Raw genomic sequence first — 922746 nt, 5'->3', positions numbered from 1 at the left:
CGAAATGTATGCCGCCATGGCCGATGCCGGCGTGCCCGTCTGCCTCATGCACTGGCGGACGCTGCAGGAAGGCGCGTTCGGATCCGCGGCGGGCACGGCGGATCACGGCGGCGATGTAGTGCGCGACGTGCACGAGACCCTCGAGCGCCTGAGCAATAACGCCCTGGATGCGGGCGTGAAAAGGGAGAATATAGTGCTGGATCCGGGCCTCGGCTTTGCCAAGAGCCCGCAGGATAACTGGGCGCTGCTGCAGGCCCTGCCCGAGTTTCTGGACGGGGAATTTCCCATCTTGGTGGGTGCCTCGCGCAAGCGCTTCCTCGCCGCCATTCGGGCGGACCGCGGGGTAGAGGCCAGCCCGCTGCTTGCCGATCCCGCCACCGCCGCCGTGACCGCCATTTCCGCCCAGATGGGCGCGTGGGGCGTGCGCGTGCACGAGGTGGGCGTATCCCGCGATGCCGTCGACGTGGCCGCCGCGTGGAACGCCGGCGAGTCCTATGTAGGCGGCGCCAATGCCACCGGCAGCTACCGCAATGCCGCCACCGGCACGGGCACAGTGACCTCTACCGCGATGGGTACGGAAAGGAATTAACCATGGCAGATCGCATCGAATTAACCGGCCTAGAGTGCTTTGGCTACCACGGCGTCTTTGATGAGGAAAAGCGCACCGGCCAGCCCTTCATCGTCGATATCACCTGCTGGTCCGAGTTTGCCGAGGCCGCAGCTCACGATGATCTGACCAAGACCATCAATTACGCAGAGCTTGCCGATGTCACCGCCAGCATCGTCGAAGGCCCCTCCCGCGACCTCATTGAGACCGTCGCCAGCGAGGTGGCCGATACCATCATGGAATCCTTCGCCGACCTGCACGCGGTGGAAGTGACCGTGCACAAGCCCAAGGCGCCGATCCCGCGCACTTTTGCCGATGTCGCCGTCGTCGCCCGCCGCTCCCGCAAGCACGCGCGCACCGGAGCCCCACGGCCCGCTCCGCAGGTGGGAACTCCGCAGGGAGCCGACGCGCAGCGCCCCGGCACGAACCCCGGGAGTCAGTAATGCGCGCGGTACTATCCATCGGCTCCAATATGGATGACCGCGTGGAGCTTTTGCGCACGGTATTTACCGAGTTCCGCGAGGACATCGTGGCGGCCTCGCCCGTCTATGCCACCCCGCCGTGGGGAGTAACGGACCAGGATGAATTCTTGAATGCGGTGCTCATCGTGGACGTCGAGGAGAGCCCGCTGGAGCTCTTACGGCGCGGCCAGAAGCTGGAAGAGGCGGCTGAGCGCGTGCGCGTGCGCCACTGGGGCCCGCGCACCCTGGACGTGGACATCGTCGATATCGAGGGCTATAGCTCCTCCGATGCGGAACTTATCGTCCCGCATCCCTATGCCCACGAGCGCGCATTCGTGCTTATACCCTGGTTGGCCGCCGAGCCGGCTGCTAAGTTGAAGGGACAGGATGTCTCCGCGCTGGTTGCCGCGTTGGACCCGCAGGAAACCGTCAATATCCACCGCTTGGGCCTGATGGAGGAGTTATGAAACGAACCTCGCTCGGTGCGCTTATCGGTGTTGGGATATTCATGGCAGCCGCGGCGGCCATCCTCACCACGCGCTTTTATGGCTCCATGATGTCCATCCCGGTCACGGTATCTGCCACGCTATGGCTCATGGTGGTGGTGTGCTTGGGGCTTACCTGGAAAGTGGATAAGGCCACCGATGAGGATCACGGCATCGGGCTAGATAATTCGCAGCTTAATCCGATGACCATCGCGCAGTTCATGCTGGTGGGCAAGGCTTCGGCGTGGACGGGTGCGATCGTCGGCGGGCTCTATGCAGGGGTGGCGGTGTATGTCATCCCGAATGCGGGCACCCTTGTCGCGGCTTCCGATGATCTGGTGGGAGTGCTCGCATCCGCGATTGGCGGCATCGCCATGTCTGCGGCTGGCCTGCGATTGGAGCGACACTGTGAGACCCCGCCGCCACCGGACGGGCTTCAAGCGGTACATTAGGGAGCATGACTCAGCCGCGCTCTTCTTCCAAAAACTCGTCGTCCTCGCCGGATTTGGGACAAATTGGGATTATCGCCCTTGTCATCTTGGCCGTCATCGCCAGCATCGTCATGCTCATTTCCGGCTCGGCAGCGGCGCTCAAGATTGCGCTGATTGCCGCCCTGTGGGCCGCGGTGGTGGGCTTTTTCTTGGTAATGCGCTACCGCCGCCAGGCCGAGGAATCCGTGACCAAGCTGGAGCTACAGGAGCGCGCCCACCGCGCGGAGCTCAAGCAGGCCCGCGCAGCCGAAGGCAAGGAGCTGCCGGATCAGCAGATCCTCGATGAGATCCGCACCGAGCTGGCCTCTATCCGGAAGCAGATCGAGGATTTGTCCGGCCACGAGTTCACCTACGAGCCCGCCGCCCTGCACGCTGAGGCGCGCCGCATCATGGAGCTGGAGGCCCAGACCGCCGCGGCGTCCCACCGCCGGGAGGAAGACATCGACTTTGAGCAGGCCTCTTCCGGCGCGCCGTCGGCCGATGCCATCGCCGGCCGCCTGGGCAATCAGCCCTCCGGTGCGCACGCGGACTCTAACCCGCTCAATGAGATCATCAGTGAAAACACCCGCGCGCAGCGCAGCACCGGCCGGACCGCCGAGCCGCTTGCCGATGCCCCCAAGCCCGCCACGTCCAGCGAGGCCGCGGGGGCGAAGGAGCCGAAGGACGTTTCCTTCGATACCGGCAGCTTCCAGGCCGTGCGCTGGGATTCGGGTGGGGACTCCAATATCAAGCGCCAAGGCTCTCGGCAGTCGGGCTCTGGCAACGCAGCTCACTCTGGCGCACGAGGTAGCCACCGCAAGCCAGAGGCTGATACCGCATCCGAGCCGGCTTCCGATGCGGTGACCCAGAACATCCCGCAGCAGACCACCGGCAAGGATGCGCGCGAGGAGTACAAGGGTTCGGGCCACCACGTGGCCGCCGAGCAGAAGCAATCGGCCTCGCGCCGCCAGCAGCAGACCCGCGGTCGCCGCCGCAGCGATGAACAGCGCGATGGTTCCGTGTCCGTCTCGGAGCTGTTGGCACAGATGAAGAAGGATAAATAAATGCGTCCACCGCGCATGCGCGTTGCCCTTTTCGGGCGCAGCCTCGCCGGGATTTCCCTGGCCACTGCCATGGAGCGCGCCGGCCACACCGTGGAGATGCTCAATGATCCGGCCGAACTTGGCTCCTTCCAGGCGCTGATTCTGGCAGTGGGTGAGGCACGGCTGGACGCTGCCGTCGAGCTGGTCCAGGACCACGTGCACAAGGGGCTCATCGCTTTCCACACGTGCCTGTCCCGAGGCGTGCAAGGCCTTGACCCGCTGGAGACCCACGGTTGTATCGTGGCGGCCGTCGCCCCCATGGCGGGCGGGCGCTGGGCAGTATCCACGCTGGATGAGTTGGGCGAAAATATCGCTGACTTCGTAGTGAGCGAATTCCGGGGGCAGGCAGTGCCGCTTTCCGATGCTGAGCGTCCCGCCTTCGCCGCCCGCTCCTACTACATAGAAATGCTCAGCCGCTTGCACCTAGCAGCGGCCGTAGAAGCCAATTTCTTTGCCGAGTTCGATGAGATCCCACCGTCTGAATTCGACATCGATACAGAGGACATCATTGCGGCCTACCGCGGCGCCACGGATCCCGGAATGCGCCGCCACTACTTAGAAACCGCTCGGCGCTTGGGTGAAGTAGAAGATCGCACCGAATTGGAAATGTGGGCCTTGCAGGAGGAATCCCGATGAGCTTGAAGATGGGACAAGCCACCGTCATCAGCGAGGTCGACCGCATCCGCATGGTGGGAAGCGCGCTGCGCAAGACCGGTCGCCCCGTGGCCTTCGTGCCGCTGACCATCGGCGTGCATGCCGGGCATATCGCGCTGGTGCGTGCGGCCCGTCGTATCCGCGGCGCGGTGACCGTCGTGGCCCTCCAGGAACCTCGTGCCGAGGATGTAGATCTCCTGCGCGCCGAGGGCGTGGACGTCATCTGGGATTACACGCCCGACAAACTCTGGCCCAATGGTCGCCGGATTACTATCTCGGCTCGCGGCGTCGCCGTCGAACGCGACGCCGCGAACTCCGCCGCTGCCGAGCAGACGCCTGATGCTGAATCTGCACCTGAAGGCTTAGAGCCCGATCTATCAGGCGAGCTCACCCTCTACCTCACGCTGATGATGGCACTGTCGCCCACCGATGTCCTCATCGGGGAAAAAGACTACGAGCTCCTCTTGGCCATTCACCATGCGGTGCAGGACCTGCACCTCGGGGTTCGCGTGCAGGGCGTACCCGCCGTGCGCATGCCCGATGGCGTGGTGATGAGCCTGCGCAATACCCGCGTGCCCGAAGATAAGAGGGAGGACGTAGCCGCCCTGTCCGCCGCGCTTACCGCCGGGGCACATGCCGCAGAGGCGGGGGCAGACAAGGTTCGCGAGGTTGCCGCAGGTGTCCTAGAAGCCGCCGGCGTTGAACCGGAATACTTAGAGGTGCGCGGCCGCGATCTGGGCGAGCCACCCGCCGAGGGCGATGCCCGCCTGCTCGTTGCGGCCACCATTGGCGGAGTTAGATTAATTGACAACGTTGGCCTGCCGTTGGGGATTGGGTTCACTAATATTGAAGAGCACGAGGCTAAGGCCGAGCTCGAGCGCGAAAAGCAGCGCGAACAAGACCAATCCCCGGAGGACTAATGACCGAAATCCACATCCGCGACCTCGACCCGCGCGATGAGCCCAAGGCGATTGAGTTTGCCATCGAAGGCATGCACCTGCACTGGTTTGTGAAGAACCCGCGCTTCGAGCGCGCCTACGGCCGTTACTTTTGGGATTTAGAGCGGGCCCAGGCCACCGATATTTTGGCCGCCTATGCCGATGATGGGCGTTTCCTCGGCGTGATTCTGGCATCGATTAAAGGCGAACCAGCGCTGCCGTATCCGTGGTGGCGCAAGGCTTATGTCAAGGCCGTGGATCTCTTCAATAGCCTGCGCCCTGGCGGGCACCGCGGTGACTATGATGCCGCGAACGAGGACATGTTGGTCAGCTACCTAGCCGAAAATACCGTGGACGGTGAAATCGGCTTTCTCGTCGCTGACCCGAACTCGGGTGTGAAGGGTGTGGGCACCGCGCTCATTGAGGCCTTTGAGGAGCGCCACCCCGGCAAGGATATTTACCTCTACACCGACGATGGCTGCACCTATCAGTTCTACGATTCCCGCGGTTTTGAGCGGGTGGGGGAGAAGCAAATCTCCATCGATAAGGACCGCGACCTTACCTGCATGCTGTACGTGCGCCACGTGGCGTGAGGCTACCGCGTCACGCCACGCAAACGAGCGCAGCTTCACGCTACGCAAACGAACGGAGCGTCACGCCACGCAACGCAGCCACATCGGCGAACGCTACAGACTTCGCGGCACGAACTCTCGCGGCGCGGGTCCTCCCCGCGCCGCCCGCGCCACCCGCGCCGCGTTAGTTCGCCAGCGCGCCCATCGGATCCCACGCTGGCAGGGTGGTGATATCGGAGGATTTGAGCGCCTCCTGGTACTGCTCAGGCAGGCGGGACGGGTGGACGGCGATTTCGAAGACGTACTCGTCAAACCAGTCATCGGCCATGGTCCAAAAGCCCTTGTCGCCCTTCTCGGTGCCCCAGGAATTCTCCACGCGCCAGCGGGTGACGTCGCCGCCCTCGGCGATATCCGCGCCGGTAAAGACCATCGCGTGCGTCATCAGGGACTCGTGGAGGCGGAGGCGGTCCGGCTTCTCGATGCCCATTTCCACCCCATACAGCCCCTCATAATCGTGCAGGCGCTTGGCCCAGACGCCGCTATCGGCATCGGATTGCTGGCCGGTATCGCAGCCGAACCAGACGGGCTGGCCATCCTCGATGGCAGAGCGGGTGGCATCGCGCAATACCTCGACTGGGGCGTTGAGGTAGGTGACCTTTTCACCGACGACGTTGCCCAAGTAGTCCACGGTGTAGAGCTCGCCGTAGTTATTGCGCGGGTCATTGACCACGCAGACGTACTCGCCCAGATCCTTCGGGAGGTACTCGCGGGCGAAGTCCTGCGGGGTAAAAGTGCCCTCGCGGTGGAAGTTATCGTCCTTATCGCGGTACTGCCACTGGAAATCTGTGGGCGGGAGGCCGAGGTTGGCGGTGAGGATGCGGTAGACATCGGCAAGCGCCTGCTCCTGCGCCCCAGACTTGCCCACGCGGATCTGGTGGGCGGCGCGGCGCAGGACGGTCTGCAGGTTGCGGTTGAGCATGGCGCTGGCCTCGGAGGACGCGGTCTCCGGCATGGCGTACTTGGGCACCACGCCGTACTTTTCCACCAGCGAGACGAACATGGACCACTGGCCGCCATCGCCAATGGGGTCATCCATGAGCTTGGTCAAGGTGCGGTCCGTAATTTCGCGGTCCTTGAGCTCGTCTACCGCAGTGAGGAACCAATTGGCTTTTTCCAGCTTGTCGTAGAAGTACAGGTAGGTCTGCGAAAGCTCGAAATCCTTGGTATTGGTGCGGTCCATGATGCCACCGCGCAGGGAATTCAGGCCCGCAAAAATCCAGCAGCGGCCAGAAGCCTTCTGGTTGGCCGCGCCCCACTTATCGAGCTTGTGGCTGGTCGCCGTGGTGAGCTCGCGCACGAGATCGCGGTCGACGCTCAGCTTATCGATACCCTCCTGCGCCACCGCATTCCGCGCCGCCTTGATGGCCGGCTCACTGCTAAGCGTGGCGTTGGTGGTGTGAACTTCCTGTGGATTGATCTCATTCATTTCTCGATGCTCCTTAGTTCATCCGGTCCCAGAAGGGAAGCTCGATGGGCTCGGTCTCTAGCGCTTGTTGCTGCGCGGAAGTGAGGAATTCCTTGCGCACGACGATGTGGAAGACGTTTTCGCCGAACCATTCATCCGACATCGTGGCAAAGCCCTTGCCGGGTACCTCATCGGCGTCGTCCTTGCGCGGCGCCTTGGTGCCCCAGGAATTCTCCACGCGCCATGCACGGGGTGCACCATCGATGCCGGTCAGCGCCATCGCGTGGGTGGGTGCAGATTCGCCGGAGGTAAAGCGCTCCTCCTTGCTCATGGTGGAGTCGATGCCGTAGAGGCCATCGGTATCGACGAGGCCTTCGTCCCACACGGCGTTCTGGAAGGAGAACTGGCGGTCGACATCGCAGCTAAACCACACAGGCTCGCCGGCCTCGATGCTGGCGCGCGCGGCGGAGCGCAGTTCGTCCACATCGACGTTGAGGTAACCGGCGGGCGCGCCGCCAGCGACGTTGTTTACGGCGGCGCTGGTGTAGAGGCGGTGCTTATCGTTGGTGGTACGGGGATCATCGGCAAGCACGACGTACTCGTCCAACTTTGGCAGGTACTTATCCGCAAACTCGCGCGGGGTGGAGTGCACGCGGAAGAATTGATCGTCCTTGGTGCGGTAGCTCCACGTGAATTCCTCGGGCGGGGTGCCCAGGTGAATGGCGAGCACGCGTTGGATATCGGTGCGGGCTTGCTTGATAATGCCCCCGCGATCCCCCTCGCCTTCCACCGCACGGTGCGCGGCGCGGCGGATGATGGTGGCGATATCGCGGTTCATCTGGTCGGTGTGGCCGGACGAGTGCACCTCAGGCATGACCTCGGCCGGTACGGCACCGTACTTGTCCACGAGGTTGGTGAAAAATGACCACCAGCCGCCGTCGTCGCCTGTGAGCTCGAGGGAAGTAGCCACGTCGCGGTCATCCCAGTCGGTGCCGTCTTCGGTGAGATCCAGCAGTTGGTTGAGCACGAAGTTGGCGCGCTCTAGTTTGTCGAAGTACTGCAGGTAGGTAAAGGAAAACTCAAAGTCATCGATATTGAGCTCCTTGGCCGCGCGGTGGCGGAATACGTTGAGCGCGGCAAACATCCAGCAGCGCCCGGAGCGCATCTGGTCGGTAACCCCGAGGCTGTCGAGCTTTACTTCGGTGGTGGGGTAGAGGGCGGTAATGCGGTCACGGTCGAGGGCCGCCTTGGCCACCCCTACGCTGGTAATGGCATTGCGCGCGACGCGCAGCTGGGAGTCCGCTGCGGCCTCCTCGCGCAATTGGGACAGGAAGTCATTGGTGAGCAAAGTCATATTCTCTGTTTTAGCAGACTGCGATCTCACCCCAGGCCGTTGGGGCCGAATGGGCCATTATAAGTGCTCGGCTAGTCGCGCCACGGCCGCGGGGTTTCCCACCTCTTCTGGGAACCAGGGGATCTCGTGGACCGGGGTACCTGGAAGCTTGTCGTGCAAGAGCGCTAAGGCTTCATCCTCTGCGGCGCGCCGGGCGGCTAGGAACTCGCCTTGGTCCGCGGGCGTGCGGCGGTTGACCAGCATGGATCCCACCCGCACTCCATTGCCTGTGAGATCCGCGTGGAACTCGGAGGATTCTAAGACGGGCAGGCGCTCGGCGGTGAGAACGATATGGAACACGGTGCGCTGAGAGGTCAGCGCAGCGCGCAGGTGCTCGAAGCGCTCGCGGCGCTGGAAGAGCGTGGCTCGGATTTCCTGATTGCGCCGGTCCACCGGATCGTTATCGGCACCGGACTCCGCGGACATCCCGCGCACCAGCGAGCCGAATTTATCGGACTTCTCGCGCCGGGCAAGCAGCCCATCGGTATAGGCCGCCATGATTTCCGGCAGGGCCATCAGCCGGGAGGTGTGACCGGACGGGGCGGTATCGAAGATGAGGTAGTCATACTCGTCCGCGTTAGCGACCAAGGTGGCCATGCGCTCCAAGAGCGCCGCCTCCTGCGTGCCGGGGGATTGCCGGGCCAAATCTAGGTGCTTTGTTACCTCGCCGTGCAAGTGCTCCGGCATGAACCGGCGCATCGAGGCGCCCACGGTCGTGAGGTGTTCCTCGGTGGCCCGGGCAGGATCGAGCTCGATGGCGGAGAGGGATGGGGTGAGGTGAGAGGAGGCATCGGAAAGCGTGGCATCAAAGATATGCCCCAGGTTGTGCGCCGGATCCGTGGAGACCAAGAGCACGTTGTGGTCCTGGGAAAGGGACAGGGCCGTGGCGGTGGCGAGGGTGGTCTTGCCCACGCCGCCCTTGCCGCCAAAGAACATGATGGGCGCGGTTTCTAGCAGCATTGAATATTCTCCAGGGGTGATTTATCCATGCCCATGCGTGTGTGCCAGGCATGGAAATCTTCGTAGACCAGCGGCAATAGCTCCAGCGTGTAGTAGCTGGCGGGGTTGGGGATGCCGAGCGCCTCCGAGGCCACCAGCATCATAAATAGGTCATCTTCTTGCTGCTGGGCCTTGGCAAAGACGGCGCGGTACGGGGCCTGGTAGTACTCATTGAGTCCCGCGCCGAAGGCCTTAAGCTTGTCGAGCATGCTGGGGAAGGGGAGCGTCGGTATCGTCATCGGTCCACTCCAGCGGTGGTTCCTTGCGCGCGTTGGAGATGGCGCCGATCGACTCCACGATGACCCAGATGGAGGCGATGACGATGACGACGTCCATGCCGAAGAGCAGCCAGTTCTGATCCGCAAACAGGGATTTCAGCTGTAGCAGCGCTGCCCACAGCGACATGATGGTGACGAAGATGAGCGGGATGATAACCGGCAGGGTAGGCCGGCGCAGGTGGGTGAGGATAACCACGACGATGGCCAAGGACAGGCTGGCCATGAGCTGGTTGGTGGTACCAAATAGTGGCCAGATGGTCATGCCACCGGAGCCATCCGCACCGGCGGAGAAGGTCAGGCCGAAGGCCAGGCCCACCGCGATGATGGTAGAGACCAGCGCCGTAATGCGGATGCCCATGATTTCGCCGATTTCCTGGACCACGATGCGCTGCAGGCGCACGCCGGAGTCCATGGTGGTGGCGGCGAAGAGTACGGCCATGGTCGCCAGGATGGTGGCAGACAATGAGGTGGGAATGCCCAAGCCCTCATTCATCAGCGCGCCGCCTCCCTGCACGAAGGCGTTGACGCCGCCGGCGTTCCACTCGGCGTAGATTTCCTCCCAATTCGCCAGGGTCTTAAAGCCGGCGGTGGTGGCGATGATGGTGCCGAGCGCCAGCAGACCCTCGCCCACCGCGCCGAAGTAACCCACGAAGCGAACGTCGGTTTCCTTATCAATCTGCTTCGACGAGGTACCCGAGGCCACGATGCCGTGGAAACCAGAGATGGCGCCGCAGGCGATGGTGACAAAGAGCAGCGGGAAAATGCCCGGGGTTCCGTCAGGAACGTTCTCGCGCACGGCAGGGGCGGCAAGCTCCGGACGGGTGATAAGGAAGGAGCCGTACAAGATGATAAGACCGACGAAAAGCTGCAGGCCATTGATGTAATCGCGCGGCTGGAGCAGTACCCACACCGGCAGCAGCGAAGCGATGAAGGCGTAGATAAATAGCAGGATGATCCACACGCCGTTGGCGGGAATACCCAGGACCGTCTCTGGCAGCACGACCGGGAAGCGGTCACCCAGGACCATCAGCGAGTACAGCGCCACCACGCCCACGAGGGAGACCAGCGGCAGGTTCCAGTTCAGGCGGTAGATGGCCTGCCCAATCAGCAGCGCGACGGCGATGGCGCCCCACGTGGGAATGACCGCCGAAGGCGTGGAGATAAGCAGGTTCGAAATCACCACGGCGAAGGCAGCATTGACCATGAGCAGCAGCAAGAAGATCACAATGAGGAAGAGGTTGCGCCCGCGCTTGCCGATGTAGCGCCCCGACAACGTACCAATCGACTGACCCTTGTGCCTTTGCGAGGCCCATAGCGCGCCCAGGTCGTGCATGCCGGCGATAAAGACGGTGCCGAACGTGACCCACAGGAATGCCGGGAGCCAACCCCAAATGACGGCCACTGCCGGGCCGATAATCGGTGCCGCACCCGCCACGGAGGTGAAGTGGTGGCCCCACAGCACGTATTTATTGGTGGGAACGTAATCCACGCCGTCTTTGAGGCGGTGCGCCGGGGTGGTGTAGTTCTCTGATAGCCGGAAGATGCTCTTGCCCAGGAATTTGGAATAGAGCAGGTAGCCGGCCAGCATCATCGCCACGCCGATGATGACAAGGATGAGAGAGTTCATGGCTGTGTCTCCTTGCGCGTCGAAGGTGGGGTGTTGTGTATCACAGGTCTGAACAGTATGTCACGGTTCACACAAATTCTTGCAGTGCGGGTGGATTAAGGGGGTGGTGTCCCACTATGTGGACGCGGTGGAGGGGCTTATGCGTTCCTTTGCGCGCTCGGCGTGGCTTGGCGGACATATCTGGGCCAAATCGCGGGTAGCGGGCGGGATTAAAGGACCCTGCTGGCGCGGCATGTAGCCAGTAGTGCCGAAGTACCGTGGTTAACGGCGAAGGCTCAATCGACTGGACTTATGGAGGAGTCGTTATCTCGCTTCCTGCAGTTGGGACCCCTTTGGTGGCGGCACTTGTAAATCTTGACGAAATATCTCAAAAATTTCCGAACAGCGGCTTTTTGGCGAGGTAGCGAATGATTCGATTTTCGGTCTGGCTAGTCTACTGGAGCTCGAATTCTACAACGTCAACTTCGTCTGTATCCGCTAATCCGGGGTAGTGAGTATCTAGAGCTTCGTGAAGCTCGGATAGAGAATTGAACCCGTCATTTTTAGCTTGCTTTTCCGACAGCAGCCCGCGCTGGGTAGATACAACGGCTGTGACCTGTGCGGGTAAGCTGACGACTTCCCCGGTTTCCTTCTCAAAGACTATTTGGGCTTTTCCTTCATTGAAGGGATCATCTACTCGGATTGTTTGACGCTTTTCTCCGCTCCGAATGGAATCCTCGTAGCCTTCCCACATGTAGATGCGCTGCTCTTTTTCCAAGTCTTGCAAGTTAAACGCGAATGGAAGAAGTTCTTCCACAGTGGGCGCAACGAGGCCGTTGCTTCCGCGCACAATACACTGGATAGATGGATCGACATCAAAAAGTACCTGGCGGCATTTACCACAGGGTGAAATTACTTGTCCGGTAGGTCCATATATGGCGACTACTGCTTGGATGGGATCCCCTGGATAACTAGCGGCATGGTTTGCTAAAGCAGAGACTTCGCCACAGGGGCCACCAAGGAAATGGTGTGCGTTTAAACCGAGAACGTGTTTTCCTGATTTGGTCAGGAGAGCTGCGGCTACGGTGTGGTCTCCTCCGTCTTGGAAGCGCTGCGCATGGGCGGCTGCTTTGGCTGTTAATTCCCGAAGTTCGTTAGTAATCACGCTCTAATGGTAGTAACTACTAGCAGCTTCGATCTGAAGTGTCCCAGATTTTCCCATCTACTCAAACGGAACAAAACCTGGGACACTTCAATGTCGGATATTACCTACCTGCGCACCGGTGAAGGATGGTTGTACTTGTGCGCGGTCCGCGACGGCCATTCCCGCAGGTTACTGGGCTGGGCTATGGATAGCGTGCAAGACACAAGTTTGGCCGAACGGGCCCTGCGGATGGCGTATACATTGCGCGGTGATGTTCCTGACGGGCTGGTGTTTCACGCCGACCGGGGAACACAATTTACCAGCGAACAACTCTGGGAGGCGTGCCGCAATCTGGGCGTTGCTCAATCCGTGGGGCGTACCGGGGTGTGTTTCGATAATGCGATGGCTGAGTCGTTCTGGTCGACGCTTAAGACCGAGTTCTACGACCGGAAGCGCTGGGCCACCCGCGATGCTGCGCGTCAGGCTGTGGCTTGCTGGATTGAAGTGGTCTACAACCGTCGACGTCGGCACTCCGCCCTCGGGATGGTCAGCCCTATCGATTTCGAGAACCATATCACCCAAACCAGAAACGAAGAAGAAATAGCTGCCTAACCACTAGGTAGCTTGACTACGTGCCCACGATTTGCGGGCAACCCCACTCGCATCTGACACTAGACAGTAAACTCTTATTAATATAAAGTAAGCCTATGCTAAAATCGTTTACAAAAGGGCGTGTAGTTCTCGCGCTCGTATTCGCCTTAGCTCTAGGGGCAGGCCTTGTGGCGTGTTCTTCTGATTCTTCTTCTACGGAAGAGAACGGAGATAAGAAGATCGAGCGAGTTGTGGCGCTCGATTGGCGCTACGAGGAAATCCTCAAGGCTCTCGATGTGGACCCAGTGGGAATCGTGGAAATCGGTAAATCGGAAGCGCCGACCACCTTAAAGGGCCAGCTGGAGCAGGCCACCTCAGTGGGTCAAGCCAAACAACCGAACCTAGAGGTTATCCAATCCTTGGAGCCAGATCTGATCCTGGCTAGCCCTACCCGCCAGGCCAATATCATGCCACAGCTAGAAGAGATTGCGGATACCGAATCCTACTCAGATGAGACTTACTCGGACGTGCTGGATTCGATGGATGAGATCGCGGCCAAGCTTGGCAAAGAGGAAAAGGCCAAAGAGGTCCGTCAGCGCATCGAGGACAAGATCGCTCAGACTAAGGACACGGTAAAGGCAGGCAGCCGTGCTGTTGTGGCCGGTTGGTCCAGCGAGCTGCTCTATACCTGGGTCAATCCTTCCTTCCCCCAGTCCCTGCTGAGTGAGGTGGGCTATGACTACGCCTTTGAAGGTGAGAAGTCATCCATCGAATCCAAGACCGATGTAGCGGAACTGACTGGCGATAAGCTCCCCGGTATGAAGGCTGACCGGGTCTTTATGTACAAGGACGTCGATGCGTTTAAGAAGACGCCCTATGCTAAAGGGAGCGGTGACATCGTAGAAGTAGACCAAGATATCTGGTCACGCGCCCGCGGGCCGCTTTCTGCTGAGCACATGCTCGATGACATTATTACAGCTGAAAAGTAGTGGCACTACGAACTAAAACCGGTTCCTGCTTGGTCCTTGCCACCGCTGCCGTCGTGTTCGTGTGGTGGTGGCAGCTTCGCCATGTTCAGGTGCCAGTTGATGCCCCGTGGCTGGAAGAAGAGCTACATAGCGTGGCTTTTGACCGCCTCCTTGCTACCACGGTGGTTGGTATCGCGTTAGGTGTGGGTGGGCTATTGCTGCGCACGGCCACCGCGAACCCGCTTGCCGATCCGTCCATTACTGGTGTGAACTCCGGTGCGGCACTCGGTGCAGTCGCAACCGCAATGTTTATAGGAAGCGAAACCTCGAGCGTCGATCAGCTGCCCGGCGCACTGTTGGGCGCAGGGATTGCTGTGGGGGTGACTGTGGGCGTCGGTAAGAGCGGTGAGATCCAGCGCATGGTGCTCGTTGGCGTTGCCGTTTCCACGCTGTGTAGCGCTTTGACCTCCATTTTCCTAGTGATCGATGAGGCTCAACTGGCTACGGTGATGTCATGGCTTTCTGGGCGGCTTGCCGGAGTGCGCCTGGTTGATATTACCCCCGCGCTGGTTTCCGTGCTGGTCGTGGTGCCCTTGACCTTAGTCAGCGCGAAAAGATTGGACTTACTCGTAGCTGGTGATGCCGTGGCCGGTGCTGTAGGCGCGAAGCCGGAGCGAATTCGGTTGGCTGCCATTGTGGCGGCGGTAGTGCTCATTGCTCCGGCGGTGGCCGCGACTGGGCCGATTGGGTTCTTGGGGTTAATGGCCGCAGCAGTTGCGTGGCGCGTATGTGGTCCGCATCACCGCACGGGGCTGTGCGTGGCTGGAATTGTTGGAGGGGCGGTGCTCCTAGTAGCTGATTTGATTGGCCAGGCAATCTGGGCGCCGGCCGAGACCCCAGTGGGCATCGTGACTTCTTTGGCTGGCATGCCATTAGTGTTGTGGTCCGTCCATGCGCTGGGGAGGAGGAAGCATGCGGCATAAGAGATTTGTTGGGGTGCTAGTAGTACTCATCCTGGCGTTGGCGTTGAGCGCAATCATCGGCATGGGCGTCGGTGCGGTGATGAAACCGCCGGGCGAGGTGATCACCGCCTTCGTTACCGGAGAGCCGCTCATCTGGAAGTACCGCGCCCCGCGGATCTTGGTGGGTATATGCGCAGGCGTTGCCATGGCCGTGTCCGGCTGCCTATTGCAATCTGCGCTGCGCAACCCCTTGGCTGCACCAGATACGGTGGGTATTACCTCCGGCGGTGGACTCGCGGCCGTTGCGGTACTCATGGGAGCAGGTGCCCTGCCGGCCCATCTGTTGACTTTTATTGTCTTTATCGGCGCGTTGGCGGGAACTGCGCTGGTTCTCCTCCTCGCTGGACGTGGGGCGAGTGATCCGGTACGCCTGCCGCTTACCGGGGTAGCGGTATCGTTTGGGCTGGGCGCAATCACCGAACTGTTGCTGGTGCGCGCCGCCCCAGAAGCGGGCGCGGCCATGACATGGCTGAAAGGTTCGCTTTACGCCCGCTCGCTTGGCGATGCCACTATTGTCGCCCCCTTTATCCTTTTCGCCCTAACCGTTGCGATGGTGGTGGCAAAACACCTGGATATGCTGGCGCTGGATGATTCCACCATGGCCGGTATCGGTGTTAGGACTAGGACGTGGCGCCTCGTAGCCATCGCCTTGGCCGTCATCCTCGGCGCCGCAGGGGTTGCTGCGGCTGGGGTCTTGGGGTTCGCCGGGCTTATCGTCCCACATGCTGCCCGTTTGGTGGTCGGTACGAATCTGCGCCGGCAAATACCCGTGGCGGCGCTCGGCGGCGCGGTCCTTGTCACCGCATGCGATTCGGTAGGCCGGTGGGCCTTTGCGCCCACAGAAATTCCCGTCGGTGCGCTCATCGCGTTGATTGGCGCACCTTACTTCATTTTCTTATTGACTCGGCTCACCCGAGTGCGAAACGGAGGCTAGACATGACACTGACGTGTAGCGCATTAACCGTGGGCTACGGTGGTCCAGATGTGGTTAAGAATGTAAATCTCCACTTAGCCAGCGGTCAAGTAACTGCCCTTATCGGGCCAAATGGCTGCGGTAAGTCGACGCTTCTCAAGACCTTGGGCCGCCAACTTACACCCAGCTCAGGTGCAGCCTACCTCTTAGGAAAAGATATCAGCGAGTATTCCTCGCGCGCTTTTGCCCGGGAAGTTTCTTTCCTGCCACAACACCCCGTGGCCCCGGAAGGTGTAGTAGTGCGCGATGTCATCGGCTACGGCCGCTATCCCTATACGGGGGCGCTAGCAACGATGCGGGCCGGAGATCATGAAGCGGTTGAGCGTGCAGCCAGACGTGCTGGGGTGAGCGAGCTGCTTGATACCCCCGCCGCAGACCTTTCGGGCGGCCAGCGCCAGCGCGTTTTCCTCGCTATGACGTTGGCGCAAGAAACACCAATTACCTTGCTTGATGAGCCAACTACTTACCTCGACCCCGCGCACCAATTGTCCATCTTGGACCTCATCCGAGATCTTAACCGTGCCGAGACTACGGTGGTCATGGTGGTCCACGATATGGTCCATGCCGCGCGTTACGCCGATCGAATCGTAGCTATGCGTGAGGGGCGCATTGTGGCCGAAGGGCCCACCGAGGAAGTTATGACCGCTGAACTCGTACGCGAAACCTTCCATGTTGAGTGCCTAGAGATGACTGATCCATCTACCGGTCGACGCTTCCCCATACCCATTTCCGTTCACGCTCCTGAACTTTTTGGACCCCAGAAGGAAGAAGATAAAACTCTTTAAAGGAACACGTAGTAATGGAAAACGATCTAGGCCACGAGGTCGACTCGAACCGCGCACTTAACTTTTGACAACTCCTTAGGGACCATAGTCAGCAAGAATGTTCCAGCCCGATCTCTCGGCACACCAACGGTCACTGGCCTGTAGTTAGAATCCACGGTTTTCGGGTAGGTGCCGTTGCGGTAATTGTCTGTTCCAGCAGCAGCTTTGCCTTCCCCATCGCCGGGCTCATAGCCAAGGTGGGCATCCATCTCAGCATTTAAACCTCTAGTGATCGATACTTGCAACATGCCCCGAACCAGGTCGTTGGCATCCGTTGTAGACGTGCCTAGGTCATCAATCAGTTTCGCGATTTCAGGGTTAGCAAGAAGCTTCTTTTCAATCGCATCAATCTTGGCCTTATCAACTTAGATCTCGTCGTGCCACACTAGTCATTCTGGCTTATCTCCTTATGCAGGTTGGGAACCTACACACAAACCATTAGACACTCTCTCAATAGCGGCCACCGAATCTGCATAGGAGACTTTGACATGCGCAAAGCCACCTCCCCAATAGAACCGGACGAATAAAGGAAACAGCCGAGCCGACTCCGTCGGCCCGCCGCAGTACCAACTACCCAGAACACAGCAGTACCGAGTCCCCAGTACACCGGTACCAAAACCTCGCATCTGACAGCGCTATCACCGCACGGTAATCCGTCGTAACCGGAGTCCTTCCGGTACGTGCCGCACCCGAGCGGTGTATCTCCCGGAATGAAGTGTCCCGAGCATTGTGAACTGCTACCGGTTTCACACTCAAGCGCTACCGGATGGTCACGACACTGCTACCAAATAGCCGGTCACAACAGATTCCATCACGGTGAAGTGCATGCCACATTGTCCGCACGCCTAAGACACCGTCATTATCCCGATGAATAGCACTAATGCGTTCAATTAGCACAACCGTCACGAAGGCGACGAGCACTTAAGCCCTCGGGCTTTGGACTGGCGATAACCACGCGAGGTGATAAACCCGCCAGCCCGGTTATTCTCTTAACGCCAGTGCAGATGAACTCGACAGAGAAATGATTCCGGTATTTATCGATGAACCGGATCATAATCGAGGCTTGGGGCCTGGTCGTGAGGCGAAAAAGCTGACGCGGCCTTCAGCAACTCGTTGGTATCTCGAAGCTGGTGATTTTCGCGGCGTAGCCTGGCATTTTCGGCAGCCACGTCTTCAGGAACAGGTTCTGGGGTTCTTCCTGCACGGCGAGCAGGCTTAAGTCCATTGACGAGCTGTGTGCCATGAAACCCCCAACTTTGAAGCTACTGCCTAGCATGCGGGGCGCATTGACATGTTTTCCGCCACGATGCGGTCCTCTACAAGACGAACCACACGGTCCTTTAAATCCTGATCAAAATTTTTCTTGGCATGTTCCAGATTTTCCCATCTACTCAAACGGAACAAAACCTGGGACACTTCAATATGTCAGTTTAGGCATCACACACTTGTTTCCCTTTTAGAATAGGTATAAAAACTTAGCTATAGAGCGGGACAGTACCCGCAGCTACAGAATACCGGCGTTGAGTCAGTATCTCAGGGCCGGATTCTTTTTATAGGTGGGGAAGCGCAGGCTTAAACGAGGGTTAAACGATATTTTGTAGGAATCGTTAATGTTCTCGGTCGATACAGCGTCATGGTGTGTACTTGCTGTCTGTGCGCTCTTTCGTTGCTTTGGCAGACATGGCTGGGCCAAATCGCGGGTAGCGGGCGGGATCGACTACCCTTGGCTAACGTGAGCGAGCAGAAGAATACTGAAGTAAACGATGTCCCTGAGCAGCTGCGCATCCGCCGCGAAAAGCGCGACCGCCTGCTCGAATCCGGCGTGGAGGCCTACCCGGTATCCGTCGAGCGCACCATCGCGCTTAAGGAACTGCGCCATGATTTCCGCGTAGTGGCCGAGGGCGAAGAGCCGGGCAATGAAGAGGGCGTGACCTACCTGGAGCCCGGCGAGGAAACCGAGGTCACCCACGCCATCGCTGGCCGCCTTATCTTCATGCGCAATACCGGTAAGCTGTGCTTTGCCACCTTGCAGGACGGCGATGGCACCCAGATGCAGGCTATGCTTTCGCAGGCCAAGGTGGGCAAGGAGCGCCTCGATGCCTGGAAGTCCGACGTGGACTTGGGCGACTTCATCTCCGTTAGCGGCCACGTGGTTGCTTCCCGCCGCGGCGAGCTGTCCATCATGGCTGAGGAATGGACCATGGCGGCCAAGTCCCTGCGCCCGCTGCCGGTGTCCTTCGCGGATATGGCTGAAGATACCCGCGTGCGCCAGCGCTATAACGACCTCATTATCCGCGAAGAGGCCCGCAAGAACGCCATGGTGCGCGTGAAGGTCATGCGCGCGCTGCGCAATTACCTGGAAAGCCAGGACTTTGTAGAGATCGAAACCCCGATGCTGCAGACCCTGCACGGTGGTGCGGCCGCTCGCCCGTTTATCACCCACTCCAATGCGCTCGATATTGACCTCTACCTGCGCATTGCCCCGGAGCTGTACTTGAAGCGCGCCGTCGTCGGTGGCATCGACCGCGTCTTTGAAATCAACCGCAACTTCCGCAATGAGGGCGTGGACCGCTCCCACTCGCCGGAGTTCGCCATGCTGGAGACCTACGCCGCCTGGGGCGATTACAATGATTGCGCCCGCATGACCCGCGAGTCCATCCAGTCCGTGGCTCGCGAGGTCTTTGGTTCCACCACCGTCACGCTTGCCGACGGCACCGATTTCGACTTCGGCGGCGAGCAATGGCCCGAAATCGAGATGTATCCTTCCCTGAACGAGGCCTTGCAGCGCAAGTTCCCCGGTCAGCCGGAGGTCACCATCGATACCGACGTGGAGACCCTGAAGGGAATTGCCAAGGTCATCGGCCTCGACGTGCCGAAGGGGGAAGGCTGGGGCCACGGCAAGCTGGTGGAGGAAATCTGGGAGGTCCTGTGCGAGGACCAACTGGAAGGCCCCATCTTTGTGAAGAACTTCCCGGTGGAGACCTCCCCGCTAACCCGCCAGCACCGTTCCGAGCCCGGCGTGACCGAAAAGTGGGACCTGTACGTGCGCGGCTTCGAGCTGGCCACCGGCTATTCGGAGCTTGTCGATCCCGTCGTCCAGCGCGAGCGCTTTGAGGATCAGGCCCGCCTAGCCGCCGGCGGCGATGAGGAAGCCATGGTCTTGGACGAGGACTTCCTCGCCGCAATGGAACAGGGCATGCCGCCCACGGCCGGTACCGGTATGGGCATGGACCGCCTGCTCATGGCCCTGACCGGCCTCGGCATCCGCGAGACCGTGCTCTTCCCGCTGGTAAAGCCAGAACAGAAGTAGCCATACCCGGCGCCCACTCGGTGCCCGCCCACGCGGGCACACGTTAGCGCCCCGACACCGGCTGCAGCCTTCCTTTGGCTGCAGCCTTTTTGTTTGCCCATTGCACCCGTCGCATGTGCCTCGCAGCCCGAGTCGCACGCCTACTTCTGCCTACCTCTGCCTACCTCTATCGACTTCACAAAAGTGCAACCTCCTCGGTGATATCTGAGCGAAAAATGCTACATTTCAGGGCCGAGTTTGCTCAGTTATCACCGAGGACCTATTGCATAGGAGGGTGCACAAAGGAGGTTGCGCATCAGACGCTGCACAATCCAGGCCGAACGGGAGTCGTTGTGTCTTGCAAACCGGGCCGCGAAAGGTGGGAGTCAAGGAGTACCTGGTGTTCTCAGGAGCCATCCGTGGCAAGCGGTCCAGCGGAGGTATCGCCGCGCAGGCGCTTGATGATGTTTTCTGCAGAAATCAGGCACATAGGCACGCCGACGCCCGGCACGGTGGTCGCACCAGCGTAGTAGAGGCCGGCCACCTTGCGCGAGGCATTGCGCCCGCGGAAGAATGCAGATTGAAATAGCGTATGCGCTGGCCCCAAAGCTCCACCTGACCAGGAGTGATAGCGCTCGGCAAAATCGGCTGGTCCGAGACTGCGTGTGATGGTGAGTCGCTCGCGGAGGTCAGGAATATCGGCGGTGCGGGAAAGCTGGTCGAGGGCGGCATCGGCAATAGCAGCAACGCGCGGGGAAGCCTCGGAGTGGTAGGCATCGCCGTGCCCGTAGGCTTCTGCAGCGGGTACGGGGATGAGGAAGAACAGGTTTTCGTGGTCTTCCGGTGCGACATTCGCGTCGGTGGCAGAAACCTTCGAAACGTAGATGGACTCAGAGGCGCCGAGGGGACGTTCTGGGTCCGGTGCGGAAAAGACCGCGCGGAAATCGGGGTCCCAGTCCTGGCTGAACAAAAAGGTATGGTGAGCTAGCTGCGGGAGCTTGCCCTGCACACCGGCAAGTACCACCACGGTGCCCAGCCCCGGATTGCGGCGGGCCCAGTAGCGCTCCGGATAGGTGCGCAGTTTCCGGGGAAGCAGCTGATTTTCGGTATGGTGCAAATCCGCGGCGGAGACCACAATATCGGCATCGATATGCCCGGTTGTCGTGCAGACGCCGGTGGCACGTGTGGAAGACCCGCTGGCGGTGGTGATGGCGGTGACCTCTTCGCCCAAGCGGAATGTGGCGCCGAATTTTTCTGCTTGGCGGTAAATGGCCTGCACCACTGCGTGGAATCCGCCGAGGGGGTAGCGCACGCCTTCCACCAGGTCGGTATGGCTTAAAAGGGAATACAGTGCTGGGGCCGCGGCGGGCTCGGAAGAGAGAAAAACCGCTGGGTAGCTCAGAATCTGGCGCAGGCGCGTATCCGAAAATTGCCCGTTGACGTGCTTTTGCAAGCTGGTAGTCAGCAGCGCTGCAATCCGCGCTAGCCGATGCCGAATATCTGCATGCACCAGGTTCAACGGCGCCGAAAATGTGGTGTACAAAAAGTGATCGAGCGCTACGTGGTAGGCGTCGCTGGCATCTGCTAAATAAGTGCGCACCTGGCTGCCGGCACCTGGTTCAATCGATTCGAAGAGGTGGGCAACGTTATCGGTCCCGGAATGTACATCCACGGGGGTGGGGCGCGCGGCGGTGCCAGGAGCGGACTCGCCGGGGCCGCCGGTATAGACGCGGTAATCCGGCGAGAGTCCCACCAGATCCAGTTCCTTTTCTGTCGAGGTACCGCAGAGGGAAAAGAAGTGGTCGAAGGCATCCGGCATGAGGTACCAGGACGGTCCGGTATCCCAGCGGAACCCCGCCTCCGTATAGCTGCCTGCGCGTCCGCCTACCTCGTCTAAGGAATCTACGACGGTAACCTCGTAGCCCTCTTTTCCCAGGAGGGCAGCGGTGGCAAGGCCGGCGATGCCGGCCCCGATGACGACAGCGTGCATGATGTTCTCCTTAGTATTCAGTCTTCGGCGGGGTTCTTCATCTACGTGCGATGCGCTATCGCACCGCACGCACCGCACGCACCGCACGCACCGCGCGGGCGGCCAGCCACGCCTTGGTGCGATTCGGCACGGATATGCGGGTGGTTTTTAACTCCGCGGCGGGGGTAGCGGCGAGCTGGTTGGTGAGCTCGGCAAAGATATCGGCGGCCGCGCGCACGCCAACGCGGGCGGATAGCGGCAAGAGGTGTATAGCTTTTTCGGCGGCGACGAGCTCGCGGCGGATTTCGGCGATGAGGGCGGACTTGGCGGCCTCGGAAAGCTCGCCACCAGCGGCCTGCGGGAAATAGGCCCGGCCCAGGACCGAGGAGTCCTCGCCCAGATCCCGCAGGAAGTTAATCTTTTGAAACGCGGAACCCAAGTAGCGCGCACCGCGGTCCATCGTGGCGCGATCGGCGGCGGAGACGGTCTCTTCCGCCAAGAAGACCTGCACGCACAATAAGCCGATGACCTCGGCGGAGCCGTAGATATACTCGGCGAGCTCGGAAGCGGAATACTCCCGATGGGTGAGATCTGCGCGCATGGAATCGAAAAAAGCCACGAGATGATCGCGCTGGAAGCCGCAGCGCCTGGCGGTAATGGCATAAGAGTGCACGACGGGATCGGTGTGCAGCCTTTTCTCCGGCGCCGCCAAGATAGCGGCCTCGTAGGCATCGAGCGCGGCGGCGGCATCGATGCGGGCTTGATGTGCGGTGCCATCGACAAGCTCGTCCGCGATGCGCACCACGGCATAAAGGTGGCGGATGTCTTCGCGCACCCGCCCGCGCAACAGGCGCGTGGCCAGGGAAAAACTGGTGGAATACTGCCCCATAACCCGCGCGGCCGCGCGCGAGGCCGCCTGGTCATAGCGAGTCAACATACTTGCAAAAGTAGCACGCGCCCAAAGCGCCCTAGCGGTTGGTGGCCCGCGGCTGGCCCTCGGCAAAACCGGCCGCCGATTGCACGCCCACGGTGGCGCGCTCGTGGAAGCTAGCCAGCGAATCGGCCCCGGCGTAGGTGCAGGATGAGCGCACGCCGGAGATGATGCGGTCTACCAAATACTCCACGCCGCCGTGCTCCGGATCGAGGTAGATGCGCGAGGTGGAAATGCCTTCCTCAAACATCTCCCGGCGGGCGCGCTCGAAGGCCTCGGTGGCGGAATTGCGCCCGCGCACCGCCCGGCGCGAGGCCATGCCGAACGATTCCTTGTAGAACGATCCATCGGCGTCCTTGTGCAGGTCACCGGGGGATTCAAAGGTGCCGGCGAACCAGGAGCCAATCATCACATTGGACGCACCCGCGGCCAGTGCCAGGGCCACGTCGCGGGGATCGCGCACGCCGCCATCGGCCCACACGTGCGCACCAACCTCGCGGGCCGCGGCGGCGCACTCCAGCACGGCGGAAAATTGCGGGCGGCCCACGCCGGTTTGCATGCGGGTGGTGCACATCGCGCCGGGGCCCACGCCGACCTTGATAATATCCGCGCCCGCCTCGGCCAGCTCGCGCACGCCGGCGGCCGTGACCACGTTGCCGGCGGCAATCGGTAGGCCCAGATCCAGGGCCTTGACCTTGCGCAGCGCCGCCAGCATGCTGTCTTGATGGCCGTGGGCGGTATCGATGACGAGGACGTCAGCGCCGGCATCGGCAAGCGCCCGCGCCCTGCCCTCAACGTCGCCATTAATGCCCACCGCGGCACCGATGTGCAAGCGCCCCTGCTTGTCGATGCCCGGCTTATACATCGTCGCCCGCAGCGCACCCTTGCGCGTCAAAATGCCCGCCAGCGTGCCATCCGGATTGACCACTGGGGCGAGCTTGCGCGAGGTTGCGCGCAGGCGGGTAAAGGCCTCCTGCGGGTCGATGCCCACAGGCAAAGTGACCAAATCAGTGGTCATGAGCTCGCCCACGGCGGTGAAATTATCCTGCCCGCGCAGGTCCTTCGGAGTAATGATGCCCACAGGCAGCGCGCCGTCGACCACGATGGCCGCGCCGTGGGCGCGTTTGTGCAAAAGGTTGCTGGCATAGCCCACCGTGTGGTGCGGCTTGATGGTGATAGGGGTGTCATAGACCAGGTCGGCGGCCTTTACCGAGGCGATCGTTTCCGCCGCGGCCTCCAGGCTGAGGTCCTGCGGCAGGATGGCCATGCCGCCGCGCCGGGCGATGGTTTCTGCCATGCGGCGGCCGGCCACAGCGGTCATATTCGCCACGATGAGCGGGATGGTATTGCCCGTGCCATCGGCCGCGGTGAGGTCGACCGCCTGCCGCGAGCCAACATCTGAGTGGTTCGGCACCATAAATACATCCGAGTAGGTGAGCTCGTAGGGCGGGCGGGAATCATTGAGGAAATGCACTGTGAGATTGCCTAACGTGAATCGAGGGTGCAGGAAAAGACATCTAAATCATACGCCCCAAGTTTTGCAGGTTTAGCCAAGTCAGTATCCTGATTTGGTGTCTCAGAATCCCGCTCCGAAAATCTCCGCAGAGGTCATAGTCAACCTCACCATCTTGGTGCTCTCCGCGATGGTGATGATTTTGAATGAAACCGCCCTTTCGGTGGCGCTGCCCACCATCATGGCGGATTTCTCCATCCCGGCGACCTCCGCGCAGTGGCTGCTGACCGGCTTCTTGCTCACCATGGGTGTGGTCATTCCCACCACCGGGTTCCTGATGGATAAATTCACCACCCGGCAGATTTTTGGCGCCTCCACCGGCGTTTTCCTCACGGGCACGGTGCTGGCGGCCCTCGCCCCGGCCTTTGGGTTGCTGCTTGCCGGCCGCGTGCTGCAGGCCGCCGGTACCGCCCTGATGATTCCTACCCTTATGACCGTGGCCATGACGCTCGTTCCACCGCAACGCCGCGGCACCGTCATGGGCATTATCACCGTGGTCATCTCCGTGGCGCCGGCCCTGGGCCCCACCGTCGGCGGGTTCATTTTGAGCATGGCGACCTGGCACGTCATCTTCTGGACCATGGTCCCGCTCATCGCCGCCATTTGCATCGCCGGCTACTTCCGCCTGGTCAATGTGGGCGAGCGCAGGGATACCCCGCTCGATATTCCGTCGGTATTCTTATCCGCCCTGGCCTTCGGCGGGCTCATTTATGGCCTATCGTCCATCGAGAAGATGGTGGAGGGTGGCTCGCTTGCCGATGCCCTCGTGCTCCTCCTCGGCGTCCTCACCCTCATTACCTTTACCGTGCGCCAACTCCGGCTGGCTAAGGTAAACCGCGCGCTTTTGGACCTGCGCCCGTTTAAGGTCCGCAATTTCACCCTCGCGGTCATCGCCATGCTGCTCATGTTCGCCCTGCTGCTGGGCACGGTGAATATCCTGCCCATTTATCTACAGACCTCGCTGGCGGTATCCTCGCTGGTCACCGGCCTCGTGGTGATGCCCGGCGGCCTTTTGCAGGGCGGGATTTCCCCGATTGTGGGACGGATTTATGACGCCCTTGGGCCTCGGCCGCTGTTGATTCCCGGCGCAGTCATGTTTTCTACCGGCATCTGGCTGATGACCCTGCTGACAGAAAACAGCGAGGTGTGGATGGTCATCGGCATGCATATCCTGTTCGCCGTGGGCATCGCGCTCATGATGACCCCGCTGATGACGGTCTCGCTGTCCTCGCTTCCCGATGACCTCTACTCCCACGGCTCTGCCATTCTAAATACGCTGCAGCAACTCGCCGGCGCGGCGGGTACCGCCTTCCTCGTCGCCTTTTTGACCAGCGGCACCAAATCCGGCCAAGCCGAGGGGATGAGCGAGGCCGCCGCCACCGCCCAAGGCGCGCACTGGGCCTTCCTTTTCGCCGGCGTGCTCTCGCTTTTCGTGCTCGTGCTAGCGCCCCTGCTCAAGCGCGTGCCCGCCGAAGACTAGTCCCCGCGCCGGGAAGCTGCACGTCGCCCGACGCGCCGACGGAGTGGCCTCCGCGCGGGCGTTCCGGGCCATCCCGCCGCCGGTTATCTTGCGGCGCCTACTGCGCACACAGCGGCAGCTTTAGCCGAGCGGCTTCGGCATCGTCGCCCCACACCATGAAGATGGACTGAGTACCCTCCACGGCCATGACGTAGGTCTGCGGATCCGTTGAGGCCTCGTAGCTTTGGATGGTGCACCTATCGTTAGACAGCTCTACTGGGGCAGCGTCTGGGAGGACGGCATCGCGTTCTTCCACGCTGGGGTAGTAGGCGGCGGTGTAGTCGAAACCGTTTCCCGAGCAGGTGATCTTCGCTTCTTGACCATCCTCTGGGGCGCGGGAGGAACACTCCGCGCCGAGCTCGCCGTCTTGGCCGCTGCGCGAGCCAATCAGGCTCGGATAAGCATTCGCTAGGTTCTTTTCCTTGTCATCCCAGCTGGGGTAGGACAGGAAATACCACAACGCTCCCGCCGCAGCCACTGCGATGACGGCCAAAACAGAAATGAGCGCGATGAGCCCGCCCTTGCCCTTCTTCTTTGGCGGGGCCGCATTCATCGGTGGTACCGGCTGTTGCTGGTATTGCTGTTGATACTGCGGCTGATACTGGGGGCCCGCCTGGTTCTGCGGCGGGAACTGCTGCTGCGGTTGCGGTGGGAACTGTTGTTGCGGCTGGGACTCGGGCTCTTCGGCCTGCACCGGCGGGAACTGCGAAGTATCGAGATCGCGCTCGGGGCGCAGCGCTGCCACCACCTCTTTGGCGCTCGAGTAATCTTTGTCCGGCGTAAAGGAAGGGCACGTGGCGGCAACGAGTTTTTGGAAGGCGCGGACGGCATCGGCGCCGGTCACGCTCTCGGCCTTTTCTGGAGTTTTCTCGGCGGTTTCCTCCGCCGATTCCTCCGCCGTGCTGGCACCACCTGGGCCCGCGGCGGCGAGGACGGCGACCTCTTTATCCTCATCCACGAACACGCGCTCAGCCTTGAGCCCATGGACGGCGAAATCCGCGTGGTTGCGGCTAATCAGGAAATCCACCGCGCCGGCCACGGGGGTGAGGATTTCTTGGGCGCGGGGTTTGGTGGGGGCATCAGCAAGCGCGGGCAAGGCTGTGCCCTTACAGCCCTTGCGGACCAAGAATTCCTGGCCATCTGCGGTGGTGCCAGAGCCCTCCAGGGCGGCGAGCGCGGGGTGGTGCAGGCCGTGCAGGGCGGTAGAGGCCTTGACGATGCCCTCTACCCCCGCCGCGAAGATCTCCACCGTGAGTTCCTCATGGGTGGAGCCGTCCTCCACGGCAAAAAGGGTGGAATTGGGCCCCTCATCCAGCACTGCCTTTTCGTGCAGGTTGTGCTGGGAAGCAAAGAATTCGGGAAGGTGCGGCACGGCTGTTTTATTCCTTCGTATCTACGAGACGGCAGGGAGAATGTAGAAGATTCTAGGCTAAATAGAGCCTGTTCGCTACCGGCGTACACCCATGTGAGCTGCGAGTATGGGCGGTTTGGGGCGTTTATAGGGCAATGGGGGCCAAAAAGAGGAAATCCTTTGGGTCGTGCGGCGTTACAGTGGGTACCACATTAGAAGCGAAAGTTTAGGGGAGTCATGTTCGAGAGGTTTACAGACCGTGCTCGTCGCGTCATCGTTTTGGCGCAAGAAGAAGCACGCATGCTTAACCACAACTACATCGGAACCGAGCACATCCTGCTCGGCCTTATCCACGAGGGAGAAGGTGTAGCTGCCAAGGCTCTAGAGTCCATGGGCATTTCTTTGGAGGACGTGCGCCGTGAGGTAGAGGAGATCATCGGCCAGGGCAGCCAGCCGCACACCGGCCACATTCCTTTTACCCCGCGCGCTAAGAAGGTCCTCGAGCTGTCCTTGCGCGAGGGCCTGCAGATGGGGCACAAGTACATTGGCACGGAGTTCCTCCTGCTCGGACTTATCCGTGAGGGCGACGGCGTTGCCGCACAGGTGCTGACGAAGCTCGGCGCTGATCTGCCGCGCGTGCGCCAGCAGGTTATCCAGCTGCTGTCCGGCTACGAGGGCGGCCAGCAAGAAGGCGGCGGCGACTCGAACCAGGCCCCAGGCCCCATCGGCGCGGGCGCAGGTCCCGGTGCCGGTGCCGGTGGGCGCGGTGGTTCCGGCGGCTCGGGCGAGCGCTCCAACTCGCTCGTGCTAGACCAGTTTGGCCGCAACCTCACCCAGGCAGCCAAGGACGGCAAGCTAGACCCCGTCGTGGGCCGCGAGTCCGAGGTTGAGCGCATCATGCAGGTGCTCTCGCGCCGCACCAAGAACAACCCAGTGCTCATCGGTGAGCCTGGCGTTGGTAAGACCGCAGTGGTTGAGGGCTTGGCGCTGGACATTGTTAACGGCAAGGTCCCAGAAACTCTCAAGGACAAGCAGCTGTACTCGCTTGACCTGGGTTCTTTGGTTGCCGGTTCCCGCTACCGCGGTGACTTTGAGGAACGCCTGAAGAAGGTTCTTAAGGAAATTAACCAGCGCGGCGACATCATCTTGTTCATCGATGAGATCCACACCCTCGTCGGTGCCGGTGCTGCCGAAGGTGCCATCGACGCCGCTTCGCTGCTAAAACCCAAGCTGGCCCGCGGCGAGCTGCAGACAATCGGTGCTACCACCCTGGATGAGTACCGCAAGCACATCGAAAAGGATGCCGCGCTGGAGCGTCGTTTCCAGCCGGTGCAGGTCGATGAACCTTCGCTGGATGACACCTTCCTCATCCTGAAGGGCCTGCGCGATAAGTACGAGGCGCACCACCGCGTGTCCTACACCGATGAGGCGCTGCACGCCGCCGCGCAGCTGGCGGACCGCTACATCAATGACCGCTTCTTGCCGGACAAGGCCGTCGACCTCCTCGATGAGGCCGGTGCCCGCATGCGCATCAAGCGCATGACCGCCCCGAAGGGCCTGCGCGAGGTCGATGACCGCATTGCCGAGGTTCGCCGGGAAAAGGAAGCGGCTATCGATGCCCAGGACTTCGAAAAGGCCGCCGGCTTGCGCGATGACGAGCGCAAGCTGGGCGAGGAGCGCTCCGAGAAGGAAAAGCAGTGGCGCTCCGGTGACCTGGAGGAAATCGCCGAGGTGGGCGAGGACCAAATCGCTGAGGTCCTGGCGCACTGGACCGGCATCCCCGTGCTGAAGCTGACGGAGAAGGAATCTTCCCGCCTGCTCAACATGGAAGAGGAGCTGCACAAGCGCATCATTGGCCAGGACGAGGCGGTCAAGTCCGTCTCCCGCGCCATCCGCCGCACCCGTGCAGGCCTGAAGGATCCACGCCGTCCTTCCGGTTCCTTCATCTTCGCCGGCCCGTCCGGTGTGGGTAAGACTGAGCTGTCGAAGTCGCTGGCTAACTTCCTCTTCGGTTCGGATGATGACCTCATCCAGATCGATATGGGTGAGTTCCACGACCGCTTCACCGCTTCCCGCCTCTTCGGTGCTCCTCCGGGATACGTTGGCTACGAAGAGGGCGGCCAGCTGACCGAGAAGGTTCGCCGCAAGCCGTTCTCCGTGGTGCTTTTTGATGAGATCGAAAAGGCCCACAAAGAGATCTACAACACCTTGCTGCAGGTGCTGGAAGACGGCCGGCTTACCGATGGCCAGGGTCGCGTCGTCGACTTCAAGAACACCGTCCTCATCTTCACCTCGAACCTGGGTACCCAGGACATCTCGAAGCCGGTGGGCTTGGGCTTTACCGGCGCTAGCGAGAACGATTCGGACGCCCAGTACGAGCGCATGAAGGCGAAGGTTAACGACGAGCTGAAGAAGCACTTCCGCCCCGAGTTCCTGAACCGTATCGATGACGTCGTGGTCTTCCACCAGCTCACCCGCGAGCAGATCGTGCAGATGGTTAACCTGCTCATTGACCGCGTGGGTACCCAGCTGGAAGAGCGCGATATGGGCATCGAGCTCACCGATAAGGCCCAGAACCTCCTGGCCCAGCGCGGCTTCGACCCGGTTCTTGGTGCCCGCCCGTTGCGTCGCACCATTCAGCGCGATATCGAGGACCAGCTCTCAGAGAAGATTCTCTTCGGCGAGATTGGCGCCGGCGAGATCATCTCGGTCGACGTTGAAGGCTGGGACGGCGAGTCCAAGGACGACTCCGGCGCTACCTTCACCTTCACCCCGCGCCCGAAGCCGCTGCCGGATGACATCGATGAGCCCTCGCTTGCCGATGCCTCCGTGCGCGACAACAACCCCTCCGACGAGGCCGCCGACGGTTCCGCTTCGGATAATTCCGACTCCGATTCCGATGGCGACAACGGCGACGGTAACGGCGGCCCAGAGGGCGACGATCCGAAGGATGGTGGCCCGAAGGACGGCGGTTCCGGTTCCAGCAATGATGGCATCGACACCAACGGCGAGCCAGATGTCATTTCCCCGGACGTGCCTTCGGAAAAGCCGGGGCTCGGCAACTCCGACGACGATGGCAAGAACCCGCCACCGGCAGGCGCTGGCCAGCCGATGTAACTAATCGGCTAAGCCCCGCCCCCGTGCGGGCCTGCATAAACCACCCACGGTTCCACCGCGAACCCTGGGTGGTTTTCGTATGCGCCCACCCATGGTCAGCTTGCTCACCAGCCGGGGCGGGCGAATGCCTCTGTCCAGCGGTATGGCGGTACAGCGGCCCGCTGGTTCTGTGGCGCAGCGTCGTGCACGGGGGTATTGCTAGAATGACCGGTTATGGGACTTCAGTATCGTTCGCGCAAAAAGACCGGCAAGAATAGCTGGATAAACATTTCCGGATCCGGTGCCTCTATGTCCACGAAGATTGGGCCGGTGACCTTTAATTCCCGCGGCGGCATGTGGGTCAACCTCCCGGGCGGACTCAACTTCCGCGGCCGCTGGCGTTAGCGAGTCGCTGCGCCTAAACGCTGGCAGGCCCGGCGGCCAGTTAGTCCGGCAGATGGAAGAGGCCGGCGGGGTTTTGCTCGGCGAGGCCATCGTCAAGCAGCGAAGCCAGCGCGCGGGAACGCTGCGCGGCATCGGGCCAGACTACGTCGATCGCGGACTGCGGCACTGGGTGATCGGCGGCGCGCAGCACGTCTAGGATTTTGCCGCGCACCTGCCTATCGGTCCCGGCAAATTTCTGCACGCGCTTTTTGGCGCGCGTTTGTTCCGCGGCGGAAGGTTCGGGGCATCCGGCGAGCTGCCAGGCGCAGGTCGCGCGCAGGGGGCAGCGCTTACAATCGGGATTTTTCGCAGTACACACCAGCGCGCCGAGCTCCATGAGCGCGGCGGAAAAACGCGGCCCATTGCGCTCGGGCAACAGCGCGGCCACAGCGGCGAGCTCGCGCTTGGAGGGCGACGGAGCGAGGAAATTCCCGTCTTCGGCGCGGGCATAGACACGGCGCACGTTGGTATCGACCACCGGCACGTTCTGGCCAAAGTGAAAGCACGCCACGGCGCGGGCGGTATAGTCGCCAATTCCAGGCAGCGCCAGCAGCTCATCCACGTCCGCCGGAACCTCGTCCATTACCCCCGCGCACTCCCAGAGCCGCAGCGCGCGCCGCGGGTAGCCGAGCTTGCCCCACGCGCGCAACACCTCGGCGCGGGAGGCTTGGGCGAAGTCCGCGGGGGTGGGCCAGCGCCGCATCCATTCCTCCCACACGGGGGCGACGCGCGCGACGGGGGTCTGCTGGCTCATGACCTCGGAAAGCAGCACTCCCCAGGCGGAGGTGCCGGGGCGCCGCCAGGGTAAATCGCGTTCATTGGCGTCAAACCAGGAAAGAAGTGCGTGCGTATCCATCTCGCAGGACAGTCTAGGGCATTAAAATATAGTTCATGCCATTAAGTAACGTTGCCCATAATCCGCAGGCGGTCTGGGAGGCCCTCCAGGCTGGAAACCAGCGCGTCATCGACGGCACCATCATGGATCTCAACAAGATTTATGAGCGTGACGGGCTCACCAAAGGCCAGGATCCCCGCGTGGTGGTCCTGGCCTGCTCCGATTCCCGCGCGCCCATCGAGCACATATTCAATATCGGCTTTGGCGATGCCTTCGTCATCCGCACCGCCGGCCACATCCTGGACGCCTCCGTGCTGGCTTCCTTGGATTATGCGCTCGACCACCTGCACCCCAACCTGCTGGTGGTGTTGGGCCACCAGTCCTGCGGTGCGGTGGCGGCCGCGGTGGATTTTGTGCGCGGCGGCGAGCTGCCCATCGGCCTGCAGCGGCCCATCATCGAGAAGGTCGCGACGTCCGCGTGGACTGCGGGGCCAGACGCCACGCTTGCCGATGTCGAGCGCCAACACACCCTCCAAACCGTCACCCAGGTCGTGGCCAGCATCCCCAACGTGCGCAAGCAGCTTGACGATGGCTCCTTCGGCATTGTCGGCGCCCGCTACCTCCTCGAGGACTCGCGCGTGGAGCCGTTGCACTCTTACGGCGTTGAGTTGACACGCGGAGCCCGCTTAGCGGATCCAGGCGCGTCTACCACTTAAAATTGAGCGTGTGAACCAGAATAAGCCCCTTCCAGAAGAGATCTATAAGCGCCGCCGGGTTGCCGCGCTTATCATCGTGATCGTCCTGGCCGTGGTGCTGATCTGGGCGGCGGTGGCCGCCTTTGGCGGCGATAGCGATGATTCCGTTGCCGCGTCCTCAGAGTCTTCGGCGGCGACCACGTCTTCGGAATCCACTAGCGAATCTGAAACCACGTCCGCGGATTCGACGAGCGAATCCGAATCCGAGTCTGCCTCTGAATCTGAGTCCGAGGCGGAGGAAGCAGGGGATGGGGCATCGGTAAGCAAGGAGCCCGAGGAATCCGTGCACGCCGCGAAGGATACCTGCTCGCTTGAGGACTTGGAGGTGCGCACCTCCATGCTCAACTACTCCGTGCCGGACGGCGAGCTGCCGAAGTTCTTTATGACCGTGACCAACCCCACCGCCGCGGATTGCACGATCGATCTAGATGAGAACTCGCTGCGCTTCGAGGTCTACAAGATGGCCGATAACCAGCGCGTGTGGTCCGATACCGATTGCTACGCCTCCGTACAGACCGGAGAGCAGACCTTCCCTGCGGGCAAGGAGCTGAAATTCGAGGCCGAATGGTCCCGCCAGGCGTCCGAACCGGGCAAGTGCACCGACCGCCCGACCGCCGAGCCGGGTGCTTACTTCGCCCACACGGTCATTGGCGATAATTCCTCCCCGCCGCAGGACTTCACCCTCCGCTAAGTGCGCGGCCTCCTTGCAGTCGGCCGCTCGGAAGCAGCTCGGGCAGAACCAGCTCGGGCGGAAATAGTCCGTGCGGGAGCGGGTCGCGTGGAAGCAGTCCGCGCAGAGCCAGCCCGGGCGGAAGCAGGTCGCGCGGGAGCAGACCGCACGGAAGTTCGCGCCGCTGGAGCACCCGGCTCCTCGTCACCAGCCGGGCTAGAACCGGCCAGCGGTTACGGTTGGTCTACGGCTGGACCGCGGCGAGGGCCTCGCCAAGCGTTGCAACTTGGCGCACCTGCATGCCGTCCACGGGGTTGATTTCCCCGCGCGGGACAATCGCCCGCTTGTATCCCAGCCGCGCCGCCTCCTGCAGGCGCCGCTCAACATTGGGCACCGGCCGCAGCTCGCCTGCCAGGCCCACCTCGCCGATGACCACGGTCTTCGCAGGCAGCGGCTGCTCGTGCAGCGAGGACCACGTGGCCAGCGCCACCGCGAGGTCGGTTGCGGTTTCGGTAATCCGCATGCCGCCCACCGTGGCTACATACGCATCCTTATCGTTTGTGCGCTGTCCGGCGCGCGCCTGCAATACGGCCAGCACCATGGGCACGCGGTTGGCATCGAGTCCGGTGACCACGCGCCGCGGATTCTTCGCCACGGGGTCCACGGTCAGCGCTTGGACCTCGGCGAGGATGGGCCGCACACCGTCCATGGCGACGGTCACCGCGGAGCCATCCGGCGTCGTGCCCCGGTGGGAAAGGAAGAGCCCCGACGGGTCCGCGACCTCCCTAATACCCCCGGCGGTTTGCTCGAAACAGCCCACCTCGTCGGTCGCGCCGAAGCGATTTTTCATCCCGCGCAGCATGCGCAAGCTGGACTGGCGGTCGCCCTCGAAGTTTAAGACGACATCGACAAGATGCTCCAAAACCCGCGGTCCCGCCACGTTTCCGTCCTTGGTCACGTGCCCCACCAGCAGCACGGGGATGCCGGTGGATTTCGCCAGCGACGTCAGCGCCGCGGTCACGGCGCGCGATTGCGCGACGCCGCCGGGCACGCCTTCCACCCCCACTGCATGCATGGTCTGCACGGAGTCCACGATGATGAGGCCGGGTTTTACGGCATCGACGTGCCCAAAGACGGCGTCCAGGTTGGATTCGGCCGCGAGGTACAGCGATTCCTGCAGCGCCCCGGTGCGCTCGGCGCGGGCGCGGACCTGGCCGGCGGATTCCTCGGCGGTGGCGTAGAGGACGGTGCGGCCGAGCTGCGCCCACCGGGAGGCGACCTCGAGAAGCAGCGTGGATTTGCCCACGCCGGGCTCGCCGGCCATGAGTACCACCGAGCCCGGCACGATGCCGGAGCCCAGCACGCGGTCGAGCTCGCCGATGCCCGTGCGCACCGTCTTCGTCGCCTGCGCGCCCACCTGCGTGATGGGCTGCACCGGGCTCGCAGGTGCCACGCTCGCATGCCCCCCGCTTGCCGATGCCCCCGCCACCACCGGCGCCTTTTCCTCCATCGTGCCCCACGAACCGCAATCCGGGCAGCGCCCGAGCCACTTGGGGGAGACATATCCGCATTCGGAGCAGGTGTGGATGGGGCGAGATTTTTTGGCCATGGTGTAGAGCCTAGAACGTGGCGGCAAAAACGACGAACGCGCCCGTACTCCGCAAAGTAGGGCGCGCGTGCGGTGGCTATTAGTGGTGCGAGTTACCGGTGTTCGCGTCGGTGGTGTAGCCCTCTGGGGATTCCACGTCGCGGTCGTACTTACCGGACTCCATCTGGGAGGCGGCGACGGTGGCATCGACCTCGATAGAGCCGTTGGAGAACTCGAAGGTAACCGGGCGGTGGCCGGCGTATCCAAAGTCATCGTTATCCAGGTGGGTGGCTACGTACTGCACGGTCTCGGAATCGTGATCCGGGGTTGCGTCCAGGTTCTTCTGGGAGTCCGCCACGATGGAGTGATCGCGCTTAAGCGGCTGGGTCTGCTTCATCTCGACGGTCTGGCCATCGACCTTCACGGACTTCAAAGTGATGACATCGGTTTCATAGCCCTGGTTGACGGCGTTGAACTTCAGCGCGGCGCCACCGTCAGGCTCTGTCAGGATGGTGACATCGCGGACGGCAATCTTATCGTCATCGGTGCTGGCAGAAGCACCATCAACCGCAGCTACCTTCTCTGCGGTCTGGGCGATGTGGCCTGCCGAGCAAGAAGCCAGCGCCAAAGCGGAGACGGCGGTAACGGAAATAATGGCACCGCGGCGGGCGGCGGACTTCAGGGACTGCACGTTGAGCATCCTCCATCAATTGCGATCTCAGGACTTATCAAATCTTTAGCCTAGTCCCTTTCGATATAAAGTACACAGTTTCTCGCTAACCTAGCGGGTAGTCCGTGGGGGTAATCGGGGGCATCCGGTGGTAGGCATGTCGCGCGTGATAAAATAGCGGCCTTAGTTATCGGCATATTCACGGGATTATAAGGAGTGGCAATGGAATATAAGGTCGGCGAGGTCGTCGTCTACCCGCACCACGGCGCGGCGGTCATCGAGGATATCGAAACCCGCGAAATGGGCGGCGAAGAGCTGGAATACCTCGTGCTGCACATTAACCAATCCGATCTCGTCGTCCGCGTGCCCAAGAAGAATGCGGATAACGTCGGCGTGCGCGATGTCGTGGGCAAGGAGGGCCTAGAAAAGGTTTTCTCCGTGCTGCGCGATGAGGACGTGGAAGAGGCCGGCAACTGGTCCCGCCGCTACAAGGCCAACCAGGAGCGCCTGGCTTCCGGCGATATCAACAAGGTCGCAGAGGTGGTGCGCGATCTGTGGCGCCGCGATCAGGACCGCGGCCTGTCCGCCGGCGAGAAGCGCATGCTGGGCAAGGCCCGCACCATCTTGGTGGGCGAGCTGGCGCTGGCGCAGCCGGTCGATGATAAAAAAGCCGATACCATGATGGAAGAAATCGACGCCACCATCGAGCGCCACCGCGCCGCAGGTCTAGTCGATGACCAGTCCATTACCACCGATATCGACAACGACATCGATCTCGATGACCTCTCCTTCGACGACGAAGACTAAACCCCGCGTTATCGCCTTAATCGCCGCGGCCGGGCAAGGCACCCGCCTCGGTGCGGAGGTGCCCAAGGCCTACGTCGAACTTCGTGGCCGCACCCTCTTGGAGCGATCCGTGCGCACCATGGCCCGCTCCGGCCTCGTGGACGAGGTCATCGCGGTGGTGAGCCCGGCCATGGAGGGGGAAGCTGGGGGCATCGTCAAGCGCGTGGGCGCAGATATCCCGGTGCGCCTGGTGCATGGGCGAGGCGAGCGCGCCGATTCGATCTGGGCCGGGCTGCAGGCCATTCCGGACGAGGATGCTGTGGTGCTCATCCACGATGCAGCCCGCGCGCTCACGCCCACCGCGATGGTCGAGCGCGTGGCGCGGCGCGTTCTTGTCGGCGCGCCCGCCGTTGTGCCGGTGGTTCCCGTGACCGACACCATCAAGGAAGTCGCCGGTAACGCCGTGGTTGGCACCCCTGATCGCGCCCGCCTGCGCGCCGTGCAGACCCCGCAGGGTTTCCGCCTCGCCGCGCTGCGCCAGGCCAACCTGGATTATTGGCGCGAGCAGCCGGATTTCACCGCCACGGACGACGCCAGCCTCATGGAATGGCACGGCCAGCGCGTGGAGACCGTGCCGGGCGATTTCCTCGCCTTCAAAATCACCACCCCCACGGACCTGACCCTGGCCCACGCCCTTGCAGAGGAGCAGCATGACTGAGCCCATCATTCCCCGCGTCGGCATCGCGACCGACGCCCACCAGATCGAAGCCGGCAAGCCCTGTTGGATTGCCGGGCTGCTTTTCGATGACACCCCCGGCTGCGAAGGCCACTCCGACGGCGACGTCGTAGCCCACGCGCTTGTCGATGCCCTCCTCTCCGCCTCCCACCTCGGCGATCTCGGCTCTTTCGTGGGGGTGGGCCGGCCCGAATACGACGGTGTGTCCGGCGCCCAGCTCCTGCGCGAGTGCCGTGAGCTGCTGGAAGCGGAAGGTTTTATCATCGGCAATGCCGCCGCCCAGCTCATTGGCCAGACGCCGAAGATGGGCCCGCGCCGCGAGGAAGCCGAGGCCGTGCTTTCGGAAATCCTCGGCGCTGATGTGTCCATTTCCGCCACCACGACCGACCATTTGGGCTTTACTGGCCGCAAAGAGGGCCGCGCGGCGGTGGCAACGGCCGTTGTCTGGCGGCGCCAACACTAACCCCGCGCACGGGTGATTTAGACTGGGGGCGTGAGTACTTTGCGCATTTTTGACACAGCCACCCGCAGCCAACGCGACTTCGAGCCGATCCGCCCCGGCCACGCCTCCATCTACTTGTGTGGCGCCACTCCGCAGGCGCAGCCGCATATCGGGCACCTGCGCTCCGGCGTGGCTTTCGATATCCTGCGCCGCTGGCTGCTCGCGCAAGGCTATGACGTCGCGCTCGTTCGCAATGTCACCGATATCGATGACAAGATCCTCACCAAGGCCGCCGAGAATAATCGCCCCTGGTGGGAGTGGGTGTCCACCTACGAGCGCGAGTTCACCAAGGCCTATAACCTGCTCGGCGTGCTCCCGCCGTCCGTGGAGCCGCGCGCGACGGGGTTTGTCACCCAGATGGTCGAGTACATGCAGCGGCTTATCGACGCCGGCTTTGCCTACCCCGTTCCCGCCCAAGACGCCGAGGCCACCCCGCAGACCGATGGCGCGGCCGGATCCGTGTACTTTGACGTCGAGGCCTGGACCAAGGCGGAGGGATCCGACTACGGTGCGCTGTCTGGCAACCGCGTCGAGGAGATGGAACAGGGCGAGTCAGACAACGCGGGCAAGCGCAGCCCGCTCGACTTCGCCCTGTGGAAGGCCGCCAAGCCGGGCGAGCCGAGCTGGCCCACCCCGTGGGGTCGCGGCCGCCCGGGCTGGCACCTCGAGTGCTCCGCCATGTCGACGTACTACCTGGGCTCCAATTTCGATATCCACTGCGGCGGTTTGGACCTGCAATTCCCGCACCACGAAAACGAGATCGCGCAATCGCACGCGGCAGGCGATAAGTTCGCCAATTACTGGATGCACAACCACTGGGTGACCATGGCCGGCGAGAAGATGTCGAAATCGCTCGGCAACGTGCTTTCCATCTCGAACATGCTGGAGCTCGTGCGCCCGGTGGAGCTGCGCTACTACCTGGGTTCTGCGCATTACCGCTCCGTGCTGGAATACTCCGAATCCGCCCTGACGGAGGCGGCGGCGGGCTACCGGCGTATTGAGGGCTTCGTCAAGCGCTTTGCAGGCGTCGAACGTGGCGACTGGACGCCGGACTTTGAGGACGCCATGAACGATGATATCGCCGTGCCGAAGGCTTTGGCCGCTATCCACACCACCGTGCGCGCGGGCAATAAGGACCTGGCCGCCGGGGACGAGGACGCCGCCCGCGCGAAGGCCGCTCAGGTGCGCGGGATGGCGCACGTACTTGGATTTGACCCGCTGGAGTGGGAAGATGGAGGCGAAGCTAGCGGAGCAGACGCGGCGCTCGATGCGCTGGTCCAGGCAGAACTGGAACGGCGCACGCAGGCCCGCGCGGAAAAAGACTTCGCTACTGCCGATGCCGTGCGTGACCGCCTCACCGCCGCCGGCATCACCATTACCGATACCCCAGACGGCCCCACGTGGTCGTTGACCCAGCGCTAGACAGCTTTCCGCTGTTATTTTCGCTGGTTATTGAACGGTTTCCTCGAAAGGACTGAAACGATGGCACGAACCCATGGCCGCGGTGGCGCGGGCATCCGCAAGACGAATAAGAAGGGCGCTACCAAAGGCTCCGGCGGGCAGCGTCGCAAGGGCCTAGAAGGCAAGGGACCCACCCCGAAGGCCGAGGACCGCGTCTACCACGCCAAGCACAAGGCGAAGCTGGAGCGCGAGCGCCGCAACTCTGGGCGCCACCAGAAAGAAACCGCAGAGATGGTGGTGGGCCGCAACCCGGTCATCGAGTGTTTGCACGCCAAGGTGCCGGCCACCACGCTCTACATCGCTGCCGGAACGCGCAACGATAAGCGGCTTTCTGAGGCCGTGTCCATGTGCAATACCCGCAATATCCCCATCATCGAGGTCCAGCGCCACGAGATGGACCGCATGACGGGAAATGGCATGCACCAGGGCATCGGCTTGCAGATACCGCCATATAAGTACGCAGCGGTGGAGGATTTGATTGCCAACGCCGCCGAGAACCCGCGCCCCGGCATGTTCGTCATCCTGGATAACATCACCGACCCGCGCAACCTGGGCGCCGTCATCCGTTCCGTGGCCGCTTTCGGCGGCGATGGCGTGATCATTCCAGAGCGCCGTTCGGCTTCTGTCACCGCGGTGGCGTGGCGCACCTCGGCTGGCACCGCTGCCCGTTTGCCGGTCGCCCGCGCAACGAATATCACCCGCACCGTGAAGGAATTCCAGAAAAACGGCTACCAGGTCGTCGGCCTCGATGCCGGTGGCGATCACACGCTGGATACCTATGAAGGCGGCACGGATCCCGTCGTCATCGTCATCGGCTCCGAGGGCAAGGGCATTTCGCGTTTGGTCAGCGAGACCTGCGACGTCCTCATGTCCATCCCCATGACCGGGTGGGTTGAGTCCCTCAACGCCTCCGTCGCTGCGGGTTCGGTGCTATCCGAGTTCGCACGCCAACGCCGCGCCGCCGAAAAATAACCCATTTCCGCTGCGCCAGCTCGCCGCGACGGATAAGCGCCATCCACGTTCGGTGCTGGCAAAGTCGAGCGCACAGAATCGCCTCCTCAGCCGCCGGTGCGGTTGTCGGCGCAGCTAGTGTCAAAGGCGCGCTGGGTCTTTGCGAGGCACAACCTTCTCAGTGCGAATCGTTGTGGCACACAACAATTTAACCATTATCTGCCCAGGGTGGCAGCCACCGGATGGTTCCGTCGACCCGGGCTAAGTGCCCGCGCAGGGGCGGGGCATTGGGATCATCGTCGTTCACGCCATTGTGGTACGGACAGGCGATGGTCAAGTTTCCCGGGTTAGTTTCGCCGCCATTTTTCCAGGCATTGAGGTGGTGAACCTGGCATTCATCGGCGGGGTAGCGGCACTCCGGCCACGGGCAGACCGGGTTTTCGGCCGCTGCCATCAGGCGTTGCTTTGCAGAAGCAAAGCGCGAGGTGCGGTAGAGGTTGACCGGACCTTCCACTGGGTGGATGAGCGTGACGTAGCCGTGCTCAGTAAATACCCGTCGCACCAGCTCGGCGCCGGTCATCGTGGCGCCATTGGTCAGCTGGACCACGATATCGCCCTGGGAGTCGGCGCTATGGGCAGAGCCAGGACCAGAGTCAGCGCTGACGTTGGAGTTTGAACCAGCAGTGGAGCCGGAGCCGAAATCGACGATGCGATCGAGCTCGTCGAGGCGAAGCACGACATTGGTCGTCACGCTGGGGCGGGCGGCGGCCTCGCCGTGGAAGATATTCTGCACAGAAGCAAGCGGGGCATCTTTATTAATCGCGGCGTGCATATCGGCGATATCGGCGGACGGGCCGGTAATGGACATGGTCCAGGGGCCGTCGGCGCGGCGATAAATCTTCACGCCGGGCTGGCGCTTGACGGGCCCCTTGAGCTCCTTGACGCGGGCGCGGCCCCGCTTATCAATATCCGAGACCTTCCCCTTCATCCCACACAATTCGCGCCGCAGCGCCCAGGCATCGCGCTTCTTCTTCAGCTTGGCGGCGTGGCGCTCGATGGTGAGCAGGGCCGTCAGGCTGTGCCCGTTGGCGCGGCTGGCGGCGATGGATTCGCGCTGCTGGCGGCGGAAGGCGGTGGTGCCGAAGTAGGTCTCGGCAAGCGTGAGCAGTCGGGTGGCGGTGGTATCGGGGCACCCGGCCGCAATCAGCGCGTGCAGCGAGAGGCCGTGGCAGTCGGCGATGATATCCATGCCGGGTGCCAGGCCTTTGAGAAATGTCTGCAGCGCGTTCATGCCCCAGAGACTAAGAAGCCCCGCAAGCCCGCGCTAGCCGATGCCCCACCTCCCTGTGGACAACTACCCTTAAGCGTCACCTAAGCCGAAAAATTCGCGGACTTTATCCACAGCATTGAAGGAATCCGTATTTGGTCCTATGCTCGCCGGCGTTTCTTTGCTAGAGGGAATCACGTGCCCGAGGCCCTCCATGGTCCAGAGCTCCACGGGGTAGTCGCCGTCGTAGTAGGTGGAGGTTATCCCGGGTATGGGCTGGGTTTCGCGGGGCGGGCGGCAGCCATTGGCCAGCGCGAAGTGCTCCGCGGTGGCGGGGGCAGAAAGCACGCACCCGTGGGTTTGCTGCCCATCGATGCCGGCAAGCCCGCCATCATAGGGCGCAATCAGATCTTCGGTGCCGTGGATAAACAGCAGCGGGGTAGGCCGGTAGTCATCGGGGTGGGTGGGCGCGTGGTTGGAACCTTCGCCCAGCGTGGAGGCGAAGACGCAGGCGCCGGTGAGGGTAAAGGGGGCATCGTAAAGCAGGCGCAGCACCATTTGCCCGCCATTGGAATAGCCGGCGGCGAAGGTGCGCGCGGTGGAGTACTCGCGCTGCATGGTCTCGATGAGGAAGGTGCTAAAGGCAACGTCATCCACCCCGAGCTCGCGGGCGCGGACCGGCAGGTTGGCGCGGGTGTCGTTGAAATGGTGGTCGATGCCATCGGGGTAGACGATGAGGGTATTGGTGGCATCGGCAAGCGCGTCCACCGTGCCGTTGGTAAAGCGGCGAATAACGTTGGCGGACTGGTGGGAGCCGTGGAAAAACAGCAGCAGATCCGGCTGGGGTCCGAGGTTCTCGGGCTCGATGACGATGAAGCGGCGGGTGTGGCCAGCCACATCCGCGGTGCGGCGATGAATATGCATGCCCGCCGAGTTTAGTCGGCGTGGTGGGCCTCTGCGGCGGTGCGGTTATCGGCGTGGAAATGCTTGGCCGCTACCTCATCGCGGATGGCGCGCTTGCCCTGCCGCCAGCCGATGAACCGGCACACCAGGTAGATCACAAAGGAAATGGTGGTCACGAAGACGGAAACCGGCAGGCCTGGGGCGAGGGAGAGGATGAAACCGCCCACGGCGGAGACCTCGGCGAAGATGGTGGACCACAGCACCGCGCGCAGGGGCGAGGAGGTGATCTGTACCGCCGCCGCGCCGGGGGTGATAAGCAGCGCCATGACGAGCAGCGAGCCGACGATTTGCACCGACTGCGCTGCGGCGAGGCCGACGAGGACGGCGAAGGCGACGGAGATGGCGCGGGTGGGCACGCCGGCGGCGCGGGCCATATCAGGATCGGCGGAGGCAAAGAGCATGGGCCGCCAGAGGAAGCCGACGGCGGCGACGATGATGACCGTGGTGGCGGCTAGCAGCCATACCGAGGCGGAGGATACGCCGACGATTTGGCCGGTCAGAAGCGTCATCGCCGTATTGGAATTGCCGGGGTAGAGGTGTAAAAACAGCACCGAGAGGCCCAGGCCAAAGCTCATGACCACGCCGATGGCGCTGTCTTGTTGGCCCTTAAAGCCCAGCATGGCCAGGATGATGGCGGCGACGATGGCGCCGGCGACCGCACCGAAGCCCAGGTTGAGGCCGAAGAGCAGCGCCGCGGAGGCGCCCATGAGCGCCAGCTCAGAGGTGGCGTGGACGGAAAAGGACATCTGGCGCAGCACGATGAGCGAGGTCATCACGCCAGACAAGATGCCCAGCAGCGCGGAGGCGATGAGCGAGGACTGCACGAAGTCCACGCTGAGCAGGTATTGGGTATCTTCCCAGTAATTAGACAACGATGAGCCTCCCGTCGACGTTTAAGACATTGACCTTGGAACCGTACAGCTCTGAAAGCACCTCGGAGCGCATGACCTCATCGACTGGGCCGAAGGTGTGGCCATTGGGCGCGATGTAGAGGACCTTATCCGTCACCCCGAGCACGGGGTTGATGCCGTGGGTGACAAAGACGATGGACGTCCCGCGCTCGCGGCGCAGCGAGTCCAGCTTGTTGACCGTGGCGTTTTGCCGGGCGGGGTCGAGAGAGAGCAGGGGCTCATCGGCAAGAATGAGGTCCGGGTCATTGGCCAGGGCTTGGGCCTGGCGGATGAGCTGCTGCTGGCCGCCGGATAGCTGGCCGACGCGCCGGTCCCGCAGCCCCGTGGCCCCCACCTCTTCCAAAAGCTCGTCCACCCGTCCACGGGGTGGGTGCCGGTGGCGGAATACCCCGTGCGCCACGGAGAGCGACACGAGGTCGCGGGCGCGCAGGGGAAGGTCAGCGGGGAACATGCGCTGCTGGGGGATGAACCCGACCCGGCAGTTGACGTCGACGCGGCCGCTGGTCAGCGTGCGGGTGCCGAGGATGGTGCCCAGCAGGGTGGACTTGCCCACGCCATTGGGGCCTAAAACGGCGATAAACTCGCCGCGGTCCACGGCGAGATTAAGCTGCGACCACAGTGGGTCTACTGCGGCCTCATGGAATTCAACGAGCACTAGTGCTTCCCCAGCTTGCTCGTGACTTCGTCGTAGTATTCCCAGAACTTCTTGCCATCCGGCGGGGTTTCGCCGATTTCTACGATATCGACGTCGTCGTCCTCTGCGGCGGACTTGATGCGGCCGGCGGTATCGGTTTCGGTCTGGGGGTTGAAGATGAGGAGATCGACCTCGCCATCGTCGATGGCCTTGATGAAGGCGGCGACATCGGCAGTAGCGGGCTCGCCCTCGGAGATGGTGGCCTTGCGGTAGCCCTCGGGGGTGACGTCCTTGCCGTCGGTGTACTTCATGAGGTAATCGGCGATGGGCTCGGTTTGGGCGTAATTCAGGCCATCGGGAAGCTCCTTGAGCTTATCGCGCAGCTGGTCCACGTGGGAGTCGATCTTCTCGGTAGTGGCACCGGCGTCGGAGTACTTCTCGTTGATCTGGTCCGCGATGGATCCGGCGACCTCCTCCAGGGCGGCGGGGTCGTACCAGATGTGCTCGTTGCCCTCGATATTAGTGACCTTGTCCGGGTCATCCTTGGCGGTGGCCTTCGCGGCATCGATGGTCATGACATCGGGGTCCTCGTCCAGCTTGCCGTGGTCCGTCAGCGGCAGGGCGGAAATGATGTTGTCCTGATCGGAGACGGCCTGGTAGATCCAGGCGTCGTAGCCGCCGCCGTTGACCACGAGCATGTCGGCGTCGTTGGCCTTGGCTACATCGGCCGCGGTGGGCTCGAAGTGGTGGGGGTCGGTGTCATTGCCCTCCACGATGGGCTCGACCTCGATGTCGATGCCGGAGGCGGTATCGGCCACGGCCTGGGCAACATCGGCCCAGATGGAGGTAGAGGCGACGATGGAAATCTTCTTATCACCGGAGTCGCCGGAACCAGAGTCGGTTCCGGATCCAGAATCGGAATCTGTAGAGCATGCGGCGGTAAATAGGAGGCCACTTGCTGCGAGTAGGGCTGTTGTTGCGCGTAATGACGTGTGCATACCCTCCAGTGTGCGTTTGCTGGCAATCGTTGTCAATTGAACATGCACTGAAAATCGGGCGGTGGGGTGCAGGGTAAGGTAACAGGCATGGTTAAACGCAGCCCCACCCGGAAGACATTGGCCTCCCTCGCCGCGGAGTTGGGCGTTTCGCGCACAACCGTATCCAATGCCTATAGCCGCCCTGACCAGCTCTCCTCGGCGACGAGGCAGCGCATTTTGGCGGCGGCCAAGGCGCGCGGTTACCCGGGGCCCGATCCCACGGCGCGCAGCCTGCGTACCCGCCGCGCCGGGTCGGTGGGAGTGCTGCTGACCGAGCACCTGTCCTATGCCTTCGAAGACATGGCGTCGGTGGATTTCTTGGCGGGCATGGCGGAGGCATCGGCAGGCGCTCAGACTACGCTGACGCTGATTCCCGCCGGCCCAGAAGGCGAGGCGGAGGCGACCAGCCTGGTGGGTTCGGCCGCGGTCGATGGCTTCGTGGTCTATTCGGTCGCCGCGGGCGATGCCTACCTCGCGGCCGCGCGGGGCCGGGGCCTGCCGCTGGTGGTCTGCGATCAGCCCACCGATGCGGGGCTGCCGTTCGTGGGCATTGATGATCGCGCGGCGATTGCCCCGGCGGCGCGTGCGCTTATCGATGCCGGGCATCGCCACATCGGCATCCTCGCCATCCGCCTGCGCCTGCAGCGCCACGACGGCCCGATTTCCTGGCAGGAAGTCCAGGATGCGGAGATGCACGTGCAGCGCTCGCGGGTGATGGGCGCGCTCGACGTCTTCGCCGAGGCGGGCATCGCGCCCGAGTCCGTGCCCGTGGTCACGCAGCACATTAACGATGCCCACACCACCCGCGCCGCCGCCGAGCTCCTGCTCGAGGCGCACCCGGAGCTTACGGCCGTGCTGTGCACGACCGACTCCATGGCGCTCGGCGTGCTGGCCTATGCCCGCGAGCGCGGGCTGAGCGTGCCAGAAGATTTATCCGTGACCGGCTTTGACGGCATCGATGCGGCGCAGCGCCTCGACCTGGCTACCGTTATCCAGCCCAATAAGGCGAAGGGCGCCGCGGCCGGCCACATGCTGGAAAAGCTCATCGCTAGCGCGACAAGTGATTCTGCCGGTGCAGGCAGCGCGAAGGTCGGCGCCGAAGAAGCGGAGGAGGTGCCGCGGCGGGTGTTGCAGACGCGGTTCGCGCCGGGTAAGTCGGTTATTGCACCGCGGCCGCGCGGGCGGTAGCCAGCTCGGTGAGGAAGTGGGCGACGGCGTCGACATCGGCAAGCTGCACGGCGGCGATGGAGTCGCCCTCGCCCACCTTGACGCCCACGTCTGGCGGCTGGTGGAGGGCGCGGAAGCCGTGCTCATCGGTGACGTCATCGCCCAAGAAGACCATGGCGGTGGCGCCGGTGCGCTCGCGAAGGGCCTCCAGCCACGTGCCCTTGGTGGCGGTGGTGGCAGAAAACTCGATCACGGACTTGCCGGCGGTGCGCGGGAAACCGGCGGTATCTAGCGCCAGACCCGCCTCATAGGCGGCCGCGGCCTGCTCCGGGTTGCCCAGCTCGAGCGAGCGCAGGTGCAGCACGCGCTGGAAGGGCTTGACCTCCAGCTCTGCGCCGGGGAAGCGGTCTACGATGCCGCGGATTTCTTCCTCCTTGCGCGCAAGGTGCTCGCGCATGGCGGGGGTGAGCTCGGTCTGCTGCCAGGAGGACTCGGCGCCGTGGGAGCCACCGAAGAGGACGGGCTCGCGCAGGGGACACACGCGCTGCAGACCCTCGAGGTGGCGCCCAGACAGCACCGCGGCCGTGGTGCGCGGCAGGTGGGCCAAGTGGTTGAGGGCGCGGGCGGCATCGGCGTTGATTTCCACGTCATAAATGTCGGCGGCAATCGGGGCCAGCGTACCGTCAAAATCAGAAACCACGGCGAGCTCTTCTGCCGCGGCCAAGGCCTTAATGGTGGTAGAAAGCGTCATGGCATCCCATGCTACGCGCCGGAGACCAGCTTGATGGAGGGCGAATCTACCTCATCGGTATCGAGCTCCAGGATGAGCTGGTTATTGCTATTTACGGTGTAGATAAAATCATTATCCGAGGTAATGAGGTTGCGCAGCAGGTTATCGGCCCACACGGAACTGCCTTCGCAGTCCTCATCGGTGTCGTCGTATTTGACCTCATCGAAGTGCAGCTTGTTGCCATCGCGAATATTCTCGCGCTCGTCATCGGTGGTGTAGGTCAGCCGGGCCGCAAGGCGGGTGCAGCCGGTGGTGCCCACCAAGGTGGATTCGCCGAAGCTAAATTCCGGCGCGTGAGGAATCGACTCTGGGATGGTGGATGCTGCATCCGGCGCGGTGTTGATGGAGACGACCTGCCACTGCTTGTCCACGATCCGGTCATCACCCGCGGGCCGTGGGGCATCGTCCTCGGAACCGCAGGCGGCAAGCAGGGTGACGGCACCCAGCGCGGCCACGGTGACAGCATGCTTGCCGACGCCTCTGTGCACAGCGGGTGTACCCGCACCGGCCGCTCCGGCCGTGCGTACGCGGGGGAGGGAAAGAGGCATTAGGAGTCCTTTCCGTGTGAGTCGGGAGCTTGCGAGGCGGATTCGGTCCGAACGGCGCGCAGGCAGCCCAAAAAGGACTGCGACCACAGCTGCACATCGTGGCTTATGACCTGATCGTGCATGGTGAGCATGCGCTGGGTCATGGTGGAGGGGGCATCGGAAAGCGCCCGCACTGCGTTAAGCAAGACGCGCTTGACGGACTCGATATCGAAGGGGTTGCACAGGTAGGCCTCATCCAGCTCCGCGGCGGCGCCGGCGAATTCCGAGAGCACTAGGGCGCCAGAACCGTCGTCGTGGCAGGCCACGAACTCCTTGGCTACGAGGTTCATGCCGTCCTTAAAGGGGGTGACCAGCATGATGTCGGCCATGCGGTAATAGCAGCGCAGCACATCCTTGGGCACGCCGCGGTGCTGGTAGTGCACCACGGGGTGGCCCATGCGGGAAAAGCGGCCGTTGATGCGGCCGACGGCCTCTTCCACCTGGGAGCGGGTGGCCTTGTAATGATCAAGGCGCTCGCGCGAGGGTGTGGCCAGCTGCACCAAGGTGACCTCTTCCGGATCCAAGGCGCCGGTTTCCAAGAGCTCCTCGAAGGCGGTCAGGCGCTGCAGGATGCCCTTGGTGTAATCGAGGCGATCCACGCCCAAAATGATGCGCTTGGGGCTGCCCAAGTCCTCGCGCAATTGGGCCACGCGGCGTTCATCCTCGGCGCTAAACTGGCCGAAATCCTGCGCGGCAATGGAAATGGGGAACGCGCCCACGCCCACGGTGCGGCCCCCGGGGAGGCGGATATGGGCGGTGACATCGCGGGTGGTGGCCTCCCCGCGCACCTCGAGGCCTTGGCGGCGGACCAATTCCAAGAAATTGCGGGCATTGGCCTCCAAATGGAAGCCAATGAGATCAGCGCCTAAGATGCCGCGCACCGTTTCCTCCCGCCAGGGCAGCTGCCGGAAGAGATCGGGGGAGGGGAAGGGGATGTGCAGGAAGAACCCAATGGTGAGATCGGGGCGCATTTGCCGCAGGATGCCCGGCAATAACTGCAGCTGATAGTCCTGCACCCAGACCGTCGCGCCTTCTGCGGCCACGAGGGCTACCTCGTCCGCGAAGCGGAGGTTGACCTCGCGGTAGGCATCCCACCAGTCGCGGTGATAGGCAGGGGTGACGATGAGATCGTGGTAGAGCGGCCACAGCGTGGCATTGGAAAAGCCCTCGTAGAAGGCCTCAAAATCGGCCTCGGTAAGTTTGACCGGGTGCAATAACACCCCGGCCTCGGTGCGGAAGGGTTCGGGCGCGGCATCGGCAACGCCGGGCCACCCCACCCAGCAGCCCTGGTGCGCTTCGAGCACCGGTGAGAGCGCGGTGACCAGACCGCCCGGCGAGGCCGTCCACTCCTGACTGCCATCGGCCGCGGTAGTTAAATCTACCGGCAGGCGGTTTGCCACTACTACGAAGTCATTGCCGCGCTCACTCATAGTCCAAGACTAGCTTAAGACTTCTTGGTCGACTTCTTTGTTGCTTTCTTTGTCGACTTTTTGGTGGACTTTTTGGCCGCCTTGGTGGTCTTCTTGGTCGACTTTTTAGTGGACTTCTTCGAGGCCTTGGACGTCGACTTCTTGGTGGCCTTCTTCGTGGACTTCTTCGGCGCGGCATCGGCTTGTTCCGCCAATACTTTCTTGTGCACCAGGCCCTTCGGCTCGACACCCAGCATGGACATCAAGGTCACGCCGTCCAAGAAGTCTTGGGAGTAGGTGGCCACCACGCGGCGGGCGGCACGGGCGGTTTCCTCTGCCAGGGCAATGTCTTGTTCTGCCTGTGGGTGCGTGTCTTGGACCTTGGGTGGCACGGCGAGTCCTCCTGAATGTTGGGAAAGCTATCAGGCTAAATATTGTACGCTACCGGCGGCGTTTAGGGCTCCTTGGGTTCCTCCCCGCCGGGCTTGGTGTGATCGGATTCCTCAGGCGCAGGCGATTTCTGCCCGGGCACCGTATAGGTGGTGCGCTCAGTTTCTTGCGGCTGGGCCGGCCACTGGGAGTCTGCCGGCCACAAATCTTCCGCCGGAGTGGTCCCCGGCGCGTGCTGCTGAGCCTGCGCGTGTTGTGGCGGCTTTGGCCCCAGCGTGGGCGGCAATTCGGGGCGGTTGACGCGGGGAGCAAAGGGGGACATCGGCACGCGCGGGATGCGCGGGGCCCTGCGTGCCAGGTGAGTTGCCTTGTGGAAGGAGAACCGGCCGATGCGCTTGAAGGCGGAGTACGGGCGGAAGTACTTCGGGCGGCGCAGGCGGCGGGCGACGCGCTCGCCAAAAACGACGCCGGCTGCCAGCGCGCCGGAGATGGCCAGCGCGGTGGCTAGGTTGGTAAAGCCGGTAATCATCTGCTCGTTGATGGAGGCGTACATGCCGCGGTACAGCATGAGGCCCGGCAGCATGGGCGTATAGCCCACGATCATCGTAATGAGCGGCGGGATGCCCCACCGGCGCGACATCAAACCGCCGGCCAGGCCCACCACGATGGCGGATATGCCGGAGGCAATGACCGGGCCGACGCCGAAGGGCACGACCACGAAGTAGTAGAAAACCATACCGGCGGCCGCAGTGAGCCCCGAGAGGATAATTTCTATCCAATTAGCCCCGCAGGCCAGCGCGAATGCGGCCGAACCCGTACCGCCGAGCAGCACCAAAAGGGGAATCTTGTGATAAACCGGCGGCGCCAAGGTACCCATCGGGGGCAGATCAAAGCCCATGGCGGAGGCCAGCTGGATGCCCACACCCACGCCGGCGATGATCGCGCCCGTTGATAACAGCGCAGTGAAAAAGCGCGCGGAAGAGGTCACGGGGGAGCGCGTGATGCCATCGACAAGCGCCTGCACCAGCGTCAGTCCCGCCACCAGCACGATGATTCCGGACGCAATAATCTGCGCCGGCGACATGCTAATGCCGAAGGCTGCGGCCACGTTATACAAAATCGCCGCTGGGAAGACGGCCAAGAAGCCGCCGACGACGTTTTGATAAAAGGGCGGCAGGCGGTAATTAGCCAACCAGTCATTAAGCCCCATAATCAGCGCAGAGACCACGAAGGCAACGACGCCCACGAGGAGATCGCCGCCGAGCATCATGGAAATCAGGCCACCCATGCCGCCCCAACCGAGCATCACCGTAGACGGCTTATACGGCGCCGGCATGCGATCGATGTCATCCAGGCGCTTTTCCGCCATCGCGGGCGGGACCTTACCGGAGTGGATATCGCGGATGAGCCGGTCTACTTCCGAAAGCTTGGAAAAGTTCACGCCTACATCCGGCACCACGCGAAAGACGTGGAGGTTCTGGCGCTTATCGCCCGTGCCGATCGCGGTGTGGATGGTGATGGTATTCATCAAGATATCCACATGGCAGTAGTGCAAACCGTACGACGACGCCGCCAGGTGCACCTGCGCGCGGGCATCCGAGTTGGCGGATCCGGCGCTAATAAGCAGCTCGCCGATGCGCGCGGCAATCTCCATCACGCCCGTGACCTGGGCGGCATCGGTCAGATCGACCGGGGCGAGTGGCGATGGTGGGGGTGCGGCTTTGGCCGCGTCAATGATGGCGACTTGGCCTGCGGATGCGTGCAGGCGCTCCCGCATAGCGGACAGTAGTGACACGAAAATAACCCTCGAAAAAGCGGTGGGACACTAGTAATAATTTCAGCCTGAACTCTAACCCTTGTGGGGCGCAAATGCATACAAGGGGGACCGGCTTTCCCCTTGGGCGAGGTCCTCGGGTACCATGCAACGAGCGGAAGAAATCCGCGGTGCTGGAGTGGCGCAATTGGTAGCGCAACGCACTTGTAATGCGTAGGTTGCGAGTTCAAGTCTCGTCTCCAGCTCAAAAAATTACCCCCTAGCTGCACAAACAGTTAGGGGGTAAAAGTTTACAAGTCAGCCAGGTGGCTATTTACCCGCCACTTTGCGCAGACAGCGTCCCAGACTTCGGGTTATCGCGGAAGCACCAGGCGGTCAGTGCGGCGAAGACTAGGGTCAGGCAGGCAAGCCCGCCGACGGTGAGGAAATACGCGGAATCGTAGGCGGCTGCGGCGGCGTCATGTGTGGCCGGCGATGAGAGTGCGTCGGTGCCTTGCGGGGCGAGGGCATCGGGAAGCTTGTGCGTCATCAGTAGCGGCACGAGGGAGCCGGTAATGGCGATGGAGAGCAGCGTACCGAACTCGTAGGACACGGCCTCCACACCGGAGGCCATGCCTGCCCGGTGGGAGGGGGCGGCGTTAATGATGGCGGTGGAAGAAACGGACATCGAGGAGCCAGCGCCTAAGCCGGTGAGGATGAGGCCGGTAATAAATACCGCGAGGTTATCGGCGCGGTCGGCCCAGATGATGCCCAGCATGCCGATGGACATGCTCAGGAAACCGCCGCTGATGATGGGCAAAAAGCCCACGCGGTGTAAGACGGTGCCGCCCACAATGGCGGTGGGAATGGCCGCAACCGCCATGGCGGAGATGAAAAGGCCGGCGTCGAGGGGCGAGAGGGCATCGACAAGCTGCAGCTTTTGGGTGGTCAAAAGCTCAAGGCCCGTAAGGCCAAACATGGCGCCACCGGCGGTGAGTACGCCGCCGGTAAAGGTGGGCGAGTAGAAGATGTCAAAGGTTAAAAGCGGATCATTAAGCCGGCTTTGCCGGTGGGCAAAGGCTGCGGCGCCGAGCAAGAAGGTGGCGATGGAGCAGGCCAGCAGCATGACATTGATTTCGGTGGCCGCCGCCGTCTTAATGGCCAGGACCAGGCTGGAAAGGGTAATGAGCGCGTAGAACGAGGACGGAAAATCCCAGTGCTTGTGCGGGTTCGGCAGGTTGGGCGGGCCAAGGAGGAAGGTAAGGATAATGGCGAGGGCCACGATGGGCACGTTGATCAAAAAGACCGAGCCCCACCAGAAATGCTCTAAGAGGAATCCACCCACGGTGGGCCCGGCGGCAGCGCCCACGACGGCGACGGAACTCCAAATACCAATGGCTTTATTGCGCTCAACCTCATTGGGGAAGGTCAGGCGGATAAGCGCCAGGGTGGAAGGCAGCATGATGGCAGCGCCCAGACCTAATAGGGCGCGGCCGGCGATGAGCAGCCAGGCATTGGGCGAATAAGCCGCCACGAGGGAGGCGGTGCCGAAGGTGGCCAGGCCAATAAGGAACATCAGGCGGTGGCCAATGCGATCGCCTAATGTGCCGGTACCGAGGAGCAAGCCCGATAGAACCAGCGTATAGGCATTGATGATCCACAATTGCTGCATGTCAGTGGCGTGCAGCTGCTGCGTTAGCTGAGGCAGTGCCGTATAAAGGATGGAATTATCCAGGCCCACCATGAGCAGCCCCAAGGACACCACGGCAAAGAAGGACCACCGCTGTGCTGGGGTGGAGGGCGCCGCGGCCGCGCGGTGCGGGGGCTTAGTGGCAGTATCAGGTGACTCGATGCTCATCGCTAGAAACCGTAGCGAATCAGTGTGTGATAATTCAGATTAGTATTGCCTTCCTCACAGATAGGCCGGTGGTGTGAGTATGCAGGAATTGCTGGACTTTCCTGCACGTTTAGTAGCACAGTGGTACTAGAACAGTTAAAGAGTTAAGGATGATGTTTAATGGCACGCAATTACGCAGAACAACTTGTTGAGACGCTAGAAAAGCAGGGCGTCGAGCACATTTATGGCCTCGTGGGAGACTCCCTCAACCCGATCGTGGACGCGGTGCGCCGCTCCTCCATCGAGTGGATCCACGTGCGCAATGAGGAAGCAGCGGCCTTTGCCGCCGAGGCGGACTCGCTGACCACCGGCAAGCTGGCCGTTTGCGCGGCCTCCTGTGGCCCGGGCAATACCCACCTCATCCAGGGCCTTTATGACGCCAACCGCAATGGCGCCAAGGTGCTGGCCCTGGCATCGCACATTCCTTCCCGCCAGATTGGCTCCCACTTCTTCCAGGAAACCCACCCGGAGCAGATCTTCCAGGAGTGCTCCGGCTACTGCGAAATGGTCATGTCCGGCGACCAGGGCGGGGTAGTACTCCACCACGCCATCCAGTCCACCATGGCCGGCAATGGCGTCTCCGTGCTGGTTATCCCTGGCGACGTTTCTACCGAAGAGGTGGACGATGACACCTTCGTAGAATCCAAGATCTCCACCGGCCGCCCCGTGGTCTACCCGGACCCGGCCGAGGCCGCAGCGCTGACCCAGGCCATCAATGAGGCCGAGTCCGTCGCGTTCTTCGTGGGTGCCGGCGCGAAAAATGCCCGCGAGCAGGTGCTGCAGCTGGCAGAAAAGGTCAAGGCCCCCATTGGCCACGCGCTCGGCGGCAAGATGTACATCCAGTACGATAACCCGTTTGACGTGGGCATGTCTGGATTGCTCGGCTACGGCGCCGCGCACGAGGCCACCCACGAGGCGGACCTGCTGATCCTCTTGGGCACGGACTTCCCGTATAACGACTTCCTGCCTAAGGGCAACGTGGCGCAGGTCGATATCAACGGCTCCCACATCGGCCGCCGCACGAAGATCTCCTACCCCGTGACCGGCGACGTTGCCGCCACCATCGAGAACATCCTGCCGCACGTGGAGGAGAAGAAGGACCGCTCCTTCTTGGATAAGATGCTGAAGAAGCACTACGACAAGCTGGAGCACGTCGTGGAAGCCTATACCTCCAACGTGGAAAAGCACACCCCGATCCACCCTGAGTACATCGCGGATCTCATTGACCAAGAGGCCGACGATGACGCCATCTTCACCGTCGATACGGGCATGTGCAACGTCTGGGGCGCGCGCTACATCACCCCGAATGGCAAGCGCGAGCAGATCGGTTCCTTCCGCCACGGCACCATGGCAAACGCCCTACCGCAGGCCATCGGCGCGCAGCAGGCTAATCCTGGCCGCCAGGTCATTACTTTCTCTGGCGACGGCGGGCTTTCAATGCTCATGGGCGAGCTGCTGACGGTCAAGCTGCACCAGCTGCCGGTCAAGATGTTCGTATTCAATAACTCCTCGCTGGGCATGGTCAAGCTGGAGATGCTGGTGGGCGGCATCCCGGAGCACGAGACCGACCACGAGTCCGTGGACTTTTCCAAGATCGCAGAAGCCGCCGGCATCAAGACCTTCCGCATCGAGGATCCGAAGCAGGCTCCGAAGCAGATCAAGAAGGCCTTGGCTTATAACGGCCCTGCGCTTATCGATGTCGTCACCGACCCCAACGCCCTGTCCCTGCCACCGACGCTGACCTTCGACCAGCTCCTGGGCTTCTCCAAGGCCGCTACCCGCACCGTCTTCGGCGGCGGCGTGGGCTCCATGCTGTCCATGGCCAAGTCCAACCTGCGCAATATCCCACGCCCGCAGGACTTCTAAGCTATAACTGCCAAATAGCGCGCTAGCCACGCTTCCTTTTTCTTACCGCGGATTCCGTTCCACGGTTGGGAAGGGGAAGCGTGACTTTTTGCTTTCACAGGTTTCAGTCAGAAACTTATCAGTAGGCTAGAAACTGGGTTTGCCATGATGGTTTAGTGAAGCTTGCACGCACGCAGGTGTGCAGATGACAGGAAGTAATAGGAGCTACAGGACGCATGGAAGACAATAAACTTGCCAAAGTCCTCGTCGTTGATGACGAGCCGAATATCGTGGAGCTTTTGACGGTATCGTTGAAGTTCCAAAATTTTGAGGTCTACAGCGCCAACTCGGGCAATGAGGCCCTGCGCGTGGCCCGCGAGGTTAACCCGGATGCCTACATTTTGGACGTCATGATGCCAGGTATGGACGGCTTTGAGCTCTTGGGCAAGCTGCGCCAGGAAGGCCTGGATGGCCCAGTGCTGTACCTGACCGCCAAGGACGGCGTGGATCAGCGCATTCACGGCCTGACCATCGGCGCAGATGATTACGTCACCAAACCCTTTAGCCTCGAAGAGGTCATCACCCGCCTGCGCGTGATCATGCGCCGCGGCGGTGCCGCCGAGGAGTCTTCTAATGACGCCACCATGAGCTATGCCGATCTGACCTTGAATGACGATACCCACGAGGTCACCAAGGGCGGCGAGCTCATCGAGCTTTCTCCCACGGAATTCAACCTCCTGCGCTACCTCATGCAAAACAAGGAAGTGGTGCTCTCCAAGTCCAAGATCCTGGACAACGTCTGGCACTATGACTTCGGCGGCGATGGCAACGTCGTGGAATCCTATATTTCTTACCTGCGCCGCAAGATCGATACCGGCGATACGCAGCTTATCCACACCGTGCGCGGCGTTGGCTATGTGCTGCGCACCCCGCGGTCCTAAACTGACGTTTTATAATGGCAGATTCACAGGAGAACCCCGCTGCGGGCAGGACCGCGCAGTCCCAGCCCCAGCAGCCGCAGCAGCCGCCAAAGAAGTGGCATGAGCAGCTGGATCAGCTGCCACAGCAGGGGCAGGGAAAGAAAAAGAAGCGCTCCAAGCGCGACTACATCAAGCAGATTCCGCAGGCGATGCCCCTGCGCACCTGGCTTGTGGTTCTCCTCGTGGTCATCTCCGGCCTCGGGTTGACGGGTTCGTCCTTTGCCGTGAACTCGATCATGCGCAACGTGCTGTATAACAACGTCGATAGCGAACTGCGCTCAGCGTCGTCTTCCTGGGCACGCGATGTGGGCAATGACTTCTTTTTAGGTGATCACACCAAGCGCCCGCCCACGGAATACGTGGTGCTCAATTACCTTCCGGATGGCACGATTCGCTATTCCGGTCCCACGTCCACCACCCCGGACGTGGAGGGCGTTCCCTTGGGCGGGTACCCCACGACGGTGGGCTCGATTGAAAATAACACCAAGTGGCGCGCGCTGGCCTTTGCGGATTCCAATGGCGTTATCACCGTCATTGCCAAGGACATGACCCATGAAAAGGAGATCCTGCATGGCCTTGCCATGGTGCAGGTATCCATTGCAGCGATTGCCTTGGCAGCCATGGCCGGCGTGGGCTTCTGGTTCATCCGCAGGGCGTTGCGGCCGCTGCGGGTGGTGGAATCGACGGCATCGGAAATCGCGGCCGGTGATTTGGACAAGCGCGTGCCTGAATGGCCGCTGCATACGGAGGTTGGCCAATTGGCCGCCGCGCTCAATATCATGCTGGGCCACCTGCAGCGCTCGGTCGTTACGGCGCAGGAAAAAGAGGAACAGATGCGCCGCTTTGTCGGCGATGCCTCCCACGAACTGCGCACCCCGCTGACCAGCCTGCGCGGTTACACGGAGCTCTACCGCTCTGGGGCGACAAACGATGTCGATCTGGTCTTTTCCAAGATCGATAAGGAATCCAAGCGCATGTCGTTGCTGGTAGAGGATCTGCTTGCGCTTACCCGCGCGGAAGGAACGCGTCTAGACCTGCGGCCGGTGGACCTTCTGGAGCTTTCCCTTTCGGTGGGATCGTCCGCGCGCGCTGCCTTCCCCGAGCGCGAGGTCAAGGTGGTCAATAATGCGCAGTCCATCCCCGTGGTCAATGGCGATGCAGACCGCCTCCACCAAGTTCTGCTCAACTTGATTACCAATGGGCTGCGCCACGGCGGCGAGGATGCCACGGTCACCCTGCAGTTGCGCCGCGACAACAAGGACATCCTCGTGGATGTCATCGATGACGGCAAGGGAATGTCGTCCGAGGACGCCGCCCACATCTTCGAGCGCTTCTACCGCGCGGATTCCTCGCGCACGCGCGATACCGGCGGATCCGGTTTGGGCCTTGCCATCGTGCATTCCTTGGTGGAACAGCACGGCGGCAGCATCAGCGTGGACTCCAAGCTGGGCCAGGGCACCACCTTTACGGTGCGCCTGCCCGCGCTGGAGGAACCAGAGGATTAGTCCTCGCGGTAGCCATCCTCGTTGGTGCCTAGGTGCTGGCGGATGCGCGCGGCCGCCTCATCCATGGCGGCATCGTCGGTGTCCTCGGCGGCATAGGCCTTGGAAAAGTCGTACTCTTCCATCTTCTCGGTGGGGAAGAGGTGGATGTGGGTGTGCGGCACATCGAAGCCGGCGATGACGTAACCGGTGCGCGGGGTGTCGTACGCGTTCTTGATGGCCTCACCGATTTCCAGGGCCACCTCGTTCAGGTGCGCCCAGGTCTGCGGATCCAGGTCGGTCCACTTATCCACTTCCTCTACGGGCACGACCAGGGTGTGGCCGTAGCGCAGCGGCTCGATGGAGAGAAATGCCACGCAGGTCTTATCGCGGTAGACAAAGCGGGCGGGTAGGTCACCAGTGATGATTTTGCTAAATACAGAAGCCATAGCTGCCAGGCTACCCCCAGCTATGATGGTGGGCATGCGCATTCTCGTAATTGGTTCGGGCGGCCGTGAACACGCCCTCGTGAAAGGACTGCACGCTGATCCACAGGCTACGGAGATCCACGTCGCGCCCGGCAGCGCGGCCATGGAACCGCTGGCTACCCTGCACCCGGAATACTCCCAGGTAGATGATCCAGAACGCATGGTGGAACTGGCTCGTGAGATCAATGCTGAGCTCGTGGTCATCGGCCCTGAGGTGCCGTTGGTCGCAGGCGTGGCGGATGCGCTGCGCGCAGCAGGCATCGCCGTCTTTGGGCCGAATAAGGACGCGGCCCAAATTGAAGGCTCCAAGGCCTTTGCCAAGGAAGTCATGGAAGCCGCTGGGGTCAAGACGGCCCGCGCGGAGCAGCTGCGCCCAGGCGCTAGCGATACCGATATTGAGGCCGCGCTGGATAATTTTGGCCCGCAGTTCGTGGTCAAAGATGATGGGCTGGCAGGCGGCAAGGGCGTGGTAGTCACCGGCGAGCGCGCCGCCGCCCGCGCGCATGTAGATGCGGTCTTAGGCGCCGGCAATCCGGTGCTCTTGGAATCTTTCCTGGACGGGCCTGAGGTATCGCTATTTTGCCTTGTCGATGGCGAGACCGTCGTGCCGCTCTTGCCCGCTCAGGACCACAAGCGCGCCTACGATAATGACGAGGGCCCCAATACCGGCGGCATGGGCGCGTACACACCGCTGCCGTGGCTGGGCAAGGACGACGTGCAGCGCATCGTCGACGAGGTATGTACCCCGGTTGCCAAGGAAATGGTGCGCCGCGGCACCCCCTATTCCGGCCTGCTCTATGCCGGGCTAGCTTGGGGCGACGAGGGCCCAGCGGTGGTGGAATTTAACTGTCGCTTTGGTGACCCAGAAACCCAAGCGGTGCTCTCGCTCCTACAGTCCCCGCTGGCGCAAGCGCTCAACGCCACCGCCACCGGCACCCTGGCAGAACTTGCGCCGCTGCAGTGGGAAGACGGCTTTGCCATCACCGTGGTCATGGCGGCAGAGGGCTACCCAGCCTCGCCCCGCAACGGCGATGCCATCACGGGCGAGGGCCTCGAGGATCCAGAGCGCGTGCTGCACGCCGGCACGAAACGCTCCAATGGGGTATTCCAAAGCAATGGTGGCCGCGTGCTCAACGTGCTGGGCAAGGGCGACACGCTAGATGCCGCGCGCGAGAATGCCTACGCCACCGTCCAGGGCATTGAATTTGCGGGAGGGTTTGTCCGTGGGGACATCGGCAAGCGTGCGGCAGCCGGTGAAATTTCTATCTAGCAAGTAGCCACGGGGGAGGGCAGGCATGGAATAATAAGCCACGTGGCTGAGAAGAAGAATATCCCCAACGTCCTGTCCTCCCGTTATGCTTCTGCGGAGCTTGCCAATATTTGGAGCGCGGAGCATAAAATCATCCTCGAGCGCAAGCTATGGATCGCCGTGATGCACGCCCAGAAGAACCTGGGCGTGGACATCCCCGCCAAGGCCATTAGCGCGTATGAAGCCGTTATCGAGGACGTAAACCTCGAATCCATTGCTGAGCGCGAGCGCGTCACCCGCCACGATGTGAAGGCCCGCATCGAAGAATTCAATGCGTTGGCCGGCTACGAGCACATCCACAAGGGCATGACCAGCCGCGATCTCACCGAGAACGTGGAGCAGCTGCAGATCCACACCTCGCTGGAAATCATCCGGGATAAGGCCATCGCCGTGGTCTCGCGCATCGGCCGCCACGCCGCCGAGTACCAATCCCTGGTCATGGCCGGGCGCTCGCACAACGTGGCCGCGCAGGCCACCACGCTGGGCAAGCGCTTTGCCACCGCCGGCGATGAAATGCTGCTGGCCATCGAGCGCGTGGAAGACCTGCTGTCGCACTACCCGCTGCGCGGCATCAAGGGCCCCATGGGTACCTCGCAGGACATGCTGGATCTCATGGGCGGTTCCGAGGATAAGCTCGCCTCCCTAGAGACCAATATTGCGGATTACCTAGGCTTCCGCCGCATCTTCAACTCCGTGGGCCAGGTGTACCCGCGTTCGCTGGATTTCGATGCCATCTCCTGCCTCGTCTCCCTGGGCACCGCCCCGGCATCGCTTGCCACCACCATCCGCCTGATGGCTGGCAACGAGACCGTCACCGAGGGCTTCAAGGAAGGCCAGGTGGGCTCGTCCGCCATGCCGCATAAGATGAACGCCCGCTCCTGCGAGCGCGTGACCGGCCTGCAGGTCATCCTGCGTGGCTACCTCACCATGGCCGCAGACCTCGCCGGCAGCCAGTGGAACGAGGGCGATGTCTCCTGCTCGGTGGTGCGACGCGTGGCGCTTCCCGATGCCTTCTTTGCCATCGACGGCCAATTCGAAACCTTCCTTACCGTGCTCGATGAATTCGGAGCCTTCCCCGCCATGATCGACCGCGAGCTGGAGCGCTACCTGCCCTTCCTCGCCACCACCCGCATCCTCATGGCGGCGGTGCGCGCCGGGGTGGGCCGCGAGACCGCCCACGAGGTTATCAAGGAAAACGCCGTGGCCGTGGCCCTGAACATGCGCGAAAACGGCGGCAACCAGGACTTGGTCCAGCGCCTTGCAGCGGACGACCGCCTGCCCATGGACGAGGCTGAGCTCGAAAGGGTCCTCGAGGATAAGCACGCCTTCATCGGCGCCGCCGAATCCCAAGTCTCCCAGGTCTTGAACCGCATCAAGGCCCTCGTGGGCGAGCACCCGAAGGCCGCCGCTTATACTCCGGGCGAAATCCTTTAGCGCTGTGCGCGGGCTTACGTTCCCGCGCACGCCCGCGCGTTATGATGAAGACCATGCGTCCTGAGCTTTCTTCTTATACCCATGTAGCCTCCGGTAAAGTCCGCGATATTTACGATGTGGATGACACTACCCTGCTGATGGTGGTCTCTGACCGCATCTCCGCCTACGACTTTGCCTTGGAACCGGCCATCCCGGACAAGGGCCGGGTTCTCACGGCCACCTCGAAGTTCTTCTTTGATGCCATTGACTTTCCCAACCACCTCGCGGGACCGCTTGATGATGAGCGCATTCCGGAAGAATGCTTGGGTCGCGCCATGGTGGTCAAGAAGCTAGACATGTTGCCCTTTGAGTGCGTGGCGCGCGGTTTCCTTACCGGTTCCGGCTTGAAGGAATACCAGGCTGACGGCACCGTGTGCGGCATCGAGCTGCCCGCCGGCTTGGTGGAGGCCTCCCGCTTGCCCGAGCCCATTTTCACTCCGGCCACCAAGGCTGAGCAGGGCGATCACGATGAGAACGTCTCTTTCGAACACGTGGCAGATAAGCTCGGCCGCGAGCGCTCCGAGGAACTGCGCGCGGCCACCTTGCGTATTTATGCCAAGGCCGCCCAATTGGCGGAGGAGAAGGGAATTATCTTGGCCGATACCAAATTCGAGTTCGGCCTCGATGCGGATGGCACGCTCGTGCTTGCCGATGAAGTCCTCACCCCCGATTCCTCCCGCTACTGGCCCGCAGATTCCTACGTGGAAGGCGAGGTCCAGCCCTCCTTTGATAAGCAGTACGTGCGCGATTGGCTGACTTCTGATGCCTCCGGCTGGGATAAGTCCTCTGAGACCACCCCGCCCGCGCTTCCCGATGACGTCGTTTCCGCCACCCGCCTGCGCTATATCGAGGCCTACGAAAAGCTATCGGGTGAGCGCTTCGCGGACTTCCTTGCGCCGCGTTCCTAGCCGCCCAGGCCGGTCTAGGCCGGATAGGGCAACCGCGTGTTAGCTGGTTGCCCGCGGCTGTTGCACGCCGCTGGGGAACCGCCGGTGACGCGTACAGTGGTAGGGCATGAGTGATGAAAAGACGACCGCACCGGTAGCCCCAGTCCACCCCGTAAAGCGCGAATTTCACGGCCGCGAATTCGTGGATAATTACGAGTGGCTACGCGATAAGCAATCGCAGGAAACCCTGGATTACCTCAATGCCGAAAACGATTACACGGCGGCGCATACCGGGCACTTGGATGCGATGACGGAGAATATCTTCCAAGAGATTAAATCCCGCATTAAACAAACCGATATGTCCGTGCCAGCCCGCCGCGGTAAGTACTGGTACTACGGCCGCTCCGAGGAGGGCAAGAACTACGGCTATTCCTGCCGCATCCCGGTAGAAGAAGGCAGCGATCCCTGGACCGCACCGGTGATTCCGGAAGAAGGAAGCCCAGAAGACGAAGAAATTATCCTGGACGCCAATGCCCTGGCAGAGGGAAAGGACTTCTTCGCCCTTGGTGCGGCCTCCATCTCAGATTCCGGCCGCTACTTGGCCTATTCCGTGGACTTCGCTGGCGATGAGCGCTTTGAACTGTCCATTAAGGACCTCGATACCGGAGAGCTGCTGGACGATCACCTCACCGGCATTTTCTACGGCGCTACCTGGGCAGGCGACGGCTATATCTTTTACTCCACGGTGGATGATGCCTGGCGCCCGGATGCGGTGTGGCGCCATAAGGTAGGCACCGAGCAATCCGCGGATGTGCGCGTCTTCCATGAGGAGGATGAGCACTTTAACGTGGGCATCGGCAGTGCCCGCTCCGATAAATACCTCTTCATTGGGGTGGGTTCGAAGATTACCTCGGAAGCCTGGGTGCTAGATACGGACAACCCAGAAGGCGAATTCCGCCCGCTGTGGACGCGCGAGACCGGCGTTGACTACGACGTAGACCATGCCGTGGTGGGCGGCGAAGACTACTGGATTGTCACCCACAATGCCACCGGCCCGAACTTCGCGGTGGGCTATGCCAAGGTCGATGAGGATCTTCCCGCCCTGCGCGAACTGCCGGAGCTTTTGGCACACGATGACACCACCCGAATCGAGGGCGTGGACACCTACCGCGACCACATGGTGGTGGGCTACCGCCGCGGTGGCATCGGCCGCGCCGCCATCATGCGCGTTGGCGATGACTTCGGGGAATTCGAAGAACTCAACTTCAACGAGGAACTCTTTACCGTCGCCGTGGACGGTAACCCGGAATGGGACGCGCCGGTAGTCCGCGTGAACTACGTGTCCTATATCCAGCCCGCGCAGCTTTTTGATTACCGCGTGGATACCGGCGAGTACACGCTGCTAAAGGAACAGGAAGTCCCCGGCGGCTATGTTCCGGATGATTACGTGGCCTACCGCATCTGGTCGACCGCCAGCGATGGCACCAAGATCCCAGTCTCCGTGGTGCACCGTTCTGACTTGGACCGCACCAAACCCAATCCGACGCTGCTGTATGGCTACGGCTCCTACGAGGCCAGCATGGACCCGTACTTCTCCGCGACCCGGCTATCGCTCATGGACCGCGGCATGATTTATGCGGTTGCCCACGTGCGCGGCGGCGGCGAGATGGGCCGTCAGTGGTACGACGACGGCAAGATGCTGCAGAAGAAAAACACCTTCACCGATTTCATCGCTGTGGCTGATGACCTCATCGAGCGCCGCGTGACCACCCCGGACCAAATGGTGGCCGAAGGTGGATCCGCCGGGGGCATGCTCATGGGCGCCGTGGCGAATATGGCACCTGACCGCTTTACCGCTATCCAAGCCGTGGTCCCCTTCGTGGACCCGCTGACCTCGATGCTCATGCCAGAGCTTCCCCTTACCGTTCCCGAGTGGGAAGAGTGGGGCGATCCGTACCACGATCCGGAATACTACGACTACATGAAGTCCTACTCTCCCTACGAGAATGTTGAGGCCAAGGACTATCCGGACATCTTGGCTATCACCTCGCTGAATGATACCCGCGTGTTGTATGTGGAACCGGCGAAGTGGATTGCGCAGCTGCGCGCTACCGCCACCGGCGGCGAGTTCCTGCTCAAGACGGAAATGGCCGCCGGGCATGGTGGCGTATCCGGCCGCTACGATAAGTGGCGCCAAAACGCCTTCGAATACGCCTGGACCATCAATAAGGCCACCGGACTTACGGAGTAACCGCGCAGCACAGTCACGCGCTGGCCGGCACCCTGGCCTGCGTTCTGGCCAGCGCGCGGATCTGGCGGTACTGTGCGATAATTTGAGCTATGACTAGCCACCTTCTGGTTTCTATCTCCAGTATTTTTGAGGACACTCGGAAGCAGGCTACAAGCTTCCTGTCGGTTCTGGACCGGGAGGAAATTCCCGTCTCCCTGCTCATCGCCCCGCATATTGATGGCAATTGGCACCTGGCCAAGGACAAGGACACTCAACAGTGGCTGAAGGATCAGGCGGCCGCGGGCCGTCCGCTTATCCTCAATGGTTTTGACCAGGCAGTCCAAGGCCGCCGCGCGGAGTTTGCCAACCTTAATTCGCACGAGGCGAAGTTGCGCCTAGCCGGTGCCACCCGGCAGATGGCGCAGATTGGTTTCGAACCCACCATCTTCGCGCCCCCGCGCTGGCGCATGTCTCCCGGAACGTTGCAGGTCCTGCCCAAATTCCCCTTTGAGGCGGCGGCTTCTACCCGCGGCATCCTGGAGGTGCCCACCGGCAAATTCCACCAAGCCCGCAACCTTTCTTTTGGTGAGGGCTTCGGTTCCGCCAAGTGGTGGCGTAAAAACATCATCCGCGCGGCCGAGCGCTCCGCCGAGCGTGGCAATACCGTGCGTCTTTCCGTCTCCGCCCGCAACCTAGATGACCGCAAGGTCATCAAGGACTTTGTAAAGGCAGCCCGCCGCGCCCTCGACGCGGGCGCTACTCCCGCTGATTACAGCATTTACCTGCCGCGTTAGTCCGGTGGAGGCCTCATAGTAGATCACATGAAACGAACAGATGAACTAACAACGCAACAGGCGGCAGACCTTCTGAATGTCTCTCGGCCGCGAGTCATCGAGCTCATGGACGAAGGAGCCCTGGAGGGACATACAGAATACGCCCACCGGCATCTGTATGCCTCCAGCGTGCAGGGCTATAAACGCCAGAGAGACCTTGAGCAGCGTGCTGCTGCAGACGAGCTCGCGGTGCTTTCTGACGAGATGGGCTTATACGAGTAGGCGCTCCTACTTGCTCAGGCCGTTGATGAAGTCCTTCGCCTGCTGGGGGAGCATGCCCCAGATACCAGCGGGGATGATCTTCTGCAGGTTGCCGGTGGCCGCCATGAAGCCGGGGATAGCGAGCAGGCCGGCCAGGATGGCAAAGCCGATAATGGCGCCGGTGCCCCAGGAGCTAGAGCCGAACCCGAAGCCTGGGCCATCGGTGTTGTCGTCCTGGTTGGCATCGTTGCCCTGATCGCCGTCGTCGGTGGATTCATCCTCGCCGAGCGTGAAGCCGACCTTGACGGGGTCGTGGTCAGAGGCACGGAAGGGGGAATCGTCGTAGAAATCTACGGCGTTGTAGTTGCGGCGGGAGTACTCAAAGGCGACGGGCTCGTCGGCGTTGATGTTCCACACTTGGGCATCGTCAAGCGCGCCCGAAGCAACCTCATTGGCTAGGACGTGGTCCAAGGTGCCGAGCAGGCCGCCGAACTGGTAGGAGGTATCGGCGCCGTACTTTTCGGCAGGCACGGTAAAGCCATCATTGCGGAAGACATCGAGCGCGGTTTCATGGGTGTAGGTATTGAAATCACCCAGGGCGAAAAGCGGCTTATCTTTCCAATCGTCCTGCTTGTGCAGGGCATCGAGCACGGCCTGGGCTTGGGCATTGCGGACGTTGGGGTTATTGCCCTGGCCATCGCCGGAATCCTCATCGCCCTTGGCCACCGAGCCCTTGGACTTGAAGTGGTTGGCCACGGCGACGAAGGACTCGTCATCGCTATTGAGCGGCTGGAATTCCTGGGCCAGCGGCTCGCGGGCGGTGCCGGAAAAGCGCGGATCCTGGAAGATGCGGGATTCGCCCACGGGCTTGACCACGTCCTTGTGATAAATGAACGCAGTGCGGATGACATCGGGGTGCTCAGGGACCTGTTCCTTGGACGGGGAGGGCACGAAGGCCCACTTCTCGGAGCCCGCGGCCTCGTTGAGTTTTTCGGTCAGGCGTTTCAGTGCCTTATCGCGCTGGTTAAAGTCCCCGGTGACGGCGTAGCCATCTTCGATTTCGGAAAGGCCGATGACATCGGCATCGAGGCCATTGATGGCGGCGACGATCTTGCGCTCTTGGTCCTTTAAGGCGGATTCGGTATAGGCGCCGCGGGTCTTGCCGCGGTTGACGGTGACCTTATTTCCTTCGCGGTCGGTATAGGCGCTGCCGCCGAATTCCTCGCCCAGGGAGGTGAAGTAATTCAGCACGTTGAAGGCGCCGATGGTGTATTCGCCCTTGACGTCATCAACGGCGTGCAGCTCCGCATCGCGGGATTCTTCCCAGGAGATGGGGAGATCGGCGCTAGCGGACTCACCTGTGACCGGCTCGGTGGGCTGGAAGCGCCACTGATCGTGGGAGTAGCCCACGATGACTGGGTGCTGGAATTCCACGGTATCGGTGGTGCGCAGGGACTTGATGGTCTTGCCGCCATCTTGGGCGATATAGGGCAGTGGGGTGTCCTTATCGGTCCTTAAATAATCGCGGGTGCGGCCATCATCTAAGGTAACGAGCTTTTCCGCGTTGTCCTTGGCCAGTTTTTGCAGATCGGAATTGGGGTCGGTGGAAGGGGAGTGGACATCGGAAGGCTGGCGGAAGGCCTCATCGCCCGGGGCGAGGCCGACCTCGCCGTATTGGTTGAGCGAGTAGTTATTGGTCACGGTGTGCGTGCCGGGCTGGATGAGCATGTGCTCAAAGGACTCGCGGGCGCTGTCGCCCTGGGGCAGCTCATCCACGGCGAGCGGGGTGACCTCCTCCAGCGCGGTATCGAGCTGCTTGAGGGAAGAAGCGCTGACCTGGGTGGCGCCGTAATACTCGGAAACCTGGCCGGTGACCTCTACGGAATCACCGATGCTGGGGTATTTATCGGCGCCCTTTTTACCCATGTGGACAAATAGCGCCTGGGAGGCATCGGTGGCTTCTTTGCCGGTGCCGCCGGTCTGGATGGTAAAGCCGTTGAGCCCGCCCTCGCTCCACACGCCGGTGACAACGCCCTGGGTAGCAACGTTTTGGCCCTCGAGCGGGGAGGTATCGCCGGGGCCTTGGATTTCCGCAATCGGGGTTATGCCTTCGGGCGCGGGAAGATTCTCAGAACCTGCGGAATTATCGGAGCCACCCGGCTGCGGGGCCGGGGACTCGTTGCCAGAGTTGGTAGGAGACGGTGCACCGATGGTGAAGTCTGCGGAGTTGTCATCGGTATCGGCGCCCGCCGCGTTGCGGAAAGCAGAGGTGTCATTAGACAGCGAGCCCGTGGGAGCTCCTTCAGACTTGGAGGCGGCGCCGTAACCTACGAGGTCAATGGTGTTGCCGGTGGCATCGGCAAGCTGCACCGAGCCTTTCGTGCCGGACATATTGACCTTGCCTTGCGCATCCGGGGTGGGAAGAGCCTGGGCCTGACCATTGCCGGCCGCACCCTGCACCAGGTAGTAACCGTGGGGAGCAATGGTGCCAGACAGGGTTATCTTGCCGCCGCTACTGCCGTTGGAGGCGAAGTACTCCACGGACCAGCCGGTGAGATCGATTGCAGCATCGGTGGGGTTATAAAGCTCGATGAAATCATTGGAAAAGCTCGCACCCTTATTTCCGCCACCGCCGTAGACCTCAGAGATGACCGCGGTGGAATTATCCGGGGCGGCCAAGGCGGTAGGCACCGCGACGGATAGGGAGAGGGTGGAGAAACTGGCAGCGAGGGCTACCCTGCCAAGGCGGCGAAGAGCCATAGAAGTCACCTTAATCATAGAGAAAGTTGTCATGGACGCCTTTTATTTTTACTCGCTGAACAATCGGTGTACCCAGGGTCGCAATCGGTGGGGTGTGTGCGAGCAGGCGGTGAAACCTGGGTGCCGCGCAAAATTCGTTTTCCTGTTGGTCGTAATTTACGCGGAGTTTGCATTACCGGGGTGAAAACCCTGCAGTGGGGGTATATCTAGGGATTGGGCGGGGGTATGACTACACTGAATCGGGCAGACCTAAGCCCCATACAGTAAGGCAAAAATTTCATGGCTCGTGTAGTTGTCAATGTCATGCCCAAGGCGGAAATTCTGGATCCGCAGGGCCAAGCTGTCGTCCGCGCATTGGGTCGCATCGGAGTATCCGGTGTCAGCGATGTGCGCCAAGGAAAGCGCTTCGAACTCGAGGTAGATGATTCCGTTACCGCAGAGGAACTGGATAAGGTGGCAGAAACGCTGCTGGCTAATACCGTCATCGAGGACTACGAGGTTACGCAGCTGGAGGTCAAGTAAGTGACCGCAAAAATCGGAGTAATCACCTTCCCCGGCACCCTGGATGATGTGGATGCCGCCCGCGCGGCCCGCACCGCCGGCGCCGAGGTCATTAACCTCTGGCACGCAGATGCTGATCTGCGCGGCGTGGACGCGGTAGTCGTGCCGGGCGGTTTTTCCTATGGTGACTACCTGCGCTCGGGCGCTATTTCGGCGCTCGCCCCCGTCATGCGCAGCGTCATCGACCGCGCCAAGGCGGGAATGCCGGTGCTCGGCATTTGCAATGGTTTCCAAATCTTGACTGAAGCAGGCCTCTTACCGGGCGCATTGACTCGGAATAAGGGCCTGCATTTTCATTGCACCGATACTTACCTGGAGGTGGAGCACTCCACCACGGCCTGGACCAGCGAGTTTGAAAAGGGCCAAAAGATTTTGGTGCCCGCCAAGCACGGTGAGGGCCGCTTCCAAGCAGGCGATGACGATATCGCCCGCATCGAGGGCGAAGGCCGCGTGGTCTTCCGCTATACCGATAATTACAACGGCTCCATCAATGGCATTGCTGGGGTAAGCGATGAGACCGGCCGGATTGTGGGCCTCATGCCGCACCCCGAGCACGCCATTGACCCGCTGACCGGCCCATCCACCGACGGATTGGGACTATTCGTATCCGCCATCAAGGCCGTCGCGGAAGCGCCGGCGGTTTAAGGAGGCCACCTACATGACCGTTTCTAATGACACCGTAGACAAGGCGCAGTCCACCCCGGATGAGCAGCAGCCGTACGTTGAGCTCGGCCTGAAGGATGACGAATACCAGCGCATCCACGATATTCTGGGCCGGCGCCCCACCGACGCGGAGCTTACCATGTACTCCGTGATGTGGTCCGAGCACTGCTCCTATAAGTCTTCCAAGACGCACCTGCGCTACTTTGGTGAGACCATGACGGAGGAGATGGGGGAGAAGATCCTCGCCGGCATTGGTGAAAACGCCGGCGTGGTGGACATCGGCGATGGCAATGCGGTGACCTTCCGCGTGGAATCGCACAACCACCCCTCCTACGTGGAGCCCTACCAAGGCGCGGCCACCGGCGTGGGCGGCATCGTCCGCGACATCATGGCCATGGGTGCGCGCCCGATTGCCGTGATGGATCAGCTGCGCTTTGGGCCTGCCGATGCCCCCGATACCAAGCGCGTGTTGCCCGGCGTCGTCTCCGGCGTGGGCGGCTACGGCAACTCCTTGGGTCTGCCCAATATTGGTGGCGAAACCGTCTTTGATGAAACTTATGCGGGAAACCCGCTGGTCAATGCCCTGTGTGTGGGCACGCTCAAGGTCGATGACCTCAAGCTCGCCTTCGCCTCCGGCACTGGCAATAAGGTCATGCTCTTCGGTTCCCGCACCGGCCTGGATGGCATCGGCGGCGTATCCGTACTGGCCTCCGATACCTTTGAAGACGGCGCGGAGCGCAAGCTTCCTGCCGTGCAGGTGGGCGACCCCTTCGCGGAAAAGGTGCTTATCGAATGCTGCCTGGACCTCTACCACGCCGGTGTTGTGGTGGGCATCCAGGACTTGGGCGGCGCCGGCCTGGCGTGCGCCACCTCTGAGCTGGCCGCGTCCGGCGATGGCGGCATGGAGGTCAACCTCGATGCCGTGCCGCTGCGCGCGGAAAACATGACCGCCGCGGAAATCCTCGCCTCCGAGTCCCAGGAGCGCATGTGCGCCGTCGTGGCACCGGAGAACGCGGAGAAGTTCCGCGAAATCTGTGAGCATTGGGAGGTCACCTGCGCCGAAATCGGTGAGGTTACTGAGGGTGACCACCTGGTCATCCGCCACCAGGGCGAGGTCGTGGTCGATGCGCCGGCTGGCACCATCGCGGATGAAGCGCCCGTCTACGAGCGCCCTTACGCCCGCCCCGAGTGGCAGGATGAGCTGCAGAAATACCAGGGCACGGACAAGCGCGGCCTGGTGGAATCCCTGCAGAAGCTCGTCTCTTCGCCTTCGCTGTGCTCGCGCGATTTCATCATGAATCAGTACGACCGCTACGTGCGCGGCAATACCGTCCAGTCCCATCACGCGGACGCGGGCGTGCTGCGCATCGATGAGGAGACCGGCCGCGGCGTCGCCGTTTCCGCCGATGCTTCTGGCCGCTACACCAAGCTGGACCCGAACATGGGCGCGCGCCTGGCCCTGGCGGAGGCCTACCGCAACGTCGCGGTCACCGGCGCCAAGCCCGTCGCGATTACCAACTGTCTAAACTACGGTTCGCCGGAGAACCCGGACGTGATGTGGCAATTCCGCGAATCCGTGCATGGGCTTGCCGATGCCGCCGTGGAACTGTCCATCCCCGTCTCCGGCGGCAACGTCTCCTTCTACAACCAGACCGGCTCTGAGCCCATCCTGCCCACCCCGGTCGTGGGCGTGCTCGGCGTTATCGACGATGTGCACGAGGCCATTGGCAATAACCTGGGCACCGTCAATGAGAAGGAAGTCCTCATCGCCTTGGGCGAGACCAAGGATGAGTTCGGCGGTTCCATCTGGCAGCTGGTGAGCGCCGAGGGCGCCGACAAGGACAACCTCAATGGCCTGCCGCCGCAGGTGGACATGGCCAATGAGAAGCGCCTCGCGGGCTTCTTCCACGGCAACGATCTGCTTACCGCCGCACACGATGTCTCTGAAGGCGGCCTAGCCGTCGCCGCCTTTGAGATGGCCAAGCGCGCCGGTGCGCTTGCCGATGCCGCCGGCCTCGGCCTCGACCTCGATCTCACCGCCGTGCACGAGGACGCCTTCACCGCGGCCTTCTCCGAGTCCGCTTCCCGCGCGCTCGTGGCCACCACCGCTGACCGCGCCGATAAGGTGCTCGCCCGTGCGGCAGAGTTCGGCATCCCCGCGGCCATCGTGGGCGAGACCACCGAAACCGGTGCCCTTACCCTGGGCGGCGAATCCGTGGCCATCTCCCAGCTGGTTGAGGCATGGTCTGCCACCTTGCCTGACCTCTTCGGTCACGCCGTGGGTGCCAACTCCGTTGTGGAGTAAGCCAGCCCCTGTCACCGCTTAGCTCAAGCCCGGCTTTGGCCGGGCTTGAGGAGCATTTAGACTATCTTCGGTGATCGGGGCCGTTGCCCAATGAGCATCGCCCTTTCTCTCTGTCTCGAATCGAAATTTTTATATTAGGAGTCCCATGAGCGCGCATTCCCGCCATCAAGCCTCCGCGCCCGCATCAACAGTGCTGCGGTGGTACCACCATTGTATTGGGCTGGTGTTTGGCCTCGTGGTTGCCGCAATTTCTGCCGGAAAACTGAATTACGGTGACTGGGGTGCGCTATGGATTGCTGGATTGCTCGTTCGCGATGGAAATCGGGAGCATCTATATAGAATCGATGAACGCGATTTCGCACTGCCACGTGGTGATGTGTGGTTAGACACCATCGCCCACTCTGATGTCACTGAGTTCCCGCACCCTTATGTTCACGTCCCATTTCTCGCGGATGTGATGAGCCTGGTCGTGCGGGTCATGAGTTTTGATGTCTCCGTGATTTTACTCGCGATTGCTTCCGGTTGGGCGTTGGTGGTGCTGATAGTCTCCGCCTGGTTCTTGTGGTTTGAAGAAGAGATACCAACCATGGCCTTGCTTTTTGGAATCCTCTTGGGCTGGGCATCGGTAGCTTTTCAATCATCGTTGCTACTTGGCCAGACGAGCCCGCTGATTTTTGCGGGAGTTGCCTACGGCCTTGCTGCTGCTCGCGTGCACCCAGTGCGCGCGGGAATTGCACTAGGGCTTGTATCTGCAGTGAAGCTAACCCCCATTATTCTCGTGCTCATCTGCGTGGTTTTCCCGCGGGCGCGGAAAGCGGGATTGGTAGCACTCGGGACAGGAGCCGTTGCTGTACTCTACTCAATCGTCGTTTCTGGCTGGGACGTGTTTACCTCTTGGTGGGATACCCTTCAGGACATCAAGGCGGCAATAATGGTCGCTCCTGTCAACGGATCGATTGCTTCCCAATTGAGCACCAACCGCGTTGAAGATGACAGCATTCTTGTCACCATCGTCCATGATCCTTCACTGGTTGCCAGCCTTATTCCGCCTTTTGTAGCCCTGGCATTGATTGCGCTGGTTATTGTTACCGCTTTGCGGTCACAGGAGCCGTGGCGCATTGCTGCCGTCGGCATCTTTACGGTTCTTACGGCTACCGCCAATATCTTGTGGGACCATTACGTCTTGTGTGCCGTATTGCCACTGCTAGGCGTTCTGGCCCGCGGGCAGAATCGCATCATTTATGTTGTGCCGGTCTTGGGGCTCTTCTTCTTCCCACCACTGGCCAAGGCAGATTCTGATATGTGGTTGTCGTGGTCCTCTTTCATCGCCTTGGTGGGCTTCGTCATCGCACTGTGTATCGCGGAGTTAAGCCGGAAGGACGCCCTGCCTCTGCGGGACCGCCGCCTTTCCTTCAAAAAGGCGAGTTAGTAGGCGGCTTTTCTCCACTAAATCCGCTACCACGCACCTCCGGAACCGAGGACTTGAAGATCGCTGCCCGGCTGCTATCCGCCCGATGATGGTGGCACCCACTCAGTGATGGTGTATATCCACGGCGGGCAGTTGGTGCTGAATGCGCTTGCCGATGCTGCCGACCTCGGCCGGGCCTTATTGTTTGGTTTACGCTACTATTTAAGATCTATGGACAGTGAAGGAGGATCGTCATGGCACCTGTACGAGTGATGATTCAAACTGCTGTGCTCGCTTGGGCGGTATCCCGCACAGGGCTCTCACAATCCGCGCTACTCAAGCAATTCCCCAAAATCCATGAATGGGAAACTGGTGAAGAGCGTCCCACTCTAAAACAAGCGAAAGACCTAGCGAAGAAAGCTCACATCCCTTTCGGCAGGCTGCTTCTCGATGCCCCCACAGGCGATGGAGTTGAGGTCGCGGATTTTAGAACCGTGCGCAATGAGCAGCTCGATACGGTCAGCCCAGAGCTGCAGGAAGTCATGTTCGCTTCCCAGACTCGCCTCGATTGGTACGCCGAATACGCACGGGACATAGGAATTGATCCGCCGGAGCTTTTCCGTAGCGCGACGATTTCTGAGTCTGCAGCGGTTGCTGCTAGTAGCGTTCGGGACGCGCTCCGCCTCAAGCAAGAAGCTCCTCTTCCTGGGCGTGACAAAGTTCGTGAATTGGTTTCATTGATGGAAGATGCCGGGATACTCGTCGCCCGAAACTCCATTGCCGAAAACTCCACCCGTAGGGCACTTAATGTAGAGGAATTTCGTGGATTCACCCTTGAAGAGGATGGCTACTGCCTAGTTTTCATCAATACCCGCGATACCAAGACAGCCCAGCTTTTTAGTATTGCGCACGAATTGGCGCACGTTGTGCTTGGTAAACCCGGAATTTCTGATCATTCGGAGCGCCTAGAAACTGAGCAATGGTGTAATCAATTTGCTGCGGCCTTCTTGTGCCCGGGAGCTTCCTTAAGGGAGGATTTCCAGCCCACTGACGAGCTAGAGGAACAGGTATCAACGCTATCCAAGATATACGGTATGAGCCGCGAAGCATTGTTGTGGCGGCTAGTAGGACTTGGAATTGTCCCACAAGAAGAAGCTATTCCACTTGCGGCACGGTTCCGGAAAGAACAGGCGCTAATAAAGACTTCACGAGATGCTAAAGGTGCGCCTCCCCGCCATGTTTTAATTAAATCAAGGGTGGGAGAGAGATTTTTTGAGACAGTATTAGACGCCGCAGAATCAGGAGTCCTACCTGAAAAACAAGCTGCAAGTCTTCTGGGAACAACTACGTATGATTCCTTTGAAAAGCTTGTGTCGTCTGCACGATCTTCGGGAAGAAAAGCGGTATAAGCGATGTACGTCATCGATACGAGTTTTCTTGGTGAGTTAACGACTACTTATCCAGAAGATATATTCCCTAGCTTATGGAAAGAGCTTGAGACGAAGCTTTTCGTTCCGGGGATTTGCTTCCATGATGAGGTCCACGAAGAAATGAAGAACTGGGGGCATCCTCGCTTTGCGTGGTATGAAAACCTTGTCCGGCCCAGTCAGCGGTTGTCTCCTGATAAGGCAGAAATCCTAGCTTATGAAGAAATGACACGTTGGGTCAGTACGGAGCGCGAGCCTAAATACAAACCAAACGCAGTAAATATATTTTTGGATGCTGCAGATTCTTGGTTAGTTGCCTCCGCGTATCGGCATAAAGCGAAGATTGTAACCAACGAGAAACCCGCGCCAAATGGAAAAGCACGAGTGAAGATTCCGGATGTAGCACAGTACTTTGGCGTCGAGTGTTTGGGTGGTATTGATTTCTTAAGAAAACTTAATATCAGTATTTAGTCTCCTGTATGTGGTATAGAACTTTGTGGAGCTAAAACCGCGTGTATGTAGGTGAATATCTCGTCCGCGAGAGCGTCGCTATGGTACTTCGAAAACATCGTCGTGCCCTTTCGCATTTGGCCGAGCGCCAATTCACGAGCAGCAAGCAGGATCGAATCTTCCATCAAAAGCTCATCGATTGCGAAGTCTCCGGGATACAGGATGGTCTTAACAGGGCCTGCTGAACGATAACTACTTCTGAACGTGTAGCCGCGCATATACGCCGGCGGCTCGTAGGTATCAGCGATATTTAATGTCGTGCAGGGCTTCCAAGTTCCGCCTTTGGAATTGCGACTAATTCTTAGGAAGAGCATTTCCACGTTGTTAATGCTCAAAGTGGCCACACGGCGATCGATAGCGGACCTGTTTGTAGAGGGCATCGCCGTGACGGTCCAGATTTTCTTCTCCGTCAGATGTGGATAGGGGATGACATATGCCACGTAAGCGGACAGCGACCTTAAAATGTCCTCCCATCCAGGCTGCTTTCTAAGCTCCTCGAACTTTTTATTTGAAAGGTTTCGCTTTTTAGCGGTAACGGCTCGGTCGCCGATTTCGACCTCTCCTTCATCGGTAGCTTCTACGTCGAGCCATTTGGCTTGGACTTGCTGATCTATGAGCGCATCGAGTGGGGAATCGCCCAAAGGCTGTGCGAGGAGTGTCTTATTGCGCAGTAGAATTCCTGCTTTTCGGCGGCGTTGAATCTCGCCATATTCTGCCATGTTGAGGTCCCTCGCAGGAACCGGACAGAAATTTACGGCAACGATGTCAGGGTAGGTTCGCCGGTGGTCCGCTAGGCGCGAGGGAAAATTCACTGACTGACCCACGTATTGCTCGCCATTGGAAAACTCAAGCACATAGATGCCGCATGGATTTTTCAGCGTCAAGACTGCCGAGGGAGCCACATCGGAGGTGTAGTCCCACCTTTTGAATCGGAGATTACTCATTGCTTTCCCACTTTATTCGTCTGGTTCAAGTTAATCAGGCTGTGGTCGTGACTTCCTCGTAAAAGCGCGGAAACACTTGCGAGTGACTCCGGTTCTCTTACTGAAAGCAGAATCTCCACCATGCATTTCCGGAAACGAGGACTAACGTTGCCGGTATGAAGATCGTTGCCCGGTTGCTGTCCGTCCCGCTTGCGCTTGTAGCTTTCCTCTCGCTGTGGCTTGCGGTGGCGCCGTTTACGCCGCATATCCCGTACTGGGGCGCCGGTGCGCTTATTGGCCCGCAGTACGTAGGGCCGGTGATTATCTTTTCCCTTATTCTCTTGCTGCTTGCGGTGCTAGGAAGGTTCGCCTCCCGCAGCTTTTACGTGCCAGGCGCGTTCGCGGCGGTTGCGCTCATTGCAGGAATAGCGCTTTTTGGGACGCAGATTCATGCTGCGAAGGAGCAGGGGACCGACGTAGATATTCGCGCCGCGTTGAGCTGGGCCGGTGTGGAAAGCACCGATGAAGGCCCCGATCACACGGTGGCCTACGATTTCTTCCATGGCGAGGACCTAGACATGGATATTTATACGCCCAATGATGGCGGCACCCACCCGGTGATGATGTATGTCCACGGCGGCGGCTGGGATCAGATGAACAAGCACTCCCAGGCGTTCAATATGCGGCAGATGGCGCAGCGCGGCTACCTCGTATTATCCATCGATTACACGCTGTCCAGCTGGGATCAGCCCACGTGGAAGGTGGTAGCGGGGCAGGTGGGCTGCGCGATGAACTGGGTCAACGCCCATGCCGCAGATTATGACGGCGACCCAGGGCGTTTCTTTACATACGGCGAATCCGCCGGCGGCCAGTTGGTGCTGAATGCGACTGCCGATGCCGCCGCGCACCCCAACCACTTACCTTCCGCCGATTGTCCCGGCACGCCGGCCGTTCCCCGCGCCGTGTATGCGGACTCACCGGCCCTCGATGTCCGCCACATCTATGATTCTGACGATCCTTATGCCGCGCAGGGTTCCCGCGATACCGTGCAGAAATACCTGGGTGGAACGCCCGAGGAATATCCCGACCGTGCAGATTTCGTCACCTCAGCTACGCACCTCACCAAGGACATGCCACCCATCAAGATTGTCCGCAGTGACCACGACCGCCTTGTTCCACCGGAAAGCTATGATGATTTCCGCCGCTTAGCGCACCAGAAAGGCATCGAGCTTAGCGAGTATGTGCGTCCGCACGCCGATCATGCTTCCGCCCTTAGCGCGCACGGGGTGTGGAACCAACATCTTCTCCAGGCGATGCCCGCGTTTTTCAGCGAGCACGACCCGAAGAAACAATGGTTGGTTGGTAAACCTTGGTTTCGTGTTTAGGCCGCCTGAAGGAAAGAGTGCCCGTGGTTCAGATTGCTGACCTTGATGGCTCCAAAAGCTGCCCAGGTGACGTGGAGGAGGAGCAGAATTAGCAGGGCGGCGCTGACGGTATTCATCCACCTCATACCCCACTCGAGCGCGGCGGGTTGCGTGGATAAGGTCTGTGTGCCGAGGCAGCAGGTGCCCACGGGGAAGGTGCTGGCCCACCACGTGGGGTTATAGGACATTGGGGTGTTACTAAGGGCTGTTCCCCAATGCTTGATAATTGCATAGATCGATAGAGGGACACCGACGCTGAGCATCGCGACACCGTAGACCATGGCGCGGAAGTGCCATTGGTCGCCGGCGAGTAGTTGTGCTGCCGCGGTGGATTGGCCGACAAGACCCAGTGGGATCCAGGTGGTGGCAACCAAGCTGGTGGGAACCGTGGAAAAGACTCGCCGATAAACGAGGACGAACATGGGCAGTCCTGTGACCAAAGCCAGGAAAAAGCAGAACACGCCAATACCGTGGACAATCGAACCCCACTCGCCTGCTTGCGGTGCCAGCTGCGCCGAGGAAGTTGCAGTAACCATGGGCGCTACTAGTGGCAGTCCCCAGGTAAAGGCCGGAGAGTCGGGGCGTTTGAGGACAAGGAACTTTAGATACTTTATACAGGTAATTACGCTTAAAACGCCTCCTATTGCCCAACACACTGTGTGGATCAGCCAGGCATCCAAGATGAGAGAGTAGGCACTACCCAAAGCTAGGATGCCCATGGAGACCATGCCCCACGCAGGCATGGCTTTGGCGTTAAACCCTGGCTTACGGTACTTAATGAAACTTATTGAGAGCGCTAGGGCGACAAGCGTTGCGACGCTGAGCATGATTTCTGCGGGAAGGTGGCCCAGGGTTGGGCTCAGGTGAGCATCGATGAGAGACGAGGAGATTCCGAGCCCCATTACCGCTCCGGCCCAGCCAGGACCCAGCGGAGGAAGTTCTATCTCATTGCGAACCTTTAACATATTTTTCAGGTTAGGCACTGCTTGATGTGCGCGGGAGAGCGCATAATCCGAACGGGGTTACAATAAATGAATGTACCCCTCACGAGAAGATGGTAACGATGGATTCTCTCCCGTTCGACGCAGCTACGTTCCCGATGCTTTGACGGTTGATGCCGTCCTTGCTGTAGCTCGATATGGGGGTATGAACCAGGCTGCGAAACACCTGAATGTCTCCCAACAAACGGTTAGTACGCGCATCGCCAAGTTTGAAAAACGCCTCAATAATCGCATTTTTTGGCGCGGAGCCGCGGGTAGTTCCGTCACAGAAGTAGGCAGCCAAGTCGTCCGTGTGCTCGAGGGGTTAGAAGGCGCCTTGAACGAATGCGCGCGTGGCCTCGAAACAGCCGTTGGGGTTGGGGCCACCGAGGATATTAACTTGGTGGTTTCTCATACTGTGGCCGAAGTGGACTACCCCCGCTGGGCCGCGGCCTACCAACGCGCTCACCCACACGCTTATCTGCACATGCGCCAGCTCAATAGTCGAGAGGCGCAGCGCCACGTGGTTCAAGGGCAGGCAGAATTAGCGATTGTTGAGGGCCACTGGGTGGCCCACGAACTGCACGAGCGTGTGGTCGGACACGATGAACTCGTGGTTGTTGTCCCCGCAGAACACCGCTGGGCAAAGCCACACAATCACAATCAGCCAGCGATCCCCTCAGCGTCAGCATCGGAAACGAGGGTAGCTCCAGTGACGAAGGAGGAGCTGCAATCCACGCCCTTGGTGCTGCGTGAACAGGGAAGCGGCACACGAGAGGTGGTGGCGGATATTCTGGGAATGCTCGCCCCGCCGGCAGGGGAGTTCGGGTCTCTGGGAGCTCAACGTACTGCGATAGGCGCTCTGGGTGCGCCGGGGATTATCGCACGGCGAGCGGTGGAGCCACAGCTAGCCACAGGTGAATACGTAGAGGTTCCGGTGGTGGGAATCAGCTTTGACCGGCCGCTACGGGTGGTGTGGAGGGCGCAGAATCGCCTTTCTGATCCGGCCCAACAGTTTGTGCGCTTCCTTGTGGACTATGCGGGTGGGTGCGGAGACTAAAACACCCAAAGATTCAAAATATATCCAGCTCTGCGTAATCAGTCTCCGTACACAAACGGGCTGAAGCACTTGAGCCAGTCATTTCATCGGGATACAGCTAGCGAAATGCAGCAATAGCGAAGGAAACCTGAAGCACCGTCAGGCATAATACTTCTATGTCAAAGTTCTCTGAGGTCCTTGAACAGCTGCGCGAAAACCAACCACAGGCGAAGTACGGCATCGCCTTTGAAAAGCTCATGGTGAATTTTTTCCGTACCGATCCGACTTTGAGAACGCAATTTGATGAGGTCAGCCGCTGGGTTGATTGGCGCTATAACGGCGGCAAGGCGGATACGGGAATTGACTTGGTTGCCCGCCGGGTGGATGACGGCACGTGGATGGCCATCCAGTGCAAGTTCTACGCTTCCAATGCGCGCATCCAGAAATCTCATCTCGATTCTTTCTTTGAGGCCTCAGGGCATTCCTTTGAGACCGAAAACGGCAGCGAATACTTTGGCAGCCGCATGATTATCTCCACCACGGATCATTGGTCTTCACATGCGGAAACGGCGTTGGCCAACCAGATGATTCCCACCAGCCGCATCGGCCTTTCGACCATTGCAGAGTCCCCGATCAACTGGGATGTGGCCTTTCCCGGCTCTGAGGTGCAGGATAAAAATATCCAGATTAACCTCTCCCAGCGCGAAACTTTCGAACCGCGCCCGCACCAGCAAACGGCCATTGATAAGGCCATCGAGGGATTTAATACCCATGACCGCGGCAAGCTCATCATGGCCTGCGGTACTGGTAAGACGTTTACCGCGCTGCGCCTGGCGGAGCGCGTCGCAGAAGAGAATGGTGGCAAAGCCCGCATTCTGTTCCTCGTTCCTTCCATCTCCTTGTTGTCGCAGACACTAAAGGAGTGGACTGCTCAAGGCCGCCTAGACATGCGTGCCTTCGCGGTGTGCTCGGATTCGAAGGTTTCGAAGAAGGCGGAAGACATTGCGGTCTATGACCTCGAGGTTCCTGTATCTACGGACGGTGAGGAGATTACGCAGCGCTTTGCTTCTGGCAAGCGCGCCAAGGGCCTCAATATCGTCTTTTCTACCTATCAGTCCCTGCCGGCGGTCCATGAAGCGCAGCAGCAGGGCCTAGATGATTTTGATCTGGTCATTTGCGATGAGGCCCACCGCACCACAGGCATTACCTTGGCTGGGGAGGACTCCAGCAACTTCGTGCGCGTGCACGATTCGGATTACATCAAGGCTGCTAAGCGCTTGTATATGACTGCAACGCCACGGCTTTTCGATGACGCTGTTAAAGGCAAAGCCGCAGAGCACTCGGCGGAGCTGACCTCCATGGATGATGAGGGAATCTATGGACCGGAGTTCTATCGTTTGGGCTTCGGCGAGGCCGTGGACAAGGGCTTGCTTACGGACTACAAGGTCCTCGTGATGACCGTCGATGAATCCGTGGCAGCTAACGCCATGGCTCATAGTGAAAACAACCAGATCAACCTGACGCTGGCTTCTGCGATGATCGGTGCGTGGAATGGCCTGGCTAAACGCTCGGGTGAGTTGCAGGGAAAGAAGGGCGGTTTCGACGAAAACGCGCAGCCCATGCAGCGCGCGGTGGCCTTTGCCAAGGATATTAAGACTTCTGAGCAAATTGCGGAGAGCTTTCCTTCCCTGATTAGGACTCATCAAGAGTTGCTCAAGGACAAAGCGGCGCTTAGTGATGTCTCCTTAACCAACGTCGACCTGAACATTTCCGCTCAGCACGTCGATGGTGGCATGAACGCCATGGAGCGCGGGACGAAGTTGTCCTGGATTGAATCGCCCGCGGCCGAAAATGAAGCCCGGATACTTACCAATGCGCGCTGTCTTTCGGAGGGCGTGGATGTACCGGCGCTGGACTCGGTCATCTTCTTCAACCCCCGCAATTCCATGGTGGATGTGGTCCAGTCCGTGGGTCGCGTGATGCGTAAATCGGCGGGCAAGGATTACGGCTACATCATCTTGCCGGTCGCTGTCGCACAGGACGTGTCACCCTCGCAAGCCCTGAATGACAACCAACGCTTCAAGGTGGTCTGGCAGATTCTCAACGCACTGCGTGCACACGATGATCGCTTCAATGCCAAGATCAATTCCATTGCGCTCAATGGTGCAAACGCGCAAGATGAATTGCCTATTGACGTCAACCATGTTGGCGGTGACGAGGAGAAAAGCGATAAAGAAAAGCTTGCTGAGGCAGATCGCACCAAGTCCCCTGAGGCTTTTGAAGATTCCTCGGCCATGACGCAGCAGATTGCGTTATTCTCTCTGGAGCAATGGCAAGAGGCCATTTACACCAAGCTAGTGGATAAGGTCGGTACCCGCACCTACTGGGAAGACTGGGCCGATGACGTGGCCACCATCGCAGAAAACCAAGTCACCCGTATTACCGCGCTGGTAGACAACGCCGATGAGGATCTGCGCCAAGAATTCGATGAGTTTGTCGAGGGCCTGCGCAATAACTTGAACGATGGCATCACCGCTGATGATGCCATCTCCATGCTCTCGCAACACCTAATTACTGCACCGGTGTTCAATGCGCTATTTGAAAACCATGACTTCATTACGCACAACCCCGTAGCCCAAGTCATGGAGAAAATGGTTGCGGCTCTATCCCGGGCGAACCTTGATACAGAAACCGAATCGCTGGAAAAGTTCTACGAGTCCGTGCGCGTGCGTGCGTCCGAGGTAACCTCTGCTTCCGGTAAACAGCAGGTGATTAAGGAACTGTATGAGCGTTTCTTCCGCAAGGCCTTTAAGAAGCAAGCAGAAGCCCTTGGCATTGTTTATACCCCAGTGGAAATCGTGGACTTTATCCTGCGCGCTGCCGATGAGGTCTCCCGCAAGCACTTCGGCAAGGGGCTTAGCGATGAGGGCGTGAGCATCCTCGATCCTTTCGCTGGGACCTCGACGTTTATGGTGCGCTTGTTGCAGTCTGGGCTGATTAAGCCAGAAGACATGGCACGCAAATATGCCAACGAGCTATTCGCCACCGAGATTATGTTGCTGGCGTACTACGTCTCCACCGTCAATATCGAGACCACCTACAACGCCCTGCGTGAGGAAGCCGCGCAGCGCAATGGTGAACCAACACCGGACTACGTGCCGTTTACGAATATTGCCTTGGCGGATACCTTCCAAGTCCACGAAGATGGCGATATTCCAGACCTCAACATTTTCCGCGAGAACAACGCCACCATCGAGCGTCAAAAGAACGCGCCCATCAACGTGGTCATTGGTAATCCGCCATACTCCGCCGGCCAAAAGTCCGCGAACGACCTCAACGCTAACCAGAAGTATCCCAGCCTGGATAAGCGTATCGCTGATACCTACGCGGCCAAATCCACGGCACAGTTAAAGAATTCACTTTATGATTCTTATCTGCGCGCTTTCCGATGGGCTACCGACCGCATCGGTGACCAGGGCGTCGTAGCATTTGTCTCGAACGGCGGGTGGATCGACGGCAATACGGGTGACGGCGTGCGCTTGTCGATGGCCGAGGACTTCACCGATCTTTATATTTTTAACTTACGCGGCAACCAGCGCACTGCTGGTGAACAGTCACGAAAGGAAGGCGGAAAAATCTTCGGTTCTGGTTCTCGTAGCACTGTAGCCATCACCATCGGCATCAAAGATCCCACAAAGTCTGGTTTCCAGCTGCACTACCGAGACATCGGTGACTACCTCACCGCTGAAGAAAAACTAAGTATCGTCGATTCCTCCTCGATAGAAACCATTGACTGGCAATCTATCAAACCGAACAAAGAAGGCGACTGGTTGAACCAACGCTCTGAAGAGTTCGAGACTTGGCCCGCTATAGGTAGTAAAGGTGAGGTGGCCCAGAAGATCTTCGGAAAACTTTCATCGGGCGTCGCAACTAGCCGTGACGCATGGGTGTATTCATTGTCGATGAAACACTTGCGAGACAATATGCAGGTTTTTCTCGATAATTATTCAAAGGCGACAAAATCTTACAATAGCGAAGAAAGCTCAGTTCCCTTTAAGGATTGGTTGAAAGAAAATGACCAATTCTTAAACGGAATTAAGTGGACTGACATTCTTCAAAAGCGGGCTCAGAAGAACGAAAAAATCGAGCTAGATATGAGGGTTACAGCAAATGCTTATTATCGACCGTTCTTCCCTCAAAGGTTGTATCGAGACCCGAGATTGATGCACCGCCAGTATCAACTCCCCTCAATGTTCCCGACTCCAGAGCACTCCAATGTTGGGTATCTGCAACCCACGGTTGGTGCAAGCAAGCCGTACACCATGCTCGCGGTGGACCAGATTCCAGATCTCAATTTCTATGGTTCTGAAGGATCGCAATTCTTTACCCGCTTTACCTGGTCGCCGGTCGATGCGGAAGACGGTGGCCTGTTCGGTAAAGGAGGCATCGTTAAGCAGGGCGAAGCCAGTACGTACGGCCAGGTCGGTGAGGTTGTTGATGGGTATGTGCGGGTAGACAACATCACGGATGAGATTAAGCAGATTTACCGGGATGCGTTGGGCGGTGATGTCTCGGGTGATGACATCTTCCACTTTGTGTATGGAAAGTTGCATGACCCGGCCTATCGCACGCAGTATGCGGCGGATTTGAAGAAGATGTTGCCGCATATTGAAACGCCAAGCTCGCGTGCGGAGTTCGATAAGTTTGTCGCGGCGGGTAAGGAACTCATGGCGTTGCACGTGGATTATGAGTCTGTGGAACCGTGGCCGCTGGATATCCAGGTCAAGGGTGATGAGTCCAACCGTGAGACTTGGCGCGTGCAGAAGATGAAGTGGGCCAAGCGCAAGGACCCGGAAACGGGCAAGAACGTCAACGATGTGACGAAGCTGATCTACAACAAGCAGGTGACCATCTCCGGTATTCCGGCAGAGGCGGATCAGTACATGCTGGGCTCGCGCTCAGCGGTGGCGTGGTTGATTGACCGGTATCAGGTGAAGAAGGACAAGGCCTCCGGGATTGTGAATGACCCGAACGATTGGGCCGATGAGGTGGGCAACCCGCGCTACATCGTGGACCTGATTGGCAAGGTTACTCGCGTGGCGATGGAGACCGTGCGGATCGTGGATGACTTGGATTCTGATACAGGTGCATAGTTGTGGTTTGCACCCTTGAAGCTTCCCGCCTACGCCCGTAGACTTACGGTATCGTAACTTAGCTTTAGTGGGAGAAAGAAGTATCGCTGTGGCTCAGATACATACTGAAGGCAGTCAAGAAGCGGGGAAGTATTCCTTTAAGGAAGGCTTGGTGCAGCGCACCTATTGGATGGCGGACCGCGGCGAGCGGCCGCTGACCCGTGGCTGGGGTCATGCGCTGGCGGCGTTGCTTTCTGTCATTGCCTCCACCGTGCTTATTACGTATGCGTGGATGACGCTGCAGTGGTGGCAGGGACTAGGCGTTACTGTCTACGGCTTGGGCTTGGTGGGCCTTTTTGGTGTATCCGCGCTCTACCACCGCTACCCGTGGGCTAGTCCCCGGGCGGTGCAGTGGTGGCGCCGAGCGGATCACGCCACGATTGCGGTGTTCATTGCCGCGACCTACACACCGTTGTGCTTGATTGCGTTATCCCCAGGCCAGGCTGCCTGGATGCTAGCCACTGCGTGGGCGGGTGCGATTTTGGGCGTGATATTGAGCCTGGTGTGGATTGAGCACCCGAGATGGTTGGACGTTGTGGTCTATTTGGCGCTGGGCTGGCTGGTGCTACCGCTATTGCCCACGCTGTGGAGCCAGGCTGGTCCGGCGGTGGTCTGGCTGCTGCTGGCCGGCGGGGTGGTCTACTCCGTGGGTGCGCTGGTCTATGGCTTTAAGTGGCCAGGGCGCAACGCGCGTTATTACGGCTATCACGAGCACTTCCACACCGCGACCATCGCGGCGGCGGTGGTGCACCTCGTGGCGGTGTGGCAGGTTGTCGTAGGGGCTAGCTAAACCACGTTCTTCATCGTAATCCGAAGTGCCTGGGTGAGCGCGTATACGAATCTCTTACTTAAGCAACACTAAGCCGGTACCGTCCATTTTCTGAAAATAGCGCTGGCTCGTAATACGAGGTTGTCAAGATCGTCTTCAGAAGCGGTTATAGAAGTAACTAAATCTGCCCCAGCTTCTGCATTTTGCATGCGACACGGACGAGGAAGTTGGCGACCTTTTCCTCGTCCGTTGGTACTTCTTCATTAGATGGCATGCCTGTTTAGCGGTTCGCCAAAATCCGGAAAGTTTCCCGCCAGTCGTGTTCGACTTGCTTGGCTTGTGGTGAAGCTAAAATCTGCTCCACGTCCTCGTCGAGTTCGACATTGGGTAAGAGAACTTCTGGTGATTGAAGCGGAGATTGAGGAGTGGGCTTGCGCGAGTCTAATGCTTGGGAAAACTCTTGAAGTATTGCCGTAGCTTGGAGAACCTCGTTCGATTTTTGATCTTTCGCAATGCCACGACGGGCCTTGTTCCAGGCAAGTCCATGACTCAAATCAGACAGCTCGGTGGAGTCAACGCCACCGTAGAAAGTAATAATGCTATCTACTACTTCGCGCTCGTATGCACTTAGATTTTCGCTAAGGCCCCCAGGCACGCAAGGAACCGGCCAAGGACGGTGGGAGCCCGCTACCTGCCATGTCCGAGCGTGTAGCTCACGGGAGACGGGGCCATGCCGCCAAGCCTGAAACTCTTCGCAAAACATTGGCCGCCCTGTCCACGCGAAATGCCAGCCTTGGGAAAAGTAGCACAGCTTGTACAGCTTAAGCTTATCTACATTGGGAATACGTTCAGTGATGTATTGTCCCGCATCTACAATGCTAGCCATGCTCTCCTCCTTTCAGTGCTGCGACAAATTATACGGCCTCATCCGTTAGCAGGAAAGAGCGCTTGTGCATCGGTTCCGGTGGCCACGGCGGCAGCCAGCAGCATGCGGGATTGCGGCGCGCGGAGATCGCCGGAGGTGATAACACCGGCATCGGCAAGCGTGGCGCCGCCACCGGCACCGCCGTAAATACCGGCGACGGGGCCGTGATCCACGCGGGTGGTAAGTACAACCGGAACGGTCTTGGCGGCTTCCATGGCGGCGTTGGCCAGATCCGGGCCGATGTTGCCGGAACCCATGCCCTCAATCACGATGGCCTGTGCGCCTTTGGCCAGGGACTGCTCAATCAGATCGGCGGGCGCGTCGGGGTAGGCGGCGATGATGTCGACGCGAACATCGCGAAGAGGCGAGTAGTCGAGGGCTGCTGGGCGCTCGGGGAACTTCTCTTCGCTATTGGTGGCAAAGCCGTCGGCCTTTTCCGTATCGGATTTGAATGCGCCGCGGGCGGGGATGACCTTACCGCCAAAGGCGATGAACGTCCCGTGGCCCGCGTAATCAGGGTTCGTGACGGTCTCTACTGCGGTGGCGAGGTTTTCTGGCCCATCTGGGTCGGAGTCATCGAAGGGGCGCATCGCGCCGGTGAGCACCACGGGCTTGTCGCTGTCGTGGAAGGTATCGAGCGCGATGGCGGTTTCTTCCATGGAGTCCGTGCCGTGGGTGACGATGATGCCATCGACGTCATCGCGCTGCAGCTGTTCGTGCACGGCGGTGATGATCTTATCGGTATCAGCCAAGTTCATCGCGGAAGAATCGAGATTAGCGATGTCTTTGACCTCAAGATCGAGCTTGTCTTTATCGAATTCGCCATACAGTGGCTCTACCAGGTCAGAGCCGGTGACGGTGGGAACCACCGCGCCCTTGTCATCATGGGTGCTGGCGATGGTGCCGCCGGTGGAAAGAACCACGACGTGGCCTTCAATGGCGGAGCGCTCCTTGGCCGCTGCGCCAGCCGCCTTGGAGGAGGTGGCGCTGCTGGAGCTCGAACTCGTAGCGGAGCTGCTGGCGCTACTGGAGCTGGTCGCGGAGTTGGAGCTCGACGCCGTGGTGGATGACTCCGAGGTTTCTTCCGTGGTGGACGCAGACGAGCTGGTCGTCTGCGTGGCGGAGGCATCATCCTTGTCTGTCTGGTTGGCCGGGTTCTGACAGGAGGCCAACAATAATGCGGAGGCAACTAATGCGGCGGAGTACTGCACCCTGCGGCGCAGGCGTGGGTTAGACATATCAGCTCATTTCTCTAGCGTGGTTTCTGTTACCTATTTAATACCACGCTAGGGTATAAGCGCCGCGCCATAGAAAATGTATTGAAAATTTAATCCACGTGTTGGTGATGCGGCGCCACAATGAGCGGCTTAGGGGAGTACTCGCCGCGCAGTTCGCGCAAGATATTGGCGTGTTCGGCCAAGCGGATGTCCTCCTCCGTCTGCGGGGTGAAGGTGCGCGCGGTCATCGGCTGCCCATCGCGGTCCATGCCAATATAGGCCACGGTGGCGTGGATGGCGGTCTTTAAATTGTCGCGGCCGCCGCGGGGATCGTCGGCGCGGACGTGGATGGACATCTGCATGGAGCGGGTATCGGTGCGCATCATGCGGGCATCGACCTCAATGAGATCCCCGATGGAAATGGGCCGATAAAAGCGGATACCGCCGGCATAGACGGCCACGGTGCGCTCGCCGGACCACTCCATGGTGCAGGCCGTGCCGGCCTCATCGATCCACTGCATCGCGGTGCCACCGTGTACCTTGCCGCCCCAGTTGACGTCGGTGGGCTTGGCTAAAAAGCGGTTGACCATGCGCGGGGCATCGGATGGCCCATCGTAGGTCTGCTTGTCCATTTCCTGCTCAATGGCCTTGCGCAGCTCGATGCGGGATTTCGCGGCCTCGGCCACGCGCAGGTGCTCATCGGAATCCGGCACGAAGGTGGGCACCGGGGTGGTCTTATTGCTCTCGGGGTCCTTGGCTACGAAGATCACCAAGCAGTCGCAGGCGCGGGTGAAAATGCCTTCGCGGGGATCAGCAGAAAGCACCTCGTTGATGATGTGCATGGAAGACCGGCCGGTCATCGCAATGCGCGAGCGCACCTCTACGATGTGCCCGGAGGGAATGGGGCGGGTGAAGTGGATATGGCCCACATATGCGGTCACGCAGTATTGGCCGGACCACTGCACGGCGCAGGCATAGGCTGCCTTATCGATCCATTCCAGCACGCGCCCGCCATTGATGCCGGGGGCGCCGGCCATGGTGACATCGGTAGGCGATGCCATAAAGCGCAGCGTGAGAGCAGGGGACTTTGGGGAATCCGCAGCGGAGTCAGTAGATGACATAAACAACAAGATAACAGTCGCTATGCTGTGGCTATGCATAAACCCGTTGATCCCGCCGCCACGCGCACGGCCGTCATCGCCATCAAGGACTGGATTCAGGACCCGGACGGGCAACAAAAGCCAGGCAGGGCCCTGCTTGCCGATGCCGTCCGTCGCACCGCCCGCACCCTCGAGGCCGACGCGCCGGGGCATTCGGTGGAGCTGCGCGTACCCCCATTTGTTGCGGTGCAGTGCATTGAAGGCCCCCGTCACACGCGCGGCACCCCACCCAATGTGGTGGAAATGGATGCGGAGACCTGGCTGCGTTTGGCCACCGGTGTCACGGACTGGAACGAGGTCAAAAACACAGGTCGCGTTGATGCTTCCGGGTCGCGTTCAGGGGAGATTGCACAGTGGCTGCCGATTATTCCGTTAGTTTTCGACGGCCCAACGCGCTAATATAAACGCCGTGGTAGAAGTACATACTCCTAGTATCACTGACCTTGACGATCGTAACGAGGAGGAACCCCGCGAAGAGTGTGGCGTCTTTGGCGTCTGGGCTCCCGGGGAGGAAGTCTCCAAACTTACCTACTTTGGCCTTTTTGCTCTCCAGCACCGCGGCCAAGAAGCCGCCGGCATTGCGGTGGGCGATGATGACCGCATCGTCGTCTTCAAAGACATGGGCCTAGTGGCCAATATTTTCGATGAATCGACCCTTTCTGCCTTAAACGGCAATGTGGCGGTGGGCCATACGCGCTATTCCACGGCCGGTGGCAAGGAATGGTCCAACGTGCAGCCAATGTTTTCCACCTCCTCTACGGGCGTGGATATTGCCTTGGGCCACAACGGCAACCTGGTCAATTACCTCGAGCTGCGCGCAGAGGCCGTCGAGCGCGGCCTGATTAAGCCGCACGAGGAATCGGTTTCTGACTCGATGTGCTTGTCCATGCTGCTTGCCGATGGCGTCGATGACACCACCTCCGTCTTCGACTCCGCCCGCGAGCTCCTGCCGCGGGTGAAGGGCGCATTCTGCTTGACCTTTACCGATGGCCATACCATGTACGCCGCGCGCGACCCGCAGGGCGTGCGCCCGCTCGTCTTGGGCCGTCTGGCCAAAGGTTGGGTCGTCGCCTCCGAGACCTGCGCGTTGGATATCTGCGGTGCGCAGTTTATTCGCGAGATCGAGCCGGGCGAGCTCGTTGCCATCGATGAGGCGGGCATTCGCTCTGAAAATTTCGCGCCCGTCAAGCGCAGCGGCTGCGTTTTCGAGTACGTGTACTTGGCCCGCCCGGATAGCGATATCAACGGCCGCTCCGTCAATGCCTCCCGCGTGGAGATCGGCCGCCGCCTGGCCCGCGAATACCCGGTTGAGGATGCAGACCTGGTCATCCCCGTACCGGAATCCGGCAACCCGGCCGCGGTGGGCTACGCCCGCGAATCCGGCATCACCTTTGCACATGGCTTGGTAAAAAATGCGTACGTGGGCCGCACCTTTATTCAGCCCACGCAGACCCTGCGCCAGCTGGGTATCCGGCTAAAGCTCAACCCGTTGCGCGAGGTCATCGACGGCAAGAAGCTCGTCGTGGTGGATGATTCCATCGTGCGAGGCAATACCCAGCACGCGCTTATCCGCATGCTGCGCGAGGCCGGCGCCGCCGAGGTCCACGTGCGGATTGCCTCCCCGCCGGTGAAGTGGCCGTGTTTTTATGGCATTGACTTCGCCTCGCCCGGCGAGCTCATTGCCAACGCCAGTCCGTCCGATGACCCGGAAGAGATTTGCTCCACCATCTGCGAGACCATCGGCGCTGACTCTTTGGGCTTTGTCTCCATCGATGAAATGGTCGCCGCCACAGAGCAGCCTCGCTCCGAGCTGTGCACCGCCTGCTTCTCCGGCGATTACCCCCTTGGCCTTCCCGCCGGAAACCCCAATGCCGATGCCGTGCGCACCCTGCTCGGAACCCAATAAAAACACTTAAGGAACTTTCAAAAACATGAGTGACAACACCTACGCCGCAGCCGGCGTCAATATCGAAGAAGGCGACCGCGCGGTAAGCCTATTTGCCCCACACGCCAAGCGCGTCACCCGCCCGGAGGTCATGGGCGGCCTCGGCGGCTTTGCGGGGCTCTTCAAGCTGGGCGATTACAAGGAACCCATCCTCGCCGCTGGCTCCGATGGCGTGGGCACCAAGCTCGCCGTTGCGCAGGCCATGGATAAGCACGACACCATCGGCATCGATCTGGTGGCCATGTGCGTCGATGACCTAGTCGTCTGCGGCGCCGAGCCACTATTCCTGCAGGACTACATCGCCGTGGGCAAGGTCGTGCCGGAAAAGGTAGCCGAGGTAGTTAAGGGCATTGCCGAGGGCTGCGTGCAGGCAGGCGCTGCGCTGCTCGGCGGCGAGACCGCCGAACACCCAGGCATGATGGGGGAGAACGAATACGACGTCTCCGCTACCGCCGTCGGCGTGGTTGAGGCCGATGGCGTGTTGGGCCCAGACAACGTGCGCGAGGGCGATGTACTCATCGCCATGGGCTCGTCTGGGCTGCACTCCAATGGCTACTCGCTCGCGCGCCACGTCTTGCTGGAGCAGGCGGGCATGCCGCTAGACGGGTACGTGGAAGAGCTCGGCCGCCCGCTAGGGGAGGAGCTTTTGGAACCCACTCGCATCTACGCCAAGGAATGCCTGGCGCTGGCGCAGGAATGCTCCGTATCCACCTTCTGCCACGTCACCGGCGGCGGGTTGGCCGGCAATCTGGAGCGCGTTATTCCAGAGGGCCTGAGCGCTGAGGTCAACCGCTCCACGTGGAATCCGGGCCAGATCTTTAAGCTCATCTCGTCCATGGGCAAGGTCGAGCTGGCGGAGATGGAAAAGACCTTCAACATGGGCGTGGGCATGATTGCCGTGGTCAATCCGGAGGACCGTGACCGCGCCTTGGCCATGCTCACCGCCCGCCACATCGACGCGTGGGAGCTGGGCAGCGTCCGCGAAGCAGACGGCGAAGAACCGCGCGTTATCATGCAGGGCGAACACTCAAACTTCTAGGTACAAGAGGAAGGCCTTAGGTTAAAAACCTAAGGCCTTTTGTGGATTTATCCGGCGAGCGGAAGATTAGCGCTCGTCGTCGTTGTCCTCATCCCATTCGTCGACATACTCGGCGTAGGGATCATCCTCTTCGTAGTCGTGGGAGTCACCCTCCTGCTGAGCAGCGAGTTCCCGCTGAAGGGACTCGATATCCATCTCGGGTGAGTTGTACTTGAGCTGGCGTGCAACTTTGGTCTGCTTTGCCTTAGCGCGTCCGCGTCCCATGTGCATGACCCCCTTGGGCTAGTAGGGCGCTCCAGGGATTCTTGGGCGCCCCATCGGCTTGTCAATTGTGTATCTTCCTGTAAGACACAATAGCGCGTGTGACGAAAAAATTCCGCACCGGCCCCCCGATGAGTGGAAAATCTACCGCCCGCGCAGCCGGTTTACCGCCTCGCGCCCGGCCTTTGGGCCCTCATCTTCGGGGATGGAGGACGCATCGATCGACGCCGCGGTATCGCCGATATCCAATGTGCCTGCATCTAGCGCAGAACGCTTGACTAGCCCTAAGGCAATGGGGCCGAAATCGCAGTCATCCACGATGGTGCCGATGCGACCTACCTTACGTCCATTAAATGAAATGTCATCGCCCACATTCGGCCGTTCCGGCGCGGATCCGTCGAGGTGGAGGAGCACCAAGAGGCGGGGAGAACGGCCCAGGTTCTCCACGCGCGCCACGGTTTCTTGGCCGCGGTAGCAGCCCTTATTCAGGTGCACGTGGGCGGGATTGGCATCGCTGCGGCTAATCCACTGCGGAACCTCGTGCGGGATGGATTTATTGTCCAAGTCGGCGGCAAGTTCCGGCTCGCGGGCGCGCACGCGCTCGGCGGTAAAGGCCATGAGCCCGGCCAGCCGCGCGCCCTCGGCCTCCAGGGCAGCCATGGATTCCACCAACTTTTCGCGCGGAACGGCGAGGTCAACCCGCTTGATTCCCGGCCACTGCACCTCGCGGGAAAAGACCACGGTGGGTGGGGTAGGAATATCGGCTTCACCCAGCAACGTCACGATGGCGATATCGGCTTCCTCGACCGTGACCTCAGACCAAAAGACCATCTTGGTCAAAAAGTCCTGGGCGGATTCGAACTGCGCGGCGGGCAGATCGAGGTAAAGGTCCTCGCCCGCGCGGGTGATATCCATGTGGTGCAAAATGTGGCCCTGGATATCTAGGTCGAGGGCGCCGGCGGAGAAGCCGGAGGGGGCATCGTCAAGCTTCTGCGAGAGCAGATTATTAAGAAAACCCGGTGCATCCGCACCGCTGACGCGCAGCACGCGGCGCTGCGAGCGGTCGATGGCGATGGTCCCGGTCTCGGCCGCACGCTGTTCCCCGAGGGGGTTGCCATAGTGCCAGGCCACACCTTGGGCATCGAGTACAGTCGCGTCCTGGTGCTCGGCGGCACCGGCGCGTTGAAGAAGTGGCGAAGAATAACTCACATCTACCGATGGTAGGGCATAATCGAGTCTATGAAACCCTCCCCGCGAAAAGAGCCGGTCATCTACGTCGTGGAACCCTTTGGTGGGTCGGTGCGCAAGCATTCGCCCTCCCTGCCGCTGGTTTATGCCGATGACGCCGCCGTGACCCGCGGCGATGGCATCTTTGAATCGCTCCTGGTCCGCGGCGGTAAGGCAGCTAACCTCGCCCGCCACGCGCAGCGCTTTCGCGATTCGGCGCGGGCGCTCGATTTGCCGGAACCGCCGATGCACAAGTGGGAGGAGGCGACCCGGCTGGCGATCGCGGATTATTGCGGTACCGATGCCGATCATCCCGATGCCAAATGCACCTGGACCTATACCCGCGGCCGGGCTTCGACCGGCGTGCCCACCGCGTGGGTGACGGTGCAGCCGCTTGGCGATGCCCCTCTTCGCCAACGCACCACCGGCGTCACCGTCCTGACGAGCCCGCGCTTGTGGCACGTGGCCGAAGAGCTACCGGCCAAGACACTCAACTACGCCGCGACGATGGCGATGCTGCGCATGGCCAAGGACAAGGGCTACGACGATCTCATCCTCACGGATCCAGATACCGGCGAAATCTTAGAGGGCGCTACCTCTACCGTCGTGGCGGTGCGGGGAAAGAAGCTGCGCACCGCCGCCGGCCGCGGCATTTTGCCCGGCACCACGCAGGCCGCGCTCTTTGATTACGCCCAGGATCGCGGCTACCGCTGCAAGGCCAAGCCGCTGACGGTGGAGTACTTGGAAAAGTCCGATTCGGTGTGGCTGGTCTCTTCCGTGCGCGTGGCGGTGCGGGTGACCAAGCTGAATGAAAAAACGTTAAAAGCCCCGGATAACGAGGAAGAAATCCGGGGGCTTATCGATGCCGCGCTAGGGGCCTAGCCAGCTTTTTAGCCGGCGATGCGGGTGAGCTCGGCGGACATGTAGGGGCGCATTTCGCCATCGACCATGCGCTCGTCTACCCAGCCCAGGTTGTTATTGGGCATGAGTCCGTACATGCGCTTGCCGGGGCCCAGGTTCTTCGGGCCGGTCTCGGTGACCATGGTGGAGGCGGATTCGAGCTGCCAAGCGCGCTCGTTGAAGGGCTCGCCGTAGAAGATTTCCACGATGCCGGTTGAAGAGGTGTAGGTGACCTCGATTTCATCCTTGGCGGAGATGCGCCAGAAACCGGTCTCGCGGGTAGACGGGCCCTGCGGCTTGCCCTCGGTATCGATCTTCCAGGTGCGCGAGCTAAAGGTCAGGTAATTCTCGCCGTCGTGGGCGACGACCAGCTGCTGGCCAAAGGTGTATTCGCTGCCATCGGTGTCGTGGGCCTGGCCCTCGCCCTGCCAGACGCCGACGAGGGGGAGGAGTCCTAGCAATCCATCGTGTAGCGACGGGCCCTGGCGCAGGTTGGCGGTATCGGCGGGAACGGGGGCATCGCCAAGCTCGATGGCGGGGATATTGTGGCTGGCCGCATCCTTCCATTGCTCGGCGGCCTGGTTGACCGCGTCATTGCCATTGAGCGCGCCGGAGGTGTTTTCCGGGTGGGACGCGGCGGCGGTCTCGACGTTCGGGGTATTGGTGTTCTCGGTATTTTCGCTCATGGGCGTCCAGCCTAGTCGTGCCGGGGCCGCTTTAACTACTAGACTGGTCCTTTGTGCATGCACTGATGATTTCCAATCCCAATTCGACCTCGCAATCCAACGGGCTCTTTCGCCAAATCGTGCCCGCCCTGCGGGCCGTAGAAGGCATGCACCTATTGGTGAAATTCACCCATTACCCAGGGCATGCAGAAGACATCGTCCGGGGGCTTACCAGGGATGATTATGATGTCATCATTGCTGTGGGCGGCGATGGCACCGTCAATGAGATTGTCAACGGCCTGCTGGGGCCGGCCGGTGGAGATCTCCCCAGCCCGCACGATGTGCCGGCGCTCGCCGTCATTCCCACCGGATCCGCGAACGTCTTCGTCCGCGCCCTTGGCTTCCCCAATACTCCGGTTGAGGCCATCCACGTTCTGGCTCGCATGCTAGAGCGCGATCTGCGCCGCACCATTTACCTGGGCACCTGGAACGAACGCTGGTTTGCCGTCAACGCCGGTTTTGGCATGGATGCGGACGTCCTCGCGCGCGTGGACCGCGCCCGTGAACAAGGCTTTTCCGCCACCCCGCTGCGCTACCTCAACGTGGCCATTCGGGCTTGGTTGCGGGCTCGCCGCAACCCGCCACAGATCACGGTGCACGCGGAATCCCGCTTGGGGCAGACGCTTCATAAGAAGGATTTCCCACTCTTGTTTACGTCTAATACCAACCCCTGGACTTTCTTGGGCCCCTTGCCGGTGGTGACCAACCCGCGCAATTCCTTTGATGAGGGGCTGGCGCTTTTCGGCCTGGAAAAGCTCAGTGGCGTGCGTGGGGTTATCGGCCTGCTGCACCTCTTTGGTGCCGATAAGCACGGCTGGCTCAAGCGGCTGGTGAAGGAGAAGACCCTAGGCTTTGATGATGCCAAGCGCGTCGAACTCGATTGCCACTCCCCGCAGCGCTTCCAGGCCGATGGCGAATCCGAGGGGACCTTCCGCCACGTGACGCTGACCTCTGTGGCCGATGCCATCGAGGTCTACGCGCCGCAAGACAGGCGGCAGGTGGCCCAGCGCTCCGTGCAGGAAGTGCTGCGGGACTTTATTCGCCTTCGTTAGGATTCGTCCTCATCTGGGGCAGGACCTACCTTATTGGCGGTATCGGCCGCCTTCTTTTCGGCCTCTTCAACGGCCCGTTGCTCCGAACCCTCGATTTCCAGCGGGGATAGCTGAGCCATCTGGACCTTGATATTGCGGCGCTGGACCTCAAAGTAAAGGGTTCCGCCCTGCAGCCTTACCATCGTGGCCTGCGCCGGCAGCGGGAGCTCGCGCGTATCGAAGTTGAGGGAAAACGCCTCCTTGAGGCGCGGATCATCGGTGCCGTAGACCTCCATGCGAAACTCCGGGCCCACTAGCCGCAGCGTGACCATCGCGGTGGACTTTTCCTTATCGCCGGGCAGGGTGCCGGTAAGCTCTGCCTCGGCAGAAACGCCGCCGGAGGGCGAAATATCATCCGGGTTGGCAATGGAGAGATCGGTAATGCCCAGAAGGCGCCCTAACGCCACGCCGTCCAGGGAAATGCCGCGCGAATATGTGGATACGGGCGCGCCTTCAATATCGCCGTTTACTACCTGCTCAGGGGTAACGGTGATATCGCGCAGCACGGTCGAGGCATTGACCATGCCCAGCTTGGGAACCTCCACGTCGAGCGCCTTGACCTGCAAGTAGGGGATTTCTTTAGAGCCTGCCGCCAACAGGTACGGGGTGCCGCCGATATACACCTGGGGGGAGTTTTCCAGCCGCGAGTTCTCCTTTACCTCCTGGGCAATCTTGTGCTCAGAATGCATGGCCACGCAGGCATCGGCCACCCATGCGGCAAAGACCACGCCCACCAGGATGAGGACGTGGACAATGCGCCGGTCGACTTTGACTACACTCACGCCTTCAAATTTAGCCTACGTATTATGGACACCATGAATATCACCGAAGAAAACCTCCCCGCCTCCCCAGAGCTGGCGGGCAGCCTGGAAGAACTAGCAGCGCACGCAGAAAAAGCCGACGGCATCGCCCCGCTGTCGGAGCAATTCCTCAACGGCCTGCGCGATGAGCGCCTGCACCACAAGCATTTGGTGGCTTGGCTGGACGGCGAGCCCATCGGCGTATCCAGCTGCGAGGATTCCACCGCGGAGCTTTTTATCGCCCCCGATTATCGCGGCAAGGGCTATGGCACCGCGCTTTACGATGCCACCGCTAACGCCACCACCAACCTCGAGACCTGGGCGCATGGCAACGGCAAGCCGGCTCAGGCCCTGGCTAATTCCCGCGATCTGAAGGTCACCCGCACCCTCGTGGTCATGGGCATCGAGGGCGGCGATCTGGATAGTGCAGCCCAAGTAGGCGAGCTTCCGCTGCAGGCCGCCAATTACAGCGAAGCGGTGGACAAGTGGGGCAAGGACACCGTGGAAAACGAGTGGCTGCGCGTGAATAATGAGGCCTTTAATTGGCACCCAGAACAAGGCGGCTGGGATTTAGAGCGCCTGCACCGCGGCATGGAGGCCGAATGGTTCGATCCTAAGGACGTTTTGTTCTTCTGGGACGAAAAAGAACAGGGGCACCCGACCCTGGCCGGTTTCCACTGGACCAAGTGGCACGAGGAGGAAGATCCCGGTTTTGGCGAGGTCTACGTGGTGGGCCTTGCGGAGGCGTACCGCGGCCAAAAATTAGGCGGACCATTGCTGCAGATTGGCCTGCGCCGCATGGTAGAAAAGGGAGCTCAGCGGGTTATTTTGTACGTGGAAGCGGACAATGAACCGGCACTGAAGGCCTACAAGCGCCTAGGCTTTTCCGTTGATGAAGAGCATGTCGTCTGGGGCTAGTGTGATTAAGGTCATGTCAACTTTCTAGCTTGTTCATTAATTGTTTACCTCACGGCACCCTGCTGGTTAATTCCTCCGGTTAGCTTTACTGATTGTGAGAAAGCCGCACCTGCGCACCTGCACCCCGCTTCCGAAGAGCGGACGTGGGATGTAGGTTCCCCTTTTTTATGGGGATGCGGTTTCCTCGGACAATCAATCTCTGATCTGCACCGGAAAGGGTTTTCCCGTGATTCGCAACTTCAAGCGCTCTGCCGCTATCTTCGGCCTCGTGGTCGCTACCTCTACCGCTCTCGTAGCTTGTTCTGAGGACACCTCCTCTGACTCCTCGGGTTCCTCCGACGGCAGCGGCGTCGCTGGCGAGCTTGTTGGTGAGGGCGCATCCTCCCAGCAGAACGCAATGTCCTACTTCGGCACCGCCTTCGCAGAGGACAACCCAGACGCAAACCTGTCCTACACCGCTTCCGGTTCCGGTAAGGGTGTTGAGGCTTTCATCAACGGCCAGGCAGACTTCGCTGGTTCTGACTCCCCGTTGAAGGAAGACGACGGCCAGATTGAGGCCGCCAAGGAGCGTTGCGACGGCAACGACGCATGGCACCTGCCTTCCACCATCGGCCCGGTTGCCATTGCTTATAACCTGGGTGACCAAGAGATCAACCTCTCCACCGATACCATTGCCAAGATCTTCAAGGGCGAGATCAAGAAGTGGAACGACGAGGCCATCGCCGCTGATAACGAGGGCGCAGACCTGCCGGACACCGACATCCACGTCATCTTCCGCTCTGACGAGTCCGGTACCTCCGATAACTTCCAGAAGTTCCTGAACGCCTCCACCGGTAACTGGGACGGCGAAGGCAAGCAGTTCCCTGACGCTGTAGGTGAGGGCGCAAACGGTTCCTCCGGCGTTGCTGACCAAGTAGCAAACATCGAGGGTGCCATCACCTACGTTGAGGCCGGCTTCGCTGACCAGAAGGAAGCTGACGGCGTCAAGAAGGCCAAGATCGACTTTGGCAACGGCCCGGTTGAGCTGAATGACGACACCGTCAACAAGGCATTGGAGAACCTGGAGTTCAAGGACACCGCTTCTGAGAACGACATGGTCGTTGACTCCAAGGCTCTCTTCGCTTCCGATGTTGAGGGTGCATACCCGCTCATCCTGACCACCTACAACATCGTCTGCTCCGCTGGCTACGATGACGAGACCGCTGAACTGGTCAAGACCTTCTTCAACGACGTTCTGGATCACCAGGATGACCAGTTGGCAGAGCAGGGCTTCATCCCAGTTAAGGGTGACCACCTTGACCGCCTGAAGAGCGCCGTTGACGCACTACAGTAAGGCGTAAACCGCGCTTTACCTCGCGAAATAACGTTCCGCCCGCCCCCACTGCCGCCCTCGAGACGCGCTTTGGGGGCGCAGGCATGTAACGCATGACCCTTTGTTCCACTTTAAATAAGGATTAGTACGTCTCATGGCAGACAATAATCTCACCAAGGCATCGACCTCGGAGACCCTCCCCGTCTCTGGCGTTGAACAGCCTCATACCCGTGGCGATAACGAGAATGACTTGGCTACCTCCAGCTCCGGTAGCTCCGTCAAGCGCCCCGGTGACCGCATTTTCGAATTCCTCTCCACGGCCTCTGCCACGCTGATTACCGTGATGATCGCGGCGATTGCCGCCTTCCTCATCTGGCGCGCCGTCCCGGCACTCAGCGTGAACGAGAACGGCCTGCTGGGCTTTTTCACCCACGGTGAGCGGTGGGAGACCACCGATACCTCCGCGATGAAGTTCGGTATCCCGACCATGTTCGGCACCACCGTCCTCATCTCGGTCTTCGCCCTGATCCTGGCCATGCCAGTGGCGCTTGCGATTGCCATCTTCTTGTCCAACTACGCCCCTGCACGCTTGGTTAAGCCGCTGGGTTTCTTGGTGGATATGCTGGCCGCCGTGCCGTCCATCGTTTACGGCCTGTGGGGTTGGCAGGTCCTCGGCCCGGCCCTGTCCAGCTTCTATACCTGGCTGGAATCCTGGGCCGGCGGGTTCTTCCTGTTTACCCATTACGATAATTCGCCCGCCTTTGCTACCGGCCGCAACCTCTTTACCGGTGGCATCGTGCTCGCCGTGATGATCCTGCCAATTATCGCCGCCACCGCCCGCGAGGTCTTCGTGCAAACCCCTCCCGGCCAGATCGAGTCCGCCCTGGCACTGGGCGCTACGCGCTGGGAAGTCATCCGCATGACCGTCCTGCCCTTCGGTATGTCCGGCTACGTCGCCGGCTCCATGCTGGGCTTGGGCCGCGCTTTGGGTGAAACCATGGCGCTGTACATGGTGGTCTCGCCGCTGGTGGACTTCCGCTTCTCGCTTTTCGATGGCGGCACTACCTTCGCCACGGCCATCGCCCTCGCAGCTGCCGAGTTCGGTAACGAGACGCGCGCCGGTGCATATATCGCTGCCGGTTTGATGCTGTTCTTGCTGACGTTCGTGGTCAACGCCATTGCCCGCGCCATCGTGAAAAGCAAGTAAGGAAGGACAACAATGACTACTACGACAAATAACAAGCCCGCCTCCGCCGGTGGGGCAACCTTCCTGGAAATCTCCGGTTCCCGCAAGGCGGCCAATAGTATTGCCACCGTCGTTGTATGGGCCGCTATGGCCTTGGCGATGGTCCCTTTGATCTGGGTCCTCTGGGAGCTGATCTCGCGCGGTAGCGGCGTGATTTTCTCCGCTGACTGGTGGACGCTGTCCCAGCGCGGCGTGATGAATAGCGCCGAAGGTGGCGGTGCCGCCCACGCCATCGTCGGTACCTTTGTCCAGACCGCCCTAGCATCCATCCTATCCATCCCGATCGGCATCTTTACCGCCATCTACCTGGTGGAATACTCCAAGGGTGGCTGGCTGGGCCGCACCACCACCTTCATGGTGGACATCCTGTCCGGTGTGCCCTCCATCGTCGCGGCGCTGTTTATCTTCGCCATGTGGATCACGCTCTTTGGCTTTGGCCGCTCCGGCTTTGCCGTCGCCCTGTCCCTGGTCCTGTTGATGATTCCCATCGTGGTGCGCAATACCGAAGAGATGCTGCGCGTGGTTCCCATGGACTTGCGCGAGGCTTCCTATGCGCTCGGCGTGCCCAAGTGGAAAACCATCGCACGCATCGTGCTGCCAACCGCCCTGTCCGGCATTGTGACCGGCATCATGCTGGCCATTGCCCGCGTGATGGGTGAATCCTCCCCAGTGCTGGTCTTGGTTGGTTCCTCCTCGGTCATCAACTGGGACGCGTTTAAGGGCTCGCAGTCTTCGCTGCCGCTGATGATGCTTGATATGTACAAGGCCGGCGCGCAGCCTGCCGTGCTGGATAAGCTGTGGGGCGCAGCGCTGACGCTGGTTATCCTCATCGCCATCCTCAATATTGCGGCGCGCGTAATTTCCGCGAAGTTCTCGGTCAAGAAATAGCCGCACTCGATTCCGCCACTTTTACACCCCTTAAGAGGAGAAACCTCCACAATGTCTAAGCTCGAGCTCAATGACGTCGATATTTTCTACGGCGATTTTCACGCCGTGCAGAACGTAAATATGCAGATCCCAGCGCAGGCCGTGACCGCCTTCATCGGTCCCTCCGGCTGCGGTAAGTCCACCGTGCTACGCACCTTGAACCGCATGCACGAGGTCATCCCTGGCGCATCCGTCAAGGGCGAGATCCTGCTCGATGGCACCAATATCTACGGCCCCAAGGTGGACCCCGTATCCGTGCGCAATACCATCGGTATGGTCTTCCAGAAGGCCAACCCATTTCCCACCATGTCCATTGAAGACAACGTGGTTGCCGGCCTGAAGCTATCCGGCGAAAAGAATAAGAAGAAGCTCAAGGAAGTCGCCGAACAGTCCCTGCGCGGCGCCAACCTCTGGGACGAGGTCAAGGACCGCCTGGATAAGCCGGGCGGCGGCCTCTCCGGTGGTCAGCAACAGCGCCTGTGCATCGCCCGCGCGATTGCCGTGGAGCCGGAAGTTCTGCTGATGGACGAGCCCTGCTCCGCACTGGACCCAATTTCTACCTTGGCTGTGGAGGACCTCATCCACGAGCTGAAGGAAAACTTCACCATCGTCATCGTGACCCACAACATGCAGCAGGCCGCCCGCGTGTCCGATAAGACCGGCTTCTTCTCCTTGGAAGCTACCGGTAAGCCGGGCCACCTGGTGGAATTCGATGAAACCACCCGCATCTTTGAGAACCCTTCCCAGAAGGAGACCGAAGACTACATTTCCGGTCGCTTCGGCTAATACGTAGCCTCTGATTGTCCGACAAGGGCGGTACCTCCAGCGCAGGGAGGTACCGCCCTTGTGGCAGTTTTAGGCCTATGGTCCTAGCGGCTTTAGGTCTATGGTCCTAGCGGCGGAATTGGCGTTCCAATTCGCTCATGCGGGCCTCGAACTCGGCATCCTTTTGGTCCTCTTGGAGCTTCTTTTCAAACTCTTCCGGCAATAGGCCGGTGGCAAAGTAAATGATGCGGCCAGCCACGGAGACGCAGTGATCCGCGTAGCGCTCGTAGTAGCGGGTAATCTGCGCCGTCTCTACGGCCTCGCGCACCGTTCCCTCCCAGTCGCGCTGGGTGAGAATGCGCAGCAGGTGGTGGTTAATATCGTCTACCGCATCATCATCGGAACGCAGGTTAACGGATAGCTCGGCATCTGGGGTGACCAAAATATCGTGTACCACCGAGCCCATTTCCTGGGTCAGGCGAAACATTTCCTCCATGAACCCGAGGTATTCAGCGGGTACGACGGCATCTGGGTGGCGGCGGCGCGCGGCATCGGCAATGTGCTGGGCCAGCTGGCCCATGCGGAAGAGGTCTTCGACAATGTAGATGGAAGAGACCACTTGGCGCAGATCCTGGGCCATGGGATTTTCCAGCGCCAAAAGCTTTACCGCGCGTTCGGAGCAGCGTGAGCGGATGTCATCGAGCTCCTCGGTGAGGCTGAGCGCATCCTCCGCGGGTTCCAAGGCGCGTTCGAGCAGCGCCTGGGAGGCCTTATCCATGATGGTGCGGACGGTATCGCACATGACAATGAGGTCGTGCGAGAAGTTGTCCAGATGCTCACGGTAGGCAGTACGCATGCAGAAAATGATAGCTCAGAAACCGCGCAAATGCTTGCTGAGTCACACCGGCGCGATTTTAGCCGCCGGAGTTATAAATATCGGCGCCGACCGGAACGAATTCATCCTCGGGGTCATCAAGCCAGCCATCGGGAAGCGCGACCTTGGAGGGCGAGCCCTGGCGCCCGCGCGCACCATCGGCATCGGCAGCCAAAGCATCAGAATCCGCCCAAGGGGCCAGCAATTCGCGCAGGCTCTCTAAGGAATCTACCTTGGCTAGGCCGGCGCGCACCTGCCCGCCGACGGGGAAGCCGCGCAGGTACCAGCCAATGTGCTTGCGGATGTCCCTGGATGCGTGATCCTCGCCCTCGTGCTGTGCGAGCAGCTCCGCATGGCGCAGGATTACCTGGGTGACCTCGCCTAAGGTGGGCTCGGCGGGGATAGACTCGCCGCGCAGGGCAGCGCCCAGCTCTGCGAAAAGCCACGGCCGGCCCAGGCAACCTCGGCCCACCTGCACGCCATCGCAGCCGGTGGCCTCCATCATGCGGCGGGCGTCATCGGCGCGGAAAATATCGCCATTGCCCAGTACCGGAATACCGGTATCCGCGAGGTGTTCCTTGAGCCGGGCGATCTCATCCCACCGGGCATCGCCGGAATAGCGCTGTGCGGCCGTGCGACCGTGCAGGGTTACGGCGGCGGCGCCGGAATCCACGGCAATGCGCCCTGCATCGAGGTGCGTATGGTGCTCGTCATCGATGCCTACGCGCATCTTCACCGTGACGGGGATATTCGTGCCCTCGGTGGCCTTGACTGCAGCGGAGACGATATTGCCAAAGAGGCGGCGCTTATAGGGCAGGGCAGAGCCGCCGCCACGCCTGGTTACCTTGGGAACGGGGCAGCCAAAGTTCATGTCGATGTGGTCCGCCAAATTCTCATCCACGATGATCTTGGCTGCTTTATAGGTATATTCCGGATCCACCGTATAAATCTGCAGGGAACGCGGATCTTCATTCGGGGCAAAGGTGGTCATGTGCATGGTTTTCTCGTTGCGCTCCACCAGGGCCCGCGCGGTGACCATCTCGCAGACATACAAGCCCGACACCGTCCCGGTGCGGGCCAGCTCCTGTTCCCTGCACAACGTGCGGAAGGCAACGTTGGTTACCCCCGCCATGGGGGCGAGGATGACGGGGGAGGAGAGATCATAGTTTCCAATGCGCAAATTCACGCCCTAATTGTGCTCGTTAACCGCAGAATTTAGCAACTGAAACGAAGGTGGCGGTTACTGAGGAATCCCATTATTGGGGTGAACGTCACAAAATGATGGTGGCGAAAACGTTAATTTTCGCTACTGTGGTCTGTGTAACTAAATTGGGTTGGCCGTAACAGCGGTCTACTCGTATATGAAGGAGGATGACAGTTGTCCGATAGAATCGCATACGCCCCGTTTGAGAAGCTCGTAGTTTCTGCAGAGGAGGCTGCGAAGTACGTCAACAATGGTGACCGCGTAGGAATCTCCGGCTTCACCGGTGCCGGTTACCCTAAGGGCTTGCCTACCGCCATTGCAGATAAGGCGAAGGCGCTGCACGAAAAGGGCGAAGAGTTCAAGATCGACCTCTTCTCCGGTGCTTCTACCGCCCCTGACTGTGACGGTGTTTTGGCAGAGGCAGAGGCCATTAACTTCCGCTCCCCATACAACTCTGACCCGCTGCTGCGTAAGCAGTTCAACGACGGCACCGCGCTTTACCAAGATATTCACCTGTCCCACTTGGGCCAGCAGGTAGAAGAGGGCTTCTACGGTGACTTCCAGGTAGCCATTATCGAGGCCGTACGCATTACCGAGGAAGGCAATATCGTGCCGTCCTCCGCAGTGGGCAATAACCTCGAATTCGTCGAGGCTGCAGACAAGATCATCATTGAGATCAACGAGTGGCAGTCCGAGAACCTTGAGGGCATGCACGACATCTACCGCATCGACAAGCTGCCTAACCGCCAGCCCATCCCGATTAACAAGCCTGGCGACCGTATCGGTACCACCTACATGGAGATCCCGGAGGAGAAGGTCGTTGCAGTTGTCAAGACCAACTCGGCAGACCGCAACGCTCCATTCCGCGAGCCAGACGAGACTTCTGAGAAGATCGCCGCTAACTTCATCGAGTTCTTGGAGGGCGAGGTTGCTGCAGGCCGCCTCGAGTACGACAAGTTCATCATGCAGTCCGGTGTGGGTAACGTGCCGAACGCCGTGATGGCAGGCCTTTTGGACTCCAAGTTCGAAAACATTCAGGCATACACCGAGGTTATCCAGGACGGCATGCTGGACCTTATCGATGCCGGCAAGATGACCGTGGCCTCTGCAACCTCCTTCGCGCTGTCGCCGGAGTACGCAGAAAAGATGAACGCGGAGGCAGACCGCTACCGCAACCACATCATCCTGCGCCCGCAGCAGATTTCCAACCACCCTGAGGTCATCCGCCGCGTCGGCCTGATTTCTTCCAACGGCATGATCGAGGGAGATATCTACGGCAATATCAACTCCACCAACGTGTCCGGTTCCCGCATCATGAACGGCACCGGTGGCTCTGGTGACTTCACCCGTAACGCGTACATCTCCACCTTCGTGTCCCCGTCCATCGCGAAGGATGGTGCCATCTCCGCTCTGGTTCCGTTCGTGTCCCACACGGACCACACCGAGCACGACACCATGGTCATCATCACCGAATACGGTGTGGCTGACCTGCGTGGCTTGGCTCCAAAGCAGCGCGTAGAGAAGATCATCGCCGTGGCTCACCCAGACTACCGTCCGCTGTTGGAGGAGTACTACGAGCGTGCGAAGCAAAACAAGTTCCAGCACACCCCGCACGACTTGAAGACTGCCTTCGATTTCCAGGTTAACTTCATGGAAAAGGGTGACATGCGCGGTTAATCCCCACCGCCACGGCAAAGGAGGGCCTCCCAGCTGGGAAGCCCTCCTTCTGCTTTGTGTGGATACTCTCAGGCGAGGGGTTAATTAGGAGATCTAAAAGTCAACACGCTAATATAGAGCGACGTTGGGCCTTTAGCTCAGTTGGTAGAGCTACGGACTTTTAATCCGCAGGTCGTGGGTTCGATCCCCACAGGGCCCACATCAGGAGCCGCCTTCGGGCGGCTCCTTTTCTAGTTTTTCACGAGCTTCTTAATGGCGTGCATAGCCTCCGCTAGCTTCTCCTTAGCCACCTCGCCGTCCTCGGCCGCCGCGCCGGCCACGCAGTGCTCTATGTGGTCTTCTAGGAGCGCCAGAGAGACGTTTTCTAGCGCTGATGTCACCGCGGAGATTTGGGTGATGATATCGATGCAGTACTGGTCCTCATCGACCATCCGGTGAATCCCGCGCGTTTGGCCTTCGATGCGCTTTAAGCGCGCCAGATAACGCGCTTTGCTCTTACTATCGGCGTTGTATCCGTGTACATCTGGTTCGTGGCACGAACAGGTTTTCTGCTGCTCAGACATGGTTAAAACTCCTTCTGGGGGAGCGATTTTGTTTCTTGGTGATGTCTCCAGTATATTTCTAGAAGTCGCCAAGAAGCGACTGGCCCCCATCGTCTAGCGGCCTAGGACACTGCCCTTTCACGGCAGCGGCACGGGTTCGAATCCCGTTGGGGGTACCAACACCCTTGTGTTGGTACGAAATAATTTTTCGTTTGGCCTTGTGGCGCAGTTGGTTAGCGCGCCGCCCTGTCACGGCGGAGGTCGCGGGTTCAAGTCCCGTCAAGGTCGCATTCTGAACAGTACACGCTTCGGCGGGTACTGTTCTTTTTTGGTTTTGGACGGTTGCTTGCAGGTGCCACACCGCTAACGGGGCATCGGCAAGCGCAGCGGAAAAATAGGCATTGTAGTGCTGATTTGTGTTGTTTCCTGACGCCTGTGTAAAGTAACTACCCGTGCCCAAGGGGCACAAAAACTGAAAATGGCCTTGTGGCGCAGTTGGTTAGCGCGCCGCCCTGTCACGGCGGAGGTCGCGGGTTCAAGTCCCGTCAAGGTCGCGGAAACCTTCGGGTTTCTGGCCAGATAGCTCAGTCGGTAGAGCACACGCCTGAAAAGTGTGGGGTCGCCAGTTCGATCCTGGCTCTGGCCACAACTATGGTCCTTCCTTATTATCAAGGAGGGGCCATTTTTGGTTTAATGGGGGACATGGAAAAAGCAATTTCTCATCAGACCGATCTGTCCCGTTTCGTGCTTACCGTTGATGGTGTGGAAGCGGGGATCTGCGAGTATGTAGATTCCGGTGATACCCGCGAGTTCAACCACACGGTCATCGGGGATGACTTCCGTGGACAGGGCTTGTCCTCACCGCTGATTAAGGCTGCCCTGGATAAAACCCGGGAGTCCGGCATGAAGGTCATCGCCACCTGCTCTGCTGTGGCGCACTTTATGGAAAAGAACCCCGAATACCAAGATCTGCTGCGCGGTTAAGCACAGCAAAAAGCGGCCCACACAGGACTGTGGGCCGCTTTTAGTCTATTTAGATGTAATAGTCCGGATCCACGAGCTTGACCCGCTCATGCCTATTTGAAGGCCGATTCTTGGCGGGGATGCCCACCGCGATGTGATCTGCCGGTACGTCCTTCGTCACAACGGCGTTGGCCCCGATGGCGGAACCGGCCCCGATGGTGATGGGGCCTAAGACCTTGGCGCCCGCGCCGATGGTGACGTTATCTTCCACCGTGGGGTGGCGTTTGGTCTGGGTGAGCACCTGACCGCCCAGCGTCACGCCGTGGTAGAGCATGACGCCATCGCCAATTTCCGCGGTTTCGCCGATGACAATGCCCATCCCGTGGTCGATAAAGAAGCGGCGCCCGATGGTGGCGCCTGGGTGGATCTCAATGCCGGTAAAAAAGCGGTTAATTTGGGCCAGGATGCGCGCAGGACCCCGCAGGCTACGCTTCCACAGCCAGTGAGATACGCGGTGCGACCAGATGGCGTGCAGGCCTGAATAGACGATCGCGTTCTCAACGTCGCCGCGGGCGGCCGGGTCGTGGTCGCGGGCATTGGCTAAATCTTCGCGGATATATTTAATAATGCTCATGCGGACTATAGTACTGATCACAAAAAGGCACCCGCCAAGATTGGCGGGTGCCTTTTATTCACGGACTAGGCTGCGGGGGCTAATTATGCCTCGCGGATGTCCTCGAAAAGAACGGTGGAAACGTAGCGCTCACCAAAGTCCGGCAGGACAACGACGATGGTCTTGCCCTCGAACTCGGGGCGCTCAGCCAGCTTCAGTGCGGCCGAGAGGTTTGCACCGGCGGAAATACCAACAAGCAGGCCCTCCTCGGTAGCAAGGGCGCGGGAGAGCTTGATGGACTCCTCGAGGGAGGCGGTCAGAACCTCATCCAGCTGCTCGCGGTCGAGCACGTCCGGTACGAAGTTGGCGCCCAGGCCCTGGATCTTGTGCGGACCAGCCTGGCCTTCAGACAGCACAGGGGAGTCAGCCGGCTCAACAGCAGCGAGGTGGACGTCTGGGTTCTTGGACTTCAGGTAGCGGCCTGCACCGGTGACGGTGCCGCCGGTGCCGACGCCTGCGACGAAGGCATCGACATTGCCCTCGGCGTCTTCCCAGATCTCCGGGCCGGTGGTGTCCTCGTGGATCTTGGGGTTGGCCTCGTTAGCGAACTGGGAAGCCAAGATGGCGTTGTCGCGCTCGGCGACGATTTCGTTGGCCTTATCAACCGCACCCTGCATACCGGCAGCGCCCGGCGTCAAGATGATTTCTGCACCGTAAGCGCGAAGCAGGACCTTGCGCTCATTGGACATGGTCTCTGGCATGGTGAGGACAACGTCGTAGCCCAAGGTGGCGCCGGCCAGAGCCAAGGCAATACCGGTATTACCGGAGGTGGCCTCAACGATGGTGCCGCCTGGCTTCAGGTCGCCGGACTCCTCGGCGGCCTTGATGATGGCCAGACCGATGCGGTCCTTAACGGAGTTACCAGGGTTAAAGGACTCCACCTTGGCCAGCACGGTGGCACCCTTGCCCTCTGCCAAGCGGTTAATGCGGATGAGGGGGGTACCGCCGATGGTCTCTAGGACATTGTTGTAAATAGCCATTTATTAGGACTCCTTTGGGAATCATATTCGTGGTCAAATCAGGTACAAGCGTAAGGATACACTATTTAAGTAGACAGAGTGGTATATTTATTACAGACAACCTATTCGGGCATGAAATGTGGGATTCGCAGCCGCGGAGGCAAAGGGACGATTTCGAATTACCCCCACTTGCTGTCTATAATTCCACGTAGTTACCCGCTGGTCCCCAAGTTTTCGGGGATATCGGGTGCACCTACTTGGTTACCCCCGACGAGGAAAGAGTCTCATGGAGTCGCATCGCCTCAAAGATGATGAAGAATCCGTACGCGCGGCACTGTCGTCTCTCAAAACCGCCACCGGAATCCCAGTGACGATGTACGCAACATTATTGGCGGATAATCGCCTACAAATTACCCAGTGGGTGGGCCTGCGTACACCGGCGCTGCAGAATCTGCTTATCGATGCCGGCGTGGGCGTCGGCGGGCGCGTCATCACCACCCGCCGCGCGGTGGGCGTTTCGGACTACACGCGTGCCACCACCATTTCCCACGAGAACGACAGCGTAATCCAAGACGAAGGCCTGCACTCGATTGTTGCGGTACCGGTTACCGTGCAGCGTGAAATCCGCGGAGTGCTTTACGTTGGCGTGCACTCCCCAGTGCGCTTGGGGGATAAGGTCATCGAGGAAGTTACGATGACGGCGCGGACCCTGGAGCAAGACCTCGCGGTCAATTCCGCGATGCGCCGCGCCGATGGTGGAAAGGGGGGCGCCTCCCGCGGCCATGCCATGAACGGTGCGGAATGGGAACAGGTTCGTTCCACCCACTCCAAGCTGCGCATGCTGGCCAACCGCGTCGAGGACGAGGAGTTGCGCAAGGAACTTGAGGCACTCTGCGATCAGATGGTCTCCCCCGTGCGCGTGAAGCAATCGACCAAGCTTTCCGCCCGCGAACTCGACGTCCTCTCTTGCGTGGCACTCGGCCACACCAACGTGGAAGCGGCGGAAGAAATGGGCATCGGCGCCGAAACCGTCAAATCCTACCTGCGCTCTGTAATGCGCAAGTTGGGGGCGCACACTCGCTATGAAGCCGTCAATGCCGCCCGCCGGATCGGCGCGTTGCCCTGATAACCGGTAGCGTAGAAAGCTGTGAAAGATCAGTTTATTGTTTCCGGCGGTGCCCGCCTTGCAGGCACCGTCAAAGTAGATGGCGCCAAAAACAGCGTCCTTAAGCTCATGGCCGCCGCATTGCTGGCGGAGGGGACGACGACGCTGACCAATTGCCCAGAGATTCTGGACGTACCTTTGATGAAGAAGGTGCTCGAGGGCTTGGGCTGTGAGGTGACAATTGATGGCAGTACCGTCCGCATCACCACCCCCGCGACGCCGCAATCGAACGCGGACTTTGATGCGGTCCGCCAATTTAGGGCATCGGTATGCGTCCTAGGCCCACTGACCTCGCGCTGCGGGCATGCGAAGGTTGCGTTGCCCGGCGGTGATGCGATTGGCTCGCGCCCGCTCGATATGCACCAGACCGGCCTAGAAAAACTCGGCGCCACCACCCGCATTGAACACGGCGCTGTGGTTGCTGAGGCCTCCGAGCTTCGCGGTTCCACAATCCGTTTGGACTTTCCGTCCGTTGGCGCGACCGAAAACATCTTGACCGCCGCCGTCTTGGCCGAAGGCACCACCGTCCTCCACAATGCCGCCCGCGAGCCCGAGATTGTGGACCTGTGCGAGATGATGAAATCCATGGGCGCCAATATCGAAGGCGCAGGTACCTCCGAGGTCACCATCCACGGCGTGGACCGGCTTAACCCCACGGAGCACGAGGTCATCGGTGACCGCATCGTGGCCGGCACTTGGGCTTATGCCGCCGCCATGACGCAAGGCGATATCACCGTCGGCGGCATTGCCCCGCGCCACCTGCACCTTCCGCTGGAAAAGCTGAAGTCCGCCGGTGCGGATATTGAAACCTATGAAAACGGCTTCCGCGTGCGCATGGAAAAGCGCCCCACCGCGGTGGATTACCAGACGTTGCCTTTCCCAGGCTTTCCGACGGACCTCCAACCCATGGCCATCGGCATTTCCGCCATCGCCGAAGGAACCACCGTGATCACGGAGAACGTCTTTGAATCCCGGTTCCGCTTCGTTGACGAGATGCTGCGCCTGGGTGCCGATGCCCAAGTTGATGGCCATCACGTGGTGGTGCGAGGTAAGGAGCATCTTTCCTCTACGCATGTATGGAGTTCCGATATCCGCGCCGGCGCTGGCCTGGTTCTTTCTGCACTGTGTGCCGACGAAGCCACGACCGTTCACGATGTCTTCCATATCGACCGCGGCTATCCCCACTTTGTGGAGAACCTTTCGCGGCTTGGAGCCACCATCGAAAGGACGCAGGAAGAAGAAATCTTCTAATTAACCTCTCCCCAGTACGCATTTTCACGGTGTGTACTGGGGATTTGTGTGTTTTCTGGAGTGGGGTGTAACTTTATCGAAGTCGCCGAGAGGTAGCCGGTTGGTTACTTTTGAGTGACTTTTTGTACTGACTTGGTTCGAGGATTTGACTTGGTTCAGGTTGTTGGGTAGGTTAGTACGAGCCGCCGATGAGAGGTTAACGTTTGGTTAATTTTCTTGTGGTGTGTGGATGTTGTTTGAGAACTCAATAGTGTGCCAATGTACTTATTTTTTATTTTTGTGTGCATGGTTGTGTGTTGATTGGTCTGTTGGCCAGCAAGCTTAAAGTAGGTTTGTTGGTTGGTGTGTGCCGGTAAGGTGTTGGAATACGCATCTTTTTGAATACTGTTTAGTGTTTCGGCTGCATTGATGGATTGGTTGGCATGTGATTGTGTTCAACTTTTTGTCTCCCTTTTTTGTGCCCCGTCGGGTTGGGGAGGCAGTTTATTTTTTCTTGTAGTAATTTTTGGACGCCAGCATGAGCCTTTATTGGTTTGTGGTGGTTTGTTCTTTTGGTTAGGTTTGGGCTTTTCACGGCCTTTTCAGGATTTTGTTGTTCTGAAATTTTTCTTTTTGTGGAGAGTTTGATCCTGGCTCAGGACGAACGCTGGCGGCGTGCTTAACACATGCAAGTCGAACGGAAAGGCCCTGCTTGCAGGGTACTCGAGTGGCGAACGGGTGAGTAACACGTGGGTGATCTGCCCTGCACTTCGGGATAAGCTTGGGAAACTGGGTCTAATACCGGATAGGACCGCACTTTAGTGTGTGTGGTGGAAAGTTTTTTCGGTGTAGGATGAGCTCGCGGCCTATCAGCTTGTTGGTGGGGTAATGGCCTACCAAGGCGGCGACGGGTAGCCGGCCTGAGAGGGTGTACGGCCACATTGGGACTGAGATACGGCCCAGACTCCTACGGGAGGCAGCAGTGGGGAATATTGCACAATGGGCGCAAGCCTGATGCAGCGACGCCGCGTGGGGGATGAAGGCCTTCGGGTTGTAAACTCCTTTCGCTAGGGACGAAGCTTTGTGTGACGGTACCTAGATAAGAAGCACCGGCTAACTACGTGCCAGCAGCCGCGGTAATACGTAGGGTGCGAGCGTTGTCCGGAATTACTGGGCGTAAAGGGCTCGTAGGTGGTTTGTCGCGTCGTCTGTGAAATTCTGGGGCTTAACTCCGGGCGTGCAGGCGATACGGGCATAACTTGAGTACTGTAGGGGTAACTGGAATTCCTGGTGTAGCGGTGAAATGCGCAGATATCAGGAGGAACACCGATGGCGAAGGCAGGTTACTGGGCAGTTACTGACGCTGAGGAGCGAAAGCATGGGTAGCGAACAGGATTAGATACCCTGGTAGTCCATGCCGTAAACGGTGGGCGCTAGGTGTGAGGGTCTTTCTACGACTTTCGTGCCGTAGCTAACGCATTAAGCGCCCCGCCTGGGGAGTACGGCCGCAAGGCTAAAACTCAAAGGAATTGACGGGGGCCCGCACAAGCGGCGGAGCATGTGGATTAATTCGATGCAACGCGAAGAACCTTACCTGGGCTTGACATACATCAGATCGCTGCAGAGATGTAGTTTCCCTTTGTGGTTGGTGTACAGGTGGTGCATGGTTGTCGTCAGCTCGTGTCGTGAGATGTTGGGTTAAGTCCCGCAACGAGCGCAACCCTTGTCTTATGTTGCCAGCATTTGGTTGGGGACTCATGAGAGACTGCCGGGGTTAACTCGGAGGAAGGTGGGGATGACGTCAAATCATCATGCCCCTTATGTCCAGGGCTTCACACATGCTACAATGGTCGGTACAATGCGCTGCGACACTGTGAGGTGGAGCGAATCGCTGAAAGCCGGTCTTAGTTCGGATTGGGGTCTGCAACTCGACCCCATGAAGTCGGAGTCGCTAGTAATCGCAGATCAGCAATGCTGCGGTGAATACGTTCCCGGGCCTTGTACACACCGCCCGTCACGTCATGAAAGTTGGTAACACCCGAAGCCGGTGGCCTAAACGTGTTAGGGAGCCGTCGAAGGTGGGATCGGCGATTGGGACGAAGTCGTAACAAGGTACCCGTACCGGAAGGTGCGGGTGGATCACCTCCTTTCTAAGGAGCTTTTAATAGGCTGCAGTTGCAGCCAATGGCCCATAGTTGTGGGTTGCCTACACAGTTTGTGTGGGTTGGTGGTTGAGTAGGCGAGTGTTCTGCTGCCACCGATTGTTTGGAAATTCCGGGTAGGAGACACACCTTAATCGACAGTATCAAGTGTTTGAATGGTGCTTTGTGGCATGCGTAAAAGTGTCCATGCATACAAAATATAATGTTGTGGATAAGTTGTTGGTGCATTGTTGGGTGTCTGGGGCATTATCCCCTTAGTGTGTGCCTGACTGGTTGATGGATGCCATCTGTTGTGGTGGTGTGTGTTGCTGGTTTGGGGTGTTGTGTGAGAACTGTATAGTGGACGCGAGCATCTGCATGATGCCATCGGCTGTTTGTGGTTGGTGGTGTTTTGTGTGTGTGATGTGATTTTTCTTTTTTGTTTATTTTGTCAAGTTCACTTGTTGCTACCGCATGTGGCTGCATGGCTTTTTGTTGGTTGTGTGGTTTGTGTGTGGTGGTTGGTGTGTTCGTTATTGAGGGCGCATGGTGGATGCCTTGGCATGCTGAGCCGATGAAGGACGTGTAAGGCTGCGTTAAGCCTCGGGGAGTTGTCAATAAAGCGTTGATCCGAGGATGTCCGAATGGGGAAACCTGGCCCTGGTTATGTGGGGTTACCCTTCAGTGAATTCATAGCTGTTGTGGGGGTTACGCGGGGAAGTGAAACATCTCAGTACCCGTAGGAGGAGAAAATAATAATGATTCTGCTAGTAGTGGCGAACGAACGTGGATGAGGCTAAACCGTGTGCATGTGATACCTGGTAGGGGTTGTGTGTGCGGTGTTGTGGGGCCTAGCTTTGTGTCATCTACCAGTGGCACGCCCTTTTTCGCATTGTTGTTAGGTGAAGTGGTTTGGAATGATCTACCGGAGTAGGTGAGAGTCCTGTAGCTGAAGATGATGATGTGGGGGTTGTTGGGTTCCCGAGTAGCAACGGGCTCGTGGAATCTGTTGTGAATCTGCCGGGACCACCCGGTAAGCCTAAATACTCAGTGTGACCGATAGTGGATAGTACCGTGAGGGAATGGTGAAAAGTACCCCGGGAGGGGAGTGAAATAGTTCCTGAAACCATGTGCTTACAATCCGTCAGAGCACCTTGTGTGTGTGATGGCGTGCCTTTTGAAGAATGAGCCTGCGAGTCAGCGGCATGTCGCGAGGTTAACCCGTGTGGGGTAGTCGTAGGGAAACCGAATCCTAATGGGGTGGTTAGTGGCATGTCCTGGACCCGAAGCGGGGTGATCTACCCATGGCCAGTGTGAAGCAGCTGTAAGAGGTTGTGGAGGCGCGAACCCACGTAGGTTGAAAACTGCGGGGATGAGCTGTGGGTAGGGGTGAAAGGCCAATCAAACTCCGTGATAGCTGGTTCTCCCCGAAATGCATTTAGGTGCAGCGTCGTATTAGCTTGGTGGAGGTAGAGCGACTGGTTGGTTGAGCGGGACTACAATCTTAGCAATGTCAGCCAAACTCCGAATGCCATCAATTGTGTTGTGCGGCAGTGAGACTGTGGGGGATAAGCTTCATAGTCGAGAGGGAAACAGCCCAGAGCGCCGGTTAAGGCCCCTAAGGGTGTACTAAGTGGAAAAGGATGTGGGATCGCGAAGACAGCCAGGAGGTTGGCTTAGAAGCAGCCATCCTTGAAAGAGTGCGTAATAGCTCACTGGTCGAGTGGTTCTGCGCCGACAATGTAGTGGGGCTCAAGTACACCGCCGAAGCCGCGGCAAGCAACAGTTTTTGTTGTTTGGGTAGGGGAGCGTCGTGCATGGGTGGAAGCGTTACCGTGAGGAGGCGTGGACTGTGTGCGAGTGAGAATGCAGGCATGAGTAACGAATTGTAAGGTGAGAATCCTTACCGCCGGATGACTAAGGGTTCCTGGGTCAAGTTCGTCTTCCCAGGGTGAGTCGGGACCTAAGGCGAGGCCGACAGGCGTAGTCGATGGATAACCAGTTGATATTCTGGTACCCGTACATGTGCGCCCATGATGAAGCACTGATACTAACCACTGCGGATACGCTACCTAGCATTCTTTGAGTGTTGGTGGTGTTGATGTCGTGGGGCCTGATGTGTGGTTCAAGTGATGGGGTGACGCAGTGAGGTAGCCGCGCCACTTAGTGGATTGGTGGTGTAAGCGTGTAGGCCGTGTGGTAGGTAAATCCGCCGCACATGTGGTTGAGGCGTGATGCGTAGACCCTAAAGGGGTTGATGGTGGTGATCCTGTACTGTCGAGAAAAGCCTCTAGCGAGTGTGTGTATGGCCCGTACCCTAAACCGACACAGGTGGTCAGGTTGAAGATACTAAGGCGTTCGGGTGAACTGTGGTTAAGGAATTCGGCAAAATGCCCCCGTAACTTCGGGAGAAGGGGGGCCCTGTGACGTGAAGGCACTAGCTGCTGGAGTGTTGTGGGGTCGCAGAGAATAGAGGGAAGCGACTGTTTATCAAAAACACAGGTCCATGCGAAGACGTTAAGTTGATGTATATGGACTGACGCCTGCCCGGTGCTGGAAGGTTAAGAGGACCGGTTAGTAACCTTTGTGGTTGCGAAGCTGAGAATTTAAGCCCCAGTAAACGGCGGTGGTAACTATAACCATCCTAAGGTAGCGAAATTCCTTGTCGGGTAAGTTCCGACCTGCACGAATGGCGTAACGACTTCTCTGCTGTCTCGACCACAGGCCCGGTGAAATTGCATTACGAGTAAAGATGCTCGTTACGCGCGGCAGGACGAAAAGACCCCGGGACCTTCACTATAGCTTGGTATTGGTGTTTGGTTCGGTTTGTGTAGGATAGGTGGGAGACTGTGAAATCATCACGCTAGTGGTGGTGGAGTCGTTGTTGAAATACCACTCTGATCGGATTGAGCATCTAACCTTGGCCCATGATCTGGGTTGGGGACAGTGCCTGGTGGGTAGTTTAACTGGGGCGGTTGCCTCCCAAAATGTAACGGAGGCGCCCAAAGGTTCCCTCAGCCTGGTTGGCAATCAGGTGGTGAGTGTAAGTGCACAAGGGAGCTTGACTGTGAGACAGACATGTCGAGCAGGGACGAAAGTCGGGACTAGTGATCCGGCACCTACTTGTGGATGTGGTGTCGCTCAACGGATAAAAGGTACCCCGGGGATAACAGGCTGATCTTCCCCAAGAGTCCATATCGACGGGATGGTTTGGCACCTCGATGTCGGCTCGTCGCATCCTGGGGCTGGAGTAGGTCCCAAGGGTTGGGCTGTTCGCCCATTAAAGCGGCACGCGAGCTGGGTTCAGAACGTCGTGAGACAGTTCGGTCTCTATCCGCCGCGCGCGTTGAAACTTGAAGAAGGCTGTCCCTAGTACGAGAGGACCGGGACGGACGTACCTCTAGTGTGCCAGTTATCCCGCCAGGGGTATCGCTGGTTGGCTACGTACGGAAGGGATAACCGCTGAAAGCATCTAAGCGGGAAGCCTGTTTTAAGATGAGGTTTCTTTTGAGGTCCCCTAAAGACTATGGGGTAGATAGGCCAGACTTGGAAGCACTGTAAGGTGTGAAGGCTACTGGTACTAATTGACCAAAACAAACACACCACAACAACCCAAACAATGTTTGGATATGTTGGGTGGACTTGTGAAGCGAGTAAACAAATAAATGAACACATTATTGTGTGTCGCGTCCACTATGCAGTATCTGACACAACACCACACGCAGTGGTGGGTAGTGTTCTTTTAGGTTTGTCGGTGGTTTATAGCTACAGGGAAACGCCCGGTCCCATTCCGAACCCGGAAGCTAAGCCTGTACGCGCTGATGGTACTGCAACCGGGAGGTTGTGGGAGAGTAAGTCACCGCCGACACCAAACAACAAAAACAATAATAAAATAGTGTTTATACGGTAGTCCCCGAAAGACCACCACCCCGAATAATTGTGGGTGGTTGGTGTTTCGGGGACTACTTGTCGTTTCACCCCTGCTTGTATTTGCGACGTGTACTCTGTCGAGCAGGGGGAATGTGTGGTGGGGTGTCGTGGTTTTACCCCCTAGTGTCAGGTGTGGTGGGTAGGGTGAATCCCTGTTAGACGAAAACACATTCGACATTTATGAGGGTGTAGTACACCCCGGGGGATACGACCACGATGACAAGTAGCACACCACCACCCACCACGACAGACCACGCGCACGTAGGCGGGCCGGTGCATGACACCACGGCGGGAGATACCCGTCTACCCAGCGCTACTTGCGCGGCAGGCGAATCCGAGCGCGCCGATGGTATAGCTGATGCACGCATGATCACTGCCGCTGACGGCGACGAGGCACCTGATACCGACACTGATGCTGAGGCAGGAGAACCGGTAGTCTTTTATGCCACCAACACACCCGGCAACCCTATTGCCGCAGCTGGAGCACACGCCCGAAAAAACTCCTGGTTTTTCTACCAATCACTTTTGCCAGACCTCGACGACGACGTGGACTTGACACTGACCAGCCTGGCTAAAGACCTAGGCCTAACCTATAGCACCCTGTCGGGGATTATCAGGGCACACTTCCGCATGCAAGAACTACCGCTAGTGGCAGCCACGAATTCTGAGCAGTGGATCCTGGATACACCACGCCTGAGGGTTATCGACAGGGAAATAGAACGTATAGGCGACAACCACGACCACATAGGCCTAGTCGATGCCGCCCTAGCAGACTTCCTCACCCCGACAGCACCGTGCCAGCATGTACCCACAGTGGCAGAAATCCGCCGGTTTATCCGCGACTTCATCGACACCCACAATCTCACAGACGAAGACACCGACGAGGTCGAGCCCACCCTTAACGTGTCAGTGCATAACAACCGCGCCACTATCAGTCTGACGTGTGATAAAGCTACGGCCGCTATTATCGCCCGCCACATCGATTCCCAAGCCGACAATAATCAGTGTGGTGCCGGTGAGGCGCTTATCCAACTCATCCTGGATGACACGCATACGGGCCTGACCCCCGGAAAGTAGACACGACGCGGGTTAGCTATGCTGCTTGGGTCAGTGTAGCTGATGTGAGTGCTTCGAAGTCATCGGGGGCTAGAAGGTTGCACCAGGAATGCCGTCTGCGGGTGTTGTAGCGCATGCACCATCGAAAGACTTCCTGCCGGCAGATAATGGGATTATCAAAGACTTTCCGATCACGCAGAACTTCACGCTTTAAGGTGGCGTTAAATGACTCTGCCAGGGCATTATTGAAGCGTCCTGGGTTTAGTTCCTACCTCAGCTAAGGAAGGATTGAACTATGCCTAGAAAGTATTCCGTCGAGTTCAAGGAGAAGGCGGTCCATCAGATCATCGAAATGGTCCGCCTGGAGTCTTGCTCACTGCAACGCGCCTACACGGAGGTCGGTGAGCTGCTTGGAGTATCTCACCACACGTTGCGGGCTTGGTACCGTGACAGCGCTTCAGTACGTGATGACTCGGACGCTTCAGGCGGCGAAACAATGGAAGAAGAGCTCAAGCGTCTGCGCCGAGAAAACCGCGAACTGAAACGAGCAAACGGGATTCTTAAGACTGCTTCGGCTTTTTTCGCAGCGGAACTCGACCGACCCACGACCAAATGATCTCTTACATCGACGCGTATAAAGATCAGTTTGGGGCCCGGGTCCATCTGCAGAGTCCTTAAACAAGCAGATCGTGGATTCATCACCTCACGCGGCTACCGCAAAGCCACCACACGTGTTCCCAGCGCAAGAGCCTTAAGCGATAGCCTGCTCATCCCAGAGATACAGCGTGTGCATGCGGAAAACTTCTCGGTCTACGGCATCCGCAAAATGTGGCACGCCATGAACCGTGAAGGCTTTCATATCGGCCGCGACAAGACCGCACGTCTGATGAAACTCGCAGGTGTTTCCGGCCGCCGACGTGGACGAACCCCTGTGACAACGATTAGCCCGAAGGCACCGGATCATCGCCCAGACCTTGTACAGCGAGACTTCCGTGCGCAGGCGCCAGGCAGGTTGTGGGTTGCCGACATTACCTACGTTCGCACCCTGTCAGGATTCGCCTACACCGCATTTGTCGTGGATGTATTCAGCCGAAAAATTGTTGGTGTCGCTACACGATCGACAATGCGCACCGACGCGCTGCCGATGGAGGCTTTGGAGCATGCGTTAACGACTGCAGGGCGAATTCATGGAAACCAGTTAATTCACCATAGCGATCGGGGCAGCCAGTATGTGTCGTGGAAGTATTCCACTGCGCTAGCTGAGTCAGGAATCCGCCCGAGTGTGGGAACAGTCGGCGATTCTTACGACAATGCGCTAGCCGAAACAGTCAACGGTCTCTACAAGGCTGAACTGATTCATGTCCAAGGCCCGTGGACGTCGGTCGGAGAAGTCGAACTGGCCACCTTGCGGTGGGTGCATTGGTGGAACACCAAGCGGCTTCATGAAGCTTTGGACTACGCCACCCCACAGGAAGTAGAAACCGAGTACTATCTCACCCAGCCCATCAACACAGGGCCGTAAAAGAAGCGGAACTAAACCCAGGACGCTTCATGCGAAAGACACCACAGATCCACGCGCGGATTTAATGCTAGGCATTTTAGGTTCGTTTGCGGAGTTTGAGCGGGCCATTATCCGCGAACGCCAAGCAGAGGGGATTGCGCTGGCGAAAAAGGCAGGAAAGTACAAAGGCCGCAAGCCTGCTCTTAGCCCGCAGCAAGTAGCGGAGATTAAGCAGCGCACAATGGCAGGGGAGTCGAAAGCAGCCTTGGCACGGGAATTCGGAGTCACTCGCCCTACTGTGTATCGGGCGTTGAAGAACGCATAGATGCGGCGATGGGGGGGGCGGGTGAATATACGCCCCACGGCGCTTGCCACATGGCAGGACATTTACGGTTCCAGGCACGCCTACAGGTAGCCTTACGCACATTTCCCCTCGTGGGCGGCTTTTACAAGGGCTGGCGAAGGCACGCCCCCAGGTCTCGCTAGCGTGTGGTTTTACCTGCACTTTCTCCGCCTGGGCAACGTTCACCGAATAAAGAGAAAGGGCGCCCCCACCTTGAAGAATCGGAGCTGTCGACGCCGACGATAATCGGAGCTGGACCGGTGAGAAATGTCAAGTCAGGTTCCTTCCTAAAAGGTCATGTGGTGGGCGGACGAGGTATCAGCTTGGGCGGAGACTGCAGGATGTGGTTCCCTATCAGAGGTGGACGAGTTCGATGCCTGCAAGTGCGATGCCTGTGACGAGAATGGTTGAGGCTGCGGCCAGGATGAAGGGTCGGGCTCCGACCCGGATGAGGTTGCGGATCTTCACCCCACATCCCAGTCCAAACATTGCGGCGGACAACAAAGCCGTTTGCGCGAGGCTTCCTGCGTGGATGAGGCCCTCGGGCAGGTCCAGTGTGGAACGGAGCACGATCATGACCAGGAAGCCAATGATGAACAGTGGGACGATCGCAGGACGCTTTTCATCGGGTTTGACGTTTCCTGACCGGCGTTGGCGAATGCTCAAAATCGCGACGATCGGGGCGAGCAGCAGGACGCGGGCGAGTTTGACGATGACGGCGACAGCCAGCGCCCCGCCGCCGATTATTCCTCCGGCGGCGACAACCTGAGCGATCTCGTGGATGGAGCCACCGGCCCACATGCCGTTGAGTTCAGGCTCCATGCCCAGCAGCTGGCCGAGCAAGGGAATCGCCGGAATCATGAGTGTGCCGAAGATGACCACCAAGGCCACGGCGGTGACCACGTCCTCTTCGTCTGAGTCGGTGACCCCTTCGACTCCGGCCACAGCGGCGGCGCCGCAAATAGAGAAACCACATGCTATGAGCAGAACCTGGGCGGAACGCATCTTCATCAGCCGCCCGATCAGGATGGTTCCGAAAATGCCTCCGGCCACGATGCACACGATGACCACGAGCATGGGCGCACCGAGGGAGACAATGTCTGAGAGCACCAGTTGCAGGCCCAGGAAGACGATTCCCAATCGGAGCAGCTTCTTGGAAGCCAGCGTCAGTCCCGGTGCCGTGGACTCGGGTAGGCGAACCACGTTGGTCAGGGCGATGCCGAGCACGATCGCGACGATCAGTGGGCTGACACCGGGAAGGAAGACGTTAACGGTCATCGCGATTGCCACAGCGACCGCACACAAAAGCAACCCGGGGGAATATTTTTTCAGTGCGTAGGAGCCGCGGCGGGCTGTTATGGGATCTGTCTGTTGTATTTGCGTTGACATACTTCCATACTTCACTGATCCCCGTCAGCCCGCTAGACGGCAATTTCGCATCATGGTATATGCTTTTGATATGAGCGAAGCTTGGCCGAACCTTCAAGTACTGGAACTCTTCGTTGCCGTGGTGGACGAAGGCAGCGTGGGGGCAGGCGCACGGAAAGTGGGGATGGCGCAGCCCAACGCAAGCCGAGCCATCGCGGAGCTGGAGACGGGGATGAAAACGGCTTTGCTTGAGCGCAGCCCCCGCGGTTCGGAACCGACGGCACTGGGGTTGTTGCTGGCTGTTCAAGCCCGTGAACTACTTGATGCCGGGCAACGCTTCAACGATTGGTCACGGTCTAGCCGCAGCAACGAAACGTTGGAACTTCGTGTGGGGGCCAGCATGACCATCGCAGAAACCCTGCTACCGGTCTGGCTGACAGAGTTGAAACGTCGATTGCCGCCGGTCCGCATCGAGGTGCAGGTGCTGAATTCGGCGCAGGTTCTCCAAGAAGTGCAAAGGGGCATTCTTCAACTGGGTTTCGTTGAGACCCCGAACGTTCCCATGCGGTTGAATGCCCGGGTCGTCCAAGAGGATGAGTTGCTGGTAGTTGTCGCTCCCAACCATGAATGGGCGAACCGTACGAGCAGGATCGGTTTGCAAGAGCTGGCGGAAACCCCCTTGGTTGTCAGGGAGCCTGGCTCAGGTACCCGCGAGGCGCTGCAAGAGGTGTTGGCTGGGGCCGTCACTGTCGAGCCGATGCAGGTGCTTGCCAGCAACGCCGCGGTGCGCGTTGCTGTTGCTTCCGGGGCGGGTCCTGCTGTCCTGAGCGAACTCGCCCTTCGTAGCCAGCTCGAGAGCGGGGACCTGTTGCGCGTTCCCTTTGAGGGTCAAGGGATCAGCCGCCCCCTGACGGCCGTCTGGTCAGGACCTCGACGATTGACAGGAGTCGCGGCCGAACTGGTCGCTGTGGCCGCTGCCAAACCGTAGCCGGTGGCAGCAAGTCCCGTCTTCGAAGAAGTCATCAGCATCCGTACAAGATGCTCCCCCTGTAGTCCCGAGCCCCAAGCAGTGCCCGTGCCTTGGGCGGTCTGACATGCCAACCCTTCCGGCTCAACATCGTCCGCCTCTTACCCGCAAGCCATGAATTAAATACGGGGTAGAGAGTTGTAAATAACCCGGACCGGCTGAGAATTCGGCAAGGCAGCACCTTCTTGAATCCGCATGGTTCCTCGGCCATGTGCTTTACTCTCGTCTGAGCGCGAGTTTGCCTCGAGCCCTCCGGGTCTGTACTTTCGCCAGGGCAGCCAGGGCATCTGCAAACGGATAAACCTGCTCAAGCTCCAAATGAATCTCCCCTGCGGCGATCTGCTCCATGAGTTGCACCAAATCATCGAGAACGTCCATTTGATAGGGGACCCCGTTATGTGTATGCCACGTTCGGAGATGTGTGCATCTCCGGAGATCGACACCAATGTTCCACCGTCCTTCACGACGGGCAAACTTTCCGCCGAGGTGCCCGGTTGCACCGCCAAGACAGCGTCGACGCCATTGGGCATCCACTCCAGGATCTGCTCGCGCCAATGGGGGTTGCCGTAGTCAACTACCTTGTGCGCGCCGAGCGAAAGCATGTAGTCGTGATTGGGTTTCGACGCGGATGCGGCAACGTGCCATCCGCGTTGGCGTGCAAGTTGGATGGCGACCGTGCCGATCGCCCCCGAGCCACCAGCAATGAAGAGCGACCCGTCAACGGGCGCTGAACTGCAGGTTTGGCTTCCAAACGAAAAGGACGCCCCACCCGCCAAAAAATTGAACTGGCCCCCAAATCAGCCCATGGGATGATGGGACACTGCGACCAGGCGGGTTACTATGTAGAAAGGTAATTTCCCATTTACAAGGAGAACACGCTTTATGACTGATGCCGCGGCGCGCGCCGTTGACTTGTTTAAGCAATACGGAAGCGATGATACGGCGGTTATCGCCCTTGATCACGTTTCCATTGAGTTTGGAAAGAACCAATTCACGGCCATTATGGGCCCTTCGGGCTCGGGCAAGTCCACGTTGATGCACACGATGGCAGGGTTGGACTCTGCTAGCTCTGGTTCGGCGTTTATCGGTGATACCGATATGTCGCACCTCAATGACAAGGAAATTACGGCGTTGCGTCGTGACCGCTTAGGATTTATTTTCCAGTCCTTCAACTTGGTCCCTACCTTGACGGCTGCGGAAAACATCACGCTGCCGACTGATATCGCGGGCAAGGACGTCGACAAGCAATGGTTTGAAGAAGTCACCCGTCGCCTGGGGCTGGCGGAGCGTTTGGAGCACCGCCCGGCTGAGCTGTCTGGTGGTCAGCAGCAGCGTGTCGCCTGTGCTCGCGCCTTAGTGTCGCGGCCGGAGATTATTTTTGGCGATGAGCCTACGGGTAACTTGGATTCCAATTCTTCGGCCGAGGTATTGGATATTCTGCGCACTGCGGTGGACCAGGATAACCAGACTGTGGTCATTGTGACGCACGATGCTAAGGCGGCGTCGTACGCCGATCGTGTTGTTTTCCTTGCTGATGGCAAGCTCGTTAATGAACTGCAGGATCCAACGATGGAGGCCATTCACAATGTAATGGCAGAGATTGAGGGTTAAATGGCACGCGGAAACGCAATGCGCAGGGTATCCGTGCGCAATATTTTGGCGCATAAATTGCGCCTTGGCCTGACAATTTTGGCGGTGGTCTTGGGCACCGCCTTTATTGCAGGCTCTTTCATGTTCACTAACTCATTGAAGGCCACTTTTGATTCTGCGGTGGATAACCAGTTCCGCGGGGTAGACGCGGTGGTTAGTGAGAACGATGACAGCGACCAGAAGCTGGATGAAGGGCTGCGCAAGCAGCTGCTTGATGATGACGACGTTAAAAACATCAACGTCGCTGACTCGCAGACTGTGGTTGTAGCCGATGAAAACTCGGAGGCTTTCCAAACCCAAAGCGGTACTGCGAGCCTCGTGCCATACTATCCCGCGGATAAAACGGTCGGTGGCGCGAGCGAACTCACTGAAGGCGATGAGCCAAAGGCCAAAGATGAGGTGACGATCAATTCTTCTGCAGCGGAGAAATACGATATCTCCGTTGGCCAGAAGCTTCTGGTAGTCCATTCGGATAGCCAGGATGAGGTTAAGGTCACGGGCATCGTGGAGCCGCCGGTGGAGCAGGGCGATAGCATCGAGCTGCGCATGGACGAGTCGGATTACCTGGAGCGCTTTGGTGATCCTTCCCAGCTGAAGGTCTCTGCCGCCGATGGCGTGGATGCGAATGCGCTTGTCGATGACCTGAATGACAAATTCGACATCAAAGCAGAGTCCGGCGAACGCCTTGCAGAGCAGACCAGTGAGGCAATGACCGAGGCGTTGAAGTTTGTGAACTACTTCCTCGTTGCCTTTGGTCTAATCGCCTTGTTGGTGGGCACCTTTATTATTGCCAATACCTTCTCCATGATCGTGGCCCAGCGCATTAAGGAGTTCGCGCTCTTGCGTGCATTGGGTGCGTCGCGCCGCCAGATCACCAATTCCGTTGTGGTGGAATCCGTCATCGTGGGCGTGCTGGGGTCCATCGTCGGCGTTGTTGCCGGCGTGGGATTGGTCGCCGTAATCAAGGCGGTGATGGGCGCCAACGGTATGGACATTGGCGGCGGTCTGGGACTGAGCGTTTCCGCCGTGGTAGTTCCGATCATTTTGGGCACGATTGTCACCGTGGTCTCTGCGTGGGCCCCGGCGCGGCGCGCGGGTGCCGTGGAGCCGGTCGAAGCGATGCGCACGACGGAATCGGCCTCCGGTTCTTCGCTGAAGGTCCGGACGATTTTCGGTGCGATCCTCATGATCGGCGGCATTATTGCGGCGTTTGCGGGCGTGCTTAGCGATGCCGAAACGAACGTCCGCGCCATCCTCGTCGGCCTCGGCGCCGTCGGGGTGATTATCGGTTTCTTCTTGGCAGGACCGGCGCTCTCTTTGCCGCTAGTACCAACGCTGGGCAAGGCTATTGGAGCGCCTTTCGGGTCCATCGGCAAGCTGGCTGCTACCAACTCGCGGCGTAACCCGCGCCGCACTGCCGCCACGGCCTTTGCCCTGACCTTGGGCGTGGCATTGGTCACGAGCATCGGCATGCTGGGCCAGACGATGAAGGCCTCCATCTCGGATACGGTGGACCAAACTATTACGTCGGACTACATTTTGTCCGGCCCGAGCTCCGGAAACTTCCCGACGCCGAAGGAAACCGGCGAGCGTGCCGCAGAGGCAGACGGTGTGGATAAGGTCATTACCGTTGGCTCGGCCCCGGTTGCCGTGGACGGTCAGGCCTCCTTGGACTTTGGCGCCGGCGGGTTGTTCACCGTGACGGTGGATGCTGACCCCACCTCGATGCTGGCGATGAACATGGTGGAAGGCGATGCCAATATTGAAGGCGGCTTTGCCGCCACGGAAGACTTCGCCAAAGAAAATGGCTGGAAGGTAGGAGAGACCTACGAGGTCACCGGCAGCAAGCCGGGCAAGACTGCGGAAGCCAAACTGGTCGGCACCTTTGAGCCCATCGAGACCATTCAAAATATGGTGGTTTCGCAGGACGTGGCAGAAGAAGTCGCCGCTGACGGAGAATTCTCTGTGCAGATGGTGGGCGTATTAGGTAAAGAAGGCTACGACAAGGAAGAGCTACGCCAGAACCTCGAGGATGCCGTCAAGGATCTCGTGGTGGTGCAGGTCAACACCGGTAAGGAATATGCGGGTCAGGCCGCTGGCTTCATCGACCAGATGCTGGCCATTCTCTACGGTCTTCTCGCACTCGCCGTGATCATTGCCGTGCTGGGCATTGTCAATACCTTGACCTTGGGTGTTATCGAGCGCCGCCAGGAGATTGGCATGTTGCGTGCGGTGGGTACGCAGCGCCGCCAAATCCGCCGGATGATCACGCTGGAGTCGGTGCAGATTTCGCTCTTTGGCGCAATCATGGGCATCCTCATCGGCCTCGGCTTGGGCTGGTCCTTCATCGAGATCCTGAATGACCAAGGCCTTGGCGGTGCCGAGGTTCCGTGGGGCATGCTGGTGATCATGCTGCTGGGATCCGCGGTTGTGGGCGTCATCGCAGCGGTATGGCCATCGCAACGCGCGGCAAAGACGCCGCCGCTGGAGGCGATTGCGGATTAAGGCTTAGGCATCTAGGCCTTGACTGATATTAAGAAGTTTCAGCTCGTCGTCGTAGCACAGGAACCATGGGTGCGCTTCGGGCTGGAACTTCTTTGCCGCCGGATCCAAGTACAGGAAGAAGTGCACGCAGAGAAATCGTAGGGGTCACTGTAGCTAGGAGCGAGCTGGGAATTGTGTACTTAGATTCCGTGATAGATAAGTTCGGCCCACATCACCCCGCGCCAGGCTAGGACCACGCCGATCCCGATGGTCCAAAATAGGTACTTACACAGCGGCCACCAGTGCCGCTGCTTGACCATTTCCCCTAGCTCTTTCGCCATGGTGGACCAGGTGGATAGGCCACCGGCGAGGCCGAGGGCGAAGAGGGGATGGGCGAAGGGGGCATCGGCAAGCTGCGCAAAGCCCACCGCCAGGCCGAAGATCAAGGAACCCAGGATATTGGATGCGAAGGTGCAATACGGCGAGGGCAACAGGCGGGTAAAGCCGTAGCGCGCCGCGCCGCCGAAAAAGCCGCCGATAAGGACGAAGAGCAGGTTCATCGCAGCTTATCCCCAGCAAGGTAGGCGGCGGTGCAGCCCACGAGCGTGGCCGCGACATAGGCCAGGGCGATGCTCCAGTGGGACTCCGCGGTGAAGAAAGCAAAGCTGGCGAAGCTGGTAAACCCACCCAAGAATCCGGTTCCCCAGAAGGGGCCGGGGCGGGTATATCCCATCAGCGCGCTGCCGACGATATTAAGGATGAGGAGCGGGAGCATTCCGCCGCCGAGAGCGATGGTTAAGAGGTAGCGGGCACCGGCGCCGAGTGCGGCACCGGAACCGACGATGAGGGAGTGCGGCATGGGGTACATCATAGTGGGCGAAGTCTCAGGAAAAAGCACAGGGGTTTGTATCCGAAAAGGGGAGGTTAAACGCTAAACTAATCGGCGTGAATAACGCGTTTGATGTGGTGAGCTTTATCGCCCGCTTTGGCATGGCCGTGGTGTGGATCATCGCCGGTGTAGAAAAGATGGCGCACCCGCTGGATACCATGCAATCCATCAAGGCCTATGAGATTTTCACGCCGGAATGGTCTGGGTATCTGGCCCAGCTCATTGGGCCGCTGGAGCTAGTGGGTGGAATGCTGCTCTTGCTGGGGATTTTCCTTCGCGAGTCTTCCAAGGTAGCGGCCGTGGTCATGGTGCTTTTCATGGTCGGCATCCTGCAGGCATGGCTGCGTGGGCTGGATATCGATTGCGGGTGCTTTGGTGCTGGTGACGCTACTGCGGAGCCGGGCATGAACTATGGGCTGACGCTGCTTCGCGATGCCGCCTTCCTCGCCCTTACCGCATGGATCATCAAACGCCCGTTCACGAAATTTGCGCTCCACCCGTAGCGGTGGGCACAGTAGGTTGCAAGAGTCCGAAAGTATCAACAGGCAAGGTTTAAATGAGCAAAGTAAGTGACCCGAATGCCAAGTCTGGCAATGGTTTCATCTGGGGCGTCGGCGTCCTACTCGTCATTATCGCCGTGGTCATTGGCTACATCGTGTGGAATGGCAAGCAGGCCAATGAAATCGAGGTGCAAGACGTCAACATGTCCATGGACTATAAGGACAACGCGATTACCCTGAAGTCCGATGCGGCCGATGACGATACTCCAGAGGTTGACCTGTACGAAGACTTCTCCTGCCCCCACTGCGCGGACCTGGCGAAAAGCACCGATGAGGAGATGAAGCAGGCAATTGAGGATGGCAAGCTGGTCGTCCACGTGCGCACGCTGAACTTTCTAGACGGCGAGGATGTCGAAAACGAGGACGGTTACTCCACCAAGGCCGTCGCAGCCATGTCAGAGCTGGCTAAGTCTGGCGACGTAAAGACCTACTGGAATTTGCGCGACTACATGATGAAGAACCAGCAGAGCATCGCCACTAAGTGGGATATGGAGGACATCGCTGACCAAGCCAAGGAACTCGGCGCCGAGGATGACGTGGTTGATTCCATCAAGAACGTGGATATCAAGCAGGGCAATAAGGTGGCCAAGGCCAACTACGATAAGCTGAATAAGGCAACCGGCTCGGTTTCCTCGCCGCGCATTGTCCAGGATGGCAAGGATATTCCGGACCGTGAATCCGGCGAGTCCTTGAATGACTGGGTAGACATCGCCACCAAGTAGCAGGCGATTTGGTGAGTTAAATACTTGCCATGTATATTCATACGAGTTGCGGCCCACAGGGTTGCACCTCGTATATGGGGCTATGGCGCAGCTGGTAGCGCACCACACTGGCAGTGTGGGGGTCACGGGTTCGAATCCCGTTAGCTCCACAAATTAAGAGTCTCGAGAGGCTAGATAGCTTCTCGAGACTCTTTTTTCTTACTTCAGCGAGTGGCCGATGAGCTCGCCCAGCGCGTGGGTGCCGTTGGCGTTAAGGTGCAGCGGCAGGTTGCCTGGCGCCGGTGGAAGCGGGTCTACTAGGTTGACCCACCAGCGGTCAGGAGAGCAGTTATCGTGGCCCGTGGATATCGGGTGGGCGTCCAAGAAGGAAGCACCGTTCTGCTCAGCTACCTCGCGCAGGGTGTTTTGCAGGCGCTCTTCGGTAGAAGCAACCCTGCTAGCCGGAATCGGGATGGTGGCAGAGGTCAGGCACGCGGAGTTGTTATTGGAGACCCGCGGGTATCCCACGATGGTTACCTTCGCATTTGGCGCAAAGTGGTGGGCGACATCGATGGCGCTGCGCATGCCGGTGCGCAGGAAGTGCTCGGAAGCCGCGATATTGTCCTTGTGCGGGTAGGTGTCATTGGCGCCGGCATGGATGACAACATTGCGGGTCTCGGGATTGAGATCGCCGTTGCGGGCGGCCGTGCGCAGGGTGTCATCGATGTGCTGGCCGCCGGTGCCGAAGGACGCACCAGCGCACTGGTACTGATCCACATGCGCACCGGATACCCGCGTCATTTCGTTGGCGATGGAGTTATCGGTAATGCAACCGACCTTGGTGTTTGCTTTTATACCGGCGCGGTTTTGCGCGTAATCAAGGAAATTAGGGTTGGCGACGACGCTATCGCCAGTCAGGACCGTATTGCCAGGCACGGCCGCGGTAGCGACGGTGCTACCTCCCACGAGTGCGGCAGTGCAAGCGGCAATCGCGGCAAGTTTACTGAAGTTTTTCATGGTGTACCTCAAGGCTTCCGCAGGGACGGAAGCCACACTGATAGGGGATGATTAAGGCCACGATGATCCTAAAGGTTTTCTGGGACAAGCAAAAATGGAGTAGCGAAAATCGTTATGCTGGCGGGTATGCAGACTTTCTCGAAGCGAGTACGCGATGAAGATCAAGCAGGCGCCGAAGCCGCCGGATTGCGGTGGCTGGCGGAAGCCACGGATGCGGTAGTCACCGTCGTGCGCGCGGACGGGAAGGAAATCGTAACCAAGCGCATTGACGAGGTAGCGCCCACCCCAGAGGCCGCGCGGAAGTTTGGTGCGGAGCTCGCGCGCATGCACCGCGCCGGGGCCGCGGCTTTTGGCAGCGCGCCGGAGGGATGGGAAGGCAAAAACTTCATCGGCACCATTGAACAGGAGTGCACGCCCACCGATGACTGGGGTGAATTTTATACCCAGCAGCGCGTGCTGCCCTTTGCGGAGCCGGCCGGAATCAGCACCGCGCAGCGGGACCTGGTCAAGCGGGCCTGCGATGCCATTGCCGCCCGTAGCTGGGACGTGGCGCCCGCGCGCATCCACGGTGACCTGTGGGCGGGCAACCTGCTTTTCGATGCCCAGGGTGGCATCATGATCGATCCCGCCGCCCACGGCGGGCACCCGCACACTGATTTGGGCATGCTGGCCCTATTCGGCGCGCCCTATATAGAAGAAATCTTCCGCGGCTATGGGGCGCCGAAAGATATTGAAACCTGGATTCCCATGCACCAACTGCACCCGCTGGCCGTGCACGCGCTGACCCACGGCTCGGCGTATAACCGGCCGCTGGAGCGCGCGGCTCTTGCCACGCTGGAGGCGCTGGCCTAGGCGGTTGGCCCTTGCGGCATCTGGCGCTTGTGGATGCCGCGGTGCCACAGGGTCTCGATGCGCTCGCGGGCGGCATCGGGAACCGCCTTGCCCTCTAAGTAGTCATCGATGTGGGCGTAGGTGACGCCGAGCGCCTCTTCATCGGGAAGCTGCGGCTTATCGTCTTCCAAATCCGCGGTAGGGACCTTGGACCAGGTGGACTCTGGCGCGCCCAGGTGCTTGAGCAATGCCGCGCCTTGGCGCTTATTCAGCCCGGCCAGGGGGAGTAGGTCTGCCGCGCCATCGCCCCACTTGGTGTAGAACGCGGTGACGTTTTCGGCGGCGTGATCCGTGCCCACAACGAGCGCGCCCACCTCGCCGGCGATGGCATATTGCGCGGTCATGCGCAAGCGCGCCTTGGCATTGCCGCGGTTGAAATCGTTCAAGGAATCTTGGCCTACCGCACGGGCGACCTCGTGGCTTAGCGCCGCGGTGGCCGGTTGAATATCAACGGTGAGCCGGTGATCGGGCTGGATGAAATCGAGGGCGATTTGGGCATCATCCTCATCCGCCTGCGTGCCGTGGGGCAGGCGCACGGCCCAAAATTCGGCGCCTTCTACCCGCTCTACTGCTAGCTGGGTGAGTTTTCCCGCCAAGGTGGAATCCTGGCCGCCGGAAATGCCTAGCACGTAGCCTTTGGCATGGGTCATTTCCAAGTATTCCACGAGGAAATCCACGCGACGGGCAATTTCCTCTTCTGGATCGATAAAGGGGCGTACATCCAGCTGTTTTATGATGGATTGTTGCAAGTTTTCGGCATCGGGTGACATGACGTTCATCGTAGTCTCCTGACACAATTGCGTGCTGTGAATAAAGAAAGTTATGTCAAGGTAGTTGCAGGAATTGCCGCCCTTGGCGGTTTATTATTTGGATACGACACCGGCGTGATGTCCGGTGCTTTGCTGTATATCACCCCGGAATTTAATATGACCGCCCACCAAGAGGGCTGGGTGACCTCCATGCTGCTGGTGGGTGCCGCGGTGGGCGCGTTGACCGCAGGCCGCATCGCGGACCGTTTTGGCCGCCGCTTTACGCTGATTGCCGGCGGCATCATTTTCGTTTTGGGCTCCATCTGGTGCGCGCTGGCTGGATCGGTGACCATGCTGGCCACGGCCCGTACCTTCTTGGGCTTTGCCGTCGGTGCGGTATCCATTGTCTCGCCCATGTATATCTCAGAGATGGTGCCGGCCAAGATCCGCGGGCGCATGGTCTCCCTGAATACCTTGCTGATCGTGGTGGGCCAGCTCTTGGCCTACCTTGTAAATTCTGCCCTCGCGCCCACGGAAAGCTGGGAATGGATGCTGGGGCTTGCGGCCGTACCGGGCGCGGCCCTCGCCGTGGGCATGCTCTTCTTGCCAGAGACCCCAGTCTGGCTGGCCACGCACGACAAGATGTCGCGGGCCCGTGAGGTTGCAGGCCGCGCCGGGATGGATCTGGCAGAGCTTACCTCCCAAGAAACGGCGCGCCGTTCCAGCGGCTCCGAGTGGAAGGCACTGAAGGCCAATCGCTGGATGCAGGTGACGGTATTGCTCGCCATGCTGATGGGCCTGACCCAGCAGATTACCGGCGTTAATGCCATCGTCTACTTCGCGCCCACCATGATGAGCCAGGTGGGGATTTCTACCACCAACTCGGTCTATACCTCGATTGTCATTGGTGTGGTCTCCGTCATCGCCTGCTGGGTGGGCCTCAAGGTGGTCGACCGCATCGGCCGCAAGCGCCTGCTGCTTATCGGCCTGACCGGCAACGTGATTTCGCTCTTCATCTTGTCCGTGGCGTACTCGCACGCCGCCGATTCCACCACGATGGCGATGGTCTCGCTGGTCTTTATGGCCTCGTTCATTGCCTTCCAGCAAGCAGCGGTCTCGCCGACGACCTGGTTGCTTATCTCTGAGCTCGTACCCCTGCAGGTGCGTGGCCTCGGCATGGGCATCGCTGGGCTCTCGCTGTGGGCCACCAACTGGGCCGTGGCCCAGTACTTCCTGCCGCTGGTGGAGTGGCTCACCGGCCCGGTGGCCTTTGGCGTCTTCGGCGTGCTGGGGCTCATCGCCATCGGCTACACCCGCATTTTGGTACCAGAGACCATGGGACGTAGCCTGGATGAGGTAGGCGAGGAGATGAAATCCCGCTACTCGCGGGAATCCGCACCCCATTAAGCCCTAGTGTTTTGGTCTTAATGGCCGCGTGAGGTAAAATTATTCCTCGTGTCATGGCTGGGGATTCCCAGTCCGTGCTTTATTTACTCAACCGCATGTAGATTGCGCATAACGAAAGGAGCGCCCGATGAAGGTCCGTAAGTCCCTTCGGTCGCTGAAGAAGAAGCCGGGCGCCCAGGTTATTCGCCGCCACGGTAAGGTCTTCGTGATCAACAAGAAGGATCCCCGTTTCAAGGCTCGTCAGGGCTAATTGAAACTTAAGGAAGTCCGCCTCCTCCGAGCGTTCGGAGCGGGGCGGATTTTTCGTTTCTACGCCTCGACGCCGGAATGTGAACTTTGCCACATGTTTAGGTGAACAGAAGGTAAACCCGCAGGAATGTCAGGCGTGTAGTTCCACGGTTGGGTGCCGGGGTGGTCAACATGTGGGGTCTCGCCCCTGGCCCTCCTGGGAATATCATGGGTGTAACTACTATATGTTGTGTCAGTTGCGGTCAATTCCCCCAAAGTATAGTGTCGTTGGTGTCGCTCAGAGCGGTGCAGGAAGTGGCCCGAAAAGGGGTCAGAACCTCCGCTTTCTACGAGCAAAAGCTATCTCGCAAAAGGATTTTAGGGAGTTATTATGTCTATCACCGTCTACACCAAGCCCGCTTGCGTTCAGTGCAACGCCACCAAGAAGGCCCTTGATCGCGCGGGTCTGGATTACAACGTGGTAGATGTCACCGTGGACGATGAAGCCCGTGACTACATTATGGCTCTGGGCTACGTCCAGGCACCCGTCGTAGAAGCAAACGGCGAGCACTGGTCCGGCTTCCGCCCTGACCGCATCAAGAACCTTGCCGCGCTAGCCGCCTCTGCGTAAGCAGCCGAGGAGGGAGGTGCCGTCATGTTGGTCGTGTATTTTTCCTCTACTACGGAAAATACGCACCGGTTCGTGCAGAAGCTAGGTTTTCCTAGCGCGCGAATCCCTTTGCGCCGCACCGATGAGCCGCTAGTGGTCAACGAGCCTTTCGTCTTGGTGTGCCCCACCTACGGCGGGGGAGCCTCCATTAGCCACCAAAACTCCCGGCCCGTACCGGTGCAGGTAATTAGATTCCTTAATAATGAGCACAACCGCAGTTTTATTCGGGCGGTTATCGCCGGAGGAAATAGCAACTTCGGCGCCGATTTTGGCAAGGCTGGTGACGTCATCAGCGCCAAATGTAAGGTGCCCTATGTATATCGTTTCGAGTTGCTCGGAAACGATGAAGATATAAAAATTTGTCGCGAAGGCCTGCTGGCTAATGCTTCCCAGTTGGGACTGGATGAGGCAGCCTAGCCGCGGTGCGACACACCTAATAGAATCCTGATTTTAAGAAAGGCCGCGTCAGCTGTGAGTACGCAATTGGGAAAGACCGTAGCAGAGCCAGTATCGCAGGAAGAGCAGCTGGATTACCACGCGCTCAACGCCATGCTGAATCTCTACGACGGAGACGGCAAGATTCAATTTGATAAGGACCGCGAGGCCGCCAATCAGTTCTTCTTGCAGCACGTTAATCAGAACACGGTCTACTTCCACGACTTGGAAGAAAAGATCGATTACCTGGTGCGCAATAAGTACTATGATCCAGCGGTCATTGAGGCTTATGACTTCGAATTCATCAAGTCCCTATTCAAGCGCGCCTACTCTTATAAGTTCCGCTTCAAGTCCTTCCTTGGCGCCTATAAGTACTACACCAGCTATACGTTGAAGACTTTCGATGGCCGCCGGTACTTGGAGCGCTTCGAGGACCGGGTTTCCATGACCGCGCTTTTCCTTGGCGATGGCGATGCCGAACTAGCAGAGCATCTCGTCGATGAAATCATGACTGGCCGCTTCCAGCCCGCCACGCCGACCTTCCTAAATGCCGGCAAGCAGCAGCGCGGCGAATTGGTTTCCTGCTTCCTGCTCCGCATCGAAGACAATATGGAATCCATCGGCCGTTCCATCAACTCCGCGCTGCAGCTGTCCAAGCGCGGCGGTGGCGTGGCCCTGCTGCTGTCCAATATCCGCGAATCCGGCGCGCCGATTAAGCACATCGAGAACCAGTCTTCTGGCGTCATCCCTGTGATGAAGATGCTGGAGGATGCATTCTCCTACGCTAACCAGCTCGGTGCGCGCCAGGGCGCGGGCGCGGTCTACCTCAACGCCCACCACCCGGACATCATGAACTTCCTCGACACCAAGCGCGAGAACGCGGATGAAAAGATCCGCATTAAGACCCTGTCCTTGGGCGTGGTGATCCCGGATATCACCTTCGAGCTGGCCAAGAACAACGACGATATGTACCTGTTCTCGCCGTATGACGTCGAGCGCGTCTACGGTAAGGCCTTCGGCGATATCTCCGTTACCGAGCACTACGAAGAAATGGTCGAGGACCCGCGCATCCGGAAGAAGAAGATCAACGCGCGCCACTTTTTCCAAACCGTGGCGGAGCTGCAGTTCGAGTCCGGCTACCCGTACATCATGTATGAAGATACGGTAAACCGCGCCAACCCGGTCAAGACCTCCCGCATTAATATGTCCAACCTGTGCTCGGAGATCTTGCAGGTCAACTCCGCTTCCGAGCTCAACGCGGATCTTTCTTATGGCCAGGTGGGCAACGATATTTCCTGCAACCTGGGTTCGCTGAATATCGCCATGACCATGGACTCGCCGGACTTCTCCCAAACGGTGGAGACCGCGATTCGCGGGCTGACCTCGGTGGCGGATAAGACCTCCATCGATTCCGTTCCGTCCGTGCGCAAGGGCAACGATGACTCGCACGCTATCGGCTTGGGCCAGATGAACCTGCACGGTTACTTGGGTCGCGAGCACATCGAGTACGGCTCCGAGGAGGGCTTGGACTTCACCAACGCCTACTTCGCGGCCATCATGTACGCCGCCCTGCGCGCTTCTAATAAGATCGCCCGCGAGCGCGGCACGACCTTCACCGAGTTCCCCGAATCCGATTACGCCAGCGGCGAGTTCTTTGATTCCTATGATCCGGCGGAGTTCCAGCCGCGCACCGAAAAGGTCAAGGCTCTTTTCGATGCCTCCTCTATCTACACCCCCACCGCAGAGGACTGGGCGGAGTTGAAGGAGGACGTCGCCAAGCACGGCCTCTACAACCGCAACCTGCAGGCGGTGCCGCCGACGGGCTCGATTTCCTATATCAACAATTCCACCTCGTCGATCCACCCGATTGCCTCCAAGATTGAAATCCGCAAGGAAGGCAAGATTGGCCGCGTGTACTACCCGGCATCGCATATGGATAACGACAACTTGGAGTACTTCAAGGACTCGTACGAGATTGGTTACGAGAAGATCGTTGATACCTACGCTGAGGCCACCAAGTACGTGGACCAGGGGCTATCGCTGACGCTGTTCTTCAAGGACACCGCCACCACCCGCGACGTGAATAAGGCACAGATTTACGCTTGGCGCAAGGGCATTAAGACCTTGTACTACATCCGCGTGCGCCAGATGGCCCTGGAAGGCACCGAGATCGAGGGCTGCGTTTCCTGCATGCTCTAAGTGCGGGCGCGGTCCAGGATAGCGCGGGAGGTGCGCTCGGCGGCTTCGGCCTCGCCGGCGTCGATCTCCCGCGCTAAATCCATATGTAGCTGCGTCGTGCCGCGAATCGGATCCCGCTTGCGGGAACCAAAGACGGATTTGCCCTTCAAGATGGCCAGCAAGGCTGGCGCCAACGCGGCGATCATCTCGTTGCCGGAGGCCTCCAGGATGAGGGTATGGAATTGCAGGTCGGTTTCGAGTTCTTCGCCTACCCGTGGGGAAGGGGTGGTCTCGAGCTCGCTGAGCCTTTCTGCTAGCCGCAGCAATTCGCGGCGCTGCTGCGGGCTAGCATTGCGCGCGGCAAGCTGCGCCGCCACCGGCTCGATGCCAAGGCGCAGCTCGTTGAGGCGCGCGACCTGTTCCGCGCGCGTTCTATCGTGGCCCAGCCGCCACGAAATGACGGCGGGATCATAGACCGCCCAGCTGCTGCGCGGCAGCACCTTAAGGCCCACCCGGCGCCCAGAAGAAACCATCCCTAAGTGCTCGAGGGTGCGCATGGCCTCGCGCGCCACGGTGCGGGAGATGCCAAAGCGCTTTTCGATGTCCCCAAGGCGAAACCGCGTGCCTTCCGCCATGTCCCCGCTGACGATATCCGTGCCCAGCTGGTCTACTACAGGGCCTAAAAGGGGAGTGGTTTCTGCCATGGCGCGGGCGTCCTTTCCTGGCTGTGTAATGCGCTTTTATTATAGACGCGGTGCGGCGGGATGAGGTAGGGCGGCATTGGGTATGCTGGGACTCGAAATTCTACACAGTGAAGCATTGGAGTGACATCGCGTGTCGCACGAATACGATGACTACGTTGCTAGTCATGACAGCCCGGTAAAAGCTATCAACTGGAATACCATCCCCGATGACAAAGACCTCGAGGTATGGGAGCGGTTGACCGGTAACTTCTGGCTCCCGGAAAAGGTCCCAGTCTCTAATGATCTCCCCAGCTGGAAGACGCTGACGGAAAAAGAAAAAGAAACCACCATGCGGGTCTTTACCGGCCTGACGCTGCTGGATACCATCCAGGGCACAGTCGGTGCGATCTCCTTGCTTCCGGATTCGCAGACCCTGCACGAGGAGGCGGTATATACCAATATCGCCTTCATGGAGTCGGTGCACGCCAAGTCCTATTCCAATATCTTTATGACCTTGGCTTCCACCCCGATGATCAATGATGCCTTCCGCTGGTCCGAGGAAAACGAGAACCTGCAGAAGAAGGCCAAGATCATCCTGGCCTACTACAACGGTGATGACCCGTTGAAGAAGAAGGTGGCCTCCACGCTGCTCGAGTCCTTCTTGTTCTACTCCGGCTTCTATCTGCCGATGTACTTCTCTTCCCGCGCGAAGCTGACCAATACTGCCGATATCATCCGGCTGATCATCCGCGACGAAGCCGTGCACGGCTACTACATTGGCTATAAGTTCCAGCAGGAATACAAGAAGCTGGATGAAAAGCGGCAAGAGGAATTGAAGGACTATACCTTCGATCTGGCCTTCGAGCTCTATGACAACGAGATCGACTACACCGAGGATCTCTACGACGAGCTGGGCTGGACCGAAGACGTCAAGCGCTTCTTGCGCTATAACGCCAACAAGGCCCTGAATAACCTGGGCTTTGAGGGCCTCTTCCCGGCCGATGAGACCCGCGTCTCGCCGGCTATCCTGTCCTCTCTTTCGCCCAACGCCGACGAGAATCACGACTTCTTCTCCGGCTCGGGTTCGTCCTATGTCATCGGCAAGGCCGAGGACACCACGGATGATGACTGGGACTTCTAGCCGTTCCTAGTCCCCGCGCACCTTCGCTTCACACTCAACCGAAAGGTTGATAACGAGCGGGGGTGCGTTTTCCGGTTTTTGACCTGCATATCTCGCAACCGCTGTGACATGCGACACCCATACCTAGCCCAAAGAATGTAAACCTTAAATGATGCCCGCCCCACGTGCTGGGGGTATGTGACGGTTGTGGTTATTGGGGGGGATACCCCCAAGCTGAAAGACCTTTAAGAGAAGCTGGCAAGAACAGGGGAAAATGTCCTAATATAATCGAAGTAAACCTAGGTGTAGGTGGACCCGGTCCGCTGACACTTTGTTATTCAGGAGGATTCTATGACCGCTGTGGCGCCACGGGTCGACGATTACGTCGCTCCCACACGTCCAGAGCCGACCGGTAGGGAAAAGACCGGTTCAAAGGCTTGGGTATTTTTAACCACCACCGACCACAAGCAGCTGGGCATCATGTACTTGATCATGGCCTTCAGCTTCTTCTTCCTCGGTGGCTTTATGGCATTGCTGATCCGTGCGGAGCTTTTCACCCCGGGTCTGCAGTTCCTGTCCAATGAGCAGTTCAACCAGCTGTTCACCATGCACGGCACCGTGATGCTGCTGCTGTTTGCTACGCCAGTTGTCTGGGGCTTTGGTAACTACATCCTGCCCCTCCAGATTGGCGCGCCGGACGTGGCCTTCCCGCGTCTGAACGCCTTTGGTTTCTGGGTGACCCTGCTCGGCGGTATCGTCATGCTGCTTGGCTTTATCACCCCTGGTGGTGCGGCTGACTTCGGCTGGACCATGTACATGCCGCTTGCCGATGGCGTACACACCCCCGGCATCGGCGCCGATATGTGGATCGTCGGTGTGGGCGCTACCGGTGTCGGTACCATTGCCTCCGCCATCAACATGATCACCACCATCTTGACCCTGCGCGCACCGGGCATGACTATGTTCCGCATGCCGGTCTTCTGCTGGGGCGTCTTCACCGCCTCCGCCATCGTGCTGATGATCTTCCCGCTGCTGACCGCAGCCGCCTTGGGCGTGCTGTATGACCGCAAGCTGGGCGGCCACATCTACGATTCCGCTAACGGCGGTGCCATCCTGTGGCAGCACCTGTTCTGGTTCTTCGGCCACCCCGAGGTCTACGTCCTCGCGCTGCCGTTCTTCGGCGTTGTCTCCGAGATTGTCCCGGTCTTCTCCCGCAAGCCGGTCTTCGGCTACATCGGCCTGGTCTTCGCCATCCTGGCTATCGGCTCGCTGTCCATGGCCGTGTGGGCACACCACTTGTTCGTCACCGGCGCCATCCTGCTGCCGTTCTTCTCGTTCATGACGTTCCTGATTGCGGTGCCTACCGGTGTGAAGTTCTTCAACTGGGTCGGCACCATGTGGAAGGGCCACATCACCTGGGATACCCCGATGATTTGGGTCATGGGCTTCATGGCTACCTTCCTCTTCGGTGGTATGACCGGTGTTATGCTCGCTTCTCCGGCGCTGGACTTCCACTTGGCTGAGTCCTACTTCCTGATTGCGCACTTCCACTACACCCTGTTCGGTACGGTTGTGTTCTCCGCATTCGGTGGCCTGTACTTCTGGTTCCCGAAGATGACCGGCCGCATGCTGGACGAGCGCCTAGGCAAGATTCACTTCTGGCTGACCTTCATCGGCTTCCACGGCACCTTCCTGATTCAGCACTGGGTCGGCAACATGGGTATGCCACGTCGCTACGCCGACTACCTAGAGTCCGATGGCTTCACGGTCTTCAACCAGATTTCCACCATCTTCTCCTTCGTTCTCGGCGCCTCCGTTATCCCGCTGGTCTGGAACGTATTCAAGTCTTGGCGCTACGGTGAGGTCGTTACCGTGGACGACCCATGGGGTTACGGCAACTCCTTGGAGTGGGCAACCTCCTGCCCGCCTCCAAGCCATAACTTCGTCTCCCTGCCACGCATCCGCTCCGAGCGTCCGGCATTCGAGCTGCACTACCCGCACATGGTTGAGCGCATGCGCGAGGAAGCTCACGTGGGCAAGCACTAAGCCCGCACTTTAACTCCTGACTACAGCCGCCTTCCCAAGCCTCTCAGAGGTAGGGAGGGCGGCTTTGGCGTGTGTGGGATAATGGCCGGTGTGAATACTCAAGCTGAAACCATGACCATTACTAGCTTCGGACCGGACGAGCCAGGGGCGGCCGCCGCTTTCTTTACCGCGGTGGCTGATTTCTCTGCCCCGCTTGCCGATGTCCGCCTCGCCACCCACTCCAATCACCTCACCCTCACCGCGCAGTGCGGTAACGCTGCCCTAGAGGAACGAGTGCGCGAGGCCATGGCGCCCTTCGGGCACGAGGTGTCCGTTGCGCCAAGCTATGCCGTCGCGCTCATCGGCGCGGAGATTACCGCAGAGGACATTAGCGCGGTGCAGGAGACCGTGAAAGGGGAGACGTTTCGCATGAGCCGGATAGCATTGGATTCCCTTTCTGCGGTGGAACTTACCGTGGCGCTCGAAGACGCAGACTCGGCGCGGCAGGCGCTGCGGGAAGTGGGAGAGGACCGTGGCATAGATATCTCCCTCGAGAGCTTGGGCAATCGCGGTCAGCGCTTGGTGTGTTTCGACTGCGATTCGACGCTGATTGAAGGCGAGGTTATCGAGATGCTCGCCGCCCACGCGGGCAAGGAAGCAGAAGTGGCCGCGGTGACCGAGCGCGCCATGCGCGGCGAATTGGACTTTGAGGAGTCCCTGCGCGAGCGCGTCGCGGTGCTTGAGGGGCTCGATGCCTCCATCATCGATGAGGTCGCCCGCGATATCGAGCTGACACCCGGCGCTAAGGAAGCGATCGGTACCCTCCACCGTCTGGGCCACCGCACCGCCGTGGTCTCGGGTGGCTTCATTCAGGTACTCGAGGGCCTTGCCACAGACCTCCAGCTCGATTACGTGCGGGCTAATACCTTGGAAATCCGCGATGGGAAGTTGACCGGCAAGGTGATTGGGCAGGTGGTCGACCGCCAGGCCAAGGAGGATTTCCTGCGCGAATTCGCCGCCGATTCCGGAATCGGGATGGAGTCCACCGTCGCGGTGGGCGATGGAGCCAATGACATCGCCATGGTCACCGCTGCCGGGTTGGGTATTGCCTTTGACGCGAAGCCTGCGCTGCGAGAGGCCGCTGATGCCTGCATCACCCCGCGCCGCCTCGACGCTGTCCTACCGATGCTGGGGATTGCCGATGACTAAGTTCGAGATAGCCCATCAGCGCCTCGTCGCCGCCTGCACGGCTCGTGATTCCCACGAGGATCCCGCTGACCCGTCCACCGTGCAAGCGATGCAGATAGTCCTCCACCTCCCCAAGCAGGATCCCCCGGCGCGCAGCGAGGTGCTCGCCGCGGCCGCTCGCGCCGTGGTGGCCACCTGCTTGGATGACCGCGCCGGCGAGGATGGCGCCTTCGCCGCGGCGCTCGCGCAGTGGTACGGCCACCGCATCCGCAAGATCGCCCGCCGCGCGCGCAATAAAGCGTGGCGCGATGTGCAGCTGCTTCCTGGCGTGACCGTTGATGACCGCGCGCGTGCTTTTGCGCCCTCGGCGGTGAGGGAGGTAGATCCGCTGATCAGGAAGCTGCAGATCGGCCATACCGATCTCGCAATGGACGAGCCAGGGCCTCCGCTTGCCGATGCCCCCATTATCTACGTCGACCGCAGCCTCGCCATGACCGCGGGCAAGGCCGCCGCCCAAGTGAGCCACGGCTCGATGATGCTCGCCGCAGCTATGAGCCAGGAGGAAGCCGCAGCCTGGGCAGCAGAGGGTTTTCCGCTTTCCGTTCGCGAGGTGGACGCGGAGGTATTTGGCACTGCCTGCGCGCAGGAGGACGCCGTGGTCATCATCGATGCCGGGTTTACCGAGATCGCCCCCGACTCGGCTACCGTGTGTGCGCTGCGGCGACCAATCGCTTAAGTGCCCCGCGCACCGTCTCCGGGTTCGTGGTTTGCCAGAACTGCGGCATGGACGCTTTGAGGAATGCGCCGTAGCGCTTGTACTCCAGCCGGTTATCCAGCACGGCGACGACCCCGCGGTCCGTTACGTGGCGCAAAAGCCGCCCCGATCCCTGTGCCATGAGGAGGGCCGCGTGATTGGCGGAGACCTCCATGAACCCGGAGCGCCCGGCGGCATCGGCTGCTTGGGATCGAGCCTGCAGCAGCGGGTTATCGGGCCGCGGGAAGGGGATGCGGTCAATGAGGACCAGCGAGCACGACGGCCCCGGCACATCCACGCCCTGCCAAAGCGTCAAGGTGCCAAAGAGGCAGGAGTTTTCCTTCGTGGAGAACTTGTCCACCAGCGTGCCGATGGCATCTTCGCCCTGCACATACAAATCAAACGGCAACCGCGGCGCCAAGGCCTCCGCGGCTTCTTCCGCCGCACGGCGCGAGGAGAATAACCCCAGCGTGCGCCCGCCGGCGGCCATGATGAGCTCGTATATTTCCTCCAAGGTTTCAGAGGACAGGCCATCGCGCCCCGGTGCCGGGAGGTGTTTGGCGGTATATAAGATGCCGGATTTTGCCGGTTCAAAGGGCGTTCCCGCATCGAGAGTGTCATACGTGCCGGACGGTAGGCCCCATTGTGCTGCCATGGCGTCGAATCGCCCGCCTAGGGCCAGCGTGGCCGAGGTAAGCACCACCGTTTGCTCCCCAAATAGGTTCTCGCGCAGCATATGCGCGATAGACAGCGGCGCGACGGCGAGCGTATCGGTGCCCTCCAGCCACACGACATCGTCCTGTGCGGCGGGATCGTCGGTGGCGAAGACCTCCAAGATCCTCCCGATCGCCTCGGCCAGGTCCGTGAGGTGATTACTTAAGTTTTGGCGCTCGGCATTCTTTTCGGGGTCATCGTTGGCCTCGCCTTCTGGGGCGCGGGAGATGAGGGATTTGACGCGCAGGAACTCGTCGGCAAGCGCGCGCAAATGCGCCTGCGACGTCTCATCCAAATCCGTCCACCTGCCGGGCTCCTGCACGCGCAGCAGATCATCGAATTCATCCGCCAACTCCGCCAGGTTGCCGGCATTGCCCAGTGACTTTGCCCGGTTCGCCGCCATCTTAATGGAGCGGGAAGTAATCTCCGCCGTGGACACGGAGGTAATGCGCCCATCGAGCTCGTGGGCCTCATCGATGATCGCCACATCGTGGTCGGGCAGGATATTGGCCTCAGAGATAGCGTCGATGGCGAGCATGGCGTGGTTGGTGACGATGATATCGACATCGGCAGCCGCCCGGCGGGCCTCTTCGGCGAAGCAATCCGCACCGTGCGGGCAGCGCCCAGCCCCCAAGCACTCATTCGAGGTCACCGATACCGCCCGCCACACCAAATCCGGCACGCCGAAGTCTAAATCGTCCCGGTCACCGGTTTCGGTCTCCTGCGCCCAGTCGTGGATGCGGCGCACGGCCTTGCCGCGGTAGGAGATATCGGACTCATCGATAAGAGCCTCCGGATCATCCGGGGTGGCCGCGATCTTATTCAGGCATACGTAATTATTGCGGCCCTTCATGATGGCGAAGGTGGGGGTGCGCTCCATGACATCGGCTAGCGCCTCCGTCAGCCGCGGGAGGTCGCGCTCCACCAACTGGCGCTGCAAGGCCAGCGTGGCGGTGGAGACGACGACGGTGGAACCCGAGTTCATTGCATGCCGGATAGCCGGAACCAGGTAGGCCAGGGATTTACCCGTTCCCGTGCCCGCCTGGACGGCGAGGTGGCGCTCGGATTCCAAGGCCTTGGATACCGCGTTTGCCATGCGAACCTGGCCGGCGCGGCGGGAGCCGCCGAGCGCATCCACCGCCGCGCCGAGCAGCGTTTCCGTGTCGTGGTTTAGGGGATCATCTGCGGGGTCACTCACCCCACACAGTCTAGCGACCTAGTCCTTAAAGCCCACCATTCGCGTGGGCACGGCGGCGTCGTCGCGCGAGAGCGCCAGGCCCTCCCATGGCAGGGTCTTGCGGGCCTCGTCCAGGTAGGTGCGGGAGGCCTCAAGATCGGGCAGGTCCTCCACGATGTGCCCATCGCGCATCAAGGGAATGGTCAACTCGCGGGTGGTCAGCTGGCCCGTATCCGGCGCGTCTGCGGCGAAGGGGTAGACCACCTCTTCTACCGCCACGCCGGAAGACCGGTAGGTGCGCAGCGCGCGCTTGGCTCCGCCCACCGATTGCTTGGACGACGAGCGCTTGGCCACCGGGACCCCGTCGACCTCGACGACCTTGTAGACCATGCCCGCGGTCGGGGCACCGGAGCCGGTGACCACGGAGGTGCCCACGCCGTAGACATCGACGGGATCGCCGCGCAGACCCGCGATGGCAAACTCGTCCAAATCGGAGGAAACAACGATATTGGTATTGTGATTGCCTAGCTCATCGAGCTGCTTGCGCACGCGGCGGGTCACCGCGCCCAAGTCACCGGAATCGATGCGCACCCCGCCAAGCTCCGGGCCACCGACCTTGACCGCGGTCTCGACGCCCTTGGTGATGTCATACGTATCCACCAGCAGGGTGGTATCGATGCCCAGGGTATCGATTTGCGCGCGGAAGGCCGCCTCCTCATTGCTCGTACCATCCGGGTTCGTATGCGCCAAGGTCCAGGCATGGGCGGCGGTGCCAGATACCGGGATGCCGTAGCGGAAGCCGGCCTCCAGGTTGGAGGTGGCGGTAAACCCGGCGAGGTAAGCGGCACGGGCGGCGGTCACGGCCGCGTACTCGTGGGTGCGGCGGCTGCCCATCTCCAGAATGGGGCGGCCATCGGCGGCGGTGACCATGCGGGATGCGGCAGAGGCGACGGCGGAATCGGCGTTGAGGATAGAAAGCACGATGGTTTCGAGCACCACGCACTCGCCAAAGGTGCCGCGCACCGTCAAGATAGGAGAGTTGGGAAAATACAGCTCGCCTTCGCGGTAGCCGTCGATCTGCCCGGAAAAACGCCAGTCGCGCAGGTACTTGCGGGTATCTTCATCCAGGAAATCCATCTGTTCCAGCTGCTCGGGGGAGAAGCGGAAGTCTTCCACCGCGCGCAGCACGCGGTCGGTGCCGGCGACGACGCCGTAGCGACGCTCATTGGGCAGGCGGCGGGAAAAGACCTCGCAGGTCACGTTGCGGTGGGCGGTGCCATCGCGAAGCGCGGCTTGCAGCATGGTGAGCTCGTATTTATCCGTGAGCAAAGCGGTGGAGCGATCGATAGGGCGTGCTATGTCATTCATGAGCCTGATACTACTCACAGGTTAAGAAGCTTTCAGCATACCCGGGCCACCACCCTAGTGAGCTGTGGGGAGACCCAATGCCCAAAATGCCAGCGAAAAATGATTAGGCTATAAGGCATGAAGCCGCAAAACCCCGAAGTCCGTATGAGCTCTCCCATGGCCACGCCCGACTTGGATGAAGGAATCGAAGTTGATGTGGCCGCGAGCGAGAACCTGCCGTGGATGTGCATCGTCTGGGACGATCCCGTCAACTTGATGAGCTACGTGTCCTACGTATTCCAAACCGTTTTGGGCTACGACAAAAAGCGGGCCAACGAGCTGATGATGCAGGTCCACACGGAGGGCAAGGCCGCCGTGTCCAGCGGCGAGAAGGACAAGGTTGAGGCGGACGTTAAAAAGCTCCAGATCGCGGGTCTGTGGGCGACAATGCAACAGGCAGGGTAGATAGATGCAACCGTGGAAAAAGAAGAAATCGCTCATGCGCGGGTCCAAAATCACGGCGGTATTCGAGCCCATGGAGCGCGAAGTCATCGGCAACCTCACCGCCACCGTCTCTGAGGCGATCATCGGCCGCGCCCAGTCCGCGCCGAAGGATGAGCTCGCGGAAATGCTGGACATGCCCACCGGCCATACCGAGGCCCCCGAGGATCCCTCCCTGGCGCGGCTGTTCCCGGACTTCCAAAAGCCCGGCGATGAGGAATACGACGGCGACGCCTCCCTCTTGCGCTCGCTGCACGAAAACGACATCGCGCGGGCGAAGCTGCAGAACCTGCAGGTCATCGGCAATGCGCTGGGCCCCACCGGCGGGGTAGAGGTCTCCATTTCGGAGCAGGAAGCCCAAGCCTTCGTGGCGGGGCTCAATGATCTGCGCTTATACGTCGCGGCTGGGGACGCGACCGACGAAAACCTCATGACGGACCGCGATACCTTGGTGGAATGGCTGGCCTATTGCCAGGATTCCCTGCTGGAAGTGTTGATGGATTAATGATTGACGGCATTAGCATTGGCCATTTTTCCGCCGAGGACACTGGTGCCACCGTGCTCTACTGCGGCCCGAAGGGCGCGCTAGCCAGCGTGGATGTGCGCGGCGGCGGGCCCGGTACGCGCGAGACCGATCTGTTGCAGCCGCACAATACCGTCGAGCGCGTCCATGCGATCGTGCTTGCGGGTGGGTCCGCCTTTGGCTTGGCCGCCGCGGATGGCGTCATGCGCGAATTGGAAGCGCACGGGGTGGGTTTCCCCGTCTTTGGCGAGGACAAGCCCGGCCCGCGCGTGCCCATTGTGCCGGCGGCGGTGATTTTCGATCTGCTGGCGGGCCCTTCTCGCCCTGGGCCGGAGGATGGCGCGGCGGCGCTGCGGGCGGCAATGGCCGGCCACGACGACACGGTGGGCACGGTCGGCGCGGGCGTGGGCGCTACGGCGGGCAAGCTGCGCGGCGGCTTCGGCCTGGCCACCCGCAAGGTGGGAAACTACGAGGTCAGCGCCGCGATGGTGGCCAATCCCGTGGGCGAGGTCATCGACCCGCACTCCGGCCGCCTCTACGGCGCGCCGGGCCGCACGCCGGTCAACGCGGACGCCTACCGCGACCTGCCGCACGCTGCCGCGAAGCTGAATACGACGATTGGCGCGGTGCTTACCGATGCCCCCGTTACCACCGCCCAAGCCCAACGCCTCGCCATGACGGCCCACGACGGGATTGCGCGCGCCGTTCGGCCCGCGCATTCGCCGCTGGACGGAGATACCATTTTCGCCTTGTCGACGGCGCAGGAACCCGCCGAGGTGGACAAGATCCAGCTGTGCGCTGCGGCAGCCGACGTGGTGGAGGAGGCCATCGTCACCGCGGTCACCGCCGCACGCCCTGGCCTGGGGCTTCGCGCGTATCGCGACTTGCTCGGCTAAGATATTGCCCATTATGACTATGGGTGGAACTTCACGTAATCAGCTGGCGTCGACCAGCACGAACAACCGCGGCCGTGGCCGCATCAGCACCGGCCTATCCTTGGCCCTGGGGTTCCTCGCAGTGGAGTGGTCGGTCCACCTCATCAACGCCGTCGTCTTCGGCGGCGGGCTGTCCAATTACGGCATCCGCCCGCTCGACGTGGATGGCCTGTGGGGCATTATCACGGCGCCGCTCTTGCACGGCAGCCTGGAGCACTTGATGTCCAACTCGTTGCCGGGTGCCCTGTTTTGCTTCCTCATTGGCTTGTCCGGGCGCAGGGTGTGGTGGGAGGTCACCTTGATCACCACCGTGGTAGCGGGCCTTGGAACGTGGTTCTTGGGCGGGGCCGGTACCTCGCATATCGGCGCGTCCGGGCTGGTCTATGGTTGGCTGGCCTACCTCGTGGTGCGCGGCGTCTTCAATCGCTCCCTGCTGCAGATCATTTTGGGCATTATCCTGGGCTTTTCCTATTCCGGACTGATTTGGGGCGTGCTGCCCGTCGCCGAGGGTATTAGCTGGCAAGGCCACCTCTTCGGCGCCCTGGGCGGCGTACTGGCCGGTATGTTCATCACCTCCGATGATCCGGCAAAGGCAGGGAGGAAATAATGCCTAACGCATCGTCTCCCATCGGCATCTTTGACTCGGGCGTCGGCGGGCTGACCGTGGCCCGCGCGGTGATGGAGCAGCTGCCGCAAGAATCCGTTATTTATATGGGCGATACCGCCCACGGCCCCTACGGGCCGCGGCCCATCTCGCAGGTGCGGGCCTTTTCCCAGGATATTGCCGATAAGCTGGTAGAGCGTGGCTGCAAGATGCTCGTCATAGCCTGCAATACCGCCACCGCAGCCTTCCTGCACGATGCCCGCGAGCGCTACGATATCCCCATCGTGGAGGTCATCCACCCGGCCGTGCGCCGCGCCATGTCCACCACGCGCAATGGCAAGATTGGCGTTATCGGCACTGAGGGCACCATCAAATCCGGCGCGTACCAGGACCTTTTCGCGGTTAACCCCAATGTTGAGGCGGTAGCCGCCGCCTGTCCGGACTTCGTGCCCTTTGTCGAGCGCGGGATTACGGCAGGCCGCCAAATCCTCGGCGTCGCCGAGGGGTACCTTGCGCCCCTGCAGGCCCAGGGCGTGGACACCTTGGTGCTGGGATGCACGCACTACCCGCTGCTTACCGGTATCATCCAGCTCGCCATGGGCGAAAACGTGTCCCTGGTGGCCTCCTCAGAGGAGACCACGAAGGACGTCATGCGCCTTCTTACGGAAACGGACATGCTCGCCCCCGAGGGCAACCAGCCGGTCCATTCCTTCGAATCCACCGGCGATCCAGAGGTCTTCGCCCAGCTGGCCACGCGCTTTTTGGGCCCGCAGATCGGCTAAGACAGCCGAATTTCCTCCCCCTTTTTGCGCGCGGTACCAGCATTCGGTCCGGATTCATGGAACTATTGGTTCCATGAAGCTGACCATCCTAGGCTGCTCCGGTAGCGTACCCACCGCAGACAATCCTGCCTCCGGCTATGTCGTGTCCTTCGACAATGCACCGTCCATCATCCTGGATATGGGCTCGGGCACGCTGGGCCAGCTAGCTCAACTGCAGGATCCGTGCGATGCCCACGTAGCCTTTAGCCACCTGCACGCGGATCACTGCGCGGATTTTCCCTCCCTCATGGTGTGGCGCCGCTTCCATCCCACCGCCCCGGCAGCCTCGCGCAACTTCTGCTTCGGCCCGTCTGCCACGCCGACGCACTTGGGCCGCCTGTCCTCCGACGAGGTAAATGGGATCGACGATATGTCCGATACCTTGGCGTTTAGCCCGTGGGTGGCGGGGGAGCGCCAGCTTGTCGATGACGTCTTTATCACCCCCTTCCCCGTCAACCACCCGGTAGAGGCCTATGCGCTGCGCATCGAGCACGCCAAGACCGGCCAGACCATTACCTATTCCGGCGATACGTCTTATACGCCTGCGCTTGTCGATGCCGCCCGGGGCGCCGATCTCTTCCTCTGCGAGGCCACCTGGGGTGCTTCCTCCGAGGGCATGGCACCCGGCATGCACATGTCGGGCGCGGAAGCGGGGCGCGCGGCGCGGGAAGCGGGCGTTGGCACGCTGGTGTTGATCCACATCCAGCCCTGGGGCGATGCTAAGGCCACCGTGGCGGCGGCGCGGGAGGAATTCGACGGCGAGATCGTGCTGGGTACTGCGGGCATGCAGTTCTAAGTTACGCTGGAGGGCATGACTGAATTTACTCGTGCCGATGGGCGCGCGCTCGACCAAATGCGCAGCGTCCGCATTACCCGCAATTTCACCACCAACCCGGCCGGATCCGTCTTGGTGGAATTTGGCAATACCCGCGTGATGTGCACCGCCTCCGTCGAACTCGGGGTGCCGCGTTTCAAGCGCGATTCCGGCGAGGGCTGGCTAACCGCCGAGTACGCCATGCTGCCATCCGCCACCCACGACCGTATGCCGCGCGAGTCCATGCGCGGCAAGGTCAAGGGCCGCACCCACGAGATTTCCCGCCTAGTCGGCCGCTCCCTGCGCGCCGCCGTGGACTTGGAGGAGCTGGGCGAAAACACCATCCAGCTCGACTGCGACGTGCTGCAGGCCGATGGCGGCACCCGCACCGCCTCCATCACGGGCGCCTACGTTGCGCTTGCCGATGCCATCGCCCACCTCAAGTCCGAAGGCGTCGTCCCCGGCGAGCCGCTGCTCGATCCCATCGCCGCGGTGTCCGTGGGCATCATCGACGGCGAAATCTGTCTGGATTTGCCCTATGAGGAAGATTCCCGCGCCGAGGTGGACCTCAACGTGGTGATGCAGGAATCCGGCGACTTTGTAGAAATCCAGGGCACCGGCGAGCACGGCCTCTTTGGCCGCGAGCAGCTCAACGGCATGCTGGATGTGGCCCAGAAGGGCTGCAGCGAGCTCATCGCGGCGCAGAAAGCGGCGCTGGGATGGTAATCCTCGTCGCATCCGGCAATCCGAAGAAGCTGGCCGAGCTCGATCGCATCCTGTCCGAGGCCGGCATCGAGGGCGTGGAGCTGCGCCTGCTTTCCGAGGTCGAACCCTACCCAGAGCCCGTCGAGGACGGCCGCACCTTTGCCGATAACGCGCTCATCAAGGCCCGTGCCGGCGCCTCCGCCACGGGTCTGGTGACCATCGCGGATGATTCTGGGCTGGCCATCGAGGAACTCAACGGCATGCCCGGCGTGCTCTCGGCCCGCTGGTCCGGCGAACACGGCAACGACCAGGCTAATAATGACCTAGTCTTGGCGCAGATGGCGGATGTGCCGGATGATCGGCGCGCCGCTGCCTTCGTCTCCGTGTGCGCCCTCGTGACCCCCGAAGGCACAGAGCGCGTGGCCGAGGGCCGCTGGGAGGGCAAGCTTTTGCGCGAGCCGCGCGGCGCTAATGGTTTTGGCTACGACCCACTCTTCCAACCAGAAGGCGAGTCGCGTTCTGCGGCGGAAATGTCGCCTGCGGAAAAGAACGCGGTCTCGCACCGCGGCCGCGCCCTTTCCCAGCTAGCCCCGTTCATCGCGGAGCTGGCCGGCTAATTAGGCGTTGAGCTGGAATTGCTCCTCGATTTCCTTGCGGCGCTTGTGCTCCATCCAGAAGGACAGGAAGGGCACCACGCCGGCGAGCGCGGTGGTAATCAGCTTGCCGGCGGGCCACAGCGCGCGCGGGCCCAGAATCAGGATGGACAGCAGGTAGGTCATGTACGCGATGCCGTGCACGATGGCGATATAGGTCGCCCATTCCGGGATCTCTGCTCCCATGACGTATTGGAAGAACATGCGGATGACCAGGATGATCAGGAAGATACCGGTCACCGTGGCCGCGATGGAAAAGAACTTCAGCGGGCCGCGGATGCGCGCCTTGCGGTCTGGGTGTACCTGGTTTGTCATGATTTACTTTCTCCTTTTATCTGTTGTGCCTTCGTCGCGTCCCTCTGCGGGGGAACCGCGGCGGCGCCGAGGCTGATTCAACGCATTAAACTCTTCCACATTCAGCTGCGGGCGCTGCGGCAAGAAATCCTCATCGATGGCGGTTTTCTCCGCCGAGTCCCTCACCTCAGAACCAACGGTCGAATTTGTTATTCCGTCGGCGGTTTCGCCGACATTTTCAGAGGCGTTTCCTGAGGCCTGCAGCGAATCCATCTCGCGGGCTTCGTTTTCCGCGGCGAGGCGCTCATTTTCATAGCGCAGCGTGGTGCGATAAGCATAGATCACGAACACGGCAAAAAGCGGCCACTGGAAGGCGTAGCCCAAGTTTTGGAAGGTGCCCGAGCCGGAGCGGAAGCGCGTCCACTGCCAATAGGCGAGGAAGAGGAAAAGCACCACGAAAAATATGACGAGGGCGATGTGCCACCACCGCACCTTCACGCGCCGTTTCTTCTGATCCTCGTGCATACTCACCCCACCCAGCCTACCTATCCACCGCCGCAATACGGAATGCCCCTGGTTTCTTGTTTATCAGCCCGCCGTGTACACTATTCAACGTTGCTCGCGCCCGTGGCGGAATTGGCAGACGCGCTAGATTTAGGTTCTAGTGTCTTATGACGTGTGAGTTCAAGTCTCACCGGGCGCACAAGAAAAGCACCGCAGTACTTGCTTGAAGAACTGCGGTGCTTTTGCGGATCTTAGTCCACCTCGGTGAACTTGCGGTCCCAGGAGGAGCGGACGGGGTTGGCATCGGCAAGCAGGATATCGAAGCGGTCATTAGCGATCTCAACGATTTCGCTGAGAGCAATGCGGTATTCCTGCGCATCGGAATTGGCCAGGCGCCGCACGCCGGCATCGATGACGCGCTCCACCGTGTCATTGGTATCCAAATAAGCCACAAACGGCATGCCAAAGCGCTCGCGGTAGGCGGCGGACAGCTCGGTAATGCGCTCGGTTTGCACGTCGTCAAGCTCGCTGAGTCCCAGCGAGCCGCGGTCGGCGGAAATATTCGCCGCCTCATCGGCCGAGGCCAAAAGCAGCTCGTCCATCGCGGGGTAGTCGTGGATGAGCGCATCGCGGCGTTCAGCATCCGCGGTCAGCACGGCAACCTGGATGGCGGCGCGCAGCTCGTTGACATCGCTAAACGGCCGGGACTGCCAGGCCAGATCCAGCGGCCAGGTCTCATTATTAAAGAGCGGGCGCAGCGCGGCGGTGAACTCCTCGCGCGAGGCCTCGTTCAGCTCGTTGAGGCTCACGCCCTTGCCATCGGCGCGCGAGACCTGTGCGCTCGCGCTGCCGGTGTGGAAGAACAACAAGTTGAGCAGGATGGCGGTAATCGCGCCGATGGACATGCCAGAAGAGACGAAGGTCTGCGCCCACTCCGGGAAGGCAGTGGCAACCTCCGGCTTGAAGGTCACCAGCATGGCCAGGCCCAGGGCGGAGGTGACGATGACGGAGTTGCGGCCATCGCTGAGATCCGACTTTGCGATGGTCTGCAGGCCCACCCACGCCACGTTGGCAAAAAGCGCGAGCGATGCGCCGCCGAGCACCGGCGACGGAATCGCGGCAACCACCGCGCCGGCCTTCGGCAACAGGCCCAGCACGATCATGAACCCCGCAGCCGCTACGGCCACCCAGCGCGATTTCACATTGGTCAGGCGCACCAGGCCCACGTTTTGCGCAAAGCAGGTATAGGGGAAGGAATTCATGACGCCGCCCACTAGGGTGGAAACGCCATCGGCGCGGATGGCGCGCACCACGTCATCGCGGCGGATGCGCTTTTTGACGATTTCACCGGTGGCAAACACATCGCCGGTCGTTTCCACCATCGTGATGATCATGACGATAATCAGCGAGAAGATCGCCACGAGGTCAAATTGCGGCATGCCGAAATAAAACGGCGTCGTAATGCCGAGGGCGGGGGAGGAGGAGACTTCGCTAAAGGAGGCATCGCCAAGCGCGAGCGCCACGCCCGTGCCCAGGACCAAGCCGATGAGCACCGCCAACGTGCCCACGAAGCCGGAGGAAAAACGCTGCACCATAATGATGACCGCGAGCGTGCCAAAGCCATAGAGCAAATCGCGCGTGGCCGGCACACCCTCGGCATAATTGACAAAGTCATTGGCCGATACCGCCAGCAGTGAGGTACCCATCACCAGCAGCACTGAACCGGTAACCACCGGCGGGAAGAAGCGCAGCACCTTGCCAAAGACCGGCGCGGCGAAGAAGGTAAAAAGGCCCGCGACGATGATGGCGCCGTAAATCGTGGGCAGCGATGCCACCCCGCCCTCGCCGTCGGTGGCACCCAGCCCAATCGCGATGATGGGCGATACCGCCGTCGTCGTCACGCCCTGCACGATGGGCAGGCGCACGCCAATATGCTTGCCGATGCCCACCGACTGAATGATCGTTGCAATGCCGCAGGTCAAAAGGTCTGCATTGATGAGGTGGATGGTAGTTTCCGCGTCCAGGTTTAACGAGCTGGCGATGAGCAGCGGGACGATGACCGCCCCGGCATAAAACGCGAGGACGTGCTGCAGCCCAAGGGCGGCGAGTTTCGGCGCGGGGGGAACGATGTCTACGGGGTGCTTGGGCTGGGACGCCACGAAGTCCTCCTTGTTACGGAAGCGAAGCTGACCGCCTTAACAGTAGAGGTACACGCAGGTCGGCGCCAAAGTGTACGTGAGCAAAGCCACGATCGGGGCTAGATTGCCCCCGAACAAAAACGTACGGGTGGTTTATATGAATCGGGTAACCAGCAAAGTATGACGACCGGTTTATAACTGGTGCTCAAAGGGAAGTTTACGGTTGTTAATTTCGCGAATCGAGCCGACAATTAAGAGGTGACGGGGCTTGATGCTGCGGGAAGAAAAAGGCGGCATGCGCCCCGGGAAATTTGACCCAGAAGAAGGGAATTATGACTACCGCAACTAAGCCCCAGCAGTATCAAGGGTGGGAAGGTTTTGCGCCCGGCCCTTGGACCGAGGGCATCAACGTCCGCGATTTCATCCAGCGCAATTACACGCCTTATAACGGCGACTCCAGCTTCCTCGCTGGCCCCACCGATAAGACGCTACGCGTGTGGGACACCCTGGAAAAGGACTACCTGTCAGTCGAGCGCGAAAAGCGCATTTACGATGTCGATACGCACACCCCGACCGATATCGATGCCTTCCCGGCCGGTTACATCTCAGAAGACGATGACGTCATCGTCGGCCTGCAAACCGATACACCGCTCAAGCGCGCCATGATGCCGTTCGGCGGCTGGCGCATGGTGAAGCAGGCCATCGGCGAGGCGGGCAAAGAGGTTGATCCCGAGGTGGAGAAGATCTTCACCCGCTACCGCAAGACCCACAATGATGCGGTCTTCGATATCTACACCCCGCGCATCCGCGCCGCCCGTTCATCACACATCATCACCGGCCTGCCCGATGCCTATGGCCGCGGCCGCATCATCGGCGATTACCGCCGCGTGGCGCTGTACGGCGTGGACTATCTCATCCAGGAAAAGATTGAGGCCCGCGATGCCATTGCCGATGCCGGCTTTTCCGAGCACTGGGCCCGCTACCGCGAGGAGCACTCCGAGCAGATCAAGGCCCTGAAGAAGCTCAAGGCGATGGCCGAGTCCTACGGTTTTGACATCTCCGAGCCGGCGCGCACCGCCCACGAGGCCGTGCAGTGGACCTACTTTGGCTACCTCGCCTCCATCAAGTCCCAGGACGGCGCAGCCATGTCCATCGGCCGCCTGTCCGCATTCTTCGACTGCTACTTCGAGCGCGATTTGGCCGCTGGCATCATCACCGAGGAACAGGCACAGGAAATCATCGACGCGCTCGTGCTGAAGCTGCGCATCGTCCGCTTCCTGCGCACCATCGACTATGACCAGATTTTCTCCGGCGATCCGTACTGGGCCACCTGGTCCGATGCCGGCTTCGGCAGCGACGGCCGCCACATGGTCACCAAGACCTCCTTCCGCCTCCTGCAGACCCTGATCAACCTGGGTCCATCACCGGAGCCGAATATCACCATTTTCTGGGATCCGGAGCTGCCTGCAGGCTACAAGGAATTCTGCGCGCACATCTCCATTGAAACCTCCTCCATCCAGTACGAGTCTGATCGCCAGATTCGCGACGAGTGGGGCGATGACGCTGCGATTGCCTGCTGCGTGTCCCCGATGGAAGTGGGCAAGCAGATGCAGTTCTTCGGCGCCCGAGTCAATGCCGCCAAGGCCCTGCTCTACGCCATGAACGGCGGCCGGGATGAGGTCTCCGGCAAGCAAGTCGTTGAAGGCTACGAGCCGATTCAAGGCGATGGCCCGTTGGATTTCGACGAGGTCTGGCAAAAGTACGAGGAGATGCTGGACTGGGTGGTTGGCACCTACGTCGAGGCGCTAAACATCATCCACTACTCGCACGATAAGTACGCCTACGAGGCCGTGGAAATGGCGCTGCATGATTCCAATATCATCCGCTCCATGGGCTGCGGCATCGCGGGGCTTTCCATCGTCGCCGATTCGCTATCCGCCATCAAGTACGCCAAGGTCACCCCGGTCCGGGATGAGACCGGCCTGATTACGGATTACATCACCGAAGGCGAATTCCCGTTCTACGGCAACGACGACGACCGCGCTGATGACATCGCCGCCACCATCGTGCACACCGTGATGGAGAAAATTAAGGCCATCCCGATGTACCGCAATGCCATCCCCACCCAGTCCGTGCTGACCATTACCTCCAACGTGGTCTACGGCAAGGCAACAGGCTCCTTCCCGTCGGGCCACAAGGCCGGCACCCCCTTCTCCCCGGGCGCTAACCCCGAAAACGGCGCGGATAACCACGGCATGGTTGCCTCCATGCTGTCGGTGGGCAAGTTGGATTACAAGGATGCCCTGGACGGCATCTCGCTGACCAATACCATCACCCCGTCCGGTTTGGGCCGCACCCCAGAAGAGCGCATCACCAACTTGGTGGGCGTGCTGGATGCCGGCTTCATCATGGAACAATAAGAATCACGACAAGGAGAACCATCATGGCAACCCCAACCTTTGCAGAACGCCTTTCAGACATGAAGGCCAGCCGCGACGAGCACAAGATGAACTCTGGCCTGTACCACGCCAATATCAACGTGCTGGACAAGTCCACGCTGGAAGATGCCGTCGAGCACCCAGAGAAATACCCGAACCTCACCGTTCGCGTCTCTGGCTATGCGGTCAACTTCGTCAAGCTCACCAAGGAGCAGCAGCTTGACGTCATCTCCCGCACCTTCCACCAGGGTTCATAATCATGGCTGATGGCATTACTGGTGTGGTCACCCTGTCGCCGGAATCCGGCGAGCGCGTTCGCGGTGTTGCCGCGGGCCTGGGAACCGACCACGAACTCGATGAGATTACCCGCCCCGAGCTAATGGAGGCGCGCCGCACCGGCGATATCGCCCTCGTGCACTCTTGGGAGCTGGTAACCGCCGTCGACGGCCCGGGCACCCGCATGACCATGTTCATGTCCGGCTGCCCCCTGCGCTGCCAGTATTGCCATAACCCGGACACCATGGAGATGAAGACCGGCACCTTGGAGCGGGTCGACGATGTGGTCAAACGCATCAAGCGCTATAAGCCCATCTTCCAAGCTTCCGGTGGCGGCCTGACCATCTCCGGTGGTGAGCCCCTCTTCCAAATTGCGTTTACCCGGCGTGTGCTCAAGGAAGTCCACGACGCCGGCATCCACACCACAATCGATACCTCTGGGTTCTTGGGCTCGCGCCTGCGCGATGAGGACCTAGACAATATCGACCTGGTCCTGCTGGACGTGAAGTCGGGCGACGAGGAAACCTATCAGCGCGTAACGAGGCGCCAGCTGCAGCCCACGCTCGATTTTGGCGACCGCCTCAACGCGATAGGCAAGCCGGTGTGGATTCGCTTCGTCGTCGTGCCGGGCCTGACGGATTCGGCCGAGAACGTCGAAAACGTCGCCTCCATCGTGGCGCGGTGGAAGTCCAATGTGGAGCGCGTCGAGGTCTTGCCCTTCCACAATATGGGTAAGGACAAGTGGGAGGGGCTCGATATGACCTACCACTTGGCAGATACCAAGCCGCCAAAGCCGGAAGACGTGGAAAAAGTCCGCGACGTTTTCCACGCGAAGGGTCTGGAGGTTTACTAACCTGGGTGGGCATGACTCACTACCGCCGCTTCGGCCACGATATTATTGAACACACCCTGGAAGTCCCGTGGGATTATGACAATCCGCGCGGGACTTTTGCTCTCTATGCCCGCGAAATCATCCCGCCAGGCGGCGAGGACTTGCCGGCGCTGCTGTACCTGCAGGGAGGCCCAGGTTTTCCGGCCCCGCGGCCGGTGAAACCGACGGGGCTTATCGGCAAGGCGCTCGAGCGCTACCGCGTCATCCTCCTCGATCAGCGCGGCACGGGGCGCTCGCACCGCATCGATAGGCTAAGCCCCGCAGAAGAGCGCAGCGCCGAGCACCTGGCCTTATTGCACCAGGACAGTATCGTGCGCGATGCCGAGCGCCTCCGCGAACACCTGGGGCTTGAGACCTGGTCCCTGTTCGGCCAATCCTTCGGCGGCTTTTGCATCACTGCGTACCTGTCTCAGGCTCCTGAGTCCGTCAAGCACGCGTTTTTCACCGGTGGCATCCCCACGCTGCAGGGCGCGGATCACCTTTACCGCGCGACTTTTAGCAAGCTCAAGGCCCGCCAGGAGCGCTTCTACCGAGAGTTCCCCTGGGTGCAGCGCCGCATCGAGGAAATCATCGCCCACCTCGATAATTCCGACGAGCGCCTGCACACCGGCGAGCGGCTGTCCTCGCTGCGTTTTCGCACCATCGGCACCGATCTGGGGCGGGGCACCGGCTTCGACGGCCTGGCTTACCTCCTGGAAGAGCCCTTCCGCACCGTGCGGGGAGAGAAGGTGCTGCGGGATGATTTCCTGTGGGGCATCGGCGAGCGCGTGAGCTTTGCGGAGGCGCCGCTTTATGCGGCGATCCACGAGTCCATTTATGCCGGCAGCGGCGGGCAGGCGTCGACGCAGTGGTCGGCGCACCGCGTGCGCGAGGAGTTCCCGGAGTTTGCCGAGTCCGGCACCTGGCTGACCGGCGAGCATATTTCCCCGTGGCAGTTCGACGAGGACCCGGCGCTGCAGGCCTTCAAGGAGGGTGCGCACGGCTTGGCGGAGCGGGAATTTAGTGCGCCTTATGCGCTTGCCGATGCCCCCACCACCGCCGCCGCCATCTACCTCGACGATATCTTCGTTCCCCTGGAGGAATCTTTGGCCACCGCCGCGCACTTGGGCGATCTGCGGCCGTGGGTGACGAATGAGTACCAGCACAATGGCATCGGCGAGAACGGCGCGGAGGTGATGGGCAAGCTCTTTGCGCTTATCGATGACCACTAGCGAACGCTTTCCGCCTGTGCGAAAATTAATTTCACATACGTAGTTAGGGAGAGGAAATGTTGAGCTTAATCATCATCGGTATCATCATCTTGCTGATTCTCGCCACCGTATTTGATGGCTATTACATCGTGCGTACCCGCGAGGCGGCCATCTTGGAGCGTTTGGGTAAATTCCAGACGGTCGCCCACGCGGGCTTGCACTTCAAGATGCCCTGGATCGACCGCGTGCGCGATAAGATTTCGCTGCAGGTGCGCCAGCTAGACGTGATGGTAGAAACCAAGACGAAGGATAATGTCTTCGTCCAAATCCCGGTCGCGGTGCAGTACGAGGTCGTAGAGGGCCGCGAGCGCGAGGCCTTTTATATGCTCTCCAACCACGAGCAGCAGATCGTGGCCTATGTGCAAGATAATGTGCGCTCGTCGGTGGCGAATATGGGCTTGGACGAGTCTTTTTCCTCCAAGGACACCATCGCGCAGAACGTGGCGGCCTCGCTGCGGGATAATATGGCCGAATACGGCTGGAACTTCGTCAATACGCTGGTAACCGATATTCGCCCGGATTCCCGCGTGCGCGAGTCCATGAACTCCATTAACGCGGCGCAGCGCGAGCGCGAGGCGGCCATCGCCCAGGCGGAGGCGGAAAAAATCCGCGTGGTCAAAGAAGCCGAGGGTGCCGCGGAGGCAAAGAAGCTGCAGGGTAGGGGTGTTGCCGAGCAGCGCAAGGAGATTGTAGAGGGCATCGCCCAGCAGTACGAGCTACTGCGCGATGCCGGGGTCCAGGAATCCCCCGAGGTCCTCATGCTGGTATCGCAGTACCTCGACGCGATGGTCGATGTCTCGAATAACGGCCGAGCCTCCGTGCTCTACATGCCGTCCAATCCGCAGGGCATGGGCGACCTGTTCAGCGGCATGCGCGACGTGCTCATGGCGGACCGCGCCCTGGATGAGTCAGCCGGGCGATAGGAGCCTACCTGCGCCGCAGGAGGAGGACCAGCCCCAGGAGGACGGGGACGCCGCCTATGATGATGAGGTAGGTCGTTTCGGCAGATGCCGAGGTAGGGTCGTACAGCTGCGACATCGAACCAGCCAGCGAGGTGCCGATGGCCATGGTGAGGAAGTACAGCGCGGAAAAGCGGGTGGCATATGCCCGCGGGGCGTGGGCGGCGGATGCGGCCATGCCCACCGGGCCGATGAAGAGCTCGCCGAGCGACATGAACAAGATGGTGCCCGCTAGCACCAGGAACGGCGTGGAATTTTCCCCGCCTCCCACAAAGGGCAGTAGGAGGAACATGCCTGCGCCGGCGAAGATGATGCCGCAACCCATGAGCGCGCGCCGCGAGTTGGCCCAGCGCGTCATGCCCGCGGCCAAGGGTAGCGAGAGCAGGAGGATGAATAGCGGGTTGAGCGATTGCGTCCACGCCGGCGGGATTTCGAATCCCCCGATGGATCGGTTGAGGCGCTGATCCGAGTAGACCGCGAGGACTCCGTAGATTTGCGGTTGCAGGGTCCAGTAGGCCGTTGAGCAAGCGAAAAGCGGAATAAAATCCAGGATGCGGCGTCGCTCGTCTGCGCTAATCTGCGGGGATCGCAGCATGCTGGCAAAAAGCCCCGCCGCGGCCGCCACCGTGGCGATAAGAAGCAGCACCGTCAGCGTTGCTGGAGAAACGGTGATAATGAGCAGCACGCCGGCTAGGAGCGCCGCCAGCGCGACCAGCCCCGCCTTGCCTGGGGCCTGGGTGGGGTGAGGCGGGCGCGATGGCACATCTATCTTTTTCCGCAGCGCGCCGTAGGTGGCACACCCGCAGCACATGAGCACCGCTGCGGCGAAGAATCCGGCGTGGTAGCCGTATTCCTCGGCTAGCCAGCCTGTCAACATGGGGCCAAAAAGCGCGCCGACATTGATGCCGAGGTAGAAAATCTGAAAGGCCCCGTCGCGCGCGCCGGCCTCGGCGGGGAAGGCGGCGCCCAGAATCGTTATCGCGGCGGTCTTGAGCAGCCCCGAGCCAAGCGCGAGCGGCAAGAGCCCGATGATGAGCCCAGCGGTGCCGGGGATAAACGAAAGGGCAAAGTGTCCGCACACCAACAGCCCAGCGCCGGTAAGCAAGGTGCGCTCGGCGCCCAAGAGGCGGTCGCTGACCCAGCCGCCCACAAACGTGAAAAGATAGAGCAGGCTGCCGTAGGCGCCGACGAGCGCGGTGGCCTGCGTTTGCTCCATGCCGAGCCCGCCGGAGGTGGAGTAGAGGTAGTACGCGAGGATGGCTTGCATGCCATAAAAGCTGAAGCGCTCCCACATTTCGATGCCCGCAACCGCCGGCAAAACCACGGGTACGCGGCGAATTGAACGCCGTTCAAGAACTTTCATAAAAAGGACTATAGCGGCCGACAGTGTGTGCTAGATCTAATTTGGTGGATATTTCTACTAACGACATAGCTACAATCGATGCCCACCACATCTGGCACCCCTACGCCGAGCCCGGCGCGCCCACGCGCGTCGTGGAGTCGGCTGCGGGAGTCCACCTCACGCTTGCCGATGGCCCCCACCTCATCGACGCCATGTCCTCCTGGTGGGCCGCCGCCCACGGCCACAGCCATCCGCGGCTCACCGCTGCCGCCAAGGAGCAGATCGATCGCATGAGCCACGTGATGTTCGGCGGGCTCACGCACGAGCCGGCGGCGCGGCTGACGGCCAATCTCATGGAGCTTACGTGTCACGACTTCGCGCAGGTCTTTTATGCGGACTCGGGATCGGTCTCGGTAGAGGTCGCCATCAAGATGGCTCTGCAATACCAGCAGGGGATCGGCCACCCGGAGCGCACCAAGATGCTGACCTGGCGCTCGGGTTATCACGGCGATACCTTTGCCGCGATGAGCGTGTGCGATCCCGATGGCGGCATGCACTCGATGTGGACCGGCACCCTGGCGCAGCAGGTTTTCGCCCCAGCACCGCCCACGCGCGGGGCGAGCGAGAAGGCGCGCGCGGATTACCTACGCGAGCTGGAAGGCTGCATTACGAACGAAGTCGCAGCCTTGATCATCGAGCCCGTCGTCCAAGGCGCCGGCGGCATGCGCTTCCACGACCACGAGCTGGTGCGCGGGGCGCGCGAAATCTGCGACCGCCACGGAATCGTGCTGATCGCGGATGAAATAGCCACGGGTTTTGGGCGCACCGGGGACCTCTTTACCACCCAGGCGGCGGGAGTGGTGCCGGATATCATGTGCGTGGGTAAGGCGATGACCGGCGGTTTCATGACGATGGCCGCCACGCTCGCCACCGCCCGGGTTGCCGAGGGTATGCACCCACGCGCGCTGATGCACGGCCCGACCTTTATGGCCAACCCGCTGGCCTGCGCGGTATCTGCCGAGGCGACCTCCATGATCCTGGAGGGAAGGTGGCGGGGGCAGGTTGCGGGCATCGAGAAGCAGCTGCGCGCCGGGCTTTCCGGGCTAGAGGACGAGCCGGGCGTGGCGGACGTGCGGGTGCTGGGGGCTATCGGCGTGGTGGAGATGGAGCGCGACGTCGATATGTCAGGTGCTACGGACGCGGCGGTGGACCAAGGCGTGTGGCTGCGCCCGTTCGGCCGCCTTATCTACACCATGCCGCCTTTTATCAGTACCGAAGACGAGGTCGCGCAGATTTGCCGCGGTGTGCGCGCTGCGGTAGGAGGAGGAAAGCGATGATTATCTTTGTCACCGGCACCAATACCGACGTGGGAAAGACGGTGGCCACGGCGGTGCTCGCCAGCGCCCTTGCCCAGAGTGGGCGCGAGGTCGTCTATGCCAAGCCCCTGCAGACCGGCGAGCCGGGCAATAGCGGCGATGCGGCGACGGTGCGGGCCCTGGCCGGGGTCGAGGTCACGGAGATGGTGCGTTTTCCCGAGCCGCTGGCACCGAACCTTTCGGCGCGCCGGGCCCGCATGACTCCGCCGAGCAAAGAGGAACTCTGGGACTGGATCGCAGGGTTGGACGCACCAGGCCGGGTGGTGCTGGTGGAAGGTGCCGGCGGCCTGCTGGTGCGTTTGGCAGACGACTACACGCTTGCCGATGTCGCCACCAACCTCCTCATTGTCACCTCCCTCGGTCTTGGCAGCCTCAACGCCGCCGAGCTCACCGTCCGCGAGGCGCAGCGGCGCAGGATTAACGTGATGGGGCTTATCGGCGGCAGTTTGCCCGCGAGGCCGGATCTGGCGACGCGGTTGAACGTGGACGAGCTTCCTGCGGTCACGGGCTGCCGGTTGTGGGGCAGCGTGCAGGAGGGGGCCGGAGCGCTGGGCCGGGAGGACTTCGCCCGGATGACCCGAGAGCTCTTTCCCGGTGATGTGTGTGCGGAGTTGCTTGCGCACGCCGAGTAGCGCTACCTCGATGAGGCAGCGCTAGCGGACCCAGCGGACCTTGCCGTTTACCCGGGCAAGGCGGCCGCGCAGGGGAGGGGCGTTCGGATCGTCTTGGTTCACCCCGTTGTGGTACGGGCAGCACACGGTGAGGTTGTCCGCGTTGGTCATCCCGCCGTGCTTCCACGCCTGCAGGTGGTGGATTTGAGACTTATCCGCCGGGTGATTGCACGGCGGCCACGGGCAGGTGGGGTTTTCGGCGGCGGCCATCAGCCGCTGTTTTCCGAGGCGAACCGCGAGGTCCGATACAGGTTGACCGGGCCCTTCACTGGGTGGATAAGCGTGGCTAGCCCGTGTTCGCTAAAGGTGCGCTCGACGAGCTGCGCGCCGGTAATGGTCGAGCCGTTGGTGAGCCGAAGCGTGACCTCGTCGCCATCGCCTTCCAGTATTTGATCCAGTGCGTTGAGCGGGATAATCACGTTCGTCGTGGTCTGTACCGTGGCAGCGCCCTCGCCGCGGAGGAGTTCGCGGAAGGATGCGAGTGGGTTATCGGGGTCGAGGGCGGAATCGAGATCCGCGAGGAAGGACGAGGGCGCAGTAATGCGCATCGTCCACGGGCCATCCGGGCGGCGCAGGAGTTGTACGCCCTCGCGCGGCGGCCGGCGGCGCGGGCGCCATTCGCGCAGGCGTTTTTTAGCGAGCTGGGCAATCTCGGAGGCCGGTCCGTGTTGCCGGCACAGCTCTACGCGCAGGTTCCACGCGGCGCGCTTGGTGGCAGCACGGGTGGCGTACTTCTCGATGAGCTTCAGGGTCACCAAATCGTGGTGGCGCGCGCCCGCGGCGGCAAGGCGCTGCTTGCGGCTAAAGGAAGTGGTGCCGAAATAAACCTCTGCCAGCGCGAGCAGCTCGCGGGCCTCGACATCCGGCAATCCGAGCTCGATGAGGTCGCTCTCAGGCATGCCGTGGGCCTCGGCGAGGATATCCATCGCCGAGGAAATCTGGGTGGCATAGGCCTGCAGTGCGTTCATGCCTGCAAATCTAGGCGCGCGCTACCGCAGTACCAATCGGGCGCGGCGCCCACCTGTGGATAACTTGTATAAACGTCTACAAAGTTATCCCGCGGCCACCGCAAAAAGATACGAAATCAACATGCGCTTTAGCTCCATGACCACGGAATCGAACTTGTCTGGTTCGCCCGAAATAGCGTAATTGAGCAGAGAAACCACGGTGTGGATAAGGAAGCGCGCCAGCTCAATGCGTTGCGCATCGCTGTGCTCGGTGGCCAGCGGGCGGAGGATCTCGGCGAGCGGCTCCAAGAGCTGCAGCTCGGTATCGGCGGCCGTAGCCCGTGTCGCCGGGGTGGATTGGATGGCGTGCCAAACGGCGCGCCGGGAAGGATCCTCGCGCCACATCCGCGCCAAGTGGTCGATGAATTCATCCAAGACATCCGGCCACTGCGGGGCCGGCACGAGGCGCGAAAAGCGCTCGATTTCGGCCAGGCTGGTGGCAGTATCTTGCCGGTCGAGCTCGCAGATGAACACGTATTTATTGGCAAAGAACTGATACAGCGTGCCGATCGGGACCCCAGCACGGTGGGCGACTTCATCGAAGGTGAAGGATTCAAAGCCGACATCGACAAGCACGGCGCGCGCCGCCTGCACGATGCGAGCAAAGCGCTCCCGGCTGCGCGCCTGCGCTGGCCGGCGCCGCGGGACGAGGATTTCCTCCACCGGCTTACTCGAGGCCCTTCATCACGCGCGCGACGTGCCCGGTGGCCTTCACGTTGTAGTGGGTCTGGCCGATGGTGCCATCCGGCTCCACGAGGAAGGTAGAACGGATAACGCCCTGGACCACCTTGCCGTAGTTCTTCTTCTCCCCGAAGGCGCCATACGCAGTCATGACGGACTTATCTGGATCAGAAAGCAGCGGGAAGTTGAGATCGTGGTCATCGCGGAACTTCGCCAGCGCCTCGGGCTTATCGGGGGAGATGCCCACCACCGCGATATTGAGCTCATTGAGTTCTTCTAGTGAATCGCGAAAATCGCAGGCTTCCTTGGTGCAGCCTGGGGTATTGGCGCGCGGGTAGAAGTACACCAGCACGCGCTGGCCTGCGTAATCGGAAAGGGAAACGGTGTTGCCGGTGGCATCGGCAAGCGAAAAAGCGGGGGCGGTATCTCCTACGTTCAAACGAGTTTCAGTCATGGACCCCACTTTACGTGCTCCCCAGCCTGCGCGGTGGAGACCCTGCACGGTAAGATAAGCTCGTTAAGAGCGAAACTTAAGCTAAGAGGAGAATTCCGTGGCACGCAATATTGAAGATATTCAACGCGATATCGAACGCACCCGGCGCCAGCTGGCTAGCACCCTGGATGAAATTGCGGATCGCAGCAAGCCGCAAAACCTCGTCGATGACGCCAAGGATGCCGCCACCGAAAAGTTGCAGGACCGCAACGTGCAGCTGGTACTCGGTGGCGTCGGCGCCGCCGTCGTTGGGCTGATTGCCTTTTCTGTGTTCCGCTCGCGTCGCCGCAAGAGCGACCTGAAGGAATTGCAGCGCCTGCTGTCTGAGCGCCACTAATTTTCCCCGCCTTACCCCCACGCGCGCCGTGGGGGCTTTTTTCGTATGCTAGGTCGCGATGAAAACTCCAATTCCTTTTTATTTGCAGGAAATTTTGACTCGGGTGCGAGGAAATCGCAGCGGCGCGGTGGCGGACTATATTCCCGAGCTCGCGAAGGCGGAACCGGACTACCTCGGCGTGGCCATCTGCACCACGACGGGGCATGTGTATTCCGCCGGCGATGCTGAGGTGGAATTCACCCTGCAGTCCGTGTCGAAGCCTTTTGCGTATGCCCTAGCGCTGCAGGAGCTCGGTTTGGATGCGGTGCGCGAGATCGTCGGCATGGAACCGTCCGGCGAGGCCTTCAATGAGCTTTCGCTCAACCGCGATGATCACCGGCCGGTGAATCCGATGATTAATGCGGGCGCGATCGCGGTAACGCAGCTAATTAATGGCGTGGATTCGGATCCGGCCGAGCGCGTGGAACAGCTGCGCACCTACTTTTCGCGGCTGGCGGGCCGCGAGCTGAAACTCGATGAAAAGGTGCGCGATTCCGAGCTGCAGGTCTCTGATAGGAACCTGTCTTTGGCGCACATGCTGCGCAATTACGACATCATCCAGGACGAGGCCCACGATGCGGTTTCGACCTACGTGGAGCAGTGCTCGATTAAGGTCACGGTGCGCGACCTCGCCGTGATGTCTGCCACCTTGGCCAATGGTGGCACGCAGCCGGTGACGGGGGAGAAGATCCTCGATGCCGATGTCTGCCGCCTGACGCTTTCTGTCATGAGCTCTGCGGGCATGTACGACGGCGCTGGGCGATGGATGGCCGAGGTCGGAATCCCAGCGAAATCCGGCGTTTCGGGCGGCCTGCTGGGAACCCTGCCCGGCCAATTGGGGGTCGCGACCTTCTCGCCGCGGCTTAATAAGGAGGGCAATTCCGTCCGCGGAGTGGATGCCTTGACCTTGCTGTCGAAGGATATGGGGCTGCACTTGATGTCCACGGATGAGCGCTACGGCGTGCACCCCGTGCGCAGGATGGAGACCGAGGACGACCTCACGGTGATCTTCCTGCAGGGCCTTATCAACTTCAACGCGGCGGAGACCATCTTGCATCAGCTCACCGAATGCGAATTTGGTGAGGGCACGGTGGTGCTGGAGCTATCCCATATCACCGGATCCAACCGGATGGGCCGGCGCATGCTGAAGGAAGGCCTCCGGCGCATCCGCGAGGCTGGTTTCGATATCGCCATCGTGGATCCGGACGGCGAATTGGAGGACCGTACCATGGCGGACGGCACTGAGGTGCCCAAGGGTGAGCCGGAAGATTACGCAATCGCCGAGGAGGTAGTTTAGGTTTGGTTCACCTTACTTGGTTAAGCTAGGATAAGCTCGCACTTATCCTCAATTCGAGGAATCCGACTAACCAAGGACTCAAGATGGCATATAGATTCCCCAAGGTAATGGCCGTGGTGGCGGCCTCCGCCACCGCACTTGTAGGCTGCAGCACCGACGAAGAAACAACCAACAACGGCGGCGGCAGCGACGATGCTGCCCTGTCCTTCACCGACCTCGCGGGCCGCGACGTAGAACTCGACAAGGCCCCCGAGCGCGTCCTGTTAGGCGAGGGCCGCTCCATCTTCGCCACCGGCATCCTCAATACCGAGGATCCGCTGGATAAGGTCGTAGGCATCGGATCCGACCTGAAGAAGAACGTGCCGGACTACTACAACGTCTTGGAAGAAAAGCTGCCCAAGGTCAATGAATTGCCGGAAATCGGCGGGTTCACCAAGGGCGATGTCACCGTGGAAAACCTGGTGAGCTTGGATCCAGACCTCATCGTGTTGTCCAAGGACCAGTACGACGCCTCGCAAGAGGCAGGCCTGACAGAGAAGATGGATCAGGCAGGCCTCAAGTACGCCGTGACCGATTTCCGCGCCAAGCCGCTGGAAAACACCACCAAGTCCATGGATATTTTCGGTGAGATCTTCGGTAAAGAAGAGCGCGCCAAGGAATTCAACGAAGAGTGGCAAGAAACCGTGGACCTGGTCAAGGAGCGTGCGGACAAGGTAAAGGACAAGCCCAAGACCTTCGTTTGGCGCGCGGCCGGTGTCTCGGACTGCTGTGGCTCGTGGAATGACTCCAATATCTCGCAGCTGGTCAACGTCGCCGGCGGCGAAAACGTGGCCGACGGCATCATCCCAGGCGAATCCGGTGCCCTGACCCCAGAAAAGGTCCTCGAGACTGACCCAGACATGGTGATTGCCACCGGCGGCGATTGGTCCGAAATGAAAGACGATGAGGGCAACCCCGTGGGCTACGCCGCGGTGGGCTATGGCATCGGTGAAGATGAGGCGGAGTCGAGCGTTACCAAGCTGCCGAGCCACCAGCCCGGTTTTGAGAACCTGCGCGCGGTCAAGGAACACAAACTGCACAGCATGTGGCACCAGTTCTACAACTCGCCGTTCAACTACCTGGCGCTGCTGCAGATCGCGGAATGGATCAACCCGGAGGCGTATGAGGATATGGACATCGACAAGCAGTGGATGCAAGCGCAAGAAAAGTACTCGCCGGTTGCTGGCGAGGGAACCTTCTTTAGCACGAATTAATGGTGAGTGCGGAGGTAGCTGCCCTTACGCAGCAACACAAGAAGCTCACCTGGCAGCGCATCAGCATCGTCGCGGGCCTGTGCCTCATTGCGGCGGTGGCGTTTGTGGTCAGCAACTTCGTCGGCGCCATCGACATCAGCCCCGGCGAGGTCATCAGGGGCATCGTGAATCCCTCGAGCCTGGATGACCAGACGCATACGGTGCTGTGGAAGCTGCGCTTGCCGATGGCCGTTATGGCCCTGCTCATCGGCGTCAGCCTCTCGCTGGCCGGCGCGGAGATGCAGACCATCTTGAATAACCCGCTGGCGGAGCCGTTTACCCTCGGTATTTCCGCCGCGGCGGCCTTCGGCGGCGCTAGTTCCATCGTGCTCAAGTGGCAGCTGCTAACCCAGCCGCAGTTCAACCTGGCGCTGGTGGCGTGGTTGTCTGCGGCGGTGGCGACGGCGATCATCGTCGTGGCGGCCATTATCCGGGGTGCGAAAGCGGAGACCATGGTGCTGCTGGGCATTGGTTTGGTCTTTTTCTTCCAGGCCATGCTCGCGCTTATCCAGTACCAGTCTTCGGCCGAGGCGCTCCAGCAGATCGTCTTTTGGTCCATGGGGTCGCTCACGCGTGCGAACTGGGCCGCCAACGGCGTGCTGGCGGGTGTGCTGCTGGTTGCCCTGCCCATTTTGTGGGCGCTGTCGTGGCGGCTTACGGCCTTGCGGCTTGGCGATGCCCGCGCTGCCGCCATGGGCATTAATACCGCGCGGCTACGCGTGGTGGTGCTCATCGTGGTCTCCCTCGTGGCGGCAACGACGGTGGCCTTCGCCGGCATCATCGGCTTTATCGGCCTCGTGGGCCCGCACATCGCTCGTATGCTGGTGGGCGAGGACCAGCGCTATTTCGTGCCCGCCTCCATGGCCGCCGGTGCGGCCGTGATGTGCGCGGCGCACGCGGCGAGTCTGATGATTAAGCCGGGTCTGGCCATTCCGATTGGCATCGTGACCTCGCTTTTGGGCGTGCCGTTCTTTATCGCCATCGTGATGACTCGAAGGAGGGCGCTGTGGACGTAGAACTTACCCTGCGCGGTATAAGCGCGGCCTACGGCAAGCACACCGTGCTCGAAGCGGTAGACGTGGATACGCTGCAAGGCGGTCAACTGGTCGGCCTCTTAGGTCCCAACGCGTCCGGTAAAACCACGCTGATCAAGTCCCTTGCCGGCGTGCACCGCGGGTACAAGGGCGAGGTGGATTTCCTGGTGGAAGGAGAAAGCCCGCGGGGCAAGCGCCGCCGCCAGCTGATTGGCTACGTCCCGCAGGATTTGCCCAGCACCGCGGCGCTGCGGGCGTTTGAGACGGTGCTGATCGCGGCGCGTCGGGAAGCGTGCGAGGACCCTATTACCCGCACCGGCGAGGTGCTGAACGCGATGGGGCTGGACGCCATTGCCTCGCGCTACCTCAACGAGCTATCTGGCGGCCAGCGTCAGCTCGTCGCCGTGGCGCAGATGCTGGTGGGAAATCCCGGCCTGATGCTCTTGGACGAGCCGACGTCCGCGCTCGACCTGCATCGCCAGTTCTTCGTCCTCGAGGAGGTGCGCGAGAAGGCTAGGCGCGAAGGCAGCCTGGGGCTGGTGGCCATCCATGACATCAACCTGGCCGCGCGCATGTGTGACCAGCTGGTGGTACTCAAATCCGGCCGTATTCGTGCCCAGGGCACGCCTGGAGACGTGCTCACGCGCGAACTGGTGGAAAGTGTTTATGGGGTAGAGGCGGACATCGTGGAGCACCGCGGTGTTCCCGTCGTCGCGCCCCAACGCGTGAAATAAGCAAAGGCCGAGCGAGATGCTCGGCCTTTTTGCTAGCCTTGAACTGCTAGCTTTGAAAACGAAAAAATCGCGAGGTACTTGCCTCGCGATTTTGCTGTTGTGCGCCATCAGGGAATCGAACCCCGAACCCACTGATTAAGAGTCAGTTGCTCTGCCAATTGAGCTAATGGCGCAGTGTCGACGTCCTGCCGTGTGGCTCTCTGTGCAACGAGTAGAAACTTTAGCACTCCGGTTGAAAAACTGTAAAATCGCCAGCTCATAGTACATTTCTGGGGGAATATAACAGTTTGGATAATGGTGCGCTTGTTTCTGGTATTTGGGGTGGCAAGGCGATAGTCTGGATTGGTCTTGAAAGAACTACTGTATTTCTAAGGTCTACTTAGTGATTATTTCCCTCCCTAAACCCCGCCGCATTGCTGCTGCGAGCATTGCGTGCATTTCCCTGGTAGTAGCCTCGAGCTCCGTTAATTCCGCCGCTGAAAACCGCTCGGGGGACCAGGAATCTACCTCGAGCTCAGCAGAGAAGTCTGAGCAGAAAGAAAAGTCGAAGCTTTCGGCCTCCGTGAAGGATGGGGCAGAAGACGTCGATCCATCCAAGCCCGTCACCGTGGAATCCACCACCGAGCTCAAGAGCGTGACCATGACCAATGAGCTGGGCGTGGAAGTTGAAGAAAAACTCTCTGAGGACGGCAAGAAGTGGACTACGGCGGAGGATCTTGGCTATAACCACACTTATTCCATCGTGGCCACTGACAAGGATGGCAATAAGAAGAACCTGAGCTTTTCCACCTCCCAGGCGGCGGGCGTCGCCCAGGTGGCGATGACGCCTATCCCCGGCTCTGAGGTGGGTGTGGGCCAGGTTATCGGCGTCAATTTCGGCACCTATATCACCGACCGCAAGGCGGCAGAGGACACGATTACGGTTAAGACCAACCCAGAGGTGGAAGGCGCGTTCTACTGGGTGAATAACCAAGAGGTGCGCTGGCGCCCCAAGGAGTATTGGGAGCCGGGCACCAAGGTTGAGGTCAAGGTCGATCAATACGGCAAGGACCTCGGTGGCGGCATCTACGGCGGGGAAAATACCGGGACGGATTTCACCATCGGGGATCGCACCGTCACGCTGGTGGATAATGCCACCAAGACCATGAAGGTCTACAAGAACAAGGAGCTCTTGCGCACCATTCCGGTATCGCTGGGTCGCGATTATCAATATGACACCCCGAATGGGCGCTATGTCATTGGCGATCAGCACCAGTCGCTGCTGATGGATTCTGAGACCTTCGGGCTTGCGCACGATGCGGGCGGCTACAGCACCGAGGTGGACTGGGCTACCCAGATGTCCTATTCCGGCATTTACGTGCACTCCGCACCGTGGTCCGTGTGGGCGCAGGGTAATTCCAATACCTCTCACGGCTGCATCAACGTCACGCCAGAGGCCGCGCAGTGGTTCCAGAACACCGTCAAGCGCGGCGATATCGTCCACGTAATCAATACTTATGGTGGGACGCTTAACCCCTTGGACGGCTTGGGCGATTGGAATATGCCCTGGGAGGAATGGTCCAAGGGCAACGCGGACGCTAATCAATAATCCGCACAATTTTTAGGCGCATGGCTACAGTGGTGGCCATGCGCTTTTCTATTTTGGACCGCGGGGCGGCAGGCAGACTCGATGGGATAGCCGAGCATGCGCAGCATGTGGAGCGGCTGGGTTTTCGCAGGTTTTTCCTCGCCGAGCACCACGGGGTGCCGGGCATCCCAGCGGGCCAGCCGGGCATGTTGGCTTCGCACGTGGCGGCGCGCACGCAGCGCATTCGCGTGGGTACCGCAGGAATTATGGTGCTCAACCACCCGCCGTTTCTAGTCGCGGAACAGATTAACCTCTTGGAGGCGCTGTACCCCGGCAGGATCGATATTGGGTTGGGCTCCTCGGTGGGCTTTACGGCGCCAGTGCGCAAGGCGCTGCGCCAGGGCGATCCGCTGGAGCTCAAGCCGCAGTTCGAGAACGAGGTCGAGGCCCTGTTGCGCTACCTGCGCGGAGAGGCGGCGGTGACGGTGCGGCCCGAGTATGCGGGCACGCCCATCTATATCCTCGCCGGCTTCCGGTCGGTCAGGGTGGCCGCGCGGCTGGGATTGGGTGTCATCCTGGGCGGGCCCGTAGAAATGCAGGAAAAGGCGGCGCGGCTCTACCGCGAGCATGCGCTTGCCGATGCCCCACCTATCATCTCCTCCCTCAATATCGCCGTGGCCGATACCGCGGACCAAGCGCGGGACCTTTTGCTGCCGGAGTCCTATGCAAAGGTCATGGCCCAGTCCACCGGGGAATTCGCGCCGCTGCGCCCAGCCCGCGAATTGGATCTGGAGGGGCTAACGAGCCAGCAACAGCGCCGCATCGACGAGTCCCTGGGCCACGACGTCTGGGGGACGGTGGGGGAAGTGGGGGAGGAACTAAGGGGCATCGGCAAGCAGCTGGGCGTCGATGAGTTCCTGATTACCGGAGACATGCCGGATCTCGCGGGGAGGGCCCGCTCGGAGGAAATGGTGGTGGAGATATAAAAAATCCCGAGCACGGGGCTCGGGAGATTGGGGTGGCTGACGGGACTCGAACCCGCGACAACCAGGATCACAACCTGGTGCTCTACCAGCTGAACTACAGCCACCATCGTTGCGCGAAAGCAACGAGATATAGGTTAACTCACGCCGCGTAAATTACAAAAACGCCTGGTAATCGGCGGTGGTTTCGGCCTTGAGCTCCTCGGCTTCGGTAGAAGTTGGGCCCTCATCGGTGCGAAAGACGCTGCGGCGATAGAAATCGAGCTCGCGGATGGACTCGATGATGTCCTGCAGCGCGCGGTGGGCCATGCCCTTATCGGGCTGGTTGTAGTAGGCCCGCGGGTGCCAGCGCCGGGCGAGCTCCTTGATGGTTGAGACATCGATCATGCGGTAGTGCAGCGCCTCATCTAGCCGCGGCATATAGGTGCGGATGAAGGTGCGGTCGGTGGCGATGGAATTGCCGGCTAGGGGAGCCGGGTGCTCGCAGTGCTCGTTGATGAGCGCCAGTACCGCGTCCTCGGCCTCGCGGATGGTCGTGGTGGACTGGCGGATTTCCTTATCGAGGCCGGAGTTTGCGTGCATTTCGGTGACGAAGGAATCCATCTGGGATAGTTCCTCTTCGGTGGCGTGGACGACGAGATCGATGCCCTTGCCAAGGATGTTGAGGTTGCCGTCCGTGATGACTGCGGCCACCTCGACGATGACGTGGCGTTCCGGGTCGAGGCCGGTCATTTCCAGGTCGATCCACACGAGGCGATCATATTTTGCGGCGATTTCGGGAGAAGACATGCGTTCCATTCTAACCCCGACTGACGGGGCCCTCCGCGCGCCCCGATCTGCACCCCGAAAAGCAAAAGAAAAATTTACCTATCGTTTTACCGACACGGGGGAGTGATTTACGGCATACTTTCTATATCGTGCTTCACAAGGGAGGTGCGAATGACTAAGGAGTTTCTCGATGGCAAACTTTCTCGATGCCCTCAATTCCATAATTTGGTCGCCCGCCCTCGTGTTTTTGTGCTTGGGTGCGGGTGTTTATTTCACCGTGATAACGCGGGGCCTGCAGGTCCGTTGCCTACCGGATATGCTGCGGCAAATTTCCAAGGGCGAAAAATCTGACGACGGTGTTTCTTCCTTCCAATCGCTGATGGTCTCTCTATCCGGCCGCGTGGGCGTGGGTAATATCGCCGGCGTGTCCACGGCCATTGCCTTCGGTGGCCCGGGTGCGGTGTTCTGGATGTGGGCTGTGGCGCTTTTGGGCTCGTCCACCTCCTTCATCGAGTGCACCCTGGCGCAGATTTATAAAGAAAAGGACCAGGACACCGGCGAGTACCGCGGTGGCCCGGCTTATTACATCGAAAAGGCGTATAAGCACACCAAGGCTGCGCCGTTCATGATGGTCTATGGCATCCTCTTTGCCATCGCCATGATTTTGGCCACCAGCTACTTCCTGCCGGGCATTCAGGCCAATGCTGTGGCCGCAGCGGCCGATACCGCGTGGGGTATCAATTCCACCTGGGCCGCGGTAGTCCTGGCCGGCATTTTGGCCACCATCATTATCGGTGGCGTCAAGCGCATCGCTAACTTCGCCACCCTAGTCGTGCCGTTTATGGCTGCGATCTACATCGGCATCTCCATCGTCGTGATGCTCATCAACTACTCGCAGATCCCAGAGGTCTTTGGCCTTATCTTTAAGTCTGCCTTTAACCTCGAGGCCGGGTTCTCCGGCATGCTGGGTGTGGCCATCATGTGGGGCGTTAAGCGCGGTATTTACTCCAACGAGGCTGGCCAGGGCACCGGCCCGCAGTCCGCTGCCGCCGCGGAGGTCTCCCACCCGGCCAAGCAAGGCTTCGTGCAGTCCTTCGCCGTGTACATCGACACCCTCTTCGTGTGCTCCGCAACGGCGTTTATGATCATCTCCACGGATATGTACACCGTCTTCCGCGGCGAATCCGAGGATGGCGAGGTTGTCTACCAAGGCTCGCTTCCCGATGACGTCGCAGTCGGCCCCGGCTTCGTCCAATCCGGCCTCGATAGCGTCTTTGCTGGCTGGGGCCCGACGTTTATCGCCGTGTCCATTGCCTTCTTCGCCTTTACCACCGTGCTGGCGTACTACTACATGTCCGAGGTCAACCTGACCTACTTCAACCGTTGGGTCAAGTCCCGCGCGGTTCGTCGCGGCCTAGTATGGGCGCTGCGCATCCTGATTATCGTCTCGGTCATCGTGGGTGCTACCACGACTCCGGGCTCGGCCTGGGCGCTGGGCGATATCGGCGTGGGCACCACCGCATGGCTAAATATCATCGCCGTCCTCTTCCTGCAGGTGCCGGCGCTCAAGGTCCTGAAGGACTACGAGAAACAAAAGAAGGCGGGCAAGGATCCGGAATTCGACCCAGAGGCGGTGGGCATCAAGAATGCCGATTTCTGGGTGGACCGCAAAAACGCCCGTGCGGCGGCACAAGCGGCCAGCAAGCAAGCCGCCGGCGAGAATGCGGAACGCTAGCTCATCTGGGAATAAAACCGCCCAATGAGCGGCGCGATGACTGGGGTCGGCAGCACCTTGCTGACCACGTTCATCGCCTTTGACAAGGGGCCAGGGACCACGCGTCGCTGGCCTTTTTGCATGGCCGCGATGGTCTCTTTGGAGCAGGACTCATACGTGGTCCACAGCGCATCGGGCACGACCTTATCCACGATGGTCTGGTCCTCTTCGGCGATGGTCGCCTCACGTACCGGCCCAGGAGCTAGCAGGGTACAGCTGATGCCAGAGCCCTTGAGCTCATAGTGCAGCGCCTCCGTAAACGCATTCACCCCGGCCTTGGTAAAGACGTAGGTCGCGTTATTGGGGATGGGGATATTGCCGGCCGTTGAGCCCACATTGCAGATGGCGCCCGCACGCCGCGGGAGCATGTGTTCCAGCGCGGCGCGGGTCAGGCGGTGCACGGCGGTGCCGTTTAAGGCGAATTGGGAGGTCTCGTAGCCCCAGTCCTGGTCCATGAAGGGCCCGAAGCTGGCGATGCCGGCGGAATTGACCAAGATGGAGACTTTCTTGGAGGAGATGGTGTCAATGACCGCCTCGACGCCCTCATCGGTGGCCAAATCCGCGGGTAGGGCACTGGCCTCAATGTGGTGGCGGCGCTGAAGTTCTGTGGCTAAATCTTCCAAGATTTCGCCGCGCCGGGCAACGAGGATGACGTTATAGCCCATCGCCGCGAAATCGTGGGCCATCGCCTTGCCGATGCCCTGGCTAGCGCCCGTAACTAGGGCGTAGGAGGTACGAGATGGTGCCGGAAGTGACATTGTCGAGCCTTTCGAGGGGGGCTAGGTTCTAAAGACCCCAGCGTAGACAAAAAGCCGGCACGCTGCGAAAAAGTCTCGAGGCATCGTAGCTTTAAGAAACGATGCCTCGAGACTTCAGACGGTGCCCCCAGCAGGACTCGAACCCGCGACACATGGGGTAGAAACCCACTGCTCTAATCCGCTGAGCTATGGGGGCTGGACAGCACACTCATATTAGCCCACAGCCACGGCGATTCCTAAGCCAGGGGGCGGGCGGAATCGTGCGCGCGCAGAATTTCGATCAATTCTTGGGCGGCAGGGGTCAGTTCGCGGTCGGAGCGATACGCCAAGATGGCATGGAATCGTGGAAGATCCTCTTTGACCGTTAGTTTAGCGATGCCCTGCGGATGCAGTGCGGGGGCGCATCGCGGCATGAAGCTGATGCCAAAGCCGCTGGAAATCATCGGGATGGCGGCATGCAGCGATGCGACGTCTTGAATGTGATCCGGCTTGTAGGAGGGGTGGTGTTCCCACAGTTCATCGTAAAGCTCCGCCATGCCGGGAAGCTCGCGGCAGTGGGGAGGAACCAGCCAGGTTTCCTCGCGCAAGTCCTGCAAGGAGACGGGGGAAGGAAGATCTGCCATGCTCTCTGGCACCGCAAGGGAGTAGTCGAATTCGGCGACGTCGTGGACGGTGAGCTCGGGGGAGTAGCGGCGGATGAAGGCTTTGGGGTCGGACGTCGGCAAGAGCGCGAGGTCCACCTGGCCCTCCAAGAGCCGCTTGATGGCGGTGGCGGCGGTGGAATCATCCAGGCTGATGCGAGCTGAGGGGTGGATTTCGGTGAGCTCGGAGAGGATGGAGGGGGTAAATTCCCAGTTCAAAATGGGACACGACGTCAGGGAGACGGTATTGGCGTTATCGCCGGTGATTTCGCTGATGTGGCGCTGGGCATCGGCCAGCAGGGCATCGACCTTAAGGGCGGTGTCATAGACATAATCACCTGCCTCCGTGGTGGTTACGCCCGAACGACCCCGGGACAGCAACTGGGTATTGAGCTCCTTTTCCAATTTGCGGATGGAAAGGCTCAGGGAGGGCTGGGTCATTTCGAGGGCTGCGGCGGCATGGGTAAAGGACCCATTGTCTACAACGGCACGGAAATAAAGAAGTTGACGGGTGTCCATAAGTCCTATCATGGCACATCCAGGGAGAAAATATGCGTTCGCTTTGCATTAGGGTGGCCCTATAGAATGCGAGCTATGGTCAATAAGCTGGTCAAAGGCACGCAGTCTGGAACGCAAAAACCCCGTCCTTCCTGGGGGATTTTTATTGCAGCAATGCTTTTTGCTGGCTTGCTCGCCGGGTTCATTTCCTTGTTCTTATTGGCGGATTCCTTGGCCGCCTTGGGCATTCCGGACCCAGGACGGATTACCACCTTCGGCCTGCCGCTGTTCCGTGGGCTGGCGTGGCTATTGATGGCGCTATCCGTGGGGTCCTTTTTGGCCTCGTCGTTTCTCATCGCCCCGCGCGGGGAGAACGATTCCCTCATCGAGGCGCCTTTATCGGTCGACGGCCATATCGCCGCCCGCACTGGCACGTGGTCGGCCTTCGGTGCTGCGGCCGTGGGGCTGGTAGAAATCCCGATGATCATGTCGGACCTGACCGGCACGCCGTTTTTTAAGGTCTTCAACCTGACCATTTTGAAAATGGCCTTTACGGAAATTTCCTCCACCATCGTGTGGGGCATTGCGGTGCTCATCGCCCTTACCGTGGGAATTATTGGCAGCCTCAGCCGCACCTGGGCCATGCAGCCGGTGCTGCTTTTGCTGTCCATCCTGCAAGTAGTCCCCATCGGCCTTGAAGGCCACTCTGCGACCGGTGGCGATCACGATTACGGCACGAACTCGCTGCTGTGGCACCTGGTATTTGTGATGCTGTGGGTGGGCGGCCTCATGGCGCTCATCGCGCATGGCCGGCGCCTGGGCCCGAACCTCCCCTTCGCGGTCAAGCGATATTCCGCCATCGCTTTCATGGCCATCGTCGTGCTGGCGGTATCCGGCCTAATCAATACGCTCATCCGGATGGATATTTCGGACCTGCCGCAATCGCCTTACGGCATTATCCTGATCACCAAGTTCGTGCTCACCATCCTGCTGGGCATTTTGGGGCTTATCCACCGCGAACTCACCATCCCGCAGTTAGATAAAAACCCGCGGCTCTTTATCCGCATCGCCATCGTGGAGCTCGCGGTCATGGCGGGCACGATTGGCGTAGCCATCACCCTGGGGCGCACCGTGCCGCCGCCACCGCGGGATCCGAACTTGAGCTCCATGCAGATCCTCATGGGCTATAACCTGCATGAGGCGCCCACGGTATTCAATATCTGGACGATGTTCCGCTTTGACATCATGTTTGGCACGATTGGCCTGCTCATGGCCGCGGCATATGGCTACTGCGTTTACCGCGTGCACAAGCGCGGGTTGAGCTGGGACAAGGGACGCACCGCGTGGTTTATGGTCGGCTCGCTGGGCCTTACGCTTGTCATGTCCACCGGCCTCGGCCTGTACATGCCCGCAATGTATTCCATCCACATGCTGGTGCACATGATTTTGTCCATGACCATTCCGCTGCTCATGGTGCTAGGCGCGCCCGTCACCTTGGTCATGGAGGCCTACGAGCCGGGTCCAAAGGGGCAGCCGAGCCCGCACGATTATGCCTTGGCGCTGACCCAATCTAAGTTCGTGCGGGTCATTACCAATCCCTTCGTGAACTTGGCGCAGTACCTCTTTTTCCTCTACGTGCTCTATCTTTTCCCGAGCCTGTACGAATTCGCCATTTCGGAGCACGCCGGCCATCTCATCATGAACTACGTGTTCCTCATTTCCGGCTACTTCTACTTCTGGGAGGTCATTGGCCCAGATCCCTTGCCTAAGCGCCATTCCACGCCCTTCCGGCTTGGCATGCTTTTCTTGTCGATGCCCTTCCACCTCTTCGCCGGGGTCTACCTGATGCAGCTGCAAACGGTGCTTGGCCTCGACTTCTATCAGTATCTCGAGCTGCCTTGGGATCAGGACTTGCTGCAGGATCAGCGCGTGGGCGGGGGTATTGCCTGGGGCTTTGGCCAATTCCCCTTGGTCATTGTCTTTGGCAAGCTCTTTTTGGATTGGCTGCGCGATGACCGCGCGACCGCACGGCGCCACGATGTGCAGGCGGAGGCGGACGACGATGCTGAGCTCGCCCGCTATAACGCGATGCTGGAGGACATGAGCCACGGCGATGAAAGCGGCTTCCGCGGGCACTAATTTATTGCCCACCTGTGGATAACCCGCCCGAAAGTGACCATCCTGGGGCCGCTTTGTTGAGGGGAACAACAAGTTATCCACAGCGCTGGGCGGCATGGCATGGTGCGGTTTGCGCTGCGGCAGCAGGATGTGAAGGCGAGCGAGGGACATACCACTCGCGAACTCACAACCTAGTAAAGGAATTTCAGCACCATGTCTCAATACCCAGTAATGTTAACCGGCCGCCTTACCCAAGATCCCATCCTGACCAAGACCTCGACCGGCGCATATAAAACCAAGCTGCGCATCGCATCCTCCCGGCGCGTTCCTGATCGCCCCGCCGATACCGGTACCGACGCCGAAAACCAACGCGGCCAGCAGCAGTGGCGCGATGTAGACCACCTCTTTATTGACGTGGAGATGTGGAACCAATTTGCCATCAACGTCAAGAAATCCCTGGCCAAGGGCATGCCGCTATTGGTCTGCGGCTCGATCGTCTCTGATCAGTGGCGCGATGATGAGGGCAAGGACCATTACCGCACCTTTATCAAGGCGCAGTATGTGGGCCTAGACCTAAACCGCCACGTCATCGGCGCAAAGCGCTTGGCGCCGCAGTATAACCAGGAAAACATCGCCATCCCTGAGCTTGGCGATAATGAGGTGGAACCGGACGTAGATAACTCCGCGCCGGGCGATACCGCCGCTGATACCGCTGCAGACCGCATCCAAGCGGGAAATAGTGCAGCAGCCCAGGACGGCGAGCAAGTAGCAACGCAAGAAGAGGAGGCCGCCGAAACCGTGCATGCATAGCGCCTGCCATCCGCCTCGGGTTCGCCCGACCCGAGGCACCTAGGCGCGCATTCTGATGTAGTGTTTGTGTAGATAAATACGTCTCCCAAATTTTTGCAAAGGGGTAAAAAGTGGGCGAATTCATCTACACGATGAAAAACGTGCGCAAGGCAATTGGCGATAAGGTCATCCTTGATGATGTCACGATGGCGTTCTACCCGGGCGCCAAGATTGGTGTGGTCGGCCCCAACGGTGCCGGTAAGTCCTCCATTCTGAAGATTATGGCCGGTTTGGATCAGCCTTCTAACGGTGAGGCATTCCTCGATCCGGGTGCCACCGTGGGCATCCTGCAGCAGGAGCCGCCGCTGAATGAAGAAAAGACCGTGCGCGGCAACGTCGAGGAGGGCCTCGGCGATATCTTTGAAAAGAAGCAGCGCTTCGAGGAAATCGCCGAAGAGATGGCGACCAATTACAGCGATGAGCTCATGGCGGAAATGGGCAAGCTGCAAGAGGACTTGGATGCCGCCGATGCATGGGAGGTTGATTCCAAGATCGAGCAGGCGATGGAGGCATTGCGCTGCCCGCCTTCCGATGCCCCGGTGACCAACCTCTCCGGTGGTGAGCGCCGCCGCGTGGCCCTGGCCAAGCTCCTGTTGACGGAGCCGGACCTGCTACTTTTGGACGAGCCCACCAACCACTTGGACGCCGAGTCCGTGGAATGGCTGGAAAAGCACTTGGCGGATTACCCAGGTGCCGTCCTAGCCGTCACCCACGACCGTTACTTCCTAGATCACGTGGCCGGCTGGATCTGTGAGGTGGACCGCGGCAAGCTGTACCCGTACGAGGGTAATTACTCCACCTACCTGGATAAGAAGCAAGAGCGCCTCCAGGTCGCCGGCAAGAAGGACGCCAAGCTGCGCAAGCGCTTGAAGGACGAGCTGGAATGGGTACGCTCCGGCGCCAAGGCTCGCCAGGCCAAGAACAAGGCTCGTTTGGAGCGCTACGAAGAGATGGCTGCAGAGGCGGAGAAGTATAAGAAGCTGGACTTCGAGGAAATCCAGATTCCTACGCCGCCACGCTTGGGCAATAAGGTCGTCGAGGCAAAGAACCTGGTCAAGGGCTTCGATGATCGCACCCTGATTAAGGACTTGTCCTTCACCCTGCCGCGCAATGGCATCGTCGGTGTTATCGGCCCGAACGGTGTGGGTAAGACCACGCTGTTTAAGACCATCGTTGGTTTGGAAGAACCGGATGATGGCTCCGTTGAGGTCGGCGAGACCGTCAAGCTGTCCTACGTGGACCAGAATCGCGAGAATATCGACCCAGAGGCTACGGTGTGGGAGGTCGTCTCCGGCGGGCTGGATTATATTCACGTTGGCCAAAATGAGATGCCATCGCGCGCGTACCTTTCCGCCTTCGGTTTTAAGGGCCCGGATCAGCAAAAGCCGTCGAAGGTGCTCTCCGGCGGTGAGCGCAACCGCTTGAACTTGGCGCTGACCTTGAAAGAGGGCGGCAACCTTATCCTTCTTGACGAGCCAACCAACGACTTGGACGTCGAAACCCTGGGTTCGCTAGAAAACGCCTTGGAGAAATTCCCGGGCTGCGCCGTTGTTATTTCCCACGACCGCTGGTTCTTGGACCGTACCTGTACCCACATTCTGGCGTGGGAAGGAAACGTTGCCGAGGGGCAATGGTTCTGGTTTGAGGGTAACTTTGGTGACTATGAGAAGAACAAGGTGGAGCGTCTGGGAGAAGACGCCGCCCGTCCTTCTCGCGTCACTCACCGCAAGCTCACCCGATAATCCCTGAGGAGAATGATGGCGACCGATAACGCGCATACCCACCAAGTGCCCACCCGCTGGGGCGATTTCGATATGTACGGCCACATGATGAACGCCAACTATATCGAGGTTGCCCAGGAGGCACGCTTGGCTTTTGCCAAGGAGAATATCTATGCCAAGGGCATCGATTTCATGGCCTTGGTGCGTCATCTCGACGTGGACTATATGCGGCCCATTCCCTTTGAGGGCAATGCCCACGTCATCGTGGAAACCTCCGTTTCCCAGATCGGTTCGTCATCCTTTACCACGACCCAGCATGTCAAGACCGCTGCTGGGGAGGTAGCGGCCACGGTGAACTGTGTGCAGGTTGTCATTGACAAGAAGAAGCACACCCCGCGCCCGTTGACGGATGAGGAAAAGGATATTCTGCAGATGAGCGCCTCTTAAACGGCGCACTGTGCACACATAGAAAGGTAGGGCCCGCAAGCCATGGTCACCGAGTCGCTTGAAGTTCGCAGCGGAGGACCTGGCTTACGGGCCCTTCTTGCGCGCGCAGTCGGGGTAGACGCGAATGCATCGGTGCGCCTGCGCCAGCTTGCCGATGACGTCGTTGATGCCTTCGTTACCACCCCCTTCGAGGTTGTCGCCTCCCGGCGGGTGCAGGGGAAAGCCTCTCGCGATGGGGCAGTGGGGTCCGCTGGGACGCTGGAGCAACAGCTAGCGGAACACGATGGCACCGGCATTATGGAACTCGGCCCAGCCCGTGATGTGTCGTGGCCGGGCGCATTGCCGCCGGCCACCGGTTTTAGCGTGGTGGATACCCTGCCGGTGACGGTGGTTCGCGAGCTTTCAGATCAAGGCCAGAAGCTGACCCGGGAGTTTTCTGGACCCATGGGCCCGCCACCCAGCCTGCTTAATCAAACCGTGGTCACGGTTGAAGGCAATGGACAGACGGTGGAAATCCCGATGCGGATGATCTTCGCCTGTACCAATCTAGGCCTCATTCCGGGGTTTTCTGCCTCTATGGATATTCCGCGGCACCTGCGAGTATCGAGCCTAGGTCGGTGGGTGCGCCTTGATGCGCCGTTTGGCAGCATCTACCGTTCCACGCGGCTATCGGTTCTGTAGTTACTCCCCGAATCTGGGATCTCACCGTCTAAAAACAGACAGTGAATAATACCTATAACCCAATAGTCGGGGGTAGTGGGTATTTTCCGAGTGTGCATTTTTAACCCCATACACTGCGGTATCGAGTAAAGCGCGATTATTATTGTCACCCCCGTTCGTGAAATACGCACAAACTTATATTCTCCTTCGCATTCTGCGTTAGCCTGACAGCTAGAAATAATTTTTCGCCGCTGTAGCCAACACATGAAGGAGAACCTCCGTGCGCATTTCTGTACCCAAAGAAATCATGAATAATGAAAGCCGCGTCGCCCTCACCCCAACCGAGGTGCGGACCTTGGTTACTGATGGGCACGAGCTTTTCATCGAATCGGGCGCGGGCGTAGGCGCGTCCTTTCCCGACGAGAAATACGTAGAGGCTGGTGCCACCATCGTCGATTCTGCGGACGAGACGTGGGCCAAGGCCGAGCTCCTGCTGAAGGTAAAGGAGCCGCTGGAATCCGAGTACCAGTACCTTCGCTCGGATCTCACCGTCTTTACCTACCTGCACTTAGCGGCGGATCGCCCGCTGACGGAGGCGCTGACGGAATCGAAGACGACCTCGATTGCCTATGAAACCGTTACGGACCGCCGCGGCACCCTGCCGCTTTTGACCCCTATGTCCCAGGTTGCTGGGCGCTTGGCCGTTATCGAGGGCTCGCACCACCTTTTGTCCACCCAGGGCGGCCGCGGCCTCTTGGTTTCTGGCATCCCGGGCACCCAGCCTGCGCGCGTGGTGGTCATCGGCGGCGGCCAGGTAGGTGCGTCCGCCGTGGCCATGGCGCACGGTCTGCGCGCAGAAGTCACGGTCCTGGACGTGGATCCACACGTCCTGCAGCGCTTTGATGACCAGTACGCCGGCGGCGTGCGTACCCTGATCTCTGACCCATCCACTCTGGATAAGGAGCTGGAGGAGGCCGATCTCGTCATTGGCGCCGTCCTGATTCCAGGCGCTGCGGCACCGAAGCTGGTGCGCGAGGAGACCGTGAAGAAGATGAAGGAGGGTGCGGTGCTTGTCGATGTCGCCATCGACCAAGGCGGCTGCTTCGAGAACTCGCGCAAGACCTCCCATGACGAACCGACCTTCAAGGTGCACGACACCCTCTTCTACTGCGTGGCCAATATGCCCGGTGCGGTGGCCAATACTTCGGCCCGCGCCTTGGCCTCGGCGACGCTGCCGTATATCCGCGCGGTGGCTAACGACGACCTGGATGCCGCGATCGAGCGCTTCCCAGGTCTGCGCTCAGGCGTGATGACCCGCGGGGGCAAGCTGGTATCTGAGCCGGTACGCCAGGCTTTCGACTGGAAAGACTAAGCATCCGGCAGCGCTAACTTGGCGCTAGCGCACAGTAAAAGAGGCCCGCGCACTACCTAATGTGAAAGTGCGCGGGCCTCTTTGTACAGCTTGCAACGCTTGCACAGGCAGCGCTACAAGCAGTTGAAAAATTAAGGCGCTCTGTTGATGAGCATGGCGGCGACGCGCTGCATGTGATCCCAAAGCATGGTGCGATACGCCGGCGGGATGGTGTCTTCCTCGATGCTATCGAGGGATTTTCCCATCAGCTCGAGCCAGCGGTCGTGAGCTTCCATATCAATGGGAAAGGTTGCATGCCGCATGCGCAGGCGCGGGTGGCCGCGGTTTTCGGAGAAGTGTTGGGGACCGCCCCAGTACTGAATCAGGAACCAGGTAAGGCGCTGTTCCGCGCCTTCCCAATCCTGATCCGGGTACATGGGGCCAATCACGTCGTCTTCTTTGACCTGGTCATAAAAGCCATGCACGAGGCGCTCAAAGGTAGGGGTGCCACCGATGGCTTCATAGACGGAATTCATTTAGGCATCGTCTCCCTTATGCGGATTGGCAATGCCGATGCCGTGTGGGTACGGGGTGGTAATGCCCTCTGCGTGCATGACGTTGAGGACGCGGGACTGGACAAAGCGCTGGACATCCCACTGGCGGCCCGGCAGCGTCTTGGTGGACACGCGGAAGGATACGTAATCCGGCTCGAACTTGGACATGCCGTCGATGCGCGGGGTGCTGAGCACCATCTTGCGGATCTTTTCGTCCTTGACGGCATCCTTGACGGCCTTGTCGATGACCTCGCCGGCAACCTCTGGGTCATTGGATAGCCCGACGGGGATTTGGATGCGGGCAACGGAGTACTCATCGGAGTGGTTAGCCACCTGCAGGATTTCGCCATTGCGGACGTACCACAGGGCACCGTCGATATCGCGGACGGTGGTAATGCGCAGGGAAATGGACTCGACGTCACCGAAGACGCCGTTGCCCAGGTCAATGACATCGCCAATGCCGTATTGATCCTCAATGAGCATGAAAATACCGGAGAGGAAGTCTCGGACCAGTTCCTGCGCACCGAAGCCGAGGGCAACACCGATAACACCGGCTGAGGCGATCAGCGGGGCGACGTTGACTTCCAACTCGTCCAGGATGGCAATGCCGGCAGAAACCCAGACCACGATGGCGACCGCCGAGCGCCCTACGCCGGCGAGGGTCTTAATGCGCGAGGCGCGGCGCGCCTCCCTGGTTTCTCGCAGGGTGTCATCCGGTTGGCCGTCCTCCGCAGACCTGCTGCGGCTGCGGCTGGGCTTTTTGAGGGTGGAGGCCTTAATGCTGTTTTTCGCCAGCCGGTTGATGAGGTGGCGCAGCGCCCAGTGCGCAATGAAGGCCAAAATGATAATGAGGCCGATGCGGATGGGTCGCTCGATAAGCCAAAGTTGAACGTTCTCGTCGTTCCAGAAGCTCGATACGGACTCTACTGCATCGTCTTTTTTCTCTGCAGCGCCCTGAGCCATGGTAAATAGGTTCGTACTCATCATTCTTTCTTGATCGTGGACACAAACTAACCGCACCCATTCTAGAGAAAATCCTGAAATCTCACTGATGGCGCCGAATCGGCAACGCGTGGAGAGGGCAGAATATAAATTGCCGAATGGCCGGTGTGGATGAACCGCTTAGTCTACGATTGGGAGGCATGACTGAACACAGCGCGCATAACTTGGCAAAAGGATTTTCATCCCGATCCATTCACGCTGGATATCACCCGGATCCGCACATGGGATCCATCAACGTGCCGATCTACGCTTCGACCACGTTCGCCCAGGATGGCCTCGCGCAACTGCGCGGCGGCTTTGAATACGGGCGTGTGGCCAACCCGACGGTGCGCTCCCTCGAGAAGACCTTGGCTGCACTGGAGGGCGCGGATTACGCCCGCGTCTTTGCCACCGGCATGGCAGCCGCCGATACGATGGTGCGCATCTTGGTGCGCCCCGGCGATCACGTCATTTTGGGCAATGATTCCTACGGCGGTTCTTATCGCCTGCTTAATGATTTCACGGAGTGGGGCGTGGAGATGTCCATTATCAACACCTGTGATGTCGATGCCGTCGCCGCTGCGGTAAAGGACAATACTAAGCTCATCTGGCTGGAAACCCCGACCAACCCGGCGCTGAATATCACCGATATTGCGGCGGTGGCTAAGGTCAAGGGCAATGCGCAGGTGTTGGTGGATAATACCTTCGCCACGCCGTACCTGCAGAACCCGCTCGCGCTCGGTGCAGACCACGTCCTGCACTCCACCACGAAGTACTTGGGCGGGCATTCCGATGTCCTCGGTGGCGCCGTAGTTACCAATGACCCCGAGGTGGATGAGCAGCTGCTGTATTTCCAGGGCAACGTGGGCGCGGTCGCCTCGCCTTTCGATGCCTACCTGACTGCGCGTGGCATTAAGACCCTTGGCGTGCGCATGGATCGCCACTGCGCCAATGCGCAAAAGGTGGCGGAATTCTTACAGGCCCGCCCAGAGGTTAAGCAGGTGCGCTACCCGGGATTGGCAGAGCACCCGGGCCACGAACTGGCGGCGCAGCAGATGCGCGGGTTCGGCGGCATGATGTCCGTGCGCTTCCACGACCCAGAGCACGCCAAGCAGATTTGTTTGAATACGCGCCTTATTTGCCTGGCGGAATCGCTGGGCGGGGTGGAATCGCTCATCGAGCACCCGCAGAACATGACCCACGTTTCGGCCGAAGGATCGGAACTGGTGCCACCGGAAGACATGGTGCGCATCTCCATCGGCATCGAGGACATCGATGACCTGCTAGCGGATCTGCAGCAGGCGCTCGACGCCCTTTAAATCGCGCTCACAGCGCAACCGCGAGTTTACCGGCCGCCGGCAACCTTGAGCAGGGAGCCGGCGGTCTTATCGGTTTCCTGCAGCATGAGTGGATCCGTGCCCGGCATGGGGGAAATCGTTGTATCCGGCCACTGCGCATAGGTGGGAATGCCCACGATATGCAGGCGCTCATCCAGGCTGCCATCTGGGTGGACGGTGCGCCGCGTGGCACCATCGGTTTCGGGGGAGCCGGTGTCCTGCCCGTGATCAGCAAACGGGCGCACCCGGCCACCCTCGGCCAATCCGCGGGTGAGCGGATCGCCGGCGACGCGGATATCGGGCTTGTGCATGAAGGCATCGACAAGCGTGGGCGACGATGCCGAGCGCGGGCCAGAAGTCAGGGTGTAATGGTCTGACTCGATCGCGAGGGTGGGGTGATCACCAAGGAAATGGACCAGGTGGGCATCGACAAGCGCGAGCAGCTGGCGCACGCGGAACAGCGGAGGGCCCGAGCCCACCATCTGCCCAAAGGACATGAATTGCGCGTAGCGGCCTGTGCGGGACTCGCGGGTATAGCGGCCTTCTGCACCCAGGATGGAGGAGGGCTTGCGCGACTGGGACAGTGACCACAGCGCGGCCTTCATGGGCGAATCATACCCGGCGGCCGCCTCCTGGATATCGCCCGCCAGGGAATCCGCAATGTGGGCGGTGAGCGCCGAAATATCGCCGGTAAATCCAGCAACTTGGTACATAAGGTCTGTCATAGCCCACGGCTGGGTGACTAGGGGAGCAAGGGCGGTGCCGAGATCGTCAGGCGCGGTGGCATCGATGACCGTGAGGATCTCTTCGCGCGGGCGAAGGAGAGCTGCCGGATTCACTCGTTCCAGCGTGGTGATATACGCCTCGTAGCTATCGCGCGCGATGGCGGGCCAAACCTGGGCGTCGAAGTCGATGTCCTCGGCGCCCTTGAGCTTTCCGATGACCCCATGCAACCGCCGCCGCGGCATCGTGGGCGGCAGCTCGTTGTACTCGGACTTGGGATGGAAGGGATAACCGCGGCCGGAGGCGACGATGAAATGTGGTTCCTTCCCGCTCGCCTCGTAGCGCAGGCCAGAGCGAGTGGTGGCATCCTCGACGAATTTGCCACCGCGTTCAATGGTGGTTAGCGCCATGATGTCATAAAAACCCATGCCAAGCCCGCGTACCAGCACGTCTTCGCCGGCGGGAATGGCTTTATAGTCTTGTTCCACGGGATTGCCCGGCGCGATCCAGTGCAGCCCGGATTCCGCCAAGTGCTGCTCCTCGTCATTAAAGCGCGGCGCCATCCAGCCATAGGCTAGGACCGAGGCATCGGCGTGCACCTGCGAGCCATCGTCCAGGTGCAGGATATCGGCTGAGCCATCCGTGGTGATGTTCTCCACGCGGTGGTGGTGGCTCACCGTGGAAATGCTCTCCGGCAGGCGCGCCAGCACCACGTCATAGACCCAGCGCAGGTACTCGCCGTATAAAGCGCGCGTGGGATTGGACTCTGGGCGGGTGGCGGCCAGCTCCGCGCGGTACTCGGTGGCAATGTGTGGGGCGGGAGGGTGCTGTGCATAAAGCTCGCGCTTGGCAGGAGCTACCTTATCGCCCTCACCGCGCAGCAGCTGGATCCACTCGTATTGCGTTGGCCCCTCGAGCACCGGGGCGTTCACCGTCGCGCCGGGCTCGGTAAAAAGCGTGACGGCGCCAGCGCGCGTATTCATGCACAGGGTCTTGGTTTGGGCGGTGTCCCAGACCCGGCCGGCGCCGTGCTGGGCCTCGTCGATGAGGTGGACGGTGACGGGGGAGCTGGAATCATCCATGCGAGCGGCGAGGCGTTCCAAGATAGAGATGCCGCGCGGGCCCATGCCGACGATCGCGATTGCAGGAGTAGCCATAGCCCCTATCGTTCCACATCGCGGAACGGGGACGAACGCCGCGCACCGCTAGCATCCATTTTCCCTATGATGGGGTGGCATGACTGATACCACGAATGTGCCAGAGAAAATCGCCGTCGTTACCGGTGCCACCGGTGGCATGGGGCGCGAGATCATCAAGGATCTCGCCCGCGATCACCACGTGTATGCGCTGGGCCGCAGAGCCGATGAGCTGCCGAAAGCCGCAAATATCACGCCGGTTGCCAGCGACTTGGTAGCCGGGCTGGATGAGGGCATGCAGCTGCCCGAGCTAGAGCGGGTCGATGTGCTCGTGCACGGCGCGGCACGCGCCACGAAGTTCTCGGTGGAAGAGGCCACCCCGCACGATTGGCGCGCCCACATGGACTTAAACGTTCACGCGCCAGCGGAGGTTACTCGCGCGCTCTTGCCGCAGCTGCGCAAGGCGGAGGGCACCGTCGTCTTCATCAACTCGGGGGCGGGGCGCAAGAGCTACGGCGATAACGTGGTTTATGCCGCGACGAAGCACGCGCTGTATGCGCTTGCCGATGCCCTGCGTATCTCCGAACCCGGCATCCGCGTCTCCACCGTGGCGCCGGGGCCCACCGATACCCCGATGCTGGAGGGCCTGCAGGACTACAACCCGAACGAGGTTATTGCGCCCGTGGAGGTGGCGCGCGCCATCCGCACCGTCGTGGAGGCTGGGCCCACCACCCAGCTCACGGAGATTCAGGTGCGCCCGCGCATCGAACTGAACCTCCGCAAGAACTAAGCATTAAGCGGCGTCGACCTCGCGGTTGCGCAGGGCGCGGGCCACGCGGTCGCGCTGCTCGGTAATCGTGCGGCGCAGGCCGCCTGCCAGATCCTTCTGCAGGAAGGCATCGGCGCGATCGAGGCCATCTTGGCTGATATCCCAGGACGGGAATAGCCCGGTAACGGTGGTCAGGCCCACCTCGGAGGACTGGGAGTCCCAGATCTTTTCGGCCACCTCGAAGAATTCCGCGGTGGGTAAGAGATCATCGGAGTGCGGGTAGTTTAAGCCCTCCAGCTTCGAGGTGAGCTCGCGGTTGGTGAGATCCCCGGCTACGATTTCTTCCCATACCGCGCGCTTATTATCCGCGGTGGCAATCGCGGCGTGGGCGCGCAGGGAAGAGTAGTAGCCGGTAGCGGAATTATCGCGCTTGAGCTGGGCGGCGATGGCGGCCTCGGCATCGGCAAGCGCACCCGCGGCAGCGAGCGCTGCGACGGCGGACCAGCGCAGCCCGGCATCATCGGAATCCGCGAGGAGATCGTGCAGGTAGTCGCGGGCCGGCTGGTGCAGCCGAATCCTAGACAGCGCCTGCGTGCAGATGATGGAACGCTGCGCATCGGTGCTCCGGGCGCCATCGACAAGCGCCTGCGCCAAAACCGTGCTGTCTTTCGCCCACGCCGGATCGGCGTAGTTCTTCAGTGCGGTAGAGGCCTGCGAGACGATGCGCTCGAGGACGGCGAGCTCGGTCTCCGCCTTCATACCGCGGGCCACCAAGCGGATAAAGTCGCGGGCGCGCATGGTGCCGGCGCGGGTCATCTCCCAGGCGGTGGACCAGCACAGGGTGCGCGCCATGGGGTCATCAAATTTCTCGATATTATCCAGCAGAAATTGCAGGGATCCTGCATCCAAATCGATGAGGCAGTAGGTCAGATCGTCATCGTTGGGCAGGATGAAGTCGATGTCCTTCAGGTTGCGGCCGACCAGCTCTGGGATCTCGGTGGATTCGCCATCCACGTCCATCTCGAGGCGCTCGGTGCGCACAACCTTGCCGTCCTGCGTGCTGTACAGGCCCACTGCAACGCGGTGGGTGCGCAGGGTATCGCCGCGCTGGGTGAGCTGCGCCTGGGTGATGGTGCCGTCATCATCGGCCCCCGTGGCAACCGCCAGGGTATTAATACCGGTGGTCTTCAGCCACTGCTGTGCCCAGAAGGAGAGATCGCGCCCGGAGGCCTCCTCGAGGTGGCGGAGCAGATCGTCGAAGGTGGCATTGCCCCACGCGTGAGCGGCGAAGTGACGGCGCACGCCGGCGAGGAAGTTCTCGCGGCCAACGTAGGCCTGCAGCTGCTTGAGCACCGAGGCGCCCTTGGCGTAGGTAATACCGTCGAAGTTTTGCTCCACGGTTTCGATATCGCTGGCATCGGTGGAAATGGGGTGGGTGGTAGGCAGCTGATCCTGCTGGTAGGCCCAGGACTTTTCCACGTTGGCAAAGGTGACCCAGGCGGTATCGTATTCGGTTTCTTCCGCCTGCGAGATGGCCGCGGACCAGGTGGCGAAGGACTCGTTGAGCCATAGGTCATTCCACCACTGCATGGTCACGAGGTCACCGAACCACATGTGGGCGAGCTCGTGCAGGACGGTATCGGCGCGGCGCTCGTACTTGTAGTGCGTGGCCTGCGAGGTAAAGACGTATTCATCGCGGAGGGTTACGCAACCGGCGTTTTCCATCGCGCCGGCGTTGAACTCTGGGACGAAAATCTGGTCGTACTTGCCAAAGGGGTAGGGGAAGCCGAAGTTGCGGTGGTAAAAGTCGAAACCCTGCTTGGTCTCAGTAAAAAGGCGCTCGGCATCGAGGGAATCTGCCAGCGAGGCGCGGCAGTAAATACCGAGCGGGACCTCGAGCTTTTGCGCCGGCTTGCCTTCGGGGTGCTCGGTCAGCTCGCCGCGCCAAGTATCGGTGACCTCGTGGTAGGGGCCTGCGCACAGGGCAACCAGGTAGGTCGATAGCGGGTAGTCGATCTCAGAATGGGAGGTATCGCCCTCGCGGGTGACCGGGCCATTGGTGATAATGGTCCACTCCTCTGGGGCCTTAAAGTGCAGGGAGTAGGTGGCCTTCAGATCCGGCTGGTCGAAGCAGGCAAAGACGCGTTTGGCATCGGCGGTTTCAAACTGGGTGTAGAGGTAGACCTCGTTATCGGCAGGGTCCACGAAGCGGTGCAGGCCTTCGCCGGTGCGGGAGAAGGGGATCTCCGCGGTGACCTTGAGCGTGTAATCCGCTACCTGCAGCCCGGAGAGGGGAATGCCGTAGGTGGGGTCATAGGACTGCGTGGGCAGCGGGTTTCCGTTCAGGCGCACCTCGTGCAGCTTGTCCGCGCGCAGATCGATGAAGGTAGAACCGGCCTCCTGGGTGCTAAAGCGCACCGTGGTGGTGGACAGGAAGTGGGTATCGGAATGCTTAAGGTCTAAAGCGACATCGTAATGCTCAACCTTGAGCATCTGGGAGCGATTTTTTGCTTCCTCCCACGTGAGGTTTACAGAGGTCATTGCCTAGATTCTCCTTTGCTAACGAAAATAGTGATGCATCAAGGTTAGCAGCGCGTTTACAGTGGTGGGGCAAACTGCACTTATTTCAAGGAGGAATAATGACCACCCCAGTTAAGTTTTGGTTCGACGCTTCCTGCCCCTTCGCATGGGCAACGTCCCGCTGGATCAAAGAGGTAGAAAAGGTCCGCGATATTACGGTGGAATTCGAGCCGATGTCCCTGTCGGTGCTGAATGATGGCCGCGATCTCGATCCCGAATACATGGAGATGATGGAGGCCAACTGGGGCCCTGCCCGCGTATTTGCCAAGGTAAAGACCGAGCAGCCAGAAAAGGTAGACGAGCTCTATACCGCCATGGGCACCCTGATTCACGCCAAGGGCAATGGCGGAAAGAAGGGGGATGGCGGCTATGACGAGATCATCGCCCAGGCATTAGAGCAGGTTGGCCTCCCCGCAGACTTTGCGGAGGTGGCACGCACCGAGGAGTACGACGAGAAGCTGCGCGAATACCACCACAACGGCATTTCTTCCGTGGGCGATGAGGTAGGAACCCCGGTTATTAAGTTGGGCGATACCGCCTTCTTCGGCCCGGTTATTACCCGCGTTCCCACGGGTGAGGAAGCCGGTGAGCTTTTCGATGCCTCCGTGCGCCTAGCCCAGTTCCCTTACTTCTTCGAACTCAAGCGCTCTCGCACAGAGATGCCACAGGTAGAAGAGGACTAGTTATGAGCGCTGCTGGCCTTGCTTGCGGCGCACGGCGGCGGCCAGGCAGCACACCGCGATGACCGGCGTGAGTAAAAACGCCGGCACCCCGGCGATATTGATAATGGGCAGGGCCGTCTGGGCTTGAAATTCTGACCAAGCGGCGGCCACCCACGTAGCCCATGAGGCCGCGGTAAGCAGGGATAACACCCCAATCACCGCGGCTAAACCGCCGAGGCGATTTTTCTTTAGTACCCTCTGATTCAGCCACCACAGCCCAAGAACAAGGTGGGCGACAGTGAAAAGTACGGTATGAATAAGCGGCACGAGGTAGTTCTTATTGGTTAAGAAGATATTCGCCGCAAATAACAGCACCGCGATAGCAAGGATGCTGCCGTAGAGTGCGAGGACGCGAGGGGCCATGCTTTAGCCTTTCTATGCAGCACGTAATCTGCGCTTTAGCTTAACAGCACCGGACGATGAACGAAATAGGTTGTAGAAAGTGGTGCCCAGAAGGCGGCGGTGCCGGTACTGTAGGGGCTATGCGCGTATATCTTGGAGCTGACCACGCAGGTTTTGAGACCAAAAACCTGATTTCTGAACACCTCACCAAACAAGGCCATGACGTCATCGATTGCGGCGCTCATACCTATGACGCCGAGGATGACTACCCCGCATTCTGCATTGAAGCGGCCCTATGCACCGTCAACGATCCAGGTTCCCTGGGAATCGTGCTAGGTGGATCCGGAAATGGCGAGCAGATTGCCGCCAATAAGGTCAAGGGCGCGCGCTGTGCGCTGGCATGGTCGCCAGAAACGGCACGCCTAGCCCGCGAGCACAATAATGCGCAGCTCATCGGCATCGGCGGGCGCATGCACTCGCAGGAAGAGGCCCTAGAAATCGTGGATGCTTTCTTGGATCAAGAATGGTCCCGCGCCGAGCGTCACCAGCGCCGCATCGATATCCTCGCAGAATACGAGCGCACCAATATCCCACCCGAGCTGCCCAAGGACCTGCGCTAAAACCGCCAGGTTCCTTAAATAGACATAAATGAACGCCGCGGGCCCTTTGTGCCACGCGGCGTTTCTATGTGGTGGTTACACCAAGCGCATTAGGCGTCGTTCATGTCATTGGGGTGGTGCCCACCGCGGCCGTCTTCGCCTTCCTCCAAAGAGGTAATGGCGGCCATCTCTGCATCAGTGAGCTCGAAGCCGAAGACATCGAAGTTTTCTGCAATGCGCGATGGCGTCGAGGACTTGGGGAAGAGGATGACCCCATTTTGCAGGTGCCAGCGAATAATGGCCTGGGCTGGGGAAACACCGTGCGCCTCGGCGGCTTCAGTAACCTCTGGTGCCTCCAAGATATCGCTCTTGCCCTGACCCAGCGGGCCCCATGCCTCGATGGCGATGCCGTGGGCGCGGCCAGCGTCCAGTTCGCGCCAGCGCTGCAGGTAAGGGTGCAGCTCCACTTGGTTAATCGCGGGGACGACGTCCGTGTGTGACTCCAACTGATCTAAGTGCTCCGGCTCAAAGTTGGACACGCCGATGGACTTCGCCTTGCCTTCTTTACGCAGTTCAATGAGCTGCTTCCAAGCCTCCACGTACGTGCCCTTGGCTGGGGTAGGCCAGTGGATGAGGTACAGGTCTACGTAGTCAAGGCCCAGCTTCTGCAGGGATTCATCCAGCGCTGCAGCGGCATCGGTGTGGCGGTCGTTCCACAGTTTGGTGGTAATGAAGAGTTCCTCGCGCGGGATGCCGGAGTTGGCAATGGCCTTGCCCACGCCTTCTTCATTGCCGTAGATGGCTGCGGTATCGATGTGGCGGTAGCCCACGCGCAGCGCCTCAGCTACGTATTCCTCGGTCTTTTCCGGGTCCATTTGGAAGACGCCAAAGCCCAGCTGGGGGATTGTATTTCCATCGTTCAAAGTAATATTAGGTACGGTCATGGACACCAGATTACGCTTTTCTGGCTACCGCCCCAATGTGATGTATTTATAGCCGCGCTTGGCGGGAGATGGGCGGCGGGATGGAGGGAGGCATCGGCAAGCAGGGACCTCGATAAAGCTAAGGAACCAGCAAGGAGGCCTAACGGCGGAGCTGGCTGGGTGACCCCGGCCGGGACGCGTGCCAGCGCTTAATATCCTCAGCAAGCCACAGTCGCGTGCGGCCCAAAATCGTGGCCACATGCTCAGGGGTGCGGTGATTAGCTGAGTAATTGCGCCAGGTTGCGTAGCTCACGCCGATATGGGCGGCGCAATCCGAGCCAGTCCACAATTCATCGCCGGTATCGACATCGATGATTTTAGGCTGCACGGTTTTTCCTCCCTTGGTTAGTGGCTGTAGCTAGGTTGTAGCCGGATAGTGCCGCTAAGGCTATGACAATAAGCCAGATGGGCGAATCGGCAATTATCGAGTAGGCGGCGGCGACTACGATGCCTGAGACGGCGGAGGCCTGTTTCAATGTCACTGTAATGTGTCCTTTCGGTATATTGGGAGGTGTGCCCCTAGAGGCTATTTGCGATGCCTACCCGATTTTGGTGGGTGGTCGTTGCGGTGCTGCTTTATCTGAATAGCTAGGCTACACAGTGAAATAATTAGCGCCGCGACCTCCATCACCTCTTCAGTTTTGTAAGTGCCTTGCAGCCTTACATTCACTAGTATAACACAGTAATGCGTTATTGGTAAACTGGAAGAACGAACATTTTAAGAATATTTCCCAAAAACAACCCAAACCCACACCACACGAGCCGGATGGGGGCGCCCGCCGTGCCCGCACTCTGGAAGAAACTCTAACCAAAGCTAAAAATATTCAAACCCCCACAGAATATACAATCTGTGAGGGTTTAAACACGCCAACCAAAATGGTTCTACCAATGGTTCCACTTACCGCTAACAACCAGCTGCAATAGTCAATTATTGCAGTACAAACATGGAGGGAATGACGGGAATCGAACCCGCGTCTTCAGCTTGGAAGGCTGAGGTATTAGCCACTATACGACATTCCCACAGCGTTACCTTGAACGCTGTCGGCTACTTTAGCGCATGAGCGCCCCAAAATGAAAATAGGGAACACGCGCAGTGGGTAGGCCGTTAAAATAGGTAGGACCAATTCCAGTAAAGAAAGCGATGATTGTTGTGGAACTTCTACTTCTTGTAGTCGTACTCGGTGGCGGCGCGTGGTATCTATCCTCGCGCAGCTCAAAAAAGAGCCGGGAGGAGCGAGAGGCGCAGCAGTTAGCGGATGCCCAGGCGGATGCGCGCCGCTGGATTGAGCGCCTGGGTGGCCAGGTCATGCAGATTTCCGGTACGGATACCGCCTCGCAGCAGGCGATGGCGGACGCATCAGAGCGCTTTACTGCGGCTAACTCCGCTATTTCAAGGGCCACCACGGTCAAGCAGGCCAATTTGGCCCGCGAATCGGCGCTTGAGGGCATGCATTACGTCAATGCCGCCCGCGAGATTATGGACATGAACCCAGGGCCGGAATTGCCGCCGCTGGAGGGGCAGCGCGCCGCCGGTAAGGTCACCGAGAAGCGCACGGTGGATGCCAATGGGCAGGAATTGACTGCCTCCCCCTACGCCTCTGAGGAAACCCCGAACTATTACCCAGGCGGAACCGTGGCCGGCCGTCCCGTTCCGGCCGGTTGGTACTCCCGCCCTTGGTGGGAAGATGCCCTGCAAACGGGCGTGTGGATGATGGGTTATTCCATGATGTTTAACGCCATGTTTGCCGGCATGTCCGGCGTGGGCTATTCCGCAGCCGCCGCAGAAAACGGCGACTGGGGCGGCGCCGAAGGCGGCGGCATAGACGGAGCCGACGGCGGCGCAGACGTAGGAGATGCCGGAGACGCCGGTGACCCCGGTGATATGGGCGGCGATGCCGGAGGGGGAGACGCCGGTGACGGTGGCGGATTCTTCGATGGATTATCTGACGGCGATGGCGGCGGCTTCTTTGACGGTATGTTTGATTTCGATTTCTAAGTCAAGCGGCCAGAAATTATGCCGTTAACCTGCGTCTACGCCCTTAACAGGGGGTTGATTTAGGAGATTTAAAACCAACACGCTAAACTGTCTCAGGTATGGAACGCAGCCAAGGCAACTTGGTGGCCTACATACGGGGCGTGGCGCAGTTTGGTAGCGCACCTGCTTTGGGAGCAGGGGGTCGCAGGTTCAAATCCTGTCGCCCCGACGTATGGGGGTCTGAAAATGCCCTAATAAGGTTTTTCAGACCCCCTTTAATTTTTATGTACGTAGAAAAACAATGAAGCCAGGGAGATTCACTCGTGAAGACCACCGTAGACAAGCTGAGCGATACCCGCGTTAAGCTCACCGTCAACGTTCCGTTTGCGGAGCTAGACCAGGAAATCGATCAAGCTTACGCGGCAATCGCGCAGCAGGTTTCTATTCCAGGTTTCCGTAAGGGCAAGGCCCCGCGCCAGCTGATCGACGCTCGCTTCGGCCGCGGCCCGATTCTGGAGCAGGTTGTCAATGACATGCTGCCTTCCCGCTATGAGCAGGCCGTTCAGTCCGAGGACCTGAAGGTCATCGGCCAGCCGGACGTAGACATTTCCAAGATCGAGGACAAGGACTTCGTCGAGTTTACCGCCGAGGTTGACATTCGCCCTGAGTTCGAGGTTCCGGACTTCTCCGAAATCTCCGTCATCGTCCCGGCCATCAAGGCCGGCGAGGAAGACGTGGACAAGGCCCTCGAGGATCTTGCAGAGCGCTTCGGTGAACTGAAGGACACCAAGCGCAAGATGAAGACCGGTGACTACGCCATCATCGACATCACCGCAGAGGTGGACGGCGAGAAGATCGAGGAGGCTTCCACCGAGGGCCTGTCTTACTCCATTGGTGATGACAACCTCATCAAGGGGCTGGACACCGCACTGCGCGGCATGAAGACCGGCGAGGATAACGAGTTCACCTCCACCATCCAGTCCGGCGAGCACAAGGACGAAGAGGCTACCTTCAAGGTCCACGTGCAGCAGACCAAGGAGCGCAAGCTGCCGGATATGGACGATGAGTTTGCCCAGATGGCCTCCGAGTACGACACCATCGAGGAGCTGCGCGAAGCCACCAAGACCGAGGTTGAGGAGTCCAAGAAGGCTGAGCAGGCCGGCCAGATCCGCGATGAGGTTCTGAAGGCTGCGCTTGCCGATGTCGACTTTGAGCTGCCCCAGTCCGTAGTCGACGAGCAGGCTCACGCCCAGCTGCACCAGATCCTGGGCCAGCTCGCACACGATGAGAAGGCACTGGCACAGCTGCTCGAGGCACAGGGCACCTCCCGCGAAGAGTTTGATAAGCAGACCCGCGAGCAGGCCGAAGAGTCCGTGCGCACGCAGATCTTCTTGGATGCCGTGGCAGAAAAGGAAGAGCCGGAAGTTTCCCAGCAGGAGCTCTCGGACCACATCCTGTTCACCGCGCAGTCCTACGGCATGGACCCGAACCAGTTCATCCAGCAGCTGCAGTCCAACGGCCAGATTGCCAACCTGTTCTCTGACGTACGCCGCGGCAAGGCACTGGCTGCCGCCATTTGCCGTACCACCGTAAAGGACGAAGAAGGCAACGACGTTGACGTTGAGCAGTACTTCGGTGAAGTAGAAGAAGATGAGAACGAAGCTACCGACGCGGAGTAAATCTTCTCCTTAAAAGCCCAGCTTGGCCCCTCGCACCAGCGAGGAAGTCTGGCTGGGCTTTTCTCATCGCCGGGTCGAAAAAGCAGACAAAGATCGGTGCAAACGCTGATAGCGAACAGACCCCACAATTATCGCCACATTAAGTAGTGTGGTGGCATTAGAGATTAACCGTCCTCAAGGAGACTTTTCGAATGTCTAAGAAATCTGACCAGCTTCAGATGACCACCCCAGCAGGCTCCGGCCTGAACTTGGGTGACAGCGTCTATGAGCGCCTGTTGCACGAGCGCATTATCTTTTTGGGCACCCAGGTAGACGATGAAATTGCCAATAAGCTGTGCGCACAGATCCTGCTGCTTTCCGCAGAGGATCCCACGCGCGATATTTCGCTCTACATCAACTCCCCGGGTGGCTCCGTGACCGCGGGCATGGCCATTTATGACACGATGAAGTACTCGCCCTGCGATATCTCCACCTACGGCATGGGCTTGGCCGCTTCTATGGGCCAGTTCCTGCTCTCTGGTGGTACGAAGGGCAAGCGCTATGCACTGCCGCACGCTCGCATCATGATGCACCAGCCTTCCGCTGGCGTGGGCGGTACCGCTGCCGATATCGCCATCCAGGCGGAGCAATTCGCACAGACCAAGCGCGAGATGGCCGAGCTCATTGCAGAGCACACCGGCCAAACCTTCGAGCAGATCACCAAGGACTCTGACCGTGACCGCTGGATGACTGCGCAGCAAGCCAAGGATTACGGCATTGTTGACCACGTAATCGAGTCTGTAAACGGCCCGCTGAGCAACTAGGGAATAAGGAGAAAATCACTATGAATAAGTCGCAGATGCCAAGTTCCCGTTACGTACTGCCTTCTTTTATTGAGCAGTCCGCTCAGGGGACGAAGGAAACCAACCCGTACTCTAAGCTCTTTGAAGAGCGCATCATCTTCTTGGGTACCCAGGTCGATGACACCTCTGCCAATGACATCATGGCCCAGCTGCTGGTTCTTGAAAGCCAGGATCCGGACCGTGACATCACCATGTATATCAACTCGCCCGGTGGCTCCTTTACTGCCCTGATGGCAATTTATGACACCATGCGCTACGTGCGCCCTGATGTGCAGACCGTGTGCCTGGGCCAGGCGGCTTCTGCTGCTGCAGTGCTGTTGGCCGCTGGTGCTCCGGGCAAGCGTGCGGCGCTGCCGAACTCGCGCGTATTGATCCACCAGCCTGCAACCCAGGGCACCCAGGGTCAGGTCTCGGACTTGGAGATCCAGGCCGCAGAGATCGAGCGTATGCGCACCTTGATGGAAAACACCTTGGCGGAGCACACCGGCCGTACGTCCGAGCAAATCCGCATCGACACCGACCGCGATAAGATCCTGACTGCGGAAGACGCTGTGGAATACGGAATCATCGATACCGTCTTTGAGTACCGCAAGCTCAATTCTTAATTCGGTCCTGATGGACTGAATCCATCAGCGGAGGCCCTGTGAGACCGCTTCGAGAGAAGCCCTCGCAGGGCTTTTATTATTTGCGTATAAGCGACTGCGGTATATGCCTATGAGAAGGTGCGCTGGGCGAGTAACGGTGCACGCACATCTACCCCAAACGGGGTGAATCTTTCAGAGAAATATCTGCAGGTCGTTAGGCAGATTATTTAGTGCGATGTTTCACGTATAATGGCCGATTTGTGAATTAGGCCTCTGAGTGGTCGTATTATGTTATGACAAATAAGGAACCAGAAGCGGAGGATCGAACCTCCGCACCCGCTGCTTCGAGCGGGGAGCGCACATTTTTCGGCCACCCGTGGGGGCTGGCTAACCTGTTCGGCGTGGAGATGTGGGAGCGCTTCAGCTTCTACGGCATGCAGTCCATCGTGCTGCTGTATATGTACTACGCCACCACCGATGGCGGCCTAGGCCTCGACCGTGGCGACGCGACGTCGATCGTCGGTGCCTACGGCGGCTTGGTGTACATGGCATGCCTGTTGGCATCGTTGGTAGCTGACCGCATCCTCGGTGCGGAGCGCACCCTGTTCTACTCCGCACTCATGGTGATGGCTGGTCACCTCGTCTTGGCCTTCATTCCTGCCGTAACCGGCCTGGCTATCGGCCTGATCCTCATCGCCGTTGGTTCCGGCGGTGTAAAGACTACCGCTTCGGTGGTGCTGGGCTCGCTGTATAGCCGCGACGATCCTCGCCGTGACGGCGGCTTCTCCGTCTTCTACATGGGCGTTAATATTGGTGCCCTCTTCGGACCGCTTCTTACCACCGCAATGTGGGGCTGGAAGGGCTTCCACTGGGGCTTCGGCATCGCTGCCGTCGGTATGGCCCTAGGCCTTATCCAGTATACTGCCATGCGTAAGACCACGATTAAGGACGCTGGTCACGAAATTCCTAATCCTGCAGATTTTAAACAGCGCATGCTGGGCTTGGGCGCGATTGTCGTCGCTGTCCTCGTCATGGTTATCGGCCTGGGTACTGGGATCATCAAGGTAGAGTGGCTGTCTAATATCGTCACCGCCGTTGCCCTGATCGCCGCCGTGTACTTCTGGATTCAGATGTACACCTCTGATTTGGTGACCCGGAAAGAAAAGAACCGCCTCTTGGGCTTTATTCCAATGTTCATCTCCGGTGTGCTGTTCTTCGGTATCTTCCAGCAGCAATTTACCGTGATGACCATTTACGCCGATGTGCGCCTGGACCGCCACATCTTTGGTATCGAGATTCCGCCGTCATTGGTGCAGTCCATTAACCCGATTTTCATCGTTATCTTCTCTGCAATCTTCGCGGCTATGTGGACGAAGCTCGGTGACCGTCAGTGGTCCACGCCGGTGAAGTTCGGCGTGGCCAATATCATCATCGGTATCTCGCTGTTCTTCTTCCTGCCATTCTCCGGCTCGGGCGCAAACTCCACGCCAATGTATGTCATTATCTGGATCCTCTTCCTATTCACCATGGGTGAGCTGATGTTGTCCCCAGTGGGCAACTCTCTGGCCACCAAGGTGGCACCTGAGGCGTTCCCATCGCGCATGATGGCCGTGTGGATGATGGCCGTGGCCATGGGTACCGCACTTGCCGGTTCGCTGGCTAGCTTCTACAACCCAGAGGATGCGGGTGCGGAAAACACCTTCTTTATTTCCTTAGGTGTCGTCTCCATCGCACTGGGCATCGTCCTACTCGTGCTGAGCCGCTGGGTGGTCAAGAAGTTTGCTACCTTCCGCTAAAAAGGGAAGCTAAAACCTTTATTTCGAGAGGTGTGTTGGTGTTAAGCCGGCGCACCTCTCTAAGTGTTTTCTGCCACGCTATTAAAGGGTGAAAATAGATTAGGTGTCTTAAAAATTGCTGGTAAACCGCAGATCTTTGGCAGGTGCCTAGCGCTCAGGCATATGTGGAAGGTTAACACTAGGCAAAGTGCAGTTTACTTCTTAGAAAAGCTATTGGCTCAACTTATTGTTGCGGAGTACGCTGCACTTCGTACGCGACGCGTGATGGCGCCGCAATAACACTTTCTTCTCATTTGTTAATTGCTTACAAGGGGCCAATGCTGTGACAGCGACTCTGATTATCTTGGGCATTGTGGTGTTTACCGCCTTAGCCTTCGACTTCACCAATGGTTTTCACGACACAGCCAATGCGATGGCAACCTCCATTGCTACTGGCGCGCTGAAGCCATTTACTGCGGTGGCGATTTCTGCCGTACTTAACCTCGTTGGCGCATTCTTGTCCGTGAATGTCGCGGCAACGGTGGCCAAAGGCATCGTCAACCTCGATTCCTATGACCTTTCGGGTGCAGCCGCCGACTCGGATGGCCAAGCCCTGTTGATGGTGGTCTTTACCGGTCTTATCGGCGGTATTCTGTGGAACCTTTTCACCTGGTTGCTCGGGCTACCGTCCAGCTCTTCCCACGCCCTTTTCGGTGGCCTTATCGGCGCTGGTTTCGCCGCCATGGGCACTGGGGGAGTGGAGTGGACCTCCATTATGGCCAAGATCATCATTCCGGCGGTGGCGTCCCCGATTATCGCCGCCTTGGTATCTGCGTGCGCCACCTTCCTCGTTTATTGGGTGACCAACACCATTCCGAAAAAGGAAAAGAACGAGCACTTCCGCCATGGCCAGATTGTGACCGCCTGCTTGGTATCGCTGGCACACGGCGCCGGTGACGCTCAGAAAACCATGGGCGTTATCTTCCTCGCCCTCGTGGCTTCGGGCCACGCGGCTGCCGATGCCCGCATTCCAACCTGGGTCATCTTCGGCTGTGCGATTGCCATTGCGGCCGGTACCTTGTCCGGCGGTTGGCGCGTTATCCGCACCCTGGGTAAGGGCTTGGTGGAGATCGAATCCCCGCAAGGTATGGCAGCCGAGGCTACCTCCGCGGCCATCATCCTGACTTCCTCAGCCGGTGGTATGGCTCTGTCTACGACCCACGTGTCCACCGGCTCTATCCTTGGTACTGGTTTGGGCCGCCGTGGCGCGGAAGTGCGCTGGGGTGTTGCAATGCGCATGGTGGCTGCCTGGCTCATTACGCTGCCCTGTGCCGCCTTTGTTGGCTTCGCATCGTGGTGGTTGGCGCACGGCGTCTCTTCCGCTACCAATGTGGCAACCGGCGCTATCGTGGACTTCGTTCTACTCTTGGCCATGACGGCGCTCATCGTCATCCGCTCCCGTATGAACCCAGTTGATGCATCCAACGTTAATAATGACTGGGATGAGAACGCTGAGTCCGTGGATTCGTCCTTGGAGCCACGCGTTGGTGCGAAAGAGTCTGTCGCAGCTTCAGGGGGCATGACCCCGGTAGCGGCGGTCAACGGGGACAACGACTCCACCTCATCTACTCCACAAGAGGAGCGCTAGAACATGACTGTTGCAGAAATCTTCGAATCTATACTCCGCGTCGCTGGCCTGGCCCTTGTCTTCGGTGCTGGTATCCCCTTGCTCTTCGCCTTGGGCATGCGTTCCATGACAGGTGATCCCATTCGGGATGACAATGGTGTGGTGGTAGGAGATACTCCCGCTAGCCGCCAAATGAAGCTGCTGGGTTGGACCGTTTATGCCGTACTGGGTGTCGTTATCGTGGTGGCAATCGCGTGGATCGCGCGCGATTCCCTAGACCACTACTTTGGTTTCGCACCATTTGGCGACCTTTAAGAGTAACCCGCGGACTATATAGCAAGCCCGTGACCATGTAATATGCCTCATAGCCATTTAATGTTAACAAAAGATTAACTTTAAATGGCTTAGGGGTTGCTTAGTGGGTAAGTACCAAGTATATTTGTACCTATCAACAGAGCAACATTGAGAGGTGAGAGAGATGAACACGATGCGGACCTTCATTGGTGGCATTAGCGATATATTCAAGGACTCCACCACGGGTACGGGTTTGGATACCGTGTCTCAGGCACCGGTTTCTGCCCGCGTAGCGGAAAATCTCGTTGACGCGGGGCTTACCCCCGCGACGACCAAGGACGTCGCTGAGTCCTTCGCATTCGTTGTCGGCCATGCACCAGATGAGCTGGAAATGCTCGATGTTGAGGCATTCTTGCTCGAATTCGGCTGGCTGCAATAAAAGCCGCACTAGATAACCCGCCAGGCACCATCCTAGGTGCCTGGCGGGTTATCTGCGTTATAGGGCTGGGCATCGGCAAGCGCTAGCGCGGCGGCAGGATGGCCTCCGGGGTTTCGGGCAGGAGCTGGCCGCCATCAATAATCAGCGTTTGGCCGGTGATATATCCGGCCTCGGTGGAGGCGAGGAAGGCCGCGGCGTTGCCAATATCGCGGGGGCTGCCAAGCCGGTGCAGCGGGATGGAGCGCGTCATCTCATCGAGGTACTCTTGGCCCTGTGCCTCGAGGCCCTCGGTGAGGATATTTCCGGGCAATACGCCATTGATGGTGATGCCATCGCGGGCGATTTCTAGCGCAGCGGAGCGGATAAAGCCCTGTTGGGCCGCCTTGGAGGCGCCGTAATGCGCCCAGCCAGGAAAGCCGGTGTGTGAGCCGGTAATGGAGGTGGTGATGACGATGCGCCCGTAGCCGCGCTCCTTCATATACGGCAGGGCTTCTTGCACGACCTTGAACGTGCCGTGGGTATTGATGTCAAACATGGTCTCCCACTGCTTATCGGTCATCTCTTCCAGCGGGCAGTTGGGAAAGACCCCGGCATTGGAGCAGACGATGTCGATCGCCCCGTGCGCGGCGTGGACCTTGGCAAACATTTCTTTGATGGAGGCCCTATCGGTGACATCGACGGGGTAGGCGGTCGCGCCGAGCTCTGCGGCGGTTGCTTCGGCCTTGTCGGCATCGATATCGGCAATGACGATGCTGGCGCCGGCTTCGCGCAGGCAGGCAACGATGCCCTTGCCGATGCCCGCAGCTCCGCCCGTGACAATCGCGGTACGGTTGGTGAGGTCAAACATGAAATGGCTCCTTCGGCGGTGGTGGAGGAAGTGGAGGATCCAATCCCAAGTTTAGTGGTGTGGGCGGATAAAGATCTGCGAATTTCGCCACGCGGAGGGAATGAATAAGAGCCGTGTCGGGTTGATTTACTAAGGTAGATTTTTGAACAACCAACCGCGGGGATGGAAGTAAGCGAGCCTTCCGCCCCACCTTTAAAAAGCGGTAAACAAGAGCGAGTGTGAAAGTACTGAATGGCACGTATGCAAGAAAGCGCTGATCTCCTGAAGTGTTCCTTCTGCGGAAAGAGCCAAAAGCAGGTGAAAAAGCTCATCGCCGGCGGCGGGGTCTACATCTGCGATGAGTGCATCGAGCTCTGCAATGAGATTATTGAAGAAGAGCTCGGCCACGAGCAGGCCGAGGAATCTTCCGAAGCGGAGGTGCGCCTGCCTAAGCCTTCGCAGATTTCTTCCTTTTTGGATAAGTACGTCATTGGCCAAGACAAGGCCAAGCGCGTGCTGTCGGTAGCGGTGTATAACCACTACAAGCGCATTAAGGCCGAAGAATCCGCCGCGCTAGATGCGCGCCGTAAGAAGGCCGAAGGCGAAGAGGTAGAGATCTCCAAGTCCAATATTTTGATGCTGGGGCCCACCGGTTCAGGTAAGACCTACCTGGCCCAGACCTTGGCGCGCCTGCTGGATGTGCCTTTCGCCATCGCGGATGCCACCAGCCTGACGGAGGCCGGTTATGTCGGTGAGGACGTAGAAAACATCCTCTTGAAGTTGCTGCAGGCGGCGGACTTTGACGTGGAGCGCGCCCAGCGCGGCATCATCTACGTCGACGAGGTGGATAAGATTTCCCGCAAGTCTGAAAACCCCTCCATTACCCGCGATGTCTCCGGCGAGGGCGTGCAACAGGCGCTGCTGAAGATCCTAGAGGGAACCGTGGCCGCCATCCCACCGCAGGGCGGGCGCAAGCACCCGAACCAGGAATTTATCCAGCTAGATACCTCCAATATCCTCTTCATCGTCGCCGGCGCGTTTGCGGGCCTTGACCAGGTGATCGCGGATCGCGTGGGCAAGAAGGGCGTTGGCTTTGGCGCGAAGCTCGGCACCGAAGACGAGCGGGAAAAGGTGGACCTATTCTCCCAGGTGCGCCCGGAAGACCTCGTGAAGTTCGGCTTGATCCCAGAATTTATCGGCCGCCTGCCCGTGGTGGCGACGGTGGATAACTTGGACCGCGAGGCCCTGGTTAAGGTGCTCACTGAGCCCAAGAACTCGCTGCTCAAGCAGTACAGCCGCCTATTTGAGATGGATGATTGCGAGCTGCACATGGATGACGGGGCGCTGGATGCCATCGCAGAGCTCGCCCTCGAGCGCAAAACCGGCGCGCGCGGCCTGCGCGCGATCCTTGAAGAACTGCTCGTTCCAGTGATGTTTGAGCTGCCGGACCGGGAAGATATTTCCGCCGTGCACATCACCGCGGGCTGCGTCACCCAGGGCGCAGAGCCCGAATTCACCTACAAGGATGAGGCGAAGGAATCGGCTTAGTTAGAAGGGGGCATCGGCAAGCAGCCGGTGCCCCTACTTTTATGCCTCGCCGTAGATATCTTGCGGGGAGGCCTCATCGCCCTCGTCGGCATCAGAAGGCACCAAATAAGACTCGTGGCCGGAATCGGGGATATTGGCGGTGAGGAATGCCAGCACGGTATCGACGGTAAGCCGGTGCATGCCGTCGGTATTTGCCTGGCTGGACATATCCACGCCCAATAGGTTGTCCATCATCGCCCGGTTGGTCACGCGGTACGAGGTGAGTGAGGCGATGATGGTGAAAATATCGTTGGTGGAAATGCCCGGGCGGAAGGCACCGGCGTCCTGGCCCAGCATGAGCAGGCGGTCGAGGTGGAGGGCGACGCCGCTGAAATCCGCCACGGGATTGGTGGAAGAGCCCACGATGGACTGGGCGGTTTCCCAGGTCATCATGCGAATGGCCTCGGGGTGGTTGACGTATTGCCAGAAGATCCAGTCCACCAGCTTGCGCACGCCCTCGACCGGGACCGCGGAATCGAGCTCCAAGTCCTCTTCATTGGGGCGGAGGCGCTCGGCGGCGGTGCTTAGAGCGCTCAAATACAGGCCCTGCTTATCGCCAAAGTGGTAGTGAATCATGCGCTTGGACATGCCGGATTCCGCGGCAATGGTGTCCAGCTTGGTTTCAGAAAAACCCCACGCGGAAAACTGGGAAATGGCGATATCCACCACGGCATCGGTGCTGATGGAATCCGCAGCGTGAGCGTCGGAGTCCTCCGCCTGCTCCGCAGCGTGCAGCGGTTCGGTGTGCTCAGTGCTCATAGCATGTGTCCTATCTCTGCTTCGCGGCGCCGATGTGGCGATGGTGGGTAGTGTCTCGGGAACTGCACGATCGGCCTCATGCTGGTTCGATGCGGCAGTGGTTGGCCACCGTGCAGCCGCCCACAGGCGGTGAATGCATCCCTGCAAGCGCGCTCCCAAGTGGGGTCTGTGCCGCTTCCATCATGCCCGATTAACCCCACCCCGCGGGAGGAATGTGCCCATTGGGGGCGTTAATTTGGAGGTAAATGGGGGTAATATCCGGAAATTTGGCGGCGTTTTCCCTCCGAAAGAGGGGGATTTATTTCACAACACGCTACCTCCGTATAGCGCTAAGCTCGGGGGTGGATACATCCCGTGGAGGGTGGCGTGCATGAGGGACGCTTACATCTCCACGACATTTGAGGAGGAATGAGCATGACCCAGCCAGTAAAAGTAACCGTTACCGGTGCCGCCGGAAATATCGCCTACTCCCTGCTGTGGCGGATTGCCGCGGGCGACGTATTTGGCAAGGACACCCCGGTTGACCTTGCCCTGTTGGAAATCCCCGCGGTAGTAGAAAAGGCCGAGGGCGTGGCCATGGAACTGCGCGACTCCGCCCTGCCGCTGGTGAACTCGATTACGGTGACCGATGACCTCAAGGTCGCTTTCGAGGATGCCTCCGCCGCATTCCTTGTGGGCTCCCGCCCGCGCAGCAAGGGCATGGAGCGCGCTGACCTGCTCGAGGCCAATGGCGCCATCTTTACCGAGCAGGGCAAGGCCATCAATGACTACGCGGCGCGTGATGTTCGCGTGCTGGTGGTGGGCAACCCAGCCAATACCAACGCGCTGATTGCCGCGCATAGCGCGCCGGATCTGGATAGCTCCCAGTTCAACGCGCTCATGCGTCTGGATCACAACCGCACCTTGGGCCAGTTGGCGGCCAAGACGGGCAAGGCCACCAAGGACTTTTCCAAGATTGCGGTCTGGGGCAACCACTCCGCCACCCAGTTCCCGGACCTGACCTACTCCAACGCTGAGGTAGATGAGACTTGGTACAAGGAGGAGATGATTCCTAAGGTGGCCAAGCGCGGCGCCGAGATCATCGCCGTGCGCGGCCGCTCCTCGGCAGCCTCCGCAGCCTCCGCCGCGGTGGATCACATGCACGATTGGATCCACGGCACTGAGGATTGGCGCACCGCCGCTATCGTTTCGGATGGCTTCTATGGTGTGGACGAGGGCCTCGTCGCAGGTTTCCCCACGGTCTCCCGCGACGGCAAGTGGGAAATCGTCCAGGGCCTCGAGCTCAGCGATTTCCAGAAGGAGCGCATCGAGGCCTCCGTGCAGGAGCTGCGTGAGGAGCGCGAGGCCGTAGCCCACCTGCTGAAGGGCTAAGCCTCCAGCACCAAGTTATCGATGAGCCGCACCGGCCCCACCTGCGCTGCAACCAGCGCCAAGGCGGGCCGGTGTTGTGCATCTACGGGCTCGAGCGTGGCCGGGTCCACCACGGTGAGGTAATCCACCGTCACGCCGGGGGAGGAAGCGAGCTGGGCCTCAGCTTCTTCACGTGAGGCGCCATCCTGCAGCGCGAAGAGTGCCTGGGATAAGGCGACCGCCTGCTCACGCTCGGCGGCACTGAGGCGCGCATTGCGGCTGGACTCGGCCACGCCGTCCGTTGCACGCACGATGGGCACGCTGATGATGTCCAGCGGCACATCGAGGTCCGCCACCAGGCGGCGGATGATGGCTACCTGCTGGGCATCCTTTTGCCCAAAATAAGCGCGGTCTGGTGCAACAAGGTGAAACAGCTTGCTCACTACGGTGGCTACGCCGTCGAAGTGACCGGGGCGCGAAGCGCCTTCCAAGACCGAGCCCATCTCACCCGTGCGCACCCACACCCGCGGGGTACCACCCGGGTACATCTCCTCCACGCTGGGGGCGAAGACCGCATCGACTCCCACCGAGTCCAGCACCGCGGCATCCGCGTCGAGAGTGCGCGGGTAGGCGCGGTAGTCTTCGCAATCGCCCAGGTCTGTGAACTGGAGGGGATTGACAAAGACCGAGCACACCACGGTGTCGTTGTCTTCGCGGGCGCGGCGAATGAGGGAAGCGTGGCCGTCGTGAAGCGCGCCCATCGTGGGCACCAAGCCCACGGAGCCGGACGCTGCCGCGCGGAAGGCACGGAGTTCAGATTTAGTTTTCAGGATCTGCATGGCCAAAACCTTAGTCCTCGAAGGACTCCTCGGCGTTGGGGAAGGAGCGTTCGTTCACATCGGACACGTAATCCTTCGCGCCCTCCAGCAGCGCGCCGCGCAGATCCGCGTAGCGGCGCACAAAACGCGGCGCCTTGGGCCCGCCTAGGCCGAAGGCATCGGTCCACACCAGAATCTGGCCGTCGGTCTGCGCGCCGGCGCCGATGCCGATGGTGGGGATGGGCAGCTCCTTGGTCACCTGCTCAGCAAGGGCTGCTGGGACCATCTCCAGCACCACGGCGAAGGCGCCGGCCTCGGCGAGGGCGCGGGCGTCGTCGTGAAGCTTCTCCGCGCCGGCACCGCGGCCTTGGACTACGAAGCCGCCTAAGGCGTGGACCTGCTGGGGTGTAAAGCCAATGTGGGCGCAGACTGGGATGCCGGCGGCGGCAAGCGCGGCAACAATCGGTGCGCGCTCCGCACCACCCTCTAGCTTCACGGCCTGCGCACCGGTTTCCTTCATGACGCGCACAGCGGTCTCGAGCGCCTGGGCGGGGCCGGCTTCGTAGGAACCAAAGGGCAGATCCACCACCACGAAGGCGCGGGAGGTCGATGCAACCACCGCGCGGGCAAGGGGGATCATTTCATCCAGTGTGAGCGAGAGCGTGGTTTCGCGGCCCAGGACTACATTGGCCAGGGAATCGCCCACGAGCAGGAGATCCACCCCGGCTTCATCGAAGATCTCGGCGGTCATGCAGTCATAACTCGTCAGGCACGCGAAGGCCTGAGAGTTATCTTTGGCTTGGGCGAAGTAACGGGTGCGGAGACGGGCACGGTGGCCAGGGTTGTGAGACATGCCCTTACTTTAGACAGGGCGCTGGTGCCAGTTGACGCACAGGGTAGAGTTGGCCAGGTGACTGATCAGAATAAAGAGCAACTCGTTGGCACCAATCGCGCGGACCAGCTTCCCAAGTCCTGGGAGCCGCAGGCGGTAGAAAAAGACCTCTATGAAGGTTGGGTCGACCGCGGCTACTTCACCCCGGATGCGAATTCGGAGGCGGAGGGCTTTTCCATCGTGCTGCCACCGCCGAATGTGACCGGCCAGCTGCACATGGGCCACGCTTTAGATCACACGCTGATTGACTCCATCATTCGCCGCAAGCGCATGCAGGGCTATTCCACTTTGTGGCTGCCCGGTGCGGATCACGCGGGCATTGCCACCCAGACCAAGGTTGAGGCCAAGCTCAAGGAGACCGAGGGCAAAAAGCGCTGGGATTATGAGCGCGAGGAGTTCATCGACAAGGTCTGGGAATGGAAGGAAGAATTCGGTGGCACCATCCAGAACCAGATGCGCGCCATCGGTGACTCCGTGGACTGGACCCGCGAGCGCTTTACCCTGGATGAGGGCCTGTCGCGTGCGGTACAGACCATCTTTAAGAACCTCTACGATGAGGGCATGATTTACCGGGCCAACCGCCTGGTCAATTGGTCGCCGGTGCTGGAGACCGCCGTTTCCGATATCGAGGTCGTCTACAAGGACGTCGAGGGCGAGCTGGTCTCCATCCGCTATGGCTCGCTCAATGACGATGAGCCGCACCTCATTGTTGCCACCACGCGTGTGGAAACCATGCTTGGCGATGTCGCCATTGCCGTCCACCCCGACGATGAGCGCTACGCCCACCTCGTGGGCCAGGAATTGGAACACCCCTTCCGCGATGACTTGAAGCTGAAGATCATCGCTGATGATTACGTGGACATGGAGTTTGGTACCGGTGCGGTAAAGATCACCCCGGCCCACGATCCCAATGACTACGCCATGGGCACCCGCCATAACTTGGATATGCCGACGGTGATGGATACCACCGGCCACATCGCGCATACCGGCACCCGTTTTGATGGCATGACGCGCGAAGAAGCGCGCGTGGAAATTCGGGAGGCGCTGCGGGAGCAGGGGCGCATCGTCAAAGAAATCCGCCCCAATGTCCACTCCGTGGGCCACTCGGAGCGCTCCGGCGAGCCCATCGAGCCGCGCCTGTCACTGCAGTGGTTCGTCGATGTCGCGCAGATGGCGAAGGCCTCTGGCGATGCCGTGCGCGAGGGCGATACCGTCTTGCACCCGCAGTCGCTGGAGCCGCGCTATTTTGAGTGGGTCGATGACATGCACGATTGGTGCATCTCCCGCCAGCTGTGGTGGGGCCACCGCATCCCCATTTGGTACGGCCCGGAGCGCACGAACGAGTCCGGTGAGATCGAGCGTGACATCGTGTGCGTCGGCCCCGATGAGGAGCCGCCGGCAGGATACGAGCAGGATCCGGACGTCCTCGATACCTGGTTCTCTTCGGCGCTGTGGCCATTTTCCACCCTGGGCTGGCCCGATAAGACCCCGGATCTGGAGAAGTTCTATCCCACCAACGTGCTGGTCACAGCCTATGACATCTTGTTCTTCTGGGTCGCGCGCATGATAATGTTCGGCACCTTCGCCGGCACCAAGACCCCAGAGCTTTTGGGTAAGGGCACCGATGGCCGCCCGCAGATTCCTTTCAAAGACCTTTACCTGCACGGCCTTGTGCGCGATGAGCAGGGCCGCAAGATGTCCAAGTCCCTGGGCAATGGCATTGACCCGATGGACTGGGTGCGCGATTACGGCGCCGATGCGCTGCGCTTTACCCTTGCCCGCGGCGCCAACCCGGGCGTGGATTTGCCGCTGGGCTCTGATGCCGCCGCGGCATCGCGCAATTTCGCTACCAAGCTCTTTAATGCCACCAAGTTTGCGCTGATGAACGGCGCCGGCGTGGCACCTTTGCCTAGCCGCACGGAGCTTTCGGATGCCGACCGCTGGATCCTTGACCGCGCCGAAGAGGTGCGCACCCAGGTCGATGCCTACTTGGACGATTATCAATTTGCCAAGGCCAACGAGCTGCTCTACCACTTCACCTGGGATGAGCTCTGTGACTGGTACCTGGAGATTGCCAAGACGCAGATCCCGAGCGATGGCGAAACGGTAGAAGGCCGCAATACCCAGATCGTCTTGGGCCGCGTCATCGACGTGGTGCTGCGCCTATTGCACCCCACCATGCCGTATGTGACCGAGGTGCTGTGGAAGGCATTGACCGGCGGGGAATCCATCGTCATCGCCCCGTGGCCCACAGTGGCCGATACCAACGGCGGCGCCACCAAGGACGCGGTGGCCGCCCGCCGCATCGATGATGCCGATAAGCTCATTACCGAGCTGCGCCGCTTCCGCTCCGATCAGGGCGTTAAGCCTTCGCAAAAGGTGCCGGGCCGCCTCGACTTCGCCGCGGCAGACCTGCAGGGCCAAGAGGAATTGGTCCGCAACCTGGCCAATACCACCGCGCCGGGCGAGGACTTTAACCCCTCGGCCTCCATTGAGGTGCGCCTGTCCCAGGCCACCGTGGAGGTAACGCTGGATACCCACGGCGCGGTCGACGTTGAAGCCGAGCGCAAGCGCCTGGAAAAGGATCTGGCCAAGGCCAATAAGGAACTGGAACAGACCGGCAAGAAGCTGGGCAATGAGAACTTCCTGGCCAAGGCGCCGGAAGAGGTGGTCAATAAGATTCGGGCGCGCCAAGACATCGCACGCGAGGAAGTCGAGCGCATTACCAGCCGTTTGGAGGGCCTTAAGTAGTGACAGATCAGCGCTTCAATCACGACGCCAACGGGAACGGCGAGGTCGCCGGGGGAGAGGACGATTTTGAAATCGTCGATGCCCTCAAGGAAGGCACCGATGGCACCCCGGTGGAGATCACGGAATCGGGCCTGACCCTGAACCTCGGCATGGGCGAAGACGAAGAATATAACGACGCCGCGCCCCAAGAGGTATCCCCGGAGGAGCTGCAGGCGCTCGGTGAGGTGGAAGACGAGCTCAACCAGCGCTGGCCGGAGACTAAGATCGAGCCCACCCTGGAGCGCATCGAGATGCTCATGGATTTGCTCGGTCACCCCGAACAGTCCTTTGATGTCATCCACATTGCGGGCACCAATGGTAAGTCTTCTACCGCGCGCATGGTCGATTCGCTGCTGCGTTCCTTCCACCGCCGCGTGGGCCTGGTCACCAGCCCGCACCTGCAGCGGGTCACCGAGCGCATCGGCATCGATGGCCGGCCCATCCACCCGCGCGACTACGTGCGCCTGTGGCACGAAATCAAGCCGTACGTGGAGATGGTGGATGCGCGCTCTGAGGTCCCCATGTCCAAGTTCGAGGTCTTGGTGGGCCTATCCTATGCAGCGTTTGCCGATGCCCCCGTTGACGTCGCCGTCGTCGAGGTCGGCCTCGGTGGGACGTGGGATGCCACGAACGTGGTCAATGCGGACGTTTCCGTGATTACCCCGGTGGGCCTAGACCACACGGATTACCTGGGCAGCGATATTCGGGAGATTGCGGGGGAGAAGGCGGGTATCATCAAGCGCCGCGCCGATGCCGAAGACCCGCTGACCCCGAATGAAAACATCGCCATTATTGCCGAGCAAGACCCTGAGGCCATGCAGGTCATCCTGCAGCGCGCGGTGGATATGGATGCCGGCGTGGCCCGCTCCGGAGCGGAATTCGCGGCCTTAGAATCCCGCATTGCGGTCGGTGGCCAGCAGGTTAATATCCAGGGCCTCGGCGGCATGTACGAGGATATTTTCTTGCCGTTGCACGGCGAGCACCAGGCCAAGAATGCGGCCGTTGCCCTTGCAGCGGTCGAAGCCTTCTTCGGTGCCTCTTCCGGGCATCCTCTGGATATTGCCTCCGTGCGCAACGGTTTTGCCAAGACGATTTCGCCCGGCCGCCTCGAGCGAGTGCGCACCTCGCCCACGACGTTTATCGATGCCGCCCACAATCCCCACGGCGCCAAGGCGCTTGGCGCGGCGCTCGACCGCGATTTCGATTTTGCGCGGCTCATCGGCGTGCTCTCCATCTTTGGCGATAAGGATGCCCAAGGCATCCTCGCCGCGCTGGAGCCGTACTTGAGCGAGGTGGTAATCTCCCAGAACTCCTCGCCGCGCGCGATCGATGCCTATGAATTGGCGGAAACGGCCCGCGATATTTATGGCGAAGAGCGCGTCTATGTGGCCGATGATCTGCCCGGTGCCTACGCGCAAGCCGTGGAGCTGGCGGAGGAATCTGAGGTGCAATCCGGCTCCGGTATTGTCATTACCGGTTCGGTGGTTACCGCCGGCGAAGCCCGCGCTATGTTTGGAAAGGAGCCCGCATGACCAGCCCCAATCCTAGGTCCCGCCTGCCTCGTCAGCCGCGCCGCGGCGACGACATAGCGGACAATGAAATCGGCCCATTGGGCCTAGGGCAGGATCCCGTTAAGGATCCGCTCAAGAGCTTTAATGGCATGGTCATCGCCAGCTCGCTCATCATGGAGTCGATCACGCTCGTTTTGGCGCTGCCGCTGTTGTACAAGCTGTATGACGGTACGCTGTGGACGCCGTTTAACTACGGCGTAGTCATAGGTGCCCTGATATTCCACTTGGGCATGATCGCGTTTATGAATAAGAAGTGGGCGCTGACCGTCATCGTGTGGGCGCAGCTATTGGGCCTTATCCTGGGTTTTATGGCGCACTGGTCCATCGCCGCGATCTTCATCATCTTTGGCATGGAGTGGCTCCTTGCGGCGTATTTGCGCAGTAACTTAATCGCCCGCATGAAGCGCGGTTACTTAACTACCCAGCACCTCAACCAGAAGTAGTGGCCATGCGCACCGTCTATCTCGTCCTCGCGGCCCTAGCCTGCATTGCCGCGGTCGCTGCCCGCGCGGCCACGGGCGCGCCGTGGCTGCCGCTGGTAGCACTCATCATTGCCGCCGTATTTTTGGCCCTTGCCCTGCGCGCTAATTTTCAGCGGGCAGAAGAAGCCACCCTTGATGATTTGGATAAAGAGCAGCGAGCAGAGATTAAGCGTTTGCTGGGCAACGGCCAGTTTGGCACGGCGGTTAACCAAGTGCGCCTGTGGTTTCGGGGTACCTCCCACGAGCGCGCGACGGAGATAGTCCAGCAGCTTACTTAATGCTTATTAAATGCCGCCCACTACGCTGCCCCCGCTTATGGCCCTCGGTCGTGGACGAGTTGTGGGTATTCGGTACAGTATGGGGCATGACTGAACGTACATTGATCCTCATTAAGCCGGACGGCGTAAAGAACGGCCACGTGGGCGAGATCATCGCCCGCATCGAGCGCAAGGGCCTCAAGCTGGCTGAGTTGGACCTGCGCGTGGCTGACCGCGAGACCGCAGAAAAGCACTACGAAGAGCACAAGGACAAGCCATTCTTTGGCGAGCTCGTGGACTTCATCACCTCCGCACCGCTGATTGCCGGCGTTGTTGAAGGCGAGCGCGCCATCGAGGCATGGCGCCAGCTGGCCGGCGGCACCGACCCAGTCTCCAAGGCCGCACCCGGTTCCATCCGCGGTGACTTCGCACTCAGCGTGGGCGAGAACATCGTGCACGGCTCCGACTCCCCAGAGTCCGCTGAGCGCGAGATTGGAATTTGGTTCCCCAACCTCTAAGCACTGAATCTACCTAGATTTCAAGGAGACCCGAGCGTTAAGCTCGGGCCTTTTCCTTTAAGAGGGGGTTTATTGCGGGGCGAAATACTTTGATTGGCTCACAGTGTTGCAAACATATAAGGCCAAGATTTCATTGTTAGTGGCTGTTTAGTCGAAAGAGAGTAGTTCGCGCAGTGCAGTGAAAGCTTGTTTTTGCACTTCATGGGTGACGGTGCGGCCAGTCTGTCGTTTGGCTAAGAGGTCAGCATCCCGCATTTTTGCAAGATGGTGAGACACCGTCGGCTGACTCAGACCGGATAATGCGGTCAGTTCTGAGACGCTCATCGGGCCGCAGCCTTCATCGCACAAAATGGACAAAAGGCGAAGGCGCGCGGGATCTGCAAGTACCTTGAACTGCTGGGCAAAGTGCACGGCATTGTCTTGATCTAGGGGGCCGTTGCTAAGCGAACAGCATTCGTTGATGTAGGGATTTTTGGTCATGCCGTGCGAAGAAACCATGCATTCAGTATATGGGCGTTTTCCCACCCATTCATATTGACAGGTATCGATATGAATGGGTACAGTGCAGCACGGTACGGTGCGACTTGGGTCAATGAAGGAGACAGGTATGGCTACCTCACAGCAGCCGCGATTGGCTTTTCTCGATCGCTTTCTTCCCGTGTGGATCATCATCGCTATGGTCCTTGGCCTGCTTATAGGTCATTTTCTTCCAGGAATTGGAAAAGCGCTCTCAGCTTTAGAAGTTGGGGGTATTTCCCTTCCAATTGCTTTAGGGCTGTTGGTGATGATGTATCCACCGCTTGCTAAAGTGCGCTATGAAAAGACCCGGGAGATTGCCACTGACAGACGGCTGATGACCGTGTCAATCGTTTTGAATTGGCTTGTGGGGCCAGCATTCATGTTCGCACTGGCCTGGCTATTCTTGGCGGATCAACCCGAGCTGCGCACGGGTCTTATCATTGTCGGCCTTGCCCGCTGCATCGCCATGGTCTTGGTGTGGTCAGACCTATCCTGCGGTGACCGAGAAGCCACGGCAGTATTAGTAGCAATCAACTCCGTCTTCCAAGTTGCGATGTTCGGTGTCCTGGGTTGGTTCTACCTGCAGATACTGCCGGGATGGCTGGGTCTTGATACCACCTCTGTCGAATTCTCTTTCTGGTCCATTGTTACTTCAGTGCTCGTATTCTTAGGCATCCCGCTTTTGCTCGGGGTTATCTCCCGAGTATGGGCAGAGAAAACTAAAGGGCGTGAGTGGTTCGAAAACCGTTACCTTCCTGCGGTGTCTCCTTTGGCAATGATCGGTTTGCTGTATACAATCGTCTTACTGTTCTCCCTGCAAGGAGAACAGCTAGTGGAGCAGCCGGTAGCAGTGGTTAGGGTAGCGGTGCCTCTGATGTTGTACTTTGTCGGGATGTTCTTTCTGGCTTTGGGCGTAGCTAAAGTTGCCGGAATGAATTATGCACAGTCTGCCTCAGTGGCCTTTACCGCAGCGGGAAATAATTTTGAGTTAGCCATCGCGGTGTCCATCGGTACCTTTGGTGCCACCTCTGCTCAAGCGTTAGCCGGTACCATTGGGCCTCTTGTTGAAATTCCGGTTTTGGTTGGTTTGGTATACGTAATGCTCTGGATTGGTCCTAAGTTATTTCCAGGAGACCCGAGTCTGCCGAATTAGCGTCTGCCAAGTTGATACAGGCACCGCACTCCAGTAGGGGTGAGGGTGATGCGCCAGCTTTCTACTTTGGAGCGCAGTCCAATATCTTCTACCTTCACGAGCCCATGCTTTTTTAGTTCCTGAAGAGCATCCGGCAGGGTATCTAGTTCCACCTGCATCAGGCGGGACAAGGCCTTGGTGGTGGTCGTATTGCCCTGGACGGCCCCGGCGGTGACGAGGGCGGTGAGGATATTTAGGTGGGCATCGGCAAGCTGCATGGCATGATCTGTGACCCCTTCTAAGGGATCTTCAGCCACGATGCGCTGCATGCGGCGGCGGCCAATGCGAAAGGACTGGGAAAGCATGGCCCACAAGCCCAGCGGGAGTGCGAACGCCGACACCGCTCCGGTTAAGATGCCTTCCACGGGCGGGGCCAGCGAGATGTTTGGCAACCAGCCAGCCGCGGACAGCGGGGCCATGGCCAGCGGTAGAGCAAGTGGTATCACTGGCGCCCAATAAGCAATGGCGGGGTAATCGCCCTCGAGGTAGACATCCTGGCTAGCCCCAATAGAGCGGGGATAATGGCGGATGAGGTGCACCAATCCAATGACCGCGAAGACCGCAAAAACGCCGGCGCCCATCAGCATGTAGCTGGCCTCCGTTTGGGCAAACCCGAGGGCAAAACCGGCCGGAACGCCGAATAAGCACGCCTCTTTCGGCGTAATCTCATTACGCTGCCGGTACTGCGATAATGTTCGGGCGGGACGTGGTGCCAGTTCTGCCATAAGTTCAAACGTATCATCGCCCACAGCCTGCTCGCCCCGCCAAGATTCTGTGACACAATGGAACTCACGCGCAGCGCGCGCATAATTTCATAACCCATAAGCTTTAACGCAGTGCGTTTTCGTTGCTATTCGTGCGGCAGCGGCGCGGTCCTTTTTGGGCTGTGCCTGCGCCCGAATAGCCGGCGCACCATACAATCGAAGTACAGGAGTAAGCCCAACTAATGGCGGCACAGAACTCTCAAGAAACAACTGAAAACCTCCAGGCAGCCGCGGCTTTGGCCCAGCGGATAGACCCGAGCGAGCTCAAAGATAAAACCCGCGTGTATGCCTTGGCCCAAAAGCTCGGCCTATCCTCGCGCCAGCTGGTGGCCCAGCTCAAGGACATGGGCCTGAACAAGACCGCGCAGAGCTCCATTACCCGCGCAGAAGCAGGCGACCTCTTCGCTGCTCTAGCCCGCCATGCAGGGGGCGCGGATGCGGAGCAGCCTGCAACCGTGGACGAGAGCCCAGCGGAAGCAAAGCCCGAGGGCAAGGCCAAGACCACCAAGCGCGCTCGGCGCACCCGCAAAGCCACGAAGAAGTCTGCGCCTGCGGCAAAGAAAGGGCCAGTACAAGCTGATGATGGGGAAGAAGATGGCGCTCCCACTGAAAACACCGCCGCCGATGCGGAAGAAGAAAAGAACCTGCGCTACCGCGTGCGCAAGAACGTGGACAATGAAATCTCCCAGATTGAGGAAAAGGTCGATGCTTCGCTGGTAAAGAGCGCACTGCCGGATCCTGAGCCGTCGAACGCGCCCGCGCGCGCTGAAGATGATGCCGATGCTAATGCCACCGACGCTGCCGCTGCCGGAGCTGGCGAAGCGACTGGGACCGTGGATCCGGCCAAGCTGCATGAGGTGCTGGCAGAGGCCGGCGAGGACTTCGACGATGATTACTATGCCCCGCGCATAGTCCCGCGCGCGGAGACGGACGACGATTCCGCTGCGTATGACTTCGCGCCGCTGTTTATGCCGCCGCAGCAGCAGGACGCCGCCGAGCTTGGTGAGGATGAGGCCGCGGACATGGCGGCGATCGCTGAAGCCGCTGATGCGGCGGAACCTGGCGACGACGCAGAGCCGGACGAGGCCGAGGTAGACAATAAGGCGTCGCGCGGGGGTTCTGACAAGCGTCGCCGCGGCCGCCGTGGTACCTCCCGTGGGCGCGGCGTGCACGAGAACGCCAAGAAGGATGTGGCGGATAAGGAGCCGGAGCTTATCGATGAGCCCAAGGCCATCCGTGGCTCCACCCGCATCGAGGCACAGAAGCGCCGCCGCGCAGAATTGCGCGAGAAGGGCCGCGAGCGCCAGCACATCGTGTCCCAGGCGGAATTTTTGGCGCGGCGCGAGGCCGTGGAACGCACCATGGTGGTGCGCGATAAGCAGCGCGAGGACGGCGCGGGCATCGTCACGCAGGTGGGCGTGCTTGAAGATGACCTCTTGGTCGAGCACTTCGTTACCACCGAGGCCCAAGCCTCCCTCATTGGCAATATTTACTTAGGCCGCGTGCAAAACGTCTTGCCGTCCATGGAGGCGGCATTCGTGGACATCGGCCAGGGCCGCAACGGTGTGCTTTATGCCGGCGAGATTGACTGGCGCAAGACCAAATTGCACGGGCGTTCCCGCAAGGTTGAAAATACCCTGAAATCCGGCGACCAAATCTTGGTGCAGGTGGCAAAGGACCCGATTGGCCACAAGGGTGCGCGCCTGACCACCCGGATTTCCTTGGCCGGGCGCTACCTCGTCTACGTACCAGGCGGCCGCAGTGCTGGAATTTCGCGCAAGCTGCCGGCACCGGAGCGCAAGCGCTTAAAGGACATCTTGGGCCGCGTGGTGCCAGGCGATGGCGGCGCCATCATCCGTACCGCTGCCGAAAACGTTCCCGAGGAGGCCATTGCAGCAGATGTGCAGCGCCTGCATAACCGGTGGGAAGATATTTCCACCCAAGCTAAGAAGGAAAAATCCTCCAAGGGTGCTAAGCCGGTCACGCTCTATGAAGAGCCGAATATGCTCATCAAGGTCGTCCGGGATCTCTTCAACGAAGACTTCCATCGCCTGATCGTGGACGGGAAGCGTTCCTTTAATACGGTCAATGCCTACGTGGAATCCATGGCCCCGGACCTTGCAGACCGCGTGGTGCGCTATAAGCCCAAGGACCACGGCGGCCAGGATGCCTTTGCCGCCTACCGCATTGATGAGCAGCTGCATAAGGCGCTCTCGCGCAAGGTATGGCTGCCATCTGGCGGCACCTTGGTCATCGATCGTACCGAGGCCATGACCGTCATCGATGTCAACACCGGCAAGTTCACCGGCTCCGGCGGCAACCTGGAAGAGACCGTGACCCGCAATAACCTGGAGGCGGCCGAAGAAATCGTGCGCCAGATGCGCCTGCGCGATCTGGGCGGCATGATCGTGGTGGACTTTATTGACATGGTCTTGCCGGAAAACCAGGACCTGGTTTTGCGCCGCCTGAAGGAGGCCCTGGGTCGCGACCGCACGCGCCACCAGGTATCCGAGGTTACCTCCCTGGGCTTGGTGCAAATGACGCGCAAGCGCTTGGGCACTGGCTTGGTAGAGACCTTTTCTACCGAGTGTGAGCACTGCCATGGCCGCGGCATCATCATCCACGAGTACCCGGTCGATGAAGCTGAAGACAACCACTCCGGCCAGCATTCGCACGGTTCCTCCAAGTCGCACAAGAAGCCAGACCACGATCCCCAGCAGCACCCGGCTGCCGTGGCCATGCACGAGCATGACGATGAAGACGAGCGCGCGGAGAAGAAGGGCCAGAAGCACCACAAGGGGCATAAGGCCGCTAACCAGCCGCAGAAGTACCAAAAGACCAACGCTCCCCTCTACAGCAGCGAGGACGAGCAGTCACCGTCGCTGGAGGAGCTCGTGGCCAATGTCGTCGTAGACGATGAGACCGCCGACTCCACACAGAAGGCCCCACAGAAGCGAGCCGACAACGCCCGCGGACACCGTGACGAGCGCAGCCGTGGCCGCAGCGAAGACAAGCAGAAGAAGCGCCGCCGAGTGCAGAAGAAGTCCGAGGTCTCTGAAATCGAGGCCATCGCCTATGCTGCGGCAGAAAACGCCGCCGAAAGCGATGAGGTACAGGAATTTAATTCCTATGTGCCCGATGGCCAAGAATCACCGGCGAAGGAGAAGAAGCGCACCCAGCGGGGCAAGAAGCCGCGCCGGGCAACGCGGACCTCGCCAGCTTCCCGCCGCGTGCAGGAGCAGCAGAAACAGCGCCAGCAGGCGGCTGAAGAGAAGAAGGCGGTAGCTACCGATGCCCCGGAGAAGACCTACGAGGAGGCAGTAGCCGAGTTTGAGGCTTCTCCGCGCCGGAAGCGGCGCACGCGCGGAAATTCGCGTTCCGATAATCGCCCGCGCCCAGAGGCTTTTGCCCAGCCACAAAAAGAGGAATCCACGGGTTCCGCCGAGAAGTCACGCGGTGACGGTGCGGCACAGCAGGACGCCGAGCAGCAAAAGCCTCGCAGCAAGTCACGCGGGCGTGGTCGGCGTCGCAGCGTTCGCACCCAGCCAAATTCCCGCCGGGCAAATGTGCGGGCCTCGCACCGGGCAAACGCGCAGGATGTAAAGCAGGACGACAAGCGCGGGGACACCTCGCGAACTGCGGAGCAGCGTCACGAGAATATCAGTGGCGGGAAGAATAAATCCTCGGTACAGGGAGGCCGTCGCGGCAAGCGCCGGGTGGTGCGTACGAACCCGAGGGATAAGGCCACCTCGCACAATGCGGGTGGCCCAACGGCTACACCTGTTCAAGGGGAGAAGGATTCCCAGAAGGCTAGTGCTCCGCAGACTGAAACCAAGGTCATTCGCCGCGGGAAGAAGCGCGCGGTGAAAAAGACCGGGGCGCCGGCAGCGGCCGCGCGGCAGGAACGTACTGGGGAAAAGGCGTCCACTAACGCGCCGGAGACCCCGCAGACTGGTGCTAAGGACGCGGGCCGGCGGCGGCGCCGCGTAGCACGGCGAGCTACTTCCTAGGGCATCGCCACGCGGGTGCGAAGTGCGTGGTTTGTATTTTGTACCCGCGGCGGGGTAGTCTTTGACAGTCGCTGTTTAGAACTCTCGGCGCTGGATCAGCCCACAATTGCCGCCCGGTGATTGCGGACATGTTCGCGCGGGGTCTGAACGCAATATGTAAGTGTCCATTCGGATAACGGCCTGGATGCCGTGTCCGAGCGAGTTTAGATAAGGGGTAACCCTCTATGTACGCGATCGTCAAGACCGGCGGCAAGCAGTACAAGGTTGCTGAAGGTGACCTCGTCAAGGTCGAGAAGATCGAGGGTGAGCCAGGCTCTGCCGTGGCTCTCACCCCGGTTCTGCTCGTCGATGGCGCCGCTGTGAAGTCCAAGGCTTCCGACTTGGAGAAGGTTTCCGTTGCTGCGGAAATCGTTGAACAGGGTAAAGGTCCAAAGATTGATATCTTGAAGTACAAGAACAAGACTGGTTACAAGAGGCGTTTGGGTCACCGCCAGCCTCAGACCACCTTGAAGATCACCGGTATCAAGTAAGCCTTAACCGGGCTGCAAATCATCCCCGAAGGAGGGAAACGACATGGCACACAAGAAGGGTGCTTCCAGCTCCAGCAACGGTCGCGATTCCGAGTCCAAGCGCCTCGGCGTCAAGCGCTTCGGTGGTCAGCAGGTTAACGCCGGCGAGATCATCGTGCGTCAGCGCGGCACCAAGTTCCACCCAGGTGAGAACGTTGGTCGCGGCGGCGATGACACCTTGTTCGCACTTGCTGCTGGCTCCGTGAAGTTCGGCATCAAGCGCGGCCGCCGGATGGTAAACATCATCCCGGCTGAAGAGGTTGCTGCAGAAGCTACTGCTTAAGCACGACCGCAGCGGTCAATCCTCGGGCAGCTTTCACTACGGGTGAGGGCAGCTCGAGGATTTTCTCGTTTTACCTCCCACTGTGCTGGCAGGGCATGGGTTGGAGTCCGAGCTTGGCTACGCATTACACTGGCTAAGACAATAGATTTAAATAAGAAGGGTGTGGCACATCATGGCACGATTTATTGACCGCGTCGTCTTGCACTTGCAGGCTGGCGACGGTGGGCATGGCTGTGTGTCTGTCCACCGCGAGAAATTCAAGCCATTGGGCGGACCGGATGGCGGCAATGGCGGCCACGGTGGCGACATCGTTTTGGAAGTTTCAGAGCAGATCCATACTTTGATGGACTTCCACTACCGCCCGCATATTAAGGCCGAACGAGGCGGCAACGGTGCCGGCGATATGCGCAATGGCGCGCGCGGTGAGGACCTGATTCTGGAGGTTCCCGCGGGTACGGTTGTGCGCACGGAAAAGGGTGAGACCCTGGCGGATCTTACTGTGCCGGGCACGCGTTTCGTCGCGGCTGAGGGCGGTTTCGGTGGCTTGGGCAACGCGGCGTTGGCGTCTAAGAACCGGAAGGCACCGGGCTTTGCGCTGCAGGGCGAGCCGGGCCAAGCTCATGATTTGGTGCTCGAGCTGAAATCCATGGCGGATGTGGGGCTTGTGGGCTTTCCTTCGGCGGGTAAGTCCTCGTTGATCTCTGTGCTCTCTGCAGCCAAGCCGAAGATTGGTGACTACCCGTTTACCACCCTGCAGCCCAACTTGGGTGTGGTGGATATGGGCGATAGCTCCTTTACCATTGCCGATGTCCCTGGCCTTATCCCTGGCGCCGCCGATGGCAAGGGCCTAGGCCTAGACTTCCTGCGCCACATCGAGCGCACGGCCGTGCTGGCCCACGTCGTTGATACCGCATCCATCGAGCCTGGCCGCGATCCGGAATCCGATATTGAGGCGCTGGAAAATGAGCTGGCTAAGTACCAGGAGGCGCTAGAAAGCGATACCGGTTTGGGTGACCTGCGCGAGCGCCCGCGCGTCATTATTTTGAATAAGGTCGATGTGCCGGAGGCGGAAGAGCTTGCGGAGTTCGTCAAGGATGACCTGAAGGAAAAGTTTGGCTGGCCGGTGTTCATCATTTCTGCGGCAGCACGCAAGGGCTTGGACCCGCTGAAATTCAAGCTCATGGAAATGGTCACCGAGCATCACAAGGCACAGCCTAAGCCGAAGCGGGATCCTTCCCATACCGTTATTCACCCCAAGGCCCAAGCGCATAAGAAAAACACCGGCAGCTTCGCAGACTTTAGCGTGCGACCGGACCCAGAAGTGCAGGGCGGATTCATTGTGGAAGGCGAAAAGATCGAGCGCTGGATTACCCAGACCGACTTTGAAAACGATGAGGCCGTGGGTTACTTGGCGGACCGCCTGGCCAAGGCCGGCGTGGAAGACGAGCTGCACAAGCAGGGCGCGGTGGAAGGCTGTCCCGTGACCATCGGCGGCATTACATTCGAATGGGAGCCGATGACCGGCGGCGATCCAACTATGGCCAGCCGCGGCGAGGATGCCCGCCTGAAGGGCACCAACCGCGTGTCGGCAGCGGAGCGCAAGCGTGCCTCCCAAGCCCGGCGTGGCTTGGTCGATGAGCTCGACTACGGAGATGAGGAAGAGATCACCCGCGAAGGCGCTAACCGTGACCGGTGGCAGGGTTAGTTGTTAACTTCTGGCGAAGGGAAGTGGGGGCAATTCCACCGGACGATTGCCCCCAGTTCAGACACATTATGCTGCGCACATGGGGGAAATGTGCCCCAATGAAGGGGGCGGGAGGCATAAGCTTTGTACACTATTGAGTTATGTCTTCTGATCAACAGAAAGAGCCCATTCTTCCGCTCCCCGTAGAGCCGTTTGATGGCCCTACCGCTGATACTCCGTTCCCCGAAGCCCTTGATGAAAACCCGATAGCCTCCGGGTTTGAATCCGAATTGCGCAACTCTATCGCTGAGGCCAAGCGCGTCGTTGTAAAGATTGGTTCCTCGTCGCTGACGGATGAGAATTTCCGCGTGGCGCAGGAAAAGATCGATCACATCGTTGATGCTGTCCACGCACGCATGGGACGCTCCGATGTCATCATCGTTTCCTCCGGTGCGGTTGCTGCCGGTATGGGCCCGCTCGGCCTGCACCAGCGCCCCACCGACCTGGCTACGAAGCAGGCTTCGGCGTCTGTGGGCCAGGTACACCTCGCCTATGAGTGGGGCCGTTCCTTTGCGCGTTATCAGCGCACCATCGGTCAGGTGCTGCTTACGGCCTCCGATGCCGGACACCGCGACCGCGCCCGCAACGCGCAGCGCACCATTGATCGTCTGCGCCAGCTGCGCACCATTCCCATCGTGAACGAAAACGACGCCGTTGCTACCTCTGAGATGCACTTCGGCGATAACGACCGCCTGTCGGCCTTGGTCGCCAACTTGGTGGGCGCAGACGCGCTCTTCCTGTTCTCTGATGTCGATGGCCTCTATGACAAGAACCCGGCCGAGCCGGATGCGAAGTTCATCGATGAGGTGCGCACCGGTAAGGATCTCAAGGGCGTTGTTGCCGGCGATGGCGGCAAGGTCGGCACCGGCGGCATGGCCACGAAGGTCTCCGCCGCCCGCCTGGCCACCCGCGGCGGCATTCCTGTGCTGTTGACCTCTACCGATAATATTGGCCCCGCGCTTTCCGATGCCTCCGTGGGCACCGTCTTCCACACCCGCGAGGAACGCCAGCTTTCGGCTTGGAAGTTCTGGGCGCTCTACTGCGCCGATACCGGCGGAGCCGTCCGCCTGGACGAGGGCGCCAAGGAGGCCGTGACCAAGGGCGGTACCTCCTTGCTCGCCGTGGGTATTACCGATGTCCGCGGTGAATTCAACAAGGGCGAGATCATCGATATCTTGGGCCCGAAGGGCGAGGTTATCGGCCGCGGTGAGGTCCGCTTCGATTCCGAGGAATTGAACGCCATCAAGGGCATGCAGATGAGTGAGCTGCCAGAAGATAAGCGCCGCTCCGTCGTGCACGCGGATTACCTGTCCAACTTCGCCTCTCGCATCTAGCTAAGTGCCGTACGCTGGTCCCATGAAGTATTTTATGGGACCAGAAACGTGGCAGCCGATGGTCGATGACTTAAGCGCTGCCGGCCACGAACGCGTAGAAAACCTCGAAGACGCAGAGGTTTATGTCAATAACACACCCAGCCCACGCCGCATCCCAGAGATGCCGGACAATATCGGCTGGGTGCAGCATTGTTTTACCGGTGTAAACCAACTCATTGATGCTGGATTGATTACCCCTGAGGGCTTGCCGTGGTGCAATTCCGCCGGCGCCTTTGCCAAGCCGGTGGCCGAATGCGCCTTGGGCCTACTGCTCTCCCAAGCTCATCAGCACAAGGCCTTTGTGCAGGCCGGCACCTGGTCGGTGGCCAAGGAGCTGGATGAAGCGCAGGAGTGGATCTATGACCAGCAGGGGCCGAAGAAGGTAGCGATTTTGGGTGCTGGTGGCATCGGCAAGCAGCTCATTGCCCTGCTCAAGCCCTTTGGGGTGTACATCACCGCCGTGAATCGCTCTGGGCGCCCCGTGGAGGGCGCCGATGAGGTGGTTGCCATGGCTGATGCCGCACACGTGTGGGGCGAGGCCGATGTTATTTTCTGCATCCTGCCCGCCACGCAGGAAACGGAGGGGCTAATCGATGCCGCAAAGTTCCGCGCCATGAAACCGTCCTCGCTGTTTATCAACGTCGGGCGCGGCAGCACCGTGGTTACCGATGACCTCGTGGATGCCCTGCGCGAGGGTGAAATCGCCGGGGCCGGCTTGGAAGTTGTGGACCCAGAGCCGCTTCCCGATGGCCACCCGTTGCTCTCCCTGCCCAATTGCACCATGACCCCGCACATCGGGGCAACAAAGCACGTGGCGCAGTACCACATGGGCGATATTTTTAATGCCAATGCCGTCGCGTGGGATAAGGGTGAGCCCATGCCCACCCAGGTAGATCCGGAGGCGGGATACTAGAAAGCTTAAGAGCCACGGACAGCGAAGCCTGGGTGCGTCGTGTGTGTACCGAAGAAAGGATGTACCGCCCACTGTCCGTGGCAAGTGAAATTAAAAGTTCAATGTGTTGAACTACTGCTAATTTAACACTTATCCAAGGGCAACACAAGCACGATTATTAAGATGGTGGACATGCACCTAGAAGAACTCCCTACCCGCAGCCAGGACTACCTCAAAGTTCTGTGGGACTTATCGGAGCATTCCGGCGGCGCCCCAGTGGGGCTGAAGGATGTGGCGGGGCGCCTGGATCAAAAGGTGCCTACTGCCTCAGAGGCGATTAAAAAGCTCGCCGCTCAAGGGCTGGTGGAGCATGAGCGCTATCAGGGCGTCTCATTGAGCCCTGCGGGCCGCGAGCTGGCGATGCAGATGGTGCGCCGCCACCGGCTTTTAGAAACCTTCTTGGTAGAGACCCTGGACTATTCCTGGGACGAGGTGCACGAGGACGCTGATCGCCTCGAGCACGCCTGCTCCGATCGCTTTATTGGCCGCATCGATGCGCTGCTGGGATCCCCCGACCGCGATCCGCACGGCGATCCCATTCCCGATATTGGCGGCGGGATCGAGGATCTTGGCACGCTCACGCTCGCCAGCGCCCCGCTCGATGCGCCCGTGACCGTGGAGCGCGTCTGCGATGAGGATCCTGGCCTATTGCGCTACCTCGACCGCTTTGGGGTGGAGCTGGGCAATGAGCTGCGCGTAAGCGATAGCGTGGCCGGCTTATTGACGGTGCAGACCAAAGGCGGCGAGATGTCGCTGGCGGAGGTGGCCGCCCGCGAGATCACAGTCCGCCTGTCCTCGTCTAATTAACGCGCGGCGCAGCAACGCAGTGCTGCGCCGCGCCGTGCGACGCCATGCTGCGCCGCACGTTAGGAGACCGCCTTATAGGCCGTCATGCTGGCGAGGTAGAACACGCCGGCCACAATGGCGATGGTGCCGCCGGCCGAAAGGCTCAAGTGCGCAGCGATAAAAAGCCCGGCCACCGCGATGGTGATGCCGATGATGCCCGCCCCGATAAGCAGCGCCTCCGGGCGCGATACCCACGGGCGCAGGCCCGCGGCTGGAGCCACGAGCAAGGCGATGGACAAGATGGTGCCGACGGCGGGGATGACGGCGGCCATCGTCAAGCAGATAAGGCCGAGCGTCAGGGCATCGTAAAGCCCGCTATGCGGGGACGTGGTGGGGTCGAAATACGCCTGGAAGAGGCGGCGCCGGCAGGCTAGTACCGCCAGTAGGCAGATAATGACCAGGCCGGCTGCGACGGCGACATCGCGGTGGTTGACCGTGGTAAGCGAGCCCACCAGGAAGCTATCGACGTGCAGCGGCAGCGGCTGGAACCAGCGCAGCAACAAGATACCCATCGCAAACCCCAGAGTGAGCGTGGTGCCCGCCGCAGCGGTGGAGGAGACGCCGTGCACCTTGCCCAGGTAATGCATGAAAATCGCCAGCGGAATGCAGACCGCCACGGAGCCGAGCATGAGCCCATCGCTCAAGTTGGCACCCAGCGCATTGGCCACGACGACGCCGAGGACCGCGCCGGGAAAGGTGCCGTGGGAGAGGCTCTCAGCAAAAAAGACGCGATTGCCCAACACCATGAGCGTACCTACCAGCCCGGAGAGGCAGCCTACCGCGATGGCTTCGAAGAATGGCAAAGTTAAGACACCCATATGCGCCTGCCTAAAAGTGCGAGCGGAACGGTCAGGGACAGCGACAGCGCGACGATGGCTTGCGGGGAAATCTGGTGGGAGGTCACCGAAAGCATGAGCCACAGGCCCACGCATACGGCGACTACCGCGCCCACCAGCGCCCACAGGAGCATCTGCAGTGGGGTGCTAGCCAGGACGCGCCCGACCAGGCCCGGGACCACCACGAAACCCAAAACGAGCAATACGCCGATGGCGGAGCTCGCGGCGACGACGATAAGGCCCACCGCTACGTTGGCAGTGACATCGATTAGCCCCACGCGGATGCCGGTGGCGCGCGCGGATTCGCGGTCAAAGGCGACGGCTACTTGCGAGCGCCAGGTGGCCAGAATGAGCAGGGCGGCAACCACGCACAAGATGATCGAGGGGATCATGCGGTCAGTGGTGATATCGAGCAAGCGGCCAAACATAAGGGCCTCCAGCTGGCCGGAGCGATCCCCCACGGCGAGGCTGATGACCACGCCGATGCCATACATCAAGGTCAGTACCACCGCGGTGCCGGATTCATGGTCGTGGCCATCGCTGCCGGAATTCAGGCGCGCCAAAATGAGCACGGCGACACCCGCGGCGACGGCGGCACCGGGCAAGATGCCGGGAAAGCCCGCCACGGCCAGGCCGATGACGATGCCCGGGAATACCGAGTGGACCAGCGCCTCAACGCTAAATTCCATGCGGCGCAGGTTGACCACCACGCTGACCACCGCGCCGGTTAAGGCCACGCACAGCAAGAACAGGGCGGCGCGCTGCATGTAGGGAGCAGTAAGCAGAAGCGTCACATGTCCCCCTGTAATACCGACGTGGCCTCCAGGTAGCGCTCGACTGCATCCTCGGTATCGAGGACCTCGCTGTGGCCGTCCACGATGAGCATTCCAGCATCGCAAGCGCGCTGCGCCAAAATGGGATCGTGGGTAGAAATGAGCAGGGCAACCCCGCTTTCCTTAAGCTTGGCGATGATCCCTAAAAGCACCTGCCTGCTGTCTTGGTCCAGGCCATTGAAGGGCTCGTCCATGAGCACCAAGTCCGGGTGCGCGGCGAGCGCGCGGGCGATAAAGATGCGCTGGCGCTGCCCACCCGATAGCTTATCCCAGCGGGTCTTCGCCTTATCCGCCATGCCGACGAGCTCTAGCGCTTGGTCGATCTGCGGGCGCAGGCGGCGCATGCTGCCCATGCGCTCCCACCACGAGGCCTTATTGAGCAGGCCCATTTCCACGACCCGGCCGGCGGTGACGGGAAAGGTGGGATCGCAGGTGTGGTGCTGGGGAACATAGCCCAGCGTCGCCGTGCGCTGATGCTCGCCGCGCAGCGTAGCAAGGCCGGCGATGGCCTTTAAGAGAGTGGATTTACCAGCACCATTAGCCCCCAGCAGCGCGATGGCCTCACCTTCGTGGATGGTCAAGGAGACATCGTCCACGATGGTGGTGGTGCCATAGCCGCAGGAGGCATGGGAAAGTTCTAAAAGCGGTGCATTCATCGTGCGTTATCCAGGCTTTCTGGCAGATCGGCCGCTTCACCGTCCCAGGCATCTACCAAGGTGGTGACGTTGTGGATGATGGAGCCGATGTAGGTGGCGCCGTCGCTATTCGGCACGCCCAAGGAGTCGCCGTACAGGGCGTCGTCATCCATAATGGCCTTGACGCCTGCGGCGCGGGCGATGGCCTCGATGGACTTAGAGTTATTGGAGTTTTCCGCGAAGATGGCCTTGGCGCCGGAATCGCGAACCTCCTTAGCGGCATCCTCGATGTGCGAGGAGGTGGCGTCCTGCTGGTTATTGAAGTCCGTGAGCGCGGAGCCGATGAACTTCACGTCATAATCGTTAGAGAAGTAGCCAAAGGCATCGTGCGAAGTAAACAGCATGCGGTCCTGCTCGGGGACGGTCTCCAGGGACTCGGTGACCCACTTATCCAGCTCGTCGAGCTGCTTGGTGTACTTTTCGCCGACTTCCTTCACGGATGGCTCCTTATCGGCCAAGGCATCCACGATGTTTTCTACCTGGATCTTGGCGTTCTTGGGGGAGGTCCATACGTGCGGGTCGTGGGTGAATTCTGGTTCCTCGCCGTCCTCACCGGGGAAAGGCCACTCGCGCAGGTCTACCTTGTGCTTGGAGTTGTCATCGCCGGCGGTGACGATGGTCTCGCCGTCAAAGCCGGAAGACTCCACGGCGTTATCGAGGAAGTGCTCGAGATCGACGCCGTTTTTAAAGAGGAAGTCCGCATCTGCCATGGCACTCATCTGCTGCGGGGTCATCTCGTGCTCGTGCGCGCTGGCATTCGGCGCCAACAGGCAGGTGAGATCGAGGGTGGTATCGCCATCGCCCTCGGTGGTTTCCTTGCCGCTGGAATCCACCTTGTGGAGCGTCATGCCACCCTGGGCAATCTGGGTGAGGTAATCGCAGATCTGCGTGGTGGTGGCAACAGCCTTGATGGTCTGATCGTCGCCCGAACCGGAGCCCGCGTTGGCACCGTTGCCTCCGTCATTCGTGCTGCAGGCGGCGAGGGCGAGCCCGCTCAGGGTCAACATCAGGCCCAGCTTGGCCACGTTCTTTTTCATGAGTGCTCCTTTTTCAGGCTGAAACTTATCAAACAAAGAATAAACATACCCAATTAAAAGTTTCAAGGTATTGAACAATAAGATTTGGTATTGTGAGGTTCACTGCACTTTCGGGCTAGGGTAGGGAAGTGGTTTTCTCTGCGTGGCCTGTCCAATTCAGGCAAAGCGTGAGGTTCACGGCGGGCGGCTGAAAAACTCGGGCGGGTACGTTACTCTGGTATGACATGAGCAACACTGAACGCGAAGAAGTTCTGTCCAAAGCCCGTGCTGCAAAGGACGTTGCGCCCGTCGTGGCGCAGCTGTCCACGCCGCGCAAGAATGAAATCTTGCAGCGCGCAGCCGAAAATCTCATTGCCCACACCGATGACATCCTTGCTGCCAACCAGCAGGACATTGAGGCAGGCCGCGAACGCGGCATGTCCGATTCCCTGATTGACCGCCTGACCTTGGACGCTGCCCGCGTCGAGGGCATTGCCGATGGCCTGCGCCAAGTCGCTGGCCTGCAAGACCCGGTAGGCGAGATCCTGCAGGGCCGCACCATGGATAACGGCATCCAGATGAAGCAGGTGCGCGTCCCGCTCGGTGTGATGGGCATGGTCTACGAGGCCCGCCCGAATGTCACCGTGGATGCCTTCGGCCTCGCTTTGAAATCCGGCAACGTGCCGCTGCTGCGCGGTTCCAAGTCCGCGCGCAACTCCAATACCAAGCTGGTGGAGCTCCTGCAGGACACCCTTGCAGAGTTTGATCTGCCGCGCGAGGTAGTCCAGCTCCTGCCCTGTGAGACCCACGATTCCGTCCAGGACTTGATTACCGCCCGCGGCTTGGTGGACCTAGTCATTCCCCGTGGCGGTGCCAAGCTCATCGAGGCTGTAGTTACCGGCGCTACCGTTCCGGCCATCGAGACCGGTACCGGCAACTGCCACTTCTACATCGATGCTTCGGCCGATATGGACAAGGCCATCGACATGGTCATCAACGGCAAGACCCGCCGCACCTCTGTCTGCAACTCCACCGAGTGCGTGCTTATTGATGCCGCGCTTGATGATGCCACCAAGCTGCGTATCGTCCGCGCCCTCCAGGACGCAGACGTCACCGTCCACGGTGATGTAGACGAGCTCGAGGGCTTCGGCGCCACGGACGTTGTTCAGGCTACCGAGGAGGACTGGCGCGAAGAGTCGCTGTCCATGGATATCTGTGCGAAGGTGGTCGACGGCGTTGACGCTGCCATCGCCCACATCGCGGAATTTACCACCGGCCATACCGAGGGCATCGCCGCCCAGGATGCGGACGTCTTGGTCAAGTTCGGCAACGAGGTTGATGCCGCAGCCGTCATGCTGAATGCCTCCACTGCCTTCACCGATGGCGAGGTCTACGGCATGGGTGCAGAAATCGGTATTTCCACCCAGAAGCTGCACGCTCGTGGCCCAATGGCCCTGCCGGAGCTGACCTCCTCCAAGTGGGTCCTCCAAGGCACCGGTCACGTACGCCCATAAGAACGTGCGCCTTTTTCCTCTCTCTCTCTCGCGCCGCCGCTGGCTTTGTAGCTATCTCCGCCACGGCGGCGCTTGGCATGTCTGTGCTCACACCTGTCGCGGCAGCGGGGGAGACTCATCCGCCGGCCGAGACCTGCCCCGACTATGTATTCCTTGCCGCGCGCGGCTCGGACCAAAATGAGGAACACGGGGAGTACTTCGGCCCGCAGCGCTATTCGGACCAGGGCGCGGAATCCAATGGCTATGAAGGTCCCAACCTCGCAGCGCTCTTCCACCTGGTAGAACAACGCCACCCCGGAACCATGGATAATGCCTACGTGCTGGCGTTGGATGCGGATGCATATCCGGCCTCTATGAACCTTCCACCGTTGGCCCAAGAGGGCGAAAACCTGGGCCCGCTGCAGCTGATGCGCCGCTTGGGCGGGGTGCTGCTGGAACATCCCTTGCATGAGCTGGTCTATCAGGTCACCGTTGGCTTTGTGCAGAGCCTGCGCAGCGGTATGAACAACGCGCCGCGCGTGGTGGAGAAGTACGAAGAGGAAACCGGCTGCAGCCCGCGCTATATCACCGCTGGGTATTCGCAAGGAGCCATTATCGCCACCAGCGCGGAGCGCTACCTCGCGTCCCAGGACAAGCTCGCCGGGGCGATCTACCTGGGCAATCCCTTGCGGCGTCCCGGCGGCATGGCCGGGCCGATTCCGCGATATCTCATTCCTCACAGCGCCGCACTGCAGGCCGATCGCCGGATCGATTACTGCCTTGCCGGCGACTTCGTCTGCGACCTCAACCTGCGCAATGCCAAAGACACCCTGGCCACCAAGGCCGCCCACCACGCCTCATATTTCCGCGATAGCGAAGGCGATGCGGCAGTGGAACAGGACAATGCCCGCGTGGCCGATACCGTGGCTGGCTGGCTTAACTCCCCAGCAGGGTAGCGGCTATACTCTCCAGCCATGACTAATTCCCAGCGCATTGGGATCATGGGCGGCACCTTTGATCCAATCCACAATGGCCACTTGGTCGCCGCCAGCGAGGCGGCGCACCGCTTTGCCCTCGATACCGTAGTCTTTGTGCCCACCGGCAAACCGTGGCAGAAGGCCTCCCGCGAGGTCACCGCCGCGGAGCACCGGTATTTGATGACGATGGTGGCAACTGCCTCCAACCCGCGCTTTACCGTCTCCCGCGTGGACATCGACCGCAAGGGCCCTACCTATACCATCGATACCCTGCGGGATCTGCGCGAGCTTTTTCCGGACGCCGAGTTTTACTTCATCACCGGTGCGGATTCCCTGCAATCCATTATGAGCTGGCATAACTGGGAAGAGATGCTGGAAATGGCGCACTTCGTGGGCGTCACGCGCCCGGGCTACGAGCTGAGTACGGACATGCTGCCCGCCGGTTCGCGGGAGGATATCAACCTTATCGATATCCCGGCCATGGCCATTTCTTCCACGGATTGCCGCGAGCGGGCCGCCCAAAACCGCCCGGTGTGGTACCTGGTTCCGGATGGGGTGGTGCAATACATCACCAAAAATAACCTCTACTCGGCGCAGCCGGATAAACCTTTATAGTTCAAGTTTGGGCACAATCGCGCCGAACGTGCAAGAATAGACAGCTAAAAGACACTTCCTCACCAGACGCGAAAAGGGAATTTTTATACATTGTCTATTTCTGATCTCGCCCGCCGCATGGCGGCAACCGCGGCGCATGCCGCACAGGACAAGCTGGCAAGCAATATCGCTGCAATCGATGTCTCCGATGTCCTCGCCATCACCGAGGTTTTTGTGCTGGCTTCTGCCGATAATGAGCGCCAGGTCGGCTCCATCGTGGATGAGGTGGAGGACCAGATGACGGCTCAGGGCTTCGAGCCGCAGCGCCGCGAGGGCAACCGCGAAAACCGCTGGGTGCTGTTGGATTATGGCAATATCGTCATCCACGTGCAGCGCACGGACCAGCGGGAGCACTATGGGCTCGACCGCCTCTACCACGATTGCCCTTTGGTGGACATTGAGGGCATTGAGCCACCCGAGCGCCCCGGCGATTGGACCAACGGCATCAATCCGCGCACCGTGGATTCCATTGATGAGCTGCCATTGGCGCAAAAGGCCCCTGGCGAGGACGAGGAGCTTTAACCCCACCATGAGCCGCCGCCTGATTCTGATCCGCCACGGACAAACCACCTACAATGCCTCCGGCCGCATGCAGGGCCACTTGGATACTGAGCTTTCCGATGTCGGCTACGAACAGGCCCGCGCCGCTGCGCGCCTGCTCCGGGATCAGGGCGTGGTAAAAATCGTCGCCTCCGATTTGCAGCGCGCTCGGGAAACCGCGCGGGTAGTGGCAGAATCACTCGGCTTGGACTTTTCTACGGACCCTCGCCTGCGCGAGACCAATCTAGGGCAGTGGCAGGGAAAGAGCTCTGCCGAAGTGGATGCGGAATTCCCCGGCGCCCGCGCCATCTGGCGCCACGATCCCACCTGGGCCCCGCCAGAGGGCGAGTCCCGCGTGGACGTGGCACGGCGCGCCCGCCCGGTCATTGACGAGCTCATGCAGGAATTTTCCGGTTGGGATGACGGCGCCGTACTCATCGTCGCCCACGGTGGCGCAATCTCCGCGCTCACGTGCCACCTGTTGGGCTTGGATCACGGCCAGTACGGAATTTTATCCGGTCTGAAAAATACCCACTGGTCGCAGCTGACCGCCCGCCCGGATTTCAATCCAGAAACCCCCGTGACCTCCCTGGAATTTACGCCGGAGACGGTGGCGAGCGCACAATGGTACTTCGACGGCTGGAATATGGGTGGCGAGGTCACCGGTGATGGAGGGGCAGATACCTAGTGACCGTTCGCGTCATTACTGACTCCGCGGCCAGCCTGCCCCCAGAGATCGCTGAAGAACTCGATATCACCGTCATTGACCTACACGTGATGGATAGCGAGGATAAGGGCGGAAAGCTGCGCACCACCTCGGGCCTGTCTTCCCTCGAATTGGCCGCCGCCTACGGCCGGGAAATGGAAAAGGCGCAGGATGATGGCGTGATCGCCATCCACCTGTCCAAGGAGCTTTCGTCCACGTGGTCGGCGGCGGTGGCCGCAGCTGGGGTTTTTCCCGATACGGTGCGCGTTATCGATTCCGGCTCGGCCGGCATGGTCATGGGCGCGGCGGCGATGGCGGCTGCTACCAAGGCGGCACAGGGCGCGGCGCTGGAAGAATGCCACGCGGCGGCGCTAGACAGCATCGAACGCGCGGCTACCTGGGTGTACCTGCATTCCACGGAGGATATGCGCCGCTCGGGCCGCATGTCCGCGGCCACCGCCATGTTGTCCACCGCGCTTTTAGCCACCAAGCCGATTATGTCCATCGTAGATGGCAAGCTGGAGTTGGTGGGAAAAACCCGCACGCAGACCAAGGCCTTTACCAAGGTGGTAGAGATCATCGCCGCCCGCGCCGCCGGGGAGCCCGCCTTCATCGCCATTCAGCATAACCAGGCCGGCGAAGCGGCGGACAAGCTGCAGGGCCTCTTGCGCGATGCCCTACCAGAAGGCACGTCCTGTATCACCACGCCCCTAACCGAGGTGCTCGCCGTGCACGCTGGACCCTCCGCCATTGGGGTATCTGCGGTATTTAGCTCCTAGGCCCTCGCACGCACGGGCGAAGCCCGACGGCCTGTGCGCCCCCGATTGTGGATAACCACCCCGCCAGGACCCGTTTGGTTGCTTCCTACAACGACTTATCCACAGCGCCTCCGCCCACGTTCTCGCACCGCACGCGGCGGCTTCCTAGCCTGTGGGCTATGGCGGCACCCAAAATCAGCGAACGACTCCGCGAATTTACCCAACCCACCGGCGAGGAAGAACTCCTCCACGTCGATTACCCGCGCCCGCGCGTGCGCATCAGCCGCTGGCAGGCCTGCGCGGTAGCCATCATTGTGGTGGTGGGCGTCATTATCTGGCTGGGCCTTAGTACCCGCAATTCGGATGAGTCCGGCATGCCCGAACCCGCGGCGATGGGCAGTACCACCGCCGAGCCTAGCGCGGAGGCGAGCGAAATCGTTGTATCCGTCGTCGGCGAAGTTGCAGCGCCCGGCCTGAAGACCCTCGAGCCTGGTGCCCGCGTCGCCGATGCCCTCGCGGCCGCCACGCCCTTGCCGGAGGCGGAGACCATGACGCTCAACCAAGCGCAGCGGCTTGCCGATGGCCAGCAGCTCCGCATCCTGCCCCAAGGTGCTCCGCCCGACCCCGCGCTTGCCGATGCCCCCACCGCCGCACCCGCCGGCGGCGATAAAGTCAGCCTCAATTCCGCGACCGCCGCCGAACTCATGGATCTCAACGGGGTAGGGGAGGTCACCGCGGAAGCCATCGTCTCCTTCCGCGAAGAGCGCGGGGGTTTTAAGGACGTCGAGGAACTCCTCGAGGTCAGTGGGATTGGCCCTGCCAAGTTTGCCAAGCTCAAAGATAACGTGCAGCTGTAGACGTAAGAGGCCACGCCGAGATGAAAGAACTCCGTCTGCTTCCCGGCGCCCTGACCGCGTGGGTGGCGGTCATCGCGGTGCTGGTTTTCGGGCAGGGGTGGGCCGTGGCGTGCATCGGCAGTGTCGTAGGGATATGCCTGCTCGCCCGGCACTGGGGCCAAGCCATTTTTTGCGGCGTACTCGCCAGCGCCGCCGCCTTCGTAGCCGCCGTGCGGCAGGCGCGAGCGGCCGCCTTCGAGTTCGGCCGCGAGATCACCGGCCGGGTGGTCACCGCGCCGACCCAAACGAGCACCGGCGGCTGGCTCATCCGGCTCGATGTCCCGGGCTATCCCGCGCAGCTTCCGGTCTTTAGCCCCGAACCACTGAGCGCACCCGCCGGAACGCAGGTCACGGTAGCGGTACAGCTTTCCGAGTCCGACCAACCCGGAGTCGGGACCGTGATAGCAAACGCCTCCCACCTGAGCATCTCTGCGCCACCTTCGGGCCTGGCCGGCTGGGCCGCACGGGTGGCCGATAACTTCCGCGCGGTCGTACTAGAGACAGTAGGCCCGAGCAGCCAGGGGCTTATCCCAGGCATGGTGCTTGGCGATACCTCCCTGCAAAGCCCCGCGGACCGCGAACTCTACATCGATACCGGGCTATCGCACCTCAGCGCTGTATCCGGTGCCAATGTGGCCATCGTCTGTTCCTTTGCCGCCATCGTCTGCGCCGCGTGCGCCGCCGGTCCACGCACCAGAGTGGCGGTGTCCTTGGCCGCGCTAGCCATCTATGTCGTCTTGGTGGGCCTTGAACCGTCGGTGCAGCGCGCGGCCGTCGCCGGGGTAGTAGGCCTGCTCGCGGTGCTGCACTCGTCCACTATGGAACCCATCCACGCGCTCAGCCTCGGCATCCTCACCCTGCTTTTCGTGGATTCGGACCTCGCGGTGCACTTTGGTTTTGCATTATCGTGTGCGGCGACCTTCGGCATCGTCATGCTGAGCCCGCTTATCTATTCGCAGCTCGCGGTCACCGGCTGGCCCGCCATCTTCCTGCGCGCTGTCGCCGTGGCGATTGCCGCCGATATCCTCACCCTGCCGCTTATCGCCCTCATGTCCGGCGAGGTATCCGTCGTCTCGGTCCTCGCCAATGTCTTGGTAGCACCCGCCACCGCCCCCATTACTGTGGTGGGGTTGCTCGCGGCCATCGCCGCGCAGCTAGGCCCCTTAAGCATCGTCGCCGCGGGATTATTGAAACTCATCGAACCCGCAGCGTGGTGGATCAATACCATCGCCCACGGCGTGGCTAGCCTGCCCGTGGTCACCATCACCGCCCACCCGCTGTTTACGCTCCTTGCGTACGGATGGGTCATCGCCGGGCTGCTGTATCACCGGCCATGGCTGACCTTGGCAGGGGTTATCGCGGGCATCGTTTGTCTGGGTGCGTTTGCCGCCTAGCGCTAAAATGATGGGCATGCCTCCCGTACACCTCATTCTCGGCGACGATGAATTCCTCACCGAACGCGCCCGCCACACCATCCACAAGGCAGCGGCCGAAGGCGAGGCCACTCGCCCCGAATTGATGACGCTCAAGGCCTCCGAGGTTTCCGAGGGCGAAATCCTGGAGGCCACCAGCCCGTCGCTGTTTGGCGATAACCGCGTCATCGTCATCACGGACTGCGAACGCGCCGGGAAAGAGGTAGTCGATATCATCCTGCGCGCCTGCGTTAATCCCGCGCCGGGCATGACCATGGTGGTGGTTTATTCCGTGGCCGCGAAGACACTGAAGAAAAAGAAGAAGGCGCCCGAGCTGGTGGCGAAGCTGCGCAAGATTGCGGAGGTGCACGAAGTCTTTTCGCTCTACCCCAATGAGCTGGGCCAGTGGGCCACCCGCGAGTTCGCCTCCCACGGCGTTCGCCCCACCCCGGATGTCGTGCACGCGGTACTCGACGGCGTCGGCTCCGACCTCCGCGAGCTTGCCTCCGCCATCTCCCAGCTCGTGGCCGATACTGGTGGAAACGTGACGCAGGAAGCGGTGCGTAATTATTACGTCGGCGTGGCCGAGGTAGCCAATTGGGACATTGCCGATGCCGCCGTCGCCGGCCGCGTTGAGGCCGCCGTCTCTACCTGCCGGCGCGCCCTCCAACTCGGCGCCAGCCCCGTGGCCATCGCCGCGGCCTTGGCCAATAAGGTGGGTGCCATCGCGCGCCTGTATTCCGCCCGCGGGGACCAGTACACACTTGCCAGCCAAACCGGGCTTGCCCCGTACGTTGTAAAAATGACCCAACCGGTAGCCAGGCGCTGGACTGCCGATGACATCACCGCCGCCGTCATCCTCGTCTCTGAACTGGATGCCGCCGTTAAAGGCCAAGGTGGCGAGCCCGAATTCGCCGTTGAGGCGGCCGTAAAACGAATCGCGGAATTGGCACGTTAAGCTAGAGTCCATGTCTGAGGAACAAGTGCAAGAATTCGCCGGCCGGCTCTTTGACATGGCGCGGGAAGGAAACCCGGATCTCCTGAACTATATTGACCAGGGCGTCAATATCAATCTGGTCAACCAAGAAGGCCAGTCTTTTCTCATGCTTGCCGCCTACCACGGCCACGCGGAACTCGTCACCGCGCTAGCGAAGGCCGGCGCCGACGTGAACTTGCTCAATGATCGCGGCCAGTCACCCCTGGCAGGTGCGATCTTCAAAAAAGAAGACGCGGTTGTCGATGCCCTCCTAAACGCCGGCGCCTCCGCTACCGCCGGCCAACCAACCGCCATCGATTCGGCCCGCATGTTTGGCCGCGAGGATCTGCTCGGCCGCCTGGAAGGCGAGTCCGCGCAGTGAGCTGGACTTCATTTTTCACCATCCTCCTGATGAACCTGGTGGGTGTGGCCTCGCCAGGCCCGGATATCATCCTGGTCACCCGCTACGCCACCAAGTCGCGCCGCCATGCCATCGCCGCGGCCGCGGGCATTCAAATCGGCGTGTTGTTCTGGTGCGGCGCCACGGTCTTTGGTGCGGCCGCCCTCCTGACCGCTTTCCCCGGAATCTTAGGCGCGGTCCAGGCAATCGGCGGCAGTTTCCTCGTTTTCATGGGATGGCGGGCGCTGCGCAGCGGCCTCGAACAGCGCACCAACCCGCCCGTTGATCTGGAGGACGCCGAGGCCAAGCTGGGCCGGCTGCGCCATTCCTTCAAGATGGGGCTGGCAACGAACCTGTTCAACCCGAAGATCGTATTGTTCCTCGCCGCCATGATCGCCCCGCAGCTGCCGGCATCCCCGCCGTTGTGGCTGGCCATCGCCTTAACCCTGGCGCTGGCGCTATCGGCCTTCGCCTTCTTCCTCGTGGTGGCCACGGTGATTTCCACGAATGCGGTGCGCCGCAAGCTCATCGCCGCGGGCCCGTGGATCGATATCGGATCGGGCCTGTTCTTCATCATCGCCGGCCTCGCGCTCGTGGTCGCTGGTGTACAGCAGCTCGTGGCTTAAAGCCCGGGCAGGGTTTCAGGTTCGCCCTCTGCCACCACATCCAGCGCCCACTGGATCCACCGCGCCACCGTCGAGGCCCGCCGCCTCGCCGTGCCAGCGCCCAAGCCGAGTCCTTCTATCGCCGCCGCTATCTCGTGCGCCTCGGCCACCTTCCCACGCCGCAGGCTCACCTCTAGCGCCTGCCGGAATACCTGCCGCGCCGCCAACGCGCGCAGCAGGGCAGCGTTGCGCCCATCGCGCCGCGGCTGTGCGATGGCCTTTTCGCCGCGAGGGGTGAGCTGATAGTGACCATCGGCAAGCGCCAGCAGCCCGAGGTAGCAGGCCGCATTGGCGTAATAGTCCGCCTGGCGCAGATGGAAATCGTACTGCTCGGCGATGTCCTCCTTGCTCATCGGCTGCTGCGCGATGAGCTCCACCAGGTTGACCACGCGCTCGAAGCTATTGGCCTGTGGGAAGGGAATCCCCGCCGGCTCCGGCTCGGCCTCGACGGAGCCAATGATGCCCAGCGCATCCTCCACGTTGAGGTGCGAAGCGCTCAGGGCGTAGCGAGCGTGGTCTACCAGCGCGATGCTGCGAAAATCCGCGGGATCGCTGAAGTCGTACCGATACAGGTGGAAAATCCCATTCGAGTAGACCAAAAAGACCGGCACCACGGCCTTGGATAGCCATTGCTGGAAACGCCGGTACGGAAAATACAATTGCCGGATATTGAAGTCTTCGGAGATGTGATTTTTCGCCTCCACCAGCACCAAATGCTCGAGGGATTCGAAGCCGCCGTCGATTTCCATCTGCGCGCGGTCGACCTTGACTTTCAGCCCAAGATCCGGCACCGGAATGGTCATCTCCAGCGACGACATGCGCCCAGCGACGGTGGCCTGCAATGGTTCGCATCCCAAGAAGTGCTCAAGCATGCCGCTTGCCGATGCCACATTCAACGCCATCGATTCCGAGTTCACGCTTTCGATATCGAGGGTGTCAAGGCCCGCGGGCATGTCCAGCGTGCGCACGGAACCCGCCCCGGCGTGGGTGGGCTCCGGGAACTGTTCATACAGGTCCAATGGCCCGACAAAGTATTCGCTGCGGCTAACCGGGAGAATCCCAAGCCCCAATTCCTTGAAAATCCACGGCCGAGAGGTGGAAAAGTCGTGTTTGGCCATCAGCCGCGGCTCCCGGCCGGAGAGCTCCTTTAGCTCTTTGGCCGTGAGGTAGAAGTATCCTTTTTCTTCTAGCTGCTCGCCACACCCCGAGGCCACGATGCGCAGCCAGCCCCAATCATCGAGGCCAAGCTTTTCGCCCTCTGGGACACCGAACAGCGTGCGAAGCTCCCGCTGTTCTTGGGCGCTCGGTACTTTACTCATGGCCCACCTCGTAGTTACGCACGAGCACTTCATCTACCTTGCCGCGGCGCGATCCCACGGAGTTGATGGCGCGGGTGGCCGCAACGGTGTCGATGGAAAAATCCGCGTAGAGGTCGCGGATGAACTCCGTGGCGGAATTAGAGAGGAGGAACTTCACCCCGCGGGCATCGAGGTCATCGCACACCGCCTTCAATCGCTCTTGTTCCGCGCGGTCAAAACCGCCCTTTTGATAACCGGTAAAGGAACTGGTGACGTTGACCGGGTCATAGGGCGGATCGAAATAGACAAAGTCTCCCTCACCAGCACCTGCCACCGCCGCAGCGAAATCGCCCTGCGTGAAGGTAACGTCATTGTCCCGAAAATACCGGTGGACCCCGCGCAGCGTATCCGCATCACAGATAGTGGGGTTTTTATAGCGTCCAAAAGGCGCATTGAATTGCCCCGCGGAATTTACCCGGTACAGGCCGTTATAGCAGGTCTTATTCAGATACAGCGTCCGCGCGGCGCGCTCGGTGGCAGAAAGCGCCGCGAATCGTTCCGCATCCCGGTCCACCGCGCGCAGCTGGTAGAAAAAGTCCGCGTCGTTCGGATACGTCGATACCAAGCCGATGAGCTCGTCGACACCTTCGCGCACTACCTCATATAAATTAATCAGCTCCGAGTTGAGGTCATTGACCCGCGCTGAGGCCGGGGTGAGCGAAAATAAAACCGCTCCGCCGCCGATGAAGGGTTCATAATAACGCCGCGGCGTCCCAGCGGGCAGGGCGGCGTGAATATGCGGCAAGAGCTGGCGTTTTCCGCCGGCCCATTTCACCAGAGGCTTGACGTTGTTCATTGGTGACTTATCTTAGCCGCCCCCGCAGACACGAACACCATCACCCTTTCGAACGTATAAGCCCATAAACTGGTTGCTACAGCGTAAAATGTCCCGGCGATCAAGCGCCTGCTTCAGTAGCTGTCTTAGCGTTTGAGTAGGCGCCTGCTTTGCCGTCGTGGGCTGGGAACGTCGTATTGACATGCTGTAACTTCGGTGATTTAAGACGGTTAGGCAAGCCTACCAAGGGTCGGTTTTTCGTGGTGGGCAGAAAGACTATAAGGTGAAGAAAAATACCATATTTATGGGGTTGAATAGTTGGGTTTCCACGGGTTGAATATCGTGAGGAAGAGGGGAGAGAGTATGCCGCGCATTTCAGAAATCCGCGTCGCAGCACTGCGGCTCGTCATTGACCACGGATATGACGGGTTCACCATGGAAGAGCTTGCACAAGACGTAGGGATATCGCGGCGCACCCTTTTTAACTACGTCAAGGATAAGGAATCGGCGGTTCTGGGCCCAGAGGTTTCGGAAAAGTTCGACCAGCAATTGCAGAACTTCGCCGCAGGCCTGCCCACGGGTAGCCTGCGGGAGGATTCTGCCATCATGGCGAATGCGGAATTTGATCACGCCGTGGGTAACGATCATTTCCCGGAGATTTCCCAATTAACCGCCCAGGCGCTTTCCCAAGACGGGAAGTTATTGTCCATGTATTGGCGCCGAAACGAACGCGTCATGATGCACATCCGCCGGGCATTGCAAGCGCGCGAAGGGTGGAAGGCCTCGGATCTGAGGCTCATTCCGACGGTCAATATCATCCACACGCAGTTTCAAACCGCCATCCAGACTTTCGTCGAAACCCATGGCCGTACATCTTTGTCGGTGGCCTATGCGGATGCAGGCAAGATCTTCGAGGCCTACTTCGATGATGACCTAGCCTAGGTCCACCTCGGCGCAATAAAAATCCCCCGAACAAGCCGCTGCACACAGGCAGCGCTTTGCTCGGGGGAGACAAGAAGGCTAGTTACTAGTCCATCTTGTTGAAGGCGGTGGCCAAACCGGACTTCTTGTTGGCAGCAGCGTTGCGGTGGAAGACGCCCTTGGAAACGGACTTATCCAGCGCACGGGAAGCGACGCGCAGCTGCTTTTCAGCTGCAGCCTTGTCACCAGTCTCTACGGCTGCGTGGAACTTGCGGATCTCGGTGCGAACCGCGGAACGTACGCTCTTGTTGCGCTGACGAGACTTCTCGTTGGTCAGAACGCGCTTCTGCTTGGACTTGATATTAGCCATGAAAATACCTCTTGATAATCGAAGATGATTGATTCAGAAACAAACCCGCCGGACGTGTCCCGTGATCCCCACTAAGCGTGGAGAAGCGCTCGGCGTTGGTATTCGAAGAGCGAACCCAAGGTCCTGCCCGCCCCGACCAACGCGCCCGGAAAGTAAGTAACTTGCACATAGTAGCAGCGCAACCGCGCATCAGCCAAGTCTGCCGCCGCCACGCCGCTGAGCTACGCCCAGTGATAGCGCGAGCGCAAGCGGTTCGCAATCCGTTCGAACCTGCGTTCTGGAAAAAGGATGCCCTGGCGGCGCACCTGCTCCTCGGAAACCTCCAATAAACGGTCCAAGCGCACCCAACAATTGCGCCCGGAGGCGTCCCATTCGCCGCTGCCGATTTCGAGCCAGGCATCGTCAAGCGCATGCTCCGGGTTGGCGGAAATGAGCAGGCCCGTCACGGTGGTGCGGGTGCGCCCGATCACCAAGATGGCGCGCTCGCGGGGAGGCGACTGCTTGCCTTCCGATGGCGTCCACACCCATACCACCTCGCCGGAATCGGCCTGGCCATCCATATCGGGGGAGAAGAAGATGGAGCGGGGGTGCGCCGCGGTGGCCTCGACCTGGATGGAGGCGGCCTTGCGCGGCTCGTGGTTGTGGGTGGACCTATCCAGCCCTAACTGGGAGTTGATGCGGTTGAGGCCGGAGTCCACGGGCTCGCGCTCGCTGATTCCGAGCGCCTCGCGCAGACGGGTGAGCATGCCGGAATTCATGTCGACTATTGTAGACGTATGTCTGAAAACTTTGCGGCCACGACGTTTACGGATCCCTCCCGGATCCGTAATTTCTGCATTATTGCTCACATCGACCACGGAAAGTCGACGCTGGCAGACCGCATCCTGCAGCTATCTAAGGTGGTTGCGGAGCGCGATATGCGTGACCAGTTCCTCGATAACATGGATATCGAGCGCGAACGCGGCATTACTATTAAGGCGCAGAACGTGCGCCTGCCGTGGGTGCCGCAATCTGGGGCATCGGCAGGCGAGCAGATCGTCATGCAGATGATCGACACGCCCGGCCACGTGGACTTTACGTACGAAGTCTCCCGTGCGCTCGAGGCGTGTGAAGGCGCCATTCTGCTTGTCGATGCCGCCCAGGGCATCGAAGCCCAAACCCTCGCCAACCTGTACCTGGCGATGGAAAATGACCTGGAAATCATCCCAGTGCTCAATAAGATCGACCTGCCTGCGGCGGATCCGGAAAAGTACGCGCTGGAAATCGCCAATATCATCGGCTGCGAGCCCGAGGAAGTGCTGAAGGTATCGGGCAAGACCGGCGAGGGCGTGGTCGAGCTGCTCGATAAGGTCTGCGAGTTGGTGCCGCCGCCCTCCTCGGAGCACACTCCCGATGCCCCCGCGCGCGCGATGATTTTTGACTCCGTCTATGACACCTACCGCGGCGTGGTGACCTATATCCGCATGGTGGACGGCAAGCTCACCCCGCGCCAGAAGGTGACGATGATGTCCACCAACGCCAACCACGAGCTGCTGGAAATCGGCATCGTCTCGCCCACGATGCAAAAGTGTGAGGGATTGGGCCCTGGCGAGGTGGGCTACCTGATTACCGGCGTGAAGGACGTGCGCGAGACCAAGGTGGGCGATACCGTTACCTGGTCCCACGGCGGCGCCGAGACCCCGCTGAAGGGCTACAAGGACCCTGACCCGATGGTCTATTCCGGGCTTTTCCCCATCTCCCAGGCCGATTTCCCCGACCTGCGCGATGCGCTGGAAAAGCTGCAGCTTAACGATGCCTCCTTGACATTCGAACCCGAGACCTCCGTCGCCCTAGGCTTTGGCTTCCGCTGCGGTTTCTTGGGCCTGCTGCACATGGAAATCACCCGCGACCGCCTGGAGCGCGAGTTCGGACTCGACCTGATTTCTACCGCCCCGTCCGTGACCTACCGCGTGGTGGCAGAAGACGGCGAGGAAAGCTGGGTTCACAACCCTTCAGATTGGCCGGAAGGCAAGCTCAATGAGGTCTACGAGCCCATTGTTTCCATGACCGTCATCGTGCCCGAGCAGTTCGTCGGCCCGACGATGGAGCTATGCCAATCCAAGCGTGGCCAGATGGGCGGGATGGATTACCTGTCCGAAGACCGCGTGGAGCTGCGCTACACCATGCCCTTGGGCGAAATCATCTTTGATTTCTTCGACATGTTGAAATCCCGCACCAAGGGCTACGCCTCGCTCAACTATGAGGAGGCCGGTGAGCAGCAATCGGACCTCGTTAAGGTGGATATCCTCCTCAACGGCGACCCGGTGGATGCCTTCTCCGCCATCATCCACCGCGATTCCGCCCAGTGGTACGGCAATAAGATGACCAAGAAGCTCAAAGAGCTCATCCCGCGCCAGCAATTCGAGGTCCCCGTCCAGGCGGCTATTGGCACCAAGGTCATCGCCCGCGAAAACATCCGCGCCATGCGCAAGGACGTGCTGGCCAAGTGCTACGGCGGCGATATTTCGCGTAAGCGCAAGCTGCTGGAAAAGCAGAAGGCGGGTAAAAAGCGCATGAAGACCTTGGGCTCCGTGTCGGTGCCGCAGGAGGCCTTTGTGGCGGCACTGTCGACCGACGGGGACGACTAGGCACTGGAAAGCGCAGCGTAATAGTACCTTAACTTTCAGTTAACAATCTCCGCGGTGGCCGCCGCCTAAAAGCGAGGCTGAGCTGCACCTATAGGGCATTCCTGAGACTGGGAATGCCCATTTTGAGTGTTTGCGGTTTATGGTTTCGCGGCGTTTAATTTCGATTCGAAAGCGACCGATGACTCTTCGGCGAGCCACAGCCACTTTCTCCCTCTTTGTTTCACTCGTTTAACTTAAGGCGGAAAATAAGATGAAGCTTCGCTCTCGCGCTGTGGCAGTGTGCGCCGCAGCCGCTGCCACAACTTTCTTGGCCCCCGGTATCGCACAGGCCGAAACCAAGACCCCCATCGATCACGTCGTGGTCATTTACTCCGAAAACATTTCCTTCGACCACTACTTCGGCACCTACCCCCACGCCGCAAATAACGACGACGAGAAACTCCAGGGCAGCGAGAAGCCCGCCCCCAAATTCACCGCCAAGGACGACACCCCTCGGGCAGAAAACCTCGAAAATACTGACCTGCTGGGGGAGAAGAACCCCAACTCCATCAAGCCCTTCCGCATCGCTCCCGAACACGCCGTGACCACGGACCAGAACCACCATTACGCCGATGAGCAGGAAGCCTACAACGGCGGCAAGATGGACAAGTTCCCGGAGACGGTGTCCACGGACATCGATAAGTATGGCGAAGGCTCGTACGCCACCCCCGGCATGACCATGGGATACTACGACGGCAATACCGTGACCGGCATGTGGAACTACGCGCAGAACTTCGCGCTGAATGACAACAGCTTTTCCACCATCTTCGGCCCCTCCACCCCGGGAGCGCTGAACCTGATTTCCGGCACCGTCGCGGATGCCACCATGCACGACCCAGCCACGGGTGACCAGCAGAAAATCGAAGATGGCAAGAACCACGCCCTGGCCGGCGTATCCGAGGACGGCAGCACTGCCACCGTGGTGGGCGACCCGGACCCGCTTTTCGATGACTGCTCCAATAAGTCCTCCGCCGGTACCAACCAGGTCACCGCGATGCACTCCAAGAACATCGGTGACCAGCTCAACGATAAGGACGTCACCTGGGGCTGGTTCCAAGGCGGATTCCGCCCCACCGATGAGGCGACGAAGGACTCTCGCGCCCGCTGCGGTTCTTCGCACACCACGCTGACCGGTCAGAACCAGACGGATTACAACCCGCACCACGAGCCGTTCCAGTACTACGCCTCTACCGCCAACCCGCACCACCTGGCCCCGTCCAGCGATGACATGATTGGCAAGACCGACCAGGCAAACCACCAGTACGACCTCGCGGACTTCGATACCGCCATCGAGCAGGGCAACCTGCCCTCCGTGTCCTTCCTCAAGGCCGCCAACTACCAGGATGGCCACGCCGGCTACTCCAACCCACTGGATGAGCAGGCGTTTATCACCCACTACATCAACGAGCTGCAAAACTCCCCGGAGTGGGATTCCACCGCCGTCGTCATCGCTTACGACGATTCCGATGGCTGGTACGACCACAAGGCGCCGGAAATCCTCAATGGCTCCGCCGACCCGCACCAGGATAAGGAAATCTGCACCGCCGCTGCCGCAAAGGTAGGCATCAAGGGCGATAAGAACGGCCAGTGCGGACCCGGCACCCGCCAGCCGCTGCTGGTTGTATCCCCCTACGCCAAGACCAACCACATCGATTCCACCTATACCGAGCAGACCTCGGTAACCCAGTTCATCCAGGACAACTGGGGCCTCGGCCGCTTGGGCGGCGATTCCTTCGATGACCGCGCAGGTGCGCTCACCGGCATGTTCGACTTTGCGGCTGCAGATAAGGCTCCGAAGCTCTTCCTCAATGAAACCGATGGCACTGTCGCAGAAGATTATGACTCCGTAGAGCGCGTGGATGACACCTCACGCGCTGGCACCAATCTGAAGCCGGTTGTCGATGGCATGAATGACACCAAGGTCACCGAGCAGGGCGTTCCCGCCGTGACCACGCTGGATAAGGCCCAGCAGCCGGACACCAACCACGCCGCTTCCGGGTCCTCCAAGGCAGGCATCATCGGCATCCTCGCCGCACTGGGCATCGCCGCCGGCATCATCGGCTGGTTCATGAGCGGTCACCCCGGCCTAGATTTGAAGAACCTGCCGTTCTAAGTTATGAAGATTTCCCGTTTCGCCATTGCATTCGCGCTCGCCGTTGGGCTTTCCATCCCGCAAACGGCTGCCCAGGCGAGGCTCGGCGGGCACAGCGACGAGCAACCCATGCGCGAGCTCGCCGTGCGCGATGTGTATTCCTGCCCGGTGCCTGAGGACGTGCAGGGCGAGGCGAAATGGAAGATCAATAACACCACCGGGCTTGCCCTCACGGTCTATGTTTCAGATGACAAGGGTAATGCCTACCAGGTCCTCGAGCGTATCGGTACCCCCGCCATCCGCGAGTGGAACCCCCAGCTGGAGGATGGAACCTACCACCTGACCTGTGTATTTCACAACGATTCCGCGGTGGAGTCGGATGATTTCACGGTGGCGGGCTCTACCGTGGCTGATGCTCCCAAGATGGTTCCCATTACGGATCACGAGGTCGCCGCGGTGTCCATCAAGCAGGCAGAAAACCAGAAAAAGCGCGTGCCGGAGCTGCAAAAGCGTGCGCATGCGCTTGCCGATGCCACCTCCTCCTCCCGCTCCGCCGCCCGAGCCGCCTACCTCGACTACTTGGAGTATTACCGTTCCTTCGACGATTCCAGCGCGGAGTGGCCGGGCCCGGATTTGGAGGGCTACGAAGACATCGAGCGCATCCTGTGGTCCAACCGCCCGCCCAGCGATGCCACCCTGCCCGCCACCGCGCTTGCCGATGCCACCGACAAAACCGCCCACGCCCTCGATACCTCCCATTTCGCCATCCCCGCCCCGGATTATGGGCTGCGCGCGCATGAGGTGATGGAGGAGTTCGAGCGCTTTGACCTGCGCGGCGAGTGCGATTTCGGCGCCCATGCCCTTCCTTCCGCCCTGCGCGGGGTTATTACATCGACGCGGGTGACGTTGGATCCCGTGCGCTCTTTGGTCGAGGATCGCGGCTTAGACACCGAGCCCATCTACGACCAGCTCGCGGACTTGGACGCTCTTGCTGAGGAATTCGACGATAAATACGGTGGTGCGCCTAGCGTCGCTTTTGCGGACTGGCCGCAGGAGGACCGCTTGCGTTTGCAGGCGGGCGTCGCCAAGGCGAATGAGCTGCTCGCCCCGGTTGCCACCATGACCGTTATCCGGAGGATGAACTAGTGCCGTGCCCGTTTAACTTTTCCCGCCGCTCCTTTTTATCTGGCCTCGCCGCCTCCGCGGCCGTCGGCGCAGCCCCGGGAGCAGAAGCTGAGTCCCCCTCGCTTCCGTTGGAATCCACCGACTCCTTGGATCAGCCGGGCGCGCTGGATTTTCACGGCGAACACCAGCAAGGCATCATCAATCCCCCGCAGAAATACTCGGAAATAGTGGCGCTGGACGTGCAGGTGAAGACAAAAGCCCGTTTGGACAAGCTCCTGCGCACGCTAAGTGAAAGGGCGCGCATCTTAACCGCAGGTGGCACGCTCGCCCCCGACGGAATTGCCTATCCGGCGATGGATTCGGGCGAGTTGGGCCCAGAGCTGCCGGCCGATCACTTATCCATCACCCTCGCGGTGGGCGATTCGCTTTTCGATGACCGCTTCAGCCTTGCCGCCCACAAGCCCGCGCACTTGAGCGCGATGGAATCGTTTGCCGATGACACCCTGCAAGAAGAAATGTGCCACGGTGACTTAGCCTTGCAGATTTGCGCCGATGAACGCGATACCGTTCTCCACGCCCTGCGCGATATATTGCGACATACGCGCGGCGATGTGGCGGTGCGCTGGCGGCAAAATGGTTATATGAACTCGCCGCGGCCATCGGGTACGCAGCGCAATCACCTGGGGTTTAAGGATGGCATCGTCAATCCTGGCCCCGATGACTACGATTCGCTCGTGTGGGCCGGTTCGGATGAGCCTGCCTGGGCCACGGGCGGCAGCTATATGGCGGTGCGGCTTATTGCCATGTACACCGAGTTTTGGGATCGCATTTCCATTGCTGAGCAGGAGCAAATCTTCGGCCGCGACCGCGCAACGGGCGGCCCGTTATCGGGCGGCGACGAGCACGCCGAGCCGGATTACCTCGACGACGCCACCGGCGATGTCATTCCCACCGATGCCCACATCCGCCTGGCCAACCCCCGCACCCCAGAAACCGCTGACCAACTTATGTTGCGCCGCGCTTATAATTACGACAACGGCGTGCGCGATAACGGCACCCTCGACGTGGGGCTGGTCTTCATCTCCTTCCAGCAGGACCTGGAACGACAGTTCATTACGGTGCAAAAACGCCTCGAAGGCGAACCGCTGGCTGACTATATCCGCCCCTACGGCGGCGGCTACTTCTACGCGCTTCCCGGCATTGCCGATGAATCCGATTATTTCGGCCGCAGCCTCCTCGAAGCATAAAGCCTCCTACCCAGCTAACCACTGGTCGCTCGCGAACATCTACCACCGCGCCAAGGCCGTGACTTAGCCACCACCCAGCGTTGAGGACACACCACAGCGCACCGGCGGCACAAAGATGCTACGGCGGCCGGACCCCAGGGCGTCCTGTCTCTTGGCATACGGTTCCCATGGCGCGCGAGCCTTACGGCGCACGGGTCTCATGGCACACGGTTCCCACGGTGCACGGGTCTCACAGCATACGCTCCGCAGGGTAGAAGGCTTATGGCATGCCAAACCGGCAACCGCTAAACCAGCGGTTGCTATCGGCGGCAATGAGAAGAGCAACGGTAGGAAAAGGAGCCACTTACTTAGGAACCGCAGAACTTCTCGGGCCCGGCTCAATCGAATCAAGTAAAGGCGGCACTTAGCTGGGCGGCGAGGCCCAGGGCGGAAGCCATTCGATGCGGCCGCGATGGCGATGCAGGCGGCCGCGCACCGGTGGGGCGTGCGGGTCATCGTCATTGACGCCGTTGTGATAGGGGCAAGAAATGGTCAAGTTGTCCATATTCGTCTCGCCGCCGTGCTTCCACGCCTGGAGATGGTGGACTTGGCATTTATCGGCCGGATAATTGCACTCCGTCCACGGGCAGGAGGGGTTTTCAGCGGCGGCCATCAGCCGCTGCTTTTCGGAGGCGAACCGCGAGGTTCTATAGAGGTTGACTGGGCCCTCGAAGGGGTGAATGAGGGTGACAAGGCCGACCTCGGCAAGCTTTTTCTCCACCAACTTGGCCCCGGAAATCTCGGCGCCATTGGTCATCTGCAGCGTGACCTCTTCGCCGCCACCGCTTAAGATCTTGTCCATCTCATCGAGGTGGATGACGATATTGGTGCTAGCCACCGGGCGCGTGGCGCCACCGCGGAAGAAGATGCGATCGACGGCCTCGAGCGGGGAATCCTCCCCAATGGTGGAATGCAGGTCGGCGATGAAATCGGAATCGCCGGTAATCGACAGCGTGGAGGGCCCGCCCTTTCGCCGGGTCATGCGCACCCCGCGCTGGGGCTGGCGGGGAGGATACATCTCCTTGAGGCGGGTGCGCGCCAGCTTGTCAATGTCCCCCGAAGTCCCACACAACTCTGCCCGCAGCGCCCAAGCATCCCTCTTCGTGTTGGTGCGGGAGACGTATTTTTCAATCAACTTGAGCGTGGTTAAGCAGTGCTTCGTCGCCCGGCACGTGCGCTGGCGGCGGGTGAAGGAGGTGGGGCCGAAGTAGGTATCGGCAAGCAGCAGCAATTCGCGCGATTCCTGCCGGGAAATGCCAGTCCGGCGCAGGTCCGCCTCGGCAAGGACGAAGACCTCGCCGAGAAGCTCCATCGGCGAGGTTAATTGGCGGGCGTAGTCCTGCAAGCGGGTCATGCCTGCGAGGTTAATCCACCGGCCACCCGCGGGAAAGCCCGCGCCGCCCCGCCTGTGGATAACTCGCCCCACGCGTCACACCTGATGCCTCGCCGCCATTCACCCTGTGGATAACCTGCGGTATTGTCGAATACGACAGCGAGTAAAGGAGCCCACATGACTGATCCCACGAAAATTGTTCGCCCCAACCACCCCGGCCGTAAGTCCGTCCCGCGCCAGGCGCAGGAGTTGCCGCCGCTGCCGGTGACAAGGGCGCGCATTGGCAAGCAGCCGGCGACGGAGATTTTTCAGGACATGGGCGAATCCATGGTGGAGGACCTGCAGGACATTCGGCGCGATTTGCACCGCCACCCGGAAATCGGGCTGCACCTGCCGCGCACCCAGAAAAAGGTCCTTGAAGCACTCGAGGGCCTGCCGCTGGAGATTCATGTGGGGCAGGACCTCAGCTCCGTAGTGGCGGTGCTGCGCGGCGGCAAGCGCGGCGAGCGGCCGGTTTCGGTGCTGCTGCGCGCGGACATGGACGCCCTGGAGGTGCATGAGCAGACCGGCAGCCCCTTTGCGTCGATCAATGAATACATGCACGCCTGTGGCCACGACCTGCATACCGCGGGGCTGATTGGGGCGGCGCGCATGCTGTGCGAGCACCGCGAGGAGTTGCATGGCGATGTCACCTTTATGTTCCAGCCCGGCGAGGAAGGCCCCGGCGGCGCGCAGCTGATGATCGAGGAGGGCGTGCTCGATGCCGCTGGCCGACGCCCAATCGCCGCCTACGGCCTGCACGTCGGCCCGCAGGATCGGGGCACGTTCCACTATGTTCCCGGGCCGATGATGGCAAGCTCGTCCAACCTAACCATTACGGTGCTGGGCAAGGGCGGGCACGGGTCCCGCCCGCACGATGCCATCGATCCCGTCGCGGCGCTGGCGGAAATCCAGATGGCGCTGCAGACCGCGCTCACGCGCCGCTTCGACGCGCTGGAGCCCATCGTGATCACCGTGACCAACCTATGGGCGGGCAATGGTGCGTATAACGCCATTCCGGATCGCGCGGCGCTGGGGGCGACGGTGCGCGTGCTTCGCGACGAAAAGATCGACGCCGTCCGCCAAATGATTACCGAGGTCTCCAGCTCGGTGGCCGCCTCGCACCGGTGCACCGCGCAGGTGGATTTCGAGGTGTTGTATCCCACGACGAAGACAAACCCGCGGGAGAATCAATTCGCCGCTACGCTGTGGGGGCAGATGTTTGGCGCGGAAAACATGCAGCCTTTCGAGGCCCCGATGATGGCCTCCGAGGACTTCGGCTATGTCCTTTCGCAGGTGCCGGGCACGTTTATGTGGATGGGTACGGCCAACCCTTCGACACCCGAAAACCAGCGCGAGTGGAACCACTCGCCGATGATGCGTTTCGACGACTCCGTGCTCGGTATGCAGGCGGCAGCGCTCGCCGCCGTGGCTTTCGAGCGCCTAGCCACCGAAAACGAGCACCCTTCCGCGCAGACCAAGGCCATGCGCGAGGCCGCCGGCGTGCAGAAGTAATTCATCCCTGTGAACTGCGCGTGCGCCAGAGTAGTGGGCAGGTCGCTGGAGGTGCCGTGCTCGGCGGCTAAGGCCGTCGGATAAAGGCAGAGGCAAGGCCGATGAGCGCGATGGCGCCGACAATGACCGAGGCCACCGGCCAGTATTGCGGGAAGTACTTGAGTGTATAGCCAAAGACCTGACCGTCATCGAAGTGCCGTGCCAAAGCGAAAGGCATCCACCACAGCTTGCTCACCGTGAGCACCGCGCCCGGTACACCAGCGATGACCCGCCCGCGCCCGCGCAGGAATAAGCTGGCGGCGACGAGCGCGATGCCGGCGATGGTGAGCGCGAAGAGCAGGGGAGTGTTGGTGCTAAGCGGCGAGCCGCGCAATAAGAATTCGTGGTCAATCTCGTGTTGCTCGATGAGGGTGTAGCCATCGAGGACAACCTCGCTGGGAAGACCCATTACTTCTCCTCCTCTGGGTCGTAGCCGTCGGACCATTCGCCGGTTTCGAAGTCGTAGTCGACGTTTCGACCTTCTTCGTCCGTGCGCTGGTACCACTCGGTGTAGCGGTCCGCGGCGGAATCGAAGTCATGGCCGGCCCCGCGGTCGTCTTCGGCGTGCTGGACGGAGAACTCGAACTCATCGCCATGCTCCGCGATGCCGCGCATGACCGCATTGTCCATCGCCGAACGGGCATAGGTGCGGCGGATAAACATTGGATCAGAGCGCAGATCCTTGATGAACGCCACCATCATAGTTAGCAGCACGAGGCAGAAGGGCAGGGCGGCCAGGATGGTGAGGTTTTGCAGGCCGGTGAGCACGTCTTCGCCACCGGTCAGCAGCATGACGATGGCGATGCCCATCATGCACAGGCCCCAAAAGATGACGATGAGCTTATTGGGGGTTGGGTCGCCCTTGGAGGACATGGTGCCCATGACCACAGAGGCAGAGTCAGCCGAGGTGACAAAGAAGACCGCGAGGATAACCAAAAGGATAAACGGGGTGATGGTGCCGAGGGGGAGATCTTGGAACATCGAAAAGAGCACCTGCTCATTGGAGGATTCACCGTCGAAACCCGCTACGCCATCCTGATTGAAGGAAATGGCGGTGCCACCAAAGATGGTAAAAGCCAGCGCCAAAATGGCGGTGGGCGCGAAGATGGTGACGGCGGCGAATTCGCGGATGGTGCGGCCGCGGGAGATGCGGGCGACGAACATGCCCACAAACGGCGTCCATGCAATCCACCAGGCCCAGTAGAACGCCGTCCAGTAGGACTGGAATTCAATGGTTTCATCGCCCCACGACAGCCCCTTGGCCATCATGGGCAGGAATTGATCGATATAGACCACGATGCCCGAAGGAATGAGGTTTAGCAGCAATAGGGTGGGCCCGACCAAGAAGACGAAGGCAATTAGCCCCAAGGTCAAGGTGATATTGAAGTTGGACAGGTAGCGCACGCCGCGCGCGACGCCAGAGACTGCGGAGACGATAAACGCGCAGCCCAAAACGGCGATGACGATGATGAGCGCGGAATTGGTCATGGGGCCTGCGCCGCGAATGATGCTGACACCTTCGCCGATTTGAATCGCAGAAAGCCCCAGGGTAGCGGCGGTGCCGAAGAGGGTGGCGATAAGCGCCATGACATCGATAAGCTTGCCCAGCGGACCATCCGTGGCGCGGGAGCCGAAGAGCGGCTGGAAGATGGAAGAGATGAGGGGAACGCGCCCGCGCCGGTAGGAGGAATAGGCAATCGCCGCGCCAACCAAAGCATAGGCCGCCCACGGGGAAATGCCCCAGTGGAAGTGCGATTGGGCCATGGCTTGGTGCAATGCCTCGACGGAGCTGCCGTTATCCACGGTGTGCGGGGGAGGGCTGAGGTAGTGCGATAGCGGCTCGGAGGGCCCATAGAAGAAGATCCCGACGCCGATGCCGGCACCAAACATCATCGCTACCCAGCTAAAGTAGCTGAATTCGGGCTTTTCTGTATCCGTGCCGAGCTTGATGCGGCCGAGGCGGGAGAACCCGATATAGGCCATGGTCACGGTGGCCAGCAGCATGGTGATGTTCAGCAGCCATCCGGTATTGGTAATGGCCCAGTTAAAGGCGGTGGAGGAGGCGGCGGCCAGGTTATCGGGCATGGTAATGCCCCAAATGATGAAGGCTACGATGAGGACGGCGGTGATGGAAAATAGCGATTTATCCAGGCCGAAGCGGTTGCGTTGGTCCTCAACGCTGATGCCGGGCACCAGCCCGGGGTGCATATTGTGCGGGTAGAGCCCGACGGCGCTGCCCTTATCGTGCGGTTCGAGGGAGCGCTTATAGGCGCGGGAGGAAGAAGTCACGGTGTCCTTAGCTCGGCGGGAGTCGTGGCTTCAATTGTTCAGCACCGCAGCGCATTCCACAAGCTAGCGCGGTTGGGCATGCGCGGCGTGAATCTGCTTGACGATGCCATCTAGCTCCTCCCTGCTCGCCATCCTGAACGGGTGCGTGGAGCAATAATCGAGCAGGAAATAGCCCGCGTGCTGGATGGCGATGTGCCGTTGCCACAATTCGCGGGCGGTGGCGGGGTTATCGGCGGCGAGGGATTGGATGGCGCGGCGCTCGGATAACAACTCGTATTGCAGGTCGCGGCGGCTGGCTAGGACCTCTTCGGGGGTATTGATAAACAGCAACCCGAGCAGGGTGGACATGGATTCCATGGCGCGGGTTTGCAAGCGGTGCTGGTTGCGGACGGGCGCGGAGCGCTGCCAGAACCACAGCACGATGGTGGCCACGATGATGGAGATGAGGACCTCGCTGATGCGCGCCTGGATGGTGGGCCAGAGGGGGCGCTGCGCGGAATTGCCCATGAGCAGTGCGAGCGGGGTGGAGAAGATGACGCAGATGGCGTAGTTCTCGGCCACGAAAATCTCTGCGCAGAATTGGCAGGCGGCGAGGGCTAAGAGCAAGCTCCACCCGGATACGCCGAAGTAGTGGAAGATAGAAAACAGCATGACGCCGACGATGGATCCGAGCATGCGGTGGATGCCGCGGACGGTGCCGGCGACGTGGTCCGGTCCCCACTGCAGCATGAGGAAGGCGGAGACCACGCCCCAGTCCGGGCGGTCAAAGCCTAAAGACAGGCTGACCACCGTTGTGATGGCGGCGGAGACCACGATCTTTTGCGTGGTCACCATGGCATGCGAATCCCGCACCGCGGCGCGGTAGATGCGGTAGCGGCCGGTGGGGTGGGTGTGCGGGATGGCGGTGCGGTGCGGATCCACATCGGTAGCGTGATCGGTGAGCAGGTCCGAAGAGGATCCCAGATCCAGCGCGCGGTTATGCGCGACGATGCGCCCTTGGGCCTGCAAGGTGCGATCCACCAAGCCCGCGGCGGCGGTATTGATGATGCGGCCGCCGCGGATGATGCCGGCATCGGCAAGCGCTTGCCAGGCCGTCGACAACGCCGTCTGGGCCTGGTGGTGGCGGGCGAGGGAATCATCTTCACCGGAGACAAACGCGGCGGTGGCCTTTTCCAAGGCTGCGACGGCGCGGCGTTCGGGGCCGTGCACATCAATGAGCGCGGGCGCCATGCCCAAAAGCAGGCTGGCCAGCACGCCGGTCAGGGACCAGAGGAACAGCTGGCTAACACTGGTATCCGTCCGCGCCAACATCACCGAACCGCCGCCGACCAAGACGAGGAAGAAGGCGCCCGGCGGCGGCAGGCGCAGCGCGTTCTGGGTGAAGCCACAAAGCGCGGCGAGCAGGAGGGAATAAAGACCGGCGAGCAGCAGCCACCAGTGCCCGTGCCCGGGGACGAAAATGAGGTGGCCGACCAGCACGCCCACGGTCGCCACGGTGGTCAGGGCTAAGCCAGCGGTGAGGATGACGCGGGGCCGGGTGCGAAAGGGATGGCCTTCGCCGAAAATCACGGCGAAGGCGCCGGTGGCCAGCAGCAGGATGGCGTAGTCGTGGCCGGTGAGCAGGGCGAAGGTGCCGGGAATCAGCAGTGCCAGGGCCGCGCGCAGGGCACCGGGCCAGCGCACGGAGGCGGTATTAAAGGCGGTCAGCAACTGGGTGGTGCTGGGGCGTTGCGGGATAGGGTGGTCGATGCTCACGAGCCTGTGGGACTCCTTTCGCTAAAAACGTCTACCGCAACCACCTTACGCCGTGGGAATTTATTGCCCTGCGGCGGCGATGAGCCGGCGGGTGTAGTCGCTCTCGGGCTTCGACCACACGCGCTCGGTGGGACCGTGTTCGACCAGTTCGCCGCGGTTGAGCACGGCGACCCTATCGCAGAGCCCGCGCACCACGGAGAGATCGTGGGTGACAAATAGCAGGGTCAGCCCGCGATCCTCAATGAGGCGGGCGAGCAATTCCAGCACCTGGGCTTGCACGGACATATCGAGGGCGGAGACGGCTTCATCGGCAAGTAGAATATCCGGTTCGCCGCACAGCGCGCGGGCGATGGAGATGCGTTGGCGTTGCCCGCCGGAAAACTCGTGGGGATAGCGGTCGAGCGCTTTGCCGGAAATTCCCACTTCTTCCAGTGCGGCGGCGGCGCGCTCGCGCTGCTCGGCCTTGGATAGGCGCCCGGGCATGGCCTCGGCGATGGATTTCCAGATCTTCAGCCGCGGGTTCAGTGAACCTTGCGGGTCTTGGAAAACCATCTGCACGCGCCCGTCCACGGTGCTGGTTCCAGAGGTCGGGGCATCCAGGCCCGCCACAATCTTCAGCAGGCTGGTCTTGCCGGAACCGGAGCCACCGACAATGCCGAGCCGCTCGCCGCGGCGCACGCGGAGATCGATCCCCGCCAGCGCGGCCTGGGAGCCATGCTGCTTGCCGATGCCCTCCAATACCACCACATCCTTCCCCTCGCCCGCCGGGGTGAGGGCGAAGTCGGGCGGCTGCGAGGCCGAGACCAGCTCTTGGGTATAAGCGTGGCGGGGCTTAGTAAGCACGCGCTCGGTGCGGCCTTCTTCCACGATGTAGCCATCGCGCATGACCAACACCCGCGGGCACATGCGCTGGATGACATTGAGGTCGTGGGTGATAAAAAGCAGTGCGGTGCCGCGTTGTTCGGTAACGCGCTCGATGACGCGGAGGACACCGTCCTGCGTGGTGGCATCGAGGGCGGTGGTGGGCTCGTCGCAGATGAGCACGTCGGGGCTGCCCGCCATGGCCATGGCTAAGAGGACGCGCTGGCGCTGCCCGCCGGATAGCTGGTGGGGAAAGCGCGAGGCGAGGTCGGCGTCGAGGTCGACTTCCTCTAGGGCCGCGGCGGTATCGTGTGCGCCGGCGTGGGTGAGCTGGGCACTAATGCGCATTAAGGGATCCAGCGCGCTCATGGGCTCTTGAAAGACCATGGCCATGGTCTTGCCGCGCAGCGGGCGGATAGCGGAATCCCGCGCGCCGATGATCTGGTGATCGGCCACTGTGACCTCGCCGGTGGCGGAAATGCCCGTGGACAGCAAGCCCATGATGGACAGCGCGGTCAGTGATTTACCAGAGCCGGATTCGCCGATGATGCCGAGCTTTTCGCCCGCCTCGAGCTCGAAGTTAAGAGGCCCGACGAGGGAGGATTCGGAGGCACTGAGGCTGAGATCGCGCACGCTTAAAAGGCTCATCGCGTGGCTCCTTTCATGCGGGGGTCGAGGGCATCACGGAGGGCATCGCCAAGCAGGTTAAAGCCCAAGACCGTGGCGGCGATGGCAAGGCCTGGCCAGAGGGCCTGGAGGGGATCGGTGCTCAGCAGCGATTGGGAGTCCTGCAGCATGCGGCCCCACGAGGCGGCCGGGGGAGGCGTCCCCAAACCGAGGTAGGACAGGCCCGCCTCTGCGAGGATGGCGAGGGCAAAATACACCGACGCCTGGACGATGATAAGGCCCGCGATATTCGGGAGGACATGGCGCACCGCCACCTTCCATCCCGGCACGGCGGAGATGCGGGCGGAGGCGATATAGTCCTGCGTGACCACCTGCAGCGTGCCTGAACGCGCCACGCGGGCAAAGGACGGGATGCCGGAAATACCGATGGCAATCATGGCCGTAAGCGTCGATGGGCCCCAGACCGCGCCGGCGATAATGGCTAGCAAAAGCGCCGGGAAGGCGATTACGACGTCGGCGCCGCGCATGACCAGCGCTTCTACCCAGGTGCCGCGGCGCATGCCCGCGAGGATCCCCAGCGGGATGCCGATAAGCCCTGCGATGCCGACGGCGATAAGCCCCACGAAGACCGTGATTTTCGCGCCCGCCATGATGCGCGAGGCGGTATCGCGCCCGAAGCGGTCCGTGCCCAAGAGATGATCTGCGGTGGGGCCGGACAGGCGGCTGCCCGGTTGCGCGAGGGTGGGATCGTACGGCGTCCACACCAGCGATACGAGGGCGACTACTACGACCGCGCCGACGAGCACGGCGCCTAGCCAACCAGAAAAACGCATTTTCATCGTGCGTCACCTGCCTTGATTCGGGGATCGATGAGGCGGTAGGCGACATCGGTAAGCATGTTTACTGCCAGCGCGAAGGTGACCAGCAGCATGACAAGCGTCTGCACCGTGGTCAGATCGCGCACGGAGACTGCATCGAGCAGCATGGAACCTACGCCGGGGATGACGAAGACGGATTCAATGACCACGGCGCCTACCACCATCGAGGTCAATTGCAGGCCAGAAACAGTCAGTACCGGCAGCGCGGCATTGCGCAGCCCGTGGCGGTGCAGGGCCTCCCGCGGGGAATCGCCCAGGGCGCGCGCGGTACGGATATAGTCTTGGTCCATAACGTCGAGCACCGAGGAGCGCATATAGCGCGTGAGCATCGCACCCTGGACCAGGGCCAAGGCGATGACCGGCAGGATGAGGTGGCGCAGGAAATCGCCTACGCCGCGGTTAGGTGGCACCCAACCATTGGCCGGCAGCCAGCCCAGGTGGACCGCGAAGATGGCCACTAAGATGATGCCGACCAAGAAGCTTGGTACGGCGATGCCCAGCTGCGTTCCCGCAGAGACCAAGCCGGCAACCCGCGAATTGCGGTTGTGCGCCAACCACATACCGATGGGAATCGCGCAGGCCAGCGCCAAGGCCATGGCCAGGCCGATGAGGATGAGCGTGACCTGCAGGCGGTCAAGGACGAGCGGGGTGATGTCCTGCTGCGAGGACAGCGACTTGCCGAAATCGCCGGTGGCCAGGCCCTTTACCCACTCGACATACTGTGCGAGCAGCGGCCGGTCCAGGCCGAGTTCCGCGCTGAGCTCGGCGATGGCATCATCAGTGGCATTAACCCCCAACGCGACGCGCGCCGGGTTGCCGGGCACGGCGCGCATGAGCGCGAAAATGATGAGGGAGGCGAGAAAAAGCGTGAGCACAAAGCGCAGCAGCGGCCGGATTAAGGCCTGGGCTCGAGAGGTACTCATTGGTCCTCCTTGTCGTCGGTGAGATCGCGCAAGACTATCGCGTCGGTGACCTGATCTGTGTGCAAGCCGCTAATGCCGTGGCGCGTTAAAACGACATTCGGCATATTCATCACGGTCAGCGCGCCGGCATCGGCCATGATTTGGTCCACCACCTGCGTCATGCGGCGGGGATAGTCTTCAGGCGCTGCGGTATCGGCCTTATCGAGCAGCTCGCGCGTGCGGGCGGAATCGTAATTCAGGTAGTAATCCGGGTTGCCAAAAAGCGCCGGAATATCGCGGGCCTCCACGTGGGAGATAATCGACATCTGGTAGTCCTTGGCGCCGTGAACCTGGCCCAGCCACACGGCGGGGAACTCGGCGGTTTCGAGGGTGACATCAAAACCGACATCGGAAAGCTGCGAGTACAGCAGCTCGGAAATGGCCTGGGCGTAGTAGAGCGTGGGCACGGTGATGGTGAGTGGGGTGCCCTCGGCGCCGGCATCGGCAAGCAGCGAGCGGGCTTTATCCGGGTTGAAGTCGTAATAGTTCTTGCCCTCGAACCAAGGATCGGTGGGCGGCATGGGCGCGCCGCCGGTATCGGTGGCCATGCCGGACCACACGATGTCATTGGCCGCCTCGCGGTCGACGGCGTAGGCCACGGCCTGCCGCACGCGCGGATCGTCGAAGGGGGCGCGGTCATTATTCATCGATAACAGGACCTCACCATTGGTGGTGCCTACGTTGGTATCGATGGAATCATCCAGGGAATCGAGGATTTCGGGATTACCCACGCCCCAGACGACGTCCACTCCGCCCGAACGCAGCGCGGTGACCGAGGAAATGGCATCGGGGAAGTAGCGCACCGTGACATCGTGCTCAGACGGTGTGCCCCAGTAATCATCGCGCTTGTGCAAGGAGACGAATTCTGCGGGGGAAAATCCCGCCACCTCGTAGGGGCCGGTGCCGATAGGCTTCGCTGCGAGGTCATCCATGCCCTTAGGTGACATCATTGCGCCGATGGTGGTGCCCATGGACCACAGCCAGCCATTGGAGGGCTTTTCTAGGCGCACCTTGAGGGTGTGGTCATCTACTGCGGTGGCGCTTTCGACCGGGTCCATGGCAGCGGAAATGCCGTTGGCCCAGTCATTTTTTACGTAATTAATGGAAAAGGCTGCGGTCTGCGCGGTAAAGGGGTCGCCATTGGAAAAGGTCACGCCATCGCGCAGGTGGAAAGTATAGGTCTTCGCATCCTCACTGATGTCCCAGTCCTTGGCTAAGCCCGGGGTGATGGAGCCGTCTTCATCGATGCGCACCAAGGTTTCATAGACATTATCCATAAGCGCCGAGGGCGCGGCGGCCCCACCGGTAGTGGTGAAATCGAGCGAGGTGGCCCCAGAACTAGACGCCACCGTTAGGACGGCGTCGTCGCCGGTGGTATCTACCACCGCGGTATGGCCCGCTGAACAAGCTGTTACCGCGCCCAGCGCTGTCACCATCGCGAGACAGCCCAGCGCTGAGCGCGCGCGCAAAATTTTCATAAATGAAGAATAACGTGTGTGTTACTCAACACATAAACGCTCTAAAACCATTCGGGGGGAGGCATATATTGCCATTAATTAGGGCAATCTCAGCGGCTGTTGTGTGGCGAGCCTCGGTGGCACCGAGCGGCCAGCGTTGAGGCCGAGGGCGGCCCAACGCGGCGCTTTGTAGCGCAGTGAGGCGGGGTTTAGCGCGGGGTACCCGCTACGTTGGCTGGATCGAGCTGCCAGCCCTCAGCAAGCACGTGCATATTCTTGATGACGTTCTCGTGCGAGCTGGACTGCAGGGAAATCATAAGCTCGTCGGCCTTGGCGTGCTCTTGGAACTTCTCTAAGTATTCGGTGACTTCCTTGGTGGTACCCACCGCGGAGTAGCGCAGCATGTCCAGGATTTGCTGGCCCTGGTAGGACTCGATGATCTGCTCTACCTGCTGATCGGTCAGGTACTTGCCGCGGCCGGCGAAAGACTTCACGCGGTTGAAGCACACGCGCTCGTACTCGGCTTCTGCCTCTTGCATAGTATCGGCGGCTGTGACGTTTACCCCGGCGATGACGTAGGGCTTGGTAAACCGCTCGGAAGGCTGGAAGTTTTCCCGGTAGTAGGTGGTTGCTTCCTCGAGGTGCTGCGGGGCGAAGTGGGAGGCAAAGGCGTAGGGGAGGCCGAGCTTTGCCGCGAGCGAAGCGCCGAACATGGACGAGCCCAGAATATAGATAGGAACGTTCGTATTAGCTCCGGGAATCGCGCTAACTCCAGGGATATAGGCCTTGCCCTCGAGGTACGCATTGAGCTCTTTGACGTCTTCTGGAAAACGCTCGGCAGACTGCCCATCGCGGCGCAGCGCACGGCCCAAGGTATTCATGTCCGTGCCGGGGGCGCGGCCGACGCCCAAGTCGATGCGGTTCGGGTACATCTCTTCCAGGGTGCCGAATTGCTCGGCGATGACGTACGGCGAGTGGTTGGGCAGCATCACGCCGCCGGAGCCTAACCGGATGCGCTCCGTCTTGGCGCCGATGTGCGCGATGAGGACGGCGGGCGCGGAGGACATAATGGACTTCATATTGTGGTGCTCGGTGTACCACATGCGGGAATACCCCAGCTTTTCGGCTTCTTGGGCCAATTCCACCGACCGGTTAATGGATTGGGCAGGGGTTTCACCGTCATAGATGGTGCAAAAGTCCAATACGGAAAGCGGCGCCTGATCAGTCATGGGAAAATAATCCTTTTTCTCGCGGGGATAGTACCTATAGTGCAACGGTACGTGGGGCGGGGCTATTCCGTACTTTTTCGCGCGACCATGCGCATCCCGGCGTCCCTAGCTGAGTTGAAATCGCAGACAAAACCCCGCCGCGGAGCCCGAGGAATGCGGGCCCACGGCGGGGTGTGGAAGGAGAGAGCTTAGCTCTTTGGCGATGCCGCGGCATCGAGCGGCGAGTCAACGACGGCCTCGTCATCAGCATCGGCCGCCGCGGTCACGGAGTTGGAGTGCTTCTCCCCGGCCTTGGTGGAGATATCCACAATCAGGCCAATAACTGCCGCGATGACGGTCGGCACGATCCAGCCAAGATCCACCGCTTGGCCCGGCGACAGCGACAAGACGGGATCCAGGGCGGTGGTGCCCCAACCCTGCGCGGAAATGACGGTCAGGGCGGACCAGATGACCGATACCCACAGGGCCAGGCGGTAGGTCCAGTAGAACACGACGGACTTCTTTACCGCCGGCTGGATAAGCGTGAGCAGGATAAGGGAAATGGCCGGTGGGTACAGGAAGGTAATAAACGGCACCGCAATGGATAGCACGGTGTCGAGGCCTTGGAAGGCGAAGAGGATAGACATCGCGGTAAAGATGCAGGCCCACAGGTGGTAGGTCGTCTTCGGCACCAGCATCTCGAAGAACGCGGAGGTGGCGGTAATAAGGCCCACCGCGGTGGTCAGGCAAGCGAGGACGACGATGGCGGAGAAGAGGGCCTGGCCGAAGGTGCCCATGGTGAGATTGGCGGCCTCGGCAAGCAGCGGCGCACCTGAATCATAGGACTGGCCATCGGGCAAGGTCTGGCCTACCCAGGCAAGGCCCAGGTAGATGGCGGCAAGCAGGGCGCCGGCGACGAGCGCCGCGGTGATGGTGCCCTTCACCAGGGACTTTTGGGTCTTAAAGCCCTTAGAGCGCAGGGAACCCACGATGACGATGGAAAAGGCCAGGCCGGCGATGGCGTCCATGGTGTTATAGCCCTCGAAAAGGCCGGTGACCATGGGGGAAGAAACGTAATCTTCAGTGGGCATCTGGGGATCGCGCGGGTGATTCAGCGCGGCCAAGGTAATGAGGATGACCAGCAGCGCAACCAGGGCTGGGGTGAGGAATTTGCCCAGGGTATCGATGATGGAATTGGGCTTCCACGCCAGGCCGAGCGCGATGAGGAAGAAGATGGTATTGAATAAACCGCTAGCCAGGGTGCCTTCCCAGCCCAAAAGGGGAGTAATCGCCGTTTCCATGGAGACCGCGCCGGTGCGCGGGAGCGCGTAGAAAGCGCCGATGGACAGGTAGGCCATGGCGGAAAAGACGACGCCGAAGATAGCGCCGCCATTCGCGCCCAGGTCGCGCACGGAGCGGCCGGAAATGGCGACCGCGATGATGGCCAGGACGGGCAAGAGTACGCCGGCAGCGAGGAAGCCCAGCACCGCGGGCCAGAAGTTGGTACCGGCGGATACGCCCACCATGGGCGGGAAAATGAGGTTGCCGGCGCCGAAGAACATCGAAAAGAGCATGAGCGAAGCAATGACAACGGTGGCCTTGCTCTTGGGGGTGCCTGAGGCGGTGGTGGTAGCCATCCTGGCTCCTTAACATTGCGTACTAAAACCATCGGCCGCGCCGAGAGCCGTGGTGGCGGGGCGCGAACGAGAATGCGAATTCTGTAGCCCTATAGGGGCTATTCGTGTAATGAGATATTACTGCCCACCTGTTGAGAAATCAAAGCATGGTGAAAATGCAATAAAAGCCCCATCGCGCGTGCGATGGGGCGAGGAGAAAGGATGGCGGGGGAGCTAGTCGAGCTCGGCGAAGGCCTTTTCCATGCGGTCGAGTGCCTCGCCCAAGATCTCGCGGGAAGTGGCGAAGTTCAACCGCGCGTGGCCGGGGCCGCCGGTGCCGAAGGTATCGCCCTCGTTGAGGGCGACGCGGGCGTTTTCGCGCAGCCACTTGGCGGGCTGGGGATTGCCAGCGAGGGCGGTATCGGAAAAGTCTAGCCACAACAGGTAGGTGGCTTGGGGCTGCGAGGTCTTTAGCCCAGGGATGCGCTGCGGGAGTTCTTTCACCAACCAGTCGCGTGTCTCGCGCAGGTACTCGATTCCCTCGTCTAAGAAGCCCCCGCCGTGGCGGTAAGCGGCCTCGGCGGCAAGCACGCCCAAGGTGCCGGTCCCGTCTTTGGCTACGCCGGTCAGACCGTTCCACTTTTGGGCATCGGCGGCATTGGAAAAGATGATCTGCGCGCACTTGAGTCCCGCGGTATTAAAGGCCTTGGAAGTGGCGGTGACGGTGATGGTGCGCTGCGCTGCTTCCTCGCTTAGCGATGCCACCGGGATATGCTTTCCTTCATAAACCAGCGGGGCATGGATCTCATCGGCCAAGATGCGGGCATCGTATTTCTCCGCCAACTCCACCAGCCCGCGGAGGTAGTCCTCCGACAAGACGTGGCCGTGCGGGTTATACGGATTGGCCAAGAGAATAGAACCGGCGCCGTCCTTGAAGGCCTGCTCGATTTCCTCTAGCTCGAGGCTAGTTTCTATCTTTTCGCGCCCAGCCGTGCGGGGGAGCTCTAGCAGCGGTGGGTAGGAGGGCACGGGCACGATGACGGGGGAATCATTGCGGGTGAAGTACTGCACGCCGAGCAAGAGGCCGCGGACGACATCGCCTATCCAGAAGATGTGATCGGCATTGGGGCGCCAGTCGTAGCGTTCCGCATAGAAATCGGCGACTGCCTCGCGCAGCCCCGAGGCCTTGGGGGAGGGGGTATAGCCGAAGGTTTCATTATCCACCATCTCCTGCAGCGCCTTTTTGACGGCGGGGGCGGTGGGAAAATCGGACTCCGCGATCCACAGCGGGAGGACGTCCTCATCAAAGACGGTCCACTTGCGGGTTCCGCGGGCTTGCAACTCTTCTAGGCTAGGAAACTGCATGCACACAAGCTTAACGCTTTAAGCGCAGCAGTCCCAGTGGATTTATTCACTTTCTTCGCCGTGCTCGCTGCGGGAATTGGTCCCGGTGACAAAGCCGTACTTTTTCAGCCGGCGGCGGTCCGCGGCGGAGCTGGATTGGGTGAGCTTGAGCAGCTCGGCATAAATACCACCGGATTGCGCGAGCTCGGCAGGCGAGCCCATTTCATCAATTCGCCCTGCCTCTAGGGTGATGATGGTATCGACATCCGCGATGGTGGATAGGCGGTGCGCGATAATAAGCGTGGTCCGGTCCTTCATCAGCTCGTCTAGGCCAGCCTGGACCGCGCGCTCGGCCTTGGTATCCAGCGCGGAGGTGGCCTCATCGAGCACCAGGATGGGCGCATCCTTTAACATGGCGCGCGCGACGGACACGCGCTGCTTCTGCCCACCGGAAAGCTTCAACCCGCGCTCGCCGATGACCGTGTCATAACCATCCGGGAAGGCCTCAATGAAGTCATGGGCATTGGCGCGCTTGGCCACATCCACGATTTCTTCCTCAGTAGCCCCCGGCTTGCCATAGGCAATATTGTCGCGGATGGTGCCCGAAAAGAGGTAGGGCTCTTGGAAGACCACGCCGACGGACGCGCGCAGGCGTGAAGCGGTGAGGTCATCGACGCGGTGGCCCAGCACGTCGAGGTGGCCAGCCGAGGGGTGATACAGGCCCAGCAGCAGGTTGACCAGGGTGGATTTACCGCCGCCCGATTCACCCACGAGCGCGACCTTCTGGCCCTCGTGCGCGCTAAAGGAGATATTTGTAACGACGGGTTTTCCTTCTTCATAAGCGAAGGAAACATCATCAAAGGCAAAGACCGGCGCGCCGGGCGTGGGCTCCAATGGGGTAATAGGGGTGAGGTTCAGATCGGGGGTGCCGGAGTCTGTGATGGCGGCGACCAGCTCGCGCGAGGCGGTGGGCTCCAGGTCTTCTTCCATGACCTTGAAGTAGTCGCGTGAGCCGGCGATAGCGCGCTGGGCCGTATCGATCATCCAGCTCATCATGAAGACGGGTTGCTTGGCCATGGTGACCATCTGCAAGAGCATGACCATATCGCCGATGGAGAAGTGGCCTTCAAGGGTGCGCCAAAAGATGACCGCATAGATGCCTAAAAAGATTACGGCCATGGCGATGCCGCGGAAGGTATCCATCATGTGCCACCAGCGGGACTGCGGCCGCGTGGTATCGACTACGGTGCCATAGCGCTGGGCAAAGTGGTCCAACTCGCGGGATTCGGCGACGAAGGACTTGGTGACCTTGACCTGGCCTATGACCTCGGCGAAGCGGCCATTGGCTTGGTCGATGTTTTCGTTTTTAATGGCTTCAAATTTTTGCCAGCGCTTCGAGGTCAGCGCGGTCAGCCACATATAAATGGGGAAAAGCAGCGCCAATAAGATGGTCAGCGGCCAGTAGTACCAGGCGGTAATGGCCAATACCGCGATGGTCTGAATGATCATCGTGAAGAAATTATTGGCAAAGGACTGGATAAACTGCGTGATATTCGCGATGGAGCGATCCAGTCGGGCGATGATCGTGCCGGTGACCTGATTATCGTAATAGCCCTGCGGCAGCGCCAAGAGCTTGGCAAAGTAGCGGTTGGATAAAATCTGGCGCAGGCGCGAGACCATGACATCGCCGATGTAGCTGCCGATATTGCGGAATAGGGCATTGGCGGCATCAGCCAGGAAGAGGGCGAGGGCTAGGAAAAGGACGGAACGAAGGGCATCGCCAAGCGGCTCGCTTGTTTGGAGGGCCTCAACGATGATGTCGGTGGCTTCCCTGGTGAAAAAGGGTGAAATCAACGCAAGGACGGCGGTGACCGTCGCTGCGAGCAACACGCCGAGATAATAGGGCCACAGGGCAGAAGCGCTGCGGGTAATGCGTACGAGGGATTTCATGGAGGGATGCTCAATTCAAAGACGCGTAGGGAAGTAGAGTACCTAAAAGAGACAGTCCAGTATGCCACACGCCACGGCGCGCAGCCCAGATGCATACCTTGGGCGGGCTTTCGGCTAAGGTATCTGTGCAGAAATAAAGTTATCTTCGCGTGCAAAGGATCCATCCACGGTGAAAATTTCTCACACTTTAGGCGCAGGCGTGGTCAGCCTTCTCGCCGTGACCCTGGCCGGATGCAGCATTCTCCAGCCGGAAGAGACCGGGCTGGGGGACAATATCACCGTCTCCAGCTCAGAAGAAGCGCCTTATCAAGCGGAAGACACCGACGATAAGGAAGTCACTTCCAACCTAGCGAGCCCGGTCAAAGATGCCGGCCTCGGTGTCAGCTGGGAGCTGCAAGGAGTGTATACGGACAATAATTCCGGCGGCTCCGTGGTAACCATTTTGCTCAAGAACGAAAACGAAATGGCCCTGCCCACCGATGCCTTCGATGACCCCGTCCTTGAGCGCGCCGACGGGAATGGCGGCTGGTCTAAGGTAAAAGCCCTGCCGTATGACGAGAACTCCGCGCCTGACGTGGAACCCCCGGGCCTCGATCACCCGCTGGGCGCGGGCGCCGCGGTCAACCTCCAATACCGTTACGATGTCGCGCCGGGTAACCTCTGGAATGCCCGCCTGCACATTGGAAACGTCACGTGGGTGGGGGATCTGAACCTATGACGGAACGGGTAGTCCTGGCGGGTGCTGATGGAAAAGCCATTGGTACTGCGCTCAAATCCGAGGTGCATACCACCGACACCGCCTTGCACTTTGCCTTTTCCGCGTGGGTTACCTGCCACGGAAAGGTGCTCATCACCCGCCGGGCGCTGGGCAAGCAAACCTGGCCCGGCGTGTGGACCAATTCCTTCTGCGGGCATCCTGGTCCGGGGGAGGCGACTGCCGATGCCGTTACTCGCCGCGCCGAATTCGAGCTAGGCATTCCCGCGGATGCGTTATCCAACTTGCGCGTGGTGCTGCCCACCTTTTCCTACCGTGCGGTGGATTCTTCCGGCTTGGTGGAAAACGAAATCTGCCCCGTCTACTGCGTAGAGCTCGACTCCCAAGCGCAGTGGCAGCCGAACCCGGACGAGGTCGACTCCTGGGAATGGGTCGAGCCCGCCCGGCTTATCGCCGCGGCCGATGCCGTGCCGGCGGTATTTAGCCCGTGGATGTGCGAGGAACTGGCGGAAGCCGAATTGCGCGCGGCGCTTCAGTCTTTGGCGCAGTAGCAGTTAGTCTTCCTCATAAAACGCCGCCGCCACGTAATCAAGGGTGGCATAGGCGATGCGCCTATCCCCGGTATCCAAATCAAATTCGAGCACGCGGTGGTCGCTGCCATAGTTGGGGAAGCCCGGCTCGCCGGTGGTGGCGAAGTGGCAGAGCCACTCGTTCAGCTCGCAGTCGGTGCCGAAGAGCGGGTAGAGCTCATCGCAGTGCAGCGCTGGCTTAAGCTTCCTCGTAAACTCCATCATCCAGGTTGGCCCCGGTGCGCCGGAGGCCACCTGCGCCGTCCAGCGGCGAACGAGGGAATCGCCGATCATCCGGCCCATCAGGCGGTCCGGGTCCACGTACTGCGCGAGCTGGCGCCATTGCGTGTAGCGGCCGTGCGGGAAGCCGAAGCGCTGGGACAGGTAGTTACAAATAAACTTGCCCAGGGCCATATTATCGATGCGCTTGCCGGCCGGGAGATCGTAAAACTCATCCCGGGTGGAGCTCACCACGATGGGGATATCCGCCAGTTCGGATGCCTGCATCGGCGCCGGGCCGAGGGCCAAGTCATAGCGGTGCTTCTTGCGGAACTTTTTATAGCCCTTTTCCAATGCCTCGGGCGAGAGCGATTCCAGGGCGCTGCGCTCAATAGGTACCGAGAGGTACCTGTGCAATCCCGCCACGCGGTGCTCAAAGGTATCGCGGGGGTAGGCGGGCGAGAGGGCGAGGACGCGCCGGAAAGCGCCGCGATAGTGATCGCGCCGGGCAAGCCACAGGCTAATCGCCGCGCCGGCGGATTGTCCTACCAGGGTGATATTCGTTTTATCCCCGCCAAAGGATTCGATATTGTCCTGTAGCCACTCCAACGCCAGCACGCAGTCATCGATGCCCCGGTAGCGGTCCGCTTCATCGTCGGCAAAGCGGGCGAAACCAGCCAGGCCCACGCGGTAGCCCACCCGGACTTGGATGATGCCCTTGCGGGCCGTTACCGTGCCTGGCACCCGCTCGTCCTCATGCGAGCCGCCTTCAAAACTTCCCCCGTGGATATAGACCACCACGGGGCAATCCGTCGCGTTTTCCGGGGCAGTAATACTGAGCGCTACCTCATCCGGTTGCGGTGTGCGCGCATCTTGGTCGAGGGGCTCATCCAGCGGCCGCGCCGTGGAAAAGCGGCTAGGGATTTCGCAAAAGCGCAGCGAATGAAAGTAGGAGAGGCCATCGCGGCTAAAGCCGGTGATGCGTCCAGATGGGGTGGCAATGGTAACGGGTATCTGTGCGCTCGACATACCTGCCAGATTACCGTGGGGCAGTAATATAAGGACCCATGGAGTGGTTGACTGACGTGAGCAGCGCATTTTCGCAGTTCTTGGTGCAGGCGCCCGTGTGGGTACAGATGATCATCGTGGTCATCATCGTGGTGCCCATCATGATTGGGCTGGCCTGGTGCCTGATGTGGGCCGTGGACCGCAGCGCCGTCCTAATTTCCCAGTTTCGCAATCGCGGCACTACAGTAAAAGACCATGGCTGAACAACATTCGGAGGGCGCGGGCGATAACGCAGCGAGCGGCGACGTGCCCAGCGCCAGCTCGGATAGGATCCAGCCGGTCGATCCCCGCGAAGGCCTGTGGGATCCAGAGCGCAAAAAGGATGAGCGCGCTGCAAACCCGCTGGTTGCTGGCACCTCTCAGCCCGTTCGCCGCAAGCGCTCTCTGCCTAAATCCCGGGTCTCGCTCACGCTGTGGTCCATGATTGCGTTAGTTCTCATCGTTGCGCTTATCGGCAGCCTGTGGCCCTAGGACAAACTGGTGGACTGCTCCAATAAATGGACCACTCTGGTGTTATAAGCCGTGAATAATTACAGCTTCGATCGTGGGTGAAACGCGTTGATACGCCAACCGGTTGGTACAGTAGGCACAGATTATTATTAGCTGTGCGAAAGGACATCGCGTGACCCTGCAACAAGTGCACACTCCGGCGGATTTTACCATTGAGCCGGGGGAGACCTGCCTCACCGCCCTGATGGATACCGCGAAGAAGCGCCCGCACGGCGTCATGTTTACCCGCCCAGCTAATTACGAGTGGGTCAATGTCACCGGTAAAGAGTTTATCGATGAGGTCTTTGAAGTAGCCCAAGGCTTAATCGCGCTAGGCGTCGAGCAGGGCGATCGCATCGCTCTGATTTCTGCTACCCGCTACGAATGGTCCCTGCTGGACTACGCCATCTGGGCCGCCGGTGCGGCATCGGTTCCGGTTTATCCTTCCTCGTCCGCCTCCCAGGTGCGCTGGATTATCGAGGACTCCGGCGCGGTGCTGGCGATTACCGAAACCCGCGAGCACTCCGAATTAGTTGAAAACCTGGTCCTACAAGACGATGGGGAACCGAATTTGAAGGGCTCGCCATCGCAGCTGCGGCGCGTTTTAGAGATTAATTCCTCTGCCATCGATACCTTGAAATTCGAAGGCCGCAGCGTTGGCACCGACGAGGTGTCTGCCCGCATCGCCGCCACCAATACCGATGATCTGGCCTCTTTGGTTTATACCTCCGGCACCACCGGCCGCCCGAAGGGCTGCATCCTGACGCACCGGAACTGGCTCTCGGAGGCTAGGGCGCTGACCACCAACCCCATCGGTGTCTTCGCCGTGCCGGGCAGCCATACGCTGACATTTTTGCCTTTGGCACATGTCTTTTCCCGCGCCGTATCGATTGCCGTGGCCATTCGCGGTGCCTCGCAGAACCACTGGTCCGATTTTTCCACCATCTCCATCGAGTTCGCCCGCTCTCGCCCCAACGTCATTTTGGGCGTGCCGCGCGTATTTGAAAAGGTTCGCAACTCCGCGGCCTCGAAGGCGGCGGATTCTGGCATCAAGAGCTTTCTTTTTGAACAGTCCGAAAAGATCGCCATCGAATACTCGAAGGCACTCGATACGCCGGACGGCCCAGACCGGCTGCTGAAAATTAAGCACAAGCTCTTTGACAAGCTGGTCTATTCCACCATTCGCCAGGGCGTAGGCGGCAATGTTCGGTACTGCATTACCGGCGGCTCCGCGATGGGCCACGATCTGTTGCACTGGTTCCGCGGCATCGGCGTGCCCATCTATGAGGGCTACGGCCTGACCGAGACCGCCGCGGCCGCTGCCGTGGACTACGTGGACCAATCCATTGGTACCGTCGGCCCGCCTCTCGGCGGGGTTACCCTCCGCATCAACGATGACGGCGAAGTCTGCATCAAGGGCGGCATGGTATTCGAAGGGTATTGGAATAACCCCGAGGCCACGGAGGAAGCCTTTGAGGACGGCTGGTACAACACCGGTGACTTGGGGGAAATCGACGATGATGGCAAGCTCACCATCACCGGGCGCAAGAAGGACCTGATTGTTACCGCGGGTGGCAAGAACGTCTCGCCTGGCCCGATGGAGGACATCCTGCGCGGCCACCCGCTGATTTCGCAGGCCATGGTCGTAGGCGATGGCAAGCCGTTCGTGGGAGCGCTTATCACCCTGGACCCGGACATCCTCAAGCGGTGGAAGCTGGACCACAATATCCCAGAAAACCGCTCTATGGACGATATCGCTACCGATGCCACCCTGCGCGCCGAAGTGCAAGACGCCGTCAACAAGGTCAACTCCACGGTGTCCCATGCGGAAGGCATTAAGAAGTTCTACATCCTAGAAAGCGACCTTACCGAGGATGAAAATGAGCTTACGCCAACGATGAAGGTCAAGCGCAACGTGGTGGCGCAACGCTACGCCAGCGCCATCGAGCACATTTACAAGCGCTAGAAAGGCGTGAAACGGGTACACCCGAGGATTTTATTCCTCGGGTGTTTTCCTTCTTGCAGGTCACCATGGGCGAAGCGCGAACCTGCCATAAACCTGTGAAACGCTTCGGAGTGTCGCACTCTCGCGGTAGACGATCTGGCATAGAGTCATGAGTCGTCGCCGAAAACCTCAACCTCTACTAGAGGTTAGAAAATGAAAACCGCGGAAGGAGTGGCTCGAAGCCTATGCAGAAGATCGCCGCCGAGCTGCGTCACCGCGAGCTCACCCAGGAGATTTACAATATCGGCGACGAAGTCGCGGAATACCTCGAGCACCTCATTGAAGCAATCGAGGATTGGGATGAGGAACTGTCCATGGATTGTTTGGCGGAACTCGGCGATATCGTCGACGACGCCCGCGTGGACTCGGGGCGCTGCGTGGGTGAGCTAATTGGGCTTCGCCAAGCGCTCGTGTCCGGCGTGCGTTCGGGAACCATTTCTGCCGCTCCCTCCGGCGCGAATGATGCGGAGGAGCCGGAGCAGCTCACCCCGCGCCTGTTGGATGAGCGCTATCCCATTGCCAAGCCCATCGTTGTGCATGAATTGGCAGAAGCGCTGCGCCAGCGCACACAGGCGGTAGCAGATTACCTGCGTGAGGTCGTGGAATACGTGCTGGAGCAAACGGATGCCGTCGCCCGCAACCTCGACATGGTCTCCCTACCGCACCTGTATAAGTGTACCGGGGAATCCGCGCTCATCGCCGTGCAGGCGTGGAAGCACACCGTGCTCGATACGCACCCGGCGTACGTGCGCTCCATGCGCGGGCATAACCCGCCGCAATTCCTAGAAGAACGCGCCCGCATTGCCGTGGTCGTAGAAAAAGTCCGCGCCAAGCGCGAGGCAGCCCGCCGGGCCACAACTGCATAGTTCCTTTAGACTTCCTTGCTTAAGGCAAGGGGAATTTAGCGGCCACCGAGATTCCCTCTCTCGGTGGCCGTCGCATTTTTAGATGGACACCCTGCGTGGACTAGAACCTTGCGTGGCTTCATCTTTAGCGTTGAATGGCTCAGTTGTGGGACTGCTGGGAGCGTATAGCGTTCTGGCGCGCGGAGATAGTGGCCGTGACCTCAGAGATAAAGCGCTCCGGGTGCTGAACTAACTGCTGCGGGGAGCACCGTATGACGATAAAGCCAGCATCGCGCAGGCGCTTGTCGCGGGACCGCTCAGCGTGGTCCCGCGGCTTCGTTGGTGCCGCGGTGGATGGGGCATCGGCAAGCGGCTGTATGGAGGTGGTAGTGTCATCGCCTGGTTCGGTGATGTCGATGACGTAGGTCTTATTGATGCAGAGCTCCGCGGTGATGCCGGGCAGGGCGGTGTAGTGGACCTCGAAAAACATCGGCCAGGGAAAATCCGCCTGGATGAGCAGGGCACGGGCAAAGGAAGCATAGGGGGAAGGGGAGGCGGCGCAGCTGTGGTGGATAGCTTCTCGCACGACGGCACTATTGCGTACCCTGCCCATCTGGGCGAATTCCTGACTAAGAGCTTTCTTCGTAATTCCTGCGCGCAGGGCAGAATCGGCGGCAATGAGGCCCTCGCGAAAACCGTGGAACCGGGCAATATCGATTACCGCCCGAGCCGGAGAAACGGTACGGGCGCCGTGTACCAGCATCGGTTCGGGTAATTTCGTTTTGCGGTAAATGCGTTCTGGATTGCGCCGGTCCTTATTAGGCAAAGAGTTATGGGGAAGGGCCATTTCCACCTTTTCTTCGGCGGAGGCAAGCACCCATAGCCCGTGGACGCGGGCGGCGGATTTGGAAATGAGCACCGCGGTATAGGCGCTGCGGGCGGCGGCAATGGCGCGCAGGCGCAGCTGAGAGGACAGGTTCAGGCTGTGGTAATGTTCGCGGTGCACCGCGATGCGGGGTGCGAGTTTGAGGTAGGTGCCGTTATCGAGTTCGTGCCAGAAGGTGGGATGGTTGTGCCGGATGGACGGAATATTAGTTAATGCTTGGTTCATGCCCTCGAGCACATACGAGGAGCATGATGCCCGCTACCCGAATGCGCGCAGGCTGTGGAGTTCTCGTTGAATCTTCACTAAGTGTTAATCATGATTCCCCAGTGGCGCCACGAGCTCAAGTTATCCACACCTGCGATAACAATGGGTTGCGTGACTGAGTTCGATTAGTACGAATCGATGACCAAGCTAGCTGCATGCTCGCGCAAGTAGTCCCGAAGGTAGGGCAGAGCAAAGTCTACTTGGCCACTGGCTGGTATTTCGATTAGTTCCGAGTCAAGCAAGCGGCGCCGGTAATTGGATGCATATTGCGAACTTTTTCCTAGGCGGGCCGTGATATCACTCATGGATGAGGGGCCATTGTCTTGAGCCATGTGGAGCAGGAATGTCCGATCGATGGGGGAAAGCTCCGCTAGGGCGGGCTCATGGACTAGCTGCCCTAGCTTTCGTCGCGCTTTGGAAATGCCTTCCTGCGCAGCTTCCACCGAAATCGTATTGTCTGTTCGGTGGCGGAAAGCCCATAGGCCGACGAGCTGAATCATAAAGGGATATCCCTGGCAAGCGGTTACGGCAGAATTCAGTGCGTCCTTGTCCCAATTAACCTCTGTTTCTTCTACGGGAGCATTGAGTGCCTTCCGGACGTCCGTATCCGGCACTCGGTCCAATTCAATGCGGTTCGCACGGCGAAGAAAAGTGACAGGATTAGAGTCATCTTGGCTAGCCAAAAGCGGTTTAATTGAGGATGGGATTCCTGCCATGACTACAGCAATATTTTCCCCTTCTCGCACGAGGTGCTGGATGGTAGCTCCAAAATCGATGACCTCATCACTGCGCTGGTGGTGCATTTCATCCAAAGTAATGAGCACCCCAGTGGGCTCGCTGTGGGAAATCCGGTCTAGTTCCCGCTGCGCATGGAGGAGGTCTTTCAAGGCCCTTCTTAAGGGGTAGGTTTCCGCGGATAATGTTCTTGAATCCCATTCCATGCCGATGCCCAATTGGAAAAGGTGCAGGTTGAAACCTTTTAGCGCTGCCCGGTTGAGGTGAAGGGTATTAATAATTTCAGCACGGAGCCGTTCCGCAAAACCGGCAGATGCCGTGTCATTAAGGATGCGCCACCCGCGATCTGACGCGGTGTCTTCGAAGGCATTGAGCAATACCGTCTTGCCGATACCGCGCGGACCCACGACGAGGGAAATGCGTTCATGGGATCCGGGGCCATCGTCCAAGGCATAAGCAAACTCCTCGATGGAGTCTTTACGGCCAGCCAGGTAGGGAGGCGTGGCCCCAAGCGTGGCGGTAAACGGATTCTTCCGGGTGGTCATAGTCCAAGTGTAAAACACTGCGCTTGTGTACGCTTGTTTATCTTTTGAATTTTGTTTATAAAACTATTAGGCATCGAAACCAACGGGGACGGTTGGTTTCGATGAGGACGCTATACCGCTGGGGGAGGGGTGACCTTGTCCAGCTGCTCGGTAATCTGCGGCCACAGCTGGCCCATGATGTCATCCCAGGTAAGGATCCACACGGCCTTGTCCTTATCTGCCTTGCCCACGACGACGAGCTGCTCATTGCGGGAGCGCATGTGATCCAGCGTCTTTTGCACGGTGGTGGCAGAAGAGACAGAAATCGGGGCGCGGGAGAATTCGAGGACTGGGGTATCGGGATCCGCCATGAGGGTATCGCGCACGTGCACCACGCGGGGGACGCGGGAATCCTTGGGGAAGACGAGCACGCGCATGATGTTCTTGCGCAGGACGAGCTCTTGGAGCTGTTCCACGGTGGCATCGGAAGGCAGGGGCACGACCTCTGAGCCGTGGGCGCGCGCCATGGCACCCACCGTGGAGTTCTCGAGCTCGATGACATCGGAAATTTGGTTGGCGGAATTATCGTCGAGCGCGCCGGTCTCGCGGGAGTGCTCGACCAAGGTGCGTAGCGTCTCGGCATCGTAGCCGGCGGCGCCGGCGCGGTCGACCGGTTCCTCGCCGGTCATGGCCACCAATTTATTGGCCATCGTGTTAATCCACTTCAGCAGCGGGCGGAAGACCCACACGAACCCGCGGGCGGGAATGGCAATGACCTGCAGGGCGGATTCTGGGTGGGCGATGGCCCAAGACTTAGGCGCCATTTCACCCAGCACCAGGTGCAGGAAGGTGACGATGAACAGCGCGAGGATGAAGCTGGCGACATCGGCAATGCCCAGCGGCAGGCCAAGGGCCTCTAGCGGGGTCATCAGAAGGTGATGGACCCACGGTTTGGTCACGGCACCGAGCACGAAGGTGGCGGCGGTAATGCCCAACTGCGCGCCAGCCAGCATGATGGTCAGCTCATTGAGCGAGCGCAGACCGGCGCGGGCGGTGCGCGAAGACTCCGCGTTTTCTTCGAGCCGGTTGCGGCGCGAACCCATGAGGGAGAACTCGATGACCACGAAGAAGCCGGATGCGGCGATGATGAGCAGCGTGACGATGAGGTTGAACCACCACGTATCGGTCATTATGCCTCCTCCTCTTCGTCATCGCTGTCGTGGACATAGTCCTCAATGAGCTCGATGGCCAGGGAGGATGGCACGTGGCGGTCCACGTCATCCACGCGCATGCGGATGGAGCGGGTGGGTGCTTCATCCTGATCCACCCAGTCATCCGGCTCTGCCTCCAAGGCGATGGTGTGGATTTCGCCCACCTCAGGCAGGGCACCGGCGTGCGCGATGAGCAGGCCGGCGATGGTTTCGAAATCGCCCTCTGGAAGATCGTGGCCAATGGCGCGCTCGATTTCATCCAGCGGGGTATCGCCATCGACCAGCCAGTGGGATTCGTCCTGCTCGGTAATTTCTTCGGTTTCCTCGATATCGTGCTCATCGGTGACATCGCCAAGAATCTCCTCGGCCAGGTCCTCCATGGTGACGATGCCGACGAATCCGCCGTACTCGTCGATGACGCAGGCCAGCTTTTGTTCTTCGCCGCGCAGTTCATCGACGACATCGGGAAGCGGCATAAGCTCCGGAACCACCAGGGGCTCGCGCATGATGGCGGTGGCGCTGGTGGCGGCAGGGAGATCGGAGCCCAGGACATCGAAAAGATGCACCACGCCGATGGGATTGTGCTCATCATCGATGACGGGGTAGCGCGTATGGTTCTCAGACATCAATTCGCGCACCTCGCCCAGGGTGGTGCCAGGATCAATGACGTCCACGCGGGAGCGGGGGATCATGGCGTGCTCGACGTCGTGCTCGGGAAAGTCGAGCAAACGGTCCAAAACCATGTACGTGTCCTCATCCAAGACGCCGGTTTCGTGCGAGGAATCCACGATGGATTCGAGGTCATCGGCAGTAGCGGAAGAGTCGACGTCTTCTACCGGCTCGATGCGAAAGAGCTTCAAAATCGCATTGGAGGAATACTCGAAAAAGCGGATGAGCCAGCCGAAAATGCGCAGGTACCACTGCGTGGACGCGGCCAGGCGCAGCGCCGTTTTCATGGGCGCGGCGATGGTGTAGTTCTTAGGAAAAAGCTCCGCAAAGAGCATCGTGGCGATGGTGGAAATAAATAGCGCCGCGATGGTGCCGATAGCCACGGACACGCCGGTGGGAATTCCCACTCCGCCAAGCAGCACGCCAAGGCCCTGGCCCACCAGGGGCTCTGCCACATAACCAATAAGCAGGCCGGTAATGGTAATGCCGAGCTGCGCACCCGAAAGCATGAAGGAGGTGCGCTTGGTGATGTCCAGCGCGCGCTGGGCGGATTTATCACCTTCAGCGGCCATGGACCGCAATTGGGTGCGGTCCACGGACATGAATGAAAACTCTTGTGCCACGAAATAAGCGTTCGCGACGATGATGAGCCCGATGACGATAAAGCCTGCCAGGATCATCATAATAGCCGATAACATGAGTTACTCCCCACCGCCTATAAGGTGGCGGGGACATCGACTGGGAGGCTCCACTGAAGGTACCTTTCTATACGCGGGAAGTTGGCAATATACTACATGTTTAACACCCATTTCGGCCATTTTGTTCCCTGCCTATTAGAGTTTGATTCATGACTGAACCATTCGGGCTGTATATCCACGTTCCCTTTTGCGCCACCCGCTGCGGTTATTGCGATTTTAATACTTATACCCCCGGCGAGTTGGGCAGCCCGCGCGATCTCACCGGCCCTTACCTCGATGCCTTGAACAAGGAGCTGGAGATGGCGGCCACCCGCGTGGGGCGCACCGCGGATACGGTCTTCATCGGCGGCGGCACGCCCTCACTCCTGGGCGGGCAGGGCCTGAGCCGCATCCTGGATACGGTGCGCTCTACCTTTGGGCTTAGCCCAGGCGCCGAGGTCACCACCGAGTCCAACCCGGAGTCCACCTCGCCGGAGTACTTTGCCGCGCTTGCCGATGCCGGCTTTAACCGCATCAGCCTCGGCATGCAGTCCGCCTCGCACAGCGTGCTCCAAGTGCTCGAGCGCGCCCACACCCCCGGACGCGCCTTCGCCGCCGCGCGCGAGGCCCGGGAGGCAGGCTTCCAGCACGTCAACCTCGACATGATCTATGGCACGCCCACCGAAACCGACGATAACGTCCGCGAGACCTTGGACCGCGTGCTGGAGACCGGCGTCGACCACGTCAGCGCGTACTCGCTCATCGTAGAAGACGGCACGCGTATGGCCCGCAAGGTGAATAAGGGGCTGCTGCCCGCCCCGGATGAAGACGTGCTGGCCCGGCGCTATGAAATGATTTCTTCCACCCTCGAAGACGCCGGCTTCGAGTGGTACGAGGTCTCCAATTGGTCGCTGCCCGGCGGCGAATGCGAGCACAACCGCATCTATTGGGTGGACGGCAACTGGTGGGGCGCAGGTCCTGGTGCGCACTCCCACCTAGGCGACGAGCGCTTTTATAACGTCAAGCACCCTAGCCGCTATATCCAAACGCTAGGAAACGGCGAGCTGCCCATCAAAGACAGCGAAACCCTAACGGGTGCCGATCGCCACATGGAAAAGGTGATGCTGGGCCTGCGCCTGCGCGAGGGCATCCCAGAATCCTGGCTCGATGCCCACGCTGCCCCGGCATTGGAGGACTTCATCGACCGCGGCCTGCTCGAGCGCGCCGGCCAGCGCGTGCGAGTGACCAAGCCTGGGCGCCTGCTTGCCGATGGTATCGTCTCCGACCTCCTCATCGCCGAAGAGTCCTAGCCGCCGTCAGAAATTCCTTATATTTGCCCCTGAACCACCAAAACCCCTTATATTTGTCCCTGAACCACCAAAACCCCTTATTCGGCCTTATTCTTGTTAGACTTTGGGCATGGACGACGCACTCAACCCCTATACCCCAGGCTCTGGGCTTGCGCCGACGGTTCTTACGGGGCGAGACAAGGATTTACAAGCCTTCGATAACCTCATCAAGCGCGCGGAAAACGATCTTTTGGGACGCCCAATGCTGCTCATTGGTTTAAGGGGCGTGGGAAAAACAGTTTTATTGAATCAGCTTAAAACTCGTGCGGATCAAAACGACTGGCTGACGGTTAAAGTCGAGGCTTCCCAGGGAACACGAGGTCACGAAAGCGTCCGTAGAGCGATTGCGGATGGGCTGGCAAAAGCATCTCTTCGTTTTCGTGCGAAAATCAAAGTTAAAGAAAGCGCAGCGGCATTAACGCGGGCAGTTGCGGCTTTTAATGTTTCATTAGGGGCTGGCACGATTGATTTGGGTGTGGAGCCGAAAGAATTTCCACCTTTAACAGGAAATCTGGAACTTGATCTACAAGATGTGGTCTCTGCAACTGCGGAAGCATTGCGGAAAGAGAAAAGAGCGGTGGCGCTGTTCATTGATGAAATGCAAGATCTCGATGAAGAGATGCTCGAGGCCTTGATTTCTGCGCAGCACGAGGCAGGTCAAAATAGGCTCCCGTTTTATATCATCGGGGCTGGACTGCCGAGCCTTCCAGGAAAGGTGGCGCGTTCACGCTCTTACGCAGAGCGAATGTTTGAAATTCACAATATTGACCGTCTAGGAATGATGCCGGCACGGCTCGCTTTATCTGAACCTGCGGAACGCCAAGACGTGGAATTTCAGGATGATGCATTGGATCATCTCGTAGAAGTTAGCGGCCAGTATCCTTACTTTCTGCAAGAATTCGGTTCGCAGATTTGGAGAGTGGGACAGAGTTCTCCATTTTCGCTCAATCATGCGCAGCAGGCAGCACGGTTGGGCATCAACCAACTAGATTCTGGGTTCTTTCAAGCTCAGTGGGACCGGGCTACCCCTGCTGAAAGGGAATACCTGATCGCTATGGCGGAAATCGGGGGTGAATCCGCTGAGACCAAGGATATTGCTGAATTTTTGGATAAGGAAACCAGTAAATTGGGTCCAGTTCGAGCAAACCTTATTAATAAGGGGCTGATTTATTCACCCGAACATGGCAAGGTGCGATATACCGTCCCCAATTTTCAAGAATTTATTAAACGCCGTAGAGAATAGGAGCGCTGAGAAGTGTCTACCTCAACTGATGCCCGCCGCAAGGAGGTCCTGCGGGCCATCGTTGCGGATTACATTGCCTCCCAGGAACCCGTGGGCTCTAAAACGCTGGTAGAGCGCTACCGGCTGGGCGTTTCTTCCGCGACCATCCGCAATGACATGGCCGTGCTGGAATCGCAGGGGCTGATTTCGCAGCAGCATGCCAGTTCTGGGCGCGTTCCCACGCAGCAGGGGTACCGGCAGTTCGTTGATTCCCTGCACGAGGTCAAGCCGCTTTCTACCCCAGAGCGCAAAGCGATGCTGAGCTTCTTGGAAGGCGGGGTAGACCTCGAAGATGTCCTGCGCCGCTCCGTGCAGCTTTTGGCCCAGGTCACTGAGCAGGCGGCCGTGGTGCAGCTGCCCAATTTGAAGGTCTCGCGCGTCAAGCACTGCGAGGTCGTCACGTTGTCCCCGGTGCGGGTGCTGCTGGTGCTGATTACGGATAACGGCCGCGTGGATCAGCGCAACGTGGAACTAGATGAGGTCATCGACCAGGATCAGACGTATCGCCTGCGGGACATCGTCAATAATGCGCTGGTGGGCAAGACGCTTACTGATGCCTCCGTGGAGCTCGCCCACCTCGTCGATGACGCCCCGCTGGATATTCGCCACCACGTGCTCAAGGTGGCGACCACGCTCATTGAAACCTTGGTGGAACAGCCTTCCGATCGCTTGATTTTGGCGGGTACCTCGAACCTCACCCGCGTCGCGCGCGAATTTCCGGAAGGACTGCCCAAAATTATCGAAGCCCTGGAAGAACAGGTCGTCGTGTTGAAATTGCTGGCACGCGTGCCGGACTTAGGCAATGTTTCCGTGGTGATCGGGGACGAAAACGAAGAGGATCAACTGCGCGATGCCTCCGTCGTTGCCGCCGGGTATGGTTTTGGAACCGGGGGACAGGCGGCGACGCTAGGTGGCCTTGGAGTGGTGGGGCCGACGTTTATGGACTATTCGGGAACAATCTCTAAAGTCTCTGCTGTTGCACAATACGTGAGTGAAATTTTGGCCGGCGAGTAGTGCGAGTAGACTAGCCGGTCGCTACATAAATTTTTGCAAGGTAATACCAACAAAACGATCGAGAAGGAATATCTCTAACAGTGGCTCGTGACTATTACGGCATCCTCGGTGTTGATAAGGACGCAACGGACCAGGAAATTAAGAAGGCGTACCGCAAGCTGGCCCGCAAGTATCACCCGGATGTGAACCCGGATGATGAGGCAGCGGCGGAGAAATTCCGCGAGGCTTCGGTTGCCCAAGAAGTTTTGCTGGATCCACAAAAGCGCCAGATCGTCGACATGGGCGGCGACCCCATGGAGCAAGGCGCCGGTGCCGGCGGATTTAGCGGCTTTGGCGGCGGTGGCTTGGGCGATATCTTCGCCGAGTTCTTCGGCGGTGGCGCCGGCGGCGGATCCCGCGGGCCTAAGTCGCGTGTGCAGCCCGGCAACGATGCCCTCCTGCGCACCCGGATTACCCTGGAAGAAGCCTATACGGGCCTGAAGAAGAAGGTCACCGTCGATACCGCGGTGCTGTGTGACTCCTGCGGCGGCACCGGCTCGAACTCCAAGTCCAAGCCCGTTACCTGTGATAACTGCAACGGCATGGGTGAAATTCAGGAGATGCAGCGCAGCTTCTTGGGCAATGTGATGACCACCCGCCCGTGCCCGAAGTGCCAGGGCTTTGGCGAAATCATTGAGGATCCCTGCAACCAGTGCGCCGGCGATGGCCGCGTGAAAAAGCGCCGCGACCTTACGGTCTCCATCCCGGCTGGTATCAACGATGGCATGCGCATCCGTATGGCCTCCCAGGGCGAGGTCGGCCACGGCGGTGGCCCTGCCGGTGACCTCTACGTGGAGGTGCACACGCAAGAACATGAGGTCTTCCAGCGCAATGCGGATGACCTGAACGTCACCGTGCACGTGCCGATGATCGATGCTGCGCTGGGCACCAACTTCACCATCGATCAGCTCAACGGCGAGGAGCTCACCATCGATATCGAGCCGGGCACCCAGCCAGGCGAGTCCATCAAGGTGGAAGGCGCAGGCATGCCACGCCTGCGCACCGACGGTTACGGTAGCCTCTTTGCCCACGTGGACGTGGTCGTGCCCAAGGAGCTGGACCGCAAGAGCCGCGAGGCGCTGGAAAAGATCCGCAATACCCGCGATGAGGGTGCCCGCGTGCGCACCGCCAGCGACGGGCAGGAAGACTCCTTCTTTACCCGCCTGCGCGATAAGTTCCGCCGCTAATGTCGTTGCCAGTCTTCATCCACCCAGATCTCTCCGCCGCCCAGGCCGGAGACAGCATCACGCTGTCTGGGCCCGAGGCGCGCCACGCCGTGACGGTCAAGCGAATGCAGCAGGGGGAGAAGCTGGCGCTTATCGATGGCACCGGTATCCGCCTCACCCTCACCGTCACCGAGACCTCGGGCAAGGATCACTTGACCGGCACCATCGAGTCCGTTACCCAGCTTCCGGAGCCGAATCCGCGGGTAACCGTGGTGCAGGCGATCCCCAAATCCGAGCGCGCCGAGCTAGCCGTTGACCTGGCTACACAGGCCGGGGCGGATGAGATCATCGCCTGGCAGGCGGATCGCTGCGTGGCCAAGTGGGACGGGAAGAAGGCGCCGAAGGCCGTCGTCAAATGGAAGGCCGCGGCCGAAGCGGCCGCAAAGCAATCCCGGCGAGACCGTATCCCGCAGGTTCGCGGCCCGCTGACTACCCGCCAATTGGTTGCGGAGCTGGCAGAGCACGCAGAATCCGCGAGCGTGTTAGTCCTGCACGAGGAAGCCACCGACTCTATCCGCGAGGTGGACTTGCGCGGCGAGGTCTTCCTCTTAGTCGGACCTGAGGGCGGCATCGGGGAAGAAGAGCTGACAACGCTGAGCGAGGTAGGAGCCGTGCCCATCAAATTAGGCCCGGAGGTTCTGCGCACCGCCAGCGCGGCGATGGTGGCCTTGGCGGCTATCGGCATGCGGACTGAGCGCTGGTAGCCTATTAGACGTGCCTATCATCACCAAGAAATGTGAGATCGATTCCGCGTATGTCAGCAGCGTTTTGGGCAGCGCGGACGATAACCTCCGCGTGCTCAATGACCGCCTCGATGCGGACCTTTTTGCCCGCGGCAATATTGTCACCGTCACCGGTCCCGATTACGAGGTAGCCCGCGCCGCGAAGATCCTCGATGAGCTCGAGGCCATCGCCAGGCGCGGCCATGCCGTATCTACCGATACGGTCAAGCACACCATGGACATGGTGGCCGTAGAGGCGCCGCAGTCGGTGGCAGCGGCGATGGCGGCGGACATCGTCAAGCGCCGCGGCAAGTCCATCCGCCCTAAGACCGTGGGGCAATCCGAATACGTGCAGGCCATCGACAATAATACGGTGGTCTTTGGCATTGGCCCGGCCGGTTCCGGCAAGACCTACCTGGCGGTGGCGAAGGCCGTCCAGGCGCTGCAAAATAAGCAGGTCTCGCGCATCATTCTTACCCGTCCGGCGGTTGAGGCGGGCGAAAACCTCGGCTTTTTGCCAGGCACGCTCAATGACAAGATCGACCCGTACCTGCGCCCGCTCTATGATGCGCTGCGGGACATGCTCGATCCGGAGATGATTCCCAAGCTGATGGATGCCGGCATCATCGAGGTTGCCCCGCTGGCGTATATGCGCGGGCGCACGCTCAATGATGCTTTTGTCATCCTCGATGAGGCGCAAAACACCACCCCGGCGCAGATGAAGATGTTTTTGACCCGCCTGGGCTTTGGCTCCACCATTGTGGTCACCGGCGATATCTCCCAGGTAGATCTGCCACGCGGGCAGGTATCTGGCCTGCGTATTGTGCGGCGAATTCTCAATAACGTGGACGATATCCACTTTGCGGATCTCAGCGCCCAGGACGTGGTGCGCCATCAGCTGGTGGGCCGCATCGTGGATGCCTATGATTCCTTTGACAATAAGCAGGCTGCGGAAAACGAGGGGAAATAAGTGAGTATCGAGTTTCTCAATGAGTCGGGTTTTGATGGCGTCAACGAGGAGATGCTGATCGATGTCGCCTCCTATTCCTTCGGCGCAATGGACATCAACCCCGATGCGGAATGCACCATTACCTGCGTGGACCTGAAGTCCATCGAGGATCTGCACATCCGCTGGATGGACTTGGAAGGCCCTACCGATGTAATGAGCTTTCCCATGGATGAACTTACCCCCGGTGCCACTTCTGGTGGCGGGCGCCCCGATGCCGCCGATCCGGGGCCTGCAATGCTTGGCGATATCGTCTTATGCCCCGAGTTCGCCCTCCGCCAGGCCGATGCCGCCGGGCATTCGCTCGGCCACGAGCTCGCGCTGTTGACGGTGCACGGCTGCTTGCACTTGCTGGGCTACGATCACGCCACCGCGGCGGAAGAAAAGGAAATGTTTGCCCGGCAGAATGAACTGCTGGCGGATTGGTACGATGACCTCGCCGCACGCGGGAAGAGCTACCAGCCAAAGCCCTCGGGCCCGAAGGCCTTCCCAGACGCTGCCGAGCGAGCACGCCTTGATGAGCAGGTACCGGGCGGCGGCATTCCCGCGATTGGGGAACCACGCGACGAGGAACCCCGAGAATAATTTCGCCCCTTCCTTTGTCTCTGTGCACAGTCAGTAGCACAATGGATAGCTATGACTATCCTTTCCATCCAGTCTCATGTCACCTACGGCCATGTGGGAAATTCCGCGGCCGTCTTTCCCCTCCAGCGCGCCGGCCACGAGGTGTGGCCCGTGCATACGGTGAATTTTTCCAACCACACCGGATACGGTGACTGGGGCGGGCCGATGATTCCAGCCAGTGATGTCACGTCGATCATCGATGGCATCGAAAAGCGCGGTGCTTTTGAAAACATCGACGCCATCCTTTCCGGCTACCAGGGCGGCTCCGACATTGCCGATGCCATCGTGGATACCGTCCGCCGCATCAAGGCCGTCAACCCCAAGGCGCTCTACGCCTGCGACCCCGTGATGGGTAATGCGAAGTCGGGCTGCTTCGTTTCCGATGACATCCCGCCGCTGCTACGTGACCGCGTAGTACCCGTTGCCGATATCATCACTCCCAACCAATTCGAGCTGGGCTACCTCACCGATACCGAGGTCAGCACCTTGGACCAGACCTTGGCGGCGGTGAAGAAGGCGCAGGAAATGGGGCCGAAGACGGTACTGGTTACCTCCGTCAAGCGCCCGGAAACCCCTGCGGATCAGATCGAGATGCTCGCCGTGGACGGTGAGCGCGCATTCTTGCTCTCGACCCCGCTGTTGCCGTTTAAGCGCAACGGTTCCGGCGACGTGACCGCCGCGCTGTTTACCGGCCACTACGTTGAAACCCATGACGTGAAAGAAGCGCTGCGCCGCACCGCATCTTCCGTCTACGAGCTTCTGCGTACGACGTATGAAGCGGAATCCACTGAGCTGCAGCTTATTCAAGCTCAGGACGCCTTCGCCCACCCGAGTATGCAATTCCAGGCGGAGGAGCTCTAAAGCTGCACTGGTGGAGTGGTGTGGTCTGCAATCCGAGACAAGTAATCCGCTGTTTTGGTGCATAACTTGCTGAATACCTATAAAGTGATAGGTGTAACGTAATCAACGACGTGATTGGAGTCCCGTCTTGTCCAGCACCGGAAGTATCAGCGCATCCCCCGACGGCCTGTTGATGGCCCTTATTCAATACCCAGTTCCCGTAGTCAATTCCCCGGAAGACGTTCAAGCAAACGTCGATGAAATCTGCCGCATGGTGGCCTCGACCAAGGCTGGCTACCCAGACCTAGATCTCATCGTCTTTCCGGAATACTCCTCTTCGGGCCTGAACACCAAGATTTGGTCCTACGATGAATTCCTCATCGGCCTCGATGACCCCAAGGTGGACCAGTACAAGCAGGCTTGTAAGGATAACGACGTCTGGGGCGTCTTCTCCATCATGGAACCCAACCACGAAGAGGGGAAGCCCCCGTTCAACACGGCGATTATCATCAACTCCGATGGCGAGATTGCGCTGCACTACCGCAAGCTGCAGCCATGGACCCCCATCGAGCCGTGGTACCCGGGCGACTTGGGGATGCCGGTATGCGATGGCCCGAAGGGGTCCAAGCTCGCGGTCAATATTTGCCACGACGGCATGTTCCCTGAGTTCGCCCGCGAAGCCGCCTATAAGGGCGCCAATGTCTACATCCGCATCTCGGGCTATTCCACCCAAACCCAAGACCAGTGGATCATGACCAACAAGACCAACGCCTTCCAGAACCTCATGTACACGGCATCGGTGAACTTGGCGGGCTATGACCAAGTCTTCTACTACTTCGGTGAAGGCAATGTCTGCAACTATGACGGCCACATGATTTCTGAGGGCCACCGCAACCCGGGCGAAATCGTTACTGCAGAGGTATTCCCAGCGCTGGCTGATAAGGCGCGCATCAACTGGGGCCTCGAAAACAACATCTTCAACCTGGGCAATCGCGGCTACGTTGGCTACCCAGGCGGAAAGACCGAAAACTACCTCACCTGGGTAGAAGACCTTGCCAAGGGCGAGTACAAACTACCGTGGTCCGATGATGTCCGCATCAAGGACGGCTGGAAGTACTACCCGGACGGACCGCAGCTTGGCCCGCTTCCGGATGAATTCAAGAAATAGACACCCGGCTAAATCTCTTAGCTATTGAAGGCCCCGCACCCTCGTTTATTTTGAGGGTGCGGGGCCTTCGGGCTGGTGTTGGCCTAGAGGGAAAATCAAAAGGTCAGGGTCCTCGGGTATATCTGAGCGCGATTTGCTACATTTCAGGCGCGAATATGCTCAGTTGTTGCAGTGGACCTGTAGCATCTGCGAAAAGGTAGACGGGATACAGGTTCGAGGCACCGCTCTAGAGGCCTTCCCCTTGTGTTTCCAAGGGCGTTCCCGCGAGAGAATCTTCGTCATAGAATTCTGACGAGGCTCCACCCTGCGGCGGTCCCGAATATGGAGCGCCGCCGTTGCAAAGTTCTGGCCACTCGTCTGGATAAAGCAAGTATCCATTAAGGCCACCGCATACTCCTTCTGCGCGCACGGAACGCTGGAGTGCAGGGGTATTGCACAGTTCAGTTTGGTGCGAAGAGCCATCAGAAAATCTCCCGACTGCGCCAAGGCCCATTTCGCAGTACAACAGCTCTGGCTCAGCGGCTGCCGCTTGTGGTTGTGCGCCTGACTCCTCAGTTGCTACTTGGGCTTCTGGCTCTGCTGGGGTTTCGGAGGTGGGCTCTTGAGTAGTGGATTGTGCAACGTTGCTCGAAGAGGACGCACTAGATGAGCTGGATGATGAACTAGTAGAAGTACTTGTGGATTCCTCTTCGGAAGGCGAAGGGCCAGCATCAGGGGATGAACAGGCACTAATGGAAATGGTGAGAAGAGCGCCCAGGAGCAGTAGGGGAAACTCGGTTGGCATGGCGGAGTGCCTTTCAGGAAGCGGTGAGAAATACACCGAGGAGGAGAGAACGGTCTTAGCTTAGCCTGCAGATTTGTTAGCGCGTGAAACAATCGGAGATTTTGGTGCGGTGGGTTATCATTGCAGGTAATGAGTTCTGACATTGATACACAGTTTGATGCGGCATTCGAGGGCCTGCCAGATGACCCCGATGATGCTGCTCCGGAAGCCGCCGGGGAGAAGGCAGCTCCGTTAGATTATTCGCAGTACACGGATACCCCAGAAGGATTCCGCTCTGGATTCGTATCCTTTGTGGGCCGCCCGAATACGGGTAAATCCACGCTGACCAACGCGCTGGTGGGCCAAAAGATCGCCATTACCGCGGACCAGCCGGAAACGACCCGCCACACCATCCGCGGTCTGGTTCACCGCGAGGACGCACAGGTCGTCGTGGTGGATACACCGGGTCTGCACCGCCCCCGCACCTTGTTGGGCGAGCGGCTTAATGAAGTGGTTAAAGAAACGTATGCGGATGTGGATGTCATCGGCTTGACCATTCCTGCTGATGAGAAGATCGGTCCGGGTGACCGGTGGATCCTGGATAATGTGCGCTCGATTGCGCCGAAGACCCCCATCATCGGCATCGTGACCAAGCTGGATAAAGCCTCTAAGGACCAGGTGGGCGCGCAGCTTTTGGCCTTGCACGAGCTCTTGGCGCAAGAAGATCCGGAGGCCGTGGTGATTCCGGTTTCTAGTAAAAAGGGCGTGCAACTGGATGACTTGGTGCAGGTCATCGTGGAGCACTTGCCGGAGGGCCCGAAGTTCTACCCGGATGATCACATCACGGATGAGGGGCAAGAAAAGCGCATCGAAGAACTCATCCGTGAGGCTGCGCTCTCTGGCCTGAAGGCAGAGCTACCACACTCGGTTGCGGTGCAGATTGATGAAATGCTGCCTTCGCGCACGCGTGAGGGAGTGCTGGATATTCACGCCATCATGTACTTGGAGCGTCAAGGGCAAAAGCGGATCATCGAGGGTAAAGATGGCCTGCGTTTCCGCCGCATCGTGGGCAATGCCCGCAAGGAAATCATGGAGCTACTGGGCCAGAACGTGTACCTGGATCTGCGCATCAAGGTGCTGAAGAACTGGCAATCTGATGCCAAGTCGCTGGGCAGGCTCGGGTTCTAAAAGGCCATGCGCGAAAATTATCGCGACCGCGCCGTGGTCATTCGCTCCTATGATTTTGGGGAAGCCGACTGCGTCATCGTACTGCTCACCCAAAACCATGGGTTGGTGCGTGCGGTGGCCAAGGGCGTGCGCCGGGCAAAATCCCGCTTTGGATCGCGGCTGCAGCTCTTCGTCAATTTGGATGTTCAGCTGTATGTGGGAAAGAACCTGGCCACGATTTCCCAGGCAGATACGGTAAATTATTTTGGCGCGCGCCTCATTGAAGACTACGAGCGCTATACGGCCGCCTGCGCGGTCTTGGAATCGGCGGAGCGGCTCATCTACGCGGATGGCGACGGCGACCCGTACCTCTACAACGCAGGCGTAGCTGCGCTCGAGCAATTGCAAACCGATGAGCCGACACAAACGCTTGATGCGTTCTTATTGCAGGCCATGGCGCATGCCGGATGGGCGCCGAGCCTCTTTGATTGCGCCCAGTGCCAGCGCCCCGGCCCGCACCACGCCTTTCACCCGGCCGTCGGCGGCGCCGCTTGCCACGAATGCCGGCCGCCAGGTGCTGCGGAGGTGGATCCGGAAACCCTGCACCACTTGTGGCTTTTGGCACACGGCTACCCGACGGACCCGACGAATGCGCAGCGGCAGGAGGGGCATCGGCTAGCGCGGGCGCACCTGCAGTGGCACATGGAGCGAAATGTGTCCGCATTACAGGTGATGGAACAGTAAACTGTAGTCCGTGATTACCCCAGATCCTTCTCGCCGCCTGACCCCGCCGACTATCCCGGAAGAGCTGCTGCCGCGCCATATTGCGTTGGTGATGGACGGCAATGGCCGCTGGGCCCAGGAAAAGGGCATGAAACGCACGGAAGGCCACCGCAGGGGAGAGGCGGTGCTTCTCGATGTCGTCGATGCCTGCCTCGCCGCCGGTGTCCCGTACCTTTCGGCCTATGCGTTTTCTACTGAAAATTGGCGGCGCAGCCCGGAAGAGGTGCGCTTTTTGATGGGCTTTAACCGCGATGTGCTGCGTCGGCAGCGAGAGTGGCTCAATGAGCGTGGCGTACGCGTGGTGTGGGTGGGCCGACGCCCGCGCCTGTGGCGTTCGGTAATTAAAGAGCTCGAGACCGCCGAAGAATTGACCAAAAATAATACGAAAATGACGCTGGCCATGTGCGTGAATTACGGCGGCCGGGCGGAAATGGTCGATGGCGTGCGCCAGATTGCGGAAAAGGTCGCCGCTGGTGAGATTCGCCCGCGCGATATTAAAGAAAGCACCGTCGCAGAGCATCTTTATGATCCCGGTATGCCGGACGTGGACCTATTCTTGCGGCCTTCCGGTGAGAAGCGCACTTCGAACTTCCTATTGTGGCAGTCTGCCTACGCTGAGATGATTTATCAGGACAAGCTATTTCCTGATTTCACCCCAGAGGATCTCTTTGCCGCTATTGAGGAATATGCCCGCCGCGATCGCCGCTTCGGTGCCGTGAAGTAGGGAAATAGGGGATTAAAAACAGCGCGCGTGATTATTGTGCGGCGGCGCACTGCGAGCACACGCCGAAGATCTCCGCGTCGTGGCCGGTAAGCTCGAAGTTGTACTCGGTAGCTACGGCCGAAGCCCACTTTTCAATGGGGCCACCATCGATTTCTTCGGTGCGGCCGCATTTGGTGCATACCAAGTGGTGGTGGTGCGCGTCGGTTTCGCAATGGCGGTACAGGGTCTCGCCATTGGGCATGTGTAGCGCATCTACGGCATCAATATCGGACAGAGACTGTAGGGTGCGGTAGACGGTGGTGAGGCCGACCTTTTCTTGCCGCTCTTGGAGCTGGTGATAAATTTCCTTGGCGGAGGCGAACTTGTCGATGTCCCGCAGGACCTCAACAACCGCGGTGCGCTGTTTAGTATTGCGCGAGCCGAGCTTGGGGATACTCTCATGAATGGACATGACATTCATATTATCAACTCTTTTTCAACAAGCGCTATAATAAATCGTCTTTATATGCAGACCTGTTATTAAGAGGCGATTTTCGCCGCGTCTTCCAAAAGGGTTAAAACCTCCGGTGCGACCAGAGAGTAGGTCACCTCGCGCCCATTGCGTTCAGAGCTGACAATCCCTGCCTGCTTAAGTACTCGCAGGTGCTGGCTAATCAGTGGCTGAGACTTGCCAGTGGCTTTTACCAGCTCGTGTACGTAATGGTCGCGCTCCGCTAGGCGGGTAATAATGGAAATGCGCAGCGGGGAATCGAGGGCCGCGATAACGCTTGCGGCCGCAGAGTTATTAAATGCTAATTGAACGGTCGTCATAGGGAGTGGGCACCTTCAATACGGTATCTATTATCTGTCGACCACTACTATATTACCTCAAGTTGGTCATTACCTGTACATTAACCGATTTAAATTTGCACCCCCCTGATCGCACTACGGATGGGCGAAAAGGGTTAAACTGAATGAGATTGTCACGACTGTCCCCTACCAGAGGAGTCCTTTACAACCATGGCATCCCTTATCGATACCGTTGTTAATCTGTGTAAACGCCGCGGCTTGGTCTACCAGGCGGGTGAGATTTACGGCGGTTCCCGCTCCGCATGGGACTATGGTCCTCTCGGTGTGGAGTTGAAGGAAAACATCAAGCGCCAGTGGTGGCGCCACATGGTCCAATCTCGCCCCGACGTCGTGGGTGTGGATACCTCCGTCATCCAGCCGCGCCAGGTGTGGGTCTCCTCCGGCCACGTGGAGGTCTTTACTGATCCCCTGGTGGAATCCCGCCACACTGGTAAGCGCTACCGCGCCGACCACTTGATCGAGGCCTACGAGGAAAAGCACGGCCACGAGCCAGAAAACGGCCTAGCGGATATCAACGATCCGGAAACCGGCCAGCCGGGTGACTGGACCGAGCCGAAGGCCTTTTCTGGCCTGCTGAAGACCTTCCTGGGGCCAGTCGATGACGAGCAGGGCCTGCACTACTTGCGCCCGGAGACCGCACAGGGCATTTTCATCAACTTCAAGAACGTGATGACCTCCTCGCGCATGAAGCCGCCATTCGGCATTGCCAATATTGGTAAGTCCTTCCGCAACGAGATCACCCCTGGTAACTTCATCTTCCGCACCCGCGAGTTCGAGCAGATGGAGATGGAGTTCTTCGTCAAGCCGGGCGAGGACGAAGAATGGCACCAGTACTGGATCGATGACCGCTACAAGTGGTACACCGACCTGGGCATCAAGGAAGAAAACCTGCGCCTGTACGAGCACCCCAAGGAAAAGCTCTCGCACTACTCCAAGCGCACCGTGGATGTGGAGTACGCCTTCGGCTTCAAGGGCTCCAAGTGGGGCGAGCTGGAAGGTGTGGCCAACCGCACCGACTATGACCTGTCCGTCCACGATAAGGGCTCTGGCGAGGACCTGTCCTACTATGACCAGGCCAATGACGAGCGCTGGATTCCGTACGTCATCGAGCCGGCCGCCGGCCTGGGCCGTTCCATGATGGCGTTCCTGGTAGATGCCTACGACGAGGAAGAGGCGCCGAACGCTAAGGGCGGCACCGACAAGCGCGTGGTTCTGCGCTTGGACCGCCGCTTGGCGCCCATCAAGGTCGCCGTCCTGCCGTTGTCCAAGAAGGAGGAGCTGTCCACCCCGGCCCGCGAGCTCGCGGATAAGCTGCGCGCCTACTGGAACGTGGACTTTGACGTCTCCGGCGCCATCGGCCGCCGCTACCGCCGCCAAGACGAGGTCGGTACGCCATTCTGCGTCACCTTCGACTTCGATTCGCTCGAGGATAACGCCGTGACCGTGCGCGAGCGCGACACCATGGAGCAAGAGCGCGTAAAGATTGAGGATCTTGAGTCCTACCTCTCCGCGCGCCTGATTGGATGCTAAGCAGATGCACTACACCAGCTGGGATCGCTCCGACCGCGAAAAGCCCGTCCTCCTCGCTGAGGAAGGGCCGGAGCGCCTAGGCGTCTTTGCGGAGCATTCCGCCGAGGTGGACGGCAATTTTTGGCGCGTTGAGGTCAGCGATCTGGGCGCTTCGGTCACGCTTGATGATGGCTCCGTCTACCGCCTCGCCGGCCGCCTCGGCCGCGATAAGCGGCTGGAGGCCTCGCTCAATGGCCGCACCTTTCATTACGTCAATGAAAATAGCGGCGATTGGATCATTGATGACGTCGATGACAACAAGGTGGCACAGTTTTCCGCCAAGAATTCTGGTGTGCGCAAGGCCATCTTGGAATTCGAAGACGATGCGGAGGGTCTAAGCACCGCCGAGATCGCCGGCCTGAGCTGGTTCACCCGCGCAATTTTGGAAAAGAACACCAAAAATTCCGCGTTGGTATGGATCATCACGCTGGTGTTGGCCTCCATCGTTGCCCTGCTGGCGGTGCTCATCTTCTAATGGCGGGAACGATGCCGTGGCAGTGGAACGGAAATACCCTGCGCGACGTACGCGGAACCGACATCGCCTGGGTGCGAGATGGAGTACTGACCATTGCCGGCGCGCTTTCCGGGGATCCCGCACGCCCCGATATGCTTTTTGACGTGGAGACGTCTTTGGACGGTGCAACCGCCTCCCCGCGTTTTTTCCTGCGGGCCCGGCCGCGTGCCAGCCGCGGCGCGGATTCCGGTGCCGTGAAGCATAGTGAAGTCTCGCAGGCGGGATTGACCGTCACGCGCCTGCGCGCGACCTGCGGAGATGCCCACTACCTTTTGGAGCGCTCCGCCATCTTTGGCAAGCAGCGCCGCATCGTGGCCCTTGCCGAAGATGGTAGCGCGGAGGGCACCGAAGTTGCGCGCCTTACCCCGCGGGGCAATGGCCTGGAAGTCGCGGCCTCTGATAACAATGGCCTTCCGGACGTGGATGCGGTGGTGCTGAGCTATAGCTGCCTGCTTGTCGATGCCACACCGCGCATCGTGCGCGGCTAAGCGCCAACAAAGCAGGCCTTCTGCGCCGCGGTTAAGGGGAGCCCCGCTTAGAAGGAGCCGCCGCGGAAACCGCCTCCGCCACCGCCGCCGGAGAATCCTCCTCCGCCGCCACCGAAGCTGCCGCCGCCTCCGCTGAAACCACCGCCGAAGCCGCGGCCACCGCCGCCCAAGATTTGGCCTAAGACCATACCGGTGATGATATTGCCGGCCGCAGAACTCGTCTGCTGGCGTTGTTGCTGGCGGCGGTACTCATCGGAATCATCCTTGGCCCGTTGCAAGGCGGCTTGCGCTGCGGCAACGGCTTCGCGGGAGGATTGCAGAGCGCCGCGGATATCGCTGCGCTGGGTGTGCAGGGCTTGGGCGTGGAGACGCTTGGCATCGGCAAGCGCGGTGCGGGCGCCGGAACCAACGATGCGCCCGCGCGAGGAAATGAGATCCTCGGCGGCCTGAATATTGGATTCCGCCACCGACATTTGCTGGTGGAAAAGCTCGAGCTGGCGCGCGTGAGTGGAGGTCTTTTCCCGCACGCGGTCGAGGCCCTCATCAAGCTCGGTATCGATGCTCATAAGGGCGGTGTGCTGGCCCAAGGGATCCGTATCGCCCTGTTGCTTGGCGTCAGTGACCGCGGCAGAGGCGCGCTTAAGCAGCTCCTCGAGGGCCTCCCAATCCGCCTGGGTTCCCTGGGATTTGCCTTGGCGCTCCAGTTCGCGGGCTTCCTCGGCTTCGCCCTCGACCTCGGTAATGAGCGCGCCCAGATTGCGGCGCGCGGAGGAAATATTCTCCTCGGCGTGCTCTACACCGGTCAGGAGCCTATCGGTGACCTCCGTGGCATGCTCGATATCGCGGATAAGCCCCACGAGCGAACCCTGTTGGCCGGCAGGCTGACCTTGCACCTCGCGGGCTTGGTCCAGGAGCTTTTCCGCCTCATCGAGGGAGGCGCTCACCAATTCTGGGTTATCCGCAATGGAGGATAGGACCTCTGCGGAGTAGTCCTCTTGGAGCTTTTTCAGGGTACCTTCGGCGCCCGGCAGGCGGGTGCGCAGCCCGACGGTGCGCTGGGTGAGCTCGTCTAACTTAGAGTCGCTTTGCAGCAGCAGGTCTCGCATCCGGGCAAACTCTTCTGCCTGGCTATCTAGGGCGTCATCGGCTTGGCCGCAGGTAGAGACGATTTCTACCAACATTTGCCGGCGCTCGGCCTGGGACTCCGGAACTGCATCATCGAGGCGCTGGCGAATCTTGAAGGCCTTTTGCAGGGTAGAGGTGGAATGATTCATCGCCTTGGTAAACGGGCGGGTGCGCTCGGGCCCGAATTCAGACAGGGCGATATTGAGCTCTTCCTTGCCGCGGCGGATGGATTCATCCGTGGAGACCAACTCTTCCTGGGCCAATTTATCCAAGGTATCTAGCGGTAGCCGGTTTAATTGATCGGTATCTTCTGGCGCAATTTCGCGGGCGGACTCTAATGTCTTAGCCTGATTCTTCTTCGTGCTGCGGCGCGAGTAGTACCAAATGCCACCGCCTGCAGCGACGATGGCGGCGGCGCCACCGCCCAGCCAGGCCATGCCAGAAGAATCGGAGGAGCTGGAGTTACCAAGGGCGGCATCGGCGAGTGCGATCGCAGAAGCGCCGTATTCCTCGGCGGAGAGCTTGCTATAGGCGGCATCGTACATCTGATCCAGGCGGCCTTCGGGCCATTGATCGCCGGTCTGCACGCCCACCTGGCGCTCGTTCACACCAACGACATAGGCCGCGGAATTCGGGCCCTTCTCGTTGACGATGTTGCGCGCATAGCTCTCCGGATCAGTGCCTAGATCGTTTGCGAAGACAACGAAGATGATGAGCGACTGGTCTTTTTGTAGCTGGGTAATCTTCTCATTGATCTCCCTAATTTCCTCGGTGTTTAAGACCCCTGCCTCATCATTTACCCTATCCGTCACCGCCGCCGTATCCGGGGCTTGGGCGATGGTAGTGGTCTCCGCGGCTAAGGCCTGGCCTGCGCCAATGGAGGTGCAGCCGAGCAAAAATGCCGCGATGGTAGCGCGGCCGATTCGTGCACTAAGATTCATGCCCACAACTCTACCTGCCCGAACGCCCAATCCGGAGAACCTCCTTCGCAGGAAGTAGGGTGGGAAGTATTGTGAAATATGTCGTTGTTTTAGGCACCGCGCAATACGATGGCCGCCCCTCCCGCATCCTAACCGGGCGTCTGCGCCATGCCGGGGAGCTGGCCACCTCCCGCGGCCTGCCCGTTATAACCGTCGGCGGCCAGCTGCCCGGGGATCGATTTACCGAGGCCGGGGTCGCGCGCGATTACCTGCGCGAGAACTTCCCTGGGCTGCAGGTATCCGCCGTGGAGGAAGGACTCGATACGCGCGAGTCCTTAGCAGCAGTTATCGATGCCCACGGCATTGCCGATGCCATCATCGTCACCGATCCCTTGCACAGGTTGCGCACGTGGGTCATCGCCAAGCAGGAAGGGCTCAACGCTCAAGTTTCTGGCACACCCTATTATCCCGCTCGGCGCTTGTCCAAGCCTTGGTGGCGCTACCTCGCACACGAATGCGGCGGGCTGTTTTATATTGGGCTCGCCAGCAGTGTTTCTCCCCAGTGCGCGCGTGCCTGGAAAAGGCGCCTGTACCGCATCGAGCTGATGCTGCGGCCGAATCAGAAGCTGCGGCACGAAACGATGCAAAATAAAGACGCAGACCGCACGCAGGGGGAATAGACTAAAACGCCGTGTCTTACTCTTATGCTGCAGCTGATTTTGCCCGGCTGGCCGAAGAACGGCCCAAGGGATCCACGATTAGCGATATTGAAGAACACCGCGGGGTATTCTCCCGCGACCGCGCCCGCGTTTTGCACTCGGCTGCTCTGCGGCGATTGGCGGATAAAACTCAGGTCGTAGGCCCACGCGATGGCGATACCCCGCGCACCCGGCTTACCCACTCGCTCGAGGTCGGCCAGATCGCCCGCGGCATCGGCGCAGGCCTCGGACTCGATCCGGATCTCTGTGACATGGCCGGGCTCACCCACGATATCGGCCACCCGCCCTATGGCCACAACGGCGAAAATGCCCTTAATGAGGTCGCGCAGGGCGGTTTCGAGGGAAATGCGCAAACCCTGCGCATCCTCACGCGGCTCGAACCCAAGGTCTTAGTCGAGGACGCCGATGGCACCGCCTACAGCTTTGGCCTCAACCTCACCCGGGCCGCGCTCGATGGTGCGTGCAAATATCCCTGGACCAAGACCAATCCGGATGGCACCATCAACCGCAAATACGGCGCTTATGATGAGGACGCTGACCTTTTAGCGTGGCTGCGCGAAGGCCATAGCGATAAGCGAAAGTGCATCGAAGCCCAGGTCATGGACTGGTCCGATGATATTGCCTATTCCGTGCACGATGTGGAAGACGGCATCATCTCCCAGCGCATTTCCTTGAACGTGCTGTGGGATTTGGTGGAGCTAGCCCACCTTGCAGAAAAGGGCGCCGAGGCCTTTGGCGGAACTGCCGATGAGCTCTTGGAAGCCGCCGATAGCCTGCGCAACCTCGATGTCATCAACGCTCTTGGGAATTTCGACTACACCCTGCGCGATTATGCCAAGCTGAAAAAGATGACCTCTGAGCTGGTGGGACGCTATGTGGGCGCCACCATCGGTGCCACCTCGGAGGCGAATGCCGAACTTATCAGTGCCAATACGCTCGGCCGCATGCACGGTGACCTGCACGTTCCGCCCTTGGCGCAGGCAGAGGTCAAGCTCCTCAAGACGATTGCTGTGCTTTATGTAATGGATGAACCAGCGCACCTAGCGCGCCAAGACCGCCAGCGCGAACGCATCTACCGCGTCTACGACTACCTCGTTGCCGGTGCGCCCGGTTCGCTCGATGCCACTTTCCGCCTGTGGTGGGAGCAGGCCGATACCGACGCCGCTCGCGACCGCGCCATCATTGATCAGATCGCTTCCATGACCGAATCCCGCCTCGAGCGGCTTGCCCGCCGAAGCGCTGACCTTTCGGGGTTCTTGGACTAGTAGCTATGCAGGCCGTGGGGCTCCTTCGGAGGAACTTCGGCGCTGGTGTTCGCGAAAAGTGCAACCTCTGCTGCTATTTTTGAGGCGGAAAAGTGATATCTGAGGGCGCGCAATGCTCAGTTATTGCAGTGGACCTATAGCATCGCGGAATGTCAGCATCTGCAGAGTAGCTATTAGCGTGCGAGCCTAACGCCTTCATCCTGGGCGATGGCCGCGATGGCCGCGAAGTCATCCAATTCCATTTCCATGTTGGCTGCGACGATGGTGGAGACCTCATTCTCGCGTAGGAATTTAGCTAGATCCTCTAGGCTGCGCGGGCCACAATCCACGCAACCATGGGTGCGTCCTAAGGCATTGAAGAAATCCGTACGGGTACGGATGGGTTCCGTAATTAAAATGCGGTGCACTATTAGTCCTCTGCGTCCGGGATAGAACAGAATGTTTGGTAATGGTCGTCGGTGTAGTACCACACATCGGGGTCGGTTTCGGTGCCGCCGCCGGTGACGATGCGCCTCGAACCGCGATGGTTACTGCCAGGGGTTTCTACCGTGTACTCGCGGTAGTAGTCCTGCGCCTGCTTGGGGAGGACGCCTTCATAATTGCCAAAATGGGAATTGTCATTGTCGGGGTAGTCATAGGGGCCACCGGCGAGAATATCGCCTGCGGTTTCTTCGGCCTCGCTGGGAAGGGAAGAAATAGCGCAGGTCTCATCCGTCGACGTTGCATCCTCATCACCGCCGAGGTCGAAGCCGAAGTAGCTAGCACCTGCGACGATGGCGAGTCCACCAAGGGCCACTGGAAGCGATTTCTTAGACGCTTTGGACTTGGACATGCTCCCTATTGTTGCAGGAAATATCTCGAAAACATAAACGTCCACCGTGTCAAGGCCAATATTCAAAATTGCCCCGTCACGGGGGTGGGAATACCCGGGGAGAGGCCGCCACACATGTGGGTAAAACACGGTGATTCTGTGTACTTGTTGAGTGGCACCGCCCAATGCGACCATCCTGGCTTTGGCAGTTAAGCATCCGATAAATGGGCGGGGTAGTCTGTAGCCATGGCAAAGGGCAGAATTCCGGACAGTGATATCCAAGCTATCCGTGAACGCGCGCCTTTAGAAGAAATTGTAGGCGAATATGTGCAGCTCAAACCAGCAGGGCATGATTCTTTGAAGGGCTTGAGCCCTTTCAAGGATGAAAAGACACCGTCCTTCCACGTCCGCCCGCAGCGCGGTTATTATCACTGTTTTTCCACCGGAAAAGGCGGCGATGTATTCAGCTTCCTAATGGAAATGGAACAGGTCTCTTTTCCGGAGGCCGTGGAAGCCGTAGCGCAGAAGATCGGCTACCACATTAATTACCAGGGCGGCTCGACCGGTGCCCGCAATGAGAAGCCGGGTACTCGGCAGCGGCTAATCGCTGCGAATAAGGCGGTGCACGAGTTCTACCGGAAGCAGCTGGAAACCCCGGAGGCGGCAACGGCGCGCAATTTTTTGCTGGACCGCGGGTTTAGCCGCGAGGTTATTTATGATTTCGAGTGCGGATACGCCCCAGAAGGTTGGGACACCGCCACAAAGCACCTGTTGCGCATGGGGTTTTCCTTTGAAGAGCTAGAGGCGGCCGGCATTTCCAAGATGGGCAAGCGCGGTCCCATTGACCGTTTTCACCGCCGGTTGCTGTGGCCCATTAAGGATCTTTCCGGCAACGTCATTGGCTTTGGCGCGCGCAAGCTCTTTGATGATGACAAGCTGGGCAAGTACATGAATACGTCCGAGACCATGCTTTATCACAAGTCCAAGGTGCTCTTTGGGCTGGATTTGGCCAAGCGCAATATCGCAGAAGGACACCAAGCTGTGGTGGTGGAAGGCTATACGGATGTGATGGCCATGTACGCGGCAGGCATTAAGACTGCCGTGGCCTCATGCGGTACGGCCTTTGGTGGGGAGCACCTGCAGGTGCTGCGCCGGCTCATGCTGGATGATTCCTATTTCCACGGCGAGCTCATCTACACCTTCGATGGTGATGAGGCGGGACAGAAGGCCGCGATGCGTGCCTTTGACGGGGAGCAGAAATTTACCGGACAATCCTTCGTCTCTGTGGCGCCAGACGGCATGGACCCGTGCGATCTGCGCCTTGAAAAGGGCGATGCCGCGGTGCGCGATCTGGTGGCAGACCGCATCCCCATGTTTGAATTCGTCATTCAGTCGGTTATTGCTGATTTCCGGATTGATACTGCCGAAGGCCGCTTGCAGGCTTTGCGGCGGGCGGTGCCCATCGTCGCGCAAATCCGGGACCAGCCCCTGCAGCGCGAGTACGCCCGCCGGCTTGCCGGCTGGGTGGGCTGGAACGATCCGGAAGAGGTGCTCCGCCAAGTGCGCGCGGAGGCGAAGAAACCGAAGAAGGCGGATAAGCCGACGATACGCCGCTTTGATAATGCACAGCCGCAGCCGGCGCAGCAGGATGTGCCCATGATCCATCCGCCCAGCCCGAAGGAGACCCATCTGTGGCCGCAGCGGGAGGCGCTAAAGTTGGCCTTGCAGATGCCGGAGGTAGTTGGCTCGTACTTTGATGGCATTACTGCCGATGCCTACACCAACGACGCCTACCGCATTGTCCGGCAGGCGATTTCCGCAGTGGGCGGGGCAGACAAGGGCGCCACTATGTCCGGGGTGGATTGGATTGCCGCCGTTGCTGGGGAAATGCAGGATCTGACGGGAAGGAATTTCGTCTCCGAGCTGGCAGTCGAGGCCATCCTGCCCACGGACGTAGGCGCAGAAAAATATGCGGATTCCGTACTCTCGCGGCTGCAGGAAACCGTCGTGGGCGATCAGATTGCACAGCTGAAAGCCCAGTTGGGCCGGATGCGGCCTACCGATGATGAGGCCGGCTATAACTCCCTGTTCGCGGACCTCATTGCCTTGGAGCAGGCCCGCCGCGAGTTAAATGACCGCGCCTTTCGCGGTACGCCAGGTATATAAAATCCCCGGGCAGGCACTCGAGCGCTAGTTCAGGTGCTGCGCGGGGAAGGGCTAACGGGGAAAGGTTTTAATCCTCATCGGGTTCATAAATCCGGTCTGCCTGTGGAGCCTGGTTCCCGCGAGCCTTGCCTTTGCCCCGGCGCTTTTCGGAAAGGTCGTGGATTTCGCGCATGCGTGGCTCGGGATCCAGGCGGTTGGCTACCATCTTGCGCGCGGAACGCACCGCGGATTTGGTGGCGGGGGAGTTGACGGTCTTTTGGTAGGCGCTTTTCATTTGGTGGTAGCGCTTGCGGCCCGCTTTGGTGCCAAATACGTACCCTGCGGCGGCGCCGAAGACGAATTGGATCATTATTGACTAATTCCCCTTTATCCTATGCGAGCAAAAGTTCCTCTCTAGCTTACCGCGTAAGTACGGTTTCGCGCCGAAACCGCCCGCTGGAAGTGCCTTCCTGTTTTCATCGGCGCCCATTCGCGCTAGATTGAGTTAATGATTCTTCATCAGCAGCGAGATTCGGCCATGGCCGCCGCGGTGGCATTTGCTGCACTCGCCACGGCGGGCTTGTCCGCGTCTGGTGCCGAACCGTCCGAGGAAACATGGTTCTGGGTGGAGTAGGCAGGGAGGCATCGATTAGCTTGAGCGGTCATATAACTATTTGTTTAAAAAAGCGCTGAGAAAGGTTAGCGCGCAGTTCATATTTCCTTAACGTTAGCTGGTTAGTGTGCAGAGGAAATCACTTCTAGCTGAAAGTTGCGTTATATGACCCGTATTTTCAATCGTGGTGTTTCGCGTCGAGTACTTGCTCTCGGAGCGGCCGCCAGCTTCACCGTTGCTTCCTTTGCACCCGCTGCGCAGGCGGGTGAGCTTTCGTCCAAGGTGCCGCAGGTACAGGGATCTAGCAGTGGATCCAGTATCGGCCCCTCTCCAGTGCAGCACCCAGGCGCGCCGGTTCCTCAGCCCTTTGGTGTGGACTATCTGGCAGGCTTTGAATCCGATATTTCGTCCTACCAATTTGGCAACTATTGGCAGGTTGTCCGCGAGTTTGACCAGATTAAGCACCAGCCTGAGGTCCTTGAAGAAAACATGGATAAGGTAGTGGCCATTAACAATGCGGCTGCCGATGACCCTGAGCTGATCGCCCGTGCGCAATCCGATGCCAAGGCAAGCTCCGGTGGGATGCTCGAGGCCATTTCTGACTCCATGGGGGAGAGCCTAGGCGGCGCATTCCGCGAGGCCTTGGCAGAGCATCGACTGCCAAAGACTCAGTACCTGCTGGGCAATGGCTACGCCGCCCGTGCTGGTGGACTGGCTAGCTCCACCTTCGCAGAAAAGTACTACTTCCGCTATGACCGCCCATTCGTGCAGGCACCCGATGCTATTAACCGCTACGAAGACGAGTCGAAGGATCTCTATTCCACTTCGCCGGCTTTCCCTTCTGGGCACACTAACCAGGCAACGTGGATCACCACTTTGATGGCTTCTATGCTTCCGGAGGTAGGCCCGCAACTAATGCTGCGCGGCGCCGAAGCAGGAAACCACCGCGTCGTACTGGGTGTGCACTACCCATTGGACGTCATTGGTGGACGCATGACCGGTCAAGCTGCGGCGGCGGATCGCTTGAACGATGACCGCATGCGCGATGCATTGCAGCAGGCTGCGCAGGAAATTCGTGAAGAGATTCAGTGGCGTACGGGCAAATCTGTAGAAGAACTCGTCGCACAAGATAGGGCCGATGGTAAGGAATACCGATCCACTACAGATGCTGTAGACGAATACACGGATTTCTTGGATTATGATTTCACTCCAAGCAATCCGACGGATGCGTCGATGGTTGTGCCGCAGGCCGCCCCGGTACTCCTCGCCGCTTCCCACCCGGACCTGACTCCGGAACAGCGCGCCGAGGTGCTACGCCAGACCGCACGCCCTGCCGGCAATCCATTGGATTGGCAAGGCAAGGACGGCTCCTGGCAGCGGCTTAACGTTGCCCGTGCCATGGCGGCGCAAGTCAACGTCAATGCAGATGGCAGCGTGAGCGTCCAAGGCTAGCTTGGTCGCCCGCCCCGAAACCGCCTAGGCCCTCACTGCGAGGACTAGGCGGTTTCGATTATGGCGGCAAGGCCCTGGCCGCCGCCGATGCACATCGTAACCAGCGCGCGCTTGCCGCCGGTGCGGCGCAGGTGGTGCGCGGCGGTAACCACGATGCGGGCACCGGTCGCTCCCACTGGGTGGCCCAGCGAGATGCCGGAGCCATTGGGGTTCAAGCGAGGATCTTCGGGGGAAATACCCCACTGATCTAGTACCGCGAGGGCTTGGGCGGCAAAGGCCTCATTGAGCTCGATGAGATCGAGGTCATCGAAGGTGAGATCGAGGCGGTCCATGACCTTGCGGGTTGCCTCAACCGGTGCGATGCCCATGCGCTCTGGCTCCACGCCGGCAAGCGCCCAACCCTTCAAGACCACCATCGGCTCGAGACCAAGCTCGTCGGCCTTGTCACGGGTGGTAACGAGGACGGCGGCGGCGCCGTCGTTTTGACCGGAGGCGTTACCCGCGGTCACCGTGGCCTCGTCGTCCTGCTTGCCCATCACCGGGCGGAGCTTGGATAGCTTTTCCACGCTGGAATCAGCGCGCACGTGTTCATCCTTGTCCACGATGATGGGATCACCCTTGCGCTGGGGGACGGAGACGGGGACGATTTCGGTATCGAAAAGCGCCTGCTCCTGCGCGCGGGCAGCGTTGTGGTGGGAACGCACCGCAAGCTCATCCTGTTCCTTGCGCGACAGGGAACGCTCGCGGCGGAGGTTTTCGGCGGTTTCGATCATGCCGCTGGGGATGGGGTGGTTTTTACCACCGGCGGTTTCGCGGGCCTCCTGGAGGCGATCGCGAAAGACCATGTTTCCGCCCTTCGCACCCCAGCGAATATCGCCGTCCACGGTGTACTCGGTGCGCGACATGGATTCGGCACCGCCGGCGATGACCACCTCGGCCGCGCCGGTGGCGACGTGGGCGGCGGCGGTGACGATGGCTTGCAGGCCGGAGCCGCAGCGGCGGTCGAGCTGCATGCCGGTCACGGAGACGGGGAGGCCGGCATCGAGGGCGGCGACTCGGCCCAAGGCAGGCGCAGCGCCGTTCGGGGAGGCTTGGCCGAGGATGATGTCATCGATGATGTTCGGGTCGATGCCGGATTCTTCCACGATGGTGGATACCACCAGGCTGGCCAGATCCTGGACGGGGACGGATTTGAGCGCGCCGCCGTAGCGGCCGACTGGGGTGCGCTTGGGGTAGCACAGGACAACGTCTTGAGTATGCATGGATTCTCCTTAGGAAATTTCGGTGGTAGTGAGATCGTGGGAAATGGCCGCGCAGGTAGTGAGGAGCTCGGGGAGGAGCTGCGCGGTGAGATCTTGGGTGGAATACACGGAGGTCTGGGTGGAAATATTGATGGCCGCCACAGCGCGCCCGGTGCGATCCCGGATGGGAACGGCGATGGAGCGCAGGCCTATTTCTAGCTCTTGGTCCACGATGACCCAGCCGCGCCGTCGGACCTCGCCGAGGCGGGCCCGCAGTGCATCCTGGGATACCAGGGTATGCGGGGTGACCTGCTCGAGCGGAGCGGTGGTGGCGAAGTACTCATCCAGCTCCGCCGGCGTTAAATCGGCGAGCAGCACCTGGCCCATGGACGTGGCGTGCGCCGGGAAGCGCGTACCGATGGTGATATTGGTGGACATAATGCGGTGAGCGGCGGCGCGGGCGATATAGACCACGGTGTCGCGGTCGAGCACGCTCACGGAGCAGGACTCATCGAGTTTGGTGGATAACTCCCTCAAATGGGGCTGGGAAATATCCGGCAGTCCCAAGCTCGATAGATAGGAGTAGCCCAGTTCCAAAACGCGCGGGGTGAGCCAAAAATCCGAGCCATCGGTGCGGGCGTATCCTTCCGCGACAAGCGTGTGTAAAAAGCGACGTGCGGTGGCGCGCGCTAGGCCTGTGACCTCGGCAACCTGGGCCAGTGTTTGCCGCGGGCGTTCGCCATTAAACGAGTGAATGACATTGAGTCCGCGGGCTAATGATTGCACTACGGGGGTATCTGCCACGGTGTGTCCTCCAAGCTATTTTTAGGGTTAAGTGTCCCAGGTCTCTTCAGTGTACCCGATCGTGTTCGCATTCTGAACCCTTGTGCTGTCTGTGAACCGCACGTAGTCTAAGGCCCATGTTGAATAAAGTCATAGCCTCAGTAGAGGAGGCCGTCGCGGATATCCCGGACGGTTCCTCCATCGCGGTGGGCGGATTCGGCCTTGTGGGTATTCCAGCGCAACTCATTGCCGCGCTGCGTTCCCAAGGCGCGAGCGAGCTCACCATCATTTCCAATAACCTCGGTACGGATGATTTCGGCCTTGGCCTACTACTCAAGGATCACCGCATCGCCCGCTCCATTGGTTCCTACCTGGGAACCAATAAGGAATACGCGCGCCAGTACCTCGAGGGCGAGCTTACCGTCGAATTTACCCCGCAGGGCACCCTGGCAGAGCGCATGCGCGCCGGTGGCGCGGGCATTCCGGCCTTCTACACCAAGGCTGGCGTGGGCACGCCGCTTGCCGATGGCGATATCCCCACCCGCTACAACCCCGACGGCACCATCGCGGAGACCTCCGCACCGAAGGAAACCCGCGAGTTCAACGGCGAGCTCTACGTCATGGAAGAAGCCCTTACCCCGGACTTCGCCTTCGTCCATGCCGCCCGCGCGGACCGCTTTGGCAACCTTGCCTTTAATAAGACCGCGCAGAACTTCAACCCCGATGCGGCCAAGTCCGCCGATGTCACCATCGTGCAAGCGGAGCAGCTGGTTGAAGCGGTTCCGCCCGCAGAGGTGGATGTGCCCGGAATCTACGTGGACCGCGTAGTGGAAGTGGGCAAACAAGAAACCGGAATCGAATTCAGGACGGTGAGCAAGTAATGACCTGGTCACGCGAAGAAATGGCGGCACGCGCCGCACAAGAACTGGACAATGGTGACTACGTCAACCTGGGCATCGGCATGCCGACGCTCATCCCGGGCTACCTGCCAGAGGGCCGCGAGGTGGTCCTGCATTCTGAGAACGGAATCCTGGGCGTTGGTGCCTACCCTGAAGAGGACAAGGTTGATCCGGAGCTCATCAATGCCGGTAAAGAAACCATTACCGAAGCCCCAGGTGCATCCTTCTTCTCCTCGTCCGAGTCCTTTGCCATGATCCGCTCCCGCGCCATTGACGTCGCGGTGCTCGGTGCCATGGAGGTATCCCAGTTCGGCGACCTGGCCAACTGGATGATTCCCGGCAAGATGGTCAAGGGCATGGGCGGTGCGATGGATTTGGTGCACGGCGCCAAGCGCATCGTGGTGATGATGCAGCACGTATCCAAGCACGGCGATTCCAAGATTCTGGCAGAGTGCCAGCTGCCGCTGACCGGCGCTCGCTGTGTGGATCTGATTATCACCGACCGCGCTGTATTCACCGTGGACGAGCTGGAGGGCCTGACGCTTATCGAGGTCGCCGAGGGTGAAACCGAGGAGTCCATCCGTGAGGTCACGGACGCACCCTTTAAGGTAGCGCTCGATTAATTAGTTGTGGACGTGAAAATCGCCGCTTCCCGGGAGAGACTGGGAAGCGGCGATTTAGTGTTTCGCGGGTGGATTAGACATCGCGCAGGTCCACGCCCTTGGTTTCAGGCAGAATGTACATGCTGATAAGCGTCAGGATGCACAGTGCGACGACGTAGAAGCCAGAAGCCCAGGTAAGGCCGTGGGCTACGAACCACTGGTAGATATACGGTGCGGTACCGCCGAAGACGGCAACGGACAGCGAATAGGCCAGGCCGATGCTGCGGGTGCGCTGGGCGGTGGGGAAGACCTCGGACATGATGGAGGACAACAGCGCGCCGCCGGCGGCAACGATGACCACACCGACGGTGGAGGCCACCAGCAGGGTCCATGGGCGATCATCGATGAAGTTCATCAGTGGGATCTGCAGGATGGCTAGGCCGATGGCGCAGATGTAGATCACTGGCTTGCGGCCGATTTTATCGGACAGGCTGCCCCACAGCGGTAGGGCAATGAGACCGGCGGTCTGTGCGGCCACGGTGACCCAATAAGCACCCTGAATGGACATCCCCTCGTGGCTAATGGCGTAGGTGGAAACATAGGAGGTCCACGTGTAGTGCGAGGCCGTAACGCCGGAGACCATACCCACGACGAGCAAGATATTCTGCCACGCCGGGCGGACAACAGAGGCAGGCTTTTCCGAGTTCACGGACTTCTTGGTGCGCTTCGGAGCCTCAACGGTGGGCTCGGCGCTATCGATTTCCTGGAAGTGATCCGATTCCTTCATGTGGCGGCACAGGTACAACGCAACCAACGCTGCGGCGGCACCCAGGAGGAACGGAATGCGCCAGCCCCAAGCGCCAATCTGCTCGTCCGTCAGGACCAGTGAAATGCCGCCACCCAAGACGTAGGCGATGACCGAGCCGCCGAAGATGGAGACATAGACCATGGAACCCCAGCGGCCGCGGTGGGCGTTCGGGGCGATCTCAGGGATGTAGCTATTGGCAGCTGCGGATTCACCACCGTGTGCAAACCCCTGTAGCACGCGGATGAAGAGCAGGCCGACGGAGGCCCAGATACCAATGGATTCGTAGGTGGGCAGCAAGCCGATGAGGACCGAGGCGCTAGCCATCATGATGATGGTGGTCATCAAGACGGTCTTGCGGCCGCGCTGGTCGGCGATGTGGCCAAAGACGATGCCGCCCAGCGGGCGGACCAAGAAGCCGACGGCGAAGACACCGAAGGTGGCAAGCAGTGCGGAGGCGTTATCGCCCTTGTCGAACATCGCCGCGGCGATGAACGGGGCGAAGACCGCATAGGAGCTCCACTCGTACCATTCCAGGACCTGGCCGGTCAGGCTGGCTGCGAGGGATTTGCGGTCTGTTTTTGTCGCGCCCGATGACTTAGTGGGCGTGGGGCTCGGCGGGGCGGTAGAAGTCATTGTTCCTCCTAGGTATGGGTCCGAAATGTTGAGAAGGATATTACGCACATCACACTTCGCTTAGACCGCGATGTAGGCCACGAAAGCGGCAGCGCTACAGGGGCTGATTTGGTTACCGACTAGAAAGTGCATGTCGTCCACCACTTTTCAGGGGGAATGCCCATAAAAACTCGCTGTTCACTAAGTGAACGGTAGTGCGCACTGTGACCCCGTATAGGGGTATTTGTATAAATTCTTTGCCGTGACGAGCTTGGAATTCGTAGGAAAAGGTCATTTTTGGCCGGAATTCCGGCGCTGAAAATTTAGGTGTGGTGTAGCGTGTGAGCCACGACACGGAAGGTTCTCGAAGAGTCTTGAACCACCAAAGTGAACCATCACTGTGAACCAACCGAGTCTTTCCGGAGCCACACCCTAAGGAGGGATTTATGACTGCTCTTAGTCCCGAGGAACTAAGCACAGAAGGCCTCGCCGAAATCATGGCCGCGGGCGGACGCCCGGCCGATAGCGAGCGCAAGATCAACATCATCGATACCACCCTGCGTGATGCGCACCAGAGCATCTGGGCCACCCGCATGACCACGAGTCACATCCTGTCGCTGTTGGATGACATCACCAACGCCGGTTTCGAGCACGTGGACTTGGTAGCGCCCATCCAGTTCGACGTGTCCGTGCGCTACCTCAAGGAAGACCCGTGGGAGCGCGTTCGCCTCGTACACGAGAACGCCGCGCCGGGCACCAAGTTCCGCGCCCTGATTCGTTCCAAGAACCTGGCCTCCTTTGACTTCCTGCCGGATGACGCCATCTTGAACTGGACCGAGCGTCTCTACGCCAATGGCTTCCGTGTGATCGGTTCCTTCGATGGCTTGAATGACATCGACAACATCGACCAGGGCCTCAAGCTGGCTAAGGAACTCGGTGCCGAAACCTTCGGCGCATTGTCCTACTGCTTGAGCCCCGTACACACCGATGACCTGTACAAGCGAAAGGCCACGGAGCTGCTCGAGCGCACCGATGTGGACCGCATCATGCTAAAAGACGCCGGCGGCCTGCTTACTCCGGATCGTTTGAAGACCCTCATCCCGGCGATCCGCAGCTCCATCGGTGACGTCCCGCTCGAGGTACACACCCACTCGCTGACCGGACTGTCCCCGCTGACCTACCTCTACGCTGCAGAATTGGGCGTGGACTCCATCCACACCTCCATCGCCCCGCTGGCCAATGGCCCGGGACAGCCGGCCACCCAGGCCGTAGTGCGCGATCTTCGCGCACTGGGCTACACGGTGGACGTTGACGATGAGCGCATCGATTCCGCCAGCGAGCGCATTCAGGAAATCGCCGATACGGAAGATAAGCCAGTTGGCGTTCCGCGCGCATTCGATGGCCTGCACTACATGCACCAGCTGCCCGGCGGCATGCTCACCAACTTCGAATCCCAGCTGGAAACCGCTGGGTTGGGTGACCGCTTCGAAGAGCTGCTGTACGAGGTCGCACGCGTGCGCGAAGAGCTCGCATACCCCATTATGATTACGCCGTTCGCCCAGTTCGTAGGAACCCAGGCCGTCATGAATGTGACGACGGGTGACCGATACTCCGTGGTCCCGAACGAGATTAAAAAGTACGCCTTGGGCTACTATGGCGAGCCGCTCGCCCCGCTGGACCCAGACGTGCTGGAGAAGATTATGGCCAACGGTTCCTCCGAAATTACGGAGGAAATCCCAGAGCTCAAGCCGGTTCTGCCGGACCTGAAGAAGGCCCACCCGGACGAGGACATCGACACCCTGTTGCTGCGCGTGATGTTCGCCGGCAGCCAGGTCGATGAAATGAAGCGCTTCGTGGCCGAAGGCCGCGGCGGCGAGGGCGAAGGCGTCAAGGGCGGCGTCCTTACCTCCCTGGTACAGCAAATCTACGACTCTTCCGATACCACCGACTTCCACCTCAAGACTTCCGATTTGGAAATCAACCTCACCAAAGGAGAAAAGTAACCATGACTGATTCCACCAACTTGCACGACCTGAAGTCCCTGCTGAAGTGGGCCAACCTGTCTGATGACATCCAAGAGCTGCAGATCAAGTACGGCGACGTCGAGCTCGCGATGTCCCGCACCCCAGGCGGCCTGAACCGCCCGGCACCGGCTCCGGAAGCCGCTCCGGCCGCAGCTCTAGCTGCCGCACCAGCACAGGACGCAGCCCCAGAGGCCGCCCCAGCCCCAGCCGCTGAGCCAGAGTCCAAGCCTGCTCCGGCGCAGGAGGAAGCTCCGAAGGAAGAGGCAAAGGCCTCCGGTTCCGGTGAGCCGTCCGCAGAAGGCGAGACCGTGAAGGCTCCCATGGTCGGTACCTTCTACGCCGCTCCGAAGCCTGGCGCAGATCCGTTCGTCAAGGTGGGCGACGAGGTTGAGGTTGGCCAGGTGCTGTGCATCGTCGAGGTTATGAAGCTGATGAACAACATCGAGTCCAAGGTTGCTGGCACCGTGAAGGAAATCCTTGTAGATAACGAGGACGCCGTGGAGCACGGCCAGCCCATCATGGTCATCCAGCCGAAGTAATCGACCTGGAGGAAAATATGTCAGATCTACTAGGTAGCGTGCTCATCGCTAACCGCGGTGAGATTGCGCTTCGCATCATTCGCGCCTGCAAGGAATTGGGCATCAAGTCCATCCTTACTTATTCCGAAGGCGATAAGGACTCCTTGCCGGTAAAACTCGCTGATCAAGCAGTGTGCATCGGCCCGGCGAATGTTTCCAAGAGCTACAACAGTCCCGAGCTGGTCATCTCCGCAGCCATGGCGTACAAGGCAGATGCCATTCACCCGGGCTACGGCTTCTTGTCCGAAAAGCCGGACTTTGTCCGCATGGTGGAAGAAGAAGAGATCGGCTTTGTTGGCCCTTCGGCTGAGCACATTGGCTTGATGGGTGACAAGATCGCGGCTAAGCGCATCGCCAAGTCCGCCGGTGTTCCCACCGTTCCGGGCTCCGACGGCGTGGTCACCGAGTTCGACGAAGCGCTTGAGGTTGCCCATAACACCGGCTTCCCGCTGCTGATTAAGGCGGCCGCCGGTGGTGGTGGACGCGGTATGCGCGTCGTGGAATCCGAGGACACGCTGGAAAAGGACCTCAACGAGATCATGAATGAGGCTGAGTCCGCGTTCAATGACCCGTCGGTCTACATCGAGCGTTTCTTGACGGATATCCGCCACATTGAGATCCAGGTGCTGGCCGATGGCGAAAACGCCGTCGCCCTGGGCGAGCGCGACTGCACCTCGCAGCGCCGCAACCAGAAGCTCATTGAGGAAGGCCCTTCGCCGGTGTTGACCGATGAGCTGCGCCAGGAGATGCAGGAAGCCGCGATTAACCTGTGTAAAGAGGTGAAGTACAAGAACGCCGGAACCATCGAGTTCGTCTTCGATAACACCGAAGATAAGTTCTACTTCATCGAGATGAACACCCGCATCCAGGTGGAGCACCCGGTTACGGAGATGATCACCGGTGTGGACCTCATCAAGGAGCAGCTGCGCATTGCCTCCGGGCAGAAGCTATCCATCACCCAGGATGATGTGGAGATTCGTGGCCACGCCATCGAGTGCCGCATCAACGCCGAGGATCCGAACCAGAACTTCGCGCCGCGGCCGGGCAAGATCGAGCACTACCGCGTGCCAGGTGGCTTCGGTGTGCGCATGGATACCCACATCGAAACGGGCTACACCATCCCGCCGTTCTATGACTCCATGGTGGGCAAGCTCATCGTATGGGCAGAAGACCGTGATGAGGCCATTACCCGCATGCTGCGCGCCATCGACGAGCTGCAGGTAGAAGGCGTTGTTACCACGGCGCCATTCCAGGCCATGCTGTTGGACAGTGAAAAGTTCCGCAGTGGCGAGTTCAACACTGGTTACGTTGCCAAGTTGCTGGAAGGCACCGACTCGATCCCTACGGATGACTAAACTCGGCTCCTTCTAGCGAGAGAGTGCAGGTTCCGCTTTTGCCGGCCTGCACTTTTTTGCATTTTAAGCCTCTAAAATTACATCTCTATTTAACGCCTGGTTCCAGGCTTTGCTTAGACCTAAACCTGTGGGGGAAGGAAAAACAATGTTGGTTATTGCCGCCATGCTGGTCGGCGCCATCGTGCCGGCGCAAACGGCCATTAATACACGACTGCGCGAGTCCGTGGGCTCGCCCATCGCCGCCGGGTTCTTCTCCTTCATTATCGGCTTTGCCGTCTCCGCCATCCTTGCGCTGATAGTCACCGGTGACGCGATACCGGACCTGGCGCTGGCGGCCGCGCAACCGTGGTGGGTGTGGCTCGGCGGCTTTATGGGCGTGGCCTTCATCGTGGGAAATATCCTGCTCTTCCCGCGCATCGGCAGCGTAGAAACCGTCATCCTTCCCATCCTGGGACAGGTGACGATGGGCCTTATTTATGATCTGACCGGCCTTTTCGAATCCCCCTTGGTTCCCGTCGGCCCGCTGCGCATCCTCGGCGCCCTCATCGTGGTGGGCGGCATCGCCTTGGTGCTAGAAATCGGCCGGGGCGCTGCCACCACGCGCGCGCAAGCCACCGGGCTTTCGCTGTGGCTGTGGCGGGTCTTCGGCGTGCTCATCGGCATGGGCTCTGCCACCCAAACCGCCGTCAACGGCTACCTGGGAGGCGCGTTGCACAGCCCCATGCCCGCCAGCGTCATTTCCCTGGGCGTCGGCGTGATCCTGTTGGCCCTGCTCACCCTGGGCTGGAAGGCACCCCGCCGTGCCCTTTTGAGCGGTATCGCCCCTGGGCCCTGGTGGATGTGGCTCGGCGGTGTGCTCGGCGCGCTTTTTGTGGTTGGTGGAGCGACGCTTTCGCCCATGATCGGCACTGGCACGACGGTCATCGGCTCGCTGGTGGGCTCAATCATTTGCGGCCAGGTCATTGAATCGCTGGGCTGGGGCAATGCCAAGCGCGGCCTGCCGCCGGTCCACCGCATCATCGGCCTGGTCTTGGTCATCATCGGCGTGATTATGGTGCGCGCCCTTTAGGGCTGTGCCGCGCTTGCCGATACCCCCTTTATTCCCCTTCGCTCCCACTCCCGGCTGGGACCGGAGCGAAGGGTTATTGCCGCCAGCGCTCTAAGGTGAGCTTGGGGCTTAGTGCTCGGGAGACGCATGGCGCGAAGGCGCCCTCGGCATACATTTGCGCGTCATAGACGGAATCCCGGTGGTCTGGCTCGCCGTCAACCACGCGCATCAGGCAGGTGCTGCACGTTCCTTCCAGGCAGCGCGATTTTACGGGCAGATCGAGATCCTCGAGGACCTCTAGGACCGTCTTATTCTCTGGGATTTCTACCGTCTCTCCGCAAAATTCTACTTCGAACGGACCGTCGCCGGCCCCGGCGTTTTTCTCACCGGATAGCGCTTGTAGATCGGGGTGGAAGTTCTCCCAGTGAAAGGCGTGCTCGGGCAGGTAGTCGAGTGCGATTTCTTTGGCGGAATCCATAAATCCTTGCGGACCGCAGACATAAAAGGCCGTCTCCTTTGGCGCCTGGCCCAGCAGGTGCCGGTAGATATCTGCTTGCTTCTCGCGCGGGCGGCCAAAGACCTCGATGAGTTTATCGCCGCAGGTTTCGCGCAATTGCTCGAGCAGCACCGCGTGGTGGCTATCGCGCGCGAAAAAGAGCACTATATACGGTTTGTTCTCGCGCTCGAGGGATTGGGCCATAGAGAGCATAGGGGTAATGCCCACTCCGGCGCCGACCAAGACGTAGTAGCCGGCGTCTGCCACGAGCTCGAAGTTATTAAATGCCTGCGAGATCTTAAAACTATCCCCGTGGCGCAGTTTGAGCATCGCAATCGAGCCACCCGTGGAGTTTTCCTCGCGCTTTACCGCGACGCCATACGTTGGCCGTTCCTGTTGGCCGGCAGGAGGGGAGGAGATGCCGGTCAGCTCAAAAACCGAGTACTGGCGGGTAAGCATCTCACCGTTGGCTCCCGGGAGGGTGATATCGACGTGGCAGCCGGGGGAGTAATCCGCGAGCGGAGCATCACCGTCCAGTGAAAACGCGATGACCGAAAGGTCATCGGCTACGGCGGTGACGTTGTGCACCGTGGCGGTGGTGGAGGGGACATCGGCAAGCTGGGGCGCGGGTTGAGAAGGAGAAGTAGGCATAGGGGTGAATAGACCTCACTTTCGTGACTGTAGTTCAGTGCCAATTCACTGCATGTAATGCACATCATGGTACAGCCTGGAGCGAGATACAGGTTACAAATGCGTTCGCATAGCGGACAGATGTACGGCTGGTACACCTATATGGGGTGAGCAGGCAGAAGGTTTGCAAAATCTGCCAAGATGGCCATTTTTGCTATTTGCGCAGGAGGGGATAGGTGCTGTGAAGGCGGGCGTAGTAGCGGCGTTGGTGGCCAGAAATTTCCCAGAAAATTGGATTCAAAATTCATTGCGGTCGCGAGCAAAGTCTCTATAGGCTTACGGGCACAGCTAAATGGTGAACTACGCCACATAAACAGGAAACGTGTGTGGTGTGGCACCAAGATTGGAAAGGTTGTTTACTCCCCATGACTGCTCCTACTGATACTCGGACTGAACCTAAGGTTCTGCCCATGTCCGATAATCCCTATGAGGATTTCCGCTACTTCTACCGCGATGGCATGGACCTGCGCCCGGCGCCGAAGCGCCGCGTGGACAAACCCGGCTGGTCCACCCTGCGCCACAATATTTTTGACCACTGGCACACCGTTCATGACGAGTGGGAAGGCTACGACACCCAGCAGACTCGTTTGCTCGATGATCACATGTGGCAAACTGATGAACTGGGTGCCGCGTTAGCAGAATCTTTCCGCCGCGATGGTGCCAAGGAATCGCGCACAAAGTTCGAGCAGGCGCTGAATGGAGGAATCGAGACCGTCGAGGACCCATCGCCAGAATTGGTGGCTTTCTTCGAGCAGGTCGATAACATCCCAGACTGGATCGACCTTGAAGCCGCCGAGCGCGGGCGCGTTGCCTACTACAACGCCACCCCGAGCGCGGACCTTCTCACCTTCAACTTTGGCTATTGGGCCACCACCATGGAAGACCGCACCTCTGCGGCCACCGGTGAGACGGGCATGTTTGAGTTCAAGGCCATGCAGCGCGCGCTGGAGACCTCCAAGTTCTTCGTGGACTTGGGCAAACAGGACGTATTCGACCGCTTTGGCGAAGGCCGCAAGGCCGCAGTCCACGTCCGCCTGCTGCACGCCCAGGCTAACCGCGGGCTGGAAAAGCTTTGGGGCAAGGAACACTACAACGAATTCGGCCGGCCGATTGGCTCTAGCTTTTTGGTCTCCGGTGAAGGCTGGTTCGCGCTCATGCCGCTGGCCATCGACGAGCTTTTCGGGCGCCCGCACTCCGGCCAGGACTGGGACGATGTCGCCCAATACTGGGCATATGTGCTGTACATGATGGGCGGCGAAGAACGCATCATCCCCAAGACCGGCGATGAAATGCGCAAGATGACCGATTTCATTTACGCAAACGGCGGGCGCTCTTCCACGTACCACCAGCGGGTGGCCACGGCACTGATGTCCATCGTGGAGCAGATGAACCCGGACCTTCCGCTGGAAATGTTGGGTTCGCTGGCAACGCTAGTGGGAGAAGAAGACACCAAGTTCATGGTGGAAGGAACCCGCTGGGCCGATATGGACTTTTCTCAGGCAGCCAAAGACTTTGAGGCCAAGGCGCGCGCAGAGGCAAAGGAAGCCCGCGAAGCCGATGAAAAGCCGGGCGCGGAGGAATACAAGAAGCACAACGCCGCGCAAGGGCGCCCGCTGTGGATCAATGCCTTGGAGGAAGTGCAAGAGCACATCAACAACCATGAGCCAGACGTCAAGGCCGAGTGGACCCTGCACGATGACTCCAAGGAAGCCCGCCGGAACTAGCCGCTGCGCCCCACAGCTAGTTATCAAGGCCTAATAATAAGGAAGGGAATGAAATACAATGACTGCTCCCACAGATACGTCTGAGGCTGCCAACACGTCGCAGGTGGAACCAAAGGTTCTGCCTATGTCCGATAATCCCTATGAGGATTTCCGCTACTTCTACCGCGATGGCATGGACCTGCGCCCGGCGCCGAAGCGTCGCACCGCGGCCCCAGGCTGGTCCGAGCTGCGACACAATATCTTCGATTCCTGGCACACCGTAGAAGATGAATGGTCTGGCTACGATAGCCTGCAAACCAAGCTTCTTGATGACCACATGTGGCAGACCGATGAGACCGGTGAAAAGCTGGCGCAGGCCTTCCGCCGTGATGGCGCCAAGGAATCGCGCGCCAAGTTTGAGCAGGCGCTTAACCACGGCATCGAGACGGTAGAAGACCCCGCGTCGGAGCTGGTGGACTTCTTCAAAGAGGTAGACCGCATTCCGGAGTGGCTGGATCTTGAGGCCGCAGAGCGCGGCCGTGTGGCCTATTACAACGTCACGCGCACCTCAGAGGTTCTGGCCATCGCCTTCGCATACTGGGCCACCACGATGGAGGACCGCACATCGGCGGCCACGGGCGAGACCGGCATGTTCGAGTTCAAGGCCATGCAGCGCTCCATTGAAACGGCGCAATTCTTCACTGACTTGGGCAAAAAGGACGTCTTTGACCGCTTCGGCGAAGGTCGCAAGGCCGCCGTGCGCGTGCGCTTGCTGCATTCCCAGGCCAATCGTGGCCTAGAAAAGATGTGGGGCAAGGAGCACTACAACGAATTCGGACGGCCGATTGGCTCCAGCTTCCTGGTCTCCGGTGAGGGCTGGTTCGGGATGATGCCGTTGGCCATCGACGAGCGCTTTGGCCGCCCGCACTCCGGCCAGGATTGGGACGATGTGGCCCAGTACTGGGGATACATCCTTTATATGATGGGCGCCGAAGAGCGCCTCATCCCCAAGACTGGCGATGAAATGCGCAAGATGACGGATTATATCTACGCCAATGGCGGGTATTCCTCCACCTATCACGAGCGCGTGGCCACCGCCTTAATGAGCATTCTAGAAACCATCCACCCGCTGGTTCCCAAGATGGCGCTTGGTGCGCTGACCACCATTTGCGGCGTGGAAGATACCAAGTTCATGGTTAAGGGCACGCGCTGGGAAAAGGTGAACTACAAGCCGTGGGCCATCCTGTATCGGGGTGCCGCGCGCGCAGAAGCCAAGGTTGCGCGCCTGCGGGACAAGCTGCCGGGTGCGCAAAAGGCAAAGATTAAGCGCGCCAATAAGAATAAGCCGCCATGGTCCGATGTCACCGCGGTGATCAAGGCACACATCGCGAAAAACGAGCCCGAGACCAAATCCGATTACACGCTGCACGATGACTCTAAAGAAGCTCGCAGCTAACCCATCCCCCATAACATTCTCAGAGGAGAACACCATGACTAACACTATGTCCCTAGGTACCGTCGGCGAGTGGCCTGCTGGCCGCGGCGATAAGGATGAATTCATCGCCACCTTTGGCCAAGAGCGCGCAGACCGCTACCACGAGGCTTTCTGGAAGATGGACCCGGTGGCTGATGCGCTGTTTACCAGCGGCCACACCGTCAAGGAAATCATGCCTAACCTGCGCGATGCCCTCGCGCGCGGCACCGCCAACGAGGACACCTTCCCCGAGGTTGCCGCCCTTATTGAGGACATGACCAAGGCACTTGACGGCATCGACGCCGAAAAGCTGGAGCGCGGCCGCCGCGTCTACCTGTCCATCCCGCCGCTTAGCCACGGCCTGGCGCTGGGCCCGGGCTCGCTGGTCCACACCTATTCCACCCCAGCGATCGCGGACTTGCTGGTCAACACCGGTGAGCTTACCGATGGCGCCGTCAAGCGCCTTGCCTACACCACCAACTGGACCTATTCGCTCTACCTGCCGAATGCGCTGCAACCCGGCGGCGAAGGCTTCATTCACACCGGCATGGTGCGCGCCATCCACGCCCACGTGCGGCGTGTGCACACCCGCAAGGAGCTGGATTACTCCCACTACGGTGCTCCGATCAGCGAGTTCGACATGCTGCGCACCTGGTTTGATTTCACCTACATTCCATACGCTGGCCTGCGCAACATGGGCTGGAAGCTTACCGCAGAAGAAGAAAAAGACGCGTTCTACCTGTGGAAGATTGCCGGGCGCATGCTGGGCATTTCCGCGGACCTTTTCGAAGGCGAAGATGGGGTAGAGGCCTCCCAGGAGACCATGGATGCCATCCACACCGTCGACGGCGAGATCAACGAATCGGCCCGCAAGCTTGTTGATGCCCTCATGGACGGCTTCGTCGTCAACGCCAAGGAGCTCACGGGCATGCCCGATGACACCTTGGCGGACTGGACCGCCGCGCACGTGCGCATCATTCACGGCGATGAGGTCGCCGATGCCTGTGGCGTGGCCGACTCCGTCATGCGCCCCATCCTGCAAATGGAGGCACCGCTGGTGCAGGAGCGCTTTGACCTCCTCCGCCAAGACTCGGAAGCGCTCGAAGCGGAAATCCAGAAGAACGAGGAGGCGGTGCGCCAGATGCTCACCCGCGATGCCACCTATATGAAGCAGGATGAGGGCATCAAGATGAAGGATGGCTCGGTCGTCGCGGCCTCCTAAAACAAATTACCCACTTTCATGGGTGACACGTCACTAGAACTTTAAGTACTCTTGTGGCAGGCGCACACAGACTGTGTTCGTCGCCACATTAGTTCCAAGAATCCAATTAGAAAGGGATCCAATAATGTCCAAGGATTTTGCGGTAACTAACCCCGCTACCAATGAAGTAGTAGAGAAATTCGACACCTTTAGCGATGAGCAGATCCAAGAGGTTCTGGCTAAGTCCAACGAGGCTTTCCAGACCTGGCGCGAGACCCCAATTGAGGAGCGCGCCAAGATTGTGTCCCGCGCCGCGGAACTGCTCAAGGAGCGCAAGGGCGAGCTATCCAAGATTGCCGCACAGGAGATGGGTAAGTCCACCCCAGAAGGCGAGTGGGAAATTAACTTCTCCGGCGACATCCTGCAGTTCTATGCAGACAACGCCCCAGAGCACAACAAGGACCAGCCGGTTGACGTGCCAGGCGGCAAGGCCACCCTCCGCCGCCTGCCCATTGGTACCCTGCTGGGCATCATGCCGTGGAACTACCCCTTCTACCAGGTCGCCCGCTTCGCCGGCCCGAACCTGATGAACGGCAACTGCATCATCTTGAAGCACGCCGAAATTACCCCGAAGTCCGCTGCAGCCATCGAGGAGATCTTCCGCGAGGCTGGCCTGCCAGAGGGCGTGTACATCAACGTGTACGCCGACCACAAGCAGATTGAAGAGATCATCGGGGACAAGCGCGTCCAGGGCGTATCCCTGACCGGTTCCGAGCGCGCCGGTGCCGCCGTGGCCGAGATCGCAGGCCGCAACCTGAAGAAGGTTGTGCTGGAGCTTGGCAGCACCGACCCCTACATCATCCTGGATGCAGCCGATATCACCAAGGCTGCCGAGGACGCTTGGGTCAAGCGCATCGAAAACGTTGGCCAGGCTTGCACCTCCAACAAGCGCATCATCGTCATGGAAGACATCTACGACGAGTTCGTCGATGAAATGGTCCGCATTGCTGAGGGCATGAAGCAGGCTGACCCAACCCAGCCGGGCGAGAACCAGTACTACCCAATGTCCTCCCGCGAAGCAGCAGAGAACTTGGACAAGCAGGTCAAGACCGCTGTGGACAACGGCGCTAAGGTTCGCACCGGCGGTAACCTGCACGAGACCGCTGCGTACTACGAGCCGACCGTGCTTACCGATGTCCCCGTCGGTTCCGACTCCTACTACGAAGAGTTCTTCGGCCCAGTAGCAGAGATCTACAAGGTTTCCTCCGAGAAGGAAGCCGTAGAGCTGGCCAACAACTCCAACTACGGCCTGGGCGGTGCCGTCTTCTCCGATGATACCGAGCGCGCCACCAAGGTTGCTGACCAGATCGAAACCGGCATGATTCACGTCAACCTGGGCCAGTACTTCTCCCCAGTACTGCCATTCGGTGGCGTTAAGAACTCCGGCTTCGGCCGCGAGCTCTCCGTCTTCGCACTGGACGAGTTCGTGAACAAGCAGTACCTCTACATCAACGACTAATTACTCGTTGACGCTCGCTCAGCGCTCCCTGAGCCTGCGGCGAGCGCATAGAGTGCAGTAGGGAAGGGGCCTAGCCTTGATTGGCTAGGCCCCTTTTCCTGTCCCCGTTGTGCTTAACCTGTATCTTCCGCAACCCTCTGAACTCGAGCTGTGTGGCGTATACGAAAAATCCCGCTCAGCGCAATGCTGGGCGGGATGTAGTCTGCTCCTCCAACTGGGGTCGAACCAGCCACCTAAACCCCATTTAACCTGCATAAACACCCTTTTTAAGCCCTACGTGACGACAATTTGACGACATCTGAAATCTTTTCATCCACAGCACTGCCCACCGCCTCCAAATCCTCATCAAACAATTCAGCGTAAATATCAAGGGTCATCGCAGCCGAAGAATGCCCGAGTTGCCTTTGCACAACCTTCACATTCGCCCCGGCGGAAATCATCAATCCCGCCGCCACATGCCTAAGCCCGTGCGGGGTGACTCGCGGAAAATCCGGGTACTTATCCATGCACCTATCCAGTGCGTTGTAGTACCACTTGCCATGCGTAGGCGGCTTCATCGGAGTGCCGTCACGACGCGGCCACAGCAACTCATCCGGCCCCTTACTCTCCATCACAGGGACCAGCATCCGCATCACGGACACGGGCACAGACACTTCCCGCACTTCATGGGTTTTAGGCGTACCAATAATCACCTCACTGCCCACGGTGACCGCATTACGCTCCACGTTGATGCGATTCCGTAGCACGTTCACATCTCGTACCCTGAGTGCTGCGGCTTCACCCCAACGCAGGCCCACGGTGCCAAGCAGCCAGACCAACTCCTGATAGCGTGTGCATTCACTCACCAATAGGCTTAGCTGTTCCGCTGTGAGATACACTTTCCGCGCCGCACCCTTACGCGGTAGTTTCACGCCCCGCGCTGGGTTCTCCCGCACCGCCTTATCCATCACCGCCAGGTCAAGAATCTGCGCCAGCACCGCATGGGCCTGCCTAACCAACGACGCCGACCTATCCAGGCTGGACACCCATGCTTGTACCTCCGAGGGTTTAATGCCGGCCACCTGACGCCCGCCCCACTTTGGTTCCACGTGGTTACGCCACACCGCAAGCATGTCATGCCGCGTCTTAGGCTTCAGGTGAGTCAGGTTCGCCTCCCACGGCACAGCAACCTCACCAATAGTCACTTTGCCGGCGTTGGGGTCTATCCAGTTTTGCTCGTTCATGTGGACGGCGTTTTTGTCAGCCCAGGCTTGTGCTTCATTTTTAGTGCGGAATCCACGCTTGGTGCGATTCCGCCCATCGGGGGAGCGGTACTGCACGCGCCAAGCTTTACCCTTGGCGGTCTTGTATTGCTTGATTGATGCCATAAGACAGACCTGTTCTGTTCTTTAATCGGATGGGGTGATACCCGTCCCGGCACGCGAATTTCACATCTGTAGCGCCAGGGCGGGGTTCTTAAATGTCGAGCATTTGCTGAACTGGAAGATTTCTTGAGTGAACGCGCTCAAAAAGATTCTCAAACTGAACTTTGTCATCGGATGCTTGCATCAGCGTGACTACCTGGTTAATCTGGCGCTCTAAGTGGTTGACCCCAATGTCATCAGTTAAATGCTGATGATGCTTCCGCGGCCGGTTACCCTGCTCATTTTTAGGGTTTAGATCTTTAAGACGGTCTAGGATGCCAGTCGGCATTGGCGTATAGATGTACTTGTTGATGAACTTTCCGACGTACTGCGGGTGGTGATGGTTGCCGGGGACGAATTTCCAGCCCTGCAAGCGGTATATTTCCTTGAAAAACGCCTCGGGAAAAGTGCGAACCCAGGGGCGGAATTCTTCTGCAATGTAGGCATCAAGGAGTCGTTGCAGTTCGTCTTTGGCGCGAGTTTCCTGGTAGCCAGTTGCCTCATCGACTAGAGCGGTGATTCCTACCAGTGCTAGGGCTTTGATGATTCTGCGGGCGGTTTTGGCGATTGGTTTTTGTGTGGTTGTAAGCACGCCGGCTTCTTCTGCGTCGAGGTAGACGTTGCAAATTCTGGGGAGGATTTCGGCGTTGTGTCCGTTGATGACGTTCGGGTTATCCCCGACGCGATAGTCGATTCCAGCGACTGCTTTTTGGAGCTCGGGTGAGATGAATGCGGCTAGGTTGTTTGCTTCTAAGAAGGGTGGTCGATTGTCGTGGCTTGCGCGTCGTCCGCGAGGGGTACGTCCCATGGCGTTCATGATTGAGGATTGGCTGATTACCCGGCGTCCGTCTTCGAGTACGTAGCAGGATAGGTCTGTTCCGGCTATGTTTAGGGTTCCTTGGTGGGTTGCTCGTTCGATTTTTCGTCCCCATCGGGTGTCGGCTGCTTTTTGTCCGGCTATTTTTCGGTAGTTTGGGCGGGGTAGTTTCCCGCTGTGCGTTTCCATAATCGCATATTATCATGCTGGATTTTGTACTGCTTTGGTCATGCTTGTGAAATGATGTTTTGTTGGAAAGTCCCAGTTGGGTTTCTGAGTTTGATCTCGATGCGTTTTTTAGTTCGCATTGCCGATTGTTGGGCCCTCAACCCCCTTGGTGTTCATTTCAGTGAGCACCGGGGGCGGGGATTGCGTTGAAAGCGCATGGCTCCTAATAGATAGAGCCGTTTGGGTCCGCAGCCCGGACAGCGCCCTCTGCTTGAGAGCACAAAGCAGGGTCGTTGATGTATCCGTCTTGGCAGCCGTGATAGGTCTGGATTTCACCCGAAGTCGGATTTCGGGCGCCGTTGGCTGCGGTGCCGTATCCGCATTCTGCCGCCGGCCCTACGCATTCTCCGTTTTCTACTAGACCGGCTTGGCTTTCATTCTCGAGGTACTGCTGTCCTCCGCGGTTGTCAAAACACCATTGGGAGAAGGAGACAGTGCCGTCTGACCATCGAGCGGGCCCAGGGGTGCCTTGGAGGCACTCGACTACGGTCGGTTGTGCCATTTGCGGATTCGCCTCGGGTAAGGCGCTATTGGCAGCAGCAGGTTCCTGTGTTGTGGTTAGGGGTGTGTTGGAGGGGTCCGCGGTTTTGGTCGAGCTGCTGCGTTTGGTACTCGAGGTGCTGAATGTGCTTGAGGTGTTTGAGGACGGCTTATCGGTTGCCGTGGGTTCCTCGTTGGAGGTGCAGCTCGCTAGTGCGAGGACTGCGATGAGAAGAATTGAGAGCTTTTTCATACTGCTGTCTTTTCGTAGATGTTTTGCCAAGTTTTGAGGACTTTGACCGTCACCCCGAGTTCGTTGGCGAGGGTGGCCGGGTGTGGTCCGTAGATTGCTTCTGTGGTGGCGTATTCGGTGGGGGAGACCAGGAGGCGGGCGGCGAACCTGTCGGCGCGTATTTCGTGGGCGCCGTGGTGGCCGGGCGGGTCACCATAATGCGCGTGGCCTAGTTCGTGGGCTAGGGAGCACAGGGTAGTTGTGTCATCCATGCCTACGCGGAGGGTGATGGTGGACCGGTGGGGGAGCCATGCTGCTTTTGGGCCGCCGCGGTGCCAGCGGATTCTATAACCCCGGGCCTCAGCGGATTGTATAAGAGATTCAATCATCAACGATTGCCTCTGATTTGTTCCAGTTTCTTCTGAAGCTCCGGCGAACTAGCGTCAAGCATATTCTGCATCATTTGGTTATTTCTTTGATTTTGCCGGTTTTTCTTAGCTTCGGCTCTAGCTTCAGACTGCCAAAATTTGGTGGTTTTCACTAACTGGTTTGGAAAGCATCGAGAGTCTTTGCTGGGGGAGTTAGACCAGATAATTGAATTGTTAGTCGTTTGGCATAGTGGTGCGAGGTTTTGCCCCATGTCTACGGCCCAACCAAAGGCGGAAGTTTCTGCAAAATGATAGTCCGTTAGTCGGCCAAGTATCGCGCATATCCAATCTGCCAATTGGATTGTTCCGTATAGTCTGCTATCGGCCTGAACAGGTATCTCAATGATGCTTCTATTTTCCTTGTTCTGGCGATAATATATCGTTTTCCCTAAAGTGGCGACGGCCCGTTCACGGTTGTCTGTGTCGGTGGCATCCATGATGACCATTAGTTTTTGGTTTGCTTTAGAAGCGAAGGTTCCGAGTCGGTTTATTGATTGAATGAGACAATGCTCTTCGCGGGCTTGGGAAGTCTCATTGGTTTCTTTGACTGTTCCGATGGGTTTTGTTGACCGAAGAAGAATATCCTTCCGTCTAATTCTCCTAGCTTTCGGAATATACGGTTCATCGCGGGGTTTATTTCCTCGCCATAATTCTCGATGTTTGTTGTGGTGAGAAGTTTTGAGCCTTTCTTCTCCCATCGTTTCGGGTGAACCTTCAAGCGTTCGATTTCCCAGGCAAGTAGGTGCTCTTTTACATATTCGAAGTAGCCACCCATCTGGCGTACATTTTCGGCGGGGAGTATGTATCCGGCGTAACCGAATACGGGGTGTGTGTTGAATTTAGGGTGGTCGTGTCTGATGTAGGGGCCTTGGTGGCCGAATTCATCCAAGTAAGCAATAAGCATAACGTCCTTGAAATGACTCAGCGGCTAGAACATTAAATGCTCTAGCCGCCGGAATGAGCGCGGTACATGTATTTCAATGCCGCCACTGTGTTTACTGATTGTAGCTGACTCCGGCGTTTTTCGCTAACTATGTGTTAGTCAATCAAATCTTCACCTCGTTTTTCGCGTTCTTCTTGTTCGTTTATTGATGAGTCTGCGGCGTATTCGTCGGGGGAGTAGTCAAATTCGCGGACAATGCCGTCATCATCATCTGGCATTGAACCATCCGCGTCGGACACGGGGGCACCCGCACGACGAGCAGCCAGGTCATCGCGTTCGAGCAGGGCACGTGCTGCACCGCCTAGTTCTATCTTGTCGGCGTTGCTTAGGGTGTCTTCGGCCAGGCGATAGACGAGTTCTTCAATGCTGGCTAGCGATAGGAGTTTGGCGCCGCCGTCCAAGAAATCAAAGACTTCATCGCGGGTCAGATTCCCCAGTTCTACTAGAGCTTCGACGGGATTGATGTTTAACCCACGGGATATGGCGATTATGTCCTCCGCTACCAATCCATTTTTCAATCGAAGGTTCACGGTATTTCGTGAGGTTTCGAGAATATCTGCCATGTCTTGGGCGGTGACGCGGTGTCCGGCGAGGCTGGCGAATACGTCTTTTACGTCTGCTGGGGTTGTCATGACTTAAACCCTAGTGCATAAAAATCTTGTCGGCAAGTGGGGGTGTAGCTGGGGAAAGACAAAATGGGTGCCCCCGTGTGAATTGCAACCTTGTCAATCTGGTCAAGAATGACATACTATGTTGTCACACCCGATAAACAGGAGAAAGAAAAGACAATGTTTCTTATCAGTCTTGACGAGTTGGACCGGGTAAAGCGTATTAACCACCTATCAACCGCAGTAGACCTAGCAAACCGCACGGGCCTATCGCGAAACACGTGGAACAGTGCAATCAAGAACCGCCGCCCAACTCCACAAGTGCTCAACGCACTAGCAGAACTAGGAGCGGCACCAGACCGCATCCTCGTCAAACACGACCCAGAAGAACTAGCCGCATAAGAAATGGCCCGGTGCTGGAGCACCGAGCCAAAAAGCAAAGAAACCTATTTAGGAGAGTAACACAATGGATAACGAACTGGTGACTATCCCGGTTCCCGGAACTTCTAACCCCATCATGGCTGTGCAGCACGATGGCACTGAATGGGCAGCAGCAAACCATGTTTGCGACGCCCTCGGAATGGGCCCGAACCCCGGAAAGTGGACACGGGGATTTAATCAAGATGCGATAGTAAGTGTAGCTGATCCGGCGGCTTCGAAGGCGTTCGGCGAGCGATAGCCGCACCACGAGTGCAAGCGCTTGGTGTTGTAGTGCGTGCACCACCGGAACACGTCCCGACGACATACGAGCTGACTTGGGAAAACGGACTCGTCCTGGAGGACTTCCCGTTTCAGCGTGGCGTTGAACGACTCCGCCAACGAGTTGTCCGCGCTCGTCCCGATTGCTCCCATCGACTGGGTGACACCGAATCGTTCACACAGCTTCCGGTATTGCCCAGAGGTATAGACGCTGCCATGATCGGAGTGAAAAATCGCCCCGTCAAGGTTGCCTCGGACCCCGTGGGCCATCGTGAGAGCTTCTTCGACCAACTCCGTGCGCATGTGGTCGGCGATCGCGAAACCGGTCAACTGCCGCGAATAGCAGTCGATGACGGTGGCCAGGTACATATTCGACCCGTCCGCGATCGGCAGGTACGTGATATCGCCGACGTAGATGGTGTTCGGTTTCTCCGCGGTGAACCGGCGTTTCAGCAGGTCGGGCAACTTCGGAGCCCGTTTCGCAGACACGGTGGTCTTCACCCGGCGTTTTTTGGTGTAGCCGAACAGGCCCATCTGGCGCATCAACCTGGCGGTGCGCTTGTGATTGAAAAGGTCGTCGTTGGCTGGATCGGAATTGATGGCCGCCGTCACGCGTTTCGCCCCGTAACAACCGTTCTCGGCCGTGAACACGGCCTTGATCCTCGCTCCCAGCACCGCGTCGTCAAGGACGCGTCGCCGGCGGGCAGGAGCAGCTGATTTCCATTTGTAATACGAGGACCGGTTGATCTTCAAAACCTCACATAACCGCTTGACCTCGTAGAGGCCTCGGTTGTCATCAACGAACCGGAAGCGGTTCACCAGTTCGTCTCTTCCGCGAAATATTTGGCCGCCTTGCGGAGAATCTCTCGTTCCTCCCGGAGCTTGGCGTTTTCGCGTTCCAGCACGCGGATGCGTTCGGCGTCGGAGAGTCCTTCAGCAGGCGTGCGTGCGCTGTTGGCTGCGGCAATGGGGCTGGCGACTTTTTCACCGTTGGCGTTGGTTTTGGTGCCGGTGCCGAAGGCGTCGAGCCAGGTGCGCAGGGAGTTGCGGTTGACCCCGAGATCGGAGGCGATCGCGTTGAGCGTTGCTCCGGGGGTCGACTCGTACAACGAGACTGCGTCGCGCTTGAACTGCTCGGTGTAGGTCTTGCGTGGCATGGTGGAAAGGTACCTCACTTCCCCAGCGAGATGCTGGTTTCAAGGTGTCCACCATCTGGGGGTCAGGTCCCCACGAGAGACAGCGCGGGCAGCCACACGGGCACACACCACACGAACCGCCGCCGGAACTGACTCATCAAAATGCTTACCCAAATAAGCATCAATAGCGACCGTAGCCTCATCAACCATCGCCACAATAAGGCTCTTATCGTCCTCATCCGGCTCAATAGTCAAACGGTCAGTAACGTCAAGAATCGTGCAATATGTGTCCACGTGAACCCCCCAACAGGACTACTTAGCGCTACGGCCAGCCTTCTTCGCCGGACCAGGCTTCACCACGTGAGCAACCATGGCCATATTCGGATTCGTCAGAATCGGCTGCACAGCACAGTTAGCACGCACCCAATACGCCATCGGGTCGTTCTCACGCCAAGCACCGACCGCAATCTGACCAGCACCAGACAGGTTATACTCCGGAGAATTCATCTCCACCGTCTGACCCCACACCGTATAGCCCAGCAGGCCAGACTGAGTCTCCGGCGGCAGGAAGTACAACGTATTCTCATCCAGAATCCGGCGCGCAGCCTTACCATCACGCACCGAACGAGAATACGACGTAATCCCCGGAAGCCCCTGGTCCTGCAGCACAGCGTTAATAGCGCCAGAGGAGACACGAGCCAGCTCGCCGGTGGTATTCGCCGCATCACGGAACTGCTTATTCGTCTGCAGCTTCTGGATGACCTTAGGCGAAGCAATAATCGTACCCGGCTTAGTACCGTTGGCATCCTCGTAGGCCATAGCCCACGAGATGATGTCTTCCAGGGCGCCGGAATCCTGGTCATCCCAGTGCTTCTTCGGGGTGACCTCGAATTCCTCATCGCGGCCAATGCCGGCGTCGACGATGGCGCCGTTTTCCGAATAGCGGACACGGCCGGTGGTGAGGACGTCGCCGCGGGCTACCTCGACGCGGTTGGCGACTGCGCGGACGACCGTCTCGGTGGCCTTGGTCATGTCGTCTTCCTGGAAGCGGGAATCACCCTGGTGGAAGCTGCGCAGCTGGTCCATCTCGTTGATGCGGACCTTCTGACCAATCAGAGGCATCTGCATCATGGCCTTCTGGCCGCCGCCCATGGAGCCAATCGGCGTCTCAGCGTCTGCAGAGCGCACCTCAGCCAGGCGTCCGGTGTCTTGCTCGGTCATCCAGCTGAAGAACACGTCGTTAATTAGCTGGTCTGGGAAGTAAGCAGACAGGGAGCCACCGGCGGCCTGCAGGTCGTTTAGATAGTGGTTTGCGTAGATAGTCAGGTCCTCAGGTGAGAGGACCTCGTTCCAAATTTGCGTCGAACCCATGATTAATCCTCCCGTACGTCGCCGATGGCATCGAAGTTGGTGGAGCCATCCTCATTCCACAAAGAACCGTGCGGTTCGTGCACGAACGTGAATTCTGCGTGGTCGCATTCTGCGATGTTCACGCGATTGTTGGAATCCGGAAGGCGGTCAACGCGAACACGGCCGTGCCAGACAATCGGCACAACCTCGCCTGGGTTATTGTCCTGGTCCGTCAGCAGGAACCCGTCCACGGACTGAGTCTTGGACGTGACTGGCACCCAGTAGTCGCCTTCGCGGTGCAAGGCGGTGCCAGAGGGTAGGACGGACGTGCGAATATGGGTAGTCTTTTCGCCCAGCGTGCCGGTTTCGGCGTTGTCTACTGCGTGGCGAGAGCCCAGCCACGACAGGTCGCTGGGAGAGTAACGGTCAAATTCTGGCCGAAAGTGCATAATATCCCCCGATGATGTGATGAATGCGGACTACGCCCCCTGGCGCTTCTTACGCCTCTGCCACAGCTCCTCACCCCGAGAAATACCCTGATTCGGTGATTCCCAGGTAAGCCGCGACGATGCAGGGGCGGCGGGGGAGTGCTTGCCGATGAGGTCTTTAAGCGTGGATTCAAAATCGTCATCGTCAGCGTCGAGCTTATCAATGGCTGCGCAGAAGCTTTTCGAATCGAATAGTTGCTCTACGTCGCCGCCGAGCCCCGCGATGTGGATAATTAAATCCCGATTATGCTGAGCATCTTCAACCTGACTATGGGCCGTCGAAAGCTCAGCCTGAAGGTCTTTAATCGTGGATTCGAGTTTCTCTTTGTCCGCGGTAAGCTGCTCAACGTCTGCTAGCGATTTTTCTGCCCGGTTTTCCCACGTGCGAGAGTGGGCCCGCATGTCCTCGTACTTTTTACGGTAGTCAGTTGATGCGGTTTCGGTTTCCGCCTTTGCGGCGTTGGTTGCAGTATCCCCGCTGGTGGTTTCCTTTTCGGAATTGTCAGCGTTTGCGTCCTCGTGCGACACAGCGTCCCCCTAAATGTTCAGTTTGTGGACTACGGCCTCATTCATCCCTTCCGGATACAAACCGTAACCACCCCAAAGAATAGCACACCTGTTCATTTCCTAAGGTCACTCACCTGACGCATCGCCTGCAACAACACATCGGGGTCCGTGCTATCAACTTCTTCTTGAGCCTTCTTATAAATCTTTTGCGCTCTAATCGTCGATTCTGGAAGCTCAACATGGCCGCGCTTACGGCAAATCACAAGGCACCGGCAATGGTCATGAAAATGCGCCCCCGAATACCCACCACCAGCAGTCGACTGAGACGAATAATCAAACCCTCGAGACGCCAACAACGTACAAAACGCACACGCCCCAGGATGAGCAACACGAGCCCACGACCCACCGCCTTTCCACGCCGTATGCTCAGTGTTTTTACGCTGCCTGGAATACAACTCATCAGCGACGATGAACCCCATCGAATTCAACGTGCGATTATAACCTTGCTCTTCAAAGAATAACGGTGCGAAATCCTTCGCCATTCGAGCCTCAACCTGCTCGGAATCCACCCGGCGTGGCTTCCATTCCACCGGCCGCATCTCCATGTAGTCTTCTTGTTCTTCTAGCCACGCCATCGTGGCATCAGAAACGGCTGTGCCGTAGGAGTCGATGGCTTCGCGCACCATTTGCCGAAGAAGTTCTTTCTGGCGGTAGGGGTCGGCGGTGATGTCCGGGATGATGAGGGCGCGTGAATTGAGGTCCGTAACGGCTTGGCGAGCTATGGAATCAACGACGGGTGTGATTGAAGCCCAAGGGCGTTGTGGGTCTACCGCGTTCATCTAGCGTGCCTCCTTGGCGTCGTCGCTGGCGTTTTCACGCGGTGACGGTGCCACCCGGTCGGGGGTTTGGTGTGACGATTCGGTATTTTCTTGGTCTTGTGGTGTCGAAGCTTGGAGTACCTTTGCCAACTGGGAGAGGCGTTTACTGCGGTTTTCCTGCTCGATTTGGAGCCGGTCGGCGGCTGAAAAGTGCAGGTTTTTCAGTAGTACCTCGGAATCGGGGGCGAGCACACCGGAAGTAAGCAGCTTTAGCGCCCAGTCGGCGTCGGCGGCCTTGGACGCGGTGGCGGGGTCGCGCCAATCCACTTCGAGCCCGTCGACGAGGCTTTCAACATCGACGTCATTGTCGAAGTCGGAAAGCTGCACGAGTACGCGAGCCAGCTCCAACAGGTCTGGATTCATCAACTCCGTCTTAATCTCTGATGCGCGAATCAATTGCTCTTTCCACACGCGAATCGAGTCACCCGAGGGCGGATTTTCCGTCATGAAACCAAAATACTGGGCCGGAATCTTTGACTCAGAAGCAATCAACTGAGAGTAGGCGCGTACCTGCTCGATAAATGGGGTAGGAGGAGACGATGCGAATTGTCCGACGCTGGGCTGCTTGGGGTCGTCCTCATCGCCGTTGAGGACAAGCATCTTGCCGATAGAAGTCCGCCAGCCCATCTCTACGCGGTCGAACTCCGTCATGCCCTCTGGGTCGTAGCCGAAATCCTCAGGTGAGGCGCCGGTAGCCCATCGCTGTGGGGAGGCATAAAACTCAGAGTTATACTCCATGTTCTCTAACGTGCGGGCAGCTGCATCTGTCAGATACCGCACGGCCGGGGTGATTTCTGACTGACCCGACCAGTGCGATGTGCGCAGGCGATTGCGCAGCCGGAACATAGGGAATCCGCCGCCAGGAACGTCGAATCGCTCCACTGAGCGCACCGTACCCACGTCGGTTGAGTCTTTGGAAATGACAATGACCTCGCCCTGCAGGTAGAGCACCTCGCGGTACACGCCCTCCGAATTAACTCCCGAGCGGCGATACCCGGCCACTGGACCGTTGGTGGCGTCATCCCACAATAGTGAGCCAGACAAAGGCGATACTGACCGCAAGCGGAATACGCCGTGCGGGTCGGGCTCTACAGCTAATAGGCCCAGGCCGAAAATCAGCATGTCCAAAATGGCTTCAGACACTCGAAGCGGAACATTAAACCGACGCGTGACTAGCCGCATCTCCTCGCCATAGTCCGGTGATATGAACCCATCCATGCGTAGCAAATCACCGTAGGTATCTACCACAGTTGCCGGCCATCCGGAAACAACCCCAATATCCGACAATGAGTTCGGCACCGCAACGCCAATGCGCTGCACTCGATGCGTCCCGTCATAGTATGACGCCAGCTGCTTATTACCCTGCCGGTGTCCTGTGACCTCAGTTGTTAATACACTTAGAATATCTTCTTCATTTTGCGTTAGCCCCCGAATCATAAAATGAACGACCCCCTCTTTTTCTTCTTTTTCGTCACCCCGTGCGAGACAGCATCCAAGTAGCACTTATAGGCCATGACTGCGGCATACGCTGCGTCAATTTTATCAGCAGACTCTGGAGACGACTTATAAAGCAAATATCCAGTACGTGTCTCCCTGCGCTTCGCGTTCAAAAGATGTGCGCGCAGGTACGGTCCGCCGTCGTAAGTAATGTCGCGGTTGACTACTGCCTGCCTAAACTCGCTTAGCGATTGGTATACCGCGGCACTTTTGCCCCTCGGCCACGCCATCAACGGATGCGACGAGGTGGCCCGCACCTTAAGCTTCGGGGCGAATTCCGCTTCCCACGCGGAAACATGCTCCGTCCAGCCGGACGGGTCGCAGTACATGCCCACGACACGGTAACGAGAAAAGCAGTCACGCACGACGGCATCAACCTGGCGTGTGTCCGGTTCCCAGACCGGGTCGCGGGGCGTCTTCGACTGCCACACCGCAATCTCGAACAAATGCCCATCTGTCACACGCATGCCAATCAGCGCGGTCGCATCCGCGTTACCACGCACACGGCCTCTTGAGCCGTCAAAGCCCAATACAATCTTGTCGCCTGGCTGGATAGCCTTATCCCTGTCCTCAATGGCATCTACCTCGAGGTGGGAGAGGAAGGAATCGGACGAAGAGACAATCTGATTGAGGTAGAACTGTCGCGCATCAGAAGGGTCAGTCGACGGGTCCCAAATCTCGGTAATGATGCGCTCAATATCCACCCAGCCACCATTATCTCTAGCGGAATCGCCATAAGCATGAACCAGTCCGTGGTAAAGGGAATCATGGTCAGCTAAGTCCGTATCCTCTGGCGCTTCACGGTGGTCCACCAGAATCGTCTCTCGCTTAAGTCGCCCCTGCTTTTGCAGTTCGAGGGCCTTAAACGTTTCCTCAGCAACCGAACCACTGCCTGGTCTATAGGCGTTAGGAGTCTCGATAGAATGACCGCCTAGCTTGCCTGTGTTGCGACGTAGCACTGCAGCTAGCTTCACGCCACCGTTGCTCTGGGTCCACGCTTCGGTCTGGTCGGCAGAAAACCATACAGGCCTGCCGCCTTCTTTTGACAATGCTCCCGCGGTAATGAATTCGATGCGGCCTTTGGGGAGAGCGACAAACGTCTCCATTGGGTCAATGTCGTAGTTTCGCATAGCTGGGCCGTCTCGCAGCATCTCTAGCAGTGGTCCATAGGCATTCTTGGATTGGTCCTCGTTGACCGCGGCAAACTGTACTTTCGGTGTGGTGAATTCAGACCATGGAACCCCCACAGGCTGCCCTGATGCGTCCCACCCGCCGAAGCACACTGGTCCTAGTGCTTCTAGGGCGCCAATAGCTCCCATGATTGGTGACTTACCCCAGCCTTTGGGGCGGGAGAGAATGCCGCGTGTATAGACACGCTGCCCAGTCTCAGGGTCGAGTTTGTAGTAGCGAAGAATAAAGCGAGCTTGTTCAGGCGTGAGTACTAGAGGTTGGTATTCGGCGCAGTCTGGCTGGGCGAGGTTTTCTTCAATCCAGGCGAGGCATTCCCAGCCGAGTGAGGGGAATTCCCCGGGCTCTCGGGGTTTGAATGCCATCGGTTTAATCCACCGCCTTCAGGCTGCGGTAGCGGCCGCGTACGTCGGCTGCGGCACGAGAGGCGCGGCGCTTGTCCTCAGCTTCGTCTGCCGTCGCCATGGTGATGCGGTGGCGAGCAAGACTGTCAGGCGTGATGCCGTATTGGGCGAGCTGTAGGCGGCGTTCTGGTCCTAGTTTCGTGTCTCCGCGATTGTAGGCGTCGTCGAGAATCATGGTGCGTGCTAAATCGAGCCACTGGGTTTCTTGGAGGCCTTGGGTTTTCAGCGGCGGGAATTCTGCGAGGGTGTCCCAAAAACGTAGGGTCTGGTTGGTCCAGGCCTCGTCTGTGGCCGGGTTGGTGGGGCCGTAGATATCGGTGAGTTTGGGCTGCGGTACGAAAGTGACAACGATTTCGCGTTGCTCGATGTTTTGTTGGTTCCTTCTCGCACGTGATTTTGGATTCTTCGGTGCGGGACCGCGTCCTGCCATTGCTTCCCCCAGATTTTTCGTGTGCTGTTAGCTGTCCAGTTCTAGTATAGTGTGCTATGATGTTTGGTGGCAGCTGCCGTTCGGGGGAGATGGCTCCGGGTCGATGTTTCGTCGGCTCGGAGTCATTTTTATGTCCTGGGGCAGGTGCTGGTTTGGGTGGTTTTAGCAGCAGATTTTGGGGTGAAAACGTGACGACATTTTGACGACATTTTGACGACAAGAACCACTGGAAACGGCTGGAAACCACTGGAAACGACTGGAAACGAAAAACTAAGAAACCCCCTCCCACCAGCATTTTTACTGGTAAAGGGGGGTAGATACAATGCTCCTCCAACTGGGCTCGAACCAGTGACCCTTCGATTAACAGTCGAATGCTCTGCCAACTGAGCTATGGAGGAATATCCATGTTGTACTTCGAACGTGCCGTTCTCCGTGCAACGAGAATTAACTATATAGGCTAACGCCGTTTTCACACAAATCGCCTGGTTAGCCGGAAAAATTTAGGGGCGTAGGACGTAGGGTGAGACGGGAAGCATCGGAAAGCGTAGGGCCTGTGTATTCCTGTGTGGGAAGCGCCGCCTGGAGCCTGGTCGAGGCTGGCCAATTTTCTCTTTTCCTGAACACCGTTCAATACGTCCGGTACCCTCAGATTATGACTTATTTCTCAGTGCGAATGCGGTCTGATTCCGCAGGCCAGCACATTTCGGGAGCAGAGCGAATCGTCAGGGAACACGAGGTTCCGGCGGTCTGTGCGGCGCTATCCGAGCGTGCTTTGGCGCACCCGAAGGGAATGGCGGAAAATACCTTCATCACCGTGGAGGCTTTGGCCGAGTCCGATATTCTGCACGTCCCTTCCGTAGGAGTAAAAGAAGAAGCGGTGCAATCGCCCTCGCAGGCTAGGGACGTCATCGAGGAACTATTGCGCTCAATGACCGCTCATTCCCAAGTAGTCATTGAAGAGACGTTTACCGCTAGGAATATGCGCGGTGCGATGCTCATTGCGGCCGATACTGGCACGCGCTGCGAGCCAGACGCACAGCGCGGCGTCCGTGTGAGCCACATGGACGCGCACAACGCTCAAGACGCGGAATTCAAAGGCAAGGACGCGGCCCGTGAAGCCATTGTTCTGGCGAGCAAGGTCGCCGCGCATCCTGACGTTCTAGCAGAAGTCTGTGTGTCTGATGATCCGGCCTATACCACCGGTTACGTCTGCATAGATGGCACGTACCACCGTCTTCCACACATTAAAGAGCCTGGGTCGGATGAGGGGGCGCGGGCATTCATTATCAAACCAGGTGCCGATATCGAAGCGTTGATTGATTATTTGGAAAGCCGCGCCGTACTCGTGGATTTTGGGGCAGAAAAGTGAACGAGAGCCTAGAACAAGTCGCATCTGCGCGCCTGGATAAGTGGAGAGAAGACGGCCTATGGCGCAGCCCTTCGGTCTTTGGAAGTGGGCAAGTCCCGGAAAGCTCCTTGCGGACGGCCACCGGGAAGACGGCCAAAGACGCGGTGCTCTTTAGCTCGTCGAATTACCTGGGCCTGGCAGAGCATCCGGAGATTAAAAACGCCGTAAAGGACAGCGTTGATCACTACGGCGCAGGCTCAGGCGGCTCGCGTTTGACCACCGGCACGTCTGAATTACACGTTGCGGTAGAAGCCGCTGCGGCCCAGCTGACTGGGTATCCAGACTCGGTATTCTTTGCCACCGGGTACCAAGCCAATCTATCGACGTTGCAGGCGTTGGGCTCGCCCGAGCTCACCATTGTTTCCGATGCGCGCAACCACGCCAGTATCATCGATGGCTGCCGGCTCGCAAAGGCGAGTGGCGCCTCCCTCGTCGTTACGGCGCACCGCGATACCCGCGCTGTAGAAAACGCTTTGGTCACCAGGACCACCAAGTATGCCTTGGTTATTACCGATGGCCTCTTTTCCATGGACGGGGTGCTTGCACCCTTGCCTGAGCTATCGCGGCTGGCACGCGAACACGGCGCTTGGCTTATGGTCGATGATGCCCATTCGTTTGGCACCGTCGGCAACCGCGGCCTTGGCCTCCCAGAATATTTCGGCGTCCAGCCCGATATTCAGCTTATTACCGCTAGCAAGGCGCTTGGCGCCGAAGGCGGCCTCGTGGCAACGAGCAAGCCGGTTGCCCAGCTATTGCGGCAACAAGCCCGGTCCTTCGTATTTTCTACCTCTCCCACGCCAGCAACATCGGCCGCCGTGCTCGCGGCGTTAAAGCTCATTGAGTCTGATCCCAGTCTGGTTAGCCAACTGCAAGGCAATATTGCTTATTGGCACAGCACACGCGGGACTACGCCACAGCAAGGGCCGATTATCCCCGTGCACGTGGGCGATGAGGCCGCCGCAATGGACGCTAGCGCTGCACTGCTTGACCATGGATTTATCGTCCCGGCAATCCGGTGGCCCACTGTTGCACGTGGCGCTGCGATACTCCGCGTTACCCTCATGGCAACCCATACGCGCGCACAAATCGATGCCCTCTGCACAGAACTTGAACAGCTGGGTTTATAAGCAAAACGCTCGGTGAGTGCGTTCAGAGAGTAGGCTCTCGTCGCATACACTGGCAGGCATTATGAGCAGCTTTATCATTGACTATTCGTGGCTCCACGAGCTGGTGCTGTACGGGCGTGACGCCGAGCTGTCCGCTGCAATTACCGGCAACTGGGACATTATTGAAGCTATCTGGGACTTGGAGGAAAAGCACGCTATAGAAGAGGACTCCAGTTTCTTTGGCGGCGAAAATTGGACCGCGCGCTTTGTGTCCGGCCTCGATGATGGCGGCCCCTTGGACGTGGGGCTATTGGACGAAGAAGATACTTCAGTGATGCTCGAGCTCTCCGTTACCGGCGACGATGAAGAGACAATGGAGCACGCGCTTATCGATGCCACCGAGACCATCACCTGGCATTTCTCCGACTGGGGCTTCGAAGACATAGAGTGGACTGCGATGCCTTGATAGGTGAGGCGAGCATGGCGGATTAAGGCGTTGCGAGTAACGACCACTGCGCCAGATGATTTCTGCAGCGATTTTTGTGCCACCGGACCACGACTAGGGGAAATCCGACGAATGTTGCTGTTGAAATCTGTCAGCCTAAACGGTTAAACAAGTGGTACGACGAGCCGGTTACCGGAACGTTGTCGCCTGGAGCCGCGTAGGCTCCAGAGCTTTATTTAGGGATTCCACTTACGCTCATGAATTAGTGCTGGCCCCAACGCTTTGACTAGACGTTTAGTTGCTCGCTTCACAGACTTGCTGCTGTGGTTTTCTTCCCTGTTGCGGCGCAAAATTCATTGACTCGTTCTAAGAGATGTCGCAAGGTGATTTCGTGTGGGCTTTGTGGATAGCGATATCGCGAGTGCAGACGCCTTATATCCACGCCCTCCAGAAATACCAGGGCACCGGAATTTTGGACCGAGTGCATTACCGATTGATATATGGAGATACAGGCACCAAAGCGCTCGCGCAGGTCAACCCAGTCTTCAAAGGCCGTTCATTAGCGCATGCCCATGAAATTCTGGCGAGTACTTCCAATGATTTCGCATTTGAGCTTGGTATGCCAGATAGTCCAAGCGGTCGGTTAAAACCCTCTCTTGACGTTCGTTTACTAATACTCCGGCAACGTAATAATGATCGCGCCGGTAGGACTCGTCGATGAAAAGTTTAAACAACTCTATTCCTTTTGAAGGAGACTATTCCGTTGAATGTAGCGGTTATGGGAAGGACGGAACTAGACTGCACTACTAAACCTTATGACCTCCGAATATAAATTGAATCGCGTCAGTGGCATGCGCGAACGGAATCCGTTCCTGTTCGATGCGTAGCTTGCCTTCGGTGAAAAGGTGGCGATAGGCGCGCTGCTCTTCGGTGGTGAGGTGGCTAAGTGCTGCGGAGCCGTCGCCGGGATCGGGGACCGCGAGGTGGCGGAACGCGGTGACGGTGGCGGTATCCATGAGCAGGGACTCCGTGTGGGGAAAGTGGGCGCGCACGCCGTTGAGGATGCTGAAGCCGGCGGCGTCAAGGTCGCCCCAGTAGGTGATTTCGGCATCGTGGAGCCAGGCAAGGGCGTGAAGTTGGCGGGCGGCATGGCCGGCGCCGAGGATGGCGATGGTGGGTGGGGCGGCATCGGAAAGCAGGGGCAGGGCTAGGAAGGTCTGCTTGTTTTCTACGATGAGAACGCGCGGGGGAGCGGCGGGAAAGAGCTGTGCAGCCTGGGAAAGGGGAACCTCGATATCGGACAGCGCTGGGGCGTGGTTGAGGTAGCGCAGGCGCAGGCGGGCATCGGTGCGGCGCAGTCCCAAATCCGTGATGCCAAAGGGCGAAAGCAGGGCGAGCAGCAGGCGGCGGTGGGTGCCTATCCATTTGCCGTCTACTCCTTCAACTGGGACGGCGCGCTCCCACTCGCCGGAGTCCGGGTGGGCGCGCAGCCAAGTCAAGCATGGTGTCAAGCAGCGCAGATCGTATGCGTTTAGCTCCTTCCACTGGGCATAGGTGCGGTACACGGCGTCGGCGAATGCAGGGGAGTCGGGGAAGATCGCGGCGATGTCGTGTGCGCGCTGTTGCGCACGGGAGTATTCGGCGCTGAGGCCTGCGGCCGCGGCGATGCGGGGCGCACCGGTAAGGACTGCGCGGGTGGGAACGGAATTGGTGCCTAGGCCCGTGCGGGACCAATTGCGCGGTTCGTAGTGGATCTCTTCTTGGTGCGGCCAGCGCTGCCAGGCGCGGATGAACTCCTGGGTGGCGGGGACATCGCGCGCGGCGTTGGCGGCCGTTGGCGGGTGCAGCGGCCAATCGATACTCAGCGAATCGGGAGTCGACAAAGCCTCCGCAAAGTGGTTGCGCAGGTATTTTGCCGCATGGGTGTGCAGGTCATTAGGCATCCGCATCGGTGGACTCCGGGGATTCCTGGGAGTAGGAGGTGGCATCGATAAGCGAATAGCCCGTACGCGCCTGCGGGCGGCCTTGGATAATGGGCTCGTCGTAATTGACCACGATGGTGCCATCCACGTACGGCGATAGCGTCTGAATGAGTTTGAATGGCGTTGCCAAAATCATGTGGAAACCAAAGGACGCAAACACGGACATGGCGGTGCGCGTAAAGGCCGGGTCGGCGCGGTCGAAGGCCTCATCCAAAATGATGGAACCGTAGGTAGGAACGTCCTGATCCGGCTCCGCCAGGCGGAAGCGCAGCGCCGCAGCCAAGCAGAAGAACACCAGCTTTTGGGCCTGGCCGCCGGAAAGAGAGGCGGAATCCTGATACGTATTGGCGGTCGTGCCATCGGGGTAGCACTCGCGGCCGATGAAGCTGACGTGCTTGCGGGTATCCAGAACCAGGTTTCGCCACCGAATATCCTCCGGCTCAGACGAGCCCAAGCGGCTGAGAATCTTGTCCAGGGCGTGGTAGCGCGCTACCGCAGCTTCGGGCTCATTGGCGCTAATCTCCGCCAGGCTATGGGACGTTGCGGCATCGAGATCCCGCTGGAAGTCTTGCACCACCTGGCCCCGGGCATCTTTTACATCAATGCGCAGGGTGCGGTCCCCATTGAAGGGCGTGCGCTCCAGGGACTTATTAATAAACTCCATGCGCTGTTCGATATCGCTACGGGCATGGCGAAGGGAGGAGGCGAGGTGCGATAGGTTTTGCACCGTCGTGCCATTGAGCAGCTCCAAGAACTGAGCGCGAAAATCCGCCAAGCGGTCCGCGCGCAGGAATTTCAGCTTCTCCATGCCTTCGCCGGCGAAGCTGGCCTGTGGCTCCAAATCCGCCGCTTCCGCCGGCCACTGCGATAGGTACTTGTGCAGGACGGAGACAATCTTGGCATTCGTCTCCTCGATGCGGCGCGCGGCCCTGCGCGCGGTTTCTTGCAGGCTGGCCTGTACTTCATCGCGCCGGGCATCGATGTCATCGATGGTGAGTTTTCTTCTGCCCTTGTGCAGAGCCTCTTCGACCGCCTTGGCGATGCCCTGATCCGCCACCGTGGGCACTGTTCCGATGCTCTGGCGCCGCTGGGTGGAGCGGTTTAGCTCGCCTTCCACGTTGCCGAGGTGTTTTTGTGCTTCGTTCAGTTGGGCGCGGGCGGCGGTGAGCTTTTCCTTGGCCTGCTCGTGTGCTGTGGCCAATGCCTGCGCCTCTGGGGAGGAAGCCAAAGAATCATACTGTTCTTGCAAATCGCGTTTGCGCGCCTCCGCAGAAGCGGTATCAATATCCTGGAACTTAGTCTCCAGTACGCGCTGCGCTTTATCGCGCTGCGTGCGCAGGATATCCATCTTCCGGTTGAGCTCGTGGACCTGTTTAGCCATGGCACGAGCAGTGGCTTTCGCTTCCGCCAATTGGGAACGCAGGAGCTCAATCTTGGCAGTATTGGTGGAACCTACTCGGTACCACCGCGTGCCTGTAAAGCGCGTGCGATCATCCTTGATAAAGCGCGTCGAGCCATCCTTGTCCTTAGGCCGGCTTTCCAAGCCATCGCGTGTGACGGCCGGGGTCTTGGTTACCTGTTCGAGCGCCGCCACCGAGTTGACGCATTCGTAGTTAAAACGGCTCGAAATATGGTGGCGCACCCACTGCGCCATGGGGTGATCCTGGAACTCCAATTTGTGGATGAGCTGTTGCGGGCTGCGCGCGGGCGCAGGCGCCGGTGCAAACTCCGGGATAGTGCGGTACTCGAGCCGGGTACCCACATTGCGAGAATTGACCCACTGGTTAATGGCTTCCCGCGCGGTTTCCGGAACGAGCAGGGTGGCGGCGAATCCGTGCAGCAATTTTTGGATCACCGGTTCCCACTCCGCCTGCTGCGGGGCAATATCCAGTAGCTCGCCAGCGAAGGGAAGCTCCGATTCGGCATAGCCAGTATCCCGCGCGAGTTGGGTGCGCAGCTCTACCAGGGCCTTATCGATATTGGTGCGCCGCGAGCTAAATGAGTGCAGCTCACTTTCTAAGGACGCGGATGCTGTCGCTGCATCGCGGGCGGCCACGCCGGCTTCTTGCTGCTGCTCAGTAAGCTGGGCCGAGTCAGCCTCGAAGTCCGCGATGCGCAGGTGGGCATTTGCCTGCAGTTCGGCGAAGCCGTGCGGGTTGAGCTCAAAGTGGTCGGTCCACTGGTCGGCGGCAGCGGCAAGGTGGTGAAACTCCTTGGAGCGGTGCTCAATTTCCTTCTCCGCGGTTTCAATTTTGGCTTCTAGGGCGGCCAGCTCGCCGGCACTGAGTTGGGAGACGGCTACGGCGGCGCGTCGCTCGGCATCGTCAAGGTGCGTGACCTCCGCCTCGAGCGCCTCGGCCGCAGAGTGTGCCTCTGCTTGCTGGGCGGTCAGCGCGCGGATGCGATAATCCAGTTCTTCTGCCACCAAGCGGGCGCGCACCGCCGGCAGCGCCTCATTCATCGCCTCGGCCTTGTGCTTATCCGCCTCCGCGGTGGTGCGCTGGGAGTGCAATTGGGGGAGTGGAGCCAGCGTCTCAATCTGGGCCTTGACGTCCTCTACCCGCAGGTATGCCTGGCGCAGATCTTCAAATTGCTCCACCGACTCCTCCGCCCGCTCGAAGGTAGACGGCGTATCGAGCATATAGTCCCGGAAGAGCTGGTCCAGGCTGGATAGAGATTTGGCGGACTGCGTGCGGTGCAGCAGGACCTGCCCCTGCTCGCTCTTTATGCCCAGGCGTTTGCGGAAGCGATCCGCAAACGTGGTGTACGTCGGCGTAAATGACGCACCAGGCCCCTTGTACATGGCCTTAATCTTGCGGGTATCCAGGCTGCGGGTGAGTAGGGGGCTGAGCTTATCGATGTCCTCATCTCCCTGCACCACCCCATAGAGGCGTTTAATTTGGCTCACCGAATTTTCACCGCCGTTGAGGCGGAAGATGGCGATGAGGGTGTGCTGCGTGCCAGCCCCATTATCGTAGGTCAACGCCACCACCGAGTTAGTTGCGCCTTCACGCAAATACTCCGGGGCGATTTCACCCGTGTGCGCATTTTCTTGCTGCCGCCACGCCCCGCGAATATAGGAAACGAGGGTGCGCCCATTATGCCGCCCGAGGTCTTGCTGCGATGCCGCATTGAACTTGAGGTCCTTTTGCGGCACCAATACTGCAGACATCGCATCAAGCAGCGTGGACTTACCCGAACCGGATCCGCCGGTGATGAGGAAGCCCTTGCGGGCTACCGGGATGGAAAAGTAGCCGTGAAAAGTACCCCAGTTAATAAGCTGGATACGACTGATGCGGAATTGGCCTGGATACAGGTTAGTCATCGGAAGCTTCCTCCTGGTCGCCCTCGGCTTCTGCGAGGCGGGCGTATTCATCCCGGATGGCGGTGACCGTGGCGGCATCGAAAAGCTGGCGCAAGACGGGTGAAACCTCGTAGCGCCCCTCTGTCTCGGTGGCGCTGAGCAGCGAGTATTCATTGCGGATGCGTTTAATCGCCGCATTGAAGCGGTTATTGAACCCGGCTTCATCGCGGTTATCAACCGCGCGGACGTAGCCAATGCCCTCCCGGAGATCTTCTACATCCACAATCACGCGTTCACCGGGCAGCGCCAGACCAAGTTCTTGGCGCAGGTTCAGCAGGATGGCGGTATCGATGTGCTTGAGCTTATCCGTGCGCAGTACCTGCGGAATGGGCAGAGTTTCCTCTTCTACCATCCGGGTAAACGCAAACCCTTCCGCTTCATCGACGACCAGCTCGAGGAATACCTCATGCAAGCGGGCACGCAGGTTGTCTTCGTCCGAGATGATGGCGGACCATAAGATAGGTTCCTTGTGCGCACGCACCAGCGGACCTTTCAAAAGCTGCACCAAGGCGCGGCGCGAGTTATAGGTCAGCGATCCTTTATCGCTTTCCCACAGCGGGGGCTCATGCGCCGAATCGACGCGGTGATTATCAGTAGCGCTCACTACAACTCCTCAACGGTGGTGCTATCGAAATACATAGTAGGGATATACGCCGCGCGAATGGTCCCATCTTCCTCAGTCCAGGTGACCTTCTCGTGCGCATCATGCAAAGCCGGTAGCGGGTGCTGGTCCGCAATATGTACCAATCCCACGACGCTGGCCAGGTCCTGCGTGGGTGGGTACGCCTGCAATACTTGGCCAATCGTGCACGGACCCGCCTTGCCGACGGCCCCGCGAATCGCCGCATGCAGTTCCTCAAAGTCAATCTCTGACTCGCGCACTAACTCGTACAACGCCTCCGCGTTCTCCTGGCCTGGCTGGAAGGCTTCCGGTGCTTCTTCCACGACCTCGCGTCCTGGGTTGGCTAGTTGGATGCGCGAGACGGAGTGAATGGACATACCGATGCGCTGCAAGGGCGTTTCCATGCGGTGAAAGGCTTTTAACTCCGATGCCTGTGCTGCATCAATGGCCATGCCCCGTGCCTCACGCAGTAGCTCAATCATGCGCCGGTCTTCTGCGAATTGTTCCGAAGAGACATAGTTGCGCAAGCTGCGCGCCAGGCCAGTCATCGTTTGATTGACCTCGAAGCTCGTTTCTTCCATATCGCGGAAGAGATTCCGCAGCTGACGACGGTTTTCTGGCGCCAGCTCTTGGCCGACCTCGCTTTCTAAAACTTGCTTAATCCACTGATCTAGCCACGCACTGCGTTCTCTATCCATGAGGTAGGAATAGAATCCGCGGAAGCTGCGCCCAGCGTCCGATTCCGCGATGTGGTCTACACCGCTGAAAATTTCCTCGAGCACTTCGCCGCGGTAACCTTCTGGATCCAAAAGCTGGCGACGCAACCGGTGATTGAGGGCTTCGAGTTCGTGGCGCACCCTAGCGAAATCGCTTGGCACCGCCATGGCCATGTTCAGCACGTCTTGGACGCGCTCCTGCGTCTCTGCCGCAGTCAGCCTTTCAAACTGCCCTAAATGAGCCTTTTCAATTTCGCGCTCAATGCGGTCTCGCTCCGCCTCTAAGCTGGCGACGCGGCTCGAAATATCCTCATTTGTATCTCGCGCCAAGCGTTGTAGCGCCGAGCCTATAGATTCCACACGCGATGCCGTGACCGTAGTAACCGGCGTTTCCCAACGCTCAACGGCCTCGAGCGCGGACAGCGCTTCCTCGCTCGGTTCCAAGGTTTCACCGCGCGAGCTCTTGCCAGATTTACGGACTAGCCAACCAGCTTTTACCCAGTCATTGCAATAACTTTGCGGTGTGCGCGGCATTGAGAATTCACTGGCGAGCACCTCAAAATCGGTGACCATCAGCTCATATACTTCTGCCGCCGGCCGCGCGCGAGTGCCGCGGGGAAAATACTCAGCAATCAGCGCCAAAATCACCGGGGCATTATCGGCCGCCAGCAGCCGCACTGCCGCGGAATCATGTAATAACCGCCGCAGTGAAAGGGCGCGAGCTTCAACAGACATGATTCGATTTTGCCAGCTATGCCGGACACATGCAGCGTAGTTTGACTCACTTATTCGAATCAGTGGATCCGCCCGCGCATGGTGGCCCTTGCGGGCCGAGGACTAAGAGACTGTATTAGTCCTTATTAGTCCTGCTTAGTCCTGCGCAACGGTGACGTTGACGTCAATATTGCCGCGGGTGGCATTGGAGTAGGGGCAGACCTGGTGGGCGGCATCGGCAAGCGCTTGTGCCTTGTCGTGCTCTTGGGCGGGAATGATGACCTCGAGCTCAACGGCGAGCTTGAAGCCTTCGCCCTCCTTGCCAATGGACACGCGGGCACCGACGGAAGAATCGCCCAACTCAGCCTTCTCGCTGCGAGCCACCGCCTGCAGGGCAGAGTGGAAGCAAGCGGCATAGCCAGCAGCGAAGAGCTGCTCCGGGTTGGCGCCGTTGCCATCGCCGCCCATTTCCTTTGGGGTGGCCATCTTGAAGTCAAGGTCCGAATTTTGCACTACGGCGCGGCCGTCGCGGCCTGCCCCGGTAGCGAGTGCTTCAGTGGTGTAGAGGGTATCCATGATTACTCCTTTTCTAAAGTGATTTTCGTACTAGCGGTGAGTACAGCCGCCGATTGTACTCAGAATTCCTAACGGTGTTTTTCCAGTTCAGCGACCTAAGAAGTGAAAGGACGCGCTAGGAAAGGTGGTACGGCTCAAGTGTGCGGCGCAGGCCTACTCAACCCGCGCCGGGGGAGTGGGTGCTCCTTCGGGCGGAAGTACCTTGGGGTAGCGCTTGGATTGGCTTGATTTCCCAGCACTCTCGGCGGCACCGCCCGTGGTGGGCGCAGCGGCGCCGACTACTTCGGCCGTCTTTGCCGGAGAAGGTCGATGGGGTGCGGGGTCCCAGTGGGTATCGACAAGCTTGCGCTGGCACACCCAACCCACCGCGAGGATGGCCAGGCCAATCACTGCGATGAGAATGCCGCTCCATACACCGCCAGCTTGGATGGACCAGCCGAGCAGCAGGCCAAGCCAGCCAAAATCGGCGTCGCCAAAGGTGGTATGGGCGTCGCCGAAAGATCCCAGCACGCTAAGCAGGAAGGCGGGCAGGAAAGTAATGAGCAGGCCATTGGCAAAGGAACCCAAAGCCGCTCCACGGCGCCCGCCGGTGGCATTGCCGTACACACCGGCCGCGCCGCCGGTGAAAAAGTGTGGCACGAGGCCGGGCAAAATGAGGGCAACGCCAAAAGCCGGGTTGAGCCATAGTGATAGCACAGCCAAGCCGACGAGTCCGCCGGTGAAGGAGAAAATGAAACCAATGAGCACCGCATTTTGAGCGTAAGGGAAGACAATCGGGGCATCGAGCGCTGGGATCGCGCCGGGAACCACCTTTGCCGCAATACCTTGGAAGGCGGGGACAAGCTCGCCCAAAATGGTGCGGACACCGAAAAGGATGACGGCAACGGCCACGCCAAACTGTAGGCCCTGCGTTATGGATTGCATGAGGTAATTGCCCACATCGGTGGCGCCATCCGGGAAGGCGGTGAAAGCCTCATCGGACCCTGCACGCGCAATAAATAATACCGCGAGCACAAGGTACATCAGTGCCATAGAAAGAGCCGTCGCCACCATCGAATCGCGCAGGAAGCGCAAGCCCTCTGGGAGTTTCAGGTCCTCAGATGAAGGCGACATTTTATCGCCCTTACCGCCTACGGCCTTGCCGACGCCACCTGCGACCAAGTACCCAGCCGTGCCAAAATGCCCAATTGCCACGGAATCATCGCCGGTAATGCGGCGGGTAAAGGGGTGGGCTATAGCGGGCAAAGACACCATCAAAATGCCAAGCAGTCCCGCACCAAAGGCGACGATGACCCACGAAGGATATCCAGTGGCAACGAGCACCATCGTCAGCAATGTGGCCATGAAAAGTACGTGGTGGCCAGTGAGGAAGACATAACTAAGCGGTGTAATACGGGCCAAGATGAGGGAGACAACAAACCCCAAAATCATGATCCAAGCGACTTGGCTGCCGAACTGGTCTTGCGCGATACCGACAATGGCTTCATTAGTCGGCACCACTCCCTGTGCACCCGTCGCGCCGGTGATCATGGCACCCAGTGGTTCTAGCGAATCGGATACTAGGCCAGCACCGGCGCCGATAAGGAGGAAACCCAGCGTGGCTTTAATCGCGCCGCCGATGGTCTTGCCGACGCCGCGCCCCATGGCACCTAGGCCGACGGCGGTGATGATGCCGATGAGAAAAGCAGGTACAGCGAGGATTTCGGCGACGAGAAAGTTGGCTATGGCCAGAAGAATATCCATGCGTTATTCCTTAAATGTCATAGAGCTCGCGAAGAGCCGCATCTAGTTCGGAAGTGGAAGTGAAATTTTGGATGACGTATACGGGAACGCCGACATCGCCCAGCGTGGCAGCGATTTCGCCGGAGGTGAGAAGGAAATCCGCCTCGCTCGCCCGACCCTTGGCTGAGATCGTGTCGGTGGCTTCCACGGTCAGGTATGACCCCCAGCCCCATTCATCAAGTACCTGTTCCAGGGTGTTCTTAAGGAATAAAGACGTGCCTAGGCCGTTGCCGCATACCGTGAGGATTTTTCCCTTGGACGCGACAGAATCTGCGGCCGTTTGCTTTGCTGGACGAGCCGTTGACTCCGCCGGTGCTGCGGAAGTTGTGCGCTTCTTACTCGAAGTCGATGCCGTGAGGATTGCGCGGAGCTCTTTTTCGGATTCTGCACGATTAAGTTCATCACGCTTGGTGGCTAGCAGCTTTGCTAGCTGTTTCATCGCCTGCAGGTGTTCGGAGTCGCTCCGTGCGGCAAATGCCACGACGAGGTCAACAGGGTCATTGGAATCGTGCCCGAATTCCACCGGCTTATCCAGATGGACCCACGATAAAGAAGTTTCCTTTACCGCCTCCGAAGGCCGTGCGTGCGCAAAAGCGAAACCAGGTGACACCACAATGTATGGGCCCGTTTCTTCTACAGATTGCACCATTGCTTCCGTGTAGTCTGCGGTGATCGTGCCCGCTTCTTCCAGCAGTGATCCTGCCAGTCGGATGGCTGCTCTCCAGTCCTTGGCGGTGCCATGTATCTCCACGGCGCCGGGCACCAAGAGGGAATCTAGTGTGACCATGTGTATCTCCCATCACAGAAATAGTGGCATCAGGGTGAATGTCACTCATGATTCTAGGGCGCAGCGAAATAGGAGGTGAAAGCAGGGGGTAACGTATGCACGGGGTGGTTGGAGCCGCTCAAAGGGTGGTCGGATTGGCTCTATAGTCCTTTGGATTGGTCGCAATACAAGGGGAAGCCGTGTGCTTTCGGAAAGGCCGGACCTAGAAATGGACCCGTGCTAAGGGAGCGGAAATGAGAAATCCCCGCTGGCGCGGGGAGAAACACAGCGAAAATGCTGCTTTGAGCACTACCACAGGCCCCTCCCGTTGTATACGGGAGGGAGCTGGTTTTGCCTGTCAAGTTTTGCCCGCCCCAGTGAGAAATAGGCTCGATTTTCTTTCGGGCTTTGCATCTCGGCGGGCTTCGCTTCCTGTAGTGGCTAGAACGGAAGATTTACGCGCGTTGTATCCGGGCAGTTAATCGAGCTCGAAAGTTTGGCGGCCAATTTCATCTTGGCTAAAGGACCTAGATGCAACAAGGTCCACAGGTGTCGTTAGATCATCGAGCTCGTAGGCGATTGTTCCGGCGACAGTGCCTCCCTTTTTAATCTGTTCAAGCTGAGTATCGGAAGTTTCAGGATCAATATAGGAACCGACGTCGAGCTCGTTTACCTTATTCGGATCATTGTCTTGGATGGCGGTGAAGTACGCGACAAAGTCGGTGGTAGTCAGGGTTTCATCCGTTTTATTCGTTACGTCATAGCTAAAGACGAGAAGTGGCTTTTCACCTGTTTCATTGCCAGGCTCACCGGGCTTGATAACGCGGTGATCGGTTATTTTGAACTTGGCGGCTGGAACATCCAAGACTCCATCTTCAAAGGTTTGGCTAAAATCTGTGCTCTTTAGCTCATTAACGGTTGTCGGATCATCCTTCACCTTCTTCATATGTGTGGTGAATTCCTTATCCTCAATCGCGACCTTGAAAGTTAAGGTGTTGTCATCGATAGAGAAATCTTTCTTGTCTGACGAAGCGGCCATCCACTCAGAGGCGGTGGCAACTGTATCGCGGTTTGAGGTAACGGTCTCACCGGATGCAGCGGCTTGGGCATCAAAAGTGCCAATCCAGTAGATCATGCGATTTTCGCCGTTGTCCATGACCCATTCGATGGTGATGACGTCATCAGTGATGCTGGCCTCTATCCAGCCATCGTCAGAAGCGCTGTCCTCTTGCTTCCACGTTCCAATTACGGACTTCGCATCAACCTGTGCATCGGACGCGGAATTACTGGAGTCGCTTGTCTTTGAGCTCTCACTACCGCTATCCGAGCAGGAGGAAAGCGTAAGTGCAGAGACGAGAATGAGAGAAGAGAGTAGTTGCGCATAATTAACTTCTACCCTCAGGGGGTAGGAAGCGTACAAATACTCAATAGCGAAGGGGGCAAATTGGTCTTTGGCCGCTCTTTGACTAATCTTTTGAGGGCAGATAATCGCCCAAATAGGCGTGCAATCTGCGTGGGGCTATAGCTCAGTCGGTTAGAGCTCCGGACTCATAATCCGTCGGTCCCGGGTTCGAGCCCCGGTGGCCCCACGGTAGAAGGAGGCGTCGGCAAGCAATGCTGGCGCCTCCTTCTTAGTATTCGGTGTGCACGCGCTCGGAGAAAATCGGCCTGGCGGTCAGCTCGATGCGGGTGCCGATATTTTCGTCTTCTTGGGAGCTGCAATGGACGGATTTTTGATTCGTGGCCATGATGCAGTGGAGATCGTAGCTCTCACCAGAGCTCGGGTTCTTTACAGCAATGTCGCTCTGCCAGGCTGCAGTAACGGTTGGATCAGGGGTTTCGAGCCTGTATGGGGCATCCATTGCGTGCTTATAAATGTCTAGGGCAAAGGCGCAGTCGGTGGCATCATCGGCGATGATTTGTGCGTAATCGCGGATGCCACAAATACCGCCTACCTGCGCAGCGAGTGCGGAATCATCGTCTTTCTCCGCTTTCTGCAGCTTGGAAGGCTTGGCAGGCGCGGCATCGGCAAGCGCATCACTGTCTGAACTGGCGCTGTGTGGGCTGGTACCGGTGAAATTGGGCTCCTCGTCAGCGGGGGTGGACGAGCACCCAACCAGCAGGAGTGCAGGAAAGAGCGCGAGAATCTTTTTTATGCGGAATGCCGGGAGAGATAGAAGGGGCAGTAGAACAGGAAAAGTGTAGCACCGCAGAGCATGTGGGCAGGCGAATTGCACGTGGGTGAGCAGTGCAGTCTAATAAACGGCATGACAGAAGTAGATCCGCTCATTGAATCCCTCTATCGCTGGTCCGATGTCAGCGGTGTATTGCTGATGGGAATTATCGGCGGCACCATTGCGCGCAAGCGCGGGTATGACATCATCGGGTTTTTCTTCATCGCGATGTTTTCTTCCCTGGGCGGGGGCATGGTGCGCGACGTACTTATTAATCGCGGCACCGTGGCGGCGATGAGCGAGCCGGAGTACCTGTACCTGGCGTTTACGGGTGCGTTGATTGCGCGCTTTGTCTACTTTAAGGGCAAGACCTGGGATTATATCCAGGCGCATGGCGATGCCGTCGTTTCCGGCCTATGGGCCGGCACCGGCGCCGTGAAGGCCATTACCTATGGGCTGCCGCCAATTCCGTGCATCATGATGGGCGTGTTTACCGCTACCGGCGGTTCCATGATTCGCGATATCGCCATGGGGCGCGAGCCCGCCGTCTTTGGCGATAATCAGCCCACGGTGATCCCAGCCATCGCCTGTGCGGTAATCGTGCTGGTGGGAAACCACTTCGATATGTTGGCCGTTGGCATGATCGTGGGGCCATTGGTCTCTATTTTCTTGGCGCTGCTGGGAATTTGGGCCGGGTGGCGCGTGCCCGCGAATCAGGAGTGGGCGCCGATTAATGATACGGCTGCGCAGGTCAAGGTGCTGGCGAAAAAGGCAGAGAACAAGAGCCGCGCGGTCGGGCGCAAGCTGGAGCCACACCGCGTGCGCTCGTGGCGCCACCGGCAGATGGAAGAGGCGCTGCAACGGCGCATCGAAAAGCAAGTGCGTTCCGGCAAGCGCCGACAGGATGCGGCGGAGGAGGCCAGCGAGTTTCTGCAGTCCTTCGAATCAGACGTCGATCAGTTCAGCACGGCGCCAGCGGAGTCTGAGGATATGGACTTTGGCGTGGACTTTAGCGGCGATTCCTATGAGGAAGAGGAGCAGACCTCCAGCGAGGAATCCCAGCGGCTGCTCGATACGATTTTGGAAGATGACAAGCTTACTGATGAGCTGATTGATCGCCTGATGGACCGCTACCAATCGCGCGACTAGGCCCCGGGGCATCTGCTTGCCGATGCCCCCATCTTCCCACTCCTGCCTTCTTACTTCTGGCAGAAAACTGGCATCAATTTCTCAGCTAGGTGCCATATCCTTGAACCATGAACTTGAGGTATTTCTTTTTTGAGCTGTGGGGCCTCATTGTTGACCATGGCTTGCCGCTCATCGCATTTGTGATAATCGGCATTCTTCTGCCCCGCATGGGCCGCCTAGCCATCCGGATCATTGAACATAATTTGGATGAGCAAGAAGAGTCCACGAAGGCACGGCTGGCGCTGACCGGAGCATTGGTCTACATCGTCCAGGCGGTTGCGTACTTCCTATTGGTCGCCGCCGCGCTGACTAACCTCGGCGTTCCGGCGCTGGGCGCTGCGGTGCCTGCGACGATAGTTTCCGCCGCAGTTGGTTTCGGCGCCCAGTCCGTGATTTCGGATTTCCTCTCCGGATTTTTCATCCTCACGGAAAAGCAATTCGGCGTGGGTGACTACGTCTCCTTTGCTGGCATTCCTGGGGTGGAAGGCGATGTGGTGACGCTGACCCTGCGCACCACGAAGGTGCGCACCCCAACTGGTGAGCTGGTGACCATCCCCAATAGTTCTGCCGGTGTGGTGACCAACTATTCCAAGGAATGGTCCCGTGCGGTGGTTAATATCAACGTCCCCGTGCACGAGGGCGAATCTTTGCCGGAGATTACGAGCCGTGTCAAAGAGATTTCTGAGCACGCTATTGAAGCCCCAGATATCTCTGTCGATGTCGCCGGCGAGCTCACGGTTCTTCCCGCTACGCAATTGGTCAGCCCGCAGGTTGCCGGTCAGCCGTGGCAGGTGGGCTACCGCATCATGGTGACTGTGAATCCCGCCCGCCAGTGGTCCGTGGAGCGCGCTATCCGCTCGGCGTTGCTTTCGGAATTCTGGGACCACTACGGTTCCGCCATCGACTTTGATGAGCTGCAGGAACAGAAAAAGAAGCATTCGGCAGAACCAAAGCATGCCGCGGCGCAATCGGCCAAGGACGCCTTGGATGCCGGGGAAGGATCCCGCCCCAATACGCCAGTGGATGACCCCACGGTGGAAGAGGAACTGGCCCCAGAGGAAGTTGAGCTTGCTGAGACCAAGCTCGATGAGCAGGCAGTCACGGATGAAGCGGGCGAAGATGCCGCAGAAGACGAGGCGACATCGCGCCGGAAGATCTGGCGCTCGATTCAGACAAATACGCGATTCCAGAAGATCGCCACCATCGGCGGGCGCGTGCGCGCCTCCACCACAGGCCTTGTGGCGGCCCTTCTCGTCGTTGGGCTGCTCATCCTCGCGGCAAGCAACCCAGAGGACGCGGATGCAGGTTGGCTATCGCCAGAGTATTGGAAGGAAAGGGATACGCAATCTTCTTCCGAGGCGCCGACGGAATCTGAAGAGAATCTGCCCTCGGAAAAACCTGTTACTACCGGCACCCCAACCGAGCCGACGGATGCTGAGTCAACACCGACGACCACCAATACGCCGACCGTTCCTAGCTACCCCAGCCAGGACCCCAATTCGACTCCTAATTCCGGAGACGGGCACGGCAGCAATCAAGACGGGCCGGCTGACTCGAACGGCGATTCTGGCGATGGCGAAGGGAATGGAGACGGAGACTCGGGCGCAGACGGAAATAGCGGGGCCGCAAATAGCCAACAGACCGCGATTCCTTCAGAACCCCACTAGTCGCTAGTGCAAACCGCCGTATACCTCGAGGCGGTCGGGCCAACGGCGATCGTTCTTCTCGTCTTGGTAGGTGACTCTTAAGCTATTGTCTCCGTCTTTTCCGCATATGAGTGCGCGACCATCTGATCCAATAAAACAGTGAAGATCATAGGTCTTACCGGTGGTGGGGCTGGCGACGGAAATCTCGGAGCTATACGCGCCGTTGGCCTTCGGATCGGACTGCCGGAATGGATAGGAGTGCTTGATCGCTTCATCGAAAATAGCACCGGTAAATTCGCAGGATGTATGCTCGCCGGCTTCGATGGTGTCTCCCTGGTTGGTATATCCGCAGTCGCCGCCAATTTTCCCAGCGTAAAGCGTGTGATTTCCAGCTGGGGGAGCGTCATCATTCGAGCCGGCATCGCCATGTTCGGCGCCTTCTTTATCGCCTTTTTCCGCGGTGGAGTCTGGAGAATTCTCCATGGTTTCCGTCACGGTCGTAGGGGCCGTGGAAGCCTCGCTGGGCACAAAAGCAGGTTCGGGTTCGGCAGAATCGGAATCATCGGAGGTACCGCAGGCGCTCAGCATGGTAAGGGACAAGGCGGCAAGCATTAAGGAAGTGTGGCGTTTCAACATCATAAGAACGGGTAAAAATCGGCGGTGTGAACGGTGAAAACTTTAGCACTTAAACCAGCATCTAGCTGTGGATTTATAGAAAGCAGGCCACAGGGTGGAACAAATTTGATACCCGGGCTGTTTCAGTAGACATGACATCATTATTTACACCTTTGGAACTTGGCCGTTATACGTTGAATAACCGCGTGACCATGGCACCGCTGACTCGTCAGCGTGCAGGTCACAGCGGTGTGCCCGGCGAGTTGCACAAAAAGTATTATTCCCAGCGCGCTAGCGCTGGTCTCGTGGTGACGGAGGGAACCTTCCCCGCATGGACCAACCGCGCGTTCCCGGGTCAGGCGGGAATCGTCGATGATGAGCAGGCGGCCGGTTGGCGCGAGGTAGCCAACGAAGTGCACGACAAGGGCGGCGTCTTGTTCATGCAGATCATGCACGGCGGCCGCACCAGCCACCCGGATCTTATTGATGGCGCCCAAGCAGAAGCCCCCAGCGCGCTGGATTGGGACGGCCAGGTTCGCGGCTTTGCCGGCAAGATGGATGCACCGGTACCGCGCGCACTAGAAGCCGATGAGCTCCCGCGCATCGTTGAGGAATTCCGGGCCGCCGCACGCCGGGCCGTCGACGCGGGCGTTGATGGTGTAGAGATTCACAACGCGAATGGCTACCTGCTGCACGAATTCATGGCACCGTCTGCCAACCAGCGCGACGATGAATTTGGTGGCAGCCCAGAAAACCGGTGGCGCCTGCCAGAGATGGTCATTCGTGCTGTCGTAGATGAAATTGGTGCTGACCGCGTGGGCGTGCGTTTCTCCCCGGCCCACGTTGTACAAGGCATTGTTGAAGATGACGAGGCGGATATGTTGGCCACCTACGGCGGACTTTTGGACGCCATTGCCCCGCTGAACCTGGCTTATGTCTCCTTCCTGCACGCCGAGCCGGAAGGCGAGCTCATCTCGGCCTTGGCAAAGAAGGCTCGTGCCAATGGCGAAACCAAGGTCCTGATGAATGATGGTTTCGGCACTGTCACCACCAAGGAAGATGCCGAGCGCGAGCTGAAGTTGGACCACGTGGATGCCGTTGTCGTGGGCCGTCAGCTCATTGCTAACCCGGACTTGGTACGCCGGTGGGAAGAAGGCCTGGCCCTTAATGAGCCAGATCAGGCCACGTTCTACGTCGGCGGCGAGCGCGGCTACATTGATTATGAAACTGCCGCGGACTAACGCGTAGTCCGCGGCAGGTAGGGGGGGGAGAGCGCGAGTGATAGAGAGTGAAATATCCCAGAGAGGATCTTTCACTCTCTATATCGAACGTGAACCTAGCGAGCGTTAACAACTGCCCGCTTAATATTAAGAACTAAATCCCTCATCCGGGCGCCATGTCAGCGTGACGGCTTCGTTTACTGCTGCGGTGGGGTTGAGTAGATCCTCAACGCGCAGCCAGTGCATTTCCGCAGAATCCGGGCGGATGGTGACATAGCTATATCCGTGGTGATCGAGGTTTACGTGGCGTGTATGGGGGTTTGCCTCCAAAAGGTAGCGCTCTGCCAACTTGGAAAGCTCGTTGTCCTCGGGAAGATGGAGCTGTTCGTTGACATTGGGGGCGGAGACAGAGGAGCACACCATTTCGGCTCCGAAGATGCGCCCATCCTTGCTGATATTGTGTGCCCATTCGGAGTGAATATCCCCGGTAACAAAGAGGGCGTGGGAGTCGTGCTTGGCAAGGGCATCGATAAGCATCCGGCGTTCTGCCGAATAGCCATCCCATTGGTCGCCGTTGACGGGAATGCCGGTGATATTGGATGACAGTGAGGACGATACGGGTGCCAGTTTGTCGTCGCGCTGCAGGGTAGCCAGGTTCATGGGGGAGAACATGACGGAGTTGCCCAGCATATTCCACGCGGCGGCGGAGGTGTCGATCTTGTTGACCAGCCAGTCGTACTGCTCCGAACCGAGCATGCTTCGCCCCTCGGCGGCCATCCTGGCAGGGCCAAAGAGAATTTGCTTATCGCGGTATGTGCGCAGATCCATCATGGTCAGTTCCACGAGATCGCCAAAGGTCAAACACCGGTAGAGATGGCCATTATCGGATGGATTGCTTGCCCGTACCGGCATCCATTCAAAGTAGGCCTGCATCGCGGCATTGCGGCGATCGATCCAAGCGCCTTCCTTTCCCTCCGTGTGGTTATGGGCGCCGTCCCTCCAAGAATTGTCTGCGGTTTCGTGGTCGTCCCAGACCGCGATCCACGGCAGGGCAGCATGTGCTGCTTGGAGATTTTCATCGGTGCGGTAGCGGCCGAGGCGCGTGCGATAATCTTCCAGTGTCGTAATCTCGTGCGCGGGGTGGTGCAGGCGTACTGGACCGAAACCGGCGTACTCGCGCTGTGGGTATTCGTAAATATAGTCTCCCAGAAAGACCATATAATCTAGTTGCCCGGCTCGTCCGCGCTGTGCGATATCGCCATAGGCTTGAAAGAAGCCGGACTCCCAGTTGGCACAGCTGGCTACACCGAAGGTTAGTTCTTCTGGGGATGCCGTAACCGCCGGTGCGGTTTTGGTACGACCCACGGGGGAGATTCTATCTTGGGCACGAAAGCGGAAGTAATACACGGTTTCTGGTTCGAGGCCGTGAGGATCCACGTGGACCGTGTGGTCTTGTGCGGGATTGGTGGTGACTTCGCCGCGCTTGACGATGTCCCTAAACTCCTCATCCCGCGCAATCTCCCATTCCACGGTGGTAGGCGCGCCTGCACCGGAGCCAGGCATCGCATCTGCATCTGGGGTCACGCGCGTCCACAAGACAACAGAATCTGGAATGGGATCTCCCGAGGCTACCCCGTGCAGGAAGGGGCGTTCACCGAGTGTGGGCTCTACCATGTGCGGTTCTGGGCGCGAGGAGAGGCTGCTTTGTGCATGAGCAGTGCTGGCGTTGGCCGTGCTGGCAGTGGTGGTCAGCGCCAAGGCTGCGCCGACTGTGCCGCTGGTTTGGAGGAATTTGCGGCGGTTGACATGAGACATCTCTGATTGCGTGCTGTGGTTTCTGCTTGTCATATTCATAAGTTTTCTAAGATTGAAAGGGCCTGCAACCGCTCAGACCGCATTACACCAAAAATTCCTTTATCAGTAACCACGGGTTTACCTCCGTACCGATCGGCACGCCTTATTCAGAGGTCGAGAGCACAGTAGGCTGGAAGATATGAGCGAGTTGCAGCAGATAAGTCAATGGCCCGTAGATACCGTGGCCGGAGCATTGATCCACAGCGGTGAGGTGATAGACACGGTAGGCGATACATCGCGCCAATTTCCGGTTGCCTCCGTTACCAAGCTGGTGTCGGCATACGCGGTGATGATGGCCGTGGAGGAAGGCGCGGTGGATTTGAAGCAGCCCGCCGGTCCGGAGGGTTCGACCCTCGAGCATCTGCTCGCGCACGCCTCGGGCGTGAAGTTCGATTCGCGTGAACAACAAAAACCAGTGGGCGAGCGGCGCATCTATTCCTCTGCCGGTTATGAGTGGGCTGCAGAGATCGTTGAAGATGCCACTGGCATCGAATTTGCAGAGTACCTGCGTGAAGGTGCGTGTGAGCCGCTGGGCATGTCCTACACCCACTTAGAGGGTTCGGCTGGGCACGGCTTGGTTTCTACCGCGCAGGATCTCGCGGCATTTGCAGCCGAGATCCAAAACCCGCAGATCTTGCATGTCAGCACTGTGGCCGATATGCGCCGCGTTCACTTTCCTGGTTTGCGCGGCATTGTGCCCGGGTATGGGAGCTTTAAGGATTGCACCTGGGGACTTGGATTTGAGATCCGCGGTGAGAAAGACCACTGGATGGGAGCCCTGCCTGCCGATGCCACCGGGCACTTCGGCATGTCCGGAACCTACCTCTGGCTGGCCGGCGACTACGCCATGGTGGCATTGACAGACCGAGATTTTGGTGATTGGGCAAAGCCACTGTGGAATGAAACCAATACAAAGATCTGGAAGGCGCTGTAAGGGGCTCCGTCGCAGATTTTCCTTAATAGGAAAAACGAGAAAAGCTCCCCATTCCAGTGGAGTGGGGAGCTTAAAGCTGCTCTTTTTAGAACACCTGCAGACCGAGGCCTTCGAGGAACATGGCGAACTGGGTGAAGATGCCGTCAACGAGGGAGAGAATCTGGAATCCGAGAGCAGAAGAAAGATCAAACATAGGGGGTTCCTTTCAATAGGGAGAATTCAAACGGGATTGTTTGAATTTATCTCAGCATAAGCAGAGTGCGTGGATCGTGTCAAACTGTTTTTTAACACAAAATAAATGAATATCGACCGCTCTACTGATGGGGGCGTGCGTCTCTTTTTCAAATCAGGGGATGAGAGTGGGGTTGGCGCCTGGCTACCCCCGCCGTGGGTTTACCACTTGGGACTTTTTGGAGAGCTTAGCCCCTAGGGGGACTGGGGTAGTTTTCGGCCGAGGCCCTAGGGGTGAGCGCTATTGGGCAAGTGTTTCCGCAGCTAACTGCCTTGTGAGCGACTCGTACCGGGACGTTGTTTTAGGGAAAGCGGTTCAAGGGGCAAATTTCACTGTTGTAACTTCAATTTCTTTAGTCACTTTAATCACAGTCTGGACTTTGTGTTGAGGTTTAGATCTTGGGGGTTGAAGTGAAAGTTGAGGGTTGTAGAGGGTGGTGTGGCGCAGGAAAATTGGGTGCAGACGCAAAAGACAGTTCGTTGGGGAAGACGAAGCTCGTCTTGCACTGCGCCGCACGCCACGCGTGTGGATAGCAGTGGTGATTTGTCGAGGGAGATATCGGCTATGAATACTTGCGTCAATCCAGTGCCGGTTGATCAACCGGCCTCCAACTACACGTGGCCCAGCCGCAATGGTGCGGCCGTCGTGGTCACTGGTGTGCTGAAAATTTCTGGGATGCCGCGTGCGTTGCGCCCAGAGGTAGAACGCGCCATGGATCGGTGCATTCGCACCGAATCGGAGTTCATCGTCCCAGGCGATGACCCGCTGACCGCCCAGTGGTGTACTCGGTGGTACCGCGACGAGATCTCTATGGAGGCGCTCGTATATGGTGAAGCCGCGGGCGTGGGTGCGGAAAGCGTTGGCATCGGCTGCCGTCAGGTCCTTACTGGAACTGAGGTGGAGCTTGCGGCGTTGGACAGCGCGGTAGGCTACCTTGCCCGGCGCTATGGGTTTAGTGCCACCGTGTGTTCTAGCTAAAACGTACGAGTTAGTTGGCTCGAATGGAATCGGCTCGAGCGAATCCGCACGTGCTCCGGCCGCACGACTTACCCGACTTGGGCCTTTTTGCTGTGAGGTATTGCATATTGACACGTAGACCAGCAGATTCATGGCTACTACGGGTGGAAAGTGTGCGCTAAGGGGGTGGGTTTCGGGGTGGGCGGTTAGATTGATTTTCATGAGCCCGTATATCCGCACCGTGCGCACCGCCTTCGGGTCGACTGCCGTGCAGGTCGTGTACTCGCAGAAACGCGGCGCCAAGACCATGAAACATCTCGGTTCGGCGCACACTGACGAAGATCTTGCACTGCTTTAGGCCTAGGACCAGTGTCTTCTTGACGGCGACCAGGTGAGCCTGGATCTTGGTGTGGACACCACACCCGCCGGCAGCGGATCCGCCGATGCGCCGGTGCCGATTACCTCCGAGCGCGCCGGCCGCCTCCTCGAGGTCATCCGTGCCGCGTACAGCGAGCTGGGTTTCGATGAGGCCACCAGGGATGATCAGGTGTTTTTGACCTCGTCACCGCCCGGATCGTGCAGGCAGGATCGAAGGTCGACAGCATTGAGACACTGGCGGAACTCGGTGTGGCCTTCGCCAGCTACCGCACCATCCAACGACACCTGCCGGCCTACGCCACCGACGACTTCCGCGACCGGCTTACCCAGGCTTGCGCGAACCATGCCGGGATCGGACCCGGTGTCCTGGTTCTTTACGACGTGACTACCGTGTACTTTGAAACCGATGAGGGCGATAAGTTCCGCAAGCCGGGCTTTTCCAAAAACGCAGGCTCGAGCCGCAGATCACCGTCGGCCTGCTGGCGGATGCCCGGGGCTTCCCGCTGGCCGTGGGTGCGTTTGAGGGGAACATGGCTCAAACACGCACCATGTTTCCTATGATCAGAAACGTCCAGGACGCCTACGGCGTGGAAGAGGTCACCGTTGTCGTCGACGCCGGGATGTTCTCTGCCGGCAACAAGGCCTCGATCATCGAGGCCGGCCTGCACTGCATCCTCGGAGTGAAATTCAACGACATCCCCTATCCGGTGGCGCAGTGGCGCAAGAACAACCCCGGCCAGGACTATGAGGACCAGCAGATCTGGACGTGAGCCGACCGGACGGGCCGTGGCCCAGGCGGTGTGCCGCATTCGGTCACCTACTACCGGTACTCCTGGGACAGAGCACGCCGCACGTTGAAGGGTATTGATGAGCAGGTCGCCAAAGCGGAGAAGGCCGTGGCCGGGAAGTTGCCGGTCAAGCGCAACCGGTTCGTGGATCTCAAGGCGCCGAATAAGCAGGTCAACTGGGCGTTGGTGACCAAGAACAAGGCCCTGGCCGAGCTCAAGGGGTACCAGACGTCCCGGGTGGATCTGCCTGCCGAACAGGTGATCCACGCCTACCGGCAGTTGTTGAAGATTTAAGAAGGCGTTTCGGATGTCGAAGTCCGATCTCGAGGCCTGGCCGATCTACCACCACAAGCGGGAATCCATCGAGGCGCACCTAAGTGTGGTGATGGCGGCGATGGCTGTGGGGCATCTGCTGGAGGAGCGCTCGGGGTTGTCGTTGAAGCGGCTGGTGCGGACGTTGCGGAGGTACCGGACCTTCCAGGGCAGGTGGCGGGGCAGACGATCCATGCTGCTTCACCGGTACCTGATGACGTCACGGAACTGCTGGGACGGCTGAGTTCAGGGAACCAAGGTGTGCACTAATATGGCCTAAGTCGGGGTTGAGCAAGCTCCGTGTCTTTTTATTGCTGGGATTTCGCCATTGCTTGTGCAGTGGTGGCCTTAGTTTTGCGGATCCACTTGTGCAGTGTGGCTGGATTGATATCGAATATCCCGCCGATCTTTTGGCGTGCACCGGACTTCGTGGCACCATCTTCGGCCACAGCCTCGCAGTACAAGCCTAACGCGCGCTCACAGGTATCCTGATCGTACTTCGCAACAGTTATGGGCCAAGTATCTCCTATGTAAGTCCATGCCCGTCACAAACCCAGTACCCCTCAGAAAGTGCTTCACACCCATGAAATGGCCGGTTGTACAGCCGACCGCCGTAGAAATCAACCGAATCTCCCCTAAGTGATACCTTCGTATCCTTCACAGAACTAAACATTCTTAAATGACCGCTTCTGTAATAACTTTCCTCAGGGGGCCTTATGGCGAAAGCCCTGATTTCATTGCAAACCGAATCCCAGAAAGTTATCTATGTCACTTCAGAAGTTTTACCGCAAGTCAATCGCAGGTGCCCTAACTGCTTCACTCATCTTCGCTGTTCCGGTGGTTGCTTCAGCCCAGGAGTCCATCTCCACGGCCTCCGTGTCCAACGCGACGGAAACGCGGGAGCGCCCATCACGCACTAATTCCATCGAACGAGTTCCGGTTGAGCAAGTTCAGATCAAGCAGAATTCGGGCACTCCCGAAGCCGAGGAACAGGGAAAGATATCAGCAATAATCAAGGCTGCTCTTGCGGCCCTCAAGAAGATCAATAAAGGGTGGTACAACAAAGTCGTATCTAAAGCCAAAGAAGGAAAGGACGCATTCGTTAATTGGTGGGATGCATCAGTTCCAGCATGGATTAAGAACTTGTTCAGTGGCATAGCTGCGTCTGCTATTTGGGAGTTTATTTCCACCTATATTCTGTAACGGAAACCTTTATGGCCGGGCGCCATGGAAGGCTACCCGGTCATGCTCTTAAGTATCGAGTAAAATCAACCAGCATCCCGAGCGGGATGGCAAGCAGAGGAGTGAATTTCCATAGGGCTTCCATTGTCTCTTGCATACCCTGATTGTGGAAATATACATGTAACATAGCGAATCCTGCGGCTCCCAAAATAAGTCCCACCAATGTGAATAGGTAGTACTTCTGCTGCTCTCGGTCCGGGTAGAGGGCTCGAACGTATGTCTCGGGAGTTCCAAATTCTTCAACCGGTGTTGAGCCTGAATGTTCTAAAGTTTCTTGAACTCTTGCTAGTGTATGCTGCATCTCCGAGGTTGAAACGCTATGCCTTTTCAACTCTTTTGACAATTTCGCCAGATATACGTCGTTTTCGTTCATGCTCTCATCCTTTTCTAAAGTACTTTCATCAGAATCAGTAAGCGTTCTAGTTTTTCTAGCTCTGTTTGGAGAGTTTTTTCTCCTGACATCGTTAAGGAATACACCTTTCTCGCAGCGCCTCTATCGGGAATATCCTACTTGAAAGAGATTAGATTAGCTTCTTCCATGCGTTTCAGCAGTGGATAAATGGTTCCACCCTTGAAGTCACCAAACCCACTTTCACTGAGACGCCTCCGTATTTCATACCCATGCGCAGGCGATGTGCCGACACACGCTAAGACAAATACCGGAAGAAAGGCGCTTACGGTATTGAGGTTACCCTCGTTTAGTGGACACCCGATTAGTGCGGATTTTGTGTCCGTAAGAGAGGATGTTCATTGTGAGTCAACAACGTCAGAAATACACGCCGGAGTACCGGCGTGAAGCCGCGAACCTGGTAATCGAGTCAGAACGCCCGATTGCTCATGTGGCTAAGGAGATTGGTGTCGCACCTGGCCTTTTAGGTCGGTGGGTGAAAAATGAGCGTCAACGCCGAGGATCCTCCGATGGGCTAAGTGAGGCGGATCTTCGTGCTGAGAACGCTCGTCTGCGTCGTGAGCTGGCAGAAGCCAAGATGGATAACGAGTTTTTGTCAAAAGCGACAGCCTTCTTCGCCGCACAGCAACGCGATCAGAAAAGTTCGAATTGATGCAGCAGGAGAAGGCGAATTTCAGTATCAAGCGCATGGCGCGCTTGTTGAAGGTGTCTCGGTCTGGATATTACAAATGGGCCCATATACAGCAGAAACGCTTATCCGGTAATGATGATCGGACATCTTTTTACGATGATGTTGATCGCAAGATTCATCAGATCTGGAAAGACTCCGACGAGGTCTATGGTGCCCCGCGGATTACCGCAGAACTCGCCGAGCGCTACCAGATCAGTGTAAATCGTAAGACTGTGGCCAAGCGGATGCGTCTGATGGGAATTGAAGGGATTTCACCGCGTGCTTTTGTGCCCGTGACAACGATTCAATCTAAACGTAAGTCAAGTCTTCCTGACCTGGTCAAGCGCATGTTTGATGCTGGTGAGCTTAACCGGGTGTGGATGTCAGATATTACTTACCTGCGCACCGGCGAGGGCTGGTTGTACTTATGTGCGGTCCGCGATGGTCATTCCCGCAGGGTACTGGGCTGGGCTATGGATAGCGTGCAAGATACTTCCCTGGTCGAAAGGGCCCTACGGATGGCGCATACACTTCCGCGGTGACGTTCCTGACGGGCTGGTGTTTCACGCCGACCGGGGAACACAATTTACCAGCGAGAAGCTCTGGGAGGTGTGCCGCAACCTGGGCATTGCTCAATCTGTAGGGCGTACCGGGGTGTGCTTCGATAACGCGATGGCCGAGTCGTTCTGGTCGACGCTGAAAACCGAGTTCTACGACCGGAAGCGCTGGCCAACCCGCGATGCTGCCCGCAAGGCCGTTGCCTACTGGATTGAAGTCGTCTACAACCGTCGACGCCGGCATTCCGCTCTCGGGATGGTCAGCCCCGTCGACTTCGAAAACCACACCAGCCTAACCACCAGCAGAAAAGAAATCGCTGCCTAACCACTAGGTAGCTCCACTACGTGTCCACGATTTGCGGGCAACCCCAGACTTACGCGGTCGTTTACGTGCATTGATGTCAGCGACGCCAGCCTCGTGCAACCATTGTGCGATTAAAGCTCGTGACGGTGGTTGGTCGTAGCCGAGTTCGTCGATGAAGAAGTAGAAGATTGACCATGGGCCGCAGTCTTGGCCGCGGGCTTGTAACGTACCGCGAGCTTGCAGGACCTGTTGTCGAATCTTGTCATCGTAGACCCGTCGCGGGTTCAGCGGTGCCGTGCTGTCCGGCACGATGCCAGCCCGCCCGCGTTCGGCGATACGTGCTTTGATGTTGTAGTACGTCTGCTTCGATACGCCGATGTTCTTGCAGAACTGCTGGACCGTGATGCCCTCACGGATGGGGTCGAAATCCGCTATCTTCTTGCGGAGAGTAATGGGAATTGCCATCCCCACATTGTCAAGAAGCCAGAGTCCAAAAAGTCGTTAGACATCCTGTCCATAAACTTCCTGGACTCCGCGTCAAAAACTAACTGGACTCCGAGTCCAAAAAGTCAATGGACTCCGAGTCCAAAAAGTCACTAGACATCACAGTTCTAGCTAAAACGTACGAGTTAGTTGGCTCGAATGGAATCGGCTCGAGCGAATCCACATGTGCCCCGCCGCACGACTTAGGTAGCGCGGCGGGGCATCGCTTAAGATTCCTCGTCGGCGAAGGGATCCATGATCTTATCGGGAATATCTGCAACCGACTTAAACACGGCGGTTGGGCGGTAAGGATAGCGGGAGATTTCGCGGTCATCGGAAATGCCGGAGCGCACCAAAATGGAGCGCATACCTGCTTCTAAGCCCGCCTTCACATCGGTATCCATGCGGTCACCAATCATGATGGTGTTCTCAGAGTGCGCGCCTATGTGGTTGAGCGCTGAGCGCATCATGACAGGATTAGGCTTTCCCACGTAGTAGGGCTCGCGGTGGGTAGCGGCGGTGATCAATGCGGCCACCGCGCCGGTTGCTGGGAGCACGCCCTCGGGAGCAGGACCCGTAACGTCTGGGTTCGTGGCGATGAAGCGGGCGCCATTACGGATGAGGTTGATAGCGGTGGTAATCGCCTCAAAGGAGTAGGTGCGGGTTTCACCAAGGACCACAAAATCGGCGTCATCGTTGGTGAGGATCCAACCGGCCTCGTGCAGCGCAGTAGTCAGACCGGACTCTCCCACGACGTAGGCCTTGCTGGAGCTGGCCTGGGTGGCCAAGAAGTTTGCCGTCGCAGTGGCGGAGGTCCAGATACGCTCGGCCGGAATATCAAGTCCGGTATTGCGTAGCCGTGCCGCCAAGTCGCGCGGGGTGGACATGGAATTATTGGTGAGCACCATGTACTCAATGTCGTTATCTTTCAGCGTTTGAATGAATTTATCAGCGCCGGGGATCATTTCCCCTTCCTTGATGAGTACGCCGTCCATATCGGATAGGTAAGAAATCATTGGTGGTCCTCCAAATAGTCAGCGATATCGCCGATGGTCTCGCAGTTAAGCATTGTTTCCTCAGTAAGCCGTACCTTAAAGAGCTCTTCGGCACGCACGGTGAGCTCTATAAGCTCGAGGGATTCCACGCCGACATCGGAAAGCGCGGTGTCCCTGCCAAGTTCGGCCTCGGTTCCGGTGATTTTGACGATGAGGGCGATGAGCTCGCTCAACGTATCACGAGCCTGGTTTTGGTTCTTATCCGGAGCAGAACCCTGAAACTTTGCCTGCAATTGGGCACTGAGGTCATTTGCCATAGTGACCAGTGTAGTAGCGATTGGTGCGTGACATAGGAGAAATAGGCTCACGCGGTACTGGTTAGGGGGATTGGGTGAAAAATAATTCAGGCGCTTCCAGCATTAAGCCGGAAGCGCCTGAGCTACATCTCCATGGCGGAGGTGCGGGCGATATTACTCGCCGCTATTAGGTGCAGTTGGATCATCCAACTGCAGCTCGGAGGCCGCCTTTTCTACGACGGAGCGCTCAATCTTGCCGTCGCGGGCAAGGCCATCGAGCACGGCGACGACGATGGATTCCGCGTCGTTGTTGAAGAAGCGGCGGGCACCCTCGCGCGTATCGGAGAAGCCGAAGCCGTCTGTGCCCAAGGTGATGTAGGTACCTGGGACGTAGGGGCGAATTTGTTCCTGCAGCTCGGTGGTGAAGTCCGAGACACCAACGAATGGGCCCTCGAAGTCCTTGAGCTGGGAGGTAGCGAATGCCTCGGAAGGCTCCTCGCCCTTGCGCAGCGCTTCCTTATTGCGGCGAGCACCGTCGCGGGCCAGCTCGTTCCAGGAGGTCACGGAGAACAGCGATGCCTTGACATCGTAGTCCTCAGCCAGCATCTTCTGTGCGCGAAGAGCTTCGTGCACGCCAACGCCCGAGGCCAGGATATTGGCCGGGGTGGAACCCTTTTCGGCGGTATTGAAGTGGTAGATGCCCTTGTGCAGACCCTCCACGTCCAAGTTCTCCGGCTCGGCCGGCTGGTGTACCGGCTCGTTGTACACGGTGAGGTAGTACATGACCGGCTCGTTGTCCTCGCCGTACATGCGCTCGATACCGCGGGCTACCAGGTGGGCAACCTCGAAGCCGAAGGCTGGGTCATAAGAAATGACCGCCGGGTTGGTGGCTGCTAAGACAGGGGAGTGGCCATCCATGTGCTGCAGGCCCTCACCGGTCAGGGTGGTGCGGCCGGCGGTAGCACCGATGATAAAGCCGCGGCCCATTTGGTCGCCGGCGGCCCAGAAGGCATCGCCAGTGCGCTGGAAGCCGAACATCGAGTAGAAGATGTACAGCGGGATCATGGCCTCGCCCTGGGTGGCATACGAGGTAGCGGCGGCGGTAAAGGATGCTGCCGCACCGGCCTCAGAAATGCCCTCGTGCATAATTTGGCCATCGGTGGCCTCGCGGTAGGACAACATTAGGTCGTGGTCCACCGGCACGTAGTTCTGGCCGCGCGGGTTCCAGATCTTCATGGTGGGGAACCAAGAGTCCATGCCGAAGGTACGGGCCTCATCCGGGATGATGGGCACGATGCGCTTGCCCAGTTCCTTATTGCGCATGACCTCCTTGAAGGTGCGCACCAAGGCCATGGTGGTAGCGACTTCTTGCTTGCCAGAGCCCTTGCGCACGGAGCGCAGCTTGTCCAAGGAAGGTGCTTCCAATGGGGTGAAGTCCGTGCGACGCTCAGGCAGGAAGCCGCCGAGTTCTTTACGGCGCTCCAACATGTACTTGATCTCCGGGGAGTCCTTGCCCGGGTGGTAGTACGGCGGCAGGTAAGGATCCTTTTCCAGCTCTTCATCGGAGAAGGGAATCTCCTGCTTATCGCGGAAGTTCTTGAGATCCTCCAGCGTCAGCTTCTTCATCTGGTGGGTAGCGTTGCGGCCCTCGAAGTTGTGGCCCAAGCCGTAGCCCTTAATGGTGTGGGCCAAGATGACGGTCGGCTTGCCGGAGCCCTTGTTCTCCAGGGCGCGGGCATACGCTGCGTAGACCTTGCGGTAGTCGTGGCCGCCGCGGCGCAGCGCCCAGATTTCCTCATCGGAGACGTCCTCTACCAGCTTTGCGGTGCGCTCATCGCGGCCGAAGAAGTGCTCGCGCACATAAGCGCCGTCGTTAGCCTTGAAGGTCTGGTAGTCACCGTCAGAGGTGGTGTTCATGACGTTGACGAGGGCACCTTCGGTGTCCTTGTCCAGCAGCTTGTCCCAGCCGCGGCCCCAGATGACCTTGATGACGTCCCAGCCGGCGCCGCGGAAGAAGGACTCCAGCTCTTGGATGATCTGGGTATTACCGCGCACTGGGCCGTCGAGGCGCTGCAGGTTGCAGTTAATCACGAAGGTGAGGTTATCCAGCTCGTACAGCGCAGCGGTTTGCAGCAGGCCGCGGGATTCTGGCTCGTCCATCTCGCCATCGCCCAAGAAGGCCCAGACGTGCTGCTTGGAGGTGTCCTTGATGCCGCGGGTTTCCAGGTACTTATTAAAGCGTGCCTGGTAAATGGCGTTCATCGGGCCAATGCCCATGGACACGGTGGGGAACTCCCAGAACCATGGCATCAGGCGCGGGTGCGGGTAGGAGGGCAGACCCTTGCCTTCACCGAGGGAGACTTCCTGGCGGAAGCCGTCGAGGTCTTCCTCAGAGAGGCGACCTTCCATGTAGGCGCGGGCGTACATGCCCGGGGAGGCGTGACCTTGGAAGAAGACCTGGTCGCCGCCTGAAGGATCGTCCTTGCCCTTGAAGAAGTGGTTGAGGCCAACCTCGTACAGCGGGGCGGCACCCGCGTAGGTGGAGATGTGGCCGCCGACGCCGATGCCGGGGCGCTGTGCGCGGTGCACCATGATGGCAGCGTTCCAGCGGATCCAGCGGCGGTAGCGCTTTTCTAGTTCTTCATCGCCAGGAAATTCCGGCTCCATGTTGGTGGGGATGGTGTTGACGAAGTCCGTCGACGTCAACGAGGGAAGCTCCACGCGCTTGGCGGTGGCGCGCTCCAGAAGGCGCAGCATCAGGTAACGCGCGCGCTCTTGGTCAGAATGGTCCAGCAGACCATCGAGGGAATCCATCCACTCGCGAGTTTCTTCTGGGTCGCTGTCGTGAAGGTACGATGCAACACCATCGCGGATAAGCGGGAAGTTGGAATCGCCCTTGGCGGGGTCCTTCTCGGCCATGTAAACCTCCTAATAAAGGGTCTGCAGAGTTTATCTCCTACGATACGCGTTCCCAGATCACGAGTGGGAGTCTATCCCGGATAAAACGCCGTGCTTGCCGATGCACCCCCTACCACCTGCGGTTTGCTTCCCTCACCCGGTGTGCAAACGTGGGTAGTAGGCCCCTAAACGGCGCTAGTTCTCCCACAAAACAGACGTCGGTGTGAGCAGAAAAGGGCCTGCAAATTGGGGGAAAGGGGTGCTATAGCAAGTAAAAGACGCCCTGGGACGTTAAACTACATGTAATAACACACGCCCTCCGCGTTAAGCGCGGGCCGGGCGTGAGTAAGAATTCACCGGATAAGGAAGGAAATGCATAGTGGCTGACGCTGCAGTCAAGCTCGGAATCAAGGAAGGGCAAATCGCTCTAGAGCTTGGTTGGGACGAGGATTGTGACAACACAATCTCTGAATCGATCGAAGCCGTACTCGGTGAGGATTTCCTCGAAGAGGAAAATGATGAGCTGTGCGATGTAGTCCTTCTCTGGTGGCGCGAGGAAGACGGTGACCTCGTGGACGGCTTGGTGGATGCCAGTCGGCCGCTTGCAGACAATGGCTCCGTCTGGTTGCTGACTCCGGGTGCCGGCAAGCCGGGCACCGTCGAGCCTGGTCTCATCTCCGAATCGGCGCAGCTAGCCGGTTTGGTGCAGACCAAAGCTGAGCGCTTTGGCGAGTGGCAGGGTTCCTGCCTGGTACAGCGCGGCTACACCAAAAAATAGCCTTCACCAGCTGATTTGTGTAGCTTCACAATCCTGCGCTACTGTACATAACAGCGCAAGGGCGCATGCGGCTTTAGCTCAGCTGGAAGAGCAATTGGTTTACACCCAATAGGTCGGGGGTTCGATCCCCTCAGGCCGCACCAAATTAGACCCCGCTTTTCGAGAAATCGAAGAGGGGGTCTTTAACATTTTTACTACAACCACGCGGCATCCGGCCTAAATGACATTTTGTGTTGGTGGGGTGTGTGGTTTAGAGCATGTGACCTTTGTATATTCCCATAGAGTGGTTGTAGCTAGAGTCGATGCCGCTGTTGAAACATGCTGGTCGGTCGTCTCCACGGCCGTTGGTGGCTTGTGCTGCTTGGTGTGTCCACTTTCCGGGGTCAGGACCGTATGATCGCGTTTAGGAAATAATTACTGTTTCACAGGATAATAAGGCGGTGAAACGGAAACGTGGCGGAAAGTATAGCTTTTGTTACTGATGCTCGGCTGGCTAGAGTAATTAAGATTCTCGATACAGCTGGAGAGTGCCTTAACCTAAAATCTGATGATGATTCCCAGGAAACTTACAGATTTAACACTCCTAGTGGTGCTTATGTAACTGCTTTTTGGGATTTGAAACCAGATATCGACGAATATGAAACGGTTGTCGATGTTTATGAACAAACTGATACTGGAGCGGCTGCGCGACTTTTTGAAGTAGTTGCTAGCTCCATAGAACAAAGAATTGTTTTGTTTGGTCCCGATTCTGATGAAGTAGTTGCCGAGTCAAATGTCTACTAACGGAAGGTCCCTGTTCGGCTTATCTCCTTATGCAGGTTGGGAACCTACACACAAACCATTAGACACTCTCAAACTCGGGGCACTTCAATTTTGGTATGGAATGGTTGGCCATCGCACTGGGTATTCTTTCCACCTCATTGCTCACGGCAGGCCTAGCTGCGGTGATCGGTACCGCAGGTGTGGGAATTGGCGAGGTGCTGACTATCTTCCTTGACAACCCACTCTCAGGCCTAGCCACCGGACCATGGTTGCTCTCTGCTGGCTGGGTTACCTTGGGGCAGTGGATGCCCATTGGCGCTACGGGGTACCTCGTTCGTTCCTTGTCCTATTTTGATGGCCAAGGCGCAGGACACGCGTGGTGGGTATTCGCGGCCTGGATAGCAGTAGGCTTCGCATTACTCATGTGGGACCGGTCTGCCAGCGATACAGAATCGAGTGCGGGCCAGGTGAGCTCGGAAAGTTAGTAGCGCTCGCGGCGGCGCTTTTTCAGCTTGGCGTAGTGGTCCGGCTTGGAATCGCCGTAGCGGGAGCGGTTGCGCAGCTCGGTGGCGAGAGGTGCCGGATCGGTGTTGGTATCGGCAGCGGCAGTGGCAGCGGTGCCAGGTTCGCCGTTGGAGGTTGGGGCATCGGCAAGCGATTCTGCATCCGCGTCGAGGGCCTGCATGGCGGCTTCTTCTTCGCGCAGGCGGCGGCGCTCGCGAATCTCGGACCAAATAAAGTAGCCCAAACCCAGCGGGGCCATGATGCCAAAGGCAATCCACTGGTAGCCGTAGGAGAGGTGGTTGCCGCGGTCGAGCTGCGGGATGGGCATGGCGTTGAGGACTCCCGGCTGGTCCTCGGAGAGCTGGATATAGTCTTGGCCTAAGTCAGCACCGATAAGCGAGCCCACCTGCTCGGTGTGGATGGAATAGACCTGCTGGTAGCCCTCCTGCGTGATGGGCGCGGTTTTGTGCTCGGCCTCATTCGAGCGCACCATGCCGGTAATCGTTACCTCCTCGGAGGGGGCGGGCGGAATATCCGGCACCGCATTGCCCTCCTCAGCGCTGACCCAACCGCGGTTAACCAGCATGGTCAGGCCCGCATCGGTGCGGAAAGGAACCAAGGACTGATAGGACGGGCCGGAACCGGCGGGGCGCAGGCGAAGCAGCACCTCATCCTCGGGCAGGTAGTGGCCCTTCAGAGTGGCGCGGGACCATTCATCGCCGGAGATGGCCCCGTCAGCGTCCACGACCTGGTCAATCGGCTGCGGATCGGCCTCGTAGGCGTGGGTGATGTTTTCATTGCGCTCCACAATGTCATCGTCCTTTCCCAGTTGCCACGGGGCAAGGACACTAAAGGCCAGGTAGGAAAATGCCACCACGAAAAGCAGCATGAGCACCCAGCCAGGCTTGAGGAACGTCTTTAGCATGCCCCCAAGTCTAGTCGTGGTTCTCGCGAATCCAATCCAGCAGGCCGGGGACGGCGGCTTCGATATTCTTGCGCGCGGTTTCGAAGTCTTCTTCGGTACCGTAGTAGGGGTCTGCGACCTCGGCGCCTTCCGGGGAATTGGGATCGAAGCTGCGCATCAGGCGGACCTTGGCGGGCTCGATACCTAAATCGATGAGCGAATCATAGTGCCCGGAATCCATCGCGATGAAGAGATCGGCGTCCATGTGCTCTTCGCCCAATTTGGATGCGCGGTGGGAGGCGCCATCGTGTCCGGCGCGGCGTAGCTCCGCCACGGCCCGCTCATCCGCGCCTTGCCCCACGTGCCAGCCGCCGAGCCCGCAGGAATCCACCGTGGCGAGGAGATCCAGCATGTCATCTTCCATTTCATCGCGCACGATGATTTCGGCCATGGGCGAGCGGCAAATATTGCCGGTGCACACAAAGACGAGGTAGAGACCCGAGTGAGAAGAAGATTCAGTCATGCGAAAACCCTTTGCGCAGATAGTACTGTAGTGCGGGAGACAGGATATAGCACTAGCGTAATTTACAAGAATCGAGCATAAAGGAGTATCCCCATGTCTGCTGTGCGAGTGGGCGATGTGCGCCGCGTTTTGGACCAGGCCTATCCGCCCCATTTGGCCGAAAAGTGGGATGCCGTAGGCCTTATTTGCGGCGATCCCGCAGACGAGGTGCGCACCGTCGCCTTTGCTTTGGACTGCACCCAAGAGGTTGCGGACCGCGCGGTTGAGCTCGGCGCGGATATGTTGGTAGTCCACCACCCACTGCTACTGCGCGGCGTGGAATCCGTGGCGGCCGACACGCCCAAGGGCAAGGCCGTACACACCCTGATTAAAAATGGCGTGGCGCTTTTTGCCGCCCACACCAACGCCGATAAGGCCCGTCCAGGGGTTAACGATAAGCTCGCGGAACTCGTGGGCATTACTCCGGGGCGGCCCATCGTGCCGGAGGCCCCAGAGACCATCGATAAGTGGGGAGTGCATATTCCTACCGGCAGTGCGGAGCAGGTAAAGCAGGCGCTTTTCGATGCCGGCGCAGGTCACATCGGCGCCTATTCTCACTGCTCCTTCGATATCGCAGGCAAAGGCCAATTCCAGCCGGAGGAGGGCGCGGACCCGGTAGAAGGGGACATCGGCAAGCTGCACCGCGGCGAAGAGATACGGGTGGAGTTTGTGGCTCCCGCCTCGTTGCGGGCCACGCTGATTGCGGCGCTGCACGAGGCGCACCCGTATGAGGTGCCCGCCTATGACATCGTGGAAACGGCCGGAAACGGCGACCTTGATACCGCGCTGGGCCTGGGGCGCGTGGGCGAACTGCCCCGCGAGATGACGCTGCGGGAGTTTACGCAGCAGGTGGCCAACGCCCTGCCAGAGACCGCGTGGGGCATCCGGGCTGCCGGCGACCCGGAGCAGACCGTGCGCACCGTGGCGGTTTCGTCTGGCGCCGGGGATTCCTTCCTGGCAGCTGCGTCAAAGCTGGGCGTCGATGTCTATGTCACCTCCGATCTGCGCCACCACCCGGTGGACGAGCATCTGCGCGCCGGGGGACCAGCCGTCATCGATACGGCCCACTGGGCCAGCGAATTTCCCTGGACGGCCCAAGCAAGCGATATCGTAGAAGCAGCATTAGAACTAGATACGGAAATTATTAGCCTGCGCACTGATCCGTGGACTATCTCCGCGCACCCAAAGGAGTCATAAGTGAAACTATCGCAAGAACTACAGCCGGTACTGCTGGAATTGGCCAACCTGGAACGCTCGCAAGGCATTGGCGGGGAAAAAGAGCTGCCAGAAAAGGTTGAGTACGACAAGGCGCAGCAGGAACACAAGCGCCTGCTCGATGCTTCCGGCTCCGCGCAGATGGCAGTCGATGACATGGAAAATGAAATCCTGCGCATCCAGGCCGATGAGCGCAAGCTGCGCCGGCGCGAACGCGATGACAAGGGCCAGCTCGGTGCCGAATTGGATACCGAAAAGCGCAAGGACATCGAGCACGATCTCTACGCCACCAAGTCCCGCATCGCAGATCTAATGAGTGAGCTGCAAGAAGCCCACAACGAGATCCACGCGCTGCGCTCCAACTTGGACGTCCACGGCGCGCGTGTCTCGGATTCCGAGCGCAAGCTAGAAATGCTGCGCCGCGCCGCCGACGCCGCCCAAGAGGCCGCGGATAACCAGCCCGATCCCGCCGTGCGCATCGCGGATTTGCGCGAACAGCTGCCCTCCGATGTCCTGGAGGAATACGACGCGCAGCGGCAAGAAAACGGCGTTGGCGCCGCGCAGTTTAAGGCCAACCGGGCCTGCGGCGGCTGCTTCATCGTCTTGCCACCCGCCGATAAAAACGCCGTGCGCAATGCGCCTGCCGATGAGCTGCCGCAATGCAGCGACTGCGGCTCCTACCTGGTGCGCCTGGCATCATGAAGGTCATCATCTACGCAGATGGCGGCTCGCGCGGCAATCCCGGAGTAGCCGGTTCAGGCACCGTCGTTTATGCCGCGGATGGCACAACCACCCTGCGCGAAATCGTCTATGTGGTAGGTACTAAGGCCACCAATAATGTGGCGGAGTACCACGGCTTATTGCGCGGACTCGAGGCCGCCTCTGAGCTCGGTACCAGCGAGGTGGAGTTCTATATGGATTCCAAGCTCGTCGTGGAACAGATCAACGGGCGCTGGAAAATCAAGCACCCCGATATGCAAAAACTGGCCCTTAAGGCTCGCACGCTTATCGGCGGCTTTTCTTCCTTCAGTCTCGAGTGGGTCCCGCGCGCGAAAAACAAGGTGGCGGATGCGCTATCCAATGACGCGATGGATGCGGCCGCGGCGGGGCACAAGGTGGGCATCGTCAAGAGCGAGACCGACGAGCCTGCCGCCGAATCCTCGTCCGATGCCGAGCCAGCTAAGGGCGAGCAGGAGTGGGATACCTCCGCGCCGCATCCCTCCGACTGGTTGGGCGAGCGCGGCGATACAACCCGGTTTATTTTGCTGCGCCATGGCCAAACCGAAATGTCTGCCGCCAAGCAATACTCTGGCCGCGCCAATCCGGAGCTTACGGAATTGGGCAAAAAGCAGGCGCTCGCCGCCGCGCAGGCCCTTGCCGGTACCACCATCGACGCTATCGTGTGCTCGCCGCTGAAGCGCTGCCAAGAAACGGCTGCCGCCGTCGCGCATGGCCGCGATATCGAGGTAGTGACCGAAGAGGGCCTGAGCGAGGTGGACTTTGGCGAGTGGGAAGGAAAGACCGCGGCCGAAGCGCACCAGCGCGATCCTGAGATCCACGAGCAATGGCTCCACGATGCCGCCACACCGTGCCCCGGCGGGGAGTCGCTGCAGGCCGTCAACCGCCGCGTGCGGGCTGTCCGCAAGGAATTGCAGCGGCGCTATAGCGGCAAGACGGTGCTGATTGTCAGCCACGTCAACCCCATCAAATCCTTCCTCTGCCAGGCCCTGAACGCAGGTCCTGCCACCTTCCAACACCTGTTTTTGGATCTGGCGGCGCTATCGGACGTTGAGTTCTGGGACGGCGGCTCTATGGTGCATGGATTCAACGATGTGGGACACCTGGAGGGGCTGCGCTAGACTAAAGAGCGCGAATGAGCCGGCCGGGCGATCGCGTCGCCGCAAACGGGCAGCGTTGGTGCTGCTACGTGGGCGCCGAGGAAAGTCCGGACTCCACAGAGCACGGTGGTTGCTAACGGCAACCCGGGGCGACCCGCGGGCAAGTGCAACAGAAAGTAGACCGCCTTGTGCCTCCACTTGCGCTTCGGCCCAAGTTGGGGGCACAAGGTAAGGGTGAAACGGTGCGTTAAGAGCGCACCAGCACCGTCAGCGATGGCGGTGGCTGGGTAAACCCCACCGGGAGCAAGGCATCACGGCCCTGCCACGTTGCAGAGCCCGATCAGGCGTTTTAAGGCTGCTCGCTCGAGCCTGAAGGTAGCTGCTGGAACCAACCGGCAACGGTTGGTCTAGATGGATGTTCGCCGCGCGGCGTTCTGTTTAATGGGGCGCCGCGGTTAGACAGAATCCGGCTTATAGGCCGGCTCATTCGCCCTTAATCTTCTACCTTGGCTGGCTCGCCTGCGGCCAGATTCACCAGCAGGAAACCGTCTTCTGCCAGATCCGCCGCGAAGTTTTCCGCGCGGTTGCTGGGGACATAAGCAATAACGGCGCTAGATAACCCCGCATGCGCCGAGCGCGCGGCCACCGCCCCGCGGACCGTGACCAGCTCCGCGAGTTTTTCTGCGGAATCGAAGCCATAGATATTGGTCAGCGAGGCCTGCGATTGCAGCACAATGGGGAAAAGCTCATTGCGGCGGTGCGAGCGCAGGTAGCGCACGAAGTGCTCCACGCGGGAGGTCTCTTCCTCATAAAATGCCATCCACTCGGTAGCCGCATTGATGCTGGGGCGGCCCTCCTCGCCGTAGACCTTGTGCACCGCCTGGAGCCACTCCACCACGCGCTGTTGAGCATCGGGCAATAAGCGCAGCGACTCTGTGCCGAAAGAATGGCAGGCATCATCGACAAACTGCTGGCGCTGGCGGATGGAGTCAATTGCCTGTGACTGTTCTTCCGCAGTGTTCCCGGGCACCGCCACGGCGAAGGCCACCACGTCTTGGTCCACGACGTGGGGCGCGTGGGTGACCGAGCCATCGGCATAGTCGATGATGCACACACCGTCGCCACTGCTGCGCAGCGCGGCGGTGTGGCGCGCGCGAAGGGCGGGCTTATGGGCAAAGGTGGTCACCGCCTGCGTGCAGACATCCGCAACGCGCACGCGCAAGGGCGCGTCGAGGTTATCTGTTGGGCCCATTAAGGCAAGCGCTACGGCAACATCCGCCGCCGATGCGGCGCCTAAGCCGATATCGTTGGGGATATCGCTCACGATGGTGATATCCGCCCCAGCCGTCTCCCTGGACAGTAACTGGCGGTTGACCATGGTGTGTACGATGCCGCCGATGCGCGCGGCCAGCCCACCTTCTGCTGCGGGCGGAATGACCGGTTGCCCCTCCGAATCCGTCGTGGGCTGTTGCGCCGCAGCGAGCGCAGCCACCTCCTTCAGGCCAATGGAATCGTGCGCAGGCTCCCCAATTGCCGGCACGTAGTGGACGGAAACGATGCCATCCGTGCGCGAACTGACGGCCGCCGCTGCGCGGAGATCCGACAGGCTTGCGGCGACGATGCCTCCATAATGATCGATATGCTCACCAATGAGCGGCCAGGTCGCGGGCGCGCTGGCGACATGGGTGGGCTCCGTTCCCACGATAGAAGCGTGTTGTTGTGCAACGCGCTCAGCGATAGGGGACTTAGGCGTCGACCACAGTGGCATGAAGGCAAAAGCTCCTTTTCCAATTCGGCGGATAAAAATCACGCGGCTACGTGGCGCGGTCAAGCGCCATGGACAAAGTAGCCGGTAAAGCGGCTCCCTTGCTCTGCTTGACGGTGCAAGGGAGGCATGAAAAGTAATACTGCCCTCATATTCTAGCGGGCGCGTGTTTTCATGCATGGGTAGTGTGGGCACCAACCACAGGCGGGCAGCGCACACGTGCTGTCCAAAGTATATAGACGAAAGGGACTACCGTGGCGACTACAGCAGATGAGAAGTGGTATTACGACCCTTCCACCAAGGAAGTTAGCAAAGGCAAAGTGTCCGGCTGGGAAAACCGCATGGGGCCTTATGACACCCGCGAAGAGGCCGAGCACGCCATAGAAATCGCGCGCGCTCGCACCAAGGCCGCCGATGCTGCAGATAAAGAAGATGATGGCTGGGACTAGTTAACTTCCCAACCATCATCTAGCAGCTACCAATGCGGCACGGCTGGTGCCGCTGCCGCGCGCTACTTCTTCAGCTTCTTGCGCAGCGGCTTAAATGCGGCCTTGATGTCCTTGAAAGACTCGTTGTAATCATCCAAGGCGGCCAGGCCGATGGCGCGTTCGCGCTGGTACAGCAGGCCGTAACCAAAGGTATCTTCCCCGCGGCGGTGCGAAGCGTGGGCCAGTTCTAGCAATTTATCCCGTGAGGTAACCGAGTCTTGGAAATCCCCCAAGACCGATTGCATCTTCTTGCAGGCCTTGTATAGGCGCTTGGTCTTTAGCTTCGTTGCGGAACCGGCTGCTTCTGCTGCGTAACGCAGTTTCTTGGCAGCCTTGCGCATATCGTGGAAATAATCCTCGCGCTCGTGCAGCGAAAGCTCCGCGTTATCCCAATTGTCCACGGCCTTCTTATGCCGCTTGACTAGCTTCTTATAGGCCTTTTCCAAGTGGCGTGCCATGACGGCATCGACGTCCTCGGCTTCCGCATCGCCGGTGGAAGGTGACTTTTCCGTCTTCTTTTCAGCGGCCGATTCTTCCTCTGCGGGGTGCGTTTCCGCAGATTCATCGGTTGAACTTTCGGCTGCATCCTCAGACGTATCCCCGTCCGCGTCCACGGTAGCGGAATCGTCCTCGCCGTCGGCATCTTCTGCAGATTGGGCACCGGCCGTTGGGGGATCCGCCAAGAGGCGGTCGAGGGACTCGAGCAATTCGAGGTATTCCTCAGAATTTAGCGCGGCGACAACCCTGCGGTGCGCCCGGCGGTAGGCGGTACCCATGTCGCGGGAGATGTGTTCGCGGGTGGCGGCATCCAAGGTATCGGAGTCCTCGGACTCCAAGAGCTCTTGCCAGCGCTCTTCCACGACCTCTGCATCGCGGGCTACGCCCAAAATGCCGGCGAGTTCTTTGAGGTCGGCTTCGATCTTCTCAATCTGTGGGCCGACGACAATGCCGTGAAAAGTCTGCAGGTGGCTGCGCAGCTCGCGGGTGGCCACGCGCATCTGGTGCACCGAGTCCCACTCATCGCGGCGAACGCGCGGATCGTAATCAATGAGCTTGTCCCGGTTGGCTTGCAGCGCTGTAATAACTGCGGCTGCCGGGGAATCCTCGTCAACATCCGGGGTTACGAGTGCTGGCGGTAGGGGAGCATTGTTGTAGGAATCTCCCAGGGCTGACTTCAACTTAGACGGGGAGGAGGAAACGCGAGCCCCAGCGCCGATGAGAAGGGAAGTGGCGCGGCGAATGAAGTGGCTTCCTTCTTCGGTGCCTGGAAGCTCACCGGCAAGCTCCACTTCCCATTCGCGCCAGGATTGCTGCTGCCCGCCGGGCAGGAAGGAAAAGGCGGTGACGTGGTCATCGCAAAATTCCGCGACAGGATTATTGTGCTCATCCGCAAGCAGCATCTCGGTGCGGTTATTATCCACCTGCGCGATGGGGTTTAACTCGTTGTGGCGAACGATGGAACGCACCTGCCGTACCAGCTCTTGGGGTACCTCGTACTTGCCGTCTACCGGTTCTCCCAGCTCGGCATGGAGCTCGGTCCGGCCACCCTCGCTGGGGATCTTGATGTGCCAGCCATCGTCATTGCCGCCGGTGCGGCGGCGCAAGGTGATTTTGGCGTGCGTTAGGCGCAAATCTTCTGTGTCGTAATAGATGGCGGATAGAGCGTGGTGGCGCGTTTCTGCAATATGGTCAACGGATTCGAGTCGAGTGAGTTCAGGCAGTTGAGTCGATTCTGCTACGGCGAATTTCGCTTCTACTTCCAGGAAAGTCTGTGTTGACATTCACATACCCTTAAGCTTTTACAACAATTAATTTCACCTGTGATCCTACCCGTGACGAGCAGCACGCGCCTGAAAAATTTCGCAGCGTTTGCTGTGCGCACAGGTAGAAATGCGCAGCCGGCACCATGGGCTGAAAGCGGGCAGAAGAAGCCGCGGGGTGAGGGGCCGTCGGTATTAAGAATCGATGCCAGTGGCAGGCCCACCCAAGTGAGACTTATCCGCAGCCGTGATGCCATCAGTGATGCCATGCAGGCTATTCATGGATAGCGAGGATGTGGTCAGATTGGGAAATAGGCGGTCTCGGGTTTCCACAGCATGATCGGTGCGCGCCTGGAGCGCAGGTAGCGTCTGGGTGGCGATGAGCTCTGCGTGGTGGCTGCAATAGGGAGATTCATCGAGTTTTTCTTCGATGCCCTCTTCATTGGCCAACTCCAGCAGCTCCCCGATCCGGGCGGCATAGGAAAGCCGGAAGCTCCGGCGATAGGACGCGGTGGTCTGTGTCGCGCGTGCAAACTCGGCACCCTCGCTATTGCGCATGTACCAATCGCATTGGCGGTTCAGCGAGGAGAACAGATCGGCGCAGTGGGCGGCGTCTTCGGGCGCGCCGATGATGCAGGCAAGACCCTTTTCGTGGATGAGGAGGGTGGTGCATCCATTGGCATTGGCGATGGTGCCTAACAATGTGACCTGGTGCTTGATATATGGCGGGTGAACGTGCACGCGGTGGGAAATGAGGCGGGGCTGGTCCACGGTTAAGAGATCTTCGATGCGGTATTTCTGCTGCAGCGACTGGGCCTTAGAAATAAGCACCTCTGCCTCTTCTGCAAAGGATGTGGACTCGGCCTTGCGCAATAGCCCCAAGACCTTTTGTCGGATTTTATCCTGCTTGTCGCTAGAGCCATCGGCCTGGCTGAGTTCGCCGCCGGACAAAAGCTCGGTATCGCGCAGACGCGGCAGGTGCACCAGCTCTTTCATGATGGCGCGCATCTTATCGCGGGGAATGAAATTTTCTTGCGGTGCTTCTAATTGCAGCCACGCTTTGCGTAGCGCGGGTGAGGTGATGCGGGCAGGTACGTGCGGGCTAGCGCTAGATGAGGGGATAGGAATAAGCGCCCAGGACGTGGCACAAATCGTCCGGGGACCACCCGTATTGGGCGGCAGTAACTACGGCATCGATAACGCTGGCAGAAAGTTCATCAACGTGGGAGGTCATACTAGTTTCTTCCTTTAGAAAGGTTGTACAGGTGTTCGCTTGCCCCACTAGCAAAGCACGTCCACGAAGCCGTACCTGCTGCATTAACCCCCGCTTGCTACCCCCTGAATACTCTGCCGACCTGCGAATCTGACCATGTGGAAATTGACTAATGAACTGCACACTGGCTAGCGGTGAGCCGGTAAGGTTTAGGGCATGAATAGCCAACACGAATTCGTCTTACGCACCGTTGAGGAACGCGATATCCGCTTTATCCGCTTGTGGTTCACGGATATCATGGGCGCCCTCAAATCCGTAGTGATGAGCCCCTCCGAACTCGAATCCGCCTTTGAGGAGGGGATTGGCTTTGATGGCTCGTCGGTAGAGGGGTTTTCCCGCATCTCGGAATCAGACACCATTGCGCTGCCGGATCCCTCCACCTTCCAAATCCTGCCCTTTGATGACAACGAACCGGACCTGCAAACGGCGCGCATGTTCTGCGATATTGCGCAGCCAGACGGCCAGCCCTCTGTGGTAGATCCGCGCCATATCCTGCGCCGCCAGGTCACCGAGGCCGCCAATGATGGATTTACCTGCATGGCCTCGCCAGAAATTGAGTTCTACCTGCTGGAACACAGCAAGGAACTGACAGACTTGGTCCCCACCGATAATGGCGGGTATTTCGACCAAGCGACGCACGATACCGCGCCGCTATTTCGCCGCCGCGCCATGCTTGCGCTGGAATCACTCGGCATCGCCACCGAATTTAGCCACCACGAAACCGCGCCGGGCCAGCAGGAAATCGATCTCCGCCACGCCGATGTGCTGACCATGGCGGATAATATTATGACCTTCCGGCGGGTTATTAAGCAGGTGGCCACGGATTCCGATGTGCGGGCAACGTTTATGCCCAAACCCTTTGAGGACCTTCCGGGCTCAGGAATGCACACGCACTTTAGCCTGTTTGAAGGCCAGTCCAATGCCTTCCACGATCCGGACGATGAATTTTCGCTCTCACACACCGCTAAGCAATTCATCGCCGGGATTTTGGAGCACTCTACGGAGATGAGCCCCATTATCAACCAGTGGCCCAACTCCTATAAGCGGCTGATGTTTGGCAATGAGGCGCCGGGCTCGGCCACGTGGGGTGTGCAGAACCGTTCCGCCCTAGTGCGCGTGCCTACGTACCGCCTGACCAAGGAAGAATCGCGCCGGGTGGAAATCCGCTCCATCGATGCCTCCATGAACCCATACCTGGGCTATGCCGTCATCCTCGCCGCAGGGCTGCGGGGCATCCGGGAGGGCTACGAATTAGACGATCCCGCAGAAGACGATGTCCACCAGCTCACCCACCGGGAACGCCGGGCCATGGGGTATAAGGATCTTCCCTCCAGCATGGATCAGGCCCTGCGCGAGTTCGAAAAGTCCGAATTTATGGCAGAGGTCTTGGGCGAGCACGTCTTCGAGTTCTTCTTGCGCGCCAAATGGGAAGAATGGCGCGATTACCAGCGCCAAATTACGACAGTCGAGCTGCGCAACAACCTGAACTTCTAGGAGAATAATGCGTCCTGCCACGGTGCCGTCGCCGGCGTCGCTGGGCCTTAGCCGGTCCCATGCCGCACAAGACTTAGAACAACTGGGATGGAATAACCCGGAGTCCGTTGACCTCTTATGGACGCTGGCTGCGGTCGGTGATCCAGATTTAGCGCTTAATAACCTCGTGCGCATTTACGAGCAGGCCCCGGAGCTCGATGCGGAAATCCGCAGCAATGAGCAAGTGCGGGTGCGCCTTCTTTCGCTCTTGGGTGCGTCGACGGCGTTCGGGGATCACCTCGCCGCCCACCCGGAGCTGTGGGAGGAGCTGAAAAAGCCCCTTCCGGAGCCAGAAGAGATGCTTACTAGCCTGCTTGAAGTGGTCGGCGCGCAGCCGGCAACGTTCGCTGCGGAGCTCGATGCTCCCGATCCGGCGAGGGAGGATTTCAGCGCGCCGGGTACGTACCGCGCGAGCGAGGGCGAGCATAAAAAAGAGATGCGGACCCAGTACCGCACGCTGATGATGCGGCTTGCCGCGCACGATGTGGCGGGTACCTTCCACTCCCGCAAGGGGCAATCCCGACCGCAGCCGGAGGTAAGCTTCCGGCAAGTCACCACGCTGACTACGGCGCTTGCCGATGCCGCCCTCACGGCCTCCCTTGCCGTTGCGGTGCGCAAGATCTACGGCGACGATCCGCTCGATGCACAGCTTGCGGTCATGGCGATGGGCAAGTGCGGTGCCGGGGAGCTGAACTATATCTCCGACGTGGACGTCATCTTCGTCGGCAGCGAGGCAACTCCCAAGGCCACCCGGCTCGCCGCGGAGTTTAACCGGATCGGGTCGACGACATTTTTTGATGTCGATGCGAACCTGCGGCCAGAGGGTAAGTCTGGGGCGCTGGTGCGCACGTTGGATTCACACGTGACCTACTACCGCCGGTGGGCAGAAACCTGGGAATTCCAGGCGCTGCTCAAGGCGCGGGCGATGACCGGTTACCTGCCGCTGGGAGAGGATTACTTGGAGCAAATCCGGCCGATGGTCTGGACGGCCTCGCAGCGCGATTCCTTCGTGGAAGACGTCCAAGCCATGCGCCGACGCGTATTGGATAATGTGCCAGATGAGCTCAAACACCGCGAGCTCAAGTTGGGCGTCGGCGGGCTGCGCGATATCGAATTCGCGGTGCAATTGCTGCAATTGGTGCACGGGCGTTCTGATGAATCCCTGCGCGCGCTGTCGACGGTACATGCCCTCGACGCGCTTATCTCTGCAGGCTACGTGGGTCGCGAAGACGGCACGCAGCTCATTGAGGCTTATGAATTCTTGCGCCTTTTAGAACACCGCCTGCAATTGGAGCGCTTCCGCCGTACGCACACCCTGCCAGCAGACGATGATGAAGCGGGCTTGAACTGGCTCGCGGTGATTTCTGGATTCTCCCCGCAGGGCACTAAGTCTGCGGTGCAGGGCATGCTCGCGCATTTGCGGCGCATCAGGATGCGCATTTCTGAGTTGCACTCGCGCCTGTTTTATCGCCCGCTGCTCAATTCCGTGGTGACCATGTCCGCCGATGAGCTCAAACTTTCGCCGGAGGCGGCAAAGCTGCAGCTTGCGGCATTGGGCTATAGCTCGCCGGATCGCGCATTCGAGCACCTGACCTCTTTGGCATCCGGTACGTCCCGCAAGGCACGCATTCAAGCCATCTTGCTGCCGACCTTGATGGAATGGCTGGCAGACACCGCCGATCCAGATATGGGGTTGCTCAATTACCGCAAGTTATCTGAGGCCGCCCGGGATAGGTCGTGGTTCCTGCGCATCCTGCGGGATGAGGGGATAGTAGGCCAGCGCTTGATGCATATTCTGGGAACCTCGCCATTTACCGCGGACCTTATCATCAGCGCCCCGGATTCGGTGAAGCAGCTTTCCGATGGCGCGACCGGCCCCAAGCTGCTCGAAACCAAGCCGGAGCAGGTGTCTAAGGCGCTGGTCAATTCCAGCAAGCGCCATGCGCACCCGGATAAGGCGGTGGCGGTCGCGCGTTCGCTGCGCAGGGTGGAGTTGGCGCGCATCGCCAGTGGCGATCTCTTAGGGATTATCCCCGTTGAGCAGGTGTGCCAAGAGCTGTCGACCATCTGGAACGCGGTATTGGAAGCCGCCCTCCGCGCGGAGGTGCGGGCCTGGCGGAACGACCACGAGGATGCGGAACCGCCGGCGCGCATTGCGGTGATTGGAATGGGCCGGCTCGGCGGCCGTGAGCTTGGGTTCGGTTCCGATGCGGATGTCCTTTTCGTGGCAGAGCCTGAGGCTGCGGACGATGAAGGCGAGGCCATGCGGTGGGCCATCGGGATCGTCGATAAGCTGCGACGCCGCCTTGCCAAGCCCTCTGGGGATCCGCCCTTGGACGTCGACCTGGGCCTGCGCCCGGAAGGGCGATCTGGTGCGGTGGTGCGCAGCATTGCCTCCTACAAGCGCTATTACCGCGAGTGGGGCGAGGCCTGGGAAATGCAGGCGCTGCTGCGCGCGGCCTTCATCGCTGGGGACGAGGAAGTGGGCCAGCGCTTTATGGAGATGATCGATGAATACCGCTACCCGGATAGCGGCGCGAGCCAGTCCACCATTCGCGCCATCCGACGCATGAAGGCTCGGGTGGATAACGAGCGCTTGCCGCGGGGAGCTGACCGCACCACTCACACGAAGTTGGGGCGTGGCGCCCTGACCGATATTGAGTGGACGGTGCAGCTGCTGATTATGATGCACGGGCACGAACATCCCAAGCTGCGGCAGCCAGGGACCTTGCCGGTATTGGATGCGCTGGAAGAAAGCGGCATATTAAGCGCCGATCAAACCGGTGACCTGCGAGATGCGTGGTTGATGGCAACGGATGCCCGCAATGCGTTGGTGCTGGTGCGCGGCAAGCGCGTGGATCAATTGCCTGGGCCCGGACCACAACTGGCACAGGTGGCCGGTGCGGCCGGCTGGACGCCGGAGAATAACCAGGATTTCTTAGATACGTACCTGAAATTGACCCGGCACGCGCGCAAGGTGGTCGATGAAGTCTTTTGGGGAGAGGAGGAATCCTTCGAGCATTCTTAAAGTTGCCGCATAACTTGGTCTATGCAGCGCTAATTCCCTTAACTTTTAAAGTATCGGACTCTAAAGTAGGAACAAGTTAGAGAAAGGATCTTTGGTTATGTCATTTCAGCTGCAGCTCGATGTGGACTCCGCCACGGTTGGAGAATTGGCCGCGTTGCTTTCTGCCGCTCGCGCGGCTGGGGTCCGTGATGATGACGTCCTAGAATTAGATGGCACCACCTTGACCATCGCGGTCTCGGCCCCGCAGACGGGCGCGTCCCGCGCCGGGCAGAACGTCGATGCGCCGCAGCGCGCAGACGACTTCGAACGCGAGGGCAGTGCGGACTCCCGCTCCCGCGGGCGCGGCGACCGCATTGGGGAGGCCACGATCCGCTCGCTTATCGATATCTTGAATGAACGCGGCACTGGCAATTCCTCGCGCGGTAATGGATACGGATTCTTCGGGGGAAGTTCGGATTACCATGGCTAAATCACCGGGGGCCCACCGCAGAAAGCTTATCTACCTCTGGGGCTGTATCGCCGTGGCGGCCATAATCGCCGTCGTCGTTGGCACGTGGGCAACCAACCGCCATCACCCGCCTAAAGGGACGATGACCGTGGGCGATGCCGTAGCCGGGGGCGTGGTGCAGGAAGAAGCGCCCGCCCAGGTTAATGGTGCAGTGGGAGGCGATGCGTCTTCAGAGGCCAATCGCGTGATGTCGCTGGCGAAGGCGTTGGGTATTCCGTTGGAATCGGTGCCGCGCGATATTACCCAGAATAAATCCGGAAAGTCTGATGTCCGGCAGTATCTAGAGCGCGAGTTAAAGAGCGCCGTGGCCTCTGGTGAGCTGGATGAAGACGATGAAAAGGCCATCATCGGTGCCTTTGAAAAGGGGATTGTCATCCCAGCCAGCGATGGCATCGTGGCTGAAAGCGCCCCGGCTAATTAGGTCAGTACCAGTCTCTGCTTAGCCCCCGACTCGTGCTTCGGCTGGGGCAGCCGCTTGAGCGCCTTCCAGTCGAGGAATGCCCAAGAAGTTTCAGGAAACCGGCAGACTGGGGGCATGGCTTTAACAGCTCGTCTCCCTAGAGTTATCCCATAACGAAACGGTAACGAAGCAAGCTGAGCGTTACCGAGGGACTGGAGGAGACGATGACAATCAAGAATAAGTTATCCACAACCGCGGCGGTGGCCGCAGCCATAGTCTTTCCTATTAGCGGGGGATTAGGTATTGCCTTTGCGGTAAACGCGGTTCCAGCAGAGACCATAGCCCAAGCAGCAACCGGGGACCCATTACTCCTGCACCTCAAGTCCGCATTCGATCTAGCAACTGCAATAGCGCGGCGATGACGTGAATACCCCATCCGCGCACCGCCGCAGCTGCTAAAGTGCCAGGCATGTTGGTTGATGCCGTTCGCCTGAAATCCATGCCGCGGGATTATCGCCGTAGCCTGCCTGTCTTTGATTACCTGGCAGATTTAAGGCGCTTTTCCTTTACCCGCCCGGTGACGATTTTCGTCGGTGATAACGGCATAGGAAAATCCAGCCTGCTGGCCGCCATGGCAACGGATCTTGGGTGTTCTCCCAAGGGCGGCCGGATGGGGGATCCGGAAGCAATCTTGCCGTTAAGCCCGGTGGTCTGCGAGGGCACGGGACTCATTCAGCGGGCCTATTTTTTGCGCGCGGAAACCCATGAATACCTCCTTTCGCGCGAGCAATCCCCCGAGGAATCCGGCGGGCGTTCCATCCTGCCCTCCCAGGTGGACGTGCAGGCCCGCTCGCACGGCGAGTCCGTTTTCGATGTGCTCTATGAGCGCGTCGATGGCGCGGGGGTATATATCTTTGACGAACCAGAATCGGGCTTATCCGTTGTCCGGCAACTGGCGCTGATCGCTGAAATCGCCCAAGCCGTTGACCGCGGTGCACAGGTATTTATCGCCACGCATTCACCGATCTTGCTGGGCTGCCCCAATGCCGATATCGTGGAATTAAATGACACCGGCTTCCAGCGCATTTCCTTTGATGAGGCCGAAGCCGTGGCAGCGACCAAGGAGTTCCTCGCGGATCCAGAGGGAACCATCAACTTTATCTTGGATCCAAAGGCAGAAGAAGCGGAAGAAGAGACGGAAGCCACGGAGATAGCGGCTGTCGATGAGGCCGAAAGGACCGAATAAGCAGCGTTAGGTTACCTCCACGATCCTCACGGAGGGCCCCGCGTAGCCACCGCGTCGGCGCAGGATGTGGGTGATGACGACTCCGACCATGCCGCACAACCATACGGCCAAGACAGCGAGGGAGGCGGAGGTGAAATCGGGCATGGAGTAATTGGGGGCATCGGCAGAGTGGTCCAATACCATGCCGAATAATTGCGCGCCCAACATGCCGGAGGTAAACCCGCCCATATTGCCCAAGCCGGTTGCGGTAGCGACGACAGAGCGGTCCATGTTCTCGCGGACGATGTCGAAGCCATAATTCGACGTCGGCGTGCACAGCGCCAGGATGAAGGAGACCGCGGTGATGGCAGCGAGGCCCCCGCCGGTGCCGAAGGCGAAGAATAGCACCCAAGTCAGCACGTGCAGGCTGACGAACCCGAGCGCGACCCAGGGGCGGATATTCTGCGCGCGGGAAGAAATCCGGCCGTGCAGGGGCCCGACCAGAACCAAAAACACGGCCAAGAGGGTCAGTACGAGGCTGGCCTTGCCCTTGGACAACTCCATGCCTTGGGTCATCATGGGCATGCCCCACAGCATGACAAAGACAATCAGCGGCAACATGCCGCTGTAGTGGATAAAGTATGCCTGCCAGGCAATAGGCGAGGTAAAGACCGCCTTCAAGCGCGCACCGATGCTGCTGCCCTGGGAGTTTGGTGGTTCCTTCTCCAGCGGAATAACCCCGAGCTTTTCTGGGGAGTCAGCGACCGCGACTGCGGCGGCAATGGCGACGAGGATGCCCACTGCACCCAAGGTCACGAATGCCGCGGTCCATCCGGCTGTTCCTAGTAACCAGAGGAACGGGACGGCGGAAATGAATTGACCCATCTGGCCAATGGAGGAGGTCACCTGGGTAAACATCGGTGTGCGGTGCAGCGGGAACCAGTAGGGCAGGATGCGCATTACCGATAAGAATCCCGTGGCATCGCCGGCGCCGATGAGCACGCGCGCGAAGATGGCTACCCCGTAATTGCTGGTAAAGCCGAGTATGACCTGGCCGACGCCCATAATGACCGCGCCCACGACGAGCAGGATGCGGGGGCCAAATTTATCGATCAGCATGCCGGTGGGGATTTGTGCGATGGCATAGACGCCCAATTGCACGGAGGTAAATACCGCGATGCGCCCGGCATCGACGCCGAAGCGCTCGATGGCATCGAGGCCGGCTACGCCGAAGGAAGACCGCCCGGTAATGGCTACGAGATAGACCGCCATGGCCGCGACCCAAATCATTAACGCCTGGGTTGTGATAACTTCTCTTGGATTTGGCTGCGACATGGCTGATACCTTACGCGTTAACTACTAGGATTCATCTTGTGAAGTATATTTCGACCCGTGATACCACCGGCCAGCCCGCATCCTTTACGGATATCCTCTTAGGAGGGCTAGCGCCCGATGGTGGCCTATACCTGCCTGAAACCTACCCGCAACTGGACTCCGCCACGCTGGATACGTGGCGCACAGTGGTCAAAACTGACGGCTATGCCGCCCTTGCGGCTGAGGTAATCAAGCTGTTTATCGATGATATTCCAGAGGAAGATCTGGATAAAATCGCCGCCCGAGCATATACCAGCCCGAAGTTTGCCTCCCCTGAGATCGTCCCGGTCACTGAGCTTGGCGATGACCTCTTTATAGGCCACCTTTCCGAGGGCCCCACCGCTGCATTTAAAGACATGGCCATGCAGCTTTTGGGCGAGCTTTTTGAATACGAGCTCGCCCGCCGCGGGGAGACGCTGAATATTTTGGGCGCTACCTCTGGCGATACCGGCTCTTCTGCTGAGTACGCCATGCGCGGGCGCGATGGCATCCGCGTTTTCATGTTGACTCCGGCTGGGCGCATGACCGCCTTCCAACAGGCGCAAATGTTCGGCTTGGATGATCCGAATATTTTCAATATCGCCCTCGATGGTGTCTTTGATGATTGCCAGGACGTGGTAAAGGCCGTCTCCAGCGATGCGGAATTTAAAGCCAACTACCGCATCGGTGCGGTCAACTCCATTAACTGGGCCCGCCTGTTGGCCCAAGTGGTTTACTATATTTCCTGCTGGATCAAGGTCACCGATAATAACGAACAAAAGGTATCCTTTAGCGTTCCCACCGGTAACTTTGGCGATATCTGCGCCGGGCATATCGCCCGCAGCATGGGCCTTCCCATCGATCGCCTCATCGTGGCGACGAACGAGAATAACGTATTGGATGAGTTCTTCCGCACCGGCAACTACCGCCCGCGTCCGGCCGCGGAAACCATGGCCACCTCGTCGCCGTCTATGGATATTTCCCGCGCCTCCAACTTCGAGCGCTTCGCCTTTGATCTTTTAGGCCGCGATGTCACCCGCGTTGCGGATCTCTTTGGCACCAAGGTCAAAGAAGGCGGGTTTAACCTTGAAGAAGATCTCATTACGGCCGCGCGTGAAGACTACGGTTTCTTGTCCGGTTCCTCCACCCATGAAGACCGCCTCGCCACCATCAAGGACGTGAACGAGCGTTATGGTTACCTGGCGGATCCGCACACGGCCGATGGCATCAAGGTGGCGCGTGCGGCCCAAAAAGAGGGCGTGACGACGCCTATCGTCTGCTTGGAGACGGCACTGCCGGTAAAGTTCAGCGAAACCATCACCGAGGCCATCGGGAGCGCGCCGCAGCCACCGGAGCGGTTTGCTGACATCTTGAACGCGGAGCGCCACGTGGCGGATCTGCCCAACGATGCCGCAGCGGTCAAGGACTTTATTACCTCGAGCATCAAGAACACGGAGGTGTAGCAAACACATGGCATTAGAAAACTTCGCAGGGCCGGAGCACTATACCGAATTCGATCCGGAAAAATTCATCCGCGACTTAAAAGCACAAGCAGAGGCGGATAAGGAAGAACAGGACAAGGACTCTGCAGGTGACGCGGGTACGGATAGCCAGTAGTCTGCTGGCAGCAGCAGGGCTGTTTATGGTGGCATCGTGTAGCACCGATGCCACCCAGCAGCAGGATGGGGTGGTTGCGCAATCCACCGACACGCCACCGCCGGCGCCGCCGAACGAGTTTTATGAGCCCGCGGTGGTGCCGGTGCCCCCAGGCGCCGCGCTGAACTTAACCACGAGCGACCCACAGCCGGGCGAGTACTTTAACTTCCAGTCCTGCACGGCGGCGTGGTCCTTCGCGCTTGCCGATGGCCGCACCATCGCCGTGACGGCCTCCCATTGCGGCAAACCTGGCGATAAGGTCTGGGCCGGAACCCAAGAGGGCGATTTTGTATACCCAGCCGATCCGGTAGGCGAGGTGATCTATTCGGATTTCTTTGCCGAGGAGACTAATCACTTGGACGTTGCCTTCATCGAGCTGTACCGCGACGCGGACTACTACACCCCAGGCGAGGTAGCCACCACCGTAGCGACGCAGCTGGACAAGCTGCCGGATGCGGTATGCAAGCTGGGCAGTTCCACCATTGTGACCTGTGGGAACGTGAAAAACGCGGTGGATTCCACACAACTAAATTACCAGGGTCTAGAACATGATTCCAATGCGGCCCTGGCGGAGATGTGCAGCGCGGTCGGGGATTCCGGCGGGCCCGTCTACGGCGATGTAGACGGCCGGCAGACCATCGTGGGGCTGGTCTCTGGAATCACCGAGCCCTTGGACGAGGGGCATAGCTGTGAAGACACGCAACAAAACATCGACGTGGCCTTTACCACCGCACCGGATATCCAGGAACTGGCGCTGAAGGTCCTCGGCCCCGTGGCATAAGACCAGCCAAGATTGGCTACGCTAGGTGGTATGCCAACGCCTGATTATATTGTGAAGCTGCGTGAATCTATCGGCCACGATCAGCTCTTCGTCCCCGCGTGCAGCGCCATCATTCTCCGCGATGTACCAACCGGTGCGGCCCTGTGGGAGGTGCCGTCCGTACTTCTGGTCAAGCGCGCGGATAATGCCGTGTGGACCCCTGTGGAAGGCATTTGTGAGCCTGGCGAGGAGATTACGACCACCGCCTTGCGCGAGGTCAAGGAAGAGGTAGGCCTCGATGCCAAGGTGGAAGCGCTCCTTGGCGTTGGCCAGTCCGGCCCAGTGACCTATCCTAATGGCGATGAATGCATGTTCATGGGCACCGCGCTGCGCCTATCTGTCGCCGACGGCGCTGAGCCCGTCATTAGCGATGAAGAAAACACCGAAGCGCAGTGGTTCTCGGTGGCCCACCTTCCGGATAGCTTGTCGCGCCGCCATCGCCTGATGGTCGCGGATGCCGTGGCGCACCTCAAGCACCCGCAGGGGTTTTCTCCCCGCATGGGCTGGATGAAGCGCAGCGAGCAGCCCGGGCTCTAGCGCGTTTCCTCCGCGCCGATGAGTAGTTGCTTGAGCTCATCCGCGCTCTTCGCTACGACCAGCTCTTGAGCGATACATTTTTGAGCCTCCGCCGCGTCTTTATCGGATCCGCAGCAGATGACCGTGGCACCGATAGTCATCAGCAGCTTTCCCCGCCGCGCGAGCTCAAAAAATAGCTCGCAATCTTCTGGACCCCATTCCCAGGCGGTGCCATAGAAATCCTGGGCGCCATCGCCAAGCCAGGAGGTTTCAAGAACCAGGCCTGCTCGGCACAAAAAGACCCCGTCGCGCCGCAGACCGGCGAGCACTTCCCTCACCCCGGTAAGGTCCGCAGCATCCCAGGCGATGAAGGTAATAGGCGAAGAGCTCATAGCCCGATGATAGACGAGGAAAGACACCTCCTAGTGAGTCAGTTCTTTGCGCGTGCGGCCCTCCCAGAGCCAGCCTAAGAAACGCGCCGAGCACAGGCACCAGTGCGCGATAAGGAGCAGGGGAATGCTCAGCGCGATAACGTCAAGCCATTCTGAACCATTGACCAATGCTGTCTGGTGCCCGCCCATGCTCACGGTGCCAGGCGGGAAGGTGCAGGCCCACCACGCAGGGGAGTAGGGAACCCAGCGGGCTGCTTGCGGATAGAAAGTCACCATCGCATAAAGCGATAGCGGGATGGCAATAGCAAGGGCAATAAGACCGTAGTACACGGAGATACTGCCGGGGTAGAGGATCTGCATTGCGGTGGTAGATTGCCCAACCACGCCTAGCGGCACCCACGCGGTGGCGGATTTACCACCACTAAAATCCACCGTGCCGTGCCAGGCCGCCCAGTAGACGTAGGCAAATACCGGGACTGCCGTCAGCAAGGACATGGCGAAGAGCGCGGTGCCCATGATGTGGTAAATCTGCCCATAATCGCGGGCCAGCCACCCGGCTACCGATGCCGAAATCATCGGCCCTACTAAGGGAAGGCCCCAGGTAAAACGCGGCTCTCCATCGAAGCGGGTGAGCTGAATGCCCCACGTGATAACGGTGACGGGGCCACCGATCCAAAAGCCGACGAGGCGGAATACTCCAATGCCCGTCAACCCGGATAGTGCCGCCCCAAGCGCGAGGACGCCGATGAAAAACATGGACCATTCCGCCATGGTGGTCCGCTCAAACCGCGGACTGCGGTAGAGGGCGTAACCGGCAGTCAGCACGACGAAGATGGCGCATGCGAGTGCCGCAAATACACCTGCGGCAACGAGCATGTCTTCTTCAACCAACATGCGCGAGACGATGGAGGTGCCCATGAGGCTGCCGGCCCAGGCAGGACCAGGAGGGGGAAGTTGGCGGAATTTATCAGTCACTACCTAGATTCTAATTTCATCTAGAGCTTCTTACTTAGACTGAGCCGCTTTTAATTTGGTGAAAACCCTCATGCGTGCGCTGGAGAGCGTCCATCCTCAAAGTGGGCAGCGATTATGGCGAAGCTCTCGGATATACCTAGCAGTGCCACCGCAAGCAAAAGAAAGCAGCCACCTAAGCATTGGTTAGGTGGCTGCTTTGTAGAAAATGCAAGCTGAGAACTTGCAGTGACGGCTTAGCAGTCGAAGTAGAGCTCGAACTCCTGCGGGGTGGGACGCAGGCGCGCGGGGTTGATCTCGTTTTCGTACTTGTAGTTGATGTAGGTCTCGAGGAGATCCTCGGTAAAGACATCGCCCTCGGTCAGGAAGTCCATGTCTTCCTTCAGCGCCTCCAGGGAAGCCTCCAGGGAGGTTGGTGCCTGCGGGATGGACTCAGCCTCTGCTGGCGGCAGCTCGTAGAGGTCCTTATCCACCGGGGCGTGCGGCTCAATGCGGTTCTTCACACCATCCACACCGGCCATCATCATGGCGGCAAAGGCCAGGTATGGGTTGCTGGATGGGTCCGGGGCGCGGAACTCGATGCGCTTAGCCTTCGGGTTGGAACCGGTAATCGGGATGCGGATCGCAGCCGAACGGTTGCGCTGGGAGTACACCAGGTTGATCGGCGCCTCGAAGCCAGGAACCAGGCGGTGGTAGGAGTTCAGCGTTGGGTTGGTAAAGGCGAGCACGGCGCCGGCGTGGTGGAGGATGCCGCCGATGAAGTAGCGGGCGATATCGGAAAGCCCGGCGTAGCCAGCCTCATCGTGGAAGAGGGGCTCGCCGTCCTTCCACAAGGACATGTGGGCGTGCATGCCAGAACCATTATCGCCAGCCAGCGGCTTAGGCATGAAGGTCGCGGTCTTGCCCCACTCCTGGGCGGTGCGCTTGACCACGTACTTGAAGGTCTGGATGTCATCGCCGGCGTGCAGCAGCGAGTTGAAGCGATAGTTGATCTCGTTTTGGGCCGCGCCCACCTCATGGTGGAAACGCTCGATCTGGAAGCCGACCTCTTGCAGGTTGGCCACGATGTCATCGCGGACCTCGCTGTGCTTATCGTACGGCGGGGTGGGAAAGTAGCCGCCCTTTACGCGGGTCTTGTAACCGGTATTGGGGGTGCCGTCCAAGTTGGTCTCGTTATCGCGGTTCCACCAGCCTTCGTTCGAGTCCACCTCATAGAAACCGTGTTGCATATCGGTGCCATAGCGCACGGAATCGAAGAGGTAGAACTCGGCCTCGGCGCCAAAGTTACAGGTATCGGCGATGCCCGTGGACTGCAAGTATTCCTCGGCCTTGCGGGCAATATTGCGCGAGTCACGGGTAAAAGGCTCAAAGGTAAAGGGATCGTGGACGAAGAACTTGATATTCAGGGTCTTCGCCGAACGGAAGGGATCGATATGCGCGGTGGCCGGATCCGGCAGCAGCGTCATATCGGATTCTTCAATGGTGGTAAACCCACGAATGGAAGAACCATCAAAGGCCAAGCCATTTTCGGCATCTTCTTCAGTAAATTCGCTGGCAGGGATGGAAAAGTGGTGCTCGGTGCCGGGGACGTCCGTAAAGCGGACATCCACGAACTTTACGTCCTCATCCTGAATATATTGGACGATGTCCTGCACTGTCTCGAAAGACAAGATTGCCTCCTGTTTGTTGGCCGATGAATTATCTGCCTATAGCCTACTAGTTTTATCCACCCAGCATGGCCATTGGCCTCGTTTCACTTCTGGGTGAGGGGCAACTAAATTGGTGAGCATGGCAGACAAGCGCACGTGGCTCGACGGGCCCAATATTCCGGGCGAATATGACGATGCAGGAACCCCCAGCCGGTGGCCCGGTGAAAACTTGGGCTTGCCGGAATCCGGACCTGGGTCCATGGCGTCGGTAGGCCGCCGCGCAGGCGCCGTAGCCATTGACTGGATCATTTGCATGCTGCTGGCCAACGTCATCCACATGGTCACCACGCAGCTCGGCGGCGTGTCCTTTTTGGGCTATGCGCTCTGGGCATTAATGGGCATCGTATGTGGCTGGTTATTCGCACGCACCCCGGGCATGCTCATCCTTGGCATGGGCGTGGCCCGCTTGGATGTGCCTGGCGCGCAGGTGGGTTTCTGGCGCGCGGCAGTGCGCACGCTGCTTACCGGCGTCATCTTCCCAGCCGCCATGGTGGACGCGGACGGGCGCGGCATGCACGACCGGGCGACGGGCACCGTCGTTATCAATTCTTAGCGGCGCGCGGGGATAAGTCCCGCGCACCGTAAAACTACGAAAACCACGACAGTCCCTGCAACCTTTCCCAATCGGGCGGTTGCAGGGACTGTTTGTGTTGTAGAGCAAGGCGAGAGCCGAAAGCCTAGCCAAGGCGAGTGGCTAACGGTGCGTTTAGCCCTTGCCCTTGCGCTGTTGCGCGCGGCGCATGCGGCGGTTCATGCCGGACATGTTCTGCGCCTGCTGCGGCATTGGGCCCTTGGGCATGCCCGGCATCGTCCCAGGCATGGAGTCCATGGCCTCAATGCGGCGGATATTGTCGTAGGTGGCGTTCTTATTGTAGTTGCGAGGCAGCTTCATGAGGTGGTTGCGCAGCTTGGATACCGGCACCTCGTCTTCGCCGGTGCCGACGTAGACCTCATAGACCGGCACGCCGCCGGCAATCTTGTCCACGCGCTTTTTTAGCTGGTTAAGGGTGGGGCGAAGGCGGTTCTTATTGCCCTCGCACACGAAGATGACGCCCGCATTGCCGATGACCCGGTGGATTAGGTCCTGCTGGCGGGTGGCGGCGATGCCGGATTTTACGGACCATACAATGCCGACGGTATTGCGCAGCTGCTGCTCCAAGGCCCAACCGGCGGCGCCGGGTTGGTCTTCGACGCGCTTGTACATATCGCGTTCCAAGCGGCGGGTAAACAGGAACATCGCCAAAAGCGCGCCCAGGCCCAAGCCGATAATCAGCATGAACCACTGGCCATTAAAGAGCATGCCAATGAGGAAGAACAGAAGGCCGACGCCGAGGAAGGCGGCCAGCATGATAGGGATGAGGGCCTTATCCTGCTTGCGCTGCAAATTGAATGCCTGCCACAACTGTGACCAGGTTTGCTTACGCTTTTGGCGCTTAGCCGCGCGTTCTTGCTTCTTGGCAGCTTTCAGGGCTGCTTTGTCATCTTTCGCCATGGTTCCTACTTTAAAGGTCAGGTGGCATAAATGTTAAACGGCCCCCGCAGATGGCGAGGGCCGAGTAAGAATATTCCGCGGTTTAGCGCACGGTTGCCGCGACCGAATTAGCATTGGCCGGAGTCTTGGCCATGCGGGTGGTCACCGGGGTTTCTTTCGAGGGACCGTACTTATCCAGCAAGGTGGATGCCTCCTGGGCGGTAGCGCCCTGGGACGTTTCCTTCAGGTGCTGGAGGTTTTCCGGCAATTCCAAGCCGCGCTTTTCCATGGCCTGCACGTACAGGCGGCCGGCGCGGTAGGAGGAGCGAACCAACGGGCCGGACATGACGCCGCCGAAGCCCAGCTCCTTGGCCAGCTTGGAGTGGGCCACGAATTCCTCCGGGCGCACCCAGCGCTCGATGGGGTGGAAGCGCGGGCCGGGGCGCAGGTACTGGGTGATGGTGATGATGTCACAGCCAGCCTCGCGCAGGTCGCGCAATGCTTCCTCAACCTCGTCCTCGGTCTCGCCCATGCCCAAAATCAGGTTGGACTTGGTAATAAGGCCGTAGTCGTGGGCCTGGCGGATGACATCGAGGGAGCGCTCGTAGCGGAAGGCCGGGCGGATGCGCTTGAAAATGCGCGGCACGGTCTCCAGGTTGTGGGCGAAGACCTCCGGTTGTGCCTCAAAGACCTCTTCGAGCAGGTCCGGCTTGCCAGAGAAATCCGGGGTGAGGTTCTCCACGCCGGTGTGTGGGTTGAGCTCGTGGATCTTGCGCACGATCTCCGCATACAGCCACGCGCCCTCATCCGGGAGGTCATCGCGGGTTACACCGGTAATGGTGGTGTAGTTGAGGTCCATTTCCTGGATGTTTTCGGCCACGCGGCGCGGCTCGTCGCGGTCGAGCGGCTCCGGCTTGCCGGTAGCAATATCGCAGAAGTCGCAACGACGGGTGCACTTATCGCCGCCGATGAGGAAGGTTGCCTCGCGGGATTCCCAGCATTCGTGGATATTCGGACAACCGGCTTCTTGGCAGACGGTGTGCAGGGAGGCGCCGGCCACGCGGGACTTCATGTCCTCATAGCCCGGTCCGGTGCGTACCTGGTTGCGGATCCACCGCGGCTTTTGTTCGATGGGCGACTCCGCATTTTTCTTCTCAATGCGGAGCATCTTGCGTCCTTCAGGCTTTACAGTCACAAATACTCACTTTATCGATCAAAGATGGTGATGGCTAATAGCTCTTCTAGCTTCAAGGCGCGCGGGCACACAACTATTCCACGCTAGCCCCAAACTAGGGCCACGGGGCTTAAGCCTGCGCTTGCCGACGCCGCTCCCGCGCCTTCTCATTCGCAATCTTTGTGGGATCGGGTGCGGAACCGAAACTGTGATCGGCGACGATGAGGCGGCCGGAGAGGGCATCATCAAGCGCCCGTAATAGCGGCTGTGAGGCTTCTTCCATCGTGACCTCGCGGCCGAGTTCCAGCGAAAGCGTGGTGATATCAGCATCATCGATGCCACAGGCCACGATGTGGTCGTAGTACTCCAGCGTATTGCTGCAGTTAAGCGCTAGGCCGTGCATGGTCACCCCGCGGGTGATGCGGATCCCCAGCGCGGCAATCTTGCGATCGCGCTGCGAGGCGGAAGGATCTTTGGCCTGGGTGGTAGAGGGAACCCATACCCCAGAGCGACCATCGATGCGGCCTGCGGTAGTCACGCCCAGCTCGCGCACCGCCTGGATGGTGGCCTCCTCGAGGCGGCGGACATAATCGACGACATCGACAGGCTCCGCCAGCTTGATGATGGGGTAGAGCACCAACTGCCCTTCCCCGTGCCAGGTGATGCGCCCGCCGCGGTCCACGGTGATAACCGGCAGATCGTTATCCGGCATATCCTCCGGCTGCGTGCGCTTGCCCGCAGTATAGATATTGGGGTGTTCGACCACTAAGACCACATCGTCCTGCGTGCCCTGCGCGCGCGCCGCCGCCACCTCCGCCTGATAATCCCACGCCTCTTGGTAATCCATGCGGCCCAAGTGGCGTATTTCAAGGGGATTGTCCGAGGCGCGAATGGAGCGTTCAGCGGGAAAGAAAGGATCGCGTGGTGCAGTCATAATCTCTAGTGTCGTCTTCTTTGGTAGGGAAAAGCAAAGCGAGGAAAAGCAAAGCGGGAGAATGCCATGGCATCCTCCCGCCTATTTTTCTGTTCGAGTGGGTCGAACGAACCGTCTTTTAGTCCAGGCCGTTCGCGGAGGCGTATTCGTCAGCCTCCATGAGCTCGCCTGCTTCATCCACCTCGACCTCGAAGAGCCAGCCTTCACCGAAGGGATCGTTGTTGATGACGGCGTAGTCATCGTGCACGGCATCGTTGACGGCCTTCACGGTGCCGGTGACCGGGGAGAACAGGTCAGATACGGACTTGGTGGATTCGACCTCGCCACAGGAATCGCCGGCGGTGATGGTATCGCCAACCTCAGGCAGCTCTGCGAAGACGACCTCACCCAGGCGGTCTGCGGCCACGGAGGTGATACCGATGCGAACGGTCTTGCCTTCTACGGCGTCCTTGGCGGCGTTTACCCATTCGTGGTCTTCGGAGTAGGAAAAGTCTTGGGGCAGGTTAGACATAGTATGTAGTCCTTTCGGGCTGAATATTTAGGGTGTGCGGATGGTTTACTTATCGCGCTTGTAGAACGGCAACGCGGTTACCTCAAAAGGATAACGCTTGCCGCGGATTTCTACCTCGACTGCGGTGCCCGGTTCGAGATCCGCGCTGGTATCGAGCAGCGCGATCGCCACCGGGTGGCCGAGCGTGGGGGAGGGCTGGCCAGAGGTGACGGTGCCGACCTTGGTGTCATTGAGGAAAACCTCGGCGCCGGCGCGCGCGGCGCGGCGCTGATCCGAGGTGAGCCCGGAGATAACGACCTGTGGGCCCTCCTCGGCGCGCTTGCGGATGACCTCTGCGCCGACGAAGTCCGCTTCCTTCTTAGCAAAGGCGCGCGACATGCCCGCCTCTACCGGGGTGATATCGCGGGAGAGCTCGTTGCCGTAGAGCGGCATGCCAGCCTCCAATCGCAGCGAATCGCGCGCGGCTAGGCCGCACGGCTTGATGTCATATTCCGCGCCCGCCTTGAGCAATTCTTCCCACAGCTGCGGGGCATCGGAGTTATAGACGATGAGCTCGAAGCCGTCCTCACCGGTATAACCGGTGCGCGCGATGATGGCGAAGGTGCGCGCCACCTTGCCCATCGTGGCGGCGTAGTAGCCCAGCTCGTAGACGGTGTCTTGCTTATTGTCCTCTACCAGCGGGACGAGGATTTCCGCGGCCTTGGGGCCCTGCACGGCGATCATGGCGACGTCGCGGGACTCGTTTTTGAGCTCAACGTCAAAACCCTCGGCACGCTTATTGAGCTCGTCCCAGACGGTATCGGCATTGCCAGCATTGGGCACAACGAGGAACTTTTTCTCCTCGAAGCGATAGGAAATCAGGTCATCGATGATACCGCCGTCTTCAGCGGTGATCATGGAGTACTTGGCCTTGCCCACCTTCAGCGAATCTAGATTAGAGATGAAGGAGTAGGACAAGAACTTGCCGGCATCGGGTCCATTGACCCAGATTTCTCCCATATGGGAGAGATCAAACAGGCCGGCGCTGGTGCGAACGGCGCGGTGTTCTTCCAGTTCGCTGTTGTACTTCAGCGGCATATTCCACGGCCCAAAGGCCGTGAAGGTAGCGCCGAGTTCCTCGTGCTTGGCATTGAGCGGGGAGGTTAGAAGTTCGGTCATTGTTACTCCTCGGAATCGTCGATCTCGAATGCTTCTGGCGGCGGGCAGCTGCACACCAGGTTGCGGTCACCGTAAGCCTCATCGAGGCGGCGAACCGGTGGGAAATACTTGTAGCTATGCAATAGGGACTTGACTGGCCACGCGGCCTTGTCGCGGCCGAAGGAGTACTCCCAGTTATCGGTTGCTACCGACTCAGCCGTAAACGGTGCGTGGTGGATAACGGAGTCCTCGTAGGCCACCTCACCGTCGATGATCTCCTGGATTTCGGCGCGGATGGTGCGCATGGCTTCGACGAAGCGATCCAGCTCGCCCTTGTCTTCAGACTCGGTGGGCTCAATCATCAAGGTGCCGGCCACAGGGAAGGCCAGGGTGGGGGCGTGGAAGCCGAAGTCGATGAGGCGCTTGGCCACATCGGCGGCGGTGACCCCGGAGGCATCGGTAAGCTCGCGCAAATCGATGATGCACTCGTGCGCCACCAAGCCCTCGTTGCCGGTGTAGAGGACGGGGAAGTACTCGTTGAGCGAGGCTGCCAGGTAGTTAGCGCCCAATACGGCGTGGCCGGATGCGGCGGCAAGGCCCTCGGCGCCAGTCATGGCCAGGTAGGCCCACGAAATGGGAAGGACGCCGGCGGAGCCGTACTTGCTACCGGTAATGGGAACGCCCTGGCTCACCGGGGTTTCCGCGGTGGCGTCCAGCTCAGGGGATGCGGCATCGCTGGGCAGGAACGGGATGAGGTGCTCTGCCACCGCTACCGGGCCAACGCCCGGGCCGCCGCCACCGTGGGGAATGGTGAAGGTCTTGTGCAGGTTGAGGTGGGAGACATCGCCGCCGAAATCGCCCGGGCGTGCCCAGCCGGTCAGCGCGTTCATGTTGGCACCATCGATGTAGACTTGGCCGCCGACCGCGTGCACCTTATCGCAGACATCGCGCACCTCGGGGTCGAAGACGCCGTGGGTGGAGGGGTAGGTGACCATGATGCCGGCGATGTGGTTGCCGTGCTTTTCGATCTTTTCTTCCAGGTCCGCGACGTCAATGGAGCCGTCCTCGGCGGTCTTGACTACGGCGACGCGCAGGTTTGCGAGGGTCGCAGAGGCAGCGTTGGTGCCGTGCGCGGAGGCCGGGATGAGCACGACATCGCGCTCATTATCGCCATTGGCCACGTGGTAGCGGCGGATGGCCAGCAAGCCCGCCAACTCGCCCTGGGAGCCGGCATTGGGCTGGATGGAGACCTTGGCATAGCCGGTAAGCTCGGCGAGCCAGCCTTCGATTTCTTCCACCAGTGCGCGCCAGCCCGTCGTGGTTTCTTCCGGGGCATATGGGTGGATGCCGGCAAATTCTGGCCAGGAGATGGGCTCCATAGCCGCGGTGGGGTTGAGCTTCATGGTGCACGAACCCAGCGGAATCATGGAGCGGTCCAGCGCCAAGTCCTTGTCCGCGAGCTTGCGCAGGTAGCGCAGCATCTGGGTCTCAGAATGGATGGAGTGGAAAATCTCGTGCTCCAGCGGTTCCTCGGCGCGCTGCAGATTCTCCGGCAGGTCAAAGTTCGCTTCAGCCGGGCTGGCGCCGAAGGCCTCTGCCAGGTGCGCGACATCGCGCTGCGTGGCGGATTCACCGAAGGATACGGATACCTTGTCGGTGCCAATTGCGCGCACCAAGTAGCCCGCATCCTGCAGTTCGGCCTTGATCTTCTGCGCGTCGACACCGCTAACGGTGACGGTATCGAAGAAGCTCTGCGATGTAACCTCCAGGCCAGCATCCACGATGGACTGGGCGAAGGAGGAGGCCAAGCCGTGCACGCGCTCGGCGATGTCCTTCAGGCCCTTTGGCCCGTGGTAGACGGCGTACATCGAGGCGACATTGGCCAAAAGGGCCTGGGCAGTACAGATATTGGAGGTCGCGCGCTCGCGGCGGATGTGCTGCTCGCGGGTCTGCAGCGCCAAGCGGTAGGCCGGGCGGCCATCGGCATCCTTGGAGACGCCGACGATGCGGCCCGGCATCTGGCGCTTGAGCTTATCCGTTACCGCCATGTAGGCAGCGTGTGGGCCGCCGAAGAAGAGGGGCACACCAAAGCGCTGGGACGAGCCCAAGACGATATCGGCACCCAAGTTTCCGGGGCCTTCCAGAAGCAGCAGGGACAGCGGGTCAGTGACCACGGAGGCCAGCGCGCCGCGGGTGTGCAGCTCTTCAATCAGGGCAGAGGGATCTAAAATCTCGCCTTCGGTGCCGGTGTAGGCGATGACAGCACCGATGAGGTCTTCGCCCACCAAGCCCTCGCGCACGTCCACGATCTCTACTTCGAGGTCAATGGCGCGGGCGCGCTCAGCGGCAACGGTAAGCACCTGCGGGTGGAGGCGGGAGTCCAGCACGACGCGGCGGCCCTTCTTTACCGCGCGCGACATCAAACCGACCGCCTCGGCGGTGGCGGAAGCCTCATCCAATAAGGAAGCATTCGCGATGGGCAGCCCCGTCAAAGACTCGATCATGGTCTGGAAGTTGAGCAAGGCCTCCAAGCGGCCCTGGGAAATCTCGGGCTGGTAGGGGGTATACGCGGTATACCAGCCGGCATCCTCAAGCAGGCCGCGGCGGATGACGGCCGGGGTCAGGGTGTCCGAGTAGCCCTGGCCATAGAAGGGCTTCAGTACAGTGTTTTGGTTGGCGAACTCCCGCAAAGCGGCCTGTGCCCCGTCTTCAGAGAGCGCTTCTGGCAGGTGGGGAAGTTCCTTAGCGCGGATCTTGGGTGGAATGGCGGCATCGACAAGCGCTTGCACGCTGTCGTAGCCCACAGTCCCGAGCATGGCGGACTGCTCGGCAGAATCCGGCCCTAGGTGGCGGGAGATGTAATCCATCTGTGAGGTCTCCTTCATCGGGTGCAATGGTCTTAACCGCCCCTAAGTATATGTTTAATAACCGGTAAAAACAGCGCCCTTGACAAACTTTTATGCAGTAACTCACCGATGAAAATGTGTTGTAGCCTGCTTACCTCCCACTTAGTGAAATATGTCCTGTAGTGCCGGGATAAAACTCCTCTGATATTTGTGCCGGAAGTTCTCCCGCTACACCCCCGCGGAGTACCCCAGGCACGACAAAACCTCCCGTCCCCTTCGCGTGGAAGGAGCGGGAGGTATGCCAGTTAGCTAACTGCTTTAGATATCGAGGTCAGCCTCGAAGTCTGCAGTCTCCAGGCGGTCCTTGATGGTGGTGATGAAGCGACCAGCGTCTGCACCATCGATGACCTGGTGGTCGTAGGTGAATGGCAGGAAGCACATCTGGCGGATGGCGATGGCATCCTGGCCGTTCTCGTTGACCACGACGGCGCGCTTCTGGATAGCCGCGGTACCCAGGATTCCGGCCTGTGGCGGAACCAGGATCGGGGTATCGAGCAGGGCGCCCTCGGAACCGATATTGGTCACGGTGAAGGTGGCACCGGTCAGGTCATTCGGCTTCAGCTTGTTATTGCGGGCCTTATCAGCCAGCTCCGCAATCTGCTGCGCGATTTCCGGCAAGGACAGGTTCTGTGCCTTGTGGATGACCGGGGTGAGCAGACCCTTCGGGGTGTCTACGGCGATGGCGACGTTGACATCCTCGTGGTAGGTCATCTCCTTGGTCTCTGGGTCATAGGAGGCGTTGACGTTCGGGTGGGAAACCAGAGCCTCAGTGGTGGCCTTCACAATGAACGGCAGGAAGGACAGGTTGGCGCCGTACTTATCAATGAACGCCTGCTTGCTCTTCTTGCGCATATCCCAGATAGGAGTCATGTCGACTTCCTGCACGTGGGTAAGCTGTGCGGAAATCTGCAGCGCTTCCACCATCTTGGTAGCGGTGATTTCGCGGATGCGATTGACCTTCTTGGTGGTGCCGATAAGCTCCTGCTTTTCCGGATCTACGGACTTGGTGGACCAGCGTGCGCGTGGGGAGTCAGCAGCCTTCTTATCGTCGCCTTCCGATGCCTTCGCATCGCCCTCGCCAGCAGCGGCCAAGACGTCCTGCTTGCGGATGCGTCCGCCTACACCGGTGCCCTCAATGGAGTTGAGGTCCACGCCGTGCTTATCAGCCAGCTTGCGCACCAACGGGGTGACGTATGGAACGTTATCGCCGTTGTTGACCTTGGCGGAGGTGTTCAGGGAAGAATCCTGCTTCGGCTCTTCCTTCTTCTCGTCAGACTTGGACTCTTCCTTCTTGTCCTCGGACTTGGTTTCTTCCTTGTCTTCGGACTTGTCATCGTCGGAGTCGTCAGAGTCGTCGGAGGATGGTGCGGCGTTTTCGTCGCCGACGCGGGCGATGGCTTCGCCGACCTCGATGGTTTCGTCTTCTTCGGCGAGGATTTCTACCAGGGTGCCGGCAACGGGGGAAGGAATTTCGGTGTCGACCTTGTCGGTGGAGACTTCGAGTAGTGGTTCGTCTACCTCGACGGTGTCGCCGACGGACTTGAGCCACTGGGTGATGGTGCCTTCGGTGACGGATTCGCCGAGCTCTGGCATTTCGACATCGGTGGTCTCGCCGGAAGCCTTGGAGCTGGAGCCGGACTTCTTCTCGTCCTTGTCTTCCTTCTCCTCGGACTTGGTTTCTTCCTTGTCTTCGGACTTGTCATCGTCGGAGTCGTCAGAGTCGTCGGAGGATGGTGCGGCGTTTTCGTCGCCGACGCGGGCGATGGCTTCGCCGACCTCGATGGTTTCGTCTTCTTCGGCGAGGATTTCTACCAGGGTGCCGGCAACGGGGGAAGGAATTTCGGTGTCGACTTTGTCGGTGGAGACTTCGAGTAGTGGTTCGTCTACCTCGACGGTGTCGCCGACGGACTTGAGCCACTGGGTGATGGTGCCTTCGGTGACGGATTCGCCGAGCTCTGGCATTTCGACATCGGTGGTCTCGCCGGAAGCCTTGGAGCTGGAGCCGGACTTCTTCTCGTCCTTGTCTTCCTTCTCCTCGGACTTGGATTCTTCCTTGTCCTCAGATTTGTCATCGTCGGAGTCGTCAGAGTCATCGGAAGAGGAATCAGCCTCGTCTTCATCACCGATGAGTGCGATGACCTCGCCGACCTCGATGGTGTCGTCTTCTTCGGCCTTGATTTCTAGGATGGTGCCTGCAACGGGGGAGGGGATTTCGGTGTCGACCTTGTCGGTGGAGACCTCGAGCAAAGGCTCGTCCACCTCGACGGTGTCGCCGACGGACTTAAGCCACTGGGTAATGGTGCCTTCGGTTACGGACTCGCCCAGCTCGGGCATCTCAACGGAGTTCGCCATGAGTTTTAAGACTCCTCGAAAAGTTGGAAGTATTCTATCGCTACCGCACAATCTTACAGCGTGATGACCGTCATCGTGCAGTAGTGGGGTTAGTAATACCCTCCATGCGGGTAAACTAGTGGGTTATGTTCAACCTCTTCCGCCGCAATAAGTCCCGATCGCCACTGCGACCGCCCCGCGGTCCGGGAGAAACTATCCGCCCAGAAGACGAACAAGAACTCAAAATGTGGGCCGCCGATAAGGCTTTTATTGAGGCATTTATCGAGCCAGAGACCGTGGTCAATGAAATGTCCGTGGTCGTTGTGGATGAAAAGGGTGAGTTTATTCGCCGACGCATCGGCGGGCCGAAGGGGATTGACGCGGTAGGAAAACTATTGCAGTGCGACGTTTTTGATGTCGAAGAAACCGGGTACCCCCAACGCATGCGCGAGCGCATGGAACGCCAACGTATCTTGCGTAAAAGGGAAGAACAGCGCCTTCGCCGCGCGCGCTTTGAGCGCGGCGAAAACCCTGATTCGGGGCAGGACTTAAGTTAATCGGCCTAGACGATGGTGGCGCCGGCCTTTTCTAACTTAGCCAAGGCGGCATCCCCGCGGTCCGGATCAACGGGAGAGCAATACTCGCTTAAGACGCGGACGGAAAAGCCTTCCTTTAAAGCATCCGCCGCGGTTGCCTGCACGCAGTGATCCGTGGCAATGCCGACGATATCTACTGCGTCGATATCGTGCTCGCGCAGCCACTCCGCCAGCAAAACGCCGTGTGCCGCGCCCTCGAATCCGGAATACGCGGCGGTGTATTCGCCCTTTCGGAAATATGCTTGCGCAGGACCGATCGTCTCGTGCATCTGCGCCCCATAGGAATCGGCGACGCAGTGCACCGGCCAAGAATCGATAAAATCCGGGTCCTTAGCAAAGTGGGAACCCGGATCGATGTGCCAGTCCTGCGTGGCAACGACGGTGTCATACTCGGTCTGCAAAGAAGAGATCTTCTCTGCAACCTCGTTGCCGCGATCGGTGCCAAGCGCGCCGCCTGGGCAAAAATCGTGTTGGACATCAACGATGATTAAAGCAGTGTTCATAACTCCGCCATTTTATGCTCAGGCGGCTGCGCGGGGTATTACTTTGATTCAGCAATCTCGCGCAGGGCAGCAATGACGGTGCGGGTGGGAACGCCCGTACCCATCTTTGGCGTATAGCCATAAGCGCCGGTGGTATTGAAGGAAGGCCCAGCGACATCGATATGTGCCCATTCGATGCCCTCGCCCACGAACTGCTTTAAGTAGGTGCCGGCGTATTCCATGCCTCCCTCGCGCTTGGCGTTGATATTGCGGATATCGGCGCTGGCGGATTTCACGGATTCTTCGTGCTCTTCCAATAGCGGCATGGCCCAGGCATTTTCGCCGACCTCGCGGCCGATGCCCGCCATCCGGTCGCGGAAGTCTTCTGAACCCATGACGCCGGCGGTGCGCTCGCCTAGGGCGACCATCTGGGCGCCGGTTAGCGTGGCGGTTTCGATGAGGAAGTCGGGCTTATCCTCGCTGGCGCGCGCGATGGCATCGGCAAGCACGAGGCGGCCCTCCGCATCGGTATTGAGAACCTCAGAGGTGATGCCGCCGTAGTGGGTGATGACATCGCCCGGGCGGGTGGCGTTATCGCCCGGCATGTTTTCTGCCAGCGGCAGGGTAGCGGTGATCTTCACCGGCAGGTTGAGCTTGGCCGCAGCGATGATGGAGGCGGCCATGGCGGCGGAACCGCCCATATCGGAAATCATGTCCCACATGCCAGAACCCGGCTTCAAGGAAATGCCGCCGGTATCGAAGGTAATGCCCTTGCCCACGAGCGCCACGTGCTTCTTCGCTTTCTTCGGGTTCCAGCTCAGGCGCACCAGGCGCGGCGGGCGAGCGGAACCGCGGCCAACGGCGGTAATGCCGCCAAAGCCCTGCTTCTGCAGCGCCTTTTCATCCAGGATTTCTACCTCGAGGCCAACCTCTTTAGCCTGGTCGGAGAGGAAGTCTGCATAAGACTCTGGGTACAGCAGGTTGGACGGGGTATTGACCAGATCGCGGGCAATCACCACGGACTCCGCTGTGATCTTGGCCGCCTCGAACTCCTCGCGGGCGGACTTTTCTGCCACCACGGTAAAGGCGGCGGGCTGCTCGGAATCCTTGCCGGACTTAGAACGAAGCCCCTTGAACTTGTAGCCGCCCAAGGTAAGGCCCTCTACCGTGGGTGCGATGCCAAAATCGCCCAAGGAGGTGGCCACCTTTTCCAGCTTGGAAATCGAACGTGCGGCGCTGCCGGCGGCGCGGCGCAAGGTTTCTGCATCGAGGTCCTCGGCATCGCCTAGGCCGACGGCGATGATGGAATCGACCTCTGCCTTCTCAGGCGCCGGGATGCGGGTGACCTCATTGGCCTTACCGGTTGCCCCCACGGCAATGAAGGACTCGTATGCTTCGCGCAGCGCGGCCGGCTTGAGCAGCGAAGTCCCTGGAAGTTCAATGTTGTCTTCACCTTCGAATGCCGCGATGAGTAGCGCCTGGGCATTCTTCGGGGCCTTCTTTTCTAGCTTAAGTTCCGGAAACGCCCCACGTGCGGGTCCATCGTGCTGAGACATAAAATCCTCCTTTTTAATTGGTACTAATGAAACTTCTGTCCATGATACCGCGCTAAAGTGAACATATTCCTACCCAGCTATAGATAAAAGGAGTAGATTGTGGTCATGCTTGATTACACGATTACCCGTACGAATCAACCAACGGCGGCAGCAGATTTAGATAAAATCCTGGCCAATCCCGGCTTTGGCCAGCACTTTACGGACCACATGGTTACCATTGATTGGTCCACGGACAAGGGCTGGCACGACGCGCAAGTCCGCCCCTACGGCCCACTCACGATGGACCCGGCGAGCAACGTCTTCCACTACGGCCAGGCCGTATTCGAGGGCATTAAGGCCTACCGCCAGCCCGATGACTCCATCGTGACCTTCCGCCCCGATCAAAACGCGCAACGCTTTATTAATTCGGCGCAGCGCTTGGCGATGCCCGAGCTACCGCAAGAAGAGTTCATCGAGGCGCTGCGCCAGCTGGTGGACATCGATAAGAGCTGGGTTCCAGAGGCCGGCGGGGAAGCATCGCTCTACCTGCGCCCCTTTATGATTTCTACCGAGGTATCACTAGGAGTTCACCCGGCTAATGCGTATCGTTTCATTCTCTTGGCCTCGCCCGCCGGTGCGTATTTCAGTGGCGGCATTAAGCCTGTTTCGGTGTGGCTGTCTACCGACTATGTCCGCTCCGCGCCGGGCGGAACCGGTGCCGCGAAATTCGCTGGCAATTACGCCGGCTCTTTATTGGCGCAGGCCCAGGCCGAAGAAAAGGGCTGTGACCAAGTGGTCTGGCTGGATGCCATCGAACGCCGCTACATCGAAGAGATGGGCGGGATGAACCTCATGTTCGTCTACGGCACCGGCGACGACGCCGAGATCGTTACCCCGGCGCTGTCCGGCTCCCTTTTGCCCGGCATTACCCGCCAGTCCCTGCTGCAGGTCGCCGAAGACATGGGGTACAAGGTAATCGAGCGGCGCATCACCGCCGAAGAATGGCAGCGAGATGTGGAATCAGGGAAGATGACCGAGGCCTTTGCCTGCGGTACCGCCGCAGTCATTACGCCGGTGGGGCGCGTGCTTGGTGAGGATATCGACTTCAGTGTCAATAATAACGAGGCCGGCGAGGTCTCCATGGCCTTGCGCGAGCGCCTGACCGGTATCCAGCGCGGTGCTGTGGAGGATGCCCACGGCTGGTTGCAGACTTTGGTCTAGCACGCCACGGTGTAACGCGGCGCGAGGAGGACCTGCGCCGCGCAGTTAGGCCTCTGCCTGCGCGGCGTCCGCAGTAATTTCTACGCCCAGCAATAAAAGGGGTAGGGCAGCCAAGGCGCCAAGCGCCGGCACCGGCTCCATCTGCAGATCCAGCAGGGGATCCAGCCGCAGCTTCTTTAAGGCCAACCGGTGAGCCGGCTGCGGCGAGATGTTGGTAGCTAGGAGCCAGTCATGGATCCGCGTGTCTGCGGCGGCGGATACGGCGGCGGTGGCGGTTAAGGGGGCATCGACAAGCAGGGGCGTGCGCCGCCTAGCCGCCTGGGACATAAAGCCCACCAGCGCGGCCAATACGGGGGAGCCGCAGGCCTTAATGAGCTCCCGCCCAGTCAGATCGCGCATCCGAAACATGGAATCGCGAATGGCCGCAACCTTCGTCTTCCAGTCCTCGACGCTCGGCTGCTTGCCGACGACCACCACCGGCTCCTCCTGAGCCAAGACACCCATGACGGCTGCGGCAACCTGCGTGCTGTCGATGCCGCCCGGAATAAGCAGATCCGCACCGCCATCGATTTCCGCATCCGCCGCCTGCACTCCTAAGTCATAGGCGGTGGAGCAATCCGTCACCGTGACAGAATTAATGCTGGCCCCAACCCGCCGCGCCGCGGTCTCCGTGGCCAGGGGGATCCCTTCACCGTCCTCGGCGAAAATTACGGCCCGCACCCGCTGTGGCTCGGAAGCGGGGGATCGATCTTGGCAGGCGGCGAGCCACTGTGCGGCATCGCTTAGCCGGCCATAGGGATAAAGCTGCAGGGAATCAGCCATCAGTGTGCTTCCTTAAACGTCGGCCCCGCGCTCTACGCGCGGGCGAGGAATGCGCCACTTGCGGGGCTGGCTGGCGCGGGAAAACGCGTAGAATCCCAGGCCAAAACCGGTGGCGGTGGTTCCGGGGAACTTCTTGCGGACAGCATTATTAGCGCGGCGACCCAGCCAGATGCCGTCGATGGCGAAGATGAGGATAACCACCATGGCAATAGCATTGATGAGGCCGGCGATGCTTGGAGCTGCATAGGTCACAAAGACCACGACGATAAGGGCAAGCGCCATCGGCATTACCCATTCCGAAAGCGTACGGCGGGCATCGATCCAATCGCGCACGTAGGCGCGCTCTTCGCCCTGATCGCGGGCTGGGAGGAAGCGTGGATCGCCTTCGGCCATGCGCTCTTGGCTTTCGCGGTTGCGCTGGTTGCGCTCCTTGCGCTCTTGCTTTTTATATTCTTTCCATTCGTCCTTGCTCATGGACTTTTTGAGTTCCTTGCGGCGCTTATAGCGCTGCGCATCGGATACCCCATGTGGATCGCGCTTCACACCGCGCGCGATTTCTTGTTCCTGGCGCTTTGGCGTGGGACGACCCTTCGGCGGGGTATACCCCTTGCGGTGGGTATTTTCCTGAACTTCTTCCTGCACGGGAGCGGGTTCAGGGGAGGTCTTGTCATCTTTTTGCCACGGAAGTTTCACGCTGATCAGACTACAAGGTTTCGGCCCCAAGAGGGGAATAGGCCCGCCCACGGCGTTGTTATTACTATGGGCTACCTTTTCCCTCCTTGTAGATGCGGGTAGGGTAGTGGCTACGCAACCAAGACACATTTGAGGAGAAGTGATGACCGCTCCAGTTTCCGAAACCGGCGTCATTCTGACCGAGGCCGCAGCCGCAAAGGCAAAGGGCCTGCTTGATCAGGAAGGCCGCGACGATCTCTCCCTGCGCATCGCAGTACAGCCCGGCGGCTGCGCTGGCCTGCGCTACCAGCTCTACTTCGATGACCGCAGCCTTGATGGCGACAAGGTCGACGAGGTGGGTGGCATCAAGCTCGTCGTGGACAAGATGTCCGTGCCATACCTTACCGGCGCCAAGATCGACTTTGCTGACACCATCGAGTCTCAGGGATTTACCATCGATAACCCGAACGCTACCGGCTCCTGCGCGTGTGGCGATTCCTTCAACTAAACAGAAGGATAAAGAAAGAGGGTGAGCGCTTCGCGGCGCTCACCCTCTTTTTATGTCTTTAAAGCTCAGCGTGGAACTTTGCCCAGTTCGGCTTAAAGCTTGACCGGGTAGTCGCGCTGCTCGATCTGCGGGTCGATGCGCTTTTCCACAAAGATACCGTGCCAGATCATAACTGAAAGCACGGTCCATAGGCGGCGGGAGTGATCGGAGACGCCATCGCGGTGCTCCTTGAGCATCTCCAGGACTTCCTTCTTATTGAAGATGTCCTCGGTCTGGGAATCCTTGATGGTGTCTTGTGCCCAGCCGTAGAGCTCGTCGCCGGCCAGCCAGTGGCGCATGGGAACCGGAAAGCCCAGCTTCTTGCGGTTGAGCACGTGCGCGGGAACGATCTGTTCCATGGCCTTGCGCAGCGCATACTTAGTGGTGCCGTGGGAGATTTTCAGGTTATGCGGGATGGATTCTGCGACCTTGAATACTTCCTTATCTAGGAATGGCACGCGCAGCTCCAAGGAGTTGGCCATGTTGATCTTATCGGCCTTGACTAGGATGTCACCGCGCATCCAGGTAAATAGGTCAAGGTGCTGCATGCGGGCTACTGGGTCAAAGTCTTCCGACTGCGCATAGATGGGCGCGGTGACCTCGCGGTGATCCCATTCGCGCTTGGCCCATGGGATAACGCGCTGCATCTGTTCAAAGTTAAAGGAGCGTGCGTTGCCGTAGTAGCGCTCCTCCATGGTCATGGAGCCGCGGTTAAGCAGGGACTTACCCTTCATACCATCCGGCAGCACGCGGGAGAGCTTGCCCAGGCCTTGGCGCAGGGGAGAAGGGATCTTCTCAAATGGCGCGAGGGACAGCGGTTCCTTATAGATGGTGTAGCCACCGAAGAGCTCATCGGCACCCTCACCGGACAAGACCACCTTGACGTGCTTGCGGGCTTCTTGGGCCACGAAGTACAGCGGCACGAGGGAAGGATCGGCCACCGGGTTATCCAGGTACCACATGATTTTAGGAATCGACTCGGCGTATTCTTCCGGCGAGACGATCTTGACGATGTGCTCCACGCCGATGGCGGCCGCCGATTCCGCGGCCACGTCCACCTCGGAATAGCCTTCGCGCTCGAAGCCAGTAGTAAAGGTCAGCAGATCTGGGTTGTGGCGCTTGGCCAGGGTAGCGATGGCGGTGGAGTCGATGCCACCAGAGAGGAAGGAACCCACGGTGACATCGGCACGCATGTGCTTAGCGACGGAATCCTCCAGCGCTTCTGCAATCCGGTCAAAGAGCTGTTGTTCCTCGCCTTCTGGAACCTGCTGGACCGGGAAACGCGGCTTGAAGTAGCGCTCGGATACGACCTCCTCGCCCGGCTTCAAGGTCACCGTGCAGCCGGATTCCACGCGCCGAATATTGGCGTGCAAAGATTCCGGTTCCGGCACGTATTGCAGGTCCACGTAGTGCTCGATGGCGCGGCGGTCAAGGTTGAGTTCTAGACCAATGTCCTCGGCCATGTCCAAGATGCACTTCATCTCGGAGGCAAAGACCGTGCCGGCGTCCGTGGTGGCATAGTAAAGCGGCTTGATGCCAAAATGGTCGCGCGCGGCAAACATGGTCTTGGTCTTGGTATCCCAAATGACGATGCCAAACATGCCGCGGAGGTGCTCGACAACGTCCTTGCCCCAGTGGTGGTAGCCCACCGCAATGGGTTCGCCATCGCCTTCCGTATAGAAGGTATAGCCCAAGGCCTTGAGTTCTTCGCGGAGCTCAACGTAGTTGTAGATCTCGCCGTTAAAGGTAAGGGCATACCGCTCTGGCTCGTCCTCAGGGCCCCAGCGCAGGGGCTGGTGGGAATGTTCCAAGTCAATAATGGACAGGCGGTTAAAGCCGAAGGCGGCGTCGCCATCATGCCAAGTACCGGCTGCGTCCGGTCCGCGGTGGTGCATGCAAGGAAGCGACCGCTCCAACGCGTCGACATATTTGTCCACGTCACCGGTGGCCGCGAGCATGCCAAGAAGTCCGCACATGTAAAGATAGCTCCTTTTAATTAAGCGACTGGTGCTCGTTGTTCTACTTTACGGTGCGTGGGGTGGAAACCAGAAAGCGCCACGGCTTGGAGGAAGCTGCAGAAAAGCTTAAATTAAGCTTCCCCGTAAGGGTGCGAACTTTCGTATGATGGTCGGAATAGTTCCTTGTGAGTTAAGGCACATGGTGAAAGCGCAGACTGGGGGTACGGTTGGAACATTGTGCAGGTGGGGCGGTAACCTACTGAAACGTGGATATAAATTGAGCGCGCTGGGTTTCTTTTAAAGTTTCAAAATGGCTGGGAACCAAGCATTTATCCATTATTCTGATTGGGTAAGGGTGCTCTGTGAGTATTCGAGAAGTTTGTGTGGACAGAAAGGCAGAACACACGTGGGACAGCGTAATAAGCGCACCTTCGCCCGTAAGGCGGGCGTAGCTGGCGCACTTGCCCTAGGCGGTCTCGCCCTGGCTGGTTGTGACGTTCAGGCGCCAACTGCTGTAGAGAACCTCCTGGGATTCGGTTGGCCAAAGGGTGTTACCCCTGAGGCTGAAGCAATGTACAACTTCTGGATCTGGGTCTGGGTTGCAGCTTGGATTGTCGGCTTCATCATGTGGGGCCTATTCCTTACTGCAATTTTCCGCTGGAGCGCGAAGAAGGCAAAGCGTGATGGAAAGGGTGAATTCCCGCGCCAGACGCAGTACAACGTGCCATTGGAAATGGTATTGACCATCGTTCCAATCCTGATCATCATGACCTTGTTCTTCTTCACGGTGCAGACCCAGCAGAAGGTCACCGCATTGGATAAGGATCCAAAGGTCACCGTTGATGTCACGGCATTCCAGTGGAACTGGAAGTTCGGCTACGCCGAGAACCACGTCAACGGTGAGAACTACAACGGTGCGGACGAAGCACGTCAGGCTGAAGCGGAAAAGACCGCCCATGACCCTGAGGGTGTGGACAATCCCAACCCAATTCACGGTAAGTCCAAGGGTGACCTTTCCTACCTCAACTACAACAAGATTGAGACCGTAGGCTCCACCGAAGAGGTTCCGGTTCTGGTACTTCCTTCCGATACCGCAATCGAGTTCCGTTTGGCTTCCGCTGACGTTTCTCACGCGTTCTGGGTGCCGGAGTTCTTGTTCAAGCGCGACGTCTATGCACACCCTGAGGCCAACGCCCAGGAACGCAGCTTCCAGATCGAATCGATTGATAAGCAAGGCGCCTTTGTCGGCCGCTGTGCTGAGATGTGCGGTACCTACCACTCCATGATGAACTTCGAGGTTCGCGTTGTGTCCCCAGAGGACTTCAATGCCTACATGGACTTCCGTGAGAAGAACCCGAACGCCACCAACGCCGAGGCGCTGAAGGAAATCGGCCAGGATCCGTACGCAGTTACCACCCACCCGTTCTCCGGTGAGCGTGACACCGCCGATGGTGACAACTACGTTAAGACCGCGGCATAAGAGATAAGGACATTACACAATGCGTGCAACATCGAAAGTCTTTTACTCAATCGCGACCTACCTTTTCGTCTCGCTGATTGTTTATATCTTTGGCGTCACCCTCGTGAAGGATGATGGTTACCTCTACGGCGCCGAGTGGGTGGGCATCGTGGGTATGTTTCTCTCCGTCGTGCTCTGCCTCATGCTGGGCGGCTACCTGCACTTCACCGATAACCGCAGCGACGTTCTGCCGGAAGACTGGGAAGAAGCAGAGACCGAGGACTCCGCCGGTATCTTGGGCTTCTTCTCCCCAAGCTCCATCTGGCCACTGGCCATGGCAGGCTCCATCGGCTTCTTGGGCCTCGGCGTCATCTTCCTGTACTACTGGCTCATCGCCTTGGGTGCCGTGTGCTTGATTGCTGCCTGCGCCGGCCTGTCCTTGCAATACGGTCTGCCTAAGGAAAAGCACTAGAAATCATCTAGTCGCAGCCACTGCCTAAACTTCTCAGCCCTCCTCACCATTCCTCGGTGGGGAGGGCTTTGGCGATCTGCGTCGGAAATCGACGGGCAAAGTTCCCGCGGTGCCCAATTTTTTTAGAGGAGGGGGAGAGGGGTTGTGCCCAGGTTTTAAGTGGGCAGCAAAAGTGCATACCAGCACGTAAACGGCTATTTCTGTGGGGGTCAACCGAAAGTTGCAAATGGGCCATTTTTCCCGAAAACCACCATGTGATTTATCTCTCTAAGAAAATTGCCGAAACCGGTTGCGGACGAGAGCTGAACCGTCGCGGCCGAGACGGCTACAGCGGAGTGGATTGTGACAGAACTTCAAGTTTGCAGGCGTCACCTGCATTGATGTCTCGTCGGATGAGAATAGAAAAAGTTCCCAGGTAATTATTAATAGCGAGTTCCACACGCTTCCTTATTGGTGGCTGGCAATTCGGTAAAAAACGATTAGCGAAGGCGGGGGGAATTGAAGTGACTTTAGGGTCCGGAACGGCCATAATTACCACTGTGACGAGCGTAGTTTCTAACCAAGGTATGACAGCACCACGTGTTGCCTCGCTGAACCGACCCAATATGGTCAGCGTGGGCACCATCGTGTTCCTGTCTCAGGAATTGATGTTCTTTGCCGGACTGTTCGCGATGTGGTTCACCTCGCGAGCGAACGGCCAGGAAGGCGATTGGGCGGAGCACACTGCCCATATCAACCTGCCAATGGGTTTTCTCATTACTGCAGTGTTGATTTCTTCCTCCGTGACCTCGCAGTTCGGCGTGTTTGCCGCAGAAAGGGGTGACGTTTACAAGCTTCGACTCTGGTACACCATCACGCTGGTATTGGGTGTTGTCTTCTTGGGCATCATGGCGTTTGAGTGGGCTGAGTTGATTCACGCAGGCGTGACGGTACAGTCCAGCGTCTTTGGTTCGGTGTTCTACATCATCACCGGCTTCCACGCTGCGCACGTAACCGCCGGTTTGATTTCCTTTGCAATCATCCTGGCCCGTATCGCTAAATCTAAATTCACGCCGGCACAGGCAACTGCCGCCATGGCAGTGTCCTACTACTGGCACTTCGTTGACGTTGTGTGGATCGGTGTGTTCACCGTTATCTACTTGATTCAGTAGTGTCGGCGAACCTCTCCCCAAAACAGTCCTCCCGTGTTCGAGTTATCTAAAGGAAAATGATGGATAACAATTCGCAGTCCGAGTCAGTGGAGCAGACCACTGTCGCGGCTAAGAAGACCCGCCGTCGCCGCAAGGCGAAGCGCACCCTTGCAGGTGGCTTTGCTTTGGCCATCGGTTTGACTGGCGCTGGCGTCTTGGCCTCTGCCTTGACGCCCGACGCTCAGGTCGCTACGGCGGAAAAAGATGATCAAGCCCTCGTGCAAGAGGGTAAGGACATCTACGACACCGCTTGTATCACCTGCCACGGTGCCAATCTGCAGGGCATCGAAGGCCGTGGCCCCTCTCTCGTAGGTATCGGAGCCGGCTCTGTGTACTTCCAAGTTCACTCTGGGCGTATGCCGATGATGTCCAACGACGCTCAGGCAGAGCGCAAGGCTCCTCGTTACACCGAGCAGCAGACCTTGGCGCTGGCCGCTTATGTTGCAGCTAACGGCGGCGGCTCGGACATCGTCTACAACGATGATGGAAGCATTGCTCAGGAATCCCTTCGTGGCGCTAACTACAATGGTCAGATTCAGGCCGAAGACGTTGCTAAGGGCTCCGAGCTGTTCCGCATGAACTGTGCATCCTGCCACAACTTCACCGGCCAGGGCGGCGCGCTGTCCTCCGGTAAATACGCTCCTGAGCTCGCGCCCGCTAACGAGCAGGAGATCTACCAGGCAATGTTGACCGGTCCGCAGAACATGCCAAAGTTCTCTGACCGCCAGCTGACTGCAGACGAAAAGAAGGACATCATCGCCTACTTGAAGTCTGCGGAAGAGACTCCGTCTCCTGCCGGTTGGGATCTTGGCGGTCTCGGCCCAGTGGCTGAAGGCCTGGCAATGTGGATTATCGGTATCAGCGCCCTGTGCGCCGCTGCTATGTGGATTGGATCGCGCTCATGAGCAATGTGAAAAAGAATTACACTGACGCAGAGCTCGATAAGATGAGCAATGATGAACTTGCTGCACTTGGTACCGAGCTCGATGATGTCACCGTAGCGTTCCGCAAGGAGCGCTACCCGGTTGAAGGTGACCCCGCAGATAAGCGCGCGGGGCGCAATGTCGCCATCTGGTTGGCAATCTCCGCTATCGGCGGATTGGGCTTCTTGGCTGTTTACCTCTTCTGGCCTTGGCAGTACAAGCAGCTAGGGGAGGACGGCCTTGTTTGGCATACTCTCTACACCCCGCTGCTTGGCATTACCGCCGCACTGTCCATTTTTGGACTCGGCTTTGCCATCGTGCAGTACGTCAAAAAGATTCTGCCGGAAGAGATTTCCGTGCAGCGTCGCCACGATGGCCCTTCGGAAGAAGTTGACCGTCGTACTCTTACCGCTCTCTTGAACGACTCGTGGAAGACCTCCACTCTTGGCCGCCGTAAGACCATCCAAGGTCTGCTCGGTGGTGCGGGCGTACTCTTCGGCTTGACTGTTATTGCTCCGCTGGGCGGCGCAATCCGTAATCCATGGAAGGTTCGCCACGAGGTGAACTACGCCGGTGACGGCACGCTGTGGACCTCCGGTTGGACCATGTACGAGAAGGGCGTAAAGCTTTACCTCGCTCGTGACACCGGCACCATCGCTGAGAAGCACTCTGGTGAGTCCGGAGAGCACTACACCACCGAAGGCGTTACCCGCCTTGTGCGCGTTCGCCCTGAGGACTTGGCCGCCGGTGGCATGGAGACCGTCTTCCCGCTTGCGGAAGAAGACGTCAACGACGGTGACCAGTACGACGCTAAGCGCGACGTGTACGAACACCACATGCACTCCATCCACGGCAACCGCAACGCGGTGATGTTGATTCGTCTGCGCCACTCCGATGCGCAGAAGGCAATCGAGCGTGAGGGACAGGAAGACTTCCATCACGGCGATTACTACGCCTACTCCAAGATTTGTACTCACATTGGTTGCCCAACTTCCTTGTACGAGGCACAAACCAACCGAATCCTGTGCCCCTGCCACCAGTCGCAGTTCGACGCATTGCACTACGGTAAGCCGGTCTTCGGCCCGGCCGCCCGTGCTCTGCCACAGCTGCCTATCACGGTGGACGATGAGGGCTACCTTGTTGCAGAGGGCAACTTCATTGAGCCTGTCGGTCCGGCATTCTGGGAGCGTAAGTCATAATGAGCAATAAACTCGCCCAAATGGGCAACAACATGGACGAGCGCTACAGCGCCGCCGGCGTGCTAAGGACGCAGCTAAACAAGGTCTTTCCGACCCACTGGTCCTTCATGCTCGGTGAGATGGCGCTGTACAGCTTCATCATTCTTCTACTAACCGGTACATACCTAGCGCTTTTCTTCGATCCTTCCATTACGAAGGTCATCTACGACGGCACCTACGCACCGCTGAACGGTGTTGAGATGTCGCGCGCCTATGCAACCGCACTCGATATTTCCTTCGAGGTGCGTGGCGGTCTCTTTGTTCGCCAGATGCACCACTGGGCAGCCCTGCTGTTCATGATGTCGATGGTTGCGCACATGCTGCGCATCTTCTTCACCGGTGCTTTCCGTCGCCCGCGCGAAGCCAACTGGATTATTGGTTGCACCCTTATCCTGCTGGGCATGATCGAGGGCTTCCTCGGTTACTCCCTGCCGGATGACCTGCTTTCCGGTGTCGGTCTGCGCATTATGTCCGCCATCATCCTGGGTCTGCCGATTATCGGTACCTGGCTGCACTGGGCCATCTTCAACGGCGACTTCCCGTCCGACCTGATGCTGGACCGCTTCTACATCCTCCACGTTCTGGTTATCCCAGGCATCATCCTGGGCCTCATTGCAGCCCACTTGATCATGGTTTGGTTCCAGAAGCACACCCAGTTCCCTGGACCGGGTCGCGCAGAGAATAACGTTGTCGGCGTCCGCATTATGCCGGTCTTCGCCACCAAGGCAATTGGTATGGGCATGATGGTCGCTGGTGTCCTGGCTCTGATGTCCGGTGTGCTGACCATCAACGCCATCTGGTTGCTTGGTCCGTACAACCCATCTCAGGTTTCTGCAGGTTCTCAGCCCGATATCTACATGCTCTGGACAGACGGTGTGGCTCGTGTCATGCCTGCTTGGGAGCTGTACCTGGGTAACTACACGATTCCTTCCGCCTTCTGGGTCGCGCTGTTGTGTGGCCTGATGGTCGTGCTGCTTATCACCTACCCGTTCCTGGAGAAGAAGTTCACTGGTGACGATGCGCACCACAACCTTCTGCAGCGACCGCGTGACGTTCCTACGCGTTCTGCAATCGGTGCAGCAGCAATCGTGTTCTTCCTGCTGGTTACTCTCTCCGGTGGTAACGACCACGTTGCGCACTTCTTCCAGATTTCGTTGAATGCGATGACCTGGGTCGGACGTATCGGCCTGATTGTCCTGCCGCCGATTGCTTACTTTATGACCTACCGCATTTGCGTTGGTCTCCAGCGCTCTGACCGCGAGGTGCTCGAGCACGGTATTGCTACCGGTGTCATCAAGCAGCTGCCTAACGGTGCCTTCATTGAGGTCCACCAGCCGCTCGGCCCGGTTGATGAGCACGGCCACGCAGTACCGCTTGAGTACGCAGGCGCTCAGGTGCCGAAGCAGCTTAACCACCTCGGTTACGCTGACTCCGAGATTCAGGGCACCTTCAGCCCGGACGATCCGGAACTCATGCGCCGCGTTCACGAGATTCACGAGGAGAACCACGAAGAGGAAGCGGAGATGTTCCGTCGCCTCAACGAGGCCAACCGCCGTGATGACGAGGAAAACGGTCGCATCTAACCTTTCCTTGGGTTAGCTCGATACACGCTCACTAAACGAGCCCGCTAAGCCACCAATACTTGGTGGTAAGCGGGCTCGTTTCAGTTTTGGGACCGTCGCTTTTTAAGGAATCGCGGCTTACTGTTGCTGGGCTATCGAGCTAGGAGTCGGCACATAATGCAGACATCCTGGGACTGTCTCTTTTGGGCGAAAACCGGATATTTGCCTGAAATAACTTGGTAGATGGCCTCGCACAAACGCGGGGTCAACCTAGGAGGTAAGAACTTCGTCGTCCTTCACATACGGGAATGGAAGTACCGACAAACGCCGGCTCACGCGGAAACGCCTTGTCTAGCGGTGGGCAATAGCGCCAGCCCTGTTAGTTAGCAGTAGGGTAGCCGTCCTAGGAGCATGAGGTTGCCACTGAGCCTGGGATGGAAGATTTCCGTAATGAGGGCCTTCAAACGAGTCCATAGCCGGCATTTGCCTTTAAACGTGGTCTTCAGGGCTTCGGAATAGCTATTGCACACCCTCCAGCCCTCATGTGTTCTTTTCCCGTTGCTTCACTTTTGGACACAGTTAGCACAGTTCTTATTGGCAGCTTTTCTGCTGTAGTCATCACCACTAGAAGCGTGAGACTTACCTAGGTCCTTTGCTACAGCTTTTTGCCGATGCCAGGACTCTTCGAGCGTATCGTCTCCATGAGCAGTCGCAGGATCCACGTTCGTATCCTCTTCGCCATTTCGCCTGGGTAATTTAAGAGCACCGTGCTCTGTGCAGACACTTGGCTTGAGACTCGTCGGGAGCCGGCAGGCGACCGTTCCTCGGAGCGCGAAGAGTAGGCGTTATTCTCCGCCCTTAGATACTGCAGTGAGGTTTTCGTTCGTGCCGGACCTTTAAAACAAGTATTGCCGGCCGCTGCAATGACTAGGCGGACCAAGGCCTTTCTATAGGGGCGCACGCCGTAAAGCGAGGGACCGGGCTAGACTCATCCTCCTTTGCCCGGTGGGTAGTGGAAGCGGCGTTACCTAACAGGGCCCAGTGCTTGGCAACAAGCCGGGGGATGGGCCCCTAGGTTTAACGCGCAATAGGCTCGCGGGTTCAGTAAAACCCCGGAGGGGGTACCGCTGCATAGGGCGGCCGGTTTTACGCGATCAGAGGGCGTTAAAGGACGGGGCTGATGGTACGAAAGTGATTGTCACACATAGTATGTGTCGAAAGTCACCAAATATAATTTTTGAACTTGTTGAAGCCCTCGTTTATGGAACGAGTAACCGCCGGAGGTGGGGTACGCCTAGGCTATTGTCCCAGTGTAGGGGCCTTAAAAATCAGTAATAGCTTTATTGAATCTTCGACAGGTCCGGTTTGTCTCGGCTTGGTCAAAATAAGATAACGAACGTGTAACAAAGCTAGATCCGGGGTAGTGAATGGACATTGATTGTGATGATTTCGTAACCTATTCGAGACATTGAGTTACCGCCCGAAAGGTGCTCAATAGGAAATGAAAATTTAAAGCGTCGCATCTGGCTCCTCCTAGTGAGGGGCCGAGTGGAGGAAGGCCTAAAGGAACGGTCTTCTAATGAACACTAGGCCCTAGGGTCAGAGCTTTTCTACAAGGAAAGTAGACGCGTAGGAAGATTTGGAGTTTTTCTCGTGGCAAAGCACCGTCGTCAGGGCACTGTAAATACCCGTCGTATCGCATCTACTGCAGCTATCGCTGCAACCGCAGCTGTCGCCGCCCCGGGCGTCGCTCAGGCTGCCGAGGTCGTTGTTCCTAATACCGACTACCGTTTCGAGGTTGCCGGTCTGGAAAACGTCCCGAACATTGACCAGGTCCCAAACATTGACAAGTACGTCCCGTCCTTGGGCCAGGTTTCCAACCAGGGTGGCGACGACTTCGTCGCTGCTGCAGAGCAGCAGGCTGCTCCGGCCCCGTCCACCGTTGGTCAGAAGGCTCTGGAAGCTGCACGCTCCGTCCTTGGCTCGCCGTACGTTTATGGCGCTGCTGGCCCGAACGCTTTCGACTGCTCCGGTTTGACCAGCTGGGCTTACTCCCAGGCTGGCGTTCAGATTCCGCGTACCTCCCAGGCTCAGGCTGCTGGCGGTACCCCTGTTTCCTTGGACCAGCTCCAGCCTGGTGACATCATTTCCTACTACGGTGGCGCTTCCCACGTCGGTATCTACACCGGCAACGGGACCATCATTGACGCGCTTAACTCCGGCACCCCTGTGCAGGAGCGCGACTTGAACTACATGCCGATTAACAATGCCGTGCGCTTCTAATTGGCAGTGATATGACATGCCCTTCCCTTTGTGAAAAAGGGAAGGGTTTTGTTGTGCAACGGCGGCTAAAACCCGCTATAGTAAATTTGATTTTTGAAAATTTTGAGTTGAAGGTCTTTTCGTGTCTAAACGTGTGCTCCCAGCTGCCGCATTAACCGCAGTCCTCGCTGTCACTTCACTTTCTGGCCTCCCGCAAGTTATTGCGCAGGAGGCGGAACCGAACCAAGAGTCTGCTTCTGAAAACGTCGATGATCTGGTCGATCGCGTCGGAGAGGTTGCTCGAAAGGTCTCGGCGAAGAATGAGGAAGTCAAAGAGCTAGAAGATAAGCTCGCGGCCAAGGAAGAAGAGGTCGCTCAAGCGGAGCAAGACTCCGCAGAGGCCCAAAAACGCGTACATGACGCGCAGGGCGATGTCTCCACGCAGCAAGGCCGCGTGGACGACTTGGCACAGTCTCGCTACCGGGGAGACTCCCGTTCCGCCGTTTCGGGTGCGCTGGCTGCGGAAGACCCAGCAGACGCCGTAGAGCGCATGGGATACTTGGGCGCGCTTTCGCGCAAGGCGCAACGCACCCTCGATGCCAAGGCAGATGCAGCCTCAATGGCTGAAGCGGTTCAGCAAGAAGCCGCTGACGCTGCGAAAAAGGTGCGCGAGGAAAAGAAGGACCTCGAAAAGCAGCGCGATGAACTGGTAAAGCAAAAGGATGCGCTGGAAGAGCAGCAGGCAGATATCGAAGCTCAGGTGGATGCGCTGAGCGATGAGCAGCGCGAAGCTTGGGAAGGACAATTCGGCGGCACGGATAAGCTGGATTTCGACTTGGGAGAGATCGCCGATGGCGCTAGCTCTGCGGCTCTGTCCAAGTTGGGTTCGCCCTACGGCTGGGGTTCTGCCGGTCCGAACCAGTTCGACTGCTCTGGCCTGATGTACTGGGCATACCAGCAGATTGGAAAGACCATTCCGCGTACCTCGCAAGCACAAATTGCAGGTGGCACGTCCGTGCCGGTGGATCAGCTGCAGCCCGGCGATATCGTGGGCTACTACCCAGGAGTTACCCACGTCGGAATGTACATTGGCAACGGCCAGGTAGTACACGCCTCGACCTATGGCGTGCCAGTTCAGGTCGTGCCACTCAACTCGATGCCTATTTCGGGGACTGCGCGATTCTAAGTGGCCCGCATACTGCTGGTAACGAATGACTTTCCTCCCAAAGTCGGAGGAATCCAGTCCTACCTGCGGGACTACCTAGAAGCGCTCAACCCAGACGATGTCGTAGTATTCGCTTCGACCCAAGAGCCACCTGAGGACTATGACGCCTCTGTCGCCTACAAAGTCATTCGGTGGCCACACCGCGTGATGCTGCCCACCCCGGCCACCATGCGCCGCATGCAGGAAATCATCCGGCAAGAGGCCATTGAGGTTGTGTGGTTTGGTGCAGCGGCACCGCTGGCGCTGATGGGAAAAGCCGCGCGGCAGGCGGGGGCGCGCCGCGTGGTGGCAACGACGCATGGCCACGAGGTGGGGTGGTCTATGGTTCCACTGGCCCGGCAATGCCTGCGGCTGATTGGCAATAACGCCGATGTCATTACGTATATCTCGGATTACACTCTACGGCGCCTGCGCGGGCCGTTTGGTCCGCACCCGGAGTGGGCTCACCTGCCTTCTGGGGTCAGCCTAGATTCACTTTCCCCCGCAACCCCTGCGCAGCGCGCGGCCGCGAAAGCGGAGTTCGAGGTGAGCGGGCCAACCATCGTCTGTATTTCCAGGTTGGTCCCGCGCAAGGGGCAAGACCAATTATTGCGGGCGATGCCGCAGGTCAGAGAAGAATTCCCCGATGCGCAGCTAATGTTGATTGGTCGCGGGCGCTATCACGACGTACTGCAAGAATTGGCAGAGGTGTACTGTCCCGATGCAGTGATTCAGCCTGCCCCCAGCATTGAGACCGCGCTTCATGCCGCAGATATTTTTGCCATGCCGGCCCGCACCCGGGGCGGCGGCTTGGATGTGGAAGGCCTGGGCATCGTCTATCTGGAAGCACAAGCCTGCGGGCTGCCGGTCGTTGCCGGTGATTCTGGGGGAGCGCCGGAGACCATTACGGAAGAGACGGGGATCGTCGTCAAGGGCGCGTCCGTCGATGAGCTCGTGGAGGCCTTGAAGCAGCTCTTGCGCTCGCCAGAAATGCGTGATCGTATGGGGCAGGCGGGGCGCAGGGACGTTGAAAAGCACTGGAGCTGGGAGATCATGGGGCAGCGGCTGAGAAAGCTTATGGCTTGATGTGACCCTGGCCCGGTTGTCGGTATATTCTGATATCCATGCTTGAAAACAACTCCGCCGATCTTACTATCGGCTTCGATGTCGGTGGCACCAATGTGCGCGGTGGAGTAATCACTCGAGACGGGGAAATCCTTGCGAGTCGCACCATGCCAACCTCGGGGGATCCGCGCCAGCTTAATGATGACCTGGTAGCGATCGTCGAGGAGCTGCGCGCGGACTACCCCGTGGGCGCGGTGGGCCTTGCCGTGGCGGGATTTTTAGACCCAGAGTGTGAGACAGTCCGCTTCGCCCCGCACCTGCCGTGGCGGAATGCCCCGGTCCGGAGAAACCTCGCGGAACGCTTGGGGCTGCATGTCCGGCTGGAGCATGATGCCAACTCCGCTGCTTGGGGAGAATGGCGCTTTGGCGCGGGGCGCGGCGCGAAGGATTGGGTGTTTTTTGCCGTTGGCACCGGCATTGGCGCTACCTTGATGACTCACGACACCATCTACCGAGGCGCCTTTGGCACTGCTCCGGAATTTGGTCATATCGTCGTGGTGCCGAATGGCAGGCAGTGCTCGTGCGGCAAACGAGGCTGCTTGGAGCGCTATGCCTCAGGCACGGCCCTGCCGGATACCGCGCGCGAACTGCGGCCAGACTATGAGACCTCCTTGCCGCCGTATCCCACCGGTGAGCAGGTTGCACGCGCGGCACGTGGGGGAGACCCACTCGGTATTGCGGTAATGGAGAACTTTGGACAGTGGTTGGGCCAAGGCTTATCCATCGTGTCTGATGTGCTCGATCCGGAGCTCATTGTCATTGGCGGCGGGGTGTCCCAAGATGCGGATATGTACTTAGAGGAAGCCACCGCTGCCATGGGCCGGGATATAGTCGGCGCTGGACATCGCCCCCTTGCTCGCGTTGCAACCGCGGAATTGGGTTCGGCAGCAGGTATGATTGGCGTAGCTGACCTGGCCCGCCGCGGCCACTAGAATGAGCGAAGGACGAGCTGGAGATGAAAAACAAATGGTACTGGGCGTTTAAGCACATCTTTTTCGGGCCCGCCCTGCGTGTATGGAACCGCCCTTGGTCAGAAGGAATGGAAAAAATCCCTGCTGAAGGTCCCGCGATTTTGGTATCCAACCATCAAGCGGTGATGGATTCCTTCTTCTTCCCCCTGCTGTGCCCGCGCCAAATTACTTTTTTGGCCAAGTCAGAGTACTTCACCACCCCCGGCCTCGTGGGCGGCATGCAGAAATGGTTTTTTAGCTCCGTCGGGCAAGTTCCCATTGAACGGGATCATGAATCAGCCAGCCAGGCCATGCTCGAGACCGCGCGAAAGATTTTGGGGCGCGGTGATCTCTTTGGTATCTACCCAGAGGGCACTCGGTCCCCAGATGGACGTGTGTACAAGGGGCGTACCGGGATGGGGCGCATTGCCATGGAGACCAATCAGCCGGTCTATCCCATCGCTATGATCAATTCCCGCAAGGCTAACCCGATCGGTTCGTGGATTGTCCGCCCCGCCAAGGTGGGAGTGCGAGTGGGAGACCCCATTTACCCGCATGACTGGGCGCGCGAACACGGCCTGGATCCGCAGCAGCACGAGACCATACGCGCGTTCACGGACATGGTCATGGGGACATTAGCCGAGCTCTCCGGCAACCCCTATGTGGATGTCTATGCGGCTGATGTAAAGGAATCATTAAAGGCCGGCCACGGGTACCCCGCCGGTGCGGAGATTAAAGGGAGGTAATTACAATTCCTCAGGCCCGCTTAGCGTGGCCGGATACCGCAAAAGGAATTTCTATCATCGGCGTGGTGCTCCTACACATCACGCTGAAGGTGCCAGGAGCCGAACAAACGTGGCTAGCAAGTCTCAATACCTATCTCGACCCCCTGCGCCTTCCCCTGTTCTTTCTGGTCTCCGGCTACTTCTCTTATAAAGTCTTTCGTTACAGTTTCGCGGAGTTATTTACCCGCCGGCTCTGGTTTTTCCTCATTCCTTATTTGGTGTGGATGTCCGTGGAGCATATGACCAAACAGCTGGAATACCAGTGGGTTTTCGGTGACTCCTCCATGGGTATGACCGAGATGCTGCAAAATCTTTTACTTGGCCATACGATGGCGTGGTTTATCCACGCGCTCATTTTGTTCAACCTATTTCTGTGGTGCGTGCGCAAATTGCCTGCGTGGGCGGGCATCGGGCTGAGCTTTACCCCCGTTATTTTTATTGCCTGGCAGGAACAGTTTCAGTTTATTGGCAAGGCCATTATGTTCCTTCCCATCTTTGTAGGCGCCGCCTACCTTCGCGAACCGATTACCCGTTTTGCGGCCGCGGCAGAAGAAGTATTCCACGGCTCGTGGACCGTGCGCAGTGTTGGAGCGTATGCCGCGGCCATCGGCGCTTATTGTGCAGGCCTGGCCCTGCGCCACGCGTGGGACGGCAACGAAGCAGACATTGCTTTTAACTGGCCCCTGCTGGGCGCGGACTTTTTGGGTTGGGGAGATATAAACCTATTAGTGCGCTTTGTGGAACAGGTGCTAGAGGTGCCCGCGGGCATTATTGGGGCCGTGCTCATTAGCCACATTCCGTGGATTGCAGAAGGCGTGAAGTTCGTCGGCCGGCACACGCTGCCGATTTATCTCTCGCACCCCATCGGCTTGACCGTGGGCTATGGGTACTACATGGCGCATCATGACTATGCTGTGTCTTTGGCCGGGTCGTGGCCGCTGGAAAATACGTGGTTCTGGATCGCCATGTGCTTTATCTTTACGGCCATTTCTTCCCTGGCGCTGTGGGCGCTGGGGAAGGTCCCTATCCTTGGCTGGACGCTGGTTCCGCCGCGGATCGGTAGGCGCCGCCCCGCCGTAGAGCCAATGGTAGCGAACAAGCAACCAACAACACGGTGATGATGACGTAGTCATTGCCAACGATGTGCTGCCACCACGTCCAATCCAGCTCTTGGTCCTCGGTATGCGGAACCTGCCAGTGGCCGCGGGCGAAAAGCGCCAGCCAGGTGAGAGCGGCGAGAATCCAGCGGCGGCTGGCCACTAGGTAGATGCCCACTAAAACCAGCCAGGTGAAGTGGTGCGACCACGATACGGGGGAGCACAGCAGCGATACGGAGGCTGCCAGGAGCATGAGCACAACCTGGTTACCGTGAGACAGGCGCTCCATGGCAAACCACACGATCGCGATGACGACGATGACGCCAACGAGCCACAGGGTTTCTGCGTTATTGGGGCTGAGGCGGGTAAACAAGCCGCGCAAGGATTGGTTGGCGCTATAGGCTAGGCCGCCGATGCGCTCGGAATCGCGCAGGGTAGAGGTCCAATACTCAATCGAGCTATGCGGATTGGCAACAAAGGCGATGAGGCCGGCGGCCACGAAGGAACCCAGGGTGGTAAAGAAGGCCTTCCATTCGCGTCGGACGAAGAAGACAGCCAAAAAGACCGCCGGGGTGAGCTTGATGGCGATGGCGATGCCGGTCAGGATGCCGCGGGTCTTTTTCACCCATAGCAAATCAATGACCACGAGTGCGGTGAGCAGGATATTGATTTGGCCAAAGCTAAAGGTCTGCGTAATTGGCTCGGCCAGCATGGCGGCAAAAAGCCACCACGCCGCCCATTGTTGGCAGTTGAGGGTACGCAATACCAGCGCAATGCAGACCCACAAGGCGAGCACGGAGAGGACCGTGATCACCACGGCGGCAGCGGTGAGGGGGATCCACTGGAGCGGGGCGAAGAGCAGGGCCGCAAACGGTGGGTAGGTAAATGGGAGAGAGACGTTGCGGTCGGTGCCTACGAAATAGTCGCGGTTATAAAGGTCGCTGCCGAATCCGGCCCCGCCTTCGCGGTAAACATCGAGGTCAATGTGGTAAAAGGCGCGAAAATCACCGGAGAATAAGGCAGGAATATCGATAATCCACCACAGGGCGGCAAGCGCTGACAGGATTAGGGGGAGGGCGGTGGTCCACAGGGATTTATTATCGGTTCGGCTCACCTGCAAAATTTTACAGCGGCGCGATCGTGGGGCCAATTTCCCGCGCCCATCGCCGCAGCGCTAGGCTTGTACAACGTGCGTTACTTCTATGACACCGAATTTATCGAGGATGGCAAGACCATTGAATTGGTCTCCATCGGCATCGTCGGTGAGAACGGAAGTGAATATTATGCCGTATCCACGGATTTTGACCCGTCCAAGGCCAACTCTTGGGTTAAGGAAAACGTCTTGGCCAAACTGCCCAGTCCCCAGGATTCCGCATGGAAGCCGGCGAGCACCATCCGCACGGAAATCCTGGAGTTTCTAACGCGCAGCTCTACGCCCATTGAATTGTGGGCGTGGGTCGGCGCGTATGACCACGTGGTATTGGCGCAGCTGTGGGGCGACATGGCGAGTTTTCCCAAGCGCCTGCCGCGCTATACTCGCGAGCTAAAGCAGCTGTGGGAGTTCGCCGGGCGTCCTAGCTTGCCGGCCGTGCCTAAGGGCAACCACGATGCGCTTGTCGATGCCCGCCATAACCTCGTCAAATTCCGCGCCTGCACCGAGGTCTTGCCCTTGTCCAAGGGTAATAGAATCAATTTCTAGCAGTTAACTACCAAGCGACAGGCATTAAATGGTTAAATGGAAGAGTGAGTTGGACAGTAGATATTCCCCAAAGTGTTCTGCCTGATCTTCCGCCCTTGCCTGAGGGCATTGAGGAGGTCTTCCAGGACGTCATCAAGCGCGATGCAAAGCAACAGCCCAGTTGGGATCCCACCCAAGCCGATAACGTGCGCAAGATTCTCGAGTCGGTGCCACCCATCGTGGTTGCCCCAGAGATTGAGAAGCTCAAGCTGCAGCTTGCCGATGTCGCACTAGGCAACGCCTTCCTGTTGCAAGGCGGCGATTGCGCCGAGACCTTTGAATCGAATACCGAACCGCATATTCGCGGCAACGTTAAGACCCTGCTGCAGATGGCCGTCGTATTGACCTATGGCGCGTCCGTTCCAGTGGTGAAGCTGGGGCGCATTGCTGGGCAGTACGCCAAGCCGCGTTCCTCGGATACGGACGCGAATGGCCTGTTGAATTACCGCGGGGACATCGTCAATGGCGTGGACCCCACCGATGAGGATCGCCGCCACGATCCTGCCCGCATGATCCGTGCTTACGCTAACTCTTCTGCCGCCATGAACTTGGTGCGCTCTTTGACCTCCTCCGGCACCGCGGATCTCTACCGCCTGCACGAATGGAACCGCGAGTTCGTCCGGAAATCGCGCGCCGGTGCCCGCTACCAAGACTTGGCCCGCGAGATTGAAAATGGCTTGAAGTTCATGAATGCGTGCGGCGTGCAGGACTCCACCCTGCACTCGGCGGATATTTACTGCTCGCACGAGGCGCTGCTCAAGGATTATGAGCGTTCCATGCTGCGCTTGGGCCAAGATGATAATGGCGATACCAAGCTCTATGACCTCTCCGCGCACCAGGTGTGGATTGGTGAGCGCACCCGTGGGCTGGATGACTTCCACGTTAATTTCGCCGCCATGATCGGCAACCCAGTGGGCATCAAGCTCGGACCTGGAGCCACGCCTGAGCAGGCCGTGGAATACGCCGAAAAGCTAGATCCCAACCGCGAGCCTGGCCGCCTGACCATCATTTCCCGCATGGGCCACGACAAGGTTCGTAGCGTCTTGCCGCCCATCATCAAGGCCGTCGAAGATTCTGGGCACACCGTGGTCTGGCAGTCCGACCCCATGCACGGCAATACCTTTACCTCGTCCAACGGGTACAAGACCCGCCACTTCGACAAGATCGTCGACGAGGTGCAGGGCTTTTTCGAGGTACACCGCGATTTGGGCACCCACCCGGGCGGCGTGCACCTCGAGTTCACCGGCGAAGACGTGACGGAATGCCTCGGTGGCGCCGAGGACATCACCGACCTGGACCTGCCGGGCCGCTATGAATCCGCCGTGGATCCGCGCCTGAATACGCAGCAGTCCCTCGAGCTCTCGTTCCTCATCGCTGAGATGCTGCGGAACTAGGGCACCACCTAGACCCAGAGGGAAGGGGTTCCTTCGTAGTAGGAGGAACCAAACCACCACCCGCTGATAGCGACCGCACCGGTAGCCACCGCCACTGCGAGGAGAAAGACCAGCAGTGAGGCGGGATGGCGATTGGTCAGGGGCCGCTCGGCGGGTTCTTCTTCTGCCGCCTGTGCCGGCGGCTGCGCGGGAGAATGTGCTGCTGCACCCACGCCCGCAGCGGGTGCTGGGGCGGGGACAGGAGCCGGGGCCGGCGCTGGTGCTGGAGCAGGAGCCAGCGGCGGCTCGGGGGAATCGTCGGCGGGCGCCTGGGGGACATCGAGGCGCGTTTCAAAGTCTGGCTGCGGCGGATCCGGCTCGGGCTCAGGGGGAATGACCTCGGTGGGCCCGCCGTCTAAATGCTCGGTAGCGCCTTGCGGGATGGTCCGCGTGGGCTCAAATACATCCGTGGCGCCGATGCCGGAATAATCCGTCGGCGTTTGCGCGGTGCGCGCGGCGGCCGCATTGCGGGGAACCGGGATGGTCACCGTGGGCAGATCCAACTCCCGGCAAATATCTTCGATGGCATCGAGGAACTCCCCGGCATCGGCAAAGCGCTCGCGGGGATCGCGGGCGGTGGCGGTGGCCACGAGGGCATCGACAAGCTTGGGCACGCCCTCAGCGCGCGTGGATGGGGCGGGAACATCATCGTAGAGGCGCGCGGTGGCGTGCGCGATCGGGGTATCCCCGGAGAAGGGCACGGTTCCGGTCAGGAGCTCAAAAAGCACGATGCCGGCCGAATACACGTCGGTAGCGGGGGTTATATCCTCGCCGGTGACCTGTTCCGGTGCCAAGTACGAGACGGTGCCGACGATCATATTCGAGGTGGCCTGCGCATTCGTCGCACGGACCAAGCCGAAATCGCCCAATTTCACCCGGTGATGCGAGGTAATGAGCACGTTATCCGGCTTAATATCGCGGTGGATAAGCCCCGTGGAGTGCACCTCGGTTAAGCCTTGGAGCACGCTGCGCAGCGTCGATAATGCGGCAGGAACGGTAAGCGGGCCGCCTTCGGCAAGCAGCTCCCGCAAAGTGCCGCCATCGATAAGCTCCATGATGAGGTAAATGGGCTCGCCATCGGCGGAAAAATCATGAATGGCCACGAGGTTGGGGTGCTGCAAACGCGCCATCGCGCGGGCCTCGCGGGAAAAACGCTTGATAAAAACCGGGTCATCGTCATAGCGCTCATCCATGACCTTTGCGGCCACTTGGCGGCCCAAGCGCATATCCACGCAGCGATAGACGGTAGACATACCGCCGCGGGCGATGGGGCGATCGATGCGGTAACGGTCTTCCAACACGTCACCAATTTCCAACCTAGTCATACCTCCCAGTATGGCCGATCCCCTAGGCCGCGTTAAAGTAGGTGGCGTGACTAACGCAGAAAACTCCCTGAATTCCTTATTGGCCGGCGAAGAGCTGCTCAGCATGCAGCAGGTGGCAGACAAGCTAGGCCTTCCCATCACGCGCGCCTATGACCTGCTCCAGGACCGCAAATTCATTGTCTGGGACTCGCCCGAAGGCAAGCGCGTGCCGCTCGCATTTTTCAATGACAAGGGGAGCATCGCCAAGCATATCACTGGCGTTATCACCGTGCTTACCGATGGCGGCTATGACGACGAAGAAATCCTGCGCCACCTTTTTACCGCAGATGATTCCCTGCCTGGCCGGCCAATCGACGCCCTGCACGGGCACCTGGCGCGCGAGGTCATTCGGCGGGCTCAGGCGTCTGCTTTTTAGCCCAGCGCTTGGGGAGTTGAGGGCCTTTTTGGCTCACGCCATCGAACATCCACTGCGTTGCGGACCAGGACAAAACGATGACGCCAATGACCCAGAACCAGTTATAGAGCTGGTGGTTGCCATCGCCGGAAAAGCTCAAGCTGATAAATAGCGCTACGCCAGAGGTAAACTTCAGCAGCCACAGCGGCGGGCGGAAGGTGCCCATGAGCGTAAAGATGGAGGCGTAGTACCACGGCAGGGTCACCGAGTTGAAGACGAAGGCAACCTGGTAGGCCGCCGCGGTGCCCATAATCGCATCGCGGGCCGTGTGCCGGCTTAGCCACCACACGATGACCAGCCCGATGAGCATGCACACCATCGCGATGGTGCGCAGGACGCCCAGGATGGCGTTATAGGATGCGTCCGGGTCAAAAATGTGGACCGCTGGGACGATGATGTCTGCGGCCAATGTCGGGCCCGCCAAGGGGTTAATCACCTTAGAATTTCCGCTGACCTGGGATAGCCAGCCCCATGAGGTGCCGGAGGCCCAGGTAATAAGCGCCACGGAGGCGATGATTTCCACGGCAGCGATGAGCCCTGAGCAGACGAAAACTACCGCCGTGCGCGCCGCGGTAGAACCCTTGGGCGCGTAGCGGTGCAGCATCAGCCAGACGATGAAGGGGGCTGCAAAGATCGCGGTAGCCTTCATCGCCACCGCCGTGCCGACTAGCAGTAGCGCGGCGTGGAAGCGCTGGTGCAGCGCGGCCAAAAGCCCCAAGGACACCAGGCCGACCATGAGGGATTCATTATGCATGCCGCCAATGAGGTGCAAGATGATGACCGGGTTGGCAACGCCAATCCACAGCGCGACCGCCGGGTCCGCGCCGAGCTTTCTGGCGATGCGCGGGACCGTCCACGCAATGAGGACAAAGCCCGAGAGCGAAAGCAGCTTATAGATGATGATCCCGGCGGTGACGTTATCGCCCACAACGGTGGTCACGATCTTGCCTATCCACAGGTGCAGCGGACCGTACGGGGTGGTGGTATTGCGCCAGTCTTGGGAGACCTCCAGCAGGAAGGGGCCGGGGTTGATGGCGGCGCCCTCGGTATAAGGGTCGAACCCATCGCGGACCATGGCGCCCTGCATGAGGTAGGAATACACGTCCCTAGAAGCCATGGGGCCGGCGAAAAGCAGTGGGGTGACCCAAGCGATAAGGATGCGTCGTAGCTCGCGCACCCCTCCCTCTGGGCGCGGGTTTTTAAGCTGCCGGCGGATAATCATGCGCCCGGCAAGCACCCAGGCGGCGGCGAGGAGGAAAATGCCCACCCAATACAGCACCAACCCAAGGTTGCGCCCGTGACCATAGGAGAAGAAGCCGATATTGAGCGCTTCGAGCACGCCGCCGCGATTGCGGGTCGAGCCGCCGGAAAAGGACGAGAAAAGGAGCACACACGAGGCCACGAGGCCCAGCGGGAGCGCGCGGGGGACTGGCAAGGAGTAGGTTTTGGCCACGGTGATACCTACTTTTGGCGCGTCGTCGCCTGAATGGCCAAGTGCTCTAGCGTTTCCGTGATCTGCGGATCCACGTTCGCCGCACGCAGATGGGCTAACCCGGATTCCGTCAACGCGGTAATGCGGCGCTCAATCTCATCCGGGGCGCCGGAATCCGCAATGATTTGGGACAGGCGCAGCAAGTCCTGCGTATCGGAGGTGCGGCCGATGAATTTCCGCAGGGTAGCGGCGGCACTGGGGTCGCGTTCATCGGCGCGCTGTAGCGCTAAGGCAAGAAGCTCCGTGCGCTTGCCCTCTCGCAGATCGTCGCCGGCGGGCTTGCCCGTAATTTCGGGGTCCCCAAAGACCCCCAGTTGGTCATCGCGGAGCTGATACGCGATGCCGATATCGTGCCCATAGCCGCGGAAAGCCGAGATTAATTCTTCGCTTGCTCCCGCGATGGCAGCGCCCAAATGCAGGGGCCGCTCGATGGTATAGGCGGCGGTTTTATAGCGATTGACGGAATTGCTCAGCGCCACCGATTCCGAACCGGCTGCCTCGAGGGAAATATCGAGCAATTGGCCGCCCAAAACCTCGGTGCGCATTCCCCGCCAGGGCTCGCGCGCACGCTGCAAAGCCTCTGGGCTGAGCCCAGAATCCTGAAACATATCCTCGGCGTAGACCAGCGCAAAATCGCCCACCAAGATGGCCACGGACGTGCCAAAGAATTCCGGATCCCCTAAGAAATCGGACTCCCGGTGAAGGCGCTCTGCTTCCCGATGCACCGTCGGTTTCCCGCGCCTCGTATTCGACGCGTCAATGATGTCATCGTGGATAAGCGCGCAGGCTTGGATGAACTCCAGCGAGGATGCCGCGCGCAGCATCGCCTCTGGGGATTCCGAACCGCGCCCGGCGGCAAGGTAACCCGCCCACGCGTACATGGGGCGCACCCTTTTCCCGCCATCGAGGACGAATGATTCCAAAAAGCTCATGGCGGTACTGACTGGGGCACCGATTTCTGCCACGTGTTCCCGGCGCTGATCCAAGAAGATGGCCAGTTTTTCGCGCACCGCGCCGGGGATATCCGCAAGCTCAGGAATATTCGTCATAGTCACACTTTCACACGATACCGCCTAGAGCCGAGAAGAAATAACGCAGGTTTATAGCGGCAGGCCCACTCCTAAAATGGCAAAGGGCCGGGGATCCGCCGGGTAGCGATGGTGGCGCACGACATCAAAGAAGCCCACAGACCGGTAGAGGCGAAAAGCCCCGTTGGCTTCCCGTGGCGATTCCGGCGTTGATAATAAAGCATATTGGGCAGGGATATTCCACAGCAGCCCTTTTAGTAGCTGCCTGCCTAAACCGTGTCCTTGAAAGGAAGGCAGCACGTGTACTTCGGCCACCTCAAAGTAGCTGCGCAGCATGCCCCATTCGGACTCAGTTATCCCGCCATTGCGGCGCAGGGCGCGGCGCAGTTCGGAATCCCACCAAGTATCTGGTGAGCCTAAAAATCCATAGGCCACTCCCACGACGCCGTTGTCATGCGCAGCGATAAGCGCTGTAAACCCGGGCCGCATGGAATCCGACTGCCAATTGTCCACGCTGCGCGAAAACGTGACCGGGTCATATCCCATGGCCTCGATGTAGATCTCCACGAGTTGGGGAGCCAGCATAGAGAACTCTTGCGGGGTTAAGCGGCGGATTTCGAAACTCACGGTATCTATCACACCAGATACGTGTGGCTACCGGCGGACGAGGGTGGGGGCGGGGTTATTCAGTCGAACAAAGAAAACTATCGAACGTTGTTCGATATGCATCGATTTACGGCTGGTAAAACTCTTGAGTAATTCGAACAGGTGAACTAGAATAGGGGGTAGATGTCCGGTTGGCTACTTAAAGTCAACGGCAATCGAACACGGTTAGTTATTAGCGCAGTACAGGAGAAAAACAATGGCACAGATTATTTCGGCAACGCAGTCCCGCTCTACCGGTCGCTTCGCTGGCAAGCAGGGCGCAAAGCGGGCCCACTTTCTTTTCCAGGCCCGCGAGCTTCTAGATCAGGCCAGAAGCTACGCGGCGGATGGTCGCTTTGACCAAGCGCTAGAGGTGGCTTATCAGTCCGCATTGCGTACGGCGGGTGCGCGAGTAGCCGTGTCGGTGGTCTCTCGCCGCCGGCGCCTGCCAACGAGCGCGTGGGACCGCTTGGCTCTGGTCGGGGCCGAAGAAAAGCAGTGGGCGGAAGCTTTTAAGACCTATTCTCGTACTCGCGCCCGGGTGGGATCTGGCTTGGATGCAACTCCGGATGAGGAGTATGTCTACGGGCTAATGGAGCAGGCGGCGCAATTTTTAGATGAGAGTGAAACCGAGACGATTCTGGGATCCTTTGCGGCATAGCAGCAGCATTGCGGCGCCATAATCACTGTTGAGGGGAATAACTACCTTTTGGGGAACATACTGGTTACTCTGGGCGTTAGTATTGGTAGAAGATATATCGGCCGAAGCCCAGTCCCTAGTTGGAGGAAAAGTGTCTCTTTCTGAGCAGGAGCAACGCACGCTCCGTGAAATAGAGGAATCGTTATTAGCGGACGATCCTAAATTTGGCGCTTCTGTGTCTGAATCTACCTCGATCGGCGGATCCGGCGGCGCAGTTACCCTACGTGGGGTCGCGCTCATCGTGGTTGGTTTGTGCATGCTTGTTGGCGGCGTGGCCTTGGCGCAGCAAAGCTTGTGGTTTATTGCGCTCTCCATCGCCGGATTCCTCGTCATGTTCGCCGCTGGCGTGTGGATGCTCCGCGGCGACCAGCCCGCTAGTGCAGGAAAGAAAAAGTCCACCAATGGGCGGTCAAAGAAAGCAGCCTCGTCTCGTAACAGTGGGGTAGGCAGCAAGTTGGAAGAAAACTTCCGTCGGCGCTTTGAGGAAAGCTAGCTGCGAACTCTTCATTTCCCCAGTCACCAAGAAGGGTGGCTGGGGATTTTTTACGCCTTACCAAAATTTCCCACTTTGCCCCACCTTCTGACCAAAACCGCGGCGCGGTGGGGGCTTGTGGGTGGCAGAGGGTGGTAGCAGGTCGGATATGCAGGCATTGCGCTGTAAGTGGTGTATGAGGTGGGGCGATCTCGATGTTGTAAATGGGGCTAAAGGGGTGGATTTTCGGGGTTGTCAAGGTGGGGCGCGGGATTTCTCCCCACCGTAAAAATACCCTTTTAACTGCACATATTTTTTGAGTTATTAAGAATATGGCGATTTAAGTGGGGTATGTGGGGGAACGTGGGGTAGAGTGGGGCGCAGCGGAGGAATGGGGTTGAAAAACTCTCTTCTGACGTGAGGGAATCCGGAGTTGTCGAGTGAGGAAGGTGGACGCCGGGATGTTTCTCGGAACCTACACTCCGAAGCTTGATGACAAAGGGCGCTTAACGCTTCCTGCAAAATTTCGCGACGAGCTCGCCGGTGGCCTGATGGTTACCAAGGGGCAGGACCATTCTTTGGCCGTGTACCCGCGCGAAGAGTTCGCCGAACGCGCACGGAAGGCTGCGGCGGTTTCTCGAACCAACCCGGAAGCGCGCGCTTTCATTCGTAACTTGGCGGCAAGTGCGGACGAACAGCGGCCCGACGGGCATGGTCGCATCACCTTGTCCGCAGGCCACCGTGAGTACGCGGGCTTGTCCAAAGAGTGCGTGGTGGTTGGCTCAGTAGATTTCCTCGAAATTTGGGATGCAGCCGCGTGGGCTGAGTATCAATCGCAAACTGAAGATGCTTATTCGGCAGCAGATGCCGATGACGTACTTGCGGGCTTGCTGTAAAAGCCCGCATCTCGAGTGCGTGTAAGGACTCTGTCCGAGGCGGATGATTCTGGTGTACTTCCCCGATATCAGAAACCTGCCTCGGACAGGGCCCTATATGCACTCGTCGTGCTTTCCACGATAGGAAGTCCTGCACAGCGGAAATAAGAAAGGGGGACGCGGGGAGTAATGGCTACAACTGACCTTAATTACAATGTGGCGGATAACCACGGCCATGTGCCGGTCATGCGCGAGCGCATGGCAGAGCTCCTGCGCCCCGGAGTGGAGGCTGCGGGCTCGCAGGCTGTGCTTGTCGATGCCACCTTGGGTGCCGGCGGCCACAGCGAGTACTTCCTCCAGACCTTCCCGCAGGCACGCGTTATCGGTGTGGACCGCGATGAGCAGGCATTGCGCAATGCTTCGGCCAGGCTAGAGCCCTTCGGCCCGCGTTTTTGCGCGGTTAATGCTCGCTTCGATGAGTTGGGTACCGCCATTGCCCAGGGCGAGGGTGATATCTTTGATGCTGCCCGCGCCCACGGAATCGCGGGAGCCCTCTTCGATTTGGGCGTTTCTTCCATGCAGCTGGATCAGGCAGAGCGCGGCTTTGCCTATAAGACGGACGCACCGCTGGATATGCGGATGGATCCGAGCCACGGGCTTACCGCCGCTGACGTGCTCAATACGTATTCGCACGGGGACCTGGCGCGGATTCTCAAGACCTATGGTGACGAGCGCTTTGCGGGCAAGATTGCCTCCGCTGTGCTCAAGGAGCGCGAGAAGGAACCGTTTAGCACCTCGGGCCGCTTGGTTGAGCTTCTATACTCGACCATCCCTGCGGCAACGCGCCGCACGGGTGGGCATCCCGCAAAGCGCACGTTCCAGGCGCTGCGAGTAGAGGTCAACCGCGAGTTGGAGGCCATTGAAAATGTGCTTCCCGTAATCACCAGTGCGCTTTCCATTGGGGCGCGCGCGGTCTTTATGAGCTACCAGTCCTTAGAGGACCGCCTCGTAAAGGCAGCATTCAAGGAGCTATCTACGTCCACCACGCCTGTCGGTCTACCGATGGACCTGCCGGGCACCGCACCGGAATTCGCCACGGTTACCCGTGGGGCCGAAAAAGCATCTGCGGCGGAAGTAGAAGAAAATTCCCGCGCCGCGTCGGTGCGCGTGCGGGCTCTAGAACGGCTCGAAGGCACGCCAGAATTTTTACCCCCGGGAGGCAAGAAATGAGCACCATCCCACGCCGAAACCAGCACTTGACGGACAGCCGCGACAGAGAGGCCACTCGCAGCATGGGCGCCAGCCGAGACTTCACCACCGGAATCGACACCGGAGTGCCTACCGCTGTGCGCGAGCGCACCGCCCCTAGGGTTACCGGGAAAACGGCGCGCCGGACGGCTCCTAGCCGTACCCGGGTTCCGCACCGCGGGGCGAAGCGGCTTGGTTCGAAGCAGGTCGTCAGCTTCCGCGGCCGGCGGGTGCAACAGCAGACGAAGCAGAATAATGCTTTTACCCGCGTTGCTGTCTTAGCCGTTACCTTGCTGATTGGCGGGGTAGTGCTGGCCATGTGGCTATCTGGTTTGTCCACCTCGCAGACGTTTAAGATCCAGCAGCTAACGGTGCAGGAATCGCAGTTGGATAATCAGATTGAGTCGCTGAACCGTGATGCAGAGAACTTAAGCTCCTCGGCGGATATTGCCCGCCGCGCGGATGAGCTGGGCTTGGCCGTACCCAAGCAACCCGGCGTGACTGAGGTCGGCGGGGATGGCGAGATCATCGCCAAGCGCGAAGGCACTCCTGATACGGAAAAGCTTATCGATGTTAACGGTGAACCCATCCGCCCGGGCCAAGCCTCGAGCGACCCGAAGGATACGGAGGGAATGTCTGATTCCCTTAACGCTGTGCCGCGCGGGCAGCAGCAACATGCGCGCGGTAATGATGCGGACGAGGATCGGGATGAGCACCGCGGCAGCGATAACGACGATAATCGCGATGACGCCAGCGATAATCGCCCCAACCTTCCCGCCCGCGCGCCGTACACCAGCCAGGCCGATTAAACGGACAGAATAAGTGGTGAAATTCTCTGTGCTCGCGCGTGGTAGCGCGGGCACTGCCCATCTTGTAGGGCACAATCGATACACGCAAGAACCTGTGGCGGCGAAGGGAAGGTGACTGAGCACCGTGACTGCACCGAATAATGGTGGCAACCGTGGATACCGTCCGCGGCCGCGCCGCACCGCTAGCTCTGTTGTGCCCCAACAAGCGATCATGCGCCAGCGCCTGCGCATCATTTTGACCTGTGTTGTCGTCGCCACCGTCGCCTTGGGCGGGCGCCTTGCGTGGGTCCAATTGGTCTGGGGCCCAGATCTTGCGGCAAAGGCTGTTACCCAGCGCGAACGCGTCTATATCGACCCGGCCCGCCGGGGAGAGATCCTGGACCGGGATGGCCAGCGTTTGGCCTATACAATGAAGTCTCGTTCCTTGACTGTCTCTCCCACGCGCCTGCGCGATGAGCTCAAAGAGCAGGCCAAGATGGAAGCCACCTCCGAGGGAAAACTCGAGGGCATGGATGAGGGCAAGAAGGACGAGTACCTCACCAAACAAATGGAAGACAAGCTCAAGGAGATGGCTGAGGGCATCCCGAAGATGATTGAGGATTCGGGTGCCTCTGCCTCCAAGGTTGATGCGAGTGATATTAAAAACAAGCTCAAGGCCGATACCCAGTACGAGGTCTTGGTCCGCAATGTGGACCCAGATGTCGCCGTAGAGATTTCCAATAAGTACCACGGCGTGGCGGCCGACCGGCAAGATATCCGCCAGTACCCAAATGGGGCGATTGCAGAAAACGCTGTGGGCAAGGTCTCTATGGATGGCCACGGCCAATTCGGCTTTGAGGCGGCCCGCGATACCGAGCTGACCGGCATTGATGGGCAGTCAACGGAGGATGTCTCCGCCGATGGGCAGGTCATCCCCGGCACGCTGCGCGATGTTGTGGATGCCGTCGATGGTCGCGATGTCACCCTCACCCTGGATTTGGACCTGCAGACTTACGTCCAGCAAAAGCTGGAAAAGGCCAAGGCCAATTCCCAGGCGGAGGGTGCCGAGGCCGTTGTGCTTGATGCCGCGACGGGCCAGGTGCTCGCCATGGCTAATACCGACACGGTGGATCCGAATAAGAATATCGAAGACCAGCTTAAAGAGGGCAAGGACTTCGAGAACCGTAGCATCTCCCACCCCTATGAGCCGGGTTCCGTTGCCAAGATAGTGACGGCGGCAGCCGCATTGCAGGAGGGTATTACCACTCCGGATGAGGTGCACCAGGTTCCGGGCTCCATCGACATGGCTGGCGTGACCGTCAACGATGCCTGGAATCACGGCACCGAGCCGTATACCACCACCGGCATCTTTGGTAAGTCCTCCAACGTGGGCACCTTGATGATCGCGGATAAGCTTGGCCCCGAGAAATATGCCGAGTACCTGAAGAAGTTTGGCTTGGGCGCTAACACGGGCGTTGAGCTTCCGAATGAATCCGCCGGCACGGTGCCAGACCAAGAGCAATGGTCCGGCGGCACCTTTGCCAACTTGCCCATCGGCCAGGGCCAGGCGTGGACGACGCTGCAGATGGCTAGCGTGTATCAAGCATTGGCCAACGGCGGCGAGCGCATCGAACCGCGCATCATCGACGAGATCAAAGACCCCGATGGCGAGACGGAAAAGCTACCCGAGCCTAAGAAGACCCAGGTAGTGGACAAGGAAACCGCCAAGACTGCGGTGGATATGTTCCGCGCCGTCTTCCAAGATGACGATGCCGGGGTGCAAAACGGTACGGCCGCCAACGCCCAATTGGATGGCTACCAGCTCTCCGGTAAGACCGGTACCGCGCAGAAGGTGGACCCGAATTCCGGGGCGTATTCTAATTCTGCCTACTGGATCACCTTTGCGGGCATTGCGCCTGCCGATGACCCACGATTCGTCGTCGCAGTCATGCTCGATGAGCCCAAATCCGGCGTGGAAGACAATGGCGGCGGCGGCCAGTCTGCGGCCCCAATCTTCCGGGATATCTCTTCCTGGCTGCTTAACCGCGATAATATTCCTACCTCGACACCAGCGCCGCGGATGACCCTGCGGGAACAATAGGAGCTTGAAATGTCTGTTTCCTTAGAAAAACTTGCGCAGCTTTCGCACGGACGCGTCATCGGTGATGGCACCGTTGAGGTCAGCGCGTGCGGCTTGGATTCCGCGAGCCTTCCCGAAGGCGCATTATTTGCCGCCCTTCCGGGCACGCGCGTGCACGGCGCCCAGTTCGTCGGCGATACCAAGGCGGGCGCGGTGCTTACCGATGCCCCCGGGCTCGATCACCTTCGCCAGGCTAACGAAACCCGGCCGATCATCGTGGTAGAAGATATCCGCGCAGTCCTAGGTCCGATTGCAGCAGAAATCTACGGACACCCCACCCGCGATCTCACGGTCTTGGGTATTACCGGCACCTCCGGCAAGACCACGACTAGTTACTTGCTGGAGGCTGGCCTCTTGCAGGCCGGGCACTCCGTCGGCCTTATCGGAACCACCGGCACCCGCATCAATCGCACGCCGGTGCCCACCTCTTTGACCACGCCGGAAGCCCCACGGCTGCAAGAACTTTTCGCCCGCATGAAGGACGAGGGCGTGACTCACGTGGTCATGGAGGTCTCCTCCCATGCTTTGGAGCTCGGCCGCGTGCGCGGAACCAACTTTGCTGTGGCCGGGTTCAGCAACCTCAGCCAAGACCACTTGGATTTCCATCCCACGATGGAGGAGTACTTTTCGGCCAAGTCCCGGCTATTCCTAGGGGAGCAGGCCGCCCAGCGCGCGGTCATCTGTGTTGATGATGAGTGGGGCGAGCGCCTCCGCGGAAAGATAGAAGACGCCGGTTCTCCGGTTACGACGGTGGCAACGCGTACAGGCGATGCCACGATCTCCGCCCGGCAGACGGCTACCGAGGCGACCGGTGCACAGGAGGTTGACCTCAACCTAGACGGCACCGACTATTCCTTCCGGCTACCGCTGCCCGGCGAATTCAATATCGCCAATGCTGCGCTCGCCCTAGGGATGGCTACTGCGGTGGGCGAAGACCCGCAGGTCTTTTTGACCGGCGTGGAAAACGTCGCCGTTCCGGGGCGCATGGAAAGGATCGACCGCGGTCAGGACTTCGTGGCCGTGGTGGATTATGCCCACAAGCCCGCGGCCATCGCGGCGGTGCTCGATACCCTGCGCCTGCAATTGGAGGGCACTACCGGTCGCGTCGGCGTCGTCGTGGGCGCCGGCGGTGACCGCGATAGCACCAAGCGCCCGATTATGGGAGAGGCTGCGGCCACCCGGGCGGATCTCACGGTGGTGACCGATGATAATCCGCGCACCGAGGACCCAGCCGCGATTCGCGCAGCGGTCATTGAGGGCGCTCGCCAGGCCGCACCGGACGCCGATATTCGGGAGCAGGGCTCGCGCGCACACGCCATCGATGAAGTGGTGGATTGGGCGGAGCCGGGCGATGCCATCATCGTCGTCGGCAAGGGCCATGAGGTAGGCCAGCTCGTCGGCGAGCGCACGCTGCACTTTGATGACCGAGAGGAAATGGCGCGCGCCATTGAGGAAAAGCTGGCAGGAACGGCGCATCGCGATACTCTTAGGGATACGAAGGAGTAGTAATGATTCCACTTTCTATTGGAGATATCGCCGCGATAACCGGCGGTAGCCTGGATGGCGTTGATGATCCCGATGAACGCGTGACCGGCTTCGTGGAGTTTGATTCGCGCAAGGTCACCACCGGCAGCTTGTTCGTAGCCCTGCCCGGTGCCCGCGTCGATGGCCATGATTTTGCAGAAAAAGCCATAGAGCAAGGCGCCGTGGCCGTGCTGGCCGCTCGGCCGGTGGGGGTACCGGCGATCATCGTCAAGCCCCAAGGCCGCGTGACCGGTAACGCCGCCAATGCCGATATTTATGCCAACGATGAGGATGGCTCCGCCGCCGCTGTGATCGGGGCATTATCCGATCTCGCGCGCGAGGTGACCTCCCGCCTCGCCGCGGAACAGGGCTTGGATATCGTCGGCGTTACTGGCTCTGCGGGCAAGACTTCTACCAAGGATTTGCTGGCTACCATTTTCCGCGCCGAGGGCGAAACCGTCGCCCCGCCCGGCTCCTTCAATAACGAGGTAGGCCTTCCCTATACCGCCCTGCGCTGCGATGAGCACACCCGCTTCCTCGTGGCGGAAATGTCCGCGCGCGGCATCGGCCATATTCGCCACCTGACCGAGATCACGGCCCCGACGGTGGGCGTGGTGCTCAACGTGGGCACCGCCCACCTAGGCGAGTTTGGCTCGCGGGAGAATATCGCCCAGGCCAAGGGCGAGCTTATCGAGTCCCTGCCCGCCGCGGCAGACGGCGGGGTAGCGGTCCTGAATGCGGACGATCCCTTCGTCGCCTCGATGGCACCGCGCACGCAGGCCAAGGTGGTCTATTATTCCGCCAACCGCCCGCAGGCCGCGGATGCGCAGTACTATGCCACCGATATTGAGCTTGACGATGTCGCCCGCCCGTCCTTTACCTTCCACGCCCCCGGCGTCGAGCCGATGAGCATTAAGCTACAGGTCTTTGGCAAGCACCAGGTCTCTAATGCCCTGGCCGCGGCCGCAGCGGCCATCGAATCGGGCGTGGAACCCGCCGTTGCCGCGCGGGCGCTCAGCGGACACCAGACGAGCTCGGCGCACCGCATGGACGTGCGCACCCGCCGCGATGGCGTCACCGTCATCGATGACTCCTATAATGCCAACCCGGATTCGATGCACGCGGCGATTGCCGCCTTGGCCTATACCTCCGCGGCCCGCCCGGATGCCCGCTCCATCGCGGTGCTGGGGGAGATGGGCGAGCTTGGCGGCGAAGCCGTCGAAGCTCACCGCATCCTAGGATCGGTGCTCTCGAAATACCACGTGGATCACCTCGTTGCGGTAGGAGAAGGCGCGCATACCGTAGCCATGGTGGAGGCCGCGCACGCGCACGGCATCCAGACCGAACTTTGCCCCGATATTGAGGCCGCGACGACGGCCGTAGAAAATATCCTGCGGGTAGCCCCTGCCGGGGTGGAGGACTGGTCCACGCGCGCGGCCAAGGACGTCGTCCTCGTGAAATCCTCGAATGCCCAGCGCTTGTGGCGCGTGGCAGAACAGCTCAATCGCCGTTAGTTCCTATCTCAAGGAGAAAGATCTCTAGCAATGACTCAGATCATTATCGCGGGCGTCGTTAGTTTCCTCGTCGCGATTTTTACCACCCCAGTTTTGGTTCGGTATTTTTCTGGCGTCGGAAAAGGCCAAGAAATCCGCGAAGACGGCCCGCAGCTTCACCTGCGCAAGCGGGGCACCCCGACGATGGGCGGTCTGGCGATCTTGCTGGCCATCACGGTGGCCTACCTCATCGTGGGCATCTATGCCCGCGCAACCGGCAACGGTGGATTTAGCCCCTCGGGGTTATTGGTCTACTTCTTGACCATGGGACTCGGCGGCCTGGGTTTTGCCGATGACTTCATCAAGCTGTTCAAAAAGCGCAACCTCGGCCTTAATAAAACAGCCAAGCTGGTAGGCCAGCTGGCCATCGCGCTCATCTTCGGCATCCTCGCCCTACAATTCCCGGATGCCAATGGGCTAACCCCTGCCTCGACCAACCTGTCCTTCGTCCGCGATTTCGATACGTTCGATATCGCCGTTGGCGGCGCCGTGATTGGCACGATCATTTTCTTGGTCTTTTTATACCTGCTCATCGCCGCGTGGTCGAATGCGGTCAACCTGACCGATGGGCTGGACGGCCTCGCCGCCGGTACCACCGCCATGGTGATGGGTGCCTATACGCTCATTAGCTTCTGGCAGTTCCGCAACTCGTGCTCGATTTCCCCGGCCGCCGGCTGCTACGAGGTCCGCGATCCCTTGGATCTCGCAGTGCTCGCAGCCGCGGGCCTGGGCGGCTGCCTCGGCTTCCTGTGGTGGAATGCCGCACCGGCGAAGATCTTCATGGGCGATACCGGATCGCTCGCGCTTGGCGGCCTCGTCGCCGGCCTTTCTGTGACCACCCGCACCGAGCTGCTGATGATCGTCATCGGCGCCATCTTCGTCATTGAAACGGTCTCCGTGGTCATCCAGATCGTGGTCTTCCGCACGACGGGCAAGCGCTTTTTCCGCATGGCGCCCATCCACCACCACTTTGAAAACGGCGGCTGGGCCGAAACCGCGGTTGTCACGCGTTTCTGGCTATTAAGCGCGATGGCCGCGATGGCGGGCATCTGCATCTTCTACGGCGATTGGCTCTCTGCAGCCAGCTTTGGAAACCTGCAATAAAGTTTTGGCACTAGATACTTAAGGATTGAGGCACTCATCATGGCTGAGCTACCACCTTTTCTGCGCGGGCGCGTCCTCGTCGCAGGAGCCGGCGTCTCTGGCCGCGGGTGCGTGGCGATGCTCGCGCGCCTCGGCGTGGATACCACCGTCGCCGATTCCAACGCCGCGGCCCTAGCGGCCCTGGCGGAAGAGTTCGGCGTGGCGACGGTTTCGACAGACGACCCAGCACCGGGCGAGTATGACCTGGTGGTGACCTCGCCGGGGTGGCGGCCCAATTCCGCCCTCTTAGATTCCTTCCAGGCCGCCGGCGTGGAGGTCATCGGCGATGTCGAGCTGGCCTATCGCCTCGACCGCGCCGAGGTCTTCGGCCCGCAGCGGACTTGGCTGGTTGTCACCGGCACGAACGGTAAGACCACCACCACGGGAATGCTGACCAAAATCATGCAGGCCGATACCGCTCGCAGCGGTCTGCGCGCGCAAGCCGTGGGCAATATTGGCGTCTCGCTATTTGATGCCCTGACCGCCTCCCCGCGGGTCGACGTCCTGTGCGCCGAACTCTCGTCCTTCCAATTGCACTGGTCCAGCGAGCTTCGCCCCGATGTAGGCGTGCTGCTCAACGTGGCCGAAGACCACCTGGATTGGCACGGTTCCTTTGACGCTTATGCCCGCGCCAAGGCCAAGGCCCTGCACGGCACGCGCGCCGTGGTGGGCAAGGACGATGCCGCGGCGGGCTGCTACGCTGAGGGAATCGACGGCGTGTATGGCTTTACCGCCGGCGAGCCGGCCACTGGTGAGGTAGGGGTGAGCGCCGGGCGCTTGGTCTCCAGGCTGGACGGGGAGGACGCCATAGATCTCGCCCCCGCCGAGGGCATCGAGCCGGCGGGCCTTGCGGGAGTCCTCGACGCGGCGGCGGCCGCGAGCGTGGCCCGCTTGGCAGGTGCCAGCCCCGCCGCCATACAGGAAGGCCTAGCCGCCTACGCGGTGGCCGGTCACCGCGGCGCCGTGGTGCACGAGCACGGCGGGATTTCCTATATCGATAACTCCAAGGCCACCAACCCGCACGCGGCCGATGCCGCTCTAGAAGGCTTCGATTCGGTGGTCTGGGTCGCCGGCGGCCAGCTCAAGGGAGCGGACGTGGATGAGCTCATCGCCACCCACGCCGCGCGGTTGAAGGCGGCGGTGCTGGTGGGCATCGACAAGAGCATCATCGCCGAAGCCTTGGCCCGCCGCGCCCCGCAAACCCCGGTTGAGCTCATCGAGGATACCGACCCACAGGTGGCGATGGACGCTGCAGTGCGCACCGCCGTGCAACACGCCGAAGCGGGCGATACCGTCCTCTTGGCACCGGCTGCGGCATCGTTGGATATGTACACCGGAATGGCCCAACGCGGCGACCTTTTTGCCGCGGCGGCGCGGGATATCGCCCGCGCGCATTAGACCTTTTTCAATCTAGGAGACTTCATGACGGCCACCTCCCCGCAGCGCCCCCGCGCAAAGAGCATGCGCGAGCGCATTCGTGATGTGCGCGAACAAGCCCGCCAGCAAGCCGGGCTAGATTATCAGCTGCTGCGCCTGATTATCTTCTCGCTCATTGGTATTGGCGTGGTCATGGTCTTTTCCTCGTCCATGGCTACGTCGCTGACAGAAGATGGTGGCGTGTGGAATCAGGCGCTGCGGCAAACCGCGATGGTTATTATCGGCTTGGGTGCATTCTGGCTCGGCCTCAAAGTTTCCCCGCACACGCTGCGCAAATTCATCCCGTGGCTATTGGCCCTTTCCATTTTGCTGTTGATCGCGGTGCTCATCCCCGGCATCGGTACCGGCCGCGAGGAGGTGGGCTCCCAGTCGTGGATCTACATTGGCCCGATTTCCCTGCAGCCTTCCGAGCTAGCACGCATCACGGTGGGCATGTTCGGTGCCTCGGTGCTCGCGGATAAGGAACACCATTCCCTCAAGCTCTCGGACCCGTTCATGATGTACTCGCTCATCGCGGGCCTCATGTTCCTGCTCATCGTGGGGCAGGGTGACTTGGGCATGGCCCTGTCCTTTGCCCTCGTTGTGGTCTTCACGCTCTTTTTCGCCGGCGTTAACAGGCGCGTGCCCATCATCATCGGCATCCTCTGTGCGCTGGGCCTGGTCGCTGTCTTCCTCATCGGCGGCTTCCGCTCCCACCGTTTCCACACCTATTTCGATGCCCTCTTTGGCAATATCTCCGATACCCAGGGCACGGGTTTCCAGTCTTACCAGGGCTTTCTCTCGCTTGCCGATGGCGGCTTCTGGGGCGTTGGCCTCGGCCAATCGCGTGCCAAGTGGTTCTACCTGCCAGAAGCCAAGAATGACTTCATCTTCGCCATCGTGGGTGAGGAGCTCGGCCTGTGGGGCGGCGCGCTGGTGATTTTCCTGTTTGCAGCCTTGGGCTATGTGGGGCTGCGCACCGCAACCCGCGCGCAGAACCAGTACCAATCCCTGCTGGCCGCGACGCTGACCATTGGCGTGGTGACCCAGGCGTTTATCAATATCGCCTATGTCGTCGGCTTGCTGCCGGTGACCGGTATTCAGCTGCCGATGATTTCCGCGGGTGGTACGGCCGCGATTATTACGATTGGCTCGATGGGCATTTTGTGCAACGTGGCCCGCCACGAGCCGATGCAGATTTCTGCCATGCAGAACTTTGGGCGCCCGCTATTTGATCGCCTCTTTTTCATTGGCGAGCCGCAACCGCTGACGGCGAGGAAGCAGAAAAAGCGGGGCCGGCACGCCCAGCCGCAGGAGACCCGTCCGCGGGTGCGCGACGAGCGCTACGGCCGGCCGGTGACCGGAAGTGGGCGGAGGTATCCGCGCGCCGAGCACCGCCCGAGGCGGTAGGCGCTGGTAGCCTTTAGGCTATGAATTCCACGCCATTTTCCGTCGTCCTTGCAGGTGGCGGCACTGCAGGACATATTGAGCCCGCCCTTGCCGTCGGTGAAGCTTTACGCGAGCGCTACGGCGCCAGGATTACCGCATTAGGGACCGAAAAGGGGCTGGAAAGCGATATTATTCCCGCCCGCGGCGTGGACCTGCGCCTAATTACGCCCGTGCCGATTCCCCGCAAGGTGAGCACCAACCTGGCCAAGTTACCCGTCAAGCTTGCGCGGTCCGTCCGCCAGGCGCGGAAGGTCTTAAAGGACGTGGAGGCCGATGTCGTCTTCGGCACCGGCGGATACGTCTCTGGGCCCGCCTATATAGCGGCGAAGACCTTAGGTATTCCGTTTTACGTCCTCGAGACCAATGCCTTGGCAGGTATGGCCAATAAGCTGGGCGTGAAGCTCGGCGGCATCGGCCTTAATGCCCACGCCAATTCCGGCATGGAGGGCGAGGTCATCGGCATCCCAGTGCGCCCCAGCCTGGCCGCGGCTGCCGGGGATAAGGACGGGAATACCGCTGCGGATGCCCGCACGAAGTGGGATTTAGCGCAGCTGCCCACCATCCTCATTACCGGCGGCTCCCAAGGAGCGGCCAGCATCAACGGCGCCGTAGCGGGCGCAGCGGAGGACCTCACTAAGGACTTCCAGCTCTTGCACGCCTATGGCAAGAAAAACGATTCGCCCAAGCCGTATCCCAACTACGCCGCTCTGCCGTATATCGACGACATGGCCGGTGCGCTCGCCGCGGCGGACCTCGTGGTGTGCCGTTCGGGCGCGATGACGGTGGCAGAGGTTTCCGCCGCGGGCCTTCCCGCCATCTACGTCCCGTTGCCACACGGCAATGGCGAGCAAGCGCTGAACTCGCGCGAATTGGTAGAAGCCGGTGCTGCGGTGCAGATTCCCGATGCCGAATTGGGCTCCGATCGCCTCATCGAAGAGGTCCGCGCCATTCTTGATGATCCAGAGCGCCTGAAATCCATGACGCAGGCCGCCGCCCAGTCTAAGGCGGGGGATGCGGCGAATATCATCGCTGACCGCATCGCCACCCGCGTGCAGGACGCAGAATTGCAGGCCGGAAAGAAGGATAAGTAAATGACCGATCCCGCACAGTACGATCTCAGCCGCGTCCACCTCATTGGCATCGGTGGTTCCGGGATGTCGGGTCTTGCCCGCATCCTCGCCGCACGCGGCGCCGTCGTTACCGGCTCCGATGTGAAGGACTCCACCCCGGTGGAGGTTTTGCGCTCGATGGGTGCCAAGGTGGCCATCGGCCACGCTGCGGACAACCTCAAGCTTTCCGGCGAGCTGCCCACCACCGTCGTCACCTCCTTCGCGGCGATTCCGCAAGATAACCCGGAGCTCGTCGCCGCGCGGGAGAATAATATTCCGCTCATTCGCCGCTCGGATCTGCTCGCCGCGCTGATGGAGGGCCACACCCAGGTGCTGCTGGCGGGCACGCACGGCAAGACCTCGACAACCTCGATGGCCGTGAGCGCCATGCAGCACGCAGGCCTGGATCCCTCCTTTGCCATCGGCGGCCAACTCAACCGCGCCGGCACCAACGCGCATGGCGGCACCGGTGAGGCCTTCGTTGCCGAGGCCGATGAGTCCGATGCCTCGCTCTTGCGCTATAGCCCCGATATCGCCGTCATCACCAACGCGGAGCCGGACCACCTTGACTATTTCCACTCCGCGGACGCCTACTTCAAGGTCTTTGCGGACTTCGCGGACCTGGTCACCCCGGATACCGGCTACCTCGTTGTGTGCGCGGAGGACGAGCACGCGGCTGAGATCGGTGAGCAGGCGCTCAGCCGCGGCATCAACGTCATCGGCTATGGCGGCGCAGAGAAGGCCCGCACCACCTCCGTTCCGCTCGCCGCGACGCTGACCGCGGAGGAGACCACCGCCGCTGGCATGGCGTGTACCGTGCAGCTGTCCCTGCCCGGCGTGGAGGAATCCGTGAGCTACCAGCTGCAGATTCCCGGCCACCACATGGTGCTCAACTCCATGGCGGCGCTAATCGCCGGCGTGCTATCGGGCGGCGATCCCAGCACCATCGCGGAGGGCCTTGCGGATTTCAGCGGCGTGCGCCGCCGCTTTGAGTACCGGGGCAGCGTGGACTGGCAGGGCGGCAGCGTCCGTGTCTTCGACGATTATGCCCACCATCCCACCGAGGTCGCCGCGGTGCTGCGGGCCGCGCGCGCCAAGGTTGCTGCCGAAGGCAATGGCGGGCGTGTTATCGCCTGTTTCCAGCCGCACCTGTACTCGCGCACCATGGAATTCGACGCCGAGTTCGCGCAGGCGCTTGCGCTTGCCGATGCCGCCGTTGTACTCGACATCTACGGTGCCCGCGAGCAACCCGTGGAAGGCATTACCTCCCGCATTATCACCAATAAGATGCCGGAGGAGATGGAGGTTATCTTTGAACCAGACTTTTCCGCCGCGGCCAAGGACGTGGTCTCCATCGCACAGCCGGGCGATATCATCTTGACCATCGGCGCCGGTTCCATCACCCTTGTTGCCGCGGAAATCCTCGATGAATTGCGGGCCCACTAGTGCGGGTGTCGAAGAAGCTCATTTTCGGCATCGTTGGCGGCCTGCTCGCCCTCGTGCTGGTGGTGGGCGCCGCGGTATGGGCGTTGCCCATTTTCAAGGTGAAAAACTTTGAGGTCGAGGGCGTGCACCAGCTCGATTCCGCCCAGGTCCAGGAGGCCGCGGGCGTGCCCGAGGGCGAAAACCTCTTGCGGGTGGATGCACACGAGGCCGCCAGTGGCGTTGCCAGCCTGGACTGGGCGGATTCGGTGACGGTTTCGCGCGACCTGCCATCGACCTTGACCATCTCTGTGCAGGAACATAAACCCGTCGCCTTCGTGAAGCGAGATGACACCACCTACCTCATCGATGACAAGGGCGAGGAATTTACCTCCGCCGAGCCGCCCGAAGGTGCGGTGGAACTTACCGGGGACATCGACAGTGGCTCCACCGAGGCCCAAGACGCGGTAGCTGCCATCGCCGCGCTTTCCGATGACGTGCGCCACCAAGTCGCCACCCTCGAAGTCACCGATTCCTACTCACTGCAGTTCACCATGAAGGATGATCGCCGCATTTTCTGGGGTGCGAGCGATAAAAATAACGACGATAAGGCCCGCGCCTTCGCCACCGTGCTGAAGATGGAGGGCCGAGAATGGAATATCTCTAACCCCGAACTGGTCACTACCCGCGGATAGGGTAGATACCTAGGCGGAGGCCTCGATAGACCCGAAAAATCCCCTGCCGCGCCGCGCCCGAAGCGTATGCGCTGCAGGGTCTTTTATTTTCTCTTTTAGGTGGTGTCAATGGTGTGGAAGTGGCGGACAAAACCGCAGGCCAACAACCCTAAAGTGGTACTTGAGAGTCCCGACACGCGTAAAATGAGCATGAAAATTACAGGTGTGTCGTTAAAGATGGAGGGGAACGCGATTCACGCTCGTGAAGCGCATACAATCCTCGTTTAATGCACGTGCAGACTTAAAGTAGCGAAAGGTGAGACCTGCTCACATGATCTCTTCCAACAACAATCTCGCGGATATCAAGGTCGTCGGCGTCGGCGGTGGCGGCGTCAACGCCGTGAACCGCATGATCGAAGAAGGCTTAAAGGGCGTCCAATTCGTCGCCATAAACACCGACTCCCAGGCGCTGATTTTCTCCGATGCCGATACCAAGCTCGACATCGGCCGCGAGGCCACCCGCGGATTGGGCGCAGGCGCTAACCCTGAGGTGGGCAAGACCTCCGCGGAAGACCACAAGTCCGAAATCGAGGACGCCTTGCAGGGCTCCGATATGGTCTTCGTTACCGCCGGCGAGGGCGGCGGCACCGGTACGGGCGCTGCACCCGTAGTCGCTTCCATCGCGAAGAAGATGGGCGCGCTGACCGTGGGCGTTGTCACCCGCCCCTTCAAGTTCGAGGGCGCGCGCCGTACCCGCCAGGCCATGGCCGGCATCGAGGAGCTGCGCGAGGTTTGCGATACCCTCATCGTTATTCCAAATGACCGCCTGATGCAGCTCGGTGGGGAAGAGCTTTCCATCGTGGAAGCCTTCCGCGCGGCCGATGAGGTTCTGCACAATGGTGTCCAGGGTATTACCAACCTGATCACCATCCCGGGCATGATCAACGTCGACTTTGCTGACGTTCGCTCCGTCATGTCTGATGCCGGCTCCGCCCTGATGGGCATCGGCTCCGCACGGGGCGATAACCGCGCCATGACTGCCGCCGAGCAGGCCATCAATTCGCCGCTATTGGAATCCACGATGGAAGGCGCCAAGGGCGTGCTGCTGTCCATCGCCGGCGGCTCTGACCTGGGCCTGCACGAGGTTAACTCCGCGGCCTCCATGGTCGAAGAGCGTGCCGACGAAGACGTCAACCTCATCTTCGGCACCATCATCGATGACACCTTGGGCGATGAAATCCGCATCACCATCATCGCCACCGGTTTCGATGCCGAGGCCAATGCCGCCCAGGCAGCATCTTCACAGCGTGCTCCCGAGCAGCGCAAGCCCGGCTCGCTCTTTGATAACCGCGACCGCGAGTCCGGCAACTCCGCCACCCCGGCACCTACCCAACCCGCCGCCGATGACTACGCACCGCGCCACTCCTATGAGCCGCGCGCCGGCCAGGACCGTGGCGTAGAAGAACGCCGCGCTGATGAGCGCCGCGTGGACGATCGCCGCTACGACGACCGCCGCGTGGAAGAACGCCGCCCCGAGGAGCGCCGCAGCGAGTCTGGCGGCCTGTTCACCAACTCCGATCGCTTCCGCGAGGAGCGTCGCGAAGACTACCGCCTGTCTCGGCCAAGTCAGCGCCGCGATGATGATGGCGATGATGATCTCGATGTGCCGTCCTTCATGCGCTAAGCGCAAACCGCTACGCTGGTGTGCATGCCAGTAAACGAGGAACATCGCACCAGCCGCCCCGTCCGCATGGTTTTTACCAGCCGTGCAGGCGGGGCGTCTGCATATCCATATGAGTCTTTCAATCTTGGCGGGCACGTCGGCGACGAACCAGCCAACGTCGCGGCCAACCGCGAGCGCCTCCTGCGCGTGACCGGGCTCGAGAATATCGTGTGGATGGAACAGCTCCACACCAATACGGTCACCGTCATCGACGGCCCGCGCGATACCCCGGTTCCAGCCACGGATGCGGTGGTGACCACGCAGCGCCGGCTTGGCCTCGGCGTCCTCGTCGCCGATTGCACGCCCGTGCTGCTTGTCGATGTCCCCGCCGGCGTCATCGCCGCCGTGCACGCCGGCCGGCTCGGCGCCCGCAACGGCATCGTGGTCAATACCGTGCGCGAGATGCAGAAACTAGGCGCTCAGCCGGAGCGAATCCAGGTGGTCATGGGCCCGGCCGCATCTGGGAAAAGCTACGAGGTTCCGGAAGAAATGGCCAACGATGTCGAACGGCGCCTTCCCGGCTCGAAGTGCAAGACCTCGAAAGGGACGTGGGGCATCGACGTGCGCGCTGGGCTTATCCGCCAATTGATGGGCCTGGGCATTACCAATATCGATTCTGATCCGCGCTGCACCATTGAGGACACGGATTTCTTTTCTTATCGCCGCGAAGGAACCACTGGCCGCCAGGCCGGTGTGATTTGGTTGGAGGCTAATCATGAGTAACCGGAAACAAGAACTGGCAGATAACCTCGCCGCAACAAAGGAACACATTAGCGCCATCGCCGCCGAGCATGAGCGCCCGGCACCGCAATTGCTGGTCGTGACCAAGTTCCATCCCGCAGAGGACATCGCCCTTTTGGCTGAGCTCGGGGTGGAAGACGTCGCGGAAAACCGCGAGCAAGAAGCCCGGGCAAAGGCACAGGAGCTAGAGCAGCTGCGCTTTCACATGATTGGCCAGATTCAAACCAAGAAGGCCAACCACGTCGCGCGGTGGGCTACTAGTGTGCATTCGGTGGATTCGGTGAAGCTGGCCAACGCGCTGGACCGCGGCGTGAGCCTGGCAAAAGAACGCGGCCAGCGAGAGAACAACCTCCCAATATTCATTCAGGTTTCTGCCGATGGCGATACGTCGCGCGGGGGAGTAATCCGCGAGGAATTGGATGAGGTGATCGAGTCCGTCGAGGCGGCGGAGCACCTAGAATTCGCCGGGCTCATGGTGGTTCCTCCTCTCGATGCCGATGCGAGGGAAGTATTTTCCACGGTGCGCGCAGACGTGGATCGCCTGTCCGAACGCCTTGGCCGGCAGCTCAAACTATCAGCCGGGATGAGTGCAGATATGGATGCGGCGATTGCTGCGGGCACCGATATTGTGCGTGTCGGAACCAGCATCATGGGAAAGCGCCCAGTAGGTTAAAAATATCGCAAAAGCGCATTTCACAGCGTAAATCACATGAGTCACATCATTCACATTTGCGCGCTTGAACTTGAACAAATTTAGGTCAGAGGGAGACCCAAAATGTCATTCATTGATAGGACGAAGAATTTCTTCGGGCTTGGTCCGATGGATTTCGAAGAAGACGACGCCTACTACAACGACGAGCCGCGTTACGCGGGCAACGGAGCTGCCACTTCTGCGGCCTACGCCCCACGCCGCGCCCCGCAGGCCTATGAGCCAACCCCAGCGCCTGCGCCCGTCGAGGAGAAGTTCGTTCCGACTATCGTGGCAATCTCCTTGACCTCGTTCAACGATGCCGCCAAGGTGGGCGAACCCTTCCGCGATGGCGATGCAGTGGTCTTTGAGCTTACCGATGCCGAGCGCGGAACCGCCAAGCGCTTCATCGACTTCGCCGCAGGCCTCTGCTTCGGCCTGGAAGGCCGCATGCTCAACCTGTCGAAGGGCATGGACACCCAGCGCAAGGTATTCGCCGTCGTGCCTAAGTCCGCTGATATTGCCAAGCCTGAACTAGAGCGCGCCGCCGGTCTGCGCTAGGTTCGCGGGCTAGGTAAAACGACGCACATCCCATTAACCCCCGTACGGTGCGCAATGCGCACGTGCGGGGGACTATTCGATAGGCTGAGTAATCGTGACTGAAATTGGAATTATTCTCATCTTCTTGGTGAGGGTTTATACATGGGTATTGATCGCCCGGATTATTATTGAGATGATTCAATCTTTCTCGCGGCAATTCAACCCGCCGCGCTGGTTCATGATCATCGCTGAGCCCCTTTTCGCCATCACGGATCCGCCGGTCAAGGCGCTGCGCCGGGTCATTCCTCCGCTGCAGATGGGTGGAATCGCGCTAGATGTTTCCGTCTTAGTGCTGTTTTTCATCCTGTCGTTCCTGACGCTTTTCCTGCAGGTAATTTTCTTGTAGGACGACCCCGCATCACCCCGTAACCTGTGGTAGACATTGAGAGTCAGCGTTACGTCCATTATTGTGGACTTTCGGTTACAATAAAATGCGATAATCCGTATCATGAACCACATATAACTTTGTGGGGAAGGTTTAGATAAACTGGAACCGCAGCTCCTAAGGCCCTGGAACCTCCGGGGTTCTATCAACTCGAAGGGGAAGACAAGTCATGCCACTGTCACCAGCTGATGTACACAACGTCGCGTTCAGCAAGCCGCCGATTGGCAAGCGTGGCTACAACGAGGATGAGGTAGATCAGTTCCTCGACCTCGTTGAGGACGCCCTTGCCCAACTGCAGGATGAGAACGAAGACCTGCAGGCGCAGGTGAGCGATCTTAGCTCAGGCGCCAAGGCCGGCGGAGCAGGGGCTGGTGCCGCAGCCGCCGCAACCTCCGGTGCAGATGAAGAAGCTCTGCGCAAGGAGATTGAGGCCAAGCTGCGTGCTGAATATGAAACCAAGTTGGCAGATTCCAAGTCCGAGGTCTCTCGCGCTAAGGAAGAAACCAAGAAGGCCCAGGAGCAGGTAAAGGCCGCCCAGGCCGAGGCCGCAAAGGTCAAGGAAAGCGGTGCCGATGCCACCGCAGCGGGTGCTACCGCCGCCGCTAATACCGCCGAGCTTAAGGCTGCTCGCGACGAGGCAGCAAAGGCCAAGAAGGAAGCCGAGGAGGCTCGCGCAGAGGCTAAGCAGGCCAAGGAGAAGCTGGAGTCTTCCCAGCGCGAGAATGAGAACCTGAAGAAGTCCGCTTCTGCCGCTGGTTCCTCCAACTCGGCCGCCTCCAGCGCCGCAGCGGCCGCCGCAGGTGCTGGTGCAGCACAGGGTGCAGACGGCCTGGCTACCCCTGATACCCACATGCAGGCAGCGCGTGTGCTGGGCTTGGCCCAGGAGATGGCGGATCGCCTGACCTCTGAGGCTCGCGCCGAGTCTGAGTCCATGCTGACCGAGGCCCGCACGGCCGCAGAAAAGCAGCTTTCTGATGCCGACTCTCGTTCTAAGGCACAGCTTGCCGAGGCGCAGAAGAAGTACGACGCTCAGGTGCAGGATGCAGAAACCCGCTCCAAGAAGCTGGTTTCTGAGGCAGAGGAGAAGGCTCAGCAGACCGAGTCCGATGCTTCCTCCCGCGCCGAGGCGCAGATTCGCCAGGCGGAGGAGAAGGCCGCATCGCTGCAGGCCGATGCCGAGAAGAAGCACACCGAAGTCATGAACACCGTCAAGCAGCAGCAGACCGCCTTGGAGGCGCGCATCTCCGAGCTGCGCACCTTCGAGCGCGAGTACCGTACCCGCTTGAAGACCCTCCTCGAGTCCCAGCTGGAAGAGCTCGAGACCCGCGGAACCGCCGCACCAAACGGCGATGCCGGCAAGAACTAAGTAGCCGGTTGGCAGTAACTAAGCCAAAATAGTTACCCGTAGCGCCCACGCCTCTAGGGGAGTGGGCGCTATTGTGGTTTTATCCACCTCGCTATGATTGTTCCCATAGCTACTTTTACCCCCTCTGAGAGGAACTGACATGCTCGTTGCTGCCCTCGTCCTTGCCCTTGTGGCCTTCGTGGCTTTGGTGATGTATGTCTTAAACACCGCCGATTGGGCGTTGTACCTTGTCTTCATCGCAGCGGGCTCCGGCATCGTGTTGTTTATTATCGACTGGGCGCGCAAGTACCGTGCGGATAATAACGCCCTTGAAGAAGACCTGTCCCAAGGCTGGAAACAGAACTAGGCCCAGAGCCGTCCAGGATCGCTCAGCCTTGATCCGGCTGGGTCAGGCTGGGGTAGATTCGGCCATGTTCCGTCAGAAGTATCAGCTCCCGCCATTGCGGCATGCCAAATTAGGCGCACGGCGGCGCCTCGTCTAGCCGGTGGGGTCCAACGCCAGTGCCAGCCGCACTAACCGCACCACCCCAACTGCCCGCACCGCCCGCAATCATCCGCACCATCTGCGGTTTACCGGATCGCGGTTTCCTCGGATCCCCCGGAACCCGCGTCCGGTTCCTGAATCCCGTTCCTGCGGCGGTCCCCTCCGGGGACCCGCCACGAACCCCCGTAAAAGATCTAACTAATCTGGGGGCTCCCACCTGATCGTCCCATTCCGGCGAACGAGGTGCCCGCGCAGTGGCGGGGCATTGGGGTCATCGTCGTTGACCCCGTTGTGGTAGGCGCAGGCTGTGGATAAGTTACCTATGTTGGTCAACCCACCGTGCAACCACGGCTCCAAATGATGAATCTGACATTCGTCTGCGGGCTTGTTGCACCGCGGCCACGGGCAGATTGGGTTTTCTGCCGCGGCCATCAGGCGTTGTTTCGCATTGGCGAAGCGCTCCGTGCGGTACAGGTTCACCGCTCCCTCATAGGGACTAATGAGGGTAATCAGCCCGCGTTCCTTCAGCGCGCGCTCGAGGTACTCGGCGCCGGTAAGAGTAGCGCCATTGGTCATTTGGAGCTGGATTTCCTCGCCATCGCCGTTGATGATGCGCACGTAGTCATCCAGGTTGACCAGGACATTGGTCATCACCGTGGTCTTTACGGCGGAGCCGCCGCCGAAAAAGGTCTGTTCCACTGCCTCGAGCGGCTCCTTGCCGCTCTCTTTTAGCGCGGCATGAAGATCCGCAATAAGCGAGGAACGCGCATCGATGGCCAGGGTCCACGGCGCGTTCTTGCGGCGAATGATGCGCACCCCAGGCTTAACCTTCTTCTTTTTCGCAGGTAGCTTGGATTTTGCCAGTTTTTCTAGATCCGCCGTGCCGGCGTTGGTGGTGCAGAGCTGCTCGCGGAGAAGCCAGGCATCGAAAAGCGTGGGCATCTTGCGGGCATACTTTTCGATGATGGACAACGCCACGATGGAATGGCCATTGCGCCGGGCACCGTCCATGGCTCGCCGGCGCCGGCCGGTGAATTTGGTGTTTCCGCAATAAGCCTCTTTGAGCAGGATAAGCTCCCGCGCCGTGTGCTCCGGCGCGCCATGCGCCCGCAGATCGTCCTCAGACAGGCCAGTGCACCCGGCGACAATATCCATCCCCGGGGCCATAGCTGCTAAGTAATTCTCGAGCGCGGTCATGCTTCATAATCTATGGCCACGCACAACCGCGTACAACAGGAAAATTTCTACCTGTGGATAACTTTTGTGCACAGCGTTCGTGTGGCGCTATACTGGCGGGCACATGCGATGATCCGGCCATCACCGGGGGAGCAATTCAGAAGAACGGTCATAAGGCTCAGTAGAACTGAACGGGTGGGACCGTTATCTCCTTCACCGAAATGAAGCGGAGCTTTCAGCTCAAGCAGGGTGGTACCGCGAGCCACTGGCCCGTCCCTGCATCAAGTTATAGCGTGAAGGAAGACAATGGTGAAAAAGATTTACCCCAAGGTCGATATGACCGGCGGCTCGAGCCGCTTCCCGGACATGGAAGAAGAAGTCCAGAAGTACTGGAAGCAGGACGATACGTTCCAGGCTTCTTTGGAAAAGACCAAGGACTGCCCCGAATACATCTTTTATGACGGCCCTCCCTTTGCCAATGGCCTGCCGCACTACGGCCACCTGTTGACCGGATACGTGAAGGATATCGTGCCGCGTTACCGCACGATGGCCGGAAATTACGTCCCCCGCGTCTTCGGCTGGGATACCCACGGCTTGCCCGCGGAGCTGGAGGCAGAAAAGCAGCTCGGGATCACCGATAAAGCCCAGATCGAGGACATGGGCCTGGACAAGTTCAACGAGTACTGCGCTAAGTCGGTGCTGGAATACACCGATGAGTGGGAAGATTACGTTAACCGCCAGGCGCGCTGGGTGGACTTTGATAATGGCTACAAGACCATGGATATCAACTTCATGGAATCGGTCATGTGGGCCTTCAAGGAGCTGTATGACAAGGGCCTAATCTACAAGGGCTTCCGCGTTCTGCCTTACTCTTGGGCGGAGCATACCTCCTTGTCCAACCAGGAAACGCGCTTGGATGATTCCTATAAGATGCGCCAGGATCCCACCTTGACTGTGACTTTCCCGGTCGCAGGTGCTCGCGAGGGCACCGCGGCGGAGAAGACATTGGCGGATTACCCCGCGCTTGCCGATGCCTCCTTCCTCGCCTGGACCACCACCCCCTGGACCCTGCCGTCCAACGAGGCGCTGGCGGTTCACCCGGAGGTCTCTTACGCACTATTTAAGGCCACCGACGGCGAATTCGCTGGCCGCACGTTCATCATGGCTGAAAACCTGCTGGGTACCCTGGAAAAGGAGCTGGGTGAGGCGCAGGTGCTGGGCACCTTCACCGGCGCGCAGCTTGAGGGCTTTAAGTACGAGCCGATCTTCGGATTTTTCCCAGACCTGCGCAATGCCTACCAGGTACTGTTGGCGGACTACGTCACCACCGAAGACGGTACGGGTGTTGTCCACCAGTCGCCCGCCTTTGGTGAAGACGATATGAATACCACCAACGAGTACGACATCGAGTTGGTGGTCCCAGTGGATGAGGACGGTAAGTTCACCTCCCAGGTGCCGCCGTACGAGGGTCAGCTGGTCTTCGATGCGAATAAGTCCATCATCAAGGACCTCAAGGCCGCTGGGCGAGTGGTGCGCCACGTCACCATCGAGCACTCCTACCCGCACTCTTGGCGCTCGGGCGAGCCGCTTATCTACATGGCGCTGCCCGCATGGTTTGTGAAGGTCACCGAATTCCGCGATCGCATGGTGGAGCTTAACCACAACAAGATCGAGTGGCTGCCGGAGCACATCCGCGATGGCCAATTTGGCAAGTGGCTGGAAGGCGCCCGCGACTGGAATATCTCCCGCACCCGCTACTGGGGCGCGCCCATCCCAGTGTGGATGTCCGATAATGACGAGTACCCGCGCATGGACGTCTACGGCTCTTTGGATGAGCTGGAGAGGGACTTCGGCAAGCGCCCGGAGTCGCTGCACCGCCCGCACATCGATGAGCTGACCCGCCCCAACCCGGATGATCCCACCGGTAAGTCCACGATGCGCCGCGTGCCGGACGTGCTGGACTGCTGGTTCGAATCCGGCTCCATGCCGTTTGCGCAAAAGCACTACCCGTTTGAAAATAAGGAGTGGTTTGAAACCCACTCGCCGGCGGACTTCATCGTGGAGTACTCCGGGCAAACCCGCGGTTGGTTCTACCTGCTGCACGTGCTGTCCACTGCGCTCTTTGATCGCCCGGCATTCAAGAAGGTCGTGGCCCACGGCATCGTCTTGGGCAATGACGGGCTTAAGATGTCCAAGTCCAAGGGCAACTACCCGGATGTCAACGAGGTCTTTGACCGCGATGGTTCCGATGCCATGCGCTGGTTCCTGATGTCCTCGCCCATCCTGCGCGGCGGCAACCTCATCGTTACCGAGCAGGGTATCCGCGAGGGCGTGCGCCAGGCGCTGCTTCCCATCTGGAATGCGTACACCTTCCTGCAGCTCTACGCCGAGCAGGAGGCGAAGTTCGATACGAGCTCCACGCACGTGCTCGACCGCTACATCCTGGCTAAGACCCACGACCTTGTGGCCAACGTCGATGCAGCGCTGGCGGGGACCGATATCGCCACCGCCACCGAAGAGGTGCGCCTTTTCGCTGACGTGCTGACCAACTGGTACGTCCGCCGCTCCCGCGATCGCTTCTGGGGCGGCGAGGATGCCAACCCGGAGGCCTTCAATACCCTCTACACCGTGTTGGAGACCACCACGTGCGTGGTTGCCCCGTTGCTTCCGCACGTCGCCGAGGTCATCTACCGCGGCCTGACCGGTGAGCGCTCCGTCCACCTGGCTGATTTCCCCAAGGCCGAGGACTACCCCGCGGATGCGGACCTGGTGTCTGCCATGGACGCTACCCGCGCGGTGGCATCGGCTGCGTCCTCGGTGCGCAAGGCCAATAAGCTGCGCAACCGCCTGCCGCTGCCGAAGCTCACCGTGGCCTTCGCGGGTTCGCAGAGCCTAGCGGACTTCGCCGACATCATCCGCGACGAGGTCAATGTCAAAGAGGTTGAGCTTACTGACGATGTCGATTCCGTCGGTACCTTCCAGGTGGTCTGCAACGCCAAGGTTGCCGGCCCGCGCTTGGGCAAGGATGTCCAGCGGGCCATCAAGAATCTTAAGGCGGGCAACTACGAGCGTCGCGGCGATGAGGTCGTGGTTGACGGGGACATCGTCTTGAGCCCTGAGGAATACACCGAGCGTTTGCAGGCGGCGAACCCGGACTCCACGGCCCGCATCGAGGGCCTGGATGGCCTCGTCGTCCTGGATACCGAGGTTACCGAAGAGCTCGAGGCCGAAGGCTGGGCCGCCGATGTCATCCGTGGCTTGCAGGATGCCCGCAAGAACTCCGGCTTCGACGTATCTGACCGCATCTCCGTGGTCCTTTCCGTGCCCGAAGAAAAGAAGGAGTGGGCGCTGCGTCACGCTGACACCATCGCTGGCGAGGTGCTGGCTACGGAGTTCTCCGTAGTCACCGAGCAGCTTGCCGATGCCCACGATATCCTCACCGGAGTCACCGCCACCGTAGCCAAGAACTAAGAGCACACAGGCTAAACGTTAAGCGGCCCGGCCGGATGCTATCTACAGCGTTCGACTGGGCCGCTTTGCGCACTTATCAATCGGTGGGTTCAATATGCGTAAGAATTAAAATAAAAGAAGAAATGGGGATGTGGACTTTGTTGTGGGGCTTGCTGGAGAAGCTGAAGTAATCGGTGGTCTCTGTTTAGCGAGGACGCCATTGTCAGCCTTGACATCATGTACGAAAGCCGTGTTCATTAAGTGATCTCGCACACTTTTTCGGGTATACACTTTTGGGTAAAAAGCAATATGGTTTACTAATCTTGCGTTTAAAAACGTAAATAGCACGATAGAGATCGTGTTATTCCGCTTTCTGCGGTGTCCGCCCGCGCTTTACATTTTTGAAAGCACATCGTGGCATACAGGGCCCGTAGTTCGAAGTACCCCTTGGAAGGTTCGTATGAAACTCAATAAGCGTGTTCTCGCTTCTGCAGCTATCTCTGCATCTCTCGTGGCTACCGCAGTTACCCCAGTTGCTTGGGCTACTGGTGAGCATCTTAACTGTGCACAGAACTTCCGAGCCGGCGTCGATTTCGATGCTGGCATCAATGCCAACGTTGCGGAGCATCTGCAGCGTAACTGCAAGTTGAGTGTGGGTCAGATCACTGAGCTAAGTGTTAGCGAAATGGCACAGACAGCTAGGGAACTCTTGGGGAAAGACAACACGCCTCTTTATTCTGAAGAAGAGTTGAAGCGTTTGTCACATTCTGAGGTTGTCAGGGAAGCGCGGATCAATGGCATTTCTTCCGACGATGATGGCAAGGGTCCTGCTGAAGGCGGACAGCAGTCAGAGGCTCCTCTAATGGTGAATGATGTCAAAGCAGGGGACAGGGAAATCACTGGCTCGGTGTTTTGCTCCCAGGTCAAAAGAAGACAGTTCAAGTTACTTTCCCAAACTTCAGGGCATTAACTACGGACCTACATCTTAAGGAAAATCTGCTGAGGAAGGTGGAGCCTCTAATGGTAAAGCTGTCACCTTTAAATTCGACGTTCCTGAAGGGATTAACCTAAAGGCAGGTGAAACACTACTCTTTAGTTCGCTATATGATTCCTTGGCTCCGGACGATAGCAAGAGCAAAGCCATACCAGTAGTTGTTAAACCTGCGGATGTGGCCGAGGAGGAAGGCCCAGATTCTGGGGACTCTGAAGGCGAATTCCCGTTCGCTGTTTCCGCGGAAGTAAATGACATCAAGGCAGGAGACAAAAAGGTTACCGGTAAGGTTCGTTTGTACCCAGGCCAAGAGGTGGAAATTGAGGCTTATTTCCCCGGCGGAAGGATTCAGACAACCGTCGTGAAGCTGGAGAAAAAGTCTGCACAGAAGGGCCAAGTTCCTGAAGGTGAGTTTGTCCCGTTTGAAATCGATGTACCTGCAGACGTCAAGTTAATGGCAGGTGACAAGGTATCCGTTTCTCCGATCCCTCATGTCACGGATCCGAAAACCGGTGAAAGCAACAGCGTAGGGCTCATTGTGAAGGCTGCTGATAAGGGCAGCGAGTCGCAACCCGACCAGACCTCTGGTAACGGTAATGGCAAGGGCAAAGAGGGAGGCAGCGGTTCCACAAAGCCGGCACAGCCATCGGTTCCGGGCGCTGATGATAGCCCTGGTGCTGGAGAAGGCAGCTCTAAGTTTGGCAAGGTCTTTGAAGTAATTCCTGGTTTGGGTGCTTTGGTGGAAGGTGTTGCCAAGTTCTTCAACAAGAACTCAGGCCTCGCTCGCCTCTTGCAACCGCTGCGTAACTTCTTCTCACTGTTTAAGTTCTAATCTCGTCTGAGTTAGTGGATTAGTGCGGGCTTGATGCGCGGACTAGGCTACCGACAGTGACTGAACCGGAGCCCTCCATGAGGAGGTGCTCCGGTTTCTGTGTTGTCTGGCCAAATGTTGCGGGACTTGGCCTAGCGCACTGGGCCGGGCAGGTGTGACGCGGGCTTGTTTTAGGGACCGGTAAGGCGGTACCAGGTACCGGGGTGGCGGTAGCCGCCCGGTAGCCGGTTTTACCCCCGCTTATCGTTTGGACCGTTGACGTTGCTTGAGCTGTTTGCTAAGTGTTCCCCTTTCTTCTTGGAAGTCGTCACGGGTGCGCATGTCTTCACCGATGAGGGTGAGTTTGCTGCCGTTGTTTGCAAGTCGGGATAGGACAGCGTCGGCGATCGCGTTTTCACTAAAGACGCTGTACCAGTATTCCGGCTCGTGCTGGCTGACGATGACGGTTGAGGAATGCTCCCGCTTGACCAGGAGGTTGAATACCTGGGCTAAGGCGAAGGCAGATACGTCCGTGGCCAGGAAGTCGTCGATGACCAACACAGCCGGCTTTGTCAGTTCCTCAAGGAGGGCTTTGCGCTCATAGGCAGCGTCGGCTGTGGCGTCGAACTCGTCGGCTAAGTCGGCGAGTCTAAAGTAGCGTGCGGTTAGTTTATGCCGGCACGCAGCCACGGCTAGGCCTTGGGCGAGGAAGCTTTTGCCGGTGCCGGTAGCTCCCACGATGGTTAGATCTCTGCCGTAGGTAATCCAGTCGCAGGTAGCTAACCGCTCAATACGGTCTGGAGTGATCCCTCGGTTGCTGTGTGCTTCAAAGCGTTCCAAAGCCGCAAGCGCGTTGGGTAGCTTGGCGGCTTTGACGAGTTTTTCGATTACTTTCGAATCACGTGCAGCTACCTGAGCATCGAGAGCTTCTTTGATCTTGTCTTCAAAGGAGTCCAAGTCACGACTGGGATCGTTGACGATCTCCTGCAGCGTCGTGGCAAACACACGCATCCCGCGAAGAGAACCGAGCAGTTCGAAGTCTTCATCGGTAAGAGCCATGGCTATACCTTCCATTCTTTATCAGTGAAGGCAAACGCCCCGGCCCCGCGTACATGCGACACAGAGTCCGGCGTGTCCGCCGTGGGCTGTTGGCGGTGCGCACGCGTAGTGTCGATGGCCGTCGACAGTGGTACATCGGTGGGCAAATACGCCTGTGCTGCGGCCTGTTTTAGATCCTTGAGCTCTTGGGCTACTTTGTTGACGCTGGGGACTGCTTTGCGCGATAACAGCTGACCACAGGCTTGTTCGAGTTCGATTCGGGAGTAATCCTTCGATAGGTTCAGTACGCCCAGAACGCTAGAATATGCTTGGGCTTCGACTTTACGAGCGTTAAACATCTGGCCGATGAGCTGTGCTGTCGCGGTCCCAATACTTTTCGCCCAGTCTTCCAAGCGTTGCCGGTTCCACTGGGTGTTTAAGTCCTTATGGTTGTCGGGGACATGCTCATCCAAGGTGGAGTAGCCATAATTAGCAGGGGCAATACGATGTGAAGCAACAATCTCACCGTCGTAGAAGACATCCAGATAGTCATCAAAAAGTTGCACGTCGACGAACTTGCCCGCTAGCTTCCACGGCACTGAATACCAGTGATTGGCGATCCGGATGTGGTAGTTCATTGCGACCTTGGACTTCTTCCACCGCGACCACGACCACCGCCGGTCGGGCAATGGGCGCAGCAGCTGTTGCTCATGGTCTTCAAACAACTGGCGACGAGAGATATCCTGCCCGCGGAAGGGACGGCGATCGTTGATGAAATCGCTTTGGTCCTCGAGGGCCTTATTGAGCATGTCGAAACTGTAGAACTCCTGGTCGTCGAGGTATTCCACGCACCATTGCTGGGCAATATCCACGGCCTTTTCAACATTCGCCTTATACCGCGGCCGGTAGCCTTTCGCCGCAGTAATACCTATCTGATAGAAATCGGCAAATGTAGAATACTCCGCAACCGGGATACGCCCCCGCAGCCCACAGGAAATCTGTTGCGTGGCTGTGAGCGCGTTATCCGGGATCAACCGCAGCGGACAACCACCGAAATACTCCAAAGCCGCACGGTGGGCTAAAAGCCACGACCGCATTTTTTGATCCGGCCACGCCGATACATGCATCATTCCTGAGTGCGGCAATGAAGCTACAAACAAGTGCGCGGTAACCCGCTGGCCTGAGACAGGATCCACAACGACCATTCCATCGCCCGACCAGTCCACCATGAGCTCGTCACCGGGATCGTGATTCAGTTGCGCTGACAGCTGATGAACATCGACATAATGCTCAAACAGCGAACAGTACTGTCGATACGAATAATGACGCTGACCAGTACCAACAGGGAACTCCAGGTACTTGGCGTGCGCGACTTTCAACGTCACGCGCTTGCCAGAGACCATCCGCTCAGCAACCTTTTTGAAATCCGGTGCGAGGAACTCCGCATCGTTGCGACGCCGGTTATCCGGAAATAGCTCCTCTAACTGGGCATTCGACAATCCAGCAATCCCACGAGCATCGAGTCGATGGTCCCTTACAACGCGACTGGCCTTATCAATCGTCGACTTCGAGACCCCTAAATCGGCTCGAATCTGGTTCCAGGAACGATTCCCGGCAACCAAGGCAAACATGATGGCACGGTAATCCGTCACCACCATCACTCCTTCCACGTGAACGCGACCCACGCGTACACACTGCGTGGGCCGTCCACTAAAGAGTGCCTAAAAACTACCCCCGGTACCCGATATCCGCACCGGTCGGTACTCGATACCGCCCTACCGGTACTAAATAGCGTCGCGCGTCACAGGTGGGCGCGCCAGCCGTGAATCACGTTGATGAGGCAGCATGCGGCGAGAAGGGAGCCGATGAGGAATAGCGCCGTGAAGCCAATGTAGGGGGCTAGGGCGCTGAAGGCCATGGGAATAAAGAAGCCGGTATAGGACACGGAATAGAACACGGCGGTAAGGCCGGCGAGGTCATCTTTTCCGGCGATGCGCTGGACCTCGGAAAGGCCGGCGACAAGTGCTAGGCCGTAGCCGGCGCCCATGACGGCGGCGCTGGTGATACCGAGCGGGAGGGAAAGCGTGCGCGCGGCGATGGCGCCGAAGATGGTGCCGGCGGTAATGACGGCCATGGCAACGGCGGAGGCCCGGGCGGAGCGGTGGGTATCGATGACCTTGCCAAACATTTGGATGCCGACGCCGCAGCCCAGCGTAATGACGGTCATGAGGCCGGAAAAGGCGATGGGGGCATCGCCGGCGGAATCGGAAAGCAGCTGGGGCAAGAGGGCATAGGCAGCACCCGCGCAGCCGAATACCCAGGGGGCTACGGGAAGGACGATGCGGGAAAAACGGCGGTGCGCGGCAGAAGGAATGTGCAGCATGTGCAACATATCGCGGATGCTTAAATCCAGGAACGTGTCCTTGACGGTTGCGCCGCGGGGCGGGCGGGTCTCAGGGGTCTTCAACAGCCACACCGCGGTAATAACGGTGAGCAGGATGTGCAAGACATAGGCCAAGTGGGTGGGCCACGGGCCCCATTGCGCCAACACCGAGGCCAGGGCGGCGCCGATAAGGAAGCCCACGGTAAGGCACATCGATGCCTTTCGGGGACCTGCGGCGGGGTCACCGCCGGAGCGGGTGATGAGCTCGGAAATCCAGGTGGAGCCGACCGCCATGACGATGCCCAGCGCCAGGCCACACAGCACGCGGCCGGCGGCGATGATGAGGGGTTCTTCGGGCGCGATGGACAGCAGGAACGACCCGGCCAGGGAGAGCGGTGCGGCGGGCAGCATCGTGGGGCGGCGGCCGATATAGTCCGACAGTGGCCCGGAGATAAGCAGTGCGGGCACGATGCCGATGACGTAGGCCGCCAGGAGGCCGTTGACGGTGACCTGCGAGAAGTGGGATTGCTCGCGGTACATCACGAGCAGGGGAGTAAATTCATTGCCACCCCAGGCAACGGCCACCATGCTGCCTGCAACGGGTAACCAGTCGCGATTGGCGGGGTCTTGACTCATAGTTGATCCTTCGAATTTTTCAGGTGCGAGCGGAGTGCAGAAAGGTAGGCGGGCAGGTTGGCGGTGCGGAGGGCATCGGCAAGCACGCGGTGCTGATCGACGAACGCGCGGGCCCGCGCCACATTGCGCCCGATGGCGGTGGCGGTAAAGCGCTGCTGGCGCTCGCGCAGCTGGTAGCCAACATTGGCCAGCAGGCTATTGCCGGCGCTATCCATGATGATTTGGTGGAATTGGGCATCCAGGCGCGTGTATTCGCGGAGATCCTCGGCATCCAAAGCGGCGTCTTGGGCCGCAATGTTTTCTTGCAGGCGCTTGGCGATGCCCCCACGTTCTGCCTCGCCTAGCTCGCAGATCTTTTCGGCACTGTGGGCATCGACAAGCAGGCGAGCCTCGTAGACCTCCCGGATTTCTTGGGGGCTAATTGGCACAACCAGCGCGCCGCGCTTGGGATAAAGCTGCAAAAAGCCCTCGAGCTCCAGGCGCAGGAAAGCCTCGTGAGCCGGGGTCCGGCTGACTCCTACCTCGGCCGCGAGCGCGGCTTCTGACAGCATTTGCGTGGAATCGATGGTGCCGTCGATGATCCTTTCTTTAACCAATTCATAAACCCGCTCCGCGGCAGGCTGCATGCTTGTATCGCTCATGCATACATCTTGCATACAAGTTAGTTTAAGCGTCAACCTATTCCCAATTCCGGGGTTGGCGTGGCTTAGACTGGAGGGCATGCAACGTTGGGTCTTACACATCGATATGGATGCGTTTTTCGCCTCCGTCGAGCAACTGACCCGACCGACTTTGCAGGGCCGGCCGGTGCTCGTCGGTGGGGTTGGCGGCCGCGGGGTCGTCGCCGGCGCGTCCTATGAGGCGCGCGAGTACGGCGCGCACTCGGCGATGCCGATGTATCGCGCCCAGCAATTGGTGGGCCTGCGCGCGGTGGTGGTCAGCCCGCGCCGGGCGGTGTATTCGGCGGCCTCGCGCCGGGTATTTGAGATCATTTCTCAGCACGTCGAGGTCATCGAGCAGCTATCCATCGATGAGGCCTTTATGGAGCCAGAGGCGCTGGTGGGTGCGACGGCGGACGAGGTACAACAGTGGGCGGACGGCCTGCGCGCGCTCATCCGCGAGGAAACGGGCCTGCCGTGTTCCATCGGTGCGGGCTCCGGCAAGCAATTTGCCAAGATCGGCTCCGGTGAAGCCAAACCCGATGGCACCTATGTCATCCCAGCGGAAAAGCAGCTGGAGATGCTCCATCCGCTCGCGGTGGGGAAGCTGTGGGGCGTCGGGCCGGTTACGGAGGCCAAGCTCAAGGGCATCGGGGTGGAGACCATCGGCGCGCTGGCCGCCATGACCCAAAAGGAGGTGGAAATCTCCATCGGCAGCGTCGTCGGATTGCAGCTGTGGCAGCTGGCGCAAGGCATCGACGATAGGGAAGTGGCACCGCGCGCGATTTCCAAGCAGATCTCCACGGAGCATACCTATTCCAAGGACCTGCTGACGGTACCGGATGTGGATGCGGCGATTACCCGCGCGGCCGAGGGCGCGCATCGCCGCCTGCTTAAAGATGGCCGCGGCGCGCGAACCGTGACGGTCAAGCTGCGAATGGCAGATTTCCACATCGAATCGCGCTCGACCACCCTGGCCTATGCCACCGATGACCTAGAGGTATTGACTGCCGCCGCCTTCAAGCTGGCCCGCTACCCGGATGAGCTGGGCCCCATCCGCCTGGTGGGGGTGAGCTATTCCGGGCTGGAAGCCGCGCGCCAAGACGTACTGTTTCCGGAGCTCGACCGCGAAATCGTGCGGCCCGTGCTGCCGGATAGCGACTATGAAACGGGCGTGAGCGATGACTCCCCGCCACCGGCGCCGACCACCGTCGTGGTCGAAGACGATGTGGAGGATCAGTGGCGCGCCACCCAAGACGTCTACCACCCGGATTTTGGCCACGGGTGGATCCAGGGCACCGGGCACGGGGTGGTCAGCGTGCGTTTTGAAACCCGTTCGACCGGGCCTGGCCGCACTAAATCCTTCGCCGCTAGCGACCCAGAGTTGGTGCCGGCCGACCCGCTCGATTCCTTAGACTGGCAGGACTGGCTGGAAACCCAAGACTAGATAGCAACATAGCGCTTGGGATCAGGGTTTTGCCGGAATACCTCGGCAGGATTCGTGCCTGTGGCCAGCGCTGCGGCCAAAAGAATACGCGCCTGGCTGGGCCTGAAGGCCCCCGCGTTGATCGCGCCCAGGCTGCGCAGGCTCGCGCCGCCGCCATCGCCGCCATAGGACATCGCGGTCGCGCCGTACGGGGTGCGGGTGGAAATGACGACGGGGAGGTCGTCGCTGAGGGCATCGGCAAGCGCGCGGCCCATATCCCCACTCATATTGCCCGCGCCCATGGCCTCGATGACGAGGCCGGCGGCGGAAGTGCGGGCGGCATCGACAAGCACGCGCCCCGCGCCGGGGTAGGCAGGGATGATTTCTACCGGGTGCGGCGCCAAGGGCTGCGGCTGCAGCCGCGGGGTGGCATCCGGGACCCGCAGGGACTCAAAAGCGCGCAGGTCGAAGGTGTGCTGCTTGCGGGCCCCGCGCGCCGGGATGGTCATGCCGCCAAAGCGGATGAAGACGCCGGGCTGCCCGCTGCGGGCGAGCTCGCGCGCATCGTGGAGATTGCGCGGGCCATCCGGGTGCGGGTGATCGTAGGAGCGCTGCGCGCCGGTGAGCACGATGGGCGTATCGTCGGCGCAAAAAATTTCCAGCGCCATCGCCGTCTCCTCCATGGAATCGGTGCCGTGGGTGATGATGACGCCGTCGATGTCCGCGCGGGCGGTCTGCTCGTTGACTACCGCGATGAGCTCGTCGAGGTCCGCGAGCGTAATAGAAGAGGAATCGAGCTGGCGAAATTCCACCACTTCGGCGTCGATATCGGCCGCGAGCTGCGCGCCGGTGACGGTGGGGACGAGGGAACCATCCCACACAGTGGTGCAGGCAATCGTGCCGCCGGTGGCGATGAGGGCGAGGTTAGTCATGCTTCCCAGAATAAAAGAAGACGCGCCGAGGCGGCAGGCGCGGACCAGAAAAGCTGGTGCAAATGTAAACTGATGGGAGTTTATACCCCAGACGTGAGGAGTGAGAAGTGAAATTCCGCAAATTTGGTGCCGCGTGCCTCGCATTGAGCGCGGCGGCCGCCCTGTCCGCCTGCTCTTCTGATGACGAGCAAGAAGACACCACCAAGAACAGTGAATCCAGCGAATCCGCGTCCGCTGACGGCGACTCCGCGGCCCCCGCACGGCCAACCGCCGCCGATTTGAACGCCATCCTGGCAAAGGCCACGGATCCGGAGGCATCGCAGGAAGAAAAGACCGCCACCGTGGAAGGCGGCGAATCCGCCCCGGAGATCTTTGACACCATGGCGCGCTCTAAGGAGGAATCCGGCGCGGAGTTCGCGGTCGTGGATCCGGTTTTGCCCGGCTATGACCCGCAGTCCGTGCTGACCACGGTGAATTTCTCCACGGCCGATGGCCAGGAGCAGACCGCGGACCAGGTGGAGTTCATTTATCAGGACGGCACCTGGAAGCTATCGAAGACCTGGGCCTGCACGCTGATCCAAAACACGGTGCCGCCTGAGCAGGTGCCGGAGATGTGCGCCGATACCGGTGCGGGCGCGCTGCCTGCCGATGAGGGCGACGGCGCACCAGCCCAGGGCGATGCCCCCGCGGCCGGCGCAGAACAGGCGCCTGCCGAAGCTCCCGTAGAGGCCCCCGCCGAGTAAGTCCTGTTACTCGGAAAACGCCAGCTCCGTCAGGCTTGATTGCACGACGCGCAGGTCTGAATCGGCGGTGCCGTAGGTTACCTTCGTATCGAAGGAGACGTCACCGCCCACGGGGAGCGGTTTCGTTAGATCTACCGTGATGCTGCCCGAGGAGTTGGTGGAAGAATCCAGCACGTCGAGTTCCTTATCTTCTAACTCCGTGCCCTCGGCCTGACCTTCGAAGGATAATGCGCCCAGGGTGGGGCGTTGTTCCACCTCGACGGATAGCGTGACGCGGTCACCATCGATGGACTTGACCGTATAGCGGGTCGTCTGCAAGAGCGTGGATTCCCCTGTCACGCGCGAATCTACCGTCCACGTCGCGCCGGTGCCCACCTCTTCTTCCGGAAAGACGATGGGCAGCGCGGTCAGCTTCATGATCGCCTGTTCGACGGTGCCGCGCGCCTCATCGCTCGCCTCCTGCGGGGCGGCCAAGCGCAGGGAATTCATCTGGCCGTTGTCTTGGCCGCGCCAGCCAAATTGGAACCCGTCAGCGGAAGAGACATCGGTATCGCCGGAGTATTCCGGATCCCCTGCGGTGACAAACGCGTTGCGCGAGGCCGGCAATTGGTCCTCGACGTCCTCGGTGGCTTTATCCACGGAAGCTGAAAGCGGCAGGGTAGTGGTCTCCTTATCCACGTCGGCGGCCTGGAAATCGGCCGCGGCGGATTTATTCAGCAAATCCTGCGAAAATCCCTCCGTGGCGCGGTAGGTTACCTCCTGCGAGGAATCGATGTCGTGATATTCCAGCAATTTCTTCTCACCGGTTCCGGCCTCTTCGACGGTCAGGCGCGGGGCATCGATAGTCAGGCCGACGGGCTGTTCCACGGCGGGGCCGGGGGTCTCATAAGAACAGGCGCTTAGCGCTACGGCGACGGCGGAAAGGGCTGTAAAAACTTTGACTCGAAACACGCTTACCAAAATACCGGACGCTCCTGATTAGAATGATGTGGGTGAGCCAAAAACGAAGGAGTCAGACAGGTCTTATCGCCGCGGTGGTCATCGCCGTGGCGGTTGTGGATCAAGCCGTAAAACAACTTATGCTGACCGTCCTGACGGAGGGTGTGCCGCACTATGTCATCGGGGACTGGTTCAGGTTTACCCTGCTCTTTAACCCGGGCGCGGCGTTTTCCATCGGCGGCGAGGGATCGACCTGGCTGTTTACCACCATTCAATTGGCGTTCGTCCTAGGTGTGGCCATCGCCGCCCCGCGCATCCACAATACGGGCCAGGCGCTGGGGCTGGCGCTCATTGCTGGCGGGGCATTGGGCAATTTTGCGGACCGCATCTTCCGCGACCCGGGCTTCTGGTTCGGGCACGTCGTGGACTATATCTCGGTCGGCTCGTTCGCGGTCTTTAATATCGCAGATGCGGCCATTACCTGCGGCGTCGTCATCTTCATCGGCGCCATGCTGCTCGCGGAACGGAGGGCGGAAAATGAATAGGCAATTGCGCAGTTTTCCCATTCCAGAGGGGTTGGAGGGCATGCGTGCCGATGCCGCGCTGGCCAAGCTCCTTGGCCTCTCGCGCTCGGCCACTGCCCAGCTCTGCGCCGAAGGCGGGGTCACCGTAGATTCGCAGGAGCTGGGTAAATCCGAGCGCCTAGCTTCCGGCCAGGTGGTTTCGGTGCTGCTCCCGGAGCCGGAAAAACCCCTGCTGCCGCGCGAGGAGTTGGTAGAGGGCATGGACGTTTTATATAGCGACGCCGATATCATCTGCGTGCACAAACCAGTGGGCGTCGCCGCGCACCCGAGCGTGGGCTGGGATGGTCCGACGGTCATCGGTGGGCTGCGTGCGGCAGGGTATAACGTGGCCTCGCTTGGCCCTACCGAGCGCCAGGGCATAGTCCACCGCCTGGATGTGGGCACCTCCGGGGTCATGGTCGTGGCTTCCTCCGGGCGCGCCTATTCGGCACTCAAGCATGCGTTTAAGCACCGGACCGTGAAAAAGACCTATCACGCGGTGGTCCAGGGCCTGCCCGATCCGATTGAAGGCACCATCGATGCGCCCATCGGCAGGCACCCGAAGTCGGGCTGGAAATTCGCCGTGCTTGACGATGGCAAGGCCGCGGTCACCCATTACCGCCTCATCGAGGCCTTTCGCGAGGCCAGCCTCATCGAGGTGCACCTGGAAACCGGCCGCACCCACCAAATCCGCGTCCACATGTCCGCCACCGGGCATCCCTGCGTTGGCGATCCCATGTACGGCTCGAACCCGCAACTTTCTGCCCGCCTAGGACTCGAGCGCCAGTGGCTGCATGCGGTGCAGCTGGGCTTTACCCACCCCGGCACCGGAAAGTGGTTCGAAGCCCGCGCGCCGTACCCCGATGACCTGCAACAGGCCCTGGAGCGCCTGCAGGGATGAGGAAGTTTTATCGGCGGCGCCGCCTAGCGGCCTTGGCGCTGGTGCTGGTGGCGATCGTGGTGGCCCTGGTGCTTTTTGGCACGCTGGGCACGCAGGCATCCACGCGGGTGCAAGGCGATCAGCTAGGCCCGGATGGGGAGTCCCGCGCGGAGTATATTGAGCGCGTCAATTCCATGGACATCGATCCGGATGCCACCACGTATGCGCTGGTCACCTTCGATACCGAGTTGCCCCCCGTCGCCGTGGCCGCCGCCTTGACTGATATTCCGCGCATGGACGCCATCCTCATGGGCTCGACCGCGCCCATCGCGGTGCCGGAGCCCGTTGCCGGCGAGGATCGCGCCGCGGTGATTAACCGCACCTTCGATCGCATCGGCGCCTCCTACGGCCAGCGCCCCAGCGCGGTGAGCGCCGCCGTGGTGTGGGGCACGGGCACTCAGCTTGCCGATGTCGCCTCCCTCCCCGCCGTCGCCGCTGTCGAGCCCGCGCCTGCCGATGCCGCCTGGGGCAGCTTCGCCGTGCGCCCACCCAGCTAAATTTGCCATCCTGAACGCTTCGCCGCGCGGGATGCAGGGGTGGCGGCTTAGCATCGGGGGCATGGAACACATTCGGGCATATATTGCGGCTTTAAACTCGGCGATGGATATCCTCGCCGAGGCCGCCGATATGCCCGCCTCCGAGCTGACGGCCGCCGGCATGCCGGATGCCGCCGCCGCGTCGATAGCCCACCTTTCCCAGATCTATTTCGGGCCGACCAGCTTTACGCGCCGCCAGCGCCGAGCGGTCGAGGGGGCGCGCCGCAATGGGCATTCGCTGCCGACGTTGGAGGTCATCGAAAAATACGCCCGTCGCGCGCCCACCCAAGCCCGGGCCTGGGCCCTGCGCGCGGAGCTTGCCCAGGTATCGGCCGATACTCAGGCGATGGACAAGCTCGCCCGCAAGAAGGTGCGCGCGCTGCGCCCGCCGCGCGAACCCAAACCAGGCGTTAGGCTGCGCCGCCGCGCCGCCGGCAAACCATGGACGCTGACGATTACGGGCAGTTCCAACCTCGTCGCGGAGCTGCATAACCAAGCAGGCACGCTTGCCGATGTCGCCGCCCTCTTCCACTCCGGCGCCTCCACCTCCACCGTGCGCACCAACGTGGTAATCCCGCTGGATAAGCTGAGCGCCGTTGTGCAGGGCGATAAAGACGTGACGGTCACCATGACCAACGGCGCGCAGATAAGCGGCGCCGAGCTGGCCCAGCGCGCGATGGCGGAGGAAGGCTTTATCACCCTAATCCACCCCGTGGAGGGGCCGGTGAACCTGTACCGCATGCGGCGCGGGGCAACGTGGAAGCAATTTATGATGGCTGCCGCTGAAAACCCCGTCTGCCCGGTGCGCGGGTGCCACCGCCCAGCCGATGAATGCCAGGTTCACCACATCTATAGCTGGGCCGGCGGCGGCTGGACCAATGCCAAGAACCTCACCGTAGCGTGCCCGCACCACAACGGCCGCAATGACGACGACCGCGCGGCCCGCCCCCGCAATGGCCGGTTCGAGCGCGTGCACGGCGGCGTGCGGTGGATTAAACCCTGGCAGCCGCCACCGCCGGACCTTGTTGATACTGGCCCCAGTTAACCCACGGCTTTGGGCCCAAGGCCCGCCCCTCGGCGGCGACCATTACGCGCCGTTTTCCTGCGCGCGCAACCATTTCGCATTCTCCCGCGCCGCGCACTCTTGCGCGGCGCGCTTTGGCGAACGCGAATGAGATCCGCAATGTAGATGCTGACCGCTACGCCGATGATGCCGAAACCAATCCACCGGTGCGTGGAGAAGTGCTCTTGGGTGACAAAGAGCGCCCACAGCATCTGCATGATGGGGGTGAGGTATTGGAGCATGCCGATCGTCGACAAGCGCAGCGTCCGCGCGCCTTGGGCAAAGCACAATAGTGGCAGCGCGGTGATCAGGCCGGCGCTGATTAAGAGCAGCATGTGTGGCGTGCCTTCCGAAGTGAACGTGCCGTGGCCCGCCTGCTCGATCCACACGATATAGGCGATGGCAACGGGGAGACCACCAAAGCCTCCGCCGCGACCGAGACCGCTGCCGATACCCGCACCTGCTTCTTGATAAGCCCGTAGATGCCAAACGATGCCGCCAACAGCAGCGAGATATACGGCGCCTGGCCGGTAAAGAAGGTCAGATACAGCACCGGGATTGCCGCCACGGCGACGGTGGTCGCCTGCCATGGGCGCAGCTGCTCCTTTAAGAAGATCATGCCGAGCGCCACCGATACCAGGGGATTGATGAAATAGCCTAAAGCGGCATCGGCCACGTGATCGGTATTAATCGCCAGCACATAGGTGCCCCAGTTGACCGTGATAAATACGCCCCCGGCGGCAAGCCAGCCCCACGTGCGCTTGTCCATGCGGACCAATTCGCGCCAGCCACCGCTGAATACTAAAAATGCCGTGACGATAACCGCGGTCCACAACACGCGGTGGGCGAGGATTTTTAGCGGCGTGGCCGGCAGCAGGAGCGGGAAGAACGCGGGGAAGAACCCCCACATGATGTATGCGGCAAGCGTGTAGATCATCACCGCATAATATCGTCATCTTGACCGCCCCGCTAAGATGACCGCATGGCCAAAAACTCCTCCTTCGTCCACCTGCATAACCATACCGAGTTCTCCATGCTGGACGGCATGGCCAAGGTCGATATGTTGGCTGATGAGGTGGTCAAGCAAAACATGCCCGCCGTGGGCATGACAGACCACGGCAATATGTATGGATCCGATGCCTTTTATAAGCGCATGACCAGCGCCGGGGTTAAACCCATCATCGGCATCGAGGCCTACATGGCCCCGGAATCGCGCTTTAATAAAAAGCGCGTGCTGTGGGGCACCCCCGACCAAAAGCGCGACGATGTCTCCGCCTCGGGCGCGTACTTGCACCAGACGATGATCGCGGAAAACGCCACCGGGCTGCGCAACCTGTTCACCTTGTCCTCGCTCGCCTCCTACGAAGGCCAGCTGGGAAAGTGGCCGCGCATGGATGCAGAGCTCATCGCCGAGCATGCCGATGGCATCATCGCCACCACCGGCTGCCCATCCGGCGATGTGCAGACCCGCCTGCGCCTCGGTCAATTCAACGAGGCCCTCGAGGCCGCGGCGATGTGGCAAGACATCTATGGCAAGGACAACTTCTTCTTGGAGTTGATGGACCATGGGCTGGACATCGAAAAGCGCACGCGCGATGGGCTGCTCGAAATCGGCCGCAAGCTGGACCTGCCGCCGCTGGTGACCAATGACTGCCACTACGTGTTGGAGTCCCAGGCGCCGGCGCACGAGGCCATGCTGTGCGTGCAGACCGGTAAGACGTTCATGGACCCGGACCGCTTCAAGTTCGGCGGTACCGGCTACTACATCAAGTCCGCCGCGCAGATGCGCGATACCTGGGATGACCTGATTCCCGATGGCTGCGATAACACCCTGTGGATTGCCGAGCGCGTGCAAGACTACAGCGAGGTGTGGGAGGAACACACCCACGACCGCATGCCCATTGCCGATGTCCCCGAGGGCCACACCCCCACCTCCTGGCTGACCCACGAGGTGATGGAGGGGCTGCAGCGGCGGTTCCCCGGGCGCGATGTGCCGGAGGAGTATATCGAGCGCGCCAAGTACGAGATTTCCGTGATTGAGATGAAGGGCTACCCGTCCTACTTCCTCATCGTGGCGGAGCTTATTAAGTATGCGCGTTCGGTGGGCATTCGTGTTGGGCCCGGCCGTGGTTCTGCGGCGGGTGCGCTCGTGGCTTATGCACTGACCATTACCAATATCGATCCGCTGGAACATGACCTGCTCTTCGAGCGCTTTTTGAACCCCGAGCGCCCGTCCGCGCCCGATATCGATATCGACTTCGACGATCGCCGCCGCGGCGAGATGATTACCTATGCCGCCGAGCGCTGGGGCGAGGACAAGGTTGCCCAGGTCATTACCTTCGGCACGGTGAAAACCAAGCAGGCCATCAAGGACTCCGCCAAGGTGCACTTTGGCCAGCCCGGCTTCCAGATGGCTGACCGCATCAACGGCGCACTGCCGCCGGCGATTATGGCGAAGGATATTCCGTTGCGGGGCATTACTGACCCCGACCACGAGCGCTATTCCGAGGCCGCCGAGGTCCGCCAGATGGTGGAATCCGACCCGGATGTGAAAAAGATTTATGACACCGCGCGCGGCTTGGAGGGCGTTGTTCGCCAGGCTGGTGTGCACGCCTGTGCTGTGATTATGGCCTCGGTGCGGTTGATGGACCACATCCCGATGTGGAAGCGGCCTGCCGATGGCGCCTATATCACCGGCTGGGATTACCCCGCCTGCGAGGCCATTGGCCTGCTGAAGATGGACTTTCTGGGCCTGCGCAACCTCACCGTTATCGGCGATGCCATCGAAAACATCAAGCGCAACCGTGGCGAAGAAGTGCAGCTCGAGCAGCTGCATGCCGATGACCCCAAGGTCTCCAAGGTCTATGACCTGCTCTCGCGCGGGGATACCTTGGGCGTGTTCCAGCTGGACTCCGGCGGTATGCAGGAGTTGCTCAAGCGCATGAAGCCTACCGGCTTCAAAGACATCGTGGCCTCCTTGGCCCTGTACCGTCCTGGCCCGATGGGCGTCAACGCCCACTGGGATTATGCCGACCGCAAGAACGGGCGTAAGGAAATCACCCCGATCCACCCTGAACTCGAGGAACCGCTGAAGGAAATCCTGGATGAGACGTATGGTCTCATCGTCTACCAGGAGCAGATCATGCGTATCTCGCAGAAGGTGGCGAACTACACCGCCGGCGAGGCAGATGGCTTCCGTAAGGCGATGGGTAAGAAAAAGCCCGAGGTCCTGGCCCAGCAATACGATAAATTCTGGGGCGGCATGCAAGAAAATGGCTACTCTAAATCCGCCATGGATGCGCTGTGGGGGACCATCGAGCCCTTCGCGTCGTACGCGTTTAACAAGTCCCACGCCGCAGGCTACGGGTTGGTCTCGTTCTGGACGGCCTACCTCAAGGCCTACTACGCGCCGGAATATATGGCTGCGCTGTTGACCTCTGTGGGCGATAAGAAGGATAAGTCCGCCATCTACTTGTCGGACTGCCGCCACTTGGGCATTAACGTTTTGCCGCCCTCGGTCAATGAGTCCGAGGAGGACTTCCAAGCTGTGGGCGAGGATATTCGCTTCGGCATGGGCGCTATCCGCAACGTGGGCTCTGAAGTGGTCGAATCCATCATTGCCTCGCGCAAGGCAAAGGGGGCGTTTACGTCCTTTAGCGATTACCTCGACAAGATCGATTTGGCAGCGTGTTCCAAGCGCGTGACCGAGGCGCTGATCAAGGCCGGTGCCTTTGATGATTTCCAGCAGCCGCGCAAGGGGCTGATGCTTATTCACGAGGACGCCGTTGATGCCGTGCAGACCACCAAGAAGGCGGCGGATAAGGGGCAATTCGACCTCTTTGCCGGATTCGGCGGTGGCGACGATGCCTCCTCTGAAGGCGCCTTTGCCATTGATGTTCCGGACGACTCGTGGGATCGCAAGCACGAGTTGGCACTCGAGCGAGAGATGCTGGGTCTCTACGTTTCTGGCCACCCACTTGATGGTTTCGAAGAGGCCCTAGCTGCGCAGACCAATACTCCGCTGACCAAGATCCTCAACGACGAGGTACACAATGGCCAAGAACTCATCATCGGCGGCATCATCTCCGGTGTGGACCGCCGCTTTTCTAAGCGCGATGGTTCCCCGTGGGCGATTGTCACGGTAGAAGACCACAACGGCGCGCAGGTAGAGATCTTGGTGTTCAATAAGGTCTATTCGCTGGCGGCGCCGCATATTGTGGAAGACAACATTATCTTGGCGCGCGTCAACGTGAAGGTGCGCGATGAGCGCCGGTCGCTGTTTTGTTCCGATATTCGCGTTCCCGAGCTGGGTCCAGGCGGTGGCGCGAGCCTGCCGCTGCGCCTGACCATGCGCACGGACCAGTGCACGATGGAAAATATCGCCCGACTCAAGCAGGTCTTGGTTAAAAACCACGGTGAGTCCGATGTCTATCTTGAGCTTGTCGAGGGCGACCAATCCACCACCATGGTCCTCGGTGAGCACCTCCGCGTGGAACGATCGGGCAACCTCATGGGAGACCTGAAGGCCACGATGGGTGCAGGTATTTTGGGATAGAAACTCTCCTGCACCTTCTATGGACACTGTTACCGCCGCTCAGAGAAAGCAATTTCGCTGCACCTGCGGTAACGGTGGGCCAATTGTGAAGACCGCTCGCGTGCAGAGGAATAATTGCGTTTGTCTCAGAAGTTGGCGTGCCGTCCACGACTCGGATTTGTGAAATCGCACAAGCTCCCGCGCGATTACCGCTGGCAATGCAGTACAAGCGGAGCAAGTAGGCGGTGGCTGAAGAGCTGATCGCGCGCCCCAACCGCCACCGCTTTAATACCGAAATCTACGGAAGTAGCTGGCGGACCGGTTCTGGAAGCATCTTATAGAACTGATCGGCTACCTGCGGCATGAAGTGTAGAACACCACTCAACATGGCGCCGAGGGCAATGACGCCAGCGATGATTCCAACGCCCTTCGCGATGCTGCTGGAGCCGTCACCAGGCAGCCATGCCCCGGGGGCATCGTCAGGAGCGTCGCCGTCTTCATCTTGGGAGCCACCGACGAGATCGGCGACAGAAAAGATAGTAGTGGTCCCGGACACCTCGTTGCCGGCGATAAGGAGGGCATCGTCAGTAGGCGAGTCTTCCTTGCTAACGAACGCCAACCCCTCTGGGCCCAAGTCGCCGGCCAAGCTGGTGACGGCAACATTGTCCTCGTCATAGTCCACGGCGAAATCGCGATTGTTGGTATAGGTGACGAACTCGGCATGAGCGGGGTCGGTGACGTCGTAGACGAAAATGCCGCCCACGCGCTCCATGCCGATGAAGGCATAGGTGCGATCGCCAACTGTTCCAATCGTCAGGGCTTCCGGTTCGGGGCCTTTATTATTGGAGCGATCGTCAAAGTCGGGGTCTTCGTTATCGGCATTGAAGTTAAGTCCCTCGATGTCCTTGGTGATTTCCTCGAAGTCGGAACCGGAATCGAAGACGACGTTGCCCTCGGCATCGTAAATGCTAAAGGAGCGGGACCCGAAGGAATACAGGCCATCGAAGCAGCCCTGTTCCTCATTCCACCCAGAGGCATTGCTCAACTTGAGGTTGCCGGCGTATTTCTTGTCCTCGATGCCTTCTGGCAGGTCGACGGAATCACAGACCTGGCCCTCTTCAACAAGATCTTTTAGCTTGACCTCATCGGTGTAGCCGCCCCAATCGCGGGCATCGCCCTCATTGGCGGTGGCGAAGTAGGTCTGGCCGTTGGTTTGAAAGGCACCAATCGAATCCGGCATGGATAGCCCTTGCACAGGGATCGTGCGCAGCTTTGCCGCGCCGTCCTTATTGGAGGGATCGATGGGGACAACGGAGTGGTCCGCGATGTGGGCGGGCAGCACCTTTTCTACGGTGGCGGAGGCGATATCGACCACGCCGATGGCGTTGTTTTCTTGCAAGGTGACATAGGCCTTGCCATCGGCGGAGGAAATATACTCCGGCTCGAAGTCGAGCGAAGGCTTATTGTGGTGGTTTTCTGGGCCGAAGACGCGAATGGACGGGTCGAGTTCTGCATCTGAGCCGTCGAAGGCGCGGAAATCAGCGGTGCGGACATCCGCAGCGGAGGGGGCCTGGACGCCGTCTGGCAGGGAGATGACCGATACAGTACCTTCTGGATCTTTTGCGTATTCGGTGCCGTCGGCGGTGAGCTCATCGGAGGGCTCGCCCTCATTCGCGGTCAAGGCATAGGCGCCGTCATTAGTGATGTGCACGTTATCCGGCAGCGCGCCGAGCGGCACGCGACCGAGCTCGTCGCCGGAGGCGGCATCGAAAATCAGGGCCTCGCCGTTTTCGGTTTTGTCTCCCTGCTGCACGGCGGCGATGGCGAGGCCATCGGGGCGCACGGCCACGGAGTTGATTTCCTTATCGCCGCCGGCGGAAACCTCGGCCGCCTTGGTGGGGTTGGCGGGATCGGAAGCATCCAGGATATCCACCTTGCCCGATTGCGCGTTCACCGTGAGAATGCGCTGGGAGGCGGCGTGGTAGGCCACGATTTCCGCTGCTGATTTGCCCATGACCCCGGCTTCATACGAGCCGATGGGGCTTAGTTTTACCGCAGCATCGTCGGCGGAGCGTTCTAAAACATTATCGACGATATGCGCGTTGGCGGCCGGGGCGCAGCTGAGCGCAAGGCAGGCAGCCACGCCGATAGAGGTGCGCTTAAACATAGAGAGAGTCCTTTCGTGTGGAGCACTCCATTGTCTCCAAACCACGTAACAGTCACGCTAAACCGGAATGAAATCTAGGTGAATCGGTCGAGCACTAGGTAGGACGAGTAGACTCTGCAATCATGACTGAATCGACCATCCACGCATCCGATATCCAGCAGGCACAGGCACGTATCAGTTCCGAAATCGCGCCGACGCCGCTGCAGTATTGCCCCCGGCTTTCTGCGGAAACGGGCTGTGAGGTCTATTTAAAGCGCGAGGATCTCCAGGACGTGCGCTCGTATAAGATACGCGGCGCGCTCAATAGCATCTCCAGCTTGTCGCAGGAGGAGCGGGAGCGGGGCATCGTGACGGCATCGGCAGGCAACCATGCACAAGGCGTGGCCTATGCGTGCCGCACCATGGGGATTCCGGGCAAGATTTTCGTCCCGGAGCCCACGCCCATGCAAAAGCGCGACCGCATCCACGTGCACGGCGGAGACCAAGTGGAACTCGTAGTAGTGGGTGCCAACTTTGACGAGGCCGCGGCCGCCGCGCATGCCGATGCCGCCGAGCGCCACGCCACCTTCATCGAGCCCTTCGATGCCCGCGATACGATCATCGGCCAGGGCACCGTGGCCGCGGAGGTCTTGGCGCAGCTTTCGGCCAAGGGCGCCTCGGTCGATACCATCGTCGTGCCCGTCGGCGGCGGTGGGCTGATTTCTGGCATCACCTCCTATATGGCGGATATGGCACCGCACGCGAAGGTGGTGGGTGTGGAGCCGGAAGGGGCGGCATCGCTAAGAGCAGCCTTCCGCAATGGCGGGCCGGTGGCGCTAGAGAGCGTGGATCCGTTTGTCGACGGCGCGGCGGTCAAGCGCCTGGGCTCGCTGCCGTATGAGATTTTGGAGGCCAACCAATCGCGCCTGCACTGGGACACGGTCTCTGAGGGGGCGGTGTGCACGGACCTGCTCAACCTGTATCAAAATGAGGGTATTATCGCCGAGCCCGCCGGTGCGCTGTCCGTGGCCGGGCTGCAGCGGGTGCCGCTAGAACCGGGTTCGACGGTGGTCTGCGTGATTTCTGGGGGAAATAATGACGTGCTGCGCTACGCCGAAATCATGGAGCGCTCCCTGGTGCACCGCGGCCTGAAGCACTACTTCTTGGTCAATTTCCCGCAGGAACCGGGCCAGCTGCGCCACTTCCTATCTGAAATCCTGGGCCCCAGCGATGACATCACTCTTTTTGAGTACCTCAAGCGCAATAACCGCGAGACCGGTGCCGCGCTGGTGGGCATACAGCTAAGCCGCGCCGAGGACCTGGCGGGGCTGAAGGAGCGGATGGCCGAGTCCAAGATCTCGGTGCAGCACCTGCAGCCGAATACCCCCGAGTACGATTTCCTGGTGGCCTAATGCGCGATACGTATCGGCGCCCCACCGGCCAGGTGGAACACGAAAATGAGATCAAACGCTCGCGGTTTATTGCCCTGATCGGCCGGGTCACAAACGAGGAAGAAGCGCGGGCGTTTATCGATGCCGCCCGCCAGCGCTTTCCCGATGCCCGCCACCATTGCTCCGCCTATGTCTACCACGTCGACGACGCGAACCCAGTGGAACGTTCCTCCGATGATGGCGAGCCTTCCGGGACGGCCGGAAAACCCATGTTGGATGTGGTGAAAGGCTCTGGAATGCTTGATATTTGCGCGGTGGTCGTGCGCTACTTCGGCGGCATCAAGCTGGGCGCGGGCGGCCTCGTGCATGCCTATGGCGGGGCGGTCAGCGAGGCCATGGAGAAGGTTGAGGCGGTCACTCGGGCGCGCCGGGAGCTTTATACGGTGGAATGCCCGCACGCCACGGCCGGGCGCCTCGAAGCGGATTTGCGCGGGCGCGGCATCGATATCACCGATACCGAGTACGGTGCAGCCGTAACCTTTACCGTCGCCGTGCGCCCGGGTGGGCTCGATGCGCTCCAGGCGATGCTCGCCGCGCTTTCCCAAGGTGAAATCAGCGCGCGCGAAGCAGGTTCTGCTTGGGTTGAGGTAGGATCTGGGTCATGACTATGCAGCAGCGACCGAATAACCCCATTGCGCAGCGCAAGCAGCAGGTGCGCAAGCACTCCCGCAACGCCGTTATTTCCGTTGCCGGTGGCCTCGGCGCAGGAGTTGTTTTAGGTGTGCTATCTGCTAATTTGGCCGCTTGGATGGTTTTGGGCCTTATCATCGCCGTGGTGGGCGGCGGGTATAACTGGTTGAAGATCCGCAAAATCGTCAACGAGAACCACAATAATTATTAATGCCTACCCCGCAGCCAAGCGGCCGCCCCGTCCGCATTGATGCTTGGGTATGGGCGGTGCGCATGTTCAAAACCCGATCCGCCGCGGCCACCGCGGTGCGCGCCGGGCACGTGAAAATCAACGGTGAAGCGGTCAAACCCGCGCAACAAGTCGTGCCAGGCGATAGGGTGCGCGTGTGGCGCAACCACCACGAGCACGATTTGGAGGTGCTGGCTACCGTCGCCAAGCGCGTGGGCGCGCCGGTGGCGCGCACCTGCTATACCGATCACGCGCCTCCGCCACCGCCCAAGGAGTTCATGCCGTCCGTGCCGGTGCGCCCCCGCGGTGCGGGCCGGCCGACGAAGAAGGAACGCCGCGATATGGAAAAATTCCGCGGCGGGTTCCGCTAGGAATTAGCGCGCAGCGCCTTAAGGCGCGCGTTCAGGCGGCGCCGGCGGCCGGCGCGGTCGCCGGATTCAGCGGTGGCCTCGATATGCTGTTTGCCAAATTTATTGAGCAAGAGGTCATCGATAAGGCGCACTTGGCCGGGCCGAAAGCGATAGTGCATGGTGTCGTGGACGTGGGCAATGGCGTCATCGTCAAGCAGCTGCTCGAGCTGGTCCAAGGACCGGATATCGTTTTCCTCCAAGATTTCCGCGAGGAAGCGGTAGTGCTCCGAGCGCGAAAGTGGGAAGCGGTTGCCCAAAATGATGGCTAGGACGCCAGGCAGGGTTTCCGGAGTAAGCTCCACGTCCGTGTCCGTCTCCGTGCGCGGGGCCTTGAGCGCGGCGATTTCATCGAATTGCTGATCGGCTAGTTCGATGAGGCCGGCGGCCAGCGTAAAAAGGCGGTCGACCTCGGGCGAGGGCGGGGTAGGGCCCTGCTTATAGCGGATATCGTGCTCGAATTCCGCCCACGCGTGCTGCAGCACGGTGCGGATTTGCACCTCAAAGGTCCAACCCACGAAATCGGCGAGCTCTTCCATGGCCGCCGCGCTATCGTCCGTCACGGTGAGCACCAGGTGGTGGGAACCGTAGCCAAAACCGCCGGAAATGCGGGTCTCGGCCGCCTTATCTACAGAGCGCACGACCTTGAAGGACTCGCCCAGCACGTCTAGCGCATTGGGAATGGTGGTGGAGTGGTACAGCGTAACGCGCACGCCCATGACATCGTGGATATCGTCCCACGGGGTGGGGTAGATGAAATCGCCGCCCTCGCCCCGCTTCTTGGCCTTGCGTTTGAGCGAAGACCACGCCTTGACGCGCGTGGATACCCGGTCAAAGATGATGCCGGCGTCATTGAGTAGATCCTCGATGGCGGTGCGAAAATCCTCCGCCGCCGTGGGGTGGCTGCGGGTCCAGGCGTGGTACTGATTGCTCAGCCTCGACATCCTGCTTTCCGCCATGGTGCTCCTCTCATAATTCGCGGGGAAATCCGTTAGACCATACTAGCGGGCGCGAATGTAAAACGGTGCGATGGCGGGGAAGTTGTTCGGCGGCGGCGCGGGCGAGGTCGCGGGCATACTCATCGGGTAAGTGGGCGAAGACAAAAACCGTCGCGGAATCAGGCACCAGGTAGGTTAAAGAATGCGAGCGCATGAGGCGGCGCATGTGCTTATCCAGCACGGTGAAGGTTTCTGGGTGGGCCAACCACGAGGAAACCGGGGCGCCGTGGGAGCGAACTTGCAGGCCGCCATAGGGCGCTGCGGCCGGCAGGGCGCAGTGGGCCGGGCGCGTCCAAAAGCGCAGGCCCTGCGAGTCGAGCGCGGCGCGCTGCAGGTTATGCGAGGCGCAATTCCACGCCTGTCGGGCCGAAACATCGAGGTCCGCGAGGCCGCGGTGGCTAAGCCTGCGAAAAGTGCGCTGCCCGGGAAAGACCAGCGCCATCGACAAGTTGGGCGAAAGCTGGATGGTGGCAAGGGAGTCGCAAAAGCCGTCATCGGAAAGCCGCTGGTGCTTAATCCACGACCGAGCGAAGAGCGCCGGCAGCAAATTAGCGGTGGTGGGGCGGGGAGCGTCGAGCGTAAGGGTCATGGTGATTTCTCCAGGGTCGTGAGTATCCGCCCCTATTGGACTGGAGAAATGGCCGGGTGGTTCCCTGCGGGCTTAAAAAGGCGGCTCGGCGTCGAGCTCGAGTTCAGAAAAGAGCTGGGCACCGGACCACATGGTGATGTCCTGACCCTTTTTCTGCAGCTCTTCGGCGCGCTTTTCCTTGGAGGTCTTCTTCGCCCATTCGCCGACGACAAGCAGCGTGGTCTTCTTGGTGACGTTTTTGCCCACTTGCCCGCCGCGCTTGGCGATGCCCTGCCACAGCAGCCCCTTATCGTACGGCTCGAAATCGCCGGTCAGGGTGACGTGCTGGCCGTAGAGCGCGCCCTTTGGATCGGCATCGGGATTGGGATCTGGGATGGTATCCGGGGTGGCCACGGCCTGCCACGGCGCCCGGCCAGAAGACGAGGGCTTCTTGTTGGTTCCGGCGGAGCGAGTGGAATCGCGGAAATCGGTACCGGCGCCCAGATCGTCGCCGGAGGTGGGCGCGGTATGCGCGCGCAGGACCGGCAGGATGGCCGCGGACTCGAGCCGGCCGAGGCTAAACTCGCGGCTGGTGAAGAGATCGGTGATGCTTCCGGTATGCACGAAGCGCTGGGCCAACCCGGTGATGATGGTGCCGGCGGCACGGGCGTCCTCTGTGGCATCGTGGTGGGTAAAAGAGTCGCCGCCGAGGTGTTTCACCACGGTGGGAAGCTTGTGGTTGGCTACCGAGATAATACCTTGCTTGGACGCATCGCGGGACAAAGCGAGCGAGCAGGCCAACGGGACGGTGGGGACATCGGCGCCGGCGGCCAGCAATCCGGAGCGCAGCGCGGAAGAGTCGAACTGGACATTGTGCGCGACGATGACATCGCTGCCGATGAAATCAAAGAGCTCTGCGGCCGCTGTGGCAAAGGGCGTGGCCCCCTCGACATCGGCGGCGGTAATCCCATGGATGGAGATATTGATTTCTGCAAAGTGCTCCAAGCCTGGGGGAGGGGTGCACAGCCACGACTGGGACGCGGTTTCCTCGCCATCGCGGTAACGCACGGCACCGATCTGGCAGATGGAACCCCAATTATCATTGGCGGTTTCTACATCAACCGCGACGAAATCAAGCCCTGGGGTTTCCTCGTTAGTGGATGGGGTTGGGGCTTCCGCGGGTGTGTCGCCCTGTTGCGCCGCCTTAATGGCGCGCGCCACGCTGTGGGGATCTTGGTGCGGCGCGAAGGCAATGCTGCCGGCGCTGCCTAAGGACAAGGAACCAAAACCGGTGGCGGTGGGTCCGTGGACGCGCAGGTCATCGATGGTATCGAGCGCGATTTCTGCGGTGGCAGGAGCGCCTAAGCTGCGGGAGAGCAGGCTGCGGTGAAGCACGACTTTTTCCGCAGTGACATCGATGGATACGCCATGCGCGGGATACGACACGAAAATGGCCTTTCTTCTGAGGTGAGAATCTAAGGGGGAGGTGCTGCACAGAGATCGTACTCGCTTGTGCTTAGCAGAAATCCGCCGCGGGGGTGAAGCGTTTTAATCCGTCCCGCTGTGCTGCAATCCGGCATTGATAATACGCACGCCACGCACCAAATCGGCGCGGTAGTCCGCCGGGGTAGCTCCGCCGGTGGTTTCTAAAAGCTGGCGCTGGGATTGCTCGAGCAGCGTGGCGCCTAGGACGAGGTGCACGGCGGAAAGGGCGGCGGCCTTGCGGGCAGTATCATCGAAATCGGGGCAGGTGGCGGAGCTAAACTGTGCGACGAGGTGATCCCACGCCGTGGAATCCGGCTGGGAGAGGCCGGCGATGGCAACTTCCGCGCCATCGCGCCGGGCCAGGAGCAATTTGCGCAGGTGCAGGCTAATTTCTTCCAGCGTGGAACCGGCGACGGGGGCGATAATATCTTCGGCAAGAGCGGCGATGAGCGCCTGCTTATTGGCGATGTGCCAATACAGTGCGCCCGGGGCAACGCCGAGGGAGGAGGCGACGCGGCGCATGGTGACATCGGCAAGCCCATACGTATTCAATAGGGTCGTGGCGGCGTCGATGATGGCCTCGCGATGTAGTTGCACAGTGGAAATTGTACGTGTTTCGCCGCGCCAAGGAATAGCTCACAGGTACTTTTCAGACTGCAATAATGTCCCTTGCAAACTTGCATTGTTAAGATTGCGGGGACATAAGAACCCGTCGTGAGGCGGCTTCGCATTCGAAAGATTGATTCAGGAGCTCTCCCTTGTCCTTTTTGACCCCTGCTAAGAAGTCCCTTTTTGCGGTCGCTATGGTTGCCCCGCTTGCCTTAGCTGCATGCAGCTCAAATGACGAGGACGATTCGACGAAGACCACGTCGTCTTCGTCTGCTTCCTCGTCCTCTGAGACCTCCGCGAAGGAATCGGCGAAAAAGTCTGAGGACAAAGACGCAGATAAGGATAAAAAGAAGGAAAAGGAAGAAAAGGACAAGAAAAAGGCCGCCGAGGAGCCTAAGGAGAAGGGCGAAGAAGGCGGCAATGAGGGCACCAACGCGAACCCCATTGAGAATGAGGACGATCCCTTCGCCAACGCCCAGGACATCAAGCCCATTGAAGGTGGGCAAGAAGCAAGCGATGGCGATAAGCAGGCCATTGAGCAGTTGGTGCGCGGGCAGCATGAGATTGACAATGTTAAGGACTACTTTGGATACATGCCTGCCCACGCCTGCAAGGCCGTGCGCGAAGGCGAGTCCGGGGATTTCCAGCAGTACCTCAACTACGTCGATAGCCTGCCCAACCAGTCCTTTGCGGAATACGCAAACTCCATGCGCCAGCAAAGCCAGGGCAATGCCAAGATCAACGAGTTCGCCGACCAGCTAGAGGCCATCCCTACCTCCACCAAGCTGGAATCGATCAATGACGTTGTGGTCAATGGCGATGATGCCTCTGCTACCGTGAGCGTGTCGAACTCGGACGGTACCGATACCTCCACCGTTCGTTTCCGCCGCGAGGACGGTAACTGGACCTTCTGTAACTAAAATGTCTTCCCGCCAAGCTCGCTTGCCCCGCACACTCGGTTTCGGTGCGGGGCTCCTCGCGTGTTCCCTGTTCGTTTTCGGCATCTGTGGCGCGCTCTGGGGGTTTATGCGCCCTACGATGACCGGCCATGCTGTCGACGGTGGCGGCTACGCCATTGAAGCCGCGGGCAACGCGCAATTCGTCGCATTTATGACCTTTGCACTCGTCACGGGTTTCTTGGGGCTGTGCCTCGGACTGGCCGCATTCGCGCAGCGTCGCGGGCGTGGTCTCACGATGCTGCTGTGGGTAGGGCTGTGCGCGCTTACCGGTGCCGCTTCCTTCTACGTCTTTGGTGGCATCACCGCAACGCACCCGCCGGAGAACCCCGGGGACGTCGTGGAATTTGCGCCGAACTTTTCTCCCGCCGTGGCCTGGGTGGTAGCCCCATTTTTGGCCATGTTTTCCTATTGGTGCACCGCGTTTATTAGCTCCGACGCGGACTGGGAGACGGCTGGCAAAGAGGCCAGTGCGCAAAGGGAAGTAGTTACGCCCACTTGACCGGGGAGCTGCCACAGAATTCCCGCGCGATGTCATCGATTGCGTGCAGGATCGCATCGAGGCTCTGGCTTAAAACCCGCAGCAGCTGGCCTTGGTGAAGGCCCGCCCCGGTCAGGGTCGGCACATCGACGTGGACGTGGAGGCCGTCGTCGCTGGCGCGGCAGTAGGCCGTGGCGCTGTGGTTTGCCCGGTTCCAGTCATTGCAGATCAAAAACAAACGGGTGAATTCGTCCTCATCCGCATTCAGGTCCCACCGGCCTGTGATGATGAGGCTTGGCCCAGAGTCGAGGGTGAAGGTGCAGGCGATGGAGTTGACGAGGGCAAATAGGCAGATTTCACCATCGCTATGGAAGCGGTCGATCCCTATCTGCGGCAGAGCGGTCGCGAGGAAATCCAGGGTGACCGCGGGCGGGGAAGCGGCATCGTCTTGAGCTAGCAACAGCTCTGGTTCTTGGGCCAGGGCCGGAAATTCGCGCGTCGCCACGCTAATGAGCACCTCTGCGCCGCGGAGCGCGGCGGGCACAAAAGCGGCCAATTGATCGTGCGTTGGTGCAGTTCCAGTGCTGAAGTGGCTCTGCCCACACAGCACCAGCGACCCCTCCTCGTCATAGTCCAGCACGGCGGTGGGGTAGAGGCAATCGGCATTCCAACTGGTGATAAATCGGGACAGCGCGGCGGCCTCGCCCAAGTCAACCGCGCCGCGCAGAGTGGTGTGCAGGTGGACAACCACATCGTCGGTCTGCGACACAAAGACCAGCGTGGACCCCGCCTGCCCATGGGAAATGACGAGTTCTCCAGTTGATAGCGCCCAATAGGAAAAATCAAGCTTGCGGACGATGGCGCGCAGGTGCCGCTCAAGACTGGTGGATTCAAATTCGATCATCATGCACCGCACACTCGCCTTCGCTGGAAGTTGATTTTGAGTCTATCGCCCAAGAGGGTGTCCCCGCGGCGCTTTGGGCGATAGTATATTGGTTTGTCTACAGATATAGCCCACGGTGATCAACCAGAAAGTGAGCCAGGAATGCTTCGAACCATCGATCTCCGCGGTCAACAGCTTCGCCCCGCCACGCTGCGCCGCGTCCTTCCGCGCGGCGGCACCGATGTGAATTCCGTCATGGGGACCGTCGTGCCGATGGTCAATAAGGTGCGCGACGAAGGCGTCCAGGCGGCGTTGGATTATGGGGAGCAATTCGATGGGGTGCGCCCGCCGTCCCTGCGCGTCCACCAGGCCGAACTGCAGCGGGCCGCCGACGAGCTTGATCCCCAGGTGCGCGCGGCCATCGAGGCCTCCATTGAAAGGGTGCGCCGCGTGCATGCGGACCAAAAGCCGGAGTCGCACACCACGCAGCTGGCCGCCGGCGCCACCGTGACCGAGGTATTCCGCCCCATCGAGCGTGTTGGCCTCTACGTGCCCGGCGGCAAGGCGGTCTACCCGTCTTCTGTCATCATGAATACCGTGCCCGCGCAAGAGGCCGGCGCCTCCAGCCTGGTGGTTGCCTCCCCGCCGCAAAAGGAGCACGGCGGCCTGCCACACCCTACGGTCTTGGCAACGTGCCACATGCTGGGCGTGGAGGAAGTCTGGGCCGTCGGCGGGGGTCAGGCGGTAGCGCTTTTGGCCTACGGAGATGCGGAAGAAGGCGTAGAGCCCGTGGACATGATTACCGGGCCGGGCAATATCTTTGTCGCCGCGGCCAAAAGGGCGGTGCGCGGGGTGGTAGGCACCGATGCGGAGGCCGGCCCGACCGAAATCGCCATCTTGGCGGATGAGACCGCGAACCCCGTCTACGTGGCCTACGATCTCATCTCCCAGGCAGAGCATGATCCGATGGCGGCAAGTGTGTTAATTACGGCATCGGAAAGCGTGGCCCAGCAGGTGCAGCAGGAGGTCGAGCGCCGCTATACGGCAACGGAGAACTCCGCCCGCGCCGCCGAGGCACTTACCGGCGAGCAATCCGGCATCGTTCTGGTGGATTCCGTGGACGCTGGCATCGCCGTGGCGAATGCGTATGCCGCCGAGCACCTAGAAATCCACACCGCGGATGCGCGCGCCGTGGCAGAGCGCATCAACCACGCCGGAGCCATTTTCGTCGGCGCGTATTCCCCGGTGCCCTTGGGGGACTATTCGGCCGGTTCCAACCACGTGCTGCCCACCTCGGGCACGGCGCGGTTTTCCGCGGGGCTTTCCACCCACACCTTCCTCCGGCCGGTCAACCTCATCGATTATGACCGCGGCGCCCTGGAAGAAATCGCCCCCAACGTCATCGCCTTTGCCAATGCCGAGCGCCTTCCCGCCCACGGGGAGGCCATCCGCGCCCGATTCGAGGAGAAATAAATGGCCCAGCTACATGACCTACCGCTGCGCGAGGAATTGCGCGGCGAGACCGCTTATGGCGCCCCGCAGCTGCGGGTGGCCTACCAGCTCAATACCAACGAAAATCCTTTCCCGCCTTCGCCCGCGCTTGTCGATGCCCTCGTGGACGAGGTCCGCCGCTGCGCCAGCTCGCTCAACCGCTACCCAGAGCGCGATGCGGTCGAGCTGCGCACCGAACTAGCGCGCTACGTTTCGCAGCAAACCGGCGTGGATGTCACCTACGAGCAGGTCTGGGCAGCCAACGGCTCCAATGAGATCCTGCAGCAGCTGTTGCAGGCCTTCGGCGGGCCCGGGCGCAGCGTGCTGGGATTTACGCCGTCGTATTCCATGCACCCGATCCTGTCAGCCGGAACCCACACCCGGTTTATCGAGTGCCCGCGCGATGAGAACTTCGCCATCGATATGGACCGCGCCTTAGCGGCGGTGGCCGAGCACCAGCCCGACGTCATCTTTGTTACTACCCCGAATAACCCCACCGGCGGGGTAACCAGCTTGGAGGATATCGCCGCGCTTATCGATGCCGCCCCCGGCATCGTCATCGTCGACGAAGCCTACGCCGAGTTTTCTGACTCGCCGTCCGCGACGAGCCTTTTGGAAAAATACCCCACCAAGCTCGTGGTTTCGCGCACGATGTCGAAGGCCTTCGACTTTGCCGGCGGGCGGCTCGGCTACTTCGTGGCGGATCCGGCCTTCGTGGAGGCCATCATGCTGGTGCGCCTGCCATATCACCTATCCGTCTTATCCCAGGCCGCGGCCACTGTGGCCCTGCGCCACAGCGCAGATACCCTCGCCACCGTGGAAACCATCGCCGCCGAACGCGACATGGTGGCAGGTCGCCTGCGCGAGATGGGCTATACCGTCATGCCGAGCGAATCGAATTTCCTTTTCTTTGGCAATTTTGCGGATCAACACCGCGTGTGGGAGCAGTTCCTGGATGAAGAGGTGCTCATCCGCGATGTAGGGATCGACGGGTATTTGCGCGTGACCATCGGCCTGCCAGAAGAAAATGCGGCCTTTCTGGCTGCGGCGGAAAAGCTAGCGACTACAGTAGGAGCGGATACTTCAAAGGAGTGATTTATGACAAACCGTGTGGGGCGTGCCCAAAGAGCTACATCGGAATCGGACATCACCGTTTCCATCGACCTTGACGGCACTGGGAAAAGCGACATTTCCACTGGACTGCCGTTCTTTGACCATATGCTTACCGCATTTGCCACACACGGGCTCTTTGACCTGCAGGTTAAGGCCACCGGTGACGTGGAGGTAGACGCCCACCACACCGTGGAAGATACCGCCATCGTATTAGGCCAGGCCCTGCGGGAAGCAGTGGGGGATAAGGCCGGGATCCGCCGCTTCGGCTCCCAATTGCTGCCCATGGATGAAGCACTGGTAGAGGCGGTAGTGGACTTTTCGGGCCGCGCGTACTTTGTGATGAATGGCGAACCGGAACACCTGCAGTGGCAGGTCATCGGCGGGCACTATGCCACGGTGATTAACCGCCACTTCTTCGAATCCTTGGCCACGCACGCAGCCATTACCCTGCACGTCAACGTACGCTACGGCCGCGATCCGCACCATGTGACCGAGGCGGAATACAAGGCGGTAGCCCGCGCGCTGCGCGCTGCCGTGGACCACGATCCGCGCCAGACCGGCATCCCTTCAACGAAGGGAGCCCTGTAGCCCGTGCAGTTTATGATCCTCATCCTGTTTTTGGTGGCAGGCCTCTTGGTAGGAGGAGCCTGGTCCGCGTATCAGCAGGACTCGAAGTTTTTTACGGTCGTCGCCGCGCTTTTAGCCGTTATCACCGCGGCCGCGGCCATTGCCTGGATGGTTGGAGGCTTTAGTAAATGAGCGAATCTCAAGAGACCAATATTTGGAAGGTCCCCGGCTATACGCCGACGATGGTAGCCATCGCCGCCGCCTTTGGCGCCTGGTCCATCCTGCTTCCCGTGGTGCCGCTTGCCGTCATTGACTCCGGCGGTTCCGCGACCCTGGCTGGTGGATCCACTGGTATCTTCATGGCCTTTACGGTTGCCACGCAGATCGTATCGCCGTGGCTATTGCGCCGCTGGGGCTACAGGCGCGTGATGGCGCTGTCCGCGTTTACCTTGGGTGTGCCGGCCTTCGGCCACCTGCTGGGCACCGACGCCTGGATCGTCTTGCTATTTTCCGCCCTGCGCGGGGTGGGCTTTGGTGCCCTCACCGTGTCCGAATCCGCGCTCATTGCAGAGCTCTCCCCGGTGCGCCTGCTGGGCAAGGCCACCGGTATGATTGGTGTATTTACAGGCTTGGGGCAGATGATCTTCTTGCCGCTCGGCCTGTTCATGGCCGATTCGCTAGGATACGCCTCTACTTATATCACCGCCGGTCTGATCGGCTTCTTGGGTTTTGCTATGTGTCTGCGCATTCCCAAGATCAAGGTCACCTTGGCCGAGGATAACGATGAAGAAGTCAATATCATCCGTGTTCCTACCTGGAAGCTGGTGCTGGTCCCGGCCTTGGCCTTGACCACGTTTTCTATGAGCTACGGTGCCATTTCCTCGTTCTTGTCCCCTGCGATGCAGGAGCTCGATGCCGCAAGGGGTGCCAGCCTCGCCGGCATCATGCTGTCCATCGTGGGCGGCGCGGCGATGATCTTCCGGTACTTCGCCGGCGTGGTGGCAGACCGCACTGGGACCCCAGGCAGCTTGTACATTCCGAGCCAGATCATGGCGATCATCGGCGTCGGGACGATTTCGCTCACCCTATTTATGGAAAGCTCCATCTGGTGGCTGGTGCTCGGCGCGGTTCTATTCGGCGGTGCCTTCGGTATCGCGCAAAACGAGGCCTTGCTATCCATGTTTGACCGGTTGCCCCGCGAGCGGGTCTCGGAGGCCTCGGCCATTTGGAATATTTTCTACGATAGCGGCACCGGTCTGGGCTCGACCCTGCTCGGCGCCATGGTGGCGGGCTACGGCTACGACGGCGCCTTCGGAGCTGGGGTTGCGATCCTCATCGCCGGTTTGCTGCTCACCACGGCGGACTTCATCTTGGGCCGGACCCGCGTGAGCGAGACCAACGATATCCGCACCCGTTTGCGTCGAATGCGTAAGGTATAGCCCATGACAAAATCTGTGGTGTTATTGGACTACGGCGCGGGCAATATTCGCTCCGCCCAGCGTGCCCTCGAGCGCGTCGGGGCGGAGGTCACCGTCACGGCGGATCCTTATCAGGCCCTCGAGGCAGACGGGCTGCTGGTTCCCGGCGTGGGCGCGTTCGATGCCTGCATGGCAGGGCTGAAGGCCGTGAATGGGCCGAGGGTCATCGGCCAGCGCCTGGCAGGAGAGCGGCCGGTCATGGGTATTTGTGTGGGAATGCAGGTGCTTTTCGATGCCGGCGTTGAGCACGGCATCCACTCCACAGGCTGCGGCGAATGGCCGGGTACGGTCGAACGCCTGCAGTCCGACGTGTTGCCGCATATGGGCTGGAATACCGTTGAGATGCCGGATGGCAGCGCCATGTTTGCCGGGCTTAACGCCGATGAGCGGTTTTATTTCGTGCATTCCTACGGCGTTCGCCGCTGGGAATTGGAAACCGTCATTACCCGCCCGCCGCTGGTGAGCTGGTCCACGCACGCTGGTGATTCTTTCGTGGCGGCGGTGGAAAATGGCGCGCTGTGGGCCACGCAATTCCACCCCGAAAAATCCGGGGATGCGGGCGCGCAGCTATTGGAAAACTGGATGCACACGCTCTAGGTAGGATGAGACCATGACTTTTACGCTTTTGCCCGCAGTCGATGTCGCCGGCGGCAAGGCCGTGCGCTTGGATCAGGGAGAGGCCGGCACCGAAAAGGTCTACGGCGCCCCGCGGGATGCAGCCCTTGAATGGCAGCGCCAGGGCGCCCAGTGGCTGCACTTTGTTGACCTCGATGCCGCCTTTAATCGCGGTTCCAACCACGAGCAGATGGCGGGGATTACCCAAGAACTTGGCATTAATGTCGAGCTGACCGGTGGCATTCGCGATGATGCCGGGGTAGAGCGCGCGCTGGCTACCGGCGCGAATCGCATCAATATTGGCACCGCCGCCTTAGAAAACCCAGAGTGGATAGAAAAAATCCTTGGGCACTACGGCGAAAAGGTCGCCGTGGATTTGGCGGTGCGCTTAGAAGATGGTGAATGGCGCACGAAGGGCAACGGCTGGGTCTCCGACGGCGGGGATCTCTGGGAGGAGCTCGAGCGCCTCGATGCCGCAGGGTGCCAGCGCTTCGTGGTTACGGACGTGTCCAAGGACGGGACGCTGACCGGGCCCAATGTGGAATTATTGCGCGAGGTAGCAATGGCAACCGATGCCAAGGTGACCGCCTCCGGTGGCATTTCCTCCCTGGCGGATCTCACCGAGCTGGCCCGGTATCAAAATGAGGGCATCGATTCGGCGATCATCGGCAAGGCGCTGTATGAGGGAAATTTCAGCCTGGAGGAGGCGCTAGCTGCGGTGGCAGAGGTAGATCCGCTGCCCGCAGAGGTGCCCATCGATCCTTATGACCCCGAGGAAGAGTAAGCGATGATGGATCCGCGCGAGTTGGTGGCCTTCGCGGAGGCGGCCGTTGACCAGGTCGAGCCCATCTTTCGGTCCGGCATCGGGGCGCCGCCGGCCCACTTTAAAAGCCGGGGCGATTTCGCCACAGAGGTGGACTTGGCCATCGAAAAGCAGCTGCGCGATATCTTGCAGCAGATGACCGGCATCCCGGTGTACGGGGAAGAATCCGGCGGTAGTATCCACGACACCGTGTGGGTTGTCGATCCGATCGATGGGACCGCAAATTATTCCGCGGGCAATCCCATGGCCGGCATCTTGGTGGCCTTGGTCCACGAGGGCCAGACTGTTGCGGCCATCTCAGATTTTCCCCTCTTGGGCAGGCGCTTGGTGGCCAGCGACGGCTCGCCGCTGCGCTCTGTGGGTGGGCCGTCCGGCGGTTTCGGTGGCGGGGAAGAGTCCCCAGAATTCGATGATGCCCGTGGGCACGTGGGGTGTTTTTCCAACCTTCCCACTGCGGCATTCCACGAACTGCGAGAATCCGGCTTGCGCCCGCGCATCACAGGCTCGGTGGGACTAGATAATGCCTTCGTGGCCCAGGGCGTCTTTGACGGTGCCGTGAATTTCTCGCCGCACCCGTGGGATAACGCGGCGGGAGCGCTCCTTATCAAGGCGGCCGGGGGCATCGTCACGGATCCGGAGGGTAATCCGTGGACCGTGCAGTCGCGGGGTATGGTCTCTGGTACCCCGCAGGTGCACGAGACAATCCTGGAAATCCTATCTCACCACTCAAATTAACCCTGACCGACTTGTGAAGGAGTAAGCCCCGCATGGCTGTAGCCGTACGCATAATCCCGTGCCTTGATGTGGATCAAGGCCGCGTAGTCAAGGGCGTGAATTTTGCGCACCTGCGCGATGCAGGAGACCCAGTGGAATTGGCCGCGCGCTATGAGGAATTGGGCGCAGACGAACTGACTTTCCTCGATGTCTCCGCGTCCAAGCATGGCCGGTCCACCATGCTCGATGTGGTACGCCGCACCGCCGATCAAGTCTTTATTCCGCTGACCGTGGGCGGGGGAGTGCGCAGCGTTGACGATGTCCGCGAGCTCCTGCGCACCGGCGCGGATAAGGTATCGGTCAATACCGCCGCGATAGGCAATCCCGGCCTGCTGCGCGAATTGGCGGAAGTCTTTGGCTCGCAGTGTATCGTCTTATCCGTGGACGCGCGGCGCACCGACGCGGCGCACGCACCGTCGGGGTTCGAAGTTACGACACACGGCGGGACGACATCGGCTGGCATCGATGCAGTGGAATGGGCCTGGACTGGCGCCGAGCTGGGTGTGGGGGAGATCCTTTTAAACTCCATGGATGCAGATGGCACGAAGGCCGGATTCGACCTCGAACTTCTGCGCGCGGTGCGGGAAACGGTGAATATTCCCGTCATTGCCTCCGGCGGAGCGGGCGCAGCAGCGGACTTTCCACCCGCCGTTGAAGCAGGTGCCGATGCTGTCCTAGCAGCCAGCATTTTCCACTTTGGGGAGGTAGAAATTGGCGAGGTTAAAAAGGTCTTGGCAGATGCCGGAAACGAGGTGCGCCGATGAGCAATCCCGCAGACTATGAGCTAGACCCACAGATTGCTGCGCTACTCAAGCGCAATGAGCAAGGGCTCGTGCCAGCTATTGCCCAGGCCGATTCCGGCGAAGTGCTGATGCTTGCCTGGATGGATGACCATGCGCTTGCCCACACGCTGGCCACGCGCAAGGGAACCTACTTTTCGCGCTCGCGCGGCGAGTATTGGATTAAGGGCGAGACCTCAGGACATACGCAGGAGGTACTCGGTGTGCGCCTTGATTGCGATGGCGATACCATCTTGCTGACCGTGCGGCAGCGCGGCGCCGCGTGCCACACCGGTGACCGGACATGCTTCGATGCGAAAGTTCTTTTAGGGGATGATTCCTAATGACGAGGCGACTTGGCCCGCTTTTTATTGCGGTGGGCACGGCGGTGCTGTGGTTTTCTTCCCGTAGCACTTGGGTAAAAGCGGTAAGCGAGGACGATAAATCGGGCTCGGCAACCAATGAGATCGTGGGTTCCGCGTGGTCCCTAGAACTGATGGCATTGACGCTGGTCCTCCTCGCCGGGGTGCTCGCGGGCCTAGCGCTGCGCCGAACAGGGCGGCGCATCGTGGCCATTGTGTGCGCCCTCGCCGCGGCAGGCGCCGCGTGGAGCCCTATTAGTTTGCTGACCAGCGGCGCTGATGCCGAGCGCGCGCAAAAAATATTGCAGGGCGCGTCCGCAAATGAAAACGCGGTGGATTCTGCCGCAATTTCTGATTGGGCTACCGTCATTTCCACGGAGGCCACCAAGCTGGGCCCCATTGTCGCCATTATCGGGGCCGCGCTGGCATTTTTCGGCGCCGTACTCTTGGCCCAGAACCCGGGCAAGGACAAGGTCAAGGCGTCGAGCAAATACGAAACCCCTGCCGCCCGCCAAGAAAAGCTGGCGGAAGATTTGGAGACCTCATCCGATTCCGGCCGCGTGATGTGGGATGCGCTCGATAGCGATATCGACCCGACCGATGTGGGCCGTAAATAGCCCCGTTCGCGCAGCACAATTTCCGGAAACGCCCCGAATAGCGTTAATCTAAGTGTGATTTTAATCGCGCTTGGAGGGAGGTGCTCATGCCCACACCCATAGCCGTCGATCACCTGGTCGCTGGGGTGCTAGAGGATGTCGCCGCGCGCGAAGCACGCGTTTCCTTCCAAGATATCAAGGCGCGCTCCCGGGACATGGAGCCTCCCCGCGATGCCCGCGCGGCGCTTTTAAAACCAGGTTGTTCGGTCATTACGGAGCTGAAGCGCGCCGTTCCTTATACCGGGGAAATCGCCCACGTGGGCTCGGCCGAGCAGATGGCCGAATGGGCGCGCACCTTTGAGGACTGCGGCGTGCATTTGATGGCCTGCCAGACGGATACGCGGCGCTTTAACGGATCGCTTGAGGATATGGCGGCCGCGCGCGCTGCCATCGATATCCCGATGATGGCGCGCGACCTTATCGTGGACCCGTACCAGATTCATGAGGCTCGCTGTTTTGGCGCCGATGCGATCCCACTGCAGGTCGAGCTTTTAGAGCAAGCCCGATTGGAAGCCCTCTTGGACCGGGCGGAATCATTAGGGATGACCGCCATCGTGGAGGTGCGAACCTGCGGGGAGGTCAACCGCGCCATCAAAGCCGGCAGCAGCGTCATTGCGATCAATGCGTGGTCCCTTGCCTCCGATGAGATCAACCGGGAGGCCTTCAATGATATTGCCCCGGGCCTGCCGGAATCCCTCCTGCGCATCGCCGTGGGTGGGGTGAATAATGCCCGCAATCTCTTCCACTATGCCTCCCGCGGGGCGGATGCGGTATTGGTCGGTGAATCCGTCATGGCGGCTCAGGATCCAACCGCCTTGGCACGCTCCCTGGTGGCCGCGGGCCAGCACCCGGCGTGCCCGTCGCGTAAAAGTTCCTAGGAAAGTGACCCCAAACTAGCTCAAGGGTACGCCGATAAGGCACACTATCAACGTGCATACTCAGAATCTTGCAAATATCCCCTCCCCGCCGCAGGGCGTGGTGTGGCATCTTGGCTCCATTCCAATCCATGCGTATGCGCTGTGCATCATCGCCGGCATCCTCGTGGGCATGTGGATGACGCTGCGGCGATACACGGCCCGGGGCGGCAATCCCGATACGGTGTGGGATGCGACCATCGTCGTCATCCCCGCCGGTATCGTGGGCGGCCGACTCTATCACGTCATCACGGATCATCAGAAGTACTTCTGTGATACCTGCAACCCAGCCGACGCCCTCAAGGTCACCAATGGCGGCCTTGGCATCTGGGGTGCGGTTGCCTTAAGCGCCGTAGCGCTGTGGGTGATGTTTCGAATCAAGAAGATTCCGCTTGCACCGTTCGCGGACGCGGTGGCGCCTGGCCTCATCCTTGCCCAGGGCATCGGCCGGTTGGGAAACTGGTTTAATCAGGAGCTCTACGGCCGGCCGACCGACGTTCCGTGGGCGCTGGATATTTACTACCGCGTCGATGAGGCCGGGGAGTACGCGCCGGTTTCCGGGCATTCTACTGGCGAGGTCATCGCTTCGGTGCACCCGACGTATTTATATGAGCTCATCTGGAACGTGCTGGTGTGCCTGTTCCTTCTGTGGGCGCACAAGGCATGGAAGCTGGGGCGCGGCCGGGTATTTGCCCTCTACGTCGTGGGCTACACCCTGGGCCGCTTCTTCATCGAAGGCATGCGTTCAGACGAAGCCACCCATATCTTCGGCGTCCGCGTAAACCTCATCGTCTCCGCCGTTGTCTTTATCGCAGGTCTCATCGTCTTTTTCTTGCTGGACAGGCAGCGCAAGGGCCCCGAAACGCCAGAGGAAGTTGACCCGCGTTACTACCGCGAGCAGGCGGAAAACGGCGGCGAGGGTGACGAGAAACGCGTGGCAGCCACGCATGCTAACGGCACCTCGGGCACTGCTACCGGCCGGAAATGACCGGTTATGTGTGTTCGTGTCCGATTGCCGTAGTTAAGGCGCCAAAAAATTGTGGCCTGTCGGCGCGCGAGGGAGTAGGTTGGGGGTTGTTCAATTTCCCCGATGGAATAGGCCAATAATGCTGGATAGAAGAACCAAAATTGTCTGTACTCTCGGCCCTGCGGTAGCTAGTGGGGACGGAATTTTGCGCCTTGTAGAAGACGGCATGAACGTCGCGCGCCTCAACATGTCGCACGGCGAGCATGCGGACCACGAGGCCAATTACAAGTGGGTCCGCGAAGCCACCGAAAAGACCGGCCGGAACGTCGGTATCCTGGCCGATCTTCAGGGCCCCAAGATCCGTCTCGGCCGGTTTAAGAACGGCGAAGAGCAGTGGGATAACGGCGAGATCGTCCGCATCACCGTGGACGATGTCGAAGGCACCCACGACCGCGTATCCACCACCTACAAGGGCTTGGCACAAGATGCGAAGCCCGGCGATCGCTTGCTTATCGATGACGGCAAGGTCGCCGTCGTCTGCAAGGAAGTAGACGGCAATGACGTGGTGTGCGAGGTTACCGAGGGCGGCCCCGTATCCAATAACAAGGGCGTCTCCCTGCCCGGCATGAGCATTTCTGTGCCGGCCCTGTCTGAGAAGGACATCGAAGACCTGCGCTTTGCCCTGCAGCTCGGCGTGGACTACATCGCACTGTCCTTCGTGCGTTCGCCTGCCGATGTCGACAAGGTCCACGAGATCATGGACGAGGAAGGTCGCCGCGTGCCGGTCATCGCTAAGCTGGAAAAGCCCGAGGCCGTCGATGCCCTCGAGTCCATCATCTTGGCCTTCGACGCCGTGATGATTGCCCGCGGTGACTTGGGCGTTGAGGTTCCGCTGGAAGAGGTGCCACTCTTCCAGAAGCGTGCTATCCAGATTTCCCGCGAGAACGCCAAGCCGGTCATCGTGGCCACCCAGATGCTGGATTCCATGATCGAAAACTCCCGCCCGACCCGCGCGGAGGCGTCCGACGTGGCCAACGCCGTGCTCGACGGTGCCGATGCGGTGATGCTGTCTGGCGAGACCTCCGTGGGTGCGGATCCGCACAACGTGGTGCGGACCATGTCGCGCATCGTCAAGCGCTCCGAGACCGATGGCCAGGTCCCGCCGCTGGCGCACGTCCCGCGCACCAAGCGCGGCGTGATGTCCTATTCCGCCCGCGATATTGCAGAGCGCCTGAACGCGAAGGCTATCGTTGCCTTCACCTCCTCCGGTGATACCGCAAAGCGCGTCGCCCGCCTGCACTCTGACCTGCCGCTTCTGGTATTTACCCCGGACCAGGACGTGCGCGCCCAGCTGGCGCTTACCTGGGGTGCAGAGACCTTCTTGAGCCCCGACGTCAAGTCCACGGATGAGATGATGGAGGCCATCGATAAGTACCTGCTGGACTTGGACGAGTACGACGAGAATGACTTGGTCGTCGTCGTTGCAGGCACCCCTCCGGGAATCTCCGGCAATACCAACATGATTCAGTGCCACATTTTGGGAGAGACCATCAAGGACTAGCGCACTGAAAAATCCGCCGCGCCTCCACACTCCATTGAGCAAAGGGGGACGCGGCGGATTTTTATGCCAAGATGAGCCGGGGTTAAGCGCCCAGGTACGCCAGCACCGCCGCTTGGGCGGCCTGGGTGGAGGCCTTGACCGTCGGCTCATACTCCGGCAGGAAGTTGGCCTGGTGATTGACCGGGGGATCGGCCAACTCGGCATCTGGGGTGCACCCTACGTGCCAAAAGACGTACGGCACGCCCCATGCCTGCGGCAGGTAACAAAAATCTTCGGAAGCGGTCGAGGGCGAGGCCGTAACGGATGCTTCCCCGAAGGTGGCCGCAAAGACCTCGTCGATGGGCGAATACGCGGCGGCGTCATTATCGGTGACCTCGCCGTGCGCGTAGTACTCGAAGGTGGGCTCCTTCTCGCAGCCGGAGGCCATGCATTCTGCCTTCACCATGCGCTCTAGGGAAGCGTAGACCTTTTCCGCCAGGGCTGGATCATAAAAGCGCGTATTGAGCACGAGCTCGGCGGAATCCGGGATGATGTTGTTTTTATCGCCGGAATGCAGCTCGCCCACGGAGATGACGAAAAATTCGTGCGGGGCTACCTCGCGGCCCACGATGGCCTGGAGCCGGGTAACGATCATCGCCGCGGTATAAGTCGGGTCGATGGAATTATGCGGCATGGAGGCGTGGGCGGACTTGCCAAAGATGCGTATGCGCAGGGAATCGCAGCCGGCCATGATGGGGCCTGCGGTATGGCGAACGGTGCCGGCGCGGCCAGGCATGATGTGTTGGCCTAAGCAAATATCGGGGCGCGGCACGCGCTCGGTAAGGTTATCGGCGATCATGTATTTCGCGCCCATGGATGATTCCTCCGCTGGCTGGAACAGGGCGAGGAAGGTGCCGGACCAGGTATCGCGGGAGGCATCGAGAAGCGCACAGGCACCGAGTAGGGCCGTGGTGTGCATATCGTGCCCGCAGGCGTGCATGTAGTCATTGGTCGAGGAATACGCCACGCCGGTGGCCTCCTTGACCGGCAGGGCATCGAAATCGGCGCGCATGAGCGCGGTGGGGCCATCGCCATTGCGGAAAATGGCGACCATGCCATGCCCGCCAATGTTTTCTTCTACCTCGCAATCAAACTCCGCTAACTTGGCGCGGATGCGCGCCGCGGTGCGTTCCTCCTCGTGGGAAAGCTCGGGGTGGCGGTGCAGATCTTCGTAAAAATCCCGCTGCCACGCCAGGTCAGTATCCGCAGAGTGGACCATGGAAGCGATGTTTGTGGAATAAGACATAGTTTTCATCCCTTTGGTTAGGGTAGGGTCAGCTATATGCCGACTATTCAATTCGATGTATTGGTTCCAGATGAGCAAGCGGACCGCGTGGAGGAAATTTTCACCACTGCCACCGATAAGCTGGTAGCGGGCGGATCGCTTACCTCCGCCGAGGTTACTCGCCCGGCAGATCCCCAGTTCCCTGAGGGCTTGGAGGAGCAGCTGCAGCAAAATTACCGTGATGAACATGAAGAGCGCGATTTAGAAGGCGCCCACGCCCATCGCTATAACATCGCGGTGGAGGGGGCAACCGGCTCCGTGAACCAGCTGGCTATGGTGCTGTCGCGTTTGCTCACGCCGCACGCCGTATTGCCCAAGGATCACGTGCTGCTGGAGGATGAGTTGGCGCATGAACGCCCCGCCATCTTTCCGTGGACGGTCGAGATTCGCCCTTAGCCCAGCTGCTTGACGATGTCCCGGGCAGCCCTAGCCAGCTGCTCCGGCATCCCACCTTCTTGATCTAGCTCCGCGGTGACGTGCTCGGTGTCCTGGTTGATGGCCCCGGCAACGATGCCGACGGGGGTAGAAGACTCCGCCGCCAGGTCCGCGACGGTGCCGACGACCTTGCCGGTTAAGGATTGCTCGTCAAATGCGCCTTCGCCGGTGATGACGAGGTCAGCCTGAGAAATGGCCTCGGCGAGTCCGAGGGCCTTGGCCACATGTGCCCCGCCAGAGACGACGCGGGCGTGCTCATCGGTGCCCCATAGGGTGCGCGAAAGCCAGGTAAGGCCGATGGGGATGCCGCCTGCCGCACCGGTAAATTCCGCCTCCGGATCCGTGCCGGTGACCTTGCACAATTGGAGGAGAGCGCCTGCAAGCAAGGCAATCTGTTCGCCCTCTGCGCCTTTTTGAGGTCCGTACATGGTGGCTGCCTGCATAGCCTTAGCCCGGGTATCGGCCAAGAGCGTGAAATCAACCATGCCCGCTTTGATATTTAATTGCGCGGTATCGATGGAATCGAGCTGCACCAATGGGGCGCCGCCCTTGGGCAGGGCATAGCCGCGTGCATCGTGGGCGGCGGCGCCGAGGGCCGCAAGGATGCCCATGCCACCGTCGATGCTGGCCGTGCCACCAAGGCCGAGCACGATGGAGGTGGCGCCGCGGGATTGGGCATCGGCAAGCAGCACGCCCGTGCCATAAGAATCCGCGTGGAGGGGATCGAGCGCGTCGCGGACCGCGGGCAGCCCGGTGGCGGCGGCGACGTCGATGAAGGCCGTGTGCCCAGCGAGGAAATACTGCGCCTCGGTCAAACGCCCCACCGCATCCGTGGTGGGAAGGGTAATGGTCTGGGTTTCTTGCCCGCCCGCCGCGGCGGCCTGGGCCAACACCTGGGCGGTGCCTTCGCCGCCATCGGCCATGGGCAAGGTGGTGACGGTGGCGGTGGGGTAGTGCTGGCGAATTCCGTTGGCGATTCCGGCTGCGGCTTCCGTGGCAGAAGCGGTACCTTTAAAAGAGTCAGGCGCGACGACAATATGCATGCCCGCGATTATAAAGCCCGCGACCCGCACTGCGGCTTTCTGCTAGGAATCCGAACGCTCTACAGAAAATATTTATCTTTATTGTCGCAGGTGAACGTGGGTAATTGGGGGACTGAGAAATAATTGTACTTGCATTATCGGTAGATTGATAGGAAACTAGTTCCTGCTAGTCAAACTCCACGAGAATGGGATTTATACACTATGTCTGTTGATAGCCAGATTTCTGAGTACTACAACAAGCTACTCAAGCGTAACGCCGGTGAACCGGAATTCCACCAGGCGGTGTCCGAGGTGCTGGATTCGCTCAAGATCGTCCTGGATAAGGACCCACACTACGCAGACTACGGTCTGGTTGAGCGCCTGTGCGAACCGGAGCGCCAGCTCATCTTCCGCGTCCCATGGGTTGATGACAACGGCGAGGTGCAGGTCAACCGCGGCTTCCGTGTGCAGTTCAACTCCGCGCTCGGACCGTACAAGGGTGGCCTGCGTTTCCACCCCTCGGTAAACCTGGGCATTATTAAGTTCTTGGGCTTTGAGCAGATCTTTAAAAACTCCCTGACCGGCCTGCCCATCGGTGGCGGCAAGGGTGGCTCCGACTTTGACCCGAAGGGCAAGTCCGAGCAGGAAGTTATGCGCTTCTGCCAGTCCTTCATGACCGAGCTGCACCGCCACATCGGCGAGTACCGCGACGTTCCTGCCGGCGATATCGGCGTCGGCGGCCGCGAAATCGGCTTCCTCTTCGGCCAGTTCCGCCGCCTGACCACCCAGCACGAGTCCGGCGTCCTGACCGGCAAGGGCCTGACCTGGGGCGGTTCCTTGGTACGTACCGAGGCCACCGGTTTCGGTGCCGTTTACATCACCGAAGAAATGATGAAGACCCACGGCGAGTCCTTCGACGGCGCCAAGGTCATCGTGTCCGGCTCCGGTAACGTTGCCATCTACGCCGCCGCAAAGGCACAGGAACTCGGCGCTACCGTGGTTGCCATGTCTGACTCCTCCGGCTACATCACCACCCCGAACGGCGTGGACGTTGACCTGCTTCGCGATGTCAAGGAAGTGCGCCGCGAGCGCATCTCCACCTACGCCAAGGAAGCTGGCAACGGCGTGGAGTTCCACGAGGGCGGCAATATCTGGGATGTCCAGGCTGATGTTGCACTGCCGTGTGCAACCCAGAACGAGCTCGACGGCGAATCCGCCAAGAAGCTCGTCGAGGGCGGCGTGCGCTACGTTGCAGAGGGCGCTAACATGCCGTCTACCCCGGATGCGGTGCACGTATTCCAGGACTCCAAGATCAACTTCGCACCCGGCAAGGCTGCCAACGCCGGTGGTGTGGCAACCTCCGCACTGGAGATGCAGCAGAACGCATCCCGCGACTCCTGGTCCTTCGAGTACACCGATGACCGCCTGCGCGGCATCATGAGCAACATCTTCAAGAACATCGACAACACGGCCAAGGAATACGACCGTGAAGGCGACTACGTGGCTGGCTCCAATATCGCCGGCTTCAAGAAGGTGGCTGACGCCATGCTGGCACAGGGCGTTATCTAAACTCCCCTTCATTCACGGCTCCCCATTTCCCCGCACCCGCAAGGAATACGACCGTGAAGGCGACTACGTGGCTGGCTCCAATATCGCCGGCTTCAAGAAGGTGGCTGACGCCATGCTGGCACAGGGCGTTATCTAAACTCCCCTTCATTCACGGCTCCCCATTTCCCCGCACCCGCGGGGAGACGGGGAGCTTTTGCATTGCTGCGATGGCACGGCAGCTGTATGCGCCAGTGCCGCAGGTATGTGGAGGGAAAATGGGTTAATCGCACACGGGAAGCGAATTGAACTCGGAGAGCTTTAGCCTTCGTTGCATCGGCCTGAGGATCCAAGGCGCGCCCTCCACACAATGCGGGGTGGCGCGTTGTAGAATTCCCAGCATGTACCGTGTCTTTGAATCCCTTGATGAATTAGTTCAGCATTTGGAGCAGGCTTCTGGCTTTCCCATGACCTCCAATTGCTTGGTCCCCCGCCATGAGATGCTGGCGCTTCTCGATGACCTGCGCAACGCGCTGCCCGTAGAAATCGACGATGCGCAGGACGTTTTAGACAAGCAAGACGAGATTATCCGCGGCGCCGAAGAGCGTGCGGATAACACCATTAATGAGGCGTCTGCGGAGGCCACCGACATGGTGAGCCAGGCGCGCCAAGAGGCCGATACCACGGTTGCGCAGGCAGAAGAACATGCGCAGCGGCTAGTGGCCGATGCCGAGGCACGCGCTCAAAACACTGTTGAGCAAGCCCGCGCAGATGCGGACCGCACCATTGCTCAGGCCAATGAGGAATACGAGCGCTCGGTGGCTGAGGGCCGCCAGGAACAAGAGCGTTTGGTTTCCGAATCTGAAGTTGTGCGCCGCGCCAACGAAGAAGCCAACCGGATCGTGGAGACCGCATACACCGAATCCAACCGGCTGCGCACGGAGTGCGATGACTTTGTAGATAGCAAGCTCAGCGAATTTGAAAGCTCCCTCAGTGGCCTCTTGCGCACCGTAAACTCCGATCGTTCCGCCCTGCGCGGTGGGGCCGGCGTGCGCTCTCGCGGCGGCGACTACCTGCCGTCCACGAACGCCGGTTCTTCCCGCGGTGGTGCTAGCACCCCGCGCTACGGTGAGGGCGACGGCTACGAGCGCCGTTACACCGAGCGCTAAAGGCGTAAGTTACAAGGCACGACGCTTAAAAAGTCCTGCTGCACGGGTGATTTGCGAAAATCGCGTCACCGTGTAGCAGGACTTATTGTGCTTGTGGGAGGCTAGACCGAGCTGCGAGAGTTGGAGTAGCGCGGCGTGGGGGACGATGAGGGGGCATCGGCAAGCGCGGCGTCAGCAGTATTCGTAGCAGGGTGAGGGCGCTGGCTCTGGACCGCTACGAAGGCTACAATCCCCGCGCTGACCAGGCCGGGTAAGAGGAAGGTGACCAGGGCCGTGGTGAAGTAGGAGGTGAGCGAGGTCATCGAGCCGCTCATAAAGTCTTGGGGGAAGAACATCGCGCTAAGACTAATAACCGCGCCTGCGGTCAGGAACATGGCGCCGACGCAAAGCAGCGCGCAGGCAAGGGCTTCGCGCGAGAGCCACGTAATGGCGGCGGCGCTGGCGGAAAATACAAGGGCGCCGGTAAGCACCGTGAGGTCGAGGCCGGAGGGAATGACCAAAATCGCGCCGGAGATAAGCCCCGCACACATGCTGAGGATGAGGGCGGAGGAAAGGCGCAGGCCCTTGTCGCCGTAGATGCCAGAGTGGTCAGCCTTGGGCAGGCGATGGAGGACTAACCCAGAGATGACCAAGAAGGTGGCGGGAAGGCAGCACAACACTCCGAATCTAGGAGCGATAGCGCTCAAATCTCCTGAGGCCGCGGCCAAGTGGTAAGTCATGCTTTCAGGCTAAGGCCGCCGCGGCCTGCAGGAAAGGGAAAACCGGCAAGCCATAGCGCTTTATGCCCAAACCTTCAGTTTCTTGCCAGAAAATGCGGTCGTGCCAGCAACTACGCGGAGTTTGCGAGGCAGGGTAGACTACCAACTGTTATGACATCTCCATTGAAGTTCGATGTGGGCGAATTATTAAACGCCCAAGGCGCTGACGTAATGCCGGAACAACGCACCCAGACGGGCCCTGCACCGGAAAGGATCGGCGTGGAAATGATCGCCATCCCCAAAGGCGAAGATCTCACCGTTGCCGCGACCCTGACCCCGCTGGGTTCAGGCGTTCTGGTTGATGCAGATATCTCGGGTGTTCTCACGGGCGAGTGTGCGCGCTGCTTAAAAGAGCTACACCCGCAGCTGGATTTGCACGTGACCCAGGTTTTTGCCGCCGATGAATCCTTTGTCAGCGGCGATGACGCCGATTCTGACGATGCCGGTTCGGGCGATGAAATCCCCGAAATCCAAGACGATGAGCTGGATCTACTCCAGGCGGTGATTGATGAAGTCGGCCTGAACCTTCCCTTCGCCCCCGTCTGCGAAGACGGCTGCGATATTCAGACCCCAGAGGGTGTGACCACCGGAATCTCCGGGGAAGAAGAGGAAGAGGAGAAGATAGACCCGCGCTGGGCAGGTCTGGAGAAGTTCCTATGAGCCGCAAGAAGAAGCTGACCGGGCACGAGGCATGGGAGGCCGCCTTTGCGGCGGTGGACCACAGCTCGCTCTTGGAATCGCTCGGCGTTGCCCTGGAACCGGACAGTCTGCGCTTGGCGCTCACACACCGTTCCTTTGCCAATGAAAACGGCCACCTGCCTAATAACGAGCGCCTTGAGTTCTTGGGCGATGCCGTCTTAGGGCTATCGGTGGCCGCGAAGCTGTACGTGACGTATCCATCGCGCCCGGAATCCGATATCTCTAAGATGCGCGCCTCCATTGTCTCGCGCTATGGGCTTTCCGATATCGCGCGTGAGATTAACCTGGGTCCGCATATCTTATTGGGCAAGGGCGAGCAGTCCACCGGTGGGCGGGATAAGGATTCCATCCTTGCGGATACCACCGAGGCGATTTTTGGTGCCATTTACCGCGAGCACGGCTTTGAAACCGCCCGCGATGTCATCCTGCGCCTCTTTGCGGAAAAGATCGATAATGCCTCCGTCAGCGGGCGCCACTTGGACTGGAAGACCACCTTGCAAGAGCTGTGTGCTGAGTTGAAAGCACCCATGCCGGTCTATTCGGCTACCGCTACCGGCCCAGAACACGATCAAACCTTCAGCGCGGTTGCCACCGTCGCCGGGCTGACCGTGGGAAATGGGCAGGGCCACAATAAGAAATTAGCGGAGCAGCAGGCCGCGCAAGAAGCATGCCAAACCCTGCGCGAAACCCCGTTGCTGGTGCAAGGGACCGCCCATAAAGAAGGCTAAATAATGCCAGAGTTGCCCGAAGTAGAATCGGTGCGCCGCGGGGTGGAAACCTACGTCGTGGGCAAAGAAATTACGGCGGTAGACATTGCGCACCCGCGGGCGAACCGCGGCCAAGATGAACCGCTGGCGGGCCTTGTCGTGGGCAAGGAAATCGCCGCGGTGGCCCGCCGCGGCAAATTCATGTGGCTGGAATTCGTGGGGGAGGACCCGATGGATAGCCACCGCGACGTGCTTTTTATTCACTTAGGCATGTCGGGTCAGTTGCGCATCGGCCCTACCGATTCGCCGCACCGCCGCATCACGGTAGGGCTCAGCGATGGCACCGACCTGCACTTTGTGGACCAGCGCACCTTTGGATACTGGCTATATGCGCCGTGGTCCAAGATCTCCCATATCGGCTTGGATCCCCTGGAACCCGATTTTGATATCGCTAGCGCTGCGCGCCGCCTGCGGCAGAAGAAAACCGCGGCAAAAACGGCGCTATTGGATCAATCGCTGGTATCTGGCATTGGCAATATCTACGCAGATGAAGCGCTGTGGGCAGCACGCATTTCACCGCGCAAGAAAGCTTCTGCGCTGCGGCAAAAAGACGCCGTGGCGCTATTAAGCGCGGCGCAGACCGTGATGTCTGCCGCCCTCAAAGCGGGGGGAACGAGCTTTGATTCTTTGTACGTTAACGTCAATGGTGAATCCGGCTATTTCGCGCGCTCGCTTGCAGCTTATGGCCGCGCTGGCCAGCCATGTTCCCGCTGCGGCACGCCCATTGAGCGGTGTGTTATCGGGGGACGCTCGAGCCATTATTGCCCCCACTGCCAATAATCTCGCACCCGTGAGGTTCACGTTGTGCACCTTCAGGCAGTAAATTAATTCGCATGGAATTTCTCGAAAATGTCGTCACGACATTTAACGATGGCGTGTGGACATACATCCTGCCCTGGCTGCTTATCGGTGCAGGCCTGTTATTTGGCGCTCGTACCGCGGTGGTGCAGATTCGCAAAGTACCCGATATGCTGCGCGCCGTGGTCGAGCGACCCAACAGCGATGATGAGGATGAGGGCGCAGGAAGCGGGGGAATCTCCGCATTTAAGGCATTTACCATCTCCGCAGCATCGCGCGTGGGCACCGGCAACGTTGCCGGCGTCGCGGTGGCCATCTCCGTAGGCGGACCTGGCGCCGTCTTCTGGATGTGGATCATCGCCCTCCTTGGTGGTGCGACCGCCTTCGTGGAATCCACCCTGGCGCAGCTGTGGAAGGTCCGCAATGGCGATACGTACCGCGGCGGGCCGGCCTACTACATGAAGCGTGGCCTGGGCTGGGGCCCGCTCGGCGTTCTTTTCTCTATTGCTATCGTCTTTACCTTTGGCTTGGTCTATAACTCCTTCCAGACCAACGCCATTGTAGAGGCCGTGGCCTTTTCCTTCGGCCGCGAAGACGATGCCACCTTTGGCTCCATCATTGGCATCATCATCGCGATTGCCGCGGGCCTCATCATTTTTGGCGGCGTGAAGCGCATTGCCAATATCACCCAGGTAGTCGTTCCGTTTATGGCCCTGGCGTACCTGCTCATAGGTGGCTTCGTGGTCATTACGAACTTTGACAAGGTCCCGGGCATGCTGGGCGATATCATCGGCCACGCGCTTGGCTTTAAGGAAATCGCCGGTGCGGGCATCAGCACCGCTATGATGAAGGGCATCCAGCGTGGCCTGTTTTCCAATGAGGCCGGCGAAGGTTCTGCTCCTAACGCGGCGGCGACCGCCACCGTCTCCCACCCGGTAAAGCAGGGCCTGGTGCAGACCTTGGGCGTGTACTTCGACACCATCGTGGTCTGTACCATTACCGCCTTCCTGATCCTGCTTGGCCCGGAAGTTGCCTACGGTGAAGAGGCCGAGGGCGTTTCCCTTACCCAGGCGGCCTTGTCCGCCGAGGTTGGCCACTGGGGCATTCACTTCGTCAGCTTCATCCTGTTCTTCCTGGCTTTTTCTTCCATCTTGGGCAATTACTATTTGGCAGAAGCCAACCTGGAATACCTCACCACCAATAAGACGGTGCTCAATACCTTCCGCCTCGTGGTGCTGTTCTTTGTCTGGTTCGGTGCCGTCGGGTCCCTGCCATTGGTCTTCGCCCTGGCGGATACCGGTGCGGCGACGATGGTGATCCTGAATATCATCGCCATTGTTCCGTTATCCGGCGTGGCCATTCAATTGCTGAAGAACTTCAACGAGCAGCGCAGTAAGGGAGTCGATCCGGTCTTCCACCGCGATATGCTTCCGGGTGTGCCCGGCGTGGAGTGCTGGGACGGTTCTGACCCAGTGACCCGCCGCAGCGCTGCGGACCGTAAAATCTTGCGCGATCGCGGCGAGGCCGATCGCTACTAATGAGGATGGTGCAGTGACATGGAAAGAATGACGGCTTTTGTGCACGGCAACGTGCAAGGAGTGGGCTTTCGCTGGTGGACGCGGTCGCGCGCACTGGAATTAGGCCTTTCTGGGCATGCGACCAACCTGGCAGACGGCCGCGTGCAGGTTGTTGCTGAGGGCCCGCGCACAGACTGCGAGAAGCTCTTGGAACTATTGCAGGAGCAACCGAGCACCACCCGCCGCCCCGGCAGCGTCGATTTAGTGGTCGAGCAGTGGGCTGCTGCGAAGGGCGAAAGCGGCTTTGTCGAGCGCTAATAGCCAACCCAATGCTTGCTGCAACTCGTGTCTTAAAGGCTTGCTACACTATCCCAAATGCACCTGAAATCGCTGACGCTCAAAGGCTTTAAGTCATTCGCGTCGGCGACGTCTCTCAAATTTGAGCCGGGCATCTGCGCTGTTGTCGGCCCGAACGGTTCCGGCAAATCCAACGTGGTCGATGCCCTTGCCTGGGTCATGGGAGAGGCTAGCGCAAAGACCCTGCGCGGCGGCAAGATGCAAGACGTCATCTTCGCCGGGGCAGGCGACCGCAAGCAACTGGGCCGAGCCGAGGTCACGCTCACCATCGATAATGCCGATGGTGCGCTGCCCATCGAGTACTCCGAGGTATCTGTTACCCGCCGCATGTTCCGCGACGGCGCGAGCGAATACGAAATCAATGGGGCAAAGGCCCGGTTGATGGATATCCAGGAGCTGCTTTCTGATTCCGGCATTGGCCGAGAGATGCACATCATCGTGGGGCAGGGCAAGCTTTCTGAAATTCTAGAATCGCGCCCCGAGGATCGCCGCTCCTATATCGAGGAAGCCGCAGGTGTCCTCAAACACCGCCGCCGCAAAGAAAAAGCCCAGCGCAAACTCACGGGCATGCAGGCCAATTTGGACCGCCTGCAGGATTTGACTGATGAGCTGGGAAAACAACTCAAGCCCTTGGCGCGGCAGGCAGAAGCTGCCCAGCGCGCGGCCACGGTGCAGGCTGATGTGCGCGATGCGCGCCTGCGCCTGGCCGGAGGCCGCATCGTCGGCCTGCGGCAGAAGCTTTCCGCTGCCGAGCAGACCGCGACGGTCTTATCTACCCAGGTGGAAGAGACCACGGCGCAGCTCGAAGAAGCGACCGAGCACCAAATGGAGCTGGAAACCCAGCTGGAGGAGGTCAATCCGCAAGCGGAAGCGGCCCAAAAACTGTGGTTTGATCTCTCGACCTTGTCCGAGCGCATTGCGGCGACCCAGCGCATCGCAGAGGAGCGGGCGGATAATGCCGGGTCCCAGGTCGCCTATGCCGGCCAGGATCCGGATGATCTTGAGGCCAAGGCGACGCGCGCGGACGAGGAACACGAGGAGCTCGTGGTAGCGGCAGAAGAAGCTGCGGAGCGGTTAGAAAGCATTCGGGAGGAAGTGGCGGAGCGTCGGCAAGCATTCGAGGCCGCCGAGCACGAACATATGGCACAGGTGCGCGCCATTGCGGACCGCCGCGAGGGAGTTGTGCGCCTTTTTGCCGCCGAAGAAAAGGCGGCGGGGCAGGTAGCCAGCGCGGAAGAAGAGCTGGCGCGGCAGGAAGAGGCCGTGGCTTCGCTGCAGCGCCGCACCCAGAATGCGCAGGCAGAAGCCGCTGAGGTAGCGCAGAAGTTGGATAATTATGCCGCGGAGCGCCAGCCTTTGGAGGAGGCGCATACGCGGGCTGCCAGCGAGTCCGGTGCTGCCGATAAGCGCTTGGATCAGCTCCGCGATGCCCAGCGCGAGCGCGAGCGCAGTGTCTATACGTTGCGGTCCCGCATCGATACGCTGTCCCAGACCATCCCCGAGTCGGTCGAGGTGGGCGAAGAATTCCAGCCATTGGCCGCGTATATTTCCACCACCTATGAATCGGCGGTTGCGGCCGCGTTGGGCACCTTCGCAGAGGCGCAGGCGGGGCAGTTGACCGAGGGCTTGATTGCGGATCTGGAGAAGGGCCCGCGCTCGGCGCTGCTAGATGCGGCGGCTTCAGCGCCCGCGAGTTCGTGGCGCGTCGATGCCGATCTGCCGCCGCAAGCTTCCTGGTTGCTGGATCACGTCACGGTGCAACCTGAGGTTTCGGTGGCGTTGCACCGGCTGCTTGCCGATGTCGCCCTCGTCCCCGATATTGCCCACGGCCGGCGCCTCGTGGCCGATGATCCGCGCCTGCGCGCCGTGACCGCGTCCGGGGTTGTCATCGGCGAAGGGTGGGTCGAGGTCGGCACCGGTTCCTCGTCCACCGTGGAGGTCACCGCCCGCATCGCGGAGGCTGAAGAGGAGTTAGAGCAGGCAAATCAAGCCCTGCACGAGCTTTCTGGCACCTTGAAGGGGGCAAAGATTGCCGCCGAGGATGCCCGCGTGACGGCCGCATCCGCCAAGGCAGCATTGCGGGAGCACGATACCGAGGTTGATGCCTGGAAGCGCGATCATCACCGCCTGGAGAAGCAGTACGAGGCAAATAAGGCGGAGCTGGAAAAGTCCGCGCAGCGCGCCACCGAGATCGAGATCCGGTTGCAGAAAGCCAACCAGGAGCTTGCCGATGCCCGCGATAGGCTCGCCCGCGTCGATGCCGACGATCAACCAGACGAGCCCTCGTCCGCCGATAGGGATGCCGCCTCGGCCGCGCTGGAAGAGGTAAAATCCATGGAAATGGAGGCCCAAGTCGCGGCCCGCTCGGCGCAAGAGCGCGTGGGTCAAGTTGCCGGCAAGGCCGATAATTTGCGGCGCCAGGCCCAACACGAGCGCCAAGCGAAGGCCCGCCATGAACAGGCCATGGCCCGCCGCAAGGCGCAGGGGCAATTGGCATCAGCGGTGGCACGGCACGCACAGGACTTGGCAGCCCGGGCAAACCAGCTTTTAAGCCGCGCCACCTCCGAGCGCGATGAGTTTGTCCACGAGCGCAACTCCTTAAATTCCCAATTGCAGCAGGCCAAGCAGGCGGTATCGGCCGCACGTCAAAATAGCGACCGGCTAACAGCACGGGCGCATGAAGCAGAGCTAGCTCGTTCGCAGGCGCAGGTGCGCCTAGATGAAGCCGAAAAAAAGATTGGCGAACAACTGGGCATCGCTATCGCTGACCTTTTGCGCGATTTCACCCCGGGCGAAGACTTCGACCGCAGCGCGGAAAAGTCGCGACTGCAGCAGGCGGAAAAGGATTTGAACTCCTTGGGCAAGGTCAACCCCTTGGCCTTGGAGGAATATAAGGCGCTGGAAGAGCGCTACAGCTACCTTTCTACGCAGCTAGACGATGTCATCCAAGCCCGCCAGGATCTCGCCGGGGTGATTTCGGACGTGGATAAGCAGATCCTGCAGCTGTTTACCGATGCCTGGCGGGATGTGGAAGCAGAGTTTCCCAAGGTATTCAATACCCTCTTCCCGGGTGGAGAGGGCCGGTTAATCCTTACCGAGCCAGAAGACATGCTCACCACCGGCATCGAGGTCGAAGCCCGGCCGCCAGGCAAGAAGGTCAAGCGCCTGTCGCTGCTTTCCGGCGGCGAGAAATCCCTTACCGCGCTGGCCATGCTCGTGGCGATCTTCCGTGCGCGCCCCAGCCCGTTCTACGTCATGGATGAGGTCGAGGCAGCGCTTGATGATGTCAACCTGCGCCGGCTCATCGCCTTATTCGAGGAACTGCGGAAAGATTCCCAGCTCATTGTCATCACGCACCAAAAGCCGACCATGGATGTGGCCAATGTCCTCTATGGCGTGACCATGCGCGGCGATGGCATCACCCGGGTCATCTCCCAGCGCATGAATCCAGCCGGACTCGCGCCGGGAGCCGAGCAAGCGAGCCAGGATGCGACGCGGCTTGGAGTTGATGCACCGCAATCAACGGAATAGAAGATTTCGCCGCCCTTATGTGCCGCAAGCCCGAAAGGCTGGCACTATAGAGGCATGAATTCTTTATGGTTATGGATCGGCATAGCAGTCGTTGTCATTGTGCTGATTGTCGTCTTCATTGCAATCGGCAAAAAGCGCGGTGAATCCAAGAAGGTTTCTTTCGAAAAACCCAAGGAAGAGCCCAAACAGCTAACCCAGGAGCAAAAGTCCGGCAATTACCAGGCGAAGTCTGGCTTCAACTTTGCCCCAGCAGGCTCAAAAGAACCCGAAAAGGTAGCGCAGGAGAAGCCGCAGCAGACTCAACCGCAGCAGGCTAAGCAGCCGCAGCAGCCGGAATCTTCGGAGCAGTCAGAGCCCAGCGCCACCGATATCGCGAATGCCCAGCTCAACGGTGAAGAGCCGCCGGCGGCCAAGCGACCTGAACCGGCTAAGGATAAGAACGCTGCCCCCGATAAGGCGGCCAAGGAGGAAGAACCGCAGCGCCAAGAATCTGCATCTGACGAGCAGTCAAAGAAGTCCGCAGAACCTGAGCAACCTGCAGCGGACGGCGATGGCGATAAAGCTAAGGCCGAGTCCGATCCTGCCACCACTCCGGAACCGGAACCCAAGCCTGCGGCGGATAAGCCTGAAGGCAAAGGCGCTGCCGGTACTGCGGCTGCCGCTGGGGCCGCAGCTGGGGGAGTCGGCGCCGCTGCTGCAGCCTCTGGTGACCGCCAGGAATCCGCCGCAGATGAGGCAAAGGATCATTCTGACAAGCCGGATTCCGCGCAAGCTTCCGCACCTGCTTCCGCAAAGGCGGAAGCAAAGGATAAAGAAGTAGAGGACAGCGAGCACTCCGCCCCAGCCGCCGCCGAGAAACCTGCGGCAGAAAGTGCGAACGACTACCACCGCGGCGAGCCAGACCATGAAGAAAAAGACCCGGAAGACGTTGTATCCGTCGAGGCCGCCGAGGTAGAGGATGAATCCCCGGTCTTCGATGAGGTGGTAGATGATAAAGACGCAGACCACATCGAAGAACGCGTCGATAACCACGAGGAAGCAGAAGAAGCTGCGGCTGCAGCCGATGCACAAACGGATGCTGCGGAAGCAGCCAAGGAACAAACTCCGGTGCCAGAAGGCGAACCTGCTGCGGCGGCCCAGCCCACCGAGGACATCGCTCCGGCGGGAGGCCGCCTCGGCCGTCTGCGCGGGCGCCTCTCTCGTTCCCAGAACGCCATCGGCCAAGGCTTGATGGGAATTCTTTCCGCCGGCGATCTGGACGAAGACGCCTGGGAGGAAATCGAAGATACCCTCATCATGGCGGATCTGGGCACCAAGTCCACGATGAAGGTCACCGATTCCTTGCGCGACAAGATTGCTGAGCGTGGCGTGTCGAGCGAGGAAGAGGCCCGCGCCATGCTGCGTGAATGCCTCATCGAGGCGTGCCACCCAGAAATGGATCGCTCCATTCGCGCGATGCCCAATGACGGAAAGCCCGCCATTGTCATGGTCGTAGGCGTCAACGGCACCGGTAAGACCACCACCACCGGTAAGCTCGCCCGCGTTCTCGTATCGATGGATCACAGCGTCCTGTTGGGTGCGGCAGATACCTTCCGTGCTGCGGCTGCAGACCAGCTAGAAACGTGGGGACGCCGCGTGGGCGCCGAAACCGTGCGTGGCAAGGAAGGCGCAGACCCAGCCTCCGTGGCCTTTGATGCCGTGGCCACCGGTGTGGAACAGCAGGTCGATGTCGTCTTGGTCGATACGGCCGGCCGCCTGCACACCTCGACTGACCTGATGGATCAGCTGGGCAAGGTCAAGCGCGTCGTAGAAAAGAAGACCGAGGTTGATGAGGTCCTCTTGGTCCTCGATGCCACGGTGGGCCAAAACGGCCTGGCACAGGCTCGCATTTTCCGCGAGGTCGTGGATATTTCCGGCGTGGTGCTCACCAAGTTGGATGGCACGGCGAAGGGCGGCATCGTCTTCCAAGTGCAAGAGGAGTTGGGCGTTCCAGTCAAGCTTGTGGGCTTGGGCGAGGGTGCCGATGACCTTGCGCCATTCGAAGTCGAAGGATTCGTCGATGCCTTGCTAGGTGAGAAATAGGGTCTTCTCCCTCAACCGTTTTAGATAACTCCCCAGTACCTGGCTGCTCATTAAATGAAGTAGTCGCGGGTGCTGGGGAGTTTTCGCGCCTATGTGCCTTGCAGGTATGTCCTGCGAGCATGGGGAGCCCTGGATTGCTGTGATCTGCATTGAGCTGGTGAGCAATGGTAATCTGGTAGGGCTGTATTTAGTGATTCGGTGCGAAATTCGCACCAATCCAAGACCAAGGTTCGTGAGGCAAGTATTTCGTGACGCTACTTTTTGCTGTCCTCCTCGCAGCATTGGCAGTGATCTTGGCACCGGTGACCGTAAAGGTCATGGACCGACAGGCGGGCTATCCATTAGCCGTCCTCTTTCTCATCGCAGCGGTGCTCATTGCTAAGGATTTTTCTGCCATTGCAGCGGGGCAGGAACTCAGTTTCCAAGCCACCTGGGTACGCGATTTTATTGCACCGGGGGTTGATGTAAGTTTCGCTCTGCGTGGAGATGCATTGAGCATCTTCTTCGCCATGTTGGCTCTTGTCATTGGCGCTGTCGTGCTGACGTACTCGGCAGCGTATCTCCCGAAAAATGAGGGAAATACGAGCTTTTATACATTGATGACGGCGTTCACGCTGTCCATCTTGTTGCTGGTTCTGGCCAATGACGTTGTTGTCCTATTCCTCGCCTGGGAGCTTGTCTCCTTGGCTTCCTTCATGCTCATTGCGCGTTCTGGCTCCGGGGGAGAGGCAGGTTCGCAGCGCACCTTAATCCTGACCTTTATCGGTGGCCTTACGCTATTGACGGCATTGGGCATCGCCGCAGTGACCACCGGTTCGACCACCATTTCTGAGATCCTCGCATCCTCGGTATGGGATGAGCGCCCCGGCGTGACCGCGAGCGTTGCCGTGCTTATCGCGGCTTCTGCTTTTACCAAGTCCGCTCAATTCCCATTCCACTTCTGGCTGCCAGAAGCCATGGCCGCCGCTACGCCTGTCTCGGCGTTCCTGCACGCCGCGGCCGTGGTCAAGGCGGGTATTTACCTGCTCATTCGCTTCTCCACGGTCTTCTACGATGTCGCGGTGTGGAACTGGGTGCTCATCGTCGTCGGTATGGGCACGGCGGTTATGTCCGCGGTATTCGCGGTGCAAAAGACGGACCTGAAGAAGCTGACCGCATATTCCACCGTGTCTCACCTGGGTTGGATTGTGGCCACCATCGGTGTCGGTACCCCGTTCGCTATTGGGGCAGCACTGGTGCACACCTTGGCCCACGCGCTCTTTAAGTCCTCGCTGTTCATGCTCATCGGCGTCATTGACCATGAAGCGGGTTCGCGCGATATCCGTCGCCTTGGCCCGCTGTGGAATAAGATGCCGTGGACGTTTGGCTCTGTCGTCATCGGCGCCGCCTCCATGGCTGCGGTTCCTCCGCTGCTGGGCTTCGTGTCCAAGGAAGGAATGCTCACCGCCTTTGAGGACGCCCCCATTGGCGGCGCAGGGCAAGCAATCTTGCTTGCCGTGGCAGGTATCGGTGCCTTCTTTACCTTCACCTACTCGGCGAAGATCGTCTTCGGTGCATTCTTCGATGGGCCGCGCTCTATGGACGATGTCCACGAAGCCCCAGTTGCCCTGTGGCTTCCCGCGGCGCTGCCGGGCTTTATGTCCCTGCCGCTCGTCTTCGTCTTGGGTATTTTCGATGAGCCTTTGGAGCATGCCGTTGGCGCCGTGGGCATGGAAACGCATTCTCACCTTGCGGTATGGCATGGAATCAACGTTCCATTCATCATTTCGATTCTCGTGCTGGTGGCCGGTATTGCCGGTCTCTTTGCCCGCAAGAAGATGTGGCCGGCCTTCGAGGGACGCAACTTCATGCCGCGCAGCGGCAACGAGCTCCTGCAAAGCCTGCAAGATGGCTGCGCCAAGCTCGGCCAGGTATTGGGCAAGATGTCCGATTCCCACAACCCGTCCCGTCACATCCTGCCGATCGTCATTGTGATTATCGTCCTGGCGGGGACTACCTTGTTTGGCGAGGGGGTCGACGGCGTACCGCTGCAACCGCGCGTCGATGGTCTCGATAACCCGTGGGACCTGCTGCCGTTGGGTATCATTGCCTTGTCCGTATTCGGGCTGGTACGCACCAAGAACCGCCTAACCGGCGCCGTCATGATCGGCATCGCAGGTACGGGCGTTACCTTGCAAATGTTCCTCTTGGGCGCACCGGACGTCGCGCTGACCCAGTTCATGGTGGAAGCCCTGTCCGTGGTCGTCATGATGATGGTGCTGCGTTACCTGCCGGAGACCTTCCAGCCGGTTACTGATAAATCCCGCAGGGTAGGCTCCATCGTTATCGCCGTATTGGCCGGTATCGCTGCCTTCCTCGGCGTCTGGGGCCTGATGGGCCGCCACGAACGCTCGGACTTGGCGCTGTGGTACCTCGACGAGGCACCGGATATCACGGGTGGCGATAACGTCGTGGCCACCATCATCGTGGAATTCCGTGCACTCGATACCTTGGGCGAGCTGTCCGTGCTGGGCATGGCCGCCGTCGTTATTGCAGCCATTACTACGACGCTGCCGCGCTTCCCGTTCAGCTCGGGTACGCGCCCAGCGCCTTTCGGTCAGTCGCAGCTGAACTCCGTGCCGCTGCGCAAGGGAATCAATATTGTCATTCCTTTGCTCATCATCATGTCCGTCATCGTCTTCTTCCGCGGGCACAATGCCTCCGGCGGCGGATTCCCCGCGGCGCTGATTATGGGTGCGGCCATTGGCCTGACCTATCTGTCCCGCGGTTCCGATGAAATCGTCTTTGGCCGGATGACCCCAGTGCATCTGACCGGCATCGGCATCATTACGGCGCTATTGGCAGGCTTTATTGGTTACTGGCACGACGGCTTTGGCAATGGTGGTTTCCTCACTGCCTTGCACGGCGAAGCCTTTGGCCAGCACTGGACGACGTCCCTCATCTTCGACCTCGGTATTTACCTGGCCGTGTTGGGCATGCTCACGATGGCCATCAACGCCTTGGGCGGCTACCTCAGGCCAGGTACTGAGCGGGACTTCCTGCCGTGGATTCATGATGATGACTCGGCCCTGCCGGCCACGCCGCGCATCGCCGTTGAGGATGCGGACGATCCGTATCCAGACCCAATCAACCCGTCGACGGATCCGCTCGCTTTGCTCAGCCCCAAAGAGGCAAAGACAAAGCAACGTCGCCGTTCTAACGCCAACCGAGGAGGGGAGAAGTAATGATTCTCGCGTTAACTATCGCCATCCTCTTCGGGGGCGCCGTCTACCTCATTCAACAACGCGGCCTGGTCCGCATTGTGTTGGGCATGATGGCATTCGGCCACGGTGCCAACCTGACCTTGTTGGCCACTGGTGTGTACTCCTACCGAGGCGAAGCATTTCCCTCAGAGGTACCCCACGATCAGATGGCCGACCCGCTACCGCAGGCATTCGTGCTGACGGCCGTTGTTATCTCCATGGCAACCTCGACCATCCTGTTGACCATGGCTGCGATGGGCAAAAACGATGACACCGATGTTGTGGAACCCGTCGATGACAACACCATTGACCACGCATTTTCTACCTTGGGCCGCGATGCTCAGAACCGCGCGATTTTGGAAGAGTCCGCGAATGAGCTCGATCGCATTGGCCGGGTAGACCACGACACCCCCGTGGCTGAGCGCGGGGTAAATAGGAAGAAGGAGGATGAAAAATAATGGCTGATGTTGTAGCCCAACTTCTTCCGCTTTTCCCGGGCATTCCGCTCATTGCCGCGGCTCTTGCCTTGCTGGCGCCGTGGCGCGCCGTTCGCGATGCGATCATGCTCATCATCCCCGGAGTCGGTGTCTTCGCCGGCCTGGGACTGTTGATCTACACCATGAACAATGGGGTAGTGGCGCATACCGTGGGCCTCTACGTAGGAAATGTGGGTATTCCGCTCGTTGCGGATGCCTTCTCCGCGCTGATGATCATCACCACGATGATCGTGGCCTTTGGCGCTAACTGGTTCGCCATCGTGGGCGGGGAGACGAAATCTCGTTATTACCCTTCGCTCACGCTGATTCTTATCACCGGTGTATGCGGTGCGCTGCTGACCGCTGACCTCTTTAACTTCTTCGTGTTCATTGAGGTCATGCTGTTGCCGTCCTACGGCCTTATCACCATGTCGGGCACGTGGTCGCGCTTGGCGGCAGGACGCGCGTTCGTCCTCGTTAACCTTTTTGCCTCCACGCTGCTGGTGGTTGGTGTCGGCTATATCTATTCCGTCACGGGCACGGTCAACCTGGCTGCCTTGCAGGGAGCCGCCGCCGGCAACGGCCCGGTGACCGTCGCCGCGGGCATTATCCTTATTGCGATTACCGCCAAGGCCGGTGTCTTCCCGGTGCAGTCTTGGCTGCCGCGCACCTATCCAGGCACGTCGGCCGCGGTGATGGGCCTTTTCTCCGGCCTGCACACGAAGGTCGCCGTCTACATGCTCTACCGGCTGTACGTGCAGCTTTTCGATCTCGAGCAGCGGTGGAACGTATTCATCATCGTCCTCATGCTGATCTCGATGATGATCGGTGCCTTCGGTGGTCTAACCGAAAAGACGATTCGCCGCGTGCTGGGTTACCAGATGCTCAACGGTATGCCGTTCATCTTGGTGATGCTGGCCTTTACCTCGGAAGGCCCAAGTCGCGCCTTGGCCGCCGGTATCATGTACACGATTCACCACATGGTGACCGTTGGCTCGTTGATCCTGGCGTCCGGTGCTATCGAAGAGACCTATGGCACGGGTGACTTGACCAAAATATCCGGCCTCGCACGCCGCGATACCATTATCGCCTGGATTTTTGCCGCCGGTGCCTTCTCTGTGGTGGGCTTCCCGCCATTCTCCGGCATGTGGGGCAAGCTCATGATCGTCTTCGAGGTCGCCCGCAATGGCGGCGCTTGGGCCTGGATTGCCATTGCCGCCATCATCATCGCCTCCTTCGCGGCATTCTTGGCGATGTTGCGCGTCTGGCGCGAAGCCTTCTGGGGACACGATCTGCCCTCGGACAAGGTTCCCGATGAGCTCATCATCCGCAAGAAGCTGATGGCACCTTCCGCAGCGCTCATCTTGGTCTCGCTGGGCATGTTCATTTTTTCCGGCGTGGTTATTGATGTGGTGGAAACCGCAGCCGAACAACTGCTGGACACGACGGCTTATACTGACACCATCTTGGGCGATGACTCAGCCGCACTACCTAATATCGATGACATTCAGGAGGGCCGATAAATGCATGCCGTAGCTTATGCACTCTGGCTCATCAAGGAGATTTTCGTTGCTGGGTTCACCCTGGCGATGTCAGCATTTAAGCCCGATAACGAATACCACCCGGTGATCATCCGGTACCCACTGCGCGTTACCAGCGCCTGGGAGATTTTCTGGTTCACCTCCTCCATTACCGCTACCCCTGGCACGCTGTCCTTGGGACTGCGCGAACCACCGCGCAAGGGCTTGCCCCGCATCGTGCTAGTACAAGCGGTACAGGGCTCCGATCCTGCCGCGATCGTGGCTGACTTGGCCGATATGGAAGAGCACTTGGCACCGCGCGTTAAGAGCATCGACTATGGCGTTCCTGGGCAAGGGGATACGACGGAGCTCGATGAGGCTTTCTACGAATTCCCCTTGGATACCCTGGGCCGCTATATGCGCTCGCCGGATCTCGCGCGGGCGGAGGACACTCCGCTTTCGGAGAGCCAGGCGGACGTCGAAAAGCCCAAGCACCTCGCCCGGAAAATTCAACGCAGGAAGGAGACCGACCGATGATTGATTTTGCAACATTGTCCCCATTCGGTTGGGTTGTACTGGTGTGCGTGTTCATCATGGGCGGGGCCGCCTGGTGCGGGGTGCTATTGGCGCTGCGCACTCGCGATGAGCTCACCCGCGCGGTGATGTCAGACATCGTCTTTTACGGCATGATCTGCATGTACCTCGGTTGGTCAATGATCAACAATGCCCCACTGGCCTATGACATTGCCCTGATTGGCGCCATCGCGGCCGGTATTTTGCCGACCTTGTCTATGGCCCGCATTATTTCGAAAGGTCGGCGATAAGCCATGGCTGTTTACGAGATTATTGCTTCGGTTCTGCTCATTGTGGCTACCATCCTTGTGGTGGCAACCGTGGTCTCCTTGTGGCGCGCACCGGATGCCCTGACACGTGCCAACCTGATGGGCCCGACCGTGGGGTTGGCGGTTCCGCTTATTATCCTCGCCAAGCTAGTCGTGGATTTTGGTCAAGATGGCTTTTCTTTGGCGCTTCTTATCAAGGGCCTCATCGCATGCTTTGGCGTCTGGATTATCGGCTCGGTGGGCTCGTTCTACCTGGGACGTTCCATCTATGGCGTTGCGGTTACTGACGTCAAGCACGCCAAACACAATAATGAGAAAATTCAGACCGTCTTCGCCAATGAAGACGAAATCTAGGGATTTCCTACCCTAGTGTGCAGCGCGGGTTCGTACCTTTTCCATGGAGGGTGTGCGGCCCGCGTTTCCTTTGCGCTGCCGCGGTGTTTAACGCAGTGGATGCAGTTGTAATTGCAGATCGCCACCGTAATTCGGGCACATCCGGAAGTTGGGCCGGGCTAGACTGGAACGCAGCATATCCGCGCCGCGCTTGGCCACCGAATTATACTTTTCATTAGGAGGATTAAATGAAACTAATTACCGCCATTGTTAAGCCGTTTACTCTGCCGGATATCCGGGAGGCGTTAAAACAGCAGGATGTACACGGCCTTACAGTGACCGAAAGCCAAGGCTTTGGGCAGCAGAGCGGGCACAGCGAGGTTTACCGCGGCGCCGAATACGCGACGGACTTTGTGCCCAAGGTGAAGTTGGAGGTTTTGACCGCTGATGACCAGGTGGAAGACCTCATTGATGCCATCGTGGATGCCGCTTATACCGGCAAGATTGGCGATGGCAAGATTTGGATTACCCCGGTAGAAGACGTCATCCGCATCCGCACCGGGGAGCGCGGCGAGACCGCCCTGTAATTACAGATGGTGGCAGCATCCGCTCTTCGCAGCGAGGCTTATGCCGGGGCGGTGCGCGTGCTCCAGGACTTAGACCTGCCGCCGCACACGGCGCTAGCTGCAACTGGCTCTTTAGCCAGGCAGGAGATGACTCCCTATTCCGATATTGATGTCATCTTGATCTTCCCGGAGGACCACGAGCCAGATCCCCGCTTGGTAGAGGACTTGTGGTATCCGGTGTGGGATGCCAAGTATCGGTTGGACTTCGCCCTGCGCACCCCGCAGGAGTGCGCCGAGATCGCTCTGCAGGACGCCTCGGCTGGCTTCGCACAATTGGACCTGACGTATATCGCCGGCGAGAAGCCGCTTGTCGATGACGCCCGTCAGCGCCTCCTGCACGCGTGGCGGCGGCAGCTGCAGCGGGGCTTTGATAGCTTCGTCGCTATCGCCATCGCCCGGTGGAACCGTTCTGGCGCCGTTGCCACCATGACCAACCCAGACTTAAAAAACGGGCGAGGGGGATTGCGCGATATTCAGCTCCTGCGCGCTTTAGCCCTAGGAAATCTGTGCGATCTGCCTGTGCTGGAAGAAGAGCGGCGGCTGCTACTCGATGCACGGACCCTGCTGCACGTAAAGGCTCGCCGCCACCGCGATATTTTGGATCCGGACTTTGCCGCAGATGTTGCTGATGAAATGGGCTTTAACAGCCGCTATGAGCTAACGGCGGCATTGGTAACTGCGGCCTCTGCTGTCGATGAAGCGGTAGAGCGTAGCTTGGCCACAGCCCGCGACGTTTTGGGTAGCCGCAGCGCTAGTAAGTCGCAGGGAAGGAGCCGCGTGCGGCGTCCCCTCGACGTGGACGTTGTGGCCGATGGCGACGTTATCTCCCTGGCCCGTACGCCCAATCGTGCGGATCCATGGCTGTTGACCCGAGTCGCGGCGGCCGCAGCACGGACGGGTTATTCCGTATTACCTGCGACGTGGCGGGCGTTGCAGGAGCTGCCGGCTCCACCGGAGCGGTGGCCGCGGGCGGCCGTCGATGACTTTTTCGCCATTTTGTCTTCGCCTTCTCATACCCCGCGGGTGATTGCGGAGCTGGATCGCTATGGCCTGTGGGAGCGCTTGGTCCCCGAATGGGGTCATGTGCGCGGTTTACTGCCCAGGGAACGCAGCCACATGCATTCCGTGGACTATCACTTGGTTGCCACCGTGACGCGCTGCGCCGAGGTCCGGACCTCGGTGGCCCGCCCAGATCTCCTCCTCTTGGCTGCGTTGTATCACGATTTGGGCAAGGGCCATGACCGCCCGCACGAGCAGGTAGGGGCAGAGCTGGTGGCACGGCAGGCCGCGCGCATGCGGTTTAACCTTGCGGATATATCTCGCGTGCAAACCGTGGTGGCAGAGCATACGAGCCTGGCGCGATTGGCGGCGACGATGGATCCGAGTTCGGACGCCGCGCGCGATGCCCTATTAAATGCGTGCCATTATGACCAATTGACCATTTCGCTGCTTGCCACCTTATCCAAGGCGGATGCCTTATCGACGGGCCCTGGGGTTTGGTCCGCTCGCACCGCTCAGGCGCAGGCCCTTATCGTGGCCCGCGCCTTGGAGGCCAATAAGCCACGCATAGTGACCCGCCCCTTAGTGCGTGTTCCGCAGGACGAGTATGGGGTAGGGCTTGCGGTTGATTGGCAGGAGGAAGTGGTCACAGTAACCTGGTCCGGCGCCAATAAGGCGGATTTTAAGCGCATTTTTGCGTTGATTTCCGCCCTAGGGTGGACCATTGTGCGGGCCAATTTCGTGCGCGGTGATGCTGGTGGTTATCAGGCGGAGTTTGTCATCCGCACCGTGCAAAAGACGCTTAGAGAGGCCGCGGAACCGGACAGGTTTATCCAGTCCTATAATTCGCGGACGTACACCGAGCTTCCCGAGATCGCAGGTGAGCCCACGACGGCGGCGTTTAACGTGGGCGGAATCTTAGAGATTCGCACCGTGGAGAGGATAGGCGCGTTGGGCTATCTGGTGGAGGCTTTGCCGGAGTTTATGTGGCTGCGCCATGAAATCTTGGGTGCAACGATGATTGTGCATGTGTTCTTTGGAGCTTCGGTTTCTCGCGCCCAGGTGGTGGGGAATGTGACCAGGGCCCTGGCTAGGGACTAAGATTGAATAATTGAACTTTAGATCGATCTAATTTAAGGGAGCGCATCCGTAGTGTTTGACTCACTATCAGACCGCCTACAGTCAGCCCTGGCGGGCCTGCGCGGCAAGGGCAAATTAACTGAGGCGGATATCAACGCCACGACTCGTGAGATTCGCTTGGCATTGCTGGAAGCTGACGTTTCTCTGACGGTGGTGCGCGGGTTTATCAAGCGCATCAAGGAACGCGCGCGCGGCGCGGAAGTATCTGAGGCGCTCAACCCCGCCCAACAGGTGGTCAAGATCGTCAATGAGGAGCTCATTGAGATCCTAGGCGGCGAAACCCGCCGGTTGAACCTGGCCAAGAATCCTCCGACCGTCATCATGCTGGCCGGTCTGCAAGGTGCTGGTAAAACCACCCTGGCCGGTAAATTGGCCAAGCACCTCACGAAGCAGGGGCACACCCCGATGCTCGTGGCCTGTGATTTGCAGCGCCCAGGCGCTGTGCAGCAGCTGCAGATCGTCGGCGAGCGCGCGGAGGTCCCTACCTTTGCCCCAGACCCAGGTACCTCCCTGGATTCCAATGACCACGAGATGGGTACCTCGCACGGGGACCCGGTGGACGTCGCCAAGCGCGGTATTGCTGAGGCGAAGCAGAAGCAGCACGATGTGGTCATCATCGATACCGCCGGCCGCTTGGGCATTGATGAAACCTTGATGACGCAGGCGCGCAATATCCGCGACGCCGTAAACCCGGATGAAGTGCTGTTCGTCATCGACTCCATGATTGGTCAGGACGCCGTGCAAACGGCGGAGGCCTTCCGCGATGGCGTGGACTTTACCGGCGTGGTTCTCACGAAGCTGGATGGTGACGCTCGCGGTGGTGCAGCTCTGTCCATTCGTGAGGTGACCGGCAAGCCGATTTTGTATGCCTCTACCGGTGAGAAGCTCGATGATTTCGATGTCTTCCACCCAGAGCGCATGTCCAGCCGCATCCTGGGCATGGGTGATCTGCTCTCCCTAATTGAGCAGGCGGAAGCCACCCTGGATCACCAGAAGGCCGAGGAAGCGGCCTCTAAGCTTGGCTCCGGCGAGCTGACGCTGAATGACTTCTTGGACCAGATGCTGATGATCCGCAAGATGGGTCCGATTGGCAACTTGCTGAAGATGATGCCTGGCGGCAAGCAGATGAATGAGATGGCCGCCATGGTGGATGAAAAGCAGCTGGATCGCATCCAGGCCATCATCCGCGGTATGACCCCAGAAGAGCGCGAGAACCCGAAGATTTTGAACGCATCGCGCCGCAAGCGCATCGCCAATGGTTCCGGTGTGAGCGTTTCCGAGGTCAACCAGCTCATCGAGCGCTTCAACCAGGCCAAGAAGATGATGTCCAAGATGGCCGGCCAATTTGGCATGGGAGGTGGCGGACGTTCTGCCACCAAGAAAAAGCCTAAGGGCCGCAAGGGCAAGAACGGCAAGCGCAAGAAGGGCAAGGGCGGCGGTGGCAACCGCGGACCCAAGATGCCGGGCGGTATGCCAGGCATGGGCGGCGGTATGCCGTCGATGGAAGAGCTACAGCAGCTGCAACAGCAGATGGGAGGCGCTGGCGGTGCCGGTGGCCTCGGCGGTGGAAAGATTCCCGGTATGCCCAAGATGCCTAAAGGCATGGAGAATATCGACCTCGATAACCTCAACTTTGGCAAGGGTAAAAAGTAGCCGCGCAGAGAAATAAATAGAAGGTGGCCCATTGCTTACAGGTAATGGGCCACCTTTGTGCGTGCCGTCGCGGGGAGCGTTTACACCGGATCGTTTTCCGGGGTATTGGGGTACGGCACTGGGTTGGCGCGCCGCGCGCCACCGGTGGTGGGGGAAGCTGGCGATTCCTCTAGTGCTGCCTCCGCCTCTTCAGGGGAGATTTCTGGCGCCTCTTGTTGGACCTTTTCGCCGTTCAAGAAGGGGGTGAGGGCTTCTCGGATCATCGGCATCGCGGAATCCGCAAAGGCATTGGTGATGTGGTGCATATCGCGGTAGACCATGGTGTTGCCGATGATGACCGGGCAATCGCCATTAGTATCGCAGAACCACGGCGCGGTATCGAGGGACAGCATGTTCTCATACTGCGATAGGACTACAGCGCCTGGATCATAAGGTTGGTAGACCTGCTCGAACCGCATGCCACAGCCCACAGCGTCCTCGTTGGCAACGTAGCACTCATCGAATTCGCGCGGCTCTCCGTCCTCGTCGAATCCCCACGGGTTATCGCGGAAGCCCAAGAAAGGAATATCGCGCTTGGACAGCTCATCCCAGAAGGCTTGGTAGCCGGCGGGCACCGCATCGGGGCCATGCCCAAACTCGTTTTGCGGGCGGGTGGTATTGGAGATAACCAACTCTGGCTTGGCTTCGGCAATGCGGTCCATGACCAGTTCACCCCACTCGGCGCAATCGGGGCTGACCGTGACGTCATCGCCAAGCTCGATGGGGCAACCTTGGCGCAAGAGGGGAACCAGCTTGAAACCCATCTCTCGGCCCAGGCGGTCGAGGGCAGAGGAGTATTGCTCCGCGTGGGATCCTCCCACCAAATAGACTTCCTTTTCGGCAGTAGTGTCGCCGAAAATGCAGGGGGTCTTGCCGTCCCTGCGCGTTTCAAAGAAGAAATCAGCGGGCTGAGTATCGGGCACGAAGCACCAGTTTGCAGCAACCGGTGGCTCGATTCCTCCAGCAACGACGGGATCAGGTTTGATCTCTACTCCGTCCGGCGGGGTGATGTCATTGATGAACGTGGTAGCGCCGGGATATAGCCGGGGATTAAGTGTTTCCGCGTCGGCGATATTAAGGGTGCGCAGCCACAGCGGCTGAATGAGAAGCAGCGCCGTGACGCAGCTGGCGACCACGACACCGCCGATGGCTCGACCGGCACCGGCACGGGTGGACAGACTAGAGATTGCCTTGTGGGCTGGGAGGTCCTCTGCCAAGGGGCGCTTGCGGTGCTGGCGCAGGGGGCGTTCGATGAAGCGATGCGTGATATCTGCAAGCAGCAGGGAGATGGCAATGATAATGATACCCAGCCACCACGACGGGGTCTGCTGGCCCAAGTAGGAGGTGGACAAAATAAGCAGCGGCCAGTGCCATAGATACAGCGGATAGGCGATATCGCCCAGCCAGCGTGCCTTCTTAGAGGCCATGGCCTTGGAGATCTTGCCGCCACCGCCCAAGATGATGAGCACGGCACCGCCCAAAGGCAAAAGCGAGAGCGGTCCTGGGTAGGCGGTGGTCTCTGCGATGATGGCGCCGGTAAAGACCAGCATGAAAAGGCCGAGGCCGGTAAACAGGTCATAAAAACGTGCAGGAATCTTCCATGCGGAACCGTAGATGGCTAGAACCGCACCGAGGGTCAACTCCCAGGCACGCGACCACGTGGAGTAATAGTTTTCCGGCGTTCCGTGCAGCCCATGGCGCGAGGCATAGGCAAAGGACACGATGGTCACCACGATGAGAATGGGGCCGGCGATTTGGTTGACCGTAGGGAAGCGGCTGGTCCGCAGCGAAGAATGCTGCGGACGCCATTTCATAATCGCGGCCAGGATGAGGGCAAAGGCAATGCCCATCAGGTAGAACTGGCCCTGCACGGACATTGACCACATATGCTGCAGCGGGGAAGTATCGGCGGCGGCCGCAGTGTAGTCAGCGTTTTGACGCGCCAGCTCCCAGTTCTGGTAATACAGCATGGTTGCCGTAATTTGCTGGGTAAATTCAGTGCGCATGAGCTGCGGCGTGAAAAGGCGCACCAATATATACGTCACACCGATGACTAGGACGAGGCTTGGTACCAAGCGGCGCAACGTGCGCCAGATTGGCCACCATGGGTTCAAGGAGGCGTTGGACTTTCCGGCATAGCGCAGCTGCGAGCCTAAGAAGAAATAACCGGAAAGCAGTAAGAAGACATCCACGCCGCCAGATACACGACCGACAAAGACGTGGTAGATAACTACGAGGCCAATTGCGATACCGCGCAGACCATCGAGGTCATAGCGGTATCGAAAGTTGCGTGGAGAATCTTTTGTCATAAAACGTCATTTCGTGCGCTTGTTCATGGAAAACAAACGCGGCGTATTTCAAAGCCTTCTGTGGCAAAGGTTTACATTCGGCTAATAAGGGTACTCTTTAAAGGTCTCGAAAGCATAACGGGGCAACGTAAAATGCGGGAGACGCGAAGATTTTAAAATACTGCCTGCACACGCTAAAATGGTTCGGGTTATCGCAGTGGTGCGAACTGCTGATGATAATGAGACGTTTCATTCTGCGTAACACCGTTCCCGTCTACGGTCGGCCGGTACGTCACGCGCAGATAAAATCCAAGGGTTGAACCGGCGTGCTAAACAGCGCGTGTCTGAACTGCCCAGTGACTAGAAAAGGAGCCATCATGGCTGTCAAAATTAAACTGCAGCGCGTAGGTAAGATTCGCGCCGCTGAATACCGCGTAGTTATCGCTGATGCTCGTACCCGCCGCAGCGGCAAGGTCATCGAGAACATCGGCATCTACCACCCGAAGGAAGAGCCTTCCCTCATCAAGATCGACTCCGAGCGCGCACAGCACTGGCTGTCCGTTGGTGCACAGCCCACCGAGCCGGTCTTGGCACTGCTGAAGGTCACCGGTGACTGGCAGAAGCACAAGGGCCTGCCGGGTGCCGAAGGCACCTTGAAGGTTGCCGAGGAGAAGAAGTCCAAGCTGGACCTCTTCAACGAGGCATTGGCTGAGGCTAATAACGGCCCAACCATCGAGGCCATCACCGAAAAGAAGAAGGCCAAGGAAGAAGCAAAGAAGAAGAAGGAAGCTGAAGAGGCCGCTGCAGCTGAGGCTGCCGCCGCTGCTGCCGGCGAAGCAGATGCTGAGGCAGAAGCTTCTGAGGAGTCCGCAGAGTAATCTGCTTGGGTTTCCAGCGCCCCTTTATTGATAAGGGGCGCTGTGTATAAGCTGCATAAACTTCATCCCCCACCCGTCATCGCGGTATTTACCAGCGATGGCGAGTGGGGGATTTTGCGCGCGTAAACGCCGCGTGTACGCCGCGCGGCCGCACCGCGCTAGTGCCTAACGCTCCTCATCGCGCGGCCGTAATTCGGGGTAATTGGCGTATACATCGCCCGGATCTTCAAAATCCATTCCGCGCAGGCTGCCTGCGACGACAGGCTTAAACAGCTTATAGATTTCCTCCCGCGGCAGTTTAGACAGGGGCCCATCAATGGCAAGTACGGTAAACCCGTGGACGGCGGACCACGACAGCAAGCTATTGTGTAGGAAATATTCTTTATTGGGCGTTTGGCCGAGGGCCTGGGCGTGGCGGGCCAAGAGATCGAAGTAGCGCTGAATCATATTCAGGTGCTCGCTTTTTGGATCATCGGGAGTCGAAGGGTCTACGCCAAGCATAAAGCGCAGCGCCTTCCACTCCAGCATGCAGCGGAAGAAATTCGTTTCATCCAAGGCAAAGTCGAGGTAGGCAAAACCTATCTGCACGAGGTGATCGGGGAAGGCGAGGTCACCAGATTCATTGGTGGTGCGGTGCAGGCGGCGCACGAGCTCATCGGTGGCGAGTTCGGCCACCTTATCGTGCAGCTCTTCCTGGTCCTTAAAGTGCCGGTAGGCAGATGTAGGGGACACTCCTGCCGCGCGGGTAACGGCGCGGATAGTGATAGCCTCGGGGCCTTTTTCTTTGCCTAATTGCACGGCGATGCGCAGCAGCTCGTCGTGGAGGTTTCCGTGGTGATAAGGCTTGTTATGAGACTGCGTTGTATCCAAAATCTGTCCTAATAGTCTGTATTTCAATTAGCCTGTAAGCATCGTTAGAAGCATCAGTGCAGGCTGCGCGTCCGCCTGTTCTGCGGGCGAATTCGAATCCATCTCCGGTAGGGGCGCGGCAACGCTATGTACTTTATAGGCCGGCAAATGCACAATCCTACCCGGGGATAGGGTGACTGTTTTCTCCCCGCAGGTGAAATTCACCTCGCCGCGTATGGCCTGCACGGTAATCGGGTGGGCGGCTTTGTGGTCCGGCAAGGTTTGCCCCGGTGCGAAGCTAAAAAGGATGAGGTTTGCGCGCTCACCGTTTAAGACCCGCTTGACCCCAGGGCGCTTGCGTTCAGGATCGGTGGCAGGCGCCAAGGCTACGAGGTCAAGGTCGATCAAGGGCGAGTGCGGTGCCTCCTGATGTGCACCGCGTGGCTCGGAAGCTGGGCTGGGTGAGTCGTTCATGCCACAAGCCTAATCCTTAGCGGCCGGATTGTGGGGAACGCGGCAGGAGATAAAGGCAACGGGGTGCATGCGGTAAACTCTGCGCCATGGAATTGATGATTGGGCGCGTCATTAAGTCGCACGGAATCAAGGGAGAAGTGGTGGTAGAGCCCACCACCGATGAGCCCGAGGTGCGCTTTGCGGTGGGAGAAAAACTGCAGGGCAGGCAGGGCCGCAAGGAGCACGAATTGACCATCTCTGCGGTGCGCAGCCACAAGGGGCGGCTTTTGGTGACGTGCAAGGAAATTGCTGATCGCACCCAAGCGGATAGTCTGCGCGGTACCCAATTTTTCGCCGCCCCATTAGAAGATGACGACGAGGGCTTTTATGATTATGAGCTCGAAGGCTTGCGCGTTATCCGCGACGGGGAAGACATCGGTGCTGTAGCTTCCGTCGTGCACGGGCCTAGCCAAGACCTCTTAGAGGTTGAGCTGTCTAAGGGTAGCTCCGCCTTGGTGCCCTTTGTCCATGCCATAGTCCCAGAGGTCGATGTGGAAGCCGGCACCTGCACCATCGAACCCCCGGAAGGGCTGTTGGACCTATGAGGCTCGATGTAGTGACCATCTTCCCGGAATATCTGCAGCCGCTGCGCCACGCTCTTTTAGGAAAAGCCATCGAGCAGGGCCGCCTTGAGGTGGGCGTGCACGATCTGCGGCAGTGGGCCACGGATGCGCATAAATCGGTCGATGACTCGCCCTTTGGCGGCGGCCCAGGAATGGTCATGAAGCCGGAGGTTTGGGGCCCTGCGCTTGACGATGTCGCACTTGGGACCACCGCTCCCACCCTCGAGTCCTCGTTGCCGCACCTAAACCGTCCGCGCCACGATGAACTAGAAGGCGTCGAAGCCCAGGCATATGGCGCTGAGGCGGCACAAGGCGAGCGAGAAAGCGGCAGCGAAGATGAAGGCCTCCCGCTGCTCTTGGTGCCCACCCCGGCTGGGGCGCCTTTTACCCAGGCGGATGCCCGGGCATGGTCTACCGAGGAGCATATTGTTTTTGCCTGTGGGCGTTACGAGGGCATCGACCAGCGCGTGGTTGAAGATGCAAAGAAGCGCTACCGCGTTCGGGAGGTATCCATCGGGGACTATGTGCTCATCGGCGGGGAAGTTGCGGTACTGGTGATTGCAGAGGCCGTCGTCCGGCTTATTCCGGGGGTATTGGGCAATAAGCGCTCGCATGAGGAGGATTCTTTTTCTGATGGCCTGTTAGAGGGTCCAAGCTATACCAAGCCGCGGGAGTGGCGCGGGCTTGCGGTTCCGGAGGTTCTGACCTCTGGAAACCATGGGCTGGTGGACCGGTGGCGCAGGGAACAAGCATTGGAGCGCACGTGGCAGCGCCGCCCCGAGTTATTGGATCACGTGGAATTGAGCAAGGCGGACAAGGCATATTTAGCGCACGTGCGCGAGCGTGAATCTGAAGGAGAGGCACAGTAGTGCAGGTGAGCGTGGATCTTTCTGTGCTGATGCCCCAGGAAGTATGGGAAGCATACCAGGCAGGCATGCCACAGAAATTGCGCAGCGCAGGCTTTGTACCGGAGAGCATCTTTGCCGCCGTGGTTGCCCCGTCGCCGCCGGCAGATAGCCCGCTCGCCCAGGAATATGAACTCAGCAATGAAACCCCGGCGGAGGGGACGCCGCTGTGGCGGGTCATCGTCAATGGCGATACCGCAGCACCCCTGCCCTCCGTCGCGCCCATGGTTGCCACTTGCCTGCCGCCCACCGCCGCGTGGTTGGGGAGCACGGAAATTGGCCATACCGAATTCGCGTGGTCGGCCAAGCCGGTATGGCGCGCAGAGTCCAGCGAAGAAAATTAGGATAATGCCCTAAGAAGACTTGTATCGGTGCAGGGCAGTGATACTGTAAGTGCAGCACACACTCGCATTTTTACTTGCTCTTCAAGGATTCTCTCGCATGACTTCTCCCAACGGACATGACTTTGGCGGATACAACCAACAACCGCAGTACAATCAGTACCCCGCGTATTCTCAGCCCCAACAGAGCCGTGGCGGGAATGGAGCCATGGTTGCGGCGATCATTTTGGGAGTCGTGGCGCTTTTAGCCATCGCCGCTGCGGCGTTCTTTTTTGTGAAGGGAAATGGCGATAACTCCAGCGCCACCGCGCAGGAAAGCCAATTCCAGCAAAAGGTTGACACCACAAAGGTCGAGGACAAGGACGACGGGAAGTCGGGCAGTGAAGCTACCGTAACCAAGACCGAGCAGGCCCCCGCGCCCGCCCCGGCACAGGCGCCTGTGAGCAGCGGCAATGGGCATTCATGGGGCGATTACACGAGCTATTATGCTGCCTCGAGCAAAACGTCAGATCCGTTTGCCAAAAACGTCTATGACACCTTCATGAATAACTGGATGTCCGGTGGCGGAACGGATGCCACCTTGAGCGTCTATTCGCCGACTACCGGCGGTACCTACACGATGTACTGCTCGGGTAATTCCTCGCGGGTGAGCTGCTCCGGCGGCGATAGGGCCAAGGTAGTCATCCACTAAAACCGAGCACGTCCGTTCCTCTTCTTCCTGCGTTTAGCGTGCGGGAGGGAGAGGATTTTTGTGTGCCCCGCGGCGGCAGACCGGGGCAGTGGACAAGGCATGCGGTAAATTGGGTGGGTCCCATGCCAAGCTGTGAAATAGAAGTGTGAGGAATCTACGTGAATATTGCGGCCACCATCGCGGCGGAGATCGGCGCTCAAGAAACCCAGGTTTCGACGGCGCTGAAGCTCCTGGCGGAGGGAAATACCGTGCCTTTCATTGCGCGCTACCGCAAGGAGGTCACGGGTGGTTTGGATGATGCGCAATTGCGCACCATCGAAGAGCGGGCCACCTACCTGCGCGAGCTAGAAGAGCGCAAAGAGACGATCCTTGCCGCCATCGAGGAGCAGGGCAAGCTTAGCGATGACCTGCGTAGCCAAATCCTTGCCTGCGATACCAAGGCGCGGCTCGAAGATTTGTATCTGCCGTATAAAAAGCGCCGCAAGACAAAGGCTGATATCGCCCGCGACGCCGGCTTGGAAGACTTGACCGACAAGCTGATCGCGCAGCCGGCGGCCCAGCCCGAGGAATTAGCGCAGAGCTATCTCACGGAAGGTTTTCCCGATACCAAGAAGGCGCTCGAGGGGGCGCGCTTCATCCTCATCGATCGCTTCGCACTCGATGCGGACTTGGTGGGAGGCGTGCGCGAGCGCATGTTTGACCAGGGTGCCATGCAAGCGCAGGTGGTAGAGGGAAAGGAAGCCGAGGGGGCGAAGTTCAAGGATTACTTCGACTTCAACGAGCCCTTTTCTTCGCTGCCCTCTCACCGCATCCTGGCGCTACTGCGCGGGGAGAACGAGGGCGTGCTCCAGCTGCACCTGGACGCCGGTGATGACGCCGACTACGAGGACCTCATTGCGGATCGCTTCGATCTGGATCGCAGCTCCGCGTGGCTGGATAATGCCGTGCACTGGGGATGGCGCACCAAATTGTATGTTTCCTCCAGCCTGGATGTGCGCATGCGCTTGAAAGAAGTGGCAGAAGAAGGCGCGCTCAAGGTCTTTGCCACGAACCTGCGCGACGTGCTGCTCGCCGCCCCCGCGGGCCAGCGCGCGACCATCGGCCTCGATCCGGGCTACCGCAACGGCACCAAGTGCGCCGTGGTGGATAAAACGGGCAAGGTGCTCGATACGACCATCGTTTATCCCCACCAGCCCCAAAACCAGTGGTCGCAGGCGGTGCAGGTCCTGTCCACGCTGTGCGCACGGCACTCGGTCGACCTCATGGCCATCGGCAATGGCACTGCCTCCAGGGAAACGGAAAAGCTTGCGCACGAGATTGCTGACCTGCTCAAGCAGGCTGGCAGCCAGCGTCCGACGCCCGTCGTTGTCTCCGAATCCGGAGCATCGGTCTACTCCGCATCGCAGCTGGCGGCGGAGGAATTTCCCGATATGGACGTCTCGCTGCGCGGGGCGGTCTCCATCGCCCGGCGCCTCCAGGATCCGCTGGCAGAGCTAGTGAAAATCGATCCGAAGGCCATCGGTGTGGGCCAGTATCAGCACGATGTGAACCAGACGTCGCTGGCGCGGACGCTGGACGGCGTGGTGGAAAGCGCCGTCAATGGCGTTGGCGTTGACCTCAATACAGCCTCGGCGCCGCTCTTGGAGCGCGTGGCGGGCGTAAACCCCACCATCGCCGCCAATATCGTGGCCTACCGCAATGACAATGGCTCTTTTGCCACCCGCAAGGAACTGAAGAAGGTGCCGCGCCTGGGACCGAAGGCCTTTGAACAGTCCGCCGGCTTCCTGCGCATTAATAGGGGAGCGGACCCGCTCGATGCGTCCGCGGTTCACCCCGAGGCCTATCCCATCGTGACGCGGATCGCGGAGCAGACGGGGCTGGGCATCGGCGAGCTCATTGGCAATGCCCGGGTGCTGGACAAGCTGGATCCCGCCGATTTCGCAGACGAGACCTTCGGCATCCCAACCGTGAGCGATATCATCGCCGAGCTGGATAAACCCGGCCGCGATCCGCGCCCTGAGTTTAAGACCGCCACCTTTAAAGAAGGCGTGCATAAGGTCTCTGACCTCACCCCAGGCATGGTGTTGGAGGGCACGGTCTCCAACGTGGCGGCTTTTGGCGCGTTTGTGGATGTCGGCGTGCATCAGGACGGCCTCGTCCATGTCTCTGCGATGAGCCATCAATTTGTCTCCGATCCGCACGAGGTCGTGCGCTCCGGCCAGGTGGTCAAAGTCAAGGTGATGGAGGTTGACGTCGATCGCCAGCGCATCGGCCTAACGCTGCGGCTGGATGATGAGCCAGGCCAGCCCGCGCCGAAGCGCCGCGGCGGTGACTCACAGCGCGGATCTGGCAAGCGTGGCGGTCAAAAGCCTTCGCGCGCAGCGGGGAAGAAGGGCGGACGCAACTCCGACCGCGGTGGCTCCCGCGGGCGCCCGGCAGCCAAGGGGACCATGGCGGATGCCCTGAAGAAGGCAGGCTTCTAGCTACCGACATCGGCCCCATCAGCCGCGCGGTGGAGGGCCGCTGCCTGCTGCGGTGGTGGGGGCGGGGCATTCGTCCCGCCAACCGCGCACGCGCAGAAGAAATTTTCCCGCGACATCGCAGCCGATGCGGCCTCTCCCGTTCAATAATGGTAAGGTTGGCAAAACTAAGTAAATGGCGTCCTGCTTCTCCCCGCTTTAGCGAGGCACTCCTGGGTGGATGAGACAACGGGGCGTCGAACTACTGCCATAAGGAGACAACTATGAGTCGTGCGGCCGATAGCGGTCACGGTGCCGAGGACACCGCAGCGATGCCTTCGATAAGCGGCGAGGGGAACAAGGGTCGGGGAGTGCTGGGCTGGCACCGCCTTCTGGATTGGCGCCCGCGCAGCGCTTTGTCGCGGGTGCTTATCGTATTCTTCCTCGTTGCGCCCATCATCGTGGCCGGAACCATGATGTGGGCCATGTGGGATCCATCCAAGTACATGCGCAATATTGACCTCGCAGTGGTCAATGAAGACGCGGGCGTGGACAAGCAGGGCAAGCACACCAACTATGGCGACCAGGTGGTCGAGGGCTTGCTAGAGACTGACTACCTCAAATTCTCTGAGGTCAACAAGGACGACGGCGAAGAGGGCTTGGTCAAGGGCAAGTACTTGATGGTCGTGACGATTCCGAAGAACTTTTCCGAGCAGGCCGTGACCATCATCAGCGATAAGCCCGAAAAACCGGAGATCAACTTCGCTACGAATGACTATTACGGCACGAATGGCTCGGTGATTTCCTCCAGCCTCATTCCGCAGGTGCAAACGAGCGTGGAAAACGCCATTTCCAAAAAGTACGCCGACCAGGTTATTGAGGGACTTACTAAGTTGAGCGACGGCCTGGGCAATGCCGCGGACGGCGCGGGGCGCCTTGATGAGGGCGCTGGAAAGCTGCAAGAGGGCGGCGGGCGCGCGGTTGAGGGCATCAACAAGCTCGACAACGGTGCGGGCACGCTCAATAACGGCACGGCCGAGCTCCTCAACGGAACGACGCGGCTCAATGACGGCGTCGTGCGGTTGAATGATGGTGCGGGCAAGCTTAGTGATGGCGCAGCGCGCCTCGATGACGGCGCCTCCCGGCTTGCCGATGGCTCCGACAAGCTCCTTGCCGGTACCGGCCGCCTTGCCGATGGTGCAGGCCAGATCGACGCCGGGGTCAATCAGCTCACCGGCATGCTCATCCCCGTGCTGAAGCAAGCCCAAGCCGTGGTTCCTGGCCTTACCCAGCTGGTAGACATCCTGCGCGGGCTCGGCATGACCCAGCAAGCGGATCAGCTCTACTCGTTGGTATCCAGGCTCGATCCCGCCTCTAGTGGAAATATGGTGGGGCAGCTGGAGAAGCTTTCCGCAGGCACCGGGCAGCTGCACTACAACCTGTCCGACCCGCAGTCGGAATACCTCGGCGGGCTGACCTCACTGAACGGCGGTGCGCACCGCCTATCCGATGGCATCAAGGAGCTGCGCGGCGGAGTTGGCAAGCTCAGTGACGGTACCTCGCAGCTGCAGGACGGTGCGACCCGCCTGCAGGATGGCGCCTCTCGTCTCCACGATGGCACGGGCGCGCTCAAGGAGGGCACCGGCCGCCTGGCTGAAGGCGGAGCCGAGCTCAAGGGCGGCTTGGACCGCCTCCAGGAAGGCTCCGGCGAGCTATCCACGAAGCTTGCCGAAGGCGCCGCCAAGGCACCTACCATTTCCCGCCCAGAGGATTCCGCGCAAAATATCGCAGTACCCATTAACTTCACCGCATCCAATGTCCACCCCGTGCAGACGGTGGTCAACCCAGCGGACCCGACCGAAAAGAATATTACCGGCGGCGCCTCCATGCTCTTCGTGCTCGTATTTGGCTTCCTCGTCATGCTGCTCTTGGCGATGACGCTGCCGTACTACATGGCGCGCCGGGGAGCCCGCGTCACCAGCCCGGCCCGCAGCGTATTCGACGCCTTTGCCGCGCTGACCGGCCTGAACTTCGTCATACTGGCGTTTATGGCCCTGATGTCTTCCACCTTGGGGTGGCAGCCGGCAAGCTGGTCCATGATTGCGCTCGTACTCGCCGCGATTTCCGCCGTGGGTGCGGCGACCTACCAGTTCTTCCTGATTACCTTCGGGCGCAAGATCGGTTCGATCTTTGCCGCCGGCGCGTTCGCCCTGGGCGGGATGGTCTTTGGCGGGGTCTGGCCGGTCCTGGCGATTCCGCGCGCGCTCAGCCTGCTGCACCCTTTCCACCCGATGTCCTACGCCAAGGACGCGTTCACCCGCGCCACCGACGGCATTCATGATGGCACCTTCTGGAGCAGCATCATTATCCTCTTTAGCATCACGGTGGGTGCCGTGGTGGCGTCGTACTTGGTCTTCCGGGCGCGGCACCTGGGCACGGCAAAGATCCTCGATGAGCACCACTCCATCCTCCGCTCGCCCATGCCTGCCTAAGGCGTGCTGCGCGCCCGGCTCGCCCCAGGTAGGGTAGTAAATCCGCGAAGTAGAGGAATTTGGAATTGGCCGGTTCCTATGGAAAGATAATCCATCGTTCTATGTAACGGGCACGAACCGGTCAGGCCTCCGGCCGCCAGGGTCCTCTGTCCCAAACTGAAAAGGAATATTGGTATGACCAACATTATCGACAAGGTCGATGCAGCACAGCTGCGCGACGACATCCCGTCCTTCCGCCCCGGCGATACACTCGACGTCAACGTCAAGGTTATTGAGGGTAACAACGAGCGTGCACAGCTCTTCAAGGGCATCTGCATCCGCCGCCAGGGCTCCGGTATCCGCGAGACCTTCACCGTGCGTAAGGTTTCCTTCGGTATCGGCGTAGAGCGTACCTTCCCGGTTCACTCCCCGAACCTCGAGTCCATCAAGGTCTCCCGCCGCGGCCGCGTTCGCCGTGCGAAGCTGTACTACCTGCGCGATCTGCGCGGCAAGAAGGCTCGCATCAAGGAGCGTCGCTAGTTCTAACGCCCGCCCTGGGCAGCGCCTATCTCCCTTCCTTTCCTGCATACACAGTGCCGGAAAGGAAGGGAGATTTTTATTGTGCACTCCTCGAATCATTTCGATTTCCTGTGAATCGCCCCGCAGTCACGGGAGCCAATCCGGATCGCGGGCACGCAGTTGCTAGGATCTGACGGGTGAATAACGAAAGCATCTCGCAGGGCAAAGAAGCGGCCGCGGAGGAATCAACCACGGAGAAAAAACAAATGCCGTGGTGGCTGGAGACTCTCGTGGTCGTCGTCTCCGTGCTGGTGGTCGTGGGGCTATTCCAAAACTTCATCGGCCGCCAATACGTGATTCCCTCAGGATCCATGGAGCCGACGCTGCATGGCTGTGAGGGATGCACGAATGACCGCATCTTTACAGAAAAGGTCTCTTACTACGGCGATAAGGGCCCAGAGCCAGGCGATGTCGTGGTCTTTAAGGGCACCGACGACTGGAACGGGAGTTACGTCTCCCCGCGCTCATCCAATGCCGTCATTCACGGCATTCAGGATGCGCTGAGCTTTATCTCCTTGGCGCCACCAGATGAAAATACCCTGGTCAAGCGCGTTATCGCCACCGGCGGACAGACGGTGTCCTGCCAAGAGGGCGATCCCGCCGTCATGGTGGATGGCAAGCCCATCAAGCAGGACTACGTGCAGGATCCGCCGACCTACCCAGTGGATGAATCGACCGGATCGGAAGCCTGCGGTGGCCCGTATTTCGGCCCAGTGAAGGTGCCTGAGGATAATATCTGGGTCATGGGGGATAACCGCACCGCGTCTGCCGATTCGCGCTACCACATGGGCGATAACTTCCACGGCACGATCCCCGTAGATAACGTGCGCGGAAAGGTGCAGTTCGTATTCTGGCCGTTCAACCGCATTGGTGGGGTCGATGACCCAGACATCCAAAGCTAAACCACAGCAACAGCGCCTGCGCACGCGCGATTTCCTTGCGCCGGTCATAGGCGGCTTCGTGCTCCTAGTTTTATTGCAGGCATTCGTCGGCCGGATGTATGTCATCCCCTCCGCGTCGATGGAACCCACGCTGCATGGTTGTACCGGCTGCGATAATGACCGCATCGCGGTGCAGAAGATGAGCTATTACTTCCACGACCCGGACCCGGGCGATGTCGTGGTATTTGAAGGACCTGAGTCCTGGAATACGGAATTTGAGGTGCAGCGCTCCGATAACGTGCTTGTGCGCGGCGCCCAAAACGCCTTGGCGTCGGTGGGGCTTTTGCCCAATGGGGAAAATATCCTAGTCAAGCGCGTTATCGCTACCGAGGGTCAGACGGTCAAGTGCGAGGAGGGCGATTCCGCGGTGATGGTGGATGGTGCACCGATAGACCAGAGCTTCACGTTGGATCCGCCCGAGATCCCGGTCGATCCCAGCTCCGGCTCGCAGGCTTGCGGTGGCCAGTACTTTGGCCCCGTGACCGTCCCAGAAGGCAATATGTGGGTCATGGGGGATAACCGCACCAATTCCCTGGACTCTCGCGCGCACATAGGCGATCACCTGCAAGGCACCGTACCGGTGGACAACGTGCGCGGCAAGGTAGAAGCCGTGATCCTGCCCGTATCGCGCTTTGGCGGCATCGACGATCCGGATATCCAGGATGCGGCGGCTTAAACAGCAGCGCACCTTTGAAGTGGCGTTGGCCCGGGCGGGGCTCGGCCCCGTCGCCGGGGTGGATGAGGCCGGCCGCGGTGCGTGCTGCGGCCCCGTCACCGTCGCCGCCTGCATCCTGCCCGAGCGCATCGTGAGCGAATTGGATACCTTAACTGATTCCAAAAAGCTCACGCCTCGCCAGCGCGAAAAGCTCTTCCCCATCATCAAAGACAAGGCTGTAGACTGGTCTGTGGTGCATATTGGTGCGGGGGACATCGACAAGCGCGGCATCCAGCACGCCAATACCTCAGGCATGCGCCGGGCGATAGCGCGCCTGGAACAGCGCCCAGGCTATGTGCTTTCCGATGCCCTCTTTATCCCCGGCCTCACCCAACCCCACCTGCCCATCATCGGTGGGGACGCGGCGGCGCGGTGCATCGCGGCGGCGAGCGTGCTGGCCAAGGTAAGCCGAGATCGCCTCATGCGGGATCTAGACGAGCGCTTTCCAGGTTATGGATTGGCTGGGCATAAGGGCTATGGAACCAAGGCACACGAGGCCGCGATTGCCGCCTTGGGGGCGAGTCCAGAACACCGCATGAGCTACAGCAATGTGCAGCGCGCGCATGCCCACTTCACTGCGCGTGCCTAGCGAAAATTGTGGTTTCTGCGCGCTAAGCTAGGGCGAGCTATCCCATATTTTGGAGGTCCACAGTGAGTGCAGAGGAACTCGAAAACTACGAGGCAGAGGTAGAGCTGTCCCTTTACCGCGAATATCGCGATGTCGTCAGCCAGTTTTCTTATGTCGTAGAAACCGAACGACGATTCTACCTGGCCAATGCCGTAGAACTGATTCCCCATACCGCCGGGCCCGATGTGTACTACGAGGTGCGCATGTCCGATGCCTGGGTATGGGATATGTACCGTTCCGCCCGATTCGTGCGCTACGTCCGCGTCATTACCTACAAGGACGTCAATATCGAGGAACTGGATAAGCCGGATTTCATCATGCCGGACTAGGGAACTGGGCGCCTGTCAACTCGGCGCCCGCTTCATCCCGCCGCAGCTGTGGATAACTCTTCGTGATGCCGAAGTTATTCACATCCGCGGCGGTTTTCTGGTTTTCGGGCTTGCAGCCGGCCCGCATCCTGCGATGTTCTGTGCGTGCAGCACAAACAGCACGAAAGAAAAGGACGCCGCACATGCAATTTGCATCCGATAATCACCTCGCTACGAAGCACCCTCGGCACAGGCAAGAACTGGGCAAGCGGGGAGAATCATTCGCCGCGCGCTACCTCCGCGAGCGTGGCTCCGATATCATCGCCGCCAACGTCTCCTACCGAGTGGGAGAAATCGACCTTATTGCCCGCGAGCCCGATGGCACGATCGTCTTCGTAGAGGTAAAAACCCGCTCTACCGCGAGCTATGGCACAGCCGAGGCCGTGACTCCACACAAGCTTGCCCGCATGCGCAGGGCCGCCGTCCAGTGGCTAGACGGCAAGCCACTGGCCACCGTGCGCTTCGATGTCATAGCCCTCGTGGTCAAAGGCGAGGGTTTTGAACTAGAGCACTTTACGGGGGTCGACGATGGCTCTCGGTAAATGCTTAGCAGTCTCCCTGCACGGCGTGCTCGCCCGCGTCATCAACGTCGAAGCCAACGTAGGGCACGGCCTGCCCGGAATCCATGTGGTGGGGCATGCGGATACCGCGATATCTGAATCCCGCGACCGCATCAAGACCGCCGCCGCGAATTCCCGCCTGCCATGGCCGAAAACCAAGGTGATCGTGTCCATGTCGCCGGCCTCGCTCCCAAAATCAGGATCCCATTTTGACCTGCCTATGGCGCTTGCGATTCTCGCCGCCCACGTAGAACAGCACGGCGCTGACTACGCGCGTTCCGTGCAGTCACCCAGTCAGGTTCTTAAAGAAACCCTGGTGCTTGGGGAACTAGGCCTGGACGGCACGGTTAGAGCAGTACCCGGTATCATCCCAGCGCTTCTCGCTGCCCGCGAGGAGGGCATTTCTACGCTGGTCATTCCGCCAGGAAATGCTGCCGAGGCTACCCTCGTTCCCGATATGAATGTGCTGGTTGCAGCCACGCTCTTTGATGCCTTTGCGTGGGCGCTAGGAGAGCGCGACCTACCCCGCGCGGCCGAGTGCTGCTCTGACCAACTCGCACCGGCACCCACACAGGAACGGCTCGACTATTGCGATATAGCCGGCCAGCACCATGCAAAGTGGGCTGCAGAAGTCGCCGCCGCCGGTGGGCACCACCTGTTAATGATCGGCCCACCGGGCTCGGGGAAATCCATGATTGCCTCGCGATTGCCCAGCATTCTTCCGGCGCTAAGCCCAGACCAGATGGTAGAAACCACTGCCATCCACTCGCTGACGGGAACTCCCGGTGAAGTGGTGTCCCACGCACCCTTCATCGCCCCGCACTCTTCGGTTACCCGCGCGGCGCTCCTTGGTGGAGGAAGCGGCCATCCTCGCCCAGGCGCGGTGAGCTTGGCCCATAATGGGGTGCTCTTCCTCGATGAGGTCAGCGAGGTAAGCGCCCCAGTGCTCGACGGCATGCGCGCGCCTTTGGAAGAAGGCCATGTCCGCCTGGCACGCGCGCAGCAGGAGATTGACTACCCGGCGCGATTCCAACTGATTATGGCAGCCAACCCCTGTCGGTGCGCCGCCGAAGATCCCTCTAAATGTACGTGCAATCCGCATGACCGGCTTAATTATCTATCGAATCTCTCCGGGCCGTTGCGCGACCGCTTGGACATGGTGGTCACCCTCTCCGGACAGTCAGCCACCATCAATGCGGAGGGCGAAGAATCCTCTGCTGCCATTGCCGAGCGGGTCGCCGCGGCCCGCGACCGTGCCCGGGTGCGCTGGGCGGCCGACGGCATTCCCGCGCGCGTCAACGGCGCCGTGCCCTCGTCATATTTGCGCCGGCACCGCCCGGCTTCCGAGTCCGCCATGATCATGTTGTCTGCCTACCTCGCCGAGGGCGAGATTTCGCAGCGCGGCATCGACCGCGTCCTGCGCGTGTCGTGGACCTTGGCGGATTTGCACGGCAGCTCCACACCCGATCTTGCGGAAGTGGGCCAAGCCCTCGACCTTCGTTCGAGCCAGACGGTAGGGAGGATTTCGGCATGAGCGATCTTGATTTATCGACTCCACTTGCCACATGGGTATATCTCAATCGCGTGGTGGAAGGCCCGTCCGCCTCCTTGCAGGCCTTGCTGGAACATCATTCGGCCGAAGAGATTGCCCACGGGATTTATCACCGAGCCGATTGGATCGGTCCTCTTTTAGCCCGCACCGCCTCGCGGTTTGATTGGGTGCGGCAAAAAGAAGACCTCGCCGCCGCAGAGCGCGTGGGGGCGCGATTGATCACTGCCGATAGCCCCGAGTGGCCAGCCGAGGCGTTTTCTTCTGCCTTTGGCTTCTACCAGAATGGCGCGGATGCGCCGGCCACATTCGATGAGCAAGCGGTGCCGCCACATAGCTTGTGGGTACGCGGCTCAGCGCTTAAACCCGAGGTAGGGCAGGCCGTTGGAATCGTAGGCACGCGCGCCATTTCGCGCTACGGGTGGCAGGCAACCCAAAGCGTGGTCTCAGGCCTAGTGAATCATCAGTGGACTATCGTCTCCGGCGGGGCTTTGGGGGTAGATACCGTGGCGCATGAGACCGCCTTGCACAATGCGGGGCGCACTGTCGCGGTCGCCGCGTGCGGAATCGATAAGAATTATCCAGCCCGCAACGGTGGACTCTTTGATCAGATAGCCGATAATGGCTGCATCGTCTCCGAATTCGCTCCAGAGACTGCACCCAAGCGGCATCGCTTCCTCATTCGCAACCGCCTTGTTGCTGCGCTAAGCCAAGGAATCGTGGTCATGGAAGCGGCATATCGCTCGGGCGCGCTTAATACCCTCAACTGGGCAGAAGCCTTGGGGCGCGTTGCCATGGCCGTGCCGGGACCAATTACGACGAGCGGTTCGCTCGGGTGCCACCAGCGCATCCAGGATGGACGAGCCCAGTTGGTCGCCAGCGCCGACGAAGTCCGCGCCCTGGTGGGCCGCGCCGGGACGGTTGATCCGGAGGCGCAGTATGAAATGAATTTTGCGGCGTCTTTAACGCAGCGATTATCGCGGAATGAGCTGCGAGTCTTTGATGCGACCCCGCCGCCAGGAAGCCCTCCGGCTACTGCTGAAGATATTGCGCGGGACGCGGGATTCCGCCTGCCCCTCACCGTCCACTTATTGCTTGCCTTAGAGAAAATGTGTGTGATCGTGCGGGAGGGAAATAACTGGGTTCGCTTAGAGATGGGCTGAAAAGCAAGTAAACTCGTGGGGTATGAGTGATAAATGGAAGGCCGCAGTAAGTCGTGGCCCGGTCGGGCAGATGGACGAGGCTATCGAGGACTTCGCGGACTTCCAACTCCACGTCAAGGGCCGTGCGGAGGCCACGGTGCGTGGCTACCGCGCGGACTTAAAAAACCTGGCCCAAGACATCGATGCATTTGCGGACTTTAACCTCAATAACCTGCGCCAGTGGCTAGGAAACGCGGTCGCAGAAGGAAAGGCGCGCGCAACGCTGGCGCGCAGGACAGCCTCAGTTAAAGCCTTTTCTACCTGGGCGGAAAGGGAAGGCTACCTAAGCCGCGATGTTGCGGCACGATTGGTAACACCGAAGGTGGGACAGCATCTCCCGACGGTGATGGCCCCGCAACAGGCGGGCGAACTTGTGGGCAACGCCGTTTCTGTCGATGAAGCGCATTTTCAGCGCGATAGCGCGATTTTGGAGTTGCTCTATGCCACCGGAATGCGCGTGGCGGAATTGGTCCGCCTCGATATAGAAGACGTGGACTTTAAGCGGTCCACCGCACGTGTTACTGGTAAGGGAAATAAGCAACGGGTCGTGCCCTTTGGTGCCGCCGCAACCGATGCCCTGCAGCAGTGGATAGACGGCGGGCGTAAAGAAATGGCGCGGGGAGATACCCAGGCCATCTTTGTAGGCAGCAGGGGAGCGCGCATTGACCAGCGCCAGGTGCGGCGCATCGTGGACAAAGCCGCCACGGTCACCGGCACAAGTGGCCTAACCCCGCACGGGGTGCGCCACCTTGCGGCTACACATCTCTTAGAAGGCGGCGCGGACCTGCGCGTGGTCCAAGAGTTACTGGGGCACTCGTCTTTGAGTACCACGCAAATCTATACACATGTCTCCGCAAAGCGGCTAAAGCAGGTTTATTCCCAGGCCCACCCGCGGGCCTGAGTGATTCTTATAAAGGCTTGAGGCGGATAACCGGCATATCCAGCAGGCTTAAGGGGTCAATGTAGCTGTCCTTGGCAATCCGGGCGCCCCAATGCAGCCCTGGTGTGCCGTCTACTGGGTGGGCGAGCTTGCCTATAGTTTGGCCCTCGTGCACCGCTTGGCCTTGGGTGACGCTCGCGTGCACGGGTTGATACGTGGTGCGTATGCCATCTGCATGGTCGATCGAGATGACCGGGGTTCCGGCGACGGTGCCGACAAAAGCGACGGTGCCGGATTCGGCGGCGACGACGCGGCCGCCAATTCTTAGGGCCATATCGACGCCGCGGTGTCCCGCACTCCACTTATGCTCGGGCTTATCAAAGCCGCGCAGCACTCGCACCGGGCGCGGTTTACCCGAGGCGGGATCGACGTATGCGGCAGCGGGCGCGGCGCACAGTAGCACTAGCGCACCAGTGAGGATGGTGGCGAGGGTGGGGATAAGGGGGCATCGGCAAGCGGCGGTATTTCGTGGTCGTGGCAATAAGTGCATGTGGCACAGTGTGGTGCGCTGCGGTCAATAATGCCCGGCGAAAGGTGGACCGGCTGTGGATAAACCAGCAGCGGTGGGGCGGAAGAAACTCAAGTGACAACCGAGGTAAAACGCTCAAAGAAACTTGTGGAAAAGTGCTTGTTCGGTTTGGAAAATCCAGCTGGCTGGGATTATTGTCTTTCATAGCAGTGCGTCCGCTGGGAGTTAACCCTCACGGAGGCATTGACTACGCGCGACGAAGTTGTCGCATCCTGAGTTAAGGGTGTGGCGGTCCGACAGCTGACGCGGTCCTTGGAAACAAGGTGTTGGCAGGGCCTTCGTTGCTAGGGTGCGGAATAAAACACCGCACAATTGGAAAACCGAAAGACAATTAAAAGAAAGCGAGCGAATCATGGCAGTTGTAACCATGCGCGAGCTCCTCGACGCTGGTGTGCACTTTGGTCACCAGACCCGTCGCTGGAACCCGAAGATGCGTCGTTTCATCTTCACCGACCGTAACGGCATCTACATCATCGACCTGCAGCAGACGCTGACCTACATCGATGAGGCATACGAGTTCGTTAAGGAAACCGTCGCTCACGGTGGCACCATCCTTTTCGTTGGCACCAAGAAGCAGGCGCAGGAAGCAGTTGCTGAAGAAGCAACCCGCGTCGGCATGCCTTATGTTAACCACCGCTGGTTGGGCGGCATGCTCACCAACTTCCAGACCGTGTCCAAGCGCCTGAAGCGCATGAAGGAGCTTCAGGCAATGGATGAGCGCGAGGACGGCTACAAGGGCCGTACCAAGAAGGAAGTTCTGATGCTCAACCGCGAGCGCGCCAAGCTTGAGCGCGTTCTGGGCGGCATCTCCGAGATGGCCAAGACCCCGTCCGCACTGTGGATTGTTGATACCAACAAGGAGCACATCGCGGTTAAGGAAGCCCACAAGCTGAACATCCCGGTTGTTGCCATCCTGGACACCAACTGCGACCCGGATGACGTTGACTTCCCGATCCCAGGCAACGATGACGCAATCCGTTCCACCAAGCTGCTGTCCGGCATCGTGGCTTCCGCCGTCGAAGAGGGCAAGAAGGCTCGCGAGGAGCGCCAGCTCGCAGCCGCTAAGGAAGCTGCCGGCGATTCCGCAGAGAAGGAACAGCGCGATGCTGAGGCTGCTGCAGCCGCATCCGATCCTGCTTCTGCAGAAAAGGCTGAGGAAGCACCCGCAGACAAGCCTGCACAGTAGGCCTGCCTCTTGTGAGGATTCTTTCTTAACTGCACTTAATTGAATACCCCACGCACATTTTGGTGTGGGGCAGCTAGGGAATAATTCCTGTACAAGGCTGTTTACCTAACCCCTACCACCGTGTGCTACGGCGGTGGGGGTTACTTTTATCTATGCTGGAGGCGGCTAAACCTAGCCTCCGTACAATCGCATTGATGAAGGAAACTGGGGTAGATACCCCCACCCAAAGACGGCGCGAGACCGCTTCTTCGGCTACGCTGTCTCAACGAACACTGACTGATTTTCAAGGAGGATCGCCCTAACTATGGCGAACTACACTGCTGCAGACGTGAAGGCACTGCGCGAAGCAACTGGCTCCGGCATGCTCGATTGCAAGAAGGCGCTGGAAGAAAACGGCGGCGACTACGACAAGGCCGTTGAATTCCTGCGCATCAAGGGCGCAAAGAACGTGTCCAAGCGCGCTGACCGCGAGGCTACCGAGGGCCTCGTTGCCGTATCCGGTAACACCATGGTTGAGATCAACTGCGAGACCGACTTCGTGGCAAAGAACGAGGGCTTCCAGTCCTTCGCTAAGAAGATTGTTGAAGCTGCAGCCGCAGCCAAGGCTAACTCGCCGGAAGAACTCAACAACGTAGAGATCGACGGCCAGAAGGTCTCCGAGTTCGTTGACCAGGAGTCCGCAAAGACCGGTGAGAAGCTGCAGGCACGCCGTGCAGTCACCGTCGATGGCGACAACGTTGCTGTCTACCTGCACCAGCGCTCCGCTGACCTGCCTCCTGCAGTCGGTGTCTTGGTTTCCTACGAAGGCAACAAGGAAGGCGCACACGCTGCCGCTCTGCAGATTGCAGCTATGAACGCTGAGTACCTGAAGCGCGAAGACGTTCCTGCAGAGATCGTCGAGAAGGAGCGCTCCATCGCTGAGGCCACCACTCGCGAGGAAGGCAAGCCTGAGGCTGCGCTTCCAAAGATCGTGGAAGGCCGCCTGAACGGCTTCTACAAGTCCGTTGTTCTGCTGGAGCAGGCTTCCTTGTCCGATAACAAGAAGACCGTCAAGCAGGTCGCAGAAGAGGTCGGCACCACCATCACCGGCTTCGTCCGCTACGAGGTTGGCGCTTAAGCCTCAGCCGCTTTTTAGCCTTTAAAGCCCACGGGAGGTACACCCTCTCGGTGGGCTTTTCTGCTGTCTAGGGGCAATGGGGAAGGGGCGGCTGCCGGGCCGCGGTGCGGTGTGGGGAAGCGAGGGCAGTGTAGGTAAGATAGAAAAGAAATAAATCAGCCCCCGCAAAAGGAGACGATGAAGGCGTGACTTCTGCAGACGAGAAGCGAACCGGATACAAACGAGTAATGCTGAAACTCGGTGGCGAAATGTTTGGCGGCGGCAAGGTTGGCATCGACCCGGACGTTGTCGATAACGTCGCTCGCCAAATCGCTGAAGTGGCCGAGCAGGGCATCGAAATCGCCGTGGTGATCGGCGGCGGCAACTTCTTCCGCGGTGCAGAGCTTTCACAGCGCGGCATGGACCGCGCCCGGTCTGACTACATGGGAATGCTGGGCACGGTCATGAACTCGTTGGCCCTGCAGGACTTCTTGAAGCAAAAGGGCGTTGATTGCCGCGTGCAAACGTCTATCAACATGGCGCAAATCGCGGAGCCATACCTGCCACTGCGCGCTGACCGCCACTTGGAGAAGGGCCGCGTCGTTATTTTTGGTGCCGGCATGGGCATGCCGTACTTTTCCACGGATACCACCGCCGCGCAGCGTGCCCTGGAAATCGGAGCCGATGTCCTCTTCCTGGCCAAGGGTGTTGATGGCGTGTACTCCGACGACCCACGGACGAACCCCGATGCGGAGCTCTACACCCGAATCACTCCGCGCGAGGTTATTGAAAAGGGGCTCAAGGTAGCCGATGCAACCGCCTTTAGCCTGTGCATGGACAATGACATGCCGATTTTGGTCTTTAACCTCTTGGAAGAGGGGAATATTGCCCGCGCCGCAAGCGGCCAGGTTATCGGCACGCTGGTGCAGTCCTAATTCTAAAACGGCACAGAACCTGCTACCTTTTATACAGCTACCCCTCAACGTTGAAGGATGATTCAGCCTCATGATCGATGACATTCAGCTCGAAGCCGAAGAACACATGACCGCTTCCGTCGAGCACACCCGCGAGCAGCTGGTGACCATTCGCACCGGCCGCGCGAACCCGGCGATGTTCAACGGACTCATCGCGGAGTACTACGGTGCGCCGACCCCGATTACTCAGATGGCTACCATCTCCGTGCCAGAGCCGCGCATGTTGCTCATCAAGCCATACGAGCAGTCCATGATCCAAGAGATTGAAAACTCCATCCGCAATTCGGACCTGGGCGTTAACCCCACCAACGATGGCCACGTACTGCGTGTGACCGTTCCGCAGTTGACCGAGGAACGCCGTAAGGAAATGGTCAAGCTGGCCAAGAGCAAGGGCGAGGACGGCAAGATTGCCATCCGTAATATCCGCCGCAAGGCCATGGAACAGCTGAAGAAGCTCCAAAAGGATGGCGAAGAGGGCGAGGATGAGGTCCTTGCCGCAGAAAAGGAAATGGAAAAGATTACCGCTGGCTATGTCGAGCAGGTTGACAAGCTGGTGGAAAACAAGGAATCCGAATTGATGGAGGTCTAGGCCTTTTCCGCTGCCGCCGCGCCCACCTCGGCCGGCGGCGCTTTTCTGTACGTAGTATTTTTGTATAGGAAATAGATAAGCCCCGCGACGCGCATACAACGCCAAGTGAAAGGAGCCGGTCACGGTGAGTGACGCCTTGAACCGCCGATTGCCGCAGCCGAAAAATGGCCCTGGCCGTGACTTACCGGCGGCTATTGGAGTAGGCGTGGGGCTCGGCGCCCTCGTTGTCCTCGCCGTGTGGGCTGGCCCCTTGGCCTGGTATGCGGTGGTAGCCGTCGCCGTCGGCGGGGCCATGTGGGAAGTTCTTACCCGCCTGCGGGAGAACTCGTACTATATCCCGCGCACGCTGTTAATCATCTTGGGCCAGGCCATGGTGTGGATTTCCTGGCCGCTTGGCGCGCCCGGCCTCGTGGCCGTCTACGTCACCGCCGTACTCATTTTGATGTTCGGCAGGCTTTTCCATAATGGGCGGCATCGCCCACCCATCAATTATCTGCGGGACATGTCCGTCGGCATTTTCGTGCTGACGTGGATTCCGCTTTTCGCCACCTTTGCTGCGATGCTATCGCTGATTTCTACCCCGGTGGCCAGCGGCGCTGCTTCCATCGTGGTCTTTATGCTGTGCGTGGTCGCCTCCGATACGGGCGGCTATATCGTCGGCGTGATGTTTGGCTCCTACCCCATGGCACCGGCCGTGAGCCCGAAGAAATCCTGGGAGGGCTTTTGCGGCTCCATTGGCTTCGGCGTCATCGTTGGTGCCGTGTCCGTCCATTTCCTCTTGCATCATTCGGCGTGGATAGGCGCCTTGATGGGGCTCGGCCTTGTGATTTGCGCCTCGTTGGGTGACTTGGTGGAATCGCAGTTTAAGCGAGAGCTGGGCATTAAGGATATGTCCCACATCCTCCCCGGGCATGGTGGTTTGATGGACCGCCTTGATGGCATGCTTCCCTCTGCCATGGTTACCTGGGTGGCCATGAGCCTCATGGCAAATTTCGCGGTCTAAACCGAGTCGCAGTCACCGCGTATAAGGACTGCTGCGCATAAACCGCCGCTTCCCCTGTGCCACCGGAAATATCTCGAGGGCAGGGAGGAGAGCGGCGGTACGGCTCTTTTAGCCTTCGGCCTGCTTACGCAATTGGCGGCGCAATTCAAGCATCCGCCACACACCCACAAGCGCCATGATGAGCGCGCCGCCGATGGTAAACATCAGGTAGGCAATGCCCGCTGGGAACTGCCCCGACCAGCCCAGGAAGTTCATCGGCACTTCTTGCTGGTTTTGCATGATGAAGATGATCAACACGATCAGCAAGAGGAAGCCGACAATGAGCGCTGCCCAAGTGCTAGCGGCGAACGAGCCTTGGGCTTTTTGTGGTGCGGCAGCGGGCTCGGTGGTCCCAGCGTCGGCGCCGGCACCGGTGGAGACTTCCTTGTTTCCGGTTTCGGCCAAAGCGGCATTATCGCCTGCCGCGGTGGCCTCATCATTGGAGGCGGAAAAGTCATCTTCGGGGTATTTCGGATTGGTCATGTGTCCATTATTTCTGTAAACCCTTCCAAAATTCCACTTGGCTATAAATTGAGGCCTTCCCAATTGGAAAAGTACCGGTAAACCGTGGAAAGATGGGCGTTATTATGGCTCAACCAGGAAAACCTAACTTCTCCGCGCCGCGGCGCGGTCTGCCACCCAAGCACTTTGCAGATCTCTCTGAAAGCGAGCGCATCGATAAGCTCGCAGAAATTGGCCTACCTAAATTCCGTGCTAAGCAAATTGCCAAGCACTACTATGAGCATCTCACTGACGACGTCGAAGAGATGACGGATATCCCCGCCGGCAAGCGCGAGGAAGTCAAAGAGGCCTTCTTCCCTGAGCTCATGAAGCCTATTCGTACGACTTCTACCGACGATGGGGAAACCACCAAGTCCCTGTGGCGCTTGCACGACGGCACCTTATTGGAGTCCGTTCTGATGCGGTATCCTGGCCGCGCTACCTTGTGCATTTCTTCCCAGGCTGGCTGCGGAATGGCCTGCCCGTTCTGTGCTACCGGCCAGGGCGGACTAGACCGCAACCTTTCTACCGGCGAAATCGTCGAACAGTTCCGCCACGCAGCCGCAGCAATGGCGGCCGAAGGCGGGCGCTTATCCAATGTGGTCTTCATGGGCATGGGAGAGCCGCTGGCAAACTACAAGCGCGTGGTCCAGGCGGTGCGCCAGATTACCGGCCAGGATGGAACGGGCTTTGGGCTCTCGCAGCGCAATGTGACCGTATCCACCGTGGGTTTGGCACCTGCCATCCGCAAGCTCGCGGACGAAGACCTTGCCTGCACGCTTGCGGTGTCGCTGCACACCCCGGATGATGAGCTGCGCGATAGCCTGGTTCCGGTAAATAACCGCTGGTCCGTTGATGAGGTCCTCGACGCAGCACGGTACTACGCCGATAAATCCGTCCGCCGCGTATCTATCGAGTACGCCCTTATCCGGGATAAGAATGACCAGGATTTCCGCGCCGATATGCTAGGCCGCAAGCTGCACCAGAAGCTCGGCTCCAAGGTGCACGTTAACGTGATCCCTCTTAACCCGACCCCTGGCTCGGAGTGGGACGCAGCTCCTAAGACGCGGCTTGATGAATTCGTGCGCCGCGTCCAAGCACAAGGAGTGCCGTGCACTGTGCGCGATACTAAGGGCGATGAAATCGCGGCAGCCTGTGGCCAACTTGCCGCCGATGAACGAGAAGACATGTCGGCCTAAGAGCCCGCTGTCACAGTCACCTAGGCATTTTTGGATAAGTGCTTAGGTGGTTTTCTCGTTGTATTCTGCGTTTACACGTGCGGTGCAGTCAAACGCAGTACGGCTACGTACCCGGTAAAACCACGAAACCGCCGAGCCCCTCGCAATGAGGAGGATCGGCGGTTTTCCGTAGCTAGGATTATAGCGCGTGCTTGCCGGAGCTTACCTCGGCAGCGTCGGACGCGGAGTCAACGCGCAGGTGGGCTACGCGGGAAGGCTCGATATTCAACGCGCGCAGCTGGGAGTCGGTCAACTCGGTGTAGGCGCCAGAAACGGTCTTCTGGTCATAAGTCCAGTCCCGTTCTTGGTGGTCGGCCGGCTTATTATTAGCGGTGATGGTGCGCACCTGGTTGAGCTTCGGCTCGAAGGTGAAGATGAGCAGGCCCACAACCAACAGGACGGTCAGGGCGACGAGCCAGACGGTCTCCACGTGGCCCTTGTGGTTACCAAAGTTGAAACCAATCATGAAGATCACGGAGATCCAACCCGCGATTTGCACACCAGAGCGGCTGATGCGGGACCAACCGAAGCCTGCGGATGGAACATCTTCGGTAGAAACACCGTCGTAAACCTGCGGTACCGGCTTGTGGGAAGACACTTGCTCTCCTTCGCTATCGCGTGTGTCCATTAATCGAGGGGGCACACCAATGCCATTTGACTGACACCTATTTTAAAACATCGTGGCTGCAAAGGCGATTAAACACCCCCGCCTGCTTGACCGGCTCCACCCCATAGCAGGGCGCGGTAAATGACCGCTAGGGTAGAGGGGTGACTACTCAGCGAATCCTTATCCTTGGCTCCACCGGCTCTATTGGCACGCAAGCATTAGAAGTAATTGCGGATAACCCCGATAAATTCGAGGTCGTGGGCATTGCCGCGGGCGGCTCTAACCCGCAGCAGATCATTGAGCAGGCCCGTAGTTTCCATCTTTCGTTTGACCACATTGCTGTGGCCCAGCCTGCGGCGGCTGCGGAGGTTTCTGCGGCTTTAGGCGGTACGGTACTTTCTGGTGATGGTGCTGCAGAAGAGCTGGTGCGCTCGGTTCCCGCCGATACCGTGCTCAATGCCCTAGTGGGCTCCCTCGGGCTTAAGGCCACTTTAGCCACGCTGGACATGGGCGAGTACCTCGCACTAGCGAATAAGGAGTCCTTGGTTGCCGGCGGCACGCTGGTCACGAAATCCGCGCGGCCAGGCCAGATCATCCCCGTGGATTCGGAGCATTCTGCGATGGCGCAATGCCTGCGCGCGGGCGAAGAGGGCGAGCTGGCGAAGCTCGTCCTCACGGCCTCGGGCGGCCCCTTCCGCGGCCAGACGCGTGAGCAGATGTGGGACGTTACCCCGCAGCAAGCCGCGCAGCACCCCACGTGGTCCATGGGGCAGATGAATACGCTGAATTCCGCCACCTTGATCAATAAGGGGCTCGAGCTCATTGAGGCCACGCTGCTTTTTGATATTGAGCCAGAGCGCATCGATGTCACAGTTCACCCGCAGTCGGTCATTCACTCTATGGCCACTTTTAAAGATGGTTGCACTATCGCCCAGGCTTCGCCGCCGTCGATGAAGCTGCCCATCTCCCTGGCGCTGAATTGGCCCCAGCGTGTGCCGGGGGCGCAGCCGGCGCTCGATTTTTCACAAGCGCATACGTGGCATTTTGAGCCGCTTGATGATGTTTCTTTTCCCGCCGTATCCCTCGCCCGCGAGGCCGCGGCGCAGGGAACTGGAGTGATTTATAACGCGGCCAATGAAGAGGCCGCTGCGGCCTTCTTGTCTGGTCGCATCCACTTCCCAGAGATTGTTGATGTTGTAGGCGAGATCCTCGGGGAGTCTTCCCAGTTTGCTGGTGTAGTCTCTACCCTCGATGAAATCCTCGCCGTAGAGGGTGAGGCTCGCAGGCGCGCGAATGCGCGCATTGACCGTTTAGCTGACTAGAAAGCTTTCTTTAATGGCAAATTTGCTGGGCATCGTGTTTTTCGCCCTTGGCATCGGGCTGACCGTGGCACTCCATGAGGCAGGGCATATGTTTACTGCCCGCGCCTTTGGTATGCGGGTGCGCCGGTATTTCATTGGTTTTGGCCCGCGCGTTTTCTCCTTCCGCAAGGGGCATACCGAATACGGCCTAGCCGCGTTCCCGGTGGGTGGATTTTGCGATATCGCCGGGATGACCGCGCAGGATGAATTCCTTACGGAGGAAGAAAAGCCCTATGCAATGTACAAAAAGCCTTGGTGGCAGCGCATCATCGTTCTTGCAGGTGGTATCGGCGTCAACCTGATCCTCGGCTTTGTCATCTTGTATTTCGTGGCGATGACTGCGGGGCTACCCAACCCAGATGCCGATGTGCGCCCGCGGGTGGGAGAGGTAACCTGCACCGCTGACCAAAAAGAAAACCAGGAGCTGGAATCATGCACCGGGAACGGGCCCGCTGGTAAGGCCGATGTGCAGGAAGGCGATATCATTCTCGCGCTCGATGGCGAGCACCTAGATTCCTTTACGCAATTGCGCGATGAGGTCATGCAGCGCCCCGGCGAGACCGTGACTCTTACAGTAGAGCGAGACGGTGAGGAAAAAGATTTCTCCATCGAATTGGAAACGGTCAAGCGCCTGAATCAACAGGGCGAATTGGTCGACGCCGGTTCGATCGGGCTGAGCAATGAGGTCCTCGACATCGTCGAGAAGTATTCAGCAACGCAGGCGGTCCCCGCAACGTGGCATTTCACCACCTATTCGCTCGAGGCCACGGTGGAAGGAATCAAACAATTCCCCGCTAAGGTACCGGGCGTGGTGGCCTCCATCTTTGGCCACGAGCGGGATGTCAACGGGCCGATGTCTGTCGTCGGTGCATCGCGGGTTGGTGGCGAACTCGTGGAGCGTTCCCTGTGGGCATCGTTCTTCATGATGCTGGCGACGCTGAACTTCTTCCTCGCTCTGTTTAACCTCATTCCGCTGCCGCCCTTTGACGGCGGCCACATCGCGGTCATCTTGTATGAGAAGATCCGCGATGGCATTCGCAAATTGATGGGCAAGCAGCCGCTGGGTCCGGCCGATTACACCAGGCTTATGCCCATTACCTATGTCATGGCGGCCTTACTTATGGCGCTGGGCGTAGTGATAATCATCGCGGATGTGGTCAATCCGATCAGGCTATTTGGCTAGGTTCGTTAGCCCCTGTGCCCGCCGCTCGGCGTGAGTAGAGCGCCCAACGCTTAGCGCACGTGTACAGCGCGAGCGCGCACTTTAGCGCTTAACCATCTAGTGCTAGAGTGGGGACGTTCAACACTTATTGTGCAATAACATTTAGCAACGAGCCACGAGCTAGAAATAAGGAGCATTCATGTCTAGTCCTATCGGTCTAGGAATTCCTGACGGGCCTCCGCCAGTATTGCACCCGCGCCGGAAAACGCGGCAATTGCACGTAGGCCCAGTGGGCGTTGGTTCTGACTACCCAATTTCGGTGCAGTCGATGACTAATACCAAGACCCATGACATCAACGGCACCCTGCAGCAAATCGCACAGCTTACTGCCTCTGGCTGCGATATCGTGCGCGTGGCCTGCCCTAAGCCGGTGGATGCGGAGGCGCTGCCGGCCATCGCCAAGAAATCCCCGATCCCGGTCATCGCGGATATCCACTTCCAGCCCAAGTACATCTTCCAGGCTATCGATGCTGGCTGCGCGGCAATCCGCGTCAACCCCGGCAACATCCGTGAATTTGATGGCCGCGTTAAGGAAGTGGCGAAGGCCGCTGGCGATGCGGGAATCCCCATCCGCATCGGCGTCAATGGCGGTTCGTTGGATAAGCGCCTGTTGGAAAAGTACGGCAAAGCCACCCCAGAAGCGCTCGTGGAGTCCGCTATCTGGGAGGCGGGCCTGTTTGAGGAGCACGGCTTTGGCGATATCGCCATTTCCGTCAAGCACTCTGACCCCGTGCTGATGGTGGAGGCCTACCGCCAGCTGGCCGCGCAGACCGATTACCCACTGCACTTGGGTGTGACGGAAGCGGGCCCGAAGTTCATGGGCACCATTAAGTCCTCCGTCGCCTTCGGCGCCCTTTTGGCAGAAGGCATCGGCGATACGATTCGCGTTTCGCTCTCCGCCCCGCCGGAAGAAGAGGTCAAGGTGGGAGACCAGATTCTGCAGTCCTTCAACTTGCGCCCGCGCAAGCTGGAAATCGTCTCCTGCCCGTCGTGTGGCCGCGCGCAGGTGGACGTGTACAAGCTGGCGGAGGAAGTTACCGCCGGCCTCGAGGGCATGGAATTTCCCATCCGCGTTGCTGTCATGGGTTGCGTCGTTAACGGGCCGGGCGAGGCCCGCGACGCAGACTTGGGCGTGGCATCCGGTAACGGAAAAGGTCAGATCTTCGTCAAGGGCGAAGTGGTGCGCACCGTGCCGGAAGACAAAATCGTGGAAACCCTCATCGAAGAGGCAATGCGCATTGCGGATGAGGAAGGCCTCGAAGCCGTGGACGGCGCTAAGGCCGATGTCCGCGTGACGCAGTAAGCCGCGCGCCTCTACGCTAATTATTAATAGACTGCCCTGCACCTCGGTGTGGGGCAGTCTTTTTTGCTGCGTGCGCTGCTAATGTGCCAAAGCATGAAGAAGTTATTCGCACTGGTTGCTACAGTCTCGCTTGCTGCAACTGGTGTGGTTGCTTGTACCCCTAAGCCCGTATCTGCACAGCCGGTGGCAGAAGAGTTCATTGAAGGCATGGAGAGCCGAAATAACGAGGGCTTGGCAGAGCTTACGGATTCCCCCGATGACGCCACGCAGGCCCTCGATGCTTCTTACTCGGGTTTGCAGGCAGAGGGCCTCGATATTGAGCTCGAGGGGGTAAAGCAGGACGAAACCGTGGCCACGGCGGATTATAAGGTCACGTGGGATCTGCCCAAGGATCGCAGCCTGAGCTATACCACGCAGATGACCTTGACCAAGGCCGAAGATGAGTGGACGGTGCGGTGGAAGCCCAGCATTATTCACCCGGACCTGGGTGCGCACCAGCATTTGGAGCTGCGCGCCTTGGAAGCCACGCGCGCTAGCGTCGTCTCCTCCAACGGGGTGGAGCTGATGAGCCCCGGGCTGAATTACCGTGTCATCGTGGATACGAGCTCGCTTTCCGATGTCCGCCCCACGGCCTCCAAGGTCAGCAGCGCCCTTGCTGCGGCGCACCGCGAGGACGACTCGATCGCGGAGGTGGACGCCAAAGAGCTCGCCGAAAAGCTAGAAAAGGCAGATTCTGCCTATTCGGTGGGCCTTTATACAGAAGAGCAGGAGTCCGTCATCCGCGCCAAGATGGAGGGGATGGACGGCGTCCGCATTAATGAAGAACCCGCGCTGGTGACCCGGGACCGCGGCCTCGCACCCGATCTCTTATCGCGCGTGCGCTCGGCCGTCAATGACGAGCTCGACGGCGAGACCGGCTGGTCCATTGCCGTCGTCAATGAGAACGGTGCGGCGCTTTCCGATGTCGAAAAGCATGCGCCCGAGGCCGCCCCCTCCATCAAGGTGGGCTTGGATTATGACGTCCAACGCGCGGCCCAAGAGGCAGTGGATCAGCGCTCGGACGCCCAGGCCATGCTGGTGGCCATCCGGCCTTCCAATGGCGATATCCTGGCCGTCGCACAGACCGAGAAGGCGGACGAAGACGGCGACGTCGCCTTGCAAGGCCAATACCCGCCCGGCTCGGTTTTCAAGATCCTTACCGCCGCTGCGGGCGTAGAAAAACAAAACCTGAACACGGATACCATCGTTCCGTGCCCTGGCACGATGGATATCTATGGCCGCGTGGTGACCAACTACAACGCGTTTTCGCTCGGCAATGTGCCGTTAAGCCGGGCCTTCGCCCAATCGTGCAATACCACCTTCGCGGATATTTCTACCAAGCTGGCACCCGGTGAGCTGAAGGAAACCGGCAAGAAGTTTGGCTTCGGGGTGGATTATGAAATCCCCGGGCTCACCACTACGACCGGCTCGATTCCGGAGGGCAAGGAAGTACTGGAGCGTACCGAAGCCGGTTATGGTCAGGGCTACGACCTTGCCAGTCCGTTCGGCATGGCTATGGTTTCTGCCTCTGTGGCGGCGGGAAAGACCCCAACGCCGACGCTTATTGAGGGCCGCGAGACCAAGGCCTCGGATAAGCCGGCGCAGATTCCCGAGGACGTGTTGAATAACGTGCGCGGCATGATGCGCCAGGTGGTCACCAGCGGTACCGCTCGCGGAATACAAGCAGGCGGAACCATTTACGGCAAGACTGGTGAGGCCGAGATCAATGAAGGCTCGCACGCGTGGTTTACGGGCTACCGGGAAGAAGACGATATCGCCTTCGCCACGCTCGTCGTGCTGGGCGGTGGCTCTGAATCCTCGGTAGCCATTACGGATAACTTCTTGCGGAAGCTGGATGATTACCGCTCGCGTCCCAATGATGGCCCAGCGCCGATGGTCGAGTAATCCGCAGCCTCGGACGCGATACCCGGATACTGCGCTACGCGGTATGAGGACTACCATGGGCAATTATGAGTACTCGTGGAAAATTGAAGCCAGGTAAACCAACCCCCATCCGGCCGGTGCCAGAAGATATCGAGCGCCCGGAATATGTGTGGAGAGACGAGGTACAAGAGGCCATCGGCGAGCCTTTTGTACAGTCCCCCGAAGTGATTGAGAAGATGCGGGAGGCCTGCAAGATCGCGGCCAACGCGCTGAAGGAAGCCGGCAAGGCCGTAAAGCCTGGCGTAACGACGGATGAGGTCGACCGCGTGGCGCACGAGTATATGTGTGATCACGGCGCATACCCATCTACCTTGGGATACCGGGGATTTCCCAAGGGTAGCTGCGTTTCGCTGAATGAAATCGTCTGCCACGGCATTCCGGATACCACCGTGATTGAAGAAGGTGACATCGTCAATATCGATGTCACCGCTTATAAAAACGGCGTGCACGGCGATAATAACGCCACCTTCTTGGCCGGTGACGTATCAGAGGAGCACCGCCTATTAGTAGAGCGCACCAAAGAGGCAACGATGCGCGGCATTAAGGCCGCAAAGCCTGGCCGCGAGATTAACGTTATCGGCCGCGTTATCGAGTCATATGCCAAGCGCTTTGGTTATAACGTCGTGCGCGATTTCACCGGTCACGGTGTAGGACCCACCTTCCACAATGGGCTGGTGGTCTTGCACCACGATTCCACCACGTACCGCGACATCTTGGAACCGGGCATGACCTTGACGGTAGAGCCGATGATCAACCTGGGTTCGCTGGATTACGATATTTGGGATGATGACTGGACCGTGCAGAACCGGGACGGTAAGTTCACCGCCCAGTTCGAGCACACCTTGGTCATCACCGATGATGGCAATGAAATCCTGACCATCCCAGATGAGGATTAATCGCTAGGGCCCTTCTTCAAGGCCTAGGCACGGCGAAAGCCGCCTCCTTAACCGCCGCGCATGAATCTTTGCGCGTGGCCAGGGAGGCGGCTTTTACTATGGAATCTTAGCTACGGTGCCTTAGTCCCATTCGAGGCCCAAGAGGGCGTTTTCTACGACCTCAGGCAGGGCTGGGTGGATCCAGTACTGCTTGCGGGCAAAGTCCCGCAGGTCGATCTTGTAGGCCATTACGGTAATCAGCTGCTGGATCAGGGTGGAAGCCTGCGGGCCCATCAGGTGGGCGCCCAAGAGCTGGCCCGTCTTGCGGTCCGCAATCAGCTTGCAAATACCGGTGGTATCTTCCATGGCCCAGCCGTAGGCCACGTCGCCGAAGTTCTGAATCTTTACGGTGACATCGAAGCCCTGCTCCCGCGCTTCTTCTTCCTTCAAGCCCACAGAGGCGATCTGCGGGTGGGTGAAGATGGCGGCAGGAACATTGTCGTGCGGAAGATCCTGCAGATCCTCTGGGTGGAGCAGGTTGTGCTGGATGGTGCGGGCTTCGGCGTTGGCGACGTGCTTGAGCATGTAGGGCGAAGAGACATCGCCAAGCGCCCAGACGCCTTCTGCATCCGTGAGGCCATGAGCATCGGTGGAAATGCGGCCATTGTCCAGCAGCTTGATGCCGGCCTTGTCCACATCCATGAGATCGCCATTTGGCTTGCGGCCGGTGGCTACCAGGATGGCGTCTGCCTCGAGGGTTTCGCCATTATCGAGCTTCAGCTTTACGCCCTTGTCGGTTTCTTCCAGCTTGGTGCCGTTAGCAACCCGTATATCGAAACGCTCGCGGGCAATTTCGTTGAAGCGTGAAGAGATATCGGAATCGAGGTGGCGCAGCAAGGTCTCGCTGCGGTTGACCACGGTGACCTTGGTGCCGAGGCCATCGAATACGTGGGCAAATTCCATGGCGATATAGCCGCCGCCGACGATGATCAGGCTTTCTGGTTGGCGGTCCATCCGCATGATGTCTTCGTTGGTGTAGTACTTCACACCGGAATTGGCGTAGACCTCAGGGATTACCGGGCGGGAGCCGGTAGCAACAACGATCTGATCGGCGCTGATGACGTGATCGCCGGTCTGGATGGTCTTAGAGCCGACGAAGCGTGCGTGCTCGTCGTAGACGGTGATATTCGGGGTCTTGTCGCCGCGACGGTAGTCCTCGCCGCTTTGGGCGATCTGGTCAATGCGGTTGTGGAAGACGCGCTCCACAATGGAGTTCCACTCCACGTTGTTGACCTGGGCGTCAATGCCGAGGCGCTCGCCTTCGCGGGCGGCGAGGGCGACATCGGCTGCGTAGACGTACATCTTGGTGGGGATGCAGCCGACATTCAGGCAGGTGCCACCGAAGCGGCCCTTTTCAATGATGGCAATCTTCTTATCGTGAAAATCGCGGTTGGCAATGGAGTTGCCGGAACCGGTGCCAATGATGATGAGGTCGTAGTGTTCCTCAGCGGCCGGAGTATTTGCTGTATCAATTGTGGTCATATTTGTACCTTAATCCATGTGTCCAATTTGGGGATTTATGCTGGTGTGGGCGCTTCCACAATGGTGGGAAGCCACGCATCGCACGCCGCGAAGGCCTCTTCTAAGGGGTGGGGGAGGGATAAAAAGACATCGTGGCGCGCGCCTTCGATGGAACGCAGCGTGTAGTGCGCATTGAGCTCTTTTGCCCACCGTCGGGTCTGTGCGACATCGATGATGCAATCGGCATGATTGACCGCATCGCAGTAGGGCGTGCCCAATAGCGAGCGGGTAGATTGCAGCGTCAATACGGGGACCCCGGCATTAATGCGGCCGCTGTGTATGGCGTCAAAACCGTGGAAGACGGCGGCCAGCCAGCCGATATATTTCTTATGCCCGGCTAATGGTTTCAGGCTGAGGTCGTAGTCCCACTCGCCGTAGAAGTCGCTGTGCACCGATTCGCCATAGGCAGTGAGGTTGCCCCCAGGCAAGGCGATCTTGGGTGCGATCTTGGCGGTGGAGTATATCGCCGGCTTCAGCGCTGATACGGCCCAGCTGGGAACGTCCATCATGTCCAGCCAGGGGCTATTGAGGATGAGGCCCTTCAGGCGGGAGAAGCGCTCCGCGTCATGGCGGCGTAAGAAGTCCATCCACAGCGGCGCAATCAGGCCACCGGTGGAGTGGGAGATAACGATTACCTCGTCGTTTGTAATGGCATCGAGGGCTGCGGAAAGATCCGCGTTATATAAGGACAAGTCCGAAACGTAGTGCCAGGACTGGCCCGGGCGGTGCGATCGGCCGCATTTGCGCAGGTCAACCGCGTAGAAGTCATAGCCTTGTGCCGCGAAGTGCTGTGCGACGTGCGTTTGGAAGAAGTAGTCAGTCATCCCGTGCAGCCATACCAAGGCCGGGCGGGAAGTGGCAGAAGGCGAAGAAGGATCGGCGGGGCCCGAATCCGTGGAGCCTGCGGCCGAGCCTGGCGCATAGCGGACGAGGGTGGTGACAATATCCCCCTCGCCATCGGGATCGGGGCCAAGGTCGAGGGTGGCTGATTGAAAATCGGGGCCGAGGATATCGGGCCCCCATGACGGAGTTGCTGTAGCCATGACACGAGTCTAGTCAACAGTTGGTCGTCACTACGGTAGCTGCGTGACCTGCCATTATTTCAGTGAAATGTGAACTGTATAACAGGTCGCCCCATATTGTGGTGATCAGGGTGGGGGAGAAAAACCAATCGAGAAAAGAAAAGCGTAAGGTAAGGCGTTAATGCGTGACACATCGGCAGGTTGGCTGTGCACAACAGTCGCGGTGTGGGGCGCAAAGCGCTTAAAATATATGGTGCAGAACGCGCCGATGTATATAAATTTTCAATTCGAAGAGGTTATAACACAGTGTCCTCAGCAAAGAAGACAGCACAAGTTGTAGATGAGGTCGATGTCGCACTGGTCGGTGCCGGCATCATGAGCGCCACTCTGGGCGCTATGCTCCGCGAGTTGGAGCCGAGCTGGACCCAGATGATCTTTGAGCGCCTTGATGGCCCCGCCCTGGAATCCTCCTCGCCGTGGAATAACGCTGGTACCGGCCACTCCGCCCTGTGCGAGCTCAACTACACACCAGAGAAGAACGGCCGCATCGATATCTCTAAGGCCATTGCGACCAACGAGAAGTTCCAGAAGTCGCGCCAGTTCTGGTCCCACCAGCTCAACAACGGCATCCTGACTGAACCCAGCGAGTTCATCAACCCAGTCCCGCACGTCTCCTTCGCCCAGGGCGAAATCCAGGCGGACTACCTGAAGCGCCGCTACGAGGTGCTGAGTGAAAAGCACATGTTCCCCGGCATGCAGTTCTCTGATGACGAATCCACCTTTGCGGAGAAGCTGCCGCTCATGGCGGACGGCCGCGACTTTTCCAATAAGGTCGCTATCTCTTGGACCGAAGTCGGCACCGACGTGAACTTCGGCGCCCTGGCCAAGCAGTTCCTGACCGCGGCGCGCGCATCTGGCACGGAGATCCGTTACGGCCACGAGGTCTTCGATATCGACCGCGACGGAAACGACTGGAAGGTTTATTCCAAGAACAAGCACACTGGCGATATCACCGTGGTGAAGGCGAAGTTCGTCTTCGTCGGTGCCGGCGGCTACGCCCTGGACTTGCTCCGCAAGGCAAAGGTGAAGGAAGTAGCTGGCTACGCCGGATTCCCCATTTCCGGCCTGTGGCTGCGCGCCAAGAATCCGGAGCTCATTGAGCAGCACCAGGCTAAGGTTTACGGTAAGGCAGCGGTGGGTGCTCCTCCGATGTCCGTGCCGCACCTGGATACCCGCGTTATCGACGGCGAGAAGGGCCTGCTGTTTGGCCCGTACGGCGGCTGGAGCCCGAAGTTCTTGAAGAAGGGTTCCTACCTGGATCTCTTCAAGTCCATCCGCCCGGATAACATCACCTCCTACCTGGGCGTTGCCGTGCAGGAATTCGGCCTGACCAAGTACCTCATTGATGAGGTGCGCAAGGACTTCTCTGACCGCGTTGATTCCCTCCGCGAATACGTCCCGAATGCGAAGGAAAGTGACTGGGAAACCGTGATTGCCGGCCAGCGCGTACAGGTCATCAAGCCTGCTGGTGCACCGCGCTTTGGCTCCCTCGAGTTTGGTACCGCCTTGGTTAATAACCAGGAGGGCAATATTGCCGGCCTGCTCGGTGCTTCCCCGGGTGCTTCGATTGCCCCAGCCGTCATGCTGGAGCTGCTGGAGCGTTGCTTTGGCGAGCGCATGATTGACTGGAGCGATAAGATTCGCGAGATGGTCCCGTCCTACGGCATGAAGCTGGCCAATGATGAGGACTTCTACAACGAGATGTGGGAATACACCCAGAAGACGCTGAAGCTAGAGCGCTAAAACGCCTTCGGCTGGGACTAAGTCCCAGCCCGTGCCCTCCGTGCAGAACGTACTGCGCGGAGGGCTTTGTGCTGTGCAACTTTTGAATTCGGGGTGGCTAGAAAATTAGGTACCGCAGTAGGTGAGAAAACCTGCAAGCCCATTCGGGTCGGGCTGTTCGTAGGACGGATGCGGCTCCCACGGGTGGGTCACGGCGTGGAGGAGCTCAGTAAAGGGCTGCATATCGCTCGCCTCGGCGGCGCGCAGCGCGGCTTCGACGGCCATGTTGCGGGGAATGACCCGGGGCATGGCAGCATCCACGGCATCCGGGGCGGGGTGAGTGGCTAGGTAGCTATCCAGGAAGTCCGTACCTGTGAAGAGCTCTTGGGCAGGAAGGGTGTGGCCGCGGGCGGCATCGGCAAGCGCACGGTGCGCCAACGTGATATCCGGGCGAGATAGCTGCATCGCAGTAAGGTAGGCGGAGGCTACCTCGGTGGTGGAATCGAGGGCCGCGGCTATATCGCTGTGGCGCTGGGTGGCGAATTTCTCCTGGAACCCGTTGATGGTCTCTTGCGCGAAGTCGACCCCGGCATTGATATCGGCATCAAAAAGCGGCACGAGCGATTCCGCGAGCCGGGCGAGGTTCCAGCCCAGGATGGCTGGTTGATTGCCAAAGGCATAGCGTCCCTGCTGGTCAATGCTGGAAAATACCGTATCGGGAGAGTAAGCCTCCATAAAGGCGCACGGGCCATAATCAATGGTTTCACCGGAGATGGTGGTGTTATCCGTATTCATTACCCCGTGGATAAAGCCCAAGCGCATCCACGAAGACACGGTGGCTATCTGGCGGTCCATCACGCCCTGGAAGAACTCCCGGTAGTCTGCCCCAGGGTAGTGGCGCGCGATGGCGTAGTCCGCGAGAGCCTGGAGGTGGCCGGACTGCGCGGCATAGTGAAAAGTTCCGACCCGGATGTGGCTGGCGGCCACGCGGACCAGGACGCCCGCCGGCTGCACGTGGCCGCGCTGGATGGGCCGGCCGGTGGAAATCACGGCGAGCGAGCGCGTGGTGGGCACGCCGAGGGCATGCATGGCCTCAGAAATCAGGTATTCGCGCAGCATGGATGAAAGGGTGCCGCGGCCATCGGCACCCAGGCGGGAATAGGGGGTCAGCCCCGTGCCCTTGGCATGGAGATCCCACAGTTTTCCGTCTTTTTCCACCTCGCCCAAGAGCATGGCTCGGCCATCGCCCATCTGCGGGTTGAAGGAGCCGAATTGGAAACCGGAATAGGCCATGGCATGCCCGCCGCCGCGGCCCAAGAGGAAATCCAGGCCCTCTGCAGAGCGCAGCCAGTCCGTATTGAGGCCCAGCTGTCGGGCCAGCTCTTCATTGAGAACCACGAGCTTAGGATCCGGTTGTTCCTCGCCGTGCGTTGCCGCCACCAAGTCCGGCAGGTGCTTTGCATAGTCGTGGTGTAGGTGCATTTTAGACCTCCAATTTTCCTTGCACGCGGATGTGGACGCGGCCGCCGACCCAAATATCGGCGCCGTCATCGTGGATAAAGACCTCCCCGTCTCGTCCCAGCTGGCTGCCCTGGCAGGCGGTGTAGCGGGCAGGGACCAGCCCGCGCGAGCGCATGAATTGTGCGGCACCGCCGTTGAAGGAGCCGGTGACAGGATCCTCGAATCCTGCGGTAAACGCGCGCACTTCATAGGCGGCGGAATCAGTACCCGCGCTGCTATTACACATGCCCACCACGCCCACCTTGGGTCGGGTTGCGGCGGGCTGAACCGCGCGCACGGCCGCGGCATCGCGCAGCTGTAAAAGCCGCCAACCAGGCCCATTGTCCACCCAAGCGGAATCGATGACATCTGCTTCTGCGATATTCAAGCCCGCGCAGGCCTCTGCCAGTTCGGCGCTGCTCAGCGGCCCGCTCGCGCGCAGGGGAGGGGTGGCAAAAGAATAAATTCTCCCGCTTTCGCGCACGGAGACCATCCCCACCCCGCATTCCTGCACTATGGTGCCTTCCTTCTGCGGTTTATTGCCGAGTGCCCGCCAGACGGCGGCGCTGCCCAGGGTGGGGTGGCCGGCGAAATCGAATTCCTCGTGCGGGGTAAAAATGCGCACGCGATAGTCCGCCGCGGGATCGGTGGGCTCGAGCAAGAACGTAGTTTCAGAAAAATTGGTCCAGTGCGCGATGGCCTGCATCTGCTGCGTCGAGAGCCCATCGGCATGGGCCACGACGGCGAGCGGGTTACCGGAAAACGCCGAGGTGGCAAAGACATCGACTTCAAAGAACTGGAGTTGCATGCCCGCCAGTCTAGTCAGCCCTGGGGATGAGGCCGGCAGGCTGGCTTCTGCGCTAGCCTTGCCCTTATGACTAAGCTTTGGCCGGATCGTCTGCGCGACTGGATTGGACCGCCGTGGCGAATCATTATCCCCGTGTTCTTCGGCGTGCTGTTGCCCAACGCCGCGAACTTTTTACACACCGATTCGCCCTTCCAGGCCATCGTCGCGGTCTTGTACACCGTCGGCATCCCGCTGGCGCTGTGGCTGCATCCCAAGCTGCAAGAAAAGTCCATTTTCTTCGTTGCCGGCACCATGACGCTGTGCATTTTCACGCCCTTGGCCTCCCTGGCAAACTTCCACGCCCCGATTTTTGCCTACACGGCCTTTCTCATCGGCACGCATTCCCGCAAGCGCTTGCGCTATATCTGGCTTGCCTGGATCGCCTTGGGCTCTTTGGCCGGAACCACCGCAAGCCTATTTGGGGAAAAGCTCTTCGCGGGTAGCGACATCGGCCTGGGCGATGCGACCATGAGCCCGCTGCTTGCCTATGCCGGCACGGTCCTGCTCGGCTGGCCGGTCTTGGGCTTTTTCTACCTGCTCGGCACCAATAATCGGAAGCGCCGGGAGGGCCAACAGCTGCTCATCGAGCGCGCGGAGATGGCCGGCGCCGTCGAGCGCAACCGCATCGCCCGCGAGATGCATGACATCGTCGCCCACAACCTCGCTGGCGTCATTGCGCTTGCCGATGGCGCCCGGTTCGCCGCCACCAAAGACCCCAAGGTAGCCACGGAGGCGCTCGATACCATCGCCTCCACCTCGCGCGAGTCTTTAAAACAGATGCGCAGCCTGCTCTCCGTCTTGCGCGAAGAGGATTCGCGCGGGGAAACCAAGGCCCCAGGCACCTCAGACATCGCCGGGCTGTTTTCGGAGGCCCGGCGCGCCGGCTTCGATATCACCGTCTACGGCATGGAAAAGCTACCCGCCGATAGCGATGAGCTCTATCAATTCACCATCTACCGCATCGTGCAGGAGATGCTGACCAATATGCTCAAATACTCCAGCCAAAATAGGGGAACCCTGCGCTTTCGCAGCGATAGGTCGGCGCTTGTTATCGAGGGGCACAACCCCATGGCGCAGCCGGACAAGGACCACACGCCAGGCTACGGCCTCATCGGGATGAAAGAGCGCGTAAAGGCCTATGGTGGCAGTGTGTCCACCAAGGCCGAGGATGGAACGTTTGCAATCACCGTGGAGGTACCGCATGTCTAATCCGGAACAGGAACCTGAGCCCATTCGCATTGCGCTTGTCGATGACCAACCGCTCCTGCGCGCCGGGTTCGCCATGCTGATCGGCTCGCAGGAGGATATGAGCGTGGTCTGGCAGGCCTCCGATGGCGATGAGGTACTGGACCTTGCGCGGCAAGAGCCCGTCGATATCATCCTCATGGACGTGCAAATGGCGCGGGTCAACGGCATTGCGGCCACGGAGGAAGTTCTCCCAGAATTCCCGGAGACCAAGGTCATCATGCTGACCACCTTTGATGATCACAACTTTGTCCACGGCGCAATCTCTGCTGGGGCGTCTGGATTCTTGCTCAAAGACGTCGAGCCCGAGGAGCTGCTCTCCGCCATTCGCACCGTGCACTCGGGCGAGGCCGTGCTTTCGCCGCGCATTACCGCCCAGGTGCTCCAACAAGTCCGCAGCGAGGAGGGTGGGGATAGCGGGAAGGAGCACTCGGCTTCGCATACCGCTGCGGCAGCGCAGCCCGGCGCCGATGCCGCCACGACCCCGCCTGCAGCGGAGCTCACCCCGCGCGAGATGGATATTTTAAGGCTCATGGCGCTGGGGTATTCCAATACCGAAATATCCGAAGAGGAATTTGTCTCCATGGCAACGGTCAAGACCCACGTGCGCCACGTGCTGACCAAGACTGGGTCCCGCGACCGCGTCCAGGCCGTGCTGTATGCCTATACCCATGGGGTAGTCACCGTAGAGGAGCTGCTTTCTCATCCCCAGGGATGAACGGCTAAATCCGCCTCGAGGATGGTTACTTCGCGCCGGGAAAGCGCCAGGATAAAACCATGCTCACAGTCACACAGCTTTCCAAGAAATACGGTTCCTTTACAGCAGTAGACAACCTCTCCTTCGAGGTTCCCGATGGCCAGGTCACCGGGTTCCTTGGACCCAATGGTTCCGGCAAATCCACCACGATGCGCATGTGCGTCGGTCTAGAAAATCCCACCTCCGGCACCGCCACTTTCGATGGCACCCCATTTCGCGAACTATCCGATCCTGCCTCCATGGTGGGCACTCTGCTCGATGCCAACTGGTTCCACCCCGGCCGCAGCGCCCGCGCGCACCTGGGCTATATGGCAGCACTGCAGGGGGTATCGATGAATCACGTCGATGACACCCTGGAGCGCGTCGGGCTCGGAAAGGTGGCGAAAAAGCGCATCGGGGGCTATTCGCTTGGTATGAAACAGCGCCTGGGCCTCGCCTGCGCCATGGTGGGACAGCCCAAGCACTTGCTTCTCGATGAACCCGTCAACGGCCTCGACCCCGAAGGCGTGCACTGGATGCGCGACCGCATCCGCGAATTCGCCGCCGGGGGATGCTCCGTGCTGGTGTCGTCCCACCTGCTCTCAGAAATGCAGCTCACGGCGGACCGCCTAGTGGTCATCGGCAAGGGCAAGCTCGTCGGCGAAGGCACGGTAGAAGAATTCGTCAACGCCTCTGGTGCTACCACCGTGGAGGTCGTCGTGGACCAGCCCGAAGAGCTGGCTCGCCTGCTGCACGATTCGCAGGCGGAGACCTCCTTTGATGGGGAAGTGCTGCGCATTACCGGTCTAGACCGCGACGAGGTCGGCCAATTGTGCTTTGACCACCGCATCCGCATCAGCAGCCTTGAGGTCAAGCATCCCTCCTTAGAAGACGCCTTCCTCGGCGCTACCGCAGACCACCTGGACTACCGCTCCGCATAACTCGCTTAAGAAAGGCAGATGACGAGCCATGAATACCATCGTTTCCGAATCCCGCAAGATATTTTCCCTGCGCTCAACGTGGGTATACCTCGCTATCATCACCGTCGGGCTGACAGCCGCCAACGTGCTGATGGGAGCTATCCGCAATGACGACAGCGCCCTCCAATCCTCTGACCTAGCCATCGGCGCCATCTTCGCCGTGGTCATCATGATCTTTTCTTCGGCCACGCTCGTCGGTGGCGACTTACAGAAAGGCACCGTAGCCTGGAGCTACCTATCTACCAACCGGCGTTTACAAGTGCTTTCGAGCCAGATCCTCGTCATTACCGTGGCTAACGTTGCCGCCGCGGCCTTGGCAGGCATCCTCGGAATGTTGTTTAACGCTGCGCTCGGCAGCTCGTATGACTTCTCCAGCTTCGTGCACTACCCAGATAACGCCGTGTTCCTATTTACCTTTGTGGAATACATCGTCTACACCCTGCTCGCTACCGGCTTGGCATATATCCTGCGCAGCGGCACTTTCGCGGCCATGTTGCTCATTATTGAGTACTTCGTCATCGAAAGCGTACTGACCTCGATGGATATGGGCTGGGCCAAAATCATCCTGCAGATTTTGCCCGATGCCAACCTGCGCACCTTCTTCCAAGGCCAAAACACCTTCGGGCTCATGGCCCCGCAGTGGGTATCCGGCGTTATCGTCCTAGCCATGGTGGTAGCTGTCCTCGGTGGGGCAGCGGCCGTCCAGCGCCGCCGCGCCGTGGTCTAAGCTCCTGCCAGGCACTCACACCCTACGGGGATACGACGAGGGTAAGCTCCCGTGAGCCGTGCGGCGGTTCCTCCACCGTCATGCCGGCCGCGCGGGCGATAGCGGCGACATCGGCGGCGCTGAAGGCATCGGCGGGCGAAAGCGCCAGCTCCCGGGCCAGCAGGCCTTTAAAGTGCTTATTAAAGTGGCTGACCACCTTGCGCGAGCCATCCGGTTGCACGCTTTCCACCCGCACCGTCACCGCCGAAGGCAGCCGGCCCAATTGCTGGTAGGTGCCCGATCGCAGATCCACAACCAGCTCGTCGATGTTTTCTAGTGCCTGCGTTATCTGCTTGCCCCAAAAAGACTTCATGGTGCGACCGCCCAGCTTGGTTCCGCCCGATAAGCGGTAATGGGGGATGGGGTCGTCGGCGCGCAGGAGGCCGAAGAGGGCATCGCCAATAGCAAGGCGGCTCCACGAGGGAAGGGTGGATGCCGAAAGTGCATCAAAAAGCACGCCAGTATAGCGCTCGACCGCCGGCATGGTGGGGGTGGTAAAAAGCTGGCTGTTGGATTCGGCCTCACTGCGCAGCTTTTCCGAGAGCTTCAGCGTCACCATCGCCTCATCAACGGGAAGAGACTGCAGCTCAGCGGCGATTTCGCGCCGCGTATCGGTAAGTTCTGGAAAAGATAGGTGCGCAAAATCGAGCGGCTTTCCCGTGCCGCCATGGGCCTTGGTTTCTGAAGGAGGGAGGACAATGAGCATATAGATAGGGTAGCGATGTATATTTTGACCATGATTACCCGCCTTTCTGAACTATTTCTCCGCACCCTTCGCGAGGACCCAGCCGATGCCGAGGTCCCCAGCCACAAGCTGCTGGTGCGTGCCGGTTACGTGCGCCGCGTCGCGCCGGGCATTTATACCTGGCTGCCATTAGGGCTGCGCACCCTGCGCAAGATTGAAGACGTGGTACGCCAAGAAATGGATGCCATTGGCGGGCAAGAGATGCTTTTCCCAGCGCTGCTACCGCGCGAGCCCTATGAAAAGACCAACCGGTGGGTGGAATACGGTCCCAACCTATTCCGGCTGCAGGACCGCAAGAATGCGGACCTGCTGCTGGGGCCAACACACGAGGAAATGTTTGCCAATGCCGTAAAGGACATGTACTCCTCGTACAAGGATTTCCCGGTCACCCTGTATCAGATTCAGACGAAGTACCGCGATGAGGAACGCCCCCGCGCCGGGGTGCTGCGCGGGCGCGAGTTCGTGATGAAGGATTCCTACTCCTTCGATATGAACGATGAGGGCTTAGACTCCTCCTACGCCCGTCACCGCAAGGCATATCAGAATATTTTTGACCGCTTGGAAATCGATTACGCCATTTGTAAGGCCACTTCTGGCGCGATGGGCGGATCCGCCTCCGAGGAGTTCTTGGCGCTTTCTGAGGTGGGCGAAGACCTTTTTGTTCGCTCCACCGAAGGCGATTATGCGGCCAATGTAGAGGCGGTCGTGACCCAAGCGCCCCCAGAAAAGGACATTGCGGGTCAGCCCGCGGCAAAGGAATATCGTACCCCGGATGCCGCCACCATTGAAGCGCTGGTGCACTGGGCGAAGACCGAGGACATAGCGGTCGACGGCCATGAGGCTCGGGCCGCGGATATCCTCAAGTGCGTCATGGTGGAGGTAACTCACCCGGCGCTAGAGGATGCTGAAGAGAAGAAGGAATTGGCGGCGATTCTGATCCCGGGCGACCGCGAACTAGATCCCAAGCGCCTTGAAGCGGCCTTGGAACCGGCAGAATTCACCCTGGCAAGCGATAAGATCTATGCGCAATACGATTTCTTGGAACAGGGCTTTGTGGGCCCGCGCGCGCTGAACTCCAATGGCGTGAAGGTCTTTGCCGATCCCCGCGTGGTCAAGGGATCTTCCTGGATCACCGGCGCGGATGCGCAAAACTGCTACGTCGTGGGCTGCGTGGCCGGCCGCGATTTCCACGTCGATGAGTTCGTGGAAGCAGCAGAGGTCAAAGAGGGCGATCCCGCACCGGATAACCAGGGCACCTTGGCCTTGCAGCGAGGCATCGAGCTGGGCCACATCTTCCAGTTGGGCCGCAAGTACACCGAGGCCTTTGACGTGCAAATCCTCGATGAAAACGGCAAGCGCGCCATCCCCACGATGGGCTCTTATGGCATCGGCATCTCCCGCATGCTGGCCGTGCTGGCAGAGCAACGCCACGATGAAAAGGGCCTGAATTGGCCGGTGGCGGTGGCGCCGTACCAAGTGCACGTGGCGGTGGCGAATAAGGATGCAGCGGCCATGGAGGCCGGCGATAAGCTGGTAGAAGAGCTATCCCAGGCAGGCCTTGAGGTGCTTTTCGATGACCGCCCCAAGGTCTCCCCGGGCGTGAAGTTCAAAGATGCAGAGTTACTTGGCATGCCCTTTGTGGCCATCTTGGGACGCGCCTTCAAAGACGGCATCATTGAGCTGCGCATCCGCGGGCAGGAACCTCTGGAAGTTCCGGCGGAGAAAATCGTGGATAAACTCCTCGAGCTTGTGCGGGCTTAACTTAAAGCACCGCGCCAAGGCCCAGCGCTCATAAGCAGGGGCAAGGTAGCCTGGGGAAGCATGAGACTTAATAAATACGTGCTCCCCATGGCCCTTATTACGATGGGCACGCTGCATTTCCTGCGCGCTAAAAATTTTGAATCTATCGTGCCGCCGCAGCTGCCGGGCTCGCCGCGGTTGTATAACTTTGCTTCCGGCGCCTGGGAAATAGCTACCGGCTGTTTGCTCACTGAACGCGCCACTCGCGAGTCCGGTGGCGCGTCAGCCGCGGCGCTATTTCTTGCCGTGTGGCCGGCGAATATGTACCACGCCTGGATCGAGCGCGACGCGGGATGGCCGAAGAAGCTGTATCACATCATTCGGTTGCCGCTGCAGATTCCGTTGATTCGCTACGCATGGAAGATCGCGCAGGGTAGGACATAAAACCAAAAAGAACCGACTCCCCAATTTTCCAAGAAAATAGATACCCAGAGGAAATCGGGGGTCGGTAGCTTGCGTGATGCCGCCGCTAGCGCAGCATCACGCGACCGCTGCGGGCGGAAGAGGTTTAGCCAGCCACGGGGCCGCCGCAATTAGGCCATGCGCCAGCTCCCTGGTTTGCAAGAACATTTTCAGCGATTTCAATCTGCTGCTCCTTTGTGGCTTGGTCAGCGGTAGCCGCGTACTGGGTGCCGCCGCTACCGGCCCAGGTTTGCTGGGAGAACTGCAGTCCGCCGTGGTAGCCGTTGCCGGTGTTGATGTGCCAGTCACCGCCGGACTCGCACGCGGCGACTTGGTCCCAGGCGCTCGCCGGGGCTGCATTGGCGGCTGGTGCGGCAATGCCGGCGATGCCCAACGTAGCTGCGGCCATAGTAAGCAAGGTCTTCTTAGTACGCATTGAGAAAGCACTCCTTCTCATTGTGTTTTGGGCTTGTGGAATCTCCATCAAGCACGTAATCCACCAAGTTACGTAGGGGTTGGACGAATTATCAATGAATATCGGCCTATAATTCGCTGATTTTTCGCTGCCCACCGGACAGTGAATGTTCAGGTAGGCGCGGTGGGAAAAACGGGAACTATGCGGCCTTGGCTTCGGCGGCGGTGCCGATTAACCAGTTCAGCCACTCCTGGTTTGGGCTTTCTTGTTGTGCGGCAGCCACCGCGGCCGCGTGCCATTTGTCGGCGTCTCGTTCAACCAAGGTATCGAGGAAGGTGGCAGCGGAGTCCGCATCGCTGGGAAGCGTGGCTGCGCCGGAGGAATAGGCAGGCTCCGGCTGGGGAGCCTCGCCATTTTGGCTAAGCGCCTCTTGCAGTTGGTCGATGCGGCGATGATGGAGGCTTAAAAGCGTATCGATGCGCCCCTCGGCAGCAGGTTCGCTATAAGCCCGAGCGAAATCCAGGCCAAAGACCTGCTCGTATTCCCACTGCAACAAATCAGCCGCGCTCTCGCGGTGCGGCTGGGAGAGCGTGGGGATATCGGGGGCATCGCCAGGCAGCCAAGCATTAAGCGTGATGGCCTGTTGGGTAACTATCGGCCGCGACTCAGAGCTGACTTCATCGGCGGCTTCCGTGGTGGCCGAGGCGGCTTCTTCTAGTACCTGGGAGGAATCTGGGGCCGGCGGTGCCTGCGTGGGCCGTTCCACCTCACAGCTGTGCGGGAGGTTTCCTTGGTCATCGGTGCCGCAGAGGCGCGCGATCTCCTCATACAGCGCATCGGCTTGGGAGCTGCGCATACCCGCGGCCGCATCATCGACGCCCTGGAGGGCGAGGCTATCGCTAGCGGCGGCCACGGCAAGGCGCTCGAGTGCGTCTTCTGGGCGCGGGCCAAAATAGTCGACGACGGAATCGACCGCGGAACAGCCCGCGAGTGCGGGCAGGGCGGCAGTCGAGGCTACACAGGTTAAAGCAATACGTCGGCGGTTCACCCAAAAGACTGTACCTTGAAGGACGTAGGCTAGTGGGCATGGCTTTCCCAGATGCACAACAATTAACTGATTTGCTCCAACCTCGCCTAGAAGCCCGCGGGCTCGACGTGGAGGATATTAAAACCACCAAGGCGGGAAAGAAATCACAGGTCATCATCCGCATCGATGGCGATAGGCGTCCCAGCTCCGACGTATTAGAGGAAGTCTCCGACGATATTTCGGCCTTCTTCGATGAACTAGAGGCTGTGGGCGAGCTGAATTTTGGTGCTGGATATACCTTGGAGGTCTCCACCCCCGGTGTGGATTTGCCGTTGACTGCACCGCGCCACTGGCGCCGCAACAAGGGGAGGAAGGTGACCTTTAATCGCGGCGACGACAAGAGCCATACCGCGCGCATCGGCGCACTCAACGCGGACGAAGATGCCGTTGTCCTTATCACCTCTGAGAAAAACGAGGTTCATACAGAAGTGGAGCGATTGGAAAACATTGCCCACGCAGTGGTAGAAATTGAGTTTGCACAGCCATCACAACGTGAGCTAGACGCCGTGCACCAGCCATTTGCAGAAGCCGAGAGCTAACCGGCAATCGAGAGGATAGACAAGTGAATATTGATCTTGAGGCACTTCGCACCATCGAATCCGAACGGCAGGTCCCAGTCAATGACCTGTTGGAGTCGATTGCAAGTGCCTTGTTGTATTCCTACCTGGATTACCGCGAATCCACCGCGGAGGGCAAGGCCGAAGGCGCCAAGTCCCGGGTAGACATCGATACCACTACCGGTGCCGTCAGCGTCATCGTTACCGAGCGCGACCCCGAAACCGGGGAAGTAACCAGTGAGTACGATGACACCCCGGATAACTTTGGCCGCGTGGGTGCACGTGCCGTGCGCGAAGCCATTTTACGCAAGCTGCGCGAGGCCGAAGCTGAGCGCACTTTTGATTCCTATTCGGAGCTGAGCGGGCGCGTTGTCAGTGGCATCGTCCAGCGCGATGCGCATGCCAATGCCCGCGGCATCGTCGTGGTCCAGCTCGGCTCCGAGCTGGAATCGCAGGACGGCATCCTGCTTCCCGCAGAACAAATCCCCGGGGAAAAGCTGCAGCACGGTGACCGCATCAAGGCTTATGTGGTGGGAGTAAACCGCAATGGTGCCAATGTGCAGATCAACTTGTCCAGGACCCACCCGGAGCTGGTGCGCGGGCTTTTTGAACTGGAGGTTCCGGAAGTTGCGGATGGCAGCGTGGAAATGATCGCCATCGCCCGCGAAGCTGGGCACCGCTCGAAGGTCGCCGTCATCGGCCACGCGAAGGGCCTGAACGCCAAGGGTGCGTGCATCGGCCCGCGCGGCCAGCGCGTGAATAACATCATGCGTCAGCTGGGTGGCGAAAAGATCGACATCATCGATTACAGCGAAGATCCCACCGTGTATGTGGGCAATGCCCTGGCTCCTTCAAAGGTGATCAAGGTGACCGTGCTCGATAGCGAGGAGCAGGTGGCGCGCGTCATCGTCCCTGACTACCAGCTGTCCCTTGCCATTGGTAAAGAAGGCCAGAACGCGCGCCTAGCCGCCCGTTTGACCGGATGGAAGATCGATATTCATTCAGACGCGGACGCGAATTAAGGAAATGCGGATATATAGCGTAGGCTAGTAAACGGCCCAGATGCAGAAAGGGACATGTAGACGCAGCGAAAGTTAAGGAGTTGGATGTCGCAGACTCAACGGCTTCGTACTTGCATCGCTACGCGTCGCCGCATGCCCGATACGGAGCTGCTGCGGGTGGTCATTGATGCCAATGATCCTCACGGCAGCCGCGCGGTGGCGGATCCATTCCGGCGGCTTCCTGGCCGTGGCGCATGGATTAGCCCCACGCTTTCTGCACTCGAGCTAGCTGAGCGCAAACATGCTTTCAAGCGCGCGCTCCGCACGTCCGCATCCGTGGACACAGGTCAGGTACGTAGGTACTTGGAAGCACAGTGCGAAAATGTACAGGGCGAAAAAGTACCGTGTGCGGAACAAGCTGCACAAGATTCGTACACACCAGAGTTAAAAAGGAAGACCGAACACTGATGAGCGCACAACGATGAAGCATCAGCGATGAAAGTCCAGAACGTTTAACTAGGAGTCAGGCCAGTTTTTCGCGGCCTTGGCTCCTAGGCGATACCAAGAGGAGACAAGTGCCCGGAAAGCTACGTGTTCACGAGTTGGCAAAACAGCTCGGAGTAACCAGCAAGGAACTGCTCGCCACCCTGAAGGAACAAGGCGAGTTCGTCAAAACCGCATCCTCGACCATCGAACCACCGGTGGTCAAGAAGATGCGTGCTCACTATGAAGCACAGTCCGGTGGCGATGCCACCGAAGGCAAGGCAGACAAGACTGAGAAGGCTGCCAAGCCCGCTAAGCCCGGCCAGGGCAACGCCAAGAAGCCGGCATCGCCTGCGCCGAAGCCAGGTCAAGGTGCACAGGGCGGCGCGAAATCCGCTGCGCCAAAGCCCGGCGCCCCTAAGCCAGGTGCACAGGCACCGAAGCCATCCGACGCTGCGCCGAAGCCAGGTGCAGGGTCCGCTAAGGCTGCCCCCAAGCCAGGTCAGGCAGCACCAAAGCCAGGCGCCGCTGCTTCCAAGTCAGCACCTAAGCCCGGCCAAGGTGCACCGAAGCCAGGCCAGAACGCAGGTCAAGGCGATGCCAAGAAGTCGGGCGAGCGCCCGACCCCAGGCAACGCCATGCCGCGACCGATGCCTAAGCCCGGCGGATCCCGCCGCGTGGCCAATAACCCATTTTCCACGGGTGGGGGAGACAACCGCCCAGGCCCACGCCCCGGTGGCTCTAAGGGCCAGCGCGGCAACCGCCCCGGCGATAACCGCGGTGGAAAGCGCGGCGGCCGCAATGAAGGTGGCAATAACCGTCAGGGCCAGGATCAGAACCAAGGCCAGGGTGGCGGCGGACGTCGTCCATCGCCTGCCATGATGCCTTCGCATCCAAACCCAGCCTCGATGCCGTCCAAGGCACCGAGCGGTGGGGGACGCGGTGGCCGCGGTCGCGGTGGCCACGGTGGACCAGGAGGCCCAGGTGGCCCAGGCGGCGGTCGTCCCGGCGGCTTCCGCGGTGGACGCGGTGGACGTCGCGGCGGTACCGCTGGCGCATTCGGCCGTCCAGGTGGCGCACCACGCAAGGGCAAGAAGTCGAAGCGACAAAAGCGCCATGAGTTTGAAGAGCAGCAGAAGCACGTCGTAGGCGGCGTCCGCTTGCCAGATGGCAAGGGGCAGACCGTCCGCCTGCGCCGCGGCGCTTCGCTGTCTGACTTCGCGGAGAAGATCGGTGCCGATCCAGCAGCATTGGTGCAGGCACTGTTCAACCTTGGTGAAATGGTCACCGCAACCGCATCCGTATCGGAAGATACGCTGCAGCTGCTCGGTGACGAGATCAACTACAAGGTAGAAGTCGTCTCCCCAGAAGACGAGGACCGCGAGCTGCTCGAGTCCTTCGACCTGCAATTCGGCGAGGACGAAGGCGGCGAAGAAGCCCTCGAACACCGCCCTCCAGTCGTCTCCGTCATGGGTCACGTTGACCACGGTAAGACCCGCCTGTTGGATACCATCCGTAAGACCAATGAGGCAGCCGGCGAGGCCGGCGGTATTACCCAGGGAATCGGCGCTTACCAGACCACGGTTGACGTGGATGGCGAACGCACCATTACCTTCCTGGATACCCCTGGCCACGAGGCGTTTACCGCCATGCGTGCCCGTGGTGCGAAGTCCACCGACCTGGCCATCTTGGTTGTCGCCGCCGATGACGGCGTCATGCCACAGACGGTTGAGGCCATCAACCACGCCAAGGCTGCCGATATCCCGGTTGTCGTGGCTGTGAACAAGGTGGATAAGCCGGAGGCCCAGCCGGAGAAGATCCGTGGCCAGCTCACGGAGTACGGCCTGGTGCCTGAAGAGTACGGCGGCGACACGATGTTCGTTGATATCTCTGCTAAGCAGGGCCAGAACATCGACCAGTTGCTGGAGTCTGTCATCCTGACTGCCGATGCCGCCCTTGAGCTCACGGCTAACCCAGAGATGGATGCCCAGGGTGTGGCCATCGAAGCCCACCTGGACCGCGGTCGCGGCCCTGTGGCTACGGTCATCGTCCAGCGCGGTACGCTGCACGTCGGCGATTCCATCGTGGTAGGCGATGCGCACGGTCGCGTGCGCCGCATGCTCGATGAATTTGGCGAGGACGTTAAGGAAGCCGGTCCTTCCCGCCCGGTACAGGTACAAGGCCTGTCCGGCGTGCCGGGTGCTGGCGATAACCTGCTCGTGGTCGATGATGACCGCGTGGCCCGCCAGATTGCCAACCAGCGCGATGCTCGTAAGCGTTCTGCCTTGCAGGCAAAGCAGCGCAAGCGCGTGTCCTTGGAGGATCTGGACAAGGTATTGCAGGAGACTTCGACTCTCAACCTCATCCTCAAGGGCGACAACGCCGGCTCCGTCGAGGCGCTGGAAGATGCCCTGCTGGATATCAAGACCGAGGACGAAGTCGAGCTCAACATCATCGACCGCGGTGTTGGTGCCGTAACGGAGACCAATATTTCCTTGGCCGCCGCTTCCGATGCCGTCATCATTGCGTTCAATGTGCGCTCGGAAGGCAAGGCCACGGAGATTGCTACCCAAGAGGGCGTGGATATCCGCTACTACACGGTTATCTACAAGGCCATCGAGGAAGTCGAGGCCGCTCTCAAGGGCATGCTCAAGCCGATCTACGAGGAACGCGACACCGGTGCGGCCGAAATCCGCGCCCTGTTCAAGTCCTCCTCGGTGGGTACTATCGCAGGCTGTATGGTCACCGATGGCAAGGTTGTCCGCAACGGCAAGGTTCGCTTGCTCCGCGATAACAACGTCATTACTACCGATGCCAAGATCGAGTCCCTGCGTCACGAGAAGGACGACGCGACCGAGATCAAGGCCGGCTATGAGTGCGGTATGGTGCTGTCCTACCCGGATATCCAGGTAGGCGATATCATCCAGGCTTATGAAGAAGTCGAGGTACCGCGCGACTAGTCGCTGCTAGTGTCGGCCCGCTGTACGTGCCCACCTTGAGGGCCTTTCTCCTTGGAGTTAGGCCACGAGGTGCGGCAGGTAGAGCGGGCCGTTTAGCGTTTTCGCGGTGAGGTTTTCAAGCGGTTTCCATTGGGTGCGGTGAGTAACTAAACTGGTAGTTTCTGATACCGCGACACGGTAATTTAGGAATAAATTTTCCCCTTTAGCTTGGAGGTTCTCATGGTCGATCACGCACGCGCGGCGCGGCTAGCAAAACGAATTCAGGAAATCGTGGCTAGTGCCATTGAGCTGCAGATTAAGGATCGCCGCCTGGAGATGGTCACCGTGACCGATGCTCGCGTCACCGGTGATTTGCATGACGCTACCGTCTTTTACACGGTGCGTGGCCACGATATCGAGGCAGAACCCGATTATGACCAGGCTGAGGAAGCACTCAAGCGCGCGAAGGGGCAGTTGCGCAAGATCGTTGGCGATCAGCTCTCCGTCCGCTTTACCCCAACCCTGACGTTTGAGCTCGATACTGTCCCAGAGGCCTCCGCGCACATGGAAGAACTCTTGGCGCGCGCTCGTGCTCGCGATGAAGAGCTAGCAAAGTTGAAGGAAAACGCTCAGCCCGCGGGCGAGGCGAATCCGTATAAGACCTCCGATGAAGACGAGGCTTAAGTGACCCGCAAGGAATATCAGGGCGCCGTCGACGCCATTTCTGGCGCGCAGAGCATCTGTATTATTACCCACTTGCGCCCGGATGCCGATGCCATTGGGTCGGCCACGGCTTTGCTCTTAGCCGTACAACAAAGTGGGAAAGAAGCCTGCGCGGTCATCGGCCAGGATAGGGACTTTGCGCCTAATCTTTACTCCATTCCCGGCGCAGACCAGGTTAAGGTCATGCGGGAGTTACCGCAGGGCTATGACCTTTATGTCACCGTGGATTGCGGGTCGATCGATCGCACCGGTCTATTTTCCGCAGATATCGCCCAACTGGTGACGGCAGGGCGCGTGCTGTGCATCGACCACCACTCGTCCAATCTCGGATTTGGCTCAGTAAACTTGGTTGACTCAGAGTGCGAGTCCACCACGGTGGCCATATTGACCATCCTGGATATGCTGTCGGTGCAAATCGAAAGCAGCATCGCACACTGCCTGTACGCTGGGCTTTTGACCGATACGGGTAGCTTTCGTTGGGGCAGGCCCGCCATGCACGATGTGGCTACGCGCTTGATGCGCTATGGCCTGGATACCAAGCAGATTGCCACGGACTTACTCGATGCCACGACTCCCGATGATCTACAGATGGTTGGCCGCGTGCTCGCAGGGCTGCGCATTGAACATGCTGGTGAAATGGGCGTGGGCATCCTCGTCGCGGGCTTGGCCGATATCGAAGGTCATTCGGACTCTGCAGTGGAATCCCTGGTGGATTTCGTGCGCGCCCTTGAGGGCACGCAGTTGGGTGTGGTCTTTAAGGAACAGTCGCCCGGGATCTGGGCGGTATCGCTGCGTTCGACCACGATCAATTGCGCGGCCCTGGCAGCCCAATTCGGCGGCGGCGGGCATATTCCCGCTGCCGGGTACATGACACAAGGAAGCGAAGAAAGCATCGTCGCGGAGCTGGTGAGTGCCATCCATGAGCACTAGGCAGTCAACCCCCACGACAGTAAGCGCACGCGAGGTCTTTGGCCTCGCGTTTCCTGCGCTTGGCGTCCTGGCCGCGATGCCGCTCTACCTCCTGCTCGATACCGCAATGGTGGGGCGCTTGGGTGCCCAGGAATTGGCTTCGCTCGCCGCGGCAACCACGATCCATACCGTGGTGACCACGCAGCTGACCTTCTTGTCCTACGGCACCACGGCCCGCTCGTCCCGCCTGTTTGGCGCTGGAAAGCGCGCCGAGGCCGTAGCAGAAGGCGTGCAAGCAACCTATGTGGCTGTAGGCGTCGGCGGGCTTTTGGCCATTATTATGTGGATCTTCGGCGGCGTATTTGCCCGGTGGCTTACCGGAGATCCCACCACGGCGGCCGGCACCGCGCTGTGGCTGCGGATCGCCGCGCTGGCCATTCCCGTAACACTCGTGGAAATGGCCGGAAATGGCTGGATGCGCGGCGTACAAAATACCAAGAAGCCGCTCTATTTCACCCTCGCCGGAATGATTCCCGGCGCCATTGCCGTGCCTGCATTCGTGTACTGGTGGGGCCTTGCCGGGTCTGCCATTGCCACCGTCTTGGGAATGAGCATTATCGCAAGTCTTTTCGTGCGCGAGCTGTATAAACAGCACGAAGGTTCGTGGAAGTTCCGGTGGGACATCGTGCGTAAACAGCTGATCTTGGGACGTGACCTTATCTTGCGCTCCGCTAGCTTTCAGGTGGCCTTTCTTACCGCAACGGCCGTGGTGTCCCGCGTGGGCACGGCCGCGTTGGGCGGCCACCAAATCATGATGCAGCTGTGGAACTTCATGTCGCTGATTTTGGATTCCTTGGCCATTGCTGCTCAGGCCTTGACCGGAGCGGCCTTGGGCGCCGGCTCGGCCCGCCACGCGCGCAGCGTGGGAAGCAAGGTAGTGATGTATTCCACCATCTTCTCAGCCTTCCTCGCCTTGGTTTTCGCCGCCGGGGTCGGGGTTATCCCGCGCGTCTTTACATCCTCGCAGGAGGTCATCGATGCCATGAGCCAACCGTGGTGGATCCTGGTCGGCATGGTCATCGCCGGCGGCGTGGTCTTTGCCCTTGACGGCGTCCTATTGGGGGCAGGGGATGCGGCATTCTTGCGCAGCCTGACCATTGCCTCTGTGCTTTTGGGATTTTTGCCCGGCGTGCTCCTCGCACATGCCATGGGCACGGGCCTTACCGGTGTGTGGTGCGGCTTGGCCGCATTCATTACTTTCCGCCTCATCGGCGTGGTCTACCGCTTCTATTCCATGAAATGGGCCGTAGTAGCAGAGTAATAGCTGCGCTACAGTGACTATGACGAGTAGCAACAGCACTACAGATTTAACTACAGCGGAAACTCCGTAACGATGATGAGCAAGGCGGGTGGGAGCGGTAATGCCAACGTTATGGGCAGTTGCAGACTTGCACGGCGCGATCCGTGAAAATTTTGCGCGCATTGCAGAGCTAGCCCCACCAGATCCCGCCGATTGGCTCATTGTGGCAGGCGATGTCGCAGAGCGCAGCGAGCTCATCGTGCGCATCTTGCGCGATTTGGCCGCGCGCTATGACACCGTTATTTGGGCGCCGGGCAATCACGAGTTATTTTCCCGTTCCCAAGACCAGTACAAGGGGCGCGAAAAATACGACCACCTGGTTGCCGCCTGCCGGGAAATCGGCGTTATCACCCCGGAGGACCCTTACCCGGTCTTTAACGGGATAACGATCGTGCCGCTTTTTACCCTGTATGACTACAGCTTCCGCCCACCGGGGACCTCGGTGGAAGAAGCGGTGCAACAGGCGCGCGCCAAAAAGCTTGTCATGACCGATGAGGTAGCTATCGCACCTTTTGTAGATGTGCGCGCCTGGTGTTGGGACCGCTTGGCGTATTCCATTAAGCGTTTATCCCGAGTGCAGGGCCCAACCATCTTGATCAACCACTGGCCGCTGGTGCAAGAGCCCACGATGGTGCTGCGCTTCCCGGAAATCGCCCTGTGGAGCGGCTCGCGGCATACGCGCTCGTGGCCGCGGCGGTACAAGGCAGAAGCGGTCATCTACGGACACCTGCACACGCCCTCCAAGATGAATGTGGATGGGGTAGACCATATCGAAGTCTCTTTGGGCTATCCGCGCGAGTGGCGTAACCAGCCCCACCGTATCCCGTGGCCATACCCAGTTACCTCGACGTTTGGTGAGGTGGACTAATGCTGTATCCCGACCTATTCCCAGAAACTACCCGGTATTGCTATGTGCGCACGGATGCTCGCGAGTCCGACCTGCTCAATTATGAGCAGCTCGACCCAAAAGAACAGTCCATAGTCTCGCAGGCGGTCGATATCCGGAAGTCCGAATTTGGCGATGCCCGCTGGTGTGCGCACCAGGCCCTGCGCGAGCTGGGCTTTACAGGTACTAACCCGATTATGCGCGGCGAGCGGGGCATGCCGCTGTGGCCCGAAGGATTTATTGGATCCATGACCCATACGGAGGGCATGCGCGCAGCAGTGGTAGCCTCCACTACGGATTTTCGCTCCATTGGCCTTGATGCGGAGCCGGCGCAGCGCCTGCCCGAACACGTGTTGACCATGATCGCCCGAGCCGGGGAAATGCAGCAGCTGCCCCGCCTAGAAAAGGCGGGGGTGCACTGCCCAGACCGCCTGCTATTTTGCGCCAAGGAGGCTACCTATAAGGCGTGGTTTCCCATGACGCATCGGTGGCTGGATTTCGATCAAGCGGAGATCGATATCCGCGAGGATGGCACCTTCATTTCCTATATCCTGGCCCGCCCCACGCCAGTGCCGTTTATCACCGGCAAGTGGATCCTAGAAGGCGGTTATGTCGTGGTTTCCACGCTGGTTCCGGCCCTTGATTTTTCAGCCTGACCGGAAACCCGCTCAGATCGCCTCGATCAATGCCCTCAGCCACTGACTTAGAGGGTGGACGGCCGTGCCACAAAGACCGTAGCCAACCTTTTTCCCTTCTCCTTAATGAGCGCGATGGCCTGGCCATTGGGGGCTACCGCCGCATGAACCCCGGACAGCCCGCGCGGCTCTAACCATTTGCCCATCGCTAAGGCGGCGGCCTCGTCCTCGGTGACGGGCAGGACGGGGAAACTGCGCTTGAGCGCCTCATCGAGGCTTAAGGAGAGGCGGGGGTTTTCGGCAAGATCGGCGAGCAGGTGGGCATCGGCAAGCGCGAAGGGCCCCACCGTTGTGCGGCGCAGGGCGGTTAAATGCCCGCCGACGCCCAAGGCTTCGCCCATATCGCGCGCCAAGGAGCGGATATAGGTGCCGGAGGAACACTCCACGGATACATCGAGGTCAACAAAATCGCCCTCGGTGCGCAGGTCATGAATGTCAAAGCTGTGGATGGTGACCGGGCGGGCGGGAATATCTACCTCTTTGCCCTCGCGCACCAATTCATGCGCCCTTTTGCCCTTGATCTTGATGGCGGAAACCGCGGCGGGCTTTTGCATAATATCGCCGGTTAACGCGGCAACTTCGGCCTCGATGGCGGAACGGTGCAGCGCGGCCGCAGGCTTGCCCCAGCGAAATTCGCCCTCAGCATCATCGGTGGTGGTAGAAGCGCCGAGGCGGATGGTGGCTGAATAGGACTTGGTGGAGGCGACCATGTGCGCGAGGAATTTGGTGCCGCGTTCGATGCCGAGGACTAGCACCCCTGTCGCCATGGGATCCAGGGTGCCGGCATGGCCGACCTTTTTGGTGTGGAAATACCTGCGTAGGCGGCTAACAACATCGTGGGAGGTCATGCCGGCAGGCTTATCAACGATGACAAGTCCGGAATGTGCGAGCGCATCAGTCATAGGGTACAAGTCTATGCTCTACGATGGATTCCGTGGATATTTGTTACGGAATCGATGACATCCCCGCGGATGTGGGGCCGACCTCGGTAACCATTGGCGTCTTCGATGGCTTGCACCGCGGCCATCAGCAGCTCGTTTCTGCCTGCGTGGAGCATGCGCGGGCGAATAATCAGGTCCCCGTCATGGTGACTTTTGACCCGCACCCGGTCTCCGTTTTCTTGCCGGAGCGCGCCCCGCTATCCGTGGTGAGCTTCGAGCGCAGGCTAGAGCTCGCGGAAGAAATGGGCATTGAGATGGTACTTGTCATTGACTTCACCAAGGAACTCGATGGCGTGGAGCCACGGCCTTATGTGCGCGACCTCTTGGTGGGAAAACTCCATGCACAGCACGTGGTGGTGGGGGAGAACTTCACCTTCGGCGCAGGGGCCAGCGGCACCGCGGAAGCCATGCGGCAGCTGGGCGAGGAGTTTGGGTTTAGCGTCGATATCATCCCGCTGCTGGATGAAGACGGCGTGCAGATTTGTTCCACCTACATTCGCCAGAGCCTGTCCCGGGGCAATATAGAATCGGCGAATTGGGCGCTTGGCCGGCACTTTACCGTGACCGGACCCGTGGTGCGCGGCGCGGGGCGCGGCGGCAAGGAGCTGGGTTTTCCCACGGCCAACCAGTACTTTCCAGATACCGTAGCCATTCCCGCGGATGGGGTGTATGCGGGGTGGTTCATTGTGCATTCCGAATCGCCCCTCGACGGGGACATGCAACCTGAAGTGGCCTACGCCGCGGCGATTTCCGTGGGCACGAATCCCACCTTTGGTGATGAAGAGCGCTCCGTGGAGTCCTTTGTCTTGGATCGCGATGCCGATCTTTATGGCTATGAGGCAACCGTGAAATTCGTGGGCCACCTGCGGGATATGGTGAAGTTTCACTCCGTCGATGAGCTTTTGGAGGCCATGGCCCAGGACGTCGCTGCCGCCCGCACGGTGCTGGCTGCCGATGCCCGCGCGCAGGGCTGCAATAGCGAAGACTATTTCTTAAAGGAGAAGTAAATGAAGGCGATCCTCGATCTTGATACCGGTATTGATGATGCCCTGGCCTTGGCGTATGCCCTAGCCCACCCAGAGCTTGAGCTCATTGGGGTGACCTGCACGTATGGCAATGTCACCGTCCCACTGGCGGTGCGCAATACCCTGGCGCTGCTGGAGCTGCTGGATAGGCCCGATATCCCGGTCTTTGCTGGCCCCAGCCCGGACGGTTTCCAGCCCAGTGAGATTTCGGCCTTCATCCACGGCCAGAATGGCGTGGGTGAGGTCGCGCTTAGCCCGTCCGATAAGACCGAGGACACGCAGCCGGCCGCGGATTTCCTCGTGCAGGCCGTGCGCGATTACGGCGATGAACTCGTCATTATCCCCACCGGCCCGTCCACGACCATCGCCCAGGCCATGCTTGCCGATGCCTCCTTTGCCACCAACGCCCACATTGTCATGATGGGCGGGGCGCTGACCGCTCCCGGCAATGTTTCCGCGTGGGCAGAGGCCAATATTTCCCAGGACCCGGATGCCACCGATTACCTCTTCCGCCACAGCCAAGATGTCACCATGGTGGGCCTTGATGTCACCCTGCGCACCCTCTTGACGGAAAAGGAAACCGCGCGCTGGCGGGCAACCGGAACGGCCGCGGGCGAGATTTTCGCCGATATGGTGGATTACTATATCCGCGCTTATGCCACCACGGCTCCTCACCTGGCCGGCTGCGGTCTGCACGATCCGCTGGCCGTGGCGGTAGCCGCAGATCCTTCCTTGGTGGAAGTCATCGAGACCAATATGAAAACCGATACCGAAGGCCCCACCCGCGGGCGCACCATCGCGGATGAAACTAGGCTGAGCCAGGAACCGACCGCGAAGGTCGCCGTGGGCGTGGATAACGAGCGGTTTGTCAGTGAATTTGTAGACCGCCTCGAAGAACTTTTCCGCACGGTGGGCGCCAAGTAGCGCAGCGTTTTGATTTGCCGTGCTAATTGGCTGTAAGATGACCAGTTGGCTTAGCGACTGTGGTTCACGACAGTTGCGGCACGCGGAGCTCGCAACGGCGGCGCTGCGCGTTGAAGAATAGTGTGGACTGAAATAAAGGAGAAATACTCATGGCATTGACCACTGAGAAGAAGGCCGAAATCCTCAAGGAGTACGGCCTGCACGAGACCGACACCGGTTCCCCCGAGGCACAGGTTGCCCTGCTGACCTCCCGCATCAACACTTTGACGGAGCACCTGAAGTTCCACAAGCACGATCACCACTCCCGTCGTGGTCTGCTGCTGATGGTTGGTCGTCGTCGTGGCCTGCTGAAGTACTTGGCAGAAAACAACGTGGATCGTTACCGTGACCTGATTTCCCGCCTGGGCCTGCGCCGCTAATTGCGACGCGGCTGCGGCCGAATTTTTCCCCTTGCCCTGTGGCAAGGGGAATTAGTGGTTTTATACCCTCTTAAACCTTGTAGGGAGCAGGGGCGATTGCGGTCGCCGTAGCTCAAAAGTGCGGAATCTCTGTTAGAATTTTCACCGTTGTCAAAACAATGTGGAAAAGGCGGCACCGACGATCGCCTAAAGCACTCAAGGAGAATTACTAGATGAGCGTTCAGAACTCCGTAGAGTTCAATATCGATGAAGAATTCGGTATTACCGAAGCTATCGCTGTCCTCGACAACGGGGACTTTGGCACCCGCACGGTACGTTTCGAAACCGGCCAGTTGGCCCGCCAGGCAGATGGTTCCGTAACCACGTACCTCGACGATGACACGATGCTGCTGGCCACCACGACCGCCTCGAACCAGCCGCGCGAGAACTTTGACTTCTTCCCGCTCACTGTGGACGTGGAAGAGCGCATGTACGCAGCCGGCAAGATCCCCGGCTCCTTCTTCCGCCGCGAGGGGCGTCCCTCCACCGAGGCCATCTTGGCCTGCCGCCTCATCGACCGCCCGCTGCGCCCCACCTTTGTCAAGGGCCTGCGCAATGAAGTGCAGGTGGTCATCACCGTCCTGTCGCAGGACCCGGAAGAGTACTACGACGTCGTAGCCATCAACGGCGCGTCTGCGGCAACCCAGCTTTCCGGTCTGCCGGTCTCCGGCGCCGTCGGCGGCGTGCGCATGGCGCTCATCGCCGATGACAAGCACCCTGGTGGCCAGTGGGTGGCGTTCCCGAACCACGAGCAGCACGAGCGCGCGCTCTTTGAGATGGTCGTGGCCGGCCGCATCGTTTCCAAGGGGCGTAAAGAAGACGTCGCCATCATGATGGTGGAAGCTGGCGCCGGCACCAACGTTGCAGAGCGCATTGCCGATGGCGCCCCGGCACCGCAAGAAGCCGCCGTCGCCGAAGGACTTGAGGCAGCCAAGCCGTTCATTAAGACCCTGTGTGAAGCCCAGAACGGCCTGGCAGAGCGCACCGCCAAGGAGACCCAGGAGTTCCCGCTCTTCCCGGCGTATGAAGACGATGTCTTCGCCGCCGTGGAAAAGGCCGCTTCCAAGAAGCTGGAGAGCTTGCTGACCATTCCGGGCAAGCAGGAGCGCGACGAGGCCACGAACGAACACATGGAGCAGGTCGAACAAGATCTGCTGCCGCAATTTGCTGACCTGGAAGAGGCAGTGGCTTCCAAGCAGATTCGCGCTGCGTATAACGAGGTCATGAAGAAGATCGTGCGCCGCAAGATCTTGACCGATGGTTTCCGCATCGATGGCCGCGGCCTGACCGATATCCGCGATCTGTCCGTCGAAGTTGACTTGGTTCCACGCGCACATGGTTCTTCCTTGTTCGAGCGCGGCGAGACGCAGATCCTCGGTGTCACCACCCTGGATATGTTGAAGATGGAGCAGCAGATCGACTCGCTTACTCCGATTGAGTCCAAGCGCTATATGCACCACTACAACTTCCCGCCATTTTCTACCGGTGAGACCGGCCGCGTCGGCTCGCCCAAGCGCCGCGAAATCGGCCACGGTGCGCTCGCCGAGCGCGCCCTGCTTCCGGTCATCCCGTCGCGCGAGGATTTCCCGTATGCCATCCGTCAGGTCTCTGAGGCGCTCGGTTCCAATGGTTCTACCTCCATGGGCTCTGTCTGTGCGTCCACCCTGTCCCTCTACAACGCGGGCGTTCCGCTCAAGGCGCCGGTAGCCGGCATCGCCATGGGCTTGGTCTCCGGTGAGGTCAAGGGCAAGGAAAAGTTCGTCGCACTGACCGATATCCTCGGTGCCGAGGACGCCTTCGGCGACATGGACTTCAAGGTTGCGGGCACCTCCGAATTCATCACCGCGCTGCAGCTGGACACGAAGCTCGATGGCATTCCGTCTAAGGTCTTGGCCCAGGCACTCGAGCAGGCCCGCGATGCCCGCGCCACCATTCTGGAAACCATGGCAGAGGTCATCGATTCCCCAGATGAGATGTCTGGCCTGGCCCCGAAGATCACCTCGGTGAAGATTCCGGTCAACAAGATCGGTGAGCTCATCGGCCCTAAGGGCAAGACCATCAACCAGATCACCGAAGATACCGGTGCTGATGTCTCGATCGAAGACGATGGCACGGTCTACATCTCTGCGGTCACCGGCGAAGCCGCAGACGCTGCGATTGAAAAGGTTAACTCCATTGCCAACCCACAGTTGCCCAAGGTGGGCGAGCGCTTCCTCGGCACGGTAGTCAAGACCGTTCCATTCGGCGCCTTCGTTTCCTTGACCCCTGGCCGCGATGGATTGATCCACATCTCCAACCTGGGTGGGGACGAACGCATTGAGAAGGTCGAAGATGTCGTTAACGTTGGCGATAAGGTACAGGTAGAAATCGCGGATATTGATAACCGCGGCAAGATCTCCCTAGTGCCCGTTGAGGACTAATCCCTCAGGCGCCCTTTAGAGCAGTGGCCCTGTTTCCCGAATATGGTGGGAAACAGGGCCATTTTCTATGCCTGCGCCGTGATCACTCAGTTCTGGAAATCAAGCACAAGGCGTTTGGGGTTTTGCAGGAAGGTCACGGAATAAGGCGTTTGCTTCTTTAGCCCGATGACCAACTGCGTTTGCGCCTCGAAGGTGGTGGTGTAGTTGATCTCTTGCACGACACCGGCACCTGGTGTGATGCCAGTATCCATAAACCTTTGTTCTAACTCCGGCGTCGATGGCCACGGGGTGCCCTCGATACCAAGGTTGAGGAAAGTGGCGCCTTTGACCTCGACCGGAAGCCCCGATGCTTGGTGGGCGGGCTGATCCGTATAGGTAGTAAACCACCCTGCTTCTCCGTCGCCTTCAAGATCAACCACGACGCGGGTAAAAGAGTCATGCGCGGCTACTCGGATCCCGGTGGGGACGAGGCCACCCAATCCAGGAGGTAGGTGGCGCTGATCCTCGAGGGAGGGCGTGCCCATACCGCCAAAAGCAGGTTTTGGATCATTGCCCTGCGCTTGTTGCTGATGATGGCTTAACGGGGCGGTGTCTTCTACCGTCTTGGTTGGGTCATCGGCAGTGGTCGTGGTGGTAGGCTCTGATTTCTTTGCCGCAGACGTGGTCGACTCAGCGGTGGAACTGGTTGATTCCTCCTGCGTGGCAAATGAGGCATCGGCGGCCTCGTCATCGCTGGGGCTAGCGCAAGCAGCCAGCGAGAGCATGCAGCTTATACCGGCGCCAGCAGCGATAGCGCGGGTGAGAGTAGATCGAGACATTCTGACCACTTCCTAGGTTGTCTACCTTGTTGTCTCTTCCAATTCTACCGGTACACAAGTGGCCTAACTGGGGAAGTGATGCAATTGTTGTATAAGGGAAAGTAGCGAAGGCGTGGGCCTAGCGCTTCAACTGGACGAGCTGGATGAGGTTACCCACGGTATCGTCAAAGACTGCGGTAATGGAGGGGCCAACGTCGGTGGGCTCCATGGTAAAGTCCACGCCCTTGTCCTTGAGTTCGGCGTATTCTTTCTCCACATCCTGCGACAAGAATTGGGTGACCGGGATATTATCCGCCTTCAGCGCCTCGGTGTACGTTTTGGCGGCTGGGTGACCCTTGGGTTCAAGCAGCAATTCAACGCTGCCGTCGCCGTCCGCGTTGGTGACCGTTAGCCACCGGAAATCGCCGTGCGTGACGTCATCTTTTACCCGGAAACCTAGGACATCGACATAAAAATCGTGGGCGCGAGCAACGTCATCTACTGGAACGGACGCAATATAAATCTGCATGACGCCCAGTCTAGCAGTGGTATTTTTGCCGTTCGGAGGCCCGCCCGCCGCGGATGGGCGAGCGCGATAGGATGGGAAAGAAACAAAGGTTTAACTCAAAGTTGTTAAGAAAGTGAGGCCCGCAATGGCGATCAAAGTAGGAGTCTTGGGAGCGCAGGGGCGCGTCGGCAAAGCGATTGTTGAAGGCGTTCATGCCGAAGATGATCTAGAGCTCGTAGCGGAAATTAGCCGCGGGGATGACCTGCAGCACTTGGTTGATAATCACGCAGAGGTCATCGTGGACTTCACCCAGCCTGATTCGGTGATGGGAAACCTGGAGTTTTGCATCGCGAACGGCATTCACTGCGTGGTGGGCACCACTGGCTTTGATAAAGAGCGCCTGGACCAGGTGGAGCAGTGGACCCGCCAAGAAGGTGCTGGCAACGTGCTGATCGCACCGAATTTCGCCATCTCTGCCGTGATGACCATGGTGCTTGCCAAGCAGGCGGCGAAGTTTTTCGAGACCGCAGAGGTCGTTGAATTTCACCACCCCACCAAGCTGGATGCGCCTTCCGGCACCGCCATCCACACCGCAGAGGCCATTGCCCAGGCGCGCCGCGATGCCGAATTGGGCGAGATGCCGGATGCGACGGAAAAGTCCCTCGAGGGCGCGCGCGGTGCGAATGTAGACGGAATCCCGGTGCATGCCGTGCGTACCCGCGGCATGGTGGCCCACGAAGAGGTCATTTTCGGTGCGCAGGGGCAATCCCTGACCATCCGCCAGGATTCCTACGATCGTTCCTCCTTTACCCCTGGCGTTTTGGTCGGCGTGCGCGAGATTGCGCAGCACCCGGGATTGGTTGTCGGGCTAGACAAGTACCTGGGGCTGTAGCGGTATGGCCACTGCGAGTGAGCTAAATATCCAGCTCATTGCCGCCACCGAGTTTCACCCGCCACAGGGAACGCAGTGGCGTGCCGATGAGACGGCGACCGATGGCGAGGCCCTCGTCGAATTCGCAGGACGGGCGTGTTATGAGTCTTTTGACAAACCCAACCCGCGCACCGCGACGAACTCCGCCTACCTGCACCACATCATGGAGGTAGGCCATACGGCGCTATTGGAACACGCCACGGCCACGATGTACATCACGGGGCTCTCGCGCTCAGCCAGCCATGAATTGGTTCGCCACCGGCATTTTTCCTTTTCGCAGCTATCCCAGCGCTTTGTGCACCCTAATGAGATGCACGTAGCGCTGCCCAAGCTGGTGGAAGAAGATGAGCAATTACGCCGATTGGTCATGCAAGCCGTGGATGAAACCCGTTTTGTCTACGATGAGCTGCTAGAGGCCTTGGAAGAAAAGCTGGATGAGCCGAATGCGCTGCTGCGAAAGAAGCAGGCGCGGCAGGCGGCGCGCGCAGTATTGCCCAATGCGACGGAAACCAGGCTCGTCGTTACCGGCAATTACCGCGCGTGGCGCCACTTCATTGGGGCGCGGGCGGCTGAGCATGCTGATACGGAATTGCGCGAAGTGGCGGTGGAGTGCTTGAAGCATTTGCAGGAGCAAGCACCAGCGCTTTTCGATGACTTCCATATCACCACGTTGGCCGATGGAACGCAGATGGCCGCAAGCCCTTACGCTTAACACGCGCCACCCCGATGCGGCCAAAAGGTGCACTAGCGGGTAACCTTGACGGCTATGAGCACAGGTATGACAGCAAAGACTGGCGTTGACACCTTCGGTCGCATTGGCGTCGCCATGGTCACTCCGTTTGATCGTGACGGTGCGCTGGATGTAGAAGCGGGTCGCCGCCTGGCAGCTCATCTCGTAGACAACGGCGTGGATTCACTCATCTTGGGTGGAACGACGGGCGAGTCTCCTACCACGTCCTTGGACGAAAAGTTGGAGCTGCTCAAGGCCGTAAAAGAGGAAGTGGGAGACCGCGTCCGGATCTGTGCGGGCGCCGGAACGAATAACACCGCAACCTCGATTGAGGTTGCCCAAGCTTCCGCCGCCGCAGGAGCCGATAGCTTGCTCGTTGTGACTCCGTATTACTCCAAGCCCTCCCAAAAGGGCGTCTACGAGCATTTTGCCGCAGTTGCTGATTCTACGGATCTGCCGATTTGCGTCTATGACATCCCTGGCCGCTCGGGCATCCCAGTGGCGTCGGATACGCTCCGCCGCCTTACGGAATTGCCGACTATCCAAGCCGTGAAGGACGCTAAGGGCGATCTTTCCGCGGCCGCAGAACTCATCCAAGAAACCGACTTGGCGTGGTACTCCGGTGACGATCCGATTAACCTGCCGTGGCTATCCCTCGGTGCTTCGGGTTTCATCTCCGTCATCGGGCACGCTGCGCCGCGTGCCTTGGTAGAACTCTATGAAGCTTTCGATGCGGGCGATTTGGCCCGCGCGCAAGAAATAAATTACTCAACGCTTCTTCCACTGACCCGCGCTCAGGCGCGGTTGGGCGGAGCGACATTTGCAAAGGAAGCTCTGCGCCTGCAGGGCTTTGAAGTTGGCGATCCCCGCCTTCCTGTTACCGCCGCGAGCGAGGAGGAACGCGAGGTACTTCGCCGTGATTTGGAACAATCTGGAGTCCTTTAAGAATGACTGAACCCCGTAACCGTTCCCGCAAGGTCACCCGCAAGGCGGGTCCACCTTCGGAAACTGAGACCGCCTCCAATGAGGCGGCTTCGCCCGTATTTCAGGCCCCTGCAAATAACGCCGGCACTGCCGGAAATGAAGACCAGGGCAACTCTGGCAAGAATAACTCTGCCGATAACAAGAACGACGGCGATAACAACGGCCGCCGCTCGCGTTCCCGTGGCGGCCGCGGCCGTGGCCGTGGTGGAAACGGCAATAATGGCAATGGCCAGGGAAATAACCACGGCGGCAATGGCCACGGTGGCAATAATAATAACAACAACGGTGGCAACGGAAAGAACGGCAACGGCAAGGGCCGTGGCCGCAATAACAATAACCGCGGCCGCCGCAACGTGCCGAAGTCCATGCAGGGTGCTGATTTGACCAAGCGCCTGCCGGAACCGCCAAAGCAGGCGAAGGATACGCTGCGCATCTACGCCTTGGGCGGTATCTCCGAAATCGGCCGCAACATGACCGTCTTTGAGTACGGCGATGAGCTGCTCATCATTGACTGCGGCGTGCTCTTCCCATCGTCTGGCGAGCCTGGCGTGGACCTCATCCTGCCGGACTTCGGGCCGATTGAGAAGAAGATCGACAAGGTCAAGGCCCTCGTGGTCACCCACGCCCACGAAGACCACATCGGTGCCATCCCGTGGCTGCTGAAGCTGCGCCCGGATATCCCCATCGTGGCTTCCCGTTTCACCATCGCGCTTATTGCGGCCAAGTGTAAGGAACACCGCCAGAAGCCGAAGTTCGTCGAGGTCAACGAGAAGTCTGACGTGACCTACGGTTGCTTCCGCGTTCGCTTCTGGGCGGTCAACCACTCCGTGCCGGATGCGCTCGGCATCATGCTGGGCACCCCGGCAGGCAATATCATCCACACCGGTGATATCAAGCTTGACCAGACCCCGTTGGATAATCGCCCGACCGACCTTCCGGCGCTGTCTCGTTACGGCGACGAGGGCGTCGACCTCATGCTGTGCGATTCCACCAACGCCACCGTGCCGGGTGTATCCGCCTCCGAGGGCGATATCCCGGCCAACTTCAAGCGCTTGGTGGCTAATGCGAAGCAGCGCGTCATCTTGGCTTCCTTCGCCTCGAACGTCTACCGCGTGCAGGCCGCCATCGACGCTGCCGTGGCCAATGGCCGCAAGGTGGCCTTCAATGGCCGTTCGATGATGCGCAATATGGAAATCGCGGAAAAGATGGGCTTTTTGAAGGTCCCGCGCGGTACCATCATCCCCATCGACGAGGCCGCGAAGATGGCTCTGCACAAGACCATGCTCATTACCACTGGTACGCAGGGTGAGCCGATGGCCGCGCTGTCCCGCATGGCCCGCCGCGAGCACCGCCAGATCACGGTGCGCGATGGCGATACCATCATCTTCTCCTCCTCGCTCATCCCGGGCAACGAAGAGGCCGTATTCGGCGTTATCAATATGCTGTCCCAGATCGGTGCCAACGTCATTACCAACCAGGACGTCAAGGTCCACGCTTCCGGCCACGGCTACTCCGGCGAGCTGCTCTTCCTGTACAACGCGGCGCGCCCGCGCAATGCCATGCCGGTCCACGGCGAGTGGCGCCACCTGCGTGCCAATAAGGAATTGGCGATTTCCACCGGTGTGGCCCGCGACCGGACGGTCTTGGCGCAAAACGGTGTCGTGGTAGATCTGCGCAAGGGCCGCGCGGAGGTTGTCGGCCAGCTGCAGGTTGGCCACCTCTACGTCGATGGAGTGTCCATGGGCGATGTCGATGCCGATACCTTGGCAGACCGCACCAACCTGGGCGCCGGCGGCGTGGTATCCATTACCTGCGTGATTGATAACCGCACCTCCCGCCTGCTCGAGCACCCAACCGTGGCAACCACCGGTTTCTCCGATGATGACCGCGGCGTTGTGCCCGAGGTTGCGGAGATGGTGGAAAACACCATGAACGATCTCGCCGCAGAGGGCGAGAATGACACCTACCGGATGGTGCAAAAGCTGCGCCGCAAGGTCTCCAAGCTCATGGATTCCAAGTACAAGCGCGAGCCGGTTATTTTGCCCACCATCGTGCCGACGAATTCAGGCACGCTGCTTGCCGATGACGCCGATGTCGACGCCAGCCGCGAGTCCCTGTAGGTTCTCCTACAAAAGGATTTAATTCCGGCATAGTTTCTGTGCCCCAGCATTTCGATGACCTCGGTATGCTGGGGCACATGTCGTTTTCATCTTCCGAACGCGCCAAGATGGTCGCGCTTTTGCATCAGCTAGGTCCAGACGCCCCCACGCTGTGTGAAGGCTGGACCACGCGCGACTTAGTTGCCCACCTGTGGGTGCGCGAAAACCGTCCCGATGCCGCAGCGGGCATGTTCCTTTCGGTCCTGCAGCCCCACCTGGAAAAGGAATCCGCCAAGGTTGCCCGCCGCGATTTCGATGAGCTTGTCGATGCCTGGGGGAGGGGACCAGCAAAGTTCAACCCCGCACGTTTTCTCGATGCCCAGCAAAATTTGGGCGAACATTTTATCCACCACGAGGATATCCGTCGCGCCAATGGCCAGACCGAACCCCGCGATTTCTCTGTCGCCGTGCAGAAGAAGCTGCACCGTTTTTTGAAGATCTGGGCCAAATTGAGCCTGCGTAAATCCACCCAGCCGGTGATCCTGCAGCCGGACGGGATGCCGCGCATCGTCGTGGCAGATAAGCACGGGGTAGCCGATCGCGGCGATCGCGTGGTCCGCGTAAGCGGGGAGGTCGGCGAACTCCTGCTGTGGGCGTACGGGCGCGATGTCGTGCAGGTCACCATCAATGGCGACGAGTCAGCCATCAAGATGTCAACCCTGTAGGCTAGATAAAGTCGATTTTGTGGCCCATGCTGCGCCTTTTTGGTCCGGACGCGGGATAATTTCCGGCCAACTAGCACTGCCAAGCGTGTGGCGTATGTGATTTGTGGGGTTTTCCGGTTAAGGTAAATGACATGTCTGCCAAAAATGCCTCCTCTCGCGGATCGCGCCGGAACCAGACGCGAGCATCGAAAAGCGCGCCTGGCCGGAAAGCGAACAGGTCGCGGCCATCTGGTCGCAGCCAGTCCAGCGCCGGTGTGCCAGAGACGCTGGAGATGACCTCGTCTGGGCGCGCGGCAGGAACGACGCAAGAGCGTACGGGGAGTGCATTTAGGGCCGTCGGCAAGGGGCTTGGCTCCGCTTTTGGTGCCACCGCGCGCGGAATGGGCAATGTTGCCCGCGGCCTAGGCAATGGCCTTGCGGGCCTGAAGCCGAGCCAGGATGTAACTGCTGACGGCACGGAGGATTTCGAGAGAGCAAGGGAGCCACAGGAAATTTCTGATAGCGCCGGAAAAAAGAAGAAAAGCAAGGTAACTCGCGCGCGCGATATCGCAGCCGAAGAGGAGGCACAGGCTGCCGAGGAGGAGGCGGCTTCCCCGCAGGGCGGGTTGCGAGTCAATAATCCGGATGCGGTTGCCCTGGTGCTCATCGGCGTATCCATCGTCCTCGCCGCCACCGTGTGGTTTGGCGTTGCCGGCCAGGTGGGCGCCTGGGTAGGCAACCTGGTGCGCTACGTCATCGGCGCCGGCGCGTGGGTACTTCCCATTGCGCTCGTCGCGCTGGCCATTTCGCTCATGATGGAAATGGATGGTCCATCCGGGCGCATTAATCCGCGTATTGCGGGCGGCACGACGATTATCGTGCTGGCGATGCTGAGCCTCATCCACATCTTTGCCGGCAATCCGCCGCTTGGGTTTACCACCGATACCGCGGGCGGGGCCGGCGGTATTGTTGGCTTTGCCATCGGCGGGATTCTCGATGCCGCGTTTACCTCGTATGTTGCAGTACCCTTGCTCTTCCTCGTCATCATTTACGGCGCGCTGCTGGTCACCGGTATCACCATCCGCGAGGCCTATGAGCTCGTGGCGGATTCGCTGCGCTCGGCCTTTTCCCGCTTTGGCGGCAGCGATGCAGATTACGATGATGCGGACGAGGATGACGATCTCTACGGCCACGTGTCTGGCGATATCGACGATATTGCGCACGGCCGCGAGCGTTCCGAGCGCCCCGCCCCGAAGCGCCGCAGCACGTCCACTCCGCGCAAGACTGGCAGCCCCTATCCGGTGCAATCGCTTGCCGATGCCCCCGAGGACGACCACACCGTCGCCTTCAACACCCCGGTCCGCGCGGGCTATGAGCCGGTGGACCGCAACGACGAAGAGTTGAGCTACGGCTCGGACTCCCAAATGGGGGATACCGATGCCTTCCCGGCAGTAGACGACGCTGACTACGCAGAGGCTTCCGAATCCACCCAACAGGCCCTGCCAGAAAGCGAGCCCACCCGCGTCTTGGGTTCTGCCACCGGTGGTTCTTCCACCGGCCGCAAGTCGCGGGCTGGCCGCGGCGCTGGTGCTGGAGCCGCTGGGGCCGCTGGCGCCGGTGCTGCCGCTGCTTCTGGTGTGGCTGGTGCCGCAGGTGCAGCCGGCAAGGCCAAGGGCGCTGGTGCTGGAGCTGCCGCCGGAGCCGCTGCCGCTGGTGCCGCCAAGGCCGGTTCCGATGCTGTCTCTTCGGCGCACGAGGAGGCCCGGCGCCTATTCCGCGAGCGTTCTGGGCGCGATGCGGCCACCGGCGCACAGGTGGAATCCACCGCGGGGGCGGAACAGCCTGCCGCACAGCCCCAAGCCCCCGCGCCTGCGCAATTTGGCAACGACAACTATGCGGTGCCCTCTACCGATCTGCTGACCCCAGGCACGCCTGCGAAGGAACGCACCGAGATCAATGACCGCATCATCGAGGCCATTACCGATGTCTTCGAAGAGTTCAACGTCAATGCTCAAGTGACGGGCTTTAGCCGTGGCCCCACGGTGACACGCTATGAGATTGAGCTTGGACCAGGCGTGAAGGTTTCGAAGATTACGAACCTGCAGTCCAACCTGGCCTATGCCGTGGCTACCGATAACCTGCGTTTGCTCACGCCGATTCCGGGCAAGTCCGCGGTGGGTATTGAGGTGCCTAACCCGGACCGCGAAATGGTCCACCTGCGCGAGGTCTTGGACGCGCCCAGCATGACGTCTTCCCCGGACCCAATGTTGATTGGCCTGGGCAAGGATATCGAGGGCGAATATACGTCCTTTTCCGTGCAGAAGATGCCGCACTTGCTGGTTGCCGGCGCTACCGGTTCCGGTAAGTCCGCGTTCGTGAACTCCATGCTGGTCTCGCTGCTTACCCGCGCCACCCCGGAGCAGGTACGCCTGATCCTCGTCGACCCAAAGATGGTCGAGCTCACGCCGTATGAGGGCATCCCGCACCTGATTACGCCCATCATTACCCAGCCGAAGAAGGCCGCCGCGGCCCTCCAGTGGCTGGTAGAAGAGATGGAGCAGCGGTACATGGATATGAAGGCCGCGCGCGTGCGCAAGATCGAGGACTATAACCGCAAGGTTGTCTCCGGCGAGTACCAGGCACCGGCAGGTTCCGAGCGCGAGGTTCGTCCGTATCCTTATATCGTCTGCGTCGTCGACGAGCTGGCGGACTTGATGATGACCGCCCCGAAGGAGATCGAGGACTCCATCGTCCGCATCACCCAGAAGGCCCGCGCCGCCGGCATCCACTTGGTGCTTGCTACTCAGCGCCCGTCCGTCGATGTGGTTACCGGCCTTATCAAGACCAACGTGCCTTCCCGCTTGGCCTTTGCCACCTCGTCCTTGACCGACTCCCGCGTTATCTTGGACCAAGGCGGTGCGGAAAAGCTCATTGGCATGGGTGATGGTCTATTTATCCCGCAGGGCAAGCGCCCAGTGCGCATGCAAGGTGCCTTCGTTTCCGATGACGAGGTCATGGATGTGGTTGAGGCCGCTAAATCCCAGGCCGCCCCGAACTATACCGAGGGCGTGACCGAGGAAAAGCAGTCCGAGGCGAAGAAGGAGATCGACGATGACATTGGCAAGGACATGGATGATCTCCTCGAGGCCGTCGAGCTGGTGGTCACCGCTCAGCTGGGTTCCACCTCAATGCTGCAGCGTAAGCTGCGCATCGGTTTTGCCAAGGCGGGCCGCCTGATGGACCTGATGGAATCGCGCGGCGTCGTCGGGCCATCGGAAGGCTCCAAGGCGCGCGAGGTGCTGGTCAAGCCGGAAGAGCTCGATACCATCCTGTGGATGATTAAGGGCGCCGACCCTGCCGATGCCCCCAAGGAAATCCAGGACGAGATGAACCAGGAAGAAGACGATGATGGCGGCGATTCCGCAGATTCCGCTCTTTCCGATGCCCCCGACTCCCCCGATTCCGATACGCGGACGGTGCAAGCGACCTATAACCCATCATCCGGGGCCTTCTAAGTAGTGTAAGATGGTTACGGTCTTGGAGGGGAGTACCCCACATTCGGCATAGATCGTCAACACGGTAGCTGTGCGCTCCCGGTCGTGTCGGCCCAGCGAGGAATATCCGCTGGGCGGGGGAGACCTCCGGTCACTTTCTTAAAGTAAATTCGACCGGAGGGATCTCGCGATGAACGTTCCATTGTGGGTGTGGCTGGTCACCGGTGCGGTGATTCTAGCCTTTTTTATATTCGACTTTTATTCTCACGTGCGCAGTCCACATGAGCCCACCCTGAAAGAGTCGGGCCTGTGGACCTTGTTCTACATTGCCGTCGCCTTAGTTTTTGGCGGCGTTGTCTGGGCCGTATGGGGCCATGAGCACGGCATCCAATTCTTTACCGGTTATGTCACAGAGCAGGCGCTTTCCGTGGATAACCTCTTCGTATTTGCGCTTATCATGGGATCCTTTAAAATCCCGCGCAAGTACCAGCAAAAGGTGCTGCTCATCGGTATCATCATCGCCCTCGTCTTCCGCCTCGTATTCATTTTGCTGGGTGCGGCGGTCATCGCGGCGTGGTCTGATATCTTCTACCTCTTTGCCATCTTCCTGCTGTATACCGCCATCAAGTTGGTCATCGATGAGATTCGGGATGCGCCGGAGACCAACCCGAACGATATGGCCATCATCAAGCTCGTGCGCAAGGCGGTAGATGTCACCCCGCAGTACCACGGGGATAAGCTCACCCACCGCGTGGACGATGGCTCGAAGAAGGGCAAGTTCGCCTTCACGCCGCTATTCGTCGCGCTGGTATCCATTGGGCTTATCGATGTCATGTTTGCCTTCGATTCCATTCCGGCAATCTACGGCATTACCTCAGAGGCGTTTTTGGTCTTTACCACCAACGTATTCGCGCTGATGGGCCTGCGCCAAATGTACTTTCTTATCGATGGCCTCTTGGACCGCCTCGTCTACCTGCCTTACGGCCTGGGCATCATCCTGGGCTTCATCGGTGTCAAGCTGCTCTTCCACGCGTTGCACGAGAATAACCTGCCGTTTATCAATGGCGGCGACAATATCGAATCCGTGCCGGAAATCTCCACCATCGGCTCGCTGGTGGTCATTGTTGGAGTCTTGGTCATCACGGTTCTTGCATCGGTTATTAAGAACATGCGCGATAAAACCCAAGGCGTAGTGGCCGTATCCCACAACCACTACGACTGGGATGAGGAAGGAAATAAGATCGTACGCAATACGCGCGGCGATTACCTGGGCAGGGCCGAGGATCTGTCCAAGGAAGACCTACCCAACTAGGGGGGAGAGCCTAGAAGCGGGCTTTAACCGGGTTCCACTCGCGGAAGCTGCGGCCCTGGAGGCAGCCTTCTTGATAGAAGGGATCATCGTTCATCAGCTGGATGACATCGGCGACCTCGGTGCCATCATCGTCAAAGCGCACGACGATGAGCGCGCCTCCTTGGGAATCCGTGAACGGTCCCGAGGCCACGATGGTGCCCTCATCAAATAGTTTCCCGGTGAACTCGCGGTGGGCCGGGCGGACCTTCGCTATCTCTGGGTTGGCCGGGTTATATTCATAGTTGACTGCAAAATATTTCATACCGGACAGTATAAATTTTCGGGGGAGTGTGCCGCGAGACCATAACCCAAGCGGGTAGTATGTATAGGGTGAATCAACCCGGAGCACAGTCAGCGCAGTCCTCGGATGTGAATCCGCAGGTCTCTAATTGGAATCTGCCAAATGTCCTTACCTGCCTGCGTATCGTTTTCATTCCGGTCTTTGCATGGCTGGTCATCGGCGGCCACCAGTGGTGGTCTTTTGGCGTCTTCGCCGCCTTAATGCTCACGGATAAGCTCGATGGCGATATTGCTCGCGCCCGCGGGTTGATTACCGATTTTGGCAAGATCGCCGACCCCATTGCTGATAAAGCGCTCATGACCACAGCGCTTGTCTGTCTCAATATCGTCGATCAGCTTTCGGTTTGGGTTACCGTCATTATTCTGATCCGGGAATTCGGCATTACCATCTGGCGCATGGCCTTGCTGCGCCGCGGAAAAGTCGTCCCAGCCTCTAAAGGCGGCAAGTTGAAGACCGTCCTGCAGTCCTTTGCCGTAGGCCTATATTTGTGGCCGCTTCCCTCGTGGATGGATATTCCTACCTCCTTCATCATGTGGATGGCCGTCGTGGTAACGGTCATTACCGGCGTGCAGTATCTCATCGATGGACAAAAGCAAAATAGTTAAACAATGGCTTTCACAAAATCTGACCTCGTTGCCTTATTAACAGAGCGCCACGAGACCGTGGCTTTTTGCGAGTCGCTGACTGCCGGCCTAGCCAGCGCTACCATCGCTTCGGTGCCTGGAGCATCGGCCGTCTTGCGCGGCGGCCTTATTACCTATGCCACAGAGGTAAAGTCCCACTTCTTGGATAAACCAGTCTCTGAGATCGAACGCGTAGGCGTCGTCTCTGGCGAAACCGCAGTCGATATGGCCCGCGCCGCAGTTGCGGAAACGGGGGCGGATTGGGGCTTAGGGCTTACCGGCGTTGCCGGGCCAGATAAACAAGAAGGAAAAGATCCCGGCACGGTATTTTTAGGAATCTATTCCGCGGGCCGCATAGCGCAGTCTTATTGTTTGCGCGACTTGGGCACTGAACGCAACGACATCAGAAAGGCCACGGTAGGAGCAGCAATCGCCCAACTTGGTGCGATCATCAAAAATTTTCCTAGCAGTGGGGAACAAATTTCATCGAAGGAGCGTTAAAACGTACGATGAACATTTCTACAGCAGTCCTAGACCACTCGGCGCAGACTGCCGCGGAACCTGCGGCAGCGGCACCATCGGCGCCACAACCTGCCCGCGCCCCAGAACCACTCCTGCGTGAAGCATTGGGCCTGACCCTGCGTGCATTCCGCGCGGACAAGTCGGTTACCCTGCGCGAATTGGCTAGCGTTGCCCGCGTGTCACCGGGCTACTTGTCGGAGCTCGAGCGGGGCCGCAAGGAAGTTTCTTCTGAGTTACTGGCCTCCGTGTGCCACGCGCTCGACGCATCGGTGTCGGACGTCCTGATCGAGGCTGCCGGTTATATGGCGCTGCCCTCGATGGATGAAGAGCTCGCGCATACCGCGCCGGCTGCTTCTGAGCTTTAACGCGTGCGCGATTCTGAAAAGAATTGCCGCGGTGGATACCTTCGATTAGTAGCGGCAGAGCCCTAGGCGTTGGGTTACTATGAACACGACAACGCGACGCATTACCACATTCCTTAGAAAGGTCTAGAGCATAATGGCGAATCCATTTGTTAAGGGTTGGAAGTACCTGATGGCACTGTTCGATAATAAAATCGAAGAGAATGCCGATCCGAAAATTCAGATTGAGCAGGCCATCGAAGATGCCCAACGTCAGCACCAAGAGCTTTCGCAGCAAGCTGCGGCGGTCATTGGCAATCAGCGCCAGCTGGAGATGCAACTTAACCGTCGCCTAGCCGAGGTCGAAAAGCTGCAGGGCAATACCCGCCAGGCGCTCGAGCTTGCGGATAAGGCGCGCGCCAATGGTGATGAAAACAAGGCCGTGGAGTACGAGAACGCCGCCGAGGCCTTTGCCGCTCAGTTGGTGACCGCAGAGGAGTCTGTGGAGGACACGAAGAAGCTCCACGACCAGGCATTGCAACAGGCTGAGCAGGCTAAGCGCGCTGTAGAACGCAATAATGCAGCCCTGCGCCAGAAGGTTGATGAGCGTTCGAAGCTGCTATCGCAGCTGGAGCAGGCAAAGATGCAGGAAAAGGTTTCCGAGTCTTTGAACTCCATGAACGAGCTTTCTGCAGGCGGCAACACGCCTTCGCTCGATGCCGTGCGCGATAAGATTGAGCGCCGTTACTCCAAGGCTCTGGGCCAAGCGGAGTTGGCGGAAAATTCCGTCGAAAACCGTATGGCCGAGGTGCAGCAGGCGGGCATCCAGATGGCCGGCCACTCCCGCTTGGAGCAGATCCGTAGCGAGATGAACTCCACGAAGTCCGTAGAATCTAACCGCACCCAGGCCATCGAGGGCAATAAGGCCTCTGGCTCTGCTGCGGATCAGGCAGCGCAGCCGACCTCGAATGATGATGCCGTCCAGGCTCGCTTGCGAGAGCTGCGCGGAGAGTAACTTCCTCATCCCGCGCTTGTCGTAGCGCTAATTGAAAAATAGCCTCCGATCTTTCCTTTGCCGCGTTGAGCGGTGGGGAAGTCGGAGGCTTTGTCGCGCTATCAGTGTATGTGCCTAAGTTTTCTTAGTCACCGACGCCGCGGGCCTGAAGGGCTTCGCCAATGGCCCGAGCGCGCCGAATGGAGCGAATGATGACGGGCGTGACAAAGGCCGAGGGGGAGAACCCAGCGCCGCGAGCCTTGCGGGCATCGAGAACCTCGTAGATCGTTTCGAACATGAGGGGGATGAGGCGGATAGTCAGGGACATCGCCAAGCTAATGTTTTCTACCGGGACGCCGAAACGATTCAGCGGCTGGAGGGATTCTTCCAGCGACTCCATGATGGCGTCGACCGTCGAAGTGAGCGTTAGCAAAAAGGCCAGAATCATGGCCGCCAAAATATTGAGGAACATCACCGCGGCGTAGTCAAAATCCTTCGCCCACCATTGGAAACCGGCAAGGGGAATGAGGATGACCAGGGGCGGCCAGAGTTGGCTCCAGGCAATTCGTAGGGGGATGCGGGCGATGACATAGGTTAGCGCTGCGGCGATCACCGCACCGCCTGCCCACGGCAGAGTATTGAAAAAGATGCTGGTAACCAGGATAAATACCAGCAAGATGAGTATCTTCCAGCTGGGCTTCATCCGGTGGATTACCGTCGTGCCCGGAACATATACGGATAGCGGAATATTGGTTCTGCGTCGGGTCATTAGAGGTGGCTTTCTAGAGTGGCCGCCGCGCCATGAGATCTCTGTAAAAATCGATGACCTCCTGGGGAGCGCCATCGGCGGCAACCTTGTGGTCATCGATACAAATGACACGGTCAAAATCCGTGAGGAATTCCAGATCGTGAGTAACGACGATGAGCTGCTGGTCAAGCTGCGCGAACTCGCGCTTGATGCGGTCGCGATTGCGGAGATCAAGCAGCGTCGTTGGTTCATCGGCGATGATGAGCACTGGGTCGATGACCAGCACTGCGGCTAAGGCGAGCAATTGCTTTTGTCCACCAGAAAGAGTGTGCGGGGAGCGCTCGGCAAATTCTAAGAGCCCGAACCGTTCCAAGGCGGCGTCTACTCGGGCATTGCGCTCATCCTTCGATAGCTTGAAGCGGCGCAGGGAAAAAGCGATGTCATCGCGTACATTGGGCATGACGATCTGATTTTCGGCATCGGAAAAGACAAAACCCACCTTTTCGCGCACTTTCTTGCCCTGCTCGCTGGGATTGATGCCGTCGACGGTGACGGTACCCGCGGTGGGCTCACCCAGGCCATTAATAAGCCGGGTCAGTGTGGACTTTCCGCCGCCATTTTGACCGATGACGCCGATCCGCTGCTCGCTTAAAGTGAGGTTGATGTCATTGAGGACCACCGTCTCATCAAAAGCTACCGTGACCGAGGAAAAGTCGATGGTGGGCACTAGGAGGCCTTCCTACCCATCAGGTCGGGGAATGCGGAGTGAACACCAACGGCAATGATAACGGCCACGACGAGCTTTGCGGTGTCAACGAGGACGAATGGGCCTTGCGCTGCGATGGCCGGGCCGACGTCCAATCCGGAGCGAAGCATCAGGCCGATCGCGCCACAGGTGTATTGCACGAGAAGGCCAACGATGGCTGCGATAGCGAGTACCACGGTCATCCCGCCCTTCCCGCGTGGGGCGCGGTAAGCAATGGCGCCGGCGGCGATAGGGGAGAGTACGTAACCGATGATGTATCCCACGGTAGGGCCGGCAAGCGCGCGGAGCGTGGTGCCACCGCCTGCCAAAACGGGCAATGCCAAACCGATAAAGAGGAATAGCAAGCCAACGTAGCCCCCGCGCTTTCCGCCCAAGATGAGGCCGGACAAAATGAGCGCGGCGTTTTGCAAGACGATGGGCACGCCGGCGGTGCCTACGGGGATAGAAACGAAGGCTAAAACGATAACGAGGGCGGTAAATACCGCTACATAGGCAATGGTGGTTGCCACGGAGTTCTTTTGCATGGACAAAGATTAGCACCTTGGAGAAAAACGCTGTAGACACACCAATTTGAACGTCGTTCAAGGAAGCTAATTCTGGGGTCCTGGTAAAAGTTTTGGAAATATTTCCATGGTGGTGGGTAGGATTGCGCGCATGCGATTGACGGAGTACCACCAACTGGTTGTGGATGAATTTGGCGAATCAAAAGGGGCGTGGATTAGCCATTCGCATGTTTTATCAGAGCTTAATGGAACGCCGGATGAGCTTATCGAACGTGGCGTCGATCCCCGCCGTGTCTGGATAGGGCTGTGCAATGACTTCGATGTTCCCCAAGAGCGCCGTCTCGGCGTAGATTACCCATCCTTATAGGGTCTCAGAAAAGCCGAAAAGGTGTGTCTATTTTCGATATTCGAACAGATGTATGTACTCTAGTTGGGGTGTCGGTGTGGGCGACTACAGTGGGATCGCAATGAGGGCGGAACCATTTAGGGTTCTGCAGCAGTCTAATTAAGTGTTCACGCAGCGTCGTACGAGATAAGGATTTATAACAATGGCAACGAAAAAGAAATCATCCTCAGCCGCAACCAAGGGAGATGACCGCAAGAAGGCGCTAGATGCCGCTATGGCCATGATCGAAAAGGATTATGGCAAGGGCGCCGTTATGCGCTTGGGTGATGATGATCGCCCGCCCATCAAGGCCATTTCTTCCGGCAACACGGCAATCGACGTGGCGCTGGGCATCGGTGGCTTCCCGCGCGGGCGAATTGTGGAAATCTATGGCCCAGAGTCTTCCGGTAAGACGACGGTGGCGTTGCATGCCATTGCCTCGGCGCAAAAAGACGGCGGCATTGCAGCGTTTATCGATGCCGAGCACGCCCTCGACCCCCAATATGCACGCCTGCTAGGCGTCGACACCGATAACCTCCTCGTGTCCCAGCCCGATACCGGTGAGCAGGCTCTGGAAATCGCGGACATGCTGGTGCGCTCCGGCGCTATCGACATTATCGTCGTGGACTCCGTGGCGGCGCTGACCCCTAAGGCGGAAATCGAAGGCGAGATGGGCGATAGCCACGTCGGCCTGCAAGCCCGCCTGATGTCCCAGGCCTTGCGCAAGATGACCGGTGCGCTATATAACTCCGGCACCACCGCAATCTTCATCAACCAGCTGCGCGAGAAGATTGGTGTGATGTTCGGCTCCCCGGAGACCACCACCGGTGGTAAAGCGCTGAAGTTCTACTCCTCCGTGCGCTGCGATATCCGCCGTATCCAGACGCTGAAGGATGGCCAAGACGCCATCGGTAACCGCACGAAGCTCAAGGTGGTAAAGAATAAGGTTTCCCCGCCGTTCAAGATCGCCGAGTTCGACATCATGTACGGCGAGGGCATTTCTCGCGAGTCCTCCATCATCGATCTCGGCGTAGAAAACGGTTTCATCCGCAAGTCCGGTTCTTGGTTTACCTACGAAGGCGATCAGCTGGGCCAAGGTAAGGAAAAGGCGCGTTCCTTCTTGAAGGACAACCCCGACCTTGCCAATGAGATCGAAAAGAAGATCTTCCAGAAGCTCGGCATTGGGGAAGAGGCGGCAAATGGTGAAGAAGCTACCGCCATGGATGTCCCCGGCTCCGATGACCCATTGACGGATGAATCCGTAGATTTGGTCCCAAACGTCGACTTCGATGACGACTAAGCCTGTCCACCAACACTCCCACCGCTTAACACCCGCGCTATGAATCAACCCGCCCCTGACAAGCTAGAGCAACTCCGCCAGGCCCTTGAAGCCTATGAAAAAGGAGAAGCCGGGGGCGGGCTTTTTGATCGGGAGGCCGAAGAGGCAAAATCAAAGGTGCGGTCCCGCGCATTGGGCCTGCTCGACCAGCGTTCGCGGTCCCGTCAGGAATTGTACGACCGCTTAGTACAGGCCGAATTCGACCCTGAGGTGGTTGACGAGGTCCTCGATGACTTGGCCCATGCCGGCTTAATTGACGATGCCGCCTTTGCCGCCGAATGGGTGCGGCAGCGGCATAAGCGGAGGGGGAAATCGCGCAGCGTCCTCGACCGCGAGCTCTGGGAGAAGGGCGTAAGTCAAGAAGACCGAGACGAAGCCCTCACCCAAATTGACGCGGCCGATGAAGAAGCGATGGCCCGAGCCTTGGCGGAAAAGAAGGCGCGCAGCGTGAAATCCGTTCCTGCAGATAGGAAGGAACGGGAAAAGGCGCTACGCAGGATCGTGGGAGTATTGGCGCGCCGCGGGTTCAACGAGGGGATGTCTTTAAACATCGCCATTAGCGCCCTTGATGAACGGTGCGAGGAGCTGTCTTCTCCTTAAATCCGGCGGATGGGGCTTAGTGCCTTGTTGGCTCCAACCTAGTGACTCGCACACGCGCCCCACCCATCGCGGGCCCGTGCCCCAACGCGCCTCACGGCGTGCCCGATCCCACCCACGTGCCTGCACGGGTGCCGAGTTGCGACGGTTATGAGTTGTTCTGGGTGATGGCTAAACTATGCCGACGTGGAGCAGACAATTCCTGAAACCCGTACCTATGAAGTCCGAACCTTCGGCTGCCAGATGAATGTGCACGATTCCGAGCGCATTTCCGGTTTGCTGGAGGAAGCTGGCTACGCGGCCGCAGACGAGGCCACGGAGCCGGATCTCATCGTCTTTAACACGTGCGCTGTCCGCGAAAATGCCGACAAGCGCCTCTACGGCACGCTGGGCGCATTGAAGAAGACGAAGGAGAACCATCCTGGCATGCAAATCGCCGTGGGCGGTTGCCTTGCACAAAAGGATAAGGACACCGTCCTCGACAATGTGCCGTGGGTGGATGCGGTCTTCGGAACCCACAATATGGCAGCGTTGCCCACCCTTCTCGAGCGCGCCCGCCATAACGAGGAAGCCCAGGTCGAGATCGTCGATTCGCTAGAGGCGTTCCCCTCCATATTGCCTGCTAAGCGCGAATCCGCCTACGCGGGTTGGGTATCGGTGTCCGTGGGCTGCAATAACACCTGCACTTTCTGCATCGTTCCCTCCCTGCGCGGTAAGGAAGAGGACCGCCGGCCAGGCGATATTCTGGCCGAGGTACAGGCGCTGGTGGATCAGGGCGTCTCTGAGGTCACCCTCTTGGGCCAAAACGTCAACGCCTATGGCGTGAATTTCGCCGATCCAGAAATGCCGCGCGATCGCTTTGCTTTCTCGAAGCTGCTGCGCGAAGTGGGCAAGATCGACGGCCTCGAACGCCTGCGGTTTACCTCCCCGCACCCGGCGGAATTCACCTCGGATGTCATCGACGCCATGGCGGAAACCCCGGCGGTGTGCCCACAGTTGCACATGCCGCTGCAATCTGGCTCGGATAAGGTTTTGAAGGACATGCGTCGTTCCTACCGCACGAAGAAGTTCCTGCGCATCCTCGATGAGGTGCGGGAGAAGATTCCGAACGCGGCGATTACCACGGATATCATCGTTGGTTTCCCGGGCGAGACCGAAGAGGATTTCCAGGCCACCATGGACTTGGTCCGCCGCGCCCGCTTCGCCTCGGCATTTACCTTCCAGTATTCCCCGCGCCCTGGCACCCCTGCGGCGGAGATGGACAACCAAGTCCCCAAGGAAGTCGTCCAGGATCGCTTCGAGCGGCTCGTTGCGCTGCAAGATAGCATCCAGGCAGAAGAGAACCAGAAGCTCGTGGGCACTGAGGTGGAGCTCTTGGTCCAAGCTGAGGGCGGACGCAAGAACGATGAGACCCACCGCATGTCGGGTCGAGCTCGGGATGGGCGCCTCGTGCACTTTAGCCCTATTGATGACAACGGCGCGGATATCTCCGCCGAGATTCGCCCCGGCGACGTCGTGCGCACCAAAGTCACGGGCGCAGGCTCGTTCTTCTTGCTTGCCGATGCCGCAGTAAGCGTCCACACCCGCACCAAGGCCGGCGACATGTCGGCAGCGGGCCAAACCCCCACTACCGCTCCGATTGGGGTGGGCTTGGGGCTGCCGGGCATCGGCAAGCCTGCTGGCGCTGCCGCAGCGGATTCTTGCGGCTGCTAACCGGGGAGTAGGCTAGGGTGCCATGAGAGAGCGAAATACCACCACTGCCGCCCAGGAAGCGGCACAGGCGGAGCGCCGAGCAGCACAAACCATGGATCTGCGTGGGCAAAAGGTGACGCTGTGGATCGCTGTGGCGGCCTATATTGTCTACCTCATCGTTCCTTATGCCGGCTCCGCCCACGGGTGGCAGGCCTTAAGTTTTGGCACCACCGAGGACGGGGTGAAGATCTCGCTGATGGAGACCATCTCCGCGTGGCTCGCGCTACTTGGCGTGGGCGTGCTGACGACGGCAACCCTGCTGACCCGCCGCGCCACCTTCGGGCTGATTGCGTGGATGATGGTGACGGTTTCTTTCTTCGTTAACCTGTGGGGCTTTTGGTACCGCGGCTCTACTGCGGACGGCCCGGCCATTGGCATGTGGGTGGGCATGCTGGCAACCTTCCTGGCCTTCTTGGGCTTTAGCCTCGTCGCCCTGCGGCGTAGCCCAGAGCAGCGCGCGGCAGAAGAAAAGGTTCGTGCCTCGGCAGGCCAGCTGGATGAGGTAGGCAAATTCCAATCCAATATTGCGTCCCCGCAGCCGCAGGAGATGCTTGTCGATGACCGCCGGAAAAAGGCCGCCGAGCGCCACCGCCACCAGCACGAGGGCTAAAGGTGGAGCTCCCAGGCAGAAGACTGGGAGATTTCCCGCGCCCCGAGCCGCGCATACAGCGCGTTCATGGCGGCGTCGCCGGCTGCGACGGAACAATAGCAGCGGCGCACCTGTGGCCACGCTTGGTTGACCTCGTGCAGGGCGGTGAGTTTTGCCAATTGCGCCAGTCCTTGCCGGCGGTGGTCGCGGTCGGTGACGGTGAGGGTCCATTCGCAGACCTCCGGATCTGCGGCCTCGTGCCGTGCTAGCTCCGTGAGCGCTACGATGCCCCCAGCATCATCGATGAGCGCCACGAGCAGCGTATGTCCGCGCCGCGAGCGCAGGCGTTGATGCGCTTCTTCCAACCGCTGCCGGGACCAGACGATGGGCTCGGTGGATAAGGTGCCGGTATCGGCATCCGCGGAGGCAACCGTTAAAAGGCGCATGACATCGTCGATATGTTCTTCCGGAATGGCATAGTCCTGCCATATCGCGGCCGAAAGCCCGGGCGGAAAGAGGGCGGCAGCCGGGTGCTCTGGAATATCGATGGCTAGTTGCCGCTCGCTATGGCGCTGCGTAAAGCCCAGGGATTGGTAGACCGCCGCCATTGCGTCATATTCCGGCGCCGTCTCCGGCGGGTGCAGCAGGCCCACGTGCGCGACGCTGCGGCCGAGCTGCTGGGTGATTTTTAAGGCGGTATCTCCCATCCAGGTAGCCACCTTGTGCCCCTCGGCATCAAGGGGTTCACCGGGCAGCGGTAGATCGCACAGGACGCACTCGATTTCCGCGGCATTGCGCTCTTCTAAAAGCGGCAGGCTGATGTGGATAAATCCCACGTAGTCCAGCTCGGGGCTCGGTGCGGTGGCGGGGATCTGGGGCAGACCGAGCTCGGAGACGGGCCCGAGCGTCGCCGGCCCATCGACCACCGCGAAAAGGTAGGTCTGCGATTCGCCCGAACCCTGCAGGCGGTGCACCACGCGGCTAGGCGAAGTCGAGGCCGCCGCATCGCCGCTTGCTTCCTGCGCCGCCAGGTTTGCCCAGAAAACAAAGGAACGGATGCAATCCGCCGGTTCAGCCTCGGCTACCTGGGTTGGGCGCGCAATCTGAACGAGGTGCACTATTTATCGTTGACGGCATTGGCAGCGGCATCGGCAAATTCCTGCCATTGCTCCGCCTGCGCGCGCAGCTCCGCGGCCTTCTTCTCCTTGCCTTTAGCCTCTGCGGCCGCGGACTGGGCCTTGAAGTCTTCCACCTTCGCCTGGAATTGGGCCACGCGAGCCTGCGCTTCAGGGTCGGTGCGCCGCCATTCGGATTCTTCTGCTTGGGTGACGCGCTTTTCTAGCTGCTCAATTTTGGATTCGTACTCGCGCACCTGGTTGCGGGGCACGAAGCCGATTTCCTCCCACTTTTCCTGCAGCTCACGCAGCTTAGCCTTGGCCTTGTCCATGCTTTGCGATGGGTCGATTTGGCTGTCGTATTCCGCAAGCAGCGCATCCTTCGCCTTGGCGTTTTCGGCGAACTCGCGGTCCCGCTCGTCGTTGACCGCATTGCGGGCATCAAAAAAGCGGTCCTGCGCTGCGCGGAACTTCGCCCACAGCTGGTCATCGACCTCGCGCGGGGCGCGGCCGGCCGCCTTCCACTCCGCCATTAGATCGCGGTAGGCGCGGGCGGTGGGGCCCCAATCGGTGGAGTCCTGGATGGCCTCGGCGCGCTCGACGAGTTCTTCCTTCTTCTTTCGCGCCGCCGCGCGGGCACGATCGAGATCCGCAAAGTGCGAACCGCGGCGCCTATTAAAGGAATCGCGGGCGCGAGAGTAGCGCTTCCACAGGCCGTCATCGGTCTTCTTATCGATACCCTTAATCTGCTTCCACTCTTCCAAAATGGCGCGGATGCGGTCGCCGGCGGCCTTCCATTCCGTAGAGTTTTCGGCAATCTCTTCGGCCTCGGCGGCGAGCTTTTCCTTCGCCGCAATCGCGTCCTGACGGCGCTTTTCCCGCTCCGCCTGCGCCTGCTCACCGGCCACAACGGAGTGATCAATAACCGCAGCGAGGCGGCGATCCAGCGCCGCGATATCGCCAATGACCGCAGCGGTAGGCAGGGTCTCGCGGAGTTCGGCGGCGGTTTGCTTGATTCCTGCGGCCTCGCCTGGGTTGGCGCGCAGGCGAGCCTCTAGGAGCTCGATCTCGGTGGCTAGGTCATCATACCGGGCGCCGAAGTGCTCGAGGCCCTCCTGCGCAGAGCCTGCCTGCCATTCTCCAATCTTGCGCTCGCCCTCGGGGGCGGAAACGAAGACGGACCCATCGGCATCGACGCGCCCCCACTTGGCCGGATCGTTCTTGCTCGGTGATTGCACGGGCACGGGCTTGGCTGTGGGGCGGGGGCCCTTCTTGGGCATGGAACCTGGGGTAGGGGTGGGAGACATGGAAAGCCCTCCTAGACATATATCGCCGCGCGTCACGGCTGCCGGATGAAATCACTGGTTACATTACCGCGAAAAATCGCCGTGTGCCTAGAATCTATTTAATTACCTCCTCTTGGGTAGATAGTATGGAGGAATAATGTTCAATCTCATGGTTATGGCCGCCTCGCCGGCGCTGGCAGTCGAGCTAGCCCCCAACGATGCCGCCTCGCGGGCGCTGCTGGCAGCGGCGCGCACGCTGGCGGTCGAAGCCGCAGCCGCCGGCATTGGCGAAGCAGAAATTATCGGATCCCGCTCCTCGCGGTGGCATACCCGCCACGCGGGAAGCCTACGCGCCTGGGGAGCCGACCAGGTGCACGTGGGCGCCGGAAACTACCTGCCAGAAATCATGGCCCGCTACGTCCTTTCCACGGTCCCACAGATAACGGTGCGCGATAGCCGCGACCGCCTGGGCACGCCAGACCCAAAGGTCCTTAGCATCGTGGTCGCAGACGGCAGCGCGGGGCTTACCGAGAGAGCACCGCTGGCCCTTATCCCCGGCGCGCAGGAGGCGCACCGGTGGTGCGAGGAGGTGTTGATGGGGGCATCGGCAAGCAGCGAGGCCGAATGGCTGAAGCAACGCGGCGTGGAAGAGCCAGCGCTCTGGCTCGAGCTTGCCGCCTGCACGCCCAAGCGCGCGCAGGTCCGGGCGACGGACGCCACCCTCGGGGTAGGCCGCTACGTGGCAGGTTGGGAGGTAACATGCGCCCCATCGCAGTAGTTGGCCCCACCGCGTCCGGCAAATCCGCGCTCGGGCTGGCCCTTGCCCATGAACTGGGTGGGGAAGTGGTCAATGTCGATTCCATGCAGTTATACCGCGGCATGGATATCGGGACCGCGAAGCTTTCCCCCGCAGAGCGCGAAGGCATCCCGCATCACCAACTCGATGTCTGGGACGTGACGGAGACTGCTTCCGTGGCGCGCTATCAGCAGGCGGCCTTGCGCGATATCGAGGACATCATGTCCCGCGACAAGACGCCCATCCTCGTCGGCGGATCCATGCTCTATGCCCAGGCGTTGGTGGATGACTGGCAATTCCCGCCCACCGATCCGCAGGTGCGGGCCAAATACGAGGCCCGCCGCGCCGATATCGGAACGGATGCACTCCACGCCGAGCTCGCACGCGTCGATCCGGCCGCCGCCGCCATCATCGAGGACAAAGACCCCCGCCGCACCGTCCGGGCGCTCGAGGTCATCGAGCTGACCGGCAAGTCCTTTAAGGCCAGCCAGCCGCCGAAGAACGGCCCGCCCCGGTGGGGGACGAAGCTGCTGGGGCTGCGGACTGATAGCGAGTGGTTGAACCCGCGCATCGAAAAGCGCACGCACCTCATGTTTGAGCAAGGCCTCGTCGAGGAAGTCGAGCGCCTGCAGGATAAGGGGCTTGTGGCCGATTCCACCGCGGGTCGCGCCATTGGCTATGCGCAGGTTCTACAAGCCCAGCGCGGCGAGCTGACCTGGGAGAATGTCGTGGAGCGCACGATTACTGGCACCCGCCGGTACGTGCGCCGCCAGCGTTCCTGGTTTAACCGCGATAAGCGCATTACCTGGCTCGATGCCGAGGGCGATACTATGGCCCAGGCTTTGTATGCGCTTCGGCGCTAGGGTAGAAGGCATGAAATTTGCCAAAGGCCATGGAACCGAAAATGACTTCGTCATCGTAGAAGACTTCGACGCCGAGGCGCCGCTCTCACCGGAGCGCGTAGCGGCGCTGTGTGACCGCCGGGCGGGAATCGGCGGCGATGGCCTGTTGCGCGTAGTGCGCGCCGGCGCCCTCGTGGACGCAGGAGAGCTGGCGGCACTTCCGGACGGGGTGGATTCCGCCGACTGGTTTATGGATTACCGCAACGCCGATGGGTCCGTGGCGGAAATGTGCGGCAATGGCACCCGCGTCTTTGCCCACTGGCTGCGTTCGCACGACTTGGTGGGCGAGGACGCATTCACCATCGGTACCCGGGCGGGCGCCAAGCAGGTGACGGTGCATTCCTGTGACGCTACCGACGCGAGCGTCACCGTGGAGATGGGCCCCGCGCGCGTGACCGGGGTATCTACCGCGTCCGTGGGCGGTGAGTCCTACGCCGGCCTCGGGGTGGATATGGGCAACCCGCACCTCGCGGCCGTCATTCCGGGCTTGGAGCCAGCAGCTTTGGCCGCCAAGGACCTAACGGCGCCGGTCTACGATGAGTCCTTCTTCCCGGGCGGGGTGAATTTTGAGCTGGTCACCCCGCTGCGCGAGGGGCACGTGCATATGCGCGTCTTTGAGCGCGGGGTTGGGGAGACGCAGTCGTGCGGTACGGGCACGGTCGCGGCAGCTACCGCCGCGCTTGCCGATGCCGCCCAAGCCCTCGGCACCGTCCACGTCCACGTTCCTGGCGGCGAGGTCACCGTTGAGGTCTATGAGAACGGCACGCGCTTGACGGGACCGTCCGCCATCGTCGCGACGGGCGAAACGAGCCTGTAAAAGCCTTAGTCTTCGTCGTCGAACTGCCGGGTGCGGTAATCCGGGCCGAGCCGGAAGGCCGCGCGGCGGGCCGCCAACCACGATTCTTTCAGCTCGCGGGCGCGCTCATCGGTGACGCGGAGGAGGGCTTCCAAGTCCTGTGTGCGCATGCCGTGGGAGTGGATGCGGATATTGAGCCGGCGGAGAAAGCGGCGTGCCCCAGCCAATTCGTAGTGGAACGCATCGATGGCGGGGTGGGAACAGTCGAGGTCCAGCAGTGCAGGCCGGTACAGCGTGCGATCCGCCAGCGGCTCGGCCTCTGTGGACGTTTCGAATTCCTCGAATTCGGCGATGACGTCCTGGATATCGTCCGCCGAAAGCGAAATGGAGCTGCGCAGGGCCTTTCTTTCCGCGGTATCGGGGCGCGTGCGCAGCATGAACCAGCCCGCGCCCACCAGCATGGCGGCGATGATGAGGCCGGGCAGTTTTAGCGTTACAACGATCGCGATCGCGCAAAGGACCAAGAGGACAAAGACAAGTGTCCTCCGGTTTTGCGGATCGCTAAGGAAAGGCATGGCCTAAAAATCTAGTGCCCGCCGCAGCCGCAACCGCCGGATCCACAACCGCATCCGCCATCGCCGCAGCCGCCGGACGGCATGTCAATAGCGGCGGTGAGCAGGGCCGTACCGGAGATCACGGAATCCTTGACCGGCAATTCGCCACGGTCCGCCGGCAGGCAGAGATCGAAGGGGAATAGCCCATCCATGACGAGGTGCGCGAATTTCTCACCGGTGAGTTCATTGGTACGCCATTCGGCTTCCATCACCCGGGCGGCGAAGGTAGCCGCCGGCGTGGGGGCCTGCGCGCCGGAGCCAGAGGCGATGACGCGGGCGCCCTCGGATTCAAAGAGGGCGGGGTATTCGCCGTTTTCGGCCTCGTAGGCGGCCGGGGACTCGTAGGTGGTGATATCGAGCCCCATGGCGGTCAGCGATACCTGCTGCCATTCCTGCCGCGGTTCTTCTGCCAACAGCGGCCCCTGCGCGAGGTTCGCCGTGACCTGGGCCAGCGGCGTGCCGAAGGGATCGATGATGTCCATGATCGCTAGCACGTCATTAAACATCTCCACGTGGGCGAAACCCTGCGTGACCGCGTCGAAGCCGATAAAGGTGGCGTAGGGTTCGACCGCCAAGATATTAAGCTGGGCGCCCGAGGGGTCGCCGTATTGAATGAGCTGGCCACCGCGGACCTCGCCGGTAACGGCAAGGCGGTTCGTGGCGATGGCTGCTTCGACCGCGTCCTGCCAGCGTTCGAAATCCAGGCCGATCGCCTGCATCTCGGTATTCTTCTTCTGGGTAGTAGTCGTTGGCCTAGGCTGCGTCGTTTCCATAGGCACCATTGTATCGCTTTGTCCAGTAAGCCCGGAAACCGCAATTCCCGTTTTGCGGTCTAACGTGCCAAAATAGATAGCAATATGAACAAATTTTCCCCGCAGAATTCTGATAGCTCGGCGAGCAAGGACGAACTTCTCGCCCAGGCCTTCCGCGACCACGCGGACACCCCGCAGGAAACCACGCCCACCAGCGGCGATCTAGATTTGGCCGAGCGCAATGCCTTCCGCCGCGTTACCCGCGAGACCTCCATCCGCGCCGAGGACACCACCGATGGCTACGAGGTGGAATACCGAAAACTGCGCCTCGAGCGCGTCATCCTCGTGGGCGTGTGGACCGAAGGCACCGTAGCGGAGGTCGAGGCCACGATGGATGAGCTGGCCGCCCTGACCGAAACCGCCGGCGCGGACGTGGTCGAAATGATCTACCAAAAGCGCGATAAACCGGACCCAGGCACCTTCATCGGCTCGGGCAAGGTCAAAGAGCTCCACGATATCGTCGAGGCCACCGGCGCCGATACCGTCGTGTGCGATGGTGAGCTGAACCCCGGCCAGCTCACGGCATTAGAGCGCGCGCTCAATACCAAGGTCATCGACCGCACCATGCTTATCTTGGACATCTTTGCCCAACACGCAAAGTCCAAGGAGGGCAAGGCGCAGGTCTCGCTGGCGCAGCTGGAATACCTCTATACCCACACCCGCGGTTGGGGCGGCAATCTCTCGCGCCAGGCCGGCGGCCGCGCCGGTTCCAATGGTGGCGTCGGCCTGCGCGGGCCCGGTGAAACCAAGATCGAGACCGACCGCCGGCGCATTCGCACCGAAATGGCGCGCCTGCGCAAGGAACTGCGCGGGATGAAGACCGCCCGCGAGGTCAAGCGTTCCCGGCGCCAGTCCTCCACGATCGCCCAGATCGCCATCGCCGGCTACACCAACGCCGGCAAATCCTCGCTCATTAATGCCATGACGAACGCGGGCGTGCTTGTGGAAGACGCCCTATTTGCCACCCTGGATCCCACCACGCGGCGGGCCTCGCTTGCCGATGGCCGCCAGGTCGTCTTCACCGATACCGTCGGCTTCGTTCGCCACCTGCCTACCCAGCTGGTGGAGGCTTTCAAATCCACCCTGGAAGAAGTACTCGCCGCCGATATTATGCTGCACGTCGTGGACGGATCGGACCCGTTCCCGCTCAAGCAAATCGAGGCGGTCAATAAGGTCATCTACGATATCGTCAGCGAGACTGGTGAGCAGGCCCCGCCGGAAATCATCGTGATCAACAAGATTGACCAGGCCGACCCGCTCGTGCTCGCGGAGCTGCGCCACGTCCTGGATCATGAGGACGTCGTCTATGTTTCGGCGCGCACGGGGGAGGGCATCGACGAGCTGAGCGCGCGCGTGGAGCTCTTCCTCAACTCCCGCGATAGCCACGTTAAGCTGCAGGTTCCCTTCACCCGCGGCGATGTCGTCTCGCGCGTGCACGCCGAGGGCACCGTGCGCAGCGAGGAATACACCGAGGACGGCACGCTTGTCGATGTCCGCCTGCCCGCCACCACCGCCCGCGAGCTCGCCGAATTCATCGTGGAGGAAGATTCCTAAAACTCGTGCTCCATGGGCCATAATGGTGGTTCGTGAGCATACTAGGTTGGACCGTCCACGGCGACGGTAAGAAAATTGCACCAGGCGCCGTGGTCGCGCCCGAGGAACGACTAAGTTGGGGCCGAACCATTGGCATCGGCATGCAGCACGTGGTGGCGATGTTTGGTGCCACGCTGCTGGTGCCCACCCTGACCGGATTTCCGGTCAATACCACGCTGCTGTTTTCCGGCATCGGCACCATCCTCTTCCTGCTGATTACGCGCAATCGCCTGCCGTCCTACCTGGGTTCGTCGTTTGCCTTCATCGCCCCGCTGACCGCCTCGCAGCAATACGGGATTGCGGCGCAGGCCGGATCCATTCTGGTGACCGGTTTGGTGCTGGTGGCGGTCGGTTTTGTGGTCAAGGCTGCCGGCAAGCGGGTGCTCGATGCTGTGATGCCGCCGGCGGTTACCGGCGCCATCGTCGCGCTCATCGGGCTTAATTTGGCGCCGAATGCGGCCGAGAACTTCGCCTCGCAGCCCTTGGTCGCAGGCATCACGCTGCTGGTTATTCTCCTAGCCACGGTTGCCGGGCGCGGCATGGTTTCGCGCCTGTCCATCCTCATCGGCGTGGTCGTCGGCTGGGTTTTCGCCGCCCTGACCGGTAATTTAGGCGAGGATGCCAGGGCTGCCATCGATGCCGCGCCGTGGGTAGGCCTGCCCGAATTTCACGCCCCAGAGTTCCATCTTTCCGCCATCGCCGTGGCCTTGCCGGTGCTCGTGGTGCTGATTGCGGAAAACGTCGGCCACGTCAAGGCCGTTTCTGAGATGACCAACCGCGACTTGGACGACCTTGCCGGCGATGCCCTGATTGCCGATGGCCTCGCTTCCTCCCTCGCCGGTGGTTTCGGCGGCTCCGGTACCACGACCTATGCCGAGAATATCGGCGTTATGGCCGCCACGCGCGTCTATTCCACGGCCGCGTATTGGGTTGCGGCCCTGACCGCTATTTTGCTGGCGTTCGTCCCGAAGTTCGGTGCGCTGATTTTCACCATCCCCACCGGCGTGCTTGGCGGGGCCACCCTCGTGCTCTATGGGCTTATCGGCATGCTGGGCGTGCGGATCTGGATGGATAATGAGGTCAACTTCAATAACCCGGTGAACCTGACGGCGGCCGCGGTGGCCTTGATCGCGGGCATCGGCAACCTGACCCTGACCGTGGGTGGGGTGAGCTTGGAGGGCATCGCCTGGGGCTCTGTCGGCATCATCATTGCGTATCCCATCATGCGGCGGCTGTACGAAACCGTGGGCGAAGGCCACGACGCTAAATACTAAATTCTGTGGATAACTTTGTTGACCCCGCCGCGAAATAGCGCCGTGGCGGTACGGTTCGCGGCCTAATCCACAGGCCTTCGTGCGTGCGGTCGCGGCCGCGCCGGATTGTGCGTTGTACTAGGCGGCATGAACGCACTCGACCGTTATTTAACCGCGCTGGGCCAAGGGATGGATATCATCGCCGCCGCCCGGGGCTTAAGCGAGCGTGATGTGGTGCAGCGCGGCGCCAGCGACATCGCCGCGCGCGAGGTGGTGCATCTTTGCGATGTCTATTTTGGCCGCTGTGCCTTTAGCGCCAAGCAACGCACGGCGCGCTCGACGACGCACCCGCTCGACGTGCTCAGCCTCATCGAAAAGTTCGCGCTGCGCGCTCGCACTCAGCGCGATGCTTGGGCCATACGCTCCGAGTTATGTGAGTTCCGCGGAAGCGCCACTGCCTTGCGTAAGCGGGCGCGCGACCTCTTGCGGGAGCTACAGCCGCCCCGCACTCCGAAGAAAGGGGTGCGGATCACCCGCCGGCCGCGCGGACCGTGGTCGTTGACCATCACCGGGGAGTCCGCCGACGTCGCCGATATGCACTCTGCCCTTGATACCGAGCGCCCATTGGAATCGGTCAAATCCATCTTCTTCGGCGGGAAGTCTGGGGCGCGCACCACCGTCACTACGCAGGTGGTCATCACCTTGGACGAGCTCGACCGCATCGTCGATGGCGATGGCGAGGAAATAACCCTGCAGCTTACCAATGGCTCGCGCATCAGCGGTGCCGACCTCGCGAGCCGCGTCTTAAGCGATCACGGGTACATCACGCTGGTACACCCTGTAGAGGCCAGGGGCCAAGGTTGTTGATGGTGATCCGGTAGAGGTCTCGGGTGGTCTTGCGCACGGCCCGGGCGGCCCAGGCTTCCATGATCTGCTGGACGGTGCGCTTGCGGGCTGGGGTCGATCCACTCCTCGCGGTGAAGCGCGCGCACTTGCTCCTGGAGCCAGGCTTTGGCCTGCTTCTCGGTGTCGAAGGTCTTGGAGTGCTCCCGGTCGATGTTGTTCCGGTAGCGGGCTACCCAGCGGGTGCGGCCTTTGGTGTAGGTGCTGTCGGCCTTCTTGCGGGGTTTGGTGACGCGGCGTTGGATAGCCGTGCTATACTCCTTGGAGGTGTTTGATCCTCGTGGTGGGGGACAGGCCCGTTGTTTCCCCGGTGGTGCGCAGGCCATCGGGGGTTTTCTCATTGGGATCCAAGCATAGCAAGGAGGGCCACGGGTGATGTTCCCGTGTCCCACTGTGCTGGGTTTATCCTTTTGGTATGGGAGCGAAGGTTCCGTCTAGCACTATTTTTGCTGGACTCATTTTCGCTTCAACTGCTATGGATACGGCTTCGTCAAGATGTACAGCCATGAGAGAGATTGGATGGTTGTCATCCCTAGCGCATCTCTCAAAGTAGCCTATCCACTCTGAATCGGTTAGTGCTATCGGAATGGAACTGACTACGTTCTTGGCGTGACCTCGGACTATATTGACCCTTAACCCATCGTCATCTTCCATAAGATGGAGCCGCTTGTGGTTAGCAAAGTATGCCACGAGTTGCTCCTTGATGGAGTTGGCCTGGGGTGACATCAGTTGCACCCGTCATCCGTCGGAAAAGTGGTGAGCACTTCATGCTTGTCGGTCAGGATCGTCTTTGTTCGCTTTGTCTTGACGACTTCTCCAGAGTCCTTGTTGACGAGATAGATCTCTGAGCTGACACACCATTTGCCACCATCTTGCGGGGCAGTTTGATCGGGATTAGTGATGTTCTTGGTGAGCGCCATGTCTGCGATGTCGCGCCAGTTACGTCCCTCGATGTCGGCGAGTGTTTGCCACTGCGGGCCGTGGCGGTTGACAATGTGGCGGAATCCGACGTTCTCAGTTCCGCATTTCAGGGTGATGTCGCCAGCGCCAAGCTGGTTTTCTGGCGGCCCGTAGGGGCCACCGTGCCATGTGCGGATCACCTTGCCAATGTCTTTTGCTCCGTCTTGTGGGCAAGCGCCCCAAACCGCAGGATCTGGCATGTCAACAGCCTGCGCGGGGATCGTAGTGAGTGGGCCGAATACCGCTGCGCTAAGGCTGACCGCAAGTAGTTTTTTGATTCTCATGTCCCCTCCTTAACTAGTGGGACCGGGATATCAATCATGGTAGGGTAGTGCCGCAGGTTTCACAACCGAGAAGAAGAGATTCCCCTCACGTCAGATACGTACGAAAGCGCCCCTGGCTTGCATGAGGTCAGGGGCAGGTAAGGAGTTTTGCAGGGGGCTACAGGGCGGCGTCGAACTCCGCTGCGCACTGTTTCGTCCATCCGGTGGTGCCGTCGGTGAATACCGTGGTGCCACGCTGGTAAAGGGTGTGGTCGGTGAGGCAGTGGGAGGTGGTCTGCCCGGTGTCCTGTACAGGCGGGGCAGGCGGTGCCGTGGCGTCATCGACCAGCTGGGCGGGTTGCGCGGGTAGCTCTGAGGTGTTGTCATCACCTTGAGCAGGGGCCGGAGCCCCTGGAAGATCCAGTACCCAAGCCTTCGTCGCACCTCTCGGGGTGAGATGATGAGCTTTTCCGCGTTCGCAGGTACCGCGTAGACGTTCTGCGTGCGCTGTTTTCACCCACGCGGGTGAGGCTATCCCCTGTGGGGGACAAAGATTCGCAATCGAATGCGATGCCCAGCGGCTCCGAATATCCGTCCTTCGTGAGCACTTTCGCGTCGCCGGTGGTGAAGGAGAAGTTATCCGACCAGGAGTACTCATTGACGGCGATCTCCGCGTCAAAGGTGAGATAGGTCTGCTCCTCGGTGGGGCGTCTACGTAGCTGGCGACTCGGGGACACTGGTCATGTAGAGCCACGTTGCTGATAGTGACGTCAATGTCGCAGGTCCGATCACCATCGCAGGTGATGGTGAAAGGCTCTCCTTCATTGATGGTGTCCAGTGTGGGGTCCGAGGACGCAGCCACCTCGGTGGAAGGAGCGGCTTCCGCAGTCGTGGTGATGTCCTCCTTGGCCTCATTAGCGCTGCTGCACGCGGACAGGAGCAGGGCAGCGGGGATCAAGACGCCCATGGGCCGGATAGTGGTGCACTGCATGATGGGTTCCTTTCTAGGTGGGGCTACTCGCAGGCCACGCCGTCGCCGTCTTTGTCGAGATCGCGGCTGTTACCGGAGCTGTCTGTGTAGAGCGGAGCAGCACCGGCAGCACGCACGGCTGCGCAGTTCTTGTAGTAGGTGGATGCTTCACGGGCGGGGGCGACAGGAGCTTCATAGGCGGGAGCAGGATCCGCCACAGGGGCCGGAGCGTTAGCCTCCTCCACGTCCCCCGCAGCGGTGTCGTTGCTCTCCTCGACAGCGGTTTCCACCGGCTCCTCAACCTGCTCTGGCTCCTCCTCCTGGGTGACCACCTCGGTCAGGGTGACCTCTGCGGTCACAGCCCCCTCTGAGGTCACCTCCACAACGCAGGTCTGCATCGCCGTAGGAGTCTCCACCACAGGCTCCTTCTCGGGTACGTCGCTCTCTGTCGCCGGGACAATCGCAGACCCCACAACCAGCCCCACGATGGACCCGATGGCAATGACAGGCCACCGCCGGTTGACCTTCTCAGCGGCGGGCGGCTTACCAAGCAGGTACGATCCGCTTCGGACAAGAACGTGTAATTCTCAACCCCCTTCGCGGCTTCCGCAGAGCGTCCCTGTCGTGCTTCTCACAGTACATCCACCAGCCGCCAGGCAAGATGATCGCGACCCCCATGATGACCGCACCGATGAAGGCTCCAACACCGCCCTTCTCGATGCTGAGGAGACCTCCGAGCACCACCAGCACCCCGAGGATGGTGGAGGCCCAGGCCAGGACGGCTTTCCAGGTTGGCGGTTTATGCTGCTCAGCCATAATTCAACTCCCAGTATCTCGTGTCACAGGGGGTACGAAAGTATCCTAAGCCGCCCAGCTCGCAAGGCAGAACACAACGCGGGTAGCGGGGGACACCTCCAGGATCCCGCAAAAATCCCGCAAGCCACGCCGGAACCCCCGGAATGGCCGGAATAACCTGAATGCTCGGACGGTTCTGACCTGCGGAACTGTGAAACCACTGGTAGTGGAATCGGGTTGCAACGTTTGCAGAGAATATCGGCGTTATGGCCGCCACGCGCGTCTATTCCACGGCCGCGTATTGGGTTGCGGCCCTGACCGCTATTTTGCTGGCGTTCGTCCCGAAGTTCGGTGCGCTGATTTTCACCATCCCCACCGGCGTGCTTGGCGGGGCCACCCTCGTGCTCTATGGGCTTATCGGCATGCTGGGCGTGCGGATCTGGATGGATAATGAGGTCAACTTCAATAACCCGGTGAACCTGACGGCGGCCGCGGTGGCCTTGATCGCGGGCATCGGCAACCTGACCCTGACCGTGGGTGGGGTGAGCTTGGAGGGCATCGCCTGGGGCTCTGTCGGCATCATCATTGCGTATCCCATCATGCGGCGGCTGTACGAAACCGTGGGCGAAGGCCACGACGCTAAATACTAAATTCTGTGGATAACTTTGTTGACCCCGCCGCGAAATAGCGCCGTGGCGGTACGGTTCGCGGCCTAATCCACAGGCCTTCGTGCGTGCGGTCGCGGCCGCGCCGGATTGTGCGTTGTACTAGGCGGCATGAACGCACTCGACCGTTATTTAACCGCGCTGGGCCAAGGGATGGATATCATCGCCGCCGCCCGGGGCTTAAGCGAGCGTGATGTGGTGCAGCGCGGCGCCAGCGACATCGCCGCGCGCGAGGTGGTGCATCTTTGCGATGTCTATTTTGGCCGCTGTGCCTTTAGCGCCAAGCAACGCACGGCGCGCTCGACGACGCACCCGCTCGACGTGCTCAGCCTCATCGAAAAGTTCGCGCTGCGCGCTCGCACTCAGCGCGATGCTTGGGCCATACGCTCCGAGTTATGTGAGTTCCGCGGAAGCGCCACTGCCTTGCGTAAGCGGGCGCGCGACCTCTTGCGGGAGCTACAGCCGCCCCGCACTCCGAAGAAAGGGGTGCGGATCACCCGCCGGCCGCGCGGACCGTGGTCGTTGACCATCACCGGGGAGTCCGCCGACGTCGCCGATATGCACTCTGCCCTTGATACCGAGCGCCCATTGGAATCGGTCAAATCCATCTTCTTCGGCGGGAAGTCTGGGGCGCGCACCACCGTCACTACGCAGGTGGTCATCACCTTGGACGAGCTCGACCGCATCGTCGATGGCGATGGCGAGGAAATAACCCTGCAGCTTACCAATGGCTCGCGCATCAGCGGTGCCGACCTCGCGAGCCGCGTCTTAAGCGATCACGGGTACATCACGCTTGTGCATCCCGTTGAAGGGCCGGTCAACTTGTACCGCACGTCCCGGTTTGCCAACGCGAAGCAGCGCTTGATGGCGGCCGCCTTCAATCCCGTATGCCCCTGGGAAAAATGCAATTATCCTGCCGATGAGTGCCAGATCCACCACCTAGAAAGCTGGCAGCACGGTGGCAATACCAATGCCGCTAACCTCGCTACTTGTTGCCCGTACCATAACGGCGTCAACGATGATGACCCGCAGGCCCCGCCGCGGCGCGGGAGATTGGCCCGAATACAAGGAAAGGTCCGCTGGCTTCCGCCGTGGGCCACGAACCCCGGCAGCCCGAACGAAAACGACAGGCCGCCATCCTAAGAATCCGGGACAAGAGGATTAGCACAAAAAGATCCGCACCCCGCACGGATTTACAGGTTCAGGGTCAAAATCCTAGCGACCGTGCTTATGCGCCGCGCGAGCGAGCTGAATAGCCGGCGCAATGGGCACTGGGAAACCCGCCGATGGATCGCAAAAGCTCCCCGCCGTCAAGGCGAGGAGCGTACGAGTCGTGTTTAAACGCTAGTTATGAGCAGCAGCGCTTAGGAAGCGTCGAGATCCTGCTCGATGAGGCCGGCGATCTTCTCAACGGCTTCTTCGTTGTCAGAGGTAACGGTGACCTCGTCGCCCTGCTCGGCACCGAGGGCCATGATCATCAGGGAAGAAGCCGCGTCGGTTTCGTTATCGTCATCTTCACCGACGAGGTTCAGGAAGATGTCCTCGTCGTATTCGCCGGCGGCGTCAGCGATGATGGAGGCAGGACGTGCGTGCAGTCCTACAGAGGAGCCCACCTTTACAGTCTTGGAAGCCATGGAAATTATCCTTTCTGTAGTTAATTTATCGTGATCCAGTGTACGAGCGTTTGGTTTATGCCGCCACGTTCTGGGAACCGGTTTTGGTCTCTGGAGCAGCCTTTTGCGCAGCTTGCTGGACGGTCTTATTGGGCCAGAATTGCTTCATGGCCAAGACCGCGACGGTGGATACCGTCACGCCGGCAAGGATGGCTACCAGGTAGGCCCAGAATGGGTCGATAGCGAAGGCAACGAAGATACCACCGTGCGGGGCGCGCGACTCGACCGACAGCGCCATGGAAATAGCACCCGTCACGGCGCCACCAGCCATCATGGAAGGGATGACGCGGAACGGATCGGCCGCGGCGAAGGGGATGGCGCCTTCGGAGACGAAGGATAGGCCGAGCAACCAGGCGGACTTACCGTTTTCCTGCTCGGCAGGGGTAAATAGCGACTTGCGGATGAAGGTTGCCAAGGACAGAGCGATGGGCGGCACCATGCCGGCAGCCATGACAGCGGCCATGATTTGCATGGAGGCTGCATCGCCGGTGGACAACCCTGCGGTGGCAAAGAGGTATGCGGCCTTGTTGACCGGGCCACCCAGGTCGACGCACATCATCAGGCCCAAGATGATGCCGAGCACTACGGCAGAAGACCCAGACATGGAAGACAGCCAATCTTGCAGGCCCTCCATCAGCGCGGCCAGTGGGGCGCCCAGCAAAAGGTACATCGACAGGCCAACGACGAGGGAAGTCAGCAGCGGAATGATGACCACCGGCATGAGGGAACCGAGCCAGCGCGGGACTTTCCAATTGCCAATCCACAGGGCGATAAAGCCGGCCAACAAACCGGTGACCAGGCCACCGATAAAGCCCGCGTCGAGGGTCACGGCGATAGCACCGCCGACAAAGCCCGGCGCAATACCAGGGCGCCCGGCCAAGGCGTAGGCGATATAGCCAGAAAGTGCGGCGACAATAAAGCCCATCGCGGCCTGGCCAATGGCAAAGAGAACCGCGCCTATATAGAGCCCGAACCCGGAGTTCTCGAACGACATGGTCTCGCCGTCGACGGTAATCTCATTGCCCGGCAGGTTGGACAGGGAATAATCCGTGGAAAGCGCCTGCCAGCCATTGGCCATATCGGCGCCGCCGAAGAGGAATCCGAGGGCCAAGAGAAGGCCGCCGGCGGCGACGAACGGCACCATGTAGGACACGCCGGTCATAATCGCCTGCTGGATGCGCTTGCCCCAACCCAGCGATTTTCCTTCTTCTTCTGCGGAGGAGGAAGAGGCGGTGCCAGAGACCTTTCGGGCATTTGGGTTCTTCGCCGCCGCGATGGCCTCGTCGAGCATCTTGCCGGGCTCGTTGATGGCCCGCTTGACGCCGGCTTCGATGACGGGCTTGCCCGCGAAGCGCTCGCGGTCGCGCACGCCAACGTCTGTGGCGAAGATGACCGCGTCGGCAGCGTCGATGGTGGACTGCGAGACCGATTCATTATTGGACGAGCCCTGGGTTTCGACGGTGAGATCGACGTCGTCGCGCTCGCCGGCGGTTTGGGTGAGGGCATCGGCAGCCATGTAGGTGTGTGCGATTCCGGTTGGGCAGGCCGTGATGGCAACGATGCGGGTAGCTTGCGCCGAAGCACCCGCGCTTGCCGATGCCCCTTCCGCAGCCCCAGCTGCAGCCTCCGCGGCGTCCTGCTTTTTCTTCTTCGGCTTTTCCGCGTTGACGACGGCTAAGATTTCCTTGACGATTTCCTCCTTCGTCGACGCGGTGCGCAGGGCCTCTAAAAAGTCCTTGCGCACGAGGGCGCGGGCGAGCTTAGAAAGAATCTGCAGGTGGGCCTTGCCACCGCCGGCGGGTGCCGCGATGAGGAAGACCAACTGGGCATCGCCGTCGGGGCCGGAAAAATCCACGCCGCGGGTAAGGCGGGCGAAAGCCAGGGTCGGCTCGGTGACGGCCTCGGAACGGCAGTGGGGGATGGCCACGCCGCCTGGCACGCCGGTGCCGGCCTTGGCCTCGCGGTCTATGGCGGGCTGGGCGAGGCCTGTGACCTCGGTTGCGCGCCCGGTATCGTGCACCAAGGTGGCGAGGTTGGTGATAACGGAGTCGACGCTATCGCCAAAGTCGGCGTCAAGCGCGACCAGTTCTGTGGTGATGAGATCGGATGCCATGATGGAAGGCTCCCTTAGTTATAGAGCGGAGATGGAGGTATGGGCGGTATCGAGTTCTTCGGGACGGGGGAATTGGGTGCCGGGTTTGGCGGCCGCGGCGGTGCCATAAGTCACCGAGAGCGCGAGGGAGAATGCCGGTCCTTGCCCCTGCGTGCGCCCCAGGAGGTATCCGGCCAATGCAGCATCACCTGCGCCAACGGTCGATTTCACCGTGACGGGAGGCGGGGTGGCAGCCCATGCGCCTTCTGCGTTTACCAGTACGGCACCGGCGCCGCCGAGGGTGACGAGCACTTCCTTGATGCCGCGACCCACGACATCCCTTGCAGCCTCCACGACCGGGCTGTAGTCCCCGGCCGCAGCGGCGCGCTCGAGGGCGAGGCCATCCTGGCCGGTTAGCTGCCCTAATTCGAAGCCGTTGGGTTTGATGAGATCCGGGGCGGTGGTAGCGAGCTGCATGGCGATGGCCCTCATCGGGGCATCAGAGGTATCCACGGCGATGCGCGCCTGCGGGGCGGCATTGCGGATCTCCTTGATGAGGTCGGTATACCAGCCGGCGTCAACGCCCTTGGGCAGCGATCCGGCAAGGGCTACCCAATCAGCGGATTGGGCATGGTGGGTAAGGATGGAAATGAGGTGGTTTTGGGTGGCATCGGAAAGCAGCGGGCCAGGGCCGTTGACCTTGGTGGTCGTGCCATCTGGCTCGGTGATGGTGGTATTGACGCGCACGCCGCCATCCATGTCCACGTGGGCATAGGGGAGGTGGACCTCCTGGATGAGGTTGATGAATGGATCGGCCGCGCGGGCGGGGAAGAGGGCGAGGGTTTCTTTCCCGGCGAGGTGCACGGCGTGGGCGACGTTGACGCCTTTGCCGCCGGCAACCTGGGTAACACTGGCGGCGCGGTGGACATCGCCTGAGGTTAGTGGCTGATTGAGCGCCAGGGTGGCGTCAATACTTGGGTTTGGGGTGAGCGTGAGGATCATCGAGAACTTATCCCTTTCGCAGAGTGCGTATATTGGGGGCCACACGCAGTCGGTCCGGTTAGAACTCGCGGTTAAGCCCGCCGTTAATGTTTATTCTTGCCCGATTGTGTTGGAAAGTCAATAGAAACCGTGTGGCATACATTGCATTTCTGTTGGATTTGTGATGATCTGGAAATAAATAAGCCGCTATCTTCGAAGGAAGTATCGCCATGGAAAATACGCTTCAGTCCACTGTTAAAGGAACCGGCGTTGTCGCTGGAGTTGCCTATGCAGAAGCCGTATGGGTGCGCCCCCGCCCGGAGCTGCCTACTGAAGGAAGTATTGACCAAGAGGCCAGCAGCGAAGCCGAATACGATCGCTTCCTCGAGGCAGTCGATGTCGTCGCCAGCCGCTTGGAAAACCGCGCCGCAGCCGCCGAGGGTCAAGCCTCGGAAGTACTGACGGCGACCGCCGGCATGGTCAAGGACCGCGGGTGGCACAAGGCCGTGCGCAAGAACATTCGCTCGGGCAAGAATGCCGAGTTCGCCACGGTGGGAGCCACGGATAAGTTCGTCACCATGTTTGAGGCGGCCGGCGGCGTCATGGCCGAGCGCACCACCGACCTGAAGGACGTGCGCGACCGCGTCATCGCCCAGCTGCGCGGCGAGCAGGAGCCCGGTTTGCCCATGGTGGAGGGCCAAGCGGTGCTTTTTGCCGATGACCTCGCGCCCGCCGATACCGCCACCCTGGATACCGCGCATATTCGCGCGCTCGTCACCGAACTGGGCGGGCCCACCAGCCACACCGCGATCATCGCACGCCAGCTCGATATTCCGTGCATCGTCGCCGTGGGAAATAAGCTGCGGGAGATTGAAAGCGGCACGCTCGTCTTCGTCGACGGTGCCCTAGGAACCGTGACGCTGGGCGCGGACGAGGAAGAATCCACTAAGGCGGTCGAGGAATACCGCGAGCGCGCCGCCCGCGTGGCCGAATGGACTGGGCCGACGCAAACCAAGGATGGCCGCCGCGTGCAGCTTTTGGCCAACGTGGCTGATGGCAACGCCGCCCGCATCGCCTCCGACTCGCAGGCAGAGGGCATTGGCCTCTACCGCACGGAGCTGTCGTTCCTGTCCGCGAGCGAGGAGCCTTCCGTTGACGAGCAGGCAAAAATCTACAAGAAGGTCTTTAACGCCTACCCCAATTCCAAGGTCGTGGTGCGCACCTTGGACGCTGGTTCCGATAAGCCGATTTCTTATGCCACGTTGTCCTCGGAAGAGAACCCGGCGTTGGGTGTGCGCGGTCTGCGCATTGCCCGCGATAACGAGTCCCTGTTGACGCGCCAGTTGGACGCCATCGCCCAGGCCGCGGAGTCCCGCGGCGACGATGCCGAAACCTGGGTCATGGCACCGATGGTGGCGACGTCGAAGGAAGCCCAGTGGTTTGCGGAGCTGTGCCGGGAGCGCGGACTGACCGCGGGCGCGATGATTGAGGTGCCCGCAGCAGCGCTGATGGCGGATAAGATCATGCCGCATCTGGACTTCGTATCCATCGGCACCAATGACCTCACCCAGTACACGATGGCCGCTGACCGCCTGTCGCCTCAGCTTGCGTACCTCACCGACCCGTGGCAGCCGGCCGTGCTGAGGCTTATCCAGCACACCTGCATTGCAGGGCACGAATACAACGTACCGGTTGGCGTGTGCGGCGAGGCTGCAGCCGATCCGCTATTGGCCTGCGTATTGACCGGCCTTGGCGTCAATTCCTTGTCGGCTGCGTCGACCGCAGTCGCCGGCGTTGGCGCCCAATTGGCCGAGCTGACCTTTGACCAGTGCCAACAGCTTGCCGATGCCGCCCTCAACTCCGAAGGCCCCTCCGCCGCCCGCGCCGCAGCGATGGAGCAGATAGAAAAGTTCAACTAACGGCCAAAGGTTTCGCCCTCCCTACCTCGGTGAGAAATGGCACCGGAGTAGGGAGGGCGAAGTCGTGCGCGTGTTGGAGCTATTCGCTGGCGAGCACGACATCGATCTCTCGCTCGCGCAGGGCGTCAACGAAGGATTCCGGTGCGCCGGAATCGGTGATGACGACATCGATATCGGCAATGGAAGCGAAGCTCACCAGATAGTCGTTGCCCAATTTGCTGGAATCAAACATGACCACGACCTTGTGGGCATTCGTGACGAAGGCAGATTTGATGGCTGCTTCTTGGGAATCGGCCGTCGACAAGCCGTGGTCGAGGGTCAGGGCATTAGTGCCGATGAAGGCGACATCGGCACGCATGAGCGCCATGGTGCGCAAGGCGGTATCGCCGACGACGGCTTGGGTGATAGCGCGTACGGTGCCGCCGAGGAGCTGGACATCGGGAACGCCGCTATTGGCTAGCGACAGCGCGATGGGCAGGCTATTGGAGACGATATTGAACTGCGCCTGCGGGTATTGCTGGCTGATGAGCTCGGCAAAGGTATTAATCGTGGTGCCGGCGTCCAAGAAGATGCTGCCGCCGCCAGGGGGAAGGAAATCGAGCGCGGCGTGCGCGATGGCAGCCTTGGCCCCAGATGCGGAACGCTGGCGGGTATCGAGGGTGAGCTCCGCGGTCTGGAACGCCTGCGAAGCCACGGCGCCACCGTGAACGCGGTGGACAACGCCCTCACGATCTAGCACGGCTAGGTCGCGGCGAATGGTTTCAGCAGTCACGTCGAAACGCTCCGATAATTCGGTGACGTTCACGCGACCCTCGACGGCAGTTTGGGACGCGATCTGGCGGCGTCGCTCCTCTGCGTACACAGACCCTCCTTGCTCCTTGCCTTCGTCCGGGCGGTTACTCCGTCTGCGAATGCAGGCGTTCGGTGAAAGCTAACTGATGTGGGATTTCTCCCTCCATTGTGTCAAAATTCGGCGGTAATCGGACGAAAACAAAAATTAGGGTGTGCGCCGTTGTCTGGTTTGGGATGAAAGCCGCAGGTCAGTCAGCTATATTTGCCCTAGTTGAAAGCCAACCCTAGTAGCGCTTAACTTACAGATCCGTTATTTCGGGGGTGCTTTTTCAATAAGTCCCGCGCGCTTAAGTTGGCTTTTGGGGCGCGATTGCGAGGCAGAAAGGCATGGAATGTGTTAAAACTCGTAGGCCCTGCTCCCCAAGCAGGGGAAACAGGGCAGCGTACTAAGTGCAAAGAGCGGGTTTCAAGAAAGCGGGCGCAGAGTGCAGGCGGCGACAACAGCCGCAGGCGAAAACTCGCGTGCGGCTTGGTTAACGTAGCTTGCCGGGGCTTAGAGTTTGCGGAAGACGGATACTACCTTGCCCATAATTTCCGCATCATCGCCGTTGATGGGCGGGTAGGCATCGTTGTGCGGAAGGAGCCATACGCCAGAGGAATCGCGGTGGAATTCCTTGACGGTGGCCTCGGAGCCATCGAGAAGCGCGGCGACAAACTCGCCTTCCTCAGCCACCGATTGCGACCGAATGATGACCCAGTCGCCGTTGAGGATGCCGGCATCCTGCATGGAATCGCCCACGACCTGCAGCATATAGAGCTCGCCCCCGCCGACGACCTCGTCTGGCATGGGGAAATACGTGTCGATATTTTCCTCTGCGGTGATTGGTGCACCGGCGGCGATGCGGCCAACGACGGGAATATAAGCTACGGCGGCAGACTCTTCAGGGCCGCGGGCAGAGGTATCGGGGATCTCCTTAGACTTGCGGCCCGGCTTCTTTTCGGCGTCGTCAGTGTTGAGGTGGCGTACGTCGACCGCGCGGGGCTTATTGGGATCGCGGCGCAAGAAGCCCTTTTCCTCAAGCTGCTTGAGCTGATAGGCCACGGATGAGGTGGATTGCAGGCCGGCGGCGTCACCAATTTCGCGGATGCTGGGCGGGTAACCGCGGAGCATCACTGCATCGCTGATGACGTTAAGGATGCGGCGTTGCCTTTCGGAAAGGGAGGCGTAATCGTTCTTTGCGGTGCTTGCTTTCTTGCGGCCCATGTGCGGCTCCTAGCTAGGGGGTCTGAGGTTTCTGCGTTCGTAGCTTGAAAAGGGACTGGGTGACACCTGCGTGCCATAACTCATTTGTAGCACGAAAAGTACAAGCGTTCGAGATTTACGCGAAAAACTGGACAGGTTTTCGAAGGGGTGCTATAAATCGAACATAGAAACAGTCTCGAACACAGGAGCGACATTGAGCTCTTGCTGTGTCAAGGGGCCGCTTTAGACTTACGGCGGTCGTCGAAAGGAAAGCAATGTCTCAACTACTTAACTCTCGCAATAACACGGTTAAACAACGCGCGGCACGTCCACAGATCGTCCCTTCAGCCGCCATTTGGGATATTGATGATCAAAGCTGGGGCGTGCAGCATTCTCCTTCCGAAAAGAGGGAAATCAGGACCTTAAATTCCGTATATCGAACGAATCGTGAAGGTTATTCGAATACGTGGACTGATGAAAGTTTCTTACCTGATTTCGCGAACAGGCCGATGAAAGAAGACGATGCGCAAAGTTCGCGCAAGAATTACCTCCTTGGTGCAGTATTTGGCGCTGCCGTATTTTTCGGCACGATTGCCGGCGGGCTGATGGGTACGAATGCTGAAACGCCGACTGATCCTGGCGCTTCGGTACAGCAAGTAGAAGCAGCGATCGGTCAGTAGCGCTGCGTGTACTAAAGCAGGCCACTAAAGCAGGCACTTCGGGGTTTAAGGCTTGGAGCCTTGTTAGGCAGCAGCTTGTTTACCAGCGGCAGATAGGGCCTGCTTGCTTCACGGAGACCGGCACGCGAGCAGGAGAGGTCTTTCGCAATGATGTCAGGTTTTTGGCTTGGCCTTGGGAGGTAAACTAAACCGAGAAGCTAAATTAGCGAAAGGACTAGTGTGTACTGCCCGTTTTGCCATAACGAACAATCCCGCGTTATTGACTCGCGCGTGGTTGATGCTGGCGCATCGATACGGCGCCGGCGGGAGTGTGCTTCCTGCAAGGGGCGCTTCACCACTGTGGAAAAGGCCGTACTGCTGGTTGTTAAGAGAAATGGCCTTGCTGAGCCATTTAGCCGGGATAAACTCATTCGGGGCGTTAGGCGCGCGTGCCAGGGTCGTGACGTTAGCGATGATGCCTTAAAAAAGTTGGCCCAAGAGGTTGAGGAAACGGTGCGGGGGCATGGTTCCTCGCAGGTGAATGCCAACGAAATCGGGCTAGCGATTCTCGAGCCGCTGCGTGACCTAGACGAGGTTGCATATCTGCGCTTTGCCTCGGTGTATAAATCATTCGAGAGCGCGGATGACTTTGAATCGGAGATTCGTTTGATGCGGCGCCGCGATCGCGGGGACCTTTAAACTGCGCAGTGTAGGACGATTTCTCAGCCGTGATACGGCCGTTCCTGCGCAGGATCGAAGCAGTCTTAAATGGCATTTTGTGCGCATGATTCCGCTAGAGCCTGCCCAATGTTCACGCCGCCGGCGGCCGAGTAAGCAGATTTTTAGCTTAGGTACGGCCGGCCGGGTGGCCAGCCAGCAGACCGAGCGGCCAGCAGGCCGGACGGCTAGCCAGCGGACCGGGCGTCCGTAGCGGGGAGCCGGGGTCCTCGGTCGGCGGTGGGACCGTGACGTTGGGGAGACTAGCGCAGCTTATCCACCGCTTTTTGAATCCTCCGCAGGGATACTGCGTGGGCCGTGCCGAGGCGCTGGGCAAAAAGCGAGACCCGCAATTCCTCAATCATCCAGTGGATGTCCTTGACCTCGCGGGTCTTTTCGCGGCCCGCGGGAAGGTTTCGGAGGCGGTTTGCTAGGTAGGCCTTGGCATTATCGACCTCTGCTTGGCGGTCCGCATCGCGATCCGGATCGAGCGACATGTCCTCCAAGCGGATGCGCATTGCCTGGATGTAGCGGGGAAGGTGGCGCAGGTGCGCGGCTCCGTGCACGGTGATGGCATTCGGCGGAAGAAGGAAATTAAGTTGGTTTTCCATATCGTTGATGGCGGGACCGTCCCACTGGGAAAGCTCGGCGCGGAGGTTGGAGTACTCAGCCAAGCCAGGCGCGATCGAGACGATTGATTGTCGCACGCGGCCGGGGACCTGCGGTTTCACGGTATCCTTGAGCTCGGAAAACGCCTCTGGCGAGCGCACGGGGCCGCCGGCTTCGAGCATGAGGTCGCGGATTGCCGCTACGCGGGCGTCATTCACCAGCCCGTCTGCGCCGCTATGCGGATAAGAATCCACGGCAACGCGTTGCTGCAAGGGAAGCCCCTTGACCATTTGCGCGGTCGAGACGGAAATCTCGCGCATCAAAAGCGTGAGGGTGGTGGTGACCATGGCGGCATCGGCAGCCGCCTTGGTGGGATGAGCCTTAAGCTCGACGCCTTCCTTGGTAGCCACCAATGCTGGGTAGGCGGTGACCTCGTGGCCATCGACGGTGGTGGTGACGGTCTCGTCAACGGTGCCGAGGGTATCGTCGGTCCACTCGCTGACCGCGGTGGATTCGGCGGTGCGGCTTACCCGCGAGACGGACGATTTAATGTGGCCGGCCTGGCGCTCGCGCAGGGCGGCAAGGTCCCTATCGGAATCGATGATGGTGCCACGCTTGTCGATGGCCGCGTAATTCATCCGCAAATGTTCCGGCAGCTTGTCCGGTTGGAAGTCGGAGGCGTTGATGCCGTGGCCGCCGAGCTCGCGCAGGACATCGGCAAGCTGCTGGGTAAGCGGTCCTTCGAAGGGGATGAGGCGTTCCATGGCGCGTTCGGCAAATTCTGGGGCGGGCACGACGGTGCGCCGCAGGGCCTTGGGAAGGGAACGAATAAGCTCGTTGACGAGCTCGAGCCGCAGGCCGGGGACGAGCCAATCGAAGCCTTCGGTATCGAGGCCGGCAAGCATGGGAACGGGAACCATGACGGTGACGCCATCGAGGGGATCGCCGGGCTCGAATTTATAGGTCAGCTCGTAATCGATGGAGCCCTTGCGCCAGTGATCGGGGAAGGAGACTTCGGTGACGTCGTGGGAGTCATCGACAAGCGTGGCTGGGTCGAAATTCAGCAGATCGGGTTTCTGGCGGCGCTTTTTCTTCCACCAGGAATCGAAATGCCGGCCCGTGGTGACCTTGTCTGGAATGCGCTGGTCATAGAAATCAAAGAGGGTATCCTCATCCACGATGAGGCCACGGCGGCGGGCCTTTTCCTCGTACTCGGCGGCCTCATCAAGGGCCTGCGCGTTTGCCTTGAGGAAGTCATGATGCGCATTCCACTCGCCGGCGATAAGCGCATTGCGGATGAACATATCGCGCGCAGCGACGGGATCCACGCGGTGATAGGGCACGGTGCGATCCGCGACGATGGGCACGCCGTAGAGCGTGGACTTCTGGTGTGCGATGGCGGCCGCGCGCTTGCGGGACCACGTGGGATCGGAATAGTTGTGTTTGAGCAGGTCGGCGCCGAGCTTTTCCACCCACGATGGGTCGATAGCGGCGACGTCGCGGGCCCAAAGCCGAGAGGTTTCGACGAGCTCAGCCGCCATGAGGAACTCCGGCGGCTTTTTGGATAAGGCGGAACCTGGAAAGACGAGGAAGCGGGTATTGCGCGCGCCGTGGAACTCCTTGGAATTACCGTCGCGGGCGCCGATATTGGATAGCAGTCCGGATAGCAGCGCGATGTGAATATCGTCGGAGCGGCGCTCGGTGGCTTCTTGGTAATCCCACCCCAGCTGCTTGGAGACGTCTTTGAGCTGGCGGACCAAGTCGAACCACTCGCGGATGCGCATGTAGTGGAGGAACTCCTGCTTCATGCGCTTGCGGAACTTATTGCCCGATTGCTCATTGCGGGTCTGCTTGATGTAATCCCACAACTTCAGCATGGACAAAAAGTCAGAGGTCTTGTCCTTAAAGCGCGCGTGCGCCTGATCGGCTTGCGCTTGGTAGTCCAGCGGGCGTTCGCGCACGTCTTGGATGGTCATGGCGGCAACGATGATGATGACATCGTGGAGGCAGCCGTTGGTATGGGCCTCGATAAGCATGCGCGCCATGCGTGGATCGAGTGGGATGCGGGCCAAGTTGCGGCCGGTTTCGGTCAGCGTGGGCTTCTCGTGCTTATCCTGGAGCGCCCCGAGCTCGTGGAGGAGGTTGAGGCCATCGCGAATGGCCTTGAACTGGGGTGGCTGGAGGAAGGGGAATTGCTCGATATCGCCGAGCTTGAGCGAGACCATCTGCAAAATGACGCTGGCCAGGTTGGTACGCAGGATTTCCGGGTCAGTAAATTCCGGACGGCTTTGAAAGTCCTGCTCGCTATAGAGGCGGATGGCGATGCCATCGGCGACGCGGCCGCACCTACCGGAGCGCTGGTTAGCAGAGGCCTGCGAAATCGGCTCGATGGGCAGGCGTTGCACCTTGGTCCGCGTGGAATAGCGCGAGATGCGCGCAGTGCCGGTATCCACGACGTAGCGGATCCCGGGTACGGTCAGCGAGGTTTCGGCGATATTGGTGGCCAAAACGATGCGCCGCCCGCGGTGATTGCTAAATACGCGGTGTTGTTCCTGGTTGGATAGGCGCCCGAAGAGGGGAGCAACCTCGACGTTTTTCCATTTTTTGGCCTCGATGGCTTCCATGGCATCGCGGATATCGCGCTCGCCGGGGAAAAAGCAGAGGATATCGCCGTCGCCTTCTGCCATGAGCTCCTCGATGGCCTCGGTTAAGCCATCGAGCGGGTCTTGATCCACCAGCTTTCCACCGGCCTCGAATTCGAGGGGACGGTAGCGGATTTCTACCGGGTACGTGCGCCCGGAGACCTCAATGATGGGCGCGGGGGTGCCATTGGGTTGGGCGAAGTGCTCGGCAAAACTTTCCGGATCGATGGTTGCGGAGGTGATGATCACCTTGAGATCGGGCCGCTTGGGAAGCAACCTCTTGAGATACCCCAAGAGGAAATCGATATTCAGCGAGCGCTCGTGCGCCTCATCGATAATGATGGTGTCGTATTTATTAAGGAAGCGATCGCGCTGCATTTCCGCTAGCAGGATGCCGTCCGTCATGAGTTTTACGGCGGTGTTATCAGAGACCTGGTCATCGAAGCGGATGGCGTAGCCCACCGACTCCCCAATGTCTTGGTCGAGCTCGGAGGCGATGCGCTCGGCGACGGTCCGCGCGGCGATGCGGCGCGGCTGCGTATGGCCGATAAGGCCGCGGCGGCCCCGGCCGATGTCGAGGCAGATCTTGGGGATCTGCGTGGTCTTACCAGAACCGGTTTCGCCAGCGATGATGACGACTTGGTTTTCTTCAATCGCTGCGGCGATATCGTCCTTGCGGGCGCTGACTGGCAGGGAATCGGGGTAGGTGAGTTGGGGGACGGCGGCATCGACAAGCGCGAGGCGATCTGCGGCAGCCTGGATATCCTGGCCGATTTCGCGCAGGGCCTTGGGGGCGCGTGCCTTCGACAGGCGGCGGCGGAAGCTGCGGGCCTCGGCGATGGTGACGTTGTCTAATGCTGCAAAAAGTTCATCGCGGCTAGGAGCCTGCGACGTCGTGGTTTCATGCTGTGTCATGGCTAATCTATGAGCTTACCCCGGTTACGTGGAGTGGAAAAAGTTGCTATTGTGAAAGCACTTATCTCAACGATACTTTTCTCGTTGCGCCCAACCCGAATGCAGAAGGAAGGCACCGCTGATGAACGACGATAAATCCGGTGGAAATGACGATTTTCCGCGCTATGAACCGACTGACCACCCAGAAGATCAGCCGAGCTACGGAAGCCTGCCGTCCTATGGCGGCAGCCACGAGAGTGGCAGCCACGAAAGCTCCGGAAACCAAGGATATGCGGGCTACCAAGCACAGGATAATACCGTAAATTCCGGCGGGTTTACCGGAAAGCCCTCGGCCATTGATTCGATTTCGTGGGCCTTTCGCACGGTATCTAAGAATTGGAAATTGTGGATCCTCGGTGCCTTGCTCGTTGGCGTCATTGTCATCGCTTTTTCCGGCGTAAGCATAGCCGTTGCTCCCGCAGAGGGTGCGGATGCCTCCGGTGCGGGATCCATTGTGCAGATCGTGTCCTACGTGATCATGGCCGTCGTCACCTTGTTGGTGATGCGGCTGGCGCTCTTCCAGATCGATGATCCGCGCACTGGGTGGAGCTATGTGGGCAAGGAAGTGCGGTGGTGGCAGCCGCTGGCGATCATGATCATCATCGGCATTATTACCTCGGTAGTAATGTTCATCTTCGTTGGTGGCTCGATTTTCCTCGGCCCAGACGCGGGCACCAACGCCACCGAGGACGAGGCATTGGAAGCCATGGCGGGATTTTTCGGAGTCATGGCTGTAGTGGCTCTCATCGGCCTATTCATCCAGCCGCTTTATATGCTGATGCAGTGGTTTGCAGCCGACGGTGACGGGGTTGGCCAGGCCATTAAGAACGGGTTTAAGGCCGGTAAAGGAAACTACGGCCAGCTCTTGCTGCTGACGGTGCTCAACGCGCTGATCACGATTGCCGGCGGCATCCTATTACTGGTTGGCTTGATTGTCGCCGTACCGGTTACGGTACTGTCTACGGCTTATCTGTTCCGCCAGTGTGCGGGCCGCGCGACCGGCCAAGCTGCGTAAGCGCTTAACTATTGTTGAAGGCCACCGAGGTATTGCTTCGGTGGCCTTCAACGTGTGTGGCGATTTAGTGCTCGAGCGAGCGGGCGAGGGCATTTTCATAAGCGGCGGTAATCAGGGTACCGAATTCGCGGAACTCTTCACTGCGTGCGGCAGAGGAGCGGAAGACGAGGCCGATTTCGCGCTCGGCGGTGACATCGGGGTCAAAGTAAGCTATGCCGAGGTTCTTGCCGTGGCATTCGGTGGCCAAAGCGGACTTGGGGATAAGGGTGCAGCCGAGCCCGCCCATGACCAACTGCATAATAGTGGTCAGTGATGAGGCGCGCGTGACGGAATTCGTTGCCTCTGCCGGGTTGACGTGGGCGTGCCGGCAGAGATCGACGATTTGGTCGCGGAGACAGTGGCCATCGTCAAGCAGCAGCAAATCCAAGTCCCGCAACTCCGCAACCTGGACGTCCGTACGCCCGGCGATGGGGTGATCGGGTGGGCTGACGAGGGCGAAGTCCTCGGTGTACAGAGGGCTGTCGACCATGCCCGTGGCCTCTGAAGGCAAGGCGAGGACGGCTAAATCGAGGTTGCCGTTGCGCAGGCGCGCGATGAGGTGCTGGGTTTGCTCCTCCACAAAGCGCGGCTCAAGTTCTGGGTAGGTCTCCGTAATCATCGCCAGCAAGTCCGGGAGGATATACGGGGCGATGGTTGGGATGACGCCGATGGTCAGCGGGCCGGACAGCGTGCCATGGGCGCCGCGGGCGTGCGCGAGGAAGGTATCGGCGGCCTCGAGGGTGGACTTGGCATAGGGCAATAGCGTTTCGCCGGCCGAGGTTACGATGACCTTGCGGGTGGAGCGCTCGATGAGTTGCACGCCGAGCCCCTGCTCGAGCGCTACCAGGCCCTGGGAGAGGGAAGGCTGAGAGATCTCCAGCTTCGCGGCAGCGGTGCCGAAGTGCTTATTTTCCGCCACGGTGACAAACGTGCGCAGCTGGGCAAGTGTTGGTCGATACTCTTTATTATGCATGCCTATCACTCTAACATTTATCTATAGGATTAGCTATTGACGTGACCGGAATTAATGGTATTGTCTTTGGTGTTGGGCCGGAGAGGGTCCGGCCCGTGGTCCTTGGCACAGGACTGTCGGAAACTTAAAAAAGATTACCCTTTTAAGAAGGAGTTGAAGAACATGCCTATCATGACCGTTGGCGAAAAGTTCCCAGAATTCGACCTCACCGCCCTAACCGGCGGCGACCTGCACAACGTTAACGCTAGCCAGCCAGAGGACTACTTCGAGCAGGTTTCTCTGGACAAGTACGAGGGCAAGTGGAAGGTCGTCTTCTTCTACCCCAAGGACTTCACCTTCGTGTGCCCGACCGAGATCGCTGCCTTTGGCAAGCTGGACGAAGAGTTCCAGGACCGCGACACCCAGGTGCTGGGCGGCTCCACCGATAACGAGTTCGCTCACTTCAACTGGCGCGCAACCCACCCGGACCTGAAGGACGTTCCGTTCCCGATGTTCTCCGACGTGCGCCACGACCTGATTCGCGCACTGGGCGTAGAAAACGCTGACGGCGTTGCTGACCGCGCAACCTTCATCATCGACCCAGATGGTGTCATCCAGTTCGTCTCCGTTACCCCGGACGCTGTGGGCCGTAACGTTGACGAGGTCCTGCGCGTCCTCGACGCACTGCAGTCCGAAGAGGTCTGCGCCTGCAACTGGGAGAAGAATGACCCAACGAAGAACATCGACAAGATGGACGTCGTTCAGTCCCAGCTTTAAGCATTAGTTACGCGTGAGCGCTGTCCCCGCCCCATGAGGCGGGGAGGGCCCGCACCCGACTTGCAATTTAAGTTACTGAGAAAAGATTGAGAAGGAGAAAGACTGTGTCTATCGAGAACTTGAAGTCAGCACTGCCTGAGTACGCCAAGGATCAGAAGCTCAACCTCGGCGCGTTGACCCGCACCACCGAGCTGGATGAAGAGCAGCTGTGGGGCACCCTGCTGGCCTCGGCGGCAGCTACCCGCAATGACACCGTGATTTCTGAAATCGCGGAAGAGGCGCAAGAGCACCTCTCTGAGGAAGCCATCAACGCCGCTTACGGCGCTGCCACCGTGATGGCAATGAACAACGTTGCCTACCGCGCCAAGAGCTGGTTGGGCGATGACTACGCACAGGTTAAGTTCGGCCTGCGGATGAACTTCATCTCCAAGCCGGGCGTGGAAGACGCTAACTTCGAGCTGTGGAATATCGCCGTGTCCGCTATCAACGGCTGTGAGCACTGCTTGGGCGCCCACACCCAGAAGATCAACGATGCTGGCGCGACCAAGGAGCAGGTCTGGGAGGCCATCAAGGTTGCTTCTGTCATTCAGGCAGTCGCACAGGCCGTCCAGATTGAGGCTGCACGCTAAAAGCGCTGCTTAATTAGCCTTGAGAATAAGCCACCCCCGCGCGCTGCTTTCGGTTTCCCATAGGATTCCGGGTGCAGCGCAGGGGGGTGGCTTTTATCGTTTTAGCTAACCCGCGTGTGATTAATACTCGACGCGCAACTCCGACAGGCGGACTTCACCGGCTTCATCGGAGGCATCCAGATCGACCGTGGCGACGAATTGATAGGCGCGATCTCCTGCCGGGTCCTTGATAATTTGCCGCACGGGCCAGCTGCGGGAGCTGGATTCTTCCAACCGGAAGTACTCCGGGCCGCGCGCCTCAGGGCCGGTATCAATATCGTCGTATTCGTCAAAGTAGTCATCCAAGACGGCGCCAAAATCGGGGACCTCGTCCAGATAATCCAATACCTCGGCCAGGCGGTCTTCTTCCTCCAGCGCGAAGAGTTGCGCGAGGCGGAACATGTAATTGCGCACCATGATGCCAAAGGCGCGTCGGTTAGCGGTAAGCGCAGTAGGATCTTCGACGCCGAAGGCCAGCTCGCGGTCGAGCGTATCTTGATCGATGGGGGAGTCCTCGCCGACCATCTGCGCCCATTCATCGACAAGCGAGGAATCCACCTGGCGGATAAGCTCGCCCAACCAGATAATGATGTCTTCAATTTGGGGCGTCGTATATTCATCGGGGATGGACTGTTTGAGGGTGCGCCAGGCATCGGTGAGGTAGCGGAGAATAACGCCCTCAGACCGGGCTAAGCCGTAAGTGGCCACCAAGTCTGAGAAGGTCATGGCGTTTTCCACCATGTCGCGCACCACGGATTTGGGCCGCAGCTCGAATTCCTTCACCCACGCATTGGTCTCCGCAAAGGTATCGTAGGCCTGCTCGAGCAGCTCCTCTAGGGGCTTGGGCCAGGTAATATCCTCCACGATATTCATGCGGTCGGTGTAGTCCACCCCGTCCGCCTTGAGGGCGGCAATTTCCTCCCCGCGCCGCTTCTTCTGCTGGGCCTGCAGCACCTGCCGGGGATCATCGAGGATCGCCTCAAAGACCGAGATCACATCAAGGTGATAGCTTTCCGCCTCCGGGTCCAACAGGGAGAGCGCGGCCAAGGCAAAGGGGCCGAGGGGCTGGTTCAGGGCAAAGTCGCGCGGCAACTCCCGCACGAGGTGGTAGGGGCGGCCGTAGATATCCAGCCCCTTGGTGGATTTTTGGACCACCCCGGAATCCACCAATCCACGGAAGAGGTCGAGGGCGGTGAGGATATCTTTATTCTGCTTGCTGCGGGGATCGTGATTATCGCGCAAGAGGTGGCGCATATGCGCATAACCATCGCCGTGGCGGGCTAAGACATTGAGCAGCATCGAATTCGAGACCCGGAATTGCGAGGTCAACTGCTCTGGTTCTGCTTCCGTCAGCCGCGCAAAGGTCTTCTCGGACCAAGAGACTTCGCCCTCGCGTGCGGACTTTTTCTTAAGCTTCTTGAGCCGCTTCGGGTCATCGCCAATGCGCCTGCGGGCCTTGGCATTTTCAATCTCATGTTCGGGGGCCTCGACGACGACGGTGCCTTCCGTGTCGTAGCCCGCACGCCCAGCGCGCCCCGCAATCTGGTGGAATTCGCGGGATTTCAAGATGCGCTGGCGTTGCCCATCAAATTTGGCCAGGCCGGTCATCAATACGGTGCGGATGGGCACATTGATGCCCACTCCCAGGGTATCGGTACCGCAAATGACCTTGAGAAGGCCGCGTTGCGCGAGGCGCTCCACAAGCCGCCGGTACTTGGGCAGCATTCCCGCGTGGTGGATGCCAATGCCCTTGCGAAGCAACTTTGAGAGGTCTTTGCCAAAGGCAGTGGTAAAGCGGAACCCGCCGATTTCTTCAGCGATGTTTTCCTTTTCCTCTTTGCTAATGATGCCAGACAGCGAGGTCAGGGCTTGGGCCCGTTCGGCGGCCTCGCGCTGGGAAAAGTGCACAACGTAAATGGGCGCCTTATTATGAGCGAGTAGCTCTTCGATGGTTTCGTGCACCGCGCTAAAAACATACGAGAAATCCAGCGGCACCGGGCGGGTGGACCCAGCCACCAGATTGGTCTCGCGCCCTGTGCGGCGGGTGAGATCTTCCTGCAGCCAGTCGGTATCACCTAGCGTGGCCGACATTAAGAGGAATTGCGCCTTGGGCAGTTCTAGGAGCGGCACCTGCCATGCCCAGCCGCGATCAGGATCGGAGTAGTAGTGGAATTCATCCATCACCACCTGGTCGATGTTGGCCTCGGCGCCATCGCGAAGCGCGATATTCGCAACGATCTCGGCGGTGGCGGCGATGATGGGGGCGTTGCCGTTTACGGTGGCATCGCCAGTCATCATGCCCACGTTCTCCGCGCCGAAGATTTCACACAGCGCAAAGAACTTCTCGCTTACCAGCGCCTTAATGGGCGCGGTATAAAAGCTCCGCTGCCGGCGGGCGAGGGCGATGAAGTGGGCGGCGTTGGCCACCATGGACTTTCCCGAACCCGTTGGGGTCGCGAGGATAACGTTATCTCTGGCCAGGATACCGAGCAAGGCCTCCTCCTGCGCGGGATATAGATTGATTCCCTTGCTGGTGGTCCACGAGTTAAAAGTATCCCAAATGGCCTCATCGATGAGGGACTCGGGGACTTCCGTTAAATCTGGCAGCTGTTGAGATAAGTTCACCCCCACCACCTTAGCGGCGATGGGGGCGGGTTCGTTAGATATCGTCGCCTAAGTCTCTGTCATCGTCATCGTCGGCAGAGTCTTCGCGGTCATCGATATCCGTGTGAATAATCTCCTCGCTATCGTCTTCATCGAGCGAGGCGAGGAAGGCTTCGAATTCTTCGCTGATTTCCTCAGCGCTGGGCACGGCTTCCTCGCCCGGCATGATGGCTTGCGGGTGCTCCTGGCGGTAGCGTTCCATGAAGGCATCGTACTGCTGCTCCAATTGCTGGACCACGCCCTCAATCTCTTCGGAGCCATTGACCTGCTCATCCAGCTGGCCCTCGACGCGGGAAATATCCGCCTCGATGCTGCCCAGCGGGATATTGAGTTGGGCGGCCTTAGCCACAGAGCCAAGGAGCTCCAGGGTCGCCTGCGGGTAGGGGGACGCGGCCAAGTAGTGCGGCACGTGCGCGGTATAGCCCGCCACCGTCCGGCCCTTATCCGCTAGGGCCTTTTCTATATAGAGCGCCGCGGCGCCCGGAACCATCATGGTCGAATCCATCTTGACCATGCTGTCCGTCAGGCGGGAGGCAGTACCGTGCGCGGTGACCACGGTGGGGCGGGTGTGCGGTACGGGCATCGGCGCAGCGTAGAGCATGATGGTGTCTTCAATATCGAATTTCTCCACCAGCTTGACCACCGCCGTGGTAAATGCGTCCCAGCGCATATCCGGCTCGGGGCCAGACAGAAGGAGGAAGGACTTGCCGGAATTATCCCGGAGCACCTTCAAGCCCAAATCCATGGGTTCTACCTCGAGTGCCCGGTCATTATCGATGGTGACGGCGGGGCGGCGGGAGCGATAATCGATGAGCTCATCAGAGTTAAAGGAGGCTAGCTGGCGGTTTTCCAGCGCGGCCTTGAGGTGATCGGCGCTCGACTCAACGGCCTGGCCCGCATCGGCATAGCCGTGCATGGCAACAATCATGGTGGGGCCTTTTCCTTCACCGGAATTGTCCTTGACCACCGGAGCGGGGTACTCCAATTCGTACATGCTGCGCTCTTCTTCGTGCATGATGTGTTACCTCCTTGGTCTCTTAATCTAGATCAACGACCGCCAGGACCGCACTATTCCCACACGCACTCAGTTCAGTGTTCGCGGAGTAGTTAAATAACCCATTATGCCCTAACGAGGCAACCGGCGCTAGGGCCGGTGCGGCGGGCCTGTGCATAACTGCTTGCCGATGCCCCCTTCCACCCACCTTATCCACAGATTTCGGCCCTCTGCCCGCGCTGGGCTTTCGGCAGTTGCCGCGGGCCCCGAAGCTAGAAGCCATGAAGATCACAACACCACTACAGCCCATCCGTACACCCGGCGATATCCTTGCCAATATTCCAGGAATCCTCGGATTCTTCCCAGCAGAGTCCATCGTGCTCATCTCCATCGAACCAACCCCAGCAGGCCGCACCATGGGTCCTGTCGCGCGCATAGACTTGTCCGATGTCCCCGCCGCCCTGCCAGAAATCATGAGCGCCTTTCACTGCGGCAACCCGGAAGTAGTCCTAGGCTTTATCATTTCCCAGCGCGAGGAAGTAGAGCTCTGGGAGATGATCGAATCGCTCTACCACTTCGAAGATGACGAGGGCACCGGAATCGATGCCTGCTGGCTGGTAGAAGAAATTGCAACGTCCACCGCCTACGACCTCGTCTTTGGCTTTAGCACCGGAAATGGCAAGGGCCCTATGCAGGCGTGGACTGAGGGAACCATTCCCGCTATTTCCACCAGTTCCTCTATGCGCGCCTGCGTAGAAAACGGCACCTTGCCGGAGCTTTCCCGCGACGAGCTTGTCCAACAATTCGCCCCGCACAACCCTTACTTCGGGCACGAAGAAATCGGGTCCATGCAGCGCTGCGCTGAGGAATTGTCGCGGCAGATGCGCGCCGGCCACGGCTACGGCACAACGGATCCAACGCGGGTGGTCCAACACCTCATCGCGGATGTGCAGTATGTATTAAGCGAGGTAGAGACGCTGGAAGAGACCCTAGACAACGAAGAATTACTCTGCGTGGGAGCGATGTGGATGTCGACGACGTGGATGCGCGACTTGGTCATCCGGGACCTCGTCGAATCCCCGCACGCGGCCGGTACCTTGCTCCTCGCCACGGCGCGCACCTTTGGCGGCACCATCCGCTTTAACGCGCTGGCGCTATTTGCCGCGACCCAGGTGGCGCAGAAATTCGGGCTCTATGCCGGCCCGGCGCTTACCGTCGCCATCGATGAGGCACCGGGGCACAATTTAAGCCAGCTCATCGCCCAGGCCTATCGCAGCGGAATGGGAGAACGCCTCATTACCAGCCTGAGCCGCGGTTGTGACGCGGCGCGGGAGGCAGCAGGTATTGATGCCGATGGCTTTGTGTAGCCCCGCGCTTTAGCGCCGCGCCGAATGCGCCCGATCGCCCAGCTGGCGCGTGAAATTCCACGCGTCGGTCACGATGGTTTCCAGGTCGGTGCGCTGGGGATTCCAGTCCAGCTCCCGCTTGATCTTATCTGAGGAGGCAATCAGCGTGGCTGGGTCTCCGGCACGGCGCGGGGCGATCTCCGCCGGGATCTCGTGGCCGGTGACTTTCCGGCACATCTCGATGACCTGCTTGACGGAGTATCCCTCCCCGGAACCCAAGTTATAGATCCGGTGGGTGCCAGGGGCATTGCTGTGGAGGGCAAGCACGTGGGCATCGGCAAGATCGCGGATGTGGATGTAGTCGCGCACCGGCGTTCCATCCGGGGTATCCCAATCCGTGCCAAACATGAAAATCTTATCGCGGTGCCCCAGAGCAACCTGCAGGACAATGGGGATGAGGTGGGTTTCAATCTCGCGGTTTTCGCCGATAGAGCCGTAGGCGCCAGCGACGTTGAAATAGCGCAGGGACGTTGCCGCGAGCCCAAAGGCCTGTGCAAAAGAGGTAATCATGTAGTCGATAGCCAATTTGCTAGCGCCATAGGGGTTCGTGGGCTGGGTCGGCATGTCCTCAGTAATAGGGACCTGCTCCGGTTCGCCGTAGGTGGCTGCGGTGGAAGAAAAGACGAGGCTTTTGACATCGTTATCGCGCATGGCGTTGAGCAAGCGCAACGTGGTTACGACGTTGTGCTGCCAATATTCGTCCGGCTTTTCCACGGATTCACCGACGAGCGAGCGGGCGGCGAAGTGGAGGACGCCCTCGAAGCCACCCTCACCCAGTACCTCTGCGGCTTTGTCGGCCACATCGCCTTCTACCACGCGGGCCGAGGGCGGCACGGCATCCCTATTGCCCGTAGAAAAGTTATCGATAATGGTGACGTCGTGGCCTTGCTCAACGAGGACTGCGGAACACACGCTTCCGACATAGCCAGCACCGCCGGTAACCAAAAGCTTCATGGCCTAGACCTCCACGCGCACGGCGTGTGCGAGATCATCTGCCAAGGTGATGACCTTACCCGAGGGAGTGGTAAGCGAAATCGTGCCGCCATTATTGACCACGGTGACCTCGGTACCGATGCGGATGCCAGCCTCTGCGAGTTCCCGGAAGGTGGCCTCATCCACCTGCAAGATCTCGTTAATCTGGATAATCTTGGCGGACTTCTCTTCGCCATCGGGGAGATCGATAGCCCTCGTCCCGATCGATGGCTCGGGGACCTGGAAGCCCAGTTCTGCCAGCGCCGGAATGGGGTTGCCAAAAGGCGAGCGGCTGGGGTCATCGAGGACCGATACCATGCGCTTTTCCACCTCCTCGCTCATCACGTGCTCCCAGCGGCAGGCCTCATCGTGGACCTTGCTGATATCGAGTCCGAGGACATCAGTAAGCAAACGCTCCGCGAGTCGGTGCTTGCGCATCACTGCCGTAGCCAGTTCGCGTCCCTTTTCGGTTAGATCCAAGCTCCTGTCCGAACGAACGTGGAGGAGGCCATCGCGCTCCATGCGAGCAACGGTTTGGGATACGGTAGGTCCGGATTGCTCTAGGCGTTCCGCAATCCGGGCGCGCAGGGGAGTGATGCCTTCTTCTTCCAATTCATAAATGGTTCGAAGGTACATCTCAGTAGTATCAACGAGGTCCCTCACGTGGGCATCCCTTTCTTTGAAAACAGTAATGCGTGCCGTGCGCAAAGCAGACAGCGCTTTTTACATTCTGTATCCAGACTAGCTTAAGTCGCCCTAAGTTTGCTGGAGAGATTTTAAGGAGACGAGTTTTCGCTCGCCGCTTGCATAGAGAACGCGACCTCGAAAGCGCACTGGGAAATTTCTCGGCGGCACAGTCGAGGTCGCGATTAAATAAGGTTCAGGAGGCGAAAAGTTCTATAGCGCGTACTCGCGCAGGCGGTCGGCGCGGTTGCCATCGCGCAACTTTGCCATGACCTCACGCTCGATTTGGCGTACGCGTTCGCGGGAGAGCCCGAACCGGCGACCAATCTGGTCAAGGGTGCGTGGCACGCCGTCATCCAAGCCGTAGCGCAGGCGAATGACGTCCTGCTCGCGCTTTTCTAGGGTGTCGATGACGCCGCGGATATCGGAGTGGCGCATGGAGGCCACGACGGCGGTCTCAGCATCGGTGGCCTCAGCATCCTCGATGAAGTCACCCAATGGGGCTTCCTCATCGGTGCCGACGGGCATATCGAGCGAGACGGGATCGCGGGACTGGCGCAGCAGCATCTCGATCTTGTTCTCATCGATGCCGGATTCTTCAGACAGCTCCTCATTGGTCGCCTCGCGGCCCAAGGACTGATACATCTCACGCTTGATGCGGGAAAGCTTATTCACCTGTTCCACCAGGTGGACTGGCAGGCGGATGGTGCGCGATTGGTCGGCCATGCCGCGGGTAATGGCCTGACGGATCCACCACGTGGCGTAGGTGGAGAACTTAAAGCCCTTGGCGTAATCGAACTTTTCCATGGCGCGGATGAGGCCCAGGTTTCCCTCTTGGATGAGGTCCAATAGCGGCATTCCGCGGCCGGTGTAACGCTTGGCCAGGGAGACTACGAGGCGAAGGTTTGCCTCCAGCAGGTGGGAGCGGGCCTTCTTGCCTTCGCGGGCCAAGATCTTCAGGTCGCGCTTTTCTGCGCGCGTCAGCTTCTCTGCATTATTGAGCTTGTATTCTGCGTACAGGCCTACCTCGATGGTTTGCGCGAGTTCAACCTCGTCCTCGGCACTGAGCAGGTCGGTCTTACCGATTCCGTTGAGGTAGACGCGTACCAAGTCCGCGGAGGGATTGTCATTGGTTTGATTGCGGCGAGACCCGCGGTCTACTTCCTGTTCTTCATCAGTAGTGGCAGTCGAAGTGCCATTGGCGGTGTTGGCAGATGGATTCGTCATCTTTTCAGCCTCCTGAAATTGTCGCCTGTTTCAAAAAGTACAACGGTGTGAGGACGCATTTAGTTCCCACCCATCCTGAAATGTTTAAAACAGCGACGTGCCGGGCGGTGTGCCCCACCTTTTTGGGGGCGTCGGCAAGCGCATGCGCCACGTGAATGCAGTAAAAATGCTACATCCACGTGGCGGGGTAGTCTTAGCCGCGGACCTGTACGAGGTAGCGATAGACCGTGGGTTCAGATACGCCGAGCCGGGTGGCCGCCGCGGCGATGCCGCCTTTGAGGAGGAAGAAGCCAGCATCCTCGAGGGAAGCGATGACCTCTAGCCGTTCGTGGCGCTGCATCGACTCGACCGGGGTGGAGTGCGTAGAAATCGCGGAATCCAGCATGGAGTCCAAGAGATGCTCGACGTTGGAGCGCAGCGATTCGCTGTAAGGTGCCTCCGGCTTTTTCTGCGCGGGTGCTTCCGGGGCGGGAGTGCGCTGCGGTGCGGTGGTGCCGGGGTAGCCGCCGAAGGCCTTCGCCTTATCGATGGCCGGCTCGGTACCGCCTATCAACGCGTTAGCCGCATCGCGGATCTGGATAAGCTCGGATAATTCCACATTGATGCAAAGCATGCCGCGCATATGGCCGGTGGCATCGCGCAGGAAATAGCTCGAGGAGCGGCAGACTTTTCCCTCGCTATTGACCGCGCGGTACCCCGTCATCATAGGAACGGCCGCGGCGTCGCCCTGTTTCATGAACCAGAGCGCAAAGTCTGTGACCGGGCCGCCTAGTTCGCGGCCGGAAATGTGCCCATTGGCAATGGCGATGATGGATTTATCGGGTACATCGAGATCATGGAGCACGATTTCGGTGTTGGGGCCCATGGCCTGACCGAGGAAATCGACGAGTGGTATGTACTGCTCGAGGAAGTTTTCTTCGGGGGCATGGCTGCTAGAAAGATTCATCAGCTGAAGCATGTCCTTATAATTCCTGTCAGATTATTGATAAGGTACCACAAAGTAACGACAAAGGAGGCGAGTACCCGGCCGTGCCCAAGTACTCGCCTCCTTTTAGGGCGCTCTTTCCGGAGCCTAGGTTGCCGGCATTAACCACATACCGGGATAGGTGGGTGGACGGCAAGGGCGAGGCCGCCTTGTGAGGTTTCCCTGTACTTGGCGTTGATATCCTTGCCGGTGTTGTACATAGTCCAGATGACCTCATCGAGGCTGACACACGGCTTGCTTTCGCGGTCCAGGGCCATGCGTGCGCTGGTGATGGCGTCTACCGCCGCTACGGCATTGCGCTCGATGCAAGGGACTTGCACCTGGCCGAGGACCGGGTCACAGGTCAGGCCCAATTTGTGTTCCATGCCGATTTCGGCCGCCACGCAGACCTGTTCCGGCGTTGCCCCCATCAGTTGGGCCAACCCGGCCGCGGCCATGGAACAAGCGACGCCGATTTCTCCTTGGCAGCCTACTTCCGCACCGGAAATGGAGGCATTCATCTTGTAGAGCGCGGCGATGTGGTTGCAGGCGAAGATATAATCCGCGAACATGCTCGGGGTAACCGGCTCGACGAATTCATCGAAATAGGCCAGCACCGCAGGCACGACGCCGCATGCGCCGTTGGTGGGTGCGGTGACGACGCGGCCACACGCGGCATTTTCCTCCGAAATGGCCAGGGCAAACATATTCACCCAGCTCAAAATGTTGAGGCCATCGTGCGGGTCGGATTGTTCCAGCCTGCGCTTCAGGGCGGCGGCGCGGCGCGGTACGAGCAGGGCACCGGGGAGCGGGCCATCGGTGGTGGAGCCGCGCTTGATGCCGGTGTACATGACATCGCGGACCTTGCGCAGGTGCTCGTCGATGTCCTCGTCGCTGTGCAGCGCCCGTTCGTTGGCCCGACCGAGCTCCGGCAGCGTCATATTATTGGTTTCGCACAGCGCCAGTAGTTCTTCCGCGCTGGAATAAGCGAATGGAACGTCGACGGTATCTTGGCCGCGCATGGCGAAGTCTTCTTGCTTGACGATGAACCCGCCGCCTACCGAGTAGTAGGTCTTGTGCAGGATGTCTTCCTCGCCGGCAAAGGCGATAAGGCACATGCCGTTTTCGTGCATGGGGAGGTATTCATCGTGGAAGTAAAAGCCGCCGTCCTTGGGGAAGCTCACCGTGTGCGTGCCACCGAGCAGGAGCGTTTCGCTCTGGTTGACCTCTTTCATGAAGGCGGAGATGCCGTCGATATCGACGCTTTCTGGTTCTTCGCCGGCCAGGCCCAACAGGATGGCCTTATCGGTGGAGTGGCCCACACCAGTCAAGGACAGGGAGCCGTAGACGTTAGCCTGGACGCGGGTGACCTTATCCATGAGGCCTTTTTCTTTGAGCTCATCGACGAAGGCCTTGCCGGCTTTCATTGGCCCAAGCGTGTGTGAGCTTGAGGGGCCGATACCAATCTTGAACATATCGAAGATGCTGATGAACATGGTTTTCTCCTGGAAAATCCTGAGAAGCGGGTGCTGCTTAGAAAGCCTGCACGATGGAGTAGATGATGGTGGCGAGGGCAACGAGGCCCATGATGAAGACGAAGTAGTTGGAGGCCTTGCCCTTGAAGCGGGCGAGCGCTGGGACCTTGTGGATGGCGACCATCGGGATAAGGAACAGCATGATGGCGATGGTCGGGCCGCATAGGGTCTCAATCATGCCGAGGATGGAAGGATCCGCCCAGGCAACGAGCCATGCGGTAACCAGCATGAAGACGAGCGTGATGGTGTCGAGCTTGTGGCTGGATTCTGCATCATCTTTATTAGCATTCTTGCTGCCTTTGACAAGGAGGCCTTCGAAGCCTTCTGCAGCGCCCAAGTAGTGGCCCAAGAAGGACTTGGCTACGGCAATCATGGCGATGATGGGGGCAATCCACTGGATGACGGGGTTGTCAAAGTGGTTGGCCAGGTAAGACAAGATGGTGATGTTTTGTTCCTTGGCCTCGGCCATATCCGCAGGCGATAGGCTCAGCGCGCAGGAGAAGACGAAGAACATCACGACGACGACCATGAGGATTTCCGCGCGGAGCAAGATCTTGCGGGACTTGTATTCCGCGTACTTGCCGTAGGTCTGGCGGCGGTCGACGGCGAAGGAAGAAATCATGGGCGAGTGGTTGAAGGAAAAGACCATGACTGGGACCAAGAGCATCAAGGTAATGCCCATGCTGTGTCCAGAGGCTTCGCGTGCGACGCTGAGGTCGAAGCTGTCAAAGAGTGCGGTATTCCACTTGGGGATGAGGTACAGCGAGAGCAGCACCAAGATGCCGATGAACGGGTAGACCAAGTAGGACATGACGTGGACGACCACGTTTTTGCCCATGCGCACAACGAGGATGAGGCCGCCTACGAGGACAAGCGAGGTAAGCCAGCGATCTGGAGGGGTGATACCTAGCTGGTGTTCCAGGAAGGAGTTCACCGTGTTGGTGATGGTTACCGAGTACACCAACAGGATGGGGTAGACGGAGAGGAAGTAGAGGATATTCATCAACACGCCGGCTTTAACGCCGAAGTGTTCCTCCACGACGTCGGTGAGATCGCCGTCTGGCTTTGAGCTGGAGAGGACCAGGCGGGTCATGCCGCGGTGGGCCCAATAGGTCATCGGCAAGGCGACGACGGTCATGATAAGAAGCGGGATGATGCCGCCGATGCCCGCGTTGATGGGAAGGAAGAGCACGCCGGCACCAATGGCGGTGCCGAATAGGGAGAGCATCCATACGGTGTCTTCCTTATTCCACGCTGGGGCGCCTTCTTGCCCCGCAAAGGGGGTCTCTATGCCGTCAGCGGGTGGCTTTTCTTCTGCGGGTAGTTGTTCCGGAATCTGCGCGTCGTGTTCCGGGTGCTCGACTTGTCCGTGGCGCAAGAGCTTGTGGGACATTTTCTTTCCTCCTCTGCATGGGGTTGACCGAAGCTTGAGGGCTCCTGTCACCCTGGAGTGAGAAAATATTTTCTCTCACCAGCGTGCGCGGGCAAGGGCCTGAAATTAATCTTTCAGCTTGTATCCAGCCCATTCGCTTCGTTACACGTTAAGTATAAGCCCACGGTAATGCTGTTTGATAATAAATTATTACATTTTGAGTAGGTTAATTATCACTCTAAAAAAGCTTGCGCGGCACCCAGAGATATGCATTGTTGAACAAAGTGGGCGGTTGTGCGATCTGGCTCATAGATAGCCGCGGGCGTGGGCGGGCACTCGTGCAGGTAGGCGCCGGATAAAGAGAAAATGCGGGAGAAGAAATTAGGTCTCGACCAAAACCGTGAAGGGCCCCTCGTTGACGGACGATACGCGCATCATAGCCCCGAATTGGCCTGATTCGACCGCGATATTACGCTCGCGGAGTCGCTCGATGATGTACTCGATGACCGGCTCGGCCTCTTCTCCCGGGGCCGCATCGGCCCATGATGGGCGCCTCTCTTTGGCGGTGCGGCCATACAGCGTGAACTGACTGACCACCAAGACTGGGGCTCCGGCATCGGCAACCGATACTTCACCGTCTAGGATGCGCAGCTCCGCTATCTTGCGGGCCATCTTTTCTGCACGCGGTTTCCAATCGGCTAAATCCTCTCGGGAGACACCGACGAGGGCTAAAAGCCCACCCGTCTCAGGGCAGTCGATGGCGCCGACGGTCTCGCCCGCAACGGTGACGGCTGCTTCGGATACGCGGGTTAGGACTGCGCGCATGCTTGTATCTTCCTTTCCTGGCTATTCAGTGCTCTTCAGTGTTATTCGGCGCTAATCGGTGTAGGCAGCCGGGGAAGCGTCATCCTCGAGCAACAGATCGGCGGGGATGAGCAGGCCATGGCGAACCATATCGATGATGGCGGGAAGCGCGGCCGCGGTCAGTTCTGTCTCATCGAAGCCGTGCGCCACCGCATACAGGCCAACGGTCTCTCCAAGGTTGAGCCCGTGGGGAGAAAGGCCAGCTACGATTGCTGCCAAGTGTTCATCGACTTCGTGGCTCCACCGGGACCATCGGTACGCGTCAGGCGGATAACCGCCCGGCTAAATCCTTGTTTATTATCGGTATCGGCCACACTGACTTCTTCTTTCGCCACCTGTGGGCGCACCTGGAAGTGCTTTCCCTCCAGCTCACCAGGAACCAAGTCGCGCAGCCATGCCACGCGGGCGAAGTATTCCTCCACCTCGGGTCCCAATGGGTCGCTAAAGTACTGCGGCATTTCTTCAGCCAAGATATCGGAGGGTGCGGCTTCGGCAATTTTTTGGATGGCGACGAACCCAAACCCGATACCCGTGACATCGTGATGGTGGAAATGATCCAGCCAGGCCTTAGAGCGCGCCTTGCCCTCGTCGCTGCGCACATCCAACGATTCATCCTTCAGCCACGTGGATACGTAGAGGGAAGGATCGGCGACATCCCGCTGAATGATCCAGGCAGCCACACCCTTATCCGGCAGCCACGAGGCCACGCGCTGCTGCCAAGTCTGCCCACCGGTATGCACCCAGGCGGCGAGCAAATGCGCGGTTCCGCCCGGGGCGAGGTGGTCAACGGCCTGAGAAACAACCAATTCGCTTGCCCCATCCAAGTTCAAGCCAGAATCGCGATAGACATGGCCCACCTCGGGAAGGCCAACGACGAACGGGGGATTGGCCACGATGCGGTCAAAGGTGCGCCCCGCAACGGGCTCGAACCACGAGCCCTCTACAAGCTCTACCTCTGTACTAGCCCCCGCGGCAGCGACGGTGGCGCCGGCCAAATCAAGCGCGCGCCGGTGGACATCTGTCGCGGTAATGCTGCGCGCGCACTCGAGCTGACCCAACAATTGCACTCCCGAACCGGTGCCCAGATCGAGCACCGTTGATACCGGGCTTACCGGCGTCGATTGCAAGAGTGAGAGGCTTGCCGCCCCGACACCCAAGACGTGATCCGCGCCGGGGACGTGGCTCACCAGCGAGGCATCGACATCGGAAAAGACGAGGCGGTTGGAGCCGACGATGATATGGGGCCGGATATCGAGGGCAATGTAGATGCTGCCGCAATCATCGGAAAGCGCCACGCCGGCATCTAGGAGCTTGGCGGCAAGGCGGGCCCCGAGGGCATCGGCAAGCAGCGTGGCAGGCAGATGCTCATGCAGCAGGAAGAAGCGGATGAGCGTATCCAGCTTGGTATTGCCGGCGGTGCCGCGCGCCACCGCGGCAGGCTCACCGCGGTAGAGGGCCTCCGTAAGCTCCGGGCCCAAATGCCCCGCTAAACCATCGGTAGTAAAACCGGCCTGCGAAAAAGCCTCCGCTAGCTCTGGGGCAAGATCGCGCACCGCGGCGGCATCGAAATGAGGGCCAAAGGACGTCATGCTGGGAGAAGATCCTTTCCAGTCGTGCTATTCATGCGGGTTATGCGCCTAATCGGAGGCAGTATCGTCATGGTCAATAACGGAATGCTGAGATTCGATTGCCTTGGAGCCGCCGCGGGAAATCTGTTGGTTCTGATACTGCGAATATAGCTGACGATTCATCGCGGGTTTATAGACATTTTTATCGCGCTTGTCCTTCTTCTCCCCGCGGCTATTGCCAATGACCACGGCAATCCACGGCAAAGGAAAGGTCACGCCCACGATAATCGCCGCGAGCAGCCACCAATGCAGGTATAAAAAGACCCCGGCAATGAGCAGGGACGGCACGCGCAGGAATTGGAAAAATCCGTACCACAGCTCCCGGCGCCTGCGATCTTGTGCGGGCGAGAGCTTGGCATCCGTGATGAGAAAACGTTCCTTTTTGCCAAACACTTAAATTACGCACCTCCCTGGAGCGCGGCGCGTAACCCTACAAGAGGGGAGAGGAGAGCCGGCAATGGAGTGCGTAGAGTGTGCATATTCTCCAAGAGTAGACGCATGACTCGCAAAGTTCGATGCAGATGCGGCAAAATGGGGTGCGTGACTACGACTACGAAGACAATTGAACGGCCAGATATTCGTGAAGACACTTCGACGACGGATAATGACACGCCGAAGTTCTTCCACTACGTCAAAAAGGATCAGATACTCGATTCCGCGGTCAACGGCAAGTACGTCGTTGCCCTGTGCGGTGAGACCTTCCCGGTAACCAAACAAGCAAAGCCGGGCTCGCCGGTATGCCCCGATTGCGAACGCGTTTTTAAGGGTCTCCGCCGCAAGTGAGGACGTTTAAGAAGACGAACCTCCGCGCGTGGCAGCAATCAGCCCTCGATAAATTCCTCGCCACCAAGCCACAAGACTTTATGGCCGTGGCGACCCCAGGTGCGGGTAAGACCACCTTTGCTCTGCGCATCGCGACGGAACTCATGGAAGATCGCACGGTAGAGCGCGTCATCGTTGTGGTGCCGACCGAGCACCTGAAGACGCAGTGGTCTGCCGCCGCCGCGCGGGTGGGCTTGGCCTTGGATCCTGCCTTCACGAATTCCTCTGCGGTCAACCCCAGCATGGATGGCATCGTGGTGACCTATGCCCAAGTGGGCATGCACCCATTCAAGCACCGCGCCGTTGCCTCCGCGCGGCGCACCTTGGTGATCTTGGACGAGATCCACCACGCCGGTGATGCCAAAAGCTGGGGCGATGGCGTCAAGGAGGCCTACGACGACGTCAACCACCGCCTCGCGCTGACCGGTACGCCGTTTCGCTCCGATGAATCACCCATCCCCTTTGTGCGCTATGAGGACGATGGGGAAGGCCACAAGGTCTCGCGCGCCGACCACACTTACGATTACGGCGATGCGCTTGCCGATGGCGTCGTGCGCCCCGTCGTCTTCTTGTCCTACTCCGGCGAGGCGCGCTGGCGGGACTCCGCCGGGGAGGAGCACTCCGCGCGCCTGGGTGACATCATGAACGTGGAACAAACCGCGCGCGCCTGGCGCACCGCGCTCGATCCCAAGGGCGAATGGATCCCCGCCGTGCTGCAGGCGGCGCACACCCGCCTCATGCAGATGCGGCGCAATATGCCGGATGCCGGCGGGCTCGTGCTCGCTTCCGATACCACCACCGCCCGCGCCTACGCGAAAATCCTCAAGCAACTCTCCAATACCCCAGTCTCGGTCATTTTGTCCGATGACCCAGGCTCCTCGGACCGCATTCAAGAATTTGCGGACTCCACCGATGAATGGATGGTTGCCGTACGCATGGTGTCCGAGGGCGTTGACGTGCCCCGCCTCGCGGTGGGCGTTTACGCCACCTCCGCGTCAACCCCCTTGTTCTTCGCCCAGGCAATCGGCCGCTTCGTGCGCTCCCGCATGCCGGGTGAAACCGCCTCGGTATTCCTGCCCTCCGTCCCCGTGCTGCTCGGCCTTGCAGAGCACATGGAAAAATCCCGCGACCACGTCCTGGGCAAAGAAAAGACCGAGAAAGAAGGCTGGGACGACGAGCTACTCGAGCAGGCAAACCAGAAAAAGACCGAACCGGACATGCTGGAAAAGTCCTACGAGTCCTTAGGCGCCGAAGCCGAATTCTCTGGCCTGCTCTATAACGGATCGCAGTTTAATACCGGCGATATGACCTCTGATGAAGAAGCCGATTTCCTTGGCATCCCCGGGCTCCTCGATGCCGACCAGGTCAAAGACCTACTGCGCAAGAAGCAATCCGAGGAAATGGACCGTCGCGAGGCTGAGGAAAAAGCGCGCCGGGCAGCCGAGGCAGAAGAGGCCCACCGCCGCAAGATTTACGGCATGGGTCATGCGCCCGCCGCGAAGCAGCAAGAGTCCGATTCCGCAGAGGAAACCGGTGTGGTGGATGAGCTCGGCGCGCTGCGCAAGGAGCTCAACACGGTGGTCTCCATCGCTGCGCAAAGCTCTGGCCGGCCGCACGGTGCCATCCATACCGAGGTCCGCAAGGCCTGCGGTGGGCCGCCCACCGCGTTATGCAGCGCGGACCAACTGCGCGAGCGCATCAATTACTTGCGCAAGTGGTAGCGTGCCTCCTTGTGGCTGGTTGGCTGCTGGCCGGCTAGCTGGCGGCGCGCCGCTGTCGCCGCGCCAGCCCCGCAGGAGGGTAGTAGGCACATTAAAAGGCCGCACCACGGTGGTGCGGCCTTAATGCTGTGCGGGGCGGGCGATCTAGTTAGTCGAGATAATCGCGCAATACCTGCGAACGAGAGGGGTGGCGCAGCTTCGACATCGTCTTGGACTCGATCTGACGGATGCGCTCGCGGGTAACGCCGTAGACCTGGCCGATCTCGTCTAAAGTGCGCGGCATGCCATCGGTAAGCCCGAAGCGCAGGCGCACGACGCCAGCTTCGCGCTCAGACAACGTGGTCAGCACGTCCTGGAGCTGGTCCTGCAGCAACGTGAAGGACACGGCATCGACGGCGATGACGGCCTCAGAGTCCTCGATGAAGTCACCCAACTGAGAATCGCCCTCATCACCGATGGTCTGGTCCAGCGAGATGGGCTCACGCGCATACTGCTGAATTTCCATCACCTTTTCTTCGGTGATGTCCATTTCCTTTGCCAGCTCCTGCGGGGTGGGCTCGCGGCCCAAGTCCTGCAGCAGCTCGCGCTGGATGCGGCCCAGCTTGTTGATGACCTCCACCATGTGAACCGGGATGCGGATGGTGCGGGCCTGGTCAGCCATTGCGCGGGTAATGGCCTGGCGGATCCACCACGTGGCGTAGGTAGAGAACTTATAGCCCTTGGTGTAGTCGAACTTTTCCACCGCACGGATAAGGCCCAAGTTGCCTTCCTGGATAAGGTCCAAGAAAGCCATGCCGCGGCCGGTATAGCGCTTGGCTAAGGAGACCACAAGGCGAAGGTTGGCTTCCAACAGGTGGTTCTTAGCCTTGCGCCCGTCCCTTGCGATGCTGCGCAGGTCGCGCTTTTCCATGGGGGAGAGCTTGGCAGCCTTATCGCCCTCCGCGCGAGCCTTTTCCATCTCGTCCATGCGGTGCTGCGCGTACAGGCCAGCCTCGATGCGCTTTGCCAAAGAGACCTCCTGCTCAGCATTCAGCAGGGCAACCTTACCGATCTGCTTGAGGTACGCACGCACGGAGTCGGCGGAGGCGGTCAGCTGAGCATCCTTGCGTGCCTGGCGCAGGGCGACGGATTCTTCCTCATCCCAGACCGAGGATGTATCTTCTACTTCGTCCTCGTCTTCTTCTTCGCCCAACTCTTCCTGAATATCGTCTTCATCGAGGTCAGTGGGGGCATCGAATTCGTCCTCTTCGATGTCCTCATGGGTGGGGTCGAAGTCGACGTCTTCCGCAGGGGTGTCTTGCTCAACGGCGTCGAGCTGATCCTCTGCGTCCTCAGCTTCCGACGGTGCTTTCTCCGCGGAGTTTGCGGGGGAGTCTTGCGGTTCCGCCGCAGAGGCTCGCACGGTCTTTTTGACAGCTTTCTTGGCTGATTTCTTCGCTGACTTCTTGGCGGTCTTCTTAGCCGTTTTCTTGGCAGTCTTTTTCGCCGTCTTTTTAGCTGTCTTCTTGGCGGTTTTCTTCGCCGTTTTCTTTGCCGTCTTTTTGGCGGTCTTCTTTGCAGGAGTAGATGCCTCGACAGACTTATCGTCCTCGCCGAGTGCCTGGTCTGAAGAATCAGTGGCTGCCACGTACGCCCTTTCGACTTACTACTTGATGGGAATAGCTCACCGCACCCGCACAGGGTGGCAATAGCATTAAGAAATGCTAGCGGGTGTAGGCCTTATGCAGGTCAGACACGCCCGAGAGCCATGCAATTTTGGATCGACCGCCCAGTATAGGCGATTTTTGCACAATGCCGGTAGATAGGGTTACTGCAACGGCGATTTTATGGCTCTAGGCCTTCTAATACCGCCATCGCTGCACCTACAATACCCGCACGATTTTGCAACTGTGCAGGCATTACGGGGGTATCAATAGTTAAGTGGGGGCCCCATTTGTGGAATTTGCGAGATATGCCACCCCCGATGAGGAAAGCCTGGGGATTAAATAATTTCTCGTATTCCTGCAGCACACGATTGAGCCGAGGCGCCCACTCCTTGTACTTCAGTCCTTCGCGTTCCTTGGCGGCGGAGGACGCAATCGCCTCGGCCTCGTCAGTTCCCACCATGAGGTGGCCAAGCTCAGTATTGGGGAAGAGCTGACCGTTGAGGAAGAAGGCTGACCCGATGCCGGTTCCCAGCGTCAAAAAGATGACGGATCCGGTTTTGGCCAACTCGTTTCCATACGCGACTTCCGCAAGGCCTGCGGCATCGGCATCATTTAAGACCACAAAGTCAACGTCTAGATAACGCGAAAACAACTCGGTGGTATCCACGCCTATCCACTCAGGTGAGATATTGGCAGCGGAGTGCACCGTGTGGTTCGACACCACCGAGGGCAAGGTGATGCCGACGGGCTTGTCCCACTCTTTTTCGCGCACAATTTGGGCGACCACCGTGGCTACCTCATGTGGTGTGGATGGCTGTGGGGTAGGGATCTTCAGCCGCGGGCCCACGAATTCACCGTTTTTGAGGTCGACTTCTGCGCCCTTAATGCCTGAGCCGCCGATATCGATGCCAAATGAGTGGCCAGTATGAGTAGTCATGCTCGCAAGTGTAGAAGAAGGCACAATGGTTGGCATGGATCATGACATAGATTTTCTGCAGCTGCGAGATTTTGCGGAATCTACCGCCGTGCGCGCGGCCGCACTTATCCGCACGCACCGCGCCGACTTGGTTGCTGGAGACGGTATTGCGGCACATACCCAGACAAAATCGAGCGCCGTCGACCCGGTGACGGAGGTCGATACCGCCACCGAGGAGTTTATTACGCGCACGATTAAGGAAAGCCGCCCTGGCGATGGCCTATTAGGTGAGGAAGGCGCGAGCTTCGACGGGACGACCGGGGTCAGGTGGATTGTGGACCCCATCGACGGCACGGTCAATTTCCTTTACGGCATTCCGGACTACGCGGTCTCCATCGGCGCGGAATACGATGGCCGCCTGGTAGCAGGCGCTGTGGTCAATGTGGCGCGGGGGCAGGTGTATTCCGCAGCGGCCGGCGAAGGTGCCACGGTTGCCACTGCGGATGGCACGCGGTCTTCGCTACGGTGCGGTGAACAAGATGACCCCGCGCTTTCCTTGGTTGCGACGGGATTTGGCTATGGCGCACAGCGGCGCAAGCAACAGGCGGAGCTGCTGACCAAGTTGCTGCCGCAGGTCCGCGATATCCGCCGCATTGGAGCAGCCGCCCTCGATCTGTGCCGCGTGGCCGAGGGGAGCGTAGATGCCTATTTTGAGCACGGCATTAACGCTTGGGATTTTGCCGCCGGTGCTCTCATTGCCCGCGAGGCGGGTGCGAAGGTCCATCACCCAGGGCTGGACAAGGGGTCCGCTGATGGTGAATTAACCTGGGCCGCGGGGGTGAATTTGGCACCCGCATTTGAGGATCTTTTGGCAGGACATGGCGCTAAGGAAGCGATGCGGGGGTGAAGGATCTTAGAATTTCTTAGCAGCGGGATGACATATCGGTGTTTGTCCTTTACTATGCGCGATCGATAAACAACTATTCCTAAAGCAAATCGACTTATAGGGGCGTGCAGTATGGCCACCGATTATGACGCACCGCGCCGCGGTGCAGAAGACGAACTTGAAACTGACTCTTTAGAGGGACTGAAAGCAGCTGAACCCGAAAGCAACGGCATGGATGACGATGGCGAAATCGTCGAAGCATTCCAACCGCCATCAGTTGACCTCACCGGCGAAGAGCTCAACGTACAGGTCGTTCCCCGTCAAGAAGACGAATTTACCTGCGGCTCCTGCTTTTTGGTCCAGTCCAATAAGCGTTATTCGCACGAAGAAGATGGCATGCCCATCTGTAAGGATTGTGCCTAAGCAGCCAGTATTGGCCTAGCTAGCCGTTACTGCGCACAACCCAAATAAAGATTCACCCCCGCCGCAGTTTGCACAGGCAAACGCGGCGGGGGTGAAGTTTTCCTTTTTAGCAGACACCCAATGTGCGCGGGACCTAACTCCCTGGGACTTCTCTTTTCGGGGGCAGGCCCCCTCAGCTATCCTGTTCTATCTAAGGCTGCTCGTCATTGCTCTTCTTATCCGGTGTGCTCCCTTGCTTTCGTCGCTTCTCCCATAGATATCGACGAACCAAGAAGATGGGCAGCACTAGAACGAAGTAAAAAGCCATGTATCCCACTACATGAAGGACGATGCCGTCAGAGCTCACTTCGCTCCAAGAGACTCCTTCCACGTTGGAGGAGGACACTCCCCGCCAACCGGTTACTTGACTGACGTAGAATTCAGCGATGACCATGAGCGGCAGTATCACGAAGGAAAACCACCACGGAGGTATCCAGGGTTTCCCATCTTTCTGAGTTCTGCCTAAAGCTCCTCCGAAACCCATGAAGCTTAAGCGTGCTGCTCCGGTAGGAAGGCGCGGAGCAGTTGGTCTGGATCTTTCGAGGCAATGAGCCAATATGGGGTGTCATCCTCAGGATCATTGAGGACCATCATGGCGTGCTCGTCAATCCAGGCATGAGAGACCAAGAATGCGGCCGGATCGAATTGCGGGCCCAGCGCGTTATGGCGAGCAGACTTTGGAACGGTAATCGAACGAGAGACAACCTCATTGGGTAGCTGTGCGTCTTTGACGAGCAGCCACCGCGTTCCATCTTCATCTTGTTCTACTTGAACAACGGTCCCAGACCACGTGATGAGCACCCAGATAGCGATGGCGCCGAGCAGGACTGCGGGAATGATGGTCCACCACACAGAGCGGTTGAGACCTGCCGTAGCTGAGGTTAAAGCCACAACGATGGCTGCAAAAATCCAGAAGTACCACGGCACCCATTGGCGTTCGCGATACAACACTTTCGGGGCAGCGGGTTGAGGAGCAGAAATATCAGACACGCCTAGGCATTCTAGTCCACTCCACGCACAGAATGAACCGACTGGGGCAGGTAGGATTGGCTAAGTGACTGATTCGAATTCGCTACCGCAGGAACAAACGCCAGTAGGAGACGTCAAAATTAAGCGCCTCGATAAAGAGCTGCCGATGCCATTTCGGGCGCATCGGGGTGACGCCGGCGCCGATCTTTACGCTGCCGAGGCGCTTACCCTCCAACCTGGCGAACGCGCCCTCGTCGGCACCGGTATTGCCATGGCCTTGCCGCTGGGCACCGTGGGATTAATTCACCCGCGATCCGGACTGGCAGCTAAACATGGGCTGTCCATTGTCAATACGCCGGGTACCGTGGATGCTGACTACCGCGGGGAGATCAAGGTGTGCCTGATTAACCACGATCCCCACACCCCGATCGAGATCGAGCGCGGCATGCGCATCGCTCAACTCGTGGTACAGCGCGTAGAACTAATGGATTTTAGCGAAGTAGAAGACTTGGATGAGACCGTCCGCGGTACCGGCGGCTACGGATCAACCGGCGTATAGGAAGGATTACAAAATGGGCATTTGGCCATTTGGCAAAAAGAAAAACGATGACGGCCGGAAAGAAGAGCCGGAAAACCCTCAACAATCGCAGCCACAAGAGCCTGCCGCTGATTCCGCAGGATCGGCTTCGGCTGAATCGAGTTCCTTTGCATCCGTAAAAGATACGGCTGCCGACGCCGCCGCAGCCTCGGGACAGGTGCCAACGGAGTTTGCCCACGACGCCGTAAATGGCGAAACCGGCCCCTTTGATGGCGATTCCGTCAATATCGAAGACTTTGACTTCTCTGATTCTTCCATCGGAATCTTGGACCTTGGCTCGATGCGCATCCCGCTGCCAAAGGATTCCCAAGTCCAGGTAGAAATGGGCGAACAAGGCCCGAAGATGCTGCACATTGTCACGAAGGCGGGCCGTATTACTCCCGTTGCCTTCGCAGCGCCGCGAAAGCCTGGCCAGTGGGCAGAATCCGTGGAAGAAATCAAGGAAGGCATGAGCCGCGATGGGCTATCCGTCACCACGGAGCAAGGCCCTTGGGGGCTGGAGATCGTCGGCAAGAATGACAACGGTCAGCTCCGCGTCATTGGCGCCGAAGGCCCGCGGTGGATGATGCGCTTGACTCTTGCGGCACCTACCGGCCTTGAAGAGGATTTGGCGCAGATCGCGCGCGATGTAGCATCGCGCACCTTTGTCTACCGCGGTGAGGATCCTATTTTGGCGGGCAACGCACTGCCGGTCATCATGCCCAAGCAGCTGGTGGAGCAGGTCAAACAAGCCATGGAAAAGCGCCAGCAGGAACAAGCAGGCGCAAATTCCCAGGCGCAGGCGGCCCAAGGCCACCCAGAAAACGGGGTAGGCGGCCCCGATCCCGCAGCTGAGGCGGAAGCCGAAAAGCAGCTGCGCGATTTGGGCGCGCAGCCACGCAAGGGGGAGAATGAATCTCCTACACATGACAAAGACAAGGGGTCTAACCCCGATTCCGATAAGTAAGTAAAGCAGAACGCTACGTGAGTAACTCTTTGCCGGAGCCGCAGGCTCCTCAGCTAGGCGACGACCAGGACCGCGATAATGAGCCAACTCTGTTGGAACAAATGGGAGGCCTTCCCGGCCTGGTTGCGGCCACGTTGCCCATTGTCGTCCTTATTCCAGTTAATAGCCTTTACGGCCTTACCCCAGCGCTCATCTCCGCGCTGGGTGTGGCGGTAGTGATCGCGATCTGGCGCATTGTTCGCAAACAGACCATCCAGCCGGCCATTTCTGGCCTTATCGGGGTGGCCATTTGCGCCGCCATCGCCTGGTTTACCGGCGATGCCAAAGGCTACTTCTTATACGGCATTTGGATGTCGCTGGCCCTGTTTATCGCCGCGGCGCTATCCATCCTTTTCCGGTGGCCGGCCGTTGGCGTTATCTGGAAGGGCTTGAACGGCGATGATATGGCCTGGCAAAAGGTAAAGCTTGCGCGCAGGGCGTATTCCATCGCCACCGCTGGGTGGGCCGTCATCTTCTTGGCGCGGTTTATCATCCAGCGGGCGATTTATGATGCTGGGGAGACGACCGCCTTGGGCATTACCAGGATCGTCATGGGCTGGCCCTTGACACTGTTGGTGACCGCATTAACCGTGTGGATGGTGCGCCGCGCAGATGCCGCAGTAGAAGCGGCAGAAAATGCCGGGCTTGCCACAAGTTCAGATCGCAGTACACAAGAGTTCGAGGCAGAAAATGAATGAGCCAGCACTATCTCGCGGAGACACCCTGGAAGTCACCATCGACCGCATGGCGCATGGTGGACTTGGCATTGGCCACGCCCCGGACGGGCGCGTCGTCTTTGTCCCTCGGGCTTTTCCGGGGGACACGGTCCGCGCAACCGCGGGTAAGGTGAAAAAGTCCTTTATCAAGGGCGAGCTCGATAGCATAGTTGCTGCGGGTGAGCTGCGCGTACCCAGTAGCTGTCCCGCAGCAGAGCTAGGCGCCGGGTGCTGCGATTTTGCCGAGTTGGATCCCGCAGCGGAACCAGCCATCGAGATGGGCGTTCTCCGCGAACAGTTGCGCCGCAGCGGCATAGAAGGGCTCGAATCCCTCGCTATTGAACAACACGACCTGCCGCCGGTACGAGGCTGGCGGACGAGGGTCCGGTTGGGCGTCGACAAGCAAGGCCGCGCCGGATTGCGGAAGTACCGCTCGAATGAGCTGGTGACTTCTGTCGGTTGTACCCAATTAGCAGATGGCTTGATTGATGGTTTGGTAGGCGACGGTGCGCGGCGTTTTACCCCGGGGGCTGAAATTGTCGCGGTTCTCGATGGCGCGGGTAACCGGCATGTGGTGGAAACACGTAAGGCCCCGCGGGGCAGGCGCGTGGAGACCATTCGCGAGGTCATCGAGGGCTCTGGCACCGTGGTCGAACACGTCAATGGCCGCGTGTTTTCCTTTCCTGCCACGGCCTTTTGGCAAGCGCATGTGGCGGCGCCGGAACTCTATAGCGCTGTGGCGGGGCAGTGGCTGGCCGGCCGGGATTACCAGCACAAGACCGCCTGGGACTTGTACGGCGGGGTCGGATTATTCGCGCCCGCGTTGTCTGATGCCACCGGTGGAAAAGTCATTTCCGTGGACTATTCGCCCGCGGCAACGGCGTCTACACAGCCGGGGCTGCGCGATATCGATATCGCAGTAAAATCCGCCAGGGTAGAACAAGTTGCAGCGCAATTGCCCCAACCTGGTGCCGTGGTGCTCGATCCGCCGCGAACTGGGGCGGGCGAGCAGGTTATCCGCGCCGTGGCGGGGGCAAAGCCGCAGGCCGTGGTGCATGTGGGATGCGATCCTGCCACCTTTGCCCGCGATCTATCCCTGTGGCACCGCGCTGGGTACAAGCCTGAGAAAATGGCGCTAATCAATGCCTTTCCTGGCACCCATCACTTTGAGGTTATCGCTCTTATTACCCCAGATAAGGAAGCGAATAAGTCGGCGCAGGACGCCGTTTAACGCGAAAATACCTCGCCTGAAGTATAGAGCCGATATAAAAGAAAATACGGACCACGGGTACGGTGGATAGGAAGAACTAAGCACAGAAGGAGTTGAAGGCCGCTCCATGACTATCTTGGATACCATAAACTCGCCGCAAGACCTGAAGGCACTGCCTGCAGATAAGTTGGAGGAACTTGCGGCGGATATTCGCCAGCGCCTCATCGATAAGGTATCGGTGACCGGTGGGCACTTGGGGCCCAATTTGGGCGTGGTGGAATTGACCATTGCGCTGCACCGGGTCTTTGATTCCCCGCGCGAGCCCATCATCTTCGATACCTCCCACCAGTCTTATGTGCACAAGATGCTCACTGGCCGCACGGCCCAATTCGATACCCTGCGCCAAAAGGGCGGCCTGTCCGGTTATACGGACCGCGGTGAGTCCGAGCACGACTGGACAGAATCCTCGCATGCTTCCGCCTCGCTATCGACGGTGGATGGACTCTCTAAGGCCTTCAAGATTCGCGGGGAAGGCCACCGCAACGTCATCGGCATCGTCGGCGATGGCGCCTTGACCGGCGGCATGTGCTGGGAAGCGCTCAATAATATCTCTGAAGATAAAAAGCGCAATGCGGTCATCGTGGTCAACGACAACGGCCGCAGCTATTCGCCCACGATTGGCGGCATTTCTGAAAACCTGGGGCGCATTCGTTCCCAGCACGGCTACGACGAGCTCATGGAGCAGGGCAAGCGCCGCCTGAAGTCCATGGGGTGGGTAGGCGAGCGTGCCTTTGATGCACTCCACGCCATGAAGGAAGGCGTCAAGTCCACCGTCTTGCCCACGGAGATTTTCCCTGAGCTGGGCATTAAATACATTGGTCCCATTTACGGCCATGACATCGATGGTTTGGTGCATGCGCTTTCCTATGCCCGCGATTATGAGGGCCCCATCATCGTGCATGTGGTCACGGAAAAAGGCCACGGGTTCGCGCCTGCGGTCAATGAGCCGAAGGATCAGATGCACTCGACGGGCGCTATCGACCCAGTGACCGGCGTTGCCAAGGGCACCAAGCAGCCGGGGTGGACGGCCGCATTTTCTGAAGAATTGATTGCGGCGGCGGAAAAGCGCGATGACATCGTTGCAATCACCGCAGCCATGGCGGGTCCTACGGGGCTGGCCCCCTTCCAGGAGCGCTTCCCGGATCGGTTCTTTGACGTGGGCATCGCCGAGCAGCATGCGATGGCCTCTGCCTCCGGTTTGGCTTTGGGTGGGATGCACCCCGTGGTGGCTGTGTATTCCACGTTCCTCAACCGGGCCGTGGATCAAGTCATCATGGATATTGCCTTGCTCAAGCTGCCGGTGACCATCGTGCTCGACCGCGCCGGTGTGACGGGCTCTGATGGCGCCTCCCACAACGGCATTTGGGATATGTCCTTAATGAGCATCGTCCCAGGTATGCACATCGCCGCCCCGCGCGATGGTGCGCGCCTGCGCGAGCTCTTCCACGAGTCGCTGGACATTGATTCTGGGCCCTCGGTTGTCCGGTTCCCCAAGGGAAACTTGCTGCCCGATATGGAAGCCGTGGATACGCTTGCCGATGGCGTCGATATCCTCTACTACGGCGAGGCCGACGCGGGCGAAGATATCCCCGAGGTCCTCATCGTTTCTATCGGTGCGATGTCCGCGCGCAGCATCAAGGCAGCGCAAGAGCTGGAGAAGCAGGGTCTTAACGTCACGGTTATTGACCCACGGTGGGTCGCCCCGGTGGCTAGTTCCGTTATCGCTATGGCGGCAGATCACGATCTGGTGGTGACGGTAGAAGACGGCCTCATTCGCGGCGGCATCGGGTCCATGATTGCTGAGGCTCTTGGCGCGGCCGAGGTGGATACCCCAGTCCGCCGCCTCGGCGTTCCTGGGTATTTCCCCAAGCACGGCTCCCGCGGCGAGGTATTGGAAGAGTTCGGCCTAAGCCCAGAGCTCATTTCTGCATCGATTACCGAGTGGGTAGAAAACCTGACCGCTTAATGCGGCTGGGAAAATAGGCTCGCGATCAACGCTGGTGCAACGAGGTTCACCTGCCACGACCGCGCGCCTTCGTGCTCTAGGAAGGCGGGCACGTCGCCTGGCTGGCTGATGGTTCCGCTCCCGCCAATGGCCGCCCACACGGTGGCGCGGAGGATAGCGGGGCGAAGCAGCAGCTCCGATGGCAACCCGAGTTCTTCGGCGATATTCCCAACGGCGGCGCGGATCTGCTGATAATCCTCCCACAGTTCTGGATACTCCCTGGACCACACCGATTTTGAAGGAACGGTTCTTTCCTCATGAAGCGGGCCCGGGCGCCCGCGCGGTGGAATATTCTGGGACTGCTGCACGGCCAGCAACCAGCGGTGCGCGACGCCTTTGCTCCGCCGCGGAAACCCCTTGATGCGGGTGAGCTGCGGCTGCGTGCTGGGCTGGATCCGGGCTATCTCTACCAGTACCTTATTGGGCAGCACGCGCCCCGGCGCGGTATCGGTTCGCCGGCTAATATCATCGCGCAGTTTCCACAAAGACTGAGCCGCGGCGCGCTGCTTCCCATTCTTTAAGCTCGATACTCCCTTGATATCGCGCCAAGAGCCTGGCTGCGGGGCGGTGTCGTGTGCATGCTTGGCGACGATCGCCGCGCACTCCTCCAGCATCCACTCCAGCTTTTCTTGTTCAGCCAAGATATCGCGCAGCGTCGTGGCTAGTTCCAGCAGGAGCTCGACATCGAGCGCGGCATAAGCGCGCATTTCTTCACTCAACCGCGGGATGGACCAGTCATCGTCGCCGTGGCCTTTCTCCAGCTGGACATCGAAAAGCTCCGCGATAATGGCGCCCAAATTGGTGCGGTGAAAGCCGGCAAACCGGGCGGCTAATTCCGTATCGAAGATGGTGCCGGGGAAAAGCCCCAACCACCCAAGAGAGGGGAGATCCGAGGGGGCGGCGTGAATGATCCAGTGCTGCCCATTGAGCACTGGGGCCAGCGCCTGGGTTAACTCCGCGCGGTGGCCTTCTGGGGCGAAGAGCATCGTCCCAGCGCCGCGCCGACGTATCTGGATGAGAAAGGCGCGGTCATCATATCGGTAGCCTGAGGCGCGCTCGGTATCGATGGCAAAGGCCCCGGTACCCGCCTGCAACCGCGCGGCGGCCTCGGCAAATTCCGCCGGGGTGGATAAAACCTTCGGAATACCCTCTTTCGGACGCTCCCGAAATTCCACCATCTTAGCGGCCGAGCTCAGTAACGCCTTCAGGCGGCAGGCCCGCGACGTTGGCTAATACTTGTGCAAAGGCCTGCACGTGCGGTGCTAAATCTAGTCCCTCCGCTGTCCACGAAGCGCGCATTTCAATCTGATAAGCGCGCGGGGGACCGCCGATCTCCCCGAAGCGGACCGAGGCGGTGGAGGTGACGGTGCCGCCGAGGTTGGTAAGCTCTGCACCCTCTTTTTCTAAGCCTTCATTGAGCCACTGCCAGGCGACGTCCGGCAGCAGCGGATCTCCTGCAACCGAATCATCCATATCGGCCTGGATATACGCCACCAAGCGCATAGCGCCCTCCCAGGCCTCTTCTGCACCCGGGTCATGGAGGAGGATGAGGCGTCCGAAGGCATCGCCCTCTGAATCGGTGGCAATTATATCGGGCTCCTCTTCCGTGCCCACCTCGAGGCCAATGGCGTGGCTAAAGGGGGCTAGCCGCTGCGGTGGGCGAATGGACCCGAGGCTAATCTCAGGGCGAAGAGTGGCCGCGTGCATGGACTCTACCGCCTGAGTAAAAGCCGGTGGCGTCGTCGGCTCTTGTGCCTCATCGTTGCGGCGTAGGGAGGTAAAGGTTGCGCCATCTCCGGAGTTGCCTCCGGCATTCTTACCGGCGCTGGGCGTGGTCGATTCGGAATTACTCACCTTGATAAAGCTATAGTTTCGCTACCTTGAGCTGGCGGAGGCGCGCCGATAGTGGGAGGCACACAGGGGAGAGGGATGACAATCGGTGTAACTCCAACTTATGATGGATTTGTCCGAATATTCGAATAAGCTTCTGCAAAGGAGAAGGCAATGGCGAAGCTCGATTTCAAGGAACTCAACGAGGTACAGCAGTACTCCCAACACGCCGTTTTTAAGGTGATCCCAGGCGGCCTGGGCACCGAGCGCGAGGAGATCATCTCCCAAGCCCAAGAATTCTTTGCGGAGCTAGAAAAGGACAATAAGGTCACCGTTCGCGGCGTCTACGATCTGACCGCGATGCGCGATTCCGCAGACTTCATGATCTGGTGGCACGCCGAGGAATTTTCCGATATCCAAAAGGCCTTTGGCGATTTCCGCCGAGAGACCACTTTGGGCCAGGTAAGCGAGGTGACCTGGATTGGAAACGCCTTGCACCGGCCGGCCGAGTTCAATAAATCCCACCTGCCTTCCTTCATCATGGGGGAAGAGCCCAAGGAGTGGATTTCCGTCTACCCATTCGTGCGTTCGTATGACTGGTACACGATGGAAGAAGAAAAGCGTCGCCGCATCCTGATGGAACACGGCATGCAGGCACGCGACTACCCCGACGTGCGCGCCAATACGGTGCCGGCATTCGCGCTCGGTGACTACGAGTGGGTGCTAGCCTTCGAGGCCGACGAGCTGCACCGCATCGTGGACCTGATGTACAAGATGCGCTATACCGAAGCCCGCCACCACGTTCGCGAGGAAATTCCTTTCCACACCGGACGCCGCGTAAAAGACATCGCGGAACTCATCAAGGTTCTGCCTTAAGTCTTGATACAAAACAGCGCTGGGGGCAGCCTTTATAGGTGCTCCCAGCGCTGTCATTTCATCTCACTGCGCGGAGTAGTGAAATCCTAGTTTTCCTCGACGGGCTTTTCTTCCAAGTTCAAGGAAATTGAGTTGATGCAGTAGCGCAGGTCGGTCGGGGTATCGTAGCCTTCGCCTTCGAAAACGTGACCCAAGTGGGACTCGCAGTTGGCGCACAGAACCTCGATGCGGCGCATGCCCAGGGAGTTATCTTCTCGCTCGATAATCTTGTCACCGGCTAGCGGGGAGAAGAAGGACGGCCAACCGCAGTGGGAATCAAACTTCTCGGTGGAACGGAATAGCTCCTCGCCGCAGGCCTTGCAGGAGTAGACACCTTCCGTGGTGGTGTCGGTGTATTTGCCCACGTGCGGTGGCTCCGTGCCAGCTTCGCGCAATACGTAATATTCTTCGGGGCTAAGGCGCTTTTGCCAGTCGGCATCAGCAATGAGCTTAAAATCAGTCATGACTTTAAGTTTAATCCTTTATTTGCGTGGCACGCCACCATCCGGCAACGCAGGCGAAGGTGATGACGATGAGCAGGCTCCACCCCACGGTGCCGGAGAAGAAGTTCATCCACCGCCCAGCATCCGGGTGCGCGTGCGACGTCCACGACACAGGCGCCAAGAACAGGAACGCGGCCACCCATGCGCCCACTGAGTGAAAGACGGAGCGCGGCAGGACCACGGTGAATATTAGCGGGAATAGCCACATTGAATAATATTGCTGTCCTAGCGAGGACAAGAAGAAGATCCCCACCATAATCGCGCCACTCGTCGTCAGCGCCCAAAACACCGGTTCGGATTGTCGCCACCGCAGTAGCCCAAGCACCGCGCAGCCGACCAAAGCGGCAAAGATTATCCACACCACCCAGTAGAGGACGGGGCTAAATTCCACATAGGCGCGTAATCCCGCCCAGGAGGAATTGGCATAATCGCGGGTCGTGGACAGATAGGGCACAAGCTTGTCCAGGTAACCGCTTGCACCGGGCACCAGCGGCCACGCGAGGACGTTAAGCACCACCGGAATCCCCAGCCCCGCGAGGAGGTTGCGCCACTGCAGTTTGACTAGGGGTAAGAAGAGGAGGGGCGCGAATTGGGGCTTAATCAAAATGGCTAGCCCAATGGCTATACCGGAAACCCACGCGAGCTGCGGGGTGCGTTCTGCTTCTATAAAAGCCCACAGGAAAAACGCCATGCAAAATAAGAGCACACCGTTGATATTGGTAAACGCCAAAGTATTGGTGACAGATTCCGTGGCGAAGGCTAAAGCAATTGAGACCGGAAAGATCGGTGAGGTGAGCTTTCTACCTACCACGTGGGTCAGTAGCGCCAGTGCGGCGATAATGGCAACCGCGTTGACCACGATGAAAAGGCCGCGCGCTGGGCCGAAATCGAGCCACGCTAAAGGCGATAAGAAGAGCGTGGCGCCCGGGGTGTAGAGATACAACGGATCCACATGGTTATAGGCCTGCTCATACACCGGAATACCGTCAACCATGCGCCTTAGCGCGCTATAGACCGTCGTGAAATCATCAGTCAGCGTCCCATTGCGCGCGACGATGAAAACGCGCTGAATGACGAGGAGAACGGCAATAGGCCATGCGGCGGCGTTTATTCGAGCAGACACGACCTTTTAGTCTACGGGTTCAGACGCGCGCGAGTATCGCAGAAACACCGTGCTATCAGTATCTGCAGCAATATTTTCTAGGTGCATTCGGCGGTGGGAGTGCGTGCCATGAAAGGTAGCCACGGGCTTTTCCACGCCGGTGGACAGGTGGGGATCCAAGGTGAGATACATCTGGTCGATGGCATCGACATGCACCAGCTGGCCGAGCATTCCTGGCCCACCCTCGCAGAGGATGCGTTGAAATCCACGCTCCCGCAATACGCGGAGATAGTCCTGCATGGTGCCTTCACCTGCATCGATTACCTCTGCGCCTGCCGCCTCAAGGGGGCCTTGCCTTGTGGAGACCTCCGGGTTCTGCAGCGCCGCGTGGGGGACAAGGAAGATCGGGGCGGTGGTGAAGTAGGTTAAGAATTTCGAGTTCGGATCAAACTTCAAGCTTTGCGTGGGTACGGCAATGGGGGCGGGAGGCGAATCGGGAGAGTGTTGCTCTACTCCCGAATAATCTTCTGACCTGACCGTTTGCCCACCCACAAAAACAACGTCCGCCCAGCCACGCAGGGCCTGGAAAAGCTTTCCATCGGTGTCATTGCCCATGGCCTCAGAAAGGTCGTTGATGGTGGCAGACCCGGTGAGGGTAGAAACCATATTGGCCCGGAGGGCGGGTAGGTCAGTGGGCTCGGGCCCTAAAAGCGAAGCTATGTCCATGTCCTGCCAGTGTAATGGTTGTGCGAGCCTGAAGGGTCCCGTTAATTACACCAGCCGAATGAGTACAACACCGGTTAAGAGGAGGGCAATGCCAAGGACCTGGCGGGATTTAATGGGGGCGCCGCTTACGCGGTCAATGATGAGCGAGCCCAACATCGAGCCAAGCAGGCCGGCGACGACGGTGAGGCCAGTACCAATCTGCGGAACGAGGGCGGCGTTGCCGAAGATGAAAAGCGCGCCCAATACACCGCCTATCCACATCCACCACGGGTTGGGTTTTCCTTCTGGGCGCTCGATGCGGGGGCGCCAACGCAACACGATATTGACGATGACCAGGGCGGTAACGCCGACGGCGAAAGATACCAGCGCAGCGCTGACCGGAGAGCCCGTGACCTGGCCCAGATGTCCGTTGATAGCGGATTGGCTGGCGGTAAAACAGCCAAAGATAAACCCGGCAAGCCGCCAGAGCCACAGGGCGGTCGCGGAATCCTCACTACTTGTTGCCGCGCTCGGGGTAGCTACCACTGCAATCACGCCGACAAGCACGATAATGGCACCGATGGCGCGCACTGCCGTGAGGGAAGATTGAGGGGACTCGAAGAGTCCGAAGTGGTCAACTATAAGGCCCATGATGACTTGCCCAGCAATGGGTAAGACCACAGTCTGTACCGCGCCTAAGTGTGGAAAGAGAAGAATATTTCCGGTCAGAGCCACAACTCCCAGCAAACCGCCGAACCAAATCCAGAGTGGTTCATCAAAAGCCTGCGCAATGCCGTAATCCCCGCCGGTAATGGCCGTGGCCACGATAAGCAGGGTGACCGTTCCCACGGCGAAGGAAATCATCGAGGAGGAAAACGGGGTACCGGTGGAGGCGCGAAGGCGGGTATTGACCAGCGTTTGTATCGGTAAGACCAGACCAGCAAGAATTCCCAAAAGTATCCACAACACGAGTGGACACTTTACTCAGATAAGACAAAAAGCCCACTTGAATGGGAAAGCCCACCTAAGCGAAGAAAATTAAGCTTAAGTGGGCGGTGGTGGTCCTAACTGGGATTGAACCAGTGACCTTTCCGGTGTGAACGGAACGCTCTCCCACTGAGCTATAGGACCTTGCGGGGGATAAATTTACACCCGGTGCGTTCCATTTTCCTAATTGGCTGGATGGAGGGCGTGGAAGATGGGGGTTAAAGATGAAAGGCCTAGTAAGGCTGACGCGCGGGTTAAATGACACCTCTGCAATTCACAGCGCCGATAAGTGAGTGATTTACGCCGCGCAATAGGTGTGCTGGGCTGGGGATTTGGAAACTGGCAGGGAGCACGATAATGTTTGTTCACGCACCGCAAAGCATGAAGCACTGCGGCGCGATGCGGATGTAGCGCAGTTGGTAGCGCATCACCTTGCCAAGGTGAGGGTCGCGAGTTCGAGTCTCGTCATCCGCTCCACACTTTTCTAGAGGGTATTATGCCACCGAGGAAAGTGGAACTAAATGAATAGCGCGCGATTAGCTCAGTGGGAGAGCGCTTCCCTGACACGGAAGAGGTCACTGGTTCAATCCCAGTATCGCGCACAAGGACTTTGTCCTAGAAACCGGGCCTGGTTTCGCATGCGGATGTAGCGCAGTTGGTAGCGCATCACCTTGCCAAGGTGAGGGTCGCGAGTTCGAGTCTCGTCATCCGCTCCAGCACTGTATTGTGTGAGGCGGTATCGCCACGGTGGAATGGCCGAGTGGTGAGGCAACGGTCTGCAAAACCGTGCACACGGGTTCGATTCCCGTTTCCACCTCAACTTAATGCCTCTTTGGGCATTGGGCGCGATTAGCTCAGTGGGAGAGCGCTTCCCTGACACGGAAGAGGTCACTGGTTCAATCCCAGTATCGCGCACAAGGACTTTGTCCTAGAAACCGGGCCTGGTTTCGCATGCGGATGTAGCGCAGTTGGTAGCGCATCACCTTGCCAAGGTGAGGGTCGCGAGTTCGAGTCTCGTCATCCGCTCCATTCAAGCCGCCTTGTTAGCAAGGCGGCTTTTTTGTATCTGGCACACCCCACTCTTCTGAAGTGATGGAGATCGCAGACTTTTTCGCTTCGGTGCGGAACTATAGAGATACTGTTACCGACTCTTGAAGAGACACACTGATGACCACGATTGTCACCAAGCCATTCGGTGGGATTAGGATGTCTTTGCATGCACACGCAAAATTCAGAACTGAAGGAGCTGAAAATGAGCCATCGCGTACCTTGGTTGCGCCGCACGGCAGTGGCAGTGGGAGCTACCGCGCTTATCGTCGGCGGATCCGCACCCGTAGCACTGGCGCACGATTCCGTCGTGGGCGGAACTGTGAAGGAGGGCGACCAGCTCGAGGAGTTTCCTGAGGAAATCACCTTGGAGTTCTCCGGCATTCCAAAGGACCAGTTCAACACCTTTGCGGTAACCAATAAGGACACTGGGGAACAGATCTTTAGCCAGGAGCCGGAGCTAGATGAACGCGATCTGACGATCACGACTCCAGATGATGTCGATCCCGGCCCAGGTAACTACCAGGTGGGTTACAACATCACCTCCTCGGATGGACACGCCACGCGCGGTGGGGTCTCATTTACGGTCACAGGTGGGGATAGCGATGACGCTTCCTCCACCGACGCTGCAGATGCAGATGGAGCTGCAGATTCTTCGAGCGATATGCCCACCTCGGTGAAAATCATCCTGGGAGTGGGCGGTGTGCTGGCCATAGCGGCCGTTCTGGCTTTGTTGATCGCAAAAACCCGTCGAAACGACTCGAAAGGTCACAAATAATGACGAAGAAAATTTCCCGCCTGATTGCCGGCGTATCCCTCAGTGCCGTGGTTCTTGCCGGTTGCTCCCCAGATAACGAGAACGATTCCAGCAACTCGGACTCGACTTCAGCTGCATCTTCGACTGCAGAAGCCAGCGAATCCACTGCGGCAGCGGATAAGGACCTGACCTTCGAGGACGCCGTTGTCCGCGCCAACGAAGACAAGGATATGACCGCCATCTTCGGTACGTTGGTCAACCACTCGGATAAAGACATCGAGATCGCCGGTTTCTCCACGAGCCTGGACGCAGAGATGAACCAGATTCACGAGACCGTCGATGGCCAGATGCGCGAAAAGTCCAGCCCCTTGGTTGTCAAGGCCGGCGAGAGCCACGAGCTTGCTCCTGGCGGCGACCACTTCATGCTGATGGGCATGAAGGAGGGCATCATGCCTGGTGATTCCCTCGAGATGACGGTCACCCTGTCTGACGGCGAGGAGCTTGACCTGGGCACCATCCAGGCCCGCACCATGGGCGCTGGCGATGAGGACTACGGCGACATGGAGGGCATGGACCACGGTCACGCGGGCCACGATCACTCCGATCACGCCGGCCATGACCACTCCGGTCACGATCACTCTGGCCACGACCACTCCAGCAAGGACGACGAGAAAGAAAACCACAAGCACTAATTATGACGGGATTCAGCAGAAGGGGATTTCTCACCGGCGCTGCAGTGTCTACCAGCGCCATTGCGCTGGTGGGATGCAACTCGGATAAATCAACACCACACGCTCAAGCGGAGGAGCAGCCCCCGCTTGCCGATGCCACCGTGGCTTTCGACGGCCCACACCAGGCCGGCATTGACACGCCGGAGCAAGCGCACCTGAACTTGGTGGGCTTTGATCTTAAAGAGGGCATCGGCAAGCAGGGCTTTGCCCGGCTGATGAAGCTGTGGACTGAGGACGCGCGAGCGCTGTGCACGGGCCAGCCGCCGTTGGGGACCTTGGAACCGGAAATGGTGCGCCAGCCTGCGAACCTCACCATTACGTGTGGGCTGGGCGAGCGCATTTTCTCCCTGCTGGGCGTGGATAAGCCGGAGTGGCTTGGCGATGTCCGTGCCTATTCCCGCGACCAATTAGAAGACAAGTGGGGCCAAACTGACATCGTCCTGCAAATCTGCAGCGATGACCCGCTGATGAATACTTATGCGCTCCGGCACATGGTGCGCTCAGGCGAGCACTATGCCGAAGTTAGCTGGCTGCAGCAGGGCTTTATCAACGCCTACGGCAGCCACGAAAAGGGTGCGACCGCGCGCAATATGTTTGGCCAAAAAGATGGCACCGTAAACCCGCGCGGCGATGAACAATTCGCGGAGCAGGTCTGGATCGAGGATGGCCCGAAGTGGCAGCAGGGTGGTGCGGCCATGGTGGTGCGCCGCATCCGCATGAACCTCGATACCTGGGAAAAGCTGGACCGCTCCTCCCGCGAAAATGCGGTGGGGCGCAAGCTGGAAAATGGGGCACCGCTTACGGGTGATAAGGAATTCGATGAGGCGGACTTTAAGGCCACGGATGAGTATGGCCTGCCCGTCATTGATAAGAACTCCCACATGGCGCGCGCGACTGCGCCCAAGGACCACCCGGAGCAAAAGATCTTGCGCCGCCCCTATAATTACGAGCTGCCGCCGGATGACAAGGATGGCCAACTATCCAATATTGGCCAGATTTTCATCTGTTACCAGCAGGATCCCACCAAGCAATTCGAACCCATCCAGGCGCGCCTTGATGAGGCGGACCTGTTGAATGAGTGGCTTACCCACATCGGTTCGGCGATGTATTTCTGCCCTCCGGGAACTAAAGGCAGCGATGGCAAAGAAACGTGGTGGGCGGAATCGCTTTGCACGCATGCTGGCCTGTAGAATGACGATCCGTAAATTTAACTAGTGGATGCGGCCAGGTATGCCGTATCTGCGTGAGCGCAAAAAGGAGCGCGAATATGGCGGAACTTATTCCCGCAGCACCGGTAAATTACGAATCCTTCACCGTGCCAGCCGGGCAAGCGGTTGGTGCGGCCCTCCGCGAGCTGAACCTGCCCAATAAGGGCCCAGAGGCGGTCGTGGTAGTCCGCGGCGTGGACGGTACCTTGTATGACCTTTCGCATACCCCGGATGAGGAATCGACATTTGTCCCGGTAGCCGCCTGTGAGGAAGATGGCCGCGCCGTCATTCGCCACTCCTGCGCCCACGTCATGGCCCAGGCCGTGCAGGCCGAGTTCCCCGGCACCAAGCTGGGCATTGGCCCGTCCATTGAGAACGGCTTCTACTTCGATTTCCAGACCGCCGAGCCCTTCACCCCGGAGGATCTCAAGAACCTGGAAAAACGGATGAAGAAGATCATCAAGGGCGGCCAGCGCTTCGAGCGCCACACCTATGCCTCCACGGCAGAGGCGGAACAGGCCTTGCAGGATGAGCCCTTCAAGCTGGAGCTTATCCAGGACAAGGGCAATGTGGACCCGGACTCCGACGAGGCCGCCGAGGTGGGCGCTGGCGATCTGACGCACTATGACAATGTGAACCCGCGCACCAATGAGGTGGAATGGTTCGACCTGTGCCGCGGCCCGCACGTTCCCACCACGAAATACATTCCGGCCTTTGCCCTGACTCGCTCGTCTGCCGCCTACTGGCGCGGCGATCAGGCCAACGCCGGCCTGCAGCGAATCTACGGCACCGCCTTTGAGTCCAAGGATGCACTGGCTGCCTACCAGACCATGGTGGAAGAGGCAGAAAAGCGCGACCACCGCCGCTTGGGCCAAGAACTGGATCTCTTCTCCTTCCCGGATGAAATCGGTTCCGGTTTCCCCGTATTCCACCCCAATGGCGCGACCGTGCGCATGGAGATGGAAAACCACTCCCGCAACCGCCACGTGCAGGCGGGATACTCCTTTGTCAATACCCCGCACATCACAAAGGGCGACCTCTTCCGTAAATCCGGCCACCTTGATTTCTACTCCGATGGCATGTTCCCGCCGATGCAGCTCGATGGCGAGTACGACGCCGAGGGAAATACCGTCAAGGAGCCGCAGGACTACTATGCCAAGCCGATGAACTGCCCGATGCACAACCTGATCTTTGCATCCCGCGGCCGTTCTTACCGCGAGCTGCCGTTGCGCCTGTTTGAATTCGGCACGGTCTACCGCTACGAAAAGTCCGGCGTGGTGCATGGCCTGACGCGTGCGCGCGGCTTTACCCAGGACGATGCCCACATTTACTGCACCGAAGAGCAGTTGGAAGAAGAACTCACCCAGGTCCTGGACTTCATCATCTCGCTGCTTGAGGATTACGGCCTGTCCGATTTCTATCTGGAGCTTTCCACCAAGGATCCCAATAAGTTCGTCGGCTCCGATGAGATTTGGGAGCGTTCGACCGCCATCTTGCAGTCCGTGGCAGAAAAGTCCGGGCTCGAGCTCGTTCCTGACCCTGAGGGTGCCGCGTTCTACGGGCCGAAGATCTCCGTCCAAGCCCGCGATGCCATCGGCCGCACCTGGCAGATGTCCACGGTGCAGCTGGACTTCAACCTGCCCGAGCGCTTCGAGCTGGAATATACCGCATCCGATGGCACGAAGAAGCGCCCGATCATGATCCACCGGGCCCTCTTCGGCTCCATCGAGCGCTTCTTCGGAGTGCTTCTTGAGCACTACGCGGGCGCATTCCCAGCGTGGTTGGCACCGCATCAGGTCATGGGCATTCCCGTGGCGGATGACTTCGTCCCGCATCTGGAGGACGTCGCCGCCAAGCTGCGCCGCAAGGGCATTCGCGCGGATGTAGATACCTCCGATGACCGCATGCAGAAGAAGATCCGCAACCACACGACGGGCAAGGTTCCCTTCATGCTGGTCGCCGGCGCCCGCGACGTGGAAGCCGGTGCGGTCTCCTTCCGCTTCTTGGATGGCACGCAGGTCAACGGCGTGCCAGTTGATGAAGCCGTTGAGCTCATTACCACCTGGGTGGCAGAGCGCACCAACGAGCAGCCGACAGAAGAGCTCATTCGTGCCCGGCGCTAATCCGCAGAAGGGCCAAAGCGAGGAAACATTCGTCGATACCGGTGCCGGTGAGCCGGACCGGTTGGAGCGACTGTGGGCGCCGTACCGGATGGCCTATATTGCGCAGCGGTCCGAAGATCCCTTTGTGGAAGCCCCGAAGGGCAGCGATGAGGATGGGCTTATCATCGCGCGCGGTGAAACGGTATATGCGCTGCTCAACTTGTTTCCCTATAATGCCGGCCACCTCATGGTGGTGCCGTACCGCAAGGAATCCGAGCTGGAAAACCTCACCGAGGAAGAATCCCACGAGCTCATGGCCTTTGCCCAAAAGGCGGTGCGGGTGCTCAAGCGCGTGTCACGCCCAGAGGCCATTAACGTGGGCTTTAACCTGGGGCGCGCGTCCGGCGGCTCGGTGGGAGACCACCTGCATTTGCATGTGGTGCCAAGGTGGCCCGGGGATAGTAACTTTATGACTGTCCTCGATGGGACTAAGGTATTACCGCAACTACTGCAAGACACCCGTCGTGTCCTGGCAGAGGGTTGGCGTGACATGGAAGAGGAGGACTCGCGTGCTTAGCGTGCATGGGCGAAAGCCCGCCGCCGTGGTGGTGGAACCTATAGCCAAGACCTTTTTAAAATTGGGATTGACTCCCAACGTGGTCACGGTTGTGGGCACTATTGTGACCATCGCCATTTCGGTGATCCTCATTCCTACCGGCCACCTCTTTATAGCCGCCGTATTATCCGGCCTCTTTGCCGCCTTTGACATGCTCGATGGCACGATGGCGCGGCTGACCGGTAAATCGAGCGCTTTCGGCGCCACGCTGGATGCAAGCTGTGACCGCATTACCGATGGCGCGTTATTCTGCGCCATCGTCTGGTGGCTGGTGTATACCGCAGACGCGTCCAAATGGACCGTGGCGGCCTGCCTCATAACCTTGGTCTGCTCCCAGGTCATTTCCTATATCAAGGCTAGGGGAGAGGCCTCTGGTTTCACCATGGTGGGCGGACTGATTGAGCGCCCAGAACGCCTCATCCTCGCGTTAGGCGGAATCGGCCTGGAGGGCTTGGGCGTAGAGTATGCTGCGGCGGTATCGCTGTGGATCTTGGCGGTAGGCTCAATCTTTACCGTGTACCAGCGCATTGCCATTGCAGCGCGCCAAGACGCCGAGATGTAAATCAAGCGAACATGGGCGCAGCAGGGGCTATCGTTCCGGCTAGTTCGTGGTTTGCGCACTAACTTTTCTGGAGGATCCGGCACCATGTGGGATAAAGAAGATGTAGCAGCGGCCGGGTATTTGGCGGGCTGGAAGGTAGTTCGCCGGTTGCCCGACCCGGTAGCGCGCACCATCTTCCGGTGGGTAGCGGATTTCGCGAGCGACCGCGGGCGCGGCATGGATGGCCTGCGAAGAAACCTCACCCGCGTGGTGGGGGCAGAAAACGTCACCCGTCAGCTGGTGCGCGATTCCATGCGCTCCTATATGCGCTATTGGATGGAGGCGTTTCGCCTTCCCGCGATTCATGCGGATCCCCAGCTGCACGAGCGCCTCATGAAGGGCTTGGAAGGGCTCGAGCACTTTGATGCCTCGGCGCAGTCTGGCCGCGGCGTCATCTTGGCGCTGCCGCACTCCGGCAACTGGGATATGGCCGGGGTTTTCTTGGTGGGCCATTACGGGCAATTTACCACCGTGGCAGAGCGGTTGAAGCCGGAGGTGCTTTTTGATGCCTTCGTGGATTACCGCGAGGAATTAGGCTTTGAGGTCCTGCCGCTTACCGGTGGGGCGGTCCCTCCCTTTGCGCGGCTGAAGGAGGCCCTTGAGGAGGGAGGGGTAGTGTGCCTATTGGCAGAACGCGATATCACCCGCAGCGGCGTCACGGTAGATTTCATGGGCGAGGAAGCCAATATGGCGGCAGGTCCCGCACAGCTAGCCATTGAAACCGGCGCAGCGCTCCACGTGGTGCACTCCTGGTTTGAAGGCGATGGCTGGGGGTTGTCGGTGTCTCCAGAAGTAGAGGTCACCGATGTGCAGGAGACCACCCAGCGCATGGCGGATGGGTTTGCGGCCAACATTCGGCGCCACCCCGCAGACTGGCACATGCTGCAGCCGCAATGGAACGAGGATGTGGAGCGGCGCCGGCAAGCGCGAAAGGAACGTTCCCGTTAATGCGCATCGGTATCATTTGCCCGTATTCTTTTGATGAACCCGGTGGCGTGCAGGCCCATATCCTTGACCTGGCCACCGTTTTCATAGAACAGGGCCACTTTGTTCAGGTCCTTGGGCCCGCCGCGAAGTCCACACCGCTGCCGGATTTCGTGGTCAAGGGCGGCCCTGCCTTCCCGATTGCGTATAACGGTTCGGTTGCGCGCCTGTCGGTGGGGCCGAAGGTAACGCGCAAGGTCAAGCGCTTCATTCGGGACGGCGATTTTGACGTTTTGCATATCCACGAGCCCAATTCCCCGAGCTTTTCCATGACCGCCTTGGCCGTGGCACACGGCCCCATGGTGGCGACGTACCACGCCTCGGCGGCCAATTCCCTCATTCTTACCTTGGCAAAGCCGCTGCTCGTACCCTTTTTGGAAAAGATTCGCGGTGGCATTGCGGTATCGGATATGGCGCGGCGCTGGCAGGTGGAGCAATTGGGTGGCGATCCTGTCCTGATTCCCAACGGCGTCGATACCTCCGTCTATGCGCTTGCGCGCAAGAAAAGCCAGCCCGCGCTTGCCGATGCCCCACTCGAGGTCGTCTTCCTCGGCCGCCTCGATGAGCCGCGGAAGGGCCTGGATATCCTTTTAGCCGCATTGCACCAGGTCAACAAGAATATCCGCGTGACCATTATGGGCGGCGGCCGCGCCCGCGAGGTCGAGGGCGTGGATTTTGTTGGGCGCGTTAGCGATGCAGAAAAGGCACAGATCTTGGGCCGGGCCGATGTTTACGTGGCGCCCAATACGGGCGGGGAAAGCTTTGGCATCGTGCTGGTAGAGGCAATGGCCGCCGGTGCGGCCGTCGTGGCTTCGGATTTGGAGGCGTTCCAGGCGGTCTGCAACGCAGAATCGGAAGAGCCAGCGGGAGCGCTCTTCCGCACTGGCGATGCCTCTGACTTGGCACGCGTGCTCAACCAGGTCCTGGATGATGCCGATTACCGGCGGCACCTGGTGCGCAATGGCGTCCAACGCGCCCAGATGTATGACTGGGACCATGTTGCCGCGGCGGTCATTCAAGTTTATGAAACGGTGCAAGATGGCACGAAGGTGAGGGTGAAGCGATGATGGCGATAGAAATAACCATCGTGCTGCTTATTCTCATTCTTGTGGGATCGTGGGCCATTTTCACCGCGCAGCGGTTAAACTTCCTGCACATCCGAACCGACGCTGCGCTGGCGCAGCTGCAGGCGGCGCTGGACCGCCGGGCAGCGGTAACTGCGGCTGTGTCCCCAGATCTTGCCGCCTTGGCGCAAAAGGCCGAATCCACGGAGCTTTCGCATGGGCATTTTCAAGCCCGCACCATGGTAGAACGCGAGCTTTCGGCGGCCATCGTGCGCGATTTTCCGGTAGGCCAGCGCCCGGCCGCCTTGGCGGATGCAGAAGGCCGCATCCAGTTGGCGCATCGCTTTTATAACGAGGCGGTCAGCGATACGCGCGCGCTGCGCCTGCGCCCAGCGGTGCGTTTTTTCCACCTCGGCGGAACCGCTAAATTGCCCGAGTACTTCGACTACATGCTGGCGGATTGAAAATTTAGCCGCGCGTTACCTCCCTAGTGTCATCGGTGCTCGCGTCAGGCTCGGAGGCGTCCGCGTCGGCGGTGTCGGAGCCCGGCACATTGATTCGCCCGGTATCTGGTGAGGGCGCGGCCTCTGCGGCGGCTTCTTGGGCTTGCTCCGGGTCGCTTGCTGCCACGATGGCCTTTTCTATGCGGCGCGACAGGCTTATCTCAAGGATGAACCAAATGAGCGCGATGAAGACCATGACGAGGATGAGCACGTTGCGGGCGACGAGCACGTAGACCGGAGTCAGGTTTTCGCCTACATACTTCCACACGTAGTCATAGTGGAAAGGGTAGATGTAGGTGCCGAGCGCGGCCGCTGCAACTGCGCATACAGCGAGGAAACCCTGACAGATTTTGATGGGCACAAACCCGGCGGGGAGCTGTTGGCGTACGACCACCGCGAATAGGGGTCCGAGCCAAATGATGTACTGGGGCGAAAATACTTTATTGGTGGCTATGAGTAGAAGCACCATGAGGGTGAAAAAGGCGACCGTCGTTCGCGAGGTCCAGCCTCCGGCGAAGAAGCGGTATAGCGCCCAGCTCAGGGCGAAGACCAGCATCCCGGCCGTCGCGATGGTGCTCCACATGATGGCGGCATCGACGCCCGGGCCAGAAATCTCGAAGCTCTTTGACGGAGCATAACCTAAACGCCATTTACCCGGTGTGAGGTGTGCCTGCAATAGCAAGTATGTCGCCGGAACGGATTCGAGTTGGAGCCCGCGCACCCCCTGATAATTCAGTGGGGAAAGAAGTCGGTCCATACCGGAGGTAAAAACTGTCAACGCCGAAAGAGCAGCAACGGAGCCGAAAAAGGACGCCAATCGCAGCCAGGAATTAGAACTATTAAAACGCCCTACCAGTCCAGCTGCGAGGACGCCTGGCCAGAGCTTCATGGTGGTAGCGAAGCCTAATAGGGCGGCGCCTGTCTTGGGATGAGAAATAAGCAGCGCTGCGGCACCTGCGACGGCGACGGCAGGAAAAATATCGAGGCGCCACACAAAGACGTGTCCTGCAGCCGTGCCAAAAAAGACCCAGAACCAGCCGGCGAGAAAAACGCGCTTATTGCGTTCGTGGTGGCGAAGTAGGAGGGCGAGGAAGGCGGCATCGACAAGCAGCGTCATGATGGTAAAGCCGATATAGAATACGCCGCGGTCTCCACCGGTGAACCAGCTTAAGATGATGGTGGGCCACGTGCCCGCGTGGGGATACTCGGTCATCTGCGTGGGATCGGTGCCAAAAAGGCCGGCGAAATAATAGGCAACATCGCCGCGTGCGCTGTGGTCGAGCTTCAAAAAATAGACCAATATCAAGCGGGCGAGAGCCCACCCCACCCATACCGCAGGAACTGTCGCGAATCTTTTCACCCAAAAGATTGTAGGGAATATTTTGGCCGTTTAGGGTTGCCCGCAAATCGTGGACACGTAGTTAAGCTGCTTAGGGGTTAAGCAGCGGCCTTCTTATTACCATTTTGATCAGCGAGCTGGGCTTCGAAATCGACGGGGCTTACCATCCCGATGGACGAGTGGCGACGGCGCCGGTTGTAGACAATCTCAATCCAGCGAGCCACCGCCTTCCGGGCTTCGTTGCGGGTTCGCCATTCCTTCCGATCGTAAAATTCGGTCTTCAATGTCGACCAGAACGACTCGGCCATCGCATTGTCAAAGCAGACACCAGTACGGCCGACCGATTGTGCAATCCCTAGTTCTTGACAGACCTGCCACAGCTGTTCGCTGGTGAACTGGGTACCACGATCGGCGTGGAAGACCACGCCGTCGGGTACTTCACCACGCAGGGTGTAAGCCATGCGCAGTGCACGTTCAACTAGGTAAGAATCCTGCACACTATCCATGGACCAGCCTAGGACTCGGCGGGAGTGTCCATCGCGGATAACGCATAGGTACAGCCAGCCCTCATTCGTGCGTAGATAGGTAATATCCGACATCCACACTCGATTAAGCTGCCCTTGATCAAATAGGCGTTTCACTAGGTCTGGAAGCGTTGACTTCCGCTTGGATTGAATCGTCGTTACGGGAACAAACGCCCTGGGTGAGATGCCTTCAATACCCATCATCCGCATGCGTTTGGCCACGGTTTTGCGATTCACATAGACCCCACCCTCGGCGAGTTCTGCAGTAATCCGTGGGGCACCGTAGACTTCGTCAGAATCTTCCCAGATGTCATGAATTTTCCTGTCTAACTGGTCGAGGAATCTCTGACGCTGATTTTCACCACGAAGCCGTACTGCTTGAGCCTTTTGCCATTTATAGTAGCCAGAACGAGAAACCTCTAATAACCTGCTCATTCGTTTGATGCTGTAGTTCGCCTTCTCCTGCTGCATTAGCTCAAATTTTTCCGATCGCGTTGCTTCGCAGCGAAGAAGGCGGTGGCTTTTGACAAGAACTCATTATCCATCTTGGCCTCAGCTAACTCACGACGCAGGCGAGCGTTTTCGGCTCGTATATCGGCATCACTGCGGCCATCTACCGAGCCTTGGCGTTCCCGCTCAAGTTTGACCCACCTGCCTAAAATTGTGGCTGATACGCTAATTTCCTTAGCCACATGAGCGATTGGGCGCCCAGACTCAATGACCAGTCTGGCGGCCTCCTGCCGGTACTCCGGGGTGTACTTCTTCCTTGACGAACTCACAATGAACATCCTCTCCTACGGACACAAGATCCGTACTAATAGGGTGTCCACTAAACGAGGGTAACCTCACGTTGCGTAGTTCGAATCAGGTTCCTCGTCATCCGGGTTGGGCTGCCCCGGGGAGTAAGGTGGCAAGATAGACGAAGACTTACGTGATGTAGCGCATAGTAGGCGCACAAGAAAGGATGACTGTGGGCACCATTTCTGAGGTTTTGGCGTTAGAAAGCACCCAAGATGCGGATGTCTTTGCTGGCCCGGCGATTCCCTCGCAGATTGAACGCACCTTCGGTGGCCAAGTTGCAGCGCAGGCCCTTACCGCGGCGCAAAGGACGGTGGAGGATAAGCAGGTGCATTCCCTCCATGGCTATTTCGTTGGCCCAGGTGATACGAAAAACCCGCTGGAGTTGCAGGTAGAAAGGCTGCGTGATGGCCGTTCCTTTGCCAGCCGCGAGGTTCGGGTCGTCCAAGATGGCCGCCTCGTCTTTATTATGCTGGCTAGTTTCCACCGCGATGGTGATGCAGGTCCCGAACATCAGGATGTGGCACCGCAGGTATTAAGCCCCGATGAAGCCGCTCGCCGCGGTGGCGGGGCGCCCTATTCCACCCGAATCATCTTGAAGGAGTGGACCGATTGGGATATCCGTTTGGTCCCTGATGAAGGCCGCGATGATGCCGCCGCGGAGGTAACCGGTGCTGGATATCGCCATATTTGGTTCCGCAATACCGGCGAGCTTGGGAGTGACCCCGCATTCCACCGCGCTGCGTTGACGTATATGTCCGATATGACCCTCATTCGGTCGGCGCTCATTCCGCACCAGGGGGAGAAGATCCAGTTGGCAAGCCTTGACCATGCGGTGTGGTTTCTCCGCCCCTTCCGCGTGGATGAGTGGCTGCTTTATGAGCAGGTATCGCCCACAGCGTCGCAAGGCACGGCCATCGCGCGCGGTAAATTATTCACTGAACAGGGCGAACTCGTCGCGCTGGTCAAACAGGAGGGCTTGACGCGGTTCCTCGATGAGGACCTAGGCAGCGGTTCCGCCCACGGCAATTGGCATAACGTCTAGAAAAGCTTGCGTATCCTGGGGGCGCTTTTCCCAGTTCGTGCAGGGCACGTATAATTGTCACCAGATTTAGAACCCAATTAGAAAGGGACTTAATGTCAGGCCACTCAAAATGGGCAACTACCAAGCACAAGAAGGCTGCCAATGACGCCAAGCGCGGCAAGGAATTTGCCAAGCTCATTAAGAACATTGAAGTGGCGGCGCGAACCGGCGGTGGTGATCCTGCGGCCAACCCAACGCTCGATGACATGATTAAGAAGGCCAAGAAGGCCTCCGTCCCCAATGACAACATCGAACGCGCCCGCAAGCGCGGTTCTGGTGAAGAAGCCGGTGGTGCTGACTGGGAGACCATCATGTATGAGGGCTATGGCCCCAACGGTGTCGCAATGCTGATTGAATGCTTGACCGATAACCGCAACCGCGCGGCTACCGATGTCCGCACCGCGATGAGCAAGAATGGCGGCAACCTGGGTGAATCTGGCTCGGTTGCTTATATGTTCTCCCGCACTGGGTATGTCTTGGTGGAAAAGGGTGAGCTGAGCGAGGATGACGTCTTGATGGCGGTCCTCGATGCCGGCGCCGAAGAGGTCAAGGACCAGGGCGAGAAATTTGAGATCATCTGCGCACCCACGGATGTGCAGGCTGTCAAGGAGGCCCTCAAGGAAGCCGATATTGAGGTCGATGACTCCGATAATGATTTCCGTGCCTCCGTCGAGGTTCCCCTCGAGGCCAATGACGCCAAGAAGATCTTCCGCCTCATCGATGTCTTGGAAGAATCCGACGACGTCCAGAACGTATATACCAATATGGACCTCTCCGATGAGGTACTCGCAGAACTCAACGCAGAGTAAGAATACTGCACATAGTGGGGCACTAGCTCGGTGGCGGCACTTCGCGCATGCGAAGATTCCGGTGCCGAGCTTTTGTTGTGTTTTTATTGGGACAGCCTAACATTCACGTCGTGTTGTAGAACATGTGTGTGTAAGACATAATAGGGAATTAAGACTAGAAACGACGAGGCCGCGGAACGGGGAGTGGGCGGGTGTGAATATCGAAGGCATGCGCGTGATGGGCATCGACCCTGGGCTCACTCGCTGTGGCCTGTCCGTAGTCCAAGCAGGCCGCGGGCGCGCAATTCTTCCCGTCTCCGTGGGCGTGGTGCGAACCCCGAGCGATAAGGATCTGACCGAGCGGCTCCTGCGGCTCTCTGTTGCGGCCAAGGAGTGGATGGACGATTATTCGCCGGATGTGGTTGCCATAGAGCGCGTCTTCGAACGCGGCCAGGTCTCAACAGTCATGCAGACTGCTCACGTCGTAGGAGTCCTTGTGCTCGCAGCCGCCGAGCGGGATATTCCGGTTTATATGTACACCCCGTCAGAGGTAAAAAAGGCCATTTCTGGTAATGGGCGCGCGGATAAGAAGCAAATGACGACCATGATCACCCGTATCCTGGGGCTTACGGAGCCGCCCAAGCCTGCGGATGCGGCGGATGCATTGGCGCTGGCCGTCTGCCACTGCTGGCGCGCGCCAGCGATCGTGAGAATGGATAGTACCGGGTTAGGGCTTGGCGCAAAGACCAGCGGCGTCCGCGGGCGGGGGAAGGGTGTTCAGCCCTAGCGCGCCACACCCCACAGGTTAAGTTTTGTTCATTATTAGGTCATGTTGAAAGCGCACACAGGTAGGAAGGCACGGTAGAAAATGATTGCGGCATTGCGGGGAGAGGTACTCCACATTGGTTTAGACCACGGCGTTATTGAATGTGGCGGGGTGGGCTATAAGTTCTTAGCCACCGCAAAGACGTTGGGAACCTTGCGCCGCGGAGAAACAGCCTTTGTGCTGACTACGTTGGTGGTCAAGGAAGACGCATTGACCTTATACGGTTTTACCAGCGACGATGACCGCGAAATGTTCCAAGTGCTGCAATCCGTGTCCGGCTTGGGGCCCAAACTGGCCTTGGCCGCGTTATCCGTCATGGGCGCAGAAGAGCTGGCCGCAGCCATTGGCGGGGAGGATGTTAAGGCGCTGCAGTCTATCCCGGGCGTCGGCAAGCGCGTGGCCCAACGCCTTACCCTGGAGCTAAAAGATAAGGTAAAGCGCTTTGCTGGAACTCCCGCGCCCGATGCTGCACCGGAGGCAACAGGTGCCGGTGACCCAGTTGTCGATAGTGTCACTGAAGCCCTCTTGGGCCTAGGATTTACTGAGAAGGCGGCTCGCCCCGTGGTGGAGGCGGCATACGCCGAAGCCCCTGCGGCGGATACGTCGACCTTGCTGCGCGCGGCCCTGGCCCAGCTGGGTAAGCAAGGCTAAAAGAACACGACGTCAAGAAGACACAAAGGCTACAGCATGTCCGATATTGAGCGCACCGAGTTCAACCTCCCAGAGGGGATGAGTAAGGCGCACGAATCCCAGCACAATAGTGATGTGGAAGCCACCGCTCACGCAGAAGAACACGATATCGAGCGCTCCCTGCGCCCCAAGTCCCTGACGGAATTCATTGGGCAGCCCAAGGTGAGGGAGCAGCTGTCCCTCGTGCTCACGGGCGCGAAGAACCGCGGGGTCACCCCGGATCACGTCCTGTTATCGGGACCGCCCGGTCTGGGTAAGACCACCATGGCGATGATCATTTCGCAGGAACTCGGCACCTCGCTGCGCATGACTTCGGGCCCAGCGCTGGAACGAGCGGGAGATCTCGCGGCCATGCTTTCGAACCTCATGGAAGGCGACGTGCTTTTTATCGATGAGATCCACCGCATCGCCCGGCCCGCCGAAGAAATGCTCTACATGGCCATGGAGGATTTCCGAATCGATGTCATTGTGGGCAAGGGGCCGGGTGCTACCTCGATCCCCTTGGAGATCCCGCCGTTTACGTTGGTCGGGGCCACAACGCGAGCGGGAATGCTTACCGGTCCGCTGCGGGATCGCTTCGGCTTTACCGCCCAAATGGAGTACTACAGCACCGAGGATCTCACCCATGTGATCAAGCGTGCGGCACATATCTTGGACGTCGCCATCGATGATGATGCCGCCGTAGAAATCGGCTCGCGCTCGCGCGGCACCCCGCGCATTGCCAACCGCCTGCTGCGCCGCGTGCGCGATTATGCGGAGGTCAATGGCACCGGACGCATCGATCTTTCCGCCGCGCAGGGGGCGTTGGAGGTATTCGACGTCGATGAAATGGGCCTGGACCGCCTGGACCGCGCCGTCCTCAATGCCCTGATCAATGGCCATGGTGGCGGGCCTGTGGGTGTTAATACCTTGGCCATCGCCGTGGGTGAGGAACCTTCTACCGTGGAGGAGGTGTGCGAGCCGTACTTGGTTCGCGCCGGCATGATTTCGCGCACCGGGCGGGGCAGGGTAGCCACCGCGGCCGCCTGGCAGCACCTGGGCCTGACGCCGCCCGATGGCGCGATTGGGTTGTTTTAGGCAAGCGTGGGCACCTCGCTGGTGCGGCCGCAGAGGTGGAACCGGCTCATGGTTTTTGTGAACGAAACGGTCTGGCATACTGGAAAGTTATGGAAATCATCTTTCTCATCATCATTGTCATTTTGTTCATCATTCCTTCCTTTATGGCGATGCGTAAGCAACGCCAGCGCCAAAACGACATGCAATCGCTGCAAAACTCCCTACAGGATGGAGACCGCATCGTGACCGCTGGCGGTGTACACGGCGTGGTGCGCGGAACCACCGATACCAGCGTGGACCTCGAGGTTTCCCCGGGCGTTACCCTCACCTTTGACAAGATGGCGGTGGTGCGCACGGAAAGCGAGGCCCAGAAACTTGACCGCGGTGGCGCAGACAACGCTGAAAGCAATAATGATGATGGATTCAACGGCGAAGAGGGCGAGCACTCCAACGACCGTTAATTCCTTATTAGCGCCGGCGACCTCTGTGGAGGAAGACGCGGGCGCACTCCCTGTGCACGCGCGGGGAATTCTCTAGGCCCGCCATTGGCTTATGAGAAACGTAGAACCTGACACATTTTCGCTGAATCGCGGACCCTGTTAAGGAAAATGTTGTTCCATGACGTACGATTGTGCGTTGTTAACGTGCCCGCGCCGAATCGGGCGGGCCGTATTTAATGTTTAATCACCCTGGTTTGCAGTGCACAGGAGAATATCGTTGTCCGCATCATCTCGAGGCGCTATGAAAAATAGGAACCGCCAATGGCCAAAGCGCGCCCTCGCGCTTTTTGGACTCATCGTGGTCGTTATCTATGCGCTGGTCTTTTTCACCGGAAACCGCCAAGCCACCCCAAAGCTAGGCATCGACCTGCAGGGCGGCACCCGCGTTACCTTGGCGCCCCAAGGTGAAGACCCCACCCAGGACCAGCTACGGCAGGCGCGCAATATTTTGGAACAGCGCGTGAACGGCATGGGCGTTTCTGGTTCCGAGGTCGTCATCAACGGCAATACCCTCGTCATCACCGTACCGGGCGAGGATGCATCCCAAGCCCAGGCGGTGGGGCAGACCTCCCAGTTGTACTTCCGCCCGGTGGCGCAACCCTCTGCGCCGGACATGGACAAGCTCGACAAACAGCTGGAGGATATGGCTAACCGCTGGGTCAAATACGGTGTCCTAGATAAGGACGAAGCCAACAAGAAGTTGGAAGACGTCACCAATGCCGTTGCCCAGCAAGAAGCGCAGGCTGAGGGTAAGGAACCGAAGGATGTCAAGGCACCGAAGGTTTCCGCTAAGCCCTTGGACGAGCCGTCCAACTCCATTGAGCAGACAGAGCGTCGCGATGAAGTCACCGAAATGTTGTTGAAGGACCGCCAATCGGACGATCCGACAACGCAAGCAGCGGCCTCTTCGCTCCTGACCTGCCAGGGCTCCGCTGACCCACTGGCTGGTGCGGACGATCCGTCCAAGCCTTTTGTGACCTGTGATTACGACAGCGGCACTCCCTACGTCTTGGAGCCAGCCCCGTTGCTCAACGGTGTTGAGGATGAAGACGGTACCCGTTTGACGGGTAATGAGATTGATACCAATTCCCCGATCAACGGTGGCCTGAACCCACAGTCCGGTCAGATGGAGATCAGCTTCTCCTTCAAGACTGGCGATGGCCCGAACGGCTCCCAGACCTGGGCTGACCTTACGCAGGAGCACCTGAACGACCAGATTGCCATCACCCTTGACTCGGCCGTCATTTCGGCACCTGTCATCCAGGGGGCTACCCCGTACGGTTCCGCTACCTCCATTAACGGTGAATTTAGCCAAGAAGAAGCCAATAACCTGGCCAATAATCTGCGCTACGGTGCATTGCCGCTGTCCTTTGCCGGCGAAAACGGCGAGCCCGGCGGCACCGTGGAGTCCATTCCACCGACACTGGGTAAGGCAGCCCTCGAGGCCGGACTGTGGGCTGGCTTGGCAGGCTTGATTTTGGTCATCCTTTACTCCTTGTACTACTTCCGAGCGCTCAGTGGTGTGTCCGTCATCTTCCTGCTCGGCTCCGGCCTGCTGACCTACGGCGCCATCGTGTTGCTGGGTCGTTGGATCGGGTACTCGCTCGACCTGTCCGGTATTGCCGGTTTGGTCATTGGTGTCGGTGCAACCGCGGACTCGTTCGTGGTCTACTACGAGCGCATCAAGGATGAGCTCTTAGAGGGCAGAACCTTCAGGTCCGCAACGCAGAAGGCCTGGGAGCGCTCGCGCAGCACCATCGTGACCGGTAACGCGGTGACGTTGATCGGTTCTGTCATCGTCTACTTCCTCGCCATCGGTGAGGTAAAGGGCTTCGCGTTCACCTTGGGCTTGACCACGATCTTCGACTTGGTCGTCTCCTTTTTGGTCATGGCACCGGTAATGCAAATAATCGGCCGCCGTCCAGCGGCAGCCAAGCCATCGATGAATGGTTTGGGCGGAATTTATGCGCTAATTGAAGAGCGGCGCGAGCGCGGCTACTACGGAGATTCCCGCGCTGCCGCTGGTGCGTCGCAGGCGCGCTCCACTGAAAATTCGGCATCCGTTGGCGCCAAATCGTCAGAGAGTTCTTCGCCCTCAGCAGCCGCGGAAGATGAGGAGAAATAATCATGGCCGTATCGACTAAAAATAAGATTTCCCGTTTAGATCGCCTCTATGAAGACGAGCGTGGCTATGACTTCATTGGCCACACCAAACGGTGGTACGGGATTACCGCCGCGCTCCTCGTCGGCGCCATCGCCGCCATCCTGATTCGCGGATTTACCCTTTCCCTCGACTTTGAGGGAGGAACCACCTTGTCCATGCCCGCTGGGGACTTGAAAGAGGACGAGGTAGCTACCGTCTTTGAGGACTCCACCGGCGTTGAACCCGAACAGGTTCGCATCGTCGGCGCCGGCGATTCTGAGACGCTTGAAATCACCTCGGAGCGCTTGAGTCAAGAAGAGGTAGACAGCGCCCGGTCTGCCATCTACGAGGAATTCCAACCGAAGGATGAAAACGGGGAGGCCACCCCAGACGCCATCGGTTCTTCCACCGTGTCCGAATCGTGGGGCTCCTCGATTACGCAGCGCATGATCCTCGCCATGGTCGTATTCCTCGTTGCAGCGACCATCTATGTGGCGGTGCGCTTGCAAAAGATTATGGCTTTTGCCGCCATTTTGGCGCTGATTATCGATGGCATCGTCATCGCCGGTATCTACGCCCTCTTCGGCTTTGAAGTTTCTCCCGCCGTCATCATCGGTTTGCTCACCGTCCTGACCTTCTCCATCTATGACTCCGTCATCGTCTTTGACAAGGTCAATGAGAATACGGCGGGGCTGGAAGGCCAACGTTCTAAGACCTATGGGGAACTCGCCAACTTGGCGATTAACCAGACGGTCATGCGTTCCATTTCCACCTCCATCATCTCCGCGCTGCCTATTATCGCGCTGTTCGTCATCGCCGTATGGCTTATGGGCATCGGTACGCTGCGCGATTTGGCGCTGATCCAGCTCATCGGCGTCATCGAGGGTATTTTCTCCTCGATTTTCTTGGCTACCCCGTTGGTGGTGACGTTTGCTAATTGGACTAAGCGCGTCAAGCAGCACACGCAGCGTGTGCTGGATTACCGCGCGGGTAAGTCTGAGGACGGTGAACCGGCGGACGCGGGTTCTGCAAAGCGCAAGGTGGTTACGCCTTCCGATGTCGGGGCCAAGACGCACAAGGAAGTGGCAGAAGAACAAACTGATCACGGCAGCAGTGCCTCCGGCCATACAGGTGCTACGTGGCGCCCGGGCCGCTAAATGCCCTTGAACACGGCATAATCAGGCAGAGTAAGGCTTGGTCTTTTTAGGAGAAAAGGGGTTGTGCGTACCGTGGAACGCAGATTAGGCACCACACGGTGGTGGGGGCGCCGTCCCAAAATCATGGCGGTTGCAGCAGGGCTTTCCGCCCTGGCGCTGGTAGCGGCCTCGTGCAGTAGTGAGGAATCTGAGGGCGGTGACCAGGCCTCGCCCGCCGATCCGGAGTCCTATAACTACCCCGGGTATATGGTTAACTCTCAGCTGACCACGACGAATGCGGGCACCGCCTTCGGCAGCACCACCTCAGCGGCCCAACTTTCGGCGCGGCTTTATCCCGGTCTTTTTGTGCCGGGCCCCTCCGGACAGCTCATTCCCAATGCGGATTTGGTAGAGACCGAAGAGCTTCCGCCGGCAGCAGATAGTGATCAGGAAAGCGTGCGTTTGACGCTTGCTGATGACGCCACGTTCTCCGATGGTGCGCCCGTCACCTGCGATGATTACCTGCTTTCCTATACGGCTGGCACGCACCCGGTTGAATTTGCCTCGCATATGCCACTAATGAATGACATCGCCGATATCGAGTGCACACCGCAGAGCAAAGCCTTTACGCTGACTTTCCAGAAAGACCAGGGACATCGGTGGCGCCAAATGTTTGGCCCTGGCACCGTTATGCCTGCGCATGCGCTTGCGCAGAAGACGGACATGAGCATGGAGGATCTCAACGCGGCCCTGCATGCAGGAGACATGGCGGCGCTGCAGCCAGTAGCGGAATTGTGGCGCTATGGTTTTTCTACAGCCAAGGATGACTTTGACCCACAGCTGCAGGTGTCCTACGGCCCATTTACCGCGGATAAGATTGGTGATTCCGGCGAGGTCTTTTTAAAAGCCAATGAGCAGTATCGCGGCGACAAACCTGCCTTGGATCGCCTTGTCATATGGCCGGGTACTGCCAACGCACAGGAACTTGCGGATAAGGGCGTTCTCAAGGTGGCAGATTCCGCCACCGCGGCGCCCGATTGGCTTTCAGGGAACGCGGTTAAGGACGCAGAATCCGAGGAAGGCAACGACGCCTCAGAATCCACAAACGGATCTGGCTCGAATAAAGAAAGCGACTCCAATGCGGAGGGCTCCGCGGGCACAGAGAATGCCGAGTTTGAGACGATCACCAAGGTGGGCCTGCAAACCGATACGTTGACGCTGTCGCAGGCCGGGATTTTTGCGGAGCCTTCTGCTAGAAAGGCATTTGCTGCTTGCGTCGACCAAGCGGCGTTAGCACAAAAGAGCTCCGAAATATCTGGTGTCGATGTTCCCCCGGCTTATGTGCGCACCGTCTCTGTCCAAGATCCGGTGGCCCAAACGCTAGGCTCGGTGGCGAAGGACCACGAGGGAACGGACATGGCTGCGGCCGGCCAGTTGAACGGGTCCACCATCAGGGTGGGCTACGTTGGCCCGGATAAGCGCTATCAGGCGATGGTTGATGCGCTGCGCGCCTCTTGCGAGCCGGCGGGGATTACCATCGAGGATGCTGCGGCGGAGAACCTATCGCAGTTTTATCTCAACCCTGATCCGGAATCGGGGCAGCCAACCATTGATGCCTTCTTGGGCCCAGTCGATCCGCTGACCGAGTACTCCGCCGCTGATTCCAGTATTAAAAATTCCGTTCAGCTCAAGGAGCAGGAAGAGCAGCTGTGGGAGAGTGTTCCCTCCATTCCAGTCGCTGCGCAGCCGCGCGCGTTTATCGTTCACCGCGACGTGGAGGGTGTCCTGCCGTACACTGGCGTCTCGGGCATCGGCTGGAATATGGATCGTTGGCACGTGCCGGCAGAAGAACCTGTGGAGAAGGCCTAGGCCTTTTCGTTTTTAAATTTATTCTCGCTATTTAATTCTCAAGGAAGATGATGACTTCTCACTATGAATCAGCAGCACAAGCTTTGCGCGACAAGGTGCGCCTTGTGCAGGACTTTCCAGAAGAAGGAATTCTTTTTGAAGACCTCACACCGGTATTAGCCGATCCTGAGGCATTTCGGGCCGTTGTTGATGGTCTCGCGGCCGCCTGCGAGGAGCTGGGCGCGGATCTTATCGGCGGCCTGGATGCCCGCGGATTCTTGTTGGGCTCTGCCGTGGCGTACAAGCTGGGCTTGGGTATTTTGGCCATCCGCAAGAAGGGCAAGCTTCCACCGCCGGTATATACCGAAGAATACGAGCTGGAGTACGGCTCGGCCGCATTGGAGATCCCAGCCAGCGGCGTCGATGTGAAGGGCAAGCGCGTGGTGCTTGTCGATGACGTCCTGGCCACCGGTGGCACCCTCCACGGCGCCAAGCTGCTGCTCGAGTCTGCAGGCGCCGAGGTCGCGGGCAACGTCGTGGTGCTAGAAGTTAAGGGTCTTAATGGACGCGAACGCTTATCGGGCCCGCCGCTCATTGTGCTGGATGACGCTGACTAAGATGGTGTGTCTAAGCTAGATCACACGATCTGGAAAGGCGCTGCAGCCAGCAGTACAGGCTGCGGCATTGTGAAGGGCGGTAGAGATGGCCACGGATAAGTCAGCAAAACGCCAGGCTAATAACGGGATGCGGAGCATGTCTGCCCGGCTTGCTCGGTCACTGACCGGCGGGCGGGTCAAGATTAACCCCGCGCTCGATCCCCTCATGTCCATTCACCGGAAATTCCACCCCAAAGCGGATGCGGAACTACTCAACGCTGCCTATAACACCGCAGAAAGGTTGCACGAGGGAGTATTCCGCAAGTCGGGCGAGCCGTATATTACGCACCCCCTGGCCGTAGCCACGATTGCCGCGGAAATTGGTATGGATACCACCACCATCGTTGCAGCGCTCCTGCACGATACGGTGGAGGATACCGATTACACGCTTGAAGATCTGACCCGCGACTTTGGGCCAGAAGTCGCCCGGCTCGTTGATGGCGTGACCAAACTGGACAAGGTGGCCTTGGGTGCAGCGGCCGAGGCTGAGACCATCCGGAAGATGATCGTCGCCATGGCCAACGATCCGCGCGTGCTGGTCATCAAAGTCAGCGACCGTCTGCACAATATGCGCACCATGCGCTTTTTGCCGCCGGAAAAGCAAGCTAAGAAGGCACGCCAGACGCTAGAGGTCATCGCCCCCTTGGCCCACCGTCTGGGCATGGCGAGCGTGAAATGGGAATTAGAGGATCTGTCTTTTGCCATCCTCTATCCCAAAATGTACGACGAAATCGTCCGCATGGTGGCAGAGCGTGCGCCCTTGCGCGATCGCGCCTTGAAGGAAATCATCAACCAAGTTAGCGCCGCCTTAAAGGAAAACGGCATCGAGGCTGAGGTAATGGGCCGGCCGAAGCACTACTGGTCCATCTATCAAAAGATGGTCGTGCGCGGCCGCGAGTTCGCGGAGATTTTTGACCTGGTGGGCATCCGCGTACTGGTGGATGACATCAATAGCTGTTACGCCGCCATTGGCGTCGTGCACTCCATTTACCAGGCTCTGCCTGGGCGTTTTAAGGATTATGTTTCCTCCCCGCGCTTTGGCGTCTACCAGTCTCTGCACACCACGGTGCTCGCGGACGGCGGAGCAACCCTAGAGGTGCAGGTCCGTACGCACGAGATGCACTACAACGCCGAATTCGGCGTCGCCGCGCACTGGCGCTATAAGGAAACCAAGGGGAAGAATTCTGGGCATCAAGAAGAGGTGGACCAGATGGCCTGGATGCGTCAGCTGCTGGACTGGCAGAAGGAAGCGGCAGATCCCAATGAGTTCCTCGATTCCTTGCGCTATGACCTGACGGCGCGCCAGATCTTTGCCTTTACCCCAAAGGGCGATGTGGTGGATCTGCCGGCGGGTTCCACCCCGGTGGATTTTGCCTACGCCGTGCATACGGAGGTCGGCCACCGCTGCATTGGCGCCAAGGTCAACGGCAAATTGGTGGCGCTAGAATCGCCGCTGAAATCCGGCGACAAGGTAGAAATCTTTACTTCCAAGGATCCCAACGCCGGCCCATCGCGCGATTGGCAGGAATTCTTGGTCTCGCCGCGGGCCAAGGCGAAGGTACGGCAGTGGTTTGCCAAGGAAAGGCGCGAGGAACACCTCGAAGCCGGACGCGATGCCTTGGCCTCTGAGGTGCAGCGCGGCGGCTTGCCGATGCACCGCCTGTTTACTGCCAGCTCCATGAAGCAGGTGGCAGAACAGCTGCACTATCCTGATGTCGATGCCCTGTACACGGCCATCGGCGCAGGCCACGTCTCCGCACAGCACGTGGCCAACCAATTGGTGGCCATGTTCGGCGACCGCGATGATGCCGTGGATGCCCTGGCCTCCCGAACCCCACTCTCGGAGCTCGAGCAGTCCCGCGCGCAGCATACTAAGGACTCCGCCTCCGGCACCGGCATCTTGGTGGAGGGAAGCCCCGATGTCATGGCTAAGCTTGCGAAGTGCTGCCAGCCGGTGCCTGGGGACGCCATTTTTGGTTTTGTCACCCGTGGCGGGGGAGTATCCGTGCACCGTGCGGACTGCGCCAACGCGGAAAAGCTCAAATCTGAGCCGGAGCGCATGCTGAAGGTGGAGTGGTCCTCTGGCACCTCTTCTACCGGCGCCTTTTCCGCAACTCTGCAGCTTGAGGCGTTGGACCGCCAGGGCCTGCTGTCTGAGCTGACGCGGGTTCTAAGTGATCAAAACATCAATGTGTTGACGATGAATTCTAACCGCGGCGAGGACCAAATTGCCACGATGCGGTTTACCTTCTCTGTATCGGATACCAAACAGCTGGGTTCCTTGATGACGACGTTGCGCAATACCGAAGGCGTCTTTGACGTCTACCGCGTGACTGCCTAACCGCCTGACCGCCCGGCTACCTCCCTGTGCGGTTGCTCGACAGAGCAACGCGCGGGCGACGCGCACGTGACGATTGCGTGAACTCTTGGCGGAAGAAAGGTAAAAGCCCATTTCACGGGCTTCATGCTTCCTGCGAATGGGTTAAGAAAGCGGTATATATTGTCTGAATACTTTCTACGACACAGGAGTAACTATGCAGTTCCGCCGCATTGGCCAGTTGGTGGCCGCTACTACCGCCACCGCCGTCGCGCTCTCCGGCACACACGCCCTAGCGCAGGAGGATACGACCACCATCTCGGTCACCAATATCACTGACCTGCACGGCCACTTGGAAGATGGCCTGAGTGACCCTGCTAAGGCGGGCGATGAGATTGGTGTGGCTCGCCTGCAATCGCTTATCAAGCAGGTCAATGAAGGCCAAGAGTTCAACCTCACCTCTTCGGGCGATAACGTGGGCGGATCTGCATTCGTTTCGGCCATCTCTGATGACAAGTACACGCTAGAAGCGCTCAACGCCATGGGGATGAAGGTCACCGCAGTGGGCAACCACGAATTCGACAAGGGCACTGAGGACCTAACGGACCGTATCCAGCCCGCTTCTGACTATCCCATCCTCGGCGCCAATGTGTTAAAAGACGGCAAACCGCTTTTGGACGCCTCCCATGTGGAAGAAATCGACGGCGTAAAGGTCGGCTACGTCGGCACCGTCACCCAGAACACCAAGTTCAAGGTATCTGCGGCAAAGATTCCGGGCGTCACTTTTACCGATCCAGTCGAGGCAACGAATAAGGAGGCCACCCGCTTGAAGGAAAGCGGCGAGGCAGATGTCGTGGTCTCCCTCTTCCACGAAGACGCGGAGGAATACGCAGAAGGCTTCAACAAAGACGTCGATATCCTCTTTGGAGGCGATACCCACCAGACCACCCAGGGAACGCAAGAGCGCGACGGCGCCCTGCCACTGCAGTGGGCGCAAGGCTACGAGTACGGCAAGCTGCTTAACGATGCCGATATTACCTTCGACAAGGCCGCGGGCGAGGTAAAGAAGATTGAGCTCAAGCAGTACGATGCGACTGATGCGGCGCAGGTAGAGCCGGATGCTGAGATTGCGGGCATCGTTAAGAAGGCACAGGATGAGGCCGAGGTAAAAGGCTCGAAGACCGCTGGCACAGTCGAAACCGACTTATTCCGCGGCTCCGATGAGGGGCAAAAGCCAGGTTCCAACCGCGGTGTCGAGTCCACCCTGAATAACTTCATCGCTGACGGGCAACGTTATGCCATGAGCAAGCAGGTTGGCGAGGACATTGATCTTGGCGTGATGAACGCCGGCGGTGTGCGTGCCGATTTACAGGGCGGCGATGTCACATACAAGGACATCTTTGAGGTCCAGCCGTTTGGTAACTCGGTTATTACCGCGAAGGTCTCCGGCAAGGACTTCATCACCGCTTTAGAAAACCAGTGGCAAGATGGAAGCAGTCGGCCGCGTCTAGCCATGGGGCTGTCCAATAACGTCCAGGTGGTCTATGACCACACGGCATCCCACGGCGAGCGCGTCAAGTCCGTGACCATCAATGGCGAGCCCCTCGACGCGGATAAGGACTATTCCATCGCGCTATCGTCCTTCCTCGCCTCCAGCGACAGCGAAAAGGGTGGCGATGGCTACTTTGAGGCAGGCTCCATCAAGGACAAGAACGATGTGGGATACATGGATGCCCAGGCCATGATCGACTACATCGCCTCCGGTGAGTCCGAGGTCCGCAAGGGGCAGGGCCAGATTGGCGCCCACATCGATGGTGACATTGCCCCGGGCAAAGAAATCACCGTCGATCTGTCCAGCTTGAATTACACCAGCGAGGGAGAGCCCATGGCCAAGACCGTCACGGTGAAGCTTGGTGATGAGGAAGCAACCGCCAATATCGATAATTCCAAGCAGGAAGGCGATGACCAATTTGGCGAGCGCGGACGTGCGCAAGTGACGCTTAACGTTCCAGAAGGCCTGACGGGCTCCCAAAACCTAGAAATCACCACCGATGCAGGCACGCAAGCGATCCTGCCCGTGAAAGTGGACGAAGCCGGCGGTGACGAGGCCGGCTCCCAAGAGGATGGTTCAGAGGATGAAGACTCCCCGAAGCTCCCGCAAGGCTCGTCTATTGGCGGCGCAGCCCTTGCCATCGTGGCGGCACTAGCGGCAGGAATCGCCTTTATTGGTTTGAACCCCCAGGTGCTGCCGGCACCACTGCGGTCCATCTTTGATGACCTGCGCAAGACCTTTCACATCTAATTAGGGATCCAAATCCTGTGGATACGCGAAAAGCGCTTTTCCTCGCTTAAAGGGGGAAAAGCGCTTATTTTTCTGTGCTGTGTCGTGCATCCTAGTAACCTCAAAAGCCGTGGATATCTTTGAACGGTTTTTACGCGAGGCTACTTTTCAACTAGGAATCGAGCTACATCGAGTTCCTGTTGTCATGTTGTCTACATTAGGCATCTATCTCGCCTTTATGGTCTTGGTGAAGCTTTTTGGTTCCCGCGTATTGACCTCCATGACGGCCTCTGACGCGATCATCATCATTATGTTCGGTGCTGTTGCCGGGCGTGTGATCATTGGTGTTCCACCTACACTAGCGGCGGGTGTTATCGGGCTGACCACACTGATGGCCTTGGAAGCTGCATTCGGGACCATTCGCAAGGTAGTGAAATGGACGCGGTTTTTAGATCGGCGTCCAGTCCTTATCGTCTTTCAGGGCGAGATGATTGACGATAATCTCACCGTTTCCCATATCACTCGCTCTGACGTGTATTCCGCGGTGCGAAAGGCTGGTTTAGCCCGCATGGAAGACGTTCAGATTATGGTTTTAGAGCCCACCGGGCACATATCTGTCATCAAGAATGGTCAGGACATAGACCCAGATATCTTTAATGACCTCGTTGGCTCTGGGTATATCAAACAGGCCAAAGAGTCTTAAAGAATTGATAGAGGGGGAAGAACTTCAGGACTACTTTTCGTACAACCGCCGTGCAGATAAATAAGAGCACGGCGGTTAATCGCCCTCAAGAGGCATCAACGTCTAGAAAGGAAGTTTGAAGTTCTTTAGAAGGTCATCGATGTTGATGTACTTATTGGCGAACGCGAAGAGAGTGCCCAGTGCGCCGACAGCAGCAGTAATGACTTCGATCCAGGCCTTGACGGACTCAGGATTCGCGTCCTTGGAAGACAAGGCTTGCGTATTCTTGGCGTCGTTTTTCTTGTTTGCATCAGAATCAATGTTCTGGCTAGGAGTGCTGGTGGAGGCAGTAGAAGAGCCTTGAGCAACGGTATTCACATTCTCCGCGGCAGTGGCCACGGTGGTGCCAGCGAGAGTAACGGATAGGGCGGTTGCGCCGGCGAGGAAGGCCTTGCGGGAGAAACGCTTCATTGTGTTTCCTGTCAAGCTTGTGGTGTTCAAATTTTTTGGATATTAGACGGCTGCGTAGCTGTCTGAATTACCCGAGCTAATTTTAATAAAAAACATTATCAATAAGGAATGGGGGTGTTTGGAGGGGGTGATTAATGCAGATGGTGTGAATGGGAAGGATGTGCTTTCTGGAGCTAAGCGAGGTAGAAGGGTATTTAAGGAAAAGCATCGGATATGAAAATTCCCCAGCGCCACGCCACGATATAGTTCGTGCAGTGTGCTGGGGTGAGGCAAATGTAGAGGGAATGGGGGAGGCATCGGCAAGCGCCGATGCCGCAGACTAGGCCTTTACCGTAGCCTTTTTGATCTTTACCTCTTCTGCAGGCTTGCCATCCTCTTGGCCGCCTGGATTGCTACCTTGGTCACCGGTGTCTACGCCGGCCTCGGCAATCTTGTCTAGGGTCTTGAGGCCTTCTTCAGTGATGGTGCCGAAGTAGGTGTAGTTAGGAGGTAACTCCGAGTCATCGTAGTTAAGGAAGAACTGGGAGCCGTTGGTATCTGGGCCGCTATTGGCCATAGCGACGGAGCCGCGGGGGTAGACAACTGGGTTCTGCGCGTCCTCGTCATCAGTTTCATCGGTGGGGTATTCATCAGCAAAGCTGAAGCCCGGGCCGCCGGCACCGGAACCGGTGGGGTCGCCGCACTGGAGCACATTCAAGCCACCGGAGGTCATGCGGTGGCAGACGGTGTCATCGTAGAAGCCGGAGTCAGCCAGTTCCGAAATGGCGTGGGTAGTACAAGGCGCAGTGGCGCGGTCTAGGTCCATCTCGATCGGGCCCTGGGTGGTATCGAAGGATACAGTAACAGTGCCCTCGGTGGATATATCCTTGCCGTCGGGCTTCTTGGCACCGTGGCCATCCTGCCCATTGTCCTTGTACTCGCACTGGACGGTTGCAGGCAGGGCTTCCGCGCGCTTGCCGCTCAAGGGCTCTGCCTTGGGTGCTTCCTGCGTGGTCTGTGCTTCCGAGGTATCTTCCGCCTGGATTTCGCCCTCAGAGTCATCGCGGGTGGAGAGGAAGTAAATCCCTCCGGCGATGCCGAGGATGACGACGAGCGAGGCTAAGGCGACGCCAAAAGGACGAGTCTTTTGTTTGCGGTCACGGGACTTTAGTTCGCGGTCGAGCTTGTGCAGCGCGTCTTCTCCGCGCTTTTTATTATCTGGCACCGTGGGACAACCTTTCTAGCGATTATCGGTGACGTGTCTCAACTAGGACGATTTTAGCGGCTTTGCGGCCATGGGGATGACTTGGCTCGGGGATTGGCTTAAGCAATAAGCGGAGAGCTATAGCGGGGAAGCAAAAGTATCAGTACGCTCGGGGCCATGGCTGAAGTTAATTTTTCTGACGAACCTACCCAAACCGCTGGTGAACTTCCCGCAGTAGGGGAGTCCATCCCAGAATTCACTCTCGTTGGCACCGACCTCTCTGAGGTCACCAAAAAGGATTTCGAGGGCAAGCGCCTCGTTATCTCGATTTTCCCATCCATCGATACCGGCGTGTGCCAGCAGCAGTTGCGCACCTTTAATGAAAAGGCTGCGGGCTTGGACAACACCGTTGTCTTGTCCGTCTCCCGCGACCTACCTTTTGCACTGGATCGTTTCTGCGCCGCAGAGGGCATTGAAAACGTGGACACCGCCTCCGATTTCCGCTCCGATTTTGGCGAGAAGTTCGGCGTGACCTTGCAAGGCTCCCCGCTCAAGGGCCTTTTGGCACGCTCCGTTGTGGTCACCGACGCTGACCACAAGGTCATCTACAACGAGTTGGTGCCAGAGGTAACCACTGAGCCGGACTACGATAAGGCACTTGCCGCCCTGCAATAAAGCTTTAAGCTGGCAGGATATTTAAATCTAGCACCCAGCCTTTCCCCATAACCCACCGTGGCTGTGGGGGTGAAGGCTGGGTGCTTTTTGCATGCTTGCGGGGCCCTTGAGTTCAGAGGGGCGCTGCGTTCGGGAGCGCTGTGGGTGCAGGTCTCGTTAGACTTAAAGCATGGAGATTCAAGGATTTACCGCGGGCCCATTTAGCACCAATACTTATATCGCGGCGGAGGGAAAGCGCGCTTTCATCGTGGATCCAGGCATGGATTCCACGTCGCAGGTTCTAGCGTACGACTATGACTATGAAGCCATCGTGCTCACGCACGGGCACATTGACCACACTCGCGAGGCCGGTGACTTGGCGCAGGAGCTCGATATCCCCGTTTATATTCATCCCGCAGATAAGTTCATGTTGGATTCTGGGGAGGGTGTTTCCGCCCAGGCACAGGAGTTATTCCACGCCTCGAGAATGGTGCCCATTTCCGATCTCCGCGAACTCCACGGTGGGGAAGAACTGGAGCTAATCGGGCATACATTTACCCTCCAGCACGCGCCTGGGCATTCGCCGGGGTGCGTATTGATCATTTCGGATACTTTTGCCCTTACCGGGGACGTACTTTTTGCCGGGGGAATGGGGCGGGTCGATCTGCCGGATTCTAATCCACAGGCCATGCTGGACTCATTGGCGGGACCGGTGTGGGATTTAGACGATAAGCTGGACATTCTTCCCGGCCACGGCCCAACCTCGACCATGCGTCAGGAGAGGGCGACCAACCCATTCCTGCGAAAATCCCATGGGGTAGTCTAGTGACCATGAGTGAAGAGAAGCGGTTCCAGGCACTGTCCGCACCGAAGGGTGTGCCAGACTATTTCCCACCAGAGTCTGCGACTTTTTATAAGGTCCGCCAGACCATGGTGGAACAGGCGCATCTTTCCGGCTTTCAGCACATTGAATTGCCCATTTTTGAAGATACCGCGCTCTTTGCCCGCGGCGTGGGCGAATCTACCGACGTGGTCTCCAAGGAGATGTACACCTTTGCAGATCGCGGCGATCGCTCAGTGACCCTGCGCCCAGAGGGCACCGCGGGTGTGATGCGCTCGGTCATTCAACACAATCTGGACCGCGGTCAGCTGCCGGTAAAGCTGAACTACAGCGGGCCGTTCTTCCGCTATGAGCGCCCGCAGGCAGGGCGCTACCGCCAGCTTCAGCAGGTTGGCGTGGAAGCCATTGGCGTCGACGATCCCGCATTGGATGCGGAGGTCATCGCCCTGGCGGATCGCTCCTATAGGGCCCTGGGACTTTCCGGGTACCGCCTGGAATTGACCAGCTTGGGCGACCGGAATTGCCGGCCCGCCTACCGCGAAAAGCTGCAGGAATTCCTGTTTAAGCTGGACTTGGATGAGGAAACCCGCCGCCGCGCGGAGATCAATCCCTTGCGCGTCTTGGACGATAAGCGCCCAGACATGCAGGAGCAGCTTGCCGATGCCCCATTGATGCTCGACTACCTCAACGCCGAGTGCCGCGAGCACTTTGAGACCGTAACCGGCATGCTGGATGATATGGGTGTTGCCTACGAAATCAACCCGCGCATGGTGCGCGGCTTGGACTACTACACCAAGACCTGTTTTGAATTCGTCCACGATGGCCTGGGTGCGCAATCCGGTATTGGCGGCGGTGGCCGCTACGACGGGTTGATGGCGCAGCTTGGCGGCCAAGATCTCTCGGGCATCGGCTATGGCCTCGGCGTCGACCGCGCCATCCTCGCCCTTGAAGCGGAGGGAATCACCTTAGAAGGCAGTGATTCCCGCGTGGACGTCTACGGCATTGCCTTGGGCGCAGCGGCCAAGCGCCGCATGACCGGGATCATCAATGACCTGCGCAAGGCGGGAATCGCCGCGGACATGTCCTTTGGTGATCGCGGCCTTAAGGGGGCGATGAAGGGCGCTGACCGCGCGGGCGCGCGCTTTGCTCTGGTCTTGGGAGACCAAGAACTAGACAATGGCACCGTCGCCGTGAAGGACTTGGCCGCCCACGAACAGCGCGATGTTGAACTATCGCAGCTGGTTGCCATTCTGGGGCAGGATCTAGAAGGCTAAACGCAGGATCAAAAAAGGGGGCACCGAAATTACTCGGTGCCGCCCTTTTATGTGCTTTTGACTGATTAGCACTCCACCTGGGAAACGCTAAAGCCCATCGTCTTGGCCAAGCCGCCGAGGGAGGTCTCCTTGTACTTGGAGAGCATATCGCGGCCCGTATCCGCCATGGTTTGTACGGCATTATCTAGGGTGACGTGGTGGGTGCCTTCACCCATCATCGCCATGCGGGCGGCGTTAATGGATTTCACCGCGCCGATGGCGTTGCGCTCAATACAGGGGATCTGCACTAATCCACCTACCGGGTCACAGGTAAGGCCGAGGTTGTGTTCAAGGGCGATCTCTGCCGCATTTTCTACCTGGGCAGGCGTTGCACCAAGGAGTGCTGCCATTCCCGCAGCGGACATGGACGAGGCGGAGCCGACTTCTCCCTGGCAGCCCACCTCGGCGCCGGAAATTGAGGCATTTTGTTTGATGATCATGCCGATTGCGCCGGCGGTGAGCAGGTAGCGGCGTGCGGATTCGCGGCAGAAGCCACCATGGAAATCGCGCGCATAGTGCAAGACTGCGGGAATGATGCCGCAGGCGCCGTTGGTGGGCGCGGTGATAACGCGGCCGCCCGCAGCGTTTTGCTCGTTGACCGCTAAGGCGAAGAGGTTGACCCATTCCATGGCGGAAAATCCAGAGTGTGGGTCATTTTTCTGCTCGAGCAGCTGCGCATACATCTTGGGGGCACGCCGCGGCACTCGGAGACCACCGGGCAAGAGGCCCTTGGTGGAAATGCCATCGGTCACGCATTCGCGCATGATGTCCCATACGAGGTCCAAGTGGCGCAGGACAAAATCCGCGCCGCCCTCGTCCTGATGAAGTACTTCCTCATTGGCGAGGACGATTTCCCAAATATCTTTGTCGTTGGCCTCGCAGAGGTTGAGCAGTTCTTCACCGGTGGTGAACTCATAAGGCACGGTATCTTCTACGGTTGCTGCGGCAACGCCGGCGGGTACCTCGTGGCTATCGGCCATCTCCGCGTCTAACTCTTTGCGGGAGAGGATGAAGCCACCGCCGACGGAGAAGTACTGCTCGTCTTCAGCCAAGATAGTGCCATCAGCATCCCAGGCCTTGAAGATCATGCCGTTGGGGTGCTGGGGCAGTGGCTCGTTCTCAAAGGCAATTTCGTAGTCGACGGAGCCGGACGGGCCGGAGATGTTGCCTTCACTGGGGATTATGCCGCCGGCTTGTGGCTCGGCATCGATGGGAACGGTCAGCGGCTCCCAACCGGCGAGTCCCAGAATGACGGCGCGGTCGGAGGCGTGGCCGCGCCCAGTGGCGGCAAGCGAACCGCGCAGCTCCGCGGAGACGCGGGCGGGATGGGTATCGAGGGATTCTAGAAATTGCTTCGCGGCGCGCATCGGCCCAACCGTGTGTGAGGAGGAGGGACCAATGCCGATGGCGAAAATGTCAGTAACGCTAATAGTCATGGTGAAAGCCTTAAGAAACCTTTCTTGGTAGCAAGAGAGTTATCAGTCCAAGAGCATGAAAAAGAGATTTTCTCAGGCGCGGGGATTCAAGTGGAACATTTCTAAAATTCAAGCGTAGAGAAATATGTGACATGTATCAATTTTAGAATATGCGATAGGTATTGCGGCGCTAGTGCTTTCCGTCGTATTGGGACAAAATTTCCTCGAAAGGCAGAAATTCCTCGTCCACTCCGATCCCAGTGGGGCGGGAATGGGGTCCGGGCTTAGGGGCATCGGCAAGCCCGGCGACCCGATCCGTTGGGCGGATCATCTGATCTGCAAGCTGGGTGGCGGCGCGCTCGATGCGGCTGCGAATGCGCGCGCCCTCGGCGGTGCCCAGATCTTCTGTTGCCTGGAAAATGCCGGTGGGAACGACGTGGGCGTGCAGGTAATTCAATAGGGGGCGCAGCGCATAGTCCAAGATGAGCGCGTGGCGCGGTGAACCGCCCGTAGCGGCAACGATGGTAGGCAGTTCCTCCAAGGCGTGCGAATCCAGAACATCAAAAAACATCTTGAACAGCCCGGAGTAGCTTCCTTGGAACGCGGGCGTGACGGCAATAAAGCCATCGGCCGTAGACAGCAGCTCTTTCGCTTCATCCAAGTGGGGCGTCGGGGCCGCCCAATTGGTCATGGCCGTGGCCAATTCAGAAGCAAGGGTGCGCACCTCAATGATGTGGGTGTTCACGCCTTCACCGCGTGCGGAAATCTTTGCCTCGGTGGCTTCTGCAATAGTCTCAGCTAATTGCCGGGTAGATGATGGCTCCGATAGCCCGGCCGTGAGGACAACCAAAGATCGCATTGTTTAGTCCTCCTTTCCAGGGCTTACGCGAAAGTGTGGGGAATCTGGGTGCTGCTTGAGCGTGGCATGCGTTGGTGGGTCTGAGGGTACATGGTCTGGTCGCCGCTGCTCAAAGCGTCGGCGGAGCTCTGGGACGACTTGAGTGCCAAGAATTTCTATCTGCTTGAGCACCACTTCTTGCGGCAGGCCCGCGTGATCGATGAGGAAGAGCTGGCGTTGGTAATCGCCCACGTAGTCCGCAAATTTCAGGGTGCGCTCAATAACCTGCTCTGCGGTACCCACGGTCAGCGGGGTGTAGTCAGTAAACTCCTCCAGGCTAGGCCCGTGCCCGTACACGGGTGCGTTATCGAAGTACGGGCGGAAGAACTTCTTGGCTTCCTCTTCAGTATCGCCAATGAATACCTGGCCGCCGAGACCCACGATGGCTTGGTCGGCCTGACCGTGGCCATAGGAGGCGAAGCGGCGCCGGTACATGGTGACCATCTTGGCCGTGTGTTCCTGATTCCAGAAAATATTATTGTGGAAGAACCCGTCGCCATAATAGGCCGCTTGTTCTGCAATCTGTGTAGAGCGAATTGAGCCGTGCCATACAAACGGCGGGACGCCATCGAGGGGCGCCGGGGTAGAGGTAAACGCCTGCAACGGGGTGCGGAATTTGCCCTCCCAGTTGACGCTATTTTCGCGCCACAGGCGGCGCAGCAAGTGGTAATTTTCCACGGCCAAGGGGATGCCTTGGCGGATATCTTTGCCAAACCACGGGTAGACGGGGCCGGTATTGCCGCGTCCCATCATCAGGTCCACACGGCCGCCGGAAAGGTGCTGCAAAAAGGCGTAATCTTCCGCGATCTTTACCGGGTCATTGGTGGTAATTAGCGTCGTGGAGGTAGAAAGCTGCAGGCGCTTAGTCTGCGCCGCAATATAGGCCAGGTGGGTCGTCGGGGAGGAGGGGACGAAGGGCGGGTTGTGGTGCTCGCCTGTGGCAAAGACATCGAGGCCCACTTCTTCCGCCTTGAGCGCGATTTCCGTAATATTGCGGATTCGCTCCGCCTCTGACGGGGTTTCGCCCGTCGTTGGATCGGTGGTCACATCTCCGACCGTGAAAATGCCAAATTGCATGGTGTCCCTTTCTACGTACCTATAATCATTGTACGTGACATGTCAACAACGTGGGAGGGGAGATTGTTCCCAAACGAGTAAAGAGGGGGACGGGAATTAGCTGTAGACCCCGCGCCCCAAGGTGTCGCACTCAGCCATCCGGCCGGAATTATAACCAGCAAGGAAAGCCCGCTGGCGTTGCTCGGAGGAGCCGTGCGTCCACGCATCGGGTTGGACCTGCCCGGTGGAACGCCGCTGGATATTATCGTCGCCCACAGCCTGCGCCGCGGTGACTGCGTCAGCGACCTGCTGCTGGGAAATCGGTTCCAGCAGCGCATCCTCGCCCTTATCTGCATGAGAAGCCCAAATACCTGCGTAGCAATCTGCCTGGAGCTCGATCTTTACCGCATTGGAATCCGCGCCGGGGTCGTTATAGTCAGATAGCTGCAGCGTGCCCTCGAGCTGCTGAATGTGGTGGCCAAACTCGTGGGCGACGATGTACATCTGCGCGAATGGGGCATTGTGCGCGCCGTAGTTGCTCAGGGAATCGAAAAAGGTGGTATCGAAATACGCCGATTGGTCGGCGGGGCAATAAAAGGGACCCGTGGCTGAAGAGGCGGTGCCGCAACCGGAATTGGTGGAGCCATTAAAAATCACCCGGCCAGGGTTGGTGTATTCGATGCCGGCTTGCTCGGGCAGCTCGGCGGTCCAGACGTTATCCACGCTCATGGCGGTAAACATGACCCGGCAGTCATCGTATTTATTGCCGTCTTCTGCCGTTTGGCAGTGATCGAAGGCAGAATCATCGGCACCGGAGTGGGACTGCTCATTGCCCAGGAGGGCGCCAATATCGGAGGGGTTTCCTCCCAATAAGAGGTAGAGCCCGACGAGCATGACGGAGCCGATGCCGCCGCCTAAAGCGAGGCCGCCGCCACCGCCGGAGGTTGCGCGCTGGCCATCGAAATCGGCACCAGATTTAAACGTCATGCCTAAATAGTGCCACACCTTTTCGGCGTCTTCAGTGCGTACCGGCCACATTTATGCGCGGTACTGGCAGCGGCGTCCGGTTCGCACCCATGCCTAGTGCCTTAAATGGACTTAATAGGAGAAGAAACGGCGATGGGATGTAGAATTGGCCAAGTTCCTAGTCTTGTGCTTGGTTGGGCGCGCGCTGTTTACGCGTGGCTGGACCCGCAAGTAACTCCATTTCAGAAGGGATTGAATTATAGTGCTGCGTACCCATTTGGCCGGTGAGCTCCGCAAAGAACTGGCAGAAGAGACCGTAACCCTAACCGGTTGGGTGTCTCGTCGCCGTGACCACGGCGGCGTGATCTTCATTGACCTGCGCGATCGTTCCGGCATTGCCCAGGTGGTCTTCCGCGAATCCGATGTGGCAGAGCGCGCCCACGACCTGCGTTCGGAATACTGCGTCAAGGTAACCGGCGTAGTGGAACCGCGCCCAGAAGGCTCCGAAAACCCGAACCTGCCTTCCGGAGACATCGAGGTCAACGTCACCGACCTGGAGGTGCTCAACAAATCCGCAGCGCTGCCCTTCCAGGTAGATGATCCTTCCGCCTCTGGCGAGGTAGGCGAGGAGACCCGCCTGAAGTACCGCTACTTGGATCTGCGCCGCGAGCGCCAGGCCAAGGCCCTGCGCCTGCGCTCCGCTGCCAACCGCGCGGCCCGCAACGTGCTGGATAAGCACGATTTCGCCGAAATCGAAACCCCTACCTTGACCCGCTCCACCCCTGAGGGCGCCCGCGACTTTTTGGTCCCTGCCCGCCTGAAGCCGGGCTCCTGGTACGCGCTGCCGCAGTCGCCGCAGCTGTTCAAGCAGCTGCTGATGGTGGCGGGCATGGAGCGCTATTACCAGATCGCGCGGTGCTACCGCGATGAGGACTTCCGCGCCGACCGCCAGCCGGAATTTACCCAGCTAGACGTGGAGATGTCCTTCGTGGATCAAGACGATGTCATTGCGCTTGGTGAAGAGATTGTCAAAGAGCTGTGGAAGCTCATCGGCTATGACATTCAGACCCCGATCCCGCGCATGACCTATGCCGATGCCATGAAGTACTACGGCTCCGATAAGCCGGATCTGCGCTTCGACATCAAGATCGTCGAGTGCACGGAGTTCTTCAAGGACACTACCTTCCGCGTCTTCCAGAACGAATACGTCGGCGCCGTAGTCATGGACGGCGGTGCTTCGCAGCCGCGCCGCCAGTTTGATGCATGGCAGGACTGGGCCAAGCAGCGCGGCGCCAAGGGCCTTGCCTACATCACCGTTGCAGAAGATGGCACTTTGGGCGGGCCAGTAGCCAAGAACATCACCGACGCGGAGCGCGAGGGCATCGCCGAGCACGTGGGCGCAAAGCCTGGTGACGCCATCTTCTTCGCCGCCGGCGATACCAAGTCTTCCCGCGCGCTGCTGGGTGCGGCCCGCGGTGAAATCGCCAAGAAGCTCGACCTCATCAAGGAAGGTGACTGGGCCTTTACCTGGGTCGTTGACGCCCCGCTCTTTGAGCCTTCTGCCGATGCCACCGCTTCCGGCGACGTGGCCTTGGGCCACTCCAAGTGGACCGCGGTGCACCACGCTTTTACCTCGCCGAAGCCGGAGTGGATCGATTCCTTCGACGAGAACCCGGGCGAGGCCACGGCCTACGCTTATGACATCGTCTGCAACGGCAACGAGATCGGCGGCGGTTCTATCCGTATCCACCAAGAAGATGTGCAAAAGCGTGTCTTCGAGGTCATGGGCATCGGCGATGAGGAAGCACAAGAAAAGTTCGGCTTCTTGCTTGACGCTTTCTCCTACGGCGCACCTCCACACGGCGGCATCGCCTTTGGCTGGGACCGCATCGTGTCCCTCTTGGGCGGCTTTGACTCCATCCGCGACGTCATTGCCTTCCCGAAGTCCGGTGGCGGCGTGGATCCGCTTACCGATGCCCCCGCGCCCATCCCTGCCGCACAGCGCAAGGAGACCGGCGTGGATTTCAAGCCGGAGAAGAAAAAGAACGGCGAAGAGGCTAAGGCCGCGAAATCAGAGCAGGAGAACTAGCTCTTAGGCTCGCTATCACGACACCATTTTTAGGGTAAGCGGGGCGCGCGTCCTCGCCGCAGCGGAAACTTGTGCGGCGAGGGTGTAGCCCCCGCTTTGTGTTGGCGGGCATACTGGATAGAACTATGGTTGATACACAGACAGTGCTTTCGGCCGATGAGGTCATTGGTGCCGCATCGGAAATGTTGTCGCGCCGCTTTGGTGGCACGCCGGAAATGTCAGACATTGAGGATCTAGGCGGATCCGGCAATGCTTTAGTCCTGCGCGCGAAGGTTGCCCCTAGCGCCTTTTTGCCGCATCGCTCTGTGGTCATCAAATACAATCCGGTCACCGGCTACGGCGTGGATGACGCGGCAATGCTGCGCGAGGTCGTGGCCTATCAATTCACCACCGCCTTAGCAGAAGACGTGCGCCCAGGGCCGGTGCTGCTTGCGCATGATTTAGACCGGCGCATCATCGTCCTGACGGATTTGGGGGAGGCCGAGACCCTTGCGGATGTGCTCTTAGAATCCGGCGATGAGGATCGCATTCGGATCCTGCGCTCCTTGGGCACGGCATTGGGGCATATCCACGTAGGCACCGCGGATCATGAGCAGGATTTCGAGACCCTGCTCAACCGCACCTTGCGGCATAACCCGGAATACGCCGATCACCAATCTGTGCGCGATCAGTCCCTGTATCGCTCCATCGGCATCGGGCTGAGCCTGCTTGATGAGGCGGGGCTTGAAGCCCCCGAAAGCTTCCGCAGTTTAGCCGATCAAGCCGCTGAATCCCTCGCCTCCGGCAAGGATAGGGCCTTTACTCCCTTCGATTTATCGCCGGATAACATCATCGTCTCCAAGCGCCTGCACTTCTTGGACTATGAATGGGCCGGTTTTAGGAACGTGGGCTTTGACGTCGCGTGCGTTATCGCGGGCTTCCCGCAGTTCCTGTTTTCTAAGCCAATTACGGATAAGGAAGCAGATATATTCCTCGCCGCATGGTCGCGCGAGGTATCTGAGGTGTGGCCGCGCTTTGCCGACGAAGACGAACTGCACGGGCTTATCGTCGCTTCCCTCATTGGCTGGGCCTTGTCGAGCGTGACCACGATGCACGCTGGCGGAATTGAGGGACTGGTTGCCCTTGCTAGCGGTGACGCGGAGATTGTCCATGACCCAAAGCGTTCGATCCTGCGCCCGCCGGAAAGCGGCCCTTTTAATGAGGACGAGCTATTGGTGCGCCAAGATTTGTACGAAACCTTTGACGCGCTCGCGCGCTACGCCGCCCAATGCGGGACCGCACCGTGCACGTCCATCGCGGAGTTTGGCACCATCGTTGCCCGCCGCGTCCACGACGAATAATCACTACACCTTTCTGGGGAGCTAAAACCACATGAGCCAGGATTCTCTCTTCGGCGCCTCTCCCAATGCCGGTGGCACTATGGGCGGCGAAGGCTCGCCATCGTCTTTTCCCACAGCCAATCTCTTTGCCACGCACTCCGGTTCGCCCTTGGCCGCTCGCATGCGCCCACAGACTCTAGAAGAGGTCGTGGGCCAGGACCACCTCCTTGCCCCCGGCAAGCCGCTGCGCCGCTTGGTCGAGGGGTCCGGCGAGGCTTCGGTCATTTTGTATGGGCCGCCGGGTACTGGCAAGACGACGATTGCCTCGCTGATAGCCAGCCAGATGGGCCAAAACTTCGTCGGCCTCTCCGCCCTTGACTCAGGGGTGAAGCAGGTGCGCGAAGTCATTACCCACGCCCGGCAGGAACTCATCCACGGCCGCCGAACGGTCCTTTTCATCGATGAGGTGCACCGTTTCTCCAAAACCCAACAAGACGCCTTGCTGGCGGCGGTTGAAAACCGGACGGTCCTGCTGGTTGCAGCGACGACCGAAAACCCATCCTTCTCGGTCGTCTCGCCGCTTCTTTCCCGCTCGCTGCTTTTGCAGTTGCACTCGCTGAGCGAGGAGGATCTTAAGGGCGTAGCCCGCCGCGCGTTAGACAGCGATCGGGGGCTAGGCGAGCGCGAGCTAAGCATTACTGATGAGGCGCTCAACCAGCTTGTCGTGCTCTCTGGTGGCGATGCCCGGCGCAGCCTGACCTACCTCGAGGCGGCCGCGGAAGCAGTCGACGATGGCGGCGAGATCACCGCGGCCACGATTACGGATAACGTGAATCGGGCGGTGGTGCGCTATGACCGTGACGGCGATCAGCACTACGACGTGACTTCTGCGTTCATCAAGTCCATCCGCGGCTCCGATGTCGATGCCGCGCTGCACTACCTAGCGCGCATGGTGGAAGCCGGCGAAGATCCCCGGTTTATCGCCCGCCGCCTGATGGTTCACGCCTCAGAAGATATTGGCATGGCAGATCCCACCGCCTTGCAAGTCGCCGTTGCCGCTGCAGAGGCGGCGCAACTGATCGGCTTGCCAGAAGCGCGCATCCCACTGGCGCAGGCAACGATTCACTTGGCGACGGCGCCGAAATCTCCGTCCGTCATCGCTGCTATTACTAAGGCGCAGGCCGATGTCGCGGCCGGCAAGGTGGGCCACGTGCCGCCGCACCTGCGTGATGGGCACTATGAGGGCGCCAAGCGGCTGGGAAATGCCACGGGGTATTCCTATCCCCACGATGACCCGCGCGGGGTAGTGGAGCAGCAATACCTGCCCGATGAGCTCGAGGGCACCGTATATTATGAGCCCACCGAGCACGGCGCGGAAAAGCGAATCTTTGACTATATTGGCCGTTTGCGCAGGATACTTCGCGGCAAGCGCCGCTAAGTGCGAACCGGCTCGACCGGTTTTGGCCCCACCGATGGGCACAGCCTGCCTACCTGTAGGTAAAGTTGGGTGGGTTAGAAAGCTTCTTGATGGAAGATAAAAGCTTAGACAGTTAGGATTATTGCTCGTGAAGACTCATGAGATCCGGGAACGGTTTACCCAGCACTTCGTCAATTCTGGTCACGAGGTTGTCCCCAGCGCCTCTTTGATCCTGGATGACCCTAACCTGCTTTTCGTTAACGCGGGCATGGTGCCCTTCAAGCCCTATTTCTTGGGCCAGCAGACCCCACCATTTTCGCAAGGCCTTGCCACCTCTATCCAGAAGTGCGTGCGCACCTTGGATATCGAGGAGGTGGGCATTACCACCCGCCACAACACCTTCTTCCAAATGGCGGGCAACTTCTCCTTTGGTCAGTACTTCAAGGAAGGCGCCATTTCCAATGCATGGAACCTGCTGACCAAAGACGTAGAAGACGGCGGGTTTGGCCTGGATCCGGAGCGCCTGTGGGTCACCGTGTACCTCGATGATGATGAGGCAGCGGAAATCTGGCGCGATAAGATCGGCGTGCCAGAAGAGCGCATCCAGCGCCTAGGCATGGAAGATAACTACTGGTCCATGGGCGTGCCGGGGCCGTGTGGCCCCTGCTCGGAAATCTATTACGATCGCGGCCCCGAATACGGCAAGGACGGCGGCCCGATTGCGGACGATAACCGTTACATGGAGATCTGGAACCTCGTGTTCATGCAAAATGAGCGCGGCGAGGGAACCGGAAAGGGCGATTTTGAGATCGTCGGCGAGCTGCCGAAGAAAAACATCGATACCGGCTTGGGCATCGAGCGCGTCGCCTGCCTCTTGCAGGGTGTAGACAACGTTTACGAGACCGACCTGCTGCGCCCGGTCATTGACGTCGCCGAGGAGCTTACCGGCGCCACCTACGGCGAGAAGGCAACGCAGCAGGAAAATATCCGCTTCCGCGTGGTGGCTGACCACTCCCGCACCGGCATGATGCTCATCTTGGATGGTGTTACCCCAGGAAACGAGGGTAGGGGCTATATCCTGCGCCGCTTGCTGCGCCGCATCATTCGCTCAGCAAAGCTGCTGGGGGCCGAGGGCGCTACCATGGAGCGCTTCATGAATACCGTCATGGATACCATGACCCCGTCCTATCCAGAGATTGCGGATAACCGCGAGCGAATCCTGCGCGTGGCCATCAACGAGGAAAAGGCGTTTTTGAAGACGCTGGAGTCTGGCACCAAGCTTTTCGATGAAGCCGTGGAGGACCTGCGCTCCACCCACCGCGCCAAGACCCAAAAGGTGCTCTCCGGTGACAAGGCCTTCGAGCTGCACGATACCTACGGTTTCCCCATCGACCTCACCCTGGAAATGGCGCAAGAGGCCGGCCTTGACGTGGACATGGACGGCTTTAATGCCGCCATGGGCGAGCAGCGCCGCCGCGCCAAGGCCGATAACCAGGCCAAGAAGCACGGTCACACCGACCTCTCCTTGTACCGCGACTGGGTGGATAATAACCCCACCGTATTCACCGGCTATGAGGAACTGGTCTCGGGTGCCAACGTCATCGGGCTGGTCAAAGATGGCCAAAAGGTCAACGAGGTACACGAGGGCGATGAGGTTGAGGTCATTTTGGACCACTCGCCGCTCTACGCTGAGTCCGGTGGACAGATGGCTGACCGCGGCCGCATTTCCGCGGGCGAATCCCTCTTGGAGGTCAATGACGTCCAGAAGATTGGCAAGAAGCTGTGGGTACACAAGGCTTCCGTTACCGCCGGTGGGCTCGACCTGGGCATGTCCGTTGAGGCTTCCGTAGATGAGAAGTGGCGCCACGGTGCGACCCAGGCCCACTCGGCTACCCACCTCATCCACGCGGCCCTGCGGCAGGTGCTGGGACCCACCGCAGTGCAGGCGGGCTCCCTGAACCGCCCGGGCTACCTGCGCTTTGACTTCAACTACACCGAGCAGTTGAGCCAGGAACAAATGGAAGAAATCGCGCTTATTACCAACCAGGCGATCGATTCCAATATGGCCGTCAACACCATTGAGACCTCGCTGGAAGAGGCCAAGGCGATGGGCGCCATGGCCCTGTTCGGTGAAAACTACGGCAACCAGGTGCGCGTGGTGGAAATCGGCGGACCATTTTCCATCGAGCTCTGCGGCGGTACCCACGTGGGTTCCTCGGCAGAAATTGGACTGGTTTCCGTGCTTGGCGAGTCCTCGGTGGGCTCCGGCGCCCGCCGCATTGAGGCCTACTCCGGCATGGATGCCTTCCGGTACTACTCCAAGGAAACCGCGCTGGTAGAGGGCGTATCCCGCGAGCTAAAGGTGCAGTCTGAGGAACTTCCGGAGCGGATTTCGCAGCTTTCGGAGCGGCTCAAGGCGGCCGAAAAGGAAATTGAGGGCCTGCGCAAGGCGCAACTGACCGCGCGCGCCTCTGAAATCATCGACTCGGCTACCGAGGTCAATGGCATCAAGACCATTACGCTCCAGCTTCCCGATGGCACCTCGGGCGGCGACCTGCGGACCGTGGCCACCGATATCCGCAACCGCATGAAGGATACGGCCGCGGTCATCGTGCTCGGCGCGGTGGATAAGGGCAAGTTCCCGTTCATTGCCGCCGCTACGGGCAAGGCGGTGGACGAGGGCGTGAAAGCTGGGGACATCGTCAAGCGCCTTGGCGAATACGTCAACGGCCGCGGCGGCGGCAAGCCAGACATGGCGCAGGGCTCTGGTACCGCGCCGGAAGGTGCGCAGCGGGGCTTTGAGGCCGTCAAGGATCTGTTGCAGTCGCGATAAGGATTCATTGTGGCAAAGGTTGAACCAGATTCCCCCGGAGTGGATGACCCAGGCGAGGGCCGCCGATTAGCACTCGACGTGGGCACAGTGCGAATTGGCGTCGCGGCATCCAACCGCGAGGCCACCCTCGCTACCCCTGTGGAAACCGTTCCCAGGAAGACCGGCTTCAAAGACCGCGATCAAGAAGACATTGATCGAATTCTCGAGCTTATTGAGGCATATTCCGCGGTAGAAGTCATTGTTGGTTTGCCGCGTGATTTACACGGAAATGGGTCAAAAAGTGTAAAACACGCGAAAGAAATTGCGTTTCGGATTCGACGCCGCTTGAATCAAGATGAAAATATAGATAAAGTTCCACCACCAGTACGCTTGGCTGATGAACGTTTGACGACGGTAGCGGCAACCACCGCGCTGCGCGCGTCCGGCGTGTCCGAAAAGAAGGGCAGAAAAATCATTGACCAAGCTGCAGCGGTGGAAATACTACAGTCCTGGCTGGATGGGCGTGCTAACGCGCTCCGCTCGGATGATGCAGTAGCCCAGCCTTCAAACTCAGGAGACTAAACACGTGAGCCGTAACCAACAACGCCTCGGGCGATCGATGGATGATAAGTACGTCAAGCGGCGCCAGCGCGGCATCGCCGTGGTGGTCGCATCCGTCATCGTCATTCTAGGAGCTCTGATCTACATCGGAGTACGCATCGGCACTTCTTCGGCCGACTACGAAGGGGCCGGAAACGGCACCACGCAATTGGTGGAGGTCCCCGAAGGATCCTCCATGTCCGAGCTGGGACCCACGCTCGTGGAAAAGAATGTGGTCAAGACCCAAGAGGCATTCGACTCCGCGGCATCGATGAACCACAGCGCCAGCCAGATTCAACCTGGCTTCTACCGGCTGCAAGAAGAAATGAGCGCGGCGAATGCGGTAGAGGCGTTGCTTGATGAAAACAACCGCGTGGACATGCTTGAGGTTCAAGGCGGTGCGACCTTGGAGGACGTCAAGGTCGTCGGCGGTGACGTGCGCTTCGGTATCTACTCCTTGATTTCCCAAGTCAGCTGCGATGACGGCAATTGCTTGGAGAAGGAAGAGCTGGAAAAGGCGGCGGCAGAAACCGATCCTAAGGAGCTCGGCGCACCGGATTGGGCACTGGATGCCATTAAGAAACGCGGCAATGACCCGAAGCGTATTGAGGGCCTTATTGCCCCTGGCCAGTACGTTCTGGACCCGAATATGAGCGCCAAGGACATCCTGAAGGATCTCATTACCCGCTCTGCCAAGCGTTATGAGGAAACCGATATCGAAAACCGCGCCAAGGCCATTGGGCTTTCGCCGTACGAGCTTTTGACCTCTGCCTCCTTGGTGGAGCGTGAGGCACCCGCCGGCGAATTCGACAAGGTAGCCCGCGTTATCCTGAACCGCTTGGACGAGCCCATGCGCCTCGAGTTCGACTCCACCGTGAACTACGGTCTGGAGGATGTCGAGCTGGCCACCACCGATGAGGCGCGTGGTGAGAAGACTCCGTGGAATACCTACGCTAAGGAAGGCCTTCCGGATACCCCGATTTCCTCGCCTTCTGATGAGGCAATCCGCGCGATGGAAGAACCTGCCGATGGTAACTGGAAGTTCTTCGTCACCGTGGATAAGGACGGCACCACCGTGTTCTCCGATACCTACGATGAGCACCTGGACCGTGTGGACGATGCTATCCGCTCCGGCGTCCTTGACTCTCAGCGCGAGGGTGAGGGAGCAGGAGCCGGCAACGGCGATGCCGCCTCGGACCAACCGGCTGAGTAGGCACTAGGCCGCAGCCAGAAAGGTAGACGCTCTCCATGCCGCGCGCCGCAGTACTCGGTAGCCCCATCGCACACTCGTTATCGCCTATCCTGCACAACGCGGGGTATACCGCAGTGGGGCTCAAGGAGTGGTCCTATACCCGCTTTGAGGTGACGGCCGATACCCTTGCCCCATTCTTGGAAGAATGCGGCCCCGAGTACCGCGGCTTTTCCGTGACCATGCCCGGTAAGTTCGCCGCGCTCGAGGTAGCAGAGGAACAAAGTGATAGGGCACGGCTTATCGGGTCCGCCAATACCTTGGTGCGCACCGAACATGGGTGGCGCGCGGATAATACCGATACCGAGGGCGTGCGCGGCGCCCTGCAAGAACTCATTGGGCTCCGCCCAGTCTCCCAGGCGCTTATCATCGGCGCGGGCGGAACCTCCCGCCCGGCGCTGTGGGCGCTGGCAGAACGCGGGATCGATCAGGTCACCATCTTGAACCGTTCCAACCGCCAAGCGGAGCTGCAGCCCTTGGCCGAGCGGCTCGGGCTCAATTTGCAGTATGCAACCTTTGACGATGACCTCGAGGACCTTTCCCGCTCCGCGGATTTGATTATTTCCACCGTGCCTTCGGCTGCGTTGGAGGATTATCGCTTCCAGCTTGCCCACGCCCCAGTGCTCGATGTGATCTATCACCCGTGGCCTACGACGCTCGCCGCCTGCGCCGCCGCGAATGGCTACTTCACCGTGGGTGGGCACGTCATGCTGGCGCATCAAGCGTTTAGCCAATTTGAGCAATTCACCGGGCTTTCCGCACCGCGCGAAGAAATGGTCGCGGCCCTGCAGGAAGAGCTTCGCCTGCGCAACCTCTAAGCACGCTGGGGATACGCCCATGTGCGCCGCCTTGCCATGAAGAGTGGCAAAGCGGCGCTTAGCCTTATGCCATGGGGATTTTCGGGGGAATACTTTATGGCCTGTGGGCAGCCGCCTTGTGCTGGTGGGATATTCGCGAGCGGCGCTTGCCCGATGCACTGACCATCCCCGTTGGGGTGTTATCGGTCACCTTTGCCACTTGGGGTGGGTTAGCCTGGCCATTGCTATACCTCCTAGTGGCGCTTTGTGGCGCCGGCATCGGCGGGGGAGATATTAAATTGGCCCTGCCGCTGGGCATGCTCGTTAGTGCCACGGCAGGCCCACTGGGGGTTATTATCGCCTGCGGCGGTTCCGCTGTACTCACGCTGCTCGCAAGCGGCATCGCGCGGGCCAAGGGCGGTGTGCCCCACGGGCCCTCGATGGTGCTATCGGCTGGGCTGGTTATGGCCGCGTATCCCCTCTTTGAGGGGTGAGGCGAATATATTGGGGTGCCTAGTTGCTCCGTGTGCATAGGTGCCGTGCGATAATACCCGCATGCTTCGTTGGACTACCGCTGGTGAATCCCACGGCCAGGCACTTATCTCCATGGTGGAGCACATGCCGGCCGGAGTACCCATTACCCGTGCTGAGATTTCTCATCAGCTGGCGCGGCGCCGCCTAGGATATGGCCGCGGTGCGCGCATGAAGTTCGAGGCCGATGAGGTTACGCTGCTCGGCGGCGTCCGCCATGGGCTGACGATTGGTAGCCCGATTGCCATCATGATCGGCAATACTGAATGGCCGAAATGGACCACCGTCATGTCCGCAGATCCCATCGATATGGAGGATGAGGACGTAGCAAAGGCGATGAATTCGGGCCGAGGTGCGCCCTTGCAGCGTCCGCGCCCAGGCCACGCCGATTTTGCGGGCATGGTGAAATATAACCACAGCGAGGCCCGACCCATCTTGGAGCGTTCTTCTGCGCGCGAGACCGCTGCGCGGGTTGCCGCCGCGACCGTAGCGCGGAACTTCCTGCGGGAAACGTTGGGCGTTGAGGTCTTTTCCCACGTGATTTCTATTGGCGCATCGCAGCCCTATGCCGGTCCTTCCCCCAGTTTTGCGGATATCGAGGACATCGATAACTCTCCGGTGCGCGCCTTTGGTAAGGATGCCGAATCTTCGATGATTTCAGAGATCGAAGCCGCAAAGAAGCAGGGAGATACCTTGGGCGGCATCGTCGAGGTAATCGTCGATGGCCTCCCCATTGGCCTCGGCTCACACATCTCGGGCGATGACCGCTTGGACGCACAGCTGGCTGGAGCATTGATGGGTATTCAGGCCATCAAGGGCGTAGAAATCGGCGATGGCTTCGATGAAGCGCGTCGACGCGGCTCCGAAGCCCACGATGAGATGGTCCGCACCGAGGATGGCGTAACTCGCCTGAGCAACCGGGCCGGCGGCTTGGAAGGCGGCATGACTAACGGGCAGCAATTGCGGGTCCGCGCCGCTATGAAACCGATTTCCACGGTGCCGCGCGCCTTGCAGACGATCGATATGGAAACCGGTGCCGATGCCACCGCAATTCACCAGCGCTCAGATGTTTGCGCCGTTCCGGCAGCAGGAGTTGTGGCTGAGGCCATGGTCTCACTCGTGCTAGCGCGCGCAGTTTTAGATAAATTTGGCGGGGATAGCTTGAGCGAGACCTGCCGTGCCATTGCTGCATATGAAGAATACGTTTCGCAGCGACTCGCCTTTAACCAGGAGTAAATGATGACAACGCCAACCGATGTAACGGGACAGCCACATCCTTGCGTCGTTTTGATTGGCCCGCCCGGGGCGGGAAAGTCCACGATTGGCCGCCGGCTTTCGCATGCGCTGAATTGCGATCTGGTGGATTCGGATCACCTAATTGAAATGGCCGAGGGAAAACCCTGCGGCGAGGTCTTTAGTGAGAAAGGCGAACCGGCGTTTCGCGAGCTCGAGGCCGAACATGTCGCTGAAGCCTTGCAGAAGGGTGGGGTAGTAAGCCTGGGCGGCGGCGCGGTGATGACGGCCTCCACGCGCGAGCTTCTGGAGCGCCACACCGTCGTCTTCCTCGATATTTCCGCAGAAGAAGGCGCGCGCCGCACGGCCGGCGACCGCAATCGCCCGGTGCTGGCGGCGGATAACCCGGTTGAACATTACCGGTCAATCGTGGAAACGCGCAGGCCTTTCTATCTTGAGGTGGCCGATTTTCGCGTACGCACGGATACTCGCTCCCCGCAGCAGGTCGTGGGCGATATCCTGGGCTTTTTAGAAACCCTCTAGCCGGGAACCCCACCCGCATCCCTGCAGGTTATCGCTGCGTAGAAAGGACAGTCCAATGCTCACCATCGCCGTTAACGGACCGAGCCCGTATGAGGTCCGCATCGGAGCGGGTCTTAGCGAAGATATCGCGCGGCGTTGTGCGGACACGGGTGCCGATAAGGCGGCGGTCATCTTCCAGCCTGCCCTGCGTACCGCCGCAGAAGAACTCGCGAAATCCGTAGAAGCGCAGGGCGTCACCCCCGTCTTGTGCGAGGTGCCGGATGCTGAGGCGGCCAAGCAACTGAGCGTGGTGGGAAACGTGTGGGACCGCCTTGGTGAGGCGGGTTTTAGCCGCAGCGATGTCGTCATCGGTGTAGGCGGCGGGGCAACTACGGATATGGCAGGCTTTGTCGCCGCCGGATGGATGCGCGGCATTAAGGTCATTCAGGTTCCTACGACCCTTCTCGCCATGGTTGATGCCGCGGTGGGCGGGAAAACCGGAATCAATACGAAGGTCGGGAAGAACCTCGTCGGCGCCTTCCACGAGCCGGATTCTGTATTCGTCGATCTGGAACGCCTAGACACCCTCCCACAGGCAGAAATCGTGGCTGGTTCCGCAGAGATCATTAAGACCGGGTTCATTCATGATCCGGTCATCGTGGAACGCTACGTGGAAAATCCAGGTGCTTGCCTTGACCCACGCGGTGTCCTGCCGGAATTGATTGAGCGTTCCATCGCGGTGAAGGCAGCGGTGGTGGGAGAAGACCTCAAGGAAGCCGGGCTGCGCGAGACCCTTAATTATGGGCATACCTTTGGCCACGCCATAGAAAGGCAAGAAAACTATGCGTGGCGCCACGGCAATGCGGTAGCCGTAGGCATGATGTTCATTGCCCACCTTTCCCACCAGCGAGGCCTGATAGATGCGGAACTCGTGGAATTGCACCGCAGCATCCTGACCAATATCGGCCTGCCTACGGCGTATCAACCCGGGAAATTCGCGGAATTATATGAGGCGATGACCCACGATAAGAAAAACCGCGACGGGAAGATCCGCTTCGTGGCGCTGACCGGAATCGGTGCGACGACGCGGATAGAGGGCCCCACGCGCGAAGAACTAGAAGCGGCGTATGCCGCCATTACGGAGTAGATATGAAAATCGTTGTTCTCAATGGCCCGAACTTAAATAGGTTGGGCAAGCGCCAACCGGACGTCTATGGTTCCACGACGCTAAGTGATGTCGAAGAACTGGTTTCCAAGCGTGCCGAGAAGCACGGGGCAGAGGTCGAGTTTTTCCAGTCGAATTTTGAAGGCGAGCTCATTGAGAAGGTCCACGAGGCCGCCGATGCCGGAAGTGCAGTCATCATTAACCCAGGTGGGCTGACGCATACCTCCGTTGCTCTGCGCGACGCCCTGGCAGAGATTGCCGATGGCGCCGGCTTCGTGGAGGTGCATATCTCCAACGTGCACGCCCGGGAGGAGTTTAGGCACCATTCTTATTTGAGCCCCATTGCCCGCGGCGTCGTCGCCGGTTTGGGAGTCTTTGGGTACTGCGCCGCGGTGGACTATCTATGCCAATAATCACCGGCCAGACCGATGCCCCTCGGGCGCAGATGGAAAGAAGGCATCGAACCTAGCCACCTGTGCCGCGGAAATAGTTATAGTGGAAGAATAAATTTTTAAGCTTCACTACGTTCCCGCAAAGGATGATTTTATGGCACTTGCAGATACCCGTTTCAGTGACCGCCGCCGGAAGCTAGCCGCCGAATTAGCCGGTCAGCGCATTGATGCGGTATTGGTAACCCACTTGATCCACGTCCGGTACCTGTCCGGATTTTCCGGTTCCAACGGCGGGATGCTGCTGCGCAAGGATCTCTCCGCGTTGATGGCTACCGATGGCCGCTATACCACCCAGATTGCCCAGGAAGTTCCGGATCTTGAGGCGGTCGAGGGCCGTTCTGTGGGCAAGGTGCTCCTACAGCAATTCGACAAGGATGAGACCCCGGTTCGCGTCGGCTTCGAAGCCGACTACATGTCCGTGTCGGAACTGGAAGATCTGAAGGATTCCGCACCGGATGGGGTCACCTTGGTGCCGATTTCTGGAATCATCGAGGACATCCGCATCACGAAGGATCCGGTAGAGCTAGAAAAGCTGGAGGAGATCGCGGCGCTTGCTAACCAGGCCTTGGAAGACCTTCTTGCCGCCGGCGAGCTGCGGGCGGGTCGCACGGAACGCGAAGTTGCCGCCGATCTGGAATTCCGCATGCGCATCCTAGGTTCCGAGCGAGTGAGCTTCGATACCATCGTGGCCTCTGGCCCGAACTCTGCCATGCCACACCACGGCGCGGACGATCGCGTGATCGAGGATGGGGACTTGGTTACCATCGATTTTGGCGCTCACCTGCGCGGATTTAACTCTGACTGCACCCGCACCTATGTCGTGGGTATGGCAAACGACTTTGCCAAGGAGATCTACGATGTGGTGCTGCGCGCCCAGCAGGCCGGCGTCGAGGCTGCGGTAGCGGGCACGTCGCTTTCCGATGTCGACGCCGCCTGCCGCAACGTTATCGCCGATGCCGGATACGGCGACTACTTCGTCCACTCCACCGGGCACGGCGTGGGCTTGGACGTGCATGAAGCACCCTTTGCCGCCACGACCGGTAAGGGCGAGCTGGCGCCAGGGATGACGCTGACCATCGAACCGGGCGTGTATGTGCCGGGCAAGGGCGGCGTGCGCATCGAAGATACGCTGATTATCACCGATGGAGCCCCGAAGATCATTACCGCCGCCTCCAAGGACTTTACTGAGCTGCCCGCATAGGTAGGCTTGGCCCGTGCGGCTCCTCCCTTTCTTGGGAAGAGATTTTAGGGGGTACCGGTGGCCTGCGGGTGCGGGCTATCCGGTAGGCTTATACTTTGCTTTCAACCTTTCAACCACAATATTCGGGAGTTTAACCGCAATGGCTGATACTACTGATTTCAAGAACGGACTCGTTCTCAAGATTGACAACAAGCTGATGCAGATCACCGAGTTTCAGCATGTTAAGCCGGGCAAGGGCCCAGCATTCGTGCGCACCAAGCTGAAGGACGTCGTCTCCGGAAAGACCGTGGACAAGACCTGGAACTCGGGTGTCAAGGTAGAAACCGCCACGGTGGACCGCCGCGACATGACCTACCTGTACAACGACGGCACCAGCTATGTCGTCATGGATGAAAAGACCTTCGAGCAGTTTGAGCTTTCGCCGGATAAGTTCGGCGATGCCGCACGTTTCCTGCTGGAAAACATGCGCGTGCAGGTCTCCTTCTACGAGGATGAGGCATTGTTCGCGGAGCTTCCTATCTCCGTCGACCTCAAGGTAGAGCACACCGAGCCAGGCCTGCAGGGTGACCGTTCCTCCGGCGGCACCAAGCCCGCCACGCTCGAGACCGGCGCCGAGATCCAGGTCCCGCTGTTCATTGAAATCGGCAATGTACTAAAGATCGATACCCGCACCGGCGAGTACCTGTCCCGCGTCAACAACTAGGGCCTTATCTTGTCTGATAACACTGCTAAGCGGGATATCAATCATAAACGGCATACCGCGCGCTACCGGGCGCGCCGGCGCGCAGCGGATATCCTCTATGAAGCGGAGAACCGGGACGTCGATCCCGTCGCCATTGTTGAGGATCGCGTTGCTTTGGCGCGCGAGGATCGCCACGCTGTAGCGCCCATCGCGGACTACACCAAGGTCATCGTCCAAGGCGTAGCAGAAGAGCTAGACGCTATCGATGACACGATCTCGCGTTACCTTTCCCAGAATTGGGAGTTGCACCGCATCCCCGCCGTCGACCGCGCTATCCTGCGCCTTTCGGTCTGGGAGCTATTGTTTAATCCGGATGTTCCCACCGCGACGGCCGTCGTGGAGGGCGTGGAGCTGGCCTCGCAGTATTCCCACGATCAAGCCGCACCGTATATCCACGCGGTCTTGGATGACGTCGCGCAATCTCGTTCCGAGCTAAGCCCGATGAATAACGGCGGCGATGAGGAAGAAAGCGACGCCGCGGGATCCGAAGACTCCCATGCGGACCCTGCGGCTTCGACGCACGCAGAGGCGCCAGGGGAGTCAGAGGAGCCCGAAGAGTCAGCCCCGGCTGCGGAAGCGGAAGCAGACGCGGAAGAGGAAAACTCCTAAATCAAACCGTTCCCCGTCTCCCGCTGCGCTATGCCGCGGGAGACAGCCGGTTCGCACGGCCCCAACCGTGGCGTTTGTACAATGATTGCCATGGGTAAATTTAAGATCAAAGATGCGCTCGACCTCCGCGCCGGAAAGACCTTTCAGCTTGCCGATGTCGATCCCACGGCGACTCCAGGATTCGATGGCTCAAAGTCTGACTTAGAAGACCGCTTCAAACACTATGACGATGAGCTCTATGATTTGCAGGAGCGCCTTTTTGCTAATGGCAGGGCGCATGCCGATGATGCACCCTCGCTTTTAGTAGTCCTGCAAGGAATGGATACCTCCGGCAAAGGCGGGGCCATTCGCCATGTCTTTTCCGTCTTTGATCCGCAGGGCACGAAGACCGTCGGTTTTGGCAAGCCGACGGAAGAGGAAATGAAACACGATTTCCTGTGGCGCATCCGCAAACACGATCCGGTTCCTGGGCAAGTCGTGGCCTTTGACCGGTCCCACTACGAAGACGTGCTGATTCAACGCGTGCACGAGTGGGGGGATGAGGAAGAGATCGACCGCCGCTTTGAGGCGATTCGTGAGTATGAGCAAGAGCTCGCCGGAAAGCGGGTAAAGATCTTGAAGGTCTTTTTGCACATCTCGCCGGAGTTCCAAAAGGAAAACCTCATTGAGCGGACCGAGCGCGAGGATAAGTACTGGAAGTACGATCCTTCAGATCTTGAAGAGCGCGGCTATTGGAATAAATACATGGCGGCCTATGAGGATGCCATCCGCCGGACGGATGAGCTTTGGGCGCCGTGGTTTGTTATCCCCACGGATAATAAGAAATACGCGCGCATGGCCTTGAAGTACCTCATTGTTGATGCACTGCGGCACCTGAACCTGTCGTGGCCTGCGCCCGAATTCGATCCGGAGGCAGAAAAGCAGCGCATCCTCGACGCGGACTAGGCACTAGCCGCGGCGCCTAGAGCCCAAGAGGGCAAGGCGCCCCAAAAATCCCCGCACCGTCGCCGCGCCCTAGCACGCGAATGCGCGAGGCGGGGCGAAACAAGTGCGGGGGAGAAGGCCTTAGGTAAGGCGGCTTAAGCGTTGTCGGACGGCGTGGAGTTTTCCTCGCTGCCGTTTCCGGCCTTCGCAGCGGTTTCAGATCCGAGCTTGGCCATTTCCTCGGCGGCAGACACCATGGCGTCCTGGCCGTTGATGACGGCGTCGACGGCCTTCTTCAAAGCGGTGGTAAGCTGCTCATCGGTCATTCCGGCGGCGGCGGGAATATCGCGCTCGGTGCGGACGACGAGCATATCGTCGTGCTCAGAAATAACGGCTCGCGCGCCGAATGCGACAGAGTTGATCTGGTTGGCAGCGAGGAAGAGCCCGGCATCGGCCTTGGAGAACGAGGCATCGGTTGGCACGTCGCAGCGCACGATGATAACGGAATCCAAGACCGCAAACATGGTGGGCAGGCCATTGAGGTTGGCGGTGGCGGCGTCGATTTCGCCTTCCACCTTGGTTAGCTCAATATCGAAGGTGCCCATGGCAGCAACGACGCGGTCCAGATCGACCTCGGGCAAATTGTTTTCGGTAGATGCGGTGGATGCATTAGTCATGGTTATGCTCCTCCCAGGTGACAAGCTGTGGGTAGTGCTCTTCAACAAAAGCCATGGACTGCAGCATGGAGTCCAAGGTGGACATCACGAAGGCACCGATCTGGTTGCGGGACAGGCCATGGGAAATGTTGATTTCGCGCACGCCGGAGACGGCCAGATTATTTTCGGACGATTCAAAAAAGCGCAGGGTCGGCGCGAAGTGCTGTTGGTTCCACTTGTTGAGAACCATGAGCAGTTGTGGGCCCTCCGAGGCTGGGGCATTACCGCGCCAGACGGAGTCCGCCACGAGGACATCGTCACGCACCTGCAGGGCAATAGCGATATTGGAAAAGCCGGTGCGCAGGATCTTTACCGTTTCACCTTCGCCGACGGTCTGTTCTTCTACGCGGTACTCGAGCTTTTCGGAGTCAAAAATCTCACCGATGCGCTCGAGGGTGACATCCTCAATGGGCGTATCGGGATACAGGGTTGGTTCTTCAGACACGTAAGTAGTCTCAATCCATGTACTAATCGGGGATAATGGTCAACCCTTTCTAGTTTACCTAACTACACCGGCGCTTTCTGGCAAGTGAGGATTGCGGCAGGTCTTGTTCACAGTCCGGCACGCGGACCGAAGTACGTGACTGGGGTTGCCCGCAAATCGTGGACACGTAGTAGAGCTACCTAGCGGTTAGGCAGCGATTTTTTCTTCGTTTCTGGTTTGGGTGATGTGATTTTCGAAATCGACAGGGCTGACCATCCCGAGGGCGGAGTGCCGGCGCCGACGGTTGTAGACTACTTCAATCCAGTAAGCCACAGCCTGACGCGCAGTATCGCGGGTTGCCCAGCGTTTCCGGTCGTAGAACTCGGTCTTAAGCGTCGACCAGAACGACTCGGCCATCGCGTTATCGAAACACACCCCAGTGCGCCCTACCGACTGAGCAACCCCTAGGTTGCGGCACACGTCCCAGAGCTGCTCGCTGGTAAATTGTGTTCCCCGGTCAGCGTGAAACACCAGCCCCTCAGGAACATCACTACGCAGTGTATGTGCCATCCGCAGCGCTCGTTCGACCAGGTATGTATCTTGCACGCTATCCATAGCCCAGCCCAGTACCCTGCGGGAATGACCGTCGCGAACTGCGCATAAGTACAACCAGCCCTCGCCGGTGCGCAGGTAGGTAATGTCTGACATCCATACTCGATTGAGCTCGCCGGTATCAAACATGCGCTTTACCAGGTCAGGAAGAGCAGATTTACGCTTAGATTGAATCGTTGTCACCGGCACAAAAGCACGCGGTGAAATCCCTTCAATGCCCATCAGACGCATCCGCTTGGCCACAGTCTTGCGATTCACACTGATCTGGTAGCGCTCACCTAGCTCTGCGGTGATCCGCGGAGCACCATAGACCTCATCGGAGTCTTTCCAAATCTGATGAATCTTGCGATCAACATCATCGTAAAATGATGCACGATCATCCTTACCGGTTAAGCGTTGCTGCTGTATATGGGTCCATTTGTAGTATCCAGACCGAGATACCTTCAACAAGCGTGCCATGCGCTTGATGCTGTAGTTAGCCTTCTCCTGCTGCATTAATTCGAACTTTTCTCTTCGCGTTGCCTTAAAGCGAAGAAGGCTGTCGCTTTTGACAAAAACTCATTATCCATCTTGGCTTCTGCCAGCTCACGACGCAGACGAGCATTCTCCGCACGAAGATCAGCCTCGCTTAATCCATCGGAAGATCCTTAGGCGTTGACGCTCATTTTTTACCCATCGGCCTAAAAGACCAGGTGCGACACCAATTTCTTTCGCTACATGAGCAATTGGGCGCTGCGATTCGATTACCAGGTTCGCGGCTTCGCGTCGATACTCAGGTGTGTATTTCTGGCGTTGTTGACTCACAATGAACATCCTCTCTTACGGACACAAGATCCGCACTAATCGGGTGTCCACTAAACGAGGGTAACCTCAGCTACTTCAGTCTCGGCCAGATCCTGAACAACTTCGACCAGCTCGCTAGTGGTGGAAGGGCCCTGTATCTTGGGCGCTTCAAGGAGAGCGGGAAGAGACATTCAGTTCTGAGACTATGCTACCGACGACACAGAGTGGCACAGTGCATTTTTTGGGGTAGGTGGGATCGTGCTCTAGGCGAACAACTGTTTGGTGCGAATTACCTCTTGTCCGAAGACTCCGATAAGTTAGTGACCGTTAAACCTCTCATGGACCCGCTCACTCTCTCGGAGGAATCGTGGCAATCACGTTTACTGAAGAATTTCGCCAAGCTCTCGATTTAATCAGCGCAGGACGAAACGTTCTCATCTCAGGTAAAGCCGGAACCGGCAAGTCCACGCTGTTGCGGGAATTCCTTGAGAACACGGGGAGCAAGAAAGTACTCGTCACCGCACCCACCGGTGTCGCTGCTCTGAACATCGAAGGCTTCACTATTCACCGAGCTTTCGGGTTTCGGCCATCGATGGTCCTGAGCGATCTAGAAAAGGGTGGTTCGTGGCACCCATCCACCATGACATGGGACGTGCTTAAGAAGACTGACATTCTCGTTGTGGACGAGATTTCGATGGTTCGTGCCGATCTCTTCGACATGATGGATCAGGCTCTTTGCCGTATCCGCGGGAATGGGAAGCCCTTTGGCGGTGTGCAGCTCGTACTCGTCGGTGACTTGCTGCAGTTGCCGCCGGTTGTCACTCCGAATGAAGCCGAGCTTTTCAATTCGGTGTGGGAGACCCCTTACTTCTTTTCCGCTCAGGTGTACGCTCGGCTGGACTTGGAAGAAATAAACCTAACTCAGGTCTGGCGTCAGGCTGACCCAACGTTTATTGACCTTCTCAACGAGGTTCGTGAGGGACGTGTCGGCGAAGAATCACTGGAAACCCTGAACCAGTTGGTTGCTCCCGATTTCGATGCGCCCGATGACTGGGTGACGTTGACGTCGCGTAAGTCGACGGTGGCAAGGATTAACCGCCAAAAGCTAGCCAACCTTCCTTCAGAAAAGTTCGTATCGGTTGCGGAAGGTACGGGAGATCTTCCAGCCAATTCCTTCAGCGGTGAGGACGAACTTCACTATGCCGAGGGGGCACGCGTCATGACGGTGATTAATGATCCGAAGGGCCGATTCGTCAACGGTAGTTTTGGTCAGATCGTGCGGGCAACTGGGCACGAGATCGATGTGAGGATTGACGCGACTGGTGAAGTGGTCACCCTGGCCCCACACACGTGGGAAATTAACCGGCCGGGAATTGATGGCTCACGCTTGGTTAGCCAGACAATTGGAACGATTAGGCAGTTCCCAGTCATTTTGGCTTGGGCCATTACCATCCATAAGAGCCAAGGCAAGACAATCCCAAAGCTCTACATTGATCTTGCCGGCGGTACTTCCACCGATGGGCAGTTCTACGTTGCACTATCACGTGCAGTTGATTTGGAACATCTGCGCTTTTCTACTCCGGTGGAGCCTCGTCACATACGTGCCAACAACGCCCTTGTCCGTCGTGTCAGACGAGAAGTAAGTAGCGGCGTCAATACCGACCGTGTGGTGCTCGTGTCATTCAACGGCGTGAATTTTGGCATGAGTGAACACGTCGCACGAATTCATGCGATTGTGTATCAAAATGGTAATCGGGTTGCGAGCTTTGGGTCGTGGATTAATCCGATGGCTGACCTCGGGGAATTTGGACAGCGCTATAAGATTCCGGTGGGCGGGCTCGCTATGGCACCGACGTTAGGAGATTTCTGGCCACTTCTCCTTCGTCAGGCTCAAGATGGCATCGTCGTTGGTGACCGTCTTGCCATGCTCGAGCGTGCCGTACGTCATCAAGAAAAAGGCATGGATGTTGCTCTCGGCATCGGGTACGAGGTGGGGGACTTTAGCTTCGAACCAGAAGGTGATGACGTCGTCAGCCGGTGTGAGTCGATGGCGGTTGCCTATGAGAATGGCACGATTGCCCCGTCACGCGGACAACTAGTTCCCCGCGCAGAACGGGAAACCGAAGGCGCAGTACTTATTCCTTCTTGGGCGCCGAAAGCGCCGATGATCTTGGACCAGCTGCAGGCCACGGATTCGGATAATGCATGGGCAGCGATGTCCGGTGGCACCGTGATGCCGCGTTCATTCGCGGAGGTGGAAGAGTGCGCCGAACTTCTTTCTGCATGGGCGGTATCGCGGGGCTTGTGGACGCAGGAGCTTTACGACGACATCCAGGCCCGCGTCGCACGCATCGATACCCGTACCGTGGAGCTGCCAGCGGTCGATAATGCCCCTGTGGATGTCCCTAGTCTCCTTGTTCCGGGGACTCGTATCGCTTTTACCGGGCGTAACGAGCTCCTCGGCGGCCCCGCCGATGACGAGCGCCTTGACCGCATCTGCCGTACCCGCCGCCTTGAGTACAAGAAGGGAATGTCGAAGACACGGTGTGATGTTCTCGTCGCTCGCGATGTAGCATCGATGTCTCGTAAAGCTCAGGCAGCTCGCGAGTTTGGGAAGCCGATCATCTCGCAGGACGATTTCGAGTACTGGTATGAACACGGTCCGTTCCTCGAAGCGCCCGCCCCCGCAGCGGACACCGGAGCTGCAGTAGTAGAGGAACCAGCCAGTGCTCCAGTGAAGGAAACTGAGGCCGCTCCGACGGCTGCTGCTACCGGTTCGCAAGTTGCGGAGGTAGAAAACAATGTCGCGCGGGCCGCGGACGTCCTGTCCCCAGGTACCCGCGTAGCGTTCCGTGGCTCTACCATCATTGACAATCAGCTTTACCCACAAGGGCCGGTGCTCCAAGAATTTTGCGCGGGGTTGGGTCTGGTCTACAAGCAGTCCGTAACCAAGACACGGTGTGATGTCCTCGTAACTGATGACCTCACAGCCCAAGACGGCAAAGCAAGCCTTGCGGTGCGTTACAACAAACCATTAGTGAAGCGTGAAGACTTTGCCGCATGGGCGCAGGAGCAACTGCGCGAGGAAGAGGAAGAAACGGATGTTGCTGCAGCCGCAACAGTTTCAGATCTGCAGGCGGCTAACCCATTCATTGTGGACGACGAGCCGTCTACCACTACGGAAGCAGTAGAGCCGGACACTAACACGGATCCTGAGCTTGGGGATGCCGCCGACGCCTCGGCTCCGCCCCAAGGCTGGAGCCTGTCTCATACACCATGGGAGCCGACACGCCAGGCTCAACCAGAGCCGTTGCCTGAGCAGCAACCATCACCCCGGGCAGATGCGACACAGCAGCGTGAGCAGAACGGCCAAGATGAATCCTTATCTTGGTTCGCGGAACCGTCGCCGAAGCAAGAATCTCCCTACGCGCCGGCACCATCAGCGGAACCAGCTCAGTCGACCCCTGCAGCAGCATTCCCGGTGCCCGAACCAGTTACAAAGCCGGTCCCGGAAACCTCTCAGCCCGGCAAGGAGAGAAAGTCCCCACGCTGGTTCAAGCGCTCAGCTCTAGGTTTGCTTGCGTTAACAATCGCAATATTCGTGGGAGCAGCTGTTGGTGCCCCAGATGCGTTCCTTGGACTAATGATACTCGCGTGGATGGTTGCGGCATTCGGCACCGTCCTCTTTGGTGCCGTTGCCCTTGTTACGTGGAAGCGCTGAGTAAGAACTGTTCCGACGAGACGGTTCCTTTATCAGTCGAGTCGGTACAACTCCTAGTCATCCGGCATTCCAGTGCCGGGGACGTAGTGAAGTCCGAGCTTCAAGGAGAGGGCAATCGACGCCTCGTTGAGGCGTCGATGATGGCGACGACGGGGAGCTATGCGAACCGTCCGCGTGCACTGGAAATCGCAGCAGCTGCGGCCTCCTTGGCAGGCCTTTCCCCTTGTGATTCGGGCGTGAAGCGGTAGTAGAGCTCTCCGGTACAGACTGGTCTGGGCTCTGAATCATAATTTTCCCGATGTAGTGAAACTGCTTGCATGCGTCGGCGTTATTCAACTTTAGCGGGCGGGGCGCGATGGGTGAAACGCTTCCAATAGATTTTGTTTCTATGCGGTGCCGTGTTGAACCCATTCAATTATCTATTCTAACGATCTAGAGTCAGCCTTGGGCCAGTCTTGCTACTTGACTTGTGAAGGTGGTTTACTTGACGCGCGACGCTATTTAGTACCGGTAGGGCGGTATCGAGTACCGACCGGTGCGGATATCGGGTACCGGGGGTAGTTTTTAGGCACTCTTTAGTGGATGGCCCACGCAGTGTGTACGCGTGGGTCGCGTTCACGTGGAAGGAGTGATGGTGGTGACGGATTACCGTGCCATCATGTTTGTCTTGGTTGCCGGGAATCGTTCCTGGAACCAGATTCGAGCCGATTTAGGGGTCTCGAAGTCGACGATTGATAAGGCCAGTCGCGTTGTAAGGGACCATCGACTCGATGCTCGTGGGATTGCTGGATTGTCGAATGCCCAGTTAGAGGAGCTATTTCCGGATAACCGGCGTCGCAACGATGCGGAGTTCCTCGCACCGGATTTCAAAAAGGTTGCTGAGCGGATGGTCTCTGGCAAGCGCGTGACGTTGAAAGTCGCGCACGCCAAGTACCTGGAGTTCCCTGTTGGTACTGGTCAGCGTCATTATTCGTATCGACAGTACTGTTCGCTGTTTGAGCATTATGTCGATGTTCATCAGCTGTCAGCGCCACTGAATCACGATCCCGGTGACGAGCTCATGGTGGACTGGTCGGGCGATGGAATGGTCGTTGTGGATCCTGTCTCAGGCCAGCGGGTTACCGCGCACTTGTTTGTAGCTTCATTGCCGCACTCAGGGATGATGCATGTATCGGCGTGGCCGGATCAAAAAATGCGGTCGTGGCTTTTAGCCCACCGTGCGGCTTTGGAGTATTTCGGTGGTTGTCCGCTGCGGTTGATCCCGGATAACGCGCTCACAGCCACGCAACAGATTTCCTGTGGGCTGCGGGGGCGTATCCCGGTTGCGGAGTATTCTACATTTGCCGATTTCTATCAGATAGGTATTACTGCGGCGAAAGGCTACCGGCCGCGGTATAAGGCGAATGTTGAAAAGGCCGTGGATATTGCCCAGCAATGGTGCGTGGAATACCTCGACGACCAGGAGTTCTACAGTTTCGACATGCTCAATAAGGCCCTCGAGGACCAAAGCGATTTCATCAACGATCGCCGTCCCTTCCGCGGGCAGGATATCTCTCGTCGCCAGTTGTTTGAAGACCATGAGCAACAGCTGCTGCGCCCATTGCCCGACCGGCGGTGGTCGTGGTCGCGGTGGAAGAAGTCCAAGGTCGCAATGAACTACCACATCCGGATCGCCAATCACTGGTATTCAGTGCCGTGGAAGCTAGCGGGCAAGTTCGTCGACGTGCAACTTTTTGATGACTATCTGGATGTCTTCTACGACGGTGAGATTGTTGCTTCACATCGTATTGCCCCTGCTAATTATGGCTACTCCACCTTGGATGAGCATGTCCCCGACAACCATAAGGACTTAAACACCCAGTGGAACCGGCAACGCTTGGAAGACTGGGCGAAAAGTATTGGGACCGCGACAGCACAGCTCATCGGCCAGATGTTTAACGCTCGTAAAGTCGAAGCCCAAGCATATTCTAGCGTTCTGGGCGTACTGAACCTATCGAAGGATTACTCCCGAATCGAACTCGAACAAGCCTGTGGTCAGCTGTTATCGCGCAAAGCAGTCCCCAGCGTCAACAAAGTAGCCCAAGAGCTCAAGGATCTAAAACAGGCCGCAGCACAGGCGTATTTGCCCACCGATGTACCACTGTCGACGGCCATCGACACTACGCGTGCGCACCGCCAACAGCCCACGGCGGACACGCCGGACTCTGTGTCGCATGTACGCGGGGCCGGGGCGTTTGCCTTCACTGATAAAGAATGGAAGGTATAGCCATGGCTCTTACCGATGAAGACTTCGAACTGCTCGGTTCTCTTCGCGGGATGCGTGTGTTTGCCACGACGCTGCAGGAGATCGTCAACGATCCCAGTCGTGACTTGGACTCCTTTGAAGACAAGATCAAAGAAGCTCTCGATGCTCAGGTAGCTGCACGTGATTCGAAAGTAATCGAAAAACTCGTCAAAGCCGCCAAGCTACCCAACGCGCTTGCGGCTTTGGAACGCTTTGAAGCACACAGCAACCGAGGGATCACTCCAGACCGTATTGAGCGGTTAGCTACCTGCGACTGGATTACCTACGGCAGAGATCTAACCATCGTGGGAGCTACCGGCACCGGCAAAAGCTTCCTCGCCCAAGGCCTAGCCGTGGCTGCGTGCCGGCATAAACTAACCGCACGCTACTTTAGACTCGCCGACTTAGCCGACGAGTTCGACGCCACAGCCGACGCTGCCTATGAGCGCAAAGCCCTCCTTGAGGAACTGACAAAGCCGGCTGTGTTGGTCATCGACGACTTCCTGGCCACGGACGTATCTGCCTTCGCCTTAGCCCAGGTATTCAACCTCCTGGTCAAGCGGGAGCATTCCTCAACCGTCATCGTCAGCCAGCACGAGCCGGAATACTGGTACAGCGTCTTTAGTGAAAACGCGATCGCCGACGCTGTCCTATCCCGACTTGCAAACAACGGCAGCAAACTCACCCTCATCGGTGAAGACATGCGCACCCGTGACGACTTCCAAGAAGAAAGGGGAACACTTAGCAAACAGCTCAAGCAACGTCAACGGTCCAAACGATAAGCGGGGGTAAAACCGGCTACCGGGCGGCTACCGCCACCCCGGTACCTGGTACCGCCTTACCGGTCCCTAAAACAAGCCCGCGTCATGTTTACTAGCGAGGAAGGGGGATTAGTACGTTTATTTGGTTGATAGGCGCTATCAGGATTGAGGGGAGGGTAGGGCTTGGTCTCGGAAAGTAGACACACCGGGGTCAGGCCCGATCGCGGATGGATCGAATATGTATTTAGCTTGAGCGTGCCAAGTTATTTGAGTGTGGGGTTAGTTTTATAGGTAATTGTCGAAGCTGTCGGGGTAGGCCACGACCATCTGGTTGATGGCTTGTTTCCAGCCGGAAACTCGGGCTCCTTTCATGAGTCTGCCGGCTGTCGCTGAGACTCGTTTGGACTGCTCTTTGCCCTCTGGGCTATGCCACCGCGATTTTGGAGGGAACTGAATGGGTGGACTCCGAAGAGGACGTGGATGAACTCACCGGATACCACTCAGTGTGCCAGGGCCCAGCACCGATTGTGCTGCATTCGGAGTCCAAAGCGGAGGAAGCCGCAGTGCTGGCTGCGCACATTAAGGACTGGACCCAGGGCGAAGAAGACGTCTCCATCGGCGTACTTACCCGTACCAACCAGCGCGGCGAAGAGATCGCCCGCCAATTGGGTGAGCACGACGTAGCCGTCAGTGCTGGCCGCCGCACCTCCACGGAGCGCCCAGTGGCAGTGATGACGATGCACAACGCCAAAGGCTTAGAGTTTACGCACGTCATCCTCCTCGACGTCAACGCCGCGGCCCTCCCTCAGCGTTACCTATTGAGAGGGCTTGCCCCCGCCGAGGCCGATGAAGCTCTTCAACGAGAGCGGGCGCTGCTTTATGTTGCGGCGTCGCGTGCCCGCGACATGCTCCTAGTCAGCGTGGTCGGGGAGGCATCGGAGCTCTTGCCTGCGTAGAGGCGTTTCGGCCGCCAAGAGTATTGCAATGGCCTGGCCTTAGAGCAGGTTTTCGCCGCCGAGTTCGTGCGCCAAGGCGCCCTGGATGGTGGGGTAGCGGAAGGTATGGCCTATATCCTCCAGTACCTGTGGCTTCACACGCTGGTCGGCCAAGGCGAGTTCTTGCGCGCCTTGCTTGCCCAGGAGCAGGGCTGGGCCGAATTGGGGGATCGGCAGTATGGTGGGGCGGTGCAATTCGGCTGCTAAGGCAGAGACGAAGTCCTTATTGAGCACCGGGCCTGGCGATGCCCCATTGACCGGCCCCGCAAGCTTCTCATCCACGATGGCGCGGATATAGGCATCGGTGAGATCGTCTAAGGCGACCCAGCTGTACCAAAAGTTGCCGTCACCAAAGGCGCCGCCAAGCCCTGTGGAAAACAGTGCGCGCAAGAGCGGCAGCAGGCCGGAATTGCCGGACATGACGATGCCGGTGCGGATATTGACCACGCGCTTTCCGGCCTCGCGGGCGGGGTCGCAGGCTCGTTCCCAGTCCGCCACGACATCGGCAAGAAAGCCCTCGCCGCGCTCGGCGTCCTCGGAAAGCAGCTCAGCGCCGCGCTCGGAACCGTAAAAGCCGATGGCAGAGGCGCACACCATCGCCTGCACGGAATCGGTCGCGGCGACCAGGCGGGCGAGGTTTTCGGTGGGGCCCACGCGGGAGTCGCGGATATCGGACTTGTGGCTATCGTTGAAGCGCCCAAAGATGGGTTCGCCGGCCAGGTGTACGAGCACGTCGATGCCCTCGAGGAGATCGGGCCGCGGGTGGTGCGGGCGCCACTCGCGCTGGCCTGCCTCCGCCGTGCCGCGCACCAGCGGGATCACGGTGTGGCCTAAGGTTTGTAGCTGCGCGGTCAGCGCGCTGCCCACACTGCCGCGCGAGCCGGTCATCGCGATGGTCAAGGGCTTGTGGCCAAGTTGGCCTTCGCGCAGGCGGTTTTCAAAGGCAATATCCTCGATGAGCTGGTGCTGCCGATAGGCGAATACCGAGGTGAGGGCCGCGGCGGGAATGCGGGTATCTACCTCGTCCGTGATCAGCGTCCCGTCTGGGTGATCGGCAAAACGGTGCGTATGGCGCCACTTGGCAAATTTGCGGATGGGGGCGTTGACGCACACATCGCTGAAACTATAGCCGGCCTGGTAGCGCGCAAGGTCGTGCTGAGCCGTCCACTGCAAACCACCGGGCAGGGCGAGCAGGGAGGTGCCAGTGCCCAGATCGGTGGCCTGCTGCACCGGCTTCATCAAGGTGAAGGGGGCGTTCAGGCGCGTGAGCGCCCCTGGCCGGGTATGCCATTGCCAGACGTGTTCGCGGGAGGCTGGGACTACGTGCTGCGCGGAGAAACTCACTGCGTGATGCACCTCTTTCGGCTAAGCCTCACCCACGGGGTGGGTAAGGTGCTAGAGTAATACGTGTCTATCAGCATAGACGTCTACAAGTTCATTGACAGGCATCCTTTAAGGACCGCACCGTGAGGCGGGGAAGGAGGTCACGATGAGTGGAACTGACGTGAACGCGAACGAATTGGAGCTTTTAAGCGCCGATGATGTCTCGCGTACCGTTGCACGCATCGCGCACCAGATTATTGAAAAGACGGCGCTCGATTCCGCGGAGGCCCCGCGGGTCATTTTGCTGGGCATTCCCTCAGGCGGAGTGCCCCTAGCGGAGCGCCTCGCGCAAAAGATACACGAGTTTTCCGGGGTCCCCGTTCCATGGGGCTCGCTCGACATCACGTTGTACAGGGACGATTTGCGCAATTTCCCGCACCGCGCCCTGCAACCGACCTCCATCCCAGACGGAGGCATCGATAATGCCACCGTCATCTTGGTCGATGATGTCCTTTATTCCGGCCGCACCATCCGCGCCGCCCTCGATGCAGTGGGCGATGTTGGCCGGCCTTCGATTATCCAGTTGGCCGTATTGGTGGACCGCGGTCACCGCGAAGTCCCCATCCGCGCCGATTATGTGGGCAAGAACCTGCCCACGGCGCGGGAAGAAGATGTCTCCGTATATATCCAGGACATCGATGGCCGCGATGCCGTAGTCCTCACCCGCTCTACGTCCGCGGGCGATGCCGCGCAGATAAGGGGAACGCACTCATGAAACACCTCATCGATAGCGCGGAACTATCCCGCGCAGAGATCATCGGCCTGCTGGATGAGGCCGATCGTTTCCGCGAGGCGCTCGATGGCCGCGAGGTCAAAAAACTGCCGACGCTGCGCGGGCGCACGATTTATACGCTCTTTTATGAAAACTCCACGCGCACGCGCTCGTCCTTTGAAACGGCCGGAAAGTGGATGTCCGCTGACGTTATCAACCTCTCGGCGTCTACCTCGTCCGTGAAAAAGGGCGAGTCCCTCAAAGATACGGGCCTGACGCTGGCGGCCATCGGCGCCGATGCCATCATCATGCGCCACCCCTCTTCCGGCGCGCCGCAACAGCTGGCCCAGTGGGTGGACCCAGATGGCAACGGCCCTGCCGTTATCAATGCCGGCGACGGTGCGCATCAGCACCCGACGCAGGCCTTGCTCGATGCCGTCACGATGCGCCAGCGACTGGGCCTGCGCGGCAATAATGGCTTTGAAGGCCTGAAGGTAAAGATTGTGGGCGATTGCCTGCACTCGCGTGTGGTGCGCTCCAACGTGGATCTCCTGCACACCTTGGGCACGGAGGTCACCCTCGTGGGGCCTGCGACCTTGATGCCGTGGGGCGTGGACAAGTGGCCGGTCCGCGTGTCCTATGACTTTGATGCAGAGCTTGCGGATGCCGATGTCGTGATGATGCTGCGCGTGCAGCAAGAGCGCATGGACGGCGGTTTTTTCCCCTCCCACCGCGAGTACGCGCAGCTCTTCGGGCTCTCGCAGCAGCGCGCCGCGGCGCTGCACAAGGACGCCATTGTCATGCACCCAGGTCCCATGCTGCGCGGCATGGAGATCAACTACGCCGTGGCCGATATGGATAAAACCACGGTATTGCAGCAGGTCAATAACGGTGTCCACATGCGCATGGCAGTGCTTTTTACGCTGCTGACCAATGGGGACAACGCCGGGATTTAAACCGGGCAGAGCATAAGCCACGTAAAAGGGAGAGAAAATGACTACGTACCCAGCTACCGGCCGGCTGTCCGCCCCGGCCGAGAACCCACTACTGATTAAAAATATTCGCCTGTACGGGGAAGGCGAGCCCACCAACGTCCTCATCCGCGGTGGCGTTATTGACGCCATCGGCCCCGAGGTGCAGGCAGAAGGCACCGAGACCATCGACGGCGGCGGCAACGTGTTGCTGCCAGGCCTGGTTGATATGCACGTGCACCTGCGCGAGCCAGGCCGCGAGGATACCGAGACCATCGAGTCCGGTTCCAAGGCCGCGGCCAAGGGCGGGTTTACCGCGGTCTTTACCATGGCCAATACCACGCCGGTCACGGATCAGCCCATCATCGCCGAATCCGTGTGGGCGAAGTCCCAGGCGCTGGGGCTTTGCGATGTCCACCCGGTTGGCTCCATCACCAAGGGCCTAGAAGGCAAGTCCTTGACGGAGTTCGGCATGATGGCGCGTAGCGATGCCAAGGTGCGCATGTTTTCTGATGACGGCAAGTGCGTGCAAAACCCACAGCTCATGCGCCGCGCGCTGGAATACGCCAAGGGAATGGACGTGCTACTGGCCCAGCACGCCGAGGATGACCGCATGACCGGTGGGTCTTCCGCCCACGAGGGCGAAAACGCCGCACGGCTGGGCCTGCGCGGCTGGCCGCGCGTGGCGGAAGAATCCATCGTTGCCCGCGATGCCCTGCTCGCTCGCGATTACGGCAACCGCGTGCACATCTGCCACGCCTCCACGCAGGGCACGGTGGAGCTCCTGCAGTGGGCGAAGGAACACGATATTCCGCTTACCGCAGAGGTCACCCCGCACCACCTGCTGATGACCGATGACAAGCTGCGCACCTATGACGGCCTTTTCCGCGTGAACCCGCCGCTGCGCGAACAGCGCGATACGGAGGCGCTGCGCCAGGCGCTTCTTGATGGGACCATTGACTGCGTCGCCACCGACCACGCGCCGCACGGCTCCGAAGACAAGTGCGTGGAATTCGAAAATGCGCGTCCCGGCATGCTGGGATTGGAGTCCTCGCTGGCGGTCATCGCCAAGCTCTTTGTGGAAACCGGCCTGGCGGACTGGCGCTTTATTGCCCGCGTCATGTCCGAGCGCCCCGCCGAGATCACGCGCCTGCCAGGCCACGGCCGCCCCTTGGAAGTAGGGGAGCCAGCTAACTTAACCATCGTCGACCCGCAACACCACTGGGTATCCGATTCCGCTCAGCTTGCATCCAAGTCCCAGAACAACCCGTACGCGGGCGAGGAATTTGGTGCGCGAGTTACCCACACCATCTTGCGCGGCTCGGTAACGTTCGATCTGAACGCCGCAACCCATGACTAACCTTGCACACAGAAACCAATCAAGGCACAGAAAGGCCACGACGTGACTGATAAAACCCCAGCAATCCTCGTCCTTGCGGATGGGCGTACCTTCCGTGGCTACGGCTTCGGCGCGACCGGCACCACCCTCGGTGAGGCCGTATTTACCACCGCGATGACCGGTTACCAGGAAACGATGACGGATCCGTCCTACCACCGCCAGATCGTCGTCTCCGCCGCCCCGCACATTGGCAATACCGGCTGGAACGATGAGGACAACGAGTCCCACGGCAATAATATCTGGGTCGCAGGCCTGGTTATCCGCGATCTGTCCCGCCGCGTATCCAGCTGGCGCGCCGAGCGCAGCTTGAGCGAAGAAATGCAGGCCCAAGGCGTCATCGGCATCCGCGGCATCGATACCCGCACCCTGGTGCGCCACCTGCGCAACTATGGTTCCATCTCCGCGGGCCTCTTCTCCGGCGAGGCCGCCACCCGGCCCGTCGAGGAACTCCTCGAGGAAGTAAAGAGCCAATCCTCCATGGAGGGCGCGGATCTTGCCGCCGAGGTATCCACCGATAAGCCCTATGTTGTTGAGGCCCAAGGAGAAAAGAAGCACACCATCGTCGCCTTTGACATGGGCGTGAAGTCCGCAACGCCGCGCTACCTCTCCCAGCGCGGCATCGAGACCATCGTAGTGCCGTCAACGACCACCTTTGCAGAAGTTCAGTCCTATAACCCGGATGGCGTCTTTGTCTCCAACGGCCCGGGTGACCCGGCTACTGCCGATGACACCGTTGCCACCATCAAAAAGGTGCTCGCGGCGGACATCCCGTTCTTTGGCATCTGCTTTGGCAACCAGCTGCTCGGGCGCGCGCTGGGCCTAGATACCTACAAGATGAAATTCGGACACCGCGGCATCAACGTCCCGGTACGCAACCTGCTGACTGGCAAGATCGACATCACCTCCCAAAACCACGGCTTCGCGCTGAAAGCGCCAGATAACTACGACCTGGCCGAGAAGGACGCCGAATTCGCCTCGGACTTCGGCCCGGCCCACATCACGCACATCTGCTTGAACGATGACACGGTCGAGGGCGTCGCCCTGCGCAATGGCATGGCCTTTTCGGTGCAGTACCACCCGGAATCCGCCGCCGGCCCGCACGATGCCAACCCGCTCTTTGATCAATTCTTAGAGCTCATGGCCAACCACACCCCGAAAAAGTAGTCACCCAGGAAAAGGAAGAAATATTATGCCAAAGCGCACTGACATTAATCACGTCCTGGTCATCGGCTCCGGGCCCATCGTCATCGGCCAGGCCTGCGAGTTCGACTACTCCGGAACCCAGGCCTGCCGCGTCCTCAAGGAGGAGGGCCTGCGCGTGACCCTGGTGAACTCGAACCCGGCCACCATCATGACCGACCCCGAGTTCGCTGACCACACCTACGTCGAGCCCATCGAACCGGAATACATCGAAAAGATCCTGGTCAAGGAGTCCGAGGAAGGCCACCCCATCGACGCCGTGCTGGCTACCTTGGGCGGGCAAACCGCGCTGAACGCCGCGGTGCAGCTGGACCGCCAGGGCATTTTGGATAAGTACGATATCGAGCTCATCGGTGCCGATATCGATGCCATCGAGCGCGGCGAGGACCGCCAAAAGTTTAAAGACATCGTGGCCTCGGTAGGCGGGGAATCCGCCCGCTCGGCGGTGTGCCACAACATGGATGAGGTCCACGAGACCGTCGACAAGCTCGGCCTTCCCGTTGTGGTGCGCCCGTCTTTTACCATGGGTGGCCTGGGCTCTGGCCTGGCCTTCAATAACGAGGATTTGGACCGCATCGCCGGCGGCGGGCTTGCGGCTTCGCCGGAGGCCAACGTGCTCATCGAGGAATCCATCCTCGGCTGGAAAGAATTCGAGCTCGAGCTCATGCGCGATGGCGATGACAACGTGGTCGTCGTCGCCTCCATCGAAAACGTCGATGCCCTGGGCGTGCATACCGGGGACTCCGTGACCGTGGCGCCGGCGCTGACGCTGACGGACCGCGAGTTCCAGAAGATGCGCGATCTGGGCATCGACATCATCCGCGAGGTCGGCGTTGATACCGGCGGCTGTAATATCCAGTTCGCCTTGAACCCGGATGATGGCCGCATCATCGTCATTGAGATGAACCCACGCGTCTCCCGCTCCTCGGCGCTGGCCTCCAAGGCCACGGGGTTCCCCATTGCAAAGTTGGCCGCGAAATTGGCCATTGGCTATACGTTGGACGAGGTGCAAAATGACATCACCGGCGAAACCCAAGCGGCGTTCGAGCCGACCTTGGATTATGTCATTGTCAAGGCGCCCCGCTTTGCCTTCGAGAAGTTCCCCGGCGCCGATGACACCTTGACCACCACGATGAAATCGGTGGGCGAGGCCATGGGCATCGGCCGCAACTACATCTCCGGCCTGAATAAGGTGATGCGCTCGCTGGAAAACAAGCCCAACGGGTTCTGGACCAAGCCAGATGAGTACTTTGCGGGCGAGCGCGCCACCGACGTGCAGGCGGTGCTCAAGGATCTCGAGCGCCCCACCGAGGGCCGCATGTACGATATCGAGCTGGCCCTGCGCCTTGGCGCTACGGTCGACGAGGTCCACGAGGCCTCCGGCGTGGACCCATGGTTCATCGCGGAGCTCGAGGGCCTGGTGGAATTCCGCCAGGAGCTTGTTGATGCCCCCGTGCTCACCGAGCAGCTCCTGCGCGAGGCCAAGGTCTTTGGGCTTTCCGATGCCCAAATTGCCGCCCTGCGCCCCGAGTTCAACGGCGAAGACGGCGTGCGCAGCCTGCGCTGGCGCATGGGCATTCGCCCCGTCTTCAAGACCGTCGATACGTGCGCCGGCGAGTTCGAGGCGCAAACGCCATACCACTACAGCTCCTATGAGCTGGACCCCGATGCCGAAACCGAGGTCCACCCGGCGCCGGAAGGCTCGAAGGGCAAGGTCATCATCTTGGGCTCTGGCCCGAACCGCATTGGCCAGGGCATCGAATTCGATTACTCCTGCGTGCACGCCGCCCTTGAGCTTTCCCGCAAGGGCTATGAGACCGTGATGGTCAACTGCAACCCTGAGACGGTATCGACCGACTATGACACCGCTGATCGCCTGTACTTCGAGCCGCTGACCTTCGAAGACGTCATGGAGGTCTACCACGCAGAGGCAGCCTCCGGCGAGGTCGCCGGCGTGTTGGTGCAGCTGGGCGGCCAAACCCCGCTGGGTTTGGCCGAGCGCCTCGATGCGGCCGGCGTGCCGGTGGTGGGCACCAGCCCTGCGGCCATCGACTCCGCCGAGGACCGCGGCGAATTCGGCAAGGTACTGGACGCGGCCGAGCTGGCAGCGCCATCGTATGGCACCGCCACCTCCTTCGAGGAGGCCCGGAAGGTCGCGGCCTCCATCGGCTACCCGGTTCTGGTTCGCCCCTCCTACGTGTTGGGCGGCAGCGGCATGGAAATCGTCTACGATGAGCAGTCGCTGGAGAACTATATCGAGCGCGCCACCGAGCTCTCCCCAGACCACCCGGTCTTGGTGGACCGCTTCTTGGACTCGGCCATCGAGATCGACGTCGACGCCCTGTGCGACGGCAACGAGGTCTACTTGGGCGGCGTGATGGAGCACATCGAGGAAGCCGGCGTTCACTCCGGCGACTCCTCCTGCGCCCTGCCGCCGATGACGCTGGGACCAGAGGACATCGACAAGGTACGCGAATCCACGCGCCGCTTGGCCGAGGGCATTGGCGTAAAGGGCCTGATGAACGTCCAGTTCGCCTTGAAGGATGACATCCTTTATGTCATTGAGGCCAACCCGCGCGCATCGCGCACCGTTCCGTTCGTGTCCAAGGCGACCGGCGTGCCGCTGGCTAAGGCCGCCGCCCGCATCATGATGGGATCTACCATCGCGGAACTGCGGGAAGAAGGTCTCATCCCATCGGCCTACGACGGCGGCTCCTTGCCGCTTGACCACCCGATTGCGGTCAAGGAAGCGGTCTTGCCCTTCGAGCGCTTCCGTCGGCCAGACGGCAGCCTTCTCGATACCCTGTTGTCGCCGGAGATGAAGTCCACCGGTGAGGTAATGGGGCTGGCCACCAACTTTGGTGCGGCCTATGCCAAGGGTGAAATCGCCGCCTTTGCCGTGCCGCCCACGGAAGGCACCATCTTCGTCTCCGTGGCCAACCGGGATAAGCGCACCCTGATTTTCCCCATCCAGCGCTTGGCGCGCATGGGCTACAACATCGTCGCTACCGCAGGTACCGCGCAGATGCTGCGCCGCAATGGCATCGAGTGCGAGGTTGCCGTCAAGGTCTCTGAGGCCAAGGAGGGCGAAGAGTCCATCGTGGACAAGATTTTCAACGGCGAGATTGACTGGATTCTCAATACGCCAGCCGGCTCTGCCGGTGCGCGCCACGATGGCTACGATATCCGCGCCGCAGCGGTGCACATGGGCCTGCCGCTCGTCACGGTGGTCCAGGGCATTACGGCGGCGGTGCAGGGCATCGAGGCGCTGCGCCAGGGTGATTTGCAGGTCCGTGCACTTCAGGAGCTTGAGCATGGCCCACGCAACTAAATCCTTTGGCCAGCGCTTGGAAGGCGCCGGCCGCGAGCGCGGGCGGCTTTGCGTAGGCATCGACCCGCACCCGTACCTCTTAGAGCACTGGGGGCTGGAAAATACCGCAGAAGGCCTGCGCACCTTCAGCCTGCGCTGCGTCGAGGCCTTTGCGGACACCGCTGCCTTGGTAAAGCCGCAGGTGGCCTTCTTCGAGCGCTTCGGCGCTGCTGGCTTTGCGGTTTTGGAAGAAACGCTGGCCGGCCTGCGCGAGGCAGGATGCCTGACGGTAGCAGATGCCAAGCGCGGCGATATCGGCTCCACGATGGAAGGCTATGGCGATGCCTGGCTAGGGGAGACCTCGCCGCTGCGCGCTGACTCGGTTACACTTTCGCCATACCTCGGCGTTGGGGCGCTGGGCGCGGCCATTACCATGGCGCAAGAAAACAACCGCGGAGTATTCGTCCTCGCGGCAACCTCTAATCCAGAGGCGCGCGCCATTCAGGCGGTGCCCGCGGGGACTGCGGACTCGATTGCCCAGGCGGTTATCGATGAGTGCGCCGCCTTTAATGCCTCAGCGCTTGAGGCTGGCGTTGCTGGAAGCGTCGGCGTTGTGGTGGGCGCGACCGTCGAGAACCCGCCCCGCTTGGACGCGCTTAATGGCCCGGTGCTGCTTCCCGGCGTCGGCGCCCAGGGGGCGGGTCCCGCGCAGGTGCACTCCACTGTGTCTGCGTGCCCGCAGCTTGGGTTCGCCAATGTCTCGCGCGCCGTCTTGCAACGCGGCCCCCAGGTCGATGACCTGCGCAAAGCGGTGATCGATACCGCAGACCAATTCCGGGATTAGAACACGCGGCGGGGCCAATTAACGGCCGCGCCGTTTACCTGGTATTTTGGTCTAAGCATGTGCGTTGACGTGCTAAAACGAGCGGCCCATCTGGGCCGTTGATCGTCATCGTGTCACTAGCGGTGCTAGGATAATCAGAAGTCGGTGTGCTCGAAGGTTCAGGGTAACTTTCCGCGGTATTTCCATCGCGTTTGGCAGCCGGAATCTGGTACCAAGTATCAGAAGTAATAGAAGCAATCTAATGAATCGGAGGAAACTCGTGGCCCTTCCAAAGTTGACTGATGAGCAGCGTAAGGAAGCTCTCGCAAAGGCCGCTGAGGCCCGCAAGGCTCGCGCTGAGCTCAAGGCTGCGCTTAAGCGCGGCGAAACCGACCTGAAGGACGTGCTGGAAAAGGCTGAGACCGATGAGATCATCGGCAAGACCAAGGTTTCCGCACTCCTCGAGGCTCTGCCTAAGGTTGGCAAGGTCAAGGCCAAGGAAATCATGGAAGATCTGGAGATTGCGCAGACCCGTCGCCTGCGCGGTCTGGGTGAGCGCCAGCGTCGTGCTCTGCTTGAGCGCTTCGGTTACGACGACGAATAATCACGTCTATGGCTGACGCAACTGCTCGCGGTCGCCTCGTCGTGTTGGCGGGTCCTTCCGCAGTGGGGAAATCCACCGTAGTCTCGCGTCTACGGCATGACGTCGAGGGGCTGTATTTCAGCGTGTCTATGACTACGCGCCAGCCCCGCCCCGGGGAGCAAGATGGCGTGGATTATTTCTTCGTCACCCCTGAGGCCTTTCAGGAACGCATTGATGCCGGTGAGATGCTCGAATGGGCAGATATTCACGGCGGATTGCAGCGTTCCGGAACACCCGCCCGGCCCGTAGAAGAGGCCTTAGACGCCGGTCGCCCGGTTCTCGTCGAGGTCGATTTGGCCGGTGCGCGCAGCGTTCGCAAGGCCTTGCCGGAAGCGGATTTGGTCTTCTTGGCACCGCCTTCGTGGGAGGTGTTGGTAGAGCGCCTGACCGGTCGCGGTACCGAACCGCAAGACGTCATTGATCGTAGGTTGCACACTGCGTACGAGGAACTAGCTGCACAGGATGAGTTTGATCACGTTGTGGTCAATGAAAACCTAGATGAGGCAGTGGCCGCCATTAGTGATATCCTGCGTGGATAGACTCTTTTTTGACCATCTTCAACCAATGTAAAGGTGCATGTGACTAACGTGACCACCCCTTCTAACACTGAATCCGCGAAGTCGGAACCGGTATTTGATGACCCGATTGGCATTACGGACCCGCCAATCGATGAGCTGTTGGACAAGGTTTCTTCCAAGTACGCCTTGGTGATTTTCGCTGCCAAGCGTGCGCGCCAGATCAATAGCTACTACCAAGAGCAAGATGAAGGCGTCTTTGAGTTCGTCGGCCCACTGGTTAACCCAGAGCCCGGCGAGAAGCCACTGTCCATCGCGCTGCGCGAAATCGATGCAGGTCTGTTGGACCACGAGGAAGGCAAGTAACTAGCGCGCGCTTTCGCGTGCGCACCTTGTGCCTCATTTCAGCCCCGTCCGGCCAACCCCATATGGTTTCACTTCTGTGGAACTACCGGGGTGGCTGGGCGGGGTTCTTGTCATGCCTGCACGGTACGATTGGGCGATGTGACTGACTTAAATTCTCCTCGCAATATCGTGTTGGGCGTTGCCGGTGGCATCGCCGCGTATAAGGCCTGCCACTTGGTGCGCAATTTCAAAGAACATGGCGATAATGTCCGCGTCGTTCCTACAGAAAGCGCATTGAACTTCGTAGGTGCCGCCACTTTTGAGGCATTATCCGGAAATCCGGTTTCCACCAGTGTTTTTGAAGCCGTCGAGGACGTTCAACACGTAGCTGTAGGGCAGGAGGCCGATGCCGTGGTCATCGCCCCTGCCACGGCTGATCTTATTGCCCGCCTGGCCGCGGGACGCGCCGATGATCTCTTGACCGCGACCGTGCTGGTGGCAACGTGTCCTATCATTGTGGCGCCCGCCATGCACACCGAAATGTGGAATAACCCAGCGACGCAACACAACGTAAAGATCCTGCGCCGGCGCGGAATTACCGTCATGGAACCAGCGCACGGGCGCCTTACGGGTAAGGATACGGGCGCAGGCAGGCTGCCGGATCCAGAACAAATTGCCGCCATCGCGCGCACCGAGCTCGCGGGTTTTCATATCGATCACAGCTGGACGGGGCTGAAGGTGGTTATTTCTGCCGGTGGCACCCAAGAGGAATTGGATCCGGTGCGTTATTTAGGAAACCGTTCCTCGGGCAGGCAGGGCTTTGCGCTGGCAGAGGTGGCCGCGCACAAGGGCGCGGATGTCACGGTTGTGGCCGGCAATACGGCGGAGCTGCCCGTACCGAGTGGGGCTACGATCCGGAACATCCTTTCTGCGCAAGACTTGGAGGCCGCGATGCGCGAGGAATCCCGCGATGCCGATATCGTCATCATGGCCGCTGCGGTCGCGGATTACCGGCCCGCGAATGTGGCCGAGTCCAAAATGAAAAAGGGCAAGGCGGATGATGCGCTTGCCGCGCTGGAGATGGTGGAAAACCCAGATATTTTGAAGTCTCTCGTGGCAGCCCGCGAGGAGGGCGAGGTGCCGCAGAAGTGCGTCATCGTCGGTTTCGCGGCCGAGACGGGGGATGCCAATTCTTCGGCGCTGGATTATGCGAAAGAAAAGTTTGCGCGCAAGGGGTGCGACGTACTGATGGCCAATGAGGTTGGCCGCGGCGTGACCTTTGGCCAGGAAAGCAGCGAGGGGTGGATCCTGCGACGAAACGAGGAACCGCAGCGCGTGGAGCATGGATCTAAGCAGGTCGTCGCGGCGCAGATTCTGGGCGTCGTGAATGAAATGATTGAATCGGGAAATTAAATATTGCGTTTATAGACCGCTTGGTCTAGGGTTGCCTTGTGATGGGTTGGGGCAGAATGCCTCGGTATCGAATACGTAATAATCAAAGGAAGTTTTTGTGACTGATAACGCTGCAGTGGAAGCTCGTCTTTTTACAAGCGAGTCCGTTACTGAGGGGCACCCGGATAAAATCTGTGACGCCATCTCGGATGCCATCTTGGATGCACTTTTAAAAAAGGATCCGGAGTCTCGCGTTGCCGTGGAAACGCTGGTTACCACCGGCCAGGTGCACGTCGTGGGCGAGGTCCGCACCAACGCTTACGTGGAAATTCCGGCTCTTGTGCGCGAGACCCTAAAGTCCATCGGCTTTACCTCTTCCGATGTGGGCTTTGATGGCAATACCTGTGGTGTCAATATCGCCATCGGCGAGCAGTCGCAGGAAATCGGTGCCGGCGTGGATACCTCCACCGAGGCGCGCGACCAGGGCGCGGATTATGACGAGGAAAATGATACCGCCGGCGCCGGCGACCAGGGCCTGATGTTTGGTTACGCGTCGAATGAAACCGCGGAGTACATGCCGTTGCCCATCGCCTTGGCGCACCGCCTGTCCCGCCGCCTGACCCAGGTGCGCAAAGAGGACATCGTGGACCACCTGCGCCCGGACGGCAAGACCCAGGTGACCTTCGCTTATAACGACAATAATGAGCCCTCTCACCTGGATACGGTCGTTATTTCTACCCAGCACGATCCTGAGGTTGATAGCCAATGGCTAGAAACCCACCTGCGCAGCGAGGTGCTCGATTGGGTTATTAAGGATGCCGGGCTCGATAAGTACTACACCGATGAGACCAACCTCTTGGTCAATCCTTCCGGCTCCTTCATCTTGGGCGGTCCTATGGGCGATGCTGGCCTTACCGGACGCAAGATCATCGTGGATACCTACGGTGGCATGGCCCGCCACGGCGGCGGTGCCTTCTCCGGCAAGGACCCCAGCAAGGTGGACCGCTCTGCGGCCTACGCCATGCGCTGGGTGGCCAAGAATATCGTCGCGGCAGACCTGGCGGATCGCGCAGAGGTGCAGGTGGCCTACGCCATTGGTCGCGCCAAGCCGGTTGGCCTCTACGTCGAGACTTTCGGAACCGCGAAGCAGAACTTGACCGATGAGCAGATCCAGGCCGCCGTTAATAAGGTCTTTGACCTTCGTCCGGCCGCCATTATCCGCGAATTAGGTCTGCTGCGTCCTATCTACGGCCAGACCGCCGCCTACGGCCACTTTGGCCGTACCGACGTTGACCTGCCGTGGGAGCAGTTGGATCGTGTGGAGGAATTGCGCGCTGCCGCTGGTCTGTAGAATGTGGGCTTATGCCTAAGAAAACACCTGCCGCCCGGAAACCGGTCGCGCGGGTGTTGCCTCTTTTGGGGGTTGCCCACCTCGATCGGGGCTTTGATTACCTGGTAGATGAGGCCGAATCCGATAGCGCCCAAGCCGGGGTGAAGGTGCGCATTCGGTTTAATGGGCGCTTGGTGGATGCGATCATCGTCGAGCGCAAGCATGAGTCCGATTTTGGTGGGCAGCTGCGCTTTATCGAGCGGGTCATCTCTCCATTCCAGGTCTATCCACCGCAACTGTCCCGGCTGGTGGAAGCCCTTGCGGATCGCTATGGCGGAATTTGCTCCGATATCATTCGCTCCGCCATTCCGCCGCGGCACGCAAAGGCAGAAGAAGCGGATTTGGATACGCCGTGGGAAGAACTCGGCGCAGCCAGCGAGCCCGATTTATCCGGGTGGTCTGCCTATCAACATGGGGAAACTTTTGTTGATTCCATCTTGGGCGGGAAATTGGCCCGCGCCGCGTGGCAAATCGCTCCCGGCGATGAATGGGAAGATGCGCTCGCGGCCTTAGCGGCCAAGGTTGCCCTGGGCGGGGGAGGAGTCCTAATCGTGGTCCCAGACCAAAAGGTGGTGGACTCCCTTGAAAACGCCCTGCGCGGTGTTGTGGGACCGAAACAAATTACGGTGCTGACCAATAGCATGGGCCCGCAGGCGCGCTATCGCCGCTATCTTTCGGCCTTGGTGGGGCAGGCGCGAATCGTCATTGGCACGCGCTCGGCGGCTTTTACCCCCGTGGACAACCTGCAGCTGGCCGTCATTTTTGATGATGGTAACGATAACTTGGTGGATAATATCAAGCCCTACGTCCACGCCCGGGAGGTGCTTACCACCCGCTCTGCCTTTGAAAATTGCAGCTTCATTGCGGTCAACCATTCGCGGACGGCGGAAACCCAGTTATTGGTGGACTCTGGGTGGGCACATGACCTCATCCCGAGCGCCTCAACCATCGAGGCCCGCCGGCCCGATATTTTGGCCATTGGCGCCTACGGGCTATCCATTTCCAGGGACTTAGAGGGCGGTACGACCTCTGTGCAAGCCCCAGCCTTTCAGGCGGCGCAGCAAGCCCTCGACCGCGGCGAACCGGTGCTAGTGCAGGTCCCGCGCAAGGGGTATGCGCCTATCTTGGCCTGTGGAAAGTGCCATTCTCCCGCGCGGTGCCGGCACTGCAATGGTCCATTGGGGTTGCCTCCGAGCTCCGAGCGCTCAAGCGAGGAAGCCGTCATGCCTACCTGCCGCTGGTGCGGGCGCATTGCTACCAATCATCGCTGTACCGAGTGCGGATCGCCGCGCCTGCGCGCCATCGTCTTAGGCTCTGAACGCACCGCGGAGGAATTGGGGCGCGCCTTTCCCAATACGTCCGTCGTGGTCTCTGGCGGCAATAAGGTCGTGGGCTCAATTGAGAATGCCCCGGCATTAGTGATTGCTACCCCTGGCGCCGAGCCGCGGGTGAATGGCGGCGCCTATGGTGCGGCGCTCCTGTTGGACGCGGGCACCTTATTAAACCGGCAAGACTTGCGCGCCACCGAGGACTGCCTGGCCAAATGGGCGCAGGCGGCCACCATGGTCAGGCCGCATTTTAAGGGCGGGCGCGTCATCATCGCCGCGGATCCGGAACTTCCCGTCGTCCGCCACTTCATGAGCTGGGACATGGTCGCGGCCGCGGCAGAGGAATTGTGCGCCCGGCGCGAGGTGCGCTTTCCGCCGGCCGTGCACTTCGCCGCCATCGACGGGGCGGACGCGGCTCTGGATTCCTTCGAGCAGTTGGTGGATCTGCCAGAGCACGCCGAGGTCTTAGGCCCAGTTCCGCTCCCGCCAGGGGACAGCCTCCCCGGGGAATACGATGTGGACCGCTTTGGCCCACCCCAACGCCTGGTGGTGCGCGTCCCGCTGGGGCCGCGATCGCAGCTGGGGCGCGCGCTGCGCAAGGCCAATGCGGCGCGCAGCGCGCGAAAAGATGAATTGCCGCTTCGCATCACGGTCGATCCCATTCACGTGGGCTAGAAGTGTGCATAGACTTAAGCGGTTAGGCAGTACAAGAGAAAGGGATAAATCAGTGGCGGAATTAGACATCAGGCTCTACGGGGATCCCGTACTGAGCACGCGGGCCGAAGAGATTACGACCTTTGATTCCAGCCTGCGCACGCTGGCGCAGAACATGTTGGAGACCATGGATGCCGCCGGCGGGGTGGGGCTCGCGGCGAACCAGGTGGGCATACTCAAGCGCATCTTTGTCTATGACTGTTCGCCTATCCAGGCCGGATTGCGCGGGGTTCTCATCAACCCCGTGTGGACGCCGCTGGGAGAAGACATGCAGACTGGCCTGGAAGGATGCCTATCCATCCCGGGGATTCGCGCCGATACGCCGCGGCACAACCGGGTATTTGTCTCTGGGCGCGATGTAGAAGGCAGGCCGGTGGGGATGGTCGCCTCAGGGCTTTTGGCTCGGTGCATTCAGCATGAAACCGATCACCTTGATGGAGTGTTATTCCTGCGCCGGCTTGGCGATGCCGACCGCAAGGCCGCCATGCGTACCATCCGCGAAGCCGATTGGTTTAATAGCGCGGGGTAGGCGAGCTTCGGCAACGCAGGCAGGCTCGTTGTACCCTAGAATTTTCACCCGAGACCTCGAGGAGACTCATCCAGTATGCGGATTATTTTTGCCGGCACCCCAGAGCCGGCGGTGGTGGCATTGGAGAAATTGCTTGCCTCCAGCCACGAAGTGGTAGCGGTCATTACCCGGCCCGATGCGAAGAAGGGCAGGGGCCGCAGCCTTCACCCGAGCCCGGTCAAGGCCTTAGCGCAAGAGCACGGCATCGAGGTGCTGACCCCATCTACGCTGCGGCCTGGCACGGAGGATGGCGATAACCTGCGCCAGCGCCTGGCGGAGCTGCAGCCCGAGGCCATCCCGCTGGTGGCCTACGGCAACCTCATTAGCAAGGATCTCTTAGACGTCGCGCGCCATGGTTGGGTTAACCTGCACTTTTCCCTTCTTCCCGCTTGGCGCGGCGCGGCGCCGGTGCAGGCGGCTATCGCAGCGGGCGATGATATTACCGGCGCGTCCACCTTCCGGATCGAGGAAGGCTTGGATACGGGCCCGGTATTCGGCACGGTGACAGAAGGCATTACCGGGACGGATACCGCAGACGATCTGCTCACACGGCTGGCGTATGCCGGGGCGGATCTCCTGGTCGCCACCATGGATGGGCTAGAGGCTGGCACGCTGGAGCCGCAGCCCCAAAGCGGCGAGGCCACCTATGCGCCGAAGATTTCCACCGACGCCGCCCGCATTGACTGGGCGCAGCCTGCCTTCGCCATCGACCGGCATATCCGCGCCCACGCACCGGGCCCGGGCGCGTGGACGCTGCTTGACGATGCCCGCCTCAAGCTCGGCCCGGTGAGTCTTACCGAGGGCATCGGCAAGCAGCTGCAGCCGGGCGAGGCGCTGATTCGCAAGGACGCGGTGTACATCGGGACCGCGACGCAACCGGTGCAGCTGGATAGGATTCAGCCGCCGGGCAAAAAGATGATGAATGCGGCCGATTGGGCGCGTGGATTAGGAAAGAACGCAGAGGTGAGGTTCCAGTGACTGGTGGATTCCGCTCCCGCAGCAAGTCCGGCGACAAGGCGCCGGAGGCTACGCAGCACGGCAAGAATGGTGCGCCCCAGCGCGGCAATGCGCAGCGCGGTAGTGCGCAGCGTGGCCAAGGCAAGCGTGATCAAAGCAAACGTGGTCCGCTACGCCAGGGCAACCGAGGTCATCGGGATACCCGGGGTGGCCGGAGTAGCCGGAATGCGGGCGCGCAGAACGCAGGCGCGGGGAAGTCCCTTGTGCAGGCCGCCATCGACCAGGGCGTGGATCCGGCCCGCGCCGTCGCCTTCGATGTGGTGCGCCGGGTAAGCGAAGAGGATGCGTTTGCCAACCTTGTCCTGCCAAAGGCGCTGCGCAAGCAGAAGCTCACCGGCCGCGATGCCGCGTTTGCCACGGAGATTACCTATGGCACCCTGCGCACCTTGGGCGTGCTCGATGCGGTGATCGCGCAGTGTTCCTCGCGCGAGTTGGAGGCAATCTCGCCGGTGGTCATCGATGCCCTTCGCCTGGGCACTTACCAGATTCTCTATACGCGCGTGGAACCCCACGCGGCGGTAGATACCTCTGTCCGGCTCGTCGTGGCGGGCGGGGAGGAAAAAGCTAAAGGGTTTGCCAATGGCATCTTGCGCACCATTACCCGCACGCCGCCGAATGAGTGGCTCAAGCGTCTTGCCCCAGAAGGCGAAATCGCAGGCCTGGCCTTTAGGCATGCGCACCCAACATGGATCGCGGAGTCCTTTGCCCGCGTTGTGGACCCCGAGGAATTGCCCGCTGCCTTAGAAGCGGATTCCGAGCGCCCGAGCGTGCACCTGGTGGCACGGCCGGGCGAAATTTCCGCCGAGGAATTGGCGCTGATTACCGGAAACGAAGAAGGTACCTATTCGCCCTACGCGGTGTATATGGACTCCGGGGATCCAGGCCAATTGGAACCGGTCCAGCAGGGCATGGCCGCGGTTCAGGATGAAGGCTCGCAGCTTATCGCTCGCGCCGTCTGCGAGGTGCCCGTCAGCGGTACTGACCAGGGCCGCTGGCTCGACCTGTGCGCGGGCCCGGGTGGCAAGGCGGCCCTGATGGGGGCCTTGGCGCGCATCGAGTCCGCGCACGTCGATGCCGTGGAAGTATCGGCGCACCGTGCGAAACTGATTGAAAAGACCGTGCAAGGGCTGCCGGTGACCGTCCATGTGGCCGATGGCCGCAACCCGCAGGTCGGCTCGGGATTCGATCGCATCTTGGTGGACGCGCCGTGTTCGGGGCTGGGCGCATTGCGGCGCCGCCCAGAGGCGCGGTGGCGGAAATCGGAGGACGATATTGCCGAGCTTTCGACACTGCAATTCGAGCTCTTGTCCTCTGCTTTAAAGCTCGTGCGCCCGGGCGGGGTGGTGGTGTATTCCACCTGTTCGCCGGATCTGCGCGAAACCCGCGCCATCGTGGACCAAGCGGTAGACAAGCTGGGTGCGCAGGAACTGGACGCACGGGATTTTATCCCGGATATGGGCAATGTAGGGAAAGAAAAATCCGTCCAAATGTGGCCGCACCGCCACGGCACCGATGCCATGTTCATGGCGGTGCTGCGGCGCGGCGATGAGGAAGGGCGCTAGGATTAACGGTATGCCTGCACCACTTATTTCTCCATCAATTTTGGCTGCTGACTTCGCGCGGCTAGGTGAACAACTAGAGGCCATCTCGAATGCCGATTGGATCCATGTAGACATCATGGACGGGCACTTTGTTCCCAACCTTTCCTTCGGTCCGGATATTACGGCCACGGTGAAAAGGTCCACGGATAAGCCGCTTGACGTGCACCTGATGATTGAGGAACCGGCGAAATGGGTGGAGACCTATATCAATGCCGGTGCCACCACCATCATTTTTCATGTGGAAGCGGTTGAGAGTGAGGTAGCCGCGGTGGAATTGGCAGAAAAAATCCGGGATTTGGGCGCGCGTGCGGCCTTTTCCATCAAGCCGGATACGCCCATTGAGCCGTGGCTGGATAAGCTGCACCATTTTGATGAGGTGCTGGTCATGTCCGTGGAACCAGGTTTCGGCGGCCAGAAATTTATGCCCGATATGCTGGAGAAGGTCCGCGCCCTGCGCGAGAGCATTGACCAGCAGAACCTGGATACCGTCATTGAAATCGATGGCGGCATCGATCCGGAAACCATTGGCTTGGCCGCGGAGGCCGGGTGCGATTCCTTCGTGGCGGGTTCGGCCGTATTCAAATGCGATGATCCAGCGCAGGCGGTGGAAGAACTGCGCGCGCTTGCAGCACGGTCATAATGGCCGGCGCGATGGATGCAACGAATATTTCCGAAGCATTGCTTCAGGCCATGCAGGCCGGCGCGGCGGTGCGCGGTACCACAAGCCCCAATCCACCCGTAGGCGCGGTGATTTTATCCGCAACCGGTGACGTTGTGGGGCGCGGTGCGACCCAGCCGGTGGGCGGTGCTCACGCGGAAGTCATGGCGCTGCGCGCAGCCGGCGAAAAGGCCCGCGGTGGCACGGCCGTTGTTACCCTGGAGCCCTGCGCGCATACGGGAAGGACGGGGCCTTGCGCCACGGCGCTTATCGATGCCGGAATTGCTCGCGTGTTCTACCTCCATCCCGATCCCACGCCCCAAGCAGGCGGTGGCGCGCAAGCCTTGGCCGCAGCCGGGGTAGAAGTGGGCCGGCTCACCGCGCCGGATGGCGTCGAAGACGCGGTGCGTGCTTGGTTGCGCGCGGTAAAGCTGCAGCGCCCGCACGTGACCCTAAAATTCGCGCAGACCTTGGACGGGTTTACCGCTGCGGCCGATGGCACGAGCCAATGGATCACCAGCCCCGAGGCCCGCGAGTGGGTCCATGCCGATAGGGCGCGGCGCGATGCCATCATCATCGGCACTGGCACTGCGCTTGCCGATAACCCCTCGCTTACCGCACGTTGTAGCGATGGGCGTTTGCGGGAGCACCAGCCGCGCCGCGTGGTCATCGGCAAGCGCGATCTCCAAGCCGCGGGGGAGAAGGCCTCTCACCTGCAGCAGCTGGGATTTGAGCAATATGACACCATCGAGGGCGCGCTCGACGAGCTGTATGCCAGCGGCGCCCGCGACGTCTTGGTGGAAGGCGGGGCGGGACTGGCCCAGAGCTTCATCGAGGCCGGTGTCGTGGACGCGCTGGCGGCGTATATTGCCCCCATCCTGCTCGGCCAAGGGCGCGGAATTCTGGCGAATGCGGTGGCGCACACGCTTGCCGATGCCCCACGTTTTACCACCGTGCGCACCACCAGCCTCGGGCCCGATGTCCTCGTCGAATACGAGGCGCGGAATGAGCGTTAAAAGATTAGATACTTAAGAGACGAATACAAGGGGTTTCATTGTTTACAGGGCTAGTACAAGAACTCGGCACGGTAGCCGCGCTCGAGCAACAGGCGGATGCGCTGCGGCTGAGCATTCGCGCACCACAGACGGTGAGTGACGCGCGCCTAGGAGATTCCATTGCCATCAATGGCGTGTGCCTTACCATCGCGGAATTGGATGGGGACAACTTCTTTGCCGATGTGATGCAAGAATCGTTGGACCGGACGGGACTCGGGCAACTGGTAGAAGGCGCGCGGGTGAATGTCGAGCCGGCATTGTTGCCCACCACCCGGCTGGGTGGACACATGATGCAGGGCCATGTCGATGGCACGGCGCGCTTGGTCTCGCGCGAGCACTCGGAGCACTGGGACGTGCTGCGCTTTAGCTTGCCCCGCGAACTCGCCCGGTACGTCGTGGAAAAGGGCTCCATCGCGGTCAACGGCACGTCCTTGACGGTCAGCGCCGTAGGCGAAGATTGGTTCGAGGTCTCCCTCATTCCCACCACTTTGCGGGAGACGACGCACGGTGAATCTCAGGTCGGCGATATCGTAAACCTCGAGGTGGATGTGCTGGCGAAGTACGTGGAAAAGATGCTTCACCCCGAATCCGGAATTGCTCAAGCAAAGGACTAGACTGCTAGGTTATGTTCGCGACTGAAGAGAGCATCCATTTTGATGCCATCGATCACGCCATTGCGGAGATTGCCGCCGGCAAGCCCGTCATCGTCATGGATGATGAAGGACGGGAAAATGAAGGGGATCTGATCTTTGCCGCGGAGCTGGCAACCCCGGAACTGGTCGCGTTTATGGTGCGGTATTCCTCCGGATACGTGTGCGCCTCGCTATTGCCGGAAGATTGCCAGCGGCTCGATTTGCCGCCGATGATGGCGCATAACCAAGATGTGCGCCAGACCGCCTATACGGTCACCGTGGATGCGGCGACGGGCTCTACCGGAATTTCTGCGGCCTCCCGCGCGGAAACCATCCGCCGCTTGGCGGATCCCTCGACCCGGTCCAGCGACTTTACCCGGCCGGGTCACGTGGTTCCCCTGCGTGCACGGCCCGGTGGGGTGCTGGAGCGCGATGGTCATACGGAAGCCGCGGTCGATTTGGCGCGCCTTGCTGGCCTTCGCCCCGCCGGCGTGCTGTGCGAAGTCGTCTCCGAAGAGGACCCAACGGACATGGCCCGCGGGCCGGAGCTGCGCCGTTTTGCCAATAAGCACGGCCTCGCCCTGATCTCTATTGCGCAGCTCATCGAGTGGCGCCGCCACCATGAGATGCAAACCCAGCGCGCGGTAGAAACCCGCCTGCCCACCGAATACGGCGAATTCACCGCGATTGGTTACCGCCATGACCTCGATGGCCAAGAGCACATCGCCTTGATCGCCGGCGATCCCGCGCAGCTTCGCGGCGCCCGCGATGTTGTGGTGCGCGTGCATTCCGAGTGCCTGACCGGAGACGTCTTTGGCTCGCGCCGCTGCGATTGCGGCCCCCAGTTGCAGGAATCCCTGCGCAAGGTGCAGGAAGCCGGCACTGGAGTAGTAATTTACCTGCGCGGCCATGAAGGCCGCGGGATCGGATTGGTGCACAAGCTGCAGGCGTACCGGCTCCAGGACGAAGGTTGGGATACGGTCGATGCCAACCTGGAACAGGGGCTGCCAGAAGATGCCCGCGAGTATTCCGTGGCCGGCCAGATCCTGAAGGACCTTGGGGTGGAATCAGCGCAGCTGCTGACCAATAACCCTCACAAGGGCGAAGGCCTTGCCGGCTTTGGCATTGAGGTCAGTCGGCACACCCCGCTGACCATCGCGGCAAACGCCGATAATATTCGGTATTTGCGCACCAAACGCGACCGCATGGGTCACAATCTTCCGCAGGTGGCACAGTGGGACGCGCAGCACGAAGGAGAATTAGGTAAATGAGTAAAGAAGGATTGCCCGCTATCGCGCAGGTAGATGCGCGCGGCCTCCGTGTCGCGGTCGTGACCGCGACGTGGAACGAAGAGGTCTGCGATCAGTTGCACCAACAAGCGGTGGAGACTGCGCGCGCTAATGGGGCAGAGGTCGCGGAGTTCCGCGTCGTCGGTTCCCTGGAACTGGGCGTGGTTGTCCAAGCAGCCGCGCGGAAGTTCGATGCCGTCGTTGCCTTGGGCTGCGTCATCCGCGGCGGTACCCCGCACTTCGATTACGTCTGCGATTCCGTCACCCAAGCCCTAACGCGCATCTCCTTGGATGAATCGACGCCGATTGGCAATGGGGTATTGACGGTCAATGACCAGCAGCAGGCCATCGATCGCGCAGGCTTTCCTGACTCGGCGGAAAACAAGGGCGCAGAATCCATGATTGCGGCTTTAGATACCGCGCTGCAATTGCGTAGACTAAACGCAGATTAAAGGCAGGCAGGACTTCCGGAGGAGTAAAGCACATGAATGAGGCCGCAGCCTCGAATGAATCCCACCCGCGCCGCTCTCTCAGCGATGCAGAGGTATTGGCCTATACCAGCGCGGATCCCTTCGCACGGACCACGTCGAAGCCGTGGGAATATACCGCCAAGTCCCCGTTCTTGCGCAAGATCGCCATCGGCTGGGTCATCCTGGTCATGGCCATCCATATTTTCATGGGTGTCACGCTCGATATCTCCTTTACCGGCGCGCACGTGACCACCATCGATAAATTCGCTTTCCCCGGCGTGGGCGTAGTCATTTCCATCTTGTCCTGGATTGCGCTGAACCGGCCGCGGCTGCAAGCCAATGAGGATGGGGTAGAGGTCCGCAATATCATCGGCACGCGCTTTTACCCGTGGCAGGTGGTCTACGGACTATCCTTCCCCGTCGGCCAGCGCATGGCCCGCCTCGAGCTGCCCGAATTTGAGGCCGTGCCCGTGTGGGCGCTGCAATCCGGCGATAAAGATACCGTGATCACAAAAGTCCGTGACTTCCGCGATCTGGAAGCCAAATACATGCCGCAGGATTAAGCATTGGCAGATCCAACCACCTATCGCCCCGCCCCAGGAACCATTCCGACGGAGCCGGGCGTTTATAAGTTCCGCGATGAAAACAAGCGCGTCATCTACGTAGGCAAGGCCAAAAACCTGCGGGCGCGCCTGTCCAATTATTTCCAAGACATCACGCAGCTGCACCCGCGCACGCGGCAAATGGTGTTGACCGCCAGCTCCGTGGAGTGGACGGTTGTTGCCAGCGAAGTTGAAGCGCTGCAGCTGGAATATACCTGGATTAAGCGGTTCGACCCGCACTTCAACGTCATGTACCGCGATGACAAGACATATCCCATGCTTGCCGTCTCGGTGGGAGAGGTCGTCCCGCGCGCCTTTTTCTACCGCGGCCCCCGCCGCAAGGGGGTGCGCTACTTTGGCCCCTATTCCCACGCTTGGGCTGTGCGCGAAAGCCTGGATCTGCTCACCCGAGTCTTCCCCATGCGCACCTGTTCCAAGGGCGTATATAACCGTCATGAGCGGCTGGGACGGCCGTGCCTTTTGGGATACATCGGCAAGTGCGACGCGCCCTGTATCGGGCGGGTAAGCAAGGAAGAACACCGCGAGACCGTCAATGAGTTGGTCTCGTTCATGAACGGCAACACGGCGGGCGTTAGGCGCAAGCTGGTCAAGGACATGGAGGCTGCCGCCGAAAACCTGGAATTTGAGCGCGCGGCGCGGTTGCGCGATGACCTTGGGGCCATCGATAAGATTATGGAGCAACAAGCGGTTGTCTTCGCCGATGGCACCGATGCCGATCTGATTGCGTTTAATTCCGATGAATTAGAAGCCGCCGTCCAAATCTTCCACGTCCGCGGCGGCAGGATTCGCGGCCAGCGCGGCTGGGTCGTTGAACGCGCCGGCGACCAGGCAACCTCTGAGCCCATTGAGGAGGGCCAACCCGATCCCGCCTTGCCCGCATTGGTGCAAAACTTCCTCATCCAGTTTTACTCGGATGCTGTAGAGCGCGAAGAACAAGAAGCCCGCGAGGACGCGGCTTTAGCTGCGGATGTGCCGCGGCGCGGCGTGGACCAAGAATCGCATATGGAACAGCGCCACGTCCACGTCATCCCGCGCGAGATTCTGGTCCAGGCCATGCCGGAGGAGTCCGAACAAGTGGTCTCCCTCCTGGAAGACCTGCGCGGTGCGCGCGTCGATCTCCGCGTTCCCCAACGCGGGGATAAACGCTCCCTTATGGATACCGTGGAAAAGAACGCCAAGGAGCAGCTGCGCCAGCATAAGTTGAAGCGCGTCGGCGACCTCACCGCGCGGTCCGCGGCGCTGCAGGATATCCAGGATGCCTTGGGCATGGACCAAGCACCGCTGCGCATTGAGTGCACCGATATTTCGCATATTCAAGGCACCGATGTCGTCGCTTCCTTGGTGGTTTTTGAAGACGGCATTCCAAAGAAGTCCGATTACCGGCGCTACCGCATCAAGGAGGCGGCCGGCGACGGGCATTCCAATGACGTTGGCTCCATTGCTGAAATCACGCGGCGCCGGTTTAAGCGCCATAACCAAGATAAGTTGGCGAACCCGGACGAGGAAAAAGAAGAATCCTCCTTCGCGGAAGAAAAGGTGGCGGAAGAATCCGCCGAGGCAGGCCGCCGCTTTGCCTATCCTCCTCAGCTTTTTATCGTCGACGGTGGCGCACCGCAGGTGGCTGCGGCGCAAGAGGTATTCGATGAACTGGGCATCGTCGATGTCACCCTCGTGGGGCTGGCTAAGCGCTTGGAAGAAATTTGGGTGCCAGGCGATGATGAACCGGTGATTTTGCCGCGCAATTCCCAGGCCCTGTTCTTGCTGCAGCAAATTCGCGATGAGGCGCACCGCTTTGCCATTACCTACCACCGGCAACAGCGGTCTAAGCGCATGCGCTCTTCGGCGCTTGATGCAATTCCTGGTCTCGGTCCGCAGCGCCGGACGGATTTGGTGAAGCATTTTGGTTCAGTCAAAAAGCTCAAGGCTGCTTCGGTGGATGAGATCTGCGAGGTCAACGGCTTCGGGCCGAAGCTGGCCCAGACCGTTTACGATAAGTTGCACGACACACAGTAAATAAGCAGCCTTCTGGCAGAAGTGTAGAGCGCGAAAACGCTAGACTGGTGTGCATGACGCACTTCGAGACTCCGCCCATCTTGATTACCGGCATGTCCGGCGGCGGGTTGAGTTCCGCCGCCAAGGTTTTTGAGGATAAGGGCTACTACGTGGCGCATAATATCCCACCGCGCGCCATCGTGGACCTGTGGAAATTGTGCAACCAAGAAGAAACGCCCGTAGAAAAGGTCGCGGCGGTAACGGACGTGCGCTCCCGCATGTTTCCAGGCTCTCTTATAGAAACCATCGATGAGCTAACGGCGCTGGGCATGAAGCCCACCGTGCTCTTCCTCGATGCCCGCGATGATGTGCTCATCCGCCGCTTCGACTCTGTGCGGCGCACCCACCCCTTGCAGGGCGAAGATACCTTGAAGGTGGGCATTCAACGCGAACGCCAAGCGGTGGCGGAGATTCGGGATCGCTCCGATATCATCATTGATTCCACGAACCTCTCGATTCATGACTTGCGCCGGGCTATCGAAGCTGCGTTTGGCGAGTTTCAGAATACGAACCAGCACGTCACGGTGGAATCCTTCGGATTTAAGAATGGTTCCCCGCGCGATGCCGATATCGTTGTCGACGTCCGCTTTTTGCCCAATCCCTACTGGATTCCGGAGCTGCGCGGCTGCCGCGGTACCGATGCGCCGGTGGCCGATTATGTCCTGTCGCAACCGGCCGCCCAGAAATTCGTGGATAATTTTGTCGCCATGTTTTCCACCATGCTGGAGGGATACCGGCACGAGGGCAAGAACTTCATCACCGTGGGCGTCGGCTGCACCGGCGGGCATCACCGCTCGGTGGCGGTAGCTGAGGACATCGCCAAGCGCCTGCGCACCAATGACAACCTTGACGTCAGTATTTTGCACCGGGATATCGCCCGCAATTAGGGCTGAGGAGCACTAAAAACTGTATGGAACACCCTTCTCATATGGTCTGCCTCGGCGGCGGCCATGGTCTTTATCAAACCCTTTTATCCGCGCGGCGCAGCAATGCAGCGGATATTTCTGCCATCGTGACGGTTGCCGATGATGGCGGATCTTCGGGGCGCCTGCGCCGGGAATTGGATATCATTCCACCCGGTGACCTGCGCATGGCTTTGGCGGCGCTAGCCGATGACAATCAGATAGGCGAGCTGTGGGGCAAGACCCTCCAGCATCGCTTCGGCGGCAATGGCGCTATGGCAGGCCATGCCGTGGGCAACCTCATGATCGCCGGGTTGACCGGGGTTTTGGGCGATTACCAGGCCGCCTTGGACGCGGTGGCGGAGCTTACCCACTCGCACGGGCGGGTCATCCCCGTGGTCCCGCATCCCTTAGAAATTGAGGCCGATGTCTCTGGGCTTGACGATGACCCCCGGGTCATGCGCCAGGTCCGCGGCCAGGTCGCGGTGGCATCGACGCCGGGCCATGTGCGGCGGGTGCGCATCCTGCCTGAAGCGCCCCAAGCGAGCCCTGCTGCGCTGGAGGCCATTAGACAGGCTGATCTTATTACCATCGGTCCGGGATCCTGGTTTAGCTCCGTGCTGCCGCATACGTTGGTGCCAGAGATCGTGCAGGCCATTTCTGAATCCAATGCCTTGCGCGTGGTTATGCTCAACCTGTCGGCCGAACCGGGAGAAACCCAAGGCTTTTCCGCGGAGCGCCACGTGCACGTGCTTGCCCGTCACGCACCGAATTTGCGCATCGATCGCATTGTGGTGGATGCGGCAGCCTTACCGAATGAGAGCGAACGGGTTTATGTGCAGCGTGCCGCGCAAGCCTTGGGGGCGCGCGCAGTATTTGCGGATGTCAGCATTCAGGATGACAATGGACAGCGATTGATGAAACACGATCCAGACAAACTTTCTTCTGTCATCGTGGATCTTTATAACGAGTACCGGCGGGCCTAGTTAAAATCAGGCCAGCCAGTCCTCAATGCGCGTGGCACGGTAAAATAAGAAAATTCAGTTTCCCACGCAGTAGTTGGTGTGCGTGGGGCCGTGCATTGCACAAGCGTCATTCGTGACTGTGACAGAGAAATGGGGCGAACTAGGTGACCACACCGTTGACCGAACAGGTCAAAGAAGAACTAGCGGCGGTAGGCGTAACGCGCCAGTCCGCGCGCGCTGCGGAGCTCGCATCGATCCTGCGCTTTGCCGGAGAGGTAGACGTCTCTGGGGACAGCATGGCCTACGAGCTTGAGCTCGATAACCAGGCTATTGCGCAGCGCATCCTCGTGGCTTTGGACGAGCTTTACGGGATCGAAGCGGAAAGCCATGTTGTTGGCCCTGCGGGGACGGCGAAGAAATCCCGCGTCATCGTGCGCATCACCACAGGAGCGAAGGAGCTTACCCGCCGCCTGGGCCTGATTACCCGTTCCGGTCACGCCGTGGTGGGGCTTCCCCCGCAGGTCATTTCCGGCACGGTGGCAGATAGCGAGGCAGCGTGGAGGGGTGCCTTCCTTGCCCACGGCAGCCTGACGGAGCCAGGGCGTTCTTCGGCACTTGAAGTAACGTGCCCCTGCCAAGAGGCCGCATTGGCACTCGTGGGCTGCGCGCGGCGCCTGGGGATTTCCGCGAAGACAAAAGAGACCCGCGGCGAGGATCGGGTCGTTGTCCGCGACGGCGATGCTATTGGCGCACTGCTGACCCGCATGGGCGCTCAGGTGACCCGCTTGTCTTGGGAGAAGAAGCGGGTAAAGCGCGAAGCGCACGATACATCGCGCCGGTTGGATAACTTTGATGATGCCAACCTGCGCCGCTCGGCACGGGCCGCCGTGACCGCCGCGGCGCGCGTGGATAGGGCGATGGAAATCTTGGGCGATGACGTTCCCGAGCACCTGGCCGATGCCGGCCGCCTGCGCGTGCAGCACCGCGAGGCTTCCTTGGAGGAGCTTGGCCGGCTGGCGGATCCGCCCATGACCAAGGATGCGGTGGCCGGACGCATTCGACGCCTACTGTCTATGGCGGATAAGCGGGCCGAAGAACTGGATATCCCCGATACCAATGAATCCATCTCGGACGATCTTTTTGGTGACTCTTAGCCGCAGGGCACGGCCTAAAGCAGTTATTTGATCCACGAAAGGCGGGAAGGAAAGCACTGAAGTGCTTGTCCCTCCCGCCTTCTGTTGTGCCGCGGCCCAGCACCGAGGATGATTTGGTGCTAGGCGGGGGCAGGGGCTTAAAGCCGGTGGCGGCCTAAGCTTTATGGGACCGCCTTATGGGACCAAGAAGCCCAAGACGTTGGTCATCAAGAAGACGATGACGCAGACAACGGCCAAGAACGCGATGGAGTAGCCCACGACGTTCTTCAAGATGACGGATTCCTTGCCCTCCATGGATACGGCGGTTGCCGCAATAGCCAGGGACTGTGGCGAAATCATCTTACCCACAACACCACCGGAGGTATTGGCGGCCAGCATGAGGTCAGGGTTGACGCCAATGCGGTCAGCGGCGGCGACCTGGAGGTTACCAAAGAGCGCGTTCGCGGAGGTATCGGAGCCGGTAACCGCGGTACCAATCCAGCCCAGCACGGGAGCGAAGAGCGCGAAGATGGAACCGGCGGAAGATACGAATTCACCGATGGCGATGGTCTGGCCCGAGTAGTTCATCGTGTAGGCCAAAGCGAGGACCAAGACAATGGTCAGCCCGGAGAACTTCATGCGGTTGGCAACTTCACCGAAGGCCTGCACGGGTTGGGCGAAGCTGAGCTTGTAGCGGCCATTTTCGTTCCAGAAGTGGTAAACAATGGCCACGATAATGCCGGAGAGCAAGAGCAAGGTACCGGGGTTGCCAAAGACATTGAAGCTAAAGCTGGTGTCCATGGCTTCGCCGTTGGTGCCGATGACGGTGCCATCCAGCAGCGGCCACGCGAACTTCAGCTTCCAGAAGCCGAAGATGGCTGGGGCTGCGGTTGCGATGGCAAATACTGCGGTAACGACGGCGTAGGGCAGCAGGGCCATCCAGATGCGGCGGCCATTGAGGTCGGTCGACGTTTCTGCGGCGGGCAGCTCCATGCGCTCGCGCAGCTGCGCGACGCCGCGTGGCTTCCACACGCGGAGGAAGATGAAGGCGGCACCCAAAGATACGATGCAGGCAATAACGTTGGTGAGCTGGTAAGCAAAGAAGGTTGCGGTCAGCCACTGTGCGGCGGCAAAGGAAATGCCGATGACCGCGGCGGCGGGCGCCGTTTCCTTCACGCCGCGCATGCCGTCGAGGATGAATGCGATAAGGAACGGGACGATCGCGGCGATGACCAACACCTGCAGGGCAATAAGGCCTGCGATATCTTGGGTTTGCTCAGCGGTACGTCCGCCAACCTCACCGGCGGTGGTGACCGGAATGCCGACCGCGCCGAATGCCACTGGGGCGGTATTAGCAATGAGGACCACCGTCGCTGCGCGCAGCGGCTTGACGCCGAGCGCCATAATCATCGTGGCGGTGATAGCAACGGGTGCGCCGAAACCCGCAAGGGCTTCAAGGAGGCCACCGAAACAGAAGGCGATGAGCATCGACTGGATGCGGATATCTCCATCGCCTAAGAGGTCGAAGGTCTTACGCAAATCCTCGAAACGGCCCGAGGCGACCGTGATCTCGTAAAACCAAATCGCGGTGATGATAACCCAGACAATGGGCAAGAGGCCAAAGAGTCCACCGCGGACCGCGGAGGACAGTGCCATATCCACGGGCATCGCAAAGGCGACTATGGCAAGGATGATGGAGGTCGCAAGGGCGACGGCTCCTGAAGTATGTGCACGGGCTTTAAAGCCCATCAACATAATGAAGAAAGCCACGAGGGGGAGAATCGCCACGAGCGCGGTGAGCCCAAGACTGTCTCCCACAACAGAGGTATTTATCTCAAACATTGAGTATCCTCGATTCTAACGGGGGTACTATCGCAGGCGCATTCGGTCTGCGGGGGGACTTAAATTTGTTGCCCACGCGTTTCAGGCGAGAGTTAGCGCCCAGCGAATGCCCGAGTGCTACCTGTAACACAGTGAGTTAGCGCAAGCATATCGCGTCATAAAGAATGCTGTGTGATTTGGGTCAAGTAATTTATAGTACTCCGTCTCTAGCGACCAGTGTGCGAGCCGTTTCTGGCGACCGTTGTGCGAGCAAGCCTGGACATATTGTGGGCTGTGATATATCGCACATTAACGGTGTAAAGTCCACATGAATCCACCTAAACGGGCTTGAACAGCCGGAATATTCGGGAGAAACAAAAATACCCGGGAAGATTGTACGCCTAAAACGGAAAACTTTCAGATGCTGCGCGCCCAGTATTGAAGGCCACTGCACGCGTCATGAAGGCTCTGTAGTATTGCGGTTGTTGGGCAAAGCCTCGGGCACCTTACTCACCCTGAGCAGTAAAGTACTCGAAGGACCCGCGGTAGGCCCATAGAAATAATTACTCGACTCTTTGAGGAGATTTACAGTGACTACCCGCGTAGGCATTAACGGCTTTGGCCGCATTGGTCGTAACTTCTTCCATGCTGTTAACCGGACCGACAACGACCTTGAGATCGTTGCTGTCAACGACCTGACCGATAACCACACGCTTTCTAACTTGTTGAAGTACGACTCCGTATTGGGTCGCTTCGACGGCGAGATTACCTACGACGATGACTCCATCACCGTCAACGGCAACCGCATCCAGGTCTTCAACGAGAAGGACCCGAAGAACCTGAAGTGGGGCGAGCTGGACGTGGACCTCGTTATCGAGTCCACCGGCCTGTTCACCAACGGGAACGACGCAAAGGCTCACATCGAGGCCGGCGCCAAGAAGGTCATCATTTCCGCTCCTGGCAAGGAAGTTGACGCAACTTTCGTCTACGGTGTTAACTCCGACACTTACGATCCTGCTAATCACAACGTTATTTCCGCAGCTTCCTGCACCACCAACTGCCTGGCACCTATGGCCAAGGTCTTGAACGATAAGTTCGGTGTGGAAAAGGGCCTGATGACCACGGTTCACGCTTATACCGGTGACCAGCGCCTGCAGGATGCTCCTCACAAGGACCTGCGCCGCGCCCGCGCCGCAGCGGTCAACTTGGTACCTACCTCCACCGGTGCAGCAAAGGCCGTCTCCTTGGTTCTGCCTGAGCTGGAGGGCAAGCTGGACGGCTACGCAATGCGCGTTCCAGTCATCACCGGTTCCGCAACGGACCTGACCTTCACCGCTTCCCGCGACGTCACCGTTGAGGAGATCAACGCCGCACTCAAGGAGGCAGCTGAAGGCGAGCTGAAGGACACCCTCGCATACACCGAGGATCCGCTGGTTTCCACCGACATCGTGACCTCCCCGCACGGCTGCATCTTCGACGCCGGCATGACCAAGGTCTCCAACGGCAACCTGGTCAAGGTGCTGGGTTGGTACGACAACGAGTGGGGCTACACCTCCCAGCTCGTCCGCATGACCAACCTGGTTGCAGACAAGCTCTAAAGTCCTGAAACCGAGCACCCTTTAATGCGATACCGGCCACAACGAACGCCCTGACGGCACGACGTTGTGGCCGGTATCATTTTATGTAGGAACCTCGATTGCAGAACCCACTTTAAAAGGAGTAACACATGGCTTTTAAGACCCTAGATAACCTGCTTGAAGAAGGCGTAGAGGACCGCCACATCTTGGTGCGTTCTGACTTCAACGTGCCGCTCGATGATGACGGAAATATCACCGACCCGGGCCGCATTACCGCTTCTCTTCCGACCATTAAGGCGCTTGTCGATGGCGGCGCGAAGGTCATCCTTTCCGCCCACCTCGGCCGCCCCAAGGGTGAGGTAAATTCCAAGTACTCCTTGGCCCCAGTCGCAGAGGCGCTGTCCGAGGCCCTGGATCAATATGTTGCCTTGGCCAACGACGTCACCGGTGAAGACGCCCACGAGCGCGCAAACGGGCTAAACAGCGGCGATGTCATGCTGGTAGAAAATGTCCGCTTTGACCCGCGCGAGACCTCCAAGGATGAGGCAGAGCGCGGCGAATTTGCTGAAGAGCTCGTCGCCTTGGCCGCCGATAATGGTGCATTCGTTTCCGACGGCTTCGGCGTTGTTCACCGCGCACAGACGTCTGTGTATGACGTCGCCAAGCGCCTGCCCGCCTACGCCGGCAAGCTGGTGGAAAAGGAATTGGACGTATTGTCCACCGTGGCCAAGGATCCAGCGCACCCTTACGTCGTCGTTCTGGGCGGCGCAAAGGTATCCGACAAGCTCGGCGTTATTGAAGCACTCGCCGGAAAGGCCGACAAGATCATCATCGGCGGGGGCATGTGCTACACCCTGCTGGCCGCTAAGGGCTACGACGTTCAGGAGTCCTTGCTGCAAGAGGACCAGATTGAAAACTGCAAGAGCCTGCTGGAGCGCTTCGGCGACAAGATCGTCCTTCCGGTAGATCTCACCGCCGCCAGCGAGTTCGCCGCAGACGCTGAGACCAAGGTTGTTGAGCTCGATGGCATCCCTGAGGGCTGGATGTCGCTGGACATTGGCCCCAAGTCCGTCGAGAAATTTGCCGCCGTACTGGCAGATTCCAAGACCGTATTCTGGAACGGCCCCATGGGCGTATTCGAAATGGAAGCCTTCTCCAAGGGCACCGCTGGGGTGGCGCAGGCGATTATCGATGCCACCTCCTCCAACGGTTCCTTCTCCGTCGTCGGCGGCGGCGACTCCGCAGCCTCCGTGCGCACCCTGGGCCTCGATGAGGATGGCTTCAGCCACATCTCCACCGGCGGCGGCGCATCCCTTGAATACCTCGAGGGCAAGGAGCTGCCGGGCGTTTCCGTGCTCGAGGCATAAACCGCCTGAAATAGCTCAATATAGGCGTACACAGAAAGGATTAATCATGGCACGTACACCACTTATTGCTGGCAACTGGAAGATGAACCTCGATCACATTGAGGCCATCGGCTCCGTTCAAAAGTTTGCTTTCTCCCTGCCGGAGGATTACTACGACAAGGTTGATGTAGCCTACATGGTTCCATTTACCGATATCCGCACCATTCAGACCCTCGTTGAGGGCGATAAGCTGAAGATCACCTACGGTGCGCAGGACATCTCCAAGCACGAGTCCGGCGCCTACACCGGTGAGGTATCCGGTCAGATGCTGAGCAAGCTGGGCTGCAGCTGGGCAGTCGTCGGCCACTCCGAGCGCCGCGAATACCACGGCGAAACCGACCAGCTGGTCGCTGAAAAGGCCGCAGCGGCCCTGGACAATGGCATCAGCCCGATCGTCTGCGTGGGCGAGCCACTCGATGTGCGCGAAGCCGGCACCCACGTTGACTACGTGGTGAACCAGACCCGCGATTCCCTGCAGGGACTGAGCGCCGAGCAGCTATCCAAGACGGTTATCGCCTACGAGCCCGTGTGGGCCATCGGCACCGGCAAGGTTGCCTCCGCTGATGACGCGCAGGAAGTATGTGCTGCAATCCGCGGCTTGGTCAAGGAGCTTGCAGGCGACGAGGTCGCCGAGGGCATCCGCATCCTGTACGGCGGTTCCGTGAAGGTCGATTCCGTTGCTGATATCGTCAGCAAGCCGGACGTGGACGGTGGCCTGATTGGCGGTGCTTCCTTGGTAGGAGAGGACTTTGCCAAGTTGGCCGCCAATGCCGCTAATGCCGTTAGTTAACATGCGTTAACAACCATCACAAGGTAACTGTTGTGCCGCGGGTTGGGGTGAGTCCCGCCCGCGGCATGGTGTACAGTAGGCCCTTGTGATTGCTTTGCGTAGGCAAAGCCGGTAAGTACTTCGCGCCGGTGGCTAGCGTGACTTTCGGTAGTACATCGAAGGTGCCACTGGGCGCACGTTGAGAAAAGGAAGAACCTCATGGTCTTAGCACTGGAAATCATTTTGCTAATTTCAGCTATTTTGATGTCCATCTTTGTGCTTTTACACAAGGGCAAAGGCGGCGGCCTGTCTAGCCTTTTCGGCGGCGGCGTGCAATCGAACCTGTCCGGTTCGACCGTGGTGGAAAAGAACCTAGACCGCTATACCGTCGTCATGGTGATTATCTGGTTGGCCTGCATCGTTGGCCTTAACCTTATCCAGGCCTACGCTTCCTAGGAAGCACGCAGCAGGCCCCCGCTAACCGCTAGCGGCGGCCAACCGCGCAAAACAGCGCCGGTACGTCAGTCCCTTAACCTTTCGCAAGAAGGGACCGAGGTACCGGCGCTGTATGCGTTAAGCGGCGGTGCCGGCGCTGCTGGCTTTACAGCTCCTGCGCGGCATCGTCTGCAAGGAAGAGGATCGTTTCCTTCGTCCCTTGCGCACCAGCGGCCGGGCACTCTTCAGCGTCGACGCCGTCAACGATGTTCTTTGCGGCAGCGGCCTTTTCCTCCCCGGCAACCAAGAGCCAGACGCGCTCAGACCTGTTGACCGCCGGCAGCGTCAGGGTGATGCGCTCGCTGGGCGGCTTCGGCGAATCGTGTACCGGTACCGCGAGTTCTTCCTGCTCACGGATGGCAGGAGAGTGGGGGAACATGGAGTTAATGTGGCCTTCTGCGCCCATGCCCAAAAGGTGTAGATCGAAGCCTAAAGGTGCGAAGTCCTTCAACTCTGGCTCGTAGGCATTTGCGGCCGCCTCCATGGAGACCGCACCGAGGTCGAAACCGTGGATATTCTGATCCGGGATATCCACGTGATCGAGCAGCGCGGAACGCGCTTGGCCTTCGTTGGAATCTGGGTCGCTGACCGGGACATTGCGCTCATCGCCAAAGAAGATGTGCACGCGGGACCAATCGATGCGCAGGGCAGGGTAGTTCTCGCCTTGCTGCTGGGCGGCGAAGTCCAAGCGCGCGAGCTCGTGCAGGAGCCCAATTCCTGCGCCCCCGCCAGTTAGTACGACTCTTGCCACGCCGTCACCATGGAGGCCACCATTGCCGGCCTGAATACCGGCGATGGTCTCAATAAATTTGAGTGCGGCTTGGGAAATAAGGTCATCTACATCGCTGACGCGGTGAAGCGTTACCATTCGGTATCAGAATCCTTTGCAAAGAATCGGTATGAGCAAGTGCGCTATTAAAGCTTACTGTAGTCTACTTCTCCCAGAGCACGCAGCGCCTGAGCATAAGTTTTATCGGCGTCGAGGTGCCGCAATTCCTCGGAGAGGATTTCGGTTTGCGTGCGCGGGCTCAAGCTGACCAGCGAGTCTGGCGTACCAGGCACGCGCACCCGCACGGTGCGCTCATCCACGACATCCACATCGACGTGGGTCGTCTCCCGGTTAAAGCGCAGGTGGGTAACCGGGAAATAGTCACTATTAGCTTCCTCGGCCATGCGCTGTACCGGGACGCTCAGGCGGTCAAGCAGCCACCCCGCAGCGAAGTTTGGCGCGGGATGCCCGGCGGGGCCGGCGACCTCTACCGATAGCACCTTTTCATGGGGATGGTGGTCGAGTGCCGATGCGACGACGCCGCGCCACAAGGTAATGGAGGCCCAGGACATATCGGAATCGCCGGGGGAGTAGCCATTAGAAAGCGCGCGCAGATCCTGCTCGCCCACGGTGCCTTTATGCGCCACGTTGGTGATGCGGCGCTGCGCCAACTTGCCCACGGGGCTTTCGGAGGGAACCTGCGGGCACAGGTTCGGCCACCACGCAACCAGCGGGGTATCCGGCAGCAAGAGCGGGGTGAGCACGGACTCGGCTTGATCCGCCAGCGCCCCGTGCAATTGCATGACGACGGTCTCGGACGCACCGGCCTCGCCACCGACGCGGAGCTGGGCATCGAGCTGGGTATCAGTATTTGGATCGCCGGGGACCACGACGAGCACGCGGGAGGGGTGCTCATGAGAGGCATCGCGCACAGAGGCAAGGATTTGCTCGAGATCGTCGCCTTCTTGTGCCTCAACGATGAGGGTGAGCACCCGGCCCGTGGTGCGGGTGTAATGCTCCTGGGCATCGACAAGCTTCTTGGCAATTTCACCGGTGGTGGTATTAGGCAATGGGATAATCATTGACTACGTCCCTTCTATGGGCGGCGCCAGGAATGGCCCCGGCGGCGCAGCATCTTATCGGCTGAAGTGGGCCCCCAGGTGCCCGCCTTATAATCTTCGGGCTCACCATGCTTGGACCAATAATCGAGGATCGGATCCAAAATGGACCACGATAGCTCGACTTCCTCATTAGTGGGAAACAGGGATGATTCATCGAGGAGCGCATCCAAGATGAGGCGCTCATAGGCCTCCGGGGACTCCTCGGTAAAGGCCTCGGCGTAGGCGAAGTCCATATTCACATCGCGGACTTCCATGGTGGAGCCCGGGACCTTTGAGCCAAAGCGCATGGTCACGCCCTCATCGGGCTGAACGCGGATGACCACGGCATTTTGGCCGAGGGCATCGGTTTCGCCATCGACAAAGGGCTGGTTCGGTGCGGCCTTGAAGACCAAGGCGATCTCGGTGACTCGACGCCCCAAGCGCTTTCCGGTGCGCAGGTAGAAAGGCACGCCTCCCCAGCGCCGAGAGTTGACCTCCAACGTGCACGCCGCATAGGTCTCAGTAGTGGAGGCGGGATCGAAGCCCTCCTCCTCACGCAAGCCCTTCACGTATTCCGAGCCCTGCCAGCCAGCGGTGTACTGGCCACGGGCGGTGGTTTTATTGAGCGGATGGACCGGCTGCGTAGCGCGCAGCACCTTGACCTTTTCAGCGCGCAGCGCCTCCGGTTCAAAGGAGGAAGGCTCTTCCATTGCCACGAGGGCGAGCAGCTGCAGGAGGTGGTTCTGAATGACGTCTCGGGCCGCGCCGATTCCGTCATAATAGCCAGCGCGGCCGCCAAGCCCAATATCTTCGGCCATGGTGATTTGCACGTGGTCGATATAGTGCGCGTTCCACATCGGCTCAAAAATCTGGTTAGCAAACCGCAGCGCCATGATGTTTTGCACGGTCTCTTTACCCAGGTAGTGATCGATGCGGAAGACAGCAGATTCTGGGAAGACCGCGTTGACGATCTCATTGAGCTCGCGCGCAGATTCCTGGTCGTGGCCAAACGGCTTTTCGATGATCACTCGGCGCCACGAGTCCTCCATGGAATTGGCCATGCCCACGCGTTCCAATTGGTGGCAGATATCGGAGAAAAACTCTGGCGGCACCGAAAGGTAGTATGCCCAGTTGCTTCCCGTGCCGCGGGCTTTATCCAGCTCGGCCAACCGCGCAGAAAGCTTGTCGAAGCCCTCATCGTCGAAGGAGCCTTGCACGAACTCGATTCCTTGGGATAAGTGCTCCCACACGTCGTGGTTAAAGTCAGTGCGGGCACCGGCTTCTACCGCGCTGCGGAAATAATCGCAGAAGTCCGCGTTATCCCAGTCCCTGCGGCCATAGCCGACGAGCGTGAAGCCAGCGGGCAAGAGACCGCGGCTGGCAAGGTCATAGATGGCCGGCAGGAGCTTTTTGAAAGCTAAATCGCCGGTCACACCAAAGATGACCATGCCCGCGGGGCCCGCGATGCGTGGCAATCGTTTATCGGCGGCATTACGCAAGGGATTGACCCAAGCGGCTGAGTCCGTCACGGATTATCCTTCCTGGAGGGAAAAGCTAAGTAGTCTTTCAACTAGTGGCGGCATAATGCCCCGCCGGCTATCCGGCGGGGCTAGGACCACGGTCGTAGTTTACGCGAGTCGTTGTTTGAGGGAATCAAGGAGGTCATTCCACGCGGCGACGAACTTATCCACGCCCTCGCGCTCGAGGACCGCGAAGACATCTTCTAGGTCAATGCCCACCGATTCGAGCTGGGAGAAGACCTTCTCGGCTTCTTCGCCGGCGGTGGAGAGGGTATCGCCGTGGAATCCACCCTCCTGCAGTACCGCATCAATGGTCTTTTCCGGCATGGTATTTACCGTGTGCGGGCCAGCCAGCTCGGTCACGTACAGCGTTGCTGGGTAGTCGGGGTTTTTCACGCCGGTGGAAGCCCACAGTGGACGCTGTACGGGCGCGCCTTCGGGGAGGCCGTTATCACCGAGCAATTCCTCTTGGAAGAGGGCGTAGGCACGCTGCGCGTTGGCAACACCGGCCTTGCCGCGGAGGGACAGGGCCTCATCGGAACCGATAGCCTCCAAGCGCTTATCAACTTCCGTATCTAGGCGGGAGACGAAGAACGATGCGACCGAGTGAATCTTGGTAACGTCTTTGCCATTATCAGCCGCGCGCTTGAGCCCGGCCCGGAATGCGGCGATGACCTCGCGGTAGCGAGACACCGAGAAGATCAGGGTGACATTGACGCTGATTCCCTCTGCCAAGGCATCCTCGATAGCGGGGAGGGAGCCCTTGGTAGCCGGAATCTTGATCATCGCATTGGGGCGGGCCACCTGGTCCCACAGTTCGCGGGCCTGCTTGAGAGTTGCCGCGGCATCGTCGGAGATGCGCGGATCCACCTCGATGGATACGCGGCCATCCTGGCCGTCGGTCTCAGCATAGATATCGGCAAAAAGGTCACAGGCGTTTTGTACGTCCGTAATGGCCAGGGAGTAGACGGCTTCATCGGCCGAAGCGTTCTTCTCCTTCAAGGCCGCCAGGTCTTCGTCATAGGCCGTGCCGCTGGTCATGGCGGTGGCGAAGATGGCCGGGTTGGTGGTTACGCCCACGATGGACTTGGAGGAAATAATCTCCTTCAAGTTTCCGGATTCCAAGCGCTGGCGCGAGAGATCATCGAGCCACGTGGAGGTGCCCAATTGGGCAAGTTCAGAAATGTTGTTCATAGTCATTCCTTTTAGCGTCGGTGAGGTGGGGCTTAGCTTTGGGCTTCGGCGATGCTCTCGCGTGCGGCATCGGCCACCGCAGCAGAGGTAAAGCCAAACTTTTCGAAGAGCTCATCGCCGGGAGCGGAGGCCCCGTAGTGCTCTAGGGAGACGTTGCGGCCGAAAGTACCAGTGTACTTGTGCCAGGACTGAGCGAGGCCGGCCTCGACGGAAACGCGGGCCCTCACGCTGCTGGGCAGAACCGATTCGCGGTACTCTGCGTCCTGCTCGTCGAACCACTCCAGGCACGGCGCGGATACCACGCGAGCGGCCGTGCCTTCGCTTTCGAGCTGCTGGGCGGCCTCGACGGCTAGCTGTACCTCCGAGCCGGTGGCCAGCAAGATGACATCGGGCTCATCCTTGGAGCCTGCGACCAAGGTGTAGGCACCGCGGCGAACGCCATCGTGTGCCTTTTCCTTGGTGCCTTCCAAGATGGGGAGGTTCTGGCGGCTGAGCGCAAGGCCCTTCGGGGCTGCCTTGTATTCCATCGCTGCGGCCCAAGCTTGCGCGGTTTCATTGGCATCGGCAGGCCGGATGACGGACAAATTCGGAATGGCGCGCAAGGCTGACAGGGTTTCTACCGGCTGGTGGGTAGGGCCGTCTTCGCCCAAACCAATGGAATCGTGCGTCCACACGTAGTAGGTATCGGTAGACATCAGCGAGCCGAGGCGCACGGCAGGGTACTGATACTCGGAGAAGATCAGGAATGTACCGCCATATACGCGGGTATTTCCGTGGAGGGCGATGCCGTTCATGATGGCGGACATCGCGTGCTCGCGGATGCCAAAGTGAAGGTTGCGGCCATAAGGCTGTGCGGACCACTTATTGGTGGTGATGTTTTCAGGGCCGAAGGAATCCGCGCCCTTAATCACGGTGTTATTGGACCCCGCCAGGTCGGCCGATCCGCCCCACATTTCGGGCAAAGCGGCGGCCAGCGCCTGAATGGTCGCCTCAGAGGCCTTACGGGTGGCAATCGCATCCCCTGGCTCCCATGCGGGGAGCTCGGCATCGAAGTTCTCCGGCAATTCGCGGGCGCTCATGCGGTCAAAGAGCGCCTTATTTTCGGCGTTGTCCGCTGCCCACGCGTCGAACTTCTCTTGCCACTGCGCGTGCTTTTCAGCGCCACGATCGCGCAGCTTGCGGGTGTGGGCCAAGACCTCATCATCAATGTGGAAGGTCTTTTCTGGGTCGAAGCCGAGGACTTCCTTGGTGGCGGCAACTTCGTCATCGCCAAGCGCGGCGCCGTGGACGCCGCCGGTGTTCATCTTGGTCGGGGCAGGGTAGCCAATGACTGTCTTCACGCGGATGAAGGAGGGGCGCTCTGTTTCCTGCTGTGCATTGCGCACTGCCTCTTCAATGGCAACGACGTCCTCGCCGGACTCAACGGTCTGGACGTGCCAGCCGTATGCCTCATAGCGCGCAGCGACGTCCTCATTGAAGGCGATATTGGTGTCATCCTCGATGGAAATGCGGTTGTCATCCCAGAAGACAATCAGGTTGCCCAGCTTCTGGGTACCAGCCAAAGACGATGCCTCAGCGGTTACGCCTTCCTGCAGGTCGCCGTCGGAGGCAATGGTGTAGACGTAATGATCGAAGGGGGATTGGCCGACTGGTGCCTCAGGATCGAAGAGGCCGCGCTCTTTGCGGGCGGCCATCGCCATACCTACCGAAGATGCCAGACCCTGGCCGAGTGGGCCGGTGGTGATCTCCACGCCATCGGTGTGGTGCACCTCAGGGTGGCCAGGGGTAAGGGAGCCCCAGGTGCGGAGCTGCTCGAGATCTTTCATCTCCAAACCGAATCCACCCAAGAAGAGCTGGATGTAAAGGGTCAGGGAAGAGTGGCCGACAGACAATACGAAGCGGTCGCGGCCTGCCCAATTCACGTCATTGGGGTCGTGATTGATAACGCGCTGGTAGAGCGTATAGGCGAGGGGAGCCAGCGACATCGCCGTGCCCGGGTGTCCGGAGCCGCAGTTTTGGACGGCATCGGCAGCAAGCACGCGCACAGTGTCGACCGCGCGAGTATCAGTGTCTGTCCAGTCGTCCGGATAACGGCGCTCGACCATAGCTTGCAGGTCTGGGGACAAATTATCTTTCGACACGGTATAAGGCCTCGCTTAAATCTAGGCGTTAATTACTGAACTCCACACAGTCTAGTTACTTTTTTGACGGCGGTGCGGAATTATTGAAAGCCGCGGGGAACCGGTAAGCTGGCATGGCTAAGCGGTGTACGGCACAGCATTAGTTACTCTCTGCATTTCCGCTGCATTGATACGATCCATGTGTAGCGCATTTTAAATGTAAGCCATAGTGTGAATTAATTCTCCGGAACTTTTGTGCCGGGGTGTGCGACCACTACACCGTGGGCATACCGCACTGTGTAGCGTGTGTGCTGTAGATCAACGTCTGTTCAGATAGTGGAGGAATTCCTTGGAGACCATCAAGGCCTATTTTGCGCTAACGAAGCCGAGGATTATTGAACTCCTCCTCGTGGCCGCAATTCCGGCGATGCTCCAAGCACAACGGGGCGTTGAGGCGGTTTCTGAAAATATCTGGCTCATCATTTCCACCATTTTCGGCGGATGGATGGGCGCTGCGGCCGCCCATACCTTTAATAACGTGGTCGATTATGAAATTGACCAGAAGATGCAACGCACCCGCGCGCGGCCGCTAGTGCGCGCCACGATTTCGAAGCGGAATGCGGCGATTTTCGCCTGGATCATGCTCGTGGTTTCGGTGCTTTGGCTGGGAATCCTGGCCAATTCTTGGTTGGCGGCGTTCTTCGTCATTCTGACGAACTTTTTCTACGTCTTCGTCTACACCAAGTTTTTGAAGATGCGCAATGCCCAAAACATCGTGTGGGGCGGTTTAGCGGGGTGCATGCCGGCCATGGTGGGCTGGGCAGTCATCCGCGATAACGCGCCAGCAGGCGAGCCCGACCGCTGGTGGCAGGCAATAGTCCTATTCCTTATTATCTTTTTCTGGACCCCGCCACACACTTGGGCCTTGGCCATGAAATACAAGGAAGATTACCGCAAGGCTGGGGTGCCGATGCTGCCGGTAGTGGCAACGGAACAAGAGGTAACCCGCCAGATTGTGTGGTATTCCGTCGGCACGGTCATCGTCACGCTGCTTATCGTTCCCGCGGCATCGTGGATTTACCTCATCGCCGCCGTAACTTCTGGCGCGGTCTTCTTATGGCTAGCCATCCGCCTGCACCAAGGCGTAAAGAAAGGCGCAAAGGTAAAACCCATGCGCCTGTTTATCTATTCAAATAACTACCTATCGGTACTCTTTATTGGCCTGTCCATCGATGCCGTCTTGGGCTGGGAGCCAATCGGCCGGATGCTTGGTTGGTCCGCCACCCTGTTTTAGATCCCAGTAGCATGCTGAAGCGCGAGCCTTCGTGGCTCGCGCTTCTTTCTGCATTAGTCCTGCTTTACCCGCAGAACAATAGAACCGGTGGTGCTGCGCGATTGTAGATCGCGGTGGGCCTGCTCTGCTTCCTTCAAGGGATAGGAGGCCGATACGTTGAACTTGAGGTCTCCGTCCATGACGGCCTGGACGACTGCTTGCGCGCGCATCTGGAATTCGCCCTCTTGCGCCGTCCACGCGCCGAGCGAAGGCCGGGTCAAGAAGATGGAGCCATGCTTATTGAGCAGCTGGGGATCGATGGGCTCAACCGGGCCAGAAGCGGCGCCAAAGAGTGCGACGGTGCCGCGCGGGCGAACGGCCTCGAGCGATTCGAAGAAGGTGGATTGCCCCACGCCGTCATAGACCACATCGACGCCGCGGCCGCCATTAAACCGGCGAACCTGCTCGCCCAGACAATCGTTGTAGCGGAAGACGTGGTCGGCGCCGCACTTGTACGAGATCTCTTCCTTTTCATCGGTGGAGACGACCGTGTAGACCGTAGCGCCCAAAGAGGAAGCCATTTGGGTCAACAGCTGGCCCACGCCGCCCGCACCAGCGGTGATGAGACACGTGGCGCCTTCGCCAAGCTCATACACGCCGTGGGAAAGGAAGTGGGCGGTCATGCCCTGTAGCAGCATGGAGGCAGCGATCTCGGTGGGGAAATCATCCGGTACGGCGACAAGGCCATTCCGGGGGACGCAGACCTGCTCGGCATAGGAACCAAAGGCGTGGTGCCATGCCACCAAGGTGCCTTCCGCAATTTCCCCCTTGGGATCGTGGACAACGCGCCCCGTTCCCTCAAAGCCAGGGATAAAGGGCGTCTGGGCGTTATAGATACCCTCGCGGTAGTAGGTGTCGATATAGTTCACGCCCGCTACGGTGACATCGACTAAGACCTCGTCCTCAGCGGGCGTGGGCGCAGGAACCTCGGCGTAGCGCAGGACTTCCGGCCCGCCCGTTTCTGTGATCTGGATAGCATGCATAAGGCCATGCTATCCCACAAAGCCCAGAAGCTGCAGAAAAATGGTGCTGCCTAAATCCTAAACGGCGGCGCGTTCCTCATTTAATGATTGCTGGCGAACGGCGTATTTATCGTCGCCGGCGGGAGAGCCTGAGATGAGGTCCGGCGTGCCGCCGACGCGGTGGCGCCCGTGTGCCCAGAGCAGGGCGGTAAAGCCGGTGACCACGGCGGACATACCGATGTGGAAGGGGACCGTCCACCGCGGCACGCCCAGGTAGAACTGCAAGACGCCGACGGCCCACTGGATGAGGATGCAGACGATAAGGACCCACCCGGTCTTCTTGGTCTCCTGCGGGGTGCGGTGCTTGTACAGCAGGAAGACGGTGATGGCGGTAAAGATGAGGTAAACGTACATGCACATCGCGTGGGCGATGGCCATGGATTCGGTATCCACATCCAAGCGGCCGTCCATTCCCACGCCGGAGTCGCCGGAGTGGACGCCGGAACCGGTCACCATCGTCCCGGTGATCAGGACGATGGAGAGGGCGATGGTCGCGATGACGGCGAGGATGCGAATAGCTTGTGGGAACCGCGGCTGTGCGGTGCCATCATCGGGTTCTTTGATGCGGGCGTACAACATGCAGGCAAGCCACACCAGCACCATGGAGGGCAGGAAGTGAAGCGCCACGGACCACCAGCGCAGATCTAGGTGCACGGAGATGCCGCCGATGACGGCCTGCAGGACGATGCCGGCCACGTTAAGCCATGCATAGACCCTGAGCTCAGGGCGGCGGCAGGCCATATACATGGCGATGACTGCCGCGCCGGCGGCGGCGGAATCAACAAAGGTGAGCAGGCGGTTACCAAATTCAATGATCTGGTGGATTGCCGGGGCTGCGCCTTCGACCGGCACCAAGGAACCAGGCTGGCATTGGGGCCAGGTGGGGCAGCCAAGGCCGGAACCGGTGACGCGGACGATGGAACCAGATACGGTGATGCCGCCTTGGCAGAAGATCAGGATCAGCGCGATAAGTCGCTGTTGCTCCACGGTAGGGACGGCTTCTTTAAAAAAGCGTTTAGTTCTGGTCCAGTAATTCACAAGGTGCATCTTACTAGGGGGTGTGTAGCGAGCCGAAACCTTTGGCTCTATTTCGCGGGGAACTGGGTATAACTCACATTTAGCCGTCGAAGCGGAACCAACGAACGGCCGCATACGACGCCACTGCCAGCCACGCGGTCAAGGAAATGAGCTCGATGCCGGGGAAGGTGGAATTGGAGGCATCGGCAAGCGCGCCCGCTAGCGCCACCGTAGGAACGATATTGAGCAGGCCATTATCGCCCAAGCCCTGGGAATACAGGGCCCAGCCGACGATCGCCAGAAGGATAAACCAAATGAGGTTAGCCAGCGCGAGTACGGCCTCAGAGCTAAGGGTCCCGCCAAGCACCAAACCCATAGCGGTAAAGGCGGCGACGCCGAAAATGAGCGAGACGATCATGAGCAGAATGCCGGGCGCACTGATGCGCAGGCCCAAGGCAAAGGCCGTGGCACCGAGCACGAGAATCTGGAATACCACCATCGTCAACACGCCGATGATTTTGCCGCCGATAATCGCCCATGCCGGTACGCCGGAGGCGCCGGTGCGCTTTAAGGCCCCGTAGCGGCGGTCAAAGGCCAGGGAAATGGCTTGTCCGGTAAAGCCAGCCGATGTCGCCGCCACCGCAAGCACCATGGGAAAAACCTCGTGCAGACCATGGCCGGTGGTGGATTCCAAGTGTGCGGTCCCAATCAGGATGGCGAGCGGGATAATGATGCTGAGCAATTGTTGCTCGCCGTGGCGCAGCATGAGCTTGGCTTCCATGCCGCCTTGGGCAAGGATGATGGCGCCTGCACTCGCTCGTTTGGGTGCCGGGCGGAAGGTGCCGGGGGAAAACGTTGCGCTCATATTCGGGGCCTATTCCTTGAGAATTTAAAGTGGTGGTTGTAGGTACTGGTGATTCTAGGATGAAGACAGGACACAGGGCTTCATCAACTGCGCAAGTGCCTGCCTGTGAGATCGAGGAATACTTCCTCGAGGTTCCGGTGGTGGGATTCCAGGCTTCGCAAAAGCACGCCTTGCCGGGCGAGATCGGCGGCGAGGGCGGAAATCAGTTCCGGCGAACTGGGCTGGCTCACCCTGTAGTGCAGCGGCCGCGAGGCGGTCGTGGGGATCCCAATTCGCTGCAAGGCGTCCAAGTCAACTGCGGAGTTGGCGCTAAAACTAAAACCGGCGCCCTCGCCCTGGGAGGTAAGTTCTGCCGGGGTTCCCTGCGCCACGAGCGCGCCGTGATCCATGATGGCGATATGATCTGCCAGCGATTCAGCCTCATCCATCAGGTGGGTGGTTAATATAACGGTGGCCCCGTCGCGCTTGAGGGCGCGGATGAGATCCCATACGGCGAGCCGGGATTGGGCGTCCATGCCCGCGGTGGGTTCATCGAGGAAAACCAGCTCTGGCCTGCCGATGACCGCGAGTGCGAGCGATAGCCGCTGTTGTTGCCCGCCGGAAAGGCGCCGGTAGGACGTGCGCGCAACGCCTTGCAAGCCGAGGGTCTCGAGCAACCACTGCGGTGACAGTGGATTGGCGTTATAGCGAGCAGTCAATTCCAACATCTCTAGAACGCGGATGCCTGAGTAGGATCCGCCGCCTTGTAGCATGATCCCCACTTTTTCGCGCACCTTATCTGGTGCGGTGCTGGGGTTAAGGCCCAATACCTTAATGGAACCTGCGGTGGGGTGTATAAAGCCTTCAGACATTTCGATGGTGGTGGATTTGCCAGCACCATTGGGCCCCAGCAGGCAGAATATTTCGCCATGTGCAACGCTCAGGCTGAGCCCATTGACGGCTGCCGTGGGGCCAAATTTCTTTACCACACCATCCAAGGACAGGGCGGGGCTATCGGCTGGAATTACATTCACGGGTGCCTAGTTTAAGACACGGATTCCATTTCGGCGCATAGCAACCCACCACACTCCGGTCACTACGGCGAATGTGCAGGCAGCGGCGATATAAATGGAAAGCACCGTTCCCGCAGGTAGGCCTAAGCCACGCGGCAGGACGAAAAAGCTCATCGCACCGGTATAGGCAACGACGCTAAACCGGAAGATGTGCCGGTTCGCCCACGCCGCCAACGGCAAAACGGCCCACAGGATGTACCAGGGGTGGACCACCGGGAAGAAAATGACGAGTACCAGGGTAGAAATTCCCAAGCCGCCGACGGGGTGGATATATCCGCGCAGGGTGGCATACAGCATGCGGGCCATAAAAGCGACTGCGACCAAGACACCGAAACTGCGGGTGATGGTCAATATGGCGTCTGTATGGTCCCCAAGCCCTAAAAACATCCCGAGGAAACCCGCACCCACTCCCACAGCCGTAGATAGGGAAAGCCAAGAGCGAATCGTGGCGGCGCCGCCTTGCCCGGTAATCCACCCGAGGTTAATGCCTGTGATGAGACTGATGAGCGCAATGGTGGCTATGAGCACCGCAGTCTGCACGGCGATGGCCGTGAATAAGGCCTGCCAGCGCGGCACGCGTGTCTCCACATGTAGGTGGCGGGCATACGCCATGCCGATAAATCCGAGCCCAATAAAGCCGGTGACCTTGACCATTCCGGCGCTGGATAGGAAAATTCCCGAGGCTATCAGCGTTAAGTAGGCCCCTCTTTTATCCTGCCCCAGCTTATCGATGCCCCTTAATCCAAGCTCCATGCCCAGCAACGACAATCCAAGCATGATGGATTCATTATGAATACCGCCGACGAGGTGAAGGACGGTCAGCGGGTTCAAGATGCCGAGCCATAGTGCGGAGGCGGGGGAGACGCGGCATCGCTGAGCAAGCTGTGTGATGGCCCAGCCGGCCACGATGATTCCTACGATGGAAAGTAGGCGGTGGGCAATGACGCCTAAGACAATGGAATTTCCGGTGACGATGCTGACTATGGCCGCCAGCCCCAGGGCAACAGGTCCATACGGTGACGGTGAATTTGCCCAGATAAACGGCACGGAACGCGCGAGCTCGTTGCCAGCGCCCAAGAGCTGCACAGGGCCGGCGGAATAGGGATCCATCCCTTGGGCCACGATGGAGCCATTGGCCAAATAAGAATAGATGTCTTGGGTAAATAAGGGTGCGGTGAAAATGAGGGGGATAACCCACCCAGCCCACGTGATCCACAGCTGGCGTGGGGAGACCAGCCGGCGGGAGCGATCGCTGGCGGGCTCGCCGGGTCGCGCCTGGCGCAGCGGGGTGCCCACGAAGGGGGCGAGGAAAATCCAGGCCGTAACTAAAAGCCCCACGCCCACCATGACGAGCGCAGACGAGGTCTGGAGCATACGCGACATGAGGGAGCCAAAGGGCACATTGTCATAAGGATTGCCCACTACAGGCAGCGCGCCTGCTCCCAAAGCGCCAAAGGCAATGAGGAGGGATCCGACGGTTCCGGCCCACCGCAGGATGAAAAAGGTGCGCTTTTGGGAGACCGTGGTGTGCTGCAGTTCCTCTGGCGCCTGGGCGATGAAATCGTAGCGAGTATCCCCGGCTTGCGCGCCGGTGCCTTCGGCATGCAGCTGCGCGGAACGAGAACCTGCGGTGCCCAAGCGTGGCAATTCCGCCTTTACGCTCTCGAGCACTCCCCGTAGTTTCCCTTTCATGGCTTAAGACCTTACGCGAGGACCGTGGGGTGGGAAATTCACCCCCGCCGCCACGCCCGGTGACTGCAATGGTGGCATTCCGGAATGAATTAAGGAACACTAGTGTTGTCTAATGATGAAAGCGCAGTTATGGCGCTTGCGTAGCGACGGCAATTCCGGCGCGACGGAGCACGGTGGCTGCAGGCAACTGACCTAAGGAAGGGAGGTTTTAGGGCATGGGTAACTCACAGCGCGCGGCAGCGGCGCATGTGGCGGTGAAAGAATCGCGGTCCACGGATGGTGATACCCGCCGCCAGGTACTGCTGCTATTGCTTAAAGATGGCCCTGTAACCGCCTCTTACCTGGGTGAGCGCCTTGGTCTTTCGACCGCCGGGATCCGCCGGCATTTAGACATTCTGGTGGAAGAAGAACTAACGGAAGTTGTCGAGCGCCGTCCAGTTTCTCGTTCGCGGATGCACTCCGGAGCGGGTCGTGGGCGACCGGCAAAGCACTTCCGCCTGACGGATCGTGGGCGTGCGCAATTTGGCCACGCCTATGATGAATTAGCTTCTGAAGCGTTGACCGCGCTGCGCTCTGCGGGCGGTTCAGAGGCTGTAAAGAACTTCGCTAAGGCTCGGTTTGAGCGCATCATCGCCGATGTGCGTCCCTTCGTGGACGCGGAAGAATCGGTCGAGGAAGTAGCGCGCAAACTGGCTGAAACCCTGGATAAGCACGGGTACGCCGCAACCGTGGACCGCGCTGGCCAGGGAGTGCAAATCTGTCAACACCACTGCCCGGTTGCCCATGTGGCGGCGGAGCATCCCGAACTGTGCGAGGCAGAGCAGGAAGTCTTTTCCGCCCTCTTAGGCAAACACGTACAACCTTTGGCGTCTATCGCAGATGGCCACGGAATTTGTACCACGAATATCCCCTTGACACCTGTCAAAACTAATACTGAAAGGAGCGAGTCATGACCCAAGCACAATCGGCACCTGACAATAAGATGACCGATGATGAGATCATCGATTCCATTGGTGCGTATGAGTACGGCTGGCACGACTCGGACTCGGCCGGCGCTTCTGCCGCCCGTGGCCTGAACGAGGACGTTGTCCGCGATATTTCCGCAAAGAAGGGCGAGCCCGAGTGGATGCTGAACCAGCGTCTCAAGGCTCTGAATATCTTTGATAAGAAGCCTATTCCCTCTTGGGGCGCAGATCTCTCCGGCATCGACTTTGACCAGATCAAGTACTACGTCAAGTCCACCGAAGAGCAGGCGCAGACCTGGGACGACCTCCCGGATGATATTAAGGCCACCTACGATAAGCTGGGCATCCCTGAGGCGGAAAAGCAGCGCTTGGTTGCCGGCGTGGCCGCACAGTACGAGTCTGAGGTTGTCTACCACCAGATTCGCGAGGACCTGGAAAGCCAGGGCGTTATCTTCGTCGATACTGATACCGCGCTGCGCGATTACCCGGAGCTTTTTAAGGAACACTTCGGCACCGTTATTCCTGCCGGTGACAATAAGTTCTCCGCGCTCAACTCCGCAGTGTGGTCCGGTGGCTCCTTCATTTACGTGCCGAAAGGCGTGCACGTTGATATCCCGCTGCAGGCCTACTTCCGTATTAATACCGAGAACATGGGCCAGTTCGAGCGCACCCTCATCATCGTGGATGAGGATGCCTACGTTCACTACGTGGAAGGCTGCACTGCGCCCATCTACAAGTCTGACTCCCTGCACTCCGCGGTAGTTGAGATCATCGTGAAGAAGGGCGGCCGCTGCCGCTATACGACGATTCAGAACTGGTCCAGCAACGTCTACAACCTGGTGACCAAGCGTACCAAGGTGGAAGAAGGCGGCACCATGGAATGGGTCGATGGCAACATCGGCTCCAAGGTCACCATGAAGTACCCGGCCGTGTGGATGACCGGACCGCACGCTAAGGGCGAGGTACTTTCCGTCGCCTTCGCTGGCGAGGGACAGTTCCAGGACACCGGTGCGAAGATGACGCACATGGCGCCCTACACCTCCTCCAATATCGTCTCCAAGTCCGTTGCCCGCGCCGGCGGCCGCGCTGCTTACCGCGGCTTGGTGCAGGTCAACCAGAATGCGCACCACTCCACGTCCAACGTGGAATGCGATGCCTTGCTCGTGGACAATATCTCGCGTTCGGACACATACCCGTATAACGACATCCGCAACGAGTACGTCACGTTGGGCCACGAGGCAACCGTTTCACAGGTTTCTGAAGAGCAGCTGTTCTACCTCATGTCCCGCGGCATTGCGGAAGAAGAAGCAATGGCAATGATCGTGCGTGGCTTCGTTGAGCCGATTGCTAAGGAGCTGCCGATGGAGTACGCCCTCGAGCTCAACCGCCTCATCGAACTGCAAATGGAAGGATCGGTCGGCTAAAGAAATGGTCGCTTCGAACGAATTCAATCCGGATAAGATCACCAAGGGTGACGTCTTTACCTCTACCAACGTGGAGGATTTCCCGGTACCGCACGGCCGCGATGAGGTCTGGCGCTTTGTTTCCCTGCGCAAGCTGCGGGGCCTGCACAACGGGGAGTTTGCTCAAGCGGTTGCCCAGGACGTCAAGGTAAGCGAGCACCCAGGCGTTTCTGCGGAGACTGTAGACCGTGACGATGAGCGTCTTGGCCGCGTGGGCAAGCCTTCTGACCGCGTGGCCGCCCAGGCATGGACCTCCATGCCCGAGGGTCAAGTGGTAGCCATTGACCCTGAGGTGCAGGTGGAAGATCCCATCACCATTACCTATACGGGCAAGGGCGAGGACGTGACCTCTTTCGGTGCCACCTCCATCGAGGTCGGTCACCATGCAGAAGCCACCGTTGTGCTGAAGTACGTTGGTTCCGGCACCCACGCGGATAACGTGGAGTTCATCCTTGGCGATGGCGCACACCTGACCGTCATCGTGGACGTCGACTGGGAAAACGATGCTGTCCACTTGTCTAACCAGGTAGCACAGGTGGGGCGCGATGCCGTGCTGCGCCATAACTGCGCCATCTTCGGCGGCGAGGTCGTGCGCATTGTCCCGCGCGTGAACTTCACCGCTCCCGGCGGCGACGCTGAGTTGCTGGGCGTGTACTTCGCCGATTCTGGTCAGTACTTCGAAAACCGCATGCTCGTGGATCACTCGGTTCCGAATTGCCGCTCCAATGTCCTGTACAAAGGCGCATTGCAGGGTGAGAAGAAAAACGAGGCTCGTACCTGCTGGGTAGGAGACGTGCTTATCCGCTCCAACGCACAGGGCACCGATACCTATGAGACGAATAATAACCTCATCCTTACGGACGGTGCGCGCGCTGACGCTATCCCGAACCTGGAGATTGAGACCGGTGAAATCACCGGCGCCGGCCACGCCGCAACGGTTGGACGCTTTGACGATATTGAGCTGTTCTACCTGATGTCGCGCGGCATTCCGGAGGCAGAGGCTCGTCGCCTCATCATTCGTGGCTTCTTCAATGAGGTCATCCACCGCATCCCGGTGCAATCCCTGTCCGAGGAACTGGAAAACCGCATTTCCGAAGAACTGGAAAAGATCTCCGCTTAACGCACTTACAGAAGGAAACCCACACACTATGTCTACTCTGGAAATTAAGAATCTCCACGCCCAGGTTCTGCCGAACGAAGAAAACGGCGAGCCCAAGGAAATCCTCAAGGGCGTCAACCTCACCATTAACTCCGGCGAGATCCACGCCATCATGGGTCCTAACGGCTCCGGCAAGTCCACCTTGTCCTACACCATTGCTGGTCACCCGAAGTACGAGGTCACCGAGGGCGAGGTGCTTCTCGATGGCGAAAACCTCCTCGACATGCCCGTCGACGAGCGCGCTCGCGCCGGCCTATTTTTGGCCATGCAGTACCCAACCGAGGTGCCGGGCGTAAAGGTATCGCAGTTCATGCGCTCCGCCGTGACCTCCATCCGCGGCGAGGCCCCCAAGCTGCGCGAGTGGAATAAGGAACTTACTGAGGCTCGCGAGAACCTGAAGATTGATAAGTCCTTCATCTCCCGCTCCGTCAACGAGGGCTTTTCCGGTGGCGAGAAGAAGCGCCACGAGGTCATGCAGCTGGACATCCTAAAGCCCAAGTTCGCGGTCATGGATGAGACCGACTCCGGCTTGGACGTTGACGCGCTGCGCATCGTTTCTGATGGCATCAACCGCTACCAGGATGACACCAATGGCGGCATCTTGATGATTACCCACTACAAGCGCATCCTGAACTACGTGCAGCCGGATTTCGTGCACGTATTCGCTAACGGCCAGGTTGTGAAGACCGGCGGGGCCGAGCTGGCAGACCAGCTTGAGTCTGACGGCTACGACCAGTTCCTGCAGTAAAGACCAGCCCAGTGCTGGTTCATCCTCGATGAATCGAAGAAGTTTTATGTCTGGATTTGATGTAAACGCAATTAGGGAGCAGTTCCCAATCCTGCAGCGCACCGTGCGCGGCGATAAGCCGCTGGTGTACTTGGATTCGGGGGCTACCTCCCAGCGCCCGTTGCCGGTGTGGAAGGCAGAGGAGGAGTTCGTTCTCCATACCAACGCCCCCGTCCACCGCGGCTCTTACCAGTTGGCTGAAGAGGCGGATAACGCTTATGAGTCGGCCCGGCAGGCCATCGCGGCCTTCGTTGGTGCGGACCGCGATGAGATTGCCTTTACCAAAAACGCCACCGAGGCGCTCAATGAGGTTGCCTATACGCTTTCCGATGAGCGCGCGGGCGAGCTGTACGTAGGAGAAGGCGATACCGTCGTCATCACGGAGCTTGAGCACCACGCCAACCTCGTGCCTTGGCAACAGCTCTGTGAGCGCACCGGTGCCACCTTGAAGTGGTACTCGTTGACTGACGATGGCCGCATCGACTTGGATTCGCTCGAGCTTGATGAATCCGTCAAGGTTGTTGCGTTTACTCATCAGTCCAATGTGACTGGCGCTGTATCCGATGTCGAGGAAATGGTGCGCCGTGCCCGTGCGGTCGATGCCATGGTGGTGCTCGATGCCTGCCAGTCCGTCCCGCACATGCCGGTAGATTTCCATGCCTTGGATGTGGATTTCGCCGCATTCTCGGGCCACAAGATGTGTGGCCCGAATGGCGTGGGCGTGCTCTACGGCAAGGACGAATTGCTGCGCAAGCTTCCCCCGTTCCTCACGGGTGGCTCCATGATCGAGGTAGTGAAGATGGAAGGAACCACCTTCGCGGAACCGCCCACGCGATTTGAGGCGGGAACGCAGATGACCAGCCAGGTCGTCGGCCTCGGCGCCGCGGTGAAGTTCCTCGAGGAGGTGGGGATGGATAATATCCATGCCCACGAGCAAAAGCTCACCGCTTATGCCTTGGAACAGCTTCGTGAGATTCCGGGCCTGCGCATCATCGGCCCAGAAACGGCCGAGAACCGCGGCGCGGCCATCTCCTTTACCGTGGAGGGCGTGCACCCGCACGATCTGGGTCAGGTTCTGGATGACCAAGGCGTTTCCATTCGAGTAGGCCACCACTGCGCGTGGCCGCTGCACCGCGCCTGCGGTGCGCAATCGACCGCGCGCGCTAGCTTTTACCTGTACAACACGGAAGCCGAAGTAGATAAGCTGGTAGAAGCCATTAAGGCCGCCCGCGATTTCTTTGGAGTTGCCTAATGAATCTAGATTCGATGTACCAAGACGTGATCTTGGATCACTATAAAAATCCGCAACACGCGGGGTTGCGCGAGCCGTTCCAGGCAGAGGTTCACCACGTGAACCCCTCGTGCGGCGATGAGCTCACGTTGCGCGTCAACCTTTCCGCGGACGGCAAGACCGTTGAAGATGTGTCCTACGACGCCGAAGGTTGTTCCATCTCGCAGGCATCGACGTCCGTCATGGCGGAAGAGATCGTCGGCTTGCCCTTGGAGGAAGCCAATAAAAAGCTTGCCGAGTTTGAAAAGATGGTCACCTCCCGTGGCCAGGACGAGGGCGATGAGGACATCATCGGCGATGGTGTTGCCTTTGCAGGTGTTTCTCAATACCCGGCACGAGTTAAATGCGCGCTGCTAGGGTGGAAGGCTTTTCAGGCCGCCACCGCAGATGCGCTCAATGAAGTGGAGAAGTAAATGACCGATCCCGTAGATCCTTACCAGAACGAGAATTCGTCCTTCAGCGCAGGCGGTGAGCGGCCAGAGCAGACGGAAGAACAGCTGTCGAAGGCCTTTGACATCACCGAGTTCATGCGCGATGTCATCGACCCGGAGCTCGGCATCAACGTCGTTGACTTGGGCTTGGTCTATGACCTGTGGCTGGAAGAAAAGGACGGCAAAGAGCTTGCCATGATCAACATGACGTTGACCTCGCCGGCCTGCCCTTTGACCGACGTCATTGCGGAACAGGTTGAGGACATTGTTACCGGCAAGAAGCTTGCCGATGGCGTGCGTATCAACTGGGTCTGGATGCCACCGTGGGGCCCACACATGATTTCCGAAGAAGGCCGTGAGCAGCTCCAAGCTCTGGGCTTTGCGGTTTAATCACCACGGAATGTCTAAAAGGCGGCGGTAGTTTTACCGCCGCCTTTTTTGCGCGAATTAGTGCCTTGGCCTTTGGTTGCTAGACTGGCTTGTCGTGATTGTGACCAATGATTTTGAGGTACGCGTAGGCGCCCGCACGCTTCTCGATGCCCCCGGACAGCACCTCCGCGTCCAGCCCGGCGACCGCATCGGGCTAGTGGGCCGCAATGGTGCGGGAAAGACCACGACCATGCGCATCCTGGCAGGCGAGACCGAGCCTTATGGCGGTACTGTCTCTCGTTTGGGCCCGATTGGTTACCTTCCGCAGGATTCGCGCGAAGGCAATATCGAGCAAACCGCGCGCGAGCGCGTGCTTTCTGCCCGCGGGCTGGATGATATTAAGCGGCGGATGGCCAAGCAACAAGAGCTGATGGAAACGGCCACGGATGAGAAGTTCCGCGATAAGGCCATCCGTAAATACTCCCGGTTGGAAGAGCAATTCGACTCCTTGGGCGGCTATGAGGCTGATTCCGAGTGCGCCCAAATCTGCGATAACCTAGGCTTGCCTCAGCGCGTTTTGGATCAAAAACTCAAGACGCTATCGGGTGGCCAACGCCGCCGCGTGGAGCTGGCACAGATCCTTTTTGCAGCCAGCGAAGGCTCGGGTAAATCCCAGACCACGTTGCTCCTCGATGAGCCGACCAACCACCTAGATGCGGATTCCATCGTCTGGCTCCGCCAGTTCCTGTCCAAGCATGAGGGCGGACTGGTCATGATTTCCCACGACGTCGAGTTGCTCGAGGCCGTGTGTAATAAGGTCTGGTTCCTCGACGCGGTGCGCGGCGAGGCGGATGTCTACAACATGGGTTATAAGAAGTATCTCGATGCCCGTGCTACAGATGAGGCACGCCGGCGCCGCGAGCGCGCGAATGCCGAAAAGAAGGCCTCCGCGCTGCAAAAGCAGGCCGCCAAATTGGGTGCTAAGGCCACCAAGGCATCTGCGGCGAAGCAGATGCTGAACCGCGCCGAGCGCATGATGAATGACCTCGATGAGGTGCGCGTTGCGGATAAGGTAGCCAATATTAAATTCCCCGAGCCCGCCCCGTGCGGCAAGACGCCCATGAACGCCAAAGGCTTGACCAAGATGTACGGTTCGTTGGAGGTGTTCGCGGGTGTGGACCTGGCCATCGATAAGGGCTCCAGGGTCGTTGTCCTGGGGTATAACGGTGCCGGTAAGACGACCTTGCTCAAGCTCTTGGCGGGGGAGGAGCGCACCGATGGTGAGGGTGGCATCGTCAGTGGCCACGGATTGCGCATTGGCTACTTTGCGCAGGAGCACGACAGTATCCACCCGGATAAGAGCGTATGGGAAAACACCATTGAGGCCTGCCCCAATGCGGACCAGCAAGAGCTGCGCGGGCTGCTGGGAGCGTTTATGTTTTCCGGCGATAAACTGCAACAGCCTGCCGGAACTCTGTCTGGCGGTGAGAAAACCCGCCTGTCCCTGGCTACGTTGGTCTCCAGCCGCGCGAACGTGCTGCTTCTCGATGAGCCGACCAACAACCTCGACCCCATCTCTCGCGAGCAGGTGCTCGACGCGCTTAATACCTACACGGGCGCGGTGGTCTTGGTTACCCACGATCCGGGCGCGGTGAAGGCGCTCGACCCTGAGCGGGTGATCATCATGCCAGATGGCGATGAAGACCTGTGGTCCGATGAGTACATGGAAATCGTCGAGCTGGCTTAAGCCTGATGAAAACGCTGATCGAGAGGATGCCCGCCTGGCGGGATAAGTTTTGGGTCATTCCCGCGGTTGCAGTGGCGGTGGCCGTCGTGGCGGCCGAAGGCATGCTCGCACTCGATCGCAACTTCGACCTGGCGCTCTCTCGGCTCTATGACGGTAGCGCGGAAAGCGCCCAAGGCCTGCTCACCGCCGTGGCCACCGCCACGCTGTCCCTGGCCGGAACCCTGTTCTTTATCACCCTGACCGCGCTTTCCGGAGTGGTGACGGTGATGGGGCCGCGCCTATTGCACGAATTTTTGAAGGACCGCTCCATCCAGTCCACGCTGGGGATCTACCTGGCGACCTTTACCTATTCGCTGCTCTCTCTGCGTGCCGTGCGCGCCGGTGGTGAAGGCAAGCAAGAACACGTTCCCTCGCTGAATGTCGCAGTCGACATTGCCTTGGCGCTAATTTGCGTGGTCTTTTTGATTTATTTCATCGTCCACATCGCGCAGTCCATCAGCATGTCTCACGTGGTGCACGTGGTGGCCCAAGACGTGGAAGAGCACATGCGGCGCCTCATTGAGCGTGGCGAGGAAGAGAAGGTCTCCAAGGCACCAGGTTCGGATTTCTATGAATCCGCTGACGCAACCCGCAGCTCTCAAACGGGCTACCTGAAATTCGTGGACTACGAGTCCATTGCCCAAGCGGCGGCCGAAGAAGATTGCGCGGTTCACTTAGGTGTGGCCCCCGGCGATCTCGTGCTTGAAGGAGAGGTCATCGCCCACGGCGTGCCGCACATGCCGGAAAACATTGAAAAGCACATCGTGGTCACGCAGCACCGTGAGGATGCCTCCGCGCACGACCCGCGGTTTACGGCCCGGCACCTCGCGGAGATTGCCGCCCGCGCTTTAAGCACCGGCGTCAATGACCCTTATACGGTCATCGACATCATTGACCGCTTCACGCAAATCTTGGTGGTCATTGGGGACAAGCGCTTGCCGCAAGGGATCATGCATATCGATGGCGAGTTCCGCTTGGACTATCAAACCTTTAGCTACGAACAGATCATTGAGGCGATGTTCACCCAAATCCGCCGCGATGCGGCCGATAACGCCGAAATCTACCTCAGCCTGCTCAACAACCTAGCCAAGGCGGTCGCGCTGCTGCGCACCGTGGAGCGCCGCAATGTCCTAGATGAAGCAGCGGAGGCCATCTACTCCGATGCCGGCCGCCAGGTCGGCGGCGAGGTGGAATTGCGCCAGTTAGAAGATTCTTTTCAGCACTTCAAAGCAAACCTCGCCCGGTGGGAAGAATCCGAGAAGCCGGGCGAAGAGAATGAAGACTCCGAGTCCTAAGAGGAGCTTGGCGCGCTTGTCCTAGGCGCGCTTCCCCCTAGGCGTGGAGTACTCGACACCTAGTTGCGGAAACCGTGTACCGGTGCAGGGATGAAGCCGCCGCGGTTGATGAACTGCGAATTGCCCACCTGATTGACCGGGATGATCGGTGCATAGCCCAAAAGCCCACCGAAGCTGACCTCGTCGCCCACCTTGGCACCAGGTACCGGAATGACGCGCACGGCGGTGGTCTTATGGTTCATCACGCCGATTGCGGCTTCATCCGCAATCATGCCGGAAATCGTGGCCGCAGAGGTATCGCCGGGGAGTGCGATCATGTCAAAGCCTACCGAGCAGATGGCGGTCATGGCCTCCAACTTGTCCATGGAAATGGAGCCGGACTTTACGGCATCGATCATGCCCCTGTCCTCAGAGACGGGGATGAAAGAACCGGACAAGCCGCCCACGCGCGAGCATGCCATCATGCCGCCCTTCTTGACGGCATCGTTAAGCAGCGCCAATGCCGCCGTCGTGCCGTGCGTGCCCACCTGATCGAGGCCCATGTGCTCGAGGATGTGCGCCACGGAGTCGCCGAGTTCTGCCGTGGGGGCCAAGGAGAGGTCAATGATGCCGAAGGGAACGCCGAGGCGCTCGGAGGCCATATTGCCCACGAGCTGCCCGGCGCGGGTGATCTTGAAGGCTGCCTTCTTCACTTCCTCAGCCACCTGATCCAGGCTTGCGCCTTCCAAGGAGCCGAGGGCGCGGTCCACCACGCCGGGGCCGGAGACGCCAACGGAGACGACGCAGTCAGGCTCCTCGATGCCGTGGAAGGCACCGGCCATAAACGGGTTATCGCCCACGGAGTTGGCAAAGACGACGAGCTTGGCGCAGGCGATTGCGGAATCATCCTTGGTCAGCTCAGCGGCTTCCTTGATGACCTCGCCCATTTGCTTCGTCGCATCCATGTTGATGCCGGCGCGGGAGCTGGCGATATTGACCGAGGAGCACACTACGTCTGTCTCGGCCAAGGCTTCGGGGATGGAGGAAATGAGTTTTTGCTCTGCGCTCGTCGCGCCCTTTTCTACCAGCGCAGAGTAGCCGCCGACGAAGTTAACGCCCACCTCCTTCGCGGCCTTATCCAGCGCCTGCGCGGCATCGACGGGGTTGCCGTCCAAGCCTGCTACAACGAGGGAAATGGGGGTGACGGAGATGCGCTTGTTGACGATCGGGATGCCGAGCTCACCTTCGATGCCCTCGCATACCTCAACCAAGCGGCCTGCTTGCTGCGTTACGCGGTCATAGATGGCCTGGCAGGTTGCCTCCATGGTCGAGCGCGTACATCCCAGCAGGGAAATGCCCATCGTCACGGTACGGATATCGAGACGATAGTTTTCGATCATCTCGATGGTGTCCAAGATATTGGTGGTATTAAAACGCGTGCTCATGTTAAATCTCGTTCATGGCGGTAAAGAGGTCTTCGGACTGAATGCGGATGGATTGCTGCTTTTCCTCCGCAACCGGGCGCATCCGCTCCTTGATGGTCTGGATGGATACGGCATCCGCATCGAATTCGACGCGGAGGATCATGGTGAAGTAGTCACCCATCAAGGTCTGCGAGACGTCAACGACGTTGATGTCCAGTTCAGCAAGGGTCGTGGTCACTGCGGCAATGATTCCGGTGCTATCGGCACCGGTAACGGTCATAATGGCATACATAGTCAGTATTCTATCTGGTTCGGTGTGTAACGCTCGCACCGCGGTCGCGGCATGTTCTGGCACCGCTGAAAAGAACCGCTGCAGCATAAAAATCGCGCTGTTACCATTGGGCGCTATGGCTGATACTAAGAAAAAGGTTTTGTACATCGGTGGACACGGCAAGGTTGGCCTGCTGGCGGCTCCAAAATTAGCGGAAGCTGGCCACGAGGTTCACTCGCTTATCCGTAACCCAGAGCAAAAGGCCGATATCGAGCAGGCCAACGCTACGCCGGTTATTGCAGATATTACCGAGCAGTCCGTTGACCAATGGGCCGAACTATTCGCAGATTATGACGCAGTTGTATGGGGTGCCGGAAACGGCGGCCGTGGCGGCGCGGAACTGACGTGGGCCGTCGACCGCGACGGTGCTTTGGCCGCCATCGAGGCCCTAGAAAAGCTGGGCAAAGACGTTCCTCAGTTCGTCATGATTTCTTATGTCGGCTCCCAGGTTGCGACGACCGATCCAGCCGATGAAAAGTGGTACGCCTACGTGGAATCCAAGAAGGAAGTGGACAACCGCTTAGCCGATAGCTCTATCCCGCACATCATCCTGAAGCCCGCTGGCCTGACGGAGGAGCCTGCGCAGGGGCTGGAATTTGTTGAGGACAAGATGCTGCAAGAAGGTCAGACCTCGTCTCGTGACCTGGTGGCAGACGTCATCGTAGAGGTACTGGGCCGCGAGGAGCTTCCGGGCTCTCCAGTCGTATTCGTTGACGGCGACAAGCCAGTAAGCTCCATTAATTAATAGTCAGCCAGACTATCAATGAGTGTTTCGCGCCCAGCCGTCTTGCTCGACTGCGATCCAGGGATTGATGACTGTCTCGCCCTAATGTACTTAGCGGGGCTGCATCACGCGGGCGAGATCGAATTAGTGGGCGTGAGCACGACTGCTGGAAACGTCGCGGTCCAACAGACAGCCGCCAATGCACGGTGGATTTTGGACCTTTGTGGATTGCCGGAGGTTCCCGTCGCCTCAGGGCGGCCGGCTCCGCTCGAAGTAGAGCTGACCACGACACCTGAAACCCACGGTGAGTCCGGCTTGGGTTATCTTTCCGCGCCCGATCACGATTTCGCCGATATTCAGTGGCAGGAGTTGTGGTCGAGCGCCATTGCCCGCAACCCGGGGCTACACCTCATCGTCACCGGGCCGGTAACTAATTTGGCAGACTTCGAGCGGGAGCATGGCGATGCCGTTGCGCAGTGCGGCTCGATTACCATCATGGGCGGTGCCGTTAATTACCGCGGCAATACGACCCCGACCGCGGAGTGGAATTTCTGGGTAGATCCCCACGCGGCAGCACGTCATTTTTCAGCCTCAGCAGAATTGCACAGTACGCTGTGCTCGCTCGAGGTCACCGAGCAATTTCTTATCACCCCAGAGCGCTTGGCAGAAATTCAGGGGCTTCTTGGTACACACCCGATGACGGAAAAATTGCCGGAGATCCTGCGGTTTTACTTCGAGTTCCATCAAGTGCAAGAAGAAGGCTACCAAGCCCAGATCCATGACCTTCTGACCTGCATCATTGCGCTTAAGAAGGTGCCGTTTGAGGCTGTGGATACGACCATAGACGTGGAAGCGGATTCTGCGCTGATGCGCGGTACCAGCGTCGCGGACCTCCGCAACCATTGGGGCCGGCCAACTAATGCCTCTCTGGTGACCAGCGCGGATATTCCAGCTGCTCACCGCGAGTTCGACAGGGCGCTGCGCATCTTGGGCGCGCGTGTTGCTCTAGGCGAATAAATCTTTTACCCTAATCCGCAGCGCATACGCCACATTTTTCCTACGCTGAGGTGACATAGGCTGGGACTACAAGAGCAGTGTGCCCCAATCTCTTTTTCACATTGATGGATTAGGAATACCTCTATGCCTCAGCTTTCTCTTACCCCTGCCCGCCGGGGGATGGTCATCGCGGGCGCCGCGCTCGTCGTCGCCACGTGGATCTACTTGGTGCTTTTCCGCCCAACTGATTGGGAGTCCGTAGCGGGCTCCGCCGAAGCCTTGATCACCCTGGCCGGCTACCTCATCGGTGCGGCCTTGTTGCTCGCCGGCACCGTGCCGTCCCTGCCGGCTCGTACCATCGCCATTATTCCCATCGCGTTGGTTCTCAACATCGTGGTGGGCCAAATCATCGGTTCGAGCGGTATTCCACTGTATATCGACTCCGTGGGAACCATCCTGGTGGCGGCACTGGCAGGCCCCATTGCCGGGCTTGCTACCGGTACACTGTCTTCAGTGGTCTGGGGATTGCTCAACCCGATGGCACTCCCATTCGCCGCCGTTTCCGCGGCTACCGGCTTCCTTTCCGGCTGGGCCATCCAAAAGGGCGCTTTTAGCAAGATCTGGAAGGTCATCGTCAGCGGTGCCATCATCGGCATCATCTGCGGCATGCTCGCCGCACCCGTGGCCGCGTTCGTCTACGGCGGTACGGCTGGTGTCGGTACCGGCGCGCTCACGTCCCTCTTCCGCGAACTCGGCAACTCCTTGATTGCGTCCGTCACGATGCAATCACTTATCTCCGACCCACTGGATAAGGCAGTCGTCTTCCTCATCGTGTGGGCTGCCGTGAAATCCTTGCCTAAGCGCACCCGGGAATCCTTGCAGCCTCGCTAATGTATCGCCTTCACCCGTCGACGGTCCTCACCATTGCTGCGTGCGGTTGGCTACTTATCCTCGCTCTCAATAGCCCACTAGTCTCTGCAGTGGTAGCTGGCGCAATGCTTGCCTATGGCGTGTGGGCCACGAGATCCCTTGCGATCGTCTTGGCCTCTGCAGCGCTCTGTGTTCCGGTGGCCTTATCGATGTTGGTGATCCACGCCCCCTATGGCGATAACCAGCTGATTCCGCTTATTACAAGCGATGGCCTGCTCATCGCCGCCACACTAGCCCTGCGCTTTTTCGCGCTCATGGTGTGCTTCATCGTGGCGATGTCCGTGCTGCGGATATCCGATATTGCGAAATGGCTACAAGTCTCGCGCGCTGGGCACAAAATTGCCTATATCGTTGGTGCTTCACTGCAGTCTTTACCGCAAGGTGCGCAAGCCTGGCGGACCGTCCGCGATGCCAATCAGCTGGCAGGAATCAAGGTGACGTGGCGGAATACCATTTCCCGGGTGGTCATCCCAGTAATTTCGCGCCTCCTGATCCAAGGCACCGAGCGCGGCCACGCCCTTGCCGCCGTGGGCTTTGATGAAGAGGGAACTAGGACCCTTTTGCGGCCGGTACCGGATTCAGCAGTGTCCCGCGTGCTACGCTACATCGTTCCCATTGGAACCATAGGAGTCATGGTCTTTGTATGGATATAGACGATATTCAGCCGAGTAAGGGACGCATCATCCAAGTACTTGTTCCTTCGGATGCCATCGCCGAAAACGTGGCGCAAGAGCTGGGCGAAAAATTCTCATCATCCGCCATCATTGGTACTGACTCCTCCGCGCAGATCAGCTACCTGCGCGATACCTGCATCGAAGAAGTGGTCCTAGGATTAGAAAACCAGGGTGAGGACCCAGCCCGCATGCAGATACGCGGAGAGGAAATGCTCGCGGCGGTGGGCCTAAGCGATTACGCGGAGAAAAACCCCACCCAGCTTTCTGGCGGTCAGACGCGGAGGCTCGCTGCTGCGTGCGTTGCGATCCGCGAGCCCGAGGTGCTCATTATGTGCGAGCCGAGCGCGGGGCTTGACCCCACATCGTTGGCGATGATGGTGCAGCTATTGCATTCGCTGCGAAATACCTGCGTTCTTGCCGTGTCATCCATGCACTGGCCCGAATTGGGCGGGGAGGTCGTAGGAGAGATCCCACAACCTGCCCCAGTAAGCTTAGACGCGATTTCTTCTTATGGGGCCCGGGGATCTCTCGGTCCGCTTACTGCGCGCCGCGGACAAGAAAAGAAGCGGTGGTGGCAATCGGCGAAGCCTTCCGGCAATACCTTTAGCGTCGGACCGGTAACCATCCCCATTCGCGGCGGGGGCGTGACCTGGTTGCGCGGGGCAAACGGTACTGGAAAAACGTCGCTCCTGCGCGCCGCAGCCGGCCTCGACGGGGCACAGCGCCCAGCTGAGCCCCGGGGATTGGTCCTCCAATCTCCTTATGACCAGGTAATATATTCCACTTTGGGGGATTTTGTTCCCGATACCGCGTTACGGCAGCTGCTGGAACTTGATGCCGATGAGCACCCATTGGATCTGTCCGCTTCCCGGCTCAGGCTGGCTCAAACGGCACATGTGGTGGGGATGGGCCACGCAATCCTACTCATGGATGAGCCGGATAGCTTGCTGTCACTAACGGATCGAGCGCTGATGCATCAACTGATTCATAAGGCGCTGGACTCAGGAACGGCAATCGTCCTTACGTGCCATGATCCAGGGTTCGTTGCAGAGATCGCGCAGTATGTCAGCGTCCAGGAAGTAGAACTTTCCAATACCGGCGGCTTGGCAGAAGGTACCAACTAACCGAGTCTGCGTTCAGCTGGCGCCTTCGCCTCCGGCTCCGGCTAAAGATAAGAGAGACGAAGGCTGGTGCGTGGTTAGCGCTGTGGAGACCTAGAACTCCGAATGGATTGCTCCACCAGATCGAGGACACGCTCCAGGCCATCCGTATCCCCTAAGGCGAGCCTATTAATAAACCCATCCATGAAGGTTTCCAAATAGCTCACCAGGGTATCTATATCGACATCGTCTCGCAGGCGGCCTTGTTCCGCGTTGGAAGCGAGGCGGGCGCGGATAGCCTCGTCACGAATGGACTGGTGTTCTTTCCACCGAGCAGCAAACGATGGGTCCGTGCGCAAGAGGGAAGTGATCTCCAGACGCGTGGCAAGCCAATCGTGGCGTTCTGGGTGACGCAACATCTCCCGCATAACCTCGACGAGGCCGTTATTGGCCACCACTTCTGCCTGGCGTGCGGCATCTTCGCGGGCTAAAGAGAGGAATAAGGACTCCTTGTCCCCAAAGTGGTGGAATATGGCGCCGCGTGATTTCCCGGTGGCTTGTTCTAAGAGGCGGACAGTCGCGCCCTCATAGCCATGTTCGGCAAAGCACCGGCGAGCCCCGACGAGAATTTCGTGCCTGCGCCGATTTAACTCAGATTCACTCACGATTGGCATGGTGAGGTCGTCTCCTTTTAGGAATGATTAATGCTTCAAGTTAAGTATGTTCTGAAACGAACATAGAACGACAATGAAAAAACGCGGGGCCGCAGAGCCCTCTACGGGAGAGAGCGGTGCGACCCCGCGTCATCAAGCTCAGCGACGAGCACTAAGCCCAAAAAGCTTAGTACTTTTCCGTCGCATTAAGTGGCTTAGTTCTTCACCATCTGGCGCAGCACGTACTGCAGGATACCGCCGTGGCGGAAGTACTCTGCCTCACCCGGGGTGTCGATACGTACGTTAGCGTCGAACTCGACAGCGTCGTCGGAGTCCTGCTTGGTAGCGGTGACGTGAACGGTCTTCGGGATGGAGCCGTCGTTGAATCCGGTGATGCCTTCGATGTCGAAGGTCTCCGTGCCATCCAGGCCCAGGGACTCGTGGGACTCGCCCTCAGGGAACTGCAGCGGGATAACGCCCATACCGATGAGGTTCGAGCGGTGGATGCGCTCGAAGGACTCGGTGATGACTGCCTTAACACCCAGGAGGTTGGTGCCCTTTGCAGCCCAGTCACGGGAAGAACCGGTGCCGTATTCCTTACCAGCGATAACGACCAGTGGAATGCCGGCTTCCTTGTAGTTCTCGCATGCATCGTAGATGTATGCCTGCGGTGCGCCCTCTTGGGTGAAGTCGCGGGTGTAACCACCGGTCTCATCCACCAGCTGGTTAGCCAGGCGAATGTTGGCGAAGGTACCGCGCATCATGACCTCGTGGTTACCGCGGCGGGAACCCAAGGAGTTGTAATCAGAGCGGGACACGCCGTTCTCATCCAGGTACTGCGCGGCCGGGGTGCCCGGCTTGATGGCAGAAGCAGGGGAGATGTGGTCGGTGGTGACGGAATCGCCCAGCTTCGCAAGAACGCGAGCGCCCTTGATGTCCTCAACCAGGTCTGGTTCGGTCGGCATGCCCTCGAAGTACGGAGCCTTGCGGATGTAGGTGGAGTCCTCATCCCACTCGAAGGTCTCGCCCTCTGGAACATCCAGGTTGCGCCATGCATCGTCGCCCTTGAAGACGTCGGCGTAGTCGGCCTCGTACATCTCGCGGGAGATGGCGGACTGGATGGTGTCCTCGATCTCCTGCGGGGTAGGCCAGATGTCCTTCAGGAAGACATCGTTGCCGTCTTCGTCCTGACCCAGCGGCTGGTTGTCGAAGTCGAAGTCCATGGTGCCGGCAATAGCGTAGGCGATAACCATGATTGGGGATGCCAAGTAGTTCATCTTGACGTCCGGGGAGATACGACCCTCGAAGTTGCGGTTACCGGACAGAACTGCGGTAGCTGCCAAGTCGTTCTCGTTGATGGCTGCAGAAACTTCCTCTGGCAGCGGGCCGGAGTTACCAATGCAGGTGGTGCAGCCGAAGCCGGACAGGTAGAAGCCCATAGCCTCGAGGTCCTTCCAGAGGTCTGCACGCTGGAAGTAGCCATCGACAACCTGGGAACCAGGCGCACAAATGGTCTTGACCCATGGCTTGGAGCGCAGGCCCTTTTCGGCGGCCTTACGTGCAATCAGACCAGCACCCACCATCACGGATGGGTTAGAGGTGTTGGTGCACGAGGTGATGGAGGCAATGGCCACCATGCCGTGGTCAAGGGTGTACTCGCCGCCGTTGTCAGGTTCAACGGTGATCGGGTTGGAGTGACGTCCCTTAGCGCCAACCGCGGCGGATTCGCCGTGGCCCTCGCGAGACTTGTTCAAGCCACCGGTGACATCATCGTCGCCAGGCGCGCCGCCCTCACCGGACATGCGCTTAGCCTCAACGGAGGAGTCGTCGACGCATACTTCGTCGGTGGTGTAGTTGGACAGGTCCTTACGGAACTGCTCCTTGGCCTCCGAAAGAAGGATGCGGTCCTGCGGGCGCTTCGGGCCGGCGATGGACGGCTCAACGGTGGACAGGTCGAGTTCGATGTACTCGGAGTACTCCGGCTCCGGAGTGTCCTCTGCTAGCCACATGCCCTGGGCCTTGGCGTACTGCTCGACGCGGTCGATCTGCTCTTGCGGGCGACCGGTGAGCTCGAGGTACTTGGTGGTCTCTTCGTCGATGGGGAAGATGGCCGCGGTGGAACCGAACTCTGGCGACATGTTGCCGATGGTGGCGCGGTTAGCCAGCGGGACGGACTTGACGCCGTTGCCGTAGAACTCTACAAACTTCTGGACAACGCCGTGCTCACGCAGCATCTCCGTAATGGTCAAGACGACGTCGGTTGCGGTAACGCCGGTCGGGATTTCGCCGGTGAGCTTGAAGCCGACGACCTTCGGGATGAGCATCGATACCGGCTGGCCAAGCATGGCAGCCTCTGCCTCGATGCCGCCAACACCCCAGCCCAGGATGCCCAGGCCGTTTTCCATGGTGGTGTGGGAGTCGGTACCGATACAGGTATCCGGGTATGCCAAGCCCTCGTTGTCAAAGACAACGCGGGACAGGTACTCAATGTTGACCTGGTGGACAATACCGGTTCCCGGAGGAACAACGCGGAAGTTGGAGAAGTTCTCAGCACCCCAACGCAGGAACTGGTAGCGCTCTTCGTTGCGCTGGTACTCGATTTCAACGTTCTTCTCAAGAGCGTCGGTGGAGCCAAAGGCCTCAACGATGACGGAGTGGTCAATAACCATCTCGGCCGGGTTTAGCGGGTTAACCTGGTCTGGCGTACCGCCAAGAGCGGAAACGGCCTCACGCATGGTTGCGAGGTCGACGACACAGGGAACACCGGTGAAGTCCTGCATGAGGACGCGGGCTGGGGTGAACTGGATTTCAGTATCCGGTTCGGACTTTGGGTCCCAATTGGCGAGGGCCTTGATGTGGTCCTCGTTTACATTCTTGCCGTCCTCATTGCGCAGCAGGTTTTCTGCCAGCACCTTGAGGGAGTACGGCAACTTCTCCATGCCAGGAACCGTGTTGATGTCAAAGTAGTCGTAAGACTTACCGTTGACATCAAGGGTCTTCTTGGCGTCGAAGGAGTTCAAGCTTTCAGTCACAGGGAGCTCCATTCCTTGTTGATAAACAGTCTGTTCTGTTTTGTACTCGCCGCCTACTGGAGTTGCGGGATAAGCAAAAGGTGCGCGACCACATAGTGGTCGAGACGAAGCCATGGGGCCCGCAGTGCCAAAGACGGCAAAGAACGCGATGGTTCACCTATTTATTGTAGAGGCAAAAACCTTCCGTTGCGTCAATTGTAACGGGACAAGCGTTCTGTTTAAAGCTTTTAGTCGCACTCGGCGCGTTTACTGTGTAGGCGGCGGCGGTAACCATTATCTTTAATGAAGAACGACTGAGGAATATGCGCAGTGCATAACCCCCGATCTCGGGTGCACGAGTCTCCGTGATAGGGAAATAGAGGGAAGAGGATTGAATGGTTCCGGGTGATGTGGACGTCCCGCGGCTGGCTCAGCAGCTCAAGCAGGATGGCGTGGCTTATTCCGCACCCTCCCTGGAATCGGATACTCAGCTGAACGCACACGTCGCAGAGCAACTGCGTGAGGGTGACGGGGTTGCCGTGGTCGATGTCTTTGTCTCCAAGGCCGCCGACGCGCGCGACATTGCACAAGAGCTCTATGATGCTACCGATCTGCACACTGTCATCGTGCAGACCCCGCGCCATGTCTCCTCGGTTAGCGAGAACTATAGCCGTGCGGATATTGAATCTTCCCAGGCGCAATTAAAACCGGGACTTAACCAAGTCGATCTTGTGCAGCAGTACTATGCAGGGCTTGAGCAAAGTAGCTTTCCAATGGTCGCCGTCGTCGCAGTCGTCGCCATACTCGCCCTACTTTTCGGCGGTTTAAGTTATTGGCGCGCCTCCCTTCACCGCGAACTTCGGGGATAAGTAGCTGCCATTCAGGAGGGCGCGGGTCCGGGGAGAGTGGACGTATCAAGGCGTCCAAACGTATCCAACTTCTAGCTATGTTTGTTCGAAAAAGTAGAAGAAAAATTCCATTTTTTCAGCGCTCGGCGCGCCCCAGAACCATCCGCCGAATCGAGCTAAATTTTGCGGCCGCATGAGCGTCGTGGCGTACCACACCGAAGGGACTCGCGGTGCCCGCCCTGAGATTTATAGAAAATGATGTTCAGGAATTGGCGTGATTCATCGGCCTCCTTACGGGCACCCCTCGGGTGACTCCGGGTCGCTGCGGATGAAGAAAACTGTGGTTGCCTAAAAGGTCAGGGGAGCGGGGGAGGGGTCAAAGTAAAGGTTTAGTGGTTGACTTGAGTTGGGGGAGTGGTTCTAGAGCTGCGAAATGGCTCCGAATTGGTTACAGCTCGGGGCGCAAGACCCTCGAAATACGAAAACCAAAGTGATGAACATCACAATAACGGGATGGTAACAAAATTATTGCAGGTTAGGTACGACTGTTGCGTCATGTGGTTTAACTTGACTCCACGTAATTAAGTGGAATGTGTGCGAAAAGGGCGTGTCGTGACGTATGGTTCGAGTGTCGACTCAAGGGACATGAATATCTTCTTGAGTTCATGGGCTTAGCCTTGACGGTCAATTGAAGATTCGCACGGGTATGTGGGGAAGCACGCCTCGCGGGAATCGAGGAATTGGCGGTTCTTGGAAGTCAATGAACCACGGAGCGAACTCTCGAACGGGAGAGTAGAAAATCTTTCACTTGAGCGATGACAATGTTCGAAAAATAAACATCAACCCACCTTCCTTAAAAGTGGTGAGACGAGTTCGCTAGAGTTCCGTTGTGTGGGTATGCGGGTGTTGTTCTTTGTCGAGCCCTTCGATATTGGATTCCCGGAGAAGCGGAATCCAGGCACGAGGTTCGCGAGGAGCGCAGTCGGGTACGTGCAGAATGAGAGAATGAGGGAACCGGAATCACACTAGGGCCAGCATCGTGTGGCCTGTTCATGGTTTGTGGCCGCTTGCCCTCGCACGGAAGAGTACGCGAATAAAGCTGTACATCCACTGCGCCGCGGCGAGTTGCGCCAAGGATCATAGGGCAGTTCTCACTGTGCCAAGCGCAGCGTGCGAAGGGGCTTGGACTCTTCCAGCAACCCAAATTCACCGCACGCCACAACTGGAGCTCTATGAAGATGCGCCAATCCTAGATTGGAACTGCAATGGGTGAGTAGTAGATGCTCCCTGCAGTGCTAAAGCGCTCACGCTCACAGTAAACCGCGTAGGACACGTGGAGAAAGTGCACCATACATGTCGCTGGTATGGGGAAATAGTAGCGATTGTTGGGCATTGAGTCGTGAGGCTACTGAGCTCAAGCATCAGTGCATAGAGCTTTAATAGACGTGCGCAATCCCTAGGTGAAGTCTCTACTTTTCGGGCTCATGTGCCGCTTACCTCCTGGAGCTAAGGGCTGGCAGGGCGATAACGCATACCCATAAGCCTTTGGGTGTGCGGCTATCGGATTCGGAATATCGCAACGAAGACTCTGAGCTTGCTGCTGTGCGAAAATGCGCAAGCTTCAGTGTCTCGGGCATTCCTATGCCCAAGTGCGGTTCATGGTGTCCCAATCTTTAACAGGAAGGTGGTCCAAACAAGGAGAATTCCAGTGGCCACCATTCGTCTACCGCGCATCCGACATGTTCGCGCAACTATAGCTGCAGTCGCAGGTGCCGCAGCGCTATCGCCCCTGATGTCCATCGCTCCCGCGGGAGCAGATGAGCACCCCGATCCCGCCCAAGCCGGCGCGGTTGAAAAAATTCCAAGCGCCGGTGCAGATGACTCCATTGCCCGCGCTGTATCAAACGTTGATGCTCAGCAGCGGGACGTAGAACAGCTGCGGCGGCTCCTCGCCCAGGCGGAGGAGCAAGCGGCGGCCGCGACGGAGCGCATCGCCCAGCTTTCGGACGATCCTGAGCTTGCGGACGATGCGGCAGAGCTTGACCAAGCTTATGCCGATAAGCGCGCAGCCGAATCGGCAATGGTAGAGCACCGCCGTAACTTGGCCCAGCGGGAAGCTCAAATGAATGCCACCCGTAACTTCGCCGAGGCGTCTTTTGCTCACCAGCAGCAGGCGGTGGAGGTATCCCAACAAGGCGACCTTTCAAAGGTGCAAAATCAAGATAATAACCTTGATTTTAAGGTAGATGGGGATGTGTTTGCCGATGCTCCCGTCAAGTCAAAAGACTTGAATAAAGACAAGGCTCAAAACTTTACCGACGAAATCGTTTCCGACGAGACTCCGCTACCTGAGGCGACTAATAACGACGTCGGTTCGGACGAGCAGGCGGATCCGGCGACCCCGAAGGCGGAGTTCGGCACTGCGCTTAACCAGGGGGCAACCCCGTCCTTTAACACGGTGGACTATGGCACCGGATCCTCGGCATCGGACGTTATGGACGTCGCCGGGGAGCTCGCCGCATCCGTCGACCAAGACGATGTGCGAGCACTGATGGAGGGATCTGCAGACTTGTTGGGGATTGGCAGCCCGAATACGGCGCCATCGGCAAGCACTGATCCTTCCGCCACCGGTCAAGGGTCCGGAACGCCATCCAACCCTGCTTCGGGCAATAGCAGCCAGATTGAGGCAGTGATCGCTCGCGCAGAATCCGTCATCGGCACCCCATACGTGTGGGGCGGTGGCGACAACAATGGCCCAACTGGTGGCCTCCGGGACGGCGGCATCGCCGATAGCTTTGGCGACTACGGCCGGAGCGGGTTTGATTGCTCTGGATTGACTAAGTACGCGTTCGCCGCAGCGGGCCTGGACCTTCCGCACTACACCGGCGCGCAGTACCAGATGGGCAATAAGGTTTCGCGCGACAATTTGCAGCGCGGCGATCTCATCTTCTACGGCGCCGGCGGCAGCCAGCACGTTGCGATCTACTTGGGCAATGACCAAATGATTGAGGCCCCGCAGTCTGGGCAGAACGTACAGGTCTCCCCTGTGCGCTGGGCTGGTGCGACCCCGGATGTTGTGCGCCTTCTCTAATTCTTAGCCTTGTGGTTGCTACTATTTAGGGCATGATTGACGCACAGCATCCTGCCCAAAAATTCGACGCCCTCCTCGTTCTTTCTTTCGGTGGCCCGGAAGGAAACGAGGAGGTCGTTCCGTTTTTAGAGAACGTTACGCGGGGCCGCGGAATTCCGCGCGAGCGCTTAGAAGTAGTGGGCAAGCACTATTACCACTTTGATGGGGTAAGCCCGATCAACGGGTTGAATCGGGAAATTATCCATAACGTCGAAAGCGAGCTGAAAAAACGCGGACATAATCTACCGGTTTATTTTGGCAATCGAAACTGGCACCCCTTTGGTACGGCTACCGCAGAGAAAATGGCGGAAGAGGGGATCCGCTCGGTGGCCGTCTTCGCCACCTCCGCTTGGGGCGGCTACTCGGCGTGCAGGCAATACGATGAAGACATTGCTGCGATGCGGCAACACCTTGCAGATAAGGGTCTACCAGAAATCGAGTTCACCAAGATTCGACAATTTTATGATCACCCCAAGTTCATCGCGGAGATGGTCGATGCCGTCGCCGAGGCCTGGCGGCGTATCCCCGCAGAGAAAATGGACAGCGCGCGTATGCTGTTTACAGCCCACTCCGTGCCGAATGCACACGATAATGTCGGTGGCGCCGATGGGGACAAGAACCTCTACTCCCGGCAAGTAGCCGAAGCCTCCCGATTGGTTGCCGAGCGCACCGGAATCTCGGATTATGACCTGGTCTGGCAATCGCGCTCCGGCAACCCGAAGACGCCGTGGCTGGAACCAGACATCGTGGACCACACCACCGCAATCCATGACCACGACGGCGTAGACGCCGTGGTGGTGTGCCCCATCGGTTTTATCTCCGATCACATGGAGGTCATCTGGGACTTGGATTCTGAGCTGCAAGCCGCTGCCGATGAGATGGGCGTACAGGTCGAACGCGCCCGTACCGCTGGCCCCTCCCAGCGGTTTGCGGGCATGGTCGTGGATCTGGTGGAAGAACTCGAACAGGGGAAACCGTGGGAGACCAGCGGGAATGTCACCGTTCAGGGGTGTACCACCAACGGCGCGCCTTGCGCTGCGGGCTGCTGCGATATCCGCGCTCACTAAGGGGCCGGCGAGCCTGCTCTAGCGGGCGAATTCCGCTGCCGAATAAGCCACTCCCGTCATCCGCGCCTGCCGGATATGGCGCCACAGCCGGAGAAGCTCCGGATCGAGGCTGTGATCGTTGATCCTATCCGTGACGGTTTCGATGATCGCGGCAACGCGGTCCGCGCGCGCAAAGAGCTTTGCAGCCCGTGGCGGGGTGGCCGGTGGCAGGCCGGGCGTGTCATAGAAATCGCTCAAGGTGCCCACCGTGAGCCGGGGATTAGAAAGGGCGGTGGACTGGTAGCCGGTGGCCGTAATGAGATCGGCGGATTCATCCGTTGCCTTAGTCAACAATGCGTCCGCCTCGCCGGGGCTTAGCCAGGCAGGCGAGGGCAGCGGCTGATCCTCGCAGATCACCTGCCATGCCGTGTGGGCTCGACGGGGATGGGGGATGAGAACGAGCGAGACTTCCGGATTATTGGTGCGCACCACAATGGAGCCCGCTGAACTTTGCGCGGCCGCACGGGCAGACTCTGAGCCCGCAGGAAGCGCCGGCGCTTCACCCGGCCCGGATAAAATGAGCCGGAGGAGAGGCTCCCCGCCCGCGCCTGGCTGAGAGGTGAGCTCTTGCGTTTCGGCGCGCAGCAGGGCGAGCAAATCGATGAAGGGGGATTCATCGAAGCATTCGGGGCGCCCGCCCAGTTCCGTCAATGCATCGAGCAGCTCATCTGTTGTCTCATGTCCCCACAACCACGCAGCGAGCCAGATGGCGGAGTTTTGGAGAGGGGACCACACTTCGGCGCGCATATCCATGGCGAGCAAGTGTAGTAGATAGACTATCGGGCCATGAGTTTAGATCCTTATGGCGGAGATATTTTTGCTGGGCACCGGCGCAGCAAGCCCACCCAGTATCCAGAAGTGCCGGCAGAGCCGGGCATGGTGGTAGAAGTGCGTGGTGATGATTTCGTGGGCGCCGTTTTAGGCGTGGACAAGACCGTCTTTGGCGAGGTCGTGCGGCTAGAGGACCGCCACGGTATCGAGCGAGTATTTAACCTCATTAAGGGCGGATTCTTAGTAGAAGGCCAGCCGGTGACGCTCACTCGGTATGTGCCCAAGCAAGCACCCCGCAAATCGAATTCGGGCTCTAGGCGGGTAGAAAACGTGGAGGCCAAGGTAGCAGCGCCATCGCGCATTTGGGTCGAGGGCGTCCACGATGCCGCCATTGTGGAAAAGGTGTGGGGTCATGACTTGCGTGTAGAAGGCGTGGTCGTGGAATACCTAGAAGGCTTGGACAACCTCGAAGAAAGGCTGGCCGAGTTTCAGCCTGGCCCCGGTCGCCGGGTCGGCGTGCTCGCGGACCACCTAGTCAAGGGGTCGAAAGAAACGCGAATGACTGAGTCAGTGGGAGAGCACGTTCTAGTCACCGGCCATCCCTTTGTGGATATTTGGGCGGCAGTAAAACCGCAACGGGTAGGCCTGCAAGCATGGCCGGAGGTACCGCGCGGTGAAGACTGGAAGACCGGAATCTGCCGCCGCGTGGGGTGGTCCGATCCCTCCGATGGGTGGCGCCACGTTTATAACGCGGTCCATTCTTTCTGGGATTTGGACTCGAGCCTTATCGGGGCGGTCGAGCGGCTGGTGGATTTTGTGACCACGCCGGAGCTGCGCAAATCAGACCTTGTCTAAGCCGCCGCGGGCCGAGCTTTCTGGCCCTAGGCTAGATTGGCCCGTTCAATGAGGTTGACCGCCAGTTGCCACCCGGCCATCTCGGCGCTCCAGCCCGCAGCCTGCAGCCTTTGGGACATCGCCTGTTTGGAAATGCCCAATTCTTCCGCGGCCTCATTTTGATTGAGCCCCGCCCGTACGAGCGAGGTCGCCTCGCGGCCCTCGATAGTGCGCTTATTCAGCACGTATCCAATGAGCGCGAAGGCGGCGGCGATATCGCTTGCCTCCGCGGAACGGCCGCGCTTATTGAGCTTGGTGTAGACCTGCCCCATGCGCGCGGAATTTTTCAGCGCCGCGGTGGCCACGTGGCGCGCGCTGTCCTCGTCTGCCTGGTTGCCGGGGCTGATGCCGATGCCGATGGCCCAGTCGCCATCGGCAAGCAATGCCATGACGACCTCACACACCGCGGTGGCGGAATCGACAACGGCGCAAATATCCTCCACGCCAAGGACGTGAAACTCGCCGACGCCCTCGAGGGTGGATAGCGCGGCGGCCGAGCGCTGCACGAGCTCAGCGCGGCGCACGGAACGTCCACGGTAGCGGGCATGGACAGCGAGCACGAGGATCCTCCTTTATCGCGAGCAGTTCGTTACAGTCTACCGCTTAACCTTGACTGGACGGGAGTCGGCAGGCGCGAATCGAGTACAAGCCCGCCGATGCCGGCGAGGGCAAAGACCATAAAGGCAGCGATGATCCCAGGGCTGGCTGTACCGGTAAGCGCATCGCCGAAAAAGACGCCGATGACCGTGGTAGGAATTGAACCTACCAACGTAGCGACCGTAAAGTGCGAAACGCTGATGGGGGTAAGCGCGGCGACGTAGTTGAGGAGGCTAAAGGGTACCCCCGCCACCATGCGCAGGGAAGCGATGGCCAGCCAACCGCGCCGCTCCAGGTGGGCATTGATGGTATAAACCGCGGGGTGGGCAAGGTGTGGCCTGAACCATTCTCCGAGCAGGCTGCGCACAATCAGCAGCGATAATACGGCCGATATTGTGAGCGCGAATAGCGAGATGGCAAGACCCTGCCAGGGGCCGAAAAGGATGCCAGCCGCAACCGTCCAGATGGTCCGGGGCAGGGGAAATTGCGTAAATATGACATAACCTAGCGTGAAAGCGACCGGAAACCACGCACCAAGGTGTGCCGCGGCCGTCCGCATCTGGGAGAGATCGGGAATGTCGAGCCAGATAAAAAGCGCAACTCCAGCAAACGCGAGCGCGATGATGAGCGCCCAGCGTCGCGGTGACCACGCGCGGATTGAGCCCCACGCAGAGTGGGCGAGTTGAACGCAGAAGCTACCAAAGCTGCGTATCCAATCCCGGAAAGTGGTCATGCGTTCGTATCGTAGTCGGCGGGGCAGGGCTGATAGAAAAGAACTGTACTTATAGAAAAATCTCGAGGCACCGTAGGAACGATGTCTCGAGACTTCACAGAGTGCCCGGAGGGGGACTTGAACCCCCACGTCCGTTAATAGGACACTAGCACCTCAAGCTAGCGCGTCTGCCATTCCGCCACCCGGGCAGGGTGTTTGCAACCTCTCGGTTGGGCACCTCGAAACTTTATCGTGTTCGTCCATTGGAATACAAATCGCCAGGTATACGCTCATAAATCGGACGATTGCATGGTGGAGAAATACACTCTTGTAACTTGGGCGGCCGCAGCGCCTAGGTAGGAGCACGGTAAGAAGGCGTCCGCAGAGTGGTGGGGTGAGTGGGAGGGGCATCGACAAGCGCGTGTGATCTGCGGTACAAAGGTGTATATGACTTCTTATGCAGATGACACTCGATTCCCCGGACCTGACCCCTACGCCCCGCTGCGCGATCTCCCCAGCTTCGGGCTGTCTTCTACCGACTTGGTAGAAGGCGATGAGATCCCAGAAAAGCACCGCGCGCCGGAAAGCGTATCCCCGCAGCTGGCATGGTCTGGGCTGCCGGAGGGAACCAAGTCTTTGGCGGTAACCTGCTTTGACCCGGATGCACCGACCGCCTCCGGTTTCTGGCACTGGGCCGCCTTTAATATCCCCACCGATGTCTCTGAGCTGCCCACCAACGCCGGCGCGGCAGAGGACCTTGGCATCGACGGTGTTATCAGCCTACGCAATGACTCCGGCAACCGCACCCACTTTGGTGCTAACCCGCCGGCCGGCCACGCGCCGCACCGCTACCTCTACGCAGTCCACGCGGTAGACGTAGAAACCCTCGATATCGATCCGGATTCTTCCCCCACCGTCCTTGGGTTCAACTTGCACTTCCATGCACTAGGCCGGGCAATCCTGTGGGGTTGGTACGAGGCCAAGTAATGGCGAGTTCTGCTCCTAAAAATCCAGTGACCCCACCCGCAGCGCTGCGGGTGGGCGGCGCGTTTTTGGTCGTCGCTTTCGTGCTGGTCCTCTTCGCCCTGGTCTCCGTCTTTAGCGATGGATGGGGCGCACCTTTTGTCTGGACATACAGTAACCTCGCGATCATTATCGCGGCGGTGATGGTGGGTGCCTTCAGCACGATGAGTAAAGAGCATGCCGGAAGCCGCGCGCAGATCATCGCCCTAGCGGTGGCGGTGGCCTTGATTATCGCTAGCCGCTTTCTGCCGCAGCACGATCTCCTGATTCAGCAGCAGTATTGGCTGCTCTTTTATGCTGGTATGTCCGCCATCTGCGCGTTGATCTTGCGGCGCAGCGTCATGGCGACCTCCTAAGCGGGCCTATAAATAAGCAATGCCACGTGTAGAACCACGTGGCATTTTGTTTATCTAATGAGCTGCTAGTTTATTTCCTTCCATGGCAGGTTAGAGCCTACGGCCTCAGAGATATTGCTTAGGCCATGGGCGCGAATCTGCTTGGCGATGCCCCTGTGAATGTCCCTAATCCAGTCCGGCCCGCCGTAAATGAGCCCGGTATAGCCCTGGAGGAGGCTGGCACCGGCGGCAATCCGCTCCCACGCTTGCTCCGGGGTGGTAATGCCGCCGACGGAAATGAGGACAAGCTGCGAGCCCACGCGTGCGTTCAGGCGGCGGAGTACCTCTAAGGAGCGCTCGGCCACGGGTGGGCCGGAAATTCCACCGGCGCCAAGGGCTTCTACCTCCGCGCGGGGAGTGTTAAGCCCCTCCCGGGAGATGGTGGTATTGGTTGCGACGATGCCGGCGAGGCCTAATTCTACGGCGAGATCGGCGACGGCGTCGACATCGGCATCCGAAAGGTCCGGCGCGATTTTGACCATGACGGGGACATCGGTGGATTCTTGCACGGCGCGCAGGATGGGGCGAAGCGATTCGACCGCCTGTAGGTCCCGCAACCCAGGGGTATTGGGGGAAGAGACATTGACCACTAGGTAGTCCGCCAGGCCGCCTAAGACGGAAGCGGAACGGCGGTAATCATCCACGGCGCGTTCGGCCGGGGTGACCTTGGTTTTGCCGATATTAATCCCGATGACGTCGTTGTACCGGCGCTTGCGCAGGTTCTCTGCCACGGCGGCCGCGCCCTCATTATTAAAACCCATCCGGTTTAAGATGGCGGCATCTTCTTTGAGGCGGAAGAGGCGGGGAGTCGGGTTGCCCGGCTGAGCCTGCGCCGTGACGGTGCCCAGTTCGGCATAGCCGAAACCAAGCGGAGACCAGGCATCGGCAGCCGCGGCATTTTTATCAAAACCGGCCGCAAGGCCGAGCGGGCGCGGGAACGTGATCCCGCACACGTCTTGTTTCAAGACCGGATCGTTGACCGGCAGGACGCGGCCGAGCGCGCGATTGGCGGGCCCTGCCAAGTGCAGGCCGTGCAGCCCAGAATTGATAATGCCGTGGATGCGCTCGGGGCTGAGGCGAAACATTCCGCGCAGCGCCAGCTGATAGGCGCCTTTGCGCAGCGAATCTAAGGTCGAAACCATGGATTAAGACTCCTTTGCCTTTGTCAGGTGTGGATCCGCCACGAACTGCAGCCCCTGGCCGGATGCGGAGGCAACCACGATGGTGCCATTGGAAAGGGCGGTCATATTTTGGGCATCGGCAAGCGTGGCAAAGTCGCCGCGGGATTCGGGAACGCCCTTGTCAATGGAATAGGCGTGCGCGATGTTGTTATCGGTGGTGGTAACCCACGCGAGCTCGCGCGAATCATCCCAGGCCACCGCCCAGGGGGTGCCATCGACCACGCCGTATTGGTGCAGGCGGACGACGTCATCGGAGGTGTAGACCGCAATCCGGCCGCCCTCGGTATCGGAGGCGAGCACGACGCCGTTATTACCCACCGCAATTTGGCCGACACCCTGGCCGGCGCGCAACCGGCCGCCGGCGCGGTCATTGGGCCAATCGATATTTTGGATGGTGGAATCCGAACGCTGAATGCGCACAATCCCGTCATCGCCGTCCGCATTGGGAACGGCGAGCATCTGGTCCGAGCCGGCCTCGACGGAGATTTCGCCGTCCCGCGTGCCATCCTTGTACCGGCCGACCACAGCGGAGTCGTCAGCGGTGACAAAGACCTCGCCGGTCGAAATCTGGGTAGCGGCGGTGACCTGGAAGTCCTCCTCCATCTTGATTTCTTCCGGTGATTCCGGCACAGAAGGATCGATGAGCAGGACCTCGTCCGGGCAGGCCAGGACGAATCCAGACTCAGAAGAGCTTAAATCGCCGCAGGTGGAATCGATATCGATGCTCTTGGCCTTCTTGGTGGCAAAGTCATCCTGGCCACCAATGCGCACTTGGTTCGCGGTGCGAACGGCAACCGTATCTTTCACCGCGGCCAGATCCGTGATGTCTTCATCGAAGTCGATGACCGTGCCGGCTGGATCGGTGTCGCTCGGAGAAGCGGCCGGGGTGGCATTGCCCTTCACTGCGGTTTCGGGATCACCGCCTACGCCCACGGTGGAATCGCAGGCGGCCAGCGCAGCAGTGGAGAGTGCTAGCAAGCTGGATAGTACGAGTGTGGAGCGGGATCGTGATTTCACGGATACTTATCCTAACAGCGCGCGTTGCGATTTCCCGAAGCCGTGCGCGGCGGTAGTGTATGGCGGGTGATTTCTGATACCGCGACCGAAGCAGTTTCTTGGGCACAAGTTATCGTCTTATCCATTGTGCAGGGGCTTACGGAGTTTCTCCCGGTAAGCTCCTCGGGGCACCTGCGGATTGTTTCCGAGCTCTTTTGGGGCAACGATGCCGGTGCTTCCTTTACGGCTGTCATCCAGCTCGGCACCGAGCTTGCCGTGCTGGTCTATTTCGCCCCAATGATTTGGCAAATTCTCTCCGGATGGCTCCGCGGGTGGACCAATCCCGCCTCGCGCGGGCAGGACTGGCGCATGGGCTGGATGGTCATCGCCGGTTCCATTCCCATCGGCGTTATTGGGTTGGTTTTTGAAGATGCCATCCGCGGGGCGCTGCGCAACCTGTGGATCACCGCTGCGATGCTGATCCTCTTCTCCTTCGTCTTCATCGCCGCAGAGCGCGTGGGTTCCAAAAAGCGCGGTTTTGAGGAGCTGACGATGAAAGATGCCATCATCATGGGCCTGTGCCAATGCTTGGCGCTGATCCCTGGCGTTTCGCGTTCGGGCGGCACCATTTCCGGTGGTCTTTTCTTGGGCCTCGACCGAGAGGTGGCCACGCGCTTTAGCTTCCTCTTGGCCATTCCGGCGGTGCTGGCGTCCGGGCTTTTTTCGCTTCCCGATGCCTTCGCGCCCGAGGCCGGCCAAGCCGCGTCCGGCATGCAGTTGCTCGTCGGCACCGGAATTGCCTTCGCCTTGGGCTACGCCTCGATTGCGTGGTTGTTGAACTTCGTGGGCAACCACTCCTTTGCATGGTTCGCGGCCTACCGCATCCCAGTGGGCATCCTCGTGATGATTCTGCTGGCCTTGGGAGTCCTACAGCCCATTTAAATCACCCCATAAGTTCGCGTTAGGATAGGTGCCATGCATTCTTGGCCAACACCTTCTTATAGTCGCGTCCCAGGTGATGCGGCGCAGCTCTATCTCTACGACTCCGCGAATCAAACCAAGGCCCCCGTGCAGGTAAATGGGGATACCGCCACCATGTACGTGTGCGGCATTACCCCGTATGATTCGACCCACTTGGGCCACGCAGCCACCTACCTCACCTTCGACCTGATTTACCGGCAGTTCCTGGACGCTGGCAAGAAGGTCCATTACGCGCAAAATATCACCGACGTCGATGACCCACTCTTTGAGCGCGCGGAGCGCGACGGCGTTGATTGGCGCGAACTCGGAACCTCCCAGATCGACCTTTTCCGCTCCGATATGGAGCTTTTATCGGTCATCCCGCCGCAGCACTTCATCGGCGCCATGGAAGCAGTCGATGAGATCGTGGACATGGTGCAAAAACTATTGGATAACGGCGCCGCTTACGTGGTCGATGACCCTGAGTACCCCGATGTGTATGCCTCCATCGATGCCACCGAGGAATTTGGCTACGAATCCAATTACTCGATGGAACAGATGCAGGAATTTTTTGCCGAGCGCGGCGGCGACCCCGACCGCCCGGGCAAGAAGCACCCCATGGATGCCCTGATTTGGCGCGCCCACCGCGAAGGCGAACCGGCGTGGGAGTCTCCCTTCGGTCCAGGCCGCCCCGGCTGGCACATCGAGTGCTCTGCCATCGCCACCAACTACTTGGGCAGCACCTTTGATATCCAAGGCGGCGGCAGCGATCTGAAGTTCCCGCACCACGAATTTTCCGCCGCGCATGCAGAGGCCGCCTTGGGCGTAGACCGCATGGCGCAGTTCTACGTCCACACCGGAATGATCGGCCTCGACGGCGTGAAAATGTCCAAGTCCCTGGGCAACCTGGTCTTCGTACACAAGCTCGTGGAACAGGGCGAAGATCCCTCCGCCATCCGCCTTGGCGTATTCTCCGGTCATTACCGCGCTGAGCGGGACTGGTCCGATGAGGTGCTCGACCAAGCCAAGACCCGCCTGGCCACGTGGCGCTCTGCCCTGGAAAGCCCTGGGTCCCTGTCGGCTGCAGAAGGTGCGGTAGCGGGGCTTCGCCAAGCGCTTGCCGATGACCTCGATACCCCCGCCGCGCTGCGCGCCATCGACGATTGGGCAGGCAGTAACCGGGGTGAAGACGAGGAAGGTGCTGCGGAGTTAGTGCGTACAGCACTTAATTCGCTGCTCGGCGTGCAGGCCTAGCCAACTTAGGGCAATATCGACAGCATGAGCATTCGCGCAGATTTCCAACCCACCGTTGATGAGTTCATTGCTGATCTGAAGTCCTTTGCCACCGGCGATTACCTCAAGGATGAGGAAAAAGAGTTCTGGGAGGCGCCGTTTAACGCCGCGGTTCTCCCAGAGCTCAAGGGCCACCTCGAGCAGATGCTGGACGGGCTAGACGGGCTGCCGGATGATCCTGATGGCGGCCAGCTCGCCGCGGTGCTGAATAAGACAGTTAAAAAACTCGCGACCTTCAATCGCAAGCAACACGATGCCGTGGTGGAGCCGGAGGAAAAGGAAGAAATCGCCGAGTTGATGTACAACGCCTCCGCGGCTACCGGCGCCGATGATGAGGCGCTGTCACAGATCCCGGAGTTGGACTTCTAAGCCTCTTTACGGCGCCAGCCCACTGTGGGTAGATTCCTAAGGTGAAGTTGATCGATCACCGCGCAGCGCGAATTTCTCCCTCGCTGAGCTTTAGTTCTATGCCGGAAAAGCCGGTGGAGTGTGTATGACCACAGTGAGTAATTTCCAGCTTTTGTCCCGTCCAGCGGCGATTTTCTGGGACATGGACGGCACCTTAACCAACTCGGAGCCCCTGTGGGGCGAGGCAACGTACTATCTTTCAGAAGTGCTGGGAAAACGCCTTACCCCCAGCCAACGTCTGGAGACGGTGGGGGCTACTTTTACGACGACGTTGCGCATTTGCGCCGACAACGCTGGGGTTGTCTTGGGCCAAGGCGATGTCGAGGCCTACCGGCACAAGATGTTTGATTATATGAAGACTCTTTTTGCCGGCCGCCTCGAAATTTTTCCCGGCATCCCTGAGCTTTTAACCTCGCTGCATCAGGATGGGATGCCGATGATGGTTACGACGAATACGGACCGCGACGTTGCGGACGCCGCCATTGCGGTCATCGGCAGCGAGTATTTTGTAGACACTATTTGCGGCGATGAAGTTCCCACCGGCAAGCCTGCCCCAGACATGTACTTGGAAGCGGCTCGGCGCCTGCAGCTTGATCCAGCTCAGTGCCTTGTATTTGAGGATTCCCCAGCTGGTATGCGCGCTGCCGTGGCTGCGGGATGCACCGTTATCGGTTTGCCCGAGGATGAAGGCGTGGAAGTACCGGAAGGTGTAGTGGAGATTTCCCGGTTGCGCGATTCTCGCCACCTCGCAGGCGCACGCCATGTAGATGTCTACGAGTGGTTCCGAGCTATCCAGGAAATGAAATAAAACCCTTCGCATTGACTGCTTACCTGTGGAACAATGGGTAGCTGTGAAGGATTTTGAGACACTTTTTGCTGAGCTACTAAACAAAGCAGACCGGAAGCCAGAGGGCTCTGGGACCGTCCAGGCGCTGGAAGAAGGCGCCCATCATATTGGCAAAAAGATCATCGAAGAGGCGGGCGAAGTATGGATCGCCGCCGAATACCAGTCCGATGAGGAACTGGCGGAAGAAATGTCGCAGCTTATCTATTGGATGCAGGTCATGATGATCAAGCGCGGCCTGCGCCCTGAAGATATTTATAAATACCTATAACTTGTTGCCACCTTTGGTGGAGCAAAATTCCTGGAGGACAGCATGATCAAAATTGCAGTACCAAATAAAGGTTCCTTATCAGAAGCGGCTTTAGAAATACTTGGTGAGGCCGGTTATAAGGGCCGTGGCCACTCCAAAACCTTGAACGTGGTGGATCTGGATAACGGGGTGGAGTTCTTCTTCCTCCGCCCGAAGGACATCGCGATCTATGTTGCCCGCGGCGTGCTCGACCTAGGGATTACAGGGCGCGATTTAGCGCTCGATTCCAACGCGCAATTTAAAGAGGTCCTCTCACTTGGCTTCGGTGACTCAACATTTCGCTACGCCGCACCCCAAGGAAAGGGGTGGGATATCTCTCACCTGGAAGGCAAGCGTGTGGCAACGTCGTACCCGAATTTGGTCCGCCAGGACTTGGCGGAGAAGGGGATTTCCGCCGATGTGATCCGCCTAGACGGGGCGGTGGAAATATCCATCCACTTAGGCGTAGCCGATGTCATTGCTGATGTCGTGTCAACTGGTACTACGTTGCGACAGCAGGGCTTGGCACCCTTTGGCGAGCCCATCGTAACCTCGGAGGCCGTGGTTATTAAGCGCCACGATGCAGAGGTGACGCCGGAAGAGCAGGTTGTCTTGGGTCGCATTCAAGGAATTTTGCACGCACGCACCTACCTCATGATCGACTACAACATCGCGGAAGAAAATCTGGACAAAGCGGCTGGTGTTACTCCAGGCCTGACTGGACCAACGGTCTCACCGTTGGCGCGGCAAGACTGGGTGGCGGTGCGTGCGATGGTTCCGCAAAAAGAAGCCAACCAGATTATGGATCGACTTTCCCAACTCGGTGCGGAGGCCATTTTGGCTTCCGATCTCCGCATTGCCCGCTTTTAGGGGGAGTATTAAATTCTTGGTCGTCCCAACTGGGGCGAAACGTGGCTACCATTGGCGCTTGAGAACATTTACTCGGACATCATTCTCGACAGGCAAAGGAGCCGCGCCATCATGGCAAAGTCGTCTAAGAAAGAAGAAAAAGACACTAAGTCTGCTGCAAAGGAAGGGCAGGAAAAGCAGGAGGATAAGACCACTCATTCTGCACAGAAAAAGGTAGCTGAGCAGAAGCAGCCAAAGACGTCGAGCAAGAGCACTCGTACGGAGACCGACCTGATCGGTGACTTGGAAATTCCTGCTGATGCCTACTTTGGTGTCCACACCGTCCGCGCGATGGATAACTTCCAGATTTCCTACGTGACCATTAACACCATTCCGCACTTCATCCGCGGCATGGTGCAGGTCAAGAAGGCCGCTGCGATGGCCAACCGTCGCCTGCACGTGCTTCCAAAGAAGAAGGCAGAGGCCATCATCTGGGCTTGTGACCAGATTTTGGACGAGGGCCGCTGCATGGACCAGTTCCCGCTCGATGTATTCCAAGGCGGCGCCGGCACCTCGTTGAACATGAACACCAATGAGGTCGTTGCCAACCTCGCCCTTGAGCACTTGGGGGAGGAGAAGGGCTCCTACGACATCATCAACCCCAACGACGATGTCAACATGTCCCAGTCCACTAACGATGCTTACCCAACTGGCTTCCGTTTGGGCCTTTACGCTGCCATCGATGACCTCGTCGTGCGTATCGACAGCCTACGTTCCGCATTCCAGAACAAAGGCAATGAGTTCCAAGACATCCTGAAGATGGGCCGCACCCAGCTTCAGGATGCCGTCCCCATGACCTTGGGCGATGAATTCAAGGGCTTTGCCAATAACCTTAATGAGGAGCAGGCCGTTCTGCGCGATGCACAGAGCCGCTTGCTGCAGATCAACCTCGGCGCCACCGCCATCGGCACCGGCGTTAACACCCCAGCCGGCTACCGTCACCAGGTAACCGCCGCTTTGTCTGAAGTCACCGGCTTGGAGATGAAGACTGCAAGCGACCTAATCGAGGCCACCTCTGACTGCGGTGCCTACGTATTCTTGCACTCCGCCATCAAGCGCACCGCCATGAAGCTGTCCAAGATCTGTAACGACTTGCGCCTGCTGTCCTCTGGCCCACGCGCCGGCCTTGGCGAGATCAACCTGCCGGCCCGCCAGGCAGGTTCCTCCATCATGCCGGGTAAGGTCAACCCGGTTATCCCAGAGGTTGTCAACCAGACTTGCTTCAAGGTCTTCGGCAATGACCACGTCGTGACCATGGCCGCAGAGGCTGGCCAGCTGCAGCTCAACGTGATGGAGCCGGTCATCGGTGAGGCGCTGTTCCAGTCCATCCGCATCATGGGCAACGCGGTCGATGCGCTGCGCGAAAAGTGCGTCACCGGCATTACCGCTAACGCCGATGTATGCCGTCGGTACGTGGAGAACTCCATCGGTATCGTCACCTACCTGAACCCATTCATTGGCCACCACAACGGTGACGAGATTGCCAAGGAATCCCTCAAGACCGGCAAGGGCGTCAAGGAACTCGTCTTGGAGAAGGGCCTTCTGGATGAGGCAACGCTGAACAAGGTGCTGTCGGTAGAAAACCTCATGCACCCAGAATTCCGCGGCCAGCTTTTCTTGGACGAAAACTAAGTAAAGCTCGCGAGTCATAACGCAATATTCCGCACACACCGTGCTCACTCTTCCCGTGGAAAGCGGGAGGGGAGTCCTTCACGGTGTGTGCGGTCTCTTTCATCTATGCCCGAATTGGTGTTTCCCGTTTCCATAGCGCAGTGGCATGGAAATATACCGAACGGTTTATAACGCGAGATAGAACACATGTGGGAACCGACACAAACGGGCATATTGTGTCAATAAAACAACACATTCAGGGCAAAATAGAAGTGTAAGGGTGGTCCACGACCGGCAGGCTAAGGCGGGTCCACCACGTGTAGTTGAGAACGTGTGGAGTGTATCCATGGTTATTGTTCATATTGTCATCGTTCTCGCGGCCATTATCTTGGGTGCGAGAATTGGGTCCATAGGCATCGGCATGGCCGGTGGCCTGGGCGTTCTCCTTTTGGGTGTTGCGGGAGTTCCCGTAACTAGGGAAGACATTCCGTTCGACGTCATCGCCATCATCATGACGGTGATCGCGGCCATCGCCGCCATGCAAAAAGCTGGTGGCATGGACTATTTGGTTCACGTGGCCGAGAAATTCCTGCGCAAAAACCCTAAGAAAATTACGTACTACGCACCCATCGTGACCTGGCTGATGACGGTCTTGGCCGGTACCGGACACACCTCCTTTTCCACGCTGCCGGTGATCGTTGAGGTGGCCAAGGAGGGCAAGGTCCGCCCGTCGCGCCCGCTATCTATCGCGGTCGTCGCCGCGCAGCTGGGTATCTGTGCCTCGCCAATTTCGGCCGCGGTTGTCATCCTGGCTGGCCTGCTTGAGCCCATGGGCGTGGGGTACCTCCAGGTCCTCGGCGTGCTCATTCCAGCTACCTTCCTGTCCATCTTCCCCGCAGCGTGGCTGGCCAATAGGTTTGGCAAGGAACTGGAAGATGATCCAATCTACCAAGAGCGCAAGGCGCAGGGCCTGGTCAAAGAGCCGATTGGTGCTAGCAAATATGAGCCAAAGGAAGGCGCTAAGTCTTCCGTCGTTATCTTCCTTATCGCCATCGTTATCGTCATGGCGTGGGCGACCATTTCTTCAGAGCAGGTTGGCCTTATTACGGATCCCACGTTGCCGCGCAATGAGGCGATTATGACCGTGATGCTTTCGGCCGCGACGATCATCGTTCTGAAGACCAAGGTTCCGGCCGCTGACGTCCTGAATACCCCGGTATTTAAATCGGGTATGTCCGCCTGCATCTGTGTGCTGGGTGTCGCGTGGTTGGGAACCACCCTCATTAACCACTACTTGGACGATATTCAAGCCTTGGCTGGCGACGTCATTGAAGCTTCGCCATGGTTGCTGGCAGTGGTGCTCTTCTTCGCCGCAGCCCTGCTGTACTCGCAGGCCGCCACCACCAAGGCACTCATGCCCGCCGCCTTGGCGCTGGGAGTAAGCCCGGTTACCGCCGTGGCCGCATTCCCTGCAGTATCTGCCCTGTTTATCCTGCCTACGTACCCAACGTTGCTGGCGGCGGTGGAAATGGATGATACGGGCACGACCAAGATCGGCAAGGCAGTATTCAACCACCCATTCCTTATCCCTGGCGTGGTCAGCATTGTCGGTTCTGTGCTCCTGGGCTACGCACTCGGCGCGGTAATCATCTAGCGAGCCCTTCAATTCGCATTCCCAGTGGCGTCTTCTCCGCGGAGAGGGCGCCACTTTTATGTGACCGCCTCACCAGAAAAATGTTGTGTCTCACACTTGATACCCCATGCGACTTGGCTTATGCCAGAAATCGGTAGGGTAGGTGCTATGACTACGCAGCCATCCGATGTTGAAATCGCACAAGCCCATACCCTGCAGCCAATTGCGGAGATCGCAGCCAAAGCAGGTATCCCTGAAGATGCAGTAATTCCCTTTGGTTCCACGAAAGCCAAGGTGGATATCACCAAGGTAGACTACGCCAAAGACAAGCGCGGCAAGCTCGTGCTGGTGACAGGAGTCTCACCAACACCTGCCGGCGAAGGTAAATCCACGGTGCTTATCGGCTTGACCGATGCGCTGGACCAGATTGGGAAGAAGGCCATCGTAGCTCTGCGCGAGCCATCCCAGGGCCCAGTAATGGGCATCAAGGGCGGTGCCGCGGGCGGCGGCTACGCCCAGATTGTGCCGATGGAAGATATCAACCTGCACTTCACCAGTGACTTCCACGCCATTGCCGCGGCAACGAATACGCTCGCGGCCATCATCGACAATCACATTCACCAGGGCAATCAGCTGGGCATCGATCCGCGCCGCGTGACGTGGCAGCGCTGCGTCGACGTGAACGACCGCGCACTGCGCAATGTGGTCACCGGGCTCGGCGGCCCTGCGCACGGCGTGCCGGCAGAAACCGGCTTTACCATTACGGCCGCCTCTGAAATCATGGCCATTTTGTGCTTGGCGACGAGCCTCGATGACCTCAAGCAGCGCTTGGGCAATATCACCGTCGGCTTTACCTATGACCAGCGTCCAGTGACCGCGCGCGAGCTCGATGCGGAAGGCGCGCTGACCGCGCTGATGCGCGATGCCTTGAACCCGAACCTCGTGCAAACTCTCGGCGGGGTTCCCGCACTCGTCCACGGTGGCCCCTTCGCCAATATCGCGCACGGCTGCAATTCCTTGCTGGCGACCCAGACCGCGCTGCAGTTCGGCGATATCGTGCTGTCCGAAGCCGGCTTCGGTGCGGATCTTGGCGGCGAGAAGTTTATGGATATCAAGTCCCGCTTTGGTGACCTGGACGTGGCCGGCGCGGTGGTCGTGGCGACGATTCGCTCGCAGAAGTACAACGGGGGCGTTGCCAAGGACAAGCTCACCGAGGAAAACCTTGAGGCGCTCCAGAAGGGCATCGTCAACCTTGAGCGCCACGTAGAAAACCTGCGCAAGTTTGGAATTAAGCCCGTCGTCGCGCTGAACCTCTTCTGGTCTGATACGGAGGCAGAGCGCCAGCTCATGCGCGATTGGGCTAAGGACTTCGGCGTGGCCCTGGAAGAGGCCAACGTCTGGGCCGAAGGCGGCGCGGGAGCGACGAAGCTGGCCGAGACCCTGTTGGAGAACCTCGAGGGCGGCGCGCAGCAGCTCTACGATCCAGAAGAAGGCATCGAGGCCTCCATCGAGACCATCGCCCGCGAGATCTACCGCGCAGACCGCGTGGAATACGGCTCCAAGGCTGTGAAGGACTTGCAGTACATCAAGGACAATGGCTGGGATAAACTGCCCGTAGTCATTTCCAAGACGCAGTATTCCTTCTCCGATGAAGCAACGGCATTGGGTGCCCCGGAAGGACACACACTGCACGTGCGCGAGCTGCTGCCGCGCACCGGTTCCGGGTTCATCGTGGTGCTGACCGGCAACGTGATGACCATGCCGGGTCTGCCTAAGAAGCCGGCGGCCAATAATATCGACGTCGCCGCCGATGGCACGGTATCCGGACTGTTCTAAAAGGATTTAATCCGCCGCGGAGCCCGGCCACCCCGGGTACTCCGGTGGCGTGCCGCCAAATTCGGGGCAGATCGCCTGATGCGCGCACCAATCACAGAGCTTGGAGCGCTTCGGGCGAAAATCCCCGGCGCGCCCATCGGCCTCAATCTTGGCCCACAGCTGGCCTAGATCGCGCTCGAAGTATTCGAGTTCTTCCTGGGTGGGGGCTAAAAACATCGAGTCCAGCACCTTTAAATACATCAGCCGCAGCTGGTGGGGGATGGTGCCCAGCAGGCGCCAGTACACCAAGGCGTAAAAGCGCATCTGGAATTGGGCGCTCTGGGAAAACCGCGGTGCTGGCTTCTTTCCCGTCTTATAATCCACGACGCGCACCTCGCCGGTGGGGGCGCGGTCCACGCGGTCAATAAACCCGCGCACGGGCACGCCGTTGGGCAGGACCGTATTGACATACATCTCGGTTTCTTGGCAGTCGAAGCCCTGCGGGTTCTCCATCTGGAAATAGCCCTTGAGCAGCTCACGGGCGGCGACGAAGAAGTCATACGTTTCTTCTTCGGGCACGAGCTCGAGCAGTTCAGCGTCCTTTTCTGTCATCGCGGCCCAGCTTGGTTTAATCATCTTTACCGCTGCCGGGTAGGTGCGCTCTTCGCGCGGAAGCTTATGCGTTTCTTCTAAAACCGCGTGGACCAGGGTTCCCTTAACTTGGGCGATGGTCTTGGGCTCGGGAATCTTGTCGATGGCCCGGAAACGGTAGAGCAGCGGGCACTGCTGGTAGTCGGAGGCGCGCGAAGGCGACAGGGCAAGGGGACGGGGGCGGGAGTGAGGAGTAGATGGAGTAGCCATGGTGTATCTAGCCTATCGCCGATAGTTTCGTGGCAAGCTAGAAGGTATGAGTTATACCGATAAGTTCCTTGATTTCTTGGCGGCCTCGCCGTCGTCGTACCACGCCGCGCATGAGGTAGCGCGCCAGCTGCAAGAATCTGACTTCCAGGTTCAGGATGAGCGCGAGGACTGGTCGGCCGCACCGGGCGGGCACGTCATGGTGCGCGGCGGCGCGGTTGCCGCGTGGTACGTGCCGGAAGGTGCCGATAAGAACTCCGGTTTCCGCATCGTTGGCTCACATACTGATTCGCCGGGGCTGGCGCTCAAACCCACGCCCGATTTTTCCGCTGCGGGCTGGCAGCAGGTAGCGGTGGAAATCTACGGCGGCGCCTTGCTGCACACGTGGTTCGATCGCGAACTGACCGTCGCCGGCCAAGTGGTGACCACGGATGGGCGCCAGCACCTCGTGAATACGGGCCCGGTCCTGCGACTTCCTTCGCTGGCCATTCACTTGTACCGCAAGGATGAGTTTAAGCCGGACCGCCAAAAGCACATGCAGCCGGTGTTGACGGTTGGCGATGAAGAGGCGTCGATCCTGCAGGTGGTGGGGGAGCAGGCGGGCATCGCCAAGCAGGATATTGCTTCCTTCAACCTGATTACCGCCGATGCCGCCCGGGGTGCCGTCTTTGGTGCGGGCGAAAAGTTTATCGCGGCTGGCCGCATGGATAACCTATCTTCGGTGCACGCCTCGCTGGAGGCCATGCAGCGTGCGGCGCAGGACTATGACGGCTCCGATATTTTGGTCATGATGGCCTTTGACCATGAGGAAGTGGGCTCGAGCTCCCGCTATGGTGCCGCCGGGCCGATCCTGCAGGATGTGCTGACCCGCACCGCCCGCGCTCTGGGGGCCAATGAGGAAGAGCGTTTCCAGATGTTCGCGCGTTCTAGCTGCGTGTCTGCCGATGCCGCGCACTCGGTGCACCCCAATTACGCGGATAAGCACGATCCCACCCACCAGCCGATCATTGGGCAGGGCCCAGTGACCAAGATCAACGGTAACCAGCGCTACGCCTCCGATGCACAGACGATTGCGCTGTGGGAGACCGCGTGTGCCAAGGCTGGGGTTCCGGTGCAGCGTTTCGTGGGCAATAACGATGTGCCGTGCGGCTCGACCATCGGCCCGATTACCGCAACGCGGTTGGGCATCGACACCGTCGACGTGGGCGTGCCGATGCTTTCCATGCACTCCGCGCGCGAGATGGTGGGCGAGCAGGACCAAATATGGCTCTCGCGGGCTCTTGAGGCATACTTGAAGGGTTAGTACCCACAACCTCGAGGAGTTTTGCGGCATGGCTTATTCTGGCCCCTTTTCCTATGGCGACCGCGTGCAGCTGACGGACGCCAAGCGGCGCCACTACACGGTCATTTTGAAAGAAGGAGGCCAGTTCCATTCCCATAAAGGCATAATCAATCACGATGACATCGTGGGGATGGATGAAGGTTCCGTCATCGAGTCCACTTTGGGCTCGTCCTTCCTGCTCTTCCGCCACCTCATGGTGGATCACGTCCTCTCGATGCCGCGCGGTGCTGCCGTCATTTACCCCAAGGACGCCGCGCAGATCTTGGTCGAGGGCGATATCTTTATGGGCGCCCGCGTGCTGGAGGCCGGTGCGGGCTCCGGCGCCTTGTCGATGTCCCTCCTGCGCGCCGTGGGCCCCGAAGGCCACGTCTATTCCTATGAAATCCGCGAGGATCACCTGGAGTACGCGGTCGAAAACGTCGAGGAATACTTTGGTAGCCGCCCCGAGTGGTGGTCGCCGCGCCTAGGCGATCTCGGTGATGTCACCGCTGAGGACCTCGGTGGTCCCGTCGACCGCATCATCTTGGACATGCTGGAGCCTTGGGAGAACCTGGAGACCGTACGCGATCTGCTGATCCCCGGCGGCGTATTCATGACCTATGTGGCAACCGTTCCACAGCTGATGAAGGTCATGGAGGGCATCCGCGAGCTGCAATGCTTTACCGAGCCGAAGGCGTGGGAATCCCTGGTGCGCGAGTGGAAGGTAGAAGGCCTAGCCACCCGCCCCGAGCACCGCATGAACGCGCATACCGCATTCCTAATTTGGACCAGGCGGCTTGCCGATGGCGTCACCCCGCCGCGCCCCCAGCGCCGCGCCCGCAAATAAGGTGCACAGTTTTAAGCACACGGGTGTAATTAATTACTAAAGTGGCCTCGCCCATAGCTGCTCGCGCGTTAAAGTGGTGTGCATGGATGAAGCCACGGATAAAAAGCGGCAACTCAGCCAGCTTGCTGCGCGCAACCAAAAGCTGGTGGAGTTATTACAGAAATCGCGCGCCGAGCTCGAGCAGTTATTCGCTGAGGTCAATGCGCTTGCAGAGCCTGCCTCTACCTACGGTGTCTTTTTGGCCTACTCACCGCACCAAAGCGAGGTAGGCACCACGGCGGAGGTTTATACCAACGGCCGCGTCATGCAGCTCAAGGTCTCTCCCAACGTGGAGCCGGGAAGCCTGCAGGTGGGCCAACAGGTGCGGTTGGGAGATGGCTTCGTGGTCGTCGAAGGCTGCGCCCCCACGAGCACTGGCGAGCTTGCCACCGTGGTCGAGCGCTTGGACCAGCGCCGAGCCGTCGTGGCTAATTCCGCGGGGGATAACCGCGTCGTCCTCCTCGCACAGGCGCTGCAAGAAAACGTGCGCGCGGGCGAGGTGGTCCTGCTAGATACCAAGGCTTCCGTGGCCGTAGAAAAGGTGGATCAAGCAGAGGTATCCCAGCTTTCGCTGGAGGAAGTACCCGATGTGCGCTACGAGGACATCGGCGGCTTAGACGAGCAGATTTCTCAGATCCGCGATTCCGTCGAACTGCCCTTTATCCACCCCGATCTCTACCGGCAATACGGCCTGCAACCGCCCAAGGGCGTATTGCTTTATGGCCCGCCCGGCTGCGGAAAGACGCTCATTGCCAAGGCCGTCGCTAACTCCTTGTCTACCCAAATGGGGGGAAACGGATCCAGCTACTTCCTCAATATTAAGGGCCCTGAGCTGCTGAATAAGTACGTCGGCGAAACCGAACGCCGCATTCGGCTTATCTTTGAGCGCGCCCGCGAGCTCGCCCAGGCCAGCGCGGATCGCCCCGTGGTCATCTTCTTTGATGAGATGGAATCTATTTTCCGCACCCGCGGATCCGGGGTTTCGTCCGATATGGAAACCACCGTCGTTCCCCAGCTGCTGACGGAACTCGACGGCGTGGAGCGCCTCAGCAATGTGGTCATCATCGGCGCCACCAACAGGGAAGAGCTCATTGACCCCGCCATTATGCGCCCGGGCAGGCTGGATATGAAGGTGCGCATCAATCGCCCCACTAAGCGCGGCGCGCGCGAGATCTTCGCCCGCCACTTCGATCCGTCCATTCCACACGAGGGCGATATCGACGAGCTCATCGGCGATGCCGTGGATGAGCTCTATAGCGATAGGCCCTTTGCGCAGCTGCACTTTAGCAATGGGCAGCGCCAGGTCCTGCACTATCGCGATTTCGTCTCCGGCGCGATGATCGCCAATATCTTGGCCAGGGCTAAGAAGCTAGCCATCAAGGAGGCTTTATCGCACTACGGTGCGCCGCGCGCCGCGGAGGAAGGCGATGGGGGCGTTAAAGGGGGCATCGGCAAGCAGCACCTGCGCACCGCCATCGCCGCTGAGCAGGAGGAATCAGAATATATGCCCACCTCAACCAACCCCGAGGAATGGAGCAAGATCGTTTCCGCGGATCACGGCGGATCGCGTGTGACCAGTGTGGAACTTTTGAGTGGAAGGAGCTGTACGTGGCCCGTGTGCTAGGAACGGAAACGGAATACGGTATTTCTACGCCGGATTCGCCGGAGCATTCCCCAATCATTACCTCGACCCATGCGGTGGTGGCTTATGCCGCGCTGTATACGGGCGCGCGTTCGCGCTGGGATTTTGCGGAAGAGCACCCCTTGCGGGATTCGCGCGGTTTCGATCTCAAGCGCTACGATACGGTTCCCGTGGTTGACCCCAATGCGGTTGGTGTGGCCAATGTTGTCACCCCGAGCGGGGCGCGGTTCTATGTGGACCATGCCCACCCCGAGTACTCGGCGCCGGAATGCACGAATGCCTGGGACGCGACGCTTTATGATGCCGCCGGCGATCACACGTTGCTGCAGGCCCGGGATGCCGTCGCTGAGCTGACGGAACAGGGACAGTCCGTCTTGGCGGACCGGCAGCCGTGCCCGCCGCTGCGGTTGTACAAGAATAACGTCGATGGCAAGGGCGCCAGCTACGGTTCGCATGAAAATTATCAGTACGCCCGCAGCACCGATTTTTCGGTCATGGCCCATGCGCTCATCCCCTTCTTCGTGGCCCGGCAGGTCGTCATCGGTGCTGGGCGCATGGGGCGCGGTGAGTTTGGGGAGGAACCGGGGTTCCAGATTTCCCAGCGCGCGGACTATATCGAGCAGGAAATTTCCCTGGAAACCACCCTCAACCGCGGCATTATCAATACCCGCGACGAGCCCCATGCCATCCACGATGACTTCGGCCGCCTGCACGTCATTATCGGCGATGCGAATATGTCGCAGACCTCGACGCTGTTGAAATTGGGCATGACCTCGCTGGTGCTCGATGCCATCGAGGCCGGCACGGACTTTAGCGATCTGCGCCTAGCTGATGCCGTCGCGGAGGTGCCCCTGGTAAGCCGCGACCTCGAATTGCGCCACCGGCTCACGCTTGCCGATGGCCGCGAGCTCACCGCCCTCGAGCTGCTCGCCGAATACCGCCGCCGCCTGCAGCCAGAGACTTCCGCCGACCACAAGGTGCTGGCGGCCTGGGACGAGGCAGTAGAGCTGCTTGCCGATGACCCCCTCAAGGCCTCCCACCTCCTAGATTGGGTGGCCAAGTACCGGTTGATCAAAAGCTACCTGGACCGCGGCATCGACCCAGATGATCCCAAGCTGCGCCTTATTGACTTGCAATATGCGGAAATCGATCCGGAGAAGTCGCTGCACCATGCACTGGTGCGCAAGGGCCAGATGCGCCAGCTCTTTAGCGCCGAGGACCTGCGCCGGGCCGCGGCCGAACCGCCCGCCGATACGCGGGCATATTTCCGCGGGCGCATAACGCAGAAATTCGGCGAAGATATCATCGCTGCCAGCTGGCAAAGCCTCACCCTGCGCCGTGGTGATAAGGACGGACACGCCCGAATCGGAGTCTGGGCCACCGTGGCCATGGATGATGCCCGCGGGCTCACCCGCGCGGACTGCGAAGACATCATCGATGGCGCAAGCAGCGTAGAAGAGTTGCTCGAAGGCCTTGCTGCCATCGGTATCCAGCCCGAGTATCGTAAGTAATGATCACCTAATACGACGAAAGGATGACATCGTGTCCAATTCGAATCGCCAGGTCACTAGCAATAACGGGGGAAATGACCCCGAGTCAGAGGAAGAATTTACCGCAACCCAGCTCAATATCAACACCTCCGGCACTGATGATCTCCTAGATGAGATCGATGGCCTGCTGGAAAATAACGCGGAAGAATTCGTCCGCTCCTACGTCCAAAAGGGCGGACAGTAGGCGTGGAATCCACCCGTCCCGTTTTTGCTCGGCGCATCATGGGTATCGAAACCGAGTATGGCCTGTCCACGGCGACGCCGAAGAGCCAGCGGGCATTAAGCCCGGATGAGGTTGCGCGCGTGCTCTTCCGGCCGATCGTCGAAAAATACGCCTCGTCCAATATCTTCGCGACCAATGCCAGCCGCCTTTACCTCGACGTCGGCTCGCACCCAGAAGTAGCTACCGCCGAGTGCGATAGCCTTAGCCAGCTCATCGCCTATGAATGCGCCGGTGACCGCGTGATGAACCGCCTCGCGCTGCAAGCGGAAGATGCGTTGGCCGCAGAAGGAAACGAGCGGCCGGTCTACCTGTTTAAGAACAACGTGGATTCCGCCGGGCACTCCTTTGGCTGCCACGAAAATTACCTCATTAGCCGGCACATGGTGCTCAAAGATCTGGGCGTGGCGCTCTTGCCCTTCTTGATTACCCGCCAACTTATCTGTGGGGCGGGAATGGTGCAGCCTGCCAAGGGTGATCACCCTGCGCAATTCCTCTTATCACAGCGCGCCGATCAGGTACGGGAGGGCGTATCGTCCGCGACCACCCGCTCCCGGCCCATCATCAATACCCGCGATGAGCCGCACGGGGATTCCAAGCGCTTCCGCCGCATGCACATCATCGTGGGCGATTCCAATATGGCAGAGCCCACCATCGCTTTAAAGGTCGGCTCTACCCTGCTCATGCTGGAGATGCTGGAGGCGGGCTTCGAGCTTCCCGAACTCGAGATCGCAGATCCAATCCACCACATTCGATCCATCGCGCGCGATGTGACCGGCTCAACGCCACTGCCACTTGCCAGCGGCGGAACCATTACCGCCTTGGAGGTCCAGCAGCGGCTCTGCGCGCGGGCGCGCGATTGGCTCGCCCACCGCGAAGACGCCGGCACGCCCACGGCGGAATTAGAGCGCGTCGTTGACCTGTGGGAGCGCATTCTGCGCGCCATCGAGACCGGAGACTTTTCCGGAGTGAACCGCGAGATCGATTGGGTCATCAAGCTCGAGCTGCTTGAACGCTACCGCTCCCGTTTGGGTGGTGACTGGGCGCATCCGAAGCTGACGCAGGTCGATATGACCTATCACGATATCCGGGCCGGGCGAGGCTTATACGACGTCCTGCTGCGCCGCGGGATAGTTGAGCGCTGGATCGACGATGAGTCCATCGAGCGTGCGGTATCCGCCGCGCCGCCGACCACGCGCGCGGCTTTGCGCGGAAAGTTCCTAGCTGCGGCCGAAGAATGCGGCGCGCACGTGACCGTGGATTGGACGCGGCTGAAGGTTAACCGCCCAGAACCGCGCACCGAGGAACTGCTCGATCCCTTCGCGTCCACCGATCCGCGCGTTGAGGCATTGCTAGACTATATGCACGATAATCACGCCTAGGGCGTGCACATTGAGCACTGGGGAGAGTAAACAACGTGGTGGCATCACGATCCACGCCGAGCCGGCAGGATGCGGCGGTAGAAAGGCTCACCAACCTATCCTTTGCGCTGCAAGGAGCGGCGAATTCGGGTGGTTCACCGGACCGTTCCGCGGCCTGGATCCGCAGCCACGTCGCAGGCTATAACGATAAATCCGACGAGGCTTTTACCAAGGCACTTGCCCGCGATATCGCCACCTTGCAACGCGCCGGAGTCCCCATCGTGCACACCGGTAGGGAAGACGGCGCCTCGTACCGCCTCGACCAAAGCAATTACCAGCTCCCGCCGGTGGAATTTACACCGGAAGAAGCGATGGTGCTTGGCATCGCAGGGGGAGTGGGAACCCCTGGTGGATTGAGCGATTTCTCCCTGTCCGGGTGGACCAAGATCGCCGCCTCGGGCGCCTCCCGCAACTTGGAGGGCGCGCCCATCTATACCGCGGTCAATGACATCACCCGCCTTGCCCCCGAAGTCATCACCTTCGTCCTTGCCGCCGTGCGAAATAAAGTGCGCATCACCTTTTCCTATCGCCCCCACCCGGCAGCAGAGACCGTGCGCCGGACCATGGATCCTTGGGGAGTGGTCAACCACCAAAGCCGCATTTATATCGTTGGCTTCGATGTTGACCGCGCAGCCCCGCGCGTCTTCCGCGCTTTAAGGCTTTCCGATATCAAGCGGTCACACCAGCCGGCTGAGCACATCGAGGTGACGGTGGACATCGACAAGCTCGTCAAAGAGGCGCTACAGCGCGGCGAAAAGGTGGATGCGACCCTGTATATTCCTGAAGGTCAAGCCCAAGAGCTAGAAAGCGTGGGCACGCGCACCGCCGATGGCACCGTCGTGCTTACCGGGGTCCAGAAGGATTGGTTGGTGCGCACCGCAGCCGGCTATGCCCCAGAGGTAAAAGTGCTAGGTCCCCCCGAAGTGCGCACGGAAATCATTAACCTCCTGCGCGCAGCCGCCAACCACAACGGAGCTGAGTAAACCATGGCCGATGGATCTCATAAACTGCAAGCGCTCGTCCGGTCGCTCAACCTCATCCCGTATTTTCAAAACCATCCGGATAAAACCCCAATGGAGGCGGCCGCGGATTTGGGGATGGACCCAGGAGAGCTAAAAGATGCCGTGGACCGGCTGTTTTGCTCTGGGACCGGCCGCAATACCGAAGAGCTCATCGATCTCTCTTTCAGTTACCGCGATGGGGTCACCATCTACAATGACCAAGGTCTGGGACAAGCACTGCGGCTTACCCCAACCGAGGCCGGCGCGCTCTTGCTTACCCTAGAATCCCTCGAGGCTATGCCGGGGCTGTTGGATGCGCGGGCGATTAAGTCGGCCGCGGAAAAATTGCGCTCCATTATGGATGAGCGCACGCTGAGCATCTATGACACGTTATCGACGGTGGACCCGCAAGAATCCGATATCCAGGCAACCTTAAACCGCGGGCTCAATCGAAAAACGGCGCATCCGGATGCGCTATTGGAGTGCTTCATCTAATAAGGAAACCGAGCGCCTGGTTGATCCGGCCCGGATCTTCATCGTGGATGCCGAGCCTTATCTCGCGGCGTGGGAGGAAGATAAGCAGGGGCATAGGACCTTCCGCATCGACCGCATCAAGCATGCCGAACTGACGGAGGAAACCGCTCATCCGCGCCTCAAGGAGCTGGATTTCGACGCTGCAGCACCCTTTAATTTAGGTACGGCGGATTCCGTGGAATTAATCATTCATGAAGAATTCACTTGGCTTGCAGAATACTACGATATGCAACTAAGCAAACGCCTAAAAAACGGCACTGTAGCTGCAACGATGCAGGTAGGATCGGTGGATTGGCTGGTTCGTTTTGCCCTCGGGCAGGCCGATAGGTTACGCGTTATAGCCCCTCAATCTATTGTGAATCTCATTGCGGAACGCGGAAATGCTGCGTTAAAGGGCTATACTTAAAATTCAGTTACTGCACGCACATGCGTCTTATAATTGCCCCGCGAATATTCCCCGCGAAGGGAGCGCCCGCGGCGGCTACCCGGCGCAAGCAAAGAAGAACCGAAAGAGGATCTTATGACCTTAGGACCATTGGAAATCGGCCTGATTGTTCTCGTCATCATCTTGCTATTTGGCGCGAAGAAATTGCCCGATCTTGCTCGTTCCATGGGCCGCTCGATGCGCATTTTCAAATCTGAGGTCAATGAAATGCAATCGGAGGACTCCAAGCGTTCCGAGGCGCAAGCTCAATTGAGCCAGAAGCGCCAGCAGTCCGATGAAGAGTTCTGGAACCGCCCAGATATGCAACCTGGCCACCAGCAGGGAAACTCTTCCTCTCAGAATTAACGCCCCCTGCCTGCTAGAAACGCGAACACGCTCTGCTTATGTACTCGCCAGCCGTGCCGGCGCGCGGCATCCAGATACCGGGTGAGCAGGGTAGTGTTCGCTCTTGTGCGTTGAAAGAGCCAAATTGATGTCCTCACAGTCCCACCCTGCCGGCGAACCAGGAACCCGCGTGCGCCGCAAGCGGCGAGGTTTTTCACGCAAGCCCAAGAATCCAACGGGCGAGATGACCTTAGTGCAGCACCTGCAAGAGCTGCGGCGAAGGATCATTATTTCGCTGCTTGCCTTGGTTATCGGCGCGATCATCGGTTTCATTTGGTATCAGCAGGCGCCCTTCCGGATTCCGCCGCTGGGAGAAATTCTGCGCGAGCCTTATTGCTCATTGCCGGAAGATAAGCGGGCCAATTTCAATAACGATGGCGAATGCCGCTTGCTTGCCACCAGTCCCTTTGAGATGCTCATTTTGCGCCTGAAGGTCGCCACCTTGGCCGGCACGGTGCTTTCATCCCCAGTCTGGCTCTACCAAGTGTGGGCATTCATCGTCCCAGGCCTGCATAAGAATGAGCGTCGCTATACCTTAAGCTTCGTCGCTGTGGCCGTCTTCCTGTTCTTGGTGGGCGCCATCTTGGCCTACTTCATCTTGTCCGTGGGCCTAGAATTCCTCATCGGCATCGGCGCCGAGTATCAAACAGCAGCATTAACCGGTGAGCGATACTTCTACTTCCTCTTGGCGCTCTTGCTCATCTTCGGCATCAGTTTCGAGATTCCACTGTTGATCGTCTCCCTCAACCTCATTGGCGTCTTGGAATATAACCACGTCAAGGACAAGCGCCGCATCATCATCGTCGCCGTGATGATCTTCGCCGCCTTCGTGACTCCGGGCCAAGATCCCTTCACGATGGTGGTCTTGTCCGCCTGCCTCTTGTTGCTTATTGAGATTGCATTCCAATTCTGCCGCGTTCACGATAAGCGCCAGAACCGGGAGCGCCCTGCGTGGATGGATCTCGATGATGAATCCGCGTCAGCGCTTGATGAGGGTCCCACGGGCGTGGGCGGGCCCGCGCCCGTCGATGCCCCCTCGGGCGTGTATGCCTCGCCAAAGCCCGCGGCACCTAGCGCGTCAGCGCAGACTGTCCGCGCGGAAAAGCGGGCATCGGATAGCACTTCGCAGCAGGCTGGGGATCGCAAGGGGCCGCAGCGGCCTACCGATGAAGGCGGCTTTTTCGACGATGTGCTTTAAGCACGGGTAGCCTTGTGAGATATGACTGAAACTCACCTGGATACCTTTGCCGCCGGCCTCCCATACCCCTTGGATGAGTTCCAGGTGCAGGGGTGTGAGGCGGTAGAAAATGGCCAAGGTGTCCTCGTTTGCGCCCCTACCGGTGCAGGTAAAACCGTCGTTGGCGAGTTCGCCGTTTCTTTGGCCCTAAGCCGCGGCACGAAGTGCTTTTATACCACCCCGATTAAGGCGCTGAGCAACCAGAAATACCACGACCTCGTCGCTGAGCACGGCGAGGATGCCGTTGGTCTGCTGACTGGCGATGTCTCCATTAACGCCGATGCAGAAATCGTGGTGATGACCACTGAGGTGCTGCGGAATATGATCTACGCGGATTCGCCCGCGCTGGATCGGCTTACCCATGTGGTCATGGATGAAATCCACTTCCTTGCAGATGCCTCCCGCGGCGCGGTCTGGGAAGAAGTCATTCTGAACTTGGCGGATCACGTTTCCATCATTGGGTTATCTGCCACCGTGTCCAATTCCGAGGAATTCGGTGAATGGCTCGCTACCGTCCGCGGCGATACCTCGGTCATCGTGACCGAACACCGTCCCGTCCCGCTCGATCAATGGATGATGTTGGGCCGCAAGATTTATCCACTCTTTGAGCCGGAGTCCGGCGGCCAGGTCAATTCCGAGCTAGAACGCCGTATTCAGCGCCTTGAGGCAGGCGATAGCGATGATGGGCGCGCGGACTATAAATCCGGCAAGGGTTTTCGCGCGAGGGCGCGCCACAAGGGCGGCGGGCGCAGCGAATTCCACGGGAAGGCAGGTGGGCGTTCCGGTTCCTCCCGGCCGCAGGATCGCTACCGTCCCTTAGGGCGCCCGGAGGTGCTCAAGGTGCTGCAATCGCAAGATATGCTGCCCGCGATTACCTTTATCTTTTCCCGCGCCGGTTGCGATGGAGCGCTCTATCAGTGCCTGCGCAGCAGGATGGTGCTGACGACGCAAGAAGAAGCAGAAGAGATCAAGGCCATTGTCGATGCCGGCGTTGAGGGCATCCCCGAAGAAGACCTCCAGGTCCTAGATTTCCGGCGGTGGCGCGAAGCGCTCTCCCGCGGCTTTGCCGCCCACCATGCCGGGATGCTGCCGGCATTTCGCCACATCGTAGAAGATCTCTTTGTCCGCGGCTTGGTGCGCGCCGTATTCGCAACAGAGACCCTTGCCTTGGGCATTAATATGCCCGCCCGCACGGTGGTGCTCGAAAAGCTCATTAAGTTCAATGGTGAAGCGCACGTGGACCTCACGCCAGGCCAATACACGCAGCTGACTGGGCGCGCTGGCCGGCGTGGAATCGATACCCTGGGCAACGCGGTCGTGCAGTGGGCACCTGCCATGGATCCGCGTTTTGTCGCCGGTTTGGCATCGACCCGGACGTATCCGCTTATTTCCACGTTTGCGCCAGGCTATAACATGGCCATTAACCTGCTGGGTATGCTTGGTTTTGAGGACTCGCTGCGGCTGCTGGAAAAGTCCTTTGCACAGTTTCAAGCCGATGGCTCCGTGGTGGAAGAAACCCGAGAACTTGAACGAGCGGAGCATCGGGTGCGCGAATTGCGGGAGCAGCTTGACGATGCCGTCGATGCCCTCGCACCACCAGCCAAGGACGGCGAGGATCCCGCCGAGGTGCTCATGGATTATATCCGGTTGCGCCGCGAACTGACGGCGGAAGAAAAACAATCCAAGGTTAATAAGGAACACCAACGCACCCAGGAAGTAGTCGCGGTGCTAGCCCGCCTGCAATTGGGCGATGTCATCGCGCTTGCCGGAAAGAAAAGGCCCACCCTTGCAGCGGTGGTCACCCCGGCCAACCAGACTGAGGATCCACGCCCGTGGGTCACCACGGAATCCGGCTGGTCAGGCCGCATCGATGCCACTGGGATTAATAATCCACCGATTCAGCTGGGCCGCATTAAGATCCCGAAGCCGGTGCGCAAAAACCCGCGGCGCAATACCAAGTACATCCAGGATGTCTTCCGCCGCGAGAAGTTTGACCGCCCGAAACGGATGAAGTCGAAACCACGCCTGCGACCAAATAAGCGGGTGGGCGAGTTGCGCGATGCCATTCGCGAGCACCCTGCGCACGAGTGGCCCGCCACCGATAGGGAGCAGCTAGCCGGCGTGGCGCAGAAGTTGGCGCGGCGCGAGCGCGACCTCGAAAAGCTGCAGGCCAAGGTGAATAAGGCGACCGATACGCTGGGCCGCACCTTTGAACGCATCGTGGATCTGCTCGCGGAGATGGACTATGTCGAGTTCTCTGGTGCGGGCAGCGATCGCACGCCGGTCATCACTGAGGAAGGTGAGCGCCTGGCCAAGATTCATAGCGAATCCGATCTGCTTGTTGCCCAATGCCTGAAGCGCGGCATTTGGGATGAGCTGGATCCAGCGGAATTGGCCGGCGTTGCTTCCCTGTGCTGCTTTGAAAATAGGAAGGCCACTGGGGGCCAGCCGGAGGCGGCAACGGACCGCATGGCCGATGCCATGAATGCGACCTGGCGCATCTATACCGAGCTCAGCGCAGATGAACGCCGCCACCGGCTGTCGCCAACGCGCGAACCCGAAGCCGGCTTTGCACTAGCCATTCACCAGTGGGCGGCGGGTGCGCCCTTGGGCTATTGCATGGCGGCGGCCAATGAGGCGGGCGCGGAGCTTACCCCCGGTGACTTCGTGCGGTGGTGCCGCCAGGTCGTGGACCTACTGCAGCAAATCGCCAAGACTGGCTACGATGGCCAGATCCAGCGCAACGCGCGCCGCGCGATCGATGCCATCCAGCGCGGGGTCGTCACGATCGGGGCCTAAGCTAGCCCAGGCCGCTGGCTAGTAGACTGTGGGGCATGACTACTCAGGCTTTTTCTCCCGAAGTGTATTCGCGTCGGCTCGCGGCCGCGCAAGAAGCAGCCGCCCAGCAGGGCATTGACCTTTTGCTGATTGGCACCGGCCCCGATTTCGCCTACCTGACCGGTTCGTGGGTATCGTCCCACGAGCGCCTGACGGTGCTGGCCGTTCCCCAAAGCGGCACGCCGTGGATTGTCTCGCCGAATACGGATATCACGGATATTAAATCGGCGCCCGTCGGCAAGCTCGACGTTGAGCTGCGCGGGTGGAATGACGGCGATAATCCCTACGAGCTCGCTCTCAAGGGCGCTGCGTCGATCACGAAGGTCGCGCTGGGCCAATCCCTAACGGCGGATCATATCCTGCAGTTCCAGGGGCTCGTATCTGATGCGGACTACGTCCTTGCCACCTACGCGCTGGCAGAGCTGTTTACCCGCAAGGACGAGGCGGAAATCGCGGAGCTGCGCAAAGCCGGTCAGGCCATCGACGCCGTGCACGCCAAGGTCCCCGAGCTCCTGCAGCCCGGCCGCACCGAGGCCGAGGTGGCCCATGAACTGGAAAAGCTCATTCTCGAAGAGCATTCCATCATTGACTTCGTCATCGTGGGCTCCGGCCCGAATGGCGCCAATCCGCACCACAGCTTCTCTGACCGGAAGCTGGCGGCGGGCGAGCCCGTTGTCGTGGATCTCGGCGGTACCTTGCCCTCCGGCTACCACTCCGATTGCACCCGCACCTACGTCGTAGGCGGCGATCTCAGCCAGGCGCCGCAGGACTTCCAGGACGCCTATGCCGTGCTTTACGATGCCCAGGCGGCCGCCCGCGCCGCCGCCAAGCCCGGCAGCACGGCCGAAGAAATCGACGGGGTTGCTAGGAAGGCCATTGCCGATGCCGGTTGGGGCGATAAATTCGTCCACCGCACCGGCCACGGTATTGGTCTCTCGACCCACGAGGAGCCCTTTATCATGGAGGGCAATGACCTAGCGCTGGAAGAGGGCATGGCCTTTTCCATCGAGCCGGGCATTTACCTGGAGGGAAAGTGGGGCATGCGCCTCGAGGATATCGTGGTACTTACCAAGGATGGCTACGAGTCCCTCAACGTCGTCGAACGCGAAGTGCGCTAAGTGGCTGGCGTACTGATCCTGGGCGGGCGCAGCGATATCGGCGGCGAAATCGCCCAGCGCGTGGCCCGCGGCAACGACATCGTCCTCGCCGCGCGCGGGACCCACGGGCTTGAGGAGATTACCTCCCGGTTAGAGGCCGCTGGTGCGCGCAGCGTCCACCAGCTTTCCTTTGACGCGGAGGACTTTTCCCAGCACCGCCAGATCTTTGCCGAGGCCAAGGAACGCGTCCGCGCGATTGAACTTACCGTGGTCGCCTTTGGCATTCTGGGGGATCAAGATAGGGCGGACACCGATCCTGCCCACGCGGCACAGATCGCCACCATCGACTACACCGCCCAGGTCTCCGTACTCACGGTGGCGGCTCAGTCGATGCCGCGCGGCCACATCGTGGCCTTTTCTTCCATCGCTGGGTGGCGGGCGCGGCGCGCCAATTATGTCTACGGTTCCACCAAAGCCGGGCTGGATGCCTTTTGCCAGGGCCTTGCGGACAGGCTGCACGGCAGCGGGCTTGGCCTGATTACCGCGCGCCCAGGGTTCGTCATCGGGTCCATGACCCAAGGAATGAAACCGGCCCCACTATCGGTGCGGCCAGGCGATGTCGCCGATGCCGTCGTCGCCTGCATAGATAACGATGACCGCCGCGGTCAGGCGCGCAGCCACACCCTGTGGATCCCAAGGGCGCTACAAGCCTTGGCATGGGTCATGCGGTTGGTGCCCCGACCCATCTGGCGGCACATGCCGCGCTAGTCGGCCTCGCCTTCCCGCAATAGGGGCGAGTTGATGTCGAAGATGAATCCGCGCGGGGCGAGCACGCGGAGGACGACCTCGGCATCGCCCTCCGCGATGTCGTGAAAGACTAAGCCACCCCACGGGGTGACCGTGATGTTCACCTCGAGCTGGCCGATAAGCTGCGCGAACTGCGCCGGGATGGCGCCTTGGTAGACCCCCGCGCCAAGGTCGACCACGCCTTCTGCCTGGTGCTCGTCCAACCAGCCAATGGGCCCAGGTTCTGCGTTAAGCTCCGCGTCACTTGTCACACCGCCCTTCGTCTCGGTGTTTTGTGCACCGAGGCGTTGGAGGTGGGCTGCGGCATCGGCAAGCGAGAGACCCGCGGTAGGGCTGTCGGCGGCGGGGGACTGGGTGATATTCAAGGTGGCATCGTCAAGCAGCCGCATGTTGACCTGCGTGGCAGAAGCCGGGAGATCGTCGTCGGTAGCGGTAATTGCGAGCGATTCCAAGCCGGGCTGTTCGGTATTCAGGTGCGTGGCCAGCTCGCGCGCGGCCTGCTTCGTCGGGGCAGAAAGGGGAGAGGCCAGCATAGGAATGTGGAAGCTCTGCAGCTCCAATTCATCCAGCTCCGCCGCCAGCTGCGCCTTGTCTGTAACTCCCCGCAACTCGATGGCGGAATTGGGGCGAATATAAACGCTGCCATCGGCCCAATGCGCCGCGCAATAACCCAAATGGATCCAATCATTGGGGCTGGTAAACCCGCCTACAACGTGTAGGCGCAGGCAAGTGCCGGACTCGGGGTGCTGGAAAAATTCGGGGTAATGCATAGCTTGCCAGTGTAGCCTGAGTGTTGCCAGCACATCGTCAGCATTGCTCGTTAAACTGGAAGCTATGCCGATTTTATATCTCGTCCTCTATATGCTGGCGGAAACCTTAGCGTTTTGGGCCGTCGCTGAGTGGATTGGCGTCTTTTGGGCGCTCATTGCCCTGTTCATCACGATGTTCTTTGGCATGTCCATCGCCGGCATTGAGGTGCGTCGGCTGATGGGTAAACAGGTAGAGCAGGCCGGTGACGGGACCTACTACGTGCGCGATGACAACGTAGGTAAAACCGCCGGCAACGTGGGCTTAACCTTGGCCGGTGGCATGTTGCTGTCCCTGCCCGGGTTCTTGACCAGTTTTCTGGGGCTCCTGCTCATCTTCGCCCCAACGCGGTCGCTGTTTCGAAAGTTTATGGCCGTATCCATCTACCGCAAAGTGGAGAAGATGGGTGTGCGCATTTACGAGGCATCGCCCATGGCGCAACAGCACGATAGCTATGGCAACTTTGGTTCCTTTGGGCAGGCCTCGGGGCAATCCTTTGGTCAGGCCTCGGGTCAGAGCGATTCCCACGAGGTAATCGATGAGGAAGGGCTGCGCAACTGGTCCGAGAACCTGGACCCTGATGACTTCGGTCCCCGCGGCGGCGATGATAATTCGCAGGGTGGAAAATAGGTGGCGGTATTTTTCGCCCGCCTGGTCATAGCGGGTATTTCTGGTGCGCTGACCTTTACCGCCGTTGAGCCTCGCGGCTGGTGGTGGGGCGCGATTATAGGCATCGCCCTGCTGTATGTGAGCCTGATGCCGTGGCGTGGGCGACAGGTGCGCGGGGCTACAGGTGCCCTCTTGGCGGTAACGCACGGCTTGGTCTTGTACCTGCTGAGCCTGCCGTGGATTGGCGAGTTGGTAGGGACCGTGCCCTATGCGGCGCTTTCTATCTGGCTTTCGGTCTATGCCATCCTTTTAGGCATCTTTGGGGCCGCGGTGGCGCGATGGCGATATGGATTTCTGGTCTTTCCCTTCGTATACCTCGCCGTTGAGGTCCTGCGTTCCTCTGTGCCCTTTGGCGGTTTCCCTTGGGTCAAACTGGCGTGGGGGCAAATTGAAGGGCCCTTAGCCAACCTAGCCCCGTGGGGTGGGACCTCGATGATCACGGTGGCAACGGCATTGTGCGCCTGCGGTCTGGCCGGCTTGTTGCTGCGCGGCGGGCGGGTAAAGATAGCCGCTGGCGCCGCGCTTATTCTCCCGCTCATTGCGGGACTCGCGGCTGGGCGCGGCATCGATCCCGCAGATACCAAGGTGGGCGATACCAAGGTGGCCGCGATCCAAGGCAACGTTCCGCGCAGTGGTTTGGATTTCGCCGGGCAACGGCGGGCGGTGCTGAATAACCACGTCCAAGAAACGGAGAAGCTAGCCCGCCGCGAAGACGATATAGATCTGGTGATCTGGCCGGAAAACTCTTCCGATATCGATCCTTTCCGTGACGGCGAGGCGGCCCAGGCCATTAGCGGGGCCGTCGATGCCATTGACGCTCCAGTGCTGGTTGGCACCGCCACCCGCGATGAGGTGGGCGCGCGCAATACCATGCAAGTCTTTACTCCCGGCCACGGCGTGGGCGACCATCACTATAAGAAGTACCTGCAGCCATTCGGTGAGACCATGCCTATGCGGGACTTCTTCGCGCATTTTTCGGACTACGTCGACCTTGCCGGGGATTTTAAGGCAGGGGATGGGCCTGGTGTGGTCTCCATGAATTCCGTCGCGGTAGGTGTGGCGACCTGTTATGAGGTCTCCTTCGATAACGCCTTCCACGAATCCATCAAAAACGGCGCGCAGATTCTCACGACGCCTACCAATAACGCCACGTTCGGCTTTTCCGATATGACGTACCAGCAACTGGCCATGAGCAGGCTGCGCGCGCTCGAAACCGACCGCGCCGTCGTGGTCGCAGCCACCTCTGGGGTCTCGGCACTCGTTCACCCAGACGGCAGCGTAAGCCAATCCTCGGAGCTCTTTGAGCCCGCGGCACTGGTAGAAAGCCTGCCGCTGAAAACCGGTGAAACATTTTCGGTGCGCTACGGTTCGCTCATGCAGTGGCTGATGGTTATTATTGGTACCGTCTGCGCACTCATTGCTGTGCGTACCAACCGATTGGGTCGTACACCTCGCGGTGTCGGCGCTAAAGAAAAGTAGGAGCATTAATTACTGTGAGCACTCTTGATTCTGCGACGCTGGTTATCATCCCAACGTATAACGAGATTGAAAATCTTCCCTTGATTACCGGCCGCGTCCGCGAGGCGCTGCCAGAGGTTCACATCCTCGTTGTGGATGATAATTCCCCCGACGGCACCGGCGAGAAGGCCGATGCTTTCGCAGCAGAAGATGACCACATTCACGTGTTGCACCGCGAGGGCAAGGGCGGCCTCTTGGGCGCTTATATCGCCGGCTTCGAGTGGGGCTTGGAGCGCGATTACCAGGTCCTTTGTGAAATGGATGCTGATGGCTCCCACGCCCCAGAGCAGCTGCATCTGCTGCTGGAGGAGATTGACAACGGCGCGGACCTCGTCATCGGCTCCCGCTATGTGCCAGGCGGCGAGACCGTCAACTGGCCGGCATCTCGCGAATACCTGTCCCGCTTGGGCAACCTGTACATCTCCTTCGCGCTTGGAACCGACCTGTCCGATATGACCGCCGGCTACCGCGCTTTCCGCCGCGAGCTGTTGGAAGACATCGACTTTGACGAGCTGTCCAAGGCCGGCTACATCTTCCAGGTGGACTTGGCCTTCCGCGCGGTCAAGGCTGGATACGATATCCGCGAGGTACCCATCACCTTCACCGAGCGCGAGTACGGCGAATCCAAGCTGGATGGTTCCTTTGTCAAGGATTCCCTCTTCGAGGTAACCAAGTGGGGCGTGGCCCACCGCGCGGAGCAGGTGAAGGATTTTGCCGGCGAGGTGTCCAAGCTGGCGGACCACGAGGTCAAATACGGCTCCGTTCACAATGCCGGCCAGAAGGCCCGCAACGGTGTGGGCTGGGCCACCAACTTGGCCAATGAGCTGGGATACTTGGTCAAGCACCAGGTGGGCCAGCTGACTAAGAAGAAGTAATCTAAGCAGCAGAAAGCCCGTACCCCGTGCCAATATGGCAGCCGGGGTACGGGCTTTAATTAATACCGCTTGAGCCTTTAAGACTTCTTCTGCTGTTCCTGCTCCTTGAGGAGGCGAGCAGCGGTCCGACGGCGGGAGCGCAGGTGGTTAATGCGCTCTTCCAAAAGCTCATCGAGCTCCTCGATGGAGCGACGCTCCCGCAGCATATCCCAGTGGGTGCGCGGTGGCTTGATGGGCTTAGCTTCCACGCCTTCGCCCTCTACGAGGTGGCCCAGTTTGCCATTCTTGCACATCCATTCTTCAGGGATTTCTGCCTCATGTGCAAAGGGCACCTCATAAATCTCACCATCATCCGTGCGGTATTTCACCATCTGACGCGGTGCGAGGTCGTGGTCGCGGTCAGTTTCGTAGCTGACTGCACCCATACGGCTGCCACGGAGTACGCGATCTGCCATGCAACATCATCCTTTTCAAAGAGATCCCTGATTGACGGCGATAGTTTCGCCTAAGAGCTATTTATTATAACGAACACCCAGGCGGTATTGTTCCCAGCCCGCCGTTTAATGGACTAAAGTGTATCGAGTGATCCGTACAGCTAGTCGTGAAAGCAATGTCGGTTCCTGCCAATGGTGTGGAAAGGATATTGACCAAGGCGGTAGGGGACGACCACGTAAGTTTTGCAGCGCCTCGTGCAAACAGCGTGCCTATGAACAAAGAAACAATGTCAGTGGCACGGATATTCCTGCCGATGCAGTAATCTTAAGCCCAGATAAAGTGCAAGGTTTGCGCGACGGCCTTTTTGAATTGCGGTGTTCCGCAGAAGACATTAATACCGCCGCGGAAGAAGGCGCGAGCGCGGAAGAGCTTTCCAGTCTGTGTGAGGAGCTTGTTTCGCTGGCTCGGCGTTTAGAAGGACTTCGATAGTAGATGAAAAAGCTTTTTTATAACCGGAAACTCGTTGTTTCCATTTTCGTGGTTTTAATCCTCGTGCTTACCGCCGTAGCGATCGGCCCGATTGTGTACTCGCTTTTCAAAAGCGGCGGCGTCAAGACGGAGCCCGTGACTGCCGATGGCGCCAAGGCAGCCTCAACGCCGCTCGACGGTTCCTGGTCAGTGGCCAAGGGTCGCGCCGATAACCACACCTCGGTGGGCTTTACCTTCGACGAGGTTCTGCCTGCGGAGAGGACGTCCACCTCCGGATCGACCACGGAGGTCACCGGTCAGGCGGAGATTTCCGATTCCACGCTGGAATCCGCCACCATCACGGTGAATATGGATGCCCTCACCACGGACAAGAAGGTCCGCGACCAAAACATGAAGTCCAAGCTCTTTAAGACCTCAGACTTCCCAGAGTCTTCCTTCACGCTTACCAAGCCCGCCTCGCTTGCCGATGTCCCCGAAGACGGCACCATCGGCTCCGTCAAGCTCACCGGTGACCTTACGATCAAGGACAAGACGCAGGAAATCACCCATGAGTTCGATGTTCTGCGTGACGGTGATGATATCGTCATTGGCGGCGACGTTCCGATTAACCGCCTGGACTACAACGTGGAGACGCCTGACATGCTGGCGGCTAAGGTCGCCGAGGACGGCGAGATCAACCTGCGCATCTCCTTAAACAAGGACTAAACCGTGAATTCTCGACGCTTAATTTCCGCCCTGTGGGTCCGCCTCGTAGTCGTCATAGTTTTCTCGATTTTCGTCGCGGTCCAGCAGATGTGGATTGTCACTGCGGTTGCAGCATTGCTGGCGGTATTAACCATCTGGCAGCTATGGAGCACCTATAAAAACCAATAGAGGACCAAGGCTTCACCCCTTTGATTAACGTCACTGTGACTAAATGCCAGGGTATAAGTGTCCCTGGCGCAGCGGCAGGAAAGTCCAGCTATCGGCACCCGCACGCACAATCGGGCGTTTGGGCCGTTGGGACTGTTCGCTAGACACCCCAGGCAAGCCCAGGCGGATTCGAAAGGCTGGCTCGCTTCAGGTATTCCAAAGGCGTCTCGGCAAAGTCTGGGCCAACTTATCCGCGGAACCTTCAAGCCTTAGCACGCCGCATCCAAAACAAGCGGGGCGGTCAACGCTCCGGACCGAACCGCGAACACGGCAGTCAGCATCGCACGCAATCCATACACGCTCAAGCCGCCCCAGCTTAACCTGCAGAACTCCATAATTGTCCGATAATGTACATTATGTCATTTTAGATCCGTGGAAGTCCCTCCCATCGTGCCGAGGCCCGTCAAATAAGAATGTTCAAGCCACTCACAGCGCAAAATGTTCCAAATTGACAAATAGTGCCCTCCAAAAGCCCTAAATTGGCCCACTATTTGTCAAAACGCATCAAAGCATCCACATCCCGCCCGAACCCAAGCACCCAAGCACCACATACACCAAACGTGCAACGCCCAAGGCCAACACATATGCTGGAGCTCATGACTATTCAACGCGTTGTTAAAAAGCCTTCCCGCGCCGCCCTGTTCCTGGTCTTGGATATTGCGGAAGGCGGCGAGCAAGCCACTCGGGACATGCTCTCCGCTTTTAGCGATACCTTCAAGTCCGTCAATTTCCGCCACAATGAGGGCGAGCTGTATACGGTCGTCGGCATCGGCGCGTCCATGTGGCCGCGCCTTACCAGCGCTCCCCGCCCGGACAAGCTCAAGGAGTTCGAGGCGCTCGAGGGCACTTACAAGGCACCTTCCACGCCCGGCGATATCCTGCTGCATTTCCGCGCGAATACCTATGACCTCTGCCACGAGATGGCGCGCCAGGTCCTGCGCCAGCTGGGCGATGCCGCCACCGTCATCGATGAGACCCAGGGCTTCAAGTACTTGGACCAGCGCGACCTCCTAGGCTTTGTGGATGGCACCGCCAATCCCCTCCCCGAGGAAGCTCTAGAGACAGTGCTGCTTGCCGATGACGCCGATTATCCCCGCGGCTCCTACGTCACCGTGCAAAAGTACACCCATGACCTCAATAAATGGAGCGGCATCAGCACCGAAGAGCAAGAACGCGTTATCGGGCGCACCAAGGCCGATGACGTGGAGCTCGATGAGGATACGCAGCCCTCCAATTCCCACGTGGCCCTCAATGACCTTGAGGAAGATATCTACCGCGAGAATATGGTTTTCGGTTCCTTTGCCGCAGGTGAGATGGGCACGTACTTCATCGGCTATGCCAAAGACCCAGAAGATATCAACGAGCGTTTGCGCAATATGTTTATCGGCGATCCGGAAGGCAATTACGACCGGATCCTGGACTTCTCCACGGCCCTGACCGGTACGAACTTTTTCGTCCCGAGCGTTGACTTGCTAGACGAATTCGACGAGCTTCCGCAATAAAAATCCTAACGCCGCCCGCCGCGATTGCGGTGGGTTAGGCCAAATTGGACGGAGTCTATCATCCCTAGGGTCATGAGCGCCTCGCGAAGTGCGAATTGGAAGGTCCATAACCTGCGGAAAACCGGATCAAAGCCGGCAGCGGCGGCCTCGCGCAGGTGCCCATCGAAAAAGGAACGTTGTTGACGCAGGGACTCAATATAGTGGCTACCCACGTGCGTTTCGGACACGATGCGCAGGTGAGAGTTCTTATCCACGAGCCGGTGCACATCCATGGTCAGCGGGTAGTCGAGGCCGGGCCAGATATAGGCCCGCATGGCTTGCAGGGAAGCTCGTGCCGCGTCCGACATGGATTCGGTGGCCACGGTGGATTGAAAAGCCGCCCGCCCGTTTGCGGTAAGGAAGCGATCGAGGACCCGGATATAGGCCTTGCGCTCTCGCGGGCTTAATTGCTCGAACTTTTCCACGCTGATAATCGCGTCGTAGTGCCCGCGCCACTGTTTGGGGCTCGGAACGGAATCCGGAATCCGCTCTACGTGGATAGAGTCTTCCGTTCCGGCAAAGACAAGCGCCTCGCGCATCTGGGTAATTTGTTCAACATCGCTGGTCAGGACGTCTACTGTGGCGCGGCGCTTGGTAGCGCGTATCGCGGCCTGCATTCCGGCCGCGGGATAGACCAGAAGGTGGGTACCGGCGCCGGTGCGGGTGGCATCGAGAAGCCAATCTGCCGCCCTGCGCTGCGCCTCCCCCAAGTCATCTCGGTCCACGTTGGTGGGCTCGCTGACGGTGGTGACATCGACAAAGTGGCTCTTCGGCTCCCTGCCGCCGGCTTTCGGGCTAAAGCTTTCGACCGTTTCCCGGATCGTCGTCGGCACGCCGCTGGAGAAAACCCCGCCGACGTGGCTCAACCCATCGCCGGCATAGAGGCGCACCAGATCGAGCGGCAGCTCCCCTGGCTCAGAATCGCGGACGCTTAGTCCCTGCGGCTTTGGGAGGTATCCCACCTGTAGGAGCTTGCCCAAAACCTTTACCAATTGGGCGGAGGATTCGACGGTCCACTCGCCTGCCATGTAGCTTTCGGCAAAGCCTAACCATCCGGTAGCGGCGATCCGCTCGAAGAGCGCATCGTGGCCTACCTTCAAATCGGGGCCGCCCGCCGCATCGAGTTCGAGCTCCAAGCCGGCATTATCGCAGGCCTTGGCAAATTCCGCCTCGGCCCGGCGGGATTTTAGAGTCGCCCAGCGCTGCGATGGCACGGTCGCGATATTGGGCCATGCCTCCGCGTCGATGGAGCGTAAATGCTCGGGGGTGGAAAAACTCATGGTTTGGGGAGCGCTCCTGGGTGCAAGGGGTCACGGTGTGGGCTAATTTTAGCCAGTTTCTGAGCGGTTTCGGTCAAGACGCTCCGCAGGAAAGGAAACCCGAAACGCATGTAAATGGGTATCAAGTATGCACGTTATGTGACGAGCGTTTACACTATACGGGTACTTAAATTAAGCTTTCTCGAGGAAGGTCGCATTAATTCCATGACTGATACCCCTTATCGTCCAAACGGAAGCCGTCACCACGTTGTCGTGGTTGGCGGTGGATTCGGCGGTCTTAACACTGTGAAGAAGTTGAAGAACGCCGATGTTGAGATCACCCTCATCGATAAGAAGAACCACCACCTGTTCCAGCCGATGCTCTACCAGGTGGCAACCGGCATGATTTCCGCAGGTGAGGTTGCTCCCTCAACCCGCCAGCTCCTGCGCAACCAGGATAATGTGGACTTTGTCAACGGCAACGTAACCGACATTAACTTGGAAGACCAGACGGTTACGGCCGAGCTCGATGATTTTTCGCGCACCTACTCCTATGACTCTCTCGTCGTCGCCGCTGGTTCCAGCCAGTCGTACTTTGGCAATGACCACTTTGCGGAGTTTGCACCTGGCATGAAGACCTTGGATGATGCCTTGGAGCTGCGTTCCCGCATCATTTCGGCCTTCGAAAAAGCTGAGCTTACCGATGACCCCGCTGAGCGCGAGCGCCTCCTCACCTTCATCATCGTTGGCGCCGGCCCGACCGGTGTGGAGCTCACCGGCCAGATTGCTGAGTTGGCTAACCGCACGCTTAGCGATGTCTACTCCACCTACGGCACCTCCGCCGCTAAGATTTACCTGCTGGACGGCGCGCCACAGGTACTCCCACCGTTTGGCAAGCGCCTGGGCCGCCGTGCCCAGCGCACCCTGGAGAAGGAAGGCGTCAATGTTCGCCTGAACGCCATGGTGACCGATGTCAACGAAAACTCCGTGACCTACAAGAACATGAAGACCGACGAAGAGGTCACCCTGGAGGGCGCAACCAAGATCTGGTCCGCCGGTGTTGCTGCTTCCCCGCTGGGCAAGATGGTCGCTGACCAGGCCGGCGTCGAGGCTGACCGCGCCGGCCGCGTGTCCGTCAACGATGACATGACCGTTGGTGACTTCAACAACGTCTACATCATCGGTGACATGATGTCCCTGAACCGCCTGCCGGGCTTGGCACAGGTGGCCATCCAGGGCGGCGAGCACGTCGCCAAGCTCATCGAGACCAAGGTGGACGAGGAGTCCACCGCCGATGAAAAGGAACCTTTCGAGTACTTCGACAAGGGCTCCATGGCCATCGTGACTCGCTTCAATGCCGTCGTGAAGCTGGGCAAGACCGAGTTCTCCGGCTTCCCAGGCTGGTTGGCTTGGTTGGCACTGCACTTGACCTACGTCGTTGGCCTGCGCAGCCGCTTGGCCGTATTGGTCAACTGGGCAGCTAATATCCTCTCCCGCAACCGAGGCAACCTGGAAATTACTACCCAGCAGCGCATTGCCCGCAACCTCATCGACGAGGCAGAAGAAGAAAAGAACTAAACTTTCTTCGGCACCGGCCGCCGGCCCACTCCCCTCCTGCGGGGCTGTGGGCGGCGGCTTTTGCGGTTTTCGTTCCTATTTTCCCATTTTTGTTAGGCTTGGACATTACAACATGGGGTGCCACGCACCGTGGCTGAGAAAAACCCATCGAACCTGCACTTAGTTAGAACTAGCGAAGGGATTGTTGTGGACTTATCATTTCTGCGTGCCCACGATGCGGTGCGCGAAACCGCTCCACTTATTCAGTGCTTGACCAATAAGGTCGTCAGCAATATCTCTGCCAATGCACTATTGGCTATCGGTGCCAGCCCAGCCATGGTCGATACTCCGGAAGAGTCGCAAGAATTTGCGAAGATCGCCAGCGGCGTGCTCATCAATTGCGGCACGCCGAATTCCGAGCAATACTCAGGCATGCGTGAGGCAATCGCCGGTGCGACCGCGGCCGGAACCCCGTGGGTCCTTGACCCCGTCGGTGCGGGCGGGCTGGAAAAGCGCACCGAGTTCATGCATGAAGTCTTGCCGCAGGGCCCGACTGCGATTCGCGGCAACGCCTCCGAAATCATCGCCTTGGCTGGAACCGGAGCCGGCGGGCGCGGCGTGGAATCCACCGATGGCGTGGAGGCCGCGCTGGAACCAGCACTCAAACTTTCCCGCGAAACTGAGGCCGTCATCGGCGTATCTGGCCCCACGGATCTCATCGTGCAGGCTGGCGAAACGCCGCGTGCGGTAAGCCTCGAGTCTGGGCACCCGATGCTGCAAAACGTCATCGGAACGGGGTGTTCGATAGGCGCCATCTGCGCGGCTTACCTGGCAGCGTGGGAGGATCCATTCGCGGCTATCATCGCCGCGCATGCGCATGTCGGGGCCGCGGGCAGCGTTGCCGCGGAGAAATCTATTGCGCCTGGCTCCTTTGCGGTTGCTTGGCTCGATGCGCTGCATGAGCTCACCACTGATGCCATCGAAGAGCGCATCTCTGCCTCCGAGGTCGCGGACGTTGCGGGGCTAGCATGAACATCGATTGGACGCTGTATCTCATCACCGACCCAGACCTCGCCGGCGGGCGGGACCAGGTCGTTCCCATCGTGCAAGAGGCGGTGCGTGGCGGGGCGACCGTCGTGCAATTGCGCGATAAAGATGCCAGCGACGAGGAGGTCGAGGCTACCGCCCGCGAGCTTCTGGAGGTCTTGGGCGACGTCCCGCTCTTTATCAATGACCGCGCCGAGGTCGCGGCCAGGGTAGGCTGCCACCTGCACATTGGCCAAGACGATATGGACTTATCCCAAGCCCGTGCTCTGCTCGGTCCCGATAAGCTCATCGGGCTTTCGGTGGGAACGCAGCAGGAATTGGACGCCATCGATCCGCAGCAAGCCCCCGACGTCATTGGCATTGGCCCGGTTCACTCGACAGCGACCAAGAAGAATGCACCCGCGGGAATCGGCGCTGAGGCCGCCAGGCGCCTTGCCACCGCGGCGCGCGAACGCGGCCTCGAGTCCGTCGCCATCGGCGGCATCAAGGCACACAATGCCCACGAACTTTCCGGAAGCGAATTCGCAGGGATTTGCGTGGTCAGCGACATCATGGCTGCCGATGACCCGGCAGCCGCAGCACACAACCTAAAGGAGGCCTACCGTGGCTAAAGGAACCTATCCCCGTATTCTTTCGATTGCTGGAACCGATCCCACAGGCGGAGCCGGCATCCAGGCCGATCTGAAGTCCATCGCCGCCGCGGGCGGGTATGGAATGAGCGTGGTCACCGCGCTGGTGGCCCAGAATACCCAGGGCGTGCGCAGCGTCCACGTCCCGCCGCTGGATTTCCTCCAGGAGCAGCTTGATTCGGTCCGCGAGGACGTAGACATCGACGCCATCAAGATCGGCATGCTTGCCGATGCCAACATCACCGACCTCGTGGCCACCTTCCTCGACCACATTGACCCGTCCGTCCCTGTGGTCTTGGACCCGGTTATGGTGGCCACCAGCGGCGACCGCCTCTTGGCCCCCGAGGCGGAAAAGGCGGTGCGCGATCTGTGCTCCCGCGCTGATGTCATCACGCCCAACCTCAAGGAGCTGGCCGTACTCACGCAGACGGAGGAAGCCAAGGATTTGGACCACGCCATCGAAGTGGCGCAGGCATGGGCTGCGGAGGCGGATACTGCGGTCATCGTCAAGGGCGGGCACCTTGACTCGGCGATTGCAGATAATGCAGTGGTCACCCCAGATGGAAAGGTGCACCGCGTGGAATCGGCTCGAGTGCAGACCAAGAATACCCATGGCACGGGCTGCTCCCTCTCCTCTGCCCTCGCAACGCGGCTCGGTGCCGGCGATGATGCCGCAACCGCCCTCGAATGGTCGACGGATTGGCTGCACGAGGCGATTGCCAATGCGGATGCGCTGGCCGTCGGCAAGGGCAGCGGGCCGGTAGACCACCTGCACCGCTCGCAACGCTTGATGCGGGCGGCGTCCTCGGTACCGCTTCCTCACCTGGCTGGGCCTTTGGACGAGGTAGAAAATCCAGACCAGCCGCGGGTTGCGGCCGCTGGCCCGTACACGCAGCGCCTGTGGAATATCGCGGCGGAACACTGGGAGGAGGTAAAGGCACTCCCCTTTATTCAGAAGCTGGGTTCCGGTGCACTCGCCAACGATGCTTTCAGCTTCTACCTCGATCAGGATTCGCAATACTTGGCGGCCTACTCCAAGGCCCTGGCTCGCCTCGCCAGCCAAGCGCCGGATACCGCACAGCAATTGCACTGGGCGCAAGGCGCCTATGAGTGCCTCGCGGAGGAGGCTGAGCTGCACCGCGGGTGGTTGAAGGATTCTGCTACTACCACGCCATCGCGGGTCACTAGCGCCTACACGGATTTCCTCATCCGCTCTACGCATACGGACGACTACGCCGTCGGCATCGCGGCCGTACTTCCCTGCTACTGGCTGTATGCAGAGGTGGGCTTGCACCTGGCGGAATTCGACTCGCCCGATCACCCCTACCATGCCTGGTTGGAGGTCTACGGCGGCGAAGATTTCCTCGCCGGGGTGCGCGAGAGCATCAAGATTGTGGAGGAAACCCTGGAGAAGGCGGATGAGGCCACTCGGACCCGCGCCGAGCGCGCCTTTATCAGCGCCAGCATCCACGAGGTCGATTTCTTCGACCAAGCGGACCGGCGCTTTTAAGGCCTTAGGCCAAGAGGTCCGCACCAGGCCTAGATAGCACGGCGACCAAGAAGGTGGAATGCTCCGAAAATAGCTTCATGTCCCAGGAAGAAAACGTGAAGTCAATGCGGTAGCCCACCTTCTGCGCCATATCGAGGAAGTCCTGGAAGTCCCATCCGCGGCCTTCCCCAAAGCCGGTGACGAAGCGCCCGCCGGGGGTCAGCGAGTTAAAAATATTTCGCAGGGCTTTCTCGCGGCCGTCCACGGCCAAAAAGCCCATGACGTTTCCCGCAGAAACGGCGAGGTCAAAGGGGCCTTCGGGAACCTCTTCCGTGCACAGGTCCCCAACGAACCACTCGCCGTCGGGGAAGTCATGTTCGGCATGCTCGATCAAAATGGGGTCCACGTCAATGCCCACCACGCTGTGACCGCGGCGCAGCAATTCCCCACCGACGCGGCCGGTTCCACAACCGGCGTCGAGGATGGTGGAATTGCGCTCCACCATGGCATCGACAAGCCGGGCCTCCCCATGAATGTCTTTGCCCTGCGCCTCCAGCATCTTCCATTTGCGGGCGAAATTATGGGAGTGGGCGGGATTGGCTTCGGTAACTTCTTTCCACGTAGGCATAGATTCGATTATATTACTCACCGTCGGTGTAAGCTTTACCCGCTGCGTAAAACGTGGACCGTTTTACTACTTGATTGCGTTACTATCCGCACTACCGTGCAAAGGAGGCTGAAACGATGCCGTCCGTACCCACGCCCTTTAGGGGCCGAAAGAAATCCACGCCTCCTAGTCAGCCCTCCTTCCCACCGGTTCCCGCGGAGCGCGCCATTGAGCACTGCCGCGTCTTCGTCGATGGTGAGGCCCTACCCGGCGAGTATTCCGCACATTCCGCCCTGGAAACCGTGGCGGAATATGGCCGCGGGTTTGTCTGGGTTGGCCTGCATGAGCCTTATGAATCTCAGATGACGAAGATCGCCTCACAATTTGGCATCCACGAGCTCATCGTGGAAGACGCCGTTATGGCCCACCAGCGCCCTAAGCTAGAGCGCTACGATGACCAGCTTTTTGTGGTGGCCCGCTCGGTGAATTACCGCGACCACGATGAGGTGCAAGATAAGCGCCAGATCATTTCGACGGGCGAAATCCAGATGATCATGGGCTCTAACTTCATCATTACCGTCCGCCACGGTGCAAAGCTGCCTAACTTGGCGTACACAGTCGAAGACGAGCAGGACTTGGTGGAGCTCGGCCCCGTCGCCATGGCCTGGAAGATCCTGGACATGATGGTGGACCGCTACTCCGAGGTCGCCCGCCTGATTAGCGATGAAGTCGATGAACTCGAAGAGGAAATCTTTACCCCTAACCTCAAATTCGACGTCGACCGCATTTATATGTTCAAGCGCGAAGTCTTGGAGATGAAGCACGCCATTTACCCGCTCTCTGCGGCATTAAAGGCGATGGTCTCGGATCACAAGGATCTCATCTCTAAGCAGATCCGGTCATACCTGCGCGATGTCTACGACCACGAGCTCGTGGTCAATGACTTGGTGGCCAGCTTCGATGAACGCTTGACCTCGCTTATTGATGCCTCTGTGGCCAAGGTCACTATGCAGCAAAACTCCGATATGCGCACGATCTCCGCCGTCGTCGGTATGTGGGCAGCGCCGACGCTAGTCGCCGGAATTTACGGCATGAACTTCGATATCATGCCGGAGCTGCACTGGGCCTTTGGCTATCCCATGGCAATAATCATCATGGTGGCTGTCGTCGGCGGCCTGTGGGCGTGGTTCCGGAAAAACCACTGGCTCTAGCCCTAGCTTCGTTCAGCCAGAATCATGGTGCGCAGCGTGGTGCGTGCAATGAGTGTGTCTCCTTGGCGCATTTCTACGCTCCACACGTGGGTGCGCGTGCCCAATTGAATGGGGGTGGCCACGGCTTCTAGCTCGCCCTCCCCCGTCGCCCTGATGAAGTCCGTGGAGTTATTGACCCCCATCGCTGGGGCATCGGCAGCCGCGACGCTGGCAAGGGAGGCCACCGTTTCCGCGATGGTGCAATATAGCCCGCCATTGGCCACGCCCCACGGCTGGTGATGCTGTGGAGTCACGGTAAGGCGCGCGCGGGCCTCGGATGGGCCCACGCGGTCGAAGGTAAGGCCGATGAACTCAGCAAGCCCGCCGTTGACCGAATTTAGTTCCTCCAGCTCTTCCTCGTTGAGCAGGCGCGTGTGCGCGGTATGAAGTAAGTCATTGAGTATCTGGGTATCTGACATAGTCTTTAAGCTTAGCCGCCAGCGCGGCGAAAGCGCGGCGGTGACGTAGGATAGGCACCATGACTGAAAAGAACGAACTCGCGCACATTGGTGTTGTCGGCCTGGCGGTAATGGGCTCTAACCTCGCCCGCAACTTTGCCCGCAATGGCAATACCGTCGCCGTCTATAATCGCAGCCCGGAAAAGACCCACGCCCTCATTGAGGCCCACGGCGACGAAGGAAACTTTATCCCTTCCGAATCCATCGCGGATTTCGTCGCTTCCCTGGAGCGCCCCCGCAAGGCCATCATCATGGTGCAGGCGGGCAAGGCCACCGATGCGGTCATTGATCAGCTTGCCGATGCCATGGATGACGGCGATATCATCATCGATGGCGGCAACGCGCTGTTTACGGATACCATTCGCCGCGAAAAGGAAGTGGCCGAGCGCGGCAAGCACTTCGTAGGCGCGGGCATTTCCGGCGGCGAGGAAGGCGCCCTGAATGGCCCGTCCATCATGCCCGGTGGGCCTGCTGAGTCCTGGGAGACCTTAGGCCCCATCCTGGAGTCCATCGCCGCCGAGGTAGATGGCACCCCGTGCGTGACCCACATCGGCCCGGATGGCGCCGGCCACTTTGTCAAAATGGTCCACAATGGCATCGAGTACGCTGATATGCAGGTCATCGGCGAGGCCTACCAGCTGCTGCGCTACGGCGCGGGTCTGGAGCCGGCCGAAATCGCGGAGATTTTCAAGGAATGGAACTCCGGCGACCTGGATTCCTATCTCATTGAGATTACCGCCGAGGTACTCGCCCAGAAGGATCCGGACACGGGCGCCCCGCTTGTCGATGTCATCTTGGACGCCGCCGGCCAGAAAGGTACCGGCCGCTGGACCGCGATCAATGGCCTCGAATTGGGCGTGCCGATTACCGGCATTGCCGAGTCCGTCTTTGCCCGCGCACTGTCTTCTTCTAGCCAGCAGCGCGCCGCCGCGCAGGAGGGCCAGCTTCCGGCAGGCACGAACGCGGACTTCGACATCGACAAGGATGCCTTCATCGAAGACGTTCGCCGCGCCCTCTATGCCGCCAAGCTCATCGCCTACTCCCAGGGCTTCGATGAGATCAAGGCCGGTTCAGCCGAATTCGGCTGGGATGTCGATCCGCGCGATCTGGCCACCATCTGGCGCGGCGGCTGCATCATCCGCGCCAAGTTCTTAGACCGCATCCGCGAGGCATTTGATAATAATCCAGAACTTCCCGCCCTCATCCTGGATCCCTACTTCAAGGGCGAGCTGGAAGACCTCATCGAACCGTGGCGCCGCGTCGTCGTCGCGGCAAGCCAGATGGGCCTGCCCGCCCCGGTCTTTGCCTCTTCGCTGTCCTACTACGATAGCCTGCGCGCCACGCGCCTGCCCGCCGCCCTTATTCAGGGCCAGCGCGATTTCTTTGGTGCACACACCTTCAAGCGCACCGATAAGCCCGGCACCTTCCACGTCGAGTGGTCCGGCGACCGCAGCCTGACGCAGGTGGACTAAGTACTGCAAATAAAAAGGGGAGGACCTGCACGGTGCAGGTCCTCCCCTTTTTTAGTACCTGGTGTTAGACCAAGCCGAGCCACGACCAATAGGTGGCAGACAGCAGCAGGATAAGCAGGTACCCGACGATGGTCAGCGGGATACCAGAACGAAGGAATTGCTTGGTGCTAAAGGCACCGGTGCCATAGGCCAGCATGTTCTGCGGCGCCGAGACGGGCAGCAAGAATCCGAAGCAGATGACGAACTGCTGGATGACCACGAAGCCGATGCCGCCGTTGGGAACATCCAGCGTGGCGGCCAAGGCAATAAAGACCGGGATGAGCGCGGAGGCCAGCGACGTAGCCGAGGCAAAGCCCAAGTGGATCAGGATATTAAACAGCGATACCAGCGCAATCGTTGCGAGAATCGGCAGCGAGTCTAGGCCCATTAACCCAAAGGTCTTTTCTGAAAGCCACGTTGCGGCGCCCGTATCCAGCAGGAACGAGCCGAGGGAAATGCCGATGGCAAAGACGATGAGGGTACCCCAGCTCACGGACTTTTGTGCCTCTGGCCAGGTAAATACGCCGATCTTGGGCAGCAGCATCAAGGCGACGGCCACCGCGGTAATGACGGCCGAGCTAATCGGGTGCAGTAGTCCCTCCGTGGCCCAGAAAAAGAGCAGGAGGAGGGAAAACCCGATAAGCCTTTTCTCTTCCGGTGAGGTGGGCCCGAGGTCCTCTAGCTGCTTGGCGATGAGCTCCTTTCCTCCCTCAATGCGTTCCGTTTCCGGTTTGATGACGGCGCGCATGATGAAGTACAGCGCAACGGACATCAGGATGGACCAGGGTGCGGCCCAGATAAACCACTGCCCCCAGGAGACCGACTGCCCCATTTGATCCTCAATAAATCCCACCGCCACGAGGTTTTGGGCGGCTGCGGTTTTAATGCCCACGTTCCAGATCGATACGGCCTGCGCTGCGGTAATGACGAGTAAGGCGCCCAACTTCGACTCATAGGATAGGCCGAAGGCGGCCACCATACCGAGCAAGATGGGCACCACGGCGCCCGCACGCGCGGTGGCAGAGGGAACGAAGAAGGCCAAGATGATGGCGATCGCGATGGCGCCGATAACGATGTGGGAGGTCTTCTCCCCCGCGATCTTCAGCACGTACAGCGCAATCCGTTTATGCAGGCCCGTAGCCTGCATCGCTCCGGCCAAGATTAGCGCCGCGGCCACAAGCGCTACCGCAGACGAGGAAAATCCTGCCATCGCGACCTTGAGGGCGTTGGAGGTGCCGTAGATACCATCGGATTCTGGATCCGGCCCGAGCCCCAAAAGTAGGGAGATAAGGCCGACGATCAGCAAGGCGCTCACCGGATAGCTCACGGCCTCGGTCACCCACATGATCACCGCAAAGGCCAGCATGCCTAGGGCCACTTTAGCGGGCCAGTCGAGTCCCGGAATCGGGATAAGTAAGACGACCGCTAGGGCCAGGAAGGCCAGCGCGAACCACACGGCATCAAGGTGAAATTTCTCCTTCTTCGTGGGTTCTGTAGATTCCTGCGGCGAGGAGTGGGAAGAAGAACTGGCTGCGGTTGCTTGTGCTTGAGCCATGGAGACGACTCCTTAACAGTTCGGTGTGGCCCTTGGAGGGGGGCCGGTGAGTGGAGGAATAAATCTTGCGTGCTTCCCAGCACCACCTTCCACGTTAGGTAATAACCAGTGAAATACCTAAAGTAGGGACCTATTTTTGCTATGGGATTTCTCACTTGTACGGTGGTCCACCAATCGTGCGCTGCCCGATGCAGGATTTTGCGCACCCACCGGTTAGAATTGCCCAACGATGACTACTTTTGCCGAACTCGGCTTACCTCAGCGCGTGGTTCACGTTCTACACAACCAAGGAATCACGGAAGCATTTCCCATCCAAGCCGCAGCCATCCCGGATGTACTCGCAGGCAAAGACGTACTTGGCCGCGGGCCTACCGGTTCCGGAAAGACCTTTACCTTTGGGCTTCCCACATTGGCCCGATTGGCTGGCTCGGGCGCCTCTACCCCGGGCCAGCCCCGCGCGGTCGTGCTCGCCCCCACCCGCGAGTTAGCGACGCAGATCCAGCAACGCCTCGATGAACCCGCCGCCGCATTAGGGCTGCGCGTTCTCGCGGTGGTCGGCGGCGTCAATATCAACCACCACATCCGCTCTCTGGCGCGTCCAGTGGACCTCTTAGTCGCCACACCTGGTCGCGCTCAGGATCTCATCGCACAAGGCAAGTTGTCCTTTGACAAGGTACAGATCACTACCTTGGATGAGGCAGACCAGATGGCCGATATGGGGTTTCTTCCCCAGGTGCGCAAGCTTTTAAACTACACCCCACCCACCGGTCAGCGGCTGCTTTTTTCTGCGACCCTCGATGGGGATGTTAATAAGCTGGTCGAGCAATTCCTGCACGATCCCGTGATCCACTCCACTGCTCCAGTTGCCGCAGCGGTGGATTCGATGTCGCACCACCTGTTTTTCGTGGGTGATCGCCCCGCTCGCAACGAGGTGGTTATGCGCATCGCCGCGCGCGCAGGCAAGACCATCATGTTCATGCGTACCAAGCACGGCGTGGATAGGCAGGTGAAAAAGCTTCGGCGTGCCGGCATTAACGCTTATCCACTGCACGGGGATAAGGGCCAGGGCGCGCGCACCCGCGCCATTTCTGGCTTTGCCGATGGCTCCATTCCAGTCCTGGTTGCCACCGATATCGCGGCGCGCGGCATCGATATTGCAGACGTTTCACTCGTCGTCCACGTGGATCCGCCTGCAGAACACAAGGCCTACCTCCACCGCGCAGGGCGTACTGCGCGCGGCGGTGCAACAGGCACGGTGGTTACCTTGGTCACCGATGAACAGCGCTCAGAGGTAGCTACCCTCATCAAGAAGGCCGGTGTGAGCGCTACCGAACACGATATTTCCCACCGCGAAAATCCGGCCGGTGCTCCTGAGCTGCGCACGGTCACCGGTGCCCGCAAGCCGCACGGCCCGGCCCTTCCACCGCCGGGCCAAGACGGGTCTAACGGCGCGAGCCAGCAACAAAAGAATCAACCCCCACGCCAACAAAAGCGGCAGGTTGGTGGAGCCAGGAGGGGTAAGGGGCGGCGTCGCTAAGCGCTAGCACAATAGAAAGGAGGATTCGCGCGTGCAGGTTTTATCTACCGCTGACTGGACAACCCGCATGAATGAGCACGAGCGTAGGGCGGCGGACCGCCTGGAGAGGTTTCGCCATCCGGGCAGCTATCATCCCGTATTTGATTTCCTCTTTGAGTACTACCCTGTCCGCCCATCGCACCTAAAGCGCTGGCACCCGGGCATCGACACGGCGCTCAAGGGTAACGCGCCGCAGGCTAGCTGGCGCGATTACCACGAGACTGCGGACGGCATCACCGTGGACGTGGAATCCTATATGCAACGGCGCGGAAGTTCGATTGACTATATCTTGGATCTGCTGCGGCGCTCTGCCACCAACCCGGTGCACTTTGATTGCTTTGGTCTGCATGAATGGGCGATGGTTTACCACACCGATTCCCCACGCCATGATCTCCCGCTGCGCTTAGGCGCAGAAGGAACCAACCGCGTCGTTGATACTCATTCCCTAAAGTGCTCGCATTATGATGCGTTCCGTTTCTTTACTCTGCCGGCGCGCCCGCTCAATCTGACGGTGCTCCACCGTGAGGATCAACCTGCCAATGACCAAGCAGGCTGCGTGCACGTGACCATGGACCTTTATAAATGGGCGTGGAAGCTCGGCCCCCTGGTCCCAGGTGATCTCTTCCTCGATTGCCTGGATCTGGCTATCGATGCCCGCATCCTTGACATGGAGGCCTCCCCGTACGATTGCCGTAATTGGGGCCTTGGGGTAGTTCCTATTGAAACACCAGAGGGCAAGGCGACGTATGTCAACCGTCAACGGGGCCTCGCGCAGCGAGCGCAACCGCTGCGCGAGCGGCTTGTCGCAGTAATGGAAAGGGCTTATTGCCAGTTACACTAGATTAAACGCATCATGCGCTGGCTCGGGAGTTTTGGAGAAAGGCACTACATGGCACGGCACTCAAACGGGGAAAACAGATTCGCACTAGCTGGCTGGGTTATCGCGGTTATCATCATCGCAATCCTTGCCGTCATCGCACCGTTGATTTTCCTGTTGCGCGCTGGGGATGACTCTGGAGAGCCTACGGCCGCAGAAACCGCGTCCCAATCCCCTGTGGAAAGCAGCCCAGGAGTCTCCTCCTCCGCTCCGAGTACGCCGGACGACGGCGAAGAGGCTTCGGGCTCGGCTTCCTCTTCCACCGTGGAGATGGCCCCCAATACTCTCCTGCTCGTTGATACTTCTGCGAATATGACCGCGATGTTTGATGCAACGCAACAGGCGCTATCTGGCACCGCGGAAAAATTGAGTGACAACAATAGCCAGGTAGCCTTGTGGAACTATTCGTCCCCCATTTCGGAGGCCGCGTCGGTGGGTTACCGCGATAACCTCGGATTCGGCAATGGCGCTGCGGTTCCGGATACGCTCGCGGCATTCGGCACCGGTGGGGTGCCGCAATCGCGCAGCGCCACAATTGCCGCGCTGAACACCGCTGCGGATCAGGCCGCCGGTACCAACCGGAAGGCACGGGTGCTCCTCGTGACAACGGGCACCGAGCTCGATATGGACGATGCCCAGTTTGCCGCCGCTCTTGACGGCGCGAAGTCAGACAACGTAGAGCTATCCGTCGTCCACGTGGGCCCAGGGGCTATCGATGAACAGCTAAAGAACGCCGCTGACAACTTCACTAGCGTCGATGCGGGTACGCAGGAGGACCTCAACGCCGCGATGGATAAGGCCGCTGGGGTTTAAACAAAAAAGTTCTCCCTCCACCCCCGTGAGCTGGGGTCTGGAGGGAGAACTTATTAAGAGGACTTATGAACTCTTGCGGTTGCGGCGAGCGGCGAGCTCATCCAAGCCAACCACGTTGTCATCGGGCAATTCCTCGATGCGCTCTGCGGGGAAGGACGTAATCGTGCCGGACAGTTCCTTCAAGATTCCCGGCACTGCGATGCCGAAGACACCCTGCCCGCCGGCGAGAAGGTCAATGACCTCATCATTGGAGCGGCACTCGTACACGGTAGTGCCATCAGAGACGAGGGTGAGCTCAGCCAAATCGTTAACGCCGCGGTCATGCAACGATTCCACGGCCAAACGGATATTCTGCAGGGAAATGCCGGTGTCGAGCAGGCGCTTGACAATCTTGAGGACCAAGACGTCCTTGAAAGAATAAAGGCGCTGTGAACCCGAGCCGCGGGCGGTGCGAATGGAGGGGTTGACCAAGTTGGTGCGTGCCCAGTAGTCCAACTGGCGATAGGTGATGCCAGCAACCTGGCAGGCGATGGGCACGCGGTACCCCACTTCTTCGTCCGGTCCCACATCAAAGAGGGATTCTTGGACGTACTGGGACTCGGACTGAGTGTCCTCGGTGATGCTCACGTAATTACTCCAATGGGGTTTGTTGGAAGCTCTAAAGATCAATTAAATGCCAAGCGCACACCCCCGTCAAGCGGTGCTTGCTTAACCTTCGAGTACAACTTTAGACTTTAAAAACCACATTGTCACCATTAGTCACACGCGTGTCATTAATTTTTTTCGTCTTCTTCCCCCGTGTGGAAATCGGATTCATCCATGCCAAGGCTGCGCATCATCTCTTCGAAATCGGCATCGGCCTGCGCGTTTCCGGATGCAGAGGTGCTTTCCTCGGCGGAGGAGGCATCGCTGTCTTCCCAGTCCTGTGTGGGGGTAGGAAGCTCGAGGTCGAAGTATTCCTTGATGTCCTCCTCGCTGGCGAAGACGGATACCTGCGCCAAGAGCGCAGATTCGGCAACGATGGGCACCTTAAAGTACTCGGCTACCGCCAAGGCATCGCTTACACGCGCATCAAAAACTTCACCTTGCGCGGTCTGAATATCCACCATGAAGGTGCCTTGATGGTGGTTGACAATCTCGATGGCCTCGACGCCACCTGCAGCCTCCAAGACCTCGCACAGAAGATCGTGGGTCGTGGGGCGGTTCGGGCGCTGGTCAGCAAAAACGGTAGCCAATTGGATTCCGTCTACGGCCGAAAGCCAGACGGGAATGAGGCGATTGTCTTCGGGCCAACGCAGCAGTGCGCAGACATCATCTTCTGGCCCAAGCTGGTGAATGCCGTGAAATTCAAGGGTTACATCACTCATAGCTACCACTCTCCCACATGGGAGGCAGCCATGGTGAGTTAGCCGTTAAATTCGTGGCGCAAATCCGTCTTTACCAAGGTGGCATGCAAAGAAACCACTAGCGCCGTCATCTGCTGGGACAGTTCTTCTGCCTGCTGGTGAGCGGTATCGGAATTCGAGTGCGCTACGGGGGCCGCAACCTGCGAAATCAAATCTGCTTGGCGGCGTGCGCTATTGCGCAGGGACTTCAGCTGGCTAGCGCTAAAGCCGAAGGCCTGCAACGCTACCGCGGCAGAAGCAATGGCCACGTCGTCGGTATTGAAAAATCCCGCGGCATCCGGCTTAATGAGCTTGTCCTTGATAAAGGTGGCAATATCCGCCTCGGATGCTCCGGCTTGCTCTGCTACCTCGGCATCGGTCAAGCGCGTTACCGCGGGTGCTTTGAACTGTTGCGGGGACAGCAAGGTCTCCGCATTGCCAGCAGAAACAATGGCGGTGACCTGGCCAGAATCCATCGCTTCCAGCTGCTCGCGGATAACCTTAAGCGGGGTGTAATTATCCCGCTGGGTGGTCAAGATATAGCGCAACCTATCCACGTCTTCCTGCGTGAACCGGCGGTAGCCGGAGGCAGTGCGCTGGGGAGAAATTAGCCCCTCTGACTCGAGGAAGCGGATTTTAGACACAGTGACATCAGGGAACTGCTGATTCAGCGTTTCTAAGACCACGCCAATGGACATGGTCTTAGCCTTCTTCGTGTTCGGGCTTTTGCGGCGAGCTGATGCCGCCGCGGATTCTGCTGCGCTCACTGTGTCTATCTCTTTAAAAGTGTCTCAGTAGTCGTTGGATATAAAAAGGAGACTAAACCGCTTTAACCAAGTACGGCAAAACGGCTTGTCTGCTGCGGTTTTAGTCCTGCTTGGTGATGAAGACGAGGCGGAATTTACCGATCTGAATCTCATCTCCCACCTCGAGCACCTGCGAGTTACGCGGCTCGCGGTTGACGTAGGTGCCGTTCAGGGATCCCACGTCTACTACCTCGAATTGGCCGTCATCATTCTTGCGGAATTCAGCGTGGCGGCGGGAGACGGTGACATCATCCAGGAAGATATCTGCCTCTGGGTGGCGCCCTGCCGTGGTGGTGTCCTGATCCAGCAGGAAGCGGGCACCGGCATTGGAGCCGCGCTTGACTACAAGCAACGCCTGGCCGTCCTCCAAGTTTTCCGTACCTACCGCAGAGGTCTCGGTTCCCTTGGTGCCATTTTCCATTTCCTTGAGCAGGTCAGCGCGGAATACAGAGGTGGTCTCCACCTGTGGTTCCGGGGTTCCGGTGTTCTCGCTCATTGTTACCTCCGGGGATTAGTTTTGAGTTACTTATACCAATAATAGCGACTCTACCGAGTCTTTGATCTCTCAGTGGGCAATTATTTCACCGGAAAATGTTTCCGATGCCGCTCAACACGGAATTTCCCTGCCCCGCAAGGGGGTTATCAGAGACCATATAGGTCCACGTTGCGCTTGGACGGTTCAACCCAGAGTCTGCTAGGTGTGCCCCCTCGGCGTCAATAGGCACCTGCCTGAAGGTCTCTACGGCCTGATCTACCGCCCGCTGCGCCAAGTCCTTAAATTCGCGCACCGCGATGCGGTGATATTCGTCAATTGGGGTCTCGCGCGCGATGGCGCGCAGGTGAATGGATTCGCGCACATCATCGAGCAGCTCGAGGTGATCGGCCCAGCCCATGTCCAGGTGATACAGCATGATTTCGCGCGCTGCCTGGGTGCGCGCCGCCTCCGGGATATCCGCAAGCTCGCTCGCCCGCTCTGGGGCGCGCTCGGCAAGTTCCTGCCACGCTTGGTCTGTATCCAATAGCGCTGCACGGCGCTTATCGATGATGATGCGCTGGTCCGCCAAGAGCTGGTTATACTTCCAGGTTTGCGCGTGAATTTCTAGCAATTGGCCCTCTGTTACCCGCTGACAATGGGCGACAAAGTCCTGCACTCGTTTGGATTCGATGAGCCCGCTAGGGCCAGGTTGCGCGCTGACCTTTTCCCCAGCTCCGCCTTGTTGCACCACATCATCTTCCAGGGAGACGAAAAATAGCGCCAAGCCTGGGTCCCCTTGGCGCCCTGCACGCCCGCGCAGCTGGTTATCGAGCCGCGCGGTGCGGTGCCGAGAGGTTCCGATCACGGCAAGGCCGCCGCGTTCGGCCACCTCATCGTGGTCGGCCTCATCGGCACCACCGAGCTTGATGTCGGTACCGCGGCCGGCCATTTGTGTGGAGACGGTTACCCGCCCAATATCGCCGGCTTCGGCGACAATCTGTGCCTCTTCGCGGTTATTTTTGGCGTTGAGCACGTTGACTTCGATATCGCGATCGCGCAAGGCCTCCGCCAAATTTTCTGATTCCGCAACGTCTTGGGTTCCCACAAGCACTGGTTGACCGGCTTCGTGCAGGTGGGCAATTTCTTCGACGATGGCCGCTGACTTCTCCCCTATGGTGGCAAAAATGCGATCTTGTTCATCGAAGCGCTGCAGTGGCTTATTCCGATCGATAACGGAAACGTGCAGGTCATAAAATTGCCGCAGCTGGTCGGTGGCCTCTACCGCAGTACCCGTCATTCCACAGACCAGCGGGTACCGTCGCATGAGTTCTTGCAGGGTAATCGTATCGAGGATGCGCCCGCCCTCAGAGACTTCCAAGCCCTCTTTGGCCTCTACCGCTGCCTGCAGCCCGTCGGGCCAGCGTTGCAGATCGGCGACGCGACCACGGGAGGCATCGATAAGCTGCAGCTTGCCGTCCACCACGATGTAGTGAATATCGCGTATCAACAGCGCCTTTGCGTGCAGCGCCAAGTTGACCTTGACGAGGACGGTGCCGATATTGTCCTCGGAATAAAGGGAATCGATGCCGAGCTCTCGCTCTACGCGGGCTGCGCCGACATCGGTAAGCTGCACCGTGCGCCCGTCATCTGAGATGACGTACTCGTGGTTCTCTCGGAGGCGGGAGACCACATTGGTAATTTGCCCCGTGGGAGCTTCACCGGGGCGATTTCCTGCCAGAACCAGGGGCACGAGGGCCTCATCCACTAGGACGGAATCGGCCTCGTCCACCAAGGCGACATCGCCAGGCGCCTGCACCGTCTGTGCGCGTTCGGTGATCTGGTTATCGCGCAATAGGTCAAATCCCAATTCATTGACCGGGGAATAAATAATATTCTGCACATAGGCTGCGCGGCGCTCATCCGCGCTCATGCCCTCCGTGACGGAGGCTACCTGCAGCCCAAAAAATTCCACGACAGGCCGCATCCATTCGGCATCGCGGCTGGCCAGATAGTCATTGACCGTCACGACGTGGACGCGCTTTCCAGTCAGCGCGAAACCCGTTGCGGCCATCGCGCCAACGAGAGTCTTGCCCTCACCGGTAGCCATTTGAATGACATCGCCGGTAAGCAGTCGCAGTACCGCCTGCGATTGCACGGTGAATGGGTGCAGGCCCAGGGTGCGTTCACACGCGACGGCAAGGGCACCCAGGAATTGGGCCTTGTCTGCGACCTCGCCGCCGCGCACCGCATCGCGGGCGGCTTGGGCCACGGCAGCATCGTCGCTCTGCGCGAATTTCTCCGCGGCGGAGCGAGCTTCATCCACGATGGCCTTGGATTTCTTATCGTTTCGCTCGCTTTGCGAGCCCATCGCTTTCCAGAACCAATCGAATGCTCCCACGACAATTCCTCCTTTAGGGGCTGGCTGCCTACGACTCTAGTCAACCTCATCTGGCTTGGAACCTATGGGGCCGTTATTGTAGGTGCCATGCAATCCGTCAATGTTAAGCTGCCGTCCAGCCGAGGAACCGAGATGGCAGGAACCATCGACTTTCCTGATGCTCCCCCTCTCGCCTTCGCCGTCTTCGCGCATTGCTTTGCCGGCTCGCGCCATACCCCTGGCGCGGCCCGCACCTCGAAGCAATTAACGGAATTCGGTATCGCCACCTTGCGCTTTGATTTTCCCGGTTTGGGGCAATCAGAAGGCGAGTTCGCGGACACCACATTTAACCAGAATGTCGACGATATCCGCACCGCCGCGGACTGGCTAGAAGAACACTATTCCGCACCACAGATGCTCATTGGTCACTCCTTGGGCGGCGCAGCGGTGGTCAAGGCCGCCACGGCAATGAAAAAGATTCGCGCCGTGGCCACCATCGGCGCCCCCTTCGATCCCGCGCACTCCGTGCTGCACTACGCGGATAAGATCGGCGAGGTAGACGCTAATGGCGAGGTCGAGGTCGTCTTGGGAGGCAGGGCCCTGACCATTTCGCGTAAATTCCTGGAGGATCTGGCAGAAACCAATCCGGAAGAATACCTACCGCGGTTGCGCAAGCCCCTCTTGTCCCTGCATTCCCCCATCGATCAGACGGTGGGCATCGACAATGCGCAAAATATCTTCCGCATGACCCGCTACCCCAAATCCCTCGTTTCGCTGGATAAGGCCGATCACCTGCTCACCAAGCAGGGAACCGCAGCCCGCGCCGCTGATCTGATCGGTGCCTGGTCCCAGCAATTTATTGTTCCCGACTATGAGCCCGAGGAAGTGGGCACCGACGCCGCCGTTGCCCGTCCCGCTACCGGCACCAAGTTCGGCGTCGTGGTGCGCCACAATGATCACTCCGTGACCGCGGACCGCACCAAAAAGGAAGGCGGCAAGGGCAAGGGCTTTACCGCAACCGGCCTGCTCATGTCGGCCTTGGCAGCTGCCTCCACCCAGGCCATCAAGGAGGCCGGCAAGAAGCTTGCGCTTGACGATGTCCACGTATCCATCACCCAGACCGGTACCACCTCCTTCGAGCGCCGCATCGAACTAAAAGGCTCCTTGAGCGATTCCGATATCGATGCACTGCGCGCAGCCGCGCGTGATACCGATGTCGAGCGCATGGCCGCCGGCGCCACCATCACCGATATCGTGGACTCCAACTAATGGTGGCCCTCAATCCCATCGCCGATTCCCGCCGCTGCCCCTGCACGAGCGGGCTGAGCTTTGGCGAATGCTGCGGCAAGTACCATGCCGGTGCCAAAGCTCCCACAGCCGAGGCCTTGATGCGGTCACGCTTTAGCGCCTTCGTCAGCGGCGATGAGGACTACCTCCTGCGCACCTGGGATCCGGTGACTCGGCCGAGCTCATTGGACTTGGCTGACTCCCCCATCCGGTTCTACCGCCTCGATATCCTCGATACCGAAGGCGGTGGTCTTGTAGACGATGAAGGCATCGTGGAATTTGAGGCCTTCTACAAGGGCGAGGCAGTGGGCTCCCAGCGGGAGCGATCGTCTTTCCGGCGCCTGAATGGCGCATGGGTCTATTCCACCGGCGAGCTTTGATGCAGGTCATGGCCTTGATTTCACTGTGGAATTATCCTGATGTAATCTAGGGCAGTCGCAACAAATAATGCGACGCCGGGCTATGGCGCAGTTTGGTAGCGCACTACACTGGGGGTGTAGGGGTCGCAGGTTCAAATCCTGTTAGCCCGACAAATTATCCCACGGCTATGGATTTACTTCACGGCCGTGGGATTTTCTGTGTGCCTCGCCTACACCGCAAATAGGATGGCGAGACCAAGCAGTATAAGCACCGTGGGGAATAAAACGCTCTCCCACTTCTCTAGTGCTTCTGCTACGGCTGGCCGTGTGGCCACAAATTTCGCCGCCGCTACAAGGCCTGCGACCAAGACGAGGAATACGACGCAGTACACCGCGATATCTGCGGGCGAAGACGTGGTAAATACCGGCAAGTACACACCGATATTATCGCCGCCATTGGCAAAGGTGACCCCGGCTACCGCAGCGATACTGAGCTTCTTTCCAGAAACGTCATCGTCGTCTTCCCCACGAAAAGCCTCCCAGGCTGCCCAGATACCAATGGCTAAGGGAATAAGCCCGAAAAAGCGTATCCAGTCTTCCGGAAGAATGGCGCTAAGTCCCAGACCGAGTGCTACAGAGACCGCGAGGATTCCCAAAAATCCCAGGTACTGGCCCAAAAGGATGGCTTTGGTCGTGCCCTTCCTGCCCGCGCCACGGGCAAAGAATAGCGAGAGAACAACGATATCGTCGATATTGGTGACGATGAATAAGACGATTGCGGATGCGAGAGTAGTAATCACCTAATCAGCTTAACGTATCCACCGATGACAATTGTCATGGAAACTTCGTGACACGACCCCTGTTATTAAAAGCGCAAACGTAGTTAAGTGCAAGACATGAAAACTACACGTATCCCTAACTCAGGTTCCTCAACAGCGATTGAGGTACGCGACGTAGAAAAAGTCTTCGCAGCGAACTCCTCGCATTCAGTGCGAGCACTGAATGACGTATCAGTCTCCATCGCCACCGGAGAAATCGTAGCGTTGTTAGGTTCCAACGGCGCTGGAAAGTCCACACTCATTGACCTTATCTTGGGCCTTACCGAACCTTCTTCCGGCGCTATTACAGTCCAAGGCAAAAGCCCCCAGGAAGCGATCAACAACACACAGCTAGCAGCGGTGCTCCAATCCGGAGGTCTTCTCCCCGAGCTCACCGTAAGCGATACCTTAAAGATGATTTCCGCTACCTTTGCCCAGCCCCTAGACATTGGCGAGGTCGCACATCACACCAACTTAGAACCGATATTGTCTCGACGAGTGGGCAAGTGCTCCGGCGGCGAGCAACAACGTCTTCGTTTCGCGCTTGCGCTCCTGGGTGACCCACAGATACTCATCCTTGACGAGCCGACTGCCGGTATGGATCCAGGCGCTCGCCGGGACTTTTGGGCGTCCATGCAGCACCAGGCTGAGCTCGGGCGGACCATCTTCTTCGCGACACACTATCTCGAAGAAGCGGACAATTTTGCTGAAAGGATAGTGCTTTTGCACAAAGGGGAAGTTGTGGCCGATGACAAGGTAATTGACATACGTAGCCGCGGCGAGGTCCGAAGAATTACGGCCCAATTTGACGGCAGTATCCCTCCAATGAGTGCGCTACCAGGCGTTACCGAAGTCACCCGCACTGGAGATCACATTCAAATGACTACCTCAGATTCGGATTCACTGGCCCGTCATCTTCTTAACCACACAGGCGCCTATGACCTCACCATTAGCGCTCATAGTCTGGAAAATACTTTCCTCGCTCTCACCGATGAGCACAACTAATCCAATTCTCCTCCCGCCAGCCCCCCAAACGAAAGATTCCAACCATGTCTAATAGTTCCACCGCGCCTGCGTTGAGTAACACAATGCGTTTTGCTGGGTACAATTTCCTCCGGCTGCGCCGCAACCTCGCCCCGCTATTTTTCACCACCATTTTGCCGGTATTTTTCTATCTACTTTTCGGCACACTAATGGACGTTGGCAGCCTTCCCATTCACACCGGTAAATTTGCAGCTCTCCAAATGATCAGCATGGCCCTGTACGGCGGCGTCGCCGGTGCAGTGGGAGCTGCCGCTTCTTCAGTCACTGATGCTCGATCCGGTTGGAGACGCCAACTAGCGCTTACTCCGCTGCGCCCTCACCGAATCCTCTGGGCGAATATCACATCCATAGCATTGCAAGCTCTACTACCCATTACGGCAGTGTTTCTCACCGGTGCATTAACTAAAGCCGACATGGAGCCCCACCAGTGGGCTTTGTCCTTTCTTGCTTGCGCTATTGTCTCTATTCCCTTTGGCTTATATGGAATGATATGGGCACTTGCTTTACCGACGGATAACTCCGTGGCCATTGCTTCTTCCTCTATTGTCCTCCTGCTGTTCGCCGCCAATGTCTTTATCCCTCTATCTTCCTCACTTATGGCGTTTGGCCGCTTTACACCCCTTTTTGGCCCTGTCGTGTTGGCTCAATGGCCATTGGCAGAAGGGATGCAACTGCTCAATGACGCCGATGGAACGGTTAACCATTCCCTGTGGAGCGCGGGACTAAACTTCGCCGTATGGACCGCAATTTTCGTCGGAGCCTGCGCAGCGCTGCTCCACCGCGACAAATCACGAATGTAATGAATTCATTCCACTCGCCCTTTACGGGATTCGCTACAAATAATGCGGTGTTTGCCAGCGTTTGGCTTATATTTCTGTTCTTCAGCTTAATTCTGAATTTCGCTCAGCCTGGTGTGGACGCTACGCAGCGCCTAGGATCCACTGCCTGTGTTATCGCTTTCAGCGCCGTATATTTCTTCAGCTTTGGTTCGGTGAATTACTACCCGCGGGGCTGGAACTTACGTTATCGCTTGGCCGCTCGGTGGTCTGCCTTAGCGCTCATAGCGCTTATCGCCATACCCTTCTTTGGAGTTTATGCCACCACATTTGTGCCCTATCTAGCTGCATTCCTCGGGTTTCAATTACCACTGCGCCGGGCATTATTATGGGTACTTCTTACCGGACTCGTAGTCACAGGTGCCTTATGGAGCGTCGATTCGCAAGACCTCTTAGGGACATTCATTGTGATATTCGGCTGGCCAATCTTGCTGGTGATGCTAGGCACAATGTCTCAAAGGGAAGACTCCCGCACGGATTTAGAGCATCAGCTTGATCTCGCTCGCCAACGCGAAGACATTGCCACCGACGTTCACGATTTGCTCGGTCACTCGCTTACCGTCATCAATTTAAAATCTGAGTTGGCACAGCGGTTAGTAGACGTAGATCCAACTCGAGCTCGAAACGAGCTTCAAGAAATAAGTGACCTTTCCCGTAAGAGTTTGGCAGAAGTCCGCTCCACAGTTACCCGGATGCGCATGCCGACCTTCGAGGGAGAAGTTCAGGCAGCACGGCGAGCGTTCGATACTACAGGGATTCAAGCGCATCTTCCTGCCAACGTCCAAGCCGTAGGACTTTATGACGCCGCCTTTTCCTGGACATTACGTGAGCTCACCACTAACGTTATTCGCCACTCAGGAGCAGAGCACTGTTGGGTAAGCATATCCCAGAATAAGCTCCAAGTCGTAGATGATGGTTGCGGCTTCGATCCGAAAAAGCAGTACCAAAGTGGCGGGCTACACGGGCTTCACAAGCGAATAGAGGAAAGCGGCGGAAAGTTGATTATTATGAGGAAGGACGATCGCACCGTAGCGCTGATTACTATGAACGGTGATACCGAATTACTACCCTTGGACAGTGAAATTGGTTCCGATGGCTGATGCATCTCCACCCATCCGTATCCTTATCGCAGAGGATCAATCATTGGTTCGCGGAGCCCTTGCTGCTCTCCTAGCTACCGAACCAGACATTGATGTAGTTGCTCAATGCGCAACGGGCAACGAGGTTGCGAGGCTCGTCGCCAAGCACAATGTGGAGGTAGCTCTTCTTGATATTGAAATGCCTGGAAAGAGCGGTCTAGACGTAGCTGAAGAACTCTCCAGCAGCCCATGCAAATGTCTCATCGTTACTACTTTTGGCCGCGGCGGCTATGTAAAACGTGCTATTGATGCCAACATCGCTGGGTTCATAGTCAAAGACACTCCACCAGAACAACTCGCGGAGGCAATTCGCCGAGTAAAGGCTGGGCTGCGGGTAATCGATCCTGCCCTGGCACGAGAGAGTCTTTTTACCCCAGACAACCCGCTCACACCCCGGGAACGAGAAATCGCGGGACTTTTATTATCTGGGGTGACTTCCTCAGAACTGGCGCGCAAAGTGCATCTTAGTCCAGGCAGTGTACGCAACGTCGTGTCCAGTATCATGACAAAAACCGATGCAAATAATCGCTACGAGGCTGCGACGAAAGCCCAAACTCAGGGCTGGATTTAAAAAGCGCGTTTTGCACCAGCCCAATCGGACCGCGTATTTCAGAAAAATCGGCCACAGACATAAGCTTAAGCCCCGCTCCTGTCTGGAACGGGGCTTAAGCGATATTTAATTAGAAATTAGGGCGAGAACTACTTGTTCTCGTCGTCACCGTCGTTATTGGTGCCGAGCTTGTCATCAATGACATCGCGGGCCTTGTCTACCTGGTCTGCCTTGTCCTCGCCCAGCTTGTCCTTGGCAAAATCCTCGGCCTTGTCCAAACCTTCCTTGGTAACTTCCTCGCCCTTTTCGGAGTTCAGTGCTTCCTTTGCCTTGTCAAAGATACCCATTGCTAATCCTTTCGTTGTTTACTTCATCTAACCATTGCCGTGCGAGGCAACACTGCCCACGATAATGACACTGCCGGGACTTCGCCACCAAAGGTGGCCAGAAGTTTTAAAGTGATAGCGTTAATGAGACCAATGACCAGCTCGCACGGAAAAGGCAATAAATGATCCACACCAGCCCTAGTGCAGACTGCAACTCCGCGGAATTCTTTGGTCTGGTATGGCCTGGCAAGCAAGCTGCCCGCGCTGCGGCAGAGACTCCCCTAGCCGCCGAGTTCGAGCTCGATGCTGCGTTAAGCAGCGTGACCGACTCTCCCAATAGCATCCACTTGGCCGATAACCTGCCGGTTCTACAGCACTGGGCTTCCACGGGCGAGACCTTCGATGTCATCTACATCGACCCGCCGTATAACACCGGCCGAGACTTTGTCTACCGCGATAATTACCGGGCGCGACGCGAGGTAAATTCCGGCAGCTATGCCCAGTGGCACGCCGAGTGGCTGTCCATGATGTTGCCACGGCTCATCTTGGCGCGGCGCGTCTTGGCGGAGAACGGCTTTATATTCGTCTCCATCGGAGAGGACGAGGCCGCTAATACCCGCAAGGTTTTAGACGAGGTTTTTGGCGAGGGCTGCTATGCCGGGCAACTTATTTGGAAAAAGGCCGGCACTGGGAAAAACGATTCCAAGTATGCGGTGGTAGAACACGAATACATCCTCTGCTATGCCAAGAACCCGGATAACCCCGGATTCAATGTAGATGCTGGGGGTTATACGAGCACCAAATATAACCACGAGGATGAACGTGGCAAATACTCCTTGGTGCGCCTTGATTCTAAGACCCTGGGGTACCTGCCATCGCTGGATTTTCCCATTGCCTCGCCCGATGGCACGCAACACTGGCCGGACCAACCGGATGGCCACAGCCGGGTAGCGCGCTGGCGCTGGGGCAAGGACATGGTGGAAAAACACTACGATGAGTTGGTCTTTCGGCGCGGATTCGTCTACACCAAGAACTATCAAAAAACAGGGGCGCGGCCGCGTTCCATCCTCGATGGGCAAAGGTTTGGCGTAACGCGCACTGGACGCCGCGACGCAGAGGATGTCATGGGCGTGGAGGGAATCTTTGAGTTCCCCAAGCCGGTACGCCTTATCAAGCACCTCATCGCCATTGGCGGCGGGGCCGATGCCCGGGTGCTCGACTTTTTCGCAGGCTCAGGCACCACGGCGCAGGCGGTCATCGAACTCAACCGAGAAGATAAGGGCGGGCGCAGCTTTCACTTGGTGCAATTTCCAGAGCCCACCGCTCCGGACAGTTCGGCGCACCGGGCAGGCTTTTTTAGCGTCGCGGATATTTGCGTAGAGCGCGTGCGATCCGTGCCCGGGTCCTCTTTCCGGGCCTACCGCGCGGTCTAGGTTTCGCGGGTGCCGTCGGGCCTGCCCGGAATGCCGAAGAAGTCCAACACGCGGTCAGTGGCGAAGAACTTTCCCACTTCATTATTTTTGTCTCCAAGACCACCCGGCCACACGTGGGAGCCGCCACCGATGCGGATATGCTCCAGCGGTGCGGAGCAGCCCCTCCAATGCATATCGAGGGCATTATTGACCAAGCGGTTGGTGTCTACCTTCTCCGAGCATTTATTGCGCTTGCGGTCTTGCTCCAGGACGGATTCGACGGAGAAGTACTTGGTCTTATGCCGGGTCCCGCCGTAATAGCCCACGACGGGGTCATCGGTACCGTGCATATCTAGGCGCCCTACCGGTTCATGGGCGCAGTCTTTCAGGATATCTTCATAATAAGCAGCGGAAATGGTGGCGACCGAGTGGAAGATGCCGGGCATCTGGCAGGCCAGGTAGGCAGCAAAACCGCCGCCATTGGACATGCCGGTGGCATAAAGCCGGGAATCATCGACGTTATAGGTCGCGCGCAGGGAATCGAGGATATCGAGCACGAATTTCTTGTCCTCGCTCCCGCTGGTTTCCGCGTACGGGGCGGGGCTCCAGGCCTTTTTCTTGCCCGTGGGAAAGACGGTAATGGCTTGTGCCGCATCGAGGCGGGAATAGCCGCGCAGGTTTTCCGCTGACTGCCCCCAGCCATGGAAAGCCAATACTACGGGCCATTCTTTCTGCGCCGTATAATTTTCCGGCACGCTAAGAATGAAGGAGCGCCCGGACGGCAGGTTAATCGTCGTATAGGACCCGGGTTCTGGGCCACTGAGCGGCGCAGAGGTAGGAATCCCGAGCTGTGAGGCAGCCGAACCGTGCGATTGCGTGCTTTCGCTGAGTACCCCCGAGTCCGATTCTTCCTCGTTATTTGCGCATGACACGCCCAGCGCCGCCACGCAGCACAAGACTGCGGTGCTCAACGCAGCGCGCACCGGCCTCCGTCTCATGATGTTCGTCCCTTCTGCCAAGCGGCCCATAATTGTTTATAACGGCCCCCATAATTTAGCAGCTCTGCATGGCTACCCTGTTCTACTACCCGGCCATTATCCATGACCACGATGGCATCGGCACGCGAGGCCTGATCCAGGCGGTGTGCAACCACCAAGGCGGTGCGCCCCTCCATCACTGATTCTGCGGCGTCCTCTAAGGATTCAGCACCCACCGAGCCTGCTTCCGCCGTGGCTTCGTCCAAGATGATGATGCGGGGATCCAGCAGCACGATCCGGGCAAGCGCCAATTGCTGTGCCGCCACCGGGTCCAACGGCATGCCTTGCGCGCCCACGATGGTATCGAGGCCTGCCTCCAGTTCGAAGAACCAGTCAGCCTGCACTTGGCGCAGCGCCTGAACCATTTCCGCATCGGTGGCTTGTGGCGCCGCGAGTGCAAGATCCTCACGCAAACTCCCAGAAAAGACGTGCACTTCCTGGGAGACGAGGGCAAGGCGTTGGATACGCTCGGCATCGGAAAGCAGGGCAACCTCGACGCCATCGACAAGCACGGTGCCTTTATCCGGAACGCGCAAGCCCGCAAGCAGCGCTGCCACGGTGGACTTCCCCGCCCCAGACGCCCCGACGAGGGCAACCGTCTCACCCGGCTTAATCGCAAGGTTGAGGCCCTCGACGGCCCAAGAGTTATCGCTATAGCGGAAGGAAATATCGCGCATGTCCACGCTGCCATCGCCCCGCGGTGCACCGCTATCCGGCACCGGTTGGGGCGGATCGATGACCACGCCCACGATGCGCGCCAACGAGGCATACCCAGATTGCACCGTATCGAGCACGCGCATCAGCCCCATCAGTGGACCGCGCAGGCGAATGAGCAATAACATCGCCGCGGTGACCGCGCCAACGGTAAGCGCATTGGCCTGCACCACCCAGAAGCTTACCGCCAAACCGCTGCCCAATAAGACTAGCTCAATGCCGGTGAGGTGGGCCTGGAGCACCATCATCGTCCGGCGCGCGTTATATCCTTCTTCCACCACACGCGTTGAAGCCGCCCCGATCCGATCGTGCATCGTCTTTTCCATGCGGAATGCACGGACCGTATCCCTGCCGTGGATCGCTTCCAAAAGCTTGCGGGCGCGGTCCGCCATGGCGGCGCGCTCAGCGGCATATCGGTCAGGGGCGCGCCGCAGGTAATACCGGCTGGCAAAGAAATACAGCGGGGTCACGGCAACAATAACCACGAGGTATTGCCAATCCACCGTAAGCAGCGCTACTGCCGTTGAGGCAATGGCAAAAATGGACTTTGCCAGCACGGGGACCGTTTCAGTAACCGCGGCGGAAAGCTCCGCCACGTCATCGGTAGAACGCGATACCAAATCCCCGGTTCCTGCGTCCTCGACGCGGTGCGTGGGAAGGCCGAGTGCCGTAGAGACCATATCGTCGCGCAGGGACGCGATGACGCGCTCGGTCAGCTGGGACAGAACATAGAACCCCGCCGCCGATAAAGCGGCAGACGCGCCCGCGACCCCGATGAGCAGGGCTCCGAGGAGGGCGATGCTGGTACCTGTCGTCACGGCATCAACAATCTTGCCGAGCAGGATCGGGATGGTGACATTGGCTGCTGCCCCGGCTATCAAGAACACCACGGCGATAAGGGCGCGACGGCGCGCGTGAGGAATCAGCGATAACTGCTGCGCCACAACCTTTCGCACCTGTGGCCACGTGGCGGTGGGAAAACGCATTAAGATTCCACCCCCACTGCATGCCACGCAGGCGCCGATGTATAGACAATGGTGGGTTTATCCTTCCGGAAGTCCGCAACGCGGTGGGCTACTTCTTGCTCGGTCACGGAATCGACTGCGGTGGTGGGATCAGAGAGAATAAGCACCTCTGGATCCGCGGCAATGGCGCGGGCAAGGGCGACTCGTTGCTGCTGGCCGCCGGACAGGTTGTTTCCGCGCTCACCCACGGCGCGGTCCAGCCCACCTGGAATATCCTCACCCGCTGCCACCTCTAGCGCCCATGCGGCCGTACTCGCATCCGGATGAATATTATCCTGCACGGTTCCGGTAAACAGCATGACCTCGTGTGGCACGACGATGAATTTCTCCCGGGGCAAATCCCGCAGTCCTTCCGGAGCATGCCCATCGATAGCGGTGATACCCGGCCGCAGCGCCGGCACCTCTGGTGCGGCGTCCTCGGGAAGCCCGGGAGCGCCCAGCAGGCCCACGATTCGCTGCGCACTCGCCTGCGCCGCGGCCCACCGGGAGGCAATATTCCTTCCTAGCATGGTCATTGGGGTAATGATGAATTGGGTAAGGCCAATTACCATAATGAGCTCGCCAATGCTCATCTGCCCATCCAGCGCCAGATAGCCGGCAGCAACCGCGACGGCGATGACATAGATGGACCCGAGCGCCTCCGTAGAAGCGTTCAATCCAGCCTGCGCCGCATTGGCCTCAACGGTTCGCTCGTAGGCGGCATCGGAATCGCCCGCATAACGCTTACGCACGGAACCTATCGCACCGATTCCCTTAATAATGCGCAGGCCATGGACAATATCCGTCGCCGTCGCGCTAGCCCGGCCCAATGCTTCTTGCCGGATACCAGAGCGCTTGCGCAAGGGACCAGCCGAGCGCAGTGATCCCCACACCACGATGGGGCCGCCGCATAAAATGGCCACTCCTAGCGGCACATTCACCCGGCTGGTCATCACCGCGACATAAATGATCGACGTAATCTCCGCCACCGGGAACACCGTCATCATCACGGCATTCTGCACACGGGTCGCATCGGTTGAGGCAATGGCCAATAACTCCCCTGGCGTGCGTTTCGGCCCGCCCATCCCTTTGGGATCCATAATCCGATCCGTGATGGCCATGCGCACGTCGTGGCCGATAACCAGCATGCTGCGCGCGTTGAGCCCGCGGCCACACCACCCAGTGACGGTATTTACGGCGAAGGCTAGCACCAGCAGTGCAAGCCACCACCACAGTCGCCCGATTGATCCTTCCACCACCGCTTCATCGATGGCATAGCCCACGATGACCGGCGTTGTGCCATTGAGCACAAAAGAGATAGCCATGCACACGGCAGCGGGAATGGTCATCCCAGGCCGGGAGAAGACAGTCTTCAGCAACCACCGCCGATCTGATGGTTCTGGAAGTGTTGCCATAACAAGCCATTCTAATTCCCGGTAGGTTAGATAACCTATGTCGACTCGCCACCCCAACCCCCAGCACTTCCCCAGCTACCGAAATCCCTCTGCGAAGCAGAAGCCTACCTTCAGCACCGATCCCCAGCGCACCCAGGCAGCGCGCGCCTTCCACCACGGCGCGCACACCTATCAGGATGTCCGTCCCCATTACCCGGCTAAGGTTGCTGAGCTCATCGCCGGTGCCCACCGCGTTGCCGATATCGGCGCCGGCACCGGCAAACTTACCGAGTCCCTCACCAATCCCCGCGTGCTCGCGGTCGAGCCATCTCCAGACATGGCCCGCGCGCTCCAACGCCGCTTGGATATTCCCATCATCCGCGCCACGGCCGAGCACACCGCGCTTGCCGATGCCTCCCTCAACGCCGCCTGCCTCGCCCAAACCTGGCATTGGGTCGACGTTGCCGCCGCTTCCGCCGAGCTGGACCGCATCCTCGCGCCGGGCGGGCGCGTCCTTTTGGTGTGGAATACCCTCGACGTACACGCGGATCCCTGGATCCTTCGGTTAAGCCGCATCATGCACTCCGGCGACGTGCATAAGCCCGGCTTTTATCCGGAGTACAAGTCACCCTGGAACTTAGAGCGCGAACTCCGGCTGAGCTGGACCCAGGAACTTACCCCAGAAAAGCTCCACCAACTCATGCACACCCGTTCCTACTGGCTCAGAAACAACGAGGACATCCACGAGCGCATGACCCACAACCTAAACTGGTACCTCTACGAGCACATGGGCTTTTCCGCCGGCCAAAAACTGCACATCCCGTACCGCACGGATGCATTCGTGCTGGTACGGGAGGAGTCTATCTCGAGGGACTGATTACAGGAGAACCTGGGCCAAGAGGGAGCCGACGACACAAGAAGTAAATACGGAGATCGCTCCGGGGATAAGGAACGAGTGGTTGATGACGTATTTGCCAATTCGCGTCGTACCCGTGCGATCGAAGCCAATGCAGGCCAAGTCAGAAGGATAGGTTGGCAAGATGAAGTAACCATAAGCTGCGCCGTAGAAACCAACGATGACGGCTGGGTCAATGCCCAATTGCAAGCCAATGGGGGCAATTGCTACCAGTGCAGCGGCCTGTGAATTGACCAACTTGGACACAACCACCAACACGACGGCGTACGTCCATGGGGCCGCCTCGACGACAGATCCCAAGTTCGTTTCCAGGGCATCGATATGGGATTGGAAGAACGTATCTGCCATCCACGCAACACCGAAGACCGAAAATACAGCGGTCATGCCGGCCTTGAATACTGGAGTAGACGCAATCTTTTTGGTATCCACCTTGCAGCTTAGGAGAATGATGGCACCGGCGACGAGCATGACCATCTGGATCACTAGATTCATCGATACCGGGCTCAGCTCGCCATCATCACCAGGAACCAGCGGGCGCAGGAACTCGAAAGCGCCGAGGAGGACCACGCAGGCAATAGCGACGAGGAAGACGACGACCGAGCGCTTAGCCTCGCGGGAAAATTCTTTACCGATGAGCGAATCGGCGCTTTCATTGATGCTGGCGGCAAACTCTGGGTCTTTCATCCGCTCTTGGAAAACCGGATCCTTGTCCAAGTCCTTGCCGCGACGCAGCGACCATAACGCAGCGAGAAGAACACCGCACAAGGACGCGGGTAGCGCCACCGTAAGAATCTGCGGAATCGAATAAGCTTTGTCGATAGCTCCAGCATTTTCCGCAAGGATCGATGCAAGAGAAACGGTAGCCACGGACACCGGTGAAGCGGTAATACCCATCTGGGCCGAGGTCGAGGCCACTGCCATCGGACGCTCAGGACGGATTCCCTTTTTGAGCGCGATGTCTTCAATAATCGGAAACATGGTGTAGACCACGTGGCCAGTGCCGCAAAGTACGGTAAGGAACCAAGTAGTCAGTGGTGCCAAAATGGTGATGCGCTCTGGATGAGCACGCAAGAACTTCTCTGCATGCTGCATCATCACTTCCAAACCTTGTGCTTGTTGCAGTGTGGCTGCGCAGCCGATAACGGCAATGATTGTGAGCATGACCGACACGGGGGGCTCGCCCGGTGCCAAGCCAAATACAAAGACCATCAGCATCAAGCCGATGCCAGAAATTAATCCAAGGCCGATCCCGCCATAGCGGGTGCCCAATAACAAAGCACTTAAAATGATTATGACTTGAAGCACGATAGCCAGGACTGAATCCGGGGCAATCACATTCGCTAACATGTCATGCCTTTCAAACAGAAAGTAAATGGTTGACAAGTTTTATCCTATCGGCGCCATAGTGCTTTCACCGAAGCGAAAAGGAGAGCGAAGTGTCACACTATTGTTGGTGACACTTTTGCTCTCCTAAGTGGTAAAATACCGGGTTAACCGGAGAAATTATGTAGTTTTGAGGCGCCCTGATGCCCCTACAATGAGCTCCGGCTTTGCTGACGAGACAAACTCAACTACACCTCACGTGCCAACACCGAAAGCTGTTGCGCACTATTAGTTGTCGACTCCTCAGGCCTTGTCCTTCCCAGACTTCAGGTCAATCTTATAGTGCAAGTGATTTTTCACTGCGGGCCACTCATGCCGCAGCACGCTATACACGCACGTATCTCTGACTATCCCGTTATCTAGTATCTGGTGGCCGCGAAGGATTCCATCAAGATGCGCACCCAAGGATTCCAACGCGCGGCGGCTTTCACGGTTAAAGGAGTTGGTGGTGAAGAACACGGATAGGCAATCAAGCTGCTCAAATGCATGGCCCATGAGGGTCAGTTTGCAGTCTGCATTAACCGCAGTATTCTGCGCCGATTGCCTGTACCAAGTGTATCCGATTTGTGCGCGCCTATTACCCAGATCTAAGGCCTGATAACCAGTCATTCCCACCGTAGTGCCGGCTGAATCAAATACCGTGAAAAGCTGCGACCCGTGGGAGGCATACCAAGAAATGCGTTCTTCCACGGCTTTTTCCATCTCGCTTGGTGATGGGACCTTGGTATACCACCGCTTCCATAATTCCCCGTCCTGCACCGCCTCAGCCAGTCCAGGGGTATGGTCTACGCTCAACGCCTTGAGAGTGATTTTTTGCCCGCGCAAGATCTCGATTTTCTGTGACACCGTATGTACCTTCTTGCTTTCTGGGGCTAGGCCAATGATCTGATGTCTTTCAAGCTTAGCTGCCAATGACACCGAGCGTAATGAGATAGATAAAAACGAGCGAAACCCCACGGTTGTGGGTGCTTCGCTCGTTGTCGCAGTGAACTATTATTTCCGCTTTTTACCTCGGCGTTCGCGCACGCGCACGGCGATGCGGATGGGGGTGCCGTGGAAACCAAAGCGCTCGCGGAACTTGCGCTCAAGATAGCGCCGGTAGGATGCGTCGAGGAACCCAGTGGTAAAGAGAACAATCGTCGGCGGCTGGGCCGATGCTTGCGTAGCAAAGAGCACTCGTGGCAAGCGATTATTCTTCATCGGCGGCGGGTTGGCAGCAATCGCCTCACGCATCCAGTTATTGAGCTGGCCGGTGGACACGCGCTGATCCCAGCTTTCTAGGGCCTCGATCATGGCCGGCTCCAGCTTTTGCAAGGCGCGGCCGGTCTCAGCCGAAATATTAACGCGGGTCACCCACGGCAAGTGCCGCAGCTGCTCGTCAATCTCGCGGTCGAGGTAATAGCGGCGGTCCTCGTCCATCAGGTCCCACTTATTGAACGCGATGACCAGCGCCTTGCCGGATTCCAGCACCATATTGAGCACGCGCTGGTCTTGCTCGGAGATCTCCTCGGAGGCATCGATAAGCATGATGCATACCTCGGCCGCATCGATGACGCCGCGGGTGCGCAAGGACGCATAATACTCGTGGCCCTGCGCGTTCTTGACCTTCTTGCGCAGGCCCGCGGTATCAATGAACTTCCACAACTGCTCATCTAGCTGCACCAGCGAGTCCACGGGATCCACCGTGGTGCCGGCGACATTATCTACCACCGAGCGCTCCTCGCTGGTGAGCTTATTGAGCAACGATGACTTGCCCACATTAGGCCTGCCGACGAGCGCGACGCGGCGAGGGCCCGACGTAATCGAGGTCTCGCGCGGTTCTTCGGGGAAGCTGCGCAGGATCTCATCCAGCACGTCCGCGCCACCGCGTCCATGCTGTGCGGACACCGGCCACGGATCCCCGAGGCCCAAGGCGTAGAACTGCGCCATATCCGCATACTGGTTATCGGAATCGAATTTGTTCGATACCACGATCACCGGCACCGGAGACTTTTGCAGGCGGCGCGCCATAACCTCATCGGTTTCGGTAATGCCCACTTTGGTATCTACCACCATCACGATGACATCGGCGGTATCCATCGCCATTTCTGCCTGGCGGGCGATATCGGCGTGCATGCCTTTAACGTTGGGATCCCAGCCGCCGGTATCCTGCACGATAAAGCGCTGCCCATTCCAGTCCGCCACGTAGGAGACGCGATCACGGGTAACACCAGGGTGGTCTTCTACGACGGCTTCCCGGCGGCCCAGGAAACGGTTGACCAAGGAGGACTTGCCCACATTCGGCCGGCCCACAATGGCGACGGTGCACAAGGCTTCTTCGGTGGCATCGGCAAAGCCTAGAGACTGCGAGAGCTGCTCCCACTCGTCCTCACTGAGGGGCTGCTCTAGGTCTTCCTCGTCCCCGTAGTCGGCCTCACTGAACTCTGACTCATCAAAGTCGTAGTCAAATTCTTCGGCATCAAAATCGTCCGTAGCCCACCCCGGCGAGGTTTCTACCGTTTCCTCGTCGAACTTACCCGCAGGGTAATGGAACTGCGTGACTTCTTCCTCTGGGGACTCAAAATCTTTATTGCTCATGAGCGGGACTCCTTAACCACGTTGATAAGAGCCTGCACGACGTCCTCCGGGCTCATGTCAGAGGTATCGACAACAGTGGCATCGTCGGCGGGGCGAAGCGGCGAGGTGGCGCGGGAAGAATCCGCGGCGTCGCGGCGCTGCACATCTGCCAGTACCGATTCAAAATCGGAGGCGATGCCGGCCTTTTCGTTTTGATCATGCCGGCGCTGCGCACGGACTTCCGCAGAGGCCGTCATGAAGGCCTTAGCTGGGGCATCGGCAAGCACCACGGTGCCGATATCGCGGCCCTCTACGATGGCGCGGTGGGCGCGCTGTGCCAGCGTGCGCTGCAATGCCACCAAGTTCTCCCGCACCTCCGGGATGGCAGATACCGCGGAGACGTTCTGGGTGACCTCGTCTTCCCTAATGACGCGGGAGACATCGGCGCCATCGAAAAGCACCTGCGTGGAATCCGGATCATCGGAAACCTCCAAGGGCAGGTCCGCCGTCGCGGAAATCACCGCTTCCTTGTCCGCGGGATCCACGCCTTGGCGCAATACCGCCAGGGTTGCCACCCGGTACATGGCGCCGGTATCGATGTATTTTGCGTCCAACTGCTTGGCTAGGGCCCGGCAGGTCGTGGACTTTCCCGTTCCGGAGGGGCCATCGACCGCGAGGATCAGGCCTTCATCAGGCATATTCGAAATCATTACATCCCCACCGCCTTGTACAAGCTCGTCAACTCGTTGGAATTGAGCGCGCGCAACCCACCGGGCTTCATATCGCCCAATTGGACCGTGTGCAGCTTGGTGCGCACCAGGCGCTGTACGGGATAGCCAGCTTCCTTCAGCAGGCGGCGCACGATGTGCTTGCGACCTTCGTGCAGCTCTACTCGGACCAGAGAGAATCCCTGGTTCTTGTCCACTACCTGCACGAAATCGGCCTTGGCTAGGCCATCTTCTAGCTCGATGCCCTCTTTAAGCTTGCGCACCAGCTTGTTATCGGCCTCGCCCAATACCGTGGCCAAGTAGGTTTTCTTCACCTCATACTTGGGGTGCATCAGGCGGTTGGCCAATTCCCCATCGTTAGTCAGGATGAGCAGGCCTTCCGTATCCGCGTCCAAGCGGCCTACGTGGAATAGGCGCTGGCCCGAGGCAACCTTTTCAGAGACCACGTCACCCACGCAGGGGCGGCCGAGATCATCTGACATCGTCGACTGCATTCCGCGGGGTTTATTGAGGATGAAATATTCTTGGTCCTCGTTAACGTTCACGCGAACGCCATCGACGCGGATGACGTCCACGGCGGGGTTGACCTTCACGCCCTGCTTGAGAATGACATTGCCATTTACTTCAACGCGGCCGGCATCAATGAGGATTTCCGCGTGGCGCCGCGATGCGACACCCGCTTTAGCCAAGACCTTCTGCAGGCGCTCGCCCTTGGGCTTATCGTCATCGACCAGCCAGTCAGCGCCCAAATCGCGCGCCACCGATTCAGCGGTGGCCTTCTGCTTTTTCTTGGAAACGTGTTGATTACGAGCCGGCTTGGCATTAGAGACAACGATATCGCTGTCTCGCTGCTTCTTATCCGGTGTGCCGTCACGGCGAGCGGGAGGAGTCACTTAAGTGTCCTTTTCTCTCGAAGATATGAAATTACCTGCGTGAGTCTACCCCACCTCAGTACTCTTCGTCGATTGCATCGACGTCTGGAAGCAGCGGCGCCAAATCTGGAAGGCGTTCCAGCGAGTCTATACCTAGCAGTTCGAGGAAAAGCTCGGTGGTTTCATATCGGTGCGACGCCCCCTCGAACTCGTCCTGCGGGAGCTCGCGGATCAGCCCGCGCAGGTTAAGGGTGCGCATTACGCCGTCCACGTTGACCCCGCGAACCGCAGAGACCTGCTGGCGCGTGACTGGTTGGCGATAGGCCACGACGGCTAGGGTTTCCAGGGCTGCGCGCGAGAGCTTGGTTTGCGCCCCATCCAATAAGAACTCTTCCACCGCGCTGGCGTTTTCTTGGCGCGTATAAAACCGCCAACCTTCTGGCGTTTCGCGCAGCTCAATTCCAGAGCCGCGGCTGTCGAATTCGCGTTGGATAGCCCGCAAACAGTCACTAATGACCGCTGGTTCTACGCTAAGTGCCCGCGCCAAGGACTCTACGGATGCCGGCGAGTCGAGCACCAGCAAGATCGACTCGAGCCGAGACCGCAATTGCGAAATGAGCGGAAGATCCATGCCCCTTAGATTACAACCACCGACGGCGGTGCTAGCACTAGTCCCAATTTGCTGCGGCAACGACGGCTGGATCTACGTCCAAGCCGGTCCAGGAAAGGTCCAGCTGGCCCAACGCCTCCTCCTGCTGGGCATCAACCGCCTTGGCCTTAAACAGTTCCAAGAGCGCTAGGAACCTACCGACGATATGCATGGTTGTGGTGCAATCCCGGGTAAGCGAGGAAAAGCTTGTCCACTGCCCAGCGCCCATAAGCTTGAGCGTTTCGAGGATCTTTCCAGCCTGTTCGGGCACGGAGACGGCGACGCCATGAATATGGCCCGTGGCAACTTCTTCCGGCGGCTTGGGGCGAAAGACACCCGCCGCCATTTCCGCAAAGCTCGCCGGAGTGTGCCCCAAGGTGACGGGAGGCAAAAGCTCAGCAAATTGCTCCTCAATGCTCACCGCTCGCGGATAACTGCGCTGCGCCTCCCGCTGCCACCGGGCAAATTGACCCGCCGCCTGCTTATAGGCCTTGTACTGCAACAGGCGAGCAAAGAGCAGGTCGCGCGATTCCAGGAGCTCCAGGTCCTCTAGATCATCAACCTCTCCCCGCGGCAATAGGCGCGCGGCCTTCAGGTCCAATAGAGTTGCCGCCACGACCAAGAAGTCCGTCGTCTCATCCAGATCCGCGTTTTCGCCCAATTGGCGGGTGTAGCCAACAAATTCGTCGGTCACCTCAGACAAGGCCACATCCGTGATATCCATCTTCTTGGCCTGGATGAGCTGCAAAAGCAGATCGAATGGCCCCTCGAAATTCCGCAAGGCAATGCGGAACCCAGTAATCTCTGGCTGCGTCACGGTCACTTAGACGGTCGAGCGCTCTATGACTTCCTTCGCCAGGTCGCGGTATTGCTGCGCGGCCTGCGAATTGGGCGCCCACGAGGTGATGGGCTCGCCGGCCACGGAGGTTTCTGGGAAGCGCACGGTACGGGTAATGACGGTATCGAATACTTGATCACCAAAATATTCCACGACCCGCGACATCACCTCACGGGCGTGCTTGGTCCGCCGATCAAACATGGTGACCAAAATACCCATGACTTCCAGATCGAAATTGATGCGGTCAGAGACCTTTTCCACCGTATCCGTCAGCAAAGCAAGCCCGCGCAGCGAGAAGAACTCGCATTCCATGGGGATGATGACACCCTGGGAACAAGCTAGGGCGTTGACCGTAAGCAGACCCAAAGAAGGCTGGCAATCAATGATGATGAAGTCATAATCCCGGCGCACCGGACGCAGGGCGCGCGCCAAGGTGTGCTCGCGGCCTACTTCATTGACCATCTGAATCTCTGCCGCAGAAAGATCGATATTGGCAGGAACGAGGTCCATGCCGGAAACGCTGGTGTGATGAATGGCGGAGTGGATAGAGGTATGACTATCCAGCATCACGTCATAAATCGAATCCTCGATGTCATCATGGTTTAATCCCAGCCCGGCCGAAAGAGCACCCTGCGGGTCCAAGTCAACCAAGAGAACCTTGCGCCCATACTCTGCGAGGCAGGCCCCCATATTAATGGTGGACGTGGTCTTGCCCACGCCGCCCTTTTGATTACACATCGAGATGATGGTGGCGGGCCCATGTTTTTCCAAGGGGGCGGGTTCCGGCAGTTCGCGGACAGGGCGGCCAGTTAGCCCCGTCTCTACATCAGAGGCTGAAAAGAGACCCTCTTCGCTCACAGTCAAACCTTCTTCCTTGACGCCAAGTCATGGACCATGACATTTGGCATAGGGTTGCTTACAACGTTGTAACTATAGCGTACCCGCTCCCCTTTATGACTACCGAGACTTTGCAAATATCAAGTATCTAGCTTTGACTTAAGCACCTGCCGCTCGAGTAAAAGCTACGCCCGAGGATGCGCGGTCCGCCAAACCTCCCGTAAGGAATCTGCGGTTACGTGCGTATAGATCTGCGTGGTAGTCACGGAGGAATGCCCTAAAAGCTCCTGCACGGTGCGCACATCGGCACCTCCTTCGAGAAGGTGCGTGGCAAAGGAATGGCGCAGCGTGTGCGGGGAAATGGATTTATCCAACTGGCTGCGCTGCGCCGCGGTTTTAATAACGGACCACGCGCTTTGCCGCGATAGCGCACCGCCGCGAGTATTCAAGAACAGCGCAGCGGTCTTGCCTTTTCCCAGCACGGGACGGGCGCGCACCAAGTAGGCGTCGATGGCCTGGCGAGCATGCGAGCCGAGGGGTACAAGCCGTTCTTTATCGCCCTTGCCATGCAGGACCAGGACGTCATCGGCAGTAGCTACGTCATCGACATTCAGCGAAATTACCTCAGAAATGCGCGCCCCAGTGCCATAGAGCACTTCTAGTAGCGCCCTATCGCGAAGGTCAACCGGCGTTTCCGTCGGTGTCGATTCGATGAGGCGTGACACCTCGTCCACGTTCAAGGTCTCCGGCAGGTGTTGCCCCGTGGAAGGCGGGCTCACCTCGGCGGCGACATCGCTATCGACTTCGCCCTCTGCAACGGCGAATTTGTGCAACCCGCGCGCCACGATGAGGGCACGGTTGGCAGAAGACACCGCCATCTTTTCGCGCAGGTCCTTCAAATAGGCCTCCACCATCGGCCGGGTTACCTGCCGCAGGTCCTGGACCCCATTTGCTGCCAGCCAATCCACGTACCGGCGAATATCCCGCCGGTAATTGCTCAGGGTATTTGCTGACACCCCGCGTTCGACGGCGAGGTGATTCAACCAAGTCTGAGCGACATCCTCCGCAGCAGTCACTGCTTTTTCAGGTCCGGTCCGCTGCGGCGGGCAGCCATATGGGTCGGGCGCAAATCGAACGGCGCATCCACCGAACGCGTCGGCCTTCCACCAATCACTGTGGCATATGCGGATAAGATACCCGCGCATGCAACGGAATTAACTATCTCACCGCTCAGCACCTTGTCAACTGCCCTGTCTAAATCCACCCAGGCAAAATCCATATCGGCTTCTTCATCGCCGGTATCCTCCAGGGCCGGGACCTCGCTAAGGTCGCGAGCAAGGAAAATCCGCACTGCTTCCTCACAAAACCCCGGTGAGGTCACCATATCCGTGAGAACTTCCCAGTCCTTCGCGGCAAGGCCCGCTTCCTCCTGCAGCTCGCGCTGCGCGCCGGAAAGCTCATCCTCGCCCTTTACATCTAGCAGTCCTGCAGGCAGCTCCCAGAGCCGCTTGCCGACGCTATGCCGGTACTGATGCACCATCGCGATGCGCCGATCCTCATCTAAGGCCACCACCGCGACGGCGCCAAGGTGCTCAATGATCTCCCTATCCGCGGTGTTTCCTCCCGGCATGGACAAGGTATCGCGGCGTACGGCGACGATAGGGGCATCAAAAATTAACTCTGAATCCAAGACTTGAAAATCGTGGCCCACTATTCTTTCTCCTCTTCAGGTAGGGCGGAATCAGCGCTTTCTGCAGAACCGTAGTCTCCCCTGCCCCCATTGAGCTGTTCCTCGGCGGCAGAAATGACGGCGATGCGCTCTACCGCGCGTTCAATGCCATCTACGGTAGAAAGATCCACGTCTTTGGTGCGCAGCTGCTCTATTGTCTTTTCATCTTGGGTCTGTTTGGCCCGCGCGCTAAGGACCACGCTGCCATTGACCTCGTCCAAGGCGGTGGCGAACTCTGCCAAGGTATCCGAATAATATCCGCGCACCCCGCTGCCGGAGACGATGATGATGGACTGGGCGGGAAGGATGGTCCCGTCCTCATAATCAATAAATTCCTTATCGCGCAGGGCACGCAGCAGCTCAGATCGCTCCTTCACGCTTGCGAGCGGCTCCGTGCTTTCTGGGTCCATGGATAAGGCCGCGCCCAAAGCCTCGCCGCCATAGCTTCCCACGGTTTTATCGAGCCCCTTGAGATCTGCCTTTTTCGGGGCCTTATCTTTAAGGATCGATACGATATTGTCTTTGCTTTCCCCGCGCAGGAATTCTTTGCTCAGCTTGATTTCTCCTGCCTTGGTGGCCCCAGAGGCTTCTAATAGCTTCGTGATATCAGACAGGTCCCTGCTATTTGCATCATCGGTGGAAATGACCAGCACTGGCCGCTGCGATAACGTCCCAGACACCAAGTCTGGTGCCACGTTCTTGACTATGTCATCGCTCGCCTCATTTTGGTTCTGCAAGATCTTATTTTCTTGCACCACCTTGCGGTGTTCCGCACGGATCGGGTCATCATCGGCCACGCTGGTGGTCAGGTTGGGCGCGATCACCAAGGCTCCGAGGGCTACACCGAGCGCCGCGCCGAGCCCAAGGCCCGTAATTAGTTGCGTTTTCGCCATACTTCTACCCCTGCTCAGAATAGGCTCGACCACGTTTGGCTCAAATTACTCAAGAAATCCTGGCTCCCGCCAAACCCCACGATCAAGATGATCGCCGCAATCGCGACCAAGATGCTCAGAAGGGCCCACAGCCAACCAAGGTGCGAGGACGGAGCGGAATACAGGTTGATGACCGCCTCGGAGTCGACCACCTTCGTTCCGCCCTTCAGCCGAGACAAGACGGCAGACGGAGCCACGCGGTTGGCAAAAACATCATCGAGGTCAAAGCCGCCACCTGCCTGCACGATGAGGCCCGCACCGTGGTAATCAGCAAAGAGCAGCGCTAAATCCGTGGCCGATTCCGAAGCCGCCGGGAACGTCATGGCCCCAATACCCAGTTCTTGGATGCGGTCAATGCTCTCCACGCTGCCTTCTGGATCCGCAGGCACGACAATGCGCGCGCCGCAACGCAGCGACTCATCGCTTACCTTGACAGGATCCCCAATAATGAAGTCAGGCTTATATCCCTGCTCCAGCAAAGAATCCGCGGCTTCATCAACCGCAATGAGCAGCGGCTCATACTCCCGGATGAAATTCCGCAATTCTTTCAGCAGGGCACGGTGGTCTTCGGTGGGAGATAAAACAATGACCTTCCGGCCAGCTATCTCGGCACCGGATGCGGGAACCCCGAGGCCATCGATAAGCAGGGGGCCCTCAGAGTTAATGAAGTCAATGGAGCTCGCGAAATAGGACTCCATGTGATCAATGAGCGCACTTTGTGCCGCTTTGAAGTTCTTGTCAGCGCGCTCCCTGGAAACCTTCTGCCCCGTCCCGATTACTTTATCCGCGACGTAGACCTTTCCATCCTCCCCAATATGCGCCTTCTTGCCATCCTTAAACTCCGAGATAAATTCCTCGCCGAGGCCTTCGAGGAGTTCAATATCGGCATCGAGAAGCATGTGTGGACCGCAATTAGGAATGGAGCCAGTAGAAAACCTGGCGACGTTGACCACCGCAGAGGGCTGCAATTCCACAAGCGTTTGTGCCTCGGGCCGGGAAATATTCGCCGCATCAATAACGGCGATATCACCTGCAGAAAACTTCTTAAGACCTTTCGCACCTGGGGTGCAATCGCGCAATGCAGCATGCTCACCAGGATGATCAGGGGTACGGGAAAACAGAGCCATGGGCTCCATTGTTCCTTGCTTAGTCCGCCAGCTGGGTAAGGCGCGCGGAAGCTTCTTTTTGTGCGCGATCAAAAAGCTCTTGGGCATGCGCGCGCCCCGTCTCCGTGTCATCCAAACCAGCCAGCATGCGCGCCAATTCCTCCACGCGCTCCTGCTCCGTTAGCTCGGCTACCCCCGAGGTAAATTTGTCCTTCGAGACATGCAAATGCGCATCCGCATACGCAGCTACCTGCGGCAGGTGCGTCACGACGATAACCTGATTATGCGCAGCTAGCCGCGCTAGCCGACGCCCAATTTCTACCGCCGCACGCCCGCCCACGCCGGCATCGACCTCATCGAAGACCAATGTCGCACCGTCCTCGCTGGCGAGCACGACCTCAAGGGCAAGCATGACGCGAGACAGCTCACCCCCGGAGGCCGCGGTGGCCAAAGGCTTCCCATTGAGCTGCAACTCCGCGGCATCGGCGCCCGTCTTGGAATACTTAGCCGCGGAAAGCTCAACCGACAACGTGGAATTGGGCATGGCCAATCCATGCAACTCCTCAGTCACCAGCTTACTCAGCGCTTCCGCGGCTTTGCGGCGGCCCTTCGTAAGCTCCGCCGCCTTTTGCTTCATCTCCTGTTCAGCCTCTTTGACCTGCGCCTTAAGTTCCTCGAGGACCTCCGTCGAGGTATCCATCGACTGCAATTTGGACTCCGCCTCATCGCGCCACGCCAAAACACCATCGATATCGCTAGCGTATTTACGGGTCAATGCTCGAAGATCCTGCTGGCGCTGCAGCGATTTTTCCAACAGATTCGGATCCGCCGGCAGCCCCGCGAGGTATCCACCGAGCTCAGCCGAGATATCGCCTAGCTGCGAGGTGAGCTCAGAGATGCGCTCGCCCAAATCCGCCAGCTGCTTATCCGAGGATCCCACTAACGCCGACCCCGCACGCCCGAGCAGCGAAGAAGCAGCCTCATCAATCTCTTCCGTTCCATCGATCGCCGCCAAGGCAGTGTGCGCGGATTCGCGCAAACCGTCGACGTCTTGCAGGCGCTGCACCAACTGCACCAGCTCCGCGTCTTCCCCTGGCTCGGGTGCCACGCCGTTGATTTCCTCTAGGGCATATTGCAGGCGGTCAGCTTCCTGGGCAAGTTCCCTACGAGATTCCGTGCGCCGGCGATAATCCTTAGCCAAGCTGCGCCACCTTTTAAAGGCTTCCGCATAGTCTTCCCGGATGCCCGCCAATTGCGGGTCCGCACGGTCTACCGCCGCGAGCTGCTCTTCTGGAGCCAAGAGGCGCAATTGATCGTTCTGGCCATGCACGGTGATTATCTCCCGCGCGAAATCTCCCAGCGTTGCGGCCGGTACGGCGCGGCCTCCCAGATACGCCCGCGATCGCCCCGCTGCGGAAACGGTCCGCGAAACAATAAATTCACCATTTTCATCTGGCTCGCCGCCCACCGAGTCCACCAGTTGGCTAATGCTCTCTTTCGCGGAACTAAAGTGACCTTCTACGGCCGCTTTTTTAGCGCCATCGCGTACCCTCGAGGCATCGGCACGCCCGCCTGCCAACAGTCGAAGCCCCGTGACCACCATGGTTTTGCCCGCACCGGTTTCACCGGTCAATACGGTCAAGCCCTCCGACAATTCCGCAGAGCTATGGCGAATGACTCCTAAATCATTGATAGAAATATCGACGAGCACTATTTCTCCTTCGGTCCACGCCAGCCTTCCACGGGCAACCGCAGCTTAGAGACCAATCGATCCGTAAAGGGTTGATCATCCAACCGCACCCAGCGTACGGGGCGCTTACCGCGCACCACCTCGACGCGGGCGCCCGGCGGCATAATAAGTTCCCTGCACCCATCCAAGATAACCACCGCCGGTGTGGTTTGCATGGTTGATTCCACCGCCACCAGTGAATTCGGGGAAACCACTAATGGTTTGGTAAAGAGCGCATGGGCATTATTCGGCACGACCAGGATTGCATCCAGGGATGGCCACAGCACCGGGCCGCCAGCTGAAAATGCATACGCCGTAGAACCCGTTGGGGTAGAAATCAGTACGCCATCACAGCCAAACGACGAAACGGGGCGCCGGTCGATCTCCAAAATCGCATCCAGCACGCCCGACCTGTTCTGGTTTTCAACCGAGGCCTCATTCAAGGCCCAGCTGCTGGACAGTAGCTGACCGTTGGCATCCGAAATGGATACATCCACCGTCAGCCTGTCTTCCACCCGGTAGCTTTTCTCAATCACGCGGGCAACGGCTCCGTCTAATGACTCCACCTCCCATTCCGCGAGGAAGCCAACGTGGCCCAGATTCACTCCGAGAACCGGAATATCTACTGCCCGCGCCATATCGGCGGCGCGCAGGAAGGTGCCATCACCGCCGAGAACAAGAACCAGTTCACATCCCTCCGCCGCAGCATCAGAATGCGGGACGTGCTGTAGCCCCGGCAGGACGGTTTCGTCCGCACAAACGCGAACCGTTATCCCTGCTTCCTGCAATAACTCGGCTGCGCGGGAGGTAGCCTGCAGGTTCTCTGCGCGATTGGCATGCGGAACCAACAATATCTCTCGCATTACTGCGGACCTTCTTCAACGGCAGTATCAATCATCTGTTTCATTGTAGCTGCGTCTGTTGACATACCGTCCTTTTTCAGCCACAGAAAATATTCCACATTTCCACTCGGGCCCGGCAATGGTGAAGCCACAACACCGTGCAGACTGAGGCCTAAAGACACGGCAAATTCAGCAACGTCCTGCGTGACCTCTTTCCGCATCTTCGGAGAACGAACCACCCCGCCGCTGCCGATGCGCTCCTTCCCCACCTCAAACTGCGGCTTGACCATTGGCAGCAGCCACGCTCCGTCCTTCATACACTCCACAATTGCTGGCAGCACCAGTTTTAAGGAAATAAAAGATAAATCCCCGACCATGCCATCGCACAGGCCATTGGTCATCTCTGGATTAATAGTGCGGATATTCGTGCGATCCAAGACGGTTACGCGGTCGTCATTTTGCAGCCGCCACAATAGTTGCCCATACCCGACGTCAACGGAAAGCACTTCCCTCGCACCAGACGCCAAGCACACATCCGTAAATCCTCCCGTCGATGCCCCTGCATCTAAGATGCGACCATCCATGTCGACGTCGAATGCGGCAAGTGCACCCAAAAGCTTATGTGCGCCGCGAGACGCCCACTTGTCTTCCTCAGACTCTTCGACCTTGATGGAGACTTCAGGATCCACGACAGTTGCAGGCTTTTCTGCCTTAAACCCGCCGACCGTCACACGGCCAGACTTGATCATCTCGCGGGCTTGCTCACGAGATCGCGCAATTTTTCGGCGCACAAGTTCTGCATCCAGCCTGCGGCGTTGTGGTGGCATTAGTTCTCCTGCAATGCATTCCGCAATACGGAATGCGCCCTGTCCAGTTGATCGACTTCTTCTGCAAGTGATGGCGCATCTTCGCCGAGAATTGTCGATATCTCCGAATCTACTTCCTCAGGCTCTTTCACAGCCCGAAAATCGTGCGGCTTTACCGCCATTTCGACACAACCTTTTCCGCAAACTCACTACGCGGCTGAATATACCGAGGTGGTGCCGGCATCGACCACGCCACTTCTAAGACCGTCCGCAGCGCTTGCACCGAGGTAGAGGATTCATTTCCACCCTGCAAAAGAACGTCATACCCATCGCATCGCGCGGTAAAGTCCCCCTGCGGTCCCGGTCGCACCTGCGAAATAGGCAATGAAAGCTCGTGCATGCCCGCACCAATGAAGTTAGGCCGTGCCTCCACCGGGGCTTCGATAAGCTCCAGCTCGCCCGATACTCCGGTCAAGACATGAAAGGTATTCATCGCTGCGGCGTTACCCCCAACGATATCGGTATCTATACGGTCGCCCACTGCCAAAGGCTTTTTTGACCCCACCTTTTTGGCCGCAAGGAAAAACATTGCGGGCTCAGGCTTACCCGCAGAAACGGGCTCTACTCCCGTCGCTTTCTGGATGGCAGCGACTAGGGAGCCATTGCCAACGCCTAGCCCCCTCTCAATTGGAAGGGAAGTGTCCAGGTTTGAGGCGAAAAACTTCGCTCCTGCCCGGATAGCCAGCGCACCTTCCGTTAGCTGTTCCCACCCAACGGACTTATCAAACCCTTGTAGGACGGCAGCCGGTTTCTCATCGGCACTCGAGACCACGGAAAAACCCATGTCTTTAGCCAAATCACGGAAAGAATCCGCGCCAATAATTAATACCTTCGCACCCGACGGAATTTCCTCGGCAGCCAATTGCAATACCGCTTGGGCGGAGGTGACGATGTCACCTGAATCAGCCGTCAAGCCGATATCCGTCAGCATCGTCGCAACGGCTTCAGGGCTGCGCGACGCATTATTTGTGACATATACTGCGGGAACGCCGCAGGTATTAATAACGTCTACGACGTTGCTGAGCGGACGGCCGCCTTCCCAGACGGTTCCATCCAAGTCCAACAATAAGGCGTCATGTTTGCTTAAAACACTCATTACTTACATTCCGCCAATCGGTCAGCGGCATCGGTCCAATCGCCCTCCTCAATGGCGATGGTGTGCTCGAACCACTCGCGGGCTTCGTCCTTGCGGCCCGCGGCGAGCAGCGCATTTGCATAGGCATACGACAACCTACAAGCGCTTACTCCACGATCGCTGCGATCTGGTTGTGCCCGCTGAATGGTAACCACCGCTGATTCAGGTTGATCGAGGTCAAGGCGAGCACCCGCCAGCACAATCGCTAATTCAATAGCGGATTCTTTGTCTAGTTCCTTCGCCTCCTCGCTGCGCCCCAGCTCTAATGCCTTTTCCGACCGACCCAACCCACGTTCACAATCAGCCATGACCGCGAGCATTCCAGGACCGCCAGAAATACGACGCGCAGCACGCAGCTCAGCCAGTGCCTCTTTCCACTCGCCGGCGCGGTATGCAGCGATACCGTTAACTTCCCGTGCGATAGCCACACGTCCTGCACGATCCTTAGCCGCACGGGCATGCCGCAGCGCCAGTTTAGGATCATCGTCCATCCAGGTCGCCGCCATGATCATGTGCTTGGCGACGGTCTCCGAGTTCTCTTTAGAGAGAGACTTCAAGTCTTGGAGCACCAATGGGTCCAAGTCATTGATATCAACCTCTTCAGGGATGTCCGGATCGGTCATACGACGGTTGATTCGCTCTTCCCGATACCCAGAGCGCTGTGGAGAGAAAGACTTCTTCTTTCCCCCACCGCGAGAATCGCGGTCCCCCGAGTTGCGTGGATTTCGACCCCGACGGTCTTGTCCGCGGCCATTACGGCCGTGCTGGTTGCGCTCCGACATTCAGTCCTACCCTTTCTTGGTTGGAACTCGCACAGAAATACCGCACCCATTCTACAGTGCTAAACGACATTCAAAGAATCTCGATATTTCCCTGCTCTTGTTCTTGGTTTCGATGAACATGGACTCAGCTTTTGGGCGCAGTGGTGTGGTGGTGCTGGGTTAGTGGGCTCTTATTTTTTGTTGTTGTGTTTGTGTCTTTTGTGTGTGAGGAATTGTTTCCAGGTGTAGTGCCAGTGTGTGTTTGTGGTGGCCAGTGGTCCTGTGGGGTGGTCTGTTTGGTAGGTGCCGTTGGTGTGTAGCCAGGCGATGGTGCCGGTTATTGGGTCCATGATGTAGTGGACGCGGCGGTCGGTTTTGATGTTGTGGTGGTGTTGGCACAGGGTGACGAGGTTGTCGGGGTTGGTGGGTCCGCCGTTGTTGTATTCGATGCGGTGGTCGAGTTGGCATGTGTGTGCTGGGGTGGTGCATCCGGGCCAGCGGCAGGTGAGGTCTCTTCCTTGTGTGTAGGCGCGGATGTGGTTGGTGGGCTGGTAGCTTTCGGTTTCTTGTGGGTTGAGTTGTCGGGTGAAGGTGTCGATGTTTTCTAGGTTGGTGATGCGGGACCAGCCGTAGCCTGGGAAGTACACCTTTGTATTTGCAGTCCCGGCGGCTCCGGCATTGTCATCGCTGTTGTCGGTGTTGGTGGCGGCTGCGGTGGTGAAGGGGACCTGACCCCTTTTTGGTGGACACCTGATATCCAGCCCAGTCGGGCTGGAAAGAAAGGTAATCTACCACCATGTCCAGGTACTCCGAACAGTTCAAACGCGATGCCGTGGCCCTCTATGAGAACAATGAGGACCTCTCGCTCAACGCAGCATCAGCAGAGCTCGGTATCAACCGTGCCTCGCTGCATTCATGGGTCAAGAAGTACGGCACCGGCAAACGTGCGCGCATTAAAGCTGTGCATGATAAAGCCCAAACGGCGAATAATTCCGAACGGATCCGCCAACTAGAAAAAGAGGTCTCTAAGCTACGCGAAGAACGCGATATCCTGCGCAAGGCCGCGAAATATTTTGCCGAAGAGACTCACTGGTGATCCGCTTCCAGTTTGTCTATGACCACCGAACCGAGTATTCGGTCAAGCGGATGTGTCACGTGTTAAAGCTGAATCGTTCCTCGTTTTATAAATGGGTGCAAACCCGCGAAAAGCGCAGGTTAAAAATGTATTCCGATGCCGCTATTGGTGCAAAATCAAGACCACTTTTGATGATGAGCACGGGCTTTACGGCGCTAAACGCATCGCTGCAAGCCTGAATGAGGACACGGCGTATGTCCCGATCAATCACAAGAAGGTCGCCCGCATCATGAAAGCCATGGGACTTAAAGGCTTTACCAAACGCCGCCGATGTGTCACTACCAGGCGCAAGCCTGGCCACCGCGTCATGCCGGACTTAGTAGGCCGTAAATTCACAGCTGATAGACCAAACCACGTCTATGTTGGCGACATTACGTACCTGCCGTGTAAGGGTGGCAAGAACATGTACCTTGCCACGGTCATCGACGTCTACTCTCGCAAACTTGTCGGTCATGCACTCGCGGATCACATGCGGGTATCGCTGGTTATCGAGGCTTTGTCTCATGCCAGAAAGGTCCGCGGAAGCCTTAAAGGGGCAACTTTCCATTCTGATCATGGCAGTGTGTACACCTCACAGGCGTTTGGGGACCACTGCGCCCAGCTTGATGTGCGTCAATCCATGGGAGCAGTGGGAACGAGTGCTGATAACGCCTTAGCAGAATCCTTTAACGCCACCTTAAAGCGTGAAGTACTGCGTGATAGGAAACTCTTTGAAAGTCCAATCAGCTGCCGCCAGGAAATCTTCCGGTGGTGCATGCGCTACAACACGCGCAGGCGGCACTCCTGGTGCAGCCTTCTAGCCCCCGATGACTTCGAAGCGCTTAATTCAGCTACACTGACCCAAGCAGCATAACTAACCCCCGACGTGTCCACTTTCTGGGGGCCAGGCCCAGGTATTGATCGCGACTTTGGTGTGCGTGTTATCCAGGATGAGTTGGATTAAGGCTTCACCGGCACCGCACTTGTTGTTGGCGGCATGGGCATCAATATGGCGGGCGATGATGGCGGCAGTGGCTTTATCACACGTCACACTGATAGTGGCCCGGTTATTGTGTACAGATACGTTGAGGGTGGGTTCGACCTCGTCAGTGTCGTCGATGGCCAGGTGGTGGGTGTCGATGAAGTCGCGGATAAACCGGCGGATTTCTGCAGCAGTTGAGGTTACCCTCGTTTAGTGGACACCCTATTAGTACGGATCTTGTGTCCGTAGGAGAGGATGTTCATTGTGAGTTCGTCAAGGAAGAAGTACACCCCGGAGTACCGGCAGGAGGCCGCCAGACTGGTCATTGAGTCTGGGCGCCCAATCGCTCATGTGGCTAAGGAAATTAGCGTATCAGCCACAATTTTAGGCAGGTGGGTCAAACTTGAGCGGGAACGCCAAGGCTCGGTAGATGGCCGCAGTGATGCCGATATACGAGCCGAAAACGCTCGCCTGCGTCGTGAGTTAGCTGAGGCCAAGATGGATAATGAGTTCTTGTCAAAAGCCACCGCCTTCTTCGCTGCGAAGCAACGCGATCGGAAAAATTTGAGCTAATGCAGCAGGAGAAGGCGAACTACAGCATCAAACGAATGAGCAGGTTATTAGAGGTTTCTCGTTCTGGCTACTATAAATGGCAAAAGGCTCAAGCAGTACGGCTTCGTGGTGAAAATCAGCGTCAGAGATTCCTCGACCAGTTAGACAGGAAAATTCATGACATCTGGGAAGATTCTGACGAAGTCTACGGTGCCCCACGGATTACTGCAGAACTCGCCGAGGGTGGGGTCTATGTGAATCGCAAAACCGTGGCCAAACGCATGCGGATGATGGGTATTGAAGGCATCTCACCCAGGGCGTTTGTTCCCGTAACGACGATTCAATCCAAGCGGAAGTCAACGCTTCCAGACCTAGTGAAACGCCTATTTGATCAAGGGCAGCTTAATCGAGTGTGGATGTCGGATATTACCTATCTACGCACGAATGAGGGCTGGCTGTACCTATGCGTTATCCGCGATGGACACTCCCGCCGAGTCCTAGGCTGGTCCATGGATAGTGTGCAGGATTCTTACCTAGTTGAACGTGCACTGCGCATGGCTTACACCCTGCGTGGTGAAGTACCCGACGGCGTGGTCTTCCACGCCGATCGTGGTACCCAGTTCACCAGCGAACAGCTGTGGCAGGTCTGTCAAGAACTAGGGATTGCACAATCGGTCGGCCGTACTGGTGTCTGCTTTGACAATGCGATGGCCGAGTCGTTCTGGTCGACATTGAAGACCGAATTTTACGATCGGAAGGAATGGCGAACCCGCAACGAAGCCCGGAAGGCGGTGGCTCGCTGGATTGAGATTGTCTACAACCGGCGCCGTCGCCACTCGTCCATCGGGATGGTAAGCCCCGTCGATTTCGAAGCCCAGCTCGCTGATCAAAATGGTAATAAGAAGGCCGCTGCTTAACCCCTAAGCAGCTTAACTACGTGTCCACGATTTGCGGGCAACCCTACAGTAGGTACATGTTGGCTCGGTGCTGTCGGTGTCAGATAGTCTGCCAGGGCGGCATCGACCAGTCCCACATGTTCGTGGTTGTCGCCTATACGTTCTACTTCCCTATCGATAACCCGCAAGCGTGGTGTATCCAGGATCCACTGCTCCACGTTAGTCGCTGCTACCAGGGGGAGTTCCTGCATGCGGAAATGCGCCCTAATAATGCCAGACAAGATGCTATAGGAAAGCCCTAGGTCTTTAGCCAGGCTGGTCAGTGTCAGATCGACGTCGTCGCCCAGGTCTGGAAGGAGTGACTGGTAGAAAAACCAGGAGTTCTTCCGGGCTTGTGCTCCAGCAGCAGCAATAGGATTGTTTGGGGTATTGGTGGCATAAAAGACTACCGGTTCTCCTGCCTCAGCATCAGTGTCGGTATCAGGTGCCTCGTCGCCGTCAGCGGCAGTGATCATGCGTGCATCAGCTATACCATCGGCGCGCTCGGATTCGCCTGCCGCGCAAGTAGCGCTGGGTAGACGGGTATCTCCCGCCGTGGTGTCATGCACCGGCCCGCCTACGTGCGCGTGGTCTGTGGTGGGTGGTGGTGTACTCATTGTGGTCGAATCCCCCCCGGGGGGGGTACTACACCCTTCAATGTGTCGAATATGTTTTCGTCTACCAAGGCATCAGACTACCCACCCGAAAAGACACCAGGGGTAAAACCCACACACCCCACCACGCATAACCCCTGCTCGACAGAGTACAAGTCGGCTACACTAGCGGGGGTAAAACCACAATTAATCCCCAAAAGCACCAACCACCCACAATTATTCGGGGTGATGGTCTTTCGGGGACTATCGTATAAACACTATTTTGTTGTTTTGTTGTTTGGTGTCGGCGGTGACTTACTCTCCCACAACCTCCCGGTTGCAGTACCATCAGCGCGTACAGGCTTAGCTTCCGGGTTCGGAATGGGACCGGGCGTTTCCCTGTAGCTATAAACCACCGACAAACCTAAAAGAACACTACCCACCACTGCGTGTGGTGTTGTGTCAGATACTGCATAGTGGACGCGACACACAATAATGTGTTCATTTATTTGTTTACTCGCTTCACAAGTCCACCCAACATATCCAAACATTGTTTGGGTTGTTGTGGTGTGTTTGTTTTGGTCAATTAGTACCAGTAGCCTTCACACCTTACAGTGCTTCCAAGTCTGGCCTATCTACCCCATAGTCTTTAGGGGACCTCAAAAGAAACCTCATCTTAAAACAGGCTTCCCGCTTAGATGCTTTCAGCGGTTATCCCTTCCGTACGTAGCCAACCAGCGATACCCCTGGCGGGATAACTGGCACACTAGAGGTACGTCCGTCCCGGTCCTCTCGTACTAGGGACAGCCTTCTTCAAGTTTCAACGCGCGCGGCGGATAGAGACCGAACTGTCTCACGACGTTCTGAACCCAGCTCGCGTGCCGCTTTAATGGGCGAACAGCCCAACCCTTGGGACCTACTCCAGCCCCAGGATGCGACGAGCCGACATCGAGGTGCCAAACCATCCCGTCGATATGGACTCTTGGGGAAGATCAGCCTGTTATCCCCGGGGTACCTTTTATCCGTTGAGCGACACCACATCCACAAGTAGGTGCCGGATCACTAGTCCCGACTTTCGTCCCTGCTCGACATGTCTGTCTCACAGTCAAGCTCCCTTGTGCACTTACACTCACCACCTGATTGCCAACCAGGCTGAGGGAACCTTTGGGCGCCTCCGTTACATTTTGGGAGGCAACCGCCCCAGTTAAACTACCCACCAGGCACTGTCCCCAACCCAGATCATGGGCCAAGGTTAGATGCTCAATCCGATCAGAGTGGTATTTCAACAACGACTCCACCACCACTAGCGTGATGATTTCACAGTCTCCCACCTATCCTACACAAACCGAACCAAACACCAATACCAAGCTATAGTGAAGGTCCCGGGGTCTTTTCGTCCTGCCGCGCGTAACGAGCATCTTTACTCGTAATGCAATTTCACCGGGCCTGTGGTCGAGACAGCAGAGAAGTCGTTACGCCATTCGTGCAGGTCGGAACTTACCCGACAAGGAATTTCGCTACCTTAGGATGGTTATAGTTACCACCGCCGTTTACTGGGGCTTAAATTCTCAGCTTCGCAACCACAAAGGTTACTAACCGGTCCTCTTAACCTTCCAGCACCGGGCAGGCGTCAGTCCATATACATCAACTTAACGTCTTCGCATGGACCTGTGTTTTTGATAAACAGTCGCTTCCCTCTATTCTCTGCGACCCCACAACACTCCAGCAGCTAGTGCCTTCACGTCACAGGGCCCCCCTTCTCCCGAAGTTACGGGGGCATTTTGCCGAATTCCTTAACCACAGTTCACCCGAACGCCTTAGTATCTTCAACCTGACCACCTGTGTCGGTTTAGGGTACGGGCCATACACACACTCGCTAGAGGCTTTTCTCGACAGTACAGGATCACCACCATCAACCCCTTTAGGGTCTACGCATCACGCCTCAACCACATGTGCGGCGGATTTACCTACCACACGGCCTACACGCTTACACCACCAATCCACTAAGTGGCGCGGCTACCTCACTGCGTCACCCCATCACTTGAACCACACATCAGGCCCCACGACATCAACACCACCAACACTCAAAGAATGCTAGGTAGCGTATCCGCAGTGGTTAGTATCAGTGCTTCATCATGGGCGCACATGTACGGGTACCAGAATATCAACTGGTTATCCATCGACTACGCCTGTCGGCCTCGCCTTAGGTCCCGACTCACCCTGGGAAGACGAACTTGACCCAGGAACCCTTAGTCATCCGGCGGTAAGGATTCTCACCTTACAATTCGTTACTCATGCCTGCATTCTCACTCGCACACAGTCCACGCCTCCTCACGGTAACGCTTCCACCCATGCACGACGCTCCCCTACCCAAACAACAAAAACTGTTGCTTGCCGCGGCTTCGGCGGTGTACTTGAGCCCCACTACATTGTCGGCGCAGAACCACTCGACCAGTGAGCTATTACGCACTCTTTCAAGGATGGCTGCTTCTAAGCCAACCTCCTGGCTGTCTTCGCGATCCCACATCCTTTTCCACTTAGTACACCCTTAGGGGCCTTAACCGGCGCTCTGGGCTGTTTCCCTCTCGACTATGAAGCTTATCCCCCACAGTCTCACTGCCGCACAACACAATTGATGGCATTCGGAGTTTGGCTGACATTGCTAAGATTGTAGTCCCGCTCAACCAACCAGTCGCTCTACCTCCACCAAGCTAATACGACGCTGCACCTAAATGCATTTCGGGGAGAACCAGCTATCACGGAGTTTGATTGGCCTTTCACCCCTACCCACAGCTCATCCCCGCAGTTTTCAACCTACGTGGGTTCGCGCCTCCACAACCTCTTACAGCTGCTTCACACTGGCCATGGGTAGATCACCCCGCTTCGGGTCCAGGACATGCCACTAACCACCCCATTAGGATTCGGTTTCCCTACGACTACCCCACACGGGTTAACCTCGCGACATGCCGCTGACTCGCAGGCTCATTCTTCAAAAGGCACGCCATCACACACACAAGGTGCTCTGACGGATTGTAAGCACATGGTTTCAGGAACTATTTCACTCCCCTCCCGGGGTACTTTTCACCATTCCCTCACGGTACTATCCACTATCGGTCACACTGAGTATTTAGGCTTACCGGGTGGTCCCGGCAGATTCACAACAGATTCCACGAGCCCGTTGCTACTCGGGAACCCAACAACCCCCACATCATCATCTTCAGCTACAGGACTCTCACCTACTCCGGTAGATCATTCCAAACCACTTCACCTAACAACAATGCGAAAAAGGGCGTGCCACTGGTAGATGACACAAAGCTAGGCCCCACAACACCGCACACACAACCCCTACCAGGTATCACATGCACACGGTTTAGCCTCATCCACGTTCGTTCGCCACTACTAGCAGAATCATTATTATTTTCTCCTCCTACGGGTACTGAGATGTTTCACTTCCCCGCGTAACCCCCACAACAGCTATGAATTCACTGAAGGGTAACCCCACATAACCAGGGCCAGGTTTCCCCATTCGGACATCCTCGGATCAACGCTTTATTGACAACTCCCCGAGGCTTAACGCAGCCTTACACGTCCTTCATCGGCTCAGCATGCCAAGGCATCCACCATGCGCCCTCAATAACGAACACACCAACCACCACACACAAACCACACAACCAACAAAAAGCCATGCAGCCACATGCGGTAGCAACAAGTGAACTTGACAAAATAAACAAAAAAGAAAAATCACATCACACACACAAAACACCACCAACCACAAACAGCCGATGGCATCATGCAGATGCTCGCGTCCACTATACAGTTCTCACACAACACCCCAAACCAGCAACACACACCACCACAACAGATGGCATCCATCAACCAGTCAGGCACACACTAAGGGGATAATGCCCCAGACACCCAACAATGCACCAACAACTTATCCACAACATTATATTTTGTATGCATGGACACTTTTACGCATGCCACAAAGCACCATTCAAACACTTGATACTGTCGATTAAGGTGTGTCTCCTACCCGGAATTTCCAAACAATCGGTGGCAGCAGAACACTCGCCTACTCAACCACCAACCCACACAAACTGTGTAGGCAACCCACAAACAGTGGGCCATTGGCTGCAACTGCAGCCCAATAAAAAGCTCCTTAGAAAGGAGGTGATCCACCCGCACCTTCCGGTACGGGTACCTTGTTACGACTTCGTCCCAATCGCCGATCCCACCTTCGACGGCTCCCTAACACGTTTAGGCCACCGGCTTCGGGTGTTACCAACTTTCATGACGTGACGGGCGGTGTGTACAAGGCCCGGGAACGTATTCACCGCAGCATTGCTGATCTGCGATTACTAGCGACTCCGACTTCATGGGGTCGAGTTGCAGACCCCAATCCGAACTAAGACCGGCTTTCAGCGATTCGCTCCACCTCACAGTGTCGCAGCGCATTGTACCGACCATTGTAGCATGTGTGAAGCCCTGGACATAAGGGGCATGATGATTTGACGTCATCCCCACCTTCCTCCGAGTTAACCCCGGCAGTCTCTCATGAGTCCCCAACCAAATGCTGGCAACATAAGACAAGGGTTGCGCTCGTTGCGGGACTTAACCCAACATCTCACGACACGAGCTGACGACAACCATGCACCACCTGTACACCAACCACAAAGGGAAACTACATCTCTGCAGCGATCTGATGTATGTCAAGCCCAGGTAAGGTTCTTCGCGTTGCATCGAATTAATCCACATGCTCCGCCGCTTGTGCGGGCCCCCGTCAATTCCTTTGAGTTTTAGCCTTGCGGCCGTACTCCCCAGGCGGGGCGCTTAATGCGTTAGCTACGGCACGAAAGTCGTAGAAAGACCCTCACACCTAGCGCCCACCGTTTACGGCATGGACTACCAGGGTATCTAATCCTGTTCGCTACCCATGCTTTCGCTCCTCAGCGTCAGTAACTGCCCAGTAACCTGCCTTCGCCATCGGTGTTCCTCCTGATATCTGCGCATTTCACCGCTACACCAGGAATTCCAGTTACCCCTACAGCACTCAAGTTATGCCCGTATCGCCTGCACGCCCGGAGTTAAGCCCCAGAATTTCACAGACGACGCGACAAACCACCTACGAGCCCTTTACGCCCAGTAATTCCGGACAACGCTCGCACCCTACGTATTACCGCGGCTGCTGGCACGTAGTTAGCCGGTGCTTCTTATCTAGGTACCGTCACACAAAGCTTCGTCCCTAGCGAAAGGAGTTTACAACCCGAAGGCCTTCATCCCCCACGCGGCGTCGCTGCATCAGGCTTGCGCCCATTGTGCAATATTCCCCACTGCTGCCTCCCGTAGGAGTCTGGGCCGTATCTCAGTCCCAATGTGGCCGTACACCCTCTCAGGCCGGCTACCCGTCGCCGCCTTGGTAGGCCATTACCCCACCAACAAGCTGATAGGCCGCGAGCTCATCCTACACCGAAAAAACTTTCCACCACACACACTAAAGTGCGGTCCTATCCGGTATTAGACCCAGTTTCCCAAGCTTATCCCGAAGTGCAGGGCAGATCACCCACGTGTTACTCACCCGTTCGCCACTCGAGTACCCTGCAAGCAGGGCCTTTCCGTTCGACTTGCATGTGTTAAGCACGCCGCCAGCGTTCGTCCTGAGCCAGGATCAAACTCTCCACAAAAAGAAAAAATTTCAGAACAACATTCCAAAATCAAGGCCGTGAAAAGCCCAAACCTAACCAAAAGAACAAACCACCACAAACCAATAAAGGCTCATGCTGGCGTCCAAAAATTACTACAAGAAAAAATAAACTGCCTCCCCAACCCGACGGGGCAAAAAAGGGAGACAAAAAGTTGAACACAATCACATGCCAACCAATCCATCAATGCAGCCGAAACACTAAACAGTATTCAAAAAGGTACATGCTTCACATACCTTACCGGCACACACCAACCAACAAACCACACTCGGTTCGCTGGCCAACAGACCAATCAACACACAACCATGCACACAAAAATAAAAAATAAGTACATTGGCACACTATTGAGTTCTCAAACAACATCCACACACCACAAGAAAATTAACCAAACGTTAACCTCTCATCGGCGGCTCGTACTAACCTACCCAACAACCTGAACCAAGTCAAATCCTCGAACCAAGTCAGTACAAAAAGTCACTCAAAAGTAACCAACCGGCTACCTCTCGGCGACTTCGATAAAGTTACACCCAACCCCGAAAAACACACAAATCCCCTGGTAAACACGCAAAACGCGATTACCAAGGGATCAGTCAACAGCTAAGGTGACGCTCTTAGGAAGGATCCACGACCCGTGCCCCGGCGAAGCGCTTCTTGCCCTTACGCAGCACCAGCCACGAACCGTGCAGCAGATCGTTGGAATTCGGCGACCACTCGATGTCCTCGATGCGCTGGTTATTCACGTAGGCGCCACCCTCGCCCACGGTGCGGCGCGCAGCACCCTTTGATTTTTCCAGTCCCGCCTCAACCAACAGATCCAGAATCGTGGCCGCTGGGTCGACCTCGGCAATCTCGGTTTCCTGCAATGCGGAAGACAACGTGGCCTCGTCCAAATCCTGCAGCTCTGCCTTACCAAACAACGCCTGGGAAGCCAGCTCCACTGCTTCGGTGGCCTGCTCGCCGTGCACCAAGGTGGTCATCTCCCGCGCCAATACGCGTTGCGCCTCACGTTTGTGGGGTTCCTCCTCTACCTTGCGCGCCAGCTCTGCGATCTCCTCCTGGGTGAGGAAGGTAAACCAACGCAGGTAATCGATAACCACCGCGTCGCCAGCATTGATGAAGTACTGGTACCAGGAGTACGGGCTGGTCAGCTGAGGATCCAGCCACAGTTTGCCGCCGCCGGTGGACTTGCCAAACTTATTGCCCTCGGCATCTGTCACCAACGGCACCGTCAGGCCATGGACCTTCGCACCATTCACGCGACGGTTCAGATCGACGCCGGAAACGATGTTTCCCCACTGGTCGCCACCGCCAATTTGCAGCACACAATCGTACTCTTTGTGCAGGTGCACAAAGTCGTTTGCCTGCAGCAGCATGTAGGAAAACTCGGTGTAGGAAATGCCGTCGGATTCCAGGCGGCGCTTGACCGTATCGCGGTCCAGCATGGTATTCAGCGAGAAGTTCTTACCGATATCGCGTAGGTACTCGATGACGTTGATCTGGCTAGTCCAGTCCGCATTGTTCACCATCACTGCTGGGATTGCGGACTCGCCCGCCTCAGTGAAGTCGACGAAGGCCTCAAGTTGGTCCTTGATTGCCTGCATATTCTCTGCGATCTGCTCTTCCGAGAGCATGGATCGCTCTCCGACATCGCGTGGGTCACCGATCATTCCCGTCGCGCCACCGGCCAGCGCGATGGGACGGTGACCGAATTGTTGGAAGCGCTTCAGCATAATCAGCGGCACGAGGTGGCCAGCGTGCAGCGAGCTTCCCGTCGGGTCGAAACCGCAGTACAAGCTGATCGGGCTCTCTGCGGCTTCCTTCAATGCCTCTAGATCTGTCGACTGGTTTATCAGCCCGCGCCATTGCAGTTCATCGATGATGTTCGTGGTGTTGCTCATACGTAGGTGTTCCCTTGTTGCCTATTACGTGTTTTCTTTCCAGAGCGCGTCGCTCTACTTAATGGGCCAGTCCTTGGCTTCGTCGACCAGCATGACCGGAATACCATCCTGCACCGGATAGGCCTTGTTCAGCCTTGGGTTCACCAAATAGTCGCCGTGATCCTCCAGCGGCTGCTTGTCGATGGGGCACACGAGGATCTCTAGGAGCTTCTGATCGATCATGCTGCTTAGTCTAACCCGTACCCCAGACAACCTATTTAGTGACTCCCTGATGTTGCTTGCCGATGTCCCCTCGGTCAATCCCCTAGCCCATATCTTCACCCTCGCGTGCTGTGCGTTACAGTGGAAGGCGCAACCGAACACGGGCGCTCGAGGTATCGAGCTGAGATCGCGCTGTACACCTGCGCGAGTACCGCTAGAACCTGCCTGGTTAGAACCAGCGAAGGAAGAATGAGGAGAGTCAACTATGACGGATACGTCTGCCCAGCACACCCGTACCACCATCCCGAACGACGAGTACGGTGCGGAAATCCACCCGAAGCACAGCTTCGCCCCCATCGAAAAGCAGGTGGAGTCCTTCGGCAAGACCTTCACCCTTGAGGTGCCGGAGACCGAGGTTCAGCTGGACGATTCCCCGACCGGACCGAACGCGCCGCAGAAGCTCTACCGCACCCGTGGCCCGTGGGCCGAGCCGACCGAGGGGCTAGAGGCACTGCGCAGCGAGTGGATCGAAGCTCGCGGCGATGTGGAGGCCTACGAGGGGCGTCGACGCAACCTGTTGGACGACGGTAACCGCGCCCTCAAGCGTGGCGAGGCCAGCGACGAGTGGAAGGGCATAAGCCGCGAGACGCTGCGGGCCAAAGACGGCAAGCGCGTAACCCAGATGCACTACGCACGCCAGGGTATTATCACCCCGGAAATGGAATACGTCGCACTGCGCGAACACTGCGATGTAGAAAAGGTGCGGGAGCAAGTTGCTTCCGGCAAGGCGATCATCCCGAATAACATCAACCACCCGGAATCCGAGCCGATGATCATCGGCAATGCCTTCAACACGAAAATCAACGCCAACATCGGTAACTCCGCCGTGACCTCCTCCATCCGCGAAGAGGTAGACAAGCTGCGCTGGGCTACGCGCTGGGGCGCAGATACCGTAATGGATCTATCCACGGGCAACGACATTCACACCACCCGCGAGTGGATCATGCGTAACTCTCCGGTGCCGATCGGTACCGTGCCGATCTACCAGGCCCTCGAGAAGGTCGACGGCGTGGCCGAGGATCTGACCTGGGAAATCTTCCGCGATACCGTGATCGAGCAATGCGAGCAGGGCGTGGATTACATGACGATCCACGCCGGCGTGCGCCTGCCCTTCGTGCCGCTGACCACCAAGCGCGTGACCGGCATTGTCTCCCGCGGCGGTTCCATCATGGCCGGCTGGTGCCTGGCCCACCACAAGGAATCCTTCCTGTACGAGAACTTCGACGAGCTGTGCGAGATCTTCGCCAAGTACGATGTCGCGTTCTCGCTTGGCGATGGCCTGCGCCCCGGCTCGATCGCCGATGCCAACGACGCAGCCCAGTTCGCAGAGCTAAAGACCATCGGCGAGCTGACCCACCGCGCCTGGGAGTACGACGTTCAGGTCATGGTCGAAGGCCCGGGCCACGTGCCACTGAACATGGTGCAGGTCAACAACGAAAAGGAGCAGGAATGGTGCGGCGGCGCTCCGTTCTACACCCTGGGGCCGCTGGTTACCGACATTGCCCCCGGCTACGACCACATCACCTCCGCCATCGGTGCAGCCAACATCGCCATGGGCGGTACCGCAATGCTGTGCTACGTCACCCCGAAGGAGCACCTGGGTCTGCCGAACAAGGATGACGTGAAGACCGGCGTGATCACGTACAAGGTCTCCGCGCACGCGGCGGACGTCGCCAAGGGCCACCCTGGCGCCCACGAGTGGGACGATGCGATGAGCAAGGCGCGCTTCGAATTCCGTTGGCACGACCAGTTCGCCCTGTCCCTGGACCCGGATACCGCCCAGTCCTACCACGACGAAACCCTGCCCGCGGAGCCGGCGAAGACCGCCCACTTCTGCTCGATGTGCGGACCGAAGTTCTGCTCCATGCGCATCAGCCAGGATATCCGCGACGCGTTCGGCGAGAAGATCGACGAGGCTCTGGCCACCGACCAAAAGCAATCGCTAGTCAAGGACCTCGGCTTGCCGGGCTTCGGCCGCCAGAGTGTGGACGAAGAGCACTTCACTAATGCCGAGGGCGAAGAAGAAATGGCCGAGGAGTTCCGTCGTGCAGGATCCAAGCTCTACCTAAACCGGGACGAGGCCAAGGAAGTTTCTGAGGACCTGCAGAAGGAAGCAGCGGCGTACAGTGAGCGCTAACCAGCTGGACCTGCGGTGCTACCACGTGACGGGCGCACCGCAGGAGAAGGTCGTACAGGTTGCCGCAGCGGCAGCAGCCGGTGGCGCGGGCGTGATTCAAGTTCGCAGTAAGCCCATTAGCGTGCGCGATCTGACCGCGCTTGCTATCGACGTGGCGGCGGCGGTCGAAGAGGCCAATTCAGCAACGCGGGTGCTTATCGATGACCGAGTCGACGTGGCCGCCGCGCTAATGTGTAAGCACAATATCCACGGCGTACACATCGGCCAGGACGACCTGGATCCGCGCCTGGCACGGCAGATTCTTGGCGAGGATGCGATCATCGGGTTGACCACCGGCACCCTCGAGCTCGTGCAGGGTGCTAACGAGTACGCCGATGTGATCGACTACATCGGTGCGGGTCCGTTCCGCCCCACGCCCACGAAATCCTCTGGTCGAGCCCCGCTGGGATTGGAAGGCTATCCCCCGCTCGTCGCGGCTTCGGCCGTTCCGGTGGTGGCGATTGGTGAT

General features: G+C 59.5%; 840 protein-coding genes, 25 tRNA genes, 6 rRNA genes, 1 other RNA gene, 14 pseudogenes and 2 riboswitches (2 of these 888 running past the window's edge). Of the genes and pseudogenes, 560 read left to right on the top strand and 326 right to left on the bottom strand.

Annotation, left to right across the window (positions count from 1 at the left end; genetic code table 11):
- From folP to ACLI1Q_RS10520, 8 genes and pseudogenes are all read left to right on the top strand, one after another.
- On the top strand, nt 1–589 hold the 3' portion of the coding sequence (gene folP, locus ACLI1Q_RS10555) for a dihydropteroate synthase (protein ID WP_370657780.1). 371 nt of this gene lie to the left of the window's left edge; only the last 589 of its 960 coding nucleotides appear in the window; its start codon lies off the left edge, out of view; the stop codon is at nt 587–589.
- 2 nt (nt 590–591) lie between these two features.
- Nucleotides 592–966: pseudogene (gene folB, locus ACLI1Q_RS10550) on the top strand (dihydroneopterin aldolase); the annotation flags it as partial.
- Nucleotides 967–1049: 83 nt separating this feature from the next.
- Nucleotides 1050–1535, top strand: a complete 486-nt coding sequence (gene folK / locus ACLI1Q_RS10545) for a 2-amino-4-hydroxy-6-hydroxymethyldihydropteridine diphosphokinase (protein ID WP_023023952.1) — start codon at nt 1050–1052, stop codon at nt 1533–1535.
- Nucleotides 1532–2005 carry a DUF3180 domain-containing protein gene (locus tag ACLI1Q_RS10540; protein WP_023023950.1) on the top strand — a complete coding sequence of 158 codons (474 nt, stop codon included), beginning with the start codon at nt 1532–1534 and terminating at the stop codon, nt 2003–2005. The genes folK and ACLI1Q_RS10540 overlap by 4 nt, the downstream gene beginning before the upstream one ends.
- Before the next feature lie 5 nt (nt 2006–2010).
- Nucleotides 2011–3087, top strand: coding sequence for a DUF6779 domain-containing protein (locus ACLI1Q_RS10535; RefSeq protein ID WP_239268448.1), 1077 nt, complete (start codon nt 2011–2013; stop codon nt 3085–3087).
- Nucleotides 3088–3762, top strand: coding sequence for a hypothetical protein (locus tag ACLI1Q_RS10530; RefSeq protein ID WP_239268446.1), 675 nt, complete (start codon nt 3088–3090; stop codon nt 3760–3762).
- Nucleotides 3759–4700 (top strand): pantoate--beta-alanine ligase, encoded by a 942-nt coding sequence (locus ACLI1Q_RS10525; protein ID WP_239268443.1) that lies wholly within the window; start codon nt 3759–3761, stop codon nt 4698–4700. Before ACLI1Q_RS10530 ends, ACLI1Q_RS10525 begins: the two co-directional genes overlap by 4 nt.
- Nucleotides 4700–5311: a GNAT family N-acetyltransferase gene (locus ACLI1Q_RS10520; protein ID WP_239268440.1), complete on the top strand. Its 612-nt coding sequence runs from the start codon at nt 4700–4702 to the stop codon at nt 5309–5311. The genes ACLI1Q_RS10525 and ACLI1Q_RS10520 overlap by 1 nt, the downstream gene beginning before the upstream one ends.
- A 163-nt stretch (nt 5312–5474) precedes the next feature.
- Here ACLI1Q_RS10520 and ACLI1Q_RS10515 read toward each other — a convergent pair whose 3' ends face one another.
- From ACLI1Q_RS10515 to ACLI1Q_RS10490, 6 genes are all read right to left on the bottom strand, one after another.
- Nucleotides 5475–6776 (bottom strand): aminopeptidase C, encoded by a 1302-nt coding sequence (locus ACLI1Q_RS10515; RefSeq protein ID WP_239268438.1) that lies wholly within the window; start codon nt 6774–6776, stop codon nt 5475–5477.
- A 13-nt stretch (nt 6777–6789) separates the two neighbouring features.
- On the bottom strand, nt 6790–8109 hold the full coding sequence (locus tag ACLI1Q_RS10510; RefSeq protein WP_284849518.1) for an aminopeptidase C: 1320 nt from the start codon (nt 8107–8109) through the stop codon (nt 6790–6792).
- A 57-nt stretch (nt 8110–8166) separates the two neighbouring features.
- Nucleotides 8167–9108: an ArsA family ATPase gene (locus ACLI1Q_RS10505; protein ID WP_411696985.1), complete on the bottom strand. Its 942-nt coding sequence runs from the start codon at nt 9106–9108 to the stop codon at nt 8167–8169.
- The gene (locus ACLI1Q_RS10500) at nt 9099–9356 is read right to left on the bottom strand and encodes a cory-CC-star protein (protein WP_239268433.1); all 258 of its coding nucleotides are present in this window, start codon (nt 9354–9356) and stop codon (nt 9099–9101) included. Before ACLI1Q_RS10500 ends, ACLI1Q_RS10505 begins: the two co-directional genes overlap by 10 nt.
- Entirely contained in the window at nt 9340–11052 is a 1713-nt protein-coding gene (locus ACLI1Q_RS10495) for a carbon starvation protein A (RefSeq protein ID WP_005284818.1), read from the bottom strand. The genes ACLI1Q_RS10500 and ACLI1Q_RS10495 overlap by 17 nt, the downstream gene beginning before the upstream one ends.
- Nucleotides 11053–11485: 433 nt before the next feature.
- Nucleotides 11486–12196, bottom strand: coding sequence for an ASCH domain-containing protein (locus tag ACLI1Q_RS10490; RefSeq protein WP_034657790.1), 711 nt, complete (start codon nt 12194–12196; stop codon nt 11486–11488).
- A gap of 90 nt (nt 12197–12286) precedes the next feature.
- Here ACLI1Q_RS10490 and ACLI1Q_RS10485 point away from each other — a divergent pair.
- The 5 genes and pseudogenes from ACLI1Q_RS10485 to ACLI1Q_RS10465 all read left to right on the top strand — a co-directional run.
- A pseudogene (locus tag ACLI1Q_RS10485) lies at nt 12287–12787 on the top strand (IS3 family transposase); the annotation flags it as partial.
- Nucleotides 12788–12882: 95 nt separating this feature from the next.
- A complete protein-coding gene (locus ACLI1Q_RS10480; protein ID WP_239268432.1) occupies nt 12883–13755 on the top strand; it encodes an ABC transporter substrate-binding protein in 873 nt (290 codons plus the stop codon).
- Nucleotides 13755–14717, top strand: a complete 963-nt coding sequence (locus tag ACLI1Q_RS10475) for a FecCD family ABC transporter permease (RefSeq protein WP_370658456.1) — start codon at nt 13755–13757, stop codon at nt 14715–14717. Before ACLI1Q_RS10480 ends, ACLI1Q_RS10475 begins: the two co-directional genes overlap by 1 nt.
- Complete coding sequence (locus ACLI1Q_RS10470) at nt 14707–15690, top strand: FecCD family ABC transporter permease (protein WP_239268430.1); 984 nt, start codon at nt 14707–14709, stop codon at nt 15688–15690. Before ACLI1Q_RS10475 ends, ACLI1Q_RS10470 begins: the two co-directional genes overlap by 11 nt.
- A gap of 2 nt (nt 15691–15692) precedes the next feature.
- Nucleotides 15693–16514 carry an ABC transporter ATP-binding protein gene (locus ACLI1Q_RS10465; protein ID WP_239268428.1) on the top strand — a complete coding sequence of 274 codons (822 nt, stop codon included), beginning with the start codon at nt 15693–15695 and terminating at the stop codon, nt 16512–16514.
- Nucleotides 16515–16588: 74 nt separating this feature from the next.
- Here ACLI1Q_RS10465 and ACLI1Q_RS10460 read toward each other — a convergent pair.
- Both ACLI1Q_RS10460 and ACLI1Q_RS10455 read right to left on the bottom strand, forming a co-directional pair.
- Nucleotides 16589–16882, bottom strand: a pseudogene (locus tag ACLI1Q_RS10460) (transposase); the annotation flags it as partial.
- 430 nt (nt 16883–17312) lie between these two features.
- Nucleotides 17313–17450, bottom strand: a complete 138-nt coding sequence (locus ACLI1Q_RS10455; RefSeq protein WP_349819793.1) for an IS3 family transposase — start codon at nt 17448–17450, stop codon at nt 17313–17315.
- Between the two features lie 124 nt (nt 17451–17574).
- On the opposite strand from ACLI1Q_RS10455, the gene ACLI1Q_RS10450 reads away from it, so the two are divergent.
- A complete protein-coding gene (locus ACLI1Q_RS10450) occupies nt 17575–17772 on the top strand; it encodes a hypothetical protein (protein WP_156907259.1) in 198 nt (65 codons plus the stop codon).
- Between the two features lie 513 nt (nt 17773–18285).
- Nucleotides 18286–19863, top strand: a complete 1578-nt coding sequence (gene lysS, locus ACLI1Q_RS10445) for a lysine--tRNA ligase (RefSeq protein ID WP_034657788.1) — start codon at nt 18286–18288, stop codon at nt 19861–19863.
- Nucleotides 19864–20248: 385 nt separating this feature from the next.
- Here the strand turns inward: lysS and crtI are convergent, their stop codons facing one another.
- Genes crtI through ACLI1Q_RS10430 form a run of 3 tightly spaced genes read right to left on the bottom strand, consistent with a single transcriptional unit; the run spans nt 20249 to nt 24216 of the window.
- The gene (gene crtI, locus ACLI1Q_RS10440; protein ID WP_239268425.1) at nt 20249–21832 is read right to left on the bottom strand and encodes a phytoene desaturase family protein; all 1584 of its coding nucleotides are present in this window, start codon (nt 21830–21832) and stop codon (nt 20249–20251) included.
- 55 nt (nt 21833–21887) lie between these two features.
- On the bottom strand, nt 21888–22748 hold the full coding sequence (locus tag ACLI1Q_RS10435) for a phytoene/squalene synthase family protein (protein ID WP_411696984.1): 861 nt from the start codon (nt 22746–22748) through the stop codon (nt 21888–21890).
- Nucleotides 22749–22779: 31 nt separating this feature from the next.
- Nucleotides 22780–24216, bottom strand: a complete 1437-nt coding sequence (locus ACLI1Q_RS10430; RefSeq protein ID WP_239268424.1) for a GuaB1 family IMP dehydrogenase-related protein — start codon at nt 24214–24216, stop codon at nt 22780–22782.
- 97 nt (nt 24217–24313) lie between these two features.
- On the opposite strand from ACLI1Q_RS10430, the gene ACLI1Q_RS10425 reads away from it, so the two are divergent.
- Nucleotides 24314–25735, top strand: a complete 1422-nt coding sequence (locus ACLI1Q_RS10425; RefSeq protein WP_023023920.1) for an MDR family MFS transporter — start codon at nt 24314–24316, stop codon at nt 25733–25735.
- Nucleotides 25736–25832: 97 nt separating this feature from the next.
- Here the strand turns inward: ACLI1Q_RS10425 and ACLI1Q_RS10420 are convergent, their stop codons facing one another.
- Nucleotides 25833–27146: a serine/threonine protein kinase gene (locus tag ACLI1Q_RS10420; protein ID WP_239275357.1), complete on the bottom strand. Its 1314-nt coding sequence runs from the start codon at nt 27144–27146 to the stop codon at nt 25833–25835.
- Between the two features lie 216 nt (nt 27147–27362).
- Here ACLI1Q_RS10420 and ACLI1Q_RS10415 point away from each other — a divergent pair, with 216 nt between their 5' ends.
- Entirely contained in the window at nt 27363–30242 is a 2880-nt protein-coding gene (locus ACLI1Q_RS10415; RefSeq protein ID WP_239268416.1) for an ATP-dependent Clp protease ATP-binding subunit, read from the top strand.
- Nucleotides 30243–30455: 213 nt separating this feature from the next.
- Nucleotides 30456–30626, top strand: coding sequence for a DUF4236 domain-containing protein (locus ACLI1Q_RS10410; protein WP_081443674.1), 171 nt, complete (start codon nt 30456–30458; stop codon nt 30624–30626).
- A gap of 40 nt (nt 30627–30666) precedes the next feature.
- Here the strand turns inward: ACLI1Q_RS10410 and ACLI1Q_RS10405 are convergent, their stop codons facing one another.
- The gene (locus ACLI1Q_RS10405) at nt 30667–31521 is read right to left on the bottom strand and encodes an A/G-specific adenine glycosylase (RefSeq protein ID WP_239268414.1); all 855 of its coding nucleotides are present in this window, start codon (nt 31519–31521) and stop codon (nt 30667–30669) included.
- Nucleotides 31522–31556: 35 nt separating this feature from the next.
- Between ACLI1Q_RS10405 and ACLI1Q_RS10400 the strand changes: the two genes are divergently transcribed.
- Together ACLI1Q_RS10400 and ACLI1Q_RS10395 are read left to right on the top strand one after the other, a co-directional pair.
- A complete protein-coding gene (locus ACLI1Q_RS10400) occupies nt 31557–32216 on the top strand; it encodes a carbonic anhydrase (protein WP_239268412.1) in 660 nt (219 codons plus the stop codon).
- Nucleotides 32217–32226: 10 nt separating this feature from the next.
- The gene (locus ACLI1Q_RS10395; protein ID WP_239275359.1) at nt 32227–32946 is read left to right on the top strand and encodes a hypothetical protein; all 720 of its coding nucleotides are present in this window, start codon (nt 32227–32229) and stop codon (nt 32944–32946) included.
- Between the two features lie 223 nt (nt 32947–33169).
- Here the strand turns inward: ACLI1Q_RS10395 and radA are convergent, their stop codons facing one another.
- Entirely contained in the window at nt 33170–34534 is a 1365-nt protein-coding gene (radA, locus tag ACLI1Q_RS10390) for a DNA repair protein RadA (RefSeq protein ID WP_239268407.1), read from the bottom strand.
- Between the two features lie 79 nt (nt 34535–34613).
- Nucleotides 34614–35213 carry a hypothetical protein gene (locus ACLI1Q_RS10385; protein WP_239268405.1) on the bottom strand — a complete coding sequence of 200 codons (600 nt, stop codon included), beginning with the start codon at nt 35211–35213 and terminating at the stop codon, nt 34614–34616.
- A gap of 192 nt (nt 35214–35405) precedes the next feature.
- Between ACLI1Q_RS10385 and ACLI1Q_RS10380 the strand changes: the two genes are divergently transcribed.
- From ACLI1Q_RS10380 to rlmB, 5 genes are read left to right on the top strand one after another with little or no spacing between them, the layout of a single operon-like run.
- Entirely contained in the window at nt 35406–35990 is a 585-nt protein-coding gene (locus tag ACLI1Q_RS10380) for a CarD family transcriptional regulator (protein WP_005279544.1), read from the top strand.
- Nucleotides 35962–36687, top strand: coding sequence for a 2-C-methyl-D-erythritol 4-phosphate cytidylyltransferase (ispD, locus tag ACLI1Q_RS10375; protein ID WP_239268403.1), 726 nt, complete (start codon nt 35962–35964; stop codon nt 36685–36687). The genes ACLI1Q_RS10380 and ispD overlap by 29 nt, the downstream gene beginning before the upstream one ends.
- Entirely contained in the window at nt 36680–37168 is a 489-nt protein-coding gene (ispF, locus tag ACLI1Q_RS10370; protein WP_023023902.1) for a 2-C-methyl-D-erythritol 2,4-cyclodiphosphate synthase, read from the top strand. Before ispD ends, ispF begins: the two co-directional genes overlap by 8 nt.
- Before the next feature lie 30 nt (nt 37169–37198).
- Nucleotides 37199–38629: a cysteine--tRNA ligase gene (gene cysS, locus ACLI1Q_RS10365; RefSeq protein WP_023023900.1), complete on the top strand. Its 1431-nt coding sequence runs from the start codon at nt 37199–37201 to the stop codon at nt 38627–38629.
- A gap of 60 nt (nt 38630–38689) precedes the next feature.
- Nucleotides 38690–39640 (top strand): 23S rRNA (guanosine(2251)-2'-O)-methyltransferase RlmB, encoded by a 951-nt coding sequence (gene rlmB, locus ACLI1Q_RS10360; protein WP_237792359.1) that lies wholly within the window; start codon nt 38690–38692, stop codon nt 39638–39640.
- 187 nt (nt 39641–39827) lie between these two features.
- On the opposite strand, the gene ACLI1Q_RS10355 is transcribed toward rlmB, so the two are convergent.
- From ACLI1Q_RS10355 to ACLI1Q_RS10335, 5 genes are all read right to left on the bottom strand, one after another.
- Nucleotides 39828–40910: an HNH endonuclease signature motif containing protein gene (locus ACLI1Q_RS10355; protein WP_239268401.1), complete on the bottom strand. Its 1083-nt coding sequence runs from the start codon at nt 40908–40910 to the stop codon at nt 39828–39830.
- A 69-nt stretch (nt 40911–40979) separates the two neighbouring features.
- Nucleotides 40980–41810, bottom strand: coding sequence for an alpha/beta hydrolase family esterase (locus ACLI1Q_RS10350; RefSeq protein ID WP_239268399.1), 831 nt, complete (start codon nt 41808–41810; stop codon nt 40980–40982).
- A gap of 11 nt (nt 41811–41821) precedes the next feature.
- Nucleotides 41822–42721 carry a metal ABC transporter permease gene (locus tag ACLI1Q_RS10345; protein WP_239268397.1) on the bottom strand — a complete coding sequence of 300 codons (900 nt, stop codon included), beginning with the start codon at nt 42719–42721 and terminating at the stop codon, nt 41822–41824.
- Complete coding sequence (locus ACLI1Q_RS10340) at nt 42714–43415, bottom strand: metal ABC transporter ATP-binding protein (RefSeq protein ID WP_239268395.1); 702 nt, start codon at nt 43413–43415, stop codon at nt 42714–42716. The genes ACLI1Q_RS10345 and ACLI1Q_RS10340 overlap by 8 nt, the downstream gene beginning before the upstream one ends.
- Nucleotides 43415–44440: a metal ABC transporter solute-binding protein, Zn/Mn family gene (locus ACLI1Q_RS10335; RefSeq protein ID WP_370657779.1), complete on the bottom strand. Its 1026-nt coding sequence runs from the start codon at nt 44438–44440 to the stop codon at nt 43415–43417. The genes ACLI1Q_RS10340 and ACLI1Q_RS10335 overlap by 1 nt, the downstream gene beginning before the upstream one ends.
- Before the next feature lie 39 nt (nt 44441–44479).
- Here ACLI1Q_RS10335 and ACLI1Q_RS10330 point away from each other — a divergent pair, with 39 nt between their 5' ends.
- On the top strand, nt 44480–45619 hold the full coding sequence (locus ACLI1Q_RS10330) for a LacI family DNA-binding transcriptional regulator (RefSeq protein ID WP_239268390.1): 1140 nt from the start codon (nt 44480–44482) through the stop codon (nt 45617–45619).
- Here the strand turns inward: ACLI1Q_RS10330 and otsB are convergent.
- The 5 genes from otsB to thrE form a co-directional block, all read right to left on the bottom strand.
- Complete coding sequence (gene otsB, locus ACLI1Q_RS10325; RefSeq protein WP_239268387.1) at nt 45591–46349, bottom strand: trehalose-phosphatase; 759 nt, start codon at nt 46347–46349, stop codon at nt 45591–45593. The genes ACLI1Q_RS10330 and otsB overlap by 29 nt on opposite strands.
- A gap of 11 nt (nt 46350–46360) precedes the next feature.
- Nucleotides 46361–46936, bottom strand: coding sequence for a hypothetical protein (locus tag ACLI1Q_RS10320; RefSeq protein ID WP_239268385.1), 576 nt, complete (start codon nt 46934–46936; stop codon nt 46361–46363).
- On the bottom strand, nt 46936–48405 hold the full coding sequence (locus ACLI1Q_RS10315) for a trehalose-6-phosphate synthase (protein ID WP_411696983.1): 1470 nt from the start codon (nt 48403–48405) through the stop codon (nt 46936–46938). The genes ACLI1Q_RS10320 and ACLI1Q_RS10315 overlap by 1 nt, the downstream gene beginning before the upstream one ends.
- Before the next feature lie 14 nt (nt 48406–48419).
- The gene (locus tag ACLI1Q_RS10310) at nt 48420–48776 is read right to left on the bottom strand and encodes a hypothetical protein (RefSeq protein WP_023017948.1); all 357 of its coding nucleotides are present in this window, start codon (nt 48774–48776) and stop codon (nt 48420–48422) included.
- Nucleotides 48777–48838: 62 nt separating this feature from the next.
- Nucleotides 48839–50569, bottom strand: coding sequence for a threonine/serine exporter ThrE (thrE, locus tag ACLI1Q_RS10305; RefSeq protein WP_284849514.1), 1731 nt, complete (start codon nt 50567–50569; stop codon nt 48839–48841).
- 151 nt (nt 50570–50720) lie between these two features.
- On the opposite strand from thrE, the gene ACLI1Q_RS10300 reads away from it, so the two are divergent.
- Nucleotides 50721–50793: transfer RNA gene (locus ACLI1Q_RS10300), tRNA-Thr, on the top strand.
- A gap of 68 nt (nt 50794–50861) precedes the next feature.
- On the opposite strand, the gene ACLI1Q_RS10295 is transcribed toward ACLI1Q_RS10300, so the two are convergent.
- The gene (locus tag ACLI1Q_RS10295) at nt 50862–52385 is read right to left on the bottom strand and encodes an MFS transporter (RefSeq protein WP_349883470.1); all 1524 of its coding nucleotides are present in this window, start codon (nt 52383–52385) and stop codon (nt 50862–50864) included.
- A gap of 159 nt (nt 52386–52544) precedes the next feature.
- Between ACLI1Q_RS10295 and ACLI1Q_RS10290 the strand changes: the two genes are divergently transcribed.
- From ACLI1Q_RS10290 to ACLI1Q_RS10280, 3 genes are all read left to right on the top strand, one after another.
- Nucleotides 52545–54290: a pyruvate dehydrogenase gene (locus ACLI1Q_RS10290; protein ID WP_023029543.1), complete on the top strand. Its 1746-nt coding sequence runs from the start codon at nt 52545–52547 to the stop codon at nt 54288–54290.
- A 215-nt stretch (nt 54291–54505) separates the two neighbouring features.
- A complete protein-coding gene (locus ACLI1Q_RS10285) occupies nt 54506–55210 on the top strand; it encodes a response regulator transcription factor (protein WP_005279568.1) in 705 nt (234 codons plus the stop codon).
- A gap of 14 nt (nt 55211–55224) precedes the next feature.
- A complete protein-coding gene (locus tag ACLI1Q_RS10280) occupies nt 55225–56754 on the top strand; it encodes a sensor histidine kinase (protein WP_023023874.1) in 1530 nt (509 codons plus the stop codon).
- On the opposite strand, the gene ACLI1Q_RS10275 is transcribed toward ACLI1Q_RS10280, so the two are convergent.
- Entirely contained in the window at nt 56751–57179 is a 429-nt protein-coding gene (locus tag ACLI1Q_RS10275; protein WP_023023872.1) for an HIT family protein, read from the bottom strand. The genes ACLI1Q_RS10280 and ACLI1Q_RS10275 overlap by 4 nt on opposite strands.
- A gap of 34 nt (nt 57180–57213) precedes the next feature.
- On the opposite strand from ACLI1Q_RS10275, the gene purD reads away from it, so the two are divergent.
- The 6 genes from purD to ACLI1Q_RS10245 all read left to right on the top strand — a co-directional run bounded on the left by purD (nt 57214) and on the right by ACLI1Q_RS10245 (nt 64172).
- On the top strand, nt 57214–58488 hold the full coding sequence (gene purD / locus ACLI1Q_RS10270; protein WP_239268373.1) for a phosphoribosylamine--glycine ligase: 1275 nt from the start codon (nt 57214–57216) through the stop codon (nt 58486–58488).
- 33 nt (nt 58489–58521) lie between these two features.
- Nucleotides 58522–59961, top strand: a complete 1440-nt coding sequence (purB, locus tag ACLI1Q_RS10265) for an adenylosuccinate lyase (protein WP_198010518.1) — start codon at nt 58522–58524, stop codon at nt 59959–59961.
- A gap of 53 nt (nt 59962–60014) precedes the next feature.
- Entirely contained in the window at nt 60015–60908 is an 894-nt protein-coding gene (locus ACLI1Q_RS10260; RefSeq protein ID WP_198010514.1) for a phosphoribosylaminoimidazolesuccinocarboxamide synthase, read from the top strand.
- Nucleotides 60909–61014: 106 nt separating this feature from the next.
- Nucleotides 61015–63138, top strand: a complete 2124-nt coding sequence (locus tag ACLI1Q_RS10255) for a S9 family peptidase (RefSeq protein WP_239268371.1) — start codon at nt 61015–61017, stop codon at nt 63136–63138.
- 89 nt (nt 63139–63227) lie between these two features.
- A complete protein-coding gene (locus tag ACLI1Q_RS10250) occupies nt 63228–63911 on the top strand; it encodes a DUF2334 domain-containing protein (protein WP_023023862.1) in 684 nt (227 codons plus the stop codon).
- Between the two features lie 27 nt (nt 63912–63938).
- Nucleotides 63939–64172 (top strand): helix-turn-helix domain-containing protein, encoded by a 234-nt coding sequence (locus ACLI1Q_RS10245; protein ID WP_023023861.1) that lies wholly within the window; start codon nt 63939–63941, stop codon nt 64170–64172.
- A 6-nt stretch (nt 64173–64178) separates the two neighbouring features.
- On the opposite strand, the gene ACLI1Q_RS10240 is transcribed toward ACLI1Q_RS10245, so the two are convergent.
- Nucleotides 64179–66911 carry an ExeM/NucH family extracellular endonuclease gene (locus ACLI1Q_RS10240; RefSeq protein WP_239275377.1) on the bottom strand — a complete coding sequence of 911 codons (2733 nt, stop codon included), beginning with the start codon at nt 66909–66911 and terminating at the stop codon, nt 64179–64181.
- A 279-nt stretch (nt 66912–67190) separates the two neighbouring features.
- Here ACLI1Q_RS10240 and purS point away from each other — a divergent pair, with 279 nt between their 5' ends.
- The 6 genes from purS (at nt 67191) to ACLI1Q_RS10210 (ending at nt 73746) form a co-directional block, all read left to right on the top strand.
- Entirely contained in the window at nt 67191–67433 is a 243-nt protein-coding gene (gene purS / locus ACLI1Q_RS10235; RefSeq protein ID WP_005279580.1) for a phosphoribosylformylglycinamidine synthase subunit PurS, read from the top strand.
- Nucleotides 67434–68117, top strand: a complete 684-nt coding sequence (gene purQ, locus ACLI1Q_RS10230) for a phosphoribosylformylglycinamidine synthase subunit PurQ (RefSeq protein ID WP_239268368.1) — start codon at nt 67434–67436, stop codon at nt 68115–68117.
- A gap of 13 nt (nt 68118–68130) precedes the next feature.
- Nucleotides 68131–70440, top strand: a complete 2310-nt coding sequence (gene purL, locus ACLI1Q_RS10225) for a phosphoribosylformylglycinamidine synthase subunit PurL (protein ID WP_411696982.1) — start codon at nt 68131–68133, stop codon at nt 70438–70440.
- A gap of 145 nt (nt 70441–70585) precedes the next feature.
- Entirely contained in the window at nt 70586–71869 is a 1284-nt protein-coding gene (locus tag ACLI1Q_RS10220; protein WP_284849511.1) for a glycosyltransferase family 87 protein, read from the top strand.
- 233 nt (nt 71870–72102) lie between these two features.
- Nucleotides 72103–73257 carry an ImmA/IrrE family metallo-endopeptidase gene (locus tag ACLI1Q_RS10215; protein ID WP_284849510.1) on the top strand — a complete coding sequence of 385 codons (1155 nt, stop codon included), beginning with the start codon at nt 72103–72105 and terminating at the stop codon, nt 73255–73257.
- Nucleotides 73258–73260: 3 nt separating this feature from the next.
- Complete coding sequence (locus tag ACLI1Q_RS10210; protein ID WP_284849509.1) at nt 73261–73746, top strand: DUF4411 family protein; 486 nt, start codon at nt 73261–73263, stop codon at nt 73744–73746.
- On the opposite strand, the gene ACLI1Q_RS10205 is transcribed toward ACLI1Q_RS10210, so the two are convergent.
- On the bottom strand, nt 73743–74729 hold the full coding sequence (locus ACLI1Q_RS10205) for a GIY-YIG nuclease family protein (RefSeq protein WP_284849508.1): 987 nt from the start codon (nt 74727–74729) through the stop codon (nt 73743–73745). The two genes, ACLI1Q_RS10210 and ACLI1Q_RS10205, sit on opposite strands and share 4 nt — an antisense overlap.
- Nucleotides 74730–74884: 155 nt before the next feature.
- On the opposite strand from ACLI1Q_RS10205, the gene ACLI1Q_RS10200 reads away from it, so the two are divergent.
- Entirely contained in the window at nt 74885–76093 is a 1209-nt protein-coding gene (locus ACLI1Q_RS10200) for an alpha/beta hydrolase (protein ID WP_349819779.1), read from the top strand.
- On the opposite strand, the gene ACLI1Q_RS10195 is transcribed toward ACLI1Q_RS10200, so the two are convergent.
- Nucleotides 76090–77097, bottom strand: a complete 1008-nt coding sequence (locus ACLI1Q_RS10195; protein WP_284849506.1) for a TDT family transporter — start codon at nt 77095–77097, stop codon at nt 76090–76092. The genes ACLI1Q_RS10200 and ACLI1Q_RS10195 overlap by 4 nt on opposite strands.
- A gap of 70 nt (nt 77098–77167) precedes the next feature.
- Here ACLI1Q_RS10195 and ACLI1Q_RS10190 point away from each other — a divergent pair, with 70 nt between their 5' ends.
- The 3 genes from ACLI1Q_RS10190 (at nt 77168) to trhA (ending at nt 84133) form a co-directional block, all read left to right on the top strand.
- Nucleotides 77168–78172, top strand: a complete 1005-nt coding sequence (locus ACLI1Q_RS10190) for a LysR family transcriptional regulator (protein ID WP_411696981.1) — start codon at nt 77168–77170, stop codon at nt 78170–78172.
- A gap of 155 nt (nt 78173–78327) precedes the next feature.
- Nucleotides 78328–83304 carry a DEAD/DEAH box helicase gene (locus ACLI1Q_RS10185; RefSeq protein WP_284849505.1) on the top strand — a complete coding sequence of 1659 codons (4977 nt, stop codon included), beginning with the start codon at nt 78328–78330 and terminating at the stop codon, nt 83302–83304.
- Nucleotides 83305–83473: 169 nt separating this feature from the next.
- Nucleotides 83474–84133, top strand: a complete 660-nt coding sequence (gene trhA / locus ACLI1Q_RS10180; protein WP_284849537.1) for a PAQR family membrane homeostasis protein TrhA — start codon at nt 83474–83476, stop codon at nt 84131–84133.
- A 259-nt stretch (nt 84134–84392) separates the two neighbouring features.
- Here the strand turns inward: trhA and ACLI1Q_RS10175 are convergent, their stop codons facing one another.
- The 3 genes from ACLI1Q_RS10175 to ACLI1Q_RS10165 form a co-directional block, all read right to left on the bottom strand.
- Complete coding sequence (locus tag ACLI1Q_RS10175; protein WP_284849504.1) at nt 84393–84998, bottom strand: Panacea domain-containing protein; 606 nt, start codon at nt 84996–84998, stop codon at nt 84393–84395.
- Between the two features lie 38 nt (nt 84999–85036).
- Nucleotides 85037–86275 carry an asparaginase gene (locus tag ACLI1Q_RS10170; RefSeq protein WP_284849503.1) on the bottom strand — a complete coding sequence of 413 codons (1239 nt, stop codon included), beginning with the start codon at nt 86273–86275 and terminating at the stop codon, nt 85037–85039.
- Between the two features lie 89 nt (nt 86276–86364).
- On the bottom strand, nt 86365–87375 hold the full coding sequence (locus ACLI1Q_RS10165) for an acyl-CoA thioesterase (protein WP_284849502.1): 1011 nt from the start codon (nt 87373–87375) through the stop codon (nt 86365–86367).
- 33 nt (nt 87376–87408) lie between these two features.
- On the opposite strand from ACLI1Q_RS10165, the gene ACLI1Q_RS10160 reads away from it, so the two are divergent.
- The 3 genes from ACLI1Q_RS10160 to purM are packed head-to-tail and all read left to right on the top strand — an operon-like array spanning nt 87409 to nt 90398.
- Nucleotides 87409–87813 (top strand): sterol carrier family protein, encoded by a 405-nt coding sequence (locus tag ACLI1Q_RS10160; protein ID WP_411696980.1) that lies wholly within the window; start codon nt 87409–87411, stop codon nt 87811–87813.
- 10 nt (nt 87814–87823) lie between these two features.
- A complete protein-coding gene (purF, locus tag ACLI1Q_RS10155; protein ID WP_349819776.1) occupies nt 87824–89320 on the top strand; it encodes an amidophosphoribosyltransferase in 1497 nt (498 codons plus the stop codon).
- Nucleotides 89321–89345: 25 nt separating this feature from the next.
- A complete protein-coding gene (gene purM / locus ACLI1Q_RS10150; protein WP_239268332.1) occupies nt 89346–90398 on the top strand; it encodes a phosphoribosylformylglycinamidine cyclo-ligase in 1053 nt (350 codons plus the stop codon).
- A gap of 66 nt (nt 90399–90464) precedes the next feature.
- On the opposite strand, the gene ACLI1Q_RS10145 is transcribed toward purM, so the two are convergent.
- Both ACLI1Q_RS10145 and ACLI1Q_RS10140 read right to left on the bottom strand, forming a co-directional pair.
- Nucleotides 90465–90662 (bottom strand): DUF3073 domain-containing protein, encoded by a 198-nt coding sequence (locus ACLI1Q_RS10145; protein ID WP_023023830.1) that lies wholly within the window; start codon nt 90660–90662, stop codon nt 90465–90467.
- Between the two features lie 141 nt (nt 90663–90803).
- Nucleotides 90804–91868, bottom strand: a complete 1065-nt coding sequence (locus ACLI1Q_RS10140; RefSeq protein ID WP_239268329.1) for a YgfZ/GcvT domain-containing protein — start codon at nt 91866–91868, stop codon at nt 90804–90806.
- 30 nt (nt 91869–91898) lie between these two features.
- Here ACLI1Q_RS10140 and ACLI1Q_RS10135 point away from each other — a divergent pair, with 30 nt between their 5' ends.
- On the top strand, nt 91899–92768 hold the full coding sequence (locus ACLI1Q_RS10135) for an aminodeoxychorismate lyase (protein ID WP_239268327.1): 870 nt from the start codon (nt 91899–91901) through the stop codon (nt 92766–92768).
- Between the two features lie 8 nt (nt 92769–92776).
- On the opposite strand, the gene ACLI1Q_RS10130 is transcribed toward ACLI1Q_RS10135, so the two are convergent.
- Nucleotides 92777–93472 carry an FABP family protein gene (locus ACLI1Q_RS10130; RefSeq protein ID WP_005279614.1) on the bottom strand — a complete coding sequence of 232 codons (696 nt, stop codon included), beginning with the start codon at nt 93470–93472 and terminating at the stop codon, nt 92777–92779.
- A gap of 65 nt (nt 93473–93537) precedes the next feature.
- Between ACLI1Q_RS10130 and ACLI1Q_RS10125 the strand changes: the two genes are divergently transcribed.
- The gene (locus ACLI1Q_RS10125) at nt 93538–94563 is read left to right on the top strand and encodes a diacylglycerol/lipid kinase family protein (RefSeq protein WP_255716773.1); all 1026 of its coding nucleotides are present in this window, start codon (nt 93538–93540) and stop codon (nt 94561–94563) included.
- Here the strand turns inward: ACLI1Q_RS10125 and ACLI1Q_RS10120 are convergent.
- A complete protein-coding gene (locus ACLI1Q_RS10120) occupies nt 94560–95384 on the bottom strand; it encodes a DUF2993 domain-containing protein (protein WP_023023819.1) in 825 nt (274 codons plus the stop codon). The genes ACLI1Q_RS10125 and ACLI1Q_RS10120 overlap by 4 nt on opposite strands.
- Nucleotides 95385–95417: 33 nt before the next feature.
- Here ACLI1Q_RS10120 and mshD point away from each other — a divergent pair, with 33 nt between their 5' ends.
- From mshD to pstB, 5 genes are all read left to right on the top strand, one after another.
- Complete coding sequence (gene mshD / locus ACLI1Q_RS10115) at nt 95418–96320, top strand: mycothiol synthase (protein ID WP_239268323.1); 903 nt, start codon at nt 95418–95420, stop codon at nt 96318–96320.
- Between the two features lie 226 nt (nt 96321–96546).
- Nucleotides 96547–97653, top strand: a complete 1107-nt coding sequence (gene pstS, locus ACLI1Q_RS10110; RefSeq protein WP_023023815.1) for a phosphate ABC transporter substrate-binding protein PstS — start codon at nt 96547–96549, stop codon at nt 97651–97653.
- Between the two features lie 133 nt (nt 97654–97786).
- The gene (gene pstC, locus ACLI1Q_RS10105) at nt 97787–98839 is read left to right on the top strand and encodes a phosphate ABC transporter permease subunit PstC (protein WP_023029516.1); all 1053 of its coding nucleotides are present in this window, start codon (nt 97787–97789) and stop codon (nt 98837–98839) included.
- Between the two features lie 12 nt (nt 98840–98851).
- On the top strand, nt 98852–99766 hold the full coding sequence (pstA, locus tag ACLI1Q_RS10100) for a phosphate ABC transporter permease PstA (RefSeq protein WP_005279624.1): 915 nt from the start codon (nt 98852–98854) through the stop codon (nt 99764–99766).
- 51 nt (nt 99767–99817) lie between these two features.
- Complete coding sequence (gene pstB / locus ACLI1Q_RS10095; protein WP_005279626.1) at nt 99818–100591, top strand: phosphate ABC transporter ATP-binding protein PstB; 774 nt, start codon at nt 99818–99820, stop codon at nt 100589–100591.
- Nucleotides 100592–100697: 106 nt separating this feature from the next.
- On the opposite strand, the gene phoU is transcribed toward pstB, so the two are convergent.
- Entirely contained in the window at nt 100698–101426 is a 729-nt protein-coding gene (gene phoU, locus ACLI1Q_RS10090) for a phosphate signaling complex protein PhoU (protein ID WP_284849498.1), read from the bottom strand.
- Between the two features lie 58 nt (nt 101427–101484).
- Nucleotides 101485–102630, bottom strand: a complete 1146-nt coding sequence (gene dusB, locus ACLI1Q_RS10085; RefSeq protein ID WP_284849497.1) for a tRNA dihydrouridine synthase DusB — start codon at nt 102628–102630, stop codon at nt 101485–101487.
- A 192-nt stretch (nt 102631–102822) separates the two neighbouring features.
- On the opposite strand from dusB, the gene ACLI1Q_RS10080 reads away from it, so the two are divergent.
- Nucleotides 102823–104325: an acetyl-CoA hydrolase/transferase family protein gene (locus ACLI1Q_RS10080; protein WP_284849496.1), complete on the top strand. Its 1503-nt coding sequence runs from the start codon at nt 102823–102825 to the stop codon at nt 104323–104325.
- Between the two features lie 126 nt (nt 104326–104451).
- Nucleotides 104452–104524, top strand: a tRNA-Lys gene (locus tag ACLI1Q_RS10075).
- Nucleotides 104525–104555: 31 nt separating this feature from the next.
- Here ACLI1Q_RS10075 and ACLI1Q_RS10070 read toward each other — a convergent pair.
- Nucleotides 104556–104888 (bottom strand): metal-sensitive transcriptional regulator, encoded by a 333-nt coding sequence (locus ACLI1Q_RS10070; protein WP_284849495.1) that lies wholly within the window; start codon nt 104886–104888, stop codon nt 104556–104558.
- Nucleotides 104889–104970: 82 nt separating this feature from the next.
- Here ACLI1Q_RS10070 and ACLI1Q_RS10065 point away from each other — a divergent pair.
- The 5 genes from ACLI1Q_RS10065 (at nt 104971) to ACLI1Q_RS10045 (ending at nt 105851) form a co-directional block, all read left to right on the top strand.
- Nucleotides 104971–105046 (top strand) — tRNA-Glu (locus ACLI1Q_RS10065).
- 35 nt (nt 105047–105081) lie between these two features.
- A tRNA-Asp gene (locus tag ACLI1Q_RS10060) sits at nt 105082–105155 on the top strand.
- A gap of 192 nt (nt 105156–105347) precedes the next feature.
- A tRNA-Asp gene (locus ACLI1Q_RS10055) sits at nt 105348–105421 on the top strand.
- A 19-nt stretch (nt 105422–105440) separates the two neighbouring features.
- Nucleotides 105441–105513: transfer RNA gene (locus ACLI1Q_RS10050), tRNA-Phe, on the top strand.
- A gap of 56 nt (nt 105514–105569) precedes the next feature.
- Complete coding sequence (locus tag ACLI1Q_RS10045; protein ID WP_284849494.1) at nt 105570–105851, top strand: GNAT family N-acetyltransferase; 282 nt, start codon at nt 105570–105572, stop codon at nt 105849–105851.
- Nucleotides 105852–105900: 49 nt separating this feature from the next.
- On the opposite strand, the gene epsC is transcribed toward ACLI1Q_RS10045, so the two are convergent.
- Nucleotides 105901–106464: a serine O-acetyltransferase EpsC gene (gene epsC, locus ACLI1Q_RS10040; RefSeq protein WP_284849493.1), complete on the bottom strand. Its 564-nt coding sequence runs from the start codon at nt 106462–106464 to the stop codon at nt 105901–105903.
- 83 nt (nt 106465–106547) lie between these two features.
- A complete protein-coding gene (gene cysK, locus ACLI1Q_RS10035; protein ID WP_284849492.1) occupies nt 106548–107483 on the bottom strand; it encodes a cysteine synthase A in 936 nt (311 codons plus the stop codon).
- 265 nt (nt 107484–107748) lie between these two features.
- Here cysK and ramA point away from each other — a divergent pair, with 265 nt between their 5' ends.
- The 6 genes from ramA (at nt 107749) to ACLI1Q_RS10005 (ending at nt 117005) form a co-directional block, all read left to right on the top strand.
- The gene (ramA, locus tag ACLI1Q_RS10030; RefSeq protein ID WP_005279642.1) at nt 107749–108588 is read left to right on the top strand and encodes an acetate metabolism transcriptional regulator RamA; all 840 of its coding nucleotides are present in this window, start codon (nt 107749–107751) and stop codon (nt 108586–108588) included.
- Between the two features lie 21 nt (nt 108589–108609).
- Nucleotides 108610–109878: a UDP-N-acetylglucosamine 1-carboxyvinyltransferase gene (gene murA / locus ACLI1Q_RS10025; protein ID WP_284849491.1), complete on the top strand. Its 1269-nt coding sequence runs from the start codon at nt 108610–108612 to the stop codon at nt 109876–109878.
- Nucleotides 109879–110489: 611 nt separating this feature from the next.
- A 16S ribosomal RNA gene (locus ACLI1Q_RS10020) occupies nt 110490–112007 on the top strand.
- 517 nt (nt 112008–112524) lie between these two features.
- A 23S ribosomal RNA gene (locus ACLI1Q_RS10015) occupies nt 112525–115601 on the top strand.
- 147 nt (nt 115602–115748) lie between these two features.
- Nucleotides 115749–115866: ribosomal RNA gene (gene rrf / locus ACLI1Q_RS10010) — 5S ribosomal RNA — on the top strand.
- Between the two features lie 278 nt (nt 115867–116144).
- Nucleotides 116145–117005 (top strand): hypothetical protein, encoded by an 861-nt coding sequence (locus ACLI1Q_RS10005; RefSeq protein WP_411696979.1) that lies wholly within the window; start codon nt 116145–116147, stop codon nt 117003–117005.
- A gap of 16 nt (nt 117006–117021) precedes the next feature.
- Here the strand turns inward: ACLI1Q_RS10005 and ACLI1Q_RS10000 are convergent.
- Nucleotides 117022–117231: pseudogene (locus ACLI1Q_RS10000) on the bottom strand (integrase core domain-containing protein); the annotation flags it as partial.
- 48 nt (nt 117232–117279) lie between these two features.
- Between ACLI1Q_RS10000 and ACLI1Q_RS09995 the strand changes: the two are divergent.
- Nucleotides 117280–118506 (top strand): annotated as a pseudogene (locus ACLI1Q_RS09995) (IS3 family transposase).
- Nucleotides 118475–118810, top strand: a complete 336-nt coding sequence (locus ACLI1Q_RS09990) for a recombinase family protein (protein WP_255342555.1) — start codon at nt 118475–118477, stop codon at nt 118808–118810. The pseudogene ACLI1Q_RS09995 and the gene ACLI1Q_RS09990 overlap by 32 nt, the downstream one beginning before the upstream one ends.
- Nucleotides 118811–119182: 372 nt before the next feature.
- Here the strand turns inward: ACLI1Q_RS09990 and ACLI1Q_RS09985 are convergent, their stop codons facing one another.
- Nucleotides 119183–120217 carry a YeiH family protein gene (locus ACLI1Q_RS09985; RefSeq protein ID WP_005277667.1) on the bottom strand — a complete coding sequence of 345 codons (1035 nt, stop codon included), beginning with the start codon at nt 120215–120217 and terminating at the stop codon, nt 119183–119185.
- Nucleotides 120218–120287: 70 nt separating this feature from the next.
- Between ACLI1Q_RS09985 and ACLI1Q_RS09980 the strand changes: the two genes are divergently transcribed.
- Nucleotides 120288–121184, top strand: a complete 897-nt coding sequence (locus tag ACLI1Q_RS09980; protein ID WP_034654218.1) for a LysR family transcriptional regulator — start codon at nt 120288–120290, stop codon at nt 121182–121184.
- Nucleotides 121185–121439: 255 nt separating this feature from the next.
- Here ACLI1Q_RS09980 and ACLI1Q_RS09975 read toward each other — a convergent pair whose 3' ends face one another.
- A complete protein-coding gene (locus ACLI1Q_RS09975; protein WP_284849560.1) occupies nt 121440–121601 on the bottom strand; it encodes a zinc-binding dehydrogenase in 162 nt (53 codons plus the stop codon).
- 110 nt (nt 121602–121711) lie between these two features.
- A pseudogene (locus tag ACLI1Q_RS09970) lies at nt 121712–121999 on the bottom strand (zinc-binding dehydrogenase); the annotation flags it as partial.
- A gap of 106 nt (nt 122000–122105) precedes the next feature.
- On the opposite strand from ACLI1Q_RS09970, the gene ACLI1Q_RS09965 reads away from it, so the two are divergent.
- Nucleotides 122106–122834, top strand: a complete 729-nt coding sequence (locus ACLI1Q_RS09965) for an ABC transporter ATP-binding protein (protein WP_023023749.1) — start codon at nt 122106–122108, stop codon at nt 122832–122834.
- Nucleotides 122835–125378, top strand: a complete 2544-nt coding sequence (locus tag ACLI1Q_RS09960) for an ABC transporter permease (RefSeq protein WP_284640208.1) — start codon at nt 122835–122837, stop codon at nt 125376–125378.
- A 3-nt stretch (nt 125379–125381) separates the two neighbouring features.
- Here the strand turns inward: ACLI1Q_RS09960 and ACLI1Q_RS09955 are convergent, their stop codons facing one another.
- The 3 genes from ACLI1Q_RS09955 to ACLI1Q_RS09945 are packed head-to-tail and all read right to left on the bottom strand — an operon-like array spanning nt 125382 to nt 126216.
- Complete coding sequence (locus tag ACLI1Q_RS09955) at nt 125382–125504, bottom strand: hypothetical protein (RefSeq protein ID WP_005284578.1); 123 nt, start codon at nt 125502–125504, stop codon at nt 125382–125384.
- A gap of 53 nt (nt 125505–125557) precedes the next feature.
- The gene (locus ACLI1Q_RS09950) at nt 125558–125917 is read right to left on the bottom strand and encodes a FluC/FEX family fluoride channel (RefSeq protein ID WP_005284575.1); all 360 of its coding nucleotides are present in this window, start codon (nt 125915–125917) and stop codon (nt 125558–125560) included.
- Complete coding sequence (locus tag ACLI1Q_RS09945; protein ID WP_034654214.1) at nt 125914–126216, bottom strand: fluoride efflux transporter family protein; 303 nt, start codon at nt 126214–126216, stop codon at nt 125914–125916. The genes ACLI1Q_RS09950 and ACLI1Q_RS09945 overlap by 4 nt, the downstream gene beginning before the upstream one ends.
- Nucleotides 126217–126302: 86 nt before the next feature.
- Between ACLI1Q_RS09945 and ACLI1Q_RS09940 the strand changes: the two genes are divergently transcribed.
- From ACLI1Q_RS09940 to ACLI1Q_RS09930, 3 genes are all read left to right on the top strand, one after another.
- Entirely contained in the window at nt 126303–126749 is a 447-nt protein-coding gene (locus tag ACLI1Q_RS09940; RefSeq protein ID WP_284849541.1) for a MauE/DoxX family redox-associated membrane protein, read from the top strand.
- Between the two features lie 53 nt (nt 126750–126802).
- Entirely contained in the window at nt 126803–127528 is a 726-nt protein-coding gene (locus tag ACLI1Q_RS09935) for a DsbA family protein (RefSeq protein ID WP_284637717.1), read from the top strand.
- 76 nt (nt 127529–127604) lie between these two features.
- Nucleotides 127605–127677 (top strand) — tRNA-Ala (locus ACLI1Q_RS09930).
- 49 nt (nt 127678–127726) lie between these two features.
- On the opposite strand, the gene ACLI1Q_RS09925 is transcribed toward ACLI1Q_RS09930, so the two are convergent.
- Nucleotides 127727–128524, bottom strand: a complete 798-nt coding sequence (locus tag ACLI1Q_RS09925) for a GDSL-type esterase/lipase family protein (protein ID WP_023016962.1) — start codon at nt 128522–128524, stop codon at nt 127727–127729.
- A 114-nt stretch (nt 128525–128638) separates the two neighbouring features.
- Here ACLI1Q_RS09925 and ACLI1Q_RS09920 point away from each other — a divergent pair, with 114 nt between their 5' ends.
- The gene (locus tag ACLI1Q_RS09920; protein ID WP_023030293.1) at nt 128639–129376 is read left to right on the top strand and encodes a fructosamine kinase family protein; all 738 of its coding nucleotides are present in this window, start codon (nt 128639–128641) and stop codon (nt 129374–129376) included.
- Here ACLI1Q_RS09920 and nadE read toward each other — a convergent pair.
- On the bottom strand, nt 129373–130194 hold the full coding sequence (gene nadE, locus ACLI1Q_RS09915; protein WP_284610631.1) for an ammonia-dependent NAD(+) synthetase: 822 nt from the start codon (nt 130192–130194) through the stop codon (nt 129373–129375). The genes ACLI1Q_RS09920 and nadE overlap by 4 nt on opposite strands.
- A 27-nt stretch (nt 130195–130221) precedes the next feature.
- Here nadE and ACLI1Q_RS09910 point away from each other — a divergent pair, with 27 nt between their 5' ends.
- The 5 genes from ACLI1Q_RS09910 (at nt 130222) to nrdE (ending at nt 135103) form a co-directional block, all read left to right on the top strand.
- The gene (locus ACLI1Q_RS09910) at nt 130222–131571 is read left to right on the top strand and encodes a sugar porter family MFS transporter (RefSeq protein ID WP_023016965.1); all 1350 of its coding nucleotides are present in this window, start codon (nt 130222–130224) and stop codon (nt 131569–131571) included.
- Nucleotides 131572–131698: 127 nt separating this feature from the next.
- On the top strand, nt 131699–131821 hold the full coding sequence (gene ykgO, locus ACLI1Q_RS09905; RefSeq protein ID WP_003847162.1) for a type B 50S ribosomal protein L36: 123 nt from the start codon (nt 131699–131701) through the stop codon (nt 131819–131821).
- Between the two features lie 369 nt (nt 131822–132190).
- Nucleotides 132191–132430: a glutaredoxin-like protein NrdH gene (gene nrdH / locus ACLI1Q_RS09900; RefSeq protein WP_005284554.1), complete on the top strand. Its 240-nt coding sequence runs from the start codon at nt 132191–132193 to the stop codon at nt 132428–132430.
- A 24-nt stretch (nt 132431–132454) separates the two neighbouring features.
- On the top strand, nt 132455–132886 hold the full coding sequence (nrdI, locus tag ACLI1Q_RS09895) for a class Ib ribonucleoside-diphosphate reductase assembly flavoprotein NrdI (RefSeq protein ID WP_005277734.1): 432 nt from the start codon (nt 132455–132457) through the stop codon (nt 132884–132886).
- A 54-nt stretch (nt 132887–132940) separates the two neighbouring features.
- A complete protein-coding gene (gene nrdE, locus ACLI1Q_RS09890) occupies nt 132941–135103 on the top strand; it encodes a class 1b ribonucleoside-diphosphate reductase subunit alpha (protein ID WP_284849542.1) in 2163 nt (720 codons plus the stop codon).
- Here the strand turns inward: nrdE and ACLI1Q_RS09885 are convergent.
- A complete protein-coding gene (locus ACLI1Q_RS09885) occupies nt 135100–135786 on the bottom strand; it encodes a FadR/GntR family transcriptional regulator (protein ID WP_239269911.1) in 687 nt (228 codons plus the stop codon). The genes nrdE and ACLI1Q_RS09885 overlap by 4 nt on opposite strands.
- 130 nt (nt 135787–135916) lie before the next feature.
- Here ACLI1Q_RS09885 and nrdF point away from each other — a divergent pair, with 130 nt between their 5' ends.
- The 4 genes from nrdF to ACLI1Q_RS09865 all read left to right on the top strand — a co-directional run bounded on the left by nrdF (nt 135917) and on the right by ACLI1Q_RS09865 (nt 140834).
- On the top strand, nt 135917–136906 hold the full coding sequence (gene nrdF, locus ACLI1Q_RS09880; RefSeq protein ID WP_239269910.1) for a class 1b ribonucleoside-diphosphate reductase subunit beta: 990 nt from the start codon (nt 135917–135919) through the stop codon (nt 136904–136906).
- A 330-nt stretch (nt 136907–137236) separates the two neighbouring features.
- Nucleotides 137237–138931, top strand: coding sequence for a cytochrome c oxidase subunit I (gene ctaD / locus ACLI1Q_RS09875; RefSeq protein ID WP_239269909.1), 1695 nt, complete (start codon nt 137237–137239; stop codon nt 138929–138931).
- Nucleotides 138932–139012: 81 nt separating this feature from the next.
- On the top strand, nt 139013–140119 hold the full coding sequence (gene serB, locus ACLI1Q_RS09870) for a phosphoserine phosphatase SerB (protein WP_239269908.1): 1107 nt from the start codon (nt 139013–139015) through the stop codon (nt 140117–140119).
- Nucleotides 140112–140834 carry a peptidyl-tRNA hydrolase gene (locus ACLI1Q_RS09865; RefSeq protein ID WP_239269907.1) on the top strand — a complete coding sequence of 241 codons (723 nt, stop codon included), beginning with the start codon at nt 140112–140114 and terminating at the stop codon, nt 140832–140834. Before serB ends, ACLI1Q_RS09865 begins: the two co-directional genes overlap by 8 nt.
- On the opposite strand, the gene ACLI1Q_RS09860 is transcribed toward ACLI1Q_RS09865, so the two are convergent.
- Nucleotides 140800–142764: an ATP-dependent DNA helicase gene (locus ACLI1Q_RS09860; RefSeq protein WP_239269906.1), complete on the bottom strand. Its 1965-nt coding sequence runs from the start codon at nt 142762–142764 to the stop codon at nt 140800–140802. The two genes, ACLI1Q_RS09865 and ACLI1Q_RS09860, sit on opposite strands and share 35 nt — an antisense overlap.
- Nucleotides 142765–142782: 18 nt before the next feature.
- Nucleotides 142783–144111, bottom strand: a complete 1329-nt coding sequence (locus ACLI1Q_RS09855) for a nicotinate phosphoribosyltransferase (RefSeq protein WP_239269905.1) — start codon at nt 144109–144111, stop codon at nt 142783–142785.
- Nucleotides 144112–144228: 117 nt separating this feature from the next.
- On the opposite strand from ACLI1Q_RS09855, the gene clpS reads away from it, so the two are divergent.
- The 8 genes from clpS (at nt 144229) to rdgB (ending at nt 149610) form a co-directional block, all read left to right on the top strand.
- Complete coding sequence (gene clpS, locus ACLI1Q_RS09850; RefSeq protein WP_239269904.1) at nt 144229–144555, top strand: ATP-dependent Clp protease adapter ClpS; 327 nt, start codon at nt 144229–144231, stop codon at nt 144553–144555.
- 4 nt (nt 144556–144559) lie between these two features.
- Nucleotides 144560–145096, top strand: a complete 537-nt coding sequence (locus ACLI1Q_RS09845; RefSeq protein ID WP_023029180.1) for a DUF2017 domain-containing protein — start codon at nt 144560–144562, stop codon at nt 145094–145096.
- Nucleotides 145096–146010, top strand: coding sequence for a P1 family peptidase (locus ACLI1Q_RS09840; RefSeq protein ID WP_239269903.1), 915 nt, complete (start codon nt 145096–145098; stop codon nt 146008–146010). Before ACLI1Q_RS09845 ends, ACLI1Q_RS09840 begins: the two co-directional genes overlap by 1 nt.
- A gap of 13 nt (nt 146011–146023) precedes the next feature.
- The gene (locus ACLI1Q_RS09835) at nt 146024–146656 is read left to right on the top strand and encodes a rhomboid family intramembrane serine protease (RefSeq protein ID WP_239269902.1); all 633 of its coding nucleotides are present in this window, start codon (nt 146024–146026) and stop codon (nt 146654–146656) included.
- A complete protein-coding gene (gene murI, locus ACLI1Q_RS09830) occupies nt 146656–147435 on the top strand; it encodes a glutamate racemase (RefSeq protein WP_239269901.1) in 780 nt (259 codons plus the stop codon). The genes ACLI1Q_RS09835 and murI overlap by 1 nt, the downstream gene beginning before the upstream one ends.
- A 73-nt stretch (nt 147436–147508) precedes the next feature.
- Nucleotides 147509–148270, top strand: coding sequence for an MBL fold metallo-hydrolase (locus tag ACLI1Q_RS09825; RefSeq protein WP_239269900.1), 762 nt, complete (start codon nt 147509–147511; stop codon nt 148268–148270).
- 15 nt (nt 148271–148285) lie between these two features.
- Nucleotides 148286–149014 carry a ribonuclease PH gene (gene rph, locus ACLI1Q_RS09820; RefSeq protein WP_005277773.1) on the top strand — a complete coding sequence of 243 codons (729 nt, stop codon included), beginning with the start codon at nt 148286–148288 and terminating at the stop codon, nt 149012–149014.
- Nucleotides 149008–149610 (top strand): RdgB/HAM1 family non-canonical purine NTP pyrophosphatase, encoded by a 603-nt coding sequence (gene rdgB / locus ACLI1Q_RS09815; RefSeq protein ID WP_239269899.1) that lies wholly within the window; start codon nt 149008–149010, stop codon nt 149608–149610. The genes rph and rdgB overlap by 7 nt, the downstream gene beginning before the upstream one ends.
- Here rdgB and ACLI1Q_RS09810 read toward each other — a convergent pair whose 3' ends face one another.
- Nucleotides 149611–149961, bottom strand: coding sequence for a DUF3817 domain-containing protein (locus tag ACLI1Q_RS09810; RefSeq protein ID WP_005277777.1), 351 nt, complete (start codon nt 149959–149961; stop codon nt 149611–149613).
- A 3-nt stretch (nt 149962–149964) separates the two neighbouring features.
- Nucleotides 149965–150465, bottom strand: a complete 501-nt coding sequence (locus ACLI1Q_RS09805) for a hypothetical protein (RefSeq protein ID WP_411696978.1) — start codon at nt 150463–150465, stop codon at nt 149965–149967.
- Between the two features lie 96 nt (nt 150466–150561).
- On the opposite strand from ACLI1Q_RS09805, the gene ACLI1Q_RS09800 reads away from it, so the two are divergent.
- Nucleotides 150562–150643: transfer RNA gene (locus ACLI1Q_RS09800), tRNA-Leu, on the top strand.
- A 52-nt stretch (nt 150644–150695) separates the two neighbouring features.
- Here ACLI1Q_RS09800 and ACLI1Q_RS09795 read toward each other — a convergent pair.
- Entirely contained in the window at nt 150696–152603 is a 1908-nt protein-coding gene (locus ACLI1Q_RS09795; protein WP_126319689.1) for a solute carrier family 23 protein, read from the bottom strand.
- Nucleotides 152604–152914: 311 nt separating this feature from the next.
- On the opposite strand from ACLI1Q_RS09795, the gene pflB reads away from it, so the two are divergent.
- From pflB to ACLI1Q_RS09770, 5 genes are read left to right on the top strand one after another with little or no spacing between them, the layout of a single operon-like run.
- Nucleotides 152915–155002 (top strand): formate C-acetyltransferase, encoded by a 2088-nt coding sequence (gene pflB, locus ACLI1Q_RS09790; RefSeq protein ID WP_255716699.1) that lies wholly within the window; start codon nt 152915–152917, stop codon nt 155000–155002.
- A gap of 23 nt (nt 155003–155025) precedes the next feature.
- Nucleotides 155026–155277 carry an autonomous glycyl radical cofactor GrcA2 gene (gene grcA2, locus ACLI1Q_RS09785; RefSeq protein WP_255716700.1) on the top strand — a complete coding sequence of 84 codons (252 nt, stop codon included), beginning with the start codon at nt 155026–155028 and terminating at the stop codon, nt 155275–155277.
- Nucleotides 155278–155279: 2 nt separating this feature from the next.
- Nucleotides 155280–156149 carry a pyruvate formate-lyase-activating protein gene (gene pflA / locus ACLI1Q_RS09780; protein WP_284849544.1) on the top strand — a complete coding sequence of 290 codons (870 nt, stop codon included), beginning with the start codon at nt 155280–155282 and terminating at the stop codon, nt 156147–156149.
- 11 nt (nt 156150–156160) lie between these two features.
- A complete protein-coding gene (locus ACLI1Q_RS09775) occupies nt 156161–157399 on the top strand; it encodes an alpha/beta fold hydrolase (RefSeq protein WP_239269896.1) in 1239 nt (412 codons plus the stop codon).
- 56 nt (nt 157400–157455) lie between these two features.
- Nucleotides 157456–158361 (top strand): SPFH domain-containing protein, encoded by a 906-nt coding sequence (locus ACLI1Q_RS09770; protein WP_239269895.1) that lies wholly within the window; start codon nt 157456–157458, stop codon nt 158359–158361.
- Between the two features lie 4 nt (nt 158362–158365).
- Here ACLI1Q_RS09770 and ACLI1Q_RS09765 read toward each other — a convergent pair whose 3' ends face one another.
- Nucleotides 158366–159760 carry a peptide MFS transporter gene (locus tag ACLI1Q_RS09765; RefSeq protein ID WP_284849545.1) on the bottom strand — a complete coding sequence of 465 codons (1395 nt, stop codon included), beginning with the start codon at nt 159758–159760 and terminating at the stop codon, nt 158366–158368.
- Nucleotides 159761–159801: 41 nt separating this feature from the next.
- Between ACLI1Q_RS09765 and ACLI1Q_RS09760 the strand changes: the two genes are divergently transcribed.
- Both ACLI1Q_RS09760 and bioD read left to right on the top strand, forming a co-directional pair.
- On the top strand, nt 159802–161076 hold the full coding sequence (locus ACLI1Q_RS09760; RefSeq protein ID WP_239269919.1) for an adenosylmethionine--8-amino-7-oxononanoate transaminase: 1275 nt from the start codon (nt 159802–159804) through the stop codon (nt 161074–161076).
- Nucleotides 161073–161747, top strand: a complete 675-nt coding sequence (bioD, locus tag ACLI1Q_RS09755) for a dethiobiotin synthase (protein ID WP_284849546.1) — start codon at nt 161073–161075, stop codon at nt 161745–161747. Before ACLI1Q_RS09760 ends, bioD begins: the two co-directional genes overlap by 4 nt.
- 21 nt (nt 161748–161768) lie before the next feature.
- Here the strand turns inward: bioD and ACLI1Q_RS09750 are convergent.
- The 3 genes and pseudogenes from ACLI1Q_RS09750 to bcp form a co-directional block, all read right to left on the bottom strand.
- Nucleotides 161769–162754 (bottom strand): annotated as a pseudogene (locus ACLI1Q_RS09750) (HNH endonuclease signature motif containing protein).
- A gap of 84 nt (nt 162755–162838) precedes the next feature.
- Nucleotides 162839–163456 (bottom strand): TetR/AcrR family transcriptional regulator, encoded by a 618-nt coding sequence (locus ACLI1Q_RS09745; protein WP_411696977.1) that lies wholly within the window; start codon nt 163454–163456, stop codon nt 162839–162841.
- Between the two features lie 4 nt (nt 163457–163460).
- A complete protein-coding gene (gene bcp / locus ACLI1Q_RS09740) occupies nt 163461–163928 on the bottom strand; it encodes a thioredoxin-dependent thiol peroxidase (protein WP_239269890.1) in 468 nt (155 codons plus the stop codon).
- 97 nt (nt 163929–164025) lie between these two features.
- On the opposite strand from bcp, the gene ACLI1Q_RS09735 reads away from it, so the two are divergent.
- From ACLI1Q_RS09735 to ACLI1Q_RS09715, 5 genes are all read left to right on the top strand, one after another.
- Nucleotides 164026–164304 (top strand): DUF3618 domain-containing protein, encoded by a 279-nt coding sequence (locus ACLI1Q_RS09735; protein ID WP_239269889.1) that lies wholly within the window; start codon nt 164026–164028, stop codon nt 164302–164304.
- A gap of 58 nt (nt 164305–164362) precedes the next feature.
- Nucleotides 164363–165640, top strand: coding sequence for a glutaminase (locus ACLI1Q_RS09730; protein WP_239269888.1), 1278 nt, complete (start codon nt 164363–164365; stop codon nt 165638–165640).
- A gap of 83 nt (nt 165641–165723) precedes the next feature.
- On the top strand, nt 165724–166893 hold the full coding sequence (locus tag ACLI1Q_RS09725; RefSeq protein WP_239269887.1) for an ABC transporter substrate-binding protein: 1170 nt from the start codon (nt 165724–165726) through the stop codon (nt 166891–166893).
- Complete coding sequence (locus ACLI1Q_RS09720; protein WP_239269886.1) at nt 166893–167948, top strand: FecCD family ABC transporter permease; 1056 nt, start codon at nt 166893–166895, stop codon at nt 167946–167948. The genes ACLI1Q_RS09725 and ACLI1Q_RS09720 overlap by 1 nt, the downstream gene beginning before the upstream one ends.
- A complete protein-coding gene (locus tag ACLI1Q_RS09715) occupies nt 167939–168700 on the top strand; it encodes an ABC transporter ATP-binding protein (RefSeq protein ID WP_239269885.1) in 762 nt (253 codons plus the stop codon). Before ACLI1Q_RS09720 ends, ACLI1Q_RS09715 begins: the two co-directional genes overlap by 10 nt.
- 100 nt (nt 168701–168800) lie before the next feature.
- Here ACLI1Q_RS09715 and ACLI1Q_RS09710 read toward each other — a convergent pair.
- A tRNA-Lys gene (locus ACLI1Q_RS09710) sits at nt 168801–168873 on the bottom strand.
- Nucleotides 168874–169082: 209 nt separating this feature from the next.
- Between ACLI1Q_RS09710 and ACLI1Q_RS09705 the strand changes: the two genes are divergently transcribed.
- Both ACLI1Q_RS09705 and ACLI1Q_RS09700 read left to right on the top strand, forming a co-directional pair.
- Nucleotides 169083–170288: a L,D-transpeptidase gene (locus ACLI1Q_RS09705; protein WP_411696976.1), complete on the top strand. Its 1206-nt coding sequence runs from the start codon at nt 169083–169085 to the stop codon at nt 170286–170288.
- Nucleotides 170289–170308: 20 nt separating this feature from the next.
- Nucleotides 170309–171253 carry an MsnO8 family LLM class oxidoreductase gene (locus ACLI1Q_RS09700; RefSeq protein ID WP_370658450.1) on the top strand — a complete coding sequence of 315 codons (945 nt, stop codon included), beginning with the start codon at nt 170309–170311 and terminating at the stop codon, nt 171251–171253.
- A 28-nt stretch (nt 171254–171281) separates the two neighbouring features.
- On the opposite strand, the gene ACLI1Q_RS09695 is transcribed toward ACLI1Q_RS09700, so the two are convergent.
- Together ACLI1Q_RS09695 and orn are read right to left on the bottom strand one after the other, a co-directional pair.
- Nucleotides 171282–171357 (bottom strand) — tRNA-His (locus tag ACLI1Q_RS09695).
- Between the two features lie 49 nt (nt 171358–171406).
- Nucleotides 171407–172048 carry an oligoribonuclease gene (gene orn / locus ACLI1Q_RS09690; protein ID WP_023023636.1) on the bottom strand — a complete coding sequence of 214 codons (642 nt, stop codon included), beginning with the start codon at nt 172046–172048 and terminating at the stop codon, nt 171407–171409.
- Nucleotides 172049–172208: 160 nt separating this feature from the next.
- On the opposite strand from orn, the gene ACLI1Q_RS09685 reads away from it, so the two are divergent.
- On the top strand, nt 172209–173753 hold the full coding sequence (locus ACLI1Q_RS09685) for an alanine/glycine:cation symporter family protein (RefSeq protein WP_239268767.1): 1545 nt from the start codon (nt 172209–172211) through the stop codon (nt 173751–173753).
- On the opposite strand, the gene cmrA is transcribed toward ACLI1Q_RS09685, so the two are convergent.
- From cmrA to ACLI1Q_RS09670, 3 genes are all read right to left on the bottom strand, one after another.
- Nucleotides 173750–174550: a mycolate reductase gene (gene cmrA, locus ACLI1Q_RS09680; RefSeq protein ID WP_239268765.1), complete on the bottom strand. Its 801-nt coding sequence runs from the start codon at nt 174548–174550 to the stop codon at nt 173750–173752. The genes ACLI1Q_RS09685 and cmrA overlap by 4 nt on opposite strands.
- 122 nt (nt 174551–174672) lie before the next feature.
- Nucleotides 174673–174746, bottom strand: a tRNA-Arg gene (locus ACLI1Q_RS09675).
- Nucleotides 174747–174786: 40 nt separating this feature from the next.
- Nucleotides 174787–175710 (bottom strand): LysR family transcriptional regulator, encoded by a 924-nt coding sequence (locus tag ACLI1Q_RS09670; protein ID WP_239268763.1) that lies wholly within the window; start codon nt 175708–175710, stop codon nt 174787–174789.
- A 66-nt stretch (nt 175711–175776) separates the two neighbouring features.
- On the opposite strand from ACLI1Q_RS09670, the gene ACLI1Q_RS09665 reads away from it, so the two are divergent.
- The 6 genes from ACLI1Q_RS09665 (at nt 175777) to ald (ending at nt 182856) form a co-directional block, all read left to right on the top strand.
- Nucleotides 175777–177828: a cytochrome c oxidase assembly protein gene (locus tag ACLI1Q_RS09665; protein WP_370658451.1), complete on the top strand. Its 2052-nt coding sequence runs from the start codon at nt 175777–175779 to the stop codon at nt 177826–177828.
- A gap of 192 nt (nt 177829–178020) precedes the next feature.
- Complete coding sequence (locus tag ACLI1Q_RS09660) at nt 178021–178617, top strand: single-stranded DNA-binding protein (protein WP_239268759.1); 597 nt, start codon at nt 178021–178023, stop codon at nt 178615–178617.
- Nucleotides 178618–178727: 110 nt separating this feature from the next.
- Nucleotides 178728–180398, top strand: a complete 1671-nt coding sequence (ettA, locus tag ACLI1Q_RS09655) for an energy-dependent translational throttle protein EttA (RefSeq protein WP_005277855.1) — start codon at nt 178728–178730, stop codon at nt 180396–180398.
- A gap of 12 nt (nt 180399–180410) precedes the next feature.
- Nucleotides 180411–180824, top strand: a complete 414-nt coding sequence (locus ACLI1Q_RS09650; protein WP_239268757.1) for an acyl-CoA thioesterase — start codon at nt 180411–180413, stop codon at nt 180822–180824.
- Between the two features lie 42 nt (nt 180825–180866).
- The gene (locus tag ACLI1Q_RS09645) at nt 180867–181505 is read left to right on the top strand and encodes a hypothetical protein (RefSeq protein WP_284849548.1); all 639 of its coding nucleotides are present in this window, start codon (nt 180867–180869) and stop codon (nt 181503–181505) included.
- 259 nt (nt 181506–181764) lie between these two features.
- Entirely contained in the window at nt 181765–182856 is a 1092-nt protein-coding gene (ald, locus tag ACLI1Q_RS09640; protein ID WP_284849549.1) for an alanine dehydrogenase, read from the top strand.
- 131 nt (nt 182857–182987) lie between these two features.
- Here the strand turns inward: ald and ACLI1Q_RS09635 are convergent, their stop codons facing one another.
- Nucleotides 182988–183371 (bottom strand): globin, encoded by a 384-nt coding sequence (locus ACLI1Q_RS09635; RefSeq protein WP_284849550.1) that lies wholly within the window; start codon nt 183369–183371, stop codon nt 182988–182990.
- Nucleotides 183372–184376, bottom strand: a complete 1005-nt coding sequence (locus ACLI1Q_RS09630) for a mechanosensitive ion channel family protein (protein WP_034659037.1) — start codon at nt 184374–184376, stop codon at nt 183372–183374. It lies immediately after the preceding gene.
- A 155-nt stretch (nt 184377–184531) separates the two neighbouring features.
- Here ACLI1Q_RS09630 and ACLI1Q_RS09625 point away from each other — a divergent pair, with 155 nt between their 5' ends.
- Entirely contained in the window at nt 184532–185689 is a 1158-nt protein-coding gene (locus ACLI1Q_RS09625; protein WP_034658136.1) for a cystathionine gamma-synthase, read from the top strand.
- Between the two features lie 26 nt (nt 185690–185715).
- On the opposite strand, the gene ACLI1Q_RS09620 is transcribed toward ACLI1Q_RS09625, so the two are convergent.
- Entirely contained in the window at nt 185716–187587 is a 1872-nt protein-coding gene (locus ACLI1Q_RS09620) for an FAD/NAD(P)-binding protein (RefSeq protein ID WP_411696975.1), read from the bottom strand.
- Nucleotides 187588–187666: 79 nt separating this feature from the next.
- On the opposite strand from ACLI1Q_RS09620, the gene ACLI1Q_RS09615 reads away from it, so the two are divergent.
- Nucleotides 187667–188356, top strand: a complete 690-nt coding sequence (locus tag ACLI1Q_RS09615; RefSeq protein WP_239268745.1) for an SDR family oxidoreductase — start codon at nt 187667–187669, stop codon at nt 188354–188356.
- Nucleotides 188357–188359: 3 nt separating this feature from the next.
- On the opposite strand, the gene pepN is transcribed toward ACLI1Q_RS09615, so the two are convergent.
- Complete coding sequence (gene pepN / locus ACLI1Q_RS09610) at nt 188360–190876, bottom strand: aminopeptidase N (RefSeq protein ID WP_239268743.1); 2517 nt, start codon at nt 190874–190876, stop codon at nt 188360–188362.
- A 98-nt stretch (nt 190877–190974) separates the two neighbouring features.
- Between pepN and ACLI1Q_RS09605 the strand changes: the two genes are divergently transcribed.
- The gene (locus ACLI1Q_RS09605) at nt 190975–191598 is read left to right on the top strand and encodes a disulfide bond formation protein DsbA (protein WP_239268741.1); all 624 of its coding nucleotides are present in this window, start codon (nt 190975–190977) and stop codon (nt 191596–191598) included.
- On the opposite strand, the gene ACLI1Q_RS09600 is transcribed toward ACLI1Q_RS09605, so the two are convergent.
- A complete protein-coding gene (locus ACLI1Q_RS09600) occupies nt 191599–192000 on the bottom strand; it encodes a hypothetical protein (RefSeq protein ID WP_239268739.1) in 402 nt (133 codons plus the stop codon).
- 119 nt (nt 192001–192119) lie between these two features.
- On the opposite strand from ACLI1Q_RS09600, the gene ACLI1Q_RS09595 reads away from it, so the two are divergent.
- On the top strand, nt 192120–192599 hold the full coding sequence (locus tag ACLI1Q_RS09595) for a ribose-5-phosphate isomerase (RefSeq protein ID WP_411696974.1): 480 nt from the start codon (nt 192120–192122) through the stop codon (nt 192597–192599).
- Nucleotides 192600–192688: 89 nt separating this feature from the next.
- On the opposite strand, the gene ACLI1Q_RS09590 is transcribed toward ACLI1Q_RS09595, so the two are convergent.
- From ACLI1Q_RS09590 to ACLI1Q_RS09575, 4 genes are all read right to left on the bottom strand, one after another.
- Entirely contained in the window at nt 192689–193522 is an 834-nt protein-coding gene (locus ACLI1Q_RS09590) for an aldo/keto reductase (protein ID WP_239268737.1), read from the bottom strand.
- Nucleotides 193523–193661: 139 nt separating this feature from the next.
- Complete coding sequence (locus tag ACLI1Q_RS09585; RefSeq protein WP_237799855.1) at nt 193662–193889, bottom strand: hypothetical protein; 228 nt, start codon at nt 193887–193889, stop codon at nt 193662–193664.
- On the bottom strand, nt 193879–194043 hold the full coding sequence (locus ACLI1Q_RS09580; RefSeq protein WP_237799856.1) for a hypothetical protein: 165 nt from the start codon (nt 194041–194043) through the stop codon (nt 193879–193881). The genes ACLI1Q_RS09585 and ACLI1Q_RS09580 overlap by 11 nt, the downstream gene beginning before the upstream one ends.
- Nucleotides 194044–194506: 463 nt before the next feature.
- Nucleotides 194507–194581, bottom strand: a tRNA-Gly gene (locus ACLI1Q_RS09575).
- Between the two features lie 121 nt (nt 194582–194702).
- Here ACLI1Q_RS09575 and ACLI1Q_RS09570 point away from each other — a divergent pair.
- From ACLI1Q_RS09570 to ACLI1Q_RS09530, 9 genes are all read left to right on the top strand, one after another.
- Nucleotides 194703–195557 (top strand): DUF1542 domain-containing protein, encoded by an 855-nt coding sequence (locus tag ACLI1Q_RS09570; RefSeq protein ID WP_239268735.1) that lies wholly within the window; start codon nt 194703–194705, stop codon nt 195555–195557.
- Nucleotides 195558–195691: 134 nt separating this feature from the next.
- Nucleotides 195692–195765, top strand: a tRNA-Pro gene (locus ACLI1Q_RS09565).
- Nucleotides 195766–195859: 94 nt separating this feature from the next.
- Nucleotides 195860–197215, top strand: coding sequence for a trigger factor (tig, locus tag ACLI1Q_RS09560; protein ID WP_239268733.1), 1356 nt, complete (start codon nt 195860–195862; stop codon nt 197213–197215).
- 191 nt (nt 197216–197406) lie between these two features.
- Nucleotides 197407–198018 carry an ATP-dependent Clp protease proteolytic subunit gene (locus ACLI1Q_RS09555; protein WP_023023580.1) on the top strand — a complete coding sequence of 204 codons (612 nt, stop codon included), beginning with the start codon at nt 197407–197409 and terminating at the stop codon, nt 198016–198018.
- Between the two features lie 20 nt (nt 198019–198038).
- A complete protein-coding gene (locus ACLI1Q_RS09550) occupies nt 198039–198662 on the top strand; it encodes an ATP-dependent Clp protease proteolytic subunit (RefSeq protein ID WP_239268731.1) in 624 nt (207 codons plus the stop codon).
- Nucleotides 198663–198934: 272 nt separating this feature from the next.
- A complete protein-coding gene (locus ACLI1Q_RS09545) occupies nt 198935–200437 on the top strand; it encodes a peptide MFS transporter (protein WP_239268729.1) in 1503 nt (500 codons plus the stop codon).
- A 322-nt stretch (nt 200438–200759) separates the two neighbouring features.
- Nucleotides 200760–202064, top strand: a complete 1305-nt coding sequence (locus tag ACLI1Q_RS09540; RefSeq protein WP_239268727.1) for an inorganic phosphate transporter — start codon at nt 200760–200762, stop codon at nt 202062–202064.
- A gap of 3 nt (nt 202065–202067) precedes the next feature.
- The gene (locus tag ACLI1Q_RS09535) at nt 202068–202358 is read left to right on the top strand and encodes a hypothetical protein (protein ID WP_023023571.1); all 291 of its coding nucleotides are present in this window, start codon (nt 202068–202070) and stop codon (nt 202356–202358) included.
- A 163-nt stretch (nt 202359–202521) separates the two neighbouring features.
- Nucleotides 202522–202776: a hypothetical protein gene (locus ACLI1Q_RS09530; RefSeq protein WP_411696973.1), complete on the top strand. Its 255-nt coding sequence runs from the start codon at nt 202522–202524 to the stop codon at nt 202774–202776.
- Between the two features lie 82 nt (nt 202777–202858).
- Here the strand turns inward: ACLI1Q_RS09530 and fabG are convergent, their stop codons facing one another.
- Complete coding sequence (gene fabG, locus ACLI1Q_RS09525; protein WP_239268723.1) at nt 202859–203623, bottom strand: 3-oxoacyl-ACP reductase FabG; 765 nt, start codon at nt 203621–203623, stop codon at nt 202859–202861.
- A 231-nt stretch (nt 203624–203854) separates the two neighbouring features.
- On the opposite strand from fabG, the gene clpX reads away from it, so the two are divergent.
- Nucleotides 203855–205150, top strand: coding sequence for an ATP-dependent Clp protease ATP-binding subunit ClpX (gene clpX, locus ACLI1Q_RS09520; RefSeq protein ID WP_239268721.1), 1296 nt, complete (start codon nt 203855–203857; stop codon nt 205148–205150).
- A 39-nt stretch (nt 205151–205189) separates the two neighbouring features.
- Here clpX and ACLI1Q_RS09515 read toward each other — a convergent pair whose 3' ends face one another.
- A complete protein-coding gene (locus ACLI1Q_RS09515) occupies nt 205190–205948 on the bottom strand; it encodes a TetR/AcrR family transcriptional regulator (RefSeq protein ID WP_239268719.1) in 759 nt (252 codons plus the stop codon).
- A gap of 408 nt (nt 205949–206356) precedes the next feature.
- On the opposite strand from ACLI1Q_RS09515, the gene ACLI1Q_RS09510 reads away from it, so the two are divergent.
- The gene (locus tag ACLI1Q_RS09510; RefSeq protein ID WP_239268717.1) at nt 206357–207319 is read left to right on the top strand and encodes a malate dehydrogenase; all 963 of its coding nucleotides are present in this window, start codon (nt 206357–206359) and stop codon (nt 207317–207319) included.
- Here the strand turns inward: ACLI1Q_RS09510 and panC are convergent.
- Complete coding sequence (panC, locus tag ACLI1Q_RS09505) at nt 207316–208137, bottom strand: pantoate--beta-alanine ligase (protein ID WP_239268715.1); 822 nt, start codon at nt 208135–208137, stop codon at nt 207316–207318. The genes ACLI1Q_RS09510 and panC overlap by 4 nt on opposite strands.
- A gap of 10 nt (nt 208138–208147) precedes the next feature.
- Complete coding sequence (gene panB, locus ACLI1Q_RS09500) at nt 208148–208969, bottom strand: 3-methyl-2-oxobutanoate hydroxymethyltransferase (protein WP_239268713.1); 822 nt, start codon at nt 208967–208969, stop codon at nt 208148–208150.
- 57 nt (nt 208970–209026) lie between these two features.
- On the opposite strand from panB, the gene ACLI1Q_RS09495 reads away from it, so the two are divergent.
- The 5 genes from ACLI1Q_RS09495 (at nt 209027) to ndk (ending at nt 214626) form a co-directional block, all read left to right on the top strand.
- Nucleotides 209027–211759 carry a valine--tRNA ligase gene (locus tag ACLI1Q_RS09495; protein WP_239268711.1) on the top strand — a complete coding sequence of 911 codons (2733 nt, stop codon included), beginning with the start codon at nt 209027–209029 and terminating at the stop codon, nt 211757–211759.
- Nucleotides 211759–213330, top strand: a complete 1572-nt coding sequence (folC, locus tag ACLI1Q_RS09490) for a bifunctional tetrahydrofolate synthase/dihydrofolate synthase (RefSeq protein WP_370658452.1) — start codon at nt 211759–211761, stop codon at nt 213328–213330. The genes ACLI1Q_RS09495 and folC overlap by 1 nt, the downstream gene beginning before the upstream one ends.
- Nucleotides 213327–213812: a DUF4233 domain-containing protein gene (locus tag ACLI1Q_RS09485; RefSeq protein WP_239268709.1), complete on the top strand. Its 486-nt coding sequence runs from the start codon at nt 213327–213329 to the stop codon at nt 213810–213812. Before folC ends, ACLI1Q_RS09485 begins: the two co-directional genes overlap by 4 nt.
- Before the next feature lie 5 nt (nt 213813–213817).
- Nucleotides 213818–214129: a hypothetical protein gene (locus ACLI1Q_RS09480; RefSeq protein ID WP_239268707.1), complete on the top strand. Its 312-nt coding sequence runs from the start codon at nt 213818–213820 to the stop codon at nt 214127–214129.
- 86 nt (nt 214130–214215) lie between these two features.
- Complete coding sequence (ndk, locus tag ACLI1Q_RS09475; protein WP_005277934.1) at nt 214216–214626, top strand: nucleoside-diphosphate kinase; 411 nt, start codon at nt 214216–214218, stop codon at nt 214624–214626.
- A gap of 147 nt (nt 214627–214773) precedes the next feature.
- On the opposite strand, the gene ACLI1Q_RS09470 is transcribed toward ndk, so the two are convergent.
- The gene (locus tag ACLI1Q_RS09470) at nt 214774–215124 is read right to left on the bottom strand and encodes an ArsR/SmtB family transcription factor (RefSeq protein WP_239268705.1); all 351 of its coding nucleotides are present in this window, start codon (nt 215122–215124) and stop codon (nt 214774–214776) included.
- A 109-nt stretch (nt 215125–215233) separates the two neighbouring features.
- Here ACLI1Q_RS09470 and arsB point away from each other — a divergent pair, with 109 nt between their 5' ends.
- A complete protein-coding gene (gene arsB / locus ACLI1Q_RS09465; protein WP_239268703.1) occupies nt 215234–216298 on the top strand; it encodes an ACR3 family arsenite efflux transporter in 1065 nt (354 codons plus the stop codon).
- On the opposite strand, the gene ACLI1Q_RS09460 is transcribed toward arsB, so the two are convergent.
- Nucleotides 216295–217062 (bottom strand): hypothetical protein, encoded by a 768-nt coding sequence (locus ACLI1Q_RS09460; RefSeq protein ID WP_239268701.1) that lies wholly within the window; start codon nt 217060–217062, stop codon nt 216295–216297. The genes arsB and ACLI1Q_RS09460 overlap by 4 nt on opposite strands.
- A 221-nt stretch (nt 217063–217283) precedes the next feature.
- Between ACLI1Q_RS09460 and ACLI1Q_RS09455 the strand changes: the two genes are divergently transcribed.
- The 7 genes from ACLI1Q_RS09455 to ACLI1Q_RS09425 all read left to right on the top strand — a co-directional run bounded on the left by ACLI1Q_RS09455 (nt 217284) and on the right by ACLI1Q_RS09425 (nt 226839).
- Nucleotides 217284–221111: a translation initiation factor IF-2 N-terminal domain-containing protein gene (locus tag ACLI1Q_RS09455; protein ID WP_239268699.1), complete on the top strand. Its 3828-nt coding sequence runs from the start codon at nt 217284–217286 to the stop codon at nt 221109–221111.
- 224 nt (nt 221112–221335) lie between these two features.
- Nucleotides 221336–221641: a 50S ribosomal protein L21 gene (gene rplU / locus ACLI1Q_RS09450; RefSeq protein ID WP_023023542.1), complete on the top strand. Its 306-nt coding sequence runs from the start codon at nt 221336–221338 to the stop codon at nt 221639–221641.
- A gap of 43 nt (nt 221642–221684) precedes the next feature.
- On the top strand, nt 221685–221963 hold the full coding sequence (gene rpmA, locus ACLI1Q_RS09445; RefSeq protein WP_005277951.1) for a 50S ribosomal protein L27: 279 nt from the start codon (nt 221685–221687) through the stop codon (nt 221961–221963).
- 172 nt (nt 221964–222135) lie between these two features.
- Entirely contained in the window at nt 222136–223668 is a 1533-nt protein-coding gene (gene obgE, locus ACLI1Q_RS09440; RefSeq protein WP_411696972.1) for a GTPase ObgE, read from the top strand.
- A 140-nt stretch (nt 223669–223808) separates the two neighbouring features.
- Entirely contained in the window at nt 223809–225041 is a 1233-nt protein-coding gene (gene proB, locus ACLI1Q_RS09435; protein WP_023023537.1) for a glutamate 5-kinase, read from the top strand.
- Between the two features lie 22 nt (nt 225042–225063).
- Entirely contained in the window at nt 225064–225993 is a 930-nt protein-coding gene (locus ACLI1Q_RS09430) for a D-isomer specific 2-hydroxyacid dehydrogenase family protein (protein ID WP_239268697.1), read from the top strand.
- A gap of 171 nt (nt 225994–226164) precedes the next feature.
- Nucleotides 226165–226839, top strand: coding sequence for a metal-dependent transcriptional regulator (locus tag ACLI1Q_RS09425; RefSeq protein WP_034659051.1), 675 nt, complete (start codon nt 226165–226167; stop codon nt 226837–226839).
- Nucleotides 226840–226898: 59 nt separating this feature from the next.
- Here the strand turns inward: ACLI1Q_RS09425 and ACLI1Q_RS09420 are convergent, their stop codons facing one another.
- Genes ACLI1Q_RS09420 through ACLI1Q_RS09405 form a run of 4 tightly spaced genes read right to left on the bottom strand, consistent with a single transcriptional unit; the run spans nt 226899 to nt 230279 of the window.
- The gene (locus ACLI1Q_RS09420; RefSeq protein WP_411696971.1) at nt 226899–227681 is read right to left on the bottom strand and encodes a metal ABC transporter permease; all 783 of its coding nucleotides are present in this window, start codon (nt 227679–227681) and stop codon (nt 226899–226901) included.
- A 2-nt stretch (nt 227682–227683) separates the two neighbouring features.
- The gene (locus tag ACLI1Q_RS09415; RefSeq protein WP_237800918.1) at nt 227684–228508 is read right to left on the bottom strand and encodes a metal ABC transporter permease; all 825 of its coding nucleotides are present in this window, start codon (nt 228506–228508) and stop codon (nt 227684–227686) included.
- Complete coding sequence (locus tag ACLI1Q_RS09410) at nt 228505–229203, bottom strand: metal ABC transporter ATP-binding protein (RefSeq protein ID WP_239268695.1); 699 nt, start codon at nt 229201–229203, stop codon at nt 228505–228507. The genes ACLI1Q_RS09415 and ACLI1Q_RS09410 overlap by 4 nt, the downstream gene beginning before the upstream one ends.
- Nucleotides 229200–230279, bottom strand: coding sequence for a metal ABC transporter substrate-binding protein (locus ACLI1Q_RS09405; RefSeq protein ID WP_239268693.1), 1080 nt, complete (start codon nt 230277–230279; stop codon nt 229200–229202). The genes ACLI1Q_RS09410 and ACLI1Q_RS09405 overlap by 4 nt, the downstream gene beginning before the upstream one ends.
- A gap of 224 nt (nt 230280–230503) precedes the next feature.
- On the opposite strand from ACLI1Q_RS09405, the gene ACLI1Q_RS09400 reads away from it, so the two are divergent.
- From ACLI1Q_RS09400 to ACLI1Q_RS09350, 11 genes are all read left to right on the top strand, one after another.
- On the top strand, nt 230504–231772 hold the full coding sequence (locus tag ACLI1Q_RS09400) for a glutamate-5-semialdehyde dehydrogenase (RefSeq protein WP_239268691.1): 1269 nt from the start codon (nt 230504–230506) through the stop codon (nt 231770–231772).
- A gap of 77 nt (nt 231773–231849) precedes the next feature.
- Nucleotides 231850–232707 (top strand): cutinase family protein, encoded by an 858-nt coding sequence (locus ACLI1Q_RS09395; RefSeq protein ID WP_239275181.1) that lies wholly within the window; start codon nt 231850–231852, stop codon nt 232705–232707.
- Nucleotides 232708–232725: 18 nt separating this feature from the next.
- Nucleotides 232726–233343, top strand: a complete 618-nt coding sequence (gene nadD, locus ACLI1Q_RS09390; RefSeq protein WP_023023517.1) for a nicotinate-nucleotide adenylyltransferase — start codon at nt 232726–232728, stop codon at nt 233341–233343.
- Nucleotides 233344–233460: 117 nt separating this feature from the next.
- Nucleotides 233461–233904, top strand: coding sequence for a ribosome silencing factor (gene rsfS, locus ACLI1Q_RS09385; RefSeq protein WP_198010486.1), 444 nt, complete (start codon nt 233461–233463; stop codon nt 233902–233904).
- 7 nt (nt 233905–233911) lie between these two features.
- Nucleotides 233912–234610, top strand: coding sequence for a histidine phosphatase family protein (locus ACLI1Q_RS09380; RefSeq protein WP_005277992.1), 699 nt, complete (start codon nt 233912–233914; stop codon nt 234608–234610).
- Entirely contained in the window at nt 234610–235407 is a 798-nt protein-coding gene (locus ACLI1Q_RS09375) for a DegV family protein (protein ID WP_411696970.1), read from the top strand. Before ACLI1Q_RS09380 ends, ACLI1Q_RS09375 begins: the two co-directional genes overlap by 1 nt.
- A gap of 158 nt (nt 235408–235565) precedes the next feature.
- Nucleotides 235566–236243 (top strand): ComEA family DNA-binding protein, encoded by a 678-nt coding sequence (locus ACLI1Q_RS09370; protein ID WP_239268685.1) that lies wholly within the window; start codon nt 235566–235568, stop codon nt 236241–236243.
- 20 nt (nt 236244–236263) lie between these two features.
- The gene (locus tag ACLI1Q_RS09365; protein ID WP_284771600.1) at nt 236264–237676 is read left to right on the top strand and encodes a ComEC/Rec2 family competence protein; all 1413 of its coding nucleotides are present in this window, start codon (nt 236264–236266) and stop codon (nt 237674–237676) included.
- Nucleotides 237677–237683: 7 nt separating this feature from the next.
- Nucleotides 237684–238652, top strand: coding sequence for a DNA polymerase III subunit delta (holA, locus tag ACLI1Q_RS09360; RefSeq protein ID WP_239268681.1), 969 nt, complete (start codon nt 237684–237686; stop codon nt 238650–238652).
- Nucleotides 238653–238662: 10 nt separating this feature from the next.
- A complete protein-coding gene (locus tag ACLI1Q_RS09355; RefSeq protein WP_034659054.1) occupies nt 238663–239052 on the top strand; it encodes an ankyrin repeat domain-containing protein in 390 nt (129 codons plus the stop codon).
- A complete protein-coding gene (locus tag ACLI1Q_RS09350; protein ID WP_411696969.1) occupies nt 239049–239696 on the top strand; it encodes a LysE family translocator in 648 nt (215 codons plus the stop codon). Before ACLI1Q_RS09355 ends, ACLI1Q_RS09350 begins: the two co-directional genes overlap by 4 nt.
- Here ACLI1Q_RS09350 and ACLI1Q_RS09345 read toward each other — a convergent pair.
- Complete coding sequence (locus ACLI1Q_RS09345; protein ID WP_239268678.1) at nt 239693–241054, bottom strand: type II restriction enzyme; 1362 nt, start codon at nt 241052–241054, stop codon at nt 239693–239695. The genes ACLI1Q_RS09350 and ACLI1Q_RS09345 overlap by 4 nt on opposite strands.
- Entirely contained in the window at nt 241047–241889 is an 843-nt protein-coding gene (locus ACLI1Q_RS09340) for a DNA adenine methylase (protein WP_239268676.1), read from the bottom strand. The genes ACLI1Q_RS09345 and ACLI1Q_RS09340 overlap by 8 nt, the downstream gene beginning before the upstream one ends.
- A gap of 342 nt (nt 241890–242231) precedes the next feature.
- Between ACLI1Q_RS09340 and ACLI1Q_RS09335 the strand changes: the two genes are divergently transcribed.
- Complete coding sequence (locus ACLI1Q_RS09335; protein ID WP_239268674.1) at nt 242232–242810, top strand: TetR/AcrR family transcriptional regulator; 579 nt, start codon at nt 242232–242234, stop codon at nt 242808–242810.
- 85 nt (nt 242811–242895) lie between these two features.
- Here the strand turns inward: ACLI1Q_RS09335 and rpsT are convergent, their stop codons facing one another.
- Together rpsT and ACLI1Q_RS09325 are read right to left on the bottom strand one after the other, a co-directional pair.
- The gene (gene rpsT, locus ACLI1Q_RS09330; RefSeq protein ID WP_023023493.1) at nt 242896–243159 is read right to left on the bottom strand and encodes a 30S ribosomal protein S20; all 264 of its coding nucleotides are present in this window, start codon (nt 243157–243159) and stop codon (nt 242896–242898) included.
- Nucleotides 243160–243380: 221 nt separating this feature from the next.
- Nucleotides 243381–243917 carry a type II toxin-antitoxin system PemK/MazF family toxin gene (locus ACLI1Q_RS09325; RefSeq protein ID WP_239268672.1) on the bottom strand — a complete coding sequence of 179 codons (537 nt, stop codon included), beginning with the start codon at nt 243915–243917 and terminating at the stop codon, nt 243381–243383.
- 18 nt (nt 243918–243935) lie between these two features.
- Between ACLI1Q_RS09325 and lepA the strand changes: the two genes are divergently transcribed.
- The 4 genes from lepA to efeB all read left to right on the top strand — a co-directional run bounded on the left by lepA (nt 243936) and on the right by efeB (nt 250289).
- Complete coding sequence (gene lepA, locus ACLI1Q_RS09320) at nt 243936–245786, top strand: translation elongation factor 4 (protein WP_239268670.1); 1851 nt, start codon at nt 243936–243938, stop codon at nt 245784–245786.
- A 250-nt stretch (nt 245787–246036) separates the two neighbouring features.
- The gene (locus tag ACLI1Q_RS09315) at nt 246037–247938 is read left to right on the top strand and encodes a phospholipase C (RefSeq protein ID WP_239268668.1); all 1902 of its coding nucleotides are present in this window, start codon (nt 246037–246039) and stop codon (nt 247936–247938) included.
- Nucleotides 247939–247941: 3 nt separating this feature from the next.
- Nucleotides 247942–249063: an EfeM/EfeO family lipoprotein gene (locus tag ACLI1Q_RS09310; protein ID WP_239268666.1), complete on the top strand. Its 1122-nt coding sequence runs from the start codon at nt 247942–247944 to the stop codon at nt 249061–249063.
- Nucleotides 249063–250289 (top strand): iron uptake transporter deferrochelatase/peroxidase subunit, encoded by a 1227-nt coding sequence (gene efeB / locus ACLI1Q_RS09305; RefSeq protein WP_239268664.1) that lies wholly within the window; start codon nt 249063–249065, stop codon nt 250287–250289. The genes ACLI1Q_RS09310 and efeB overlap by 1 nt, the downstream gene beginning before the upstream one ends.
- A 403-nt stretch (nt 250290–250692) precedes the next feature.
- On the opposite strand, the gene ACLI1Q_RS09300 is transcribed toward efeB, so the two are convergent.
- Entirely contained in the window at nt 250693–251682 is a 990-nt protein-coding gene (locus ACLI1Q_RS09300) for an HNH endonuclease signature motif containing protein (RefSeq protein ID WP_239268662.1), read from the bottom strand.
- Between the two features lie 156 nt (nt 251683–251838).
- On the opposite strand from ACLI1Q_RS09300, the gene ACLI1Q_RS09295 reads away from it, so the two are divergent.
- Nucleotides 251839–253215 (top strand): M20 family metallopeptidase, encoded by a 1377-nt coding sequence (locus tag ACLI1Q_RS09295; protein WP_239268660.1) that lies wholly within the window; start codon nt 251839–251841, stop codon nt 253213–253215.
- A gap of 67 nt (nt 253216–253282) precedes the next feature.
- Here the strand turns inward: ACLI1Q_RS09295 and ACLI1Q_RS09290 are convergent, their stop codons facing one another.
- The 11 genes from ACLI1Q_RS09290 to ACLI1Q_RS09240 form a co-directional block, all read right to left on the bottom strand.
- The gene (locus tag ACLI1Q_RS09290) at nt 253283–253663 is read right to left on the bottom strand and encodes a hypothetical protein (protein WP_239268659.1); all 381 of its coding nucleotides are present in this window, start codon (nt 253661–253663) and stop codon (nt 253283–253285) included.
- A complete protein-coding gene (locus tag ACLI1Q_RS09285) occupies nt 253663–255462 on the bottom strand; it encodes a BCCT family transporter (RefSeq protein ID WP_239268771.1) in 1800 nt (599 codons plus the stop codon). Before ACLI1Q_RS09285 ends, ACLI1Q_RS09290 begins: the two co-directional genes overlap by 1 nt.
- A gap of 144 nt (nt 255463–255606) precedes the next feature.
- Nucleotides 255607–257298 carry an FUSC family protein gene (locus ACLI1Q_RS09280; RefSeq protein ID WP_411696968.1) on the bottom strand — a complete coding sequence of 564 codons (1692 nt, stop codon included), beginning with the start codon at nt 257296–257298 and terminating at the stop codon, nt 255607–255609.
- Nucleotides 257299–257358: 60 nt separating this feature from the next.
- Complete coding sequence (locus ACLI1Q_RS09275) at nt 257359–258807, bottom strand: ATP-binding cassette domain-containing protein (RefSeq protein ID WP_239268655.1); 1449 nt, start codon at nt 258805–258807, stop codon at nt 257359–257361.
- A complete protein-coding gene (locus ACLI1Q_RS09270; protein WP_239268653.1) occupies nt 258804–259625 on the bottom strand; it encodes an ABC transporter permease in 822 nt (273 codons plus the stop codon). Before ACLI1Q_RS09270 ends, ACLI1Q_RS09275 begins: the two co-directional genes overlap by 4 nt.
- On the bottom strand, nt 259622–260587 hold the full coding sequence (locus ACLI1Q_RS09265; protein WP_023023469.1) for an ABC transporter permease: 966 nt from the start codon (nt 260585–260587) through the stop codon (nt 259622–259624). The genes ACLI1Q_RS09270 and ACLI1Q_RS09265 overlap by 4 nt, the downstream gene beginning before the upstream one ends.
- Nucleotides 260584–262104, bottom strand: coding sequence for an ABC transporter substrate-binding protein (locus ACLI1Q_RS09260; protein WP_284849554.1), 1521 nt, complete (start codon nt 262102–262104; stop codon nt 260584–260586). Before ACLI1Q_RS09260 ends, ACLI1Q_RS09265 begins: the two co-directional genes overlap by 4 nt.
- 188 nt (nt 262105–262292) lie before the next feature.
- The gene (locus ACLI1Q_RS09255) at nt 262293–263312 is read right to left on the bottom strand and encodes an LLM class flavin-dependent oxidoreductase (RefSeq protein WP_239268649.1); all 1020 of its coding nucleotides are present in this window, start codon (nt 263310–263312) and stop codon (nt 262293–262295) included.
- Nucleotides 263313–263500: 188 nt separating this feature from the next.
- Nucleotides 263501–264928 carry a branched-chain amino acid transport system II carrier protein gene (gene brnQ, locus ACLI1Q_RS09250; protein WP_284771595.1) on the bottom strand — a complete coding sequence of 476 codons (1428 nt, stop codon included), beginning with the start codon at nt 264926–264928 and terminating at the stop codon, nt 263501–263503.
- A 213-nt stretch (nt 264929–265141) separates the two neighbouring features.
- Nucleotides 265142–266272 (bottom strand): MalY/PatB family protein, encoded by a 1131-nt coding sequence (locus tag ACLI1Q_RS09245; protein WP_239268645.1) that lies wholly within the window; start codon nt 266270–266272, stop codon nt 265142–265144.
- Between the two features lie 42 nt (nt 266273–266314).
- A complete protein-coding gene (locus ACLI1Q_RS09240) occupies nt 266315–268201 on the bottom strand; it encodes an ABC transporter ATP-binding protein (protein WP_411696967.1) in 1887 nt (628 codons plus the stop codon).
- A 169-nt stretch (nt 268202–268370) separates the two neighbouring features.
- Here ACLI1Q_RS09240 and ACLI1Q_RS09235 point away from each other — a divergent pair, with 169 nt between their 5' ends.
- Together ACLI1Q_RS09235 and idi are read left to right on the top strand one after the other, a co-directional pair.
- Nucleotides 268371–268919, top strand: coding sequence for a hypothetical protein (locus tag ACLI1Q_RS09235; protein ID WP_239268641.1), 549 nt, complete (start codon nt 268371–268373; stop codon nt 268917–268919).
- Nucleotides 268916–269467: an isopentenyl-diphosphate Delta-isomerase gene (gene idi, locus ACLI1Q_RS09230; RefSeq protein WP_239268639.1), complete on the top strand. Its 552-nt coding sequence runs from the start codon at nt 268916–268918 to the stop codon at nt 269465–269467. Before ACLI1Q_RS09235 ends, idi begins: the two co-directional genes overlap by 4 nt.
- Before the next feature lie 3 nt (nt 269468–269470).
- On the opposite strand, the gene ACLI1Q_RS09225 is transcribed toward idi, so the two are convergent.
- Nucleotides 269471–270733, bottom strand: a complete 1263-nt coding sequence (locus ACLI1Q_RS09225; RefSeq protein WP_239268638.1) for a carboxylesterase family protein — start codon at nt 270731–270733, stop codon at nt 269471–269473.
- A gap of 38 nt (nt 270734–270771) precedes the next feature.
- On the opposite strand from ACLI1Q_RS09225, the gene ACLI1Q_RS09220 reads away from it, so the two are divergent.
- From ACLI1Q_RS09220 to ACLI1Q_RS09205, 4 genes are all read left to right on the top strand, one after another.
- A complete protein-coding gene (locus tag ACLI1Q_RS09220) occupies nt 270772–270975 on the top strand; it encodes a hypothetical protein (protein ID WP_005278067.1) in 204 nt (67 codons plus the stop codon).
- Nucleotides 270968–271243 (top strand): hypothetical protein, encoded by a 276-nt coding sequence (locus ACLI1Q_RS09215; RefSeq protein ID WP_239268636.1) that lies wholly within the window; start codon nt 270968–270970, stop codon nt 271241–271243. The genes ACLI1Q_RS09220 and ACLI1Q_RS09215 overlap by 8 nt, the downstream gene beginning before the upstream one ends.
- A 151-nt stretch (nt 271244–271394) precedes the next feature.
- A complete protein-coding gene (locus ACLI1Q_RS09210; protein WP_239268634.1) occupies nt 271395–273227 on the top strand; it encodes an AMP-dependent synthetase/ligase in 1833 nt (610 codons plus the stop codon).
- 224 nt (nt 273228–273451) lie between these two features.
- Complete coding sequence (locus ACLI1Q_RS09205; protein ID WP_239268632.1) at nt 273452–274132, top strand: hypothetical protein; 681 nt, start codon at nt 273452–273454, stop codon at nt 274130–274132.
- Between the two features lie 139 nt (nt 274133–274271).
- Here the strand turns inward: ACLI1Q_RS09205 and ACLI1Q_RS09200 are convergent, their stop codons facing one another.
- From ACLI1Q_RS09200 to ACLI1Q_RS09185, 4 genes are all read right to left on the bottom strand, one after another.
- Complete coding sequence (locus ACLI1Q_RS09200) at nt 274272–275222, bottom strand: hypothetical protein (RefSeq protein WP_239268630.1); 951 nt, start codon at nt 275220–275222, stop codon at nt 274272–274274.
- Between the two features lie 164 nt (nt 275223–275386).
- Nucleotides 275387–276541 (bottom strand): ATP-binding protein, encoded by a 1155-nt coding sequence (locus ACLI1Q_RS09195; RefSeq protein WP_239268629.1) that lies wholly within the window; start codon nt 276539–276541, stop codon nt 275387–275389.
- 110 nt (nt 276542–276651) lie between these two features.
- The gene (locus ACLI1Q_RS09190) at nt 276652–277710 is read right to left on the bottom strand and encodes a CNNM domain-containing protein (protein WP_239268627.1); all 1059 of its coding nucleotides are present in this window, start codon (nt 277708–277710) and stop codon (nt 276652–276654) included.
- Nucleotides 277710–279098, bottom strand: a complete 1389-nt coding sequence (locus ACLI1Q_RS09185) for a hemolysin family protein (protein ID WP_239268625.1) — start codon at nt 279096–279098, stop codon at nt 277710–277712. The genes ACLI1Q_RS09190 and ACLI1Q_RS09185 overlap by 1 nt, the downstream gene beginning before the upstream one ends.
- Nucleotides 279099–279247: 149 nt before the next feature.
- Between ACLI1Q_RS09185 and hemW the strand changes: the two genes are divergently transcribed.
- The 12 genes from hemW (at nt 279248) to ACLI1Q_RS09125 (ending at nt 291784) form a co-directional block, all read left to right on the top strand.
- Nucleotides 279248–280387, top strand: coding sequence for a radical SAM family heme chaperone HemW (gene hemW / locus ACLI1Q_RS09180; protein WP_239275175.1), 1140 nt, complete (start codon nt 279248–279250; stop codon nt 280385–280387).
- A 109-nt stretch (nt 280388–280496) separates the two neighbouring features.
- Complete coding sequence (locus ACLI1Q_RS09175; RefSeq protein ID WP_239268621.1) at nt 280497–281669, top strand: ATP-binding protein; 1173 nt, start codon at nt 280497–280499, stop codon at nt 281667–281669.
- Nucleotides 281670–281681: 12 nt separating this feature from the next.
- On the top strand, nt 281682–282722 hold the full coding sequence (hrcA, locus tag ACLI1Q_RS09170) for a heat-inducible transcriptional repressor HrcA (protein WP_239268619.1): 1041 nt from the start codon (nt 281682–281684) through the stop codon (nt 282720–282722).
- An 80-nt stretch (nt 282723–282802) separates the two neighbouring features.
- A complete protein-coding gene (gene dnaJ, locus ACLI1Q_RS09165) occupies nt 282803–283948 on the top strand; it encodes a molecular chaperone DnaJ (RefSeq protein ID WP_411696966.1) in 1146 nt (381 codons plus the stop codon).
- Nucleotides 283948–284691 (top strand): 16S rRNA (uracil(1498)-N(3))-methyltransferase, encoded by a 744-nt coding sequence (locus ACLI1Q_RS09160; protein ID WP_239268617.1) that lies wholly within the window; start codon nt 283948–283950, stop codon nt 284689–284691. Before dnaJ ends, ACLI1Q_RS09160 begins: the two co-directional genes overlap by 1 nt.
- Nucleotides 284692–284701: 10 nt before the next feature.
- The gene (locus tag ACLI1Q_RS09155) at nt 284702–285679 is read left to right on the top strand and encodes a PhoH family protein (RefSeq protein WP_005284200.1); all 978 of its coding nucleotides are present in this window, start codon (nt 284702–284704) and stop codon (nt 285677–285679) included.
- Nucleotides 285680–286300: an rRNA maturation RNase YbeY gene (gene ybeY / locus ACLI1Q_RS09150; RefSeq protein ID WP_239268616.1), complete on the top strand. Its 621-nt coding sequence runs from the start codon at nt 285680–285682 to the stop codon at nt 286298–286300.
- A gap of 51 nt (nt 286301–286351) precedes the next feature.
- Nucleotides 286352–287200 (top strand): pyridoxal kinase PdxY, encoded by an 849-nt coding sequence (gene pdxY / locus ACLI1Q_RS09145; protein WP_284771590.1) that lies wholly within the window; start codon nt 286352–286354, stop codon nt 287198–287200.
- Between the two features lie 127 nt (nt 287201–287327).
- Nucleotides 287328–288347, top strand: a complete 1020-nt coding sequence (locus ACLI1Q_RS09140) for a formamidase (protein WP_411696965.1) — start codon at nt 287328–287330, stop codon at nt 288345–288347.
- 913 nt (nt 288348–289260) lie between these two features.
- A complete protein-coding gene (gene era, locus ACLI1Q_RS09135; protein ID WP_023023416.1) occupies nt 289261–290298 on the top strand; it encodes a GTPase Era in 1038 nt (345 codons plus the stop codon).
- A gap of 6 nt (nt 290299–290304) precedes the next feature.
- Complete coding sequence (gene recO, locus ACLI1Q_RS09130; protein WP_239268613.1) at nt 290305–291021, top strand: DNA repair protein RecO; 717 nt, start codon at nt 290305–290307, stop codon at nt 291019–291021.
- Nucleotides 291022–291031: 10 nt separating this feature from the next.
- Nucleotides 291032–291784 carry an isoprenyl transferase gene (locus tag ACLI1Q_RS09125; protein WP_239268611.1) on the top strand — a complete coding sequence of 251 codons (753 nt, stop codon included), beginning with the start codon at nt 291032–291034 and terminating at the stop codon, nt 291782–291784.
- A 31-nt stretch (nt 291785–291815) separates the two neighbouring features.
- Here the strand turns inward: ACLI1Q_RS09125 and ACLI1Q_RS09120 are convergent, their stop codons facing one another.
- Together ACLI1Q_RS09120 and ACLI1Q_RS09115 are read right to left on the bottom strand one after the other, a co-directional pair.
- The gene (locus ACLI1Q_RS09120; protein WP_370657781.1) at nt 291816–292235 is read right to left on the bottom strand and encodes a Fur family transcriptional regulator; all 420 of its coding nucleotides are present in this window, start codon (nt 292233–292235) and stop codon (nt 291816–291818) included.
- A gap of 68 nt (nt 292236–292303) precedes the next feature.
- Nucleotides 292304–292594 (bottom strand): ArsR/SmtB family transcription factor, encoded by a 291-nt coding sequence (locus ACLI1Q_RS09115; RefSeq protein ID WP_005278104.1) that lies wholly within the window; start codon nt 292592–292594, stop codon nt 292304–292306.
- A 189-nt stretch (nt 292595–292783) separates the two neighbouring features.
- Between ACLI1Q_RS09115 and ACLI1Q_RS09110 the strand changes: the two genes are divergently transcribed.
- Genes ACLI1Q_RS09110 through ACLI1Q_RS09100 form a run of 3 tightly spaced genes read left to right on the top strand, consistent with a single transcriptional unit; the run spans nt 292784 to nt 295204 of the window.
- Entirely contained in the window at nt 292784–294163 is a 1380-nt protein-coding gene (locus ACLI1Q_RS09110; RefSeq protein WP_239268607.1) for a glycine--tRNA ligase, read from the top strand.
- 4 nt (nt 294164–294167) lie between these two features.
- Nucleotides 294168–294677, top strand: coding sequence for a hypothetical protein (locus ACLI1Q_RS09105; RefSeq protein ID WP_239268605.1), 510 nt, complete (start codon nt 294168–294170; stop codon nt 294675–294677).
- A gap of 11 nt (nt 294678–294688) precedes the next feature.
- Nucleotides 294689–295204: a hypothetical protein gene (locus ACLI1Q_RS09100; RefSeq protein WP_239268603.1), complete on the top strand. Its 516-nt coding sequence runs from the start codon at nt 294689–294691 to the stop codon at nt 295202–295204.
- A 47-nt stretch (nt 295205–295251) separates the two neighbouring features.
- Here ACLI1Q_RS09100 and ACLI1Q_RS09095 read toward each other — a convergent pair whose 3' ends face one another.
- On the bottom strand, nt 295252–297270 hold the full coding sequence (locus tag ACLI1Q_RS09095; RefSeq protein ID WP_411696964.1) for a TPM domain-containing protein: 2019 nt from the start codon (nt 297268–297270) through the stop codon (nt 295252–295254).
- Between the two features lie 71 nt (nt 297271–297341).
- Here ACLI1Q_RS09095 and ACLI1Q_RS09090 point away from each other — a divergent pair, with 71 nt between their 5' ends.
- A complete protein-coding gene (locus ACLI1Q_RS09090) occupies nt 297342–297929 on the top strand; it encodes a YdcF family protein (RefSeq protein ID WP_239268599.1) in 588 nt (195 codons plus the stop codon).
- An 11-nt stretch (nt 297930–297940) separates the two neighbouring features.
- Complete coding sequence (locus tag ACLI1Q_RS09085) at nt 297941–299233, top strand: deoxyguanosinetriphosphate triphosphohydrolase (protein ID WP_239268597.1); 1293 nt, start codon at nt 297941–297943, stop codon at nt 299231–299233.
- A gap of 173 nt (nt 299234–299406) precedes the next feature.
- On the opposite strand, the gene ACLI1Q_RS09080 is transcribed toward ACLI1Q_RS09085, so the two are convergent.
- Entirely contained in the window at nt 299407–299640 is a 234-nt protein-coding gene (locus tag ACLI1Q_RS09080) for a hypothetical protein (RefSeq protein ID WP_005284161.1), read from the bottom strand.
- Nucleotides 299641–299642: 2 nt separating this feature from the next.
- The gene (locus tag ACLI1Q_RS09075) at nt 299643–300065 is read right to left on the bottom strand and encodes a ribonuclease domain-containing protein (RefSeq protein WP_239268595.1); all 423 of its coding nucleotides are present in this window, start codon (nt 300063–300065) and stop codon (nt 299643–299645) included.
- 225 nt (nt 300066–300290) lie between these two features.
- Between ACLI1Q_RS09075 and dnaG the strand changes: the two genes are divergently transcribed.
- Nucleotides 300291–302210, top strand: a complete 1920-nt coding sequence (gene dnaG, locus ACLI1Q_RS09070; RefSeq protein ID WP_239268593.1) for a DNA primase — start codon at nt 300291–300293, stop codon at nt 302208–302210.
- Nucleotides 302211–302277: 67 nt separating this feature from the next.
- Here dnaG and ACLI1Q_RS09065 read toward each other — a convergent pair whose 3' ends face one another.
- Entirely contained in the window at nt 302278–302559 is a 282-nt protein-coding gene (locus ACLI1Q_RS09065) for a hypothetical protein (RefSeq protein WP_023023385.1), read from the bottom strand.
- A gap of 138 nt (nt 302560–302697) precedes the next feature.
- Here ACLI1Q_RS09065 and ACLI1Q_RS09060 point away from each other — a divergent pair, with 138 nt between their 5' ends.
- Both ACLI1Q_RS09060 and ACLI1Q_RS09055 read left to right on the top strand, forming a co-directional pair.
- Complete coding sequence (locus tag ACLI1Q_RS09060) at nt 302698–302823, top strand: hypothetical protein (protein WP_255716704.1); 126 nt, start codon at nt 302698–302700, stop codon at nt 302821–302823.
- Between the two features lie 144 nt (nt 302824–302967).
- A complete protein-coding gene (locus tag ACLI1Q_RS09055; protein WP_239275171.1) occupies nt 302968–304254 on the top strand; it encodes an acid phosphatase in 1287 nt (428 codons plus the stop codon).
- Between the two features lie 44 nt (nt 304255–304298).
- Here the strand turns inward: ACLI1Q_RS09055 and ACLI1Q_RS09050 are convergent, their stop codons facing one another.
- Both ACLI1Q_RS09050 and ACLI1Q_RS09045 read right to left on the bottom strand, forming a co-directional pair.
- Nucleotides 304299–305516 carry an acetyl-CoA C-acetyltransferase gene (locus ACLI1Q_RS09050; RefSeq protein ID WP_411696963.1) on the bottom strand — a complete coding sequence of 406 codons (1218 nt, stop codon included), beginning with the start codon at nt 305514–305516 and terminating at the stop codon, nt 304299–304301.
- Nucleotides 305517–305525: 9 nt separating this feature from the next.
- Nucleotides 305526–306299, bottom strand: a complete 774-nt coding sequence (locus ACLI1Q_RS09045) for an IclR family transcriptional regulator C-terminal domain-containing protein (protein ID WP_023029078.1) — start codon at nt 306297–306299, stop codon at nt 305526–305528.
- Between the two features lie 116 nt (nt 306300–306415).
- Between ACLI1Q_RS09045 and ACLI1Q_RS09040 the strand changes: the two genes are divergently transcribed.
- Nucleotides 306416–307159: a CoA transferase subunit A gene (locus tag ACLI1Q_RS09040; protein WP_239268587.1), complete on the top strand. Its 744-nt coding sequence runs from the start codon at nt 306416–306418 to the stop codon at nt 307157–307159.
- Nucleotides 307159–307800 carry a 3-oxoacid CoA-transferase subunit B gene (locus ACLI1Q_RS09035; RefSeq protein ID WP_005278126.1) on the top strand — a complete coding sequence of 214 codons (642 nt, stop codon included), beginning with the start codon at nt 307159–307161 and terminating at the stop codon, nt 307798–307800. The genes ACLI1Q_RS09040 and ACLI1Q_RS09035 overlap by 1 nt, the downstream gene beginning before the upstream one ends.
- A gap of 73 nt (nt 307801–307873) precedes the next feature.
- Here ACLI1Q_RS09035 and ACLI1Q_RS09030 read toward each other — a convergent pair whose 3' ends face one another.
- Nucleotides 307874–309220 carry an MFS transporter gene (locus ACLI1Q_RS09030; RefSeq protein WP_239275169.1) on the bottom strand — a complete coding sequence of 449 codons (1347 nt, stop codon included), beginning with the start codon at nt 309218–309220 and terminating at the stop codon, nt 307874–307876.
- A 425-nt stretch (nt 309221–309645) separates the two neighbouring features.
- On the opposite strand from ACLI1Q_RS09030, the gene ACLI1Q_RS09025 reads away from it, so the two are divergent.
- From ACLI1Q_RS09025 to ACLI1Q_RS09010, 4 genes are all read left to right on the top strand, one after another.
- Nucleotides 309646–311202: a pyruvate carboxylase gene (locus ACLI1Q_RS09025; protein ID WP_239268583.1), complete on the top strand. Its 1557-nt coding sequence runs from the start codon at nt 309646–309648 to the stop codon at nt 311200–311202.
- 2 nt (nt 311203–311204) lie between these two features.
- Nucleotides 311205–311762, top strand: coding sequence for an acetyl-CoA carboxylase biotin carboxyl carrier protein (gene accB / locus ACLI1Q_RS09020; RefSeq protein WP_411696962.1), 558 nt, complete (start codon nt 311205–311207; stop codon nt 311760–311762).
- 17 nt (nt 311763–311779) lie between these two features.
- Nucleotides 311780–313156 (top strand): acetyl-CoA carboxylase biotin carboxylase subunit, encoded by a 1377-nt coding sequence (gene accC / locus ACLI1Q_RS09015; protein WP_005284133.1) that lies wholly within the window; start codon nt 311780–311782, stop codon nt 313154–313156.
- Nucleotides 313157–313301: 145 nt separating this feature from the next.
- Nucleotides 313302–314225, top strand: coding sequence for a DMT family transporter (locus tag ACLI1Q_RS09010; protein ID WP_239268579.1), 924 nt, complete (start codon nt 313302–313304; stop codon nt 314223–314225).
- 73 nt (nt 314226–314298) lie between these two features.
- Here ACLI1Q_RS09010 and ACLI1Q_RS09005 read toward each other — a convergent pair whose 3' ends face one another.
- Nucleotides 314299–315351: a PDR/VanB family oxidoreductase gene (locus ACLI1Q_RS09005; protein ID WP_239268577.1), complete on the bottom strand. Its 1053-nt coding sequence runs from the start codon at nt 315349–315351 to the stop codon at nt 314299–314301.
- Between the two features lie 449 nt (nt 315352–315800).
- Here ACLI1Q_RS09005 and ACLI1Q_RS09000 point away from each other — a divergent pair, with 449 nt between their 5' ends.
- From ACLI1Q_RS09000 to ACLI1Q_RS08985, 4 genes are all read left to right on the top strand, one after another.
- On the top strand, nt 315801–317114 hold the full coding sequence (locus ACLI1Q_RS09000; RefSeq protein WP_284771583.1) for an oxygenase MpaB family protein: 1314 nt from the start codon (nt 315801–315803) through the stop codon (nt 317112–317114).
- A 58-nt stretch (nt 317115–317172) separates the two neighbouring features.
- Entirely contained in the window at nt 317173–318549 is a 1377-nt protein-coding gene (locus tag ACLI1Q_RS08995; RefSeq protein ID WP_239268573.1) for an oxygenase MpaB family protein, read from the top strand.
- A 34-nt stretch (nt 318550–318583) separates the two neighbouring features.
- The gene (locus ACLI1Q_RS08990) at nt 318584–319789 is read left to right on the top strand and encodes an oxygenase MpaB family protein (protein ID WP_239275161.1); all 1206 of its coding nucleotides are present in this window, start codon (nt 318584–318586) and stop codon (nt 319787–319789) included.
- A gap of 124 nt (nt 319790–319913) precedes the next feature.
- Entirely contained in the window at nt 319914–321287 is a 1374-nt protein-coding gene (locus ACLI1Q_RS08985) for an NAD-dependent succinate-semialdehyde dehydrogenase (protein WP_239268569.1), read from the top strand.
- 266 nt (nt 321288–321553) lie between these two features.
- Here the strand turns inward: ACLI1Q_RS08985 and ACLI1Q_RS08980 are convergent, their stop codons facing one another.
- From ACLI1Q_RS08980 to ACLI1Q_RS08955, 6 genes are all read right to left on the bottom strand, one after another.
- Entirely contained in the window at nt 321554–322654 is a 1101-nt protein-coding gene (locus tag ACLI1Q_RS08980) for a tyrosine-type recombinase/integrase (RefSeq protein WP_239268567.1), read from the bottom strand.
- Between the two features lie 88 nt (nt 322655–322742).
- On the bottom strand, nt 322743–323696 hold the full coding sequence (locus ACLI1Q_RS08975; protein ID WP_239268565.1) for a P63C domain-containing protein: 954 nt from the start codon (nt 323694–323696) through the stop codon (nt 322743–322745).
- A 768-nt stretch (nt 323697–324464) separates the two neighbouring features.
- On the bottom strand, nt 324465–324836 hold the full coding sequence (locus ACLI1Q_RS08970) for an ImmA/IrrE family metallo-endopeptidase (RefSeq protein WP_255716714.1): 372 nt from the start codon (nt 324834–324836) through the stop codon (nt 324465–324467).
- Complete coding sequence (locus ACLI1Q_RS08965; RefSeq protein ID WP_411697148.1) at nt 324836–325456, bottom strand: DUF3800 domain-containing protein; 621 nt, start codon at nt 325454–325456, stop codon at nt 324836–324838. Before ACLI1Q_RS08965 ends, ACLI1Q_RS08970 begins: the two co-directional genes overlap by 1 nt.
- On the bottom strand, nt 325363–325779 hold the full coding sequence (locus ACLI1Q_RS08960; protein WP_302519177.1) for a DUF3800 domain-containing protein: 417 nt from the start codon (nt 325777–325779) through the stop codon (nt 325363–325365). Before ACLI1Q_RS08960 ends, ACLI1Q_RS08965 begins: the two co-directional genes overlap by 94 nt.
- A 134-nt stretch (nt 325780–325913) precedes the next feature.
- The gene (locus ACLI1Q_RS08955; protein ID WP_239275159.1) at nt 325914–326450 is read right to left on the bottom strand and encodes a hypothetical protein; all 537 of its coding nucleotides are present in this window, start codon (nt 326448–326450) and stop codon (nt 325914–325916) included.
- Nucleotides 326451–326606: 156 nt separating this feature from the next.
- Between ACLI1Q_RS08955 and ACLI1Q_RS08950 the strand changes: the two genes are divergently transcribed.
- A complete protein-coding gene (locus tag ACLI1Q_RS08950) occupies nt 326607–326828 on the top strand; it encodes an XRE family transcriptional regulator (RefSeq protein ID WP_284772327.1) in 222 nt (73 codons plus the stop codon).
- 216 nt (nt 326829–327044) lie between these two features.
- On the opposite strand, the gene ACLI1Q_RS08945 is transcribed toward ACLI1Q_RS08950, so the two are convergent.
- The 9 genes from ACLI1Q_RS08945 to ACLI1Q_RS08905 form a co-directional block, all read right to left on the bottom strand.
- A protein-coding gene (locus tag ACLI1Q_RS08945) for an IS3 family transposase (RefSeq protein ID WP_284853453.1) occupies nt 327045–328282 on the bottom strand; the annotation gives its coding sequence in 2 pieces (ribosomal slippage) (nt 327045–327955 and nt 327955–328282; 1239 coding nt in all).
- Nucleotides 328283–328573: 291 nt separating this feature from the next.
- Nucleotides 328574–329632 carry a major capsid protein gene (locus ACLI1Q_RS08940; protein ID WP_239269781.1) on the bottom strand — a complete coding sequence of 353 codons (1059 nt, stop codon included), beginning with the start codon at nt 329630–329632 and terminating at the stop codon, nt 328574–328576.
- Between the two features lie 2 nt (nt 329633–329634).
- A complete protein-coding gene (locus ACLI1Q_RS08935; protein WP_239269780.1) occupies nt 329635–330060 on the bottom strand; it encodes a hypothetical protein in 426 nt (141 codons plus the stop codon).
- Between the two features lie 30 nt (nt 330061–330090).
- Nucleotides 330091–330627, bottom strand: coding sequence for a hypothetical protein (locus ACLI1Q_RS08930; RefSeq protein WP_239269778.1), 537 nt, complete (start codon nt 330625–330627; stop codon nt 330091–330093).
- 92 nt (nt 330628–330719) lie between these two features.
- Nucleotides 330720–331445, bottom strand: coding sequence for a hypothetical protein (locus ACLI1Q_RS08925; protein WP_349819891.1), 726 nt, complete (start codon nt 331443–331445; stop codon nt 330720–330722).
- Entirely contained in the window at nt 331446–332921 is a 1476-nt protein-coding gene (locus tag ACLI1Q_RS08920; RefSeq protein WP_284772216.1) for a phage portal protein, read from the bottom strand.
- Entirely contained in the window at nt 332918–334534 is a 1617-nt protein-coding gene (locus tag ACLI1Q_RS08915; RefSeq protein ID WP_239269774.1) for a hypothetical protein, read from the bottom strand. Before ACLI1Q_RS08915 ends, ACLI1Q_RS08920 begins: the two co-directional genes overlap by 4 nt.
- 4 nt (nt 334535–334538) lie before the next feature.
- A complete protein-coding gene (locus ACLI1Q_RS08910) occupies nt 334539–335003 on the bottom strand; it encodes a hypothetical protein (protein WP_239269773.1) in 465 nt (154 codons plus the stop codon).
- A 325-nt stretch (nt 335004–335328) separates the two neighbouring features.
- Nucleotides 335329–335401: transfer RNA gene (locus ACLI1Q_RS08905), tRNA-Asn, on the bottom strand.
- A 254-nt stretch (nt 335402–335655) separates the two neighbouring features.
- Here ACLI1Q_RS08905 and ACLI1Q_RS08900 point away from each other — a divergent pair.
- From ACLI1Q_RS08900 to ACLI1Q_RS08890, 3 genes are all read left to right on the top strand, one after another.
- On the top strand, nt 335656–336372 hold the full coding sequence (locus ACLI1Q_RS08900; protein ID WP_239269772.1) for a 6-carboxyhexanoate--CoA ligase: 717 nt from the start codon (nt 335656–335658) through the stop codon (nt 336370–336372).
- Entirely contained in the window at nt 336369–337538 is a 1170-nt protein-coding gene (locus ACLI1Q_RS08895; protein WP_411696961.1) for an aminotransferase class I/II-fold pyridoxal phosphate-dependent enzyme, read from the top strand. The genes ACLI1Q_RS08900 and ACLI1Q_RS08895 overlap by 4 nt, the downstream gene beginning before the upstream one ends.
- A gap of 61 nt (nt 337539–337599) precedes the next feature.
- Complete coding sequence (locus tag ACLI1Q_RS08890) at nt 337600–337983, top strand: hypothetical protein (RefSeq protein WP_239269770.1); 384 nt, start codon at nt 337600–337602, stop codon at nt 337981–337983.
- A gap of 785 nt (nt 337984–338768) precedes the next feature.
- On the opposite strand, the gene ACLI1Q_RS08885 is transcribed toward ACLI1Q_RS08890, so the two are convergent.
- From ACLI1Q_RS08885 to ACLI1Q_RS08850, 8 genes are all read right to left on the bottom strand, one after another.
- The gene (locus tag ACLI1Q_RS08885) at nt 338769–339911 is read right to left on the bottom strand and encodes a DUF3322 domain-containing protein (protein WP_239269768.1); all 1143 of its coding nucleotides are present in this window, start codon (nt 339909–339911) and stop codon (nt 338769–338771) included.
- On the bottom strand, nt 339898–343269 hold the full coding sequence (locus ACLI1Q_RS08880) for an ATP-binding protein (RefSeq protein ID WP_411696960.1): 3372 nt from the start codon (nt 343267–343269) through the stop codon (nt 339898–339900). The genes ACLI1Q_RS08885 and ACLI1Q_RS08880 overlap by 14 nt, the downstream gene beginning before the upstream one ends.
- Nucleotides 343262–343912 (bottom strand): DUF4194 domain-containing protein, encoded by a 651-nt coding sequence (locus tag ACLI1Q_RS08875; RefSeq protein ID WP_239269766.1) that lies wholly within the window; start codon nt 343910–343912, stop codon nt 343262–343264. The genes ACLI1Q_RS08880 and ACLI1Q_RS08875 overlap by 8 nt, the downstream gene beginning before the upstream one ends.
- A complete protein-coding gene (locus ACLI1Q_RS08870; RefSeq protein ID WP_411696959.1) occupies nt 343912–345381 on the bottom strand; it encodes a DUF3375 domain-containing protein in 1470 nt (489 codons plus the stop codon). Before ACLI1Q_RS08870 ends, ACLI1Q_RS08875 begins: the two co-directional genes overlap by 1 nt.
- Nucleotides 345382–345516: 135 nt before the next feature.
- Nucleotides 345517–345936 carry an organic hydroperoxide resistance protein gene (locus ACLI1Q_RS08865; protein WP_239269763.1) on the bottom strand — a complete coding sequence of 140 codons (420 nt, stop codon included), beginning with the start codon at nt 345934–345936 and terminating at the stop codon, nt 345517–345519.
- 153 nt (nt 345937–346089) lie between these two features.
- A complete protein-coding gene (locus tag ACLI1Q_RS08860; RefSeq protein WP_411696958.1) occupies nt 346090–347679 on the bottom strand; it encodes a PTS ascorbate transporter subunit IIC in 1590 nt (529 codons plus the stop codon).
- Between the two features lie 10 nt (nt 347680–347689).
- Nucleotides 347690–348505: a PTS sugar transporter subunit IIA gene (locus ACLI1Q_RS08855; RefSeq protein WP_239269761.1), complete on the bottom strand. Its 816-nt coding sequence runs from the start codon at nt 348503–348505 to the stop codon at nt 347690–347692.
- Nucleotides 348506–348962: 457 nt separating this feature from the next.
- Entirely contained in the window at nt 348963–349904 is a 942-nt protein-coding gene (locus ACLI1Q_RS08850) for a DUF5067 domain-containing protein (RefSeq protein ID WP_239269760.1), read from the bottom strand.
- A gap of 95 nt (nt 349905–349999) precedes the next feature.
- On the opposite strand from ACLI1Q_RS08850, the gene ACLI1Q_RS08845 reads away from it, so the two are divergent.
- Nucleotides 350000–350073, top strand: a tRNA-Ile gene (locus tag ACLI1Q_RS08845).
- A gap of 42 nt (nt 350074–350115) precedes the next feature.
- Here the strand turns inward: ACLI1Q_RS08845 and ACLI1Q_RS08840 are convergent.
- Nucleotides 350116–350721, bottom strand: a complete 606-nt coding sequence (locus ACLI1Q_RS08840; protein ID WP_239275814.1) for a hypothetical protein — start codon at nt 350719–350721, stop codon at nt 350116–350118.
- 30 nt (nt 350722–350751) lie between these two features.
- Between ACLI1Q_RS08840 and ACLI1Q_RS08835 the strand changes: the two genes are divergently transcribed.
- Together ACLI1Q_RS08835 and ACLI1Q_RS08830 are read left to right on the top strand one after the other, a co-directional pair.
- Nucleotides 350752–351807: a trimeric intracellular cation channel family protein gene (locus ACLI1Q_RS08835; protein ID WP_039886008.1), complete on the top strand. Its 1056-nt coding sequence runs from the start codon at nt 350752–350754 to the stop codon at nt 351805–351807.
- 107 nt (nt 351808–351914) lie between these two features.
- On the top strand, nt 351915–353513 hold the full coding sequence (locus ACLI1Q_RS08830; protein ID WP_239269756.1) for a mechanosensitive ion channel family protein: 1599 nt from the start codon (nt 351915–351917) through the stop codon (nt 353511–353513).
- Between the two features lie 3 nt (nt 353514–353516).
- On the opposite strand, the gene ACLI1Q_RS08825 is transcribed toward ACLI1Q_RS08830, so the two are convergent.
- Nucleotides 353517–354104: a hypothetical protein gene (locus ACLI1Q_RS08825; RefSeq protein WP_239269755.1), complete on the bottom strand. Its 588-nt coding sequence runs from the start codon at nt 354102–354104 to the stop codon at nt 353517–353519.
- Nucleotides 354105–354259: 155 nt separating this feature from the next.
- Here ACLI1Q_RS08825 and ACLI1Q_RS08820 point away from each other — a divergent pair, with 155 nt between their 5' ends.
- On the top strand, nt 354260–355348 hold the full coding sequence (locus ACLI1Q_RS08820; protein WP_239269754.1) for an alkene reductase: 1089 nt from the start codon (nt 354260–354262) through the stop codon (nt 355346–355348).
- 126 nt (nt 355349–355474) lie between these two features.
- Here the strand turns inward: ACLI1Q_RS08820 and ACLI1Q_RS08815 are convergent, their stop codons facing one another.
- Complete coding sequence (locus ACLI1Q_RS08815) at nt 355475–357175, bottom strand: alkaline phosphatase D family protein (protein WP_239269753.1); 1701 nt, start codon at nt 357173–357175, stop codon at nt 355475–355477.
- A 145-nt stretch (nt 357176–357320) separates the two neighbouring features.
- Here ACLI1Q_RS08815 and ACLI1Q_RS08810 point away from each other — a divergent pair, with 145 nt between their 5' ends.
- From ACLI1Q_RS08810 to ACLI1Q_RS08800, 3 genes and pseudogenes are all read left to right on the top strand, one after another.
- Nucleotides 357321–358115: a serine hydrolase domain-containing protein gene (locus ACLI1Q_RS08810; protein WP_239269752.1), complete on the top strand. Its 795-nt coding sequence runs from the start codon at nt 357321–357323 to the stop codon at nt 358113–358115.
- Nucleotides 358116–358911: 796 nt separating this feature from the next.
- Entirely contained in the window at nt 358912–359325 is a 414-nt protein-coding gene (locus tag ACLI1Q_RS08805; protein ID WP_239269751.1) for a hypothetical protein, read from the top strand.
- Nucleotides 359326–359572: 247 nt separating this feature from the next.
- Nucleotides 359573–361052: pseudogene (locus ACLI1Q_RS08800) on the top strand (IS1634 family transposase).
- A gap of 38 nt (nt 361053–361090) precedes the next feature.
- Here the strand turns inward: ACLI1Q_RS08800 and ACLI1Q_RS08795 are convergent.
- The gene (locus ACLI1Q_RS08795; protein ID WP_239269708.1) at nt 361091–361231 is read right to left on the bottom strand and encodes a hypothetical protein; all 141 of its coding nucleotides are present in this window, start codon (nt 361229–361231) and stop codon (nt 361091–361093) included.
- A gap of 316 nt (nt 361232–361547) precedes the next feature.
- Here ACLI1Q_RS08795 and ACLI1Q_RS08790 point away from each other — a divergent pair, with 316 nt between their 5' ends.
- On the top strand, nt 361548–361985 hold the full coding sequence (locus tag ACLI1Q_RS08790) for a hypothetical protein (RefSeq protein ID WP_239269709.1): 438 nt from the start codon (nt 361548–361550) through the stop codon (nt 361983–361985).
- Nucleotides 361986–362025: 40 nt separating this feature from the next.
- Here ACLI1Q_RS08790 and ACLI1Q_RS08785 read toward each other — a convergent pair whose 3' ends face one another.
- Nucleotides 362026–362397 carry a hypothetical protein gene (locus tag ACLI1Q_RS08785; RefSeq protein WP_239269710.1) on the bottom strand — a complete coding sequence of 124 codons (372 nt, stop codon included), beginning with the start codon at nt 362395–362397 and terminating at the stop codon, nt 362026–362028.
- Nucleotides 362398–362531: 134 nt separating this feature from the next.
- The gene (locus ACLI1Q_RS08780; protein ID WP_349819893.1) at nt 362532–362738 is read right to left on the bottom strand and encodes a PadR family transcriptional regulator; all 207 of its coding nucleotides are present in this window, start codon (nt 362736–362738) and stop codon (nt 362532–362534) included.
- A gap of 29 nt (nt 362739–362767) precedes the next feature.
- On the opposite strand from ACLI1Q_RS08780, the pseudogene ACLI1Q_RS08775 reads away from it, so the two are divergent.
- A pseudogene (locus ACLI1Q_RS08775) lies at nt 362768–363985 on the top strand (IS3 family transposase).
- A 3-nt stretch (nt 363986–363988) separates the two neighbouring features.
- On the opposite strand, the gene ACLI1Q_RS08770 reads toward ACLI1Q_RS08775, so the two are convergent.
- The 4 genes from ACLI1Q_RS08770 to aceE all read right to left on the bottom strand — a co-directional run bounded on the left by ACLI1Q_RS08770 (nt 363989) and on the right by aceE (nt 368657).
- Nucleotides 363989–364429 carry a hypothetical protein gene (locus ACLI1Q_RS08770; protein WP_284772322.1) on the bottom strand — a complete coding sequence of 147 codons (441 nt, stop codon included), beginning with the start codon at nt 364427–364429 and terminating at the stop codon, nt 363989–363991.
- A 245-nt stretch (nt 364430–364674) separates the two neighbouring features.
- On the bottom strand, nt 364675–365463 hold the full coding sequence (locus tag ACLI1Q_RS08765; RefSeq protein WP_239269712.1) for an HAD-IIA family hydrolase: 789 nt from the start codon (nt 365461–365463) through the stop codon (nt 364675–364677).
- The gene (locus ACLI1Q_RS08760; RefSeq protein ID WP_411696956.1) at nt 365460–365759 is read right to left on the bottom strand and encodes an acyl carrier protein; all 300 of its coding nucleotides are present in this window, start codon (nt 365757–365759) and stop codon (nt 365460–365462) included. Before ACLI1Q_RS08760 ends, ACLI1Q_RS08765 begins: the two co-directional genes overlap by 4 nt.
- A 153-nt stretch (nt 365760–365912) precedes the next feature.
- Nucleotides 365913–368657 (bottom strand): pyruvate dehydrogenase (acetyl-transferring), homodimeric type, encoded by a 2745-nt coding sequence (gene aceE, locus ACLI1Q_RS08755; protein WP_239269714.1) that lies wholly within the window; start codon nt 368655–368657, stop codon nt 365913–365915.
- A 358-nt stretch (nt 368658–369015) separates the two neighbouring features.
- Between aceE and ACLI1Q_RS08750 the strand changes: the two genes are divergently transcribed.
- The 4 genes from ACLI1Q_RS08750 to ACLI1Q_RS08735 all read left to right on the top strand — a co-directional run bounded on the left by ACLI1Q_RS08750 (nt 369016) and on the right by ACLI1Q_RS08735 (nt 370661).
- Nucleotides 369016–369414, top strand: coding sequence for a DUF3052 domain-containing protein (locus tag ACLI1Q_RS08750; protein ID WP_005278208.1), 399 nt, complete (start codon nt 369016–369018; stop codon nt 369412–369414).
- 67 nt (nt 369415–369481) lie between these two features.
- Nucleotides 369482–369557, top strand: a tRNA-Val gene (locus ACLI1Q_RS08745).
- 310 nt (nt 369558–369867) lie between these two features.
- Complete coding sequence (locus ACLI1Q_RS08740) at nt 369868–370197, top strand: hypothetical protein (RefSeq protein WP_237791676.1); 330 nt, start codon at nt 369868–369870, stop codon at nt 370195–370197.
- A gap of 95 nt (nt 370198–370292) precedes the next feature.
- On the top strand, nt 370293–370661 hold the full coding sequence (locus tag ACLI1Q_RS08735; RefSeq protein WP_239269715.1) for an SNG1 family protein: 369 nt from the start codon (nt 370293–370295) through the stop codon (nt 370659–370661).
- On the opposite strand, the gene ACLI1Q_RS08730 is transcribed toward ACLI1Q_RS08735, so the two are convergent.
- A complete protein-coding gene (locus ACLI1Q_RS08730) occupies nt 370658–371605 on the bottom strand; it encodes an SURF1 family protein (RefSeq protein WP_239269716.1) in 948 nt (315 codons plus the stop codon). The genes ACLI1Q_RS08735 and ACLI1Q_RS08730 overlap by 4 nt on opposite strands.
- 10 nt (nt 371606–371615) lie before the next feature.
- On the bottom strand, nt 371616–372107 hold the full coding sequence (locus tag ACLI1Q_RS08725; protein ID WP_005285561.1) for a low molecular weight protein-tyrosine-phosphatase: 492 nt from the start codon (nt 372105–372107) through the stop codon (nt 371616–371618).
- Between the two features lie 93 nt (nt 372108–372200).
- On the opposite strand from ACLI1Q_RS08725, the gene ACLI1Q_RS08720 reads away from it, so the two are divergent.
- From ACLI1Q_RS08720 to rnpB, 4 genes are all read left to right on the top strand, one after another.
- On the top strand, nt 372201–373343 hold the full coding sequence (locus tag ACLI1Q_RS08720; RefSeq protein ID WP_239269717.1) for a Nif3-like dinuclear metal center hexameric protein: 1143 nt from the start codon (nt 372201–372203) through the stop codon (nt 373341–373343).
- Nucleotides 373344–374063, top strand: a complete 720-nt coding sequence (locus ACLI1Q_RS08715; RefSeq protein WP_239269718.1) for a zinc ribbon domain-containing protein — start codon at nt 373344–373346, stop codon at nt 374061–374063.
- Nucleotides 374060–375220 (top strand): bifunctional RNase H/acid phosphatase, encoded by a 1161-nt coding sequence (locus ACLI1Q_RS08710; RefSeq protein ID WP_239269750.1) that lies wholly within the window; start codon nt 374060–374062, stop codon nt 375218–375220. Before ACLI1Q_RS08715 ends, ACLI1Q_RS08710 begins: the two co-directional genes overlap by 4 nt.
- 15 nt (nt 375221–375235) lie before the next feature.
- An RNA gene (gene rnpB / locus ACLI1Q_RS08705) (RNase P RNA component class A) lies at nt 375236–375689 on the top strand.
- Nucleotides 375690–375692: 3 nt separating this feature from the next.
- Here rnpB and ACLI1Q_RS08700 read toward each other — a convergent pair.
- Nucleotides 375693–376967 carry a galactokinase family protein gene (locus ACLI1Q_RS08700; protein WP_411696955.1) on the bottom strand — a complete coding sequence of 425 codons (1275 nt, stop codon included), beginning with the start codon at nt 376965–376967 and terminating at the stop codon, nt 375693–375695.
- A gap of 251 nt (nt 376968–377218) precedes the next feature.
- On the opposite strand from ACLI1Q_RS08700, the gene ACLI1Q_RS08695 reads away from it, so the two are divergent.
- Complete coding sequence (locus tag ACLI1Q_RS08695; protein WP_023023202.1) at nt 377219–377413, top strand: hypothetical protein; 195 nt, start codon at nt 377219–377221, stop codon at nt 377411–377413.
- A 62-nt stretch (nt 377414–377475) separates the two neighbouring features.
- On the opposite strand, the gene ACLI1Q_RS08690 is transcribed toward ACLI1Q_RS08695, so the two are convergent.
- From ACLI1Q_RS08690 to ACLI1Q_RS08680, 3 genes are all read right to left on the bottom strand, one after another.
- A complete protein-coding gene (locus ACLI1Q_RS08690) occupies nt 377476–379233 on the bottom strand; it encodes a CYTH and CHAD domain-containing protein (protein WP_239269720.1) in 1758 nt (585 codons plus the stop codon).
- 174 nt (nt 379234–379407) lie between these two features.
- Nucleotides 379408–380208, bottom strand: a complete 801-nt coding sequence (locus ACLI1Q_RS08685; RefSeq protein WP_411696954.1) for a DUF2786 domain-containing protein — start codon at nt 380206–380208, stop codon at nt 379408–379410.
- Nucleotides 380209–380320: 112 nt separating this feature from the next.
- Entirely contained in the window at nt 380321–380446 is a 126-nt protein-coding gene (locus ACLI1Q_RS08680; RefSeq protein WP_411696953.1) for a hypothetical protein, read from the bottom strand.
- A 195-nt stretch (nt 380447–380641) separates the two neighbouring features.
- Here ACLI1Q_RS08680 and ACLI1Q_RS08675 point away from each other — a divergent pair, with 195 nt between their 5' ends.
- The 5 genes from ACLI1Q_RS08675 (at nt 380642) to ACLI1Q_RS08655 (ending at nt 387200) form a co-directional block, all read left to right on the top strand.
- Nucleotides 380642–381979 carry a glutamine synthetase family protein gene (locus tag ACLI1Q_RS08675; RefSeq protein ID WP_239269722.1) on the top strand — a complete coding sequence of 446 codons (1338 nt, stop codon included), beginning with the start codon at nt 380642–380644 and terminating at the stop codon, nt 381977–381979.
- Between the two features lie 7 nt (nt 381980–381986).
- Nucleotides 381987–385046 (top strand): bifunctional [glutamine synthetase] adenylyltransferase/[glutamine synthetase]-adenylyl-L-tyrosine phosphorylase, encoded by a 3060-nt coding sequence (locus ACLI1Q_RS08670; protein WP_411696952.1) that lies wholly within the window; start codon nt 381987–381989, stop codon nt 385044–385046.
- A 97-nt stretch (nt 385047–385143) separates the two neighbouring features.
- A complete protein-coding gene (locus ACLI1Q_RS08665) occupies nt 385144–385515 on the top strand; it encodes a hypothetical protein (RefSeq protein ID WP_239269724.1) in 372 nt (123 codons plus the stop codon).
- Complete coding sequence (locus ACLI1Q_RS08660) at nt 385508–385975, top strand: hypothetical protein (protein ID WP_034659092.1); 468 nt, start codon at nt 385508–385510, stop codon at nt 385973–385975. Before ACLI1Q_RS08665 ends, ACLI1Q_RS08660 begins: the two co-directional genes overlap by 8 nt.
- A gap of 448 nt (nt 385976–386423) precedes the next feature.
- Nucleotides 386424–387200 carry an AAA family ATPase gene (locus ACLI1Q_RS08655; RefSeq protein WP_239269725.1) on the top strand — a complete coding sequence of 259 codons (777 nt, stop codon included), beginning with the start codon at nt 386424–386426 and terminating at the stop codon, nt 387198–387200.
- 6 nt (nt 387201–387206) lie between these two features.
- On the opposite strand, the gene ACLI1Q_RS08650 is transcribed toward ACLI1Q_RS08655, so the two are convergent.
- Nucleotides 387207–388514 (bottom strand): MFS transporter, encoded by a 1308-nt coding sequence (locus ACLI1Q_RS08650; RefSeq protein ID WP_239269726.1) that lies wholly within the window; start codon nt 388512–388514, stop codon nt 387207–387209.
- A 38-nt stretch (nt 388515–388552) separates the two neighbouring features.
- Here ACLI1Q_RS08650 and thrC point away from each other — a divergent pair, with 38 nt between their 5' ends.
- From thrC to ACLI1Q_RS08630, 4 genes are read left to right on the top strand one after another with little or no spacing between them, the layout of a single operon-like run.
- Nucleotides 388553–389995 carry a threonine synthase gene (thrC, locus tag ACLI1Q_RS08645; protein ID WP_239269727.1) on the top strand — a complete coding sequence of 481 codons (1443 nt, stop codon included), beginning with the start codon at nt 388553–388555 and terminating at the stop codon, nt 389993–389995.
- Nucleotides 389996–390002: 7 nt separating this feature from the next.
- Nucleotides 390003–390149, top strand: a complete 147-nt coding sequence (locus ACLI1Q_RS08640) for a hypothetical protein (RefSeq protein WP_005278279.1) — start codon at nt 390003–390005, stop codon at nt 390147–390149.
- A 25-nt stretch (nt 390150–390174) separates the two neighbouring features.
- Nucleotides 390175–390969 carry a trypsin-like serine protease gene (locus ACLI1Q_RS08635; protein ID WP_284849667.1) on the top strand — a complete coding sequence of 265 codons (795 nt, stop codon included), beginning with the start codon at nt 390175–390177 and terminating at the stop codon, nt 390967–390969.
- A gap of 30 nt (nt 390970–390999) precedes the next feature.
- Entirely contained in the window at nt 391000–391545 is a 546-nt protein-coding gene (locus ACLI1Q_RS08630) for an NUDIX hydrolase (protein ID WP_239269729.1), read from the top strand.
- On the opposite strand, the gene ACLI1Q_RS08625 is transcribed toward ACLI1Q_RS08630, so the two are convergent.
- The 3 genes from ACLI1Q_RS08625 to glnA all read right to left on the bottom strand — a co-directional run bounded on the left by ACLI1Q_RS08625 (nt 391542) and on the right by glnA (nt 394558).
- A complete protein-coding gene (locus ACLI1Q_RS08625) occupies nt 391542–391916 on the bottom strand; it encodes a hypothetical protein (protein ID WP_239269730.1) in 375 nt (124 codons plus the stop codon). The genes ACLI1Q_RS08630 and ACLI1Q_RS08625 overlap by 4 nt on opposite strands.
- A gap of 30 nt (nt 391917–391946) precedes the next feature.
- Nucleotides 391947–392891: a hypothetical protein gene (locus ACLI1Q_RS08620; RefSeq protein WP_239269731.1), complete on the bottom strand. Its 945-nt coding sequence runs from the start codon at nt 392889–392891 to the stop codon at nt 391947–391949.
- Between the two features lie 233 nt (nt 392892–393124).
- Entirely contained in the window at nt 393125–394558 is a 1434-nt protein-coding gene (glnA, locus tag ACLI1Q_RS08615; RefSeq protein ID WP_239269732.1) for a type I glutamate--ammonia ligase, read from the bottom strand.
- Between the two features lie 118 nt (nt 394559–394676).
- On the opposite strand from glnA, the gene ACLI1Q_RS08610 reads away from it, so the two are divergent.
- Entirely contained in the window at nt 394677–395150 is a 474-nt protein-coding gene (locus ACLI1Q_RS08610; protein ID WP_239269733.1) for an RDD family protein, read from the top strand.
- A gap of 153 nt (nt 395151–395303) precedes the next feature.
- Here the strand turns inward: ACLI1Q_RS08610 and ACLI1Q_RS08605 are convergent, their stop codons facing one another.
- The 7 genes from ACLI1Q_RS08605 to sucB all read right to left on the bottom strand — a co-directional run bounded on the left by ACLI1Q_RS08605 (nt 395304) and on the right by sucB (nt 405082).
- Nucleotides 395304–396089 (bottom strand): DUF4191 domain-containing protein, encoded by a 786-nt coding sequence (locus ACLI1Q_RS08605; protein WP_284772035.1) that lies wholly within the window; start codon nt 396087–396089, stop codon nt 395304–395306.
- Between the two features lie 82 nt (nt 396090–396171).
- Nucleotides 396172–397236 (bottom strand): lipoyl synthase, encoded by a 1065-nt coding sequence (gene lipA / locus ACLI1Q_RS08600; protein WP_005278301.1) that lies wholly within the window; start codon nt 397234–397236, stop codon nt 396172–396174.
- Between the two features lie 136 nt (nt 397237–397372).
- Complete coding sequence (lipB, locus tag ACLI1Q_RS08595) at nt 397373–398176, bottom strand: lipoyl(octanoyl) transferase LipB (protein WP_239269735.1); 804 nt, start codon at nt 398174–398176, stop codon at nt 397373–397375.
- A gap of 118 nt (nt 398177–398294) precedes the next feature.
- Nucleotides 398295–398687 carry a glycine cleavage system protein GcvH gene (gene gcvH / locus ACLI1Q_RS08590; RefSeq protein WP_239269736.1) on the bottom strand — a complete coding sequence of 131 codons (393 nt, stop codon included), beginning with the start codon at nt 398685–398687 and terminating at the stop codon, nt 398295–398297.
- Between the two features lie 45 nt (nt 398688–398732).
- On the bottom strand, nt 398733–399845 hold the full coding sequence (gcvT, locus tag ACLI1Q_RS08585; protein WP_239269737.1) for a glycine cleavage system aminomethyltransferase GcvT: 1113 nt from the start codon (nt 399843–399845) through the stop codon (nt 398733–398735).
- Nucleotides 399846–399847: 2 nt separating this feature from the next.
- Nucleotides 399848–402691, bottom strand: a complete 2844-nt coding sequence (gene gcvP, locus ACLI1Q_RS08580; RefSeq protein WP_239269738.1) for an aminomethyl-transferring glycine dehydrogenase — start codon at nt 402689–402691, stop codon at nt 399848–399850.
- Between the two features lie 297 nt (nt 402692–402988).
- Nucleotides 402989–405082, bottom strand: coding sequence for a 2-oxoglutarate dehydrogenase, E2 component, dihydrolipoamide succinyltransferase (gene sucB / locus ACLI1Q_RS08575; protein WP_239275565.1), 2094 nt, complete (start codon nt 405080–405082; stop codon nt 402989–402991).
- A 125-nt stretch (nt 405083–405207) separates the two neighbouring features.
- On the opposite strand from sucB, the gene ACLI1Q_RS08570 reads away from it, so the two are divergent.
- On the top strand, nt 405208–405618 hold the full coding sequence (locus ACLI1Q_RS08570; protein WP_005283964.1) for a hypothetical protein: 411 nt from the start codon (nt 405208–405210) through the stop codon (nt 405616–405618).
- Between the two features lie 5 nt (nt 405619–405623).
- On the opposite strand, the gene ACLI1Q_RS08565 is transcribed toward ACLI1Q_RS08570, so the two are convergent.
- Both ACLI1Q_RS08565 and ACLI1Q_RS08560 read right to left on the bottom strand, forming a co-directional pair.
- Nucleotides 405624–406160: an isochorismatase family protein gene (locus ACLI1Q_RS08565; RefSeq protein ID WP_239269740.1), complete on the bottom strand. Its 537-nt coding sequence runs from the start codon at nt 406158–406160 to the stop codon at nt 405624–405626.
- 38 nt (nt 406161–406198) lie between these two features.
- On the bottom strand, nt 406199–407695 hold the full coding sequence (locus tag ACLI1Q_RS08560) for a leucyl aminopeptidase (protein WP_239269741.1): 1497 nt from the start codon (nt 407693–407695) through the stop codon (nt 406199–406201).
- 105 nt (nt 407696–407800) lie between these two features.
- Here ACLI1Q_RS08560 and ACLI1Q_RS08555 point away from each other — a divergent pair, with 105 nt between their 5' ends.
- Complete coding sequence (locus tag ACLI1Q_RS08555) at nt 407801–408895, top strand: branched-chain amino acid aminotransferase (protein WP_239269742.1); 1095 nt, start codon at nt 407801–407803, stop codon at nt 408893–408895.
- Nucleotides 408896–408940: 45 nt separating this feature from the next.
- On the opposite strand, the gene ACLI1Q_RS08550 is transcribed toward ACLI1Q_RS08555, so the two are convergent.
- Entirely contained in the window at nt 408941–409717 is a 777-nt protein-coding gene (locus ACLI1Q_RS08550) for a nicotinate-nucleotide--dimethylbenzimidazole phosphoribosyltransferase (protein WP_239269743.1), read from the bottom strand.
- 12 nt (nt 409718–409729) lie between these two features.
- The gene (locus ACLI1Q_RS08545) at nt 409730–410410 is read right to left on the bottom strand and encodes a DUF3043 domain-containing protein (protein WP_239269744.1); all 681 of its coding nucleotides are present in this window, start codon (nt 410408–410410) and stop codon (nt 409730–409732) included.
- A 142-nt stretch (nt 410411–410552) separates the two neighbouring features.
- On the opposite strand from ACLI1Q_RS08545, the gene ACLI1Q_RS08540 reads away from it, so the two are divergent.
- Entirely contained in the window at nt 410553–410897 is a 345-nt protein-coding gene (locus tag ACLI1Q_RS08540) for a HesB/IscA family protein (RefSeq protein ID WP_005283948.1), read from the top strand.
- A gap of 92 nt (nt 410898–410989) precedes the next feature.
- On the opposite strand, the gene asnB is transcribed toward ACLI1Q_RS08540, so the two are convergent.
- A complete protein-coding gene (gene asnB / locus ACLI1Q_RS08535) occupies nt 410990–412912 on the bottom strand; it encodes an asparagine synthase (glutamine-hydrolyzing) (RefSeq protein WP_284772037.1) in 1923 nt (640 codons plus the stop codon).
- A 388-nt stretch (nt 412913–413300) separates the two neighbouring features.
- Here asnB and ACLI1Q_RS08530 point away from each other — a divergent pair, with 388 nt between their 5' ends.
- The 12 genes from ACLI1Q_RS08530 to ACLI1Q_RS08475 all read left to right on the top strand — a co-directional run bounded on the left by ACLI1Q_RS08530 (nt 413301) and on the right by ACLI1Q_RS08475 (nt 427182).
- Complete coding sequence (locus ACLI1Q_RS08530; RefSeq protein WP_239269746.1) at nt 413301–414374, top strand: cytochrome c oxidase subunit II; 1074 nt, start codon at nt 413301–413303, stop codon at nt 414372–414374.
- 19 nt (nt 414375–414393) lie between these two features.
- On the top strand, nt 414394–414825 hold the full coding sequence (locus ACLI1Q_RS08525; protein ID WP_023023132.1) for a cytochrome c oxidase subunit 4: 432 nt from the start codon (nt 414394–414396) through the stop codon (nt 414823–414825).
- Between the two features lie 566 nt (nt 414826–415391).
- Complete coding sequence (locus tag ACLI1Q_RS08520; protein ID WP_197719670.1) at nt 415392–415976, top strand: heme-copper oxidase subunit III; 585 nt, start codon at nt 415392–415394, stop codon at nt 415974–415976.
- A 56-nt stretch (nt 415977–416032) separates the two neighbouring features.
- Nucleotides 416033–416920 (top strand): c-type cytochrome, encoded by an 888-nt coding sequence (locus ACLI1Q_RS08515; RefSeq protein WP_239269747.1) that lies wholly within the window; start codon nt 416033–416035, stop codon nt 416918–416920.
- A complete protein-coding gene (locus tag ACLI1Q_RS08510) occupies nt 416917–418137 on the top strand; it encodes a ubiquinol-cytochrome c reductase iron-sulfur subunit (protein WP_239269748.1) in 1221 nt (406 codons plus the stop codon). Before ACLI1Q_RS08515 ends, ACLI1Q_RS08510 begins: the two co-directional genes overlap by 4 nt.
- On the top strand, nt 418137–419759 hold the full coding sequence (locus tag ACLI1Q_RS08505) for a cytochrome b (protein WP_005278357.1): 1623 nt from the start codon (nt 418137–418139) through the stop codon (nt 419757–419759). Before ACLI1Q_RS08510 ends, ACLI1Q_RS08505 begins: the two co-directional genes overlap by 1 nt.
- 1632 nt (nt 419760–421391) lie before the next feature.
- A complete protein-coding gene (locus tag ACLI1Q_RS08500; protein ID WP_239269954.1) occupies nt 421392–422021 on the top strand; it encodes a C40 family peptidase in 630 nt (209 codons plus the stop codon).
- 121 nt (nt 422022–422142) lie between these two features.
- On the top strand, nt 422143–423186 hold the full coding sequence (locus ACLI1Q_RS08495; protein WP_239269953.1) for a C40 family peptidase: 1044 nt from the start codon (nt 422143–422145) through the stop codon (nt 423184–423186).
- Nucleotides 423187–424290 (top strand): glycosyltransferase family 4 protein, encoded by a 1104-nt coding sequence (locus tag ACLI1Q_RS08490; RefSeq protein ID WP_239269952.1) that lies wholly within the window; start codon nt 423187–423189, stop codon nt 424288–424290.
- A gap of 38 nt (nt 424291–424328) precedes the next feature.
- Nucleotides 424329–425261: an ROK family protein gene (locus tag ACLI1Q_RS08485; RefSeq protein ID WP_239269951.1), complete on the top strand. Its 933-nt coding sequence runs from the start codon at nt 424329–424331 to the stop codon at nt 425259–425261.
- A 23-nt stretch (nt 425262–425284) separates the two neighbouring features.
- The gene (locus ACLI1Q_RS08480) at nt 425285–426025 is read left to right on the top strand and encodes a lysophospholipid acyltransferase family protein (protein WP_239269950.1); all 741 of its coding nucleotides are present in this window, start codon (nt 425285–425287) and stop codon (nt 426023–426025) included.
- 62 nt (nt 426026–426087) lie between these two features.
- Nucleotides 426088–427182: an acyltransferase family protein gene (locus ACLI1Q_RS08475; RefSeq protein ID WP_239269949.1), complete on the top strand. Its 1095-nt coding sequence runs from the start codon at nt 426088–426090 to the stop codon at nt 427180–427182.
- On the opposite strand, the gene ACLI1Q_RS08470 is transcribed toward ACLI1Q_RS08475, so the two are convergent.
- A complete protein-coding gene (locus tag ACLI1Q_RS08470; RefSeq protein ID WP_239269948.1) occupies nt 427088–428275 on the bottom strand; it encodes a glycosyltransferase 87 family protein in 1188 nt (395 codons plus the stop codon). The two genes, ACLI1Q_RS08475 and ACLI1Q_RS08470, sit on opposite strands and share 95 nt — an antisense overlap.
- 75 nt (nt 428276–428350) lie before the next feature.
- Between ACLI1Q_RS08470 and ACLI1Q_RS08465 the strand changes: the two genes are divergently transcribed.
- Together ACLI1Q_RS08465 and ACLI1Q_RS08460 are read left to right on the top strand one after the other, a co-directional pair.
- Nucleotides 428351–428860: a polyadenylate-specific 3'-exoribonuclease AS gene (locus tag ACLI1Q_RS08465; protein WP_239269947.1), complete on the top strand. Its 510-nt coding sequence runs from the start codon at nt 428351–428353 to the stop codon at nt 428858–428860.
- Between the two features lie 44 nt (nt 428861–428904).
- Nucleotides 428905–430293 carry a class II 3-deoxy-7-phosphoheptulonate synthase gene (locus ACLI1Q_RS08460; RefSeq protein WP_239269946.1) on the top strand — a complete coding sequence of 463 codons (1389 nt, stop codon included), beginning with the start codon at nt 428905–428907 and terminating at the stop codon, nt 430291–430293.
- Nucleotides 430294–430301: 8 nt separating this feature from the next.
- On the opposite strand, the gene ACLI1Q_RS08455 is transcribed toward ACLI1Q_RS08460, so the two are convergent.
- Nucleotides 430302–431657: a protein kinase domain-containing protein gene (locus ACLI1Q_RS08455; RefSeq protein ID WP_284772039.1), complete on the bottom strand. Its 1356-nt coding sequence runs from the start codon at nt 431655–431657 to the stop codon at nt 430302–430304.
- Nucleotides 431658–431667: 10 nt separating this feature from the next.
- Between ACLI1Q_RS08455 and ACLI1Q_RS08450 the strand changes: the two genes are divergently transcribed.
- Nucleotides 431668–432072 (top strand): Rv2175c family DNA-binding protein, encoded by a 405-nt coding sequence (locus ACLI1Q_RS08450; RefSeq protein WP_284772040.1) that lies wholly within the window; start codon nt 431668–431670, stop codon nt 432070–432072.
- Here the strand turns inward: ACLI1Q_RS08450 and ACLI1Q_RS08445 are convergent.
- The 3 genes from ACLI1Q_RS08445 to ACLI1Q_RS08435 are packed head-to-tail and all read right to left on the bottom strand — an operon-like array spanning nt 432041 to nt 435258.
- A complete protein-coding gene (locus ACLI1Q_RS08445; RefSeq protein ID WP_239269943.1) occupies nt 432041–433564 on the bottom strand; it encodes an alpha-(1->6)-mannopyranosyltransferase A in 1524 nt (507 codons plus the stop codon). The two genes, ACLI1Q_RS08450 and ACLI1Q_RS08445, sit on opposite strands and share 32 nt — an antisense overlap.
- A gap of 8 nt (nt 433565–433572) precedes the next feature.
- Nucleotides 433573–434652: a polyprenyl synthetase family protein gene (locus ACLI1Q_RS08440; RefSeq protein ID WP_239269942.1), complete on the bottom strand. Its 1080-nt coding sequence runs from the start codon at nt 434650–434652 to the stop codon at nt 433573–433575.
- A gap of 51 nt (nt 434653–434703) precedes the next feature.
- A complete protein-coding gene (locus tag ACLI1Q_RS08435; protein WP_239269941.1) occupies nt 434704–435258 on the bottom strand; it encodes a GNAT family N-acetyltransferase in 555 nt (184 codons plus the stop codon).
- Nucleotides 435259–435493: 235 nt separating this feature from the next.
- Here ACLI1Q_RS08435 and ACLI1Q_RS08430 point away from each other — a divergent pair, with 235 nt between their 5' ends.
- The 21 genes from ACLI1Q_RS08430 to ACLI1Q_RS08330 all read left to right on the top strand — a co-directional run bounded on the left by ACLI1Q_RS08430 (nt 435494) and on the right by ACLI1Q_RS08330 (nt 457638).
- The gene (locus ACLI1Q_RS08430; RefSeq protein ID WP_239269940.1) at nt 435494–435937 is read left to right on the top strand and encodes an SAV_6107 family HEPN domain-containing protein; all 444 of its coding nucleotides are present in this window, start codon (nt 435494–435496) and stop codon (nt 435935–435937) included.
- 130 nt (nt 435938–436067) lie between these two features.
- A complete protein-coding gene (locus tag ACLI1Q_RS08425) occupies nt 436068–436469 on the top strand; it encodes a DUF3040 domain-containing protein (RefSeq protein ID WP_239269939.1) in 402 nt (133 codons plus the stop codon).
- A 440-nt stretch (nt 436470–436909) separates the two neighbouring features.
- Nucleotides 436910–437344, top strand: a complete 435-nt coding sequence (gene mraZ / locus ACLI1Q_RS08420) for a division/cell wall cluster transcriptional repressor MraZ (protein WP_034654127.1) — start codon at nt 436910–436912, stop codon at nt 437342–437344.
- 168 nt (nt 437345–437512) lie between these two features.
- Nucleotides 437513–438553, top strand: coding sequence for a 16S rRNA (cytosine(1402)-N(4))-methyltransferase RsmH (gene rsmH, locus ACLI1Q_RS08415; RefSeq protein WP_239269938.1), 1041 nt, complete (start codon nt 437513–437515; stop codon nt 438551–438553).
- Nucleotides 438550–439380 (top strand): hypothetical protein, encoded by an 831-nt coding sequence (locus tag ACLI1Q_RS08410; RefSeq protein WP_239269937.1) that lies wholly within the window; start codon nt 438550–438552, stop codon nt 439378–439380. Before rsmH ends, ACLI1Q_RS08410 begins: the two co-directional genes overlap by 4 nt.
- Nucleotides 439381–439591: 211 nt before the next feature.
- Nucleotides 439592–441460 carry a peptidoglycan D,D-transpeptidase FtsI family protein gene (locus ACLI1Q_RS08405; RefSeq protein WP_239269955.1) on the top strand — a complete coding sequence of 623 codons (1869 nt, stop codon included), beginning with the start codon at nt 439592–439594 and terminating at the stop codon, nt 441458–441460.
- 9 nt (nt 441461–441469) lie between these two features.
- Nucleotides 441470–443005: a UDP-N-acetylmuramoyl-L-alanyl-D-glutamate--2,6-diaminopimelate ligase gene (locus ACLI1Q_RS08400; RefSeq protein ID WP_239269936.1), complete on the top strand. Its 1536-nt coding sequence runs from the start codon at nt 441470–441472 to the stop codon at nt 443003–443005.
- A gap of 2 nt (nt 443006–443007) precedes the next feature.
- Nucleotides 443008–444537, top strand: coding sequence for a UDP-N-acetylmuramoyl-tripeptide--D-alanyl-D-alanine ligase (locus tag ACLI1Q_RS08395; RefSeq protein WP_239269935.1), 1530 nt, complete (start codon nt 443008–443010; stop codon nt 444535–444537).
- A 30-nt stretch (nt 444538–444567) separates the two neighbouring features.
- Nucleotides 444568–445680, top strand: a complete 1113-nt coding sequence (mraY, locus tag ACLI1Q_RS08390; RefSeq protein ID WP_239269934.1) for a phospho-N-acetylmuramoyl-pentapeptide-transferase — start codon at nt 444568–444570, stop codon at nt 445678–445680.
- A gap of 39 nt (nt 445681–445719) precedes the next feature.
- Nucleotides 445720–447117 (top strand): UDP-N-acetylmuramoyl-L-alanine--D-glutamate ligase, encoded by a 1398-nt coding sequence (gene murD, locus ACLI1Q_RS08385; RefSeq protein ID WP_284849663.1) that lies wholly within the window; start codon nt 445720–445722, stop codon nt 447115–447117.
- 24 nt (nt 447118–447141) lie between these two features.
- The gene (locus ACLI1Q_RS08380) at nt 447142–448545 is read left to right on the top strand and encodes an FtsW/RodA/SpoVE family cell cycle protein (protein ID WP_239269932.1); all 1404 of its coding nucleotides are present in this window, start codon (nt 447142–447144) and stop codon (nt 448543–448545) included.
- 20 nt (nt 448546–448565) lie between these two features.
- Nucleotides 448566–449675: an undecaprenyldiphospho-muramoylpentapeptide beta-N-acetylglucosaminyltransferase gene (murG, locus tag ACLI1Q_RS08375; protein WP_239269931.1), complete on the top strand. Its 1110-nt coding sequence runs from the start codon at nt 448566–448568 to the stop codon at nt 449673–449675.
- Nucleotides 449676–451139 carry a UDP-N-acetylmuramate--L-alanine ligase gene (gene murC / locus ACLI1Q_RS08370; RefSeq protein ID WP_284869840.1) on the top strand — a complete coding sequence of 488 codons (1464 nt, stop codon included), beginning with the start codon at nt 449676–449678 and terminating at the stop codon, nt 451137–451139.
- Nucleotides 451139–451810, top strand: coding sequence for a cell division protein FtsQ/DivIB (locus ACLI1Q_RS08365; protein WP_349819903.1), 672 nt, complete (start codon nt 451139–451141; stop codon nt 451808–451810). Before murC ends, ACLI1Q_RS08365 begins: the two co-directional genes overlap by 1 nt.
- A gap of 310 nt (nt 451811–452120) precedes the next feature.
- Nucleotides 452121–453473 (top strand): cell division protein FtsZ, encoded by a 1353-nt coding sequence (gene ftsZ / locus ACLI1Q_RS08360; protein WP_239269928.1) that lies wholly within the window; start codon nt 452121–452123, stop codon nt 453471–453473.
- 24 nt (nt 453474–453497) lie between these two features.
- Nucleotides 453498–454235, top strand: coding sequence for a peptidoglycan editing factor PgeF (gene pgeF, locus ACLI1Q_RS08355; RefSeq protein WP_239269927.1), 738 nt, complete (start codon nt 453498–453500; stop codon nt 454233–454235).
- Complete coding sequence (locus tag ACLI1Q_RS08350; RefSeq protein WP_239269926.1) at nt 454228–454926, top strand: YggS family pyridoxal phosphate-dependent enzyme; 699 nt, start codon at nt 454228–454230, stop codon at nt 454924–454926. The genes pgeF and ACLI1Q_RS08350 overlap by 8 nt, the downstream gene beginning before the upstream one ends.
- Before the next feature lie 102 nt (nt 454927–455028).
- Nucleotides 455029–455502, top strand: coding sequence for a cell division protein SepF (locus ACLI1Q_RS08345; RefSeq protein WP_239269925.1), 474 nt, complete (start codon nt 455029–455031; stop codon nt 455500–455502).
- Between the two features lie 94 nt (nt 455503–455596).
- Nucleotides 455597–455887: a YggT family protein gene (locus ACLI1Q_RS08340; RefSeq protein WP_005278444.1), complete on the top strand. Its 291-nt coding sequence runs from the start codon at nt 455597–455599 to the stop codon at nt 455885–455887.
- A gap of 208 nt (nt 455888–456095) precedes the next feature.
- On the top strand, nt 456096–457292 hold the full coding sequence (locus ACLI1Q_RS08335; RefSeq protein ID WP_239269924.1) for a DivIVA domain-containing protein: 1197 nt from the start codon (nt 456096–456098) through the stop codon (nt 457290–457292).
- Nucleotides 457293–457431: 139 nt separating this feature from the next.
- Entirely contained in the window at nt 457432–457638 is a 207-nt protein-coding gene (locus ACLI1Q_RS08330) for a hypothetical protein (protein WP_005278448.1), read from the top strand.
- 336 nt (nt 457639–457974) lie between these two features.
- Here the strand turns inward: ACLI1Q_RS08330 and ACLI1Q_RS08325 are convergent, their stop codons facing one another.
- Nucleotides 457975–458973 (bottom strand): HNH endonuclease signature motif containing protein, encoded by a 999-nt coding sequence (locus ACLI1Q_RS08325; protein WP_239269923.1) that lies wholly within the window; start codon nt 458971–458973, stop codon nt 457975–457977.
- Between the two features lie 285 nt (nt 458974–459258).
- On the opposite strand from ACLI1Q_RS08325, the gene ileS reads away from it, so the two are divergent.
- From ileS to ACLI1Q_RS08310, 3 genes are all read left to right on the top strand, one after another.
- Nucleotides 459259–462423: an isoleucine--tRNA ligase gene (gene ileS, locus ACLI1Q_RS08320; RefSeq protein WP_239269922.1), complete on the top strand. Its 3165-nt coding sequence runs from the start codon at nt 459259–459261 to the stop codon at nt 462421–462423.
- Between the two features lie 439 nt (nt 462424–462862).
- A complete protein-coding gene (locus ACLI1Q_RS08315; protein ID WP_239269921.1) occupies nt 462863–463372 on the top strand; it encodes a hypothetical protein in 510 nt (169 codons plus the stop codon).
- Nucleotides 463373–463514: 142 nt separating this feature from the next.
- Nucleotides 463515–464225 carry a hypothetical protein gene (locus tag ACLI1Q_RS08310; RefSeq protein WP_239269920.1) on the top strand — a complete coding sequence of 237 codons (711 nt, stop codon included), beginning with the start codon at nt 463515–463517 and terminating at the stop codon, nt 464223–464225.
- Nucleotides 464226–464465: 240 nt separating this feature from the next.
- On the opposite strand, the gene ACLI1Q_RS08305 is transcribed toward ACLI1Q_RS08310, so the two are convergent.
- The 4 genes from ACLI1Q_RS08305 to ACLI1Q_RS08290 all read right to left on the bottom strand — a co-directional run bounded on the left by ACLI1Q_RS08305 (nt 464466) and on the right by ACLI1Q_RS08290 (nt 468902).
- Nucleotides 464466–465263: an ATP-binding protein gene (locus tag ACLI1Q_RS08305; RefSeq protein WP_349837246.1), complete on the bottom strand. Its 798-nt coding sequence runs from the start codon at nt 465261–465263 to the stop codon at nt 464466–464468.
- A gap of 2 nt (nt 465264–465265) precedes the next feature.
- Entirely contained in the window at nt 465266–466900 is a 1635-nt protein-coding gene (istA, locus tag ACLI1Q_RS08300; RefSeq protein ID WP_239275901.1) for an IS21 family transposase, read from the bottom strand.
- Between the two features lie 143 nt (nt 466901–467043).
- Nucleotides 467044–468261, bottom strand: coding sequence for an MFS transporter (locus ACLI1Q_RS08295; RefSeq protein ID WP_239269956.1), 1218 nt, complete (start codon nt 468259–468261; stop codon nt 467044–467046).
- Nucleotides 468258–468902 carry a GntR family transcriptional regulator gene (locus ACLI1Q_RS08290; RefSeq protein WP_239269957.1) on the bottom strand — a complete coding sequence of 215 codons (645 nt, stop codon included), beginning with the start codon at nt 468900–468902 and terminating at the stop codon, nt 468258–468260. The genes ACLI1Q_RS08295 and ACLI1Q_RS08290 overlap by 4 nt, the downstream gene beginning before the upstream one ends.
- A gap of 79 nt (nt 468903–468981) precedes the next feature.
- Between ACLI1Q_RS08290 and ACLI1Q_RS08285 the strand changes: the two genes are divergently transcribed.
- Complete coding sequence (locus ACLI1Q_RS08285; protein ID WP_239269958.1) at nt 468982–470367, top strand: DNA polymerase IV; 1386 nt, start codon at nt 468982–468984, stop codon at nt 470365–470367.
- Here ACLI1Q_RS08285 and ACLI1Q_RS08280 read toward each other — a convergent pair.
- Nucleotides 470364–471278, bottom strand: a complete 915-nt coding sequence (locus ACLI1Q_RS08280; protein WP_239269959.1) for an asparaginase — start codon at nt 471276–471278, stop codon at nt 470364–470366. The genes ACLI1Q_RS08285 and ACLI1Q_RS08280 overlap by 4 nt on opposite strands.
- A gap of 107 nt (nt 471279–471385) precedes the next feature.
- Here ACLI1Q_RS08280 and ACLI1Q_RS08275 point away from each other — a divergent pair, with 107 nt between their 5' ends.
- The gene (locus ACLI1Q_RS08275) at nt 471386–472021 is read left to right on the top strand and encodes a hypothetical protein (protein WP_239269960.1); all 636 of its coding nucleotides are present in this window, start codon (nt 471386–471388) and stop codon (nt 472019–472021) included.
- A gap of 6 nt (nt 472022–472027) precedes the next feature.
- Here the strand turns inward: ACLI1Q_RS08275 and ACLI1Q_RS08270 are convergent, their stop codons facing one another.
- Nucleotides 472028–472972 carry a hypothetical protein gene (locus ACLI1Q_RS08270; RefSeq protein WP_239269961.1) on the bottom strand — a complete coding sequence of 315 codons (945 nt, stop codon included), beginning with the start codon at nt 472970–472972 and terminating at the stop codon, nt 472028–472030.
- A gap of 32 nt (nt 472973–473004) precedes the next feature.
- Here ACLI1Q_RS08270 and lspA point away from each other — a divergent pair, with 32 nt between their 5' ends.
- The 4 genes from lspA (at nt 473005) to ACLI1Q_RS08250 (ending at nt 476044) form a co-directional block, all read left to right on the top strand.
- Nucleotides 473005–473505: a signal peptidase II gene (gene lspA / locus ACLI1Q_RS08265; protein ID WP_023023023.1), complete on the top strand. Its 501-nt coding sequence runs from the start codon at nt 473005–473007 to the stop codon at nt 473503–473505.
- On the top strand, nt 473498–474424 hold the full coding sequence (locus tag ACLI1Q_RS08260; protein ID WP_005278479.1) for an RluA family pseudouridine synthase: 927 nt from the start codon (nt 473498–473500) through the stop codon (nt 474422–474424). The genes lspA and ACLI1Q_RS08260 overlap by 8 nt, the downstream gene beginning before the upstream one ends.
- Nucleotides 474421–474960, top strand: coding sequence for a hypothetical protein (locus tag ACLI1Q_RS08255; protein WP_239269962.1), 540 nt, complete (start codon nt 474421–474423; stop codon nt 474958–474960). Before ACLI1Q_RS08260 ends, ACLI1Q_RS08255 begins: the two co-directional genes overlap by 4 nt.
- Nucleotides 474961–475021: 61 nt before the next feature.
- A complete protein-coding gene (locus tag ACLI1Q_RS08250; protein WP_239269963.1) occupies nt 475022–476044 on the top strand; it encodes an HNH endonuclease signature motif containing protein in 1023 nt (340 codons plus the stop codon).
- On the opposite strand, the pseudogene rarD reads toward ACLI1Q_RS08250, so the two are convergent.
- Nucleotides 476041–476999 (bottom strand): annotated as a pseudogene (gene rarD / locus ACLI1Q_RS08245) (EamA family transporter RarD). The gene ACLI1Q_RS08250 and the pseudogene rarD overlap by 4 nt on opposite strands.
- Nucleotides 477000–477044: 45 nt before the next feature.
- Here rarD and dnaE point away from each other — a divergent pair.
- The gene (gene dnaE, locus ACLI1Q_RS08240; protein WP_239269964.1) at nt 477045–480617 is read left to right on the top strand and encodes a DNA polymerase III subunit alpha; all 3573 of its coding nucleotides are present in this window, start codon (nt 477045–477047) and stop codon (nt 480615–480617) included.
- A gap of 277 nt (nt 480618–480894) precedes the next feature.
- Here dnaE and ACLI1Q_RS08235 read toward each other — a convergent pair whose 3' ends face one another.
- Entirely contained in the window at nt 480895–482763 is a 1869-nt protein-coding gene (locus ACLI1Q_RS08235; RefSeq protein WP_239269965.1) for a choice-of-anchor I family protein, read from the bottom strand.
- A gap of 122 nt (nt 482764–482885) precedes the next feature.
- On the opposite strand from ACLI1Q_RS08235, the gene ilvA reads away from it, so the two are divergent.
- From ilvA to ACLI1Q_RS08215, 4 genes are read left to right on the top strand one after another with little or no spacing between them, the layout of a single operon-like run.
- The gene (gene ilvA, locus ACLI1Q_RS08230) at nt 482886–484154 is read left to right on the top strand and encodes a threonine ammonia-lyase IlvA (protein ID WP_239269966.1); all 1269 of its coding nucleotides are present in this window, start codon (nt 482886–482888) and stop codon (nt 484152–484154) included.
- The gene (locus ACLI1Q_RS08225) at nt 484154–484798 is read left to right on the top strand and encodes a YigZ family protein (RefSeq protein WP_239269967.1); all 645 of its coding nucleotides are present in this window, start codon (nt 484154–484156) and stop codon (nt 484796–484798) included. The genes ilvA and ACLI1Q_RS08225 overlap by 1 nt, the downstream gene beginning before the upstream one ends.
- Nucleotides 484795–485034, top strand: coding sequence for a hypothetical protein (locus ACLI1Q_RS08220; protein WP_005278507.1), 240 nt, complete (start codon nt 484795–484797; stop codon nt 485032–485034). Before ACLI1Q_RS08225 ends, ACLI1Q_RS08220 begins: the two co-directional genes overlap by 4 nt.
- A complete protein-coding gene (locus ACLI1Q_RS08215) occupies nt 485034–485423 on the top strand; it encodes an RNA-binding S4 domain-containing protein (RefSeq protein WP_005283779.1) in 390 nt (129 codons plus the stop codon). Before ACLI1Q_RS08220 ends, ACLI1Q_RS08215 begins: the two co-directional genes overlap by 1 nt.
- On the opposite strand, the gene ACLI1Q_RS08210 is transcribed toward ACLI1Q_RS08215, so the two are convergent.
- From ACLI1Q_RS08210 to ACLI1Q_RS08195, 4 genes are all read right to left on the bottom strand, one after another.
- Complete coding sequence (locus tag ACLI1Q_RS08210) at nt 485420–486418, bottom strand: GTP pyrophosphokinase family protein (RefSeq protein WP_239269968.1); 999 nt, start codon at nt 486416–486418, stop codon at nt 485420–485422. The genes ACLI1Q_RS08215 and ACLI1Q_RS08210 overlap by 4 nt on opposite strands.
- Before the next feature lie 10 nt (nt 486419–486428).
- Nucleotides 486429–487046, bottom strand: a complete 618-nt coding sequence (locus tag ACLI1Q_RS08205) for a hypothetical protein (RefSeq protein WP_239269969.1) — start codon at nt 487044–487046, stop codon at nt 486429–486431.
- Between the two features lie 72 nt (nt 487047–487118).
- The gene (locus ACLI1Q_RS08200) at nt 487119–488471 is read right to left on the bottom strand and encodes an exonuclease domain-containing protein (RefSeq protein ID WP_239269970.1); all 1353 of its coding nucleotides are present in this window, start codon (nt 488469–488471) and stop codon (nt 487119–487121) included.
- Nucleotides 488472–488573: 102 nt separating this feature from the next.
- Complete coding sequence (locus tag ACLI1Q_RS08195; protein WP_239269971.1) at nt 488574–489107, bottom strand: TetR family transcriptional regulator; 534 nt, start codon at nt 489105–489107, stop codon at nt 488574–488576.
- 161 nt (nt 489108–489268) lie between these two features.
- On the opposite strand from ACLI1Q_RS08195, the gene ACLI1Q_RS08190 reads away from it, so the two are divergent.
- Nucleotides 489269–490039: a hypothetical protein gene (locus ACLI1Q_RS08190; protein WP_239269972.1), complete on the top strand. Its 771-nt coding sequence runs from the start codon at nt 489269–489271 to the stop codon at nt 490037–490039.
- A 118-nt stretch (nt 490040–490157) separates the two neighbouring features.
- Nucleotides 490158–490577: a hypothetical protein gene (locus tag ACLI1Q_RS08185; RefSeq protein WP_239269973.1), complete on the top strand. Its 420-nt coding sequence runs from the start codon at nt 490158–490160 to the stop codon at nt 490575–490577.
- On the opposite strand, the gene ACLI1Q_RS08180 is transcribed toward ACLI1Q_RS08185, so the two are convergent.
- Complete coding sequence (locus tag ACLI1Q_RS08180) at nt 490564–491463, bottom strand: YbjN domain-containing protein (RefSeq protein WP_239269974.1); 900 nt, start codon at nt 491461–491463, stop codon at nt 490564–490566. The genes ACLI1Q_RS08185 and ACLI1Q_RS08180 overlap by 14 nt on opposite strands.
- A gap of 138 nt (nt 491464–491601) precedes the next feature.
- Between ACLI1Q_RS08180 and hisD the strand changes: the two genes are divergently transcribed.
- The 14 genes from hisD to pyk all read left to right on the top strand — a co-directional run bounded on the left by hisD (nt 491602) and on the right by pyk (nt 503539).
- Nucleotides 491602–492912 carry a histidinol dehydrogenase gene (gene hisD / locus ACLI1Q_RS08175; RefSeq protein WP_239269975.1) on the top strand — a complete coding sequence of 437 codons (1311 nt, stop codon included), beginning with the start codon at nt 491602–491604 and terminating at the stop codon, nt 492910–492912.
- Complete coding sequence (locus tag ACLI1Q_RS08170) at nt 492913–494025, top strand: histidinol-phosphate transaminase (protein WP_239269976.1); 1113 nt, start codon at nt 492913–492915, stop codon at nt 494023–494025.
- Nucleotides 494026–494028: 3 nt separating this feature from the next.
- Nucleotides 494029–494631, top strand: a complete 603-nt coding sequence (gene hisB, locus ACLI1Q_RS08165) for an imidazoleglycerol-phosphate dehydratase HisB (protein WP_239269977.1) — start codon at nt 494029–494031, stop codon at nt 494629–494631.
- Between the two features lie 3 nt (nt 494632–494634).
- Nucleotides 494635–494802 carry a hypothetical protein gene (locus ACLI1Q_RS08160; RefSeq protein ID WP_172596685.1) on the top strand — a complete coding sequence of 56 codons (168 nt, stop codon included), beginning with the start codon at nt 494635–494637 and terminating at the stop codon, nt 494800–494802.
- Nucleotides 494799–496049, top strand: coding sequence for an MFS transporter (locus ACLI1Q_RS08155; protein WP_284849578.1), 1251 nt, complete (start codon nt 494799–494801; stop codon nt 496047–496049). Before ACLI1Q_RS08160 ends, ACLI1Q_RS08155 begins: the two co-directional genes overlap by 4 nt.
- Nucleotides 496050–496052: 3 nt before the next feature.
- Nucleotides 496053–496685 (top strand): imidazole glycerol phosphate synthase subunit HisH, encoded by a 633-nt coding sequence (gene hisH / locus ACLI1Q_RS08150; RefSeq protein ID WP_239269979.1) that lies wholly within the window; start codon nt 496053–496055, stop codon nt 496683–496685.
- Nucleotides 496686–496698: 13 nt separating this feature from the next.
- Nucleotides 496699–497487, top strand: coding sequence for a bifunctional 1-(5-phosphoribosyl)-5-((5-phosphoribosylamino)methylideneamino)imidazole-4-carboxamide isomerase/phosphoribosylanthranilate isomerase PriA (priA, locus tag ACLI1Q_RS08145; protein ID WP_239269980.1), 789 nt, complete (start codon nt 496699–496701; stop codon nt 497485–497487).
- A gap of 3 nt (nt 497488–497490) precedes the next feature.
- Nucleotides 497491–498261 carry an inositol monophosphatase family protein gene (locus tag ACLI1Q_RS08140; protein ID WP_239269981.1) on the top strand — a complete coding sequence of 257 codons (771 nt, stop codon included), beginning with the start codon at nt 497491–497493 and terminating at the stop codon, nt 498259–498261.
- A gap of 32 nt (nt 498262–498293) precedes the next feature.
- Nucleotides 498294–499064: an imidazole glycerol phosphate synthase subunit HisF gene (gene hisF, locus ACLI1Q_RS08135; protein WP_411696951.1), complete on the top strand. Its 771-nt coding sequence runs from the start codon at nt 498294–498296 to the stop codon at nt 499062–499064.
- On the top strand, nt 499061–499423 hold the full coding sequence (gene hisI, locus ACLI1Q_RS08130; RefSeq protein WP_023022973.1) for a phosphoribosyl-AMP cyclohydrolase: 363 nt from the start codon (nt 499061–499063) through the stop codon (nt 499421–499423). The genes hisF and hisI overlap by 4 nt, the downstream gene beginning before the upstream one ends.
- Complete coding sequence (locus ACLI1Q_RS08125; RefSeq protein ID WP_239269983.1) at nt 499423–500058, top strand: TIGR02234 family membrane protein; 636 nt, start codon at nt 499423–499425, stop codon at nt 500056–500058. Before hisI ends, ACLI1Q_RS08125 begins: the two co-directional genes overlap by 1 nt.
- An 86-nt stretch (nt 500059–500144) precedes the next feature.
- On the top strand, nt 500145–500975 hold the full coding sequence (locus ACLI1Q_RS08120) for an indole-3-glycerol phosphate synthase TrpC (RefSeq protein ID WP_239269984.1): 831 nt from the start codon (nt 500145–500147) through the stop codon (nt 500973–500975).
- A 52-nt stretch (nt 500976–501027) separates the two neighbouring features.
- Nucleotides 501028–501999, top strand: a complete 972-nt coding sequence (gene lgt, locus ACLI1Q_RS08115) for a prolipoprotein diacylglyceryl transferase (protein ID WP_239269985.1) — start codon at nt 501028–501030, stop codon at nt 501997–501999.
- Nucleotides 502000–502120: 121 nt separating this feature from the next.
- A complete protein-coding gene (gene pyk, locus ACLI1Q_RS08110) occupies nt 502121–503539 on the top strand; it encodes a pyruvate kinase (RefSeq protein WP_175279200.1) in 1419 nt (472 codons plus the stop codon).
- 82 nt (nt 503540–503621) lie between these two features.
- Here the strand turns inward: pyk and ACLI1Q_RS08105 are convergent, their stop codons facing one another.
- A complete protein-coding gene (locus tag ACLI1Q_RS08105) occupies nt 503622–504824 on the bottom strand; it encodes an amidohydrolase (RefSeq protein WP_239269986.1) in 1203 nt (400 codons plus the stop codon).
- Between the two features lie 36 nt (nt 504825–504860).
- Between ACLI1Q_RS08105 and ACLI1Q_RS08100 the strand changes: the two genes are divergently transcribed.
- Nucleotides 504861–505259: a hypothetical protein gene (locus tag ACLI1Q_RS08100; protein ID WP_239269987.1), complete on the top strand. Its 399-nt coding sequence runs from the start codon at nt 504861–504863 to the stop codon at nt 505257–505259.
- Here the strand turns inward: ACLI1Q_RS08100 and ACLI1Q_RS08095 are convergent.
- Nucleotides 505256–506341 carry a glycerate kinase gene (locus tag ACLI1Q_RS08095; protein WP_239269988.1) on the bottom strand — a complete coding sequence of 362 codons (1086 nt, stop codon included), beginning with the start codon at nt 506339–506341 and terminating at the stop codon, nt 505256–505258. The two genes, ACLI1Q_RS08100 and ACLI1Q_RS08095, sit on opposite strands and share 4 nt — an antisense overlap.
- A gap of 201 nt (nt 506342–506542) precedes the next feature.
- On the opposite strand from ACLI1Q_RS08095, the gene gdhA reads away from it, so the two are divergent.
- Together gdhA and ACLI1Q_RS08085 are read left to right on the top strand one after the other, a co-directional pair.
- Nucleotides 506543–507889 (top strand): NADP-specific glutamate dehydrogenase, encoded by a 1347-nt coding sequence (gene gdhA, locus ACLI1Q_RS08090; protein ID WP_239269989.1) that lies wholly within the window; start codon nt 506543–506545, stop codon nt 507887–507889.
- Between the two features lie 377 nt (nt 507890–508266).
- The gene (locus ACLI1Q_RS08085) at nt 508267–509034 is read left to right on the top strand and encodes a DivIVA domain-containing protein (RefSeq protein ID WP_239269449.1); all 768 of its coding nucleotides are present in this window, start codon (nt 508267–508269) and stop codon (nt 509032–509034) included.
- A gap of 101 nt (nt 509035–509135) precedes the next feature.
- Here ACLI1Q_RS08085 and ACLI1Q_RS08080 read toward each other — a convergent pair whose 3' ends face one another.
- Nucleotides 509136–509753 carry a hypothetical protein gene (locus ACLI1Q_RS08080; RefSeq protein WP_239269450.1) on the bottom strand — a complete coding sequence of 206 codons (618 nt, stop codon included), beginning with the start codon at nt 509751–509753 and terminating at the stop codon, nt 509136–509138.
- A 150-nt stretch (nt 509754–509903) separates the two neighbouring features.
- Here ACLI1Q_RS08080 and ACLI1Q_RS08075 point away from each other — a divergent pair, with 150 nt between their 5' ends.
- From ACLI1Q_RS08075 to ffh, 16 genes are all read left to right on the top strand, one after another.
- The gene (locus ACLI1Q_RS08075; protein WP_239275467.1) at nt 509904–510452 is read left to right on the top strand and encodes a YceD family protein; all 549 of its coding nucleotides are present in this window, start codon (nt 509904–509906) and stop codon (nt 510450–510452) included.
- Nucleotides 510449–511219, top strand: a complete 771-nt coding sequence (gene rnc / locus ACLI1Q_RS08070; protein WP_239269452.1) for a ribonuclease III — start codon at nt 510449–510451, stop codon at nt 511217–511219. The genes ACLI1Q_RS08075 and rnc overlap by 4 nt, the downstream gene beginning before the upstream one ends.
- Before the next feature lie 3 nt (nt 511220–511222).
- The gene (mutM, locus tag ACLI1Q_RS08065; protein WP_239269453.1) at nt 511223–512038 is read left to right on the top strand and encodes a bifunctional DNA-formamidopyrimidine glycosylase/DNA-(apurinic or apyrimidinic site) lyase; all 816 of its coding nucleotides are present in this window, start codon (nt 511223–511225) and stop codon (nt 512036–512038) included.
- Nucleotides 512039–512091: 53 nt separating this feature from the next.
- Nucleotides 512092–513594 carry an alanine/glycine:cation symporter family protein gene (locus tag ACLI1Q_RS08060; RefSeq protein ID WP_239269454.1) on the top strand — a complete coding sequence of 501 codons (1503 nt, stop codon included), beginning with the start codon at nt 512092–512094 and terminating at the stop codon, nt 513592–513594.
- 18 nt (nt 513595–513612) lie between these two features.
- Nucleotides 513613–513891 carry an acylphosphatase gene (locus ACLI1Q_RS08055; RefSeq protein WP_239269455.1) on the top strand — a complete coding sequence of 93 codons (279 nt, stop codon included), beginning with the start codon at nt 513613–513615 and terminating at the stop codon, nt 513889–513891.
- Nucleotides 513892–513948: 57 nt separating this feature from the next.
- On the top strand, nt 513949–517461 hold the full coding sequence (gene smc / locus ACLI1Q_RS08050; protein ID WP_239269456.1) for a chromosome segregation protein SMC: 3513 nt from the start codon (nt 513949–513951) through the stop codon (nt 517459–517461).
- Nucleotides 517462–517515: 54 nt separating this feature from the next.
- Nucleotides 517516–519543, top strand: coding sequence for a signal recognition particle-docking protein FtsY (gene ftsY / locus ACLI1Q_RS08045; RefSeq protein ID WP_239269457.1), 2028 nt, complete (start codon nt 517516–517518; stop codon nt 519541–519543).
- A gap of 248 nt (nt 519544–519791) precedes the next feature.
- Nucleotides 519792–522767, top strand: a complete 2976-nt coding sequence (locus ACLI1Q_RS08040; protein WP_239269458.1) for a DUF4040 family protein — start codon at nt 519792–519794, stop codon at nt 522765–522767.
- Entirely contained in the window at nt 522767–523243 is a 477-nt protein-coding gene (locus ACLI1Q_RS08035) for a sodium:proton antiporter (protein ID WP_239269459.1), read from the top strand. Before ACLI1Q_RS08040 ends, ACLI1Q_RS08035 begins: the two co-directional genes overlap by 1 nt.
- Nucleotides 523243–524784, top strand: a complete 1542-nt coding sequence (locus tag ACLI1Q_RS08030; RefSeq protein ID WP_411696950.1) for a monovalent cation/H+ antiporter subunit D family protein — start codon at nt 523243–523245, stop codon at nt 524782–524784. The genes ACLI1Q_RS08035 and ACLI1Q_RS08030 overlap by 1 nt, the downstream gene beginning before the upstream one ends.
- Complete coding sequence (locus ACLI1Q_RS08025; protein ID WP_005278609.1) at nt 524785–525318, top strand: monovalent cation/H+ antiporter subunit E; 534 nt, start codon at nt 524785–524787, stop codon at nt 525316–525318. It abuts the gene before it with no gap.
- A complete protein-coding gene (locus ACLI1Q_RS08020) occupies nt 525315–525605 on the top strand; it encodes a cation:proton antiporter (RefSeq protein WP_005278611.1) in 291 nt (96 codons plus the stop codon). The genes ACLI1Q_RS08025 and ACLI1Q_RS08020 overlap by 4 nt, the downstream gene beginning before the upstream one ends.
- 3 nt (nt 525606–525608) lie before the next feature.
- Complete coding sequence (locus ACLI1Q_RS08015; RefSeq protein WP_239269462.1) at nt 525609–525977, top strand: Na+/H+ antiporter subunit G; 369 nt, start codon at nt 525609–525611, stop codon at nt 525975–525977.
- A gap of 227 nt (nt 525978–526204) precedes the next feature.
- Nucleotides 526205–526543, top strand: coding sequence for a P-II family nitrogen regulator (locus ACLI1Q_RS08010; protein ID WP_005278617.1), 339 nt, complete (start codon nt 526205–526207; stop codon nt 526541–526543).
- Between the two features lie 6 nt (nt 526544–526549).
- A complete protein-coding gene (locus ACLI1Q_RS08005; RefSeq protein WP_239269463.1) occupies nt 526550–528682 on the top strand; it encodes a [protein-PII] uridylyltransferase in 2133 nt (710 codons plus the stop codon).
- Between the two features lie 51 nt (nt 528683–528733).
- A complete protein-coding gene (gene ffh, locus ACLI1Q_RS08000) occupies nt 528734–530374 on the top strand; it encodes a signal recognition particle protein (RefSeq protein ID WP_005278622.1) in 1641 nt (546 codons plus the stop codon).
- An 80-nt stretch (nt 530375–530454) separates the two neighbouring features.
- On the opposite strand, the gene ACLI1Q_RS07995 is transcribed toward ffh, so the two are convergent.
- Nucleotides 530455–532722 carry an acyltransferase family protein gene (locus ACLI1Q_RS07995; protein ID WP_239269464.1) on the bottom strand — a complete coding sequence of 756 codons (2268 nt, stop codon included), beginning with the start codon at nt 532720–532722 and terminating at the stop codon, nt 530455–530457.
- A 356-nt stretch (nt 532723–533078) separates the two neighbouring features.
- On the opposite strand from ACLI1Q_RS07995, the gene rpsP reads away from it, so the two are divergent.
- Nucleotides 533079–533579: a 30S ribosomal protein S16 gene (gene rpsP, locus ACLI1Q_RS07990; RefSeq protein ID WP_005283672.1), complete on the top strand. Its 501-nt coding sequence runs from the start codon at nt 533079–533081 to the stop codon at nt 533577–533579.
- A 165-nt stretch (nt 533580–533744) separates the two neighbouring features.
- Here rpsP and ACLI1Q_RS07985 read toward each other — a convergent pair whose 3' ends face one another.
- Both ACLI1Q_RS07985 and ACLI1Q_RS07980 read right to left on the bottom strand, forming a co-directional pair.
- Complete coding sequence (locus tag ACLI1Q_RS07985) at nt 533745–534449, bottom strand: TetR/AcrR family transcriptional regulator (protein ID WP_239269465.1); 705 nt, start codon at nt 534447–534449, stop codon at nt 533745–533747.
- A 27-nt stretch (nt 534450–534476) separates the two neighbouring features.
- Complete coding sequence (locus tag ACLI1Q_RS07980; protein WP_239269466.1) at nt 534477–534902, bottom strand: cupin domain-containing protein; 426 nt, start codon at nt 534900–534902, stop codon at nt 534477–534479.
- A gap of 86 nt (nt 534903–534988) precedes the next feature.
- Between ACLI1Q_RS07980 and rimM the strand changes: the two genes are divergently transcribed.
- From rimM to ACLI1Q_RS07905, 15 genes are all read left to right on the top strand, one after another.
- Nucleotides 534989–535486, top strand: a complete 498-nt coding sequence (gene rimM, locus ACLI1Q_RS07975) for a ribosome maturation factor RimM (RefSeq protein WP_239269467.1) — start codon at nt 534989–534991, stop codon at nt 535484–535486.
- Nucleotides 535483–536373, top strand: coding sequence for a tRNA (guanosine(37)-N1)-methyltransferase TrmD (trmD, locus tag ACLI1Q_RS07970; protein WP_239269468.1), 891 nt, complete (start codon nt 535483–535485; stop codon nt 536371–536373). The genes rimM and trmD overlap by 4 nt, the downstream gene beginning before the upstream one ends.
- 5 nt (nt 536374–536378) lie before the next feature.
- Entirely contained in the window at nt 536379–536753 is a 375-nt protein-coding gene (locus tag ACLI1Q_RS07965; protein ID WP_239269469.1) for a hypothetical protein, read from the top strand.
- A gap of 97 nt (nt 536754–536850) precedes the next feature.
- Complete coding sequence (locus ACLI1Q_RS07960) at nt 536851–537441, top strand: hypothetical protein (protein ID WP_239269470.1); 591 nt, start codon at nt 536851–536853, stop codon at nt 537439–537441.
- Nucleotides 537442–537599: 158 nt separating this feature from the next.
- Nucleotides 537600–539924, top strand: a complete 2325-nt coding sequence (locus ACLI1Q_RS07955) for a Tex family protein (protein ID WP_411696949.1) — start codon at nt 537600–537602, stop codon at nt 539922–539924.
- Between the two features lie 260 nt (nt 539925–540184).
- Complete coding sequence (locus ACLI1Q_RS07950; RefSeq protein ID WP_239275475.1) at nt 540185–542392, top strand: YhgE/Pip family protein; 2208 nt, start codon at nt 540185–540187, stop codon at nt 542390–542392.
- A 174-nt stretch (nt 542393–542566) separates the two neighbouring features.
- Nucleotides 542567–542911 carry a 50S ribosomal protein L19 gene (rplS, locus tag ACLI1Q_RS07945; RefSeq protein WP_005278655.1) on the top strand — a complete coding sequence of 115 codons (345 nt, stop codon included), beginning with the start codon at nt 542567–542569 and terminating at the stop codon, nt 542909–542911.
- A gap of 245 nt (nt 542912–543156) precedes the next feature.
- Entirely contained in the window at nt 543157–543852 is a 696-nt protein-coding gene (gene lepB / locus ACLI1Q_RS07940; RefSeq protein WP_239269541.1) for a signal peptidase I, read from the top strand.
- Entirely contained in the window at nt 543830–544567 is a 738-nt protein-coding gene (gene lepB, locus ACLI1Q_RS07935) for a signal peptidase I (RefSeq protein WP_239269473.1), read from the top strand. Before lepB (ACLI1Q_RS07940) ends, lepB (ACLI1Q_RS07935) begins: the two co-directional genes overlap by 23 nt.
- Nucleotides 544545–545195: a ribonuclease HII gene (locus tag ACLI1Q_RS07930; protein WP_239269542.1), complete on the top strand. Its 651-nt coding sequence runs from the start codon at nt 544545–544547 to the stop codon at nt 545193–545195. The genes lepB (ACLI1Q_RS07935) and ACLI1Q_RS07930 overlap by 23 nt, the downstream gene beginning before the upstream one ends.
- 62 nt (nt 545196–545257) lie before the next feature.
- Nucleotides 545258–545563 (top strand): DUF2469 domain-containing protein, encoded by a 306-nt coding sequence (locus tag ACLI1Q_RS07925; protein ID WP_005278666.1) that lies wholly within the window; start codon nt 545258–545260, stop codon nt 545561–545563.
- A gap of 182 nt (nt 545564–545745) precedes the next feature.
- Nucleotides 545746–546144, top strand: a complete 399-nt coding sequence (locus ACLI1Q_RS07920; protein WP_239269474.1) for a YraN family protein — start codon at nt 545746–545748, stop codon at nt 546142–546144.
- Nucleotides 546131–547696 (top strand): YifB family Mg chelatase-like AAA ATPase, encoded by a 1566-nt coding sequence (locus ACLI1Q_RS07915; RefSeq protein ID WP_239269475.1) that lies wholly within the window; start codon nt 546131–546133, stop codon nt 547694–547696. The genes ACLI1Q_RS07920 and ACLI1Q_RS07915 overlap by 14 nt, the downstream gene beginning before the upstream one ends.
- A complete protein-coding gene (gene dprA / locus ACLI1Q_RS07910; protein ID WP_239275479.1) occupies nt 547693–548874 on the top strand; it encodes a DNA-processing protein DprA in 1182 nt (393 codons plus the stop codon). Before ACLI1Q_RS07915 ends, dprA begins: the two co-directional genes overlap by 4 nt.
- A 22-nt stretch (nt 548875–548896) precedes the next feature.
- Nucleotides 548897–549814: a tyrosine recombinase XerC gene (locus ACLI1Q_RS07905; protein ID WP_239269477.1), complete on the top strand. Its 918-nt coding sequence runs from the start codon at nt 548897–548899 to the stop codon at nt 549812–549814.
- Nucleotides 549815–549821: 7 nt separating this feature from the next.
- Here the strand turns inward: ACLI1Q_RS07905 and ACLI1Q_RS07900 are convergent, their stop codons facing one another.
- On the bottom strand, nt 549822–550343 hold the full coding sequence (locus ACLI1Q_RS07900; RefSeq protein WP_239269478.1) for a M23 family metallopeptidase: 522 nt from the start codon (nt 550341–550343) through the stop codon (nt 549822–549824).
- Between the two features lie 391 nt (nt 550344–550734).
- Here ACLI1Q_RS07900 and rpsB point away from each other — a divergent pair, with 391 nt between their 5' ends.
- The 5 genes from rpsB to ACLI1Q_RS07875 all read left to right on the top strand — a co-directional run bounded on the left by rpsB (nt 550735) and on the right by ACLI1Q_RS07875 (nt 555230).
- Nucleotides 550735–551568: a 30S ribosomal protein S2 gene (gene rpsB / locus ACLI1Q_RS07895; protein WP_005278684.1), complete on the top strand. Its 834-nt coding sequence runs from the start codon at nt 550735–550737 to the stop codon at nt 551566–551568.
- Between the two features lie 304 nt (nt 551569–551872).
- Nucleotides 551873–552685: a translation elongation factor Ts gene (gene tsf, locus ACLI1Q_RS07890; protein ID WP_239269479.1), complete on the top strand. Its 813-nt coding sequence runs from the start codon at nt 551873–551875 to the stop codon at nt 552683–552685.
- A gap of 227 nt (nt 552686–552912) precedes the next feature.
- Nucleotides 552913–553599, top strand: coding sequence for a UMP kinase (gene pyrH / locus ACLI1Q_RS07885; RefSeq protein WP_005278688.1), 687 nt, complete (start codon nt 552913–552915; stop codon nt 553597–553599).
- A gap of 70 nt (nt 553600–553669) precedes the next feature.
- A complete protein-coding gene (frr, locus tag ACLI1Q_RS07880; protein ID WP_005278690.1) occupies nt 553670–554227 on the top strand; it encodes a ribosome recycling factor in 558 nt (185 codons plus the stop codon).
- 124 nt (nt 554228–554351) lie between these two features.
- Nucleotides 554352–555230, top strand: a complete 879-nt coding sequence (locus tag ACLI1Q_RS07875; RefSeq protein ID WP_239269480.1) for a phosphatidate cytidylyltransferase — start codon at nt 554352–554354, stop codon at nt 555228–555230.
- Between the two features lie 108 nt (nt 555231–555338).
- Here ACLI1Q_RS07875 and ACLI1Q_RS07870 read toward each other — a convergent pair whose 3' ends face one another.
- Nucleotides 555339–555752 (bottom strand): lipopolysaccharide assembly LapA domain-containing protein, encoded by a 414-nt coding sequence (locus ACLI1Q_RS07870; RefSeq protein WP_239269481.1) that lies wholly within the window; start codon nt 555750–555752, stop codon nt 555339–555341.
- A 92-nt stretch (nt 555753–555844) separates the two neighbouring features.
- Between ACLI1Q_RS07870 and rlmN the strand changes: the two genes are divergently transcribed.
- On the top strand, nt 555845–556969 hold the full coding sequence (gene rlmN, locus ACLI1Q_RS07865) for a 23S rRNA (adenine(2503)-C(2))-methyltransferase RlmN (RefSeq protein WP_411696948.1): 1125 nt from the start codon (nt 555845–555847) through the stop codon (nt 556967–556969).
- A 178-nt stretch (nt 556970–557147) separates the two neighbouring features.
- On the opposite strand, the gene ACLI1Q_RS07860 is transcribed toward rlmN, so the two are convergent.
- On the bottom strand, nt 557148–557636 hold the full coding sequence (locus ACLI1Q_RS07860) for a DUF2631 domain-containing protein (RefSeq protein WP_239269483.1): 489 nt from the start codon (nt 557634–557636) through the stop codon (nt 557148–557150).
- A gap of 140 nt (nt 557637–557776) precedes the next feature.
- On the opposite strand from ACLI1Q_RS07860, the gene dxr reads away from it, so the two are divergent.
- From dxr to map, 5 genes are all read left to right on the top strand, one after another.
- Nucleotides 557777–558937, top strand: a complete 1161-nt coding sequence (gene dxr, locus ACLI1Q_RS07855; RefSeq protein WP_239269484.1) for a 1-deoxy-D-xylulose-5-phosphate reductoisomerase — start codon at nt 557777–557779, stop codon at nt 558935–558937.
- A 13-nt stretch (nt 558938–558950) separates the two neighbouring features.
- On the top strand, nt 558951–560159 hold the full coding sequence (locus ACLI1Q_RS07850; RefSeq protein WP_411696947.1) for a M50 family metallopeptidase: 1209 nt from the start codon (nt 558951–558953) through the stop codon (nt 560157–560159).
- A gap of 178 nt (nt 560160–560337) precedes the next feature.
- On the top strand, nt 560338–561501 hold the full coding sequence (gene ispG, locus ACLI1Q_RS07845; protein ID WP_239269486.1) for a flavodoxin-dependent (E)-4-hydroxy-3-methylbut-2-enyl-diphosphate synthase: 1164 nt from the start codon (nt 560338–560340) through the stop codon (nt 561499–561501).
- A gap of 93 nt (nt 561502–561594) precedes the next feature.
- Complete coding sequence (locus ACLI1Q_RS07840; protein ID WP_284771441.1) at nt 561595–563445, top strand: penicillin-binding transpeptidase domain-containing protein; 1851 nt, start codon at nt 561595–561597, stop codon at nt 563443–563445.
- A 65-nt stretch (nt 563446–563510) separates the two neighbouring features.
- On the top strand, nt 563511–564380 hold the full coding sequence (gene map, locus ACLI1Q_RS07835; protein WP_411696946.1) for a type I methionyl aminopeptidase: 870 nt from the start codon (nt 563511–563513) through the stop codon (nt 564378–564380).
- A 120-nt stretch (nt 564381–564500) separates the two neighbouring features.
- On the opposite strand, the gene mtr is transcribed toward map, so the two are convergent.
- Both mtr and ACLI1Q_RS07825 read right to left on the bottom strand, forming a co-directional pair.
- Nucleotides 564501–565901, bottom strand: a complete 1401-nt coding sequence (mtr, locus tag ACLI1Q_RS07830; RefSeq protein WP_239269488.1) for a mycothione reductase — start codon at nt 565899–565901, stop codon at nt 564501–564503.
- 35 nt (nt 565902–565936) lie between these two features.
- Nucleotides 565937–566983 (bottom strand): alpha/beta hydrolase, encoded by a 1047-nt coding sequence (locus ACLI1Q_RS07825; RefSeq protein WP_239269489.1) that lies wholly within the window; start codon nt 566981–566983, stop codon nt 565937–565939.
- A 285-nt stretch (nt 566984–567268) separates the two neighbouring features.
- Here ACLI1Q_RS07825 and mqo point away from each other — a divergent pair, with 285 nt between their 5' ends.
- Nucleotides 567269–568765: a malate dehydrogenase (quinone) gene (mqo, locus tag ACLI1Q_RS07820; protein WP_005278731.1), complete on the top strand. Its 1497-nt coding sequence runs from the start codon at nt 567269–567271 to the stop codon at nt 568763–568765.
- A gap of 105 nt (nt 568766–568870) precedes the next feature.
- Here mqo and ACLI1Q_RS07815 read toward each other — a convergent pair whose 3' ends face one another.
- Nucleotides 568871–570226 carry a protein adenylyltransferase SelO gene (locus ACLI1Q_RS07815; RefSeq protein ID WP_239269490.1) on the bottom strand — a complete coding sequence of 452 codons (1356 nt, stop codon included), beginning with the start codon at nt 570224–570226 and terminating at the stop codon, nt 568871–568873.
- Between the two features lies 1 nt (nt 570227).
- Nucleotides 570228–571052: a PhzF family phenazine biosynthesis protein gene (locus ACLI1Q_RS07810; RefSeq protein WP_239269491.1), complete on the bottom strand. Its 825-nt coding sequence runs from the start codon at nt 571050–571052 to the stop codon at nt 570228–570230.
- Nucleotides 571053–571118: 66 nt separating this feature from the next.
- Here ACLI1Q_RS07810 and ACLI1Q_RS07805 point away from each other — a divergent pair, with 66 nt between their 5' ends.
- The 4 genes from ACLI1Q_RS07805 to ACLI1Q_RS07790 are packed head-to-tail and all read left to right on the top strand — an operon-like array spanning nt 571119 to nt 574779.
- Nucleotides 571119–572300, top strand: coding sequence for a sensor histidine kinase (locus ACLI1Q_RS07805; RefSeq protein WP_239269492.1), 1182 nt, complete (start codon nt 571119–571121; stop codon nt 572298–572300).
- Nucleotides 572293–573054: a response regulator gene (locus ACLI1Q_RS07800; RefSeq protein WP_239269493.1), complete on the top strand. Its 762-nt coding sequence runs from the start codon at nt 572293–572295 to the stop codon at nt 573052–573054. The genes ACLI1Q_RS07805 and ACLI1Q_RS07800 overlap by 8 nt, the downstream gene beginning before the upstream one ends.
- Nucleotides 573055–573113: 59 nt before the next feature.
- Nucleotides 573114–574013, top strand: a complete 900-nt coding sequence (locus tag ACLI1Q_RS07795) for an ABC transporter ATP-binding protein (protein ID WP_239269494.1) — start codon at nt 573114–573116, stop codon at nt 574011–574013.
- Nucleotides 574014–574041: 28 nt separating this feature from the next.
- Entirely contained in the window at nt 574042–574779 is a 738-nt protein-coding gene (locus tag ACLI1Q_RS07790) for an ABC transporter permease (RefSeq protein WP_239269495.1), read from the top strand.
- A gap of 22 nt (nt 574780–574801) precedes the next feature.
- Here the strand turns inward: ACLI1Q_RS07790 and yaaA are convergent, their stop codons facing one another.
- On the bottom strand, nt 574802–575524 hold the full coding sequence (gene yaaA / locus ACLI1Q_RS07785) for a peroxide stress protein YaaA (RefSeq protein ID WP_239269496.1): 723 nt from the start codon (nt 575522–575524) through the stop codon (nt 574802–574804).
- 30 nt (nt 575525–575554) lie between these two features.
- Between yaaA and ACLI1Q_RS07780 the strand changes: the two genes are divergently transcribed.
- Nucleotides 575555–577324, top strand: coding sequence for a proline--tRNA ligase (locus tag ACLI1Q_RS07780; protein ID WP_239269497.1), 1770 nt, complete (start codon nt 575555–575557; stop codon nt 577322–577324).
- A gap of 60 nt (nt 577325–577384) precedes the next feature.
- Nucleotides 577385–577747, top strand: a complete 363-nt coding sequence (locus ACLI1Q_RS07775; RefSeq protein WP_239269498.1) for a hypothetical protein — start codon at nt 577385–577387, stop codon at nt 577745–577747.
- Between the two features lie 124 nt (nt 577748–577871).
- Here the strand turns inward: ACLI1Q_RS07775 and ACLI1Q_RS07770 are convergent, their stop codons facing one another.
- Nucleotides 577872–578201, bottom strand: coding sequence for a transglycosylase family protein (locus ACLI1Q_RS07770; RefSeq protein ID WP_370657795.1), 330 nt, complete (start codon nt 578199–578201; stop codon nt 577872–577874).
- A 178-nt stretch (nt 578202–578379) separates the two neighbouring features.
- Nucleotides 578380–579228 (bottom strand): DUF4439 domain-containing protein, encoded by an 849-nt coding sequence (locus tag ACLI1Q_RS07765; protein ID WP_411696945.1) that lies wholly within the window; start codon nt 579226–579228, stop codon nt 578380–578382.
- Between the two features lie 38 nt (nt 579229–579266).
- Between ACLI1Q_RS07765 and rimP the strand changes: the two genes are divergently transcribed.
- The 9 genes from rimP (at nt 579267) to ACLI1Q_RS07720 (ending at nt 588781) form a co-directional block, all read left to right on the top strand.
- Nucleotides 579267–579806 (top strand): ribosome maturation factor RimP, encoded by a 540-nt coding sequence (gene rimP, locus ACLI1Q_RS07760; protein ID WP_239269500.1) that lies wholly within the window; start codon nt 579267–579269, stop codon nt 579804–579806.
- A gap of 23 nt (nt 579807–579829) precedes the next feature.
- The gene (gene nusA, locus ACLI1Q_RS07755) at nt 579830–580846 is read left to right on the top strand and encodes a transcription termination factor NusA (protein WP_239269501.1); all 1017 of its coding nucleotides are present in this window, start codon (nt 579830–579832) and stop codon (nt 580844–580846) included.
- Between the two features lie 84 nt (nt 580847–580930).
- Entirely contained in the window at nt 580931–581293 is a 363-nt protein-coding gene (locus ACLI1Q_RS07750) for a YlxR family protein (protein ID WP_239269502.1), read from the top strand.
- A 107-nt stretch (nt 581294–581400) separates the two neighbouring features.
- Nucleotides 581401–584268: a translation initiation factor IF-2 gene (gene infB / locus ACLI1Q_RS07745; protein WP_411696944.1), complete on the top strand. Its 2868-nt coding sequence runs from the start codon at nt 581401–581403 to the stop codon at nt 584266–584268.
- A 219-nt stretch (nt 584269–584487) separates the two neighbouring features.
- Nucleotides 584488–584931 (top strand): 30S ribosome-binding factor RbfA, encoded by a 444-nt coding sequence (rbfA, locus tag ACLI1Q_RS07740; RefSeq protein ID WP_005278773.1) that lies wholly within the window; start codon nt 584488–584490, stop codon nt 584929–584931.
- A complete protein-coding gene (locus ACLI1Q_RS07735; RefSeq protein ID WP_239269504.1) occupies nt 584932–585900 on the top strand; it encodes a DHH family phosphoesterase in 969 nt (322 codons plus the stop codon).
- Entirely contained in the window at nt 585890–587200 is a 1311-nt protein-coding gene (locus ACLI1Q_RS07730) for an MATE family efflux transporter (RefSeq protein WP_239269505.1), read from the top strand. Before ACLI1Q_RS07735 ends, ACLI1Q_RS07730 begins: the two co-directional genes overlap by 11 nt.
- 100 nt (nt 587201–587300) lie before the next feature.
- Nucleotides 587301–588107: a metallophosphoesterase family protein gene (locus ACLI1Q_RS07725; protein WP_239269506.1), complete on the top strand. Its 807-nt coding sequence runs from the start codon at nt 587301–587303 to the stop codon at nt 588105–588107.
- Nucleotides 588107–588781, top strand: a complete 675-nt coding sequence (locus ACLI1Q_RS07720) for a 4'-phosphopantetheinyl transferase (RefSeq protein ID WP_239269507.1) — start codon at nt 588107–588109, stop codon at nt 588779–588781. The genes ACLI1Q_RS07725 and ACLI1Q_RS07720 overlap by 1 nt, the downstream gene beginning before the upstream one ends.
- Before the next feature lie 47 nt (nt 588782–588828).
- Here the strand turns inward: ACLI1Q_RS07720 and truB are convergent, their stop codons facing one another.
- Entirely contained in the window at nt 588829–589722 is an 894-nt protein-coding gene (gene truB / locus ACLI1Q_RS07715; protein WP_239269508.1) for a tRNA pseudouridine(55) synthase TruB, read from the bottom strand.
- A gap of 23 nt (nt 589723–589745) precedes the next feature.
- Here truB and ACLI1Q_RS07710 point away from each other — a divergent pair, with 23 nt between their 5' ends.
- From ACLI1Q_RS07710 to ACLI1Q_RS07695, 4 genes are all read left to right on the top strand, one after another.
- Nucleotides 589746–590768 (top strand): bifunctional riboflavin kinase/FAD synthetase, encoded by a 1023-nt coding sequence (locus ACLI1Q_RS07710; RefSeq protein WP_239269509.1) that lies wholly within the window; start codon nt 589746–589748, stop codon nt 590766–590768.
- Nucleotides 590769–591710, top strand: a complete 942-nt coding sequence (locus tag ACLI1Q_RS07705) for a nucleoside hydrolase (RefSeq protein ID WP_411696943.1) — start codon at nt 590769–590771, stop codon at nt 591708–591710.
- A 149-nt stretch (nt 591711–591859) separates the two neighbouring features.
- Entirely contained in the window at nt 591860–592129 is a 270-nt protein-coding gene (gene rpsO, locus ACLI1Q_RS07700; protein ID WP_005278802.1) for a 30S ribosomal protein S15, read from the top strand.
- A gap of 212 nt (nt 592130–592341) precedes the next feature.
- Entirely contained in the window at nt 592342–594588 is a 2247-nt protein-coding gene (locus ACLI1Q_RS07695; RefSeq protein WP_239269511.1) for a polyribonucleotide nucleotidyltransferase, read from the top strand.
- 86 nt (nt 594589–594674) lie between these two features.
- Here the strand turns inward: ACLI1Q_RS07695 and ACLI1Q_RS07690 are convergent, their stop codons facing one another.
- Both ACLI1Q_RS07690 and ACLI1Q_RS07685 read right to left on the bottom strand, forming a co-directional pair.
- Nucleotides 594675–595406: an AMIN domain-containing protein gene (locus ACLI1Q_RS07690; RefSeq protein ID WP_239269512.1), complete on the bottom strand. Its 732-nt coding sequence runs from the start codon at nt 595404–595406 to the stop codon at nt 594675–594677.
- A 118-nt stretch (nt 595407–595524) separates the two neighbouring features.
- Nucleotides 595525–595914 (bottom strand): VOC family protein, encoded by a 390-nt coding sequence (locus ACLI1Q_RS07685; protein ID WP_239269513.1) that lies wholly within the window; start codon nt 595912–595914, stop codon nt 595525–595527.
- A 124-nt stretch (nt 595915–596038) separates the two neighbouring features.
- Between ACLI1Q_RS07685 and dapB the strand changes: the two genes are divergently transcribed.
- From dapB to ACLI1Q_RS07650, 7 genes are all read left to right on the top strand, one after another.
- Nucleotides 596039–596785: a 4-hydroxy-tetrahydrodipicolinate reductase gene (dapB, locus tag ACLI1Q_RS07680; RefSeq protein ID WP_239269514.1), complete on the top strand. Its 747-nt coding sequence runs from the start codon at nt 596039–596041 to the stop codon at nt 596783–596785.
- A gap of 4 nt (nt 596786–596789) precedes the next feature.
- Complete coding sequence (thyX, locus tag ACLI1Q_RS07675) at nt 596790–597536, top strand: FAD-dependent thymidylate synthase (protein WP_239269515.1); 747 nt, start codon at nt 596790–596792, stop codon at nt 597534–597536.
- Nucleotides 597537–597590: 54 nt separating this feature from the next.
- Complete coding sequence (gene dapA / locus ACLI1Q_RS07670; protein WP_239269516.1) at nt 597591–598499, top strand: 4-hydroxy-tetrahydrodipicolinate synthase; 909 nt, start codon at nt 597591–597593, stop codon at nt 598497–598499.
- 2 nt (nt 598500–598501) lie between these two features.
- Nucleotides 598502–600658 (top strand): ribonuclease J, encoded by a 2157-nt coding sequence (locus ACLI1Q_RS07665; protein ID WP_411696942.1) that lies wholly within the window; start codon nt 598502–598504, stop codon nt 600656–600658.
- 65 nt (nt 600659–600723) lie between these two features.
- On the top strand, nt 600724–601362 hold the full coding sequence (locus ACLI1Q_RS07660) for a TIGR03085 family metal-binding protein (RefSeq protein ID WP_239269545.1): 639 nt from the start codon (nt 600724–600726) through the stop codon (nt 601360–601362).
- Between the two features lie 272 nt (nt 601363–601634).
- Nucleotides 601635–604856 (top strand): FtsK/SpoIIIE family DNA translocase, encoded by a 3222-nt coding sequence (locus ACLI1Q_RS07655; RefSeq protein WP_239275498.1) that lies wholly within the window; start codon nt 601635–601637, stop codon nt 604854–604856.
- Nucleotides 604857–605025: 169 nt separating this feature from the next.
- Nucleotides 605026–606147 (top strand): TerC family protein, encoded by a 1122-nt coding sequence (locus tag ACLI1Q_RS07650; protein WP_411696941.1) that lies wholly within the window; start codon nt 605026–605028, stop codon nt 606145–606147.
- 10 nt (nt 606148–606157) lie between these two features.
- Here ACLI1Q_RS07650 and ACLI1Q_RS07645 read toward each other — a convergent pair whose 3' ends face one another.
- A complete protein-coding gene (locus ACLI1Q_RS07645; RefSeq protein ID WP_239269518.1) occupies nt 606158–606448 on the bottom strand; it encodes a YciI family protein in 291 nt (96 codons plus the stop codon).
- Between the two features lie 59 nt (nt 606449–606507).
- Between ACLI1Q_RS07645 and pgsA (ACLI1Q_RS07640) the strand changes: the two genes are divergently transcribed.
- From pgsA (ACLI1Q_RS07640) to ACLI1Q_RS07625, 4 genes are all read left to right on the top strand, one after another.
- The gene (pgsA, locus tag ACLI1Q_RS07640; protein WP_239269519.1) at nt 606508–607092 is read left to right on the top strand and encodes a CDP-diacylglycerol--glycerol-3-phosphate 3-phosphatidyltransferase; all 585 of its coding nucleotides are present in this window, start codon (nt 606508–606510) and stop codon (nt 607090–607092) included.
- 3 nt (nt 607093–607095) lie between these two features.
- Nucleotides 607096–607611 (top strand): CinA family protein, encoded by a 516-nt coding sequence (locus ACLI1Q_RS07635; RefSeq protein WP_239269520.1) that lies wholly within the window; start codon nt 607096–607098, stop codon nt 607609–607611.
- 8 nt (nt 607612–607619) lie between these two features.
- Entirely contained in the window at nt 607620–607997 is a 378-nt protein-coding gene (locus ACLI1Q_RS07630) for a helix-turn-helix domain-containing protein (protein WP_005278839.1), read from the top strand.
- A 133-nt stretch (nt 607998–608130) separates the two neighbouring features.
- On the top strand, nt 608131–608988 hold the full coding sequence (locus tag ACLI1Q_RS07625) for a PspA/IM30 family protein (RefSeq protein WP_126319241.1): 858 nt from the start codon (nt 608131–608133) through the stop codon (nt 608986–608988).
- A gap of 124 nt (nt 608989–609112) precedes the next feature.
- Here ACLI1Q_RS07625 and ACLI1Q_RS07620 read toward each other — a convergent pair whose 3' ends face one another.
- From ACLI1Q_RS07620 to ACLI1Q_RS07610, 3 genes are read right to left on the bottom strand one after another with little or no spacing between them, the layout of a single operon-like run.
- Nucleotides 609113–609736, bottom strand: a complete 624-nt coding sequence (locus ACLI1Q_RS07620) for an energy-coupling factor transporter transmembrane component T family protein (RefSeq protein ID WP_255716860.1) — start codon at nt 609734–609736, stop codon at nt 609113–609115.
- 13 nt (nt 609737–609749) lie between these two features.
- Nucleotides 609750–610442, bottom strand: coding sequence for an energy-coupling factor ABC transporter ATP-binding protein (locus ACLI1Q_RS07615; RefSeq protein WP_284771450.1), 693 nt, complete (start codon nt 610440–610442; stop codon nt 609750–609752).
- Nucleotides 610442–611005, bottom strand: a complete 564-nt coding sequence (locus tag ACLI1Q_RS07610; protein WP_239269522.1) for a biotin transporter BioY — start codon at nt 611003–611005, stop codon at nt 610442–610444. The genes ACLI1Q_RS07615 and ACLI1Q_RS07610 overlap by 1 nt, the downstream gene beginning before the upstream one ends.
- Before the next feature lie 130 nt (nt 611006–611135).
- On the opposite strand from ACLI1Q_RS07610, the gene ACLI1Q_RS07605 reads away from it, so the two are divergent.
- The 5 genes from ACLI1Q_RS07605 (at nt 611136) to ACLI1Q_RS07585 (ending at nt 615667) form a co-directional block, all read left to right on the top strand.
- On the top strand, nt 611136–611351 hold the full coding sequence (locus ACLI1Q_RS07605) for a DUF3046 domain-containing protein (RefSeq protein WP_023017347.1): 216 nt from the start codon (nt 611136–611138) through the stop codon (nt 611349–611351).
- Nucleotides 611352–611532: 181 nt separating this feature from the next.
- Nucleotides 611533–612669 carry a recombinase RecA gene (gene recA / locus ACLI1Q_RS07600; protein WP_023030598.1) on the top strand — a complete coding sequence of 379 codons (1137 nt, stop codon included), beginning with the start codon at nt 611533–611535 and terminating at the stop codon, nt 612667–612669.
- A gap of 39 nt (nt 612670–612708) precedes the next feature.
- Nucleotides 612709–613308, top strand: coding sequence for a recombination regulator RecX (gene recX / locus ACLI1Q_RS07595; protein WP_239275489.1), 600 nt, complete (start codon nt 612709–612711; stop codon nt 613306–613308).
- Nucleotides 613309–613491: 183 nt separating this feature from the next.
- The gene (gene miaB / locus ACLI1Q_RS07590; RefSeq protein WP_284771451.1) at nt 613492–615018 is read left to right on the top strand and encodes a tRNA (N6-isopentenyl adenosine(37)-C2)-methylthiotransferase MiaB; all 1527 of its coding nucleotides are present in this window, start codon (nt 613492–613494) and stop codon (nt 615016–615018) included.
- Nucleotides 615019–615040: 22 nt separating this feature from the next.
- Entirely contained in the window at nt 615041–615667 is a 627-nt protein-coding gene (locus ACLI1Q_RS07585; protein WP_239269524.1) for a hypothetical protein, read from the top strand.
- On the opposite strand, the gene ACLI1Q_RS07580 is transcribed toward ACLI1Q_RS07585, so the two are convergent.
- Nucleotides 615664–616764 (bottom strand): GNAT family N-acetyltransferase, encoded by a 1101-nt coding sequence (locus ACLI1Q_RS07580; protein WP_239275492.1) that lies wholly within the window; start codon nt 616762–616764, stop codon nt 615664–615666. The two genes, ACLI1Q_RS07585 and ACLI1Q_RS07580, sit on opposite strands and share 4 nt — an antisense overlap.
- Complete coding sequence (locus ACLI1Q_RS07575) at nt 616764–618068, bottom strand: DUF349 domain-containing protein (protein ID WP_239275494.1); 1305 nt, start codon at nt 618066–618068, stop codon at nt 616764–616766. Before ACLI1Q_RS07575 ends, ACLI1Q_RS07580 begins: the two co-directional genes overlap by 1 nt.
- A gap of 136 nt (nt 618069–618204) precedes the next feature.
- On the opposite strand from ACLI1Q_RS07575, the gene ACLI1Q_RS07570 reads away from it, so the two are divergent.
- The 3 genes from ACLI1Q_RS07570 to dapF are packed head-to-tail and all read left to right on the top strand — an operon-like array spanning nt 618205 to nt 620562.
- The gene (locus ACLI1Q_RS07570; RefSeq protein WP_239269527.1) at nt 618205–618825 is read left to right on the top strand and encodes a hypothetical protein; all 621 of its coding nucleotides are present in this window, start codon (nt 618205–618207) and stop codon (nt 618823–618825) included.
- A complete protein-coding gene (gene miaA / locus ACLI1Q_RS07565; RefSeq protein WP_239269528.1) occupies nt 618807–619706 on the top strand; it encodes a tRNA (adenosine(37)-N6)-dimethylallyltransferase MiaA in 900 nt (299 codons plus the stop codon). The genes ACLI1Q_RS07570 and miaA overlap by 19 nt, the downstream gene beginning before the upstream one ends.
- A 10-nt stretch (nt 619707–619716) precedes the next feature.
- The gene (dapF, locus tag ACLI1Q_RS07560; RefSeq protein ID WP_239269529.1) at nt 619717–620562 is read left to right on the top strand and encodes a diaminopimelate epimerase; all 846 of its coding nucleotides are present in this window, start codon (nt 619717–619719) and stop codon (nt 620560–620562) included.
- Nucleotides 620563–620567: 5 nt separating this feature from the next.
- On the opposite strand, the gene ACLI1Q_RS07555 is transcribed toward dapF, so the two are convergent.
- Nucleotides 620568–621116 (bottom strand): hypothetical protein, encoded by a 549-nt coding sequence (locus ACLI1Q_RS07555; protein WP_284771454.1) that lies wholly within the window; start codon nt 621114–621116, stop codon nt 620568–620570.
- 11 nt (nt 621117–621127) lie between these two features.
- Nucleotides 621128–621937, bottom strand: coding sequence for a hypothetical protein (locus ACLI1Q_RS07550; protein ID WP_239269531.1), 810 nt, complete (start codon nt 621935–621937; stop codon nt 621128–621130).
- Nucleotides 621938–622012: 75 nt separating this feature from the next.
- Here ACLI1Q_RS07550 and hflX point away from each other — a divergent pair, with 75 nt between their 5' ends.
- From hflX to ACLI1Q_RS07535, 3 genes are all read left to right on the top strand, one after another.
- Entirely contained in the window at nt 622013–623521 is a 1509-nt protein-coding gene (gene hflX / locus ACLI1Q_RS07545; RefSeq protein WP_023030607.1) for a GTPase HflX, read from the top strand.
- Nucleotides 623522–623553: 32 nt separating this feature from the next.
- Nucleotides 623554–624834, top strand: a complete 1281-nt coding sequence (locus ACLI1Q_RS07540; RefSeq protein ID WP_239269532.1) for a uracil-xanthine permease family protein — start codon at nt 623554–623556, stop codon at nt 624832–624834.
- Nucleotides 624835–624960: 126 nt separating this feature from the next.
- Nucleotides 624961–625680 carry an HNH endonuclease gene (locus tag ACLI1Q_RS07535; protein ID WP_239269533.1) on the top strand — a complete coding sequence of 240 codons (720 nt, stop codon included), beginning with the start codon at nt 624961–624963 and terminating at the stop codon, nt 625678–625680.
- A gap of 438 nt (nt 625681–626118) precedes the next feature.
- On the opposite strand, the gene ACLI1Q_RS07530 is transcribed toward ACLI1Q_RS07535, so the two are convergent.
- From ACLI1Q_RS07530 to ACLI1Q_RS07515, 4 genes are all read right to left on the bottom strand, one after another.
- Nucleotides 626119–626406: a hypothetical protein gene (locus tag ACLI1Q_RS07530; protein WP_239269534.1), complete on the bottom strand. Its 288-nt coding sequence runs from the start codon at nt 626404–626406 to the stop codon at nt 626119–626121.
- 35 nt (nt 626407–626441) lie between these two features.
- Nucleotides 626442–626960, bottom strand: a complete 519-nt coding sequence (locus ACLI1Q_RS07525; RefSeq protein WP_239269535.1) for a hypothetical protein — start codon at nt 626958–626960, stop codon at nt 626442–626444.
- A 993-nt stretch (nt 626961–627953) separates the two neighbouring features.
- Entirely contained in the window at nt 627954–628328 is a 375-nt protein-coding gene (locus ACLI1Q_RS07520; RefSeq protein WP_239269536.1) for an excalibur calcium-binding domain-containing protein, read from the bottom strand.
- Between the two features lie 124 nt (nt 628329–628452).
- Nucleotides 628453–628725: a hypothetical protein gene (locus ACLI1Q_RS07515; RefSeq protein ID WP_239269537.1), complete on the bottom strand. Its 273-nt coding sequence runs from the start codon at nt 628723–628725 to the stop codon at nt 628453–628455.
- Nucleotides 628726–628946: 221 nt separating this feature from the next.
- Here ACLI1Q_RS07515 and ACLI1Q_RS07510 point away from each other — a divergent pair.
- Together ACLI1Q_RS07510 and ACLI1Q_RS07505 are read left to right on the top strand one after the other, a co-directional pair.
- Nucleotides 628947–629354 (top strand): annotated as a pseudogene (locus ACLI1Q_RS07510) (solute carrier family 23 protein); the annotation flags it as partial.
- Nucleotides 629355–629480: 126 nt separating this feature from the next.
- Nucleotides 629481–630512 (top strand): HNH endonuclease signature motif containing protein, encoded by a 1032-nt coding sequence (locus ACLI1Q_RS07505; protein ID WP_302519308.1) that lies wholly within the window; start codon nt 629481–629483, stop codon nt 630510–630512.
- A 221-nt stretch (nt 630513–630733) separates the two neighbouring features.
- On the opposite strand, the gene ACLI1Q_RS07500 is transcribed toward ACLI1Q_RS07505, so the two are convergent.
- Genes ACLI1Q_RS07500 through ACLI1Q_RS07490 form a run of 3 tightly spaced genes read right to left on the bottom strand, consistent with a single transcriptional unit; the run spans nt 630734 to nt 634136 of the window.
- Complete coding sequence (locus ACLI1Q_RS07500) at nt 630734–631003, bottom strand: HPr family phosphocarrier protein (protein ID WP_239269539.1); 270 nt, start codon at nt 631001–631003, stop codon at nt 630734–630736.
- A 55-nt stretch (nt 631004–631058) separates the two neighbouring features.
- Nucleotides 631059–633155 (bottom strand): fructose-specific PTS transporter subunit EIIC, encoded by a 2097-nt coding sequence (locus tag ACLI1Q_RS07495; RefSeq protein ID WP_284771456.1) that lies wholly within the window; start codon nt 633153–633155, stop codon nt 631059–631061.
- Nucleotides 633156–633173: 18 nt separating this feature from the next.
- On the bottom strand, nt 633174–634136 hold the full coding sequence (locus tag ACLI1Q_RS07490; RefSeq protein WP_239269845.1) for a 1-phosphofructokinase family hexose kinase: 963 nt from the start codon (nt 634134–634136) through the stop codon (nt 633174–633176).
- 209 nt (nt 634137–634345) lie between these two features.
- On the opposite strand from ACLI1Q_RS07490, the gene ptsP reads away from it, so the two are divergent.
- Nucleotides 634346–636034 (top strand): phosphoenolpyruvate--protein phosphotransferase, encoded by a 1689-nt coding sequence (gene ptsP, locus ACLI1Q_RS07485; protein WP_239269844.1) that lies wholly within the window; start codon nt 634346–634348, stop codon nt 636032–636034.
- Nucleotides 636035–636113: 79 nt separating this feature from the next.
- On the opposite strand, the gene ACLI1Q_RS07480 is transcribed toward ptsP, so the two are convergent.
- Both ACLI1Q_RS07480 and lexA read right to left on the bottom strand, forming a co-directional pair.
- Nucleotides 636114–636896, bottom strand: a complete 783-nt coding sequence (locus ACLI1Q_RS07480) for a DeoR/GlpR family DNA-binding transcription regulator (RefSeq protein ID WP_239269843.1) — start codon at nt 636894–636896, stop codon at nt 636114–636116.
- Nucleotides 636897–637379: 483 nt separating this feature from the next.
- A complete protein-coding gene (lexA, locus tag ACLI1Q_RS07475; protein ID WP_239269842.1) occupies nt 637380–638090 on the bottom strand; it encodes a transcriptional repressor LexA in 711 nt (236 codons plus the stop codon).
- Between the two features lie 254 nt (nt 638091–638344).
- Here lexA and ACLI1Q_RS07470 point away from each other — a divergent pair, with 254 nt between their 5' ends.
- The gene (locus tag ACLI1Q_RS07470) at nt 638345–638749 is read left to right on the top strand and encodes a hypothetical protein (protein ID WP_411696940.1); all 405 of its coding nucleotides are present in this window, start codon (nt 638345–638347) and stop codon (nt 638747–638749) included.
- 219 nt (nt 638750–638968) lie between these two features.
- Entirely contained in the window at nt 638969–639427 is a 459-nt protein-coding gene (nrdR, locus tag ACLI1Q_RS07465; RefSeq protein WP_023017363.1) for a transcriptional regulator NrdR, read from the top strand.
- Between the two features lie 281 nt (nt 639428–639708).
- Here nrdR and hrpA read toward each other — a convergent pair whose 3' ends face one another.
- Nucleotides 639709–643611, bottom strand: coding sequence for an ATP-dependent RNA helicase HrpA (hrpA, locus tag ACLI1Q_RS07460; RefSeq protein WP_284771457.1), 3903 nt, complete (start codon nt 643609–643611; stop codon nt 639709–639711).
- A 121-nt stretch (nt 643612–643732) separates the two neighbouring features.
- Here hrpA and ACLI1Q_RS07455 point away from each other — a divergent pair, with 121 nt between their 5' ends.
- A complete protein-coding gene (locus ACLI1Q_RS07455) occupies nt 643733–644665 on the top strand; it encodes a hypothetical protein (RefSeq protein ID WP_239269839.1) in 933 nt (310 codons plus the stop codon).
- A 64-nt stretch (nt 644666–644729) separates the two neighbouring features.
- On the opposite strand, the gene ACLI1Q_RS07450 is transcribed toward ACLI1Q_RS07455, so the two are convergent.
- Nucleotides 644730–645677 carry a hydrogen peroxide-inducible genes activator gene (locus tag ACLI1Q_RS07450; RefSeq protein WP_239269838.1) on the bottom strand — a complete coding sequence of 316 codons (948 nt, stop codon included), beginning with the start codon at nt 645675–645677 and terminating at the stop codon, nt 644730–644732.
- Nucleotides 645678–645839: 162 nt separating this feature from the next.
- Between ACLI1Q_RS07450 and ACLI1Q_RS07445 the strand changes: the two genes are divergently transcribed.
- Both ACLI1Q_RS07445 and ACLI1Q_RS07440 read left to right on the top strand, forming a co-directional pair.
- Complete coding sequence (locus ACLI1Q_RS07445) at nt 645840–646433, top strand: peroxiredoxin (protein ID WP_023017366.1); 594 nt, start codon at nt 645840–645842, stop codon at nt 646431–646433.
- A 104-nt stretch (nt 646434–646537) separates the two neighbouring features.
- On the top strand, nt 646538–647062 hold the full coding sequence (locus ACLI1Q_RS07440; protein WP_239269837.1) for a carboxymuconolactone decarboxylase family protein: 525 nt from the start codon (nt 646538–646540) through the stop codon (nt 647060–647062).
- A gap of 120 nt (nt 647063–647182) precedes the next feature.
- On the opposite strand, the gene ACLI1Q_RS07435 is transcribed toward ACLI1Q_RS07440, so the two are convergent.
- Complete coding sequence (locus ACLI1Q_RS07435; protein ID WP_284771459.1) at nt 647183–649726, bottom strand: DEAD/DEAH box helicase; 2544 nt, start codon at nt 649724–649726, stop codon at nt 647183–647185.
- 34 nt (nt 649727–649760) lie between these two features.
- Nucleotides 649761–650780: a PAC2 family protein gene (locus ACLI1Q_RS07430; RefSeq protein ID WP_284771460.1), complete on the bottom strand. Its 1020-nt coding sequence runs from the start codon at nt 650778–650780 to the stop codon at nt 649761–649763.
- Between the two features lie 260 nt (nt 650781–651040).
- Here ACLI1Q_RS07430 and ACLI1Q_RS07425 point away from each other — a divergent pair, with 260 nt between their 5' ends.
- Entirely contained in the window at nt 651041–652126 is a 1086-nt protein-coding gene (locus ACLI1Q_RS07425) for a DUF4192 domain-containing protein (protein WP_284771461.1), read from the top strand.
- Nucleotides 652127–652135: 9 nt separating this feature from the next.
- On the opposite strand, the gene galE is transcribed toward ACLI1Q_RS07425, so the two are convergent.
- The 9 genes and pseudogenes from galE to ACLI1Q_RS07380 all read right to left on the bottom strand — a co-directional run bounded on the left by galE (nt 652136) and on the right by ACLI1Q_RS07380 (nt 661804).
- Nucleotides 652136–653119, bottom strand: a complete 984-nt coding sequence (gene galE / locus ACLI1Q_RS07420) for a UDP-glucose 4-epimerase GalE (RefSeq protein ID WP_284771462.1) — start codon at nt 653117–653119, stop codon at nt 652136–652138.
- A 3-nt stretch (nt 653120–653122) separates the two neighbouring features.
- Complete coding sequence (locus ACLI1Q_RS07415; protein WP_023017369.1) at nt 653123–653800, bottom strand: metal-dependent transcriptional regulator; 678 nt, start codon at nt 653798–653800, stop codon at nt 653123–653125.
- 234 nt (nt 653801–654034) lie between these two features.
- Entirely contained in the window at nt 654035–655048 is a 1014-nt protein-coding gene (locus ACLI1Q_RS07410) for a sigma-70 family RNA polymerase sigma factor (protein ID WP_005278926.1), read from the bottom strand.
- A gap of 193 nt (nt 655049–655241) precedes the next feature.
- Nucleotides 655242–656006, bottom strand: a complete 765-nt coding sequence (locus ACLI1Q_RS07405) for a transcriptional regulator (protein WP_023022681.1) — start codon at nt 656004–656006, stop codon at nt 655242–655244.
- Between the two features lie 128 nt (nt 656007–656134).
- A complete protein-coding gene (locus ACLI1Q_RS07400) occupies nt 656135–657508 on the bottom strand; it encodes an L-serine ammonia-lyase (RefSeq protein ID WP_284771463.1) in 1374 nt (457 codons plus the stop codon).
- Between the two features lie 37 nt (nt 657509–657545).
- Nucleotides 657546–658940 (bottom strand): HAAAP family serine/threonine permease, encoded by a 1395-nt coding sequence (locus tag ACLI1Q_RS07395; protein ID WP_284771464.1) that lies wholly within the window; start codon nt 658938–658940, stop codon nt 657546–657548.
- A 360-nt stretch (nt 658941–659300) separates the two neighbouring features.
- Nucleotides 659301–659744 (bottom strand): D-aminoacyl-tRNA deacylase, encoded by a 444-nt coding sequence (gene dtd, locus ACLI1Q_RS07390; RefSeq protein ID WP_411696939.1) that lies wholly within the window; start codon nt 659742–659744, stop codon nt 659301–659303.
- A 51-nt stretch (nt 659745–659795) separates the two neighbouring features.
- Nucleotides 659796–661372 (bottom strand): annotated as a pseudogene (locus ACLI1Q_RS07385) (methyltransferase).
- Nucleotides 661373–661420: 48 nt separating this feature from the next.
- Complete coding sequence (locus ACLI1Q_RS07380; protein ID WP_023028868.1) at nt 661421–661804, bottom strand: DUF3099 domain-containing protein; 384 nt, start codon at nt 661802–661804, stop codon at nt 661421–661423.
- A 138-nt stretch (nt 661805–661942) separates the two neighbouring features.
- On the opposite strand from ACLI1Q_RS07380, the gene ACLI1Q_RS07375 reads away from it, so the two are divergent.
- On the top strand, nt 661943–662194 hold the full coding sequence (locus ACLI1Q_RS07375) for a DUF3039 domain-containing protein (protein ID WP_005278940.1): 252 nt from the start codon (nt 661943–661945) through the stop codon (nt 662192–662194).
- Nucleotides 662191–663954, top strand: a complete 1764-nt coding sequence (locus ACLI1Q_RS07370; protein WP_239269828.1) for a DEAD/DEAH box helicase — start codon at nt 662191–662193, stop codon at nt 663952–663954. The genes ACLI1Q_RS07375 and ACLI1Q_RS07370 overlap by 4 nt, the downstream gene beginning before the upstream one ends.
- A gap of 148 nt (nt 663955–664102) precedes the next feature.
- Here the strand turns inward: ACLI1Q_RS07370 and ACLI1Q_RS07365 are convergent, their stop codons facing one another.
- Together ACLI1Q_RS07365 and ppgK are read right to left on the bottom strand one after the other, a co-directional pair.
- Entirely contained in the window at nt 664103–665581 is a 1479-nt protein-coding gene (locus ACLI1Q_RS07365) for an RNA polymerase sigma factor (RefSeq protein ID WP_239269827.1), read from the bottom strand.
- Between the two features lie 197 nt (nt 665582–665778).
- Nucleotides 665779–666537, bottom strand: coding sequence for a polyphosphate--glucose phosphotransferase (gene ppgK, locus ACLI1Q_RS07360; RefSeq protein ID WP_239269826.1), 759 nt, complete (start codon nt 666535–666537; stop codon nt 665779–665781).
- Here ppgK and ACLI1Q_RS07355 point away from each other — a divergent pair.
- Entirely contained in the window at nt 666536–667423 is an 888-nt protein-coding gene (locus ACLI1Q_RS07355) for an inositol monophosphatase family protein (RefSeq protein WP_239269825.1), read from the top strand. The two genes, ppgK and ACLI1Q_RS07355, sit on opposite strands and share 2 nt — an antisense overlap.
- A gap of 111 nt (nt 667424–667534) precedes the next feature.
- Entirely contained in the window at nt 667535–667825 is a 291-nt protein-coding gene (locus tag ACLI1Q_RS07350; RefSeq protein ID WP_005278945.1) for a DUF4193 domain-containing protein, read from the top strand.
- Nucleotides 667826–668015: 190 nt separating this feature from the next.
- Here the strand turns inward: ACLI1Q_RS07350 and ACLI1Q_RS07345 are convergent, their stop codons facing one another.
- Together ACLI1Q_RS07345 and ACLI1Q_RS07340 are read right to left on the bottom strand one after the other, a co-directional pair.
- Nucleotides 668016–668258 carry a cell division protein FtsW gene (locus ACLI1Q_RS07345; protein ID WP_239269824.1) on the bottom strand — a complete coding sequence of 81 codons (243 nt, stop codon included), beginning with the start codon at nt 668256–668258 and terminating at the stop codon, nt 668016–668018.
- Nucleotides 668259–668353: 95 nt separating this feature from the next.
- Nucleotides 668354–668815: a DUF3093 domain-containing protein gene (locus tag ACLI1Q_RS07340; protein ID WP_005278947.1), complete on the bottom strand. Its 462-nt coding sequence runs from the start codon at nt 668813–668815 to the stop codon at nt 668354–668356.
- Between the two features lie 103 nt (nt 668816–668918).
- Here ACLI1Q_RS07340 and dut point away from each other — a divergent pair, with 103 nt between their 5' ends.
- The 5 genes from dut to dxs all read left to right on the top strand — a co-directional run bounded on the left by dut (nt 668919) and on the right by dxs (nt 674368).
- Nucleotides 668919–669392, top strand: a complete 474-nt coding sequence (gene dut / locus ACLI1Q_RS07335; RefSeq protein WP_284849651.1) for a dUTP diphosphatase — start codon at nt 668919–668921, stop codon at nt 669390–669392.
- Between the two features lie 13 nt (nt 669393–669405).
- Nucleotides 669406–670377, top strand: coding sequence for a DUF3710 domain-containing protein (locus ACLI1Q_RS07330; protein WP_284849652.1), 972 nt, complete (start codon nt 669406–669408; stop codon nt 670375–670377).
- 29 nt (nt 670378–670406) lie between these two features.
- The gene (locus ACLI1Q_RS07325; RefSeq protein ID WP_284849661.1) at nt 670407–671114 is read left to right on the top strand and encodes a DUF3159 domain-containing protein; all 708 of its coding nucleotides are present in this window, start codon (nt 670407–670409) and stop codon (nt 671112–671114) included.
- Complete coding sequence (locus ACLI1Q_RS07320; protein WP_284849653.1) at nt 671107–672363, top strand: class I SAM-dependent RNA methyltransferase; 1257 nt, start codon at nt 671107–671109, stop codon at nt 672361–672363. Before ACLI1Q_RS07325 ends, ACLI1Q_RS07320 begins: the two co-directional genes overlap by 8 nt.
- Nucleotides 672364–672469: 106 nt before the next feature.
- Nucleotides 672470–674368, top strand: coding sequence for a 1-deoxy-D-xylulose-5-phosphate synthase (gene dxs, locus ACLI1Q_RS07315; RefSeq protein WP_284849654.1), 1899 nt, complete (start codon nt 672470–672472; stop codon nt 674366–674368).
- Here the strand turns inward: dxs and ACLI1Q_RS07310 are convergent.
- Together ACLI1Q_RS07310 and ACLI1Q_RS07305 are read right to left on the bottom strand one after the other, a co-directional pair.
- Entirely contained in the window at nt 674365–675585 is a 1221-nt protein-coding gene (locus ACLI1Q_RS07310; RefSeq protein ID WP_411696938.1) for an HRDC domain-containing protein, read from the bottom strand. The genes dxs and ACLI1Q_RS07310 overlap by 4 nt on opposite strands.
- A gap of 1 nt (nt 675586) precedes the next feature.
- Nucleotides 675587–676261 (bottom strand): DUF3000 domain-containing protein, encoded by a 675-nt coding sequence (locus tag ACLI1Q_RS07305; protein ID WP_284771470.1) that lies wholly within the window; start codon nt 676259–676261, stop codon nt 675587–675589.
- A 150-nt stretch (nt 676262–676411) separates the two neighbouring features.
- Here ACLI1Q_RS07305 and hemQ point away from each other — a divergent pair, with 150 nt between their 5' ends.
- Nucleotides 676412–677113: a hydrogen peroxide-dependent heme synthase gene (hemQ, locus tag ACLI1Q_RS07300; protein WP_284771471.1), complete on the top strand. Its 702-nt coding sequence runs from the start codon at nt 676412–676414 to the stop codon at nt 677111–677113.
- Nucleotides 677114–677199: 86 nt separating this feature from the next.
- Here hemQ and msrB read toward each other — a convergent pair whose 3' ends face one another.
- The 5 genes from msrB to ACLI1Q_RS07275 form a co-directional block, all read right to left on the bottom strand.
- Nucleotides 677200–677616, bottom strand: coding sequence for a peptide-methionine (R)-S-oxide reductase MsrB (gene msrB, locus ACLI1Q_RS07295; RefSeq protein ID WP_005278963.1), 417 nt, complete (start codon nt 677614–677616; stop codon nt 677200–677202).
- Nucleotides 677617–677626: 10 nt separating this feature from the next.
- Nucleotides 677627–678778 (bottom strand): glycosyltransferase family 87 protein, encoded by a 1152-nt coding sequence (locus ACLI1Q_RS07290; protein WP_284771472.1) that lies wholly within the window; start codon nt 678776–678778, stop codon nt 677627–677629.
- Between the two features lie 6 nt (nt 678779–678784).
- Nucleotides 678785–679483, bottom strand: a complete 699-nt coding sequence (locus ACLI1Q_RS07285; RefSeq protein WP_284771473.1) for a pyrimidine reductase family protein — start codon at nt 679481–679483, stop codon at nt 678785–678787.
- Between the two features lie 45 nt (nt 679484–679528).
- A complete protein-coding gene (locus ACLI1Q_RS07280; protein ID WP_239269816.1) occupies nt 679529–680431 on the bottom strand; it encodes a DMT family transporter in 903 nt (300 codons plus the stop codon).
- 87 nt (nt 680432–680518) lie between these two features.
- Nucleotides 680519–680593, bottom strand: a tRNA-Val gene (locus ACLI1Q_RS07275).
- Between the two features lie 257 nt (nt 680594–680850).
- Here ACLI1Q_RS07275 and ACLI1Q_RS07270 point away from each other — a divergent pair.
- The 15 genes from ACLI1Q_RS07270 (at nt 680851) to ACLI1Q_RS07200 (ending at nt 690023) form a co-directional block, all read left to right on the top strand.
- A tRNA-Gly gene (locus tag ACLI1Q_RS07270) sits at nt 680851–680926 on the top strand.
- Nucleotides 680927–680979: 53 nt separating this feature from the next.
- Nucleotides 680980–681051: transfer RNA gene (locus ACLI1Q_RS07265), tRNA-Val, on the top strand.
- Nucleotides 681052–681089: 38 nt separating this feature from the next.
- Nucleotides 681090–681165 (top strand) — tRNA-Gly (locus ACLI1Q_RS07260).
- A 30-nt stretch (nt 681166–681195) separates the two neighbouring features.
- Nucleotides 681196–681266, top strand: a tRNA-Cys gene (locus tag ACLI1Q_RS07255).
- A gap of 26 nt (nt 681267–681292) precedes the next feature.
- A tRNA-Val gene (locus ACLI1Q_RS07250) sits at nt 681293–681364 on the top strand.
- Between the two features lie 38 nt (nt 681365–681402).
- Nucleotides 681403–681478 (top strand) — tRNA-Gly (locus tag ACLI1Q_RS07245).
- 223 nt (nt 681479–681701) lie between these two features.
- Nucleotides 681702–682274, top strand: coding sequence for a copper resistance protein CopC (locus ACLI1Q_RS07240; protein WP_239268297.1), 573 nt, complete (start codon nt 681702–681704; stop codon nt 682272–682274).
- Nucleotides 682274–682945 carry a copper chaperone PCu(A)C gene (locus ACLI1Q_RS07235; RefSeq protein ID WP_239268296.1) on the top strand — a complete coding sequence of 224 codons (672 nt, stop codon included), beginning with the start codon at nt 682274–682276 and terminating at the stop codon, nt 682943–682945. The genes ACLI1Q_RS07240 and ACLI1Q_RS07235 overlap by 1 nt, the downstream gene beginning before the upstream one ends.
- 2 nt (nt 682946–682947) lie before the next feature.
- Nucleotides 682948–684174, top strand: a complete 1227-nt coding sequence (locus tag ACLI1Q_RS07230) for a Dyp-type peroxidase (protein ID WP_239268293.1) — start codon at nt 682948–682950, stop codon at nt 684172–684174.
- A gap of 77 nt (nt 684175–684251) precedes the next feature.
- Nucleotides 684252–686315 (top strand): threonine--tRNA ligase, encoded by a 2064-nt coding sequence (gene thrS / locus ACLI1Q_RS07225; RefSeq protein WP_239275209.1) that lies wholly within the window; start codon nt 684252–684254, stop codon nt 686313–686315.
- Nucleotides 686302–686871: an HIT family protein gene (locus tag ACLI1Q_RS07220; protein ID WP_005283324.1), complete on the top strand. Its 570-nt coding sequence runs from the start codon at nt 686302–686304 to the stop codon at nt 686869–686871. Before thrS ends, ACLI1Q_RS07220 begins: the two co-directional genes overlap by 14 nt.
- On the top strand, nt 686864–687472 hold the full coding sequence (pgsA, locus tag ACLI1Q_RS07215) for a phosphatidylinositol phosphate synthase (RefSeq protein ID WP_239268287.1): 609 nt from the start codon (nt 686864–686866) through the stop codon (nt 687470–687472). The genes ACLI1Q_RS07220 and pgsA (ACLI1Q_RS07215) overlap by 8 nt, the downstream gene beginning before the upstream one ends.
- 84 nt (nt 687473–687556) lie before the next feature.
- Complete coding sequence (locus tag ACLI1Q_RS07210) at nt 687557–688459, top strand: phosphatidylinositol mannoside acyltransferase (protein ID WP_239268284.1); 903 nt, start codon at nt 687557–687559, stop codon at nt 688457–688459.
- Nucleotides 688459–689562, top strand: a complete 1104-nt coding sequence (locus ACLI1Q_RS07205) for a glycosyltransferase family 4 protein (RefSeq protein ID WP_239268282.1) — start codon at nt 688459–688461, stop codon at nt 689560–689562. Before ACLI1Q_RS07210 ends, ACLI1Q_RS07205 begins: the two co-directional genes overlap by 1 nt.
- The gene (locus tag ACLI1Q_RS07200) at nt 689562–690023 is read left to right on the top strand and encodes a hypothetical protein (RefSeq protein WP_239268307.1); all 462 of its coding nucleotides are present in this window, start codon (nt 689562–689564) and stop codon (nt 690021–690023) included. Before ACLI1Q_RS07205 ends, ACLI1Q_RS07200 begins: the two co-directional genes overlap by 1 nt.
- Before the next feature lie 4 nt (nt 690024–690027).
- Here the strand turns inward: ACLI1Q_RS07200 and ACLI1Q_RS07195 are convergent, their stop codons facing one another.
- Together ACLI1Q_RS07195 and ACLI1Q_RS07190 are read right to left on the bottom strand one after the other, a co-directional pair.
- The gene (locus tag ACLI1Q_RS07195; RefSeq protein WP_239268280.1) at nt 690028–691422 is read right to left on the bottom strand and encodes a DUF2029 domain-containing protein; all 1395 of its coding nucleotides are present in this window, start codon (nt 691420–691422) and stop codon (nt 690028–690030) included.
- Between the two features lie 77 nt (nt 691423–691499).
- A protein-coding gene (locus ACLI1Q_RS07190; RefSeq protein WP_232208497.1) for an IS3 family transposase occupies nt 691500–692713 on the bottom strand; the annotation gives its coding sequence in 2 pieces (ribosomal slippage) (nt 691500–692440 and nt 692440–692713; 1215 coding nt in all).
- A 176-nt stretch (nt 692714–692889) separates the two neighbouring features.
- Here ACLI1Q_RS07190 and ACLI1Q_RS07185 point away from each other — a divergent pair.
- The 13 genes from ACLI1Q_RS07185 to ACLI1Q_RS07125 all read left to right on the top strand — a co-directional run bounded on the left by ACLI1Q_RS07185 (nt 692890) and on the right by ACLI1Q_RS07125 (nt 708751).
- Entirely contained in the window at nt 692890–693768 is an 879-nt protein-coding gene (locus ACLI1Q_RS07185) for an acyl-CoA thioesterase (protein ID WP_239268278.1), read from the top strand.
- 92 nt (nt 693769–693860) lie between these two features.
- Nucleotides 693861–694616: a YebC/PmpR family DNA-binding transcriptional regulator gene (locus tag ACLI1Q_RS07180; RefSeq protein ID WP_023022595.1), complete on the top strand. Its 756-nt coding sequence runs from the start codon at nt 693861–693863 to the stop codon at nt 694614–694616.
- Between the two features lie 193 nt (nt 694617–694809).
- A complete protein-coding gene (gene ruvC, locus ACLI1Q_RS07175; protein WP_005283305.1) occupies nt 694810–695382 on the top strand; it encodes a crossover junction endodeoxyribonuclease RuvC in 573 nt (190 codons plus the stop codon).
- 81 nt (nt 695383–695463) lie between these two features.
- A complete protein-coding gene (gene ruvA, locus ACLI1Q_RS07170) occupies nt 695464–696072 on the top strand; it encodes a Holliday junction branch migration protein RuvA (RefSeq protein WP_239268276.1) in 609 nt (202 codons plus the stop codon).
- 36 nt (nt 696073–696108) lie between these two features.
- Nucleotides 696109–697188, top strand: a complete 1080-nt coding sequence (ruvB, locus tag ACLI1Q_RS07165) for a Holliday junction branch migration DNA helicase RuvB (RefSeq protein WP_239268274.1) — start codon at nt 696109–696111, stop codon at nt 697186–697188.
- Nucleotides 697189–697277: 89 nt separating this feature from the next.
- The gene (gene yajC / locus ACLI1Q_RS07160) at nt 697278–697628 is read left to right on the top strand and encodes a preprotein translocase subunit YajC (RefSeq protein WP_239268272.1); all 351 of its coding nucleotides are present in this window, start codon (nt 697278–697280) and stop codon (nt 697626–697628) included.
- Nucleotides 697629–697908: 280 nt separating this feature from the next.
- The gene (gene secD / locus ACLI1Q_RS07155; protein ID WP_239268270.1) at nt 697909–699792 is read left to right on the top strand and encodes a protein translocase subunit SecD; all 1884 of its coding nucleotides are present in this window, start codon (nt 697909–697911) and stop codon (nt 699790–699792) included.
- Between the two features lie 2 nt (nt 699793–699794).
- Nucleotides 699795–700967 (top strand): protein translocase subunit SecF, encoded by a 1173-nt coding sequence (gene secF / locus ACLI1Q_RS07150; protein ID WP_239268268.1) that lies wholly within the window; start codon nt 699795–699797, stop codon nt 700965–700967.
- Between the two features lie 72 nt (nt 700968–701039).
- On the top strand, nt 701040–702815 hold the full coding sequence (locus ACLI1Q_RS07145; RefSeq protein ID WP_239268266.1) for an ABC transporter substrate-binding protein: 1776 nt from the start codon (nt 701040–701042) through the stop codon (nt 702813–702815).
- Between the two features lie 50 nt (nt 702816–702865).
- A complete protein-coding gene (locus tag ACLI1Q_RS07140; RefSeq protein WP_239268264.1) occupies nt 702866–703411 on the top strand; it encodes an adenine phosphoribosyltransferase in 546 nt (181 codons plus the stop codon).
- Between the two features lie 85 nt (nt 703412–703496).
- Nucleotides 703497–705791 carry a RelA/SpoT family protein gene (locus tag ACLI1Q_RS07135; RefSeq protein WP_411696937.1) on the top strand — a complete coding sequence of 765 codons (2295 nt, stop codon included), beginning with the start codon at nt 703497–703499 and terminating at the stop codon, nt 705789–705791.
- Nucleotides 705792–705984: 193 nt separating this feature from the next.
- Nucleotides 705985–708069 carry a bifunctional metallophosphatase/5'-nucleotidase gene (locus tag ACLI1Q_RS07130; RefSeq protein ID WP_239275215.1) on the top strand — a complete coding sequence of 695 codons (2085 nt, stop codon included), beginning with the start codon at nt 705985–705987 and terminating at the stop codon, nt 708067–708069.
- A gap of 109 nt (nt 708070–708178) precedes the next feature.
- On the top strand, nt 708179–708751 hold the full coding sequence (locus ACLI1Q_RS07125) for a DUF421 domain-containing protein (RefSeq protein WP_410755690.1): 573 nt from the start codon (nt 708179–708181) through the stop codon (nt 708749–708751).
- A 102-nt stretch (nt 708752–708853) separates the two neighbouring features.
- On the opposite strand, the gene ACLI1Q_RS07120 is transcribed toward ACLI1Q_RS07125, so the two are convergent.
- Both ACLI1Q_RS07120 and ACLI1Q_RS07115 read right to left on the bottom strand, forming a co-directional pair.
- Nucleotides 708854–709201: a hypothetical protein gene (locus ACLI1Q_RS07120; protein ID WP_411696936.1), complete on the bottom strand. Its 348-nt coding sequence runs from the start codon at nt 709199–709201 to the stop codon at nt 708854–708856.
- Nucleotides 709202–709520: 319 nt separating this feature from the next.
- A complete protein-coding gene (locus ACLI1Q_RS07115) occupies nt 709521–710405 on the bottom strand; it encodes a peptidylprolyl isomerase (protein ID WP_239275217.1) in 885 nt (294 codons plus the stop codon).
- Nucleotides 710406–710561: 156 nt separating this feature from the next.
- Between ACLI1Q_RS07115 and tpx the strand changes: the two genes are divergently transcribed.
- The 3 genes from tpx (at nt 710562) to hisS (ending at nt 713153) form a co-directional block, all read left to right on the top strand.
- A complete protein-coding gene (gene tpx, locus ACLI1Q_RS07110; RefSeq protein WP_239268254.1) occupies nt 710562–711059 on the top strand; it encodes a thiol peroxidase in 498 nt (165 codons plus the stop codon).
- A 169-nt stretch (nt 711060–711228) separates the two neighbouring features.
- The gene (locus ACLI1Q_RS07105) at nt 711229–711864 is read left to right on the top strand and encodes an MBL fold metallo-hydrolase (protein WP_239268252.1); all 636 of its coding nucleotides are present in this window, start codon (nt 711229–711231) and stop codon (nt 711862–711864) included.
- Nucleotides 711865–711869: 5 nt separating this feature from the next.
- Entirely contained in the window at nt 711870–713153 is a 1284-nt protein-coding gene (gene hisS, locus ACLI1Q_RS07100; protein WP_239268250.1) for a histidine--tRNA ligase, read from the top strand.
- Nucleotides 713154–713218: 65 nt separating this feature from the next.
- Here hisS and ACLI1Q_RS07095 read toward each other — a convergent pair whose 3' ends face one another.
- The 4 genes from ACLI1Q_RS07095 to ACLI1Q_RS07080 all read right to left on the bottom strand — a co-directional run bounded on the left by ACLI1Q_RS07095 (nt 713219) and on the right by ACLI1Q_RS07080 (nt 717548).
- Nucleotides 713219–714628: an L-serine ammonia-lyase gene (locus ACLI1Q_RS07095; protein WP_284771480.1), complete on the bottom strand. Its 1410-nt coding sequence runs from the start codon at nt 714626–714628 to the stop codon at nt 713219–713221.
- Between the two features lie 169 nt (nt 714629–714797).
- Nucleotides 714798–715466: an FMN reductase gene (locus ACLI1Q_RS07090; protein WP_284771481.1), complete on the bottom strand. Its 669-nt coding sequence runs from the start codon at nt 715464–715466 to the stop codon at nt 714798–714800.
- Nucleotides 715467–715469: 3 nt separating this feature from the next.
- Nucleotides 715470–716582, bottom strand: a complete 1113-nt coding sequence (locus tag ACLI1Q_RS07085; RefSeq protein WP_284771482.1) for an LLM class flavin-dependent oxidoreductase — start codon at nt 716580–716582, stop codon at nt 715470–715472.
- A 96-nt stretch (nt 716583–716678) separates the two neighbouring features.
- On the bottom strand, nt 716679–717548 hold the full coding sequence (locus ACLI1Q_RS07080) for a neutral zinc metallopeptidase (RefSeq protein WP_284771483.1): 870 nt from the start codon (nt 717546–717548) through the stop codon (nt 716679–716681).
- 241 nt (nt 717549–717789) lie between these two features.
- On the opposite strand from ACLI1Q_RS07080, the gene aspS reads away from it, so the two are divergent.
- The 16 genes from aspS (at nt 717790) to ACLI1Q_RS07000 (ending at nt 735210) form a co-directional block, all read left to right on the top strand.
- The gene (gene aspS, locus ACLI1Q_RS07075) at nt 717790–719616 is read left to right on the top strand and encodes an aspartate--tRNA ligase (protein ID WP_023030669.1); all 1827 of its coding nucleotides are present in this window, start codon (nt 717790–717792) and stop codon (nt 719614–719616) included.
- 125 nt (nt 719617–719741) lie between these two features.
- The gene (locus ACLI1Q_RS07070) at nt 719742–720956 is read left to right on the top strand and encodes a phosphotransferase family protein (RefSeq protein WP_005279032.1); all 1215 of its coding nucleotides are present in this window, start codon (nt 719742–719744) and stop codon (nt 720954–720956) included.
- Between the two features lie 31 nt (nt 720957–720987).
- The gene (locus ACLI1Q_RS07065) at nt 720988–722373 is read left to right on the top strand and encodes a replication-associated recombination protein A (RefSeq protein ID WP_284771484.1); all 1386 of its coding nucleotides are present in this window, start codon (nt 720988–720990) and stop codon (nt 722371–722373) included.
- A 127-nt stretch (nt 722374–722500) separates the two neighbouring features.
- Complete coding sequence (gene alaS / locus ACLI1Q_RS07060) at nt 722501–725185, top strand: alanine--tRNA ligase (RefSeq protein WP_284771485.1); 2685 nt, start codon at nt 722501–722503, stop codon at nt 725183–725185.
- Between the two features lie 9 nt (nt 725186–725194).
- The gene (gene ruvX / locus ACLI1Q_RS07055) at nt 725195–725746 is read left to right on the top strand and encodes a Holliday junction resolvase RuvX (protein ID WP_284771486.1); all 552 of its coding nucleotides are present in this window, start codon (nt 725195–725197) and stop codon (nt 725744–725746) included.
- 37 nt (nt 725747–725783) lie between these two features.
- Complete coding sequence (gene mltG / locus ACLI1Q_RS07050; RefSeq protein ID WP_284771499.1) at nt 725784–726977, top strand: endolytic transglycosylase MltG; 1194 nt, start codon at nt 725784–725786, stop codon at nt 726975–726977.
- A gap of 35 nt (nt 726978–727012) precedes the next feature.
- On the top strand, nt 727013–727831 hold the full coding sequence (locus ACLI1Q_RS07045; protein WP_284771487.1) for a shikimate dehydrogenase: 819 nt from the start codon (nt 727013–727015) through the stop codon (nt 727829–727831).
- Between the two features lie 71 nt (nt 727832–727902).
- Nucleotides 727903–728304 (top strand): A24 family peptidase, encoded by a 402-nt coding sequence (locus tag ACLI1Q_RS07040; RefSeq protein ID WP_284771488.1) that lies wholly within the window; start codon nt 727903–727905, stop codon nt 728302–728304.
- A 61-nt stretch (nt 728305–728365) separates the two neighbouring features.
- On the top strand, nt 728366–729577 hold the full coding sequence (gene aroC / locus ACLI1Q_RS07035; RefSeq protein WP_284771489.1) for a chorismate synthase: 1212 nt from the start codon (nt 728366–728368) through the stop codon (nt 729575–729577).
- The gene (locus ACLI1Q_RS07030) at nt 729578–730117 is read left to right on the top strand and encodes a shikimate kinase (RefSeq protein ID WP_278724120.1); all 540 of its coding nucleotides are present in this window, start codon (nt 729578–729580) and stop codon (nt 730115–730117) included. It abuts the gene before it with no gap.
- A gap of 55 nt (nt 730118–730172) precedes the next feature.
- Nucleotides 730173–731243, top strand: a complete 1071-nt coding sequence (gene aroB, locus ACLI1Q_RS07025) for a 3-dehydroquinate synthase (RefSeq protein WP_284771490.1) — start codon at nt 730173–730175, stop codon at nt 731241–731243.
- A 2-nt stretch (nt 731244–731245) separates the two neighbouring features.
- Nucleotides 731246–731674, top strand: a complete 429-nt coding sequence (gene aroQ, locus ACLI1Q_RS07020; RefSeq protein ID WP_284771491.1) for a type II 3-dehydroquinate dehydratase — start codon at nt 731246–731248, stop codon at nt 731672–731674.
- Between the two features lie 133 nt (nt 731675–731807).
- Nucleotides 731808–732914, top strand: coding sequence for an aminopeptidase P family protein (locus ACLI1Q_RS07015; RefSeq protein WP_284771492.1), 1107 nt, complete (start codon nt 731808–731810; stop codon nt 732912–732914).
- Nucleotides 732915–733053: 139 nt separating this feature from the next.
- Nucleotides 733054–733617: an elongation factor P gene (gene efp, locus ACLI1Q_RS07010; protein ID WP_023017433.1), complete on the top strand. Its 564-nt coding sequence runs from the start codon at nt 733054–733056 to the stop codon at nt 733615–733617.
- A gap of 9 nt (nt 733618–733626) precedes the next feature.
- Nucleotides 733627–734265 (top strand): transcription antitermination factor NusB, encoded by a 639-nt coding sequence (nusB, locus tag ACLI1Q_RS07005; RefSeq protein ID WP_284771493.1) that lies wholly within the window; start codon nt 733627–733629, stop codon nt 734263–734265.
- Nucleotides 734266–734355: 90 nt separating this feature from the next.
- Complete coding sequence (locus tag ACLI1Q_RS07000) at nt 734356–735210, top strand: PPK2 family polyphosphate kinase (RefSeq protein ID WP_284849660.1); 855 nt, start codon at nt 734356–734358, stop codon at nt 735208–735210.
- A gap of 134 nt (nt 735211–735344) precedes the next feature.
- Here ACLI1Q_RS07000 and ACLI1Q_RS06995 read toward each other — a convergent pair whose 3' ends face one another.
- The 3 genes and pseudogenes from ACLI1Q_RS06995 to ACLI1Q_RS06985 all read right to left on the bottom strand — a co-directional run bounded on the left by ACLI1Q_RS06995 (nt 735345) and on the right by ACLI1Q_RS06985 (nt 737754).
- Nucleotides 735345–735866 carry a YbjN domain-containing protein gene (locus ACLI1Q_RS06995; RefSeq protein WP_284771495.1) on the bottom strand — a complete coding sequence of 174 codons (522 nt, stop codon included), beginning with the start codon at nt 735864–735866 and terminating at the stop codon, nt 735345–735347.
- A complete protein-coding gene (locus ACLI1Q_RS06990; protein WP_005283185.1) occupies nt 735859–736350 on the bottom strand; it encodes a YbjN domain-containing protein in 492 nt (163 codons plus the stop codon). Before ACLI1Q_RS06990 ends, ACLI1Q_RS06995 begins: the two co-directional genes overlap by 8 nt.
- A 186-nt stretch (nt 736351–736536) precedes the next feature.
- Nucleotides 736537–737754 (bottom strand): annotated as a pseudogene (locus tag ACLI1Q_RS06985) (IS3 family transposase).
- A gap of 337 nt (nt 737755–738091) precedes the next feature.
- Between ACLI1Q_RS06985 and ACLI1Q_RS06980 the strand changes: the two are divergent.
- The 4 genes from ACLI1Q_RS06980 (at nt 738092) to ACLI1Q_RS06965 (ending at nt 745446) form a co-directional block, all read left to right on the top strand.
- Nucleotides 738092–741445, top strand: coding sequence for an AAA family ATPase (locus ACLI1Q_RS06980; protein ID WP_284772339.1), 3354 nt, complete (start codon nt 738092–738094; stop codon nt 741443–741445).
- 631 nt (nt 741446–742076) lie between these two features.
- Nucleotides 742077–743711: an IS21 family transposase gene (gene istA, locus ACLI1Q_RS06975; protein WP_411696935.1), complete on the top strand. Its 1635-nt coding sequence runs from the start codon at nt 742077–742079 to the stop codon at nt 743709–743711.
- A gap of 2 nt (nt 743712–743713) precedes the next feature.
- Entirely contained in the window at nt 743714–744511 is a 798-nt protein-coding gene (locus ACLI1Q_RS06970; RefSeq protein WP_349837246.1) for an ATP-binding protein, read from the top strand.
- Between the two features lie 437 nt (nt 744512–744948).
- Nucleotides 744949–745446: a 3'-5' exonuclease gene (locus ACLI1Q_RS06965; protein ID WP_284771925.1), complete on the top strand. Its 498-nt coding sequence runs from the start codon at nt 744949–744951 to the stop codon at nt 745444–745446.
- 39 nt (nt 745447–745485) lie between these two features.
- Here the strand turns inward: ACLI1Q_RS06965 and ACLI1Q_RS06960 are convergent, their stop codons facing one another.
- Complete coding sequence (locus ACLI1Q_RS06960) at nt 745486–746829, bottom strand: TIGR01777 family oxidoreductase (RefSeq protein ID WP_284771924.1); 1344 nt, start codon at nt 746827–746829, stop codon at nt 745486–745488.
- A 145-nt stretch (nt 746830–746974) separates the two neighbouring features.
- Between ACLI1Q_RS06960 and pyrR the strand changes: the two genes are divergently transcribed.
- From pyrR to whiA, 25 genes are all read left to right on the top strand, one after another.
- On the top strand, nt 746975–747583 hold the full coding sequence (gene pyrR / locus ACLI1Q_RS06955; RefSeq protein WP_284771923.1) for a bifunctional pyr operon transcriptional regulator/uracil phosphoribosyltransferase PyrR: 609 nt from the start codon (nt 746975–746977) through the stop codon (nt 747581–747583).
- Nucleotides 747580–748536 (top strand): aspartate carbamoyltransferase catalytic subunit, encoded by a 957-nt coding sequence (locus ACLI1Q_RS06950; RefSeq protein WP_284771922.1) that lies wholly within the window; start codon nt 747580–747582, stop codon nt 748534–748536. Before pyrR ends, ACLI1Q_RS06950 begins: the two co-directional genes overlap by 4 nt.
- A 37-nt stretch (nt 748537–748573) precedes the next feature.
- Nucleotides 748574–749911 carry a dihydroorotase gene (locus tag ACLI1Q_RS06945; protein WP_284771921.1) on the top strand — a complete coding sequence of 446 codons (1338 nt, stop codon included), beginning with the start codon at nt 748574–748576 and terminating at the stop codon, nt 749909–749911.
- Between the two features lie 42 nt (nt 749912–749953).
- Nucleotides 749954–751114 carry a glutamine-hydrolyzing carbamoyl-phosphate synthase small subunit gene (carA, locus tag ACLI1Q_RS06940; RefSeq protein ID WP_284771920.1) on the top strand — a complete coding sequence of 387 codons (1161 nt, stop codon included), beginning with the start codon at nt 749954–749956 and terminating at the stop codon, nt 751112–751114.
- Nucleotides 751115–751139: 25 nt separating this feature from the next.
- Entirely contained in the window at nt 751140–754481 is a 3342-nt protein-coding gene (gene carB, locus ACLI1Q_RS06935; RefSeq protein ID WP_284771919.1) for a carbamoyl-phosphate synthase large subunit, read from the top strand.
- The gene (gene pyrF, locus ACLI1Q_RS06930) at nt 754465–755304 is read left to right on the top strand and encodes an orotidine-5'-phosphate decarboxylase (protein WP_284771918.1); all 840 of its coding nucleotides are present in this window, start codon (nt 754465–754467) and stop codon (nt 755302–755304) included. The genes carB and pyrF overlap by 17 nt, the downstream gene beginning before the upstream one ends.
- A 259-nt stretch (nt 755305–755563) precedes the next feature.
- A complete protein-coding gene (mihF, locus tag ACLI1Q_RS06925) occupies nt 755564–755887 on the top strand; it encodes an integration host factor, actinobacterial type (RefSeq protein WP_023017443.1) in 324 nt (107 codons plus the stop codon).
- 8 nt (nt 755888–755895) lie between these two features.
- Nucleotides 755896–756465, top strand: coding sequence for a guanylate kinase (gmk, locus tag ACLI1Q_RS06920; RefSeq protein ID WP_005283138.1), 570 nt, complete (start codon nt 755896–755898; stop codon nt 756463–756465).
- A gap of 39 nt (nt 756466–756504) precedes the next feature.
- Complete coding sequence (gene rpoZ / locus ACLI1Q_RS06915) at nt 756505–756807, top strand: DNA-directed RNA polymerase subunit omega (RefSeq protein WP_005279075.1); 303 nt, start codon at nt 756505–756507, stop codon at nt 756805–756807.
- 138 nt (nt 756808–756945) lie between these two features.
- The gene (gene coaBC, locus ACLI1Q_RS06910) at nt 756946–758199 is read left to right on the top strand and encodes a bifunctional phosphopantothenoylcysteine decarboxylase/phosphopantothenate--cysteine ligase CoaBC (protein ID WP_411696934.1); all 1254 of its coding nucleotides are present in this window, start codon (nt 756946–756948) and stop codon (nt 758197–758199) included.
- A gap of 97 nt (nt 758200–758296) precedes the next feature.
- Nucleotides 758297–759529, top strand: a complete 1233-nt coding sequence (gene metK, locus ACLI1Q_RS06905) for a methionine adenosyltransferase (RefSeq protein ID WP_284771916.1) — start codon at nt 758297–758299, stop codon at nt 759527–759529.
- 11 nt (nt 759530–759540) lie between these two features.
- Entirely contained in the window at nt 759541–761571 is a 2031-nt protein-coding gene (locus ACLI1Q_RS06900; RefSeq protein WP_284771915.1) for a primosomal protein N', read from the top strand.
- A gap of 52 nt (nt 761572–761623) precedes the next feature.
- Nucleotides 761624–762139, top strand: a complete 516-nt coding sequence (gene def, locus ACLI1Q_RS06895; RefSeq protein ID WP_284771914.1) for a peptide deformylase — start codon at nt 761624–761626, stop codon at nt 762137–762139.
- A 75-nt stretch (nt 762140–762214) separates the two neighbouring features.
- Nucleotides 762215–763156, top strand: a complete 942-nt coding sequence (fmt, locus tag ACLI1Q_RS06890) for a methionyl-tRNA formyltransferase (protein WP_411696933.1) — start codon at nt 762215–762217, stop codon at nt 763154–763156.
- The gene (locus tag ACLI1Q_RS06885; RefSeq protein WP_411696932.1) at nt 763153–764757 is read left to right on the top strand and encodes an RsmB/NOP family class I SAM-dependent RNA methyltransferase; all 1605 of its coding nucleotides are present in this window, start codon (nt 763153–763155) and stop codon (nt 764755–764757) included. The genes fmt and ACLI1Q_RS06885 overlap by 4 nt, the downstream gene beginning before the upstream one ends.
- A 10-nt stretch (nt 764758–764767) precedes the next feature.
- Nucleotides 764768–765436, top strand: coding sequence for a ribulose-phosphate 3-epimerase (rpe, locus tag ACLI1Q_RS06880; RefSeq protein WP_284771912.1), 669 nt, complete (start codon nt 764768–764770; stop codon nt 765434–765436).
- 11 nt (nt 765437–765447) lie between these two features.
- Nucleotides 765448–766470, top strand: coding sequence for a bifunctional diaminohydroxyphosphoribosylaminopyrimidine deaminase/5-amino-6-(5-phosphoribosylamino)uracil reductase RibD (gene ribD / locus ACLI1Q_RS06875; protein WP_284771911.1), 1023 nt, complete (start codon nt 765448–765450; stop codon nt 766468–766470).
- Nucleotides 766471–766508: 38 nt separating this feature from the next.
- The gene (locus ACLI1Q_RS06870; RefSeq protein WP_284771910.1) at nt 766509–767123 is read left to right on the top strand and encodes a riboflavin synthase; all 615 of its coding nucleotides are present in this window, start codon (nt 766509–766511) and stop codon (nt 767121–767123) included.
- Between the two features lie 11 nt (nt 767124–767134).
- A complete protein-coding gene (locus ACLI1Q_RS06865; RefSeq protein WP_284771909.1) occupies nt 767135–768412 on the top strand; it encodes a bifunctional 3,4-dihydroxy-2-butanone-4-phosphate synthase/GTP cyclohydrolase II in 1278 nt (425 codons plus the stop codon).
- Nucleotides 768409–768882 carry a 6,7-dimethyl-8-ribityllumazine synthase gene (ribH, locus tag ACLI1Q_RS06860; protein ID WP_284609441.1) on the top strand — a complete coding sequence of 158 codons (474 nt, stop codon included), beginning with the start codon at nt 768409–768411 and terminating at the stop codon, nt 768880–768882. Before ACLI1Q_RS06865 ends, ribH begins: the two co-directional genes overlap by 4 nt.
- A gap of 32 nt (nt 768883–768914) precedes the next feature.
- Entirely contained in the window at nt 768915–769463 is a 549-nt protein-coding gene (locus ACLI1Q_RS06855; protein ID WP_005279101.1) for a PH domain-containing protein, read from the top strand.
- Nucleotides 769464–769466: 3 nt separating this feature from the next.
- On the top strand, nt 769467–771536 hold the full coding sequence (uvrC, locus tag ACLI1Q_RS06850) for an excinuclease ABC subunit UvrC (protein ID WP_284771908.1): 2070 nt from the start codon (nt 769467–769469) through the stop codon (nt 771534–771536).
- A 44-nt stretch (nt 771537–771580) separates the two neighbouring features.
- Nucleotides 771581–772462 (top strand): RNase adapter RapZ, encoded by an 882-nt coding sequence (gene rapZ / locus ACLI1Q_RS06845; RefSeq protein WP_284771930.1) that lies wholly within the window; start codon nt 771581–771583, stop codon nt 772460–772462.
- Between the two features lie 23 nt (nt 772463–772485).
- On the top strand, nt 772486–773463 hold the full coding sequence (locus ACLI1Q_RS06840) for a uridine diphosphate-N-acetylglucosamine-binding protein YvcK (RefSeq protein WP_284771907.1): 978 nt from the start codon (nt 772486–772488) through the stop codon (nt 773461–773463).
- Nucleotides 773464–773618: 155 nt separating this feature from the next.
- Entirely contained in the window at nt 773619–774596 is a 978-nt protein-coding gene (gene whiA, locus ACLI1Q_RS06835) for a DNA-binding protein WhiA (RefSeq protein WP_005279109.1), read from the top strand.
- A gap of 174 nt (nt 774597–774770) precedes the next feature.
- On the opposite strand, the gene ACLI1Q_RS06830 is transcribed toward whiA, so the two are convergent.
- Nucleotides 774771–776417 (bottom strand): L-lactate permease, encoded by a 1647-nt coding sequence (locus ACLI1Q_RS06830; protein WP_239268202.1) that lies wholly within the window; start codon nt 776415–776417, stop codon nt 774771–774773.
- 569 nt (nt 776418–776986) lie between these two features.
- Here ACLI1Q_RS06830 and gap point away from each other — a divergent pair.
- The 4 genes from gap to secG all read left to right on the top strand — a co-directional run bounded on the left by gap (nt 776987) and on the right by secG (nt 780604).
- Entirely contained in the window at nt 776987–777994 is a 1008-nt protein-coding gene (gap, locus tag ACLI1Q_RS06825; RefSeq protein ID WP_284771906.1) for a type I glyceraldehyde-3-phosphate dehydrogenase, read from the top strand.
- Between the two features lie 128 nt (nt 777995–778122).
- Nucleotides 778123–779340, top strand: a complete 1218-nt coding sequence (locus ACLI1Q_RS06820; RefSeq protein WP_239268198.1) for a phosphoglycerate kinase — start codon at nt 778123–778125, stop codon at nt 779338–779340.
- 46 nt (nt 779341–779386) lie between these two features.
- On the top strand, nt 779387–780169 hold the full coding sequence (gene tpiA, locus ACLI1Q_RS06815) for a triose-phosphate isomerase (RefSeq protein ID WP_239275225.1): 783 nt from the start codon (nt 779387–779389) through the stop codon (nt 780167–780169).
- 198 nt (nt 780170–780367) lie between these two features.
- Nucleotides 780368–780604 carry a preprotein translocase subunit SecG gene (secG, locus tag ACLI1Q_RS06810; RefSeq protein ID WP_005279116.1) on the top strand — a complete coding sequence of 79 codons (237 nt, stop codon included), beginning with the start codon at nt 780368–780370 and terminating at the stop codon, nt 780602–780604.
- Nucleotides 780605–780749: 145 nt separating this feature from the next.
- Here the strand turns inward: secG and pgl are convergent, their stop codons facing one another.
- The 5 genes from pgl to tkt form a co-directional block, all read right to left on the bottom strand.
- Nucleotides 780750–781511, bottom strand: a complete 762-nt coding sequence (gene pgl, locus ACLI1Q_RS06805) for a 6-phosphogluconolactonase (protein ID WP_239268194.1) — start codon at nt 781509–781511, stop codon at nt 780750–780752.
- Between the two features lie 47 nt (nt 781512–781558).
- On the bottom strand, nt 781559–782494 hold the full coding sequence (locus ACLI1Q_RS06800) for a glucose-6-phosphate dehydrogenase assembly protein OpcA (RefSeq protein ID WP_239268192.1): 936 nt from the start codon (nt 782492–782494) through the stop codon (nt 781559–781561).
- A gap of 14 nt (nt 782495–782508) precedes the next feature.
- Nucleotides 782509–784041, bottom strand: coding sequence for a glucose-6-phosphate dehydrogenase (gene zwf / locus ACLI1Q_RS06795; RefSeq protein ID WP_237800863.1), 1533 nt, complete (start codon nt 784039–784041; stop codon nt 782509–782511).
- A 99-nt stretch (nt 784042–784140) separates the two neighbouring features.
- Nucleotides 784141–785226, bottom strand: a complete 1086-nt coding sequence (tal, locus tag ACLI1Q_RS06790; RefSeq protein WP_239268190.1) for a transaldolase — start codon at nt 785224–785226, stop codon at nt 784141–784143.
- 32 nt (nt 785227–785258) lie between these two features.
- Nucleotides 785259–787331, bottom strand: a complete 2073-nt coding sequence (tkt, locus tag ACLI1Q_RS06785; RefSeq protein ID WP_239268305.1) for a transketolase — start codon at nt 787329–787331, stop codon at nt 785259–785261.
- Nucleotides 787332–787695: 364 nt separating this feature from the next.
- On the opposite strand from tkt, the gene ACLI1Q_RS06780 reads away from it, so the two are divergent.
- Nucleotides 787696–788640: a heme o synthase gene (locus ACLI1Q_RS06780; protein WP_239268188.1), complete on the top strand. Its 945-nt coding sequence runs from the start codon at nt 787696–787698 to the stop codon at nt 788638–788640.
- A 53-nt stretch (nt 788641–788693) separates the two neighbouring features.
- On the opposite strand, the gene ACLI1Q_RS06775 is transcribed toward ACLI1Q_RS06780, so the two are convergent.
- The 5 genes from ACLI1Q_RS06775 to mptB all read right to left on the bottom strand — a co-directional run bounded on the left by ACLI1Q_RS06775 (nt 788694) and on the right by mptB (nt 794327).
- Complete coding sequence (locus ACLI1Q_RS06775) at nt 788694–789662, bottom strand: quinone oxidoreductase family protein (RefSeq protein ID WP_239268186.1); 969 nt, start codon at nt 789660–789662, stop codon at nt 788694–788696.
- A 57-nt stretch (nt 789663–789719) separates the two neighbouring features.
- The gene (locus ACLI1Q_RS06770) at nt 789720–790748 is read right to left on the bottom strand and encodes a COX15/CtaA family protein (RefSeq protein ID WP_239268184.1); all 1029 of its coding nucleotides are present in this window, start codon (nt 790746–790748) and stop codon (nt 789720–789722) included.
- Between the two features lie 70 nt (nt 790749–790818).
- On the bottom strand, nt 790819–791583 hold the full coding sequence (locus ACLI1Q_RS06765) for an ABC transporter permease (RefSeq protein WP_239268182.1): 765 nt from the start codon (nt 791581–791583) through the stop codon (nt 790819–790821).
- An 83-nt stretch (nt 791584–791666) separates the two neighbouring features.
- Nucleotides 791667–792596: an ABC transporter ATP-binding protein gene (locus ACLI1Q_RS06760; protein ID WP_239268180.1), complete on the bottom strand. Its 930-nt coding sequence runs from the start codon at nt 792594–792596 to the stop codon at nt 791667–791669.
- A gap of 6 nt (nt 792597–792602) precedes the next feature.
- On the bottom strand, nt 792603–794327 hold the full coding sequence (gene mptB / locus ACLI1Q_RS06755; protein ID WP_239268178.1) for a polyprenol phosphomannose-dependent alpha 1,6 mannosyltransferase MptB: 1725 nt from the start codon (nt 794325–794327) through the stop codon (nt 792603–792605).
- A 215-nt stretch (nt 794328–794542) separates the two neighbouring features.
- On the opposite strand from mptB, the gene ACLI1Q_RS06750 reads away from it, so the two are divergent.
- From ACLI1Q_RS06750 to ACLI1Q_RS06710, 9 genes are all read left to right on the top strand, one after another.
- The gene (locus ACLI1Q_RS06750) at nt 794543–795280 is read left to right on the top strand and encodes a helix-turn-helix transcriptional regulator (RefSeq protein WP_239268176.1); all 738 of its coding nucleotides are present in this window, start codon (nt 794543–794545) and stop codon (nt 795278–795280) included.
- Nucleotides 795277–796716: a Fe-S cluster assembly protein SufB gene (gene sufB / locus ACLI1Q_RS06745; RefSeq protein WP_005283048.1), complete on the top strand. Its 1440-nt coding sequence runs from the start codon at nt 795277–795279 to the stop codon at nt 796714–796716. The genes ACLI1Q_RS06750 and sufB overlap by 4 nt, the downstream gene beginning before the upstream one ends.
- Before the next feature lie 4 nt (nt 796717–796720).
- Nucleotides 796721–797875 carry a Fe-S cluster assembly protein SufD gene (gene sufD, locus ACLI1Q_RS06740; RefSeq protein ID WP_239268174.1) on the top strand — a complete coding sequence of 385 codons (1155 nt, stop codon included), beginning with the start codon at nt 796721–796723 and terminating at the stop codon, nt 797873–797875.
- 28 nt (nt 797876–797903) lie between these two features.
- On the top strand, nt 797904–798662 hold the full coding sequence (gene sufC / locus ACLI1Q_RS06735) for a Fe-S cluster assembly ATPase SufC (RefSeq protein WP_005279139.1): 759 nt from the start codon (nt 797904–797906) through the stop codon (nt 798660–798662).
- Nucleotides 798663–798708: 46 nt separating this feature from the next.
- Nucleotides 798709–799953: a cysteine desulfurase gene (locus ACLI1Q_RS06730; RefSeq protein WP_239268172.1), complete on the top strand. Its 1245-nt coding sequence runs from the start codon at nt 798709–798711 to the stop codon at nt 799951–799953.
- Entirely contained in the window at nt 799953–800405 is a 453-nt protein-coding gene (sufU, locus tag ACLI1Q_RS06725; protein ID WP_005279143.1) for a Fe-S cluster assembly sulfur transfer protein SufU, read from the top strand. The genes ACLI1Q_RS06730 and sufU overlap by 1 nt, the downstream gene beginning before the upstream one ends.
- Nucleotides 800406–800813: a metal-sulfur cluster assembly factor gene (locus tag ACLI1Q_RS06720; RefSeq protein WP_239268170.1), complete on the top strand. Its 408-nt coding sequence runs from the start codon at nt 800406–800408 to the stop codon at nt 800811–800813.
- Nucleotides 800814–800907: 94 nt separating this feature from the next.
- On the top strand, nt 800908–802539 hold the full coding sequence (locus ACLI1Q_RS06715) for an ABC-F family ATP-binding cassette domain-containing protein (RefSeq protein ID WP_239268168.1): 1632 nt from the start codon (nt 800908–800910) through the stop codon (nt 802537–802539).
- 5 nt (nt 802540–802544) lie between these two features.
- The gene (locus tag ACLI1Q_RS06710; RefSeq protein WP_239268166.1) at nt 802545–803873 is read left to right on the top strand and encodes a DUF2254 domain-containing protein; all 1329 of its coding nucleotides are present in this window, start codon (nt 802545–802547) and stop codon (nt 803871–803873) included.
- 59 nt (nt 803874–803932) lie between these two features.
- Here the strand turns inward: ACLI1Q_RS06710 and ACLI1Q_RS06705 are convergent, their stop codons facing one another.
- Nucleotides 803933–805297 (bottom strand): PFL family protein, encoded by a 1365-nt coding sequence (locus tag ACLI1Q_RS06705; RefSeq protein ID WP_239268164.1) that lies wholly within the window; start codon nt 805295–805297, stop codon nt 803933–803935.
- A 1-nt stretch (nt 805298) separates the two neighbouring features.
- Nucleotides 805299–805568: an ACT domain-containing protein gene (locus ACLI1Q_RS06700; protein WP_239268162.1), complete on the bottom strand. Its 270-nt coding sequence runs from the start codon at nt 805566–805568 to the stop codon at nt 805299–805301.
- A gap of 115 nt (nt 805569–805683) precedes the next feature.
- Here ACLI1Q_RS06700 and ACLI1Q_RS06695 point away from each other — a divergent pair, with 115 nt between their 5' ends.
- The 5 genes from ACLI1Q_RS06695 to ACLI1Q_RS06675 all read left to right on the top strand — a co-directional run bounded on the left by ACLI1Q_RS06695 (nt 805684) and on the right by ACLI1Q_RS06675 (nt 810055).
- Nucleotides 805684–806352: an NAD(P)H-binding protein gene (locus ACLI1Q_RS06695; RefSeq protein ID WP_239268160.1), complete on the top strand. Its 669-nt coding sequence runs from the start codon at nt 805684–805686 to the stop codon at nt 806350–806352.
- Nucleotides 806353–806370: 18 nt separating this feature from the next.
- Nucleotides 806371–807348 carry a nucleoside hydrolase gene (locus tag ACLI1Q_RS06690; protein WP_239268158.1) on the top strand — a complete coding sequence of 326 codons (978 nt, stop codon included), beginning with the start codon at nt 806371–806373 and terminating at the stop codon, nt 807346–807348.
- A 123-nt stretch (nt 807349–807471) separates the two neighbouring features.
- Nucleotides 807472–808218: an ECF transporter S component gene (locus ACLI1Q_RS06685; protein ID WP_126319066.1), complete on the top strand. Its 747-nt coding sequence runs from the start codon at nt 807472–807474 to the stop codon at nt 808216–808218.
- The gene (locus tag ACLI1Q_RS06680) at nt 808218–808910 is read left to right on the top strand and encodes an energy-coupling factor transporter transmembrane component T family protein (RefSeq protein ID WP_239268156.1); all 693 of its coding nucleotides are present in this window, start codon (nt 808218–808220) and stop codon (nt 808908–808910) included. The genes ACLI1Q_RS06685 and ACLI1Q_RS06680 overlap by 1 nt, the downstream gene beginning before the upstream one ends.
- Entirely contained in the window at nt 808901–810055 is a 1155-nt protein-coding gene (locus ACLI1Q_RS06675; protein WP_411696931.1) for an ATP-binding cassette domain-containing protein, read from the top strand. The genes ACLI1Q_RS06680 and ACLI1Q_RS06675 overlap by 10 nt, the downstream gene beginning before the upstream one ends.
- Nucleotides 810056–810129: 74 nt before the next feature.
- Here the strand turns inward: ACLI1Q_RS06675 and ACLI1Q_RS06670 are convergent, their stop codons facing one another.
- Complete coding sequence (locus ACLI1Q_RS06670) at nt 810130–810705, bottom strand: TetR/AcrR family transcriptional regulator (protein WP_239268152.1); 576 nt, start codon at nt 810703–810705, stop codon at nt 810130–810132.
- A 194-nt stretch (nt 810706–810899) separates the two neighbouring features.
- Nucleotides 810900–813716 carry an aconitate hydratase gene (gene can, locus ACLI1Q_RS06665; RefSeq protein ID WP_239268150.1) on the bottom strand — a complete coding sequence of 939 codons (2817 nt, stop codon included), beginning with the start codon at nt 813714–813716 and terminating at the stop codon, nt 810900–810902.
- Between the two features lie 374 nt (nt 813717–814090).
- Here can and ACLI1Q_RS06660 point away from each other — a divergent pair, with 374 nt between their 5' ends.
- From ACLI1Q_RS06660 to ACLI1Q_RS06650, 3 genes are all read left to right on the top strand, one after another.
- A complete protein-coding gene (locus ACLI1Q_RS06660) occupies nt 814091–814564 on the top strand; it encodes a DUF6676 family protein (RefSeq protein WP_239268148.1) in 474 nt (157 codons plus the stop codon).
- 1687 nt (nt 814565–816251) lie between these two features.
- Nucleotides 816252–817634, top strand: coding sequence for an NlpC/P60 family protein (locus tag ACLI1Q_RS06655; protein ID WP_284771900.1), 1383 nt, complete (start codon nt 816252–816254; stop codon nt 817632–817634).
- A gap of 32 nt (nt 817635–817666) precedes the next feature.
- Nucleotides 817667–818740 carry a ferrochelatase gene (locus ACLI1Q_RS06650; protein WP_411696930.1) on the top strand — a complete coding sequence of 358 codons (1074 nt, stop codon included), beginning with the start codon at nt 817667–817669 and terminating at the stop codon, nt 818738–818740.
- 18 nt (nt 818741–818758) lie between these two features.
- Here ACLI1Q_RS06650 and ACLI1Q_RS06645 read toward each other — a convergent pair whose 3' ends face one another.
- Nucleotides 818759–819532: a hypothetical protein gene (locus ACLI1Q_RS06645; RefSeq protein ID WP_284771898.1), complete on the bottom strand. Its 774-nt coding sequence runs from the start codon at nt 819530–819532 to the stop codon at nt 818759–818761.
- A 33-nt stretch (nt 819533–819565) separates the two neighbouring features.
- Between ACLI1Q_RS06645 and ACLI1Q_RS06640 the strand changes: the two genes are divergently transcribed.
- Nucleotides 819566–820405: a DUF3097 domain-containing protein gene (locus ACLI1Q_RS06640; protein WP_284771897.1), complete on the top strand. Its 840-nt coding sequence runs from the start codon at nt 819566–819568 to the stop codon at nt 820403–820405.
- Nucleotides 820406–820431: 26 nt separating this feature from the next.
- Here the strand turns inward: ACLI1Q_RS06640 and ACLI1Q_RS06635 are convergent, their stop codons facing one another.
- From ACLI1Q_RS06635 to ACLI1Q_RS06625, 3 genes are all read right to left on the bottom strand, one after another.
- Nucleotides 820432–821004: a hypothetical protein gene (locus ACLI1Q_RS06635; RefSeq protein WP_005282991.1), complete on the bottom strand. Its 573-nt coding sequence runs from the start codon at nt 821002–821004 to the stop codon at nt 820432–820434.
- Between the two features lie 29 nt (nt 821005–821033).
- Nucleotides 821034–821774, bottom strand: a complete 741-nt coding sequence (locus ACLI1Q_RS06630) for a TVP38/TMEM64 family protein (RefSeq protein ID WP_411696929.1) — start codon at nt 821772–821774, stop codon at nt 821034–821036.
- Between the two features lie 102 nt (nt 821775–821876).
- A tRNA-Leu gene (locus ACLI1Q_RS06625) sits at nt 821877–821962 on the bottom strand.
- Nucleotides 821963–822200: 238 nt separating this feature from the next.
- Between ACLI1Q_RS06625 and ACLI1Q_RS06620 the strand changes: the two genes are divergently transcribed.
- Together ACLI1Q_RS06620 and ACLI1Q_RS06615 are read left to right on the top strand one after the other, a co-directional pair.
- Nucleotides 822201–822740, top strand: coding sequence for a YbhB/YbcL family Raf kinase inhibitor-like protein (locus ACLI1Q_RS06620; protein WP_023022376.1), 540 nt, complete (start codon nt 822201–822203; stop codon nt 822738–822740).
- On the top strand, nt 822740–823132 hold the full coding sequence (locus tag ACLI1Q_RS06615; RefSeq protein ID WP_284849621.1) for a hypothetical protein: 393 nt from the start codon (nt 822740–822742) through the stop codon (nt 823130–823132). The genes ACLI1Q_RS06620 and ACLI1Q_RS06615 overlap by 1 nt, the downstream gene beginning before the upstream one ends.
- Nucleotides 823133–823197: 65 nt before the next feature.
- Here the strand turns inward: ACLI1Q_RS06615 and ACLI1Q_RS06610 are convergent, their stop codons facing one another.
- Both ACLI1Q_RS06610 and ACLI1Q_RS06605 read right to left on the bottom strand, forming a co-directional pair.
- Entirely contained in the window at nt 823198–824313 is a 1116-nt protein-coding gene (locus tag ACLI1Q_RS06610) for a quinone-dependent dihydroorotate dehydrogenase (protein ID WP_284849620.1), read from the bottom strand.
- A gap of 3 nt (nt 824314–824316) precedes the next feature.
- Nucleotides 824317–825369 carry a hypothetical protein gene (locus ACLI1Q_RS06605; RefSeq protein ID WP_284849619.1) on the bottom strand — a complete coding sequence of 351 codons (1053 nt, stop codon included), beginning with the start codon at nt 825367–825369 and terminating at the stop codon, nt 824317–824319.
- 66 nt (nt 825370–825435) lie between these two features.
- Between ACLI1Q_RS06605 and ACLI1Q_RS06600 the strand changes: the two genes are divergently transcribed.
- From ACLI1Q_RS06600 to ACLI1Q_RS06560, 9 genes are all read left to right on the top strand, one after another.
- Nucleotides 825436–826290 carry an undecaprenyl-diphosphate phosphatase gene (locus ACLI1Q_RS06600; protein WP_284849618.1) on the top strand — a complete coding sequence of 285 codons (855 nt, stop codon included), beginning with the start codon at nt 825436–825438 and terminating at the stop codon, nt 826288–826290.
- A 33-nt stretch (nt 826291–826323) separates the two neighbouring features.
- On the top strand, nt 826324–827562 hold the full coding sequence (gene mshC / locus ACLI1Q_RS06595; protein WP_284849617.1) for a cysteine--1-D-myo-inosityl 2-amino-2-deoxy-alpha-D-glucopyranoside ligase: 1239 nt from the start codon (nt 826324–826326) through the stop codon (nt 827560–827562).
- A 24-nt stretch (nt 827563–827586) separates the two neighbouring features.
- A complete protein-coding gene (locus ACLI1Q_RS06590) occupies nt 827587–827970 on the top strand; it encodes a hypothetical protein (RefSeq protein WP_005279186.1) in 384 nt (127 codons plus the stop codon).
- Between the two features lie 124 nt (nt 827971–828094).
- The gene (locus tag ACLI1Q_RS06585) at nt 828095–828817 is read left to right on the top strand and encodes an HAD family hydrolase (protein ID WP_284849616.1); all 723 of its coding nucleotides are present in this window, start codon (nt 828095–828097) and stop codon (nt 828815–828817) included.
- Between the two features lie 43 nt (nt 828818–828860).
- Complete coding sequence (locus ACLI1Q_RS06580) at nt 828861–829124, top strand: phosphoribosyl-ATP diphosphatase (protein WP_284849615.1); 264 nt, start codon at nt 828861–828863, stop codon at nt 829122–829124.
- A gap of 42 nt (nt 829125–829166) precedes the next feature.
- On the top strand, nt 829167–830012 hold the full coding sequence (gene hisG, locus ACLI1Q_RS06575) for an ATP phosphoribosyltransferase (RefSeq protein WP_284849614.1): 846 nt from the start codon (nt 829167–829169) through the stop codon (nt 830010–830012).
- A gap of 111 nt (nt 830013–830123) precedes the next feature.
- Nucleotides 830124–831683 carry an aspartate ammonia-lyase gene (gene aspA / locus ACLI1Q_RS06570; protein ID WP_284849613.1) on the top strand — a complete coding sequence of 520 codons (1560 nt, stop codon included), beginning with the start codon at nt 830124–830126 and terminating at the stop codon, nt 831681–831683.
- Between the two features lie 325 nt (nt 831684–832008).
- Nucleotides 832009–833316 (top strand): anaerobic C4-dicarboxylate transporter, encoded by a 1308-nt coding sequence (locus ACLI1Q_RS06565; protein ID WP_284849612.1) that lies wholly within the window; start codon nt 832009–832011, stop codon nt 833314–833316.
- Nucleotides 833317–833463: 147 nt separating this feature from the next.
- Entirely contained in the window at nt 833464–835131 is a 1668-nt protein-coding gene (locus ACLI1Q_RS06560; protein WP_411696928.1) for a formate--tetrahydrofolate ligase, read from the top strand.
- A 6-nt stretch (nt 835132–835137) separates the two neighbouring features.
- On the opposite strand, the gene ACLI1Q_RS06555 is transcribed toward ACLI1Q_RS06560, so the two are convergent.
- Nucleotides 835138–835971 (bottom strand): RecB family exonuclease, encoded by an 834-nt coding sequence (locus tag ACLI1Q_RS06555; RefSeq protein ID WP_284849610.1) that lies wholly within the window; start codon nt 835969–835971, stop codon nt 835138–835140.
- A 46-nt stretch (nt 835972–836017) separates the two neighbouring features.
- On the opposite strand from ACLI1Q_RS06555, the gene ACLI1Q_RS06550 reads away from it, so the two are divergent.
- The 14 genes from ACLI1Q_RS06550 (at nt 836018) to ACLI1Q_RS06485 (ending at nt 851312) form a co-directional block, all read left to right on the top strand.
- Nucleotides 836018–837271, top strand: a complete 1254-nt coding sequence (locus ACLI1Q_RS06550; RefSeq protein ID WP_284849609.1) for a M18 family aminopeptidase — start codon at nt 836018–836020, stop codon at nt 837269–837271.
- 28 nt (nt 837272–837299) lie between these two features.
- Entirely contained in the window at nt 837300–838136 is an 837-nt protein-coding gene (locus tag ACLI1Q_RS06545; RefSeq protein WP_284849608.1) for a tRNA (adenine-N1)-methyltransferase, read from the top strand.
- A gap of 82 nt (nt 838137–838218) precedes the next feature.
- On the top strand, nt 838219–839799 hold the full coding sequence (gene arc, locus ACLI1Q_RS06540) for a proteasome ATPase (protein ID WP_349819810.1): 1581 nt from the start codon (nt 838219–838221) through the stop codon (nt 839797–839799).
- Nucleotides 839784–841328: a depupylase/deamidase Dop gene (dop, locus tag ACLI1Q_RS06535; protein WP_284849606.1), complete on the top strand. Its 1545-nt coding sequence runs from the start codon at nt 839784–839786 to the stop codon at nt 841326–841328. Before arc ends, dop begins: the two co-directional genes overlap by 16 nt.
- A gap of 31 nt (nt 841329–841359) precedes the next feature.
- Nucleotides 841360–841551 carry a ubiquitin-like protein Pup gene (locus ACLI1Q_RS06530; RefSeq protein WP_284637330.1) on the top strand — a complete coding sequence of 64 codons (192 nt, stop codon included), beginning with the start codon at nt 841360–841362 and terminating at the stop codon, nt 841549–841551.
- Nucleotides 841552–841589: 38 nt separating this feature from the next.
- Complete coding sequence (pafA, locus tag ACLI1Q_RS06525; RefSeq protein WP_284849629.1) at nt 841590–842969, top strand: Pup--protein ligase; 1380 nt, start codon at nt 841590–841592, stop codon at nt 842967–842969.
- A gap of 35 nt (nt 842970–843004) precedes the next feature.
- A complete protein-coding gene (locus ACLI1Q_RS06520; protein WP_298695230.1) occupies nt 843005–843991 on the top strand; it encodes a helix-turn-helix transcriptional regulator in 987 nt (328 codons plus the stop codon).
- Between the two features lie 3 nt (nt 843992–843994).
- Nucleotides 843995–844504 carry a hypothetical protein gene (locus tag ACLI1Q_RS06515; protein ID WP_411696927.1) on the top strand — a complete coding sequence of 170 codons (510 nt, stop codon included), beginning with the start codon at nt 843995–843997 and terminating at the stop codon, nt 844502–844504.
- Entirely contained in the window at nt 844479–844949 is a 471-nt protein-coding gene (locus tag ACLI1Q_RS06510; protein ID WP_411696926.1) for a helix-turn-helix transcriptional regulator, read from the top strand. The genes ACLI1Q_RS06515 and ACLI1Q_RS06510 overlap by 26 nt, the downstream gene beginning before the upstream one ends.
- Nucleotides 844950–845063: 114 nt before the next feature.
- Entirely contained in the window at nt 845064–845333 is a 270-nt protein-coding gene (gene tatA / locus ACLI1Q_RS06505; protein WP_005279210.1) for a Sec-independent protein translocase subunit TatA, read from the top strand.
- 127 nt (nt 845334–845460) lie between these two features.
- Nucleotides 845461–846570 (top strand): twin-arginine translocase subunit TatC, encoded by a 1110-nt coding sequence (gene tatC / locus ACLI1Q_RS06500; protein ID WP_284849604.1) that lies wholly within the window; start codon nt 845461–845463, stop codon nt 846568–846570.
- 21 nt (nt 846571–846591) lie between these two features.
- Complete coding sequence (locus ACLI1Q_RS06495; RefSeq protein ID WP_284849603.1) at nt 846592–849408, top strand: DEAD/DEAH box helicase; 2817 nt, start codon at nt 846592–846594, stop codon at nt 849406–849408.
- A gap of 35 nt (nt 849409–849443) precedes the next feature.
- Nucleotides 849444–850565, top strand: a complete 1122-nt coding sequence (locus ACLI1Q_RS06490) for a M24 family metallopeptidase (RefSeq protein WP_239268107.1) — start codon at nt 849444–849446, stop codon at nt 850563–850565.
- Entirely contained in the window at nt 850566–851312 is a 747-nt protein-coding gene (locus ACLI1Q_RS06485; protein WP_284849602.1) for an SDR family oxidoreductase, read from the top strand.
- Here ACLI1Q_RS06485 and ACLI1Q_RS06480 read toward each other — a convergent pair.
- Nucleotides 851309–852121 carry a precorrin-3B synthase gene (locus ACLI1Q_RS06480; RefSeq protein ID WP_284849601.1) on the bottom strand — a complete coding sequence of 271 codons (813 nt, stop codon included), beginning with the start codon at nt 852119–852121 and terminating at the stop codon, nt 851309–851311. The two genes, ACLI1Q_RS06485 and ACLI1Q_RS06480, sit on opposite strands and share 4 nt — an antisense overlap.
- Nucleotides 852122–852185: 64 nt before the next feature.
- On the opposite strand from ACLI1Q_RS06480, the gene ACLI1Q_RS06475 reads away from it, so the two are divergent.
- The 3 genes from ACLI1Q_RS06475 to ACLI1Q_RS06465 are packed head-to-tail and all read left to right on the top strand — an operon-like array spanning nt 852186 to nt 855220.
- On the top strand, nt 852186–852788 hold the full coding sequence (locus tag ACLI1Q_RS06475; RefSeq protein ID WP_411696925.1) for an FxsA family protein: 603 nt from the start codon (nt 852186–852188) through the stop codon (nt 852786–852788).
- Nucleotides 852789–854306 carry an apolipoprotein N-acyltransferase gene (gene lnt / locus ACLI1Q_RS06470; RefSeq protein ID WP_239268099.1) on the top strand — a complete coding sequence of 506 codons (1518 nt, stop codon included), beginning with the start codon at nt 852789–852791 and terminating at the stop codon, nt 854304–854306.
- Nucleotides 854307–854320: 14 nt separating this feature from the next.
- Nucleotides 854321–855220, top strand: coding sequence for a polyprenol monophosphomannose synthase (locus ACLI1Q_RS06465; RefSeq protein ID WP_239268097.1), 900 nt, complete (start codon nt 854321–854323; stop codon nt 855218–855220).
- A gap of 77 nt (nt 855221–855297) precedes the next feature.
- Here the strand turns inward: ACLI1Q_RS06465 and ACLI1Q_RS06460 are convergent, their stop codons facing one another.
- Entirely contained in the window at nt 855298–855675 is a 378-nt protein-coding gene (locus ACLI1Q_RS06460; protein ID WP_005279221.1) for an RNA polymerase-binding protein RbpA, read from the bottom strand.
- Nucleotides 855676–855802: 127 nt separating this feature from the next.
- On the opposite strand from ACLI1Q_RS06460, the gene ACLI1Q_RS06455 reads away from it, so the two are divergent.
- The 4 genes from ACLI1Q_RS06455 (at nt 855803) to ACLI1Q_RS06440 (ending at nt 858558) form a co-directional block, all read left to right on the top strand.
- Entirely contained in the window at nt 855803–856144 is a 342-nt protein-coding gene (locus ACLI1Q_RS06455; protein WP_239268095.1) for a hypothetical protein, read from the top strand.
- 3 nt (nt 856145–856147) lie between these two features.
- The gene (locus ACLI1Q_RS06450) at nt 856148–856849 is read left to right on the top strand and encodes a YceI family protein (RefSeq protein ID WP_239268093.1); all 702 of its coding nucleotides are present in this window, start codon (nt 856148–856150) and stop codon (nt 856847–856849) included.
- A gap of 3 nt (nt 856850–856852) precedes the next feature.
- On the top strand, nt 856853–857017 hold the full coding sequence (locus ACLI1Q_RS06445) for a hypothetical protein (protein WP_239268091.1): 165 nt from the start codon (nt 856853–856855) through the stop codon (nt 857015–857017).
- Between the two features lie 635 nt (nt 857018–857652).
- Entirely contained in the window at nt 857653–858558 is a 906-nt protein-coding gene (locus ACLI1Q_RS06440; protein ID WP_239268089.1) for a Dyp-type peroxidase, read from the top strand.
- Between the two features lie 5 nt (nt 858559–858563).
- On the opposite strand, the gene ACLI1Q_RS06435 is transcribed toward ACLI1Q_RS06440, so the two are convergent.
- Nucleotides 858564–859877 carry a class I SAM-dependent methyltransferase gene (locus ACLI1Q_RS06435; RefSeq protein WP_239268087.1) on the bottom strand — a complete coding sequence of 438 codons (1314 nt, stop codon included), beginning with the start codon at nt 859875–859877 and terminating at the stop codon, nt 858564–858566.
- A 204-nt stretch (nt 859878–860081) separates the two neighbouring features.
- On the opposite strand from ACLI1Q_RS06435, the gene ACLI1Q_RS06430 reads away from it, so the two are divergent.
- From ACLI1Q_RS06430 to ACLI1Q_RS06415, 4 genes are all read left to right on the top strand, one after another.
- Nucleotides 860082–861434 carry an NAD(P)/FAD-dependent oxidoreductase gene (locus ACLI1Q_RS06430; protein ID WP_284849600.1) on the top strand — a complete coding sequence of 451 codons (1353 nt, stop codon included), beginning with the start codon at nt 860082–860084 and terminating at the stop codon, nt 861432–861434.
- A 103-nt stretch (nt 861435–861537) separates the two neighbouring features.
- Nucleotides 861538–861633: riboswitch (TPP riboswitch) on the top strand.
- Nucleotides 861621–862445 (top strand): hydroxyethylthiazole kinase, encoded by an 825-nt coding sequence (gene thiM, locus ACLI1Q_RS06425; RefSeq protein ID WP_284849599.1) that lies wholly within the window; start codon nt 861621–861623, stop codon nt 862443–862445. (Overlaps the previous riboswitch by 13 nt.)
- Complete coding sequence (thiE, locus tag ACLI1Q_RS06420) at nt 862442–863071, top strand: thiamine phosphate synthase (RefSeq protein WP_284849598.1); 630 nt, start codon at nt 862442–862444, stop codon at nt 863069–863071. Before thiM ends, thiE begins: the two co-directional genes overlap by 4 nt.
- Nucleotides 863064–864599, top strand: coding sequence for a bifunctional hydroxymethylpyrimidine kinase/phosphomethylpyrimidine kinase (locus tag ACLI1Q_RS06415; RefSeq protein WP_284869696.1), 1536 nt, complete (start codon nt 863064–863066; stop codon nt 864597–864599). The genes thiE and ACLI1Q_RS06415 overlap by 8 nt, the downstream gene beginning before the upstream one ends.
- Nucleotides 864600–864603: 4 nt before the next feature.
- Here ACLI1Q_RS06415 and ACLI1Q_RS06410 read toward each other — a convergent pair whose 3' ends face one another.
- Entirely contained in the window at nt 864604–865206 is a 603-nt protein-coding gene (locus ACLI1Q_RS06410; RefSeq protein WP_284849596.1) for a class I SAM-dependent methyltransferase, read from the bottom strand.
- 116 nt (nt 865207–865322) lie between these two features.
- Here ACLI1Q_RS06410 and corA point away from each other — a divergent pair, with 116 nt between their 5' ends.
- Entirely contained in the window at nt 865323–866396 is a 1074-nt protein-coding gene (gene corA / locus ACLI1Q_RS06405) for a magnesium/cobalt transporter CorA (RefSeq protein WP_239268075.1), read from the top strand.
- A 2-nt stretch (nt 866397–866398) separates the two neighbouring features.
- Here the strand turns inward: corA and ACLI1Q_RS06400 are convergent, their stop codons facing one another.
- Nucleotides 866399–866854, bottom strand: coding sequence for a PaaI family thioesterase (locus tag ACLI1Q_RS06400; protein WP_239268073.1), 456 nt, complete (start codon nt 866852–866854; stop codon nt 866399–866401).
- Nucleotides 866855–866913: 59 nt separating this feature from the next.
- Here ACLI1Q_RS06400 and gndA point away from each other — a divergent pair, with 59 nt between their 5' ends.
- The gene (gndA, locus tag ACLI1Q_RS06395) at nt 866914–868365 is read left to right on the top strand and encodes an NADP-dependent phosphogluconate dehydrogenase (protein ID WP_284869698.1); all 1452 of its coding nucleotides are present in this window, start codon (nt 866914–866916) and stop codon (nt 868363–868365) included.
- 64 nt (nt 868366–868429) lie between these two features.
- On the opposite strand, the gene ACLI1Q_RS06390 is transcribed toward gndA, so the two are convergent.
- The gene (locus tag ACLI1Q_RS06390; RefSeq protein ID WP_284849594.1) at nt 868430–869959 is read right to left on the bottom strand and encodes an SLC13 family permease; all 1530 of its coding nucleotides are present in this window, start codon (nt 869957–869959) and stop codon (nt 868430–868432) included.
- 229 nt (nt 869960–870188) lie between these two features.
- Between ACLI1Q_RS06390 and ACLI1Q_RS06385 the strand changes: the two genes are divergently transcribed.
- The 3 genes from ACLI1Q_RS06385 (at nt 870189) to ACLI1Q_RS06375 (ending at nt 873225) form a co-directional block, all read left to right on the top strand.
- Nucleotides 870189–871496: a DEAD/DEAH box helicase gene (locus ACLI1Q_RS06385; protein WP_284869699.1), complete on the top strand. Its 1308-nt coding sequence runs from the start codon at nt 870189–870191 to the stop codon at nt 871494–871496.
- 67 nt (nt 871497–871563) lie between these two features.
- On the top strand, nt 871564–872376 hold the full coding sequence (locus ACLI1Q_RS06380) for a 3-methyladenine DNA glycosylase (protein ID WP_410756183.1): 813 nt from the start codon (nt 871564–871566) through the stop codon (nt 872374–872376).
- A 48-nt stretch (nt 872377–872424) separates the two neighbouring features.
- Nucleotides 872425–873225 carry a vWA domain-containing protein gene (locus tag ACLI1Q_RS06375; RefSeq protein ID WP_284771856.1) on the top strand — a complete coding sequence of 267 codons (801 nt, stop codon included), beginning with the start codon at nt 872425–872427 and terminating at the stop codon, nt 873223–873225.
- A 63-nt stretch (nt 873226–873288) separates the two neighbouring features.
- On the opposite strand, the gene ACLI1Q_RS06370 is transcribed toward ACLI1Q_RS06375, so the two are convergent.
- The 5 genes from ACLI1Q_RS06370 to secA2 form a co-directional block, all read right to left on the bottom strand.
- On the bottom strand, nt 873289–873852 hold the full coding sequence (locus ACLI1Q_RS06370) for a MerR family transcriptional regulator (RefSeq protein ID WP_005282882.1): 564 nt from the start codon (nt 873850–873852) through the stop codon (nt 873289–873291).
- Nucleotides 873853–873998: 146 nt separating this feature from the next.
- Nucleotides 873999–874592 (bottom strand): bifunctional nuclease family protein, encoded by a 594-nt coding sequence (locus ACLI1Q_RS06365; RefSeq protein ID WP_284771855.1) that lies wholly within the window; start codon nt 874590–874592, stop codon nt 873999–874001.
- A gap of 38 nt (nt 874593–874630) precedes the next feature.
- A complete protein-coding gene (locus ACLI1Q_RS06360) occupies nt 874631–875377 on the bottom strand; it encodes a MerR family transcriptional regulator (RefSeq protein WP_034659152.1) in 747 nt (248 codons plus the stop codon).
- Nucleotides 875378–875477: 100 nt separating this feature from the next.
- The gene (gene odhI, locus ACLI1Q_RS06355) at nt 875478–875912 is read right to left on the bottom strand and encodes an oxoglutarate dehydrogenase inhibitor Odhl (RefSeq protein ID WP_023022279.1); all 435 of its coding nucleotides are present in this window, start codon (nt 875910–875912) and stop codon (nt 875478–875480) included.
- A gap of 85 nt (nt 875913–875997) precedes the next feature.
- The gene (gene secA2 / locus ACLI1Q_RS06350) at nt 875998–878289 is read right to left on the bottom strand and encodes an accessory Sec system translocase SecA2 (protein ID WP_284869701.1); all 2292 of its coding nucleotides are present in this window, start codon (nt 878287–878289) and stop codon (nt 875998–876000) included.
- A gap of 87 nt (nt 878290–878376) precedes the next feature.
- Here secA2 and ACLI1Q_RS06345 point away from each other — a divergent pair, with 87 nt between their 5' ends.
- The 3 genes from ACLI1Q_RS06345 (at nt 878377) to ACLI1Q_RS06335 (ending at nt 880085) form a co-directional block, all read left to right on the top strand.
- Nucleotides 878377–879537 carry an alpha/beta fold hydrolase gene (locus tag ACLI1Q_RS06345; RefSeq protein WP_284796154.1) on the top strand — a complete coding sequence of 387 codons (1161 nt, stop codon included), beginning with the start codon at nt 878377–878379 and terminating at the stop codon, nt 879535–879537.
- Complete coding sequence (locus tag ACLI1Q_RS06340; RefSeq protein ID WP_284770696.1) at nt 879537–879935, top strand: YchJ family protein; 399 nt, start codon at nt 879537–879539, stop codon at nt 879933–879935. The genes ACLI1Q_RS06345 and ACLI1Q_RS06340 overlap by 1 nt, the downstream gene beginning before the upstream one ends.
- A gap of 76 nt (nt 879936–880011) precedes the next feature.
- Nucleotides 880012–880085: transfer RNA gene (locus ACLI1Q_RS06335), tRNA-Pro, on the top strand.
- A gap of 59 nt (nt 880086–880144) precedes the next feature.
- On the opposite strand, the gene ACLI1Q_RS06330 is transcribed toward ACLI1Q_RS06335, so the two are convergent.
- The gene (locus ACLI1Q_RS06330) at nt 880145–880714 is read right to left on the bottom strand and encodes a cadmium resistance transporter (RefSeq protein WP_284771852.1); all 570 of its coding nucleotides are present in this window, start codon (nt 880712–880714) and stop codon (nt 880145–880147) included.
- Nucleotides 880715–880810: 96 nt separating this feature from the next.
- Here ACLI1Q_RS06330 and ACLI1Q_RS06325 point away from each other — a divergent pair, with 96 nt between their 5' ends.
- The 4 genes from ACLI1Q_RS06325 (at nt 880811) to ACLI1Q_RS06310 (ending at nt 884322) form a co-directional block, all read left to right on the top strand.
- The gene (locus ACLI1Q_RS06325; RefSeq protein ID WP_035108509.1) at nt 880811–881737 is read left to right on the top strand and encodes an ABC transporter ATP-binding protein; all 927 of its coding nucleotides are present in this window, start codon (nt 880811–880813) and stop codon (nt 881735–881737) included.
- Between the two features lie 83 nt (nt 881738–881820).
- Entirely contained in the window at nt 881821–882576 is a 756-nt protein-coding gene (locus ACLI1Q_RS06320; RefSeq protein ID WP_284869713.1) for an ABC transporter permease, read from the top strand.
- Entirely contained in the window at nt 882576–883712 is a 1137-nt protein-coding gene (locus tag ACLI1Q_RS06315) for a sensor histidine kinase (protein ID WP_284849783.1), read from the top strand. The genes ACLI1Q_RS06320 and ACLI1Q_RS06315 overlap by 1 nt, the downstream gene beginning before the upstream one ends.
- Nucleotides 883705–884322 carry a response regulator transcription factor gene (locus ACLI1Q_RS06310; protein WP_284849765.1) on the top strand — a complete coding sequence of 206 codons (618 nt, stop codon included), beginning with the start codon at nt 883705–883707 and terminating at the stop codon, nt 884320–884322. Before ACLI1Q_RS06315 ends, ACLI1Q_RS06310 begins: the two co-directional genes overlap by 8 nt.
- A 128-nt stretch (nt 884323–884450) precedes the next feature.
- Here the strand turns inward: ACLI1Q_RS06310 and ACLI1Q_RS06305 are convergent, their stop codons facing one another.
- Nucleotides 884451–884648, bottom strand: coding sequence for an antitoxin (locus ACLI1Q_RS06305; RefSeq protein ID WP_239268049.1), 198 nt, complete (start codon nt 884646–884648; stop codon nt 884451–884453).
- Nucleotides 884649–884809: 161 nt separating this feature from the next.
- Between ACLI1Q_RS06305 and ACLI1Q_RS06300 the strand changes: the two genes are divergently transcribed.
- Entirely contained in the window at nt 884810–886060 is a 1251-nt protein-coding gene (locus tag ACLI1Q_RS06300) for a site-specific DNA-methyltransferase (protein ID WP_411696924.1), read from the top strand.
- Here the strand turns inward: ACLI1Q_RS06300 and ACLI1Q_RS06295 are convergent.
- The 3 genes from ACLI1Q_RS06295 to ACLI1Q_RS06285 are packed head-to-tail and all read right to left on the bottom strand — an operon-like array spanning nt 886057 to nt 890209.
- Entirely contained in the window at nt 886057–887037 is a 981-nt protein-coding gene (locus ACLI1Q_RS06295; protein WP_284849767.1) for an alpha/beta hydrolase family esterase, read from the bottom strand. The two genes, ACLI1Q_RS06300 and ACLI1Q_RS06295, sit on opposite strands and share 4 nt — an antisense overlap.
- Nucleotides 887034–888776 carry an ABC transporter ATP-binding protein gene (locus tag ACLI1Q_RS06290; RefSeq protein ID WP_284869702.1) on the bottom strand — a complete coding sequence of 581 codons (1743 nt, stop codon included), beginning with the start codon at nt 888774–888776 and terminating at the stop codon, nt 887034–887036. The genes ACLI1Q_RS06295 and ACLI1Q_RS06290 overlap by 4 nt, the downstream gene beginning before the upstream one ends.
- Nucleotides 888776–890209, bottom strand: a complete 1434-nt coding sequence (locus tag ACLI1Q_RS06285; protein ID WP_284849769.1) for an ABC transporter transmembrane domain-containing protein — start codon at nt 890207–890209, stop codon at nt 888776–888778. The genes ACLI1Q_RS06290 and ACLI1Q_RS06285 overlap by 1 nt, the downstream gene beginning before the upstream one ends.
- A 37-nt stretch (nt 890210–890246) precedes the next feature.
- On the opposite strand from ACLI1Q_RS06285, the gene ACLI1Q_RS06280 reads away from it, so the two are divergent.
- Nucleotides 890247–891065, top strand: a complete 819-nt coding sequence (locus ACLI1Q_RS06280; protein ID WP_284849770.1) for a class I SAM-dependent methyltransferase — start codon at nt 890247–890249, stop codon at nt 891063–891065.
- On the opposite strand, the gene ACLI1Q_RS06275 is transcribed toward ACLI1Q_RS06280, so the two are convergent.
- The 19 genes from ACLI1Q_RS06275 to ACLI1Q_RS06185 form a co-directional block, all read right to left on the bottom strand.
- Nucleotides 891066–892451 carry an anaerobic C4-dicarboxylate transporter gene (locus tag ACLI1Q_RS06275; RefSeq protein WP_284869705.1) on the bottom strand — a complete coding sequence of 462 codons (1386 nt, stop codon included), beginning with the start codon at nt 892449–892451 and terminating at the stop codon, nt 891066–891068.
- A 279-nt stretch (nt 892452–892730) separates the two neighbouring features.
- On the bottom strand, nt 892731–893399 hold the full coding sequence (locus tag ACLI1Q_RS06270) for a GNAT family N-acetyltransferase (protein WP_284849771.1): 669 nt from the start codon (nt 893397–893399) through the stop codon (nt 892731–892733).
- Between the two features lie 81 nt (nt 893400–893480).
- Nucleotides 893481–895064, bottom strand: coding sequence for a ribosome biogenesis GTPase Der (gene der, locus ACLI1Q_RS06265; RefSeq protein ID WP_284869706.1), 1584 nt, complete (start codon nt 895062–895064; stop codon nt 893481–893483).
- Entirely contained in the window at nt 895061–895753 is a 693-nt protein-coding gene (gene cmk, locus ACLI1Q_RS06260; RefSeq protein ID WP_284849773.1) for a (d)CMP kinase, read from the bottom strand. The genes der and cmk overlap by 4 nt, the downstream gene beginning before the upstream one ends.
- Nucleotides 895753–896664 (bottom strand): pseudouridine synthase, encoded by a 912-nt coding sequence (locus tag ACLI1Q_RS06255; RefSeq protein WP_284849774.1) that lies wholly within the window; start codon nt 896662–896664, stop codon nt 895753–895755. Before ACLI1Q_RS06255 ends, cmk begins: the two co-directional genes overlap by 1 nt.
- A gap of 55 nt (nt 896665–896719) precedes the next feature.
- Nucleotides 896720–897274, bottom strand: a complete 555-nt coding sequence (gene scpB / locus ACLI1Q_RS06250) for an SMC-Scp complex subunit ScpB (protein ID WP_023017548.1) — start codon at nt 897272–897274, stop codon at nt 896720–896722.
- A gap of 37 nt (nt 897275–897311) precedes the next feature.
- Nucleotides 897312–898109, bottom strand: a complete 798-nt coding sequence (locus ACLI1Q_RS06245) for a segregation and condensation protein A (protein WP_411697147.1) — start codon at nt 898107–898109, stop codon at nt 897312–897314.
- A gap of 6 nt (nt 898110–898115) precedes the next feature.
- Complete coding sequence (locus tag ACLI1Q_RS06240) at nt 898116–898988, bottom strand: ParA family protein (protein ID WP_023022236.1); 873 nt, start codon at nt 898986–898988, stop codon at nt 898116–898118.
- A 164-nt stretch (nt 898989–899152) separates the two neighbouring features.
- On the bottom strand, nt 899153–900043 hold the full coding sequence (gene xerD, locus ACLI1Q_RS06235) for a site-specific tyrosine recombinase XerD (RefSeq protein WP_284849776.1): 891 nt from the start codon (nt 900041–900043) through the stop codon (nt 899153–899155).
- On the bottom strand, nt 900040–900678 hold the full coding sequence (locus tag ACLI1Q_RS06230) for an NUDIX domain-containing protein (RefSeq protein ID WP_284849777.1): 639 nt from the start codon (nt 900676–900678) through the stop codon (nt 900040–900042). The genes xerD and ACLI1Q_RS06230 overlap by 4 nt, the downstream gene beginning before the upstream one ends.
- The gene (locus ACLI1Q_RS06225) at nt 900678–901589 is read right to left on the bottom strand and encodes a copper transporter (protein ID WP_284849778.1); all 912 of its coding nucleotides are present in this window, start codon (nt 901587–901589) and stop codon (nt 900678–900680) included. The genes ACLI1Q_RS06230 and ACLI1Q_RS06225 overlap by 1 nt, the downstream gene beginning before the upstream one ends.
- 14 nt (nt 901590–901603) lie before the next feature.
- Entirely contained in the window at nt 901604–902764 is a 1161-nt protein-coding gene (steA, locus tag ACLI1Q_RS06220) for a putative cytokinetic ring protein SteA (protein ID WP_284869708.1), read from the bottom strand.
- 10 nt (nt 902765–902774) lie between these two features.
- A complete protein-coding gene (gene recN / locus ACLI1Q_RS06215; protein WP_284849780.1) occupies nt 902775–904445 on the bottom strand; it encodes a DNA repair protein RecN in 1671 nt (556 codons plus the stop codon).
- On the bottom strand, nt 904445–905326 hold the full coding sequence (locus ACLI1Q_RS06210) for an NAD kinase (RefSeq protein ID WP_239268011.1): 882 nt from the start codon (nt 905324–905326) through the stop codon (nt 904445–904447). The genes recN and ACLI1Q_RS06210 overlap by 1 nt, the downstream gene beginning before the upstream one ends.
- Complete coding sequence (locus ACLI1Q_RS06205; RefSeq protein ID WP_239268009.1) at nt 905326–906132, bottom strand: TlyA family RNA methyltransferase; 807 nt, start codon at nt 906130–906132, stop codon at nt 905326–905328. Before ACLI1Q_RS06205 ends, ACLI1Q_RS06210 begins: the two co-directional genes overlap by 1 nt.
- Nucleotides 906132–906293 carry a hypothetical protein gene (locus ACLI1Q_RS06200; protein WP_284772275.1) on the bottom strand — a complete coding sequence of 54 codons (162 nt, stop codon included), beginning with the start codon at nt 906291–906293 and terminating at the stop codon, nt 906132–906134. Before ACLI1Q_RS06200 ends, ACLI1Q_RS06205 begins: the two co-directional genes overlap by 1 nt.
- Entirely contained in the window at nt 906284–907267 is a 984-nt protein-coding gene (locus ACLI1Q_RS06195) for an HAD-IIA family hydrolase (RefSeq protein ID WP_284772274.1), read from the bottom strand. Before ACLI1Q_RS06195 ends, ACLI1Q_RS06200 begins: the two co-directional genes overlap by 10 nt.
- Nucleotides 907267–908088 carry a hypothetical protein gene (locus tag ACLI1Q_RS06190; RefSeq protein ID WP_284772273.1) on the bottom strand — a complete coding sequence of 274 codons (822 nt, stop codon included), beginning with the start codon at nt 908086–908088 and terminating at the stop codon, nt 907267–907269. Before ACLI1Q_RS06190 ends, ACLI1Q_RS06195 begins: the two co-directional genes overlap by 1 nt.
- 170 nt (nt 908089–908258) lie before the next feature.
- The gene (locus tag ACLI1Q_RS06185) at nt 908259–908714 is read right to left on the bottom strand and encodes an HNH endonuclease signature motif containing protein (protein WP_411696923.1); all 456 of its coding nucleotides are present in this window, start codon (nt 908712–908714) and stop codon (nt 908259–908261) included.
- Between the two features lie 149 nt (nt 908715–908863).
- Between ACLI1Q_RS06185 and ACLI1Q_RS06180 the strand changes: the two are divergent.
- The 3 genes and pseudogenes from ACLI1Q_RS06180 to ACLI1Q_RS06170 all read left to right on the top strand — a co-directional run bounded on the left by ACLI1Q_RS06180 (nt 908864) and on the right by ACLI1Q_RS06170 (nt 911632).
- Nucleotides 908864–910055: pseudogene (locus tag ACLI1Q_RS06180) on the top strand (IS3 family transposase).
- Between the two features lie 123 nt (nt 910056–910178).
- The gene (locus ACLI1Q_RS06175) at nt 910179–910361 is read left to right on the top strand and encodes a hypothetical protein (RefSeq protein WP_411696922.1); all 183 of its coding nucleotides are present in this window, start codon (nt 910179–910181) and stop codon (nt 910359–910361) included.
- Nucleotides 910362–910418: 57 nt separating this feature from the next.
- Nucleotides 910419–911632, top strand: a protein-coding gene (locus ACLI1Q_RS06170) for an IS3 family transposase (RefSeq protein WP_232208497.1) whose coding sequence is annotated in 2 segments (ribosomal slippage) — nt 910419–910692 and nt 910692–911632 — 1215 coding nt in all. Because the reading frame shifts where the segments join, the coding sequence is not laid out codon by codon here.
- On the opposite strand, the gene ACLI1Q_RS06165 is transcribed toward ACLI1Q_RS06170, so the two are convergent.
- The 6 genes from ACLI1Q_RS06165 to ACLI1Q_RS06140 all read right to left on the bottom strand — a co-directional run bounded on the left by ACLI1Q_RS06165 (nt 911629) and on the right by ACLI1Q_RS06140 (nt 920062).
- Nucleotides 911629–912267, bottom strand: coding sequence for a hypothetical protein (locus tag ACLI1Q_RS06165; protein ID WP_411696921.1), 639 nt, complete (start codon nt 912265–912267; stop codon nt 911629–911631). The two genes, ACLI1Q_RS06170 and ACLI1Q_RS06165, sit on opposite strands and share 4 nt — an antisense overlap.
- Nucleotides 912268–912545: 278 nt before the next feature.
- Nucleotides 912546–912663 (bottom strand): 5S ribosomal RNA (gene rrf / locus ACLI1Q_RS06160).
- A gap of 147 nt (nt 912664–912810) precedes the next feature.
- A 23S ribosomal RNA gene (locus ACLI1Q_RS06155) occupies nt 912811–915887 on the bottom strand.
- Between the two features lie 519 nt (nt 915888–916406).
- Nucleotides 916407–917924 (bottom strand): 16S ribosomal RNA (locus ACLI1Q_RS06150).
- 629 nt (nt 917925–918553) lie between these two features.
- Nucleotides 918554–919840: a tyrosine--tRNA ligase gene (gene tyrS / locus ACLI1Q_RS06145; RefSeq protein WP_284772183.1), complete on the bottom strand. Its 1287-nt coding sequence runs from the start codon at nt 919838–919840 to the stop codon at nt 918554–918556.
- 54 nt (nt 919841–919894) lie between these two features.
- Nucleotides 919895–920062 (bottom strand): Trm112 family protein, encoded by a 168-nt coding sequence (locus tag ACLI1Q_RS06140; protein WP_023017904.1) that lies wholly within the window; start codon nt 920060–920062, stop codon nt 919895–919897.
- A 129-nt stretch (nt 920063–920191) separates the two neighbouring features.
- Nucleotides 920192–920305: riboswitch (TPP riboswitch) on the top strand.
- 1 nt (nt 920306) lies between these two features.
- Between ACLI1Q_RS06140 and thiC the strand changes: the two genes are divergently transcribed.
- Both thiC and ACLI1Q_RS06130 read left to right on the top strand, forming a co-directional pair.
- Nucleotides 920307–922238: a phosphomethylpyrimidine synthase ThiC gene (thiC, locus tag ACLI1Q_RS06135; protein ID WP_284772184.1), complete on the top strand. Its 1932-nt coding sequence runs from the start codon at nt 920307–920309 to the stop codon at nt 922236–922238.
- Nucleotides 922228–922746: the 5' portion of a thiamine phosphate synthase gene (locus tag ACLI1Q_RS06130; RefSeq protein WP_284772185.1), read on the top strand. Its footprint extends 156 nt past the window's final position; the window shows 519 of its 675 coding nt (coding positions 1–519); the start codon lies at nt 922228–922230; the stop codon falls past the right edge of the window. Before thiC ends, ACLI1Q_RS06130 begins: the two co-directional genes overlap by 11 nt.

This window comes from Corynebacterium limaceinasi, from assembly GCF_046717465.1.
GTDB lineage: Bacteria > Actinomycetota > Actinomycetes > Mycobacteriales > Mycobacteriaceae > Corynebacterium.
This window is presented reverse-complemented; position numbering and strand designations above follow the sequence as displayed.

Coding starts and splice junctions, on each gene's coding strand:
- folK (WP_023023952.1), top strand. CDS start 1,050: ATGCGCGCGGTACTATCCATCGGCTCCAATATGGATGACCGCGTGGAG.
- ACLI1Q_RS10540 (WP_023023950.1), top strand. CDS start 1,532: ATGAAACGAACCTCGCTCGGTGCGCTTATCGGTGTTGGGATATTCATG.
- ACLI1Q_RS10535 (WP_239268448.1), top strand. CDS start 2,011: ATGACTCAGCCGCGCTCTTCTTCCAAAAACTCGTCGTCCTCGCCGGAT.
- ACLI1Q_RS10530 (WP_239268446.1), top strand. CDS start 3,088: ATGCGTCCACCGCGCATGCGCGTTGCCCTTTTCGGGCGCAGCCTCGCC.
- ACLI1Q_RS10525 (WP_239268443.1), top strand. CDS start 3,759: ATGAGCTTGAAGATGGGACAAGCCACCGTCATCAGCGAGGTCGACCGC.
- ACLI1Q_RS10520 (WP_239268440.1), top strand. CDS start 4,700: ATGACCGAAATCCACATCCGCGACCTCGACCCGCGCGATGAGCCCAAG.
- ACLI1Q_RS10515 (WP_239268438.1), bottom strand. CDS start 6,776: ATGAATGAGATCAATCCACAGGAAGTTCACACCACCAACGCCACGCTT.
- ACLI1Q_RS10510 (WP_284849518.1), bottom strand. CDS start 8,109: ATGACTTTGCTCACCAATGACTTCCTGTCCCAATTGCGCGAGGAGGCC.
- ACLI1Q_RS10505 (WP_411696985.1), bottom strand. CDS start 9,108: ATGCTGCTAGAAACCGCGCCCATCATGTTCTTTGGCGGCAAGGGCGGC.
- ACLI1Q_RS10500 (WP_239268433.1), bottom strand. CDS start 9,356: ATGCTCGACAAGCTTAAGGCCTTCGGCGCGGGACTCAATGAGTACTAC.
- ACLI1Q_RS10495 (WP_005284818.1), bottom strand. CDS start 11,052: ATGAACTCTCTCATCCTTGTCATCATCGGCGTGGCGATGATGCTGGCC.
- ACLI1Q_RS10480 (WP_239268432.1), top strand. CDS start 12,883: ATGCTAAAATCGTTTACAAAAGGGCGTGTAGTTCTCGCGCTCGTATTC.
- ACLI1Q_RS10470 (WP_239268430.1), top strand. CDS start 14,707: ATGCGGCATAAGAGATTTGTTGGGGTGCTAGTAGTACTCATCCTGGCG.
- ACLI1Q_RS10465 (WP_239268428.1), top strand. CDS start 15,693: ATGACACTGACGTGTAGCGCATTAACCGTGGGCTACGGTGGTCCAGAT.
- ACLI1Q_RS10450 (WP_156907259.1), top strand. CDS start 17,575: ATGATTCCGGTATTTATCGATGAACCGGATCATAATCGAGGCTTGGGG.
- crtI (WP_239268425.1), bottom strand. CDS start 21,832: ATGCACGCTGTCGTCATCGGGGCCGGCATCGCCGGCCTTGCCACCGCT.
- ACLI1Q_RS10435 (WP_411696984.1), bottom strand. CDS start 22,748: ATGTTGACTCGCTATGACCAGGCGGCCTCGCGCGCGGCCGCGCGGGTT.
- ACLI1Q_RS10415 (WP_239268416.1), top strand. CDS start 27,363: ATGTTCGAGAGGTTTACAGACCGTGCTCGTCGCGTCATCGTTTTGGCG.
- ACLI1Q_RS10410 (WP_081443674.1), top strand. CDS start 30,456: ATGGGACTTCAGTATCGTTCGCGCAAAAAGACCGGCAAGAATAGCTGG.
- ACLI1Q_RS10405 (WP_239268414.1), bottom strand. CDS start 31,521: ATGGATACGCACGCACTTCTTTCCTGGTTTGACGCCAATGAACGCGAT.
- ACLI1Q_RS10400 (WP_239268412.1), top strand. CDS start 31,557: ATGCCATTAAGTAACGTTGCCCATAATCCGCAGGCGGTCTGGGAGGCC.
- radA (WP_239268407.1), bottom strand. CDS start 34,534: ATGGCCAAAAAATCTCGCCCCATCCACACCTGCTCCGAATGCGGATAT.
- ACLI1Q_RS10385 (WP_239268405.1), bottom strand. CDS start 35,213: ATGCTCAACGTGCAGTCCCTGAAGTCCGCCGCCCGCCGCGGTGCCATT.
- ACLI1Q_RS10380 (WP_005279544.1), top strand. CDS start 35,406: ATGGAATATAAGGTCGGCGAGGTCGTCGTCTACCCGCACCACGGCGCG.
- ispD (WP_239268403.1), top strand. CDS start 35,962: ATGACCTCTCCTTCGACGACGAAGACTAAACCCCGCGTTATCGCCTTA.
- ispF (WP_023023902.1), top strand. CDS start 36,680: ATGACTGAGCCCATCATTCCCCGCGTCGGCATCGCGACCGACGCCCAC.
- rlmB (WP_237792359.1), top strand. CDS start 38,690: ATGGCACGAACCCATGGCCGCGGTGGCGCGGGCATCCGCAAGACGAAT.
- ACLI1Q_RS10355 (WP_239268401.1), bottom strand. CDS start 40,910: ATGAACGCGCTGCAGACATTTCTCAAAGGCCTGGCACCCGGCATGGAT.
- ACLI1Q_RS10350 (WP_239268399.1), bottom strand. CDS start 41,810: ATGCATATTCATCGCCGCACCGCGGATGTGGCTGGCCACACCCGCCGC.
- ACLI1Q_RS10330 (WP_239268390.1), top strand. CDS start 44,480: ATGGTTAAACGCAGCCCCACCCGGAAGACATTGGCCTCCCTCGCCGCG.
- otsB (WP_239268387.1), bottom strand. CDS start 46,349: ATGACGCTTTCTACCACCATTAAGGCCTTGGCCGCGGCAGAAGAGCTC.
- ACLI1Q_RS10320 (WP_239268385.1), bottom strand. CDS start 46,936: ATGCCTCTTTCCCTCCCCCGCGTACGCACGGCCGGAGCGGCCGGTGCG.
- ACLI1Q_RS10315 (WP_411696983.1), bottom strand. CDS start 48,405: ATGAGTGAGCGCGGCAATGACTTCGTAGTAGTGGCAAACCGCCTGCCG.
- ACLI1Q_RS10295 (WP_349883470.1), bottom strand. CDS start 52,385: ATGAGCATCGAGTCACCTGATACTGCCACTAAGCCCCCGCACCGCGCG.
- ACLI1Q_RS10290 (WP_023029543.1), top strand. CDS start 52,545: ATGGCACGCAATTACGCAGAACAACTTGTTGAGACGCTAGAAAAGCAG.
- ACLI1Q_RS10285 (WP_005279568.1), top strand. CDS start 54,506: ATGGAAGACAATAAACTTGCCAAAGTCCTCGTCGTTGATGACGAGCCG.
- ACLI1Q_RS10280 (WP_023023874.1), top strand. CDS start 55,225: ATGGCAGATTCACAGGAGAACCCCGCTGCGGGCAGGACCGCGCAGTCC.
- ACLI1Q_RS10275 (WP_023023872.1), bottom strand. CDS start 57,179: ATGGCTTCTGTATTTAGCAAAATCATCACTGGTGACCTACCCGCCCGC.
- purD (WP_239268373.1), top strand. CDS start 57,214: ATGCGCATTCTCGTAATTGGTTCGGGCGGCCGTGAACACGCCCTCGTG.
- ACLI1Q_RS10260 (WP_198010514.1), top strand. CDS start 60,015: ATGCGTCCTGAGCTTTCTTCTTATACCCATGTAGCCTCCGGTAAAGTC.
- ACLI1Q_RS10255 (WP_239268371.1), top strand. CDS start 61,015: ATGAGTGATGAAAAGACGACCGCACCGGTAGCCCCAGTCCACCCCGTA.
- ACLI1Q_RS10250 (WP_023023862.1), top strand. CDS start 63,228: ATGACTAGCCACCTTCTGGTTTCTATCTCCAGTATTTTTGAGGACACT.
- ACLI1Q_RS10245 (WP_023023861.1), top strand. CDS start 63,939: ATGAAACGAACAGATGAACTAACAACGCAACAGGCGGCAGACCTTCTG.
- ACLI1Q_RS10240 (WP_239275377.1), bottom strand. CDS start 66,911: ATGGCTCTTCGCCGCCTTGGCAGGGTAGCCCTCGCTGCCAGTTTCTCC.
- purS (WP_005279580.1), top strand. CDS start 67,191: ATGGCTCGTGTAGTTGTCAATGTCATGCCCAAGGCGGAAATTCTGGAT.
- purL (WP_411696982.1), top strand. CDS start 68,131: ATGACCGTTTCTAATGACACCGTAGACAAGGCGCAGTCCACCCCGGAT.
- ACLI1Q_RS10220 (WP_284849511.1), top strand. CDS start 70,586: ATGAGCGCGCATTCCCGCCATCAAGCCTCCGCGCCCGCATCAACAGTG.
- ACLI1Q_RS10215 (WP_284849510.1), top strand. CDS start 72,103: ATGGCACCTGTACGAGTGATGATTCAAACTGCTGTGCTCGCTTGGGCG.
- ACLI1Q_RS10210 (WP_284849509.1), top strand. CDS start 73,261: ATGTACGTCATCGATACGAGTTTTCTTGGTGAGTTAACGACTACTTAT.
- ACLI1Q_RS10205 (WP_284849508.1), bottom strand. CDS start 74,729: ATGAGTAATCTCCGATTCAAAAGGTGGGACTACACCTCCGATGTGGCT.
- ACLI1Q_RS10200 (WP_349819779.1), top strand. CDS start 74,885: ATGAAGATCGTTGCCCGGTTGCTGTCCGTCCCGCTTGCGCTTGTAGCT.
- ACLI1Q_RS10195 (WP_284849506.1), bottom strand. CDS start 77,097: ATGTTAAAGGTTCGCAATGAGATAGAACTTCCTCCGCTGGGTCCTGGC.
- ACLI1Q_RS10190 (WP_411696981.1), top strand. CDS start 77,168: ATGTACCCCTCACGAGAAGATGGTAACGATGGATTCTCTCCCGTTCGA.
- ACLI1Q_RS10185 (WP_284849505.1), top strand. CDS start 78,328: ATGTCAAAGTTCTCTGAGGTCCTTGAACAGCTGCGCGAAAACCAACCA.
- trhA (WP_284849537.1), top strand. CDS start 83,474: ATGGCGGACCGCGGCGAGCGGCCGCTGACCCGTGGCTGGGGTCATGCG.
- ACLI1Q_RS10175 (WP_284849504.1), bottom strand. CDS start 84,998: ATGGCTAGCATTGTAGATGCGGGACAATACATCACTGAACGTATTCCC.
- ACLI1Q_RS10170 (WP_284849503.1), bottom strand. CDS start 86,275: ATGTCTAACCCACGCCTGCGCCGCAGGGTGCAGTACTCCGCCGCATTA.
- ACLI1Q_RS10165 (WP_284849502.1), bottom strand. CDS start 87,375: ATGTCATCTACTGACTCCGCTGCGGATTCCCCAAAGTCCCCTGCTCTC.
- ACLI1Q_RS10160 (WP_411696980.1), top strand. CDS start 87,409: ATGCATAAACCCGTTGATCCCGCCGCCACGCGCACGGCCGTCATCGCC.
- purM (WP_239268332.1), top strand. CDS start 89,346: ATGAGTGACAACACCTACGCCGCAGCCGGCGTCAATATCGAAGAAGGC.
- ACLI1Q_RS10145 (WP_023023830.1), bottom strand. CDS start 90,662: ATGGGACGCGGACGCGCTAAGGCAAAGCAGACCAAAGTTGCACGCCAG.
- ACLI1Q_RS10135 (WP_239268327.1), top strand. CDS start 91,899: ATGAAACCCTCCCCGCGAAAAGAGCCGGTCATCTACGTCGTGGAACCC.
- ACLI1Q_RS10130 (WP_005279614.1), bottom strand. CDS start 93,472: ATGAGCGAAAATACCGAGAACACCAATACCCCGAACGTCGAGACCGCC.
- ACLI1Q_RS10125 (WP_255716773.1), top strand. CDS start 93,538: ATGATTTCCAATCCCAATTCGACCTCGCAATCCAACGGGCTCTTTCGC.
- mshD (WP_239268323.1), top strand. CDS start 95,418: ATGAATATCACCGAAGAAAACCTCCCCGCCTCCCCAGAGCTGGCGGGC.
- pstC (WP_023029516.1), top strand. CDS start 97,787: ATGGCAGACAATAATCTCACCAAGGCATCGACCTCGGAGACCCTCCCC.
- pstA (WP_005279624.1), top strand. CDS start 98,852: ATGACTACTACGACAAATAACAAGCCCGCCTCCGCCGGTGGGGCAACC.
- pstB (WP_005279626.1), top strand. CDS start 99,818: ATGTCTAAGCTCGAGCTCAATGACGTCGATATTTTCTACGGCGATTTT.
- phoU (WP_284849498.1), bottom strand. CDS start 101,426: ATGCGTACTGCCTACCGTGAGCATCTGGACAACTTCTCGCACGACCTC.
- ACLI1Q_RS10070 (WP_284849495.1), bottom strand. CDS start 104,888: ATGTCTGAGCAGCAGAAAACCTGTTCGTGCCACGAACCAGATGTACAC.
- ACLI1Q_RS10045 (WP_284849494.1), top strand. CDS start 105,570: ATGGAAAAAGCAATTTCTCATCAGACCGATCTGTCCCGTTTCGTGCTT.
- epsC (WP_284849493.1), bottom strand. CDS start 106,464: ATGAGCATTATTAAATATATCCGCGAAGATTTAGCCAATGCCCGCGAC.
- cysK (WP_284849492.1), bottom strand. CDS start 107,483: ATGGCTATTTACAACAATGTCCTAGAGACCATCGGCGGTACCCCCCTC.
- ramA (WP_005279642.1), top strand. CDS start 107,749: ATGGAGTCGCATCGCCTCAAAGATGATGAAGAATCCGTACGCGCGGCA.
- ACLI1Q_RS10005 (WP_411696979.1), top strand. CDS start 116,145: ATGACAAGTAGCACACCACCACCCACCACGACAGACCACGCGCACGTA.
- ACLI1Q_RS09985 (WP_005277667.1), bottom strand. CDS start 120,217: ATGTCAACGCAAATACAACAGACAGATCCCATAACAGCCCGCCGCGGC.
- ACLI1Q_RS09980 (WP_034654218.1), top strand. CDS start 120,288: ATGAGCGAAGCTTGGCCGAACCTTCAAGTACTGGAACTCTTCGTTGCC.
- ACLI1Q_RS09975 (WP_284849560.1), bottom strand. CDS start 121,601: ATGGACGTTCTCGATGATTTGGTGCAACTCATGGAGCAGATCGCCGCA.
- ACLI1Q_RS09965 (WP_023023749.1), top strand. CDS start 122,106: ATGACTGATGCCGCGGCGCGCGCCGTTGACTTGTTTAAGCAATACGGA.
- ACLI1Q_RS09960 (WP_284640208.1), top strand. CDS start 122,835: ATGGCACGCGGAAACGCAATGCGCAGGGTATCCGTGCGCAATATTTTG.
- ACLI1Q_RS09950 (WP_005284575.1), bottom strand. CDS start 125,917: ATGAACCTGCTCTTCGTCCTTATCGGCGGCTTTTTCGGCGGCGCGGCG.
- ACLI1Q_RS09945 (WP_034654214.1), bottom strand. CDS start 126,216: ATGCCGCACTCCCTCATCGTCGGTTCCGGTGCCGCACTCGGCGCCGGT.
- ACLI1Q_RS09935 (WP_284637717.1), top strand. CDS start 126,803: ATGAGCAAAGTAAGTGACCCGAATGCCAAGTCTGGCAATGGTTTCATC.
- ACLI1Q_RS09925 (WP_023016962.1), bottom strand. CDS start 128,524: ATGAAAAACTTCAGTAAACTTGCCGCGATTGCCGCTTGCACTGCCGCA.
- ACLI1Q_RS09920 (WP_023030293.1), top strand. CDS start 128,639: ATGCTGGCGGGTATGCAGACTTTCTCGAAGCGAGTACGCGATGAAGAT.
- nadE (WP_284610631.1), bottom strand. CDS start 130,194: ATGAACGTCATGTCACCCGATGCCGAAAACTTGCAACAATCCATCATA.
- ykgO (WP_003847162.1), top strand. CDS start 131,699: ATGAAGGTCCGTAAGTCCCTTCGGTCGCTGAAGAAGAAGCCGGGCGCC.
- nrdH (WP_005284554.1), top strand. CDS start 132,191: ATGTCTATCACCGTCTACACCAAGCCCGCTTGCGTTCAGTGCAACGCC.
- nrdI (WP_005277734.1), top strand. CDS start 132,455: ATGTTGGTCGTGTATTTTTCCTCTACTACGGAAAATACGCACCGGTTC.
- ACLI1Q_RS09885 (WP_239269911.1), bottom strand. CDS start 135,786: ATGGCAGAAACCACTCCCCTTTTAGGCCCTGTAGTAGACCAGCTGGGC.
- ctaD (WP_239269909.1), top strand. CDS start 137,237: ATGACCGCTGTGGCGCCACGGGTCGACGATTACGTCGCTCCCACACGT.
- serB (WP_239269908.1), top strand. CDS start 139,013: ATGGCCGGTGTGAATACTCAAGCTGAAACCATGACCATTACTAGCTTC.
- ACLI1Q_RS09865 (WP_239269907.1), top strand. CDS start 140,112: ATGACTAAGTTCGAGATAGCCCATCAGCGCCTCGTCGCCGCCTGCACG.
- ACLI1Q_RS09855 (WP_239269905.1), bottom strand. CDS start 144,111: ATGAATGACATAGCACGCCCTATCGATCGCTCCACCGCTTTGCTCACG.
- clpS (WP_239269904.1), top strand. CDS start 144,229: ATGAAGCCGCAAAACCCCGAAGTCCGTATGAGCTCTCCCATGGCCACG.
- ACLI1Q_RS09845 (WP_023029180.1), top strand. CDS start 144,560: ATGCAACCGTGGAAAAAGAAGAAATCGCTCATGCGCGGGTCCAAAATC.
- ACLI1Q_RS09840 (WP_239269903.1), top strand. CDS start 145,096: ATGATTGACGGCATTAGCATTGGCCATTTTTCCGCCGAGGACACTGGT.
- ACLI1Q_RS09835 (WP_239269902.1), top strand. CDS start 146,024: ATGACTATGGGTGGAACTTCACGTAATCAGCTGGCGTCGACCAGCACG.
- murI (WP_239269901.1), top strand. CDS start 146,656: ATGCCTAACGCATCGTCTCCCATCGGCATCTTTGACTCGGGCGTCGGC.
- ACLI1Q_RS09825 (WP_239269900.1), top strand. CDS start 147,509: ATGAAGCTGACCATCCTAGGCTGCTCCGGTAGCGTACCCACCGCAGAC.
- rph (WP_005277773.1), top strand. CDS start 148,286: ATGACTGAATTTACTCGTGCCGATGGGCGCGCGCTCGACCAAATGCGC.
- rdgB (WP_239269899.1), top strand. CDS start 149,008: ATGGTAATCCTCGTCGCATCCGGCAATCCGAAGAAGCTGGCCGAGCTC.
- ACLI1Q_RS09810 (WP_005277777.1), bottom strand. CDS start 149,961: ATGACAAACCAGGTACACCCAGACCGCAAGGCGCGCATCCGCGGCCCG.
- ACLI1Q_RS09805 (WP_411696978.1), bottom strand. CDS start 150,465: ATGCACGAGGATCAGAAGAAACGGCGCGTGAAGGTGCGGTGGTGGCAC.
- pflB (WP_255716699.1), top strand. CDS start 152,915: ATGACTACCGCAACTAAGCCCCAGCAGTATCAAGGGTGGGAAGGTTTT.
- grcA2 (WP_255716700.1), top strand. CDS start 155,026: ATGGCAACCCCAACCTTTGCAGAACGCCTTTCAGACATGAAGGCCAGC.
- pflA (WP_284849544.1), top strand. CDS start 155,280: ATGGCTGATGGCATTACTGGTGTGGTCACCCTGTCGCCGGAATCCGGC.
- ACLI1Q_RS09775 (WP_239269896.1), top strand. CDS start 156,161: ATGACTCACTACCGCCGCTTCGGCCACGATATTATTGAACACACCCTG.
- ACLI1Q_RS09770 (WP_239269895.1), top strand. CDS start 157,456: ATGTTGAGCTTAATCATCATCGGTATCATCATCTTGCTGATTCTCGCC.
- ACLI1Q_RS09765 (WP_284849545.1), bottom strand. CDS start 159,760: ATGAAAGTTCTTGAACGGCGTTCAATTCGCCGCGTACCCGTGGTTTTG.
- bioD (WP_284849546.1), top strand. CDS start 161,073: ATGATTATCTTTGTCACCGGCACCAATACCGACGTGGGAAAGACGGTG.
- bcp (WP_239269890.1), bottom strand. CDS start 163,928: ATGACTGAAACTCGTTTGAACGTAGGAGATACCGCCCCCGCTTTTTCG.
- ACLI1Q_RS09730 (WP_239269888.1), top strand. CDS start 164,363: ATGAAAACTCCAATTCCTTTTTATTTGCAGGAAATTTTGACTCGGGTG.
- ACLI1Q_RS09725 (WP_239269887.1), top strand. CDS start 165,724: ATGGCATATAGATTCCCCAAGGTAATGGCCGTGGTGGCGGCCTCCGCC.
- ACLI1Q_RS09720 (WP_239269886.1), top strand. CDS start 166,893: ATGGTGAGTGCGGAGGTAGCTGCCCTTACGCAGCAACACAAGAAGCTC.
- ACLI1Q_RS09700 (WP_370658450.1), top strand. CDS start 170,309: ATGGCTACAGTGGTGGCCATGCGCTTTTCTATTTTGGACCGCGGGGCG.
- orn (WP_023023636.1), bottom strand. CDS start 172,048: ATGGAACGCATGTCTTCTCCCGAAATCGCCGCAAAATATGATCGCCTC.
- ACLI1Q_RS09685 (WP_239268767.1), top strand. CDS start 172,209: ATGGCAAACTTTCTCGATGCCCTCAATTCCATAATTTGGTCGCCCGCC.
- cmrA (WP_239268765.1), bottom strand. CDS start 174,550: ATGTCACTTCCGGCACCATCTCGTACCTCCTACGCCCTAGTTACGGGC.
- ACLI1Q_RS09670 (WP_239268763.1), bottom strand. CDS start 175,710: ATGGACACCCGTCAACTTCTTTATTTCCGTGCCGTTGTAGACAATGGG.
- ACLI1Q_RS09665 (WP_370658451.1), top strand. CDS start 175,777: ATGCGAGCTATGGTCAATAAGCTGGTCAAAGGCACGCAGTCTGGAACG.
- ACLI1Q_RS09660 (WP_239268759.1), top strand. CDS start 178,021: ATGTCTCAATACCCAGTAATGTTAACCGGCCGCCTTACCCAAGATCCC.
- ACLI1Q_RS09650 (WP_239268757.1), top strand. CDS start 180,411: ATGATGGCGACCGATAACGCGCATACCCACCAAGTGCCCACCCGCTGG.
- ACLI1Q_RS09645 (WP_284849548.1), top strand. CDS start 180,867: ATGGTCACCGAGTCGCTTGAAGTTCGCAGCGGAGGACCTGGCTTACGG.
- ACLI1Q_RS09635 (WP_284849550.1), bottom strand. CDS start 183,371: ATGAATTCCGTCTATGAAGCCATCGGTGGCACCCCTACCTTTGAGCGC.
- ACLI1Q_RS09630 (WP_034659037.1), bottom strand. CDS start 184,376: ATGATGAGTACGAACCTATTTACCATGGCTCAGGGCGCTGCAGAGAAA.
- ACLI1Q_RS09625 (WP_034658136.1), top strand. CDS start 184,532: ATGACTGAACACAGCGCGCATAACTTGGCAAAAGGATTTTCATCCCGA.
- ACLI1Q_RS09620 (WP_411696975.1), bottom strand. CDS start 187,587: ATGGCTACTCCTGCAATCGCGATCGTCGGCATGGGCCCGCGCGGCATC.
- ACLI1Q_RS09615 (WP_239268745.1), top strand. CDS start 187,667: ATGACTGATACCACGAATGTGCCAGAGAAAATCGCCGTCGTTACCGGT.
- pepN (WP_239268743.1), bottom strand. CDS start 190,876: ATGACCTCTGTAAACCTCACGTGGGAGGAAGCAAAAAATCGCTCCCAG.
- ACLI1Q_RS09605 (WP_239268741.1), top strand. CDS start 190,975: ATGACCACCCCAGTTAAGTTTTGGTTCGACGCTTCCTGCCCCTTCGCA.
- ACLI1Q_RS09600 (WP_239268739.1), bottom strand. CDS start 192,000: ATGGCCCCTCGCGTCCTCGCACTCTACGGCAGCATCCTTGCTATCGCG.
- ACLI1Q_RS09595 (WP_411696974.1), top strand. CDS start 192,120: ATGCGCGTATATCTTGGAGCTGACCACGCAGGTTTTGAGACCAAAAAC.
- ACLI1Q_RS09590 (WP_239268737.1), bottom strand. CDS start 193,522: ATGACCGTACCTAATATTACTTTGAACGATGGAAATACAATCCCCCAG.
- ACLI1Q_RS09570 (WP_239268735.1), top strand. CDS start 194,703: ATGATTGTTGTGGAACTTCTACTTCTTGTAGTCGTACTCGGTGGCGGC.
- ACLI1Q_RS09555 (WP_023023580.1), top strand. CDS start 197,407: ATGTCTAAGAAATCTGACCAGCTTCAGATGACCACCCCAGCAGGCTCC.
- ACLI1Q_RS09550 (WP_239268731.1), top strand. CDS start 198,039: ATGAATAAGTCGCAGATGCCAAGTTCCCGTTACGTACTGCCTTCTTTT.
- ACLI1Q_RS09545 (WP_239268729.1), top strand. CDS start 198,935: ATGACAAATAAGGAACCAGAAGCGGAGGATCGAACCTCCGCACCCGCT.
- ACLI1Q_RS09535 (WP_023023571.1), top strand. CDS start 202,068: ATGACTGTTGCAGAAATCTTCGAATCTATACTCCGCGTCGCTGGCCTG.
- ACLI1Q_RS09530 (WP_411696973.1), top strand. CDS start 202,522: ATGAACACGATGCGGACCTTCATTGGTGGCATTAGCGATATATTCAAG.
- fabG (WP_239268723.1), bottom strand. CDS start 203,623: ATGTTTGACCTCACCAACCGTACCGCGATTGTCACGGGCGGAGCTGCG.
- clpX (WP_239268721.1), top strand. CDS start 203,855: ATGGCACGTATGCAAGAAAGCGCTGATCTCCTGAAGTGTTCCTTCTGC.
- ACLI1Q_RS09515 (WP_239268719.1), bottom strand. CDS start 205,948: ATGAGCACTGAGCACACCGAACCGCTGCACGCTGCGGAGCAGGCGGAG.
- ACLI1Q_RS09510 (WP_239268717.1), top strand. CDS start 206,357: ATGAGCATGACCCAGCCAGTAAAAGTAACCGTTACCGGTGCCGCCGGA.
- panC (WP_239268715.1), bottom strand. CDS start 208,137: ATGCAGATCCTGAAAACTAAATCTGAACTCCGTGCCTTCCGCGCGGCA.
- panB (WP_239268713.1), bottom strand. CDS start 208,969: ATGTCTCACAACCCTGGCCACCGTGCCCGTCTCCGCACCCGTTACTTC.
- ACLI1Q_RS09485 (WP_239268709.1), top strand. CDS start 213,327: ATGACCAGCCCCAATCCTAGGTCCCGCCTGCCTCGTCAGCCGCGCCGC.
- ACLI1Q_RS09480 (WP_239268707.1), top strand. CDS start 213,818: ATGCGCACCGTCTATCTCGTCCTCGCGGCCCTAGCCTGCATTGCCGCG.
- ndk (WP_005277934.1), top strand. CDS start 214,216: ATGACTGAACGTACATTGATCCTCATTAAGCCGGACGGCGTAAAGAAC.
- ACLI1Q_RS09470 (WP_239268705.1), bottom strand. CDS start 215,124: ATGGTTTCTTCGCACGGCATGACCAAAAATCCCTACATCAACGAATGC.
- arsB (WP_239268703.1), top strand. CDS start 215,234: ATGGCTACCTCACAGCAGCCGCGATTGGCTTTTCTCGATCGCTTTCTT.
- ACLI1Q_RS09460 (WP_239268701.1), bottom strand. CDS start 217,062: ATGGCAGAACTGGCACCACGTCCCGCCCGAACATTATCGCAGTACCGG.
- ACLI1Q_RS09455 (WP_239268699.1), top strand. CDS start 217,284: ATGGCGGCACAGAACTCTCAAGAAACAACTGAAAACCTCCAGGCAGCC.
- rplU (WP_023023542.1), top strand. CDS start 221,336: ATGTACGCGATCGTCAAGACCGGCGGCAAGCAGTACAAGGTTGCTGAA.
- rpmA (WP_005277951.1), top strand. CDS start 221,685: ATGGCACACAAGAAGGGTGCTTCCAGCTCCAGCAACGGTCGCGATTCC.
- obgE (WP_411696972.1), top strand. CDS start 222,136: ATGGCACGATTTATTGACCGCGTCGTCTTGCACTTGCAGGCTGGCGAC.
- proB (WP_023023537.1), top strand. CDS start 223,809: ATGTCTTCTGATCAACAGAAAGAGCCCATTCTTCCGCTCCCCGTAGAG.
- ACLI1Q_RS09430 (WP_239268697.1), top strand. CDS start 225,064: ATGAAGTATTTTATGGGACCAGAAACGTGGCAGCCGATGGTCGATGAC.
- ACLI1Q_RS09425 (WP_034659051.1), top strand. CDS start 226,165: ATGCACCTAGAAGAACTCCCTACCCGCAGCCAGGACTACCTCAAAGTT.
- ACLI1Q_RS09410 (WP_239268695.1), bottom strand. CDS start 229,203: ATGAATGCACCGCTTTTAGAACTTTCCCATGCCTCCTGCGGCTATGGC.
- ACLI1Q_RS09405 (WP_239268693.1), bottom strand. CDS start 230,279: ATGAAAAAGAACGTGGCCAAGCTGGGCCTGATGTTGACCCTGAGCGGG.
- ACLI1Q_RS09400 (WP_239268691.1), top strand. CDS start 230,504: ATGAGCAACACTGAACGCGAAGAAGTTCTGTCCAAAGCCCGTGCTGCA.
- ACLI1Q_RS09395 (WP_239275181.1), top strand. CDS start 231,850: ATGTCTGTGCTCACACCTGTCGCGGCAGCGGGGGAGACTCATCCGCCG.
- nadD (WP_023023517.1), top strand. CDS start 232,726: ATGACTAATTCCCAGCGCATTGGGATCATGGGCGGCACCTTTGATCCA.
- rsfS (WP_198010486.1), top strand. CDS start 233,461: ATGGCGGCAACCGCGGCGCATGCCGCACAGGACAAGCTGGCAAGCAAT.
- ACLI1Q_RS09380 (WP_005277992.1), top strand. CDS start 233,912: ATGAGCCGCCGCCTGATTCTGATCCGCCACGGACAAACCACCTACAAT.
- ACLI1Q_RS09370 (WP_239268685.1), top strand. CDS start 235,566: ATGGCGGCACCCAAAATCAGCGAACGACTCCGCGAATTTACCCAACCC.
- ACLI1Q_RS09365 (WP_284771600.1), top strand. CDS start 236,264: ATGAAAGAACTCCGTCTGCTTCCCGGCGCCCTGACCGCGTGGGTGGCG.
- holA (WP_239268681.1), top strand. CDS start 237,684: ATGATGGGCATGCCTCCCGTACACCTCATTCTCGGCGACGATGAATTC.
- ACLI1Q_RS09355 (WP_034659054.1), top strand. CDS start 238,663: ATGTCTGAGGAACAAGTGCAAGAATTCGCCGGCCGGCTCTTTGACATG.
- ACLI1Q_RS09345 (WP_239268678.1), bottom strand. CDS start 241,054: ATGAGTAAAGTACCGAGCGCCCAAGAACAGCGGGAGCTTCGCACGCTG.
- ACLI1Q_RS09340 (WP_239268676.1), bottom strand. CDS start 241,889: ATGAACAACGTCAAGCCTCTGGTGAAATGGGCCGGCGGAAAACGCCAG.
- ACLI1Q_RS09335 (WP_239268674.1), top strand. CDS start 242,232: ATGCCGCGCATTTCAGAAATCCGCGTCGCAGCACTGCGGCTCGTCATT.
- rpsT (WP_023023493.1), bottom strand. CDS start 243,159: ATGGCTAATATCAAGTCCAAGCAGAAGCGCGTTCTGACCAACGAGAAG.
- ACLI1Q_RS09325 (WP_239268672.1), bottom strand. CDS start 243,917: ATGAATTCCGGCATGCTCACCCGTCTGCGCGAGGCGCTCGGAATCAGC.
- lepA (WP_239268670.1), top strand. CDS start 243,936: ATGTCTGAAAACTTTGCGGCCACGACGTTTACGGATCCCTCCCGGATC.
- ACLI1Q_RS09315 (WP_239268668.1), top strand. CDS start 246,037: ATGAAGCTTCGCTCTCGCGCTGTGGCAGTGTGCGCCGCAGCCGCTGCC.
- ACLI1Q_RS09310 (WP_239268666.1), top strand. CDS start 247,942: ATGAAGATTTCCCGTTTCGCCATTGCATTCGCGCTCGCCGTTGGGCTT.
- ACLI1Q_RS09300 (WP_239268662.1), bottom strand. CDS start 251,682: ATGACCCGCTTGCAGGACTACGCCCGCCAATTAACCTCGCCGATGGAG.
- ACLI1Q_RS09295 (WP_239268660.1), top strand. CDS start 251,839: ATGACTGATCCCACGAAAATTGTTCGCCCCAACCACCCCGGCCGTAAG.
- ACLI1Q_RS09290 (WP_239268659.1), bottom strand. CDS start 253,663: ATGGGTCTTCCCAGCGAGGTTGTCCTCGATGGCTACACCCTCATCGAG.
- ACLI1Q_RS09285 (WP_239268771.1), bottom strand. CDS start 255,462: ATGCACCCCGGGCTGGTGCCCGGCATCAGCGTTGAGGACCAACGCAAC.
- ACLI1Q_RS09275 (WP_239268655.1), bottom strand. CDS start 258,807: ATGAGCCTTTTAAGCGTGCGCGATCTCAGCCTCAGTGCCTCCGAATCC.
- ACLI1Q_RS09270 (WP_239268653.1), bottom strand. CDS start 259,625: ATGAAAATGCGTTTTTCTGGTTGGCTAGGCGCCGTGCTCGTCGGCGCG.
- ACLI1Q_RS09265 (WP_023023469.1), bottom strand. CDS start 260,587: ATGAGTACCTCTCGAGCCCAGGCCTTAATCCGGCCGCTGCTGCGCTTT.
- ACLI1Q_RS09260 (WP_284849554.1), bottom strand. CDS start 262,104: ATGAAAATTTTGCGCGCGCGCTCAGCGCTGGGCTGTCTCGCGATGGTG.
- ACLI1Q_RS09255 (WP_239268649.1), bottom strand. CDS start 263,312: ATGACTGATCAGGCGCCGCTTTCCGTATTGGACTTTTGCACCATCTAT.
- brnQ (WP_284771595.1), bottom strand. CDS start 264,928: ATGGCTACCACCACCGCCTCAGGCACCCCCAAGAGCAAGGCCACCGTT.
- ACLI1Q_RS09245 (WP_239268645.1), bottom strand. CDS start 266,272: ATGCAGTTTCCTAGCCTAGAAGAGTTGCAAGCCCGCGGAACCCGCAAG.
- ACLI1Q_RS09240 (WP_411696967.1), bottom strand. CDS start 268,201: ATGAAATCCCTCGTACGCATTACCCGCAGCGCTTCTGCCCTGTGGCCC.
- idi (WP_239268639.1), top strand. CDS start 268,916: ATGACGGAACGGGTAGTCCTGGCGGGTGCTGATGGAAAAGCCATTGGT.
- ACLI1Q_RS09225 (WP_239268638.1), bottom strand. CDS start 270,733: ATGTCGAGCGCACAGATACCCGTTACCATTGCCACCCCATCTGGACGC.
- ACLI1Q_RS09220 (WP_005278067.1), top strand. CDS start 270,772: ATGGAGTGGTTGACTGACGTGAGCAGCGCATTTTCGCAGTTCTTGGTG.
- ACLI1Q_RS09215 (WP_239268636.1), top strand. CDS start 270,968: ATGGCTGAACAACATTCGGAGGGCGCGGGCGATAACGCAGCGAGCGGC.
- ACLI1Q_RS09205 (WP_239268632.1), top strand. CDS start 273,452: ATGCAGAAGATCGCCGCCGAGCTGCGTCACCGCGAGCTCACCCAGGAG.
- ACLI1Q_RS09200 (WP_239268630.1), bottom strand. CDS start 275,222: ATGAACCAAGCATTAACTAATATTCCGTCCATCCGGCACAACCATCCC.
- ACLI1Q_RS09195 (WP_239268629.1), bottom strand. CDS start 276,541: ATGACCACCCGGAAGAATCCGTTTACCGCCACGCTTGGGGCCACGCCT.
- ACLI1Q_RS09190 (WP_239268627.1), bottom strand. CDS start 277,710: ATGACCGATACGTGGTGGTTCAACCTCATCGTCACGCTGCTCATCATC.
- ACLI1Q_RS09185 (WP_239268625.1), bottom strand. CDS start 279,098: ATGTTATCGGCTATTATGATGATCCTGGCAGGCTTTATCGTCATCGGG.
- hemW (WP_239275175.1), top strand. CDS start 279,248: ATGACTGAACCATTCGGGCTGTATATCCACGTTCCCTTTTGCGCCACC.
- ACLI1Q_RS09175 (WP_239268621.1), top strand. CDS start 280,497: ATGGACGACGCACTCAACCCCTATACCCCAGGCTCTGGGCTTGCGCCG.
- ACLI1Q_RS09160 (WP_239268617.1), top strand. CDS start 283,948: ATGTCGTTGCCAGTCTTCATCCACCCAGATCTCTCCGCCGCCCAGGCC.
- pdxY (WP_284771590.1), top strand. CDS start 286,352: ATGACTATCCTTTCCATCCAGTCTCATGTCACCTACGGCCATGTGGGA.
- era (WP_023023416.1), top strand. CDS start 289,261: ATGAGTTCTGACATTGATACACAGTTTGATGCGGCATTCGAGGGCCTG.
- recO (WP_239268613.1), top strand. CDS start 290,305: ATGCGCGAAAATTATCGCGACCGCGCCGTGGTCATTCGCTCCTATGAT.
- ACLI1Q_RS09120 (WP_370657781.1), bottom strand. CDS start 292,235: ATGTCCATTCATGAGAGTATCCCCAAGCTCGGCTCGCGCAATACTAAA.
- ACLI1Q_RS09115 (WP_005278104.1), bottom strand. CDS start 292,594: ATGACGACCGTTCAATTAGCATTTAATAACTCTGCGGCCGCAAGCGTT.
- ACLI1Q_RS09110 (WP_239268607.1), top strand. CDS start 292,784: ATGGCATCCCTTATCGATACCGTTGTTAATCTGTGTAAACGCCGCGGC.
- ACLI1Q_RS09105 (WP_239268605.1), top strand. CDS start 294,168: ATGCACTACACCAGCTGGGATCGCTCCGACCGCGAAAAGCCCGTCCTC.
- ACLI1Q_RS09100 (WP_239268603.1), top strand. CDS start 294,689: ATGCCGTGGCAGTGGAACGGAAATACCCTGCGCGACGTACGCGGAACC.
- ACLI1Q_RS09095 (WP_411696964.1), bottom strand. CDS start 297,270: ATGAATCTTAGTGCACGAATCGGCCGCGCTACCATCGCGGCATTTTTG.
- ACLI1Q_RS09075 (WP_239268595.1), bottom strand. CDS start 300,065: ATGTCCAAGTCCAAAGCGTCTAAGAAATCGCTTCCAGTGGCCCTTGGT.
- dnaG (WP_239268593.1), top strand. CDS start 300,291: ATGGCAAAGGGCAGAATTCCGGACAGTGATATCCAAGCTATCCGTGAA.
- ACLI1Q_RS09065 (WP_023023385.1), bottom strand. CDS start 302,559: ATGATCCAATTCGTCTTCGGCGCCGCCGCAGGGTACGTATTTGGCACC.
- ACLI1Q_RS09060 (WP_255716704.1), top strand. CDS start 302,698: ATGATTCTTCATCAGCAGCGAGATTCGGCCATGGCCGCCGCGGTGGCA.
- ACLI1Q_RS09055 (WP_239275171.1), top strand. CDS start 302,968: ATGACCCGTATTTTCAATCGTGGTGTTTCGCGTCGAGTACTTGCTCTC.
- ACLI1Q_RS09050 (WP_411696963.1), bottom strand. CDS start 305,516: ATGCATACTCAAGACGTTGTCCTGTGCTACCCCAAGCGCACCCCAGTC.
- ACLI1Q_RS09040 (WP_239268587.1), top strand. CDS start 306,416: ATGTTGAATAAAGTCATAGCCTCAGTAGAGGAGGCCGTCGCGGATATC.
- ACLI1Q_RS09035 (WP_005278126.1), top strand. CDS start 307,159: ATGACCTGGTCACGCGAAGAAATGGCGGCACGCGCCGCACAAGAACTG.
- ACLI1Q_RS09030 (WP_239275169.1), bottom strand. CDS start 309,220: ATGACTTCTACCGCCCCGCCGAGCCCCACGCCCACTAAGTCATCGGGC.
- ACLI1Q_RS09025 (WP_239268583.1), top strand. CDS start 309,646: ATGACTGCTCTTAGTCCCGAGGAACTAAGCACAGAAGGCCTCGCCGAA.
- accB (WP_411696962.1), top strand. CDS start 311,205: ATGACTGATTCCACCAACTTGCACGACCTGAAGTCCCTGCTGAAGTGG.
- accC (WP_005284133.1), top strand. CDS start 311,780: ATGTCAGATCTACTAGGTAGCGTGCTCATCGCTAACCGCGGTGAGATT.
- ACLI1Q_RS09010 (WP_239268579.1), top strand. CDS start 313,302: ATGTTGGTTATTGCCGCCATGCTGGTCGGCGCCATCGTGCCGGCGCAA.
- ACLI1Q_RS09005 (WP_239268577.1), bottom strand. CDS start 315,351: ATGCCTACTTCTCCTTCTCAACCCGCGCCCCAGCTTGCCGATGTCCCC.
- ACLI1Q_RS09000 (WP_284771583.1), top strand. CDS start 315,801: ATGTCCGATAATCCCTATGAGGATTTCCGCTACTTCTACCGCGATGGC.
- ACLI1Q_RS08995 (WP_239268573.1), top strand. CDS start 317,173: ATGACTGCTCCCACAGATACGTCTGAGGCTGCCAACACGTCGCAGGTG.
- ACLI1Q_RS08990 (WP_239275161.1), top strand. CDS start 318,584: ATGACTAACACTATGTCCCTAGGTACCGTCGGCGAGTGGCCTGCTGGC.
- ACLI1Q_RS08985 (WP_239268569.1), top strand. CDS start 319,914: ATGTCCAAGGATTTTGCGGTAACTAACCCCGCTACCAATGAAGTAGTA.
- ACLI1Q_RS08980 (WP_239268567.1), bottom strand. CDS start 322,654: ATGGCATCAATCAAGCAATACAAGACCGCCAAGGGTAAAGCTTGGCGC.
- ACLI1Q_RS08975 (WP_239268565.1), bottom strand. CDS start 323,696: ATGGAAACGCACAGCGGGAAACTACCCCGCCCAAACTACCGAAAAATA.
- ACLI1Q_RS08970 (WP_255716714.1), bottom strand. CDS start 324,836: ATGATTGAATCTCTTATACAATCCGCTGAGGCCCGGGGTTATAGAATC.
- ACLI1Q_RS08960 (WP_302519177.1), bottom strand. CDS start 325,779: ATGCTTATTGCTTACTTGGATGAATTCGGCCACCAAGGCCCCTACATC.
- ACLI1Q_RS08955 (WP_239275159.1), bottom strand. CDS start 326,450: ATGACAACCCCAGCAGACGTAAAAGACGTATTCGCCAGCCTCGCCGGA.
- ACLI1Q_RS08950 (WP_284772327.1), top strand. CDS start 326,607: ATGTTTCTTATCAGTCTTGACGAGTTGGACCGGGTAAAGCGTATTAAC.
- ACLI1Q_RS08940 (WP_239269781.1), bottom strand. CDS start 329,632: ATGGGTTCGACGCAAATTTGGAACGAGGTCCTCTCACCTGAGGACCTG.
- ACLI1Q_RS08935 (WP_239269780.1), bottom strand. CDS start 330,060: ATGCACTTTCGGCCAGAATTTGACCGTTACTCTCCCAGCGACCTGTCG.
- ACLI1Q_RS08925 (WP_349819891.1), bottom strand. CDS start 331,445: ATGAACGCGGTAGACCCACAACGCCCTTGGGCTTCAATCACACCCGTC.
- ACLI1Q_RS08920 (WP_284772216.1), bottom strand. CDS start 332,921: ATGATTCGGGGGCTAACGCAAAATGAAGAAGATATTCTAAGTGTATTA.
- ACLI1Q_RS08915 (WP_239269774.1), bottom strand. CDS start 334,534: ATGGCATTCAAACCCCGAGAGCCCGGGGAATTCCCCTCACTCGGCTGG.
- ACLI1Q_RS08910 (WP_239269773.1), bottom strand. CDS start 335,003: ATGGCAGGACGCGGTCCCGCACCGAAGAATCCAAAATCACGTGCGAGA.
- ACLI1Q_RS08900 (WP_239269772.1), top strand. CDS start 335,656: ATGACTTATTTCTCAGTGCGAATGCGGTCTGATTCCGCAGGCCAGCAC.
- ACLI1Q_RS08890 (WP_239269770.1), top strand. CDS start 337,600: ATGAGCAGCTTTATCATTGACTATTCGTGGCTCCACGAGCTGGTGCTG.
- ACLI1Q_RS08885 (WP_239269768.1), bottom strand. CDS start 339,911: ATGCGGATGCCTAATGACCTGCACACCCATGCGGCAAAATACCTGCGC.
- ACLI1Q_RS08880 (WP_411696960.1), bottom strand. CDS start 343,269: ATGACTAACCTGTATCCAGGCCAATTCCGCATCAGTCGTATCCAGCTT.
- ACLI1Q_RS08870 (WP_411696959.1), bottom strand. CDS start 345,381: ATGTCTGTTGAAGCTCGCGCCCTTTCACTGCGGCGGTTATTACATGAT.
- ACLI1Q_RS08865 (WP_239269763.1), bottom strand. CDS start 345,936: ATGGATACCCTCTACACCACTGAAGCACTCGCTACCGGGGCAGGCCGC.
- ACLI1Q_RS08860 (WP_411696958.1), bottom strand. CDS start 347,679: ATGGATATTCTTCTGGCCATAGCCAACTTTCTCGTCGCCGAAATCCTC.
- ACLI1Q_RS08855 (WP_239269761.1), bottom strand. CDS start 348,505: ATGGTCACACTAGATTCCCTCTTGGTGCCCGGCGCCGTGGAGATACAT.
- ACLI1Q_RS08835 (WP_039886008.1), top strand. CDS start 350,752: ATGACAGAAGTAGATCCGCTCATTGAATCCCTCTATCGCTGGTCCGAT.
- ACLI1Q_RS08830 (WP_239269756.1), top strand. CDS start 351,915: ATGAACTTGAGGTATTTCTTTTTTGAGCTGTGGGGCCTCATTGTTGAC.
- ACLI1Q_RS08825 (WP_239269755.1), bottom strand. CDS start 354,104: ATGCTTGCCGCCTTGTCCCTTACCATGCTGAGCGCCTGCGGTACCTCC.
- ACLI1Q_RS08820 (WP_239269754.1), top strand. CDS start 354,260: ATGACATCATTATTTACACCTTTGGAACTTGGCCGTTATACGTTGAAT.
- ACLI1Q_RS08815 (WP_239269753.1), bottom strand. CDS start 357,175: ATGACAAGCAGAAACCACAGCACGCAATCAGAGATGTCTCATGTCAAC.
- ACLI1Q_RS08810 (WP_239269752.1), top strand. CDS start 357,321: ATGAGCGAGTTGCAGCAGATAAGTCAATGGCCCGTAGATACCGTGGCC.
- ACLI1Q_RS08805 (WP_239269751.1), top strand. CDS start 358,912: ATGAATACTTGCGTCAATCCAGTGCCGGTTGATCAACCGGCCTCCAAC.
- ACLI1Q_RS08790 (WP_239269709.1), top strand. CDS start 361,548: ATGTCACTTCAGAAGTTTTACCGCAAGTCAATCGCAGGTGCCCTAACT.
- ACLI1Q_RS08785 (WP_239269710.1), bottom strand. CDS start 362,397: ATGAACGAAAACGACGTATATCTGGCGAAATTGTCAAAAGAGTTGAAA.
- ACLI1Q_RS08770 (WP_284772322.1), bottom strand. CDS start 364,429: ATGGCAATTCCCATTACTCTCCGCAAGAAGATAGCGGATTTCGACCCC.
- ACLI1Q_RS08765 (WP_239269712.1), bottom strand. CDS start 365,463: ATGATTTCTTACCTATCCGATATGGACGGCGTACTCATCAAGGAAGGG.
- ACLI1Q_RS08760 (WP_411696956.1), bottom strand. CDS start 365,759: ATGGCAAATGACCTCAGTGCCCAATTGCAGGCAAAGTTTCAGGGTTCT.
- aceE (WP_239269714.1), bottom strand. CDS start 368,657: ATGGCCGAGAAGGACCCCGCCAAGGGCGATTCCAACTTCCCGCTTATC.
- ACLI1Q_RS08735 (WP_239269715.1), top strand. CDS start 370,293: ATGGAATGGTTGGCCATCGCACTGGGTATTCTTTCCACCTCATTGCTC.
- ACLI1Q_RS08730 (WP_239269716.1), bottom strand. CDS start 371,605: ATGCTAAAGACGTTCCTCAAGCCTGGCTGGGTGCTCATGCTGCTTTTC.
- ACLI1Q_RS08725 (WP_005285561.1), bottom strand. CDS start 372,107: ATGACTGAATCTTCTTCTCACTCGGGTCTCTACCTCGTCTTTGTGTGC.
- ACLI1Q_RS08720 (WP_239269717.1), top strand. CDS start 372,201: ATGTCTGCTGTGCGAGTGGGCGATGTGCGCCGCGTTTTGGACCAGGCC.
- ACLI1Q_RS08710 (WP_239269750.1), top strand. CDS start 374,060: ATGAAGGTCATCATCTACGCAGATGGCGGCTCGCGCGGCAATCCCGGA.
- ACLI1Q_RS08700 (WP_411696955.1), bottom strand. CDS start 376,967: ATGCCACTGTGGTCGACGCCTAAGTCCCCTATCGCTGAGCGCGTTGCA.
- ACLI1Q_RS08690 (WP_239269720.1), bottom strand. CDS start 379,233: ATGTCAACACAGACTTTCCTGGAAGTAGAAGCGAAATTCGCCGTAGCA.
- ACLI1Q_RS08685 (WP_411696954.1), bottom strand. CDS start 380,208: ATGAAAGAGCTGGTGCACCTGCCGCGTCTGCGCGATACCGAGCTTTTG.
- ACLI1Q_RS08680 (WP_411696953.1), bottom strand. CDS start 380,446: ATGACCTCCCACGTTGATGAACTTTCTGCCAGCGTTATCGATGCCGTA.
- ACLI1Q_RS08675 (WP_239269722.1), top strand. CDS start 380,642: ATGAATAGCCAACACGAATTCGTCTTACGCACCGTTGAGGAACGCGAT.
- ACLI1Q_RS08670 (WP_411696952.1), top strand. CDS start 381,987: ATGCGTCCTGCCACGGTGCCGTCGCCGGCGTCGCTGGGCCTTAGCCGG.
- ACLI1Q_RS08665 (WP_239269724.1), top strand. CDS start 385,144: ATGTCATTTCAGCTGCAGCTCGATGTGGACTCCGCCACGGTTGGAGAA.
- ACLI1Q_RS08660 (WP_034659092.1), top strand. CDS start 385,508: ATGGCTAAATCACCGGGGGCCCACCGCAGAAAGCTTATCTACCTCTGG.
- ACLI1Q_RS08655 (WP_239269725.1), top strand. CDS start 386,424: ATGTTGGTTGATGCCGTTCGCCTGAAATCCATGCCGCGGGATTATCGC.
- ACLI1Q_RS08650 (WP_239269726.1), bottom strand. CDS start 388,514: ATGTCGCAGCCAAATCCAAGAGAAGTTATCACAACCCAGGCGTTAATG.
- ACLI1Q_RS08640 (WP_005278279.1), top strand. CDS start 390,003: ATGGCATTAGAAAACTTCGCAGGGCCGGAGCACTATACCGAATTCGAT.
- ACLI1Q_RS08635 (WP_284849667.1), top strand. CDS start 390,175: ATGGTGGCATCGTGTAGCACCGATGCCACCCAGCAGCAGGATGGGGTG.
- ACLI1Q_RS08630 (WP_239269729.1), top strand. CDS start 391,000: ATGCCAACGCCTGATTATATTGTGAAGCTGCGTGAATCTATCGGCCAC.
- ACLI1Q_RS08625 (WP_239269730.1), bottom strand. CDS start 391,916: ATGAGCTCTTCGCCTATTACCTTCATCGCCTGGGATGCTGCGGACCTT.
- ACLI1Q_RS08610 (WP_239269733.1), top strand. CDS start 394,677: ATGGCAGACAAGCGCACGTGGCTCGACGGGCCCAATATTCCGGGCGAA.
- ACLI1Q_RS08605 (WP_284772035.1), bottom strand. CDS start 396,089: ATGGCGAAAGATGACAAAGCAGCCCTGAAAGCTGCCAAGAAGCAAGAA.
- lipA (WP_005278301.1), bottom strand. CDS start 397,236: ATGCTCCGCATTGAGAAGAAAAATGCGGAGTCGCCCATCGAACAAAAG.
- lipB (WP_239269735.1), bottom strand. CDS start 398,176: ATGACTGCACCACGCGATCCTTTCTTTCCCGCTGAACGCTCCATTCGC.
- gcvH (WP_239269736.1), bottom strand. CDS start 398,687: ATGTCTAACCTGCCCCAAGACTTTTCCTACTCCGAAGACCACGAATGG.
- gcvT (WP_239269737.1), bottom strand. CDS start 399,845: ATGACCGAACTTCTAACCTCCCCGCTCAATGCCAAGCACGAGGAACTC.
- gcvP (WP_239269738.1), bottom strand. CDS start 402,691: ATGGATTACATCTCCCGCCACCTAGGGCCGGATTCTGCCGAGCAGTCC.
- sucB (WP_239275565.1), bottom strand. CDS start 405,082: ATGGCGAACTCCGTTGAGATGCCCGAGCTGGGCGAGTCCGTAACCGAA.
- ACLI1Q_RS08570 (WP_005283964.1), top strand. CDS start 405,208: ATGTTCAACCTCTTCCGCCGCAATAAGTCCCGATCGCCACTGCGACCG.
- ACLI1Q_RS08565 (WP_239269740.1), bottom strand. CDS start 406,160: ATGAACACTGCTTTAATCATCGTTGATGTCCAACACGATTTTTGCCCA.
- ACLI1Q_RS08560 (WP_239269741.1), bottom strand. CDS start 407,695: ATGTCTCAGCACGATGGACCCGCACGTGGGGCGTTTCCGGAACTTAAG.
- ACLI1Q_RS08555 (WP_239269742.1), top strand. CDS start 407,801: ATGCTTGATTACACGATTACCCGTACGAATCAACCAACGGCGGCAGCA.
- ACLI1Q_RS08550 (WP_239269743.1), bottom strand. CDS start 409,717: ATGGCTGATTCCCTGCAGCTTTATCCCTATGGCCGGCTAAGCGATGCC.
- ACLI1Q_RS08540 (WP_005283948.1), top strand. CDS start 410,553: ATGACCGCTCCAGTTTCCGAAACCGGCGTCATTCTGACCGAGGCCGCA.
- asnB (WP_284772037.1), bottom strand. CDS start 412,912: ATGTGCGGACTTCTTGGCATGCTCGCGGCCACCGGTGACGTGGACAAA.
- ACLI1Q_RS08525 (WP_023023132.1), top strand. CDS start 414,394: ATGCGTGCAACATCGAAAGTCTTTTACTCAATCGCGACCTACCTTTTC.
- ACLI1Q_RS08520 (WP_197719670.1), top strand. CDS start 415,392: ATGACAGCACCACGTGTTGCCTCGCTGAACCGACCCAATATGGTCAGC.
- ACLI1Q_RS08515 (WP_239269747.1), top strand. CDS start 416,033: ATGATGGATAACAATTCGCAGTCCGAGTCAGTGGAGCAGACCACTGTC.
- ACLI1Q_RS08510 (WP_239269748.1), top strand. CDS start 416,917: ATGAGCAATGTGAAAAAGAATTACACTGACGCAGAGCTCGATAAGATG.
- ACLI1Q_RS08505 (WP_005278357.1), top strand. CDS start 418,137: ATGAGCAATAAACTCGCCCAAATGGGCAACAACATGGACGAGCGCTAC.
- ACLI1Q_RS08485 (WP_239269951.1), top strand. CDS start 424,329: ATGCTTGAAAACAACTCCGCCGATCTTACTATCGGCTTCGATGTCGGT.
- ACLI1Q_RS08480 (WP_239269950.1), top strand. CDS start 425,285: ATGAAAAACAAATGGTACTGGGCGTTTAAGCACATCTTTTTCGGGCCC.
- ACLI1Q_RS08455 (WP_284772039.1), bottom strand. CDS start 431,657: ATGACTAGGTTGGAAATTGGTGACGTGTTGGAAGACCGTTACCGCATC.
- ACLI1Q_RS08450 (WP_284772040.1), top strand. CDS start 431,668: ATGGCCGATCCCCTAGGCCGCGTTAAAGTAGGTGGCGTGACTAACGCA.
- ACLI1Q_RS08440 (WP_239269942.1), bottom strand. CDS start 434,652: ATGACGAATATTCCTGAGCTTGCGGATATCCCCGGCGCGGTGCGCGAA.
- ACLI1Q_RS08430 (WP_239269940.1), top strand. CDS start 435,494: ATGGCACAGATTATTTCGGCAACGCAGTCCCGCTCTACCGGTCGCTTC.
- mraZ (WP_034654127.1), top strand. CDS start 436,910: ATGTTTCTCGGAACCTACACTCCGAAGCTTGATGACAAAGGGCGCTTA.
- rsmH (WP_239269938.1), top strand. CDS start 437,513: ATGGCTACAACTGACCTTAATTACAATGTGGCGGATAACCACGGCCAT.
- ACLI1Q_RS08410 (WP_239269937.1), top strand. CDS start 438,550: ATGAGCACCATCCCACGCCGAAACCAGCACTTGACGGACAGCCGCGAC.
- ACLI1Q_RS08405 (WP_239269955.1), top strand. CDS start 439,592: ATGCGCCAGCGCCTGCGCATCATTTTGACCTGTGTTGTCGTCGCCACC.
- ACLI1Q_RS08400 (WP_239269936.1), top strand. CDS start 441,470: ATGTCTGTTTCCTTAGAAAAACTTGCGCAGCTTTCGCACGGACGCGTC.
- ACLI1Q_RS08395 (WP_239269935.1), top strand. CDS start 443,008: ATGATTCCACTTTCTATTGGAGATATCGCCGCGATAACCGGCGGTAGC.
- mraY (WP_239269934.1), top strand. CDS start 444,568: ATGACTCAGATCATTATCGCGGGCGTCGTTAGTTTCCTCGTCGCGATT.
- murD (WP_284849663.1), top strand. CDS start 445,720: ATGGCTGAGCTACCACCTTTTCTGCGCGGGCGCGTCCTCGTCGCAGGA.
- ACLI1Q_RS08380 (WP_239269932.1), top strand. CDS start 447,142: ATGACGGCCACCTCCCCGCAGCGCCCCCGCGCAAAGAGCATGCGCGAG.
- murG (WP_239269931.1), top strand. CDS start 448,566: ATGAATTCCACGCCATTTTCCGTCGTCCTTGCAGGTGGCGGCACTGCA.
- murC (WP_284869840.1), top strand. CDS start 449,676: ATGACCGATCCCGCACAGTACGATCTCAGCCGCGTCCACCTCATTGGC.
- ftsZ (WP_239269928.1), top strand. CDS start 452,121: ATGATCTCTTCCAACAACAATCTCGCGGATATCAAGGTCGTCGGCGTC.
- pgeF (WP_239269927.1), top strand. CDS start 453,498: ATGCCAGTAAACGAGGAACATCGCACCAGCCGCCCCGTCCGCATGGTT.
- ACLI1Q_RS08350 (WP_239269926.1), top strand. CDS start 454,228: ATGAGTAACCGGAAACAAGAACTGGCAGATAACCTCGCCGCAACAAAG.
- ACLI1Q_RS08345 (WP_239269925.1), top strand. CDS start 455,029: ATGTCATTCATTGATAGGACGAAGAATTTCTTCGGGCTTGGTCCGATG.
- ACLI1Q_RS08335 (WP_239269924.1), top strand. CDS start 456,096: ATGCCACTGTCACCAGCTGATGTACACAACGTCGCGTTCAGCAAGCCG.
- ACLI1Q_RS08330 (WP_005278448.1), top strand. CDS start 457,432: ATGCTCGTTGCTGCCCTCGTCCTTGCCCTTGTGGCCTTCGTGGCTTTG.
- ACLI1Q_RS08325 (WP_239269923.1), bottom strand. CDS start 458,973: ATGACCGCGCTCGAGAATTACTTAGCAGCTATGGCCCCGGGGATGGAT.
- ileS (WP_239269922.1), top strand. CDS start 459,259: ATGGTGAAAAAGATTTACCCCAAGGTCGATATGACCGGCGGCTCGAGC.
- ACLI1Q_RS08315 (WP_239269921.1), top strand. CDS start 462,863: ATGAAACTCAATAAGCGTGTTCTCGCTTCTGCAGCTATCTCTGCATCT.
- ACLI1Q_RS08305 (WP_349837246.1), bottom strand. CDS start 465,263: ATGGCTCTTACCGATGAAGACTTCGAACTGCTCGGTTCTCTTCGCGGG.
- istA (WP_239275901.1), bottom strand. CDS start 466,900: ATGGTGGTGACGGATTACCGTGCCATCATGTTTGCCTTGGTTGCCGGG.
- ACLI1Q_RS08295 (WP_239269956.1), bottom strand. CDS start 468,261: ATGAGTCAAGACCCCGCCAATCGCGACTGGTTACCCGTTGCAGGCAGC.
- ACLI1Q_RS08290 (WP_239269957.1), bottom strand. CDS start 468,902: ATGAGCGATACAAGCATGCAGCCTGCCGCGGAGCGGGTTTATGAATTG.
- ACLI1Q_RS08285 (WP_239269958.1), top strand. CDS start 468,982: ATGCAACGTTGGGTCTTACACATCGATATGGATGCGTTTTTCGCCTCC.
- ACLI1Q_RS08280 (WP_239269959.1), bottom strand. CDS start 471,278: ATGACTAACCTCGCCCTCATCGCCACCGGCGGCACGATTGCCTGCACC.
- lspA (WP_023023023.1), top strand. CDS start 473,005: ATGATGTGGGTGAGCCAAAAACGAAGGAGTCAGACAGGTCTTATCGCC.
- ACLI1Q_RS08260 (WP_005278479.1), top strand. CDS start 473,498: ATGAATAGGCAATTGCGCAGTTTTCCCATTCCAGAGGGGTTGGAGGGC.
- ACLI1Q_RS08255 (WP_239269962.1), top strand. CDS start 474,421: ATGAGGAAGTTTTATCGGCGGCGCCGCCTAGCGGCCTTGGCGCTGGTG.
- ACLI1Q_RS08250 (WP_239269963.1), top strand. CDS start 475,022: ATGGAACACATTCGGGCATATATTGCGGCTTTAAACTCGGCGATGGAT.
- dnaE (WP_239269964.1), top strand. CDS start 477,045: ATGGCCAAAAACTCCTCCTTCGTCCACCTGCATAACCATACCGAGTTC.
- ACLI1Q_RS08235 (WP_239269965.1), bottom strand. CDS start 482,763: ATGTTTAAGCGCACCTCTATCGGCGTGGCTGCCTGCCTTGCGCTCAGC.
- ilvA (WP_239269966.1), top strand. CDS start 482,886: ATGACTGAATCGACCATCCACGCATCCGATATCCAGCAGGCACAGGCA.
- ACLI1Q_RS08225 (WP_239269967.1), top strand. CDS start 484,154: ATGCGCGATACGTATCGGCGCCCCACCGGCCAGGTGGAACACGAAAAT.
- ACLI1Q_RS08220 (WP_005278507.1), top strand. CDS start 484,795: ATGACTATGCAGCAGCGACCGAATAACCCCATTGCGCAGCGCAAGCAG.
- ACLI1Q_RS08215 (WP_005283779.1), top strand. CDS start 485,034: ATGCCTACCCCGCAGCCAAGCGGCCGCCCCGTCCGCATTGATGCTTGG.
- ACLI1Q_RS08210 (WP_239269968.1), bottom strand. CDS start 486,418: ATGGCGGAAAGCAGGATGTCGAGGCTGAGCAATCAGTACCACGCCTGG.
- ACLI1Q_RS08205 (WP_239269969.1), bottom strand. CDS start 487,046: ATGACCCTTACGCTCGACGCTCCCCGCCCCACCACCGCTAATTTGCTG.
- ACLI1Q_RS08185 (WP_239269973.1), top strand. CDS start 490,158: ATGACCGGCCATGCTGTCGACGGTGGCGGCTACGCCATTGAAGCCGCG.
- ACLI1Q_RS08180 (WP_239269974.1), bottom strand. CDS start 491,463: ATGATGATCGAATTTGAATCCACCAGTCTTGAGCGGCACCTGCGCGCC.
- hisD (WP_239269975.1), top strand. CDS start 491,602: ATGCTTCGAACCATCGATCTCCGCGGTCAACAGCTTCGCCCCGCCACG.
- ACLI1Q_RS08170 (WP_239269976.1), top strand. CDS start 492,913: ATGGCCCAGCTACATGACCTACCGCTGCGCGAGGAATTGCGCGGCGAG.
- hisB (WP_239269977.1), top strand. CDS start 494,029: ATGACAAACCGTGTGGGGCGTGCCCAAAGAGCTACATCGGAATCGGAC.
- ACLI1Q_RS08155 (WP_284849578.1), top strand. CDS start 494,799: ATGAGCGAATCTCAAGAGACCAATATTTGGAAGGTCCCCGGCTATACG.
- hisH (WP_239269979.1), top strand. CDS start 496,053: ATGACAAAATCTGTGGTGTTATTGGACTACGGCGCGGGCAATATTCGC.
- priA (WP_239269980.1), top strand. CDS start 496,699: ATGACTTTTACGCTTTTGCCCGCAGTCGATGTCGCCGGCGGCAAGGCC.
- ACLI1Q_RS08140 (WP_239269981.1), top strand. CDS start 497,491: ATGATGGATCCGCGCGAGTTGGTGGCCTTCGCGGAGGCGGCCGTTGAC.
- hisF (WP_411696951.1), top strand. CDS start 498,294: ATGGCTGTAGCCGTACGCATAATCCCGTGCCTTGATGTGGATCAAGGC.
- hisI (WP_023022973.1), top strand. CDS start 499,061: ATGAGCAATCCCGCAGACTATGAGCTAGACCCACAGATTGCTGCGCTA.
- ACLI1Q_RS08125 (WP_239269983.1), top strand. CDS start 499,423: ATGACGAGGCGACTTGGCCCGCTTTTTATTGCGGTGGGCACGGCGGTG.
- ACLI1Q_RS08120 (WP_239269984.1), top strand. CDS start 500,145: ATGCCCACACCCATAGCCGTCGATCACCTGGTCGCTGGGGTGCTAGAG.
- ACLI1Q_RS08105 (WP_239269986.1), bottom strand. CDS start 504,824: ATGTCTTATTCCACAAACATCGCTTCCATGGTCCACTCTGCGGATACT.
- ACLI1Q_RS08100 (WP_239269987.1), top strand. CDS start 504,861: ATGCCGACTATTCAATTCGATGTATTGGTTCCAGATGAGCAAGCGGAC.
- ACLI1Q_RS08095 (WP_239269988.1), bottom strand. CDS start 506,341: ATGCATATTGTCGTCGCGCCTGACTCTTTTAAAGGTACCGCTTCTGCC.
- gdhA (WP_239269989.1), top strand. CDS start 506,543: ATGTCTGTTGATAGCCAGATTTCTGAGTACTACAACAAGCTACTCAAG.
- ACLI1Q_RS08085 (WP_239269449.1), top strand. CDS start 508,267: ATGTACCGTGTCTTTGAATCCCTTGATGAATTAGTTCAGCATTTGGAG.
- ACLI1Q_RS08080 (WP_239269450.1), bottom strand. CDS start 509,753: ATGACTTACCACTTGGCCGCGGCCTCAGGAGATTTGAGCGCTATCGCT.
- ACLI1Q_RS08075 (WP_239275467.1), top strand. CDS start 509,904: ATGACATCTCCATTGAAGTTCGATGTGGGCGAATTATTAAACGCCCAA.
- rnc (WP_239269452.1), top strand. CDS start 510,449: ATGAGCCGCAAGAAGAAGCTGACCGGGCACGAGGCATGGGAGGCCGCC.
- mutM (WP_239269453.1), top strand. CDS start 511,223: ATGCCAGAGTTGCCCGAAGTAGAATCGGTGCGCCGCGGGGTGGAAACC.
- ACLI1Q_RS08060 (WP_239269454.1), top strand. CDS start 512,092: ATGGAATTTCTCGAAAATGTCGTCACGACATTTAACGATGGCGTGTGG.
- ACLI1Q_RS08055 (WP_239269455.1), top strand. CDS start 513,613: ATGGAAAGAATGACGGCTTTTGTGCACGGCAACGTGCAAGGAGTGGGC.
- smc (WP_239269456.1), top strand. CDS start 513,949: ATGCACCTGAAATCGCTGACGCTCAAAGGCTTTAAGTCATTCGCGTCG.
- ftsY (WP_239269457.1), top strand. CDS start 517,516: ATGAATTCTTTATGGTTATGGATCGGCATAGCAGTCGTTGTCATTGTG.
- ACLI1Q_RS08035 (WP_239269459.1), top strand. CDS start 522,767: ATGATTCTCGCGTTAACTATCGCCATCCTCTTCGGGGGCGCCGTCTAC.
- ACLI1Q_RS08030 (WP_411696950.1), top strand. CDS start 523,243: ATGGCTGATGTTGTAGCCCAACTTCTTCCGCTTTTCCCGGGCATTCCG.
- ACLI1Q_RS08025 (WP_005278609.1), top strand. CDS start 524,785: ATGCATGCCGTAGCTTATGCACTCTGGCTCATCAAGGAGATTTTCGTT.
- ACLI1Q_RS08020 (WP_005278611.1), top strand. CDS start 525,315: ATGATTGATTTTGCAACATTGTCCCCATTCGGTTGGGTTGTACTGGTG.
- ACLI1Q_RS08015 (WP_239269462.1), top strand. CDS start 525,609: ATGGCTGTTTACGAGATTATTGCTTCGGTTCTGCTCATTGTGGCTACC.
- ACLI1Q_RS08010 (WP_005278617.1), top strand. CDS start 526,205: ATGAAACTAATTACCGCCATTGTTAAGCCGTTTACTCTGCCGGATATC.
- ACLI1Q_RS08005 (WP_239269463.1), top strand. CDS start 526,550: ATGGTGGCAGCATCCGCTCTTCGCAGCGAGGCTTATGCCGGGGCGGTG.
- ACLI1Q_RS07995 (WP_239269464.1), bottom strand. CDS start 532,722: ATGACAAAAGATTCTCCACGCAACTTTCGATACCGCTATGACCTCGAT.
- rpsP (WP_005283672.1), top strand. CDS start 533,079: ATGGCTGTCAAAATTAAACTGCAGCGCGTAGGTAAGATTCGCGCCGCT.
- ACLI1Q_RS07980 (WP_239269466.1), bottom strand. CDS start 534,902: ATGAACGACTCACCCAGCCCAGCTTCCGAGCCACGCGGTGCACATCAG.
- rimM (WP_239269467.1), top strand. CDS start 534,989: ATGGAATTGATGATTGGGCGCGTCATTAAGTCGCACGGAATCAAGGGA.
- trmD (WP_239269468.1), top strand. CDS start 535,483: ATGAGGCTCGATGTAGTGACCATCTTCCCGGAATATCTGCAGCCGCTG.
- ACLI1Q_RS07960 (WP_239269470.1), top strand. CDS start 536,851: ATGACTTCTCCCAACGGACATGACTTTGGCGGATACAACCAACAACCG.
- ACLI1Q_RS07950 (WP_239275475.1), top strand. CDS start 540,185: ATGAGTCGTGCGGCCGATAGCGGTCACGGTGCCGAGGACACCGCAGCG.
- rplS (WP_005278655.1), top strand. CDS start 542,567: ATGACCAACATTATCGACAAGGTCGATGCAGCACAGCTGCGCGACGAC.
- lepB (WP_239269541.1), top strand. CDS start 543,157: ATGCCGTGGTGGCTGGAGACTCTCGTGGTCGTCGTCTCCGTGCTGGTG.
- lepB (WP_239269473.1), top strand. CDS start 543,830: ATGACCCAGACATCCAAAGCTAAACCACAGCAACAGCGCCTGCGCACG.
- ACLI1Q_RS07920 (WP_239269474.1), top strand. CDS start 545,746: ATGCAATTTGCATCCGATAATCACCTCGCTACGAAGCACCCTCGGCAC.
- ACLI1Q_RS07915 (WP_239269475.1), top strand. CDS start 546,131: ATGGCTCTCGGTAAATGCTTAGCAGTCTCCCTGCACGGCGTGCTCGCC.
- dprA (WP_239275479.1), top strand. CDS start 547,693: ATGAGCGATCTTGATTTATCGACTCCACTTGCCACATGGGTATATCTC.
- ACLI1Q_RS07905 (WP_239269477.1), top strand. CDS start 548,897: ATGAGTGATAAATGGAAGGCCGCAGTAAGTCGTGGCCCGGTCGGGCAG.
- ACLI1Q_RS07900 (WP_239269478.1), bottom strand. CDS start 550,343: ATGCACTTATTGCCACGACCACGAAATACCGCCGCTTGCCGATGCCCC.
- rpsB (WP_005278684.1), top strand. CDS start 550,735: ATGGCAGTTGTAACCATGCGCGAGCTCCTCGACGCTGGTGTGCACTTT.
- tsf (WP_239269479.1), top strand. CDS start 551,873: ATGGCGAACTACACTGCTGCAGACGTGAAGGCACTGCGCGAAGCAACT.
- pyrH (WP_005278688.1), top strand. CDS start 552,913: ATGCTGAAACTCGGTGGCGAAATGTTTGGCGGCGGCAAGGTTGGCATC.
- frr (WP_005278690.1), top strand. CDS start 553,670: ATGATCGATGACATTCAGCTCGAAGCCGAAGAACACATGACCGCTTCC.
- ACLI1Q_RS07870 (WP_239269481.1), bottom strand. CDS start 555,752: ATGACCAATCCGAAATACCCCGAAGATGACTTTTCCGCCTCCAATGAT.
- rlmN (WP_411696948.1), top strand. CDS start 555,845: ATGGGCGTTATTATGGCTCAACCAGGAAAACCTAACTTCTCCGCGCCG.
- ACLI1Q_RS07860 (WP_239269483.1), bottom strand. CDS start 557,636: ATGGACACACGCGATAGCGAAGGAGAGCAAGTGTCTTCCCACAAGCCG.
- ACLI1Q_RS07850 (WP_411696947.1), top strand. CDS start 558,951: ATGGCAAATTTGCTGGGCATCGTGTTTTTCGCCCTTGGCATCGGGCTG.
- ispG (WP_239269486.1), top strand. CDS start 560,338: ATGTCTAGTCCTATCGGTCTAGGAATTCCTGACGGGCCTCCGCCAGTA.
- ACLI1Q_RS07840 (WP_284771441.1), top strand. CDS start 561,595: ATGAAGAAGTTATTCGCACTGGTTGCTACAGTCTCGCTTGCTGCAACT.
- map (WP_411696946.1), top strand. CDS start 563,511: ATGAGTACTCGTGGAAAATTGAAGCCAGGTAAACCAACCCCCATCCGG.
- mtr (WP_239269488.1), bottom strand. CDS start 565,901: ATGACCACAATTGATACAGCAAATACTCCGGCCGCTGAGGAACACTAC.
- ACLI1Q_RS07825 (WP_239269489.1), bottom strand. CDS start 566,983: ATGGCTACAGCAACTCCGTCATGGGGGCCCGATATCCTCGGCCCCGAT.
- ACLI1Q_RS07815 (WP_239269490.1), bottom strand. CDS start 570,226: ATGCACCTACACCACGACTATGCAAAGCACCTGCCGGACTTGGTGGCG.
- ACLI1Q_RS07810 (WP_239269491.1), bottom strand. CDS start 571,052: ATGCAACTCCAGTTCTTTGAAGTCGATGTCTTTGCCACCTCGGCGTTT.
- ACLI1Q_RS07805 (WP_239269492.1), top strand. CDS start 571,119: ATGACTAAGCTTTGGCCGGATCGTCTGCGCGACTGGATTGGACCGCCG.
- ACLI1Q_RS07800 (WP_239269493.1), top strand. CDS start 572,293: ATGTCTAATCCGGAACAGGAACCTGAGCCCATTCGCATTGCGCTTGTC.
- ACLI1Q_RS07795 (WP_239269494.1), top strand. CDS start 573,114: ATGCTCACAGTCACACAGCTTTCCAAGAAATACGGTTCCTTTACAGCA.
- ACLI1Q_RS07790 (WP_239269495.1), top strand. CDS start 574,042: ATGAATACCATCGTTTCCGAATCCCGCAAGATATTTTCCCTGCGCTCA.
- yaaA (WP_239269496.1), bottom strand. CDS start 575,524: ATGCTCATTGTCCTCCCTCCTTCAGAAACCAAGGCCCATGGCGGCACG.
- ACLI1Q_RS07780 (WP_239269497.1), top strand. CDS start 575,555: ATGATTACCCGCCTTTCTGAACTATTTCTCCGCACCCTTCGCGAGGAC.
- ACLI1Q_RS07775 (WP_239269498.1), top strand. CDS start 577,385: ATGAGACTTAATAAATACGTGCTCCCCATGGCCCTTATTACGATGGGC.
- ACLI1Q_RS07770 (WP_370657795.1), bottom strand. CDS start 578,201: ATGCGTACTAAGAAGACCTTGCTTACTATGGCCGCAGCTACGTTGGGC.
- rimP (WP_239269500.1), top strand. CDS start 579,267: ATGGCTTTCCCAGATGCACAACAATTAACTGATTTGCTCCAACCTCGC.
- ACLI1Q_RS07750 (WP_239269502.1), top strand. CDS start 580,931: ATGTCGCAGACTCAACGGCTTCGTACTTGCATCGCTACGCGTCGCCGC.
- rbfA (WP_005278773.1), top strand. CDS start 584,488: ATGGTCGATCACGCACGCGCGGCGCGGCTAGCAAAACGAATTCAGGAA.
- ACLI1Q_RS07730 (WP_239269505.1), top strand. CDS start 585,890: ATGAGCACTAGGCAGTCAACCCCCACGACAGTAAGCGCACGCGAGGTC.
- ACLI1Q_RS07725 (WP_239269506.1), top strand. CDS start 587,301: ATGCCAACGTTATGGGCAGTTGCAGACTTGCACGGCGCGATCCGTGAA.
- ACLI1Q_RS07720 (WP_239269507.1), top strand. CDS start 588,107: ATGCTGTATCCCGACCTATTCCCAGAAACTACCCGGTATTGCTATGTG.
- truB (WP_239269508.1), bottom strand. CDS start 589,722: ATGACTGATGCGCTCGCACATTCCGGACTTGTCATCGTTGATAAGCCT.
- ACLI1Q_RS07710 (WP_239269509.1), top strand. CDS start 589,746: ATGGATTCCGTGGATATTTGTTACGGAATCGATGACATCCCCGCGGAT.
- ACLI1Q_RS07705 (WP_411696943.1), top strand. CDS start 590,769: ATGAAGGCGATCCTCGATCTTGATACCGGTATTGATGATGCCCTGGCC.
- rpsO (WP_005278802.1), top strand. CDS start 591,860: ATGGCATTGACCACTGAGAAGAAGGCCGAAATCCTCAAGGAGTACGGC.
- ACLI1Q_RS07695 (WP_239269511.1), top strand. CDS start 592,342: ATGAGCGTTCAGAACTCCGTAGAGTTCAATATCGATGAAGAATTCGGT.
- ACLI1Q_RS07690 (WP_239269512.1), bottom strand. CDS start 595,406: ATGTCTCGATCTACTCTCACCCGCGCTATCGCTGCTGGCGCCGGTATA.
- ACLI1Q_RS07685 (WP_239269513.1), bottom strand. CDS start 595,914: ATGCAGATTTATATTGCGTCCGTTCCAGTAGATGACGTTGCTCGCGCC.
- dapB (WP_239269514.1), top strand. CDS start 596,039: ATGGCGATCAAAGTAGGAGTCTTGGGAGCGCAGGGGCGCGTCGGCAAA.
- thyX (WP_239269515.1), top strand. CDS start 596,790: ATGGCCACTGCGAGTGAGCTAAATATCCAGCTCATTGCCGCCACCGAG.
- dapA (WP_239269516.1), top strand. CDS start 597,591: ATGAGCACAGGTATGACAGCAAAGACTGGCGTTGACACCTTCGGTCGC.
- ACLI1Q_RS07665 (WP_411696942.1), top strand. CDS start 598,502: ATGACTGAACCCCGTAACCGTTCCCGCAAGGTCACCCGCAAGGCGGGT.
- ACLI1Q_RS07660 (WP_239269545.1), top strand. CDS start 600,724: ATGCTGGGGCACATGTCGTTTTCATCTTCCGAACGCGCCAAGATGGTC.
- ACLI1Q_RS07655 (WP_239275498.1), top strand. CDS start 601,635: ATGACCTCGTCTGGGCGCGCGGCAGGAACGACGCAAGAGCGTACGGGG.
- ACLI1Q_RS07650 (WP_411696941.1), top strand. CDS start 605,026: ATGAACGTTCCATTGTGGGTGTGGCTGGTCACCGGTGCGGTGATTCTA.
- ACLI1Q_RS07645 (WP_239269518.1), bottom strand. CDS start 606,448: ATGAAATATTTTGCAGTCAACTATGAATATAACCCGGCCAACCCAGAG.
- pgsA (WP_239269519.1), top strand. CDS start 606,508: ATGTATAGGGTGAATCAACCCGGAGCACAGTCAGCGCAGTCCTCGGAT.
- ACLI1Q_RS07635 (WP_239269520.1), top strand. CDS start 607,096: ATGGCTTTCACAAAATCTGACCTCGTTGCCTTATTAACAGAGCGCCAC.
- ACLI1Q_RS07630 (WP_005278839.1), top strand. CDS start 607,620: ATGAACATTTCTACAGCAGTCCTAGACCACTCGGCGCAGACTGCCGCG.
- ACLI1Q_RS07625 (WP_126319241.1), top strand. CDS start 608,131: ATGGCGAATCCATTTGTTAAGGGTTGGAAGTACCTGATGGCACTGTTC.
- ACLI1Q_RS07620 (WP_255716860.1), bottom strand. CDS start 609,736: ATGACCCGACGCAGAACCAATATTCCGCTATCCGTATATGTTCCGGGC.
- ACLI1Q_RS07610 (WP_239269522.1), bottom strand. CDS start 611,005: ATGCAAAAGAACTCCGTGGCAACCACCATTGCCTATGTAGCGGTATTT.
- ACLI1Q_RS07605 (WP_023017347.1), top strand. CDS start 611,136: ATGCGATTGACGGAGTACCACCAACTGGTTGTGGATGAATTTGGCGAA.
- recA (WP_023030598.1), top strand. CDS start 611,533: ATGGCAACGAAAAAGAAATCATCCTCAGCCGCAACCAAGGGAGATGAC.
- recX (WP_239275489.1), top strand. CDS start 612,709: ATGAATCAACCCGCCCCTGACAAGCTAGAGCAACTCCGCCAGGCCCTT.
- ACLI1Q_RS07585 (WP_239269524.1), top strand. CDS start 615,041: ATGAGAGAGCGAAATACCACCACTGCCGCCCAGGAAGCGGCACAGGCG.
- ACLI1Q_RS07575 (WP_239275494.1), bottom strand. CDS start 618,068: ATGTCTCCCACCCCTACCCCAGGTTCCATGCCCAAGAAGGGCCCCCGC.
- ACLI1Q_RS07570 (WP_239269527.1), top strand. CDS start 618,205: ATGTTCAATCTCATGGTTATGGCCGCCTCGCCGGCGCTGGCAGTCGAG.
- miaA (WP_239269528.1), top strand. CDS start 618,807: ATGCGCCCCATCGCAGTAGTTGGCCCCACCGCGTCCGGCAAATCCGCG.
- dapF (WP_239269529.1), top strand. CDS start 619,717: ATGAAATTTGCCAAAGGCCATGGAACCGAAAATGACTTCGTCATCGTA.
- ACLI1Q_RS07555 (WP_284771454.1), bottom strand. CDS start 621,116: ATGCCTTTCCTTAGCGATCCGCAAAACCGGAGGACACTTGTCTTTGTC.
- ACLI1Q_RS07550 (WP_239269531.1), bottom strand. CDS start 621,937: ATGGTGCCTATGGAAACGACGCAGCCTAGGCCAACGACTACTACCCAG.
- hflX (WP_023030607.1), top strand. CDS start 622,013: ATGAACAAATTTTCCCCGCAGAATTCTGATAGCTCGGCGAGCAAGGAC.
- ACLI1Q_RS07535 (WP_239269533.1), top strand. CDS start 624,961: ATGAACGCACTCGACCGTTATTTAACCGCGCTGGGCCAAGGGATGGAT.
- ACLI1Q_RS07525 (WP_239269535.1), bottom strand. CDS start 626,960: ATGAGAATCAAAAAACTACTTGCGGTCAGCCTTAGCGCAGCGGTATTC.
- ACLI1Q_RS07515 (WP_239269537.1), bottom strand. CDS start 628,725: ATGGCTGAGCAGCATAAACCGCCAACCTGGAAAGCCGTCCTGGCCTGG.
- ACLI1Q_RS07505 (WP_302519308.1), top strand. CDS start 629,481: ATGAACGCACTCGACCGTTATTTAACCGCGCTGGGCCAAGGGATGGAT.
- ACLI1Q_RS07500 (WP_239269539.1), bottom strand. CDS start 631,003: ATGGCTTCCAAGACTGTAAAGGTGGGCTCCTCTGTAGGACTGCACGCA.
- ACLI1Q_RS07495 (WP_284771456.1), bottom strand. CDS start 633,155: ATGGCATCCGATCTCATCACCACAGAACTGGTCGCGCTTGACGCCGAC.
- ACLI1Q_RS07490 (WP_239269845.1), bottom strand. CDS start 634,136: ATGATCCTCACGCTCACCCCAAACCCAAGTATTGACGCCACCCTGGCG.
- ptsP (WP_239269844.1), top strand. CDS start 634,346: ATGGAAAATACGCTTCAGTCCACTGTTAAAGGAACCGGCGTTGTCGCT.
- lexA (WP_239269842.1), bottom strand. CDS start 638,090: ATGGGCCGCAAGAAAGCAAGCACCGCAAAGAACGATTACGCCTCCCTT.
- ACLI1Q_RS07470 (WP_411696940.1), top strand. CDS start 638,345: ATGTCTCAACTACTTAACTCTCGCAATAACACGGTTAAACAACGCGCG.
- hrpA (WP_284771457.1), bottom strand. CDS start 643,611: ATGACACAGCATGAAACCACGACGTCGCAGGCTCCTAGCCGCGATGAA.
- ACLI1Q_RS07455 (WP_239269839.1), top strand. CDS start 643,733: ATGAACGACGATAAATCCGGTGGAAATGACGATTTTCCGCGCTATGAA.
- ACLI1Q_RS07450 (WP_239269838.1), bottom strand. CDS start 645,677: ATGCATAATAAAGAGTATCGACCAACACTTGCCCAGCTGCGCACGTTT.
- ACLI1Q_RS07445 (WP_023017366.1), top strand. CDS start 645,840: ATGCCTATCATGACCGTTGGCGAAAAGTTCCCAGAATTCGACCTCACC.
- ACLI1Q_RS07430 (WP_284771460.1), bottom strand. CDS start 650,780: ATGCACGAAGAAGAGCGCAGCATGTACGAATTGGAGTACCCCGCTCCG.
- ACLI1Q_RS07425 (WP_284771461.1), top strand. CDS start 651,041: ATGAAGATCACAACACCACTACAGCCCATCCGTACACCCGGCGATATC.
- galE (WP_284771462.1), bottom strand. CDS start 653,119: ATGAAGCTTTTGGTTACCGGCGGTGCTGGCTATGTCGGAAGCGTGTGT.
- ACLI1Q_RS07410 (WP_005278926.1), bottom strand. CDS start 655,048: ATGACGAATCCATCTGCCAACACCGCCAATGGCACTTCGACTGCCACT.
- ACLI1Q_RS07405 (WP_023022681.1), bottom strand. CDS start 656,006: ATGCTTCAGCTGATGAATCTTTCTAGCAGCCATGCCCCCGAAGAAAAC.
- ACLI1Q_RS07400 (WP_284771463.1), bottom strand. CDS start 657,508: ATGTTCATCAGCATCTTCGATATGTTCAAGATTGGTATCGGCCCCTCA.
- ACLI1Q_RS07395 (WP_284771464.1), bottom strand. CDS start 658,940: ATGTCCCACAAGCTCTTGCGCCACGGACAAGTCGAGCACCCGGAACAC.
- dtd (WP_411696939.1), bottom strand. CDS start 659,744: ATGCGCGCAGTCCTAACCCGCGTATCCGAAGCAGCCGTCACCGTTGCG.
- ACLI1Q_RS07375 (WP_005278940.1), top strand. CDS start 661,943: ATGGGGTGCGTGACTACGACTACGAAGACAATTGAACGGCCAGATATT.
- ACLI1Q_RS07355 (WP_239269825.1), top strand. CDS start 666,536: ATGCTCGCAAGTGTAGAAGAAGGCACAATGGTTGGCATGGATCATGAC.
- ppgK (WP_239269826.1), bottom strand. CDS start 666,537: ATGACTACTCATACTGGCCACTCATTTGGCATCGATATCGGCGGCTCA.
- ACLI1Q_RS07350 (WP_005278945.1), top strand. CDS start 667,535: ATGGCCACCGATTATGACGCACCGCGCCGCGGTGCAGAAGACGAACTT.
- ACLI1Q_RS07345 (WP_239269824.1), bottom strand. CDS start 668,258: ATGGTCATCGCTGAATTCTACGTCAGTCAAGTAACCGGTTGGCGGGGA.
- ACLI1Q_RS07330 (WP_284849652.1), top strand. CDS start 669,406: ATGGGCATTTGGCCATTTGGCAAAAAGAAAAACGATGACGGCCGGAAA.
- ACLI1Q_RS07320 (WP_284849653.1), top strand. CDS start 671,107: ATGAATGAGCCAGCACTATCTCGCGGAGACACCCTGGAAGTCACCATC.
- dxs (WP_284849654.1), top strand. CDS start 672,470: ATGACTATCTTGGATACCATAAACTCGCCGCAAGACCTGAAGGCACTG.
- ACLI1Q_RS07310 (WP_411696938.1), bottom strand. CDS start 675,585: ATGGTGGAATTTCGGGAGCGTCCGAAAGAGGGTATTCCGAAGGTTTTA.
- hemQ (WP_284771471.1), top strand. CDS start 676,412: ATGGCGAAGCTCGATTTCAAGGAACTCAACGAGGTACAGCAGTACTCC.
- msrB (WP_005278963.1), bottom strand. CDS start 677,616: ATGACTGATTTTAAGCTCATTGCTGATGCCGACTGGCAAAAGCGCCTT.
- ACLI1Q_RS07285 (WP_284771473.1), bottom strand. CDS start 679,483: ATGGACATAGCTTCGCTTTTAGGGCCCGAGCCCACTGACCTACCCGCC.
- ACLI1Q_RS07240 (WP_239268297.1), top strand. CDS start 681,702: ATGAGCCATCGCGTACCTTGGTTGCGCCGCACGGCAGTGGCAGTGGGA.
- ACLI1Q_RS07235 (WP_239268296.1), top strand. CDS start 682,274: ATGACGAAGAAAATTTCCCGCCTGATTGCCGGCGTATCCCTCAGTGCC.
- ACLI1Q_RS07230 (WP_239268293.1), top strand. CDS start 682,948: ATGACGGGATTCAGCAGAAGGGGATTTCTCACCGGCGCTGCAGTGTCT.
- thrS (WP_239275209.1), top strand. CDS start 684,252: ATGGCGGAACTTATTCCCGCAGCACCGGTAAATTACGAATCCTTCACC.
- ACLI1Q_RS07210 (WP_239268284.1), top strand. CDS start 687,557: ATGTGGGATAAAGAAGATGTAGCAGCGGCCGGGTATTTGGCGGGCTGG.
- ACLI1Q_RS07205 (WP_239268282.1), top strand. CDS start 688,459: ATGCGCATCGGTATCATTTGCCCGTATTCTTTTGATGAACCCGGTGGC.
- ACLI1Q_RS07200 (WP_239268307.1), top strand. CDS start 689,562: ATGGCGATAGAAATAACCATCGTGCTGCTTATTCTCATTCTTGTGGGA.
- ACLI1Q_RS07185 (WP_239268278.1), top strand. CDS start 692,890: ATGACTGTGGGCACCATTTCTGAGGTTTTGGCGTTAGAAAGCACCCAA.
- ACLI1Q_RS07180 (WP_023022595.1), top strand. CDS start 693,861: ATGTCAGGCCACTCAAAATGGGCAACTACCAAGCACAAGAAGGCTGCC.
- ruvA (WP_239268276.1), top strand. CDS start 695,464: ATGATTGCGGCATTGCGGGGAGAGGTACTCCACATTGGTTTAGACCAC.
- ruvB (WP_239268274.1), top strand. CDS start 696,109: ATGTCCGATATTGAGCGCACCGAGTTCAACCTCCCAGAGGGGATGAGT.
- yajC (WP_239268272.1), top strand. CDS start 697,278: ATGGAAATCATCTTTCTCATCATCATTGTCATTTTGTTCATCATTCCT.
- secD (WP_239268270.1), top strand. CDS start 697,909: ATGAAAAATAGGAACCGCCAATGGCCAAAGCGCGCCCTCGCGCTTTTT.
- secF (WP_239268268.1), top strand. CDS start 699,795: ATGGCCGTATCGACTAAAAATAAGATTTCCCGTTTAGATCGCCTCTAT.
- ACLI1Q_RS07140 (WP_239268264.1), top strand. CDS start 702,866: ATGACTTCTCACTATGAATCAGCAGCACAAGCTTTGCGCGACAAGGTG.
- ACLI1Q_RS07135 (WP_411696937.1), top strand. CDS start 703,497: ATGGCCACGGATAAGTCAGCAAAACGCCAGGCTAATAACGGGATGCGG.
- ACLI1Q_RS07130 (WP_239275215.1), top strand. CDS start 705,985: ATGCAGTTCCGCCGCATTGGCCAGTTGGTGGCCGCTACTACCGCCACC.
- ACLI1Q_RS07120 (WP_411696936.1), bottom strand. CDS start 709,201: ATGAAGCGTTTCTCCCGCAAGGCCTTCCTCGCCGGCGCAACCGCCCTA.
- tpx (WP_239268254.1), top strand. CDS start 710,562: ATGGCTGAAGTTAATTTTTCTGACGAACCTACCCAAACCGCTGGTGAA.
- ACLI1Q_RS07105 (WP_239268252.1), top strand. CDS start 711,229: ATGGAGATTCAAGGATTTACCGCGGGCCCATTTAGCACCAATACTTAT.
- hisS (WP_239268250.1), top strand. CDS start 711,870: ATGAGTGAAGAGAAGCGGTTCCAGGCACTGTCCGCACCGAAGGGTGTG.
- ACLI1Q_RS07095 (WP_284771480.1), bottom strand. CDS start 714,628: ATGACTATTAGCGTTACTGACATTTTCGCCATCGGCATTGGTCCCTCC.
- ACLI1Q_RS07090 (WP_284771481.1), bottom strand. CDS start 715,466: ATGCGATCTTTGGTTGTCCTCACGGCCGGGCTATCGGAGCCATCATCT.
- ACLI1Q_RS07085 (WP_284771482.1), bottom strand. CDS start 716,582: ATGCAATTTGGCATTTTCACGGTCGGAGATGTGACCACCGATCCAACG.
- ACLI1Q_RS07080 (WP_284771483.1), bottom strand. CDS start 717,548: ATGACGTTTAAATCTGGTGCCGATTTCGATGGCCAGCGCGCAACCTCC.
- ACLI1Q_RS07070 (WP_005279032.1), top strand. CDS start 719,742: ATGGTTGATACACAGACAGTGCTTTCGGCCGATGAGGTCATTGGTGCC.
- ACLI1Q_RS07065 (WP_284771484.1), top strand. CDS start 720,988: ATGAGCCAGGATTCTCTCTTCGGCGCCTCTCCCAATGCCGGTGGCACT.
- mltG (WP_284771499.1), top strand. CDS start 725,784: ATGGATGATAAGTACGTCAAGCGGCGCCAGCGCGGCATCGCCGTGGTG.
- ACLI1Q_RS07045 (WP_284771487.1), top strand. CDS start 727,013: ATGCCGCGCGCCGCAGTACTCGGTAGCCCCATCGCACACTCGTTATCG.
- ACLI1Q_RS07040 (WP_284771488.1), top strand. CDS start 727,903: ATGGGGATTTTCGGGGGAATACTTTATGGCCTGTGGGCAGCCGCCTTG.
- aroC (WP_284771489.1), top strand. CDS start 728,366: ATGCTTCGTTGGACTACCGCTGGTGAATCCCACGGCCAGGCACTTATC.
- ACLI1Q_RS07030 (WP_278724120.1), top strand. CDS start 729,578: ATGATGACAACGCCAACCGATGTAACGGGACAGCCACATCCTTGCGTC.
- aroB (WP_284771490.1), top strand. CDS start 730,173: ATGCTCACCATCGCCGTTAACGGACCGAGCCCGTATGAGGTCCGCATC.
- aroQ (WP_284771491.1), top strand. CDS start 731,246: ATGAAAATCGTTGTTCTCAATGGCCCGAACTTAAATAGGTTGGGCAAG.
- ACLI1Q_RS07015 (WP_284771492.1), top strand. CDS start 731,808: ATGGCACTTGCAGATACCCGTTTCAGTGACCGCCGCCGGAAGCTAGCC.
- efp (WP_023017433.1), top strand. CDS start 733,054: ATGGCTGATACTACTGATTTCAAGAACGGACTCGTTCTCAAGATTGAC.
- ACLI1Q_RS07000 (WP_284849660.1), top strand. CDS start 734,356: ATGGGTAAATTTAAGATCAAAGATGCGCTCGACCTCCGCGCCGGAAAG.
- ACLI1Q_RS06995 (WP_284771495.1), bottom strand. CDS start 735,866: ATGACTAATGCATCCACCGCATCTACCGAAAACAATTTGCCCGAGGTC.
- istA (WP_411696935.1), top strand. CDS start 742,077: ATGGTGGTGACGGATTACCGTGCCATCATGTTTGTCTTGGTTGCCGGG.
- ACLI1Q_RS06970 (WP_349837246.1), top strand. CDS start 743,714: ATGGCTCTTACCGATGAAGACTTCGAACTGCTCGGTTCTCTTCGCGGG.
- pyrR (WP_284771923.1), top strand. CDS start 746,975: ATGAGTGGAACTGACGTGAACGCGAACGAATTGGAGCTTTTAAGCGCC.
- ACLI1Q_RS06950 (WP_284771922.1), top strand. CDS start 747,580: ATGAAACACCTCATCGATAGCGCGGAACTATCCCGCGCAGAGATCATC.
- ACLI1Q_RS06945 (WP_284771921.1), top strand. CDS start 748,574: ATGACTACGTACCCAGCTACCGGCCGGCTGTCCGCCCCGGCCGAGAAC.
- carB (WP_284771919.1), top strand. CDS start 751,140: ATGCCAAAGCGCACTGACATTAATCACGTCCTGGTCATCGGCTCCGGG.
- pyrF (WP_284771918.1), top strand. CDS start 754,465: ATGGCCCACGCAACTAAATCCTTTGGCCAGCGCTTGGAAGGCGCCGGC.
- gmk (WP_005283138.1), top strand. CDS start 755,896: ATGGCTGACGCAACTGCTCGCGGTCGCCTCGTCGTGTTGGCGGGTCCT.
- ACLI1Q_RS06900 (WP_284771915.1), top strand. CDS start 759,541: ATGCCTAAGAAAACACCTGCCGCCCGGAAACCGGTCGCGCGGGTGTTG.
- fmt (WP_411696933.1), top strand. CDS start 762,215: ATGCGGATTATTTTTGCCGGCACCCCAGAGCCGGCGGTGGTGGCATTG.
- rpe (WP_284771912.1), top strand. CDS start 764,768: ATGCCTGCACCACTTATTTCTCCATCAATTTTGGCTGCTGACTTCGCG.
- ribD (WP_284771911.1), top strand. CDS start 765,448: ATGGATGCAACGAATATTTCCGAAGCATTGCTTCAGGCCATGCAGGCC.
- ACLI1Q_RS06865 (WP_284771909.1), top strand. CDS start 767,135: ATGTTCGCGACTGAAGAGAGCATCCATTTTGATGCCATCGATCACGCC.
- ribH (WP_284609441.1), top strand. CDS start 768,409: ATGAGTAAAGAAGGATTGCCCGCTATCGCGCAGGTAGATGCGCGCGGC.
- ACLI1Q_RS06855 (WP_005279101.1), top strand. CDS start 768,915: ATGAATGAGGCCGCAGCCTCGAATGAATCCCACCCGCGCCGCTCTCTC.
- ACLI1Q_RS06840 (WP_284771907.1), top strand. CDS start 772,486: ATGGAACACCCTTCTCATATGGTCTGCCTCGGCGGCGGCCATGGTCTT.
- ACLI1Q_RS06830 (WP_239268202.1), bottom strand. CDS start 776,417: ATGTTTGAGATAAATACCTCTGTTGTGGGAGACAGTCTTGGGCTCACC.
- ACLI1Q_RS06820 (WP_239268198.1), top strand. CDS start 778,123: ATGGCTTTTAAGACCCTAGATAACCTGCTTGAAGAAGGCGTAGAGGAC.
- tpiA (WP_239275225.1), top strand. CDS start 779,387: ATGGCACGTACACCACTTATTGCTGGCAACTGGAAGATGAACCTCGAT.
- secG (WP_005279116.1), top strand. CDS start 780,368: ATGGTCTTAGCACTGGAAATCATTTTGCTAATTTCAGCTATTTTGATG.
- pgl (WP_239268194.1), bottom strand. CDS start 781,511: ATGGTAACGCTTCACCGCGTCAGCGATGTAGATGACCTTATTTCCCAA.
- ACLI1Q_RS06800 (WP_239268192.1), bottom strand. CDS start 782,494: ATGATTATCCCATTGCCTAATACCACCACCGGTGAAATTGCCAAGAAG.
- tal (WP_239268190.1), bottom strand. CDS start 785,226: ATGAACAACATTTCTGAACTTGCCCAATTGGGCACCTCCACGTGGCTC.
- tkt (WP_239268305.1), bottom strand. CDS start 787,331: ATGGTCGAGCGCCGTTATCCGGACGACTGGACAGACACTGATACTCGC.
- ACLI1Q_RS06775 (WP_239268186.1), bottom strand. CDS start 789,662: ATGCATGCTATCCAGATCACAGAAACGGGCGGGCCGGAAGTCCTGCGC.
- ACLI1Q_RS06770 (WP_239268184.1), bottom strand. CDS start 790,748: ATGCACCTTGTGAATTACTGGACCAGAACTAAACGCTTTTTTAAAGAA.
- ACLI1Q_RS06765 (WP_239268182.1), bottom strand. CDS start 791,583: ATGAGCGCAACGTTTTCCCCCGGCACCTTCCGCCCGGCACCCAAACGA.
- mptB (WP_239268178.1), bottom strand. CDS start 794,327: ATGAAAGGGAAACTACGGGGAGTGCTCGAGAGCGTAAAGGCGGAATTG.
- ACLI1Q_RS06750 (WP_239268176.1), top strand. CDS start 794,543: ATGGGTAACTCACAGCGCGCGGCAGCGGCGCATGTGGCGGTGAAAGAA.
- sufB (WP_005283048.1), top strand. CDS start 795,277: ATGACCCAAGCACAATCGGCACCTGACAATAAGATGACCGATGATGAG.
- sufD (WP_239268174.1), top strand. CDS start 796,721: ATGGTCGCTTCGAACGAATTCAATCCGGATAAGATCACCAAGGGTGAC.
- sufC (WP_005279139.1), top strand. CDS start 797,904: ATGTCTACTCTGGAAATTAAGAATCTCCACGCCCAGGTTCTGCCGAAC.
- ACLI1Q_RS06730 (WP_239268172.1), top strand. CDS start 798,709: ATGTCTGGATTTGATGTAAACGCAATTAGGGAGCAGTTCCCAATCCTG.
- sufU (WP_005279143.1), top strand. CDS start 799,953: ATGAATCTAGATTCGATGTACCAAGACGTGATCTTGGATCACTATAAA.
- ACLI1Q_RS06720 (WP_239268170.1), top strand. CDS start 800,406: ATGACCGATCCCGTAGATCCTTACCAGAACGAGAATTCGTCCTTCAGC.
- ACLI1Q_RS06710 (WP_239268166.1), top strand. CDS start 802,545: ATGAAAACGCTGATCGAGAGGATGCCCGCCTGGCGGGATAAGTTTTGG.
- ACLI1Q_RS06705 (WP_239268164.1), bottom strand. CDS start 805,297: ATGAGCACGCGTTTTAATACCACCAATATCTTGGACACCATCGAGATG.
- ACLI1Q_RS06700 (WP_239268162.1), bottom strand. CDS start 805,568: ATGTATGCCATTATGACCGTTACCGGTGCCGATAGCACCGGAATCATT.
- ACLI1Q_RS06695 (WP_239268160.1), top strand. CDS start 805,684: ATGGCTGATACTAAGAAAAAGGTTTTGTACATCGGTGGACACGGCAAG.
- ACLI1Q_RS06690 (WP_239268158.1), top strand. CDS start 806,371: ATGAGTGTTTCGCGCCCAGCCGTCTTGCTCGACTGCGATCCAGGGATT.
- ACLI1Q_RS06685 (WP_126319066.1), top strand. CDS start 807,472: ATGCCTCAGCTTTCTCTTACCCCTGCCCGCCGGGGGATGGTCATCGCG.
- ACLI1Q_RS06680 (WP_239268156.1), top strand. CDS start 808,218: ATGTATCGCCTTCACCCGTCGACGGTCCTCACCATTGCTGCGTGCGGT.
- ACLI1Q_RS06675 (WP_411696931.1), top strand. CDS start 808,901: ATGGATATAGACGATATTCAGCCGAGTAAGGGACGCATCATCCAAGTA.
- ACLI1Q_RS06670 (WP_239268152.1), bottom strand. CDS start 810,705: ATGCCAATCGTGAGTGAATCTGAGTTAAATCGGCGCAGGCACGAAATT.
- ACLI1Q_RS06660 (WP_239268148.1), top strand. CDS start 814,091: ATGGTTCCGGGTGATGTGGACGTCCCGCGGCTGGCTCAGCAGCTCAAG.
- ACLI1Q_RS06650 (WP_411696930.1), top strand. CDS start 817,667: ATGATTGACGCACAGCATCCTGCCCAAAAATTCGACGCCCTCCTCGTT.
- ACLI1Q_RS06645 (WP_284771898.1), bottom strand. CDS start 819,532: ATGGATATGCGCGCCGAAGTGTGGTCCCCTCTCCAAAACTCCGCCATC.
- ACLI1Q_RS06640 (WP_284771897.1), top strand. CDS start 819,566: ATGAGTTTAGATCCTTATGGCGGAGATATTTTTGCTGGGCACCGGCGC.
- ACLI1Q_RS06630 (WP_411696929.1), bottom strand. CDS start 821,774: ATGACCACTTTCCGGGATTGGATACGCAGCTTTGGTAGCTTCTGCGTT.
- ACLI1Q_RS06620 (WP_023022376.1), top strand. CDS start 822,201: ATGACTTCTTATGCAGATGACACTCGATTCCCCGGACCTGACCCCTAC.
- ACLI1Q_RS06615 (WP_284849621.1), top strand. CDS start 822,740: ATGGCGAGTTCTGCTCCTAAAAATCCAGTGACCCCACCCGCAGCGCTG.
- ACLI1Q_RS06610 (WP_284849620.1), bottom strand. CDS start 824,313: ATGGTTTCGACCTTAGATTCGCTGCGCAAAGGCGCCTATCAGCTGGCG.
- mshC (WP_284849617.1), top strand. CDS start 826,324: ATGCATTCTTGGCCAACACCTTCTTATAGTCGCGTCCCAGGTGATGCG.
- ACLI1Q_RS06590 (WP_005279186.1), top strand. CDS start 827,587: ATGAGCATTCGCGCAGATTTCCAACCCACCGTTGATGAGTTCATTGCT.
- ACLI1Q_RS06585 (WP_284849616.1), top strand. CDS start 828,095: ATGACCACAGTGAGTAATTTCCAGCTTTTGTCCCGTCCAGCGGCGATT.
- hisG (WP_284849614.1), top strand. CDS start 829,167: ATGATCAAAATTGCAGTACCAAATAAAGGTTCCTTATCAGAAGCGGCT.
- aspA (WP_284849613.1), top strand. CDS start 830,124: ATGGCAAAGTCGTCTAAGAAAGAAGAAAAAGACACTAAGTCTGCTGCA.
- ACLI1Q_RS06565 (WP_284849612.1), top strand. CDS start 832,009: ATGGTTATTGTTCATATTGTCATCGTTCTCGCGGCCATTATCTTGGGT.
- ACLI1Q_RS06560 (WP_411696928.1), top strand. CDS start 833,464: ATGACTACGCAGCCATCCGATGTTGAAATCGCACAAGCCCATACCCTG.
- ACLI1Q_RS06555 (WP_284849610.1), bottom strand. CDS start 835,971: ATGGCTACTCCATCTACTCCTCACTCCCGCCCCCGTCCCCTTGCCCTG.
- ACLI1Q_RS06550 (WP_284849609.1), top strand. CDS start 836,018: ATGAGTTATACCGATAAGTTCCTTGATTTCTTGGCGGCCTCGCCGTCG.
- ACLI1Q_RS06545 (WP_284849608.1), top strand. CDS start 837,300: ATGGCTTATTCTGGCCCCTTTTCCTATGGCGACCGCGTGCAGCTGACG.
- arc (WP_349819810.1), top strand. CDS start 838,219: ATGGATGAAGCCACGGATAAAAAGCGGCAACTCAGCCAGCTTGCTGCG.
- pafA (WP_284849629.1), top strand. CDS start 841,590: ATGGGTATCGAAACCGAGTATGGCCTGTCCACGGCGACGCCGAAGAGC.
- ACLI1Q_RS06515 (WP_411696927.1), top strand. CDS start 843,995: ATGGCCGATGGATCTCATAAACTGCAAGCGCTCGTCCGGTCGCTCAAC.
- ACLI1Q_RS06510 (WP_411696926.1), top strand. CDS start 844,479: ATGCGCTATTGGAGTGCTTCATCTAATAAGGAAACCGAGCGCCTGGTT.
- tatA (WP_005279210.1), top strand. CDS start 845,064: ATGACCTTAGGACCATTGGAAATCGGCCTGATTGTTCTCGTCATCATC.
- tatC (WP_284849604.1), top strand. CDS start 845,461: ATGTCCTCACAGTCCCACCCTGCCGGCGAACCAGGAACCCGCGTGCGC.
- ACLI1Q_RS06495 (WP_284849603.1), top strand. CDS start 846,592: ATGACTGAAACTCACCTGGATACCTTTGCCGCCGGCCTCCCATACCCC.
- ACLI1Q_RS06490 (WP_239268107.1), top strand. CDS start 849,444: ATGACTACTCAGGCTTTTTCTCCCGAAGTGTATTCGCGTCGGCTCGCG.
- ACLI1Q_RS06480 (WP_284849601.1), bottom strand. CDS start 852,121: ATGCATTACCCCGAATTTTTCCAGCACCCCGAGTCCGGCACTTGCCTG.
- ACLI1Q_RS06475 (WP_411696925.1), top strand. CDS start 852,186: ATGCCGATTTTATATCTCGTCCTCTATATGCTGGCGGAAACCTTAGCG.
- ACLI1Q_RS06460 (WP_005279221.1), bottom strand. CDS start 855,675: ATGGCAGATCGCGTACTCCGTGGCAGCCGTATGGGTGCAGTCAGCTAC.
- ACLI1Q_RS06450 (WP_239268093.1), top strand. CDS start 856,148: ATGAAAAAGCTTTTTTATAACCGGAAACTCGTTGTTTCCATTTTCGTG.
- ACLI1Q_RS06440 (WP_239268089.1), top strand. CDS start 857,653: ATGACTATTCAACGCGTTGTTAAAAAGCCTTCCCGCGCCGCCCTGTTC.
- ACLI1Q_RS06435 (WP_239268087.1), bottom strand. CDS start 859,877: ATGAGTTTTTCCACCCCCGAGCATTTACGCTCCATCGACGCGGAGGCA.
- ACLI1Q_RS06430 (WP_284849600.1), top strand. CDS start 860,082: ATGACTGATACCCCTTATCGTCCAAACGGAAGCCGTCACCACGTTGTC.
- thiE (WP_284849598.1), top strand. CDS start 862,442: ATGAACATCGATTGGACGCTGTATCTCATCACCGACCCAGACCTCGCC.
- ACLI1Q_RS06410 (WP_284849596.1), bottom strand. CDS start 865,206: ATGCCTACGTGGAAAGAAGTTACCGAAGCCAATCCCGCCCACTCCCAT.
- corA (WP_239268075.1), top strand. CDS start 865,323: ATGCCGTCCGTACCCACGCCCTTTAGGGGCCGAAAGAAATCCACGCCT.
- ACLI1Q_RS06400 (WP_239268073.1), bottom strand. CDS start 866,854: ATGTCAGATACCCAGATACTCAATGACTTACTTCATACCGCGCACACG.
- gndA (WP_284869698.1), top strand. CDS start 866,914: ATGACTGAAAAGAACGAACTCGCGCACATTGGTGTTGTCGGCCTGGCG.
- ACLI1Q_RS06390 (WP_284849594.1), bottom strand. CDS start 869,959: ATGGCTCAAGCACAAGCAACCGCAGCCAGTTCTTCTTCCCACTCCTCG.
- ACLI1Q_RS06385 (WP_284869699.1), top strand. CDS start 870,189: ATGACTACTTTTGCCGAACTCGGCTTACCTCAGCGCGTGGTTCACGTT.
- ACLI1Q_RS06380 (WP_410756183.1), top strand. CDS start 871,564: ATGAATGAGCACGAGCGTAGGGCGGCGGACCGCCTGGAGAGGTTTCGC.
- ACLI1Q_RS06375 (WP_284771856.1), top strand. CDS start 872,425: ATGGCACGGCACTCAAACGGGGAAAACAGATTCGCACTAGCTGGCTGG.
- ACLI1Q_RS06365 (WP_284771855.1), bottom strand. CDS start 874,592: ATGAGTGATGTAACCCTTGAATTTCACGGCATTCACCAGCTTGGGCCA.
- odhI (WP_023022279.1), bottom strand. CDS start 875,912: ATGAGCGAGAACACCGGAACCCCGGAACCACAGGTGGAGACCACCTCT.
- ACLI1Q_RS06345 (WP_284796154.1), top strand. CDS start 878,377: ATGCAATCCGTCAATGTTAAGCTGCCGTCCAGCCGAGGAACCGAGATG.
- ACLI1Q_RS06340 (WP_284770696.1), top strand. CDS start 879,537: ATGGTGGCCCTCAATCCCATCGCCGATTCCCGCCGCTGCCCCTGCACG.
- ACLI1Q_RS06325 (WP_035108509.1), top strand. CDS start 880,811: ATGAAAACTACACGTATCCCTAACTCAGGTTCCTCAACAGCGATTGAG.
- ACLI1Q_RS06320 (WP_284869713.1), top strand. CDS start 881,821: ATGCGTTTTGCTGGGTACAATTTCCTCCGGCTGCGCCGCAACCTCGCC.
- ACLI1Q_RS06315 (WP_284849783.1), top strand. CDS start 882,576: ATGAATTCATTCCACTCGCCCTTTACGGGATTCGCTACAAATAATGCG.
- ACLI1Q_RS06310 (WP_284849765.1), top strand. CDS start 883,705: ATGGCTGATGCATCTCCACCCATCCGTATCCTTATCGCAGAGGATCAA.
- ACLI1Q_RS06305 (WP_239268049.1), bottom strand. CDS start 884,648: ATGGGTATCTTTGACAAGGCAAAGGAAGCACTGAACTCCGAAAAGGGC.
- ACLI1Q_RS06300 (WP_411696924.1), top strand. CDS start 884,810: ATGATCCACACCAGCCCTAGTGCAGACTGCAACTCCGCGGAATTCTTT.
- ACLI1Q_RS06295 (WP_284849767.1), bottom strand. CDS start 887,037: ATGAGACGGAGGCCGGTGCGCGCTGCGTTGAGCACCGCAGTCTTGTGC.
- ACLI1Q_RS06290 (WP_284869702.1), bottom strand. CDS start 888,776: ATGCGTTTTCCCACCGCCACGTGGCCACAGGTGCGAAAGGTTGTGGCG.
- ACLI1Q_RS06285 (WP_284849769.1), bottom strand. CDS start 890,209: ATGGCAACACTTCCAGAACCATCAGATCGGCGGTGGTTGCTGAAGACT.
- ACLI1Q_RS06280 (WP_284849770.1), top strand. CDS start 890,247: ATGTCGACTCGCCACCCCAACCCCCAGCACTTCCCCAGCTACCGAAAT.
- ACLI1Q_RS06275 (WP_284869705.1), bottom strand. CDS start 892,451: ATGTTAGCGAATGTGATTGCCCCGGATTCAGTCCTGGCTATCGTGCTT.
- der (WP_284869706.1), bottom strand. CDS start 895,064: ATGAGCAATAAAGATTTTGAGTCCCCAGAGGAAGAAGTCACGCAGTTC.
- cmk (WP_284849773.1), bottom strand. CDS start 895,753: ATGATTTCGAATATGCCTGATGAAGGCCTGATCCTCGCGGTCGATGGC.
- scpB (WP_023017548.1), bottom strand. CDS start 897,274: ATGGATCTTCCGCTCATTTCGCAATTGCGGTCTCGGCTCGAGTCGATC.
- ACLI1Q_RS06225 (WP_284849778.1), bottom strand. CDS start 901,589: ATGGCGAAAACGCAACTAATTACGGGCCTTGGGCTCGGCGCGGCGCTC.
- steA (WP_284869708.1), bottom strand. CDS start 902,764: ATGGAGCCCATGGCTCTGTTTTCCCGTACCCCTGATCATCCTGGTGAG.
- ACLI1Q_RS06210 (WP_239268011.1), bottom strand. CDS start 905,326: ATGCGAGAGATATTGTTGGTTCCGCATGCCAATCGCGCAGAGAACCTG.
- ACLI1Q_RS06205 (WP_239268009.1), bottom strand. CDS start 906,132: ATGCCACCACAACGCCGCAGGCTGGATGCAGAACTTGTGCGCCGAAAA.
- ACLI1Q_RS06200 (WP_284772275.1), bottom strand. CDS start 906,293: ATGGCGGTAAAGCCGCACGATTTTCGGGCTGTGAAAGAGCCTGAGGAA.
- ACLI1Q_RS06195 (WP_284772274.1), bottom strand. CDS start 907,267: ATGAGTGTTTTAAGCAAACATGACGCCTTATTGTTGGACTTGGATGGA.
- ACLI1Q_RS06190 (WP_284772273.1), bottom strand. CDS start 908,088: ATGTCGGAGCGCAACCAGCACGGCCGTAATGGCCGCGGACAAGACCGT.
- ACLI1Q_RS06175 (WP_411696922.1), top strand. CDS start 910,179: ATGGGCATCAATATGGCGGGCGATGATGGCGGCAGTGGCTTTATCACA.
- ACLI1Q_RS06165 (WP_411696921.1), bottom strand. CDS start 912,267: ATGAGTACACCACCACCCACCACAGACCACGCGCACGTAGGCGGGCCG.
- tyrS (WP_284772183.1), bottom strand. CDS start 919,840: ATGAGCAACACCACGAACATCATCGATGAACTGCAATGGCGCGGGCTG.
- ACLI1Q_RS06140 (WP_023017904.1), bottom strand. CDS start 920,062: ATGATCGATCAGAAGCTCCTAGAGATCCTCGTGTGCCCCATCGACAAG.
- thiC (WP_284772184.1), top strand. CDS start 920,307: ATGACGGATACGTCTGCCCAGCACACCCGTACCACCATCCCGAACGAC.